The organism is Streptomyces diastaticus subsp. diastaticus (genome assembly GCF_011170125.1).
Lineage (GTDB): Bacteria > Actinomycetota > Actinomycetes > Streptomycetales > Streptomycetaceae > Streptomyces > Streptomyces diastaticus.
The window spans coordinates 918,128-1,840,873 of record NZ_BLLN01000005.1; the positions used below are offsets into that span (position 1 = coordinate 918,128).

The following is a 922,746-nucleotide window of genomic DNA, read 5'->3' on the forward strand; positions in this document are numbered from 1 at the left end:
GGCCGCGCTCGCCGTCGGCACCTTGTCCGCGCCCGCCCAGGCCGCGCCCGCGGACCCCGTTCCGGCCGACACCACGGCGGGGGGCCTGCGGTTCGTCGACATCACCGGAGCGGACGGCACCGTCCTCAAGGCCAACGTGGTCACGCCCGCCAGGGCCGCCGCAGGTGACCGCCATCCGGTGATCGTCCTGCCGACCAGTTGGGCGGTGCCGCAGGTCGAGTACCTGGCGCAGGCCACTCAGCTCGCCGACTCCGGCTACGTGGTGGTCAGTTACAACTCGCGCGGCTTCTGGCAGTCCGGCGGTGAGATCGAGGTGGCCGGTCCGCAGGACATCGCCGACGCCTCCGCCGTCGTCGACTGGGCCCTCGCCAACACCCCTGCCGACCCGGAGCGGGTGGGCATGGCCGGCGTCTCGTACGGCGCGGGGATCAGCCTGCTCGCCGCCGCCCACGACCCGCGGATCAAGACGGTCGCGGCGCTCAGCGGCTGGGCCGACCTCATCGACTCCATCTACAGCGGCCGCACCCAGCACCTCCAGGCCGCCCTGCTGCTGGGCGGCTCGGGCCTGCTCACCGGACGTCCGAGCGCCGAACTCAAGCAGATCCTCGGCGACTTCCTCGGCTCCAAACTCGACAAGGAGCAGGAGATGATCGACTGGGGGAAGAAGCGCTCCCCCGCCACCCACCTCGACGCCCTCAACGCCAACGGCACCGCCGTGATGCTCGGCAACGCCTGGGGCGACAGCCTCTTCCCGCCCAATCAGTACGCCGACTTCTACGAGAAGCTGACCGGCCCCAAGCGGCTGGAGTTCCGTCCCGGCGACCACGCCACCTCGGAGGCCACCGGCCTGCTCGGCCTGCCCAACGACACCTGGACCTCGGCCCGCCGCTGGTTCGACCACCACCTCAAGGGCGAGGACAACGGCGTCGACGGCGAGCTGCCGGTCCGCGTCAAGTCCCGGTCCACCGGCGCGTACGAGAGCTACCCGGACTGGAAGTCGGTCGGCGCCGACAGCCGCAAGATCGACCTCGCCGGCACCCACACGATCCGCGCCAACGTCGACTCGGGCGCCAACGGCGGGATCATCTTCCTCACCAACATCCTCGACCAGTTGATCCGCACGCCTCCGATGGCCTCGATGCCGCTGCTCCCCCGCCGGTACGCAGCGGTCTGGCAGTCCGAGCGGTACAGCGGCGGGGCGGCCGTGCGCGGGACGCCCGAACTGCACACCACGGTGACGCCGACGAAGAGCAGCGGCACCTTCGTGGCCTACCTGTACGACGTGGGGCCGCTCGGCGTCGGCAAACTGGTGACGCACGCGCCGTACACCTTCCACGACCGCGAGCCGGGCCGGCCGTTCGCCGTGGACCTGGAGCTGTACTCCACGGCCTACGACGTCCCGGCCGGTCACCGGCTCGCCGTCGTCGTCGACACCGTCGACCCGCTGTACATCGAGCACAACCCGTCCGGCGCGCAGCTGACCTTCTCCTCGCCTGCGGACGACCCGGGTCACGTGTCGGTCCCGGTCCGCGAGAAGTGATCTCCGGCTGCTGCCGGGCAGGCCGGGGGCGGGGCGCCCCGGGTCGGCCCGCTACCGTTCGCCCGGCAGCAGCCCTCCCGGCTCAGGCCGGGTGACGGCGGCCGCCTCGGCCTTCGGGTTGCGGCGCTGCCTGCGGGACACCCACTGGGCGAACCACGAGAGCAGCATGCACATCCCGATGTAGATCGGCGAGATCACCATCACCACGGGGATGAAGGGCAAATCGTAGTCGAGGTTCGAGGCGATGAGTTTTCCGGCGTGGAGGAACTCCTCGTAGGTGATGAGGTAGCCGAGCGAGGTGTCCTTCAGCGCGACCACCAACTGGCTGATGATGGCCGGCAGCATGGCGCGCAGCGCCTGCGGGGCGAGGACGTGCACCATGACCTGGGTCTTGCGCATGCCCAGCGCGTACGCGGCCTCGCGCTGGCCCTTGTCGACGGAGTTGACGCCGGAGCGGAAGACCTCGGCGAGGACCGAGCCGTTGTAGAGGGTCAGGCCGGTGACCAGGGCGGGCAGCGCGTGCACCTGGAGCGCCACGAAGACGAAGAAGATCATCACCAGCACCGGCATGGCCCGGAAGAACTCCACGATCACCGTCGCCACCCAGCGCACGGGCCGGTGTTCGGAGAGCCTGCCGACGGCCAGGACACCGCCGAGGACGAGGGAGAGCACCGAGGCGTACGCGAACGCCTTGAGGGTGTTGCCCAGTCCGCGCAGCAGCAGTTCCTGGATACCGGTGTAGGCGAAGGGGCGCCACTTCACGGTGGTGAACTGCTCGGTGTCGAAGAGGAGATACAGCACGCAGCCGTGGACCACGAGGATCACCAGGACGGCGAGGACGCTGAAGATCCGGTGGCGCTTGCGGGCCTTGGGGCCGGGGATGTCGTAGAGAGCCGAGGGCTCCTGGTCGGTCCTGGCGGTCATCGGGCGACTCCCCAGCGCTTCTCCATGAGGTGGAAGAGGGCGCTGATGGTGAGGGTGATGATGAGGTAGCCGAGCGCGATCCAGACGAAGGTCCAGATGATGTTGTAGCCCAGCTCGCTGAGGGTGCGGTAGGTGCCGAGGAGTTCGGTGACGCTGAACGCCCCGGCGATGGCGGAGTTCTTGGCCAGCGCGATCAGCGTCGAGCCGACCGGCGCGATCACCGAACGGAACGCCTGCGGCAGCACCACGGCGGAGAGGGTCTGGCCGAAGGTCATGCCGAGGCTGCGGGCCGCCTCCCCCTGGCCGCGCGGCACGGTGTTGATGCCCGAGCGGAGCGCCTCGCAGACGAAGGCCGAGGTGTAGCAGCCCAGCGCCAGGACGGCGAAGAGCTGGAAGGGCAGGGCGAGGCCGAAGCGCGGCAGACCGAGCAGGACGGCGAAGAACAGCAGGGTGAGCGGGGTGTTGCGCAGGACCGTCACCCAGGCCGTGCCGAAGAAGCGCAGGGAGCCGATCGGCGCCACCCGGAAGGAGGCCATCAGAAAGCCGAGGGCCAGGGCGAGCAGCGAGGCGTAGACGGTGAGTTCGACGGTACCGAGGAAGCCTCTGCCGTAGGTGGAGAAGTTGTCGGTCAGGACGTTCATGATGTCCGCCCTCCTCAGCCGGCCGGATAGCGGTCGATGGCGGGCGGCTTCGGCGCCGGGACGCCGGAGAGGCCGAGCGTCGCGTCGTACGCCGCCTTCCAGTAGCCCTTGCGCTCACCCTCCTGGAGGGCGTCGTCGATGGCGAGGCGCAGCGCGTTGTCGGAGCGCAGCACGCCGATGCCGTACGGCTCCTCGGAGAAGGGCTTGCCGACGACCTTGAGTTCGTCGGGGACCTTGGCGGCGTAGCCGAGCAGGATGGCGTCGTCGGTGGTGACCGCGTCGACCTGGTAGGTCAGCAGGTTGTCCACGCAGATCGAGTAGGTGTCGTAGGAGACGAGCACGGCTTTCGGGTACTCCTCCTGCATCCGCTGGTACGGCGTGGAGCCGGCGGCGGAGCAGACGCGTTTGCCGTCGAGGTCCTGCGGCCCTTCGATGCCCTCCTCGTCGGCGCGGACCAGCAGGCCCTGCCCGGCGATGTAGTAGGGACCGGCGAAGCCGACGAGCCGTTTGCGGTTGTCGTTGATGGTGTAGGTGCCCACGTAGTAGTCGATCTGGCCGTTCTGGAGGGCGGTCTCGCGGTTGGCGGAGGCGATGGTGGTGAAGCGGACGCGGTTCTCGGCGAAGCCGAGGTAGGCGCCGACCATCTTGGCGATCTCGATGTCGAACCCGGTGTAGCCGCCGCCCGCCGGGTCCTTCTCGCCCAGGTACGGCTGGTCCTCCTTGGCGCCGACGACCAGGGAGCCCCGGGACTTGGCCCGGCGCCAGGTCGGCGACTCGGGGAGGCGGAAACCGGTGTCCACGCGGTAGTCGGGCAACTGGTCGGCCCGGGGGCCCTTCACCGGGGGGCTGCCCTCCTTGCCGCAGGCGGCCGCCAGGGCGAGGAGGAGCAGGAGCCCGAGGGCCGTCAGGCGGGTGGCGTGGCGGGGGCGGCGGATACGGGTCGCGTACGTCATGGCGTCGCCCCCTCAGTGCTTGAGGATCTTGGAGAGGAAGTCCTTGGCCCGCTCGCTCTCCGGGTCGCTGAAGAAATCCTCGGGGGTGCGGTCCTCGACGACGCGTCCGCCGTCCATGAAGACGACCCGGTTGGCGGCTGAGCGGGCGAACCCCATCTCGTGGGTGACGACCACCATGGTCATCCCGTCCCGGGCGAGTTGCTGCATCACCTCCAGCACCTCGGTGATCATCTCGGGGTCGAGCGCGGAGGTCGGCTCGTCGAAGAGGAGCGCCTTGGGGTCCATGGCCAGCGCCCGCGCGATGGCGACGCGCTGCTGCTGCCCGCCGGAGAGCTGGGCGGGGAGCTTGTCGGCGTGGTCGGCGAGGCCGACCCGCTCCAGGAGTTCACGCGAGCGCCGGTCGGCGTCGGGCCGTTTGCGGGAGCGCACCTTCATCTGGGCCAGCGAGACGTTCTGGAGCACGGTCTTGTGCGCGAAGAGGTTGAAGGCCTGGAAGACCATGCCCACCTCGGCGCGGAGCCCGGCGAGCGCCTTCCCCTCTTCCGGCAGCGGCTGCCCGTCGAGTCTGATGGTGCCGGACTGGATGGTCTCCAGCCGGTTGACGGTGCGGCAGAGAGTGGACTTCCCCGACCCGGAGGGACCGATGACCACGACGACCTCTCCCCTGCCGACGGTGAGGTTGATGTCCTTCAGGACGTGCAGGTCGCCGTAGTACTTGTTCACGTCGTGCAACTCGATCAACGGATCGACAGCCATGCCCAGCTCTACCCACTTCCAGCGGTGTCGGTCCGCGCAAACTATCCAGCGCCTCTCGGGGCCGGACAAACGACACGCACAGGGCGGGATTAACCGTATTTGCCCATCCTCGGACCGCCGGCCGGCGGATGCGGCGGGGCGCGCCGGGTCCGCCGGACGCGGTCAGCCCTCGGCGATCTCGGCGTACGTCTGGGAGAGTTCGGGCGCGCCGTGGACCGCCCATTCGACGCCGGCCTCGACCACGTGCAGTTCGCGGCCGGAGGGCAGCCGGACCACGACCCGGCCGCCCGGCCAGACGTGCCAGCGCGCGCCCCGCACGTTCCGCACGACGACGGTGCCGAGGTACAGCCCCGCGTCGTTGCCGAGCCAGGGCAGCACCTCGGGATCGTCGCGCCAGCGCGGCAGCAACTGGTCCAGGGCGGCCAGTGAGGCCGGTGTGTCGTCCAGCTCCAGCCCGGCCACCTGTGCGTGCGAGCGCAGCAGTTCGCACTCGGCGAAGAGTTCCGCGGCGGCGTCCGGGTGGTCCTCGAAGACGGCGGCGGCCGACCGCCCGGACCCGCTCTGCCGTTCACGCCACTTGTCCAGGAAGGGGATGTGCATGGAACCCAGCGTGGCACCGGTGGGGCCCGGCGGGCCACAGGCGCGCGGCTGGGAGCCGCTTATGGCCTGTTCGGCGCTTGTTCACGCTCCGTCGGCCGAGACGCCGTTGACGCCTTCGAACACGCCTTCCTAACGTGGCCGGGCCTTTCCCCTCCGTCGGGCCACGCCCGGCCCGACGCACCGAACACCTCCGGCACCACGGCGCCGGCGCCACCGACCGGCACCATCGAGTCGGCGGCGGACCGCGACGCGTGGCGTCCGGTCCTCCCCGACGACCGACGACCGACGACCGAAGAAGGGGGCGCCCGTGCGCCGACAACTGTGGGGGCCCGCCCTCGTCCTGGCCCTGGTCACGAGCGCGGCTTCGCCGGCCTCGGCGGGCGCGGCCGAGGAGCGGGAGCCGCGGCCGTTGCGGGAGCTGTACGACAACCGGGCGGTCAGCGAGGACGACCGGCCGGGCGCCGCCGACTTCGACGGGCAGGGCCGCTCGCTGCCGGCAGCCGCGCTGCGCGCCGCCGGATGGCGGGTCGGCGCCCGTCCCACGGTGGAGGGGACCCGGCTCGACTGGCCGGTCTCCAGACCCGGCAGACCCGACAACGTGCGCGCCGACGGGCAGCGGGTGGCGGTCGAGGGGCGCGGGGACGCGCTCACGTTCCTGGTCGCCGGCACGGGCGGCGAGGCGACCGGCACGGGCAGCGTGCACTACCGCGACGGCGGTCACAGCCGCTACCGGCTGACCGCCCCCGACTGGCGCACCGGTCCGCTCGCCACCAAGGCGGTCGCCCTGCCGTACCTCAACACCCGTGAGGGCGGCGTCAAGGACCGCCCCCGGCTGTACGTGGTGACCGTACCGCTCGACGCGCGCCGCACCGTGGAGTCGGTGCGGCTGCCGCACGTACGGGGTTTCGGCAGGGCCCTGCACGTCTTCGACCTGCGGGTCCGTCCGGCGGCGGAGGGCTGGACGGGCAGCTGGTCGGCGTCGACGGCCGGGCTGCCGGAGGTCGGCCCGTGGCGCGACCAGACGCTGCGGCTGGTCGTCCATCCCACCAAGGCGGGCCCCACGGTACGGGTGCGGCTCTCCAACACCTTCGCGGGAGCGCCGGTCCGGGTGGGCAGCGCGACCGTGGCGGTCCGTGCGAAGGACGCCGAGCCCCGGTCCGAGCCGGTGCCGCTGGCCTTCGGCGGGCGGCGCGGGGCGGTCCTGCCGGCCGGGGCGGAGGCGGTCAGCGACCCGCTCGACTTCGCCGTGGAGGAGGGCGCCGACCTGCTGGTCAGCCTGCACCTGCCGGGCTCCGTGCCGTCGGTGCCGCTGCACGACAAGGCGGTGCAGAAGTCGTACCTGAGCACCCCGGGCGACCACGCCGCCGACTCCGACGGCGCCGCGTACACCGGGACGGTCGGCACCTGGCCGCTGCTCACGGGCGTCGACGTGAGCGGCGGGCCCGGTTCCGTGGTGGTGCTCGGCGACTCCATCACCGAGGGCGTCCGCACCACCGAGGGCGCCAACAGGCGGTGGACCGCCGCGCTCGCCCGGCGGCTGCGCGCGCAGGACCGGGTGCCGCGCTACGGCGTGCTCAACCAGGGCATCTCCGCCAACCGCGTGCTCAGCGACCGCTACCCGGGCGACGGCGTGTCCGCCGACACCGGCGGGGTCAGCGCCCTCAACCGGCTGGACCGGGACCTGCTCGCCCAGACCTCCGCGCGGACCGTGGTCCTCTTCGAGGGCATAAACGACGTCCGCTGGGGCGCCGGCGCCGACGAGGTGGTGGACGGGCTGCGGCAACTGGCGAGCCGCGCCCGCGCCCGGGGCGTACGGGCCGTGGTGACCACCCTCGCGCCGTGTGAGGGCGAGTCCCGCTGCACCGCAGCCGTCGACGCCGAGCGGACCTCGGTCAACCGGGCGCTCCGCGCCGACCGGCACTCCTTCGACGCCGTCCTCGACTTCGACCGGGTCCTGCGCGATCCCGACCGCCCGGCGCGGATGCTCCCCGCGTACGACAGCGGCGACCACCTGCACCCGGGCGAGGCGGGGCTCCAGGCGCTGGCCGACGCCGTCGACCTGGGCGAGCTGACCGGACGGCCGCGCGCCGGGGGGTGAGACTCAGACGGTGAGGTCGGCGACGACCGGGGCGTGGTCGGACGCTCCCTTGCCCTTGCGCTCCTCGCGGTCCACGTAGGCGTCGGAGACGGCGGTGGCGAACGGGGCGTTCCCGTAGACCAGGTCGATGCGCATACCGCGGTTCTTGGGGAAACCGAGCTGGCGGTAGTCCCAGTAGGTGAAGGGCTTGTCGTACTTGAGGGGGCGCGGGACCACGTCGTTCAGCCCGGTGGCGCGCAGCGCGGCGAGCGCCTCGCGCTCCTCCGGGGTGACATGGGTGGCGCCGATGAAGGCGGTGGGGTCCCAGACGTCCGAGTCGTGCGGGGCGATGTTGTAGTCACCGAGGACGGCGAAGGGGCGCTCGCCGGCCGCGTCGTCGGCGACGGCGTCCCGCAGGGCCTTGAGCCACTGGAGCTTGTAGGCGAAGTGGGGGTGGCCCACCTCGCGGCCGTTCGGTACGTAGACCGACCAGACACGGACCGGGCCGCAGGTCGCGGAGATCGCCCGGGGCTCCTCCACGCCGTCGTACTCCGGTCCGCCGGGCAGGCCGCCGACCACGTCGGCCAGGCCCACGCGGGAGACGACGGCCACGCCGTTCCACCGGCCGGTGGCGCGGACCGCGCTCTCGTACCCCAGCTCGGCCAGGGCGTCGGCGGGGAAGGCCTCCTCGGTGGTCTTGGTCTCCTGGACGCACAGCACGTCCGTGCCGCTGCTCTCCAGCCAGGCCAGCAGCCTCGGGAGGCGCGCGGTGATCGAATTGACGTTCCAGGTGGCGATGCGCATGACTGACAACCTAACCGACCCCGCCGACAGTCCCCTCAGACCTCGGTGAACGTGCCGGGCCGCAGATGCTGGTGGCCGGCGTCGGCCAGTGCGCCGATCTGCCGCTCGTAGACGGGCAGGGCCAGGTCGGTGAGGAGCGCGTCGTGGATGTCGTAGGCGCGGGTGGGACGGACCTCGCGGAGGTAGTCCACCACCTCGGAGAGCTTGTTCCACGGGGCCATGACGGGAAGCAGCAGGGTCTCGACGGGCCGTTCGGGGACGGTCAGGGCGTCGCCGGGGTGGAAGACCGCGCCGTCGACCAGGTATCCGACGTTGGTGACGCGCGGGATGTCCGGGTGGATGACGGCGTGCAGCTCTCCGTGGACCTCGACGTCGAACCCGGCGGCCGTGAAGGTGTCACCGTGGCCGACGGTGTGGACCCGGCCGGGGAAGGCCGCCGCCATGGGCTCCGCCACCGAGGCAAGGGTCCACAGCTGGACGGCCGGGTCGGCCTCCAGGGCGGCCCGCAGGTTTCCCTCGTCGAAGTGGTCGGGGTGCTCGTGGGTGACCAGCAGCGCGTCGGCGCCGACGGCGGCGTCCGGCTCGGTGAAGTTGCCCGGGTCGATGACGAGTGTGCCCGACTCCTTCTCCAGCCGGACGCAGGAATGGCGCTTCTTGATGAACCTCATGGTTCCATCGTGCGCCTTCCCCCCGCGCCCGGCACGTTCCCCCTCCGAAGGAGCCCAGGTCCCCTGGCGGGCGCGGCGGCGGTGCCCGGCGCCGAGATCCGCGACCGGGCCCCGGCGCTCCCCTTACTCGTGCGGCGTCGTCTCCTCCGCGACCACGGCGCGGGCGACCCGGAACGCCTCCTCGGCCGCCGGGACGCCGCAGTAGACGGCCGCCTGGAGCAGGACCTCGCGCAGCTCGGCCACGGTGAGGCCGTTGCGGAGGGCCGCCCGCACCTGCGCGGGCAGTTCGGCCGTGTGCCCGGAGGCGATCAGTGCCGTGAGCGCGACGCAGGAGCGGGTACGGCGGTCCAGTCCGGGCCTGCTCCAGATCTCGCCCCACGCGTAGCGGGTCAGGAAGTCCTGGAACTCGCCCGAGAAGGCGTCCGCCTCGGCCAGCTCGCGGTCGACGTGGGCGTCGCCCAGCACCTCGCGGCGCACCTTGATGCCGGACTCGTACGGGTCGGGCCGCACGGAGGCGTCCGGGTCGACCCAGGGGGCGATCTCGGCGACCGGTCCCGTGGGCTGCGGCGGCAGGACCACCGGGGTGGGGGCCGGCGCCGGCGTCTGCCCCGTCGCCTCCGGAGCGGGGCTCCAGGGCGTGGAGAAGTGCCGCACCAGCAGGTCGGTGACGGCGGCCGGCTGCTCGACCGGCGCCAGGTGCGAGGCGCCGGGCACCACGGCGAGGCGGGCGTCCGGAATCCCGGCGACCAGCGTGCGGGCCTCGGCGGGCCCGGTGACCTGGTCCTCGGAGCCGACCAGGACGAGGGTCGGCACCCCGATCCGGCCCAGTTCGGTCCGGATGTCGAAGGCGGCGAGCGCCTCGCAGGCGGCGATGTAGCAGCCGGGGTCGGTGGTGCGCACCATCTGCACCGCCCACTCGGTGATGGCGGGCTGCGCCCCGGCGAAGCCGGGCGTGAACCACCGCTCGGGCGCGGCCCTCGCCACCGGGTCCAGCCCGTGCGACCGGACCACCACCCCGCGCTGGCGGAACTCGTCGGCGGTGCCGAACCGCGGCGAGGCGGCGATCAGCGCCAGCGAGGCGACCCGCCCGGGGTGGCGCAGCGCCAGTTCGGCGCCGACGGCCCCGCCGAGCGCGCAGCCGGCGAACCCGAAACGCTGCACCCCGGAGGCGTCCAGCGCGGCCAGCACCCGGTCGGCCAGGTCGGCGACCGTCCCGGCCGGGTGAGCCGGCGCTCCGCCGTGGCCCGGCAGGTCGAACCGGAACACCCGCCAGGTGCGGGCCAGCTCGGGCACCTGCCGGTCCCACATGTGCCAGGTGGTACCCAGTGAGGGACCGAGGACCAGGACCGGGGCGTCCTCCGGCCCGTCAAAGCGGTATTGCAGGGTGTTCGACGGTGTCTCACTCACGCCTCAGACCTTCTCACGTCTCACGCCGTCTCACACAGCCGGGGAAGCGGCGGCCCGGCGCACCCGCGGCTCGCCCCCTCGGGCGAGGAGGCGCCGGCCGAGGGCGCATGGGGACATCCTGGCCCTGCCGCACCTCCGTCACCTGCTCTTTCCCTCCCCACCTGCTGCCCTGCTCCCTTCTCCGGGCCGGGTGAGGTGGTGGCGCGCCGGGCCTCCGGCGGAACCGGCAGCCGTCGCGTCCGGTCAGGACCTCGCAGCGGGTGACGGGCGCACCGTGAGCCGGGCGGCCCGGGTCCGGTCCGAGGAGGGGCCGGTCTCGATGGCGAACTCCCCGCTCTCCACCTCCCGTTCCCCCGAGCGGGAGACCGACGCCAGCGTCCGGGCGTCGACGGTGAAGCAGACCTCGGCCGCGTCCCCGGGGCCGAGGTCGGTGTGGTGGAAGCCACGCAGTTCGCGTACCCGGGGCCAGGAGGTGCCGCCGAGCAGACGGCGGACGTAGAGCTGGACCGTCTCGCGCACCGGCCGGCCCCCGGTGTTGCGCACCTCGACCGAGCACACCACCGGTGGTCCGCCGCCCTCTTCGTCGAACTCCGCGACGGTCGCGACCGGGCGCGTCAGGCGCGGCTCGCCGTACTCCACCGTGGTGTAGGACAGACCGTGGCCGAAGGCGTGGCGGGCGGTGGCGGGCTGGTCGACGTAGCCGCGGTAGCCGTGGTCCTTCCCGTTGTAGAAGACCGGCAGTTGGGCGGCGGACCGGGGCACCGACACCGGGAGCCTCCCGGTGGGTTCCGCCTGGCCGAGCAGCACGTCGGCCACCGCCCGGCCGCCCCCGGGCCCCGGGTACCAGGCGCTGAGCAGCACCGCCGCCCGCCCGGTCAGGTCTCCCAGCGCGTGCGGGCGCCCCTGGACCAGCACGACCACGACGGGCACGCCGGTCGCCGTGACCGCGTCGAGCAGCGCCGACTGGCCTTCGGGCAAGGCGAGTTCGGCCAGGTCGACGCCTTCTCCGCAGGTCATCCCGCCAGGATCGCCGGTGACCTGGGCCGCCCCGTTGGCGTCGAAGTGCGTCTCGGCGGCCCGGGCGCTCGACCCGCCGAGTACCAGGACCGCGACGTCCGCCCCGGCCGCGAGGGCCACCGCCCCCGGGAGCGCCGACCGGTCCGCGCCGACGAGGTCGCAGCCGCGGGCGTACGTGACCTCGGTGCCGGCCGGGGCGGCAGCCCGCAGCCCCGCGAGGAGGCTGATGCCCGAGCCGGGACGCTGGGGCGCGGTGTAGTCGCCGAGCTGCTGCGGCACGGAGTCGGCGTTCGGGCCCAGCACCGCTATCCGCGCCCGGCCGGACAGGGGCAGGGTCGCCCCGTCGTGCGCCAGCAGCGTCACCGACTCCCGGGCGAGGCGTTCGCTCAGCTCGCGCGGTCGGGTGACCGCGGGGCGCCGACCGGTGTACGGCTGCTCGAAGAGGCCGAGCCGGAACTTCAGGGCCAGGACCCGGCCCGCCGCCGCGTCGAGCGCCGCCTCCTCGACCAGCCCCCGGTCGACCGCCTCCGCCAGGCGTGGGAAGCAGCCGTCCCACAGGCTCAGGTCGGTGCCGGCGGACAGGGCGGTCGCCGCGGCCGCCACCGGGTCCCCGGCCAGGCGCACCAGCCGGTCCAGGGCCAGCCCGTCGGCCATCACCACCCCGTCGAATCCCCACTTCTCACGCAGGACGCCGGTCAGCAACTCGCGGTTGGCGGCGCAGGGCAGGCCGTCGAACTCGTTGTACGCGGCCATCACTCCGGCCGCCCCGGCCCGTACCCCCGCCAGCGCGGCCTCCAGGTGGATCTCGTGCAGTTCCCGGGTGCCCAGTTCGGTCGCCGCGCTGTTGCGGCCGCCGACCGTCGCGCCCTGGCCCGCGAAGTGCTTGAGGACGACCGCCGCCCGGTCCGGCGCGATCCGCTCACCCGGTGCCCCCTGCGCGCCGCGCACCAGCGCCTCGGTGAACCGTGCCGCCAGGTAGGGGTCCTCACCGAAGCACTCCTCCGCCCTCCCCCAGCGCGGATCGCGGACCAGGTCGAGCGCCGGCACCAGCGCCACGTGGCCGCCCCGCGCCCGCAGCTCGGCGGCGGCCGAGGCGACGGCCTCCTCGTAGAGCCCCGGGTTCCAGGTGGCTCCGACGGCCAGGTTCACCGGCAGCAGGGTGCCGTCCAGCGCCTGGTGGCCGTGCGGCATCTCCTCGACCATGAGGACCGGCACGCCCAGCCGGGTGTTCTCGACCACGTGGCGCTGGACGGCGTCGGAGACGCGCGCCCCCTCCGCCGCGCCGATGCCCGTCTCGGCGGTCACCCCCGACCAGGGGTCCGCGCGCTGCAAGCCGTACAGCGCGCCCATCCCGCCGAACGCGGCGACCTCGGCGCGGAACGCCTCGGTGAGCCGGTGCCCGCAGGCGGTCCGCTCGTAGGCGTGCCAGCCGTACATCCGCTGGTTGACCTGCCCCACCTTCTCGGTGAGGGTCATCCGTGCGAGCAGGTCGCGCACCCGGGCGGCGACCGGGGCGGCGGGGTCGCGGTAGAGGGGATCGGCCATGGCTGGGTCTCCTGACCTCGCGGCGTGACGGGGGAAGGGGCGGGGCTCAGCGCTGTTCCAGGACACGCACGCCGTACGGCGGCAGTGTCACGTCCCGCACCGGGCAGCCGTCCAGGCCGTGCAGTACGCCGTCGGCCGACGGCTGGACGGTCACCTGGGTGCCGGACTGGCTGACCAGCCACACGAAGCGCCTGCCGTCCTCGTGCACCAGGGTGTCCGCGGCGACGTACGGACTGTCCACCGTGACCGGTCGCGCCGCACCCGCGATCTCGGCGAGGGCGGCGTACAGGCGGTGCGTCTGTTCGGGGTTGACGCGGGCGGTGCGGGCCGCCATGTGCTCCAGCGGGTAGGTCGCCAGGACCGTCCGGCCCTCTCCCGTGTCGTGGCGCAGCAGCGCGGGGCGGCCGTGCGCGTCGGTGGCGACCACCCGGGCGCCCTTGGGGACGACGGGCAGGTAGGCGCGGCTGTCCTCGTTGCCGGCGACGGGGAAGGTCAGGGTCTCGCCCGCCGCGATGGTCCCGAAGTCCTCGGTGAAGGTCATCTCCAGCACGTCGTCCTCGACCGGCTCGGCGACGCCGTAGGAGAGCTGGTGCTCCACGCCGAACAGACCGTCGAGGTCGTCGAACCACGGGCCGCGCGTGCCCGGGTGCTCACCCGAGCAGAACGACAGGTAGACCGTGGCGCCTTCGCGGGCCCGGCGCTCCAGCGCGCGGCGGGTGCGGGTGGTGAACTGACGCGTCGAGGGCAGCAGGTAGAGCGCGGCGTCCTCGGGCAGTCCGTCGGCCTCCCGGGCGAACACGACGGGCAGGTCCGCGCCGCGGGCCGCCACGTACCCCTGGTGCAGGGAGGTGAAGATCAGCGGCCGGTCCGCGGGACGGCTGTAGGGGTAGCCGCGTTCCAGGAAGGCGGGCACCACCAGGGCGGCGTCCGCGTCGGTGCGCCGGCAGCGGGCGAAGTCGACCCGTTCCAGCACCTCGGCGAAGTCGCGGAGTTCCCGCAGCGGTTCCTTGGGGCGTCCCGTGCTGTCGGTGATGCCGAAGTGCATCTCGAAGGGGTGGTGGTCGTAGGGCGAGCGGTCCCACAGACCGTCGTAGTCGGTGTTGTTCCACGCGATCCAGCCGGTGGCGCCGCCGAGCAGCGAGTTGTGCAGGGTCTGGCGGTAGAAGATCCCCGCGTTGGCCGCCGAGACGGTGTCGGTGGAGAGGCCGAACTCCTCCAGCACGACCGGCTGCCCGGTGACGGCGGCGAGTTCGCACTCGAACGCGGCCCGGTAGTGCTGGCGGGGCCGGTCGGTGTCCGAGCGGTAGACGTGCGGGCCGACGAAGTCGACGTACTCGGCGGTGTCGCGGAGCGAGAACCCGTTGTCGCGGCCGGTGACCTCGATGCCCCAGGCGCCGTCGCCGAGCGACACGGGCTGGGTGCCGCCCGCGGCGCGGACGGCGTCGCACATGAACTGGGCCCAGGCGGTGACCACGTCGCTGGAGGGCGGGTTCTCCTGGTAGATCCGTCCGTAGCCGGGCATCTCGTTGGTGATCAGCCAGCCGGTCACGGCGGGGTGGTCCTTGAAGCGCCGGGTCATCTGGGAGACGAACCACGCCTGGCGCCCGACGAGCCACACGTCCTCGTACAGATCCCGCCCCCCGCGCCAGACCGGGTCCCAGTTCTCGCCGGACATGTGGCCGACGATGAAGGTCGGGACGGTCCCCATCCCCGCTTCGGTGTGGGCGTCGAGGAAGTCCCGGAAGCGGTCGCAGAGTTCCTCGTCGATCCGGAACGGCTCGGGGTGGAAGTCCGGCCAGTAGAAGAAGGAGCGGGTCATCGTCAGCCCGTGCTCCCGCAGGACGGCCAGTTCCTCGCGCACGGTCTTCGGGTCGTAGTCCCGCCACATCAGGGGCCCGCCGGTGCGGGACCAGAAGTTGGCGCCGAGCCAGGGCAGTACGGCGTGGTCATGGGTGAGCTGGGCGCTGTGGCGTCGCATGATCCTTCTCGGATGCTCTCGGTGTGCGGGGTCGGTGGGCCGGCCGGTCGTACGGACGTGCGGCCGGGGTGGTGCGGCGGCGGGCGGTGGCCCGCGTGCGGTGCGCGGTGCCGGGGTCATGACCGGCCGGCGGGGGCCGGGCCGCTCGACTCCCGTACGACCAGGCGCGGCCGGCCGTCCAGGAGCGGCGCCGGGACCTGCTCGCCGCAGCCGTCGAGCAGGGTGAGGGCGGCCGCCGCGCCGACCCGCTGGACCTGCTGGTCCACGGTGGTGAGGCGGGGGTGCAGCCACCGGCCGAGCGGCAGGTTGTCGTAGCCGACCACGGAGACGTCCTCGGGGACCCGCAGTCCCGCGCGCTGGGCCGCGCCCATCCCGCAGACGGCCATGGAGTCGTTGGGGAAGACCAGGGCGGTCGGCCGGTCGGGGCGGGCGAGGAGTTCGGCGGTGACGGTCACGGCGGCCTCCTCGGTGAAGTCGGTGTGCCTGACGGCCGCGGGCCGCAGCCCCGCCTCGGCCAGCGCCTGCTCGAACGCCGCCCGCCGCACACCGGAGTGCACCAGGTCCGCCGGGCCCGCGACGTAGGCGATCCGCCGGTGTCCGAGTCGCAGCAGGTGGGCGACGGCCTCCCGGACGCCCGCGTCCTGCTGCCCGAGTCCCACCCCGGGCACCGGCGCGGCCGGGTCGGGCGCGCCGAGCAGGACGGCGGGCAGCCCGAGGCCCTTGAGCAGCGCGGGGCGCGGGTCGTCGGCGCGGGCATCGGTCAGCACGGCGCCGTCGATCCGGCCCTCGGCGACGAGCCGTTCGTACAGCGCGCTCTCCTCGGCCAGGTCGGGGACCAGGTGCAGCAGCAGACCGTAGCCTCGGGGGGCCAGTTGGCCCTCCAGTCCGGTGATCAGTTCGCTGAAGTGGGGGTCGGCGCCCAGGACGTCCGTCGGGCGGCGCACCACCAGCGCGATCGTCCGGGTCCTGGCCCGCCGCAACGCGGTCGCCGAGGCACTGGGCGACCAGCCCAGTTCGGCCGCCGCCGCCAGGACCCGGCGGCGGGTCCCCTCCGATATGCGCCCTGTTCCGTTGACCGCCTGGGAGACCGTGGCCGTGGAGACCCCCGCCGCCGCGGCCACCGCCTTGATGGTCGGCCGCGCCCCGTCGCCGGAGGCTCCCGCCGGCCGGCCGGGCGCGCGTCGGCCCGGTTGCCCCTTGAGACGTTCCTTCACATCTTCACCGCCCCGCTGACGAGTGCCTGTTGCATACGCTTCTGCAGCACGGTGTACACCGCCCAGACCGGGACCAGGGTGAGCACCGTGCCCGCGGTCAGGATGCCGTAGTCGGTGCCGGTGAGGGACTTGAGCGTGGGCAGCGCCACCTGCACGGTCCGCAGGCCGGGGTCGGGGCCGATGATGACGAGCGAGTAGAGGTACTCGTTCCAGAAGGTCAGGAAGTTCAGCAGCAGGATCGTCGCGATGCCCGGCATGCACATCGGGGTGTACACGTGGCGCAGCACGGCGAAGGTGGACGCACCGTCCATGCGGGCCGCCTCCTCCATCTCGCGCGGGATGGTCCGCATGAACTGCACCAGGATCACCACCGACAGCGGCATCGCCGTGGCGGGCAGGAACAGCACGATGAAGGCCCGGGTGTGGAACAGGCCGGTCGCGGCCGCCAGCAGGAACGTGGGGAAGAGCGCGGCGAACGTGGGCACGAGGAAGCCGAGGGAGAAGACCCGCTCCACGAACGCCCCGAGCCGCCCCTCCGAACGGGCGAGGGCGAAGGCCGCCGGGATCGCGAGACCCAGGGTCAGCGCGAGGGCCAGCGCCGTCACCAGGACGGAGTTGAGGACCGCCGCCCCCAGGTCGGCCGAGGTGAAGGCCTCGGTGAAGTTGTGCGGGGAGAGCGAGGACGGCAGGGCGAACGGTGAGCCGAAGATCTGGTCGTTGGTCTTGAACGCCGAGACCAGCAGGTAGTAGAGGGGGACGAGGAGCAGCGCCGCGTACAGCCAGGCGAGGAGATGGGCCGGCAGCCAGGACCTTCCGAACTTCATGGGACCGCTCCGATCAGTAGTTCTGGCGGAAGACACGACGGATGGTCAGCAGCCCGGCCAGGCCGACCAGGAACAGGAACACGCCCACGGTCTGGCTGTAGCCGAGGTCGGCCGCGATGAACGCCTTCTGGTAGACGAGGAAGGAGAGGGTCGTGGAGGAGGAGCCCGGCCCGCCCTGGGTGAGCAGCAGGACGTGCTGCGCCGACCCGAACAGGGTCCACAGGAACTGGAGCATCGTCACGACGCCGACGAAGTCGCGGATCATCGGGAAGTGGATGCGCCACATGGCCCGCCAGTGCCCGGCCCCGTCGAGCTGGGCAGCCTCTCCGACCTCGTCCGGCACGCTGCCCAGCCGGGCGGCGAAGAGGACGGCGGTGAACCCGATGCCGCTCCACACGTCCAGCACGATCAGGCAGGCGAGCGCGGTGGAGGGCGAGGCGAGCCAGGCGTCGGTCAGCGATCCGAGGCCGGCCTTGTCCAGCGCCCCGTTGAACAGGCCGTCGGGCGACAGGACGGCGTAGAAGACCATCGCCTTGGCCGGGGTGGAGATCAGGCCGGGAATGAAGAGCAGGTAGCGCAGGAACCGGTGGCCCGGCGGCCGCTGCGCGACGTAGTAGCCCAGCATGTACGCGCCGACGATCATCAGCGGCAGCGCGACGGCGAGCTGGATACCGGTGTTGACCACCGCGTCCGCGAAGACGGGGTCGGCCAGGACCGTGCGCACGTTGCCGAGCCCGGCGTAGGAGACCGGCTGGAGCATGCCCGGCCAGTGCAGGACGGCGATGACGAAGATGGCGACCAGCGGGCCGACCATGAAGATCAGGTACCAGGCCAGTGCCGGGACGGCGAGGACGACTCCGCCCTGCTTGCGGCGGGGCGCGCGGCCGGGGGGCGGCGGGGTGCTCCGGGCGGCGGGGGCGCCGGCCGGTGCGGACGAGAGCGACGTCATGGGGAATCCCCTCGGGACTCGGGCGCGCGGGATCAGCCCGTGCGGTAGGCGGATTCGAGGGCGGAGCGCACGGTGGCCGCGCTGGTGCCGCGGGTGAAGGCGGTGCTGGTCGCCGTGATCAGCGGCTGGGTGGCCGTCGGCGGGACGTACAGGTCGGGCAGGAGCACCTGGCCCACCTCGTCACCGAGCCGCTGCGCCGCCGCCACCAGGGGGAAGTCCTTGCTGACGGTGTCGGTCTCCAGGGCCATGTCCCGCCCGCTCTCGGTGATGAAGCGCGAGACCGACTCGGGCCGGTACATGAACCGCAGGAACTTCTCGACCGCGGAGATCTTCTTCGCCCCGTTGGGGCTGATCCAGAAGCCGATGAGGGTGTACGACCGCATGATGGTGGGCCTGGCGTGGGCCGCTCCCGGGGCCAGCGGCCAGCCGCCGACCTCGCTGTGCGCGGCGGTCCTCTCCGGGACCTTCGCCAGCGCGGAGGACATCGCGGACTGGATCGCGGCTGCCTCCGTGTTGTACTGCGTGGTCATGGTGTCCGAGGTGAGCCCCTGCGCCTTGTCGGCGAAGACACCGGCGTCCCGCAGCTGGACGAAGTAGTCGATGCCCTCGCGCGCCCCGCGGCCGCCGAAGTCGCCGGTGGCGTAGACCTTCCGCGCCTCCTCGGGGGTGAGGAAGGTCTGGATGATCTGGGCGAGCAGCTTCTGCCCGGTCCAGTCGTTGCCGCCGACGGTCACCGGGGCGATGCCCTTCGCCCGCAGCCTGCGGGCGGCGCCGATGAGCTGGTCGCCGGTGGTGGGCACCGAGCCGACCCCGGCGCGCTCGAGCAGGGTGGTGTTGAAGGCGACGGGCCAGTTGGCGGCGAAGTAGGGGAAGGCGCGCAGGCGCCCCTCCTCGTCGGTCCACTCCTCGAGCGCGGCGGGCAGCACCCGCTCGCGCAGTCCCCAGTCGTCCAGGTACCCCTTCACGTCGAGGGTCGCCCCCAGCTCGGTCCACGCCAGCGTCTTGTCGTACAGGTTGACCATCACGACGTCCGGCTCCTTGCGGGCCAGCCGCGAGGTCTCGTACACCTGCGGGAGGTCGTCGCCGTTGACCAGGTTCCTGATCCGCAGACCGGGGTGTTCCGCGTGGAACTCCTTGACCAGTGCCCGGTAGGTGGGCGACCCCGGCGCGGTGGTGCCGAGCTGGGTGTGGACGACCAGGGTCCCGGGATCGGCGTCGGACGAGTCCAGGGAGGCACACCCGGAGAGGGCCGGGAAGGCGGTGGCGGCGGCGAGGCCGGAGCCTGCGGCGAGAAAGCCGCGCCGGCTCAGAGGTGAGCGCACAGCGAGATGTCTCCAACCAAGGGGCGACGGCGCTGGTTAATCGATATACCAGCAGGTTGCGAGAAACCTAGAGACCCATGGCTTATCGGTCAACCCCTGGTTGCGCAGGGCGAATGTCCCGGCATTCGGGGCATGTGGGACACCTCGCGCGCCGGAGTCCGGCGGCTGCCCGGGGGTGCCGCCTCGGCCTCGCCGCCCTGAGCCCCAGCCCGGACGACGAGGCGCCGACGCCGGCGAGGGCACTCGGCGGCGATGCGGGCGCCGCCTGCCGGCGGACCCCGGGACAGACGCACACGGCCTGGAGACCGCACTCCCCCATTGCCGCCGCCCAGCACCGCTCACCGCGCGCTGCCGCCGCGAAGGGTGCCCTGTGAGTGCCGGGAGACATGCTCCGCATGACCGGGTACGCGCACCGGTAACGAGGCCGCGCGCCGCCTCGGACCCCGTTCGCCCACGGCGTACGCCCGCCACCGGCCGGGAACAGGGTGAGACACCTGGCAGCGGGAGGAGAGGGCCGCAGTGACGGGAGAGCCCGGCGGGGACCCTCGGGGCCGCCGGGACGCTCGCGTTCTTCCACGCGGAGGCTCGGGGCCCGGTCAGCCGCGGGGTGTTCTGCGCGCGGGGCTCACGGGGCCGGGCGCCCGGCCGCCGGACGGAACGGCGCGGCACGTCCCCGCACGGGGCGGAGCACGACCCGGCCCGCCCCACCGCCCTCCGGGGGCCGCGGCCGGAGACGGCGCGGCGGGACGGCGGGGCGGGCGCGGCGGGTCAGGCCGAGTAGCCCTTCGGCGGGATCAGGGAGGCCAGTTGGGAGAAGTCCAGCCAGTAGATCTGCCAGCCGTTGAAGGAGGCCGAGTCCGCGATCAGCACCGTGTTGTAGTCGGTGTCGTAGCCGATGACCGTGAAGTAGTGGTACACGGTCTGGTCCGCCGGGTAGCCGGGCGGCTGGTTGCCGGGCGGGGCCACGATGTTGGCGACGACCGCGTAGTTGTGGTCGATGTCGTCGACGACGTCCGACCACAGCAGGTCCACCTGCGCCTGGGTGGGCGGGTCGTCGGGCATCTCGCGGGTGAAGTACTGGCCGACGTCGATGCGGGAGTTGAGCACCCCGGTGACCTGGCCGATGTGGTCGGTGCCACCGGTGTGGGTGCCGAGTTCGGCGGCCAGGGCGGCCTGGCTCGGAGCGGCGACCCGGGCCGAGAGGGCGCAGCGGGTGGCGGCGGGGCCGCACCAGTACGCGGTCTCCTGGACCTGGTACTCCACCGAGAGGACGTGCTCCCCCTGGGTGTGCACCTCCTTGGTCCGCAGCGTCGGGAAGGCGCCGCGGGTCCGGCCGACGACCTCGGTCTCGACCTGGATGCCGTTCGGGTGGGCGGGACTCGGCGGCAGCGGCGCCACCTGGCGGCCGGCCGGGCCCGCCGCCCGCGCGGTGCCGGTGGTCAGCAGGGCGCCGGTGGCCCCGAGCGCGAGCGCGGTGGCGAAAGATCTTCTCCGCATGGGAGCGTCCTTCCTTCGTGGGGGGAATGTCCGTGGGGGGACATGGTGAAAGTCATGAGCATGTCACCCGATCCCGGGGGCCCGGAAGGGCCCACCGGGCCCACCGGGCCCACCGTTCGGCTCCCGAGGGGCCCGCGGATGGGGGCAGGCAAGCCGCGTGACGGTGGCCGGTCCCGCAAAAGACGCGACACGAACGGCAGCGGGGGGAAGGGCGGGCCCTCCGCCCTTCCCCCCCCCCTCCATGGCCGCGCCGCTCGCGCGTGACTCAAGGGGTCACGTACGTCCCGCACTTGACAGCGACCCAGGCGCGCTTCCCGTTGTGCTTGACGGGCAGCCAGCTCTTGTACGACTTCCCTCCCGACTGGCAGGTGTAGCTTCCCCCAGCCGTGATGCCGCCGCACTTGTTCAGCCAGCAGGGGACGGAGTCGTGGCCGCCCTTGCCCGGACAGTTGCCGTTCCGGTTGTACAGCGTGCGGAGCACGGTCGCGGAGGACTTGGTGCCGGAGCGGACGTTCAGCTTGCAGTGGAGCATGGTCGGTGCGGCGTAGCCGCTGCCGGCGGCCGCGGTCCCGGAGGCGCGGGCGGGCGCGGGTGCCGCGGCGGCGGTGGCCGCGGCACCCGCGAGGGCGATCCAGACGGCGGCGAAGAGGGACAGCGGACGGGCGAGGCGCATGGCCCATTCCTTTCGAGCGGGCGTGTCCTCCCTTTCCCGGGGCGCCGTTCTCCGCTCACGGGAAGGACCCCGGAGGCCGACAGCGCTCACCCTGGCCGGGAGGCGTTCCTGAGGAACGCCCCGCATCCTTCCCCAGCTCCGGCACCCGCGGCAAGCCGTTTCATCAACACCCAACGGCCCTCGCAGGGGCAGGTTTTGACGTGCCCGTACGGTGAAACCGCGGATGCGGGAGGGGTTCCGCACGGAGGGAATTCACCCGGGAGGATGAGGGGCCCTCAGCTCCCGGCCAGGGCGGCGAGGACCGTCGCCGTCAGGGCCGCGCGCTCCACCATGCCGTTGACGGAGGTGTTCTCGGAGCGGGCGTGCGCCCCGGAGCCGACCGCCCCGACACCGTCCAGCACGGGGACGCCCGCGGCGACGACGAAGTTGCCGTCGCTGGCGCCGCCCACCGCCGCCTCGCGCAGGTCGAGGCCGAGCGGCGCCGCGCACCTGCGGGCGAGGTCCGCCAGCTCCGCGACCGGGGCGGTGCGTTCGAAGACCGGGCGGTTCCAGCCGCCGGAGACCTCGACGGCCGTACGCGGGTCGACGGGCCGCAGCGCGGCCAGCGCGGCGCCGATCCGCTCCTGCTCGGCGGCGGTGGCCACCCGGACGTCGAGCCGGGCGGTGGCCCGGCCGGCGGTCACGTTGCTGCGCGTACCGCCCTCGATCACGCCGGTGTTGAGGGAGGTGCCCGCCGCCGGGTCGCGCAGTGCGGCGAGGCGGAGGATCTGGTGGGCCAGTTCCTCGGTCGCGCTGGCTCCGGCCTCCGGGTCGAGTCCGGCGTGCGCCTCCCGGCCGGTGACGGTGACGGTGAAGAGGCCGACCCCCTTGCGGGCCGTCTTCACGGCGCCGTCGGCCGCCGCCTCGAAGACCAGGGCGGCCCGGCTCTCGCGCGCCTCGGCGACGATGGCGTCGCTGGAGGCGAGGCTGCCCGTCTCCTCGTCGCCGTTGAGCAGGAGGGTGCAGGCCGGGCGGGCCAGCCCGAGCGCGTCCAGCGCCTTCAGGGCCCACACCGCCTGGACCAGTCCCGCCTTCATGTCGAAGACGCCGGGGCCGGTGATCCGGTCGCCGTCGCGCCGGAAGGGCCAGTGGGCCAGGGTGCCGGTGGGCCAGACCGTGTCGTAGTGGCCCAGCAGCAGGACGGGGCGGGCGCCGGTCCCCGGGTAGCGGCGGACCATGAGGTCGCCGGCCTCCGCGCGGGGCCGTATCTCCTCGTCCGCCGGGGCGCCCAGGGCACCGTCGAGCCAGTGGCGTACCCAGGTGAGGCAGGCGTCGAGCGCTTCGAGGTCGTCGCTGGCACTCTCCTGGGAGGTGTACTCGGCCAGGTCGGCGACCATCTCCTCGCGGTGGGCCGCCAGCCAGTCCCGTACGGCGGCCGCCTGCTCCGCGCCGGGGGCGGCCACGTCGCCGAACGTGCTCCGGCCGCCGGCGGCCAGCCCGTCCAGGGCGTCCAGCCGGGCCTCGGTCATCAGGCCGGGGTCGCCTTCCAGCTCGCGCAGCTGGGCGATGACGGCGCGCAGGACCGGGGTGGCCACGCCGTGGCGTCCGGCCTCGGCGAAGACCTCGGCGTAGTGGGTGGTCACCTCGACCGGGCGGCGGCGGACCGCCAGATCGCGCCAGATGCCGCTGCGGTCCTTGGCCTGGGTGCGCAGCCAGGCGGTGAGACGGGCGGTGGCGGCACGGCGGGTCTCCTCGCTCGCGTCCCTGAGGAACGCGTGCGGCTCGAAGGCGTCGAACGCCTCCAGGGTGACGCCGAGCGCGTCGGCCACGGAGAAGACCTCGGCGGCGACGGCCGCCATCGTCGCGGGGTGGCGGTCGATCAGCTCGGCCATGGGGGCGTCGGCCAGCGCGGTGGCGGCCAGCATGGCGCCGAAGCCCGCCTTGGCCCAGAGGTATCCCTCGACGTTGTCGTCGGCCACGGCGGGCCCCCAGCTCCGCAGGTCGTCGACGAGGGAGCGGACGCGGTCGGAGACGGGCGCGCCGCGGCGCTCGCCGATCACCAGGGCCCCGGCGCCGCCGTCCATGATCACCCCGGGTTCGACCACGTCGGCGAAGATGTTGACGAAGGCGGCGACGGTGCGTCCGGCGCCGATCCGCTGGGCGATCGGTTCCTCGTTGAACCCGTTCTGGAGTGAAACGACCCAGCCGTCCGGGGCGAGCCGGGGCTCGATCCAGTCGAGGGCGGCGCCGGTGGCCTGGGCCTTGACGGCCAGCAGGACACGGCCGAGGGTGGCGTCGCACTCCTCGGGGGTGACCGCCTCGACGCGTACGCTCTCTCGGTGCTCGCCCCGGGCGACGGTCAGTCCGTGCGCGCGGACGGCGGCGACGTGGGCGGCGTCGGTGTCGACGAGCCGGACCCGGTGGCCCGCCCGGGCGAGGCTGAAGGCGAGCGTTCCGCCGATGGCCCCGCCTCCGACCACGGTGTAGATGTCGGTGCTGCTCATGCGGGGTGTCCCTTCGTGGCGTCGGCGGGTGCGGACGTGGCGGGCCGGGCGGGGGCGTCGGCCGGCCCGGTGGCGGGGGGCCAGATGCGGGGCAGGTGGAGGGCGCCGGTGCCCGAGCCGCCGTCGACGCGCAGGATCTCGCCGGTGATCCAGGAGGCCTCGGGTCCGGCGATCCAGCGGACCGCGCGGGCGATGTCCTCGGGGCTGCCCGGCCGGCCGAGGGGGTTGGCCCCGATGGCGGCGGCGTACTGCTCGGACACCGGGTTGCAGGCGCTGTCGACCGGGACGAACCCGGGGCTGACGGCGTTGACCCGGATGCCGTGGGCGCCCAGTTCGAGGGCGGCGGCCCGGGTCGCCATCTCCAGGGCGGCCTTGGAGCTGGCGTAGGGGCCGCCGCCGGGACGGGCGCGCAGGGCCGAGCCGGAGGAGATGTTGACGACCGTGCCGCCCTCACCGCGTGCGGCGGCCAGTCGCGCGTAGGCGGCGGTGGCGAGCACCGGGGCGCGCAGGTTGACGGCGAAGAGGCGGTCCCACGCCTCGGCGGTCAGCTCGGCCATGTCGAGGGACGGGTAGACGCCGGCCGCGTTGACCAGCACGTCCACCGGTCCCCGCGCCGCCCACGCCCGGCGGACCAGTTCTTCCGGGGCGTCGGCGGCGGTCAGGTCGGCGGTGAGCACCCCGGTGGCGGAGGCGGTGGCGGCGAGGTGGGCGGCGAGGTCGTCGAGCGGGGCGCGGTCGCGGTCGGCCAGGGTCAGGACGGCGCCCTGCGCGGCGAACTGCGCGGCGATCGCCCGGCCGATGCCGCCGGCCGCGCCGGTGACGAGGACGTGGCGCATCAGTGGAACTCCTTGTCCTTCGTCTCCGGCATCGTCACGTAGACGAGGAAGGAGATCAGCGACGCGCCGGCGACGTACAGCCACAACAGGTCGCTGTGACCGCTCCCGTGCATCCAGGTGGTGAGGTACGGGGCGGTGCCGCCGAAGAGGGCGACGGCCAGCGCGTACGGCAGGGCGATCCCGGTGGCGCGGATCTCGGCGGGGAACTGCTCGGCCATGATGACGGCGCAGTTGGCGGAGTAGCCGAGGATCAGCAGCATCCCGGTCAGCTGCACCAGGAAGAGGCTGAGGAAACTGTCGTCCAGCAGGTGCAGCAGCGGCCAGGCCAGTACCACGAACCCGCCCGCGAAGGCGGCCATCGTCGGCTTGCGGCCGAGCCGGTCGGAGAGCAGGCCGACGAAGGGCAGCAGCACGACGAAGACGACCAGGCACAGCGTCTGGGAGAGCAGGGCGGTGCTGAGCGGGATGCCGGTGGTGAGATTGGCGTACGTCGGGAGGTAGTTGACCCAGATGTAGTACGTGAGGGTGCCCGCGATGGTGATGCCGGCCACCCGCAGCGCGGCGCCGGGGTGCTCGACGAACATCGCCTTCAGCGGATTGGAGCGGGTGCGGCCCGAGCCCTGGGCGCGGGTGAAGGAGTCGGTGTCCTCCACCGAGACCCGCAGCCAGAGGCCGACCAGCCCGAGGAGTCCGCCGATGACGAAGGCGATGCGCCATCCCCAGGCGTGCAGGGTCTCGTCGCTGAGCAGGGAGGTGGTGAGGGTGCCCAGCAGGGAGGCGATCAGCACGCCGCCGGCGACGGAGACCTGCTGCCAGGACCCGGCGAAGGCGCGGCGTCCCCTGGCGGCGGACTCGACGAGGAAGGCCGAGGAGGAGCCGAACTCGCCGCCGGCGGAGAAGCCCTGGACCAGCCGGGCGACGAGCAGCACCAGCGGGGCGAGGAACCCGATGGTCTCGTAGCTCGGGGTCAGGGCGATGACGAAGGCGGCGCCGGCCATCAGCCCGACCGTCAGGGTCATGCCCTTCTTGCGGCCGTGGCGGTCGGCGTAGACACCGAGGACGGCCGCGCCGACGGGCCGCATGACGAAGCCGACGGCGAAGACGGCCAGCGTGGAGAGGAGAGCGACCGCTTCGTTGCCGGAGGGGAAGAACTCGTCGGCGATGATCTTGGCGAAGATCGAGTAGAGGGCCCAGTCGACCCACTCCACGGTGTTGCCTATGGTGCCGGCGACGATGGCCTTGCGCTGCCTGCCGGTCAGTCTGTGCGCGGTGCCCGGGGCGGGGGCCGTGCGGGGCTCGGTGCTCATGAGGTGTGCTCCGGGATCTCGTGGGCGGGAGGGGCCGTCCGGACGGCCCGGGCCAGATCCGCGTGGGTGGCGTACCAGACGCCGGGGTGGGCGCAGATGTGGTCCAGCAGTTCGCGCAGCACGGTCAGGCGCGAGCGGTGGCCGATGACGTGCGGATGCAGGGTGAGCTGGAAGACGCCGCCGGAGCGGTAGGCGGCGTCGAACTCGTCCCGCCAGATCTCCAGCACGTCCCGGGGGCGGCTGTGCGGGCGGACGGCGCCGTAGCGGTCCATGGTGAAGTACGGCGCGTCGTCGCGGATCCAGTCGACCGGGATCTCCACGAGCCCGGTGGGCCGGCCCCCGGCGAGGATCTCGTAGGGCTCGTCGTCGGCCATGAGCGAGGAGTCGTAGGCGAAGCCGAGGTCGAGGATGGTGTCCAGGGTCGAGTCGGAGAAGTCCCAGGACGGGGTGCGGATGCCGGTGGGCCGCTCTCCCGTGATCTCGGTGAGGGTCTCCAGCGCCCGGCCCACCAGTTCCTTCTCGTCCTCGGCCGCGAGCAGCGTGTTGCGTTCGTGGATCCAGCCGTGGACGGCGATCTCGTGGCCGTCGCGGGTGTAGGCCCGGGCTTCCTCGGGGTGCAGCAGCGCGGAGACGGCGGGCATGAAGAAGGTGGCCGGCACCCCGAAGCGGGCGAGCAGCGCCAGGACGCGCGGTGCTCCGACCCGGGCCCCGTACTCCCCCTGTGCCAGCAGGCCGGGGCTGGTCTGTCCGTCCCGGAGCGGGATCGTCTCGTGGTCGGAGTCGAAGGACAGGGCGACGGCGACCCGGGCGCCGTCCGGCCAGCGCTCCGGCCGCAGCGGGCGCCCGGCGCGGACCGCGTCGACGTGGCGGCGCCAGGTGGTCTCGGGCCACTGCCAGCTCGGGGTGGTGGTCTCCGGATCTGTGGTGGGCATGGTGCTCTCCGGTGTGGGCTCAGGGGGGCGCGCCCGGTGTGCGGGGACGGCTGACAGGGCCGTCGGCGTACGCCTGACGTGCCGGTGCGCGGGGTGCGCGGAAGTCCCGGTGCGCGGGATGCGGGTGTGCTGATGTGCGGAGGTGTACGGCCGGCCGCGGGGGCGGCGGGGTGCGGAGGGTTCGCCCGGTGGGCGGGTCAGGCGCCCTGGTCCAGCCGGGTCCAGGCGCCCTTCAGGGTGGCGAGGTGCACGGTGACGTCCGAGGCGTTGAGCCCCGGCAGGGCACCGATGACCTCACCGGTGTAGCGGAACAGATCGGTGCGGCGGGGCAGGACCATGTGCCCCACCAGGTTGAACCGGCCGGTGGCGGCGGCCAGGAACTTGGTGCCGGGGTGCCGGGCGAGTTGCCGGCCCGCGGCGTCGAGCTGGTCCGGCTCGATGGACAGCCAGACCATGAATTCGGCCTGGTATCCGAGGAGCGCGGGCTCGACCAGGGTGCGGAAGTGCAGGACTCCGCGTGCCACGAGCCGCTCCAGCGCCCGCGAGACGCTGGACTCGCTGCGGTCCAGCCGGCGCGCCAGGGCGCTGACCGGCAGCCTGCCGTCCTGGGCCAGGCCGTCGGCGACGGCCTGTTCGAGAGCGGAGAGCGCTTGTGGCGCCCGGTCCCAGTCGTCACGGTCGCACGGTGGGGCGAGCGTGGCGGGCCGCAGGTCGGCGACGGCCTCGGCGGGCAGCAGGCCGGTGTCCCACATCGCTGCCGAGGTGAAGCTGCGGATGACGGCGACGCACTCGGTGCCGGTGATCAGGTGGGCACCCGGCAGGTCGGTGAAGAGCAGCCTCATCAGCTCCTCGTTGTCCCGGGCGACGAAGTCGACGATCAGGTCGGCCGTGCCGGTGACGACGGCGAGGAACCGCGTCTCCGGGCAGGCGGCCAGCAGCTCGGCGAGTTCGAGGCCCTTGCCCGGCTTGGCGTGCACGCGCACCAGCATGGAGGAGCCGCTCCCGGTGCGGTCCAGCTCCACCGCGCCGACCACGTGGACGAGCCGCCGCTCACGCAGCGCCTGGTAGCGCCGCTGCGCGGTGGTCTCGCTCGCTCCCACCCAGCGGGAGACGGAGTTCCACGAGGCACGGCCGTTGAGCTGGAGCGCGGCGATGACGCGGCGGTCCAGCTCATCGATCATGCCTGCGTGGGCGCGGGGTCTCATGGCACGGACGTTAACCACCGGCCGGGAAACCCGTCAACGGTGGAATCCTGCACGGCTCTCCGCCCACCGGCGGTTCTCCCGCGCGGCGCGGGTTCCAGGGAGGGGAATTCCGCAGATCGACCCGTTCCCACGCCGCGGCCCCGGTGTGCAGGATCGCCCCGCGCGGATACGGGAATTCCCCCACGTGCGGTGCCGCCGCCCAGGTGGGGAGGGGTGTGCCGCTCTCGGGCCGTCAGTCCTGGCCGCGCCAGGACCGCCACAGCGCCGCGTACACGCCGTCGGCCGCGACCAGTTCCTCGTGCGTCCCGAGCTCCACCACGCGGCCCTCGTCCATGACGGCGACGCGGTCGGCGTCGTGTGCGGTCTGGAGGCGGTGGGCGACGGCGATGACGGTGCGGTCCGCGCGCACCGCGGCCATGGCACGCTCCGCCTGCCGGGCCGTGGCCGGGTCCAGCAGCGAGGTGGCCTCGTCCAGGATGAGCGTGTGCGGGTCGGCCAGCTGCACCCGGGCGAGGGTGAGCTGTTGCGCCTGGGCCGCGTCGAGCGCGTGCCCGCCCTGGCCCAGCGTGGTGTCCAGGCCGTCGGGCAGACCGGCCACCCAGTCCGCCTCGAACAGGGCCAGCGCGGCCAGCACGGCCGCGTCGTCGGCCTCGGGCGCCGCCATGGTCATGTTGTCGCGGAGGGTGCCGAGGAAGACGTGGTGCTCCTGGGTGATGAGGACGACCCGGTTGCCCAGCTCGCCGGCGGCGGCCAGGCCGGCGACCGGGACCCCGCCCACCAGGACACTGCCGCTGTCGGGGGTGTCCGCACCGGCGAGCAGTCTGCCGAGGGTGGACTTGCCCGCTCCGGACCGGCCCACCACCGCGAGCCGCTCACCGGGCCGCACCGTCAGCCGTACGCCTTTCAGGACCTCCTGGCCGGGGTGGTAGGAGTACCGCACGTCCTGGGCCTCGACGAGGTCGTCGGCGGGGGACGCCACCGGCGTGTCCTGCGGGCGGGCGACCAGGCCGACCCCCTTGATCCGCGCGAACGAGGCGCCGCTGCGCTGGAGTTGTTCGACCCAGACGAGCAGCTGGTCGAGCGGGTCGACGAGCTGCCACATGTAGAGGCCGGCGGCGACCACCGCGCCGAGCGAGACCGTCCCGTCGAGGTACCCGAACCCGCCGGCCAGCAGGATCAGCGCCAGCGGCAGGGTGTGCGCGAACTCGGTGACCGGGAAGAGCACCGAGCGCAGCGCGAGCGTGCGCTCACCCGCGTGGTACGTGGTGTCGACGGCCTGGTCCAGGACGCGCCCGCGACGCTCCCCCAGCCCGTACGCCTCCACGGTGCGGGCGCCCAGCGCGGTGGCGCTGAGGATCTCGGAGACCTCCCCGGCGGCCGCGCCCTCGGCGAGGTAGGCCTCGCGGGAACGGGCCAGGTACCAGCGGCTCACCCCGAGGACCAGCGGCAGCCCGGCCAGTGAGCAGAGGCCGAGCAGCGGGGAGAGCAGGAAGATCGCACCGAACAGGAAGACGGCCTGCACGCCCGCGACGAAGATGTCCGGCGCCGCGGAGCGCAGGGTGGCCGCGACGGTCGAGACGTCGAGGGTCGCGCGGGTGACCAGGTCGCCGGTGCCCACCTTGTCCGCCACCCGCCCGGGCAGGGCGAGCGCCCGCTCGACCACCTCCTCGCGCAGCCGGGCCAGGGCGCGCTCGCCGAAGCGGTGGGAGACGCCGCGGGCCCAGCGGGTCAGCAGCAGCTGGGCCGCCGCGCAGGCCAGCACGGCGGCGGCCAGGAGATCGATGCCCGAGGCCGACAGGCCCCCCGCCTCGACCTGGTCGACGATTCGGCCGAGGAGCCAGGGGCCCGCCGCTCCGGCGAGCGCGGCGAGGCAGGTCAGCACGAGGGTCCCCCAGACCGCGCGGGAGTCCTCCGCCACCAGGTGCCGGACGGCCCGGCGTACCGTCCTGGCGTCGGCGACCGGCAGGCGGGGGGCGGGCGCGGGGCGGTTCATCGGTTCTCCCCCTCCAGGGGCTTCCGGGGCCGGTCGGTGGAGCCCTCGGCGCCTGGGGCGGCGCCGCGGAACACCAGGGCCGCGTAGGCGGGCCGGGTGGTGAGCAGTTCGCCGTGTCTCCCCCTGGCCCCGGCCCTGCCGTCCTCCAGGTGGACCACCTCGTCGGCCTGGGCCAGGACGAGGGGCGAGGTGGTGACGACGAGGGTGGTCCGGCCGCGGCGGTGGGCGGCGAGGCGGGCGGCGACGGCCGCCTCGGTGTGCGCGTCGAGTGCGGAGGTCGGCTCCACCAGCAGCAGCACCTCGGGACCGGCGAGCAGCGCCCGGGCCAGCCGCAGCCGCTGGCGCTGCCCGCCGGAGACGTCGCGTGCCTGGTCGTCGAGGTGGCTGTCGAGGCCGTCGGGAAGGGCGTCGGCGATGTCGGTGGCGGCGGCCGCCTCGAGGGCCCGCCGGACGGCGCCGTCCGGCGGGTCGGTGCGGCCGGAGAGGACGGTCCGCAGGGGGCCCGCGAACAGGTGGGCGTCGTGGTCGGCGAGGAGGATGTGACGCCGCAGGGCGCGGCGGTCCCAGTCGGTGAGCCTGGCGCCGCCCCAGGTGGCGTCGGACGCGCCGTGCCCGGCGAGCCGTTCGGCCACGGCGCGCGCCTCCTCGGGGCGGGCGCCGGCCAGGGCCGTCAGCCTGCCCGGGGCGACGGTGAGACCCGAGTCGGGGTCGTACAGCCCGGCCGGAGCTTTCGGCGGGTCGACGCGGGTGCCGTCCGCGCCGGGGGGCGCGCCGAGGGCGAGGATGTCGACGACCCTTCGGGCCGAGACGAGGCCGCGGGGCAGGTCGTCGGCGCCCTCGATGAACGCCGAGACGGGCACCAGCAGCGCGGAGACGTAGCCGTAGACCGCCACCAGTTCGCCGACGGTGATGGTTCCGGCGGCCGCCATCCGGGCGCCGATCCAGGTCACCACGGCGAGGAGGACGACGAGGAGGCAGGCGGTGAGCGCCTGCACCCAGCTGGTGAGGGCAGCCACGCGGTAGCCGAGCGGGACCAGGGCCCGCGAGCGCGCGCGGTGGCGTGCGGCGAAGACGCGTTTGCCGCCGATGCCGTTGAGCACGCTGAGCCCGGCCACCATGTCCCCGGCGAGCGCCGTCAGCCGGCCCTGGTCCTCGCGGTAGCGGCCCTCGGCGCCGTGCAGCCTGCCGAGCAGCGGGCCGGCGGTCAGGGCGAGGGCGGGGACCCCGAGCAGCACGATCAGCGCGAGCACGGCGGAGACCCGCAGGAGCAGGACGGCGGTGACGGCGTAGGCGGCGGCCGCGCCCACACCGGGGCCCGTGACGGTGAGGGTCTGCGCGATCCTGCCGATGTCCCCGGCCTGGAGGTGGGTCAGCTCGCCGGCGGAGACCTGCCGGGGCAGGGCGGAGCCGAGGCGGGTGACGTGCCGGGTGACCACCTGCACGGTGCGGTAGGCCGCGTCCACCCGCACCCTGGTCATGGTGCGGTGCCGCAGGATGCCGAGGACCGCGAGGGCGGCGCCCGTGGCGAGCAGGACGCCCGTCCACAGGAGCAGCGCCCCGGCGTCCCGGCCGCGCAGCCCGTCGTCGACCGCCCGGGACATCAGGTAGGGCGGGGCGATGAGCAGGCACATCCAGGCGGTGCCCCAGACGGAACCCGCCAGTACCCGCCGCCGCTGGCTGACCGTCAGCCACCACAGGAACCTGAGCGGGCTGCGGTGATCCGGCTCGCCCGGGTCGGCGTAGGGCACCCGGCGTCTGTGGCCGGGCCGTTCGCGGTCGTGGGTCATCGGGGCCGTCCTCGGGTGGTGGGCGGACAGGGCCGACGGGCGGACCGCCGGTGGGCGGGGCTCAGGGCAGGCTGCGCACCGGCCGCCCGCACGCCCTGCCGGGGTCCGGGCGCCCGGAGCCCTGTCGCCCGTACGTGCGGCGTGGCGCGGTCAGGCCGGGGCGAGCCGCGCGTACTCCTTCAGGAGTTTCCGGCGCCGCACGGTCATGAGGACCCCGGCCAGCAGCGCGAGCGGGGCGAGGAGCAGCGCGATGATCATGGGCAGCGTCATGCCGGGCGGGTCCTGGACCCACGCCGTCGTCATCACCAGGTTCGGGTCCTCCGGGGCGTAGGTCACCGGGACCTGGGCTCCCTGCCGCAGCCCGTCGGGCAGCTTCCCGCCCCATTCGACGAGCTCCGTCTCGACCTGGCCCCCGGGGCCGCTGAACCGCACGCCGACGTTGCCCACCTCGCCGTACTTGTTCGTCGTGACGGAGGTGACCTCCGCCAGAACGAGGACGCCGTTCTCGCGCAGGTCGGCCACACGCTCCTGGGAGGGGAGCAGGAAGAAGAGGAAGCCGCCACCGCACAGGGCAGCGATGGCCAACACCGTGGCGATGAGCCGCCGTTGCGGCAGCGGCGGCAGGGCCGCCCGCTGTCGTTCGCGTTCCCACTCCCGCTCGCGTGCCAGATCGCTCCGGGATCTCGGGGGCGGCGTGTAGTCGTCGCGCCGCTTCTTGCGCTGGTTCTTGTCGGCCATGTGCTTCGCCTCTTCCGTCCCCGTACGTCAAAACCCCAGCCAGCCGCCGACCTTCTTGGCCGCCCCTGCCACGCCCTTGCCGATGTCCTTGGCCGTGTTGGTGACGGCCTTGACGGCCTTCTTGCCGGTGTCGGTGTTGAGCGCGTAGTACGCGGCGTAGCCGAGGCCCGCGCCGACCACGATGCCCGCCGCCACGCCCCAGCCGACCGGCCCGCCCAGGGCCGCCACTCCCGCCACACCGGCCCACGTGCCCGCCATGCCGGCTCCGAGCGAGGCCACGTTGGAGGCGACGGCCACGTCGGTGTCGGCCCCGTTGACCTTGATGTCGTAGGCGATGCCGCCGATGGTGAGCAGCGAGCCGACCAGCGGCACCCGGCCGCCGGCCCGGAAGGCCTTGCCCATCCAGCCGCCCTTGACGGCTCCCGCGGGCGCCTTGATGTACGGCACCTTGTCGGCGAGCCAGCGGGCGGAGTCGCCGACGGACAGCTCCATCAGGCGGGAGAACGAGCCCATGCCGTACTTGGCGAAGAGCCGCTCGGCCTGTCGGGAGGCGGCCTTGGACGCCTTGGCGTTGGCGCGCGTCTCCTTCTTGAACTTGGCCCGGTCGGCGGGGGTCATGGCGTTGATCCGCCGGTCGTACGCGGCCTTCGCCGCCTGCGAGAACTTGCCCGCCTCGTTCCAGAACTTGTCCGCCAGGTTCGACTGGATGCCGATCACGCCGGCGACGAGACCCGCGTGCACGGTCCAGGTCGCCTTCGGGTCGCCGAGGTCCGTGATCGCCTTCTGGAGGTGCTTCCAGCCGGTCTCCCACAGGTCGGGGTCGTCGTTCTGCATCAGCGCGCGGTTGAAGAGGGCGCCGGGCTCGTCCTCCGGCAGATCGCCGTGGAACATGTCCAGGATCTTGTGGAAGCCCGGGGCGGGCTTCTCGGCGCTGACCGCGGCGGTGAAGGCGGTGCCGAAGATCTTGGCGTCCTCCTTGGCGGTCGGCGCACCGGCCGCCGCGATCGCCACGGGGAGGTTGTTGACCACCTCCGGGTCCATGTTGGCGTAGAAGGCCGAGGCGAAGTCGGGGTCCTTGCCGTGCTTGGCCAGCTCCTGGGCTATGCGGTGGAAGGCGGGTCCGGCCTCGTCGGGGCCCATCTCCGCGAGGCCCTCGGCCTCCTCGGCGAGCTTCTTGCCCTCGGCGTGCGCCTGCTTCACCGTCCACACCGGCTCGCGCAACTGCACCATGGGCGGCTTGGGCCCGACACCTTCGAACTCCATGGCGGCGGCCAGGGTCTGGCGGCGGCGCAGCATGGGCAGTTCGTCGTCGACCCAGGAGGCTATCTTGCCCAGTTCGGTCAGGTGGGTGGTCTCCAGGCCGAACTTGCGGAAGCGGCCGATGTAGGAGTTCTTGCCCTGCTGGAGGGTCTTGCTGCCGGAGACCAGGCTGGTGATGGTCTTCATGAGGTTGTCGGGGTTGATCCCCGAGAAGTTCGGGTCAGTCATTCTTCGCACCCCCCGCGGTACTTGTGCCGGCCTCGTCCTGCGGGGGCTGCGGGTCCAGCAGCACCGCCTGGGCGCCCGACCCCTCCAGCGCCCCCTCCAGCTTGTCGGAGGGGATCGCCACCCACGCCTGCTCCTCGCCCATCGCGTCGACCAGGGCGGCGACGGTGGAGAAGGCCAGGGCGACCAGGGTGGTCCCCCCGGACTCGGCCTCCATCGGGAGGAGCATGACCTCGACGGTGCCGTCGAGCAGAGGTGCGCCGTCGTCGTCCCGGGGCACGTCCTCCATGGTGGGGACCACCAGGACGTCCGGGGCTTCCTGAAGAGACCGAGCCGAATCCATTCGAACAGAGTAATGAGCCTCGTCGGGCTCGCGTACACCGCTCCCCTGGTGTCCACGCCCCAGCCACACATTCGCCACGGGCGCCCGCCCCGCGTGCCCGACGGGGCGTCAGGCGCGTGGTACCACCATCGGGGTGCCGGTCACGGGGTCGGGGACGACCACGCACTCCAGGTCGAAGACGGCCTCGACGAGGGCGGCGTCGACGATGTCGCGGGGGGCGCCCTGGGCGACGACCCTCCCGCCCCGCATCGCCACCAGATGGTCGGCGAAGCGGCACGCCTGGTTGAGGTCGTGGAGCACCGTGACGACCGTCCGGCCCTCGTCCCGCAGCCGGGCGAGCAGCCGCAACAGCTGGTACTGGTGGGCCAGGTCGAGGAAGGTGGTGGGCTCGTCGAGCAGCAGGTAGGGGGTCTCCTGGGCCAGCACCATGGCGACCCACACCCGCTGGCGCTGGCCGCCGGACAGCTCCTCGACGCGCCGGTCGGCCAGTTCGGCGACGCCGGCGGCCGCCATCGCCTCGACCACGGCCCGCTCGTCCGCCGGGGACCAGGTGGCCAGCAGCGACTGGTGCGGGTAGCGGCCGCGGGCCACCAGCTGCCGCACCAGCGTGTTCTCGGGCGCCGCCAGCCCCTGCGGGAGGAAGCCGAGTTGGCGGGCGGCCGCCTTGGGGCGCAGGGCGTGCAGGTCCTCGCCGTCCCACCGGACGGTCCCGGCGTTCGGGGTAAGGAGCCGGACGAGGGCCTTGAGCAGGGTCGACTTGCCGCAGGCGTTGGCGCCCACTACGGCGGTGAACGCGCCGTCGGGTATCTCCAGACTGAGGCGCGGGGAGACCACCCGGTCGCCGTAGGCGAGTTCGAGGGCGTCGGCAGTGAGGCGGGGCATGGCGGTGGGTTCTTCCTGAGAGTCCGAGGTCCGCGGGGCCGTACCCGGCGAGGTGCCGGACCGGTCGGGGCCGAGGGTCATCGGCGCACCTCGCGCAGGAGCAGCCAGAGGAGGTAGCCGCCGCCGACCACCGTGGTGACGGCGCCGACCGGCAGCGCCACGGGGGCCAGGACGGTCTGCGCCGTCAGGTCGGCCACCAGCAGGAGTACCGCGCCGGTCAGCGCGGCCGGCAGCAGCGGGACGCCGGCGGCGCCGGCCAGGCGGCGGCCGATCTGCGGGGCGGCCAGGGCGATGAAGACGATCGGCCCGGCCACCGCGGTGACCGTCGCGGTGCAGCCGACCCCGGCGAGGACGACCAGCGGCCGGTAGCCGGAGAGCCGGACGCCGGAGGTGACGGCGAGGTCGTCGCCGACCGCGACCTGGTGCATGGGGCGGGCCAGCGCGGCCAGCAGCACGGCGAGGAGGGCGAGGAGGGCCAGCGGCAGGCGCAGGTCCCCCCAGCCGATGCCGTTGAGCGACCCGGCACTCCAGCCGACGGCGGCCATGGCGACCTCCAGTTCGGCGCGGAGCACGATCCAGGAGTTGAGCGCGGTGAGCATGGCGTTGACGGCGATGCCGATGACGACCAGCCTGAGCCCGCCGAGGCCGGAGCCGAGCGAGAGCAGGTAGACGACGGCCGCGGCGGCGAGGCCGCCGGCCACCGAGCCGACGGCCAGTTGCACGCTGGTGCCGGACAGTACGGTGAGGGCGACCAGCGCGCCGGTGTAGGCACCCGCGTCAAGGCCGGTGACGTCGGGGCTGCCCAGCGGGTTGCGGGTGAGGTTCTGGAAGACCGATCCGGCGGCGCCGAGGGCCGCTCCGAAGGCCAGCGCCGCGGTCACCCGGGGCAGCCGCCACTCCTGGACCACGAAGGCCACGTCGCCGTGCCCGGCCAGCGCGGCGAACACCTCGCCGGGCGGGTCCCAGGAGTCGCCCCGGCACAGCCCCACGAAGGCGAGCACGGCGGCGAGGACGGTCAGGGCGGCGACGGCGACGGCGGTGCGGCGCTCGACGGCGGCCGAGAAGGACCCGAGGCGGACGGCGAACGGCGGCCGGGCACCGGTGGGGCCTCCCCCGGCCGGGGCGCGCCCCTTCCGCGTCGTCCTCTCTTCGAGCTTCACAGCGTCACCGCCCCATAGCGTCGTACGGCCCAGATCAGCACGGGTCCGCCGATGAAAGCGGTGACGACCGCGACCGGCACCTCGCCGGTCGGCAGCAGCAGCCGCGCCGCCACGTCGGCGGCCAGCAGGATCAACGGACCCAGCAGCATGCACAGTCCCAGCAGCAGCCGGACGGAACCGCCGGCCAGGCGGCGCGCCAGGTGCGGGACCATCAGCCCGAGGAAGGCGACCGGCCCGGCCAGGGCGGTCGCGGCCCCGGCGAGTACCGTGATGAGGACCAGCACGGTGATGCGGGTCCGCCGCACCCGGCTTCCCAGGGCGCGCGCCACCTCGGTGCCGAGCCCCAGCGCCTGGAGCGGACTGGCCGCCACCAGCGCGCCGATCAGGCTGGCGGCGATCACCAGCAGCGGCAGCAGGTAGGGCACCTGCTCCCGCCCGGCGAGCGAGCCGACCACCCAGAAGCGGTACGTGTCGAAGACGTCGGGCAGGGTCATCCGCAGCCCGAGCGAGATCCCGGCGAGGACGAAGCCGAGCGCGGTACCGGCCAGCACCAGGCGCAGCGGGGACGCGCGGCCCACCGCGTACACGAGGAGTGCCGCGAGGAGCGCGCCGAGAGCGGCGAGGCCGAGCTGGGCCGCCTGCGAGCCGGCGAGGCCGGCCACCGCGCCGAGGGTGACGGCGAAGCCCGCGCCGCCGGCCACCCCCAGCACGCCGGGTTCGGCCAGGGCGTTGCGGGTGAGGGTCTGCATGAGCGCGCCGGCGACGGCGAGCGCGGCGCCGACCAGGATGCCGATGACCGTGCGGGGCAGCCGTACCTCGCGGATCACCAGGTGGTGGGCGGCGGTGGCGCCGTCGCCCGGCGGGGCGTCGAACAGGGCGCGCCAGACCTCGGCCGGGGGCACGGTCCGCGAACCCACGGCGAGGCTGGCGACCACGGCGGCCAGGACCAGCACCAGCACACCGGAGAGCAGGGCGGTGCGTGGTGGTTCAGTCCTCAAGTCCGGCCACTCCGCGCTTCCAGTAGCCGGTGAACAGGGCGTCGCAGCGGTCCTGGCTCCACGCGCGCAGCGGCTTGATGTCGCCGGACTCGCCGGCGGCGAACAGGAAGGTCCGGCCCGGCCGGGCGTGCAGCCTGCGGACGGTGTCGGCGAGCCGGGAGGACTGTCCCGCACGGGTCAGCCGGATCACCTCGACGCCGGGGCGGTCGGCGAGCGGGTAGTCGTGCTCACACTCCTCCTCGGTCTCCAGCACCACCTCGACGGAGGTGTCCTCGGGGCATTCGTCGAGCCAGCGGGCGACGGCCGGCAGCGCGGTGGCGTCCGCGGCGAACACGTAGTGGTCGTAGGTGTGCGGGAAGGACTTGGCGCCGGGCGGCCCGGCCACGGTGATCCGCTCCCCCAGCGGCACCGAGACGGCCCAGCCCGAGGCGTGGCCGCCCTCGTGGACGACGAAGTCCAGGTCGAGCTGGCGGGCGGCGGCGTCGTACCGGCGCACGGTGTAGACGCGGTTGAGCGGGGCCGGGCGCGGCCAGGTCAGCATGCCGCCGGGGGCGGGCACGAGCGCGCGCAGGGTGCCGTCCGGGTCGGGGAAGACCAGTTTGACGTGGTCGTCGGCCTGGTGGCTGTGGAAGCCGTCGAGTTGGGGGCCGCCGAGGGTGAGACGGACCATGCGCGGGTTGATCCAGGTGCGCGCCAGCACCTCCAGGGTGCGGACCCCGATCGGGTAGGGGATGCGGACCGGCCCGGTGCCGTTGCGGTGGTGTTCGGCGACCTTGGGGCCGGGGTCGGAGCGGTCCGCCGTGGGGTCCTCGGGCCCGCCGCGACGGACGTGGGTGTGCGGGTGGCGGTGGTTCTCGGTGGTCATGGGGTCACCGGTCCAGCAGCGGCTGGAGCGCCGCGTCGAGGGCGTCCAGGGTGCGCAGGGCGGAGGGGTAGGTGGCGGCCTCGGTGTGGCGCAGCGGCACGGTCAGCCCGTCGCGGACGGCCGGCAGTTCCTTCCACAGCGGCGAGTCCAGCACGTACTGCACGGCCGCGGCCGGTTCGCCGTCGGGCTGCACGGTGTAGGTGATGACGTCGGCGTCGCCGAGGCTCTCGGGCAGCTCCTCGATGGAGGGGTTCTCGCTGACGTCGCCGCTGCCGCCGGTCTTCTTCTTGACCTCGCCGTAGTAGGTGACGCCCACGTCCTCGGCGATGTTGGTGCCCCAGGAGCGGCTGAACTCGCGCTGGAAGGAGCCCTTCCCGGCCTCGCTGTAGGCGCCGACGTGGCCGAACTTCTTCCCGTCCAGGACCTTCGCGTACTTCTTGCGCAGCTCTCCCGCCCGCTTGTCGTAAGCGTCCTGGGCCGCCTCGAAGTGGTCGAGGCGGCCGGCCGCGTCGGACTGGCGCCGGGAGAGGGTACGCCAGGCGTCGGGCTGCGTCGGGCCGATAGTGACCACCGGGGCGACCGACTCCAGGCGCTCCAGGTCGATGTCGGCCAGCACGGGGGTGGGCACGCCGATCACGATCAGGTCGGGGCGGGCGTTGGCGATGGCCTCGTAGTTGGTCTCCGCGGCGGTCTCCCCGGCCACCTTGGGAACCTTCTTGTAGCGGGCGAGGTCCTCGTCGGTCATCAGGTCCAAGCCGCGCTTCCAGGTGGAGATGCCCACCAGGGCCGCGTCGGCCTCGATCAGCGCCGGGACCGCGTACCCGGTGGCCACCACGCGCTTCGGGTCGGCCGGGATGGTGATCTCGCCGTTGTCGGCCTTGAAAACCCGGGTCTTCGGCTTCTCGCCGGCCTTGTCCTCGACGCCGGTGCCGCAGGCCGTGACGCCCAGGGCGAGCGCGAGGGCGAGGACGCCGGCGCGCAGCGGCGTGCGCGGGGAGCGGGGGCGGCGCCCGCCGCCGGGCCCGTCGAAGGCGGCGGACGGCGGGGAGGCGGCCTGCGAGGCGGCGGCGACGAGCGACGGGGAACTCGGGGACATGGGGCGCGTTTCCTTCGGCAGTGGTGCGATGAGCGGTCCCCCAGGAGAGGCGACGGAGTTAGGTTAGCCTTACTTACCCGCCAGGTGTGTCGCTGAAAGGACGCGTTGTGTCGCTCGGGGGACAGCGAGGAGAGGATCCGGTGCGCTGCCAGGAGTACGGCTACGGCCTGGGGCGCCCGGAGGGCATCTTCGTGCTGCGCTACCAGTCCGAGGGGCCGCTGGAGTTCGGCGCCATCGCCCGGCAGGACTTCCTGCACCAGCTCTACTGGTCACCGGACGGCGCCCTGTCGGCGCTGCACGGCGGCGACGCCCGTTTCCTCGGCCCCGGGGAAGCGTTCTGGGCCCAGCGGGCGGTCAGCCACGAGGTGCGCGCCGCCGACCGGCAGACGGTGTACCGGATCTGCCTGCGCCAGGTGCCCCCCGGGCTGGCGGAGCTGCGCGCCGGGCCGGTCGTGGTCTCCGTGGAGACCGGGCGGCTCATCCGCGACCTGGCCCGTTCCGGGGTGACCGAGGCGGACGCGCTGGCGGACCGGGCGCGCATCATGGCGGCGCTGGCGCCCTACTCCCCCGCAGGGCGCGACTCTGGCGACGGGCCCGCCCCCGGTGCACCGGCCTCCGGCCACGGCTCGGGCCACGCCCTCCGGGTGGCCCGAGCACTGGCCCACGACCCGTCCGACGCGCGGGAGTTGGCGGCATGGGCGGCCCAGTTGCACATCAGCGCCAAGACCCTGCAACGCGATTTCCAGCGGGAGTTCGGCATGCCGTACACCCGCTGGCGCACCCGGCTGCGCCTGAGCGCCGCCCGCGCGCTGCTCGGCACCGAACCGGTCACCCGGATCGCCCGGCGGGTGGGGTACGCCAGCCCGTCGGCCTTCGTGGCCGCCTTCGCCAAGGAGTACGGGCAGACCCCGGCCCGGTACACCCGGAGCGGGGCGGGCGGAGGCCGGAGTTGAGGCTCAGACCAGGGCCGCCATGAGCTCGCCGGGCCGGGCGGCGAAGGGGCTGTGGCCGCCATCCGTACGCCGGCCGCCCCTCGGTGGAGTGGGGCGACTGCGCGGCAGCCGCTGGTCGCGGCCTCCGGCGAGGACGAGCCGGCCGTCGCGGCCGGGTCGCGGGCCCTGTCCGGCGAAGGCTCCCCGGTGCTCGCGGCGGCGACGGTCGCCCAGGGGTCCGCACCATCAGCGGCCTCGCCACCTGCGGCTTGGGGCGTGGGGCTGAGCCCGTCCCGCACGCCTGCGGCGCCCCGCCCGGAAACCTGGCTCTGCGACGTCGGCGCCGTCCCGAACCGACGGCTGGGGCCGCGGCGGACCGGGGGCGTCAGCGCGACCGGGTAGATTCGGGCCATGGTTGCCGACTGGCGGACAGACCGCATCGGAAGCGCCCTGCGCGGCGAGAACCCCACGGTGCTGCGGCGCCTGGCCTCGGGATTCGCGGTGATCGGCGACGTGCAGTTCCTCCCGGGCTACTCGGTACTCCTGGTGGACGACCCCGCGGTGGAACGGCTGTCGGACCTTCCCCGGCGGAAGCGGCTGGCCTTCCTGTCCGACATGGACCGGCTCGGGGAGGCTGTCGAGCACGCCTGCCGCCGCGCGGACGCGTCCTTCCGGCGGGTCAATCTGGAGATCCTGGGCAACACCGACGGATTCCTGCACGCACACGTCTGGCCGCGGTTCGCCTGGGAGCCCGCCGACCTGGCGCGCCTGCCGGTGTGGCTCTACCCCCGCGACCGGTGGACCGACGAGCGGTACGCCCTCGGCCCCCGGCACGAGGGGTTGCGCGGAGCGATCGGGGACGAGCTGAACCGTCCGGAGTCGACGGACTGACGGGGTGGTGGCCCATCTCCCTCAGAGGGCATCTGATCTCCCTCGGGTCGGGCACCCGCGCTGCCGTCCCGGGACCGGACCGGGCGGCCCGCCAGGCGACGAACACGGGCTCGCTCAACGCCCAGCGGCCCTCGGAGACGTCACTGCGATACGCACGTCGAGATGTCACGTCCCGGACGACGAGCCTTACGGCCTACGGCCACAAGAACCTCCCAGAACACCAACTCCCTGGATCAAATGCCCTCTTGCACGGACTCGCCGCACATCGCGACGCCCGCACACCGCCGCAGCGTCGGCCACCGACAGGCGCGCGAACACGCCCGCCCGTCTTCACGCCGGCCAACGCGGTACGGCACTGAACTGGCTGGCGCACAGCAGACGGGCGGGGTCCTGAAAGCCCCACCCCGTCACTCGTTTCCGGTCCAGGGTCCGGCTCACACCTCGGCGGCACCGCGCGGCAACCCGCTCAAGCACTGCCGACTCAACGAAGCCCCTGCCCAGCCACGGACGCGGACGGAACAAGGGCGCGGGGTCGCCAAACCGGCAATCAGCCCCGCCGGCTGGGCATCCACCCGGCATTCGGCGTTGCGTGCCGGTTCACCATGGATGTGGCCGACTCGCCCGCCGCCTCTCCCGCCGCATGGAGGAGACGCCTGTCCCTGCCGGGGCGTGAGCCGGTGAAACGGTGGAACGCGTTGCTGAAGGCGCTCGCCGAGCCGTAGCCGACTGTGCGGGCGATCTCCTCGATGGTCTGATCACTGTGGGTCAGAGCGTCTTTGGCCAGCGCCATGCGCCAGGCCAGCACGTAGGCGACGGGGGTGGTGCCGACCTGTTCGGCGAAGCGGGCGGCGAAGACCGTGCGGGACAGGTGTGCCGCCGTCGCCAGCTCGGCGACGGTCCAGGGGTGGCGGACATCGGCGTGGAAGGCCAGGAGGGCGGCGCCGAGGTTCGGGTCGCGCAAGGCGCGGAGCATGCCCCGAGGCGGGGTGACCCGCTCGCTTCGCAGCGCTTCGACGAGCATGACCTCGACCAGGCGAGGCAGGACGAACGCGGCACCGGGCCGGTCGGCGGTGGCTTCGTCGCCGATCAGGTCGAGCAGGCGGGCGATGCGTGCGGTGCCGTCGGCTGTTCCTGGTAGGTGGATGCGGTCGGGTACGAGGTGATGCAGGAGATCGTGGTCGGCCGGTTCGAGAAGAAAGGCGCCGCCGATGAGGCGGACGGGGTCGTCTGTGTTCGACCCGAGGCGGATCACGTTGTCAGAGACCTCGGCGAGCAGCGCCTCGCCCTCGACGGGGCGGACATCAGGTCCGCTCGCGAAGCGGAAGGGGGCCGGGCCGCACAGCAGCAGGAAGTCGCCGGCGTTGAGGCGCAGCGGCGGACCGTCGGCCAGCAGCAGACAGTTCCCGCGGGTGAGCACGCCGAACTTGACGCCGTGGGCGGCGGTGAAGCCGACTGCCCACTCCCCCGCGGCGTCGATGCGTTTCCAGAGCACGGTGCGTGGTCGCAGGAGTCCGACCAGATCGGTCAGCGGATCGGACATCCGGACTTCCTCTCATGGAAAGCGGACTCTCGATGATAGACAGTACGCCGGTACCTGGGCACGCTGACGTCATGAGCGAATGCGAAACGACAGAGGTCGCTGACGGTGTGTTCTTCGTCAGCTCTGGTCCGGTCAACTGGACACTGCTGGTCGAGGGTGACGCGGTCACCGTCGTCGACACCGGCTTCCCCGCACAGCTCGCCGATGTGGAGGCGTCCGTCCGCGCCGTGGGGCGCGACCCACGCGCGATCGAAGCAGTGCTGATCACCCACGCCCACGTGGATCACCTCGGTTGCGCGCAGCAGCTCAGCCAGAACCATGGCGCTCCGGTCTTCGTTCACCCCGAGGAACTGGCCCACGTCCGTGGGCAGGTCCGCGAGAGCGTGACCCCGGCCCGCGTGCTCGCCAACGTGTGGCGGCCCGGCGCCCTGCGCTGGATCTCGTCCATCCGGCGTCTGGGGGTCGCTTCACCTGCCCGCGTCGACCAGCCGCAGCCGTTTCCCACGCCGGGGGCGCTGGACTGCCCTGGGCGCCCGGTGCCCGTGCCCACTCCCGGCCACACCTCCGGCCACTCAGCCTTCCACCTCCCCCAGCACGGCGTGGTGATCACCGGGGACGCGTTGGTGACCGGGCACGCGATCAGCCGCCGCACCGGGCCGCAGTCGCTGCCGAAGCTGTTCCACCACGACCGGGCCGCCGCCACCCGGTCCCTGCACACGCTCGCTGCCCTCGACGCCGACACCGCCCTGCCCGGGCACGGGGCCGCGCATCACGGGCCCGTCGCCGACGCCGTCGCACCCCTGCTCGGCTGACCAGGGCGACGGCACCTGCCCGGTCCGGTACCAGGACGAGGACGAGGACGAGGACCTCCCGGTCGTCCACTCCCGGCATCCCGGGTGCCGGCGGGCGGAGCTGAAGGAGGGGAACTCGCGACCGTGGGTCGTGTCGGACGGACCGCGGTCGTCGATCGAGCCGTTGTCGCCGGATCCGGGTCCGTAGCTGGTAGCGGGCCGGGCGCGGGTTCCTGACCGGCAGGCTGGGTGCGGGCTCCTGTCCGTCCCGCACACCGGGATCCAGTGGGAGTACCTGCCTGGGGGCCCGGCATGACGTGCCGGCGTCGGCCGGCCGCAGGGAAGGAGGCCGGCGTGTGGGACAGGCTCCATGTCGTCCTGTTGTCGCAGCTGCGGGCGGCGCAGCAGCTCGACTGGTCGCGGGCGGTGACCGACTCCCGCCACGTCAGGGCCGCTCGGCGACTCCCAGAAGCGGACCCGGTCCGGTCGGCCGCGCACGTCCGGCCGTGGGCGAAGTGGACGGGCGGCGTGTGCGCCCGGACAGGCCCTCTCTCAGGCCCCGCCGCCCGGCAGCGCGGCGAACACCGCGACCGGGTCCACGCCCGGGCAGCCGGTGGGCCACCAGTCGTCACGGCCGGGGTCGGAGACGTAGCCGTACCAGAGGCCGTCGCGGCCCAGGCGGAGCTGGCGGTCGCCGGCGGGGTGGGTGAGGCGGTTGCGTTCGGGGCGCGGGCGCGGGTGGCCCGCGGCCAGGAGGGCGGGGCGGGCCCGGTCGAACGGGCCGGCGGGCGGGTCCCAGGGCTCCTCGAGCGCGACCAGGCCCGCCTCGCCGCCGAGTTGCCAGGCGGCGACGGCGCGGTGCAGGGCGGTGACGTCCCGTCCGGCGGCGCGGGCCAGCCGGGCGTACAGGTCGCGGGCGGCCGAGGTGAGGCCGGAGCCGGGGCGGGCGGCGGCGATGCGGACCGCGTCGGCCCAGTGGCCCAGCCCGGCGAGCGGGTCGCGGCCGGTGGCCAGCAGGGCGTGCGCCCGGGCGGCGGCCTGGGTGGCGAGCTGGTCGAGGGCGAGCGGGTCGGGCCCGCCGTGGCCCCCGGGGTACGGCGGCGGGGGCAGCGGGCCGTCCAGGACGCGCGGCGGAGGCGGCAGTGGCGGGCGGGGCCCGGCGGCGAGTACGTCACGGGCGCGGACGCCGGGCAGCGCGGGCGGGCGGTACGGGTCCTCGGTCTGCGCGTCGTCAAAGTCGCCGGTACCGGTGGGGTCCGGTGCGGCGCGGGTGACGCTGAGCCGGGTCAGGGTGTCGACCAGGTCGTCCTCGCCCCGGCCGCGCAGGAGGAGCAGGACGAACGGGTCGTGGTCGAGGAGGCGGGCGGTGCGGTGGCAGAGCGCCGCCGCGTGCTTGCAGGGCCGGACCGGGTCGGGGCAGGTGCAGTCGGGGATGAGGTCGCCCGCGCCGGGCAGCAGCGGCACCGGCCCCTCGGCGAGGGCGGGCGGGATTTCGCGGTCGAGGAGGGCGGCGAGGTGGGCGGGGTGGTCGGCGATGTGGTCGAGGAGGTGTTCCCACTGCTCGTCGGTGAGCGGGCGGACCCGCAGCCGGGCCCGGTAGGGGCGGGGCCGGCTGCCGTGCACGTAGGCGAGGACCAGGCCCGGGGTGACGGTGACCGCGTCGACGCTGCCCCGCGCGGCGTAGTCGCTGCCGCGTGCCAGGCGTCCCGGGTCGCGGGACTGCTCGGTGAGTGCCGTGACCCAGGCGCGGCCCCACCAGGTGGTGGCGGCGCCGTCCCCGGCCGGCTGGGCGGGGAAGGTACGGCGCAGGCCGTCGGCGGAGGCTCGGGCGCGGGCGCCGGTGGGGCGGTTCACGAGGTCCTGCGCAGGGAGACGAGGTCGGTCAGTTCACGGTCGGTGAGTTCGGTGAGGGCGCCCTCGCCGGAGCCGAGGACGGCGTCGGCGAGGGCCCGCTTGGCGCTCAGGAGCTCGGCGATGCGGTCCTCCACGGTGCCTTCGGTGATCAGCCGGTGGACCTGGACGGGCCGGGTCTGGCCGATCCGGTGGGCACGGTCGGTGGCCTGCTCCTCGACCGCCGGGTTCCACCAGCGGTCGTAGTGGAAGACGTGCGAGGCGCGGGTCAGGTTCAGCCCGGTCCCGGCGGCCTTCAGGGAGAGGACGAGGACGGGGGTACGGCCCTCCTGGAAGCGGTCGACCATCCGCTCGCGTTCGGCGACCGGCGTGCCGCCGTGCAGGAGTTCGGCGGGGACGGCGCGGGCGGCGAGGTGCGCGCCGATCAGCTCGGCCATGCCGACGTACTGGGTGAAGAGCAGGGCCGAGCAGTCCTCGGCGAGGAGCGTGTCGAGGAGTTCGTCGAGCAGGGCCAGCTTGCCGGAGCGGCCCTCCAGCCGGGCGGGGCCCTCCTTGAGGAACTGCGCGGGGTGGTTGCAGATCTGCTTCAGGGAGGTGAGGAGTTTGAGGACCAGGCCGCGGCGGGCGATGCCCTCGGAACGTTCGATGGCGGCCATCGACTCGCGGACCACCGCCTCGTAGAGCGAGGCCTGTTCGCGGGTGAGCGGCACCGGCCGGTCGGTCTCGGTCTTGGGCGGCAGTTCCGGGACGACGCCCGGGTCGGACTTGCGGCGGCGCAGCAGGAAGGGCCGGACCAGGCGGGCCAGCCGCTCGGCCGCCTCCGGGTCCTCGCCGGACTCGACGAGCCGGGCGTGCCGGGCGCGGAAGGCGGTGAGCGGGCCGAGCAGGCCGGGGGTGGTCCAGTCGAGGAGAGCCCAGAGTTCGGAGAGGTTGTTCTCGACGGGCGTGCCGGTGAGCGCGACCCGGGCGGCGGCGGGGAGGGTGCGCAGCGCCAGGGCGGTGGCCGAGTGCGGGTTCTTGACGTGCTGGGCCTCGTCGGCGACGACCAGGCCCCAGCGGACGGAGGCGAGCGACTCGGCGCTGGAGCGCATGGTTCCGTAGGTGGTGAGGAGGAAGCCGTCGGCCACGTCGCCGAGGCTGCGGCCCTGCCCGTGGTAGCGGCGGACGGGCACACCGGGGGCGAAGCGGGTGATCTCGCGCTCCCAGTTGCCGAGCAGGGAGGCGGGGCAGACCACCAGGGTCGGTCCGGTACCGGCCCGCTTGAGGTGCAGGGCGATGAGGGTGACCGTCTTGCCGAGGCCCATGTCGTCGGCGAGGCAGCCACCGAGACCGAGTGAGGTCATCAGCTCCAGCCAGCCGAGACCGCGCAGCTGGTAGTCGCGGAGGGTGGCGTTCAGCCCGGGCGGCGGCCGCACGTCGCCGGGCGGGGTGGTGAGCCGGTCACGGAGGGCGGCGAGCGCGCCGACGGGGACGGCCCGAACCTGTTCGCCCTCGACCTCGGCGGTGCCGGTGAGGGCCACGCCGAGGGCGTCGACCGGGTCGAGGAGGCCGAGGTCGCGTTTGCGGGCCCGGCGTACCACGTCCGGGTCGACCACCACCCACTGGTCGCGCAGCCGCACCACCGGTCGGTGGGCCTCGGCCAGTTCGTCCATCTCGGCCTCGCTGAGCCGCTCCCCGCCGAGCGCGACCTGCCAGCGGAACTCCAAAAGCCGGTCGGCGTCGAAGAACGGCGTGCCGTCGGTGGCGGAGCCGGGCGCGCCGCGCACCTCGGCCTCGGCGGTCAGTTCCCGGGCCAGTTCCCTCGGCCAGTGCACGGGGACCCCGGCGGCGCGCAGCCGCTCGGCGGCGGCCCCGAGGAGGTCGGAGAGTTCCGCGTCGTCCAGGGAGAGCACGTCCGGGACGGGCTGGTCGGCGAGGCGTTCCAACGGCGCCCACACGCGGGCGGCGCGGCGCAGGGCGAGCGCCGCGTCGATCCGGGCGCGCGGGCCGAAGCCGGGCAGGCGTTCCCCCGACCAGAGCGCGGCGGCATCGGCGACCCGGGTGGGGTCGGCGAGGCTGTGCGCCTGGAGGACGGCGGCTCCGGCGCCCCGGCGGCCGTCCTCGCCCTCGGGGTCGAAGAGGCCGTACGCGGAGAGGTCGAGGCGGAGCGAGAGGCTGACCCCGGCGTCCTGCCCGGCGGCGGCCAGCGCGGCCCAGCCGCGCGCCTGGGGCAGACGCTGGGGGGCGGTGGCGGCGAAGGGCGCGCCGAGGGCGTCGGCGGCGGCCGGGGTGCGGGGCAGGGTGTCGGCGACCGCGTCGAGGAAGGAACGCAGCAGCGCCTCGGGGTCGGCGACCATGAGCGGGGAGCGGCCCTCCAGCGCGACCGGGTGGCCCTCGGGCGGGAGGGCGGCGGCCAGGGCCCGCAGCCGGAGGAGGTCGTCGGCGTCCAGTGGACCCGCGCGCCAGGCGTCCTCGTCGGTCTCGGTGAGGCCCGGCAGCAGGCGGCCCCGGGCGACGAGGTCGAGAGCGAACCGGGCCGCGCCCTGCCAGCAGGCGGCGGACGGGCTCGGGGCGGGGTCGGCGAGCAGGGCGGCGAGGCCGTCCTCGACGCCGAGGACGGCGGCCCGCGCCTCGGCGCGGCGCACGGTGGCGCCCCGGGCCCGGGCGACGGTGAGGGTGGTGGTGGCGCCGGTGTCGCGTGGCGGCGCGCCGCCCTCGGGCGACCACCAGGCGAGGCGGCCGCGGCGGGGCAGCACGGCGGGCAGGAAGGTGACGGCCGCCCGCTCCGGGCCTCCGGTGCGGCCCGCGTCGCCGCTCACCGGTCGGCTCCCCGCGGGTTCACGGCGTGCTGGTGGCGACCACGTAGACGAGGGCCTCGCCGGTCGGCTTGCGGGTGACGGTCACGTTGTGGGTGGGGAGCGGGTCGTCCTGCTGGTGCGTGAGGCCGGACCAGGGGCCGAAGACGCCGAAGTCCCAGCCGGTGACGGCCTGGTTGCGGGCGCTGATGGTGACCTCGCCGTGCTTCAGCTCCTCGGGAGTGGTGCCGTAGGTGGCGAGGAAGGCGGCCAGTTGGTCCTCGGTGGTGCGGAACTGCACGTAGAGGCGGCTGGTCTTCCAGTTGTTGGTCTCGTAGTACGCGACGTGCCAGGCGTTGGGCGGGATCGGGACCTGGTAGATGCGGCGCTGCACCTGCGAGGGCCAGCCGGCGGTGAGGCCGGTCGCCGACCACTTGCGTTCCTTGTCGCGGCCGCTGTCGCGGCTCTGGCCGGCGGAGACCAGCAGGTATCCGGCGGGCACGCCGATGAGCAGCACGATGACGATGGCGGTGATCCACCGCCTGCGCACGGTGCGGCGGCGCTGCTCGCGGGTGGGCGGCGGGGGCGCCGCGTCCGGCCCCGGCTTGGGCTCGGTGGGGCTGGAAAGGCTCATGACGGGGTTTCCTGGCTGGTGGCGGCGGTCTGCTCGTCGGCCGCGCGGCGGCCCTGGGCGTACCGCTCGTAGCGTTCGTACCGTTCGACGCGGCGGCGCTTGGCGCGGCGGAAGCGGCGGGCGACCAGGCGGGCGAGGTCGGCCGCGCCGACCATGCCCGCCTCGGGGCCGAGCTGGGCGCGGGCGATGCGGGCCTCGGGGCGGTAGCCGCGGCCGGTGAGCTGACGGCGGAAGGCGTCGCGGGCCGGGAGGATCAGCAGGTCGTCGGCGGCGCTGACGCCGCCGCCCACCACGAAGCAGGACGGGTCGAGGGCGGCGGCGAGGTTGGCGATGCCGACGCCGAGCCACTGCCCGATGTCCCCGAGCAGCTCCACGCACATCGCGTCGCCCTCCCGGGCGAGCTGGGTGATGAGGGGCCCGGTGATGTCGTGGACGTTGCCCTGGACCCGGTCGATGAGGTTGTACGCGACCGGGGAGTCGGCGGCGGCCAGCTCGCGGGCCTCGCGGACCAGGGCGTTGCCGGAGCTGTACTGCTCCCAGCAGCCGCGGTTGCCGCACGGGCAGCGGTGGCCGCCCGGGACGACCTGCATGTGGCCGAACTCCCCGGCGACGCCGTACTCGCCGCGTTTGACCTGGCCGTCCTCCAGGATGGCGCCACCGATGCCGGTGCCCAGGGTGATCATCACCAGGTGGTCCTCGCCACGTCCGGCTCCGAAGCGCCATTCGGCCCAGGCGGCGGCGTTGGCGTCGTTGTCGACCATGACGGGGACGGCGAGCCGGCCGGAGAGGCGGTCGCGCAGCGGCTCGTTGCGCCAGGAGAGGTGGGGGGCGAAGAGGACCCGGTTGCGGTCGGCGTCGACCCAGCCGGCCGCGCCGATGCCGACGGCGTGCACGTCGTGCCGGTCGGAGAGGTCCAGCACCAGTTCGACGATGGTGTCCTCGACGACCCTGGGGCTCTTCGACTTGTCGGGCGTCTCGGCCCTGAGCTGTTCGAGGATGGTGCCGTCGGCGTCCACGACGCCCGCCATCACCTTCGTGCCGCCGATGTCGATGCCGACGGTCGGCACCCGGGGCGCGGTCAGGTGGGACCGCCTCTCCCGCGTGCCGACGGTGCGCAGGACGGTGGCCCGTGCGGAGCCGCGGTGTGCGAGGTCGCGGTAGGTGCTCATCGCGACGATTCTGCCTTACCGGGCACGCCCGGCGCACACACGCCCGCCCGGGGGGCCGGCCGGCGCCAGGGCGCGCCCCCCGGGTCGCGGATCACCGGCCGCCGGGCTCCCGGCCGCGCGCGGCGGCCCCGCCGAGGTGGTCGGGGACGGGGGCCCGCTCCAGCGCCTCGCCCAGTTCGTCCAGGTCGGAGCCGCCCGCCATCTGCCGGGTCAGCTCGTCCAGGTCGATGTCGCCCTTCAGGTGACTGCCGGCCATGGCACCCCGCTTGAGCAGCACGAAGCGGTCCCCGACGAGGTAGGCGTGGTGCGGATTGTGCGTGATGAGGACGACACCGAGGCCCGCGTCACGCGCGGCGGCGACGTACCGGAGGACGACCCCGGACTGCTTGACGCCGAGGGCGGCGGTGGGCTCGTCCAGGACGAGGACCCTGGCGCCGAAGTAGACGGCCCGGGCGATGGCCACGCACTGGCGCTCACCGCCGGAGAGGGTGCCGATGGGCTGGTCGACGTCGCGCAGGTCGATGCCCATCCGGGCCAGCTCGGCGCGGGCGGTCTCGCGCATGAAGCGGACGTCCATGCGGCGGAAGGGGCCCTTGCCGGTGGTCGGCTCGGAGCCGAGGAAGAAGTTCCGCCAGACCGGCATCAGCGGGACCACGGCGAGGTCCTGGTAGACGGTGGCGATGCCCCGGTCCAGGGCCTGGCGCGGCGAGGCGAGGCGGGTCTCCTCGCCCGCGACGCGCAGGGTGCCGCCGTCGTGCGGGTGCAGCCCCGCGATGATCTTGATGAGGGTGGACTTGCCGGCGCCGTTGTCGCCGAGGACGCAGGTGATCTCGCCCGCGTGGACCTCCAGCGAGACGTCCTCCAGGGCGCGCACGTTGCCGTAGAACTTGCTGACGTCGGCCAGCTCGACCAGGGGGCCGGTCTCGCCCGTGGCCCCGGCCACGGTGGGTGCGGGATGCGCGTTCATGCCGTCTCCTCCGCCCGCTTGCGGACCCAGTGGTTGAGCAGGGTCGCCAGCAGCAGCATCGCTCCGAGGAAGAACTTGAACCAGTCGGGGTTCCACTCGGCGTAGACGATGCCCTTGCTGGTCATGCCGAAGATCAGCGCGCCGACGGCGGAGCCGATCGCGGAACCGTAGCCGCCGGTGATGAGGCAGCCGCCGATGACGGCCGCGATGATGTAGATCAGCTCGTTGCCCACGCCTTCGCCGGACTGCACCACGTCGAAGGAGAAGAGCAGGTGCTGGCCCGAGATCCAGGCGCCGAGGGCCACACCCAGGTAGAGGCCGATCTTGGTGGCGCGCACCGGCACGCCGACCGCGCGGGCCGCGTCGGCGTCGCCGCCGGCCGCGAAGATCCAGTTGCCGTACCGGGTGCGGAGCAGGATCCAGGTGGCGAGGGCGACCAGGGCGAGCCACCACAGCACGGTGATCTTGATGTGCACCGAGCCGAGCGTGAGGGTGGAGGCGAAGACCGCCTTGGCGGAGTCGAAGCCCTCCATGTCGGAGATCGACTTGGTGGAGACCGTGCCGCTGATGAGCTTGGTCAGACCGAGGTTCAGGCCGGTCAGCATCAGGAAGGTGCCGAGCGTGATGATGAAGCTGGGCAGCCTGGTGCGGGTCAGCAGCATCCCGTTGAAGAGCCCGATGGCGAGCGTGACCAGCAGGGAGACGCCGACACCGACCCAGACGTTGGCGGTCATCTGGTAGCTGAACATCGAGGAGACCAGCGCCGAGCTGGTCACGGCGACGCCGGTGGAGAGGTCGAACTCGCCGCCGATCATCAGCAGCGCCACCGGCACCGCCATGATCCCGATGGTGGAGGCCGCGTAGAGGACCGTGGTGAGGCTGGAGACCTGGAGGAAGCTGTCGGCGGCGAAGACGAAGAAGAGGAAGACCGCGACGGCGCCGACGACCGCGCCCAGCTCGGGGCGGCCGAGGAGCTTCTTCAGGGGGGATCGGGTGATCAGCCGCTCGTCCGCTGGGCCGGAGGGGGTGGCGGGGGCGGGCGCGCTCATCGGGTGCCCCGCTTGGTGTAGTCGGCGAGGGCGTCGGCGTCCTTCTCGGTGATGATCTGCGGGCCGGTGAGGACCGGCTGGCCGCCGCCGAGGACGTCCGCGTTGTAGTGGTACAGCCAGAGCAGGTCGACCGCCTCGTACCCCTGGAGGTAGGGCTGCTGGTCGACCGAGAAGCCGAGGGTGCCGTCCTTCAGCCCCTGGGCGACCTTGGCGTTGAGGTCGAAGGTGTTGATCTCGGCCTTGCTGGAGGCGCCCTCCTTGGCCTTGACGGCGGCGTCCGCGAAGGGGGCGCCGAGGGTCACCACGGAGTCGAGGCTCTTGTCGGTCTGGAGCCGGGCCTCGATGGCGGCCTGCGTGTCGGGCATGTTGGTGCCGTCGACGTAGAGGTTGACCAGCTTGCCGTCGAAGCTCTCGCGGACGCCGTCGCAGCGCTGCTCGTGGCCGACGTTGCCCTGTTCGTGCAGGACGCAGAGGGCCTTCTTGCGGCCGCGCTCGTTCAGCTCCTCGCCGACCGCCTCACCGGCGATCTCCTCGTCCTGCCCGATGTGGGTCAGCGCGCCGAACTCCTTGGACTTCTCGGAGCCGGAGTTGACGGTGACGACCGGGATGCCGGCCTTCACGGCCCGCTCGACGGCGGCCTTCATCGCGCCGGGCTTGGCGAGGGTGACGATCAGCCCGTCGACCTTCTTGTCGATGGCGGCGTCGACCAGCTGCGCCTGCTGCTGGGCCTCGTCGTGGTGCGAGTAGAGGAACTTGATGTTGTCCTTGGCGGCGGCCTGCTGGGCGCCCTTCTGGACGATGTCCCAGAAGGTGTCGCCGTCGCCGGAGTGGGTGACCATGGCGAAGGTCCAGCGGGGCGTGTCCACCGCGGCCCTCCCCTGGGCCGCCTCGGCCTTGGCCGCGTCCTCGGCGCGCTTGCCGCCCGTACTGCTGCACCCGGCGAGGGATGCGCCGAGAACCCCTGCGAGCGCGATGCTTACCCAGGTCCGAAACCGTGCCACGAGGCCGTGCCCTTCTCGCTGTGCCGCTTCATGCGAAGGGGGCGGAACAGCCGCCCCAACCGCCCAAGTATCCCCGACCGCTCCGGCCGGTTCTCAGGCCGGGGGCCCGGGGCCGCCCGGCCGGCCCCGGCGCCACGGGGCGCGGGGCCCGCGTGGGCGGGGTCCGGTGTGGTTGTAGTGGGGCGCGGGGGGCGCGTCAATGTGTGCGACGCCACGTCCGCGGTTCGTTGTACGACCGTTCCCACGGAGCGTGCGGTCCACCGCCGGTCAGCGGCGGGCGAGGAGCTGGAAGTCGAAGGAGTGGCGGGTGGCGCGGTAGACGTGGCTGCCCAGTTCGACGGCCCGGCCGGTGTGGTCGCGGCTGAGGCGGCGCATGGTCAGCAGCGGGGCGCCGGGCGCCTCGCCGAGCAGTGCGGCCTCCTCCGCGGTGGCCGCGCGGGCGCCGACCGACTGGCGGGCGCTGTGCAGGGTGACGCCCGCCTCGCGGAGCAGCCCGTACAGGCCGCCGGCGGCGAGCCGGCCGGGGTCGAGGCCGAGCAGCCCTGCCGGGAGGTGGTTGGTCAGCCGGGCCAGCGGTTCCCCGTGGCTGAGCCGCAGCCGCTCCAGGTGGACCACCTCGCTGCCCTCGGCGAGCTGGAGGGCGGCGGCCGTCTCGGGACTCGCCGTCTCGGTGACGCAGCGCAGGACGCGGGTGGTGGGGCGTAGCCCGGCCGCCTCCAGGTCGTCGTGGAGACTGCTCAGCTCCAGCGGACGGCGCAGCGGCGCGTGCAGGACCTGGGTGCCGACGCCCCGGCGGCGGACCAGCAGTCCGGCGTCGACCAGTGACTGGATGGCCTGGCGGACGGTGGGCCGGGACAGGCCGAGGCGCCGGGCGAGGCCGATCTCGTTGCCGAGGAGCGTGCCGGGGGCGAGGTCGCCGCCGGTGACGGCGGCCTCGAGCTGCTGGGCGAGCTGGTGGTAGAGCGGCACGGGGCTGCCGCGGTCGACGCGCAGGTGGAGCGCGGCGGTCGGGTCCTGGTCGGTCGGGGGCACGCAGGCGAGCGTAGGGGATGTCCTCACGGGCCCGGAAGGCGCGCGGTCCGGTTGTCCTGACAACCGGTTGACGGGACGCTGAGCGCCCTGCACGTTGGGTCCATGAGGATCGCACTCGCCGGAACCGGCCGGATCGGCTCGGCCCACGCCCGGACGCTCGCGGCACATCCGAAGGTGTCGTCGTTGGTGGTGGCGGACGCGGAACCGCGGCGCGCTGCGGCGCTGGCTGCCCGGACCGGGGCCGAGGCGGTCGCCGACGTGGACGCGCTGTTCGCGGCGGAGCCCTCGGCGCTGGTGGTGACGGCGGCGACGGCGGCGCACGCCCCGCTGATCGCCCGGGCCGCGCGGGCGGGGCTGCCGGTCTTCTGCGAGAAGCCGGTCGCGGTGGACCTGCCGGGGACCCTGGCGGCGCTGGCGGAGGTGGAGGCGGCGGGCACGCTCCTCCAGCTCGGTTTCCAGCGGCGCTTCGACGCCGGTTACGCGGCGGCCAGGCGCGCGGTCCGCTCCGGCGAGCTGGGCCGCCTGCACACCGTCCGTGCCCTCTCCTCGGACCCCGCTCCCCCGCCGCCCGCCTACGTCCCGCTCTCCGGCGGCCTGTTCCGCGACTGCCTGGTGCACGACTTCGACATGGTCCGCTGGGTGACGGGCCGCGAGGTCACCGAGGTGTACGCGACGGGTTCGGACGCCGGTCCCGCCATGTTCCGGGACGCCGGGGACGTGGACACCGCGGCCGCCCTGCTCACCCTGGACGACGGGTGCCTGGTGACGGCGACCGCGACGCGCTGCAACGGCGCCGGGTACGACGTGCGCATGGAGCTGGCCGGCGAGGCGGGCCAGCTGACGGTGGGGCTGGACGCCCGGGCGCCGCTCACCTCGGCGGAGCCCGGCGGCCCACCGGCCCCGGCGGAGCCGTGGCCCGGGTTCCTGGAGCGGTTCGCCCCGGCGTACGAGGCGGAGCTGGACGCCTTCCTGGCGGTGGCCCGGGGCGAGCTGGCCAACCCGTGCGACGGCCGCGAGGCGCTGGCCGCGCTGCGGGTGGCCGAGGCGTGCGAGGTGTCGCGGCGGGAGCGGCGGCCGGTGCGCCTGGCGGAGGTGCCGGGCGGCTGAGGCGGGGTGCGGGCCCCGGCGCGGGCGGCGCGCCGGGGCCGGGGCGTCACCAGCGCAGGGGCAGGTCGGTGACGCCGCGGATGAGCAGGCCCGGCGCCCAGCCGGAGGGTTCGCCGTCGGGGGCGAGGTCCGGGCAGCGCTCCAGCAGGGAGTCGAGGGCGATCCGCCCCTCCAGCCGGGCCAGCGGCGCGCCGAGGCAGAAGTGCAGGCCGTGGCCGAAGGCCAGGTGGCCCTGGGTGCGGCGGCGGATGTCGAAGCGCTCGGGGTCGGGGAAGCGGGCCGGGTCGTGGCCCGCCGAAGCGAGGCTGACCAGGACGGGTTCGCCCTCCGCCAGACGGACGCCGCCGATCTCCACCGGTTCGGTGGTGTGCCGCCAGGTGGCCGTCTCGATGGGGCCCTCGTAGCGCAGGATCTCCTCGACGGCGCCGTCGATCAGGGTGGGGTCGGCGCGCAGGGCGGCGAGCTGCTCCGGGTGGCGGAGCAGGGTGTGGACTCCGCCCGCGATGAGGTTGACGGTGGTCTCGTGGCCGGCGATGAGCAACAGGTAGGCCATCGCCCGCAGTTCGCTGGAGCTGAGTTGGTCGCCGCCGTCGTCGGCGGTACGGATGAGGTCGCTGATCAGGTCGCCGGTCGTGCCCGAACGCCGCTTCTCCTCGATCAGGGCGTCGAGGAAGGTGCCGAGCGCGGCGAGGTTCGCCTCGGCCGGGACCTGCCCGGAGGGGGCGACCACCTCGCTGGACATGCGGCGGAAAGCGGCCCGGTCGGCGACGGGGACACCGAGGAGTTCGCTGATGACGGTGAGCGGCAGCGGGAAGGCGAAGGACTGGACGAGGTCGGCGCGCCCCCGGGGCACCATCGCGTCCAGGAGTTCGTCGGTGATCCGCCGCACGAGCGGGGCGAGGGACTGCACGCGGCGGCCCGTGAACTCGCGGGCCACCAGGCGCCGCAGCCGGGTGTGCTCGGGCGGGTCGGCGACCAGCATGTGGCGCCCGATGAGTTCGCCCTCGGGGATCTCGACACCCAGGGTCGTCGGGTCCTTGGACAGCCGCGGATCGGCGAGGGCCTCGCGGGCCTGCTCGTAGCCGACGACCAGCCACGCCTCGACGGGGCCGCCCGCTCCGGGCACGCGGACGCGGTGGACCGGGCCGCGCTCGCGCAGTTCGGCGTAGACCGGGTACGGGTCGGCGGTGAACGGCTCGCCGTAGGCCGCGAGGTCGACGACATCGGTCATGGTGCCCCCTTCGTGCCGGCGCCGCGTCAGGTACTTCCCGGTGCCGCGTCGGCCCAACCAGCCTACTCAGGCGCCGTGTTGGCAGCACCGACCGAGGCCGCCCCGGGTGCCACGCTCACCGGGCCGGCGCGGCGGGGCCCTGTGGCGCGGGGCCCGCGGGGTATCCGGCGTCGTGGGCGAGCAGGGCGATCTGGACGCGGTTGTCGAGGCCGAGGCGGGCGAGGACGCGGGAGACGTGGGCCTTGACCGTGGCGACGCTGAGGTGCAGCTCGGCGGCGATCTCGGCGTTGGAGGCGCCACGGCCGACGGCGAGGGCGACCTCGCGTTCGCGGGGGGCGAGGGTGTCCAGGCGCCGGCGGGCGCCGGCCCGGCGGGTGTGCGGGCCGTCCTGGGCGACCTGGTCGATGAGCTGCTGGGTGACGGCCGGGGAGAGAACCGGGTCCCCGGCGGCCACCCGGCGGACGGCGGCGACGATCTCGGCGGGCGGCGTGTCCTTGAGGACGAACCCGGCCGCCCCGGCGCGCAGCGCCCGCAGCACCTGTTCGTCGGCGTGGAAGGTGGTGAGCAGGACGACCTCGGGGGCGTCGGGCAGGGCACGGAGCCGTTCGGTGGCGGCGAGGCCGTCGACGTGCGGCATCCGGATGTCCATCAGCACCACGTCCGGCCTGAGCCGTTCGACCAGGGCGGGGACCTCCCGGCCGTCACCCGCCTCGCCGACGACCCGCAGGTCGCCGGCGCCGCCCAGCATGAAGGTGAGTCCGGCCCGCAGCAACGGGTCGTCGTCGACGAGGAGCACCGTGATCTCGGTCGTGTCGCTCATGGCGCCCACGGTAGCCAGGCGGTGACCCGGAAGCCGCCGCCCGGGCGGGGCCCGTGGGCGAGGCGGCCCCCGGCGAGCGTGGCGCGTTCGGTGAGGCCGATGAGGCCCTGCCCGGAGCCGGGTACGGGCGGGACGGGTCCGGCGGGGGCGGCGTTGGCCACGTCCACGCTCAGCCCGGCGCCGGGCCCGCCGGTGAGGGTGACCGTCACCGGCGCGCCGGGGGCGTGTTTACGGGCGTTGGTCAGGCACTCCTGCACGACGCGGTAGACGGTGCGGCCGAGCGCCGGCGGCACATCGGCCCCGGCGGCGAGGCGCCGGTCGAGGGTGAGGGGCGTACCGCCCTCGCGGGCCTCGTCGAGGAGGTCCGTCAGGGCGTCCAGGGTGGGCTGGGGGCGGGCGGCGTCGGAGTCGTCCCCGGTGCGCAGCACGCCGATGATGGCGCGGAGGTCCTGGAGGGCGTCGTGGGCGCTGTCCCGGATCACCCCCGCGGCGCGCGCGATCTCGGCGGTGGGGGCGTCGGGCCGGAACTCCAGTGCCCCGGCGTGCACGCTGAGCAGGGTCAGGCGGTGGGCGAGGACGTCGTGCATCTCGCGGGCGATCGCCTCCCGGGCCAGCCGCTGGGCCTGTGCGGCCCGCAACTCGGCCTCGGCCTCGGCGCGCCGGGCGCGCTCGCGCAGGCTGAGCAGGAGTTGGCGCCGGGAGCGGACGTACATGCCCCAGCCGACGGTGGCGGCGATGAGCACCGCGGCGAAGACGACGGCGGCGACCTGGTCGAGGCCGGGCTCGGGGTAGAGCCAGAAGGTGAGCGGTGCGGTGGCCAGCGAGCCGGCGGAGACCCAGGCGACCTGGCGGAAGGGCCGGTGGACGGCGAGGGTGAAGAGGGCGACGACGGCGGCGCCCCCGGCGGTCTGCGCGACGACGGCGACCACGGCGGTGGCGACGGCGAAGCCGAGCGGGTACCGGCGCCGGACCCAGACCGCCGCGCAGGCCAGGGCACCGGCGACCTGGTCGGCGACGGCGACGCCCGCGGGGAGGCCCGGCTGGTCCCGGAGCACGTCGAGTCCGGTCAGGCCGATCGCCACGGCGAGCACGAAGCAGGTGAAGTCGGCCAGCCAGTCGCGCGGGCCACGCCGGACCGGGCGGCCATCGGCGGGGCCGGCCGGGCCGGGCGCCGGAACAGGCCGGCCGGAGCCGGGCGTGGCGTGGTGGTGGCGGTCGGCGCGGATGCCCATGGTCGGCAAATCTACGCATCCCGTAGCCCCCGCGGGAGCGGACGGCCCGGCCGTGGACCATCGTCGGCACGGTGTCGACCTGAGGAGGGGGTCGCTCCCGCCGGGTACCTACCGGGGAAGGGTGCGACCTCGCCCCGCGGCCGATGTGCGTGGGGGGTCCGCGGGGCGAGGATCGCGGTATGAGGAAGATTCTGGAGATCGCCGGTTTCCTGCTGCTCCTTCAGGGGGCCATGGGCCTGGTGACCGCGTTCACCGACCGTTTCGACGTGGGCCTGGTCTCCCGCATCGGCTTTCTGGACGGCTACGAGGTGTACGCGAGCATCGCCGCCCTGGTGCTGGCGGTGGCGCTGTTCGCGGTGGCGTCCGGCCGTCCCGAGTGAGCGCGGACGGCGGCGGATACGCTCCGGGCCGGCGGTGTGGGGCACCGCCGGCCCGTGTGGCCGGCCCGCGCGGGGAGGCGCGGGGCCGGAGTCGGACGGGTCAGCAGCCGTGGTCGACCAGGTCGAACGAGGCGTAGTGGTCGGCGGTGTAGTAGTCCTCGTCGGCGGCGGAGCCGGTGACGATGCGGCGGGCGCCGCGGTTGTCGGAGCCGGGGGTCTCGACCGTGTACTCGTGGTAGTAGCCAGTGGACTGCGCGGGCAGCAGGCCCTCGCGGTTCTGGAAGACGGTGCCGTCCTGCGGGTACGGGAAGGGCCCGCCGGCGTCGATGAGGTCGAGGGTGTCGTGGGCCTGCGCGGGAAGGTCGGAGTAGCAGATGTCGCCGACCGCCTGGGCGGCGACGGCGGCCTGGAGACTGTGCGCGGTGGGGGCCTGCGCCGGGGCGGCCTGCGCGGCGGCGGGGCCACCGATCAGCAGGGCGGCGGCGAGCGCGGTGACTGCGGCGATGCGTGGGGGGATTCGCATGCGCCTAAGGATGACGCGCGTAGACCGGGGTGCGTCAAGGTCAACGACCGTTAATTTTCCGTCTGTTGCCGAACGAGCCGGATGCGCCGCCCGGGGCCGCCGGTGGTGCGCCCCCGGTGCGCACGCGCCGTCGAACCGTGGTGCGAGCGGCGCGCGGAGAGGGGGCGGACGGCGGCGGCCCACCCTCTCAGCCGGGGTGGGCCGCCGCCGGACAGGTCCGCCGTCACCGGGTCAGCCGCGCTCCAGAAGGCGGCCGGCGGGTTCGGTGTAGGCACCCTCGTGCAGGATGCGGCGGCCGCGCAGCCAGGTGGAGCGGACCACGCCCCGCAGGGTTCTCCCGGCGTAGGCGGTCACGCGGTTGCGGTGCTGGAGTGCCGCCGGGTCGACGGTGAAGGTCTCCTCCGGGTCGAGGACGGTGAAGTCGGCGTCCTTGCCCGGGGCGATGGCCCCCTTCGCGGTGAGTCCGGCGACGCGGGCCGGGGCCTCGGACATCCAGCGGACCACGTCGTCCAGGGTGTGGCCCCGCCGCCGGGCCTCGGTCCAGACGGCGGGCAGGCCGAGCTGGAGGGAGGAGATGCCGCCCCAGGCGGTGGCGAAGTCGCCGGTCTTGAGCTCGGCGGTGGACGGGGAGTGGTCGGAGACCACGCAGTCGATGGTGCCGTCGGCGAGCGCGGCCCACAGCGCGTCCCGGTTGGCGGCCTCACGGATGGGCGGGCAGCACTTGAACTCGGTGGCGCCGTCGGGGACCTCCTCGGCGGTGAGGGTGAGGAAGTGCGGGCACGACTCGACGGTGATCCGGACGCCGTCGCGGCGGGCGGCGGCGATGGCCGGCAGGGCCGAGGCGGCGGAGAGGTGCAGCACGTGGACGCGGGCGCCGAGGCGCGCGGCCTGTCCGATGAGGTTCTCGATGGCCTGGTTCTCGGCCTCTCCGGGCCGGGAGGCGAGGAAGTCGGCGTACTGCGGCCCGGGGCGCTGCGGGGCGCCGTCGAGGGTGTGCGGGTCCTCGGCGTGCACGATGAGCAGCCCGTCGAACCCGGCGATCTCGGCGAGGGCGACGGCGAGCTGGCCCTGGTCGAGGGGCGGGAACTCCTCGACACCGGACGGCGACAGGAAGCACTTGAAGCCGAAGACACCGGCGTCGTGCAGGGGCCGCAGCTCCTCGGTGTTGCCGGGCAGCGCGCCGCCCCAGAAGCCGACGTCCACGTGGGCCCGCGGCCGGGCGGTGTCCTGCTTGAGCGCGAGGTGCGCGGGGGTGGTGGTGGGCGGCAGCGAGTTGAGCGGCATGTCGACCAGGGTGGTGATGCCTCCGGCGGCGGCGGCCCGGGTGGCGGTCCAGAACCCTTCCCAGTCGGTGCGCCCGGGGTCGTTGACGTGCACGTGGGTGTCGACGAGCCCCGGCAGCAGGGCCGCGTCCCCCAGTTCCTCCACGGGCACCCCGGCCGGCGGCGGCGCGTCGTGCGGCAGCACACCCGCGATGACCCCGTCGGCCACGGTGACCTGGGCGGCCCGTGTCCCGGTGGGAGTGACGACCCGTGTCGAGCGCAGTACCCGTTCCAGCTCCGGCACCCCGGCCCCTTTCCTCCGTGCGTCCTGCGATTTCAACGTTCTGTTGAAGGAGTTTTCCCGCCTCGACCTGCCCCGTCAAGGGCCTTCGGCGCGCTTACGGCAGCTCCGGACCGCCCGGCCGGCCGAGCCGCACCACCCCGCCACCCACCCGGAACCCCCGGGGGACACCGGCCGCGACCTCCCGACCGACAGGCCTCGACGCCTCCTGTACGCTGGACCTTTTCATTTTGTGAAATTACTGTTCCGGATAACAGAAGATGAACCGCTGTACGGGCCGACCCGGCACCGCACACCTCCGCCCCCGGGCAGCGCCCCTCCACGGCGCCCGAGGGCGGGCACCGCCCGCCGGGTAGGCTGCTGCCTTGCCCGCCTGCTCCGAAAGGAACGCGACGTGCCGACGTCCCGCACCCCCGACGCCTCCGCCGAGAGCGCGGCCGCCCGGCCCGCCGGCGGCGTGCAGTCCCTGGAACGCGCCTTCGACCTGCTGGAGCGGATGGCGGACGCGGGCGGCGAGGTCGGCCTGAGCGAGCTCTCGGCCACCAGCGGCCTGCCCCTGCCGACCATCCACCGCCTGATGCGCACCCTGGTCGCCTGCGGCTACGTACGCCAGCAGCCCAACCGCCGTTACGCGCTCGGCCCCCGCCTGATCCGCCTCGGCGAGTCCGCCTCCCGCCTGCTCGGCACCTGGGCCCGGCCGCATCTGGCCCGGCTGGTCGAGGCGACCGGCGAGACCGCCAACATGGCCCTGCTCGACGGCGACGAGGTCGTCTACGTGGCCCAGGTGCCGTCCAAACACTCGATGCGGATGTTCACCGAGGTCGGCCGCCGGGTGCTGCCGCACTCCACTGGCGTCGGCAAGGCCCTGCTGGCCGGCGCCCCGCCGGAGGAGGTGCGCGCGCTGCTGGCCCGCACCGGCATGCCGGCCGCCACCGCCCGGACCCTGACCACCCCGGAGGCGTTCCTGGGCGCCCTGGAGGAGGTGCGGCGGCTCGGCTACGCGGTCGACGACAACGAGCAGGAGGTCGGGGTCCGCTGCCTGGCGGTGCCGGTCCCCGACTCCCCCACGGCGGCCGCCATCTCCATCTCGGGTCCGGCGGGCCGCGTCACCGAGGAGGCCGTCACCACCATCGTGCCGGTGCTCCAGCAGGTGGCGGAAGAACTCTCCGCCGAACTGGCCGCCTCGGGCCAGCCCGGCTGACCGGGCGGCTCAGCCGGGCGCCCCGGTGCCGAAGAGTTCCACGGCGGCCCGCAGCCGGGTCAGCTCCGTCGCGAGGGCGCTCACCGAGCCGAGCGAGGCGGCGACCACCAGCAGCGAGCGGCGCAGCCGCCCCTGGTCGGGCGTGCCCTCGCGCGCCATCGCGCCGAGCGCGGCCAGCTCCTCCTCGGCGACCGCCCGGTCCGGGAAATCCGTCCGGTGCGCGGCGAGCCTCCTGTGCAACTGCGCCGTGGCACCGCGCAGTTCCTCGATCCTCGGGTCCTGGCAGGCAGCCACCACCCGCCGGTCCTGCCGCCCCATGTCCATACTTCGCACCACGGCCCCTCCCCTGCGCACACCGCTGTACGCCGTGCCTGTGTGTGGTCCTGCTCCCCGGCACGATGGTCAGGCGCACCGGGACCGTTCAGTAAACGCCAGCAGGACCCCGACACGCCAGCGGGCGGGGCGAATTCACCGTTGTTGCCACCGTTGCCGCCCTTTCGGCACCCCGGATTCCGCTTCCGCCCGTGGCCGGCCACCGGCTCCCGTGCGGTATGCAGGACGGGTGGAGACGAGAGCGGGAGCACCCGGCGGGGCCGGGGACACGTACGGGGACCAGGTGACCGGTCTGCTGCTGGCGGCCGGGGGCGGCCGGCGGCTGGGCGGCCGCCCCAAGGCACTGCTGGAGTACGGCGGCCGCCCGCTGGTGGAGCACGCGGTGGCGGCGCTGCGCGCGGGCGGCTGCGCGCGGGTGCACGTGGTGCTGGGCGCGGCGGCGACGGCGGTACGGGAACGCGCCGACCTGGCCGGCTGCGTCATCGTGGAGAACCCGGCGTGGGCGACCGGCATGGGCTCCTCGCTCCGGGCCGGCCTCGCCTCCCTCGAGGACGTCGGGGCCGGGGCCGCCCTGGTGTGCCTGGTGGACCAGCCGGGCATCGGCGCGGCCGCCGTCGCCCGGCTCCACGCGGCGTACCGGGGCCCGGGCACGCTGGCCGCGGCCGGGTACGCGGGGCGGCGCGGCCACCCGGTGCTCTTCGGGGCGGCACACTGGGCGGGCGTGGCCGCCGGGGCGGCGGGTGACCAGGGCGCGCGGAGCTACCTCGCGATGCACGCCGGCGGACTCGCCCTGGTGGAGTGCGGGGACATCGCCGAGCCGCACGACATCGACACCCCGGACGACCTGTGGCGGCTCGGCGGCGGGTGACCCCGTCCGGCCCGGTGCGGGTGGTTCAGGTGCCCCCGGCGAGGGCGGCCCGGACCTTGTCCGGAGTCAGGGGCAGGGAGCGGAAGCGGACGCCGGTGGCGTGGTGGGCGGCGTTGCCGACGGCCGCCGCCATGCCGACGATGCCGATCTCGCCGATGCCCTTGCCGCCGACCGGGTTGAGGTGCGGGTCCCGCTCGTCGAACCAGCCCGCGTCGATGGCGGGTGGCGCGGGCACGTCGGCGCTGACCGGTACGTGGTAGGCGGCGAGGTCGCGCTCGACGAAACCGCCGAAGGCCGGGTCGAGGGTGCTGCGCTCGGTGAGGGCCATGCCGATCCCCATCACCATGCCGCCGAGGAACTGGGAGCGGGCGGTACGGGCGTTGAGGATGCGCCCCGCCGCGAAGTGGCTGTAGGCGCGCAGCACCCGGACCTCGCCGGTGTCGGTGTCGACGCGGACCTCGGCGAAGTGGGCACCGAACGCGTGCCGGGCGTACGGCGATCCGGCCTCCACCGCCTCGGTGGTGTCGGCCTCGGCGGTGAGTCCCCCGGACGGCGGTTCCGGGTTACCCGCGAGGCGCCGGGCCAGCGTGGTGCACGCCTCGTGGACGGCCCACCCCCAGGAGGCGGTCCCGGAGGAGCCGCCGGCCAGCGGGGCCCGGGGCAGGTCGCTGTCGCCGATCTCGACGCGCAGGCGGTCGCCGGGGACGCCGAGGGCGTCGGCCGCGATCTGGCCGAGGACGGTGCGGGCGCCGGTGCCGATGTCGGTGGCGTTGACCCGTACGCGGTATCCGCCGTCGGGCAGCGCGGTGGCCGAGGCCCGGCACGGGGAGACCAGGACCGGGTAGGTGGCGGCGGCGACGCCGGTACCGGTCAGGCGTGGCCCCTCGCGGCGTACGCCGGGGCGCGGGTCGCGGTCCTGCCAGCCGAAGCGGCGGGCACCCTCGCGCAGGCACTCCACCAGGTGGCGGCTGCTGAACGGGCGGCCGCTGTCGGGCTCGTCCGCCGGGTCGTTGCGCACCCGCAGCTCGACGGGGTCCAGCCCGGCCCGCTCGGCGAGTTCGTCCATGGCCGCCTCAAGGGCGTACATGCCGGACGCCTCGCCGGGGGCGCGCATCCAGGAGGGGGTGGCCACGTCGAGGGGGACCACCTCGTGGACGGTGCTGCTGTGCGGCGAGCCGTACATGACGCGGGCGGGAACGGCGGCCTGCTCGACGAACTCCTTGACGCGCGAGGTGTGGGTGAGCGCCGTGTGCTCGACGGAGAGCAGTCTGCCGTCGGAGTCGGCGCCGAGCCGCACCCGGTGCAGGGTGGGCGCCCGGTGGCCGACGGAGGCGGGCAGGTCCCGGCGGGGCAGGGCGAGGGTGACGGGGCGTCCGGTGTGGCGGGCGGCGAGCGCGGCGAGGACGACGTGCGGGCGCGGGGTGCCCTTGGAACCGAAGCCGCCTCCGACGTGCGCGGAGGTGACGGTGACGCGCTCCTCGGGGAGGTCGAAGACCTGGGCGAGGGCGGCACGGACGGCGTTGCCGCCCTGGCTGGAGTCGTGCGCCGTGAGGTGGCCGTCGGCCCAGAAGGCGGTGGCGGCGTGCGGTTCCATCGGGTGGTTGTGCAGCGGCGGCACGTCGTAGGCGGCGTCGACCCGGACCGGCGCGTCGGCGAAGGCGCCCGGTGCGTCGCCGCGTTCGCGGACGGCGGGGTGACCGCCGTTGGCGTTCTCGGGCACGTAGCGGTCCGGGTGGTCGCGGGTGAGGGTGACGTCGTGCGGCCGGGTGTCATAGCTGACGCGGACGGCCTGGGCGCCCGCGCGGGCGGCCTCCAGCGTCTCGGCCACCACGAGCGCGACGATCCAGCCGCGGTGCGGGACGTCGGCGTTCTGGAGGACGTCGAGCACCGGGTCGTCGGCCGGGGCGAGGGGCGGGGTGTTCTCGGCGGTGAGGACGGCGAGCACGCCGGGCAGCGCCAGGGCCGCCGTGTCGTCCACCGAACGGACACTGCCGGCGGCGACGGTGGCCGGCACCGGCCAGGCGTGGGCGCGTCCCGGCGGCGCGTACTCGGCGGCGTACCGCGCGGCACCGGCGACCTTGTCCCGGCCTTCGCGGCGCGGGACGCCCGTACCGAGCTCCGGGGTGGTGTCAGTCATCTCGACGGCCTTCCATGGACGGGGCCCTACGGCCGGGTGAGGCCGAGCAGGACGGTGCGGGCGAGGTCGCGGGCGAGGCCGATCTTGAAGACGTTGTCGCGCAGCGGCTCGGCGGCGGTCAGCTCCGCGTCGAGCGCGGCGGTCACCCGCTCCTCGGTGAGCACCCGCCCGGTCAGCTCCGTCTCGGCGCGCCAGGCCCGCCACGGCCGGTGGGCCACCCCGCCGAGGGCGATCCGCACCTGCTCGGCGGAGCCGTCGGCGCGCTGGGTGAGCTGGGCGGCCACGGAGACGAGCGCGAAGGCGTACGAGGCCCGGTCGCGCACCTTGCGGTAGGCGGCCCGGGTGCCCTCGGGCGGCGCGGGGAGGCGGACGGCGGTCACGATCTCGCCGGGCCGAAGGACGGTGTCGCGCTCGGGCAGTTCGCCGGGGAGCCGGTGGAACTCGGTGACCGGGACGACGCGCTCCCCCTCAGGCCCGGTGGTCTCCACCTCGGCGTCGGCCGCGGCCAGCGCGACCGCCAGGTCGGAGGGGTGGGTGGCGATGCAGGCCGTCGAGTGGCCGAGGACGGCGTGCTCGCGGTGGACGCCCTCGCGGGCCGCGCATCCGGTGCCCGGCTCCCGCTTGTTGCAGGGCATGGAGAGGTCCTGGAAGTAGGCGCAGCGGGTCCGCTGGAGCAGGTTGCCGCCGGTGGTGGCGGCGTTGCGCAGTTGCGCCGAGGCTCCGGCGAGCAGTGCCTCGCAGACCGCGGGGTGGCGGACCCGCAGGACCGGGTGGGCGGCGAGGTCGCTGTTGCGCACCAGCGCCCCGACCCGCAGCGCGCCGCCGGCCTCCTCGGTGACGGTGTCCATCGGCAGCCGCGTGATGTCCACCAGCGTGTCGGGGGCCTCGACTCCGTGTTTCATCAGGTCGACCAGGTTGGTCCCGCCCGCGAGGTAACGTGAGCCGGCCCGGCCGCCGTGGGCGCGGGCGGCCTCGCCGGCGTCGGCGGCCCGGACATAGGTGAAGGTCCGCATCAGCTCAGGTCCCGTACGGCGTCGACGATGTTCGGATAGGCCCCGCACCGGCAGAGGTTGCCGCTGAGCCGCTCGCGGATCTCGTCACCGGTGAGCGGTACGGGTTCTCCCACCGGGTGGCCGGGGTCGGTGACGGCCGAGGGCCTCCCCTGCGCGGCCTCCTCGAGGACGGCCACCGTCGAACAGATCTGGCCGGGCGTGCAGTACCCGCACTGGAAGGCGTCCCGGTCGAGGAACGCCTGCTGCACCGGATGCGGTCCGCCGTCCCCGGCGAGCCCTTCCACCGTGGTGACCCGCGCCCCGTCCAGCGCCACCGCGAGGAGCAGGCAGCTGTTGACCCGGCGCCCGTCCACCAGCACGGTGCAGGCACCGCACTGCCCGTGGTCGCACCCCTTCTTGGACCCGGTCAGCCCGAGCCCCTCCCGCAGCACGTCGAGGAGTGCCGCCCGGTTGTCGAGGCGCAACTCGTGCCGCTCCCCGTTGACTTCGAGGGTGACGGACGAGGTCTCCCCCGTATCCGGCGTTCCCAGCCCTACGGCCACCACGACCACCTTCCTCAGCTGCGGCGAGGACCACCGCACGGTCGAGCCGGCCCCTCCCGCCTCTCCACCCTCAGCCACCTCACCCCGCTCCGCCCGCCGGACAGCGCGAACGTGTGGCGACCGCCCGCCTCAGCCGGCCGGCGCTCGTCGAGGCCGGCGCCCCCCGCGGGTAGGAGGAGTGCACGAACCGCGGCCCCGGCCACTTGTAGTCATCCCCATGGCACCCAGAGCCACCTTCTGTCGACCAGAAGATTCTCGACGTCAACAGAACATTGAACTTCCACCATGAGGAAACTAGTATCCACTGATCAGAACCACTGTCCCCGACAACGGCTCTCCGAAAGCCCTGAATCCCCCCTGGCACCCGGTGCCGCCGCCCACCCGGGCGGCCCCGCGCCCGCCGAGCGACCCAAGGACCGGCCCCGCCCGGGGCCCACCCACGCTGAAGGAAGTGACAGTCATGTCCGCACCCGCGTCCCCGTCCGCGACGCCGGTCACCATCGACGCCGAGCCCCTCCCCCGCCAGGAGGAAGTCCTCACGGACGAGGCGCTCGCCTTCCTCGGCGAGCTCCACCACCGCTTCACCCCCCGCCGGAACGAACTCCTGGCCCGCCGTGCCGGGCGCCGCGCCGAGATCGCCCGCACCTGCACGCTCGACTTCCTTCCCGAGACGGCGCACGTCCGCGAGGACGACTCCTGGCGCGTCGCCGAGGCCCCGGCCGCGCTGACCGACCGCCGGGTCGAGATCACCGGCCCCACCGACCGCAAGATGACGATCAACGCCCTCAACTCCGGCGCCCGCGTCTGGCTCGCCGACTTCGAGGACGCCTCCGCTCCCACCTGGGAGAACGTCATCCAGGGCCAGATCAACCTCACCGACGCCTACGAGCGGCGCATCGACTTCACCGACGAGCGCACCGGCAAGTCGTACGCCCTGAAGCCCGAGGAGGAGCTGGCCACCGCCGTGGTCCGCCCGCGCGGCTGGCACCTGGACGAGCGCCACCTGCGCGCCGCCGACGGCACCCCGCTGCCCGGCGCCCTGGTCGACTTCGGCCTGTACTTCCTCCACAACGCCCAGCGCCTGATCGACCTCGGCAAGGGGCCCTACTTCTACCTGCCCAAGACCGAGTCGCACCTGGAGGCCCGCCTCTGGAACGAGGTCTTCACCTTCGCCCAGGAGTACGTCGGCATCCCGCACGGCACGATCCGTGCCACGGTCCTCATCGAGACCATCACCGCCGCCTACGAGATGGACGAGATCCTCTACGAGCTGCGCGAGCACGCCTCGGGGCTGAACGCGGGCCGCTGGGACTACCTCTTCTCCATCGTCAAGAACTTCCGTGACGGCGGCCGCGAGTTCGTCCTGCCGGACCGCAACGCGGTGACGATGACCGCGCCGTTCATGCGCGCCTACACCGAACTCCTGGTCCGCACCTGCCACAGGCGCGGTGCGCACGCCATCGGGGGCATGGCCGCGTTCATCCCCTCGCGCCGCGACGCCGAGGTGAACAAGGTGGCGTTCGCCAAGGTCAAGGACGACAAGGACCGCGAGGCCCGGGACGGCTTCGACGGCTCCTGGGTCGCCCACCCCGACCTGGTGCCGATCGCCCTGGAGTCCTTCGACGCCGTCCTCGGCGAGAAGCCGCACCAGAAGGACCGGCTCCGCGAGGACGTCTCGGTGACCGCGGCCGACCTCATCGCCATCGACTCGCTGGACGCCGAGCCCACCTTCGACGGCCTGCGCAACGCCGTCCAGGTCGGTATCCGCTACATCGAGGCGTGGCTGCGCGGCCTCGGCGCCGTCGCCATCTTCAACCTGATGGAGGACGCGGCCACCGCGGAGATCTCCCGCTCGCAGATCTGGCAGTGGATCAACGCCGGTGTCGAGGTGGAGCGGGACGGCGCCACGGTCCTGGTCACCCGCGACCTGGCCCGCGAGGTCGCCGCCGCGGAACTGGCCGCGATCCGCGCCGAGACCGGCGAGGAGGCGTTCGCCGCCGGCCGCTGGCAGCAGGCCCACGACCTGCTGCTGACCGTCTCCCTCGACGACGACTACGCCGACTTTCTGACGCTGCCCGCCTACGAGCAGCTCGTCGGCTGACCCGGCCGCACCCCGCCCCGCCTGTGCCCCGGCGCCCGCCGCCGGGGCACAGGCAGGCCGGCCCCGGCTCAGCCCAGGTGCCGGGACCAGTCGGGCGCCGCGTCCGGCTTGCCGTGCAGATCCGGTACGTGCTGGAGCCAGGCGGGCCGCCCGGCCCGGGTGGCCGCGGCCCGCTCGGCGTCGGCCTCGGCGAGCTGCCGGGCCGAGGGGAACTCCACCGGCAGCCACTGTCCGGAGACGGCGGCCCGCTCCGCGAGCTGCCGTACGTACGCCTCGCGCAGCTCGTCGGGCGAGGCGAAGCCGGGCTCACCGGCCAGCCAGGCGTCGGGGACGAGCGCGGTGACCTCGCGGAGCAGGTCGTGGGTGACCCGGGGCGCCAGTTCCGCGTCGGCCTCGGCGACCTGGGGCGCGTAGCCGCCGAGGGCGTGGTGCCGGAAGTCGTACCGCTTGCTCACCGCTCCCGCGGCGCTGTCCCACCGGTGGTGGAAGACGAGGGCCGCCCCGTGGTCGATCAGCCAGAGCCGCCGCGGGGAGCGCGGTGTCCCGGGCGGGGGCCAGATCATGAGGTTGGTGCTGTGCACCGTCCGGTCGACGTTGGCCGTCAGCGCGTCGAGCCACACCACCCGTCCCGCCTCCAGCGGGTCGACCGCCAGGTCGCCGGGCTGGAAGTCCACCGCTCCCGGCAGCAGGTCCATGCCGAGGTTGAGCCCGGCGCTGGCGCGCACCAGGTCCTGCACCTCCTGGTGCGGCTCGTCCCGCGCCACCACCGGGTCGAAGTCGACCAGCACCAGCTCCGGCACCCGCAGGCCGAGCCGCCGCGCCAGCTCCCCCACGACGATCTCGGCGACCAGCGCCTTGCGCCCCTGCGCCGCTCCGGTGAACTTGACGACGTACGTGCCCAGGTCGTCCGCCTCGACGACGCCGGGGACCGACCCGCCGGCGGTCAGCGGTTGCACGTAGCGGGTCGCGGTGATCTCTCTCAGCGTCTTCCCAGGCCCCACGACTTCTCCGCCTCACCTTCCACGACAAGCCCCAGCGCCCAGCGGTCCGCCGACGGCGGTGCGGCCGCTGGCGCCGGCCGCCGGCATGAAGTGCGCATGGTGGCCCAGTGTGACGCAGGACGGGAGTGCCGAGCCAGCGGGCCGCTCCGCCCCGGACCCCGGCACGCCCGCCACGGGACGCGTCCGGCCCGGCACTCGGCACAGAGGTGCCCTGGCAGGACGTCCACCGGGCCACGTGCACGAGGCCCGGCTCTCGGCGGGACCGGGGCGGGACCGCTCCCGCCGTCCGGGCGGGCGGGCGCGCCGAGGAACTGCGTGACCTCCTCCTGGACCGCAGCGAGGAGTTCGCCTCGCTCTGGAGCGCTCACGAGATCGACGTTCCCCGCGTCGACCCCAAGCGCCTGCGCCACCCGGAACTGGGCGTGCTCACCCTGCAGTGCCAGGTACTGCTGGACCCGGAACAGAACCAGACGCTCCTGGTGTACACGGCCGCCCCGGGGTCGGCGGACGACGAGAGGCTGCGCCTGCTGCCGGTACTGGGGGCACGCCCCGTGGGCACCTGACCGGTCCCGCCGCCGCTCCTCCGCCGTGCCGCCGCAGGAGCCCCGGCACGGCCGACGTGGCGGTGGTACGACAGCCGGCTGAGCACCCGCGCGACGAGACGGGTGGCCGGGACGACAGGTGAGCCAACAGCGTGCCGGCGCCCTGCGCGTGGCCCGAGCCACCTGCCCGACCACCTCGCGGAGCGTCGCGTGCGTCTCCGCCGCGGGGATCGGGTGCCCCGTGTGGCGGCCGCCGGCCACGCGGCCGTCGTGCCACCGGACGCCCGGCCGGGCACGGGTGGGTGCCCGGCCCGCTGCCGGACGCGGGCCGGCTGCGCCGACGGCGTCCGGGGTGCCGCGCCGGTACCACGCCGCACGGAACCGTGCCGCGGGTTCCCCAGGCCGCTGAGCGCCCGGCCGGGGGAGTTCGTGCGCGCGGTCCGGCGGTACGCCTCGGGGCGGCCCGGACGCGTGGGCCGACGGCGCATCTCCCCCTCGGCCACCCGGCGCGCCAGGTGATCGGGCAGCCCGTGGACACCCTTGTCACGGCGTCGGCCGCAGAGGCCGGGGCACCGCTCCGCGGCCCGCCCGCACCGGGGGGCGCGGCAAGCATCCTCAGAACGCCCCCCGGTCGGCGAGACCGGTCACCACGTCGCGGACCGCGTGCAGGGCGGGGTTGTCGTCGCCCGCCCGCCAGGCCGCGACGAGTTCGACCGGCTCGCCTTCGACCCCCACCACCGGGCGTAGCACGACGCCGTCCAGCTTGAGCGCCTCCGCGGCGCGGGGTACCAGGGCGAGCCCCAGCTCCGCGCGGACCAGCGCGAGGATCGTGTGCACCTGGCTGAGGTAGTGCACGTAGCGCGGGACGACTTCCGCCCGGCGGAAGACCCCGACCAGCACCTCGTAGAAGTAGCGGGCCTCGGCGGGCGAGTACATGACGAACGGTTCTCCGTCGAGGTCGCTGATGTGAGGAGTGCGGTCCGGTGCGGCGAGCGGGTGGCCGGCGGGCGCCGCGACCAGCAGGGCCTCGCGGTGCAGCGGATGGTGGGCGATCCCGGTGCCGGGTACCGGCGGGCGGACCAGCCCGAGGTCCAGCTCTCCGGAGCGCAGCTCCTCCAGTTGCGCTCCGGAGACCCGCTCGCGCAGCACCAGTCCGACGCCGGGCAGCTCGGCGTGGACGGCCCCCACGATGCCGTCGAGCACGGAGTGCGCCGCCGACGCGGTGAACCCGAGCGCCACGGTCCCGACCTCGCCCTCCAGCGTCCGCCGCACGGACAGCGCCGCCTGCTCCGAGAGCCCGAGGATGCGCCGGGCATCACCGAGGAAGGCCTGCCCGGCCGCGGTGAGCCGGACGGACCGGCCGGCCCGGTCGAACAACTCGACACCCAGCTCACGCTCCAGGAGCTGGATGCGCCGGGACAGCGGCGGCTGGGTCATCGACAGCCGCTCCGCCGCCCGTCCGTAGTGCAGCGTCTCGGCGACGGCCACGAAGCTTTCCAGCTGACTCAAGGTGAACATCGATCCATTATGCGCATCAATCGATACGTAAGAAGTGTTGGACGTGCATCAGTTTCGTTCCTATGGTCATCGAAATCGCTGTTCTGCACGTCTGCGGAAGGAAACGCTCATGCCCACCCACACCCCGACCGAGCTTGCCGAACGCCTCGGCTCCGGGCTGCTGTCGTTTCCCGTCACCCACTTCACGCCCGGCCTGGCGTTCGACGAGACCGCCTACCGGGACAACATCGCCCGCATGAGCGAGTACGACATCGCCGCCCTGTTCGCGGCCGGCGGGACCGGGGAGTTCTTCTCTCTGACCCCGCAGGAGGTCGGCACCGTGCTGCGGGCAGCCGTGGAGAGCGCCCCCTCCGGCACGCCCATCCTCGCCCCGGCCGGGCACGGCACCGCCCAGGCGGTCGCCATGGCGCGCGACGCCGAAGCGGTCGGCGCCGACGGTGTCCTGCTCTTCCCGCCGTACCTGACCGAGGCGTCCTCGGACGGCCTGACCGCCCATGTGCGGGCGGTCTGCGAGGCGACCTCGCTGGGCGTGGTCCTCTACAGCCGCGCCAACGCCGTCTACACCGCCGACACGGTGGCGGCCCTCGCCGACGCCTGCCCCAACCTGATCGGCCTCAAGGACGGGGTCGGTGACCTGGAGCGGATCACCCAGATCCGGTCGCGACTCGCCGACCGCCTGGTGTACATCGGCGGCCTGCCGACCGCGGAGACCTTCGCGCTGCCCTACCTGGAACTGGGAGCCACGACCTACAGTTCCGCCATCTTCAACTTCCTCCCCGACTTCGCCCTGGCCTTCTACCAGGCGGTCCGGGCACGGGACCGGGCGAAGGTGCAGACCATGCTCGACCGCGTGGTACTCCCCTACACCGCGATCCGCGACCGCAAGCCGGGCTACGCGGTCAGCATCGTGAAGGCCGGGATGGATCTGACCGGACACCCCGCCGGCCCGGTACGGCCGCCCCTGACCGACCTGGACGAGGCGGAGCGCGAACTGCTCGCCGGGGTCATCGAGGCCTCACGCCTCGCCGTCGCCTGACACGCGTCCCCCGCGAAGGAAAGGAGCCACCCGTGTCCCTTCTTCCCCCGACCGCCCCCACAGGCGCGATGGTCATCGGGGCCCGCCCCGTCATCGGTACGGGCGACGAGATCCGCTCCGTCGACCCCCGCACCGGGGAGCCCCTCGGACCCGGCTACCGGGCCGCGTCGGCCGAGCAGGCCGACCAGGCCTGCCGACTGGCGCGGGAAGCCGCGACCACCTACCGGACGACCGCCCCGGAACGGCGCGCCGCCTTCCTCGACCGCATCGCGGACCTGCTCGACGAGGAGCGGGACGCGCTGGTGGAACGGGCCCACACGGAGACCGCGCTGCCCCTCGCCCGGCTCACCGGCGAGGTCGGGCGCACCAGCGGCCAGTTGCGGCTGTTCGCCGCGGAACTGCGGGCCGGCGTGTGGCAGGGGGCCCGCGTCGACCGGGCGCTGCCGGACCGCCGTCCGCTGCCGCGCGCCGACATCCGGCAGCGCCGGACAGCCGTCGGTCCCGTCGTGGTCTTCGGCGCGAGCAACTTCCCGCTGGCCTTCTCCACGGCCGGGGGCGACACCGCCTCGGCGCTGGCCGCCGGATGCCCGGTGATCGTCAAGGCGCACCAGGCTCACCTGGGGACGGCCGAGCTGGTGGCACGCGTCGTCAGCCGGGCGGCCGCCGGGACCGGTATGCCCGAAGGAGTCTTCTCCCAACTCGTCGGCGGCGGCACGGAGCTGGGGACCAGGCTGGTCCGCGACCCCCGGGTGCGCGCCGTCGGCTTCACCGGTTCCCGCTCCGGCGGCCTGGCGATAGCGGCCGCGGCCGCCGCCCGGCCCGTGCCGATCCCCGTCTACGCGGAGATGAGCAGCATCAACCCGGTGCTGCTCCTGCCCGCCGCCCTCGAGGCCCGGGGCGCGGAGCTGGGGGCCGCCTTCGCCGGATCACTCACCCTGGGAGCCGGGCAGTTCTGCACCAACCCGGGGCTCGTCCTCGCCGTGGACGGGCCCGGCCTGGACGCCTTCGCCACGGCCGCCGCCGAGGCCGTCGCGGCGGATCCCGGAGCCACGATGCTCACCCCCGGCATCGCCCGCCACTACGCCGCCTGCGGTGATGCCCTGGCGGGCCGTCGGGGCGTCGAGGAGACCGGTCGTGGCGGCCGGATCGACAGCGCGGCCTGCGGCCGGGCCCGTCTGCTGACCGTGGACGGCGCGCGCTTCACCGAGGACCCCGCCCTTCAGACCGAGGTCTTCGGCGCGACGTCGCTGATCGTCCGGTGCGCGGACCTCGACGAGCTGACGGCCGCCCTGCACGTGCTGGAAGGCCAGCTCACGGCCACCGTGCACGCCGACGACGCCGATCTGCCGCTCGCCGGGCGCCTGCTGCCCCTCCTGGAGGAACTCGCCGGGCGCGTGCTCTTCAACGGCTGGCCCACCGGCGTCGAGGTCGGCCACGCGATGGTGCACGGTGGCCCCTTCCCCGCCACCACCGACCCGCGCGGCACTTCCGTGGGGACCCTCGCCATCGAGCGGTTCCTGCGGCCCGTCGCCTACCAGGACGTTCCCGACGCCCTGTTGCCCGAGGAACTGCGCGACGCCAATCCGCTCGGCGTGTGGCGCCGGGTCGACGGCGTACCCGGCCGGGCCCCGCTCACCGACGACCGCTGAGTCCGCTTGACCCCGGCCGGGAGTAACGCCTCCCGGCCGGGACCGAACCGCCCGCGAACGCATTCCTTTCCAGTGTCGTGAGGACGAAATGACACCACGACGGCTTTCGCCGCTTCCCGACGGCCACGGCGTCCGGACCGCGCGTCCGACGCACGCCCTCTCCCCGTACCGTCCCACCGCCCTTCTGACCGCCCCCGTACCGCTGCTGCCGCGCGACGCGCTCTGTGGGAGGTACCACCATGGCGACTCCTGATCTGCGCCACCCCGACCAGGCCGCCGCCGAGCCGCCGCTCCCGGCGGCGAAGGCCCCCGGGCAGAAGGCACCGGGCCGCGCCCTCCCCCGTGAGTCGCTGGTGGCCGGCGTCAAAGCGGCCGTGGGGATCTTCGGCCTCTTCGTGGTGTGGGAACTGCTGGTCCTGGTCATCGACCCGGCGGACTACCTCTTCGTCGGGCCGCTCTCCGCCTTCGCCGAGCTGATCGAGCGCCCCGGCTACTTCGCGGAGAACACCTTCGTCACGCTCCAGGAGGCGCTCGCCGGATTCGCGCTCGGCACGGCCCTCGGTGTGCTGTGCGGTGCCGCCCTGCACTACTCGGCCACCGCGCGCAGCTTCCTGTACCCCGCGCTCATCGCGATCGACACCATCCCCAAGGTCGCGCTGGCCCCGCTGTTCATCGTGTGGTTCGGATTCGGCTTCGAGTCGAAGGCGTTCGTCGCCATGGCCATCGCCTTCTTCCCCCTGGTGATCAACACCTACGACGGGCTGAGTTCGGTCCCCCACGAACTCCAGGAACTGGCCCGCATCAACCGGGCCTCCCCCTGGAAGAAGATGGTGAAGATCGACTTCATCTACGCGATTCCCTCCATCTTCTCCGGGGCGAAGATCTCCATCTCCCTGGCGGTGGGCGGGGCGGTCGTCGGGGAGTTCATCGCCGGCTCGAAGGGGCTCGGGTACGTCATCCTCCTCGCCAACAGCCAGGTGGACCTGCCGTCGATGTTCGCGGCCTTCATCGTCCTCGCCGCCATCGCCCTGACCTTGTTCTTCCTCGTCGACTACGCGGGCCGCAAGCTGGCCCCGTGGAAGAACCACGCCAAGTGACCACGGGATCGGAGGCTGGATATGCGTAGGACTCCTCGCAGGGCCGTCGCTCTCGCCGGCGCGGCGGTGCTGGCCGGCCTGTCCGGATGCGCGGGCGGTGGCGGGAAGGACTCGATGACCCTGATGCTCGACGTGGGGTACCTGCCGAAGCACGCGCCGTTCATCTCGGCCGCCAAACGCGGCTTCTTCAAGGCCGAGGGCATCGACCTCACGGTCATGCCGGGATCCGGTTCGACCAACACGGTCACCTCGGTGGTCGCGGGCAGGGTCGACGCGGGCTGGGCCGACTTCGGCGCCACCGTCACCAGCCAGGGCAGGGGCGCCAAGGTCAAGCAGGTCAACCTGCTCCAGGCCAGGTCCGCCTACGCGGTCGTCGCCCTCGCGGACTCCGGGATCAGGAACTGGGAGGACCTGCGCGGCAAGACGGTCGCCACCGAGGGCGGCGGCGCGATGACCGCCATGTGGCCGCTCGCGCTGAACAAGCTCGGCTTCGACAAGAGCGACGTGGACGTCATCCCGGCGTCCAGCGCCTCGAAGATCCCCGGCCTGCTGGCCGGCCAGTGGGACGCCAACCTCGCGCTGCACGTCTCCGACGAACCGGCCATCGACGCGCTCGGCCGGAAGGCCGCCGTGCTGAAATGGTCCGACCTCGGCATCGACCTCTACGGCAACGGCATCGTCGTCTCCGACGAGAAGCTCAAGAACGACCCCGAGCAGGTCCGGAAGTTCAACCGGGCGATGCAGAAAGGTTTCCTCTGGGCCTGCCAGAACCCGCGGAAGGCGGCCGAGGACTTCCGGACGGAGGTCTCCGGATACGGCACGAGCACCATCACCCTCGCCATCGACGCGCAGTGCGGCCTCAACTGGGGCAAGCGCGAGGCCGCCGACCGGTACGGCGTCATGGACGACACCGGAGTCCTCCAGGCCATCGACGTCGCCCGTGAGTTCCTCGGCCTGCCGGAAGAGAGCGGCCTCTCACCCGAGGACGTGTACAGCAACTCCTACCTCGAGCCGCTGGGCTCCGACGAGACGATCCAGGCCCCGTGACGGCCGGATGGGGAGTCACATGAACAACGAATACGCCATCTCGGTCAACAACGTGGGGAAGACCTACCGGTCCCGGAGGGGCCAGGAGAACACCGTCCTCGAAGGACTCGACTTCCACGTCGAGCCCGGACGGTTCGTGTCGATCGTCGGGCAGTCGGGCAGCGGCAAGACCACGCTGCTCAAGACGGTCTCCGGACTCCAGGAGCCCACCGAGGGCGAGATCCTCGTCCATGGCCGCCCGATCCAGGAGGGGATCGAGGACATCGCGATGGTCTTCCAGAGCCCCGTGCTCCTGCCCTGGCGCAACAATCTCGACAACGTGCTCCTGCCCCTGGAGTTCCGCGGTGCCCGGACCGACGAGGCCCGCGCGTACGCCATGGAACTGCTGGAGATGGTCGGGCTGGGCGGAAAGGCCAAGAACTACTCCTACGAGCTCAGTGGCGGCATGCAGCAGCGCGTCGCCATCTGCCGGGCCCTGGTCTCCCGCCCCAAACTGCTGCTCATGGACGAGCCCTTCGGCGCGCTCGACGCCATGACCCGGGACTCGATGAACTTCGAGATCCAGCGCATCTGGCAGACCACCGGGTGCAGCGTCCTCTTCGTGACCCACAGCATCCCCGAGGCGGTCTGGCTCGGGGACCGGGTGGTGGTCGTCGGCGACCGCCCCGGCCGGATCATCGCCGACATCCCCATCGACCTGCCGCGGCCCCGGGGCAAGGAGCACCGGTACTCCGCCGACTTCTCCGGCTACACCTCCGAGATCGAATCGCACATCGGCGTCGTGGCCGGCATCAGCTGACCACCCCGCCACGCACCCACCACCGTGAACCGCCGACAAAGGAGCACCATGCTGAGCATCACCGCTGACGCCACGCGGGTGGAGAGGGAATTCGGCCTCGACGCGCGCAAGAGCCTGCTGTTCTCCGCGATCCGTCTCGACTCCCACCCGTTCGTCGCTCCGCTGATCGCGGAGACCGGCACGGAGCGCCTGCTGCTCGTGCGCCAGCAGGAACAGGGCAACGCCCTGTCCGCCGGCGTCCCGAAGGACCGGATGCGCTTCTACGCCCCCTGGGTCACGATCGATCCGCGCATCGTCGCCGACACCCCCGCCGCCGAGTCCCTCGCCGACCTGGTGCGCGAACTCGCCGACGGCGGCCCGGTGGCCCTCGCCGCCGATGTCGTCCACGCCCACCAGCTCGCGCTGTCCGGTTCCGTCGAACTCGTCGCCGCCGACCAGGACCCGACACCGGTCGCCGCCTACGAGATCGATCCGGCCGACGTCCTCGCCACCTTCGCGCGGTGGCGAGGGACCGGCGTACGGACCGCGCGCCGGCTCGTCGCGGACGTCCCCCATCTCTCGGGCCTCGCCGAGGAGTTCACCTCCGGCGAGGACAGCCGGTTCTCGGCGCTGCGGGAGCTCGCCGCGGAACGCTCCCTCGACTCGGTGCTGCTCGCGGCGACCCCCAACTTCACCGAGGCGACCGGACGCGCCCAGCCGCACGGGGCGGTCGCCCTGTGGCTCGACGGTCCCGAACGCCTCCTGGTGCTGCTCCCCGAGGGCGCCGGCGAGCTGCCGGGCGCACCCGTGGGCCGGTACCCGTCCGTGGGGGCGGCCGTCCGGGAACTGGCGTCCGGGACGCGGACGGGCATCGAGGAGGAGTGGATCAGCGTCGGCCTCGCCCGCGAGCTCACACGCGAGGGGGCGGAGCTGGTCCCCGTCTCGGCCGCCCTGGGCCACTGGCGGGACGTCCGCGACCACGAGGACCTGGCCTTCCAGGTGGTGGCCGCCAGGGCCAGCGTCTTCGCCGTCGAGGAGGCCCTGGCCTGGGCGGAGCGGGGACTCGACGCCGGGCGCTCCTTCAGCGAGCTGGACGTCTACGCGGTCTACCTCGACAAGATCGCCGAGTTCCGCACGGCCCACGAGATCCCCTTCGGCATCGAGCCGTACTTCACCAATCTGCACTCCTCCAACCGGATGCTCTTCCCCGGCCCCCCGGTCGACCACCCGGTCGACGAGGAGACGACCTGTGTGCAGCTGGACGCCGGGGTGCGGATCGTCTTCGACGGCGTCAACGTCGCCACCTCCGACATGGCCCGCTCGCTGCCGCGCACCGAGTCCGCGAAGGAGGCGTACCGCTTCTTCTTCGACGTGGTGCGCGAGGGGATCATCGGGCAGCTGCGCCCCGGCGCGGTGTGCGAGGACGTGCACGAGGGGACCCTGCGCTACCTCGCCCCGCACCTGGAGCGGATGGTCGCCATCGGCATGCTCGGCACCGACGTCGACTTCGACACGGAGTACCGCAAGCGCAACGTGGGCCACCTCATGGGCAAGCAGGAGTCCTTCGCCAACGAGCTGCGGCCCGGCTACAAGCACGTGCTCCAGGTCGGTTCGTACGGCGCCGCGGAGATCCCGTGGCGTTACGGGAACGCGGCGATCGGCACCGAGGACCTCTGGTACATCGGCCGGGACCGCACCTACGTCCTGAGCAAGCGATGACGGACCCCGGGCCCGCGCGGTGCGCCCACCGCGCGGGCGGCCCACCGAACGAGGAGACACCATGACCACCGTCCGGGAACGCCTGAAGGCGCTGTCGGTCGAACTGCCCGACCTCGGCCCTCCCCGGTACGCGTACGAGGCGACCTCGCGCTGGGGCGACGTCCTGTACGTCTCGGGCCAGATCTCCCGGACCGCGTCGGGCGAGGTGCTCGGGGGCCGGCTGGGAGAGGACGCCACCGTGGCCGACGGGGTGCTCGCCGCACGCACCGCCGCGCTGAACCTCCTGGCCCGCGTCGAGCAGTCGATCGGCCTCGAACAGGCCCGCGTGCTGAAGCTCAACGCCTGGGCGGCGAGCGCTCCGGCCTTCGTGGACCAGCCGACCGTGGTCGACGGCGCCTCGCGGTTGCTCGTCGACGTGCTGGGCGACCAGGGCCGGCACGCCCGTACGGCCCTCGCGACCCAGGTCCTGCCCCAGGGCGCCCTGGTGGAACTCGACGCCACGATCGCCGTTCTCGGCTGAGAGCCCCGGCCGGGCCGCTCCCCGCGGCCCGGCCCTCGGCCACGCTCCCCGGGACGGGGCCGCACGTACGTCGTGCGCCGGCCCGGTGCACGGCGTACGCCTCGGGGGTCGCGCGGCCGGCGCGGCCCCCGAGACGTCGCCCGCCCGGCCGGCGTGGCCGCAGCTCCCCGCGGCGGCGAGACCCACGGGGCGCGGCCCGCCGTCGGCGCCCCTTCGCCACCGGCCCCGCCACCGACCACCCGCGTGCGGGAGCCGGGGCCGTCGCCCGGGCGACGCACACGCTCCCCGGCCCCCGGGGCGGGCACCGAACGAGGTCCCCGCCCTGGTGGGGCCCCCGGGCATCCTCGCGGTTCACCCGTCTGCCGTAGGATCGGCCGCCTACAACGAGGAGCGTGGAAGTGACCGACGACCGTGGTCCGCAGCGCCTTGTCGAGCTGCTGAACGACAACAGTGAGGCGTTCGTCGCCCAGTGGATGGCGGTGGTGGGCGAGTCGCTCACCGGCCGGCTGAGCACCGCGGAGATGGAGCGGGAACTCCGCGACCTGTACACCGCCATCCGCTCCGGGCTCGCCACCGGCGAGCTCAGTGCGCGGGCCGACGGTTTCGCCGAGCTGCGCAGCCTTCTGGTGGAGCTGTCGCGCAACCGCGCCCGGCAGGGGTTCACCCCGACCGAGACGGCCGTCAGCGTCTTCGCCCTGAAGCGGGTCCTGGAACCCTCGCTCACCGGGAACACCGAGGACGTCCACGCCTACCTCCAGCTCAGCCGCCTCCTGGACGAGCTGGGACTGCTGACCGTCGAGGCGTACGCGCGCACACGTGAGGAGATCATCTCCGCGCAGGCCGACCAGTTGCTGGAACTGTCGACGCCGGTCGTCAAGCTCTGGGACGGCGTGGTGGCGGTGCCGCTGGTCGGCACCCTGGACTCGGCGCGTACCCAGGTCGTCATGGAGCGGCTGCTCCAGGCGCTGATCGACTACAACTCGACGCAGGCGATCATCGACATCACCGGCGTCCCCGCGGTCGACACCCAGGTCGCGCAGCACCTGCTGAAGACGGTCGTCGCCGCCCGGATGATGGGCGCCGACTGCGTCATCTCGGGCATCCGTCCGCAGATCGCGCAGACGATCGTCGCCCTGGGCATCGAGTTCGGCGACATCCCCACGAAGAGCAGTCTGGCGGACGCCCTGCGCCACGCCCTGGACGCCATCGAGCGGGACAGGAAGCTGGCGGAGAACCGCGGGAGCCTCCTGTGACCGAGCGCGTCCCCGTCCTCCAGATCTCGGACGTCCTGCTGGTCTCCATCCAGGTCGACCTGGAGGACCACACGGTCCTGGACCTCCAGGACGACCTCTCCAAGCGCATCGTGGACACCGGGGCGCGGGGCGTCGTCATCGACATCTCCGCCCTGGAGATCGTCGACTCCTTCGTCGGCCGCATGCTCGCCACGGTCGCCGCGATGTCCCGGGTGCTCGGCGCGGAGACCGTCGTGGTCGGCATGCGTCCCGCGGTCGCCATCACCCTGGTCGAACTGGGCCTGACGCTCGGCGGTGTGCGCACCGCCCTGAACCTGGAGGCCGGCCTGGCGGCTCTGCGCCGGGCCGTGCACACCGAGCAGCCGGGCCGCTCCTGATGCCCGGCGACACCGCACGGCGGGCCGAGTCGATCGCACTCGACGGCAGTGCCGGTGTGGTCAAGGCACGCCAACTGGTCCGCGCCCTCGCCCAGGAGGCCGGCCTCTCCCTGGTCGACCAGACCAAACTGGTCACCGCCGCCAGCGAGCTGGCGCGCAACACCGTCGTGCACGGCGGTGGCGGTCACATGGAGGCAGAGCCGGCCTGGAGCAACGGCCGCTCCGGCGTCCGGCTGGTCTTCGCCGACGAGGGGCCCGGCATCCCCGACGTGGAGCTGGCCCTGACCGACGGCTGGACCACCGGGGGCGGCATGGGACTGGGCCTCAGCGGCGCCAAGCGGCTCGCGGACGAGTTCGAGCTGGACACCGGCGCCGGACGCGGGACGCGGGTCACCATCGTGAAGTGGGCCCGGTGACCGCGCCACTGCTCTCCGAGCCGGGTGAGACCCTCTGGCTCCGCGTCGACGCGGGCCTGCCGATGGCCGCCCGGCGGGAGGCCGCCCGGCTGGCCCGCCGCCTCGGCCTCGGCCCCGACCGCGTCGCCTCCGTCGAGATCGTGGCGACCGAGGCGGCCACCAACCTCCAGCGGCACGCCGTCGACGGCGCGCTCGTCCTGCGCGTGGCGCTGGACGGGGAGCACGCGGCGCTCGACATCCTGGCCACCGACACCGGCCCCGGCATCCCCGACCTCTCTGCGGCCCTGCGCGACGGGTCGTCCTCCACCGGAACCCTGGGCGTGGGCCTCGGCGCCATCGCCCGGCTCGCCGACGTCTTCGACATCCACACCCTGCCCGGCCGCGGCACAGCCGTCCTCGCCCGCTTCCACGCCGACGGCGAACAGCCCGCCTGCGCCTCCGGGGTGGAGATCGGCGGGCTCACCCGCCCGATCGGCGGCGAGGAGATGTGCGGGGACACCTGGGCGGTGCGGTACGCCGAGAAACCCGCGCGGAGCGCCGAGGGTGCCGGCGACCCGCTGCTCGCCATGATGTGCGACGGGCTGGGCCACGGCCCGCAGGCGGCCCTCGCCGGCGAGGTGGCGCGGAACGCCTTCCGGACGAGCCGTGCGAGCCGTCCGCAGGCCGTCCTGGAGGATCTGCACCGCGCGCTGCGCGGGACCAGGGGCGCCGCCGTGGCCGTGGTGCGGCTCGACTTCCCCGGCCGCCGCGTGGAGTTCGCGGGCGTCGGCAACACCACGACCTGCCTGGTCGCCGACGGCCGCAGGTCCTCCCTGCTGTCCTCGCCGGGCATCGTCGGGGCCCACCTGCCCCGGACCCGGACCGTCGTCGCCGAGGCGGGGCCGGGCGCGGTCCTCGTCATGCACTCGGACGGGCTGAGCGACCGCTGGGCCCCGGGCTCCTTCCCCGGCCTCTTCGCCCGCCGGCCCCCGGTCGTCGCCGCGCAGATCCTGCGGGAGGCCGGCGCGCGCCGTGACGACATCGGCGTGCTGGTCCTCAAGGAAGCGACACCGTGACGCCGGCGGAGGCGGGCGCTTCGGGCGAGCAGGAACGCATCCTCGCCCAGATGCCGTTGACCAGGCAGGATGACCTGTTTCAGGTGCGCCGTCACGGGCAAGCGGTGTGTCAGGCACTGGAACTCGGCGAGGCCGGACGCGTCCGCCTGGTCACCCTGGCCAGCGAGGCGGGGGCCGAACTCCTCGGCTCCGCGGGACTGTCCGCCGAGTTCGTCCGTACCGCCGGGCAGCCCCACCGGGTTGCCGTCCGTTTCCGATGGAAGGGGGAGCGAGCGCCGAGCCACGACCTGCTGACCGCTTCGCACAGGCTCCTCGACCTCTGCGTCGACGACCGCGGCTGCCTGCTCCTCGGACAGGACCTGACCACCCCGCTCACCGCCGACGAGGCGGCCCGGCGGGTGGACGCGGAACTGGCGGGTCTGCGCGGCCCCGATATGAGTGAGGAACTCCGCAGGCAGAACAGCCAGCTCCTCCAGGCGCTCCAGGACGAACGCGCCCGGTACGAGGAGCTGGAGCGCCTGAACAAGGAACTCGACGAGACCAACGCGGGCGTCATGGCGCTCTACTCCGAACTCTCCGGTGAGCTGGAGGAGACCAACCGCGGTGTCGTCGCCCTCTACGCGGACCTGGAGGACAAGAGCCGCCGGCTGCGTCTGGCGAGCGCCGCGAAGACGCGTTTCTGGGCCAACGTCAGCCACGAGCTGCGGACCCCGGTGAACGCCGTGATCGCCCTCGCCCAGCTCCTGCTGGACGAGGGGGCCGACCCGCTGACGGACGAGCAGCACCAGCAGGTGTCGCTGATCGCCGGCGCCGGCCACACGCTGCTGGCCCTCGTCGAGGAGTTGCTCGACACCGCCAAGGCGGAGTCCGGGCGGCTGGAGCCGCAGCTCGTCCCGGTCGACCTGCGGACGGTCCTGCACCAGTTGCGCGGAACACTCGCCTCCGCCGCCGCCGAGGACGTGACCCTGGACATCGCCGACACGGCGTTCCCCGGGCCGTTCACCACCGACGAGGTGATGCTGACCCGGGTGCTGCGCAACGTCCTCTCCAACAGCCTGAAGTTCACCGCCTCCGGCACGGTCCGCCTCACGGTGGAGGCCGAGGAGCGGGCAGCCGGCCCATGGGCGGTCCTCACCGTGAGGGACACCGGTGTCGGCATCCCCGAGGACGAGGTGGAGCAGGTCTTCGAGGAGTTCTACCAGGTGCGCGGCGCCCATCAGCGCCACGTCTCCGGCACCGGCCTGGGCCTGCCCTACGCCCGCAAGCTGACCGAACTGCTCGGCGGCAGGCTGACACTGACCAGCGCTCTCGGCCGGGGCACCGAGGTCACCGTCGAGCTGCCCGCCGCGCCGGTGCCCCCGGGGCCGGGCACACTGCCGAAGGAGCCGCTGCTGCGCGGCGTCGTCATCGTCGACGACGACCCGGTCTTCCTCCGTACGCTCCGGCCGACCCTGGACCGGCTCGCGGAGACCACCACGGAGGTCACCCGCAGCGTCGAGGCGCTGCGCACCATCCGGACCACGCTGCCCGACGCCGTCCTGGTCGACCTGGCCATGCCGTCGCCCGACGGCTACCAGGTGCTCCAGCAGATCTCGGCGGTCCCCTCGCTGGAGCAGGTGCCCGTCGTCGTCCTCACCTCCATGGGCGTCTCCGACCTGGACCGGGACCGGCTCGGGCGGGCGCGGGCGGTCCTCAGCAAGACCCACCTGACCGCCGAGCGGCTGGCCGAGGCGCTCGGTCTCGTGGCCGGGGCCGCGGGCCCGGCGGACGCCCAGGACACGAAGGAAGTCCCGCTCCCATGACGATCCCCCGTCAGCCGGACGAGCGGCCCGCGCTGGTCCTCCTCGTCGACGACAACCCGACCAACCGTTACGTGCTGGGCACCACCCTGCGCCGGGCGGGCCACCAGGTGGTGGAGGCCGCCGACGGCCACGAGGGGCTGGCGCGCGCCGCCGACCCCGACGCCCCGCCCGAGGTCGTCCTGGTCGACGTGCGGCTTCCCGACATGACCGGTTTCGAGGTCTGCGAGCGGATCAAGGTCGACCCCCGGACCGCGTCGCTGCCCGTCATCCACGTCTCCGCGTCGGCGATCAGCGCCTCCGACCGGACGCAGGGGCTCAACCGGGGCGCCGACGCCTACCTGACCGAGCCGATAGCCCCCGGCGAGCTCCTCGCCACGGTCACGGCGACGCTGCGCTACACCCGCGCCCGGCGCCGCGCCGAGTCACTGGCGCGGCGGCTCGGCCTGCTCAACCGCACCACGCTCGGCCTCCACTCGGCGCTCTCGGCCGTCGCCCTGGCCCGCACGGCGGCGGAGGGCACGGCCGCCGTGCTGGAGTGCTCCGCCGACGTCGTGCTCCGCGATCCGGAGGGCCGGGTGACGCACTTCGCGGCCTCCGGCCCCGGGCTGCCGGCCGAGGAGGTCCCCGCACCGTCGGTGCCGATGGAGGTCTTCGCCGAGCACGTGCTGGGCGGTGGGGTCGGGGCGGCGGTGGAGAGCGCCGACGCCACCTGGCCCGTGCCGTACGCCGACGGGCGGCGGGGCGGCGTCCGCGCCGTGGCGCTGGCCCGGACCAAGCCGGGGCGTCCGCCCACGGCGGTCGTGGTCCCCGCGGACGCGGTGGTCACCCCCGCCGAGACCGACCTGCTGACGCAGCTGACCCACGCCACCGCGCTGGCGCTGGAGGCCCTGCGTTCGTACGACGAGGAGCACGCGCTCGCCCTCAGGCTCCAGCGCAGCTTCCTGCCGGAGGCGCTGCCCTGCCCGAAGAGCGTCGACCTGGCGGTGCGGTACGACCCGGCGAGCAGGCACGCGGAGATCGGCGGGGACTTCTACGAGGCGGTCGAGACGGACGACGGGCTGCTGCTGGCCGTCGGTGACGTGGCCGGGCACTCCCTGGAGGCCGCCATGGTGATGGGCCGGCTGCGGCACGCCCTGCGGGCGTACGCGCTGGACGGGCACGCGCCCGACCAGATCCAGACCAGGCTGGAGAAGGTGCTCGGCACCGACCACGCGGTCCGCTCGGCGACCTTGTGCATCGTCCAGGTGGACCGGACGGCGGGCGTGCTCCGGGTCTCCAACGCCGGGCACATCCCGCCGGTCGTCCGTGGCCCCGGCGGCCACACCCGGCTGTTGCACGAGCACGGCCCGCTGCTGGGGCTGGGGCTGCCCCATCCGCCGCCGGCCGAGGTGTCGCTGGCCGCCGGCACCGAGCTCGTGCTGGTGACGGACGGCCTGATCGAGCGGCGTGGGGTCGACCTGGACGCGGCGCTGGTCTCGCTGCGGGAAACGGTGGCGTCCGGCCCCGCGTGCCCTGACGCGATGTGCGACGCGTTGCTGGCGGCCTTTCCGCCGGACGGCAAGGACGACGTGGCCATCCTGGCTGCGCGGGTGCGGTAGGGGTGCGGGACCCGGTGCCCGTGCTGCCGGGACCCGGGCGGACGGCGCGCCTCCGGACCGACGCGGGCTTGTCAGCGGAGCCCGCACTCGCTACGTTCCGGACGTCTCACCGCGCCCCGGCCCGGCCTTCCGCACGGGCCGACTCCCCCACCAAGGAGCATTCGTGAGGTTCCTCAGACGCCTTCCCGCCCTGGCCGCCGCCGCACTGCTGGCCTGCACCGGGCTGGCGGCCACCCCGGCCGCGGCGCAGGACACCGGGGCGGCCGCCGCCCCCGGCTTCAAGGCGCCCTTCCCCTGCGGGCAGCGCTGGACGTACAGCCACCACTCGGCCGAGGTGCGCCGCGCGCTGGACTTCGTACGCTCCGACGGCGGGGCGACCGCCGGTGCCCCGGTGCTGGCCTCGGCGGCGGGCACGGCCACCCGCCACTCGCAGCCGAGCGGCGCGGGCAACTACGTCTCCGTCGACCACGGCGGCGGCTGGACCACGTACTACTTCCACCTCGCCGCCTTCTCCGTGCCGAGCGGCGCCTCCGTCGCCCAGGGCCAGCAGATCGGCACCACCGGCAGCACCGGCAACTCCTCGGGCGCGCACATCCATTACGAGCAGCTCCTCAACGGTGTGGGGCAGAACATCGTCATCGACGGCGCCGCCCTGCCCTACCCGGGCAGCTACCACCAGGCCCACCTGACCAGCACCAACGGGTGCGGAGGGGGCGGGGGCACCCCGTTCGACACCTGGGGCTCCGGGGTCAACGTCCGTGCCGACGCCCGGCTGAACGCGCCCGTCGTGACCACTCTGGCCGGTCCGACGGCGGTGCGCGTGGTGTGCCAGAAGCAGGGCGACACCGTCAACGCCGAGGGCTACACCAACAACTGGTGGAGCAAGCTGCGCGACCAGAACGGCTTCGTCAGCAACATCTACATCAGCCACCCGGACGCGAAGCTGCCCGGCGTGCCGAACTGCTGAGCCGCCAGGCCGGCGGGGCGCGGCGGTGCAACCGCCGGAGGCGCCCCGCCCCTGCCCCGTCACGCGCGCGGGCGGCTGTCGAGCCGGGCGGCCCGGCGCGTCAGGTGGTCGCGTTCGGCCAGGGCGGTGGCCCGGAGGGCCGCCTCGGCGTAGAGCCGGGCCGTGACGCCGGAGGCGATGCGGCCGGCCTCCAGCACCGCGGCGCTCCGGCCGGCCCGGCTCAGTTCCCACGCGGTGCTGAGCCCGGCGATGCCACCGCCGCGACGGCGACGTCCAGCCCGATGTCCTCGGTGAGCGACGGCCGCTCGGGGCCGGGCGCGGTCGCCATCCAGTAGGACGTGTCGCGGCCGGGCAGCGGGTGCGGTGACGGCATCGGGCGGCTCCGGCCGTACTCGGGGCAGGTCAGGCGTGTTCCCGCTCCCGGCGGCGGCACGCGCCCCCCGCCCGCCACGACCACCCGGTCACTTGCCGTGGCCTCCGGGTTCGAGCACGTCGCGCTTGCCGGGCCCCTCGGCCTCGTCCCACTTGGCGACGACCGGGTGGTGCAGGTCGAAGGCGGGCGACTCGCTGCGGACGCGGGGCAGGGTGACGAAGTTGTGGCGCGGTGGCGGGCAGGAGGTGGCCCACTCCAGCGACCGGCCGAAGCCCCACGGGTCGTCCTCCTCGACGCGCTTGCCGGTCTGGGCGGTCCTCCAGACGTTGTAGAGGAACGGCAGCGTGGAGGCGCCGAGCAGCAGCGCGCCGACGGTGGAGGCGGTGTTGAGCGCGGTGAAGCCGTCGGCGGCGAGGTAGTCGGGGTAGCGACGGGGCATGCCCTCGGCGCCGAGCCAGTGCTGCACCAGGAACGTCAGGTGGAATCCGACGAAGAGCGCCCAGAAGTGGATCTTGCCGAGGCGTTCGTCGAGCATCCTGCCGGTCATCTTCGGCCACCAGAAGTAGAAGCCCGCGAACATCGCGAAGACCACCGTGCCGAAGACCACGTAGTGGAAGTGGGCGACGACGAAGTAGGTGTCGGTGACGTGGAAGTCGAGCGGCGGGGAGGCGAGGATGACGCCGGTCATGCCGCCGAAGAGGAAGGTGACGAGGAATCCGACCGACCACAGCATGGGCGTCTCGAAGGAGAGCGAGCCGTGCCACAGGGTGCCGATCCAGTTGAAGAACTTGACGCCGGTGGGCACGGCGATGAGGAAGGAGAGGAAGGAGAAGAACGGCAGCAGCACGGCACCGGTGGCGAACATGTGGTGCGCCCAGACGGTCACGGAGAGGGCGGTGATGGCGATGGTGGCGCCGACGAGCCCGAAGTACCCGAAGACCGGCTTCCGGGAGAAGACCGGGAGGATCTCGGTGACGATGCCGAAGAACGGGATCGCGATGATGTAGACCTCGGGGTGGCCGAAGAACCAGAACAGGTGCTGCCAGAGGAGCGCCCCGCCGTTCTCGGGGGCGAAGACCTGGGCCCCCAGCCGCCGGTCCGCCTCCAGCATCAGCAGCGCGGCGGCCAGCACGGGGAAGGCCAGCAGCACGAGCACCGAGGTCAGCAGGGTGTTCCAGGTGAAGATCGACATCCGGAACATGGTCATGCCGGGGGCACGCATGACGATGATCGTGGTGATGAAGTTGACCGACCCGAGGATGGTGCCGAATCCCGAGAGGGCCAGCCCCATGATCCACAGGTCGCCGCCGACCGAGGGCGACCGCTGGGCGCTGCTCAGCGGGGAGTAGGCGGTCCAGCCGAAGTCCGCCGCCCCCTGAGGCGTGAGCAGGCTGCCGAGCACGATGAGCCCGCCGAAGAGGAACAGCCAGTACGACAGCATGTTCAGGCGCGGAAAGGCCACATCGGGGGCGCCGATCTGCAACGGCATGATCACGTTGGAGAAGCCGATGAAGGTCGGGGTGGCGAAGAGCAGCAGCATGAGCGTGCCGTGCATCGTGAACGCCTGGTTGTACTGCTCGTTGGAGACGATCTGCATACCCGGGCGGGCGAGTTCGAGGCGGATCAGCATCGCCATCAGCCCCGCCACGAGGAAGAAGAGGAACGAGGTGATGAGGTAGAGCTGTCCGATCTTCTTGTGATCGGTCGTCGTCACCCAAGCGATCACCGCGTTCCCCGGACGCCGCCGCACCGGTTCCGAGATCTTGGGTTCAGCGGTGGACGAAGCCATGCGGACCTCACTGACGTCGAGCGGGACGATGCGGGCGGCTCGGCTCCCCGCCCTTTCACATCGCTAGATATAACCAGCCATACCGCCCGAAACCCCGCATCCGCGCCCCTCGGAAGTGGCGGAGGGCCGGGACCCCGCGCACCCGGCGGGTCTCTTCTCACCCTCGGTCCCGGCCTTCGCCCTGGTCCCGGTCCGCACCCCGCGCGCCGGCGTCAAGGGCACCCACGGCCTGCCGAGGGCGGACTCGGTCTCGCCCGGCCGCTCCCCTCGACGGTCCGGCCGGTCTACCCTGGCGGCCGGCCGCTGCTGCGGCCGGGCTTCCCCGTACCACCCCGAAGGGACATTCTTGTGATCGTCGTCGCCGGTGAGGCTCTGATCGACCTGGTGCCGCGGGTGCGGGGCGACGCCCTGACCCCGCTGCGGCCGGTGCGTGGCGGCGGCCCGTACAACACCGCCGTGGCGCTGGCCCGGCTGGGCGGTGCGGCCGCCTTCTGCTCCCGCGTCTCCACCGACGCCTTCGGCGCCTCGCTGCTGGAGCGGCTGACCGAGGAGGGCGTCGGCACCGGCCTCGTCCAGCGCGGACCGGAGCCGACCACGCTGGCCGTCGCCGCGGTCGGCGCGGACGGCTCCGCCTCGTACGCCTTCTACACCGGCGGCACCGCCGACCGCCTCTTCACGCTGCCGCCCGCCCTTCCGGAGCGGACCCGCGCGGTCTCCTTCGGCACCTGTTCGCTGGTGCTGGAGCCGGGCGCCGGAGCCTACGAGGAGCTGATGCGGCGTGAGGCGGGACGCGGGGTGTTCGTCGCGCTGGACCCGAACATCCGGGCCGAGCTGGTCCCCGACGCGGACGCCTACCGGGCGCGGTTCCGCACCTGGCTCCCGCACGTCTCCCTGCTGAAGCTGAGCGAGGAGGACGCCGGTTGGCTCGGCCTCGGCCTGCCGGAACTCGCGTCCGCGGGGCCGGCCGCCGTCGTTTTGACCCGGGGCGGTGCGGGCCTGACGGTCCGCACCCGGGACGGCGCGGAGTACGCGGTCGACGCCGAGAAGGTCGAGGTGGCCGACACGATCGGTGCCGGCGACACGGTCAACGCGGCCCTGCTGCACGCCCTGGCCGACCGCGATCTGCTGCGCCCCGGTGCCCTGGCCGGTCTCGGCGCGGACGGCTGGACCCGGATCCTCACCTTCGCCTCCCGTGCGGCGGCCGTCACCTGCTCGCGGGCGGGCGCGGAGCCGCCGTACGCGTGGGAGGTCGCGGAGTTCGCCTCGCGGTGAGCGCGGGGGCGTCTTGCAGGCGCCGGGCCGGCGTCCCCGGGCCGGCCGTGACCACCGCACGTCCCCGCGCGTTCCGGCACCATGAGCGCGGCGGTGCCCGGACCGTCGCCGACCGAGGAGGAGTGCCATGAGGAGCGGAATCCTGGAGTCCGTCGCGGTGGTCGGTGGTTCGATCGCCGGGTGCGCGGCGGCGCTGGTGCTGCGTCGGGCCGGCGTGCGGCGGGTCGTCGTGCACGAGCGGGCCACGGCGGAACTGGCGGACCGGGGAGTGGGGGTCGCGGTCCACACCGGCCGGTGTGCCGAACTCCTCGCCGCCGGGCTGATCGACGAGACCGTGCCGTGGGAACCGATGCGCCTGCGGCACTGGTACGTACGGGACGGGTCCGCCGCTCTCGGGCGGGTGGTGGGCGTGCAGCCCTTCCCCTTCCGGGCGTACAGCTGGGGCCACCTCTGGCGGGCGCTGCGCGCGGGGGTGCCCGGGGACGTGGAGTTCCGTACCGGCAGCCCTGTGCTGGGCATCGCCGTGGACGGGGACGGGGCGGTGGTGCGGTGCGAGGGCGGTGGCGAGCGGTACGCGGCCGTGGTCGGCGCCGACGGGCACGCCTCGCTGGTCCGCGACCACCTGCACCCGGGGCTCGCCCCGAGCCCCGCCGGATACCCCGCGTGGCGCGGCGCCTGCCCGCAGGAGCGACTGGACGGGCTCGGCGAATGGGCCGACGGCGTCTGCGCGTACGTCGTGTTCGAGGGCGGGCACCTGGTCGTCTACCGCATCCCCGACGGCCGTGGCGGCCGGCTCGTCAACTGGGTGCTGTATGCGACCGTGCCCGGCGCGCCCGCCGCCTCCCGCGCCCTCGACACGGCCCACCGGGCCCGGCTGGCGGAGATCACCGACGAGCTGCTGCCCCCGTTCTGGGGCGAGTTGGTCCGCCGCACCGGCCCGGACTCCGTCTTCCTGCAGCGGCTGTACGACGTGTCGGCGCCCCGGTACGCCTCGGACCGTCTGCTGCTGCTCGGCGACGCCGCCACGGTGGCCCGCCCGCACACCGGGGCGGGCGCGGTCAAGGCGCTCCAGGACGTGGCCGTGCTGGAGTCCTCACTCGCCGGGGCCGAGAGCTGGGAGTCGGCCGCCGGGGCGTACGACGCGGCCCGGGCGCCGGTCGGCCGGGCCATGACGGCGCTCGGCCGGCGGCTGGGGCACGGCCTGGTCGAGGCCACGCCTGCCTGGCACACCCAGGACGCGGCGGAGCTGGACGCCTGGTGGGCGGAGCTGGCGGGGCAGGGCGGGTTCGGAGGGCGCGGGCTGGCGCGCTGAGCGCGCCGCCGCCTCAGCTTGTTCTTCGACCTGAGCGCAGTCGGGCACCCAGGACTGCCGCACCGTCCCCTTCCAGGTCCTCGCAGGCCGCTACGCGGCCCGCCATCCCCATCACCAGCGAGAGGGTCGGCCCGCGGAGCAGATCCCCCGAGCCGGTGGTGAACGGTCCGTCCGTGGCCTCGAGTCGCAAGCCCGCGGTCGCAGTCCTGCTCTCCACAGTGAAATCACGGCCGGCGAAGAACCGGGCCACGGCAGTCGTGGTGGCCACCGGGGGCGTCCGCACAAGACCCAGCGGCCGACGGATGTCCTCGCCGTGGACGACGATTTCGCCCAGCCAGGCCGCGGTATGCCCTGTCGGCCCGGCGGGCCCGGCGACAACTGCGCGAAATCGCCGGAAGGTCTCTTCAGGTGTGGCGCCACGGTGCTCTGCGAGCCGTCGGTCGTTGTGCAGATCGGGGTTGAACCGTGCGGCCAGCATGCTCAGCAGCCAGCGCCACATTTTCGTGCTGGCACCCGCCGTCAGGTGGGCCACGACCTGCTCCACAGTCCAACGTTCACACAGTGTCGCTTTCGCCCATTGGGCCTCGCTCAGCTCAGCGAGGTCTTGAGCGAGCGCCGACCGCTCGACGTGGATCGCCCGTTCCAGAGCTTTCCGAGTCTCCACAACGTGTGGTCCGGCCATAGGGCAGCCTCCAGAGATCGGGTGTCCTGCATCAGACTCCTATCGCCGCCCGAACTCATCGACTGTACCCGCGTAGCGCGGCCTGTTCGGCCTTCCCGTGTCGAAACGGTCTCGAACCGCGCCGCTCACCTGGGCAATCTCCTGACGCTGAGGCGGCCCTTCTTTGATCATGTATCTCGATCAAGGCGCGCTGAACGAGACGAAGCTCGTGAGGGTGGGTCTGCTGCCTGAAGCTGCGGCAGGAGAAGCGTCACACTTCCGGGACGATTCGTACGCGTGTCCGACCGGACGTGGTGATGAGCTCCTTGAACTGGTGGACGCGGCGCCGTGTGCGACCGGCGCGGTGCGCTCGGCAGTCGGGCCGGCGCTCCTGCCCGGACACCGCTGTGGACACGGCGCGGTGTAAGACGGTCTCGATCAGGGCCGGACTGACACCGACCGGCCGCGGTCGTCGCCGGCCGGCCTGTCGCTGCCCCGCCCGTCGGACGGGCGCCTGGTCCTGGCCGTCGATGTCTCACCGTGGCTGCGATCGGATGCGCCGTGCTCGCCGGACCGGGCTGTTCTGCCACGTCTACGGGCGGGCGAAGACGGCCTCGCAGTTCATTCCGGGCTGGCCGTACTCGTTCGTCGCCGTCCTGCAGATGGGCGCCACGTCCTGGACGCAGATCCTGGACGCGGTCCGGCTCGGCCCGGCTGACGACGCTACCGCGGTCACTGCCGCCCGGCTCCGCGACGTCGTCGAACGACTCATCGCGGCTGGTCAGTGGGGGCCGGGTGAGCCGGACATCGTGATCGTGACGGACGCCGGCTACGACGTGCCCCCTCTGGCCCGGATCCTGCGGGATCTGCCCGAGCTGGTCGGCCGCGTCCGCAGCGGCCGTCTGACGCGGCTGCCGAAGCCCTCTCGGCTCCACGGCCCGAAGGGCGGACGGCCGCCGAAGCACGGACCGGGGTTCCGCTTCGCCGAGTCCGAGACCTGGCCCGAGCGCAGAGTCACCACCCCGCACGGCCACCGCGAACTACGGCAAGGCGACCGCGCAGGTCCCGGCCCCGCCCCCGGGCCTTGCGGACGGCCCCGGCGACGTGCTCCGGGCGCAGGGGGCCGCGCCTCGGCGGCCGTCCAGTTGCCGGGGTGGGGCCGGCCCGTGATGACGACCAGGACGGCGCCCGGCCGCCGGTCCCCTCCGGCCGCTTCGACGGCGTAGGTCAGCGGCGTCCGGCAGAGCCCCTGGGCGTAGGTGGGCTTGCGCCGGGCCCGACGGCGGTACTCGGCCCCGTCGACTCTGATACGCCGGGACCCCTTCGTGTCCAGCGTCATGGCTCCCCCTGCGCGCGCCCGTGCGGACGCGTCGGACGGAAGCTCGGCGGCCGGTGCCTCACCAGGGGGGTTGCCGGGCCGCCGGCCGGGGCGGCCGGCGTTGTCAGTGCGGCCCGGCACCCTGGAGGCGGGCGTGCGGAGGTGCGCGCGGACGGGAGGTGCGGGGCATGGTGAAACCGGTGACGGGGGCGCAGCAGCGGATCGTCGAGGCGGCCGAGCCGGGCACGGGGCGGCTGTCGGGGACCGCCGCGCAGTTGGACGGTCTGGTGCGGCGCGGCCTCGCCTTCCGTCATCCGAGGCCGCCGCACGCCTGCTTCCTGACTCCGGCGGGGCACCGGCTGCGGGAGGGGGACGCGCCGGCCCCGCCGCCTCCTCCGGACCCCGGTGGGGGTGACCGGCCCGCCGGGGACGGCGGTTTCCGGGCGCGGACCGGTGTGGCGGACGATCCGCCGGGCGGGGCGGCGCGGCTGAGGGAGGCGCGGGCGGCCTGGTCGGGGATGCGGGAGCTGCGCCGGATGACGCGGGCCGACGGTGCGACGGACCGGCTCTGCGGCTGGGAGCGGCAGCATCCGGTGCGGGCGGCGGCGCTGGCCCTGGAGGCGGCCGGGTTCCCGCCGGCGTCGCAGGAGCCCGGGGGCTACCAGGTGCGCGAGTCGCCGCAGCCGGACGCCGTCCAGATCGCGCCGGTGGGCGGTACGCCGCCCGATCGGGTGGAGGAGGCGTGGTCACGGACCCTGACCGAGGCCGGCTGGCAGGTCAGCCACCACCAGGGCGTCCGTCCGCCGGGGCCGTATCTGCTGGCGTCTCCACGCCGGGACTGAGGGGGGCGGAGGGGGGAGCGCGGTGAGGGGGTGCCGGCGAGCGGCGGGCTGGTCGGCGGAGTGGAGCCGCTCGCTGAGGCGTTGGGCGCGGCTCGCCGATGTGGCGCGGAGCTGTGGGTGCGCGGGGGCCGGGCCATGGGCTGCACGCTGGGCCGGGTCACCCGCGACCACGGCGACATCGACTGGTTCACCTGGGCGGACGGCGCTCACGGCCTCACGGGGGAACTGCTCCGGCTCGGGTGCACCGAAGTACCCGGTCCGCCGGCCGCGTTGCGGCGCGGCTTCGCCACGGGCGGGCTGGAGAGCGGCTTCACCCCGGTCGACCGGGACCACCTCGGCCGGAGCGTGGTGGCCGCGGGCCGCTGGGCCGGGACCCCGTGGCCGCGGGATCCGCTCGACGGCGGGCCGGGGCGGACCGGCGGGCTGAGCTGCCCGGTGGTGGCGCCCCGCGCCGGGACCGGGACCAAGCCGATGATCCCGGTGTGGGACACCGCGCTCCCGGCGGGAGAAGGACGAGGCGGACATCGCCCTGCTGGAGCGGCACTCGGTGTCGTAGCGCGGCGGCGGGACGCGGGCGTCGTCGGAGTGGGTCCGGCCGAGGACGCCCACAGCGCCCGCCTCGGTCCGCGCCCCTGCCGGGTCGTCGTACACCCCGCTCGCGCTCCCCGCGCCGGGCGCCCCCGGAAGGCCCGGTCGCCGGCCTCCCGCGTCCCGGGAGGGAACGGGCGGCCGGCGGTCCGTGCCGGGCGGAAGGCGGCTCAGTGCGCTCCGGCCCCCTGCCGGGGGGCCGGGAGTTCGGCCGCCGGCTCCATGGGGGCGGTGACGTCGTCGCTCTCGCGGCCCTGGCCCTTGCCGAGGTGGTTGAAGACCAGGTTGAGCAGGACGGCGGCGACGCAGCCGGTGGAGATGCCGGAGTCCAGGATGATCTTCGCGGTCTCCGGGAAGGCGTGGTAGAACTCCGGCGCGGTGATCGGGATGATGCCGACGGCCAGCGAGACCGCGACGATCAGGACGTTGTTGTCCTTCTCCAGGCCGGCCTTGACGAGGGTCTGGATGCCGCTGGCGGCGACCGAGCCGAAGAGGACCACTCCCGCGCCGCCGAGCACGGGCCGGGGCACGACCGCGATGAGCGAGGCGGCGATCGGGCAGAGCCCCATCAGGACGAGGAAGCCACCGCCCACGGCGACCACGAAACGGCTGCGGATGCGGGTCATCGCGACGAGGCCGATGTTCTGGGCGAAGGCGCTGCACATGAAGCCGTTGAAGAGGGGGCTGATGGCGCTCCCCAGGGTGTCGGCGCGCAGCCCGGCGGCGATGGTCTTCTCGTCGGCGGGCTTGTCGACGATCTCGCCGAGAGCCAGCATGTCGGCGGTCGACTCGGTCATGGAGACGACCATGACGACGCAGAGCGAGATGATCGCGGCGAGCGCGAACTGCGGCGGGCCGAAGTGGAAGGGCGTCGGGAAGCCGATGATGTCGGCCTCGGCGACCGGCCCGAAGTCGGTGGCGCCGAACGGGATCGCGATGACCGTGCCGATGACGAGGCCGAGCAGCACGGCGATCTGCTTGACGAAGCCGCGGGTGAAGCGGCGCAGCAGCAGGACGACCAGGAGGGTGATCCCGGCGAGGCCGAGGTTGGTGGCCGAGCCGAAGTCGGGCGCGTCCGGGGACGGGCCCTGGGCCCAGCCGAAGGCGACCGGCATGAGCGAGACGCCGATGAGGGTGATGACCGTACCGGTGACGACGGGTGGGAAGAACCGCACGAGTTTGCTGAAGAACGGTGCGGCGACGAAGCCGAGTACGCCCGCGACGATGACCGCGCCGAAGATGACCGGCAGGGCGTCCTTCTTGTCGCCGGTGGAGTCGACCACGGCGAGCATGGGGGCGACACCGGCGAAGGTCACGCCGTTGACGAAGGGCAGCCGGGCGCCGATGTTCCAGAGGCCGAGCGTCTGGAGGAAGGTGGCGAGGCCGGCGGTGAAGAGGCAGGCGCCGGTGAGGAAGGTGAGTTCGGTGGCGCTGAGGCCCACGGCGGCGCCGACGATGAGCGGCGGAGCGACGACGCCCGCGTACATGGCGGCCACGTGCTGGAGGCCGGTGGTGGCCATCCTCAGCGGCGGCAGTTTCTCGTCGACGGGGTGCACGGCGGGCTTGCCGGTGTCCGGCCCGTCCGTCTGCTGACCGGTCTGCTGTGCGGGTATCGGCCCCTCGCCCTCGGCGGGGTCGTGGGCCGGGTCTTTCGGGTTGAACCTGGGCGTGTCGGCCACTGCGGCTCCTCCGGTTGTTTTCCTGTGCCGTCGCGATGCGGCACGTGCTTCTGGGAGGTGGTGCGTTATGCCAGGAATGCGGTGCCGCGCACCCGGAGTGAGGGTGCGGCGGTGCGCCTCGTCGCGCCCGAGCGGCGAGGGTCTGCGGTTCTCTTTCGTGTTCTTGGTCGTGCTGTGGTGCGCCCAGGTCGTACCGGCCGCGCGGTGTGCGGCGCGGGTCGGTACGGACCGCCCCGGTGGCGTGAGGTGTTGGGCCACGCACCGGGGCGGCGTCCGAGCAGCCCGCTCGGCTGCTCGGACCCGGCCGGGAACCGTCCCTCCCGGCCGGAGTTCAGGGGGTCAGCCGCCTGCGGCGATCCGCGCCAGGCGCTGGGCCGCCTCCCGCGTGGAGCGGGCGACGGCGTCCTCGTCCACCGTGGTGAGGTGGTTGTCCTCGACGACGGTGCGGCCGCCGACGAGGGAGAGGGTCACGGGGGCCGGCGCGCCGAGGACCAGGGCGGTCACCGGGTCGGCGATGGAGGAGTGCGCGAGGGTGTCCATCCGCCACAGCACCAGGTCGGCGAGCTTGCCCGGCTCCAGGGAGCCGGTCTGGTCGCCGCGGCCGAGGACGCGTGCCCCGCCGTGGGTGCCGAGCCGCAGGGCCTGGCGCGCGGTGAGCGCGGCCTCGCGGTGCGGGCCGAGGCGGTTGACGAGCAGCGCGTTGCGCAGCTCGGTGTGGAGTTCGCCGGATTCGTTGGAGGCGGTGCCGTCGACGCCGAGGCCGACCGGGACACCGGCGGCGAGCAGGTCGGGGACGCGCGCGATGCCGGCGGCGAGACGGGCGTTGGAGGACGGGCAGTGGGCGACGCCGGTGCCGGTGCGGGCGAAGGCGTCGATGTCGGAGTCGTTCATGTGGACGCAGTGCGCCATCCACACGTCCTCGCCCAGCCAGCCCGTCGACGCGAAGTAGTCGGTGGGGCCCATGCCGAACAGTTCCTTGCAGAACTGCTCCTCCTCGACGGTCTCCGAGCCGTGGGTGTGCAGGCGGACGCCTTTGCGGCGGGCGAGTTCGGCGCCCTGGCGCATGAGTTCGGTGGAGACGGAGAAGGGCGAGCAGGGTGCCACCGCGATCTGCGTCATCGCGTCGAAGGAGGCGTCGTGGTGCCGGTCGATGGTCTCCTCGGTGGCGGCGAGTGCCCCCTCCAGGCTCTCCACGGCGAAGTCCGGCGGCAGCCCGCCGTCCTTCTGGCCGCGGTCCATGGAGCCGCGCGCCAGGGTGAAGCGGACGCCGGTCTCGGCGGCGGCGCGGATGATCGCGCCGGAGAGGTCGCCGGAGCCGCGCGGGAAGACGTAGTGGTGGTCCATGGCGGTGGTGACGCCACCGCGCGCCATCATGGCGAGCGAGCCCTGCGCCGCCGCGTAGGTCATCGGCTCGTCGATCCGCGCCCAGGTGGGGTAGAGGGCGACGAGCCAGTCGAAGAGGTTGTGGTCGGTGGCCAGGCCGCGGGTGATCCACTGGTAGAAGTGGTGGTGGGTGTTGACCAGGCCCGGGGTGACCAGGTGCCCGGAGGCGTCGACGCGGCGCGTGACGCCGGTCAGCCCCTCGGGTGCCGGACCCGCGCCGAGTGCTTCGATGCGGCCGCCGGCGACGACCAGGTGGCCGTGGGCGTACTCCGTGCCGGCCGCGTCGACGGTGGCGATGTGGGCGTTCTCGATGACCAGGCGCTCCGCGCCGTCCGCGGTGCCGGGGGTTGCCGGTGCTGCCATGGTGAGTCCTTCTGGCGAGGAGTGGCCGGGTACGGCAGGACCCTGGGAATTTGAGTGCCGGGGCCGGGCGCGGGGCTCAGGCCCGTGCCCGGGGTGCGCCCCCCGGGTGCCGAGAGGGTGGCCGGTGCGGGCGGGCCCCGGTCCGCACGGCGGGGTCCGCCCCGGCCGGCCGGGGGGGTGACGGGCGGTGGCGCCTCCCGCTCCCCCTCCGGCCCGGCTGGTGCTCAGAGGTCGCTGCTGCTCACAGGTTGGTGAGGTCCTCCGGGATGCGCGGCTCGCAGCCGTCGCGCAGCACGGTCGCCTCGATCAGGCCGTAGGGCCGGTCGGCGGCGAAGTAGACCTCGTTGTCGTTCTTGAGGCCGAAGGGCTCCAGGTCGACGAGGAAGTGGTGCTTGTTGGGCAGGGAGAAGCGGACCTCGTCGATCTCCGCGCGGTGGTTGATGATGCGCGCGCCCATCTGGTACAGCGTCTGCTGGAGAGAGAGGGAGTACGTCTCCGCGAACGCCTCCAGCATGTGCTTCTTGACCTGCCTGTAGGAGGTCTCCCACTGCGGCATACGCTGCTCGTCGTCGGTCCAGTTGAACCGCCAGCGGGCGGCGACCTGGGTGGCGAGGATGCGGTCGTACGCCTCGGGGAGCGTCGTGTACTTGTCCTTCACGTACCCCCAGAACTCCGAGTTCGTGGAGTTCATGACGACGAGGTCCTTGAGGCCGGAGACGATCTCCCACCGCTCGCCGTCGTAGGTGATCTGGGTGAGGCGGGTCTCCTGGCCCTGGCGGACGAAGGAGTGCTTGACCTCGTCGGCGCCGATGAACCGGGAGTTGGCGTCGGAGGCCGGGATGCGCTCCCAGGAGTACTCCTCGATGCGGATGCGCGCCCGGTGGATGGGCTCCTGACTGGTGACGAAGTGCCGGGCCAGGTGGACACCGAACTGCTCGGCCGACTCGATGCCGTGCTCCTTGGCGAAGGCGAACACGGTGTTCTTGGTGGTGTCGGTCGGCAGGACGCTGGCGTTGGAGCCGGAGTAGTGGACCTCCTCCATGTCGCCGGAGAGGGCTACGGAGACGTTGAGGTCCTTGATGTGGTGGGTGGCGCCGTCGCGGGTGATCTTGACGACGCGGTTCTCGGCCTTGCCGTACTGGTTCTGGCCGAGCACCACGGGGCGGCTGGAGCGGGAAGCGGCCGGGCGGCCGGGCTGGGGTCGGACGGTCATCTGTCTGCTAGCTCCCTCGGTAAACGGAGTAGCCGAACGGGTTGAGCAGCAGCGGTACGTGGTAGTGCTCGCCCTCTGCGACGGCGAAGGTGATCGCCACCTCGGGGAAGAACGCACCGCTGTCCCTTACGCGGGGGGCGTCCTGCTGCGCCTCGGCTTGCTTCTTCGGTTCTGTGCCGTCGGCCGCGAAGTACGCCTCGGTGTCGAAGTCGAGCCGTACGTGGGCCGTCTCCGCCGGCGGCGCCGGCAGGTCCTTGCAGCGCCCGTCACCGTCGGTACGGGAGGCGCCGAGCTCCGTCCAGGGCGCCCCGGCGCCGGTGCGCGCGCTCAGGGTGACCCGCACTCCTTCGGCGGGCCGGCCGATGCTGGTGTCCAGGATGTGGGTGGACACCGAGGCGGTGGTGTCGGTGCTCATGGTGCGTGCTCCTCCTCAGGCGGGCGCGGCCGCGGCCGGCTCCGCCAGGAGGCGGCCGAGCCGGATGCGGTTGATCTTGGCCAGTTCGGTGCGGGCGTTCTCCCGCTCGCGCTCCGGCGTGTTCTCGAGGCGGGCGGCGAGCGCGTCGCGCATCCGCTTCCCGTCGAGGCCGGTGGCGCAGATCAGGAAGACGTGGCCGAACCGCTCCTGGTAGGCGAGGTTCAGCTCCAGCATCTCGGCCTTCAGTTCCTCGCCGGCGTCGGCCATGCCGCGCTGTTCCCGCGAGGAGGTGGGGTCGCCCGGCTTGGGCCGGCCGATCGGCGGGTGGCCGGCCATCGCCGTGTCGAGGCCCTCCGCGTCGAGCTCGGCCAGGGCGGCGTCGCTCGCGGCGTACAGGGCTTCGGGGGTGGCGTAGGGCCGGCCGCCGGCGAGGGCGGCGGCCCAGTCGCGGGCGGCGCAGACCTCGGTGAGGAGGGCGTCGGCGGCTTCGTGGGGCAGGGCGTTGAACCGGGTGAGGCCCGCGCCGTCCTGGGGCGATGCCCCGGACGCAGGCGGCGAACTCGTAGTCACGGGAGCCTCCGTGGCCTTGTGCTGGACGGGCTGCGGATAGCTAACGCCGTCGACGAGTCGGCGTCAACACTTTGTTGAAACAATGCTGTGAACTCATTTTCACGCCCCGGTGGCCCACCGGCCACGCGAAAGCCGCCGCCCGGACGGGGGACGGCGGCCGAGTTCTGCCAGGTCGAGCGGGCCGCGCGAGGGCGCCGGCCCGCCGGGCGCGGAGCGGCCCGACGGGGGCGGAGCGGCCCGACGGGGGCGGAGCGGCCCGACGGGGGCGGCGAGGCGGCCGGCGGGAAGGGCGCACAGACCATCACGTGCGGCACGGGGAGGCTGCGGCCTCCCGGAAACGGGGCGCCCGGCGACCGGACGGGCGGGACGAGCGGTCGAGCGGGGAGGCGTGCCCACACCTGAGAGTCATCCGTCGCCTCGGCGGCCCGCACGGAGCCGCGCACCGTTCGGCGGACTCCGCGGCGGTTCAGGCACGTGCGGACGGAGAAGCAGCCCGCCTTCCGGGCGCCCGCGGCCTGTCACCCCGGGCCGCCGGCGCGGCTGCCCCTGTCAGCGCGTCTCCGACCTGTTCAGGTAGTTGTAGACGGTGAAGCGGCTCACGCCCAGGGCGCCCGCGACCGTCTCCACGCCGTGGCGGACGGAGAAGGCGCCGCGCGCCTCCAGGGTGCGGACGACGGCCTGTTTGGTCTTGCGGTCGAGTTCCGCGAGCGGGCGGCCGTGCTTGCGCTCCAGGGCGGCGAGGATCTGGTCGAGGGAGTCGCTGAGCTGCGGCAGCCGCACGGCGACGACCTCGCGCCCCTCCCAGGAGAGGACGACGTCCTCCTCGCCGGCGCGGGCCGGCGGCAGCAGTTCGCCGCCCATCGCGTCGACCAGCGGCTTGACGGCGTCCACGAACGGCTCGCCCACGACTGCCTCCCCCACAGCCGGCCCGGCCGGCCCGTCGGCGCTCACCGGTCGCCCTCGATGACGTTGACCTGGAGGGAGACCCGGGTCGCACCGGAGGCCAGCGCCTCACGGAGCAGGGCGTCGACAGCGCCGAGGACCTGGTCGGCGCCGCCCTCGGCGGTGTTGCCGAACGGACCGACGTCCACCGCGTCGAGGTCGGCCGAGGAGATCACCGCGCGGGCCACCAGCGCGTGCGGGGGCGCCTCGTCCAGGTCGAACGGTTCCGTCGTGAATTCCACTCGCAATCGCATTGCGCCCCTGTTCGCCGCTCTCTCCCGACCTGGCCTCTCCTCCTGGCGCCCGGCCTCCGCCCCGACCCTAACGGACCTGGGCGGCGGCCGGGCCCCGGCGGGGCGAACGCCCGGGTGCGCGAGGTACGCGGCCCCGGCCGGTCCGGCTCCGCGTCGGCGCCGACGCGCCACCACCCCCTTGACAGCGACCGAACCCCCCGGGCAATCTTCCGTTGAGCAGAAACCTACTTCCGCAATACGGAAGGAGCATCGGTCTCCCCATGGGCTACGCCAATCAGCGGTTCGATGTGAACCTCTCGATCCTCTTCACCGAACTGCCGCTCCTGGAGCGTCCCGCCGCAGCGGCGGCGGCCGGCTTCACCGCGGTCGAGCTGTGGTGGCCCTGGGTGGCCACCCCCACTCCCCCGCAGGACGAACTCGACGCGCTGGCCAAGTCGTTGAAGGACGCCGGCACGCAGCTCGTCGGCCTCAACTTCTACGCGGGCGAGCTGCCCGGCCCGGACCGGGGCGCCCTTTCGGTCCCCGGCGAGGAGTCGGAGCGCTTCCGCGCCAACCTCGACGTGGCGACCCGCTTCGCCGAGACCACCGGCTGCACCGCGCTCAACGCGCTGTACGGCAACCGCGTCGAGGGTGCCGACCCGGCGGTCCAGGACCAACTCGCGCTGGAGAACCTGGTACTGGCCGCCCGCGCCGCCGACCGGATCGGCGCGACGCTGCTGCTGGAAGCGCTCAACCAGCCCGAGTCGCCCCGCTATCCGCTGCTCGGCGCCGACGAGACCGTCGCCCTGGCCGACCGGGTCAACGAGGCCACCGGCCTGACCAACACGGCCTTCCTGATGGACCTGTACCACCTGTCCATGAACGGCCTGTCCACCGAGGACCTGTACGCCGTCATCGACACCCACGCGGCCCGCACCGGCCACGTCCAGATCGCCGACGACCCCGGCCGGGGCGCCCCCGGCACCGGCACGCTCCCGCTGGGGTCACTGCTGGAGCGGCTGCACACGGCCGGATACGCCGGCTGGACGGGACTGGAGTACAAGCCCGGCGACCGGCCGAGCGCCGAGGCCTTCGACTGGCTCCCCGCCGAGCGGCGCGCCGCACGCCCCTGAACAGGCGCCCGCCCCCGGACCGAAGAACCGGGCGGCCCCGGCCCGCCCCGACCCCCGAGAGAGGCACCCGATGAGCAAGACCGCCGACACCGCCCGCCCGTCGATCGCCTGGATCGGCCTCGGCATCATGGGCTCCCCGATGTCCGAGAACCTGATCAAGGCCGGGTACACCGTCACCGGTCACACCCTGGAGCAGGAGAAGCTCGACCGGCTCACCGCCGCCGGCGGCAAGGCCGCGGCCTCCATCGCCGAGGCGGTGCGCGAGGCCGACGTCATCATCACGATGGTCCCGGCCTCCCCGCAGGTCGAGGCGATCGCCTACGGCCCGGACGGCATCCTGGCCCACGCCCGGCGCGGCGCCCTGCTGATCGACATGTCCTCGATCACCCCGCAGACCTCCATCGACCTCGCCGAGGCCGCCCAGGAGAAGGGCGTCCGGGTCCTGGACGCGCCCGTCTCGGGCGGGGAGGCGGGCGCGGTGGAGGCGGTGCTCTCCATCATGGCCGGCGGCGAGCAGGCCGACTTCGACGAGGCCCGGCCCGTCTTCGAGGCGCTGGGGAAGACCATCGTGCTCTGCGGCCCGCACGGCTCGGGGCAGACGGTGAAGGCCGCCAACCAGCTCATCGTCGCCGTCAACATCCAGGCGTGCGCCGAGGCCGTGGTCTTCCTGGAGAAGTCCGGCGTGGACCTGGGCGCGGCGCTCGACGTGCTCGGCGGCGGACTGGCCGGCTCGACCGTGCTGGCCCGGAAGAAGGAGAACTTCCTGCGCCGCGACTTCGCCCCGGGCTTCCGCATCGACCTGCACCACAAGGACATGGGCATCGTCACCGACGCCGCCCGCACCGTCGGCGCGGCACTGCCCGTCGGCACGGCCGTCGCCCAGCTCGTCGCCTCGCTGCGGGCACAGGGCGACGGCAACCTCGACCACTCGGCGCTGCTGCGCGGGGTCGAGCGCCTCTCCGGCGGCCAGGTCTGAGCCTGCCACCGGAGCGCCGGACCGCTCGGCCCGGCCCCTGAACGTCCGGGTGGTGCCGTCGCTGACACCTGTCCTGTCGCGCCCAGGCGGCGGCACCGCCCGGACACCCCTTGCCGGTTCTTTCCCCACTCCGGTGGCCGGTGTCCAGCCCCGCCCCCTGTTTCAACAAACTGTTGACGTTCGGTTCCGCCGAACCTACGCTCCACGCAACGCTCCACCCAGCGGAAGAGTTTTTCCGTAGTTGCTCACCCGTACGGAAGGTCCCCATGTCGAAGCGTGTGCTCACGACCGAGTCGGGCGCTCCTGTCGCCGACAACCAGAACTCCGCCAGCGCCGGCGTCGGCGGTCCCCTCCTCCTCCAGGACCAGCACCTCCTGGAGAAGCTGGCACGCTTCAACCGGGAGCGCATCCCGGAGCGCGTCGTGCACGCCCGCGGCTCCGGCGCGTACGGCCACTTCACCGTCACCGACGACGTCTCCGACCTGACGAGCGCGGCGTTCCTGAGCACCGTCGGCAAGCGGACCGAGCTGTTCACCCGGTTCTCCACCGTCGCCGACAACCTCGGCGGGGCCGACGCCGTCCGCGACCCCCGCGGCTTCGCGGTGAAGTTCTACACCGAGGAGGGCAACTACGACCTCGTCGGCAACAACACGCCGGTCTTCTTCATCAAGGACCCGCTGAAGTTCCCCGACTTCATCCACTCGCAGAAGCGCGACCCGTTCACCGGCAAGCAGGAGCCGGACAACGTCTGGGACTTCTGGGCGCACGCCCCCGAGGCCACCCACCAGGTCACCTGGCTCATGGGTGACCGCGGCATCCCCGCCTCGTACCGCCACATGAACGGCTACGGCTCGCACACCTACCAGTGGACCAACGCCGCGGGCGAGGCCTTCTTCGTGAAGTACCACTTCAAGACCAACCAGGGCATCCGCTCGCTCTCCGCCGAGCAGGGCCAGGAACTGGCGGGCAAGGACGCCAACTCGCACCAGACGGACCTGCTCCAGGCCATCGAGCGCGGCGTCCACCCGTCCTGGACGCTCTACGTCCAGGTGATGCCGGCCGCCGAGGCCGACGGCTACCGCTTCAACCCGTTCGACCTGACGAAGGTCTGGCCGCACGCCGACCACCCGCTGCGCCGCGTCGGCCGCCTGGTCCTGGACCGGAACCCGGACAACGTCTTCGCCGAGGTCGAGCAGGCCGCCTTCTCCCCCAACAACTTCGTGCCCGGTATCGGCCCCTCGCCCGACAAGATGCTCCAGGGCCGGCTCTTCGCCTACGCCGACGCGCACCGCTACCGGCTCGGCGTCAACCACACCCAGCTCGCGGTCAACGCGCCGCGCGCCACCGCCGCCGACAACTACGGCCGGGACGGCCTGATGGCCGCCAACGCCCAGCCGCGCGGTGAGAAGAACTACGAGCCCAACTCGTACGGCGGCCCCGTCGAGACCGGCGCCCCGCTGTCCGCGCCGCTCGCGGTCCACGGCCACACCGGCACCCACGAGGCCCCCGCCCACTCCAAGGACGACGACTTCTTCCAGGCCGGCGAGTTGTACCGGCTCATGTCCGAGGAGGAGCGCGCCCGACTGGTCGCCAACATCGCCGGCGGCCTCTCCCAGGTCTCCCGCGAGGACGTGATCGAGAAGAACCTCGCCCACTTCCACGCCGCCGACCCCGCATACGGCAAGCGCGTCGAAGCCGCCGTGCGGACGTTGCGCGAAGGCTGACCTCCCCCGAGGACCACGCTCCGCGGCAGCCGGGGAGGCCGTCCCGGGAGCGTGCCCCGCGCCCGCCGGTCCCGATGAGGGGTCGACCGGTGGGCGCGGGCCCCACTCCGCCCTTCCGCCCGGCTCTCACCAGCCGCGCGCGAGGGCCCGTACGACCGCGGCGGCGACGAGCCAGTGCGGTGGTCAACGCGCTCCGGTGCGCGCACCCGGCCCTGAGGGAGCCTCACCGGAACGCGATCGCCGCCGCCGCGGTCGGACTTCCCCCCTTCCCGGGGGAGCACCGGGCCCCGGACGCCTCACGCGTCCGGGGCCCTTCCGTGCCGTGGGTGATCAGTCGACGAACCGCACGTCCGGGTGGGCGGACGAGGGGCCGTCCAGCAGGTCCTGGGGGCGCTTTCGCAGGTGCTGGTCGAAGAAGGCGGCGAGGTAGGCGCGCTGGGCGGCGGTGCTGCGTCCGGGGTCCACCGTGCCGACGTACTGCTCGCGGAGCCCGGCGGGTAGGTCCAGGCGCTCGTCCAGGGCCGGTACGAACGACTGGGCGTCCGTGTAACTGAAGTGACTGCCCCCCACCAGGCTCAGGTCACGTTTCCAGCCTGTCGAGTGGTCCCAGAAGGACCGCCAGGACGCCTTGTCGAGGTGGGTCTGGCCGGCCTTGCCCATCAGCATGAAGGGGCGGTCCAGCCCTTCCCGTGCCACGGGGAGGAAATCGCTGTCGTCGTACTGGAGCGTTCCGTCCATGTTGACGCCCGCGTCGATACGGCGGTCCACCCGCATGGTCTCCGCCGCGGTGGCGCCCCCGCCCGAATGTCCGTACATCCCGACCCGCTCCAGGTCCAGTGCCTTGTCCAGTCCCTTCGGCAGGCCACGCCGGGCGTCCGGGCCGGGGCCGCGCCGCACCAGGGCGAGCTGGTCGAGGACGAAGCGGATGTCGCGCACCCGGGTCTCCACCACCTTCTTCAGGTCCTCGGTCCCCGACATCGGTTCCTGGAACTCCACCCGGCCGCCGGGGAACTGCACCGCCGGGGTCTCGTAGGTGTGATCGACGGTGACGACGACGTAACCCCGGCTCGCCAGCTCGATCGCGGTCGACGTCCCGAGTGTCCGGGAGACCTCCAGACCCGGCGAGTGGAGCACGACGGGCCGCCGCCGGCGGTCGTCGGCCGGCGCCCCCCTGGCCGCCTCCGTGCGGATCCCGGCCCAGTCCACCTTTCCCGGCCCGGCCAGGCCGAACGAACCGGACTCGTCGACGGAACGCGCGACACCGGCGGGCATGTACGGCTGCCGCGGACACCCCCGCGTCCGGCGGGCCGGGTACCAGAGGCTGACCATCAGCTCCCGCGCCCGGTCGGCGACCCAGGGGTCCTGGCGCTCCCTGTCGACCAGATGCAGCTCGGCGCTCCCGACCGGACGGCCGCCGGTGGCTTCCGGCAACGCGAACCGCACACCCGTGTACGCGGGGGACGGCGCGGACGGAGCGTCGGAGGCGGCAGCCCCCGCCGGGACGACCAGAGAAAGACCAAGACCGAACGCCAGAGCGCTGTTCACACACCGTCGCATTCCCATGGCGACCACTCTCCGCCCGCCCGCGCCCACCGCCCGTCCCCCGCCGGGCGGACCCGCCCCCGGATCCTCCCCCGACCGCCTCCCCGCCCACGCCTCAGGGTCGGTGGGGCCCGCGGCGTGCCGCGCCGGGACAGGCCACCGGGGCCGTTCTCACCGCACGCGCCGCCTCCCCTCGGAGCGGAGCACGTCGGCCTCACAGCCCGGCGCGAACCAGTCGAAGCCGCGCGCGGTCAGCCGGCCGCGCTCACCGACGCCACCAGGTCTGCCGCACCCCTCACCCACCGGCCCACGTCCCGCCCCCTGGCGGCCGGTTCGGACACGACGCCTTCCGGTCCTGCCCGCCCGGCGCCCGGGGCCCAGCCCGTCCGGCGCCCGAGACCCGGCAAGGGGCGGCCACCCCCCGCGGCCGCCCCCGGAGCCCCCGCGGGGCTCACCCCTTGAGTGTCCGCACCGCGGTGGGCGCGTGCCCGGGCTCCGTGGCGAGTTCCTCGAACTCGCCGACCTTGTCGATGTCGCTGCCGCTCATCGCGATGTTGGTGACGCGTTCGAGCACGGCCTCGACCACCACCGGCACCTGGAACTCCTCGGCGAGCTTCCGGGCCTCCTGGAAGGCCCCGGCCAGGTCGGCGGGGTCGGTGACCCGCAGCGCCTTGCAGCCGAGCCCTTCGGCGACCTTGACGTGGTCCACGCCGTAGACGCCCAACTCGGGCGCGTTGATGTTCTCGAACTCCAGGTTGACCTGGAAGTCGATGTCGAAGTTCCGCTGCGCCTGCCGGATCAGCCCGAGGTAGGCGTTGTTGACCAGGACGTGGACGTACGGGATGCGGTGCTGGGCGCCGACGGCCAGTTCCTCGATCATGAACTGGAAGTCGTAGTCGCCGGAGAGCGCGACGACCGGTGTCGTGGGGTCGGCGACGGCGACGCCGAGGGCGGCGGGGACGGTCCAGCCGAGCGGTCCGGCCTGGCCGCAGTTGATCCAGTGGCGGGGCCGGTAGACGTGGAGCATCTGGGCCCCGGCGATCTGGGAGAGGCCGATGGTGGAGACGTACCGGGTCTCCGGTCCGAAGGCGCGGTTCATCTCCTGGTAGACGCGCTGCGGCTTGATCGGGATGTCGTCGAAGTGGGTGCGGCGCTGGAGGGTGGCGCGGCGCTCCTGGGCGGACTCGGCCCAGGCGGAGCGGTCGGGCAGGACTCCGGCGTCGCGCTGTTCGCGGGCGAGTTCGACGAAGAGCTCCAGGGCCGCGCGGGCGTCGGAGGCGATGCCGTAGTCGGGGGCGAAGACCCGCCCGATCTGGGTGGGCTCGATGTCGACGTGCACGAAGGTGCGGCCCTCGGTGTAGACGTCGAGCCCACCGGTGTGACGGTTGGCCCAGCGGTTGCCGATACCGAGGACGAAGTCGGACTCCAGGAAGGTGGCGTTGCCGTAGCGGTGCGAGGTCTGGAGGCCGACCATGCCGGCGTTGAGCGGGTGGTCGTCCGGGAGCACGCCCCAGCCCATCAGGGTGGGGACGACGGGGACACCGGTCAGCTCGGCGAACTCGGTGAGCAGACCGGCGGCGTCGGCGTTGATGACCCCGCCGCCCGCCACGATCAGCGGGCGCTCGGACTCCTGGAGCATCGCCAGCGCCTTGGCGGCCTGTGCGCGGGTGGCGGCCGGCTTGTAGACGGGCAGCGGCTCGTAGGTCTCGGGGTCGAACTCGATCTCGGCGAGCTGCACGTCGAGCGGCAGGTCGACGAGGACCGGGCCGGGGCGGCCGGAGCGCATCAGGTGGAAGGCCTGCTGGAGGACGCCGGGGACCTGGGCCGGCTCCAGGACGGTGACCGCCATCTTGGTGACCGGGGTGGCGATGGAGGCGATGTCGACCGCCTGGAAGTCCTCCTTGTGCAGGCGCGCGGTGGGCGCCTGCCCGGTGATGCAGAGGATCGGGACGGAGTCGCCGGAGGCGGAGTACAGGCCGGTGATCATGTCGGTGCCGGCCGGGCCGGAGGTGCCGACGCAGACCCCGATGTTGCCGGGGTGGGTACGAGTGTAGCCCTCGGCCATGTGGGAGGCGCCCTCGACGTGCCGGGCCAGCGTGTGCTGGATGCCGCCGGACGCCTTGAGCGCGGCGTAGAAGGGGTTGATGGCCGCGCCCGGCACGCCGAACGCGCGGCTGACGCCTTCGCGCTTGAGGATCTCGACTGCCGCACGGGCAGCGGTCATACGAGCCATGGAGGTCTCCTGGTTCGACGGCGGCCCCGGTTCCCGTCGCGCCCGCCGGTCGCCGGGTGCCGCGTCAGCGTTCCGTACGCGGGGTCGACCGACCCGGCCCCAACCAGGGTTTTTCGCCATACGGAATACTGATTCTGTTATGTGGAAGCAATGTAGAGTCGCGGCTCCCGCAGCGTCAAGAGCGGAACGGCGGGCGGGGCCCCGCCCGGCAGGACCGCGAGGCGCCCGGCCGCCGGAGGCGGCCCGGCCGAACTCCGGTGCGCGGCCGGTCTCCTGGGGCACGATGGACCGCCGACCGACCTCGGCGAGGGGAGCCTGCGATGCCCGACCGCGTTCCGGTGCGGTGCCCGGTCTGCCACCGGGACCACCAGTACGCGCCGACGGCGTACCCGTGTCGCTGCGGGGCGCCCGTGGTGGCGCCTCCGGCACTCGGTGCGCCGGCCCGGCCACTGGTCCACCGCGTCTGGGAGGACTCCTGGATCACCGTGCGGTGCGGGGCCTGCGGCCGCCAGGACCGGTGGCCGCAGCCCGAACTGGACTGTGGCTGCGGGGCCGTCCTGGCTCTGCCGGTCCTCTCGCTGCCCCAGGCGGCCGGGCGCGCGGAGCCGGAGGTCGCACGGCACGGGAGGGCACCCGCCTGGGACCCGGTGGCGCTGGCCGTGCACTGGCTGGAGCGGCTGGGCCACCGCGAGGTGCGGCGGCTGGAGCGGCGCGGGACCAGTGCGGTGGGCCTGCGGGCGAGCGGGGTGCTGGCCGAGGTGGAGACGGCGGCGCGGCCGGTCGGCGCCCGCGCGGTGGAATGCCTGTGGCTGAGCGGCCTGGCGGCGGGGCTGCCGGCGGTGCACTTCACGGGCTGCGGCTACACGGCGGAGGCCAGAGAGCGGGCCGACGCGATCGGGCTGGCCCTGTTCGCCCTGGACGCGAGCGGCACGGCCCGGCCGGTCAGCGGGGCCGCCGGGGAGCTGGTCCGGGGCGCGGGCGGCGAGGTGTGAACGGGTCCCGGACGCGGGCGGGGAGGAGCCGCGCGTCCGGGACCGGCCGGGGCGGGGCCGGACTCAGCGGCCGTAACGCTCACGCAGGTCGACCTTGCGGACCTTGCCGCTGACGGTCATCGGGAAGGCGTCGAGGAGCTGGAGGCGGCTGGGGACCTTGTAGTGGGCGAGGCGGTCGCGGCAGTGGGCGCGCAGTTCCTCCAGGGTGAGCGGCTCGGCACCCTGCTTCGGGATCACACAGGCCAGCACCTCCTCCCCGTACTTGCCGTCGGGCACGCCGACCACCTGGACGTCGGCGACCTTCGGGTGGGTGTACAGGAACTCCTCGATCTCCCTGGGGTATATGTTCTCCCCGCCACGGATGATCATGTCCTTGATCCGGCCGACGATCTCCACGTACCCGTCCTCGCGGAGGACGGCGAGGTCGCCGGTGTGCATCCAGCCGGCCGCGTCGACGGCCTCGGCGGTGCGTTCGGGTTCGTCCCAGTAGCCGAGCATCACCGAGTAGCCCCGGGTGCAGAGTTCGCCGGGCTCGCCGCGCGGCACGGTGACGCCCGTGGCCGGGTCGACGACCTTGATCTCCAGGTGCGGCAGGACGCGGCCGACGGTGCCGGTGCGGCGGTCGAGGCTGTCGTCGCGGCGGGTCTGGGTGGAGACCGGGGAGGTCTCGGTCATGCCGTAGCAGATGGAGACCTCGGCCATGTGCATCTCGGCGACGACCCGCTTCATGACCTCCTCGGGGCAGGGCGAACCGGCCATGATGCCGGTGCGCAGCGAGGTCAGGTCGTAGGAGGCGAAGTCGGCGAGGTTCAGCTCTCCTATGAACATGGTCGGGACGCCGTAGAGCGAGGTGCAGCGTTCGCCGGCGACGGCGGTGAGGGTGGTGACCGGGTCGAAGACGGGGCCGGGGATGACGATGCAGGCACCGTGGGTGGTGGCGGCGATGTTCCCCATGACCATGCCGAAGCAGTGGTAGAAGGGGACGGGGAGGCAGATGCGGTCCTGCTCGGTGTAGCCGATGTTCTCGCCGACGAAGTAGCCGTTGTTGAGGATGTTGTGGTGCGAGAGGGTGGCGCCCTTGGGGAAGCCGGTGGTGCCCGAGGTGTACTGGATGTTGACGGGATCGTCGCAGCTCAGCTCGGCCTCGCGGGCGGCGAGCGCCCCGTCAGGGCAGCCGGCGGCCGAGGCGAGCAGCGCCGTCCAGCTCTCCTCCCCCAGGTAGGCGGTCTCGCGCAGGGCGGGACACTCCTCGCGGACCTCGTTGACCAGGGCGCGGAAGTCGTTGGTGCGGTGGCCGGGGGTGGCGATGAGCAGGCCGATGCCGGACTGGCGCAGCACGTAGGCGAGTTCGTGGGCACGGTAGGCCGGGTTGATGTTGACCATGATGGCGCCGATGCGGGCGGTCGCGTACTGGACCAGCACCCACTCCGGGCAGTTGGTGGCCCAGATGCCGACCCGGTCGCCCTTGAGGACGCCCCGGGCGAGCAGGGCGCGGGCGAGGGTGTCGACGTCCTCGGCGAACCGGGCGTACGTCCAGCGCCGGCCGGAGGCGACGTCGACGAGGGCCTCGCGGTCGGGGTGGGCGGCGACGGTGCGGTCGAGGGAGGCGCCGATGGTGTCGGCGAGCAGGGGCGTGGTGCCGGTTCCGTGGGCGTAGCTGAGGGCGGCGCGGGGCGCGGGGACGGTGGTCACCGGTACTCCTCCTCGCGGTACTCGGCGTCCGACCCGGCAGCGGTGGCGGCGCGCAGTTCGACGCGGCGGATCTTGCCGGAGACGGTCTTGGGCAGCGCGCCGAACTCCAGCCGCCGCAGCCGCTTGTACGGCGCGAGGACGGCCCGGGAGTGCTCGAAGAGCAGCTTTGCGGTGTCGGGTCCGGGCTCCCAGCCCGCGGCGAGGACGATGTACGCCTTGGGGACGGCGAGCCGCAGCGGGTCGGGGGCGGGGACGACGGCGGCCTCGGCGACCGCCTCGTGTTCGAGGAGTGCGCTCTCCAGTTCGAAGGGGCTGATCTTGTAGTCGGAGGCCTTGAAGACGTCGTCGCTGCGGCCGACGTACGTCAGGTACCCGTCGGCGTCGCGGGCCCCGATGTCACCGGTGCGGTAGTACCCCCCGCCCATGGCCTCGGCGGTGCGTTCGGGGTCGCCCCGGTAGCCGGCCATCAGGCCGACCGGACGGTCGGCGAGGTCGAGGGCGATCTCCCCCTCGTCGGCACCGGGTTCCCCGGTGACGGGGTCGAGGAGCGTGACGGTGTAGCCGGGGCTGGGACGGCCCATGGAGCCGGTCTTCAGGCGCTGGCCCGGGGTGTTGGCGACCTGGACGGCGGTCTCGGTCTGGCCGAAGCCGTCGCGGATGGTGACGCCCCAGGCGCGGCGGACCTGTTCGATGACCTCCGGGTTGAGGGGCTCACCGGCGGCCAGTGCCTCGCGGGGCGGCGTGGCCAGCCGGGTCAGGTCGGCCTGGATGAGCATGCGCCAGACGGTCGGCGGGGCGCAGAAGGTGGTGACGCCCGCGCGTTCCATCTCACCGAGCAACCGCTCGGCGTCGAAACGGCTGTAGTTGTGGAGGAAGACGGTGGCCTCGGCGTTCCACGGGGCGAAGAGGTTGGACCAGGCGTGCTTGGCCCAGCCGGGCGAGGAGATGTTGAGGTGGACGTCGCCGGGACGCAGCCCCGTCCAGTACATGGTGGCGAGATGACCCACCGGGTACGACACATGGGTGTGCTCGACCAGTTTGGGGCGGGCGGTGGTGCCGGAGGTGAAGTACAGCATCAAGGGGTCGTCGGGGTCGGTCGGCCCGTCGGGGGCGAACGCGGCGGGGGCGGCGGCCGCCTCGCTGTAGGGGACCCAGCCCTCGGCGGGCGGCCCGACGGCGACGCGCGTGTAGTCGCCGGGCACGTCGGTGAACTTCGGGGTGTCCTCCGTACGGGCGATCACGTGCCGCACCCCGCCGCGCTCCACCCGGTCGCGGAGGTCGGCCGGGCCGAGCAGCGGGGTGGCCGGGATGACGACGGCGCGCAGCTTCATCGCGGCGAGCGCGGTCTCCCAGAGCTCGGCCTGGTTGCCGAGCATCACCAGGACCCGGTCACCGGGAGCGACACCGTGGCCGCGCAGCCAGTTGGCGGTCCGGGAGGAGCGCTCGGCCATGGCCGCGAAGGTCACCACGGTCCCGGTGCCGTCCTCCTCGACGATGTGCAGGGCGGGCCGGTCGTTCCCCTGGGCGATGGCGTCGAACCAGTCGAGGGCCCAGTTGAACCGCTCGGGCCTCGGCCAGCGGAAACCGGCGTACGCCGCCTCGTAGTCGGTGCGGTGCCGTAGCAGGAAGTCCCGGGCCTCGCGGAACTGTTCGGTGGCACTGGTTGCCGCCATGTGTCCTCCTCATTGCCGGACCACTGCCTACCATCGTCTAATTCGTGATGCAGGTCTCACCACCCCCGGACGGGGGTACGGACGGACCGTGCCCGAATCGTCCGGGACCGGGGCGAGCGGGGGCGAAGGGGCAGGAAGGAGCACGGATGTGACGACCGGCGGACAGGATCGCGGACGCGGGCGGGCGCGTGGCGGCGATCTCGAGGGGGCCGAGATGCGGGAGGCGCTGCTGCGGCTGCGGCGCGCCACCGGCCTGCCGATCGCCTTCGGCGGGCTCATCGAGGGACGCCATCAGGTACGCATCGCCGAGCTGAGCGGCACGGGCACCACGGCTCTGCGCGGCCTCAACGTCTCCTCCGGCAACGGCCTGGGCGGCAAGGCCGTCGCCCTCACCCGCCCGTGCGCCGTCACCGACTACCGCGCCTCGCGCCGCATCAGCCACGAGTACGACGCGGCGGTCGCCGCCGAGGGCCTGCGCTCCGTCCTCGCCGTCCCCGTCGTCGTCCACCGCCATGTACGAGGGGTGCTGTACGGGGCGCTGCGCGCGCCGACACCGGTCGGCGACCGGACCCTGTCGGCAGCGGTGGCGGCGGCCCGCGACATCGAGCAGGCCCTGGTGGCCCGCGAGGAGGCGGCGCACCTGCTGTCCCGGGCGGGGGAGCCGTCGCATCCCGGCTCCCCGGCGGCGTGGGAGGAGGTCCGCGAGATCCACGGCGAGCTGCGCACCCTGGCGGGCCGCCTGGGCGACCCGGCGCTGCGCGCCGAACTCCTCGCCGCCTGCACCCGGCTGGCCCGAGCGGGGCAGCCCGGCGCCGTCGCGCCGCCGGGCGCGCCCAAGCCGCCGCCCGCCGTGCTGACCCCGCGCGAGGTGGACGTGCTGGTCTGCGTGGCGGGCGGGGCGACCAACGCCGCGGTGGCCGCGCGGCTCGGGGTGCGGCCGGAGACGGTCAAGGGCTACCTGCGCTCGGCGATGCGCAAACTGGGCGCGCACACCCGGCTGGAGGCGGTGGTGGCGGCGCGGCGGCTGGGGATGCTGCCCTGAAGCACGCGGGGCGCGGCTCTCCCGCGGGGCGGTTCCACCCCGCCCACCGCATGGGACGCGTACCGCGCCCGGTCGGCGGCGGTGCGGGCGGGCAGGCCGCGGAGCCGGCCTCCCCCGTGGCGCCGGCCGCCTTCGACACCGCCCTGCGGCGGTGGAGCGAGGGCGTCGGCGCCGATGCCCCGGCGCGCCGCCGGCAGGGCGTCCACGGTCGTCGGGGCGAGTTCGGGCACCGTGGGCCGGGCAGTCGCCCCGGAGCTGTCCCGTACCGTCGGCGCCATGGTGAAGGAGCGAGCGCCGAAGCCGCGCCCCGGGCCCGACTGGTCACCGGAGTCGTGCGCAGGGGGGCGAGATCCTGCTGGTCCGGGTGAGGCTGGGCGCGGGCGGCGAGTCGCTCTGGTCGCTCCCGGGAGGCGGGGTCGAGGACGGTGAGCTGATCCACGAGGCGCTGCGGCGGCAGTTGCGGGAGGAGACCGGCCTCCTGGTGGGTGAGATCCGGGGCGGACCGCGTTCCTCGTGCACGTCGACTCGCCCTCGCGTCCTTCGGCGCGGGCGGCCGCGTTCGAGGGGGGCACCTGGTCGGGGGAGCCGGCACCCGGCGACGACATCGCACGTGCCGCCTTCTTCGTGCTGTCCGAAGCCCTGGATCCGCTCGGCCGACCGGGCGGCACGGCGCAACGGGAGCTGATCGCGGCATACCTGTCGGGAGAGGCGGCGCCGGGGGCGATGTGGGTGTTCGGGGACGACGGGACCGACGAGACACTCATCGCCCACTGGTGACATCCCCCTCGCCGTCGCCTCCCCGGGGTCGCCCACTTCGCAGGCGAGGGGGCGCCACCTCCGGCTGCCGATCGGCGGGCGGTCAGCCACTGACTGACGCGGGGCGCCGAAGAGTCGGCCAGGCTCGCGGCGCCGACGGCCGACGAGGCTCCGCCGTCGCGCCCGCGCTCCGTGGCACGACTCCGTGGCGAGGCGGAAGGCAGGGGGGTGATGCCGGCACCTCGGGCGCGCGACAACGGTGCCACGCACCCTCGCTGCCGCCGCGGCCGAGACGCGCGGCGCCAGGGAACCACCGGCCCTCGCGCCCCTCGCCGGCGAGCTGCCCGCCCTCCGGAGCCGGCCCTCGATCCGGTGGACAGCGGCAGCGGGCTACGCCCTGCCCACCAGGCCCGGCGCGGAGGGAGCCCGGAGTGTGGCACCCGGCGCAGGCGCGGCGTGACAGCGCACGTGTACCACCTGGCCCGCCCCCCACCTCTGCTCGACCGTGCCCATCGCCTCCCAGCCCAACCGTTCGTACAGAGCTGTCGCCGCCGTGTCGGCACTACCACGTCGAGCACGGGACGCAGGTCGCGGCGGAACGCCTCCTCGACGGCCCGCGCCGACGGCGCGACGAACAGCCGGCTGACCACGGCGGTGGCGCTCCGGCGCGGCGTCCCGTGCCGCTCGCCACCGGCCGGGTGCCAGATCGCCTTCACCGCCCGGGGAGAGGCTGACGCGCCCGGCCGGCCCTGGTGTTCGACGGTCCAGGAGCCGAGCAGAGCGCCGGAGGTGAGCCCGTCTCCGGGGCGCTCGGCCAGTTCTCGGGATGGCCGTCGCGGCGGTGGACCTCCGCGAGGACCCGCACGCACTCCACGACGTCCCCGTCGGCCCCGGGCCGTACCCGCCCGGCTGAAGTCCCGCCACCCCCTGCGGAAGTGGAACACCGGCCGGGCGGGTACGGCCACCGGGGACGGACCCGGCCGGGACGCCGCCGCGCACGGCGAAAGCCGGACCGTCCCCGGAATTCGTACGTCAGAGGATTTCGATGGCCTTGACCTTCGGAGGCCGGTTCGGATACGAAATCACCTTGTTGCGGTCGATCTTGATGACATCGCCATTGGCGTCGTAGTACTTCACCACGTTGTTTCCGGTGGAGATCTTGTCCACCCACCAGTTGCCGAAGTTCGTCTTGCCGCGATTCGCGTAGCAGTCCACACTGTCGCGCCCGTTCAGGTGCGACCAGATCTTCAGGTATCCGCGGTCCGGGTCACAGGTGACATGGTCGATGGCGGAGGCTGAACCCGCGGGCCCCACCATGGTGAACGCGGTGGCCGCGGCGAGCGCCATGGCCATCGTGCGAGCGGTACTCATCGTCTTCGAGAACACGTATTCCCTTTTCGGTCGTCTCGGTCACGTACGGATCCGAGCACCGCCTCACCCACGCTTCGGGAAGGGCGGCACTGCTGATGCATCGTAGGGACGGAACCCGTTCCGCCGAACGGCCCGGGAGGTGATTCACCTGAACGGGAACACCCACCGAAGGGCGGTGACTTCGCGATTCTCCGGAGAATGCGGGAAGAGAAACGATATTCCCCGTGCACGCCTCGTCCCCGCCGGGTCACCGGCGCTCGGCGGGGGCTGCGCGCTGCTCCACCACGACCTCGTGATCCGCGGCGCGGGTGGCGCGGCGCGAGGAGGCGGCGGGAGCGGAGCAGGGCGGGACGGTGTGCTGCGCCTGGAGCGCGCCGAGGCGGCGGACGGCCTCGGCCGGCCGGCGTCGGAGCGGCCCGCTCCACCAGGCGCCGGCCAGCAAGGAGGGTGCGTGCGGGGTGGGGCCAAGCCGGGCGGTCCGGGGGGACGCGGACGGCGCGTGTCCGCGTGTGCCGGCGCGGAAGGGGCCCCCGAGGGAGGGTCTCCGTGCCGCTCGTCCGGCCTCAGCCCGCCCGCGCGGGCCGAGGCCGCGCGGGCGGCCATGAGGCCGCGGGCCGTCCAGGCACGGTGGTGCGGGTCGGTCGTACGGGCCCGGTCGTACGGGCCCGGTCGTACGGGCCCGGTCGTACGGGCCCGGTCGTACGGGCCCGCCCTGCGGCGCGTCGCCCGGTGGCGGAGGCTCAGGCTCACCGGACCACCGCGTCCGGGCGCCGCCTGGCCGCCCCGGGCGTCGCCCGGTGGCGGAGGCTCAGGCTCACCGGACCACCGCGTCCGGGCGCCGCCTGGCCGCCCCGTACGCCCGGTCAGGCCGCCGAGCCGACCCGCCCCTCCGGGCCGTCGGCCTCGTCGTGGTGGATCGGGGTGTGGGCACCGCGCAGGGGGACGCCGGTGCCGCCTCGGCGCAGGGCGACGATCTCGGCGGCGATGGAGAGGGCCGTCTCCTCGGGGCTGTGGGCGCCGAGGTCGAGGCCGATCGGGGAGCGGAGGCGGGCCAGGGCTGCCTCGGGGACGCCGGCCTCGCGGAGGCGGGCGTTGCGGTCGAGGTGGGTGGTGCGGGAGCCCATGGCGCCGACGTAGGCGACGGGGAGGGTGAGGGCGAGGCGCAGCAGGGGGATGTCGAACTTGGCGTCGTGGGTGAGCACGCACAGCACCGTGCGGGCGTCGGTGTCGGTCTGCTCCAGGTAGCGGTGCGGCCAGTCGACGACGACCTCGTCGGCCTCGGGGAAGCGGGCGGCGGTGGTGAAGACCGGGCGGGCGTCGCAGACGGTGACGCGGTAGCCGAGGAAGCGGCCCATCCGTACCAGTGCCGAGGCGAAGTCGATGGCGCCGAAGACGATCATGCGCGGGGCGGGCAGGTTCGCCACCACCAGCAGCCCGGTGCGCGGTCCGCACCCGGGGCCGTCACCCCAGCCGCTGCCGGGGCCGCCGTCGCCGCCGACGGTGATGTGGGCGGTGCGTCCGGCGTCGAGGAGGGCCGTGGCCCGGGCCGCCGCGGCCCGTTCGACGGCGGGCAGGGCACCGAGGGCGCTGTCGGCGGGGCCTTCGGCGCGGACCAGCAGGGGCCGGCCGAGGAGTTCGGCGGGGCCCTCGGTCACGAGGGCGAGGGCCGCCGCCTCGCCGCGGACCGCGGCGGCGAGGGCGGCGGCCAGGACCGGCCGGGACGGATCGCCGCGGCGGACCGGGGTGACCAGGATGTCGATGACACCGCCGCAGGTCAGGCCGACCGCGAAGGCGTCGTCGTCGCTGTAGCCGAAGCGTTCGCGGACGGGGTGGCCGTCCTCGGCGGCCTGGCGGCACAGGTCGTAGACGGCGCCCTCGACGCAGCCGCCGGAGACGGAGCCGACGGCGGTGCCGTCGGTGTCCACGGCGAGCGCGGCGCCGGGCCGGCGGGGAGCGCTGCCGGAGACCGCCACGACGGTGGCGACGGCGAAGTCGCGGTCCTGCTCCATCCAGCCGTGCAGTTCGGCGGCGATGTCCAGCACGGTGCTTCTCCTTTGCGCGGTGGTGCGGCTACGCGAGGGCGGGCGGCGTCACTTCACGCCGAGCCAGCTCTCGATGGGACTGAGGGCGAAGTAGACGAGGAAGACGGCTGCCAGGACCCACATGAAGGCTCCGACCTGGCGGAACCTACCTTGCGCCGCCTTGATCGCGACGTAGGAGACGACGCCCGCGCCGACTCCGGTGGTGATCGAGTAGGTGAACGGCATGAGGACGACGGTGAGGAAGACCGGGACGGCGACCGAGCGGTCGGCCCAGTCGACGTGCCGGGCGTTCTGCATCATCATCGCGCCGATGACGACCAGGGCGGCGGCCGCGATGGGGCCGGGCACGATCTGCGCCAGCGGGGTGAAGAAGAGACCCGCGGCGAACAGCGTTCCGGTGACGACCGAGGAGAGGCCGGTGCGGGCGCCTTCGCCGACGCCGGTGGCCGACTCGATGAAGACGGTCTGTCCGGAGGCGCCGGCGACGCCGCCGATCGCGCCGCCCGCGCCGTCGACGAAGAGGGCTTTGGAGAGGCCGGGCATGCGGCCCTGGTCGTCGGCGAGCTTCGCCTCGGTGCCGACGCCGATGATGGTGGCCATGGCGTCGAAGAACCCGGCGAGGACCAGGGTGAAGACGATCATCCCGACGGTGAGCGCGCCGACCGAGCCCCAGCCGCCGAACTCGACCTGGCCGAAGAGAGCGAAGTCCGGCATGGAGACGGCGCTGCCGCTCAGTTCGGGAGCGCTGCCGCCCCACGCCTCGGGGCCGAGGTCGCCCACCGCGTTGACGATCACGGCCAGCACGGTGCCGGTGACGATGCCGATGAGGATGGCGCCGGGCACGTCGCGCGCCTGAAGCATGAAGATCAGCAGCAGGGTGACGCAGAAGAGCAGCACGGGCCAGCCGCTGAGCCGGCCACCGGTACCGAGGGTGACCGGGTCGCCCTTGCCGACAAATCCGGCGTTGAAGAGGCCGATCAGCGCGATGAAGGCGCCGATGCCGATGGTGATGCCGTGTTTGAGGGCGAGCGGGATGGCGTTCATGATCGTCTCGCGGAGTCCGGTGACCACCAAGAGGATGATCACCAGGCCGTACATGACGCACATGCCCATCGCCTGCGGCCACGTCATGTAGGGGGCGACCTGGGTGGCGAGGACGCCGGAGACCGAGAGCCCGGCGGCGAGCGCGAGCGGCACTTTGCCGACGAAGCCCATCAGCAGGGTGGAGACGGCGGCGGCGAGCGCGGTGGCGGTGATGAGTCCGGCGTGGTCCAGGCGGTTGCCCGCGGCATCGGGGCCGGAGAGCAGCAGCGGGTTGAGCAGCAGGATGTAGCACATCGCCATGAAGGTGGTGACGCCGCCGCGCAGTTCGCGGCCGAGCGTGGAACCCCGGTCGGTGATGTGGAAGTACCTGTCGAGCCAGGAGCGCCCCGCCGGGACGCGCGAGCCCTCGCCCGCGTCGTCGGCGGTGGTCGCCCCCGGCTGGAGGGACTGGTCGGTCATGAGGGTGTCTCCCGTGGGTCACAGGGGCCCGTACGGCCGGACGCGGTACGGGTGGGTGGTGCGCTGGACGCACGACCCGGGGGACGGCCCGAGGCGAACGGTCCGCGGCCGGCCCCTCCTCGGGGCGCGGGCGGTGGCGGTGCGGGTGTGCGGGGCCGTGAGCGGGCGGCCCCGGCACTCCGGGCGGTGCGGGCGGACGGGAAGGCGTGACGTTTCCTGGGCGGCGCGCACCGCCCGGAGGCCGGTGGGCCGCCCCGCCGGAGCGGGGCGGCGCCGGTCAGCTCCCGGTGAGGTGCTCGGGGCGGACCGGGGTCCGGTTCAGCTCCAGGCCGGTGGCCGCGCGGATCGCCGCGAGGACCGCCGGGGTGGAGGAGAGGGTCGGTGCCTCGCCGATGCCACGGAGCCCGTAGGGAGCGTGGTCGTCGGCGAGTTCGAGGACGTCGACCGGGATGGTCGGGGTGTCGAGGATGGTCGGGATGAGGTAGTCGGTGAAGGAGGGGTTGCGGACCTTGGCGGTGGCCGGGTCCACGATGATCTCCTCCATGACGGCGACGCCGAGGCCCTGCGTGGAGCCGCCCTGGATCTGGCCGACCACGGAGAGCGGGTTGAGGGCCTTGCCGACGTCCTGGGCGCAGGCCAGCTCCACCACCTTGACCAGGCCGAGGTCGGTGTCGACCTCGACGACGGCGCGGTGGGCGGCGAAGGAGTACTGGACGTGGCCCCTGCCCTGCCCGGTGCGCAGGTCGAGGGGTTCGGTGGGCCGGTGGCGCCACTCCAGCTCCAGGTCGATCACCTCCTCGCCGAGGACCTCGGCGAGGTCGGCGAGGACCTCCCCGCCGTCGGTGACGACCTTGCCGCCCTCCAGGAGGAGTTCGGCGGTGGCCCAGGCGGGGTGGTAGGTGCCGAGTCTGGCGCGGCCCAGCTCCAGCACCTTCTCCCGGACGGCCTCGCAGGTGTTCTTGACGGCGCCGCCGGTGACGTACGTCTGCCGGGAGGCGGAGGTCGATCCGGCCGAGCCGACCTGGGTGTCGGCGGGGTGGATGGTGACCTGGGAGACGCCCAGTTCGGTACGGGCGATCTGGGCGTGGACGGTGATACCGCCCTGCCCGACCTCCGCCATCGCGGTGTGCACGACGGCGACGGGCTCGCCACCGGCGACCTGGAGGCTGACCCGGGCCGTCGAGTAGTCGTCGAAGCCCTCGGAGAAGCCGACGTTCTTGATGCCGACGGCGTAGCCGACGCCCCGGACGACGCCCTCGCCGTGGGTGGTGTTGGACAGGCCCCCGGGCAGGGCGCGGACGTCGGGCTCACCGCCGGCCGACTCCCACTGGCGCTCGGGCGGCAGCGGGCGGGCCTTGACCCGGCGCAGCAGTTCGGCGACGGGCGCGGGCGAGTCGACCAACTGGCCGGTGGGCAGGACGGAGCCCTGTTCCATGGCGTTGAGCTGCCGCAGTTCGACCGGGTCCATGCCGAGGGCGGCGGCCAGCTTGTCCATCTGCGCCTCGTAGGCGAAGCACGCCTGGACGGCTCCGAAGCCGCGCATGGCGCCGCACGGCGGGTTGTTGGTGTAGAGGGCGACAGCCTCGATCTCGACGTTGTCGATGGCGTACGGGCCCGCGCCGAGCGAGGCCGCGTTGCCGACCACCGCCGGGGAGGAGGAGGCGTACGCGCCGCCGTCCAGGACGATACGGCACACCAGGTGGGTGAGCTTGCCGTCGCGGGTGGCGCCGTGCTCGTAGTGGAGCTTGGCGGGGTGGCGGTGGACGTGGCCGAAGAAGGACTCGAAGCGGTTGTAGACCATCTTCACGGGCTTGCCGGTGCGCAGCGCCAGCAGGCAGGCGTGGATCTGCATCGACAGGTCCTCCCGGCCGCCGAAGGCACCGCCGACGCCGGAGAGCGTCATGCGGACCTTCTCCTCGGGCAGGCCGAGGACGGGCGCGATCTGGCGCAGGTCGGCGTGGAGCCACTGGGTGGCCACGTACAGGTCGACCCCGCCGTCCTCGGCGGGGACGGCCAGTCCCGACTCGGGGCCGAGGAACGCCTGGTCCTGCATGCCGAAGACGTAGTCGCCGGTGACCACGACGTCGGCCAGGGCGCGGCCCGCCGCCACGTCGCCGTGGACGATGGGCTGGCGGTGGACGATGTTCGGGTGCGGGGTGTGCGGGGCGTGGTGGTCGTCGCGGTCCTCGTGGAGCAGGGGCGCGCCGGGCGCGGTGGCGCTGGCCTCGTCGGTGACGAGCGGCAGTTCCTCGTAGACCACCTTGATCCTGGCGGCGGCGCGGCGGGCCGTCTCGGGGTGGTCGGCGGCGACCAGGGCGATGGGCTCACCGTGGTGGCGGACCCGCCCGTGGGCGAGGGCCGGGGTGTCCTGGATCTCCAGGCCGTAGTTCTTCACCTCGGCGGGCAGGTCGTCGTGGGTGAGGACGGCGTACACCCCGGCCTGGGCGAGCGCCTCGCCGGTGTCGATGGAGACGATGCGGGCGTGGGCGTGGGGGGAGCGCACGGTGTGCCCCCAGAGCATGTCCTCGTGCCACATGTCGGAGGCGTACGCGAACTCGCCGGTCACCTTGAGGGTGCCGTCGGGCCGCAGCGTGGACTCACCGATGCCGCCCTTGGTGGCGGAGCCCTGGGTGAGGCGGCCGGGGACGCCGGTGGCGGTCATCGGCTCACCGCGCCTTCCTGGCGGGCGGCGGCGAGCCGGACCGCGTCGAGGATCTTCTCGTAGCCGGTGCAGCGGCAGAGGTTGCCGGAGAGTGCCTCGCGGATGTCGGCGTCGCTGGGCGAGGGATTGGCCTCCAGCATCTCGTCGGCGGCGACCAGCAGGCCGGGGGTGCAGAAGCCGCACTGGACGGCGCCGGCGTCGATGAACGCCTGCTGGATGGGGGAGAGTTCGGTGCCCTCGCCGGTCTGCGAGTCGGTGCCCCTCGCCGGGTCGGCGCTCCACCGCCTGGCCTCGTCGAGCCCGGTGCCGCAGGCCCCGGAGCCGCAGTCGCCGCCCTCGGTGCGGCAGGCGGCCAGCGCGGCGAGGCCCTCGACGGTGACGATGTCGCGGTCCTGGGCCTGGCCGGCCGCGACCAGGCAGGAACAGACGGGCACGCCGTCCAGGCGGACCGTGCAGGAGCCGCACTCGCCCTGCTCGCAGGCGTTCTTGGAACCGGGCAGTCCCATCCGCTCGCGCAGGACGTAGAGCAGCGACTCGCCCTCCCAGACGTCGTCGGCCTCCTGGCGGCGGCCGTTGACGGTGAAGTTCACGCGCATGCGGTGCTCCTCTCGCGGGCGGCCCAGGTCCAGCCGAGGGTGCGGCGGGCCAGGACGCCGATGGCGTGGCGGCGGTAGGCGGCGGTGCCGCGGACGTCGTCGATGGGGTTGCAGGCGCCGGCGGCGAGCGTGGCGAACTGCTTGACGAGGGATTCGGGGAGCGGCCCGCCGCTCTCCCAGTGGTTGCCCTCCGCCAGGGCCGCGACGAGGAACTCCTCGGCCGCCTTCGCCCGGATCGGGGTGGGGGCGGCGGAGCCGATGCCGGTCCGCACCGTGCGCGACCGGGGATGCAGGGCGATCCCGAAGGCGCACACGGCGATCACCATGGCGTTGCGCGTGCCGACCTTGGAGAACTGCTGCGGGCCGTCGGCCTTGCGGATGCGGACGGCGCGGATCAGCTCGTCGGGAGCCAGGGCGTTGCGCTTGACGCCGGTGTAGAAGTCGTCGATGGGGATGAGCCGGGTGCCGCGTACGGACTCGGCCTCGACCTCGGCGCCCGCGGCGAGCAGCGCCGGGTGGGCGTCTCCGGCCGGGGAGGCGGTCCCGAGGTTGCCGCCGACGCCGCCGCGGTTGCGGATCTGCGGGGAGGCGACGGTGTGCGAGGCGAGCGCGAGGCCGGGCAGCTCACCGCGGAGATGCCGCATGATGCGGCTGTACGGGACACTCGCACCGAGACGGATGCTGTCGCCGAGGTCCTCCCAGGCGGTCAGTTCCTCGATGCGTCCGAGGTCCAGCAGGTGGTCGGGGCGGCGGTGGTCGAAGTTGATCTCGACCATCAGGTCCGTGCCGCCCGCGATCGGCACGGCGGCGGGGTGCTCGGCCTTCGCGGCGAGCGCCTCCTCCCAGCCGGCGGGACGAAGGAAGTCCATGCGGGGCTCTCTTCCGGTGTCGTGGCGTCGATGGCGTACGGGCAGTTCCGGCCGTGCCGTGCGGGGCGGAGCTCGGACGTGCGTCACGGGGCGGTGGGCCGGGCCGCCTCCTGTTCGGTGCGGTCCCGTCCGGCCTCGTTCGTGCGCTGTTCACGCGAAGTGCGGTCAGTACACAGGTCTGCGGGCGGCCGGGGTCAGTCACCGAACACATGAAGGAGTTGGCTGGCCACGGCAGGCTTCTTGTAGATTCGTATGAACGGCGGGAGACGGTAACCTCGCCGTTTCGCCCCGGGAACCTCCGACACGGCCGAGCGGTGTGCGCCCGCCCCTGTCGGAGGTGTCCGGCGTGGTACCTGCCATACCCCTGTCCACCTGTTCATGAACGAGAGATCGGCGGCGACGAGATGCGGCTGCGCGCCCTGCTTCGGACCGATGGCCTCGGCCTGCGGCTGCTCGGCGGTGAGGACGAGCTGGACCGCGCGGTCCGCGGAGTGATGACCACCGACCTGCGCGACCCCAGCCGCTACCTCACCGGTGGCGAACTGGTCCTCACCGGACTGGCCTGGCGGCACGGCCCCGCCGACTCCGAGCCCTTCGTCCGCATCCTGGCGGCGGCCGGGGTGGCCGCGCTCGCCGCGGGCGAGGCGGAGCTCGGCGCGGTCCCCGAGGACCTGGTCGCGGCCTGCGCCCAGCACCGGCTGCCACTCCTCGCGGTCAACGAGTCGGTCGCCTTCGCCACCATCACCGAGCACGTCGTACGCCGCGTCTCGGGCGAGCGCGCCGGGGACCTCGCCGCCGTCGTCGACCGGCATCGGCGGCTGATGACGGCCGGGCCCGCGGGCGGCGGCCCCGAGGTCGTCCTCGATCTGCTCGGCTCCGACCTGGACCTGCGCGCCTGGGTCCTCTCCCCCACCGGCCGACGCGTCGCCGGCCCCCGCGGTCTGGCCCCGCTGCCCCACGAGACCGCCGCCCAGCTCGCCGCCGACGGCCTGGCCGCGGTCCGCGCCGGACGGCGCAGGCCGGTACGGACCAGCGTCGGCGGGGAGGCGTACGCGCTCTTCCCGATCCGGTCGGCGCCCTCGGGCACGCCCCGGGGACCCGCCATCGCCGACTGGCTGCTCGCGGTCCGCGCGGACGCCTCCGACTGGCCGGAGGAGCGGCTCGACCTGCTCGACGGCGTCACCCAGCTCATCGCCGTCGAACGCGACCGGCGCGACGCGGCCCGCACGGTACGGCGCCGGCTCGCCGGGGAGGTCCTGGAACTGGTGCAGTCGGGCGCGGCCCCCGCCGAGATCGCGGCCCGGCTGCGGGTCGCCGCCCCCGTGCTGCTGCCCGGACTGGGCGCCGCCCCGCACTGGCAGGTGGTGGTCGCCACCGCCGACGGCGCGGGCGGCGGGCAGGCGGCCCGGGCGCTGCTGGAGGAGATCCTGGTGGCGCCGGACGCCCCGGGCCCCGAGGTGGCCGACCGGATCGCGGTGGCCCGCCTCGGCGAGGAGGCCGTGGCGCTGGTCCCGCTGCCCGCCGTGGCGGCCGACGGGGCACCCACCGGCGACGACGCGGCCGGGCAGGGGCCGGAGGGGCTGGTCGCCGAGGAACTGCTCGACACCGTACGGCTCCCGCTCTCCGCCGGACTCGGCGACGGTGACCGGATCACCCTGGGCGTCAGCGCCGTCGTCCACTCGGCGGAGGGCCTGCGCGGCGCCCTGGAGGAGGCACGGCACGCCCGGCGGGTCGCCGCCGCCCGCCCCGGCAGCGTCTGCGCCGCCGGACACCAGGAACTGGCCTCGCACGTCCTGCTGCTCCCCTTCGTCCCCGACGACGTCCGCCGCGCCTTCACCGCCCGCCTCCTCGACCCGCTCCGGGACTACGACCGCCGCCACCGCGCGGAACTGGTCCCCACTCTGGAGGCGTTCCTCGACAGCGACGGTTCCTGGACCCGCTGTGCCGCCCGGCTTCACCTGCACGTCAACACCCTGCGCTACCGCGTGGGCAGGATCGAGCAACTGACGGGCCGCGACCTGTCGCGCCTCGAGGACAAGCTGGACTTCTTCCTGGCTCTGCGGATGAGCTGAGAGGGCGCGGACGGCCCCCTCTCGGACACCCGGCACGGTGAGGGACCGCGGGGAGGGCGGCGGCCGGCTCCGGCGCGCGCCCACGGGAGCGGCTTCGGCGCGGCACCCCGTCGGCTCGCGGCGCCGGCCCGGCGGCCCTGGCGAGGACGGGGGCGTTCTCGGCCCGTGCAGGTCAGGGAGGGGGCTCGGCGGGGGCACCTGTCACTGCGTCCCGGGTGGCCGGAGCAGGGGCGGGGCGTCGGGGCCGGGGGCATCGGTGCCGAGGGCTCCGGCGGCCGCGTGGTCGCGAACGGCGGGCCGGCGGGGGCTCACCCGGGCGCCTCCGCCTTCCTCACCCGCGGTCTCGTCCGCCCGGAGAGGGCTCAGGAGAGCCCGGTCACGCCCGGGCGACGCGCTCGTGGGCCCGTCCGGCTCATGCCCCCTTCCGCAGGGGCCCGCCTCACCAGGGGAACCCGGGGCCGTAGCCGGCCCCCGGGCCTGAGCTTCGGCGGACAGGGCCAGGCCAGGGCAGCGAGGGGCGACGACCGCTCCCCCAGCCCTCACCCCGGCGCACGCCGGAGCCCGGTGCGCCATGGTGATCTTGCGTGTGCTTCGACGCGCCCCAAGCATTGTGAAAACTTTCACCCGACCTCTTGGCTCTCCGCCACGTTCCGTGCTGAGATGCACGCCACACTCAATGGCGCGCGTGGGGGAGGCAATGTGGCGGACACCGCCATGTCCGATGCGAGTTCTTCGGAGGTCGTCACCGGGCCGGACGGGCCGGGCCGCCCGGCCGGGACGGCCCGGGAGGCGACCCGGACGGCGGTGTGGCGGCTGCGGTCGCGTGGCTGCTGGGCCGACGCGGCGGCCCTGCTCGCCAAGGCGCACGGGCCCTCCGCCGCGCTGGAACGGACCGCGTTGCTGGTGGAGCGCTGTCTGTACACGGGGCGGGGCTGGGCGGAGGCGGAGGACGGGCTGCGGCAGGCCGAGGCACTGGCCGGGACCGACGAGGAGCGGGGCGCCGCCGCCTGCGAGCGCGGGCACCTGGCGTACGCCTCGACCGTGCTCGGGGTGCGTGACCGCGCCGACGAGGCCCGTTCCGCGCTCGGCCGGGCCGCCGCGCTCCTGTCGCCCGCCGCACCCGGCCGGGCCCTGCTCGACTACCGGCGCGGGCTGATCTCCGAGCACATCTCCGATGCGCCCCAGGCCGCCCGCGCCGCGTACCGCCGGGCGCACGCCGGGGCCACCACCGGCGAGGACAGGTTGCTGCTCTCCTCGACCTGGCGGCACCTGGCCGGGCTGGCCCTGCGCGAAGGCGAGCTGGCCGAGGCGCGGCACGGCTTCACCCAGTCGCTGCGGCTCCGTGAGGAGCTGGGCTTCCTGGTCGGGACGGCGCCCGCGCTGGCCTCACTGGCGCAGACGGAAGGGGAGCCGGAGGCCTCCCGCCTGCTGGCGGAGGCGCGGCGGCTCTTCCGGCTGCTGGGCGGGGTGCCGACCTGGCTGGCGGACCAGCTCGCGCCCACCCCCGAACCGCTCTGACCGGGCGGCCCGGGCTCAGCGGGCGCCGGCGAAGTGTTCGCGGACCAGGGACTGGACGGCCGGGAGGTCCCGGGCCGCCAGCGCTTCCAGGAGTGCGAGGTGCTGGGCGGCGTCGGCCACCAGGTCGGTGGGGCGTCGCGAGAGCGGGCCGGTGACCAGGGGCCACTGGGCGCGCCGGTGCAGATCGGCGGCGACCGAGGCGAGCTGCCGGTTCCCGCCGAGGCCGAGGACGGCGCCGTGGAAGGCGCGGTCGGACTCGGCGTAGCGGGCCCGGTCACCGGTCTCGGCGGCGGCGACGGTCTCCTCGGCCAGCGGCCGCAGGGCCGCCCACTGGTCGGCGGGGACGGAGTGGGCCAGCCGCAGCATGACGGGGACCTCGATGAGGGCGCGGACCTCGGCGAGTTCGGCGAGTTCGCGGGCGTCCCGCTCGACGACGCGGAACCCCCGGTTGGGCACCACCTCGACCGCGCCCTCCAGGGCGAGCTGCTGCATGGCCTCGCGGACCGGCGTGGCCGAGACGCCGAAGCGCTCGGCGAGGCCGGGTGCGGAGTAGACCTCGCCGGGGACGAGATCGCCCGCGACGAGGGCGCCGCGCAGACCGTCGAGCACCTGGCCGCGTACGGAGGTGCGTCGCAGCGGGGTGCGGGGGGCGGGGGGCTCGCTGTGGGTGTGCTCGCCGCGCGCGGCCGGGGCTGAGACGTCGCGGGCGGTGGGCTGGGACGGGACGCGGGGGCGGGCGGGCTCGCCGGACCGGTCGGGGGAGGCCGGGGTGGCGGCCCGGGGCGGGGCGTGCTCCACTCGGATTCCTCCTCCTCGCGCGGACCGCTCGGCACCTCACCCGGACGGCCGGGCGGCCGGTTCACCCGGATGCCTGCGACGAGGATAGGGCAAGGTCAGTGAGAGGAAGGCTGGGGTAAGGTAAGGCTTACCTGCAAGCGATCGCGATCGGTGGTCCTCCCGCATGTCCATCACCGCTCCGGCGCCCGGCGCCCCGCACCCCCTCCCGGCCTCCCCCATGGCGGCCGCCTACGCCCGGCTGGCCGAGGTCTTCCCCTCGCTGCGCGTCGAAGAGGTCGGCGCCGGCGAGGCGCTCCCCGAGGGTGCCGGCTGGACCAGGGCGGACCGGCTCGCCGCCGGGGGCGAGGAGCTGGACGCGTTCATCGCCTGGGACGAGGAGCAGGTCCTGCGGGACTACGGCAAGGCCGCCCGACCGGACGTACTCGCCACCTTCGGCCTCCACCGGTACGCCTGGCCCGCCTGTCTGCTCATCACCCTCCCCTGGTTCCTGCTCGGCCGGGTCCCGCGCTTCCCCGTCGACCAGGTGGCGTACGACCGGGCCGAGGGGCGGATGGCGGTGCGCACCGGCGCTTTCGCCTGCCTGCCGGACGACCCGGCGGCGGGGCTGCCCGGTGCCCGGGTGGTGGCGGACGAGGAGGCGCTGCGCGGTGAGGTGCGGGCGGCCGTCGCCGAGCACCTGGAACCGCTGCTCGCCGGCTTCGGCCCCCGGATGCGGCGGCGCGGCCGGGCACTGTGGGGCATGGTCACCGACGAGATCGTCGAGAGCCTCTGGTACGTCGGCCACCTCCTCGGCGAGGAGCCGCGGGCCATGGCCGAGCTGGAGCGGCTGCTGCCGGGCGCGACCCGGCCGTACGTGGGGACGGCCGCCTTCCGCGAGCTGACCGGGCCGAACGGCGAGGCGCTGCCGACCCGGGACCGGGCGAGCTGCTGCATGTTCTACACCCTGCGGCCCGAGGACACCTGCGTGACCTGCCCGCGCACCTGCGACACGGACCGTGTCAGCAAGCTGACCGCCACGGGCGCCGCGGCCTCCACGACGGCCTGAGGTCCGTCCCCGTACGGACCCGAGTCGAACGCGACTCGCCTTCCCCGTACGGGCATTCGAGTTCGGAGGGGCGATCCGCGGGGTAAGCCACCCCCTTTGGCGTCCTCTTGTCCCGAAACCCTCTGCGCGGTGGTCCCCGTGCGCCACTATGGCGCCCGAACGCCCCACCGCTACGCAAGGGACCCCAGATGAGAATGACCGACATATCGCTCGACTGGCTGCTTCCCGGCGCCGTTCTGCTCCTGGGTGTGCTGGTCGCGGTGGCGGTTCTCGCGCGAGGGAAGCGGGCCGGGGCCAAGGCGGAGGCCGACGACTCCTGGGAGCGCAGTGAGGAGCGCCGCAGACGCAAGGAGGCCGTCTACGGCACCGCCTCCTATCTGCTGCTGTTCTGCTGCGCCGCCGTCGCGGCCGCGCTCTCCTTCCACGGCCTGGTCGGCTTCGGCCGGCAGAACCTCAACCTCTCCGGCGGCTGGGAGTACCTGGTGCCGTTCGGCCTGGACGGAGCGGCGATGTTCTGCTCCGTGCTCGCCGTCCGGGAGGCCAGCCACGGCGACGCCGCGCTCGGCTCACGGCTGCTGGTGTGGACGTTCGCCGGTGCCGCCGCCTGGTTCAACTGGGTGCACGCGCCGCGCGGTCTGGGCCACGCCGGGGCACCGCAGTTCTTCGCCGGGATGTCGCTGTCGGCGGCCGTCCTCTTCGACCGCGCGCTGAAGCAGACCCGGCGGGCGGCGCTGCGCGAGCAGGGGCTGGTGCCGAGGCCGCTGCCGCAGATCCGTATCGTCCGCTGGCTGCGGGCGCCCAGGGAGACGTACCACGCCTGGTCGCTGATGCTGCTGGAGGGCGTGCGGTCGCTGGACGAGGCGGTGGACGAGGTCCGCGAGGACCGCAGGGAGAAGACGCAGGACCGGATGCGCCGCCGGGACCAGCAGAAGATGGACCGGGCCCGGATCAAGGCGCTCGCCCGCAGCCAGCGCACCATCTGGGGCGGACGGCGGGGCGGTGCCCAGGTGGAGCTGGCGCCCGCCGGGGCTCCGGCGATCCCGCAGCAGCAGCTCACCGAGGCGCCGGTGACCGCGCCGGAGCAACTGCCGGTCCGCAGCCGGCCCTCGCTCCAGGCGGTGACCGGCCCCGAGGCGGCGGACCGGCAGCCGCAGCGGGCCACGACCGTCGACCTCACCGCCGAGGACGACACGCAGGCCCTGCCGCGGCTCGATTCGCTGGAGCAGAAGCTGAAGGACCTGGAGCAGCAGTTCGGCTGATTCCCGTCCCCTGTTCCGTACCCGCCCGAGGGGGCGGCCGCCGCGAGACGGCGACCGCCCCCTCAGTCGTGCCGGGCAGCCGGTCAGGCCGCGTCCGGCTGCCGGTCGTGCGCCGACGCCCTGTCCGCGGGCCCCAGTTCGAACCAGACGGTCTTCCCCACGCCGTGCCGGCGGACGCCCCAGTCGGCGGCGAGCGCCTCGACCAGCAGCAGGCCGCGGCCGCTGGTCGCCTCGTGCGGCCGGGGCGCCCGGGGACGGGGCGGCCGGCCGGTGAAGTCGCGGACCTCCACGCGGAGGTGGCCGTCGTGCACGATGGCGGTGAAGACCGCGTCGTGGCCTGAGTGGATCAGGGCGTTGGTGAGGACTTCCGAGGCGAGCAGTTCGGCGGTGGCCGCCGGTTCCTCGGCGAGGCAGGGCCGCAGCAGGGCACGCAGGGCCCGGCGGACCTCCGGCACCGCCCGTAGGTCGGCGTGGTGCAGAGCCCGGTGCAGGCGCCCGGCCGGGGCGCGGTGCGCGCCGGACCGGGGCGCGGTCTGCGGCCTGTGCCGGGCACCGCGCGCTCTGATGTCCCGCCGGCTCTCCCGGCCGCTCGCCGGGTCCCCCGTCCACGTCACGATCGGTCGTCCTCCCGTCGCCCGTCCCTGCGGCCGTGTCACCGCCGGGGGTGTTCGACCGCCGCTGCCGGCGGTCGAACACGCTCCCGGTGATGCATGCCCGGCCGGCGCGGCGGCACGCCTGACGGGGCCCGCCGGGGCCGTCAGGGCCGGGGGATGTTGCGCAGATTCGAGCGGGCCATCTGGAGCATCTTGCCGACGCCGCCGTCGAGGACCATCTTGCTGGCGGAGAGGGCGAACCCGGTGACCATCTCGGCCTTGATCTTCGGCGGGATGGAGAGGGCGTTCGGGTCGGTGACGACGTCCACCAGGGCGGGCCCGTCGTGTTTGAAGGCGTCCTTGAGGGCGCCCGCGAGCTGCTTGGGCTTCTCGACGCGTACGCCGTAGGCGCCGCAGGCGCGGGCGACGGCGGCGAAGTCGGGGTTGTGGTTGCTGGTGCCGAAGGCGGGCAGGCCGCCGACGAGCATCTCCAGTTCGACCATGCCGAGCGAGGAGTTGTTGAAGAGGACGACCTTCACCGGCAGGTCGAGTTGGACGAGGGTGAGGAAGTCGCCCATCAGCATGGAGAATCCGCCGTCGCCGGACATCGAGACGACCTGCCGGTCCCGCTCGATCAGCTGGGCGCCGATCGCCTGCGGCAGGGCGTTGGCCATCGAGCCGTGGCTGAACGAGCCGATGACGCGCCGCTTGCCGTTGGGGGTGATGTAGCGGGCCGCCCAGACGTTGTTCATGCCGGTGTCGACGGTGAAGACGGCGTCGTCGTCGGCGAGGTCGTCGAGGACCGAGGCGACGTACTCGGGGTGGATCGGGACGTGCTTGTCGACCTTGCGGGTGTAGGCGCTGACCACGCCCTCCAGGGCCTCGGCGTGCTTCTTCAGCATCCGGTCCAGGAAGCGGCGGCTGGTCTTCGTCCGTACCAGCGGGGTGAGGCAGCGCAGCGTCTCGCGGACGTCGCCCCAGATGGCGAGGTCCAGCTTGGAGCGGCGGCCGAGGTGCTGGGGCCGGACGTCGACCTGGGCGATCTTCACGTCGTCGGGCAGGAAGGCGTTGTACGGGAAGTCCGTGCCGAGCAGGATCAGCAGGTCGCACTCGTGGGTCGCCTCGTAGGCGGCGCCGTAGCCGAGCAGGCCGCTCATGCCGACGTCGAACGGGTTGTCGTACTCGATCCACTCCTTGCCGCGCAGCGCGTGGCCGACCGGGGCCTTGAGCTTCTCGGCGAACTCCATCACCTCGTCGTGGGCGCCGGCGGTGCCGCTGCCGCAGAAGAGGGTGACCTTCTCCGCCTTGTCGATCATGTCGACCAGCTTGGCGATCTCGCTCTCGCCCGGGCGGACGCTGGGGCGTTCGGTCACCAGCGCCGTCTCGATGGACTTCTCGGGGGCGGGCTTGTCGGCGATGTCGCCGGGCATGGTGACGACGCTGACGCCGCCCTGGCCGATGGCGTTCTGGATGGCGGTCTGCAGGAGCCGGGGCATCTGCTCCGGGCTGGAGATCATCTCGCAGTAGTGGCTGCACTCCCGGAACAGCAGCTCCGGGTGGGTCTCCTGGAAGTAGCCGAGCCCGATCTCGCTGGAGGGGATGTGGGAGGCGAGGGCGAGCACCGGGGCCATCGAGCGGTGCGCGTCGTACAGGCCGTTGATGAGGTGGAGGTTGCCGGGACCGCAGGAGCCGGCGCAGGCGGTGAGCTGGCCGGTGATCTGTGCCTCGGCCCCGGCCGCGAAGGCGGCGGCCTCCTCGTGCCGTACGTGCACCCAGTCGATGCCGGGAGTACGGCGGACCGCGTCCACGACGGGGTTGAGGCTGTCACCGACCACGCCGTACATCCGCTTCACCCCCGCGCGGACGAGGATGTCGACGAACTGTTCGGCGACGTTCTGCTTGGCCATGCCTCACGCACCCCATTTCCCGCACCTGTGCGGCTCGGACGGATTCACCGGTTCCCCGCAGCGGGTACCCGGTGAATCCATCAAGTCACGCGGCGGCCGGTCACGCCTCCCAGACGGCGGCCGCCGTCCGGTCGTCGGCGTACCCCTCCACCCGCAGGCGGGCGTCGGCGAGGAAGCCGTCGAGCCCGGGCGCAGGGCCTTCGCCCCAGCGTGCGCCGAGGCGCGCGGCGAAGGCCGGCTCCTCGCGCAGGGGGGCCGCGAGCCCAGCGGTGCTCAACAGCAGCACGTCACCCGGGCGGCCTACCGAGGCCCGGAAGCGGAACGGTGCGCGGACCGGTTCGACCGCCGGTTCCCAGGGGCCCGGCGGTACCGCTATGCCCAGGTCCACGGGGGCCCGCCCGCCGGCGTCGGCCACCGCGTCAGGCCGCGCGTCGCCATGTTCGCCGGGCCGCGGCTCCAGGTCCTGCCAGGTGCCGTCGCGCAGCCGGTGCAGGCCACCGTCGCCGACGCCGAAGAAGACCCGGGTGGCGCACGCCGGGTCGGCGGGGAGCAGCAGGCAGCGGAGCGAGGCGGTGTACGCCTCCGGTCCGACGCCCAGTTCGGCGGCTCGGGCCCGCAGCCTGCCCAGGACGTGGTCGGTCAGCCGTCGCAGCCCGGAGGCGAGTGCGGCCCGGCGGCCGTCGCGGAGGTCGCCCGCCAGGCGGGGCTGGCTGCGGCCGACGGCCCGGGCGATCCGCCCGCACGCCTCGGCGGCCGCCCGGTGCGCCTCCGTGGCGCTGCGGGCTCCGGTGGCCGCCGCCACCAGGACGACGGCGTCCTGGCCGGTGCCGAAGCGGGCGGTCAGCAGCGCGTCCCGGCGCGGCTCGCCCCGGAAGCGGGCGGAGTCGCCGCGCAGTGAGACGGCCCGCAGGGTGAGGGAGCCGTGGCGGCCGCCGTCCAGCACCGTGTCGGGCACCAGGTGGTCCAGGTGATCGGGGTCGGCGGCGGGCAGCGCGGCGGGCTCGGCGTCATAGGTGGGCGGGCCGTCGCCCACGTACGGCGGCTCGGGCACCAGACCGGCCCTCGGCCCGGGAGGCGCCCCGGACCCGCCCGGCACCCGCGGCCCGCCCGCAGGCGGTACGGGCGCGGGGGCGACGGCGCGTTCCCCGCGGCGGTCCCGGCGGTGCGGGAGGCGTTCCGGCGCGGGCGGCAGCTCTGTGACCGGGGCCGACGCGTCCTCGTCAGGGGCGGGTCCGGGCGCCGGCGGGGCCGGTGTGTCCGGGCAGCCGTCGGTGAAGGGGGCCGGGGCGTGCGGGGGTCTCATGGCGGCCGGCCACAGGGTCTCGCCGCTGTCGCCGCCGGAGGCGCTCCAGGTGTCGAAAGGCGGCGTCCGCCGGGGCCGGGCGGTGCCGGCCCGCGGGTCCCCGGCCGGTACGGGAGCTTCCTTCGGGCCGGGCGCAGTGGCCGGGCCGGCCGGCGGGAGGTGGCCCGCGGACGCCTCGGGGACGCCGTTCGTGGTGGTCCCGTCCGCCGCCGTCCCGGCCACCGGGCCGGACCGGTCCGCACCGCCAGGGGTCGTCGGTGAGCTGCGGTGGGCCCACCGGCCGAGGGGCCAGGGCGGCCCGGTGCCGGGTGGCGGCTGCGCAGGGGAGGTCCGTGGCCGGCCGGCCGCCGGATCCGGCTCGGGACCGGGGTGGCGCGGTGCGTCCTGCCCGGGGTCCCGGGGCGGCTCGGCGGCCGGGGGTCGGCCTTGGGCGCTCGGCCCCTCGCCGGTCCCGCGCCCGTCGGTGGGTGCTTGCGCCTGCGGCGGGCGGGGCGGGCCGTCGGCTGGTTCGGGGCCGGTGTGCGGGGGGCGGGCTGACGCGCTCCCCGGTGCGTCGGGTCCGGTGTCGGTACCTCGGGGGGCGGCTTCGGTCTCCGCGACGGCCCGGGGGGCGGAGGGGCGCTCCGGCGGACCGGTGGGGCGGCCTCCCGGTCCAGCGGCGTCCGCGAACTGGTCGAAGACCCCCGGCCCGGAGCGCGGGGCCTCGGCGTGACGGTTCGGGGGGCTCTCCTCGGCCTCCCCTTCGCCGGGTGGAGCCTGCTCCCTGCCCGGGCCGGCCGGGGCGCCCTCGCCACGGGGCGGGCCGTCCTCCCGGCGGGCGGGGGTGCCTGCCTGCGGGGGCGCGTCCGCGTCCCGGCCGGGACTCCCCGTCCCGCGAAGGCCGCCGCCCCGCCCGCCCCGGTCGGCTCCCTTCGCTCCGGTGCGGGGGCCGTCGGCCGCCGCCGGACGGGCTGCGCCCTTCGAGGGGGACCGCCCAGCGCCGCGCGCCCCCGCCTCCGGGCGGCGCGGGCCGTCCCGTTCCGCTCCGTCCCCCGTACCCGACCAGGGTGCCCCGGCCGACGGGCGGCCGTCCGGGCTCCCTGCCGTGTCCGTGTCCGTGTCCGTGTCCGGGTCCGGGGCCCGCGGTACGCCGGTGCCGTCCGGCGTCGCTGACCCCGCGTCGGCCCGGTCGGGGCGGTCCGCGGCGGCCCGGTCGCCCCCGCCCGCCGGCTCCCTGGCCGCGTCGCCGCGCGGGTGCCGGCCGGAGCCCTCCCGGGCCTCCGGCGCCTGGGGCGGGAGGGACGCCGCTCCCCCGGGCTCCGTGCGTACCGGGCCGGGGCGGGCTCCGGTGGGCGCCGCCGCGCCGGGCCGTTCCCACCAGGCTCCCGGCTGTCCGGGGGCGGGAGCCTGGGGCGGGACGCTGCTGAGCGTGCCCGCCGCCGAGGCGAAACGGTCGTCCAGGCTGTCGCCGGCACCCGGGGCCGGGCCCGCGTCCTCGGCGACGTCGTCGTACAACTCGGCCCACCAGGCGTCCTCCTGGGCCGAGGTGCCCGTGCGCCTGTCCCCCTGATGACTCATGTCCTCGATTGTCCACCGCGGGCGGCGCGGGAGAACGGGAGAGGCGGGATTTTCGGCCGCCGCCCGCCCGCGGGACCCGAAGACCGCCGGGCGGCCCCACCCCCCACGGGAAGGACGCCCGGCGGCGTCGGCACGACCCGGCCTAGGCGCGTTCCAGGTGTAGGTGCGCTTCGGGACGGCGGACGGCGGTTTTCCTCCCCCTGTCCGGCGGGAGCGTGACGCGGCTCCGAGCGGGCACGCGAGGCTCCGGCGACGGAGACCGGGAGGAGGAATCGCCGCAGGCCCGGCCGGTTGCCGGGTCGCGGTGCGGACACAGTGGCAGACGGTCCGGGGGTACGGCGATGATGAGCGGGGGCGGGTTTGTGCCGTGGCTGGTTTCCGCCAGCCGGTGGCCCGCCGGTGAACGACCGGGGAGGGGAGCGGCGATGCTCGCGGCGATAGGTCTGGACGAGCGGCACGAGGCGGCGTACCGCGCACTGGTGGCGGTCGGAGTGGCGGAAGTGCCGGAGCTGGCGCACCGCCTGGCGCTGGACGAGGCGGAGGCGGCCCGGGTCCTGCGCCGCCTGGAACAGCACGGGCTGGCGGCCCGGTCGACGGCGGCGGCCGGCCGCTGGGTGGCGGCACCGCCGGGCGTGGCGCTCGGCGCGCTGGTGACGCAGCGCCGGCACGAGCTGGACCGGGCCGAACTGGCCGCGGCGCTGCTGGCGCAGGAGTTCCGCGCCCGGGCCGCCGAGCCCGCGGTGCACGACCTGGTGGAGGTGGTGACCGGTGCGGAGGCGGTCTCGCAGCGCTTCCTCCAGATGCAGTTCGGGGCCAGGCAGGAGGTCTGCGCACTGGTGACCGGCTCCCCGGTGGCGGTCACCGGCCAGGAGAACGCGGCGGAGGACCAGGCGGCGGACCGGGGGGTGGTGTACCGGGTGGTGCTGGAGCGGGAGGTGATCGCCGGCCCCGAGGGACTGCGTGAGGTGGCGGCGGCGATGAGCCGCGACGAGCGGGTGCGGCTGGTGGAGCGGGTGCCGACCAAGCTGGTGATCGCGGACGGCTCGTTGGCGATGGTGCCGCTGACCTCGCGCGGGGCGGCGGCCCCGGCGGCGCTGGTGGTGCACGCCAGCGGGTTGCTGGAGTCCCTGACGGGGCTTTTCGAGGCGGTCTGGCGGGACGCGCTGCCGTTGCGGCTGGGGGCCGGTGGCCCGGTCGAGGAGGAGCCGGACGGCCCGGACGTGACGGATCTGGAGATCCTGTCGCTGCTGCTGGCGGGGCTGACCGACGTGAGCGTGGCCAAACAGCTGGACCTGGGGCTCCGCACCGTCCAGCGCAAGGTGAAGCGGCTGATGGAGCTGGCGGGGGTGACGACCCGGCTCCAGCTGGGCTGGCACGCCTACGAGCGGGGCTGGGTGGCGCGCGGCCCGCGCGGCTGACCGGACGGAACGCCTGGGCCACCCGGCCGGCGGGCGCCCGGACGCCCCGTCCGGCCTGCGCGCGGGGCGCGGGGCGCACAGGCTGGGTCGATGGATGCCTGGGAGCTGCTGCTGGTCGGGGTGGTGCTGGTGCTGGGCGTCGTGGGTGTGCTGGTGCCGGGCCTGCCGGGCACCTGGCTGGTGTGGGCGGCGACGCTGTGGTGGGCGCTCCAGGACAGGTCGTCGACGGCCTGGTGGGTGCTGGTGGGCGCCTCCGTGCTGCTGCTGGTCGCACAGGCGGTGCGCTGGCAGTTGCCGGGCCGCTCGGGTGACCCGATGGGGGCGCGGCTGGCCCAGTGGGCGGGGTGGGGAGCGCTCGCCGGGTTCGTGGTGGTGCCGGTGGCGGGGGCGCTTCCGGGGGCGCTGGTGGGGTTGTACGTGGCCGAACGGATGCGGCTGGGCCGGTGGGACGATGCCGCCGTCTCGGTCCGGGACGTGCTGCGGCGGGGCGGCTGGCGGGTCCTGGTCGAGCTCTTCGCCTGCCTGCTGGTGGCGGCCGCCTGGGTGGGCGCGCTGGTGTGGGGGTGAGCCCGGGGGCGTACGCGGGGGTCCCGGGTCAGCCCGCGGGCGTCGTGGTCCGGGCACGCTCCAGGCCGAGCAGCCAGGTCTTGCGGTCCACTCCCCCGGCGTAGCCGGTCAGGGAGCCGTCGGCACCGACGACCCGGTGGCAGGGGCGCACGATCAGCAGCGGGTTGGCTCCGATCGCACCGCCCACCGCGCGGACCGCGGGCCCGCCGACGCCGATGCGGGCGGCGAGCTGCCCGTAGCTCACGGTGGTGCCGTACGGGATCTCGTCCAGGGCGGCCCAGACCCGGCGCCGGAAGTCGGTGGCGGGCGGGGTGGCGAGGCGGAGGGTGAACGGGGCGGGGTCCCCGGCGAAGTAGGCGTCGAGCTGGCGGCGGGCCAGGGCGAAGGGCGCCTCGTCGCGGACGCTGCCGGGCGCGGGCAGGCCCTTGGCGCCGGGGGCGCCGGGGACGGTCAGCGAGGTGAGGGCGCCGGTGGCGTCGCAGGTGAGGAGGAGGTCCCCGAGGGGTCCGGGGTGGGTGGTCCAGTACGCGGTCATGGTTCTTCCTGGCGGTGCGGGTGGTGTCCTGGCCGGTGTGGCCGGGCACCACCCAGTGTGCCGAGCCCGGCGGCCGGGAGCTGGCGGGAATACGACATGGCGGTCCGGCGGCGGCGCGCGGCGGCTCCGCCGGTGGCCCGCCGGTCCTGCCGCCACAGCGGACCGGCGGGCACCGGGGGCCCGGGACGCCCCGGGCCCCCGCGTGCCGGGCCTCTCGCCGGGCCCGGCACGGGTATCGGTCAGCGGAGACGACCGCGCTTGGCGTCGGCGGCGGCCCGGGCCTCGGCTCCCCTGATCCGCCACTCGCGGCGGATCTCCTGGCGGAGGCGGGCGTCGGTCTTGGCGACGATGCGCTGGTTCTCCCGCTGGAGTTTGCGGTAACTCTCCAGGCGCCGTGCCGGCAGTTCGCCGCCGTCGACGGCGGCGAGGACGGCGCAGCCCGGCTCGCTGTGGTGGGCGCAGTCCTGGAAGCGGCACCGCCGGGCGTACTCCTCGATCTCGGCGAAGACCCGGTCCACGCCGGTGCCCGCGTCCCACAGGCCGACGCCGCGCAGTCCGGGGGTGTCGATGAGGACGCCGCCGCCCGGCAGCGTCAGCAGGTTGCGGGTGGTCGTGGTGTGGCGGCCCTTGCCGTCCATGTCGCGGACGGCCCGCACCTCCATCGCCTCCCGGCCGATCAGGGTGTTGGCGAGGGTGGACTTGCCCGCCCCGGACTGGCCGAGCAGCACGGTGGTGCCGGAGCCGGCCAGCGCCGCCAGGCGCTCCAGGCCGGTGCCGTCGGCGCTGCTGACGGCGAGGACGGTCACACCGGGCACAGTCCGCCCGACGTCGGAGAGGAGGTGGCCGAGGGTGGCCGGGTCGGGCACCAGGTCGGCCTTGGTGAGGACGACCAGGGGTTCGGCGCCGGACTCCCAGGCGAGCGCGGTGAAGCGTTCGATCCGGGCCAGGTCGAGTTCGGCGGCGAGGGAGACGGCGATGACGGCGCGGTCGATGTTGGCGGCGAGCACCTGGGCGTCGGAGCGCTTGGAGGAGCCGGAGCGGACCAGAGCGGTACGGCGCGGCAGGTGGTCGCGGACGTAGCGCGGGCTGCCGCCCTCGGGGTCGAGGGCGGCCCAGTCGCCGGTGCAGATGACCTTCATCGGGTCGCGGGGCACCACGAACGCGGTGTCGGCGCGGACGGTGCCGTCCGGCGTGACCACGTCGCACTGGCCGCGGTCGACGCGGATGACCCGGCCGGGGACGAGGCCGCGGGCGGCCCAGGGACGGAAGGCGTCCTGCCAGCCGTCGTCCCAGCCGTAGGGGACGAGCGGCGAGGCGAGGGCGGTGGAGCGGTCGGGGACCTCGGAGGAGGCGGGGAGGGGCAAGGGGGAGACCCTTCGGAGGGCGGCCCCCTGGGCGTCGTACGGGCCGGTGGTTACCGGTCGGTCGCCCGGGGGCGGCGGGGCTGGGGAATGGCACGCTGAGTGCGGGCGAAGCCCGTCTCGGTCTCGACAGCCATCGGTCACACCTCCCGGTTCGTACGACGTGGGACAGTGACGGCGCGTCGGCGCGCGGCCACCGTCGTGAACTGTGAGGACCGTAGCCCGCGGCGGGCTGAGGGGGCCACAGGTTTTTCCGGACCGAGGTCGCCGCCCGGTCCGCACGGCGGTCCGAGCCGCGCACCCCGCGCGAAACCCGCCGCGGGGCTCCGTGCGCACGCGGCCAGGGGCGCGCGGTCCCAACCCTGTGCGCCGGCCTCGCGAGTGCGGGGGCGAGGGTGGCGAGGACGCGAGGGTGAGTTCCCGCCGTGCGGCGGTGGCCCGCGCCCGCGCCGCCGCCCGTGGGCCGAGTGCGTCCCCGGCGGGCTGGCGGCCGAGGAACCGCTCGGGCTCGAAGGGTGAGGGAGCGGGGGCGCGGCCAGAGCACCGGGTCGTGGTTGCGCCCGTGGAGACCGAGCAGCACCCTGTGCGCGGCGCGTCGCGCGCCCCCGCCACCGCGGTTCGCGGGCGGCGAGCCCGCCCGCGAACCGACGGGTCGAACGGGCAGCGGCGGCGCACCTCGTGGCCGAGGACCCCGGCCTCCGCCGGAGCGCCCCCGGCGGGGTACGCGCGGAGCCGGGGCCACCGGCGGGGGCGTGCGCGGCGAAGACGACGCACCGGGTGACGGCGGCCGTCGGCCGCAGGACGTCGAGCGGTCCGACGGCGGCGGTCAGGGGATCGAGGAGCGTCCCGTCGGCGTCCCCGGTGGACGGCGGCCGCGTACGCCGCCGTGGCCTCGCCGGCCGCGCCGCCGCCGCTCGCGCGGAGCTTGACGGTCTCGGGCGCGAAGTGGTGGGCGCCTGCCCGGAGATGCGTGGTGCACCACAGGCGCCCAGGACGCCCGGGGCTACCGCTCCAGTTCCTCGTCCACCGGCGGCTTCGGGGCGTCGCGCAGGTGCTGCGACAGTCCGGGCTTGCCGCCCTGCCGGGCCTGCGCGCCCTTCTCGCCCGGGGTGCGGTGCATGTCCGAGTCGGGGTCGAGCCGGACCGAACGGGCGATGTCCTGGCGGGACCCGTACTGCTCGGCGGGGATCTCCTGGAGCGCCACGACCACCTCCCCGGACGCGCCCGCCCGCCTGGCCGTCTCCACCAGCGTCTCCTTGCCGGCCGGGAAGTCCACGGCGTCGATCGCCTCGAAGATCTCGTCGAGCGTGGTGTGCGCGGTCATGGGGGCACCTCCTGGGGGTCACCGGGGCGCGTAGGGGCGCCCGTACGCGGGGCGTGGGCGCGAACGCCCGCCACCAGCCATGCTCCGCCCTGGAGCCGGTGCCCGCACGCCCAGACTCTGCCGGGGCCGGGCAGCGGGGCTAGCGTGGAGAGGACGGCCCGAACGCGTACACCCGTGCGCCGCGGGCGCATCGTCCACGGGAAGGTGGTCCTCGTGCCCCAGCACCCGCCCGGCCAGCCCGGCCCCACCGGCGGCCGTACCGGAACAGAACCCGTCCTCGCGCGCAGCGCGCTCGGTCTGCGCCTGGTGATCTCCAGCGTCGCCGTGCCGCTGTTCGCCGCGGTGACCGTGCTGCTGTCGATCTGGGCGTCGAACTCCTCCGAGACCGACACCCCGAGCGGCACCTCGCTCACCGTGACCGCCGCCGTCTTCGGCGTCCTCACCCTGATCGCCCTCGTCGACCTGGTCATCGTGATCCGGCGGCGTTCGCGGGCCCGCGAGGCCGCCCGGGAGGCGCGACGCCGCCAGGACTGACGGCGGCCCGTCAGACCGTCAGCTCCGCCCGCAGCCGGTCCAGGGCCGCCTCGACCCGCAGCGCCTCGCGGGCGTACCGCTCCACGTCGCCCCAGCGTTCGGTGAGCGCGTCGAGGGCGGCCTCCAGGTAGGCCGGGCGGACCTCGGTGAGGACGGCCGCGATCTCCGGGTCCCCGCCCCGCTCCGTGAACCGGCGGACGAACGGCTCGTACTGGGCGCGGACCGCCGCGCCGACCGCCAGGTACTCACGGCGTACGGCCGAAACGTCGGCCCCGAGCAGCAGGAGCAGCAGGGCCGCGCCCCAGCCGGTGCGGTCCTTGCCCGCCGTGCAGTGGAAGAGGAGCGGGTGGGTGCCGTCGTCGGCGGCGGTCTGCACGAGGGCGGCGTAGGCGGAGCAGGCGCCGGGCGAGAGGACCATCCGCCGGTACTCCTGCTGGAACAGCCGCTCGGCCCGTCCGCCGCCCAGCTCCCGCTCGGCGACGGCCGGGTCGGCGAGGAGCGCGTGGAGGCGGGCCGGTGCGGCGTCCGGCCGGGTGCCCAGGACGTCGCCGACGAAGGGACGGGCGCCGGGCGGCAGCACGTCGGGGGCGGCCTGGCGTTCGTCGGTGGTACGCAGGTCGAAGACGACCTGGACGCCGCGTTGCGTCAGGACCGGGTCGGTGTGCGGGTCGTGGCGCGCGAGGTCGGCCGAGCGCAGCAGCGCGCCGGGGCGCACCGACCGGCCCTGCCCGGCGCCGGGCAGCGGGATGCCGCCGAGGTCGCGCAGGTTGGCGACGGTGGCGGCCTCGACGGCCCGGCCGGTCGGCTCGGATTCCATGCGCTCATCGTCGGCCGGGCGGGGCGGGCGCGCACGCCGGGCGGCGGCGGGCACGTCCGGACGGGGCGGCGACGGCCAGGTCGTCCGGGAGGTGCCCCGGGGTCAGCCGGCGCGGCCCGGGCCCCGCGGGGGCGGAGTGCCGGAGCCGGCGGAGAGGCGGCCGATCCGGCCCGCCTGGATGACCAGGCCCTGCTGGGAGCCGCCGCTGATGGTGTTGGTGACCTGGAGGGTGGGGGCGGGCGCCTGGGCGGGGGCGGTCTCGTCGAGGAGGCGGCGCAGTTCGGCGGCGGCCTCCGGGTCGACGCGCAGCAGGCGGCGCAGCCGCAACTGCCACTCCTCCTCGATGTCGGCCCGGTGTTCCGCGTCGCCCCTGCGGTCGGCCTCGGCCAGTTCGGCGCGGGCGGCGGTCAGCTCACCGGCGGCCTGTTCCTCGTCGCCGCCCCGGGCGAAGAGGCGGGCGACCCGCTCGCGCGTGGCCGACCAGGCGTCGGAGACCATCAGGCCGACCAGGGAGCTGGCTCCGCTGGCGGCGAGCGCGGCGAGTTCGGCGTCCACGTTCTTCTCCCCCTGAGGCCGTTCGGCCGCCGAGGGCGGCCGGCGCGGGCCGTGCCGCCCGCTCGCGGTCCACCGTAGGCAGCGGCCGGGCCGGGCGGTAGTCCCCCGTACCGGTGGTGCCCGGACACGCCCCGCGGTGGGCCGGGTTCCGTTTTGCTTTGAGGGCGCGAGGCGCGAGGCTGGGCCCATGAGTACACACTTCGACGTGGTGGTGCTGGGCGCTGGCCCCGGCGGGTACGTGGCGGCGATCCGGGCCGCGCAGCTCGGGCTGCGGGTGGCGGTGATCGAGGAGAAGTACTGGGGAGGCGTCTGTCTGAACGTCGGCTGCATCCCTTCCAAGGCCCTGCTGCGCAACGCGGAGCTGGCGCATCTGGTGAACAACGAGGCGAAGACGTTCGGCATCCGGATCGACGGTGAGGTCACCTTCGAGTACGGCCCCGCCTTCGACCGCAGCCGGACGGTGGCGGACGGCCGCGTCAAGGGCGTCCACTACCTGATGAAGAAGAACAAGATCACGGAGCTGGACGGCCGGGGCACCTTCACCGACGACCACACGCTGCGGGTGGAGGGCCCCGGCAGCGAGCAGACGGTCACCTTCGACCACTGCGTCATCGCCGCCGGCGCCACCACCAAGCTGCTCCCCGGTACGGAGCTGAGCGAGCGGGTGGTGACGTACGAGGAGCAGATCATGACGCGTGACCTGCCCGAGTCGGTCGTCATCGCCGGTGCGGGCGCGATCGGCGTGGAGTTCGCCTACGTCATGCACAACTACGGCGTGAAGGTGACGATCGTCGAGTTCCTGGACCGGATGGTCCCCAACGAGGACGTCGAGGTCTCCAAGGAACTGGCACGCCGCTACAAGAAGCTCGGCATCGAGGTGCTGACCTCGACCCGGGTGGAGTCGATCGCGGACTCCGGGCCCCAGGTGCGGGTGACGGTCAGCAAGGACGGGCAGCAGCGGGTGCTGGAGGCCGGCAAGGTCCTCCAGGCGATCGGCTTCCAGCCCCGGGTGGCCGGGTACGGCCTGGAGAACACCGGCGTGGCCCTGACGGAGCGGGGCGCCATCGAGATCGACGGGCGCTGCCGGACCAACGTGCCGCACATCTTCGCCATCGGCGACGTGACCGCCAAGCTGATGCTGGCCCACACCGCCGAGGCGATGGGCGTCATCGCGGCCGAGACCATCGGTGACGCGGAGACGATGGAGCTGGACTACGCGATGATCCCGCGGGCCACCTACTGCCAGCCGCAGATCGCCAGCTTCGGCTACACGGAGGCGCAGGCCCGTGAGCTGGGGTACGACGTCCAGGTGGCGAAGTTCCCCTTCATGGCCAACGGCAAGGCCCACGGCCTCGGCGACACCGCCGGCTTCGTCAAGCTCATCAGTGACGGCGCGCACGGGGAGCTGATCGGCGGCCACCTGATCGGCCCGGACGTCACCGAACTCCTGCCGGAACTGACGCTGGCCCAGCAGTGGGACCTGACCGTCCACGAGGTGGCGCGCAACGTCCACGCGCACCCGACGCTCGGCGAGGCGGTGAAGGAAGCGGTGCACGGCCTGGCCGGCCACATGATCAACATGTAGTGCGGGACGGGCGCTCCCCCGTGCCGGGCCCGCTGCCGGCCGGACGGGGACGGGGGCAGGCGCCTGCCGGCGGGATCCCGGCCGGGCCGGCGGCCTCCCGCCCCGCGACGCCCTGCTGAAACCCGGGACCGGCCGACGCCGCCGGGGCCTCGGTACCGGGGCGCACGGGAACCGCCCGCCGTCGCGTCCGCACGGGACGAGGCCGCTGCCGCCGGGCCGGCCAAGGCGCCGGCCCCGTGACAGGGCCCCTACGCCGGCCGTGTCCCGCTCACGTACTTCACCGGCACCGGGTACGGCCCTCCGCGGCACCCTCGACGTCATCGTCGCCGGCGGCCGGCCCCTCCACGCCCTCGACCACGGCCTGGGCGGTGCGGCCTGGGCCCTCCCGTCGCCCGCGCTGCTCCGTGCGGGGTACGCCGGGCGGCCCGTTCCGGCGCGTCCGGCGGGCGGGACGGAGCCGGTCAAAATAGGATGATGCGAGGTTTTCCGCGGACGGGCGTCCCCAGCGCGACCCCGGCCGACCCGACGGACCCGGGAGCGGCCGATGAACGGGCAACGCCCCTCGCGCGAGGAGAGCGCGGACGCCCTGCTGACCCGGCTCGGGCGGCTCACCGCGGTGGCCCGGGAACGGGTGGAGGTGCAGCAGGCCCGGGTCGAGCTGGCGGAGGCGCTCCAACGGGAGATGCTCCCGGCCCGCCTGCCCCAGGTCCCGGGACTGCGGGCGGCCGCCCGGTACGCACCGGCCCGTGACGGGCTCGACATCGGCGGTGACTGGTACGACGGCTTCGAACTGGGCGACGGCACCCTCGGCTTCTCCATCGGCGACGTCCAGGGCCACGACGTGGAGGCCGCCGCCTTCATGGGACAGGTCCGGATGGCGCTGCGGGCGGTGGCCAGCACCGTCAGCGACCCCGGCGAGATCCTCGGCCGCGTCAACGACCTGCTGGTCTCGGTGGACGGCCCGCTCTTCGCCACCTGCTCCTTCCTCCGCTTCGACCCGGCCACCAACGAGCTGCACAGCGCCCGGGCCGGGCACGTCGGTGCCGTCTGGGCGGCCGTGGGAGGCCGGGGCGGTGTCGCCGAGGACGTGGGCGGTCTGCCGCTCGGCATCCTCTCCGGCGAGCGCTACCCCGTCACCCGCCGCCGCTGGACCCGCCCGGGGGCGTACGTGCTGGTGACCGACGGCGTCGTCGAGGGACCCTCGTTCTCCATCGAGGAGGGCCTCGCCCGCGTCACGCAACTGGTGACCGCGGGCGTCGGACTCGACCCCGGCTCACTCGCCGACCGGGTGATGCGCGTGGCCGGGCGCACCGGTCACCTGGACGACGCCGCGGTCCTGGTCCTCGCCCACGAGGGCACGCCGCCGGGGGGCTCCCGCCCGTGACCCGCGGCCCCGACGCCCCGCGCCGCTGGTGGCACCTGGCCCGGCCCCGCGACCGGGGCCCGGCGGGACCCGGGGCGGGCGGCCCGCCCGGCGCCCACGAACCGGCACCGCCGGAGGAGGCGGCCCCCTCGGGCGTCACCGTACGGTCCGCCCCGCCCGGTGGCGCGCCGCCGGAGGGCACCGGTTCGTGGCGGGCGGGGCTCTCGCTGGAGCAGTTGCGGCGGACCGGCGCGGGCGGGGGCGGGCGGCCCGCGGAACCGCCCGTGCGGGCGCTGCGGCTGGTGACGCTGATCCTCGCCGTCGGCCTGGCGTACTACGGTGCGGGGCGGCTCGGCCTGCTGCGGCAGGTGGTGGTGGAGGGGGCCGTCGTGACACCCCTGTGGCTGCCCTCGGGGGTCGCCCTCGCCGCGCTCTTCGCCTTCGGACCCCGCATCGCCCCGGGCATCACCCTCGGCATGCTCGCGGTGACCTCCACCATCAGCCCCGTCTCCACGTTCTCCGTGGTGATGGCGGTGGGCAACACCCTGGCGCCGCTCCTCTCCTGGTACCTGCTGCGGCTGGCCGGGTTCCGGCCCTCGCTGGAGCGGCTGCGGGACGGGCTGGCCCTGGTCTTCCTCGGGGCGCTCGGCGGGATGACGGTGAGCGCCGCCGTCGGCACCGGGACCCTGCTGGCCACCGGCGAGATCCCCTGGACCCACGTCTGGCCGGTGTGGGCCGCCTGGTGGGCGGGGGACGCGCTCGGAGTGCTCGTCGTGGTGCCGGTGCTGGTGGTGCTGATCCGCCCCCGGCTGCCGCGCGACGTGCTGGGCTGGGTCGAACTGACGGGGCTGTTCGCGGTGACCGCCGCGTTCACCCTGGTGGCCATCTACAGCCCGCTCGACCTGCTGTTCCTCGTCTTCCCGCTGCTGGTCTGGGCGGCGCTGCGGTTCGAGCTGACCGGCAGCGCGCCCGCGGCCCTGATCGTCTCCGTACTGGCGGTGACGGCGGCCGCCCGCCAGGAGGGGCCGTTCGCCGGGCGGACGATGGGCGAGGTCATGCTCAACCTCCAGGCGTTCAACGTCTCGGTGGCCTTGACGGGCCTGCTCCTCTCCTCCCTGGTGACCGAGCGCCGGCACGTCCGCGAACGCATCGAGGACGCCTGCCGGGAACTGGCCGAGGTGGTCGACACGCTGGCTCCCTCCGCCTCCCGCCCACGGACCCGGGAGGCGGAGGGGAGCCGGGAAGCGGGGACCCGGCGGGAGGAGGGCGGGCGCGGTGGCGGCGGCCGGCCCGGTGCCGGGTGGGGCGCCGGCTGACCGGTACCGCCCCCGGCGCGCGGACCGCCGCGCTGCGCCCCGGGTGAGCACTTTCGGACAGTGACTGGCGAGATGCACCAGGTCGGTCCCCGAGGGCGGGCCTTCCCCGCTAATTTCCACATACGCGTAGAGAACGCGGGGCGGCCGCCCGGATCACCGATTCGCACGTTCCCGAAAGGACCCCTGTGGCCTCGATCGATCTGGACAAGGTGCTGGACAAGGCGTGGGCGGAGAAGAGTCTGCCGGAGATCCTCGCGGCGCCGGTCTCCGCGCTGAAGGGCGTCTCGGACCGGGACGGTGAACTCCTCCAGGAGGCGTTCGGCGTACGGAGCGTCGCCGACCTGGCCGGCCTGAAGTACGCGCGCTGGGCCCAGGCCCTGGCCGCACTCGACACCTCCGCCACGTAGCGCCCGCCGTCCGCCGCTCCTGCGCCGCCCGCGCGGAGGAGCGGCGGACGGACCGGCTCCGGGCGCCCGGCTCACTCCCTCTCGGCGTGCTCCAGACTCGCTCGCAGTCGGTGCAGCGCGCGCCGGGCGTGGCTCTTCACCGTGCCGAGCGGCAGGCCCGTCCTGGCGGCGATCTCGGCCTGGGTCAGCTCCCCGAAGTACGCGAGCCACAGCACCCGGCGGTGCGGGGCCGGCAGCCGTGCCAGTTCGGCCCGGAGGAGCGCCCGGTCGAGGCAGGTCTCGGGCTGGGCCGCCGGGTCGGGGCCCTGCGGCAGGCCCGCGGCGGCCGCCGTCAGCGCGGTCCTGCGGGTGCGCGAGGCGAGGGCGTCGGCGATCTTGTGGCGGGCGATCCCGACCAGCCAGGCGGCGATCGGGCCGCGTTCGGGCCGGTAGTGGGCGCCGCCGCGCCAGGCGGCGAGGAAGACCTGCTGCGTGACGTCCTCGGCCTCCAGCGGATCGCCGAGGCCGCGGGTGGCGAGCCCCTGCACCAGGCCGCCCCACCGCTGGTAGGCGAGGGCGAGGCAACGGGCGTCGCCCGCCCGGATCCCGGCGGCGATCTCCGCCTCCCGCACGGCGGCGGACGGCGCGCCCCGGCCGGCCGGTGGCAGAGGGGTCGCTTCGGTCGTCGTCACGGCTGGGTCCTTCCGCCGGGTCGGGCCCTGTGCGGGCACGGCTGCGCCTGCCCCGGAACTGGACGGCCCGTTCCCGCGGCGGCGGTCCCCACCCTGGGCTGCTTCGTCGGCGGCGCCAACTCGCACCGTTCGTGCACCGTATGGTGACCGCCATGGAAAGCCGCCCGAACAGCGCCACGCACACCGCTTCTGCCCCGGGCGCCGGGCTGACCACCGGTACCGTCGCACGGCGGCTCGGCGTCTCCCCGACGACGCTCCGGTCGTGGGACCGGCGGTACGGCCTGGGCCCCGCCGCCCGCGAGGACGGCAGGCACCGGCGCTGGACGCCCGGGGACGTGGCGCTGCTGGAGGAGATGTGCCGCCTCACCGCCGCCGGGGTGCCGCCCGGCGAGGCCGCGCGGACGGCCCTGCACGCCTTCGGCCCCCGGGACGGCACGTGCCGCGCCCCGGTCCCCGCCCAGGCTCCGCGCTCCGGCGGGGCGGGCGGCGGGCTGCCGCTGGGCACGGTGCGGCAGGAGTGCCGGGGGCTGGCACGGGCGGCGGTTCGGCTCGACGCGCCGAGGGTGGAGGCACGGCTCGCCCTGGTGGTGGAGCACCTCGGGACCACGGCGGCCTGGGAGGAGGTGATGGCTCCGGCGCTGCGCGCGGTCGGACGCAAGTGGGCGACCGCCGGGGAGCGGTACGTGGAGGTGGAGCACCTGCTCTCCTGGCACGTCTCCTCGGCCCTGCGCCGCGTGCCGCCGGTGTCCGCCCTCGCGGGCCCGCCGGTCCTGCTGGCCTGCGTTCCCGAGGAGCAGCACACCCTGCCGGTGGAGGCGCTCGCCGCCGGGCTCGGCGGACTCGGTGTCCCGCTCCGCATGTTCGGCGCGGCGGTGCCCGCGGCGGCCCTGGACGACGCGGTGCGGCGGACGGGCCCCGCCGCGGTCGTCCTCTGGTCCCAGTCCCGCGACACCGCCGATCGCCGGCTGGCCCGCGCGATCGCGGGGCGCGCGTGGGGCGTCAAGGGCGCCCGGGCCGGGGCCCGGGTCCTCCTGGCCGGTCCCGGCTGGACCGGCGGAACGCCCAACGGGATGCTGCGCCCACGCGGTCTGCGGCAGGCGTTGCGGCTGCTGGGGCCGGACCAGGAGGGGCGGCGGGGATGAACCGGCCCCCGGCGCCGGGCCCGGCGGCACCCGGGCCCCGCCGCGGCTCCTACTCCCGCCCCCGCGCCTGCCGGAACCGGGCGAGCCCCTCGGCGAGGTCCACCAGCGGCTCCGGGTAGTCGGCGGCCGCCCGGCCGGGCCCGGTGAGCTTCCAGGGCTCGTGGACGGCGCGGCCCTCGACGCCGGCCAGTTCGGGGACCCAGCGGCGTACGTAGGCGCCGTCGGGGTCGTGGCGGTGGGCCTGGCGGACCGGGTTGAGGACACGGTGGGGGCGGGTGTCGGTACCGGTTCCGGCGACCCACTGCCAGTTCATCTGGTTGTTGGCGATGTCGCCGTCGACCAGCAGGGAGAGGAAGTGGTCCGCGCCGGTGCGCCAGTCCACGTACAGGGTCTTGGTGAGGAAGCTCGCGGTGAGCAGGCGGCCGCGGTTGTGCATCCACCCCTCGTGGGCGAGCTGGCGCATGGCGGCGTCGACGATCGGGTAGCCGGTGCGGCCCTCGCGCCAGGCGTCGGTCTCGCGGGCGGCGTCGCGGCCGGTGCGCCAGCGGTCCTCGCGCGGGCGGTAGTCGGCGTGGGAGGCGTCGGGGCGGGCGGCGAGGACCTGGTGGTGGAAGTCGCGCCAGCAGAGCTGACGGACGAAGGCGGCCGGGCCCGGGCCCTCCTTGCGACCCGCGCGGTGCACCAGTTCGGCGGGCGAGAGGGTACCGAAGTGCAGGTGCGCAGAGAGCCGTGAGGTGGCGTCACCGGCGAGGTCGTCGTGCTGGTCCTCGTACGCCCCGGCGTCGCGGCGCAGCCAGGCGGTGAACCGGTCGCGGCCCTCGCTCTCCCCGCCGGCCGCGAGCCCCGCGGAGGCGCCGCGCACCTCGCGCCGGGCGGGGATCTCCTCGGACCCGACGCCGTCCGGCACCCGCACGGCGCGCGGCGCGCCGAGGGGGCGCCTCGGATGCTGTCCGGACCATTTGCGGAAGTACGGGGTGAAGACGGCGAAGTGGTCCGAGGAGGCGGGGGTGACGGCGCCGGGCGCCACGGCGGTGGTGACGCCCTCGTGGACGAAGAGGCGCCGCCCCCCGGCCTCCAGCGCCGCCCGCAGCCGCTCCTCGCGGCGCCGGGCGAAGGCGCTGACGCCCTCCGCGAGGTGGACCTCGTCGGCGTCCGCCTCGGTGGCGACCCGGCAGACCTCCTCGACCAGGTCGCCGGAGCGGACGACGAGCCGCCCGCCGCGTTCCCTGAGCGAGCGGTCCAGGTCGGTGAGGCAGTCGGCGAGGAACGCCGCCCGGTTGGGCGCGGTGAACCCGGCCTCGGCGACGGCGTCGTCCCGGACGAAGAGCGGCACCACGGCGTCGGTCGCGTCGAGCGCGGCCCGTAGCGCGGGCTGGTCGTGCAGCCGCAGGTCGGAGGTGAACAGGACGACGGAGACGGTCATGGCGCTCTTTCCGGGACGGGGCTCGGCCAAAGGACGGTGGGGTGACGGTCGAGCGTGGTCGGGGTCGGGGGACCGGTTCAGGGGGTGGGGTGCGAGACGGTGCCGTCGGCGGTGCCGCGGCCCGTCCCGGGCGCGTCCTCCTCGCGGGCGGCGGTGAGCGCGATGTTGCGGGCCATCCCGCCGAAGACGGCGGCGTGGAAGGGGGAGATGGACCACCAGTACGCCTGGCCGAGCAGCCCGCGCGGCAGGAAGACGGCGCGCTGGCGGTAGCGGGTGCGGCCGGCCTCGTCGCGGTCGACGGTCATCTCCAGCCAGGCCAGGCCCGGCAGCCGCATCTCGGCGCGCAGCCGCAGCAGCCGGCCCGGCTCGATCTCCTCGACCCGCCAGAAGTCGAGCGACTCCCCCACCCGCAGGTGCTGGGCGTCGCGCCGCCCGCGCCGCAGCCCCACCCCGCCGACCAGCCGGTCCAGGCGGCCGCGGACGGCCCAGGCGAGCGGGAAGGAGTACCAGCCGTGTTCTCCGCCGATACCCTCGACGACCCGCCACAGGGCCTCGGGCGAGGCGTCGACGAGGCGTTCGCGCCGGTCCTCGTAGAGGCTGCCGCCGGACCAGTCGGGATCGGTGGGCAGGGGGTCGCTGGGGGCACCGGGGACGGAGGCGGAGGACCAGCGGGTGGCGACCTGGGCGTCCTGGACGCGGCGCAGCGCCAGCGCGAGCGCCTCGTCCACGCCGAGCGGCCGGCCCGGCGCGTCGGGGACGTACTCGGCGATGTCGTGCTCCCGGCAGACCACCTCGTGGCGGAGCGACTCGGCGAGCGGGCGGGCGATGGCGGCCGGTACGGGGGTGACGAGGCCGATCCAGTGGCTGGAGAGCTGGGGGGTGAGGACGGGGACGGGCAGGATCAGGCGGCGGGGCAGCCGGGCGACGACCGCGTACCGCTGCATCAGCTCGCGGTAGGTGAGGACGTCGGGGCCGCCGATGTCGAAGGTCCGGTTGACCTCGCGAGGCATGGCGGCGGAGCCGACCAGGTAGGCGAGGACGTCGCGGACGGCGACGGGCTGCATGCGGGTGTTGACCCAGCTCGGAGTGATCATCAGCGGCAGCCGCTCGGTGAGGTAGCGGAGCATCTCGAAGGAGGCGGAGCCGGAGCCCAGCACCACCGCGGCCCGCAGCACGGTGGCGGGCACCCCGGAGTCGAGCAGGATGCGGCCGACCTCGGCACGGGAGCGCAGGTGCGGGGAGAGCCGGCTCTCGGGGACGCCCGCGGGGGTGAGGCCACCGAGGTAGACGATGCGGCGGACCCCGGCGTCACGGGCCGCTCGGGCGAAGATCCCGGCGGCCTCGCGGTCGGTGCGCTCGAAGTCGGAGCCGGTGCCGAGGGCGTGGACCAGGTAGTACGCCACGTCGACCCCGCGCATCGCCTCTCGGACCGATTCCGCGTCGGTGACGTCGCCCTGGACGACCTCGGCCCGCTCGGCCCAGGGCAGGTCCCGCAGCTTCGAGGGGGTGCGGGCCAGGGCGCGGACCCGGTAGCCGGTGTCCAGCAGGGCGGGGGCCAGGCGGCCGCCGACATAGCCGGTGGCGCCGGTGACCAGCGCCAGCGCGCCGTCGCCGGCCGGGGTGGACTCGGTGGGGTGCTCTTCGCCGCTCATGGCCTCGTTCATGGTCCCTCTCCGGGTTCGGTGACCGGGTGGTACGGCCGGGTCCGCGCCGCCCGCGGCGGCGTCGGGGTCCGCCGCACCCACCGTCTCGCGCCGCTCCCTCTTCCGCGCGTCCCGGCCGCGCGGATGCGGCGGGGGCGGACGAGGCGCCGGCGGGGCGCCGATAGGCTGGCGGCGTGGCCGGGACAGACGAGGAGACGGGCCGGGCGGGCCCGGCGGACGGCGGGGCGGGCCTCCAGGCGCTCGCGGTCGAGCTGCGCCGCATGCACGGCGAGGTCAACCGGCTGGCGCACGCCTTCGCCGCCGGGCAGGGCCTGCACGCCACCGACGTGCAGGCGCTCGGCGCCATCCTCGACGCGCCCGAGCCGATGACGCCGGGCAGGCTGCGCGAGCGGCTGGGCCTGACCTCGGGTGCGGTCACCGCCTGCCTGGACCGGCTGGAGCGCGCCGGGCACATCCGCCGCACCCGGGACACCCGCGACCGGCGGGTCGTGCACCTGCACTACGCGGAAGGCGGCAAGGCGCTGGCGCGTGCGCACTTCCAGCCGCTCGCCTCGGCCGCCGCCGCGGCCAGGGCGCGCCTGACGCAGGAGGAGGCGGAGGCGGCGCTGCGCTTCCTGGCCGCGATGAACGAGGAGTTCGCCCGGCTCCGCGGGCCGGAGCGGCGCCCGGGCAGCTGAGTCCCGGCAGGCCCGGCACACCGCGGGAACCGCGCCCGTGGCGCCGGCGTCGCTCCCGGACCGCCACCGGACGACGCGAATTCTCCGTCCCCGGCGCATCCGGCGGCCGCGCTCACCCGGAAGAGTGAAATGCGGCTCTGGCCGTGCTCGGTGGTGGCGTACCCCTTGTGCGCCCCGGAGGCCGGAGGTGCGTAGCATCACCCCGAGAGTCTCTCAATCATTGAGATAGTCACTGATCGAGCTTTCTCCGGGTACGGGCGCCGTCGAGGCGTGCCCGTACCGGTCCGCCGTCCGTCCGCCCCGTTCCCGCACCGTCCGCGTCACCGTCCCAGGAGTGCGATGTCCAGCGCCACCCGCAAGGGCCGAACCGCCCGAATCCTCATCCCCCTCGTCCTGCTGATCGCCTGGCTCGGCGTCGGCGGCACCCTCGGCCCGTACGCCGGGAAGCTCGGCGAGGTCGCCACCAACGACCGGGCCGCCTTCCTGCCGCAGAGCGCGGAGTCGACGAAGGTCTCCGAGGAGCAGAAGGCCTTCTCCGCCGACGAGGCACTGCCCGCCCTCGTCGTCTGGACCTCGAAGGACGGCGGGCGGCTGCCGGCCGGCGCCCGCGAGGCCGCCACCGGCACGCTCGCCTCCCTCGCCGACGCAGGCTTCACCGCCGGGCGCCCCTCCCCCGCCCTCGCCTCGAAGGACGGCCGGGCGCTCGAAGGAGTCGTCCCGCTCCGCACCGACCTGGACGAGCTCCAGCCGGTGCTGGACGACATCAAGGAGGCCGCCGGGAAGGTGCCGGGCACCGAGGTGGCCGTCGCCGGACCCGCCGCCAGCCAGGCCGACCTCTCCGACGCCTTCGCCGGGATCGACGGCCTGCTGCTGGGGGTCGCGCTGATCGCGGTACTGCTGATCCTGCTGGTGGTCTACCGCAGCGTGCTGCTGCCGCTCGTCATCATCTTCGGCGCGGTCCTCGCCCTCGGACTCGCCTGCGCGGTGGTGTACGCCCTGGCCGAGCGGGACGTGGTCCGGGTCGACGGGCAGGTGCAGGGCATCCTGTCGATCCTGGTGATCGGTGCCGCCACCGACTACGCGCTGCTGCTCACCGCCCGGTTCCGGGAGGAACTGAGCCTGCACGGCGACCGGTTCACCGCGATGCGGCTGGCCTGGCGGCAGTCGTTCGGACCGATCACCGCCAGCGCCGCCACCGTCGCGCTCGGCCTGCTGGCACTTCTCCTCAGCGACCTCACCAACAACCGGGCCCTCGGACCCGTCGGGGCCATCGGCATCGTCTGCTCGGTCCTCAGCGCGCTCACCTTCCTGCCCGCCGCTCTGGTCCTGCTCGGCCGGGCCGCCTACTGGCCGGCCCGGCCCAAGGTCACCGGCACCGGTGGCAGCCACCGTCTGTGGCAGCGGGTCGCCGACCGGGTCGACAGGACGCCGCGCAAGGTCTGGGCGATCACCCTGGCCGCCCTCGTGGCGTGCGCGGCCTTCGCCCCGACGCTGAGCAGCCGGGGCGTCCCGCTCGACGAGATCTTCGTCAACGACGCACCGTCGGTCTCCGCCCAGGAGACGCTGAGCCGTCACTTCCCGGGCGGCGCCGGCAACCCGGCCGTCGTCATCGCCGACGCCGGCCGGGTGGACGAGGTGGTCGCGGCCGCCGAGAAGACCGAGGGCGTCGCCTCGGTCGCCCCGGTCACCGAGTCGGGACGGCCCGGCGGCGGCGAACCGCGCGTCGTGGACGGCCGGGTGCGGATCGACGCCACCCTCCAGGACGGCGCGGACAGCGACGCCGCCAAGGAGACCGTGGCCCGGCTGCGGACCGCCGTACACGCGGTGGACGGCGCCGACGCGGTGGTCGGCGGCTACACCGCGCAGCAGTACGACACCCAGCGCACCGCCGAGGCCGACCGGAACCTGATCATGCCGGTGGTGCTGGCCATCATCCTCGTCATCCTGATCGCGCTGCTCCGCTCGCTGGTGACGCCGCTGCTGCTGGTGCTCACCGTGGCACTGAACTTCGCCGCCACCCTCGGCATCGCCTCGCTGGTCTTCACCCACGTCTTCGGCTTCACCGGGACGGACGCCTCCGTCCCGCTCTACGGATTCGTCTTCCTGGTCGCCCTCGGCGTCGACTACAACATCTTCCTGATGTCCCGGGTCCGCGAGGAGACCGCGCTGCACGGCACCCGCGAGGGCGTACGGCGGGGCCTGACCACCACCGGCGGAGTCATCACCTCGGCCGGTGTGGTCCTGGCGGCCACCTTCGCGGCCCTCGGGGTGATCCCGCTGGCCTTCCTCGTCCAGATCGCCTTCATCGTCGCCTTCGGCGTGCTGCTCGACACCCTGGTCGTGCGCTCCCTGCTGGTCCCCGCCCTGGTCCGCGACATCGGCCCCGCCTCCTGGTGGCCGGGCGCGCTCAGCCGCCGGGCCGAGCCGGCGCGGGACGCCACCGAGGACGACCGCACCCCGGCATGACCGCAGGCCGTACGGGCACGGCGGGCCTCCCCCCACCCCAGGGACCGGGAGGCCCGCCGTGCTAGCTTTCGCACGCCAGTCGTACCCGCGCATCTCGATGCGAACGGGTCAGGGAATCCGGTGCGAACCCGGAACTGACGCGCAGCGGTGAGGGCGACGGGCGGCGCAGTACGCCACTGGGGCATCCCCCGGGAAGGCGCGCCGTCCGCACGACCCCGAGTCCGAAGACCTGCTGGCCCTCCGCCCCTTCGGGCGGGGTTCCTGTACGCCAGGCTTCGCGACCGAGCCTCGACACGAAAGCCGTACCCCCGTGCTTGTTGCGCCCTTCCGCCGGATCTCCCTCGCCGCCTCCTGCACCGCCCTCGGCCTGCTGCTCACCGCCTGCGGGGGCCAGGGCTCCGAACCCGCCGCCGAGGCGAAGGAGGCCGGGGCGGCCACGCTGGAGAACTGCGGCCGCACCGTGACCGTCGAGCAGCCGCCGCGGCGAGCCGTCTCGCTCAACCAGGACTCCACCGAGATCCTGCTCTCGCTCGGTCTCGCCGACCGGATGGCGGGCACCGCTACCTGGACCGACCCGGTCCTGCCGCACCTGGCGAAGGACAACGCCAAGGTCAAGCGGCTCGCCGACAACAACCCCTCGTTCGAGAAGGTCCTCGACGAGGAACCGGACTTCGTCACCGCCTCCTTCGAGTCGACCCTCGGCAAGGGCGGCGTCGCCACCCGCGAGGCGTTCGAGGACCTCGGTGTGGGCACCTACGTCTCGCCCGCCGACTGCGCCAAGACCAACTCCGGTGACGGGGACGGCGCGCGGACCGATCCGCTCTCCCTGGCCGACATCCACGGCGAGGTCACCGACCTGGCGAAGGTCTTCGGCGTCGAGGAACGTGGTGAGAAGCTCGTCGCCGACCTCGGCCGGCGGGCCCGGAAGGCCACTGACGGGCTGAGCACCAGGAAGGCTCCCGAGGACGAACGGCCCACCCTCCTCTACTGGTTCGCCAACGCCGAGGCGCCGTACATGGGCGGCTGCTGCGGTGCGCCCGGCATCATCACCGAGGCCGTCGGCGGGAAGAACGTCTTCGACGACACCAAGGACGAGTGGCCGCAGATCAACTGGGAGACCGTCGCCGACCGCGACCCCGACGTGCTGGTCATCGGCGACCTCACCCGCAAGTCGCAGACGGCGGAGAGCGCCGCCAGGAAGATCGCCTTCCTGGAGTCCCACCCGGCCACTCGCACCATGACGGCGGTGAAGAGGAAGCGGTACGTACAGGTGAGCGGGGCGGCGCTGAACCCCTCGATCCGCACCGTCGACGGCATCGAGGAAGTCGCCGCCAAGCTGCGTGAGTTCGGGCTGGCGAAGTGACCGTCACCGCCGCGCGCCCCGGCACGGGGCCCGGGCGGGCGCGGCGGCCGGGGGCGTGGACGCTCGGTCTGTCGGCTCTCGTCCTGCTGCTGGCCTCCGTCTCGGTCGCCATCACCATCGGTCCCGCCCGCGTCTCCGTCCCCGACGTGTGGGCCGTCGTCGCCTCCCGCCTCGGCGGCCGGGAGAGCGGGCTGACGCCCATCCGTGAGGGCATCGTCTGGGAACTGCGCTTGCCGCGTACCGTGCTGGCCGCCGTCTGCGGGGCCGGGCTCGCGCTCTGCGGCGTGGTCATGCAGTCGCTGCTGCGCAACCCGCTGGCCGACCCGTTCGTCCTCGGCGTCTCCTCCGGCGCCTCCACCGGCGCGGTCGCCGTGGTCGTCCTCGGGCTCGGCGGCGGCGCGCTGTCGGTCTCCACCGGCGCCTTCGTCGGCGCCCTCGTCTCCTTCGGTCTCGTGCTGCTGCTCAGCCACAGCCTCGGCGGCACCACCGACCGGGTGGTGCTCTCCGGAGTGGCGGGTATGCAGCTCTTCTCCGCGCTCACCTCGTTCGTCGTGATGTTCGCCGCCGACGCCGAACAGACCCGGGGCATCCTCTTCTGGCTGCTCGGCAGCCTCTCCGGCGCCACCTGGACCGACGTCTGGGCCTGCCTGGCCGTGCTGGCGGCGGCGCTGGTGGTGTGCGGGGCACGGGCCAACCAGCTCGACGCCTTCGCCTTCGGAACGGAGAGCGCCGCCTCCCTCGGCGTCCCGGTGGCGCGGACCCGGCTGGTCCTGCTGACCGTCACCGCGCTGCTCACCGCCGCGCTGGTCAGCGCCGCCGGAGCGATCGGTTTCGTCGGGCTGGTGCTGCCGCACGCCGCCCGCGCCCTGACCGGCACCCTGCACGGGCGGCTGCTGCCGGTGGCGGCGCTGAGCGGCGCCGTCTTCCTGGTCTGGGTGGACACCCTGGCCAGGACCGTGCTGGCGCCGCAGGAGATCCCGGTCGGCGTGGTCACCTCGCTGATCGGCGTGCCCGCCTTCGTCCTCATCATGTACCGCACCCGGAGGCCCGCGTGACCGGCCGTGCCACCTGCCCGGCCGGCCGGCCGGCGCTCCGCGCGGAACGGGTCTCGCGGTCGGCGGGCGGGCGGCTCATCCTGGACGGCGTCACGCTCCAGGCGCGCGCCGCAAGCACGGTCGGGCTCATCGGGCCCAACGGCTCCGGCAAGTCGACCCTGCTGCGGCTGCTGGCAGGGCTGCTGGCGCCGTCCGCCGGCACCGTCACCGTGGACGGCTCCACCCCGGCCGAACTGGGCCGCCGCGAGACGGCCCGGCGGCTCGCCGTGGTCGGGCAGCACGCGGCGACCGACACCGACCTGACCGTCCGCGACGTGGTCGGGCTCGGGCGTGTGCCGCACCGCAGGGCCTGGGCGGCGCCGGGGCCCGCCGACCGGGAGGCGGTCCGGGCGGCCCTGGAGCGGACCGGGCTGACGCCCCTCGCCGGCCGGCTCTGGCACACGCTCTCCGGCGGGGAGCGGCAGCGGGCGCAGATCGCCCGGGCGCTGGCCCAGGAACCGCGCCACCTGCTGCTGGACGAGCCGACCAACCACCTGGACGTCCAGCACCAGCTGGAGTTGCTGTCGCTGGTGGCGGGGCTGCCCGTGACCTGCGTGGTGGCGTTGCACGACCTCAATCTCGCGGCGATGTTCTGCGAGGAGGTCGTGGTGTTGCGCGCGGGGCGCGCCGTGGCGTCCGGGTCTCCCCGGGAGGTGCTCACCGAGGGGCTGATCGAGGAGGTGTACGGGGTCCGGGCGGTCGTCGTGGCCGACGGCGGGGGCCCGCCGTTCGTACGCTTCCTCGCGCCGGGGGCACCTGGCGGGGGCCGCTGACCGGGCTCCCGCCCCGGCCGGGCGCGGGGGGCGCGTCCGGCCCGCCCCTGCCGGGCCTGAAGGGGCCGCGAGCGCCGGCCGGGCCGGGAGTGGCGCGGTCCGTCTCCGGGCACCGGTCCTCGACGGCCTCCTCCAGCGCCGTCCGGGGTGAGGCGGCCGGCCGGGCCGGGCGTCACGGCCGCCGGTACGGAATCGAACAGGATACGGACGGGTAAGCGTGTCTGCCCGGTCCGGCCGGGGCGGGCGTGTGAACTCTCGGGACGAGAGTCGCACCGACCGCCTGGGAGGACCACCGCGATGGACCGGATCGGACGGCGCTGGCCCGCGTACTCGGGGATCGTCCCCTGGGCCCTGCTGGTCCTGGGCATCGTGATGGACGTGGCCACCCCGAGGGAGGTCAGCGGGGGACCGCTGATCGTGCTGGCCTGTGTGGCGGCCGGGGTGATCATGTCGTTCCGGGCGACGCTCTGGCTGGTGCTGGTGGCGCTCGCCACCGAACTGGCCACGGGTGTCTGGGAATCCGGCACGGCCGGTACCCAGCAGATCGTCGACCTGGGGTACGTGGTCGTCGCCGGGGCCCTCGGGCTCGACCTGAACCGGCTGGTGATCCGCTACGGCCGCCGGATCTCGGCGGTCCGCACGGTCGCCGAGAGCGTCCAGCTCGCCCTGCTGCCCGATCCCCCGCTCCGGCTGGCCGGGTACGACATCGCCGCCTCCTACCGGGCGGCGCAGAGCGAGGCGAGGATCGGCGGCGACCTGTACGCCGTCCACGACAGTCCGTGGGGCCTGCGGGTCTTCATCGGGGACGTGCGGGGCAAGGGGATGGACGCCGTCAGCACCGTCGCCCTGCTGCTCGGCGCCTTCCGGGAGGCCGCCGAGGACCAGCCCACACTGGAGGCGCTCGGCGCGCGGCTGGACCGGCGCCTCGCCCACGAGGCGGCCCGGCTGGGCGAGGAACGGGAACTGGAGGGGTTCACCACGGCGGTCCTCGCCGAGTTCCCGCACGGCGGAGAGTCGGTCCGGCTGCTGAACTTCGGCCACCCGGGCCCGTACAGGGTGGCGGGGGGCCACGTACGGGCTCTCGACGCCGAGGTGCCGAACCTCCCTCTGGGGATGTCCGGCTTCGGCCAGGAGGTCTCCCCGCACCAGGAGGACTCCTTTCCGCCCGGGGCGAGCCTGCTCTTCGTCACCGACGGCGTGACGGAGGCGCGGAACCCGCAGGGCGTCTTCTTCGACCCGGCGCGGGGACTGGAGGGCATGTCGTGCTCCTCGGCGAAGGCGGCGGTCGCCGGACTCCTCACCCGGGTCGACGCCTGGACGGGCGGGGTCTCCACCGACGACCGCGCGGTCCTCGCGGTCGCCCACTGACCCCCGACCGCCTCACTTGCCCCCGCCATCCCGGATGGCCCCCTCGACCGCCGCGAGCCGGTCGGCGAGCAGCCCGAGGGCGGCGACGGCCCGGCCGAACTGGTCACCGTCCCCGCCGCCGACGGCCTGGTGGCGTACGTGGGCGGCACAGACCTGCTCCCAGCGCGCGGCCTGCTCCTCGGTCAGCCGGCCGCGCAACTGGGCGAGTCTGAGCAGATTGGCCTCGGCGCCGCCGGTGAGGGTCTGGGCCTCGGCCCGGTAGTGGTCGTCGATGAGCGCGGCGAGTTCGGCCTCGTCCATGACGGGCGAGACGCGCTCGGCGATCCGGTTCATGTTGCGGTACGAGCCCTGGAGGCGGAACGGCGGTTCGGTGCGGGTCTCGTCCGCCTGGGCGGCGGAGGCGATGTACGCGGCGTTGACCGCGAGGACCGTCTCGCGGGCGGTGAGCAGGTGGCGCAGGACGGCGGTGGCGCGCTCGCGCTCGGCGGGCGGGCAGGGCGTCGCGAGCGCGTCCGGGCGGGCCGAGGCGTCGCCCCGGGCGAAGCGGAGGAAGAGGTCCAGGTCGGCGCGGTCGCGGCCGGCCAGCGGGGCGAGGTCGGGGTGGGAGGTGAGGGCGTTCTCCACGAAGCTCTGCGCGAAGGCGTCCTCCTTGCCGGTGAGGACGTCGCCGAGGTTCCAGACGTCGGCCCGGTTGGCGAGCATGTCGGGGACGCGGAAGAGGCGCCCCGACTCGGTGTACGGGTTGCCGGTCATGCAGATGGCGAACCGCTTGCCGCGCAGGTCGTAGCTGCGGGCGCGGCCGTTCTGGACACCGTCCACGCGGCGCTGGGCGTCGCAGAGCGGGATGAACTTCTGGAGGAGTTCGGGCGAGAGGTGCTGGATGTCGTCGATGTGCAGCAGGGTGTTGCCGCCCGCCGCCAGCGCAAAGTTGATCTTCTCGATCTCCTGGCGGGCGGTGGCGTCGGGGGCCTCGGCCGGGTCGAGTGAGGTGACGCGGTGGCCGATGGCCGGCCCGTCGACACGGACCCGGAGCAGGCCGAGCCGGTCGGCGACGTATTCCATGAGGGTCGTCTTGCCGTAGCCGGGCGGGGAGAGCAGGAGCAGCAGGCCGCTGTGGTCGGTGCGGCGGGCGGCTCCGGCGGCGCCGAGCTGTTTGGCGAGGTTGTCGCCGATGAGGGGCAGGTAGACCTCGTCGATGAGGCGGTTGCGGACGAAGGAGGTGAGCACGCCGGTGCGGTGCTGGTCGAGGCGGAGCCGGTCGCGTTCGGCGGCGACGAGGGCGGCACGGCGGGCCTGGTAGGCACGGAAGCCGGGCAGGGTGCGGGTGGTGAAGTGCCGGGTGCGTGCGAGGAAGGTGTCGAGGCGCAGGGCGAGGGTGCGGCGGTGGATGCGCGGGTGGTCGCCGAGGAGTTCGCCGGCGGTGGCGGTGAGCGGCGCGTCCAGCTCGTACCGGACGAGGTCGGGGCAGAGTTCGATGGCGGCGGCCTCGGCGAGGTCGCCGGGTTCGGTGGTGTCGCCGCTGGCGGTGGTGGCGGCGGTGAGCCAGGCGGTGACGAGCTGGTGGGCGGCGGGCAGCGAGCCGGGGCCGAGGGCGGCGAGGTCCTCGTCGTAGGCGGGGCCGGCGGTGCGGCGGAACTTCTCCAGCAGGGCACGGGCGGCGCCGCCCGCGGCGAACCCCTCGCGCGCCTCGGCCAGTTCCTCGAAGAGGTAGGCGGCGGCCAGGCCGGTGTCGACGCCGTCGGTGCCGGGCGCACCGCTCGTGGCGAGGGCGTCGGCGAGTTCGGCGCGCAGCTCCTCCTCGGCGCCGGTCGGGCCGAACGCGGCGCGGGCGCGGGCCAGGGAACGGGCGCGGCGGGTGAGGCCGGACCGGGCGGCGGGCTCGGTGTGGTGGGCCCAGAAGAGCTGGGCGGCGGCGCGTTCGGCGGCGGGGAAGCGGAGCAGGCCGGCCCCTTGGTGGAGCGGCAGCAGGGCGCCGAGGATCTGTACGGTGTCGTGGTCGTGGACGCCGCGTTCGTACCCTTCCTCGGGCGCGGCCTCGGCGGCGGCGCGGACCAGTGCGGGCAGGTCGGCGGTGGCGAGGGCGTCGGCGCCGTGGGCGGTCAGCAGCCGGGCGGCGAGATGTTCGGCGCGGTAGACCTCGGCGGACTCCGAGGGGAGGGTCTGCTCCCAGTAGGGGCGGGTGGCGGCGAAGCCGGGGTCGGTGACGGGGCTGCGGTAGTCGGTGCCGCTGAGGGCGAAGGCGAGAGTGTCGCCGTCCGGGACGAGGGTGAGTTCCGCGGGGCGGGGGGTGACGGCGAAGCGGTGGCGTCCCAGGCGTACGGTGCGGCCGCCGTCGGCGTAGAGGTCGGCGCGGTCGCGCAGGGCACGGGCGGCCTCCTGGCGGGCGGCCTTGAGCCGGCCGGCGATTTCCTCCGCGCGGACCGGGTCGTCCGCCTCGCGCAGCGCCTCGATGGTGCGGGTGACCTTGGCCGCCATCGGGTCGGTGGCGAGGAAGGCGGTGACCGCTTCCTGGTCGTGGAGGGCGGCCAGGCGCCGGGTGAGGGAGGCGAGGACCCGGTCGGCGGAGTCGGCGAGCCGCTGGGCGTGGCGGGCGCGGGCGTCGGCGAGGGTCTGGCCGCGGGTGGTGAACGCCTCGTGGATCTCCTCGCGGCGCGTGGCGAGGGCGTCGAGGAAGGTGTCCTGTTCGGCGAAGCGGCTCTCCAGGTCCTCGACGCGCAGCAGCAGTCCGGCGAGTTGTCCGGCGCAGCTCTCGGGGGTGTCGGCGGCGGCCAGCGCCGCGGTGGTGGCCTGGGCGAGCAGGGCGAGTTCGGCGCCGAACTCGGCGCGGCCCTCGGTCTCGGCCAGCGCGCGGCGGCGGGCCGCGAGGGTGGCGCGGGCGCGGTTGACGGCGCCGAGGACCTCGGCGACGGACTCCAGGACGCCGGTGCGGACGGTGGCGTCGGAGATGTCGATGCCCGCGACGACCTCGGAGACGGTGGTGAGCCGCTCGGTGTGCTCGTCCAGGGCGCGGGCCAGCGGCGCGGCCTCCGCGGCGGTGGCCAGGGCCTCGGCCTCCTCGGTGAGGCGGGCCGCGTCCTGGTGGTGGGCGGCGAAGGCGTCGGGGCGGGCGAGGTGGCTGACGGCGCGGCGGGCGGCCGCCGCCGTCTCCTCGCCGAGATCGGCGGCGAGCCGGTCGGCGCGCTCGGGGTCGGCGTACCGCAGGTCCTTGGTGGCGAGGATGCGGCCGTGGGCGCGGCGCAGCGCGGTGAGGGAGGCGACCCAGCCGTCGGCGGACTTCGGCGCCTCGCCCCGGACGCGTCGGACCAGGGCGGTGGCCTCCTCGGCGGCTTCGTCGAGGGCCTGCGCGGCCTGTCGGGTGAGGTCGGTGACGTGCTGGAACTCGTCGATGATCTGCCCGGCGGTCTCCCTCACGCGCGCCAGCGGCTCGTGCAGCGCGCCGAGTTCGGGGTCGCCGAGCCAGGGGTGCCGGTCGAGGACGGCGGCGCAGTCGTCGCGCAGCGCGCGGTAGACGGCGGTGGTGGGCGCGGTGGCGCCGCGCGCCGTCCGGGCCAGCGAGAGGCAGGCGCCGAGGGCCCGTACGAGGTCGGGGTTGCCGACCCGGGCGAGCGGCCCGTTCCCCCCGTAGGCGTCGGCCCGGGTGTCGGCGACGTAGGGGGTGCGCCAGAGCTGGACGGGGTGGACGCGGGTGGGTTCGCCGCCGTCGTCGGCGCGGAGCACGGCGAGGGTGCCGTCCTCGTGCCGGGCCCAGCCGGTGCAGCGCAGCGGGGCGGCCAGTTCCTTGCGGAGCATGTTGTAGGAGAGCAGCAGCCCGGGGGCGAGGCCGTGGGCGTGGTACGCGTACAGCACGTCCTCGCCGAGCGGGGAGCGCAGTTCCCGGTCGAACTCCAGGGCGGTGGCGGGCCGGTCCTCGAAGCTCTTGCCGGTGCCGTCGGCGAGGAGGACGCCGCCGGGGTGGACGACTCCCTGGTCGTCGGGGAGGCGGCGGAAGGCCCCGTCGGGGGCGTCGAGCCGGTGCACGGCGCCGGTCGGGGTGTGGACGACGAGGTGGCGCCACTCCTCCTCCTTGTACGGGCGCACCCGCAGCAGGACGAGGGGGCCGACGCGGGCGTGGGCGAGGTCGGCGTCGGCCAGCGACTGGAGGGGCTCGGCGACCGGCTCCTGGTGGGCGGGGGCCGGGTCGTCCCCGGTGGTGACGGTGAGGTGGCCGCCGACGGTGGAGACGCCGACGCCCTCGGCGACGGCGACGTGCGGGCGGCGGCCGAGGACGTGGTCGTCGCGGGTGGCCTCGGTCCATGCGACGCCCGGCGCCCCTCCGGGGGCGGGTGCCCGGGCGTCGCGCTCGCCTCGGGCGTCGAGGAAGGCGACGGAGCCGTCGGCGGCGACCGACCAGCGCAGCACTCGCAGGTCCGCGACGCGCTCGCCGGTCCGGAAGACGGCGAGCAGTTTCTGCCCGGCCCGCCGCAGGCGCAGCAGCCGGGCCCGGCGGTAGTAGCGGTGCAGCGCCGCGAACTCGGTGCGGAACGCCGGGTCGTCGAGCAGTCCCGGCACCGCGTCCTCGGGCAGTGGCGAGCCGTCGCGGGCGTGCAGCGAGAACACGTCGCCCACCGCCGGGCCGCCGCCGGCCGTCACGGTGTCGGGCAGGTCCCGTACGCCGAACAGCAGGGCGTCGCCGAGCGCGGCGAGGTCGGCGGCGCGGGCCGGGTGGGCGGTGCGCAGGGTGAGGGTGCCGGTGGCGGCCGGGGCCGTCGACCCGAACGCCTCGGTACGCCGGGCGTCCAGCGCCTCGGCCCTGAGGGCCAGTTCGCCCGCCTGGGCGGCGAGCCGGTCCCGCAGCACGTCGTAGGCGGCACCGTCGAGCCCGGGCCCGGCGGCGGTGCCGTCGGCCGGGTCGGCTGCCGGGTCGCGGGGCTGCGGTGCGGTGGGCGAGGTGGTCATCTGCTGGGAACTCCTTGGGCTGTGCCCGGCGGGCGGGTCCTGCGTCCCTGGCGGGGCTGTCGCGGTGGTCTGCGTGGCCGCCCGCCGGGTCCGGCCCTGACGCCGGGCGGGGCGTTGTCGGACGGGCGCCGGGCCGGCAGGGCCCTTCTCCGGCGCCCGGACCGTCGGGTGGGTACCGGTCGATCGGCGGGCCGGGGCTCGTGGCCTGCGGGACGCACGACGACGGCCCCCGGAGGGGAGCCGACCGGGTGGTCGGCCACCCGGTCGGCTCCCCCTTCTCCCCCGTTTCCCCCGTCCCCCCGTGGGTCGGAGGCCGGTCCGGGCCGTAGCTGCCGCCCCCTGTGCCGGCAGCTACGCCCCCGGACCGGCGCTCCGGTCGGGTGCGGGGCTCCCCCTGGGCCCCGCGGGCCGGCGTCCGGCTCCGGACCGACCCCCCGGTGGTCGGCCGGGCGGGGGTCCGGCGGTGCCGGAGCCGTGGTCGGTGGCGGCGGGTCAGCCCGCCGTGCCGTCCTGGCCGTTGCGGGCCGCACCGGCCGGGGCGGGCGCCGCCTCGGCGGTGAGCAGCCCGGCCTCGCGGGCCCGGTCGAGGAGTTCGCCGGCCCGGTCGGCCGGCAGGCCCTCCTTGGCGAGGCGGCCCAGCAGCGCCGAGGCGCTGAGGTCGCGCAGGCCGCCGCTGGTGACCGAGGACAGCACGCCGGTCAGGTCGCCGGTGAAGGAGCTGGTGCCGTCGAGCCAGTCGGCGCCGAGCCGCTGGGCGGTGGCGGAGTTGCCGACGAAGGCGTCCAGGCCCTTGCCGAAGGAGACCGCGCCGACGATCCGGTCGAAGAAGGCCGACTCGCCGCCGACGATGTTGATGTCGGCGCTCTCCAGGCCGGTGGCGAGCACGGTGGCCTGCGCCTCGGCGACCTCCTTCTGAGCCTGGAGCCCGGCGAGCCGGATCTCCTTCTCGGCGGCGAGCCGCAGCCGGTACTCCTCGTGGCCCCGCGAGGCCTCGTCCAGGGCTGCCATGGCGGCGGCCTTCTCCGTCAGTCCGGCGGCCTCCGCCTTCAGCTTCTCGCCGACGGCGGCGGCGTCCGCGCCGGCCTGGGCCGTGGTGCCCTCGGCGCGGGCCAGAGCCTTGGCTCGCTCGCCCTCGGCCTCGGCGCGCAGCCGCGCTTCGGTCGCCTGGGCCTCGGCGAGGCCGGTCTTCTCCACCGCGCCGGCCTCCTTCTCCTGGACCTGGACGCGGGCCAGGCCCTCGGCGGCCTGCTCGGCCTGGATGCCCTCGGCGAGCTTCATCTTGGCCTGCGCGTCGAGCCCGGCGGCCTTGACCCGGGCCTCGGCGAGGGTCAGCTCCTCGTTGGCCCGGTGCACGGCGGCCTGTTCGGCGGCCTCGGCGGCCTTGATGTCCTTCACCAGCTGCTCCTGGGCGATAGCCTCGGCGGCGATGACCAGGGCCTGCCGGTCGCGCTCGGCCTCCTCGACGGCGCGCAGCCGCTTGATGGACTCCTCCTGCTCGGCGACGGTCCGGTCGACGGCGACGCGTTCGCGGATGACCTCGGCGATGTCGCGGCGCTCTGCCTCGACCTCCTTGTCGGCGGCGATCCGGGTCAGTTCGGTCTCCCGGTCGCGGGCGATGACCTCCAGCAGACGGTCCTTCTCGATCCGCTCGGACTCCACCGCGATGACGCGCTCGCGGTTCTTCTGGGCCACGGCGATCTCGCGGGCCTGGTTCTCGCGCTGCACGCCGAGGTTCTCCTCGGTGTGCAGGAAGGCGGTCTGGGCACGCAGCCGCTCCTCCTCGGTGACCCGGGCGATCTCGGCCTCCTCGCGGGCCCGCAGGGTCTCGATCTCGCGGCGCTGCTTGATCTCGGCGTCCGAGCGGCGCCGTTCCAGTTCCAGGATGGCCTCGCGGGCGTCGACGTCCTGGCGGGTGATCTCCTTCTCCTCGTGCCGCTGGAACTCGTTGGTGCGGACGTGCTCGGCGGCGGTCAGTTCGGTGATCTTGCGGATGCCCTGGGCGTCGAGGATGTTCTGCGCGTCGAGCTGGGCGAGCGGCGTCTGCTCGACGTAGTCGATCGCCGCGTCCTCCAGGCTGTAGCCGTTGAGGTCGGTGCCGATGACGGCGATGATGCGGTCGCGGAACTCCTCGCGCTGGGTGTAGAGGTCGGTGAAGTCGAGCTGCTTGCCGACGGTCTTGAGGGCCTCGGAGAACTTCGCGTTGAAGAACTCCTGGAGCGCCCCGGCGTCGCTGGCCCGGGCGGTCCCGATGGACTGGGCCACCCGGATGACGTCCTCGACGGTCTTGTTGACGCGCAGGAAGAACTGGATGCGGATGTCCGCGCGGATGTTGTCGCGGCAGATCAGCCCCTCCCGGCCGGTGCGGGAGATCTCCAGGGTCTTCACCGAGATGTCGAGCGTCTCGGCCTTGTGCAGCACGGGCAGGACTACCTGCCCGGTGAAGGTCACGTCGACCGAGCGGACCTTGGAGACGATCAGCGCCTTGCCCTGTTCGACCTTGCGGAACAGGCGGGTCACGGTCAGCAGCAGGGCGATCAGGATCAGCAGGACGACGACGCCTGCGGCGCCGACCCCCCAGGTGATGGCATTCACGAGCGGCCTCACGGGGTCATGGGGACGTGCGTCGGCACGTCCGGGCGGGTACGGGTGGCCGTGCCCGCCGGATGGGCGGTGTGCGGTGCCGGGTCCGGCCCGGCGCGGGGCGGGGCGTCCGGCGAAGTCCTGTGCGTGTCCACGGTGTCCGGTACGGGTTCCGGACGTGCCGGGCGCCGTGGGCGGCGGACAGGGCTTCAGGTGCGCCCCGGGCCCGCGGGGACGCGGCGGTCCACCGGCGCCGCCGCCGGAGCGGGGGCCGGGTCGCGTACGCGGGGCCCGGATCAGGTGACGCGGGTGGTGCTGCGGTGCTGTCGTACGGGCGGTGTCGGTCGGTCAGGGGCGGATGCGCGGGTCGAGTGCGGCGTCGAAGGGCGCCACCCAGAAGAACTCTCCGGCCACGTCGTAGGCGTAGAGGAGTCCGGTCCGGCCCGAGCTGAGGGCCGGGTCGGGGTCGCTGGCGCGGACCTGGACGATGGCCGTGGAGCCGTCCTCGGCGACCACCTCGGCCTGTCCGAACCTGCCGTCCACCCGCCCGGTGCGGATGGTGCAGGTGGAGCCGACGAAGTCGAGCCGGGACGGCCCGGGTTCGTCGGGGAAGAGTGCCCGCAGGGGCCGCAGCAGCAGCCTGGTCAGCCCCCAGGCCGCCAGCAGGGCGGCCACGAGGACGAGGAGGACCAGCACGGCGTGGGACATGCCCGCCGTGTCGGTGCGTCCCACCAGGACCCCGCCGGTGAGGCTGGCGAGCCAGCCGGTGGTGACGTAGACGGAGACCGCCACGGTCACCGGGACCCCGCCCAGACCGACCGGGCCGAGATCGGCGTCGGCGTCGAAGCCGTCGGCGTCGGTGACGCCGATCAGCACGAGGACCCAGAAGACCAGGACGACGGCGAGGGCGGCGGTGAGGACCACGGTGGGGAAACGGCTGATCGTGTCGATGAACTCGCTCATGCCGTCTCCCCCTCCGTGCCCGCGGCGGTGCGCCTCGCACCCCGCTCCCCCCGGTGGACGTCCGCCACGGGACCTCACGGTCCCGGGCGGGACGTCCCGGCGGCACCGCGGAGGTTTCCGCGGTGCGGCACCGGGACGCTCTCCCCGTTTCCACCGAGAGCATCCTGACAGGCCGTCCGGCACACCCGCATTGCCGTGTTCCGGCAATCTTGATGCATCCTTAATGCCGGATGCGGCCACCCCGGGGGCTCCCGCGAGGTCGCATCCATGGCGTTAAGAAGGCGCTAACAACCCGCCAAGAAGGAGAGGGAACCCTTGACGACCGAGCAGCAGGTGGAGGACTGGGTGTCCGGGTATGACCGGATACTCGCGGAGGTGGGCGAGACCGGGCGGCGGCTCACCCGGGAGGAGATACACGACCGCAGGACGCTCGGTGAGCGGGCCGCCGATGCCGGGATACCGCTGCGCACCCTCGTCGGCCGCCATCTCGCCGTGACCAGGGAACACTGGCCGGCCTCCGCCAGTACCCCGGCGGCGGTGGACGGGGTGCTGGCGGCGGTGGAGCAGTCCGTGGACGCCTTCGCCTCGGGGTACGAGCGGGCGCAGCGGATGGCGGTGCGCCAGGAGGAGGCGGCCCGCCGCGAGTTCATCGACGACCTGCTGTACGGGCGCAGCGACCTCGGGCGGATCGCGGAGCGGGCGGAACGGTTCGGGCTGCTGCTGTCGCACGCCCACGCGGTGGCGGTCGCGGTGGGCCCGGAACCGTACGACGAGACGGACCCGGTGCCGCAGCTGGTGGAGCGGGCGCTGACCGGCCGGTTCGGGGAGCGGTCGATCCTGGTGACCACCAAGGACGGGCGGCTGATCTGCGTCGCCCCCGCCGACCAGGACGAGGTGCTGCTGTACTTCGCCAAGCAGGCGCACGCGGCCACCGACGGCGGCCAGGTCGCGGTGGGCCGCCCGCACCCGGGGGCGGGCGGGGTGGTGCAGTCCTACGAGGAGGCGCTGAACGCGCTGGACCTGGCGGAGCGGCTGGGACTGGACGAGCCGGTGGTGCGCTCGGCGGACCTGCTGGTCTACCCGGTGCTGACCCGGGACCGGCAGGCCATCGCCGACCTGGTGACCAGCGTGCTGGGGCCGCTGACCCAGGCGCGGGGCGGTGCGGAACCGCTGCTGGACACGCTGATCGCCTACTTCGACGCCGGCTGCGTGGCGGCCCAGGCCGCCCGGGACCTCAGTCTGAGCGTGCGCGCGCTGACCTACCGCCTCGCCCGCATCCACCGTATGACGGGCCACAACCCCGCGGACCCCCTGCATCGTTACACCCTTCAGACAGCCGTGCTCGGGGCCCGCCTGGCAGGCTGGCCCGGGGCCCCGCTGTAAGGGGCCGCTCCGCCGTGCTGGAGGGTGGAGCCCCCGGCCATGACCACCCGGGGAGTTCACGACGGACGCACACGGGGGTGCGCGAGGGATGACGGCGTACGACGGTTCCGCCGCGCCGGGCGGCGCGAAGGCGGCGAAGACGGCGCGGAGGCGGCGGCCGGGGAGGTTCGGCGCGGCGGTGTCGGTGCTGCTGGCCGCGGTGCTGCTCTTCCCCGGGCTGGTGCCCAACGCGCGGTTCCGCGCGGGGAGTCTGGTGGAGACCTTCCTGCCGTGGCTCGGTGTCCTCGCCGCGCTGCTGCTGGTCGTGGGGCTCGCGCGGCGCTCGCCGCTCGCGGTCGGCGCGGCGCTGCTGCCGGTCGCCGCGTGGCTGCTGCTCTTCGCCCCGGCGGCGACGGGCGGGGCCTCCGGTGACGGCGCGCGGCTGTCGGTGGTGCAGCACAACGTGAGCGACGAGAACCCCGACCCGGTCGGCACCGCGCGGGCGCTGGCCGCGCCGGCTCCGGACCTGATCGCGGTGGAGGAGCTGACCGAGGAGGCGGCGCCGTCCTACCGCCGGGCGCTGCGCGAGGCGTACCCGCACCACGTGGCGTACGGGACGGTCGCCCTCTGGTCGCGGCACCCGCTGCTCTCCGACGAACCGGTGGACCTGCGCCCCTCCGGGGTGGGCGACCAGTGGCGGCGCGGGCTGCGCACGGTGGTGCGCACGCCCCACGGGGACATCGCGGTGTACGTGGTGCACCTGCCGTCGCTGCGGATCACCGCCGAGGGGATGCGCACCCAGCGCCGCGACGAGAGCGCGCGGCTGCTCGGCCGGCGGCTGGAGCGGGAGCGGGCCGGGCGGGTGCTCGTCGTCGGGGACCTCAACGGAACCCTCGACGACCGCGGCCTCGCACCCGTCACCCGGCGGCTGGGGCGCCCGCAGGGGCATTTCGCCTTCAGCTGGCCGGAACGGTTCCCGGTGGCCCGGATCGATCACGTGCTCGGGCGGTCGGCGGCCGTCGTGGACGTGCGCACACTGCCCGCGACCGGAAGCGACCACCTGCCCGTGCTGGCCCGGGTGGACCCGCGCGGGGGCTGAGCCCGTCCCCCTCCGGGCGGGCCGGGTGGGTTCCCGGCCGGGCTGGTCCCCGGTTCGGCCGCCGGTGCCGGTACCGGTCACGAACGCTCTCCTCGCCCCCTGGCCCGGCTGAGGGCGCGGCCCCGGACATGGGGACTTCGGCCCGGCACGTCGGGGCCTGCTCGGCACGGAACCACCCGGTCCCGGCTGAAGGGGCGCTCGGTGTCCGTCGGGCCCGCCGGTGGCACCCGCCCCGGACGCGGGCGGGTGCGGTACGAAGGGAGGGTGACTTCGTACTCGGTGGGTTCCGGTTCCTTCGTCGAGGAGATCGGACGGCGGCCCGTGGTGGTGGACGGGGGGCTGTCCGAGCAGTTGGCGGCGCGGGGGCACGACCTGTCCGACGCCCTGTGGTCGGCTCGGCTGCTCGCGGACGCGCCCGGGGAGGTGGTGGCGGCGCACCGGGCGTACTACGCGGCGGGGGCCGAGGTGGCGATCACCGCGAGCTATCAGGCGACCTTCGAGGGCTTCGCACGGCGCGGCACCGGACGCGCGGCCACCGTCCGCCTGCTCACCGCCAGTGTCGAGCTGGCCCGGCGGGCGGCGGCCGAGGCGCGGGCGTACGACGGCGTGAGCGGCCCGCTCTGGGTGGCGGCCTCGGCGGGGCCGTACGGGGCGATGCTCGCCGACGGCTCCGAGTACCGGGGCCGGTACGGGCTGAGCGTCGCGGAGTTGGAGCGCTTCCACCGGCCGCGCCTGGAGGTGCTGGCCGCGGCGGGGCCCGACGTACTCGCCCTGGAGACGGTGCCCGACGCGGACGAGGGGCGCGCCCTGCTGCGGGCGGCCCGGGGACTCGGCGTCCCCGCCTGGCTCTCGTACTCGGTGGTGGGCGACCGCACCCGCGCGGGTGACCGCCTCGCGGACGCCTTCGCGCCGGCCGCCGACGCCCCGGAGGTGGTCGCGGTCGGCGTCAACTGCTGCGATCCGCGCGACGTGGAGCCCGCGGTCCGGCTCGCCGCCCGCGTCACGGGCAAGCCGGTGGTGGCCTACCCGAACAGCGGCGAACGCTGGGACCCCGCCGCCCGCGACTGGCGCGGCCCCGCCCAGCCTCTCGCCGGCCTGGCCGAGCGGTGGGTGGCGGCCGGGGCCCGACTGGTCGGCGGCTGCTGCCGGGTCGGCACGGAGAGCGTGCGGGAGTTGGCTTCGGCGGTACGGCGACAGCACGGGCGGCGCCCGTGGTGGTGCGGTCCGGCCGCGGGTGCCGATTCGTCCAAGACCGCGCGCCCCCGCCCTCCTACCCTCGCCCCATGAGCACTCAGACATCCGGCCGGGTCCGTTTCGACGCGCTCGGTATCGCCACCACCGACCTGACCGCCTCGCTCGCCTTCTACCGGAGGCTCGGGCTGGAGTTCCCCGAGGCCGCCGAGCAGGCGCCGCACGTCGAGGCCGTGCTGCCCGGCGGCATCCGCCTCATGTGGGACGCGGTGCCCAAGGAGCAGGCCACGCCCGGGGGCGGCGGCCCGCAACTCGCCTTCCGCTGCGCCTCCCCGGCGGGGGTCGACGCCCTCTACGCCGAGCTGACCGGGGCCGGCCACCAGGGCACCACCCCGCCCTGGGACGCCGTCTGGGGGCAGCGGTACGCGGTGGTCGCCGACCCGGACGGCAACGGGGTGGACCTCTTCGCGCCGCTGGACCCCGCCCCCGGCGCCGGCGGCTGACCTCAGCCGCCGAGCAGGGCGCCGGGGGTCAGCCCGGTCAGCGCGCGCACCTCGCGGCTGAGGTGCGGCTGGTCGGCGTACCCGGCGCGATGGGCCACCTCGGCGACGGGCAGGCCGGCGGCGGCCAGTTCCCGGGCCCGGCCCAGGCGCAGGATGCGGCCGAGGGTCTTGGGGCCGTAGCCGAAGGCGTCGCGGGAGAGCTGGTGGAGGCGGCGGGGACCTACGCCGAGGTTCTTCGCCGCCCCGGCGACGGGGGTGCCGGCGGCGAGCAGGGTCACGAGCTGGGACAGGCGCGGGTCCGGCGCCGGGCGCTCGGCCGCGCGGCGCGCGGCCCAGGCGTCGAGGGCACGGCCGGGCGCCGGGGCCGCCTCCAGGTGTCCGGCCAGCGCGCGGACCTGGGAGGCGGGCCACAGGTCGGCCAGCTCCACCCGCCGGTCGCGCACTTCGAACGGGGCGACGCCGAGCAGGGCCGGAGCGACGCCTGGGGCGAACCGGACGGCGGCGTACCGGGTGCCGGGGACATCGGTGGCCGGGTGCGGGCCGGTGTCGGGCCCGGCGACGGTGAGCCGCCCGGGACCACCGTCCGGCGGGCGGGTCCAGAGCAGGTCCATGCAGCCGTCGGGCAGCACCGGCCGCACGGGCCCGGAGGGCAGGGTGCGCGACCACAGCACCGCTCCCGGGAGGCCGGCGGGCCGCTCCCGGTACGCGCCGGGGCCGACGACCTCGGGCTCGACGGGCTCGCCGGGGCGCACGGGGTCAGCGGTCACGGTCGCCGAAGCGGTCGCCCGGGGGGTACGCCGGCTCCGGCGGGCCGGAGGGGCGCGGGGCGGGGGTGCCGTTGTGGGGGGACCCGGTGCGGTCCGGCCCGGTCCCCGCGGGCCGGTCCGGGGCCGGGGTCTCCTCCGCGGCGCCGCCCCGGCGGGTCTGCCCGCGCAGGCGGCCGGTGACGTCCTCGGGCGGCAGGAACCTGGACCAGCGTTCGGGGAACTCGGAGGGCGGCACGTCCGGGTCGTCCGGGTCGTCCGGCCCGGCCCGGCCGGCGGCGGTCCGGGCGGCGGCCGCGCGCTCCTCGCGTGCGGCGGCGGTGGCCACCGAGGGCCAGACATGGTCGATGGCGGCGTTGACGGCCGCGCCGACCAGCACCGCGAAGGCCGAGACGCCGATCCACAGCAGCACGGCGACGGGCGCGGCCAGCGAACCGTAGATGGTGGGGCCCTCGACGGTGTTGGTCAGGTAGATCCGCAGCAGGAAGCTGCCGAGGACCCACATGCCGAGCGCGACCAGCGCGCCCGGGGTGTCCTCGATCCAGGGGGCGCGGACCGGGACCGAGACGTGGTAGAGCGTGGTCAGGAAGATCACCGAGAGGACCAGGATGACCGGCCAGTAGAGCAGCTGGATCAGGTTCTCGCCCCAGGGCACCATGGAGACGAGGGTGTCCGGGCCGATCACCATGAGCGGCAGCACCACCGAGCCCATCAGCAGGGCGACGATGAAGAGGCCGAAGGCCAGCAGCCGCGTCTTGACGATGCCGCGCACGCCGTCCAGCCCGTACATGACGGTGATGGTGTCGATGAAGACGTTGACCGCGCGCGAGCCGGACCACAGAGCCAGCAGGAAGCCGATGGAGATCAGGTCGGGGCTGCCCCCTTTGGTGACGTCGTGCAGGATCGGCTGTGCGATCTCGCGGACGCCCTGGTCGGAGAGGACCGCGCGGGACGCCTCCAGGATGTTCTGCTCCACGCTGGCGATGGTGTCGGCGCCGGTCCAGCTGTCGACATAGCCGAGCAGGCCGACCAGGCTGAGCAGCAGCGGCGGCACGGAGAGCAGCGTGAAGAACGCGGCCTCCGCGGCCAGCCCGAGGATGCGGTACTCCATGCAGGAGTTGACGGCGTCCTTCAGCAGCAGCCAGGCGGTTCTCCGTTTCGACACGTTGCGGTAGTGCGCACGAACCCGTCGAAGTCGGCCGGAGGGCCGCTCGGGTGTTTCCTTTGCCTGGTCCACCTCTTTACCGTAGCGGCATGGCAGCCAGCACCCACACCGTGACCAATCAGCCTCCGCCCCTGGTCGGGTATGACGTCTACACGGCGGACCGGGCGCTCACCGAGGGCGTGGAACGCCATCTGGACCCGGCGCTGCTCGACGAGGCGCACACGGAACTCTCCGAACTCGGGCGTGCCGCCGGTTCCGCGCAGGCCCAGGAGTGGGGCGTCCTCGCCAACGGGAACAGCCCGGTGCTGCGCACCCACGACCGGTACGGCCACCGCGTCGACGAGGTCGACTTCCACCCCGCCTGGGACCGGCTGCTGGGCCATGCCGTGTCGGCGGGACTCACCGCCGCGTGGTCGCGGCCCGGCGGGCACCTGCGGCGCGCGGCCGGGTTCCTGGTGTGGACGCAGGCGGAGGCGGGGCACGGCTGCCCGCTGTCGATGACGCACGCGGCGGTCCCCGCGCTGCGCCGCGAACCGGAACTGGCCGCCTTCTGGGAACCGCTGCTCACCTCGCGGACGTACGACCCGGGGCTGCGGCCCGCCGCCGAGAAGGCCGGCGCGCTGTTCGGGATGGGGATGACCGAGAAGCAGGGCGGCAGCGACGTCCGGGCCAACACCACCCGCGCCGAACCGCTCGCCGAGGCCGGCACGTACCTGCTGACGGGGCACAAGTGGTTCTGCTCGGCGCCGATGTCCGACGGTTTCCTGGTGCTCGCCCAGGCCCCCGAGGGGCTCTCCTGCTTCCTGGTGCCCCGGGTGCTGGAGGACGGGGGCCGCAACCCCTTCGCCATCCAGCGGCTCAAGGACAAGCTGGGCAACCGGTCCAACGCCTCCGGCGAGGTCGAGTTCGACGGGACCTGGGCGCGGCGGGTCGGTGACGAGGGGCGCGGGGTGCGCACCATCATCGACATGGTCGCCGCGACCCGCCTGGACTGCGTCCTCGGCAGCGCGGCGACGATGCGGCAGGCGACCGCGCAGGCGCTGCACCACGCGGCCCACCGCTCGGCCTTCGGCGGACTGCTGGCCGACAAGCCGCTGATGCGCAACGTCCTCGCCGACCTCGCGGTGGAGTCGGAGGCCGCGACCACACTGGCGCTGCGGCTGGCCGCCGCGTACGACGACGGAAGCGAGGCCGAGCAGGCGTTTCTGCGGATCGCGGTGCCGGTCGCCAAGTACTGGGTGACCAAGCGGTGCACCGCGGTGGCCGCCGAGGCGCTGGAGTGCCTGGGCGGCAACGGCTACGTGGAGGAGTCGGGCATGCCCCGGCTGCTGCGGGAGTCCCCGCTCAACTCCCTCTGGGAGGGGTCGGGCAACGTGCAGGCCCTCGACGTGCTGCGCGCGATGGGCCGCGAGCCCGCCGCGCTCGACGCCTTCCTCTCCGAGGTGGGGCCGGCACGCGGCGCCGACCACCGGCTCGACGGGGCGGTCAAGCAGCTCCTGACCGAGCTGGCCGACCTCGACGGGATCGAGGGGCGGGCCCGGCGGCTGGTCGAGCGGATGGCGCTGGTGCTCCAGGGCTCGCTGCTCGTGCGCTTCGCGCCGCCGGAGGTCGCCGACGCCTTCTGCGCCTCCCGCCTGGGCGGCGACTGGGGCCACGCCTTCGGCACCCTGCCCCACACGCTCGATCTGGGCGCCGTGGTCGAACGGGCGACGCCGCGGCTGTGAGCCGGCGCCTCGGGTGCCCGGCCGGGGCGGCGGGCACTCAGGGGCGCAGGACGATCTTCCCCACGTGGCGCCTGCGGGCCAGCTCCTCCTGGGCCTCGGCGGCCTGGTCGAGCGGGAAGGCCGCGGCCACCAGCGGACGGACGTCGCCGCGGCGGGCCAGCTCCATGAGCAGGGCGAAGTGGGCGGGCGTGTGCATGGCCGAGCCGATGACCTGCGCGTTGTGCAGGTAGAGACGGCGTACGTCGAAGGCCACCTCGTACCCGGCGAGCGCGCCCGCGACCACCCAGCGGCCCCCTTCCCGCAGCAGCGGCAGCCCGTCCCCCAACAGCTCGCCGGCCACCACGTCGAGACCGACGTCGATGCCGTCCGGGGCGGCGGCGCGCACCTGCTCGATCACGTCCCCCGCCCGGTCGGCCACGTGGTGCGCGCCCGCTTCACGCACCGCCTCGGTCTTGCCGCCGCTGCTGACGGCGACCACCCGGGCGCCGCGCGCGCGGGCGGTCTGCACGAGGGCGATGCCCACCCCTCCGGACGCCCCGGAGACCAGAACGGTCTCCCCCTTCCGCAGCCGGCCTCGCTCGATCATGCCGAGCGCGGTGCCGTAGGCGGTCGGCAGCGTCGCGAGCTGCTCGTCGGTGAGCGGGGAGTCCGTCATGTCGTGCACCTGCTCCGCCGGCGCCGTGACGTACTCGGCGTAGCCGCCGTCGCGTTCGCTGCCCATCAGGCCGACCGGGTTCGCGTCCGGCCCCGGGCCGTCGTAGAGCGCGGGGTCGATCACCACCCGGCGCCCCACGAGACCGGCGTCGACGCCCGGGCCGACCGCCGCGACGCGGCCGGCCACGTCGGCGCCCTGGATACGGGGGAAGGCGAGCGGGCCGCGCCACCCCGACCGGGCCGCCGGGTCCCCGGGGCGGCCGTACGCCCCCTCGCGGGTCCACAGGTCGGTGTTGTTCAGGGCGACCGCGGCCACCTCGACCAGGACGTCCCCGGCCGCCGGGACCGGTACGGGCACCTCGGCCCGTTCGAGGACCTCCGGCCCCCCGTGCCCGGTGATCCGTACCGCTCGCATGGACTCGGGCAGAGCCATGGCCATGACCTCCTCGCAGGTATACTGATCGGTGAACTTCCCCCACCGTACACCGATCAGTGAAGGAGGCGAGGTGGACGCGACGGAGACCCGGCCCCTGACCGCGGCCGGACGGCGCATCGCCGACGCGGCCGAGGAACTGTTCTACGAGCGGGGGATCACCGGCGTCGGCGTCGACCTGATCGCCGAGCACTCAGGCGTGACCAAGCGGACCCTGTACAACCAGTTCGGCTCGAAGGACCACCTGGTCGCGGTCTACCTGACCGAACGCGACCGGCGCTGGCGCTCCCTCGTCCAGGCCACGGTGGACGCCTCCGCCACCCCGCGCGATGCCGTCCTCGCCCCCTTCGAGGCCCTGGCCACCTGGAGCGCGACGAACACCCGCGGCTGCGCCTTCATCAACGCCCTCGCCGAACTCCCCGACCCCGCGCACCCGGCCCACCACATCGCCACCGCCCAGAAACTCTGGCTCCTCGACCTCTTCGAAACCCTGGCCGCCGCCGCGGACTGCCCCGCCCCCACTTCCCTGGCCCGTCAGCTCCTCCTCCTCCACGAGGGCGCCCTCGCCACCCAGCCCCTCCGCCTCGACACCCTCACCGAGGCCACGGCCTTGGCCCGCAGCCTGATCATCTCCGCCACCCCACACTGACCGGCACCCGGAAGGACCGGACGATGCGGCAGACCGAACCACCCCGGACCCGGCCAGGACATCACCCAACGCGCCCACGACCCCTGGGACCGCCCCCACCTCACCCTGGACACCGCAGGCAAGCCACCGGAACACACCATCACGGAACTCACCGACACCCTCGGCATCACCCCCTGACTCGCCCCGCCCGCATTCCCCGGAGCACGGGCGGACCACTGGCAGAGCCCTCGGTGGCGGACCACTCGCGGAACACCGAAGGACGACTCAAGCCCACCAGAATCAGCCCGTCCGGCGTTTGAGGACACCCCATCCCAGCCGTCCACAGCCCGAGGACACCCCCAAGCCCGTCCGGCGCCTGAGGACAAAAAAAGGGGGTGATGCCGCGCCGACACGGCACCACCCCGAAGCAGCCACCCCCTCGGCCGGAGCCGAAGGCGAAACCACCCCCCAAGCTTCATCCCCCGCCCCACCTGGCACGAGAGTTGCAAAGGGTTGCAGCCCGATCGGCGAAGTCCACCCCCGCACCCCCCGCTCCCAGGCACGATGTCCCCAGCGCCCCCGCGCCGCACCCCACGCGGAGCGCTCACCCGGGCGATGATCGAGGAGTAACACCGTGACCCAGGCAGCCATCGACCTAGGCCGCTTAGCCGGCCGGGACGTGGGCCGCGCGGCGAGACTGACGGCCGAGGCGCACGCGGCAGCCCTCTCGGGCAAGGCGCCGGCCGTCCCGCCCCGCCCGGAGATAGGCGCGTCCTGGGAGCGCATGTTGCGCCGGGGGGTCGACCCGGAGCGGGCGGTCCGTCCTCGCCCGCTCTCCTCGACGGAGCTGGCCGAGCGTCGGCAGCGCTCGCACCTGGCCGAGGTGCTGCCGCTGCTGCGGGACGGCCTGGTCTCGGTGGCGGAGTCGGCGCAGCACGTCATGGTGGTGTGCGACGCGGACGGCGTCGTGCTGTGGCGGGAGGGCCATCAGGCCGTGCTGCGCCACGCGGACGCGATAGGTCTGGCCCCGGGTACCGACTGGCGCGAGGCCACCTCGGGCACCAACGGCCTCGGCACCCCGCTGGTGGCGCGCCGGCCGGTTCAGGTCTTCTCCGCCGAGCACTTCGTCCGCACCCATCACCGGTGGACGTGTTCGGGGGCCCCGATCACCGATCCGCGCGACGGCCGGCTGCTGGGCGTGGTCGACGTGAGCGGCCTGCTGGACACCCTGCACCCGGCGATGCTGAAGCTGGTGGAGTCGGTGGCGAAGCTGGCCGAGGCGGAGCTGCGCGCCCGCCATCTGCGGAGCCTGGAGCGGCTGCGTTCGGTCTCGGCGCCGCTGCTGGCGCGGATCGGCGGGCGGGCCGTGGCGGTGGACGAGACGGGCTGGGTCGCGGCGGTGACCGGGATGGCGCCGGTGGACCGGCTGCCGCTGCCCCGCAGGCTGAGCGCCGGCCCGGTCCGACTGAGCCCGCTCGGGCTCTGCTCGGCCGAGCCGCTGCCCGGTGGCTGGTTGCTGCGCCCGGCCGCCCGACCGCGTCCGGGGGCGGCCCGGCTGTCACTGGACCTGTCGGAGCCGGGGAGGCCGTCGCTGACGGTGGCGGGCGGGATCGGCTCGTGGACGCACGACCTCTCCCCCCGCCACGCCGAGCTGCTGTTCCTGCTGGCGGGTGAGGAGGCGGGCACCTCGGCCGCGGCTCTGGCCGAGGCGGTCTTCGGGGACCCGGGCCGCCGGGTGACGGTCCGGGCGGAGCTGTCGCGGATGCGGCGCTACCTGGGCGAGCTGCTGGAGCACCGCCCCTACCGCTTCCGGGAGGGCACCGGCGTGGAGGTGGTGCTCCCCGAGGACCGGTCGGCGCTGCTGCCGCACTCGCTGGCCCCGGCGGTGGTGCGGGCCCGCGCGGAGGCGGCGCCGCGCCGCTGAGCCTGGCGTGGGCCGGGCGGGAGGCGGGTCGGGGGACGGGCGGGGCGCATGGTTGCCTGGTCGTATGAGCATCACCGTGACCACCTGGTATCTGGAACAGACCTCCGCCGCGGACCTGCGGCCCGCCACCTCGGCGCGTGCCGCCGCCGCGGGCCGGGCCGCCGAGGGCCCGCTGATCATGCGGGCCGAGACTCCTTCCCCGGAGTTCAGCCGCTTCCTGTACGCCTCGGTCGGCCAGGACATCCGCTGGACGGACCGGCTGTCGATGAGCTGGGCGGAGTGGGAGCGGGCGGTCTGCCGCCCCGAGGTGGAGACCTGGGTGGCCTACGACCGGGGGACGCCCGCCGGGTACGCGGAGCTGGAGGCGGCCACGGACGGCTCGGTGGAGATCGTGTACTTCGGGCTGATCCCCGCCTTCCGGGGGCGGGGCATCGGTGGGCCGCTGCTGTCGGAGGCGGTGGCGCGCGCCTGGGACCTCGGTGAGCGGCGGGAGGGCTTCGTGCCGACGAAGCGGGTGTGGCTGCACACCTGCAGCAAGGACGGGCCGCACGCGATGGACAACTACCTGCGGCGCGGTTTCCGGCTGTACCGCACCGAGACCGCCGAGGAGGACGAGGTGGCCACGCCCGGCCCGTGGCCGGACGCGGGGCCGCTGCCGTACGACGGCGAGACGGCCGGGCGGCCGGTCGCCGGAGACTGACGCCGCGTCAGGAACGGGCTGTCCGGCACCGCGTGACCGATACATCCGTAACACCCCTGTTCGACCGGGCGCCCCGCCGGTCGCCACCTCCCCCACTGACACCCTTGTCCCACGATTCGGGACAAGGGTGTCCGCATTTTGGATTACAGTGGACTGCCGCGAGAGGGCCGTGCCACGCTTCCGTCATGTCTACAGCTGGAACTGCCTTGGTGAGTCGGCGGCACGTCGATCTCGGCCGCATGTCCAGCGCCATCTGTCGGGCGCGCTGCTAGCCCCTGCAGCACCAGCCCCACCCCCCTTTCCCAGCCCGGCCCGCACCACGTCGCGCACGCCTGCGCGCTCGCACGTATGCCCAGGTCAGAGCCGCTTCCTGCTGTCCCGAAGGACGTACCATCCATGGCCGCAACCTCGCAGGACCCCGCTGCCGCCACGCCGCGCCGCAAGGCGGGCCGCCACCGTGGAGAAGGTCAGTGGGCCGTGGGTCACTTCACCCCGCTGAACGGCAACGAACAGTTCAAGAAGGATGACGACGGTCTCAATGTGCGGACACGTATTGAGACGATCTACTCCAAGCGCGGTTTCGACTCCATCGACCCCAACGACCTGCGCGGCCGCATGCGCTGGTGGGGTCTGTACACCCAGCGCCGGCCCGGCATCGACGGCGGCAAGACGGCCGTACTGGCGCCGGAGGAGCTGGACGACGAGTACTTCATGCTCCGCGTGCGGGTCGACGGCGGCCGCCTGACGACCAGGCAACTACGGGTGGTCGGGGAGATCTCCCAGGAGTTCGCCCGGGGCACCGCCGACATCACCGACCGGCAGAACATCCAGTACCACTGGATCCGCATCGAGGACGTCCCCGAGATCTGGAACCGGCTGGAGGCCGTCGGCCTGTCGACCACCGAGGCGTGCGGTGACACCCCGCGCGTCATCCTCGGCTCGCCGGTCGCCGGGATCGCCGAGGACGAGATCGTCGACGGCTCCTGGGCCGTCGACGAGATCCAGCGCCGCGTCATCGGCAACCCGGCCTTCTCCAACCTGCCCCGCAAGTTCAAGTCGGCGATCTCCGGCTCACCGCTGCTGGACGTCGCCCACGAGATCAACGACGTCTCCTTCGTCGGGGTCCGCCACCCCGAGCTGGGCCCCGGCTTCGACCTGTGGGTCGGCGGCGGCCTCTCCACCAACCCCAAGATCGGCCGGCGCCTCGGCGCCTGGGTGCCGCTGGAGGAGGTGCCCGAGGTCTTCGAGGGTGTCATCTCCATCTTCCGCGACCACGGCTACCGCCGCCTGCGCAACCGCGCCCGCCTGAAGTTCCTCCTCGCCGACTGGGGCACCGAGAAGTTCCGCCGGGTCCTGGAGGAGGACTACCTCGGCCGCCGGCTCACCGACGGCCCCGCCCCCGAGCAGCCGGTGGCCCGCTGGCGCGACCACATCGGCGTCCACCGGCAGCGGGACGGCCGCTACTACGTCGGCTTCGCCCCGCGCGTCGGCCGCGTCGACGGCGCCACCCTCACCAAGATCGCCGAGCTGGCGGAGGCGCACGGCTCCGGCCGCCTGCGCACCACCGTCGAGCAGAAGATGATCGTGCTCGACGTCGAGGAGGACCAGGTCGCCCCGCTCAGCGCCGGCCTGGAGGCACTCGGCCTGGCGACCACCCCCTCGCCGTTCCGGCGCGGCACGATGGCCTGCACCGGCATCGAGTTCTGCAAGCTGGCCATCGTCGAGACCAAGGCGCGCGGCGCCGCGCTCATCGACGAACTGGAACGCCGCATCCCGGAGTTCGACGAGCCGATCACCATCAACCTGAACGGCTGCCCGAACGCCTGCGCCCGCATCCAGGTCGCCGACATCGGCCTCAAGGGCCAGCTCGTGACCGGCCCCGACGGGCAGCAGGTCGAGGGGTTCCAGGTGCACCTGGGCGGGGCGCTCGGACTGGAGGCCGGGTTCGGCCGCAAGGTGCGCGGGCTGAAGGTCACCGCCGACGAACTCCCCGACTACGTCGAGCGGGTGCTCAAGCGCTTCCAGGAGGAGCGCGAGGACGGCGAGCGGTTCGCGAGCTGGGCCGCCCGGGCCGACGAGGAGGCCCTGTCGTGAGCGAGCGCGCCGCCCCCTTCCACTGCCCGTACTGCGGTGACGAGGACCTTCGCCCCGGCGAGCAGGGCCACGGCGCCTGGGAGTGCGCCGGCTGCAACCGGGCGTTCCAGCTGAAGTTCCTGGGCCTGCTGACCAGCGGGCTCACCCGTGGCACCACCGCAGAGGGCGAGGCGACATGAGCGGGACACGCACCGACCCGGCCGGCGCCGGCGAGGCGGAACTGCGGGCGCTCGCCGAGCGCGCCGGGACCGAGTTGGAGGAAGCGGCCGCGCCGGAGATCGTGCGCTGGGCCGCCGACACCTTCGGCGAGCGGTTCTGCGTCACCTCCTCGATGGAGGACGCGGTCGTCGCCCACCTCACCTCCCGCGTGCGGCCCGGCGTGGACGTCGTCTTCCTCGACACCGGCTACCACTTCCCGGAGACCATCGGCACCCGCGACGCCGTCGCCGCCGTCCTCGACGTCAACGTCCTCACTCTGACGCCCCGCCAGTCCGTGGCCGAGCAGGACGCCGAGTACGGCCCGAGGCTGCACGACCGCGACCCCGACCTGTGCTGTGCCCTGCGCAAGGTCGAGCCGCTGGAGGAGGGCCTGTCCGGGTACGCCGCCTGGGCGACCGGGCTGCGCCGCGACGAGTCGCCGACCCGCGCGGACACCCCGGTCGTCGGCTGGGACGCGCGCCGCCGCAAGGTCAAGGTCTCCCCCATCGCCCGCTGGACCCAGGACGACGTCGACGCGTACGTCGCCCGGTACGGCGTACTCACCAACCCGCTGCTCACCGAGGGCTACGCCTCCGTCGGCTGCGCCCCCTGCACCCGCCGCGTGGCGGCCGGGGAGGACGCACGGTCCGGACGGTGGGCGGGCACCGGCAAGACCGAGTGCGGGCTGCACGGCTGAGCCATGACCACCACCGACGTACCGCCCGGCAGGGCGGCGACCTCGCAGATCCATCCCCCGCAGCGACATCCGCAGAGGCAGGAGAAGAACGTGACGGGAGCCACCGTCTGGCTCACCGGTCTGCCGAGCGCCGGCAAGACCACCCTGGCCCGGGAACTGGCGGCGCTGCTCGCCGCCGGCGGCCACCGCACCGAGGTGCTCGACGGCGACGAGGTCCGTACCTTCCTCTCGGCCGGCCTCGGCTTCGGCAGGGCCGACCGGGACACCAACGTCCAGCGCATCGGCTTCGTCGCCGAACTCCTCGCCTCCCACGGCGTGACCGTGCTGGTCCCGGTCATCGCGCCGTACGCGCAGAGCCGGGCGGCCGTCCGCGAGCGGCACGCCGAGAACGGCACGCCGTACCTGGAGGTGCACGTCGCCACCCCGGTGGAGGTCTGCGCCGAACGCGACGTGAAGGGCCTGTACGCACGCCAGGCGGCGGGCGAGATCAGCGGCCTGACCGGGGTGGACGACCCCTACGAGGCGCCCGAGGCGCCCGATCTGCGGATCGAGACGCACACCTCGACGGTCGCCGAGTCGGCCGAGTCCCTGCGGGCACTGCTGGCCGGCCTCGGGCTGCTCGCCCCCGGGCGGCCGTCCGGCTCCGACGACGAAAGGCTCAGCGCATGACCACCGTCACCTCCTCCTCGCGGGCCACCGGCCCCGAGACCCCGTACGCGCTGAGCCACCTGGACGCGCTGGAGTCGGAGGCCGTGCACATCTTCCGGGAAGTGGCGGGCGAGTTCGAGCGTCCGGTGATCCTCTTCTCGGGCGGCAAGGACTCCATCGTCATGCTGCACCTGGCGCTGAAGGCGTTCGCCCCGGCGCCGGTGCCCTTCTCGCTGCTGCACGTCGACACCGGTCACAACTTCCCCGAGGTGCTGGCCTACCGGGACCGCGCGGTGGCCCGGCACGGGCTGCGGCTGCACGTCGCCTCGGTGCAGGAGTACATCGACGCGGGCACTCTGCGCGAGCGCCCCGACGGCACCCGCAACCCGCTCCAGACCGTGCCGCTGACCGACGCCATCCGCGAGCACCGCTTCGACGCGGTCTTCGGCGGCGGGCGCCGCGACGAGGAGAAGGCCCGCGCCAAGGAGCGCGTCTTCTCGCTGCGCGACGAGTTCTCCCAGTGGGACCCGCGCCGCCAGCGCCCCGAGCTGTGGCAGCTCTACAACGGCCGCCACGCACCCGGCGAGCACGTCCGCGTCTTCCCCCTCTCCAACTGGACCGAGCTGGACGTCTGGCAGTACATCGCCCGGGAGTCGATCGAACTGCCGGAGATCTACTTCGCCCACCGGCGGCCGGTGTTCCGCCGCGGCGGCATGTGGCTGACGGCCGGCGAGTGGGGCGGCCCGAAGGACGACGAGCCGGTCGAGACCCGCCTGGTGCGCTACCGCACCGTCGGCGACATGTCCTGCACCGGCGCCGTCGACTCCGACGCCACCACGCTGGACGCCGTCATCACCGAGATCGCCGCCTCCCGCCTCACCGAGCGGGGTGCGACCCGCGCCGACGACAAGCTGTCGGAGGCCGCCATGGAGGACCGCAAGCGCGAGGGGTACTTCTGACCGTGACCACCACCACCGCCGAGCAGCTCTCGGCCACCACCCTCCTGCGGTTCGCCACCGCCGGTTCCGTCGACGACGGCAAGTCCACGCTGGTCGGGCGGCTGCTGCACGACTCCAAGTCGGTCCTCACCGACCAGTTGGAGGCCGTGGAGGCCGCCTCGCTCAGCCGCGGCCACGAGGGCCCGGACCTGGCGCTGCTCACCGACGGCCTGCGCGCCGAGCGCGAGCAGGGCATCACCATCGACGTGGCCTACCGCTACTTCGCCACACCCCGGCGCCGGTTCATCCTCGCCGACACCCCGGGCCACGTGCAGTACACCCGCAACATGGTCACCGGCGCCTCCACCGCCGAACTGGCCGTGGTGCTGGTCGACGCGCGCAACGGCGTGGTCGAGCAGACTCGCCGGCACGCCGCCGTGGCCGCCCTGCTGCGGGTGCCGCACGTCGTCCTGGCCGTCAACAAGATGGACCTGGTCGACTACGCCGAACCGGTCTACACGGCCATCGCCGAGGAGTTCACCACGTACGCCACCTCGCTGGGCGTGCCGGAGGTGACCATCATCCCGATCTCGGCGCTGGCCGGGGACAACGTGGTGGAGCCCTCGGCCCGGATGGACTGGTACGCCGGCCCGACCGTGCTGGAGCACCTGGAGACCGTCCCGGTCAGCCACGACCTGACCGCCTGCGCACCGCGCTTCCCGGTGCAGTACGTGATCCGGCCGCAGAGCGCCGAGCACCCCGACTACCGCGGGTACGCGGGCCAGATCGCCTCGGGCGCGCTGCGGGTCGGCGAGGAGGTCGTGGTGCTGCCGTCCGGGCGGACCAGCACCGTCGCCGCGATCGACGCGCTCGGCGAGCCGACCGACATCGCCTGGGCCCCGCAGTCGGTGACGGTCCGTCTCGCCGACGACGTGGACGTCTCCCGGGGCGACCTGATCGCGCCGGCGGCCGAGGCGCCTGAGCTGACCCGCGAGGTCGAGGCGACCGTCTGCCACGTGGCGGACGCGCCGCTGACCGTCGGCCACCGGGTGCTGCTCAAGCACACCACCCGCACCGTCAAGGCGATCGTGGAGGCGATCGCCTCGCGGCTCACCCTGGACGACCTCTCCCAGCATCCCGAGCCGGGGCGACTGGAGGCCAACGACATCGGCCGGGTGCGGCTGCGCACCGCCGAACCGCTGGCGGTGGACGCGTACGCGCTCTCGCGGCGTACCGGATCGTTCCTGCTGATCGACCCGGCGGACGGGACGACGCTCACCGCCGGAATGGCGGGCGACGCCTTCGCGGGCGGCGACGCCGCCGCGCGGCCGGCCGGCGAGGCCGACGACGAGGGCTGGGACTTCTGAGATGACGACCGACGGCAGCACCGTGCCGGGTGCGGAACACACCCGGCACGCCGGCCCCCGCTCCTTCGCCGACGTCTACGCGACGTTCGCGAAGGAGGGCGGCCGGGTCGGCAGCGGGGCGCTCGGCAGCGGACAGGGCGGGGTCGCGCGATGTGCGCGCTGACGTACGCGCACCGCTCGCGCGCCCACGCCCCCCACCCGCTCCACCGAAGACCGCCGACCGCCCGGCCGCCCCGACGACGGGGCCCCTGACCAGCGCCGGGCCTGCGAGAGGACACCTCCGTGCCTGCCAGCCGTCCCCCGTTCCGTACCCGCACGCCGCTGCGGGCCCTGGCCGCCGCCGCGGCCCTGCCGCTGCTCGTCGGCGCCCTCGCCTCCTGCGGCTACGGTGCGGGGGCCGCGGACGACGAGAAGTCCGGCAAGGCGGCGGGCGGCAGCACGCTCTCCACCGACCAGGTGAAGCTCGGCTACTTCCCGAACCTCACCCACGCCACCGCGCTGGTCGGCGTCGAGAAGGGCCTCATCGAGAAGGAGCTGGGCGGCGCCGAACTGGTCCCCTCCACCTTCAACGCCGGGCCCTCCGAGATCGAGGCGCTCAACTCGGGCTCCATCGACATCGGCTTCATCGGTCCCTCGCCGTCCGTCAACGGCTACGTCAGGTCGAAGGGCGACAGCCTGCGCATCGTCAGCGGCTCCGCCTCCGGCGGCGTCAAGCTGGTCGTCAACCCCGACAAGATCAAGACCGTCAAGGACCTCAAGGGCAAGAGGATCGCCACCCCGCAGCTCGGCAACACCCAGGACGTGGCGTTCCTGCACTGGATCTCCGAGCAGGGCTGGAAGGTCGACCCGCAGTCCGGCAAGGGCGACGTGTCGGTGGTCCGCACCGACAACAAAATCACCCCGGACGCCTACAACTCCGGTTCGCTGGACGGCGCGTGGGTGCCCGAGCCGACCGCCTCCAAGCTGGTCGCCGACGGCGCGGAGGTGCTGCTGGACGAGGCCGATCTGTGGCCGGACAAGAAGTTCGTGATCACCAACATCATCGTGTCGCAGAAGTTCCTCGAGAACCACCCGGACGCCGTCGAGGCGGTGCTGCGCGGCTCGGTGAAGACCAACCGGTGGATCAACGACAACCCGGACGAGGCCAAGGCGTCCGCCAACGACGCGCTGAAGGCCCTCACCGGCAAGCCGCTGCCCGCCGCCATCCTCGACCCGGCGTGGGAGTCCATCCGGGTCACCGACGACCCGCTGGCCGCCACCCTCGACTCCCAGGCCCGGCACGCGGTCGACGCCGGTCTCCTGGAGAAGCCCGACCTCAAGGGCGTCTACGACCTGCGGCCGCTGAACAAGGTCCTCGAGGCCGAGGGCGCGCCCACGGTGGACGACGCCGGACTCGGCGTCAGGTAACCCTCCCGCCCGGTACCCCCGACCGCAGCCCGTCCGCCCGCTCGCCCCCGGGCGGACGGGCCCCTTCCCGGAGGTGACTCCCATGACCACCACGGTCACCGAGGCAGGCCCCGCAGACGGTACGTCCGCCGGTGCCGCGCCCTCCCCGGCCGCCCGCATCGCCCACGTCTCCAAGTCCTTCCCCGGCCCGGCCGGGGACCAGCTCGTCCTCGACGACATCACCCTGGACGTGGCACCGGGCGAGTTCGTCACGCTGCTCGGCGCCTCCGGGTGCGGCAAGTCGACCCTGCTCAACCTCGTCGCCGGGCTGGACGCGCCGAGCGGCGGCACCATCGAGACGCCGGGCCGCCCGGCGCTGATGTTCCAGGAGCACGCGTTGTTCCCCTGGCTGACGGCCGGCAAGAACATCGAGCTGGCGCTGAGGCTGCGCGGCGTCCCCAGGCCGGAGCGCCGCCCACGCGCCGAGGAACTGCTGGAGCGCGTCCGGCTGGCGGGCGCCCACGGCAAGCGGGTGCACGAGCTGTCCGGCGGCATGCGCCAACGGGTGGCGCTGGCCCGGGCGCTGGCCCAGGACAGCCGGCTGCTGCTGATGGACGAGCCGTTCGCCGCGCTCGACGCCATCACCCGGGACGTGCTGCACGACGAGCTGACGCGGGTCTGGCACGCCGCCAACGAGGACCCCGACGGCCGGAAGCTGTCCGTCCTCTTCGTCACGCACAACGTCCGCGAGGCGGTACGGCTCGCCCAGCGCGTCGTGCTGCTGTCGTCCCGTCCCGGCCGGGTGGCCCGGCAGTGGACGGTGGACATCCCGCAGCCTCGCCGCATCGAGGACGCGGCCGTCGCGGAGCTGTCCGTCGAGATCACCGAAGAACTGCGTGGGGAGATCCGCCGCCATGGCCAGCACTGAGACCCACGACGCCCCCGAGGAGGCGGCCCGCGAGCCGAGGAAGCCCGCAGAGGACCTGGCGAGGGAGGACCTGGCGGGGCTGGAGGCGGGACTGGACGCCCTGGACACGGTGCCCGCCCGCCGCACCTCGCCGCGCGACACCTTCGTCCGCAAGGTGCTGCCGCCACTGGTCGCGGTCGCCCTGGTGCTGGTGGTCTGGCAGGTCCTGGTGTGGGCGCGGGTCACCGAGGAGTACAAGCTGCCCTCACCCGGCGCCGTCTGGGGCGAGGTCGCCGACGCCTGGTACCGGGGGACGCTGCTCGGCTACATCTGGACCAGTGTCTCGCGCGGCCTGCTCGGCTTCCTCTTCGCCCTGGCCATCGGTACGCCGCTGGGGCTGCTGGTGGCGCGGGTCAGGTTCGTCCGGGCGGCCGTCGGGCCGGTCCTCTCGGGGCTCCAGTCGCTGCCGTCGGTGGCCTGGGTGCCGCCCGCGGTGATCTGGCTGGGCCTCAACGACCAGATGATGTTCGCGGTGATCCTGCTGGGCGCCGTCCCCTCCATCGCCAACGGCCTCGTCTCCGGCGTCGACCAGGTCCCCCCGCTCCACCTGCGGGCCGGACGCACCCTCGGCGCGACCGGGCTGCGCGGCACCTGGCACATCGTGATGCCCGCGGCGCTCCCCGGTTACCTGGCGGGGCTCAAGCAGGGGTGGGCGTTCTCCTGGCGGTCGCTGATGGCCGCCGAGATCATCGCCTCCTCCCCGGAGCTCGGCATCGGCCTCGGCCAGCTCCTGGAGAACGGCCGCACCGCGAGCAGCATGCCCATGGTCTTCCTCGCCATCCTGCTCATTCTCGTCGTCGGCGTCGCCATCGACCTGCTGATCTTCAGCCCGCTGGAGCGCTGGGTGCTGCGCGACCGCGGGCTGCTCGCCCGGAGCTGACCATGCGCCACCTCACCCTTCCCCCCGTCCCGCCCGTCCTGGTGGTCGTGGCCCACGGCAGCCGGGACCCCCGGCACGCCGCCACCGTGCACAGGCTGGTCGCGCGGGTCCGCGGACTCGCCCCGGGCCTGCGGGCCGAGGCCGCGTTCCTCGACTTCGACACGGAGACGGTGCCCTCCCTTCTGGAGCGGCTGTACGCCGAGGGGGTGCGGGACGTGGTGGCGCTGCCGCTGCTGCTGACCCGGGCCTTCCACGCCAAGGCGGACCTGCCGGCCGTACTGCGCGAGAGCGCGTCCCGGCTGCCGCTGCTGCGCGTCCGGCCAGCCGGGGTGCTCGGCCCCTCCCCGCTGCTGGTGGCGGCGCTGGAGCGGCGGCTCGGTGAGGCCGGGGCCGATCTCACACAGCGTGGCTCGACCGGGGTCGTCCTGGCCTCGGCGGGCTCCTCCGACCCGGAGGCGATCGCGGTGATCGCAGACATCGCGCGGGAGTGGCGGCGCACCGGTTGGTGCGCCGTGCGGCCTGCGTTCGCCTCCGCCTGCGGTCCGGGCCGCCCCCGGACCGAGGACGCGGTCGCCGCCCTGCGCGCCGAAGGGGTGCGCGGGGTGGTGGTCGCGCCCTACGTCCTGGCCCCCGGCCGGCTGCCGGACCGGATCGCGGCGGGGGCCGCCGGGGCGGATGTCCTCGCGCCCGTGCTGGGTGCTGCGCCCGAGGTGGCGCGGCTGGTGCTGCGGCGGTATCGCGAGACCGGGGCCGGCTCGCGGCCGGCGGCCGCCTGATCCCTCGCCGCCTCTGAGACGGGGTGACCTCACACGCCGGCCGGGCTCAGTGGCCTCAAGCACCGGCGAGGCTCGGTGGCCTCAAGCACCGACCGGGCTGAAAGGACGGCCGCGAACGCCGGCGAGGCCGAGTCTCCGCTGGGATCCGGCCCCCACGTTCCGCTCACTGATGGCCTCAAGCGCCGGCCGGGCTGAGTTTCGGCTGATCCCGGCCCCGGGCACCGGTTCCCCTTGGCCTCGAACGTCAGCCCGCTCTCTCGCCCCTCAGCCCGGCCGGCCACCCCAGAGGCCCGGCCGGCGCTTGAGGCCATCTTGAAGCGGCACTCGAAGCCGGACCGACGCGACTCCAGCCCAGCCGGCGCTTGAGGCCACTCTCGGAGCCCGGCCGGCGCTTGAGGCCTCCGAGCCTGCCCGGTGGGTGAGGGCCGGGCTTGCCGGTTCGGCAAAGAAGTTGGCCTCGTGCGGGGTGCGGCCCGCAGGTTGGGGGCGCGGCGGCCACGGAGGCCGCCCTGTGGAGGGAGCCCCATGGACGCCCAGTACTGGGACGAGAAGTACCGCGGCACGGACCAGCTCTTCAGCGGCGCCCCCAACGCCGTCCTGGTGACGGAGGCCGCGGAGCTGCCCCCGGGCCACGCCCTGGACCTGGGCTGCGGCGAGGGCGCCGACGCCCACTGGCTGGCTCGCCGCGGCTGGCGGGTCACCGCCGTGGACATCGCCCCGACCGCCCTGCGCCGGGCGGCGGAGGCCGCCCCCGAGCTGGCGGACCAGGTGACCTGGACGGCCGCCGACATCACCCGCACGCCCCCGGCGCCCCGCACCTACGACCTGGTCAGCGCCCACTACTTCCCGCTCCCCCGCGCCGGGGACCACGCCGCGCTCCACGGCCTGCTGGAGGCGGTGGCCCCCGGCGGCACCCTGCTCTTCACCGGCCACGACCTGGCCGGCCTGGCGGACCACCTGGAGCGGGAGTACACCCCGCACGACTTCTACCAGCCGGCGGAGGTGGCCGCCCTGCTCGGCGAGGAGTGGACGGTCCTGGTCGACGAGACGCGCCCGCGCACCACCCCGCCGCCGCCGGGCACCGGCCACACCCACGACACCGTGCTGCGGGCCCGGCGGCGTCCGTAGCGGGGGCGGGGGCGCGGCCGGGCCGCGGGTATCGTCGGCCCGGTCGGCCCGTACCTCTACTCCCCTAGGAGCGACATGTCCGTCCTCGACGTCGAGATCGACGCCCTCACCGGTGGTTCCGCCGACCTGGCCCAGTACCGGGGTACGGCCGTACTGGTGGTCAACGTCGCCTCCCGGTGCGGTCTGACCCCGCAGTACGCGGGCCTGGAGAAGCTGCACCAGCGGTACGCGGCGCGGGGCTTCACCGTGCTGGGCGTGCCGTGCAACCAGTTCATGGGCCAGGAGCCGGGCACCGCCGAGGAGATCGCCGCCTTCTGCTCGGCCACGTACGGCGCGACCTTCCCGATGACGGAGAAGACCGACGTCAACGGCGCGGGCCGGCACCCGCTCTACACCGGGCTGGTGGGGACGGCCGACGGTGAGGGCCACACCGGGGACATCCGCTGGAACTTCGAGAAGTTCCTCATCGCCCCGGACGGCACGGTCGCCGCGCGCTTCTCGCCGCAGACGGAGCCCGACGCCGAGGAGATCTCCTCGGCGGTCGAGGCGGTCCTCCCCCGCTGACACGCGGACGACCGCCGTGCCCCGTGGGGGTGGGCGCGGCGGTCGCCGGTTGCGGGCAGGTGCCCCGGGCCGGAGCCCGGGGCACCCGTGCCGAACGCGTCGGCACAGTACGTCGGGTGATTACTCGACGACCTTCAGGAGCAGGTTGGGCGTGCCGGCGCTCGGGTTGGTGATGGCGTCCGCGGTGGCACCCTCGGTGAGCGCGGTGGCGACCTCCTCCGGAGTGGCCTCCGGGTTGCCCGCGAGGTAGACGGCGGCGGCGCCGACGACGTGCGGGGTGGCCATGGAGGTGCCGGAGATGGTGTTGGTGGCGTCGTCGCCGGTGTTCCAGGCCGAGGTGATCTCGGAGCCCGGGGCGTAGATGTCGACGATGTCGCCGTAGTTGGAGAAGGAGGACTGCGCGTCGTCCTCGTCGGAGGAGGCCACGGTGATGGCCTCCTCGACGCGGGCGGGCGAGCTGGACGAGGCGTCGCTGGACTCGTTGCCCGCGGCGACACCGTAGGTGACCCCGGCGGCGATGGAGTTGCGGACCGCGGTGTCGAGGGCCTCGTCGGCGCCGCCGCCGAGGCTCATGTTGGCGACGGACGGGCCGGAGTGGTTCTCGGTGACCCAGTCGATGCCGGCGATGACCTGCTCGGTGGTGCCGGAACCGTTGTCGTCCAGGACGCGGACGGCGACGATGTCCGCCTTCTTGGCAACACCGTGGGCGGCACCGGCGATGGTGCCGGCGACGTGGGTGCCGTGGCCGTTGCCGTCGTCGGCGTCGTCGTCGTTGTCCACCGCGTCGTAGCCGGAGGTGGCGCGGCCCTCGAAGTCCTCGTGGGTCACGCGGACGCCCGTGTCGATGACGTAGGCGGTGACGCCCTCACCGGCCGCGTCGGGGTAGTTGTACTCGCCGTCGCCGGCGGTCTCGGTCTGGTCGATGCGGTCCAGGCCCCAGGACGGCGGGTTGGTCTGGGTCGCGTCGATGGTGAACTTCTTGTTCTGGACGACCTTCTCGACCGCCGGGTCGGCGGCCAGGCGCTTGGCGTCCTCCAGCGACATGCCGGCGGTGGAGAAGCCGTTGACGGCCGAGCCGTAGTTGCGCTTGAAGGTGCCGCCGTACTCCTTGGCCAGGCCCTTCTTCTCGGCCTTGCTGGCCTTCTCGTCGAGCATGACGATGTAGCTGCCGGAGACGGCGCCCTTGGCCGTGGTGCCGTAGACCTTGCCCTCGACGGGCGCCGGCGCGGCGCCCGCGAACGGGCTCGCGAAGACGGTGACGCCGACCGCCATGGCGGTGGTGGCTATCGCGGCGGTGAGCTTGGTCCTGCGGGCACGCTGGTGAGTTGCCATGAAGAGGGATCTCCTCGCGCTGTGGGGGGTTATGAGGGTGCGCGGCGCGCACCGTCCGCCCGAGTACGGCAGTGGGGGTGGGACGGGTGATGCGGCCGGACGCCAACTGCCCCGGAAATTCTCGCGAATTGCTGGGGCTGGAACGAAACCCTGTCTGATTGACGCGCGCAGATCAAGACCTTCATGCGCCTGTGACTTGTTCAACAAGTTTTCGTAATCACAAATCCGCGACCTGCAGACACTTCGGGCACCGGCGGCCGCTTCCCCCGCTCGTCGAGGACATGCGCGCCACGCACGTGAAGGTTCTGCGGTCGCTGCGGCGACTTGGTGATCACTCGTCGGGCCTCGTGAGCACACGCGGACACGCCCCACGCGCCCGGCACGACCGGAGCGCGGCGCCTCAGTTGGGGCGGCCACCGGCTGGCCGGATCGCCACGGCACACTCCACGCCACAGCGTCCGGAATCAGCCACCCGAACGGCCGGGAATCCCCGCCGTCCGCCCGGCGGGCCCGTCCGCCGAACGGACGCCCCCCACCTCGCAGCGGTACAGCGGCGGGCCGGGAAAGCCGACACAACACAGCGAACGACGCGTATCGGATACCGCTCGCCGCTGGAGGTCCTCATGACGCTCTCTCACGCCCCCTCCACCGAGGCCCTGGACGAGGAGGCGGCACGCCTCCACGAGTCCGCCGCCTGGCAGGAACTCATCGCCTCCTGGCCCACCACCGCCGCCCCCGGCCTCCACCCCGGCCCCACTCCGGTTCCCGGGCCGGACCCGGTCACGCCCGACCGGGGGACCGACGCCCCGCGGGAGGAGTGGCGCGCCCTGCTCTCCGTCCCGGTCGCCGAACTGGTCGCACGGGCCGCCCGTGCCCTCCCCGCACCGGACCCGGCCGCCGCGTCCCCGCTCCCGGGCCGGATCGGGGCGGTCCTTCCCGACCGCCTGTACGGCTGGCGGCGCGCGGGCAGCGCCGAGGTCCTCCCCTCGGTCCACCTGGCGTACGCACGGCGCGTCCTGGTCGACTGGGGCTGGCAGAACCGGCCGTACCGGATGCGGAACCTGCGCGGCGCCCGCTGCCTGTGCGGTGCCCTGCTCACCGCCCACCGCCTGGGCCAGGGCAGCCTGGACACCGCCAACCGCTCGGCGGCCTGGCTGATGACCGAGCTGCACGCCCGGGGCTGGCGCGACCTCATCGGCCCGTGGAACCGCGCGCCGGGCAGGACGGCCGACGAGGCTCTGGAGCTGCTGGACGCGGCGACGGCACGGGCCCGCCACGCCGGCGAATGAGACCGGCGTCGAGGACCGGGCCGTCCCTGAGTCCCCTCCGGAAGACACCGAGGGCGCGGCCCTTGGGCGAAGGGCCGCGCCCCGGGGGTGGAGCGGTGGCGGCGGGTCCGGCGGAGGGAGGCGAGCCGAGGGACTCTCAGCCCCGCCCGGTGTCCGGCAGTTCGCGGGGCTCGTCGACGGCGCCGCCGTCCTTGTCCAGCAGGCTGCCGGCGGGCCGCGTCGGCACCGGCTCGGCGGAGCCGGTGGTGACGCGGGGCAGCGCGTAGGGGTGCTCCTCGGCGAGCCAGACGAGGAGCTGTTCGCGGACGGTGCAGCGGACGGTCCAGATGTCGTCGGCGTCCCGGGCCGTGACGACGACGCGCACCTCCATGGTGGTGGCGGTGGAGTCGGTGACGGCCAGGTTCCAGCTGCGCCCGTCCCACGCCTCGCAGTGGTCGAGGATCTCCTCGGTCTTCTTGCGCATCATGCCGAGCGGGGCCCGGTGGTCGAGCTGGAAGAAGACCGACCCGGTCATCTGCGCGCCGCCGCGCGACCAGTTCTCGAAGGGCTGGCTGGTGAAGTAGGAGACGGGCATGGTGAGGCGCCGCTCGTCCCAGGTGCGCACGGCGACCACGGTGAGGGTCACCTCGTCGATGACACCCCATTCCCCGTCGACGACCACGGTGTCACCGAGCCGCACCATGTCGCCGAAGGCGATCTGGAACCCGGCGAAGAGGTTGCCGAGGGTGGACTGGGCGGCGACACCCGCGACGATGCCGATGATGCCCGCCGAGGCGAGCATCGAGGTGCCGACGGCGCGCAGCTCGGGGAAGGTCAGCAGCATCGCCGCACCCGCGACCACGCAGACGACGGCCGTGACGATGCGCATGATCAGCGTGACCTGGGTGCGCACCCGCCGCACCCGCGCCCGGTCGGCGGACATCGAGGCGTACCGCGCGTACGTCGACTCGACGGCGGCGGCCGCCGCACGCAGCACCAGCCAGGCGCTGGAGGCGATCAGGACGAGTGAGAGCAACTGCCCGATGCCCGCCTCGTGGTTCTGGATGATGTCCAGCTTGGTCTGCCGGTAGGAGCCGCGCAGGATCGCGGTGAGCAGCACCACCTGGAGCGGCGGTCGGCAGCGGCGCAGCAGGCCCCAGAGCGGGGTCTCCGGGTGGCGGGCGTTGGCCCTCCTCAACAGCAGGTCGGCGAGCCAGCCGAGCAGCAGGGTGAGGGCGAGTGCACCGCCCACGACGATCAGCGGACGCAGTACGTTCTCCATGACTCCGGGTGCCTGAGGCGGGACGGGGACGGGGGGCGCCGGCCCGCACGGCTTCCCTCGGGGAGGGAGACGGGGGGCCGCGACCGTGCCGCCGCCCGCGCCCCGGTCGGGGAGGGGGAGACGCGAGGCGTGCGACCGGTCCGCTCTGCGCGTGCCCGGCCACCCCGAGAGGAAACCGCCCGCCACGGGTGCCGCTCCCGGACGAGTTCGGCCTGGTCGGCCCCGTCGCGGCGGAGCAGGTGGTCGGCGAAGGGGGCGAGACCGGCCTCGTGCCGGGCCCCCAGGTGTTCCGGGCAGACGCCTCGGCGGGCCTCCGTGGTCTGGTCGGGCACCTCCTTCCCGCGCACGGTGAGATGAAACACAGGGACGCGGTGTTCGTCGCCGTCGCCCTGTCGGCCACCGGCCGCCGTGAACGCCTCGCCACAGCCGTCGCCGCCCGGCCGCCCCGTCGCCCGCCGACTCGGCGGGCCCGGCGCGGAGGCGGAGTCGCCGGAGCAGAGCGAGGAGTCGCTCGCCGCCTGACCGCCGCCGCTCCCCCGCGCCCGCGCCCGCGCCCCGCCGAGCCTGCCCGGGCGGGGCGCAGCAGGTCCCCGGGGCCGTGACCGTGCCCCGGGTGAAAGACTGGCCGGGCACCAGACACACGGAGGAACGATGGACGAGCCCCAGGCCAGATCCGTACTGGCCGCCGCCGGCCTCTCGACCCCCGCCGAGGAGGCGACCCTGCTGGCCTTCGGCGAGAACGCCGTCTTCGCCTTCGGCGACGTCGTGGCCAAGGTGGGCCGCGCGCCCGAACTCCTCGAACGCGCCCGCCGCGAACTGCGGATCGCCGTCTGGCTCCAGGAGCGGGGCGTCCCCGCCGTCCGCGCCGTACAGCCCGAACCGCTGCTGGTCGACGGCCACCCCGTCACCCTCTGGCGCCGCCTCTGCGAACCGGTGCGCCCGGCCGCCCCCGCCGACCTCGCGGCGCTGCTCCGCCAGGTGCACGCCCTGGACCCGCCGCCCTTCGGGCTGCCGCGCCGGGAACTCCTCGGCGGCGTCGAGCGCTGGCTGCGGCTGGCGGGCGACGCCATCGACCCGGCCGACGCCGACTACCTCCGCGAGCGCCGGGACGGCTTCGCCGCCGCCGCGTCCTCGCTCGTCCCGCTTCTGCCGCCCGGCCCGATCCACGGCGACGCCCTGCCGCGCAACGTGCACATCGGCCCCGAGGGCCCGGTCCTCACCGACCTGGAGACCTTCTCCTCGGACCTGCGCGAACACGACCTGGTGGTCCTGGCCCTCTCCCGCGACCGGTACGGCCTCCCGGACGAGGAGTACCGGCGTTTCACCTCGGTCTACGGCTGGGACGTGCGGGAGTGGGACGGCTGCGCCGTGCTGCGCGGCGCCCGTGAGACGGCCAGCTGCGCCTGGGTCTCCCAGCACGCCCCGGGCAACCCCAAGGCGCTGGCCGAGTTCCGCCGCCGGGTCGCCTCGCTGCGCGACGGCGACACCGAGGTCCGCTGGCACCCCTTCTGACGCCGGCCTCGCCACGCGGGGCCGACCCCGGCCGCTCAGGCGGCCTCGGCGTGCAGCGGCCAGCTTCCGTCGACCACCGCCCCCGCCTCCCCCTTGCGCCGCAGGTACGCTTGGAAGTCGGCGGCCCGCTCGGCGGCCCAGCCGATCTGCCGCTCGTGCAGCGCGGCGGGCCCGAGGGCGGCGACCTTGGGGTGGCGCAGGGCTATCGCCCGGGCCAGCCGGGCCGCCGCCAGGGCGTCGGCGGCGGCGTCGTGGGCGGCCGCCAGCTCCACGCCGTACTCGGCGCAGACCGTCGACAGGCGGCGACTGCCCCGGCGGTAGCGGTCTACGGCGCGGTCCACGGTGAGCGGGTCGATCACCGGGCCCAGGGGCGCCCCGCCCAGCCGCTCGGTGAGCGAGGGCAGGTCGTGGCGGCGCAGTTCGGCGGCGAGCAGGGTGAGGTCGAACGGGGCGTTGTAGGCGACGACGGGGACGCCCGCGCGCCAGTACCCGGTGAGCGCCTCGGCGACCGCGTCGGCGACCCGGTCGGGCGGCCCGCCCTCGGCGGCGGCGCGGGCGTCGGTGATGCCGTGGACGGCGGTGGCCCCGGCCGGGATGGGTATGCCCGGGTCGGCGAGCCAGGTGCGGTGACCGCGGGGCTCGCCGTCCGCCACCTCGATGACGGCGGCCGTGACGATCCGCGCCTCCCGCGGGTCGGTGCCCGTAGTCTCCAGGTCGAACCCGATCAGCAGCTCCCGGTGCCAGCCCATGGCCGCCCCTCCTTGTTGTGCGTTCCCCCAGTGGTGCCCCACCTTCGCACGCACCACCGACAGCGCCACTTCCCGTCGGCCGCCTCGCCGTGCCTCCCACCTGCCCGGCGGCCCGTCGGGCCGCACCCGGGCGGAGGGAGGGCGGCGGTCGACTCAGGAGACGGGCCGCGAGTCGGCCCAGGCCAGCTCGAACTCCTCGCGGTAGGTCTCGAACAGCCCGTTCTCCCCCGGGCCTTCCCCGCGCACCACGCGCCCGCCGCCGCGCAGGACGAGGACCGGGGCCTCCATGCCCCGGGTGCGCCTGAGGTAGGACTGGACGACGGCCACCCCGTCGGCGCCGTCCCCGTCGACGAGGTAGGCGGTGAAGCGGGGCGTCTCGTCGTACACCTGGATCTCGAAGGCGCCCGGGTCGCGCAGCCGGGCGCGGACCCGGCGCATGTGGAGGATGTTCATCTCCACCGAGCGGCTCAGCTCCCCGCGCTTGAGGCCCAGCTCGCGTTCGCGGCGCTTGACGGCGCTGGAGGCGGGGTTGAGGAAGAGCAGGCGGACGCGGCTGCCCTCCTCGGCGAGACGGATCAGCCGGCGCCCGGAGAAGTTCTGCACGAGCAGGTTGAGCCCTATGCCGATGGCGTCCAGCCGCCGGGCCCCGCCGAACAGGTCCTCGGCGGGGAACTGCCGCAGCAGCCGGACCCGGTCCGGGTGGACGCCGACGACGTCCGCGTACCGGTCGCCGACCAGGTCCTCCACGGCGTCCACGCGCAGCCGCCGGGCCGAGGGCACGTCGGAGCCGGCGCCGAGCATCTCCAGCAGCACCGCCGAGGCCCGCTCCGCCTGGGCGAGGACGGCCTGGGAGAGGGCCCGGTTGCGGGAGACGACGTTGCGGGTGACCTCCAGCTCGTCGAGAGCCAGCTCGACGGCGCGCCGGTCGTCGAAGTACGGCTCGAAGCAGGGCCAGTGCTGCACCATCAGCTCGCGCAGCTGCGGCAGGGTGAGGAAGCTCAGCACGTTGTCGTCGGCCGGGTCGAGGAGGTAGCCCTTGCGGCGGCTGACCTCGCGGACGGCGACGGCGCGCTGCACCCACTCCTGTCCGGCGGGCCCGGCGGCGGCGACCACCCAGTCCTCGCCGTGCACCGGCTCGTAGACCGGGCGCAGCACGGCGGCGACCACGGCGCGCAGCCGCTGTTCGACCAGGTTGAGCCAGATGTAGGCGCGCCCGGCGCGCTGGGCCCGGGTGCGGACCTCGCTCCAGGCGTCGGCGCCCCAGTCCAGTTCGGGGCCTATCTGGGCGCCGGTCTCCACCGGCCGCGCCAGGGACACCGCTCCGGACGGGACCGCTCCGGAGCCCCCCTCGTGATCTGGGTCACCAGGGGGCAGCTCCAGCCCTCCCGAGCTCACCCGCGTACCGCCTTCCGCTCCCCGGAGGCCCCCGGCACTCCCCTGTTCAACGATCAAGGAAGGGTACTCCGGGTGTGGCGGGTGCGCAGCCCGAAGCCCGGGGTCCTCTCCCAACTGGACGGGCCGTCAAGGCCGTTGCCGGAAGCCTAATGGAACCCCGGGGCTCCGGCCGCCGCGGTCACCCGGGTGGACCGGCAGAAGTCCTAGGTACTGACCTCACTTTCGGGGAGACTCGGCCCGAAGCGGTCCCACCGTTCCGGGCTTGCCCCGGGCCTCAGACGGAAGAGTCGAGCCATGCAGGTCTGGCCTGGACAGGCGTATCCCCTCGGTGCCTCCTACGACGGCGCCGGCACGAACTTCGCGGTCTTCTCGGAGGCGGCGGACCGGATCGAACTGGTGCTGCTGCACGACGACGGCTCCGAGACGGCGGTGGAGCTGCGCGAGACCGACGCGTTCGTGCGCCACGCGTACCTGCCCGGCGTCATGCCCGGCCAGCGGTACGGCTTCCGCGTCCACGGCCCCTACGCCCCCGAGCGCGGTCAGCGCTGCAACAGCGCCAAGCTCCTCCTCGACCCGTACGCCCGTGCGGTCAGCGGCAAGATCAAGTGGGGCGAGGAGGTGTACGGCTACCACTTCGGCTCCCCGGAGAAGCGCAACGACCTCGACTCGGCCCCGCACACCATGTCCTCGGTGGTGGTCAACCCGTACTTCGACTGGGGCGACGACCGCCGCCCGCGCACCGATTACCACCGCACGGTGATCTACGAGGCCCACGTGAAGGGGCTGACGATGCTCCATCCGGCCCTGCCGGAGGAGCTGCGCGGCACCTACGCGGCCCTCGCCCACCCCGCGATCCTGGAGCACCTCACCGAGCTGGGCATCACCACGCTGGAGCTGATGCCGGTCCACCAGTTCGTCAACGACCACCGCCTCGCCGACGCGGGACTCGCCAACTACTGGGGCTACAACACCATCGGCTTCTTCGCCCCGCACAACGCCTACGCATCCTGGGGGGACCGGGGCCAGCAGGTGCTGGAGTTCAAGTCGGCGGTGCGCGCCCTGCACCAGGCGGGCATCGAGGTCATCCTCGACGTGGTCTACAACCACACCGCCGAGGGCAACCACCTGGGCCCGACCCTCTCCTTCCGGGGGCTGGACAACGCCTCGTACTACCGGCTGAGCGCCGACGACCCCCGCTACTACATGGACACCACGGGCACCGGGAACTCCCTGCTCATGCGGTCCCCGCACGTTCTCCAGCTCATCATGGACTCGCTGCGGTACTGGGTGACGGACATGCACGTCGACGGGTTCCGCTTCGACCTGGCGGCGACCCTGGCGCGGCAGTTCCACGAGGTGGACCGGCTGTCGTCCTTCTTCGACCTGGTGCAGCAGGACCCGGTGGTCAGCCAGGTCAAACTGATCGCGGAGCCCTGGGACGTGGGCGAGGGCGGCTACCAGGTGGGGAACTTCCCGCCGCTGTGGACCGAGTGGAACGGCAAGTACCGCGACACGGTCCGCGACATGTGGCGCGGCGAACCGCGCACGCTGGCGGAGTTCGCCTCCCGGCTCACCGGCTCCTCCGACCTGTACCAGGACGACGGGCGGCGCCCGCTGGCCTCCATCAACTTCGTCACCTGCCACGACGGCTTCACCCTGCACGACCTGACGGCGTACAACGACAAGCACAACGACGCCAACGGCGAGGGCAACCGGGACGGCGAGAGCCACAACCGCTCGTGGAACTGCGGGACCGAGGGCGCCACCGAGGACCGGAAGGTGCGGGAGCTGCGCCGTCGGCAGATGCGCAACTTCATCGCCACCCTGATGCTCTCCCAGGGCGTGCCGATGCTCAGCCACGGCGACGAGTTCGCCCGCACCCAGCGCGGCAACAACAACGCCTACTGCCAGGACAGCGAGATCTCCTGGGTGCACTGGCCCGAGGAGGCCGACGGCAGGGCGGGTCCGCGGGAGCCGGAGGACGGGCAGTCGCTGCTGGAGTTCACCCGGGCCATGGTGTGGCTCCGCCGCGACCACCCGGTCTTCCGGCGCCGCCGCTTCTTCCACGGCCGGCCGGTGCGGGGCACCCACGACGACCTGTCCGACATCGCCTGGTACACCCCCGAGGGCGAGGAGATGACCCAGCGGGACTGGGACTCCGCGCAGGCCAGGGCGCTCACCGTGTTCCTCAACGGCAACGCCATCTCCGAGCCGGGGCCGCGCGGCGAGTCGATCCACGACGACTCGTTCCTGCTGATGTTCAACGCCTCCCCCGAGCCGCTGGAGTTCCTCGTCCCCACCGGACTGGGCCGCGAGTGGCAGGCCGTGGTGGAGACCGCCGCACCGGAAGGCGCCCGGCCGGGTGACGGCCCGAAGGTCCGCGCCGGGCAGCGGCTCGCCCTGCCCGACCGCAGCCTGACCGTCCTCCAGCGGCCCGCCTGACACCGTGCGGGCCCCGCGCCGTCACCCCGGCGCGCCGCACGATGACGACAACAGCCGCCCGAAGGGTACGTACTCGTCCATGACGCCCGCCTCCCCGGCGCCGCCCGCGCCGCCCACCGCCACGTACCGCATCCAGCTCCACCCCGGCCACCCCTTCGCCGCCGCCGAGGCCGACGTACCGGCGCTCGCCGCGCTCGGTGTGTCGCACCTGCACCTCTCCCCGGTCCTGGAGGCGGTGCCCGGCTCCAGCCACGGGTACGACGTCACCGACCCGACCCGCGTCCGCGCGGAACTGGGCGGGGAGGCGGGGCTGCGCTCCCTCTCCCGCGCCGCCCGCGCGCACGGCATGGGGCTGGTGGTGGACATCGTCCCCAACCACATGGCCGCCGACCCGGTCCACAACCAGGCCCTGCGCACGGTGCTGCGGGACGGTCCGCACTCCCCCTACGCCGCGTGGTTCGACATCGACTGGGCGGCCGGCGGCGGGCAGCTGCTGCTGCCGGTGCTCGGCGCACGCGTCGGCGGGGACGGGGCGGCACCGCGGGTCGAGGACGGCGAGCTGCGCCTGCCCGGCGGGCTGACGCTGCCGCTGCGCGCCGGCACGGCAGGGCTGCCGCTGGCGGAGCTGCTGGACGCCCAGTGGTACCGCCCCGTCTGGTGGCGGCTGGCCCGCACCGAGCTGAACTACCGCCGCTTCTTCACCGTCAACGACCTGATCGCGGTCCGCGTCGAGGACCCGGCCGTCTTCGACGCCACCCACGCCACCGTCCTCGCCCTGCTCGACGAGGGCGTCGTGCACGGCCTGCGCGTCGACCACCCCGACGGCCTCACCGACCCGGGCGGCTACCTGGCCCGCCTGCACGAGCGCGCCGGCGGACGCTGGACGGTGGTCGAGAAGATCCTCGCCGACGGCGAACCGCTGCCGCCCTCCTGGCCGGTGGCCGGCGCCACCGGCTACGACGCGCTCCGGCACGTCGACGCGGTCCTCACCGACCCCGAGGGCGCCCGCTCCCTCCTGGAGCAGTACCGCGCGTTCGCCGACCCGGAGCCCGAGGAGGGCGGCGAGTGGCAGGCCACCGCGCGCCGCGCCGCCCGCCAGATCGCCGGGCACGACCTGGCCGCCGAGGTGGAGACCCTGACGCGCACCGCCACCCGGGTCTGCGCCGCCGACCTCCACCTGCGTGACCACGCCCCGTGGGCGCTGCGCGCCGCCGTCCGCGAACTCCTCGTCCGGGTCCCCGTCTACCGCCCCTACCCCGAGCAGACCCCCGCCGAGACCGCCGCCGTCCTCACCGAGCGGGCGGCCGAGGAGGCCCGCGCCGCCTTCGACGTGCCCGAGGAGGCGCACGCGGTGGACGTCGTACGCCGACTGGCCGCGGGGACCCTGACCGGCCTGAGCGACCCGGCCGGCGCCGCCGCCTTCCGCGCCCGCTTCGCGCAGGTCGCCTCGGCCCTGCACGCCAAGGCCGTCGAGGACCGGGCGTTCTACCGGTACGTCCCCCTCCTCTCCGCCTGCGAGGTCGGCGGCGACCCGGGCACCCCGGCGCTGCCCCCCGAGGCGTTCCACGCCTTCTGCGCACGGCTCCAGCGGGACTGGCCGGAGACCGGGACGGTGCTCTCCACCCACGACACCAAGCGCAGCGCCGACGCCCGCGCCCGGATCGCGGTGCTGGCGGAGTTCCCCCGGGTGTGGGGCGAGTTCCTGACCGGCGCCGTGCGCCGCGCGGGCAAGGACGCGGCGGCCGCCGTCGGGATGCCCTTCACCTGGGCGGCCTGGCAGACCGTCTGCGCCCTGCTGCCCGACGACGGCACCCCGCCGTCCGAGGGCGCCGTGCCCTATGCCGACCGGCTCGCGGGCGCCCTGCTCAAACACGCTCGCGAGGCGGCCCTGCACACCACCTGGACCGAGCAGGACCCCGCGTACGAGGAGGCCGTGGAGCGGTACGTCCGCGAGGGGCTGACCGGTGCCGCCGCCGACCAGCTCCCCGCCCTCGCCGAACGCCTCGGCCCCTACGTCCGCGCCCACGTCCTGGGCGCCGCCCTGCTCCATCTGACGATGCCGGGCGTCCCCGACGTCTACCAGGGCACCGAACGCGACCGCCGCACCCTCATGGACCCCGACAACCGCGCCCCGGTCCCGGCGCCCGGCGGCACGCTGCACGCGCTCGACGCCCAAGGCCGTGCCACGGGCCTGGACGAGGAGAAGCTGGCCCTCACCGCCACGGCCCTCCGCCTGCGCCGGCGCCGGCCCGGGCTCTTCGGCGCCGCCTCCGGCTACCACGCCCTGGCGGCCCGCGGCCCCGCCGCCGCCCACTGCCTCGCCTTCGGCCGGGGTCCCGGCGAGGCCCCGCCACTGGTGACCGCCGTGACCCGGCTGCCCGGCGCCCTGCACCAGGCGGGCGGCTGGCACGACACCGCCCTGCCCCTGCCTCCCGGCCGTTACGTGGACCTGCTGACCGACGCCCGCCCGCACCAAGGCCCCCGGTACGAAGGGGAGGCCGCGCTCGCCACTCTCTTCGCCCGGCGTCCGGTGGCCCTGCTCCACCGCCAGGAGGAGTGAGGGCACGCCGGGCCGTACACCGGAGCGCGCCGTACCGCAGTTGGCGTAGTTGCGCGCCGGACGGCGTGTTCTGCTCCCCCACGCGCCCCGGCGCGGCGGATCGTACGGTGCACGTCCGGCGGCCGCGTCCGCACAGGCCGCCGGTGGCGAACCACGGGGGGTGGGCGCGCATGTCCCAGTACGAGCAATCGGTGTCCGGCCGCACACCGGACACCCGCGACGCGCCGGCCGAGCGCTTCCCGGCCCCCTCCGAGCTGGTCCGCGCCGCCGCCGCGCTGGTCCACCGCCACCCCCGGCTCTGTACCCTGCGCCGGGTCGGCCTCTCCCGCGCGGGGCGCCCGCTGCACCTGCTCTCCGTCGGCCACGCCGACGCGGCCGTCCTGGTCGTCGCGGGAGCCCACGCCAACGAACCGGCGGGCGGACCGGCCGTACGCCGGCTGGCCGGACGCGTCGCGGCCGACCCCGCCCTGCGTACCCGCACCTCCTGGCACTTCCTGCTCTGCGCCGACCCCGACGGAGCGCGCCTGCACCAGATGCGCGCCCCCGGCTCGCTCCTGGAGTACCACCGGCGCTTCTACCGTCCGCGCGGCGCCGAACAGCCCGAATGGTCCCCGTCGTACGTGCCGCCGCACCGTCTGCCTCCCGAGACCCGGGCACTCACCGGCGTACTCGACGAACTGCGCCCCTATCTCCAGGTCTCGCTGCACGGCACCGACCTCGGCGGCAGTTGGGTGCAGGTGACCCGAGACATCCCCGGACTCGCCGAGCCCTTCGCCAAGTCCGCCGCGGAGCTGCGCATCCCCATCGAGGCGGGCCCCTCGGACGCGGTCGGCTGGCCCGTCTCGGGCCCCGGCGTCCACGTCATGCCGGAACCCGGCGCGGACACGCCGTTCCCCAGCGTGCCCGAGGACGTCCGCCACAGCACCTGGCACCACATACACCGCTACGGCGGGCGCACCGCCGTCATCGAGGTCCCCCTGTGGGCCAGCGACCGCGTCACCGACCTCGCACCCCACCCGGACCCGTCCGCCGCCCTGCGCGACAGCGCCCGACGTCTGCGCGAGCACACCCGCGCCGTCACCCGTGTCCTGGCCACCGCCCTGCCCCGTCTCCCGGGCCCACCAGGTCCCCTGACACGCTCGGCCCGCTGGATCCTCGACCTCTCCCCGGCCCTGGCCGACGACTGGGAACGTCTCCCCTCCGAGGGTGCCACCGCCGCCTACGTCTGGGGCATGGAGGCGTTCGGCCGCCGCCTCCCCCTCCGCGCCGCCGGCATGCTCCTGCGCGAACTGACCCGCCACCACTCACCGTCGGCCGCCGCCCTGGGCCCTCTCATCACCCGCTGGTCCCACGACTTCACCACCCGCTTCACGCCTCGCTGGGTCCCCCTCGACTCCCAGACGGAACACCAGACGAGAACCACCCTCGCGGCCGCCACCCACACACCCCATCCCTGAGACAGGGCAGAGCACCACTGCCCCGTACGGCCCACCGCTCAGCCGGGCCGGTGTCCGAGGCCAAGCCACCTCTCAGGAGACCGCCACGCGGAACACCATCGACCCGAAACTCACATGGTCCCCGTCCCGCACCACGGCGGCCCCGGTCACCCGCTGCCCGTTCACGGAGGTCCCGTTGGTGGACCCCAGATCCCGCAACACCCACACCCCGTCCTCGAAACTCAGCTCGGCGTGACAGCGCGACACCGTGTCGTGGCTGAGCCGCAGCCCGTTCCCCTGGTCCCGCCCTATCCTCAGCGCGCCCCGCAGATCGGGCCCGGGCAGCAGCAACTTGGGCAGCCGTTCGGCCTGCCAGGCGCGCCGCATCTTCACGGTGAACCCCGAGACGGCCCGCACCGACCCGAACACCACCCGCGACAGGGCCCCCTCCTGGGGCAGATCGGCGGTCAGCTCGGACAACTGGGCCGCGCTGCGGGCGGCGAGCGCCAGCTCCATCCGCCGGATGAACGTCTCGTGCGAGAGCCGCCCCTCCGCGGCCCCGTCCCGCAGCACCTTCAGTGCCCGGTCCCGCTGCGCGTCGGTGACACGTGGCGCCGGCTGGGGATGGAACTGCGAGGTGGTCACGGGCCGATTGTCCGCCACGCCGCTCCGCGCTGTCCAGCGGCGGTCCCTGTCCCGCCCCGCCGTCAGCGGGCCCGGACGGGAAACGAATTGATCTCACCCCCTCGTCCTGACCCCGGTTGTCGGTGGCAGCGTGTTGACTGTCGACAGCGGTGTGTGAGCACCGCGCGGGGCGCACGCGTGTGCGATCCGGTGCCGCGCCTGGGCGAGAAGGTTCCCGAGCGCGGCGGCACAGGGCGACACCGACCGAGGACGGGCGAGAGACGGATGACCGAGGGGGCCGAGGTGGCACGGTTCGAGGTGTGGGCGCCGGACAAGGACGAGGTGGCGCTCGAAGTGGGCGGGGAGCGGGTCCCCATGGAGCGGGACGTCTCCCGGCCGGGCTGGTGGGTCGCGCAGGCCCCGGCGGGCGACGGCGCGCGGTACGGCTTCTCGGTCGACGGCGGCCCGGTCCTGCCCGACCCGCGCTCCCGCCGCCAGCCGGACGGCCCCGACGGCCTCAGCGCCGTCGTCGACCAGGACGCGTACGAGTGGCGGGCCCCGTGGCCGGGCCGGGGCCTGCCGGGCGCGGTCCTCTACGAGCTGCACGTCGGCACCTTCACCCGCGAGGGCACCCTGGACGCGGCGGCCGGCCGTCTCGACGCCCTCGCCGCGCTGGGCGTCACCCACGTCGAGCTGATGCCGCTCGCCCCCTTCCCGGGCGTGCACGGCTGGGGGTACGAGGGCGTGTCGCTCTGGGCGGTCCACGAGCCGTACGGCGGCCCGGCGGCCCTGAAGCGTTTCGTCGACGCCGCCCACGAGCGGGGCCTCGGCGTCGTCCTGGACGTGGTCCACAACCACCTGGGCCCGTCCGGAAATCATCTCCCCGCCTTCGGCCCGTACTTCACCGACACCCACCACACGCCGTGGGGCTCCGCCGTCAACCTCGACGCCCCCGGCTCCGACGAGGTGCGCGCGTTCCTGGTGGAGAGCGCCCTGGCCTGGCTGCGCGACTACCACCTGGACGGCTTGCGCCTGGACGCCGTGCACGCCCTCTGCGACACCCGGGCGGTGCACTTCCTGGAGGAGCTGTCCGACGCGGTCCGCGATCTCTCCCGCGACCTGGGCCGCCCGCTGTTCCTCATCGCCGAGTCCGACCTCAACGACCCGCGCCTGATCACCCCCAGGGACCAGGGCGGCCTCGGTCTCCAGGCCCAGTGGAACGACGACTTCCACCACGCCCTGCACACCAGCCTCACCGGCGAGTCCACGGGCTACTACGCGGACTTCGCCGAACAACCGCTGCGTGCCCTCGCCAAGACCCTCACCGGCGGCTTCTTCCACGACGGCACGTACTCCTCGTTCCGCGGCCGCGCCCACGGGCGCCCCCTGGACCGCACCCGGGTCTCCGCCCACCGCCTCCTCGGCTACGCCCAGACCCACGACCAGGTCGGTAACCGCGCCCAGGGCGACCGCCTCGCGGACTGCCTTCCGCCGGGCCTGCTGGCCTGCGCCGCCGCGCTGGTTCTCACCGGCCCGTTCACGCCGATGCTCTTCATGGGCGAGGAGTGGGGGGCGCGCACCCCCTGGCAGTTCTTCACCGACCACACCGACCCGGAGCTGGCCGAGGCGGTCCGTCAGGGGCGCCGCCGCGAGTTCGCGGCGCACGGCTGGGCGGAGGGGGACGTCCCCGACCCGCAGGACCCGGCCACCCGCGACCGCTCCTGCCTCGACTGGTCGGAGCGGGAGCGCGGACCGCACCGGCACCTCCTCAAGTGGCACCGCACCCTGATCGCGCTGCGCCGCGCCCGCCCCGACCTCCTCGACGCCGACCTCGCCGCGGTCCGCGTCGCCTTCGACGAGCAGGCCCGCTGGTTCGCCTTCCGCCGCGGGGACATCCGGGTGGCCCTCAACCTCGCCACCGGACCAGCGGCGATCCCGCTCGGCACCGGCTCGCTCCGCACCCTCGCCGCCTGGGACGACTCGGCCTCCCTGGACTCGGACGGCGTCCTCCACCTCGGCCCGCGCTCGGCGGTCGTCCTGGGCGAGCGGTGAGGGCGCCACCGCGCCTGCGGGCGGGCGCCCCCGTGGCCCGGCACCGCCCGGCCCCCGCTCTCCTCGTCTCCGGCCACGCCGGCATGGCGGCGGCGGGCGCGCCCCGGTACCGGCCGGCGGGACGCCCCGGGCGAGGCGCGGGAGACCCGGGAGGAGACGGGGCTGACGGCCACCGTGGTCCGGCGCCCGGCGGTGGAGGACAGGCCGCACCCTGACACGGGCCGTCCTCGCCGGACCGCCTTCTTCCTCCTGCGCGCCCCGGACGACGCGCCGGACGTTTGGCTCCACCAGGTCCGGGGCGAGGACGGCGACGCGGGGCTCACCTTCGCCTGCCGCTTCCTCCGCCTGCCTCTCGCCACGCCACTGGCGGACGGGCAGGACGTCTGGCCGGCCCCTGCCGGCCCTTCCTGGTCCGCTCCCAGCCAGCCGTCCGGCCCCGCCGCACCGGACGGCCCGTAACCGTTCGGCCGAACTCCGCCCGAGGGGCGGTCTGTTCTGCTGGGATGGCACCGGCGGCCCGCCGGGGAACCCGCCGGTGCCCGGGCCCGACCGGCGCGAAAGGATGCGGACGTATGAGCCTCGCCCAGCTGCACCTCACCTCGCCCGGTCCCGGCTTGGCCGCCGTCTCCCCGGGCGTTCCGCCCGGCATCCGTGAAGCGGCGGAACAGCTCTTCGCCCATGTACCGCCCCGAGGCGCACCGCCGCACCCCACCCCGGCCGAGGCGGACCGGCTACCCACGACGTTCTCGCTCACCGCGATGCGGGACGGCAGCCTCCTGCTCGGCCAGACGACGTCCGTGGCCGCCACCGGACCGGCCGGCCTCACCACCCACACCCACGCGGTCCACCTGCCGCCCGGCACGGGGCTGCCGGACGACGTGCTGCCCATCTTCTGCTGGGGTGCACCGCAGTGGGCCCGCACCGCTCCGGACGGCGGGGTCCCGAAGCCCGTGGCGGCGTTCACTCCGGCCCGGGAACTGAGCCGCACCTGTCTGACGGAGTTCGCCGCCACCCGCGTCCCGTGGCTCGCCGCCTTCTTCGCCGAGCTACGCGCTCTGGTCGCCGACCCGTCGGGACCGCCGCTCGTCGTGGTGGAGCGCGACCCGGTGGCCGTCGCCCGCTGGATCGCCCTGGCGGCGACCGTCCTCCCGCCGGCCGAGGTCCACCGGCTCACCTTCACCACGTACACCCGAGTCCCGGGCCACGGGCACCGGATATCCGGCATGCGTCCCGAGGGCTACGCCGCCCTCGACGACCCCGGCCGGTACCGGCTGGTCGACTGCTCGTCCGCTCCTCCGCCGCCGCGCACCGTCCCGGACGTCTGGGCACGTCTGTGCGCCCACGTCTGGCTCGCGGGCGTCCCGGGGCTGTTCAAGGAGACGGCCCACTCCCCCGAGCCGGGCCGCCTGGCCGCAGCGGCCGTACGCACCGGCGTTCAGGTCGACGCCGAGGCCCGTGCGGTCGCCGCCGCCTGGATCGCCGCCGCGGGTCCGGGTGTGGACCAGCCCGCGCTGGCCGCCTTCGTCACCGCCCTCAGCGCCGCCGCGGACCAGAGCGACCCTGTCGAGGCTCCCGCCCTCACCGGGCTGCGCGAGGCACTCCGCGGCCGGCTCCCCGTCGACCAGCTGGAACCCCTGACGGCGACCGCCCTGACCGCCGCCGTCCGCACCGACATGCCCCGCCTCCCCTTGCTGTACGCGGGAGATCTCGGCCCGGCCATGCGCGACCGGCTGGCCTCCCGGCTCCGCTCCGACATCCGGCGTGGCCTCACCGACCCGGACCGGCCTCCCCTCGGCCGCCCACTGTCCCTGCTCAGGCTCGCCGAGACGCTGGGCGTCGATCACGCCGACCTGCTTCCGCGACTCGCGGCACGGGCCGCTCAGGCCGTCACCGCCGATCCGCAGGCGGCAGCGGGCATCGACGAGGTGCGCGACACCCTCACCGGCAGCCCTTCCCTACGTGCCGCGGTGGTCGAACAGCTCGACGCCCTGGCGGCCGAGGACCCGGCCGCCGGCTCCCGTGTCATGGCCGCGCTGCCGCTGGAGGTGGACCGCTTCGCCGCGCCGCACCTGCTGCTCTGCTCCCTGCCGGTACCGGAGGGCGACCGGGTCGCCGCGGTCGAGAGCCTGCTCCGCGCCGCGGGCCTGTCGCCGATGACCGCCCCCGAGACGCTGGGCACCGCCGCACGCCGTGTCTGGGCGGAAGCGCCACCGACCGGCGACGAGGCTCGGCGTCTGCTGGCCGCCACCGGCTCCGACACCCACCGGACCGCCGGTACCCTGCCGTTCCTGCTCCAGGCCGCTGTCGAGGGCCACGCCGACGACGCGGAGGCCGGCCGCTTGGCGACCGACCTCCTGAACTCCTTCTCACCGGACCTGGTGCCCCGCGACCGCGCCGCCCTGGAGTTGCTCCTCTACACCGACCGCCTCGGCACCCCGGCCGAAGGCACCGAGTGGGTACGCCATCTCACCGCTCACGCGTCGGCCGCCGCACCCCTCCCGGCGGCCCTGCGTATCCGCGCGGAACGCGCCCTCGCCCAGCGCCTGCTGGCGGGAAACACCGACGACATCGCGGAGTTGAGTGACCTCGCCCGCTCCGGGGACCGCTCCCTCCTCTCCACGTACGCGGCAGTGGCAGCCGAGGGCCCGGCCCTTCAACGGCTGCGCACCGACCCGGCGTACGCGGCGGCGTGCTTCCGTGACTGGTCCTCCCATCAAGGCGCCACCCCTGAGTGGGAGGAGACCAGGCTCTCGCTCCTCACGACGGTGCTGCGCCCCGTCGTCCGCGCCCTGCCGGCACAGCAGGTACAGCGCATCGAGCAGTTGTTGGCCGCTCATCGCAGCACCCTCGCGGAGGAATTCCGCGAAACCAACCGTGGTCGCCTGACCCGCCTCACCCGAGGCCTCACCCAGCGAGGCCGGCGCAGGGGCACCCAGCAGTGACCTCACGGAAGCGACCTCACGGCTGTTCGGCGGGGACGAGCTTCTCCGACCTCGTTCCTGCCGCCGCCTGCCCTGCGGGCCCATAGGGTCCTGAACGCAGAAATGCCTCGGGCCCGGAAAACCTTTGATCAGGTTTTCCGGGCCCGAGGCCACAAAGAGTTCGGCGGCGACCTACTCTCCCACAGGGTCCCCCCTGCAGTACCATCGGCGCTGTAAGGCTTAGCTTCCGGGTTCGGAATGTAACCGGGCGTTTCCCTCACGCTATGACCACCGAAACACTACGAAACACACCAGCAACCACAACCCACCAGAAGATGAGTGTGCGGTTGGTGTTCGTGGTTTCAGAACCAACACAGTGGACGCGAGCAACTGAGGACAAGCCCTCGGCCTATTAGTACCGGTCAACTCCACCCCTTACAGGGCTTCCATATCCGGCCTATCAACCCAGTCGTCTACTGGGAGCCTTACCCTCTCAAGGAGGTGGGAATACTCATCTCGAAGCAGGCTTCCCGCTTAGATGCTTTCAGCGGTTATCCCTCCCGAACGTAGCCAACCAGCCATGCCCTTGGCAGAACAACTGGCACACCAGAGGTTCGTCCGTCCCGGTCCTCTCGTACTAGGGACAGCCCTTCTCAATATTCCTACGCGCACAGCGGATAGGGACCGAACTGTCTCACGACGTTCTAAACCCAGCTCGCGTACCGCTTTAATGGGCGAACAGCCCAACCCTTGGGACCGACTCCAGCCCCAGGATGCGACGAGCCGACATCGAGGTGCCAAACCATCCCGTCGATATGGACTCTTGGGGAAGATCAGCCTGTTATCCCCGGGGTACCTTTTATCCGTTGAGCGACGGCGCTTCCACAAGCCACCGCCGGATCACTAGTCCCGACTTTCGTCCCTGCTCGACCCGTCGGTCTCACAGTCAAGCTCCCTTGTGCACTTACACTCAACACCTGATTACCAACCAGGCTGAGGGAACCTTTGGGCGCCTCCGTTACACTTTAGGAGGCAACCGCCCCAGTTAAACTACCCATCAGACACTGTCCCTGATCCGGATCACGGACCCAGGTTAGACATCCAGCACGACCAGAGTGGTATTTCAACGACGACTCCACACACACTGGCGTGCATGCTTCACAGTCTCCCACCTATCCTACACAAGCCGAACCGAACACCAATATCAAACTGTAGTAAAGGTCCCGGGGTCTTTCCGTCCTGCTGCGCGAAACGAGCATCTTTACTCGTAATGCAATTTCACCGGGCCTATGGTTGAGACAGTCGAGAAGTCGTTACGCCATTCGTGCAGGTCGGAACTTACCCGACAAGGAATTTCGCTACCTTAGGATGGTTATAGTTACCACCGCCGTTTACTGGCGCTTAAGTTCTCAGCTTCGCCACACCGAAATGTGACTAACCGGTCCCCTTAACGTTCCAGCACCGGGCAGGCGTCAGTCCGTATACATCGCCTTACGGCTTCGCACGGACCTGTGTTTTTAGTAAACAGTCGCTTCTCGCTGGTCTCTGCGGCCACACCCAGCTCAGAGTGCAAGACTCATCACCAGACATGGCCCCCCTTCTCCCGAAGTTACGGGGGCATTTTGCCGAGTTCCTTAACCATAGTTCACCCGAACGCCTCGGTATTCTCTACCTGACCACCTGAGTCGGTTTAGGGTACGGGCCGCCATGAAACTCGCTAGAGGCTTTTCTCGACAGCATAGGATCATCCACTTCACCACAATCGGCTCGGCATCAGGTCTCAGACTATTGCCAGGCGGATTTACCTACCTGACGTCCTACACCCTTACCCCGGGACAACCACCGCCCGGGATGGACTACCTTCCTGCGTCACCCCATCACTCACCTACTACCAGCTCGGGTCACCGGCTCCACCACTTTCCATTCCCCGAAGGGTCCGGAACGGCTTCACGGGCTTAGCATCACTGGATTCAATGTTTGACGCTTCACAGCGGGTACCGGAATATCAACCGGTTATCCATCGACTACGCCTGTCGGCCTCGCCTTAGGTCCCGACTTACCCTGGGCAGATCAGCTTGACCCAGGAACCCTTAGTCAATCGGCGCACACGTTTCTCACGTGTGAATCGCTACTCATGCCTGCATTCTCACTCGTGAACCGTCCACAACTCGTTTCCACGGCTGCTTCACCCGGCACACGACGCTCCCCTACCCATCACAGCCTCCGTTGGGAGTATTGCTGCAATGACACGACTTCGGCGGTACGCTTGAGCCCCGCTACATTGTCGGCGCGGAATCACTAGACCAGTGAGCTATTACGCACTCTTTCAAGGGTGGCTGCTTCTAAGCCAACCTCCTGGTTGTCTCTGCGACTCCACATCCTTTCCCACTTAGCGTACGCTTAGGGGCCTTAGTCGATGCTCTGGGCTGTTTCCCTCTCGACCATGGAGCTTATCCCCCACAGTCTCACTGCCGCGCTCTCACTTACCGGCATTCGGAGTTTGGCTAAGGTCAGTAACCCGGTAGGGCCCATCGCCTATCCAGTGCTCTACCTCCGGCAAGAAACACACGACGCTGCACCTAAATGCATTTCGGGGAGAACCAGCTATCACGGAGTTTGATTGGCCTTTCACCCCTAACCACAGGTCATCCCCCAGGTTTTCAACCCTGGTGGGTTCGGTCCTCCACGACCTCTTACAGCCGCTTCAACCTGCCCATGGCTAGATCACTCCGCTTCGGGTCTAGAGCGTGCAACTCAAACGCCCTCTTAGGACTCGCTTTCGCTACGGCTTCCCCACACGGGTTAACCTCGCTACACACCGCTAACTCGCAGGCTCATTCTTCAAAAGGCACGCAGTCACGACGCACCGAGCAAACTCGATGCGCGACGCTCCCACGGCTTGTAGGCACACGGTTTCAGGTACTATTTCACTCCGCTCCCGCGGTACTTTTCACCATTCCCTCACGGTACTATCCGCTATCGGTCACCAGGGAATATTTAGGCTTAGCGGGTGGTCCCGCCAGATTCACACGGGATTTCTCGGGCCCCGTGCTACTTGGGTGTCTCTCAAACGAGCCGCTGACGTTTCGACTACGGGGGTCTTACCCTCTACGCCGGACCTTTCGCATGTCCTTCGCCTACATCAACGGTTTATGACTCGTCCCACGGCCGGCAGACCGTGGAAGAGAGATCCCACAACCCCGCATGCGCAACCCCTGCCGGGTCTCACACACATACGGTTTAGCCTCATCCAGTTTCGCTCGCCACTACTCCCGGAATCACGGTTGTTTTCTCTTCCTGCGGGTACTGAGATGTTTCACTTCCCCGCGTTCCCTCCACACTGCCTATGAGTTCAGCAGCGGGTGACAGCCCATGACGACTGCCGGGTTTCCCCATTCGGAAACCCCCGGATCAAAGCCTGGTTGACGACTCCCCGGGGACTATCGTGGCCTCCCACGTCCTTCATCGGTTCCTGGTGCCAAGGCATCCACCGTGCGCCCTTAAAAACTTGGCCACAGATGCTCGCGTCCACTGTGCAGTTCTCAAACAACGACCAATCACCCACCACCCCGAGACCAAACATCCCGAGTTCACTGGGGCCGGCAACCGAAGAAACAGCCACAACATGGCCGCTCCCTCAGACACCCAACAGCGTGCCCGACCCAGCCGACCCATGACCCTGCGTTCCACGCCGAAGCAGTACTAGCAAAACCATCGAATCCACTGTGCCGAATAGTCAACGTTCCACCCATGAGCAACCAGCACCAGACGTTCGCTGATGAACTGGCCCCTGGACCACCAACCCGAAAGCTGGCAGCCAAGAAGTGCTCCTTAGAAAGGAGGTGATCCAGCCGCACCTTCCGGTACGGCTACCTTGTTACGACTTCGTCCCAATCGCCAGTCCCACCTTCGACAGCTCCCTCCCCACAAGGGGGTTGGGCCACCGGCTTCGGGTGTTACCGACTTTCGTGACGTGACGGGCGGTGTGTACAAGGCCCGGGAACGTATTCACCGCAGCAATGCTGATCTGCGATTACTAGCGACTCCGACTTCATGGGGTCGAGTTGCAGACCCCAATCCGAACTGAGACCGGCTTTTTGAGATTCGCTCCACCTCACGGTATCGCAGCTCATTGTACCGGCCATTGTAGCACGTGTGCAGCCCAAGACATAAGGGGCATGATGACTTGACGTCGTCCCCACCTTCCTCCGAGTTGACCCCGGCGGTCTCCCGTGAGTCCCCAGCACCACAAGGGCCTGCTGGCAACACGGGACAAGGGTTGCGCTCGTTGCGGGACTTAACCCAACATCTCACGACACGAGCTGACGACAGCCATGCACCACCTGTACACCGACCACAAGGGGGGCACCATCTCTGATGCTTTCCGGTGTATGTCAAGCCTTGGTAAGGTTCTTCGCGTTGCGTCGAATTAAGCCACATGCTCCGCCGCTTGTGCGGGCCCCCGTCAATTCCTTTGAGTTTTAGCCTTGCGGCCGTACTCCCCAGGCGGGGCACTTAATGCGTTAGCTGCGGCACGGACAACGTGGAATGTTGCCCACACCTAGTGCCCACCGTTTACGGCGTGGACTACCAGGGTATCTAATCCTGTTCGCTCCCCACGCTTTCGCTCCTCAGCGTCAGTATCGGCCCAGAGATCCGCCTTCGCCACCGGTGTTCCTCCTGATATCTGCGCATTTCACCGCTACACCAGGAATTCCGATCTCCCCTACCGAACTCTAGCCTGCCCGTATCGACTGCAGACCCGGGGTTAAGCCCCGGGCTTTCACAACCGACGTGACAAGCCGCCTACGAGCTCTTTACGCCCAATAATTCCGGACAACGCTTGCGCCCTACGTATTACCGCGGCTGCTGGCACGTAGTTAGCCGGCGCTTCTTCTGCAGGTACCGTCACTTTCGCTTCTTCCCTGCTGAAAGAGGTTTACAACCCGAAGGCCGTCATCCCTCACGCGGCGTCGCTGCATCAGGCTTTCGCCCATTGTGCAATATTCCCCACTGCTGCCTCCCGTAGGAGTCTGGGCCGTGTCTCAGTCCCAGTGTGGCCGGTCGCCCTCTCAGGCCGGCTACCCGTCGTCGCCTTGGTGAGCCACTACCTCACCAACTAGCTGATAGGCCGCGGGCTCATCCTGCACCGCCGGAGCTTTACACCATCCACCATGCGATGGACGGTCATATCCGGTATTAGACCCCGTTTCCAGGGCTTGTCCCAGAGTGCAGGGCAGATTGCCCACGTGTTACTCACCCGTTCGCCACTAATCCACCCCGAAGGGCTTCATCGTTCGACTTGCATGTGTTAAGCACGCCGCCAGCGTTCGTCCTGAGCCAGGATCAAACTCTCCGTGAATGTGTACCGGTGATCCGGTCAACAAGCACAAGAGCGGTACGACAAGGAGGAATAGTCCCTGCCGTACACAGCGTCCTCGCTGTTGTATTTCAAAGGAACCTCAACCAGCCAGAAACCTGGATGGTCGGGGTATCAACATATCTGGCGTTGACTTTTAGCACGCTGTTGAGTTCTCAAGGAACGGACGCTTCCTTCGTACTCACCCTCTCGGGCTTTCCTCCGGGCGCTTCCCTTCGGTATTTCGTGTTCCGACTCTATCAGACTCTTTCGCGTCCGATTTCCTCGGTGCCTTTCCGGTTCGAGCGCCGCGTTCCCGCTTCGCTTTTCCCTTTCGGCGGTTCCGACTCTATCAGATCCTTTCGGGCCTGATTCCCAGTCAGCGGGTTTCGCCTTCCCGGCCGTTGAGCCGTTCCGACGTCCAGAACCATAGCGGATTCTCTTGATCTCTCACAATCGCGGCCTAATGACTCGCGTTCGCACCGAGACGGTGGAGATCCTCCGGAAAAAGAATTCCGGGCCCACCCGTGACGGGCATGCCTGGGAAAGGTGTTTCAGGAGGGTTCTGCTGAGGTTTTGGAGTGAGCCGCGCTTCGCGCGGCTGAGGCGCTTCTCCAACCCTTGAGGTTGGACGGCAGCTCGTTGAACACTACGCACCCGGACGAGTCGAAGTCAAGTCGGGCCCGTGCTCCCGGGGAGGAGCACGGGCCCGTCTCACGGGAGAGGCTGGTGTCAGCTCTCGGCCGGGGCCAGTCGCATGGAGATCGAGTTGATGCAGTAGCGCTGGTCGGTGGGGGTGGCGTACCCCTCGCCGGCGAATACGTGGCCGAGGTGGGAGCCGCACTTCGCGCAACGGACCTCGGTGCGGACCATGCCGTGCGAGCGGTCCTCGATGAGCTCCACGGCGTCCGAGTCCTTCGGGTCGTAGAAGCTCGGCCAGCCGCAGTGCGACTCGAACTTGGTGCCGGAGGTGAAGAGTTCGGCTCCACAGGCCCGGCAGGCGTACACGCCCTCGGTCCTGGTGTCCGTGTACTCACCGACGAAGGCCGGCTCCGTGCCCGCCTGGCGGAGGACCTGGTACTCGGCGGGGGTGAGCTCCTCGCGCCACTGCTCGTCCGTCTTCTCGACGTCGTACGCCATGTCGGTCACTTCCTCACTTCGACAGGTGGTCGAGGATCTCGGGCCCGAGCTCCGTCACGTCGCCGGCGCCCATGGTGAGAACAAGGTCGCCGGGCCTGGCCATTCCCGCGAGGACCGAGGCGGCGGCGGAACGGTCGGCCAGGGCCGTCACCTCGGCTCCGGCGGCGCGGGCCGCGTCGATGATCAGCGTGCTGGTGACACCCGGGATCGGGTCCTCACGGGCCGGGTAGATGTCGAGGACGACCGAGGCGTCGGCGAGTCCGAGTGCCTGGCCCATCTCCTTGCCCAGTTCCTGGGTGCGGCTGAAGAGGTGCGGCTGGAAGAGCACCAGCAGACGGGCCTCGGCGGCGACGGCGCCCCGGATGGCCTCCAGGTCGGCGGTCATCTCGCTGGGGTGGTGGGCGTAGGAGTCGATCACCTGGACGCCGGCGGCCTCGCCCTTGAGCTGGAGGCGGCGCTTCACCCCGGTGTAGGCGGCGATGGCGGGAGCCATCTCCTCGGCGGGGACGCCGAGGGCGACCGCGGCGGTGAGGGCCGCGACGGCGTTGAGCGCGTAGTGGCGGCCGGGGACGGAGACGTCGAAGGTCAGCTCGGCGCCGTCGATGTGGACCGTGACCTCGCTGCGCAGGCCCTGCGGGACGATCGACGTGACGTGCACGTCCGCGTCGGCCGCCTCGCCGTAGGTGCGGACGGTGACGCCGGGAAGGCCCTTGGCGGCGAGCCGCCGGGTGAGCTCGCGGGCGCCCTCGTGGTCGGCGGAGATCACCAGGGTGCCGCCGGGCACGATCCGGGCGGCGAAGGTCTCGAAGGACTCGTGGATCTCCTCGAGCGAGGCGTAGTTGGCGTGGTGGTCCAGCTCGACGTTGAGGACGACGGCGACTTCGGGGGCGTACTTGTGGAAGCTGCGGTCGCTCTCGTCGGCCTCGGCGACGAAGATCTCGCCGGTGCCGTGCAGCGCGTTGGAGCCGGGGATGTCGAGGTCGCCGCCGATGGCGTACGAGGGGTCGCGGCCCAGTGCGGCCAGGGAGACGGCCAGCATCGAGGTGGTGGTGGTCTTGCCGTGGGTGCCGGCGACGGCGATGGGACGGGTGCCGTCCATCAGCGCGGCCAGCGCGTCCGAGCGGTGCACGACGGGGACGCCCAGCTCGGCGGCGCGGGCCAGCTCCGGGTTGTCCGGACGGATGGCGGAGGAGATGACGACGGCGGTGGTGTCGTCCGCGAGGTGGCCGGCGGCGTGGCCGAGGTGGACGGTGGCGCCGAGGGCGCGCAGCGCCTCGGCGGTCGCGGAGTCCTTGGCGTCGCTGCCGGCGACGCGGGCGCCGCGCTGGGCGAGGATCTTGGCGATCCCCGACATTCCGGCGCCGCCGATGCCGATGAAGTGCGGTCGGTCCATGGCGGGGGGAAGGCCGGATGCCATCTGTCGTTCTCCCGGGGTCGAGGGGTACGGGTCGTGCTGGGCGGGGTCAGCCTATGCCGTGGTGCGAGAGGGGGCGGGCCCGCCGGCGCCCGCCGCGGACGCCGACGGTGCCGGGCTCGCGGTGGTCAGTCGGTGCGGGAGGCCGGTCCGGTGCTGTCCTGGTCGCTGACCGTGCCGGCGGCGGTGGCTCCCGAGCCCCGGGGACCCGCGGAGTCCGAGGAGGCTCCGGTGGGTGCGTCGGCCCCGTCGGCCGGCGCGTGCGAGTAGAGCTTGAGGACGGGGACGCCGACCTTGTGGCGGGCCCGGGTCGCCCAGTCGCGGTGGAAGAACTCCTCCACGTAGTGCGGCTCGGTCAGCACGATGACCTCGTCGGCGCCGGTCTCGGCGACCAGGGCGGTGAGGGCGGCGAGGGGCTCGTCCTCGACGAGGCGGCCCTCGGCCTCGCTGCCGGCGGCGCGCAGGGCGCGCAGGGAGTGCTCCAGTGCGCGCGCCGCGGGGGTGCCGTCGACCTCGCCCTCCGGTTCCTCGGCCTCGCGGACGGCCTCACCGAGTTCGCCGAGGGCGACGTCGTCGATGGCGCGCAGCAGGCGGTCCTGGTCGCCGCGCGGCTGCATGAGCAGGACGAAGGAGACAGGCTCGTCCCCGTGGAGCGTGGTGACGAACTCCACGTCGGGTGCCGACAGCGGCTGCTCGATCATCAAAACGCTCGTGAACACGTCAGGCGCCCTTTCGGATCGCGGGCCCCGGGGAGCCCGTGCGGAAACCATTTTTCCCCGTGTTCGCACGGGACTCGCCGTCCCTGGTCCGCCTACGGGGAGCTAAGCGGAATGATTCATTCCGCCCATGTCAGTCCGACGGTAGCGGGTGAAGAGGAACCCGGCCTCCTCCAGTACCGAGGCGGGCGAGAAACGTTTCGGCAGTGCGACGGGGGGACCGGAGGCGATGCGCTGGGCGTCCCCGGCGGTCAGCATCGGGGAGACCGTGAGGCACAACTCGTCCAGCACGCCGGCGGCGATGAACTGGCCCAGCAGCCGGGGGCCACCCTCGGTGAGGAGCCTGGTCAGGCCCTGTTCGGCGAGGACGTGGACGGCGCGCTCCGGCTCGACGGCGGAGCCCGTTCCGGCGATCAGCACGCGGGCTCCGGCGGCCTGCGCGGCGCGTACCCGCTCGGCCGGTGCGGCGGCTCCGGTGAGGACCAGAGTGGGCGTGCCGGGTGCGCTGAAGAGTGGCAGATCGAAATCGAGTGCGAGGCTCGCGCTGACCACGGCGACGGCGGGGGCGGGAGTCTGCCCGGCGGCGGCGCGGCGGCGGGCGAACGCCTCGCGGGCGCGGGCGGGGCGGTACCCCTCCTGGCGTACCGTCTCGGCTCCGACGACCACGGCGTCGGCCAGGCCCCGCAGGGTGCCGAAGATCCGCATGTCGGCGCTGCCGGAGATGGGCTGGGAGCGGCCCTCGTGCTGGGCCGCGCCGTCGAGGGTGCTGACCATGTTGGCGCGCAGCCAGGGACCGGCGGTCTCCGGGTAGGCGTAGGCGTCGGCGAGTTCCGCCAGGGTCCACTCGCGGTCGGTCACGTCATCGGTCACGGGGAGCAGGCGTCGCATGACGTGCAGTTTCGCACGGCCGTGCGGAGGACGGGCGGGGCGGCGCCGGGCGTCGCGCAAAGGAGGACGGCGGGGCGTCCGCGGGGCCGGCGCCCGGGGAACGGGGTGCTCCGCGCGTCCCTCTAAGCTGGTGAGCTGTGTCGTCCTCCTCCACTCCCCCGTCCTCCGCCTCCTCGTCCGCGCGGCGCGCCGACGAGTCGGCGCCGCTCTCCCTGCGCGCCCGCGAGCCCCAGGTGCCCGCCGAACGGCTGGTGGCCGACATGGTGCCGCCACCCAAGTTCGACGGGGTCCGCTTCGCCACGTACCTCCCCGACCCGGGCCGTCCGAGTCAGGCCGAGGCCGTGAGGGTGCTGGAGGAGTTCGCGACCGGGCTGGGCGGGGCGAGCGCGACGGGTGCCGGACGGCGCCGCTGGTTCGCACGGAGGCCGGCACCGGCGCCCGCCGGGCCTCGCGGGGTGTACCTGGACGGCGGGTACGGCGTCGGCAAGACCCACCTGCTCGCCTCGCTCTGGCACGCCACCCCGGCGGCGCCGGAGCAGAAGGCGTTCGGCACCTTCGTGGAGCTGACCAACCTGGTGGGCGCGCTGGGCTTCCAGGAGACGGTACGCACGCTCAGCGGCCACCGGCTGCTGTGCATCGACGAGTTCGAGCTGGACGACCCGGGCGACACCGTGCTGGTCTCCTCGCTGCTGGCCAAGCTGGTGGAGGCCGGGGTGGCGTTGGCCGCCACCTCGAACACGCTGCCGGGCAAGCTCGGCGAGGGCCGGTTCGCGGCGGCCGACTTCCTGCGGGAGATCCAGGGGCTGTCGGCGCACTTCCGGCCGCTCCGGATCGACGGCGAGGACTACCGCCACCGCGGGCTGCCCGCCGCGCCCGAGCCGTACACCGAGGAGCAGGTGACACGGGCGGCGTACGCGACGCCGGGAGCGAGTCTGGACGGGTTCGGGCAGTTGCTCGACCATCTGTCACGGGTCCACCCGAGCCGGTACGGAGCGCTCACCGACGAGTTGCGCGCCGTCTGCCTCACCGGCGTGCACCCGGTGCCCGACCAGTCGACGGCGCTGCGTCTGGTGGTGCTGGCGGACCGGCTGTACGACCGGGAGGTGCCGGTGCTGGCCTCGGGCGTGCCGTTCGACCGGCTGTTCAGCGAGGAGATGCTGAACGGCGGGTACCGGAAGAAGTACTTCCGGGCGATATCCCGTCTGACGGCGCTGGCGCGCGACGGGCGGGGGCTGGTGCAGTGCGGCGGGGCGTAGCCGGGAGGCCGCTCCCGTCCGGACGTGGCCGCGCGTGCCCCGGCCGGACGGGAGCGGCGTCGGCCCCCGCTCAGGAGTCCGTCGGGGGAATGAGGTGGTCGAGGGTGTCCAGGCATTCCCGGGCCGCCCGGGCCGAGCGCGGCAGCATGCGGTCCTCGTAGGCGCGGACGGCCTCGGCGACGCCGGGTTCGCGGACGAGGGCGTGGGCGAGGTCGGCGCCGTCGAGCATGGCGAGGTTGGCGCCGAGCCCGACCGGCGGCATCAGGTGCGCGGCGTCCCCGAGCAGGGTGATGCCGGGCACGTGCTCCCAGGTGTGCGGGACGGGCAGCACGAACACGGGCCGGTCGACGAAGCCACTGTCGTTCTCGCGCAGCAGGCGGAGCAGGCCCTCGTCCCAGCCGTCGAAGTGCTTCAACAGGCGGGCCCGGACGGCCGCCGCGTCGTCGGCGCGCACACCGGCGGCCGACCGCCAGTCCCGCGGGGCGCGGAAGGCGGCGTAGACGCGGATGTGGCCGTCGCCGTTGCGCTGGGCGAGCAGGGCCTTGCCGTCGGAGGCGGCCAGCAGCGTCCCGGCGCCGACCGTGCGGGCGAGGGCCGGATGGCGGATGTCGCAGTCGTCCAGGCCGGTCTCCACGAAGGTGACGCCGGTGTAGCCGGGCACCGCGTCGGAGAGCGCCGGGCGGAGGCGTGACCAGGCACCGTCGGCGCCGACCACGAGATCGGCGTCCTCGGTACCGCCGTCGGCGAGGTGCAGACGCCAGGTGCCGTCCCCGAGCGGGGTTGCCCCGGTGACGGCGCTGTCCCACCGGACGGTGCCCTCGGTGAGGGATTCCAGGAGCAGGCCCCGCAACTGGCCGCGGTCGATCTCCGGGCTGTCCCCCGGTTCCCGCTGGCCCTCCTCGTCGTGGCCGGGTCCCGGCAGGGGCAGGGCGGTCACGGGGTCGACCCTGCGCCACTCCTGGCCCTCCGGCCGGGACAGAGCGCGGAAACGGTCCAGCAGTCCGGCCGCCCGCAGCGCCGTCTGGCCGGTGTCGGGGTGGATGTCGAGGCTGCCTCCCTGAGGCCGGGCGCCACGGGCGGGCTCGCGTTCGAGGACCGTCACGGAGCGGCCGTGGAGTTGCAGTACGCGAGCGAGGGCCAGGCCGCCGAGGCCGGCGCCGACGACCGCGACGCGGGGGCCGTGCTGGGATCGCATGGGAATGCCTTGTCGAAGGAACGGGTGCCGCCGGTAACTCCGGCGCGGAACCGGAGAAGCACACCACGGGCAGCGCGCGAACGCCTCCGAATTAGGTGGAGGGGCCACCGGGCCGGCCGGTCAGGGGTCCGGTGGCCGCGGCGCCGGCCGCCCCCAGGTCCGCCTCTCGCCGTCGAGTCCGCCGGCGCCGGGAGGCGGTGAGCCGGGTGTGGCGACCGTCTGCCCTACCGGAGGCGTACGCGGCAGGCCAGGTGGGCTGTGACGGCGGTGTCCCGGGCCACGCCTGGTTCCGGTGGGGCTGGGTGCGTGGTACACACGTGCGGGTCACATTCCTGTCCGCAGAGCCGCAGCAGGGAGTTGCCCATGTCCGCGACACGCCGTCAAGTCCTCGCTCGTACCGGTGCCGTCGCCGGTATCGCCTTCACCGGCAGCCTGACCGAACTCTTCGCGGGCACGGCCGCCGCGAAGGGGATGGGGCGAGCCGGGTACGGTCCGCTCGTGCCCGACCCGAAGGGTCTCCTGGACCTGCCGAAAGGTTTCCGCTACCGGGTGCTGTCCCGCGAGGGCGACCGGATGCTCTCCGGTGAGGGCGAGGTGCCGAGCAACCACGACGGGATGGCCGCCTTCGGTGGGCGCCGGGGCCAGGTCCACCTCGTCCGCAACCACGAGAACCGCACCGACGCCGAGATCCGCGTACCGGCCGTGAGGGGGCTGACCTACGACCCGGAGGGGCTGGGCGGCTGTACGGCGCTCACCCTGGACTCCGCGAACCGGGTCCTCGGCGAGCGGGTCGCCATCGCGGGGACCTCGACCAACTGCGCGGGCGGGCCGACCCCGTGGGGCACCTGGCTGACCTGCGAGGAGACCGAGGACAAGGCCGGGACCAACGGCTACACCAAGGACCACGGCTTCATCTTCGAGGTCGACCCGACGAACCCGCACCGGACCGGCGCGGTCCCCCTGGAGGCGATGGGCCGCTTCCAGCACGAGGCGGTCGCGATCGATCCGCGCAACGGCGTCGTCTACGAGACGGAGGACGCCTTCGAGCGGCCGTTCGGCCTCTTCTACCGCTTCCTGCCCGTCAAGCCGCGCGGCGGGCTCGGCTCGCTGCGGGCCGGGGGGTCGCTCCAGGCGATGCGGGTGCCGGGGGTGCCGGACCTCTCGGCGATCCAGGAGACGGGGGCGGCCTTCGACCGGGTGGAGTGGGTGGACGTGCCGGACCCGCTGGCCGCGGAGACGCCGATCCGGTTCCAGGACTTCGGCCCGAAGGGCATCACCCACGCGCAGAAACTGGAGGGCTGCTACTGGGGTGGCTCCTCGGTCTACTTCGTCTCCAGCTTCGCGCGGAGCAACGAGGGTTCGGCCGCCGACCACTACGGCCAGATCTGGCGGTACGACCCCGCCCGGCGGCGCCTGACCCTGGTCGTCGTCTTCGGCCCCGACACCGACGTGCAGCTCCCGGGCGAGGAGCCCGACAACATCTGCCTCGCCCCCAGCGGCGGCCTGATGGTCGCGGAGGACGGCGAGGGCGCCCAGCACGTCTTCGGCGTGACCACGCGCGGCGAGGTCTACCCGATGGCGCGGGGCCGCCAGAACATCGGAACGCCCGAGGAGCCGGCGTGGGGCGAGTTCGCGGGCATCTGCTTCTCCCCGGACTACGACACGATGTTCGTCAACTGCTACACGCCCGGGACGACCTTCGCGGTGACGGGGCCCTGGCACAGGTGACAGCGGCGGGGCCTCGCCGAGTCCCCGCCACCGTGCCGCCGGCTCCCGCTCGGGACCGTGCTCTTCGGGCCGACGGCGTCCTCCCCGCGCTCACGCGGGGCGGGGGCCGTCGGCTCCGGAGACGGGGGGGTGCGTACGGCCTCGGTGCCGGGCAGGGGCCTGCCCGGCGCGGGCCGCGCGTGCGCGTGACCGACTCCGGCGGTTCCGGCGGGCCGCCGTGGGTCCACGGCGTCGCGCGGGCCGCGCGTGCGCGTGACCGACCGAGGCCGCGCACGGCGCGCCGCAGCCGGCCGCTTCTGGGCGCGGACGTCCCCGGCGGCCCGCGGAGGACCGCGTCCGGGGCACCGGATGGGGGGCGGCGGGTGGGGCGAGACGGGTGAGAAGGCGGCCCCCTGCGGCGTTTTTCCCGATATGCGGCTTTTCTCATCCTAGGGTCGCGCCGTGATCAGCATGGTGCGTAAGGCAAGGACCCGGACCGGCACGGCGCTGGGCGCCCTGATGGCGCTGGGCGCGGTGGCCGGCTGCGGCCAGTCCGCCCCGGCCCCCCACGACACGGCGCCGGGGCCCCACGCCTCGCACTCCGCCTCCCCCACCGTCCCGGCGGCGCCGCCCACGCTGGCGCCGGGACCCGGCGGGCTCGCCCCGGTCTTCGCCAACGGCCCACGGAACGGCGGCAGGACCGTCGCCCTCACCTTCGACGCCGACATGACCGCCGACCAGGGTGAGCGGGCGGCGGGCGGTGAGCGCTTCGACCACCCCGAGCTGATCGCCTCGCTCCGGCGCCTGAAGGTGCCCGCCACCGTCTTCATGACCGGCCGGTGGGCCGAGGAGTACCCGGACCAGGCGAAGGCCATCGGCGCCGACCCGCTCTTCGAGGTCGCCAACCACTCGTACAGCCACCACGCCTTCACCGGCGACTGCTACGGGCTGCCGCGCGTCGCGCGGAGCGAGATGCGGGACGACGTGGAGCGGGCCTACACCGCCTTCCGCGCGGCCGGGGTGAAGAAGGCGATGCCGTACTTCCGGTTCCCCGGCGGATGCTACGACGACGCGGCGCTCCGGGCCGTCTCGGCGGCCGGGGTGACGGCCGTGCAGTGGGACGTGGTGAGCGGGGACGCCTTCGCCACCGACGCCGACGCGGTGGCGCAGCAGGTGCTGGACGGGGTGCGGCCGGGCTCGGTCGTCGTCATGCACTGCACCCGCAGCGCCGCGCCGGCCACCGAGCGGGCGCTGCGCCGGATCGTGCCCGCGCTGCGCGAGCAGGGGTACCGCTTCGTGAAGGTGTCCGAGCTGATCGGGGCGGCTTCGCGGAAGGGGTGAGGCTGCCCGTCCGCCTCAGTCGCGGTCTCCGAGGGGGTCTCACGGACGAGCGGGAGGGGCGGACGGGTCGTCGTCCGCGTGCGGTCCGGGAACCCCGCGCGCCTGTCGGGCGGCGTCCTTCCGGCCGGTGCGGGCGGCGCCCCCGGGTTTGGCAGACTGGTGCGGTGACCGGCGAACCCCTCTCCGACAGTCCCTTCCGTGACGAACGCACCGCCCGCGACGAGGCGCCGCAGTTCGTGCTGCCGCTCGTCGTGCGGCTGGAGCGGGCCGAGCCGCCCGCCCGCACCGACGCGCTGGAGACGGCCGCGCGGGCCGTTCTGACACTGCTCTGCGACCCCCGGTCGGAGGGGGACGGAGAGTGGGCGCGGGCGGTACGGGACTGGCAGGACGCGCGTATCCGCAAGGTGGTGCGGCGGGCCCGGGGGTCGGAGTGGCGCAAGGCCGCGGCGCTGCCGGGGATCACGGTCGAGGACGGCGGCGCCGAGGTCCGCGTGCACCCGCCGGTGCCGCTCGACGGCTGGCCCAGGGAACTGGCCAAGCTCCAGGTCTCCGGCACCGAGCTGGAGGATCCGGAGGAGCCGGCCGAGCCCGCGCCCGGCGTACCGGTGCTCTGGCTCAACCCGGACGTGCCCATGTCGGCGGGGAAGGCGATGGCCCAGGCGGGGCACGGCGCGCAACTGGCCTGGTGGCGGCTGTCGGCGGCGGAGCGGGACGCCTGGCGCGAGCAGGGGTTCGCGCTGGCGGTGCGGACCGCGGGGGCCGCGCGCTGGAAGGAGCTGGTGGAGAGCGGACTGCCCCTGGTGCGGGACGCCGGGTTCACCGAGATCGCGCCCGGGTCGTGCACGGTGGTGGCGGAGCACCCCGCGCTGGTGGGGTGAGGCCGGCACGCGGGGCGTGGCCCGGCGGCGCCTCCTCGGCGGGCCGGCGGGGGCGGGGCGTGGCGCGGCGTGGGCGGGCGGTGAAGCTCAAATCCTGCTCTGAAGTGGGCGGGACACGGTTCCGGGCCGAGTGGCGACGGGCAGGGTGGCCGCAGGGCAAGGGGGCGTCCTGAAGGGGGAGTCAGGTGGCACAGGTCGGGGCGGAGCGGCTGGGGACGGGGATCGGGTGGCGGCCCGCGATCGCTGAGGCGGTCGAGGCGATGGCGGGGATCGAGTGGGTGGAGGTGGTGGCGGAGAACATCTGCCCCGGTCACCTCCCTGATTCGCTGCGGCGGCTGCGAGAGCGCGGTGTGGCGGTGGTGCCGCACGGGGTGGGTCTCGGGCTGGGCGGCGCGGAGCGGCCCGATCCGGTCCGGCTCGCGGCGCTGGCCGAGCGGGCCCAGGCGCTGGGGGCGCCGCTGGTCACCGAGCACATCGCGTTCGTCAGGGCGGGCGGTGAGCGGACCGCCTCGCCCCGGCTGGAGGCCGGGCACCTGCTGCCGGTGCCCCGGACGCGGGAGGCGCTCGCGGTGCTCTGCGAGAACGTGCGGATCGCCCAGGACCAGCTGCCCGTGCCGCTCGCCGTGGAGAACATCGCGGCCCTCTTCTCCTGGCCGGACGAGGAGCTGACGGAGGGCCAGTTCCTCCACGAGCTGGCCGACCGGACCGGCGTACGGCTGCTGATCGACGTCGCCAACCTGCACACCAACCACGTCAACCTGGGTGAGGACCCGTCGGCCGCCCTCGACGCGCTGCCGCTGGAGGCGCTGGCGTACGTCCATGTGGCGGGCGGCTTCGAGCGGGACGGGGTGTGGCACGACAGCCACGCCCACCCGGTGCCGGAGCCGGTGCTCGCGGTCCTGGCCGAGCTGGCGTCGCGGGTGCGGCCGCCCGGGGTGCTGCTGGAGCGCGACGAGCGGTTCCCCTCGGCGGCCGAACTGGCGGCGGAGGTCGCGAGGATCCGCCGGACGGTGGCGTCGGCCGGGCGGACCCCGGTTCTGGTGGGGGCGCGGCCGGCGGCCGGTCCGGGAGCGGGTCCGACCGGCCCCGGCGCGGCGAAGGTGCCCGCCAAGGCGGCGGGCGAGACCGTCCGGACACGGCTGGCGATCGGGCAGACGGCGCTGCTGTCGGCGCTGGTGGCGGGGACTCCGGCGCCGGAGGGGTTCGACCGGGGCCGGCTGCGGGTGCAGAGCAGGATGCTGGCGGCCAAACGCGGGGACGTGGTGGCCTTTCTCGCCCCGGAGCTGCCGCGCATCCTCGGCGACACGTACCGGCCGCGGTTCCTGCGGTACGCGGCGGGCCGTCCGCTGACCGGCGGTCACCGTTCGGACGCGCTCGCCTTCGCGCTCCACACGCTGCGGCACGATCCTCCGGCCGGGCGCCGGGCGCGGCGTGAGCTGCGCGACTGGTGGATCGAGCGGTCGGGCCGGGCGTCGCTGGTGGGCAGGCCGTGGGCCCGGTGGGCGCGGGTGCTCCGCTTCGCGCTGCTGGGTCGCTGAGCACGGCGCCGTCCCCGGACGGCGGTGTTGGGCCGATCCGAGCGGGTCGGGCCAACACGTCCGCCGGTGCTTGCCCTCGCCGGCCGCCGTGCGAATCATCCCTTCTGCCGTTCACCGGCCGGACGAAAGGGACGCGATGCGCGCACCGCTCATCTTCACCACCGCCACGGCGCTGCTCCTCGCCCCGCTCGCGGCCCTCCCGCAGGCGCCCGCCGCCGCTGCCCCGGCCCCGCCCGGCGGCGCGGAGGCGCGCGGGGTGGCACTGGCGGCCGAGCGGGCGGCGAGGACCCCGGTCGTGTTCGGGCGGTGTCCCGACGAGGAGGGGCTGCCCCGGTCGCTGGAGTGCGGCACGGTGCGGGTCCCGCTGGACTACGCGGCGCCCGACGGGAAGCAGATCGACCTGACGGTGAGCCGGGTGAGGGCGGCCGGTCCGGCGCGGGAGCGGCAGGGCGCGCTGGTCTTCAACCCGGGCGGGCCGGGCGCCTCGGGGATGCTCTTCCCGCTGGTGGGGATCTTCCCCGAGTGGAAGCGGCTGGGGTCGGTCTACGACCTGGTCGGGTACGCGCCGCGCGGGGTGGGCCGGTCGGCGCCGCTCTCCTGCCGGGACCCGCGCGAGAAGCCGGACGGGACGTGGCAGGCGCCCGAGCATCCGACCGAGGAGCAGAAGGCGGAGCGGATCGCGGTGGCCAAGGCGTACGCGCGGGGGTGCGCGGAGCGGAGCGGGGAGCGGCTGCGGCACGTCACCTCGCTGAACAACGCCCGGGACCTGGAGGTGCTGCGAGCCGGTCTCGGTGAGCGGAAGCTGACGTTCATGGGCGCGTCGTACGGCACGTACTTCGGGGCGCTGTACGCGACGCTCTTCCCCTCGCACGTGCGGCGGATGGTCTTCGACTCGGCGGTCGACCCGACCCCCTCGCGCGTCTGGTACCGGAACAATCTGGCCCAGTCGGCGGCGTTCGAGGAGCGGTGGGCGGACTTCCGGCGGTGGATCGCCTCACACGACGCGGTGTACGGGATGGGCAGCGACGGGGCACAGGTGCTGGCGGGGTACCGGCGGGCACGGGAGAAGCTGGCGGCGGAGCCGGCCGGGGGCCGGGTCGGGCCGGCGCAGCTCCAGGCGGTGATGTTGCGGGCCGGCTACTACGAGGACTACTGGCCCTCGCACGCCGGGGCGCTGGCGGCCTACCTGAAGGGCGATCCGCAGCCGCTGGTCAATCTGGCGACGCCGCTGGAGGAGGGCGCGGCGGAGGCGGAGAACGCGCGGGCCGTCTACACGGCGGTGGAGTGCAACGACGCGCCGTGGCCGACGCGTTGGGAGACCTGGGACCGGGACCACACCCGGCTGGCCCGCCGGGCGCCGTTCGAGACCTGGGAGAACGCCTGGCTGAATTTGCCGTGCGCGTACTGGAAGGAGCCCCGGCAGAGCCCGCTGGACGTACGGGTGCGGCCGGGTGAGCTGCCCGGAACGCTGATCCTCGCCGGGGAACGGGACGCCGCGACCCCGTACGCCGGGGCGCTGGAGCTGCGGCGGCGGCTGCCGGGCGCCTCGCTGGTGACCGAGCGGGGCGCGGGGACGCACGGGCTGGCGGGCGGGCCCAACGCCTGCGTCAACCAGCACGTCGAGGCTTACCTGATCGACGGGAAGCTCCCCGGGCGGAGCACCGACTGCGCGGCCCGGCCGGCTCCGGAGCCGGAGTCGCAGGACGCCTCGTCCCCGGCCGGGGACGAGGCGGACGGGAACGGCGGCCGCGCGCTGCGGCCGGCGCTCCCCCGGGCCGCCGGGACGCGTCCGGCGGCCCGGTGAGGCGGGTCCGGTCTCAGGCGAGCTGGGCGACCAGGTCGGCGACGGACTTGCGGCGCCCGGTGTAGAAGGGCACCTCCTCGCGGACGTGGCGGCGTGCCTCGGAGGCGCGCAGGTGGCGCATGAGGTCGACGATGCGGTACAGCTCGTCGGCCTCGAAGGCGAGGATCCACTCGTAGTCGCCGAGGGAGAACGAGGCGACCGTGTTGGCGCGCACGTCCGGGTAGCCGCGGGCCATCCTGCCGTGGTCGGCGAGCATCGCCCGGCGCTCCTCGTCGGGGAGGAGGTACCACTCGTAGGAGCGGACGAACGGGTAGACGCTGATGTAGTCGCGCGGCGTCTCGTCGGCGAGGAACGCCGGGATGTGCGACTTGTTGAACTCGGCGGGGCGGTGCAGCGCCATGTTCGACCAGACCGGCTCCAGCGCGCGCCCGAGGCGGGTGCGGCGGAAGAGGTTGTACGCCTCCTGGAGGGCGTCGGCGGTCTCGGCGTGCCACCAGATCATCACGTCGGCGTCGGCGCGCAGACCGGAGACGTCGTAGGTGCCGCGGACGGTGACGTCCTTGGCGGCGAGCTTGTCGAACAGGTCCTGGACCTCGTCGGCGTAGCCGGACCGGTCCTCGGGGAGCACGTCGCGGAGCTTGAAGACGGACCACAGCGTGTAGCGGATGACCTCGTTGAGGTCCTTGGCCTTCTTGCCCGCGTTGGGGTTCTTCTCGGAAGCAGCACTCATGGGGTCATTCTCCCGCGTGCCCGGACGAGCCCGACGCCGGGTCGCCTTCCGGGCGGGGCGCGAGGACCTGGCGGGCCGCCTCGGTCGCGGAGGCGACGCAGGCCGGGATGCCGACGCCGTCGTAGGCGGCGCCGCACACGGCGAGTCCCCGGGCCCCGGCGACCTGGTCGCGGACACGGGCGACGCGGGCGAGGTGGCCGACGGGGTACTGCGGCAGGCCCTGGTCCCAGCGGGTGACGTGGGCGTCGACCGGTTCGGCGGCGACGCCGGTGGCGGTGCGCAGGTCGCGGCGGGCCAGGTCGAGGAGTTCGGCGTCGTCGCGGCCGAGCATCTCCTCCTCGCGGTGGCGGCCGACGGAGGTGCGGACGATCTGGAGGCCCGGTTCCTGCTCGGCGATCCAGCGCCACTTGCGGCCCGCGAAGGTGGCGGCCTTGACGGTCCGTCCGTCGACGGGCGGGACGAGGAAGCCGCTGCCCTGCGGCAGGGCGGCCTCCCCGGCGCGGAAGGCGAAGGTCATCAGGGCCATGGAGGCGTACTCGATCTCGGCGAGGTCGGCCGCGGCGGCCGGCAGTTCGGCGGCGAGCAGCCGGGCGGCCTGCGGCGCGGGCACGGCGAGGACGACGGCGTCGGCGTCGAGCGCCTCCGGGGCGGCGGGCGTGCCGGTGGTCAGGCGCCAGCCGCCGGGGGTGCGGGCCAGGCCGGTGACGGGCGTACCGGTGCGGATGCGGCCGCCGCGGGCGCGGACGGTGTCGGCGACGGCCTGCGGGAGGCGGCCGACGCCGCCGTCGATGCCCATGAAGACGGGGTCGGTGCGCGGGTCCGCGACGGCGGTGCGGGCCTGGATCGCGCGGACGCCCTCGGTCAGCGAGGTGTGCTCGCGGGCGGCGGCGAAGAGCTGGGGGACGGCGGCGCGCAGGGAGATGCGGTAGGCGTTGCCCGCGTAGACGCCGCCGAGGAGGGGCTCGACGAGGCGGTCGACGACCTCGCGGCCGACGCGGGCGGCGACGTACTCGCCGACGGCGATGTCCTCGCCGACCTCGGTGCGGGGCAGGGTGCGGTCCTCGGCGATCCGGGCGACGCCCTCCTCGGAGAGGACTCCGGCGAGGCTGGCCGGGTCGGCGGGGACGCCCATGACGTGGCCCTTGGGCATGGGTCGCAGGGCGTCGCGGGTCCACAGGGCGGCACTGGCGGTGGCGGGGGGCTGGAGGGCGCCGGCGAGTCCGGCCTCGCGGGCCAGGGCCACGGCCTCGGGGCGCCGGGCCAGCATCGACTCGGCGCCCAGGTCGACGCGGACGCCGCCGATGTCGCCGGTGCGGAGCTTGCCTCCGAGCCGTTCGGAGGCTTCCAGGAGGGTGACGGCGGCTCCGGCGTCGAGGAGGCGCAGGGCGGCCGTGAGGCCCGCGACGCCGCCTCCGACGACCACCACGCGGGGGCTCGTGCCGTCCGCTCCCGCCGGGTTTCCGTCTGTTTCCGCGCGCATGGAGTCACTGTCTCAAACCGGGCGGGCCGGGCCGCCGCCGGGTCGGCGTGGTTCCGTTACCCGTTCGCGACCCCGGAGCCGAAACCCGCCGGTGCGCGGCGGCGTCGTAGCGGCACAGGCGCCCCGACGGGTGGGGCGGCGAGGACGAGGGGAACGGCGGATGAGCCGGACGCGGACAGGCAACGGCGGCGGGATCGCGAAACGCCGGGCGACGGCGCTGCTGGCGGTGGCGGTACTGGGGCTGGCGGGGTGTTCGTCCGGCTCCTCGGAGTCGGCCTCGTCGGTGCCGGAGCGGGCGGCGGCCCCGTCGCCGGCGGACGGGGCGGGCGGCGGCCAGGCCGAACGGCAGGGGGACGGCGCGGACCGGAGCGGCGAGGCGGCCGGGCGGAGGACTCCGGAGCTGAAGGGCGTCCACCTGGTCCGGACCGCCGAGCTGGAGCTGCGGGTGAAGGACGTACCGGCGGCGCTGGCGTCGGCCCGCTCGGTGGTCGAGGACGCGGGCGGCTACGTCGGTGAAGAGTCGACCCGCCGCGACGCGCGAGGGCACGAGCGGTCGACGGTGGTGGTGCGGGTGCCGCAGGAGCGGTACGACGCGGTGCTGGACTCGCTCGGCGAGGGCGGGGAGGTGGTGTCGCGGCGGACCGGCGCGGAGGACGTCACTGAGGAGGTGGTGGACGTCGAGAGCCGCCTGAAGTCGCAGCGGGCCAGTGTCGCGCGGGTCCGCGAGCTGATGGACCGGGCGGAGAAGCTGAGCGACGTCGTGGCGCTGGAGGGGGAGCTGAGCAGCCGCCAGGCGGAGCTGGAGTCGCTGCTCGCCCAGCAGTCGTCCCTGAAGGACCGCACCTCGATGGCGACGGTCACCCTCCAGCTCTCCGAGCGCGCGGCGAAGGCGGAGCCCGCCGGGGACGACGGCCCGACCTTCACCGACGCGCTCTCCGGCGGCTGGTCGGCGTTGACGGCGACGCTGCGCTGGCTGACCGTGGCGGTGGGGGCGGCCCTGCCCTTCGTGCCGGCTCTCGGCCTGGTCCTGCTGGTCCGGCGGCTCACCCGCCGGCGGCGTCCGGCCGGCTCCGCGGCGGCGCCTCGTGCCCCGGAGCGCGAGGGGGAGGCCGGGGCGCAGGACTCCGGCGCGGAGTCGGCCGTCCCGGCGGCACGGCCCGGACGCGACTGAGCCGGACCCCGGCCGCCGTCTCGGGCCGGGCGCCGGCCCGAGGCGGCGGCCGTCCGCGTAGCGTGGCGGCATGAGAGAGCGACTGGTGGTCATCGGTGGGGACGCGGCGGGGATGTCCGCCGCGTCGCAGGCGCGCAGGCTCAAGGACCCGGACGCGCTGGAGATCGTCGCCTTCGAGCGCGGGCACCACGCCTCGTACTCGGCGTGCGGCATCCCGTACTGGGTGGGTGGCGACGTGGACGGTCCGGACCAGTTGGTCGCGCGGACGCCCGAGGAGCACCGGGCCCGCCAGATCGACCTGCGGATGCGGACCGAGGTCACCGAGATCGACGTGGCCGGCGGCCGGGTCAGGTCGCGGCGGCTGCCGGACGGGCAGGAGGTGTGGACCGGCTACGACAAGCTGGTCATCGCCACCGGGGCCCGCCCGGTGCGGCCCCCGCTGCCCGGCATCGACGCGCCCGGGGTGCACGGCGTCCAGACCCTCGACGACGGGCAGGCCCTGCTGGACACCCTCCGGCAGACCGGCGGGCGGCGCGCGGTGGTGGTCGGCGCCGGGTACATCGGCGTGGAGATGGCCGAGGCCCTGCTGCGGCGCGACTACCAGGTGACGCTGCTCAACCGGGCGCCGGAGCCGATGACGACCCTCGACCCGGACATGGGCGAGCTGGTGCACGAGGCGGTCACCGGGCTCGGTGTCCAGCTGGTCGACGAGGCCGAGGTCACCGAGATCCGCACCGACGTGCAGGGCCGCGCCCGCGCCGTGGTCACCTCGGACGCCGAGTACCCGGCGGACGTGGTGGTGCTGGGCATCGGCGTACGGCCCGAGACGGCGCTGGCCGAGGCGGCCGGGCTGCCGCTGGGCGACTCCGGCGGCCTCCTCACCGACCAGGCGATGCGGGTACGGGGCCACAGCGACATCTGGGCGGGCGGCGACTGCGTGGAGGTGCTGGACCTGGTGGCGGGCCGCCAGCGGCACGTCCCGCTGGGCACGCACGCCAACAAGCAGGGCCAGGTCATCGGCACCAACGTGGGCGGCGGGTACGCCACCTTCCCCGGTGTCGTGGGCACGGCCGTCAGCAAGGTCTGCGACCTGGAGATCGCCCGGACGGGGCTGCTGGAGGCCCAGGCGCGCGAGGTCGGCTTCCAGTTCGTCACGGTGAGGGTGGAGTCGACCAGCAGGGCCGGGTACTTCCCCGGGGCGGCGTCGATGACCGTGAAGATGCTGGCCGAGCGGCGTACCGGGCGGCTGCTGGGCACCCAGATCGTGGGCCGCGAGGGCGCGGGCAAGCGGGTGGACGTCGCGGCGGTGGCGCTGACGGCCGGGATGACGGTCGAGCAGATGACCGCGCTCGACCTCGGCTACGCCCCGCCCTTCTCCCCGGTCTGGGACCCGGTCCTGGTCGCGGCCCGCAAGGCGACCCGGGCGGTACGGGCGGACGCGGCGGGCTGACCGGGCGGCACCGGCCGGCCCCCGTGGCGGGGGCCGGCCGGTGTCCGTCGGAGCGTCAGCGGGCGGTGCGCGTGTGGACGTCCTCGACGAGGCGGGTCAGGGCGTCGGGAGCGGTGTCGGGCAGGACGCCGTGGCCGAGGTTGAAGATGTGGCTCTCCAGCCCCGCGGCGGCCTCCAGCACCTCGCCGGTCTTGGCGCGGACCGCCTCGGTGGGCGCGAAGAGCACGGCCGGGTCGAGGTTGCCCTGGACGGCCTTGCCCGGACCGATCCGGCGGGCGGCCTCGTCCAGCGGGAGGCGCCAGTCGGCGCCGACCACGTCGGCCCCGGCCTCGGACATCAGGCCGAGGAGTTCGCCGGTGCCGACGCCGAAGTGGATGCGCGGCACGCCGTACCCGGCGACCGCGTCGAAGACCTTGCGGGAGGCGGGCATGACCGAGCGGCGGTAGTCCGCGGGGGCCAGCGCGCCGACCCAGGAGTCGAAGAGCTGGACGGCGGAGGCGCCGGCCTCGATCTGCACCTTGAGGAAGCTCGTGGTGATCTCGGCGAGCCGGTCGAGCAGGTCGGCCCAGAGCTCCGGGTCGCCGTACATGAGCGCCTTGGTGTGCTCGTGGTTGCGGCTGGGTCCGCCCTCGACCAGGTAGCTCGCGAGGGTGAACGGGGCTCCGGCGAAGCCGATGAGCGGGGTGGCGCCCAGTTCGGCGGTGAGCAGCCCGATGGCCTCGGTGACGTACCAGACGTCCTCGGGGGTCAGGTCGCGCAGCCGGGCCAGGTCGGCGCGGGTGCGGATCGGCTGCTCGACGACGGGGCCGATGCCCGGCTTGATGTCGAGGTCGATGCCGATGGCCTTGAGCGGGACCACGATGTCGCTGAAGTAGATGGCGGCGTCGACGCCGTGGCGGCGGACCGGCTGGAGGGTGATCTCGGTGACCAGTTCGGGCCGCATGCAGGAGTCGAGCATCGCGATGCCCTCGCGGACCTTGCGGTACTCGGGCAGTGAGCGGCCCGCCTGCCGCATGAACCACACCGGGGTGTGCGGCACCGGCTCACGCCGGCACGCCTTCAGGAAGGCGGAATCGTGGGGTGCGGTCGGCTGGCCCGTCGGGCGGTCATTGGCGCTCACCCCTGAAGTCTCGCATGAGCCCGGAACGCCCTCGACGGGAGGTTACGGACACCGCGGCGTCCCGGGCGGCGCGCGTCGGCACCCGCACGGGTGTCCTCCCTGCGCACGGGCCCCGTTCCCCTTAACCTTCCCGGCATGGCTGCGGCTCAGGGACACCTTTCGGACGGCACTGACGGCACGGACGGCACGGGCGGCGCGCGAGGGCCCGGAGAGGGGGCGGACGACGCTCCACCGGGCTTCCGCGCGGCGGTCCGGGCCCTGCGGGAGGCCCGGCTCCGTCCGGAGATCGAGGTGGAGGCGACGCCCCCGCCCCGGCGGCTGGCGCCGTTCGCGTACGCGCTGGAGGCGGCGGTGGTCGAGGACGGCGAGGACCTCTCCGACGGCCGGCTCGTCCTGCTCCACGACCCGGCCGGGCACGACGCCTGGAAGGGCACGTTCCGTCTGGTCACGCTGGTCCGGGCGGAGCTGGAGCCGGAGATGGCGGCCGACCCGCTCCTGCCGGAGGTCTGCTGGTCCTGGCTGACCGGCGCCTTCCAGGCCCGCGGCCTGGTCCACGGGGAGCCGAGCGGCACGGTCACCCGCGCCTCCTCGCACCACTTCGGCGGCCTCTCGGCACGCCGCCCGGCCTCCCAGATCGAGATCCGCGCCTCCTGGACCCCGCAGGAGGAGTCGGGCGGCGCCCCCGACACGGCGGGCCACCTGACCGCCTGGTCCGACCTGCTGGCCCGGATCGCGGGGCTGCCGCCGGTCGCGGCCACGGACTCGTCGGTCGTGTCACTGCCCCAGCGACGGGGGCCACGCCCCCAGGGGTGAGGGCGGCCGGGGCGGGCCGGGGACGAAGGGCGCTGGCGGTGCGGTGGCCGGGCACGTCGCCCGGCACTGCCTGACCGGTGGCCCGTCCGTCCCGCGCGGGGGAGCCGGAGGGCCGCGCTCGGGCGGATGTGCGAGCGCGGCCCTTCCGCGTGCCGTGGCGGACGGCGCGGGGCGGGACCGGCCGCCGGACGCCGTGGGAGGGAGAGGGCGCCACCGCGGCCGCGAGGTGGGGCGGCCAGGCGGCGGACGGGCCGCCCGGCCGGCACGGCCCCGAGCCACCGCCGTCCGACCGGCACCGCGGCGAGCGCCCGGGAGAGCGGCCCGGCGGGCGACGCGCGGGCGGGCGCCGTCCCTGGCAGAAGCGCCGACGGGGGCCGCCGCGGGCTCGGAACCCTGTGCGCCGGTGCGGCCGCGCGCTCCCGCGCGGGCGGCACCCGGTACTCGCTGCGGGGGCCCTCGCCGTCGTCTGCTCGCGCCCGCCCCGCGAGCGACTCCTGCCCGCCTCACCGCCCCCGAGGGCCGCGCTCCGGGCCGCCGCGTCCGGCCGGACCCCCCGCGGGCTCGCCCGTCGGAAGGTCGTACGGGCGTTCGCCTGTGGGCCCTCGCGGGTCACCAAATCGTGATCATTCCCTAAAGGACGCTTCCAATGCTGCCGAAGACCTCATTGACCTAGTCAGCACGGATCGCCCCGGCTTCTTCCCCGAGCCGGCCCCGTCCCGCCATCCCCTTCAGGAGGCCTGGTGTCCGTTCTTCTCGAGCAGCCCGCAAGCCTGGTCGCCTACCGCCCGAACAAGCCGACGGCCATGGTCGTCGTCGCCGACCAGCGTGTCCGTTCCACGGTCACCCGCCACCTGTGGGCGCTCGGCGTTCGCGATGTCATCGAGGCATCGTCCATTGCGGAGGCCCGCCCCCGAATCGGCAACCCGCGCGACATCTGCGTCGCCGACGTCCACCTTCCCGACGGTTCGGGACTGACCCTGCTCTCCGAGACCCGCGCGGCGGGCTGGCCCAACGGCCTGGCCCTCTCCGCCGCCGACGACATCGGCGCGGTGCGCAACGCCCTCGCCGGAGGCGTCAAGGGGTACGTCGTCACCGGTACGCGTACCAACATCGGGCTCCCCACCCGCCCCGGCGCCGCCCCGATCGGCTCCGCCGCCGCCCGTATGCACCGCCGTCCCCCGGGTGCCCCGAGCCACCCGGGCGGTTACCGCGAACTGTCCGGCCGTGAGGTCGAGGTGCTGCGGCTGGTGGCGGAGGGCCAGTCCAACAAGGCCATCGGCGTCTCGATGGGCCTGTCCGCGCTCACCGTCAAGAGCCACCTCGCCCGTATCGCGCGCAAGCTGGGCACCGGAGACCGCGCGGGGATGGTCGCGGTGGCCCTGCGTACCGGCATCATCCACTGACCAGCGCCACCCGTGCACGTCCGCCGAGGGAACGTTCCGTCGGCGGACGTGGCGTGTACACCGATACCCTTGACCGGTGACCGACGCCCAAGAGACCGCAGCCGACCCCTCGCCGCTCGACCCGTCCCAGCCGCCGAGCCCGTCCGACGCGGACGGCCCACCGGCCGCCCTCCCGGCTCCGGTCCCGCTGCTGGCCCCCCGCGAGGGGGTGCCCGAGGTGGTCGCCTCCGAGGCGGCGCTCGCGGAGACGGTGGCGCGGTACGCGGCCGGCAGCGGTCCGCTGGCGGTCGACGCGGAGCGGGCCTCGGGCTACCGGTACGGACAGCGCGCGTACCTCGTGCAGCTGCGCCGCGACGGGGCCGGCACGGCACTGATCGACCCGGTCGCCTGCCCCGACCTCTCCGGCCTCGGGCAGGTCGTCGAGGACACCGAGTGGCTGCTGCACGCCGCCACCCAGGACCTGCCGTGCCTGCGCGACATAGGCATGGTGCCGCGGCGCCTCTTCGACACCGAGCTGGCCGGGCGCCTCGCCGGGTTCGCCCGGGTGGGGCTCGGCGCGATGGTGGAGAACGTGCTCGGCTACTCGCTGGAGAAGGGGCACTCCGCCGTCGACTGGTCGACCCGTCCGCTCCCCGAGCCGTGGCTGCGGTACGCGGCACTCGACGTGGAACTCCTCGCCGACCTGCGTGACGCGCTGGAGGAGGAACTGGCCGGGCAGGGCAAGCTCGACTGGGCACACCAGGAGTTCGACGCCATCGCCGCCGCCCTCCCGGCCCCGCCCCGCAAGGACCCGTGGCGGCGGACCTCCGGGATGCACAAGGTGCGCCGCCGCCGTCAGCTCGCGGTGGTGCGGGAGCTGTGGAACGCCCGGGACCGGGTCGCCCAGCGCCGCGACATCTCCCCCGGCAAGGTGCTCCCCGACGCCGCCATCGTGGAGGCCGCCCTCTCGCTCCCGGCGGACGTGCAGGCGCTCGGGCGGCTGCGCGGCTTCAGCGGACGGGCGGGCCGGCGCCAGCTCGACCAGTGGCAGAGCGCCGTGGACCGGGCGCGGGCACTGCCCGAGACGGAGCTGCCCCAGCCCGGCGCCGCACCGTCCGGTCCCCCGCCACCGCGCGCCTGGGCCGACCGGGACCCGGCGGCCGCCGCACGGCTGTCGAAGGCCCGCGCGGACATCTCGGCACGCGCCGAGGAACTGCGGCTGCCCCAGGAGAACCTGATCACGCCGGACACCGTGCGGCGGCTGTGCTGGGAGCCTCCGGCGGACCACGGGCCAACGGCGGTGGCGGCCGCGCTCGCCGGGTACGGGGCGCGGCCCTGGCAGATCGAACAGGTGACCCCGCTGCTGGTCGAGGCGTTGGACGCGCCCGCCGCCTAGCCTGCCGCGACCTCAGTACGGCCCCCTGGCGCCGGGGGGCCGTTCGCGTGTGAGCTTCGCCGCTGTGGCCGGGGGGACTGGGCAGCTTGGTTACCCGCAAGTAGCATGGCGGTATCGCCGCGCGTTCCGGCGCGCCGCGCAGCAGTGCCACCCCGCACCCTGGAGGAGAGCCATCGTGCCTCGTACCATCCGGGACGTCGTCTTCGTCGACGGCGTCCGCACCCCGTTCGGCAAGGCGGGCCCCAAGGGCATCTACCACGAGACCCGTGCCGACGATCTGATCGTGAAGGCGATCCGGGAGCTGCTGCGCCGCAACCCGGACCTGGACCCCAAGAAGATCGACGAGGTGGCCATCGCCGCCACCACGCAGATCGGTGACCAGGGCCTCACGCTCGGCCGCACGGCGGGCATCCTCGCCGGGCTGCCGCAGTCGGTGCCGGGCTACTCCATCGACCGGATGTGCGCCGGTGCCATGACGGCCGTCACCACGACCGCCGGCTCCATCGCCTTCGGTGCCTACGACGTGGTCGTGGCCGGCGGTGTCGAGCACATGGGCCGCCACCCGATGGGTGAGGGCGTCGACCCCAACCCGCGGTTCGTCTCCGAGAAGCTCGTCGACGAGTCGGCCCTGTTCATGGGCATGACCGCGGAGAACCTCCACGACCGCTACCCCACCATCACCAGGCAGCGCGCCGACGAGTACGCGGTCCGCTCGCAGGAGAAGGCCGCCAAGGCGTACGCCAACGGCAAGATCCAGCAGGACCTGGTGCCGGTGTCGGTGCGCCGCACCAACGCCGAGGCCGGCGAGACCGGCTGGGGCCTGGCCACCGCCGACGAGCCGATGCGCCCGGGCACCACCCTGGAGTCGCTGGCCGGCCTGAAGACGCCGTTCCGCACCCACGGCCGGGTCACCGCGGGCAACGCCGCCGGTCTCAACGACGGTGCCACCGCCTCCCTGCTCGCCGCCGAGGACGTGGCGAACGAGCTGGGCCTCCCCGTCAAGATGCGTCTCGTCTCGTACTCCTTCGCGGGTGTCGAGCCGGAGGTCATGGGCTACGGCCCCATCCCGGCCACCGAGAAGGCGCTGAAGCAGGCCGGTCTGACCATCGACGACATCGGCCTGTTCGAGATCAACGAGGCGTTCGCCGTCCAGGTGCTCGCCTTCCTGGAGCACTACGGCATCGCCGACGACGACGCCCGCGTCAACCAGTACGGCGGCGCCATCGCCTACGGCCACCCGCTGGCCTCCTCGGGCGTCCGCCTGATGACGCAGCTGGCCCGGCAGTTCGAGGAGCAGCCGGAGGTCCGCTACGGGCTGACCACCATGTGCGTCGGCTTCGGCATGGGCGCCACGGTCATCTGGGAGAACCCGCACTTCACCGGAGGCAACAAGTGAGCACCTCTACCGCCGAACTCCTGAAGGGCGCGGCCGAGCTGTTCCCGGACGAGGTCGTCACCCAGGCGCACGTACGTCACCTGGACCTGCCGGCGGGCGCCGGGCGCTTCGCGCTCATCACGCTCGACAACGGCCTGGACCACACCAAGCCGACGACCTTCGGCCCGCAGTCGCTGGCCAACCTCGACAAGGCGATCGACCAGGTCGAGCAGGAGGCCGCCGACGGCTCCGTCGTCGGTGTGGGCATCACCGGCAAGCCCTTCATCTTCGCCGTCGGCGCCGACCTCAAGGGCGTCGAGCTGCTGAAGCAGCACGCGGACGCCGTCGCCATCGGCAAGGGCGGCCACGACGTCTTCAAGCGGCTCGCCACGCTGGCCGTGCCGACCTTCGCGTACTACAACGGCGCGGCCATGGGCGGCGGCGTCGAGGTCGGTCTGCACTGCTCGTACCGCACCGTCTCCAAGGCGGTCCCGGCCTTCTCGCTGCCCGAGGTCTTCCTCGGCCTGGTGCCCGGCTGGGGCGGCTGCACGCTGCTGCCGAACCTGATCGGCGCCGACCGCGCGGTCTCGGTCGTCATCGAGAACTCGCTCAACCAGAACCGCCAGCTCAAGGCCAAGCAGGTCCTCGAACTGGGCATCGCCGACGCCCTGTTCGAGGGTGCCGACTTCCTGGAGCAGTCGCTGGCCTGGACGGCCTCCGTCCTCAACGGCGACACCGAGGTCTCCCGTCCCGAGGTCGACCGGGGCGCCGCCTGGGACGAGGCCGTGGCCCGCGGGCGCGCCTTCGCCGACTCCAAGGTGCACGGCGCGGCCCCGGCCGCCTACCGCGCGCTGGACATCATCGCCGCCGCCAAGGACGGTGACCTGCAGGCCGGTTACGACGCCGAGGACAAGGCGCTCGCCGACCTGATCATGAGCGGCGAGCTGCGCTCGGGCCTGTACGCCTTCAACCTGGTGAACAAGCGCGCCAAGCGCCCCGCCGGCGCCCCCGACAAGAGCCTGGCCCGACCGGTCTCCAAGGTCGGCGTGGTCGGCGCGGGCCTGATGGCCTCGCAGCTGGCGCTGCTCTTCCTGCGCCGCCTGGAGGTGCCGGTGGTCCTCACCGACATCGACCAGGAGCGGATCGACAAGGGTGTGGGCTACGTCCACGCCGAGATCGACAAGCTGCTCGGCAAGGGCCGCATCAACCAGGACAAGGCCAACCGCCTCAAGGGCCTGGTCTCCGGTGTGCTCGACAAGGCCGAGGGCTTCGCGGACGCCGACTTCGTCATCGAGGCCGTCTTCGAGGAGATGGGCGTCAAGCAGCAGGTGTTCGCCGAGGTCGAGGCGGTCGCCCCGGCCCACGCGATCCTCGCCACCAACACCTCCTCGCTCTCGGTCAGCGAGATGGCCGCGAAGCTGAAGCACCCCGAGCGGGTCGTCGGTTTCCACTTCTTCAACCCGGTCGCCGTCCTGCCGCTGCTGGAGATCGTCCGCGGCGAGCAGACCGACGACGCCTCGCTGGCCACCGCCTTCGGCGTGGCGAAGAAGCTGAAGAAGACCGCGGTCCTCGTCAAGGACGCCCCGGCGTTCGTGGTCAACCGCATCCTCACCCGCTTCATGGGCGAGATCCAGAACGTCATCGACGAGGGCACCCCGGTGGCCACCGCCGAGAAGGCCGTCGAGCCGCTCGGCCTGCCGATGTCGCCGCTGGTGCTGCTGGAGCTGGTCGGCCCGGCGATCGGCCTGCACGTCTCGGAGACGCTGCACGGCGCCTTCCCGGACCGCTTCACCGTCTCGCCGAACCTGAAGGCGGTCGTCGAGGCGGGCAAGCGCGGCTTCTACGTCTACGACTCGGGCAAGCCGGAGCTGGACCCGGAGGTCGCCGCGCTGCTGAAGCAGGGCGACACGGTCCTCACCGAGGAGCAGGTCCGCGACCGGGTCATGGACGCCGTCGCGCAGGAGATCGGGCTCATGCTGGACGAGGGCGTCGTCGCCGAGGCGCAGGACATCGACCTGTGCCTGATCACCGGCGCCGGCTGGCCCTTCCACCTGGGCGGCATCACGCCGTACCTGGACCGCGCCGGCGTCTCCGAGCGCGCCAACGGCAAGCCGTTCCTGGCGCCGGGCGTGGCGAGCGTCCCCGCGTGAGGCGAGGGCCGCTGCCCGCCCCGGTGACGGGGTGAGCGGAAGGGGCCGTGTCCGAGGAGTCTCCTCGGACACGGCCCCTTCGGTGTGCCGGGCCGGCTGCCGCCCGGTCAGAGCCGCTTGGCGCTGCGGAGGGTCTTGGCGTAGTAGCCGTTGCCGTCCAGGCGGGAGGTACCGCCCTTGTCACCGATGGTGGGGCCGTTGACCTCCTCGCGGCTGGAGATGAAGATGCGGTGGCCCTCGGAGTCGTTGCCGAGGTACATGCCGACGTGGTCGAGGCGCTCCTTGGTGCGGGCGTCCAGCTTGAAGAAGACGAGGTCGCCGGGCTGGAGCACGTCGATGTTCTGCGGCCGGTTCTCGGGCCCGACACCGGCCAGCTCGATGACGTCGGCGCCGATGTCCGCGCGGGCCATGCCGTTGGCGGTGCGGGGCAGGCCGTCGCCGGAGCCGTCGGAGGACATCAGCGGGTAGCGGGCGCGGTAGCCCCAGAGCAGCCGCATGTAACCGGAGCAGTCCACGGCGCGGGCCCGCTTGGCCTCGGGCTGGATCGTGCTGTTGTCGCGGAAGGTGTAGGGGATACCGAGGTAGTCGTAGAAGTCCGACAGTTCCTCGCGCAGGTCGTTGCCCTCGCTGCCGTCGGGGTTCAGGGGGCCGAAGGCGGCGTCGCCCATGTAGGCGATGCCCTCGTCGTCCTTCTTCACCGGGGCGCCCTCGACGTACTGGAAGGCCATCGCGAAGACGTCGTCCTCCTCGCTGCCGAAGTACTGCTTGAACCAGTCCTTGAACCACTTCTCCTTCTCGGCGCCCTGCCGCCACGGCTCGGGCATGAGCCGCACCCAGTCCTCGGTGACCACCCGGGACTTGGTGTTGGCCGGTTCGGTGAAGGTGCGGCCGGGGCCCTTGAGGGTGGCGGTGCGGGCGTCGTCGGTGAAGGTGGCGACGACCTCGCCGCCCTCGCCGCGCAGCACCGAGCGGGCCGGGTTCTTCAGCCGCTCCCAGCTCTGCTCGCCGGTCTCCTTGCCGGTGCTCGACTGGAGCAGCGGGGTGTCGGTGACGGCCTGCACCGCGGGGGCCTTCGCCTGCTCCTCGGCGCGGAGTTCGTAGGTGAGGTAGGCGCTGCCCGCGATCAGGCAGAGCACGGTCGCGGTGTGCAGGACGGGGCGTTTCTTCTTCTTGGGCACGTTCGGCTCCTGGGGCGCGGGCGGTCAGGCGGCGGGCATGACGCCGAGGAGGATCCCGGCGGTGAGGACGACGTAGGCCATCAGCGTCACCGAGCCGGTCGCCAGCAGGGTGGCGCCCTTGGGCTGGCGCACCAGCTGGTAGGCGATGAGGCCGGGGACGATGAACCCGAGGGTCTGGTTGGCGTACATGAGCGGGAACTCGATGGAGAGCACGATCATGACGGTGGCCTGGAGGAAGACGCCGGTGAGGACCACGGCGGCGAACAGGCGCTTGCCGTAGAGGATGACGAAGCGCTGCATCAGCAGGGTGCAGGCGTAGGTGAGGGCGGTGACGCCGACGACCATGGCGGCCCGCTGGAGGTCCTCGACCAGGGTCAGCGCCAGCCAGCCCGGGGTGATCATGCCGCCCGGGGAGAGGTTGGTGGTGAGGTAGCAGACCAGGGAGAAGAGCAGCCCGATCGCGATGCCGACGGCGGCGATCTCGGGGGTGAGGACGGCGGGGATCAACGGTTCTCTCCTGGGCGGTACCCCGAGGTGTTGCCGTCTCGGGGGGCTGGCGGGGGTGTCGGGGCGGATCGGTCCTGCCCGGGGTGGTCCGGGTGCGGGGCGGCGGCGCGGCGGCCCTGCCCGAACGGCGTGGTGGACGGCGGGCCCTGCGAGGCGTCGTCCGGCTCGGGCGGCCGCACCGGCTCGAAGAGGCCGCGGGGCCGGGCGGGCGGCCGGGGCGCCGGCTGCCGGGCCTGCTGCGGGCCGGGGTACGGCTCCTGCTGCGGCGCCGGGCCGGGGTTCCGGTCCGCGGGCGGGTACCCGTGGCCGCCGGGGCCGGGCTGCGCGCCGGTGCCGGGGCCGGGCTGTGCCGGTGGGTGGCCGTGCCCGGGCCACTGCGGGGCCACGCCGAGACCGGGGGCCGGTGGCTGCTGGGGGCCGTACCGGGCCTCGTAGGACTCCGGGTAGCTCTGGTACGGGTCGATGCGCGGGACGTACAGCTCGCCGGTGCGGCCGGCGGGCGGCTCCTGGCCCTGCTCGGGGGTGGTGTCGTCCTGGGGCGGGGTGCCGGGGCCGGGGCCGGGGGGAGTCTCGTCGGGGTCGGTGTCGTCCGGCGGGAGTTCGGCGAGGTGCTCCAGAAGGTGTTCGCCCTGGCCGTGGATGTTGCCGATGGCGACCAGCGAGGAGTCGGGGCCCAGACGGCCGAGGAGTTCGGCCATGAACTCCTCGGGATCACGGCGGTCGCCGCCGAGGTCGACGGCGCGGGAGCGCCAAGCGGCGGGGATCGCGTCGATGGCGCTCTTGGCCGGGTGGCCGATGACGAAGACCTGCTCGGGTTCGAGGTCGGGGATGATCTCGCCCATCTGGCCGTTGCGTTCGACGCGGTCGGGGCGGCAGTTGATGACCACGCTGAGCGGGCGGTGGATGGCGCCGAGGTCGAGGAGCTGGTTGATGTTCATCAGCGTCGACTCGGGGTCGTTGGCGGCGAAGACGTTGGCGAAGCGGAGCTTCTTGCCGTCGTGGGTGGCGTAGCGCTCGACGGAGAGGACACCGGGGTCCGGCGGGGCCTCGTACATGCCCTGGAGGGCGGTCTCGCGTTCCACGCCGAGGAGTTCGGCGACGGTCAGCGCGATGGCCACGTTCTCCTTGAAGGTGAACCAGCTGAAGCCGCGCAGCTCCTCGTCGGTGACGGTCTCGGGGTCGGCGTAGACCAGCTTGCAGTCCCGGGCGTCCGCCTCCTCCTGGAGGATGTGGAAGCGGTCCTGCTCCGCGGTGACGCAGATGCCGCCCTCGGGCATGGAGCGCGAGAGCGAGCGGGCCACGTCGTCCAGGGTCGGGCCCATCTCGGCGAGGTGGTCCTCGCGGACGTTGCACAGGACGCCGATGGTGGAGCGGATCAGCTTGGACTGGTTGATCTCCTGGAGCGCCGGCATGACGGCCATGCACTCGATGACCAGCGCGTCCGGGTGGTAGGTGGCGGCGCGGCGGACGATGCCGATCTGCTCGACGACGTTGGCGATGCCGAACTTGCGGTAGACCGGCTCCTCGGTGGCGTCGGGGTGGATGAAGCGGGCGGCGGTACCGGTGGTCTTGGCGACGGTGGTGAGGCCGCCGCCGCGCAGCGCACCGGCGCAGAGCCGGGTGATGGAGCTCTTGCCGCGGATGCCGTTGACCAGCACCCGCGACGGGATGTGTTCGAGGTTGGTGAAGTGGCGGCGCTGCTCGATGACGCCTGCGGTCAGCAGCACGGCCCCGCACACCACGAGCACGCAGTAGAGGAAGAGCACGGTCGGTTCAGTTCCTTCCGGCGAGGGTCTTCTCGCCGTCACGCTTGCGGGGCTGGGCCTGGAGGGACTGCCTGAGCAGCTCCAGGCTGCGGGTGACGGCGCCGACCTCGTCGTGGTGGCGCGGGTAGAGCACGGTCTTGCGGTCGCCGTCGGCGAGGGCCTCGGCCTGTCCGGTCAGGTGGCGCAGCGGCCGTACGACGACGATGTGGAGCCAGCCCAGGCACGCCGCGGCGCCCGTCACGCCGAGCAGGCCGGCCAGCACGGTGCGGTTCTGCATGGAGTACTCGGGGATGGCGAGGCCGGCGGCGGGCCGCCAGCTGACGACGGACCAGCCGAGTTCGCCCGCCGCCCCGCCGCCGGTGAAGGGCGCGGAGGCGGCGATCTGGATGTCCCCGCTGTCGCGGTAGAGGATCCCGCTGGGCCGCGGGCTCATGCCGACCTTCTGCCCGCTGCCGCGTACCAGGGTCCTGAGCCGGTCGGCGGGGAGGTCCTGGAAGGCGCGGTAGCCGGTGTTGCCGCCGATGACGCGGCCCTCGCCGTCGACGAGCCGGATGTCGCCGAGACCGGGGCGCTTGAGCAGCGAGTTGAGGAAGTCGATGCGGAACTCGCCGACCACGGCCGCGCCGTCGCGCCCGGGGATCTCGGCGGTGCCGACGACGACGGGCGTCGTGTCCTCGGTGGAGCGCAGCCGGACGGCCTCCTCGGAGGGGCCCTGCCCGGCGGCGCCGGGCTTCGCGCCGGTCCGGGCGACGACGGTGCCGTCGGTGCCGAGGACGTAGAGCGAGGAGTAACGGTTGTGCTCGGCCGTGGTGCGCTGGAGGACCTTGGTCATCTCCTCGGGCCGGGTGCGGTCGCCGATCAGCGAGGCGACGGAGACGAGGTCGGCGTGGCCCTCGTTGAGCGCGCGGCGGACCCGGTCGGACAGGGTGTCGGTGCGTTCGCGCTGGTCGTTGACGATCTGCTGGGGCACGACGACCGATTCGCCGGCGCGGTTCAGCAGCAGCACCAGCGGCGCCGACCAGGCGAGAAGGAGGACGGCGCAGAGCGCGATCAGGGTGCGGCTGCCGATGCGGGTGCGCCGGGAGCGCTTGCCGCCGGCCTGCTCGCCCGCCGGTTCGCCGAGGAGCTGGCGGCGCAGCCGTTCCAGGGCGGCGCCGATGCGGGCGGCCTCGCCGTAGCGGGGCACGGTGACGGGGCGGGCGAGGTCGCCGCGGCTGAGCCGGCGGCCCTCCAGGAAGAGGCGGAGCAGCGGGCGCTGCACGGTGCCCAGCAGGAGGGCGACGGCCAGGCCGCCGACGACCAGCAACGCGGCGGCCGCCGCCAGGCCGAAGGCGGGGCTGCCGACGATGCTGGGGGTCTCGGCGACCTTGACCAGCGAGACGACGGTCAGGCCCAGGGAGGTGGCGGCGGTGGAGCCGCCGGCCTCGGGGGCGGCGAGGGTGGCGTAGCCGCCGACCGAGCGGTCACCGCGGTAGCTGTCCCCGACGAGGCTGCCGCTGACACCGAGGAAGCCGCCGGAGCCGGGCTCCTTGGAGGTGACCGGGTGCTGGCGGGACTTCTTGAGGGCCTGGGCGGCGAACGCCTTGAGCTGCCCCTGCGTCTGCTCGGCCTCCTCGCGTTGGGCGTCGGTGAGGAGCTGCTCCGGTTCGGCGACGCCGTCCTGGCTGAGGATCTCGCCGGACTGGTCGATGACCGCGATGGCGCGGAAGTCGCCGAGGCTGACGCCGGGGAACTTCAGGGCGCTGGAGGCGACCAGGAGCTGCTGCGGGCGCCCGTCCCAGTCCAGCACGGCGAAGGTCAACAGGCGGGTCTCGCCGCTCTTGAGGCGGACCATGCGCGGGGCGAGCCCGTCCTCCTCGGAGAGCTTGGCCCGGTCGATCACGGTCAGCGGCAGGCTCTCGCCGCGGGCGGCGAGCAGCTTGCCGGACTTGATCTCGAGGACCGCGGTGCCGAGCCACTTCTGGTAGACGTTGCCCAGCTTGTCCAGGGCGGCGTCGGCGGGGACGGGGTCGGCGGCGTTGAGGAGTCCGGCGGCACGGGTGAGGTCGGTGATCGACTCGTCGAGGGAGGCGCGCATCGCGATGGCGCCGTCCTCCGAGATGTGCTGCTGCGAGGTGAGCACCGCCTTCGACTGCCCCTCGTCCTGCACCCTTCCGAGGAAGAACGCGGAGAGGGCCGCGAGGGCGAGCAGCAGGACCGACAGCACGGCGATCGGCGGCCGGATACCGCCGAGCAGGGACATGTCGGCCCGTCGGCGGACTCTGTGCCGCCGCTTCGCGGTCGAAGCGGCCACGAGGGCTCCTCTCCAGAAGGTCTCAAGGGCGCACGAATGTGCGATCCGAAGGTCCATGACCCGCGGTTGCGGGAAAGGGTTGTATGCGGTGAAGAAAATGTGACCTACGTCGATCCGCGCAGGTCAGAGCAGGCACGGAAGGCCGCTCAGGATGACTGGAGGCAGCCGCCGGGTGACGGTGGGTCACCGGCGCGAGGGCGGGCCCGCTCGCCCGGCGGCCGGGCGCGCGGCCGGGCGCGCGGCCGGGCGCTCCGGACCGCCGGGCGGCCCGGAGCGAGGCGTGCCGCCCCGTCCGGCGCCCGGACCGGGCGCCCGGCTCACTCCTCGGGGAGGGACTCCAGCGGCTCGACGCCGTCCTTCGCCGCGCCGCGGTTCAGGACGGTCCCCTGGGTGCGTTCGAAGGCGAGGCGGTAGCGGGCGCGCTGCTCGTCGGTGAGGTCCTCGCCGTCACGCAGGGCGGCGGCGACGTCGACCAGCCGGTGCGCGGTGAGCGCGCCCTTGGCCGGCTTGTCGCCCTCCTCCACGTAGGGCGGGATGTCCACGAGGGTCGGGACGTACCTCGCCGCCACGTCCCAGCCGTCGCCGCTCTCCTTGAACTCGAACCAGCCGATGATGCCTTCCTCGGTCAGCCCGGTGGGCACGTCGTGCCGGGCGAGCTGGTTGCCGAGGCCGTAGGCGATCCAGGTGCCGTCGACCTTCTCCATCGGCTGCACCACGTGGGCGTGGTGGCCGATCACCAGGTCGACACCGGTCTCCTCGGCGATCCGCCGGGCAAGGCCGAGCTGCGACTTGCTCGGGTTGGGGTGGTGCTCGCGACCCCAGTGGATGCTGAGGACGACCGCTTCCGCCCCCGCGTCGCGCGCCTTGCGCTCGGCGGCACGGATGGCCTTGAAGGACGTCTGGTTGACGATCCACGGGGTGTCGGCGGGCACCTCGCGCCCGTTGAAGCCGAAGGCGAAGGAGAGCTGGGCGACCTTGACGCCCTGCACCTCGGTGATCAGCGGGGCGGCCGCCTCCTTCGCGTCACGCGCGGAGCCGGTGTGCCGCACCCCCGCGGCGTCCAGGGCGTCGAGAGTCCGCCGCACCCCGGCCGGGCCGTGGTCGAGCGTGTGGTTGGAGGCGGTCGAACAGGTGTCGTACCCCGTCTCCTTGACGGCGGCGGCGATCTGCGGGGGCACCAGGAAGTCGGGGTACGAGGCGAACGGGCCCTCCGGCGTGCCGACGACCGGCTCGAAGTGGCAGATGGCGAGGTCGGCCTTGCTGATGACCGGACGGACGCCCGCCATGATCGGCCCGAAGTCGATGCCCGCCTCGCCCTTGCCGGTCTCGGCGGCGTCCAGCTTGGCCTGGTCGGTGAGCTGGGGGTGGATCAGGATGTCGCCGGCCGCCGCCACGGTGAAGGAACGCCCGCCGCCGCCCTCCGCTCCGGCCGGCTCCTCGGAGCCCGGCCCGCAGCCGGCGACGGTGGAGACCATGGCCAGAAAGACGGACCCGGCGATCAATATGCGACAAGGGCGTTTCGACACCCGGATATCTTCATACACCTATGAGCGGTGAACGTACTTGGAAGATAACGATTGCGCGCATGTTGATCATCGGCACTCTCCTGACCTGCGTGGGCGTACTCGTCCAGGTCACCGTCGGCACCCCCTCCAACCAGCGGGAGTCCGGGCCCGGGCGGGGTGCGGCCGGGCCGGTGGCGGCGGTCGACCTGGACACGCGTGTGAAGGAGTTCACGTCGCGGCTGACCGAGAACGGCGGTTACCGTGCGCCGTCCGCCGAGGACCGGGCGCACCTCGCCGACGGCCTGGACGCCCTGCTCGACGGTGACCTGCCGCGTGCGACGGGGCTGCTGGACGCCGCCGGTTACCGGGCGCGCGAGCTGCGTGACGCGCCGAGCGGACGGCGCTTCACCGAACTGGCCGACGCCTCGCCCGCCCGCGAACGGACCCGCGGCTGGGGCCGCTACTACCTGCCGGCCGACGCCCCGCTGCGCTGGTCGGCCCAGGTCCCCCACCCGGTGGCCGACCGGCACACCGAACGGCTGGGCGTCGCCGCCGTACGCCGTTGCGAGGGCGCGGCGCTGCTGCTGGCCGGGGCGCACCGGCGTTCCGGCGAGGGGGACGCCGCCGACGTCGCCCACCGCCGGGACACGGTCTTCCACGCGGTCGCCGAACGCCTGGTCGCCCGCGAGGTGCCCGCCGTCCAACTGCACGGTTTCGCCCAGGACTCCGCGCCCGGCCGGGACGCGGTGGTCTCCTCCGGCCGGGGCGACCACGGGCGTGAGGAGGCACGGGCCCTCGCCGTCGCCCTCGAACGCCACGACCGCTCGGTCTGCAGGGCCTGGACCCACCGGTGCCCGCTGGCCGGACGCACCAACGTGCAGGGCCGGGTGGCCGACGAGGCGGGCCTGCCCTTCCTCCACCTGGAACTCGCCCCGGGGATGCGTGAGCCGGGCAGTGCGGCCGCCCGGCTCACGGCGCAGGCGCTCGCGGAGGTGACGGACCGGTGGGCGGCCGGGTGACCGGCCGGCTCGCGCGGGCGCCCCGCACGGTGGGGCACCGCCCGCTCCGCCACGGCAGGATGGCCCCATGGAGACCGACCCCGCCGCATCCGCAGGCTCCGTCCGCCCTCTCCTCGTCGTGGACGGGGCCAACGTCGTCGGGTCGGTGCCCGACGGCTGGTGGCGGGACCGCAGAGGTGCCGCCGAGCGGTTGCGGGACCGTCTGGTGCGGGTCGCCGAGGAGGGGGTGCCCGGTCTCGGCGGGCCGGTCGACGTGGTGCTGGTGGTCGAGGGCGCCGCGCGCGGGGTGGAGCCGGTGGCGGGGGTACGGGTGGAGTCGGCACCGGGCAACGGCGACGACCACATCGTGGCGGTGGCCGCCGGGGCCGCGCCGGACCAGGAGTGCGTGGTGGTGACCGCCGACCGGGAGCTGCGCGAGCGGGTCGCGGCACACGGGGCACGCTCGGTGGGGCCGAGGGCGGTGCGCGGGGCGGGGTGAGCGGGGCCGCCTCCTCGGCGGGGAGGTAGGTGCGGGTGGTGCGCGGGGAGGCCCCCGCCTCCCCGCCGGGCGTCTCGGCCGTGACGCGGCCGGACCCCGGCTCCCGCACGGGCCGCAGAAGCGCCGCGCGCATTCCGGCCCGGAGGGCGGGAGGTCACAGGCTCGCGAAGAGGTCCGTCAGGGGTGCCGGGACCTGGCCGGGGCCGAGGGCCTCGGCAAGGAGGTGGCCGTAACGGATCTTGCGGCCCTTCTTCGTGCCGAGGAAGCGCCGGAGCTGCTGCGATCGGGGGCGGCCGAGCTGGGCGGGCCGGCGGAGGAAGGTCCGCCAGGCGCGGTCGTCGCCCTCGGCGCGGACGGCCTCCTCGACGCGGGCGGTGCCCAGCGCGCGGACCAGGTCGTCCTCCAGGTCGGCGGAGCAGGCGAGGACCGCGTCGGCCGGGGCGCCGGCGCGGTCGGACCCCCGTTCGCAGAAGGGGCGTTCGCGGACGTCGCAGAGGCCCGTCAGGCGCAGGCCGAGGCCGGGGGGCCCGAGGGCGACCGCGTACCGGCCGACGTTCATCGCCCCGCCCATCTGCACCACGCCCACGCCCTCCGCGGCCAGGTCGCGGCCCTGCCGTGCTGCCAGAGCCTCGACGGCCGCGAGGTCGCTCAGCCCCTCCAGCAGCACCGCCGTGCGCACGCCGAGCCGTCCGGCCAGTTCCCGCGCCCGCTCGCCCGACCGCCGTCCGCCCAGCCGCCGACCGCTTCCCGGAACGCGCTCGCCTCCGCCATGCCGGGGAGTCTGCCCCGCCCCCGGGGGCACGGTATGGGATCTACGCCGTCAGCGGTCCCGCAGGACGTACAGCCGGGCTCCGTCGACCGTGCCCGCCGGGCGGTAGCGGTCGGCGATCAGCGCGCGCAGGGTCGGCAGGTGACGCGGCGACCAGTCGCCGCCGCGCGAGTCGTCGACCAGCAGGCGCGGCGGGTCGGCGGCGGTCTCGGCGCGGAAGACCTGCCAGGTGCCGGGGACCGCGTACGGCTCGCCGACGTCGGCCCCCGACCGGCCGCCGCTGTGGTTGGTGAGCAGACCGGCGGTCAGGTAGCGGCTGGCGGGCGGGCGTCCGGCGAGCCAGTACGTCTCGGGGTGCATGGTCCACACCAGGACCCGCTCGCCCGGCGCGGTGAGGACGCGCACGGTCTGCGCCAGCCGCACGGCGTGGTCGGTGTCGGGGCGGGGCGCGAGCAGGCCCCAGAGGACGAAGACGGCGGCGAGGGCGCCGGTGGCCCGCAGCGCGCCGGCCCGGGTGGCGGCCGGTGCGCGGTGCAGGGCGCGGGCGGCCAGCAGGGCCAGCGGCGGGACCAGTTGCAGGTAGTAGTGGCCGAAGAAGTGCAGGCCCGTGGCGACGGCGAGGGCGGAGGCGCCGAGCCAGAGCCGCAGTTCGGCGGGGCCGCGGCCGGCCCGGGCCAGCGGCAGCAGCAGCGCGGTCGAAGCGGCGGCCAGCAGTGCGGCGTTGACCAGGGCGCGGGCCAGCACGTGCGGCACCGAGCCGGAGAAGGAGGCGTACGAGCCGGAGCCGGTCACCGTCCAGAAGAGGAAGCCGGCCGGGTCGGTGACCAGGGCCGCGGCGAGCACGGGCAGGGCGGCGCCGAGGGCGAGGCGGCCCAGCTCCCGGCCGCCGCCCGCGCGCCACCACAGCAGCAGCACGGGCAGCAGCACGACGGCTCCGGTCTGCTTGACGAGGAAGGCGGTGGCGACGGCGGCCCCGGCCGCGCCCCAGTGGCGGCGGTCGGCGCACCAGAGGGCGGCGACGGTGGCGGGCAGCAGGAAGACGGCGAAGGCGGCGGCCTGGGTGTCCTCCGGGTTGAGGCCCACACAGAGCAGCAGGTGCAGCAGGCCCGCGGTGCGCCCTGCCGCGCTCCCCCAGCGGCGGCGGGCCAGGGAGGCGACCAGCACGGCGGTGGCGAGCTGGGCGAGGACGGCGAAGACGCGGACCGGAGTGAGGGAGGTGTCGCCCCAAAGAGTGAAAGCTCCCTCGTAGAGCCAGGGCAGCAGCGGCGGTTTGCGGTCGACGACGTCGAGATAGAGCGTGCCGCCGTCGGCGAGCAGCCGGGCCTGCGTCGCGAGGAACCCCTCGTCCGGGTTCCACAGCGGCAGCCGGAAGGAGGGCAGCCTTGTGGCGCAGGCGACGAGGGCGAGTCCGGGGAGGAGGCGCAGCCAGGGGGCGAGGCCGCGGGTGCGGGGCGCCGCCGGCCTGCCCGGGGCGGGCCGGTGGGGGCGGGGTACGGGGGCGGTGCGCGGTGGGGGCAGCTGGGCCGGGGGTGCGGAGAGGCCGGCGGGGGCCGGGCGTTCGGGGGTGAGCGTGGGGGCGGCCGGGGCGTCGGCCGCCGGGGGGTGCTGGTCGCGCATGCCTGCCTTCGGGCCCGGGGGTCGCGGGGTACGTCACCCCGCGGCGGCAGACTAATGGCCCCGTATGTCCGGATGAGGCAGGACATACGGGGCCGCGGGTGGGGAGAGGCCGGTCAGGCTCCGGTGCGGGTGCCGCGGCCGACGCGGCTGTGGGTGCGGCCGTACACGAAGTAGACGGCGACGCCGATGAGCATCCAGACGCCGAACCGCAGCCAGGTCTCGGCCGGCAGGTTGAGCATCAGCCAGAGCGAGGCCAGCACCGAGAGGACGGGCACCAGCGGGACCAGCGGGGTGCGGAAGGCGCGCGGCAGGTCGGGGCGGCTGCGGCGGAGCAGGATGACGCCGAGGGCGACCACGACGAAGGCGAAGAGGGTGCCGATGTTGACCAGTTCGGCGAGTTCGTCGATGGAGGTGAACCCGGCGAGCAGCGCGACGACACCGCCGAGCAGCAGCGTCGAGCGGTACGGCGTGCCGAAGCGCGGGTGGACCCGGGAGAAGGCGCGGGGCAGCAGTCCGTCACGGCTCATCGCGAAGAACACCCGGGTCTGGCCGAGCAGCAGGATCATCGAGACCGAGGTGAGGCCGACCGCCGCGCCGAAGCTGATCAGCCCGGCCCAGAAGGGGTGGCCGACCGCCTTGAACGCGTCGGCGAGCGGCGCGTCCGTGGAGAGTTCGGTGTACTTCTGCATCCCGGTGACGACGACGGAGACGGCGACGTACAGCAGGGTGCAGATGAGGAGCGAGCCGAGGATGCCGCGCGGCACGTCGCGCTGCGGGTTGCGGGTCTCCTCGGCGGCGGTGGCGACGATGTCGAAGCCGATGAAGGCGAAGAAGACCACGGCGGCCGCCGTGAAGACGCCCATCACGCCGAAGTCGGCCGGGGTGAAGCCGGTCATGAGCTGGATGAGCGGGGCGGTGATGCCGCCGCCGCCCTCGACCTCCTTGCTCGGCGGCACGAAGGGGTCGTAGTGGGAGCCGGTGATGAAGAAGGCGCCGACGACCACGACGAGCAGCACGACGGTCACCTTGACCGCGACGATGATCCCGGTGACGCGGGAGGAGAGCTTCATCCCGGCGACCAGGACCAGGGTGAGCGCCACCACCAGCAGGCAGGCGAGCAGGTCGAAGCCGAACTGCCCGTCGTGGGTGCCGGAGAGCCACTGCGGCAGGTGCACCCCAGCGGTGTCCAGCAGCGAGCGCATGTACCCCGACCAGCCGACGGCGACCACGGCGCAGCCCAGCGCCAGCTCCAGGATGAGGTCCCAGCCGATGATCCAGGCCGGGAACTCCCCCAGCGAGGCGTACGAGAAGGTGTAGGCCGAGCCGGCCACCGGCACGGTGGAGGCGAACTCGGCGTAGCAGAGGGCCGCGAGGGCGCAGACCAGGCCGGCCACCACGAAGGCGATGGCGACGCTCGGCCCGGCCGTCTCCTTGGCGATCTTGCCGGTGAGGACGAAGATGCCGGTACCGATGATGACGCCGACGCCGAAGACGGTGAGGTCGAGAGCGGACAGCGACTTCTTCAGGGCCGTCTCCGGCTCCTCCGTGTCCCGGATCGACTGCTCGACGCTCTTCGTTCTGAAGAGGGTGCTCACGGGTGTACCTCCCACGCTGGTCGTCCCCGCCATGATCGGAGGGGAGTGCGCAGCGCCTGCCCCGACGCGGCCCGCTTCACGCGAATGGGCCGGGCCCACCACCCGTGCGGGGTGGGGGCCCGGCCCGTGGACCGCCCGGGGGCGGCGAGGGTCAGTCGCGGGCCGGCTCGGCGGCCTGGGCCGGGGTGCCGTGCTCGTACCGTCCGTCGAGCTTGGCGACCAGGCCGGTGACCTGCCGGGCGATGTCCGGGGCGGTCAGGCCGATCTCGGCGAGCACCTCCTTGCGGGAGGCGTGGTCGAGGAAGCGCGGCGGGATGCCGAAGTCGCGCAGCGGCACGTCCACCCCGGCGTCGCGCAGGGCCTGGGCCACGGCCGAGCCGACGCCGCCGACGCGGCTGTTGTCCTCGACGGTGACGACCACGCGGTGCTGCTCGGCCAGCGGCGCGAGCGCCTCGTCGACCGGCTTGACCCAGCGCGGGTCGACCACGGTGGTGGAGATGCCCTGCTTGTCGAGGAGGCCGGCGATCTCCAGGCACATCGGGGCGAGCGCGCCGACCGAGACCAGCAGCACGTCGGGGCGGGAGGTGCCCGGCTCACGCAGCACGTCCATGGAGCCGACGGTGCCGAGGGCGGGGACGGCGGGGCCGACGGCGCCCTTGGAGTAGCGGACGACGGTCGGGGCGTCCTCGACGGCGACGGCCTCGCGCAGCTGGGCGCGGAGCTGGTCGGCGTCGCGCGGCGCGGCGATCCTGAGGCCGGGGACGACCTGGAGGATCGACATGTCCCACATGCCGTTGTGCGAGGCGCCGTCCGTGCCGGTGACCCCGGCCCGGTCCAGCACGAAGGTGACACCGCAGCGGTGCAGGGCCACGTCCATGAGGAGCTGGTCGAAGGCGCGGTTGAGGAAGGTGGCGTAGACGGCGAAGACGGGGTGGACCCCGCCGCTGGCCAGACCCGCCGCGGAGACCGCGCCGTGCTGCTCGGCGATGCCGACGTCGTAGACCCGCTCGGGGAAGGCGTCGGCGAACTTCTGGAGGCCGACGGGCTGGAGCATGGCGGCGGTGATCGCCACGATGTCCTCGCGCTCCTTGCCGAGCCGGACCATCTCCTCGCCGAAGACCGAGGTCCAGTCGGCGCCTGAGGCCGAGACGGGCAGGCCGGTGTCGGGGTGGATGACGCCCACCGCGTGGAAGCGGTCGGCCTCGTCCTGGACGGCCGGCTGGTAGCCGCGGCCCTTCTCGGTGAGGCAGTGCACGATGACCGGGCCGCCGAACCGCTTGGCGCGGGCCAGTGCCGACTCCAGGGCCTCGATGTCGTGGCCGTCGATCGGGCCGACGTACTTCAGGCCGAGGTCCTCGAACATGCCCTGGGGGGCGATGAAGTCCTTGAGGCCCTTCTTGGCGCCGTGCAGCGTCTCGTAGAGCGGGCGGCCGACGACCGGGGTGCGCTCCAGGAAGTCCTTGCCGCGGGCGAGGAAGCGCTCGTAGCCGTCGGTGGTGCGCAGGGTCGCCAGGTGGTTGGCGAGGCCGCCGATGGTCGGCGCGTAGGAGCGCTCGTTGTCGTTGACGACGATGACCAGGGGGCGGTCCTTGGCCGCGGCGATGTTGTTGAGCGCCTCCCAGGCCATGCCGCCGGTGAGGGCGCCGTCGCCGATGACGGCGACGACGTGGTCGTCCTTGCCGCGCACCTGGTTGGCCTTGGCGAAGCCGTCGGCCCAGCCGAGCACCGTGGAGGCGTGGCTGTTCTCGATGACGTCGTGCTCGGACTCGGCGCGCGAGGGGTAGCCGGAGAGGCCGCCCTTGGTGCGCAGGCCGGTGAAGTCCTGGCGGCCGGTGAGCAGCTTGTGGACGTACGACTGGTGACCGGTGTCGAAGAGGACCTTGTCCTTCGGTGAGTCGAACACCCGGTGCAGGGCGATCGTCAGCTCCACGACGCCGAGGTTCGGGCCGAGGTGGCCGCCGGTCTTGGAGACGGCGTCGACGAGGAAGGTCCGGATCTCTGCGGCCAGCTCGTCAAGCTGCTCCGGGCTGAGACGGTCCAGATCGCGCGGTCCCGTGATGCGGGTCAGCAGCGGCACCCGTGCCTCCTTGCAGTAGAGCGTCTTCGAGCTTTGCCGGGTCTGTCGAGTCTAATGTTCCGCTTCCCGCGCCCCGCACCGGGCGCCCGGGATCCGCGTCACGCGGACTCGCGGCGATGCTAGTCCTGTCCGGGGCCGGACGGGTACGCCCGGGGGGCCGTACGGGTGTGCGGGCCGCCTCGGGCGCCCCTCGCCCCGCCCCGGGGCGCACGGCGACGCCCGGCCTCCTCGGGAGGAGGCCGGGCGGGGGTGCGGCGGGCCGTTCCGGGGCCTCTGGGGGGCGGCCCCGGGCCGTCGCCGCGGGTCAGGCGCGGCCCGCGGTCTTCTGCGTGCGGCGGGAGACCGAGTCGATGACGACGGCGGCCAGCAGGACCACACCGGTGATCATGGACTGGACGGCGTCGCTGGAGCTGCCGGACATGTAGAGGCCGGTCATGATCGACTGGATGACCAGGATGCCGATCAGCGCGGACCACGGCGTGCCGCGGCCGCCGAAGAGGCTGGTGCCGCCGATCACTGCCGCCGCGATGGCCAGCATCAGGGTGTCGCCGCCGCCGAGGTTGGAGTCGGCGACGCCGGCCTGGGAGGCGATGAAGAGGCCGCCGAGGCCGCCGAGGAAGCCGGAGACGGTGAAGACCGAGATCCGGACCCAGACGACGTTGATGCCGGCCCGGCGGGCCGCCTCGACGCCGCCGCCGACCGCGAAGACCTGGCGGCCGTAGGTGGTGCGCTTCAGGACGAAGGCGGCGAGCACGACGACGCCGACGAAGACGGTCAGGCCGAGCGGCAGGCCGGCCTCCTGGTTCAGCATCCAGGCGGTGACGAAGGCGAGGGCGGCGACCACGCCGGAGCGCAGCAGCACCTCGCTGAGCGGCCGGTGCGGCAGCTCGACCGCGCGGCGCCGCCTGCGGTCCAGGAGCTGGCTGCCGAGGTGGGCGGCGACCGTGACCAGGGCGAGCCCGTAGGCGGCGGCGATGTCGCTGAAGTAGGTGTTGTTCAGGCTGTGGACGACGCCGCCGGAGATGTTGTTGATGCTGAGCGTGTTGCCCATCACGTAGAGCTGGAGGCCGCTCCAGCCGAGGAAGCCGGCCAGGGTCACCACGAAGGCCGGTACGCCGATCCGGGCGAAGAAGAAGCCGTGCAGAGCGCCGATCGCAGCGGCCGCCAGCAGGCCCAGGAGGACGGCGAGGCCCTCGTTCAGTTCCTGCTTGACCGCGAGGACCGAGGTCAGCGCGGCCGTCAGGCCCGCCACCGAGCCGACCGAGAGGTCGATCTCACCGAGCAGCAGGACGAAGACGATGCCGGTGGCGATGAGGCCGGGGCCGACGATGTACTGCGCGATGTTGGTGAGGTTGGACGGGTCGAGGAACCGGCCGGTGGTGGTCTCGAAGATCGCCCAGATGACGACGAGGCCGACGAGGACCGGGATGGAGCCCAGCTCGCCGCCCTTGATGCGGCGCTTGAAGTCGGTGAGGTATCCGGTGAAGCCCTGCTCGCGGACGAGCAGCCGCGGGTCGACGGGGGTCAGCGCCTCGGCGGCGGGCGCGCCCGCGTCGACCGGCTCGGCGGGCGCGGGTACGGCCGTCCTCGTCGCGCCCTCGGCCTCGGCGGGATCCGGGGTGGTGGCCTCGGGGGCCTGCTCCGGGCTCTTGCCCGGCTGCGTGTCGCTCACTGTGCTGCCTCCGTGGTGCGGGCCTTGCGCCGGGTCACGGCGTTCTCGGTGGCGCCGGTGATCGCGGAGATGATCTCCTCGTGGCTGGTGTCGGCCACGTCGAAGACGCCGTTGTTGCGGCCGAGCCGCAGGACGGCCACCTGGTCGGCGACGGCGAGGACGTCGGCCATGTTGTGGCTGATGAGGATGACCGCGAGACCCCGCTCGCGCAGCCGCTCCACCAGGTCGAGGACCTGCGCGGTCTGCTCGACGCCGAGGGCGGCGGTCGGCTCGTCGAGGATGACCAGCTTCGGCTCGCCGACCAGGGCGCGGGCGATGGCCACCACCTGCCGCTGGCCTCCGGAGAGCGAGGCGATCGGGATGCGGACGCTGGGGATGCGGATGGAGAGGGAGTCCAGGAGCTCCTGGGCGCGCTTCTCCATCGCGACCTCGTCCAGGATCGAGCCGCGGGTCGCCTCGCGGCCGAGGAAGAGGTTGGCGACGACGTCGAGGTTGTCGCAGAGCGCGAGGTCCTGGTAGACGGTGGCGACACCGAGGTGCTGGGCGTCCTGGGGACGGGCCACGGTGACGGGCCGGCCTTCCCACTCGAGGACGCCGTCGTCGATCGGGTGCACGCCGGCGATCGTCTTGACGAGGGTGGACTTGCCGGCGCCGTTGTCGCCGACGAGGGCGAGGACGGAGCCCGCGCGGACTTCCAGGTCGACATCGGTGAGCGCCTGTACGGCACCGAAGCGCTTGGAGATTCCGCGCAGCGCCAGCACGGGCGCAGCGGACATGAGAACCATCTCCTTCGCCGCCCGGACCCCGCGGCGCGCCGGCGGCGCGAGGGGGACGGGGACGGCCGGGGGTGGGCCGGGCCGGAGGCCCGGCGGGCAGGTCGGGTCAAGGGGGCCCGGACCGCTCGGGCGGAGCGGCGGGCGGCCGGACGGCGCGCCCCGGTGCGGGGCCGGCCCGCCCGGCGGGAGGGTGGTGCGTACGGCGCCCCGTGCTCCGGGCTGCGGGGCCTGGACATGGGAGCGGCGGGGCGCCGTACGGGTCTCGGAACCGGGACGGCGGCCCGAGGAGGGTGGGGCGCCGTCCCGGTGTCCCGGAGGGGCGGGTCCGCCCGCCGCGCCCCCGGCCCGCCCGCGCGGGGCCGGTCAGGGGGCGGGCCGGCCCGCCGGAGGGCTGCTACTCGATGCCGGCGTCCGCGCAGGCCTTCTTGAACTCGCCCTTGCAGATCTCGCTCACCTTGTAGAGCTCGTCCTTGATGACCGTGTCCTTGATGTTGTCCTCGGTCACCACGAAGGCGTCGACCAGAGCGGCCGGGACGCCCTTGGTCGAGGGGCTGTCGATCTTGCTGGTGGCGATGTCGTCGATGGACTTGCCCTCGAGCAGCCGGACGGCTATCTCGGCGGTCGGCTCGGCCTCCGGCGCGTAGGGCTTGTAGATGGTGAAGCTCTGGGTGCCCTTCAGGATGCGCTGGATGCCGGCGAGTTCGGCGTCCTGGCCGCCCACCGGGACGTCCTTGACCTTGGCGGACTCCAGGGCGGCGATGATGCCGCCGGCCATGCCGTCGTTGGCGGAGTAGACCGCGTCGAAGCCGTCCTTGCCGAGCGCGGTGATGGCGGTGCCCATCTTCTGGCCCGCGATCTGGGCGCTCCACTCGCCGGTCTGCTCGTAGACGATCTCCTTGACCTGCTTGTCCAGGACGGAGTGGGCGCCCTTCTTGAACATCGCGGCGTTGGGGTCCGACTCCTTGCCGTTGATCATGACGACACGGGCGTCGGCGGCCTTGTCGCCCAGCGCCTGGACGATGCCCTCGCCCTGGAGCTTGCCGATCTTCTCGTTGTCGAACGAGACGTAGGCGGAGACGTTGCCCTCGGCGAGGCGGTCGTACGCGACGACCTTCACGCCCTTCTTCTCGGCGCCGTCGACCCAGGACTTGGTGGCGCCGGAGTCGACGGCGTCCAGGATGATGACCTTGACGCCGGAGGAGACCAGGTCGTCGAACTGCTGCTTCTGGGTCGAGACGTTCTCGGCGGCGTTCTTGTAGTTGATCTCGCAGTCGTCGCAGAGTTCCTTGACCTTCGCCTTGATCAGCGGGTAGTCGAAGGACTCGTAGCGGGTGGTGCGGCTCTCGGGCAGGAGAAGGCCGATGGTCTTGTCGTCGGCCTTCTCCTCCTTGCCGCTGCCGGCCTCACCGCACGCGGCGAGGGAAACCGCCATGGTGAGAGCGGTGGCGGCGGTCGCGGCCCTGCGCAGCTGGGTGTTCATCTGTCCAACCTCCCTGACATGGCCGCGCCGATGCGACCGAGGTGGCTGGAAGTCAACTCGGCCCGCACAGCGGCGTCAAGGAGTAAATCCTTAACGAGATGACAACGGTGCCATGCGTTCTCTAAATGAATGCAGGAGTGGGTTGCGGAGCCGCCCCGTCCAGAAGGGTCGAATCACCCATCTCGCGCAGCGCCAGGCGAGGCGAGCGCGCCCAGCACCTCGGCCCGTCCCCCCAGCGAGCCGGGCACCAGCTCGAGCTGGCGGGCGGCGCTCGGGATGGCGTACCGGCCCACCGAGGTGCGGATCGGGCCCAGCACCAGTTCGCCCGCCTCGGCCAGATCACCGCCGACCACCACGCGGCTCGGGTTCAGGAGGTTGCACAGGCTCGCGACGCCGCTGCCGATGTGCCGGCCGACGTCGGCGACGACCCGGCGGCAGCCCGGGTCGCCCTCCTGGGCCAGCTCGACCACCTTCTCCATGGTCAGCCCGGCGCCGTGGGTCGGCTCCAGCAGCGGCAGCACGTACCGGGCGGCGGTGAAGGTCTCCAGGCAGCCGCGGTTGCCGCAGCGGCAGACCGGGCCCGACTCGTCGAGGGTGATGTGGCCGATCTCGCCGGCCGTGCCGCCTGGCCCCCGGTAGATCTGGCCGTCGATGACGAGCCCGGCGCCCACTCCCCCGGCCACCTTGATGTACGCCAGGTCGCGCACGCCGCGCCCGCTTCCCCAGACCAGCTCGCCGAGGGCGCCGAGGTTGGCGTCGTTGTCCACGGCGACGGGCACGCCGAGCCGTTCGCCGAGGGCGTGGGCGGGCTGGGTGCCGGACCAGCCGGGCAGTATCGAGGTGGAGCCGAGCATTCCGGAGGCGACGTCGATGGGCCCCGGCACACCGAGGCCCACCCCGGCGACCTTGGCGCGGTCCACTCCGGTGGCGTCGAGGAGGCGGCCGACCAGCAGTTCGGCGCGGTCGAAACCCTGCTCGGCGGAGGCGTCCACGTCGAGCGGCTCGGCCTCCTCGGCGAGGATCTGGTGGGCGAGGTTGCCGACGGCGACCCTGAGGTGGGTGTGGCCGAAGTCGACGCCGATGACGATGCCGGCGTCCCCGCTGAGCGAGACGCTGCGCGCGCGGCGGCCGCCCGCCGAGGTGGGGGTCACCTCGACGGTGCCGCCCTCCTTCAACTCCCGGACGATGTTGGAGACGGTGGCGGCGGAGAGGCCGGTGGTCCGGGCGATCTCCGCCTGGGTGAGCGACCCGGAGAGCCGCACGGCCCGCACCACCCGCTCCAGATTGGCCCTGTGCAGCGACGACTGCGACCCCGGTGTCTCCATCGGCCTATCCACTCCTGCCCGCTGCCGGGCGGCCCCGCGGCCGCCCGCCGGGCGACCAGCCCCGGCGGAGCGGTCCGCACTGTGTACAAGTTCTGAAACTCAAGCACAGCTTGCGGCGTGGGATCCGTCAAGGGCTCGACACGGACGGGGAGACGGCGGCCAGGGCCGCGCTCCGGGCGCCCCCGGCAAACGGGCACGGGCCCGCCCCCGGGAGTCCCGGAGACAGGCCCGTGGGGCCGCCTGGTGGCCGTCGGGCCGCTACTTCAGCGCACCGGCGGTGAGTCCGGCGACCACCTGCCGCTGGAAGACGATGTACGCGCCGAGCACCGGCAGCATCGCCATCACCAGCCCGGCGAAGAGGCCGGACCAGTCGCCCTTGTACCCCTGGCTGACGGCGAGTTGGACCAGGCCCTGGGAGAGGACCTTGCGGTCCGGGTCGGTGTTGAGCACCGTCGGCAGCAGGTACTGGTTCCACTGGCCGAGGAAGTTGAAGATGCCCACGCTGACCAGTCCGGGCTTGGCCATCGGCAGCATGACCTGGAAGAACGTCCGGCTGTGCGAGGCCCCGTCGATGAGCGCGGCCTCCGCCACCGAGGTCGGCAGGGTGCGGAAGAAGGCGGTCAGGAAGAAGACCGTGAACGGCAGCGAGTAGGCGATGTAGACCAGGATCAGGCCGTGCGTCGTGTTGAGCAGACCCAGGTTGTTCATCACGAAGAAGAGCGGGACCAGCGCCAGGATCACCGGGAAGCTGAGGCCGCCGATGAACAGGAAGTAGACGAACCGGTTGCCGGGGAAGTCGAACCGCGCCAGTACGTAGGCGGCCATCGACCCCAGCAGCAGGGTACCGATCAGGGAGCCGGCCACCACGATGACGGTGGTGAGGAAGTACTCGCTCATGTGCGCCTGGGTCCAGGCGCGCGACCAGTTCTCGAAGTGCAGCTTGTCCGGGAGCGACCACGGCGAGTCGAAGATCGACTTGTCGTCCTTGAAGGAGGTCATGACCGCCCACAGCAGCGGCATCGCCACCAGGAACGCCCAGATGACCAGCACGCCGTGGGAGAAGACGTTGAGCGTGCCGCCGGTCCTGGACTGCCCCTCGGAGGCCGGGGGCGGCGTGCCGGGTGCCGGGCGCCGGGCGGGCGGACCGGGGTCGCCCGGCCCGTCGGCCTTGCGCACGAGGTCGGGGTCGGTGGTCTTCATCTCAGAACTCCAGCCGTTCACGCCGGCCGACCCGCGACACCAGGGCCGCGAAGGCCAGGGTGACGATCAGCAGGGCGACGCCGATGGTGGTCGCGTAGGCCGCCTGGCCGCCCACGAACGCCTTCTGGTAGACGAGCAGCGGCAGGACGGTGGTGGAATCGGCCGGTCCGCCGGGGCCCACGGTCATGATGTGGACGATCGCGAAGGACTCCGCGCCGAGGGCGAGGATGCCCATGTAGATCCAGCCGGACTGCACGGTGTCCCAGAGCAGCGGCACGGTGATGCGGAAGAACGTGGTGACGCGCCCGGCGCCGTCGAGCAGGGCCGCCTCGTAGTAGTCCTTGGGGATGGAGGCCATCCCGGCGGAGAAGAGGACGACGAAGAAGCCGGTGGTGGACCAGACGATGACCGCCATGACGCACCAGAGGGCGAAGTCCGGGTCGCCGAGCCAGTTCTTCTGGAGCCCGTCCAGGCCCAGGATGCCGAGGGCCGAGTTGAGGGCGCCGCTGTTGGGGTTGTAGGCGAAGCGGAAGAGCAGGGCGACGATGGCGATCGACAGCACCTGCGGGAAGAAGTAGACGATCTTGTAGAAGGACGAGCCGCGGACGCCGGCGATGGCCGCGCCCTTCCGGCGCCGCCCGCCGACGTTGATCATGAACGCGAAGAAGAGCGCGAGCCCGAGCGTCACCACGGGCAGCAGCAGCACGAAGGTCACGCTGTGCTGGAGCGCCTTCCAGAAGGTGCCGTCGCCGAACATCCGCGCGTAGTTGTCGAACCCGACCAGTGAGAACTCCGGGCTGAGCCCGGTCCAGTCCGTGAACGAGTAGAAGATGGACTGGATGAACGGCCAGATGACGAAGAGTGCGTAGATCGCCAGAGGGACGATCAGAAAGCCCGCGATGAAGCGGTATTTACCGTGCTGCATGTGGTGTCGACCCCGAATCCCCGGCGGGTGCCGCCGCGCTGCCGGGGTCGCGGGCCCGCACCCGGCGGGCCCGCGACCGCCTGTCTCACTTGTGCCGGTAGTGCTTGATGGAGTCGTCCTTGGCCGCCGCGTCGGCGAACTCCTGGCACTTCTTCATCGCCTCGGCGGGGGTCATGCGGCCCGCCATCATCTCGCCGATCGCGCCGGCGCCGATCTTCTGCTTCTGCAGCTCCACGTACCAGTCCTGCAGGCGCGGGTTGAGGATGTTCTCCCCGGCCTTCTCCAGGGCGGCGACGGCCGACTTGAGGGCGGAGGTCAGCTCCAGCCCCTCGGTGCCGCCGTCGAGGGCGGTCAGCGACTTCACCTTGCTGGTGAAGTTCTTCGAGGAGTTCTCGCTGAGCATGATGCGCATCTGCTCCATGCCGCCGTCCGGGTTCTTCGCCTTCTTCGGGACGATGAACGGCTCGCCGCCGGAGGCCCACAGGGTGCCGAAGGGCAGCTTGTCGGAGCTGTCCAGGCTGGAGGGGGCGGCCACCTTCATCTCGAAGTCGTCCGGCGTCGTGCCGGCCGCCTCGTTCTCCACCCAGGAGCCGTTGGGCAGGAACAGGGCCTTGCCCTGGGTCCAGGCGGTCTGCGACTCGACGTGGTCGATGCCGGGCGTGCCCTTGAGCACGTACCCCTTCTTGTACAGCTCGTAGTACGCCTCGAAACCGGCCTTGACCGCCGGGTGCTTCCAGGCGCCCGGCTCCAGGTTGTCGATGGCGTCGAGGACCTCGCGGCCGCCGATCTTGCCGATGAACGGGTAGAGCGAGAAGGGGATGTAGTACGGGTACTTGCCCGCGTACGTCCAGCCGGCGATGCCCTTCTTCTTCGCCTTGGCGCAGAGCGCCAGCATGCCGTCCCAGTCCTCCGGGTACTCCGCGTCGAGCTTGTCGAGCGCGGTCTGCGAGTACCAGACGCCGTACACCGTGTAGGCGTAGTTGAGGATGTAGCAGGCGTCGCCGTCGTACTGGCCCATCTCGATGATGCCGGGCCGCAGGATGTCGCGGACCTTCTTCGACGGGTCGTCGATCGAGGGGGCGTCGAGCAGCGGGGTGAGGTCGGCGAGCTGGTCCTTGCCGACCAGGACGCCCATGTCCATCTGCTCGGCACCGGAGTTGTCGATGAGGTCCGGCGGGGTGCCGCCGTTGAAGCGCGGCTGGAGCTCCGACTGGATCTTCTGCGTGGAGCCGAACTTGACCTTGGCCTTCGGGTACGCCTTCTCGTACGCCTTGACCGCGTCCTCGGCGTACTCGACACCGAAGCCGCCGTCGAAGAGGACGAAGTCCAGCGGGGCCGAGGCGTTGACGCCGAGCGGGTTGTCCTTGCTCTTCTCGCCCTTCTCGACCTTGCCGTCGGCCGAGTCGCCGCTGGCGCAGGCCGACAGGAAGCTCATCGTGGGGACGGAGATCAGCCCGAGGGCCGCCGACCGCTTGATGAGAGAGCGCCGGTCGATTCCTGAGGTGGAACCCATGCTCAAGTCCTCGCTTTCTCCAGGACTCAGGCGGTGAACCGGAACCTCCCCGGCACCGCTGGTGATGTGAAGCTGGGGTCGTGCTGGATGTGCGACGGTGCTGGGTTCACGGGACGCGAGAGGGGGCTGGGGGAGACACTGTGCTCCCCGGGTCCCCCGGGGCTCCCCCTGACCCGTCCGGTCCGGGGCGAAGGCTCCGGGCGGACGCCGACAGGTATAGTCCACTCCTCGCGCGGGCTGCAAGATCGAACACAGTATTGACCGGCACTCTTTCCCGAGTTGAGACCTCCGGCCGGTCATCGGCTCAACGCGCCCCGGGCGTAACGGAGTCGGGCATTCTGGATGGCGTGCGAGGCGGGCGGCGCGCTCAGGCGGCGCGGACACACCGGACGGCCGTCCCGTCCCGCGTCCCGGCCCTTACGGGCGTCCCCGGCCGCGCGGAGCGGGGCCGGGCAGGCCGCGCGGAGCGGGGCCGGTCCTCGGGCGGGCGCTCGGGGGAACCGCGCCTCGAAGACGCGGCCCGGTTCCCGGGCGAGGTCGTCCGGGAAGGCGGCGCGGGAGTGGAGTTCGCCCTCGCCGGTGAGCGGGGCGCGCGGGGGCTGTTCGACGCCGGGCAGGCCGGTCCCGGGACGGACGGCCCAGCGGCGCGGGTCCCCTGGCGGCGGGGTGCGGGCGGACAGCGGACGCGAGGAGGGCCGCACCTCCGCCGGAGCGGGGGTGCGGCCCTCTGCCGCGGTGCGGCCGGTCCGCGCGGGACGCGCCCGGGCGGGCGCGGCCTTCGCTAGTTGCGGATCAGGTTGCGCAGCACGTACTGCATGATGCCGCCGTTGCGGTAGTAGTCGGCCTCGCCGGGGGTGTCGATGCGGACGACCGCGTCGAACTCCACGCCGGTGTCGGTGGTGACCTTGACCGTGGACGGGGTGGTGCCGTTGTTCAGCTCGCTGACGCCGCTGAAGGAGAAGGTCTCCTCACCGGTCAGACCGAGGGTCTGCGCGGAGTGGCCCTCGGGGTACTGCAGCGGGAGGACGCCCATGCCGATGAGGTTGGAGCGGTGGATGCGCTCGTAGGACTCGGCGATGACGGCCTTGACGCCCAGGAGCGCGGTGCCCTTGGCGGCCCAGTCGCGGGACGAGCCGGAGCCGTACTCCTTGCCCGCGAGGACGACCAGCGGGATGCCCTGGTCGATGTAGTTGCGCGAGGCGTCGTAGATGAACGACACCGGCGCGTCGCCGGCCTTCTCCGCCTGGGTGAAGTCGCGGGTGAAGCCGCCCTCCGTGCCCGGCGCGATCTGGTTGCGCAGGCGGATGTTGGCGAAGGTCCCGCGGATCATGACCTCGTGGTTGCCTCGGCGCGAGCCGTAGGAGTTGAAGTCGCGGCGCTCGACGCCGTGCTCCGTGAGGTACTTGCCGGCCGGGGTGTCGGCCTTGATGGCACCGGCCGGGGAGATGTGGTCGGTGGTGACCGAGTCGCCGAGCTTGGCGAGGACGCGGGCGCCGGAGATGTCCTCGACCGGGGCCGGGTCCATCCGCATGCCCTCGAAGTACGGGGGCTTGCGCACGTAGGTGGACTCGGTGTCCCACTCGAAGGTGTTGCCGGTCGGGATGGACAGCGCCTGCCACTGGGCGTCGCCCGCGAAGACGTCCTGGTAGGACTTGTTGAACATGTCCTCGCCGATGGCGTTGGCGACGACGTCGTTGACCTCGGCCTCGCTCGGCCAGATGTCGGAGAGGTGGACGGCGTTGCCGTCCTGGTCCACGCCGAGCGCGTCCTTGGTGATGTCCACCTTCATGGAGCCCGCGATGGCGTACGCGACGACCAGCGGCGGGGAGGCCAGGTAGTTCATCTTGACGTCGGGGTTGATCCGGCCCTCGAAGTTGCGGTTGCCGGAGAGCACCGAGGTGACGGCCAGGTCGTTGTCGTTGACGGCCTTGGAGACCTCGTCCGGCAGCGGGCCGGAGTTGCCGATGCAGGTGGTGCAGCCGTAACCGACGAGGTTGAAGCCGACCTTGTCGAGGTACGGGGTCAGCCCCGCCTTGTCGAAGTAGTCGGTGACGACCTTGGAGCCGGGGGCGAGGGTGGTCTTGACCCACGGCTTGCGGGTCAGGCCCTTCTCCACGGCCTTCTTGGCGACGAGGGCGGCGGCGACCATCACGTACGGGTTGGACGTGTTGGTGCAGGAGGTGATGGCGGCGACGGTGACGGCGCCGTGGTCCAGCTCGTAGGTCGAGCCGTCGGGGGCGGTGACCGTGACCGGCTTGGACGGGGTTCCGTTGGAGACGGCCGGGGAGTCGGAGGCCGGGAAGGACTCCTTGCCGGCCTCGTCCACGTCGGCCTCGGAGACGTAGTTGCGCACGTCCTGGCCGAACTGGGTGGCGGCCTCGGCGAGGACGATGCGGTCCTGCGGGCGCTTGGGGCCGGCGATGGAGGGGACGACCGTGGAGAGGTCGAGCTCCAGCTTCTCGGAGAAGTCCGGCTCGGCGGCCGGGTCCAGCCACAGGCCCTGCTCCTTGGCGTACGCCTCGACCAGGGCGACCTGCTGCGCGTCGCGGCCGGTCAGACGCAGGTAGTTCAGGGTCTCGTCGTCGATCGGGAAGATCGCGGCGGTGGAGCCGAACTCCGGCGACATGTTGCCGATGGTGGCGCGGTTGGCGAGCGAGGTGGCGGCGACGCCCTCGCCGTAGAACTCGACGAACTTGCCGACGACGCCGTGCTTGCGCAGCATCTCGGTGATGGTGAGGACCAGGTCGGTGGCGGTGGTGCCGGGCTTGAGCTCACCGGTCAGCTTGAAGCCGACGACGCGCGGGATGAGCATGGAGACCGGCTGGCCGAGCATGGCGGCCTCGGCCTCGATGCCGCCGACGCCCCAGCCGAGCACACCGAGGCCGTTGACCATGGTGGTGTGCGAGTCGGTGCCGACCAGCGTGTCGGGGTACGCCTGGCCGCCTCGGACCATGACGGTGCGGGCCAGGTGCTCGATGTTGACCTGGTGGACGATGCCGGTGCCCGGGGGGACGACCTTGAACTCGTCGAACGCGGTCTGGCCCCAGCGCAGGAACTGGTAGCGCTCGCGGTTGCGGCCGTACTCCAGCTCGACGTTCTGCGCGAACGCCTGGTCGGTGCCGAACTTGTCGGCGATGACCGAGTGGTCGATGACCAGCTCGGCGGGGGCCAGCGGGTTGATCTTCGCCGGGTCGCCGCCGAGCTCCTTCACGGCCTCACGCATGGTGGCGAGGTCGACCACGCACGGCACACCGGTGAAGTCCTGCATGATCACGCGGGCGGGGGTGAACTGGATCTCCTGGCTGGGCTGGGCCTGCGAGTCCCAGCCGCCGACCGCACGGATGTGGTCGGCGGTGATGTTCGCGCCGTCCTCCGTGCGGAGCAGGTTCTCCAGCAGCACCTTCAGGCTGTAAGGGAGGCGCGCGGAGCCCTCGACCTTGTCCAGCCGGAAGATCTCGTACGACTCGTCGCCCACGCGCAGCGTGCTGCGGGCGTCGAAGCTGTTCGCCGACACGACAGTCTCCTTCATCAATGTGCGCGTTCTACCGCAATTCTGCCGCCCCGCACTCGCACCAGTCAGCTAAGGTAGGGCTTAGTTAGGCAACCCTTACCGGCGGCGGTCGCGGTCTCGCCATGGGTAGATATCTCGATGTCGAGATAACTCTAATACATGACCGCGTACTAGGCATGCCTCGGGGCCGGTGAGGTGGCGCGGCGGGGCACGCGGAGGAGAACGGCGGAGCCCGCCGCGCGAGACGACGGAGGCACCGTCGCCGCACCTGCCCAGGCCGCGCCCCACCGCCGCCGAGGAGGCCCGAGGTCCGGCATGTCCCGGGCCCCGTCGCACATCCGGAACACCCTCACGCGCGCGGCACGCCGAGCCCCTCCGGCCGGACCGCGCCCACCGTGGACGGTGGCGCGGCCCTCGAACGCGGCGCCGGCCGGGCCGGCACCGAGCGGGTCGCCGTCGAGGACCCGTTCGCCGCGCACGGCGTGGCGGAGCCCGTCATCACCGCCCTCGCCCCCGGCCGGGCGAGTCGGCCGCTCGCCGGACTCCCGGCCGGGGCCGGCCGACCCGGTCCCCGGGAACCGCCGCGGCCAGCAGGTGGAGTACGGCCGCCGCCGACAGCCCGGCCGGGAGCGCGGCGCCGGCCAGCTGGCCGGCGAGGGCGGCTCCGGCGGCGAAGGCGGTCGTCTTCAGGCTCGCGCCGACGGTGAAGAGCTGAGCCCGCAGCCGGGCGGGCGCCACGCGGTGACGCACCGCGAAGAGGGCGGAGAGCTGCGGGCCCTCGCCGACGCCCGCGAGGAGGGCGGCGGCGGCCACCGGGCCCGGGCGGCAGGTCGCCGCCAGCAGCAGGGCCGCGCCCTGGACGAGCGCCGTCCACCGCAGGAGGGCCCCCGGCGCGACCGGCAGCGGGCACCGGGCGAGGACCGCGTTGGCGGCCAGCGCGGCGAGGGCGACGGCGGCCAGCAGGGCCACTCCCCGGGCGGCGCCGCCGAGGACGCGCTCCCCCAGTGGCGCGGCGCAGGCCGCCAGCATCCCCTGGGCCGCGCAGGAGAGCACCGAGGTCGCGGTGGCGCCCCGCAGGCGCGGGTCACGGGACGTCAGGCGCAGCCCGGCCCGGAGACCGGCGGCGCCGGAGCGGCCGTCCGGTGCGCGGCGGCCGGCACCCGCCCCGGCGTCCGCGCCCGCCCGGCCGCCGGGCGCGGGCAGCCACCAGGCAACGGGCACGGCGAGCAGGAGCAGGGTGACGGCCAGCGCGGCGGGGGCGGAGGGGAAGGTCCAGGCGGCGAGGGCTCCGGTGAGGGCGGGGCCGGCCAGGCTCGCGAGGTGGAAGGTGGCCGCGTCCCGGGCGGTCGCGGCGGGCAGGCCGCCCGGGTCGGTCACGTACGGGAGTTGGGCGCTCCAGCCGCCCGCGAGCGCCGGCGCGAAGAGGCCGGCGGCCGCCACGCAGGCGAGCGTCACCACCGTCGGCACCCGGCCCGCACCGGCGGCGGCCAGGGCGAGGCCGAGGGCGTACAGGAGGAGGCAGGCGGCGAGCAGGCGGCCGGGGCGCGGGGCGCGGTCGAGCAGGACGCCGAGGAGCGGCCCGCCGAGTACGGCCGGGACGGCGAGGGCGGCGAGCAGCAGGGAAGCGGTGGCGGGCGAGCCGGTCAGCGCGAACCCGGCCAGGAGGAGCGCCGGCCCGGCCGTCTCGTCACCGGTGCGGGCCAGAGCGCCTCCGGCCAGGAACCAGCCCGTCCCGTAACGCTTCATCATGCGCCGGACGTTACCGAGGTAACGGAAAGACACTCAAGAAGCGTTACACTCCCCCGATGGCCGACCCCTCCGAGACCCCTGCCGACTGGTCCACCCGTCACTCGGTGCGCGCGGTGGCGCTGCGCACCGTGGCTCTGGTCAACGCTCTCTCCCCCGAGCGGCCGGACCCGGCCGCCGTCGCAGCGCTGCTCCTCCGCCACGGTGAGCGCGGCCCGTTGGCCCTGACCGCCGCGGAGGTCGCGGAGATGCGCGCGGCTGCGCTCCGGGTGCGCGAGGTGCTGGCCGCCGGCGGCACGGACACCGCCGCCTCCGCCCTCAACCGGCTGCTGCGCACGCACACCGGCCTCCTGCGCCTCACCTCCCACGGGGGAACCACGCCCTGGCACCCGCACCTCGACAGCGACGACGACGCGGCGTGGGGCGAGTGGCTGCTGGCCTCCTCCTGCATGGCGCTGGCGGTGCTGCTCTGGGACCGCCAACTGCCGCCGGGCGCCGTCTGCGCTTCGGTGAGCTGCCAGGACGTGTTTCTCACCCGGGGCGCCGGTCCCGCCCGCCGGTACTGCTCACGGCGGTGCGCGACGCGGGAGCGGGTGGCCGCACACCGCAGGGCGCGCGGCTGACCGGCCCACGCGGGGAACGCCCCGGCGCACGGCGCCCCCGGCCAGGCGTCACGCGGCCCCCGGCGCGGGGAGGGGGACCCAGGTGAACGAGGCCCGGAGCAGCTCGTCACCGTCCCCGCCCAGTCCCCGGCGCGGGTCGGCCCCGGCGAGGGTGCGGCGCAGGCAGGACAGGGCACGCCGGCAGGTCCCCGCGGCATCCAGCACGCCTCACCCGTCGCCGGGCACCCGGCGCCCGGCGACGACATGGGCCGCCCCCCGCAGGTCCGGCCACCACCCCCGTCAGCCGCGTCCCCGGGCGGTCAGCCGCCGCGCCACCAGGTGCGCGCCGGCCGTCGCCACCCCGGCGAGGCCCAGGCTGAGGAGGGCGTCCCCGGAGCGGGCGGGGCGCAGGAGTCCGGCGCGGCGCAGACGGGCGCGGGCCGCCAGGGTGAACGGGAGGACGAGGAGCGGGGTGGTCGCGACGCCGGGCGTGTAGCCGCGGACGGCGGTAGCCTGAGCGAGGTGGACCAAGCCGTGCAGGCCGAAACCGTCCAGGACGGACTGGTACACCGCCGAACGGCCGCCGGTGCGGCGGCCCTCGACGGCGGCCGCCGCCACGACCAGGCCGACACACCCCACGGCGACACCGAACCGGCGCACGTCCAGCTCCGCCATCTCCCGCCAGAGCCGGTCCGGGACCTGCGGGAACCGCTCGCGCAGCTCCGGCACCCGTGCCGGGATCCAGTACCGCGCGGCCAGCAACTCCTCCGCGTCGTGCACCACCCAGGCCCCGAACAGGCCCAGCGTCACCCAGCCCGGCACCTCCTCGCCCCCGCCGCCACCGACCCGTTCCGCCGCGTTCCCCCGTGTCCTCATGGCCTGGAGTCTGCCGGCCAAGGCGTGCGGGGCAAAGGCACCCGACCCCCCGTCAGGCCGCCTGGCCCCGGAGCCTCGTACGCCACCGCCCTCGAACGGACCCCCCAACAGGAATGCATCTCATATCTGAGATAGCCTGCGGGCATGGCAGACGACTACCTGGTACGCATCGGCAAGCTCATCCGCGACGCCCGTCAACATCGCGGCTGGACACAGGCGCAGCTCGCCGAAGCGCTCGGCACCAGCCAGAGCGCGGTGAACCGCATCGAACGCGGCAACCAAAACATCAGCCTTGAGATGATCGCTCGAATTGGTGAAGCGCTGGACAGCGAGATCGTCTCCCTGGGCTACGCCGGACCGATGCACCTGCGCGTGGTCGGCGGGCGGCGCCTGTCCGGCGCGATCGACGTCAAGACGAGCAAGAACGCCTGCGTCGCGCTGCTCTGCGCCTCGCTGCTGAACCGGGGCCGCACCACCCTGCGCCGGGTCGCCCGCATCGAGGAGGTCTACCGCCTGCTGGAGGTGCTCAACTCCATCGGCGTGCGGGCCCGCTGGATCAACGACGGGCACGACCTGGAGATCGTCCCGCCCGCCGACCTGGACATGGCCGGCATGGACCAGACGGCGGCCCGCCGCACCCGCTCCATCATCATGTTCCTCGGCCCGCTGCTGCACCGCATGGACCGCTTCAAGCTGCCGTACGCCGGCGGCTGCGACCTCGGCACGCGCACGATCGAGCCGCACATGATCGCGCTGCGCCGCTTCGGCCTGGCCATCACCGCCACCGAGGGGCTGTACCACGCCGAGGTGGAGACCCCGGAGCCCTCGGACAAGCCGATCGTGCTGACCGAGCGCGGCGACACCGTGACCGAGAACGCGCTGCTGGCCGCCGCCCGCAAGGACGGCGTCACCGTCATCCGCAACGCCTCCTCCAACTACATGGTCCAGGACCTCTGCTTCTTCCTGGAGGCGCTGGGCGTACGCGTCGAGGGCATCGGCACCACCACTCTCACCGTGCACGGCGTCCCCGTCATCGACGTCGACGTCGACTACTCCCCCTCCGAGGACCCGGTCGAGGCGATGAGCCTGCTCGCCGCCGCCGTGGTCACCGAGTCGGAACTGACGGTGCGCCGGGTGCCGATCGAGTTCCTGGAGATCGAGCTGGCGGTCCTGGAGGAGATGGGCCTGGACCACGACCGGACCCCGGAGTACGCCGCCGACAACGGCCGGACCCGGCTGGTCGACCTGACCGTGCGCCCCTCCAAGCTGGAGGCGCCGATCGACAAGATCCACCCCATGCCGTTCCCCGGCCTGAACATCGACAACGTCCCGTTCTTCGCGGCCATCACCGCCGCCGCCTCGGGCCAGACCCTCATCCACGACTGGGTCTACGACAACCGCGCCATCTACCTCACCGACCTCAACCGCCTCGGCGGCCGCCTCCAGCTCCTCGACCCCCACCGCGTCCTTGTGGAGGGCCCGACCCGCTGGCGCGCCGCCGAGATGATGTGCCCGCCCGCCCTGCGCCCCGCCGTGGTCGTCCTCCTCGCCATGATGGCCGCCGAGGGCACCTCGGTCCTGCGCAACGTCTACGTCATCAACCGCGGCTACGAGGACCTGGCCGAGCGCCTCAACTCGGTCGGCGCCCAGATCGAGACGTTCCGGGACATCTGACCGGCGAGTGCCGCCGCACCCCGTCCCCCGGCCCGCTGACCGGCGGGGAGGAGTGCGGCGGCGTCCTTGACGGGCGGGCGGGCCGTCACCGGCCGGGGTCCGCCCGTGCGTCACTCGTAGGGGATGACCACCCGGGAGGTGTCGCCCCCGGTACCGAGCAGCGCGGTTCCGTCGCCGATGGCGTTCCAGACCTCCAGCCGCACCGTTCCCCCGCGCAGGTCTCCGAGGGTGCCGGTCGCGGACTTCAGGCCGCGGGCGTGGGTGTACTCCTCCCAGCCGGGGACCGGGTCGGTGGCGAAGTACGCGTACGTCTCGGTCCGGTCGAAGGTGCCGTCCCCGGTGAGGTCGTAGCTGACGCGGGCCTGCTGGCCGAGGCCGACGGCGGTGCCGGCGTCCACCCGGAGGCGGAAGGCGGTGGACGCGCCGGCCTTGAGGGTGGCGTTGACGCCCTTGGCCTCGTAGACGAGCGGCTTGTTCGGGGTGCCGTCGTGGTTGCGGCCCTCGGACGAGGCGACGGTGTCGCTGGCGGAGGCGCCGCCGGTGCCCGTGGTGAGGGCGCCGCCGGAGCGGAGCCGGAAGGTGTTGCCGGTGGACGGCTCGGGGTCCTGGCCGCCGGAGCCGGAGCCGTTCCCCGTCGCGGTGGAACGCGGGGGCACGGTGAGCTCATGGCCGTCGGAGAAGGTGACCGTGCGCTCCGTCGAGCCGTGGTTGTGGGCGACGTAGGTGCGGTCGCCGCCCTTGGCGAAGACCGCGGAGGTGGGCAGGTCGCCGGTGACCGAGGGGTCGGGGGCGCCGAGCGCGTCCAGAGTGGTCAGCCACTGGTACGTGTGCGCCTTGGACTCGCCCTCCTCCGGGGTGTATCCGGCGTGACCGGCGTCCCACTTCGCCTTGGCGGCGGCCGGGTCGGCCAGCGACTCGAACTCCCAGAGGATGTCGCGCCATTCGACGGCGGGCCCGCCGTTCTCCCGCTCCATCTCGGCGATGTTGCGCCGGATCGCCTCCTTGTGCCCGCCCAGGTGGAGGGAGCCGCCCGCGGTCACGGGCAGGACGTTGATGCCGTGGATCTCCTCGGGATTGGCGGTCCACCAGGTGGAGTACGCCCCTCCGCTGCCCCAGACCATGCCGACCGTGTCGTGGCCGAAGGAGCCGGGGAAGACCTCCTCGTCGGCGTCGAACCAGTACTGGGCGATCGCCTCGCCCTCGGTCGCGAGCAGGTAGCTGCCGAGGTCGCGCAACCGGGCGTCGCCGGTGGCCGAGCCCCAGAGCACCAGCGCCGCGCTGAGGTTGGTGGACTCCGAGGAGGACTCCTGGTTGTTGCCGGCGGCGAAGCCCTGGTGGCCGGAGGCCCAGCTGTGCCCGGCGTAGACGTCGAAGCCGCGCAGGAAGGGGAAGGCGCTGTCGCTGCGGCTGGGGTTGGCGGTGTCGCGGATCAGCTCCTTGACCATGCCGCCCCAGGCGGAGTCCTCGGCCCAGGAGGGGTCGTACTGGGCGACGATCGCGGCGGCGTACACGTAGTAGCCGTAGTGGAAGTGGTGGTCGTTGAGTTCGCTGTCGCTGCCGTACGAGGCGGGGTGACCGGTGAGGGTCTTCCAGTCCTTGTCGTACGAGAACTCGCTCGCCCCGCCCGCGGTGAACCACTCCTGGAGGCGGCCCTGGAGCAGGCCGACGAGTTTGTCGCGGGTGGCGGTCTCACCGATCTGGTCGGCGAGCGGCACCAGTTGGGCGAGCTTGCCCAGCGCCTTGCCGGTCCAGTAGGTGTCCGTGGCGCCGGAGAACGGGTCGGGGGCGTCGGCGACCTCGGACAGGTGGGTCCGCAGCCGGGAGGTGTCGACCGCGTCGGTCTTCGGCAGGGCGGGCAGGACCGGGGCCGCCTTCTGGCTGGTGGTGAAGGAGGTGCCCTCCCGCACCTTCATGGTGCCGCGCGGGGAGACGTAGGTGTACGGCGTGAGGTCGTCGGTGGTGTGCAGCCACTGGTGCCGGTACAGGGCCTGGAGGGTGCCGCGTTCGGTGCCCTCCTTGGCCTCGGTGGTGAGCTTGTAGGTGGCGCCGACCGTACCTGCGGAGGAGTCCCACTCCACCTGCGACCCGGTGACGAAGCTGAACGCGTACGCCCGGTAGGTCGCGAGGGCGTCGGTGGAGGGCAGGACGGCGAGGGAGAAGTAGTCCTTGCCGCCGAGGCCGGCGCTGATCGTGGTGCCGGAGACGTCCCAGTCGCTGCCGGTCGGCGCGAAGAGGGCGTAGTGGTGCCCGCCGACCGTGATGCCGAGGACGTTGCCCTGGTCGGAGAAGACGGTCGGGGTGGCCGCGGTGGTGATCTGGGCGTTGCCGCCGGAACCCTGGGCGTAGACGAAGGGCAGACCGTGGCCGATGGTGGTCCGCAGGGTCCGGGAGCCGTCGGACCAGTAAGGGGTGACCGTCCAGTCGGACCAGTCGTCGGCCTTGGTGTCGGGCGAGTCGAGCCCGCTCAGCCCGAGGGTGAGGTCGCGCTTGTGCGCGTACTCGTACTGGCGCCCCTCACCCACGACGGTGGGGCTGGTCGGGTAACCGACCTCCAGCCCGCCGGAGACCGCCTGGTACGTGAGCGGGTGGCCGTACATCGGTGTGGAGTACGGGTTGTCGCCGTACCGCTGGAAGGCGAGGGAGGACCACCAGTCGTTGGTGGGCACGGGCTTGTCGGCGGCGGCCCGCGTGACCTTCGGAGTGACCGGCGCGCCGGTGTCGGTCGTGGGGCCGGTCGTGCCCGGCGGCCGGGTGTCGGAGTAACTCCCCGCCCCCACGGGGACGGAGGCGGCGAACGCCGGGGTCGCGGCCGGGCCGAGGCCCACGGCCGCCAGCGCGGCGGCCAGGACCATCGCGGCGGCCGGCCGGGATCTGCGGGTTGGCATGGGGCACCTCGTGTCGTCGAGAGGGACGGGCTCGTCGGCGGCGGCCACGGCGACCTGCGGACCAACGCCCTGAGGTCGCTGCGGAACCGTGACAGAGAGGGTGCAAGAGCCCAGCCTGAGAGCGCTCTCAGGTGGCGGAAAAGTAAAACCTCTGTAATCGGTTGTCAATACGTCGCGCACGGTGCCGCCCGGCCGAGCGGCGAGTCGAAGATTCCGCGCGCCCTCGACCGCGTCGCCCCTTCAAGACTTGACGGTAAAAACCAGCACGGCCGGCACGCGGCCGAGCCGGGGCGTCCGGGCGTGGGACGTGCCGGCCCGGCACCGCCGGCGGCGTTTCCCCGCCGCGCCGTTCGCCGAGGGGCGCGCTCGTGCCGCGCGCGGTTCCCCAGGGCGGGACGGAGGGAGGAACGCGAGAGGGGAACCGGAGACCGGCGCGCGGGCGTGGCGCCGGTCTGTCCACTCGGTTCCCCCTGCTCGCCGTCGGCCGCGACCGACACGGCGGCGGCCACGGCGTTCCTCCGCCGGCTCGGCCCTGACGTTCCTTCGGCCACCCGACGTCCGACGCCCGTCCGGGCACCGGGGACGGGCGCGGGCTCGGGGACCTGCCGGCGACCGGGCACCGAGACCGGCGGTTCGCGGGGGAGGCGGGGACCCGACGCAGCAGGTCGGGCCACGGCGGACGCCGGCCGGTGCCAAGGATCGGGCGTCCCGGGCGGCGGTGGCCCGGGACTCCTGTCCGCCGGTCCACCGCAACGGGGCCGGTGGCACGACTCCACCGACTCCACGCCGTCGGGCGTCGTCGGGCGCCGGAGCGCGTGGGCCGGGCTTTTTCGTGCCCCGTGCCGCCACCTGCCCGGCAGGGAGGGGCGCGCCAGGTGGAGTCACCACGGCCAGGTCGCCGGGGACACCACCACGCGCCGCCTGACCGGGTGCGGGCGGCGGACCAGTGGTCCCCCGCCGGGCAGTCCGGCGACACCCTCTCGTCCACCGGCTCGCTCACGGGGGCCGGTTGCGACGGCACCAGCGGCGCCGGAGCCGTTCAACCAGGTGATCGTGGTGGGCGCCGTCCACCGGACAACCGCCGGCGCCGGCCCGCGGCCGCACCCGCGGGCCGGACAACCGCCGCTTCCGGTCGCCGCTCACCGACGGCGAGGGCCCTCGTCCGCTCGGTGGCCCGTTCCTGAGCCGCGGTGACGGGCCCTCGCCGGCACGCCCGCCTACGGACGCCGCGAGTCCCGCGCTCTGCTGAACCTGCCGAGCGGGCGGACCTGGCGGGGCCTGGGCGGGCCGGTGCGGCGCAAGGGCGAGGTCACGCGGGCCCCCGCCGGGGTGGCGGCCGGAGGGTGGCCGCAGCCGGCGCCGGCGTTGCGGCGGACGGCTCCGGGCACGGTCGCCGCCACCCGCAGCACACGGCTGAGGCCGGTGAGGTGGAAGATGCGCCGGGCGGCCGGGTCGGGAGCGGCGACGCAGAGGATTCCGCCCTCGGCGGCGGCACGTTGCCTGGCGCGCAGCAGCAGATGCAGCGCCCGGGGTGTCACCACCCTGGTCCGCACGTGCACCACCACGACACCGGCGCCTGCCTGGAGCGCGCGGAGTTCCGCCTCGACGGTCTCCTCGTTCTCCGGGTCGACGACGGCGTCGAGCGGCACGACGGTCACGGGGGTGCGGTCGGCGGACATGGCGGTATCCCTCATGGAACCCTCCGGACACGGGTGGTCTCCTCATGGGCCGCTGCCTGACCTCACGACCCCGTGTGCCCCGGCCGGCCCGGACCATGCGAGGAATTCCGGAGCAGTCCCCCGGCCCCCGGTCCACCCGGTCAGCCCCGGGGCTTCCCGGCGTGGGCGCGGCCCTGCGCGTGCAGTTGCTCCAGCGCGTCGAGCATCACCGTACGGCGGTGCCAGTCGAGCCACTCCCCCGCCTGGGCCACCACCAGGTCCAGGGCCTTCCACTCCGTCTCGGTCGGGACGGGGCCGGCCGGCGGGGCGTAGAGCGTGATGACGCCCGAGCTCTCGCCGGAGGCGGAGAGCAGCGGGGCGTACCAGGCGTGACCGATGCCCGCCGCGCGCAGCGCCTGGCGGGTCTCCTCGCTGAGCCGGGCGTCGGCGAGCCCGTCGGTGAGGCCGACCCGTCTGCCCTCGCGCATGGCGTCCGTCGCCGGGCCGCGCGCCGCGCCGTCCGGGCCGCGGGTGAGGCGGTCCAGGAGGGCGTCCGGGATGCCCTGGTCCGCCTCCAACTGCGGGCCGATGAGCGGGTCGGCGATGTGCAGCAGGCCGCGCGTGCCGCGTACGCAGCGCAGGGCGGTGCTGAGGACCGCCTCGGCGAAGGCGCTGCGCGGCACCCTGCTGCGGCGCAGCCAGGGCGCGAAACCGAGTTCGGGTGCGGGGGCGCGGGTACGGCCGGGGAACCACAGGGGGCCGTCGGCGGGGCGCGGGGCGCTGAGGAAGACGGAGGCGAGGGTCCGCAGCTTGACGTTGTGCTGCTGGGAGCTGTCCCGCAGCAGGTCGAAGGCGGTCTCGGCGTCACGCAGCCCGTAGCGCTCCTGAAGGATGCCCTGGGCCTGGGCGATGAGCGGACGGGTGCGGAGGTTGGCGCGCAGGTCGTGCACCTCGCTCTCGCCACGGGGCCCGGAACGCCCCTCGGCCCGGCCGGGGGCGGCGCCCTCCGGGGAGTCCCACTCGCCGGTGAGGACGAGGCGGGGGGTGTGACCGGCGCCGTCCAGGACGAGGCGGACGAGCTGTCGGGCGGCGGCGTCCGTGAGTTCGGCGCCGGGGCCGAGTTCGACCGCGACGTAGGGGCCCGCCGAGATGGCGAGGGCCTGTTCGAGGCACGCGGCGAGCTGTGGCCACGTCTCCGCGTCCACGTACCCCGTGAGGCGGACCGTCGTCACCTGGGCGGACGGCCACGACCGTGTGGTACTGGACAACGTGAAGGGAGTGGGGGCCACGGAAGATCTCCTGAGCAGCGCGAAGCGGCGGGCCACGCTGCTGGACCCGGGTCCAGCCTAGAGGATCACCTCGGGCGGCGTGTGACAGGTACGGACGTCGGAGCTGCTCAGTGCCGTACGGGCCGGGCCGGACGCCGCCCGGGCAGGGCGTACGCGCGGTCCGGGAGCAACCGCCGGGCACCGGCCGGGCCCTCGTCAGCCGCGGGGCCGGAAGTTGCCCTCCCGCGGCGGCTCGCCGGTGACGTTGCGGATGAGCTGGGCGCACAGCTCACGGAGCTTGATGTTGCGGTTCTGCGAGGCGGTGCGCAGAAAGGCGAAGGCGTCGTCGGCGCCGCACCGCTGCTGCCCCATGATGACGCCCATGGCCTGGTCGATGACGGTGCGGGAGCGCAGCGTCGCCTGGAGGTCGGCCGCCGACTGCTGGGCGTCGGCGATCCGGACGGCGAGGACGAGCGCGCCGGACGCCTGGGCGGCGATCAGCCGCAGCCGCTCCTGGTCGGCCGGGGCGAAGGCGCCGGGAGCCGCGGCGTAGAGGTTGAGGGCGCCGGCCATGCCGTGCCGCTCCTTCAGCGGGAGGGAGAGGGAGGACCGGGTGCCGCGGTCGACGGCGAACGGCGGATAGGGCATCCAGCGCGCCTCCTCGGCCATGTCCGTGACGTACACCTCCTTGTCGTGGCGCAGCGCCTCCAGACAGGGGCCCGCGTCGATGGTGTACTGCATCTCGTCGAGCGGCGGGGCGGCGGGGCCCGCGCTGGCGACGGTGTAGGGGCGTCCGTCGCGTTCGAGGGTGATGCCGCATCCGTTGGCGCCGGGCATACGGCGTCCGGCCTCGGCGGCCAGCTCCGAGAGGAAGGCGTCGAGGGTCTCGCTCTCCACCAGGAGGGACTGGGCGTCGAAGGGGGATGGCTCGTCCATGACGTCTCCGTTCGGCTCTGCGGGCCGGGCCCGGGGGCTCCTCTCCCCACCCTCGCACGCCGGAAGCGCGGACCGGCGCGCGAGGTCGGTCACCGCAGGGCGTGGCCGCGGCGGTACGACCTGGGCGGTGTCCCGTAGGCGCCACGGAAGGGCGCGGATGCGGGTGGAGCGCTCGTCGCAACCCCGGCGGGCGGGGGCCGCGTCGGGCGGGGCGGCGAGGTCGCGGTGGGCCCCTCGCAGCCGCTGCCCCTCCGACGGCCCCGCCGGAAGGGCATCCGGGCAGGTGAGCAGGTACGTTCCGGGTGTCGGCGGCGTCCGCGCCGCGGCACGAGCGGACGAGGAGCGCGCCATGCCCACCACCGTGCCCGAGCCCCCGCTCGGCGTGTACTCCGAGGTCGGCCGGCTGCGCAAGGTGCTGGTCTGCTCGCCCGGTCTCGCCCACCGCAGACTCACCCCCACCAACTCGCACGACCTGCTCTTCGACGACGTGATGTGGGTGGAGAACGCCCAGCGCGACCACGCCGAGTTCGTCGCCGAGCTGCGCCGGCGCGGGGTGGACGTGGTGGAGCTGCACACGCTGCTCGCCGAGACGATGGCCGTGCCCGGGGCCCGGAGCTGGCTCCTGGAGCGGAAGGTGACCGCCGACCAGGTGGGCGTCGGCCTCGTCGACAGCACCCTCGCCTACCTGGAGACGCTGGACGACCGGCGGCTCGCCGAACACCTCATCGGCGGTCTGGCCACCGCCGACCTGCCGCCGGAGTACCGGACCGGGTTCGTGGCGCTGGCCCGCGAGTCCACCGGCGGCCACGCCTACCTGCTGCCGCCCCTGCCCAACACCCTCTACACCCGTGACACCACCTGCTGGCTCTACCAGGGGGTCACCCTCAACCCGCTGTACTGGCCGGCGCGGCGGGCCGAGACCCTGCTGATGAAGGCGGTCCATCTCTTCCACCCTGGCTTCGCCGGTTCGACCGTCTGGTGGGGCGACCCCGAACGCGACTGGGGGCAGGCCACCTTCGAGGGCGGCGACATCATGCCCGTCGGCGAGAAGGTCGTCCTGATGGGCATGAGCGAACGCACCTCCCGGCAGGCCATCACCCAGGTCGCGGCGGCCCTCTTCGCCCGGGGCGCGGCCGAGCGGGTGATCGTGGCGGGGATGCCCCGGTTGCGTTCGGCGATGCACCTCGACACCGTCTTCACCTTCGCCGACCGCGACGTGGTCACGGTCTACCCGAAGATCATGGAGGCGGTGCACACCTTCTCGCTGCGCCCGGGCGACCGGGCACCCGGGCTGGAGATCACCGACGAGGGCGACCGGCCCTTCACCGAGGTGGTCGCCCGCGCCCTCGGCCTGCCCCGGCTGCGGGTCATCGAGACCGGCGGCGACGTCTACGCGTCCGAACGCCAGCAGTGGGACAGCGGCAACAACGCCGTCGCCCTCGAACCGGGCGTCGTCTTCACCTACGACCGCAACACCCAGACCAACGCGCTGCTGCGGCAGGCCGGGATCGAGGTCATCCCGATCGTCGGCGCGGAGCTGGGGCGGGGGCGCGGTGGCGGCCACTGCATGACGTGTCCGCTGATCCGCGACGCGGTCACGTTCTGACGGGGCCCGCCGTCTCAGCGGTCCGGGGCCGGCGGGGGGCCGTCCTCGGGGCCGTCCTTGGGGGCGGCGTCCTCGCGGCCGGGGTCGGGACGCGGGTGGCCGGTGGGCATCGCGGGTTCCTCACTGAGCTGCTCGTCGAGGTCGTCGAAGAGCAGGTCGGCGTGGATGCCGCCGACGCGGTACGCCGAGCGGGCCACCAGGTGTGAGGCGACCGGGCCGGTCAGCAGCTGGAAGAAGATGATCAGGGCGAGGGTGCCGGCGTCGTTGCCGGTCCGCAGCCGCAGCTCCACCCCGACCAGGACCAGCAGGATGCCGAGGGCCTGGGGCTTGGTCGAGGCGTGGCTGCGGGAGAGCACCTCGGGGAGCTTGACCATGCCGATCGAGCCGAGCAGGCAGATGGCGGCGCCCAGGAAGACGAGGAACGCGCCCGCGGTGTCGGCGGCCTGGGCCCAGGGGCTGGGGTTCATGCGCTGCGGTCCTCCTCCACGGTCGCCTCCCGGCCGCGGACGGCGGCGGGCCGGTCGCGTACGGCGATGAAGCGGGCGATGGCCACCGAGCCGGTGAAGCCGAGGAAGGCCAGCACCAGCATGATCGGGAAGTAGTACGGCTCGCGGCTGAAGGCGGCCTGGGCGCCCAGTCCGGCGATGATCAGGGCGGCGGTGACGTCCAGGCAGATGGCGCGGTCCAGCATGGACGGGCCCCGCCACAGGCGGACCAGCAGAAGGGCTCCCGCGAGCAGGACCATCACCACCGCCGCGGTCAGCAGGACGCGGTCGATCCACTCGAAGACGGTCATGTCGCATCCTCCTGCTGCTGCCGGGGGTCGGCCGAGACGCGCGCGATCTCCTCGCGGCTGCCGAAGGCCCGGACGGTCAGTTCCTCGGTCCGCCAGACGGACCGGCGGGCGGTCTCCAGCGCTTCGGGGCGGTCGGCGTCCAGGACGTGGACGAAGAGGGTGGCGGTGGCGCGGCGCAGTTCGATGACCGAGCCCCCGGGGATGTTGGAGTTGGCCACGGCGGTGGCGGTGAGCATGAGTTCGGAGCGGCAGCGCAGCGGGATCGCGAGGACGGCGGCCCGGTGCGGGTGGTCCACGAAGATCTGCTTGGTGACGCGGATCCCCGAGACCCACATGTCCCACAGCAGGTACGCCACCAGCCGGAGGACGCCCCAGGGGTGCAGCCGGAGCCCGAGGTCGGCCGGGGGCAGCGGGAAGGCCAGGCAGAGCACGACGGCGACGAGCAGGCCGGTGATGAGGGTGGCCCAGGAGAAGGTGCCCCAGAGCAGTACCCAGATGACGGCCAGCCACACGATGAGCGGCAGGTCGAGCACCCTGCGGTGCTGTCCGTGACCGAAGGCGACGCTGAGGGGCGGGAGTTCGGGCGCGCTGGACGACCAGGTGATCATGGCCTGAGCACCTCCTCGATGTAGGGCGTGCGGGTCAGCAGTTCCTGCGCCGAGCGGTCGGTGTAGGCGGCGAGCGGTCCGGCCAGCACCGTGTAGGAGAGGCCGAGCACGACGGTTGCGGCGGTCGCGGCGATCATGGTGCGCGGGGGCCGCTTGGTGGTGGTGACGGCCTTGCCGGTGATGCTGGTGGCGACGACCTGGCCGCCGCCGGGGAAGACCGGGACCCCCCGGCCGTTCTGCGGGGTGGCGGCGGGTCCGCCCTCATCGCCCTCGTCGTCGTCCGTGTCCTCCTCCTCGGACTCCATGACGGTGCCCTCCGCCGCCTGGCCCGGGGGTTCGCTGCGCCAGAAGGCGAGGTTCCAGACCTTGACGACGACGTAGAGCGTCAGAAGGCTGGTCAGGGTGGAGCCGCCGACCAGTACCCAGGCGAGGACCGAGCCGTTGTCGACGCCGGCCCGCATCAGGGCGAGTTTGCCGATGAAGCCGGAGAACGGCGGGATGCCCGCGATGTTCATGGCGGGGACGAAGAAGAGCACGGCGAGCAGGGGCGCGCTGCGGGCCATGCCGCCGAGCCGGGTCAGTTCGGTGGTGCCGCCGCGGCGTTCGATGAGTCCGGCGACCAGGAAGAGCGTGGTCTGCACCGTGATGTGGTGGACGACGTAGACGATGGCACCGCCGATGCCCTCGCGGTCGGCGAGTCCGATGCCGAAGACCATGTAGCCGATGTGGCTGATCAGCGTGAAGGAGAGCAGCCGCTTCAGGTCGGTCTGGGCGACGGCACCGAGGATGCCGATGACCATCGAGGCGAGGGCGACCACCAGCAGCAGATCGCCGAGCCGGTTGCCGGGGAAGAGCAGCGTCTCGGTGCGGAGCATGCAGTAGACGCCGACCTTGGTGAGCAGACCGGCGAAGACGGCGGTGACGGGCGCGGGCGCCGTCGGGTACGAGTCGGGCAGCCAGGCGGCGACCGGGAAGACGGCGGCCTTGATGCCGAAGACGGTCAGCAGCATCGCCTGGATGAGGGTGGTGACGCCGAGGGAGAGGCCGTCCAGCCGCTCGGCGAGCTGGGCGAAGTTGACGGTGCCGGTGGCCGCGTAGGTGATGGCGATGGCCACCAGGAAGATCATCGAGGAGAGCAGCGAGATGATCACGTACGTCGAGCCGGCCCTTATCCGGGGGCCGGTGCCGCCGAGAGTCAGCAGGACGAAGCTGGAGACCAGCATGATCTCGAAGCCGACGAAGAGGTTCATGAGGTCGCCGGCGAGGAAGGTGCAGGCGATCCCGGCGACCAGGATCAGGTAGGCGGGGTGGAAGACGGCGAGCGGGGTCTCGTCGTCCTTGTCGGCCATGCCCTGGCCGAGCGAGTAGACCAGCACGCAGAGGGTGACCAGCGAGGAGACGGTGAGCATCAGCCCGCTGAGCCGGTCGGCGACCAGGGTGATGCCGAGCGGCGGGGCGAAGTCGCCGAGGTGGACGGAGAGCGGGCCGTCGTCGGCGGCGGTCATCAGGACGACCGAGATCACCACGACGGCGGTGAGGACGGCGACACTGATGAACCGCTGGAACCGCTTGAGCCGGATGCCCGCCGCGAGGCTGAGGCCGGTGGCGAAGAGCGGCAGCAGCACCGGCAGGGGGACGAGTGCGTTCACCTGAGGTCTCCTGGGGGCCGCGGGCGGTCCGCCCGGCCCGGGCGGGGGTACGGCTTGCGGGCGTTCCCGGGGCCCGGCCGGGTCGTGGGGTAGGGGGCGGGGCCGGGGTGCGGGTCGGGCGCGGGGTGGTCGTCGGGGCGGGGCCGCCTGCGGTGTGCCGCCTCGGGGTGGCCGTCGGGGACGGGGTCCTCCGGGGGGTGCTGGGCGTCGGGGGGCGGCACGACGCGGCGCGGCCGGGTCGCGGTGGCTCCGGTGTCCTCCTCGGTGCCGCCCTCGTCCGCGCCGGGGCGGGCCGGGGTCGCGCCGTGCGGCTCCGGGGTCTCCTCGGCGGGCCCGCCACCGCCGGCGTCCGGGGCCTCGGGGTGGCCGGCGCCGGTGGCCTCGCCGCCCTCCTCGGGGGCTTCCGCGCGCCGTCCGGGGGGCTCTTCCCCGCCCGGCTCCTCCCCGCCCGGCGCCTGCGGGCCGGTGGTGGTGTCCGTGGCCCGGGGTCCGGGGGGCGCGGGGGCCTCCTGGCCGGTGGCGCCGGGTTCCGCCGGTGCGGCCGGGGGCTGCTCGGGGGCCGAGGTGTCGGGTGCGCCGGTCGGACCGGAGGCGTCCGGGCCGACGGGGCCGGTGCCGCCGGGGCCTTCGGGCCCGGGGGTGTCGGGGCCGTCCTCCTCGCCGTCGCCCGGTGAATGCGGGTAGTCCGCCGGGTCGGCGCCGAGGATGTCGTTCCACAGGTCGCCGGAGGCGTCGCGGCCGCGCGCCTGGAGGGCCCGGTCGGCGCGGAGGCGGGCGCTCAGCTGGCGCCGCTCGGCGCGGTAGCGGCGCCGCACCTCCGGGTCCCGGTCCGCCTCCCGGTACCGGCTGCGCAACTGGCTGCGTTCGTCGTAGACCTCCGAGCGGAGCGCGACCCGGCGGTCCTCGATGTCGTCGTGGACCTCGTCGGTGCCGGTGAGCTGGTAGGAGCGGTAGGCCATCGCCAGGATGAACGCCGTGGTGGCCAGCGTGATGACGATGGCGGTGAGCGTGATGGCCTGCGGCAGCGGGTCGGTGACGTCTTCGGTGTCGACGCCCGGGTAGAGCAGCGGCGCGGGTCCCGAGAGTCCGGTGACGGCGAGCAGCAGCAGGTTGATGCCGTTGGAGACGATCACGGCGCCGAGCAGGATGCGGGTCAGCGGACGGGTGAGCAGCAGGACGCCGCCGACCGCGATCAGCACGGTGGCGGTGACGAGCAGGGCGAGGCTGATGGTCATCGGCCGTCTCCTCCTCCGTTCGCCGGGTCGGTGGGATCCGCGCCGCCGCGGGTGGCGATGGCGCCCTCGGCCCCGCCGGCCCCCTCCGCCGCCGCCCGCTCGATCTGCCGGTCGACCTTGGCGCCGAGGGCCCGGACGATGTCCAGGACGACGCCGAGGACCAGCAGGTAGACGCCGAAGTCGAAGAGGACGGGCGTGGCGAGGTGGTACTCGCCGAAGAGCGGCAGGTGGCCGTGGTACTCGAAGGCGTGCAGGACCGTTCCGCCGAAGAGGCCGAGCAGGGCGGTGGCCGTCATGACGAAGAGGCCGAGGCCGGTGAAGAGGCCGGGCTGGCGGGGCGCGGCCTCGGCCAGCTCGAAGCGGCCCCCCGCGAGGTAGCGGGTGATCAGGGCGACGCCCGCGACCAGGCCGCCGATGAAGCCGCCGCCCGGCAGGTTCTCGGCGCAGAACAGCAGGTAGACCGAGAGGATCAGGATCGGGTGGAAGATCAGCCGGGACAGCACCTCGAAGACGACCGAGCGGTGCTCGGGCGCCAGGGAGCGCCCGGCGGCCAGCCAGGTCCGCTCGCGGGTGCTGCCCGGCTCCGGCCCAGGTCGCCCCACACCGCGCGAGGAGAGCGACCAGACGGTCCGGTCGTACGGGATCTCCTGGCCGGCGCTGTCGGTGCGGCGGTGCAGGAAGATGAGGCTGGTGACGCCCACGGCCGCGGCGGCCAGGACCGCGGACTCGCCCATGGTGTCCCAGGAACGCAGGTCGACCAGGATGGTCGCCACCACGTTCTTCAGCCCTTGGTGGGCGACCTCGGCCACCATCGGCTCGCCGTCGGGGACGGCGGTGCGCGCGGAGGCGGCGACCCAGACGGCGACGGCGACGACCAGGGAGCTGGCGAGGGCGACCGGGATGCGGGCCCACCGGCGCCACGGGCTGAAGGACTCCTCGAAGTGGACCGGCATCCGGCGCAGCACCAGGATGAAGACGATCATCGAGACGGTCTCGACGCCGAACTGGGTGAGGGCGAGGTCGGGGGCGCCCTGGAGGACGAAGAGCAGCGCGGTCCCGTAGCCGGTGAGCCCCGCGAGGACGACGCCCTTCATGCGGCGGCTGACGGTGAGACACATCAGTGCGGCGGTGCAGGTCAGGGCGGCCAGCGCGCCCTGGAGCGGGGAGTCCCAGGCGGCCGGCGAGCGGGCGCCGGTCCACGGCTGGTCGGTGACGAGGACGGCGAGCTGCCCGGCGAGCATCACCAGCAGGGTGACGGCGAGGTAGACGGAGAGCGAGCCGCGCTGGACGAAGCCGGTGACCTGGAGGGAGACGCGTTCCAGGCCGAGGAGCACCTGCCCGTAGACGGCGTCGGCGGTCGGCCAGGCGATGCGCCGGGAGAGGGTGCGCACCTCCTTGCGGGCGAGGAAGAGCAGCACACCGGCGGCCCAGGCGGCGACGGAGAGCCCGAGCGCGGTGCCGAGGCCGTGCCAGAGCGCGAGGTGGTAGGGGTCGGCCGGGACGGTGTACTGCGAGGCGTAGGTGGCGAGGAGTTCCTCGGCCGAACCGACGCCGGGCCCGAGGACCAGTCCGAGGACGGCGAGGGCGGCGGCCGGGCCGAGGAAGAGCCAGCCGACCCGCTGCGTGGGCGTGTCGGCGACGCCGGGCTTGCGCGCGAAGGCACCCCAGACGAAACGCAGGCTGTACGCGGTGGTGAGCGCCGAGCCGGCCACGATGACGCCCAGCGCCCACAGGTCCGGGGTGTCGCCCTCCAGCAGCGCCTCGAAGGCGGCCTCCTTGGCGGCGAAGCCGAGCATCGGCGGCAGGGCGGCCATCGAGAGGGCGGCGACCACGGCGGTGCCGGCCACCCAGGGCAGGGCGCGGCCCACCCCCGAGAGACGGCGCAGGTCACGCGTGCCGGTGGCGTGGTCGACGATGCCGGTGACGAGGAAGAGCGGAGCCTTGAAGGCGGCGTGGGCCAGGATCATGGTGACGGCGGCGAGCCCCACGTCGTAGTTGCCGTCCCCGGCGAGGACCATCAGGAAGCCGAGCTGGCTGACGGTGCCGTAGGCGAGGACCAGCTTCAGGTCGTGCAGGCGCAGCGAGCGCCAGCCGCCGAGGAGCATGGTGACGCAGCCGAGGACCAGGATGGGCGGGCGCCACAGGGAGAGGTCGCCGAAGGCCGGGGTGAGGCGGGCGACGAGGTAAACACCGGCCTTGACCATGGCGGCGGCGTGCAGGTAGGCGCTGACCGGGGTCGGGGCGGCCATGGCGTTCGGCAGCCACATGCTGAAGGGCCAGATCGCCGATTTGGAGAAGGCGCCGCAGAGGATGAGCAGGGCCGCGATCTCCAGCAGGGTGGAGGAGGGCGGCGGCGAGGCGAGGATCTCGGAGATCCGGTAGGTGCCGGTGACGTGGCCGAGCATCAGGAACCCGACCAGCATGACCAGTCCGCCGAGAGTGGTGACGGTGAGCGCCTGGAGGGCGGAGCGCCGGTTCTGCTTGTACTCGCTGCCGTGGCCGACGAGCAGGAACGACAGGACGCTGGTGATCTCCCAGAAGACGTACAGGACGATCAGGTCGTCGGCGAGGACCAGGCCCAGCATGGCGCCGGCGAAGGCGAGCAGCGTCCCGGCGAAGCGGCTCAGGTTCCGGGTGCCGTCGTGGAAGTAGCGGACGCAGTAGACGAGGACCAGGGTGCCGATGCCCGCGGCGAGCAGGACCATCAGTTCGGAGAGCGCGTCCAGGCGCAGCGCCAGCGAGACCTGGTAGGTGGGGATCCACTCCCAGCTCCACTCCGTGGCACCGCCCTCGGCGGTGTCCGCCAGCCGGACGCAGGCCCACACGGTGGCCGCGAGCGGGGGCAGCGCGAGGACCAGGAACGCCCGGGTGCCCAGCCACCTGACCAGCGGCTTGGCGCAGACGGCGAGGACGAAGTGGGCGACGACGAGCGCGATCACAGGGCGCCGGGCCGCTCGGGTCGCCCACAGGTCACAGCGGGAACGTAAGGCACCCAACAGTGATATATCGCGCCCCTCGGGTTCTCGGACCGGCGCGCCGGGCGCCCCTCCCCTGCCGAGGCGGGTGAACGCCGTCCGGCCCCGCCGGGCCGCCCCGGGAGTTCCGGGGCGGCCCGGCGGGCCGGACGGGGGTGGAACAGGTGGTGCTCAGGTGACATGGGCGAGCCTGACGGGCAGGGTGGCGGAGCTGTTGGAGAACATCGACGGCACCGGGGTGAGGGCGGCGGGGTCGACGGCGAGGGAGAGTCCCGGGTAGCGGGCGAAGACGGCGGGGAGGGCGACGGCCGCCTCCAGGCGGGCCAGCGGCGCGCCGAGGCAGAAGTGCGGGCCGTGGCTGAAGGCGAGGTGGCGCTGCTGCTCGCGGGTCAGGTCGAAGCGGTCGGCGTCGGCACCGTGCTGCGCCTGGTCGCGGCCGACCGCGCTGTACGGCGCCATGATCGCCTCGCCCCGGGCGATCCGGACGCCGGCGATCTCGACGTCCTCCAGCGGGTAGCGGAAGGGGAAGTTGCCGATCGGCGCGTCCCAGCGCAGCGTCTCCTCGACCACGGCCTCCCAGACCTCCTCGCCACCGGCCTCGGCGAGGGCGCGCTGGTCGGGGTGGGTGAGCAGGGCGCGGACGGCGTTGGTGACGAGGCTGAGGGTGGTCTCCTGCCCGGCGGAGAGCATCAGCAGCAGCGTGCCGACCAGTTCCTCCTCGCTGAGCGCGTCCGGGTCGGCCTCGCGGGCGGCTATCAGCGCGCTGGTCAGGTCCGGCCCCGGCTCGGCGCGCCGGGCGGCGACGACGCGGGCGAGCAGTCGGTACTGCTCGACCTGGCTGGCCGTCACCTCGTCGGGGCCGAGGTCGGAGCGGAAGATGTTGTCCATCAGCTCCTTGAGGCGGGGCTGTTCGTGGGCGGGGACGCCGAAGAGTTCGCAGATGACCCGCATGGGGACGGGGTTGGCGTAGTGCAGGCGCAGGTCGACGGTGCCGTCGGCGTCGGCGTGCGAGGGGAGTTCGTCGAGCAGTTCGGCGACGATGGCCTCGATGCGCGGCCGCAGTTCGGCCACCCGGCGCGGGGTGAAGGTCTGCGTGACGAGTTTGCGGAGTCTGCGGTGCTCCTGGCCGTCGGCGGTGACCATGTTGGTCACCTTGACCATGCCTATCAGCGGCCAGCCGTCCTCTATCTCGCCGCGGCGGATGGCGTTCCAGTTCCGCCAGTCCTTGCTCATGCGCGGGTCGGCCACCAGGTCCGTCAGCAGTTCGTGACTGGTGACGGCCCAGGCGAGCACGTCCCCGGGGAGACGGACCCGGACCACGGGCCCGAGCGCGCGCAGCCGGGCGGCCTCGCCGTGGTGGTCGCCGCCGGACGGGTCGAGGGTGATCTCGGGGACGGCGGCGTCGGGGGTGGTGGTCACCGGTTCTCCTTGGACGGTCGGGGCACGGCCGGGCGGGGGCGCGGCCGGTCAGGGGTGGCGGACCGCGCCCGGTGCGGGCGGGAAGTCGACGGGGAGCGCCGTGGGGACGCGGGTCCAGGGGGAGGGCCGCCAGCGGATCTCCTCGGCGGGCACGGTCAGCCGCAACCCGGGGAGCCTGTGCAGCACGGTCTTGACGGCGGTACGGGTGATGAGGCGGGCCGGGACCTGGGCCGGGCAGACGTGCGGGCCGGCGGAGAAGGCCAGGTGGGCGCGGTTGCCCGGTTCGGTCAGCTCGTCCTCGGGACGGATCAGCGGGTCGTCGTTGGCGGCGGCGATGCCGAGGATCAGGCAGTCGCCCTCCCGGATGCGGTGGCCGCCCAGTTCGGTGTCGCGCAGGGCGTACCGGGCCGGCATGTTGTTCATCGGCGGGTCGCGCCAGAGGGCCTCGTCGAGGGCGTCGTCGATGCCGAGGCGGCCGCCGTGCAGCCGGGAGGCGAAGCGCGGGTCGCACAGCAGCAGCCGCAGGGTGTGCGCGATCCACGCGGTGACGGTCTCGTTGCCCGCGGAGATCATGACGACGACCGACTGGAGGTGCTCGGCCTCGTTGCGGAGGTTCGGGTGGTCGAGGAAGGCGGTGGTGAGGTCGTCGGCCGGGCGTTCGCGCCGCTCGCGGAGGGTGTCGAGGAGGATCTCCTCGAACTGCCGGTTGCCGGCCTGCGAGTCGTCGGCGCTGCCGAAGAGGGCGATGAGGGCGCGCAGCAGTTCGTGGCCGCCCGCGCTGTCCAGGCCGAAGAGCGAGGCGAGGGCGAGCATCGGGATGATGGTGGCGTACTCGCCGACCAGGTCGGCGCTGCCGCGGGCGGCGAACTCGGCGATCAGCTCCTCGCAGAGCGCCTCCACCTGGCGGCGGGCGCGCCGCTGGTCGATGCGGGCGACGCCGTCGTCGAGCGGCGCGCGCAGCCTGCGGTGCTCGGGGCCGTCGGCGCCGACGACGTTGGCCCGCCAGCCCATCATCGGCAGCAGCCCGGAGTCCGGGGAGACGACGCCTTCGCGCAGGTCGCGCCAGTTGCGGGCGTCGCGGGAGAAGAGCTGCTCGTTGCGGGTGAGGGTGAGCATCTCGCGGTGGCCCATCACCAGCCAGGCGGGGACCCCCGGTTCCAGTTCGACGCGGGCGACGTCGCCCCACTCGGCGCGCAGCGCGCGGTAGACCTCGCGGTGGTCGGGGGCGCCGGTGGCGGCGGCGAGGGGGACGAGTCCGGTGGCGGCGTGCGCGGGGCAGCCGGGCGGCGGGGCGGTCATGCGACGGGCTCCTGCGGGGCGGCACGGTCCGCCCGGTCGAAGACGTACTGGACGAGGGTGATGAGGGCGTCGAGGGAGGAGCGGGGGTCGCGGGCGTCGCAGACGGTCACCGGGGTCTCGTCCAGCAGGTCGAGAGCGGCACGGATCTCCTCGGTGCCGTACCGCTCGCTGTCCGGGAACTCGTTGACGGCGACGGCGAACGGCAGGCCCCGCAGCTCCAGTTGTTCCAGCACGTCGAAGCTGTCCTCGATGCGGCGGGTGTCGACTAGGGCGAGGACGCCGAGGGCGCCTTCGGCGAGCCCTTCCCACAGGTCCCAGAAGCGCCGCTGTCCGGGGGTGCCGAACAGGTAGAGCGCGATGCGGTCGTTGAGGGTGATGCGGCCGAAGTCCATGGCGACGGTGGTGGTGTGCTTGGTGCCCAGCCCGGCCAGGTCGTCCACCCCGGCGCTCGCCTCGGTGATGTGCTCCTCGGTGCGCAGCGGCTCGATCTCGCTGACGGAGCCGACGAGGGTGGTCTTGCCGACGCCGAAGGCGCCGACGACGAGGATCTTGACGGCCTGCTGCACCGTGTCGGGCAGATAGCGGTCAGCGGAGCCGGCGGAGCCCATCCAGTACCTCCTGAAGCAGTTGCGTGTCGGGCCCGACGGCCTCGGGGATGCCGGAGCGGGCGGCCAGATGGCCGGAGTCGACGAGGTCCGAGGCGACCACCTTGACCAGGCTCACGGGGAGCGACAGGTGGGCGGCGGCCTCGGCCAGGGAGAGCAGCCGGGCACACATCCGCACCAGGGCCGCCTCCTCGCGGGAGGCGGTCACCGGCAGCGGGCGGCCCGGGTCGGCGGCCACCAGCAGCGTGTCGACGTTGATGGTGTTCCGGCTGGGCCGGGCGCGGCCCCTGGTGATGACGTACGAGCGCACCGCGCGCTCGGGCTGCTCCCCCTGGGCCGTCACCGGGTGGGCTCCTGGCGGGGCGGGCTGCTGAGGTTGCCCGCGCCGATCTTCAGGACCTGTGCCTGCATCTGGCGGGCCACCAGCTTGGGGTCGACCACCGGCCCGGTGAGGACGGCGAGGTGGGCGCCGCCCGCGCTGCGCATGAAGAGGAAGCCGCCCTCGAACTCGACCATCTGCTGGTGGACGGAGCCGCCCTCCTCACCGTGCTCGCGGCCCAGACTCCGGCCGAGGGACTGGAGGCCGGAGCAGTTGGCGGCGAGCCGGTCGGCGGCGTCCCGGTCCATGCCCTCGGACTTGGCCAGCAGCAGGCCGTCGCTGCTGAAGACGATGACCTGGCGCACGCCGGGCACCGTGGCGACGTCGGCGATCATCCAGGCGCGCTGCTCGGGGTTCTCCACGTAAGTCATGGTCAGGGCTGTCCTTCGGGGGGATCGGCGGAATCGTGCGCGTGGGGGTCGGTGGGCCCGGCGGGCGGCCGGTCCGGCTCGCCGCGGCCGCCGGCGAAGAAGGCGTCCATCCAGTCGCCGGCCTCCTCGGGGGTGCCTGGGGCGGGTGCGGGCGGGGCGGCGGGCGCCTCGTCGGCGGGGCCGAGGCGTTCGCCGCGCCGGGAGCGGCGCTGGGGCAGGCGTGAGCCGGGGGCCCGCCGGGGCCTCTCCTCGGCGGGGGGCGCGGGCGGCGCGGCGGCGGGCGCCTGGGCCGGCGGGCGGGGGGCGGCGGGCGGCGCGGTGGTGCGGGTCCCGGCGGGCTCCAGGCTCTCCAGTACGTCCAGCGGGACCAGTACGACGGCGCGGACACCACCGTACGGCGAGGGGCCGAGGTCGACCTGGAAACCGTGCCGGTGGGCGAAGCGGCCGACGACGGCGAAGCCGGTCTGCGGGATCTCGCCGACCTCGCCGACGCCGAGGAGCCGGCGGCCGGAGACGATCTCGCGGGCGTGGCCGAGCCGGTACTCGTCCAGGCCGAGGCCGCCGTCGTCCACCTCGACCACGGCGCCGCGCTGCACGGTGCGGACGGTGACCAGGACGCTGGTGCGCGGCGGGGAGTACTCGGTGGCGTTGGCGAGGAGTTCGGCGACCAGGTGGATCAGCGGCTCGACCACCGAGGCGTGCACGCCGACGTCGGGTTCGCCGGAGACGGTCACCCGGCGGTAGGCGACGACACGGCCGGAGGCGGCGCGCACCACGTCGACCAGGGCGAGCGGCTTCTGCCACTGCTGGCCGGGCCACTCGCCGCAGAGCACCTTGAGGCTCTGGGCGTGCCGGGCCTGCTGGGTGGCGGCGTGGTCGACCTGCATGGTGGCTTCGAGCAGGTCGGCGTTGCCGGGGAAGCGTTCGGCGAGGCCGGTCACGGTGGCCTGGATGCGGTGGGCGGAGGTCTGCACCCGGCTGGCCAGCTCCACCAGGGAGAGCCGCTGCGACTCGGCCTGGTCGGCGGCCTCCCGGGACACCTCGGCGAGGAGCCGGTCGAGGAGGTCGGGGACGGCCGGCATGGAGTCGGCCAGCCCGGCGGCGGCGGGGCCCGCCGGCGGGATCTGCGCGGTGCCGCTGGTGGCGGCCGGCAGCCGCTCCTTCAGGACGTGCTCCAGCTCGTCGCGGAGGTGTTCGGCCTGGTGCTCGGTGTACGCGCGCCACTGGGCGTCGCGGCGGACCGCCTCCTCGTCGCGGGCGGCGAGGCGTTCGCTCTGACGCGCCGCCTCGTCGAGCGCCGCCCGGTGCTCGCGGCGCAGCCGCTCCAGCAGGGCGAGGGCGAGCACCCCGGCGGCGCCGGTGCCGAGCGCGGGCAGTACCGAGCCGTACCGGGCGATCAGGGCGGCGGCCGTGAAGAAGGTGGCGAGGGCGAGCGTCAGGGCCAGGGGCCACAGCAGCCGGGCCGAGCGCGCCGCGCGGCCGGAGCCGGGGCCGGGGGCGTGCAGGGGGGAACGAGCCATGGAGAACCTTCGCAAGGGGCGGAACGTGTCGGCCGGGACAGGGACGGGGTCCGGAGGTTCAGCCGCGGCTCCCAGCGGACGCTCCACCGGCGTCGCCCCGTCCCCGGGGACGGCCGTGCTGCACGGACATGGGTGAAGTGCCCTTTCACCAAGTGATCTTGACTGATCGTAACCTCGCCGGAGAAAAGCGGAAGCGGTGCCCCCGCCACCGGCTCCGCGCACCGTCACGATCAGGCCACACCGCGTGGGCACCACTTGGGCCGGTTCCTCCGGGAACGGGGAGCGGCCACGGGCAGGCGGGCGCCCGGACCCGGTTCCGTGCCTCAGCGCGCACCTGCGACAACCTCCTCACCTCGCGGGACCCGTCCGAGCGCGTATCACCGCGACAGGGGGACTCAAACCCGAGGGGCGGCGGTTGGCGGGCGGGCGGGACGGAGCAGGCGGAGGCCGGCCGGGCACCAAGGGAACACGCGGGGCGGGCGGCCCGCGCCTCCGGGCCCCGGGTGAGGGCGCGCGGTGGCGGCCCGCCCGGCGCCCGGCCGCCTCATCCGCCCAGGCGTCAGGCGTCCGGCGCGACGGGGGCCCGCCCAGAGGCGCACGTTATGCGCACAGGAGGCGGCAGAGAGGGACAGAAGGGAACGATCGCCGCGTACCGCGAAGAAAGGTGAGCGTGAGGCGCGTCACACGCCGCGGCGGCGAGCGCGGCCGGAAGGCGACCGTGGAACCGGCGAAAGCGCCGGTAGAACCGGCCGCGGCGCCCCGCCGTGCTCCGGTGGCCGCCACTCCGCCGCGGCGGGAGACTCTCCAGGACCGGCCGCACCTTCGTACGCTGGAGCAAGCCCGTGGCGGAAGACCGCGCACAGCACCACCGCGGGCGCCGCACCACCCGGAGAACCACGGCCTGGGAGCCGTACCCCGCCGAACGGATTACGCCCGTGTCCGAAGCCCCCGCCACCACCTCGTGGCGCGTCTCGCTGCCGCACTCGACCGCGGCCGTGCCCATCGCACGCGCGCTCATCCGGAAGGCCCTCGCGGAGATCCGGCCGTCCGCGGACAGCGACACGGCCGAACTGCTCACCGCGGAGCTGGTCGCCAACGCGGTGGAGCACACCGAGGGCGACGACCCCATCCAGCTGGTGGTCGACCTGTTGGAGCAGCGGTGCCAGGTGGAGGTGCACGACCGCAGCCGCGCCACGCCGACGAGGCTGACGGACGAGCTGCCGCCCGAGCCGCCCGACGTGTGGGCGGAGGGCGGCCGCGGGCTGCTGCTGATCCGCACGCTCAGCCTGTCCTGCGGGCACCGCCCCACCGAGACCGGCAAGGCGATCTGGTTCACCCTGCCGACGGCGGAGCATCCCGACGGGGGCCGTCCTCGGCCGCACTGAGCTCGCGGGCGGCCAGCGTGGAGTGCCGCCGGCCGTACAGCGCGTAGACGAGCACGCCGACCGCGAGGAAGACCGCGAACTGGAGCCAGGTCAGCGGGCCGGTGCCGTAGATCAGGTACGCGCAGAAGGCGATGCCCGCCAGCGGGGTCAGCGGGAAGAGCGGGGCACGGAAACTGCGCCGCAGGTCGGGGCGGGTGCGGCGGAGGACGATCACGGCGACGTTGACGACGGCCATGGCGGCCAGAGTGCCGATGGTGGTCAGGTTGATGACCACGTCGAGCGGGACCACGGCGGCCGGGACGGCGAAGACGGCGGTGACGATCCAGGTGTTGGCGACGGGCGTCGACGTTTTCGGCGAGACTCGTTCGAACACGCGTGGGATCAGGCCGTCCCGGGCCATCGACATCAGGATGCGGGTCTGGCCGTACATCACGGCGAGCACCACCGAGGCGATGGCGACGACCGCGCCGAAGGCGATGACGCCGCCGCCGATCGCGGAGCCGGTGACCTGGTTGACGACGAGCGACAGCGCGGCCGGCCGGTCGGCCACCTCGTCCGCGGAGAGCGCGCCGATGGCGGCGACCGCGACCAGGCAGTACAGGACGGTGACGACGCCGATGCAGATCAGCACGGCCGCCGGGATGTTCTTCCGCGGGTTCTTGACCTCCTCGCCGGCGGTGGTGATCGCGTCGAAGCCGATGTAGGAGAAGAAGGCGAGCGAGGCGCCGGAGGTGACCCCGGCGACCCCGGCGGGGGCGAAGTCGGCGAGGTTGTCCTGCTGGAAGGCGCTGAAGGCGATGGCGCAGAAGAGCAGCAGCACGCCGATCTTCAGGACGGCCATGACCGCCGTGGCGCGGGCGCTCTCGCGCACCCCGCGCACCAGCAGCACGGCGGCCAGCAGCATCACGACGACGGCCGGGAGGTTGACGACGCCGCCCTCGCCGGGCGGGCTGGAGAGCGCGTCGGGCAGCCGCAGGCCGACCAGGCTGTGCAGCAGTTCGTTGAGGTACTGGCCCCAGCCGACGGCCACCGCCGAGATGGAGACGCCGTACTCCAGCAGCAGGCACCAGCCGGTGAGGAAGGCGGCGCGCTCGCCGAGGCTGGCGTAGGCGAAGGAGTACGAGCTGCCGGAGACCGGCATGGCCCCGCCCAGCTCCGCGAAGGAGAACGCGGTGAAGACGCAGGTCACGGCGGCCAGCACGAAGGAGACCACGACGGCGGGCCCGGCCTCGGCGACGGTGTCGGAGAGGCCGACGAAGATGCCGGTGCCGACCACGGCGCCGATGCCGAAGCAGACCAGCTGGAACAGTCCCATGGTCCGTTTGAGGCCGTGCCCCTCGAGGTCGGCGCCGGACTCGGCGACGAGCAGTTCCGGCGGCTTGACGCGCGCTCCGGTGGGACGCATGGGGTGGTGCTCGCTTTCGGTGGTGCGTGGGGGGGGGCGGCCCGTGGGTGGCACGTCGGCCTGCCGTCAGCATCGGCAGCGTCAGGTCCCCGGCGGGTGCGGCGCGCGCCACACCACCGGCACGTCCCACGGATGCCCGTCCTCGGGGTCGGACGGGGGCCGCGAACACAACGGAGAGGGCCCGGACGGTCGGTCCGGGCCCCCACTCGGTCGCATGACCAGCCTAACGGATGGTTATGCGCATATTCGCCATCGAGCGTATGACTATTCACTCACTCCCCGCGCCCCCGCCGGGGCCCGCGAGGGTGGCGACGAGGACGGCCTTGATGGTGTGGAGCCGGTTCTCCGCCTGGTCGAAGACGGCGGAGTGCGGGGACTCGAAGACCTCGTCGGTGACCTCCAGCGAGGTCAGCCCGTGACTCTCGTGGATCTGCCGGCCGACCTCCGTACCGAGGTCGTGGAAGGCGGGCAGACAGTGCAGGAAGACGACGTCGGGATTGCCGGTGGCCGCCAGCACCTCGGCGGTGACCGCGTACGGCCCGAGCGCGGCGATGCGCTCGTCCCAGACACTCCTGGGCTCGCCCATCGAGACCCAGACGTCGGTGGCGACGAAGTCGGCACCGCGCACCCCGGTGCCGACCTCCTCGGTGAGGGTGATCCGGGCCCCGCTGGCGGCGGCCAGGCGGCGGGCCTCGCCGACGACGGAGTCGGCGGGCCAGTAGGCACGCGGGGCGACGATGCGGATGTCCATGCCGAGCAGGGCGCCGGTGACCAGGTAGGAGTTGCCCATGTTGAACCGGGCGTCGCCGAGGTAGGCGAAGGCGACACGCTCCAGCGGCTTGGCGGTGCGCTCGGTGACGGTGAGCACGTCGGCGAGCATCTGGGTGGGGTGCCAGTCGTCGGTCAGCCCGTTGAAGACCGGCACGCCCGCGTGGGCCGCCAGTTCCTCGACGGTGGCCTGGCTGTCACCCCGGTACTGGACGGCGTCGAACATCCGCCCCAGCACCCGCGCGGTGTCCTTGGCGGACTCCTTGTGCCCCATCTGCGACCCGGACGGGTCGAGGTAGGTGGTGGAGGCCCCCTGGTCGGCGGCGGCCACCTCGAAGGCGCACCGGGTACGGGTGGAGGTCTTCTCGAAAATCAGCGCGATGTTGCGCCCGCGGAGCCGCTGGATCTCGGTTGCGGCCTTCTTGGCGGCCTTGAGCTCGGCGGCCAGCGCGACGAGTGAGCGGAACTCCTCGGCGGTGAAGTCCAGTTCTCTGAGGAAACTGCGGCCGGTGAGGTCTGTCGCCATGGGGCGCTCCTGAGGTACGGATACGATGACCATGGAAGTCTATACGAATAAACACATGAATATACAGCGGTGCGCATCCGGCGCGCACCCGCGGGACCGCACCCTCGCACGGGGCCACCGCTCCCCGCCCCGGCACTCCCGACATCCCGGTCAGCCCGGTCAGCCCGGTCACCCGCCGACCGCGTCCCGCTCGACCGGACAGCTCATGCAGCGCGGGCCGCCCCGCCCGCGCCCCAGCTCGCTGCCCCGGATCTCGATGACCTCCAGCCCTTCGTCGCGCAGGTAGCTGTTGGTGGTGGCGTTCCGCTCGTAGGCGACGACCACGCCGGGCTCGACCGCGAGGACGTTGCAGCCGTCGTCCCACTGCTCGCGTTCGGCGGCGTGCACGTCCTGGGTCGCGGTGAGCACCCGGATCGCGCCGAGCCCCAGCGCCGCCGCGATCGCCCGGTGCATGTGCTCCGGTGGATGGTCGGTGACCTTGAGGTCCTGCGCGCCGGCGCCCGGCTCGATGGTGTACGAGCGGAGCATGCCGAGCCCCGCGTACTGCGTGAAGACGTCCGGGGCGACCATCGTCATCACCGTGTCCAGGTGCATGAGGGCCCGGCGCTTCGGCAGGTCCAGGGCGACGATGGTGTGGGCCGAACCCGCCGCGAAGAGCCGTCTGGCCAGCATCTCCACCGCCTGCGGAGTCGTCCGCTCACTCATGCCGATCAGCACCGCGCCGTGGCCGAGGACCAGCACGTCGCCACCCTCGATCGTCGAGGGGTAGCACTCCTGCCCCCTGGACCAGGTGTGGAAGGGCCGGGCGTGCCCGGTGGAGAAGAGCGGGTGGTGGCGGTAGACGGCCTCGAAGTGGACCGTCTCGCGCTGCCGCGCGGGCCAGCGCATCGCGTTGACCGAGACGCCGTCGTAGATCCAGGCGGAGGTGTCCCGGGTGAACAGGTGGTTGGGCAGTGGGTGGAGGAGGAAGTCGTCCTGCTCCCAGACGTGGAAGCGGACCGAGAGCGGCTCCGGATGCCGGGCCAGGTACTCCCGCTTGGTCATCCCGCCGACCAGGGCGGACGCCAGCTCCGCGGAGTCCATGGTCTCGAAGGCGGCCCTCAGGTGACCGGTGGCGAGCGGGCCGAACTCCCGCTCGTCGAAGACCCGCCCGAGGACCAGCTCCCTCGCCTCAGGGAGGTCCAGGCTCTCCCGCAGCAGATCACCGAAGAGGTGCACCCGCACCCCCCGGTCCCGCAGCACCTCGGCGAAGCCGTCGTGCTCCTGCTGGGCCCTGCGCACCCAGAGCACGTCGTCGAAGAGGAGCGCGTCCTTGTTGGTGGGTGTCAGCCGCTTCAGCTCCAGCCCGGGCCGGTGCATGATGACGCGGCGCAGCTGCCCCACCTCGGAGTCGACATGGAATCCCATGCCTCTCATCCTCACCAATCGGCGGACGGTTCACGCGGCGAACGGCGGGCGAGTGTGCGGTGGCGTGCCTCTCCCCCGCCCCAGGCGTCGACGACCGTGAACTGGCCGCCGAGGCGGGCGCGCTCGCGGCGGCCGGTCTCCCCGCCACCGCCGCGACCAACCTCGGCGACCTCCTCACCGGCGCCCACCCCGGCCGTACCGACCCCGCCACCCGTTCCGTCTACGCCCCCGTCGGCCTCCCCTGGCAGGACCTGGCCCTGTCCTGGCTCGCGCACGGACAAGCGCTGAAGAGGGGAATCGGCCGGCGGATCGACTTCCTGGCGTGACCGGACCCGCGCGCTCCGCCCCGTGCGCCGGCCGGCCGGAGCCGACGGGCCCTCCCGCCGGCACCTGGTCCCGACAAGCGGCGTCACGGGCACGACGAGCTGGGCCGCCGGGCGGGTGACCGCTCAGAGGCGGGTGGTGCGGCCGAGAGCGGCAGCCGCGGGGCGCGCCGCCACCGAAGCCGGATTCCCCGCGAGCCGCGTCCCCTCAAGTGGGCAGGCCGCTCGCGCCGGCCGCCGCGGTGAGGCCCGTGGGGTCGTCGCGCGTGGCACGGTGCGGGGCTCCCGGGCGTGCTCCGCGCGCGAACCCACTCCGCCGTCTCCCTCGCCGAGGCCCCGCGCCCGCACGACCACGCCGCCCCCACCGCCGCGGTTCCGCCGGGCCCTTCTCGCCGGTGCCGTCCAGTGGCACTGGACCTCGTCCGCGTGACGGGTCTGGAACCGGGTCGTCATGGACGGTCCGCCTCACCGCTCCCCGACGCTTCCGGGTGGAACACGTGCGCGGTGCCGTGCGCGGTGGTGAACGCCTGCGCCGGATGCTCGTGCAGCAGGAATCCGAGGTAGGAGGCGGGGCGTCCGGGGCGGCCCCGGGTGGCCGGCGTGCGGAGAACCGGGGCGAGTACGGCCAGGTGGACGGTGGCGGGCCGGCGGTTCTCGCTGCGGCGGGCGAACCCGTGCCTGAGCGCGGGCGTCCCAGTAGGTCAGGTCACCGGGTAGCCGTCGCGGAGGCAGAGGGGACGGCCGGTGCGCAGCGCGTCGCGGACCGGGCGCAGCCGCCGGGCGCGGTGCGGGCCGAGGTGCCGGGTCCACTCCTCGACCGAGAGCAGGCGCCAGTCGTCGTGCTCCTCGGAGAGCCGGATGCTGTCCAGTCGGCCCGGCTCCAGCACGGGGGCCCGGAAGAAGTGCTGGACGGCCGGTTCGCAGTCCTCGAAGGTCACCCAGTCGTACCCGAGCAGCCGCGGCGGCCCCACCAGTTCGTACCCGATCTCCTCGCGGGCCTCCCGGACGGCGGTCGTCCACGGGTCGTCCTGGGCGTCCCTGACCCCGCCGACGAACTGCCAGCTGTCCTCGTAGGTCGCGTGGACCAGGAGCAGCCGGTACTCCGCGTCGTGCAGGACCAGGGCCGAACAGGCGGTGTTGCGGGGCAGGGAGGCGAGCCAGTCGGCCCGGGAGAGGCGGCCCGGTGAGGCGGCCAGAGTGGTGTCGGTCATGGCTCCCACCCTGGACCTCGCGGCTGCCCCGGTACCGGGCGTTCGCCGTACGACCACCCGAAGGTGCGCATCCGTGTCCGGCGGTCCCGGTGCGGTGTGCCGGCACGCGGAGTGGCGGAGGCAAGATGGAGTCATGGATCTTCGCGTATTCACCGAACCCCAGCAGGGCGCCACCTACGACACGCTGCTCCGTGTCGCACGGGCCTCCGAGTCGCTGGGGTACTCCGCCTTCTTCCGCTCCGACCACTACCTGCACATGGGCTCCGTCTCCGGCCTGCCCGGGCCGACGGACGCCTGGATCACCCTCGCCGGTCTCGCCCGCGAGACCGAGACGATCCGGCTCGGCACCCTGATGACGGCCGGGACCTTCCGGCTGCCCGGTGTCCTCGCCATCGAGGTGGCCCAGGTCGACGCCATGTCCGGCGGCCGGGTGGAGCTCGGGCTCGGCTCGGGCTGGTACGAGGAGGAGCACACCGCCTACGGCATCCCCTTCCCCAAGGAGAAGTTCGGGCGGCTGGAGGAGCAGCTGGCGATCGTCACCGGGCTGTGGAGGACGCCGGTCGGTGACCGGTTCGACTTCGACGGGACGTACTACCAGCTCAAGGACTCCCCGGCGCTGCCCAAGCCGGCCCAGGAGCGGGTGCCGGTACTCATCGGCGGTCACGGCGCCAAGCGGACGCCGGCGCTGGCGGCGCAGTACGCCGACGAGTTCAACATCCCGTTCGCCTCGGTGGAGGACACCGCGACGCAGTTCGGCCGGGTGCGGGCCGCCGCCGAGGAGCGGGGCCGCCCCGCCGACGGCCTCGTCTACTCCAACGCCCTCGTCGCCTGTGTCGGCCGGACGGACGCCGAGGTGAAGCGGCGCGCCGACGTGATCGGCCGCGACGTGGACGAGCTGAAGGCCAACGGGCTGGCCGGCTCCCCGGCGGAGGTGGTGGAGCGGATCGCGGCCTTCCAGGCGGTCGGCTCGCAGCGCATGTACCTCCAGATGCTCGACCTCGACGACCTGGACCAGCTCGAGCTGATCTCCGCCGAGGTCATGCCGCAGCTCTCCTGATCCCCTCGCCGGACCCCCGCGCCGCACGCCCGCCGCCGGGGGCCCGGCGGAGCCGCCGGCCGGGGACGGCGTCCGCACCGGGCCGCTCATCGCAGCCCGGCCGTGGAGTCGTGCCCGGGCCGGCCCGCGCCCTCGCCGAGGGCGCGGAGCATGTCGAGGACGCGGTCCCGGGCCTCGTCCGCCGCGTCGATCGCCTCGACCGAGGCCCAGTACAACGCCTCCTGGTACACCCCGCAGGCGAGGCCGACCAGGGCGATCCCCACCTCGCCGAGGAGTTCGGCGAGGGCGAGCAGGGTGGCCTCGACGTCCGGGACGCGGGTCAGCCTGGCCGCCCTCGGGTCGCCCCGGCAGGGCACCGGCAGTTCCGTCGCCTCGGCGGTGCGGCCGCCGGGGCTGCTCAGGGCGAGGGCGGTCTCACGGAGTGCGCGCGGGCCCTCCTCGGCGAGCAGCGCGCCCACGGCGCGGGTCAGCGCCTGCGCCTCCCACACCTCCGCCGTGAGGGTCTCCAGGCTGTGACCGCGCAGCAGGGCCCGCCGGTTCATGGTGATGAGTCGCAACGCGTCCATTCCGCTCCCCGTTCACTCGCACGCGCCGGAGCCGCCCGCGCCCGGCGCCGCCGCCCCGCACCGGTGAACGGGCAGGGAGGGGCGGCGCCGGACGCCCGGCGAACACTCCGGGCACATCAGTCCACTACCCAGAGTGAGCTACGTCGCGTCGAAACACCAGAGGAAATCGGAAATCTGTGGACACAGGATCGATTGTGGACAACTGGATCACTCCGGAGAGTGAGGTGGCGCGGAAGAGCGCGGAGGGACTTCCCGTGCGGCGGAGGGCTCGGGGCCGAGCGGGTACGGGCCTGCGGGGAAGCGGCGCTCGTTCCGCTCGATCTTGGCGGCCAGCGCTTCCAGCGCGTCGATCCCCAGCACCTCGCAGAGCTGGAGGGTGTAGGCGAGCACGTCCGCGACCTCGTCGCGGACCCGGAAGGCGTTCTCCGGATCGTCCATGATCCGGGCCGCCTGCCCGGGCGTCAGCCACTGGAAGATCTCCAGGAGTTCGGAGGCCTCCACGCTGAGCGCGGCCGCCAGGTTCTTCGGCGTGTGGTACTGCCCCCACTCCCGCGCGGCGGCGAACCGGGCCAGCCGCCGCTGGAGCAGCTCGGCGGTGAGCGCGCCCGCGTCGCCCGGCCCCGCTCCGCCCTGCCCCGCGCCCGCGGCCCCACCGGCCTGCTCCGGTCCACGTCCCGCACGCCCCGCCGCGTCCACCTCTGCGCCCCTCATCCGTTCCCGGCCCCGTCCGGCGTCAGGTCTACCACTGTCGCCCCCGGCACCGCCGCCGGGTCGGCCCCGGCGCCCTCCCCGGCGTCGCGGACCGCGCCGATCAGCCGGATGTGCCCGTGCTCCACAGCACGCCCGGCCAGGGCGACCAGTCCGCGCAACTGCCGGGCGTCCAGGTCGCGGTCGAGCCCGTCGGCGAGGACCGTCAGGCACTGGTAGGCGCCGGGCACCTCGGCCGCCGGGTCGACCTCCAGCACACCTGGTCCGGTGAGGAGGACGAGGGCGAGCGCCAGGTGGCGCAGTTCGCCGTCGCCGAGGCGGGCCAGCGGGGTGCGGGGTCCCGCTCCCCGGTCGAGGACGGCTTCCACCGCGCCGCCGGGGCGCAGTTCGGCGAGGACGTCGTGGACCGGGCGGAGCGCGGCCTCACGGACGGCGGAGACGAGCAGGCCGTGGCGGATCGCGCACTCGGTACGGGTCCGCAGCAGCACGTCGGCGAGGTTGTCGCAGCCGGGCAGCAGCCGGCCGCCGGCCACCGGGACCGGGGCGCGCATCGCGGCGGGCCGCGGGTCGCAGGCGAAGACGGAGCGCAGGGCGACCACGACCTGTTCGGCGGCGGCGAGCACCTGCCGCTCCCCCGCGGTCCGCCCCGCGACCCGCAGCGGCAGCAGGGCGGTGCCGAGCTGGTCGTCGGGGAGCGGGCCGCGGGTCACCGGCGCCGCACCGGCGGTGTGCCAGGCAGCCTGCACGGTGCGCCGCCCCGGGTCGCGCAGGGCGGTCTCCAGCAGGGTGACACCCCGCCAGGTGAGGCGTTCCCCGACGACGCGCAGGGCGGGTTCGGCCTGCACGGCGAGGTCGAGGCGGACCGGGCCGACGGGCCCGTCGACGGTGCAGCCGATGCGGAAGCCGCGCCGCCGCTGGGCGTCGGGCCGCGCGTTCTCCGGGACGCAGGCGGCCGGATCGGGGAAGACCTTCCCCAGGTGGGTGCCGGAGCCGAGCGCGGCGAGGGCGGCGTAGGCGCCGAGGACGGTGCTGCGGCCGCTGCCGCTGGGGCCGGCGAGGAGCGTGAGGGGCCCGAGGGGGACGCGGGTGCGTCGCAGGCCCGCGTAGGCGGAGAGGCGCAGTTCGGTGACGGCGGGCCGTGGTTCCGCCTGGGGTGCCTGCTCGTCGGCGTCGGGCCGGGGCGGTGGGTCCGAGGGGCTCCGGCGGGGCCCGGGGACGGTCTCGCCGGAGGGACGTACCGGGGTGGGGCGGAAGGGGAGGGCGGGGCGGCGGGGGCCGCGGCTGCCGGGAGTGAGCTGCGGGGGGACGGTCATGCAGCGGACCGTAGACGCGGGTGCCGGAGGTGAACCGTTTTGCCCCGGAACCGTTCCTACGATCGGGGGACGGAGGCGGGCTCGCGACCGCTGTCCCGGCCCCTCGGGAGGCCGGGACAGCGGGCCGGGTCAGCTCTGCGGGGTGACGCTCTCCACCAGGCCCTGGACCTCCGTGCCGGGCGGGGCGAGCAGGAAGACGTTCCGGTCGACGCGGTGCATTCCGCTGCCGAGGCCGAAGACGACTCCGCTGCTGAAGTCGAGGACCCGTTTGGCGACGTCGGTCTCGGCGCCACTGAGGTCGAGGAGGACGGGGACCCGGGTCATCAGTGTCTCGGCGACGTCGCGGGCGTCGGAGAAGACGTTGACCCGCATGACTACGAACCGGCGCCTGGGCTCGGTCCGGGCTTCCGGGGTGGCGCGGTGGCCCGGCCAGGACGGCCAGGCGTCGCGGCCCCGCAGGGGTACGACCTGGGCCAGGCCCTCCCACTGCTCATCGGTGACGTCGTGGCCGTTCACTGCCCCCACCCCGTCCGGGCTCGCTCGGTTGTCTGCATTCCGCAATTCTGACGCGCTTCACCCGATCGGCCCAACTGCGACACGGTCCGCCCGGCCGGCCTCCGGTGACGGCACCGTCGTGCGGGTACGCGTACCCCTTGCCGGGCTGGTGAACCGGGGGGTTCGTCCGAGGGGAGACGCCAGGAACGCCACCGGGATCGGACCCCGGACGGGAGCGCCGGTACGAGGATGCCGTGAAGAGCGAGGAACGGCACGGAGGCGGTGAGGAGCGTGCCGGTCGCGGCGCGCACGGTGCGCGTCGGAGCGGGCCCGCGCCGGTGAGGCGAGGACCGCGAGCCGGACCTCGCCCGACGACGTCTCGGCCCACCGGCGCGGCGGACCGCACTCGCACGAGGGCCCTCGGGGGCCGAGGTACGAGCCGTTGCACGGCACGGCGCGGCGGAAGGGCCTCAGGGGCCGTTCGCCACGAGCGAGGCCGAACTGGCGAAGACGCTCGGTCACCGCCACGCCCCCGGCGGCGGGCGGCGGGGATCCCCGCCGCCCGCCTCAGCCCTCCCAGCTCCACTCGGCGACCTCCGGCAGGTCGCGGCCGTGCTCGCGGACCCAGTGGTGGTGGCGGAAGCGGGTGTCGGCCATCGCCTGCCGCAGCCCGACCGCCCGCACGCCGATCCCGGGGACCCGGTCGATGACGTCCATGACCAGCCGGTACCGGTCCAGGTCGTTGCGGACCACCATGTCGAAGGGCGTGGTGGTGGTCCCCTCCTCCTTGTACCCCCGCACGTGCAGGTTTCCGTGGCCGTGCCGCCGGTAGGCCAGCCGGTGGATCAGCCACGGGTAGCCGTGGTAGGCGAAGACGACGGGCTTGTCGCGGGTGAACAGCGCGTCGTACTCGGCGTCCGGCATGCCGTGCGGGTGTTCGCCGCGCGGCATCAGCCGCGCCACGTCCACGACGTTGACGACCCGCACGCTCAGCTCCGGCAGGTGGCGGCGGAGCAGCTTGGCGGCGGCCAGCACCTCCTGGGTGGGCACGTCGCCGGCGCAGGCGAGCACCACGTCCGGTTCCCGTGTGCCGTCCTCGGTCCCGGCCCACGCCCAGACGCCGGCGCCGCGCGCGCAGTGGGCGCGGGCCTGTTCCAGGGTCAGCCAGTCGAAGGTGGGCTGCTTCCCGGCGACGACGACGTTGACGTAGTCGCGGCTGGCCAGCACGTGTCCGGCGACGGCGAGCAGGGTGTTGGCGTCCGGCGGCAGGTAGACGCGGACCGCCTCGGGGCTCTTGTTGAGGATGTGGTCGACGAAACCGGGGTCCTGGTGGGAGAAGCCGTTGTGGTCCTGGCGCCAGACGTGCGAGGTCAACAGGTAGTTGAGGGAGGCGACGGGCCGCCGCCAGTCGAGCCGGCGGGAGGCGCGCAGCCACTTGATGTGCTGGTTGACCATGGAGTCGACGATGTGCGCGAACGCCTCGTAGCAGGAGAAGAGGCCGTGCCGGCCGGTGAGCAGGTAGCCCTCCAGCCATCCCTGGCAGAGGTGTTCGGCGAGGACCTCCATGACGCGGCCGTCCCGCGAGAGGTGCTCGTCGGTGGGGAGGGTCTTCTCCTCCCAGGTCTTGCCGGTGGCGCCGTAGACGGCGTCCAGCCGGTTGGAGGCGGTCTCGTCGGGACCGACCAGGCGGAAGTCGCGCTGGTCGGCGGTGGCCGTCAGCACCGCCTCCAGCCAGCCGCCGAGGACCTGGGTCGGCTCGCTGCTGCTCCGCCCGGGCGCGGCCACGTCCACGGCATGGCCGTCGAGGGCGGGCAGGGGCAGGTCGCGGGTGAGCCGGCCGCCGTTGGCGTACGGGGTGGCGCCGAGGCGGGCGTCTCCGTCGGGGACGTACCGCAGGACCTCGGGGCGGGGGCGGCCGTCCTCGTCGAAGAGCTCCTCCGGCCGGTAGGAGCGCATCCACTCCTCCAGTTGGCGCCGGTGCCCGGCGTTCTCCCGGACGCCGGGCAGCGGGACCTGGTGGGAGCGCCAGGTGTTCTCCACCGGCAGGCCGTCGACCTCGCGCGGACCCGTCCAGCCCTTGGGGGTACGCAGCACGATCATCGGCCAGGAGGGCCGTTCGACGGCTCCCTGTCCCCGGGCGCGTTCCTGGATGACGGCGATCCGGTCGAGCGCGGTGTCCAGGGCGACGGCGAGGTCGCGGTGGACGGTGGCGGGGTCGTCGCCCTCGACGTACAGCGGGTCGTGGCCGTAGCCGCGCAGCAGGGCGTCGAGTTCGTCCTCGGGGAGCCGGGCGAGGACCGTGGGGTTGGCGATCTTGTACCCGTTGAGGTGGAGGATCGGCAGGACGGCGCCGTCGTGGACGGGGTCGAGGAACTTGTCGGAGTGCCAGGAGGCGGCGAGCGGGCCGGTCTCCGCCTCGCCGTCGCCGATGACGCAGGCCACGAGGAGTCCGGGGTGGTCGAAGGCGGCGCCGTAGGCGTGGGTGAGGGCGTAGCCGAGTTCGCCGCCCTCGTGGATCGAGCCGGGGACGTCGGGGGCGACGTGGCTGGGGATGCCGCCGGGGAAGGAGAACTGTTTGAAGAGGCGGCCCATGCCGTCGGCGTCGCGCGGGGTGTCCCGGTAGATGTCGCTCCAGCTGCCCTCCAGCCAGGAGTTGGCGACGATCGCGGGGCCGCCGTGGCCGGGTCCCCAGACGGCGAGGGCGGTCAGGTCGCGGTCCTTGATCACCCGGTTGAGGTGGGTGTACACGAGGTTGAGTCCCGGCGAGGTGCCCCAGTGCCCGAGGAGCCTCGGCTTGATGTCCTCGGGGGTGAGCGGGCGGGCGAGCAGGGGGTTGTCCATCAGGTAGATCTGCCCGACGGCCAGGTAGTTGGCGGCGCGCCAGTGCGCGTCGAGGGCGGCGATCTCCTCGGTGGACGGTCCGGCGGGCCGCTGGGCGCCACCGGTGCGGTCGGGTGCCTCGCTCATACGGGTTCTCCTGGGAACGGGGGCGCGGCCCCCGCCGGGCGGGAGCCGCGCGGACGTCACTCAGCCCACGCTGACGGCGGGCGGCGGGCAGGGGCGCGCGCCGCGCAGCAGCGGCTGCGGGGTGCCGGGGAGGCCGGCCGCGCCCTGCGGGAGGTCGACGCGCCGGGTGCACCAGACGACCTTCCCGCTCTCCGTGTGACAACTGCCCCAGCTGTCGCAGAGCACACCGATCCTCGCGAGTCCGCCGCCGCGCGGCAGGCGCCGGGGCATCGTGGTGCAGGTGTCCGCGACGGAGACGGTCAGCCGCCGCCCGCTGAGCCGGAGTTCGACCGTGCAGGGGGCGTCCTCGCCGACGTGCCGGACGACGTTGCCGAGGAGTTCGGCCAGTGCCTTGCCGAGCGGTCCGGTCTGGCGTTCCAGGCCCCAGTGGCCGAGGTGGGCGGCGGCGATGCGCCGGACCCGGTCGATCCGGTCGGCGCCGATCCTGAGGTCGAGGCGGTAGAGCCGGTCGGCGCGGGTGGTGTCGAAGGTGAGCGTCCCGGCCGGGGCGGCCGGCTCGGCGGCGCGCCCCGCGCGCGCGACGCGGACGGCGTGGCCGCCGTCGGTGCCCGACCGGGGCGCGCCGGTGAGCGAGACGGTACGGGCCGCCTCGGGCGCCGTACGGCCGGCGGGCGGGGCGGCGCGCGGGCGCTCGGGCGTGGCGGGCGGGGCGAGGGCCTCCGGCGCGGCGAGGGTGCCGGGGCCCGGGACCGGCACCGGGGGCGCGGCCCCGGCGGCGGCGGTCGTGATCACGGCTTCGGCCGTGGGCTCTGTGCTGTCGTAGGACAGGGACATGGTCGCGGCTCCTGTACGAGGCTCACGTGCCCCCCTTCGAACCGGCACCCCCGACCACGCAACGTGAGCTATTGCCTCTTCTGGGTCACCCACAGGGTCACCCGGCTTGCGGGCCGCCGCAACCCGGACGGAGTCCCGCCGTCAGCCGGTCCGGGTGTCCCGCATCAGGGCGAGAACCGGGAAGACGAACCAGCACAGCACGAACCACACCGCCGTCGCGGCCACCAGCCAGAACGCCAGGGAGTCGCGCAGGGTGACGCGCAGGACGAGCAGCAGGGCCGCACACATCGTGCAGAGCAGCAGCATCAGGCCCAGCACGGTCAGCCGGGAGGCCCAGACCACGGTCTGGGGTTTGAGGCGGCGGCCGGTGAGGAGCCGGTGGTAGGAGACCGGCCCGATGAGGGCGGCGGCGGTGGCGGCCGCGAGGACGACGGTGACGACGTAGATGGCGCGGTCGGTCTGCCCCAGGTCCTCGAAGCGGGGCTGGAAGGCGACCGCGAGCAGGAAGGCGAAGAGCACCTGGACGCCCGTCTGGGCGACCCTCAGTTCCTGGAGCAGCTCGGACCACTGACGGTCCGCCCGCTCCTCCCGGGTCTCGGTGCGTCCCGTGCCCACGGTCCTGGGCCCGGGCCGGCCCGCTCCACTGGTCACCGCTTTCCTCTCCGCAGGGGCACGGGCCGCCGAGGCCCGTACGTCCGCCCCACGGTATGCCCGCCGGGCGCCGGGCCGGCGGTACGACGGCGCCGGGCGGCGGGGCGGGCCCGGTGCGCGGACGCGGAGCGGCCCCCGGGGAGCGCCTCCCGGAGGCCGCCGTCGCCGCGGGCCGCCTTGTGGCGTTGGTCAGGCGTCGGTGCGGATGACCACGTCGAGGGTGCGGGGCCCGTGGACGCCCTCGACCCGCTCCAGCTCGATGTCGGAGGTGGCCGACGGTCCGCTGATGAGCGTGGTGGGCCGGTGCGGGGTGAGCCGGGCCAGCGCCTCGGGCACCCCGACCGCCACCGAGGAGAGGTCGACCACGCAGACGTGCAGGTCGGGGACGAGCGAGAGGGCGCGGCGGCCCTGGTCCGGCTCGCCGTCCAGGAAGATCGTGCCGGTCTCGGCGCAGCTCACCCGGGAGGCGGTGACCACGCCGTCGAGCGCGTCCAGGCTCGGCGCGGGGATGTCCGCGCGGTCCTCCTGCACGGTTCCGCCGAACGCGGCCAGCCAGGCGCGGTCGAGTCCCGGCGGGACGCCGACGTGCCGGGCGCCGCGCGAGGCGAGGACCCGTGCCACGGTGGCGGCGGTCCGCTCGGCGGTGCAGGTGTGCACCTCGGCCTTGTAGTCGACGAGCCGGTCGACGAAGAGGGCCAGGCGTTCGTCGTCGGGCAGGGTGCGGCCGGTGCGGTAGGCACGCGGGACCTCGGCCTCCGGCTGGGGGGCGAGCGTCAGCGCGTCCCGGACGCGGCCGAGGACGGTCTCTCGTGCGTTCACCGCTGCTCCTCGCTGTCGTCGGTGGCGGGTGGGGTGCCGTCGGCCGCCTGACGCCGACCGGCCCCTTCGCGGGCGGCGGCGTCCAGGGTGTCGCGGCCCTCGGCGGAGGCGAACCAGTCGCGGAAGGTCTGCTTCGGCGGGGCGGCGAGGTCGCGGCTCTCGCTCCAGCCGTCGAAGGGCGCGGGCAGGCGGGTGATCTTCTCGTCCCGGCCGGCGACGACGCGGCCGAGCCCGGCCGCCTTCTGCGCCGTGGTGTACAGCCCCGGCCGCGCCATCACGGCGGCCGCCGCCTTCATCGCCGCCCGTTCGACGGTGCGCCCGGACTGCTCGGTGTTCTGGTGGCGCAGCTCCACCAGGAGCGAGGGGATGTCGATCTTCACCGGGCAGGCGTCGAAGCAGGCTCCGCAGAGGCTGGAGGCGTACGGCAGCGAGCTGTTCGGGTCGTCCTTGGCGGCGTGCATACCGGCCAGTTGCGGGGTGAGGACAGCGCCGATCGGTCCGGGGTAGGTCGAGCCGTAGGCGTGCCCGCCGGCCCGTTCGTAGACCGGGCAGACGTTGAGGCAGGCGGAGCAGCGGATGCAGTTCAGCGCCTCGCGGCCGACCGAGTCGGCGAGGGCGGCGGTGCGTCCGTTGTCGAGCAGGACGAGGTGGAACTCCTGCGGCCCGTCGCCCGGCGTGACCCCGGTCCACAGGGAGGTGTACGGGTTCATCCGCTCGCCGGTCGAGGAACGCGGCAGCAACTGGAAGAAGACCTCGAGGTCCTGGTAGCGCGGCAGGACCTTCTCGATGCCCATGACGGTGATCAGGGTCTCGGGCAGCGTCAGGCACATCCGTCCGTTGCCCTCGGACTCGACCACCGAGAGGGTGCCGGTCTCGGCGATGCCGAAGTTGGCGCCCGAGATCGCGACCTTGGTGGTCATGAACTTCTCGCGGAGGTACGCGCGGGCGGCGGCGGCGAGTTCGGCGGGGACGGCGTGCAGCTCCGGGTCGACGCCGGGGATCTCCTCGAGGAAGATCTCGCGGATCTCCTCGCGGTTGCGGTGGATCGCCGGGACCAGGATGTGCGAGGGCTTGTCGTGGGCGAGCTGCACGATCAGCTCGGCCAGGTCGGTCTCGTGGGCGGTGACTCCCCGGCTCTCCAGGTGTTCGTTGAGGCCGATCTCCTGGGTGGCCATCGACTTGACCTTGATGACCTCCTCGCTGCCGGTGGCGGCGACCAGGCGGGTCACGATGGCGTTGGCCTCGTCGGCGTCCCGGGCCCAGTGGACCGTGCCGCCCGCCTCGGTGACCTTCCGCTCCAGCTGTTCCAGCAGTTCGGGCAGGCGGTTCATGGTGTCGGTCTTGACGGCGGCGCCCGTCTCGCGCAGCGCCTCCCAGTCGGGGAGCTCGGCGGTGACGTCCAGCCGCTTCGCCCGGATGGTGTGGGTGGCCTTGCGGAGGTTCCGGCGGAGCTGGTCGTTGCGCAGTTCGTGGTGGGCGGCCTTCGGGAACTTCTCGTCGCCGCGCAGGTTGCCCGAACCGTAGGGGGAGCGGGGCGGGGCGGCGGGCATACCGAGGAAGGTGCTGCTCATCGGGCGGCCTCCGGCAGGACGTGGGGCGCGGTGCGGGTGCTGGCGAGGATCTGGGCGAGGTGGAGCGTACGGGTGCCGGACCGGATGCGGGAGAGGCCGCCGCCGATGTGCATCAGGCAGGAGGAGTCCCCGGCCGTGCAGACGTCGGCGCCGGTGCCCGTGACGTGGGCGAGCTTGTCCTTCAGCATCGCCGAGGAGGTGTCGGCGTTCTTGAGCGCGAAGGTGCCGCCGAAACCGCAGCAGGCGTCGGCCTCCGGCAGCTCCACCAGATCGATGGCGTCGACGGCGCGCAGCAGCTGCAGCGGTTTGTCGCCGACCCGCAGCATCCGCAGGGAGTGACAGGTGGGGTGGTAGGTGACGCGGTGCGGGAAGTGGGCGCCGACATCGGTGACTTGGAGGACGTCGACGAGGAGTTCGGAGAGCTCGTACGTCTTCGCCTTCACCGTGGCGACGCCGGAGCGCAGCGCCGCGTCGCCGTACCGCTCGGCGATGATCTCGTGCTGGTGGCGGACCGACCCGGCGCAGGAGCCCGAGGGCATCACGACCGCCTCGATCGCGGAATCCCCGAACTGTTCGGCGTAGTTGCGGACCAGCGGGACCGGTTCGCGCTGGTAGCCGGTGTTGACGTGCATCTGGCCGCAGCAGGTCTGGCCCGGCGGGAAAATCACCTCGTGTCCCAGGCGGGCGAGCAGGACGGCGGTCGACTTCACCGCGTCGGGGTAGAGCGTGTCTCCCAGGCACGTGGCGAAGAGTCCGATACGCATGGGACGACCTCCACGATCGATATTTACGGTCCGACCATACTAGCGTCCGTCCACACCTCCCCGAAGAGACACACAATAGTTTGGTCCGACCTTATTGACATGGGACATCTGTGGTGCGGTACTGAGTGCGGATCGTCAGCCACACGCGTCGCAGCAGCTCCGGAGGCGGGACCTCGGACCCTGGGCGCGGAACTCGATGAGGAGCACATTCGTGGCCCCAGCACCATTGGCCGCTCTCGCCGCCGCGTACACACCGGACACGACTGCCGTCGGGGGCAGCCTGGCGGGTACGGCACTCCTGGGGCTCGTTCCCCTCGCCACCTTCTTCCTGCTGCTCATGTGGGCCAAGCGGTCCGCCCTCCAGTCGGCGGTCGGCGCACTGGCCGTCGCCCTGCTGGTGGGTGTCGTGGGCATGGGTATGCCGGTACGGCTCGGCCTCCTCTCCGCGAGCCAGGGCCTGGTCTTCGGACTCTTCCCCGTCATGCTGATCGTGGTGGCGGCCATCTGGTTCTACGAACTGACCGTCGTCAGCAACCGCTTCGAGGACCTGCGGCGCTCCTTCAGCGCCGTCGGCCGGGGCGACCTGCGGGTCCAGGCCATGCTGATCGCGTTCTGCTTCGGCGGGCTCCTGGAGGCGCTCGCCGGGTTCGGCGCGCCGGTCGCCATCACCGCCGCCATGCTGATGGCGCTCGGCCTGCCGCCGCTACGGGCCGCCGTCACCGTGCTGGTCGCCAACACCGCTCCCGTCGCCTTCGGCGCGATGGCGATCCCGATCACCACCGCGGGCAATCTCACCGGCATCCCGCCGGAGGAGATCGCCGCGGTCGTCGGCCGCCAGAGCCCCGTGCTCGCCCTCTTCGTCCCCCTGCTCCTGCTCTTCCTGGTCGACGGTACGCGCGGAGTGCGCCAGCTCTGGCCCATCGCGCTGGTCACCGGCGCCGTCTTCGCCGTCGCCCAGTTCTGGTGCTCGGCGCACTTCGCCTACGAGCTGACCGACGTGGTCGCCGCCCTGGCCGGCTTCGCCGCCGCCGTGCTGATGCTGCGGTTCTGGAAGCCGACGACCCCCGAGGACCAGCGCTCCCAGGTCGAGGCCGAACCGCTGACCGCGCGCCGCGTCAACCTCGCCGTCCTGCCGTACGTCCTGGTCATCCTCGTCTTCGCGCTGGCCAAGCTGAACCTCGGCGGGCTGGACATGCCGAAGCTCCTCGGCGTCTGGAACATCGAGCTGCGATGGCCCGGCCTCTACGGGGCCCTGCTCGCCCCCGACGGATCGCCGGCGGGCAGCGCCGTCTACAAGCTCGACGTGCTCGGCAACCCCGGCACGCTGCTCATCGTCTCCGGCCTCCTGGTCACCCTCGTCTACCGGCTGACCCGCGACGAGAGGTTCCCGATGACCGGGCGGATGGCGCTGGGCGCCGCCGGCCACACCCTCGCCAACATGAAGGTCTCGATCGCGACCGTCGCGACCGTGCTCTCCCTCAGCTACGTGATGAACCAGTCGGGCCAGACCGTGGCCATCGGCACCTGGCTCGCGGCCGCGGGCGGGATCTTCGCGCTGCTGTCGCCCAGCCTCGGCTGGCTGGGGACGGCCGTCACCGGGTCGGACACCTCCGCCAACGCGCTCTTCGCGACGCTCCAGCAGACGGCGGGCCAGAAGGCCGGGATCGACCCGACGCTGCTGGTCGCGGCCAACACCTCCGGCGGGGTGGTGGGGAAGCTGGTCAGTCCGCAGAACCTGACCATCGCGGCCACGGCGGTCGAGCAGCCCGGGAGCGAGCGGGTGCTGCTGCGGAAGGTGGCCGGGTACAGCCTGGCGATGCTCGTGGTGCTGTGCGCGCTGGTGTACTTGCAGTCGTTGCCCGCGCTGGCCTGGATGTTGCCCTAGCGATGTGAGGGCACCCGCCAGAGCCAGGGGCCGGACCCCCGTTCACCGGGGCCCGGCCCCTGGCGGGACGAAGGCGCGTGCGGCGGCCGGGCCGGACGGTGCCGCGCCCGGTCGCCGCCGGTACGGCCGGCCTCGAACGCCGGCCGGGCGCGGATGCGGTGCGGCCGGAGGCTGTCAGCCAGCCTGTTCGGGGACCAGGGTGCCGTGGAAGCCCCGGATGTGCTGTTCGACCAGGTCCGCGGCGGCGGGGCCGTCGCCCTCCTTGACGAGGGTGAGGAGGGCGGCGTGTTCGGCGTTGAGGGCGGCGGCGGTGGCGGGCCAGTCCTCGGCGGCCTCCAGGGCCTTGAGGATGAGCGGGCGTACCGACTCGCGGACCGCCGAGGTGAGGGTGGAGGTCAGCTGGTTGCCGGAGCTGCGGGCGATCTGGACGTGGAAGCCGGTGTCCAGGTCGTTGAACTCGGGGACGGTGACGTCCGGTTCCTGCATCCGGCGCAGGGTCTCCTCGGCCTCGGCGAGGTCCTCCGCCGAGGCGTGGGCGGCGGCCGCCTCGAAGCTGGAGCGCTCCAGGACGACGCGGGCCTCCAGGACGTCCTGGAGGTTGTAACTGCCGAGGGCCACGTGCAGACGGAGAAGCCGGCCGAGTGCGTCGTCGGGGTTGCGGACGATGCGGGCGCCCGCGTCGGGGCCGCGTCCGGCATGGGCGACGAGGACACCGATGGTCTCCAGCACCCGCAGCGCCTCGCGCAGGGCGGATCGGCTGACGCCGAGGACGGGGGCCAGCTCGCGTTCGGGCGGCAGCCGGTCACCGGCCTTCAGCTCGCCCGCGACCACCTGTTCCTCGATGCTCTCCAGCACCAGTTCGTGCGTACGCGACTGGCGTACGGGGCGCCACTCGGCGGCCATGGGCACCTCCCTGGGTCACTGCGCCTGTCCGCACCGGAACTATGTCACACCTTGGTTATGGTCCGACCACATGACAACGGCCCGCGCGAGAGGTCCCGCGCGGGCCGCCGGGCGGGCCGGGAGGTCAGGGCCGGTGGGTCAGGTCGAGGGCGGCGCGGACGACGCTCTCGGTGTCGATGCCGTGGTGGCGGTAGACGTCGTCCAGGGCGCCGGACTGGCCGAACCGGGTCACACCGAGCGGGGTGACCGGGGTGTTGTGGACGGTCCCGAGGAAGGCCAGCGTGTGCGGGTGACCGTCGAGGAGGGTCACGAGCGGAGCGGCCCGGCCGGCGGGGAACGCCTGGTCGAGGACCCATGTCGGGGCGTCGTCCAGACCCCGGCGGGCCTGGGCGGCGCGGAAGAGCAGGCCGGGGCTGGTGACGCAGACGACGTCGGCGGCGACACCGAGGGCCGCGAGGCGGTCCGCGGCGGCCAGCGCCTCCGGGACCATGGCGCCCATCGCGGCGAGGGTGACGTCCGGGGCGCCGGGGGCGCGGCGCAGGCCGTAGGCGCCGGCCACGGCCTGGCGGCGGCGGCGTTCGCGGGCGGCCGGATCGGCGGGGACGGCGGCCAGCGACTGGTCGACGGGGCGGGTGGAGAGCCTGAGGTAGGCGGAGCCGCCGTCGGGCCGGCCGAGGAGGGCGAGGGCGGCGAGCACGCACCACTCGGTGTCCTGGGCGAAGGCCGGCTCCCAGGTGGTGCAGCCGGGCTGCTCCAGACCGAGGGAAGGCGTGGTGACCGACTGGTGGGCGCCGCCCTCGGGGGCGAGGGTGACGCCGGAGGGGGTGCCGACGAGGAGCGACTGGCCGCCCGCGTAGATGCCGAACTGCCAGGGCTCCAAGGCCCGGTTGACGAACGGGTCGTACATGATGCCGATGGGGAGCAGGGGCTGGCCCCAGCGGCTCCAGGTGGCGCCGAGTTCGCCGAGGAGGCCGACGAGGTTGGTCTCGGCGATGCCGAGTTCCACGTGCTGGCCGGCCGGGTTCTCGCGCCAGTGCAGGATCGTCTCGGCGTCGTCGGCGAACCAGTTGACGCGCTCGGCCGGGGACCAGACGCCGACCTTGTTGAGCCAGCCGCCGAGATTGGTGGAGGAGGAGACGTCGGGACTGACGGTGACCACGCGGGCGGCGGCCTCGGGGGCGCTGCGGCTGAGGTCGAGCAGGCTCCGGCCGAACGCCTGCTGGGTGGTGCCGGTGCCGCCGGGGGTGCGGCCGAAGTCGGTGGGGACCGCCGGCGGCTCGATCCGTTCGACGGGCGCGCGGCGCAGCTCCTCGGCGCGCTCGGCGCAGAGCCGGGCGGCCGCGCCGTCGGCGGGCAGCGGGCGCCAGGGGTCGTCCGGGTCGGCGCCGGTGCGGGCGGCGAGGTCGGCGAGCTGGTCGCCGGTCAGCAGCGAGGAGTGGTTCTGCGGATGGCCCTCGCTGTGGAGACCGCGGCCCTTGACGGTGTAGGCGAGGATCACGGTCGGGCGGGTGTCGTCGATCGCCGCGTAGGCGTCGAGGAGGGCGCCGAGGTCATGGCCGCCGAGGTTGCGCACCGCGCCGTGCAGGGCCTCGTCGTCGAGGGTGGCGATGAGCTGTTCGAGGGGCTCGCGGGTGGAGCCGGTGCCGGGCAGCCGCTCCCTGAGCTGGTCGGGGGTGCAGCGCAGGAGGCGCTGGTACTCCGGGTTGCCCATGGTGTCCAGGCGGGTGCGCAGGGCCTCGCCGCCGGGGCGGGAGAACAACTCGGTGAGCTGCTCGCCGTACTTCAGGGTGAGGACCTGCCAGCCGGCCGCCTCGAACATGCCGGCGAGCCGTTCGGCGGCGAGGGCGGGGACGACGCGGTCCAGGGACTGCCGGTTGAGGTCGACGATCCAGACGACTTCGCCGAGCCCGGCGACCATCGGGTCCTGGACGGCCTCCCAGCAGGCGCCCTCGTCGAGTTCGGCGTCACCGAGGAGGGCGTACTGCCGTCCGGTGCCGGCGCCGGGGAAGCGGCCCTCGACGTAGCGGCGGGCGAGGGCGCCCCAGATCGGGGCGGTGGCGCCGATGCCGACGGAGCCGGTGGAGTAGTCGACCGGGTCGGGGTCCTTGGTACGGCTCGGGTAGCTCTGGAGGCCGCCGAAGGAGCGGAGGGTCGTGAGCGCCTCGGCGGGCAGCTCGCCGAGGAGGTGGTTGACGGCGTGCAGGGCCGGGGAGGCGTGCGGCTTGACCGAGACGCGGTCGGCGGCGGTCAGTTCGTGGAACCAGAGCGTCGTCATGATCGAGACCATGGAGGCACAGGAGGCCTGGTGGCCGCCGACCTTGAGCCCGGTGGGGTTCGGGCGGACACGGTTGGCGTGGTCGATGGTGGCGGCGGAGAGCCACAGCACCCGCCGCTCGATCTCGCCGAGGGCGGCGAGCAGCTCCTGCCGGCCGGTACGCGCAGACGTCGTCGTGTCCGGGACCATCACAGAACCTCCGGGGCGGGCGGCCGGCACCGGCCGCCGTGGGGGCGGGTGGCGCGGGCCGGGTCGTCCGGCGGCGGGCGGGCTGCGGCCGGGTCGCCGAGGCTGCGGGCGCCGAGTTGTCGTTGTGGTTCGCCAGTAGACATTCACCTTTCTGTTTGCACAAGATACGGCTGTCCGGTTGAGCAATCTGCTCAATCTCAGGGTTCGGGGAGGTGAGTCGATTGAGCACCGTGAGCCACGGTGGGGCGATCGACACGACGGACGCGCGCATCCTGCTCGCGCTGACGGAGGAACCGCGGGCCACCGCGGTGGCGCTGACGGAGCGGCTGGGTCTGTCGCGCAACACCGTGCAGGCCCGGTGGGGCCGGCTGGAGCGGGACGGCACGCTCGGCCCGTTCACCCGCCGGGTGGACGCGGCGGCGCTCGGGTACCCCTTGACGGCGTTCGTGACGATGCGTGTCGACCAGTTGCGGCTGACGGAGGTGGGGACGGCGCTCGGCGACATCCCCGAGGTGGTGGAGGTGTACGGGCTGAGCGGCGACATCGACCTGCTGGCCAGGGTGGTGGCGGCCGACGCGGACGACCTGTACCGGATCGCGGGGCAACTGCACGCCGTACCCGGGGTGGAGCGCAGCAGCACCTCCCTGGCCATGAACCAACTGGTCCCGCACCGGCTGACCCCGCTCCTGGAGCGGGCCGCCGAGGGCACGGGAAGGCGGCGCGGATGAACCGCCACCACCGGCGGCTGGCCCGCGGCCTGGCCGCCCTGCCGCTGCTGCTGACCGGATGCGGGGCCGCCGCCTCGCAGCCAGGACCCGAGCCGGGCGGGACGGCGCCGCCGGCCCCGGTGGCACCGCCGCTCGGCGCCGGGCTGGACTACCAGCTCGGCGGCGCGTACCGGCCCGGCGACGACGTCGAGGTCGTGGTGCGCGACCACGGCGCGCGGCCGGCCCGGGGGCTGTACAACGTCTGCTACGTCAACGCCTTCCAGGCCCAGCCCGGGGCGCGAGGCTGGCCCGAGGAGCTGCTGCTGCGGGACGCGCGGGGGCGCGAGGTGATCGACGAGGACTGGGACGAGGTGCTGCTCGACCTGTCCACCGAGGAACTGCGGCGGGCCGCGGCCGACCGGGTGGGCCGGTGGATCGACGGCTGCGCGCAGCGGGGGTTCGACGCGGTCGAGCCGGACAACTACGACAGTTTCACGCGCTCGGACGGGCTGCTGGACGCCGCCGACGCCCAGGCGTACCTGGCGCTGCTGGTGAAGCGGGCGCACTCCCGCGGCCTGGCGGTGGCCCAGAAGAACACGGCCGAACTGGCGGGCGACCGGAAGCGGCTGGGACTGGACTTCGCGGTGGCCGAGGAGTGCGGCGAGTACGAGGAGTGCGGGGTGTACGACAAGGCCTTCGACGGGCGCGTCCTGGTCGTGGAGTACACCGAGAGCGGGCTGGAGCGGGCCTGCGAGGCGGCGGACGGGCGGCTGTCCGTGGTGCTGCGGGACCGGGACGTGCTGCCGGAGGGCGAGGAGGGGTTCGTGCGAGCGGGCTGCTGAGGGCGGGCGGAGCCGCGGCAGCCGGGGTTCCGGTCATCGGTACAGACCAATTCTCCGGATGGACCAGACCAATCGGCCCCGCCGTCGTATCGTCGCGTGCGGCGCGGGCCGTCCGGTCACGTCGTCCGGCCGCGCCTGCCCGCAACTCCCCGGCTCCCCCACAGAAGGAGTGATGACCCGTGTCCCGCAGAGGTACCCCCACCGTCGCCGCCGTCCTGGCGGCCGTCGCCGGACTGGTCCTGACGCTGCTCTCCGGCCCCGCCGCCGCCCACGACCGGCACCGGCCGTACCATTCGCCGAGGCCCGCCTTCCCGGTGAGCGAGCGGCAGTTCGAGCGGATGTTCCCCGAGCGGGACCCGTTCTTCACCTACCAGGGGCTGCGTGAGGCCGCCGCCGCCTTCCCCGCGTTCGCGCGGACCGGGAACCCCGTGGTGCGCCGCCAGGAGGCGGCCGCCTTCCTCGCCAACGTCAGCCACGAGACCGGCGGACTCTTCTACAAGGTCGCGCAGAACGAGGAGACGTACCCGGTCTTCTGCGACACCACCCAGCCCTACGGCTGCCCCGCCGGGACCGACGCGTACTACGGGCGCGGCGCGATCATGCTGAGCTGGAACTTCAACTACAAGGCGGCCGGGGACCATCTCGGGCTCGACCTGCTGAACAACCCCTGGCTCGTCGAGGAGGACCCGGCCGTCGCCTGGATGACCGCGCTCTGGTACTGGACCACCCAGTCCGGGCCCGGCACCATGACCGGTCACGAGGCGATGACCGGGCGGCACGGCTTCGGCGAGACCGTCCGCAGCCTCAACGGCAGTGCCGAGTGCGACGGCGGCAACCCCGCCCAGATGGAGCACCGGGTGGCGCTGTACAAGGAGTTCACCCGCGTCCTGCACGCACCGCGCGGCACCGGCCTGACCTGCTGAACCCGCTCGCGACGGACTCCGGTCAGCCGGCCCGCACCAGCCGCATCCCGCTGACCAGATGTGGTGTGATGCGCACGGCGCTGTCCATGACGTGGCCGGGCAGCCGTGGCCAGGGCTGCAGCAGCCGTGCGTAACGGGCCAGGTCGGCAGGGTCCGTGACGGGCCGGCAGTAGCCGGTGACGACGACGCTCCAGCCGAGGTGGGTGACCGGGTCGAGGGCGTCCGCCTGGTAGGCGACGACGGTCCCGTGCGGGCGGGCCTGGCCGAGCAGCGCGGAGCTGTCATGGGTGCGCACCACGATCTCGTCGCCGTCCAGCAGGTGGTTGACCGGCCGGACGGCGGGCAGCGCCCGCTGCGTGAAGACGACCCGCCCCAGCGAGACGCCGCCGAGCAGGGCGAGCGCCTCGGCGCGGGTCAGTTCGACGGTGTGCCTCTCCTGCCGGGTGGCCGGGGTGCGGTGATCGGTGCTGGTCATGGGGTGGTGTCCCTTCGTACGCGGCCTGGCCCGGGGCCCGCGGCGGGCGGAGCGGGCCGGACGCGTACGAGTCAAGTCCCGCCCGACGGGCCCGCACCAGGGTCGAAAGGCCCTGGTGCGCGCCGGCCGGTCCCGGTTTCACTGCCTTCGTGTCCCGCCGCCGCCTCCCGGGCCGCCGGACAGCACGGCCCGGGCCCGGCGGCGGGACACACCAGCGCGGGACCGCGCGTCGGCGGTCCTGGGGACGACGGCCTGGACGGGCCTCGACGGGGAGGACACGCGGTGATCGCGGTCGTGGGGCACACGGATCTGACCGAGGACGCGCACGGGGTGGTACGGGCGGCGCTCCGGACCCGGCTGGCGCAGGCGCCGGCGGGTACCGGCGCACTGGTCCGGGCCGGGCGGGGACTGCCGCAGGTCTACGGCCGGGCGGCGCGGGAGGCGGGACGGCCGCTGACCGTGGTGCTGCCCGCCGAGGGGGCGGTCCCCGCGCCGCTGCCCGCCGCCGACCGGGCGGCCGCCGGCGAACTGCTGCTCCTGGCCGAGCAGGTACGGCTGCTGCCCTACGACCCGGCCGTCCGCGACACGGTGGTCGCCGCCGACGAGCGGCTGGTCGGGGCGGCGCGGACGCTGCTGGCCGTCTGGGACGGCTCCCCCTCCGACGGTTCGGACGCCACCGCCCATCTGGTCGCCTACGCCCGGGCCCGTTCGGTTCCGGTCGAGGTGGTGTGGCCGGCCGGGGCGGCCCGCAGCGGCCGGGCGGAGCGGGCACCCGGAGTCCGGCGCGGCCGGCCGGCAGCCGGGCTCGTCGGCCGGCGGCCGGGGACCTACGGCCCCGGGGGGCGGGACCTTCGGCCCTGACGCGTGCGGCCCCGGGCGGTGTGCACTGCCGGTGCACCCGGTCGGGGGCGTCCTCGGCGGACGTGCCCATACTGGGTGGTACCGGGTGGCGGGGCGCGGGTTCCGCCACCGCCCTGCCGACCGAGCGAGCCCAGCGTGTCCGACACTTCCGCACCGCCCACGGCCAGTGAGCCGATCCGCGTCTTCATCCTCGACGACCACGAGGTGGTCCGGCGAGGCGTCCGCGACCTGCTGGAGGCCGAGGAGGACATCGTCGTCGTCGGGGAGGCCGCCGACGCACGCCAGGCGCTGGCCCGCGTCCCGGCGGCCCGCCCGCAGGTCGCCGTGCTCGACGTGCGCCTCGGCGACGACGCGGGCGGTGACCACGCCGGGATCGAGGTCTGCCGCGAACTGCGGGCCCGTATGCCGGAGCTGGTCTGCCTGATGCTGACCTCGTTCGACGACGACGAGGCCCTCTTCGACGCGATCATGGCCGGCGCCTCGGGGTACGTCCTCAAGCAGATCAACGGCGCCGACCTGGTCTCCGCGGTGCGCACCGTCGCCTCGGGCACCTCGATGCTCGACCCGCGCACCACCGCCAGGGTGATGGCGCGGCTGCGCGGCGGCCCGGGTCCGGGCGAGGCACGCCCGGCCGAGCCGGAGCAGCCCTCGGTCCTCGACCGGCTCTCACCCCGCGAGCGGGAGATCCTGGAACTCATCGGCGAGGGTCTGACCAACCGGGAGATAGCCGAACGCCTCTACCTGGCCGAGAAAACGGTGAAGAACCGCATCTCCGCCATCCTCTCCAAGCTCGGAGTGGGCCGCCGCATCCAGGCGGCGATGATCGCGGGGCGGTTGCGCGAGCGGTCGTCCTGACCGGCCGCCGCGGGGTCCAGGCGCCGGCCACCCGGGGACTGGCGGCGGGGCCGGCCCTGGTGCCGCGGCAGATCAGCTGGAGTCGCAGGGGGCCGTCGGCGGCGTTGGCCGCGCCCGGCCGGACGCGGCCGTGCGGCACCCGCTCCCCCGTGACGCGGAAGGCGGGGCGAGGTGGGCGCGGTGGGCGCACCGGCCTTTGGAGTGCCGGATGACCACCTCGATGCCCTCCTGCCGGTAGCCGGCGGCCCGCCGGACACCTCCAGGGCCGCACCGCTCCGCGCGGCCGGCCCCTCCCGGCCGGCGGGCTGCCGTCGCTCCCCGGCGTACCAGGCGTACCCGGCGTGCGAGCAGATGCCGTCCGAGCCCGTGCGAACAGGGACGGCTCCCCCGCCGTGCACGGCGGTTGGCGAGAGGGGCCGGCAGCGGGCCAGGGCCTCCCGGACTTCTTCCCTCCGGTCCCGCCCGGCCTGCCCCTGGGCACGCCGGGAAGACGCGGGTACCGGGGCGCCCGACGGGACTGGAGCGGGCCGTCCCGGTCAGACGCGCAGGGGTACGCGCCAACGGACGCGGGTGCCGCCCGAAGCCGACTCGGTGAGGGTGAAGGTGCCTCGGTGGCGCTCGGCACGGTGGCGCATGTTGGCGAGGCCGCCGGTGTGGCGGGCGGGGCCCGCCGGGTCGACGCCTGTGCCGTCGTCGGTGACGGTGAGGGTCAGCGCGTCGTCGGTGGCGGTGACCGTGACGTCGATCCGGGTGGCGGCCGCGTGCCGGGCGGCGTTGGAGAGGGCCTCGGCGGCGACCGCGAGGAGCTGCTCGGCGAGGTCGTCGGGAACGGTGGTGTCCACCGGCCCGTCGATCCGCAGGGCGGGGCGGAAGCCTAGGGCACGGGCGGCGGTCTGGGTGGTCTCGGCGAGGCGGCGGCGCAGTCCCGGGTGGCCCGGTTCGTCGGCGGCGCGCAGGTCGAAGATGGTGGAGCGGATGATGCGGATGGTGGTGTCCAGGTCGTCCACGGCGCGGCTGACGCGCTCGGCCGCCTCGGGCCGGTCGGCGATGGTCCGGGTGGCCGACTGGAGGGTCATGCCGGTGGCGAAGAGGCGCTGGATGGCCAGGTCGTGCAGGTCACGCGCGATGCGGTCGCGGTCGTGGAGGACCACCAGCTCCTCCGACTCGGCCCGCCGGCGGGCCAGTTCGAGGGCGATGGCGGCCTGGTCGGCGAAGCCGGAGACGAGTTCCACGTCGCTGTCGTCGAAGGAGGCGCGGCCGGCGATCCGGCCCAGCCTGAGCGCGCCCTGCCGGCCGGAGCCGACCTGGAGCGGAACGGCGACGACCGGCCCGATGGCCGGGTCCTGGCCGTCCGCCTCGCCGGCGGGTGTCGCGTCGAAGGGGTGGGCGCGCGGGTCGGTGCGGATGTCCGAGGTGGAGACGGGGCTCCCGGTGAGGGCGGCGAGGCCCGCCAGGGAGCCGCGGGCCGGCACGGTGAGGCCGAGGATGCGGGAGGCACCGTGCCCCTGAGCGACGTCGACGGTCAGGGACGAGGCTCCGGACGCGAGGTTCGCCGGGGCCGGCCCGGCGGCCCCGGGCGGAGCGGGCGACCCGGCGGGGACGGCACCGTGGGCGACCGGGCAGCCGCCGGAGGGGGCCGTACCGGCCACCGGGGGCGGCGGTACCTGGCCGGTCGCGGCGGGAGCCTCGCCCGCGTCCCCCGAGGGCAGGAGGACGGTGGCGCTGTCGGCGCCCGCCACCTCCATGGCGCGTTCCGCGATGAGGTGCAGGACCTCGGTGGCGCGGGTGCCGGAGAGCAGGGAGCGGGTGATGTCGCCGAGGGCCTCCAGGCGCCGTTCGCGGCGGCGGCTCTCGTCGTACATGCGGGCGTTGTCGATGGCGACGCCCGCCGCGATGGAGAGGGTGGTGAGGACGGCCTCGTCGTCGGCGTCGAAGTCTCCGCCGCCCTGCTTCTCCGTCAGGTAGAGATTGCCGAAGACCTTGTCACGGACGCGCACGGGGACACCGAGGAAGGTCCGCATCGGCGGGTGGTGGGCGGGGAAGCCGTAGCTGCGCGGGTGCTGGGAGAGGTCGGTGAGGCGCAGCGGCTCGGGATGGTGGATGAGTTCACCGAGGATGCCTTGCCCGCAGGGATAGGTGCCGATCCGGGCGGCGGTCTCCTCGTCCATGCCGACGGGCAGGAACTGGGAGAGGCTGCGCCCGTCGTCGACGATGCCGAGCGCGCCGTAGCGGGCACCGGTCAGGGTGACGGCGGCGCGGACGATGCCGTGCAGGACCTCGGGGAGTTCCAGTCCCCGGCCGAGCCCCATCACGGCGTCCAGCAGGCTGGTCATCCGGTCGGGGGTACTGGGCTGCGGCCACCCGGCCACCGTGCTCGGCGCTGCGTCGGTCACTGTCGTTCCACCACTCCTCGCGTCCCGTCACCGGGTCTCTCCACCGTGTCGCGGGCGAGGTCCGCCCCCCATGGCGCCCGCCCCCGGCAGTACGCCGTTCGCGGCCCCCGCCCGCAGCAGAGCGTACGGCAGGGCGGCACACGCCCGGGCGCCACCCGGCGGGGCGGGGGCGCGGTCCGGCCGGTGCCGTGGGTCCCGGGCGGCGGGCGGGGCCGGGGCCGGGCGGCCCGTCGGCGGGGGCCGGGCGGCCCTCCGTGCGGGGAGCGGGGGCGCAGCAGCATGGTGCGGCCGGGAAGCGCCGGGGGTGACCCCATGCCCAGGAGGTGGCACGCATCCACCGCGCCCTTCCCGGACCAGAGACCGCGGCTGTGCCGTCCTGGCCCCGCCGGTGTGCGGGCCGGCCGGCGCACGGGCGCGGCGCACGTACTTGCACGGCTGGAGGACAGGGTCCGGTGGAGACGGTAGGGACGCGGGAGCGCGGGACGGCGGCGGACGGGGCGTCAGGTCCCGGGGCGCTGCCGGGGCGGCGCGCGAGTGCCGGACGGATCGTCGTCGACTGGCTGACGACCACCGACCACAAGAAGATCGGGACGCTCTACCTGGTGACGTCGTTCGTCTTCTTCCTGCTCGGTGGAGCGCTCGCCCTGGTGATGCGTGCGGAACTGGCGCGCCCCGGGACGCAGTTGATGTCCAACGAGCAGTTCAACCAGGCGTTCACCATGCACGGCTCGATCATGCTGCTGCTCTTCGCGATGCCGCTCTTCACCGGCTTCGCCAACTGGATCATGCCGCTCCAGATCGGCGCGCCCGACGTGGCGTTCCCCCGGCTGAACATGCTGGCCTACTGGCTCTTCCTGTTCGGCTCGCTGATCGCGGCGGCCGGCTTCCTCACGCCGCAGGGCGCGGCGAGCTTCGGCTGGTTCCTCTACGCGCCGCTCTCCGACGCGGTGCACTCGCCGAGCATCGGCTCGGACATGTGGATCATGGGGGTGGCGCTCTCCGGCTTCGGGTCGATCCTCGGCGCCGTCAACTTCATCACCACCATCATCTGCATGCGCGCCCCCGGCCTGACGATGTTCCGGATGCCCGTCTTCACCTGGAACGTCCTGCTGACCGGCGTGCTGATCCTGCTGGTCTTCCCGGTGCTGGCGGCGGCCCTGCTGGCGCTGGAGTGCGACCGGAAGTTCGGCTCGCACATCTTCGACGCGGCCAACGGCGGCGCCCTGCTGTGGCAGCACCTCTTCTGGTTCTTCGGCCATCCCGAGGTGTACGTACTGGCGCTGCCGTTCTTCGGGATCGTCTCGGAGGTCGTCCCGGTCTTCTCGCGGAAGCCGCTCTTCGGCTACATGGGCCTGGTCGGGGCCACCATCGCCATCGCGGGCCTGTCGGTGACGGTCTGGGCGCACCACATGTACACCACGGGCGGGGTGCTGCTGCCGTTCTTCTCCTTCATGACCTTCCTGATCGCGGTGCCGACCGGAGTGAAGTTCTTCAACTGGATCGGCACCATGTGGCGCGGCTCGCTGTCGTTCGAGACGCCGATGCTGTGGACCACCGGATTCTTGATGACCTTCCTCTTCGGCGGTCTGACCGGCGTCATCCTGGCCTCTCCGCCACTGGACTTCCACACCTCGGACTCGTACTTCGTGGTGGCCCACTTCCACTACACGCTCTTCGGCACCGTGGTGTACGCGATGTTCGCCGGTTTCCACTTCTGGTGGCCGAAGTTCACCGGCAAGATGCTCGACGAGCGGCTCGGGAAGATCACCTTCTGGACGCTGACCGCCGGATTCCACCTGACCTTCCTGGTGCAGCACTGGCTGGGCGCGGAAGGTATGCCCCGCCGGTACGCGGACTACCTGGCGGCGGACGGCTTCACCGCGCTCAACACCGTCTCGACCATCGGCTCGTTCCTGCTCGGCCTCTCCTTCCTGCCGTTCCTCTACAACGTCTGGCGCACCGCCCACTACGGCGAGAAGGTCACCGACGACGACCCGTGGGGGTACGGGCGCTCACTGGAGTGGGCCACCTCGTGCCCGCCGCCGCGCCACAACTTCCTCTCGCTGCCACGGATTCGCAGCGAGTCCCCCGCCTTCGACCTGCACCATCCGGAGATCGCCGCACGCGAGAAGGCCGACGCGCCCTGAGCGCGCCCGCGCCGTCGGCCGCCCTTCTCCCTTTACCTTGATCTCCCCCTGACCTGCCCCTCTGCGAGGTGACGCGCGATGTCCCACGGAGTGCTCGCCCTCGGCGGCGCCGCCCTGTGCCTGTCGGGTTCCGTCTGGTACGTGCCCGCCTGGGCCGACCTGCGAGCCGGGCCCGACCGGCCCGCCTCCCGGCGGCTGGCCGCGGCCGCGGTCCTGGTGCTGTGGACGGGCGCCCTGCTCGCCACGGCGCTGCTGGCCTGGTCCGGGCCCCGGCCGGCGCTGGCCTCGGCCGCGCTCGCCGGGCCGGTGGCGGCCGGGACGGCGCTCGCCGCCCGGGCGCGGGCGGGCAGGGAGCGACGGGAGGCGGCGGCCGGGTGGCGGCTGCTGGGAGCACCCACCCCGGGCCCGGGCCCCCGCCGGGCCCGGCGTGTCCTGCTGGCCTGGCTGGTGGCGGGGCTGGGTGCGGCCGTCGCCGCGGGAGCGGCGGCGCGCGGCGCGGGGGCGTGGCAGGCGGCATCGGCGGCCGGGGCGGTGACGGTCGCGGCCCTGCTCACCGGCGGGGCACGGGCGGGGCTGCTGGTGCGGCGGGCGGCGCCGGGGCAGGCTCGGGACCAAAGTCCCTACCGCTGGTGAAAACGGTTGTCGTACCCTCGGGGCCATGGCACGCACCGACATACGCCCCGTGATCAAGCTCCGCTCCACGGCGGGGACCGGCTACACCTACGTGACCACCAAGAGCCGCCGCAACGATCCCGACCGGATCGCCCTGCGGAAGTTCGACCCGGTCGCCGGCCGCCACGTGGAGTTCCGCGAGGAGCGCTGACCGACCCGCCACCGCGAGGTGGCGTCCCCCGGGCCCGCCCGCCCCACCGGCGTGCGGGCCTTCGTCATGCCCGGGGGCGCGCGGTCCCGTGCACGGCGCACGCGCGGGCGAATTTTGCATGGTGTGCATTTTTGCGTAAAGTGCAGCGGGTGATGGAGTCAGGTGCCGCGCTCGGCCTCCGCGAGCGCAAGAAGCGGGCGACCCGGGCCGCCCTCGGCGAGGCGGCGGTCCGCCTCGCCGCCGAACACGGCGCCGACCACGTCACCGTCGAGATGATCAGCGAAGCCGCCGGGGTCTCCCCGCGCACCTTCTTCAACTACTTCGCCTCGCACGACGACGCCTTCGTGATGATCGACGCCGACCTGGCCCCCCGGGTCACCCGCGCCGTGCTCGCGGCCCCCGCCGCGCTGCCCCCGCTGGAGGCGCTGCGCACCGCGCTCGCCGCCGAGCTGGCCGACGTCGAGAACCAGTCCGAACTGTGGTCGCTCCTCCCGGTCGTCCTGGACCGCTCCCCCCGGCTCTTCGCCCGGGTGATGGCGGCCCAGGCGGGCCAGGAGCAGGAACTGGCACGCGCCATCGCGGTCCGGCTGGGCCACGAGGTGGCCGAGGCCGCCGACGCGTGCGGCGGGCGGGACACCGGTCTCTACGCCCAGTTGCTGGCGGGCGTCGCGGGCACGGCCGTGCGGGTCTCGGTGGGGCATTGGTGCGCGCACCCCGAGACGCCGTTCGCCGAGACCTTCCACGAGGTCTTCGACCAGCTCGCGGCCGGCCTCTCCGCCCCCGCCACGCCGGCCGGGACCGAGCGGTGAGGCCGCCGCGCGCCCCGGCGCCACCGAGCCACCGCGCCTGACCCCGGCCCCCGCCGTCGCGCTCCGGCGACCCGGGTACCAGCCTGTCCCCTTCCACCGCACTCCCCTCGTGGCGCCACCGCCGACGACCGGAGTCCTACGGCGAGCCGCGTGTCCCCGTCAGGGCGCGCCCGCCACTTGTCGGACGGTACTCCGCCCGGCCGCCACCACCGCCCGTACCACCCGCCGACCCCGAGAAGGACGCCGTGCAGAGTGCCACCGAGACGGAGCCCGGCCACGCGCCGGGCCCGATGAACGACAAACAGATACTTCAGGCGATGTCCGGCCTGATGGCGGGCATGTTCGTCGCCATCCTCGCCGGAACGGTCGTCGCCAACGCCCTGCCGAGGATCATCGCCGACCTCGGCGCCTCGCAGTCCTCCTACACCTGGGTGGTCACCGCCGAGCTGCTCGCCATGACGGCGACGGTGCCGCTCTGGGGCAAGCTCTCCGACCTCTACAACCAGAAGATGCTGCTCCAGCTCTCGCTGAGCCTGTTCGTCGTCGGTTCGCTCGTGGCGGGCTTCTCCCACGACGTGGGGCTGCTGATCTTCAGCCGCGTCGTCCAGGGCGTCGGCGCCGGTGGTCTCACCGCGCTCGCGCAGGTCGTGATGGCCGCGATCATCCCGCCGCGCCGCCTCGGCAAGTACGCGGGCATCTTCGGTGCCGTCTTCGCCGTCGGCACCGTCGCCGGCCCGCTCATCGGCGGTGTCCTGGTCGACACCTCCTGGCTCGGCTGGCGCTGGTGCTTCTTCATCGGCGTGCCGTTCGCGCTGCTCGGCATCGTCCTGCTCCAGCGCACCCTGAAGCTGCCGACGGTCCGCCGCGAGGTGACCATCGACTACCTGGGCGCCTTCCTCATCGTCACCGGTGTCTGCGCCCTGCTGATCTGGACCTCGCTGGCGGGCAACTCCTTCGACTGGGCCTCCTGGCAGACCGCCGCGCTCACCCTGACCGGCACCGCCCTGCTGCTCGCCGCGGTCTTCGTGGAGTCCCGCGCCAAGGACCCGGTCATCCCGCTGTCGATCTTCCGCAACCGCACCGTCACCCTCACCACGGTGGCGAGCCTCTTCGTCGGTGTCGCGATGTTCGCCGGCACGGTCTTCCTGTCGCAGTACTTCCAGATCGCACTGGGCAAGTCGCCGACGGTGGCCGGCCTGATGAGCCTGCCGATGATCGGCGGTCTGCTGGTCTCCTCCACCGTCGCCGGACAGCTGATCAGCCGCACCGGCAAGTGGAAGGGATACCTGGTCGCGGGCGGCATCACCATGACCGCCGGGCTGGGGCTGCTCTCCACCATCGGCGCCGACACCTCGTTCGGGGTGCTCAGCGTCTACATGGCGGTCCTCGGCGTCGGCGTCGGCATGCTGATGCAGAACCTCGTGCTCGCCGCCCAGAACGACGTGCCCGCGCAGGACCTGGGCACCGCGACCTCGGTGCTGTCCTTCTTCCGCAGCCTCGGCGGCACCGTCGGTGTCAGCGTCCTCGGCGCGATCCTCGCCAACCGGGTCGCCAGCGAGATGACCAAGGGCCTGGGCCAGGCGGGTATCGCCCCGGAGGGCGGCGGCGGCCACGCCGTCCCCGACATGACGCAGCTCCCCGAGACGCTGCGGCCCATCGTCGAGAACGCCTACGGGGTCGCCACCGGGGACCTCTTCCTGATCTCCACGCCGTTCGCGGTGCTCGCGCTGATCGTCGTCCTCTTCATCAAGGAGAAGCCGCTGAAGACCACCAGCGGAATGGAGCGGCGCCTGGCCGAGGCGGAGGCCGGGGCCACCTCCGGCGCCGACGGCGCCGGCGGCGCCGGCGACGGCGTCGACCTGTCCAAGGACGGCTCCGGCGACGAGGGCACGGGCGGCTCCCCGGCCGTCGAGAAGGAGCCCGCGGGCCGCTGACCCCGGGGACCCGGCACGTACGGCCCGGAGGCGGGGCCGCCCCGGCGAGGAGGCGGCCCCGCCTTCGGGGGTCAAGGGCGGGGCCGCCGAGGAGGGCTCGGCCGGGCCGCCTCCGGAGGGGGTGTGAGGCGGCGGGGCCGGGCTGCCCGGGTCACTGGTCTGGTGCCCGCTCCGCCGCGACTCATGCGGAAGGGCCGGATTCGTCTCGACGAATCCGGCCCTTTCCGTGTTCCCGGGGACAGCGCGGCGCCCCCGTCCGGACGTCAGACCGCGTCCGCGGGCTCCGCGGCGTCGACGACGGGCCGGTCCGTGGCGTCCGGGGCCTGGTAGCGCTCGTGCGGGACGACCATCGGGGTGCCGGTCCGGGGGTCGGGGGCGATGTCGCAGGCCAGCCCGAAGACCTCCCGGACCAGTCCGGCCGTCATGACCTCCTCGGGGGCGCCCTGCGCGTACACCTCGCCGCGGTCCATGACGACCAGGTGGGAGGCGAAGCGTGCCGCCTGGTTGAGGTCGTGGAGGACGGCGACGATGGTGCGGCCCTCCCGGTTCAGCTCGGCGCACAGCTCCAGCAGGTCGTACTGGTGGGCGATGTCCAGGAAGGTCGTCGGCTCGTCCAGGAGCAGCAGCTCCGTCTCCTGGGCCAGCACCATGGCGATCCAGGCGCGCTGGCGCTGGCCACCGGAGAGCTGCCCCGCCTGCTCCTCGGCCAGCTCGGTCAGGCCGGTGCGGTCCAGCGCGAAGGCGATGGCCCGGTCGTCGTCGGGCGACCACTGGCGCAGCAGGGTGTGGTGCGGGTAGCGGCCCCGGCGGACCAGGTCGCGGACGGTGATCCCGTCGGGGGCGACCGGGCTCTGCGGCAGCAGGGCGACGTGCCGGGCCGCCTCCTTGCCCCGGTACTCGTGCAGGTTTCTGCCGTGCAGGTGGAAGGTGCCGTGCTCCGGCTTGAGGATGCGGCCGTACCCCTTGAGCAGGGTCGACTTGCCGCAGCCGTTGGGGCCGATGATGACGGTGAGGCCGCCGTGCGGCAGGTCCAGGGTGACGTCGCGGACGATCGGGTCGCCGCCGTAGGAGAGGGTGACCCCGCGCGCGCCGAGCCCCTTCTGCGGCGCGCCGCCTCCGGCCGTGGGGGCCGGGGTGCGGGCCGCGGTCTTCTTCGCCGCTGTCTTCACAGGTTTCCCTTCCGCCATTCGCGGGTGAGCAGATAGCCGAGGTAGAGGCCGCCGATGGCCATGGTGTAGATGCCGACGGGCAGGTTGTCGAACCACGGCACCTGCTGGGCCGCGAGGTCCGCGAGGACCAGCAGCAGGGCGCCGGTGAGCGCGGCGAGGAACAGGTGGGGCCCGGTGCCCCGGGTCAGCCGCCGGGCGATCTGCGGCGCGGTCAGCGAGATGAAGGCGATCGGCCCGGCGACGCTGACCGCCCCGGCCGACAGGACGATGGAGAGCAGTACGGCCGAGGTCTTGGTGGACCGGGGCTCGGCCCCGAGGCCGGCCGCCAGTTCGTCGCCCATCTCGCCCATCTCCAGGCGCCGCGAGACCAGCGCGGTGAGCGGGGCGGCGACCAGCAGGACCAGCCCGATGGTGAGCGCGTGGTCCCAGGAGCGGGCGGCGAGGCTGCCGTTGATGTAGGCGGTCAGCGCGGTGGCGTTGTCCCGCTCGACGGCGTAGACGACGTACTGGGTGAAGGCGGTGGCGAGGGCGGCGACGCCGATGCCCGCGACGACCAGGCGGCCGGGGTCGCGGAAGCCGGTGCCGGTGGAGACGTGGACCACGGCCATGGCGAGGGCGGCGCCGAGCAGGGCACCGAGCCAGATGGGGCTGCCGGGCAGGAAGAGCGCGAAGAAGGCGGCGCCCGCGCCGGCGCCGGAGGCGAGACCGATGACGTCGGGGCTGCCGAGCGGGTTGCGGGTGACCGACTGGAAGAGGGCACCGGAGAGGCCGAGGGCGGCTCCGGCGCCGATGCCGGTGACCAGGCGGGGGCCGCGGAGCCGGTTGAGGACGAAGCGGTTCTTCCCCTCGGCACCGCCGAGGACGGCGCCCGGGAGCTCGTGCAGCGGGACACCGAGGCGGCCCAGGCTCAGCGTGGCGACGGCCGCCAGGACGGTGAGGAGCAGCAGGACGAGCGCGACGACCACGGAGATCCGGCGCACCGGCAGCGCGACCGAGGAGCCGATCCGCAGGTGGCCGCCGGCCCGGGCGGGCGCGGCGGGCGCCGGGGCGGGGCGGTCCTGGAGCTGGGGGGTGTTCATGAGTTCCCCTTCATCCGGCGGACGGCGTAGAGCAGCGCGGGGGCGCCGAGGAAGGCGGTGACGACACCGACCATGAGTTCCTGCGGGCGCAGCACCAGCCGGCCGGCCACGTCGGCGAGGAGGAGCAGGGCCGGACCGAGCAGTGCGGAGAAGACCAGTTGCAGCCGGAAGTCGACGCCGACGACGGCACGGACCACGTGCGGGACGGCGAGGCCGACGAAGGCGATCGGGCCGACGGCGGCGGTGGCGGCGGCCGCCAGCACGGTGGCGGAGAGCAGCCCGGCGGCGCGGACCACGGCCGGGTTGGCGCCGAGCGAGGAGGCGGACTCGTCGCCGAGGGCGAGCGAGTTGAGGCCGGGGGCGAGCGGCAGGGCGACCAGCAGACCGGCGACGGCGAACGGCAGGACGGCCCAGAAGACCTCCATGTCCCGTCCGGCGAGGGCGCCGACCACCCAGTAGCGGTAGCTGTCGAAGACCTTCGGCAGGCTGAGGGTGACGGCCTGGATGTAGGCGTGCAGGACCGCCGAGAGCACCGCTCCGGCGAGGACCAGGCGGACCAGCCCGCCGCTGCGGGAGCCGGCCGCGCCGATGGCGTAGACCGCCACACCCGCGAGGATCGCGCCGGGCAGCGCCCACCAGACGGTCTCGGCGCCGGAGGTGGCGCCGAGGAAGGCGGTGGCGGTGACGACGCTGGCGGAGGCTCCGGCGTTGATGCCGAGCATCCCGGGGTCGGCGAGCGGGTTGCGGCTGATGCCCTGCATGAGGGTGCCGGCGACGGCGAGGCAGACGCCGGCGAGGACCCCGAGGGCGGTGCGCGGATAGCGGCTCTCGACGACGCTGACGACGTACGGGTCGCCGTGGCCCGCCAGGACGTCGAGGACGTCGCCCAGCGGGGTGGTGCGGCTGCCGAACATGACGCTGGCCGCCACCGCGAGAGCGAGGACGGCGACGCCGGCGAGGAGGGCGGAAACCCGCCGAGCGGTGCCGGCACGCGAGGTGCCGGCACCGCTCGGGCGAGCGACGGTGGTCGTGGCCATGAAGGAGAGCGGTGCCTCAGTCGAGGGTCTCGACGGCGTCGTCGATCATCGGCAGGTAGCGCTCGACGACCCACGGCACGGTGAGCGGGTTGATGATCGAGGAGGCGGTGACGAAGGAGGTGTCCTCACTGGTGACGAGCGAGCCGCGCTTCACGGCCGGCATGGCGGCGTACAGCGGCTGCTTCTCGATCTCGGCGCGGGTCTTCTTGTCGGTGTAGAAGGTGAAGAGCAGGTCGCTGTCCTTCAGCTTCTCGGCGTTCTCCAGGCCGATGATGGCCGAGTCGGTGCCCTCGACCTCCTTGAAGGTCTTCACCACCGGGTCGACCGTCAGGCCGAGGCCGGTCAGCATCTCGACCCGCTGCTCCTCGGGCAGGAAGACGCCGAGCGAGCCGGGGCCGTCGGTGTAGATGTAGGAGAAGGTGACGTCCTTGTACTTCGGACGGGTCGCGGCGGCGTCGGCGAACTGCTTTTTGATGTCCTTGATGAGGCCCTCGCCCTCGTCGCTCTTGCCGAGCGCCTTGGCGATGATCTCGATCTGCTCGTCCCAGTTGGTCGACCAGGGCAGCTCGGGGTAGGCGACGGTCGGCGCGATGTCCTTGAGGATGTCGTACTGCTCCTCGGTCACGCCGGACCACGGGGCGAGGATGACGTCGGGCTCCAGCTCGGTGATGGTCTCGAAGTCGATGTCCTCGCCGCCGGCGAACTGCTTGGGGAGCTTGTCGCCCTTCTCCTTCACCGCCTCGTTGATCCACGGCAGGTAGCCGGACTTGTCGCTGCCCCACTCGTAGCTCTCGATGCCGACCGGGGTGGTGCCGAGCGCGATGGCGGTCTCGGCGGAACCCTGGCCGAGGGTGACGACCTTCTTCGGCTCCTCGGGTATCTCGGCGGTGCCGAGCTTGCTCTTGATGGAGACGGGGAAGGCACCGTCGCTCTTGGCGGAGGCGCTCGGCTTGTCCTCGTTCGAGGAGGAGCAGCCGCCGAGGACGACGACGAGCGCGGTGGCCGCGGCCGAGACGGCGACCGCCTTGCGGCGGGCCTGCGAGAACAACGATGACATGGACGTTTCCTCAGGTCTGAAGAGGTACGGAGCCGAGCCGCCGGCCGGCACGAGGGAGGACCCAGGAGCCGGGAGAACGAGGGCTGGTCGCAGCGGGGGCCGTGCGACGTTAGGCAAGCCTAAGCTTAGGCCCTGGCGGCTTTCAATCGGACTCGGGCCCCGTCAGGCGCTCGCCGCCACACCCGCCACACCTTTTCTCCCGGTACGTCCCGGAGTATCCGTCGACTCCGGGGCGACACCGGCCCTGACCCGCCGTCAGCCTGCCACGCCGACGTCGCCGCTCCGCCGCCGCCGGCCCGGAACAAGCCGCCCGGAAGGAAGCGCAAACCGGGAGAAAGCGCCCTGCTTGGTGGTCTGCCCGCATGACCGAGTCATCCGCCACGCCTACCGGGAGGGACGAGAACGCGGCGCCGAAGACCCCCGACGTCCCGGACGCCTTCGACGTCTTCGCCCGCTCCTGCCCGTCGCGCACCACGCTGGAGCACGTCACCGGCCGCGGGGCGCTCTGACGCTGGGCGCGCTGCACGAGGACGCCCCGCGCTTCAGCCAATTGCGGCGCCGGGTGGACGGCGTGAGCGAGAAGATGCTCTCCCAGACGCCGCGGGCCCTGGACCGCGACGGCCTGGTGGTCCGGGACGCCCGGCCCGGCAATCCGCCGCACGTGGAGTACCGGCTGACCCCGCTGGGCGCCGAGGCCTCCACCCGGTCCTCGCCCTGATCACCCTCGTGGAGGACCGCATGCCCGAGGTGCTGGCCGCCCGGGAGGCGTACGCCACCCGGGACGTGGACGTACGGCGGGGCGAGGAGTAGCCGCCGTCCCGGCGGTGCCGAGGACCCGGCCGCTCCCTGCTCCTGCCCGGCGCCCCCTTTCCCCCCACCGGAACGTGTGTCGCGCGCTTTGCCGTGACGGGCTCGCGTGCCCGCCGGCCCCGTGGTGGCGCGGCCGGTGCCTGCCGGCCGTGGCGCGACGCGGTGGCCGGCCCCGGCGGCCCGGGCGCGGCCGTCGGGGAACGGGGCGAGGCGCGTGCGGTCGTAGCGGGCCTCCGCCTGGCGGGGAGGGGGCGGCAGGGCGTCTCCGTCCGGAGATGGCGGGCGTGGCGGGCCGTCAGGGGCCCGGCGTGGCCGGGTGGTCGGCGAGGGCGCGGCCGAGGAGCCGGCGGACGAGCCGGCCGACGCGGTCGGTCTCCACCAGGAAGCCGTCGTGACCGTGGGGCGAGTCGATCGCGGCGAGCGGACCGGCACCGGGCAGGGCGTGGGCCAGTTCACGCTGCTGGCTGAGCGGGTACAGCCGGTCGGAGGTGATGCCGGCGATCAGGGCCGGGCCCCGGTAGCGGGCCAGGGCGGCCGCGGTGCCGCCCCGGTCGCGGCCGACGTCGTGGCTGTTCATCGCGGCCGAGAGGGTGAGGTAACTGCCCGCGTCGAAGCGCCGGGTGAGCTTGTCGGCGTGGTGGTCGAGGTAGGACTCGACCTGGTGGCGGCCGCCGGCGGCGGGGTCCTCACCGGGCTGGGCGGCGCGGCCGAAGCGGGCGTCGAGCTCCGGCCCGGCGCGGTAGGTGAGGTGGGCGATCCGCCGGGCGGCGCCGAGGCCGAGGTGCGGGCCCTCGCCGGGGGCGGCGTCGTGGTAGCGGCCGCCTTGCCAGCCCCGGTCGGCGCGGATCGCGGCGGTCTGGGCGGCGCTCCAGCCGATCTGGTCGGCGGTGGCGGCGGCGGACGCGGCGAGGACCAGCAGCGCGCCGGTGCGTTGTGGATGGCCGACGGCCCATTCCAGGGCGCGCATGCCACCCATCGAGCCGCCGATGACGGCGGCCCACCGGTCGATGCCGAGGGCGTCGGCGAGCAGGAGTTCGGCGGCGACCTGGTCGCGGACGGTGATCCGGGGGAAGTCCGGGCCCCATGGCCGTCCGCCCGGTCCGGGTGAGGCGGGGCCGGTGGTGCCCTGGCAGCCGCCGAGGACGTTGGGGACGACGAGGAACCAGTGGTCGGTGTCGAGCGGGCGGCCCGGACCGGTGAGCGCGTCCCACCAGCCGGGGGCTCGGTGGCCCGGACCGGCGGGTCCGGCCAGATGGCTGTCGCCGGTCAGGGCGTGCAGCACCAGGATGGCGTTGGATCGGTCAGGGGCCGGGCGCCCGAAGGTCTCGTAGGCGATCCGCACACCGGGCAGCCGCCGCCCGCTCTCCAGGAGCAGCGGGGCCTCGGCGTGGTGCCAGGCTCGGCGGCCCGGTGGGTCGCCCTCCCGCCACGCGCCGGTGGCGGGAGGGAGGGGCGGCGTCGCGGGCACGGCGGTCAGGACGCGCCCCTCGCCGCGTGGAACCCGGTCTCCAGGTCGGCCTTGAGGTCGTCCAGGTGTTCCAGGCCCACGGAGAGGCGGACCAGGCCGGGGGCGGTGCCGGTGGCGGCGAGGGACTCCTCGTCGAGTTGGCTGTGGGTGGTGGAGGCCGGGTGGATGATCAGGCTCCGGACGTCTCCGATGTTGGCGAGGTGGCTGAAGAGGCCGACGGCGTCCACGAACCGCTTGCCCGCCTCCACGCCGTCGCGCAGCTCGAAGGAGACCACGGCTCCGGCGCCGCGCGGCAGGTACCGCCGCGCGGACTCGTACCAGGGGCTGGACGGCAGGCCGGGGTAGTGGACGGCGGCCACCTCCTCGCGGGTCTGGAGCCACGCAGCGAGCGCGGCGGCGTTGGCGGTGTGCCGCTCCAGGCGAAGGCTGAGCGTCTCGATGCCCTGGAGCAGCAGGAAGGCGCTGTGCGGGGAGAGCGCCGGGCCGAGGTCGCGCAGCAGTTGGACGCGGAGTTTGACGGCGAACGCGCCGGGGCCGAGGTCCGGCCAGTAGCGCAGGCCGTGGTAGCTGGGGTCGGGCTCGGTGAAGCCGGGGAACCGCTCGGGGTACGCGCCGAAGTCGAAGCTGCCCGCGTCCACGACGACGCCGCCGAGGGTGGTGCCGTGGCCGCCGAGGAACTTGGTGGCGGAGTGCACGACGATGTCGGCGCCGTGCTCGGCGGGGCGCAGCAGGTAGGGCGTGGGCACGGTGTTGTCGACGACGAGGGGGACGCCGGCCTCGTGGGCGACGTCGGCGACGCCGCGGATGTCGAGGACGTTGCCGCGCGGGTTGCCGAGGCTCTCGGCGAAGACCGCCTTGGTGGTGGGGCGGATCGCGGCGCGCCAGGCGTCGAGGTCGTCCGGGTCGTCGACGAAGCTCACCTCGACGCCCAGGCGCCGCAGGGTGTGCCGCAGCAGGTTGTAGGTGCCGCCGTACAGGGAGGTGCTGGAGACGAGGTGGTCGCCCGCCCCGGCCAGAGTGAGGAGGGCGAGGGTCTCGGCCGCCTGCCCGGAGGCGAGGGCGACGGCGGCGACCCCGCCCTCCAGGGCGGCGACGCGCTGCTCCAGCACGTCCTGGGTGGGGTTGTGGATGCGGGTGTAGATGTTGCCCGGTTCGGCGAGCGAGAAGAGGCCGGCGGCGTGCCGGGTGTCGTCGAAGACGAACGAGGTCGTCTGGTAGATCGGCACCGCGCGGGCTCCGGTGGCCGGGTCGGGGGCGGCGCCCGCGTGGATCTGCCGGGTCTCGAACGACCAGGCGGGCTCGGTGGTCGGGGTGGCGGCGTCGGTGGGCTGGCTCATGTCTGGCCTCGCACGGGTCGTCCGGGTGGTGGTGCGGCAGGGGCGCGGGGCCGCGCCGGGTGCCTGTCCGGACGCTAGGCGCCGCACCCGTGCCGGTGACAGGGATTGCGGCCACTGGCCACGAACCTGCAACGCGGCGGCAACAGTGGGGCGCCCTCGGACCGGCGGACGTTGCGGAATTCACCCTTCAGTTTGCTGCCCCGGGCCCCGGGTAACCGCGCGGCACAGGCATCCGCCGAAGGAGGAAGCCGATCACCGTTTCCCCCAGCGAAGGAGAAATTCCTCATGTCCGTTCCTCAGGAGAACAAAGGTCTCGACATATTCGTCGTGGGGCTCGACGAGAGCAATCTCGACACCTTGTGCGCGGTGCCGGGTGCCGAGGAATTCACCTTCCATCCGCTGTTGTCGCCGGAGGAACTCCAGCAGGGTGAGATCGATTTCCCCGAGCTGCTGCGCAAGGCGCGGGCCACGCTCGACGCGTTCGAGGGCACCGTGGACGCGGTGGTGGGCTACTGGGACTTCCCGGTGAGCACGCTGGTGCCGATCCTTTCGCGGGAGCGCGGGCTGCGCTCCAGCTCCCTGGAGTCGATCGTGCGCTGTGAGCACAAGTACTGGAGCCGTCTGGTCCAGCGTGAGGCCGCACCGGAGGCGGTACCGGGGTTCGGCCTGGTCGACCTGGCCGCCGAGGTGCCCCGGCCGCCCGAGGGCGTGTCGTTCCCGATGTGGCTCAAGCCCGTCAAGTCGTTCTCCTCGGAGCTGGCCTTCGGTGTCCGTGACGAGCAGGAGTTCCGCCAGGCGGTGGCCGAGATCAAGAAGGGCGTCGGGCGGGTCGGCGGCCCGTTCGAGCACATCCTGGACCGGCTGGACCTGCCGGCGGAGGTCGCCGCGGCGGGCGGCGCCGCCTGCCTCGCCGAGGAGACGCTGACCGGTGTGCAGGTCGCCGTCGAGGGCTTCGTGCACGAGGGCGAGGTCGTGGTCTACGGCGTGCTGGACTCGCACACGTACCCCAACAGCGCCTGTTTCCTGCGCCACCAGTACCCGGCGGAGCTGCCCGCCGAGACGGTGGAACGGATCGTGGACGTCTCGCGGCGCGTCATCGGCCGGGTGGGAATGGAGTCGGTGACGTTCAGCATCGAGTTCTTCTACGACCCGGAGTCCGGCGCCGTGAAGATCCTGGAGATCAATCCGCGCCATTCACAGTCGCACGCGGAGATGTTCGAACACGTCGACGGAGTTCCCAACCACCACCGCATGATATCCCTCGCACTCGGCCGCGATCCGCGCGTCAAGCAGGGAGACGGGCCTTACGAATACGGCGCCAAGTGGTACTACCGGGTGTTCCACGACGGTGTCGTACGGCGTGTTCCGACGCCCGACGAAGTGGCCCGGATCGAACGGGAGACACCGGGTGTGAAGGTCCACGTGGTGCCCGAGGAGGGGGTGCGGCTCTCCGAGATGCCCGGCCAGGACAGTTACAGCGCCGAACTCGCCCACATCTACGTGGGCGCCGACAGCGACAAGGAGCTGGAGGTCAAGTACGACCGCGTGGTGGAGGCGCTGGAGTTCGAGATCGACGACGCCGCCTGACCCGGGCGGCTCTCCCGCGCCCGCTCGCACGACCCCGCCCTGGAAGGGTGCTTCGCCTCATGCGTTTCGTCAGCAATCTGCCCCATCCCGTCAAGGTGGAGGAGCACGTCCGCGTCCCGATGTCCGACGGGGTGCGGCTCTCCGCCCGGATCTGGCGGCCCGTCTCCTCCGACGCACACCCGGTCCCGGCGGTCCTGGAGGCCATCCCGTACCGCAAGCGGGACCTCAGCTCGGTCCGCGACTCGATGCACCACCCCTACATCGCCGGGCACGGCTACGCCTGCCTCCGTGTGGACCTGCGGGGCACCGGTGACTCGGAGGGGGTGCTCCGCGACGAGTACCTGGAGCGGGAGCAGCAGGACGCCGAGGAGGTGCTCGCCTGGATCGCCGACCAGCCCTGGTGCGATGGCGCCACCGGCATGATGGGCATCTCCTGGGGCGCGTTCGCCGCGCTCCAGACGGCGGCCCGGCGCCCGCCGGGCCTGAAGGCGGTGGTGCTCGCCTCGTTCACCGACGACCGGTACGACGACGACATGCACTACATGGGCGGGGCGATGCTCACCGACAACCTCGCCGAGGCGGGCACCATGTTCGCCTACGCCACCTGTCCGCCCGACCCGGCCGTGGTCGGGGAGAGCTGGCGCGAGATGTGGCACGAGCGGCTGGAGGGCAGCGCGCCGTGGGTGGTGGAGTGGCTGCGCCACCAGCGGCGCGACGCCTACTGGCGGCACGCCTCGCTCTGCGAGGAGTACGCCGCCCTCCAGGTGCCGGTCCTCGCCTCCAGCGGGTGGGCCGACGGGTACTCCAACGCGGTGACCCGCCTGCTGGAACACGTCGACGTGCCCCGCAAGGGACTGATCGGCCCGTGGTCGCACAAGTTCCCGCACCTGGGTGAGCCCGGCCCGGCGATCGGCTACCTCCAGGAGGTGGTGCGCTGGTGGGACCACTGGCTCAAGGGCGAGGAGAACGGTGTGATGGACGGCCCGATGCTCCGCTCCTGGATGCAGGAGAGCATGCCGCCGTCCACCTCCTACGAGGAGCGCCCCGGCCGCTGGGTCGGCGAGCCGGGGCTGCCCTCGCCGCGGGTCGAGCCGGCCGTCCATCCGCTGTTCCCGCACCGCGTCGGGCGCCCCGGTGAGGCCGCGCCACAGGGTCCGGGCAAGGACGGGCCGCTGACGGTGCGCTCACCGCTGTCGGTGGGCCAGTTCGCCGGCAAGTGGGCCTCGTACAACGCGCCACCGGACCTCCCCTACGACCAGCGGGAGGAGGACGGCGGATCGCTGGTCTTCGACAGCGATCCGCTGCCGGAACGGGTCGAGATCCTCGGCACGCCCACTGTGGAGCTGGAGTTCACCGTGGACCGGCCGGTCGCGCAGGTCGCCGCCCGGCTGTCGGACGTGGCCCCGGACGGGGCGGCGACCCGGATCACCTACGGCGTCCTCAACCTCACCCACCTGGCGGGCGGCGACCCGGAGCCGCTGGAGCCGGGCCGCCGGTACCGGGCCACCGTGCGGCTCAACGGCATCGCCCAGGCGTTCCCGCCCGGCCACCGGGTACGGCTCTCGCTCTCCACCTCGTACTGGCCGCTGGCCTGGCCGCCGCCTGAGCCGGTGCTGCTGTCGGTGGAGCCGGGGGCGAGCACGCTGACGCTGCCGGTGCGGCCGGTGGGCGAGCCCGACGAGGGGATCTCCTTCGAGGAGCCGGAGGCCGCCGCGCCGGCGGCGACCACGGAGCGGGCGGCGCCCGAGCAGAGCTGGCAGGTCTCCCGCGACCTGGTCGACTACCGCTCGGCACTGGACATCGTCAAGGACAGCGGGACCACGCACTACGAGGAGATCGACCTCGACGTGGGCCGCCGGGCCGTGGAGCGCTACGACTGGGTGGCGGACGACTTCGGCTCGGTACGCGGGCGGTCCGCCTGGACGATGCGGTTCACGCGCGGCGACTGGGACACCCGTACCGAGACCGACACCGTGCTGACCTGCGACGAGAAGCAGTACCACGTGCACGCCACGCTCGACGCCTACGAGGGCGGGGAACGGGTGTTCTCCCGGAACTGGAAGGTGAGCGTCGACCGCGACCTCACCTGAGCGGCCTCGCGTCGTCGCCCCGGGCCCCTCCCGCGGTCCGGGGCGACGGCGCGCCGCCGGGCCGCCGTACGCCCGTTCCGGGGAGCGGCGGAAGGACAGCACCCCGGCCGGGCCCCCTCCTGTGGCTGCGGCCCCGCACCGCTGCCTCCCGTCGGAGGCGGGCCGACCAGTGCGACGGGCCGCAGGAGCCCTCCGCCACGTGAGGGGGCCGCGGCCCCCCCGCGCGTCCCCCGAGTGAGCGGCACTGACCCGGCACTCCGGTGCGTCATCCGACGGGGCGTCAGGTTCCGTCCTAGAGTCCCCGATCGGGCACGCCGTCCCGCGCCCGCCCGGCCCAAGGAGGGCTCGGGGCCCGCCTGCCGCTCGGTGATCCGGCCACCCCCAACCCTCATCCACCCGCCATGCCCCGGTCGCCCGCGCGCCCCTCAGGTGTCGCTCCCCGCCACTCCAATTCCCTTCGGCGCCATGCCGTCGAGAGCTGAGGAGTGCCCCCGTGCCCACCGCTTCCCTGCCTGACTCCCCCACCGTTCCGGCCGTCCCCGCGCCACCCGCCCCGCCGTCCCGTTCCGCGCGCCACGACGCCGCCCTGCGCGCCGCCGCCCGGGGCCTGGACCGGCGGCGGCTGCTGACGCTGGGCGGCGCCGCCGCGGCCCTCGCCTTCGCCACCAACCTGCCTGCGGCGGGAGCCGCGCAGGCCGCCGGCTTCGACGCGCGGCGGCTGCGCGAGGACCCGTTCACGCTCGGGGTCGCGTCCGGCGACCCGCACCCCTCGTCGGTGCTGCTGTGGACCCGGCTCGCGCCCCGCCCCTTCGAGCCGGACAGCGGACTGCCCGCCTCCCGGATCACCGTCGAGTGGGAGCTGGCCCACGACGAGCGGTTCACCCGGGGCGTCAGACGCGGCCGGACCACCGCGCACCCCGAGTTCCACCACAGCGTCCACGTGGAGGCCGACGGCCTCGACGCGGGCCGGGTGTACTACTACCGCTTCCGCGCCGGCAGCTTCACCAGCCCGGTCGGCCGCACCCGCACCACGCCCGGCGAGGGCGCAAAGACCGGCGAGCTGGCCTTCGCCGCCGTCTCCTGCCAGGCCTACCACGACGGCTACTTCACCGCCTACCGCCACCTCGCGGACGAGGACGTCGACGTCGTCCTGCACCTCGGCGACTACCTCTACGAGTACGCGGTGAACGCCGCCGGAGGCGCCCGCGGGTACACCGACCGGGTGCTGCCCGCCGTCTTCAACCGGGAGACCACCACTTTGGAGGACTACCGGCTGAGGTACGCCCTCTACAAGTCCGATCCGGACCTGATCGCCGCGCACGCCGCGCACCCCTTCGTGGTCACCTGGGACGACCACGAGACGGAGAACAACTACGCGGGCGGCCAGCCGGAGAACGACGTGCCGCCCGAGGAGTTCCTGCTGCGCCGGGCCGCCGCCTACCGGGCGTACTGGGAGAACCAGCCGCTCCGGCTGCCGCAGCGCCCCACCGGCCCCGACATGCGGCTCTACCGGCGGCTGCACTGGGGGGACCTGGCCCAGTTCGACATCCTCGACACCCGCCAGTACCGCTCCGACCAGGCGTACGGCGACGGCTGGCAGACGCCGGGGCCGGAGTCCGAGGACCCTTCGCGCACCATGACCGGCGCCGCCCAGGAGCGGTGGCTGCTCGACGGCTGGCGCACCTCCCGGGCCCGCTGGAACGTCGTCCCGCAGCAGGTGACCTTCTCCCAGCGGCGCAACGCCACCGGCTCCGCCTACAAGCTCTCCATGGACTCCTGGGACGGCTACCCCGCCTCCCGCGAGCGGCTGCTCGCCGGGGCCGAGCAGGCGGGCGTCGACCACCTGATGGTGCTCACCGGGGACGTGCACGTCGGCTACGGCTTCGACATCAAGCGGGACTACGCCGACCAGGGCTCGCGCACGCTCGGCACCGAGCTGGTCGCCACCTCGATCGCCAGCGGCAAGGACGGCGCCGACCGGCCCGCCAACTGGGAGACCTACCACGCGGCCAACCCGCACCTGAAGTTCTACAACGGCCGTCGCGGCTACCTCACGGTCCGGCTCGGCGAGGAGTCGGCGCGCGCCGACTTCCGTACCGTGTCGGCCGTGACCGTGCCCGGCGCGTCGCTGACCACAGCCGGGTCGTTCGTCACCGAGCGCCGCTCCCCCGGCCTGAAGCCCGCCTGACCGGCGCGGCCGGGCAGGAACCTCCGAGGGGAGCCGCGCCGTCCGTCCGGCGCGGCTCCCCTCGCGGCACGAGGGCCGGACGGGTCAGCGGTGCCGTGCGGACGCGCGGCCCGGGGCGTGGGTGATCACGAAGGTGCCGATCGCGGTGGTGCCGTCACGGTCGTACACGGCGATGCGCCGGTCCTCACCGGCCCGTTTCGACTGGAGGGCGATCGCCTCCCGCGGCGAGGCGGGCGCCGGTTCGTCCTCCAGCTCCGCCCGCCTGACGAAGCCGGCCTTCCCGTCGGTGGTGTACGCCTCGATCAGGTCGGGTCCGCCGTCCGGCGTCCTCGCGTCGAGGCCGGAACCGTACGTCTCTCCCTTCGCGTTCCTCGGCCAGGCGGGCTCGGCCGCGCCCCGGCCGGGCGTGGCCGGGGCGAGCGACCGGTGGCTGAGGCTGGGGGACTTCAGGGTGTAGACGGCGTTGTAGCCGTTGCCGTTGTACGCCTTCGTCACGCCGTAGCTGTGGTAGGTGCCGGCGCCGCAGCCCTTGCCCAGGGTGGGGACGCTGAAGCTGTTGGCCGGGCCGGAGGTGTAGGAGTAGCCGTTCGAGGCGCACAGCTTGCTGCCCTTGTAGAGGCGCGCGAGGGCGCCGAGGTATCCGGCGGGGACGTTGCCACTGCCGTTCCTGGCGGCCGTCGTCGAGGCGTAGAGCCGTGAACTGTCGGAGATGTACGCGCGGTTCTTGTACTTGTAGCCCTTGACCGGCCCGTAGTAGCCCCACGGGCTGTACGCGGCGGCGGCCGCCTGCGGCGTGAAGGCGCCCAGCAGTCCTGCCGCCAGGAGGCCGATGAGCCCGGCCCTCGCGTGCGCACGTCGTACGGAAGCCACTTTTCCCCCTGTTGTGCATGGGTTGTACCACTCGGGACGTTCCCGCGTACTTAAGGGTGAATTGGTACGTAACGAGCGTCAACAGCGCATTTCAGCCAACCGGCGTGTCGGGGTGTCAGTCGCGCGGCATCAGCACCGCCTGGGTCTGGGTGGTCTGTCCGGCCAGCCGTCCCTCGTCGTCGACGAGGTCGGTCTGGACGGTGACGAAGGAGCGGCCGGTGTGCAGTGGCCGGGCCACCGCTCGGACCGTTCCGGAGCGCAGGGCGCGGAAGAAGTTGGTCTTCGACTCGACGGTGGTGGTGCCGGCCGCGCCGGCGGGCAGGTTGAGGTAGGCGCAGACCGCGCCGACCGCGTCGGCCAGCGACATCAGCGCCCCGCCGTGCAGCGCCCCGCCGATGGTGCACCGCTCGGGTGCCCAGTGCAGGTGGCCGCGCGTCTCGGCGGCCGAGGCCGCCTCCAGCTCGACACCGAGCGACACCGCGTACGGCATGGTGCCGAGCAGCGCGGTGAGTTCACCCTCGGCGACGGCTCCGCCCGGGACGCGGGCGGGAATCTTCTCGGTCACGGCGGCGGGGTCCTTCCGGTCGTCGGACGGGGCGCCGGGCCGGCCCCCTCCGTCCGCATACAAGTCCCGCTCCGGTGCCGGGGCAAGAACCGCACCGGGTGACCGCGCTCACTCCGTGGCCCCCGGCACCGGCGTACGCGCCTCGGGGCCGGGCGCGGGGGCGGGTCCGCGGCGCCGGGAGACGGCGACCCCGGCGAGGCAGAGAGCGCCGCCGGCCAGGGCGAGGGCGGCGGGCACCTCGCCGAGCAGGGCCCAGGACATCAGGACGACCAGGGCGGGCACGGCGTAGGTGGTGGCGCCCATCCGCCCGGCGGTGGTGCGGGAGAGCGCGAACGCCCAGGTGGTGAAGGCGAGCGCGGTCGGGAAGACGCCGAGGTAGACCATGTTGAGGGTGGCACCGGCCGGGGCGGCGCGCAGCTCCGACACGAGCGTGCCGAGGAACGGCAGACAGACCACGGCCCCCACCAGGCAGCCGTAGGTGGTGACCTGGAGTGCCCCGGCATGGCGCAGGGCCGGCTTCTGCGCCACCACCCCGGCCGCGTAGGAGGCGGCGGCGAGCAGGCACAGGACGACGCCGAGCGTGGAGGCGCCGCCCTCCCCCGAGGTGGACAGGCCGACGACGACGGCACCGGTGAACGAGACGACGACCCCGGCGAGCAGGGGCCTGGGCAGGCCCTCGCCGAGCAGCGCGCCACCGAGCAGGGCGATGAGCAGCGGGCCGATGTTGACCAGCAGGGCGGCGGTGCCCGCGTCCACCTCCCGCTCGCCCCAGTTGAGCACCACCATGTAGGCGCCGAACCACAGCACGCCGGAGAGCAGGATGCCCGGCCAGGCGCCGCGGGGCGGCAGCCCGATCCGGCGGACGGCGGCGACCGCGCCGAGCACCGCTGCCCCGGCCAGCAGGCGTCCGAGGGCGAGGGCGCCGGGCGAGTACGCCTCGCCTGCGCTGCGGATGGAGACGAAGGCCGAGGCCCACAGGACCACGGTGACCGAGGCGGCGGCGGGCGCGGCCCACCGGGCCCGGGGTCCGGAGGTGCCGGGTGAGGTGTTCATGGCGGCGACGCTAGCGGGGGAACCGTTCGGCGGGCGCCGCAGCGAGGCCGTCCCGCCGGTCCGGACGGCCCGTCAGCTCCGCGGGACGTCCTTGACGAGGACGAGGCCGTCCAGTCGCTCCAGGTGGGCCGGGTCGAGCGGGGCGTACCCGGGCCAGGGCGACCGGCGGGGCGCGGGCGGCGGGTCGCCGAGGGCGGCGGCGAGGCGGGACGCGTCGAGGAGGTGCCGGTCCCCGGGGAGTCCGGCGTACAGCAGCCCTTCGAGGGTGTCCGGGGGCGGGGTGCCCACGCCCCGGTGGGGCAGGGTGCCGAGGGCGGTGGCCAGGAAGGCGTACTCCTCACCGAGGCGGGCGCCGGCCAGCGCGCCCGCGCTCCACCACTCGACGGGCCACCTGCTCGGGCAGATCGCCCCGCTGATCGACCAGGTGCGGTCGGCGGGCGGGGTGGAGCCCCTGGACGGCGTGCTGCGCGACTGGCACGCCCGGCTGGCCGCGCGCGGGCGGGCGATGCTGACCGGCGCGGCCGAACTGGAGGCGTACCTGCGTCTGCGGGAGTGAGACGGCGGGCCCGGCGAGGGGCCCGCACCGGGTCGAAGCCGCCTCCCGGGGCGGGCGTGGCTCAGCGCGTCGGCCGCCAGGCGTCCGCGGCGATGCCGAGCAGGTCGCCCAGCCGGCGCTCGCCCTCGGGGGTGATCTCGACCGCCCGGTCCGTGCCGGGGCGGCGGCACCAGCCCTGATCGAGGGTGTGGCGGCAGAGCAGCGCCCCGGCGTGGCCGGCGAGGTGCGGGCGGCGCTCGGTCCAGTCCAGGCAGGCGCGGGCGACCGGGCGGCGCCCGGGCGGGGTGAGGTCCAGGCCCTGGGCGGCGAACCAGGCGCGGCCCTCGGCGGTGGGCGCCAGATCGCCGTCGCGGTCGAGCAGGCCGCGTTCGGCCATGGCGTCGGTGAGGGCGACGCCGATCCGGCCCGCGAGATGGTCGTAACAGGTACGGCCCCGGGCCAGGCGGCTTCCGGCGCGGACCGCGCTCAGCCCCACCGGCCGCTCGCCGCCGGGGGCCGCCCGGGCGGCCAGCTCCTCGACCAGGCGGGCGGCACCGGAACCGGCGAGCCGCACGTAGCGGTGGCGGCCCTGCCGTTCCTCGGCGAGCACGCCGCCCGCGACCAGCCGGTTCAGGTGCTCGCTCGCGGTGGAGGCGGCGACGCGGGCGTGGCGGGCGAGTTCCCCGGCGGTCCAGGCGCGGCCGTCCAGAAGGGCCAGGCACATGGCGGCCCGGGTCTCGTCGGCGAGCAGGGCGGCCAGGGCGGCCACCCGCCCGGCGGCGGAGCCGGGGGCCACCGGATCGGTTCTCATGGCTCAAGGATGCCGTGCCCGGAGTTCGGCGCCGGCCGAAAGGTCGCCGCCGGCCCCCGGAGGACGGGCTCCGTCCGCTCCTACTCCTCGAAGTAGGCGTCCAGGACCGCGTCCAGCGCGGTCAGCCACTCCCTGGCCTGCTCCTTGCCGCTCGCCTCGACCTCGGCGGGGTAGCGCCAGGGGCCGGGGGTGTGGACGGCGACGAGCAGGCGGCGGCCGAAGCGGGAGACCGAGGACTCCACGGCGGCCACCTCCGGCCAGGTGAACTCGGCCTCCTGGTCGTCGAGGCGCAGCCGTATGCCGTCGGCGTCGGCCGTCACGCGGGCGCGGCGGTCGGCCGCCTCGAAGACGGGGCCGCCGGCGGGAGCGGCACCGTCAAAGGCGCCGGCCGCCTTCCCCGCGCCTCCGGGGTCCACCGCGTCCGGCTCGGCGCCGGTCCCCGCCTCGGGCTCGGTCTCCGCCTCGGCGGCGGCCCGCCCCTCGGCGGGCGCCTCCTCGGGCGGGGCCGCGTCGTCGGGGGTACCGCCCGCGGCGTCGCCGTCCTTCCCGGCCGGGGCCGGCGTGGGGGCGGTGATGCCCGGAATGTGCGCCGGCGAGGTGGTGGCGACGTACACGGGCGGGGCCTTGGTCTCTATGCGCTCGTCCACGGTCCGCAGTATGGACGACGAAGCTGTGGGCCCACCAGCCGCCGCCCGCCCACCGGACGCCCCGTCAACCACCCGGCCCCCGCCGCGACCCGGCCCGGCGGCCGCCGCCGTAGGCTGTCCGCCCCGTGTGAAGCGACCGGCCGCCGGGCAGGCGGCCGGAGGACCGCAGACGCACCCCCTCCGGCCCGTCGGGAGACGCACACCCATGGCTCCGCGCACCACTGCCCTCCCCCTGCCCGAGCTGACCGGCACCACCGCGGTGGTCACGGGCGCCAACAGCGGCATCGGCGCCGCCACCACGCTGGCGCTGGCCAGGGGCGGCGCGCGGGTCGTGATGGCCTGCCGCGACCTCGGCAGGGCGGAGCGGACGGCGGCGGCCGTACGGCGGGCGGCGCCGAAGGCGGAGGTGCCACTGGTCCGGCTGGATCTGGCGGACCTCTCCTCGGTCGCCGAGGCCGCCGAGGAGATCGGCGAGACCTCCGGCGGCGGCGTCGGTCTGCTGATCAACAACGCGGGGGTGATGGCGCTGCCGGAGCGGCGCACCGCCGACGGTTTCGAGATGCAGTTCGGCACCAACCACCTGGGCCACTTCGCCCTCACCGCCCGGCTGCTGCCGTACCTGGGCGCCGGAGGACCCGCCCGCGTCGTGACGGTCTCCTCGCTCGCCCACCGGATGGGCCGCATCGACTTCGACAACCTCAACGCCGAGCACGGGTACGGCGCCTGGACCGCCTACGGCCGCTCCAAGCTGGCCAACCTGCTCTTCACCGCCGAACTGGCCCGCCGCGCCCGGCTCGCCGGACTCGGGCTGACCGCAGTCTCCGCCCACCCGGGGCTCGCCGCCACCGAACTGGGCCAGGCCGGGCCGAGGATGGCCGGGCGGGCCTGGGCGGCCCGGATGGAGCGGGCGACCCGGCTCTTCACCCAGCCGGCCTCCGCGGGCGCGCTGCCGGTCCTGCTGGCCGCCACCGACCCGGCCGCGCCGGACGGCGCCCACTACGGCCCGGCCGGGCCGCTGGAGTGCCGGGGCGGCGCGGGACCGGCCAGGCTGTCGGCCCGCGCCAAGGACCCGGTCACCGCACGCCGCCTGTGGGACGTCTCGGCCGCCCTGACCGGCGTCGGCCCGGGTCTGGAGCCCGCCTGACCGCGCCCGAGGCGGTCACCCGCCCCACCTGCCGCCTGAGCGCCGCCGGGCCTGGCGCGAGGCCAGGCCGAGCAGGGTGAGGAACACGCCCAGCGCGAGCAGGCCGCCGACCAGGGTCGCCGGCACCTGGACCAGAGCGCTCACGCCACCTCCCCCGCCGGGCCGGCACGCGCCGGCACCGTCCCTGGTGTGGTGCCCGGGCCGGCCGCACACCACACCTCGGCACGCAGGGGCCGGCCGGACACCTCCACGGTGTCCGGCCGGCCCCTCGGCTGCCGGGTGGGCCCCCGGGGCCGGGACGGCGCCGTCAGCGGGTCGGGCCGCTGCGGCCGCCCTTCCAGTCGTCCTCCTCGCCGGAGGCGCCGGAAGTGCCGTCGTCGTACTGGATCTCCTCCTTGCGGACGGTGTCGCTGACCTCGCGCTGCTCGGTGACCTTCTCGGTCTCCAGGCGCACCCGTTCGACGGGGACGGCCTCCTTGCGGACGACGGGGCGTTCGGCGTGGAGCGTCACCTCCGCCTCGGCCTCGCCGATCTCGGTCCCGCGTGTGCGGTCGCCTTCGCCGATGGGCTCGCGGACGAGGTGCACCTCCTCGTGGCTGACGGGGACGGTGGTGCTGACGTCCTCGGTCACGACCACCTTCCGCAGGCGGGCGCGGCCCACCTCCTGTTCCTCGGTGCCGACGCGCAGCTGCTCCTCGGAGCGCACCATCTCGTCGGCGTACGTGGCGCGTTCGTCGCCCATGTCGGCGCCGGAACGGCTCATCGCGGGCGACCCGGCCCCGGCTCCGGCCAGTGGCCGGTCCTCGGTGGGCCGGCCGGTCCCCTGACTGCGGCCGGCGGCCCCGGCGGCCCCGGCGGTGCCCGCGGCCGCGGCCTGGGTCCCGGTGCCGGTCTCCGAGGTGGTGTCGCCGCGGCCGCTCATCTCGTCGCCGGTCTTGCCGCTCGCGCCGCCCCGGGTGACCCCGTAGTGGGCGTACAGCTCGCGCTCCTCGGCGGCGTCGAGATGCTCGTCGGCATCGACGCGCGGGGCGTCCTTGATGGTGTCCTTGGCGTAGGCGAGGTGGAGTCCCTCGCCGTCGTGGCCCGCTCCGGCGAGCGGTACGAAGGTCTCCTTCATGCCGAACATGCCGGTCTTGACCGTGACCCACTCCGGCTTCCCCGTACCGTCGTCGAGGAAGACCTGTTCGACACTGCCGACCTTGGCGCCGTCGCGGTCGTAGGCGGTCAGCCCCACCAGCTGATCGGTGGTGAGGAAGCTGTCACCTGCTGTCATGTCGTGATCACTCCTTGGACGGCGCGTGGCGGAGGATTCCGGGAGCACCCCCAGGGGCCCACACACCCACGCCTCCATCGCGCACCCGGAACGCCGTCGCGGCAACCCGGGGCCGTGCGCCTCTCCTCTCCGGCGACCGGTGCCGTGCGGGCCGGAACGCGCCCGTGAGGCCCCAGGGAGGGCCGGGAGCCGGGCTCCGACGCCGCACGGCGTTACTCCATTCGGGTGAATCCCTTCCGGGAGGCCGCACGCCGCCTCCGGGACGGGCACGGCGGAGCCGGGGCGCCCCGGCTCCTGCCGCTCCCCGTCAGGGGCGCCCTGCGGTCAGGAGGCGGTGAGCGCGGCCCGGACGGTACGGGCCGCGGCCACCAGGTTCTCCAGCGAGGCACGGGTCTCGGGCCAGCCGCGGGTCTTCAGGCCGCAGTCCGGGTTGGCCCAGAGGCGTTCGGCGGGGATGGCCGCCAGGCCTTCGCGGAGCAGGGCGGCGGCCTCCTCGGCGTCGGGGACGCGCGGCGAGTGGATGTCGTAGACGCCGGGGCCCGCCTCACGCGGATAGCCGTGGGCGGCCAGTTCGTGCGCGACCCGCATGTGGGAGCGGGCCGCCTCCAGGCTGATGACATCGGCGTCGAGGTCGTCGATGGCCTGCACGATGTCGCCGAACTCCGCGTAGCACATGTGGGTGTGGATCTGGGTGCCCGGTGCCACCCCGCCCGTGGTGAGGCGGAAGGCCCGGGTGGCCCACCGGAGGTAGGCGGGCCGTCCGGCGGCGCGCAGCGGCAGGGTCTCGCGCAGCGCCGGCTCGTCGACCTGGATGACCGGGGTACCGGCCGCCTCCAGGTCGGCGACCTCGTCGCGCAGGGCGAGGGCGACCTGCGCGGCGGTCTCCCCGAGCGGCTGGTCGTCCCGGACGAAGGACCAGGCCAGCATGGTGACGGGCCCGGTCAGCATCCCCTTGACCGGCCGGCCGGTGAGCGACTGGGCGTACGCCGTCCAGCGCACCGTCATCGGCGCGGGACGGGAAACGTCCCCGGCGAGGACCGGGGGGCGGACGTACCGCGTGCCGTACGACTGGACCCAGCCGTGCCGGGTGGCGAGGTAGCCGGTGAGCTGTTCGGCGAAGTACTGGACCATGTCGTTGCGCTCGGCCTCGCCGTGCACCAGGACGTCGATCCCGGCCTTCTCTTGGAAGGCGATCACCTCGGCGATCTCGGCGGCGATGCGCTCCTCGTACCCGGCCGTGTCGATCCGGCCCGCGCGCAGGTCGGCGCGGGCCGCGCGGACCTCGCCGGTCTGCGGGAACGAGCCGACGGTGGTGGTCGGCAGCAGCGGCAGCCCGAGCCGCTCCCGCTGGGCCGCGGCCCGCTGCGGGTACGGCTGGGACCGGCGGGCGTCGGCCCCGGTGACGGCGGCGGTCCGGGCGCGGACGGCCGGGTCCCGGGTGAGCGGGGAGTTCGCGCGGGAGGCGAGGTCGGCGCGGTTGGCGGCGATCTCGGCGGCGATGGCGCCGGTGCCGTGGGCGAGGCCCGTGGCGAGGGTCGCGACCTCGGCGGTCTTCTGCCGGGCGAAGGCGAGCCAGCGCAGGACCCGCGGGTCGATGTCGCGTTCCGGCGCGGTGTCGAGCGGAACGTGCAGCAGGGAGCAGGAGGCGGCCACGTCGACGCGGTCGGCGAGACCGAGCAGGGTGGCGAGGGTGGCCAGGGACTTCTCGAGGTCGTTGATCCAGATGTTGCGGCCGTCGACGACACCGGCGACGAGCCGCTTGCCGGGCAGGCCGCCGACGGCGGCGAGGTCGTCGAGGTTGGCGGCGGCGGCCTCGGTGAAGTCCAGCGCCAGCCCCTCGACCGGCGCCTTGGCCAGCACCGGCAGCGCCTCGCCGAGCCGGTCGAAGTACGAGGCGACCAGCAGCCTGGGCCGGTCGGTGAGGGCGCCGAGGTCGCGGTAGGCGCGGGCGGCCGCGTTCAGCTCGGCCGGGGTGCGGTCCTGGGCGAGGGCGGGCTCGTCGAGCTGCGCCCACGCCGCGCCGGCGGCCCGCAGGTCGGCCAGGACCTCGGCGTAGACCGGGAGCAGCCGGTCGAGCAGGGTCAGCGGCTCGAAGCCGGCGGCGACCCCGGGGGCGGGCTTGGCGAGCAGGAGGTAGGTGACGGGGCCGACGAGGACCGGGCGGGCGGTGTGGCCGAGCGTGAGGGCCTCGGTCAGCTCGGCGACCTGCTTGGCGGAGTCGGCGCTGAAGACGGTGTCCGGGCCCAGCTCGGGCACCAGGTAGTGGTAGTTGGTGTCGAACCACTTGGTCATCTCCAGCGGCGCGACCTCCTGGGTGCCGCGCGCCATGGCGAAGTACCCGTCGAGCGGGTCGGCGTCGACGGCGGCCCGGTGGCGCGCGGGGACGGCGCCGACCATGACGCTGGTGTCGAGGACGTGGTCGTAGTACGAGAAGTCGCCGGTGGGCACCTCGTCGATGCCGGCCCCGGCGAGCTGGGCCCAGTTGGCCCGGCGCAGCCCGGTCGCCGTCTCCTGGAGGGCGCCGGCGGTGACGCGGCCCTTCCAGTAGCCCTCGACCGCCTTCTTCAGTTCCCGGTGCTGTCCCTGGCGGGGGTAGCCGTACACGGTCGGCCGTGCTGCCGCGGCCGCGGACTTCGCTGTCACGGAACTCTCCTTCGCGAGACGTCTCCTGCATCCCGGCCACGGGACGCGAGCGCGAAGGGACGACGGACCGGACGGCGGGGGTCCGCGCCCCGGGGGCGCGCCCGTCCGTCCGCTCTGTGCTCCTCCGACCCGCCCACGAGGTCACCGGGATGTCCGCACACGGATGTCGCGTGCGGGCAACGGGCAGGTCTTCGGACTCGCGGGCACGTCCGCCGAAGGCGGACACCTACTGGCCGTCGCTTCCCGGACCCGTTCCCCGGACCCAGTGCGTATGACGGCGTTCGTTCCCACTCACCGCTGCGGGGCAGTCCCGGATTCCCACCGGGTTCCCTCTTGCGACGCCCCGTCTGGCGGACGGGGCGAACCAGCTGCACGGGGCAGCCTAGCCGGGGGCGGGGGCCTCGCGGGGGTGGGTGTTCACATGGCGGGACGCGGGGGCGCTGCAGGCGTTCCCGCATCTCCTCCCGGGGCACCAGCGGGGCGAGCCGCCCGGGACGTGACGACCTGCCGCAGATCCGGCAGATCCTCATCGACACCCAGCGGAACGTGTACTCCGGGGTGACCGAGGACGAGGAGTTCCGGCAGCGGTTCCCGTGGTTCGTGGACCACTGGGGCGGGCACCCGGGGTTCTCCTGCGTGATCGCCCGCGACGGGGACGAGGTGGCGGGGTTCGCCTACGGTGCCCCCGGCACGGAGGGCCGCGAGTGGTGGCGTAAGCACCTGGACGAGGCGCCGGAGCGGGCCCGGACGTTCCACCTCTCGGAGCTGATGGTGCGCGAGCTGCCGCTGCCCTGAGCCCTGAACACGTGACGAGGGCACCCCGGCGACGGGGCGCCCCTCGGCGCGAGCGGGTGGCGACGGTCAGCAGGTGACCGTTTCCTTCCAGGCCTGGAGGCCCGAGGTCCGGTGGTACAGGTACGCGCCCTTGCGCAGGGTGGTGCACTTGCTGCCGCGGCCGGCCGTCACGCCGCCCCGTCCTGCCACCCCCCGCTCATCATCGCCGCCAGCCGCCGGGCCGCGTCCGGGCCGAAGCACAGCTCCAGGCTCTCGGCCGACTCGCGGGCGGCGCGCTCGCCGCGGGGGAAGAGGGCCGCCTCGTACGTGGCGAGGGCGCGCTCGGGGTCCTGCGGACGGGCCAGCAGAGCCGCGGCGAGTTCGGCGCCGTCGAGCATGGCGAGGTTGGCGCCCTCCCCGGCGAACGGGGACATGAGGTGGGCGGCGTCGCCGAGCAGGGTGACGCCGGGAGCGCGCTCCCAGCGGTGGCCGACGGGCAGGGCGTGGACGGGACGGGCGACGAGCGGGCCGTCGCCGTCGGCGAGGAGGGAGCGCAGGCCCTCGTCCCAGCCGTCGAAGTGGGCGAGCACCCGGCGGCGGGCGGCGGCCCGGTCGGCGAGGCCGAGGGAGTCCAGCAGCTCGGCGGGGCAGCGCAGGGCGACGTAGGTGTGCAGGCGGGCGCCCGGTTCGCGGTGGGCGAGGAGGCCCTTGCCCTGGTCGAGGGCGAAGAGCAGGCCGGAGCCGACGAGGGCGGCGGCACGGGGATGGCGGCGGTCGGCGTCGGTCAGGTCGGCCTCGACGAAGCTGACGCCCGTGTAGGCCGGGGCGGCGTCCGAGACCAGGGGGCGCACGCGCGACCAGGCTCCGTCGGCGCCGACGAGGAGGTCGGTGGTGAGAGTGGTGCCGTCGGCGAGGCGGACCTCGTGGCGGCCGCCTCCGAGCGGGGTGGCGGCGGTGACCTGGGCGCCCCAGCGGACCGTTCCGGCGGGCAGCGCGTCGAGCAGCAGGTCGCGCAGGGCCGCGCGGTGGACCTCGGGCCGGCCCCCCTCGGCGTCGTCGGCGTGGTGGACGGTGGCGTGCCGGTCCAGGACGCGCGTGGCCTCACCGCCGGGCTGCACCAGGCGGCGGAACCCCTCGTACAGCCCGGCCTCGCGCAAGGCCGCCTGGGCGGTGTCCTCGTGCAGGTCGAGCATGCCGCCCTGGGAGCGGGCGTCGCGGTCGGCGTCGCGGTCGAGGACGGTGCAGCCCACGCCGTGCAGGGCCAGGACGCGGGCGAGGGTGAGCCCGCCGAGCCCGGCGCCGACGACGAGGAGGGGGTGGTGCTCGGGTATGGGGGCGGTGGTCACGGTGACTCCTTGGGGGCTCGCGGGCACGGGGCGGGGAGAGCGCGGCGGCCGGGGCGGGAGAGCTGAATCCCTGGGGGCCGTCGTCACGACTCCACCGTAACGAACGCGTTCGTCGCGAACAAGTACGACACGAACAGGTGCGACACGAACACGATCCTCACGTCGCGAAGGCGCCGCCGGAGCGCCCACCCGCGCCTCAGGGCCGCCGTGCACCGCTCCACGGGAAAAGCGGAGGCCAGGGGTCGCACGCTCCCTCGCGGGCCCGGCGCGCCACGCCCCTTCACTTCCTGACGCCACGGCCGCACTTCCTTCACGTCTTGCGACAACTCTTGACGCCTCAGGTTTCCGGGAGAACCATCACCCCCCATGGAGAGCGCTCTCAGGCGCTCTCCCGCCTTTCCCTGTGGTCACTCGCTCCTGCCCTCCCCCCACTTCGACAGCTCAGGAGAGCCGACATGCCCACCACCCCCTTCGGACCCCCACACCCGGACGGCGGACCACGTCCCGGGACCCGGCGCCGCAGAACCGCCGCGGCGCTGCTCGCCGGCGCCCTCGCCGCGACGACGCTGGTCATGCTTCCCGCCACCTCCTCGCAGGCGGCGCCCGCACCCGCCGCGCAGAGCACGGCCGGCCCCGTCGAGGGCGGCGGCGACCTCGGCCCCAACGTCCACGTCTTCGACCCGTCGACGCCGGACATCCAGGGCACGGTCGACCAGATCTTCAAGGAGCAGGAGTCGGCCCAGTTCGGCGAGGGGCGCCACGCCCTGCTGTTCAAGCCGGGCACGTACAACGGCCTCAATGTGCAGATCGGCTTCTACACCGCGATCTCCGGGCTCGGCCTCTCCCCCGACGACACCCACTTCAACGGGGACGTGACGGTCGACGCCGGCTGGTTCGACGGCAACGCCACGCAGAACTTCTGGCGTTCGGCGGAGAACCTGTCGCTCAGCCCGGCCAACGGCACCAACCGCTGGGCCGTCTCGCAGGCGGCGCCGTTCCGCCGGATGCACGTGCGCGGCGGCCTCAACCTCGCACCCGACGGCTACGGCTGGGCGAGCGGCGGCTACATCGCCGACTCCAGGATCGACGGCGAGGTCGGCCCGTACTCCCAGCAGCAGTGGTACACCCGCGACAGTTCGGTCGGCGGCTGGACCAACGGCGTCTGGAACATGGTCTTCTCCGGCGTGCAGGGCGCCCCTGGGCAGGGCTTCCCGGAGCCGCCGTACACCACACTGGAGACCACCCCGATCTCCCGTGAGAAGCCGTTCCTGTACCTGGACGGCGACGAGTACAAGGTGTTCGTCCCCGAGAAGCGGACCAACGCGCGCGGCGTCTCGTGGGAGGGGGACCAGCAGGGTGAGTCGCTGCCGCTGGACCAGTTCTACGTGGTGAAGCCGGGGGCGACCGCGGCGACCATCAACGCCGCCGTGGACCAGGGGCTGCACCTGCTGTTCACGCCGGGCGTCCACCACGTGGACGAGACCATCGACATCGGCCGGGCGGACACCGTGGTCCTCGGCCTCGGCTACGCCACGATCGTCCCGGACGACGGGGTGACCGCGGTGAAGGTCGCCGACGTCGACGGAGTCCGGCTGGCCGGGCTCCTCATCGACGCGGGTGCCGAGAACTCCCGGACGCTGGTGGAGATCGGCGAGGAGGGCTCCTCCGCCGGCCACGCGGACAACCCGACGACCGTGCAGGACGTCTTCATCCGCATCGGGGGCGCCGGCCCGGGCAAGGCCACCACCAGCCTCGTCGTCAACAGCAACGACACGATCATCGACCACACCTGGATCTGGCGCGCCGACCACGGCGAAGGCGTCGGCTGGGAGACCAACCGCGCCGACTACGGCGTCCAGGTCAACGGCGACGACGTCCTGGCCACCGGCCTCTTCGTGGAGCACTTCAACAAGTACGACGTGGTGTGGGCCGGAGAGCGCGGCCGGACGATCTTCTACCAGAACGAGAAGGCGTACGACGCGCCGGACCAGGCGGCCATCCAGAACGGCGACACCCAGGGATACGCGGCCTACAAGGTCGAGGACTCGGTGGACACCCACGAGGGCTGGGGCCTGGGGAGCTACTGCAACTACAACGTGGACCCGGCCATCCGCCAGGAACACGGCTTCCAGGCACCGGTCAAGCCCGGGGTGAAGTTCCACGGGCTGCTCACCGTGTCGCTCGGGGGCATGGGCCATTACGACCACGTGATCAACCAGGTCGGTGAGCCCACCCAGGGTTCGGACACGGTCCCGTCGACGATCACCGAGTTCCCGCTGCCCTGACGCGCGGGGCGACACAAGGGAACGGGAGCCGGCCCCCGCGGTGGGGGCCGGCTCCCGGCGTCGTGGGGAGCGGGGTCACGCCGCCTTGAACCGGCGCAGCCGCAGCGAGTTGCCGACGACGAAGACCGAGGAGAAGGCCATGGCGGCGCCGGCGATCATCGGATTGAGGAGGCCGGCGGCGGCCAGCGGCAGGGCGGCGACGTTGTAGGCGAAGGCCCAGAAGAGGTTGGACTTGATGGTGGCGAGAGTGCGCCGGGCCAGGCGTACCGCGTCGGCGGCCACCCTGAGGTCACCGCGGACCAGGGTGAGGTCGCCTGCCTCGATGGCGGCGTCGGTGCCGGTGCCCATGGCGAGGCCGAGGTCGGCCTGGGCGAGGGCGGCGGCGTCGTTGACCCCGTCGCCGACCATGGCGACCGTACGTCCCTCGGCCTGGAGCCCCTTGACCACCTCGGCCTTGTCCTCGGGCATCACCTCGGCGATCACCTGCTCGATGCCGACCTCGCGGGCGACCGACTCGGCGGCGGCCCGGTTGTCGCCGGTCAGCAGGACGGGGGTGAGGCCCAGCGCGCGCAGCCGGCGGATCGCCTCGGGGCTGGTCTCCTTGACCGCGTCGGCCACCTCCAGGACCGCGCGGGCCTCCCCGTCCCAGGCGACCGCGACGGCGGTACGCCCGGCCGCCTCGGCCCCGGCGTGGGCACGCTCCAGCTCGGCGGGCAGCTCGATCGCCCACTCGGCGAGGAGGCGGGGCCGGCCGACGAGGACGGCGTGGCCCTCGACGACGCCCTGGACACCGAGACCGGCGACGCCCGCGAAGTCCTCGGGCGCGGGGAGCGGGCCGGTGCGGTCGGCGGCGGCCCGGGCGACGGCCTGGGCGATGGGGTGCTCGGAGGCGTGCTCCAGGGCGCCGGCGAGCCGGAGCGCCTCCTCCTCCGTGGTGGAGGCGGCGGTGTGCACGGCGAGCAGGGTCATCCGGCCGGTGGTGACGGTGCCGGTCTTGTCGAGGACGACCGTGTCGACCTTGCGGGTGCTCTCCAGGACCTCGGGGCCCTTGATGAGGATGCCGAGCTGGGCGCCGCGTCCGGTGCCGACCATGAGCGCGGTCGGCGTGGCGAGCCCCAGCGCGCAGGGGCAGGCGATGATCAGTACGGCGACGGCGGCGGTGAAGGCGGCGGTCAGCCCCCAGCCGGTGCCGAGCCAGAAGCCGAAGGTGGCGACGGCCAGCGCGATGACGACCGGCACGAAGACGGCGGAGATGCGGTCGGCGAGCCGCTGGGCGGCGGCCTTGCCGTTCTGCGCCTCCTCGACCAGCCTGGCCATCCGGGCGAGCTGGGTGTCGGCGCCGACCCGGGTGGCCTCGACGACCAGGCGGCCCCCGGCGTTGAGGGTGGCGCCGGTGACGGAGTCGCCCGGGCCGGCCTCGACGGGGACGGACTCGCCGGTGAGCAGGGAGGCGTCGATGGCGGAGGAGCCCTCGACCACGGTGCCGTCGGTGGCGACCTTCTCGCCGGGGCGGACCACGAAGTGGTCACCGGCGCGCAGCTCGCCCGCCGGGATCCGCTCCTCGCCGCCGTCGCGCAGGACGGTGACCTCCTTGGCTCCCAGCTCCATCAGCGAGCGGAGCGCGGCGGAGGCGCGGCGCTTGGAACGGGCCTCGAAGTAGCGTCCGGCCAGGATGAAGGCGGTGACGCCGGCGGCTGCCTCCAGGTAGATGTTCCCGGCCCCGTCGGTGCGGGCGACGGTGAACTCGAAGGGGTGGGTCATGCCGGGGGTGCCGGCGGTGCCGAGGAAGAGGGCCCACAGGGACCAGAGGAAGGCGGCGGAGGTACCGACGGAGATCAGGGTGTCCATGGTCGCGGCGCCGTGCCGCAGGTTGGTCCAGGCGGCCCTGTGGAAGGGCCAGGCAGCGTAGACGACGACGGGGGCGGCCAGGGTGAGGGAGAGCCACTGCCAGTAGGTGAACTGGAGTGCCGGGATCATGGCCATGGCGATGACCGGGACGGAGAGCACCACGGCGGTGATCAGCCGCTGGCGCAGCGGCCGCAGTTCCTCCTCGGCCCGCGCGTCGGCGTCGTCGCCCGCCACCGCTTCGGGGCCGGTGCGGGGCGGCTCGGGCTCGCGGGCGGTGTAGCCGGTGGCCTCTACGGTGGCGATCAGGTCGCCGACCCCCACCGGCCCGGCGTAGGAGACCTTGGCCTTCTCGGTGGCGTAGTTGACGGTGGCCTCGACGCCTTCCATGCGGTTGAGCTTCTTCTCGATGCGCGCGGCGCAGGAGGCGCAGGTCATCCCGCCGATGGCGAGTTCGACCTCCGCGGGCCCCGCTGTCGTCGTCCGGCCGCTCATGGCCACCACTGCTCCTCCGTCGCTCCTCGGTACCGCCAGGTACCCTTTCGACCTTCAGGTATACCCCCCGGTGGTATGAGAAGCAAGATCGGCCACCGTTTGACTTCATACCCCCAGGGGGTACTTTGGGTAGACCTCCGACGGACGAACACGTCGGCGGAGACAGAGGAGCGGTCATGAACACAGGAGTGCGGATCGGGCTGTACGCGGCCGGACTGGTCGTCGCCTTCGGCGCGGCGTACGGGGTGGGGGTCCAGTTCGGCCCGGAGCCGGACCGCCCGGTGCCCGCCGAGCACGGCGGGCACCCGCGGGACACCGGCGGAGACCACCGCGAGGACCACGGCGCGGCCCGTCCCGCCTCCGCGACCCCGCGCTGACGCCCCCGCGCACGCCGGGACCTGCCCCCGCCAGGCGGAGCGGGGCCCCGTTCGCGACGGGCTCGGGTCAGCCGAGCGGCCTCACCCCCACCGGCACGCGGCGATCCGGGACCGCGCGCCCGGCCCTGTCACCACGTCGCCGCCGGCCGAGTCGGCGGCGGTGGCGGTGGCGGTGGCGGTGGCGGTGGCGGTGGCGGTGACACTGCCCCGGCGAGTACACCGGGACCGTCGCCGGACGCGCGGTGCGCGTGGCCACCGGCGGCCACGGTCGAGCCGACCGCCGCCGTGGAGGTGAACGGGACGCACCGGCCGAGGGGCGCGAGCCGCGCCCGCGCGCGGCCGGCCGAGCCGGTCCCGAGGGTGGCGCACCCGAAGGTCCGCCCCGGGCCGCCCCCGAGGAACGCCCCCTCGTACACACCGGCCTCCGCCTCGTACGCGGCGTACGGCAGACCGGCGCCCCGCCCGGTGGCGGCCGCCCCGGTGGCCGCCACCCGGCCCACCGCCGAGAGGGGGCGGACGGGCCCCGGTGCGCGCCCCGTCCGCGTGTCAGGGCTGCCGCAGCGCGCCCCCGGCGGTGATCCGCTCCACCGCCTCCACCGTCAGCGCCCGCTCGTGCGGCCGGGTGTCCAGGGCCCGGTGCAGGGAGAGCCCCTCGATGAGGGCGTCGAGTTGACGTGCCGTGTCGGGGTCGAAGTGGCGTTCGAGGATGTCGCGGCTGCGGGCCATCCAGGCGCGGGTCAGTTCGCGGTAGGCGGGGCGGCGGGCGGCGAGGGTGTACAGCTCCTGGGTGAGGATCAGGTCGCGCTGGTTGCCGCTGGAGAGATGGTGCACCAGCCCGGCCACGGCGGCCCGCGCCTCCTCGGCGGTGGCGGCGGCACCGAGGCGCTCCTCGAAGACGGCCACGATGGTCGAGGAGAAGCGGGTGAACGCCTCGCGGAGCAGTTCGTCCATCGAGGCGAAGTGGTAGGTCATCGACCCCAGCGGTACCCCCGCCCGCGCCGCCGCCTTGCGGTGCGAGACACCCGCCACGCCGTCCTCGGCGATCAGGTCCAGCACGGCGGCGAGGATGCGCTCCCGCCGGCCGGGGTCGGTCTGTCCGGTCGCCACTGGTCCTCCTGGTCGTGCGCGGGCGGGCCCGCGGCCGGGGCCCGGGGAGCCTCACCGTAGCGCCGGGGACGGACACGGGGGTGACCACGCCGGGCGTACGGTCGTACACTCGCAGGGCGTACGACCGTACGTGCAGGGCGGGGCCTGCTCCGGGCCTGCTCCGCTCCCCCGCGTCTGCCGAGGACTCCGCCGTGCTGGACACCGCCACGCGCCGCCGGCGTGCCGCCCTCTTCGTCTTCATGCTCGTCTCCGGAGTCGGCATGGCCTCGTGGGTGGCGCGGACGCCGGCGGTCCGGGACACGCTGGGCGTGAGCACCGGCGGCATGGGCGTGGTGCTGTTCGGCCTGTCCACCGGGTCGATGGCGGGGGTGCTGCTCTCCGGCCCGCTGGTGCGGCGGTACGGCGGGCGGGCCGTCATGTGGGCCGGCGCGGCCGTGCTGACGGCCGGACTCGCGGTGGTCGCGGGCGGCGCCGCAGGGTCGCTGGCGGGCGGGGTGTTCGTGGGGCTCGCCCTGTTCGGCTCGGGGCTCGGACTCGCCGAGGTCGCCGTGAACATCGAGGGCGCCGCCGTGGAACGGCGCATCGGCCGGCCGGTGCTGCCGGTGCTGCACGGCTGCTTCAGTCTCGGCACGGTCGTCGGGGCGCTGCTCGGCCTGGCGCTGACGGCGGCGCGGTTCCCGGTCGGCGCGCACCTGCTGGCGGTGGCGGGGCTGACGGCGGCGGCCACGGTCTGGGCGGTGCGCGCGGTGCCCGCCGGTACGGGCCGGGAGGCGGCGCCGGAGCCGGACGCGGAGCCGAAGGACCGGCTGGCGGCGCTGCGCGTGTGGCGGGACGGGCGGCTGGTGCTGATCGGGGTCATCGTCCTGGTGATGGCGTTCACCGAGGGCGCCGCCAACGACTGGCTGCCGCTGCTGATGGTCGACGGACACGGCGTCAGCGCCACCGCCGGGTCACTGACGTACACGGCGTTCGCGGTCGCCATGACGGCGGGCCGGTTCGCGGGCGGGCCGTTCCTGGAGCGGTTCGGGCGGGCGGCCGTGGTGCGGACCAGTGCCGTGGTGGCGGCGGCCGGTGTGGCGCTGGTGGTCTTCTCGCCGAGTCCGCTGGTGGCGGGGGCGGCGGTGGTGCTGTGGGGGCTCGGCGCCTCGCTCGGCTTCCCGGTGAGCATCTCGGCGGCGGGCGACGACCCGCGGGGCGCCGCCGCCCGGGTCAGCGCGGTCGCCACCGCCGGGTACCTCGCCTTCCTGGTGGGCCCGCCCTCGCTCGGCTTCCTCGCCGACCATGTCGGGCTGCGCCCGACGATGGGCGTGGTGCTCGCCCTGCTGGTGGTGGCCGCCCTGCTCGCCCCGGCGCTGCGGCCACGCGTCCGGCCGGCGGCGCCGGAGCCTTCGCCGCCGGCCGGCCCGGAGGCCGCGCGGCTGCTGGACGACGGCGTGGGCCGTCCCTGATCAGGATGGGCCGCCCGTTCCTGGGGGGACGGACGGCCCATCCGTCCGTGGCGCGTCCGCCGGAGGTGCCGAGGCCGGGAGGACGGGCGCCCCGGGGCGGGGCCGGGAGGACGGGCCGCAGGCGGGACGGCTTGCGGCGCCGCGGGCCCGCGGACGCGTCCCGTCCGGGCCCGTCAACGCGGGCCCGCGCCCCCGCTCGCGGCCCGCGCGATGTGCCGCGATGCTGGGAGAGGACGTGCGAGAGGCACGCCCCTCCCACCGGTGCGGTGTGTCCGCGCGCCTCCTGCCCGGCCCCGGAAGGGCCCGGGCACGGGGGTGTCACGTGCCGCACGGCCCGCCAGGCACGGAAGGACCGCCCATGGCCACGGTCGCGCTGCTCGCCACCGGCGGCACCATCGCCTCCACCGGAGGCGCCGACGGGCGTGTCCCGACCGCCTCCGGCCGGGATCTGCTGCGCCAGGCGGGGCTGGGCGGCGGCGACCCTCCCGTTCCGGTGCGCGAACTGGAGTTGGGCGGATCGTTCTCCTGGGACCTGGAGAGGATGCGCCGGGTGATCGAGGAGATCCGCGGTTGCCTCGCGGCACCTGTCCGGGGCACGGACGGTGCCCGGCCGGACGGCGTGGTGGTGACGCACGGCACGGACACCATGGAGGAGACGGTCTTCCTCGCCTCCCTGCTGCTGGACGACCCGCGCCCGGTGGTGCTGACCGGCGCGCAGCAGCCGTACGACTCGCGCTCCCCCGACGGCCCGGAGAACCTGCGGGACGCCTTCGCGGTCGCCGCCGCACCGTCGGCGCGCGGCCGGGGCCCGCTGCTCTGCTTCGACGGGCTGGTCTTCGCCGCCCGGGGGGTCACCAAGGTCGACACGCTGTCGCACCGTGCCTTCGGTGCCCCCGGCCGGGGCCCGGTGCTGCGCGTCCACGACGGCCGGGTGACCGCGCTGGCGCCGCCCGGCCCGCCACACCCCCTGCCCGGCGTCGACCTGGACACCGGCCTGCCCCGCGTCGACGTGGTCGCGCTCTACCCCGGCGCCGACGAGGCTCTGCTGCGGGCCGCCGCGGAGACCGGGGCGGCCGGTCTGGTGCTGGCCGCCCCGGGGACGGGGAACACCGCGCCCCGGGTGGCCCGCGAGGTGGCCCGGCTGACCGGCTCGGGCGTCCCGGTCCTGGTCTGCTCCCGGGTCCCGTCGGGCCCGGCCGTCCCGCTGTACGGGGGCGGGGGCGGTGTCGACCTGGCCAGGGCGGGGGCCGTGTTCGCGGGCGACCTCAGCCCCTGGCAGGCCCGGCTGCTGCTGGCGGTGGCGCTGGCGGCCACCCGGCTGGGCGCGGCGCGGGCGGTCTCCGGCTGGCTGGACGGCTGAGGGCGGCAACGACGTCCGGGCCCGCGCGGCCCGGCGGCATCCGGATCCACCGCTCGGGGACGAGGAGGGTGAGGACAGTGGCCAAGGAGATCTTCGTCGGTTTCGGTGTGGACGTCGACGCGGTCGGCGGCTGGCTCGGCAGCTACGGCGGCCAGGACTCACCGGGCGACGTGTCACGCGGCATGTTCGCCGGTGAGGTGGGCGTACCGCGGCTCGTCGAGCTGTTCCGGCGGGCGGGTCTGCGCCAGTCGTTCTTCTGGCCCGGCCATTCGGTCGAGACCTTCCCCGAGCAGTTCGACGCCTGCGTGGCGGCGGGCCACGAGATCGGCGTGCACGGCTACAGCCACGAGAACCCCATCGCCATGACCGCGCGGCAGGAGGCCGACGTCCTCGACCACTCGGTGGAGTTGCTCACCCGCCGCGCGGGCAAGGCCCCGACCGGGTACGTGGCCCCCTGGTGGGAGCTGAGCGAGTCCACCGCCGACCTGCTCCTGGAGCGCGGGCTCACCTACGACCACTCGCTGATGCACCGCGACTTCGAGCCGTACTACGTGCGCTCGGGCGACACGTGGACCCGCATCGACTACGACCGTCCCGCCTCGGCCTGGATGAAGCCGCTGGAGCGCGGTGAGGAGACCGGCCTGGTCGAGATCCCCGCCAACTGGTACCTCGACGACCTGCCGCCGATGATGTGGATCAAGTCGTCCCCCAACAGCCACGGGTACCTCGACCCGCGCGACATCGAGTCGCAGTGGCGCGACCAGTTCGACTGGGTCCACCGGGAGATGGAGTACGCCGTCTTCTCGATCACCATCCACCCGGACGTCTCCGGCCGCCCGCAGGTGCTGCTGATGCTGGAGCGCTTCATCGAGCACGTGAACAGCCACGAGGGCGTGCGGTGGGCGACGTTCGAGGAGATGGCCGCCGACTTCCGGCGCCGCGGCTGAGCGGGCCTCGACGGTCCGGCGCCGAGGGGACGGCCGCCGGGGATGACTTCAGCTGCCACTGCCGGCCGGGCCGTCGGGCGGGCCGGCCGGCAGTGAGACCACCGCCCACCACCACCTGCTGACGGTGATGTACGAGGCGTCGGCGGGGGCGTCGAGGCGGGTGGCGCGGACGACCTCCCCGGACCCGTCGGCTCCGGCCAGGATGCCGTCCCCGGCGGCGCCCGGCGAGTTCCTCCCGCCCAGGGACGGGGGCCCGACCTGCCCCGGGGACGACCGCGTCGGCGCGGACGCCCCTGGTGCCGGCTCCACGTCGAGCGAGCGCGCCGGGCCCGGCACCCCGGCCGCGGCGGCGTTCGTGGGCCTGGGCTGCCACCCATGGACGCCGTCGGCAAGGGGAGGCGACGGCCACGGACACGCCGCCGCGCGTCATCGCGGCGGCGGCCGAAGGCCGCCTCCGCAGCGCGCCGGTCAGGTCGGCCTCCGACAAGGGCGCGCCCGGTTCGCCGGACCCCCTCAGCGCCTCGCTCCCCCTGCGGAGGGAGCGCGAAGACCGCCTGCCGCCCCGCTGGAGCCGCTGCCCGCGCTCGGGGCCGGCGGCAGGGGGCTCGCTGCCCGGTCCGGGCTCCTGGACCGGTGCGAGAAGCCGGCGCCCGGCGGCGGGCGGGGCGGGTTCTCGGGGCCCCGGGGCGCCGGGACCGTCACCCGTTCGGCCCCGACAGGCGAGCGGGCCCGTTCTGCGTCACGGTGGAGAAGTGGCTCCTCCCCGGCCCGGGGCGGCCACCGTGACGCCCGCACCGGGCCGCGCGGCCCCCGGGCCCGGCCCCGAGACGGAGAAGCGGTGAACGCGCATGAAGGCACTGGTCCACCAGGGCCCCCGCCAGGTCACGGTCGAGCAGGTCCCGGACGCGCGGATCGGCGTGGTCGGGATCTTCCTCCCGCAGGACGAGGGCGGGCCGACCGAGCTGGCCCGCAAGGGCAGACTCCCCTTCGACTTCGGCGACTTCTGGTTCAAGGGCCAGCGCGTCGGGACCGGCCAGGCGAACGTCAAGGCGTACAACCGGCGGCTGCGGGACCTCATCCACCACGACCGGGCGGAGCCCTCGTTCCTCGTGTCGCACGAACTGCCGCTGGACGACGCCCCCGAGGCGTACCGGAACTTCGACGACCGGCTCTCCGGCTGGACCAAGGTCATCCTCAAGCCCTGACCCAGGAGGCAACCGATGCAGGACAAGTCGAGCGACCCCCACCCCTCCCGCGAGGAACTCCCCCTCCCCGACTACGACCACCTGCCGGTCTCCGGCCTGGAGCACCGTATGCGGGCCCTCCCGGCGGAGGACCTGCGGACGGTACGGGCCTACGAGCAGGAGCACGCGGACCGGCCGCAGGTCAAGCAGTTGATCGACCACCGGCTCGACCAGTTGGAGCACGGCGCGACCCCCTCGGGCGGCGACCCGGCGGCGCCGGGCGCCGAGCGCCCCGTCTCCGCGCGGGAGCACCCCTCGATCAGCCCGCAGACGGGTGCGACGCCGACCGAACCGCCGAGGCACGGGCTGCGGCACGGGACCTACGGCCGCTCCAAGCCGACCCAGCCGAACAACCCGCGCCAGCACTGACCCGGCGCGGCGGAGTTTCAGGCCGGGGCCTCCACCGGTGGCGGCCCCGGCTTCGCCGCGAAGGTCCAGCGGTTGGCGGCGAGCGCGTCGGCCGCTTCTGGCGCGGGCCGCGCCCGTGCAGCGCGCTGGAGGCGAACGGCGTCCTGGTGGCGGTGGACCAGCCGAGGGCGGCCAGACCGGCGGCGGAGTCGGGGCGCGGTTCGCCGTCGTAGAGGCGGAGCAGGTCGACGCCGATCCGTGTGCGCGCCGCGGTGTGGACCGGGTTGTTCCGCACCTCCTCCGGCTCGCGGATCACCTTCACCTCTTAGGCGAGGGCGCCGGACGCGGCGGCGAGCCGGTCGACGGCGGCCAGGAGCCGGCGTTCGGCGGCGCCCGGCAGGGCGGCTTGCCCCGGCCCCGGTCACGGTGGCGCCGGCTGGCGCCCTGCCGCTCCGGATCCCCGGCGAAGCGGACGAAGACCACCTCGCCCCCGGCGGACCGTGCCAGACCGACGGCCTCGGCGGTGTGCCCGGCCGCGCGCTCCAGAAGCTCCGGGTCGAGGCCGTGCCGGGCCGCCGCCCCGGGCGAGCAGAAGTCGCGCTGGAGGTCGACGACGGCCAGTGCCGTCCGCCCGGTGGCGCTCACCGTCCCTCGCCCGGCACCGTCACGGCCACCGCGCCGGGCTGCCGGGCGGGCGGCACCCCCGTCTCCCCCAGCTCCGCGAGGAGGGCGTCGAGCACGGCGGTCGTGCCGTACGCGCCGCCGAGGTCGGCGGTGGCCACGCCCCGGTCCAGGACGCGGGCGAGGGCCCGTTCCACCTCCCGCTGCGCCCCGGCGCACCCGGCGTGACGCTCGGCGACGGCCGCGGCGGCACGGACCGTGGCGACCGGGTTGACCAGGTCACGTCCGGCGAGGTCGTCGGCGGAACCGTGCACGGTCTGGTACTCGACCAGTCCGCGCACGTCGGGGTGGAGGTACACGTTCTCCGTGCAGCGGTTCTCCTGCCGCTCACCACCGAAACGGTCCAGCAGGACGACGTGCATGATGTCGGCCCACTCGTTGCCCGCGACCAGCACGGTGCGGTCTGCCAGGCCGTGGGTGATGAGGTCGCGGTTGACGGTGTCCGGCTGGCAGAGCTGGATCCGCACCCCCAACCGGTCCGACAGCTCCGCCACCCACGTCCCGAACACCCCGTCCAGCAGGTGGAACTTGTACGCCATCACCACCGGTCCGAGCCGCCCGTCGGGCCAGTGGCGCCGGGCCCGCTCCAGGGCGTAGGAGACGACCTCCGCGGTGGTCTCCCGGCTGAACTCCATGGTGCGGGTGACGGCTGACGGCGTGTGCCGGTTGGTGCCGGTGTAGAAGCCCTGTGCCTCGTCCCTGACCAGCAGCGCCTCGCCGTCGTCGGCGGCGAACGGATCGACCTTCACCGCCTTGAGGCGCTGCCGGACCAGGTAGAGCGACTGGGCGTTGACCGCCGTGCGGAAGACGGCCCCGGCGCCGCGGGCCGCCAGCGACCGGCAGAACCCCTCGTAGTGGTCGGTGTCCTCGCGGGTGAGCGTGGCGACCGGCTCCCCCGCGCCCTCGCCGCACAGCGAGTGGTACGAGTGGTAGAGGCGGGGCGAGCGGACCAGCGTGACACCGGTCGGGTGGTCCCGGGTCAGCACGCCCAGGACACGGGTGAAGACCTCGGCGAGTTCGGCTCCCGTGCCGTGGCCGACGGCGAGTCCGACTACGGGTGGCATGGCGGTTCCCTCTTCTCTCTGCTTCCCTCTGCTTCTCCCGGGCGTCACCGGCTCAGACGGCCGCGCCGTCGACCAGGCGGTCGCCGGGCATGCCGGCCTTGTCCGGCGCGTAGTAGTCCTTGATCCCCTCGACCCAGGTGGTGACGGAGATCCGGTCGTCCGGGGAGGGGGCGAAGGCGTCGAAGAGGGCGTCGGTGTTGCCGCGGCCGAAGCCGATCGCGGTCATCAGGGCGACGAAGGCGGGGCGGGCGACCCGGCCCTCGCCTGCCGGGTCGCCGAGGGCGGCCAGGGCGCGGGCGAAGGCGTCCACCGTGGCGTCGAACCGCTCGGGGCAGAGCACGCAGGCGGTGTACTCCTCGAAGGTGATCCGGCCGTCGCCGTCGGCGTCGAGTTCGGCGGCGAGGGTGGTCCAGTACCGCAGGAAGGCGGCGCGCATCGCCTCGTGCGCCGCCGCGTCGCATCCCGGGGCGGCGGCGACGACGCGGCCCGCCATCAGCTCGAAGTCCCGGGCCTCCAGCACCCCGTTGCCGTCGGCGTCGAGCAGGGAGAAGACGAGCTGCACCCGGTGGGTCGCCTCGATGCGCATGGGCCGTCACCTTTCGTCGCGGCAGCCCCGGCGGGCGGCCTCCGCCACTATCCGGCGGCCGGGCCGGGCGGTGGGGTGGTGTGCCGCGGTGTTCACCTGATGAGGGGAAGGCCCGCCGCATCCGGGGCGGCGGCGGGCCCGGATGTGCAGGGCCCGCCCCGCCCGGGGAGCGGGGGTCCCGCCATACCGGCGCCCGGCTTTCTAGGGTGCCGCTGTGACGAACGATCAGCGGGACCCGGCGGACCGTCAGCGTTCCTGGCCGTACGCGGCGGCGGCATACGTCTTCGCCGTCGTCATGGCGGGGACGACGCTGCCGACGCCGCTCTACGGGCTGTACCAGGAGGAGATCGGCTTCTCCTCGCTGATGGTGACGGTGATCTTCGCGGTGTACGCCGCCGGAGTGATCGCGGTCCTGGTGGTGGCGGGCGGGGTCTCGGACGTGCTGGGCCGGCGGCCGGTGCTGCTGGCGGGGCTCGGGTGCGCGGCGGCCAGCGCGCTCTGCTTCGTGCTGGAGGGCGGGCTGCCGCTGCTGTTCACCGGCCGGGTGCTGTCCGGGTTCTCCGCCGGCCTCTTCACCGGCACCGCGACGGTGGCGGTGATGGAGCTGGCGCCACCGCACCGGCGGGGCCGCGCCTCGCTCGCGGCGACCGCCGCCAACATGCTCGGCCTCGGCTGCGGTCCGCTGCTCGCCGGGCTCCTCGCCGAGTACGCGCCCTGGCCGCTGCGGCTGCCGTACCTCGTCCACCTGGGCCTCGTCGCGGTGGCGGCCGGTCTCGCGCTGGCCCTGCCGGAGACGGTGCGGCACCGCGGACCGCGCCCGGCGCTGCGGCCCCGGCGGCCGTCGGTCCCCGCCGAGGTGCGGTCGGTGTTCGTCCCGGCGGCGCTGGCGGCCTTCGCCGGGTTCGCCATGTTCGGCCTCTTCACCTCGGTCGCGCCGAGCTTCATGGCCCAGACGCTGGACGTGCACAATCTGGCCGTCTCCGGCCTGGTCGTCTTCCTGACGTTCGCCGCCTCCACCGTGGGGCAGGCGTCCCAGGGCGGCGTCCCGGCCGGGCGGGCGCTGCCGCTCGGGTGCTTCGTGCTGGTGGCGGGGCTGGCGGCGATCGGCGGTTCGCTGCTGCTCTCCTCGCTGGCGCTGCTGGTGGCGGGGGCGGTGGTGTCGGGCTTCGGGCAGGGGCTGCTGTTCCGCGCGGGCCTGAGCACGGTCAGCTCCCGGGCTCCGGCGGACCGTCGCGGGGAGACCACGTCGGCGTTCTTCGTCGTCGCCTATCTCGGGATCTCGCTGCCCGTGGTCGGCGTGGGCGCGCTCGCGCTGGCCCTCGGACTGCGCGACGCGGGGCTGGTGTTCAGCGCCTGCGCGATGGTGCTGGCCGGCTCCATCGGGGTGTGGCTGCTGCGCGGCGCGCCCGACCGCCCGCGCCCCGGCGCCTGACGGCGCCCCGGACCGCCGCACCACCGGCCCGGCCCACCCGGCCCGGCCACCACCCACGTAAGGAGTGACGATGACGACCAGCAGGACCGTGACCCTCCCGTCGGGAGCGGTGGTGCCCGCGCTCGGGCAGGGAACGTGGCACATGGGCGACTCCCCGGACCGCCGTGCCGAGGAGATCGCCGCGCTGCGCCACGGGATCGACCTGGGTATGACGCTGATCGACACCGCCGAGATGTACGGCGGCGGCCGCGCCGAGGAACTGGTCGGCGAGGCGGTACGCGGCCGCCGGGACGACGTGTTCCTGGTCAGCAAGGTGCTGCCGTCCAACGCCGGCACCCGCGGGACCGTCGACTCCTGCCGGGCGAGCCTGCGCCGGCTGGGCACCGACCGGATCGACCTTTACCTGCTGCACTGGCGCGGTGCCGTCCCGCTGGACGAGACGGTCGAGGCGCTGGAGGGGCTGGTGGCCGAGGGCACGATCGGCGCCTGGGGCGTGAGCAACCTGGACGTGGACGACCTGGCCGACCTCCCGGCCGGTGCCCACCCCGACACCGACCAGATCCTCTACAACCTCACCCGGCGCGGCCCCGAGTACGACCTCGTCCCCCGCTGCCGCGAGCTGGCGGTGCCGCTCATGGCCTACTCCCCGGTGGAGCAGGGACGGCTGCTCGGCCACGAGGCGCTGCGCGAGGTGGCCGGCGCGCACGGGGCCACCCCGGCGCAGATCGCCCTGGCCTGGGTGCTGCGACACGAGGACGTGATCGCCATTCCGAAAGCGGGCTCGCGCGCCCACGTCGAGGAGAACGCGGCGGCCCGCTCCCTCCACCTCACCGCCGAGGACCTGGCCGCGCTGGACCGGGCCTTCCCGCCGCCGCGGCAAAAGGTGCCGCTGGAGGTGCTGTGAGGGGCGGGCCGCACGTGGCTCAGTCCCCCGCCGGGTCCCCGCACGCCGGGTCGGTCGGGGACGGGGACGGGCTCGGGTCGGGGGTCTCGTCAGGGTCCGGGGTCGGGCTCGGGCTCTCGCACTCCTCGGGGGGTGTGGGCGTGCCCGGGTCGGTCGGGGTGCCCGGGTCCGAGGGGCCGGGTGAGGGGTCCGGGGACTGAGTCGGAGGCTCGGAGGGGCCGGGCGAGGGGTCCGGGCTGGTGGGCGGCTGCGGAGAAGGGGACGGCTTGTCGGGCTTTCCCGGGTCGGGCTTCGGCTTGCCGGGCTTGTCGCCCGGGTCGGGACCGACGACGATGCCGCCGCCGTCGTCGCCGTCGACGGGGCGGGTGGCGGGCGTCTTGCCGCCCGGGCCGGGGCTGGTGGGGACGGCGCCCTCGCCGTCAGGGACGGTGTGGACGCCGCCGCGGTAGAACTCCATCCAGTGCCGGACCAGCCGCAGGTAGTCCCGCGAGTGGTTGTAGCTGAGGACGGCCTGGTCCAGGTCGGCGCTCCGGCCGAGGTCGCGGGTGCCGGCGCAGAGGTAGTGGCCGGCGGCGAGGGCGGCGTCGTGGATGTTTCCGGGGTCGCTGCGGCCGTCACCGTTGCCGTCGGCGCCCCAGCGGGCCCAGGTGGAGGGCAGGAACTGCATCGGGCCGACCGCCCGGTCGTAGACGGTGTCTCCGTCGTGGGCGCCCCCGTCGGTGTCCCGGATCAGCGCGAAGCCGTTGCCGTCGAGCGGCGGGCCGGTGATCCGGCCCCGGGTGGTGCCGGCGGCGTCGACCGCGCCGCCCCGGGCGTGCCCGGACTCCACCTTGCCGATGGCGGCGAGGAGTTCCCAGCTCAGGCGGCACCCCGGGTCGCTGCCGGCGACCCGGCGCTCGGCGTTCCGGTAGGCCCGCAGCACGGTCGCGGGAATGCCGGACTGGGTACGGACCAGCGCGGCCGGCGGAGTCCGGCCGAAGGAGCCCTCGCCCGCCCCGGCGCCCTTCAGCGGCGGGAGTTCGGTGTGGTAGGCGTCGTCCCCGGGCGGGTCGGCCGGTGCCGACGGGGCGCTGTTGGCGGCGCGTTCCTCGTCCGCCGGTGCCTCGTCCGGGCTCTCGGTGAGGAGGCCGGGTGCCTGGGAGGCGGTGAGCAGCGCCATCGCGGCGAGCGCGACGGCGCTGGTGCGCAGCCCCTTGCGGGTGCGCGCGGGCAGGCGTCGTCCACGGGGTACGGGCATCGCGGTCACTCCTGTCGGTGAGGGTCCCGGCGGGCGCGGCGGCGGCCCGGGGCCGGTCGGGTCGGTCCGGCTCAGCGGCCGAAGGTGTCGAGGGAGCTGACGAGCCAGCGCCCGTCGCGGTGGACGACGTCGACGGCGAACATGGCGCCCGCGTAGACCCCTTCGTCCCCGGCCTCGTCCTTCTCGGCGTCGCCGCCGGCGGTGCTGACGCTGCTCTGGTCGGCGTAGACGAGGACCCGGGCGCGGTCGCCGTCGATCCGCTCGACGGCGCTGTCGGTGACGGTGGTGGTGATGACGGCCTTCTGGGCGTCGGCCCGCTCGGCGGCCTCGCCGAGGAGGGCGGCGTGCTGCTCGACGGCCTTGCCGGTGAGCAGGGTCCTGGCGGCGCGGTCGAAGGCGGCCGGGTCGGCGTGGTCGTAGGAGAAGAGGGCGGCGACGGCCCGGCCGGTCTGGCCCTTGATCTCACTGGTGCGGGCGAGGTCGGTGAGGGCGGTGTTCTGCCGGGCCGGATCGCCGTCGAGCGCGGCGGCCCGCGCGTGCGCCCACCCGGCGAAGCCGCCGAGGACGAGGGTGAGGAGGCAGAGCACGGCGAGGGCGCCGGGGCGGCGGCCGCGCGCCCCGGCGGCGGGAGCGCCGTCCTCCCGTGGCGCCACTGGCCCGGCCGCCCGGTCCGTGCCCTCGCCGCCGTCCGTAGCGCCGGGCCGCTCCGTACGCCGGTCCCGGCCGGCGGTTCGTCGCACGGCGCGTGGGCCCCGGCGTCGGGCGGGGGCTGCGGGGCCGGCGGCGGGGGTGTCCGGGGCGTCCGCCGGTGTCGCGGTCCCGGAGGTGTCCGGCGGGAGCAGGGCCAGGCCGCTGACCGGGGCAAGGGACGGGCGGCCGTCGCGGGCCCGGCGGCGGCGCTGGCGGTTGACGAGGTGGCGGGTGGTCGACATGCGGGTCCTCTCCGGTGCGGGCGGCGGGCGCGGTACGGGCCGGGTCAGTCGGCCGGGGTGCCGCCCACGGGTGCCTGTCCCAGGGCGCTCAGCTTCCACCGGCCGCCGGTGCGGGTGAGTTCGCCGAGCATGCGGCTGTCCTTGTCGGTCTTCTCGGCGCCGGGGGCCTTGACGGTGACGCGGAGGGCGACGAGGACCCTGGCGCGGCCGGCGCGGTCGTCCAGTTCGGTGACGGCGGAGGAGAGCACCTTGGCGGTGGTGACGGTCTTGGCGCTCTTCACCTGGTCGGTGAACTCCTTCCGTCCTTCGGCGAGTTGCTGGTGCAGCTCGCCGGTGGTGGAGGACTCCCACAGATCCAGGCCCCGGTCGACCTCGCGGTGGTCGAGGGTGTTGAGGTTCTGCACCGCCTGCTCCCCCGCGGCGAGCGCGGCGTCGCGCTGCCCGGCGTAGGCGGCGGTGTCGTCGTGGGCGGCGGCGTACCAGGCCCAGCCGCCCCACACCGCGAAGCCGCCCGCGAGCAGGGTGAGGACGAGCGCCGCCACGAGAAGAGGGCGGGCCGTGGCGGGGGCGGCACGGAGCTTGCTGGTCATGGATGCTCCCGTCTGCGGTGCGCGGTCAGCGCGTGGTGAGGTCGGTGATGCGCCAGCGGCCGTCGGTGAGCTGGGCGGTGACGGTCAGCTGGGCGGCGGCGGTGGCGGGGGCGCCCTTGGCCCGGTGGGAGGTCTGGTCGAGGAAGACCAGCAGCCGGGCCCGGTCGCCGGTCAGCTCGACGACGCCGGTCCGTACGGCCTGGGTGGTGAGGGTGAGCCGCTGCTCGGCAAGGCTCTCGCGGACCTGGTCGAACAGGTCCTCGTACTGCCGGGCGGCCTTCCCGGCCAGGACCGTGCGGGCGGAGCGCTCGGTGGCCGCGGTGCCGCCCGGGGTGTACGAGAAGATCCGCGCGAGTCCGCCGGAGACCTCGCCGCCGACCTGGGTGGTGGCCTCGGTGTCGGTGAGGGCGCGGTTCTCGGCCGAGGGGGTGGTCCGCAGTTGGTGGGCGCCGTGGAAGAGGCCGCCACCGGCGAGGACGAGGACGGCGGCGAGGGCGGCGGGGGCCCAGCGGCGCCATCGGGGGCGTACGGGGCCGGTGGTGTCCGCCTCGTCGGGCCCGTCGGGGGTCTCGGCCTGTTCCCCGGTGGTGTCGGGGGTCTCGTCGGGGGCCTGCTCCGGCGTCTCGTCCGGGCCGGCGGTCTGGGCGTCGGCCTTTCTCAGCAGTGGTCCCATCAGCGCTTCTCCTCCCCCTCGGGGTCCCCGGCGTCCTCGGGCTCGTCCGCCTGGTCCGCGACCGGGACGGCGCTGAGTGCCCGGACCTTCCAGGTGCCGTCGGCGGTGCGGGAGAGCACGGCCTCCAGGCGTTTGCGGTCGGTGGTTGTCGCCTGGGCGCCCTCGGGGGTGACCTCGACGCGGACGGTGGCGATGAGCTTGGCGGTGCCCGCACGGGTGTCCAGCGCGGTGACGGCGGCCTCGGTGACGGTGCCGCGCGCCGAGGCGCCCGCCTCGGCCTCGGTGCGGGCCAGTTCGGTGCGGAGCGGTCCGGTGGCGGTGTCGCGCCAGGCACGGATGGACCGCGCGGCGCTCTCGCGGGTGGAGGCGTCGAGGGTGGAGAGCACGGCCAGCGAGTGGCGCCCGGCGTCCAGGGCGGCGTCCCGCTCCGTGCTGTGGGCGAGCCCGTCGTCGGTCCGGGCGTCGGCGTACGTCCAGGCGCCGGCGCCGCAGAAGAGCGCGGCCACGGCGAGGCCCACCCGTGTGACCAGCCGGCCGCGCCTCATCGTCCGCTCCCGGCGGCGGGGCCGAGGAGTCCGGTCAGCCCGGCGGGGGCGTCGCCCCGCTGTCCCGGCAGGGCGAGGGCGCCGGGCAGGGCGGTCGGGGCGCCGGAGGCGGCGGCGCTGCCCGAGGGCAGGGAGCCGGGCTTGGCCGGGGCGGGGACGGGGCCGCCCTCGGGGGCGTTGCCGGAGCCGCGCACGTTCTTGCCGGAGGAGGCGGGGGCGGTGCAGGCGGCGCCGGTGTTGAGCGGCGGGGCGGTGCCGAGGTCGAGGCCGTTGCGGTAGCGGGTGCCGCCGTAGCCGGTGGTGCAGGGCAAGGGCTTGAAGAAGGTGACGGCCATGCCGAAGTTGACCTTTCCTCCGTCGACGGCGGTGGCTCCGGCGGCGACGGCGGCCGGGTACTTCACGAGCAGTTCCTCGGTGCCGCGCTGGCGGGTGACGGCCACCTCGGAGGTGGTCAGCAGGTTGGCGAGGACCACGCCGAGGCTCGGGTCGAGGTCGCGCAGGACGCCGCTGACCTGGGTGGCGGCGTCGGGGGTGACGGTGATGAGGCGGCGCAGGTCGGCGTCGGAGCTCTTGAGTTCGCGGGCGAGTTCCTCGGCGCCGGTGGCGAAGTCCCGGATGGCCTCGCCCTCCTCGGCCTGGGTGCGCAGCACGGTCTCGCCGTCCTGGATGAGGCGGGTGGTGGCGGGCAGGTTGCGGTCGGCGGCCTGGACGAAGGCGCTGCCGTTGTCCAGGAGGGCCTGGAGGTCGTCGCCGCGGCCCTCGAAGGCGAGGCCGAACTCGTCCACGACGGTGCGCAGGGAGTCCAGCGGCACCGAGGTGGTGAGGTCGTTCATGCTGGTGAGGACATCGGTGACCGGCGCGGGCACCTGGGTGTCGGCTTGTTCGATCCGGGCGCCGTCGGTGAGGTAGGGGCCGCCGTCGCTCGCCGGGCGCAGGTCGATGTACTGCTCGCCGACGGCGGAGAGCGAGGCGACGACCGCCTCGGTGTCGGCGGGGATGCGCGGCGCCGACTTCTTGATCCGCAGCTCGGCGCTGACCCCGTCCCCGGTGAGGCCGATGGGTCCGACCCGGCCGACCGAGACGCCCCGGTAGGTCACATCCGAGTGGGTGAACAGCCCCCCGGTACGCGGGAGCTGGACCGTCACCGAGTAGTGGTCGGCGACGCCGACGAAGCGGCCGAGGTCGGCGTAGCGGATGCCGAGGAAGGACAGGACGAGGACGGCGATGAGGAGGAAGGCGAGATTCTTCAGCCGTACGGCGAGGGTGATCACCGGGTCTCACCTCCGGCGGCAGGGGTCCCGCTGCCGGTCGCGGAGCCGGTGGGCGTGGGAGGGGTGACGGAGGGCAGCGGCAGCGTGGGCGGGGAGGCGGGGGAACCGGCCGAGGGGCCGGCGGACCGGGGCGGGGACTTCTTCCCGGGTGTCTCGCGCTGCGATCGCGCGCCCGGGTCCCCGGGGGCAGGGGGCTCGGTGAGCGCCGGTTCGCCCGGGATCAGCGGCGGGACGACGACGGTGCCGGGGGCGGCGGCGAGGTGCAGGTAGGTGTTGAGGTAGTCGCCCTTGACGCCGCTGAGCACCTCGTCGGTGAACGGGTAGGTCAGCAGCACCTGGAGCGAGTCGGGCAGGTCGCTGCCGGCGTCGGCGAGGGCCTTGAGGGTGGGGGCGAGCGCCTTGAGGTCGGCGACCATGTCGTCCTTGCCGGCGTCGATGGTGGCGACGGCGACGCCGGAGAGCGTGTCCAGCGAGCGGAGCATGGCCAGCAGCGAACCGCGCTGCTTCTCCAGGGTCTTCAGGCCCGGGGAGAGGCCGGTGAGGACGGTGCCCACGTCCTTCTTGCGGGTGGCGAGGGTGCTGGAGAGCCGGTTGACGCCGTCGAGGGCGTCGGTGATGGCGTCGCGGTTCTCGTCCAAGGTGGTGACCAGCGTGTTCACCCGTTTCAGCATGGAGCGGACCTCGGGTTCGCGGCCGCCGAGGGCGGCGTTGAGTTCCTGGGTGATGGTCTTGAGCTGGTTGACGCCGCCGCCGTTGAGGAGCAGCGAGAGGGCGCCGAAGACCTCCTCGACCTCGGTGTTGCGGCCGGTGCGGGCGATCGGGATGACGCTGCCGTCGCCCAGGCGCCCGGCGGCGGACTCCTCGGCGGGGGCGACGAGCTGGACGTACTTCTCGCCGAGGAGGCTGGACTGTTCCAGGCGGGCGCCGGCGTCGGCGGGCAGCCGCACCTTGCCGTTGATCTTCATGGTGACCCGGGCCGCCCAGTCCTCGCCGCCGAGTTCGATGCGGGTGACGCGGCCGACGGCGACGTCGTTGACCTTGACCGCGGACTGCGGGACGAGGCTGAGGGCGTCGTCCAGTTCGGCGGTGACCGTGTACGGGTCGGGGCCGAGGTCGGCGCCGCCGGGCAGCGGCAGGTTCTCGGTCCCCTCGAAGCCGGGCGCGGCCTCGGCGAAGGCGCCGAGGGCCAGGGTGAAGCCGAGGCCGAGGGCGAGGACGCCGCCGATGCCGGCGCCGGCCGCCTTGCCGAGGTGCGGGAGGCGCTTCATCGCTTCGCCTCCCCGGTCTCGGCGGAGGAGCCGCCGGCGGCGGGCAGCGGGAGCAGGGGGCCGCCGCCGCTGATCTCGTTGAGGTTGGCCCGGCCGTCGAGGGTGCGGCTGTCGGGGTTGTAGGCGTTGACGACGTTCCCGGCGGCGAGCGGGGCGACGTCGAGGGCTTCGGCGAGGGAGGCGCGCTGGTCGACGAGGGCCTGGGTGATCGGGGCCAGCCGGTCGACGTTCTTCTTCAGCTCGCCCCGGTTGTCCTTGATGAACTTCTTGACCTGGCCGAGGGCCTTGCCGAGTTCCTTCAGGGCTCCGGAGAGATCGTCCTTGTTGTCGGCGAAGAAGGTGGTGACGTCGTCCAGACGCTCCTGGGCGGTGCGCACCTCGCCGTCCTTGTCCTTGAGCATGGTGACGAAGACCTGGAGCTGGGCGAGGGTGGTGAAGAGGTCTTCACTGCCGCCGTCCAGAGTCCTGGCGGCCTTGCCGAACTGCTCGACCGACTCGCCGATGGCCTTGCCGTTGCCGTCGAGGTTCTTCGCTCCGGTGTCGAGGAGGTCGGAGAGGGCGCCGGAGGAGTTGGCGCCGTCGGGGCCGAGCGCGGTGGCCAGCTCGGTGATGGATTCGTAGAGCTGGTCGATCTCGACGGGGGTGCGGTTGCGGCTCGCGGGGAGCACGGCACCGTCGGCGAGGGCGGGCCCGGAGGTGTAGGCGGGGGCGAGCTGGACGTACCGGTCGGCGACGATGCTGGGGGCGACGACGACGGCCCGGGCGTCCTCGGGCAGCCGTACACCCTCGTCCAGGGCGAGGCCCACGCGGACCTTGGTGCCCTGGGGCTCGACCGACTCGACCTCGCCGACGCGGACGCCGAGGACGCGCAGGTCGGAGCCGGCGTAGACGCCGACGGCGCGGTCGAAGTAGGCGGTGACGCGGGTGGTGCCCGCGTCCAGGAGGCGGACGGCGACGAGGCCGCCGGCGGCCAGCACCACCAGGGCGAGGGCCGCGCTGAGGATTCTTCCGCGCTGGTTCATCGGGCACCGCTCCCCTTCGCCGCCGCCTGCCGCGGCGGGAGGCATCCGGTCTTGGGCTGGGATTCCTCGGGCAGGTAGTTGCGGGGGACGACGCCGCACAGGTAGCTGTCGAGCCAGCGGCCGTTGCCGAGGGTGTTGCCGACGAGCCGGTAGTAGGGGCCGACCAGGGCCAGGGTCTTGTCCAGCTGCGTCTTGTTCTTCTCCAGGACCCCGGTGACCCTGCTGAGGGCCTTCAGGGTCGGGCCGAGCTGCTTGCTGTTGTCGTCGACCAGGCCGCCGAGTTCGGTGGAGAGTTCCCGGCTGCCCTTGAGCAGGGCGCGGATGGCGTCGCGGCGCTCCTTCAACTCGCCGAGCAGCGGCCCGCCGTCCTCGATGAGCGTCTCGAAGCTGGACTTCCTGTTCTTCAGCGTCTTGGTGAACCTGGCGCTTCCCTCGAGGAGTTCGGAGAGCTTCGCGTCCCTCTTGGAGATCGAGGCGGAGAGCTCCGAGAGGCCGGTGGCGGCGTTGCGCACGTGCGGCGGGGAGTCCCTGAAGGTGTCGGAGATGGTCTCGAAGCTCTCCGCGAGCTTGCCGGTGTCGATCTCGTCCACGGTCGAGCTGAGGTCCTGGAAGGCGCTGGTCACGTCGTACGGGGAGGTGGTGCGGGCCAGCGGGATGCGGGCCCCGGGGTCCTGGGCGCGGGAGCCGAGCGGGTCGAGGGCGAGGTACTTCTCGCCGAGCAGGGTCTTGATGGCGATGGCCGCGGTGGACCGGTCGCCGATCCAGGCGTCCTGGACCTTGAAGGTGACCTTGACCCTGGCGCCGTCCAGGGCCACCCCGGTGACCTGGCCGACCTTGACCCCGGCTACCCGCACCTCGTCCCCGTCACCGAGCCCGGCGGCCTCGGAGAAGTCGGCGGTGTAAGTCGTGCCGCCGCCGACCAGCGGGAGCCGTTCGACGTTGTACGCGAGGGTGGCGAGCAGGGCGAGGCCGAGCAGGCCGACGAGGGCGACGGCGACGGGGTGGCGGTCCTTGACGGGCTTGAGGCGGGGGCGGCGGCTCATCCCTGGCACCTCGCTTCGGTGAGGCCGATGCCGGTGGGCGGCTTCGAACCGTCGTCGGTCTGCACACCGCTCACGCGCGCCTCGCAGAGGTAGAGGTTGAACCACGACCCGTACGAGGAGACGCGGGCCAGGGCGGTCATCTTGGCGGGCGTCTTCGCCAGGAACTCCTCGATCTGCGGCGTGTGTCCGCCGAGACTGGTGGAGAGCCGGCCGAGTTCGGCGATGTCCTTCTTGAGGGGTGCCCGGCCGTCCTGGAGCAGGTCGGCGGTGACGGTGGTGAGGTCGCCCATGGCCGCGACGGCCTCGCCGAGGGGTTCGCGGTCGCCGTTGAAGCCGGTGACGAGTGCCTGGAGGGTGGTGACGAGGTCGTCGAAACCCGCCTCGCGGTCGTTGAGGGTGGTCAGGACGGTGTTGAGGTTGTCGATCACCTCGCCGATCACCTGGTCCTTGGCGGCGACCGTCTTCGTCAGCGAACCGACGTGCCGGATGAGGCTGTCGACGGTGGCGCCCTCGCCCTGGAGGACCTGCACGATGGAGCCGGCCAGCTCGTTGACGTCCTTCGGGGAGAGCCCCTCGAAGAGCGGTTTGAAGCCGTTGAAGAGGAGGGTCAGGTCGAGGGCGGGGGTGGTGCGGGTGACCGGGATGGTGGCGCCGCTCTCCAGGGTCCCGGCGAGGTCGCCGCTGCCCCGGTCGAGGGAGACGTACCGCTGGCCGACCATGTTGAGGTACTTGACGGCGGCGGTCGCCGAGCGCGGCAGCCTCCGTTCCTTCTGGACGGTGAAGGTGACCTGGGCCAGGCGCCGGTCGACCACGCGGACGTCGGTGACCTCGCCGACCTTGACCCCGGAGATGCGCACGCTGTCGCCGTCGAGGAGCCCGGTGACGTCGGTGAACAGGGCCTGGTACGTGGTGGTGCCGGTGCGGACGCCGGTGTTGGCGATGCTGAAGCCGAGGACCGTGGTGGCCAGCACGGTGACCACCAGGAAGGCCAGGGACTTCAGCACCGGACCGGTCAGGCCGCGGCGCCGGGTGTGCGGGTTCCGGTCGGTCATTCGAGGGTCACCTCCGCGCCGCGGAACGCCGGTCCCGCGAGCAGGCTGCTCCAGTCGGGCAGGTCACCGGGGCTCTTCTCGGCGCCGGGGGCCAGCAGTTCGTTGACGAGGTCGTTCTCCTGCGGGGAGTTGGCCGGGCCGAGCTCCTGCTCCGCGGCGGCCGGGGGCTGGGCGGCGGGCTTCACGGAGGTGCCGAGGTAGGGCACCGGATAGCAGCGGGGGCCGCCCGAGGCGTCGTACGACGGGGTGTCACGGCCCGGCCGGTAGGCGCCCCGGGAGGGGACCGTGGTGACCTCGACGGTGAGGCCCGGCCGGTCGGTGCCCTTGCCGAGGGCCTTGTCCATGGCGGGGACGAACTCGGCCAGGGTGCGCAGGGTGCAGGGGAAGGACGGGGAGTACTCGGCGAGCAGCTCCAGGGTGGGTCGGCTGGTGGCGCTGAGCCGGATGATGTTGTCCTGGTTCTGCCGCAGGAAGGTGGTCAGGTCCTCGGCGGTGCGGGTGGTGGCGCCGTAGGTCGCGGCGAGCCGGCCCTCCTGTTCGGCGAGGGTGGAGCTGGTGGTGGTGAAGTCGGTGAGGGCGGTGAGGATGTCGGGGGCCGCGTCGGCGTAGACGTGGCTGACCTCGACCAGGTGGCGCAGGTCGCGGTTGAGGGCCGGCAGGTGCGGGTTGAACTTCGCGAGGTGGGTGTCGAGCGTGGTGAGGGTGTCCCCCAGCTTCTCGCCGCGCCCCTCCAGCGCCCGGGAGACGGCGGAGAGGGTGGCGGAGAGCTTCTGCGGCTGGACGGCGGTGAGCATCGGCAGGACGTTGTCGAGGACCTGCTGGAGCTCGACGGCGCTGCTGGAACGGTCCTGCGCGATGACGGCCCCGGCGGCGAGCGCCTCGCCACTGGGCGCCTTCGGCGGGACGAGCGCCACGAACCGCTCGCCGAAGAGCGTGGTCGGCAGCATCTGCGCCCGCACGTCGGCGGGTACGCCGGCCAGCGTGCCGGGTTTCATCGCGAGGGTCAGGCGGGCGCCGCTGCCGGTGGCGTCGATGGCGCGGACCTCGCCGACGACGACGCCGCGCAGTTTCACCTCGGCCCCCAGGTGCATCTCGTTGCCGACGGTGCCGGTCTCGACGACCACCGGGTCGGAGCGGGTGAACCGCTTGTCGTAGACGGCGACGGCCAGCCAGACCAGCAGGGCCGGGACGAGCAGGAAGACGATCCCCGCGCTTCTGCGGCGCAGCACGGCGCCGGTGTTCTCGCGCATCTCACCCCGCCACCTTCACGGTCGTGGTCGCGCCCCACAGGGCCAGCGACAGGAAGAAGTCGGTGACGCTGATCAGCACGATGGCGTTGCGCACCGACCGGCCGACGGCCACACCGACCCCGGCGGGTCCGCCCTGGGCGCGGTAGCCGTAGTAGCAGTGGGCGAGGATCACCAGCACGCTGAAGATCAGCACTTTCAGCACCGACAGCAGGACGTCCGTCGGTGAGAGGAAGAGGTTGAAGTAGTGGTCGTAGGTGCCCCGCGACTGGCCGTTGAAGAAGACGGTGATGTAGCGGGAGGCGACGTAGCTGGAGAGCAGCCCGATCGCGTAGAGCGGGATGATGGCGACGACGCCGGCGATGATGCGGGTGGTGACGAGGTAGGGCATGGAGCGGATGCCCATGCCCTCGAGGGCGTCGACCTCCTCGTTGATGCGCATCGCGCCGAGCTGGGCGGTGAAGCCCGCGCCGACGGTGGCGGAGAGGGCGAGGCCGGCGACGAGCGGGGCGATCTCGCGGGTGTTGAAGTAGGCGGAGACGAAGCCGGTGAAGGCGGCGGTGCCGATCTGGTCGAGGGCGGCGTACCCCTGGAGGCCGACGACGGTGCCGGTGAAGAGGGTCATGGCGATCATCACGCCGACGGTGCCGCCGATGACGCCGAGTCCGCCGGAGCCGAAGGCGACCTCGGCGAGCAGGCGCTGCACCTCCTTGAGGTACCGGCGCAGCGTGCGCGGGATCGCGGCCAGGGCCTTGGCGTAGAAGACGAGCTGGTCGCCGGAGCGGTCGAGCCAGGCGAGCGGGGAGGCCATGGGCGCCTCAGCCTCCCTTCGGCGGGACGATCTGGAGGTAGAGGCCGGTCATCACCATGTTGACGAAGAAGAGGAGCATGAAGGTGATGACGACCGACTGGTTGACGGCGTCGCCGACGCCCTTGGGGCCGCCGCGCGGGTTGAGGCCGCGGTAGGCGGCGACGATGCCGGCGATGAACCCGAAGATGAGCGCCTTGAGTTCGCTGATGTACAGGTCGGGCAGCTGGGCGAGGGCGGAGAAGCTGGAGAGGTAGGCGCCGGGGGTGCCGCCCTGGAGGATGATGTTGAAGAAGTAGCCGCCGAGGGTGCCGACCACCGAGACCATGCCGTTGAGCAGCACGGCGACCGACATGGTGGCGAGGACCCGGGGCACCACCAGGCGCTGTACGGGCGAGACGCCCATGACCTCCATGGCGTCCAGCTCCTCGCGGATCTTGCGGGAGCCGAGGTCGGCGCAGATCGCGGAGCCGCCGGCGCCCGCGATCAGCAGGGCGACGATCAGCGGGCTGGCCTGCTGGATGACGGCGAGGACGCTGGCGCCGCCGGTGAAGGACTGGGCGCCGAGCTGCTGGGTGAGCGAGCCGACCTGGAGGGCGATGACGGCGCCGAACGGGATGGAGACCAGGGCGGCGGGCAGGATCGTGACGCTGGCGATGAACCAGAACTGCTCGACGAACTCCCGGAACTGGAACGGCCGCCGGAAGATCGCCCGGGTCACCTCGGCGGCCAGCGCGAAGAGCCGGCCGGTCTGCCGCAGCGCCCCGGTGATCACGAGCCGCTCCCGGCGCGGGGGACGGTGAGGGTGGGCGCGGCGGCGTCCTTCGCGTAGGTGTCGCGGATGGCGGTACGGGCGGCCGGGGGCAGGGTGCCCAGCAGGGAGAGGACGCGTTCGCGGCGCCGGGCGACGGCCTGGCGGGGCGGCAGGCCGGGGCTGGGCTGGAGCTGGGGGACGATGACGCGCGGGGCGTCGGGCCGGTCGCCGGCGCTGGCCGCCTCGGCGGCGAGGGTGGCGGCGTCCTTCTCCTCGGACATGCCGATGGGGCCTTCGCGGCGGCCGCCGAGGAACTGGGCGACGACCGGTTCGTCGCTGGTCAGCAGCACCTCGCGGGGGCCGAAGGTGACCAGTTCGCGGCGGAAGAGCATGCCCATGTTGTCGGGGACGGTGGCGGCGATGTCGAGGTTGTGGGTGACGATGAGCATCGTCGCGTCGATCTGCGCGTTGAGGTCGATGAGGAGTTGCGAGAGGTAGGCGGTGCGCACCGGGTCGAGGCCGGAGTCGGGCTCGTCGCAGAGGATGATCTGCGGGTCGAGGACCAGGGCGCGGGCGAGGCCGGCGCGTTTGCGCATGCCGCCGCTGATCTCGCCGGGCAGCTTGCCCTCGGAGCCGAGCAGTCCGACGATCTCGATCCGTTCCATGACGGTCCGCCGGATCTCCGACTCCTTCCTGCGGGTGTGCTCGCGCAGCGGGAAGGCGATGTTGTCGAAGAGGGACATGGAGCCGAAGAGGGCGCCGTCCTGGAACATGAGGCCGAAGAGCTTCCGGGTCTCGTAGATGTCCCGTTCGGGGCTGTTGACCATGTCGACGCCGTTGATGAGGACACGGCCGCGCTCGGGCTTGAGCAGCCCCACGAGCGATTTCAGGAATACGGTCTTCCCGGTTCCGGAAGGGCCGAGCATGACGCTGACCTCTCCCGCGGGAAGGGTGAGCGTCACGTCCTGCCAGATGTTCTGCTTGCCAAAGGACTTGGTCAGACCCTCGACCACCACTTCGATTCCCATTTCACCTCCAGCAAGCCTGTTTCGGGTGGGCACCGCGGACGTTTCGGGTGTGCACCGCGGGGCGCACGGTAAGTCGGCGCGAGGGGCGCGGACAATGGGTCGGGCACGACATTCCCGAGGTTTCCGTTCCTTTGTCACCCAGGTGACAAGACCGATTCCCTCTTTTGTCTCCGGGCGACAGCCAGGGCCCCGCGCCACCGGGGGGCCGGATGGGCGAGGCCCTGCTGACGGACGCCCGCCCCGGAAGGAGGACCGAGGCCGGAAAGCGTCCCCTGGCACGCCGGCCGGCGGACGCCGCCGGACCTGGAGTCGAGCGACGCACCGGAACGCTACGGGTCGGTAACCTCCGTCGGCAATACCAGGTCGCGAGATTGCGGAAAGAGGGAGTTCAGCCACCGGGAGTTTGTCATCCCGATGACAGGAACGAGCCCTTCCCTTGTCACCGGGAAGCGAAAAAGGAGCCGTCGGACGGAAATCCGCGCACCCCGCCCCCGACTCCGCCACATGATCGATCAGAATTGTCGACAATGCGCACCCGGCCGCCAAGTGGACCGCGCCGACCACTCACCCCGGAAACAGGAATTCCCCTACCGTAAAGAATCTTCGCCCGCGCCATTGTTCGGGAAAGTTTCCCGCAAGTAACGTCTGGCCACGCGGTCGAGGTCCACCGGGCCGCGGGCCGCCCCGGTCGCCTCCCACCTCCGGCGCGGCCCACCCCTTCTCTGCCGGTCAATCCACAAGGAGCGTCCCAGAGTCATGCAGAAATCCCTCAGGAAGATCGCCCTCGTCGCAGGTGCCGCCACGGCCGCCATCGGCCTCACCGCCGGTACCGCCTCGGCCGTCCCGTCGACCGTCTGGACGGTCACCCCGTCCCCGGCCAACTTCACGGCCGCCAACAGCGGGAACATCGTGCTCAGCGTCAACGGCGTCCCGATGACGTGTACGACCTCGGGCGCCTCCGGCACCATGCAGAGCGCCACCGGCAACCCCGCCACCGTGGCGAACATCAACGCCATCAACTTCGGCGCCAGCGGCTCCCCGTGCACCAGCGTCCTCGGCAACGTGGTCACCGTCGCGACCACCCCGTGGACCGTCGTGGCCGCCGACTACAACGCCACCACCGGCGTCACCACGGGCCACGTCGGCAACGTCGACGCCAACGTGACCGTCGGCGCCTGCAAGTTCCGCGTCACCGGCAAGGCGAGCGGCACCTACACCAACTCCACCGGCGCCCTGGCGGTCAACAGCGTCTCCGGCGACCTGACCGTCGTCTCCGCCACCAACTGCGGCGCTGCCGTCCCGGTCGGCGCCAAGCCGACCTTCAAGGGCACGTACCTGGTCAAGCAGACCGGCAGCACCGTGATCCCGAAGATCGTGGGTTCCAACCCGTAACAGATCCCGCGCCCCCGGTCCGTCCGGCTCCGGCCGGGCGGGCCGGGGGTGTGCCCGCGGATGTGCCCGCGGATGTGCCCGACAGAGTCAGCCCCGAGGAGCGCCCGTGAAAGGTCCCCGTACCTCCGTCCCGAGCCCGCGCCGACCCCGTGCCCGGCGTGCGGTGATCGCCGCGTTCGTCGTGCTGGCCGCCATGGTTCCGGCGGCGGGGACGGCGCTGGGGGCGCAGGAGGTGGAGGCCGAACTGCCCTACACGTGCGCCTTCCCGTCCGGTCCGCAGGCGGTCGCGGTGCGGGTGGCCGCGCGGTTCCCCGACTCCGCCGCCAAGGGCCAGGCGATCGTGCCCGCCGACGTGACGACCACCGTCGAACTGCCCGAGACCGCCGTGGCGGAGCTGAGCACGGCGCCGGGCACCGAGGTACGCGCCTCGACGGAGCTGGCGGTCGCGCTCTCCCAGGGCGAGGCGCGGGCGGAGGCGTCCTGGCGCGGTACGGCGGAACCCGCGACCGTGCCGGCCGAGGGCCCGCTCGTCCTGGAGTCGGCGGGGGACGTGCCCTCGGTCACTCCTGGAACAACCGGTGAACTCCATTTGCGTGCGGGCGGTTTGAGGCTGGTCATGGAGGCACGGGCCGGCTCCGCGACGCCCGGTCCCGCGCAGGAGTCCCACGCGCCGGTCTCGGCCTCCTGCACACTCGGCGAGGACGCTCCGGAGGACGGGCTGTTGGCCGCCATCCCGGTGACCGGCGGGGAGGCCGACGGCCCGTCCGAGGGCCCGTCGCCCTCCGGGGGGCCTTCCGCGTCCGCCGGTACGGACGCGGGGGAGCCAGGCGGTGCCGACGCTCCCCCCGGCCGCCTGCGTGTGGAGGCGACCGACCCGAAGGACGCGCCGCCCTGCATCGCGGAGGAACCGACCCCGGTAACCCTTGCGGCGTACGTCACTGGCTATTCGAACGTACGGAAGCTGGACGGCGCCAACCTCATCCCCGTGTCCTGCATGATCATCGAGCAGGGCGAGGCCGGCTCCCCCGGCCCCGACGACCAGTGGCTCTTCCGGCAGCCCGCCGACGTGGAGTTCTCGTACGAGGGACGCCGCCAGACGCCTCCGGCGCGGGCGACCTTCCTGACCTACGGTTTCGTGCCCACCACGGCCACGGTGGTGCTGGAGCAGACGGAGGTCATGCGTCTGGAGTCCGACTTCTACCTGGGCGATCCCGTCAAGCTCGACACGGCCATCCGCGCCTCGCTGGTTCTGCGGCTCTCCGACGTGAAGGTCAACGGCACGCCTCTGGACGTGGGCTCCGACTGCCGAACGGAGACCCCACTGACCTCCCACGAACCGGAACCGGACAGGTTTCCCGGCCCGCACATCGTGCTGGACGGGTTCGGGCTCGCCCCCTGGGAAGGACAGCCCGAGGGCTACCAGCTCACCACCGGCGGCCCCCTCACCAGCGAAGTCACCATCCCCGCGTTCACCGGCTGCGGCACCTCTGACGGCGAGGACCTGAACCGCCTGTTCACCGCCGCCATCTCCGGGCCCGGCAACTACGTCAAGCAGATGCAGGGACAGACCTGCCTCGTCCAGGACCTGAACCCCGACCACTGCGCCCCCGACGGCCAGCCCGTAGTCATTCCCAAGCCCGAACGCTGACCCCCGCGCCCCGCCCCGTTCCCCTCCGCCCCTCCCCCGAAAGGTCCCGCCATGCGCCCCTGCCGCTCCAGACTCACCCTCGCCCTCACCGCCGCCGCCACCGTGCTCGGCACCGTCGCCTCGGTCGGCACCGCGACCGCCGCCGCGCAGCCGGCCGGCAAGTGGGCGCCGTTCACCCGGTGTCCGGTCGACGCCCCGGCGATGCTCGGCGCCGACGGCCTCGACCGCTCGCCGCAGTGCGTCGTCTCCTACGCGACCAGCGGCACGATCAAGCTGGGCAACACCACCGTCGTCACCGGGAACAGCAACCTCCAGATGGGTGTCGTCCAGAACGCCGACGGGACCAGCACCGTGGTGGCGCCCCCGGCCGGATCGATCATCGCCGACTCCGCCACCGTGCCCGGCGGCCTGATCGGCCTGATGTGCCCGAGCGACGTCCCGTTCGTCACCAACATCTGCGAGCAGCTCACCGACGGCAAGCTCAACAAGATCACCGCGACGCTCGAATCGGCGGGCACACCCTCGGAGTTCAACCAGATCGCCGGCGTCATGACGGACATGCCGATCGTGCGGATACCGGTCAGGATCAAGCTGGAGAACCCGTTCCTCGGCAACAACTGCTACATCGGCACCACCTCCAAGCCGATCATGCTGCACCCGTACAACGCCGACGCCCCCGAGTTCACCGTCGACCGCTTCAACGGCGCCGACGGCACCCCGAACGAGGACGACGGGGACTCCAGCCGCCTCAACATGCTCGGCTCCACCCAGGTCGACGACACCTTCGCGGTGCCGGGCGCCAGCGGCTGCGGCCTCGGCCTGCTCGGCATCATCGACGGCGCCGTCAACCTCAAGACCGGCCTGCCCTCCCCCGCCGGCGAGAACAAGCTCACCCTGAACGACACGCAGACCCACCTCGGCGGCCTCTTCGCCCCCGGCATCGTCGCCCCCGACGCGGGCAAGGTCCTCGCCGAGTACTGGCACGGCACCGCCGGCTGACCGGCCCCCTGTGGGCCCGTACCGACGATTCCCAGCCACACCACGAGACGGTTCGCTGCACAGCGTGCCATTCTGTGTACGAACGGTGTACATCACAGGGAAGTTGAACTAGCTTCACCTTCCCACGTCGGAATGCACCTGACGGCTGCCACCGGGCGCTCCTCCCCACGCGGAGGGGCGCCCTACGGCCTCCCCCACCGGGCGCGCAGGAGAGCAAGGGATCACTCATGCCCTCGATCGCACAGCCACCGGACGTCGGTGAACCGCTCGACCCGCTCCCCCGCGAGTTCGCGGCCTTCATGCGGCCGGAGATCCCGGGGCTCATCAAGGAGATCCGCCTGGAGGTGACCCGGACCTACCCCGAGTACGGCCGCCTCCTCAACGGACCGCACGCCGACGCCATCCGCCAGGGCGTCGAACAGGCCCTCTCCGCCTTCGTCGACCGGGTCGCCGACCCCGGCGCGGGCTGCGCCCTCCGGGACGAACTGCTGCGCAAGTTCGGCCGCGTCGAGGCGTACGAGGGGCGGGAACTGGACAGCCTGCACGGCGCGTACCGGCTCGGCGCGCGGATCGCGCTGCGCCGCGCCAAGACCATCGGCCGCCAGTACAGCCTCTCCCCCAGCGTGATCCTCACCTTCGCCGACACCGTCTTCGCCTACGTCGACGAGCTGGAGGCCCTCTCCCGCGAGGGGTACGCCGATGTGCAGGCCCGGGCCGCCTCCGAAGTCTCCGCCGTACGAAGGCAGTTACTCCACCTCATCCTCGCCGCGCCGCCCCTCCCGCACGCCACCATCGCCTCCCTCTGCGAGGCCGCCGCCTGGGAGCTGCCCGCCCAGTGCACGATGATCGCGCTGCGCACCCCGGTCCCCGACCAGATCCAGGCCCACCTCGACGAGGACGTCCTCGCCGACCCCGGCATACCCCAGCCGCACCTGCTCGTCCCCGGCCCCCTCACCGCCGCCCGCCGCGAGATGCTCGACCGCGCGCTCGGCCCCGCCCACGCCGTGGCCGGGGTGACGGTCCCCCCGGCGCAGGCCGCCGACTCGATCCGCTGGGCCCGGCGCGTCCTGGCACTCATCGACGACCGCGTCATCCCGGACGCGCCCCTGGTGTTCTGCGAGGACCACCTGACGACCCTGTGGCTGCTCACCGACCCGGCCCTCGTCGCCCGCCTCGCCGCCCGCGAACTCGCCCCGCTGGACGGCCTCTCCGCCAGCCGCCGCGACCGCCTTGTCGAGACCCTGCGGGTGCACATCTCCACCCGTGCCCCCGCCGAACAGGTCGGCGAAGCCCTCGGCGTGCACGCCCAGACCGTCCGCTACCGTCTGCGCAACCTGGAGACCCACCTGGGCCCCCGCCTCACCGACCCCGACCACCGCTTCGCCCTGGAGGCGGCGCTGCGCTCACTGCACCTCCAGGGCAGGGGCGGGCGGGGATAGCGCCGGGGCCCGGCCCCCGCACCGGTACGCCGGTGCGGGGGCCGGGCCCCACTGCCCTTCCCTGCCTCGCCGTCGTCGTGTCAGCAGCCCAATACCCGCGCCCCACTCCGTTCTCGGCCGGGGTGAGGCGCCCACCAGGTACGACGACGGCGGGCCGGGGTGGCGGGCTACTTGCTGACGGCGAAGCGCATCAGGGCGCGCTCGTCGCCCTGCTTGATCTTGCCGGTCTCGTTGATCACCTGGAGCTTCCAGCCGGAGCCGACGCGCATCGCCTTCGCCACGGCACAGCCGTTGTCGTCGGAGAGCAGGCTCGGCCAGATGTCGGCGACCTGCTGGGAGCTGCCACCGGTCGCGTCGTACACCTTGAAGCTGATGTTCCGGGCGTTCTGGAACGAGCTGCGCTTCTTGTACGCCGCCGCGACGAAGACGATGGCCTCGATGTTCGGCGGCACCCGCGCGAACTCCACGGTCACCGTCTCGTCGTCGCCGTCGCCGTGGCCCGTCTGGTTGTCACCGCTGTGCACCAGCGAGCCGTTGCCCAGCGGGTCCAGGGAGTCCAGGCCCGCGAGGCGGACGGGCTCGCCGTTCTGCATGGCGATGGCGATCAGGTCGAGGTCCGTTCCGGTCTTCTGCCGGATCTTGCCCAGGATGCCGCCGCTGGAGCCCACCGTGGCGTCCCACGAGACGCCGATGGTCAGGTGGGTCACCCCGTCCAGGTCGGCCGGACCGTCTTCCTTCTGCAACGTGATCATGCGTGATCCCCTTGGTGGTGAGACTGCTACAGAAGAAGTGTGCCTGGTGACCCGGGCGATCGGGCGGGGAGGGGGCGATTCGCCCGCCCTCGCGCCGTTCCCGGTACCGCCGCCGGCCCCGGGCACGGGGGGACGTCAGTCCATCGCCCGGTCGAGGTTGACGGCGGCGCTGATGAGGGCGAGGTGGGTGAGCGCCTGGGGGAAGTTGCCCAGTTGCTCGCCCGTGACGCCGACCTGTTCCGCGTACTGGCCCAGGTGGTTGGCGAAGGTGAAGGTCTTCTCCAGGGCGAGGCGGGCGTCCTCGGTCCGCCCGGTACGGGTCAGTGCCTCCACCCACCAGAAGGAGCAGAGCGAGAAGGTGCCCTCCGTGCCGTCCAGGCCGTCACCGGCGACGGAGGCGTCGTAGCGGAACACCAGGGAGTCGGCGACCAGGCCGTCACCGATCGCGCGGAGCGTGGCACGGAAACGCTCGTCGCGCGGGGAGAGGAACTTGACCATCGGCATCAGGAGCAGCGCGGCGTCCAGGATCTCCGGTGGCTGCTCGCCCTCGCCGTCGGCGAGGCGCTGCACGAAGCAGCCCAGCCGGTCGTTCCACCCCTGTGCCATGACCTGCCGGTAGAGGGCGTCGCGTACCGAGGTCCAGCGCACCAGGTCGGCGGGCAGACCGCGTTGGCGGGCGATGCGGACCATGCGCTCCACCGCCACCCAGCACATCACCCGCGAGTAGGTGTGCCGGTGCGGTCCCGAGCGGGTCTCCCAGATCGACGCGTCCGCGCTGTCCCAGTTGTCGAGCAGCCAGTCGAGCACCTCCACCAGGTCCGACCAGGTCTCCCAGGAGATCCCGGCGCCGTACTTGTTGAACAGGTAGGCGGCGTCGAAGAGTTCGCCGTAGATGTCGAGCTGGAGCTGTCCGGCGGCGTTGTTGCCGACCCGTACGGGACAGGCGCCCCGGTACCCCTCCAGGTGCGGCAGTTCCTCCTCCGGCAGGTCGAAGCCGCCGTCGATGGAGTAGAGGACGCGCAGCGGGCCGTCCGGGCCGGAACCGCAGCGGCGGACGGAGCGGGCGAGCCAGCCGAAGAACGCCTCGGCCTCGTCGGTGAAGCCGAGGCGCAGCAGGGCGTAGAGGGAGAAGGCGGCGTCGCGGACCCAGACGTAGCGGTAGTCCCAGTTGCGGACGCCGCCCGGTTCCTCGGGGAGGCCGAGGGTGGGGGCGGCGACGAGGGCGCCGGTGGGCTCGTGCGTGAGGAGCTTGAGGGTCAGGGCGGAGCGGTGGACCATCTCGCGCCAGCGGCCGGTGTAGGTGGAGCGGGCGAGCCAGGCACGCCAGAAGTCGACGGTGGCGCGGAAGAGGCGCTCGGCGCCGTCCGGAGTGACCTCCTCGTCGGGGCGGTCGTCACCGGGGTCCCGGGTGCGCAGCACAAAGAGGACCGACTCGCCCTCCGTCAGGGCGAAAGACGCCTCGGCGTCGTCCCCCGCCGGCCCCGCCCGCCGCCAGGCGACGCCGGCGCGCACGCTGACCACCATCTCCTCGCCGGTGAACTCGGCGAGGTCGCCGCTCAGGGCCAGCTCGTGCGGGGCACGGCCGTAGTCCAGGCGGGGGGCCACCAGCGAGCGCATCCGCATCCGGCCGCGGACGGCGACGACGCGGCGGACCAGACGCTGCTGGTGGTGAGGGTCGCGGGGACGCAGTACGGGCATGAAGTCCTGGACCTCGACGATGCCGTCCTCGGTGAGCATCCGGGTGACGAGGATGTTGGTGTCGGGGAAGTAGAACTGCTGCCGGGAGGCGACCCGGCAGAGCGGGTCCATCCGCCAGCTACCGCCCCTGTCCGCGTCGAGCAGCCCGCCGAAGAGGCTGGGCGAGTCGAACCGCGGGGCGCAGAACCAGTCGATCCGCCCGTCGGTACCCACCAGGGCGGCGGTGCGCAGGTCGCCGATGATGCCGTGTTCCGCGATGGGCAGGTAGTCCACGGGGGCGTCCGGGGTGTCCTCGGCGTCGCGGCGCTGTTCGCCGGGCTCGTGGGGAGGGGTGGTGCCGTCAGTGCTGCTGCGGGGCGGGCCGGTGTCGGTCATGGGGATGCTCTCGTCCTCGGGGCGGATGGGCCGCGGCTACGCCCTGGGGCCTGCCCGGCGAACCGGGGCGGCGGGGCGGGCCCGGGGCTCCGGCTTCGAGCATGGGGTGAGCGGCGGCCGGACGCGCGGCGCGGGCCCGGCGCGTCGGCCGAGGCGACCCGGGTGCCGGAGAGGGCGGGGCGCCGGGTCGGGGGCGCGGCGACGTGGGACTCGGCGCGAGCACGCGGGCCGCCTGCGGGGAGCGGCCGCCCGCAGGGGGCGGACCCGCGGTTCCGGCGGGGCGCGGACGCACGGAGTGGCCGACGCGCCCGTCGGTGGCACAGCCGGGCCGCGGACGCGCCCCGAGCGGCGGACGCGCCCCGGACCGTGACCGTGGGCGCACCCCGGACAGTGGGCGCGCCGCCACGAGACGGGTGTGCGGTGGCCGGTGTGTGGGGCGGGGTGGTGGCCGCCGCCTTCGCGGGTGGCGAAGGCAGGGGCGAGCGATCGGCCACGGGCAGCCGCCCCCTGTCCCGGCGGACCGGAGTCGTGCGGTGGCCGCCGTCCGGCAGGCCCCTGCCGCCTGCCCGCTCCGGCGCCGGGCCCGGCGCCGTCACCGGGCACCCGCGACTCCCGTGTTCCGCCCGGGGCGCAGCGGCCTCCGGCGCCGGCCGGGCCCGGGCAGGGGGTGCTCACCTCGGCCCACCGCGCCCGACCCGGCCGGCGCCGGAGGCAGGTCGAGCACGCTCCGGGGCTACCGCTTGACGCCCACGAAGCCCCACTGCTCGACCGGGTCGCCGGCCGGCGGTGTCTCAGGGCGCCAGAGGGTGATCGAGCCGAACCCCGGGGGAAGCAGTTCGAGACCGTCGGCGAAGGAGGCCACGACCTCCTGGGGACGCGAGACGTAGGGGACGGCGCCCCCGTCCGCGTACTCGTCCGAGCCGGCCTTGGTCATCGGGGTCTCGATCGTGTCGCACAGGATCAGGTGGCTGCCGGACGGCAGGGCGTCGAGGTACGCGCGGACCAGCGCGGCGGCCTGCGCGTCGTCGGCCACGTGCCCGAGGGTCGACATCAGGAGCACCGCGACCGGCCGGGTGAGGTCCAGGGTCCGGCTCGCCTCGCGGAGCACCGTGGGGGCGTCGGTGAGGTCGGCGTGCACGTAGTCCGTGGCGCCCTCGGGGCCGCTGGTCAGCAGGGCACGGGCGTGGGCGAGGACGATCGGGTCGTGGTCGACGTAGACGACGCGGGAGGTGGGGGCGGCCGACTGCGCCACCTCGTGGGTGGCCTCCGCGGTGGGCAGCCCGGTGCCCAGGTCGAGGAACTGCCGTATGCCCGCCTCCTCCGCGAGGTGGCGTACCGCTCGCGCCTGGAACTGGCGGGAGGCCCGGGCGATCTCGACGATCTGCGGGAACATCTCCGCCATGCGCTGCCCGAGTTCGCGGTCGGCGTCGTAGTTGTCCTTGCCACCCAGCCAGTAGTTCCAGATCCGTGCGGAGTGCGGCACCCCGTTGTTGAGTTCTTGTTCGACCGGCGGCGTCATCTTCCGTCTCCCATCACGCGGTTCGGCGGGCCGCCCGATCTGGGGCGACCGCTCGGCGCGCCCGGTCGCCCGGGCACGATCATGGTCGCTCACCAAACCTTCACGCACCAGCCCCACGTGCCCCACGGCTGACCCGCCGTCACCGCGCCGCGTCCGCCGGGAGGTCAGAGCAGGCGGCGGATGTCCCCGCGGACGCGGTAGAAACCACCGGACGCGGCGTGCACCGCGTCCACCACGTACCGCGCGCCGGGCTCGCGTATCGCGCGGGGGAACTGGACGTTCCACGACGGGTCGTACCCGTCGGTGGTCACCTGGACCCTGAGGCGGCCGCCCTCCTGGACACACTCGACCACGACGGACCCGGCCGGGACCTGGCCGACGGCGGCCAGCGCGCCGGCCGCCGTGGCCGGGGCTCGCGTGGGCAGCGCGGCGGCGAGCTTCACGTCCCGGGCGACCGGCACCGAGCCCTGCTGGGCCGCGGTGACCGCCGCCTCGCTCGCGTCGACGCAGACCAGCGATCCGTCCGTGGTGACCAGGTAGAGCCGCTCGTCGCGGTACTGCATGGACAGGGCCGAGCCGCCGCCCGTGCCGAGCTTCCACAGCCGGGTGCCGTCGCGGTCGAAGCAGTAGACGGAGGAGGCCGCGTCGGCGGCGAAGACGAAGCGGCCACCGGGCGAGGCGGCACAGGAGTAGACCGCGCCGTCGCAGACGAAGGTGGCCTCGATCGCCCCCGTCCCCTTCGACAGCCGCTGCACCACCCGGTGCGCCGTGCCGGCGTAGACCGCGTCGGCCTCCTGCCAGCCGAAGAGGACGCCGCCCCTGGTGGGGGTGTGCCAGAGCTGGCCGCCGCCGTCGGGGCGGTAGGCGGTGACTCCCCCGCTGTGGCCGTGGTACGCGGCGAAGTCGTCGGCCCGGATCATCCAGGCGTGCTCGCCCTGGCTGCGGCGGGCCCACTGGTGCTCGTCCTCGTGGTCGATGACGGTCAGGCCGCCGGAGCGGTCCGCGACGTTGAGCACGCCCTCGTGGATGTCGAGCCAGAAGATGTCGACGTCGGCCGCGATGTCGTACGCGGCGAAGGGGAGCTTGCCGGAGAGGTCGTAGACCTTGCCGTCGTCGCATCCCGCGTAGATCCAGAAGTCGTCCGCGACCAGGCACTTCACCCCGTCGGGCAGGCCGAAGCGGGCGAGGACGGCACCGTCGTGGTCCAGGGTGTAGACGTCGCCGGCCTGGTTGCCCACCCAGCAGCGGTCCTCGTCGACGTGGATGCCGAAGGCCGCGGAGCCGGTGCGGAACCGCCACAGCACGGGGGCCGCGGCGCGTGCGGTGGACGGGGCGGAGGAGACCTGGCGCCGCGTCACCGCGCGCGGGGCGCGCTGCCCGGGGACGGCCGGGGCGTATCCCTTCCGGGACTTCTCGGCGATCTTCTTCGCGGCGGCCGCCGCGGCCTTCTCCCGGGTGGGGAAGGTGGTCGTCTGGGTCTGCCCCGCCGCGCCGATCCGGCCGTACCGGACCGTCACCACGCGCTCGGCGACGGTCACCTCGTAGAACTTGTGGGCCGAGCCGTCGTCCTGCGACAGCTCGAGATACGTCGTCGTCACCGTGGCACCGGCGGGCATGGCGGACCCCTCCCCAGGGGTGGGCCCGCCGGCCGCTCCGGCGAGTCCCACTGCCTGAACGGTAGGAGGGGGCACTGACAGCCGCCCCCGGGCGCCGCCTTGGCCGGCGGCCCGGCGCGCTCCGCGCAGCCGGCGCGGCCGGGGCTCCCGGACCGGGCGGCGGAACGTAGCCTGCCGGGACGGGGGCGGACAGGGAACACGACGGTGAGAGGGGTCCCGATGACCGAGGTGACCGATGAGGCGGAGGTGCGGCACCTGCGCCGCTGTGTGGAGCTGGCCGAGGAGGCGCTCGACGCCGGGGACGAACCGTTCGGCTCCGTACTGGTGGACGGTGACGGCGCCGTGCTCGCCGAGGACCGCAACCGGATCGCGTCCGGGGACCGCACCCGGCACCCCGAGTTCGCGCTCGCCCGCTGGGCGGCGGAGCATCTGACGGTGTCCGAGCGGGCGGCAGCCACCGTCTACACCTCCGGGGAGCACTGCCCGATGTGCTCGGCCGCGCACGCCTGGGTGGGACTGGGGCGCATCGTCTACGCCGCCTCGTCCGAGCAGCTCACCGGCTGGCTGGCGGAGTGGGGCGCGGTCTCGGCACCGGTCGCGCCGCTGCCCGTGGCGGCGGTGGCCCCCGGCGTGGCGGTGGCGGGCCCAGCGCCGGAGCTGACCGAACAGGTCAGGGCGCTCCACGCCCGCCTGCACAGCGGCGGGGGCGGGGCGGGCTGAGCCGCCTTTCGGGCCGCTCCTCCCCGCGCCTCCGCCACGGCACTGCGGGGCTCTGGCGGAGGCGCGGGACGCGGTTGCCCCGGTCCGGGCCGGCCGGCGCTCGCCCGCGGCTCGCCTGACCGGCCTGTCCGGCAGGGCGGCCCCGGCCTGACCGTGCCGGCCCGGCCCTCGGCGCCACCGGAGCCGAACCGCCTGTTCCTCTCGTCGCCCGCTCCGCGCCCCGGGCGAGGCCCACCCGCTCCACTGCCACACCGACGACCCGCGCGTCCCGCTCGACACGCCTCGTCAGCCCACGCACCGCTCCCCGAGGCGCCTAAAAGGTGCATACCCAGACGAAACAGCCGCCCGGCCCCGCTCCCTGAGACCGCCGCCGGACCGGAAACACGAGCGGGTTAGCATATGAGCACCGCCTAGCTCGAAAGATAAACCTGTGACTGTCAACGAGGACTCGTTCACCAACTGGAAGAACCGCGAGGAGATCGCGGAGTCGATGATCCCGATCATCGGGAAGCTGCAGCGTGAGCGGGACGTCACCGTCCTCCTCCACAGCCGCTCCTTGGTGAACAAGTCGGTGGTCAGCATCCTGAAGACGCATCGGTTCGCCCGGCAGATCGCGGGCGCGGAACTCTCGGTCACCGAGACGATGCCGTTCCTCCAGGCGCTGACCACGCTCGACCTGGGACCGTCGCAGATCGACATCGGCATGCTCGCCGCGACCTACAGGACCGACGACCGCGGTCTGTCCGTCGCCGAGTTCACCGCCGACGCCGTGGCGGGTGCCACCGGCGACCAGAAGATCGACCGCCGCGAGCCGCGCGACGTCGTCCTCTACGGCTTCGGCCGGATCGGCCGCCTCGTCGCCCGCCTGCTCATCGAGAAGGCGGGCTCCGGCAACGGCCTGCGGCTGCGCGCCATCGTGGTCCGCCGGGGCAAGGGCCAGGACATCGTCAAGCGCGCCTCGCTGCTGCGCCGCGACTCCATCCACGGCCAGTTCCAGGGCACCATCACCGTGGACGAGGCCAACGACAAGATCATCGCCAACGGCCACGAGATCCAGGTCGTCTACTCCGACGACCCGACCCGGGTCGACTACACGGAGTACGGCGTCAAGGACGCCATCCTCATCGACAACACCGGCCGCTGGCGGGACCGCGAGGGGCTCTCGAAGCACCTGCGGCCCGGCATCGCCAAGGTCGTGCTGACCGCTCCGGGCAAGGGCGACGTCCCGAACATCGTGCACGGCGTCAACCACGAGGACCTCAAGCCGGACGAGCAGATCCTCTCCTGCGCCTCCTGCACCACCAACGCGATCGTCCCGCCCCTGAAGGCGATGGCGGACGAGTACGGCGTGCTCCGCGGCCACGTGGAGACCGTCCACTCGTTCACCAACGACCAGAACCTGCTGGACAACTACCACTCCTCCGACCGCCGCGGCCGCTCCGCGCCGCTCAACATGGTCATCACCGAGACCGGTGCGGCCTCCGCCGTCGCCAAGGCGCTGCCGGAGCTGAAGGCGCCGATCACCGGCAGCTCGATCCGCGTCCCCGTGCCGGACGTCTCGATCGCCATCCTCAGCCTGCGGCTGGGCCGCGAGGCCACCCGCGAGGAGGTCCTCGACCACCTCCGCGAGGTGTCGCTGACCTCGCCGCTGAAGCGCCAGATCGACTTCATCACCGCACCCGACGCCGTCTCCAGCGACTTCATCGGCTCGCGGCACGCCTCGATCGTCGACGCCGGCGCCACCAAGGTCGACGGCGACAACGCGATCCTCTACCTCTGGTACGACAACGAGTTCGGCTACTCCTGCCAGGTCATCCGGGTCGTCCAGCACGTCTCCGGGGTCGAGTACCCGACCTTCCCCGCACCGGAGCTCTGAGCCGGACCCCGCCACGACGGGCGCCGCCCGCTCCCCTGCCGTACCGAGGGGGGCGGGCGGCGCCCGTCGGTGTGTCTCCGGGCGCGCTCAGAAGAGCTGGTGCTCCTCGGCCCAGCGCTTCAGCGGACGCCGCACCACCGGCGGCAGACCGTTGTAGGCCACGTGGCTGAGCGTCCCCTTGACCGGGCCGTGCTTGAGCCGGCGGCGGGCGAGGGGCGACTGACGCGGGACGAGCGCGGCAGCGGTGGCCAGGTGGGAGGCGACGGCACCGCGGAAGTAGTCCGTCTCCCACACCGCGCGCGACGGGCGCTCCCCCGAGGCCAGCAGTTCCTCGACCCGGTCGGCGATCAGTTCGGTGCCGGTACGGGCGGCACCGTGGAAGTAGCCGTCGCGCCAGGCGGGGGCCGGGGCGCCGATCCGGTCGTCGGTGATCTGCCGGAAGGTCCGCAGCAGGCCGCTGTCGAGGAAGACCTGGTTCCCGTAGCGTTCGTGCACGCCGAGGTCGAGGACGAGGGCGACCCGGCTGCCCCGGTCGATCGCCTCCAGGCAGGCCGTCGACGACATGGTGATCAGCAGGTCGACCTCGGCCAGGGCCACGTCGACCGGGGTGTAGTCGATCTGGAAGTTGGCGGGCAGCTCGATTCCGCGCAGCAGGTCCTCCGGGTGGTGCTTCATCCGGTGGAAGGTGTCCTCGCCCGGCCGGTGGCGCGGTTTCAGGCGCACGCTCCGCTCCGGGTGGGCCCGGGCGTACCCGATCAACTGGTGGTAGACGTAACCGCGTTCGGCCTGGCTGGTGGGGACCGTGGGCTGGTCGGCGAAGAGCACCCGGCGGATCGGGCCCTGCCTCGGCGGCTGCGGTGTGGCGGAGACGAGGGGCAGACCGGAGACGAGGAGGTTGCCGTCCGGCAGGCCCAGCCACCGGGCGGCGTCGCGGAAGTGGGCCGCGTCGTGCGCCGAGTTCACCGCGACCACATCGGTACCGCAGCGGTCCAGGTAGCCGGCGGTGATCTTCTCGATGATGATGCCGACCCAGCCCGAGACCACGACCGGGCCCGGTCCGTCGAGCCGCGGGGCGAGGGCGGACAGCTCGATGCTCAGCCGCTTGGTCAGCGGGCCCGAGAGACCGGAGACGACGACGTCGGCCTTCAGCGACCGGACGATCACGTCGTCCCAGGCCATGGTCTCGACGGATGCCACGCCCGCGTCGGCGATCTGCTGCGCGGAAAGCGCGGCACGCAGGTCCGGCACGACGACACGACAGGCGAATCCGCGGGATTCGAGTTCCCGTTGGATACGGGCACACCATTTCAGCTGGGAATCGAAAGCGGCCACCAGCAGAGCTGTTCTCATAAGGTCCTCGTGATTCCCGTCGGTGCGGCTCGGCTCGCTGATCCACTCGTACGCGGCCCCGTTGACGCCGGTCAGACTAGTGCGGGCCCACCTGCCCGTCGATCGCTTCCGCCGACAGTTGGTCCGTTGTCCCCGCGACGTTCGCCGGGGCGACACCGAAGAGGGAAGGCGACGGGTGGCCGCCTTTCCGGCGCGGCCGGCCGATGCCGCCCGGGCGCCTTCGACCGGAATTCCGGGAGGGTGCGGAAACGCACAGCCGGCCGGAATGCGAGCACCGAAAGCGCGGCGTTCCCGTGCCCGGCCTCCGGGGCACCGGTCCGGGCCGACGCCCCCGGCCCGGCGTCCCCATGAGCCCTCCGGGACCTGCAACCGGAACGCGCGCCCCGGCCCGTGACCGCGCGCGCCCGATCGGGTCCCTCCTTTCGATTCGGGCAATTTCCGGGCGCCGATCGGGCCCGTAACGGGCATCACCCCGGGGCACCCGCACGCCTGGCGCACCGCTGACCTGCGCGGCTGCTCCGTCCCGGGCGGGCAGGAACGGGCACGAGCACCTTCGCGCAGAAGGTGGCCGAGCAACCGGAGGTGCTTGTACAAACGACACGTGAGCCCGAACGGACTGGTGCGGGCTCCACACTGGACCGCATCGAAGCAGAACCGGAAGGGCGCCGTGGGCACCGAGGAACGCCGCAGAGGGATTCTCCACACGGCCCGCCGCGACGGCTCGGTGGAGGTGAACGCGCTCGCCGCCCTGTTCCGCGTGGCGAAGGAGACCATCCGCCGTGATCTGCACGCCCTGGAGGAGCACGGTCTCGTCCGCCGGACCCACGGCGGGGCCTACCCCGTGGAGTCGGCGGGGTTCGAGACCACGCTCGCCGTGCGCACCACCCGCAACGTGCCGCAGAAGTCGCGGATCGCGGCTGCCGCGGCCGATCTGCTCGGCGACGCCGAGACCGTCTTCATCGACGAGGGCTTCACCCCGCAACTCGTCGCCGAGGCGCTGCCGAAGGACCGGGAGCTGACCGTCGTCACCGCCTCGCTCGCCGTCGCGACCGCGCTGGCCGGAGCCGAGAGGACCGCCGTGCTGCTGCTCGGCGGCCGGGTGCGTGGTGCCACCCTGGCCACCGTCGGGCACTGGGCGGGACGGATGCTCGGCGACTTCGTGGTCGACCTGGCGTTCATCGGCGCCAACGGCATCTCCCGCTCGTACGGCCTGACCACCCCGGACCCGACGGTCGCCGAGGTCAAGGCGCAGGCGGTGCGGTGTTCTCGGCGCCGGGTCTTCGCCGGGCTGCACACCAAGTTCGGCGCGGTCAGCTTCTGCCGCTTCGCCGAGGTCGCCGACTTCGAGGCCATCGTCACCGACACCGGTCTCACCTCGGCGGAGGCCCAGCGCTACTCCCTCCTCGGTCCCCAGGTCATCCGCGTCTGACCTGGTCCGCTCCTCCTCCGCCTTCCGACCGCACGGCCCCGCCCCGTATGTGCCGGGGCGCCGTCCGCCGTGCCCGCATCCCCCTTCCCCCTACCGAGCCGCGACCCCTCAGGAGCTCCCATGGCCCACCCGCGACCACGCCACGGACCGCGCCGCCGCCTTCTCCGTACCGGTGCGGCGGTGGCCGCGCTGGCGCTGCTCTCCGGTTGCGCCGGGGCGGGCGGCACCTCGTTCGGCGGCGGTGACGCGCTCAACGTGCTGATGGTGAACAACCCGCAGATGGTCGAGTTGCAGAAGCTCACCGCGAAGCACTTCACGAAGGAGACCGGCATCAAGGTCCACTTCACGGTGCTGCCGGAGAACGACGTGCGCGACAAGGTCAGCCAGGACTTCTCCAACCAGGCCGGGCAGTACGACATCGCCACCATCAGCAACTTCGAGCTGCCCTTCTTCGCCAAGAACGGCTGGCTGCACGAGCTGGACGGCTACGTCGCCGACGACCCCGGCTTCGACCAGGACGACATCCTCGCCCCGCTGCGCGAGTCACTGACCGCCGAGGACGGCAAGCTCTACGCCCAGCCGTTCTACGGCGAGTCCTCCTTCCTGATGTACCGCAAGGACATCTTCGAGGAGGAGGGGCTGACCATGCCGGAGAAACCCACCTGGCAGGAGGTCGCCGAGCTGGCCGAACGGACCGACGGCTCCCGCCCCGGGATGAAGGGCATCTGCCTGCGCGGCCTGCCCGGCTGGGGCGAGGTCATCGCCCCGCTGACCACGGTGGTCAACACGATGGGCGGCACCTGGTTCACCGAGGACTGGGAACCGCGGCTGGACTCACCGGAGTTCAAGAAGGCCACCAAGTTCTACGTCGACCTGGTCCGCTCCCACGGCGAGCGCGGCGCCCCGCAGTCCGGGTACGCCGAGTGCCTGAACAACATGACCCAGGGCAAGTCGGCCATGTGGTACGACGCCACGGCCGGCGCGGGCTCCCTGGAGGCGTCCGGCTCCCCGGTGAAGGGCAAGATCGGGTACGTCCCGGCCCCCGTCGAGCAGACCAGGAGCTCCGGCTGGCTCTACACCTGGGCCTGGGGGCTGCAGAAGGCGTCCATCAAGTCCGACGACGCCTGGAAGTTCATCTCCTGGGCCTCCAGCAAGGAGTACGAGGAGCTGGTCGGCGCCACCAGCGGCTGGTCCAACGTCCCCGCGGGCAAGCGCGCCTCGACCTACGAGAACCCCGACTACCGGGCCGAGGCCGGCGCCTTCGCCGACGTCACCGAGCAGGCGATCTCCTCGGCCGACCCGAAGAACCCGGGCACGCAGCCCCGGCCGACGGCGGGCATCCAGTTCGTCGGCGTACCGGAGTTCACCGACCTGGGCACCCGGGTCGCGCAGGAGATCAGTGCCGCCATCGCGGGCCGCCAGTCGGTGGACGCCGCGCTCGCCACCTCCCAGAAGCTGGCCGAGAAGGTCGCGGAGGAGTACCGATGACCGCATCCACCGTCCCGGCGAAGGCCGCCGGGACCCCGGCCCCCGTCCCGCCCGCCGCCTCGCGGGGCAGCCGCGCGAAGGCGTGGGCGACCCGGGCGCCGCTGCTTCCGGCCCTGGTCTTCCTCGTCGTCGTCACCCAGCTGCCGTTCGTGGCGACGCTCGTCCTCTCCCTCTTCGACTGGAACTCCCTCAATCCGGAGAAGCGCCACTTCACCGGCCTGTCCAACTACGCCTCGGTCTTCACCGACGCCGCCCTGCGCGACGCGGTGATCACCACGGTGGTCCTGACCGCCTCGGTGGTACTGGTCAGCGTGGCGCTCGGGCTCGGCTTCGCCCTGCTCCTGAACCGCTCGTTCTTCGGCCGGGGCATGGTCCGCACCCTGCTCATCACACCGTTCCTGCTGGTGCCGGTCTCCGCGGCGCTGCTGTGGAAGCACGCCCTGTACAACCCGGAGTACGGCCTGTTCAACGGCGCGCTCAACTGGTTCGGCTCGCTCTTCGGCATCGAGGAGGTGGTCCAGCCGGACTGGATGTCGTCGATGCCGCTGGCCGCCGTGGTGGCCGCGCTGGTGTGGCAGTGGACGCCGTTCATGATGCTGATCCTGCTGGCGGGGCTCCAGAGCCGCCCCGACGACATGATGGAGGCGGCCCGCATCGACGGCGCCGGCCGCTGGCAGATGTTCGCCTTCATGACCCTCCCCCACCTGCGCCGCTACCTCGAACTGGGCATCCTGCTCGGCTCGGTGTACATCGTGCAGAACTTCGACGCGGTCTTCACCCTGACCTCCGGCGGTCTCGGCACCGCCAACCTCCCCTACACCGTCTACGAGACCTTCTACCGGGCCCACGAGTACGGTCTGGCCTCCGCCGTCGGCGTCGTCGCGGTGATCGGCACGGTGCTCATCGCCACCGTCGCCCTGCGGGTGGTCTCGTCCCTCTTCCGCGAGGAGGCGAGCCGCGCATGAGCGCCTCGACCACAGTCCCGGCCACCCCGCCGACCGGCACCACGACTCCCCGTCCGGCCGCCGAGGCGAACGCGGCGGCCCGCCCGCCGCGCCGGCGCGTCACGGGCGTCGCCGTCACCGCCTGGGTGCTCGGCCTGCTCTTCTGCTTCCCCGCCCTGTGGATGGTGCTGACCTCCTTCCACGCGGAGTCCGACGCGGCCACCAACCCGCCCTCGTTCGCCGCCTCCCTCACTCTGGACGGCTACCGCACCTTCTTCGGCGGCGGGGGCGGGCCCACCCCGTGGCCGCCGCTGGTCAACTCCCTGACCGCGTCCTTCTTCTCCACCGTGCTGGTCCTCCTCCTCGCCCTCCCGGCGGCGTACGCCCTCTCCATCCGGCGGGTACGCAAGTGGACCGACGTGCTCTTCTTCTTCCTCTCCACCAAGATGCTGCCGGTGGTGGCGGGCCTGCTGCCCATCTACCTCTTCGCCCGCAACACCGGGCTGCTCGACAACATCTGGCTGCTCGTCCTCCTCTACACCTCGATGAACCTGCCGATCGCGGTGTGGATGATGCAGTCCTTCCTCTCCGACGTGCCCGTCTCGATCATCGAGGCGGCGCAGGTCGACGGGGCGCGGCTGCCGACCGTGCTGGGCCGGGTGGTCGCCCCGGTCGCCGCCCCCGGCATCGCCGCCACCGCGCTGATCTGCTTCATCTTCAGCTGGAACGAGTTGCTGTTCGCCCGGGTGCTGACCGGCGTCGTCGCCTCCACCGCCCCCGTCCACCTCACCACCTTCGTCACCAGCCAGGGCCTGTTCCTGGCCCAGCTCTGCGCCGCCTCGGTGGTCGTGTCCCTGCCGGTGCTCGCCGCCGGCTACGCCGCCCAGGACAAACTCGTCCAGGGCCTCTCTCTGGGAGCAGTCAAATGAAGGCAGCCATCGTCGAGTCCGTCGGCAAGGTGTCCCTCACCACCGTGCCCGACCCCGAGCCCGGGCCCCGCGACGTGGTCGTCAAGGTCGCCTCCTGCGGGCTGTGCGGCACCGACCTCCACATCCTCCAGGGCGAGTTCGCCCCGACGCTGCCGATCGTGCCCGGCCACGAGTTCGCCGGGGAGGTCGTCGCCACCGGCGCCCGCGTCACCGAGGTCGCGGTCGGCGACAAGGTCGCCGTCGACCCCTCCCTGCACTGCCACGAGTGCCGCTACTGCCGTTCGGGCCGCGGCAACCTGTGCGACAACTGGGCCGCCATCGGCGTCACCACGGCCGGCGGCGCCGCCGAGTACGCCGTCGCGCCGGTCGCCAACTGCGTCCGCCTCCCCGAGCACGTCGACGTCCGCGACGCCGCCCTCATCGAGCCGCTCTCCTGCGCGGTCCGCGGATACGACGTGCTGCGCGGCAACCTCGGCTCCGAGGTCCTGATCTACGGCTCGGGGACCATGGGCCTGATGATGCTGGAACTGGCCAAGCGCACCGGCGCCGCCCGCGTCGACGTCCTCGACGTCAACCCCGACCGCCTGGCCACCGCCGACCTGCTCGGCTGCTCCGCCACGGCCGCCCGCGCCGAGGAGTTCGACCGCCCGGGCGGCTGGGACGTGGTGGTCGACGCCACCGGCAACGCCCAGGCCATCCAGGACGGCCTGGGCCGCGTCGCCAAGGGCGGCACCTTCCTCCAGTTCGGCGTCTCCGACTACGCCACCACCGCCGTCATCGAGCCCTACCGCATCTACAACCAGGAAATCACCATCACCGGCTCCATGGCCGTCCTCCACAGCTACGAACGAGCCGCCGCCCTCTTCGCCTCCGGCGTCCTCGACCCGTCGGTCTTCATCAGCGACCGCCTCCCCCTGGAGCAGTACCCGGAGGCGATGGAGCGGTTCCGGGCCGGGGAGGGGAGGAAGATCGTGGTGGAGCCCTGGGGGTGAGGGGTTCGGGGGCTGCCCCGTCCTGAGCGACGGGACAGCCCGGCGGCCTGCCGCCGCACGGGCCTCCTCGGGTCCGGCGCGGGTCGGGCCCCCACTTCACCGGCTCCAGGAATGCCACGCACTCCACGTGACGCGCCATCGGGACCAGGTCCGAGAACGAGATCATATGGACCCCAGGTCAGGCGGCACTCTCGGGGCCGACCCGTCTTACGGACCGGCTCGCCTTCATTCGGTCGGTGCAGCTGGTTGCTGGCCGCTGAGCCATCTGCGGTGGTCACGTAGCGCTGAGCGTCGGTGCAGGCGCTCTGCGATGAGCGCCAGGATCGGGTGAGCGCGGCGGCCGGCGCCGTCGCGTCTGCCCAGTCCGGCCAGTCGGCATCGCACGGTGGCCTGCGCGGCGGCTGCCGCGAGTGCTTTGTCCCGCCATCTCGGCAGTGTGACCTGAGCAGTGGCGTCCTCACCGTGCAGCCAGCGTCGGGGCAGGCCGGGATCGACAGCCAGCGCCGTCGCCATGCCGACCACGGCGGTACCGCGCGCCAGCGCGTCCTCTGCCACCGACCGGCGGCGTATCCCTCCGGTCAACATGATCGGCACAGTACTGTCGGCGATGATCGCGGCGGCCGTGTCGAGGAAGTACGCCTCGCGCGCGAGGGTGCTGCCGTCCGCCGCATACCCGTGGGTGGCCAGGCTCTCCAGCGAACCCCCTGACAGCTCCACGAGATCGACCGGCAACTCCGCGAGCATCGCCACGACCCGCGCTGCTTCGTCGGCACCGAACCCGCCACGTTGGAAGTCGGCGGTGTTCAGCTTCACTCCCACAGCGAACCGCTCACCCACCTCGGCTCGCACCGCGGCGACGATGTCGAGCAGCAGCCGGGCACGGTTGTCCAGGTTCCCGCCCCAGCGGTCTTGGCGCCGGTTCGTCAGCGGTGACAGGAACTGGCTGATGAGGTAGCCGTGCGCGGCGTGGATCTGTACACCGTCGAACCCCGCAGTCTCGGCCATTCTCGCGGTTGACGCGAATCGCCGGACTGTGTCCTGAATCTGCTCGGCTGTCATCGGCTCCGGCCGCGGATACAGGCGGGAGTAGCGTCCGACATCGACCGCTACGTCGGACGCGGACCTGACGGGACCGGGCATGTCGGACGTCATGACCCGCCCTGGATGGTTGATCTGGAGCCATATCCGGCCGTCGCCGGACTGAGCCGCGCGCGCCCACTCGTGGAACGGCTTCAGCGGCGTGCCGTTCTCCAGCACCACGTCCGAGGGATCGGCCAGCGCCCTGCGGTCCACCATGACATGCCCGGTGATCATGAGACCTGCCGCACCCTGAGCCCATCGCCGGTACAGCTCGACCATTCCTGGCCCGGGGAGTTGGCCCTCGACAGCGAGGAACTCCTCCATCGCCGCCTTGGCGATCCTGTTGGGCAGCCTCTGGCCACTGGCCAGCACCAGGGGTGTGTCGAGTCGCGCCACGAGCTTCCTCCCGCAATGTTGACGCCGTTCACATTTCGGCGGCACCCACATCTACAGGGGAATATGTACACTGTCAATATGAGTCGTGTGACCTATCATCACGGAGACTTGCGGGCGAGCCTGCTGGCCTCCGCACTGGAGCTGGTCGAGGCCTCGGGACCCGAGCAGTTGTCCCTGCGCGCAGTGGCACGCAAGGCCGGCGTGTCGCCGAATGCGCCGTACAACCACTATGCGGACAGGAGTGCCCTGCTCGCCGCGCTGGCCACCCACGGCTTCGAGCAACTGCGGGAACGCATGACCGCCGCGGTGGCCGAAGCGGAACCCGGTGACGAGATCACCGCTGCCGCGATCGCCGCGGTCCGTCACGCCCTCGCCCGTCCGGGTCTGTACCGTCTGACGGTCGGCCACATGTGCAACGACCATCCGCAGACCCGAGCGGCACAGGACGCGGTGAAGGAGGTGGTGGCGGCCAGCGTGGTCGCCACCCCCGGCGACCCCGCGAGCGAGGCGCTCTGCACGGGCATCTGGGCCTTGGTCCAGGGTCTTGTCCTGCTGCTGGTGGACGGGGCGCTGAAGCCTCCGCAACAGCAGGACATCGACGACTTCATCCGCGCGATCATCCAGTCGACGCTCACCGCGCGGAACGCGCCGGACTGAAGCCGACCCGCCGCCCGGAAACGGATCCGCGGCCACGGGAAGCGTTACAGCGAGCCGGAGCCAACGACGAACCCCGATGGGCCCGAGGACGTCCGTCAAGGCGTGTGCCCAGCGGAAGACTCCTGTGCGGTGCCTTTGGAATTCGGGCGGCGCTCCCCACGGGACACCTCAGTCATCGCTGCACCGGCCGACGTGGACCGCTACCGGTAGGCGTTCCTCCGCCACCTCGGCCTGGAGCACACCTTCCGCCTGCTCGAGCGGACGCCGGGGCGGACCCGGCCGCTCGTCGCCGCCCTCCACCACCCCTGGCAGCGACCGGCGGAACCTGACAAGCTCACCCCGCCCACGTCAGCGCGGGTTCCGGAACCTGCACACGAAGACCCTCGCCAGCCCAGGCACCGGCAATCAACCGCCCCGGACCGGGCTGGCCACCCGGCCCGCCCACCACCGGAAGGAGACCGAACCGAGAAGTACCGCCACGGAGAGCTGGACGCCCTGCTCAGTCCACCGGCACAGGTGCGTCCGGGGGAACGCCAACGCCACGTACCCGCATCGCCGCGGCCGGAGCGAGCGGACTGACACCCAGGGCCGAGGCGATCTCGGCGGCCATGTCGAACGCCCACCACTTCCACTCATCCGGGTTTCACCTGACACACCATCAGGCCGAGCGTCGAATGAGCGTCATGGCACCTCGAAGGGCCTCATTTGGGCGTCACGATGTCACCCGTGACGCCCATAGCGCACGTCGGCCAAAGCCGCAGATCAGCGCCCCTTATCGGCAGGCTCCAGAATCGCCACGCACTCCACATGATGCGTCATCGGGATCACGTCGAGACCTCCCACTCGCAGAGAAACTGCAGGTCAGAGGTCATTTTGCGAGCGCCAGAAGACCGTTTCCAAGATCGCAGCGTCAAACGAGCGTCACGGCTCGCGCCTCATTTCCGCCCCTTCTGATGGCACCACCGACGCGGACCCTGCACCAGAGCATGTGAGACCCGAGGCGACCAGGTGGTGGAACAACCCAGCGGTCAGCCACAGGATCGTGACGCCCTCGGCGCTGACCAGGTCGGCGAGGCCCCCCAGGGGAAGCTGGTGCGCCGGCGCCACCACCAGCCGTCCGCCGTTGAGAAGGGGCCCCCAGATCTCCAGGGTCGAGGCGTCGAAGGCGACGGGGGCCAGTTGCAGGAAGACGTCGTCGGACCTGATCGGCAGATGACCCGCTCCGACGACCAGCCGCACGATCGCCCGGTGCGGCACCATGACGCCCTTCGGTGTTCCGGCCGACCCGGAGGTGTAGGCGATGTAGGCCGTGCTCTCCGGCGACGTACGGGCCGCGGGGCGCGTCGCCGGTCGTCGCGCAGCGCAGGCCCGCAGCTCCGGCAGCGGGCACCACGGCGGCTCCCCGTCCGTGGCGGACGGCGGCTCGTCGTCGGTGACGACCAGCGCCGGACGGGCGTCGAGCAGGATCGCCGTCCGGCGCTCCGCCGGCAGGTGGTGGTCGAGCGCCATGTAGACGCCCCCCCGCCTTGAGGACGGCCAGCAGGGTGACGACGAGATCGGCGGAGCGGCGCACAAGCAGTGCCACCGGGACCTCGGCGCCCACCCCTCGGGCGTGCAGTTCGTGAGCCAGCCGGTTCGTCCGGCGGTCCAGTTCCGCGTAGGTGAGCCGGCCGCCGGCGTCGCACACCGCGATCGCCTCCGGACGCCTCGCCGCCTGCCGTTCGAAGACCTCGACGACGGTTACCGCTGTGCCGGACATGCAGGGTCCCTTCCTCGTGCGCCGGGCGGCCCGGTCCTCGCTGCGGGGCGTACTCCCGAAACGCCCGGCGCCACGCGGAGTCCGTCGTGACGAGGTCGACCCGCCGTCGCGGGGGCACCGCGTCACTCGCCGTGCAGTGGGGTGATGTTGTGGGTGAACCGGAACAGGTTGTGCGGGTCGTGCAGCGTCTTGACGCGTCGCAGCCGCCCGTAGTCCTCGGCCGCGAAGAGTTCCCGCACCTGTTCCTGGGAGACCGGGGCGCCGTCGTTGTAGAGGGAGTTGAGGCTGCGGCCGACGGTCCAGGGCTTCAGGGCGTCGTAGACGCGCTGATGGACCGGCCGGGCGACCGTGGACGGCGCGGCCGTGCCTCCGGTCATCACGCGCAGCAGGTAGGCGGCCTCCCGGCCGCCGACCGCGCCCGCGTCGGGGGGCCGGCGGGCGAAGGCCCCGCCGAGGTGGCGGATCTCCAGGATGCAGGGCACGGCCGCATCGGGCCCGGCCACGTCCACGACGGTCCGCAGCGCCGCGGGGTCGAGTTCGCGCAGCAGGACGTTCCCGCCGAAGTAGGCGTGCGGGACGCGCGGGTCCTGGTAGATGGTGCCCGCCTGCGTGTACGGCATCTCCCGGACGGTGTCGGACAGCCGGGGGCCGAGCGCCCGCAGGGGCGCCACGAGCCGTTCGCCCTCCTCGGCGGAGCCCGTGAAGGCGATCCGAACGTGTGCGGCGTAGCGTCCGTGCAGCGGCTCGGGGACGGACGGCCACGGCGGGCAGGTCATGAGGCAGATCGAGGAGGTGAGTTCCTCGGGCAGCGTCAGGGTCCACGCCCGGTAGGCGTCCAGCAGGTCGAGGGGGTGGTCCGCGGCGAAGTGGAGGGCGCCGCCGTAGAGCCGTGTCACCGGCACGAGGGCGGTCTCGACGGCGGTGACGGCGCCGAAGTTGCCGCCGCCACCGCGCAGCGCCCAGAACAGGTCGGGGTCGGAGCCGGCCGTGACGTGACGCAGCGCGCCGTCCGCGGTGACGATGTCGACGGCGCGGACGTGGTCGCTGGCGTACCCGGTCAGGCGGCCGAGCAGGCCGATGCCGCCGCCGAGGAGGTAGCCGACGACGCCGACGTGTGGGGCCGAGCCGTTGACGGGAGCCAGACCGTGCGGGGCGGCCCGCTCGATGACCTCTCCCCATACCACGCCGGCCTGGGCCGTGACGGTTCCGGCCGCCGCGTCCACCGCGACGGCCTTCATCCGGCGGGTGCTGATGAGGACGCCCTCGCCGTCCAGGGCGGTGACGATGCCGTGTCCGGTGGACTGCACGGCGACGGGCAGCCTCCGCTCGGCGGCGAAGCGGACCGCGGCGCGCACGTCCTCGGGGCGGGTGGCGCCGACTACGGCGGCGGGGCGGTGCCGGAGGTCGGTCTGGAAACCGGAGCGTTCCTCGTCGTACTCCCGGCTGCCGGGCAGGAGGACGGGTCCTCGCACCTCGGCGGCCAGCGTCTGCACGTCCACGCTCATCCGTTGTTCTCCTTCCGTGGACGGCGTAGCCACCGCCCCGCGAGTGCCGCTCGGCCGACAGGTCCGCTACCGCAGGGACGAGTTCTCCTGCACCCAGTGGAAGCCGCGGCTGACCAGCGGGAAGGTGGTGAGGTCGCGGCGGCGCAGGTGCAGGCGGTGGTGGCGGCCGTCGACCTCGCCGTCCAGGATCAGGAGATCGTCGGCCGGGCGCTCGAAGGCGAACGTCACCTGCCACTTCGGATCGGCCATCTTGGTCAGGGCGACCGAACGGGCGTTCATGTCGATCGACGCCATGCAGGGGTCGATCGAGTCGTCCATGTGCTGGATGGCCACGGCGTCCACGGAGTCCACGACGATCCGGCGCCAGCGCCGGTCGTCGGTCGTCACGGGCGGGAGCTGCTCGCCGTCCACGGAGAAGCCGGTGACGTCCCAGACGCCGTACAGCTCGGGCTTCTCCCGGCCGCCCCCGTGGTTCTTCCAGAACGCCCAGTCGTTGCGCAGTTGCGCGCCGAGGAGCAGGAGTCCGGCCCCGGCCTGGAGGGCGGTGGCGATGCGGTTCGCCCGGCGGGAACGGAAGAGATCCGTGGGGGCGGCCGCGGGGAGCGGGCGCTGCGTGAACGCGGCGTCGGCCAGGCGAGGCGTGTGCGGGGCCAGCAGAAGCAGGCCGAGCAGGAGCAGGTGGAAGGAGTGGACCTTGACGGGGACGTCGAAGGTCATGTTGAGCAGCAGGACCTGCGCCATCTCCACCGCGCACAGCAGCGCGCCCAGCGGCGCGGTACGCGGCACGATGAGCAGCAGCCCGCCCGTGATCTCGGCGCAGCCGAGCAGTATCTGGTACGGCTTCGAGGATCCCGTCTGCGCCCACAGCAGGCTCATCTGGGTGAGGCCGCCGAGCGGCTCGACGAGCTTGGACGGCGGCAGCTGGAACTGGAGGGGGACGGCCTTGGCCGCGCCGTAGGAGAACATCTGTCCCGCGAGGCAGAAGCGGGCGGCCAGGCGGAACCACTTGTCGAGGGCGGCACGGTCCGTCCGGCGCCGGTCGAGCACGGACCAGACCGGGGTGGCCGCAGCGGCGCCCGCGAGCCAGCAGAGCTGTCCCGCCCAGGTGTGCGGGTCGTCGCCGCCGTCGAAGCGGTCGCCCAGCTCCCTGCCGAGGACCCGGACGGACATCCAGTTCCGCACCGGGCGTATCGCCCAGCGTTTCGCCCAGGCGTCGGCCGCTTCCTGCAGATGCCCCATTCCGCCCCCGCGCAGGGCCAGATAGACCTGCGGGCTGGTCAGGCAGTACAGGCCGGCGTAGACGCAGCCGAACCGGTAGGCGGTGCGGGCGGCCCCGGCCCAGTTCGGCGGGGCCGGGGAGGTGCCGGCCGGCGGGAAGGCGCGTCTGGTCGCCCGGCCGGCCGGTGAAGACACAACGGTCCGCAGCCACTTGCCTACTCGCACCTTCATCATTGATCACCTTCTCAGGCGCCGTCTTCGGTGGTCGCGGTCAGCTACGGCGGAAACGTCCGAGCCAGGCGTGCACGTCGAGGAGTTCCGACGTGGTCGGGATGATGCCGCGCAGGAGAGCCTCGTCGATCGACTCGACCGTCCAGCCGTCGGCGAAGCCGTCGCGTAGGTGGTCGGCAGAGCGCTTGAGGGCGGGCGGCTCGTCGTCGTCCGGGAGCGGTGCCGGTATATCCTTTATGGCCTCGGCGAGCCGCACCTGCATCTCCGCGGAACCCCGGTCGCTGATCGAGAGGATGTGCACCACCGCCCCCGGGCGGCAGGCCCGGTGCAGGGCCGCCGCGTAGGCGCGCAGCGTGTCGCCCTCGAAGGTGTGGGCGAGTCCGGAGTCGATCACGGTGTCGAAACACCCTTCGTATCCCTTGAGGTCGAGGGCGTCGGCGACTTCGAAGACGGCGCCGAGCCCGCGGGCGGCGGCCTTGTCCCGGGCGAGGGAGATCGCCGTCGGGGACAGGTCCAACCCCGTCACCGCGTAGCCCTTGCCCGCCAGGTGGAGGGCGTCCTCACCGGTGCCGCAGCCGGCGTCGAGCACCGTGCCGCGGACGAGCCCCGCTTTCTCCAGAGCGACGTAGGCGGGTTGGGGCGCCCCGATGTCCCACGGCGGTCGCTCGCCGAACGGGCTCTCCCCGCGGTAGACGGCGTCGAACACCTCGGTCATCGCCGCGGGACCGTCGGGTGCGCCGGCAGTTTCAGTCATGGCTGCCATGATTGCGTCGCGCCCCGGCGTCTCCTCGCTCTCTTGCGGACTTCTGTCACGGAGGCGTCGCCCGCCGGTCAGCGGGAGCCGTACTTGCGGACCGCGAGCGGGGCGAACACCGCGATCAGGCCGACCGACCAGGCCACGGTCTGCAGGACGTAGCTGGTCGCCGGGCCCCCGGTGAACAGTGCGCGCAGCGCGTTGACCGCCGCCGTCATGGGGCTGTGGGCGGCGTACGCCTCCAGCCAGCCCGGCATCGTGCCGGTCGGTACGAACGCCGAGGAGATCAGGGTGAACGGGAAGATCCACACCCCGCCGACCGCCTGGGCGGCTTCCGCGCTGCGCACCAACAGCCCGAGGTAGGCGGCGAACCACGACACCGCGTAGCCGAACAGCAGCAACAGCAGCAGGCCGGCCAGCGCGGGCACGAGGCCGTTGCGGAACCGGAAGCCGACCAGCAGGCCCACTCCCACGGTCACCCCGGCCACGCCGACGTTGCGGAAGATCTCCGACAGCGTGCGTCCGATCAGCACGGCGGTACGGCTCATCGGCATCGACCGGAAGCGGTCCATGAGGCCCTCGTGCATCTCGGCGGCGATCCCGATGGTGGTACCGGCGGCGGAGCCGTAGAGCGCCATCTGGACGAGGATGCCGGGCAGCAGGAACTGGGCGTAGCGTTCGCCGCCGACGTCGATGGCGCCGCCGAAGCCGTACGTGAACAGCAGGATGAACATCACCGGCTGGACCAGTGAGAACATTACCAGTTCGGGGCTGCGCAGTACGTGCCGTACGTTGCGCAGGGTCATTTGCCACACGTCGGAGAACCACCACGCGAGGGCGTTGCCCGACGGCGTGTACGACGTGCCGCTCTCCCGGGTCAGAGTGGTGGAGGTCATGGCCGCTCGGTTCCCTTCCCACTGTTGCGCCGGTCGGTGCTGTGATCGGCGGATCGGCCCGTCACGGTGAGGAAGACGTCATCGAGAGTGGGCCGGCGGAGCGCCACGTCACCTATCGCGATCCCCGACTCCTTGAGCAGGTGAAGCAGGTCGGGCAGCGTGCCGCCGTCGGACAGCGGCGCGTGGACCTGCATCTTCCCGGGGTCGGCGACCGGGTCGGTGCCCAGCCGCTCCCGCAGGATCCGGACCGTCCGCTCCATGGCTCCCGTGTCGAGGAGTGTGATGCCGACCCGGTCGGGACCCGCCTGTGCCTTCAGCTCGTCCGGGGTGCCGCTGACGATGACCGTGCCCCGGTCGATGACGGAGAGGGAGTCGGCAAGCTGGTCCGCCTCCTCCAGGTACTGCGTGGTGAGCAGTACGGTCGTTCCGTCCGCGACCAGTTCGCGCACGAGCCGCCACACCTCCATACGGCTGCGCGGATCGAGGCCGGTGGTCGGCTCGTCGAGGAAGACGAGCCCGGGCCGCGCCATGAGGCTGGCCGCGACGTCGAGCCGGCGCCGCATCCCGCCCGAGTACGTCTTGGGCTGCCGGTCGGCCGCGTCCTCCAGGCCGAAGCGTTCCAGCAGTTCGCTCGCGCGTGCCCGGCAGTCGTACTTCGACAGCCGGAACAGCCTGCCGATCATGTGCAGGTTCTCGCGCCCGGTGAGCAGTTCGTCGACGGCGGCGTACTGGCCGGTGAGCCCGATCATCGACCGGACCCGCCGGGGGTCGCGGCGCACGTCCACGCCGAACACCTCGGCCACTCCCTCGTCCGGCGCGATGAGGGTGGCCAGGATCCGGACGGTGGTGGTCTTGCCGGCGCCGTTGGGGCCGAGCAGGCCGTGCACCGTGCCCTTGGGTACCGTGAGTTCGAGACGGTCGAGTGCGGTGAGCGAGCCGAAACGCTTGCACAGTTCGACCGTTCTGATCGCTGTTGGCATCTGCCGTGATTCCTTTCCTGGTCCGACGCGCCCTGGGCTGGGGGTCGGCGACCCGGTTCAGTGGTGCACGGCACCGAGCAAGGCCGACATGTGGATGGCGTCGGCGGCCACCGCGCCCGCCGCGGTCGACGCGGTGACCGACTGTTTCCAGCGACTGGTCAGGTCCCCGGCCGCGTACAGGCCCGGCACGCTGGTGCACTGGGAGGCGTCGACGCCGACGAAGCCGGCGTCGTCGACCGTCAGCTTCAGTTCTTCCGCCGCCCGCTGCACGACGGGCTGCTGCCGCTGTCGCGGCGTCCACACCAGGGTCTGCCGCTCCAGGACCCTGCCGTCGGCCAACTCGATGCCGTACAGGGACCCTTCACGGTGGTGCAGGCGGCGGACCGTTCCCGTGACGACGTCCCCTCTTCTGCTGCGCGCGGTCGCGCGAGCGGTCTCCAGGCCGGGCATCGACTCCTGGCAGATCGCGATCGTGTCCTCGCTCCAGGCGCGGAAGGCCACGGCCGACAGTCCCGCGAGTTCCGCGTTGTCGGCGACCGTCGCCCAGCGCCGGCCGGCGTTCTCCTCACCGAGGCAGAACGGGCAGTGGATCACGCTGCGGCCCCAGCACTCCGCGAAGCCGTCCACGTCGGCCGGATGGACGTCGACGACACCGGTCGCGAGCAGGACGGTTCGGGCCTCGACGGTCTCACCGCCGCCGAGGGCGACCCGGAAGCCCCCGCCGGGAGCGGAGGACACGCTGTCGGCGTCGTCCTCCAGCCGCTCCACGGTCGTGTACCGGGAGAGTTCCCGCCAGGCGCGCTCCCGGAATTCGGCGGGAGTGACGCCGTCCATTCCGATGTGGCCGTGAACGCCTGCCGACGCGCTGTTGCGCGGTGCCCGGGGGCCGTCCACGACGATCACCGGGTGTCGGTATCTGGCCAGGCCGAGTGCCGCGGTGAGCCCGGCGGGGCCGGCTCCCACGATCACGGTGGTGTGGTCGTCGTGCGAGGACATCGGTCTGATCCCTTCCGTCGTGTGGCATGGACGGGATCCCTCCACCGTGGGAGCGGTCCGGCAGGTGCTCGGTGTGGGAACGCCGGAATCGGCTGTCGGCGGGCGGAAGCCGTCGGCCCGCATCGTCGTCGCCGCCGCGGTGGTGGGAAGGTGCGGGCGAAAGAGGTGAGCCAGACAGTCGTGCGCCTGCGCGGCACGGGCGATGCCGGCTTTCCGCCCGGGCACGAGCCGGCCGCGGTCGGCGCCCCCGCCCCGAGTCACCAGGCGGGGGCAGGCGCAGGGCCGCGTCGGGTCAGGCGCCGACGTACTGGGCGAGGTGCTCGCCGGTGAGGGTGGAGCGGGCGGCGACAAGATCGGCGGGCGTGCCCTCGAAGACGATCCGGCCGCCGTCGTGTCCGGCACCGGGACCGAGGTCGATGATCCAGTCGGCGTGCGCCATGACCGCCTGGTGGTGCTCCACGACGATGACCGTCTTGCCGGCGTCCACCAACCGGTCCAGCAGGGCGAGCAGTTGCTCGACGTCGGCCAGGTGCAGGCCGCTGGTCGGCTCGTCGAGGATGTAGACGCTGCCCGCTCCGCCCATGTGGCCGGCGAGCTTCAGCCGCTGCCGCTCGCCGCCGGAGAGAGTGGTGAGCGGCTGGCCGAGGCTGAGGTAGCCCAGGCCGACCTCGGCGAGCCGGTCGAGGACGGTGCACGCGGCCGGTGTCCGTGCCTCACCGCTGCGGAAGAACTCGGCGGCCTCGGCCACCGGCATCGCGAACACGTCGCTGATGTCCCGGCCGCCGAGCCGGTACTGGAGCACCGAGGACTGGAACCGCTTGCCCTCGCAGTCCTCGCAGGTGGTGGCGACGCCGGCCATGATCGCCAGGTCGGTGTAGATGACCCCGGCGCCCTTGCAGGTGGGGCAGGCGCCCTCGGAGTTGGGACTGAACAGGGCGGGCTTGACCCCGTTGGCTTTGGCGAACGTCTTGCGGATCGGTTCGAGCATGCCCGTGTAGGTGGCCGGGTTGCTGCGCCGGGAGCCCTTGATGGGCGACTGGTCCACCGTGACGACGCCGTCGCGGCCCGCCACCGAGCCGTGGATCAGGGAGCTCTTGCCGGAGCCCGCGACTCCGGTGACCACGGTGAGCACGCCGAGCGGGATGTCCACGTCGATGTCACGCAGGTTGTGGGCGTCGGCGCCGCGCACCTCCAGCACACCGGACCGCTCGCGCACGGTCGGCTTCAGGGAGGCCCGGTCGTCCAAGTGCCGTCCGGTGACGGTGCCGGCGGCCCGCAGGCCCTCGACCGTGCCCTCGAAGACCACCTCGCCGCCCTTGGTGCCGGCGAGGGGGCCCAGGTCGACGACGTGGTCGGCGATCACGATCGTCTCCGGCTTGTGCTCCACGACCAGCACGGTGTTGCCCTTGTCGCGCAGGCGCAGCAGCAGGTCGTTCATCCGGTGGATGTCGTGCGGGTGCAGGCCGACGGTGGGCTCGTCGAAGACGTAGGTGACGTCGGTGAGCGCAGAGCCCAGATGGCGGACCATCTTGACGCGCTGGGCCTCACCGCCCGAGAGCGTGCTCGAGGACCGGTCGAGCGAGAGGTAACCCAAGCCGATCTGGACGAACGAGTCGAGGGTCTGGCCGAGCACCGTGCACAGCGTCCTGACCGACGGGTCGGTCAGACCGCGGACCCAGGCCGCGAGGTCGCTGATCTGCATGGCGCAGGCGTCGGCGATGCTGATGCCGTCGATCTTCGCGGACCGGGCGGTCTCGCTGAGCCGGGTGCCGTGGCACTCGGGGCAGGCGGAGAACGCCACCGCCCGTTCCACGAAGGCACGGATGTGCGGCTGGAGCATCTCCTTGTCCTTGGACAGGAACGACTTGCGCACCCGCGCGAGGAGGCCCTCGTAGGTGGTGTTGACGCCCTTCACCTTGACCTTGACCGGGTCCCGGTGCAGGAGGTCGTGCCGTTCCTGTTCGGTGTAGTCGCGGATCGGCTTGTGCGGGTCGAGGAAGCCCGACTCGGTGAACGACTGCACCACCCAGCCGTCGGGCTTCCAGCCGGGGACTGTGATCGCGCCGTCCGCGAGCGACTTGGAGTCGTCGAACAGCTGGGCGGGATCGATGTCCGAGACGGTGCCCATGCCCTCGCACCGCAGGCACATGCCGCCGACGACGCTGAAGCCCTTCTCGATCTTCTTGCCGTTCACCACGAGGACACCCGACGCGTCGGCCGAGGCGACGTTGAAGGCGAACGCCTTCTGCGAGCCGATGTACGGCTTGGCCAGCCGACTGAAGAGGATGCGCAGCAGGGTGCCCGCGTCGGTGGCGGTGCCGACCGTGGAGCGCAGGCTGGTGCCCATCGGCTGCTGGTCGACCAGGATCGCGGTGGTCAACCCGTCGAGCAGGTCGACCTCGGGCCGCGCCAGGGTGGGCATGAAGCCCTGGATGAAGGCGCTGTACGTCTCGTTGATCAGCCGTTGCGACTCCGCGGCGATCGTGTCGAACACCAGGGAGCTCTTGCCCGAGCCGGAGACTCCGGTGAACACGGTCAGGCGTCGTTTGGGGATCTCCACGTGCACGTTCTTGAGGTTGTTCTCACGTGCCCCGTGCACACGGATCATGTCATGGCTGTCGGCGGCACACAGCGCAGCGGGCTGGGTGTCCGTCTCCGTGCCGACCGTCATGGTGTCCCTCCCGTTTGTCGGACGCGGCACGCCTTCGTCATGCGACGTGGTGACGAGTTCCTGAACGTCCCGGTTCATGGGCTCAAGCGTATACCTGCAAAGTCGGTTGAGAGTTTTGATGAAGCAACGCGGATTTTTCTGGATAGAGTCTCAAACCGTGAAGTACCTGCGTCCATACGACCTCGCCCGTGAGCACGGCATTTCCACCCAGGCGGTCCGCAATTACGAGCGGGACGGGTTCATCCCGCTCGCCCGGCGGACCGCGTCCGGCTACCGCACCTACACCGAGGTCCACGCGGCGGCCCTGCGCGCCTATCTGGCGCTCGTGCGGGCATACGGATACGCCACGGGCGGCGAGATCATGCGGTCACTCAGCACCGGCGACCTCGACGCCGCGCTGACCGCCGTCGACCGCGGCCACGCCCAACTGCTGCGCGACCGGAGCACGCTGGACGCGGTGGGGCGGACGGTGGAGCACCTCACGCGTGGGCCGGCCCTCACCGAGCACACCTCCTCCGCCAGCGGCGAGCCGCTCAGCATCGGCGAACTCGCGCGCCGCCTGGGGGTGACCGCGGCGACCCTGCGGAACTGGGAGGCGGTGGGCATCCTCACCCCCGCCCGGGAGCCGGTCACCGGCCACCGTTCGTTCGGCGCCACAGACGTACGCGACGCCGAACTGACCCATCTGCTGCGGCGCGGGGGCTACCCGCTGGAACACATCCGCACGGTGGTCCGGCAGATCCGCACGGCCGGCGGCACCGAGGCGCTGTCCGCCGCCCTCGAGGACTGGCGGCGACGGCTCACGGCCCGTGGCGTGGCCATGCTCGACGCGGCGGCCCGTCTCGGTGGGTACGTGACCCTCCTGGACATCGCCCCGGCCGGACCGCCGGCCGCCGGGGAACCCGCTCCCGCGCCGGAATCCCCATCGACGGTTTGAGACCTCCCGATCCGGCGGATCCAGTCGCGGCGCCGACGGCACCGCCGTAAGCCTCAACGAGTCTTTCAATGATTCGATTGACAGACATGAAAAAGGACTTCCACGGCCTTCCCGTGGCCTCGTGCGCCGTACTGGCGCTCGGCGAGCCCACCCACCGGGAACCCGCCTTCGGGTGGGTACGCAACGAGCTGTTCGCCCGGCTGGCCCGCCTCGGTTTCCGCTCGATCGCCCTGGAGACCGACCGCGTGGCCGCGCTGCGCGTCGACGACTTCGTCAAGGGCGGCGACGGTGATCTCGACGAGGTGGCGCGGGAGGGTTTCTCCCACGGCTTCGGCGACCTGGAGACCAACCGGTGCCTCGTCGCCTGGATGCGCGACCACAACGCGGGCCTGCCGCCGGAGGAGCAGCTGACCTTCCACGGCTTCGACCTCCCGACGGAGACCACCAGCGCCCCCAGCCCGCGGCGCTGTCTGGAGCAGGCCCGTGACTACCTGGGGCTCGACCTCGACCTGACCGGGCTGTCCGGCGCGGACGAGCGGTGGAGCCGTACGGAGGCGGTGATGGACCCGGCCATGTCGGTCGGCGCCACGCCCGAGGCCGAGCGGTTGCGGTCCCTCGCCGACGACATGCTCACCCTGCTCCACGCCAACGCCGCCGACCGGATCGCGCAGACCTCGCGCGCGGAGTGGCTCCGGGCCAGGATCCACCTCACCGCCGGCCTCGGTCTGCTGCGCTACCACCGGCAGGCGGCCCAGCGCATGGAGAACAACGCCCGGCTGTCCCGGCTGTTCTCCACCCGGGACGCGCTCATGGCGCAGAACCTGCTCGACATCCGCAGCATCGAGGGCCGCCGGGGCGCGACGCTGGTCTTCGCCCACAACGTGCACCTCCAGCGGACCCCGAGCAGCTGGAGCATGGGAGACCTGCGGGTCGACTGGCCCGGGGCAGGCACCATCGTGGCACCGCTGCTGGGCGAGCAGTACGTCTTCGTCGCCGGCAGCCTGGGCCGCAGCGAGGCCATCGGGCTGGGCGACCCCGAGCCGGGCACGTACGAGAGCGTTCTGCAGGACCGCGTGACCGATTGGGCCCTGGCCTCCACCGGCACGGTCACCGCCGCCCGGACCCGGACGGACACCACCCCGCAGCAGGGCTACTTCCCGCTCGACCAGGGCCTCTGGGACACCGCCGACGCGGTCCTGCACGTCCGTGACGGCGCCGCCGTCACCGGGTCGGGGGACCTCCTGCGCGCCCTGGCCGGTGCCGGGAGCGCGCTCTGACAGAGACGGGAAGGATTCGCGGGCTCCCCGGGCGCCGGGGATTAGATTCGCCGTCGATCAGGGAGCCTCCCGAAGGAGCTGACCGCACTTGAACACGGTTCCTGAACTGTTCGAGTCAATCGTCGCCCGACGGGGCACGGAGCCCGCGCTCATCGACGCGGAGGGCACCCTCGGGTACGCGGAGCTGAACACCCGGATCAACCGGCTCGCCCGCAGGCTCATCGCGCACGGTGTCGGTCCCGATTCGCTCGTCGCGGTCGCGATGCCCAAGTCGCGGGAACTGATCGTGGCGATCATGGCGGTGCTCAAGGCCGGCGGCGCCTACCTCCCGCTCGACCCGGAGTATCCGGCGGAACGCCTGGCGTTCATGGTGTCCGACGCGCGGCCGGTGCTGCTGCTGCGGTCCTCCTCGGTGGCGCCGCTCGACGCGGGCCCGGAGGAACTCGTCCTCGACGACCCGGCGTTCCGTGCCGCGTGCGCGGCCGGGCCGGGGCACGGCGTCTCCCAGGACGAGCGCCGCTCCGTCCTGCACCCCGATCACCTGATGTACGTCATCTACACCTCGGGGTCGACCGGAACGCCCAAGGGTGTCGCGGTGCCGCACAGCGGGGTCCGCGACATGGCCGCCACCCAGGCAGCCTTCCTGCGGGCGGGGCCGGGCGACCGCGTGCTCCAGTGGGCCTCCATCAGTTTCGACGCCGCCTTCTGGGACGTGTGCCTGGCGCTGCTGTCCGGGGCGGCCCTCGTGACGGTGCCCGCCGAGGACCTGCTGCCGGGCCATCCGCTGTGGAACACCTTGCTCAAGTACGACATCACCCACGCCACACTGCCCCCCGTGGCGCTCAGCGAGACCGACGCCGAGGACGTACTGCCCGGCGGGATGATCATGTCCACGGGGGACAGCTGTACGCCGACCCTGGTGCGCAAGTGGTCCCGGGCACGGCGGATGTTCAACGGCTACGGCCCGACGGAGGTGACCGTCGGGGCAACGATCGCCGGACCGGTGCGCGACGCCGGTGACATCGGGATCGGCACGCCGTGGTCCAGCAAGAAGGTGCACGTGCTCGACGAGCGGCTACGCCCGGTGCCGTCCGGCACGGAGGGCGAGCTGTACATCGCGGGCACCGGGCTGGCGCGCGGCTACCTCGACCGGTACCCGGCGACCGCGGTGAAGTTCGTGGCCGACCCGTTCGGGCCGCCCGGTACCCGGATGTACCGCACGGGCGACCGGGGCCGCAGGGGGCCGGACGGCGAGCTGTTCTTCGCGGGCCGCGTCGACGGCCAGGTGAAGCTGCGCGGTTTCCGGGTCGAACTCGGTGAGATCGAGGCCCGGCTCGCCGCCCATCCGGCGGTGGACGTCGCCGTCGCCGTGGTCCGGGGCGAGCTGGCCGACGCGCATGTCGTCGGCTACGTCACCACCACGGGGCCGGTGGAGCCGGCCGATCTGCGCGCCCATGTCGCCGAGTCGCTGCCCGCCCACATGGTGCCCGCACGGGTCACGCTGCTGGAGCGGTTCCCGACGCTGGCCAACGGCAAGATCGACCGGGGGGCCCTGCCGCAGCCGGACGCGGGCGTACCGGGACTCCCGGACGGCGGGCGGGCGCCGGAGGCCGTCGAGGCGGACGACCGGGCGGCCGTGGTCTGCGCGATCGTGCGGGACGTCCTCGGGATCGCGGAGGCGACGGTCGCCGACAACTTCTTCCAGCTCGGCGGGCACTCCGTGCAGGCGACCAGGCTGGTCGCCCGGCTCCGGGAGCGGTTCGGGGTCGCGCCGTCGATCCGGACCGTGCTGGAGGCGGCGACGATCGGCGAGCTGGCCGCGGCCGTCGAGAGCCGGCTGCCCGGCTGACGGCCGTCAGCGGAAGGCGACCGGCAGACTGGCATAGCCATTCAGGAAGTTGGAGTAGACCGGGGCGGGCTCGCCGCACACCTCGATCTCGGCGACCGACTCGGTGAGCGCGCTCAGCAGTGCGCACAGCTCCGCCCGGCCGAGGAACGCGCCGACGCAGAAGTGCGGGCCGTGGCCGAAGGAGAGGTGCTTGTTGGGCGAGCGGGCCGGGTCGAACCGGCGCGGCTGGTCGAACACCTCCTCGTCGTTGTTGGCGGAGATGTTCCACAGCGTCACGATGTCGCCCGCGCGCACCTGCCGGCCGCCTATCAGCATGTCGCGGGTCGCGGTGCGGGCGAAGTGCCTGGCCGGCGTGGCCCAGCGCAGCACCTCCTCGACCGCCGTGTCGACCGCGGCCGTCCCCTCGCGCAGCGCCCGCCACTGGGCGGGGTGCTCGGCGAACGTTTTGACCGCGCAGATCGCGGAGACGCGGGAGGACTCGTCGCCGCCGAGCACGAGGCTGTAGCAGTTGAGCGCGGCCTCCTCCAGCGTCAGCGGGCGGCCTCCCGCCTCCGCTGTGGCGATCATGCTGATCACGTCGTCGCCCGGGTCTCGGCGGCGGTGCCGGGCGAGGTCCATGAAGTAGCCGATGATCTCGTTGCGGGCCTCCAGGGAGTCCAACCGGTCGGACTCGGCGTCGTCCGAGGAGAGGGCCAGCTTGTTCCAGCGCAGCAGCTTTTTGCGGTCCGCCTCCGGAATGGAGAGCAGATCGCAGATCGTGTTCATCGGGATGTGCTCGGCGACCGCCGCCGCGAAGTCGAACTCACCTTGCCGGGCGACGGTCCTGATGAGCCGTGACGTCCGTTCCCGCACTCTCTCCTCCACCGCGCCGAGGACGCGCGGGGAGAAGGCGCGCAGCATCAGGTTGCGCAGCTCGCGGTGGCGGGGCCGGTCGGTGACCGCGAGCATCTTGCCGCCCGCCGAGTCACCGCCGCTCAGCAGGACGTCCAGTACGGTCCCGCGAGCGGAACTCAGGGAGCGCACGTCGGCGTAGCAGGACAGCACGTCGGCGTGGCGGGCGACGACCCAGAAACCGGGATCTCCCTCGTGCCAGTACACGGGCCGGTGCTTGCGCACATCGCGCCAGAACGTGTGGGCGTCGTGTCGTACGAAGGCGGTCGCGTCGGTCAGGTCCAGCTCGGTCGGGGTGATCATGCCGAAATCGTCACATCGGCGGCGCCCACGCCGGGCAGCTCTTGCGCAGGTCTTTCGTCGTGAATGAGAGACGAAAGAATGCTGATCAGGCACTTCCTTCCCGTGCCAAGCTCAGGAACATGGGTCGTTGAACGCGCCGGATCGTCCGGCTGCGGCCGGTAGACCACCTATGACGAGGAGGCGGCGTCCTGAGTACCTTGACGTATGGGGACTATCTCCACATGGAGACCCTGCTCTCGCTCCAAGAGCCGAAGGCCCCGAACACAGCCGGCCGCGCGGTCGTCCTAGCCGTAGCCGAACAGTTCTTCATCATCACCCACCAGTCCTGCGAGCTGTGGCTCAAGCAGCTCGGGGCTGATCTGGACGCCGCTGCCGAGGCGCTCCTGCCGCCCTGCGATCCGCACGACCTGGAGCTGGGGCTGGAGTTCCTGCAGCGGTCCGGTGAGTTGATACGGGTCCTCCAGCAGCAGTTGGCGGTGCTGGAGAAACTGCCACTGCGCTACTTCGCCGAGTTCCGGACCTATCTGGACACGGCGAGCGGCGCGCAGTCCGCTCAGTTCCGGCGGCTGACGGCGCTCCTCGGCAACAGCCATCATCAGGGCAGCCTCTACGAGGCGTTCGCGGCGGCGGCCGAGTACCACGGGCAGTCCGTGCACGATGTCCTCCGGCGCGGCGTGGAGTGCGGCGTGCTGCACCGCCTCGCCGAAGCGCTGGTGGACCTGGGCAACGGCTACTGGCACTGGAAGGTGGCGCACCTGGCGCTGGTGTCGAAGATGATCGGGGAGCAGGACGGGACCGGCGGCTCGAGCGGTGTCGACTTCCTCGCCCGCCGCGTCACCCGGCCCTTCCCCGAACTTCGCCGCCTGCGCGGGAAGGTGCACCACTCGTAGCCTTCCGGCCGCCGACGAGTACTCATGGATGAGGGCCTCCTGCGCCCGGGCGTGGATGGCGCGGTCCACACCGGGCCCAGGAGGCCCTCACGTGATCGTGCGTCCCGCACGTGTGTCATCGCCGTGCCGGGGCAGCCGCCTAGCGTGATTCGATGTCCAGGGCGTAGCCGCGGCCCCAGGCGGTGCGGATCACCAGGTCGGTCGGTGTCAGACGGCGGCGCAGCCGCATGATGTGGAGGTCGAGCGAGTTCCTCGTCGGCCTCTGCACGCGTTCCGCGAGCCGTTGTGAGAGTTCGTGTCTGTACACCACCTCCCCGAAGTGCTCGATGAGCAGCTCCATCAGTTCGGTCTGGACGCTGGAGACGGTGATGGAGTGCGAACCGAAGGTGAGTGTTCCGGCGGAGTCGAGGGTCGGTGTCTGTCGGCTGTCGAGCCGGTTCTGGAGGGCCCTGACCCGGGCGTCGAGATCGTCCCGGGAGATGGGTGCCCGGACCCAGTCCTCGAAGGGGTCGTTGCAGACCGGCGGGCGGGCACCCGCCTCCACCACGAGGAGACGGGGCACTCCGTCCCTCCTACATCGGTTCCGAAGGTCCGTTTGTGCCGGCCATCGGACGAACATGACATCGCTGGTCGTGCATTTCACAGCGTGCGCCTCCCCGTCGACGCAAAGAGATGATCACTGTCGTCGTCGGCCGACGGCGTTCTCGCGTCGGCCGAGCAGGCATAACAGACCGCAGGCCGTGGTGGTGTGGTTCGGTGCCACGGCCTCGCCCCGCAGCGGCGCCCCGTTCTCCCGCGCCGGCACCCGGAGCCGCGCCTCACGGCGCAGCGCTAGCCGTTCATCGCTTCCCGGAGACTGCGCGGTCGCATGTCGGTCCAGTGCTCCTCCACGTAGGCGACGCTCTCCGCTCGCCCGGCGGGGCCGAATACGCTGCGCCATCCGGCGGGCACCTCGGCGAAGGCAGGCCACAGGGAGTGCTGGTCCTCGTCGTTGACCAGCACGTGGAACTGGCCGTTCTCGTCGTCGAACGGGTTGGTGCTCACCTTGCGTCCTCCCGAGGTCGTTTCAGCACGTACGGGTTCGAACAGGGTCACTGCGCTGCCCGCAGAATCCGGTTGATGGTGCGGCTGATCTCAGCCGCGTTCCGCGGCCAGTACATCTCGTTGTGAGCGCAGGCGATGTCGACGCGCTGCACACGTCCGTCGACGTGCTCCTGCCAGAGCACGTCCAGGTCCTCGTCCAGTTGCCGCTTGTCGTGGGTCTCCGGGTCGAGGAGTGCGTTGAAGAAGACGACGTCACCCCGGTACCGCGGTGAGGTGAACCGCCGCATCTGCTCCATCTGTCCGATGAAGATCGAGGAGGCGGTGGTGACGAGCGAGGGGTACTCCTCCATCCCTGCCAGGTGTCCCATGTAGTTGGCGAGGTAGCGGCGGACCATGGACTCGTCCAGCGCCTCCAGGTCGGCGAAGTGGCTGGAGGGCGCGGCGTCCAGCAGCGCCAGGAGGGCCACCTCGTGTCCGCGACGCTGGAGTTCGGCCGCCATGGCGTGCGCGAGGGTGCCGCCGAAGGACCAGCCCAGCAGGTGGTAGGGGCCGCTCGGCTGGACCTGGAGCACCTGCCCGAGGTAATCCTCGACCATCTCCTCGACGGAGCCGGCCGGCTCGGTGGTCCCGTCGAAGCCGCGTGCCTGGATGCCGTACAGCGGCCAGGCCGGGTCGAGGTGGCGGGCGAAGCCGAGGTAGGGCCAGCTCAGCCCGCCGCCCGGGTGCAGCCACCACAGCGGCGGCTTCTGCCCCTCTGTGCGGATCGGCAGCAGGACGGCGAACGGGTCCTCGAAGTCGGCGTCGGCGTCGGCGGTCAGCTGTTCCGCCAGTTCGGCGACGGTCGGATACTGGAACACCGTGCGGATCGGGACCTCCACGCCCAGCTTCTCGTGGATCCGCCACACCAGGCGCGTCAGCCGCAGGGAGTGGCCGCCGCAGGCGAAGAAGTCGTCGTCGATGCCGATCCGGTCCAGGCCCAGCACCTCGGCGAAGAGCGCGGCGAGCTCCTCCTCGCGCGGGGTGCGCGGGGCCCGGTGCTCCCCGCCGACCGGGTCCGGCTCGGGGAGCGCGGCCCGGTCCACCTTGCCGTTCTCGGTGAGCGGCAGCCGGTCGAGGACGATGATCTCGGCGGGCATCATGAACTCCGGCAGCCGGCCGGAGAGCCGCTCGCGCAGCAGGGAGGGCAGCCGGGAGGCGCGGCGGGAGACCGCGGGGACGTTCGCCAGCCGGGCCGAGGGGGCGCCGGCGGGCCGGTACAGGCCGTCGCAGCAGACCGCGTCCACGTCGGGCACGACGGCCGCCTCGAAGCGGTCACCCGCCTGCGCCGACCACGTGCAGTACACCGCGAGCCCGCGCCGGGCGCCCCAGACCTCCAGTTCGGCCGGGTCGAGGGTGCCGCCCAGTTCGGCGGGAGCACCCCATTCGGCGGCCTCGCCCGCCAGGCGGGCGTTGGGAATGCCGGTGAGACGGAGCCGGCCGCCGTGCCGGGCCAGCGCGGTCTCCAGGTCGGCCAGTTCGCGCACCTCCGCCCCCCAGGCAGCCTCGGGCAGGTCGCCGAGGTTCAGTGGCTTCGCCGGTGCCTTGTGCAGCACGACCTCGTAGCGGTGGCGGGTCAGCTCGTTGTGGTGGGTGCCCTGCTTGAGGCGGACGTCGGCCGCGACGGCGTCCGGGCGGGCCTCGGCCCAGCGGGTGAAGAAGCCGGGGTCGACGACGAGTTCCTTCTCGGCGAGCACCGCGCGTTCGACGGCGGCCTGCACGGCGGCCGGGCCGTCCGCGGGCTGTCGGCAGCGGTGCACCGCCGCGGCGAACGTGCGCAGGGTGCGGTGGTTGCGGACGTCGCCGAGCACGACGCGTCCGCCGGGTGCGAGCCGGTCCATCGCGAGATCGAGCACCCGGGTGAGGTAGTCGGCGTCCGGGAAGTACTGCACGACCGAGTTGAGGATCACCGTGTCGAAGTACCCGGCGGGCAGGCCGTCGGCGTCGTCGGCGGGCTGGCAGCGCAGGGTCACCTTGCCCGACAGCCGCCGGTCGGCGCCGGTCTGGGCGCGCAGCCGCTCGATGACGGGCGCCGAGAAGTCGGTGCCCCAGTACTCCTCGGCCTCCGGTGCGAGCGGGCCGAGCAGCAGACCGGAGCCGACACCGATCTCCAGCACCCGGCGCGGGCGCAGGGACCGCACCCGCCGCAGCACCGCCTCGCGCCAGGACCGCATCTCCGCCAGCGGGACGGGGCGGCCGGTGTAGGAGCTGTTCCAGCCGGTGAAGTCCTCGCCGACCGTGTCGGTGGCGACCTCGGTCCCGCCATACATGGTGTCGTAGATCTCGCGCCACTCGCTGACCTGTTCGGCGGCGTCTCGGCCGGTGGAAGCGGTGCTGTCGGGCACCACGTAGGCGACCATGCGGCGTTCGCCGAGCCGGTCCCGGCGCACGGCGACCACCGCGTTCGCCACGCCGTCCTGCTCGCGCAGCACCGCCTCCAGCTCGCCCGGCTCGACGCGGAAGCCGCGCAGCTTGAGCTGGTCGTCGCTGCGGCTGACGTAGTGAAGGCGGCCGTCGGCGTCCCAGCGCACCAGGTCGCCCGTGCGGTACACACGCGCTCCCGGCTGCGCGGACGGGTCGGGCACGAACCGGGCGGCGGTCAGGCCCGGGCGGCCCGCGTAACCGCGCGCCACGCCGTCACCGCCGATGTACAGCTCACCCACCACGCCGGGTGGCACCGGCCGCAGCCGGTCGTCCAGGACGAGGAGCCGGCTGCCGTCCATCGGGGCGCCGATGGGCAGCGGGTCGGTGCACTGCGCCGCCGAGGCCATCCGGTGCCGGGAGGCGAACGTGGTGGTCTCGGTCGGGCCGTAACCGTTGACCACGGTGACACCGGGGCAGGCGTCGAGGACCGTGCGGACGGCGGTCGGCGACAGGACGTCCCCGCCGGCCCACACCTCCTGGACGGCGCCGAAGCACTCGACGTGCTGTTCGGCCATCACGGCGAACAGTCCGGCGGTCAGCCAGAGCGCCGTCACCTCCCGCTCGGTGATCACCCGGGCGAGTTCCGCGGTGTCCGGCCGGCCGGCGCGGGCCACCACGGTCGTGCCGCCGCCGAGCAGCGGCACCCACATCTCGTACGTCGACGCGTCGAAGGTGTGCGGCGAGTGGAAGAGGACGCGGCGATGGGCGCCGGTGCGGAAGCAGCTGTCGAGCGCGAGGTCGACGACGTTGCGGTGGGTCACCTCCACGCCCTTGGGGCGGCCGGTGGAACCCGAGGTGTACATCACGTAGGCGACGGCGTGCTCGCCGACGCCTTCCACCTCGGGCGGCGAGTCGGGCAGCCCGTCGAGGTCCGCCTCGGCGAGTCCCCCGTCCACGGTGACCGCCGCGTCGAGGTCCGCGAGCAGGAAGTCGATGCGCTCGGGCGGGTGGGTCGGGTCGACGGGCGCGTAGACGGCACCGGCCTTGAGGACACCGAGGATGGCGGCGACCAGCAGCGGCGAGCGTTCCATCACGAGGGCGACGCGGTCGCCCGGGCGGGCGCCGCGGGCCACGAAGTGGTGCGCGAGGCGGTTGGCCCAGCGGTCCAGTTCGGCGTAGGTCCAGGTGCGCGAGGAGTCGGCGGAGACCAGCGCGGTCGCGTCCGGGGTCGCGGCGACGGCGGCGGCGAACCGCTCGGGAAGGGTGCCGGCCTCGAGCCCGGCGCCCCGGGCCGGGCCGGACCAGGCGCTCAACGCCGCGCGCTCGTGCTCGGTCAGGACACCGACGGATCCGATGGGTGTGTCGGGCGCCGCGACCACCTGGCGCAGGAAGTGCAGCCACCGGTCGAGGAGCGTCCTGACCGTCTCCACCTCGAAGAGGTCGGTGGCGTACTCCGCGAAGCCCTCGATGCGGGCCGGCGCGTCTTCCTCGTCCCGTTCGGTGACGCTGATGAACAGGTCGAAGCGCGCGGTGCCCAGGGAGAGCGGCTCCTCGGTCACGGTGAGGCCGGACAGGTGGAACTCCGGCCGCGTGTTGTTCTGCAGGGCCAGGCACACCTGGAAGAGCGGGTGGTGGGCGGGCGAGCGGACCGGGTTGAGCACCTCGACCAGGTGCTCGAACGGGATGTCCTGGTGGTCGTAGGCGGCGAGGCTGCTCTCGCGGACCCGGTCGACGAGCTCGGCGAAGGAGGGGTCGCCGGAGGTGTCCGCTCGCAGCACCCACGTGTTGACGAAGAAGCCGACCAGCCGGTTGAGCGCCTCGTCGGTGCGTCCGGCGATGGGCGAGCCGATCGGCACGTCCGTGCCCGCGCCGAGCCTGGTGAGCAGCGCGGCCAGGGCCGCCTGGAGCACCATCGACACCGTGGCGCCGCGCTCCCGGGCCATCCGGCGCACAGCGTCGGTCAGCTGGGGGTCGAGTGCGAGCGGCACCAGATCGCCGGCGTACGACGCGACGGCGGGCCGGGGCCGGTCGATGGGGGGCGTGACGGTCTCGGGCAGGCCGGCCAGCTGGGTCGTCCAGTAATCCAGCTGCCGCCGGTAGAGGCTGCCCGGGTTCTCGCTGTCGCCCAGCAGTTCCCGCTGCCAGAGGGTGTAGTCGGCGTACTGCACGGCAAGCGGTTCCCACTGCGGCGCCCGGCCCGCGCTGCGGGCCTCGTAGGCGGTGGCGAGGTCCTCGGCGAGCGGGAGGGCGGACCAGCCGTCGGCGACGATGTGGTGTGCGCCGATGAGGAACACCGCCTCGCGTTCGCCCGTCCGCAGCAGCCAGGAGCGGAAGGGGATCTCGGCCGCCAGGTCGAACGGACGGCGCGCCGCCTCGCGCAGGACGCCGGGCAGCTCGGCCTCGGTGATCTCGTGCTCCTCCCAGGGGACCTCGACCGCGGTCGGCGGCAGGATCCGCTGGTACGGCTGCCCGTCCGCCTCGCCGAAGACGGTGCGCAGGGATTCGTGCCGCTCGACGACGTCGTGCACGGCGCGGCGCAGGGCGGCCGCGTCGAGCGCGCCGCGCATCCGCAGGGCCAGCGCGACGTTGTAGGTCGCCGAGGGCCCCTCGAAGCGGTGGATGAACCACAGCCGCTGCTGGGCGTAGGACAGGGGCAGCCGCTCGGGCCGCGCCTGGGGTCGCAGCGGCGCGCGGAGGTGGTTCAGGGTGGTCAGGTGGGCCGCGAGTTCGGCGACGGTGGGCGACTGGAAGACGGCCCGGATGGGGATCTCCACACCGTGCTCGGCCCGGATGCGGCTGACCAGCCGGGTGGCCAGGAGCGAGTGGCCGCCGATGGAGAAGAAGTTGTCGTCCACGCCGACCCGGTCGAGACCGAGGACCCCGGCGAACAGCGCGCACAGCGACTCCTCCTCCGGTGTGGCGGGGGCCCGGCCGCCACCGGCCGTGTAGTCGGGCGTGGGCAGAGCCCGCCGGTCGGGCTTGCCGTTGTCGGTCAGCGGCACGGCGGCGATGGGCACGATGGCGGCCGGGATCATGTACTCGGGCAGAGTCTCCCGCAGATACCCGCGCAGGGCGGGCAGCAGTGCCGTAACGGCGGCGGCGGCCGCGGGGTCGTTCGCCGGGGTGCGTCCGTCGGTGGCCGGCAGGTATGTGCAGGTGAGGAGGGTGCCGGCCGCCGGGCTGTCGCGCAGCACGACGACGTCGAGCAGGTCGACGGCTTCGGCCGACCAGGTCGGCACCGCGTCCCAGCCGTGCCGGGCGGCCCAGGCACGGATCTCGGCGGTGTCGAGCGGCGGCAGCTCCGGCGCGGCGGAGCCGTCGAGGCCGAGGGCGCGGGCCGCTGCGGCCTCATCGGTGAGGCGGGCGTTCGGGATTCCGGTGATCCGCACCGCCGGCTCCGGCCGGTCGCCTATGCGGTCGGCGAGCCGGCCCAGGTCGCCTTCCCAGGCCAGGGTGGGGACGCCGTCGAGCCGTCGCGGGGCGTCCGCCGGTTCCGTGCCCGGCTTGTGCAGCACGACCTCGTAGCGGTGCCGGGTCAGCTCGTTGTGGTGGACGCCGTCCTTGGTGCGGATGTCGGCTCCGGCCCCCCCGGCCCGGTGGGCCCAGCTCAGGAACCACTCGGGGTCGACCACCAGCTCATTCTCCAGCAGGACGGCCTGTTCGACCGTGGTGCGCAGGACGGCCGGTGCCGCATCAGGGTGCTTCGCCCGCTGGACGCCCGTCTGGAGCGTGGGCAGGGAGGCGGCCCGCCGGACGTCGCCGAGGACGATCCGGCCGCCGGGCGCGAGCAGTTCCCAGGCGCCGTCCAGGACCCGGGCGAGGTAGCGGTCGTCAGGGAAGTACTGCACGACCGAGTTGAGCAGCACGGTGTCGAAGGTGCCACGGGGCAGTCCGGTGAGATCGTCGGCGGCCTGGTGGCGCAACCGGACTCGGTCGGCCAGGCCGGCCCGGGTCACCTGCTCGCCGAGCCGGTCGATCACGGCCCGGGAGAGGTCGGTGGCCCAGTACTCCTCCACCCGGCCGGCGAGGTGCGCGAGCAGGAGCCCGGTGCCGACGCCCAGTTCGAGGACGCGCTCGGGCGACCATCGCAGGACGCCTTCCACGGCGGCGTCGCGCCAGGCCCGCATCTCGTCGAGCGGGATCGGCTCACCGGTGGAGGAGTCGTTCCAGCCCGTGAAGTCCTCACCGAATCCGTGTCCGCCGTCGTCGGAGTAGGTCTGGTCGTAGACCTCCTGCCATTCCTCCACCTGGTCGTCGGTGCCGCCGGCGGGCGGGAGGGCTCCGGTGTCGGGGACGACATAGGCGACCAGGCGCAGATCGCCGGGCTGGTCTTCGCGGGCGGTGACGATGGCCTGGCGGACGGCCGGGTGCCGGACCAGGGCGTGCTCGATCTCGCCGGGCTCGACGCGGAACCCGCGCAGCTTGACCTGGTTGTCGGCGCGGCCGAGGAAGCAGATGTTGCCGTCCGGGAAGAAGCTGGCGCGGTCGCCGGTGCGGTACAGCCTGTCGCCCTCACGTGCGCTGAACGGGTCACGGACGAATCGTTCCGCGGTCAGTTCCGGCCGGTTGACATAGCCGACGCAGAGACAGTCCCCGCCGATGTACAGGTCGCCCTCGACGCCGACGGGGCACGGCTCCATGTTCTCGTCGAGCACGTAGTAGCGGGCGTTGTCGATGGGACGGCCGTAGGGGATGCTGCGCTGGGACGGGTCGATCTCCCGGACCCGGAAGTAGTTGGACCACACCGTCGCCTCGGTGGCGCCGCCGAGGCTGACGATCTCCGCGCCGGTGAACACCCGGCGGACCTCGTCGGGCAGCGACAGCGGGGTGTAGTCACCGGAGAGGAACACCAGGCGCAGGTCGCCGGTGCCCTCGTACCCGCCGTCCTCCGTGAGCAGGGATGCGACCTGGTTGAGGGTGGTGGGCACCGAGTCCCAGAAGGTGATCGGCTCCGTGAGCAGGACGTCCAGGAGCAGCTGCGGATCGCGCTGCTGGACAGCGTCCGCGAGGTAGACGCCGCCGCCGCAGCCGAGCAGGCCGAAGATGTCGAAGACGGAGAGGTCGAAGCCCAGCGAGGTGACACACAGGACGACGTCGTCGGGGCCGAACGCGAACGTGCGGTAACACCAGTCGATCAGGTTGTGCACCGGGCGGTGGGTGACAGCGACGCCCTTCGGCTTCCCGGTGCTGCCGGACGTGAAGATGATGTACGCCGTGTTGTCCGGTCCCGCGGCCGGTTCCGGATCGTGGTCGGCGCCGGGCGACCGGGCGTCGGCGAGTTCGGCGAGCCGGACGCCGTCCGGCAGGGACCAGCGTTCGGTGTCCGGCGTGGACAGCACGAGGGAGCACCCGGCATCGGCGAGCATGCCGGCCACGCGGTCGGCGGGCAGCGCCGGCTCCAGCGGGAGATAGGCGCCGCCCGCCTTGAGCACGCCGAGGACGGCGGCGATCATGGCCGGCCCACGGGGAACTCCGACACCGACGACGGTCTCCGGGCCGACGCCGCGTTCCTTGAGGTCCCAGGCGACGCGGTTCGCCCACCGGTTCAGCTCGCCGTAGGTCATGGTGCCGTCGGCCCAGCGCAGGGCGGTGGCGTCCGGGCGCCGTGCGGCCTGCTCCTCGAAGAGCAGATGGACCGGTCCCGGGCAGTGGACGGGGTGGGCGGTGTCGTTCCACTCGACGAGGATCCTGTGGCGCTCGGCGGCGTCGAGGAAGTCGCCGGGCCGGCCGGCCCCGGCCGCTGCGCCGACGGTGGTCCTCGGGTCGGCCACCACCTCTTCGACGACGGCCACGAACCGTGCCGCGATGTCCTCCACGGTGGAGCGGTCGAAGAGGTCGGTGGCGTACTCGATCTCACCGACGACGGAGCCGGTGGAGTCGTCCGGCGCCAGGTTGAAGAACAGGTCGAACTTGGCGCTGCCGGTGGGCAGCGGTTCCATCGTCACGGTGAGACCCGGCAGGTCCAGGTGCGGTGGGGTGTTGTTCTGCCACGCCAGCACCACCTGGAACAGGGGGTGATGCGCGGTCGACCGCTCCGGCCGCAACAGCTCCACGAGCCGCTCGAACGGCACATCCTGGTGATCGTAGGCGGCAAGCGCCTTCTTCCGTACCTGTTCAAGCACCCACTCGAAAGTCCGGTCCGCGGTCACCTGCACGCGCAGCGTCCAGGTATTGACGAAGAAACCCACCAGTTCACTCAGCGCCTCCTCCGTACGGCCCGCGATCGGCGAGCCGACGGTCACATCCTTGCCTCCTCCCAGCCGATGCAGCAATACCACCAAGGCGGCCTGGAGCACTATCGCCGTCGTGACACCATTGGCTTGCGCCATTTTCTCTGCGGCGGCGCGCAGCTCGGCGGACAACCCGACCGGGACCGATCCGCCGCAAAAACTCGCCACCTCGGGACGGGGCCGGTCCAGGGGCAAGGGAAGGGGCTTGGACACACCGGCCAGTTCCTCGCGCCAATAGGCACTCTGCGTCGAGACGACGCTGTCCGGATCCTTTTCGTCACCCAGCATTTCCTGCTGCCACAGCGCGTAGTCCGAATACTGCACAGGCAGTTCGGGCCAGTCCGGTGCCGTGCCGGTCACCCGGGACCGGTAGGCCGTCGACACGTCACGTGCCAGCGGGGCCAGCGAGCCGCCGTCGCCCGCGATGTGGTGGATCACCAGGACAACCAGGAACTCCTCGTCGCCACTCTGGAGGACGCAGCCGCGCAGCGGTATGTCCGTCGACAAGTCGAACCAGCTGCCGCTCACCGACGCCACCACGCCGGACACCCGCTCGGGGGCCACCCGGCCCCAGTCCTGCCAGGGCAGGTCGATCTCGGCAGGGTCGAGAACACGCTGGTACGGCTGGCCGTCGGACTCCGCGAAGACCGTGCGCAGGACTTCGTGGCGCACCATCACGTCGCGAAACGCCGCCCGCAGCGCGACGGCGTCGAGCGGGCCGTGGCAGCGCAGGAGCAGCGGGATGTTGTAGGTGGAGGAAGAGCCTTCGAAGCGGTTGATGAACCACATTCGCCGCTGCGCGTACGACAGGGGGGTCATGGTTTCTCCTACCTTTCGTTCATTCTCCGCAGCGGCTTTCGAGTGGAGGCCGACATCTCGTTCCAGCGGGTGGTCAGTTCCCCCACGGTCGGGGCGGTGAAGAGGATGCGCATCGGGATTTCCACGCCCATTTCCGCGCGTACCCGGGCCACCAGCCGGGTGGCCATCAGTGAATGGCCGCCCAGGAGGAAGAAATCGTCGTCGAGACCGATCCGCTCGGCGCCCAGAACCTCGGCGAACAGCACGCACAGCGTCTCTTCCCGGGGTGTACGGGGAGCCCGGTACTCGTCCCCGGCGATCTCCGGGCGGGGCAGGGCGGAACGGTCGAGCTTGCCGTTGGGCGTCAGTGGCAGTTCCGTGAGTGTCACGAACGCGGCCGGGATCATATAGGCCGGCAGCCGCTCTCCGACCGCCTCCCGCAGGAGCTCCGTGGTGGGCGGCTCGGCGCCGGTCTCCGGGACCACGTACGCCACCAGCCGGCGGTCCCCCGGACGCTCCTCGCGGGCGGTGACGACAGCCCGGCGGACCGCGGGGTGGCGGGTCAGGATGTGCTCGATCTCGGCGGGCTCGATCCGGTAGCCGCGCAGTTTGATCTGGTGGTCGGACCGGCCGAGGTACTCCACCTCACCCGTGTCCGTCCAGCGGGCGAGATCCCCGCTGCGGTACATACGGGCGCCCGGTGGCCCGAACGGGCAGGCCACGAACCGCTCCGCGGTCATGCCCGGCCTGTCGTGGTAGCCGCGGGCCAGGCTCTCGCCGGCGATCCAGAGGTCACCGGCAGCGCCGAGCGGTACCGGGCGCAGCGCCTGGTCCAGCACGAGGATCCGGGTGCCGGCGACCGGGCTGCCGACGGAGGGAGGCATGCCGGAGCGGCCGGGGAGCAGACGGGCGGCGGTGGCGTAGACGGTGGTCTCGGTCGGGCCGTAGAGGTTGGTGACCTCGGCGGCGTGCCGGCACAGGGTTTCGGCAAGCGCCAGGGGCAGTGCCTCGCCGGTGGAGATCACCCGCAGCCCGGTCAGACAGGCCGGCGCGTGGGTGACCAGGCTCTGCCAGAGCGCGGGGGTGGCCTGCATGACGGTGACGCCGGACCGTTCGACCAGGTCCAGCAGTGCCGACGGCTGGGTGATGTCGTCCTTGCCGGCCAGTACCACCCGGCCGCCGGCGAGCAGGGGCAGGAAGAGTTCCAGCGCGGCGATGTCGAACGCGACGGTGGCGCAGGCCAGCAACCGGTCGTCCGGCGTCAGGGTGAAGCGATTCTGCATGCCGGTCAGCAGGATCGCCAGCGCACCGTGCCGGACCACCACGCCCTTGGGCGTCCCCGTGGAGCCGGAGGTGTAGATGACGTAGGCGGCGTGGTCCGCGCCGACCGGAACGCGCGGGCCGTGGGCAGGGTGAGGGGACCGGTCGGACAGGTCCACCCCGGCCAGCCGCTTCTCATCGAGGACCAGCACTGGTGCGCTGTCCTCGACCACGGCCCGCACCCGGGCGGCCGGATACTCCGGGTCCACCGGCACATACGTGCCGCCGGCCTTCCACACGGCCAGCAGGGCCACCACCAGGTCGGCCGAGCGAGGCAGCAGCACCACGACCCGGGACTCCGGGCCCGCGCCCTGCCCGGCCAGCCAGTGCGCCAGCCGGCCGGCCCGCTCGTCCAGTTCCCGGTAGGTCAGCCGGTGCCCGCGGAACTCGACGCAGACCGTGTCCGGCGTCCGGGCCGCCCGCGCCGCGAGCAGGTCGGGGACGGTCCGCTCGGGGGGCGGGACCGCGGTGTCGTTCCAGCCGTGCAGCACCTGTTCGCGCTCGGCGTCGGACAGCACGTCGAGCGCGCCGACGGTGGCCCGCGAACCGGCGGCGAACTGCCGCAGCACCCGCACCAGCCGGTCGGCGAGCGCCTCCACGGCGGTCCGCTCGAAGACGTTGCGGCGGTACTGGAAGGAGATCCGCAACAGCGGGTCGGCTGCCGCGATCACGGTCAGCGGATAGTGCGGCGGGGCGTACGGGCGGATACCGGTCACCACCGGTTGCGCCGACGCGCCTGCCGCCGCGTGTCCGGACCGGTCGACGGGGAACGACTCGAACACCACAAGCGTGTCGAACAGCTCGTTCAGCCCGGTCGCCCGCTGGATGTCGGCGAGCCCCACATGGTGATGGTCCAGCAGTCCCGCCTGGGCGTCCTGGAGCCGGCCGAGCACCTCCGGGACCGGGTCGGCCGGCGTGCATCGCACCCGCACCGGCACCGTGTTGATGAACAGGCCGATCGTGGTGTCCGCGCCCGGCAGCCCGGAGGGCCGACCCGCGACCGTGGCGCCGAACAGCACCTCCTGGCCGCCGGTGTGCTGCGCCAGCACCATGGCCCACGCGCCCTGCACCAGGGTGTTGGCGGTGACGCCCCACTCCGCGGCGCGGCGCGCCAACCTGATGGTGTCCTCGCCGGTGAGCGGCACGTCGATCTGCCCGCTGCCGCTGCCGCTGCCGGTCGGCCGGGCCCCTGGCGTCGTGAGCGCCAGCAGGGTCGGCTCCGCCACACCGGCGAGTTCCTCAGCCCACGCGCGGGCGGAGCGCGCCGTGTTCTGCCGTGACAGCCAGCTCAGGAAGTCCCGGTAGCCGTGCGGGCGCGCCGGTGCGGTGCCGACGCCGTCGGCGATGTACAGGTCCATGAGCTCGCGCTCGATGAGTGGTACCGACCAGCCGTCGAGCAGCACGTGGTGGGCGGTGAGGGCCAGTTCGGCGTACCGGGGGCCGATCGTGACAAGGGTCAGGCGCAGCAGCGGTGGGCTGTCCGGGCAGAAGCGGGCGTCCCGCTCCTCGGCGAGAATCTCCTCCAGCCGCGTGGCGGCGTCCGCCTCGCCGGTGAGGTCGAGGTGCCGCCAGGGCAGCGGGACGTCGTCCACGACGACCTGCACAGGCTCACCGGTGGCGCTCGGCTGGAACGCGACCCGGAGGTTCGGGTGCCGGTCGAGCAGTGCCTGGCCCGCCGCCCGCAGGCGCGCCGGGTTCACCGGGCCTTCGAGCCGGAACACGAACTGCGTCTGGTATGCCTCGGACGCGCTCTGCGCGAGCATCGTGTGGTATAGTAGCCCGCCCTGCAACGGCGTGAGCGGCCATACGTCGCTCACGCGTCCGAAGCGCTGTTGCCATTCGTCCAGTTCTTCCTGGCGGACGTCGACCAGCGGGACGTCGGACGGGGTCAGTCCCCGCCCGCCTGACTCGACCAGGTTCCGCAGGCCGCGCAGGGCGGCGCACCAGGTGCGGGACAGGGCGCGGACCTCGCCCGCGGTCAGAACTCCGGTGGCGAAGGTGAACAGGGCCGTGAGGCGCGCGTCGTCGCCCACGCCGGTCACCAGGGCGTTCAGTTCCAGCGCGCTGGGCGTCGGCATGTCCGCAGCCGGCGCGGCGACCAACTCGGCGCATTCGGGCGCGGAGGTCCATTCGGAGCCACGGGTGAGGTCCTGGCCGGGCGCCTGCTCCGGGTGGTCGAAGGAGAAACGGCCCAGGAAGTTGAATCCGATGTCGTCCGCCGGGTACCGGCGGAGCAGCGCCGCGGTGTCGTCGTTGACGTGGCGCAGGAGGGTGTAGCCGATGCCCTGGTCGGGCAGGGCCCGCCGCTGCTCCTTCACCAGCTTCAGGGCGTCACCGGCGGCAGCTTCTCCGGTGATCGCGGCGTCTACGTCGATCTCCGAGACGTCGAGGCGTACGGGGGTGACCGTGGTGAACCAGCCGACCGTGCGGGACAGGTCCGCACCGGGCACCAGCTCCTCCTGTCGGCCGTGCCCTTCCATCCGTACGACGGCCGTGCCGCCGGTGAGACCTTCCCGTTCCCGGACCAGTGCGAGGACGAGGGCGGTGAGCAGGACGTCGTCCGCGCCGCTGCGGTAGGCCGCGGGGACGGAGGTCAGGATCGCGTTCGTGAGGTCGGCCGGGAGCTCCACCCGGACGGTGTCGGTGGTGGAGGTGAGGTCCCGGCCCGGGTCGAGCGGCCGGGAGCCCACGGGGGCGACGGGGGCCGCGAGCAGATCGCGCCACAACGCCACCTCCGCCACCCGTTCAGGGCGGGCCGCCTCGTCGGCCAGGGCGTGCAGCCATCGGCGCAGGGAGGTGCCCACCCGCGGCAGGGCGGGGATCCGGCCTTCCTGGACCTGGCGCCAAGCCGCGGCCAGGTCGGGCAGCAGCACCCGCCAGGACATGCCGTCGACGACCAGGTGGTGGGCCGCGACCAGTAGCCGCCCGGGCCCGCCTGCGGCCCCCCGGAACAGGACCAGCCGGAGCATCCGCCCAGTCCGGACGTCGATGTGCCGCACGGCCTCGGCGGCCTCGGCGCGCAGCAGGGTCTGCCACGCCTCGCCGTCCCAGTCCCCCGGGCAGGCGACCCGGCCGACGAGCGCGCCGGCGTCCACCGTGCCGGGCGGCTGCACGAGCAGGCCGTCGTCCGTCAGCCGTGAGCGCAGGACGTCGTGCCGGTCCAGGACGCAGCGCAGGGCCGCGGTGAGGCCGGGGAGGTCGACAGCTGCGGGCAGCTCCAGCACCAGCCACTGGGCGAGGCGGTCCAGGCCGGGACCCCGCTCGGCGTACAGCCGGGCCATGGGGGGCAGCGGCAGCAGGCCGACGCCCCCGCCCTCGAGTTCGGCGAGGGTGGCCGGGGCGGTGTCGCAGGTCGCGGCCTGTGCGAGCGCGGCGACGGTGCGGCACTCGAACACGGTGCGCGGGCTGAACGCGAGACCGCCGGCGCGGGCGCGGGCCACCACCTGGATCGCCCGGATGCTGTCGCCGCCCAGAGCGAAGAAGTCGTCGTCCACCCCGATGTCGCTCAGGCCGAGCACCTCGGCGAACGCCGCGGCCAGAAGGCTCTCCTCACCGGTCCGGGGCGGCCGGTGGGCACGGCCGGTGATCTCCGGCTCGGGCAGCGCGGCCCGGTCCAGCTTGCCGTTCGCGGTCACCGGCATGCGGTCCAGCGCGACGAACACGGCGGGCACCAGGTGGGCGGGCAGCCGGGCCGCGACGAAGCCTCGCAACTCGGTGAGGTCCAGACCGGCGTGCAGATCCCAGTCGGTGCCGGTCGGGCCGCTGCCACCGGAGGTGGCCGGGACGACGTACGCGACGAGCTGGGCGGCTCCATCCGCGCCTCGGCCGGGCCGGGCGACCACGGCCGCCCTGAGCACTCCGGGGTGGTCGGTCAGCGTGTCCTCGATCTCCTGGGGCTCGACCCGGAAGCCGCGGATCTTCACTTGGTGGTCGGCGCGGCCGGCGAACTCCAGCTCACCGTCGGCGTTCCAGCGCGCGAGGTCGCCGGTCCCGTACATGCGCCGCCCCGGTTCCCCGAAGGGACAGGCCACGAAGCGCTCCGCGGTCAGGCCCCGGCGGTCGTGGTAGCCCCGGGCGAGTCCGGCGCCCGTGATGTAGAGGTCGCCGAAGACACCGGGCGGCAGCGGTCGCAGCCGGCTGTCGAGGACGTAGAGCGCGGTGTTCCAGATCGGGGTGCCGATCGGTATCGTGCGCGCCCCGGGCCGGTACTGCCACGCGGTGACGTCCACGGCCGCCTCGGTCGGCCCGTACAGGTTGTGCAGCGGCGTGCCGAAGGTCCGGTGGAACCACGCGGCCAGCTCGGCCGGCAAGGCCTCTCCGCTGCACACGACGCGGCGGAGACCGGTGCACGCGGCAGCCGTCTCCTCGGTGACGAACTCGGCCAGCATCGACGGGACGAAGTGCGCCGTCGTGACGCCGGCCCGCCGGATCACGTCGGCGAGGTAGTCCGGGTCGCGGTGCCCGTCCGGCCGGGCGACCACCAGGGTGGCGCCGGTGATCAGCGGCCAGAAGAACTCCCAAACGGACACGTCGAACGAGGCGGACGTCTTCTGCAGGACCCGGTCGGTGCCATCGAGCCGGAAACGATCCTGCATCCAGAGCAGCCGGTTGACGATCGCGGCGTGCGTGACGACGACGCCCTTGGGCCGTCCGGTCGATCCCGACGTGTAGATCATGTACGCGGGGTGGTCGACACCGTGCGGGGCAGAGGTGACGGGCCCTTCGGTGAGCGGGGCGTCGTCGACCATGACCACGGGGACGTCCGTGCGGGGCAGCCGGTCCGCGGTGTCCTTGACCGTGAGCAGCAGCGCAGGCCCGGCGTCGGCGAGCATGAACTCCACCCGCGCGGCCGGATAGTCCGGATCGACGGGGACGTAGGCGGCGCCCGCCCTGAGGACCGCGACCAGCGCGACGACCAGTTCCGGGGAACGGGGCACCGAGACCGCGACGAACCGCTCGGGCCCGGCGCCGCGCTCGGTCAGCAGGCGGGCGAGCCGGCCGGACCTCTCGGCCAGTTCCCGGTAGGTCGTCCGGGAATCCTCGAAGGTCAGCGCGACGGCGTCCGGGGTGGCGCGGGCCTGCCGGTCCAGCAGTTCGGTCAGGGTCGCCGGCGGCGGGGTCACCGTGGGTCCGGCGTACTCGGTGAGCAGCGCGCGGCGTTCGGAGGGGTACAGCGCGGTGACGGTCCCGACCGGGGCGTGCGGGTCGGCCAGGGCCATCCGCAGAAACGTCACGAACCGCTCGGCCAGCCCGGCGATGTCCTGGTCGTCGTACTCGGCCCGCGGCGCGTCGAACCGGACGTACAGGTCGCTTTCGGCCGTTCCGTCGGTGTAGACGCAGACCATCACCTCGTCGATCACGCCGAAGGTGCCACCGGCGAAGCGGGCCGAGGCTCCCGCCAGGTCGAGCGCCTCGACGGAGGGGAGCACGTTGACGACGGCGCCGAACGGACTGCGTGCCTCTCCGGCGTGGCCGGTGGCCCGTTTGATCAGAGATATGTCGTGCCGTGCGTGCCGCAGGACACGGCGCCGCTCCCGGCCAAGGGCCTCGGCCAGTTCCACGAAGTCGGCCGCCGGGTCCACCCGCGAGCGCAGCGGCACCCGGTTGGAGAGCAGACCGAGTGAGCGGCGCAGTGCGCCGACGCGGTGATTGACGGTGATGGTCAGCAGCGGCTCGGACAGACCGCACATGTGCCCCAGAAAGGCGGTGGCGGCCGAGGCGATCAGGTCGGGCACCGAGGTCCCGGCCGCAATGGAGGCGTGTTCCCAGGCGGCGAGTTCGGCGGCCGGGACCGTCGCGGTGCGGGTGGACATCCCCTGCGGGGCGGTGAGGCCGTCCCAGTACCCGGGCTCACCGACGGGGGCGCCGGCGCCGGGCCGGACACCGACGGGCAGACGGGCGGCGGGCAGGTCACCGGCGAGGTAGTCGGGCCAGAACCGCTCGGCGTCGGCGAACCGCTTCGACGCCCGGTAGGCGGCGTCCTTCGCCGCCGCGTCCTCCGGCGGGTTGGGGGCGCCCTCCGGCAACGCGGAGCCGGCGCGCAGTGCGCGGTAGATCTCGGCGATCCGCCGGGACAGCAGGGTGAGAACGCCGAACGCGTCGGTGAGGATGTGGTGGAAGACGAGCACGAGCAGGTGACGGCCGGGGCCCAGCCGGATGGAGCCGATCCGCAGCAGCGCGTCCTCGGTCAGGTCGAAGGGCCGGCGCACGAGATCGGCGACGACGGCGCGGGCCGCGTCGGCGGGGTCTGAGGTGTCTCCGACATCGAGGCGGAACGGCTCCCACGCCCCGAGGTCCCGGGCGACCGGCCTCAGTCCGTCGTCGTCGCGGCGGAAGTTCACCCTCAGCGCGTCGGCCTCCGCCACCGCCGCCCGCAGGGCCTCGGCGAGCAGGGCAGTGTCCAGGTCACCGTCGATGTCCCAGAGAGTCGCCACGTTGTTCGGTACGTCAGGGGTAAACTCCTGCGCGAGCCACATGGCTTCCTGCGCGGATGTGACGCCGTTGCAACCCATCCAAATGCCCCCAGCAAAGTGGTGTCCCGGTCAACGGCCCCTCGCCGTGCCGATGCTTGTCGTGGCCCATGTGGTGGAACAACCGAGATGAAAGATGTTGGCCAGAGACCGAAAAGGAATTGGCCATCACCCGAAACAACTCAGCCACACAGCGCGGGCCGGCGTCCGTCCGGAGCTCGCCGCAACCGCCCTGGAAGGCCGTCCTTCGCTCCCGGACCCGATCGTTCCCACGGCCGTCCTCCGCCTGCTAGCGCGGCTCTTCGGCCGTTGCGTCCGGGCTCCGGTTGTCGTGTGCGCTGGTCCGGACCACCTGGGCGACGGTCAGCTCGTAGGCGGAGTACCAGTGCTTCCTGCCCATGTGCTGCGCCACCTGGTGCTCGGGGTCGTGACGCCACTTGTCCAACGTCTCCTCGTCGCGCCACGTCATGACGGCGAGACGTTCACCGTCCTCCCCGGTGTAGTGCTTGACCTCCACCGGGTCGGACCCGGCGACGGCGCGGACCCGCTCCTGCATCCGCTCCTCGGTGGCGTAGTACTCCTCGCCGGCCTGCTCGGACAGGTGCGACTTGAACAGGATCACGAACATCCGGAGTCCTCCAGGGTGGCTGTGGTCGGGGTGGGGGGAGGGGTGCAGGCGCGCAGCCGGTCGTCCGGAGCCGAGACCAGTCCGGTGCCGTACCGGGCCAGCAGATCCGCCACGAGCCGGTCCAAACGCCGGTCGTCGCGCAGTACGGAGGCGTAGCTCTCCTCGCTGAAGGCGCACCGCTCGTACAGCGGCACGAACCGGTCGGGGAAGAGGACCGTCAGCCGCCCGCGCAGCACGTCCGCCGAGGTCTCCTCGCGAGGTGGGTTGGCCATGGTGAAGTAGTGCCGGTAGGAGAGCCGGGAGATCGCGTCGGCGTCCTCGGTCCGCGACTTCTCGTAGGCGGCCAGGCCCGCCGCCCAGTCGGCGGAGGCGTCGAGGCAGGCGACAAGGACCCGGGCGTCCTCGAAGCCGCAGTTCATGCCCTGCCCCATGAAGGGCGCCATCGCGTGACAGGAGTCACCGAGCAGCGCGAAGGTGTCTCGCCAGACCCATCGGTCGCAGCGGACGGTCGTGAGGGTCGAGACGGCCTTGGTGGCCAGCTGTTCCGCGATGTCGGGGATGATCGCGGTCGGCTCGGGAAAGTGAGCGGCGAACATCTCGGACAGGTCCTGGCCACCGCGGGCCGCCGCGTAGGACGGGGCGGGGCCGCCGAGACGCATGAACAAGGAGCCGGAGAGCTTCCCCGACGGCAGGGGGTGCGCGGCGAACATCGCCTTCCCGGCGGGCCAGAAGTGCGTGACGCCCGGGTCCAGCCGCCCGGCCGGCACGTCGATCTCCTGGTACGCCAGGTCCAGTTTGCGCACCTCGACCCGTGCGCCGCGCGCCTCCAGGGCGGCCCGGACGGCGGAGTGCGCGCCGTCGCAGCCGAGGACCCGGCGGCACGTCAGCCGGCGCGAGCCGTGCCGGTCCTCCACCAGCACCGCGGGTTCGTCCAGGTCCACCGAGCGCACCCGCTGCCCGAAGCGGATGCGCACACCGGGGGTCGCCTCGGCGGCGTCCAGCAGGATCTGGTGCAGCCGCCGGCGCTCCACCGCCCAGATGGGCTGTCCGTCCCGGCTATAGGGAGTCAACCGCGTCCGGCCGTCGGACAGGTGTCCGCAGCGTCCGTGCAGGGGGACGCAGATGCGGCGCACGGCGTCCGCGACGCCAAGGTCCGACAGGGCGCGCCAGCCGCGCGCCGACAGCATCACGACGAGTGACCGGCGTTCCGGAGGGGGCTCCAGTCTGGGGTCCGCCCGTTTCTCCAGCAGGGTGACCGTTCCGAAGCGGGGGGCGAGGTAGCAGGCCGTGACCGCGCCCACCAGACCGGCCCCCACGATGACGGTCTCCGGGTTCCCGTCCGTGTGGTTCGTGCCGTTGCCGTTCATGCTGTCCCCGCCCCTCGTCCGTCGTTCCGCCCGCGGTTCCGCGGTCGTGTCCGCGTCCGCACCTGGCTACGGCCGCCGCAGTTTCGCCAGGACCGCGGTGCCCACCTCCTTCGTGCCGAGGGATCCGCCGAGGTCGGGGGTGACACAGCCGGTCGCCACTGCCGCGGCGACCGCCCGGCGCACCGCGTCCGCCTCCTCGGTCCGGCCCAGGTGCTCGACGAGCAGGGCCACGGAGAGGATCGCGCCGAACGGGTTGGCGGTGCCGGTGCCCGCGATGTCCGGGGCGCTGCCGTGCACGGGCTCGAAGAGCGCCCGTCCGGTCGCGGGGTTGAGGTTGGCCGACGCCGCGACGCCCAGGCCGCCGGCGAGCGCGGCCGTGAGGTCGCTCAGGATGTCGCCGTAGGAGTTGTTGGTGACGATGACGTCGAAGGCGGTCGGATCGGTGGCCAGCCGCAGGGCGGCGGTGTCCACGTAGAGGTGGGACGCCTCAACGTGCGGGTGCCGTGCCACCGCCTCGCTCCAGCACCGCTGCCACAGCTGCCCGCCGTTGCGGACGGCGTTGGCCTTGTCGACGAGGCACACCGACCTGCGTGCCACGGAGAAGGCGAAGTCCAGTACGCGCGACACGCCGTGACGGGTGCTGAGGTCCACGTCGACGGCGACCTCCTGGGGGCTCCCGGTGCGGGTGACGCCTCCGATGCCGCTGTAGAGCCCCTCGGTGTTCTCCCTGACGATCACGCAGTCGATCGCCCGGCGGGATGGGTCGCGCAGCGGACTGAGCCTGTCGTGCCAAAGCCTGGCGGGGCGGTAGTTGACGTAGAGGTCGAGTTCGAGGCGCAGGGTGGTGAGGACCTCGCGCACGTACGGGGTGTCACCGAGCCGGGGATCGCCGACGGCGCCGAGGAGCGCCGCCTCGCCGGACCTGATCCGGTCGAGGTCGGCTCCGGTCAGGGCTGTTCCGGTGCGCAGGTACGCCTCAGCGTTGACGTGGTCCAGGACGTCCGTGCGCACTCCGAGGCCGAGGGCCTCGAGGACGTCCAGCGCCGGCCCGATCACCTCGGGGCCGATGCCGTCACCGGGGATCACGGCGATGGTGGTCAACGCCGCCTCACTTCCGGCCCTGGCTCAGCACGTCCACGACGAGTTCCGCGACGTCGGACGTCACATGGAAGTGCCCGCCCGGCCGCGCGGTTTCCGTGAAGCCGCCGGAGGTGACGCCCGCCCACCCCGCCAGCTGGGCCTGCTCCACCAACGGGTCGCCCTCGCCGTGGTAGCAGCGCACGGGGCAGGACAGCGAACGGGCGCCCGGGCGGGGCCGATAGGTCGCGTGGGCCCGCAGGTCCGAGCGGATGACGGGCAGGAGGAGGTCGCGCAGCTCGGCGTTCTCGGCGATCGCGGGTTCGATGCCGCCCAGCGCGCACAGCGTCGTCCAGAACTCGTCGTCGGGTGCCAGGTGGATGCTTCTGTTGTTCATCCGTCCGGGCGGCAGAGCGGCGGACACGCAGAGCGCCAGGGGTTCCTCGCCGGCGTCCCGCAGCAGCAGGGCGGTCTCGTAGGCGACCAGCGCGCCCAGGCTGTGCCCGAACAGAATGTGGTCGCCCGGCGGCAACCGCAGCAGCTCCGCCGCCACGCAGCCGGCCATCGCGGCCACGTCGTCCACGGGCGGCTCGCCGAAGCGGTCGCCGCGGCCCGGGTACTGAACGGCCATCAGCGACACGCCGGGCGGCACCGCGGCGGACCACTCGCCGAAGGTGATCCCCGAGCCCCCCGAGTGCGGGAAGCACACCACGCGCACGCCGAGCGGGTCACCGGTGATCATCGACCGCACCCATCCGCGTTCCCGTATGCGGCTCATCCTCTTCGCCCTCCTGGCCGGCCGTCGTTCCGTCCGCACCATGTTTTCCATTCGCCGCGGATTCGCACGGGCCCACGACAGATGTCGGCAAGAGATCGGGGGGCGGCTGACCGGGGAGCCGACGATGCCAAGGGACAGGACGACAAGGACCGCAGGTACGCCGCCGCACGGGGCCGGGCTCACGTCGCGTGCGGACGTCGCGCACCACCGCACGGACACCGCCCGCCACCGAGTGGGGGCACCCGCCCTCCGGCCGCGTCCCCGCCGGACCGCGGCCAGGACGGACCGAGCGCACCCGCGGCGGCTCCCGGACGGCCGTGCCCCCGATCCATCCCACGACCGACCGCTGGAAGGGAACGCGATCATGCTTGACGGTTTTGTGCACTGGCCCGAAGAACTCGCGGCGGAGCTGCGCCGGACGGGGGTCTGGCGCGGCCGGCCGATCGGTGACTTGCTGCACGAGTCGTGCCGACGCAACGCCGGGCGGGTGGCCGTGGTGTGCGGCGAGCGCCGGATGACCTACGCGGAGCTGTCCCGGCGGGCGGACGGACTGGCGGGCGGCCTGATCCAGCTGGGCATCAAGCCCTTGGACCGGGTGGTGGTGCACCTCCCCAACGTCCCGGAGTTCGTCGTCCTGGTCTTCGCGCTGCTGCGGGCCGGTGCCGTCCCGGTGCTGGCGCTGCCCGGTCACCGCAGAACGGAGATCTCGCATCTGTGCGCCCACTCCGGCGCTGTCGCCTATGTGGTGAAGGACGAGTTCGGCGGGTTCGACTACCGCACGATCGCCCGGGAGATCCCGTCGGTCCCGCACGTGATTGTCAGCGGTGACGCCCAGGAGTTCACCCAGCTGGAGTCGCTGGACTCCCGTGACGTCGCGCTGCCGCGGGTGGACGCGTCCGACCCCGCCCTGTTCCTGCTCTCCGGTGGCACCACCGGACTGCCGAAGTTGATCCCCCGCACCCACGACGACTACGAGTACGTCATGCGGGCCTGCGCGGAGGCGATGCAGGTGGGCGAGGAGGTGGTGTACCTGGCCGTCAACCCGGTCGCGCACCAGGCGGCCCTCGCCTGTCCGGGCGTGTTCGGCAGTCTCCTGCTGGGCGGGAAGGCGGTCCTCACGTCGAGCGTGCGGCCCGATGACGTCTTCTCACTGATCCGCCGCGAGGGGGTTACCGTGACCACTGTCGTGCCCTCGGTGCTGCGGCTGTGGGCCGATTCCGAACGGCCGCCCGGTGAACTGTCCCACCTGCTGATTCAGGTGGGCAGCGCGCCGCTCGACCCGGCCTTGGCGCGCCGTGCGGCCCAGGTGTTGGGCTGCCGGATCCAGCGGTGGTACGGCATCAGCGAGGGGCTGCTGACCCACACCCGGCTCGACGACCCTGAGGAGGTGGCCGTCAACACGGACGGCCGCCCGATGTCACCGGGTGACGAGGTCTGGATCGTCGACGAGTCGGGGAACCCCGTGCCCGAGGGCGAGGCGGGCGAGATGCAGGTACGGGGGCCGTACACCATCCGCGGGTACTACCGGGCCCCCGAGGAGAACGCCCGCTCGTTCACGCCGGACGGCTTCTTCCGCACCGGTGACCTCGTGCGGCGCGACCCGGACGGCAATATCGTGATCGTCGGCAGGATCAAGGACGTCATCAACCGAGCCGGCGAGAAGGTCTCCGCGGAGGAGCTGGAGCGGCATCTGCGCACCCACCCCGCCGTGCAGGACGCGGCCGTGATCGGCGTGGCGGACAGCGTGCTCGGCGAACGGACCTACGCGTTCGTCGTCCTCGACGAGGCGGACGTCCGTCCGTCGGCCATGAAGGAGTTCCTCAGGGGCCGCGGCCTGGCCGCCTACAAGATCCCCGACCGACTGATACCGATGCCGCAGCTTCCGCGCACACCGATGGGCAAGGTCGACAAGAAGGCGCTGCGCGCGGGGATCGCCGCCTCAAAACGCTGACGGTGCCCAAGCCGGGGGACGGATTCTGCGTCCGTTCCGCGCCCACCTCGGCCGGTTGGCCACCTCATCCGGCCGGGATCCCACCGGGCACCGGGACCTGCCCGACCCGGCCGCTGACCATGCCGCACACCGGTCCGTGACCGGCGGATGAGCAGCTCACTCGGCGCCGCCGGGCCACCTCCAAGTGCGGCAATTGACGCCTGCATCAAGAGGTGACCGGCGGCCCGGGCACGCACCGCTTCACCAGCCCTGACATACACAACCTGACGCTCCATCGAGGCGAGCGTCAGAACAGCCCGGCCCCCCCGTTATGTTCTTCGCGGTCCTGCAAGAGGGCCGCTGGCCTCTGGGCCCGGCATGACTGTGTCCCCCTGTCGAAGGAATGACCTGGGGGGTGGTGTCACCGGGTCCGGGGGTGTTCGTCGGAGACGCTGATCAGAGGTCCGGCCACCGTCCGGTCCGGTGCAATGCCGGGCAGTTCGCGGGCGGCAGGTCTGCATAACGTGGATGCGCGAGCACGACACCCGAGCCGAGGCCGGCACCGTCAACCCCCCTGGAAGGGGCACGATGTTCGAGATCGAAGACGTGGGCGTGTTCCTCGGCCTGGACGTCGGCAAGAGCAACCATCACGGCCACGGGCTCACCCCGGCGGGCAAAAAGGTCTTCGACAAGCCGCTGCCCAACAGCGAGCCGAAACTGCGGGCCGTCTTCGACAAGCTGACCGCGAAGTTCGGCACCGTGTTGGTGATCGTGGACCAGCCCGCCTCCATCGGCGCCCTGCCGTTGACCGTCGCCCGCGACGCGGGCTGCCGCGTCGCCTACCTGCCCGGCCTGGCCATGCGCCGCATCGCCGACCTCTACCCCGGAGAGGCCAAGACCGACGCCAAGGACGCGGCCGTCATCGCGGACGCCGCACGGACGATGCCGCACACCCTGCGCTCCCTGGAACTGACCGACGAGATCACCGCCGAGCTGACCGTCCTGGTCGGCTTCGACCAGGACCTCGCCGCCGAGGCCACCCGCACCAGCAACCGGATACGCGGCCTGCTCACCCAGTTCCACCCCAGCCTGGAACGCGTCCTCGGACCACGTCTGGACCACCAGGCAATCACCTGGCTCCTGGAGCGCTATGGCTCCCCGGCCGCCCTGCGCAAGGCCGGCCGCCGCCGGCTCGTGGAACTGATCCGCCCGAAGGCCCCACGCATGGCCGCCCGACTGATCGATGACGTCTTCGACGCGCTCGACGAGCAGACCGTCGTCGTCCCGGGCACCGGCACCCTGGACATCGTCGTCCCCTCCCTGGCCGCTTCCCTGACCGCCGTGCACACCCAGCGCAGGGCGATGGAAGCCCAGATCAACACGCTGCTGGAGGCCCACCCTCTTTCCCCGGTCCTGACCTCGATGCCCGGCGTCGGCGTCAGGACCGCCGCCGTCCTGCTGGTCACCGTCGGCGACGGCACCAGCTACCCCACCGCTGCCCACCTGGCCTCCTACGCTGGCCTCGCCCCCACCACGAAGCAGTCGGGAACCTCCATCCACGGCGAACACGCACCCCGAGGCGGCAACCGGCAACTCAAACGGGCGATGTTCCTGTCCGCCTTCGCCTGCATGAACGCCGATCCCGCCTCCCGTGCCTACTACGACAAGCAACGAGCCCGCGGCAAGACCCATACCCAGGCCCTCCTCCGCCTCGCCCGCCAACGCGTCAGCGTCCTGTTCGCCATGCTCCGCGACGGCACCTTCTACCAATCCAGGACACCGAACGACGTCGAGCTCGCCGCATAACCGCAGCAACCCTGAACCACCCCAAACCTGACAGGGACGCCTTGACGAAGGACATAGAGGCACCCCCCCCCGAAGGCCCGGGGCACCACCCGTCCGCTTCCCGTCACCGACCCAAACCGCAGGTCAGCCGACATCCGTCCGGCATGCGGCCTGCCCCACGGCGTGTGCCCATGGAAACATGTCAACGCTTCCCGCCCGGAACCTGGGAAATCAGAGATAGCAGGTCAAAGGCCCTTCTTGGCAGGCTCCAGAATTGCCACGCACTCCACGTGCGAGGTCATCGGAAGGATGTCGACCTGGACGGCTGCGCACGAAACACCAGGTCAGGCATAGTTTCTCGGCTCGCCCAAGGAGACGTACGGGGCTTGGAGCGTCAAATGAGCGTCACGACCGTGTACTGGCGAAGCGGGGGGACCCGCCGACCTCCTACATCGCCGTTGTAGCGGCCGTGGTTGTTGACAGCCCGATTCACCCGTACGAAGCACCTCTGCACACGAGACGTCTATAGCGGCCCTAAGACCGTGTCCTATGTGGTGAGTCGAGCGAGGCGTTTGTAGCAGCAGAGGGCGGCGGCGAGGCCGAGGAAGGCCAGGTAGTTGCGGGGATGGCGTTCGTAGCGGTGGTTCAGTCTGCGGTAGCCGGTCAGCCAGGACATGGTCCGCTCGATGACCCATCTGCGGCGTCCCAAGCGTTCGCTGGACTCGACTCCCTTGCGGGCGATGCGTACGCCGATGTGCTTGCCCCATAACCATTTCCGCAGGTGGGGGACGTCGTAGGCTTTGTCCGCATGCAGGCGCTGAGGCTTGAAGTACCGGCTGCGGTGGGGGTCGTGTCTCGTTTGGTGACCCTCGACCATCGGCTTCAGCGCGAGGCTGTCGTGGGTGTTGGCCGCGGAGAGGCCGACGAGGAGGGGCAGTCCGTTCGCGTCCGACAGGACGTGCATCTTGGAGCCCGGCTTGCCCCGGTCCACGGGGCTCGGACCTGTGAGTTCGCCCCCTTTTTAGCCCTCAGGTGGGCGGAGTCGAGCACGGCCCGGGACAGGTCGAGCAGGCCGGCGTCGTTCAGCCGGTGCAGGATCTCCTCGTGCAGTCGGCCCCACACGCCGGCTCTTGACCAGATCAGGAACCTTCGGTGGGCCGTCGACTTCGATATCCCGAAGCACGGCGGCAAGGCCCGCCAGGCGCACCCGCTGACCAGGACGTAGATGATCGCGGCGAACAGCGTCTCATCGGGCGTGTCCTGAGTCCCGCCGCCCTGCGGCCGCACCTTTGACGGTGGGATCAGCGGCTCCGCGATCTCCCACAGCCCGTCCGGAACAATCCAACTCCACGTACCCCGCCCCATGACGAGTCCAACGAGCCGACCCCACATAGGACACGGTCTAAGAGTTCATCTCATTTGGTTGGCTCGGTATTCTGTGCGTCATGGTGGGGATCGTTGAGCGGTTGGTGCCGGACGAGTTGTGGGAGTTGTTCCAGCGGGTGGTGCCGGAGGTGCCGTCGAGGCCGCAGGGCGGTGGTCGGCGTCGGCACGGTGACCGGGAAGTGCTGGCCGCGATCGTCTTCGTGGCCACGTCGGGTTGCACCTGGCAGCAGCTGCCTTCGGCGTCGTTCGGCCCGTCCGGAGCAACGGCCCACCGGCGGTTCTCGGAGTGGTCGAAGGCCAGGGTGTGGGCCAAGCTCCACCGCCTGGTCCTCGACGAACTCGGCGCCCGCGGCGAGCTGGACTGGTCGCGGTGCGCGATCGACTCGGTGAACATGCGGGCCCTGAAAAGGGGGACCTGACAGGTCCGAATCCTGTCGACCGGGGCAAGTACGGTTCGAAGATCCACCTGATCACGGAACGGTCGGGTCTGCCCATATCCGTCGGCATCTCCGGGGCCAACCTGCACGACAGCCAGGCCCTGATCCCGCTCGTGAAGGGCATCCCGCCGATCCGCTCCCGCCGCGGCCGGCGACGGCGCAAGCCCGGCAAACTCCACGCCGACAAGGGCTACGACTACTCCCACCTGCGGCGATGGTTACGCGAACGCGGCATCACCCACCGCATCGCCCGCAAGGGAGTCGAATCCTCGCAACGGCTGGGCCGCCACCGCTGGACCGTGGAGCGCACCATGGCCTGGCTCGCCGGCTGCCGCCGCCTTCACCGACGCTACGAACGCAAGGCCGATCACTTCCTCGCCTTCACCAGCATCGCCTGTACCCTCATCTGCTACCGCAGACTCACCAAATGAGATGACTTCTAAGTTGGCCCTCCCGTCCACGGACCGTCGAGGAGCCGCCGCGGTGAAGTACACGTTGACGGAGCCCCAAGTCGACTTGCTCCGTGAGATCGCAGCAGCCTCCAGTGCGATGCCCATCCCACCTGCCCGGACTCAAACATCCTGGGCCTTGGAACAACGGGACCTGGTCAAGCGGACCTGGCGCGGGAGCGGACACGTCGCCGTAGTCACTGCGGACGGCCGTTACTACCTCAAACACGGCAAGCATCCGCGAGAGGTACAGGCCGAGAAGGAGAGGCTGAAGGGCGATGCTGCCCAGGCAGCGCTGGCTCCGACCACTGGAACCGAGCTGATCTTCCGCCTGCAGTCGGCCTCCGGGAAGATCACGGTTCCCGATCCTGCCGCGCAGACCCGGGGTCGATGGCGGGCGGCGTACTACGACGCACTCCACCATGGGCACGTACCCACAGGGCACAAGCTGCGGTGGAACGGCCGAGAGCGCGGAGACTGTGTCTTCACGCTGATTGACGAGGAAGCCGAGAAGGCCGCTCAGCCTCTTCCCGTGCCGGCCGTCGACGTGCCGGAAATCCTTGATCGACCTCATCGTCTCGTTCGTGTGACGCGCAAGGCTCTCGGCCGATCACAGAGGGTGACCGACACCAGGGGCAAGCCGGCAGTCATCCCGCTGTACCTGTCGCGTCCCCTCGCCGACCGAGCCCTTCGGATCATGCACGCACTGTTCACTGAAGCAGAAAGACGCGGCTACACGGTCGAGGCCCAGAGCGATCTGCAACGCGGTGAAGCTGTACACACGGTCGCGATCATGATCCAGTGCCGGGCCTTTCCCCTCGCTCTCACGGAGCGGACGACCAAGGTCCCGCACGAGCCGACCCCGCAGGAGCGCCGTCAACAGGAGCGCAATCCCTGGACGCGCCTGCCCAAGTACGACGAAGAGTTCAACGGTCGCCTCGCTCTCGGCGCGCCCTCCGGGAGCTGGTACCAGCACTCGTACTGCTACAGCGACAGCGCCCGGTGGACATTGGAGTCACGGCTGGGGCACCTACTGCAGAATCTCGAACGCCTTGCGGCGGAAGCCGACCGCCGGGAGCGGGAGAAGGAGCTGCGTGAGGCCGAACAGCGGCGCCGCTGGTACGCGGCCGTCGCGCGGGCTCGCGAGCAGCAGATCGAGCAGCACAGGGCGATGATTCTTACCGGGCAGATTCGGGACTGGCGGCAGGCCGAAGAGATCCGCGCCTTCTGCCAGGCAGCCCGCGCCCGAGCAGGCGAGGCGCCGGTCGCGACGGAGGAGGCGGACTGGCTGGAATGGGCTGAGGCGTACGCGGTGCAACTCGACCCCTTGAGGGAACCCTTGCGCACTCCTGTGGATCCTCCTGCCGGGCGGGAGGCGCTGCGTGAGCTGGCGAAGATCGATGCCTACGCCTACGCGTGGCCCTTCGACGCAGACGGCCGCTGGACGCTTCCCGGAGACTGTCCAACCGACCCGCGAACGTAACCCGGCCCGGCTCAACCGGTAAACGCCTTTGCCCTGTCCGTGGAGGACAGGGCAAAGGAACGTTCATGCGACGATGGTGAGCGGGGTTTCCATGCGTTCCCAGGCTCCCAGCACAGCCTTATGGGCGTCCGGCTGGAGGTGGGCGTAGCGCTGGGTGGTCTGGAAGCTCTCGTGGCCGAGAAGGTGCTGAACCTCGTAGAGCGAGACTCCCCTCTGGACGAGCCACGAGGCGCAAGTGTGGCGCATGGAGTGCGGCGGGTAGTGCGGGACGAGCTGCAACTCGCCGTCGTCGCCGAAATGGTAGGCAGCCTCGACAGCAGGCCACCAGGTCTGCCGACGCCAGTTGCTGTCGGCGAGGAGGCGCCCGGAGCGGCCCTTGGTGATGGTCGTGAAGACCACTGCGTCGCGGTCGAGCCGGTGGATGTGGCGTTCGAGGGCTGCGAGGACATGGGGCGGGAGCGGGACCTCCCGGCGGCTCTTGGAGCTCTTGGGGTACTCCTTGATGCCGCTCTTGGTGTTGACCTCCACGACGAACAGGCGGGAGCGGCGTGTGTCGATGCGGTGGCGGTGTAGGCCGGAGAGCTCTCCCCAGCGCAGTCCGGTGTAGAAGCCGAGCAGGCACATCGTCCGCCAGGCGGGGGCGAGTCCGTCGAGGATGCTCTGCGCCTGGTCGGGCGTGAACCACTGCGGCGGTTTGATCGCGATGGGCGGCAGATCGATGCTGCGGCACGGGCTCACCGCGATCACATCGTCGTCGACAGCAGCGCGCATGATGGACGACGTCAGGTTGTAGGCCCGCTTGATCGCGGCAGGGCCTGCGCCCTTCTCGACCAGGGAGCGTATCCAGCTCTGGACGTCCATGCGGGTGATGGCCCGCATCTCCCAGTCAGCCCAGTACGGCATGACGTGGTTCTTGATGCTGGACGCGTCGCCCCGCAGCGTGTGGGGTTCGACGATGCGGGCGTTCCACCACCGGTCGTGCCACTCCCGGAACGCGATCTCGCCGGCCCGCGGGTCGCGCATGCCTCCGCGGGCGAACTGGGTCTCCAGCGCGATGCCCCAGGCCCGCGCCTGGGCCTTGAGGGGGAAGGACTCGCTGAACCGGTCTCCGGCCCGGTTGCGTACGGTCGCCTGCCATTTGCCGGACTTCAGTTTGCGCAGGTACGCGGTACTACTCCTTTGTTCGGAAGCGGTGAGGTCTGGGCTGGGGCGGGAATTCACCGACGGAGGCGCGGGGAGCCAACCAATCTCCTGGCGATGAACTCCTCAAGCCCGGCAGCAGGGACACGGACGCGAGATCGTTCCGTCCCGGTGCGCAGGTCGACGACCGGGAGGTCGCCGGCGGCGATGAAGCGGTAGACGGTGCGCCGGTCGACGTCCAGGGCGGCGGCGACAGCGGGAATGGACAGCAAACGGGCAGGCATGCGCGAGTCCTCGGAAACAGAGGGGGGAAAGGCTAAGCAGGTGAATTGATTCAGCCGGGCTGCCGGCAGTCCACGGCGCAGGTCAACCGGCCCTGTAGGGCAGTGGGAACCAGATCGCTGGGGGTCGAGCCATGTGACACGGCCGCGTGCGGCGTGGACCGCCGACGTTCGAAATGTGCTCGGCGCGTGCTCTTCGCGCTCGGATCGTGAGTCGGAGCGCGAGAGGGGAAACTACCGCTCGGGAATGCCCGGAAGGCGCAGGCTCTCTTCCAGGTGCTCCCAGTCGATCTCGATGTCTTCCAGCCGGAAGCGGTGCGGGTACCGCAGCGCAATCCAGCTCTCACTCACGCCAGCCCACTCGGCGACACCCCACGCAGGAACGCCCGCCTCGAGCCAGCGGTCCAGACAGGAGTCACGCAGGCTGGAGACCTGCTCCCCCAAGCCCGCCTGCACCTCGTCCGGGCTCAACACCGCTTGGCGAGCGCGCCTCCACGCCCTCTTGTATTCGGAGGACGCCAACGCCCCACCCCGCTCGGCCGGGAACAGCAGGTCTTCAGCTTCCAAACCCGCCTCGTCGATCCAGCGCCTCAGCACACCCACGACGTCCGGGGAGACAGGAACCCTCCGGCTCTCGCCGGCACGGACCAACACCTCCCCGAACTCCCCGTCCGGGAGCGTCACGTCCTGCACCCGTACCGAGACTGCTTCACCCGGCGAAAGGGCGGTGCCCGCCATAGCGGCGAGGAAAGGGAAAACGGCTCCCGAAGATTCCTCCTGGAGCCACTCCAGAAGGGCGCGAACATGGTCCGCAGAGAGCAAGGACGATTCACCTATTGCCAGCTTCGACAAGCTACATGACTCCTCACACGAGACATCGGGATGCGTCGGCATCCCCTGGTCACTCAATGGTCTGCAGAAGCGCCGGTTTGGCCAACCGGCGATCGTCGGCTATGTTGCGCCCGCGACGCACCTCTCGCGGTCCCGACTGATCCGCAGAGAGCAGGTTCTGCTTTCTCAAAACCGCTCTAGGTTTGCTTCCTTCGCCGAGTTAATCCAGTCCGTATGGGACTCAATGTGTCTGCTGTCGGCGAATCTGTCCGAACCCACCCATACCTGCCCCTCGGTGACCAAGGGAACGCGAGGATAGAGCAGGCGCCTTCTAAGAAGTCATCTCATTTGGTGAGTCTGCGGTAGCAGATGAGGGTACAGGCGATGCTGGTGAAGGCGAGGAAGTGATCGGCCTTGCGTTCGTAGCGTCGGTGAAGGCGGCGGCAGCCGGCGAGCCAGGCCATGGTGCGCTCCACGGTCCAGCGGTGGCGGCCCAGCCGTTGCGAGGATTCGACTCCCTTGCGGGCGATGCGGTGGGTGATGCCGCGTTCGCGTAACCATCGCCGCAGGTGGGAGTAGTCGTAGCCCTTGTCGGCGTGGAGTTTGCCGGGCTTGCGCCGTCGCCGGCCGCGGCGGGAGCGGATCGGCGGGATGCCCTTCACGAGCGGGATCAGGGCCTGGCTGTCGTGCAGGTTGGCCCCGGAGATGCCGACGGATATGGGCAGACCCGACCGTTCCGTGATCAGGTGGATCTTCGAACCGTACTTGCCCCGGTCGACAGGATTCGGACCTGTCAGGTCCCCCTTTTCAGGGCCCGCATGTTCACCGAGTCGATCGCGCACCGCGACCAGTCCAGCTCGCCGCGGGCGCCGAGTTCGTCGAGGACCAGGCGGTGGAGCTTGGCCCACACCCTGGCCTTCGACCACTCCGAGAACCGCCGGTGGGCCGTTGCTCCGGACGGGCCGAACGACGCCGAAGGCAGCTGCTGCCAGGTGCAACCCGACGTGGCCACGAAGACGATCGCGGCCAGCACTTCCCGGTCACCGTGCCGACGCCGACCACCGCCCTGCGGCCTCGACGGCACCTCCGGCACCACCCGCTGGAACAACTCCCACAACTCGTCCGGCACCAACCGCTCAACGATCCCCACCATGACGCACAGAATACCGAGCCAACCAAATGAGATGAACTCTAAGACCGTGTCCTATGTGGGGTCGGCTCGTTGGACTCGTCATGGGGCGGGGTACGTGGAGTTGGATTGTTCCGGACGGGCTGTGGGAGATCGCGGAGCCGCTGATCCCACCGTCAAAGGTGCGGCCGCAGGGCGGCGGGACTCAGGACACGCCCGATGAGACGCTGTTCGCCGCGATCATCTACGTCCTGGTCAGCGGGTGCGCCTGGCGGGCCTTGCCGCCGTGCTTCGGGATATCGAAGTCGACGGCCCACCGAAGGTTCCTGATCTGGTCAAGAGCCGGCGTGTGGGGCCGACTGCACGAGGAGATCCTGCACCGGCTGAACGACGCCGGCCTGCTCGACCTGTCCCGGGCCGTGCTCGACTCCGCCCACCTGAGGGCTAAAAAGGGGGCGAACTCACAGGTCCGAGCCCCGTGGACCGGGGCAAGCCGGGCTCCAAGATGCACGTCCTGTCGGACGCGAACGGACTGCCCCTCCTCGTCGGCCTCTCCGCGGCCAACACCCACGACAGCCTCGCGCTGAAGCCGATGGTCGAGGGTCACCAAACGAGACACGACCCCCACCGCAGCCGGTACTTCAAGCCTCAGCGCCTGCATGCGGACAAAGCCTACGACGTCCCCCACCTGCGGAAATGGTTATGGGGCAAGCACATCGGCGTACGCATCGCCCGCAAGGGAGTCGAGTCCAGCGAACGCTTGGGACGCCGCAGATGGGTCATCGAGCGGACCATGTCCTGGCTGACCGGCTACCGCAGACTGAACCACCGCTACGAACGCCATCCCCGCAACTACCTGGCCTTCCTCGGCCTCGCCGCCGCCCTCTGCTGCTACAAACGCCTCGCTCGACTCACCACATAGGACACGGTCTAAGCGCTTGGCCGCAGGTCTGGGTCCAGCCGGGGCACCCAGTCTCCGCCCTCCACCGCCTCGCCTGCGCCGGCGGCCGACTCCGAAGACCCGGCCGCCGCAGAGAAGACGACACTCAAACGCGGGTTTCCTATCGCCGCCTACGTCGCCGGAAGACTAGCCACGACACGTACCATCGGCCGCATGATCCGTTGCGATCGCAGCAGGCGTGATCGTGGTCGATCTGCCAGAAGGATCGGCCCTCCAGATCGAGGCCCGTGCCCATGCCCGAGAAAGGGACGCCAGAACCGCCTCCCGGGCCTTGAAGGCTTCCGAGGACCTCCTGAGCCAGGCGGAAGCTTCCAGCGGCTCAGAGCCCGCCTGGATCGACTTCTATCACCACGCCCGCCTCTCCGCGGACGCCGCCGAGGTCTTCCGCCACCTGAAGAACCCCAAGGCGGCCCTGGCCTGGAACCAGCAGGCCGCCGCCATGCCGTCCGGCGTGTTCACCCGCTCGGTCGGGATGCGGCTGGCGATCGTGGGCACCGCCCACCTCCAGGCTCGCAACCTTGACCACGGCCTGGAACTCGGCAACCGGTCCGTGGACATCCTCGCGCGCGTCCAGTCCTCCCGGGCCAAGGACTACGTCCGCGAGTTCAACACCGCCCTCGCCCCATGGCGGCGCGAGCCGGCCGTCCGCGAGTTCATCCACCGCACCCGCACCGAACTCGGCGTCGCCGCCTGAGCCAGTGAGCCTTTTCCATCCTCACTCCGAGCTGGTCAGATGCAGGGTGAGGATGGCTTGGACGAGGCTGGTGATCCGGGTGGTCGAGCACCGTAGCCTGCGGAGGAGTCGCCAGGACTTGAGGGTGGCGACGGCCTGTTCGACGAGGGCCCGGATCTTTGCGTGGGACCGGTTGACCGCCTGCTGGCCTGTGGAGAGGGTTTCCCACCGTCCCCAGCATGGGATGCGGACCGTGCCGCCGGTGCCTCGGTATGCCTTGTCGGCCCAGCATGGGACGTCTGCCTCGGCGAGGGCGTCGATGATCCCGTGTTCGCGGGCTGCGCGGATGTCGTGGACGGCGCCGGGCAGGGCGGGTGAGGCCCACAGCAGCCGGCCGAAGGGGTCGGCGAGGATCTGCACGTTCATCCCGTGCTTCTTGTGCTTGCCGGAGTAGAACGGCCGGTCCGCGGCGATGCGGTCGATGGGCAGGAGGGTGCCGTCCAGGATCAGGTACGCCTTCGCCGATGCGGTCCGCACCGCGTCGGTCAGGCCGGGGGCGAGAGCGGCCAGGAGCTCGACCGCCTCGGTGACGTAGCGGTAGGCCGTCGTGGTGCCGATGCCGAACCCGGCCGCAAGCTGGGCGTAGGTGTGGCCCATCCGCAGATGGGCGAGGGTGAGCAGGGCCTGGCGGCCGGCGGTCAGGCACCGCCACCGGGAGCCGATCGCGCGGCGGTGGCGCCGCAGCTGCTGCGTGAGGAAGCGGAGGGCGGAACTGGACACGTCGACACCCGACGGGTAAACAAGCATGCGAAGCCTCTGGTGGAGACGGTTCTCTTGGTCGAAAACCCATCTACCAGGGGCTTCACCACCTTGTCAGCCCAACTGTGGTACTCCAGCAGCAGGTTGGAAAAGGCTCAGTGCCTCCACGGCACGACGGCATCAGCCTCAACCCGACTGGATTGGAAACACCCGAGCTATGCCTCAACTGCACCGCTTCGACAATGGCAGCAAGATCGGAAACGTCTCCCACGAACAGCTCAAGTTCCTCAACGACCACCTCATGGATGACACAGCCACGGAATTCTGCGTCAACAGCAACACCCTCAAGTGCCTCGCCGAGTTCGGGGCTGACCCGATGCTCATCGGCATGCTGGAGGATGCCCTCGGCCACGACTCCTGGATGGAGTTCACTTGGACGACCGACGGCCCGCCCACCCCGTGGATTCAGGTAGTGCCTGCCAAGCCCGGCCGCAGAACCCGCCGAGCTTGACGCGGGGCCGCGAATTCATCCACCGCACCCATACCGGACTTGGCATCGTCGCCTGACGCACCCACTTGGACGACCCGCACCGGTGTCACACGGGCCCGATAGAGTGTCGACGTGGACTCATTGGGCGGTGCGATTTCGACGAGAGCCGGCCTGGCGTCGTCGTTCTCGGTGGCCGAAGCTCAGCGATTGATGGCCGCAGTGCCAGCGCCCGTAGCCAACGACGTCTGGCGGGCACGATGCACTGCCATGCACGGGCACTTCACCCGCCTCGACCACATCGGCAAGCAGCCGGTAGTTCATAGGGCTCCCGAGGAGCAGGTGTGTCTGCTCCGGTCGATGGCAAGGTGCGTGCAGGACCCTAACTTCGCGGAGATGTGCCTGGAGCTCGCGATTCAAGTGGAGGCGGCCGAGGACAGGTTGGCCGGACTTGGTAGGGCCGATGAAGCTGTTGCCATCCGATCCTTGATGATCGGCCAGGCGATGGAGTGGGTGGTCCACGTCTGGCGTCTGGCCGACCAGATAGACGATCTGCGAGCCCGACAGAAGGCGTGGAGCAAGGGCCACCACCGTGTGGCCCGTGTGCTGAAGTCCGCCCGCATACCGCTGTGGGTCGTGGGTGTGCTGGAAGACATCTCCCACGATGAACTCCGGACGATGACTCCCGGTGACTTGGTCCGCCGCGCGGGCCTTGGGAACGTCTGGATTGCGGAGGCGGCGCAGGTACTCGACCGCCTGCGAGCCCTCGCCTTGCTCGGTGTCGACCTCGCGGACTGGAACGAGCTACTGGACCAGCTCGCCACGTGTCTCGACGCTGATAAGAATCTTCCGGCATCACGGGTCGGGAATGTGGATGTGCCGCCTCGACCGTGCGGTCCACCAGGCGGGCTTGTGCTGACGGAACCCCGCGTGCCGCGAGCACCGGGCTGTGCGGTCCCTCGTCGGATCACCACGCATGGCCGCCGTCTGCTGCACCAGGACGGAAGGTGCGGAGGGCACCTGACCGCGTAGCGGCGGATCGGTCCTGCTCGACCCATGGGGACCGAAGATGAATCTCAGCGACGCTCTGGGTGCGATGTCTGCCATCGCTGGCGTTGGCTCGTTCGTGCTTCAGATCCGCGGCGACCGTCGCAAAAGGCGCGAGGCTGACGCCGATCGACCGGACATTCACCAGGGCTCTGGGGCCTCGACCGACACGCCTCCGGACGAGGCGGTTGAGTCGTCGGACAACGATGAGTGAGTAAACGACCGGGGCGCCTGCCTTGCGGCAGGCGCCCCGATTCCGCGTGTCCACGGCGGATGCGTTGAGCTCGCCCTGCCCCCGTGGGCCCGCGCGAGTGGGCCGAAGGGTTCTCAGGTCGGCAGCATCTCCAGACCGAACTGGTGCAGCAGCCCTTCGGCAAGGTCGGTGGCACCCGCTGTGAGCGCTTGATCGCCGGCGAACGGCGCCAGGTCGCTGTAAGCCGGCTGCACACTGCGTGGCTGCCGTGCCAATTCGGCCACCTCGGGGCGCCCGTGATCGAGGACTACGGGGGCGAAGCGGAGTCCGCTGCCAGGCTGGGTCTGCAGAACGGCCCGCAGCTCGACGGGACTGTCCGCGCGCAGCGCCAGGCGGTGCTCGTCTGCCAGAGCGATGGTCTCGAAGACCGCGCTGATCAGCGTCGCCAAGGACACCGGCAGCGGAACTTCTGGGTGACTAGGCGGCAGGGCGTGGTGGGAGACGTCGACGGCGGTGACGACTGTGCCGTCGTGATGCAGCTCCACCAATATGCCGCGCTGGCGGGTGACACGGGCCGGGACCAGCATGTTGGTATCCACCCAGCGGCGCAGACCCTTACGCGGACTGTTGGCCAGGAGATGAGAGAAGAGCTGCGGGCCCAGCAGCCGCGGCATCGGGATAGCGCTGGCGAGCAGGCGCTCCGCCCGCTTCGCGCTTCGCGACATGACTCCCTGCACCTCAGACCGTGACAGGGCAGGGACCATCCGCGGGATGGGCCGTGAGGGATGTGCCACAACGATCAGCCACGCGGCCTGGACCTCCGACTCCCCGAGGACGAGGTCAGTGGTGTTCCGGAGGTGCTGTTCCACGGCTGCTTCGGCGGTCTGCTGGCGGGTGAAGCGGCCGCGGTAAGCGAGCGCGATCTGGTGTTCGGCCATGTAGTCGGTGTCGTCGCGGTGACGGTAGGGCGCATTGAAGGTGGTCTTGTCCTTGTCCTTCTGCTGCCATCCGTAGAGGAAGTGCGGTGCCATCTCGCTGGCCGGGACGTCAACGACCAGGGTGTCCTTGCCGCTGCCGTCGGTCGCCGGGAGCTTGAGATAGCTCACGCCGCTCACGGTGGGTTGCAGATGGACGCGCAGCCACTGGCCGAGCTGCTTGTCGTTAACCTGATTCAGGTCAACGCCGACCATGTCCACTGTGTCACTCACACCGTAGACGAGGAGACCGCCGCGGGTGTTCGCCATGGCGGCGACGTCCTTGGCGAACTCGTTCCATTGGCCTGGAACTGGTGAGACGGGCGGGAGGGCCTCCTTCCAGTCCAGGTCGTCACTCTCGCCGAGCTTGCGCTGTACGGCCTCGGCGACCATTTCGTACGTCACCGGCCCCGGCGGCTGGCCGAGGTACTCGTGTAGCCGGGTCCATGAACGTGCCATCCAGACAGCCTAGTTGCCCAGGCGGCAGGCAGCTCCGGGTTCCGACAGGAGCGCACGGCCGATGGCACGGGCGTTTCTCGCGCGCGACACCCGGTGGACCCACGACCTCACCGCGACCCGCGCCCACGGCATCATCCAAGCGTGCCTGACCCGGCAGATCCTCGTCCTTGCCGACCGGGTCTACCAGGGTGCCGGCGCCACCGTCCGCACCCCCTACTACCATCATCACGAACAGCCCGAGCACTAGTGTCGGCGTACGAGCTGAAGTGGCCCTGGCAAGATTTTCGTAATGCTGGGATGTGCGACTGTGCGCCGGTGACGCTCCGTCATGGGTAGCGGCAGTGTCGACCAGTGTGATGACCTCATATGGATCATGTCTCCGCACCTCGATGCGGTGCGGGTGGAACGGGTATGGGTGGCGGGAGGCGTAGTCCGCATCGAGGCCCGCACTCGCGAGTTGTCGGTGGCGTGTCCGGACTGCGGTCGCGGCTCCGCGCGGGTGCACAGCCGCTACCGCCGCGCGCTGGCCGATGTTGCTGTGGGTGGCCGGCCGGTGGTCATCGAGCTGTCGGTGCGACGGTTGTTCTGTGACGGCCCGAGCTGCGGTCGGCGGACGTTCGCCGAGCAGGTCGAAGGGCTGACGGCGCGCTACCAGCGCCGCAGCCCGCTGCTGCAGCACCTGGTGGAGATGGCCGGAGTGCTCCTCGCCGGCCGTGGCGGCGCCCGGCTCCTGCGAATCCTGCAGGTACCGCTGTCGCGGACCAGCGTGCTGTTCCACTTGATGCGCCTGCCCCTTCCGCCGGCAGCGACCCCGCGGGTGTTGGGCGTGGACGACTTCGCGCTGTACGCGGACGTCTACGGAACCCTGCTGGTGGATGCCGACACCCGGCTGCCGATCGAGCTGTGGGCCGGCCGCGACGCCGAGCAATTGGCCACCTGGCTGCGGACGCACCCCGGTGTTGACGTCGCCTGCCGGGACGGCTCGCTGGTCTACCGACAGGGCATCGCCGACGGCGCCCCCAACGCGGTGCAGGTCAGCGACCGCTTCCACCTGTGGCAGGGCCTGTCGAAGCGGGTCGGCGATGTTGCCGCGGCCCACCGAGGATGCTTGTCCGCTGCGGTCCCGGAGCCCGAAGCTACATCACCGCCAACGAGCCCGGCGGCACCGTCCGACGAAGCCGACACCCCCGCCCGCCGCCACGCGAAGCGGCTGTTCGAGGCGGTGCACGCGGTGACCGACACTGGCCGCTCACTCAACTCGGCAGCCCGTGAGCTGGGCCTGAACCGCCGCACCGTGGGCAAGTACGCCCGGGCCGCCACCTGGCAGGAATGCGTACGCCGGATCCCGCCTCGTCGGCCCACGAGTCTTGATCCATACCTGGACTATCTGAGGCAGCGCTGGGAGGAGGGCGAGCACACCGCGACGGTGCTGCACCAGGAGATCTCCGCCAAGGGCTACGGCGGCCACTACCAACGGGTCAAGATGGCCATCGCACCATTACGCCGCGGCCTGCCGATCGACACCCCACGCGAGCGACCACCCTCACCCCGCCAGGTCACCCGCTGGATCACCACCGCACCATCCCGACGCGACCTCCACACCACCGAGGCCCTCCGACGGCGCCTCACCCACTGCCCGGAACTGGCACGAACCCACGACCTGGTCCGTCAGTTCGCCGCCATGCTCGACGCCCATAACGCCCGCCCGCTGGCGCACTGGCTCGAGCAACTGTCCGACGCCGGCCTCCCGGCCCTGGCCGGCCTGGCCAACGCCATCCGCGAGGACCAGCCCGCGGTCGTGCAGGGCATCACCACACCGTTCAACTCCGGTGTCAACGAAGGCCGCATCACCGACCTGAAACTCCAGAAACGGATCATGGCCGGCCGCGCAGGTGTCCCTCTGCTCCGCCACCGTGTCATCCTTATGGCCCTGCTCCGACGCCGCTACGGGTGACGGAGCGTCACCGGCGCACGGTCGCACACCCCAGCATCACGAAAATCTTGCCAGGGCCACGTTCACGTGTACGCCGACAACTAGCAGCAGTTCAACCGGGACCAAGCTCGGCTGCGGGCTCCCGGCGAGCGTGCCATCACACAGCTGAAGTCCTGGCGACTGTTACGGCGAGCCCGATGCTCAACCCGGCGTATCGGCACCGCCATCCAAGCCATCCACACCCTTTTGACCTGCGACTATTCAGGATGAAAGAGATTCAGTGAGCCAACAGGCGTTCTGACCGGTCTTGTGTCACGGCCGTCGCCGTGACACAAGGTGATCGATTTACGATGCCCTACACAGGACCATAACCCTAAGCTGATCAGATGGCGGACAACCTGCTCATCCATGGCGGCAACGAGAACGCCCTTCGTACCCTGAAGGACACCGGTCAGTATCGAGGCAGGGTCAAGTCGGCATATCTGCTACCGCCGTGGGACACGCAATGGGGGTTCGAGCACTACGACGCTCCTGGCCGCGCGTCCTGGCTCGGCATGATGCAGGTACATCTGCGTCAGGTGCGCGACCTGCTCGCCCCTGACGGTTCAGTGTGGCTGCACGTCGACGACCGGCAGTTCGCTGACTGCCGTGTGCTCATGAACAAGGTCTACGGCCGGTCGAACTTCCTATCTACAGTCGTCGTTCAGAAGCCTGCACGGAACGGCTCCCGTCACTTCACGGTCAGCCACGACTACCTACTTGTCTTCGCGAAAGACGCCTCGACCTGGCGGCCGAACCCTCTCCCTCGTGCAGCCGAGTCAGAGCCGACCTTCCGCAACCCTGACAACGATCCCCGCGGGCCGTGGCGAGCAGCCGACCTGTCCTCCCCCGTTCTTCGTGAGGACCTGCGCTACGAAGTGGTAGGTCCGTTCGGCACGGCCATACAGCCACCTGCCCGCCGTTCTTGGCGATTCACCCAGCAGCGTTTCGATGAACTCGATCGCGACGGACGTATCGCATGGTCGCCCGACGGCCGTCCGAAGCTGAAGCTCTATCTATCGGAGGCCCCTGACAAACTGCCCTCCACGGTGTGGAGTCCGGACGACGTGGGGACAAGTTTCCAAGCGGGTCAGCACCTGCGCGGACTGCTCAAGGACATGTACCAGCCGGCTCCACCGCCGGAGCAACTGCTGCGACACATTCTCACGATCGCTACCAACCCCGGTGACCTTGTGTTCGACTACTTCGGCGACTCGGGCACGGCTGCTGCGGTCGCGCACAAAATTGGCCGCCACTGGCTCGCTGTCGACAGCGAGTCTCGCGTCGTCCGAGACCGTCTGGACAAAGTGATCAACGGTAACGACTCGGGCGGCATCACACATGAAGTGAACTGGATAGGCGGCGGTCACTATGACGTGATTGCCGCGGCGAGACCAGACGAAGCATCCGGGCCCTCTGATTCGGGCGCCGACGAACATGTGCGAATTCAGGTCGTCACTTATCGGAAAGACGGGAGCGTCGTTCCCGCATTGGACTCGACCGAGAGGGACCACCGATCGGCCGAGCTAAAGGTCATCAGGCAACGCCGCGAACTGCTGCAGGAGCTTCGGGAGGTCGTCAGCGACAGGAGTGCACCGGAAGCCACAGTTCAACGGATAATCGGACGCAATCACTGGATCTTCGGAGGTGAGTACACAGAAGCCTCGGAACGACGTGACCTGTTGCCCCTCGACCAGCATGACATTCTTCTCGTGCGCGCTGACCGCAGCGTTCACGTCGTCGAACTCAAGAAGCCCGGCGCTGCACTTGTCAGGTGGCACCGCAACAGCCTGATCGTGTCAAACGAGGTGCACGAGGCGGTGAGTCAATGCAGGAACTACGTTCAGAAAATGGATGACGTGGGAGCGACACTGGAAACAATCCACCGCAACACACTTGACCTTGAGTACGATTACCTGCGCACACGGGGAACTGTTGTGGTTGGGAATCCTGATCACGTGGAGCTACCTGGAGTCACTCAGCAGATGGTCGCCCGTACCATCCGTTCCTTCAACATGGACCAGAGTCGCGTGCAAGTACTCACCTACTTGGATCTGATCGAACGCGCGGAAGAAGCACTCCGCTTTATCGAGGACGACCTCGAAGCTCCTGGTATCGAGAGCGCGCCCTGATGGGGTAAACGCTGGTCTCTCTGGCAGACGAGTCGATGCACTCTCAGGCCGCCTGAGGGCTGTTCCGTAACTCAGGGCGAAGGCCGGCGCGTCACCACAGGAAGATCCGTTTGTCCGGTGCGCCTTGACTCGCGGCCTCATCTGGAGCCGGGCCATGCAGGTCGAACCGGGCACTGGCAGGCGGTATCTGGAGTTACGGGACAGCCTTTGAAGGGTGTTGCAGAAGGCCGTGAACTGGGCATCTCCATTGTATGGCTGGGGTGTTGAGGGCCGAGCGGGTGTGGGTGGAGACGTTCACGGGGCTGCGGGTCGATCGATTCGGTCGGCTGCTGAAAGCAGTCCGGGAGCGTGGTGGCGAGGGATGTGGCTGGGGTCGTCCGTGGCGGCTTCCGCTGGCCGAGCGGGTGCTGCTGGTGGCGGTGTACTACCGCACGAACCTCACCATGCGACAGCTCGCCCCGCTCTTCGGTATCTCGCCCGCGACCGTGTGCCGAGTGATCCAAAGGCTCGGCCCGATGCTCGCACTCGAGCCGGCCCGGGCCTGCGCCGATGCCACCGACCGGCTGTGGATTGTCGACGGCACCCTCGTCCCGGTCCGCGACCGCAAGGTCGGAGCATCCTCCCGAAACTACCGGTTCTCGGCGAACGTGCAGGTCATCGTGGACGCCGAGACACGTCTGGTGGTGGCGACCGCCCGTCCGGTGCCCGGCAACACGGCGGACGCGAAAGCCTGGCGGGACTCCGGCCTGGCCGCACACTGCGAGGGCGTGACGGTCCTCGGCGACGGCGCCTACATCAACACCGGACTGATCGTCCCGCACCGCAAACGCCCCGGACGATCCCTGCTCAAGGGCGAGGAAGAAGAACAACGCGCAGCATCGCAAGGTCCGCGCCCGTGTCGAGCACACCTTCTCCCGCATGAAGAACTACAAGATCCTCCGCGACTGCCGGCAACGCGGCGACGGCCTCCACCACGCCGTCCAGGCCGTCGCTCGCATGCACAACCTCGCCCTCGCCGCATGATCACACACGCCCGAGCACCGCTCCGACCTGCGTGATCACGGCCTTCTGCAACACCCTTTAGACACCTCTCTCAACGGCACTGGTGAACCGCCCCGGGTTCGGTAGAGACCTCAGATTGTGGTGGTGACCTGGGGTTTCGTGAGTTCCGTGTAGTAGTTGGTCTCGTACTCGACGGGTGGGACGTGGCCTATCTCACCGTGCAGTCGGCGGTGGCAGTACCAGTCGACCCACTCGGCGGTGGCCAGCTCGACCTGGGAGAGGGTCTTCCAGGGCCGCTGCGGCTTGATCAATTCGGTTTTGAACAGGCCGATCGTGCTCTCCATCAGGGCGTTGTCGTACGCATCGCCGACAGATCCGATCGAGGCCGCGATGCCGGCCGCGTCCAGGTGTTCGGCCAGCCGGAAACTGGTGTACTGGCTCCCCGCGTCGCTGTGATGTATCAACTCGCCGCGAACATGGGGGTGTTCATCGCGGTCGCGCTGCCACAGTGCCATCTCCAGAGCGTCCAGGACGAGCTGGGTCTCCTTCGACGTCGCGGCGGACCAGCCGACGATCCGGCGGGAGAAGGTGTCCACGACGAAGGCCACGTAGACCACCCCGGCCCAGGTCGCCACGTGCGTGAAATCCGCGACCCAGCAGCGATTCGGCGCGCCGGCGACGAAGTCGCGGTCCACCCGGTCCGGGGCCCGCTCGGCCTGGTGGTCCGGAATCGTGGTGAGGACCCTCTTGCCGCGGACCGCGCCGGCGATGCCCAGCTCGCGCATCAGCCGTTCGACGGTGCAGCGGGCCACCGCGTGACCCTGCCGGTTCAGCTCCCGCCAGATCTTCCGGGCCCCGTAGACACGGTAGTTGTCGGTGTGGACCTGGCGGATCCGCTCCTTGAGTTCCGCGTCCCGCACGGAACGGGCAGACGGGACGGCCAGGCGTTTCTTGTGCGCGTAATAGGTGGAAGGGGCGATCTTGCAGTCGTGCTCGGTGAGCATCCTGCAGATCGGCTCGACGCCGCCGAAGCGGTCCCGGTGCTCGTCGATGAACGCTACGAGCGTGTGTGTGGCCGGTCGAGCTCGGCCGCGAAGAAACTCGCTGCCGCCTTCAGGATCTCGTTCGCCCTCTTCAGCTCGGCGTTCTCCTTCTTCAATGCCTTGAGCTGGGCGGACTCCTCCGTCGTCGTTCCCGGCCGCGTCCCCGCGTCGATCTCGTGCTGCTTCACCCAGTTCCGCAGCGTCTCGCGGGACCCGATGCCGAGCTTGTCGGTGACCGCCTGCAGAGCGGCCGTCTCGTTCGGGTGGTCGTCGCGCACCTCGGCGACCATGCGCACCGCGCGACGGCGCAGCTCAAGCGGGTAACGGGAAGGTCGTGCCATGACTCGATCCTTTCATGAAATCGAGTCTCCATTCGAACCGGGGCGGTTCACTGGAGCCCTGTCCGTTGCCTACGGTCCCGCCGTCACCCGTCCGGGGGCCGCCCTGAAAACCCTCATTGACCACGAAAAGTCTCAAGGCAGGGCGGTCCTCAACCGCCCTGCCTCCAGTGCATGGCCTAGCTCTGCTCGGTTGCGATGGGCAGCCGTCGCGCCAGTTCCTCGGCCGTGACCGGGTAGCGCTCGTTCTTCACCTGGCGGTACGTCCGAATGGCGCGGTCGATCTGCGCACGCGATGCCGGCGCAAGATGCACAAGCAGCAACTCGTACAGCGCTTGGTTGTTCTCCTTGGCCGGGATCATCTTGCCCTTACGGGAACCGTCCGGGGTCTCTTGCCAGACTGCAGAGAACGGCGCGGAAGTCATCTTCCAGTCCAGCTCACCGAGGCGCCGAAGGAGTTCCGGCCAATCCAGCAGACCCTGCTCGATGATGTGCCGGGCAGCCCGGACAACTTGCACCTGGACCGCGGGGCGCATGAATGGGTGCCCGTCTCCATCCCGCCCCTTGGGCGCACGGAGATCCTTGGGCGCCGCGTGCGCCTCATAGCGCTCCCGCATGCCGCCGCAGGCGGCAAGCAACTCGTCAATGCGCTTGGCGAGCGCCTCGTAGCTCTCGTCCAGGATGTCGTCCGTGGCCCGCTGGGACGTCTTGTTCATGCTCTCGTGCAGGCCGAAGCCGAGGTCCGTGAGCAGGTCGTACAGGACGCCGATCGTCGTCCAGGCGGTGCCCGTAACGCCCACCTGACGGGTAGCGAGCTTGAGTTCACCGTCATTGCCGACCTTGCTGAAGACCTGAACCACGCCGTCCTGCCGCAGGAATTCGTGGTCATCCAGCAGCCGACGGGTAAGAATCGCAAAGCCGTCGTCCTCATCGAGGGCGATGTTCTCCTGCGCGGTCGTCTTGACGGCGTTGCGGTTGATGTTGGTGAAGAGCCTGCGGGTCCGCCTACGGCCTGCTTCGTCATCGAAGTGGGGAACGACGATGACAGTGATGTCTTCACGCCCGAGTTCCGGGTTGCGCTTGACTGCGTCCTTGATCGCCTTGAGGCGGTGCTGGCCGTCCAACGCGAAGAACTGGTGGGTGCCGTCGAAGGTGAGTACGCCGAAGTTGCGGTCCATACCCGCGAGTACGTCCCCGTTCTCGGAGTTCTTCTCCATTTCCAGCGGGAGGTACTCCGGCGCCCCTCCCCACGCTGCCACGATGATGGCTCCGAGGAAGCGGTTCTCGTTGGTCAGGAGGTAGTTGGTGATTTCAGTGGTGCGTGTGCCGACGCCCCTTTGAATCATGGTGCCCAGGTCCTGATTGCCACCCAGCTCATGCGCGAAGTTGATCTCACGGGCTACTGCCGCGTAGCTCATGAGACATGAGTAGTAGGTCCAGTTACCCACCTTCGCTTCGAACGCGGGAACGAACGTCTTGGACGGCATGGATACCTCTTCTTCGTGCGGTAGTGATCAGGATGTCCAGGCTGCTCGCGGAGCACCGAGCCGACCGCGCAGCTTGGGACGATCCGATTCGTTAAGTGGGGGGTTCCACAGACGGATGAGCCGCTTCTCCAGCCCCCTGATCCTGTGACGATCCGCCACTGTGGTGCACCAGAACTCCATCGGGCGCAGCGGCAGGTAGCGGCTGAGCCGTTGCTCACGGGTCCTCGGTTCGCTCTCGGTCCACAGACTCTCGGGATTGGCCCGCAGGTACCGCCGGTACTCTTTGTAACGCTGGCGAATGGTGTTCCCGTCGTCCGACTTCGAGGCGCCAGCCTGCCCAACGTAGAGGAGTTGGGGGAAGCTGCCGTGAGAGGGACGGCTGTCGACCTGAAACTGGAACTGAGGCCGCCAGACGAACATGTACAGGCCGGGCTCATCCGGGAGAGCAGGGGCAAGGTTCTCCGTAGCCTGATGGACCTCCCAGGGTGAGGCGAATTCTCGTAAGTCCTGGTCAAGTTGCTGACAGCTGTCCGCGTCCAGCATCCGAAGCAGGCCGACCTCGATGGGAAGCGCGGGGCTGTCTTCCTCGCGGTGCCTTTGCACCATACGGGTGAAGGCGTCTCGGCCGGTCGTGCTGGAAACTGACATGCGGATAGACCCCCCGTACACGGCTCAGCGGCTCTGGCATACCCAGTGTGACAGGCGGGACTGACAATCCTTCAGGGAACCCCGAAGGCAGAGGCCCGCCTCGCGGAAAACCTCCGCGAGGCGGGCCTCTGCACGGCTGGGCTAGGCAGTTTCGTTTGGATCATCGGGTGGACCAGAGGAAGATGCCCGCGACGTGGAGTCCGGCCAGGTAGATGGTGGCGGTTTTCTCGTAGCGGGTGGCGATGCCTCGCCACTGTTTGAGGCGGTTGATGCACCGCTCGACGGTGTTGCGCTGTTTGTAGGTCTCGCGGTCGAAGGCTGGTGGTCTGCCGCCTCGGCTGCCTCGGCGGAGCCGGTGGCGGCGTTGGTCTGCGGGGACGGGGATCACGGCCCGGATGCCGCGCTTGCGCAGGTGTTCGCGGATGGCGCGGGAGGAGTATGCCTTGTCGGCGAGGACCACGTCCGGCCTGGTGCGGGGTCGTCCTCGCCGACGGGGGACCCGCAGGCGGGCCATGACCTCGGGAAAGGCAGGTGCGTCACCGGCCTGTCCGGCGGTGAGGACGAACGCGAGGGGCCGGCAGCGGGCATCGGCGGCGAGGTGGATCTTCGTGGTCAGTCCGCCGCGGGAACGGCCGATGGCGTGGTCGCCGGGTTCGCCGGCCGGGGCCCCTTTTTACGGGCCCCGGCCGCGTGCTGGTGGGCCCGCACGATCGTGGAGTCGACCGAGACGGCCCAGCTGACGTCCTCGTCGGCGTCGGCCTGGGCCACCAAGGCGGTGAAAACCCGCTCCCAGGTGCCGTCGACGGCCCACATCCGCAGCCGGTTGTAGACACCCCGCCAGTTGCCGTACTTCTCCGGCAGGTGCACCCACTGCGTACCGGTCTGGAACTTGTAGGCGATCGCGTCGATCACCTCACGATGGTCACGCCAGCGGCCACCCCGCTTCGGCGTCCGGTCCGGGAGCAACGGCTCGATCCGCGCCCACTGCGCGTCAGTCAACGGCACACCCGGACCAACGACCAACTGATCCAAACGAAACGGCCTAGGTGTATTGCCCTGTGAGGTTGGGGACGCGGCTGGCGGGTGGTTGCCCTTTCAGCGCGGTGTGTCCGCGGTGGTGATTGTAGGTGTGCAGCCATTGCGGGAACGCTTGGCGGCGCTCGGCTTCTGACCGGTAGGGGCGTGCGTAGGCCCACTCGTCCAGCAGGGTGCGGTTGAAGCGTTCGACCTTGCCGTTCGTCTGGGGCCGGTAGGGCCGGGTCCGCTTGTGGGCGATCCCGGTCGCTGCCAGGGCATCGCGCCAGTCGCGTGAGCGGTAGCAGGAGCCGTTGTCGGTCAGTACCCGTTCGACGGAGATCCCGGCCTGGGTGAAGAAGGTGTGGGCCCGCTGCCAGAAGGCGGTGGCGGTCTCCTTCTTCTCGTCCGCGTGGATCTCGCTGTAGGCGAGGCGGGAGTGGTCGTCGACGGCGGTGTGCAGGTAGCTGTAGCCGAGGTTGGGACGGCCGTGGACGGCGCGGGGCCGGGCGGGGTCGCGGTGCGCGGAGCTGTTGCGGCCGCCCTGAGCCCTGCCATGGACCTTGTGTCCGCCGCCGTCGGGGATGTTGCCCAGTTTCTTGATGTCGACGTGGACGAGTTCGCCGGGCCTGGCGCGTTCGTAGCGGCGCACCACGCGGCCGGTGGTCCGGTCGAGATGCGACAGGCGGGCCAGGCGGTAGCGGGTGAGCACGCGGTGCACGGTCGAGGGCACCAGGTGCAGGAAGTGCGCGATGCGGGCCGGTCCCCACCGGCGCAGCAGACGGACCTTGATGATCCGCCGCTCGGTACGGGTGGGAGTGCGGCCCGGGCTCGTGCGTGGGCGGCTGGAGCGGTCGGCCATGCCGGCTTCCCCCAGGCGGCGGTAGCGGTCGGCCCACCGCTGGGCGGTGGTGGGCGAGACCTGGAAGCGTTCGGCGGCCCGGCGCAGGGGCCAGCCGTCCTCGACCACGCAACGGGCCAGGCGCAGCCGTCCGGTCTCGGTCAGGGGTGCATTACGGTGGGGCACGAGGGCCTTTCTGGTTGGTGTAGACGTCGCAATCCACACCGAACCGGAAGGCCCTCACCCGTTCAAGATCCCTCGGCCGAGACCTGTCTCACCGTTCACAACCTCCCCGGACAGAACAGCTAGGTGGCTGGGTGCTCGCTACAGGTGACAGACAGAGCAGCCGGCCTCGTCGTCGTCAGAGTCGAGGGCGTCGGAAAGGACTTCCAGCAACGGCCTGTTGGGCTTGACGCGCTTCGCCGCACGCTCCAGCGCCGCCTGATGCTTGGCCTCGATCTCGTCCTTGCGCTCTATGAGTTCCGGCAGCGACTCGCCCTGCGACCAGGTGTAGTTGCGGCCCTTCATGGCGGTGTGTCGGTAGCGGACCTTCTCCTCGTACTCGACGGCGCGGTCGAAGAGGTCGGGGTGGCGTTCCTTGAGACCGACCCATTCGTGCTTGCGCTGGAAGAAGCAGAAGTAGCAGCCAGAGCGTGTGCGCCACTCGTAGTAGTCGGGCAGGCCGATGCCAGCCTCGTCGAGGATGCGCATGACGCCGTCCTTGTCGATGCCGTCTTCACGGAAGGGAAAGACAGCATCGATATTCGGCTTGGTGCTGACGTAGCCGATGCGGTTCTCGTCGGCCCGGATGGCGACGTAGGAGATGACCTTGTCGTCGCCGACCCAGTCCTCCAGGGGCTTGATCTTGAGATTCTTGGTGCACCAGCGCATCTGCGGACTGGGCAGGGTGCCCTGGTAGACCTCCATCCAGTGGTCGAAGTCCCGGTCGGCGTTGAGCCGCACGATGGACTTGCCGAGGGCAGCCTCCAGGCGGTTGAGGTACTCGTAGGTCTCGGGCAGTTCGGCGCCCGTGTCGCAGAAGAAGTACTCCATCTCCGGGACTCGGTTGCGCATGTAGACGGCGAGCGCCGAGGAGTCCTTTCCGCCGGAGATACCGAGCACGTGCCGGACCTTCTGGGTGTCGGCTCCGTCGGTCATCCGTGTGCCTTCCTTTCACTCGCTGCTGCCGCGGCATCGGTCACACACTGGGCGAGGGCCGCGAGCAGGATCCTGGCTCCGTCCGGCCCGAGTGCCTTTTCGGCCTGCTTCAGGACGTCGGCGGCGAGGCTGTTGGCCTCACCGCGGGCCTGTTCCGGCACGTAGATCAGGGTGCGTTGCTCCACGCCGGCGCTGTCTGTCAAGGTCAACAACTGGGCGTCGAGTTTCTCTTCCCGGCCACGGACCTCGTTCCCTGCGTGATGCAGGTGCCCGACGCGGTCGAGAGCGGAAGCCATCGACCGGGCCTTCTGCGGGAAGACCTTGGCCTCGTGGTCGTCCCAGTCGCCGAGAGCGGAGTTGGTCAGCCGTACGACGATGGGTTCCAGCCAGTCGTCGTCCTCAAGGTCGTCGCTGAGGACGAAGTCGACGAAGCCGCGCAGTTCCGGGGTCAGTACCGCGTCGGCGAAGCCCCTCAGCCGGGCCGCGAGCTGTGCGCGCAGCTTCGGCAGTTCGGCCGGCAGGCGGAACTCCTCGGCGAGAACGCGCACGACCTGGGCACGCAGTTTGCTGTCGATGGCAACGAGTTCGTCCGCCGCCGCGGTAAGCCGTTCGACGTAGGTGTTCGCCGCTTCCGCATTGGCGCGTGTGCGGGCCGGGATCTCCGGCAGCCCGAGGGCCTTCGGCAGCGCGTGGAAGATCAGGTCGTCGGGATCCAGGGACCGGGCGATCGTGGTCCGCACGGTGCGGGCGTCGGCGGAGATGTTCTTGGTAGTGCGAGCGTACTTGTGCAGGTCTGCCACGCGCATGATCAAGGCGCTGGCCACGGACAGGAGGTCGGGGTTACGCAGGGCCTTGGAGCGCGGTGCCTCCACGCCGAGCGAGACCATCAGCTTCTTGATGATGCTGCCACGCTGGCCGTCTCCGGCCGGCGTGTACTTCGCTGAGAAGCGTCCCGGACCCTTGACGAGGCGCTCAACGACGTCGATGGTCAGCCGGGGAAGGTAGGTGCCTTCCTCGAACAGGGCGACATCGTGGCGACGGATGAGCAGGGCCGGGATCAGGAAGACCGGCACCACGCCGGCCTTGAGCCCGAACGGCGGGCTCATTAGGACCCGGATGACCTCTTCCATGCTGACCCGCTCGGTGGCCCCGGTCAGTACCTCGTTGAGGGCGTTCCAGGCCGGCTGGGCGTGCTCGTGGTCCTCGCCAGGCGGGGAGAAACCGTATGGGAGCAGGCTCTCCTGCTGGCTCTCGGCCTGGACCACCCCGTTCTCGCGGTGTAGGCCGAGGTAGGCCAGGACACCGTGGTAGATGGCCCGTTCGGCCTTGTACCCGGTGAGGCCGAGGTTCTCCTCGCCTGAGGCGGAGAGCATGGCCGTCAGCAGTATGCCGCGGGCCTGGGCGGCCTGGCTGGTCAAGACGTGCCGACCGAGCATCTCGTTGCGGATGTGCGGGGTGTGCGGGTACACCGATTCACAGGCAAGGGAGACCAGGCCGCTCAGGCTGCGGGCCGTCAAGCCGGAAGCGGCGGGTTCCTCGCCCGGGGCGATGCCGGTGTGCCACAGGCTCCAGGACGCGTCAGAGGATGGCGGATAGAAGGCGTCCTGCAGCAGCTCCAGCAGCTCGGCCTCAGCCTGCACGAGCCGCTCCATGACTTCCCGCCGGGCGACGTGGTCGATGTCCTGCTGGACGCTGAGTTCTTTCAGCGCGACGAGGTAGGTGGCCGTGGCCAGCACCATGTCGGGGTCGGGGGTGGTGCCCACGAGTACAGGCAGAGGCGAGTGGACGTTGGGCCGGTCTGCGTCAGTGCCGAAGTGGAAGACGACGAGGCCGTCGGCAGGCTCCCTCAACTCATCCGGGGCGGCGATGGTCTTGGTCTCCGGGCCGCTGACCACGGTATAGAACACGCGCATCATGCCGGTGACCTGGCTGTGGCGGCTGGCCACGAATGCCTGCGGAACGAGACTGCCGAGCCGATTGATGACCGCAGCGTCATTCAAGTGGCTGATGGTTTCCTTGAGCCTACCGTCGATGTCGACGTCCGTGCCCTGCCAGACCCGGTACTCCCCGCTGAACTCACGGTGGACCACGAAGCCTCGGCGCACGAGGTCGGCGAGCCGCTCTTCGAGTGCTGTGAAGGCGTCGGAGTCGGCGACGTCTGTGGGGTCGTGGAGGGCGAAGTGGATCATCGGGGCGGTGGCGCTGAGGGCCCCGTCGGAGTCGATCAGATTGAGAACGCCGATGGTCTTCAGTACGTCCTGGTCGACATCGGGGAGGCCATTGGCGTCCCGGATGCGTGAGTCGACCTCGATCCACTTGCTCGCGTTGGCGGAGGCGAGCAGGGTGGTGCGCCCGGAGTTGAGGAAGTAGTCGTACAGCTGCGGCAGCCGCACCGAGCTGGCATGCTCCGCCTTCGCCGTGCTGTGCTGGGCCAGCGAGTGGCGGACGGTGTTGGGCTCCCCGCTGTTGAGGAAGCCCGACAGGCTGCGGTCGTGCTGGCCGATCTGGGCGGCAAGGATCGGTGCGGCCAGGGCCGTGATGGGATGCAGCGGGTAGAGGTCGGCGAAGTGGTCGGGGCCGAGTTCAGCGAGAACGCCGAGACCGTGTTGAATCCAGATCTCCGCGGATGCCTCGGCGCAGGCGTTGATCAGGGCCTGCCCCGCAGAGTTGACGGCCGAGCGGTCGAGGCGGCGGCGCAGCAGGTGCAGGGAGTCGCCGTGGTGGGGAACGAAGGTGATGTCTTCGAAGCGCCCCTGGATCTTGGCCCATTCGCGGGTCTTGAGTTCGCTGGACCGTGAGGCGTAGTCCATGAACGACAGATGCTGCAAGGTCATCAGGTAGACGGGCAGCCCGTTTGGGCCAGCCGCCTTCTCGGCGAGTTCCTGCAGCAGGAACAGATCATGCTGGGCGTCGGCGAACTCGTTGTGTCCGGCCAAATGTTCCAGCGTCTTGCCGAACTCGTCGATGACGAGGAGCAGAGGCTGCCGTCCGTCCGCCGTCAGAGCCGTGACGGCGCCGAGAATCTCCTTGGCCCCGGCCCGGTCCGGGTCGGCGCACGCCTCTAGGGCGGCGGCGATGGCCTTCGGGACGCGTTTGCCCCAGCGCCGTTCCGCCGCCGTGTGCAGAGCGCGGGAGAGGGTGGCAACTACGGATTCGCGGCGCGCGGTGGCCACGCCGCCGAGGAACCCGTCGGGGGCGATGGCATCACGGGCTGCGGCCAGGCGCTGAGCGAGGGCGGGGCTGGCCTCTTCGAGGATGCGCTCGGCCTCGCCGCGCCGCTTGGCATCCCGCCCCAGCAGAGCGTCGATGATGTTGGACAGGGTGGACTTGCCGGAGCCGTAGGGGCCGGTGAACGACCAGGCGCGGGTCCGCCGTTGGTCGGCCAGAGCACTCGCGATGCGTTCCAGGACGTCGACGGCCCGGGCGCCGACGTAGGGGTCGTGCAGCGCGTCCTCGACGTCTCGTTCGAGGTTGGTCGAGCGCATCTGGGAGCCGACGAGTTCGATGCCGGCGGGGAACTGCGGGGCGGAGGTCGTCGGGCTACCCGGGGTCCGCGTGGGAGTTGCGGTGGTCACGCGGTCTCCTCAGCAAAGAGTGTCTCGGTGGTGTCGGCCGTGTCTGTGGCGTCCGTGGCCTTCGTGGTGAGTTCCTTCTGCTCGGCCTCGGCGAGCTTGGGGAACTCGGCGGCCCACTCCTCACGAGTGGGGAAGCCAGGGCGGCGGGTGACGAAGTCGTACTGCTCGTCGAGCACTTCCCAGGCCAGATCGAAGGGATCGGCCGTGAAGGCGAGGCTGCGCTGTCCCACGGCCTCGGTCAGGTCGAGCTGCGGGTGGTCCGCGGCGACCTTCTGCAGCGCCATGACGATCTCGTTCTCCCGGACGCGGAAGGCGCGCCCCGGGGAGCCCGGCTCGTTGGCGAGACGGGCCACGGAGATTGAGTTGGCCTGGCGGGAGAACTTGGCGGCGTAGTCGAGGCAGGCATAGGCCAGGACCCGGGCGGGCAGCGAGGTACGGTGCCCGCTGGTGAACTGCCACTCGGCATTTCCGCGCGTCCCGACAAAGGTGAGCAGGTCAAGGTCACGGAAGGGGCATGCGAGCAGGTCCTCGTAACTGCCCGGCGAGCCCGCCTTCTCCGGGGCGCTGCGCGCGTACATCTTGGTGAGGCACTCGATGTCCTTGACGATCGACGCCTCCTCCGGACTCTTGTCGTAGGAGAAGTTCACATGACGGGTGACCACCTGCGTCATGTCCGCGACCGTGAATCGGGAGAACGGCGCGAGATGGAAGGCCGTGTACCAGGCCGGCGCCCAGCTCTTGGCCCCGGGACGGGACGAGACCAACCACCAGTGCAGCAGCCACAGGCTGCCGTTCTCCTCCAGATACGGATCCGCGCCGTCCTCATCGAGGAGCCAGCGGGCCTCCCAAGTGGGATAGGAGAACTTGGCTTGTGTGCCCTTCGTGGGCGAGTGCTCACGGGTGAGCTTGAACGCCCGCGACCAATAGCGCATGGAGTAGACCATGTTCTTGCCCACACCGAACCGCACCGGCGCGTCGACCGCGAGGAACGCACCCTGATCGCGTTTGACCTGCATGTACGCCTTGTGCAGCCAGCCGAAGCGGGGCGCGAACGTTTCGTGTCGCGCGAAGGAATAAAGGGCGGCTTCCCCAAGCCGGCTGTCTGACATCCGGGACCTCTCTGTGTCCAATGCGATTGCTCTAACGACGTTGATAAACGGGGTAACGGTCAGCGGGCTCCGTCGGCTTCGGCCAGCGCGGCCCGAACCTGCGTCACGGCGCGTTTGACGGCCTGCGCGGCGTACTCGATTTCGGCATCCGTGGTGGCGTAACCCAGCGAGAAGCGGATCGTGCTGTCGGCGTCCGCCCGGGACAGCCCCATCGCCAGGAGCACGTGGCTCGGCGTCGGAGCGCCGGACGCGCACGCGCTGCCCTCCGAGGCAGCGACATCGGGCATGGCCGCCAGGACCGCGTCCGCGGGCACCCCAGGAAAAGTAATGCTCGTCACACCGGGCAGGCGCTGATCGCGCCGGCCGTTGATACGGCAGCCGGGCAGGGCGCCGGCGACCAGGCATTCGAGGCGGTCACGCAGGGCTGCGACCCGCTCGGCCTCCTCGCCGAGGCCGCGCGCCGCAGCCTCGGCCGCTGCTCCCGTGCCGATGATCCCTGCCACGTTCAGCGTGCCCGCGCGCCAGCCCCGCTCCTGTCCGCCGCCCACGAGGAGCGGCCGGTGCGGAAGTGGGGACCCACGCCGCACATACAAGGCACCGACTCCCTGCGGCCCGCCGAACTTGTGGGCAGACAGCGACAAAAGGTCGACGTCGAGTTCAGCGACGTCCACGGGGAGGCGGCCGATGAGCTGCGTGGCGTCCGTGTGGACGAGTGCACCGGCTTCACGGGCCGCCTTGGCCACGACGCGGAGATCGGTCAGGACACCGGTCTCGTTGTTCGCCGCCATCAGGGAGACCATTCCCCCTCGACGCACCGCGAAGACCTGATCGAGGGCGTCTAGCTCCACCAGGCCGTCACCACCGACCGGCAGGAGCACAAGATCCTCGGGGCTCCTGACAGTAACCGCGCGGGCTGTCTCCAGCACAGCCGGATGCTCGACAGGGCTTGTGATTAGGGGACTTCCGGCAGTGAACGCGGCCCGCAGGGCCAGATTGTTCGCTTCTGTCGCCCCAGAGGTAAAGATGATCTCGCCGGGCGAGCAGCCGAGGAGGTTGGCTAGCTGCCGGCGTGCGGCGTCGACCCGATGAGCCGCCTGCCGTCCGGGGTGGTGCATGCTTGAGGCGTTGCCGACCGATTGCATGGCCTCGACGACAGCCGCGAGGGCCTCGGGCCGGATCGGAGCGGTGGCATTGTAGTCAAAATAGGGCATATCAGGACCATTCAGCTCGCTCATCGTCTGCCACCTCACCTCGCTCGTGTCGCACACCAATGTACTGCTGGTGGAAAGCTCGCCCCGCATCCGGGGTTCCACCAGCAGCTCGCCGTGATCCTATCCGCGAGCCTAGATCCACTCTTTGAATCACTCGAACGCGTGGTGTCGTAAGCCGCTATCGAATGCATGTTCTATGTTGCACGCCTCGCGCGCGGGCGCACGCTGCAAGCTCCGTTTCGGTGGCCGGGAAGTCGGGCAGCTGCGTGGCCAATTGCCGCCCCTGGCTGGGCTTTTAGTCTGATGGTGCTCCTGTTGTCAGTGGTCCCGTTTAGGGTGGTCCGCACGCTGCAACGCCGCAGATCTGCACGTTGAAGCGCTGCTTGGTGTGCGTCGAGCTGGGGGAGGAACTTCACGATGTTGGTCGGTCCTGTGCGAGCGGCTCACGGCTTGCCGTCAGCCGCATCGGTCAGGTGAGGCTGTGACGACGTGGTCACCGGGAATGCCCTTCGAGGCAGTCCTGGCAAACGCCCCCATGGACTACATCCGCCGGCACCTCGGCAAGGAGCTGTGCGGCCTCCTCGACCTCGTCGACGGAGGCACGGCGGGTAATGAGCGGTTGCGAGCCGTCGCTGCGATCGCGATCGACGCCGAGCTCCTGGTCGCGGAGGAGGACGAGCGCGCCGTACTGCTCGGCCTCATTCCCGGACCCAAGCAGGCGGAACTGGCGCAACGGCTCGGGTCGCTGGGTGACGAGCAACCGCTGGAGTACCTGCAGACGCTTAAGTGGACTCCTGACGAGCGCAGGGAGCTTCTGGAATTCTTCGGCTTCACCGTCGAGCGCGCACAGCCTCAACTACCGCCCTTCAAGCGGGAGACAGCACCCGACTACGCTCTGTTCCCCCATCAGCTCCGCGCGGCGCGCCGGGTCAAGGAGCTGCTGTACGACGGCCCCCGCCGGGCCGTGCTCCATCTGCCCACGGGTGTGGGCAAGACGCGGACCGGCATGAGCATGATCTGCGACCACCTGCGGCAGCACGGGCCCGCCCTGGTGGTGTGGCTGGCCCACGGGCAGGAACTGCTGGAGCAGGCCGCGGCCGAGTTCGAGCGCGCCTGGAGCAAGGTCGGCGACCGCCCTCTGCCGGTCCTCCGCGTATGGGGCAGCGCTTCCCCGGACCTCGCGGACGTGACCGACGGACTGGTCGTCCTCGGGCTGGAGAAGGCCGTCTCAACCGCCAAATCCGACCCACAGTTCCTGCGTACCCTGGCCGCCCGCAGCACTCTGACCGTGTTCGACGAGGCACATCAGATCATCGCCCCCACGTTTCAGGGCGTGGTGGACGACCTGACAGTACGTCACGACTCCAGCCTGCTGGGCCTCACCGCGACCCCGGGTCGCACGTGGGCGGACATCGCCAAGGACGAGGAACTCGCCGACTTCTTCTCCCGCCAGAAGGTCATGCTGGAGATCGAGGGCTACACGAATCCCGTGACAGCCCTCATCGACCAGGGCTACCTGGCCAAACCGATCATGCGCACGGTGGCCGCGGAAGCCGGTATGCATCTGTCGGCCCGGGATCAGCAGAACCTGGCGCGAGCGTTCGAGATCCCGGACAGCATCATCGCCGAGCTCGCGAAGGACGAGCAGTGGAACCTCAAGGTTGTCCAGACGATCATGGAGCTGCTTGAGAAGCAGCACCGGCGCATCCTCGTGTTCGCGGCATCGGTGCAGCACTGCCGACTCATCGCGTCTGTGCTGTCCGCGGCCGGCCTCGACGCGGTATTCGTGACCGGCGAGTCCTCGCCGCGGCACCGAAGCGACGCTATCCGTCGTTTCAAGAGCGCGGCGCGGCGCCCGATGATCCTGTGCAACTTCGGAGTCCTGACTACAGGCTTCGACGCGCCGGCGGCCAGCGCCGCCGTCATCGCCCGGCCGACCAAGTCCCTGGTGTTGTACAGCCAGATGGTCGGCCGGGTCATCCGCGGCCCCAAGGCTGGCGGAACCGAAACCTGCGAGATCGTCACCGTCGTCGACCCGGAGCTCCCCGGGTTCGGCGACGTCGCCGAAGCATTCACCAACTGGGAAGACGTATGGGAGACAGCGTGAGCGGCGAAGGAAACAACTACCGGATCGTCAGTCCTTCGCTGACCGTCAAGGCCATGCGCGACAGCGGCTACAAGAACACTGCCTACGCGCTCGCCGAGCTGATCGACAACAGCATCGACGCCAAAGCCACGCTGGTGCAGGTCTTCGCCTGCGAGAGTCCTATCGAGGGTGCCGCCCGGACCAGGTACCGGGTGGACAAGATCGCTGTCCTCGACAACGGCAAGGGCATGGACAGCGAACTCCTGCGGCGCGCTCTGAAGTACGGCGACGGTCTCGGCGACGACCGCAGCCGAATCGGCCGCTTCGGCATGGGCCTGCCCAACTCCAGCATGTCCCAGTGCACCAAGATCGAAGTCTGGTCGTGGAAGAACGGCGCTGCGAACGCTCTGTACACCCACCTTGACCTAGACGAGATCACCAAGGGCCAGGACGAGGTTCCCGACCCCGTACCTCGCCGTGTGCCGGAGTATTGGGACGACCTGAGCGAGGTGCCCCTGGGCACCAGCGGCACCCTCGTCGTCTGGACGAACCTGGACCGCGTCAAATGGCACAGTGCCGGCGCCACCCTGCGCAACACCGCCGAATTGATCGGCCGCGTGTACCGGCATTACCTGAACGACGGCTCCGTGGACATCAAGATGGCGCCCGTTCGCGACGGGAAGGTCCTCGAAGGGGACAACGGCGCCTACTACGCCGAACCCAACGACCCTCTGTACCTCATGGCGAAGACGGGAACGCCGGCGCCGTTCAACAGCACTCCCATGTTCGAGCCCTTCCACATGGGCAACGAGGCGGAGCCCGGGGTCTACCGCTATCCCGTCACGGTCGATGGCACACAGCACACCGTAACGGTGCGCGCATCCATCGCCCGCCCTGAAGCCCGCCGTTCCGATGTCTCCGGCCATCCGTGGCCCGACACGGCCAACCCGAACCGGGACGCTGGTTCCCAGACGTGGGGACAGCACGCCCGTCGGAACATCGGCGTCTCCCTGGTCCGCAAAGGCCGCGAACTCGACCTTGATACCTCATGGGCCATCGGCTACAACCCCGTGGAGCGGTGGTGGGGCATCGAGGTGGACTTCCCGCCCGAGCTCGACGAGGTGTTCGGCGTCACCAACAACAAGCAGACCGCCGTCGTGTTCTCGTCACTGGCCGACTTCGACTGGTCGGCTGAGCAGGACCCCGACGAAACCCCCAAGGAGTTCAAGGATCGTCTACGGGAACTCGGCGACGCCCGACTGCCGCTGATCGATCTCGCCCAGTACCTCAAGGGCCTCCTGAGCAAGATGCGCCTGAAGTTGAGGCAGCAGACGTTGGGCGGCCGGAAGGGCAAGAAGCGGTACGACGAGAACGTCACCTCCAAGGCCACGGACGCCGTCAAGCGCCGGCAGGAGGACGGGCACACAGGTACGACCGACCTCCTCGCCGAGGAGGCGACGGAAGCCGACAAGCGCCAGGAGCAGCTGACCGCGCTGACCGAGCGACACCACGTCGACGAGGACACCGCCCAGACCCTGGTGGACGAGGCCATGGAGAACGACTGGCGCGTCCGCTGGATCTCCAGTCCCCAGGACTCATCCGCCTTCTTCAATATCGACCTGCTCGCCGGCATGCTCCAGGTGTCCTTCAATACGGAACACCCCCTGCACAGCAAGCTGATGGCCGTTCTTGAGGACGTGCCCGAGGACGCGAACGAAGCAGAGCTCCGCCAGCGGCTTGCCCGTGCGACCGAGACCTTCAAGCTGCTCATCTTCTCCTGGGCGCGGATGGAGGACGAGATCCCCAGCAAGAAGGCGCGCCGGATCATCGCGGATGCCCGAAGCGACTGGGGCCGGTACGCCCGTGACTTCATCGAGGACGGGAGCGAAGAGGAGTGACCCAGCCGGACCATGTCTGGCAGCAGATCGCGGACGTGATGGAGGACGCCGCCGAGGAGGTGGTCATCATCGCCCCCTTCATCAAGAAGGCGATCTTCGAGGAGACCATCGCCGCGGTGCCCTCCTCCGTCCAGAAGATCACGTGTGTCACGCGCTGGACCCCGGCGGAGGTAGCCGCCGGGGTTTCCGACCCGGAGATCATCGAAGCTGCCCAGAGTGACGAACGCATTTCCATTGCCCTGTGTCCGTCCCTCCACGCCAAGCTCTACCGTGCCGACGGCCGCTGTCTGGTCGGCTCGGCCAACCTGACCGGCAAAGCCACTGGACGCGTACCGAACGCCAACGTGGAACTCTTGTTGGAGGTGCCGATCGACCACCCCGAAGTACAGCGGGTCCTCGGCCAGATCAACGCCCGCTCGACCATAGCCACACCCCACACGGCAGCCCTCGTACGGGAGCAGGCTGAACTCCTGAGAAGCGAGCGCGTCACTCCGCCGTCCGAGGACGAAGCAGCGCCGTACTGGTTTCCGGAGACAAGGAGACCGGAGAACGTCTATGCCCTCTACATCGGGCGTCAGCGGTTCACCTCGCTGGTCGAGGCGGGCATCGTGCGGGACCTGGCCATGCTCGATGTTCCCGCTGGCCTCTCGGAAAACGCCTTCAATGCTGAGGTCGAGGCCCGCCTGCATGCAATCCCGGAACTCGGTCAGCTGACCGCAGAACAGCGCCTCAGCAACGTCGAGCTGCAGCGGGCCATCGCCGAGCGGACAGGAGACACAGAGGAGCAGGCGCGCAGAACAACCGAGACGCTCGCGGCCTGGCTCCAGCACTTCGGCCGGTACTACACCGAAGTGGGCTCGTGGGAGCTGCGACCGGGAGTAGAGCACGCCTAAGATCACAGCCACGGCGTCGCCTGCCAGCGCACTGCCGACGAACACGAGCACAGGGTGATGGGGAAGGCCGTCTCATGGCAGAGGTACGCGTTCCGTTCCTCCTCGGACACACCGAGATTGCCTTTCTCTTCCACGTGAAGCAGCAGACCTCTCAAAGATGGCGGACAGCGGGCACGCTCGACGAACCGGATCTGATCGCGTCGGGCAATCCGTACTGGCTGCTGAACACGGTGATGCGACTCGACGGCGAAGGGGACCGCAAAGCCGACCGAGAACGGCTAGCGATGTACAAGGCTGGTATCCCTCAGGGCTACGACCCAGAAGACAAGGAGCACCTCCCGGTCGTCGTCGGTATCCAAGAGGCAGCGCGCGTACTCGGCCAGGACGCACAGGCCATCTCTCGGTGGCGGAACCGGCAGCGGATCGCCGAGGCCGACCTGTTCGTCTCCGGTTCTCCGCTCTGGCTCCTTGAGACGATCCTGGACGACGCGCGACAGCGTCAGCGAACCATCGTGACCTCCGCAGTCGCCGCGCTCCGTGCAGGACAGCGCCCTCCCCAGAAGCCCCGCGGTCGAAGGCCGAGCACCCCCCAGGCAAGCCCGCCTCGCCAGCCACTGCCTGCCGCACAGACGTTCAGCAGCGCTGACCACGGCGCCGCAGCGGAGTTTCTGGCGTCCGTTCTGGCCAAGGGATATTCCGTCACCATCAAGCCCCGGCCGTAGCTCCTCACCACATCCGGCCCGTGCCGACCCACGCCCCCGTTGACCTCTATGTTCGCCAACAGCAGTGAGAGAGACACTTGCTTCTGTCGTGCGACATACATACTGTCTCTCATATGGCGATCTTGCAGCACACCCTCGGAGACCATCACGTCGATCCCACAGACCCCCTCCTCAAAGCCGCATGCAGCGAGCCCAACCGTCGGCTTATGAAAGTCATTTCCTACGGCGGCGGAGTTCAGAGCACGGCCCTGCTCGTGCTGGCCGCTCGCAGAGAGATCGACTTCCGCACCTTCCTGTTCGCCAACGTCGGGGACGATAGCGAGCATCCAGCAACCCTCGCGTACGTCCGTGAGATCGCCATCCCGTACGCCATGCGTGCGGGACTGGACATCCACGAGCTCAAGCGCCGGCGACGCGACGGGGCCAGCGAAACGCTCATGCAGCGGCTGAACCGGCCGGACACCCGGTCGATCCCCATTCCGGTCCGCATGGCCAACGGTGCTCCTGGCCGCCGCAACTGCACTGCCGACTTCAAGATCAAGGTGGTCGGGCGGTGGCTTCGGGAGCATGGCGCCACCGCAGAGGAGCCGGCGGCGGTCGGCATCGGCATTTCGGTTGACGAAATCCATCGCGCCAACCGCCGGCGGCGGGAAGCCCACGAGGATATCGAATACCCTCTCCTCGATCTCGGGCTGCGCCGGGATGACTGTGAGCGCATCATCGCCGAGGCCGGCCTGCCGGTACCGCCCAAGAGCTCCTGCTTCTTCTGCCCCTTCCGCACCGTCGGCGCCTGGCGCCACCAGCGCCGGCACGAGCCGGAGTTGTTCGCTCAGTCGGTCCGGCTGGAGGAGACAATCAACCGACGGCGGGCCGCGCTCGGGCGGGATGCCGTGTATCTCACGAGGTACGGGATCCCGCTGACACAAGCCATCCCCGACGAGAGCCCAGCGGAAGGCGACGCCGATGAGAATGAAGGTGCATGCGACTCCGGTTGGTGCATGACCTGATACGTGTCGAGCAGGTCACGACGGGTGGGCCCGGAGCTATGGCTCCGGGCCCACCCGTCGTTTACCCCTGGGCTGCCGACGTGATCGGCGCGGGGCACTGCATATGGCGGAATCAGAGCTCGGGCGGCTCGCCGGGCTGAAGGTGGAGAACGGCGAGGTACTCGCCGTAGGGCATCTCTTCATCCACCCACCGGCTGCCGCCAGAGGCGCCGGGAATCCACATGCCGTCGAGAAGGTACTTGTCGTCGAAGACGGCGACGCGGTCCTCCTGTACCGCCGCCGCCATAAGCAGCTGGATTCCCAGCAGCAGCACCGTGGAGGCTTCCTTGACCGCGCAGACCTCGCCGTGCCCGGTGGGAAAGACCTTCCCGTCCGCGTCGCTTTCCGGCTCGGGGATGGCGGCACGGCCCCGGACGGCCATCTCGTGCAGGGCAATCGCCTGGGTCACCGCTGCCGCCACCGGCGTGCCGGCACCCGGCACTCCGTCCGGGGCATGCGCCCGCAGATGGTCGGCGACCGCGCGTGCGTGCACCAGCCATGCGTCGCCATGGTGGTGCAGGCGCTGTTCTGCTGCCTCGACGGCCAGTCCAGACTCCGTGGTGCCCGGGTGCAGCAGCCGGACGAATCCTTCAAGTGCTGCGCGCAGGTAGCCAAGACGGACTTGGTGCTGCTGCCACTCCTCCATCATCTCGGTCCAGACGGCGTCGAAGTCGAGGCCGGCCGAGCACATGCCGCCGTCGTCGTACGACATGTCGAACGTCACCGTGCGCAGGCCCTGCGCGAGGCGCAGCCACTTGTAGGCCGTGTCCCAGCTGTTCTGCGCCCCGGGAACACTGGAGACGGCGGAGGCATGCTCCACCCAGTCGGTGAGTTCGCGGACGTGCTCCTCGGGCTCGGACAGCGCAAGGGTTGACAGCGTGCGGTACGAGGGCAGGCAGGGGCCCTCCATCCGGGTAGTGGTCATGGGTGGAGCGTGACACACGGCACTGACAATCGCTCCGGTGCCGATCGTCGGCGCGACCCTCAGGTGCTTGTGGTGCGCCGTACAAGCCGGTGACCTCGCAACGCCCGACCGCAACGTACGAGTTCGCGTTCCCAGCCCTCTTCCGTGCCGATCAGGTGCGGGCTCTCGTAGAGGCCGGCGCGTACCTCGGCGTCCGTGAGCCGCCGGTATTTGGGTGCGTCGGGATCATCCTCGGCGAGGAACTCGTGTTTCCGGTGAAGCAGAGGACGGTTGGTGGAGTCCGCGTAGGAGGTGAAGGAGGACTTGAGGGTCTTCAGGTCGACGGCGTATGACGCTGCGATGCGCGGGTGAGGGTCCATGTCGAACTCGGGGTAGTCCAGCCAGCTGACACCGCGGCCCTGGTGGCGGAGCTTGACCACGGACCATTCGCCAGGGCGGCCGGCAGCGATGCTCGCGCACTGCTCGTACAGGCGCAGCACGGCTGGGATCCGGTGGAGTGCCCGGCGGTGCACGTACAGGGCGGTCGCGGTGAATTTGCCGGCAATTGATCCGTTCATCGCGCGACGGACGTAGGCGTCGTCGCGCAGCTTGAACAGCAGCCGATCCGCTCGCTGGCACGCCTCGGCGTATGAAGGGAAGAAGGCACGGATGTCCAGTTGCACCGGCAGGGGCAGACTGCTGACCGGGCCTCGGCCGTGAAACAGCTCCAGCGCGAGGAACAACAGCGTGTCGAGGGCTCCACGCTCGGCACTTCGTTCGACCTTCACAGGGTCTGCTTCCTGCTCGGCAAGGCGCTTGAGTTCAGCGGGGCGCACGTGGCCGAGGAGGCTGATGATGGGCTGCGGCATTTCCTCCAGCTGGGGCATCCTGCCGCGCTCTTCGAGATGAGCGACGACCGAGGTGATCGCCGAGGCGGTGTCTTCGGACGCCAGCCACCCCCCGTCGGGGGTGACCTGGCGGGCCAGGTAGCTCAGGCGGGCCGCATCATCTTTGAAGGCATAAACAATTCCTGGCGCCGCCGACACGCAGCGGACGCCAGTGGCTTCCTCAACGTAGTCGCGCAGCTCGCCGGCGGCGTATAGGTGCTGGAACGTGCGGCGGCGCGTGAGGATGCCGTCGCCGTACTCCATACCTTTGATCTGGTTGCGCTCCCACCTCAATCGCGCGGACACCACGAGCGCCGACTTGGCGAGGTCCCATGCCCGTAGGAGCGTCTCCCGTCGTTCGGCGGGATTCTCAATGACGTTCAGAACATAGGTGAGAAGGACCACGTCGGCCGGCTCGCGCCGCCCGTCCGGAAAGTGCACCGGGTCCCACCCCGCGGCATCGAGACCGAGGTCCTGCAGCGCCCGTACATCGCCGCCACGCCCACAGCCGTAATCCAGCACTCCCGTTTCGGGTTCCAGCTGGAGGTCACCGACCGCGCGGCGGGCCGGCAGCGAGAGACCGACTCGGCCGATTGCGGTCTGATGCCTCTGGCTGCTCCACAGCTGCTGTGTCATCGGCGTCCCCTGATTAGACGGACAGGCCAACATGCGACAGCACCGAACCATACGGGACACTCGACCGGGAACAGGTAGAAGCCATCACCCTTCGAACCATGGGTGCGGTGTGCTTTGAGGTCGGTGGGGCAAGTAGCCCCATCGCCTCCGTGCATGAAAAACCTGCACCTCTGGCGCCAATCGAAGTTGCTGGGTAACCAATCACCACGCGCCTTGTTGTCACCCTGAAAGTGATGGCTCCCGCGGTCACGGCCGGCCGACCCGCTAGCCGTTCACGCTGATCATCGACCCGCACGAGCGGGGCAACATAGCGCGGGATCGCCGGTTGGCCAAACCGGCCATCCCGCGCACCATAGATGCACCACCGCCACGCCCTGCCCGCACGTCGAGAGGCTCCTCCCACGACCGCAGACACGACACGTAGCGCAGCCCGCCGCGAAGCCGGCAGCGGCAGGCGATCACGCGCCGCGTAGCTTGCCCGAAACAACTCCTGCGCCCGCTCGACGTCCCTCGGCGTACGGAGCTGCACCTCCAGATCGCCCGTCCCGTGGTGACCGAGACCGGACACGTCCCGGGTGAAGCCCGGAAGGAGGTCGACGTCCTTCGGGTCGACCTTCAGGTAGACCAGCAGCTTGCTGCGCTGTGGCGGGCACAAACAGGCGAAGTTCCGCAGCCGCTGATACGCCCGGTAGGTCTTGCGCTCCACCCGGTTCACGCTTCCCCCGAGCCCGAGCAGGACCTCGTCGACCCCACCCGCCAACTCGCGCATCGCCGCGCCCCGGACGTCGGCCGCCGCTGCCGGGGCAACAGACTGGCGCCGTGCCCGGCGGGCCACCGGCATGCCGCCGCTCACGGAGGCCACGGTCTCAAGCCCTCGTCGACCTGCGGCCCGTCTACCACCGACTCGAGGAACGCATAAGGGCCCACGTCGTCCTCTGCTGGCTCGCCCTGCTGCTGATCCGCATCGTCGAGACCACCACCGGTCAGACCTGGCCCACCGTCCGCCGAGAACTCGACCGCATCCACCTCGGCACCTTCACCGGCCCCGCCGGCCTGTTCCGGCAGGTCACCGCCCTCACCAAGCCCCAGACCGACCTCCTGGCCAAGCTCTCCGTCCCGACCCCGAAGCAGATCATCACGCTCGAACCCGAAACCCCGCTGACCAGCACAAACACCAGCGCCTAGAGAAACGCCTCTCAGGCGCCCTCACCCATGTCCACGCAGGTCAATCCCCAGGTTCGGGACTCTAGCCCGCTGAATTACCGGCACGCAGGTTCGGAAGCGTGAAAGTAGCGTGAGACCTTACGTACGGGCCAATCGGGTCTCCCACGCACTCGCGATCCTGTCCGACTCAGCCACCACGCAGCGAAGACTGTGCGGAAAGCGGATGTGGAACGGTGAAGCTGAACCGACACGCCCAGGTAGGCCAGCAGACGTGCTCTCCGCGCGAGCGGAGGTGAGCCGCCCATTGCCGCGGAGGAACAAGGCCAGCCTCCAGCGCACAGCCCCCGGCCCGCCGCGCTGCCCTACGTCGAGTAAAACCGAAAGAGTCTCCGTCAGCCGTGGGAGCGCTCTGGGACTTTTCTGGGACTTTCGGCTTCATCAACCGGCACGAGCGTGAAACAGCTGAAAGACCATTCTCCCAGGTCAGCGACTGAATCCCTCACATCGTCGCAGGTCACCGCGCCGGCTGGTCTCTTCCGGGACATCCGATCTGCAGGACCCGGCGACTCCGCTTTGAGCGTCATCAGCCCTCGGCGTTGCCTCGTCACCCGCAGCCTTGACGCCCCCTGACCTGCCCAACGTGCGCCTGACGCCCCATCAGAACGAGCGTCAAATGAGCGTCACGAGCGTCATTTCAGCGTCAAGATATCGCCCGTAACGCCCACACCGCACATAATGGCACGCACAAAACCGCAGGTCAGGCACCCTTTGCGACCGGCTCAAGGATCGCCACGCACTCCACATGATGCGTCATCGGAAACAGATCGAACGCCCGCATCACCCGCACCCGGTACCCGCCCTCCCGGAAGTACCCCAGGTCCCGCGCCAGCGCCGCCGGATCGCAGGCCACGTACGCGATACGCCTCGCGCCCAGCGTGCACAGCCGGGCCACCGTCTGCTTGCCGGCGCCCGCCCTCGGGGGGTCGAGGACGATGAGGTCGGTCTCGGTGATGCCGGTGCGGGGGAGGACCTGTTCGACCTTGCCCTGTTCGATGCGGACGCGGTCGAAGTCCTTGAGGTTGTGGCGGGCGTCCTCGACGGCGCGTTTGGTGACCTCGATGCCGAGGACGGCGCCCTTGTCGCCGACGCGGTCGGCGAGGGCGCCGGCGAAGAGGCCGACGCCGCAGTAGAGGTCGAGGGCGGTGTCGCCCTTGCGCGGGAGGAGGCCCTGCATGACGGCCTCGACGAGGGTGTCGGCGGCCTTGGGGTGGACCTGCCAGAAGCCGCCGTTGCCGACGCGCCAGGTGTGGTCGTCGGCGCGTTCGCGGACGAAGGCGCGGCCGTGGACGCGGTGGACGCCGCCGTCGCGCTCGTCGACGCGCAGGACCGAGACCGGGCGGTCCAGCTCGACCAGGGGGAGGCGGGCGCCGGGGCGGGGGGTGAGGACGACCTGGCGGTCGCCGGAGCCGGAGGCGGCGATGGCCTCGACGGACTCCATGCCGCTCCAGTCGCGCCGCTCGATGCCGAGTTCGCTGACGCCCTCGGCGGCGATCATGCAGTGCTCGACGGGCTCGACCTCGTGCGAGCGGTGGCGACGCAGTCCGGCGTGGCCGTCGGCGTCGACCGCGTACTGGACGCGGGTGCGCCAGGCCGGGACCTCGCCGGCGGGGAGCTTGTCGCCGGGGGCGGGGGCGACGGTGCCGTCCCAGCCGGCCTGTTCGGGGGTGAGGCCGGCCAGGTGCTGGAGCTGCTCGGCGATGACCTCGCCCTTGAGGCGGCGCTGGGCGCCGGGCTTGGCGTGCTGCCAGTCGCAGCCGCCGCAGCGGCCGGGGCCGGCGTACGGGCAGGGGGCCGGGACGCGGTCCTTGGCGGCGTCGAGGATCTCGACGGCGTCGGCGCGCAGGAAGCGGGAGGTCTCGTCGCCGTGGGTGACCCGGGCGACGACCCGCTCGCCGGGCAGGGTGTGGCGCACGAAGAGGACGCGCCCGGCCTCGGTGCGGGCGACGCAGTGGCCGCCGTGGGCGACCGGGCCGACCTCGACCTCGTACTCCTCCCCTACCAGCGACCCCGGTGACGTCTGTGGTTCTTGCGGCATGAGGGGGTGACTCCAAAGGAAGGGGAGAGCGGGGTGTACGAGGTTGCGGCGGCGGGCCGCAGCCGCAACCTCCCAGTGTACGGGCGCCGGGCGGCCCGCCGTCACGGGCGGCGGTCGCCCTCCCGGCGGCCGGCGGCCAGGCCCTTCTTCTCCACGGGGCCGCGGCGGACGTCGCCGGGCGCGGACCAGTTGGCGCGGCGGCGGGCCCGGTGCCTGGCGGCTTCGGAGGATTCGAGCTGGTAGGGGACGGAGGTGACCATCACGCCGGGGGTGAAGTGGAGGCGTCCCTTGAGCCGCAGCGCGGACTGGTTGTGCAGCAGGTGCTCGAACCAGTGGCCGACCACGTACTCGGGGATGATGACGCTCACCACGTCGCGCGGGTGCTCCTTGCGCAGCCGCTTGACGTACTCGATGACCGGGCGGGTGATCTCGCGGTACGGGGAGTCGATGATCTTGAGCGGTACCTCGATGCCCCGGCGTTCCCACTCCTCGCGCAGGGCGCGGGTGTCCTCGGCGTCGACGTTGATGGTGAGCGCCTCCAGGCTGTCGGCGCGCATCAGCTTGGCGTAGGCGAGCGCCCGCAGCGTGGGGCGGTGCAGCTTGGAGACGAGGACGATCGAGTGCATGCGCGAGGGGCGCAGGGTCTCGTCCCCACGGTCGTCGGCGGGGGCGGCGATCTCCTCGGCGACGTTGTCGTAGTGCGCGCGGATGGAGGTCATGACGGCGTAGAAGAGGACCATGCCGAGGACGGCGACCCAGGCGCCGTGGCTGAACTTCGTCACCAGGACGACGATCAGGACGACGCAGGTGAGGACGGCGCCGAAGGCGTTGATCGCGCGGACGCGGTGGATGTGGAGGCGCCGGCGCGGGTCCTCCTCGGTGGGGAGTTCCTTGTTCCAGTGCCGGACCATGCCGATCTGGCTGAGGGTGAAGGAGACGAAGACGCCGACGATGTAGAGCTGGATGAGCCGGGTCGAGTCGGCGCCGTAGACGACGACCAGCAGGGCGGCGGCGCCGGCCAGCAGGATGATGCCGTTGGAGAAGGCGAGCCGGTCGCCGCGGGTGTGGAGCTGGCGCGGCAGGTACGCGTCCCGGGCCAGGATCGATCCCAGCAGGGGGAAGCCGTTGAACGCCGTGTTGGCCGCCAGGAAGAGGACGAGGGCGGTGGCGACGGCGAGCAGGACGAAGAGGAAGGTCCCGTCGCCGAAGACCGCGGCGGCGACCTGGCTGATCACCGGCTGCTGGACGTAGTCGGGGCCGACGGGGACGCCGTTGTCGTAGAGGTCCCTGGCCGGGTACTCGGCCATGCGTACGCCGGTCTCGCGGGCGAGGGCGATGATGCCGCAGAACATGGTGGCGGCGAGGAGCCCCATCATCGCCAGCGTGGTGGCGGCGTTGCGGCTCTTGGGGCGGCGGAAGCCGGGGACGCCGTTGCTGATCGCCTCGACGCCGGTGAGCGCGGCGCAGCCGGAGGAGAAGGCGCGCAGCAGCAGGAAGACCAGGGCGAAGCCGGCGAGGCCGGGGTGCTCCGGCCTGATCTCGAACGCCGCGGTGGGCGCGGACATCGACTCGCCGAGCACGAGGCCACGGACCCCGCCCCAGATCAGCATGAGGAAGACGCCGGCGACGAAGACGTAGGTGGGGACGGCGAAGAGGGTGCCCGACTCCCGTACGCCGCGCAGGTTCATCACCGAGAGCAGGGCGATGGCGATGAGGGCGCACAGCGTCTTGTTCTCGACGACGAAGGGGACGGCCGAGCCGAGGTTCTCGATCCCGGCGGAGACCGACACGGCCACGGTCAGCACGTAGTCGACGAGGAGCGCGCTGGCGACGGTGCGCCCCGCGCGCGGGCCCAGGTTGGCCTTGGCGACCTCGTAGGTGCCGCCGCCGTTGGGGTAGGCGTGCACCGTCTGCCGGTAGGAGGTGACCACGGTGGCCATCAGGACCACCACCGCCAGCGCGATCCAGGGGCTGAAGTGGTACGCGGACGCGCCCGCCAGCGAGAGGATCAGCAGCACCTCGCCGGGCGCGTAGGCGACCGAGGAGAGCGGGTCGGAGGCGAAGACGGGGAGGGCGATCCGCTTGGGGAGGAGGGTCTCCCCCAGCTTGTCGCTCGGCAGTGCGCGCCCGATGAGGAGCCGTTTGGGCACGTCGGTCAGTTTGGACACGGTGGGGATCGTAAGCGTTGTCCGACGGCGCCGCCGCGCAGCCGGCGCCTCGCCCGGCGGGTCGGACCGGCCACGCGGTGACCGACGGAAAGGCCCCGTTACGCCCCATTCCCTCCCGCCCGCCCTGTGACGCTTCGGGCACTATGCCCTGAAAGCGAGGTGCGGCGGCCGTGAGGCGCGACACGGTGGTCCGGAGAGTGCCACGCCGCTCCTTGACGGCTTCTTGACGAGCCGCTCACACCTTCTTGACGGAGACCCTGACGGCCCCTTGACGCGGGGCGCGCCGGGGCCTCGCGGGGCGCGGGCCCGCTGGCCCGGCGGGCGGCCCCGGCCCCTTAAGCTCGTGCCGGGCCCGCGCCGCGGCGCGGTCCGATCCGGGCGCGGCCGTACGGGGCGCCCGGCCCGGCCGAGGAGAAGAGTGAGCAGGATGTTGTCGCAGACCGGCCCGAAGACCAGGAGTGCGGGGTAAGGATCGGTGCACATCGTCATCATGGGCTGCGGCCGGGTGGGTTCCACGCTGGCGCAGACCCTGGAGCAGCAGGGGCACACGGTCGCCGTGGTCGACCAGGACCCCACGGCGTTCCGGCGTCTCGGGGCCGGTTTCGGCGGGCGGCGGGTGACCGGGGTCGGCTTCGACCAGGACACGCTGCGCGAGGCCGGGATCGAGGAGGCGGGCGCGTTCGCCGCGGTGAGCAGCGGCGACAACTCCAACATCATCGCCGCCCGGGTCGCCCGCGAGACCTTCGGCATCGAGAACGTCGCCGCCCGCATCTACGACCCGCGCCGCGCCGAGGTCTACCAGCGCCTCGGCATCCCCACCGTGGCCACGGTCCGCTGGACCGCCGACCAGATGCTGCGCCGGCTGCTGCCCTCGGGGGCGGAGCCGCTGTGGCGGGACCCGACCGGCGGGGTGCAGCTCGCCGAGGTGTACGCCTCCCCGGTGTGGATCGGCCACAAGATCAGCCGGCTCCAGGAGGAGACCGGGGTACGGGTGGCCTTTTTGACCCGGCTGGGCGAGGCGATGCTGCCGACCTCCCAGACGGTGCTCCAGGAGGGCGACCTCGTACACGTGATGATGCGTCCCGAGGACGTCGCCGAGGTCGAGGCGGCATTCGCGGAGGGACCGGAGGAGGACGGACACCGATGAGGGTCGCCATTGCGGGAGCCGGGGCCGTGGGCCGCTCGATCGCCGGTGAGCTGCTGGTGAACGGCCACGAGATCCTGCTGATCGACAAGACGCCGAGCGCGATCTCGGTGGAGCGGGTGCCGCGCGCCGAGTGGCTGCTCGCCGACGCCTGCGAGATCACCTCGCTGGACGAGGCCGCGCTCCAGCGCTGCCACGTGGTGATCGCGGCCACCGGGGACGACAAGGTCAACCTGGTGGTCTCCCTGCTCGCCAAGACGGAGTACGGGGTCCCGCGTGTCGTCTCCCGGGTCAACAACCCGAAGAACGAGTGGCTCTTCAACGAGTCCTGGGGCGTCGACGTCGCCGTCTCCACACCCCGCCTGATGTCCGCCCTGGTCGAGGAGGCGGTCAGTGTCGGCGACCTGGTCCGGCTGCTGCGGTTCAGCCAGGGTGACGCCAACCTGGTCGAGCTGACGCTGCCGCCGGAGTCGACGCTGGCCGGCATCCGCGTCGGAGACGTCCGCTGGCCGGAGGACACCTCCCTGGTCACCATCATCCGGGGCTCCCGGGTCCTGACGCCGTCCCCGCAGGAGGCTCTGGAGCCCGGCGACGAGCTCCTCTTCGTCGCGGCCCAGGCCCAGGAGGAGCGCCTGGAGGAACTGCTCTCCGCCCGTCACGGCCCCGGCCCGCGCCCGGCCGCCGGGGGGCAGGAGGGTCCCCGGAACACCTGACGGGCGGGGACGCGGCCGCCGACAGCCGAAGGCCCGGAACCAGACGGTTCCGGGCCTTCGTGTTGCCGCGGTACGGCGGGGAGCGTCAGCTCTCCCCCGGCTCCTTCGCGGCCCTGGCGGCCTTCTCGGCCTTCTCCGCCTCCTCGGCCGCCTCCATCTCCGCGAACACGTCGATCGGCGCGGGCGCCTTCGCCAGGAAGACCCAGGTCAGCCAGACCGCCAGCAGGAACGGCGGGATCTTCAGCGAGACCAGGACCCAGCCGAGCTGCGTGGTGTCGGCCCACCAGTAGAGCGGGAAGAGGATCGCGCACTTGGCGAGCAGGATGAGGCCCCAGGCGTAGCTGGCCCGGGTGTACGCCTTCTTGCGGCCGGGGTTGCGGGTGCGCCAGGAGAGGTTCTCCTTGAAGATCGGGCCGAGGATGAGGCCGATCAGGGGGACGCCCGCGACGGCGGTGAGGATGTACGCGAGGGAGAGGCCCAGCGTGTACAGCATGCCGGGCAGGTAGAAGTCCTTGGCGTTGCCCGTCATCATCGCGAAGACCACGCCGAAGGCGACGCCGAAGACGCCGCTGAAGGCGTGTTTGACGGTGTCCCGGCGCACCAGGCGGGCGACGCCCAGCACCAGGGAGACCGCGAGCGCCGCGATGGCGGAGACGTGCAGGTCGGCGTTGATCGTGTAGATGGTCACGAAGAGCAGGCCCGGCAGGACCGTCTCAACCATGCCGCGCACTCCGCCGAACGCCTCGAAGAGGGCGGCCTCGGTGACGGCGCGGGCGTCCGCGTCGCCGCTCGGCCGTCCGGCGGCGGGGTCGGCGGTGCTGTGGGGGGCGTCGGCGTCGGACGCCGTGCTCCGGTGGTCGGTCGGCTTGTCGATGGACGTCACCGGTCACTCCCGTCCGAGCGGTCTCAGTTCGTACTTCGGGTTGAACAGCGTGCGGCGGCCGTGGCTCATGGCGACCCGGCCCGAGGCGATCAGTCGGCGGCCCGGTTCGATGCCGGTGATGGAGCGCCGGCCGAGCCAGACCACGTCGAGCGAGCCGGTGCCGTCGAACAGCTCGGCCTCCAGCGCGGGCACCCCCGCCCGAGGACGGAGGGTGACCGTGCGCAAGGTACCAGTAACGGTGACCATCTCCCGGTCACCGCAGGTGTCGATGCGGGCGCAGCCGCTGGTCGCGGTCTCCTCTCGGAGCTCGTCGGACTCCAGCCGCTCGGGGGAGGCGGAGATGTCCGACAGCCGGTCCAGGATGCGCCGGAACCGGCCGGCGGGCTTCTCGGGACGCGGGGCTGCACTCATGGTTGCAGCCTACCCAAGCACGGGTGCCCGGCGGCGGTCACGCCGCTGTCACCCCTGCGGGCGGCGCTCGAACCGGTATCCCATTCCGGGCTCGGTGATGAAGTGGCGCGGGTGGGCCGGGTCGGTCTCCAGCTTGCGGCGGAGCTGGGCCATGTAGACCCGCAGGTAGTTGGACTCGGTGCCGTAGGAGGGGCCCCAGACCTCCTGGAGGAGCTGCTTCTGGCTGACCAGGCGGCCGGTGTTGCGGACCAGGACCTCCAGCAGGTGCCACTCGGTGGGGGTGAGCCGCACGTCGCGGCCCTGGCGATGGACGCGCTTGGCGGCGAGGTCGACGGTGAAGTCGGCGGCGTCCACCACCTCCGCCTCCTCGTCGGGAGCGGCCGGTTCGGTACGGCGGACGGCGGCGCGCAGCCGGGCCAGCAGCTCGTCCATGCCGAACGGCTTGGTGACGTAGTCGTCGGCGCCCGCGTCGAGCGCCTGCACCTTCTCGTCGGAGCTCTGCCGGGCGGAGAGCACCAGAACCGGGACGCGGGACCAGGAACGCAGCCCGCGCAGGACGTCCACGCCGTCCATGTCGGGCAGTCCGAGGTCCAGGACGATCACGTCGGGGTGGCGCTCGGCGGCGAGCCGGAGCGCGGTGGTGCCGTCGCCGGCGGAGTCGACCTCGTACTGGCGGGCCCGGAGGTTCAGCTCCAGGGCACGGACGATCTGGGGTTCGTCGTCGACCACGAGGACCCGGGTCATCTCGGGGTGCCTTTCTGTCCGGTCGCGGGTCATGACGTGACCTGCGCGGGAAGTACGGTACGGGCTCCGGCGCGGGGGCCGGTGACCGCCCTCAGCGTGAGGACCATGGTGAGGCCGCCGCCGGGGGTGTCCTCGGCGTTGAGGGTGCCGCCCATCGCCTCCGCGAAACCGCGGGCGACGGCGAGGCCGAGGCCGACCCCGGCGCCGCGCGGAGCGTCACCGTACCGCTGGAACGGGGCGAAGATGCGGTCCTTGGCGTCATCGGGGACCCCCGGGCCGCGGTCCATGACGCGCAGTTCCACCCGGTCGCCCAGCGCGCTCGCCGCTACCAGCACGGGCGCGCCGTCGGGCGAGTACTTGACGGCGTTCTCCACGACGTTGGCGACGGAGCGCTCCAGCAGGCCGGGGTCGACGGCGACCATCGGCAGCGTCTCGGGGATGTCCAGGTGGGCGCTGCCCTCGGGGACGCCGCCGAGCGCCATCGGCACCACCTCGTCGAGGTCGACCTCGCGGATGAGCGGGGTGACGGTGCCGGTCTGGAGGCGGGACATGTCGAGGAGGTTGCCGACCAGGTGGTCGAGGCGGTCGGCGCCGTGCTCGATGCTGGCCAGCAGCTCGGCCTGGTCCTGCTCGGACCAGGCGACGTCGTCGGAGCGCAGCGAGGTGACCGAGGCCTTGATCGCGGCGAGCGGGGTGCGCAGGTCATGGCTGACGGCGGCGAGCAGGGCAGTGCGGATGCGGTTGCCCTCGGCCAGACGGCGGGCCTGGTCGGCCTCGTCCTGGAGACGCTGGCGGTCCACCACGACGGCGGCCTGGGCGGCGAAGGCCGCGAGCACGCGGCGGTCCTCGGCGGGCAGGACCCGGCCGCAGAGGGCCAGCGCCATGTGGTCGCCGACGGGCATGTCGACGTCGGCGTCCTCGGGGCGCTCCAGCGGGCGGGGGCCGACGCTGCCCGCGCAGGTCCAGGGGGCGCGGTCGTCCTCGCGTTCCAGCAGGGCGACCGTCTCCATGGCGAAGGTCTCGCGGACCCGCCCCAGCAGCGCGTCCAGCGTGGTGGCGCCGCGCAGCACACTGCCGGCGAGGAAGGAGAGGATCTCCGACTCGGCGCGCAGCCGGGCCGCCTGGTGGGTGCGGCGGGCGGCGAGGTCGACCACCGAGGCGACGGAGACGGCGACCGCGAAGGAGATGACTATGGCGACGATGTTCTCCGGGTCGGAGATCGTCAGGGTGCGGGTGGGCGGGGTGAAGTAGAAGTTCAGCAGGGCCGAGCAGAGGGCGGCCGAGGCCAGCGCCGGGAGCAGCCCGCCGACCAGGGCGGCGCCGACCGTCAGCGACAGGAAGAGCAGCACGTCGTTGGCGAGACCCGGGCCGTGGTCCAGGGTGGCGAGCACGGTGGTGAGCAGGGCGGGGCCGCAGACGGCGATGAACCAGCCCCACAGGATGCGGGAGCGGCCCAGCCGGGCACCGCGGGCCACCGGCAGGCCGCGGCCCTGCCCGACCTCCTCGTGGGTGACGATGTGCACGTCGAGGTCGGGGGTCGACTCGCGGGCCACGGTGGCGCCGACGCCGGGCCCGAAGACGTACTGCCAGCTCTTGCGGCGCGAGGAGCCGAGCACGATCTGGGTGGCGTTGACGCCGCGGGCGAACTCCATCAGGGCGGAGGGGATGTCGTCGCCGATGACGTGGTGGAAGCTGCCGCCGAGATCCTCGACCAGGGTCCGCTGGACCGCGAGTTCCTTCGGGGAGGCGGAGGTGAGGCCGCCGTCGCGGCGGGCGATGTAGACGGCGAGGATCTCGCTGCCGGAGCCCTTGGCGGCTATCCGGGCGGCGCGCCGGATCAGGGTGCGGCCCTCGGGCCCGCCGGTCAGGCCGACCACGATGCGTTCGCGGGCCTGCCAGGTGGAGCGGATGTTGTGTTCGCCCCGGTACTTCTGGAGGTACTCGTCGGCCCGGTCGGCGGTCCACAGCAGGGCCAGTTCACGCAGGGCGGTGAGGTTGCCGGGGCGGAAGTAGTTGGAGAGGGCGGCGTCGACCTTGTCGGACTGGTAGACGTTGCCGTGGGCGAGGCGGCGGCGGAGCGCCTGGGGCGACATGTCGACCAGCTCGATCTGGTCGGCGCGGCGCACCACCTCGTCGGGGACGGTCTCCTGCTGCCGTACGCCGGTTATCGCCTCGACCACGTCGCCGAGGGACTCCAGGTGCTGGATGTTGACGGTGGAGATCACCGAGATGCCGGCGGCCAGCAGTTCCTCGATGTCCTGCCAGCGCTTGGCGTTGCGGGCCCCGGGGGCGTTGGTGTGGGCCAGCTCGTCGACCAGGGCCACCGCGGGTCGCCGGGCGAGGACCGCCTCGACGTCCATCTCGGGTGTGGCGGGAGCCCCGTCGGGACCGTCCAGCGGCTCGATCAGTTCCAGGCCGTCGAGGAGGGCGAGGGTACGCGGCCGGTCGTGGTGGGCGACGAGGCCGATGACGCAGTCGGTGCCCCGGCCGACCCGCCGGTGCGCCTCGGAGAGCATGGCGTACGTCTTGCCGACGCCCGGTGCGGCGCCCAGGTATATGCGCAGTGTGCCTCGTCCCATGGCCCCATTGTCCGCGAGCGGCGAAGCGTCCGGGACCGGGCCTTGCCCGGTCGGCGGCCGGCTGCGCTACTGCTCGGTCAGCTCGCCGTCGGAGAGTTCCAGGACGCGGTCGGCGAGGCCGAGCAGAGTGGTGTCGTGGGTGGCGACCAGCGCGGTGACCCGCTCGCTGCGGACCACCGCGCGCAGCAGCTCCATGACGGCGAGGCCGGTCTCCGCGTCGAGCTGACCGGTGGGTTCGTCGGCGATGAGCAGGGCGGGGCGGTTGGCGAGGGCGCGGGCGATGGCCACGCGCTGCTGCTGGCCGCCCGAGAGCTCGCCGGGGCGCTGGCGGGCGTGGTCGGCGAGGCCGACCAGGGAGAGCAGCAGGGCGACGCGTTCCTCGCGTGCGGCGGCCTCGGCGCGGCGCAGCCGCAGCGGGACGCCGACGTTCTCGGCGGCGCTCAGCACCGGGATCAGCCCGAAGGACTGGAAGATGAAGCCGATCCGGTCCCGGCGCAGCTCCAGCAGCTCCTTCTCGCCGAGGCCGCCCAGCTCGCGCCCGTCGACGACCAGGGAGCCGCCGTCGGGCTCGTCGAGGCCGCCGACGAGGTTGAGCAGGGTGGTCTTGCCGGAGCCGGAGCGGCCCTTGAGGGCGACCAGCTCGCCGCGGGGGATGTCGAAGGAGACGCCGCGCAGCGCGTGCACGGCGCCTTCCCCGGTGCCGTACGAGCGCCGCAGCCCGCGGACCCGGACCATCGGCTCCTCCCCGGTGCCCGCCGCCGCGCCCCCGCCCTCGGTGAGCGTGCCGCCCCCCGCTGTCCGTCCCGCCATGTGCCACTCCCCCGTCGTGCCGTGCCGGGCGCCAGTATCGGTGGCGGCGCCCGGCCGGGCAAGGGGCGGCGGGGCCGGATCAGGGAGCGGTGCAGCCGCCGTCGACCAGGTGGTGGCTGCCGGGCACGAGGGAGGCTTGGCGGGAGAGGAGGAAGGCGATGACCTCGGCGACCTCCTCGGAGCGGCCGAGCCGGCCGGCCGGGTGGAGCCGCACGAGGTCGTCGTAGGCCTGCTTCTCCATGCTCTGGAGCAGCGGGGTGTCGATGAAGCCGGGGCCCACCGCGTTGGTCCGGACGCCCTGGGCGGCGTACTCGGCGGCGGCCGTCTTCGTCGGGCCGGCCACACCGTGCTCGGCGGCGACGTGGGCGGGCGAGCCGGCGAAACCGGCCGAGCCGAGGATGGAGGCGGTGTTGACGACGGCGCCGCCGCCGGCCGCGAGGGGGGGCGGGGACCTCGTGGCGCGTCGAGTGGAGGACACCGTCGGGGCCGGTAGGGACGACGCGGTTCCAGACGTCGATGCCTACTCGCCGGTGGGAGCGGACGCGCCGCCGATCCCGGCGTGTTGGACAGTCAGGTGGAGGCGCCGTACCTGTCCCGGGCGTAGCGGCCGGAGGCCGGGCCGGTCACGTCGACGGTGACGGCGGACGCCTCGACGCCCTCGTCCTTCAGCGCGGCGGCGGCCGCGGCGCCCACGGCGTTGTGGTCGGCGATGACGGCGCCCTCGCCGCCCCGGCGGGGCGGTGGCCGGCCCGATGCCGGAGGCGGCCGAGGGGGCGAGGGCGGTACGGCCGGCGAACTCGTCCGGTGCGACGGGCGCGGCGGAGGGGAGGGGCGCGCCGGTGCTCCTGGTGCCGTCCCTCTGTTCACGGTGCGTGGGGGGCCGCCAGGGCGACCTCCCCGAGGAGCACGTCGAAGCTCTGCTCGACCAGGTCGGGCAGGCGCTCGGCGGTGTCGGGGCCGCCGCGCCACCACTGGCGCAGGGCGGCCGTCAGGACACCGGCGGCGGCGCCGGCCACGACACCGGGACCGGGGTCCTCGGCCGGGTCGGTGCCGAGCCGCTCGGCGATGATGCGGACCGACTCCTCCTGGGCATCGGCCCGGATGCGCTCGAAGGCGGCGAAGAGCGTGGGTTCGTCGTCGACGAGGGCGAGCAGGGACCGCGTCCGGGGCAGTTGGTTCCGGCCCGGGGCATGGGCGTCGGCCAGCCAGTCGCGGACGGCGCGCCGGTAGGCGACGAGCGGGGGCTCGCAGGCCGGGCGGGCGCGCAGCGCGGCGTTGATGGCGGCGCCGTCGTCACGGGTGAAGTCGAGCGCGGCGTCCTCCTTGCCGCCGAAGTGGCGGCTGAAGGTGCGGCGCGTGACGTCCGCGCGGCCGGCGACGGCCTCGACGGTCACGGCACCGAGGCCGCGTTCGAGGACGAGGTCGAGGGCGGCGGCGGCGAGCGCGGCCCGGGTCCGCCGGGCCCTGCGCCGTCTGCGGTCCTCCCCCGGAGTCTCCGTCACCTGCATGTTTCCGACGTTACTCCGCAGGCGTCCGCAAGGGACACGTGTCCCGGTGGGACGTACCTCTCAGGCCCGGTCGGCCATGATCGGGAACAAATCGCCGGTGGTGCGGTTCCGCCGCGAGGCCGGACCCCGCACAGCGCTACGGGCCGCCCCCTGACGAGGGTGCGGCCCGTGCGGCGGCTGCCTGGGTGGTGCGGTGCGGTCAGCGGATCTCGGTGATCTCCGGGCCGCGCGCCAGCTGGCCCATGCCGCCGGAGAAGCGGGAGGTCTGCTGGTTCTCCTGCTGGACCCCCTCGGGGACCATCTGGGCGTCGTCCGGGAGCTTCAGGACGATCGGGTCGCGGGGGGCCATCGGGCCCTCGCCGCGCACCACGACGGTGTCCTGGAAGATCTGTTCCAGGAGCCCGGCCGCCTGCGGCTGGACCGCGCCCTGGCCGGAGATGACCCCGCGCAGGAACCAGCGGGGGCCGTCGACGCCGACGAAGCGGACGACCTGGTAGCCGCTCTTGCCGTCGGGGAGCTGGACGGGGACCTGCGCGCGCAGCTCCCAGCCGAGCGGGCCCTCGACCTCCTCGATGATGCCGCCCTGCTGGCTGATGCCCGAACCGATCTCCTCGCGGACCTCGCCCCAGATGCCCTCCTTCTTGGGGGCGGCGAAGCCCTGGAGCTGGATGGCGCTGTCCCGCAGGACGACGGTGGCGGCGACGATCGCGTCCCCGGCCACCTCCACGCGCAGCTCCATGCCCTCCACCCCGGGCACGAACAGACCGCCGAGGTCGACGCGGCCCTCGCCGGGCTCGCGGACCTCCGAGGCGTCCCAGGGGCCGTCGGGGCGCGGAGCCGGCGGCAGCGCCGTCCGGCGCGTCGCCGACTCCTCGGCGTCCGCGGCCTCCTCGGCCTGCCCGGTCACGTCCGCCGTGTCCTCGGCGGAGTCGGTCTTCTTGCGACGTCCGAACACGTCACTGTCCTTCCCGGTCGGATACGACCGAAGCGTAGTGGTTCCCACCCTCGCCGCCGCCCACGGCGGAATGTCCGCCGGTGGACCCGAAGCCCCCTTCGGCCCGCACCGAGCCGGGAAGCTCCGACACTTCGTGAAAGCGCACCGTCTCGACCTGCTGGACGACCAGTTGGGCGATCCGGTCGAAGCGCTCGAACCGCGCCTTCTCGCGCGGGTCGAGGTTGACCACGATCACCTTGATCTCCCCACGGTACCCGGCATCAATCGTCCCCGGGGCATTCACCAGCGCCAGACCCAGGCGGGCCGCCAGGCCCGAACGGGGGTGGACGAAGGCGGCGTACCCCTCGGGCAGCGCGATCGCGATCCCGGTGGGCAGCACGGCCCGCTCCCCCGGGGCGAGCACGGCCGCCTCGGTGGTGCACAGGTCGGCGCCGGCGTCGCCGGGGTTGCCGTACGCGGGCAGCGGGACCTCGGGGTCCAGCCGCCGCACGCGCAGGTCGAGGGGGGTGCGGGTCACGGGTTCACCTCGAAGGCGCGGACGCGGCGGATCTGGTCGGGGTCGTCCATGGCCGCCCGGATCTCCTCGGGGCGACCGTTCTCGGTGAAGTGCTCCACCTTGACCTCGACGAAGAGCGCGTCGGCACGGACCGCGACCGGCCCGTCGGGGGCGTTCAGCCGGCCCTCGGCGGTGGCGTAGATCTTGCGTCCGTCGACGGCGGTCACCTCGGCGGACAGGTGCAGCACGGAGCCGACCGGCACGGGGCGCAGGTAGTCGGTCTCCAGGCGGCCGGTGACCGAGATGACCCGCAGCAGCCAGTTGAGGGCGCCCAGCGTGTCGTCGAGCGCGGTGGCGAGCAGGCCGCCGTGGGCGAGTCCGGGGGCGCCCTGGTGCTCGGGGCGGACCAGGAACTCGGCGGTCACCGAGACGCCCTCGCCCGCCTTGGCGGCGAGGTGCAGGCCGTGCGGCTGTTCGCCGCCGCAGCCGAAACAGTGCTCGTAGTGCGAACCGATGGGCTCGCCGGGCGCCGGGGCATCGGGGTGCCGTACCGGCGCGAGGGCGCTGTCGGGGGGCGTCAGGGCAGGTGTTCGTCCACTCACAGGCGCAGACCTTACCCGTGCGCCGGCTCTCCCCCCGCACCGTGCCAAGCTGATGCCATGCATCCCCACACTCCGCAGTACGCCGAGCGCCTCACCGCACCCCGCACCTGGTGGGCGCTGGTGGCGATCGTCGGCATCACCTCGGCCCTGATCGTCCTGCCGCTCGGCGTGCTGGCGATGCTCGGCGGTCTGGTCGTCGGGTCGGCGGCCGGGGCCGCGGGGCTGAGCGCGTACGGCTCGGCGCAGATCCGCGTGGTGGGGGACGCGCTGGTCGCGGGCGACGCGCGCATCCCGCTGTCGGCACTCGGCGCGGCCGAGCCGCTGGACGCCGAGGAGACCGTGGCCTGGCGCAGCCACAAGGCGGACCCGCGCGCTTACATGCTGCTGCGCAGCTACATCCCGACGGCCCTGCGCGTCGAGGTCACCGACCCGTCCGACCCGACCCCGTACCTGTACCTCTCCACCCGCCACCCGGAGCGCCTGGCCGCGGCGCTGTCGCCCGTGCGCGAGGGATGACACGCCGGGGCGCGCCGGACCCGGCCCCCTGAGGTGCCGGCCGGTGCCCCCGCCCGTCCGCCGGCCGCCTCGGCACCGCGGGGTGCCTGCGGGGCGGCTCCGAAGGCCGGCCGGCCCGATGCGGCGGGAGGGCGTGAGGGAGCGCGGACGGGCCTGGAGGGCCGGGTACGCGTGAGGGGCCGTCGGGGCGAGCGCCGGGCGGGTCAGGCGGGCCCGTCGTCGCGGGTGTCCTTCCGGGACGGCGGAACGGCGTCCGGGCCCTTACCGAGGGCCGACGGCGGCCGTTCGGGCTCGTCCAGCGGCGGCAGGGCCGCGAGCCGGTCCCAGGGGATCTGGGACGCGCGCAGGTCGCGGCGGACGCGCTCGGCGAGTCGGCGGGTGTCACGGCGGTTCATGACCGCGCCGACGGCCGCGCCCACCAGGAAGGGGACGAGGTTCGGCAGGTTGCGGATCATCCGCTTGGTGATCTGCTGGCGCAGGTCCCGCTTGAGCGGTCCGCCGAGCGCCGTGGTGACGGTGAGCGGGCGGACGACGTCGATGCCCCGCTCGTTGGTCCAGGAGGTCAGGTAGGCGGTCGCCCGGCGCGCGGGGCCGCCCTCGGGACGCTGTCCGTAGACCTCGTGGAGTTCGGCGATGAGCTTGAGCTCTATCGCGGCCACGGCGGTGATCTCCGCGGCCAGTTCGGCCGGCATGGCCGGCGGGACCGGGAGCATGGCCGCGGCACCCACCGAGGCCCCCACCGTGGAGGTGCCGTGGGCGGCGCCGCTGATGAGCCGGTCCGCGAGCTGCTCGGGGCCGAGGCCCGGGAACTGCTCGCGGAGGGTCCGCAGGTCGCGCACCGGGACGCGCGGGGCGATCTCGATGACGCGGTCGGCGAGGAGGCCGAGTCCGGCCTTGGCGTTGCGCCCCTGCCGGAGTACCCCCTCCCGTACGGCCGCCACGCGGCCGGGAGCGGGTGTGGCGGGCTCGGTGGCCGCAGGGCCTTCCCCCGTGCCCGTACCGCCGCCCTGGGGGCCTGGGGCCCCGTCCGTGGCGTCCTCTGCCTCGAGCGAGGCCCCAAGGCCCCGCTCGCCGTCAGATTCCGCCGGGGACGGCGCGCCGTCCCCCCGCCGCTTCCGGAAGGGAAACTTCCGCGGCGGTGTCGTGCCTGTCACGGCCGGCCTGCCTCAGTCGCAGTCGCGGCAGATGGGCTGGCCGTTCTTCTCGCGCGCGAGCTGGCTCCGGTGGTGCACCAGGAAGCAGCTCATGCAGGTGAACTCGTCCTGCTGCTTGGGCAGCACCCGGACGGCCAGCTCCTCGTTGGAGAGGTCCGCCCCAGGAAGTTCGAGACCCTCTGCGGCCTCGAACTCGTCGACGTCGACCGTGGAGGTGGACTTGTCGTTCCTCCGGGCCTTGAGTTCCTCGATGCTGTCCTCGTTGAGGTCGTCATCGGTCTTGCGTGGGGTGTCGTAGTCCGTTGCCATGTCAGCTCTCCCCCTCTGGGTGTCTGTGATATCTCCAGCGCGGTAACGCCTGGGAGGCCGGACTTGTGCCCGACCTGAGGCGGAGATTTTGCCTCACATCAAGGTCTGTTACTCAATCGACACCCAAACGCACCTCGGAAGAGGTGATCGTCTTGGATGGCGATGGGGACCGTACACGGTCCTGGCGCCCCCTCTCGCACGGGCCGCCTTGTGCACTTCCCGTGATCGACACCTCGGAAAACCCGCATTTTGCAAGGTTTCCCGGGGGGTCTGCGGTCACGGAGAGTAGAAGGACGATCATTCGATCCTGTGATCGATCACACAGCGGAGAACCGGTTTCAGGCCGGGAAAATTCCGCTCAAAGCGAACACGGAAACGAATACCCCGCAGGGCGTCACAAGGGAAGTGTGACACGCATCACGAGTCCTCCGCCTTCCCTCGGCTCCGCGGTGATGCGCCCGCCGTGCGCCCGGGTCACCGACCGGACGATCGACAGGCCGAGCCCGACCCCCTTGTCGCTGCCGGTCCGCTCGGTCCGCAGCCGCCGGAACGGCTCGAAGAGCTGATCGGTCTCGTACGCGGGGACGACCGGCCCGGTGTTGGTCACGACCAGCACCGCCTGCCCGTGCTGGAGCTCGGTGGAGACCTCCACCCAGCCGCCCTCCCCGGGCGGGAGGTTGTAGCGGACGGCGTTCTGCGTGAGGTTCAGGGCGATCCGTTCCAGCAGGACGCCGTTGCCCTGCACGACCGCCTCGGCGATGCGCGGACGCAGTTCCACGTCCCGCTGCTCGGCCTCACCGCGCACCTGCTCGACGGCGCGGGTGGCGACCTCGCCGAGGTCCACCGGCTTGCGCTCGACGATCTGGTTGTCGCTGCGGGCCAGCAGCAGCAGGCCCTCGACCAGCTGCTCGCTCCGCTCGTTGGTGGCGAGCAGGGTCTTGCCGAGCTGCTGGAGCTCGGGGGGCGCGCCCGGGTCGGAGAGCTGCACCTCCAGCAGGGTGCGGTTGATCGCCAGCGGGGTGCGCAGCTCGTGCGAGGCGTTGGCGACGAACCGCTGCTGGGCGGTGAAGGCCCGCTGCAGGCGGTCCAGCATGTCGTCGAAGGTGTCGGCCAGCTCCTTCAGCTCGTCGTCCGGACCGTCCAGCTCGATCCGGCGGGAGAGGTCGGAACCGGCCACGCTGCGCGCGGTCCGGGTGATCCGGCCCAGCGGGGCGAGGACCCGCCCGGCCATGGCGTAGCCGAAGGCGAAGGCGATCACGCTGAGGCCGACCAGGGCCAGCAGCGAACGGCTCAGCAGGTCGTCCAGTGCCTGCTGGCGCTGGTGGTCGATGCAGAGCTTCATCGCGTCGTTGAAGGCACCGGAGCTGGTGAAGCGGCGCCCGGAGAGGGCCGGGCAGGCGTCGCTGTAGATCGTGAACGTGCCCTTGGTGACCTGGAACGGCAGCTCGTTGCTGACGTGGACGGCCTGGGCGGCGAGCAGGTAGATGATCGACAGCAGCAGGATGCCGGCGATGAGGAACATCCCGCCGTAGAGCAGGGTGAGCCGTATCCGGATGGTCGGCCGCAGCCACGCCTGCTGCGGCGGGCGGCGGGGGTCCCAGGTGGGCCTGGGCGGCGCGGGGGGTGTCCTGGGGGGCGCGGGGGGCGGCGCCGGGCTCGCGGCCACGCCGGTCAGATCCGGTAGCCCGAGCCGGGCACGGTCACGATGACCGCGGGCTCGCCCAGCTTGCGGCGGAGCGTCATCACGGTGACCCGGACGACGTTGGTGAACGGATCGGTGTTCTCGTCCCAGGCCTTCTCCAGCAGCTGCTCGGCGGAGACGACGGCGCCCTCGCTGCGCAGCAGCACCTCCAGGACGGCGAACTCCTTCGGGGCGAGCTGGATCTCGCGGCCGTCGCGGAAGACCTCGCGGCGGTTGGGGTCGAGCTTGATCCCGGCGCGCTCCAGGACCGGCGGCAGCGGGACGCTGGTGCGCCGTCCCAGCGCCCGGACCCGGGCGATCAGCTCGGTGAAGGCGAAGGGCTTCGGGAGGTAGTCGTCGGCGCCGATCTCCAGGCCCTCGACGCGGTCGCTGACGTCGCCGGAGGCGGTGAGCATCAGGACCCTGGTGGGCATCTGGAGCTCGACCACCTTGCGGCAGACGTCGTCGCCGTGGACCAGCGGGAGGTCCCGGTCGAGGACGATCACGTCGTAGTCGTTGACGCCGACACGCTCCAGCGCGGCGGCCCCGTCGTACACGACGTCGACGGCCATGGCCTCCCGGCGCAGTCCGGTGGCCACCGCATCGGCGAGCAGCTGCTCGTCCTCGACGACGAGTACACGCACGTCGCTGATCCTTTCGCAGGGCACCCCCTGCGGGCGCCGGTCCTTCTGATGGGGCTCCATCCTGCCCCTTTCGGCCATAAACCGGCGGTAAGGCGAAGGCCACCCCGAAGGGAAGGAAGGATTCCGCAAGTCGGCGGAACCCCGAGGTTTCCGGCGTCGGGGGCGCGGGGAGGACGACTGCACACCCGCGATCACCCCCGGCATGTGGCTCATGCCACGTCCGGCATTCCCCGGCGGAGCCGCCCCGGGTTCGTGATCACCCCTTTTTCGAGGCACACCCCCGTGCCGCCGACCCACCCACCTTGACGAGGGGGCGCACCATGGACGCATTCACCGCAGGTCTGCTTCAGCGCATAGAGGCCACCGAGTCGGACCTGACCCGGGCCCAGGAGACCGGGGACGACTTCCTGGCCGAGGTCGAGCAGGGCGAGCTGGAGGATCTCCAGCGGCTGGCCGCCGAGCACGGCGTCCAGCTCCACCCCGCCTCCACCGCCTGACGCGCACCCACCGAGCACGGCGCACGCGGCCGGGCCCCGGTCCCCTGCCGAGAGGGGGCCGGGGCCCGGCCGTGCGACGTGCGCAGGCGTCGGGGGCGGCCGGTCAGCCGAGCGTCCCGTCGTGCCACGCCCCGTACGCCTCCAGCCGCTCCTGGAGCGGCTCGAAGAGACCGGGCGGGGCGGCCACCGCCAGCTCCGTGGAGGCGGGCGCGCCGGGGCGTCCGCCGGTCAGGGCGCCGGCCTCGCGCGCGATCAGCTCGCCGGCCGCGTAGTCCCAGGGGTTGAGGCCCCGCTCGTAGTACGCGTCGAGGCGGCCGGTGGCGACGTCGCACAGGTCGATCGCGGCGGAGCCGCCCCGGCGGATGTCGCGGACCTCGGGGATGATCCGGGCGGCGACGGCGGCCTGGTGGGCCTTGCGGTCGGCGAGGTAGCCGAAACCGGTGCCGACCAGGGCGCGGTCCAGCGCGGGCGCGGCATTGACGTGCAGGGGGCGGTCGTCCAGGTGAGCGCCGCCACCGAGGACGGCGCGGCAGGTCTCGCCGCGCATCGGCGCGTGGACGACGCCGACGACGGTCACCCCGTCGCGTTCGGCGGCGATGGAGACGGCCCAGGCCGGGCGGCCGTACAGGTAGTTCACCGTGCCGTCGAGCGGGTCGATGATCCACCTCACGCCGCTGGTGCCCTCGGTGCTGGCACCCTCCTCGCCGAGGAAGCCGTCCTCGGGCCGGCGGTCGGCGAGGAAGCCGGTGATCATCTTCTCGGAGGCGATGTCCATCTCGGTGACCACGTCGATGGCGCTGGTCTTGGTGGCGGCCACCGCGAGGTCGGCGGGCCGGCCGTCGCGCAGGAAGTCCCCGGCGCGGCGGGCCGCCTCCAGGGCGAGGCCGAGCAGTCCGGTGTTGGGGTCGGTCACGGGCTGATGCTCCTAGCGATGTCTGACGAATCCGGTGCGGTCTCCCGCGGGTCTCCGGGTGGAACCGGTCGGGTCAGTCCAGGCCCGCGGCGGCGGGGCGCGGCGAGCGGGCGGGGCAGCAGCCCACCGGGCAGATGTCGTGGCTGGGGCCGAGCGCCCCGAGGGCGCAGCGGGCGGGGTGCTCGCCGCGTTCGGTGGCGGCGCGTTCCAGCAGCAGGTCGCGGACGGCGGCGGCGAAGCGCGGGTCGGCTCCGACGGTGGCGGAGCGGCGGACCGGCAGACCCAGTTCGGCGGCCTTGGCGGTGGCCTCGGTGTCGAGGTCGTAGCGGACCTCCATGTGGTCCGAGACGAAGCCGATCGGCGCCATGACGACGGCCGGGACGCCGGCCGCGTGGCGTTCCTCCAGGTGGTCGCAGATGTCCGGCTCCAGCCACGGGATGTGCGGGGCGCCGCTGCGCGACTGGTAGACGAGCGACCACGGGTGGTCGACGCCGGTGCGCGTCCGGACCGCCTCGGCGATCACCCGGGCGGTGTCGAGGTGCTGCGCGACGTAGGCGCCGCCGTCGCCGTGGTCCTCGCGGGGCCCGGAGGTGTCGGCGGCCGCGTCCGGGATGGAGTGCGTGGTGAAGGCGATCTCGGCGCCGTCGCGGACCTCTTCGGGCAGGTCGGCGAGGGAGGCGATCAGCCCGTCGATCATCGGCTCCAGGAAGCCCGGGTGGTTGAAGTAGTGGCGGAGCTTGTCGATCCGCGGCGCCGGCAGTCCCTCGCTCTCCAGCGCGGCCAGCGCGTCGGCGAGGTTCTCGCGGTACTGGCGGCACCCCGAGTACGAGGCGTACGCGCTGGTGACGAGGACGGCGATGCGGCGGTGTCCCTCCTTGACCATCTCCCTCAGCGTGTCGGGCAGGTACGGGCTCCAGTTCCGGTTTCCCCAGTACACCGGCACCTCGACGCCGTGCTCCGCGAAGTCGGCGCGCAGCGCGGCGAGGAGGTCGCGGTTCTGGGCGTTGATGGGGCTGATCCCGTCGAACAGGTAGTAGTGCTGCCCCACCTCCTTCAGCCGCTCCTCGGGGATACCGCGGCCGTGCGTCACGTTCCGCAGGAAGGGGACGACGTCGTCGGGTCCCTCGGGACCGCCGAAGGAGAGCAGCAGGAGGGCGTCGTAGGGGGTCGCATCGCGCACATCGGACATGTCTCGATCCTGCCACCAGCCCCGCCGCGCGAGGAATCGGGGCTGCGGTCGCGTCGCGCGGACCCGTAAGCTGTATGGGCCGTCTTGGCACCTTACGTTCAGTTGTCCCGGAGCCCCCCTTGCCCAGCCCCTACCGCGCCATCTTCTCCGCCCCGGGCAGCAGGGGTTTCTCCGCCGCCGGATTCGTGGGCCGGCTGCCGCTGTCCATGATGGGCATCGGGATCGTCACGATGATCTCGCAGCTCACCGGCAGGTACGGGCTGGCCGGCGCGCTGTCGGCGACGGTGGCGCTGTCGGCCGCGCTGATCGGCCCGCAGATCTCGCGCCTGGTCGACCTGCACGGTCAGCGCCGGGTGCTGCGGCCGGCCACCCTGGTGGCGCTGACGGCGGTGACGGGGCTGCTGCTCTCGGCGCAGTTCTCCCTGCCGGACTGGTCACTCTTCCTCTTCGCGGCGGGGATCGGGGCGGTGCCCTCCATCGGCTCGATGGTCCGCGCCCGCTGGGCGGCGCTCTACCGGGACCAGCCGCGCCAGCTGCACACCGCCTACTCCTTCGAGTCGGTGATCGACGAGGCGTGCTTCATCTTCGGCCCGATCGTCTCCATCGGCCTGTCGACCACCTGGTTCCCGGAGGCGGGTCCGCTGCTGGCCGCGGTCTTCCTGGCGACGGGCGTCTTCTCGCTCACCGCGCAGCGCGCCACCGAACCGGTCCCCCACCCGCGAGAGCACCACACCAAGGGGTCCGCGCTGCGCGCCGGGGGGCTCCAGGTACTGGTCGGCACCTTCGTGGCGACCGGCGCGATCTTCGGCGCCGTCGACGTGGTCACGGTGGCGTTCGCCGAGGAACAGGGTCACAAGGGCGCGGCCAGCCTGGTGCTGGCCACGTACGCCGCCGGGTCCTGTCTGGCGGGTGTCGTCTTCGGTCTGCTGCACTTCGGCGGGGCGCCGGCCCGCAGGTGGCTGCTGGGGGTCGTCGCGATGGGCGTGAGTATGATCCCCCTCCAACTGGTCGGGAACCTGCCGTTTCTGGCCGTGGCACTGTTCGTGGCGGGCCTGTGCATCGCACCGACGATGATCACGACGATGGCCCTCGTCGAGCAGCACGTGCCCCGCGCGAAGCTGACCGAAGGCATGACCTGGGTGAGTACGGGTCTGGCGGTCGGCGTCGCTCTCGGCTCGTCGGTCTCCGGCTGGGTGATCGACGCGGCGGGGGCGAGGGCGGGGTACTGGGTTCCGGCGGCCGCCGGGGCCGCCGCGGTCCTCGTCGGGTTCCTGGGGTACCGCCGGCTGAGCAGCCCGGCGCCGCAGCGGGAGGGACCTGATGGACGAGCAGCAGACGCAGGGCAGCACCAGGACGGCGAGCCCGGTACGCACCCGGAACGGGACCTGGCGTAACTGGGCGGGGACGGTCGCCTCGCGCCCCGCGCGCGAGACCGCCCCGGCCTCCGCCGCCGAACTGGCCGGCGCGGTACGCGACGCGGCGGCGCACGGGATGCGGGTCAAGGCGGTCGGCACCGGCCACTCCTTCACCGCGGCGGCCGCCACCGACGGCCTGCTGATACGCCCCGACCTGCTGACCGGCATCCAGATCGACCGCGAGGCCGGCACGGTCACGGTGGCCGCCGGGACCCCGCTGAAGCGGCTCAACGTGGCCCTGGCCCGTGAGGGCCTGTCGCTCACCAACATGGGCGACATCATGGAGCAGACGGTGGCCGGGGCGACCAGTACCGGCACCCACGGCACCGGGCGTGACTCGGCCTCGCTCTCCGCGCAGATCACCGCGCTCGAACTGGTCACCGCCGACGGCTCGGTGCTCACCTGCTCCCGCGAGGAGAACCCCGAGGTCTTCGCCGCCGCCCGGATCGGGCTCGGCGCGCTCGGCGTGATCACCTCGCTGACCTTCGCGGTCGAACCGGTCTTCCTGCTGCGGGCCCGCGAGGAGCCGATGGGCTTCGACCAGGTCACGGCCGAGTTCGACCAGCTCGTCGCGGAGAACGAGCACTTCGAGTTCTACTGGTTCCCGCACACCGGCAACTGCTCCACCAAGCGGAACAACCGCAGCGTGGGACCGGCCGCACCGGTGGGCCGGCTCAGCGGCTGGTTCGAGGACGAGTTCCTCTCCAACGGCGTCTTCCAGGCGGCCAACACCCTGGGTCGCGCCGTCCCCGCGACCATCCCCTCACTGGCCCGCCTCTCCAGCCGCGCCCTGTCCGCGCGCACCTACACGGACATCCCCTACAAGGTCTTCACCTCCCCCCGCCGGGTCCGCTTCGTGGAGATGGAGTACGCCGTGCCGCGTGAGGCGCTCGTCCCCGTGCTGCGCGCACTGCGCGCGATGGTGGACCGCTCCCCGCTGCGGGTGAGCTTCCCGGTGGAGGTGCGGACCGCGCCCGCCGACGACATCGCCCTCTCCACCGCCTCCGGCCGCGAGACCGCCTACGTCGCGGTCCACCTCTACAAGGGCACGCCGTACCAGGCGTACTTCACCGCCGCCGAGCGGATCTTCACCGCCCACGAGGGGCGCCCGCACTGGGGCAAGATCCACACCAGGGACGCCGGGTACTTCGCCGGGGCGTACCCGCGGTTCGCCGAGTTCACCGCGGTACGCGACCGCCTGGACCCCGACCGGGTCTTCGGCAACGACTACCTGCGGCGCGTCCTCGGCGACTGACCCCGGCACCGGTCACCCGGCCGGGGCGTCCTCCTCGGGGGCCGCGCCCGAGGGCACGCCGCCGGACGGCTGACCGGTCGGCTGCTCCGGGTCGCCGGCCGAGGGGGTCGGGGCGGGCGTCGGCGTCGCGTCACCGCCGGGGGAACCGTCCGGGGAGCCGGGCTGCTGTCCGGGCTGGGTGGGCTCCGTGGCGGTGCCGCCGCCGGGGGTGCCGGTGGGGCCGGTGCCGTCCTCGGGTTCCGGGGAGGACGGGGCGGTGGAGGAGCCGTCCGACGGCGCCTCGCCGGAGGGCGTCTCCTCGGGCGCCGGCGCCTTGTCCTCGTCCTGGTCGCCGGCGGGCTGGGAGCGGTTGCCGGTGAGGTTGCTGATGGTGGGCCCCGCGTCACCGCTCAGGGCGTGTCCGGAGATCAGCTCCCAGCCGGTGATGCCGCCCATCGCGAGCACGAAGACGGCGGCCGCGCTGATCAGCGGGCGCTTCCAGCGGCGAGGCCGCGCCTGGTGGGTGCTGGCCGCGCCGAAGTCCCCGGAGCCCGGGGCGGCGGCCGTGCCCGGGGCCCCGGGCACGGTATGGAGCAGACGGGTGGCCCGGTCCGCGTCGGCGCCCTCCGCGGGGCGGCCGGGCACACCGGTGGCGGCGGAGCCGGTCCCGGCGAGGAACTGAGTGGCGTCCGGACCGGCCCGGCCGAGCAACTGGGTGGCCTCGGGCCCGGCGGGGGCCGCCGGGCTTCCGGGGCGCGAGCGGGCGGGACCGACCTGGCGGAGGAGCTGGGTCGTCTCGGCGACGGCCGGGGGCTCGCCGGGGGCGGTGTGGGCGGCGGCCGGGCCGGCCTCGCCCAGCGACGGGATGGCCTCCGGGCCGGCGGGGCCCGCCGGACCTCCGGGACGCCGGACCGCGGGGTCGACCCGCTGGAGGAGCTGGGTCGCCTCGGCGACGGCCGGGGGCTCGCCGGGGGCGGTGTGGGCGGTGGCGGGGTCGGCGGAGGCGATGCGGCCGGGGGCGGGGTCGGCGAGCGGATCGGGTTCCGGGTCCGCTCGGAAGGTGTCGGGGACGTCCGGACCGGTCTCGCCCTTGGGGCGGACGTGCGCCACGTCACGGAACTGCTCGCCGGTGCGGCGGAAGAGGTGCTGGAAGACGCTGCCCCCGGTGGTGGCCACCACGCTCATCACGCCGGCGCCGATGACGGTGCCGTAGACACCGAGCTGGGAGGCGGCGACGGCGCCCGCGACCGCGGCCACGGCCGAACCCGCGACCTGGGGAACACTCAGATCGATGCGCTTCTCGTCCTGTTGCGGCTCCTCACCGCTCCGGGGACCGACTTCCTGCACCCGCGTGGTCTCGCGCATCTCCCGCCTCTTTTTCGCCCTTCTCGTTCACCCTGCACCACAAAACGACAATTGGGCGAATCGAATGGTTCCACTTCTGGGGGTTTTGTGAAGCAGGCCACCCCGCGAGCCCGCCGGACGACAAAGGCGTCGACCAACTCCCGCCCCCTGTGAGAGGTTCAGCGGCGTGCCGGTCCACCCCCGTGGCCCGAATGGAGTACTGTTGCGAGCCCTGGGTCCGGTCTCCCACCTGGGTTTCCTTCAGGCCCCGAGGGGTCGGCCGGAGCCGTCGGGAGAGGGCTTCACGGCACCGGGTGAGTCGCGTGGGCACGCCACGCGGCGCAATCAGGAACGGCGACATCACGGTGGCGCGGGACTCACGTCCGGCCCACCGGACAACTCGGCAAGGTTGTGGTCGGCTGCACCCGGGCAGACCACACACGACTAGCGGAAGCAGCGACGCACGTGACGTCGGCAGGCACCACCCGGGAGGTTCCCATGCCCGAACTGCGTGTCGTGGCCGTCAGCAACGACGGCACACGGCTGGTGCTCAAAGCTGCGGACAGTACGGAGTACACGCTTCCGATCGATGAGCGGCTCCGGGCCGCCGTCCGCGGTGACCGGCCTCGTCTCGGCCAGATCGAGATCGAGGTCGAGAGCCACCTGCGCCCGCGCGACATCCAGGCGCGGATAAGGGCCGGTGCCTCCGCCGAGGAGGTCGCCTCGCTCGCCGGAATCCCCGTGGACCGCGTCCGCCGCTTCGAGGGCCCCGTCCTCGCCGAGCGCGCCTTCATGGCCGAACGCGCCCGCAAGACACCCGTGCGCCGCCCCGGCGAGAACACCGGCCCCCAGCTCGGCGAGGCCGTCCGCGAGCGTCTGCTGCTGCGCGGCGCCGACCGCGACACCGTGCAGTGGGACTCCTGGCGCCGTGACGACGGCACCTGGGAGGTGCTGCTGGTCTACGGCGTCGCCGGTGAACGCCACTCGGCGAGCTGGAGCTACGACCCGCCGCGCCGCCTGGTCCAGGCGGTGGACGACGAGGCGCGCTCGCTGATCGGCGAGTCCGACGACGCCTCGGCGCCCGAACCCAGCTTCCCCTTCGTGCCGCGCATCGCCCGGCTGCCGAGGGAGCGGCCGGAGCGGCCCGAGCGCGGCCCGCACACCACCGAGCCGGAGACCGAGGACCTGCCCGCCACCGCCGAGCAGGGCGGCCGGGACTCGCTGACCAGTCTGCTGGAGGCGGTGCCGAGCTTCCGCGGCGACCTGGTCGTGCCGGAGCGGCCGGCCGCCGAGCGTCCGCTGGAGGAGCCCGAGCAGGAGCAGGAGGCCGAGGAGCCGCCCGCCCCCGCCGCCTCGGCCGGTTCGGCCTACGCGGACGTGCTGATGCCGCGGGCCGTGGCGGCCCATCGCGACCGGCTGATCGGCTCCACCGACCGGCAGGCGGAGGCGGACGGCGTCCGGCCGGGCCGCCGGGCGGCTGTTCCGAGCTGGGACGAGATCGTCTTCGGGACCCGGCGCAAGAACAAGGAGTAGCGGTTCTCCGCACCCGCGCGGCAGGGCGGCCCGGCCACCGGTGAGGTGGCCGGGCCGTCCTGCCGTCTGCGGTTCAGCACGTCCGTGGTTCAGCCCGGCTGCGGGCCGGTGGCGACCGGGCGGGCGGGGTCGGCGGACCAGTCGGACCAGGAGCCGACGTAGAGGGCGGCGTCCACGCCGGCCACCGCCAGGGCCAGTACCTCGTGGGCGCCGGAGACGCCGGAGCCGCAGTAGACGCCCACCTCCTTGCCCGGCCCCGCGCCCAGGGCGGCGAAGCGTTCGGCGAGTTCGGCGGCGGGGCGCAGACGGCCGTCCTCGGTGGTGTTCTCCGTGGTCGGGGCCGAGAGGGCGCCCGGGATGTGGCCGCCGACCCGGTCGATCGGTTCCACGTCGCCCCGGTACCGCTCGGCGGCGCGGGCGTCCAGGAGCACCCCGGAGGCCGCCAGCGCGGCGGCGCCGTCCGCGTCCAGCAGCGGCAAGCGGCCGGGGGCGGGGAGGAAGTCGCCCGGCTCCGGCGACGGTTCGCCCGTCTCCAGCGGTCCCTCCCACGCGGCGAGCCCGCCGTCGAGGACGCGTACCGAGGGGTGCCCGGCCCAGCGCAGCAGCCACCAGGCACGCGCCGCCGCCCAGCCCTGGCCGCCGTCGTAGGTGACGACCGGGCGGCCGGCGTCCACCCCGGCCGCGCGCATCGCGGCGCCGAACCGCGCCACGTCGGGCAGCGGGTGCCGGCCGCCCTGGCCGGAGCCGCCGGCCAACTCGCGGTCCAGGTCGACGTGGACGGCGCCGGGCAGGTGGCCGGCCAGGTAGGCGGGGCGCTCGCCGGGACCGCCGAGTCGCCAGCGGATGTCGAGCAGCACGGGCGGGCGAGGGCCCGCGAGTTCCCCGGCGAGTTCGGCTGCGGTGATGATCGCGTTCATGGAGCCATCCTCGCGCACCGGCGCCGCGCGGGGAGGTCGGCCGGGGAAGCCGGCCGGTCACCCGGGAGGCGTACCGTCTGTACGGACGCACGTACTCCGGGTGATCCCGGACTGTGACCTCTGGGCCATGGCGTGGCAACGGGTGAGAAACGAGGGATCGGGCAGGCTGCGCTTACGCGGGGTGCGGTCCGGGTGTGGACCCGGACGTGCGGGACGCCTTCGGCGGCGTACCGGCACGGTGTGGCGCGCGCCCGACGACGGACGGTCCGAGGAGAGAGTGGCAGATGAGAGTGGTGCGGGGGCAGGGAATGGACCAGAGAACCGGGCTGGACGCCGGCTCGGAGCGACCGGTGCCCGGCACACCGTGCTGGGTGAGCCTGATGGTCGACGACCTGGCGGCGACCCAGGAGTTCTACGCGCGGCTGTTCGGCTGGGAGTTCCAGCCCGGGTCGCGGCAACTCGGTCCCTACACGCGGGCGTCGCTGGACGGCCGGGTGGTGGCCGGGCTCGGGCGGCGGCCCGAGGGGCGGACGCTGCCGGTGGCGTGGACGCCGTACCTGGCGACGGACGACGTGGATGAGACGGCCGGGACGGTCCGGCACTGCGGCGGCACGGTCGCGGTGGGGCCGCTGGACGCGGAGGACGCCGGGCGGCTGGCCGTCGCGGCCGACCCCTCGGGCGCGGTCTTCGGGATCTGGCAGGGTCGCGAGCACCGGGGGGCCGCGGTCGAGGGCGTGGCCGGTTCGGTGCTGTGGCACGAACTGGAGACACCGGAGACCACCGGTGTCCTGCCGTTCTACCAGGCCGTGTTCGGCTACGACGTGGACCCGGCCCCGGTGGGGGACTCGGCGACACTGCTGCTGGAGAAGCGTCCGGTCGCCTCCGTGGAGGGCGTCGGGCCGGCGCTCGGCGAGGGGGGTGCGCCGCGGTGGCGGACCCATTTCGCCGTCGACGACCCGGACGAGACCGTCAACCGGGTCATCGAGCTGGGCGGGCGGGTGCAGCGACCGCCGCGCGAGGGCACGTACGGGAGGACCGCCACGGTCGCCGATCCCGCGGGCGCCGTCTTCACGGTGGCCCGCCCACGGCCCCAGGCCGGAGCCGCGGGAACCGCGGCCTGACGGCGGCACGGGCCCGGGTGGTGCGCCACCCGGGCCGGGGCGTCAGGTGCGGACCTCCAGCAGCGGCACGAGCTGCTCGGCCGGGGTCATCGAGCCGTGCATGCCGGTCAGCGCCGACTCGTTGGGCTCGCGGCGGCCGGCGGTGATCGCGACGTCGTCGCGAGCGGCGACGATGACGTCCCCGAGGCGGTCGCGGACCCGCTTCTCGACGTGCGGACCGAACCAGCCCGCCTCGATCGCCTCGTCCTTGCTCGCCACCCAGCACTGCTCCCCCAGCACCTCGCGCCAGACGGTGCGGACGTCGCGGGCGGCGCCCGGGACGGCGTAGAGGTGGCGCGCGCGGCCCTCACCGCCGAGCAGGCGGACCCCCGCGTTCAGCTCCCAGTCCTCGTCGACGTCGAAGCGGTGGCGGTCGTCGAAGGGGATGTCCACCATGCCGTGGTCGGCGGTGACGTAGAGGGCGCTGCGCGGCGGCAGCTGCTCGGCGAGGCGGCGGGCGAGCCCGTCGACGTACATCAGCTGGCCGCGCCAGGCGTCGGAGTCGACGCCGAAGCGATGGCCCTTGCCGTCGACCTCGCTGTAGTAGGTGTAGACCAGCGCGCGGTCCCCGGCGGCGAGCTGGGCGGCGGCCAGGTCCATCCGCTCCTCGCCCGAGAGCCGGCCGTGGAAGGTGCCGCCGCTGAGGGCGACCTGGGTGAGCGGGGTGTGGTGGAAGCCAGGGGCGGAGACCTGGGCGGTGTGCACCCCCGCGGCGTCGGCCAGCGAGAAGACCGTGGGGTACGGCTGCCAGGCGTGCGGGTCGGTCCACGGCTTCCAGCGGAGCTGGTTCATCAGCTCACCGCTGTCCGGGTCGAGGGCGGAGTACCCGGGCAGGCCGTGTTCGCCGGGGGTGCGCCCGGTGCCGACGGAGGCGAGCGAGGTGGCGGTGGTGGCGGGGAAGCCCGCGGTGAGCGGCCGGCCGGTGCCCCCGCGCGAGGTGGCGATGAGCGAGGAGAGGAACGGCGCCTCGGCCGGGTGGGCGAGGAGCTGGTGCCAGCCGAGCCCGTCGATGAGGAAGACGCAGTTCCGGTCGGCGGGTGCCAGTTCGGGCAGGCTCGCCGTCACGCCGGGCACGCCGGAGCCGGCGGCCAGGGTGGGCAACAGGTCCGCGAGCGAGCCGCTGCCGTAGGCGGGGACCGGCGCGGAGTCGACGGAGAGGGGCTCGGGCCAGGCGGGGTGGCCCATCAGCGGCCGGCCGGCGTGGCGGTGGCGGCCGTCGCCTCCGAGAGCGCCTGGGCGAAGTCGAGGGCCTGCCGGACGGTGTCGGGGCCGTCGCCGGCCTCGCTGACGCGCAGGCTCAGGTCGTCGGCGGTGGAGCTGCCGGTGTAACCGTGGTCGGCCTCGCAGTCGGGGTCGCCGCAGGCGGCGGGCTCCAGGTCGATGCGGGAGACGGCGCCCCAGCCGATGGTCAGGACGACCTCGCGGGGCAGCGTGCCGGGGGTGTAGGACTCCGGGTTGGCGACCACGCGGCTGAGGACCACGGAGGAGATCCGGCCGGTCTTCACCGACTCGGTGGAGGTGGTGGCGAGCGGGGTGGGCGAGCCGGAGTCGGCGGCCTGCTCGTCGGTGTGGCTGACGATGAACCGGGTGGGGGTGAGGACCAGGACCGTGACGTGGCGGCGGACCTCGTTCGCGTCGAAGGTGGTCTCCTGATGGACCAGATACGACGCGACGGCCTCACCCCCCACGGCGGCCTCCACCGCCTCGGCCACGAGGGCCGGGTAGTAGCCGCTGCGCTCGATCGCCGCGCGCAGCCCCTGGGTCGTGGTACCGGTCTTTGCCATGCCGACCATCCTACGGGGGCGCGCCGACCGCTGGGGACGCCCGTGCGGGGTGTCCCGGGCGGCGGGGCGGGTCAGTAGGCGGGCAGGGTGCGCGGGCCGAGGTCGTCACGGGCCGGGGGCGGGGCGAGGCGGACCGAGGCGCCGAGCACGCTGACGCCGCGCGGGGCGACCACCACCGGCTCCAGCCGCACGTCGACCACCTCCGGGTGGTCGTCGACCAGCCGCGAGACGCGTTGCAGCAGTTCCTCCAGGGCCGGGGTGTCGACCGGGGCGGAGCCGCGCCAGCCGAAGAGCAGCGGGGCGGTGCGGATGGAGCGGACCATGGCGGTGGCGTCCCGGTCGGTGACGGGGATGAGGCGGTGGGCGGTGTCGCCGAGGAGTTCGGAGGGGGCGCCGGCGAGGCCGAAGGTGAGCACGGCGCCGGCGGCCGGGTCGATGACGGTGCGCACCACGGTGTCGACGCCGCGTGGCGCCATCGGCTGGACCACCGGCCGCAGCTCGGCCGGGGCGCCGAAGAGCCCGGTCAGCTCGGCGTACGCCTGTCGGAGCTGGGTCTCGTCGGCGAGGTCGAGGCGGACTCCGCCGAGGTCTGCGCGGTGGCGCAGGTGGGGCGCGGTGGTCTTGAGGGCGACCGGGTAGCCGAGTGCGGCGGCGGCGCGGACGGCGGTGTCCGGGTCGGGGGCCGGGAGGGTGGGGCGGACGTCGATGCCGTAACGGCCGAGAAGGGCGCGGGTGTCCTCGGCGCCGAGGGTGTGGGCGCGCGGCGTGCCACCGGGTGCCGTGGTCCCGGCGGCGGCCAGCAGCCGGACGATGTCGGCGGCGGCACCGCGCTCGTCGATGTCCTCGTACTCCGGTACGCCGCCGGGGCGCTGGGCCTCGCGGCGCCACTGGGCGTACCGGACGGCCTCGCCGAGGGCGCGGACGGCCCGCTCGGCGGCCGGGTAGGCGGGGATGCGGCGGGCGCGCGGGGCGGGGGGTGCCTCGTCGTCGGCGGCGGCGGGGCCGGGGACGGCCGGCGGGCGGACCGGGACGCGCTGGGTGGCTGGGCTGCCCGGGCCGGTGCCCGCGGCGGCGGAGAGGGCTTCCGCGAGGCCGCCCAGTTCGACGTGGACGACGACGACCGGCTTGTCGGGCGCGGTGGCGTGGGCGGCGCGCAGGGCGGCACCGAGCGCCTCGCCGTCGGGGCGTTCGGGGACGCCGTCGGCACCGACCCAGGGGATGGCGGTGACCACCACGGCGTCGCAGCCGTCGTCGGCGAGGGCGGCGGCCAGCGCGTCCCGGAAGTCCTCGGGGGTGGCGTCGGTGGTGAGGTCGCGGGGCGGCAGCGGGCGCAGGCCCTCGGAGAGGCAGGCGTCGTAGCTGAGCAGGCCGAGCGACTCGGAGTTGCCGAGGATGGCGACGCGGGGGCCGGCGGGCAGTGGCTGCCCGGCCAGCAACAGGCCGACGTCGACCAGTTCGGTGACGGTGTCCACCCGGATGACGCCGGCCTGGCGCAGCAGGGCGGAGACGGTGGCGTACGGCAGCCGCGTGACGGGGGCGGGGTGGCCGGTGGGGGTGATGCCGCTGTGCCGGGCGCCCTGGACGACGACCAGCGGCTTGGCCGCGGCGGTGCGGCGGGCGAGGCGGGCGAACTTGCGGGGGTTGCCGATGGTCTCCAGGTACATCAGGGCGACGTCGGTGTGCGGGTCGTCGTACCAGTACTGCATGACGTCGTTGCCGGAGACGTCGGCGCGGTTGCCCGCGGAGACGAAGGTGGAGACGCCGGCCGGGTTGGGGACGCCGTCGGCGCCACCGCCGTCGCGGTGGAGGGCGGAGAGCAGGGCGATGCCGATGGCACCGGACTGGGTGAACAGGCCGACCCGGCCGGGCACGGGGAGTTCCGGGGCGAGGGAGGCGTTGAGCCGGATCCCGGGGGTGGTGTTGATGACGCCGAAGGCGTTGGGGCCGATGACCCGCATGCCGTACGAGCGGGCCTGGCGGATCAGGGCGCGCTGGCGTTCGCGGCCCTCGGGGCCCTGTTCGGCGTAGCCGGCGGAGATCACCACGAGGCCCTGGACGCCGTGCTCTCCGCACTCGGCGACGGCCTCGGGCACCCGGTCGGCGGGGACGGCGATGACGGCGAGGTCCACCGGTTCGGCGATGTCGCGGACGAAGCGGTGGGCGCGGACGCCGTCGAGGGTGTCCCCCGTCTCGGGGAAACCCTGGTTGACGGCGTACACCGTGCCGGTGAACCCGGCGTCGAGGATGTTCCGCAGGATGCTGCGGCCCACCCCGCCGAGGGCGCGGCCCACCCCGACCACGGCGACCGAGCCCGGGGCCAGCAGCCGCTGGACGGACCGGGCCTCTGCGCGCTGCTCACGGGCGTGCTGCACAGCGAGCGAGCGGTCGGTGGGCTCCAGGCCGAACTCCAGGCGGACGACGCCGTCCTCGAAGCTGCGCTTCTGCTGGTAGCCCGCGTCGGTGAAGACCTTGATCATCTTGGTGTTGGCGGGAAGCACCTCGGCGGTGAAGCGCCGGATGCCGCGCTCGCGGGCGACCGCGGCGATGTGCTCCAGCAGGGCGGAGGCGACGCCGCGGCCCTGGTGGGCGTCCTGGACGAGGAAGGCGACCTCGGCCTCGTCGGCGGGGGCGGAGGCGGGCATGCCCCGGCCGTCGACGCGGTCGTAGCGGACGGTGGCGATGAACTCGCCGCCGACGGTGGCCGCCAGGCCCACCCGGTCGACGTGGTCGTGGTGGGTGAAGCGACGGACGTCCTTGGCCGACAGGCGCGGGTAGGGCGCGAAGAACCGGTAGTACTTCGACTCGTCGGAGACCTGCTCGTAGAAGCTCACCAGGCGGTCGGCGTCGTCGGCGGTGATGGGCCGGATGCGCGCGGTGCCGCCGTCGCGGAGCACCACGTCGGCCTCCCAGTGGGCGGGGTAGGCGTGCTGGTCCGACGGGGTGTCCATGGGAGCAGCGTACGGGTCGCGGAGCCGTCGGGCACGGGGCAGGCTGGGCCTTGTCTCCGCGGGCGCCAGGGGGTAGAGGGCGGGAGCGGATGTCCCCGGCCGGGTCGTACGGAGCGGTGTGCGAGTCTGGTCTAGACAACATCGTCCGCTTCGTGAAGGGCAGCTTCAACATGGCTGAGCGCCGCGTCAACGTCGGCTGGGCCGAGGGCCTGCACGCCCGTCCCGCTTCCATCTTCGTCCGGGCCGCCACCGCCTCCGGCATCCCGGTGACCATCGCCAAGCCGGACACCGCCCCGGTCAACGCCGCCTCGATGCTGGCCGTCCTCGGCCTCGGCGTGCAGGGTGGCGAGGAGATCGTCCTCTCCGCCGACGCCGACGGCGCCGAGGCCGCCCTGGAGCGCCTGGCCAAGCTGGTCGCGGAAGGGCTGGACGAGCTTCCGGAGACCGTCTGACGCCGGGGCTGCCCCCGAGGGGTGACGGCTGACCGCGCGTGAGACCCGATTGCCCGGCGGGGGCGCGGAGCCGGTGGAGCGGCCCCGGCACTTCAGGGGGCGGGTGCCGGGAACCGGCGGGCGTCAGTCAGCCGCGTGGCGCTGTCCGCGGGCCGCGGTGTCGCGCTGGAGCCCCGGACGCACCGGGGCGGGCGGCCGTGCCCTCACGGGGGCCGGGGCCCCCTGTACGCGATCCGCTTCGGGCCACCGGGACCGCCTCGCCGGGCCGTCCGGAGCCCGTCGGCGCGGTCGCGGCCGCTCCTCGCGTCAGCCGACGCGCCCCCCGCCGCGCCGGTCATCGGTCACCGGTCACGCGAACCGGAGGCGCGGCACCTCCCGGCCGAGAAGAGGGGCCGGCCGGCGAGGAGGTGGCGCGCCTCCAGGGTGCGCAGTGCCTCGCGCACGGGGACGCGGGAGACGCCGTAGGGGCGGGCGAGCTGCCCCTCGGTGAGGCGGGAGCCGCGCCCGTGGGCGCCGGAGACGATGTCCTGTCCGATCGCGGTGCGTGTCGCTTGCGCCGGAACACCCATGCCCGTCCTCCGCCCGTGGCCCGCGAAACGCGGCCGTCCGGTCCTCTGCCGCGCCCCTAGGACAGGAAGAGGCGCTGTCCGGCGGCTCCGGGTGGTCCGCGAACACCTTCTGGCCGGAAGGCGTGGGGTGGGCACACCGGCCGCGGACAATCCGAAGACCCCGGCTCGGGAGGGCCGGGGTCTTCGGGGAGGAACGGGTCCTACGGGCCCGGTCAGACGTCGACGCCGTGGCCGCGCAGGTAGGCGACGGGATCCATGTCGGTGCCGTAGTCGGCGCCCGAGCGGGCCTCGAAGTGCAGGTGCGGGCCGGTGGAGTTGCCGGTGGAGCCGGAGACGGCGATCTGCTGGCCCGGTGTGACGGTCTGGCCGACCGAGACGGTGGCCGAGGTGAGGTGGCCGTACTGGGTGTAGGTGCCGTCGTGCATCTTGACGACCACCTCGTTGCCGTAGGCACCGCCCCATCCGGTCTGGACCACGGTGCCCGCGCCGACGGCGCGCACGACGCTGCCGGAGGGGGCGTGGAAGTCGACTCCGGAGTGGCTGCCGGAGGACCAGAGGCTGCCGCCGGTCCGGTAGCCGGTGGAGACGTAGGAGCCCTCGACGGGCAGGACATAGCGGTTGAGGCGCTCGCGCTCGGCGGCGCGGGCGGCCCGGATCTTCTCGGCGCGCTCCTTCTCGGCCTTCTGCTTCGCCTCGGCGGCCTGCACGCGGGCGGCCTCGACGGCGGCCTGTTCGGCGGCGGCGGCCTCGGCGGCGAGGCGCTGGGCGGCGGCCTGGTCACCGATGCGGTCGGCGAGGCTGTCGCCGATGGTGATGGCCTGCGTCAAGCCGGTGTGCGCGGGGGCCTCTCCGGCCGCGGCCGGAGAGGCGAGGGTGCCCACCACGCCGGTGGTGGTGAGGGCGGCGACGCCGGCCAGGCCGGCCCCGGTGCGGGTGGCCCGGCGGTTCGTTCGCCGGTGCTTCCCGGTGGGACGGGTGAACGCCATGGAGCGGCTGGTCCTTTCCTTCCTTCTCGCCTACCGGGTTAGCTGACGGGTTCGGAGCAGGAAGGTCTCCTACGGGCCCCTCGCGGGAGGCGCCCGATTCACCCCTGGGACGGTGGGTCCCCGGTTCCCCGGGCTCACGCCCTGCGGGGATTCGGCGATGACTGCCCGTTCGCCACGGGTGTGGCGGGTGCGTCGGCCGGACAGCCGCAGAGACGCTAATGGGCACTTCTGTCGTGCTACAAACCGAACGCCGCTTTTGTTGCGCACACCACAGGACAGACGGGGCGTCAATCCCGCGAAAGGGGCATCCCCACCGAGGCGTGGACATGACGGAACCCCGGTCGCCGTCCAGGGCTTCCGGGGTTCCGCCCTCCGGCTGGGGGATGCCGGCCGGGGCTCGCTGAGCGGACGTCAGCCGGTGACCACGCTGACCTCTCCGATGCCGAGCGCGCGCACCGGCTCGGCGATCCGCGAGGCGTCGCCGACCAGCACCGTCACCAGCCGGTCGGCCGGGAAGGCACTGACCACGGCGGCGGTCGCCTCGGTGGCACCGGTGTCGGCCATCATCCGGTACAGCCGTGCCTGGAAGTCGTCCGGCAGGTGCTGCTCGACCTGGTCGGCGAGGGTGGAGGCGACGGCGGCGGCCGTCTCGTACTTCAGCGGCGCCACCCCGACGAGGTTCTGCACGGCGGTGTCCAGCTCGGCCTCGGTGAGACCCTCGGCGGCCAGGGTGCGCAGCACCTTCCAGAGGTCGTCCAGGGCCGGGCCGGTGGACTCGGTGTCGACGGAGCCGCTGATGGCGAGCATCGCCGCGCCCGTCCCCTCCGGGGTGGAGCGCAGCACCTGGGCGAAGGCCCGCACGCCGTAGGTGTAGCCCTTCTCCTCGCGCAGGACACGGTCCAGACGGGAGGTCAGGGTGCCGCCGAGGCTGTACGTGCCGAGCACCTGGGCGGGCCAGACCCGGTCGTGCCGGTCAGGTCCGACACGCCCGATGAGCAGCTGGGTCTGGACGGCGCCGGGACGGTCGACGACGATGACGCGCCCGGTGTCGTCGGCGGTGACCGGCGGGACCGGGTTGGGCTTGCCCGCGTCGCCCTGCCAGGCGCCGAGGCTGTCGGCGAGCAGGGCGTCGAGGTCGGTGCCCTCCAGGTCTCCGACGATGACGGCGGTGGCGGTGGCCGGGCGCACGTGCCGGTCGTAGAAGGCGCGGACGGCGGCGGCGTCGATCCGCTCGACGGTCTCCGCGGTGCCCTGACGGGGCCGCGAGACGCGCGAGCCGGCCGGGAAGAGCTGCCGGGACAGCTCCTTGGCGGCGCGGCGGGCCGGGTTGGCCTGCTCGTGCGGGATCTCGTCCAGACGGTTGCGGACCAGACGCTCGACCTCGGCCGGATCGAAGGCGGGGGCGCGCAGCGCGTCGGCGAGCAGCCCGAGCGCCTTCTCCAGCCGGGAGACCGGAACCTCCAGGGAGAGCCGGACGCCTGGATGGTCGGCGAAGGCGTCGAGGGTGGCCCCGCAGCGCTCCAGCTCGGCGGCGAACTCCTCGGCGCTGTGCCGGTCGGTGCCCTCGCTGAAGGCGCGGGCCATGATCGTGGCGAGGCCGTCGAGCCCCTCGGGCTCGGTGTCGAGCGGGCTGTCGAGCAGCACCTCCACGGCGACGACCTGCTGGCCGGGGCGGTGGCAGCGCAGCACCGTCAGGCCGTTGTCCAGGCTGGTGCGCTCGGGGGCGGGGAAGGCCCAGGGGCGGGGGGCTCCTCCGGCCGGCTGCGGGTGGAGATCCATGGCGGGGGTGATGACGTCACTCACTGGCTGCGGCCTCCTCGCCGGTCGCGGCGTCGGTGTTCTCGGCGTGCTCGGCGTGCTCGGCTTCCTCGGGGGTGAGCGGCTCGTAGACGAGGACCGCGCGGTTGTCCGGGCGCAGGCGCTCGGCGGCGGCCTGGCGGACCTCGTCGGCGGTGACGTCCAGCACCCGGCCGACGGCGCTGAGGGCGAGCTGGGGGTCACCGAAGAGGACGGCGTACCGGCAGAGTTCGTCGGCGCGGCCGGCGACGGTGCCGAGCCGGTCCAGCCATTCCCGCTCCAGCTGGGCCTGGGCGCGCTCCATCTCCTCGGCCGTGGGGCCCTCGGCGGCGAAGCGGGCCAGCTCGTCGTCGACGGCGGCCTCGATGGCGGGGATCTCGACGTCGCCGGAGGCCTTGACGTCGAGCCAGCCGAGCGAGGGCGCGCCGGCCAGCCGCAGCAGGCCGAAGCCGGCGGCGACAGCCGAACGGTCTCGGCGGACCAGGCGGTTGTAGAGCCGGGAGGACTCGCCGCCGCCGAGGACGGTGAGCGCCACGTCGGCGGCGTCGGCGGCGCGGGTGCCGTCCTCGGGGAGGCGGTAGGCGGCCATCAGGGCGCGCGCGGGCACCTCCTCGCGGACCACCTCGCGCAGCTCGGTGCCGATGGTGTCGGGCAGCGAGCCGTCACGCGGCGGCTGCTTGCCGTCGTGGCCGGGGATGGAGCCGAAGTACTTCTCGATCCAGGCGAGCGTCTGCTCCGGGTCGATGTCGCCGACGACGGAGAGCACGGCGTTGTTCGGCGCGTAGTACGTGCGGAAGAACTGCCGGGCGTCCTCGAGCGTGGCCGCGTCGAGGTCGGCCATCGAGCCGATGGGCGTGTGGTGGTAGGGGTGGCCCTCCGGGTAGGCGAGGGCGGTGAGCTTCTCGAAGGCGGTGCCGTACGGCACGTTGTCGTAGCGCTGGCGGCGCTCGTTCTTGACGACGTCGCGCTGGTTCTCCATCGACTCGTCGTCCAGGGCGGTCAGGAGGGTGCCCATGCGGTCGGCCTCCAGCCAGAGGGCGAGCTCGAGCTGGTGGGCGGGCATGGTCTCGAAGTAGTTGGTCCGCTCGAAGCTGGTGGTGCCGTTGAGCGAGCCGCCGGCGCCCTGGACCAGCTCGAAGTGGCCGTTCCCCTTCACCTGCGCCGAACCCTGGAACATCAGGTGCTCGAAGAGGTGGGCGAGGCCGGTGCGGCCCTTCACCTCGTGGCGCGAGCCGACGTCGTACCAGAGGCAGACCGCGGCGACCGGGGTCAGGTGGTCCTCGGAGAGCACCACGCGCAAGCCGTTGGCCAGGCGGTGCTCGGTCGCTGTCAGGCCGCCGGAGGCGGCCCGCGCTGTGGCCGTGTCACCCATGGGCAGGTACGTCCCTTCGCTCGCGAATTCTGGAGAGGTCCTCTCCGTCCTGTCACTCTATGCAACCGTGCCGACGGGGGGCGAAGTTCCCGCGGGAAGGCACCCGAAGGACGGGGCGCGGTCGGGGTTGTCCGCGGCGCGGTCCACAATGGTCGGCGTCATGTCCAGACCTTGTTGGTGAAGGAGCCGCAGCAGCGATGGCCCGCCGCAGCACGAAGACCCCGCCACCGGACGACTTCGAGGAGCGCATCCTCGACATCGACGTTGTCGACGAGATGCAGGGCTCCTTCCTGGAGTACGCCTACTCGGTGATCTACTCGCGAGCCCTGCCCGACGCGCGGGACGGCATGAAGCCGGTGCACCGGCGGATCGTCTACCAGATGAACGAGATGGGGCTGCGCCGCGACCGCGGCTACGTGAAGTGCGCCCGGGTGGTCGGCGAGGTGATGGGCAAGCTCCACCCGCACGGCGACGCCTCGATCTACGACGCGCTGGTGCGCATGGCGCAGCCGTTCTCCATGCGGCTGCCGCTGGTCGACGGCCACGGCAACTTCGGTTCGCTGGGGAACGACGACCCGCCGGCGGCGATGCGGTACACCGAGTGCCGGATGGCCGACGCCACCTCCCTGATGACCGAGTCGATCGACGAGAACACGGTCGACTTCGCGCCCAACTACGACGGCCAGGAGCAGGAGCCGGTGGCACTCCCCGCCGCCTTCCCGAACCTGCTGGTCAACGGCGCCTCCGGGATCGCGGTCGGCATGGCCACCAACATGCCGCCGCACAACCTCGGGGAGGTCGTCGCCGCCGCCCGCCACCTCATCAAGCACCCGGGCGCCGACCTGGAGACCCTGATGCGGTTCGTGCCGGGGCCCGACCTGCCGACCGGCGGGCGGATCGTCGGACTGGGCGGGGTGCGCGACGCGTACGCCACCGGGCGCGGCACGTTCAAGATCCGCGCCACGGTCACGGTGGAGAACGTCACGCCGCGCCGCAAGGGACTGGTCGTCACCGAGCTGCCGTTCAGCGTCGGCCCGGAGAAGGTCATCTCCAAGATCAAGGACCTGGTCGGCGCGAAGAAGCTCCAGGGCATCGCCGACGTCAAGGACCTCACCGACCGCGAGCACGGCCTGCGGCTGGTCATCGAGATCAAGAACGGCTTCGTGCCCGAGGCGGTCCTGGAGCAGCTCTACAAGCTGACGCCGATGGAGGAGTCCTTCGGCATCAACAACGTCGCCCTGGTCGACGGCCAGCCGCTCACCCTCGGCCTCAAGGAGCTGCTGGAGGTCTACCTGGACCACCGGTTCACCGTGGTCCGGCGCCGCAGCGAGTTCCGGCGCGGCAGGAAGCGCGACCGGCTGCACCTGGTCGAGGGCCTGCTGGTGGCGCTCGTCGACATCGACGAGGTCATCCGCATCATCCGGGACAGTGAGAACTCCGCGGAGGCCCGCGAGCGCCTCATCGAGCGGTTCTCCCTCAGCGACATCCAGACGCAGTACATCCTGGACACGCCGCTGCGCCGCCTCACCCGGTTCGACCGGATCGAGCTGGAGTCCGAGCGGGACCGGCTCAACGCCGAGATCGAGGAGCTGACGCGCATCCTCGACTCCGACGCCGAGCTGCGCAAGCTGGTCTCCTCGGAGCTGGCGGCGGTCGCCAAGAAGTACGGCACGGACCGGCGCACGGTGCTGCTGGAGTCCTCCGGCGCGGCGGCCGCGGTGCCCCTCCAGGTGGAGGACACCGCCTGCCGGGTGCTGCTCTCCTCCACGGGGCTGCTGGCCCGGACCGCGGACGACAAGCCGCTGGCCGACGCGCCGAAGCGGGTCAAGCACGATCTGATCGTCTCGGCGGTGGCGGCGACGGCGCGCGGCGAGGTCGGCGCGGTCACCTCGGCCGGGCGGCTGCTGCGGCTCCAGGTGATCGACCTGCCGCAGCTGCCGGGGACGGACACCGCGCCGAGCCTGTCGGGCGGGGCGCCGGTCGCCGAGTTCCTCACCCTGGAGGCCGACGAGCGGCTGGTCTGCCTGACCACGCTGGACGAGTCCTCCCAGGGTCTCGCGCTCGGCACGGCGCAGGGCGTGGTCAAGCGCGTGGTGCCCGACTACCCCTCGCACAAGGAGGAGTTGGAGGTCATCGCCCTCAAGGAGGGCGACCGGGTCGTCGGTGCGGCGGAGCTGCGTACCGGCGAGGAGGACCTGGTCTTCATCACCGACGAGGCGCATCTGCTGCGCTTCCCCGCCTCGGTGGTCCGCCCGCAGGGCCGTCCGGCCGGCGGCATGGCGGGGGTGAAGCTGGGGGAGGGCTCCCGGGTGGTGTCGTTCACCGCGGTCGACCCGGCGGTGGACGCGGTGGTGTTCACGGTGGCCGGCTCCCGCGGCACGCTGGACGACTCGGTGCAGACCACGGCGAAGGTGACCCCCTTCGACCAGTACCCGCGCAAGGGCCGGGCCACCGGCGGGGTGCGCTGTCAGCGGTTCCTGAAGGGCGAGGACTGCCTGAGCTTCGCCTGGGCGGGCCCGGCCCCGGCCCGCGCGGCCCAGCGCGACGGCACGCCGGCGGAGCTGCCCGACCCGGACCCGCGGCGCGACGGCTCGGGCGTGTCGCTGCCCAAGCCGGTGGCCGCGGCGGCCGGCCCCGTCGGCTGACGCCCGTCCCGGGGCCGTGCGCCCCGGCGGAGCCACCCCGGCGTACGACGCGCCGGGGCGGCGGACTTTCCCGGAGCGCTCAGCCCACGGGCCGCCCGGCGTCGGCCACTTCGGTGCGCAGTACCTCGGGGTCGTCCGGGTCGGCGGTGTCCTCGTCGGCGCGGACGAAGCGCAGGACGCTCCACAGGTGCCGCTCCTCGGCCTGACCGGCCTGGTCGCGGCAGCCGTCCAGCGCGGTCGAGAGGGCGTCGGGGTCGATGCCGGAGCCGATCAGGACCATCTGGGTGCGCCGCTCCTCGCCGGGCTCCCAGGCGCGCGGGGTGAAGCGCAGGAAGCGGCCGACGGCGTGCAGGGTGTAGACGTGGCCGGGGTCGAGCGGACCGAAGTCCACGAATCCCTTGATGCGGTAGAGCCCTTCGGGCCGCGCGTCGAGGAAGTCCATGAGCAGGCGCGGGTGGAGCGGGGTCGTGGAGGTGAAGGCGACGCTGTCGTAGGCGGCGTGCAGATGCCCGTCGTGGCCGTCCCCGTGGCCGCCGCGACAGCCCTCGGGCTCGTCCTCCTCGCGGGCGTCGTCGAAGGAGAGCTGGCCGTAGCGCTCGGTTTGGGGGCGGCGGTCGAAGAGGAGTTCCGGGTCGATCCGGCCGTGGGCGGCGGGGGTGACGGCACCGTGCTCGGCACGTTCGCGGACGACGGCGAGCAGGCGGTCCAGTTCGGCGGGGGCGACGCGGTCGCTCTTGTTGAGGACGACGAGGTCGGCGGCGGCGAGGTGCCGGTCGAGTTCCGGGTGCCGCTCACGGGTCGACGCGTACTCGGCGGCGTCGACCACCTCGACGAGACCGCCGTAGAGGACGTACGGGTTCTCGCTGGCCAGGACCATGCGGACCAGCTCGACCGGTTCGGCGAGACCGCTGGCCTCGATGACGATGACGTCGAGCCCGGCCTCCGGGCGGGTCAGCCGCTCCAGGTAGGTGTCGAGTTCGGCGACGTCGACGGCGCAGCACAGGCAGCCGTTGCCGAGCGAGACGGTGGAGCCGACCTGTCCGGCGACGGCCATGGCGTCGATCTCGATGGCGCCGAAGTCGTTGACGAGGGCGCCGATCCGGGTGCCCCGGCTGCGCCGGAGCAACTGGTTGAGGAGGGTGGTCTTGCCCGAGCCGAGGAAGCCGGCGAGGACGACGACCGGGATCTGCTGCCTGCCCACCGAGGGGTCCTTTCACCGTGCCGCCGCCGGGACCGGCACGGTGCCCGGCGCCCGCCCTGGCCGGACGGGCGTCCCAGGATACGGCGGTGCGCCGGCCGGGCCGGGCGTGCCCGCGGGCCCTCGGCACCGGCCGGCCGGACGGCCGCCCGCGCAGCCGGACGGCGGTGCCGGCGGGCAGCGCCGGACGGCCGCCCGCGCAGCCGGACGGCGGTGCCGGCGGGCAGCGCCGGACGGCCGCCCGCGCAGCCGGACGGCGGTGCCGGCGGGCAGCGCCCCCTCGGCACCGGGCGGTCCGCGGCGAGCGGCGGCTCGGTGCCGGCGGGAAGGGGTACGGCGTCCGAGCCGAGGTTGACGAGAGAGGCGCGCGTCGGCGGGGCGGCGGAGGGCGAGAAGGCCCTCGGGGCCGTCGAACCGTTCCAGGAGGCCGTCGCCGAGACCGCCGGGGGGGAGCGAGCACGGTGCGGTGGGAGGACCCTCGTGGAGGCGGGGCTGCCTCCTGCCCGTGGGCCGTGCGGGCGGCCCCGCGGGGCTGCGGCAGCCAGGGGGTGCGGTGGAGAACCCCGGCGTGCGGGGCGTCGGCGGTCCCAGGCGGCTGGGCCGGGCAACCGTCGCCGCCGGGGCCTGCGGCGCCGGACCGGGCGTGCATCAGGTCCTCGATGTACTCGCACGGGATCCGCCGCCCCGGGCAGGCCCGGCGCCCCGTCCTGGTGGAGGCAGGTGGCGCCGGGCGGGGCGAGGTGGAGCAGGGCGGTGGCACGGGCGGCGCCGGGTCGGCGGGGGTGCCGAACCGTTCGGGGCGAAGCCGAAGCCGGCCCCGGCGCGACCGCGGCGGGTGACGGTGCGGGGGTGTCGTGGTCGCGGAGGACCCGGGCGGCGGGTAGTCGACGGGCGCTGCCTGCCCGGCGCGGGTGTCGCACCTGGCTGCGCGCAGCCGGCCGGCTCCCACGGGCTGCGCGGAAGGGACGTTGCAGGCGGTGGGGGTTCGTGGTGCCGCGGGTGGCGGGCGAACGGCTCGCTGCCCGGGGAGCTGCGCCTCGCCGGCGAGGGCGGCGCCGTGCCGGTCGGCCACCGCTCACCAGGAGCGGTGGAGCCCGTGGAGTCCGTCGCGGCGGCGGGGACGCGGCCCCTGGTCCACAGCGCAGTCGCGCGGCGCCGGATCCCATGGCGAGGAGCGCGGCGAAGCCGACGCGGGCGTACGCCGCCGAGAAACCGGTCAGCGCAGTCAGCGGGATTCAGGCCGAGGAGCGGTCGCGGCGCCGTGGTTGCCGGAGTCGCGGACGTACTGGTGGTCCAGGTTGGATGGCGGTGGGGGCCTCGTGGCCCGCGCCGCCGTGCGCGCGAACGGCTCGGCGTGGACGGGCGGGGGGGCGATGATCCGCATGAGCAGGAGCGCCCGCCCCGGGTTAGGGTCGCCCCTGTGAGTACGTGTGCCCGAGCCGCCCTCGACCTGCGCGAACCGCTCGCCGGAACCGCCGCCACCGCCCGCACCTGGCTGCTGATCGAGCAACCCGGCCCGTGGGGCGCCCGCGCCCTGACCGCCAGCCGTCTCGACGCCGCGCTCGGCGCCGCGCTGGAGGCCGCCGCCGAGGGCACCGGGGTCCGCGTCGCCCTCATCCGGCGGCCCGGCGGGCGCCCCGCCGGCCCCGGTGGCCCGCGCGTCGTCGCCGCCCACACCCTCCCCGGCCGCACCTGGACGCACACCGCCCGCCTGCCCCGCCTGGAGGCACTGCGCTCCCTCGACCTGCCCGCCCTCGGCGCCGGTGACCCGGCCTCCTTCGATGCGCTGGGCGGCGCGCCGTACGACGGGCCGCCCCTCGCCCTGGTGTGCACCAACGGGAAGCGGGACAGGTGCTGCGCCCTGCTGGGCCGGCCACTCGCCGAGGAACTGGCGCTCACCGCGCCCGAGGAGGTCTGGGAGACCACCCACCTCGGCGGCCACCGCTTCTCCCCCACCCTGCTGGTCCTGCCGCACGGCTACGCCTACGGCCGCGCCGTCACCACCGAGGTCAAGGAGATCCTGCGGGCCACCGCCGCCGGCGAGGTCGTCGTGGACGGCTGCCGGGGCCGCTCCTGCTGGGACCGGCCGGGGCAGGCCGCCGAACTGGCCCTGCGCGAACGGCTGCCCGGCGCCCGTCCCGACGACCTCGCGGTCACCGGCGTCGAGGGAGCCGCAACCGGCTGGGAGGTGGCGCTGGCCCACCGCGACGGGCGGCGCTGGCGGGTCACCGTGGCCGAGGGCACGTCGCTGCCGCCCCGCCCCGAGTCGTGCGGCGGGACGCCGGGGACGCCGCGGCGGATGGACGTCGTGGCGGTGCGGGAGGAGTGAAGCGCCTCCCACACCCTGGTCGGACCGCGCCCGCACCGGTCAGAGAGCGCACCTCGGCCTCCGCGTGACCGTCCTCGTCCGGCTTCTCGCGGGAGGTGACGGTACCGGGCCAGCCGGAGGCGAACCCGAGCGGGACGGAGACCAGGCCCGGGTTCTCCAACGGGAAGACCTGGAAGTCGAGGCCGGGCAGGAGGGAGGCGGGGCTGCCCGACTCCACCGGGGAGACCAGCACGAGCAGCACCGCCGGGACGAGCCCGCCGTACACCGCCCGGACGGCGCCCCGGGTGGTGAAGGAGCGCCAGAAGAGCGTGTAGAGCAGCACGGGCGGGTTGGCGGAGGCGGCCACCGCGAAGGCGAGGCCGACCAGGAAGGCGACGTTCAGATCGCGGGCGAGCAGGCTGAGGCCGATCGCCGGCACCCCGGTCCCGGCGGCGGCGAGCCGTGCCACCGCCACCTCGCCGAAGCGGTGGGCGCCCTCGCGCCGGCGCAGCGAGGCGTGGAGGCCGTGGGCGACCGAGGCCGAGGAGGCGAGGGGTGGTCCGGCGACCACGGCGCGGATGGTGGCGAAGGCGACAGCTGCGACCACCGCGGACAGCACGGTGCCGCCGGTGGAGCCCGCACCGCCCCCGAGGCCGAGGGCGAGCAGTGGTACGGCCGTGTTCCCCGCGGCGTTGGAGGAGCGGACCGCCTCCGGGCCGAGGAGAGCGGCCGCCCCGAAGCCGATGACGATCGTCGTCAGGTGGAAGCCGCCGATGAGCCCGATCGCCCAGACCGTGGACCGGCGGGCGGCGCGCGCGGTCGGCACGGTGGCGAGGCGGGAGAGGATGTGCGGCAGCCCAGCCGTCCCGAGAACCAGGGCGAGGCCGAGGCTGATGAAGTCGAGGCGGGCCGTCCAGTCGCCGCCGTGGCGCAGGCCGGGGTCGAGGAAGTCCAGGCCGTGGCCGCTGCGGGCGGCCGCCGTGCTGAGCATCCGCCCGAAGTCACCGGAGGAGCGGAGCAGCGCCAGCAAGGTCAGTGTGGCGGTGCCGCTCATCAGCAGCACCGACTTGACGATCTGGATTTAGGTCGTGGAGCGCATTCCGCCGAGCGGCACGTGGGCCCCCACCAGTGCGCCGGCACCGACCACCGTCCAGGTACGGGCGGCGCGGCTCTCCCCGCCGAGCAGCAGGGGGACCAGCAAGCCCGCGTCGGCCATCCGGGCGACCAGGTGGAGCACCGAGACGGTGAGGGAGGAGGTGCCCGCGGCGATCCGGGCCGGGCGTTCGCCGAGCCGGGCGGCGAGCACGTCGGCGAGGGTGAACCGGCCGCAGTCGCGGACCAGTTCGGCGACGAGGAAGAGCGCCACCAGCCAGGCGGCGAGAAAGCCGGCCGAGTAGAGAATGCCGTCGTAGCCGTAGAGGGCGATCAGGCCGCAGACGCCGAGGAAGGAGGCGGCCGACAGACGGCCGCCGGCGATGGCGAAACCGTTCTCCATCGGGGAGAAGAGACGGCCGCCCGCGTAGGACTCCTCAGTGGTGCCCCGTCTGCGCCGCCCCGCCCAGGCGGTGACGGCGAGAGTCAGCGCCACGAGGAGGCTGAACAGCACGACGGCCAGGGACTGGTGGTCGCCGCTCATCCCCGCGCCTTCCGGGTGAGCTGCTGGGTCTCCCAGCGCAGGTCGGGCGCGAGCCGGTCCCGCCGCAGCCGGCCTGGCGTGCGTACGCCCAGGTCAGTAGGAAGGTGCTGGCGAACTGGCCGAACCCCGCGGCCAGCGCGACGTTGACCGGCCCGAGGAGCGGGCGGGCCACCAGGGCGGGAGCGGTGGTGGCGGCGACCACGTGGGCGAGGTACCAGGTGAGGAAGAGCGCGCAGGCCGGGACCACGAAACGGCGATGGCGGCCACGGAGCTCCTGGAAGGCGGCACCGGCACGCACCTCGCGGCAGACGTCCGCCGTGCTCGGCCTGGCGTCCATGGGCGCCGGCACGGTCTTCGGCGATCCGCCGCCCGGCCGGAGGAACGGTTCCCGCTCCGGCGGGCGGGCCCCACCCGCTCGCCGGCACGCCGTACCAGGGATCGTCGAGCCGGGCCGGCCCACCGCCGCGCCCGTCGTCCTTCTCCACCGCGCTCTCCTTGTCCGCGGCCGGGACTACCGCGTGCCGAGGATGAGACGGAGGGGAAGACCGGTTCTCCGCCTGGGGGGGGGACTTACATCGGATCAGGTGATGGACAGACCCGGAAGAAGCACGCTGTCGACGGGCCCGCGCGCTGTCGTCCCGGCGCCGGGAAAGGCCGAACGCGGCCCCGGCCGCGACCCGGGGCCGGCCCGGGGCCGAGACCGTCACCTGGCGGGCGGCCCGCGGGTCCCTCCGTGCCGGTCCGAAAGCACCTCTGTGCGCGCCTCGCACACGCCCTCGGCCCGTTACCGGCTGTCGCGCGCCTCCTGGATGCACGACAGGAGGCCGCACCGCCCGGGGCGGTGCGGCGTCCCTTCCGGCACCCCGGGGAGGGCTCCGGACCTCAGGCGTCGATGCGCGAGCGGTCCAGCGTCGCTGCGGAGCTGGTGATGAACTCCTTGCGCGGCGCGACCTCGTTGCCCATCAGCAGGTCGAAGACGTGCTCGGAGGAGTCGAGGTCCGCGATGTTGATGCGGCGCAGGGTGCGGTGGCGCGGATCCATGGTGGTCTCGGCCAACTGGTCGGCGTCCATCTCGCCGAGGCCCTTGTAGCGCTGGATGGAGTCCTTGTAACGGATGTTCTTCCGCTGGTACTCCATGAGGGTGTCGCGCAGTTCCCGGTCCGAGTACGTGTACACGTACTTGTCCTGCCCGCGCTTGGGCTGGACCAGCTCGATGCGGTGCAGCGGCGGTACGGCGGCGAAGACCCGGCCGGACTCGACCATCGGGCGCATGTACCGCTGGAAGAGGGTCAGCAGCAGACAGCGGATGTGGGCGCCGTCCACATCGGCGTCCACGAGCAGGATGATCTTGCCGTAGCGGGCGGCGTCGAGGTCGAAGGTGCGGCCCGAGCCCGCTCCTATCACCTGGATGATCGCACCGCACTCGGCGTTCTTCAGCATGTCGCTGACGGAGGACTTCTGGACGTTGAGGATCTTGCCGCGGATCGGCAGCAGGGCCTGGAACTCACTGTTCCGGGCGAGCTTGGCGGTACCGAGCGCGGAATCACCCTCGACGATGAAGAGCTCGCTGCGCTCCACGTCGTCGCTGCGGCAATCGGCCAGCTTGGCCGGCAACGAGGAGGACTCCAGGGCGGTCTTGCGGCGCTGGGCGTCCTTGTGCTGGCGGGCGGCGATACGCGTCCTGGCGGCGGCGACCGCCTTCTCCATGACCGCCCTGGCCTGCGCCTTCGCGTCCCGCTTGGTGGAGGTCAGGAAGGCCTTCAGCTCCTTGGCGACCACCTGGGAGACGATCCGGTTGGCCGCCGAGGTGCCCAGCACCTCCTTGGTCTGGCCCTCGAACTGCGGCTCGGCCAGCCGGACGGTGACGACGGCGGTCAGCCCCTCCAGGGCGTCGTCCTTGACGATGTCGTCCTCGGCGACGCGCAGCAGCTTGGCCGAGCGCAGCACCTCGTTCATGGTGCGGGTGAGGGACCGCTCGAAGCCCGTGACGTGGGTGCCGCCCTTGGGGGTGGCGATGATGTTGACGAACGAGCGGATCCTGGTGTCGTACCCGGTGCCCCAGCGCAGCGCGATGTCGACGGCCAGCTCGCGGGTGACCTCGGTCGGCGTCATCTGGCCGAAGTCGTCGAGGACGGGGACGGTCTCCTTGAAGGTGCCCTTGCCGGTGAGGCGCAGCACGTCGCACAGGGCCCGGTCGTCCGCCAGGTACTCGCAGAACTCACTGATGCCGCCGTCGAAGCGGAAGGATTCCTCGCCCTTCGAGCCGCCGTCGCCCAGGCCGTACTCGTCCCGGACCACGATGGTCAGCCCCGGGACCAGGAAGGCCGTCTGGCGGGCGCGCTGGTGCAGGGTGGCGAGGTCCAGCTTGGCGTCCTTGAGGAAGATCTGCCGGTCCGCCCAGTACCGCACCCGGGTACCGGTACGCGACTTGGCGATCTTCTTGACCTTCCGCAGGCCGTTGCCCGCTTCGAAGGGGGCGTCGGCGCCGGTCTTGGCGCCGGTCCCGGCGAAGGCGCCCGGGACACCCCGCCGGAAGCTGATGGCGTGGGTGCCGCCGTCGCGGTCCACCTCGATGTCCAGGCGGGCGGAGAGGGCGTTCACCACGGAGGCCCCGACGCCGTGCAGTCCGCCGGAGGCCGCGTACGAGCCGCCGCCGAACTTGCCGCCCGCGTGCAGCTTGGTCAGCACCACCTCGACGCCGGACAGGCCGGTCTTGGGCTCGACGTCGACCGGGATGCCGCGGCCGTTGTCGCGGACCTCGACCGAGCCGTCGTCGTGGAGGATCACCTCGATGTGGTCGCAGTAGCCGCCGAGGGCCTCGTCGACGGAGTTGTCGATGATCTCCCAGAGGCAGTGCATGAGGCCGCGGCTGTCGGTGGACCCGATGTACATGCCCGGTCGCTTCCGGACCGCTTCGAGCCCTTCCAGGACGAGCAGGTGCCGAGCGGTGTAATTGGAACCGTCCTGGTCTGCTCCTGCCAGCAAAGCGGTGGACGGCACGGACGTCTCGGCGGTCACGCGGGTTCGCTCCTCGCTGAATTCTGATGGTGGTCCACAAGATCGGGGACCTGGGCAACGGTCGCCGCTCAGAGGGTACCGAGGCCAGGTAGAGCCGATGTAACGCCACCCTCGGCTCAAACCCACCCTAGTCCAGGGCCGCACACGCGTTCGATCCCTCGGTAGGGTGAAACAGATGTCACGTTCCCTTCCGGGCATGAACCATTTAGGCTCCGGGCACGTCCTCTTCAACACCCCGGCAAGCCAGCCGGTGAGGACCGGACCCGATGACGTGACAGCGTCAACCACCCACACGGCACATTCGCCGCCAAACCGGCAGCACCCGGCCTCCCCGGAAGATCTTTTCGAGGAAATGCCGCGAGCGGGAACGTTTTCGGCCTGGTTGGATGTTGACCCTGGTACGACAGCTCGTCGAGCTAGAGAAGAGGCGACGTGACTACTGTTCTGACCCCCGCGACCCCCCTGACGGCCGCTGACCGCTGTGACCGCTGCGGCGCCCAGGCCTACCTGCGCGTCGTGCTGATGAGCGGTGGTGAACTGCTCTTCTGCGCCCACCACGGCCGCAAGTTCGAGCCGGAACTCAAGAAGATCGCCGCTGAGATACAGGATGAGTCCGAGCGGCTGACGGCGACCCCGGCCACGGCCGAGGACGAGCGCTGACGCTTCGCACCCATCCCGACGAGCCGGCACCGGTCCCTCAACCGGAGTACGGGCCCCCTTCCCGCCCCAGCGGCGGAAAGGGGGCCCGTTTCGGTTGTACGGAGCCCCTGGGGCCCCTACGCAACGCGGGGCGGCACCGCGGCCGGGATTGGCCGAAGCGGGCCTTGCGGACGGCCGGGCGCCCCCTCCAGCGCGCCTGACGGGCGGCCCGCGAGCGGCCTGGGAGGCCCGGCCCGGTCGGCAGGCGAGGCTACCGGCGCCCCGCCCGCCGACCGGGCCGGCGCGCCTACGGGGCGACCTCGGAGACCCGGGTGTACACGCCGGGACTGCTGGCCCGTCCGCAGCCGCTGCCCCAGGAGACCAGACCGATCAGCTTGCCCCGCGACACCAGCGGCCCGCCGCTGTCCCCCTGGCAGGCGTCCCGGCCGCCGCGCGGGTCACCGGCACAGAGCATGGTGTCCGCCTGGTAGCGGCCGACGGAACTGCCCGGGTAGGCACGCCGGCAGGTGGCGTCCTCCAGCACGGTCACCCCGACGGACCTGAGCCGGGACGAGTACGTTCCGTTACCGGTCGTGTCGCCCCAGCCGAACACCGCGGCCTTGCTGCCCGCCTTCTCCTCGGCGGCCCTCGGCCGGGCGACGGGCAGCACGGACGAGGCGGGCAGGGGTTCGGCGAGGGTCAGCCGGGCGATGTCGCCCGCGTTGGTGACCGAGTCGTACTCCGGATTGACCCAGACCTCGCGGACCGCGGTCTCCCGCCCCTTCGCCGTGCTGCGCAGGTCGTCCCGGCCGGAGATAACCCGCAGGTCGGGGACGCGCGACAGGGCGGTTCCGAGCACCTCCTCGTCCACGCAGTGCGCGGCGGTCAGCACCGTCCGCTCACCGACGACCACGCCGCCGCAGAACTGGCCGGAGCGCTCACCGCCGAACCGGTCGCGGCTGCCGAGGGCGACGACCCAGGGGTGCTCGTCGACGCCGGCCGGGCTGCCGCCCACCACGACGCTGTCAGCCGCCGCGGGGGCGGGGCCGCAGAGCGGGGCCGCCAGCACGGCCGCGGCCGCGACCAGCCCGGCCCGTCCGCTTCGGTTCCATCGACGCCGCATCACTTCTCCTCACTGAAGGCGTTCGGTTACGCACCCAGAGTGATCCACGGCGGGTCCTCGCGCACGGGCGGCACAACGGGAGCCCTCTACGGAGTGGAGGGAACCGTACGGAGGCCCGCCGAGCGGCCGCCCGTGCGAGGCGGACGTGCCCCCCCCTCACGGCGAAAGGGGCTGTGGAGCCACCCGTGCGGGTGGCTCCACAGCCCCTTTCGCGGACGCGGCAGCCGGTCCTAGGCCGTTTCGTTTGGATCAGTTGGTCGTTGGTCCGGGTGTGCCGTTGACTGACGCGCAGTGGGCGCGGATCGAGCCGTTGCTCCCGGACCGGACGCCGAAGCGGGGTGGCCGCTGGCGTGACCATCGTGAGGTGATCGACGCGATCGCCTACAAGTTCCAGACCGGTACGCAGTGGGTGCACCTGCCGGAGAAGTACGGCAACTGGCGGGGTGTCTACAACCGGCTGCGGATGTGGGCCGTCGACGGCACCTGGGAGCGGGTTTTCACCGCCTTGGTGGCCCAGGCCGACGCCGACGAGGACGTCAGCTGGGCCGTCTCGGTCGACTCCACGATCGTGCGGGCCCACCAGCACGCGGCCGGGGCCCGTAAAAAGGGGCCCCGGCCGGCGAACCCGGCGACCACGCCATCGGCCGTTCCCGCGGCGGACTGACCACGAAGATCCACCTCGCCGCCGATGCCCGCTGCCGGCCCCTCGCGTTCGTCCTCACCGCCGGACAGGCCGGTGACGCACCTGCCTTTCCCGAGGTCATGGCCCGCCTGCGGGTCCCCCGTCGGCGAGGACGACCCCGCACCAGGCCGGACGTGGTCCTCGCCGACAAGGCATACTCCTCCCGCGCCATCCGCGAACACCTGCGCAAGCGCGGCATCCGGGCCGTGATCCCCGTCCCCGCAGACCAACGCCGCCACCGGCTCCGCCGAGGCAGCCGAGGCGGCAGACCACCAGCCTTCGACCGCGAGACCTACAAACAGCGCAACACCGTCGAGCGGTGCATCAACCGCCTCAAACAGTGGCGAGGCATCGCCACCCGCTACGAGAAAACCGCCACCATCTACCTGGCCGGACTCCACGTCGCGGGCATCTTCCTCTGGTCCACCCGATGATCCAAACGAAACTGCCTAGTCGAGGTAGTCGCGCAGGACCTGCGAGCGGGACGGGTGGCGCAGCTTCGACATGGTCTTCGACTCGATCTGGCGGATGCGCTCACGCGTCACGCCGTAGACCTTGCCGATCTCGTCGAGGGTCTTCGGCTGACCGTCGGTGAGACCGAACCGCATCGAGACCACGCCCGCCTCACGCTCGGAGAGCGTGTCGAGGACGGAGTGCAGCTGCTCCTGGAGGAGCGTGAAGGAGACCGCGTCGGCCGGGACGACCGCCTCGGAGTCCTCGATGAGGTCACCGAACTCGCTGTCGCCGTCCTCGCCGAGCGGGGTGTGCAGAGAGATGGGCTCGCGGCCGTACTTCTGCACCTCGATGACCTTCTCGGGGGTCATGTCGAGTTCCTTGGCCAGCTCCTCCGGAGTGGGCTCGCGGCCCAGGTCCTGGAGCATCTGGCGCTGGACGCGGGCCAGCTTGTTGATGACCTCGACCATGTGCACCGGGATGCGGATGGTGCGGGCCTGGTCGGCCATGGCGCGGGTGATCGCCTGCCGGATCCACCAGGTGGCGTACGTGGAGAACTTGTAGCCCTTGGTGTAGTCGAACTTCTCGACGGCACGGATCAGGCCGAGGTTGCCCTCCTGGATCAGGTCCAGGAAGAGCATGCCGCGGCCGGTGTAACGCTTGGCCAGCGAGACCACGAGGCGGAGGTTGGCCTCCAGCAGGTGGTTCTTGGCCCGGCGGCCGTCCTCGGCGATGATCTCCAGCTCGCGCTTGAGCTTCGGGGCGATCTTGTCGGCGTTGGCGAGCTTGTCCTCGGCGAAGAGGCCGGCCTCGATCCGCTTGGCGAGCTCGACCTCCTGCTCGGCGTTGAGGAGCGGGACCTTGCCGATCTGCTTGAGGTAGTCCTTGACCGGGTCGGCGGTGGCGCCGGCCGCCGCGACCTGCTGCGCGGGCGCGTCGTCCTCGTCGTCGTCGGACAGGACGAAGCCCTGGCTCTCGCCACCGGTGCCCTCGGGCGCGCCTTCCTCGCCCGGCTTGCCGGTGGTGGGCTTCTCCTCTGCCTCGTCGTCGAGCAGCTCGTCGACGACGTTCTTGGCCGCGGTCTTCTTGGCGGCGGTCTTCTTCGCCGTCGCCTTCTTCGCCGTCTTCTTGGCGGCGGTCTTCTTGGCCGCCGCCTTCTTCACGGGCGCCTCCGCGGACTCCTCGTCCGTCGGCGCGGCCGCGGGGGCGCTCTTCTTCGCCGGGGCCGCCTTGGCGGTCACCGTCCTGGTGGTGGCGGTGCGCTTCGCCGGACTCTTCGCCGCGACGCTCTTCCGGGTGCGCTTGGGCTCCGCCGCACTGACCATCAGCGTCACACCCTCTTCCTCGAGGATCTGATTGAGGCTGCGCAGAACGTTCTTCCACTGAGTGGCCGGGATCTGGTCAGCTTCGAAGGCCCGACGCACGTCGTCGCCGGCGATCTGCCCATCAGCCTTTCCCCGCTCGATCAGCGCCATCACAGACTGGGACTCGGCGATCTCCGGCGGGAGCGTACGGGATGTGCTGGCCGACACGAACAACCTCTCGGAACGTTGAATAGCGGCTTCCGGCCCCTGCCCTGGGTGAAGGACGGGAGCCGACGACCCACGGCTGGGATTGGGCCGGGGGCGTTGGCGGGGGCCGGTGAGGGGTTACAGCGCCGTGAACGACGACCACATTCCCTCCTCGGCTGTCACCTCTTAGGTCATCGCGCTGCCCGGTCGAGCGTTACGCCCAATCCACGTGGCCCGAGTCACACCCCTATATCGGTCAAAATTCTCCGAACAGCGACAGAGGGTGACATAAAGATGCCGTGAGGTTCTGGGCGGGGCGACTCCGGGCGGAGAACCCGGAGCCGGTGCGCCCCGGAGCGTTGGCGCCCCGGGAGACGCGCGGCCGGTACGGGCGGGCGTCTGACTGTGACCGTACCTCCACCGTCTTCCTTCCGGCGAGGTACGGCCCCTTCCCCCTTGAGGTACCGGGCCGCTGACCCCGGGGTCAGCGGGTGAAACACCTGGCCCCTGGAGCCGGGCTCACGCCGGGGCCAGGGGCCAGGATCGGAGGGGCGCCCCTGGGTCCCGGCCGGGAGGGGACCACGAGCCTCCGGGCGGCCGGTGCCGGGGGGCTCGGGGCGGTGACGCCGGGGAGCAGGCCGTGCACTCGGAGGGCCGGAGGCGCCACCGGCCTCCCCGCTCGCCGTGAGACCGAGCGGAGGGCGGGGAGGGCGCACCTGCCGGGGCATAGCGCGGGCGGCCCGGGTGGGCCGTCGGCCGTGTGCTCAGTGCTGCTCGCGCGGCCCGGGGACGACCCGCTCCATCTCGGGGTGGGCGGTCAGGAGCTGGCGCATGGCGTGCTCGGCCGCGGCCCCGTCACCCTCGGCGAGGGTGTCGATGATGCGGGCGTGATGGGCGAGGGAGGTCTCGTTCGGCCGGTCGCAACCGGTCGCGGGACCACCGGAGACCTGGAGGGCGGCGGAGACGATGCCGGAGAGGTGTTCCAGCATCCGGTTGCCGGCGAGCTGGATCAGCAGCCCGTGGAATTCGGCGTCGGCGCGCGAGAAGGTCATCAGGTCGCCCTGCCCGAGGGCGTGGCCCATGATCTCGACCATGTCCGCGAGCCGCTGCTGGGCGTCCTCGCGCCCGTGGCCCGCGGCGAGGCGGGCGGCGAGCGGCTCGATCGTCCAGCGCAGTTCGCCGAGCTCGCGGCGCTGGTCCTCGCGCTGCGGGCCGAAGGCGCGCCATTCGATGATGTCGGGGTCGAGGAGGTTCCAGTCGCTGACCGGGCGGACCCTGGTCCCCACGTTGGGCCGGGCGCTCACCAGTCCCTTCGCCTCCAGCACGCGCAGGGACTCCCGCACCACGGTGCGGGAGACCTCGAAGCGCTGCCCGATCTCCTCGGGCACCAGGGGGCGGTCGGCGCCGAGGTCGCCGGAGACGATCATCTGGCCGAGCTGCTGGACGAGTTGACCGTGAAGACCCCGGCCCCGGTTGCTGGTCGGACGCCGGACGGCCCGGCCCAGACCGGAATCGCCGCCCTCCCAGGCGGAGGCGCTCCGCTCCGGCCCGGGCACCTCCCCGTAGGGGTAGCGGTCGAGTTCGCCCGGACCCGCGAAGCCGGAGTCTGCGGAACGGGCGGCGGTCATCATGGAGTGCGCAAGGGTAGTCACGGAACCTTTGTCGGCGTCGTCCCCAACTGCCTTGAGGTCTTTGGTGAAAAGCACACGAAAGGGTGATCGCTCACCTCGCGACCATTGACGGCCCGCCCAAGGGGCGTGAACACCCCGGTCGGACATGCGGACTTGCCTACCGGGTCGATCAGAACCTGTCATTTCAGCGAGGCCTCGCGAACAGATCCGCGCGGATACGTGCAGGACAGGGCCCCGAACGACAACATGACGGTGATATCCGCAGGTTGTCCCCACTCTCCTGGTCGATCGGCCCGCCCGACCGCCGGGCGCGCCCCGGCCGCGCCACAACCGCCTTGCGACGCACCACGGATCACGCCGGGCGCACACGACGGCGCTCGCACAGAAGGCCGTTGAGCGCACCGGCGTACGAGAGGGGGAGGCGGCCGGGAAGTCCCTCCGAGGCAGAGCTCTCCCGGAACCGGCGCGGCCGGTGGTTCAGACCTCGGGCCGCAGCATGGGCGGGTTGAGCAAGGTGGCGCCGCCCGCGCGGAAGAGCTGGGCCGGACGCCCGCCCTGGCGGGTGGTGGTGCCGCCGGTGGGGACCAGGAACCCGGGCGTGCCGGTCACCTTCCGGTGGAAGTTGCGCGGGTCGAGCACGACGCCCCAGACCGCCTCGTAGACCCTGCGCAGCTCGCCGACGGTGAACTCCGGGGGGCAGAAGGCCGTGGCCAGGGAGGAGTACTCGATCTTCGAACGGGCCCGCTCCACCCCGTCCCCCAGGATGGTGCCGTGGTCGAAGGCGAGCGGCTCGGCCTGAGGCTCCGTCCGGCGGCCGCCGGCGGTCATGCCCAGCAGTTCCTCCACGGGCGACCACCGCGCGTGCCGGGCGTCGCCCCCGGCCCGGGGGGCGGGCAGGTCGGGCGCGAGGGCGAGGTGCGCGACGCTGACCACCCGCATCCGTGGGTCGCGGTCAGGGTCGCCGTAGGTGGCGAGCTGTTCGAGATGGGCACCGTTGTCGGTGACCGGCGCCTCGGGACTGTGGGCGCACAGACCGGTCTCCTCGGCGAGTTCCCGGGCCGCGGCCGCGGACAGGTCCTCGTCGGGCCGGACGAACCCGCCGGGCAGAGCCCACCGCTCCTGGAACGGTGCCTCGCCCCGACGGACCACCAGGGCGCAGAGCGCGTGCTTGCGCACGGTGAGGACGACCAGATCGACAGTGACGGCGAACGGCGGGAAGGCCGACGGGTCGTAGGGGGGCATGGGGTGATCATAGTCGTCTGCCTGACGATAAACAGCTTGTTCGCGAAGGCTGCGCCGGGCGCGCGTCCGGCTCCCGTGGGGGTCGGTGAAGGGTGACCGGAGGACGATCCACCGGATGTGCCGGGCGGGCACCCGGCTCCCGGGCAGTCCCCGGCCGAAGACGGCCCCGCCCCCGAAGACCGGTCCCAGGCCGGTCCGGCCGGTGATCCACGGGAAAGAGGATGACCCGCGAGCGGTCCGCCGGACCCGCGGCCATCAGTGCCCGGTTCGTCAACAGGCTTCCGCACGAGCGCGAGGGAAGACCCGCACCCGACCGGCCACCTGGCGCTCCACGGCGGGTGGCCGACGGTGGCACGCGCCTGTCCGGCAGGCTTGCCCCGCCGCCCTCGACTGCGCCCGGTCGACGGCTCCCGGCCCCAGCCGGTGCCGTCGACGCCCACCTGCGTCGCCGGGTCCGCCGGCCGCGAACACCCGGGCGAGGGAGCCGGGCAGTGTCCGAGGAGCGCCCGCTTCCTCCTGCTCCACGGCTCACAGCCTCCGTGCGGGGCCGCCGTCCGGCCCCTTGGAGGGCGGAGCCGGCGAGGGCGCGGACGCTGGAGTGGGGTGCGAACACCGGTGGGACGAGCGGACGCCGACGACTGCCGACCGGACGCGGACTCAGCCGCGAGGGAGCGGTACGCCGAAAGCCGGTGGCGGGCGGGCCGCACCGCCCTCGCCGCCCCTGCCTCATGGCGCCCCTCCACCGCCCGACTCCCCCTCCGGACCGGGACCCAACGTCGAGGCCGGCCTGGGGGCCGTTCCTGTCCAGGGGGGTGAGGGGCAGCGTGACGGGGCTGCTTGCTGCCCAGCACGCGGGGATCCGCCCCTCAGCCCAGACACGTCGCGCACGCCCGCCCAGCCTCCAGCCTCAGCTGTCCCCAGCCGGCGCCCGGCCTGCCTTCGGCCAGTCGCCCGGACCGGCCACGCGCACCCCCTCGGCCACGGGCTCGCAGATCCTTGAACCCGGCTCGCAGCGTCGAGGCCACGCAGCGGCCTGGCGCCCAACCAGTCGGCTCGCCGACGTCGGTGCCCGCGACGGCCTCACCCCCTCAAGCCCGTTCCGGCGTCCGCCTCATCAACGCACTCACCCCTTTCCTCGCCCCCTCTCGTCTCCGGCGAACTCACCGCCCTTCCCTGTCAGGCACCCCGGCCGTCGCGTTCGTCAGGCATCACCCCTGCCCCCTCGGCGGCCGGCTGCCCTGCGGGCGGCGGTCGCGGCGCGAGCTTCGCAGCGGCAGTTTCCCGCTCGGTCCGCGGCCAGGTCCTGAGCCGTACGGTGCGCGCGGGCCACCGGGGGCGCCTCCGGGCCGTCCGCCACGCGGGCGGGCCGGGAAGGGCGGCCGCGCCGCGCTCGAGGGCCTCGCCGTCCGGGCGTCCGGGTTCACCGGTCCCGAGGCGGGTGACGGGGTGGTGTCGCCCCGGCGTGCCGACCACCTCGGAGCCGAGGGCAGCGGGATCGTCCGGCGTCGGGGCTCGGGCGTACTCCTCTCCTCGGGGTTCTCCGCGCGCACCGTCCGCATCGCCGCGTCGGCCTTCTCAGCCGAAGCGGTGGCCTCGGCCGTCTCAGCCGGTCCGGCCGACTCGGCCCGCGCGGCCGCGACCGCCGCCCGGCGCCGGTCCTTGCCCGCCCTGCGCAGGACGCGGCGGATCGACTCGGCGGCCAGGCCCTCGTCGCAGGCGTGGTGGAGGAGGACGGCGAAGGTGTAGTCGGGGTCGGCGCGCAGGGCCAGGGCAAGGGCGACGCGGGCCTCGGTGCGGTCGCCGGCCGACCAGGCCACCCAGCCGGCGAGGGCGAGCGGGGCGGCCGCGTACTCGTCGTAGGCACCGGTGCAGCGGCGGGCGAGGGCGCGCCACAGGCGCAGGGCCGGCGAGGCGAGCGGGCCCTCCATCCACTCGGCGGCCCGGTCCCTGGTCTCCCGGTCCTGGAGGCCCACGATGACGGCGGCCGCCTCGTCGGCGCCGATGGCGCGGTCGTCGCGGGCGTCGGCCGCCTCGCTCTCCGGCGCCCGCGGAAGCCGGAGCAGCCTGGTGATGAGGGCGCCGGCCGTCGTCAAGGTCTCCTCGGCGACCGCCGGGGCCTCTTCCTCCTCCACCAGCCGGGGCAGCAGGCGTGCGCAGGCCGTGTCCAGGGCGGCCGCCCAGCGCTGGTCCCCGCCGTCGTCCGGCGGGAGCAGGCGGCGTTCCATGGCGCGCAGGCTGCCGCGGACCGTCATCCCCGCATAGGCCGCGGCAGCGGCGACGGCCGAGGTGCCCGGCGGTTTCTGGGCGGTCCCCTCCGGCGGGCAGCAGACCGGATCAGGACAGCAGTAGGACCAGCAGCGGTGGCCGGAGAGGCAGAGCGCCTCGACGACCGGTACGTCGCGCGCGCCCGCTGCCAGCCGTACGTGCTGGGCGAGTGGGCGGAGGTACTCCATGACGGCGGTACCGGTCTCACCGGGACCGGGTTCGCGGCACAGGAACGCGACGATGGCGTCCGGAGTGCCGAGGCGGCGGGCGCTGCCCGTCACCAGGGCGTCGGTGACGGCGTCCGCCACCACCGGCCAGTCGGCGGGGTCGGCGGGGATGCCGACCCTGACCCGGCCGCCGAAGCGGCCCCGCGATCCGTGGACGGCGACGAGGACGAGGTTCTCGTCGGGCTGGAAGCCGAGAAGGTAGGGCAGGGCGTCCGCCAGCTCGGTGTGGGTGCGGACGGTGACACCGGGTTCGCCGGAGTCGGTGGGCGTGGTGTTCGTGTGATCGCTCATGGCGGTGACTCTCCTCCCGGTCCCGGCGATCCCGCTCGGGCCTGTGGACGGAGCCGGGTGACGGAGTTGTCCACATGTGCCGGGTCGTCCACATCGGGCCGGTTGTCCACAGGCAGGCCGGGCCCGTTCGCGGTTTGTCCGACCCATCGGGTTGCATGGAGGCCATGAGCAACGAAGAGCTGCGGACGACGGCCGACTCCGTCCTCGCCCGGCTGGTGGGCGATCCCACGGGCTCCGCCCGGCTGCGGGAGGACCAGTGGCGCGCCATCGAGGCGCTGGTGGCCGAGGGCCGCCGGGCGCTGGTCGTGCAGCGGACCGGCTGGGGCAAGTCGGCGGTGTACTTCGTGGCGACGGCGCTGCTGCGCGCCCGGGGCGCCGGTCCGACGGTGATCGTCTCCCCGCTCCTGGCGCTCATGCGCAACCAGGTGGAGGCGGCGGCCCGCGCGGGCGTCTCCGCCCGCACCATCAACTCGGCCAACCCGGAGGAGTGGGACGAGGTCCAGGCCCAGGTGGCGGCGGGCGAGGTCGACGTCCTGCTGGTCAGCCCGGAGCGGCTCAACAACCCGGACTTCCGGGACAACGTCCTGCCGAAGCTGTCGGCCGCCACCGGACTGCTGGTCGTGGACGAGGCGCACTGCATCTCGGACTGGGGGCACGACTTCCGGCCGGACTACCGGCGGCTGCGCTCCATGCTGGCCGAGCTGCCCGAGGGCGTGCCGGTCCTCGCCACCACGGCGACGGCCAACGCCCGGGTGACGGCGGACGTCGCCGAACAGCTCGGCACGGGGACCGGCTCCGACGCCCTGGTGCTGCGGGGGCCGCTGGACCGGGAGAGCCTCAGCCTGGGTGTGCTGCGGCTGCCCGACCCGGCGCACCGGCTCGGCTGGCTGGCCGAGCACCTCGACGAGTTGCCGGGGTCGGGGATCATCTACACCTTGACGGTCGCCACCGCCGAGGAGGTGACGGCCTTCCTCCGCCAGCGGGGCCACACCGTCGCCTCGTACACGGGCCGTACGGAGAACGCGGACCGCCAGCAGGCCGAGGACGATCTCCTGGGGAACCGGGTCAAGGCCCTCGTCGCCACCTCCGCGCTGGGGATGGGCTTCGACAAACCGGACCTCGGCTTCGTCGTCCACCTCGGCTCGCCCGCCTCCCCGATCGCCTACTACCAGCAGGTCGGCCGCGCGGGCCGCGGCGTGGACCACGCCGAGGTGCTACTGCTGCCCGGCCGGGAGGACGAGGCGATCTGGAAGTACTTCGCCTCGCTCGCCTTCCCGCCGGAGGAACAGGTGCGCCGCACCCTCGACGTGCTGGCCGGCGCCGAGCGGCCGCTCTCGCTCCCGGCACTGGAGCCGATGGTGGAGCTGCGCCGGTCACGGCTGGAGACGATGCTGAAGGTCCTCGACGTGGACGGCGCGGTCCGCCGGGTGCGCGGCGGCTGGGTGTCGACGGGTGAGCCGTGGTCGTACGACGCCGACCGGTACGCCTGGGTGGCCCGCCAGCGGGCGGCCGAGCAGCAGGCCATGCGGGAGTACGCGGCGACCGACGGGTGCCGGATGGAGTTCCTGCGCCGCCTGCTGGACGACGAGGAGGCGGCGCCCTGCGGCCGCTGCGACAACTGCGCGGGGCCCCGGTTCGGCGGGGAGGTCTCCACCACCGCGCTGGAGGCGGCCTCCGGGGAGTTGCGCCGGGCCGGTGTGGAGGTGGAGCCGCGCCGGATGTGGCCCACCGGCCTCGCCTCGGTCGGCCTGGACCTGAAGGGGCGTATCCCGCCGGGCGAGCAGGCGGCTCCGGGCCGTGCGCTGGGGCGCCTCTCCGACATCGGCTGGGGGAACCGGCTGCGCCCGCTGCTCGCCGCCGACGCCCCGGACGAGCCGGTGCCCGAGGAGGTGATCCGGGCCGTGGTGGAGGTGCTGGCCGACTGGGCCAGGGGACCCGGTGGCTGGGCGTCGGGCGGGCCGGACGCCCCGGCCCGGCCGGTGGGGGTGGTCACGGTGCCTTCGCGCCGCCGGCCCCGTCTCATCGGCGCTCTGGGGACGAGGATCGCCGAGATCGGGCGGATGCCGCTGCTCGGTTCCCTGGAGCTCACCCCGGAGGCCGCCGAGCACACACCGTCGCGGAGCAACAGCGCGCAGCGGCTGAGGGTGTTGGAGGGGGCGCTGACCGTGCCGGCGGAACTCTCCGCCGCGCTGGCGGCGACGCCGGGGCCGGTGCTCCTCGTGGACGACTCCACGGAGAGCGGCTGGACGCTGGCGGTCTCGGCCAGGCTGCTGCGGCGGGCCGGAGCCGGGGCGGTGTTGCCACTGGTCCTGGCCGTGGAGGGCTGAACCGGGCGTCGGAGGGCCGTGCGCTGGGAAGACTTGGGAAGAGGCGTACCGGCGGAGACCGGCCCGGGCCCCCGACCGCTCGCGCCGCGGGCCCTCGCGAGGGCGGGAACGGGCATCGCTTCCCGCGGTCCCGCCGGCCCGGCAGGGCTCTGCCGTGGTGCGCTCCTCGTCCGTCACCTCCTCGCCCGCTTGCGGGCGTGTACCCGAAGGGAGGACCGTGACCTTCGGATTCGCTCCGACCGCGACCGCTTCGACGTCCCGACCACCGATACCCGCCGACGCGTCCGGCCGGCCGGGCCGCACACTGGCACCCGCCCAGTGGGCCGCCGCGGCCATCCCCCCGCTCCGGGTACCGCAGGAGGTGGTGGAGGCCCTGCACGCGTTGCACCGGCCGACCTCGTCGACGGCGGTGGTCGGGGTGCTCGACCACGACGAGCGAGTGTGCGCCAGCGCCTCGTTCGCCCGTGGCCCGGCCTCGGGGGACGGCTGGGTCCACCGGAACGCGCTGCTGACCCAGTTGCGTCGCGTGACACCGCACGACCTGCGGCGCCGCTCCCCCGCGCGGACCGCGGTCCTGCTGCACTGCCGTGACGAGGAGACCCGCTGGACGGAGGAGGACGGCGCCTGGATGTGGGGCCTGCGGGACGCGTGCACGCTGCACGGCCTGCGCTGCGGCTCGTACATCACGCTCACCGCGTCCGGCTGGCAGATCCTGGGTGAGGACCGGGGCGGGCGCCGGCCCGCCGTCGGGCCGGCCGCCGGGCGGGCGGAGCAGAGTGGTGGGGAACGGCCCGCCGCCCGAGGGACGGTGCGGGCGGACTGACACGCCCCGGCCGCCCTCGACGGACGCGTCGGGCCATCTCGGCGCGGCCTGCCGCGCGGTAACCCGGGGCGGCACCCGGCGTACCCGCCGGAAGGGCGCCGCCCCGGCGCCGGAGGTCCGGCGCCGGGTGCGGCGTCAGACTCCCGCGCCCAGCACGGAGTTGATCTGCTGGGGGTCGCCGCAGACGATCAGCAGGGCCTGGGCCCGGGTGAGCGCCGTGGGCAGCACGGACTTGACCGTGTCGTCGCCGCCGTTGGCCGCGACCACCACCACCGGGCGGGGCTTGGCCTGGCCGGCCGAGGCACCGTCGGCGTAGAAGACGTCGTCGGCCGCGTCCTGCTGCCGCCAGTAGGCGTCCTCGCCGAAGGACCGCTCGTGAGCGGTCCACGGGTGCGGGTCGCCGGTGGTCAGCACCAGCACCTCGGCGGGCGCGCGCCCGGAGTCGAGGAGCAGGTCGACCGCTTCGTCGGCGGCGTCCAGAGCACCGCCGGCCGGGGCCGGGATGAGCTGGATCTGGGGGGCGCCCCGGCCGCCGGCGGAGCCGGCGGGGGAGTCGGGCGTCGAGGCCGGGCCGGGCTTCGCTCCGGCGGCCCGCTGGGCGGGCGGCGCGGGACGGGGCGGTCCGGGACGGGGCGGTACCGCGGAACGGGGTCCGGGTACGGGGCGAGGGGTCGGCGTCACGCGGCTGCTGGCCGGAGTGGCGCGGGGACCCTGGGCACTCTCGTGAATCTGAGGCTCCTCGGGAAAGGGAGGCATAAGGACGACATTTATCAAACGTCGACACGGGACATAAAGGGGGGTGGCACGCAAGTGCGGAAAAGATCAGAAATCGAAACCGAGTTGTCCTTCGATCTCCGTGACATTTCCGCGTACCGGCACACGGATCCTCTTGAGGTGCTGCCACTTGGGCAGCCCGTCGAGATACGACCAGGAGAGCCGGTGGTAAGGGGTCGGTCCCCGCTCGGCGAGCGCCGCCTGATGCGCGGGCGAGGGGTACCCGGCGTTGTCCGCGAAGCAGAAGTCCTCGTGGCCGACGCCCAGTTCCGCCATCATCGCGTCCCTGCGCACCTTGGCGAGTACCGAGGCGGCGGCGACGCAGACGCAGGACTGGTCTCCCTTGATGACCGTACGGACCTTCCAGGGCGCACCGAGGTAGTCGTGCTTCCCGTCGAGGATCACGGCGTCCGGGCGGACCGGCAGCCCCTCCAGGGCCCGCACGGCGGCGAGCCGGAGGGCGGCGGTCATACCCAGGTCGTCGATCTCCTCGGGCGAGGAGTGACCGAAGGCGTAGGCGGTGACCCAGTTCTCCAGCTCACCGGCGAGCGCGGTGCGCCGCTTGGGAGCGAGGAGCTTGGAGTCGGTGAGGCCTTCGGGTGCCCGGCGCAGTCCGGTGACGGCGGCGCAGACGGAGACCGGGCCGGCCCAGGCCCCGCGCCCCACTTCGTCGACACCGGCAACGATCTTGGCTCCGGTCGTGGCGCGCAAGGACCGCTCGACGGTGTGCGTGGGTGATTCGTACGGCATGGCGCCAGACAGCGTACGCGGCCCGGTTCCGGGAGGACACCCCGGCTCCTCCTCTTGTCCGGATCGCTGGTGCCCGCCGCCCTCGCACCTCCGCCCGCGCACTCCGGCGCGGACGGACGGCGCGTCCGTCCGGTGATCTCCCCTGGCGCCCGTCATGGTCTTCGCTTCCGCACAGTAAGGGTACTGCGGCGGGGGTGCGCCACACCGGGGCGGCGGGAGCGCGCGGTGCGTGCGCCCCCGCCGGGAACGGGACCCGCTCTCCGGCGGTCAGCACCGTGCGGCCGTGCCCACCGGCTCACCCGGCGGGCACGGTAGGGGAGTTCGCGTGGGGTCCTCCCGGGCCGGGGGCGGGCAGGAGGAGAGGGCCGGCCGGCGAGGGTGCGTTGATCGCGGATGCGAAGGCATGGCCGAGTGGGTCAGCGGACGGAGGGGGAGATGTCGCCGGTGAGCATGTCGTGGCAGGGGCGGGCCTGGAGGGGGCGGGCCGCGAGGATCTCGCGGGCGCGGGCCTGGCTGAGACTGGTCGCGTACCAGGGGGCGGCGGGGACGTCGATCGCCCGCAGCGCACAGGAGCGCAGGGGCTCGTCGAGGCGGTCCAGGGCCGGGACGGCGTCCGCGGAGAGGCCGGAGAGGTAGCCGAGGTCGAGGGTGCGTCCGTCCCGGTGGGCGGCGAGGTTGCTCTCGGCGATCAGCTTGTCAGGCGAGGCCAGGCCGAAGGCGAGGACCGCCACCGCGCCCGAGGCGAGCACCGCGCGGGGCAGCAGCCGCGTGCCGAGGACCCCCGCGGCGAGGATCAGCAGGACCACCACGCCCAGCCACAGTTCCATGGCGACGACGGAGAGCCTCAGGCGGGTCAGCCCGTACTCGCCCATGTACAGGTCCATCCTGCGGACCGCCGAGGCGACCACCACCAGGGTGAGCAGGCAGAGCACACCGAGAACGGCGCGGACCAGCACCGTGTCACGCGGGCCCGAGCGGGGCGCGACGCGGACCGCGACGGTGATGACGGCGAGGGTCAGCACGGTGGCGAAGAGGAGTTGCCAGAAGCCCTCACGGGCGTACGCGGCGTAGGTCAGGCCGTCGCCGGCCCGTACCGCGTCGTCCCCCCGCAGCAGGACGGCGGCCTGGACGGCGACGAAGGCGGCGAACAGCAGGTCGAGGAGGACCAGCGGCAGCGCCCATTCGACGCGTCCCCGTGCGCGGCCGGGACCGGGGCCGAGCCCGTCCCAGCGGGTCGGGGCGGCCGCCGTGTGGGCGACGGCCAGTGTGCCCCCCGTCACCAGGACGGCGAGTGCGATCCGCCACGGTGCGCCGGAGGCGCCGACGTCCGGGACAAGGCTGCCGAGGAGGTCCGCGAACGCCTGGTCGGCGGTGGCGAAGAGCCCGCCGAAGACCAGCAGCAGGATCACCGCGACCAGCACGGACCGCATCAGCGGAGCGAGATCCTTGTCCCCGCCGGAGGCTCGCTCGCGCACTCCGCGCCAGCCCCAGCCGAACGCCCGTCTCACCGACGTGACCAGCCCGAACGGCGCGAGCAGCACTCCGGCCCAGCTCCGGCAGCCGTGCAGGGCGAGCGCGCCGGGTCCCACCGCGGCCAGCAGCGCGAGCAGCGTGGGCCATTCCGCGTCGCTCCACACGGGCACGGCCAGCAGCGCGAGCCCTCCGGCGCCCCAGGCGAGGGACGAGAGGCGGGGACGGCGCCCTGCCCGCCGCGCCGCGAACCAGGCCGCGGCGGCGAGCGGGAGGGCGATGAGCAGGGCGTTGACGGCCAGGCCCTCGCCGAGCAGGAGCCCGCTGAGCAGGCCGGTGACGGCGGCGGCGACCAGGGTGGCGGTGCCGACGGGGGCGGGCGGGGCGGAGCGGACCTTGTCCAACAGCGGCGGGGGCGGGTCGGGCAGCCGCTCGTAGCGCGGGCCGTCGCCGTCCGGCTCGGGGACTTCCGGGACGTCCGGAGCCGGGTCCGCCGTCGTCGCACCGGTGGCGCCGGCCGCCTCCCGCTCCTCGACCGGCTTCTCCAGGAGCGCCGCCGCGGGCGCCTTCCCGTCGGGAGCGGTCTCTCCGTCCACCTGAGCGGAGCCGCCTGCTCCCTCACCGTCCCGGGCCGTCCCGGTGTGCTCGCCGGGCTCCGCCTCCGCCGGTGCGCCGGCTCGCCGGTCGGCGGCGGTGGCGGAGCCGGGCGTCGCCTTCCCGGCCGTCGCCCCGGGCGCCTCACGCTCCGGCGACTCGGCCGCGTCCTCGCAGCGGCGCCGCTCCTCGATCCCCTTGTCCCCGTCCGGCACGGGACCCCCTCCCGGCCGGTCCGGGCACGCGGCGTTCGGCTCCGGCGCGGACGCGGGGAGGACGGGCGTGCCGGAACCGGCAATCGTTCCTCGCGGCCGGCGTGCTCGTCCGGGCGCGTGGGGGCAGGCTAGCCAGGGTCCGGGCGCCCGCCCCGGCCGGCGGCACGTTGTGGCATGACCGTGACACTTTCCGGCCCGGGGCGCGACGAGCATGTGCCCGGCGCCGGGAGAGGCAGCCGCACGGGCGGACGGCCCGTGCGGGCCGTCGTCCTCACGCCCCGAGGGCCTCCCCCAGCCAGGCCGGGAGCGGTTCGGTGCGCTCGGCCCACTCGGGGGGCGGGGGCGTCCCGGCCGAGGCGAGGACGCCCCCGACGATGGCGCAGGTGGTGTCGATGTCGCCGCCGGCCTGGGCGGTCCGCCAGAAGGCGGCCTCGTAGTCGTCGAGGCCGCGCGCCGCCGACCAGAGGCAGAAGGGCACCGTGTCGTGGGCGGTGGCGCGGCGGCCGCAGCCCAGGACGGCGGCGACGGTGCCCGCGTCCCGGTAGTCGAGCATGTCGCGGGCGCGCCGCAGCCCCGCCTCGACCGCGCTGCGCGGCACCAGCTCCACCACGGTGTCCAGCAGGGTGCCGCCGGTGGGCGGCCCGGCCGGGTCGGCGGCGAGCGCGGCGGCCGCGGCCACGGCCATGGCGCCGACGACCGCCTCGCGGTGCTGATGGGTGGGGTAGGCGGAGATCTCCGCCTGGTGCGTGGCCTGCTCGGCGTCGCCCGCGTACCAGGCACCGAGCGGCGCGACGCGCATGGCGGCACCGTTGCCCCAGGAGCCGTGGCCCTTGAACATGCCGGCCGACAGGTCACGCCAGTCGCCGCCGTCCCTGATCTGCTCCAGCAGCCAGTCGGTGCCCCGGCCGTAGCCGCGCGCCGGGTCGTGGCGACGGGCGAAGGCGTCGACCAGGCCGTCCTGGTCGACGCGGTGGTCGGCGGCGAGGGCGGCGACCACCGAGGCGGCCATCTCGGTGTCGTCGGTCCACCGCCAGGGGCCGTCCGGAAGCAGGCGGCGGCGCAGGAGCGGATGGCTGCCGGGGTGGGAGAACTGGGCGCCGAGGGCGTCGCCGACGGCCAGTCCGCGAAGGGATGCCAGGGCGCGGGCGACGCGCGGGTCGTGGTTCGTGTCAGCGGTCATCGCGCTGTTCACTCTAGCCGGTACGGCCGTAGGGCTCGGGTTCCCGCCAGCGGTGGAAGGGCCGGTCGAGGTGGTAGCGGCCGTCGTCGCCGAGCTCCAGGACCCGCAGCTCGGCGTTGTCCGGGTTGGAGAGCGACTCGAACTCGGCGACCGTCCAGTGGAACCAGCGCATGCAGAACAGCCGCATGGTGAGGCCATGGGTCACCAGCAGCACGTTCGGCGGGTGGTCGGGCGCCTCGAAACTGCGGTAGAGGCTCTCCAGGAACGCCCCGACGCGGTCGTACACGTCGGCGCCCGACTCACCCTGCGCGAACCGGTAGAAGAAGTGCCCGTACGCGTCCCGCCACGCCTTCTGCCGGCGTACGTCCTCTCGGTCCTGCCAGTTCCCCCAGTCCTGTTCGCGCAGCCGGGGCTCCTCGCGGATGCGGACGACCTGTGGGTCGAGGCCCAGGTGGGCGAGGGTCTGGTGGGTACGGAGGTAGGGCGAGACGTAGACGCTGACGCGTTCGTGGCCGAAGAGCTCGCGCAGCCGTACGCCCGCCCGGACGGCCTCGGCGCGGCCTCTCGCAGTGAGCGGCAGCGCGTGATCGGGCTGGCGCTCGTACACGCTGTCGTCGGCGTTGCCCTCCGACTCGCCGTGCCGGACGAGGACGATGCGTCGCGGTCGGACCATGGGCAAACCCTAGTTCGGCCGCGCCGGGCGGCGGCGGCCGGGGCGACCGGCGCGTCGTCGGGCGCCCGCTCAGACCGTCCAGGACGGTTCGAGGTCGACGACGGCGCCGGTCAGGGCGGCGACGTCGGCGGCCGTACGGGCGCGCAGGGAGAGCCGCTCGATGCGCTCGGTGCGGTACTTGCCGTGCTCGGCGGCCGCCCACCACATGGACAGGATCAGGAACTCGTCGCCCGGCGCCTCCCCGAACAGGCCGCGGACCATGCCGGGCGAGCCGGCCATCGCCGGGTTCCAGACCTTCTCCTGCATCAGCGAGAAGTTGTCGACGCGGTCGGGCCGCACCCGGCAGTGGGCCACCCGCACCACGTCGACGTCGGTGAAGCGCGGCTCGAACCCGGTCCTCACGTCGAAGCGGTGCGAGAAGAGACGCACCCGGGCCCCCGTGTACGTGCCGGACTGCGAGGCAGCGAGCCGGTCGTGGGAGCGCGCCATGAAGGAGTCGTAGAAGGCACGGCTCTCCCAGAGGCTGAACACATGGGCCACGTCCGGCCGCGACCGGCTCCACCCCCCTCCTTGTCCCAGGAACCCCGGCTCCCCCGGGAGCCCCGCCCACTTGCGCTGTCCCCGCTCGAACCCCCGGCGGTCCTTCACGGTGCAGCGCGTCCACTTGACCAGCACCGCGCCATCGTACGGGCCCCGGTGCCCGCGCAGGGCCCCCGCGCACGAAGCACGGATGGCCGAAGTTCCGCGCCTCGCGCATCCGTTCGTCCTCCCGGAGGCTTCCGGTACGGGGAAGTGGGGCATAGGCATCTCCGACGCCGTGTCAGAACGGCGTGGCAGGATGGAGTTTCCCGGCCCGGGCAAGGGCCGACGGGGTATGTCACAGGGGGAAGGACCGCGATGAGCACGCCCAACAAGAACCTCGGGACGATCGAGATCCGGCTGAAGTGGGACCCGAGTCCGCTCGGCGAGGCCGCCCACGACCTCGACCTGATCGCGGCCGCCTTCTCCGCCGACGACCCGCGGGGCGCCCCCGACCAGCTGGTCCACTTCGACGCCCGCTCCCCCGACGGCACCATCCACCTCCAGCGCGAGAGCCGCACCGGCCAGGGGCTCGGCTTCGACGAGGTGATGAGCCTGGAGTTCGAGCGGATGTCGGAGCGGCTCGACCGGATCGTCATCGGCGTCGCCATACAGCAGCGCACCGGCGCCAAGACCTTCTCCGGCGTGCCCCGCACGGAGGCGGAGATCGTCGAGGAGTACGACACGCTCGCCACCTACGACTTCGCGGAGGTCGGGGACGCCACGGCGGCGGCCATCGCGGTCTTCCGGCGTGACGAGTCCGGCGCGTGGCAGCTGCGGCGGGAGGTGCGAGGCTTCGCCGACGCCGACCCGGACGCCTTCGCGCAGCTCATGGCCGACGTCGGCGTCTGACCCCGCCCGGCGCCGGGGCGCGGCCGGTCAGCCTCCGGCCGTGGCGGGCCGCCCCGCCCGGCCGCGGGCGAAGCCCTCGCGCGAGCGGGGCGCGGGCAGGGGCTGTCCTCCTGTGCGCCCTCGGTCGGCGCGGGGCCTGCCGCGCGGAGCCCGCGGCGCCGCTCGGCGGTGAGGCCGTGCGGCACCGCCCCCCGGCGCGGGCGGGCCCTCGTGGTCCGGCGGGTGGCGCGGTCCTCGGTGCGGAGGCGCCGCGGCCCCGGGCGTGCGGGCGGCACCGGCGGCGCGGCTGTCGTGGTGGACGGTGCCCCCGCGGTCACGTCCACCGTTCCCGCCCGCCGCCGGGCAGCGGCACGGCGATGTGCGGCACGGCGATGCGCAGGCGGCTGCGGGCGGTGGACTCGCGCCCGGCCGGTGAGCCTCCGAGGACCGCGGCGAGGCGGTCACCGTGGCGGGCGGCGGCGGCCGGGCCGTGGGGTGCTCGCCGGCCCGGCCGTGGCGCCGTGCCGCCGGGCGGGCCGGTTCAGAGCGACCGGGCCAGCCGGAAGCCCAGGTCGTCGATGCGCAGGGTCGGGTGGCTCTTGCGGCGGCAGGCGGCGCGGACCCCGCGCGGCTCGTCCTGCCAGCCACCGCCCCGGAACACCCGGTACGGCCCGTAGACCTCCGGGTCGTACAGGTCCCAGCACCACTCCCAGACGTTGCCGAGCATGTCGTACAGACCGAAGGCGTTGGGCCGCCGGGTGCCGGCCGGGTGCGGGCGTCCGCCGGAGTTGCCCCGGTGGTGGGCGACCTCGTCCAGCGGCCCGTACCGGACGTCGGGCGAACCGGCGCGGCAGGCGTACTCCCACTCGGCCTCGGTCGGCAGGCGGAACCCGTCGGCCTCCCGGTCCCAGCGGGTGTCACGTGCGTCCGGGTCGTCCCCGAGGAGGTAGCAGGGGCGCAGGCCCAGCGCCTGCGAGAGAAGGTTGCAGTGGCGCAGGGCGTCCGGCCAGGAGACCTCCGTGACCGGGGTGCCCGGCCCTCCGGGGCCCGCCGGTTCCTGCCCGGTGACCGCCGCGTACCGCTCCCGGGTCACCGGGTACGCACCGAGTTCGAAGGCGGCCACGGCGACGGTCCGCTCGGTCTTCGCGGCCTCGTCGCGCAGGGTCACCTCGCCCGCCGGTACGGGCAGCAGCTGGTCCCGCGCCGCCAGGGACCTGGTCACTTCCCGGGTGCTCGTCATCCGCCCTTCCTACCGGCTCCGCCGCCCCGCCGTGGCCGGAACGCGGACATCCGGTGGCAGGTTCCCCGGTACCGGGCGGGAAAGCGCGAAGAGGGTGCCCGCCCACCGGCCGGCACCCTCTCACCAGGCTCTCAGCACCGCACGCCGCTCAGCGCGCCCGGTGCCGCGGACCGGCCGGCTGTCAGCTGCACCCGCTGGTGGAGCCGCAGCCCTCGCAGATGTAGCAGGAGCCGGCGCGCTGCATCTTGGTGCCGCAGGAGAAGCAGAGCGGGGCGTCCGCGCTGATGCCGAGCTGCATCTCGACCAGCTCGGCCGAGGTGTGCGCCTGCTGCTCGGGCTTGGCCTGCGGGATCTCCGTGCCGGTCGCCGGGGCGGAGACCTCCGGGGCGGGCGCGGCCAGTTCGGCCGGCTCCTCCTCGGCGGGCTCGTAGGAGCCGGTCTCCAGGTGGCGGCGGCGCTCGTCGGCGGAGTGGATGCCGAGGGCCGAGCGGGTCTCGAAGGGCAGGAAGTCCAGCGCCAGCCGGCGGAAGATGTAGTCGACGATCGACTGGGCCATCCGCACGTCCGGGTCGTCGGTCATGCCGGCCGGCTCGAAGCGCATGTTGGTGAACTTCGAGACGTAGGTCTCCAGCGGCACGCCGTACTGGAGGCCGACCGAGACGGCGATGGAGAAGGCATCCATCATGCCCGCGAGGGTCGAGCCCTGCTTGGACATCTTCAGGAACACCTCGCCGAGGCCGTCGTCCGGGTAGGAGTTGGCCGTCATGTAGCCCTCGGCGCCGCCCACCGTGAAGGAGGTGGTGATGCCGGGACGGCCCTTGGGCAGGCGCTTGCGGACCGGGCGGTACTCGACGACCTTCTCCACGGCGGCGCGGATGGTCTCCTCGGCCTGCTCGGTGATCTCGGCCTTCTCCTCCTCCTTCTTCTTGGCGGAGAGGGGCTGGCCGACCTTGCAGTTGTCGCGGTAGATCGCGAGCGCCTTGACGCCGAGCTTCCACGCCTCGAAGTAGACCTCCTCGACGTCCTCGACGGTGGCCGTCTCGGGGAGGTTGACCGTCTTGGACAGGGCGCCGGAGATCCAGGGCTGGATCGCGGCCATCATCCGGACGTGGCCCATCGCGGAGATGGAGCGCTCGCCCATCGCGCAGTCGAAGACCTCGTAGTGCTCCGGCTTGAGCGCGGGGGCGTCGATCACGTTGCCGTGCTCGGCGATGTGGGCGACGATCGCCTCGATCTGCTCCTCGGAGTAGTTCATGCGCCGCAGCGCCTGCGGCACGGTGCCGTTGACGATCTGCATGGAGCCGCCGCCGACCAGCTTCTTGAACTTGACCAGCGCGAGGTCGGGCTCCAGGCCGGTGGTGTCGCAGGACATCGCGAGACCGATGGTGCCGGTCGGGGCGATGACGGACGCCTGGGCGTTGCGGAAGCCGTTCTTGGCGCCGAGGCGCACCACGTCCTGCCACGCCTCGGTCGCGGCGGCCCAGACCGGGTTGTCCAGGTCGTCGGTGCGCACGGCCTTGGCGTTGGCGTCGGCGTGCTGCTTCATGACCCGCTGGTGCGGCTCGGCGTTGCGGGCGTACCCCTCGTACGGGCCGACCACGGCCGCGAGCTCAGCGGAGCGGCGGTAGGAGGTGCCGGTCATCAGCGAGGTGATGGCACCGGCCAGGGCGCGGCCGCCGTCGGAGTCGTAGGCGTGGCCGGTCGCCATGAGCAGGGCGCCGAGGTTGGCGTAGCCGATGCCCAGCTGGCGGAAGGCGCGGGTGTTCTCACCGATCTTCTGGGTGGGGAAGTCGGCGAAGCAGATGGAGATGTCCATCGCCGTGATGACCAGCTCGACGACCTTGGCGAAGCGCTCGGACTCGAAGGACTGGTTGCCCTTGCCGTCGTCCTTGAGGAACTTCATGAGGTTGAGCGAGGCGAGGTTGCACGAGGTGTTGTCCAGGTGCATGTACTCGCTGCACGGGTTCGAGCCGTTGATACGGCCGGACTCGGGGCAGGTGTGCCAGGCGTTGATGGTGTCGTCGTACTGGATGCCGGGGTCGGCACAGGCCCAGGCGGCCTCGGCCATCTTGCGGAAGAGGGACTTGGCGTCGACCTCCTCGATGACCTCGCCGGTCATGCGGGCACGCAGGCCGAAGGTTCCGCCGGACTCCACGGCCTTCATGAACTCGTCGTTCACGCGCACCGAGTTGTTGGCGTTCTGGTACTGGACGGACGTGATGTCGTCACCGCCCAGGTCCATGTCGAAGCCCGCGTCGCGCAGGGCGCGGATCTTCTCCTCCTCGTTGACCTTGGTGCGGATGAAGTCCTCGATGTCGGGGTGGTCGACGTCGAGGATGACCATCTTGGCCGCGCGGCGGGTGGCGCCGCCCGACTTGATCGTCCCTGCGGAGGCGTCGGCGCCGCGCATGAAGGAGACCGGGCCGGAGGCGTTGCCGCCGGAGGAGAGCAGTTCCTTGGAGGAACGGATGCGGGAGAGGTTCAGGCCGGCTCCGGAGCCGCCCTTGAAGATCATCCCCTCTTCCTTGTACCAGTCGAGGATCGACTCCATGGAGTCGTCGACGGAGAGGATGAAGCAGGCCGAGACCTGCTGCGGCTGCGGCGTGCCGACGTTGAACCACACCGGGGAGTTGAAGCTGAAGATCTGGTGCAGCAGCGCGTGGGCCAGCTCGTGCTCGAAGATCTCCGCGTCGGCGGGAGAGGCGAAGTAGCCGTTCTCCTCGCCGGCCTTGCGGTAGGTCTTCACGATGCGGTCGATGAGCTGCTTGAGCCCCGTCTCACGCTGCGGGGTGCCGACGGCCCCGCGGAAGTACTTGCTGGTGACGATGTTGACCGCGTTCACCGACCAGAAGTCGGGGAACTCGACGCCACGCTGCTCGAAGTTGACCGAGCCGTCGCGCCAGTTGGTCATGACGACGTCACGAAGCTCCCACTGGACCTCGTCGTACGGATGCACGCCGGGCGTCGTGTGGATGCGCTCGATACGCAGGCCCTTGGCCTTGGAACCCTTCGTACGGGAACCTCGTGCCGGGCCGCTCGCCGTCTCTGTCATGCCGCCTCCCATATGTGGGTGAAACACCCAAAAGTGCGCAGAGCTTCCCTGCGACACGGTCTGTCTTCTCTTCCGGACGCCGCCGCAGCGCCCGGTCACATCCTGCTTCCGCCGCCGGGGGAACGGCGGCCCGGCCCGCTCAGTCGGTGGCCGTGACGGGAGCCGGAACGCCCGGCCCCTGCTCCTCGCCGTCCACCCCGCCGCGCTCCTGCGCCCGCAGCTCGGTGATGGCGGTCTCGAAGTCCTCCAGCGAGTCGAACGCCCGGTAGACCGAGGCGAACCGCAGGTAGGCCACGAGGTCCAGCTCCTGGAGCGGGCCCAGTATGGCGAGGCCCACGTCGTGCGCGGCCAGCTCGGCGCTGCCGGTGGCGCGCAGCGCCTCCTCGACCCGCTGGCCGAGCTGCGCGAGCGCGTCCTCCGTCACCGGCCTGCCCTGGCACGCCTTGCGGACGCCGCTGATGACCTTGGCCCGGCTGAAGGGCTCGGTCACGCCGCTGCGCTTGACGACCGTCAGGGAGCAGGACTCCACGGTCGTGAAGCGACGGGAGCAGTCGGGGCACTGGCGGCGACGTCTGATCGACGTTCCGTCGTCGGTGGTGCGACTGTCCACGACACGGCTGTCGGGGTGCCTGCAGAAGGGGCAGTGCATGAGACTCCGAACCCTCCTTCACAGCACGACTCAGTGGCTCGCCGGGGCCGCACGGCCCCTCGAAGCAGGCTCCAGCATAGGCGATGAACCTCCGGCCGAATCACCCGCACCACAACTTGTGGGCCCCCTCCCTCGTCTCACCACTAGATCTGGTGTCTGGAGGGAAAGTTGACCCGACGGCGTGTCGCCGAGGGCCCCCGCGGCACGCCGCTTCGGGCAACGGCCGGCCCGCCCGGCGGACCGGCGCGCGCGGACGGCCGGCGGACCCCGGGCCCGCCGCCACCACGCACGGCTCCGCAGCATACGGAGGGCGGGCGTGCGCGCCCGCGAAGGGGGGCCGGTGCGACCGGCCACCGGCCTCGGATGGCAGACTGTGAGCTCGCCGGGAGCGGTCCGCACCGCCTCCGGCACCCGGCCACGGCGGAGGAGGTCACCGCACGGCCGATCGAGCCGGGCGCGCCCCGGGCGGGGCCGCAAGAACGTGCCCGGCGGGGCGCCGCACCGCCTCCGGCCCGCCGGAAGCGGACATCCCGGCGGTAAACACCCCACCAGGACCGGCCTCGCCCATACACCCGAACGCCCGCCCACGTCAGCTGAACTGCGGTTTTTCACTCGAACGTGTGTTTGGCGCAACCTTTCGAAAGCAACTACCGTTGGCTATCCAGGGAGTACACACCGAGAGGGGCCGACGTGACCACGACCGCAGACAGCGCCACCATCACCGCCCAGGGCCGGTCCCAGGGACGACGGGAGTCGGTGCACGCCATGAATGAGCCCGCCTCGCACCAGGAGGGGGCGAAGCCCGCCCGCTCGCTCCCCGGCCGGCCTCCGGGCATCCGCGCCGACAGTTCGGGCCTCACCGACCGGCAGCGCCGCGTCATCGAGGTCATCCGCGACTCCGTGCAGCGCCGCGGCTACCCGCCGTCGATGCGGGAGATCGGGCAGGCCGTCGGCCTCTCCAGCACCTCCTCCGTCGCCCATCAGCTGATGGCCCTGGAGCGCAAGGGCTTCCTCCGCCGCGACCCGCACCGCCCCCGGGCGTACGAGGTGCGCGGCTCCGACCAGCCGAGCACGCAGCCCGCGGACACCACGGGCAAGCCCGCCGCCTCCTACGTACCGCTGGTCGGCCGGATCGCGGCCGGCGGGCCGATCCTGGCCGAGGAGTCGGTCGAGGACGTCTTCCCCCTCCCCCGCCAGCTGGTCGGCGACGGTGAGCTGTTCGTGCTCAAGGTCGTCGGTGACTCGATGGTCGAGGCGGCCATCTGCGACGGCGACTGGGTCACCGTCCGCCGCCAGCCCGTCGCGGAGAACGGCGACATCGTCGCCGCGATGCTGGACGGCGAGGCGACCGTGAAGCGCTTCAAGCGCGAGGACAACCACATCTGGCTCCTGCCGCACAACGCCGCCTACCAGCCGATCCCCGGCGACGAGGCCACCATCCTCGGCAAGGTCGTCGCGGTCCTGCGGCGGGTCTGACCCCGCCGGTACCCCCTGGCGAGTCCCGGAACCTCTGCGCCGGTTCCGGGACTCTTCGCATGTCCCGGAAGAGGCGTCCCCGGCTCAGGAAATCACCGGGCTCAGGCGTCAGCCGGCCGGCTCCGGGCCTTCCGGGCCCCTTCCCCCGCTACTTCCCCTCCGCCCGGGCCGCCTCGTCGATCGCGGCGAGCGAGCGGCGGACCTGGTTCCGGTCCGTGGTGTACCAGAAGTCGGGCAGGGAGGCGCGGAGGTAGCTGCCGTAGCGGGCGGTGGCGAGGCGCGGGTCGAGGACGGCCACGACGCCCCGGTCCCCGGTGGCACGGACGAGGCGGCCCGCGCCCTGCGCCATGAGGAGCGCGGAGTGGGTGGCGGCCACCGCCATGAAGCCGTTGCCTCCCGCCTCCTCGACGGCCTTCTGGCGGGCCGACATCAGCGGGTCGTCGGGGCGCGGGAACGGGATGCGGTCCATCACCACCAACTGGCAGCTCGGCCCCGGCACGTCCACGCCCTGCCACAGGGAGAGTGTGCCGAAGAGGCAGGTGCGGGGGTCGGCCGCGAAATTCTTGATCAGCTCGCCGAGCGTCTCCTCCCCCTGGAGCAGGATCGGCACGTCCAGGCGCCCGCGCAGCTCCTCGGCGGCGGCACGGGCCGCGCGCATCGACGAGAAGAGGCCCAGCGTGCGGCCGCCGGCCGCCTCCACCAGCTCGGCCAGTTCGTCGGACATGTCGGCGCGAGTGCCCTCACGGCCGGGGTTGTTCAGGTGGCGGGCGACGTAGAGGATGCCCTGCTTCGGATAGTCGAAGGGGGAGCCGACGTCGACGCCCTTCCAGACCGGCAGGTCGGCGCCGGGCGTGCCGTCGACGCCGGCGGTGCCCTCAGGGGCGAGGCCGAGGGAGGCGCCCACGCCGTTGAAGTCACCGCCGAGCTTGAGGGTGGCGGAGGTCAGGGTGACCGAGCGGTCGGCGAAGAGCTTCTCGCGCAGCAGCCCGGAGACGGAGAGGGGGGCGACCCGCAGCGAGGCGCCGAAGCGGTCGTGCCGCTCGTACCAGACCACGTCGTACTCGGAACGCTGGGAGATGCGCTCGGCGACGGTGTGGATCGACTCGACGGAGGCGAGCGCCTGCTTGCGGACGGCGTCCTCGTCCTGCACCGACTTGTCGCGGGTGGCGCCGAGCGCCGAGATCACCGTACGTGCGGCGTCCCGCAGCGAGGCGAGGGCGTACTCGAGGTCCTCCGGGACGGTCTCCAGGCGGCCGGGGAGGGCCAGCTCCATCAGGCCCTCGAAGGTCTCGGCGGCGGTCTGGAGGGCGTCGGCCGCCTTCTCGTTGACCAGTTTGGCCGCGCGGCGCACCGCACGGTTGACCTGGCCCGGGGTGAGCTCGCCGGTGGCGACGCCGGTGACGCGGGAGACCAGCTCGTGGGCCTCGTCGACGATCAGCACCTCGTGCGAGGGGAGGATGGGGGCGCCCTCGATGGCGTCGATGGCGAGCAGCGCGTGGTTGGTGACGACGACGTCGGCCAGCCGGGCGCGCTCGCGGGCCAGCTCGGCGAAGCACTCCTGCCCGTAGGCGCAGCGGCTGGCGCCCAGGCATTCCCGGGAGGAGACGGACACCTGCGACCAGGCACGGTCGGAGACGCCGGGCGTCAGGTCGTCCCGGTCGCCGGTCTCCGTCTCGTCGGACCAGTCGCGCAGCCGCAGCAGGTCGGTGCCGAGCTTGCTGGTGGGTGTGGCGCTCTCGAACGGGTCGAAGAGGCCCTCTTCCTCCTCCTGCGGCACGCCCTCGTGCAGCCGGTGCAGGCAGAGGTAGTTCGAGCGGCCCTTGAGCATGGCGAACTCGGGGCGCCTGCGCAGCACCGGATGGAGCGCCTCCACCGTGCGGGGCAGGTCCCTCTCGACCAACTGGCGCTGGAGGGCCAGGGTGGCCGTCGCGACCACCACCCGCTCCCCGTGGGCCAGGGCGGGCACGAGGTAGCCGAGCGACTTTCCGGTGCCGGTGCCCGCCTGGACGAGCAGATGGGAGGAGTCGTCGATGGCCGAGGCGACGGCTTCGGCCATGGCCACCTGACCGGGCCGCTCGGTGCCGCCCACGGCGGCGACGGCGGCGTGCAGGAGCTCGGTGAGTGAGGGCTTCGTCATAGCCGCTCCAGCCTACGGTGCGCCACCGACAGCCCCGTCCCGTTCCCGTGCTCCGGGCGGCGCGTACGCTCCCGCGCGCCCCCGCTCACCCAGCGGCGAGGGGGTGCGGCGGCTCCGCGTGCAGGGGGTTCGGCACGGTGCCGTGCACGGCGGCGTGCGGGCGGGCGGCGCGGTCGCGGTAGCCGTCGAGGTGGAGGCGGTTGCGGTTGAGGCAGAGCCGCTCGATCTCCGGGGCGAAGAGGTCGAAGAGCTCGTAGCGCTCCTTGAGGTGGGGGAAGCGGGTCTGGTGGCGGACGATCTCGGCGCGCGCCAGTTGCCAGAAGTCGGCCTCCGGGACGCCCAGCTGCGTGGCGCAGAGCGGCGCGAGGTAGCGGAAGACGCCGATGAAGAGGCCCGAGTGGATGAACTGGGGCAGGAAGCCCGGGCTCTCCGTGAGCAGGACGGCACGCACCTCGTCGGGCATGTCCGCGTGCTCGGGCAGCGGTTCGGAGCTGATGTTGACGTCGTCGACGAAGTCCTTGACGGCGAGCCGGGTGGGGATGTCGTGCTCGTCGAAGACGACGATGGCGTTCTCACCGTGCGGGGAGAAGACCGTGCCGTACTGGTGGAGGAAGTGGACCAGGGGCGGCAGCAGCGCGGCGAAGAGGTGGCGGAGCCAGTCACGGGGGTCGAGGCCGGACCGGGCGACGAGTTCGGCGGTGAAGGCCCGGCCGTCGCGGCCGGTGTGGATCAGTGAGGCCAGTGTGCGGGCGCGTTCCCCGGCGTCCAGATGGTGGCTGAGCGGTTCCCGCCAGATCGCGCCGAGCAACTCCTTGTACTGGTAGGGGACTTCCGGCAGGCCGTCGTAGACGGGGTGGCCGACGGTGACCGAGGCGACCTCGCCCAGGAGGATGACGCGGCACTCGTCGCGCAGGTACGGGTCGTTGTCGCGCAGGCCCCGCACCCAGTCGGTGACGGCCGGGGCGGCGAGGGTGCGTTCGGTCGGCAGGCCGCGCCAGACGAGGGTGTTGAGGATGGTGAGCGGGAGTTTGACGGTGTGGCGCCGGGGTCGGCTCAGGTTGAGGAAGGTGCGGATGGACTGCTGGGGCAGCCGCTCGTCCGGGTCGGGGGCCAGTGGCACGATGCGCCGGTCGGCGACGGCCGGGGCGAAGAGCGGGACCACCGTGTCGTCCCACTGCCAGGGGTGGACCGGCAGGTAGAGGTAGGCGGCCGGGTCCAGCCCCTGGTCACGCAGGACGCCGGCGAACAGCTCACGGGTGGCCTCGTCCAGCTCGCCGCGGTAGAGACGCTCGGCGTCGAGGCCGTGCACGCCCCGGTAGTCGGCGAGGGAGGTGTGGACGGCGATCCACGGCAGCCGGGCCGGGCGGCGGGCCTCGGGCGCCCAGCGCGCGGTGTCCTCGGCGGAGAAGCCGATGCGCCCCTTGTTCAGGACCAGCCAGGGATGACCGGTCTGGTGGCCTTCCAGAGCGGCGTAGTCGAGGTCGGCCAGTTCCGCTGCGGTCAGCGCGGTCGCGTCGAGGCGGGTGTCGGCGGCGAGGGTGCGGGTGAGTTCGCGCAGGACGTGGCCGAGGGTGTCGCCGTCGAGCCGCAGCAGCGGTCGGGCGCGCACCAGGAAGTCCAGTGGATCACCGTACGGGCGGGGCGCACCACCGTTCTCGACGAGCGTGACGCTGCCCGCCTCGACCTGCCAGTGCCCGTACGCCCAGCGCCGTGCCCGGAACCGCAGCGCGGCGTCGCCCGGGCCGCCGAGCGGCAGGAGGTAGGGGGCGCCGTCGGGTCCGGGCGGCGCGAGGGGGTGGGGCTCGATGATCTCCTCGTACGCGAACTCGCCGAGCATCTTGGCCAGCAGCCGGCGCTCGGCCCGCCGCCAGGCGTCGGCGGTCAGTTCGGGCGGGGTGCGCAGGACGGAGCCTTCGGACAGGGGCTGGTCTGCGGTCGGACGCGGCACGGGGACTCCTCTGAGGGGACGGATCGGGGCGGACCGGGCACCCGTCGCCGGCGCCCGGAGCGGAACGGTCGCAGTGATCGGGCCACGAGGGAACAGGGCCCGGCGCGCACCGGAGAGCCGCGCGCGGGGGCGTACGCCCCCTGGAGGCGGCTGAGCCGACGCGGCCCTGCCCGGCGGGGTGGGCACGGGGCGCACGGGTGAGCGGGGGCGCGTACAGGGGCGTGCCAGGTGCACGCGAAGGCGCGGGCGCAAAGCGGGCGCCGGGTCGCCGGAGGGCTGGTGCCCCGCGCGCGGTGGACCCGGGGAGCGGCGGCCGCACGTGCCGGGCGGCGAGGGGCCGTCGCGCCGGGGCGGCCCGCGGCCTCCCCTCCTCCGCACGCCGGTGGGCGGCCGCGGATCGCCCGCGAGCACATCGCCGCTACGCGCCGGGCCGGTCTGCCGGGCGCTGCCACGCCGAGGGCACGACCGTGGCCGGGCCGGGAGCGGGAGGAGAGCACCCGGAGGGGAGCACCGGGAGGTACGGGGCCGTACGAAGCGGGCCCGGTCCCGGGGGTCACCGGTTCACAGGTGCCCGTTTCGTCGGGGTGGTTCTCTCACGGACCATCAGGGCGGCGCGCTTGCCGGGGAGGTCGACCTCGGTGTCGAGGCGGAAACCGGCGCGGCGGAAGGCGGCGACCGAGGGGGCGTTGCGCACGTCGGGCTCGGCGAGGACGCGGCCGCAGCGGGGACGGTGGGCGAGGACCAGGCAGACCACGGCGCGCAGCAGCGCGGTGCCGACTCCGCGGCCCCGGTCCGCCGCGCCGCCGAGCAGCAGGTGGACGCCGGTGTCGTGGGGGCGGGCCGGGTAGTGGCGGGCCAGCGGGTCGAGGTCGGCGCGGTAGAGCTCCCAGTAGCTCATCGGGCGCCCGTCGAGCAGGCCGAGGCAGGGGACGCTGCGTCCGTCCCCTGCGAGCTGGGCGCGGACGTGGCGGGCGGTGGTGCCGGGCGGGCCCGCCAGTTCCCAGAAGGCGGCGACCGCCGGATCGTTCATCCAGGTGGTGAGCAGGGTGAGGTCGTCGGCGCGGGTGAGCGGGACGAGCCGGAATATCCCGAACGGGGTGGCCTCGGAGGCCCAGCGGCCGACCCGGTCGAGCAGGAGCCCGCCGTCACCGTGGCGGGACCCGGCCGGGTCGGTGGCCGGGACGCCGGGTCCGGCGGGCGCGAGGCCCCCGCCTGACCCGGCCGTTCCGGGGACGGCGCCCTCGGCCGCTCCCGTCCCGTGGGAGCCCGGTGGTCCGGCAGCCGCGCCGTACGCCCCCGGTGCGGGCGCCGGCCCGGGCACACCGGGGCGGGCCCGGGCCGTGGGCGTGGCGGGTCCGTGGGGCGTGGTGTCGGCTGGGGGCACGCGAAGCTCCTTCCGGGCGGGGCCGTGATCAGGCCCCGGCGGTGTGCAGCGGATTGGCGATGGTGACGTAGACGGACTGGGTGTCGACCGGCCCGACGAGTTCGTCGAGGCCGTGCAGGCGGGTCATGAGGTTGGCCTTGCACCGCAGGGTCGGGGAGTCGAGGAGCAGGCCGGGCAGCGGCGAGACGGGCCCGGGGGCGGCGGCCTCGGCCGTGAGGAAGCGGCGCAGCACGGTCAGCAGCAGCCGCTCGTCGGCGAGGCGCTGGGAGCCGAAGGCACCGATCAGGCCGAGGATGTTGTTGATGCCGAGGTAGTAGGCGAACCGCTCGTCGGTGACCGCGTCGGCGACGAAGGTGTCGCTGGCCTCGCCCGCTCCGGGCAGCCGGGCCTGGAGGGTGTCGCGGTGCGAGGTCCGGAAGTAGTAGCCCTGGTTGTCGCGGTAGCGGCCGCCGGCGGGCCAGCCGTCGGTGTCGAGGAGGACCAGGGTGTTCTGCTGGTGGGCCTCCAGGGCGATCCCGGCGTGGCCGTCGAGCCACAGCACGGGGGCGACGACCTGCTGGAGGTAGCGGGTGAACCACTCGGCGGAGACGGCGCCGCGGGTGAGTCCGGTGCGCCGGGCGATGCCGGTGACCAGTTCGCCGAGGCGGGAGCGCATGGCGAGGCCGCCGCCGTGACGGGTGTCAGGTGTGGGGCGCGGCGAGACCAGTCCGGCGACGCAGGTGACGTCGTCCTCGGGGGTGAAGGGGTTGTCGCGGATCACCAGGTCGAGGCCGGCGACGGGCGTGCCGTCGGGCCCGTCGACGGCGAGCCACGCCGGGTCGCGCACGATGTCGAAACCGGGGTGGGCGGCCTGCCACCGCGCGGCGAGGCCGGTCCGCAGCAGCCGGTGCACCTCGGCGCCCCGGGCCAGCTCCTTGCGGAGGTTCTCCCGGCGGGAGTTGGTGATGCGCAGGCCGAGCGAGAGCTTGAGCATGGCCGGGGCGTGCGGGCGGTAGACGGTGCGCACCGAGGAGGTGGGGTGCCAGGGTTCGCCGTGCGGCCCGAGGTCGCGCAGGGCCCCGGCGTCGAGGAGGGCGGCGGCCTCGGGACGGCGGCGCAGTTCGTCGATCTGCCAGGGGTGGACGGGCAGGGCGGCGCTGCCCTCGGGCAGCCGCAGGCCGGGCCCGGCGAGGCGGGCGGTGAGCCGCTCGGCCGGGACGGCGGCGCCGCCCTCGTACCATGCGGAGTCCTGGGCGAGGACCGAGCGGTCGACGGCGAGCCAGTGGAGGGGGAACGATCCGCCCAGTTCCGGTGAGTAGGCGCGCGCCTCCGCCTCGGTCAGCCCCTCGCGGCTCTTGGGGGTGGGATGCAGCGGGTGGCCCAGGACGAGGGACTGCTCGCCGGCGAGGAAGCGGTCCGGCTGCCGGCCGGTCCTGGTGCGACGGTCGGCGAGGAAGACGGCGGTGCGGCGCGCCGAGTCGCCGACCCGCTCCAGCAGGTCGCCGTCGCGGCCCGCGGTGGCCGACTCGCACTCCAGCAGGGCGGCGACGGCGGCCACGTCGAGCAGGGGGGAGGCCCCGGCCGGGGCGTCCTCGCGCATCGGCGGCCCGAAGCGGTGCCAGCCCGCGGGCGACCAGTGCTGGACCGGGACGAGCAGCGCGGTGCCGCTGGCCGGCAGCGGGATGCGCAGCACGCCGTGGGCCGGGCCGGGCGGGGAGGTCTCGCGGACCCAGCAGCGCAGCAGGTTCTCCAGCGCGGCGGCCTCGGCGGCGATCCGGGGGTCGGGGTGTTCCAGCAGGTCGGTGCCGCCGCCGGGGAAGTGGAGGGTGCCGACGCCGCCGGGCTGGCGGGGGACGGTCGCCCCGTCGGCCGGGATCTCGCGCGTGGCGGAGGTACCGCGCGGGGAGGGGTGGCGGCCGCCGTCGGGTGCGGGGGTGACGTTCAAGAGTGCTTCCTCGTGGGGTGGTGCGGATTCCGTGCGCCGGCCGGCGGAGCGGGGGCGGCGCAGGGTGGGGTCATCCGGAAAGGTTCTGGGCCGCGCCGGCGAGGGCGTCGGTCAGGCGGTCGAGCACCGCGTCGGCCTGCTCGTCGGTGAGGGTCAGCGGCGGCAGCAGGCGGACGACGGCACTGTGGCGTCCGCCCAGCTCGACGATGAGGCCCCGGTCCAGGCAGGCGCGCTGCACGGCGGCGGCGATCCCGGGCGCGGGGGGCGGCGGCGTACCCGCGGCGGTGTCGGCCGTGGGGTCGACCAGCTCGACGCCGATCATCAGGCCGAGGCCGCGCACGTCGCCGATGAAGGGGTACCCGGCGGCGAACTCGCGCAGCCGGCCGAGCAGGCGGGCGCCGAGGGTGGCGGCGCGGTCGGCGAGGCCGTTCTCCCGGACGTAGGCCAGGGTGGCGGCTCCGGCGGCCATGGCGAGCTGGTTGCCGCGGAAGGTGCCGGCGTGGGCGCCGGGCTCCCAGACGTCGAGGTCCTCGCGGTAGACCACGACGGCGAGCGGGAGACTGCCCCCGATGGCCTTGGAGAGGACCATCACGTCGGGGACGATCCCGCTGTGGTCGACGCCCCAGAACCGCCCGGTGCGTCCGACGCCGGTCTGCACCTCGTCGGCGATCAGCGGGACGGAACGTTCTTCGGTGATCCGCCGGATGCGGCGCAGCCAGGCGTCGGGGGCCGGGTTGACGCCGCCCTCGCCCTGCACCGGTTCGACCAGCAGGCAGGCGGCGTCGGGGATGCCGGACTTGGCGTCGTCGAGCAGCGACTCGGTCCAGCGGGCGGCGAGTTCGGCGCCCTGCTCGCCGCCGACGCCGAAGGGGCAGCGGTAGTCGTGGGGGAACGGCAGCCGGGTGACGCCTCCGTCGCGGGCGCCGCCGGAGGCGGCGAGGGCGCCCGCGGTCATGCCGTGGTAGGCGCCGGTGAAGGCGAGGACGCCGGGGCGGCCGGTGGCGGTGCGGGTGAGCGTTAGCGCGGCCTCGACGGCGTCGGTGCCGGCCGGCCCGCAGAACTGGACGCGGGCCCGGGAGGCGAGGGCCGGCGGCAGGGTCGCGAACAGCTCGGTGGTGAAGGCGTCCTTGACCGGGGTGGCGAGGTCGAGCACGTGCAGCGGGGCGCCGGAGTCGAGGACCTTGCGGACGGCCTCCAGGACCACGGGGTGGTTGTGGCCGAGCGCGAGGGTGCCGGCGCCGGAGAGGCAGTCGAGGTAGCGGCGGCCGTCGGCGCCCTCGATCGTCACGCCGCGGGCGCGGACGGGGACGATCGGCAGGGAGCGCGCATAGGTGCGCGCGGCCGACTCCCTCGATGCCTGGCGGCGCAGGATGCCCAGGTGCGCGGTGGTCGCGGTGGCGGGCCCCGGGGCTTGCTCGGTCACGGCCACAGGTGGGGTTCCTCCCGTGCTAGCAGGGTGCGTCGTGCGGTGGTTCCGCGCACGGCGCGGGCCCCCCGCACCTATCAACGACCGTGTGGCGAAAGGAGCACGGGGGCGGACAAGATCCTTCGGTGCCGCCGTCCCGCGCGGCCCCGTGACGGAACCGTTGCCGCCCCGTGGATCGTCTCCCGGGTCACCCGCATAGTCTGAGGGGCCACAACCCGCCGCCCGCCAGGGCGGATTCACGTCCGAATCCAGGGGGAATCCGACATGCGACCCATACGCCCACTTCGCGCCGGACGCCGGAGGGGGACGCGCGGCCGGGCCGGCGCCTCCGCGGTGGCCCTCTGTGCGGCGCTGGCGCTGACCGCCACCGCCTGCGGCCCCGAGGACGACAACGCCGGGGGTGACCCGTCGGTCTCGGCCTCCGCGGAGTCCGACGGCAAGATCCGCATCCCGGACGGCCTCAAGGAGCGGCTCAAGGAACACGGCCTGGATCTGGACGAGTGGAGGGACGGTGCCTGGAAGGACTGGTCGCGGGACGACTGGCTGCGGGAGGCCGAGGACTTCATCAACCCGGTCATCGAGGACCTGTGGGACCCGGACCGGATGCGCGAGGCGGACGACCCGACCGAGCAGGAGGTCGACGAGGAGGACATCTCCGGCGACCAGGGGGTGACCGACCCGACACCCGCGCCGGTGGACGCCACGGCGGTGAACGCCGGGTACCACGACCAGGCGCCGGAGGCGGGCAAGCTCCTCTTCGACGGCCCCAAGGGCTCGATGGTCTGCTCGGCCACCGTCATCGCCGACCCGGCCAACCCCGGCAGGTCCAACCTCGTGTGGACCGCCGGGCACTGCGTCCACGCGGGCAAGGAGGGCGGCTGGTACCGCAACATCATCTTCGTCCCCTCCTACAACGACGGCGCGCTCTCGGCCGAGCAGCTCCAGAACGCCACCCAGGAGCAGGTCGCCCCGTACGGCGTCTGGTGGAGCGACTGGGCGCAGACCTCGGACCAGTGGATCGAGCAGGGCGGCCAGACCGGCGGTGACGGCGCGTCGTACGACTTCGCGGTGCTGCACGTGACGCCGCAGGACGGCGGGGGCAAGTCGCTGGAGGAGACCGTCGGTTCGGCGCTGCCGGTCAACTTCAACGCGCCGGCGGCGGACCGGGTGGGCACCGTGACGGCGACCGGCTACCCGGCGGCGCCGCCGTTCGACGGCCAGAGGATGTTCCAGTGCGCGGACGAGCCGGGCCGCCTCTCGGTCACCGCGAACGACCCGACGATGCACCGGATCGGCTGCACGATGACGGGCGGCTCCTCCGGCGGCGGCTGGGTCGCCGAGGGCGCCGACGGCAAGCCGGCGCTGGTCTCCAACACCTCCATAGGCCCGGTGAACGCCGGATGGCTGGCCGGCCCCCGGCTGGGCAAGGAGGCCGAGGGCATCTACACGGCGGTCAGCAAGAAGTTCGCCGGCAAGTGACGTCGCGGGTGCCCGGGGCAGCGCCCCGGGCACCCGCCCGCTCCGGGTCCCCCTCCCGCGCGTGACGGCGCCACGCCCGGAGCTTTCCATATGACACGTACATGACATCTACACGCGGCGGGGGCCGTCCCGCGTCCCGGACACGGGCGCTCCCCGCCGCACACGGGGGTACCACCACACCATGCGTTCCCTGCGCGGGCCCTGGCGCCCGCTGCTCGCCGCCGGACTCACCACCGCGCTCGCCCTCGGCCTCACCGCCTGCGACGGCGACACGCCGGCGGGCGGGGCCAGGCCCGCCGCCGGCGGTAAGGAGACCGGCGACCACGGCGGGGCCGGCGCCGAGGACCTCGCCGGCCGGCTCGAGGAGTACGGCATCGACGCCGACCGGTGGAAGGAGGGCGCCTGGAAGGACTGGTCGCGGGACGACTGGCTGCGGGAGGCCGGGGACTTCGTCAACCCGGTGATCAAGGGGTTGTGGAAGCCCGGGCGGATGCGTGACGCCGAGGACCCCGGCAGGACCGTCACCACCAAGGACACCGCCGCCGGCCGGGGCGGCAGCGACCCCGCGCCGCGTGCCGTGCCCGCCGAACGGGAGAAGACGCCGTACCACGACCACGCGGCCCCGGTCGGCAAGGTCTTCTTCGACGCCCCCACCGGGCCGATGGTCTGCTCCGCCACCGTGGTCAAGGACCCGCGCAACCCGGGGAGGTCCAACCTCGTGTGGACCGCCGGGCACTGCGTCCACGCGGGCAAGGAGGGCGGCTGGTACCGCAACATCGCCTTCGTCCCCTCCTACAACGACCTCGGCAAGGACGCCGCGGGCCTCGCCGCCGCCGCGCCCCACGAGTCCGCCCCGTACGGCATCTGGTGGGCGGACTGGGCCGCCACCTCCAACGAGTGGATCGGCCAGGGCGCCGGATCGGGCGGCGGGGGCGCCCCGTACGACTACGCGGTGCTGCACGTGCGGCCGGAGAGCGGCGCCAGGTCGCTGGAGGAGACCGTCGGCAACGCCCTGGAGGTCGACTTCCGCGCCCCCGGCACGGAGCGCCTGGGCACGCTGGGTGCCTGGGGGTACCCGGCGGGGCCGCCCTACGACGGCCTGCTGATGCACCGGTGCGCGGACCGGCCCGGCCGCCTCTCGCCGGCGCCGGGGCAGCCGAGCATGTACCGCATCGGCTGCACGATGACCGGCGGTTCCTCGGGCGGCGGCTGGTTCCGGCGGGACGGCGGAAAGACCCTGCTGGTCTCCAACACCTCCATCGGCCCGGCCGACAACACCTGGCTCGCCGGGCCCCAGTTGGGCCGCCAGGCCGAGCGGCTCCTCGACATGATGAGCCGGCAGTACGGCGGGAGCTGACCCGCCGGCGGACACGGCGAAGGCCCGCCCCCGCGCCGCGGAGTCGCGGTGCGGGGGCGGGCCCTTCGCCGTGCGGCCGCCCGGGCGGCCCCGGCTCAGCTCCTGGCGAGCACGAACGTCGAGAGTTCGGCCGCCAGTTCCTCGTGGACACGCACCTTCAGCAGGGTGCCCTCGGCGGTGTGCTCCTCGGAGAGGATCTCGCCCTCGGCGTGCGCCCGGGCGACCACCTGGCCCTGCGTGTACGGGACCAGCGCCTCCAGCTCGACCGCGGGGCGGGGCAGGATCTCGTCGATCAGTTCGAGCAGCTCCGCGATGCCCGCGCCGGTCCGCGCCGACACCGCGACGGCGTGCTTCTCGACCCGCAGCAGCCGCTGGAGGACCAGCGGGTCCGCGGCGTCCGCCTTGTTGACCACCACGATCTCCGGCACGTCCACCGCGCCGACGTCACGGATGACCTCGCGGACCGCGGCCAGCTGCTCCTCCGGGGCGGGGTGCGCGCCGTCCACCACGTGGAGGATCAGGTCGGAGTCACCGACCTCCTCCATGGTGGAACGGAACGCCTCGACCAGGTGGTGCGGCAGGTGCCGGACGAAGCCGACGGTGTCCGCGAGGGTGTAGACCCGTCCGCCCGGGGTCTCCGCGCGGCGGACCGTCGGGTCCAACGTGGCGAACAGGGCGTTCTCCACCAGGACTCCGGCGCCGGTGAGGCGGTTGAGGAGGGAGGACTTGCCGGCGTTGGTGTAACCGGCGATGGCCACCGAGGGGACCTTGTTGCGCCGGCGTTCCTGACGCTTGAGCTCGCGGCCGGTCTTCATCGCCGCGATCTCCCGGCGCATCTTCGCCATCTTCTCGCGGATGCGCCGCCGGTCCGTCTCGATCTTGGTCTCACCGGGACCACGGGTGGCCATGCCGCCGCCCCCGCTGGTGCCGCCGCCGCCCATCTGCCGGGAGAGCGACTGGCCCCAGCCGCGCAGCCTCGGCAGCATGTACTGCATCTGGGCCAGCGAGACCTGCGCCTTGCCCTCCCGGGACTTCGCGTGCTGGGCGAAGATGTCGAGGATCAGGGCGGTCCGGTCGACCACCTTGACCTTGACGACGTCCTCCAGGTGGATGAGCTGGCCGGGGCTCAGCTCACCGTCGCAGACCACGGTGTCGGCACCGGACTCGCGGACGATGTCGTACAGCTCCTGGGCCTTGCCGGAACCGATGTAGGTCGCCGGGTCCGGCTTGTCGCGGCGCTGCACGACCCCGTCGAGGACGAGGGCGCCGGCGGTCTCCGCGAGGGCCGCCAGCTCGGCCAGGGAGCGGTCGGCGTCCTCGGCCGTGCCGGAGGTCCAGACGCCGACGAGGACGACCCGCTCCAGCCGCAGCTGGCGGTACTCGACCTCGGTGACGTCCTCCAGCTCGGTGGAGAGACCCGCCACCCGGCGCAGGGCCGCCCGGTCGGACCGGTCGTACTGCTCGCCGTCCCGCTCACCGTCGACGGTGTGGCTCCAGGCGACGTCCTCTTCCATCAGGGCATCGGCCCGAAGATTCTCGGCGTGCGGCTCGGCGGCGGGGCCGGCCGCGTCGTGCGGGTGCTGCATGTCGTGCACGTCCTGGGAAGGGGAGGAAGAGGAGGTCATTGGGTCCTTACGTCGATCCGATGGGAGGCGCGCCCGGCCGCTCGGCCGGAAGGACGCCTTGTGTGTCCCAACGCACGGGGGGCCCGGGAGATTCCCGCCGCCCCGCTCCGTCGCGACGTCCCGATGGTCCCACCCGCGCGGGCGTTCCGTCATCCGACTTTCCCGTGCGCGTCCGGGTGGTTCCCCGGGCGGCGCGGGCCGGGCCGCTCAGGGAGCGTCGGAGCGCCACTCGGGGTGGCCGGGCATCGCCGGGGTGCGCTCGGCGTACAGCCAGCCCCGGAGGAAGGCCGAGAGGTCGCGCCCGGCGGTGCGGGAGGCGAGGGTGACGAAGTCGGTGGTGGAGGCGTTGGCGTCGCGGTGCTCGCGCACCCAGGCGCGCTGGAGCCGGCTGAAGGCCTCCGCGCCGATTTCCTGGCGGAGCGCGTAGAGCACCAGGGCGGAGCCGTCGTAGACGACCGGACGGAAGAGGCTGATCTTCTCGCCGGGCTCGGGGGCCCTGGGCCGGGCCGGCGGGCCGCCCGCGGCGCGCCAGCTGTCGGAGTCACGGTACGCCTGGCGCATCCGGTCCTCGAGCACGCGGCCGCCGTGCTCCTCGGCCCAGAGCGCCTCGAACCAGGTGGCGTGGGACTCGCTGATCCACAGGTCGGACCAGGCGGCGGGCGAGACGCTGTTGCCGAACCACTGGTGGGCCAGCTCGTGCACCATGATCGACTCGGTGCCGACCCGGTCCGCCGCGCTGTCGGTGAACAGGTCCCGCTCGAAGAGCGAGAGGGTCTGCGTCTCCAGCGCGAAGCCGGTGGCGGCGTCGGCCACCAGCACCCCGTACGTCTCGAAGGGGTAAGGGCCGAGGCGGTCCTGGAGCCAGCCGAGCTGCTCCGGGGTGCGCCGCAGCCACGGCTCCAGGGCCTGGCGGTCGGCGGTGGGGACCACGTCGCGCAGGGGCAGTCCGCCGGGACCCTCGCGGCGCACCACGGTCAGGTCGCCGATGCCGACCTGGGCCAGTTCGGTGGCCATCGGGTGGGCGCTGCGGTAGGTCCAGGTGGTGGTGGCACCCCGGGTGAGGGGCCGGCCCGCGGGCAGCCCCCCGGCGACCGCGGTGAGCCGCTTCGGGGTGGTGACGCGGAAGGTGAAGTCGGCCTTGTCGGCGGGGTGGTCGTTGCAGGGGAAGACGCGGTGGGCGGCGTCGGCCTGGTTGGCCATGACCAGCCCGTCGCGGGTCCGCACCCAGCCGCCCTGCCCGTCGGCCGGGTCGGCCGGGTCGGAGGTGTGGCGGACGGTGATCCGCAGCGGCGACCCGGCGGGCACCGGGGAGGCCGGGGTGACGACCAGGTCCTCCCCGGCCGGGGTGAAGCGGGCGGGCTCGCCGTCGACGGTGACCGAGGACGCCTCGCCGTGCGCGAAGTCGAGGTTGATCCGCTCCAGCCGGGCGGTGGACCGGGCGTCGATGACGGTGACGGCGTCCAGCGGCGCGGTGTTGTCGCCGCCGTAGGTGAGCGAGATGTCGTACGCGGTGACGTCGTAACCCGGGTTGCCGAGGTGCGGGAAGAGCGGGTCGCCGATGCCCAGGGGCTGCGGGGGCGGGGCGGCGCCCAGCAGGGTCAGGGAGGCGGTGGCGAGCAGGGCGGCCTTGAGCCGGGCGGAGAGCAGCATGACCCACCGCTACCAGCGGGCACCGCCACCTGGTGGGCGGCGCGCACCCGGGGCACCCGTACGAGGGGCCCGGGGACGGCGGTGATGACTCGGGCGGCGGGTCAGCGGCGGGCGTCGGCGGAGCGCTGGGCGCGGCTGACGTCGTAGACGCCGGGGACGTCGCGCATGGCGCGCATCAGGTCGGGCAGGCCGGCGGCGTCCGGGAGCTGGAGGGTGTAGGTGTGGCGGACCCGCTGCTCGGCGGGGGGTTCGACGGTGGCGGAGATGACCGCGACACCCTCGGCGGCGATGGCCTCGGTGAGGTCGGCGAGCAGGTGCGGCCGGCCGAAGGACTCGGCGAAGAGGGTGACCCTGAACTCGGTGTTCTCGCCCCAGCGCACCCCGACGGGGCCGCGTCCGGAGGCGGCCATCCGGGCCACCGAGGTACACGCGGAGCGGTGCACGGTGACGACGCCGCCGCGGACCGCGAAGCCGGTGATCTCGTCCGGCGGGACGGGGGTACAGCAGCGGGCGAGGCGGACCGTGGCGCCCGGCAGGTCGGTGACGGCGGCCTCCGGCACCTCGTCCTCGTGGGTCGGGGCGGCGCCGGTGAGCGGCGGCTTGCGGGTGCCGGGGCGGGGCGCGGGCCGGTCCGGGTGGGCGTGCAGCCAGCGGCGGATGGCGATGCGGGCGGCGGGGGTGCGGGCGTGCTCCAGCCAGTCGGGGGACGGGCTGGCGTCGTCCCCGGCGGCGGCGAGCAGCGGGTGGACGGTGTCACCGTCCTCGAGGACGGTGCTGAGGGTGGCGAGGCGGCCGTTGACCCGGGCGCCGATGCAGGCGTGGGCGCCCTCGCCGTACTGGGCGTAGGCGGCGTCGACGCAGGAGGCGCCGCCGGGCAGGGAGAGGGTGCCGCCGTCGGTGCGGAAGACGGTGATCTCGCCGTCCTGGGCGAGGTCCTCGCGCAGGGTGGACCAGAAGGTGTCGGCGTCGGGGGCGGCGCGCTGCCAGTCGAGGAGGCGGGAGAGCCAGCCCGGGCGGGTCGGGTCGGCCCGCTCGCCCTCGTCCGGGTCCTCGCCGCCGGTGGCACCCGGGGCGTACGGGTTGCCGAGGGCGACCACGCCGGCCTCGGCAACCTGGTGCATCTGGCGGGTGCGGATGAGGACCTCGACGACCTCGCCGTCCTCGCGGGCCACCGCGGTGTGCAGCGACTGGTAGAGGTTGAACTTCGGGACGGCGATGAAGTCCTTGAACTCGGAGACGACCGGGGTGAAGCAGGTGTGCAGCTCGCCGAGGACGGCGTAGCAGTCGGCGTCCTCCTGGACCTGGACGAGGAGCCGGCCGAGGTCGACGCCGCGCAGCTCCCCGCGCTTCCCGCGCACCCGGTGCAGGGAGACCATGTGACGGGGGCGGATCTCCACCTCCGCGGCGATGCCCGCCTCGCGCAGCACGCTCCGGAAGCGGGCGGCGGTCTCGGCGAGCGGGTCGGGGGTGGTGGAGACGGCGATCTCGCGGGCGGCGGCGTACTCCTCGGGCTGGAGGATGGCGAAGACCAGGTCCTCCAGCTCGGTCTTGAGGGCCTGCACGCCGAGCCGCTCGGCGAGCGGGATCAGCACGTCGTGGGTGACCTTGGCGATGCGTACCTGCTTCTCGGGACGCATCACGCCGAGGGTGCGCATGTTGTGCAGGCGGTCGGCGAGTTTGATCGACATGACGCGGACGTCGTTGCCGGTGGCGACGAGCATCTTGCGGAAGGTCTCGGGCTCGGCGGCGGCGCCGTAGTCGACCTTCTCCAGCTTGGTGACGCCGTCGACCAGATAGGCGACCTCGGGCCCGAACTCGTCGAGGACCTGGGTGAGGGTGACGTCGGTGTCCTCGACGGTGTCGTGGAGCAGCGCCGCGACCAGCGTGGTGGTCTCGGCCCCCAGCTCGGCGAGGATCAGGGTGACGGCGAGCGGGTGGGTGATGTACGGCTCGCCGCTCTTGCGCATCTGGCCGCGGTGCGACGCCTCGGCGAGGACGTAGGCGCGGCGCAGTGCTTCGAGATCGGCTTCGGGATGGTGGGCGCGGTGTGCCTCGGCGACATGGGCGATGGCGTCGGGAAGCCGGTCACGGGAGGTGGGCCCGAGCAGGGCGGCACGGCCGAGACGGCGCAGGTCGATGCGGTGGCGGGTCCGCTTGCGGGCGGCGGGCGCGGCCGGCCGTGCCGCCGGGGACGCCGCCCCGGGCAGCAGCTCCGGGGGGACGGCGGGCGTCGTCGCAGGGTTCGTGGCCTCTGCACTCATGGGCACCTCCGGCTGCGTCGACCGGCGGGCTGGGGTTCCCTCCAGGGTGGGGTGGGCTGGAGAGGGCTGTCGGTCTCCCCCGTGTGAGCCGGTGCTTGATGCTACCGAGCCGACCACGGCCCGAAGTCCCGCTCCCGCCGAGCGTGAAACGGATCACCCATTCGAGCGACCGTCCCCGGGACCCCGGCGTGGCGTGCGCCACGCGGTGCGTACCGGCCGTAAGGGGGTGGTGCGCGCGGCTGCGCCCCCGCCGGAGAGCGCCGCCGTGTGAAGGCGTCAACACGGTCGGCGGGTCCGGTATGCCCGGCCGGGAGGGTGATCGAGGTCACCCTCCCGGGGCGCGGCTCAGCCGGCCCCGGCCAGCCGGCCGGCGTCGATCTCGCCCTCCGCGACGATCACGGCCGGCCCGGTCATGTCGACCGACCCGTCCGGGTACTCGGTGATCACCAGCCGCCCGCCGGGCAGGTCCACGGTGTACGAGACGGGGCTGCCGGTGACGGCGGGCTCGGCCCCGTCACGGCGGGCGGCGGCGACGCCCACGGCGCAGGCCCCGGTGCCGCAGGAGCGGGTCTCGCCGGAGCCCCGCTCGTGGACGCGCATCGCGACGTGGCGGGGGCCCCGGACGACGACGTACTCGACGTTGACCCCGTCGGGATAGGCGGTGGCCGGGGTGACGGCGGGCGCGGACGACAGGTCGCCGGCGTCGGCGAGGTCGTCGACGAAGGCGACGGCGTGCGGGTTGCCCATGTTGACGTTGAGGGCGGGGGCGGTGCCGTGGGCGGTGGCCACGGTGACCTCGCCGCCGGGCAGCACCGCCCGGCCCATCGCGACGGTGACGAGTCCGGTGCCGGGCGCGGCGCCGGGTTCGTCCTTGGCGAGGTGGGCGTACTTGACGCCGCCCCGGGTGGCGATGGCGAGGTCGCCCTCGCCGGCGTGGCCGGCGCGCTGGAGGTAGCGGGCGAAGACGCGGACGCCGTTGCCGCACATCTCGGCGACGGAGCCGTCGGCGTTGCGGTAGTCCATGAACCACTCGGCCTCACCGGCGAGGTGCCGGGCCTCGGGGTGGGCCGCGGAGCGCACCACGTGCAGCACGCCGTCCCCGCCGATCCCGGCGCGCCGGTCACAGAGGGCTGCGACGGTGTGCGGCGGGAGGTCCAGGGCGTTGTCCGGGTCGGGGACGATGACGAAGTCGTTCTCGGTCCCGTGCCCCTTGAGGAAGGCGATCCGCGTGCTCATGGCTCCGATCGTACGGCGCCCGGCCGCGGGTCGCCGGGCAGGTCAGCGCAGGCGGTCGACGCGCCAGACGGCGAGGACGACGACGGCGGCGACGACCACGGCGTAGGCGAGGACCACCCGCCAGTCGGGACGGCCGCCGGAGCCGCGGGCGGGCAGGCCCGGCCAGGTGTGGCCGACGCGGCGGGCGGCCATCATGCCCCAGCCGGCCGCGCAGAAGCTGATGAGCAGGCCCAGCATGGCGATGACGGCTCCGCCGTCCCCGGTGCCGAAGGCGAGCGGGAAGGCGAACATCAGCGAGCCCGTCGCGGCGAGCCCCACGATCGGCGCGAGCTGCCACAGCCGCAGGCGGCGCTGCGGACGCAGCTCGACCTCGACCTCCTCGGGCGGCTCGGCGGCCGGCTCCAGGCCGTCGCCGACGCGCTCGGCCGGACCGTCCGCGGTGAGCGGTTCCGGTCTGCCGTGTGCGGTGTCGCGAGGGCCGGCCTCCATCGCCACGCGCCCTCCCAACTCGGACTTCACTGGTCGATCGATGGTCGATGATGGCACGCCGTCAGGTGCCCCGATGACGGCTGGAGCGTCCCGATGCCATCACGTGATCAGGCTGTGACCGCTCGTTCGAGCAACGACAGTGCCCGGCCGGGGAGTTCCCGCCGGTCGGCGGCGGCGCCGCTGAGCCAGTGGACGCGCGGGTCGCGCCGGAACCAGGAGTCCTGGCGGCGGGCGAACCGCTTGGTGGCGCGCACCGTCTCGGCGCGCGCGGCCTCCTCGGTGCACTCCCCCGCCAGCGCGGCGAGCACCTGCTGGTAGCCGAGGGCGCGGGAGGCGGTGCGCCCCTCGCGCAGCCCCGCGGCCTCCAGGGCGCGGACCTCGTCGACGAGCCCCGCCTCCCACATCCGGTCGACGCGGTCGGCGATACGGGCGTCCAGCTCGGGGCGGGCCACGTCGACGCCGATCTGGACGGTGTCGTAGACGGAGTCGTGGCGCGGCAGGTTGGCGGTGAAGGGGCGGCCGGTGATCTCGATGACCTCCAGCGCGCGCACGATGCGCCGCCCGTTGCCCGGCAGGATCGCCGTGGCGGCCTCCGGGTCGGCGGCGGCGAGCCGGGCGTGCAGCGGCCCGGGACCGTGTGCGGCGAGTTCCTCCTCCAGCCGGGCGCGGACCTCGGGGTCGGTGCCGGGGAAGTCGAGGTGGTCGACGGCGCCGCGCACGTAGAGTCCGGAGCCGCCGACGAGGACCGGGGTGCGGCCCTCGGCGAGGAGCCGGTCGATCTCCGCGCGGGCCAGCCGCTGGTACTCGGCGACGCTGGCGGTCCCGGTCACCGGCCAGACGTCGAGCAGCCGGTGCGGGACGCCGCCGCGCTCGGCCTCGGTGAGTTTGGCGGTGCCGATGTCCATGCCGCGGTAGAGCTGCATGGAGTCGGCGTTGACTACCTCCCCGCCGAGGTGCTGGGCGAGGAAGACGCCCAGGTCCGACTTTCCGGCGGCGGTCGGGCCGACGACGGCGATGACCCGGGGTGCGGGGACTGAGCTGCTCACCCTCCCAGTCTCGCAAACGGCCGGGGGGCACGTGCACCCACGGCCCGTCGTCCGTGCCCGGGAGGGGGCCCGCGGCGTCCCCGGGAGGGGGGTCGCGGGCGCCGCCGACGGGTGCTCCGGCGCCGGATGGGGAAAACTGGAGATCATGAGCTTCCTGGACAACCTCAAGGCAAAGATCGCCCCCGCCAAGGAGAAGGTCGCCGACCTGACCCGGCAGCACGGCGACAAGATCGACCAGGGTCTGGACAAGGCCGCGCAGGCCGTGGACAGCCGCACCAAGGGCAGGTACAGCGACAAGATCCGCACCGGCACCGACAAGGCGAAGAGCGCCCTGGACCAGCTGAACGAGGAGGACGGCAAGGGCAAGGGCGGGCCCGCGGGGGGCGGCCGGGCCTCCGGCCCGGAGGAGGACGCCACCCGTCCGCAGCACCCCGAGACGGGCACCCGCAGGCCCGAGGGCGAGGGCCCGGCCGGCTCCTGACCCGGCGGACGCGGGCGCGGGCGGCGCCGCCGGGCGGAGCGCCGCCGTCCCCAACTGCGCTCCGCCCTCCCCGCCGCCCGGCGGCGCCCTGGCGGAGCCGCCGGCGGCCGCCCCGCGCTACTCGCCCTCGGCCGTGTCCCGCCGGCCGCGGACGACCACGACGTTGCAGCGGGCGTGCTGGGTCACGTGCCGGCTGACCGAGCCGAGCACGGCGCCCTTGAGGCCGCTGTGGCCGCGGGTGCCGACGACGATGAGCGTCGCGCCCTCGGACGCCTCCACCAGGACCCCGGTGGCGGGCCCCTGCACCACGCGCACCTCGACGGGGACGCCCGGCTCCTCGCCCAGCGTCTGCGTGATCAGCTCCTCGGTCCTGGTACGGGTCAGCTCCTCCATGGAGGGCGTGCCGGCGTCGGGGGCGGCGTGCTCCAGGGCCGGGCCGATCAGGTTGAACGGGCTCGACCACTCCCAGCCGCAGACCACCCGCAGAACGGCGCCGCGCAGCCGGGCCTCCTCGGCGGCCCAGAGCAGCGCGTCCCGGGAGGTCGGCGAGCCGTCGACACCGGCGACGATCACGGGGCGGGGGGACGGGGACGCGGTGGCGCCGGCGGTCCCGGTGGCGTTCTCGGTCACGGAAGTTTCTCCTCTCGGCCGCCCCGGCCAGGCGGGACGGCTGCGCGGGCAGGCGGTGCGGGTCGCGGCTCAGCTCCAGGCGGCGACGAAGTAGCCGACCCCGTACGGGGCCTCGTCGTGCAGCAGTTCGCCGGTCAGGCCGGCCTCGGCCGCGGCGCCGGCCAGCACCTGCCACGGGGCGCGGCCCGCGGCGCCGACCTCCTCGGCGAGGGCCGGGTCGAGAGCGGCGAGGGCGGTGGTGTCGGCGGTGCCGAGGGCCTTCGCCACCGCCTCGTCGAAGGGGGCGGCGCGCTCGTCGAGGTAGCCCGGCGCCTTCACGGTGCGGCAGGCGCTGCCGTCGCCGAGGACCAGCAGCGCGGTACGGCCCGGCCAGGCGGCCAGCTCGCGGCCCAGCTCGGCGCACCGCCCGGGCGGCCGGCCGGTGCCGACGGCGAGCCCCTCGACGGGGCAGGCGTCCCAGCCGTGGCCGGCCAGCAGCCAGGCGCCGACGGCGAGCGAGGCGGGCAGCGGGGCGGCCCCGGGGGCGGGGGTGCCGGCGCCGAGGGTCACGTCGACGGGGACGCCGTAGCCCCGGAAGGAGCCCGGGGTGCCCGCCGGGTGGGGTGTGCTGCCCTCCCCCGGGCCGGGTCCCAGGACGACCAGGCGGTCGGGACGGGCCTCGGCGAGGGTGTCGAGGGCGGCGGCGCAGCTCTCGCGCAGGGCGGCCAGTTCGGCGGCGGCCCCGGCCGCGACCTGCGGCTGGAGCAGGGGCGGGCAGGGACAGACGGCGGCGGCGGCAAGCATGTCCGGAGCCTAACCCCCGGCCCCGGCACGCGGCGGAGGGGCCGGGCCGGGCGGAGCGTGCCCGCACGTCGGGGGCCGTACCGGGTCAGCAGGCGGAGCAGCCGCCGGCCGGGGCAGGCTGGGGGGCCGGGGCGCCGATCGTGGGCAGGCCGAGCAGGACGCCGGGGGCCGGTGCGGGGGCGGCGTTGCGGCGCTCCCAGGCGTCACCGGCGCGGGTGCGGCGGACGGCGCGGGCGGCGCCCTCGGCGAGCAGGTGGTGCGGGGCGGCGTAGGTGATCTCCACGGTCACCACGTCGCCGGGGCGCACCTCCTCGTCCGGCTTGGTGAAGTGGACGAGGCGGTTGTCGGGGGCGCGGCCGGAGAGGCGGTGCGTGGCACCGTCCTTGCGGCCCTCGCCCTCGGCGGCCATGACCTCCAGGACGCGGCCGACCTGCTTCTTGTTCTCCTCCCAGGAGATCTCCTCCTGGAGGGCGACCAGGCGCATGTACCGCTCCTGGACGACGTCCTTGGGGATCTGCCCGTCCATCTCGGCCGCGGGGGTGCCGGGGCGCTTGGAGTACTGGAAGGTGAAGGCCTGCGCGAAGCGGGCCTCGCGGACCGTGTGCAGGGTCTGCTGGAAGTCCTCCTCGGTCTCGCCGGGGAAGCCCACGATGATGTCGGTGGTGATCGCGGCGTCCGGGATGGCGGCGCGGACCTTCCCGATGATGGAGAGGAACCGCTCCTGGCGGTAGGAGCGGCGCATCGCGCGCAGCACCGTGTCGGAGCCGGACTGGAGCGGCATGTGCAGCTGCGGCATGACGTTGGGGGTCTCGGCCATGGCGGCGATCACGTCGTCGGTGAAGTCACGCGGGTGGGGCGAGGTGAAGCGGACCCGCTCCAGGCCCTCGATCTTCCCGCAGGCGCGCAGCAGCTTGGAGAACGCCTCGCGGTCGCCGATGTCACTGCCGTAGGCGTTGACGTTCTGGCCGAGCAGGGTGATCTCGCTGACGCCCTCGGCGACCAGCGCCTCCACCTCGGCGAGGATGTCGCCGGTGCGGCGGTCCTTCTCCTTGCCGCGCAGCGCGGGGACGATGCAGAAGGTGCAGGTGTTGTTGCAGCCCACGGAGACCGAGACCCACGCGGCGTAGGCGCTCTCGCGGCGGGTCGGCAGCGTGGAGGGGAAGGCCTCCAGCGACTCGGCGATCTCGACCTGCGCCTCCTCCTGGACGCGGGCGCGCTCCAGGAGGACCGGCAGCTTGCCGATGTTGTGCGTGCCGAAAACCACGTCGACCCACGGGGCGCGCCTGGTGATGGTGTCGCGGTCCTTCTGGGCGAGGCAGCCGCCGACGGCGATCTGCATACCGGGCCGCTTCGTCTTCATCGGGGCGAGCCGGCCGAGGTTGCCGTAGAGGCGGTTGTCGGCGTTCTCCCGGACGGCGCAGGTGTTGAAGACGACGACGTCCGCGTCGCCCTCCTCGGCGCCCTCGGGGGAACGGACGTACCCGGCGCCCTCCAGCAGTCCGGCGAGCCGCTCGGAGTCGTGGACGTTCATCTGGCACCCGTAGGTGCGCACCTCGTACGTCCTCACGTCCGTGCCGCCCGCGTGCGCCTGCTCGCCGTCCACCACTTCGCCCGCCACGTTGTTCCCGCTCATCCGTCCAGAGTAAGGGCTGCCGCGCACGGCTCGGTCCGGCGGGCGGCCACCCCTGGTCAGCGGCGGTCCGGGCTGGCAGGATCACCCGCATGGTCCCGGTTCTCCTCCGTACGCGCGGGCGCGTCCTGACCGCCGCGGGCGCGGTGGCGGTGGCGCTGGCCCTGCTGCTGTGGTGGATGCCGCCCTTCGGCGAGCCGCCGCCGCGCACCCCGCTGACCATGAGCACCGGGGTCGGCACGGGGGTCTACGCCAAGTACGGCACGCTGCTCCGCAAGGCACTCGGCAGGGACGTGCCGGAGGTCGACCTGACGCTGCGCCCCAGCGAGGGCTCGCAGGAGAACGTGCGGCGGGTGGCGACGGGCGAGGCCGACTTCACCATCGCCACCGCTGACGCCGTCGAGCAGTATCGCGCCGAGGGCGGCCCCGACGCCGACCGGCTGCGCAGCAGCGCACGCCTCTACGACGACTACATCCAGGTGGTCGTCCCCGAGGACTCCGAGATCGAGGAGGTCGCCGACCTGCGCGGCAAGCGGGTCGCCGTCGGCCAGGTCGCCTCCGGGGTGCGGCTGGTCGCCGAGCGGGTGCTGCGGGCGGCGGGGCTGGACGCGGAGCGGGACGTCGAGGCGTCCCCGGCGGGCATCGGGGAGACGCCCGAAGCGCTGCGCGAGGGCCGGATCGACGCGTTCTTCTGGTCGGGCGGGCTGACCACCGAGGCGGTGCGGAACCTGTCGAAGGAGTACGAGATCCGGCTGCTGCCGCTCAGCTCCCTCATCGACCGGCTCCATCACGGCGGCGGCTCCGCCAGCTACTACCGGACGGCCGTGATGCCCGCCGACGCCTATCCGCTGGCGCAGCGCGGCACCGACGTGCCCACCCTGGCGGTCGCGAACCTCCTCGTCACCACCGACCGGATGGGCGACGACCTCGCGGAGAAGATCACCCGGACCGTCATCGACAGCCGCGACCACATCGGTGCCCGGGTGCACGCGGCCCAGCTGGTCGACGTGCGCACCGCGATCTACACCGATCCGCTGGAACTGCACGACGGCGCCCGCCGCTACTTCCGCTCGGTCAAGCCCTGACCACCGGCTCACTCCGCCCGAGGCTGTGCTCCCGGTGCCTCGGGGGCGTGCCGGGGCACCGTCAGCGTGACCTTCAGCCCGCCGCCCGCGGCACGGGCGTACGACAGGCCGCCGCCGCCCGCGCCGAGCAGCGCCCGGGAGATGGTCAGGCCCAGCCCCGAGCCGCGCACGTTCTGGTGACGGCCGCTGCGCCAGAACCGGTCACCGACCCGCTCCAGTTCCTCGTCGGTGAGGCCGGGGCCCGCGTCCGCCACCTCGACCGTGGTGGCGGCCCCCGCGGAACCGGCCCGCACGGTGACGCTCTCGCCACCGGGGGTGAACTTCAGCGCGTTGTCGATGACGGCGTCCAGCGCGCTGGAGAAGGCGACCGGGTCGGCCCAGCCGGTGACGGCCGGGCAGTGGGCCTCGAGCCGGATGCCGTGCTCCTCGGCGAGGGGGCGCCAGGCTGCGGCACGCTCCTCGGCCAGCTCGCCGAGGTCGGTGAGGTGCAGGTCGGGGGCGGCGTGCTCGGCGAGGGCCAGGTCCAGCAGGTCGTCCAGGACGCGGGCCAGGCGTTTGCCCTCGGCGCGTACGGAGGCGATCTCCTCGTTGCCCTCGGGGAGTTCCAGGGCCAGCAGCTCGATGCGCAGCATCAGCGCGGAGAGCGGGTTGCGCAGCTGGTGGGAGGCGTCGGCGACGAAGGCACGCTGCTGTTCGAGGACCTCCTGGACGTGGTCGGCCATCTCGTTGAAGGAGCGGGCCAGGCGGCGCAGCTCGGGCGGCCCGCCGGCGGGCGCCACCCGGGACTTGAGGCGCCCGGTGGCGATGTCGTGGGTGGTGGCGTCGAGGACGCGTACGGGGGTGAGGACCCAGCCGGTGAGGCGCAGCGCGAAGGCGACGGCGACCAGCATGGCCAGCGCCTCGCCGGCGGCGATCAGCAGCAGGCCGCGCAGGATGCGGGAGCGCATCTCCCCGGTCGGGGAGTCGGTGACGACGACCGCGATCACGTCCCCGTCGCGGATCACCGGGGAGGCGACGACGATCCGGCCCTCCTGCCAGGGCCACACCTGGCCGGGGTCGTGGCTGCGGCGGGACATCAGCGAGGTGGTGAACGCCTCCCGGGTGGCGCCGGCCTCGGGTATCTCCCAGTTGTGCGGGGCACGGGCCATCGGGTCGCCGTTGCGGTAGAAGACCCCGGCCTTGATGCCGTAGACGGCGTGGTAGCGGGAGAGTTCCTGCTGAAGGGTCTCGCGGCGTTCGTCCTTGCCGATGAGCGGCGCGGAGCCGGTGGAGCGCTTGGTGACGTACTGGGCGAGGGAGGCGAAGCGGGCGGTGTCGTCGATGCGGTCGACGACGACCTGCTGCTGCTCGGCGGCGGCCACGTTCTGGGCGAGGGGCACGCCCAGCATGACGAGCACCACGGCGAGCAGGGTGATGAGGAGCTGGAGCAGGCGGGTACGCACGGGCCGCTACGCGGCCGGGTCGACGAGGCGGTAACCGACGCCGCGGACCGTCTCGATCAGGGCGGGACGGCGCAGCTTGGAGCGGAGCGAGGCGACGTGCACCTCCAGCGTCCGGCCGGTCCCCTCCCAACTGGTGCGCCACACCTCGCTGATGATCTGCTCGCGGCGGAAGACCACCCCGGGCCGCTGCACCAGCAGGGCGAGCAGGTCGAACTCCTTGCGGGTCAGCGCGACGACCTCGCCGTCGACGCTGACGCGCCGGGTGGGCAGTTCGACCCGGACGGTGCCGAGGACCAGCGTGCCGGGGGCGGGGGCGGCGCCGTCGGCGTCGCCGGGCTGGTTGCGGCGGGCCACGGCGTGGATACGGGCGAGGAGTTCCCCGGTGTCGTACGGCTTGACCACGTAGTCGTCGGCGCCGAGGTTGAGTCCGTGTATGCGGGAGCGGACGTCGGCGCGGGCGGTCACCATGATGACGGGCACGGCGGTGCGGGCGCGGATCTTGCCGCACACCTCGTAGCCGTCCTGGTCGGGCAGGCCGAGGTCGAGCAGGACGACGCCGAAGGGCGGTCCTCCGGCGGGCAGCAGCGCGGTGAGCGCCTCCTCGCCGCTGCGGGCGTGCGTCACCTGGAAACCGTGGCGGGACAGGATCGCGGAGAGGGCGCCCGCGACGTGGTTGTCGTCCTCGACGAGCAGCAGTCTCACGGCCGGCCTCCTCGGTAGCTCAGGGTCGTGTCCTCGGCGGCCGGCGCCGCCTCGCCTCCCGCGCCGTCGCGGCCGGGATCCCGGCCCGCGGACGCCTCCGGCGCGCCTCGGGCGCGGACGCGGGGTACTGAGCATCCACGCGGATCGCGGGGGGCCGCGTCAAGAGCCTTCGGGTCACGGGCTTGTTCCGTTATCCACCCGGTACGCGAGGAGACCGTCCCGTTCACGGCCTGTGTCCGGTTGAAGCCGGATCGTTATGCTCAATTTCCGCTCAGATGTAATGACGGTGATCGCACTGCGTGACTACTGTCCTCCCCAACCGAGGAGGATGGAGCAAGACCCCGATGAGTGACGTATCGGTGACCAAGGACACCATTCCCGCGGCAGAGGCAGACGCACTGGTCGCGCTCAGCAATGTCAACAAGCACTTCGGTGCGCTGCACGTGCTCCAGGACATCGATCTGACCATCGCCCGGGGCGAGGTCGTGGTCGTCATCGGCCCTTCGGGTTCGGGCAAGTCCACGCTGTGCCGCACGATCAACCGCCTGGAGTCGGTCGACTCCGGCAGCATCACCCTGGACGGGAAGCCGCTCCCGGCGGAGGGCAGGGAACTGGCCCGGCTCCGCGCCGACGTGGGCATGGTCTTCCAGTCCTTCAACCTGTTCGCGCACAAGACGGTGCTCGAGAACGTGATGCTGGGCCAGATCAAGGTCCGCAAGAAGGACAAGGCCGAGGCCGAGCGGACGGCCCGCGCGCTGCTCGACCGGGTGGGCGTCGCCAACCAGGCCGACAAGTACCCCGCCCAGCTCTCCGGCGGCCAGCAGCAGCGGGTGGCCATCGCCCGCGCGCTGGCGATGGAGCCGAAGGTGATGCTCTTCGACGAGCCCACCTCGGCGCTCGACCCGGAGATGATCAACGAGGTGCTGGAGGTCATGCAGCAGCTCGCCCGGGACGGCATGACGATGGTCGTCGTCACGCACGAGATGGGCTTCGCCCGCTCCGCGGCCAACCGCGTGGTCTTCATGGCGGACGGCCAGATCGTCGAGCAGGCGACCCCCGAGCAGTTCTTCACCAACCCGCGCAGCGACCGGGCGAAGGACTTCCTCTCGAAGATCCTGCACCACTGAGCATCCCCCCGAGGAGACCTCCTGCCCGGCCCCGGGACGCGTCCCGGGGCCCGAAGCCGCCCCGTCCCCGCGGGCGGACACCCCGCTCCCCTCCGGGAGGGCCCTCTCACCCGGCCGCGTTCGCGCTGTCGCACCCTCTGACTACACAAAGGATGTCCACGATGAACCTCCGCAAGGTCTCGGCCGTCTCGGCCGCCGTCGTCGCCCTCGCCCTGACCGCCACCGCCTGCGGATCGGGCGAGTCCGAGGACAGCGGCAAGGGCGGCGGCAAGACGATCAAGGTCGGCATCAAGTTCGACCAGCCCGGCATCGGCCAGAAGACCCCGCAGGGCACCTTCTCCGGTTTCGACGTGGACGTCGCGACCTACGTGGCCAAGGAGCTGGGCTACTCCGAGAAGCAGATCGACTTCAAGGAGACCCCGAGCGCCGACCGCGAGAACGCCCTCTCGCGCGGCGACGTCGAGTTCATCGCGGCCTCCTACTCGATCACCGAGGAGCGCGAGGCCAAGGTCGACTTCGCCGGCCCGTACCTCCTCGCCCACCAGGACGTGCTGATCCGCGCCGACGACAAGATCGGCAAGGCCGAGGACCTCAACGGCAAGGTCCTGTGTTCGGTGGCCGGTTCGACCTCCGCGCAGAACGTCAAGGAGAAGTTCGCCAAGGGCGCCGAGCTGAAGGAGTACGGCGGCTACTCGGAGTGCCTGGAGGGCCTGCAGACCGGTGCCGTCGACGCGCTGACCACCGACGACTCGATCCTCGCCGGCTACGCAGCGCAGGAGCAGTACAAGGGCAAGTTCAAGCTGGCGGGCCTGAGCCTGTCCAACGAGAACTACGGCGTCGGCGTCAAGAAGGGCTCCGACCTCAAGGACAAGATCAACAAGGCCCTGGAGAAGATGGTCGAGGACGGCAGCTGGGACAAGGCCGTCGAGGCCAACTTCGGCCCGGCCGACTACAAGAACGACCCCGCCCCGAAGATCGGCGACGTCGTCAAGTGACCCGCGGGTCGCACTGACCGAAGTCCTGCCGGCACGCCGCCCCGACACGGGCGGCGTGCCGCGCCGCCCAACACGCGAGAGCGCGGGAGATCGTGTTCGACTTTCTTCAAGACTATGACTTGCTCGGGGCCTTCTGGGTGACGGTGAAGCTCACCCTCCTCTCGGGCGCCGGTTCCCTGGTCCTGGGCACCGTGCTGGCCGCGATGCGCGTCAGTCCCGTGCCCCTCATGCGTGGCTTCGCCACGGCGTACGTGAACATCGTCCGGAACATTCCGCTGACGGTCATCATCGTGTTCACCTCGCTGGGCCTGGCCGACACCTTCCGGCTCACCCTCGGCGGCGACGACGTCAAGGACATCGCCTTCCGGATGGCGGTCCTCGGGCTCAGCGTCTACACGGCCGCGTTCGTCTGCGAATCGGTGCGCTCCGGCATCAACACCGTCCCGGTGGGCCAGGCCGAGGCGGCACGCGCCCTCGGCCTGAACTTCACCCAGGTGCTCAGCCTCATCGTGCTGCCGCAGGCGTTCCGCACAGTGATCGCCCCGCTGGCCAACGTCCTGATCGCGCTGACCAAGAACACCACGGTCGCCGCGGCGATCGGCGTCGGCGAAGCGGCCCTCCTGATGAAGGAGATGGTCGAGAACGAGGCGCAACTGGTGCTGATCACCGCCGTCTTCGCCTTCGGCTTCGTGATCCTGACACTTCCCACCGGCCTCCTGCTGGGATGGCTGGGCAAGCGGCTGGCGGTGAAGCGATGAGCTCCGTTCTGTACGACACCCCGGGTCCCCGCGCCAAGGCGCGCAACCTGGTCCTCTCCGTCGTCTTCGCCGCCGTGCTGGCGGCGGGCGTCTGGTGGCTGGTCTCCGCCCTCGGCGACAAGGGCCACCTCGACTGGGCCAAGTGGAAGCCCTTCACCGAGTCCTCGTCCTGGACCGTCTACCTGCTGCCGGGCCTCGGCAACACCCTGAAGGCCGCCGCCCTGTCGATGGTCATCGCCCTGCCCCTGGGCGCGGTCTTCGGCATAGCCCGGCTCTCCGACCACGCGTGGATCAGGGTTCCGGCGGGCACGGTCGTGGAGTTCTTCCGCGCCATCCCGGTCCTCATCCTGATGGTCTTCGCCAACGAGATGTACTCGGGCACCGTCGAGCCCGACATCCGTCCGCTGTACGCCGTGGTCACCGGCCTCGTCCTGTACAACGCCTCGGTGCTCGCGGAGATCGTGCGGGCCGGCATCCTCTCCCTGCCGCGCGGCCAGGCCGAGGCGGGCCGGGCGATCGGCCTGCGCAAGAGCCAGACGATGCGGTACATCCTGCTGCCGCAGGCGGTCACCGCGATGCTGCCCGCCATCGTCAGCCAGCTCGTCGTCATCGTGAAGGACACCGCGCTCGGCGGCGCCATGATCGGCTTCACCGAACTGCTCCGCTCCCGCGGCACCATGAGCGCCTTCTACGGCAACACCATCCCGAGCTTCATCGTGGTGGCGGTCATCTTCGTCCTGCTCAACCTGCTCCTCACCTCCTTCGCCTCCTGGCTGGAGAAGTGGCTGCGGCGGCGGAAGAAGTCCAGCGGTGCCGTGCTCGGCGCCGAGGCCGTCGACGACGCCAAGACGGTCGGCGCCAAGGCCCGGCCCGGCGCCGGTCCGGACGGCGGCGCGGGCGGCCCCGCCCGGTGACGGGGCCCCGCCCCACCCCACCGCACCACCCCTGACCTGTCGCGGGACACTGCGGCAGTCGCAGGACCACGGAGGCGGCGACGATCACGTCGCCGCCTCCGTCGCTTGACGCGGACAGCGGCAATGGGTTGCATACGTTCTGTGATCGCGCACCGGGCTCCAGCTGCCAGTTCCCGCCCCGCCCCACCCCTCTCACCTGCCCCTGAGGCCCCCCGGGAGGCGACCCCGTGGAACCGGTGATCATCGTCGGGGCGGGCCCCGCCGGGCTCGCCCTGTCGCTGGCGCTCGCCCGCCACGAGGTGCCCACCGTCGTCCTCGACCAGAGCACCGGCCCCGACGAGGAACGCTGGGCCCGCACCGTCGTCCTGCGCGAGGACACGGCGGCGCTCGCGGCCCGCCTCGCCGGCACCGGCTTCACCCGCGGCGGGACCCGGCTGACCGGCGTACGCTCGCTGCGCCGCCGCCAGGAAGTGGCCGCCCACACCTTCGACGAGGCACTGCCGGCCCCCCTCCACCTGCCGCAGCACGCCCTCACCCGCGCCCTGCGTGAGGCGCTCGACCGCGAACCGCTGGCCCGTCTCGTCCCCGGCACCCGCCTGGAGGAGATCGAACAGGACGGCAACGGGGTCACCGCCCGCACCAGCACAAGCGGCGGGTCCGCCTCCACCGGCGCGCCCGGCCCCTCCGGCGGAGCGGGCACAGCGACGTGGCACGGCAGCCACCTGGTCGGCTGCGACGGCCCCCGCTCCACCGTCCGCAAACTCCTCGACATCCGCTTCCCCGGCCGCACCGCCGTCGAACGGCACGCCGTGGCCGCGGTCCGCTGCACGCTGCCGTTCGCCGGCGAGGAGATCCTGCACCGCAATCCGCCGTGGCGCGGCTCCGGCACCGAGGTCACCGCCCGCCCGCTCCCCGGCGACCGCTGGCGGATCGACTGGCTGCTGCCGCCCGGCGGCGAACTCGTCACCCCCGAAGCGCTGGTGGCGCGCGTCCGGGCCACCCTCGCGGGCTGGACCGACGGCACGACCCCGCCGTACGAACTCCTCGACACCGGCGTGCACACCGTCCACCACCGCCTCGCCCGGCGGTGGCGCGCGGGGCGGGTGCTGCTCGCCGGGGACGCCGCGCACCTGCTGGGCGCACTCGGCACCCCCGCCGTCGACGAGGGACTGCGCGACGCCGGCAACCTCGCCTGGAAACTCGCTCTCGTCCGGCACGGGCACGCCGGGCAGCCCCTCCTCGACAGCTACCAGGAGGAGCGCCGCGCCGTGGTCGCCTCCCGGCTCCGCGCGGCGGACCAGTCTCTGCCGATACTGCGTGGCGCTTCCCCGCTGCGGCCCCTGCTGCCCGGTTCGGCGCGCGGCCACGAGGCGCTGTACAGCGACGGCCACCTCGGCCGGGGGCCGCTCGGCGCACCCCCCGCCCACCTCCACTCGCCGCTCACCCCGGCGCCGGCCCACCCGGGCGCCGGTGCCGAGGTGGGCGTGGGCGACCTGGTGACCGATGTCCCCGTCACCGCCGAGGACGGCTCGACGGTCCGGCTCCGCGACCGCCTGGGCCGCACCGCCCTGCTGGTGCTCCTGGTCGCCCCCGGCACCGGAGTCTGGGACCGCCGGCACTGGATGACGGCCGGGGTGATGCCGCGCCTGGCCGAGGCCGTCGCCGCCCTTCCGCAGCCCGCTGAGCTCCTCGTCACCGAGACCTACCCCGGCGCCGCCGCCCACACGGTGCTGCTGGTCCGCCCCGACGGCCACCTCGCCCTCGCCCTGAGCGGCGTCGACGAGTCCCGGCTACGGGCGGCGGCACGCACGGTGTGCGGCGCGGACACGGGTGCCCGGGAGGAGGCCGCACGGCCGGCACGGTGACCGGGGCAAGCCGACGCCGGAAGGGGGACGGCCGCCGTCGGGCCAGCAGGCGGGGCCAGACCTCCCGCGACTCCCCCTGACTCCCGTGACCACGCTCGTGGTCTCCTCATCAAGGGCAGCCCCGGCGGTGGCCGTCCGCCCTGCCGGGCCGTTGGCACTTCCCGCCGCGCCGGGCACGCCGGCACCCCGGGCCGGCACCGTCCAGCGAGCCCGCACCGGGGCGCCGTACCAGCCCGTCCGGCCTCACGACCGAGGCATGGACACCCGGTTGACCATGGTTCGGCCCCATGGTCTACTCCGGGGCGTGACCGACACCCAGACGCGCCTGTGGCGGAGGGTCCACATGGACCTCGTCCGCTACGCGGGCTGCGTGTGTCGTCCCTGCTGCTGACTTCGCCACCCTCTCCCCCGTACGTGGCCGCCACGCGCCCGCGGCTCACCGCCCCGCGCACGCTCCCTCTTCCCCGTGCCCCGCGCCGCCGCCCGTACGTCCTCAGCGAACCTCAGGACGGCACACGTGTCCCCCTTCCCTCCCCCGGTCGCCCCCGCCGGCGTTCCGGCTCCGGCCTTCCCCGCATCCGAAGCGACCGGCCACCACCCCACTGACGGCCCCGGGCAGGCGGAACTGCTCGCCTTCGTCCGCCGCGCCGCCGCCGACACCTCCCTCGTCGCCGGCCTCCCCCTCGACCCGGAGGGCCGTACCTGGCTCCGCCTCGACGGGCCGGGCGGCAGCGAGGCATGGCTGATCGGCTGGCCACCCGGCACCGGCACCGGCTGGCACGACCACGGCGGCTCGTACGGCGCCTTCGCCACCGCCGCGGGAAGCCTCCGCGAGGATGCCCTGGCCCACCACCTGCCCGCCGGAGGCGAGCCGGGAACGACCCTGCGAATCCCCGAAGGGGCCGATCGGGCAAGGCAGTTGGGGCCAGATCAGGGTCGCGCCTTCGGGCCGCACCACGTCCACCAGGTACTCAACACAGCCACGCACGACCACGCCGTATCCGTACACGCCTACTACCCGCCGCTCCCGCTGATGCGCCGCTACAGCCGCTCGGGGCAGGCACTTCGGCTGGAGCACATCGAACGACCGGAGGACTGGCAGTGACCGGCTCGGACTCGTTTCTTTCCGCTTCCCCGGGGGCCCCCTCCCCCCGCCCCACCCTCCCCGCCTCCCCCGCTCCCCGCCCCCCGCGCATCGGCGCCTCCCCCACCGCGCCCGCAGCGGCCCGGTTCACGACCACCACGGCAGCCCCGCCCACAGCCGCTGCGGGCGGCCCGGCGAACGGCCGCACGGCCGCCCCGGCCGCCTTCACGGCGGACCACGTGCCCGTTCCGGCCGGTCACACGGCCGTCCCGACGGCTGACGGGAGGACCTCCGTGACCGCCCCGCCGGCCGCGAACAACCTCACGGACCACCACCCGACGACCCCGGCCACTGCGGACGGCGTCCTCGCGGCCATCCCCGTGGGGACGCCGCCAGGCAACCCCACGGGCACCCCCGCGGCCACGCCCCCACACGCCTCCGCGACCGTGCCTGCCAAGGAGCCCACGCCGGAAGTCACCACAGGCGGCCCCGCCACCGCGCCCACCCCCGGCCCCCCGGAGACCGCCAGGTACACAGCCCCCACGAGCCCGGCCACACACGCACCCACGAATGCGCCGGCCCAGCGCCCTCCTGCGAACGCGCCCGTCCCGAGCGCACCCGCAACCACCCCCGCCGACACCACCGCCCCGGTCTCCATAGACACCCACCTGGAGCGCGTCCGCTCCCGCCTGACTCGGCTCTCGCCGGAGCAGGCACAGGAGGCGGCCCGTCACGGGGCTCTGCTGGTGGACATCCGGTATGCCGCCCTCCGCGACCGGGACGGCCTGATCCCGGGGGCCTTGGTCGTCGAGCGGAACGAACTGGAGTGGCGCCTCGATCCGCAGGGCACCCACCGGCTGTCCGAGGCGGACTGTCACGACCGGCAGATCGTCGTCATCTGCAACGAGGGCTACGCCTCCAGCCTGGCCGCGGCCTCGCTCCGCGACCTCGGCCTGCACCGGGCGACCGACCTCGTCGGTGGATTCCAGGCCTGGCGCGCGGCGGGGCTGGCCGTCACCGCCCCCGCCTCCCCCTAAACGCACGGGCCGGGGCCGACGGAACGCTGACCGGTGAGGCGTGCCGACGAACGGGCCTCGCCGGTCAGTCGTCCCAGAAGTGTGCCTCCACGTCCTCGCCCTCCTCCTCCAGCGCCTGGCGCACGACCCGCAGCGCCAGCCCTTCCCCGTACCCCTTGCGGGCGAGCATGCCCGCGAGCCGTCGCAGCCGCCTGTCCCGGTCGAGGCCGCGGGTCGAGCGGAGTTTGCGGTCGACCAATGCCCGCGCCGTGCGTTCTTCCTGGTCCGGGTCGAGCTTGGCGACCGCCTCGTCGACGACAGCCGCGTCGACGCCTTTGGTGCGCAGTTCCCGGGCCAGAGCCCGCCGTGCCAGGCCCCGCCCGTGGTGGCGGGACTCGACCCAGGCGTCCGCGAACTTCTCGTCGTCGATCAGGCCGACCTCCTCGAAGCGGGTCAGCACCTCGTCGGCCACCTCGTCGGGGATCTCCCGCTTACGCAGGGCCTCGGCGAGCTGGCTGCGTGTACGCGCCGTCCCGGTGAGCAGGCGCAGGCAGATGGCACGGGCACGCTCCGCCGGGTCCTGAGGTGGCTCCTCCCTCCCGGCCCTCGACGGAAAGGAGGAACCACCGGTCTGACCGCCGGCCCGGCGGCTTCCGCGCCCCCGCCGCCGGCCGGCCCCCGCACCGGCCGGCTCACCTTCCGCTCCGGTGTCCCCGTGGTCCGGATCGGACCAGGGGGCGCCGGACAGCGGCGCCTCCTGCTCCTGCGGGTGGTCGTCGGCGTACGGACGCCTGGCCCACTGCGCCACGGCGGATCAGCCCTTGGCCGCCGCGGCCTTGGTCGCCCGGGTCGCCTTGGCCGCGGGGGCGGGCACCGCCTTGGCCTCCTCGGCGGGCGCGCCGTCGGTCGCCGCCTCGGAGCCGGCCGCGTCGGGACGCACGCCGACGCCGAGCTTCTCCTTGATCTTGCGCTCGATCTCGTCGGCCAGGTCGGGGTTGTCCTTGAGGAAGTTGCGGGCGTTCTCCTTGCCCTGGCCGAGCTGGTCGCCCTCGTAGGTGTACCAGGCACCCGCCTTGCGGACGAAGCCGTGCTCCACGCCCATGTCGATCAGGCCGCCCTCACGGCTGATGCCGTGGCCGTAGAGGATGTCGAACTCGGCCTGCTTGAACGGCGGAGCGACCTTGTTCTTGACCACCTTGCAGCGCGTGCGGTTGCCCACCGCGTCCGTGCCGTCCTTGAGCGTCTCGATGCGGCGGATGTCGATCCGGACCGAGGCGTAGAACTTCAGGGCGCGGCCACCGGTCGTCGTCTCCGGGGAGCCGAACATCACGCCGATCTTCTCGCGCAGCTGGTTGATGAAGATCGCCGTGGTCTTGGACTGGTTGAGCGCGCTGGTGATCTTCCGCAGCGCCTGGCTCATCAGCCGGGCCTGGAGACCCACGTGGGAGTCGCCCATCTCGCCCTCGATCTCGGCCCGCGGCACCAGGGCGGCGACGGAGTCGATGACGATCAGGTCGAGCGCGCCGGAACGGACCAGCATGTCGACGATCTCCAGCGCCTGCTCGCCGTTGTCCGGCTGGGAGAGGATGAGGTTGTCGATGTCGACGCCGAGCTTCTTGGCGTACTCCGGGTCGAGCGCGTGCTCCGCGTCGACGAAGGCGACCTGGCCGCCGGCCTTCTGGGCGTTGGCCACGGCGTGCAGGGTCAGGGTCGTCTTTCCGGAGGACTCCGGGCCGTAGACCTCGACGACGCGGCCGCGGGGCAGGCCGCCGACGCCGAGGGCGATGTCCAGCGCGGTCGAGCCGGTGGGGATCACCTCGACGGGCTCGTTCGGCCGCTCGCCCATGCGCATGACCGCGCCCTTGCCGAACTGTCGTTCAATCTGTGCGAGCGCGGCGTCGAGCGCCTTCTCGCGGTCGGTTCCAGCCATGGGTTCCACCCGATTTGCTTGAGTCGTTCGCTTCACGTCGAAAACGCTAACGCCTGGCACTGACAATGCGCCTCGACGCCTTCGGGCCTGTGGAAAACTCCGCCGCGAACCGTCTGGATCCCGGGCGCCGCATCGCCAGATTCTTCATAAGAATAGATGTTCGATTTTTGTGTCAAGCGTGCCACACGGCCCCCGCGCGGCTCGCGCGGGACCGTGCGGGTTCCCCCGCCGGAGCGGTGCGGGCGCGTCTTCCGTGGCGCCGGGAGACGCTTCCCGTATGACCGGGGGGACTGCTGAGACCGATGTGCCCGGCCGCCCAAGGAGGTCTTCCCCGGCATGACGCGCATCATCGCTGACATCTCCGTCTCTCTGGACGGCTTCGTCACCGGGCCCGGCCCTGGCCCGGACAACGGCCTGGGCACCGGCGGCGAAGCCCTGCACACGTGGGCGTTCTCCGAGGACCCCGAGGACCGGCGGGTCCTCGGCGAGGCCACGGCGCGCTCGGGCGCCGTCGTCCTCGGCCGCCGCCTCTTCGACGTGGTCGACGGGGCGCGGGGCTGGGACGAGAAGACCGGCTACGGCGCCGGGGAGGCCGGCCGGCCCGCCTTCGTCGTGGTGACGAGCGAGCCGCCCGCCGCGCTACGGCTGACGGAGCTGGACTGGACGTTCGTCACCACCGGTCTGGACGACGCAGTCGACGCCGCGCGTGAGCGCGCCGAGGCCGCCTCGGCCAGGAGCGGCACCGGCCTGGACGTCGTCCTGATGGGCGGCGCGGCCACCGTCCGCTCGGCCTTCGACGCGGGCCTGGTCGACGTGCTGTCGCTGCACCTCGCACCGGTCGTACTGGGTGCCGGGACCCCGCTGTTCACCGGCGGCACCCCGCGCACACTGGTGCAACGGAACGTGACCGCGACGCCGAACGCGACCCACCTGACCTACGAGGTACTCCGGTGACGGCACGGCGGGCCTGCTCCGGCACTGCCGGGTCACTACCCGGGTGCTGCCCGGTGGCGGTCTCCGCCTCTTCGGCGGCCCCGGGCGTCCCCGTCCGCCTCCTGCCCGACGGCGACGCCCCGCCGCCCGAGTCGCGCCTGCGCCACCGCCCGCCCACTCGTGCCGGACAGGGCTAACCACGGCCCTCCGGCCGGTCGTCACCCGACCCCTCGGCGGGGTCCGCCCGGGTCGCGCCGCCCTCCTCACCGGGGAGCGGCTCCGCCGGGGTGATGACGTCCGGGCCCGCGGTCTCCTCGTTGGGGAGCCGCAGCGCCTTGCGGACCCGTACCAGGACGGGGCCCGGTGCCCGGCGCCGGTGGCCACTGACGCGGGCCTCGTCGTGGACGTCGTAGCGGCGCACGTAGGCGCCGAGGAACGCCTGGAGGGTGGCGACGGCGGGAATGGCGATCAGGGCGCCGACGGCGCCGAGGAGGGCGGTGCCCGCGATGACGGAGCCGAAGGCGACGGCCGGATGGATGTCGACCGTCTTCGCGGTCAGCTTCGGCTGGAGCATGTAGTTCTCGAACTGCTGGTACACGACGACGAAGCCCAGCACCCACAAGGCGTACCAGGGGTCGACGGTGAAGGCGATGAGCATCGGCAGGGCGCCGGCCAGGTAGGTGCCGATGGTGGGGATGAACTGGGAGACCAGACCGACCCAGACGGCGAGGGCCGGGGCGTAGGGCACGCCGAGCCACTGGAGCAGGACGTAGTGGGCGACGCCGGAGATCAGCGCCATGAGGCCGCGCGAGTAGAGGTAGCCACCGGTCTTGTCGACGGCGATCTCCCAGGCGCGCAGGACCTCGGCCTGGCGGGCGGGCGGCAGGACCGAGCACAGGGCGCGGCGCAGGCGGGGCCCGTCGGCGGCGAAGTAGAAGGCGAAGAGGGTCAGGGTCAGCAGCTGGAAGAGGCCGCCGAGGAGCTGGGCGGAGATGTCCAGGACGCCGGTGGCGCTGTTCTGCACGTACCGCCGCAGCCAGTCGGAGTGGACCAGGCTGTCCTGGACCTCCAGGCGGGACAGGTCGGTGTGGAAGGTCTGGTTGATCCAGCTGATGACGGAGTCGAGGTACTCGGGGAAGTCCTCGACCATGTCGACGATCTGCCCGGCCAGCATCGAGCCGAGCAGGGTCACGAACCCGGCGCTCGCGACGAGCAGGCCGAGGAAGACGGTGGCGGTGGCGAGGCCGCGGCGCATCCCTCGGGCCGCCATCCAGCTGACCGCCGGCTCCACGGCCAGGGCCAGGAAGAAGGCGATCAGGATGTTGATCAGCAGCGAGGTGAGCTGGTGGAACGCCCAGGTGCCCAGTTGGAAGGCGGCGACGAGAGCCAGCGCGAGCACCATGGCTCGCGGCAGCCAGCGCGGCATGACCGACGCCTCGGGCGGTCGGTCGGGCTCCGTAACGGGGCCGGTGGCGGGGTGGTCGTCGGGGCTCGCGCTCTCGTCTGTCGATGACACGGGGTCAGTCTCGCCCACCCGGGGACTGCTCGGGGCGACGCGGCAGGTCGACCGGGTCACATCGGCGGCCGGGCGGCCTCCCGCGCGGGCTCAGCGGCGCTCGGCGGGGACGTCCATGGCGGTGCAGACCGCCCGCCAGACGTCCTTCGCCTCCCAGCCCGCGTCGAGCGCCTGGTGCACGGTGCGCCCGCCGAGTTCGGTCATGACGTGGTCGCGGGCGAACGTCTCGGCGTAGCCCGCGCCGAAGTGGTCCGCCATGAGTTCCCAGAAAACCGTCAACCGCATGGGCCCAGTATCCCTCGGCGCGCTCCGGCGCGGCGGGCGGCGGGTCAGCCGGTGAGGGCGCGCAGCCCGGCCGTGACGACGACGGCGGCGCCCACCACGACGAGGAACGGGGCGCGCAGGAGCAGCGCGATCCCGGCGGCCGCCAGTCCCGCCGCGCGGGCGTCGAGGGTGAGCGAGGTGCCCTGGGCGAAGGTCTGCTGGGCGGTGAGGGCGGCGAGCAGGGCCACCGGGACCAGGGCGGCGAGCCGCCTGACGACGGGGCGTTCCAGGGCTCCGGCGGGGACGAGCAGGCCGGTGAGCTTCCACGCGTAGCAGCCGACGGTGGTGAGCGCGATGGCGACCCAGACGGTCATCGGGGGCTCTCCTCAAAGGTACGGGGCTCTTCGCCCGCGGTGTCGGGGCGGGGCCGGCGGCGGCCTTCCGCCCACAGCACGGCGGGGGCGGCGAGCGCGGCGACGAGGACGGGGACGCCGCCGGGCAGGACCGGCAGCAGGCCGAGGCCGAGGAGGACGGCGAGCGCGGCGGTGACGCGTTCACGGGTGGTACGCACCATGGGGGCGAGCAGGGCGAGGAAGACGGCGGGGCCCGCCGCGTCGAGGCCCCAGGCGCCGGTGTCGCCGATCGCCTCCGCGCCGAGGGCGCCCAGGAGCGTGGTGGCGTTCCAGAGCACGTAGAGGGTGGCGCCGGTGACGAAGAAGCCGAGGCGGGTGTGGCGGCGGCCCCGCTGGGCGAGGGCGACGGCGGAGGTCTCGTCGATGACCCAGTGGGCGGCGAGGGGGCGCCCGGCGCGTGGCAGGGCCAGGAGCTGGGAGAGGCGCAGGCCGTAGAAGGCGTTGCGGGCGCCGAGGAAGAAGGCCCCGGCGGCGGCGGTGAACGGGTTGCCGCCCGCCGCCAGCGCGCCGACCAGGGCGAACTGGGAGGCGCCGGTGAACACCAGCAGGCTCAGCGCGCACGCCTGCGCCACGGTGAGCCCGGCCCCGGCCGCGGTCGCGCCGAAGGCGAAGCCGGAGAGCCCGACGGCGAGCCCCACACCCAGCGCGTCCCGCACCACCGCGCGGTCACCGGCGGCGCGGGAGGCGGTGCTCCCGGCCGGGGTCGTCTCGGGTCCGGGGGTGCCGGGCGGCGGCCCGGCGGGATCGGTGGGGGTCCTCTGTTCAGCCACACCGGGGACGCTACGGGGTGGGGGCGGGGCCGTCTTGTACGTTCTTGCGCGCCTGGCGGGCCGACCACGCTACGGGCGTCTCCGCAGGTGGCGCGCGACGTACGGGGCGGGCGGAGCCGGCGGGGGAGGGCGCGGCGCCCGTGGGGCGCGAGGCGGGGTGATGCGGCTTGGCCCGGGGTCTGCGGCGCCGCACTGACACCGGGCGCCACGAGGGGGCTGCCACGGAGGCGGCAGCGGGGCGGCCCGGGGACGCGGACGGTGCCGTCCCGTAGGTTCCCGCACGCCTAGCGGGGCCGTCCACGCGACCGGCGTCTCCGCAGGTGGCGCGCGACGTACGGGGCGGGCGACGCACCGCCGACACGGGGCGCCGCTGCGCGGTCGGTACGCCCCGAGCCGGTCGGCGCGGCGCTGCCTGGGACGGAGCCGCGCGGAGCACCCCGCCGGGCCTGCGGAGCGGCCCCGTCTTCAGGCCACCGCCCCGCGCCCGGGGGCCACGGCGCACCACCACGTACCCCGGCCTCACCCAGCCCGGCGCGCCCGCGCCCCCGCACCCCGTTCCCCCTGCGGCGCGCCGCCACGTCCAGCCCGCGTTCCCGCAGGTCGCCCGCCCCGTACACCGCGCCGACGGAGCCCCGGGGCCGCCCCGCCTCGCCGCCTCACCCCGCCCCGCGGGCCCTGCGGTAGGCCCCCGGGGTGACGCCGACGATGCGGGTGAAGTGGCGGTTGAGGTGCGGCTGGTCGGTGAAGCCGACGGCGGTGGCGGTCTCGGCGGGGGTGACACCGGTCTGCAACAGGGTGCGGGCCCGGCGGACCCGGGCGTCGGTGAGCCAGGTGTGCGGGGGCATGCCGTAGGCGGCCTTGAAGGCGCGCAGTACCGCGAAGGGGCTGGAGCCGACGGCCTGGGCGAGCTGTTCCAGGGAGGGCGGGTCGGTGAGCCGCTCCTCCAGGAGGAGCCGTGCGCGTTCGGCGGTGCGGTGGCCGGCGGAGGCCGCGGCGGCTTGCGGCGCGGTGGTGCCGTAGAGGCTGAGGAGGCGGGCGAGCAGGACGCGCAGGAGGGTGTCGGCGGCGAGGGCGTCGCCCTGTTCGACGGCGCGGTGCACGGCGCGCACCAGGCCGCCGGAGCGGGGGTCGTCGGCGATCGGCCGGTCGAAGGCGGGGGTGCCGGGCGGGTGCCCGGTGGCGTCGGCGACCTCGCGGACCAGGGCGAGGGAGGGGTAGAGGGTGGCGTACGCCCAGCCTTCGGGGGCGCCCGCGCGAGCGGCGTGGGCGACCTCCGGGTTGACCATGACGAGGGTGCCGGGCCCGGCGTGCAGGGTGGTGCCGGGCAGTTCGACGCGCTCCACGCCGTGGGTGACGGCGCCGAGGGTGTAGCCCTCGTGGCTGTGGCGGGGGAAGGTGTGGCGGATGTAGCGGGCGCGCAGCAGGTCGAGGCCGGGCAGCGGCTCCCAGCTCCAGTGCCGGGCCCATTCACGGGCGGTGCCCCGGCTGTCCTGGCCGTCCCGCCCGGCCCGCTCGTCCGTCTCGTCCTGCCGTTCCATGAGTCCATGGTGCGCCGCTCGCATCGGGTGTGACCTGCGTGTCCACGGCGTGGACCGGTGGTTGTCGGTGGCGGGGTGCACGATGGGAGCCATGGCACGCTCAGCGCTCGACACGTTCTCCCCGGCGACCCGGAACTGGTTCGCCGGGGCCTTCCCGGCGCCCACCGCCGCCCAGGAGGGGGCGTGGAGCGCCATCGGCGAGGGTTCGGACGTGCTGGTGGTGGCGCCGACCGGGTCCGGCAAGACGCTGGCCGCGTTCCTCTCCGCACTGGACTCGCTGGCGTCCGCTCCCCCGCCCGCCGAGTCCCGCAAGCGCTGCCGTGTGCTGTACGTCTCCCCGCTGAAGGCGCTCGCCGTCGACGTGGAGCGCAATCTGCGCAGCCCGCTGACGGGCATCCGGCAGGAGGCGGTGCGACTGGGGCTGCCGGAGCCAGAGGTGCGGGTCGGCATCCGCTCGGGCGACACCCCGGCGGCGGAGCGGCGCTCGCTGGCGACGCGGCCGCCGGACATCCTCATCACCACACCCGAGTCGCTCTTCCTCATGCTGACCTCCTCGGCGCGCGAGGCGTTGGCGGGCGTGGAGACGGTCATCCTCGACGAGGTGCACGCGGTGGCGGGCACCAAGCGCGGCGCGCATCTGGCGCTCTCCCTGGAGCGGCTGGACGAGCTGCTGCCGAAGCCGGCCCGGCGCATCGGGCTGTCGGCGACGGTCCGGCCGGTGGACGAGGTGGCACGGTTCCTGTCGCCGCGGCGCCGGGTGGAGAGCGTCCAGCCGGCGTCGGGCAAGGAGTTCGACCTGTCGGTGGTGGTGCCGGTGGAGGATCTCGGCGAGCTGGGCGGCTCGCCGGTGACCGACGAGGGCGCGGGCGAGCGCCCCTCGATCTGGCCGCACGTCGAGGAGCGCATCACCGACCTGATCCAGTCGCACCGCTCGACCATCGTCTTCGCCAACTCCCGGCGCCTCGCCGAGCGCCTGTGCAACAGGCTGAACGAGATCGCCTACGAGCGTGCCACCGGCGAGACCATGCCGGAGGACCACTCCCCCGCCGAGCTGATGGGCGCCGCCTCGTCGGCCTCGGGGGCGCCCCCGCTGATCGCCCGCGCGCACCACGGTTCGGTCTCCAAGGAGCAGCGGTCCCAGGTGGAGGAGGATCTGAAGGCGGGCCGGCTGCCCGCCGTGGTGGCCACCTCCAGCCTGGAGCTGGGCATCGACATGGGCGCGGTGGACCTGGTGGTGCAGGTCGAGTCGCCGCCGTCGGTGGCGTCGGGGCTCCAGCGGGTGGGGCGGGCGGGGCACCAGGTCGGCGCGGTCTCCACGGGCGTGGTCTTCCCGAAGTACCGGGGTGACCTCGTGCAGTCGGCGGTGGTGACGGAGCGGATGCGGGAGGGGCGGATCGAGGCGCTGCGGGTCCCGTCGAACCCGCTGGACGTCCTGGCCCAGCAGATCGTCGCGATGACCGCGATGGACACCTGGCAGTTCGACGACCTGCTGGCGCTGGCGCGGCGGGCCGCCCCGTTCGCCTCGCTGCCGGAGTCGGCGTTCACCGCCGTTCTGGACATGCTCGCGGGCCGCTATCCCTCGGACGCCTTCGCCGAGCTGCGGCCCCGCGTGGTCTGGGACCGCGTCGCGGGGACCGTGACGGGCCGCCCGGGGGCGCAGCGGCTGGCCGTCACCTCCGGCGGCACCATCCCCGACCGCGGCCTGTTCGGCGTCTTCCTGGCGGGCGCGGACCCGAAGAAGGGCGGCGGCCGGGTCGGTGAGCTGGACGAGGAGATGGTCTACGAATCGCGTACCGGCGACGTCTTCACCCTGGGGACGACCTCGTGGCGGATCGAGGACATCACCCGCGACCGGGTGCTGGTCTCCCCGGCTCCGGGTGTGCCGGGGCGGCTGCCGTTCTGGAAGGGCGACCAGCTGGGGCGTCCGCTGGAGCTGGGCCGGGCGCTGGGCGCGTTCGTCCGCGAGGTGGGGGCGCTGCCCGAGGAGGACGCCCGGCTGCGGCTGCTCACCGCCGGCCTGGACGGCTGGGCCGCGGACAACGTCCTGTCGTACCTCAAGGAGCAGCGCGAGGCGTGCGGGCACATCCCGGACGACCGGACGGTGGTCGTGGAGCGGTTCCGGGACGAGCTGGGTGACTGGCGAGTGGTGGTCCACTCGCCGTTCGGCGCCCAGGTGCACGCGCCGTGGGCGCTGGCGCTGGGCGCGCGGCTGAGCGAGCGGTACGGCATGGACGCCCAGGTGATGCACGCCGACGACGGGATCGTGCTGCGGCTGCCGGACGCGGACCTCCTCGGCCTCGACCTGCTGGACGAGGGCGCGTCGGGTGCGGGTACGGCGTTCGACGCGGAGCAGGCCCCGGTCGGCGCCCAGGACGTCACCTTCGACAAGGGGGAGATCGAGCAGATCGTCACCGACCAGGTGGGCAGCTCGGCGCTGTTCGCCTCACGGTTCCGGGAGTGTGCGGCGCGCGCGCTGCTGCTGCCGCGCCGCAGTCCCGGCAAACGCACTCCGTTGTGGCAGCAGCGGCAGCGGGCCTCCCAGCTGCTCCAGGTGGCGAGCGAGTTCGGTTCGTTCCCGATCGTGCTGGAGGCGGTCCGCGAGTGCCTCCAGGACGTTTTCGACGTGCCCGGCCTCACCGAGCTGATGGGTGATCTGGAGGCGCGCCGCGTCCGCCTGGTCGAGGTCACCACGCCGGAGGCGTCCCCCTTCGCCCGCTCCCTCCTCTTCGGGTACGTCGCGCAGTTCCTCTACGAGGGCGACTCGCCGCTGGCCGAGCGGCGGGCGGCGGCGCTGTCGCTCGACTCGCGGCTGCTCTCCGAGCTGCTGGGCCAGGCCGAGCTGCGTGAACTGCTGGACCCGGAGGTCCTGGCAGAGCTGGAGCGGGAGCTCCAGTGGCGCACCGAGGACCGGCGGATCAAGGACGCCGAGGGCGTCGCCGACGCGCTGCGGGTGCTGGGCCCGCTGACCTCGGCGGAGCTGGCGGAGCGTGGCGCCGACCCGGCGTGGGCGCGGGAGCTGGCGGCGGCCCGGCGCGTCATCGAGGTGCGGATCGCCTCGGTGGAGCACTGGGCGGCGGTCGAGGACGCCGGGCGGCTGCGCGACGCCCTCGGCGTGGCCCTGCCGGTCGGCGTCCCGGAGGCGTTCACGGAGCCGGTGCGGGACCCGCTCGGTGACCTCCTGGCCCGGTACGCCCGCACGCACGGCCCGTTCACGGCCGCGGCGGCGGCGGAGCGGTTCGGCCTCGGCCGGGCGGTCACCGAGGGCGCGCTGGAGCGGCTCGGCGCGAGCGGCCGGGTCGTGCAGGGCGAGTTCCACCCCTCGGGCGTCGGCCAGGAGTGGTGCGACGCGACGGTGCTGCGCCGGCTGCGCCGCCGTTCGCTGGCCGCGCTGCGGCAGGAGCTGGAGCCGGTGGAACCGACGGCGCTGGCCCGCTTCCTGCCGCCGTGGCAGCACCTGGGCGGGCAGGGTCTGCGCGGGCTGGACGGGCTGGTCCGCGCGGTGGAGCAGCTCCAGGGGGCGTCGGTGCCGGCCTCCGCGCTGGAGAAGCTGGTGCTGCCGTCCCGGGTGGCGCAGTACCACCCGGCGATGCTCGACGAACTGACGGCCACGGGGGAACTGCTGTGGGCGGGCAGCGGCTCGCTCCCCGGCAAGGACGGATGGGTCTCCCTCCACCTCGCGGAGAACGCGCCGCTGCTCCTGCCGCCGCCGCACCCGCTGGAGCTGACGCCCTTGCACCGGTCGGTGCTGGACGCGCTGGCCGGAGGGTACGGTCTGTTCTTCCGTCAGATCGCCGACCAGGTCCGCGGCGCCGACCCGGCCGTGTCCGACCAGGCGCTGGCGGACGCGATCTGGGAGCTGACCTGGTCGGGCCGGCTCACCAACGACACGGCGGCCCCGCTCCGCGCCCTCCTCGGTTCCGGCCGCACCGCCGGGTCCACGGCGCACCGGGCGCGTCGCAGCGTCCCCCGCGGCAGGTTCGGCGCTCTGGCCACCGCGCCGCGCACGGCTTCGCGGACGGGCCCGCCGACGGTGGCGGGCCGCTGGTCCCTGCTGCCGCCGCTCGAACCGGACCCGACGCTGCGGGCCCACGCTCTGGCCCGCGCCCTCCTCGACCGGCACGGAGTGGTCACGCGGGGCGCGGTGGCGGCGGAGGGCGTCGAGGGCGGCTTCCTCGCCATGTACCGCGTGCTGTCGGCCTTCGAGGACAGCGGGCAGGCCCGTCGGGGTTACGTGGTGGAGGGGCTGGGCGCGGCCCAGTTCGCGATGGACGGCGCGGTGGACCGGCTCCGCGCCTCCGCGACGGCCGCCGAGCGGGAGAGCGGCGGCCCGCCCCGGCAGGCCCTGGTCCTGGCGGCGGCCGACCCGGCCAACGCGTACGGTGCGGCCCTCCCCTGGCCGGAGCCGCCGACCGGGGCCGGACACAAGCCGGGCCGCAAGGCAGGCGCGATGGTGGTGCTGGTCGACGGCGAGCTGGCCATGTACATGGAGCGTGGCGGGAAGACCCTGCTGGCCTGGCCCTCCACCTCCCTGGACGACCCTTCGGCCCCCGACCCCCGTCTGGAGGGGGCCGCGCACGCCCTGGCCGGGTCGGCCGCCGGCGGTTCCCTCGGCACGGTCACGGTGGAACGCGTCAACGGCGAGCCCGCGCTGACCTCACCGGTCGGCGCCCATCTGGAGAACGCGGGCTTCCACGCGACGCCCAGGGGACTGCGGCTGCGCGGGGGGCGATGACCGCGACAGGCCCGCCCCGTCGGCGTCCACCGGTCGGCCGGCGTCCTCGCGGTCGCCCGGCGTTCACCGGCCGGCGGCGGCCAGTACCGCCGCGAGGCCCTCGCGCAGATCCCTGACGAAGTACTCCGGCACCTCCGGCGACGGGAAGTGGCCCCCGGCTCCGGGCGAGCGCCGGCGGACGATGTTCCGGTATCGCTCGTGCGCCCAGGCGCGCGGGGTCTTCTCGATGTCGCGGGGGTACATGGTGATGGCTGACGGGATGTCGCCCCTCAGGCCGGGGTCGAGGGAATGGTGGCTCTCGTAGTGGATACGGGCCGCCGAGGCGCCGCTCCGTGTCAGCCAGTACAGGGTGACGTTGCCGAGCACGCGGTCCCGGGAGATCCGCTCGAACGGGCTGTCCTCGGTGTCCGACCACTCGGCGAACTTGTCGAGGATCCAGGCGAGCAGCCCGACCGGGAAGTCGACGAGTGCGTAGCCGATGGTCTGCGGCCGGGTCGCCTGCTGCTTCGCGTACGCGGCGCGACGGTGCCGGAAGTCACGGGTCTCCTCGGTCCACCCGCGCTCGGCCGCCGTCAGCCCGTCCGTCGTCAGGCCGGGCGGTGCCTCCGCGAAGGTCGAGGGGATTCCGAGTAGGCGCTCCGGGAACCTGCCGCCGAGGACCGTGGTGATGTTGCCGCCCCAGTCGCCGCCGTGGGCGAGGAACTGGCTGTGGCCGAGCCTGTCCATGAGTTCCACCCAGGCGGCCGCGTTCTTCTCCGTGCCCCACCCGGTGGTGGCGGGCTTGTCGCTGTAGCCGAAGCCGGGCAGCGAGGGGGCCACGACATGGAACGCGGGCGCGTCGGCGTCCTTGGGGTCCGCGAGTTCGTCCACCACGTCGATGAACTCGGCGACGCTGCCCGGCCAGCCGTGCGTCAGAAGCAGCGGGGTGGCGTCGGCGCGCGCCGACCGGCGGTGCAGGAAGTGGATGCCCAGGCCGTCGGTGGCCGTGCGGAACTGGCCGGCCCGGTTGAGGCGCTCCACCCCCCTCACATTTGCCTACACTCCATAGGAAGATGCAACCTTGCCTTAGGCAAAAGGAAGGACCCACCCATGCCCCGCGCAGGTCTCACCCCCGAGCGCCTCACCCGGGCCGGGGCGGAGCTGGCCGACGAGGTCGGTTTCGACCAGGTGACCGTCTCCGCGCTGGCCAGACGGTTCGACGTGAAGGCCGCGAGTCTCTACTCCCACGTGAGGAACTCGCAGGACCTCAAGACGCGCATCGCCCTGCTCGCCCTGGCGGAGATGGCCGACCGCGCGGCCGACGCCGTGGCCGGCCGGGCGGGCAAGGACGCGCTGGCCGCCTTCGCCGACGCGTACCGGGAGTACGCCCGCGAGCACCCCGGGCGGTACGCGGCGGCCCGGTTCCGCCTCGATCCGCGGACGGCGGCGGCCGGCGCGGGCGTCCGGCACTCCCAGATGACCCGGGCGATCCTGCGGGGCTACGACCTGACGGAGCCCGACCAGACCCATGCCGTGCGGCTGCTGGGCAGTGTCTTCCACGGCTACGTCAGCCTGGAGGCGTCCGGCGGCTTCAGCCACAGCCCCCCGGACTCCGGGGAGAGCTGGCGGCGGATCGTCGACTCCCTCGACGCGCTGCTCCGCAACTGGCCCGCCGAGCCCTGACCTCGACACCCCGAAAGACCCCCGGCCCCCTCGCCGTGGCCCACCGGCGGCCCGGCGACCGATCCCTCACCTCCCCGCGACCTCCCAGGCGGAACCATGCACACCGAAGCCGACCGGACGCCGGTCACCACCCCGCTCACCGACGACCTCGTGCGCGGCGCCCTGGAGCTGGAACACACCGGGCGCGGCGTCCTGCCGCACCGGCTGCCCGGCTGGGCCCGCGCGCAGAACACCGACGGCCAGCTCGCCATGGCCGAGGCCCAGCCCGCCGGCGTCCGGCTGGTCTTCCGCACCCGCGCCACCGCCGTCGCCCTGGAGACGCTGCCGACCAAGCGGGTGTACGTGGGCGCTCCGCCCCGGCCCGACGGACTGTACGACCTCGTGGTCGACGGCCGTCTCGTCGACCAGGCGACCGCGTCCGGCGGCGACACCCTCACCATCGACATGACGGCCGGCACCTTCGAGACGGTGCCCGGCCCGCCCGGCACGGTGCGGTTCGCCGAGCTGCCCGCCGGCGTCAAGGACGTCGAGATATGGCTGCCGCACAACGAGGCGACGCGACTGGTCGCCCTGCGTACGGACGAGCCCGTCGCGCCCGTTCCGAAGAGCGGACGGCGCACCTGGCTGCACCACGGTAGTTCGATCAGCCACGGCTCCGACGCCGCGAGCCCGTCCACCACCTGGCCCGCGCTGGCCGCCTCGCTGGGCGGCGCGGAGCTGGTCAACCTGGGACTGGGAGGCGGCGCCCTGCTGGACCCGTTCACCGCCCGCACGCTGCGCGACACACCCGCCGGCCTGATCAGCGTCAAGGTGGGCATCAACCTCGTCAACGCGGACCTGATGCGGCTCCGGGCCTTCACCCCGGCCGTCCACGGCTTCCTCGACACGATCCGCGAGGGCCATCCCACCACCCCGCTGCTGGTGATCACCCCCGTGCTGTGCCCCATCCACGAGGACACCCCCGGGCCCAGCGCCCCGGACTTCAGCACTGTCGGGGAGGGCCGCCTCCAGTTCAAGGCCGCGGGCGACCCGGCGGAGCGGGCCGCCGGGAAGCTCACCCTGAACGTCGTCCGCGAGGAGCTGACCCGTATCGTGCGGCAGCGGTCGGCCGACGACCCGCACCTGCACCTGCTCGACGGCCGGGAACTGTACGGGGAGGCGGACGTCGCCGAGCTGCCGCTGCCCGACCAGCTCCACCCGGACGCGGCCACCCACCGCCGCATGGGCGAGCGGTTCGCGGCCCTCGCCTTCGGCCCGGAAGGGCCGTTCGGCACGGGAGCCTGAGCCCCGCCGGACGGGGCGTGCGCGCAGCCGCCCCGCGCCGCCGGTACGACGCCCTCGCCGCGCCCGCTCCCTCCCCCCGGCATCATGGAGGCATGCCCGAGGGAGACACCGTCCACCAGGCGGCGGGACGCCTGCACAAGGCGCTCGCCGGTGAAAGGCTGACCGTCTCCGACCTCCGCGTGCCCCGCCTCGCGACGGCCGACCTCACCGGCCGCAGCGTGCTGGAGGTGGTCGCCAGGGGAAAGCACCTGCTGACCCGTCTGGAGGGCGGGCTCACTCTCCACTCCCACCTGCGGATGGACGGATCGTGGCGGATCTTCGCCCCGGGCGAGCGCTGGCGCGGGGGGCCCGGCCATCAGATCCGCGCGGTCCTCGGCACCGCCTCGCACACCGCGGTCGGTTACCGCCTGCCCGTCCTGGACCTGCTGCGGACCTCGGCCGAGGACGAGGCCGTCGGCCACCTCGGCCCCGACCTGCTGGGCCCCGACTGGTCACCCGGCGAGGCGCTGGCCCGGCTGCTGGCCGCACCCGGGCGGGAGGTCGGCGAGGCGGTGCTGGACCAGCGCAATCTGGCGGGCATAGGCAACGTCTTCAAGAGCGAACTGTGCTTCCTGCTGCGGGTGACCCCGTGGCTCCCCGTCGGTGAGCTACCCGATCCCGAACGCCTCACCGCGCTCGCGGCGCGCCTCCTGGAGGCCAACCGCCACCGCCCGCGCCGCACCACCACCGGCCGCCCCGACCGCCCCCTGTACGTCTACGGCCGGGCGGGCCGCCCCTGCCTGCGCTGCGGCACGCCCGTCCGGACCGCCCAGCAGGGAGACCCCACCCGGGAGCGCCCCACGTGCTGGTGCCCCGGCTGCCAGTCGGGCCCCGCCCCCGCACCGGCCACCTGAGGCCGTCCGGCCCCGCCTCCCTCAGCGCCTCCGCCTCACCCCGCTCCCGGCTCCCCCGGCCTCCCCCCGCGCACCCGGGCCACCAGTCGCTCCGCCGCCCTGCGCACCCGGGCCGTCTGCTGCTGGGCGCGGGCCTTCGGCACGCAGTGCACCGGCAGGACGCTCAGACCCCAGCCGCCCGCCAGCACCGCCGCCGTCCCGGCCACGCCACCGAACTCCTGGGCGGCCCGCACCACCGCCACGCACCACAGCGCGGCCACCGCGCCGGCGGGTATCCATCGCAGTCCACGTGGAGCCATGACGCTGGTACCTCCGTACCGGGCCGTCGACGCCCCGGGGGCGGGCCGCGCGTCGCGGCCCGCCCCCGGGGTTCATCGTCGGACGCTGTCCACTCAGCCGTTCTCCGCCTGGAACATCCAGTGGTGCTTCTCCAGGTCGGCGGTGATGGTGATGAAGATGTCCTGGCTCACCGGGTCCGGTTCGCCGGTCGCCTCGATGCGCTCCCGCATCCGGCCGATCACCGCGCCCAGCGCCTCCACCAGGGTGTTGACCGCGTCCACGTCCTTGATCCAGCCCTCGTTGACCACGCCGATGCCGCTGGTGCCGGCGACGGTCGCGGCACGGCCGTCCGGGGAGACGCCGAGGGCCGAGGCCCGCTCGGCCACCGTGTCGGAGTGCCCGCGCGCGGTGTCGACCACTTCGTCGAGCTGGAGGTGGACCGAGCGGAAACGCGGGCCGGTGACGTTCCAGTGCACCTGCTTGGCGACCAGGGAGAGGTCGATCAGGTCCACCAGGGCGCCCTGCAAGGCACCCGCGACCACCTTGAGGTCGGTCTCCGGAAGCGGGCTCTTGACCACGTTCATCACATTCCTCCATGTCGTCACGGCCGGTCACCCGTCATCGACGGCGGGCCGTCGCGGCCATGACCACGATGACACAGATGACCGATTTGGGTAACTTCGACCGATCGTTCAGTGGATCGGGCCGCTACCCGCTGTGCGGAAGATCCGGGCCTCCCGTCGGCCACCGCGACCGCCCGAGGGGCGGCTCCGGGCCGGGCGACGCCGTCGTCGCCCAACGAGAAGCCCCGGTGGCGGCGGGAGCGGATCTTGTGGACCGCGTGCCCGCCCCACCGGGGCTCACACGTACGACGTGCCGTTCTTCTCGCCGGCCGGTCAGGCGGCGGCGACGCCCACGGCCTCGGGCGCCTTGATCGTCACGCGCTCCGGCGGCACACCGGCGACGGAGACGGCGTTCAGCATGGGCCTGACCGGTGCCGGCACCGGGTCGGTGGCCGCGGCGGACGCCGCCAGCTCCGCGAGCGCCAGCTCGTCACTGACCTCACGCATCAGTTCGGACATCCGTACGTCCAACGCGTCGCAAATGGCGGAGAGCAGTTCGGAGGAGGCCTCCTTCTGCCCCCGCTCCACCTCGGAGAGATAGCCGAGCGAGACTCGGGCGGACGAGGAGACTTCGCGCAGAGTACGGCCCTGACGCTGGCGCTGCCGACGCAGCACGTCACCCAACAGGCGACGAAGCAGAATCATCGGTGGCTCCCTCCTCGGACCGAGTAACCGCATCCTTCACGCCCCACCGTACCGCCTACCGCTGCGGCCGTGCGGGGAGCGATGTCGTGTTCACTCAGGGCTGCAAACATCAGGTCTCCCCGTTCTGTTCCGTGTCCTGCGCCCGCCTGTCTCCGCCCAGTTCCCCGACGAGCAGGCCGAAAACCCTCCGGACACTCTCCATACGGATGTCCGCACGGCCGCCGTTCAACCGCAGCGCGGCCGATTTCCCTCCGCGGGGTCCCGCCACGGCGACGTACACGGTGCCCACCGGGCGGCCGTCCTGCGGCTCGGGGCCGGCCACGCCGGTGGTGGCCACGCCCCACTCGGCGCCCAGCTCCCGGCGCACCCCCTGAGCCATCTGGCGGGCGACCTCGGGGTCGACGGCGCCCCTGGCCCGCAGCAGCGCCTCGTCGACGCCGAGCAGCCGGGCTTTGAGCTCCGTGGCGTAGGCCGTGACCGAACCGCGGAAGACGGTGGAGGCGCCCGGGACGGCGGTGACGGCGGCGGCCACCAGCCCCCCGGTGAGCGACTCGGCGACGGCCAGCGTCTCGCCCCGGGCCTCCAGCAGCCGCAGGGCCCGCTCCGCCTCGGCGCTCACCGCCGGGTCTCCCTGCCGCTCTGCCGGACGCCCGTGGCGTCCTGGCCCTTCTCCTGCTCCCGGCCGGCCGGCTCGGCCGCCGCCGGCTTCTCGGCCGACCGGCCCTGCGGACCGGCCGCCGAGGCCGCCGTGGCGACCAGCGCCTCGGACGCCGTCGCGGTGGGGACGGCGGGGCCGACCTCACCGAGGGTGGACTCCCGCGCGGCCGGGTCCGCGGCCGCCTCGCGCCGGGCGGCGCGTTCGGCGGCGAGGCCCGCCCGGCGCAGCACCACGGCCTGCCGGACGTAGTCGAGGCCGGTCGCGACGGTCAGCACCACGGCCAGGGCCATCACCCAGAACCGCAGGGTGGCGAGCGGACCGGTGAGCGCGAGCACGTACATCCCGGCCGCCGTGCCCTGGGCGAGGGTCTTCAGCTTGCCGCCCCGGCTGGCCGGGATCACGCCGAATCTGATCACCCAGAAGCGCAGCAGCGTGATGCCCAGCTCGCGCCCGAGGATCACCGCCGTCACCCACCAGGGCAGTTCCCCGAGCCAGGAGAGACAGATCAGCGCGGCGCCCATGATCGCCTTGTCGGCGATCGGGTCGGCGATCTTCCCGAAGTCCGTGACCAGGTCGTACGTCCGGGCGAGGTGCCCGTCGAAGATGTCGGTGATCATGGCGACCGCGAAGGCCGCCCAGGCCAGCGCGCGCCACGCGGGGTCGTACCCGCCGTCGGCCAGCAGCAGCGCCACGAAGCCGGGTACCAGCAGCAGCCGGATCATGGTCAGGATGTTGGCGATGTTCCAGACGCCGGCCTGCCGTACGGCCGGAGTCCCGCGCCGGCCGCCACGTACGCCGCCCGCCGCATGGGCTCCACCGGCCGTGGACGCCGGCACTCCGGTCATCTGCCCGCCTCCTCGATCACGTGCAGGGGTTCGGCGACGAGGTCCACTCCCTCGGTGCCGACCACCTTGGCCACGACCATACGGCCCGGGGTGAGGTCCGCGCCGCTCGTGAAGAGGATCTGCCCGTCGGTCTCGGGGGCCTGGTGGGCGGCCCGGCCGACGGCGCCCTCTTCCTCGTCGACGGATTCGACGAGTACCTCCACGCTCTCACCGACCCGCTCGTCGGCGCGCTGCGAGACGAGTTCCTCGGCGAGTCGGGAGACGCGCGCCAGGCGCTCGGCGACGACCTCCTCGGAAAGCTTCTCCTCGTACCCGGCGGCCTCGGTGCCGTCCTCGTCGGAGTAACCGAAGACGCCGATGGCGTCGAGGCGGGCGCCGGTGAGGAACCGCTCCAGCTCGGCCACGTCCGCCTCGCTCTCGCCGGGGAAGCCGACGATGAAGTTGGAGCGGACACCGGCCTCGGGGGCCTTGGCGCGGATCTGCTCCAGCAGCCCGAGGAAGCGGTCGGTGTCGCCGAAGCGGCGCATGGCGCGCAGGACGCCGGGCGCGGAGTGCTGGAAGGAGAGGTCGAAGTAGGGGGCGACCTTCGGCGTCGAGGTGAGGACGTCGATCAGGCCGGGCCGCATCTCGGCGGGCTGGAGGTAGCTGACGCGCACCCGCTCGATGCCGTCGACCTCCGCGAGCTCCGGCAGCAGCGTCTCCAGCAGCCGGATGTCGCCGAGGTCCTTGCCGTACGAGGTGTTGTTCTCGGAGACCAGCATGATCTCCTTCACGCCCTGTCCGGCGAGCCAGCGCGTCTCCTGGAGCACGTCGGAGGGGCGCCGGGAGATGAAGGAGCCGCGGAAGGAGGGGATGGCGCAGAAGGAGCAGCGCCGGTCGCAGCCGGAGGCCAGCTTGACCGAGGCGACCGGGCTGGTGCCCAGCCGGCGGCGGAGCGGTGCGCGCGGCCCGGAGGCGGGCGCGAGGCCGTCGGGCAGGTCGGCCGGGGCGGCCGCGGGCTCCTGGGCGTGGCCGGGGAGCGCGACGGCGCTCTCCTGGCGCTCGGCGGGGCTGATCGGCAGCAGCTTGCGCCGGTCGCGGGGGGTGTGGGAGGCGTGGACGCCGCCACCGAGGATGGTTCGGAGCCGGTCGGAGATGTCGGCGTAGTCGTCGAAGCCGAGCACGCCGTCGGCCTCGGGGAGGGCTTCGGCCAGCTCCTTGCCGTACCGCTCGGCCATGCAGCCGACGGCGACCACGGCCTGGGTACGGCCCTGGTTCTTGAGGTCGTTGGCCTCCAGGAGGGCGTCGACGGAGTCCTTCTTGGCGGCTTCCACGAAGCCGCAGGTGTTGACGACGGCGACGTCGGCGGCTTCGGCGTCCTCGACGAGCTGCCAGCCGTCCGCCTCCAGGCGGCCTGCGAGCTCCTCCGAGTCCACCTCGTTACGGGCGCATCCGAGAGTGACGAGAGCGACGGTACGGCGTTCAGGCATGGGCTCAAGACTACTTTGTCCCGGCCGGGGCCCCCGCCCCGGCCGGGACAGGGCCCCGCGCGGGCGTTCAGCCGGCGTTCGGGTCGCCCTTGGTGTAGGAGAGGCGCTGGACCTGGCCGGGCTGGAAGCGGTCCTCGATCTCCTCGCCGTTGACCAGCAGTTCGACGGCGCCGGCGTCGCCGATCACCAGGTCGACGCGTTCCTTGTCGGTGAAGGTCTTGGTCTGGCCCTGCTCCAGGGTCCCGTCGAACAGCAGCTGGCCGTTGTGGTCCTTGGCCGAGAGCCAGCTCCGCCCCTCGGGCACCGTGATCTTGACGGTCACCCGGTCGGCGGGGGCCGCCGCGATGGCGCTCTCGGAGGGCTTGGGGTCGGGCGCGGGCTTCTCGGCGGACCGGGAGGGCGTGGCGGAGGGCGCGGTGCCGCCGTTCTCGCCCGCGACGTTCTTGGCGCCGTCGCCGTCGCCGCTGAAGAGGGTGAAACCGACGAAGCCGACGACCGCGACGATGGCGGCGACCATGGCCGCGGTCCAGTTGGGGCGGCGCGGTTCGGAGCGGATGCGTTCGGCCTCGAAGAGCGGCGCGGGCGCGGTGGGGGCCGGGCGTCCGCCGTGGTCGTCGTCGTAGGCGGCGACGAGAGGTTCGGGGTCGATGCCGACGGCGCGCGCCAGCGTGCGGATGTGGCCGCGGGCGTAGACGTCGCCGCCGCAGCGGGAGAAGTCGTCCTGCTCGATGGCCTGGATGATCGGGGCGCGGACCCGGGTGGCGGCGCTGACCTCGTCGACGCCGAGGCCGGCCTCGGCGCGGGCGCGGGCCAGGGTGCGGCCGATCTCCAGCTTGGGCGGGGCCGGCTCGGCCGGCCCGTCGTCGGTGGCGTCGTCGGGCGCGGGGGCGGGGGCCTGCTCGGTCGTAGGACGCTCGTCCTCGACCTCGGCCGCGGTGGAGGAACCGTTGTCTTCAGGGGATTTGCCGAGGGACACGGGGGTGCCTTTCGAGCCTGTGGCCACCTGCTGGAGGTCCAGTCTAGGGGGGTCGCGAACGCGGGGGGCAACCGGGCGGACGGACTTTGTACGCCATCGGAATGGCGCCGTTCCGCCGCGGCCCGGGGGCACGGGGTGCCCTTGTCTCCCCTTGACGTACGCCGAAGGGAAACGGTTGCCCCCGCCGGGCCGCCGCCCCGGTCGTCGGTGCGCCGGGGCCCGGCACCGGCGTGCGCCCGGAGCCACGCGCCGGGCGCGGTCCGGCGTACGCCGGGTGGGGCCGTCCGTCTCCCTTCGCCGCGCGCCAGGTGGCCGCGCGGTGCTGTCCCTCCGTCCGGTCCCCCCGCCCGCCACCCTCCCGGCCGTCCGGGGTCAGGAGGCTCGCGCCGTCCTGGCCCCGCTCCGGCCCGGTGGCTGCGGATGGGGAGCCGTCACGGTTGCTCCTCCCCCCGGATCACGGCGAGCACTCCTGGCAGGTCCTCAGGTTTCACGAGAACGTCACGGGCCTTGGAGCCCTCGGTGGGGCCGACGATGTCCCGGGACTCCATGAGGTCCATCAGCCGCCCGGCCTTGGCGAAGCCGACACGCAGTTTGCGCTGGAGCATCGAGGTGGAGCCGAACTGGGTGGAGACCACCAGTTCGGTGGCCTGGCAGAGCAGGTCGAGGTCGTCTCCGATCTCCTCGTCGATCTCCTTCTTCTTCTGTCCGCCGACCACCACGTCGTCCCGGAAGACCGGCGTCATCTGGTCCTTGCAGTGCCGGACGACCTCGCCGACCTCCTCCTCGGTCACGAAGGCGCCCTGCATCCGGGTGGGCTTGTTGGCGCCCATCGGCAGGAACAGCCCGTCGCCCTTGCCGATGAGTTTCTCGGCGCCGGGCTGGTCGAGGATGACCCGGCTGTCGGCGAGCGAGGAGGTGGCGAAGGCGAGCCGGGAGGGCACGTTGGCCTTGATGAGGCCGGTGACGACGTCGACGCTGGGCCGCTGGGTGGCGAGGACCAGGTGGATGCCGGCGGCCCGGGCGAGCTGCGTGATGCGGACGATCGCGTCCTCCACGTCCCGGGGCGCCACCATCATCAGGTCGGCCAGCTCGTCCACGATCACCAGCAGGTAGGGGTACGGCTGGAGCTCGCGCTCGCTGCCCTCGGGGGCCTTGGCCTTGCCGCTGCGCACGGCGGCGTTGAAGTCGTCGATGTGGCGGTAGCCGAAAGCGGCCAGGTCGTCGTAGCGCAGGTCCATCTCGCGGACCACCCACTGCAGCGCCTCGGCGGCACGCTTGGGGTTGGTGATGATCGGTGTGATCAGGTGCGGGATGCCCTCGTAGGCGGTCAGCTCGACGCGCTTGGGGTCGACCAGGACCATCCGCACGTCCTCCGGCGAGGCCCGCATCATGATCGAGGTGATCAGGCAGTTGATGCAGGAGGACTTACCGGAACCGGTGGCTCCGGCGACCAGGATGTGCGGCATCTTGGCGAGGTTGGCCATCACGTAGCCGCCCTCGACGTCCTTGCCGAGGCCGACCAGCATCGGGTGGTGGTCCTCGGCGGCGTCGGCGAGGCGCAGCACGTCGCCGAGGTTGACCATCTCACGGTCGGTGTTGGGGATCTCGATGCCGACGGCGGACTTGCCCGGGATGGGGCTGATGATCCGCACGTCGGGGCTGGCGACGGCGTAGGCGATGTTCTTGGTGAGCGCGGTGATCCGCTCGACCTTCACCGCCGGGCCCAGCTCGACCTCGTAACGGGTCACGGTCGGGCCCCGGGTGAAGCCGGTGACGGCCGCGTCGACCTTGAACTCGGTGAAGACGGTGGTGAGCGAGGCGACGACGGCGTCGTTGGCGGCGCTGCGCGACTTGCCGGGCCCCCCGCGCTCCAGCAGGTCTATCGAGGGCAGCGCGTAGGTGATGTCCCCGGAGAGCTGGAGCTGCTCGGCCCGCGCCGGCAGCGGCTTGCTCTCGTCCGCCGGCGGCGCCTTGGTCAGGTCCGGTACGGAACCGGAGTCCTGGTTCCGGCGGCGTCCGGGCGTGGCCCTGGGCGCCTCTTCGGACCCGGTGGCGCGCGCCGGGGGTACCGGGTTGGCGGCCTCGCGTTCCGTGCCCACCCCCTGGGTGAGGTCGGCGACGAGGGGGGAGGGCGGCATACCGTGCAGGACCGCCCCGTCGAGGGCGGCGGCCGCCGCCGCGGCGATGTCGACCGCGTCGGGCCCCGTCTGCTCGGCGGCGGTCTTGCGCGCGGGCCGGCGGCGGGCGGGCCTGGCCGGGGCCTGGCCGGCCTCGCCGTCCGGCTCGGGGCGGCGCCGGGCGTCCGGCAGCGCCTCACGCCACTGCTCCTCGTACCGTGCGTCGTCCTCGCTCGGGCCGGCCGGCGCGGCGATCAGGCCGAGGCGTTGCCCGAGGCTCCGCAGGCGCTGCGGCACGGCGTTGACCGGGGTGGCGGTGACCACCAGGAGGCCGAAGACGGTGACCAGCACCAGCAGCGGGACGGCGAGCACCTCGGTGACGGTGAAGATCAGCGGTGTGGCCGAGGCCCAGCCGATGAGGCCGCCCGCGTCCTGGAGGGCCGCCGTGCCGTCGCCGCGCGCCGGGGAGCCGCAGGCGATGTGGACCTGGCCGAGGACGCCGACGACCAGCGCGGAGAGGCCGATGACGATGCGTCCGTTGGCCTCGGGTTTCTCGGGATGCCGGATCAGGCGCACCGCGACGGCGCCCAGCAGCAGCGGCACCAGCAGGTCGAGGCGGCCGAAGGCGCCGGTGACCAGCATCGCCACCAGGTCGCCGACGGGACCCTGAAGGCTGGACCAGGTGCCGGCGGCGACGATCAGGGCGAGCCCGAGCAGGAGCAGGGCGAGGCCGTCCTTGCGGTGGGCCGGGTCGAGGCCCTTGACACCGCGTCCTATGCCGCGGAAGAGGGCACCGACGCCGTGCGCGGCACCGAGCCAGACGGCACGCACGAAACGGTAGAGGCCCGGGGAGGGCGCGGGCTTGGGGGGCGGTTTGCGGGCCGCCGCCTTCTTGGCGGGGACCTTCTTCCTCACGGGCGGTTTGGCCGCGCTCTTCTTCGCCGGCCCCCCGGAACGCCCCGCGCCGCGCGCCGAGGACGGTGATCCCTTGCCGGAGGTACGTGAGGCCATGGTGGTGAGGTTACCGGTGCGGGGCGTACGGGACACGTGCGCCCACCGCTTCACCCGTCCGTGTCGCGGCTGACGCGTCGTCACCTTGACGGCCGGTCAGCGGGCGGCCGGGGGCGGCCGTGTGCCCCCGGCCCGGCTCAGCCCTGCGGCGGCAGGACGGGCGCCGTGCCGCCCGAGGTCGGGTCGATGGCGTCCAGCGCCCGCCGCAGACCGGTGAGTTTGCGTTCGAGGTGGGCCGCGGTGGCGACGGCGGCGGCGTCCGCCGACTCGTCGTCCAGCTGTTTGGAGAGCGCCTCGGCCTGCTCCTCGACGGCCGCGAGCCGCGCGGAGAGTTCGGCGATGACGCCGGTCGGCTCCGCCCGGCCGTCGCCGCGCCCCTCGACCTGGATGCGCAGCAACTCCGCCTGCTCACGGAGCTTGCAGTTCTTCATGTACAGGTCGACGAAGACCGAGACCTTCGCACGCAGCACCCACGGGTCGAAGGGCTTCGAGATGTAGTCCACGGCCCCCGCCGCGTAACCGCGGAAGGTGTGGTGCGGGCCGTGGTTGATCGCGGTCAGGAAGATGATGGGGATGTCCCGGGTCCGCTCCCGGCGCTTGATGTGGGCGGCGGTCTCGAAACCGTCCATGCCCGGCATCTGTACGTCCAGCAGGATGACCGCGAAGTCATCCGTCAGCAGCGCCTTGAGCGCTTCCTCCCCGGACGACGCCCGCACCAGTGTCTGATCGAGCGCCGAGAGAATGGCCTCCAGCGCCAGCAGATTCTCCGGCCGGTCGTCGACCAGGAGGATCTTGGCCTTCTGCATCCTGGCCCGCCCTCCTCGCCCCGGCATGGGGCTTCCTTGATCCTGCGGACGTGGGGAAGCACCGGGGCCTGCCCCGGGGGACGACTCCCTTGCGTCGTCCGTCCTTGTGCCGGTCATGGTAGCCGCACCCCGCTCGTCGCCACACCCTGTCACCGTGATGTCACTGTGCACGTAAGCGCAAACGCGGTGGGGACCTGGAAGGTTCCCGTCCGCCGCACCGCCGCCGCGGCCGTGGGCCGCGTTCCGCCGGTGCCCGCGCCCCGGCCTTCGGGACGCGGCCTGTGCCACGTCCCGCCACGGTACGCCCCGCCGCCCCCGGCTCCGCGTCCAGGGGCGGCGGCCGCGACGCCACGGCCCGCTCAGTCGCCCTCGCTCATCCATCCCTCCATGACCGCCAGCAGGTGGTCGGGGTCGACCGGCTTGGTGACGTAGTCGGAGGCACCCGACTCGATCGCCTTCTCCCGGTCGCCCTTCATCGCCTTGGCGGTCAGCGCGACGATCGGCAGCCCCGCGAACTGCGGCATACGCCGGATCGCCGAGGTGGTCGCGTACCCGTCCATCTCCGGCATCATGATGTCCATCAGGACCACGGCGATGTCGTCGTGCTGCTCCAGCACCTCGATGCCCTCGCGGCCGTTCTCGGCGTAGAGCACCGCCAGGCCGTGCTGTTCGAGGACGCTGGTGAGGGCGAAGACGTTACGGATGTCGTCGTCGACGATGAGGACCTTCTGGCCGTCGAAGTTCACCGGCGCACGGGCCGGGCGCTCCTCCGGCGGCGCGTCCAGCGGCCTGCCCAGCGAGGTGGTGCGGGGCTGCTGCCCGGGCCCGCCGGCACCCTCCGCCCCGGCGGCGGCCGCCTCGGCGGCCCTGCGGCGCCGGCGGAAGAGGGAGACGGGCCCGTTGCGGGTGTCCTTCAGCGGCTCCGTGGGCACCGGCTCGGTGCTCCGGGGCTCCTCCCCCGCCGGCAGCTCGCCCTTGGGCTCGACGGCCGGGGCGAGCTGCGCGTACCCCTGAGGGGGCAGCTCGGCCGGGTGCAGCGGCAGGTAGAGCGTGAAGGTGGAACCACGGCCCGGTTCGCTCGCCGCGTGGATCTCGCCGCCGAGCAGGCGGGCGATCTCGCGGCTGATGGAGAGGCCGAGCCCGGTACCGCCGTACTTGCGGCTGGTGGTGCCGTCGGCCTGCTTGAACGCCTCGAAGATGACCCGCATCTTGCCCGCCGCGATACCGATGCCGGTGTCGGTGACGGAGAAGGCGATGAGGTCGGCGTCGGCGTCGGCGAGCGAACCGGCCTCCAGCAACTGCTCCCTGATCGCGTCCGGCACGTCCGCCGCGGCCGGCCGGATGACCAGCTCGACGGCGCCGCTGTCGGTGAACTTCACCGCGTTGGACAGGAGGTTGCGCAGGACCTGGAGGAGCCGCTGCTCGTCGGTGTGCAGGGTGGCGGGCAGCTCCGGGGAGACCCGGACGGAGAAGTCCAGGCCCTTCTCGGCGGTGAGCGGCCGGAAGGTGGCCTCCACGTAGTCCACGAGCTGGACCAGCGCGATCCGGGTCGGACTGACGTCCATCTTGCCCGCCTCGACCTTGGAGAGGTCGAGGATGTCGTTGATGAGCTGGAGCAGGTCCGAACCGGCGCCGTGGATGGTCTCGGCGAACTCGACCTGCTTCGGGGAGAGGTTCCCCTCGGCGTTGTCGGCGAGCAGCTTGGCGAGGATCAGCAGCGAGTTGAGCGGGGTGCGCAGCTCGTGCGACATGTTGGCGAGGAACTCCGACTTGTACCGCATGGAGACGGCGAGCTGCTCGGCACGCTCCTCCAGCACCTGCCGGGCATCCTCGATCTCGGTGTTCTTGACCTCGATGTCGCGGTTCTGCCGGGCCAGCAGCTCGGCCTTCTCCTCCAGTTCGGCGTTGGAGTCCTGCAACGCCATCTGCCGGACCTCCAGCTCCTCCGAACGGTCCCGCAGCTGCTCGGTCAGCTCCTGCGACTGCTTCAGCAGCTCCTCGGTCTTGGTGTTGACGCTGATGGTGTTGACGCTGGTCGCGATCATCTCGGCGAGCTGGCTGAGGAAGTCCCGCTGGATGTGGGTGAACTGCTGGAAGGCGGCCAGTTCGATCACGCCGAGCACGGTGCCCTCGAAGAGCAGCGGCAGCACGATCACATGGGCGGGCGGTGCCTCCCCGAGCCCCGAGGCGATCTTCAGGTACCCGGTGGGCACGTGGTCGACCATGATGGTCCGCTTCTCCTGCGCGGCGGCCCCGATCAGCGACTCGCCGGGCTTGAACGCGGTGGGCATCGACCCCATCGAGTACCCGTAACTCCCGATCATCCGCAGCTCGTACGCGTCCTCGCGGGCCTCCGCCGACGGGTCCGGGTCCTCCTCGGTGGGCGCGGCGATGAAGAACGCGCCGTGCTGCGCGGAGACCACCGGGGTCAGCTCGCTCATGATCAGCGAGGCGACGTCGGTGAGGTCGCGGCGGCCCTGCATGAGGCCGGAGATCCGCGCGAGGTTGCCCTTGAGCCAGTCCTGCTCCTTGTTGGCGAGGGTGGTGTCGCGCAGGTTGGTGATCATCGTGTTGATGTTGTCCTGGAGCGCCTGGATCTCGCCCGCGGCGTCCACGTCGATCTTGAGCTGGAGGTCACCGCGGGTGACCGCGGTGGCGACCGCCGCGATGGCGCGGACCTGGCGGGTGAGGTTCTGCGCCATCTCGTTCACCGACTCGGTGAGGTCGCGCCAGGTGCCGTCGACGTCCCGGACCCGGGCCTGACCGCCGAGCTGCCCCTCGGTGCCCACCTCACGGGCGACGCGGGTGACCTGCTCCGCGAAGGAGGAGAGCTGGTCGACCATGGTGTTGATGGTCGTCTTCAGCTCCAGGATCTCGCCCCGGGCGTCGATGTCGATCTTCTTGGTCAGGTCGCCCTTGGCGATGGCGGTGGTGACCATCGCGATGTTGCGGACCTGGCCGGTGAGGTTGGAGGCCATCGAGTTCACCGACTCGGTCAGGTCCTTCCAGGTCCCCGAGACGCCGGGGACGCGGGCCTGGCCGCCGAGGATGCCGTCGGTGCCCACCTCGCGGGCGACGCGGGTCACCTCGTCGGCGAACGACGACAGGGTCGTCACCATGGTGTTGACGGTGTCGGCGAGCTGGGCGACCTCGCCGCTCGCCTCGACGGTGACCTTCTTGGTCAGGTCGCCGTTGGCCACCGCGGTGGCCACGTGGGCGATGTTCCGCACCTGCCCGGTGAGGTTGTTCGCCATCGTGTTGACGTTGTCGCTCAGGTCCTTCCAGATGCCGGTGACGCCCGGCACCCGCGCCTGGCCGCCGAGGTTGCCCTCGGTGCCCACCTCGCGGGCGACCAGGGTCACCTGCTCGGCGAAGTTGGAGAGCTGGTCGACCATCGTGTTGACGGTGGTGACCAGTTCGAGGATCTCGCCCTTGGCGTCGACGGTGATCTTCTTGGAGAGGTCGCCGCGGGCCACCGCCGTGGTGACCTCGGCGATGTTGCGGACCTGCATGGTCAGGTTGTTGGCCATGCTGTTCACCGACTGGGTGAGGTCCTTCCAGGTGCCGGAGACCCCGTCGACCCGGGCCTGGCCGCCGAGGATGCCCTCGGTACCGACCTCGCGGGAGACGCGGGTGACCTGCTCGGCGAAGGCCGAGAGCTGGTCCACCAGCGTGTTCAGGGTGTTCTTCAGCTCCAGGATCTCGCCCCGGGCGTCCACGTCGATCTTCTGCGACAGGTCACCGCGGGCGATGGCGGTGGCCACCTGGGCGATCTGGCGGACCTGCGCGGTGAGATTGCCGGCCATGCCGTTCACCGAGTCGGTCAGGTCGCGCCAGACACCGGCCACGCCGGGCACCTGCGCCTGGCCGCCGAGCCGGCCCTCGGTGCCCACCTCCCGGGCGACCCGGGTCACCTCGTCGGCGAAGGCGGAGAGCTGGTCGACCATCGTGTTGATGGTGTTCTTCAGCTCCAGGATCTCGCCCCGGGCGTCCATGCCGATCTTCTGCGACAGGTCGCCCTGGGCCACCGCCGTGGTGACCTGGGCGATCTGCCGCACCTGGGCGGTGAGGTTGCCCGCCATGAGGTTGACGGAGTCGGTCAGTTCCTTCCAGGTGCCGCTGACCCCGTCCACCTGCGCCTGGCCGCCGAGCCGGCCCTCCGTGCCCACGTCCCGGGCCATCCGCGTGACCTGGTCGGCGAAGGAGGAGAGCTGGTCCACCATGCGGTTCACGGTGTTCTTCAGTTGCAGCATCTCGCCGGAGACGTCGACCGTGACCTTCTGCGACAGGTCGCCGTTGGCCACCGCCGTGGTCACCTGCGCGATGTTGCGCACCTGGCCGGTGAGGTTGCGGAAGGCGGTGTTCACCGAGTCGGTGAGGTCCTTCCAGGTGCCGGCCGCCCCCTGCACGGTGGCCTGGCCCCCCAGCTCGCCCTCGACGCCGACCTCCCGCGCCACCCGGGTCACCTCGGCACCGAACGCCGAGAGCTGGTCGACCATGGTGTTGACGGTGTTCTTCAGCTCCAGCATCTCGCCGGAGACGTCCACGGTGACCTTCTGCGACAGGTCGCCGTTGGCCACCGCCGTGGTCACCTGCGCGATGTCGCGCACCTGCGTGGTCAGGTTCCGGAAGACCGTGTTGACGGAGTCGGTCAGGTCCTTCCAGGTGCCGGCGGCGCCCGGTACGTTGGCCTGCCCGCCCAGCTGTCCCTCGACGCCGACCTCGCGGGCCACGCGCGTCACCTCGTCGGCGAAGGTCCGCAGTGTCTCGGTCATCTGGTTGATGGTCTCGGCGAGTTGGGCGACCTCACCGCGTGCGCTGACCGTCACCTTGCGCGACAGGTCACCGTTGGCCACGGCCGTCGTCACCTCGGCGATCCCGCGGACCTGCGCGGTGAGGTTGGAGGCCATGAGGTTCACCGAGTCGGTGAGGTCCTTCCACACCCCGTCCACACCGGGCACCTGCGCCTGCCCGCCCAGCTCACCCTCGGTGCCCACCTCGCGGGCGACCCGGGTCACCTCGGAGGAGAACGACGACAGCTGGTCCACCATCGTGTTGACGGTGTTCTTGAGTTCGAGCATCTCGCCCGCGACGTGCACCGTCACCTTGCGGGACAGGTCGCCGCGGGCCACCGCCGTGGTCACCAGCGCGATGTCCCGCACCTGCGCGGTGAGCCGGTACGCCATGGTGTTGACGGAGTCCGTGAGGTCCTTCCACGACCCGGACATGCCCCGCACCTGCGCCTGCCCGCCGAGCTTGCCCTCGGTGCCGACCTCGCTGGCCACCCGGGTCACCTCGTCGGTGAACCGCGACAACTGGTCGACCAGGTTGTTCACCGTCCGGCCGACCTTCAGGAACTCCCCGCGCAACGGATGCCCGGAGCCGTCCGGGGCCTGCGTCCGCAGCTCCATCCGCTGCTCCAGGTCACCGTCGGCGACCGCGGAGAGTACCCGGCCCACCTCGGACACGGGGTGGACCAGGTCGTCGACGAGAGCGTTGGACGCCTCGATCGCCGACGCCCAGGAGCCCTCGCAGACCCCGGTCTCCAGCCGCTCCGTGAGTTTTCCCTCACGCCCGACCGTGCGCCGTACCCGCGACAGCTCCCCGGTCAGATGCAGATTACGGTCCGCGACCTCGTTGAACAGGGCGGCGACCTCGGCCATCACTCCGTCGCCGGTCACCGTCAGACGGCGCCGGAAGTTGCCGTCCCGCATCGCGGCCAGGGCCGACTTCAGGCGCTGGAGCTGGGCCGCGTCCACCTCGACCGTCCCGCTCCTGGAGGCACTTCGGGACCGACCGCCCTGTCCGCGCGTGGTCGTGCTCCGCGCCGCTGCGCCAGACTCCACCGTGTCCCTCCCGCAAGGGTTGACGTACTGCCGGGTTGCTCGGGCCGTTGCACAGAGCGTTCCCAGTGTTTCACTACGGCCGAACCAGGCCATAACAGTTCGGCAGCTTCGCACACCGTCCGCACACCCTCCGGACCGAAACCGCGCGACCGGCATCCGCCGGGACCGTGAAGGTAAGTAACCTGGCACCAGGCTGTCCAACCACCCCGGTATGCCCGGCCTGGGCGGTGGCACACGTACGTACGGGCATCGGAGGGGCGGCCGGAGGAATGGGACTGACGTTGCCCGGGGAACAGCCCCCGGCATCCGGGGCGGAGCACCCCGACCACGGGAGCCTGGATTCCGCCGACTACCGCACGAGGAGTTCTGTGATCACGGCGCGGGCCGCCCACACCTTCGAACCGGTCGGGCGCTCGGTGGCCGCCGCCCGCGCCTTCGTCCGCGACACCCTCCAGGGCTGGGGCTTCGGCGACGTCGTGGACGACGCCGTGGTCCTCACCAGCGAACTGGTCACCAACGCCGTGGTGCACGCGGGCACCGCCGCGGAGGTGGTCTGCCTGCGCTCCGGCGACGGCGTCCGCATCGAGGTCTCCGACCGCTATCCGGAGCGGGAGATCCCGCTCCAGTCCGGCGGCGTCCAGATGGGCAGTCCGGACCGCGAGGGCGGCCGTGGCCTCCAGCTCTGCGCCGCGCTCGCCTCCCGCTGGGGCGTGGAGTACTCCCCCGCCCACAAGCACGTCTGGTTCCGCCTCGACCTGCCCGAGCGCCAGGTCGGCACCCGCGCCGCGGGCCCCTCGGTCTCCACCGAGCTGCTGCCGCTCGCCGACGACCGGGTCCGCGTCGCGGTGATCCAGATCGACAGCGAGGGCGCCGTCTCCGCCTGGAACGACGACGCGCAGGAACTCTTCGGCTACCCGGCGAAGCAGATCATCGGCCAGCCGCTGACCGACCACGCGGCGTGGCCGCACACCCCCGGCACCAGCACCGGCATCGCCGACGCCCTGCGCCTCTCCCGCTGGGAGGGCAGCTACGGCATCCGCGCCGCCGACGGCCGCGTCGTCCCCGTGTACGCCTCGCACCTGCGCGTCCGCGACCCGCAGGGCGACCCGTCCACGGTCTGCCTGCTGGTCCGCGACGACGAGCGCGCGGTCCTCGCCACCCCGCAGCGCGGCGCCGCTCCCGAGGCCGCCCACCGCGCCGACGGCCAGAGCAGCGACCCGTTCGAGACCTTCATCGGCTCCCCGGCGCCGGACGACCTGGACGGGCTGCTCCAGCGCACCGTGGAGCGCTCCCGCGACATGCTCGACGGCGACGCGGCGTTCCTGCTGCTCGCCACCGACGACGAGACGGAGCTGGAGGTCCGCGCCACCACCGGCCTGCCCTCCGCCCGCCAGCGGTTCGCCCGCGTCCCGGTCGACACCGGTTCCGGCCGGTACGGCACGGCGCGGATGCCCGCCGTCCACGAGGACCTGGCCGCCGTCCCGGGCGCCGTGCCGCTGCTGGACGGCACCGGGATGCGCTCGGTGGTCACGGTCCCGCTCAAGGTCGAGGGCCGGCTCACCGGTTCACTCGGCGTCGCCGCCGAGGGCTCCGGCCGCTACTCCAACGAGGAGGCGCTGCGCCTGCAGTTCGCCGCCGACCGGATCGCGCTGGCCGTCGAGTCCGCCCGGCTGGGCGAGCTGGAGCGGCTGCGCCGTGGCTCGCTCTCCTTCCTCGTCGAGGCGTCCGACCTGTTGGCGGGCACCCTCGACCGGGACCAGACGCTGGCGCTGATGGCCCAGATGACGGTCCCCACGCTCGCCACCTGGTGCGCCGTCTACACGATCGCGGACACCGCGTCCGAGCCGTACCTCTCCTACGTGCTGCACGAGGACGAGGAGCGCATCGACGGCCTGAAGGAACTCCTGGGCCGCATCGAGCCGCCCGAGCCGGTGCCCACGCCGGGCGCGCGCATCTGGCCCGCCCCGGCGCGCGCGGCGCACGAGGCGGCGCTGGAGGCCTCCGTACGGAGTCTGGACGACGAGCCGCACCACCTGGGTTCGGGCATCAGCTCGACCCTCACCACGGCCGCCTCGGTCGGCGGCGAGACGGTCGTCCTGCCGCTGGTGGCCCGCAACCGCGTCATCGGCATGCTCGTGCTCGGCAAGCCCTCGGAGGACCACTTCCGCCAGGAGAACCTGGAACTGGCCGAGGACCTCTCCCGCCGGGCCGCGCTCGCCCTCGACAACTCCCGCCTGTACTCGGAGCGGATGGCGATCAGCCAGTCCCTCCAGCGCAGTCTGCTCCCGCCGGAGCTGCCCGAGGTCCCCGGCGTGGAGGTCGAGGTCATCTACCGCGCGGCCGGCGAGGGCAACGAGGTCGGCGGTGACTTCTACGACCTCTTCTCCATCCCCGACGGCGCGTACGGCTTCGCCATCGGCGACGTCTGCGGCACGGGCCCGGAGGCGGCCGCCGTCACCGGCCTCGCCCGCCACGCGCTGCGCCTGCTCGCCCGTGAGGGGTACAGCGGCCCGGCCGTCCTGGAGCGCCTCAACAACGCCATCCTCGACGAGGGCGAACGCAGCCGCTTCCTCACGCTGCTCTACGGCGAGCTCCGCCCCCAGCAGGACGGCGGCGCCCTGCTGAAGGTGGTCTGCGCCGGCCATCCGCTCCCGCTGCGCCTGCGCCAGGACGGCTCCGTGCAGCCCGCCGCCGAACCGCAGCCCCTCCTCGGCGTCATGGACGACCTGGAGCTGTACGAGCAGACGGTGCGTCTGGAGCCGGGCGACGTGCTGCTCTGCGTCACCGACGGCATCACGGAACGCCGCGAGGGCAGCCGCATGCTGGGCGACGACGGGCTGGCGGAGGTCCTGAGGGGCTGCACCGGGCTGACCGCCGGCGCGGTCGCGTCCCGGGTGATGCGGGCCGTCGAGCGGTTCGCCGCCGACTCGCCCTCGGACGACATGGCCATCCTGACGATGCGCGTCCCGGAACCGCAGCGGAACTGATCCGCTGAGGGGGCCGGTCGTACCGGCCCCCTCAGGACAGCGGAAAGGCCCCCGCCCATTGGGCGGGGGCCTTTCTTTCCTTGAGCCCCAAAACGGAATCGAACCGTTGACCTTCTCCTTACCATGGAGACGCTCTGCCGACTGAGCTATTGGGGCCGGTCGCTGCCTTTTCGCGGTGTTCCGCGTGGGCAACGAGAAGAAGCATACCTGAATTCGAGCGGCCCCCGCACCACCCCCCGCTGCCGGAACTCAGGCCGGCTGGAGCAGCCCCCCGAGCGCGTTGCAGGCCGACACCAGCCGGTGGAGCCCCCGCCGCTCCCCGGCCGGTACGAGCGGCAGCGCCAGGGTGTCGTCGGCGGCCCGCTCGGTCGCGGGGAGCCGTATGTCCCGCCAGTGGTCGGCGGTGCGGTGCAGCGGCGTCTTGACCGGCACGGAGCAGGCGACGCCCCGGGCCTTGAGCGCCCGGGCGAAGGCGTCCCGGTCCGGCCGCCCGTTGCCGGGCACGCGCACGACGTACTGGGTGTAGGTGTGCTCCCGGTCCCGCTCGGGGGTGGCTACTCCGCGAAGCCGCTGGTCGAGGTGGTCGGCGGCTTTCCTGCGCTCCGTCACTTCGGCCGGCTGCCCGACGGCGTCCCGCTCCTCGAGCACCAGCAGCCGGTGCCGCTCGCCGTGGGCGCGAAGACGCCACATCGGCGCCGGGCGCCCGAAGCGGTGCACGACCACCATCGCGGCGGTACGGGGCCCGGTGGCAGCGGCCACGGCCTCGGCATCCAGGCAGTACGTGTGCGGGTCGATGTCGGCGAACACCGGCTGCGCGCCGGCGGCGACCACGGCGCCCGCGACGTCGGCCCGGCCGAAGGCAGGTACGACGACCTCGTCGCCCCGTCCGATTCCCGCGGCCCTCAGCATCTCCTCTGTCCCCATGCCGCACATGCTGACGGCGGAGGATGAACACGCGGTGACCGAAAACAAAAAAGTGGTGGTCCCCGGACCGAAATCCGGGGACCACCACTCTGAATAATAGTTCGGCGGCGACCTACTCTCCCACAGGGTCCCCCCTGCAGTACCATCGGCGCTGTAAGGCTTAGCTTCCGGGTTCGGAATGTAACCGGGCGTTTCCCTCACGCTATGACCACCGAAACACTACGAAACACACCAGCAACCACAACCCACCAGAAGATGAGTGTGCGGTTGGTGTTCGTGGTTTCAGAACCAACACAGTGGACGCGAGCAACTGAGGACAAGCCCTCGGCCTATTAGTACCGGTCAACTCCACCCCTTACAGGGCTTCCATATCCGGCCTATCAACCCAGTCGTCTACTGGGAGCCTTACCCTCTCAAGGAGGTGGGAACACTCATCTCGAAGCAGGCTTCCCGCTTAGATGCTTTCAGCGGTTATCCCTCCCGAACGTAGCCAACCAGCCATGCCCTTGGCAGAACAACTGGCACACCAGAGGTTCGTCCGTCCCGGTCCTCTCGTACTAGGGACAGCCCTTCTCAATATTCCTACGCGCACAGCGGATAGGGACCGAACTGTCTCACGACGTTCTAAACCCAGCTCGCGTACCGCTTTAATGGGCGAACAGCCCAACCCTTGGGACCGACTCCAGCCCCAGGATGCGACGAGCCGACATCGAGGTGCCAAACCATCCCGTCGATATGGACTCTTGGGGAAGATCAGCCTGTTATCCCCGGGGTACCTTTTATCCGTTGAGCGACGGCGCTTCCACAAGCCACCGCCGGATCACTAGTCCCGACTTTCGTCCCTGCTCGACCCGTCGGTCTCACAGTCAAGCTCCCTTGTGCACTTACACTCAACACCTGATTACCAACCAGGCTGAGGGAACCTTTGGGCGCCTCCGTTACACTTTAGGAGGCAACCGCCCCAGTTAAACTACCCATCAGACACTGTCCCTGATCCGGATCACGGACCCAGGTTAGACATCCAGCACGACCAGAGTGGTATTTCAACGACGACTCCACACACACTGGCGTGCATGCTTCACAGTCTCCCACCTATCCTACACAAGCCGAACCGAACACCAATATCAAACTGTAGTAAAGGTCCCGGGGTCTTTCCGTCCTGCTGCGCGAAACGAGCATCTTTACTCGTAATGCAATTTCACCGGGCCTATGGTTGAGACAGTCGAGAAGTCGTTACGCCATTCGTGCAGGTCGGAACTTACCCGACAAGGAATTTCGCTACCTTAGGATGGTTATAGTTACCACCGCCGTTTACTGGCGCTTAAGTTCTCAGCTTCGCCACACCGAAATGTGACTAACCGGTCCCCTTAACGTTCCAGCACCGGGCAGGCGTCAGTCCGTATACATCGCCTTACGGCTTCGCACGGACCTGTGTTTTTAGTAAACAGTCGCTTCTCGCTGGTCTCTGCGGCCACACCCAGCTCAGAGTGCAAGACTCATCACCAGACATGGCCCCCCTTCTCCCGAAGTTACGGGGGCATTTTGCCGAGTTCCTTAACCATAGTTCACCCGAACGCCTCGGTATTCTCTACCTGACCACCTGAGTCGGTTTAGGGTACGGGCCGCCATGAAACTCGCTAGAGGCTTTTCTCGACAGCATAGGATCATCCACTTCACCACAATCGGCTCGGCATCAGGTCTCAGACTATTGCCAGGCGGATTTACCTACCTGACGTCCTACACCCTTACCCCGGGACAACCACCGCCCGGGATGGACTACCTTCCTGCGTCACCCCATCACTCACCTACTACCAGCTCGGGTCACCGGCTCCACCACTTTCCATTCCCCGAAGGGTCCGGAACGGCTTCACGGGCTTAGCATCACTGGATTCAATGTTTGACGCTTCACAGCGGGTACCGGAATATCAACCGGTTATCCATCGACTACGCCTGTCGGCCTCGCCTTAGGTCCCGACTTACCCTGGGCAGATCAGCTTGACCCAGGAACCCTTAGTCAATCGGCGCACACGTTTCTCACGTGTGAATCGCTACTCATGCCTGCATTCTCACTCGTGAACCGTCCACAACTCGTTTCCACGGCTGCTTCACCCGGCACACGACGCTCCCCTACCCATCACAGCCTCCGTTGGGAGTATTGCTGCAATGACACGACTTCGGCGGTACGCTTGAGCCCCGCTACATTGTCGGCGCGGAATCACTAGACCAGTGAGCTATTACGCACTCTTTCAAGGGTGGCTGCTTCTAAGCCAACCTCCTGGTTGTCTCTGCGACTCCACATCCTTTCCCACTTAGCGTACGCTTAGGGGCCTTAGTCGATGCTCTGGGCTGTTTCCCTCTCGACCATGGAGCTTATCCCCCACAGTCTCACTGCCGCGCTCTCACTTACCGGCATTCGGAGTTTGGCTAAGGTCAGTAACCCGGTAGGGCCCATCGCCTATCCAGTGCTCTACCTCCGGCAAGAAACACACGACGCTGCACCTAAATGCATTTCGGGGAGAACCAGCTATCACGGAGTTTGATTGGCCTTTCACCCCTAACCACAGGTCATCCCCCAGGTTTTCAACCCTGGTGGGTTCGGTCCTCCACGACCTCTTACAGCCGCTTCAACCTGCCCATGGCTAGATCACTCCGCTTCGGGTCTAGAGCGTGCAACTCAAACGCCCTCTTAGGACTCGCTTTCGCTACGGCTTCCCCACACGGGTTAACCTCGCTACACACCGCTAACTCGCAGGCTCATTCTTCAAAAGGCACGCAGTCACGACGCACCGAGCAAACTCGATGCGCGACGCTCCCACGGCTTGTAGGCACACGGTTTCAGGTACTATTTCACTCCGCTCCCGCGGTACTTTTCACCATTCCCTCACGGTACTATCCGCTATCGGTCACCAGGGAATATTTAGGCTTAGCGGGTGGTCCCGCCAGATTCACACGGGATTTCTCGGGCCCCGTGCTACTTGGGTGTCTCTCAAACGAGCCGCTGACGTTTCGACTACGGGGGTCTTACCCTCTACGCCGGACCTTTCGCATGTCCTTCGCCTACATCAACGGTTTATGACTCGTCCCACGGCCGGCAGACCGTGGAAGAGAGATCCCACAACCCCGCATGCGCAACCCCTGCCGGGTCTCACACACATACGGTTTAGCCTCATCCAGTTTCGCTCGCCACTACTCCCGGAATCACGGTTGTTTTCTCTTCCTGCGGGTACTGAGATGTTTCACTTCCCCGCGTTCCCTCCACACTGCCTATGAGTTCAGCAGCGGGTGACAGCCCATGACGACTGCCGGGTTTCCCCATTCGGAAACCCCCGGATCAAAGCCTGGTTGACGACTCCCCGGGGACTATCGTGGCCTCCCACGTCCTTCATCGGTTCCTGGTGCCAAGGCATCCACCGTGCGCCCTTAAAAACTTGGCCACAGATGCTCGCGTCCACTGTGCAGTTCTCAAACAACGACCAACCACCCACCACCCCGAGACCAAACATCCCGAGTTCACTGGGGCCGGCAACCGAAGAAACAGCCACAACATGGCCGCTCCCTCAGACACCCAACAGCGTGCCCGACCCAGCCGACCCATGACCCTGCGTTCCACGCCGAAGCAGTACTAGCAAAACCATCGAATCCACTGTGCCGAATAGTCAACGTTCCACCCATGAGCAACCAGCACCAGACGTTCGCTGATGAACTGGCCCCTGGACCACCAACCCGAAAGCTGGCAGCCAAGAAGTGCTCCTTAGAAAGGAGGTGATCCAGCCGCACCTTCCGGTACGGCTACCTTGTTACGACTTCGTCCCAATCGCCAGTCCCACCTTCGACAGCTCCCTCCCCACAAGGGGGTTGGGCCACCGGCTTCGGGTGTTACCGACTTTCGTGACGTGACGGGCGGTGTGTACAAGGCCCGGGAACGTATTCACCGCAGCAATGCTGATCTGCGATTACTAGCGACTCCGACTTCATGGGGTCGAGTTGCAGACCCCAATCCGAACTGAGACCGGCTTTTTGAGATTCGCTCCACCTCACGGTATCGCAGCTCATTGTACCGGCCATTGTAGCACGTGTGCAGCCCAAGACATAAGGGGCATGATGACTTGACGTCGTCCCCACCTTCCTCCGAGTTGACCCCGGCGGTCTCCCGTGAGTCCCCAGCACCACAAGGGCCTGCTGGCAACACGGGACAAGGGTTGCGCTCGTTGCGGGACTTAACCCAACATCTCACGACACGAGCTGACGACAGCCATGCACCACCTGTACACCGACCACAAGGGGGGCACCATCTCTGATGCTTTCCGGTGTATGTCAAGCCTTGGTAAGGTTCTTCGCGTTGCGTCGAATTAAGCCACATGCTCCGCCGCTTGTGCGGGCCCCCGTCAATTCCTTTGAGTTTTAGCCTTGCGGCCGTACTCCCCAGGCGGGGCACTTAATGCGTTAGCTGCGGCACGGACAACGTGGAATGTTGCCCACACCTAGTGCCCACCGTTTACGGCGTGGACTACCAGGGTATCTAATCCTGTTCGCTCCCCACGCTTTCGCTCCTCAGCGTCAGTATCGGCCCAGAGATCCGCCTTCGCCACCGGTGTTCCTCCTGATATCTGCGCATTTCACCGCTACACCAGGAATTCCGATCTCCCCTACCGAACTCTAGCCTGCCCGTATCGACTGCAGACCCGGGGTTAAGCCCCGGGCTTTCACAACCGACGTGACAAGCCGCCTACGAGCTCTTTACGCCCAATAATTCCGGACAACGCTTGCGCCCTACGTATTACCGCGGCTGCTGGCACGTAGTTAGCCGGCGCTTCTTCTGCAGGTACCGTCACTTTCGCTTCTTCCCTGCTGAAAGAGGTTTACAACCCGAAGGCCGTCATCCCTCACGCGGCGTCGCTGCATCAGGCTTTCGCCCATTGTGCAATATTCCCCACTGCTGCCTCCCGTAGGAGTCTGGGCCGTGTCTCAGTCCCAGTGTGGCCGGTCGCCCTCTCAGGCCGGCTACCCGTCGTCGCCTTGGTGAGCCACTACCTCACCAACTAGCTGATAGGCCGCGGGCTCATCCTGCACCGCCGGAGCTTTACACCATCCACCATGCGATGGACGGTCATATCCGGTATTAGACCCCGTTTCCAGGGCTTGTCCCAGAGTGCAGGGCAGATTGCCCACGTGTTACTCACCCGTTCGCCACTAATCCACCCCGAAGGGCTTCATCGTTCGACTTGCATGTGTTAAGCACGCCGCCAGCGTTCGTCCTGAGCCAGGATCAAACTCTCCGTGAATGTGTACCGGTAATCCGGTCAACAAGCACAAGAGCGGTACGACAAGGAGGAATAGTCCCTGCCGTACACAGCGTCCTCGCTGTTGTATTTCAAAGGAACCTCGACCAGCCAGAAACCTGGATGGTCGGGGTATCAACATATCTGGCGTTGACTTTTAGCACGCTGTTGAGTTCTCAAGGAACGGACGCTTCCTTCGTACTCACCCTCTCGGGCTTTCCTCCGGGCGCTTCCCTTCGGTATTTCGTGTTCCGACTCTATCAGACTCTTTCACGTCCGATTTCCTCGGTGCCTTTCCGGTTCGAGCGCCGCGTTTCCGCTTCGCTTTTCCCTTTCGGCGCTTCCGACTTTATCAGAGAACCTGAGTCGGAATTTCCACCCTCCCTGGTTCGGCCTGGGCACACTGAGGCACACTGAGGTTCCCGCTGGGGTGGAGACGTAAACGTACTGGAGCGGGGCTCCCCGATGCAAATCGGGGAGCCCCGCTCCGGCAGCGCACGCGTGCGCGCCCTCGTGACGTGGCGTCAGGCGGCTCAGACCTCGACGACCACCGGCAGGATCATCGGGCGCCGGCGGTAGTGGTCGGAGACCCACTTGCCGAGAGTCCGGCGGACGAGCTGCTGGAGCTGGTGCGGCTCGACCACGCCGTCCTGCGCCGACTTCTCCAGGACCTCCTGGATGCGGGGGACGACCTCGGAGAAGCGCGCGTCGTCGATACCCGAACCACGGGCCTGGATGTACGGACCGCCGGTGACCTTGCCGGAGCTGGAGTCCACCACGACGAAGACCGAGATGATGCCCTCGTCACCGAGGATGCGGCGGTCCTTGAGCGAGGTCTCGGTGACGTCGCCGACCGAGAGGCCGTCCACGTAGACGTAACCGGCCTGGACCTTGCCGACGATCTTGGCGCGGCCGTCGACCAGGTCGACGACGACACCGTCCTCGGCGATGACGATGTTCTGCGGCGGGACGCCGGTGAGAACGCCCAGCTCGGCGTTGGCGCGCAGGTGGCGCCATTCGCCGTGGACCGGCATCAGGTTCTTGGGCTTGCAGATGTTGTAGAAGTACAGCAGCTCGCCTGCGGAGGCGTGGCCGGAGACGTGCACCTTGGCGTTGCCCTTGTGGATGACGTTGGCGCCCCAGCGGGTCAGGCCGTTGATCACGCGGTAGACCGCGTTCTCGTTGCCCGGGATCAGCGAGGAGGCCAGGATCACCGTGTCGCCCTGGACGATGCGGATCTGGTGATCGCGGTTGGCCATCCGGGAGAGCGCCGCCATCGGCTCGCCCTGCGAACCGGTGCAGACCAGCACGACCTCGTCGTCGGGCAGGTCGTCGAGGGTCTTCACGTCGACGACGAGACCCGGCGGCACCTTCAGGTAGCCGAGGTCGCGGGCGATGCCCATGTTGCGGACCATGGAGCGCCCGACGAAGGCCACGCGGCGGCCGTACTCGTGGGCGGCGTCCAGGATCTGCTGGATGCGGTGCACGTGGCTGGCGAAGCTCGCCACGATGATCCGCTTGTTGGCGTTGGCGAAGACCGTGCGCAGGACGTTGGAGATGTCCCGCTCGGGCGGTACGAAGCCGGGGACCTCGGCGTTGGTGGAGTCCGTCAGCAGGAGGTCGATGCCCTCCTCGCCGAGCTTCGCGAAGGTCGGCAGGTCGGTCAGCCGCCGGTCCATCGGCAGCTGGTCCATCTTGAAGTCGCCGGTGTGCACCACCATGCCCGCGGGGGTGCGGACGGCGACGGCCAGGGCGTCCGGGATGGAGTGGTTGACCGCGATGAACTGGCAGTCGAACGGACCGATGCGCTCCCGGTGGTCCTCCGCCACCTCCAGCGTGTACGGCCGGATGCGGTGCTCCTGCAGCTTCGCCTCGATCAGCGCGAGCGTGAGCTTCGAGCCGATCAGCGGGATGTCGGGCTTCTCGCGCAACAGGTACGGGACGGCGCCGATGTGGTCTTCGTGGCCGTGGGTGAGGACGATGCCCTCGATGTCGTCGAGGCGGTCCCGGATCGACGAGAAGTCGGGCAGGATCAGGTCGATGCCCGGCTGCTCCTCCTCGGGGAAGAGGACACCGCAGTCGACGATCAGCAGCCGGCCGTCGTACTCGAAGACCGTCATGTTGCGGCCGATCTCGCCGAGGCCGCCGAGCGGTGTGACGCGCAGGCCGCCCTTGGGCAGCTTCGGCGGGGGACCGAGTTCAGGGTGCGGATGACTCAAAAGATTCTCCCTACCACCCGCGCCACGTACCGGACGGCACGTGGCGCGGGTGTCGTTCGTGCTGGTGAAGTTGTGTGGTGCCGCTCCGGCGTACCGGTGGCGCCTATGCAGTTGTGAAGTCTGAGGACTGGAGCTGCACCCCGCCCGCGGCGAGATCGATGGTGAGCTGCGCGGTCTCCTCCGCGGACAGCTCGACCAGCGGCAGGCGCAACGGCCCGCCGGGCAGTCCGAGCCGCTGAAGGGCGGCCTTGGTGGTGATGACGCCCTGGGTGCGGAACATCCCGGTGAAGACGGGGAGCAGGCGCTGGTGGATCTCGGTGGCCTTCTGGACGTCGCCGCTCACATGCGCCTCGAGCAGCGCGCGCAGCTCCGGGGTGACCAGGTGGCCGACGACCGAGACGAAACCGACCGCGCCCACCGACAGGAGCGGGAGGTTCAGCATGTCGTCGCCGGAGTACCAGGCGAGGTCCGAGCGGGCGATGGCCCAGCTGGCGCGGCCCAGGTCGCCCTTGGCGTCCTTGTTGGCCACGATGCGCGGATGCTCGGCCAGGCGGACCAGGGTCTCCGTGTTGATCGGGACGCCGCTGCGGCCGGGGATGTCGTAGAGCATGACCGGCAGGCCGGTGGCGTCCGCGATGGCCGTGAAGTGGCGGTACAGGCCCTCCTGCGGGGGCTTGTTGTAGTACGGCGTGACCGTCAGCAGGCCGTGGGCTCCGGCCGCCTCGGCGGCCCTGGCCAGCTCGACGCTGTGGCGGGTGTCGTTGGTGCCGACACCGGCGACGATGTGCGCCCGGTCGCCGACCGCGTCGAGCACGGCCCGGATCAGCTCGGTTTTCTCCGCGTCGCTGGTGGTCGGGGACTCGCCGGTGGTGCCGTTGAGGACCAGTCCGTCGTTGCCGGCGTCCACCAGGTGGGTGGCGAGACGCCGGGCGCCGTCGATGTCGAGCGCGCCGTCCGCCGTCAGCGGCGTGACCATGGCGGTGAGGACCCTCCCGAAGGGGGTCTGCGGAGTGGAGGTCGGAGCCATGGGTAACACGCTACTCGCTACACGGCGTGCGGTCCCCCTCAGGGCGATGTGACGAGGGTCGTCGGCGCGCCCGGCCGGGCGGACGAACGGGGCAAGGGCAGACAGAAGGGCCCGGCACTGCCTGCTCGGGGGTTCAAGCAGTGCCGGACCCGTTTCATCAGGCTAGATGAACGTTCCGATAAGCCGCAAACCAGACACTTCAGATGGCTGGCGGACCGGCGCGCCCGCGGAAGCCGCCTCAGGGGCCGACGCGACCGTTCTTGTTGAAGGCGGCGTACGTGAGCGGCATCAGCTCGGCCCAGCGGGCCTCCATCTGCTCACCGACCATCTCGATCTCGCGCTGCGGGAAGGAGGGCACCGTCGCCAGCTCGTGCTGGGTGCGCAGACTGAGGAAGTTCATCAGGGAGCGGGCGTTGCACGTCGCGTACATCGAGGAGTACAGGCCGACCGGGAGCGCGGCGCGGGCCACCTCCCGGGCCACTCCGCCCGCCAGCATCTCCTGGTAGGCGTCGTACGCCTGGGCGTACGTGGTCTCCAGGGTGCGGGCGGTCAGCTCGCGCTGCTCCTCGGTGCCCTCGACGAACTCGTACTTCCCGGGCCGGCCCCGCTGGACGAGTTTGCGGGCGGCGTCGGGGACGTAGAAGACAGGCTGGAGCTCGCGGTAGCGACCGGACTCCTCGTTGTACGACCAGCCCACCCGGTGCCGCATGAACTCGCGGAAGACGAAGATGGGAGCGCTGATGAAGAAGGTCATCGAGTTGTGCTCGAAGGGACTGCCGTGGCGGTCCCGCATCAGATAGTTGATCAGACCCCGGGAACGCTCCGGGTCCTTGCTCAGCTCGTCCAGGGACTGCTCGCCGGCGGTGGAGACACGGGCGGCCCACAGCACGTCCGTGTCACTCGCGCTGTGCTTGACCAGTTCCACCGTGACATCGCTGCGAAAGCTGGGCTTGAGGTCTGGAGCAGGGGTGTCGCTCACCTGCGGGTCCTTCCATGGGGTGTCGCTCGGGCGGCGCCCACTCTACGACCCGGCACCGACGATCGGCCGTTCGGAGTGCTCCGCCGACAATCTTCAGCGAATTCGGCGATATGGGGCACCGATCCGGCCCGCCGATCGTCTTTCCTTACAGAGACGTGTCTCACGTCCCGCAGCGCATCACGACCGTTCACGAACTCCAAGGAGAAGCGCCCCAAATGTTCCGTCGGCGAGAGCCCGTTCCGTTCGCCTTCATCGCCGAGGCTGAGAAGTTCCGCAGCAACGTCACCCCGCCGCCCAGGGAGCGTGCCTCCAAGGGCCAGCGGGTCGGCAGCACCCTGATGGGGCTGACCGTGGTGGCCGGGCTGGTCGGTGCCCTGTTGATCGGCACGCCCGCCCTCTCCCCCGAGCAGTCGCCCCTCCAGCAGCAGAAGTCCGAGGCATCCGAGGGTCGCTGAGGCGACCCGGGGACCCTGAAGTGGTCGGGGCCCGGCACTCTCGGTAGCCTCACCGGGCACCACCCCCGAGCGTGCTTGAGTGAGGACCAGCCGTGCCCCTTGCCTTTCTGACGGCCGACCGTGCATTCGACGAGGCCGCGGACGACGCCCCGCTCCCGTTCGACGACCGGGACCAGTGGCGGCGGCCGTACCGCCCCGGCCCCTGGCGGGTCGGGGCGGCGGCGATACTGCTGCTGCTGGCATCCTTCGTCCTGGTCAGCGCCGTGATCATCGCCGCGGCCGGCGGTCTGTCCGGGGCCGGGGTGACCTGCGCCCTCGGGTTCGCGGTCGTCGCCTCGGCCCTGCGCCTGCTGCGCATGGGCGTCTGGGTCAACGCGACGGGCCTGCGGCACGTCGGTTTCTTCCTCACCCGCACCACCCCGTGGGAGCGGGTGCGCGCGGTGCGGACCGCGCAGCGTCCCGTGAAGTGGCTGTCGCTGCCCCGCACGGTGCAGGGGCAGGCACTGGAGCTCGTGGTCCGTGACCGCGGGGCCGAGCCCGCCGTCCTGCTCACCGACCACAACGCGGACTTCCTCTCCCGCGCGGAGTCGTTCGACCGCGCCGCCGACACCGTCGAGGTCTGGGCGTACGAGTACGCCCCCGCCGTACGCGGCTGACGGCCGGGCGCGCGGAGGGCCCCTGGAGGTGCGGCGCGGAGTCCGGGGGCCGGTGCGGTACACGTGGTCGACTGACTGGTGCCAGGAGCTCAGCGAGACGCTCGGCCGGGGTTTCCCGGCCGAGCGTCTCGCGTGGGCGGGCTGTCGAGTCCCGTGGTCGTCGCGTCCGCGTCCACACGGTGCGGCGGGGCGGACGGTGCCTTCGGGGAGGTGCTGTGTCGCGGTGTTCCGTGCGTGTTCCCGTTCGAGCCGGGTTGCCAGGGACGGGCGGGGCCGCAGAAGCGGACCGGGGTGCCGGTCGTGGGGAGTCGAGGAGCCGTGGTCGGCCCTCCCGATGCCCTGGGACCCACGTCAGGGACCGCGTCAGGTGGCCGGGGAGTGGTCGGGACGGTGTGGGTCAGGGCGTCCATCGCGGATGTGCGTGGCCGAGCCGTTCTGGACCGGTGCGACGGCATCACGCGGCGGGTGGTGCGTCGAGAAGCGAGCCGGTGGCAAGGCGGCTGTCCTCGCCGGTGATCCTGGCGCCTTACCCGTGGCAGGGCCCTGCCACGGTCCCGGCTCCGGCGGGGCCTTCGCTGATCAGGGCTGTCGGTGCACCGTGGCTGACGCCGCTGGGCCTGGCGGCGCGGTTGGCGGCGGGTGCGTCCGGTGCGCGGGGCCGGGCGGAGTCGCGGCGCGGTTCGCCCGACCCGGAGCGGGCCTGGCGGGTCGTCGCGTGGGCCACGCGTGTCTCTGGCCGGCCGGGAAGTGTGGCCGCAGAGCCTGGCGGGTCTGCGCGGAACTCCACCGTGGACGCGGGTGGTACGGCTGGGGTCCCGCGGCTCGGGGCCCTGGCCCGTCTTCCACCCCGGCGCGGGCCGTCGCGGCCCGGCGGCGTAGGGCCGGTGTGCCCGGCGAGGGCTGTCCGCGCGCGGCCGGGTGCCGTCGCGGTGGATCTCACGGCTGCGCGGCGAGGCGCCGCGGCTCAGCCCGGCCGCCCTCTGCCGGCTGGTCGCCTTCCCGCCCGACCGGTGAAGGGTGGGGAGGCGGTCGGGCTACCGCCAGAAGGTCGAAGGGCTCCCGGACGGCACCGCGACGAGGACCGGCGGTGTGACCTCGTTCGTTCCGGGAGGCCACCCGCCGGTGCGCCGCGCCTTGCCTGTCCGGTGGTTGGTCCCGGCTCGTTCGCGGGCTTCGGCGCGGCTCGGGCTCCGGTCCACGAGCCGGACGTACTCCTCCCGCTCATGGACCGGAGCCCTGTGGTCCCGCGACTTCCGGCGCTCCCGGTCCTGGGACCGGTGGCGTCCCTCAGGACCGGGGTGTCGCGACGTCCGCCGAGCCCAAGCCCTCCGCCCGGCTGTCCCGGCCGTTCTGCTGTCCGGGCCGTGTCAGCCTTGGTCCGGGACGGGGCGGCCGGCGTGCAGGGCGATGGCGCGCTGCATCGCCTTGCGGGCCCGGGGGGTGTCCCGGGCGTCGTGGTAGGCGACGGCCAGCCGGAACCAGCAGCGCCAGTCGTCGGGGTGGTCCTCGGTCTCGGCGCGCCGGCGGGCGAAGACCGCGTCGGCGGAGGAACGGTCGACGCGGCCGCTCGCGGTACGGACCAGTTCGTCCTCCGGGAGGCCGCCCTCGGCCTCCAGTTCGGCGGCGAGCCGGTTGGCCCGCTGGACGAACTGGGTGTTCTTCCAGAGGAACCAGACGCCGATCACCGGCAGCACCAGCACGGCCACGCCGAAGACGACGGTCAGCGGTGTGCCGTGCCGGATGAGCAGCACGCCTCGGCTGCCGACCAGGACGAAGTAGACGATCAGGACGGCGGCCGTGACGAGGTAGGTGATCTTTGCGCGCATGGGGCCAGCCCGGTCAGTTCAGGTCGAGGAAGTGTTCCAGGCCGAAGGTGAGCCCCGGAGCGCTCCCCACCCGCCTGGCGCCGAGCAGGATGCCCGGCATGAAGCTGCTGTGGTGCAGCGAGTCGTGGCGGACGGTGAGGGTCTCGCCCTCACCGCCGAACAGGACCTCCTGGTGGGCGAGGAGACCGCGCAGCCGCACGGCGTGCACGGGGACGCCGTCCACGTCGGCGCCGCGCGCCCCGTCCAGCGCGGTCGCCGTGGCGTCGGGCTGGCCGGCGAGGCCCGCCTCGGCACGGGCGGCGGCGATCAGCTGGGCGGTGCGGGTGGCGGTGCCCGAGGGGGCGTCGGCCTTGTTCGGGTGGTGCAGCTCGACGACCTCCACCGACTCGAAGTACCGGGCCGCCTGCTGGGCGAAGGCCATGGTGAGCACGGCGCCGATGGAGAAGTTCGGCGCGATGAGGACCCCGGTGTCCGGGGAGGCGTCGAGCCAGCCGCGCAGCGTGGCGAGCCGCTCGTCGTTCCAGCCGGTGGTGCCGACCACGGCGTGAACGCCGTGGCCGACGAGGAACTCGAGGTTCTCCATGACGGAACCGGGGGTGGTCAGCTCCACCGCGACCTGGGCGCCGGCCTCGGTGACCGCCGACAGGGCGTCGCCGCGGCCGAGCGCCGCCACCAGTTCCATGTCCTCGGCCGCCTCGACGGCGCGTACGGCCTCGGAACCGATCCGGCCCCTGGCGCCCAGCACGGCCACCCGCAGCTTCTCGCTCATTGCTTCGTTCCTCTTCTCCGGTGGTTCCCCGGCGTCGCCGGGTCTGCGGTCGTCCGGCGGCGGGCCACGGCGCCCGGCCGGGTCAGGCGACCACGTCGTGCAGGCGCGCGGCCTGCTTGTCCTTGACCGGCCCGATGACGGACAGGGAGGGCCGTTGCCCCAGGACGTCGCGGGCCACCTCGCGGACCTCGTCCGGGGTGACCGCGGCGATCTTGGCCAGCATGTCGTCGACCGACATCTGCTCGCCCCAGCACAGCTCGCTCTTGCCGATGCGGTGCATGAGGGCGCCGGTGTCCTCCAGGCCGAGGACGGTGGACCCGGCGAGCTGGCCGATGGCACGGCTGACCTCGTCGTCGCCGAGGCCGCCGTCGGCGACCGCGCCGAGTTCGTCGCGGCAGATCCGCAGCACGTCGTCGACCTGGCTGGGCCGGCATCCCGCGTACACCCCGAAGAGGCCGCAGTCGGCGAAGCCCGAGGTGTACGAGTACACGCTGTAGGCCAGGCCGCGCTTCTCGCGGACCTCCTGGAAGAGGCGGGAGGACATGCCGCCGCCGAGGGCGGCGTTGAGGACGCTCATCGCCCAGCGGCGGTCGTCGGTGCGGGCGAGGCCCGGCATTCCGAGGATGACGTGGGCCTGCTCGGTGCGGCGGTTGAGCACCTCGACCTTGCCGGTCGCGCGCAGGGTGCGGTGGCCCGCGCGGGGGGCGGTCGGCACGGCGTCCGTGCGCTCCAGGGCGCCGGCGCGGTCGAAGGCGGCGCGGACCTGCCGGACGAGGCGGGCGTGGTCGACGTTGCCCGCGGCGGCGACGACCAGGCGGGTCGGGTCGTAGTGCCGCTTGTGGAAGCGGGCGATCTGGTCGCGGCTGAGGGCGTTGACGGTGTCGACGGTGCCGAGGACGGGGCGGCCGAGCGGGGTGTCGCCGAGCATCGTGTGGGCGAACAGGTCGTGGACGCAGTCGCCCGGGTCGTCCTCGGTCATCGCGATCTCCTCGAGGATGACGCCGCGCTCGGCGTCGACGTCCTCGGGCGCGATCAGGGAGCCGGTGAGCATGTCGCAGACCACGTCGACGGCGAGCGGCAGGTCGGTGTCGAGCACCCGCGCGTAGTAGCAGGTGTACTCCTTCGCCGTGAAGGCGTTCATCTCGCCGCCGACCGCGTCGATCGCGGCGGAGATGTCGAGGGCGCTGCGCTTGGCGGTGCCCTTGAAGAGGAGGTGTTCGAGGTAGTGGGTGGCGCCGTTCAGCGTGGGGGTCTCGTCGCGGGAGCCGACGTTGACCCAGATGCCGAAGGTGGCGGAGCGGACGGAGGGCAGGGTCTCGGTGACCACGCGCAGCCCGCCGGGGAGGGTGGTGCGGCGGACGGTGCCGATGCCGTCCTTGCCCGGGAGCAGCGTTTGGGTACGGGCGACGGCCCGCGCCGGAGTGGCGCGGGCCGTCGTCCGGGAGGTGCGGGACGTCACGAGGAGGCGTCGTCCTTCTCGTCCTCGCCCTCGATGACCGGAATCAGCGAGAGCTTGCCGCGGGAGTCGATCTCGGCGATCTCGACCTGGACCTTCTGGCCGACGCCGAGGACGTCCTCGACGTTCTCCACGCGCTTGCCGCCGGCGAGCTTGCGGATCTGCGAGATGTGCAGCAGACCGTCCTTGCCGGGGAGCAGGGAGACGAAGGCACCGAAGGTGGTGGTCTTGACGACCGTGCCCAGGTAGCGCTCGCCGACCTCCGGCATGGTCGGGTTGGCGATGCCGTTGATCGTGGCGCGGGCGGCCTCGGCGGCCGGGCCGTCGGCGGCACCGATGTAGATGGTGCCGTCGTCCTCGATCGTGATGTCGGCGCCGGTGTCCTCCTGGATCTGGTTGATCATCTTGCCCTTGGGGCCGATGACCTCGCCGATCTTGTCCACGGGGATCTTGACGGTGATGATCCGCGGGGCGTTGGGGGACATCTCGTCCGGGACGTCGATGGCCTCGTTCATCACGTCGAGGATGTGGAGGCGGGCGTCGCGGGCCTGCTTCAGCGCGGCGGCCAGGACCGAGGCGGGGATGCCGTCGAGCTTGGTGTCGAGCTGGAGCGCGGTGACGAAGGTCTTGGTGCCGGCGACCTTGAAGTCCATGTCGCCGAAGGCGTCCTCCGCACCGAGGATGTCGGTGAGGGTGACGTAGTGCGTCTCGCCGTCGATCTCCTGGGAGATCAGGCCCATGGCGATACCGGCGACGGGGGCCTTGAGCGGCACACCGGCGTTCAGCATCGACATGGTGGAGGCGCAGACCGAGCCCATCGACGTGGAGCCGTTGGAGCTGAGGGCCTCGGAGACCTGGCGGATCGCGTAGGGGAACTCCTCGCGGGTCGGCAGGACCGGGACCAGGGCGCGCTCGGCGAGGGCGCCGTGACCGATCTCGCGGCGCTTCGGGGAGCCGACGCGGCCGGTCTCGCCGGTGGAGTACGGCGGGAAGTTGTAGTTGTGCATGTAGCGCTTGCGCGTCACCGGGGAGAGGGTGTCGAGCTGCTGCTCCATGCGCAGCATGTTGAGGGTGGTGACGCCCAGGATCTGGGTCTCGCCACGCTCGAACAGCGCCGAGCCGTGCACGCGCGGGATGGCCTCGACCTCGGCGGCGAGCGTACGGATGTCCGTGACACCGCGGCCGTCGATGCGGACCTTGTCCTTGATGACGCGGCGGCGGACCAGTTCCTTGGTCAGCGCGCGGTAGGCCGCGGAGATCTCCTTCTCGCGGCCTTCGAACTGCGGGAGCAGCTTCTCGGCGGCGAGGGCCTTGACGCGGTCCAGCTCGGCCTCGCGCTCCTGCTTGCCGCCGATGGTCAGCGCCTGGGCGAGCTCGGTCTCCACGGCGTCCGCGAGGGCCTCGAGCACGTCGTCCTGGTAGTCCAGGAAGATCGGGAACTCACCGGTGGGCTTGGCGGCCTTGGCGGCCAGCTCGGACTGGGCCTTGCAGAGCGTCTTGATGAACGGCTTGGCGGCTTCCAGACCGGCGGCGACGACCTCTTCGGTCGGGGCGGCGGCGCCGTCCTTGACCAGCTGGATGGTCTTCTCGGTGGCCTCGGCCTCGACCATCATGATCGCGACGTCGCCGTCGTCGAGCACACGGCCGGCGACGACCATGTCGAAGACGGCGTCCTCCAGCTCGGTGTGGGTCGGGAAGCCGACCCACTGGCCGTTGATCAGCGCGACGCGGGTGCCGCCGATCGGGCCGGAGAAGGGCAGGCCGGCCAGCTGCGTGGAGCAGGAGGCGGCGTTGATGGCGACCACGTCGTAGAGGTGGTCGGGGTTGAGCGCCATGATCGTCTCGACGATCTGGATCTCGTTGCGCAGACCCTTGCGGAAGGAGGGGCGCAGCGGCCGGTCGATCAGGCGGCAGGTGAGGATCGCGTCCTCGGAGGGCCGGCCCTCACGGCGGAAGAAGGAACCGGGGATCTTCCCGGCCGCGTACATGCGCTCCTCGACGTCCACGGTCAGCGGGAAGAAGTCCAGCTGGTCCTTGGGCTTCTTGGAGGCGGAGGTGGCCGACAGCACCATGGTGTCGTCGTCCAGGTACGCCACGGCGGAGCCGGCGGCCTGCTTGGCCAGGCGGCCCGTCTCGAAGCGGATGGTGCGGGTGCCGAAGGTGCCGTTGTCGATGACGGCCTCGGCGTAGTGGGTCTCGTTCTCCACTCGTTGCTCTCCTCGTCTTCGTCCCTTGCCCGTGTGGCGTGGGGACGGGGGCGGGGAGCGCTCCAGTTGCGGGCCGGTCTTCGATCGAAGCTCTCGGTGCCCCGCTCACGCGGTGCTTCCGGGAGCCACTACCGAGGACCGGCGGCGGCGCGGAGCGCGTCCCCTCGTCTCGCCCGGGGCGCACCCGGGCACTTCCGCCGGACACGTTTCTTACGTGCCCGGTGACCACCGTACGCGTACGTACGGTACGCGTGGCCGTGGTCGGGGTCGTTCTGCCGTCACGCGTGCCACCAGCCTACAAAGAGAGCGGGCCGGGGCGCACGTACGGCAAAGGGAGCGGTCCCCTCAGTCGGGGAACCGCTCCCTCCGCGACGTCTTACTTGGCGCCCGCGGCACCGCGGCGGATGCCGAGGCGCTCGACCAGGGCACGGAAGCGCTGGATGTCCTTCTTGGCCAGGTACTGCAGAAGGCGGCGGCGCTGACCGACCAGGATCAGCAGACCACGACGGGAGTGGTGGTCGTGCTTGTGGGTCTTGAGGTGCTCGGTCAGGTCCGAGATCCGGCGCGACAGCAGGGCGACCTGGACCTCGGGGGAGCCGGTGTCACCCTCCTTGGTGGCGAACTCGGTCATGATCTGCTTCTTCGTAGCGGCGTCGAGCGACACGCGTACTCCTCTGTGATGTCTTCGCTTGCCTCCGAGCGCCCCTGGTCTTCGTCTCAGGGGAGGCTTCGGTGACTCGGGAGGCGGATGGGTCCGTCCGGTCGTCCGGGACCGCGTGTCGAACGCGGGGCTCGGGACGTGGGCACAGACGGCCTCGGACAGAGTAGCAGGGGCGGGAGCCGGTCTCGCCACGGCCCACAGCGGCCGACGAGGGTCGCACGGGGGCCGGCAGGGGCTCGCGCAGGGGCGCCGCACGCCCCCTGCCGGGGGCGCCGCGCCCCTGCGAGGGAAGCACGCGGAGGGTCTCGCGCTCCTTCGGGGGGTGTCCGGACAAGGAGGTGGTGAGGAGGGGCGCCGGCACGGCAGACTGGGCGGCCGGTTTCGCCGTCGGGTCGGAAGAGAAGCAGGGAGCGGGCAATGGGGACTCAGCAGGAGAAGGACGAGCTGTACGCGCTGGACATCTCGGGTGTCGAGTGGATCAGCGCGCCCGGGGCCGAGGAGCACGAGGAGCGCGTCGAGATCGCCTATCTGCCGGGCGGCGGCGTCGCCATGCGGTCCTCGCTCGACCCGGACACGGTCCTGCGCTACACGGAGGCCGAGTGGCGCGCCTTCGTACTGGGGGCGCGGGACGGGGAGTTCGACCTCAAGTAGGGGGAGGCGAGGCAGGGTGCCGGGAGCGTTCCGCCTCGCGTGGTGAAGGGCTGGGCACGCGTCGCCCGCGGGCGGGGGCGTGCCTTTTCCGCGGAGGGGGACGCCGAGGGCCGGGGCGGCCTGGGGTGCCGCGCGGTCGCGGTGAGTTGTGGTGATGGTGTGTGGACGGGCCCGGATTTGACCCTAGTTGCCCCTGGTGCGGTTCGCCCTCTTGCGCACATATGCCCTGCCCAGGCCGAAACCGCCTCGCTCCGAGGCGAGTTGTGACCGGCGGGAGCTGCCGGGGTGCTCGGCCCGGTGATTAGGCTGGGCGGGGGGCGCTGTGTGCGACGAAGCGTGCCGGAGAGCGGCCGGGCGGCAGTCGCGGTACGCGCCGGGAGCCCGCGGACATCACCCCGCCGCACGACATGAGGGTGCACGACCACACCAGGAGGCATTGTGAGCAGCGATCGGGACGGGTTCCGCGGGGGCGGCAACACACCCGTCGATGATCAGGCCGACGTGGAGTCCGCGGCAGAGACGACCGGCGAGTACACCTTCAGCGCCGATGCCTGGTACACCGCCGACGCCTCCTCGAGCGGCGGGGTCGCTCCGTTCGCGAGCCCTGGCGCGGGCGGCCGCGGGACGGACGACGCGGGCGACGGCGCGTCGCAGGCGGCGGGCGGCGACGGGGCCGGGGACGGCGGTGACGAGGCCGGGGAAGCGGAGCGCGACGGGGCGGCTCACGGGGCGCGCGAGCTGGGGGTTTCCCTCCCGGACGGGGCCGGCGGCGGGGCGGCGCGGACGTCGCTCTCCGAGGGGACGGACGGCGCCGGGACGAGCCCGGGAGCGGGTGCGCCGGGCGACGAGGACCGGGACTCCCTCGGTGCGGACTCCTTCGGAGCGGACTCGCTGGGCGCGGACTCCTTCGGAGCCGGCGCCGACGGGGAGGGCCGTGACGGCGAGGCCGACGACGGGGACGACGGGAACGGACCCGGGCCGCGGGAGAGCGACGCTCCGGAGAGCGTGCCCTCGGCCGGTGCGCCGTTGTCGCCCACCGATGTCGGCTTCTCGTTCGCGGCGGGCGGGCTGGGCGCACGTGGTGCCGCCGTGGTGGCCGCAGGCTCAGTGGCCGACGACGCGGAGGCGGCCTCGGCCGACGGCGCGAGTGACGAGGCGTCGGGAGGGAAGAGCCGGGCTCGGGGAGTCCTGGACGAGTTGATGGCGGAGAGCCAGGCGGGGCTGGACGGCCAGGACCGTCAGGACGAGCAGGAGAGGGAGGCGGCGGAGGCCGGGGCGGACGCGGCCCAGGACGTGGACGGGGCGTCCGGCGCGGACGGGGTGCCGCCCACCGCCTCGGACTCCCCCTCCGACACGGCGTCGGTGGTGGACGGTGGGGGGGAGGCGGCATCGTCGGCCGCGCTCTCCGCGACCCGGTTGTCGGCGCCGTCGGTCCCGGCGCCCGCTTCCGGGGCGGGCGCCGGGCGTCCGGTGTCGTTCGCCCGGCCCTTCTCCTCGCCGCCGGCCGGAGCCTCCGCCGACGCGCGCGGCGGGGATTCCGCTCCCGGTACCGGCGGTGACCACGGCGCGGCCGGCGGGTTCCGGCTGGACAAGCCCGGCGGGGAGCCGGGCCGCCCGGCGGAGGGGGCCGGTGTGGCGGAGGCCGACGGCTCCGGTGCGTCCGCTCCGTCCGGCGACGCAAGGAGCGGTTCTGGCTCCGGCGGTGACGCGGGCGTCGACTCGGGTTCCGCCACGGGTTCCGGAACCGGTGCGGGCGATTCCGGCGAGGCCACGGCCGACGGCCCCGCCCCCTCCGCGCCGGAGGACGGTGACGCCGCGCGGGGGCAGCAGCGCCCCGCGTTCAACGGCGGCTTCGCGCCGAACTGGGCGGACACGCCCGCACCGGGCCTGGTCCCGCCGTCGCACGCGCGGGTCGATCAGGCCGGCCACGGCGGCGGCCTGCCCGGCGTGCCCCCTCGTGCTGAACAGCCTCCGGCCGCGCCGAAGGAGGAGGCCCGAACGTCCCCGCCGCAGAGCGGGGCGGGCGCCGCAGACCTGGAGAGCGGCGACACGATGCGCTTCTCCGCGGCCGCGCTCAAGCAGGAGATCGCCCGGCGCGACGCCGAGGCGGAGGCCCGGCGTGCGGCCGCCGCGGAGCCCCCGCCCGCCGCTCCGCAGGCCGCGTCGGAGAGCGGCGCGGAGGATCGGCCGGCGGTGGAGACGCCCTGGTCGGCCGCCCCGTCGCCCGCCCCGTCGGAGGATGGTCCGCGCGACGCGGCCCCGTCGGCGCCGCCCGCCCCCCAGGACGCACCGCCGCCGTGGGGTCAGCAGGCTGCCGGGCCGCAGCAGGGCGGGCTGCCACCGCTGCCCGCCGCCTTCGCGCCCGCGGAGGGCGCCCCGTCGGCGCCGCCCGGCGCCCCGCAGTGGCCCGGGGCGGCGGCCACTCCCCCGGCGCCTCCGGCACCGCCCGCTCCCCCGGCGACCCCGCCCGCCCAGCAGATGCCGCAGCAGCCCGCGCAGGACCCCGGTGCCGCGCCGGGGCAGGCGCCGGGTGCCGCGGGCGGCTACGGGTTCCCGCAGCAGGGCCATGGGGCTCCGGCCCAGCAGCCCGGCCCCGGCGGCTACGGCTTCCCTCAGGCGGCCCAGCAGCCCGCCACGCCCACGCCCACGCCGCCACCGGTACAGGCTCCGGCTCCGGCTCCGGCCGCACAGCAGCAAGCCCCTCAGGCCGCGCACCCGCCGCAGAACCCCGGCCCGAACGCGTACGGTCTCCCGCCGCAGGGGATGCCGCAGGGCGGGCCGGGCGGCTACGGCTTCCCGCCGGCCCAGCCGCCCGCCGCTCCGGCCCCGCCCGAGGGCCCGCAGGTTCCGCCCGCCGCCCCGGGCCCGCACAGCAGTGGCGGCGAGCCCGGCGGCGGCCGGCCCGCTCCCGGGCAGGGAGCCGCCGGAACGCCCGGCGCCTACGGCTTCCCCCAGCCCTCCCCCGCGTCGCCGCCTCCCGCCGACACGCCGCAGGCCCCGCACCCCGCGCCGGGAGCCCCGTCCGGCGCGCCCGGTACGGGCCCGCAGGGCCCCGCCGCCGTCCCGCAGGACGCGGCGCAGGCACCGGGGACCCAGCCGGTCGGGGCGCCGCAGGCCCCGGAGGGGTACGGCTTCCCGCCGGCTCAGCAGCGGGCCGGGGCTCAGCCGGCGCCCGGGATGCCGCAGCAGGGGGTGCCGGGCCCGTCGTACGGCTACCCGGCGCCGCCGCAGCAGCCGCAGGCGGCCCCGGGGCAGCAGCCCCACTCGGGCGCGGGCGCTTTGCCGCCGCAGGCGCCGGTGGACCCGCGGACCGGGGCGGTCTGGCCGCAGGCGGTCCAGCACGACCAGCGGGAGCGGACCAACCCGGGCGCGCCGCTCGGTTACACGGCCGCGGTCGAACTGTCCTCGGACCGGCTGCTGCGCAACAACAAGCAGAAGGCGCGCAGCGGCCGGCCGGGGGCGGGCGGGCGGTTCAAGCTCGGCGGGAAGAAGGAGGAGGCCGAGCGGCTGCGGAAACTGGAGCTGATCCGCACCCCCGTGCTGTCCTGCTACCGCATCGCGGTCATCAGCCTCAAGGGCGGCGTGGGCAAGACGACCACCACGACCGCGCTGGGGGCCACGCTGGCCACCGAGCGGCAGGACAAGATCCTCGCCATCGACGCCAACCCGGACGCGGGAACGCTGGGCCGCCGCGTGCGGCGGGAGACCGGGGCGACCATCCGCGACCTGGTGCAGGCGATTCCGCACCTCAACTCGTACATGGACATCCGGCGGTTCACCTCGCAGGCGCCCTCCGGGCTGGAGATCATCGCCAACGACGTGGACCCGGCGGTCTCCACGACCTTCAACGACGAGGACTACCGGCGGGCGATCGACGTCCTGGGCAAGCAGTACCCGGTGATCCTCACCGACTCGGGGACGGGGCTGCTGTACAGCGCGATGCGAGGCGTGCTGGACCTCGCCGACCAGCTCATCATCATCTCGACGCCCTCGGTCGACGGGGCGTCCAGTGCCTCGACGACGCTGGACTGGCTGTCGGCCCACGGGTACGCGGAGCTGGTCTCGCGGTCGCTGACGGTCATCTCCGGAGTGCGCGAGACCGGAAAGATGATCAAGGTGGACGACATCGTCCAGCACTTCGAGACGCGGTGCCGCGGCGTGGTCGTCATCCCGTTCGACGAGCACCTGTCGGCCGGTGCCGAGGTGGACCTCGACATGATGCGGCCCAAGACCCGGGAGGCGTACTTCAACCTGTCGGCGCTGGTCGCGGAGGACTTCGCCCGGGCCCAGCAGCAGCAGGGCCTGTGGACCTCCGACGGGAACCCGCCGCCGGTGGCCGCCCCGCCGCTGCCGGGCCAGGCCCAGGCCCAGCCCGGGATGCCCGGCGCCGCGCCCTTGCCGCCGCACGCCCCGTACCCGCCGCAGGGCGGGGTGCCGCAGCAGCCGGGCGGTCCCGGGTACGGCTATCCGGCGCCGCAGCCTCCGGCCGGGCCGCAGCCCCCGGCGCACGGCGCGGGCGTACCGCCGCAGGGCGCCGCCCCGTACCCGCCGCAGGGCCAGCCGCAGCAGGCGCCGCAGCCGCCTCAGGCGCAGCCACAGGACGGTTACGGCTACCCCGCGCCGCAGCCCGGCCCGTGGGGGCAGCAGCATCCGGGGACGCCGGGCGCGATGCCGTACGGGCAGCCGGGGCAGTACCCGCCGCCAGGCGCCCCGTACCAGGCGCCCGGTCAGGCTCCGGGTCAGGTGCCCGGGCAGGGCCGGCCGGCCGCCGCCGAGGGGGAACAGCCCCCTCCGCAGTAGCAGTTGGCGCGTCGAATGAGAACCGGCCGTCGCCCGGGGGAGTCAGTCTCCCCCGGGCGGCGGCCGGTTGGCGTTCGACGGAGGACGCGGGGCGGCGGGGGATGCGCGTCCCCGCCCCGTACAGGGAGTTTCAGAGGACTGGACCAATGAGCGGGACCGCCCCCGACACCGCCCCGTTTCCCGCGCGTTACCGCAGGCCACACAGTGTTCGTGAACCGTTGACATGTTTAGACCAGCGCTGGTAGACACTCACATCACCCAACGGCGCTTCATGATCAAGCGGCCTTCCCTGTGCGAGCGACGACGCGAGGTCCCCGACCCATGGACAGACCAGAACAGCACGGCAGCTCATCGATACCCCCGGCCCGGCCCGGTCGCGGGAAGGCCCCCCGGCGAAGCGGCAGGCTCCGGCTGCTGGCGGCCTCGGGCCTGGCGGCGATGTCCCTGACGGCGGGGCTCGCCACGCCGCTCAACCCGGCACCCCACGAGGCCCGGGCCGACGACGGCGGCAAGAAGACGCTCACGGTCGCCGTCGCGCAGAGCGTCGACTCGCTGAGCCCGTTCCTCGCGCAGTCGCTGGTGTCGACCTCCATCCACCGGCTGATGTACGACTTCCTCACCAACTACAGCGCCAAGGACAACTCCACGGTGCCGGCGATGGCCACCGAGTGGGAGAGCTCGGAGGACAAGCTCACCTGGACCTTCGAGATCCGTGACGACGCCCAGTGGTCCGACGGCGAGAAGGTCACCGCCGAGGACGCCGCCTGGACCTTCAACACGATGATGGAGGACGGGGCGGCGGCGACCGCCAACGGCTCGTTCACCAACAACTTCAAGAAGGTCACCGCCCCCAGCGCCGACAAGCTCGTGGTGGAGCTGAAGAAGCCGCAGGCGACGATGACCGCGCTGGACGTGCCGATCGTTCCCCGGCACGTCTGGGAGAAGGTCGACGACTTCTCGAAGTTCAACAACGACCAGGACTTCCCCATCGTCGGCAACGGGCCGTTCGTCCTGACCGAGTACAAGCGCGACAGCTACGTGAAGCTCACCGCCAACAAGGACTACTGGCGCGGCGCCCCCAAGTTCGACGAGCTGGTCTTCCGCTACTACAAGGACCAGGACGCCGCCGTCGCGGCGCTCCGCAAGGGCGAGGTCTCCTTCGCGGCGGGCAGCCCGAACCTCACCCCGGCCCAGGCCGCCTCGCTGGCGAAGACCGACGGCATCAAGGTGAACGAGGGCCCGGGGCGGCGCTTCTTCGCGCTCGCCGTCAACCCGGGCGCGCGCACCAAGGACGGCGAGGAGTTCGGCGACGGGCACCCGGCGCTGAAGGACGCGAAGGTCCGTGAGGCGCTGTTCACCGCGGTCGACCGCAAGACCATCGTGGACCGGGTGTTCCAGGGCAAGGCCGTCGAGGGCGAGGGGTACGTACCGCCCCGCTTCGGCGACTACTTCTGGAAGCCCTCGGCCGGGCAGAAGCGCGCGTACGACCCGGCGAAGGCGGCGAAGCTGCTGGACGACGCGGGGTACGAGAAGAACGCGGACGGCAAGCGGGCCGGCAAGGACGGCGAGCCGCTCGACTTCCGCATCCTGTGCCACGCCACCGACCCCAACGACAAGGCGGTCGGCAAGTACCTCCAGGAGTGGTGGGGCGAGCTGGGCATCGGCCTGAAGGTCGACTGCCGCGACAACGTCTCCGACCCCTGGTCCGCCGGCGAGTACGACCTGGCCTTCGACGGCTGGTCGGTCAACCCGGACCCCGACTTCGTCCTCGGCATCCACACCTGCGCGGCGCTGCCGGACAAGCCGAAGGAGTCGTCGTCCACCGACAACTTCATCTGCGACAAGGAGTTCGACAAGCTCTACGGGCAGCAGCTCGCCGAGTACGACCCGGCCAAGCGCGCCGACCTGGTCAAGCAGATGCAGTCGCGGCTCTACGACTCGGGGTACATGAACGTGCTGGCGTACCCGAACGCCGTCGAGGCGTACCGCAGTGACCAGATCGAGTCGATCACCACGATGCCCGAGGACGCGGGCAACATCTACGGCCAGGACGGCTACTGGAGCTGGTGGTCGGCGGTACCCGCCGACGACGGCACGGCGTCCGAGGGCTCCGGCGGCGTCTCCACCGGCGCGGTGGCCGGCATCGGGGCGGCGGCGGTACTGGTGATCGGCGCCGCGGTCCTGTTCGCCGTCCGGCGCCGGGCCACCTCGGAGGACCGTGAATAGGCCATGAGTACCGACAGCACCGCGGCTCTCGTGAAGAGCCCGGGTGCCGTCCCCGACGGTCCGGCCGAGGCCGGGCCGTCGGGGCGCGGGCCCCGTTCGCGTTCCACCGCCGCCTATCTGCGCTACGTCGCGGGCAAACTGGCCGGCGCGGCCGTCTCCCTCTTCGCCGTCCTGGTCACCAGCTTCTTCCTGTTCCGCATGATCCCGGGCGACCCGGTCAAGCACATGACGCAGGGCCGCCCGGTCTCCACCGAACAGCTGGCCGCGATGCGCCGGGAGTTCGGGCTCGACCTGCCGATGTGGCAGCAGTTCACCGACTACTGCGGGAAGGCGCTCACCGGCGACTTCGGCATGTCGTACCAGTTCCGCGCCCCTGTCATCGACAAGGTCGCCGAGGCGCTCCCGGCGACGCTGCTGCTGACCGGCACCGCGTTCGTCCTCTACACGGTGCTGGGCATCTGGCTGGGGGCGCGCTCCGCGTGGCGCAGCGGGAAGTTCGGGGACCGGTTCAGCACGGCGTTCGCGCTGACGCTGTACTCGGTGCCGTCGTTCTGGCTGGGTCTGCTGCTCATCATCACGCTGTCGGTGGGGGTCGGGCCGATCCCCGGCATGTTCCCGACCGGCGGCATGGAGTCGGGGGGCCAGTCCGGCTTCGGGTACGTCCTGGACGTCGCCCACCACATGGTGCTGCCCGTGCTGACCCTGGTGGCGGTGGAGTACGCGCGGACCCTGCTGGTGATGCGCTCCTCGCTGCTGGACGAGATGGGCAGCGACTACCTGACGACGGCGCGGGCCAAGGGCCTGCGCGACGACGCGGTGCGCCGCCGCCACGCGGTGCCCAACGCGCTGCTGCCGACGGTGACGCTGCTCTTCGTCAACCTCGGCAACACCGTGGCCGGCGCCATCCTGGTCGAGACGGTCTTCTCCTGGCCGGGCCTCGGCGGACTCTTCTACCAGGCGCTGAGCGTGCCCGACCTGCCACTGGTGCAGGGATTGTTCTTCCTGTTCGCCGCCGCGGTGATCCTGATGAACACCCTCGCCGACGTGATCTATCCGCTGCTCGATCCCCGGGTGGGCCGATGACTGTGCACCAGAAGACGGACAGCGCCGCGGGGCAGGACGGCACGGCGCGGCGCGGCGCGCGGGCGCCGGCCCGGGCGCGGCGGCGGCACGCGGTGGCGCGGTTCTGGCGGCAGTACCGGTCGCACCGGGGCGGGGTCTTCGGGCTCGCCGTGCTGACGGTGATCGCGGTACTGGCGCTGGCGGCGCCGCTGCTGGCAGGCGAGGAGTCGCGGAGCGTCACCGACGCGACCGGCGGGGCGCTGGAGGAGCCGAGCGGGGAGTTCCTGCTCGGCACCGACCAGTTCGGCCGGGACGTGCTGGCGCTGCTGCTGTGGGGCACGAGGGTCTCCCTCATGGTGGGACTGCTCGCGGCGTTCCTGTCGGTGGCCATCGGAGCGCTGGTCGGCATCACCGCGGGGCACTTCAAGGGCTGGTACGCGACGGTCGTCATGCGGGTCACCGACTGGTTCCTGGTGATGCCGACGCTGGTGCTGGCCATCGCCCTGTCCACGGTCCTGGCCCGCTCCCTGTGGACGACGATCCTCGCGATCGGCGTCACCACCTGGCCCACCACGGCACGGCTGGTCCGGGCGCAGACCCTGGCGGTGGAGTCGCGGCCCTACATCGAGCGGGCGCGCGCGCTCGGCGGCGGGCACGGTCACATCATGTCCCGCCACGTGCTGCCCAACGTGATGCCGCTGGTCCTCGCCCAGACCACCCTGGTCATCTCGCTGGCGATCCTCACCGAGGCGACGCTGGCCTTCCTCGGCCTCGGCGACCCGACGGTCGTCTCCTGGGGCGGGCTGCTCCAGGACGCCCGGGAGGCGGGCGCGGTCAGCGCCGGCAACTGGTGGTACATCGCCCCGCCCGGGCTGGCCATCGCCCTGGTCGCCCTCGCCTTCACCCTGTGCGGGCGTGCCATCGAGTCCGTACTCAACCCCAAGCTGGGGGTGTCCCGTTGACACCGCACGACACACACGCCGGACCGGCCGCCGCGGCCGCACCGGGCGGCGGCACGCCGCTGCTGGAGGTACGGAACCTGGAGGTGACGTACGCGCGCGGCCCCGGCTCCCCCGCCGTACCGGCGGTGCGGGGCGTGGACCTGCGCCTTGAGGCAGGACAGAAGCTGGGGATCGCCGGGGAGTCGGGGTGCGGCAAGTCGACGCTCGCCCTCGCGCTGCTGCGGCTGCTGCCCGCCTCGGCCGGGCTCTCCGGGGAGATCCTCCTGGACGGCGAGGACATCCGCACCATGTCGTGGGGACGGCTGCGGGCGGTGCGCTGGGCGGGCGCCTCCGTGGTGTTCCAGGGCGCCATGCACTCCCTGAACGCGGTGCACCGCATCGGTGACCAGATCGCCGAGCCCATCCTGCTGCACCGCAAGGCGACGCCGGCGGCCGCACGGCGCCGTGCGGGCGAACTGCTGGAACAGGTGGGGCTGCCGGCCGCGCGCGCCCAGGCGTACCCGCACGAACTCTCCGGCGGGCAGCGCCAGCGCGTCATGATCGCGATGGCGCTCGCCTGCGATCCGCGGCTGGTCATCGCGGACGAGCCGACGACCGCGCTCGACGTGATGATCCAGGCGCAGATCCTGCGGCTGATCGAGGGACTCGTCGCCGACCAGGATCTGGGGCTGATCATGATCAGCCACGACCTGGCGGTGCTCTCCGACACCTGTGACCGGCTCGCGGTGATGTACGCGGGCCGGGTCGTCGAGGAAGGTCCGGCGAAGGAGGTGTACGCGGACGCCGCGCACCCGTACGGGCGGGCGCTCTCCTCGGCGTTCCCGCGCATCGGCGACCCGGTGTCGCGGCGCGCGCCGCGCGGGCTGCCGGGCGACCCACCGGACCCGTCGGCGGTGCCGGGCGGCTGCGCCTTCCATCCGCGGTGCCCGGTGGCGCTGGACATCTGCGCCACGCAGGACCAGCTACTGCGGGTCGCGGGGCCCGGGCGGCGGGCGGCGTGTGTCCGGGCCGGGGACGACGGAGCGGGGGACGGAGCGGTGCCGGTGGCCGGGGAGGCCGCCGACGGGGCCACGCCCGAGGGCGTTTCGCAGACGACGGGGAGCGGGTCATGAAGGACGCGGAGACGGACACGGTGCGGGGCGGCCCGGCGCCCGACGGGGCGCTGGACGAGGCGGGCCACGGGGCGCGCGACCTGGGGTTCTCCGCCTCGGAGGGGAGCGGCCCCGGGGCGGGCGGAGAGGCGGCTCCGCTGCTCAGCGCGGAGCGGGTGAAGGTCGTCTTCCCTGGCCGGCGAGGCGACGCCGAGGCCCGTGCGGTGGACGGGGTGGACCTCGACGTCCGCCCCGGCGAGATCGTGGCCCTGGTCGGCGAGTCGGGCTGCGGGAAGACGACGCTGGCACGGTCGCTGCTGGGCCTGGTCACCCCCACGGCGGGGCGGGTCACCTTCGACGGGAGACCACTGGAGTACGCCTCGCGCGCCCTGAAGGCGTACCGCAGACGCGCCCAGCTCGTCCTCCAGGACCCGAGCGGCTCCCTCAACCCCCGCCACACCGTGTACGAGGCGGTCGCGGAGGGGCTGCGCATCCACGGTCACGCCGGGGACGAGCAGGCGGCGGTGGCCGACGCCCTGTCGCGGGCGGGGCTGCGACCGCCGGAACGGTTCTTCCTGCGTCACCCGCACGAGCTGTCGGGCGGTCAGCGCCAGCGTGTCGTCATCGCGGGCGCCCTGGTGCTGGAGCCGGAACTGATCGTCGCCGACGAACCGGTCGCCTCCCTGGACGCCTCGGTACGCGGAGAGATCCTGGCGCTGCTCCTGCGGCTCCGCGACGAGCTGGGCCTCTCCGCTTTGATCGTCACCCACGATCTGGGCCTGGCCTGGAACATCGCCGACCGGGTCGCGGTGATGTACCTCGGCCGCATCGTGGAGACCGGCGACGTCGAGCGGGTCCTGACGGCGCCGCGCCACCCGTACACCCGCGCGCTGCTCTCGGTGCTCCCGGAGTCCGAGACCGAGCCGGTGGTCCTGACCGGCGAGCCCCCGGACCCCTCCCGGGTGCCGGGAGGCTGCCGCTTCCACGCCCGCTGCCCGGTGCTCGCCTCCGGCGAGGCGGAACGGGCCGGCGTGGCCGACGCCTGCCGGACCAAGGACCTCCCCGTCCTGCCGGGGAGCGGCCCCGCGGCGGTGGCCTGCCACTGGGCGAAGGCCGTGGGGGCCGAGGGAAGCTGACGGGGTGCCACCGGCCACGCCAGGTGGCGTGGGCGCGTCCCGGCCCTCCCTGGGCGACGCGCGCTCACCGTCGGGTGACATCCTGACGGCAGCGTGACACCGGTGGCCGACGCGGCCGCGGCGGGTTCTGAGGAGGACGGGGCTGTGGGACGACGGGGCGGGAGGGCCGCGTCGGGGCGCGGCGACGGGGGCGGCGAGGCCGGCCGGCGGGACGTGCCCGGACGGGGCGCGCGGAACGGGGCGGCGGACGGACGGCGGGGCGGACGGGGCGGCACGGCCGACGGGGCGTCGAGCGCGCGCAGCGGCGCCGCGGACGGGGCACCCGGCCCGGCACCGAACGCACCGAACACCGCGGCCGGCGGCGCGGCCGGCCAGGCGCGGAGCGCGTCGTACGGCGCCGGAACGCCCCGCACGCCGCGGACGGAGCTGCGCGGCGACTGCGCGCGCTGCTTCGGGCTGTGCTGCGTGGCGCTGCCGTTCTCCCGGTCCGCCGATTTCCCGGTCGACAAGCCCGGCGGCAGCCCGTGCGGCAACCTCCAGGCCGACTTCGGGTGCGGCATCCACGCCGAACTGCGCCCCCGCGGCTGGACGGGCTGCACCGTCTTCGACTGCCACGGGGCCGGGCAGCAGGTCTCACAGGTGACGTTCGCCGGCGAGGACTGGCGTGGTGCGCCGGACACGGCGCGGCGGATGTTCGCCGTCTTCGCGGTGATGCGCCCCGTGCACGAACTCCTGGCCTACGTCACCGACGCCCTGGACCGCGCCGAGACCCGCCCCGTCCACACCGCGCTGCACCGCGCCCACGCCACGCTGAGCGAGCTGGCCGCGGCGGACGCCGACACGGTGCTCGCCGCCGACGTCGGCGCGCTGCGCGCGGCGGTCAATCCAACGCTGCTGCGCGCGGGCGACCTGGTGCGGGCGCGGTCGCCGCGGCGCGGGCCCGTGCACCGGGGCGCGGACCTGGCCGGCGCCCGGCTGCGCGGCGCGGACCTGCGGGGCGCGAGCCTGCGCGGGGCGCTGCTGATCGGCGCGGACCTGCGCGGCGCCGACCTCCGCTGGTCCGATCTGATCGGCGCGGACCTGCGCGGCGCGGACCTCTCCGGAGCCGACCTGCGCGGCAGCGTCTACGCGACGGGTACCCAGCTCGCCGCCGCCCGGGGCGACGCCGCGACCCGGCTGCCGGAGGCGGTGCCCCGCCCCGAGCACTGGGCGGCGGAGGGACCGGTGCCGCCCGAGGCGGCGCGCGCCTCGTAGAGCGGACGCGGCGTCAGACAGCGGGGTGCGTCGGGGCGTCGGCGGCCGCGACGAGCTCGCGGCAGCGCGCGACGTCCCGGGACATCGCTTCCAGGAGGTCCTCGAGCGAGTCGAACTTGGCCTGGCCGCGCACGAAGGCGAGGAAGTCGACGGCGACGTGCTGGCCGTACAGGTCGAGGCCGACGCGGTCGATGGCGTACGCCTCGACGGTGCGTTCGGTGCCGTCGAACTGCGGGTTGGTGCCCACCGAGATGGCGGCGGGCATCGCCTCGCCCTCGGCGTTCAGCCAGCCCGCGTAGACGCCGTCGGCGGGGATCGCCGTGTAGGGGAGGGTCTCGACGTTGGCGGTGGGGTAGCCGAGTTCGCGGCCGCGCTGCGCGCCGCGGACGACGACGCCCTCGACGCGGTGGGGGCGGCCGAGGATCTCGGCGGCGCCCGCCACGTCCCCCTCGGCGACCAGGCGCCGGGTGAGCGTGGAGGAGAACGGCACACCGCCGCCCGCCGCGCCGCGGACGACGAGGTCGACCACCTCGACCTCGTAGTCGTAGGTGGCGCCCAGCTCCGCGAGGACCGCCACGTCGCCCCCGGCGCGGTGTCCGAAGCGGAAGTTGGGGCCCTCGACGACGAGCCGGGCGTGCAGCCGGTCGACCAGCACCTTGGCGACGAACTCGGCCGGGGAGAGCTGCGAGAACTCACTGGTGAACGGCAGGACGAGCAGGGCGTCGACGCCCAGCTCGGCGCAGAGTTCCGCGCGGCGGTGGTGCGGGGCGAGCAACGGCGGGTGGGTGCCGGGGCGGACCACCTCGCTGGGGTGCGGGTCGAAGGTGACGACCACCGTCGGCAGTCCGGCCTCCCGTGCCCGCTCCACGGCGCGCCCGATGATCAGCTGATGGCCGCGGTGCACGCCGTCGTAGGAGCCGATGGTGACGACGCTGCGCCCCCAGTCCTGGGGGATGTCCTCCAAGCCACGCCAGCGCTGCACTGTGACCGCTCCTCGTCGAACCTGTGTGTGGTGGTGGGCGTCTTAGCCGGTCTAAGAGTGCCATGCCGACGGTACGCGCTCCGCATCGGGCGTCCCGGCCGGCGGCGTCCGGGCGCCGGGGCCCGCCACGTCCTCGATCGTCCGCAGACCGCCGGCGCCGACCAGCGCACGCCACCCGGCGGGATCCTCGTCGTACCAGGCCAGGGCGTGCGCCGCGCGGCCCGGCACCGTCCTGGCCAGTTCCGCGAGACACCGGTCGAGGCGGCGGGCGCCGTCAGTACTGCGCACCAGCGCCGTGCCGACGCGCAGCACGGCGCCCCGCAGCCGCGCGGCGTCTCCTGCCCGGTCCCCCGCCGCCGCGCCGGGACGGGTGTCGTGGCGGACGACCAGCGCGACGAGAAGCGCCTCCAGGACGTCGGGATGGCTCTCGTCCCGGAGCAGCTCCTCGAACAGCTCGCCGCGCAGCGCGGCGGCGGGAGCTCCGCCGGGCGCCGCGAGCGGCGCCAGCGCGGCACGGACGGCGGGCGGCCCCGTGCGGAACGCGGACCGCGCCAGCGCCCCGGCCTCCGCGTCACCGCCCTGCTCCAGACGGCGTTCGGCGTACGCGGCGACATGGCCGGCCGTGTCGGGCCGCGCCCGCAGCAGCGCCCGTACGAACTCCGCGACGTCGGCGGCGACCGCGGGGGACGTCTCCTCGGCCAGGACACGCAGTACGTCGCCGGCCTGGCTGCCCGGGGCGGCGAGGCGGCACCGGAAGGCGTCCAGGACGGGGCCGGGATGGGTGGTGAGCGCGGTGCCGAGCGCTTCGGCGGTGAGCTGCGGGTCCTGGGCGGAGGCGAACCGGGCGGCCGCCTGCGCGGCGTACCGGGCGCGGCTCACCGGGTCGCGGACCAGCAGGGCCAGCGCGCCACCGTGCAGGGCGGCGTCGGCGGTACGGGAGAGCAGGGTCGCGGCGGCGCCCCGGAGCAGTTCGCGGTCAGAGTCGGTCGCGGCGTGCGGGGCGGCGCGCAGGCCGTAGGCGACGGCGGCGACGCGGCGGGCGGGGCGCGGGTCGGCGGACCAGCGGGCCACACCGCGGCAGACGGCACCGGGGTCCTCCTGGGCGAGAGTGGCGAGCAGTTCGTCGGCGCGCTCGTGCCCGTCGGCGACCAGGGCGTCGGCGAGTGTGTCGGCGCTGCCTTCGCGGTGCGTGTACAGCAGGGCCTGAGCGGCGGTGGCGACGGTCGCTGCGGGCAGGGCGGGGAGCCGCCGGTCATCGGTGAACCAGGCACAGAGCAGCGGCTGCACGGTCCCCGGGTCGGCCACCAGGAACTCACCGGCCGCGGCCAGGAAGCGGTCCTCGCCCCCGGTGCCGTCCGCCACCACCAGCCGCCGCAGGAGGTCGGCCCGCTCCTCGGCGGGAAGCGCGAGCGCCGCCCAGAACCACGGCCCGAAGTCCGGCGGCACCCCGTGGTCGCGGGCCCGCTCGGCGACCCACCCGGCCAGCGCCCTGAGCACACCCGCGTACGGCGTGCAGTCGGGCAGCCGGAGCAGTGTCTCGCCCAGCAGCCGCACCGCCCACCACGGGGCGAGCGCGCGACGCGGGTCACGAGGCTCGCCCTCTCCGCCGGAGCGGCGCGCGGCGGCGGTGCGGCCGCGGGGCGTGCACGCGTTCTCCCAGGTCGCGCGCCCCGTACGGGGCGGCGTGGGGTACGGGGCGGGAGGCTCCGTGGCGGCGGGGACGGAGGGCTCCGTCCGGTGCGGGGCGCCGGAGTGCCGTGGGGTCGGCCGGCCCCGTGCGCCGGGACCGCCGGGACCGCCGGAACCGCCGGAACCGCCGGAAGCACCCTCCGGCATCGCCCACCGCTCACCGGGCAGCGAGGGGCCCGCGGTGGCACCGTCCGAGGTCCGCGCACCGGCCATGTCGACGGCACCGGCCCTGTCCGGAACGTCCTCGGCGCCGCCTGCCCTCGTACCGCGCGCGCCCCGTCCGGCGGACGCCCCGACTCCGTCATACGCGGACGGACCGGCCGGCGGCGGCCCGTCTCCTTCCTCCGGCCCGTCTCCCTCCGGCGGGCCGTCAACCACAGGTGTCCTCCGCTCCCGGTCGGGAGCCCACTGCTGACGCGGAACCCGCGCGACGCGTGGCCCGGACGTGTCGTCCGACGTCAGGAACTCGTCCGCGGCCTCGATCAGACCCACCAGCCGCCGGGACAGTTCTTCCTCGCCCCGGTTCCGGGCCAGGTGCAGCAGCGCCTCGACCACGGGACCGATGCGGTGCCGGGGGACGGGCAGGGTCCGGGGAGGAGCGGCGGGCGCCCGGCGGGACGCCGCCCGGCCGGGCGTGTGCGGCACGGCTGGCGCGGGCTCGTCCGGTCCGTCGCCCGCCCCGTGGGAGTCCGCTCCGGCCGGTCCCGCCTGCTTACCGACTCGTGGCCCGCCAAGCCGCGCGTTCAGCCCGGCTCCGGCCTCGGCACGTGCCCGGCCACGCCCGGGCACGTCCTCCTCGCCGGGTGCGGCGCCCCGTTCGAGCCGCCCCGTGCCCTCCGCGTCCGGCAGACCGAAGGCCGCCTCCGCCGCCTGGTCACCCGCCCCGGCCCGGTCACCGGGCGAGGCCCCGTCCCGCGCCGTCAGGCGCCCCGTGGGCCCCGACTCCGCCCGGTCCACGGCGCGGCCCCGCCCAGCGGCGCCGCCCCTGTGCGCCTGCCCGTCCGCAGCCACGTCCCCGTCGGCGTCGGCACCCCCGCCACGCACCCGCCCCGACTCGGCGGCAGCAGCCCGTTCGGCCATCCGCCGACGCCGCCGCACCGTCGCTCGCGGCAGCTCCCGCTCCCCGGCGCCGTCGGCCGGCTCCCCCGCGCCTCCAACCGCCGACACGCCGTCATCCGCTCCCCCTCGCATCCCGGCCCCGGCCCCGGCCGCCTCCGTGTCCCAGTCCTTCGCGCCCGGTAGCGGCGCCCCGGCCCGCGACACACAGCCCTCCGCGTCCCCGCCGGCGGCGCCCCCCGCCCGCCAACGGTGCACCAACGCCGTCAGCGCCGCGTCCACGTCGAGATGGGCACCCTGGATCCAGTCCCCCAGCTCCTCGTGGGCGAACCGGTACCCGGCCCCGGCCGGAATGATCAATCCTTCGGTGAGGATCGCCGAGGCCCACCCGGACAGCTCTCCCAGCCGTCCGCCTCCGGTCCCCCAGGGGAAGAGCGACTCGAAGCTCTCCCGGTCCAGTTCCCCCTGCCCCGGCCCCAGGCAGCGGCGCGCCGCCTCGTGCAGCCGGCCGGCGACACGCGCCGCGACCCTGCGCAGCGCCGTGCCACGCAGCCCGTGCGGGGCGGCGAGCCGCACCGCCGTACGCAGGCACACCAGGTCGAGGTAGGCCGAGAGGACCGCGTCGCGGTCGAGGGGCGGTGCCGCGCCGTCCACGCCCGGACGCCGGTCCGTCGTGGGATCGGGGACTCCGGGGGGCAGGGCACGCCGGACGTCGGCCAGGAGCCGCAGCGTGAGGGGATGGCGCGCGTGCCGTTCGGCGAGCAGGCCGTCGGGGAGGCCGTACCGGGCGCGGGCCTTCGCGGCGGCGGCCTCGGGGAGGTCCCCGAGCGGTACGCAGTCGGTCAGGGGACGCCCCTGCTGGGGCCCGGCAGGGGCGTGGCGGAGCGCACCGGGGAACAGGCCGCACACCTGTTCCCAGTACTCGGGGCGGCACCCGACGACCAGCTTGGCGCCCGTCCGGGCCAGCCACGCCGCGGTGCCGGTCGTCCAGCCGGAGAGGCGGTGGGCGAGCGCGGGCGGCATCTCCTCCGGTCCGTCGAGGAGCAGCACCAGGGGGCGCCCGGCCCGGCGCGCCAGCCGTGCGACCTCCTCCGGCGACGCGTCGCCCTGCGGCGCGGCCTCGACCGGGGCGGCGGGGCCCGCCGCTTCGACGATGCGGGCCGCGCGCGCCAGGGCCCGTCGTGCGGCGTCGCCCACATCGAGGTCGTCCGGAAGCAGGTCGGCGCCGCGCAGCCAGACCGTCGGCGCGGGGCACGCCCCCGCGGCACGGCGCGCGGCGAACGCCGCCAGCTCCGTGGTGCGCCCCGTTCCGGGCGCCCCGACCAGGCCGAGGACCAGGCACGGCCCATCCTCGAAGGCGGCGAGCTCCGCGGCGGTGCCGGGCCGTTCCACCGGCGGGGCGCTGGAGCCGCGGGGCCCTTCCGAGCCGACCGTGGTCGCGGTCAGCTGGAGCGCTCCGGCGAGGTTGAGGCCGGGGCCGAGCGCGGGGACGGTCGCCTCGTTGCGCGCGAGCAGCGCGGCGAGGGCTCCGCCCGGCGCGTCCTGTGCGGCGGCCCGCAGCGGCACCGCGAAGCAGCCCTGGCGCCCTACCTCCAGCGACGGGGTGAGGACACCCACGACCTGCCCCGTGGCGGCCTCGACCACCGGTCCGCCCGCCGCTCCCCCGCCCGGCCGGGCGGCGTTGCGGCCGTCGGTGCCGATGGCCAGTTCCAGGCCGGCCGCGAGCGCCCCGTCGGCCCCGTCCCCCGCGAACGGCGCGGGCCCCAGCACCCGGGCCTGACGCCAGCCGCCCGCCGCCACGAGGACGTAGGCGCCGCGTGCAGCCTCCTCGGCCGCGACCGGCAGCGGCACCACCGCGAGCCCCGGCGCGCACAGCAGGGCGAGCCCGCTGCCCGGGAGGAGGGTGACGGCGCCGACGCGTACCGGCCGGCCCGGGCCGTCGGCGGGTCTCAGCAGGATGTCGGGCAGACCGCGTACCGCCTCGTACGCCGTGACGACGGTGCCCCGGTCGTCCGCGAGGAAGCCGCTGCCCCACTGCCGCCCCGTGCCGTCCTCGACGTGGACCAGCGCGCCGGCTGGTCCGGACACGCGGCGGGGCGGCGCCACCGGCCCGGCCTGCGCGGGCCGGACTTTCGGCGGGGCCTCGTTCTCCCGGTTCTCCGGCGCCGTCTCCGGGGCGCCCCCGGTAACGCCGTCGCCCCGTCCTGCCCGCTCCTCCCGGTGCCCAGTGCTCGGGCCCCCTACCGGCATCGTCCGTCCCTTTCCGCAGCCGCTCGCCCCGACCGTAGGACGGGCGGATCGACCGGGCGCGGAGTGGGCCGAACGCGCCCCCCTGCACTCCGCCTGTTCACTCCGAGCGCCCGCCCGGGAGGGTGAATCTCCGGGCGCGTACGGGAAGACAACCTTCAGGGAGGGGCGCTGTGGAGCGGTGGGTCAGGGACGCACCGCTCCACAGCGGGAGGCCGGGCGGGTCAGGCGAAGACGGCGACGCTCCTGGCGCGCCCCTTCTGTTCCTCCACCAGGGCCAGGCAGCGTCCGGCCGGGTCGAAGACGCCGACGGGCCCCTGACCCGCGTACTCCTCGGGCATGTCGATACGCACGCCGTTGAGGACGAGCTTCGCGCGCCGTTCGTCGAGGTCCCAGCGCGGGAAGGCCGCGGCGGCGGCCTCGGCGACGGGCATCACCGTCAGCTCCTCCTGGAGCCGCTCCAGGGTCTTCGCCGCGTCCAGCCCGTAAGGCCCGACGCGGGTGCGCCGCAGCGCCGTGAGATGGCCGCCGACGCCGAGGGCGGCGCCGAGGTCACGGGCGAGCGCGCGGATGTACGTACCCGAGGAGCAGACGACGGAGACGACCAGGTCGAGGACGAGGGTGCCGTCGGCGGCCTTGTCCGCACGGACGTCGTGGACGGTGAAGGACGAGACGGTGACCGGGCGGGCCGGGATCTCGAACTCCTCGCCCTCGCGGACCCGCGTGTACGACCGCTTGCCGTCGATCTTGATGGCGCTGACCTTGGACGGCACCTGCATGATGTCGCCGGTCAGCGCGGCGACCCCGGCGTCCACCGCCGCCCGGCCGATGTCCGAGGCGTCCGTGGAGGCGGTGATCTCGCCCTCGGCGTCGTCGGTGACGGTGTTCTGGCCGAGGCGGACGGTGCCCAGGTACTCCTTCTCCGTCAGCGCGAGGTGGCCGAGGAGTTTGGTCGCGCGTTCCACGCCCAGGACGAGGACCCCGGTCGCCATGGGGTCCAGGGTGCCGGCGTGTCCCACGCGGCGTGTCCGGGCGATGCCGCGCATCTTGGCGACGACGTCATGAGAGGTGAAGCCGGACGGCTTGTCGACGATGACCAGGCCGTCCGGCACCGTGCTGGACTGCTTCATTCGGCGGTGTCGTCCTCGTCCCGCTCGTCGGCGTCCGTCTCGCCGGGCTTGCGGTAGGGGTCCGCCTCGCCCGCGAACTTCGCTCCCGCCGACGCCTGGCGGACCTCGGCGTCCTTGTTCCGCGCCTTGTCGAGCAGGTCGTCGATGGTGCGGGCGTTGTCGGGCAGCGCGTCGGGGACGAAGGCGAGGGTCGGGGTGTACCGCACCCCGGTCTGCCGTCCCACCTCGGAGCGGAGGACGCCCTTGGCGCTCTCCAGGGCGGCCGCTGAGGCGGCCCGCTCCTCGTCGTCACCGTAGACCGTGTAGAAGACCGTGGCCTCCCGCAGGTCGCCGGTGACGCGGGCGTCCGTGATCGTGACGAAGCCCAGCCGTGGGTCCTTGATGCGTCGGTCCAGGGTCTCCGCCACGACGACCTGGATGCGATCGGCCAGTTTGCGGGCCCGCGCGTTGTCGGCCACCGGTCCGTTCCCTTCTTGGTGTGCGACGGGACACCGTGCGGTGTCCCGGTTGTTCAGTCATCCTCGCCGTGGAACCGCCGCCGTACGGACAGCAGCTCCACCTCGGGCCGGGCGGCCACCAGCCGCTCGCACCGGTCCAGCACGTCCGAGAGGTGCCCGGGGTCCCCCGACACCAGGGCGACCCCGATCTCGCACCTGCGGTACAGATCCTGGTCGCCGACCTCCGCCGCGCTCACCGAGTACTTCCGCTGGAGCTCGGCGACGATCGGCCGGACGGCTGAGCGTTTCTCCTTCAACGACCGTACGTCGCCCAGGAGCAGGTCGAAGGAGAGCGTCCCCACATACATGTGTGTCCGGATGTCCCGCCGGTACGGGGTCGTGGTGCCGGCCGCCGGACGTGGTCCGGCGGGCGGCACGGTCAGCGCCCCGCCGCGGCGGGCGGGGCCAGCTGAACCGTACACGCAACGGCCGGGGCCGATCGACGGGATTTGCCCCGCCGACCGGCCCCGGTCACGCAGCCTCGCGTCAGGCGCGCGGCTTCTCGCGCATCTCGTACGTCGCGATGACGTCGTCGATCTTGATGTCGTTGAAGTTTCCGAGGTTGATACCGCCCTCGTAGCCTTCGCGGATCTCGGTGACGTCGTCCTTGAAGCGGCGCAGACCGTCGATGTTGAGGTTCTCCGCCACGACCTTTCCGTCGCGGACCAGGCGCGCCTTGGTGTTGCGCCTGACCTCTCCGGAGCGGACGAGGACACCCGCGATGTTGCCCAGCTTGGACGAGCGGAAGACCTCGCGGATCTCCGCCGTACCGAGCTCGACCTCTTCGTACTCGGGCTTGAGCATGCCCTTGAGGGCCGCCTCGATCTCCTCGATGGCCTGGTAGATCACCGAGTAGTACCGGACGTCGACGCCCTCGCGCTCCGCCATCTGCGCGGCACGGCCGGCCGCACGGACGTTGAAGCCGATGACGATGGCGTCGGAGCCCATCGCCAGGTCGATGTCCGACTCGGTGACCGCACCCACACCGCGGTGCAGCACCCGGATGTCGACCTCTTCGCCCACGTCGAGCTGGAGCAGCGAGGACTCCAGGGCTTCGACGGAACCGGAGGCGTCACCCTTGATGATGAGGTTGAGCTGCTTGATCTCGCTGTTCTTGAGGACCTCGTCGAGGTTCTCGAAGGAGATCCGGCGGGTGCGCTTGGCGAACGCCGCGTTCCGCTCGCGGGCGGCACGCTTCTCGGCGATCTGACGGGCCGTACGGTCCTCGTCGACCACCAGGAAGTTGTCGCCGGCGCCCGGGACGTTGGTGAGACCCAGCACGAGGACCGGGGTCGAAGGCGTCGCCTGTTCGACGTTCTCGCCCTTGTCGTCGAGCATCGCGCGGACCCGGCCGTAGGCGTCACCGGCGACCATCGTGTCGCCGACGCGGAGGGTACCGCGCTGGACGAGCACGGTGGCGACGGCACCGCGGCCCTTGTCGAGGTGGGCCTCGATGGCGATGCCCTGCGCGTCCTGCTCCGGGTTGGCCCGCAGGTCGAGCGAGGCGTCGGCGGTGAGGACGACGGCCTCCAGCAGGGACTCGATGTTCTGGCCCTGCTTGGCGGAGATGTCGACGAACATCGTGTCGCCGCCGTACTCCTCGGCCACCAGCCCGAACTCGGTGAGCTGGCCGCGCACCTTGGTCGGGTCGGCGCCCTCGACGTCGATCTTGTTGACCGCGACGACGATCGGGACCTCGGCCGCCTTGGCGTGGTTGAGCGCCTCGATGGTCTGCGGCATCACACCGTCGTTGGCCGCCACCACGAGGATCGCGATGTCGGTCGACTTGGCACCACGGGCACGCATGGCGGTGAACGCCTCGTGACCGGGGGTGTCGATGAAGGTGATGCGGCGGTCCTCGCCGTTCACCTCGGTCGCCACCTGGTAGGCACCGATGTGCTGGGTGATGCCGCCGGCCTCGCCGGACGCCACGTTGGTCTTGCGGATGGCGTCGAGCAGGCGGGTCTTGCCGTGGTCGACGTGACCCATGACGGTGACCACCGGCGGACGGGCCACGAGAGCCTCGTCGCCGCCCTCGTCCTCACCGAACTCGATGTCGAAGGACTCGAGCAGCTCGCGGTCCTCCTCCTCGGGGCTGACGATCTGAACGGTGTAGTTCATCTCGTCGCCGAGGAGCTGCAGCGTCTCGTCGGAGACCGACTGCGTGGCCGTGACCATCTCGCCGAGGTTCATCATCACCGCGACGAGCGACGCCGGGTTGGCGTTGATCTTCTCGGCGAAGTCGGTGAGGGAGGCACCACGCGACAGGCGAACGGCCTCGCCGTTGCCGCGCGGCAGCATCACGCCGCCGACCGACGGGGCCTGCATGGCCTCGTACTCCTGGCGCCTCTGCCGCTTCGACTTGCGACCGCGACGCGCGGGACCGCCGGGACGGCCGAAGGCGCCCTGGGTGCCACCACGGCCACCGGGGCCGCCGGGACGGCCGCCGAAGCCGGGACGGCCACCGAAGCCGCCGCCACCACCGGGACGGCCGGCGAAGCCGCCGCCACCACCGGGACGACCGCCGCCACCGCCACCGGGACGGCCGGCGAAGCCGCCGCCACCACCGGGACGACCGGCACCGGCGCCGCCCGGACGGCCAGCGCCGGCGGGGCCACGGCCACCGGGACCCGGACGCGGGCCCGCGGCGGGACGCTGCGGCATCATGCCCGGGTTCGGACGGTTGCCGCCGGCAGCGGGACGCGGGGCCTGCGGCCTGGGCATGTTGCCCGGGCTCGGGCGGCCCGCGCCGCCCTGGCCGCCCTGCGGACGCGGAGCGCCGGCCGGACCGCCCTGCGGACGGGGAGCTCCGGGAGCGCCCTGGCCGCCGCCGGGACGCGGGGCGCCACCGGGACGGGGGGCCTGCGGACGGCCCATGCCGGTGGAGCCACCGGAGGTGAAGGGGTTGTTGCCGGGACGCGGTCCGGCGGGACGACCACCGGGACGCGGGGCCTGGCCGCCGGGACGCGGCGCGCCCTGGCGCTCGCCACCACGGCCGCCCTGCTCGCCGCGCTGACCCTGGCCCTGGCCCTGGCCGGGAGCCGGACGGTTGCCCGGCTTCGGGGCCGGGCGCGCGCCGGGCTTCGGGGCGTTGGCCGCGGGAGCGGCCGGGGGTGCCGTGAACTCCGGCGCGGCGGGCGCGGGCTTCGCGGGCGCCGCCGGTCCGGGCTTGGGACCCGGCGCCGGGCGCGGGCCCGGAGCGGGCGCGGGCTTCTCGGCGGCGGGCTTGGGGGCCGGCTTCGGGGCGGCCGGACGGGCCGCCTGAGCCGGGGAGGGTGCCGACGCGGGGGTCGGCTTGGGCGCGGCCTTGCGCGGCGCGCCGGGCTTGGGCGCGGCCTTGCCGCCGCCGTTGCCCTGCTGGAATGCATCGGTCAGCTTGCGTACAACGGGCGCCTCGATGGTCGAGGACGCCGATCGGACGAATTCACCGAGTTCTTGGAGCTTGGCCATGACGGCCTTGCTCTCGACGCCGAACTCCTTGGCGAGTTCGTATACCCGGACCTTAGCCACTTCGCTCCTTTTAGGTCCGGGGTGCGCCGGACCGTCGCTACTTCATGGGCGTACTCATCGCGTACTCATCGAGTGCTCATCGCAATCTCGACCTACTTCCAACTCGCGAGGTACCTGGGCCGCGCGGGAAGTCCACGCGGCGCTCTTACGGTGTTGCCCGGCCGGCAACGGTCTCGACGGCCCGGCGTACCTCCGCCGTGTCGAGCGGTCCCTGGGCTCGGAAGGCCCGAGGGAACGCGCGGCGGCGGACCGCCTGGTCGATGCAGACCGGCACGGGGTGGATGTACGCACCCCGGCCCGGCAGCGTACCGCGCCGATCGGGGACGCACGCGTCCCCGTCCACGACGATGCGCAGCAGTTCGTTCTTGGCCGCCCGCTCCCGGCATCCCACGCACGTGCGTTCAGGGCGTGAGCGAGCAAGCGTCCGGCCAGACACGTTCAAGTCTACCTCCCCGCGCCGGCCCCACCCCTCCGGGGCAGGGCACGGCCGGCTCTCCACCTGATCTCCAGCGTGCCCCGGGGTGACCCCGTGCGCCCCCTGTGCGCCCCGGAGGCGGGCAGCGTGAGCGACATCACACCCGCGCGGCGCCGCGCGGGTGAGGCCGGGCCGCGTCAGCGGCGCTCCCGGCTCCATTCCTGGCGGCGGTCGCGGTTCTCGCCGCGCCCGTCCGCGCGGTCCGCTTCGCCCGCCTCGTCCGCCTCGTCCGCCCCGGCCTGCTCGGTGTCGGGACGGATGTCGATGCGCCAGCCGGTGAGCCGGGCGGCGAGGCGGGCGTTCTGGCCCTCCTTGCCGATGGCGAGCGAGAGCTGGTAGTCGGGGACGGTGACGCGGGCGGAGCGCGCGGCGTGGTCGACCACCTCGACCTTGCTCACCCGGGCGGGCGAGAGGGCGTTGGCCACCATGTCGGCCGGGTCGTCGGACCAGTCGACGATGTCGATCTTCTCGCCGTTCAGCTCGGCCATGACGTTACGGACCCGGCCGCCCATCGGGCCGATGCAGGCGCCCTTCGCGTTCAGCCCGGAACGGGTGGAGCGGACCGCGATCTTCGTACGGTGCCCGGCCTCGCGGGCGATGGCCGCGATCTCCACCGAACCGTCGGCGATCTCGGGGACCTCCAGCGCGAAGAGCTTCTTCACCAGCCCCGGGTGCGTACGGGACAGCGTGACGGAGGGGCCGCGTACGCCCTTGGCCACCCGCACCACGTAGCTGCGGAGCCGGGCGCCGTGCGGGTACTCCTCGCCGGGGACCTGCTCCTGCACCGGCAGGATGGCCTCCAGCTTGCCGATGTCCACCAGCACGTTCTTCGGATCGCGGCCCTGCTGGACGACGCCGGTCACGATGTCGCCCTCGCGGCCCGCGTACTCGCCGAGTGTGGCGTCGTCCTGCGCGTCACGGAGCCGCTGGAGGATCACCTGCTTGGCGGTGGTGGCGGCGATCCGGCCGAAGTCCGACGGGGTGTCGTCGAATTCGCGCGGCTCGGCGCCCTCCTCCAGGTCCTCGCGGTCCTCCTTGGCCCAGACCGTCACGTGCCCGGTCTCCCGGTCCAGGAGCACGCGCGCGTGGCGGCGGCTGCCCTCGGTCCGGTGGTAGGCGATGAGGAGCGCCGACTCGATCGCCTCGACCAGCAGGTCGAAGGAGATCTCCTTCTCCCGCACCAAGCCCCGCAGGGCACTCATGTCGATGTCCACGGCTACGCCTCCTCTTCGTTCTGTGTCCGGTCGGCGGACGCGTTCTTGCGGTTGAACTCGATCTCGACGCGCGCCCTCGCGACGTCCCTCAGCGGCAGGCGGCGCTGCTTGGGCTTGCGGCCCTTGACTCCGGGGACCTCCAGGTCCAGTCCGTCCTCGTCGACCGCCTCGATCCGGGCCACCAGTTCCTCGGCGCCCGCGTCGGGCGTCAGGTGGAACTTGACCAGCCGGCCGGTGGCGCGCACGAAGTGGCGGTACTCGGTCAGGGGGCGGTCGGCGCCGGGGGAGGTGACCTCCAGGACGTATTCGCCCTCGCCCATCGCGTCGGTCTCGTCGAGACGCGCGGAGATCGAGCGGCTGAGGTCGGCGCAGGTGTCGAGCTGGACCCCGTCGTCGGAGTCCACCACGACGCGCAGCACGCGCCGCTTGCCCGCGGGGGTGACCGTCACCTCTTCCAGATCGAGTTCCTGGGAGCTGACGAGCGGCTCGATCAGCTCGCGCAGCCTGTCGCTCAACGTGGTACTCATCCGGGTGACTCCTCGGCCGCGTGTGCTGTTGTGGGTCGGGCGCGTGTCCGGTAAGGGTATCCGGTCCGCAGGGGTGTCGCGGCCGGGCACCGGGTGGTACGGGCGTGCCGCCGGACGGACGGCTCCGCCCGAGCGGGGTCCCGGGGGCGCGGGTACCTTGATCATGGCGGGGCGACGCGGGCACCCGTACGGCGTCTTCCGCGCCCCGTACCGCCGGCCCGCCGTGCGCCGCTGTCCCCCGTTCCCCCGTCGGTCCGCTGCTCCCCGAGGACTCCGCCGTGCCGCTCACTCCGCCCCTCCCCCGGTCCGACCGTGACGGCCCGCGCCGCAGGACCGTGCTGACCGGCGCGGTCACCGGTGCCGTCTCCGCCGCGCTGCTCACCGGCTGCTCGGCCGGGTCCGCGTCGGGCGACGGGGCGGCGGAGCGGGCGCGGACGGCGGCGGCGCCCCGGCTGCTGGCGGCGGCGCGGGCCGGCAGCGAGCGGCTGCTCGCCCGGTACGACGCGGTGATCACGGCCCACCCGGAGCTGGCGGGGCGCCTGGCGCCGCTGCGCGAGCAGGTCGCGACGCACCGGGACGCCTTCACGTCGGGCCCGGCCGAGGAGGTGCCGCCGAACGCCGCGCCGCCGGCCCCCGCGCCGCAGTCCACGCCGCACGCCGCGGCGGACGCGGACGACGCGGTGCGCGGCCTCGCCGACGCCGAGCGCGAACTCGCGGCGCGGCGCGGCAAGGACCTGCTGGAGGCGCCGGGCGAACTGGCCCGGCTGCTGGCCTCCGCGGCGGCGGCCGGAGCGGCCCACGCCTATCTGCTGACGGAGGGGAAGAAATGACGACGCGTACGCCTGGCGGGGCGCCCCGTGCGGTGCGGGACGACGGGGCGGACCACGCCACCGAGAGCGCTGAACTGCGCGCGGTCCAGGCGGCGCTGCGCGCCGAGCACGCCGCGGTCTACGGCTACGGCGTGGTGGGCGGCCGGATCGGCGAGGAACGTCGCGCGGAGGCCCGCACGGCGCACGACGCGCACCGGGCCCGCCGCGACGTGTGGCAGCGTATGGCGCGCGACCTGGGCGGGACACCGCAGGCCGCGGCGGCCGGGTACACCCTGCCGTTCCCCGTCGCCGACGGCGCCGGGGCGGTGCGGCTGGCGGCGGAGCTGGAGGAGCGGACGGCGGCCGTCTACGGCGATCTGGTGCGGGCCTGCGAGGGCGACCGGCGGGCGGCGGCGGCCGAGGCGCTGCGGGAGGCGGCGGTCCGTGCCGTGCGCTGGCGGGGCGGCAGCGTAGCCTTCCCTGGGCTCACCGAGCGCTCGGACGAACCGACCGCTCCCGTGGCACCGCAGACCTGATTGCTGGAAGGAGCCGTACCCGCGATGGCGTTCGAACCTCCGGAGCGCCTTGTCCGGGCTCTCGACGAGACTCCGCACGACGGCGACGCCGCGTGGCGTCAGCGGCTGCCGGACCTCGTCGAGGAGGCGCTGGGCGCCTGTGGGGCGGTACCGGAACGGGTGCACGCCCCGGGTGGGCGCAGCAGCGTGGTCGTACTGGTGCGGCTCCCTGAGGACACCCCGGCGGTGCTGAAACTGGCGCCGCCGTCGGCCGTGCCGGAGGCGGAGGCGCTCGCGCTGGAGCGGTGGGACGGGTGGGGCGCCTGCCGCCTGCTGGACCGTCCGGCCCCGGGAACGCTGCTGCTGGAACGGCTGCGGCCCGACGTGTCGCTGCGGTCGCTGGCGCAGGCCAAGGCGCTTCTGGAGGCCGCGGACACGCTGCGCAAGCTCTGGGTCGAGGCACCGGCCGACGGCGTGGTCCCCACGGTGGCCGAGCGCACCGCGGCGCAGGCCGCCTGCCTGGCCGAGGCCCCCGAGCTGTACCGCCCCTTGGCCGACGCCGCCCTCACCGCCCGCTCCGGCCTGCTCACGGACGCGCCCGAGAACCTGCTGCTGCACGGCGCCTACGGGCAGGGCAAGGTCCTGGCCGGCGCCCGGGCGCCGTGGCTGGCGGTCGGTCCGTCACCGGTCACCGGCGAACGGGCCTACGACCTGGCCCGGCTCGGCCTGGACCGCGTGGAGGACCTGGTCGGCGCCGACACGGGCGGCTCGTCCTCGCGACGCCGCCTGTCCCGCCTGGCGGACTCCCTGGACGTGGACCGCGAACGCCTGCGCGCCTGGACGCTCTTCCGCGCCACGTACGGCGGCGTGGCGGCTCTGCGGCGGGGACGCCGTCCGACGGGCGAGGCGCTGCTGGAGTACGCGGGGTGGCTCTGAGGACGGGGCGGCGGTGACGGCGGGAGGGCCGGACGAGCGGGCGGGGCGTCACCTTGAGCGACGCGGGAAGTAAGGAGCTGCACCGCCCCGTAGGCCCGTACCGGAAGGTACGTGGCTCCCGGACACGGAGGGGGTTGTGCCGCCCCGTAATCGGTACGGGGATGTACTTGGCTCCGTCGAAGGGTAAGGGGCTGCGCCGCCCCGCAGGCCTGTACAAGACGCGGTCGGGGAAGGGCTGCCGAGGCAGTCAGGCGGGGCCCCGTCCCCGCCGATGCGGTTAGGCCGAGCGCGCCAGAGCGGGTGCCGGCTGACTGCCGCATCCGCATCGTGGAGCGAGCAGGCGTAAGGGGCGCCTCCGCCCCGTGCCCCCGTACGAAACCCGGTACGGGGCGGGCCGTGCGAGCGGTGCCCCGGGCCGCGGGGGCGGCACCACGCGCCGCGGAGCGGCGGCGCCGGGCTGCCTCAGCGGCCGCGGCGGTTGACCGGCGGCACGGGCCTCGCCGCCGGTCGTATGCGGCTCTTCCTCGCCTGGCACCCGTACGGGGCCCCGCGAGGGGCGCACGGAGCACCGACGGGGCGCGGGACGGCGGGCGGCGGGGCGGTCCGTTCGGGGCGGTGGTGCCCCTTCTCGGCGGTCGGGGCTGGCTCCGCGGCGTGCCTGGCCGGCCCGTCGAACCCGGTAAGGGGCTCCCCCGCCCCGGAGGCCCCGACCGGCGCGGCCACTCCCGTGCGGGGGGGGGGGCGACGCGCGCAACGGCCCTCGCTCCGGGCGCAGTGCGCCTGGAGCGAGGGCCGTGGGTGGGGCAGAGCGGCGAGGGACGTCAGGCGGTGAGGCGGGCGATGGCCTCGGCGACGGGAAGTTCCTCGCGCTCGCCGGTGCGGCGGTCCTTCAGTTCCACGACGCCGTCGGCGCTGCGGCGGCCGGCGACGAGGATCTTCGGGACGCCGATGAGTTCGGCGTCGGTGAACTTCACGCCGGGAGAGACTCCGGCACGGTCGTCGACGAGGACGCGGGCGCCGGCCGCGCTCAGCTTCTCGGCGACCTCCAGGGCCAGCTCCGTCTGGAGCGCCTTGCCCGCGGCGACCACGTGCACGTCGGCGGGGGCGACCTCGGCGGGCCAGCACAGGCCCTGGCCGTCGGCGGTCTGCTCGGCGAGGGCGGCGACGGCCCGGGAGACGCCGATGCCGTAGGAGCCCATCGTGACGCGGACCGGCTTGCCCTGCTGGCCGAGGACGTCGAGCTGGAAGGTGTCAGCGTACTTGCGGCCCAGCTGGAAGATGTGGCCGATCTCGATGGCGCGGTCCAGCTTGAGGCCGGTGCCGCAACTGGGGCAGGGGTCGCCCTCCTCGACGACGACCACGTCGAGGTGGTCGTCGACCTCGAAGTCACGGCCGGCGACGACGTTGCGGGCGTGCTTGCCGTCCTCGTTGGCGCCGGTGACCCAGGCGGTGCCGGGGGCGACACGCGGGTCGGCGATGTAGCGGACCTTGTCGAGGCCCTGCGGGCCGACGTAGCCCCGGACCAGGTCGGGCCGGCCCTCGAAGTCCTCGGCGGTGACGAGTTCGACCTCGGCGGGGGCCAGGTGCTCGCCGAGCTTGCCCAGGTCGACGTCGCGGTGGCCGGGCACGCCGACGGCGACGATCTCGCCGTCGACCTTGACCAGGAGGTTCTTCAGCGTCGCGGAGGCGGGCACGCCCAGGTGGGCGGCGAGCGTCTCGATGGTCGGCGTGTCGGGGGTGTCCAGCACCTCGACGGGGCCGTGCTCGGCGCCCTCGACCGGGCTGAGGGCGAAGGTGACGGCTTCGGTGTTGGCGGCGTAGGAGCAGTTCGGGCAGTCCGCGAAGGTGTCCTCACCGGCCGGCGCGGGGGCGAGGAACTCCTCGGAGGCCGAGCCGCCCATGGCGCCGGAGACCGCGGAGACGATGCGGTAGTCGAGCCCGAGGCGCGCGAAGATCTTCTGGTACGCGGCGCGGTGGAGCTGGTACGACTCCTCCAGGCCCTCGTCCGTGGTGTCGAACGAGTACGAGTCCTTCATCTGGAACTCGCGGCCGCGCAGGACGCCGGAGCGGGGGCGGGCCTCGTCGCGGTACTTGGTCTGGATCTGGTACAGCATCACCGGCAGGTCCTTGTAGGACGTGCACTGGTCCTTGACGACCTGGGTGAAGATCTCCTCGTGGGTGGGGCCGAGGAGGTAGTCGGCGCCCTTGCGGTCCTTCAGCCGGAACAGCAGGTCGCCGTACTCCTCCCAGCGGTCCGACGCCTCGTAGGGCTCCTTGGGCAGCAGGGCCGGCAGCAGGACCTCCTGGGCGCCGATGGCGTCCATCTCCTCGCGGACGATGTGCGAGATGTTGTCGAGGACCTTCTTGCCGAGCGGCAGCCACGACCAGATGCCCGCGGCGGTGCGGCGCACGTAGCCGGCGCGGACCAGCAGCTTGTGGCTGATCGTCTCGGCGTCCGCCGGGTCGTCGCGCAGTGTCTTGACCATCAACCGGGACATGCGCTGGACCTGGGCCATGATGAACTCCTGGAGGGAAAGGGTGACTCGTCCAGGAGGTTAGCCCCGGGCGTGGGGCTGGCGGAAATCGGTTGTCCGCGACGGTCAGCTCCGGGGCAGGGGCAGCGGGGCGCCCATGACCGCGTACGGGCGTGGTGCGCTGGGGAAAAGAACCTGCCGGGCGAGGTCGGTGTAGCCCAGTGAGCGGTACAGCCGGCGGGCCGGGCTGTCGGTGTCGATGGCGGAGAGGACCGACCGGTCCAGTCCGCAGGTCTCGGTGAGCGCGGTGATGAGGCCCCGTCCGGCGCCCCGGCCCTGGTACGTGGGGTGGACGTGGAGTTCGGTGATGACGAAGGAGCCGTCGAGCCAGCCTTCGTTGCCCTGGGCGCGCAGGTAGGACTCGACGACGGTGGACCACCAGTGGCCCCGGTTGTTGGGCATGCCGTAGACGAACCCGGCCAGCCGCCCCGAGGGAGTGGTGGCGCCCAGTGCGCGGGCCCCGGGGCAGTCGAGGTGGCGGAGGACGATGTGGCGGCGGACCGCGACTTCCTCGGCGCCGAGGCCGAAGGCGACGGCCTGCACCCCCAGGGCCTCGTCCACGCGGGCCGCGAGGTCGAGGGGGCCGATCGTGAGGTGGTCCGGATTCTGGGTCCGGTCCCCGGTGAGGCGCGCCATGGCGGCGACCCTACCCGTCGTGGGCGCGGTGCGGGCCGTGGGCGGCCGCTCAGGCGTCCTGGGCGCGGGGCAGCCTCGGAACGCTGGTGAGGAGTCTGCGGGTGTAAGGATCTCGGGGCGCGCCGAGCACGTGTGCGGTGTCGCCCTGTTCCACGACGCGGCCGCTGTCGAGGACGGCGGTGCGCTCGCAGAGGGTGGCGACCACAGACAAGTCGTGCGAGACCATCACGATCGTCAGCCCCTGCTCCTCCTTCAGCCGCGCCAGCAGGTCGACGACCTTGACCCGGGTGGTCACGTCGAGGGCGCTGACCGGTTCGTCGGCCAGCAGCACCCGCGGGGAGCAGACCGTGGCCCGCGCGATGGCGATGCGCTGGCGCTGACCGCCGGAGAACTCGTGCGGGTAACGCGAGGCGGTGTCGGCGGGGAGCCCGACCGCCTCCAGGGCCGCGGCGACCTTCGGCACGGCGCTCGCGGTCGAGTCGATCCCGAGGGAGCGGAGCGGCTCCGCGACGGAGGTACCGACGCGACGGCGAGGATCGAGCGAGGAGTACGGGTCCTGGAACACGCACTGGACGCCGCGCCGGAACCGCCGCATCTGGGCGCGGTCACGCAGCGCGAGCGGGGCGCCGTCGAACCGCACGGTGCCCTCGGTGGGCTTCTCCAGGCCGAGCAGCAGCCGCAGCAGGGTGGTCTTGCCCGCGCCCGACTCCCCGACGAGCGCGAGGCTGCGCCCCGCCTCCACGGCGACGTCGATCTTTTCGACGACGGGACGCGCGGAGTTCCGGTACCTGTACGAGACGGCGTCCAGGGCGAGGACGGGGGCGGTCATCGGGGGCTCCAGAGGGTGGGGCGGAGGCGAGGTGGCGGGGCGGGGGCTGGGCTTGCGACGGGGCGGCGCGAGGGATTCGTCGTGGCGGCGTCAGGGCGGTGCGTAGGGAGTGCCGGGGCGCACCCGCCGGCGAGTGCGTTGCCGCAGGTCCCGCGCGACGTGGGGCTGGTGCGACGCGGCGTACGGAGCACGGGGCGGCGCCGCCACGTACGGGGCGGCGGGACGGACCTTCCGCCGCCACGTTTCCGCAAGTCGCGCGCGACGTACGCATCGTCGCGCGGCGCCTCGTACGCAGTGGTGCGGAGCACCTCGCGTGCGGCGCCCCACAACGCCCCGCACCGTGCACCCCGGCACCCTGGCACCCCGTTACCCCGGCACCAACCACGTTTCCGCAGGTCGCGCGCGACGTACGGGGCGCGCCCCGTCGCCCCGCGCCGCGCCTCTCGGGGTGCCCCGCACAGCGCCACGGGGCCCACCCCGCCGCCCCCACCGCACCCCCGCCGCAGCCGCCTCCCACCGTCATCCCCCGGCCCCCACGTCCAACGCCGACTCCAGCTTCCGCGCGCTCTCGACCAACGCGGCCGTGTACGCCTGGCGCGGCCGGTGCACCAGGTCCGCGACGGTGCCTGTCTCGACGGCGCGGCCGTGGCGCAGGACGAGGACGCGGTCGGTGATCCGGGAGACCACGGCGAGGTCGTGGCTGACGAAGAGCAGGGCCATGGAGTGTTCCCGGACCAGGCCGTCGAGCAGGTCGAGCATGTCCGCCTGGACGGTGACGTCGAGGGCGGTGGTCGGTTCGTCGGCGATGAGCAGGTCGGGTTGGCAGGCGAGGGCCATGGCGAGGGCGACGCGTTGACGCTGGCCACCGGAGATCTCGTGCGGGAAGGCCCGGGCGATACCGCGCGGGTAGGGCAGCCGTACCTGGTCGAGGGCTTCCCTCACGGCCTTGCGGAGCGCGTCGCCCTTGAGCCCGGTACGCCGGCGCAGCGGTTCGGCGATCTGGCGTCCCACCCGCATCAGCGGGTCGAGCGCGGTCAGCGGTTCCTGGAAGACCACGGCGGCGCGCGCCCCCCGCAGCTCGGTGAGCTCCTTCTCGCGGGCACCGACGACCTCGGTGCCGGCCAGCCGCGCCGAACCGGTCGCCGTCATGCCTGGTGGGAGCAGGCCGAGGACGGCCAGCGAGGTGAGGGACTTGCCGGAGCCCGACTCACCGATGAGGCCGAGGCGCTCCCCCGCACCGAGGGCGAAGCCGAGGTCGTCGACGAGGACGCGGCCCTCGTCGGTCCGTACGGTCAGTCCGCGCACGTCGAGCAGGGTCATGCGGACCTCCGGCGGGCCGGGTCGAGGGTGTCGCGCAGGCCGTCGGCGATGAGGTTGACGCCGACGACCAGGACGACGAGGAGGACACCGGGGGCGATCGCCCCGGCCGGGGCGGTGGTGAAGGTCGCCTGGGCCTGCTGGAGCATGCCGCCCCACGAGGCGTTGGGCGGCGGCGCGCCCAGGCCCAGGTAGGACAGGCCCGCCTCGGCGAGGACGGCGAGGCCGAACTGAAGGGCGAGGTTGACCACGAGGGTGGGCCAGATGTTGGGCAGGACGTGGGCGGCGACGATGCGCGGGCGGCTCGTGCCGGAGGTACGGGCGGCGGTGATGTAGTCCTCGGCGAGGACGCGCTTGACGAGGATGCGGGTGAGGCGGGCGACGACGGCGCTCTGGGCGAGGCCGATGGCGAGGACGGCCGAGCCCAGCGTGGCGTCCCGCGCGGCGACGATGAGCATGGCCAGCAGCAGCGTCGGGAAGGCGATGAGGATGTCGAGGAGCGCCGACAGCGTGTCGTCCAGCCACCCCTCGGCGTAGGCGGCGAGGACGCCGAGGGTGATGCCGAGCACCGCGGCGATGGCGACGGCGCCGAGTCCGGCCTCCCAGGCGATCCGGGAGCCGTTCATCACCTGGGTGAACAGGTCGCGGCCGAGCTTGTCGGTGCCGAGCAGATGGCCGTCGCCGGGCGGGGCGAGGCGACCGCCGGAGGTGTCCTCGGGGTCGTACGGCAGCCAGACGGCGGATATGAGGGCGAGCAGGGCGACGAGGCCGGTCAGCACCGAGCCCGTGACGAGGGTGGCGGAGCGGCGCGGGCGGCGGGGCTTGCCCGACAGCTCCGTGACGGCGGGTACGGGGGTGGTCATCGGGCCCCTCCCGAGAGCCGGCCGCGCAGGCGGGGGTCGATAAGGCGCTGCACGAGGTCGGCGGCGAAGCCGATGAGCAGCACGGCGAGGGTGGAGACGAACAGGACGCCCTGGATGACCGGGTAGTCGTGCTGGGCGATCCCGGTGGCCAGCAGGGAGCCGAGTCCGGGCAGCGCGAAGACCGACTCGACGACGACGGCGCCGAGCAGGGTGGAGGCCAGTTCCATGCCGAGGACGGAGATGACGGGGACGGAGGCGTTGCGCAGGCCGTGGCGCCACATGGCGCGGCCGAAGGACGAGCCGAGCGCACGGGCGGTGCGCAGGTAGTCGCTGCCGAGCACGTCGAGGGTGGCCGAGCGGACGTAGCGGATGAGGGAGGCGGACATGACGAGGGCGACGGTGACCACGGGGAGCACCAGGGCCTCGACGGCGGCGCCGGGGTCCGCCCAGCCGTCCTGCGGGAAACCGCCGGCGGGGAGCCAGCCGAGGTTCAGGGCGAAGACGGCGACCAGGATCATGCCGAGCCAGAAGACGGGGACGGCGATACCGAGCTGGGAGACGGCGCTCAGTACCGACCCGTACCAGGTGCGGGAGCGGTACGCGGCCAGGAATCCGGCGGGCACCGCGATCAGCACGGCCAGCAGGAACGCGGCACCGGTCAGCGGCAGCGTCACGTCGAGCCGGGCGGTGACCTCGGGGGCCACCGGCAGGGAGCTGACGAACGAGGTGCCGAGATCGCCGGTGGCCAGTTGGGAGAGCCAGTGGACGAACTGCTCGGGTACGGGTCTGTCGGTGCCGATGGCCTGCCGCGCCGCCTCGATCTGCTCGGGGGTGGCGCCGACCGAGGTGAGCGCGTTGGCGGGGTCGCCGGGAAGCGTCCTGAGCAGCAGGAAGAGCACCACGCTGGCGAGGGCCAGCGAGACGAGCAGGAAGCCGAGGCGGCGCAGCAGGTAGGAGGGCATCGGGGCGGGTCAGCTCTTCTTGATGCCGTGGACGAAGAACTGGGAGTTGAGGCCGTTGACCGGGTAGCCGCTGAGGTTCTTGTCGGCGACGACGATCTGCGGGTACAGGTAGAGCCAGTCGCTCGCCGCGTCCTCGGCGGTCTTCCGGGCGACCTTCTTCAGCAGTTCGGTCTGCTCCTCGGTGGTGTCGGCCTGCTCGGCCTCCTTGACCCACTTGGTGACCTGGGGGTCGTCGTAGCCCCAGTAGAAGTCGGGGTTGCCGTACCAGACGAGGTCGCGGTCGTTGACGTGCTCCTGGAGCGTCGCCTCGAAGTCGTGGTTCTTGTAGACCTTCGTGTACCACTCGTCGGGCGTGATCGTGTTGATCTTGACGGTGATGCCGACCTTGGCCAGTTCGGACTTGATGAAGGTCGCCGCGGTCGGGTGCGGGTCGTAGTTGGGCGTGTCGAGGGTGAAGCTGAAGCCCTTCCCGTAGCCGGCCTCGGCCAGCAGCGTCTTCGCCTTGGCGGTGTCGTGGGCGTCGACACCGGTGAGGTCCTCGTACCAGGGGTCGGTCGGCGGGACCATCGAGCCGATGGGCTTGCCGTAGCCGCCCCAGACGGATTCGAGCAGCTTCTCGTCGTCGATGGCGGCGGAGACGGCCTGGCGGACCTTGGTGTCCTTGAAGGGCTTGACGCGGTCGTTGAAGGCGAGCAGCAGCTTGGTGGTGGAGTCGCCGTCGTTGACCTGGTAGTCGCCGTTGCTCTCGAACTGCTCGAGGGCGTCGGGGCTCTGCTGGCTCGTCACCACGTCCACGGCGTTGGTCAGCAGCGCGTTGTTGAGGGCGTTGGCGTCCTTGTAGTAGTGGAAGACCGCCTTCTTGTTCTGCGCGGCGTCGCCCCAGTAGCCGTCGAACCGGTCGAGGCTGAGCGCCGAGCCGCGGGTCCACTTGCCGAGGGTGTACGGACCGGTGCCGTCCTCGGAGGTCTTCAGCTTCTCGGGGTCGGAGTCGGCGTTGACGATCCAGACGTAGCTGAGGTTGTAGATGAAGGAGATCGACTTCTCGGAGAGGGTGACCTCGACCGTACGCGCGTCGGGCGCCTCGATCTCCTCCATGACCTCCAGGTTCGCCTTGCGGGCGGACTGGGAGTCGTCGGCTATCACGCGCTCCAGGCTGTGCTTGACGTCCTTACTGGTCAGCGCCTTGCCGGAGTGGAACTTCACGCCGTCGCGCAACGTGAAGGTGTACGTCAGGCCGTCGTCGCTGACCTTGTGGTCCTCGGCGAGGAGCTTGACGACGTCGCCCTTGTCGGTGAGCTGGAAAAGGCCCTCGTAGACGTTCCCGGCGAGCGCCTCGGTGACGCCTTGGCCGCCGCCCGCGGTGTTGCTGAGGTTCTGCGGCTCGTAGAGGGAGCCGATGTCGACGGTGGCGTCCATGTCGTGCTGGCCACCGCCGGAACCGTCGGCGGAGGAGCCCGGGCCGCCGCAGGCGGTCAGGGCGACGGAGAGGACGGCGGCGGAGGCGACGCCGAGAACGGCGGGCTTCTTCAGTTTCATCGCTAGGCGCTTTCGTGCTGCGGGGCGGGCGGAGGCGCCCCTGGGAGGGGGCCCCGGGGCGCACGGGTGCGCGGGACGGGGCGGGGTGCGGCAGGGCCGCGGTGCGCTCAGTGCGCCGGGGAGCCGTCGCGGAAGACGGGGCGCTTCTCGCCGGCCTCGATGGGCACGTGGAAGCGGTTCTGCCGCGGCGGCATCGGACAGTTGTACTGGTCCGAGAAGCCGCACGGCGGCACGAAGGCCCGGTTGAAGTCCAGCACGACCCGTCGGCTCTCCCCGTCGTGCGGCACGAACAGGAAGCGGCCCGCGCCGTAGGTCTCGGCCCCGTTGGTCGGGTCGCCGAAGACGAGGAGCAGGGCCCCGTCGTCGTCGAAGGCGCTCAGCGTGTACGCGGTGCCGCCGACGGTGAGGGCGATGTCGCCGGGGACGACCAGTTCACGCGATCCCCCGTTGTCCCGGATGTGCTCGAACGGCACCTTCCGGGCGCCCTCGACAGGGGTGTACTCCGCCTCCAGCACCCAGGCCGGGTCGTACGGGTACGTCTCGACGCCCTCGAAGGCCCGGAGTGCGGGGGACGCGGCGTCCCAGCGGCGCACCGCGTATTCGGGGGCACCGGTCACCAGGTCGGTACGGCGCACCGTGGTCAGGGTGACGCCGCCGGGAAGGGCCCGTGAGGCCGCCTCCAGGTCGGGGCGCTCGCCGTCGGGCAGCCAGCTGGTCTCGACCAGGGCGAGGTTGCCCTGCGGAGCACAAAGGGCGCGCAGGCGTTCGGTACGCCACTGCTCCCATGCCCGCTCCGCCGCGCCACGGAACGGCTCGGCTGTGCTTTCGGAACGCTCGGACATGTGGCACTCACTCAGGTCGTCGCCTGGCTGGATTCACCTGGCGTGAAACCATCCCCAAAGGTCTTTCTTTATCGAGTATAAGGGTGGCTAATGTCAAACCGGGTCAAGGGGTGAGACGAGGCAGGGGCGGGGCCGGGCCGCACCGGGCGCGGGCCGGTTACGGGGCGGGTGAGCAGGGGGTTCCAGGTGCGCCGCAGCGCGGAGCGTACGGGGCGCGCCCCGTGGGAGGCCGGAGTGCGGGCTGCCGCACCGGGCGCGGACGGAAGGCCGGCGGGGAGCAGCTGCGGCTGGGCGCCGGTCGGCCCGGCCGTCGTGGAGCGGGGCTTCGGGCGCTCTGGCCACGAAGGGGCCGGTCTGCCGCGTGGCCTGCCTCACGGCACGGCTACGGGGCGCACGACCAGGCGTTTTCCCGGCCGGGCACGCGCCGCGCGAGGCGCCCGCACGTCCCGCCGGGGCCGGGACGCTCAGAAGAGCACGCTCATGAACTCGCCGACCTCGTCGAAACCGACCCGTTGGTACGAGGCACGGGCCGGCTTGTTGAAGTCGTTGACGTAGAGGCTGACCACAGGAGCGACATCGGCCAGGGCGTAGCGCAGCACGGCGGCCATGCCGGTGACGGAGAGCCCCTGCCCCCGGTACTCGGGGGCGACCCAGACACCCTGGATCTGGCAGACCTGCGGCGTGGCCGCACCGATCTCCGCCTTGAAGACGACCTTGCCGTCCTCGATGCGGGCGAACGCCCGTCCCGACCCGACCAGCTCGGCGACGCGTGCCTGGTAGAGCAGCCCACCGTCCCCCGCGAGCGGCGAGACGCCGACCTCCTCGGTGAACATGGCGACGCACGCGGGCATGATCGTCTCCATCTCGTTCTTGCGCACGCGACGGACGTACGGGTCGGGCTCGATTCCGTCGGGCATGCGGTCGGCGACCATGAGCGGCTGGTGGGCGCGGACCTCGCGGGCGGGGCCCCAGCTCGGTTCGAGCAGACGCCACAACCGCGCGGTGGGGCCGGCGGGGCCGACGATGGACGAGCAGCGACGCCCGGAGCGACGGGCGCGGTCGGCGAAGCCCCGTACGGCGGCGGGGGTGGCGGAGATGGGGACCAGGTTGGCTCCGGCGTAGCAGAGCGAACGGAGCATGCCGTCCTCGTACCAGCCCCACATCTCGCCGCCGAGACGCCACGGGTCGAGGCCGGCGACCTGCACGCGGGCGCTGACGAAGGCATTGGCGACGGGCTCGCGGTCGAGTATCGCGAGCGCGGCGCCCAGGTCACTCGGTTCGAGGACCCTGGTGGTGGTCTGCGTCAGCAACGGGAAGGGACCTCATCATGCGGGGGTACTGATTCTTCGCACTGTACCCGGCGGTCCCCGCGCTCGCCGCCCGCCCCGGTCCGGGGCTGCGCGGGGCACCGGGCGCCCCCGGTCGGGGGGCGGCGCGGGGCACCGGGCGCGAGGCGAAGAGCTACGCCGCACCGCTGCCAGGGGGCCGCCGCGGGGATCCGGCGTAGGGCACAACCGCAGGTCGCCCGCCCCGTACGGGGCGGGCGACGGGGCACAGCGGCGCCGTGAGCGCGGCGGAGGTCAGCTGACGGAGACCGAGGGCTCGCCGGAGGCGATGCCGTCCTTCTCCATCTGCTCGGCGATCTTCATCGCCTCGTCGATGAGGGTCTCCACGATCTTCGACTCCGGCACGGTCTTGATGACCTCGCCCTTGACGAAGATCTGGCCCTTGCCGTTTCCGGAGGCGACACCGAGGTCCGCCTCGCGTGCCTCGCCGGGACCGTTGACGACACAGCCCATCACGGCGACGCGGAGCGGAACCTCCATACCTTCCAGGCCGGCGGTGACCTCCTCGGCGAGCTTGTAGACGTCGACCTGGGCGCGCCCGCACGACGGGCAGGAGACGATCTCCAGGCGGCGGGGCCTGAGGTTGAGCGACTCCAGGATCTGGAGGCCGACCTTGACCTCCTCCGCCGGAGGCGCCGAGAGCGAGACCCGGATCGTGTCACCGATGCCCTCGCTGAGCAGCGCGCCGAAGGCCACCGCCGACTTGATGGTGCCCTGGAAGGCCGGGCCCGCCTCGGTGACCCCCAGGTGCAGGGGGTAGTCACTGGCGGCGGCGAGCTGCCGGTAGGCGTTGACCATGACCACGGGGTCGTTGTGCTTCACCGAGATCTTGATGTCGTGGAAGCCGTGCTCCTCGAAGAGCGACGCCTCCCACAGGGCCGACTCGACCAGCGCCTCGGGCGTGGCCTTGCCGTACTTCTGGAGCAGGCGCTTGTCGAGGGAGCCCGCGTTGACACCGATGCGGATGGGCGTACGGGTCTCGTTGGCCGCCTTGGCGATCTCGCGGACCTTGTCGTCGAACTGCTTGATGTTGCCCGGGTTGACGCGGACCGCGGCGCAGCCCGCGTCGATCGCGGCGAAGACGTACTTCGGCTGGAAGTGGATGTCGGCGATGACCGGGATCTGCGACTTCTTCGCGATCACGGAGAGCGCGTCGGCGTCGTCCTGCGTCGGGCAGGCGACCCGGACGATCTGGCAGCCGGAGGCGGTCAGCTCGGCGATCTGCTGGAGCGTCGCCCCGATGTCGGAGGTGCGGGTGGTCGTCATGGACTGGACCGAAACCGGTGCGTCCCCACCGACCGCCACCGACCCGACCTGGATCTGCCGACTCTTCCTGCGTTCGGCGAGCAGGGTCGGAACGGACGGCATTCCCAGTGAAATCGCAGTCATCTGCTGTGCAACCCCAAGATGTGGATCGTGGTCCCGAGATCGGCGGGCTCCGACGACCGAGATTACGGCACTGTCGCGGCCCCCGGCACATCCGTCCCCTGCCGTGCCCCGGCGTGCCGGGCCCTGGGTGACCACCGGAACGCCTGTGACCACACGGTACGGGCGAGGTGGCCGGGTCCGGCCCGGTCACCCGGTCGGCCGTTCGACAGTTCGGCCACAGATTCGGGACGCCGAGGTGAACGGCCCGCCGGAAGCAGGATGCCGCCCGCCCCCGGCCGGCCCGTGAGAGCCGTCCCCCGAAACGCGAGAACCCCGGCCGGGCGTGTACGCGAGGCACACGTCCGGCCGGGGAACGACGGGGCCGGTCAGGTGATGCGTACCGGGTTCACCAGGTCGGCGACGAGGACGAGCAGGGTGAAGCAGACGAACAGCCCGGCCACCACGTAGGCGACGGGCATCAGCTTCGCCACGTCGAAGGGCCCCGGGTCCGGTCGGCGCAGGACGCGGGCGCCTCGGCGGCGTACCGATTCCCAGAGGGCACCGGCGATGTGGCCGCCGTCCAGCGGAAGCAGCGGCAGCATGTTGAAGAGGAAGAGCGACAGGTTGAATCCGGCCAGGAGGAACAGCATCATCGCGATCTGGTTCTGCGCCGGTACGTCGAGGTTCATCACCTCGCCGCCGATGCGCGCCGCGCCGACCACGCCGACGGGTGAGTCGTCCGCGCGCTCCCCTCCGTCGAACGCGGCGTCCCACAGCGCCGGGACCTTGGAGGGCAGGGCGATGATCGACTCGACGCCGTTCTCCAGCATGTCGCCCATGCGGCCGACCGAGTCCACGAAGCCGAGCGGCTGGATCTCGGTCTGCGCGGCGAATCCGAGGTAGCCCGCACGGACCCACTGGTCGCTGACCACCTCGCCGTCGGCGTCCTTCTTGGCGACGCGGTTCTCGATCAGGGTGGCCTGGAGCTGCGTCCGCTCGCCGTCCCGCTCGACAGTGAGAGTGGCGGGCCCGATCGTCTGGCGGATGCGTTCGGAGAGCGTCGCCCAGTCGTCCACGGGGGTGCCGTTGAAGGCGACGATCTTGTCGCCCTCCTGGAGCCCGGCCGCCTGGGCGGGTGAGACAGGGTCGCTTTGGCGGCAGGTGTCGCGCTTCTCGCTCTGCGCGATGACGCACTGCTGGACGCCGCCGACCGTGGTGGTCTGGGTGGCGAAGCCGAAGCTCATCGACACGCCGAGGAAGATCGCCACGGCCAGGATCAGGTTCATGAAGGGCCCGGCGAACATCACGATCACGCGCTTCCACGGCTTGCGCGTGTAGAAGAGCCGCGTCTCGTCGCCGGGCTGCAGCTCCTCGAACGCCGCCGACCGCGCGTCCTCGATCATGCCGCGGAACGGTGAGGTCGACCGGGCCTCGATCCGCCCGTCCGGCCCCGGTGGGAACATGCCGATCATCCGGATGTAGCCACCCAACGGGATGGCCTTGACGCCGTACTCGGTCTCCCCCTTGCGGCGGGAGAAGAGCGTCGGCCCGAAACCGACCATGTACTGCGGCACCCGGATACCGAAGAGCTTCGCCGTCGACAGGTGCCCCAGCTCGTGCCACGCGATGGAGAACAACAGGCCGAACGCGAAGACAGCGATGCCGAGGACCGTCAACAAGATCGTCATGCGCGAGCCTCCGCTGCGAGTTCCCGGGCCCGGGCGCGTGCCCAGGTCTCCGCTTCCAGGACGTCCGGGACCGTGAGGGAGGTTCCCGTTCCGGGAACGCCGTGCTCGGTCACCACCCGGGTGACGGTATCCATGATCGCGTTGAACGGCAGCCGGTCGGCGAGAAACGCCTCGACGCACTCCTCGTTGGCGGCGTTGAACACGGCCGGGGCCGTCCCGCCGAGGGTTCCGACGTGGCGGGCGAGTCCGACCGACGGGAACGCCTCGGTGTCGAGCGGGCAGAACTCCCACGACGAGGCCTTCGTCCAGTCGAAGGCCGGCGCGGCGTCCGGCACCCGCTCCGGCCAGCCCAGGCCGACCGCGATGGGGCCCCGCATGTCGGGCGGCGTGGCCTGCGCGATGGTCGACCCGTCGCTGAACTCCACCATCGAGTGAACGTACGACTGCGGGTGGACGACGACCTCGATCTGATCGAACGGGATGTCGTACAGCAGGTGGGCCTCGATGACCTCCAGGCCCTTGTTGACGAGGGTCGCGGAGTTGACCGTGATCACCGGGCCCATCGCCCAGGTCGGGTGGGCCAGGGCGTCCTCGCGGGTGACCTGCTCCAACTGCGCGCGGGTACGTCCGCGGAACGGGCCACCCGAGGCGGTGACGACGAGGCGTCGCACGTCGGCGCGAACGCCCGCCGCGAGCGCCTGGAAGAGCGCGGCGTGCTCCGAGTCGACGGGGATGATCTGGCCCGGCTTGGCCACCGCCTTCACCAGGGGGCCGCCGACGATCAGCGACTCCTTGTTGGCGAGGGCGAGGGTGCGGCCCGCCTCCAGCGCGGCCAGCGTCGGGGCGAGGCCGATGGAGCCCGTGATGCCGTTGAGCACCGTGTGGCAGGGCGACTGGGCCAGCTGGGTGGCCGCGTCGGGGCCGGCGAGGATCTCGGGAAGCGGCTCCGATGTTCCGTACCGGGCGCGCAGCGCCTCGCGCAGTCGCGGGGCCGCCTCCTCGCGGGCCACGGCCACCGCGGGGGGCCGCAGCCGGTACGCCTGGTCGGCCAGCAGGTCCACCCGGCCTCCGGCCGCGGAGAGCGCGGTCACCCGGAAGCGCTCCGGGTGACGGAGCACCAGGTCGATGGCCTGCGTACCGATCGAACCGGTGGAGCCGAGGATCACGATGTCGCGCCGCCCGGCCGCGTCGTCGAAGACGAGGTGCGGATCAGCGAGCGGGGAGGGGCGTGCCGCGGTGGCAGGACTGTCGGTCATGCGCCCCATTCTCGCGCCCCGCAGCCGATGGGTGTGCAGGGCGGTCCCGGTGCGGCGCCGGGTGGGGTGTGGGTGTTGGCCGGGACGGGTGTCGGCTGAAGGGTGAGGTGGGCGCGCCCGGGGGTGGGCGAGGTGCGGCATGAGGGCGGCGTACGTCGCGGGCGACCTGCGGTTTCCTGTGCGCCGGGGTGGTGGGGCGACGGGGCGTGCCCGCAGCGCTTCCCGGGCAGGGCGCTCCTTCCCGATGTGGCGAGCGCCCCCTCACACGGACGGCGCCGGGTGCGGTGCACGGGTCGTGCCCTCCTTCGAACTGCCCACCGCCGTGCCCGGCGCATGTGGTGATCGTTCGTGACAGAACACAGGGCCTGGGCCGCCCCGAGCCGACGTGAGGGACGTACGGCATGAGGGACGCGCATGCGGTATGTGCGGCAGCGTGCGTCACCCGGCTCGGCGGTGCTCGTCCTGCAAGCCGGGAGGCGCTCGCCCCGCAGGCCTGGCCGTGCTCGTCCTCCCGAACTGACGTGGCGCGGACCACGTCCGCTCCGCGCGCGAGGCGCCAGGAGGGCCGTCGCCGCGCCGCACGGGGCGGCGACGGCGGGCGCCCCGGGCGTCTGTGCCTGCCCCGTACGTCGCGCGCCACCTGCGGTTCTCAGTACGTCGCGGGAGGCGCCGCGCCGTACCCCAGCGGGTCCGCGAGGACGCGGCGCAGGACCTGGCCCGCCGCGCCGCGCGCGGCGTCGCCGGCGGGCGAGGCGGCGCACAGGCGGCCGCTTCCGGCGCCCCAGAGGCCGGAGACGACGCGGCGTTCCAGCTCGCGTTCGGCCGCCGGGGCGAGATGCGGGGTGAGTTCGCGGTACAGGCCGCCGAGGAGCACGGTCTGCGGGTCGAGCAGGTTGACCGCTCCGGAGAGGGCGACACCGAGCATGGCGCCTGCCTGCTCGACCGCCTGCCGGGCGCGCCGCGCCTCCGGTGCTCCCGACCCGTCCGCGGCGCGGCGGCCCAGTTCGGCGATGCCGCCCTCCCGGGCGTCGAGCCCCGCCGCGCGGAGCAGGGCGTCCTGGCCCGCGTACCGTTCCAGGCAGCCCCGCGAACCACAGCGGCAGTCGGGGCCGTTCGGGTCGACGACCAGGTGGCCGATCTCTCCCGCGAAGCCGTGCGCGCCGCGCAGCAGGTCACCGTCGAGGACGACGGCGCCGCCCACGCCGATGTCGCCGCTCAGGTAGACGAAGGACCGGGCGCCGCCCGGTGCCCCCGACCAGAGCTGGGCCAGTGCGGCGGAGTTGGCCTCGTTGTCGGAGCCGACCGGTAGTTCCGTGCCCTCGGCGCGCAGTGTCTCGGCGAACAGTTCGGCGGCGGGTACCGCGTTCCAGCCGAGGTTGGGTGCCTGGCGGACGACGCCGTCGGCGACGAGGCCCGGCAGGGCCAAGTCGACCCCGGCGGGCACCAGCCCCTCACCCGCCGCCTCGCGCAGGGCACGCCCCGTGAGCAGTGCGGCGTCGCGCAGTACGGCGCCGGGGTCGCTCCCGGCATGCCGCCCCGTCTCGATGAGGCGCAGCCGCTCCGTGCCCGCGAGGTCGACCAGGCAGACGGTGAGCGCGTCGACGTCGACGCTGACCCCCAGTCCGGCATGGCCGGTTCTGGCCATGGTCAGAGCAGTGCCGGGACGCCCCGCCTGCCCGCTGAAGGTCTTGCCCGACTCGGCGACGAACCCCGCTGCGATCAACTGCTCCACCAGGGACGAGACCGCCGCCCTGGTCAGCCCGAGCCGCTCGGCCACGGCAGCGCGGGTGATCTCCGCCTCGTCGTGCACGGCCAGGGCCACCCGGCTCAGGTTGATCCGGCGCACGCCGGCGGCCTCGGTACGGCCCGGCCGCCGCTCCGGCGCCGTCCCGCGCCCCGCCGCGCTCTCGCCACGGGCTGTACCGGGCACACCCGGTGCGGGGCTGTGGGGCCCCGTGCGGCGGGCCGGAGACTGATTCTGGGTCATGGTGTCCGGCAGCCTACGGGGACCGCCAAGGGCGTGGCAGAGCGCGCGGGCCCGCACGGCCCGTCTTGGCTCCCGGCGCTCCGCCGCTCCGAACGCCGTGCGGGCCCGGACGCGTCGCGGCGTCCGGCCCCGCACGGGGCGGCCGAGCTGCTCAGAGGTCGAGGCCGGTGAGGACCATGACCCGCTCGTAGGTGTAGTCGTCCATGGCGTACGCGACGCCTTCCCGGCCGACACCGGACTCCTTGACACCGCCGTACGGCATCTGGTCGGCACGGTAGGACGGCACGTCACCGATGACGACGCCGCCGACCTCGAGAGCCCGGTGGGCGCGGAAGGCCGCCTGGAGGTCGTGGGTGAAGACGCCGGCCTGGAGACCGTACTTGGAGTCGTTGACGGCGGCGAAGGCCTCCTCCTCGCTGTCGGCGCGCTGCACCGACAGCACGGGGCCGAACGCCTCCTCGCAGGAGAGCGTGGCATCGTCCGGCGGGTCGGCGAGGACCGTCGGGGCGTATGTGGCCCCGTCGCGCGTACCGCCGGTGAGCAGCGCCGCGCCGCCCTTCACCGCCTCGTCCACCCACTGTTCGAGGCGCTGCGCCGCGGCCTCGCTCACCAGCGGGCCGACGTCGGTGGCCGGGTCGGACGGATCACCGGTGACCTGGTTCTCCACCGCGGCGACGATCTTCGGGACGAGGCGCTCGTACAGCGAGGCGTCGGCGATGACGCGCTGCACGGAGATGCACGACTGGCCGCCCTGGTAGTTGGCGAAGGTGGCGATGCGCGAGGCCGCCCAGTCGAGGTCGGCGTCGGAGGCGTAGTCGCCGAGGACGACCGCCGCGCCGTTGCCACCCAGTTCGAGGGTGCAGTGCTTGCGCGGCACGGATTCGAGGATCGAGAAGCCGACCGGGCCGGAACCGGTGAAGGAGATCACCGGCAGCCGCTCGTCCTGGACGAGGGCGGGCATCCGGTCGTTCGGCACGGTGAGCACGGACCAGGAGCCGACGGGCAGGTCGGTCTCCGCCAGCAGCTCACCGAGGAGCAGCGAGGAGAGCGGCGTGGCGGGAGCGGGCTTGAGGATGATCGGCGCCCCCACCGCGATGGCGGGGGCCACCTTGTGCGCGCTCAGGTTCAGCGGGAAGTTGAACGGCGCGATGCCCAGCACGACGCCCCGGGGGAAGCGGCGGGTCAGCGCGAGGCGCCCCGTGCCGCCCGCGTCGGTGTCGAGGCGCTGGGCCTCACCGCCGTTGAACCGGCGGGCCTCCTCGGTGGCGAAGCGGAAGACGGAGACGGCGCGGCCGACCTCGCCCCGCGCCCACTTGATGGGCTTGCCGTTCTCCGCGGAGATCAGCTGCGCGATCTCCTCCGTCCGCTCCACGAGGCGGCGGGCGACGTGGTCGAGCGCGGCCGCGCGCACGTGGGCCGGAGTGGCGGCGAACTCCTCGCGGACCGCGTGGGCGGCGGCGACCGCCTCCTCGACCTGGTGCTCGGCCGGCACGGAGACCGTGCCCACGAGCCGGCCGTCCCAGGGATTGGTCACGTCGAAGGTGGTGTCGCCGGCGGCCTGGCGGCCGGCGAGCCAGAAGGCGTGAGGGGAAGTCATCAGATTTCCGGCCCTTCCGCAGTCGGTGGGTGGTCCAGGGCCGTTCCGGTGGCCGGCCGGTGCGGTACGCGGCACAGCCCCGCAGCGTCGCCGCCGCGCACCGGTAACGGTGTCTGAGCCCACCGTAGGGGCGCCAGTGCGCAGCGTCGTTTGTCCGGGGCGGATGAGTCGTGGGCGGCGCCACTCCGGATTGGCAGCTCGGTCCGGTCCGGAGGGGCGCGCGGCAGCGGTGAGGTCAGGGACGGGACGCGGCGTCTCGACGCCCGCCCCGGCGTGAGGGCGGCGGGTACGCGGCGGACCGCCGTACGCCGCGCGCAGCGCCTGCGGGGCGGTCACCGTCACTCCGTGCCGGTGGTGGCCTTCAGCGCGAGCCACAGCTCCATGCGGACATCCGGGTCGTCCAGCGAACGTCCGAGGATCTCCTCCACCCGGCGCATGCGGTACCTCAGCGTGTGCCGGTGCACGCCCAGCTCGGCTGCGGCGGCGTCCCACTGGCCGTGGCGGGAGAGCCAGGCGCGCAGCGAGGCGACGAGGTCGCCGCGGCCCGTCGCGTCGTGTTCGCGCAGGGCCCTCAGAAGGCCGTCGGCGAAGGCGCGCACCGCGTCGTCGGCGAGCAGTTGCACCACCGAGCCGGTCGCCACCTCCTCGTGCTCCACCAGGGCGCGGCCACGGCGGCGGGCCACGGACAGCGCCTGCTCCGCCTGCCGGTAGGCGGTGGCCGCCGCGATCGGGCCGGCCGGGGCCGAGAGCCCCATGACCGGTTCGTCGGTCCCCCCGGCAAGCGCCTGCTCAGTGGCGCGCGCCCGGTCCAGGGCCGCCGCGTACCCGACGCAGGCGTCCGCGGCCGCCCCGCCGTCGGTCGTCAGCAGGACGAGCCGCTCCCCGTCCGGGACGGCGAGCACCGCCTCACCTGCACGGGCGGCCGCGGCCTCCACGTGTTCGGCGAGCGCGGCGAGCGGCCCTGCCGGGGGTTCACCGGGCCGTACCAACGCCGCGCCGTACGGGGCGCCGGTACGGGGACGGGGCGGGGACGCGCCGTGGGGCACGGTGCGCCCGTCGGCGTGGGCGCGGGCGGCGGTGGCGGAAGCGGCCTCCACGAGGATGAGCCGGTACGGGGCGTCGAGGAGGTCGCCGTAGAGGCTGCCCGCGACGGTGCGGGCGTGCTCGGGCTCGCCCGCGAGGAGCATCCGGAGCACCGCCGCGCCGACGCGCTGCTCCGCCTCGTGGAGGGAACGGGACCGCTCGGTGGTCAGGGTGAGCAGAGCAATGGCGGAGTGCACCGCGTAGCGCTCGGCCGTGCCCAGCGGCGCCTCCGTGCCGACGGCGAGCGCGGCTCGGGGGCGCCTAGACGTGCCGAGTGTGTGCAGCTCCACCCGGTCCGGGTCGCCCCCGACGACGAGGCTTGCGGGCGGCGTCCGCGCGTGCAGCCGCCGCACCTCGGGGGTGAGCCGAGCGGCGCGGCGGGCCGCCCAGTCCGGCGCTGCGGCGGCGACGGCGCCGGTGGCGTCGTAGAGCGCCGCCCAGCCGCCGACCTGCCCCGCAAGGGCCGTGAGCAGCCCCGCCGGGCCGTCGCTCAAGGCGTGCTTGGTGAGCTCCCGCTGGGCGGCGAACCCTGCCGTGACGGCCTGGTACTGCTCGGCCGAGATCGCCGCGGAGACCGCCTTGCTGATCGCCAGGAACGGGGTACGGCGCGGCACCTCCAGCAACGGCATCCCTTCCTCCTCGGCGGCGTTCACCAAGGCGTCCGGGATGGTTTCGTAATGGACGCCGACCGCGAAGCCGAGCCCCACCACACCCGCCTGGCCGAGCCGCCGCACGTATCGGCGCATCGCCTCCGGGTCCTCGGCGTCCAGCTTGAGCGCGGTGATCAGCAGCAGCTCCCCGCCCTCCATGTAAGGCACCGGGTCGGCCAGCTCGCTCGCGTGTGCCCAGCGCACCGGGGTGGCGAGGCGTTCCTCGCCCGCGTGCACCCTGAGCTTGAGAGCGGAGTGATGGACGAGGGAGGCGAGCGTGGGAGGCATATGTCCTTCTGGTGACGGCGGGGCCGACGAGGGACCGGGGAGATCTTGGACGCGGCGTATGAAGCGCCACCCTCGATTCTGCCTCACCGGCACACACGATCCGCCCGGCGCGGCGACCTCGTCACCCCACGGGACCGCCCCGCACGGGGCGTCCTGCGCCGCGGCCGTACGGGGCGTACGGAGCGCGGCACGGCGCCCCGCCGGCTCACTTCCGCAGGTCGACGAGGAGCGGTGGCGCGTACTCCCCCCGCACGTTCGTCAGGGAGAGGACCGCGTGGCCGGGAGGTACGGCGTGCGCCAGCTCGGAGGCGGACCAGCGTTCACGTTCGACCTGGCGGACGGTCACGGACTGGGCGGTGGGCGCCTTGCCGGTGATGGCACGCCGGACGAAGTGGGCGGCCTTGGTCAGCGGCTCGTCGGCGACGATCTGGCGGTCGGTGACATCGCGGGCCTCCGTCCACTCCTTGCCCCACACCTCGGCGAAATCCTGGCCGTCCCAGGGAGTGAGCCCGCAGAGGGCCACGCGGCAGCCGACAGCACCCAGCAGGGGACCGCGCAGCGTGCGGGGCACCTCCTCCAGGGTGCGCAGGGTGAGCACGGCGCCGGCGTTGGCGGAGCGCAGGCGTTGCAGGCTGCGTACCGTCTGCGGCGTCACGGCGCCGGTGGCGTCGTCCAGGACCAGGCAGGCGAAGAGCGAGGGGTCCTCGCGGGCCGCCACGCTCTCGGTGAACTGGGCGAGAACGAGGCGTGCCAGGATCCGCGACGCGTCGGCGTGACCGCGCTCGGGCAGGTCGATGCGGACCCGCACGGGGTGGTCGACGGCCCGCAGCGAGAACGGCCTGGTGCGGCCGCTGGTATCGAAGAACGACGAGAACGCGGGGCGGTCCAGGAGCGCGATGCGGTCGGCCAACGCCGGGCCGGGATCATGGGGGCTGCCGGACTGGCGTGCCCGGGCGTCCAGCTCGCGGAGCATGGTGGTGTCGCCGAGGTCCTCCAGGTCCTTGCGGAGGGCGGTGAGGGCGGCGGGCGCCCCGTCGAGGAGTTCGCGCAGCTCCGGCACGGACGGGAAGCGGCCGTGCACGGCGGCGTACGGGCCGATCAGCTGGGCGAGCACCGTGGTCGAGCGCCGCGTGTCGCCGCCCGTGTGCGGGTCGGCCAGGTCGCCCACCAGTGCCTCGGCCAGGACGGCGGCGGCCTCGTCGGGGTCGGAGGCGCCTCCGTAGAGGTCCAGGTCGTAGACGGAGTCCGGGTGGCCGGGGCGGACCACGACGTCGTACTGCTCAGCCGATCCCGCACCCGGCGACCCGGCGGCGGAGACGACCACGACGGCGGCGCGTCCGGCCAGCGCCAGCAGGCAGAGATTCTCGACGACCGGGCGGACGAGGCGTACCGACTTGCCCGCCCCTACGGGGCCCACGGCCAGCAGGGACGTCCCGAGCAGGTCGGGGCCGAGGGCGAGTCCGGCACCCCGGAAGGCGTACGGGTTGCGGGGCGTGTCGCCGACCTCGCCGACGCGGACCTGGGCGGTGACGAGGTCGTGTTCGGCGGCGCGGCCGGGGAGGTCCCGGGCTCCGGACGGGTGGGGGCAGGCCCCGGCCCCGTCGGCCAGGACCGCACGGGTGAACTCCTCGCGGGAGCGGCGCCCCGCCCGGACCGCCTGCCACGCGCGGGTGATGCGGGCGTGGTCCACGTCACGCATGACGCCCGCCCCGGTCTCCGCGGCGAGGCGCTCCGCCGCCTCGGGCGCCCCGCCCGCACGGAGCTGGGGCCACTGCGCCGGATCCTCCTCGGCCGACGGCGGCGCCGCAGGTGCGGCTGGCACCGCGCGGCGCCATGCGGGGAGCCCGTAACGGTGCCACACCTCGCTCCATCGGCCCAACCGGGCTACGACGGTGAGGATGCCCGTGATCACGAGGGCGTTGTACGCGTTGTACACCACCGCACTCGTCACCCGCCCCCCCGACCTCCAAGAGTCCGGCGTGAACAGCTTCAGTGGGACGAGCCACCAACTGCCGAGGTAGTGGTTCTGGAGCAGGGACCAGACCAGCCAGCCGACCAGAAGGGCGATCAGCGCCCCGGTGATCAGCTGGCGCCCAGGAACCGGCTCCGGCTCCTTCTCCGGCCGGGGCGTGTGCCCGTACCGCCAGATCCCCGGGCTCGCCGGAGGCCGCTCGGTCCGGAGCCAGGCGACGAACGAGGCTCCGTCCGGCGGCACGGCACCGGGCGGGGCGCCGGCGGGACGCGGGGGTAGCGCCTCAGGGACTGTGAGGGGGCGGGGCGGGATTCCAGGCTGGCCGGCCCCGGCGGACGCGCCGCCATGACGCGGAGGCGGCGGCACAGGTGGAAGTGGCGGCACAGCCTGGGACGACGGCTTGATAGGGGGCGGTACGGAGGGAGGCCGCCCCGAGGTGTCGAAAGGTGGCGGCCCGTGCGTGCCGCGCGTCTCGTGCCTGCCGTCGTTGTCCATCCGTCCTGCCCCCTGGCCTGCCGGTCCGTCAGTCCCGGTCGCCAATCTACTGCCCCACCGCCCCGTCGCCCCGTACTGCGCGGGCGACCTGCGGAAACGCGCCCGGCGCTGGGCACCGTACGGGGCGGGTGCGCACGCGCGGCGCACTGCGCGGCGAGGCGCCCGGGCGTGCATCGGGCCGAGGACGCGGTGCGCACCGTCGGCCGGCCGCGTCGGCGCCCGCGAGGCCACCGTGTCCCAGGCCGGAGCCCGCCACTGTCCTCGACGGACAACGACACGTGCGCACTTCTCCCGATCGGAGCATGCCCCCACTCGGCGCACACCCCTAGCCTGCGAACAAAGCCATCGAAAGCTTCGGAATCCAGACCCCGCGCTGACTTCGGAAGCGTCCGACCCTCCAGGAGCCCCCATGAACTCCCTCCCGCAGGAGCGCCGCGTCGTCACTGCCATCCCCGGTCCGAAGTCGCAGGAGCTTCAGGCGCGGCGAAGCGCCACGGTCGCCGCGGGCGTGGGGTCGGTCATGCCGGTCTTCGCGGCCCGCGCCGACGGAGGCATCGTCGAGGACGTCGACGGCAACCGGTTCATCGACTTCGGGTCCGGCATCGCCGTGACCACGGTGGGTGCCTCGGCCGAGGCCGTGGTCCGCCGGGCCTCGGCGCAGCTCGCCGACTTCACCCACACCTGTTTCATGGTGACCCCGTACGAGGGGTACGTGGAGGTCGCCGAGCAACTCGCCGAGCTCACGCCCGGGGACCACGCCAAGAAGTCGGCGCTGTTCAACTCCGGCGCCGAGGCGGTGGAGAACGCGGTGAAGATCGCTCGTGCCCACACCAAGCGCACCGCGGTCGTCGTCTTCGACCACGGCTACCACGGCCGCACCAACCTCACGATGGCGCTGACCTCGAAGAACATGCCGTACAAGCAGGGCTTCGGGCCGTTCGCTCCGGAGGTGTACCGGGTGCCGGTCGCCTACGGGTACCGCTGGCCGACCGGCGCCGAGAACGCCGGTGCCGAGGCTTCCGCGCAGGCGATCGAGCAGATCGAGAAGCAGGTCGGCGCGGAGAACGTCGCGGCGATCATCATCGAGCCGGTACTCGGGGAGGGCGGGTTCATCGAACCGGCCAAGGGCTTCCTGCCGGCCATCCGGCAGTTCGCCTCGGACAATGGCATCGTCTTCGTCGCCGACGAGATCCAGTCCGGTTTCTGCCGCACCGGCCAGTGGTTCGCCTGCGAGGACGAGGGCATCGTCCCCGACCTGATCACGACGGCCAAGGGCATCGCCGGCGGCCTGCCGCTCTCGGCCGTGACGGGGCGCGCGGAGATCATGGACGCGGCGCACTCGGGCGGGCTGGGCGGCACGTACGGCGGCAACCCGGTGGCCTGCGCCGGTGCGCTCGGCGCCATCGAGACGATGCGAGAGCTGGACCTCAACGCGAAGGCACAGCGCATCGAGGCGGTCATGAAGCCCCGGCTGACCGAGATGAAGGAGAAGTTCGACATCATCGGCGACGTCCGGGGCCGCGGCGCGATGATCGCCATCGAGTTGGTGAAGGCGGGCACCAAGGAGCCGAACCCCGAGGCCACGGCGCGGATCGCGAAGGCCTGCCACGCGGAGGGCGTCCTCGTCCTCACCACCGGCACCTACGGCAACGTGGTGCGGTTCCTGCCCCCGCTGGTGATCGGCGAGGAGCTTCTCAAGGAGGGCCTGGACGTGCTGGAGGCTGTGCTCGCGGCCCTCTGAGCCAGAGAACCGTGAGTGTGTGCGGCGCCGCGGGTGCGCGCCGCACACGCGGCGTCGCGTGCGGTACCGCACGCGCGACGCCGCGCCCCGGACGCGCCCGTACCGGGAGCGCCCTGGTGCGCGGCGTCGCGCGCCAGGGCCACGTCATGGCCGGAATCACCCCCTCACGTCGGGCCCTGTGAAGAAGGTGTGCGAGGGCGATGTCGGCCGCGGGTTGCCCCTGTCGGCCGCCGCGTCGCTGCCGTAGGTTGAGCGCAGATGAGAGAAACACCCCGCTCGCAGTGCTCTGCGGGCGAGTCCGGGACGGGGCGTACGCAGCACCGTTCCGACCGTGCCTTCGCGCACACCGGGGTCTCGCGCTCCGGGACTCCTCACGGATCGGACCGCCGCCCGCCCCACACCCCCCGGGGCGCGCGGCCCACCGGTCTGGTCGGCCGCCTCGGGACCTCCCCCCCTGTTCCGAGTCGGCCGACTCCTCCTCTTCCTCCCTCGCCACGTTCGTCGCGCAGGGCGTGGGCGACTCCGGCCGTCTGCGTGGTGATCTTCGCCGTCTGCACGTGGCAGGTGGTCACTCGTGGACCCTTGCTCACCGCCGACGAACGCCTGGGCCGGCGCATCCACGATGGCGCTCTTCCCGAAGGCGCGGCCGAGTTCCTCGCCGACGCGGGCGGCATGCTCGTCGGCCCGGTGCTGCTGGCCGCCCTCACCACAGGGCAGTGGTTCACAACGAGACGGCACGGCGACGCCCCGTACTGGTGGGCGCTGCCGCTGACGACCGGGGTCGCGATGGCCCTCGTGCCGCTCCTGGTGAGCCTGGCCAAGGTACTGACGGACCGCCCGGGGCCACCCTCGATGGGTGGTTCGGGGTTCTTCCCTTCCGGACACGCGGCCACCGCCTGCGTCGCGTTCGGAGCCTGTGTGCTGCTGCTACGCAGAGCCGTGGCCTCCCGGTACCGGCGGTGGTCCCTCGTCGCCGCCTGCGCGGTGTTCAACGGCGCTGTCGGCTACGGCCTTGTCGCCCGCGGATACCACTGGCCGCTGGACGTCGCGGCGAGTTGGGCACTCGGGGTACTCCTGCTGTGGGCCGCCGTCACGGTGGCACGGGGGCTGCTCCGACGGCGCGGCGGCGGAGCAGCGTGACGCCTGACCGCGGCAGGGCACGGGACAGCTCGGTGACGCGGTGCGGCACAGCCTCGCAGCGTGCGCGAAGCGCCCCCCGTCCTATGCGAGAAAGCGCAGGTCGCCCGCCCCGTACCGCGCCCCGTGGGGGCGCCCGCCCTCGTGCTCGTCGGGAGCCTCGCGGCACCGGCCCGTGTCAGCCGAAGTACCGGTCGAAGGTACCCGCGAACTCGTCACCTCCGTAGCGGTCCCAGTTGATGGACCAGGCCATCAGGCCGCGCAGCTCTGGCCAGGTGCCGTGCGGCGTGTACGTGCCGCACGCCGATCCCCGGGTCAGGCAGTCGAGCGCCTTCTCCACCTCGGCGGGCGGCACGTGACCGTTGCCCGCCTGAGGAGTCGCCGGCATGCCGATCGCCACTTGGTCCGGCCGGAGGGCCGGGAATGTCTTGTCCGGGTCCCCGGCGACAGGGAAGCCGGTGAGCAGCATGTCCGTCATGGCCACGTGGAAGTCAGCGCCGCCCATGGTGTGGTACTGACCGTCCAGCCCGAGGATCGGTCCCGAGTTGTAGTCCTGGACGTGCAGCAGGGTGAGGTCGTCGCGGAGGGCGTGGATGACGGGGAGGTAGGCGCCGGCCCGGGGGTCCTGGCCGCCCCAGGGGCCGGAACCGTAGAACTGGTGCCCCAGTTGGACGAAGAAGGTCTCCGGGGCCATGGTGAGCGTGAAGCCGTCGCCGTAACGCTCCTTCAGGGTGTGCAGCGCGGAGATGAGGTGGACGATCACCGGCGTGGTCGGGTTTGCGAAATCGGTGTCCCCATCGTCCAGCGAGAGGGAGTGGCCCTCGAAGTCGATGTCGAGGCCGTCGAGGCCGTAGGTGTCGATGATGGAGCTGACGGACTCCACGAAGGTGTCCCGGGCCTCGGGTGTGGTGAGGCGAACCTGTCCGTTCTGACCGCCGATGGAGATCAGCACTTTCTTCCCCGCTTGCTGCTTCGCCTTCACCGCGGCCTTGAACTCGGCCTCGGACTCGACGCCAGGGCATTCGTCGGGCGGACAGAGGCTGAAGCGGATGTCACCGGAGGTGACCGAGGTGGGCTCGCCGAACGCGAGGTCGATGATGTCCCAGCTGTCGGGCACGTCGGCGAGCCGGGTGTACCCCGATCCGTTGGCGAAGCTGGTGTGCAGGTAGCCGACGAGCGCGTGCTCGGGTGGTTCCGCCGCCCGCGACGCGACGGGCGGCGGGTCGGCGGCGGCTTGCGGCGCGACGGCAGTGCCGACCAGGGCGCAGACCGCGACGAGAGCGGCTGCCGCGCTCCGGGAGCGGCCACGTGGTGAGAGCCGGGGCGTTCGGGACGGAAGGATTCGACGGTTCACGGCATTCTCCGAGTGTGTGTGGGGGGAAGGAGCGCGTGACGGTACGACCACTTGCCGCACAAGTTGGTCCAGACTAATAGGCTTGCCAAGGCCCCTGACGCCCGCACAACACAGGGGAAGCCCCGTCATTCACCGCAAGGATCGGGCGCACCGCAGCCCCTGCGCACTTCAGGCACTGCGCGAGCTGCCCCGGCCCCACGCCCGCCAAAACCAGGCAACGAACCGGGCGGCGCACCAGCACCGCGACGGACAGCGGACCGACTACCCCTCCCCCGCCACCGCTTCGTGCATGGCGAGCTCCAGCAGCCCTGGGTCGTTCAGCGTCCCTGAGCCGTCCGGGCGGACCAGCCAGTTCGTCACGCCAGCGGGCCGCCCCGGGTGCGGCACCACGATCCACGCGCCGCGCCCGACCGCGCGGACGCCCGTGCCCAGCCACCGTGACGCGGTGCCGGGCGGCACGAAGAAGCCGAGCCGCACCCCGCCCGACTCCGAGAGCACCGGGCCAGGCCGGTCGGCACACCGACTCAGCACGTCGAGAGTGGGGTGCCCAAGCTCCCCGGGAAGGACCAGCACGTCCCACAGACCCCCCGCCGGCAGCAGAACCATGCCGTGCGGATCGCGCTCCCAGCGCCGACGGCACGTGGCCGCGTCCGGCGCGGCGGACAGCAGCCATTCGACAGCCGTCTTCATCTGGAACCCCGTCATGACGCTTCCCCTCCGCTGTCGGACATCCCGTCACTAGCCGAGAGCGCTTCTCACTGTGAGCATTACGCGGATTCGGGGACCGACTCTCCGTGAGCCGGCTCACATGGGCAGGCGGCGGAACCGCCCCGTCGACACCGGAGCGCGCGGACAGAACGGGGCGGGCGGGAGCGCGTGACGACCCGCGTGAATAAGGGCTACGCCGCGGCGCTGCCCCTTACCCCTCCCCACACCATGTAAGGCCCACGCCGCAAGCGCGCCCACTTACGCGCCGCGCAGGACGGCGGTGACGTGAGCCCGCGCGTCCCGTGCCGCCCCGGGACCCGTTGTCGCAGCCTCGAGCACCCGCCCCACAGCCACGTCAGCTGTCGAACCCCATGCCCATCCGGTCCATGGCCCGCAGCCAGAGATTGCGACGGCCGCCCCGTTCGTCCGCTCGCGCCAGCGACCACTTGGTCAGAGCGACGCCTGCCCAGGCGAAGGGTTCCGGCGGGAAGGGCAGCGGTTTGGTGCGGACCATTTCCAGAGAGGTCCGTTCGGTCTCCTCTCCGCCGAGGAGGTCGAGCATCACGTCGGCGCCGAAGCGGGTGGCCCCGACCCCGAGCCCCGTGTAGCCGGCCGCGTACGCGACGCGCCCCCCGTGCGCGGTGCCGAAGAAGGCGGAGAAGCGCGAGCAGGTGTCGATCGCCCCTCCCCAGGCGTGGGTGAAGCGGACGCCCTCCAGTTGGGGGAAGCACGCGAAGAAGTGGTCGGCCAGGCGGTCGAAGGTCTCGGGTCGCTGGTCCAGGGCGGCACGCATCTTCCCGCCGTACGGGTAGATCGCGTCGTAGCCACCCCACAGGATCCGGTTGTCCGAGGACAGCCGGAAGTAGTGGAACTGGTTGGCGCTGTCGCCGAGGCCCTGGCGGTCGTGCCAGCCGATGGCGGCGAGTTGCGCGGCGTCGAGCGGCTCGGTCATCAGGGCGTAGTCGTAGACCGGGACGGTGAGGGGGCGGGTGCGGCGTACGAGGGAGGGGAAGACGTTGGTGCCGAGAGCGACCTGCGCGCAGCGCACCGTGCCGCCCCGCAGCGTGCGCACCTCCATCCCCGCCCCGTGGCGGGCGAGGGACGTGGCGGGGGTGCCTTCGTGGACGCGTACGCCCAATGACAGACAGGCGGCCTTCAGGCCCCAGGCGAGCCGCGCGGGATCGACCAGGGCCACGCCGTCGCGGTCCCAGAGACCGCCCAGGAAGGTCGGCGAGTCGACGTGGGCACGCACGGCGTCCTCGTCGAGCAGTTCGCAGCCGGCCGCGAGGCCCGCGGCGTCCATCTCCTCGTACAGGTCGCGCAACCCGGTCACGTGGTGGGGCTGGGTGGCGACCGAGATCTCCCCGCTGCGTTCGAAGGCACAGTCCATGCCGTACCGGTGAACCGCGGATTCGATGGCGTCGAGGTTGCGGGCGCCGAGCTCTTCCAGGAGGCGCATCTCGGCCGGCCAGCGCGAGAGACCGTTGGCGGTGCCGTGAGTGAGGGACGCGGCGCAGAATCCGCCGTTGCGGCCCGAGGCCGCCCAGCCGACCTCCCGGCCCTCCAGCAGGAGCACATCGCGGCCGGGATCGCGTTCCTTGGCGAGGAGCGCCGTCCACAGTCCGCTGTAGCCGCCGCCCACGACCAGCAGGTCGCAGCGGGCATCGCCGACGAGGGCGGGTTCGGGAGTGGGGCGCCCTGGGGCGTCGAGCCAGAACGGGACGGGCGAAGCGTCCGACAGAGCGGCTGACCTGCTGGTCATGGCACGTGCGGCCATGATGTCAACTCCCTTGCGGTCGTGCGCGGTACGGGGTGACGCCGCGGAGCGCCCGTTACTGCGCGGTGTGTGCCGCGCGGTACGGGGCGCCCCGCGCCGTTCATCGGGCCCGCTTCTTGCGCCGGTTGCCGAGCAGCATCCCGGCGAGGACGAGGAGGATGGCGACCGCGAACATGGCGGTGCCGATCACGTTGATCTGGACAGGCGTCCCACGCTGCGCCGAGCCCCACACGTACATGGGGAAGGTGACCGTGGAACCGGCGTTGAAGTTGGTGATGATGAAGTCGTCGAACGACAGGGCGAAGGCCAGCAGGGCACCGGCCGCGATGCCGGGGGCGGCGATGGGCAGTGTCACGCGCAGGAAGGTCTGCACGGGGCCGGCGTAGAGGTCCTGGGCGGCCTGTTCCAGGCGCGGGTCCATCGACATCACCCGAGCCTTGACGGCGGTGACGACGAAGCTCAGGCAGAACATGATGTGGGCGATGAGGATCGTCCAGAATCCGAGCTGCACCCCCATGTTGAGGAAGAGGGTGAGCAGCGAGGCGGCCATCACGACTTCCGGCATGGCCATCGGCAGGAAGATCAGCGCGCTGACCGTGGAGCGCGCCCGGAACCGGTGGCGGACCAGTGCGAACGCGACCATGACGCCCAGCACGGTCGCCCCGAGCGTCGCCCAGCCGGCGATCTGAAGGCTGAGGGCGAGCGAGCCGCACAGGTCGGCGGCACCGCAGGGGTCCCGCCACGCGTCGACGGAGAATTCCTGCCACGTGTAGTTGAAGCGGCCTCGGGGCTTGTTGAACGAGAAGGCGAGCACGACAGCGTTGGGCAGGATCAGGAAGGCGAGCGTGACGAGGCCCGCGATGACGACGAGGTTGCGGCGCAGCCAGCTCATCGGACCAGCTCCTCCGTCCCGGACTTACGGATGTGGAAGGTGACCATGAACAGGATCGCCGCCATGAGGATGAAGGAGAGCGCGGCCGCCGTCGGGTAGTCGAGGATGCGCAGGAACTGTGTCTGGATGACGTTGCCGATCATCCGTGTGTCGGTGGAGCCGAGCAGGTCGGCGTTGACGTAGTCACCGCTGGCCGGGATGAAGGTCAGCAGCGTCCCGGAGACGACACCGGGCATCGACAGCGGGAACGTCACCTTCCGGAACGTCGTGAAGGGGTGCGCGTACAGGTCCCCCGCCGCTTCGTGCAGCCGCCCGTCGACGCGTTCCAGCGAGGTGTACAGCGGCAGGATCATGAACGGCAGGAAGTTGTACGTGAGGCCGCAGATGACCGCGAGGGGGGTGGCGAGCAGGCGGTCGCCCTGGGTGAGTCCGAGCCAACCGGTGACATCGAGGACGTGGAGGCTGTTCAGCACGGCCACGACGGGCCCGCCGTCCGAGAGGATCGTCTTCCAGGCGAGCGTGCGGATCAGGAAGCTGGTGAAGAACGGCGCGATCACCAGGATCAGCACCACTCCGCGCCACCGCCCCGCCCGGAAGGCGATGAGGTACGCCAGCGGGTACCCCAGCACGAGACAGAGCACCGTGGCCGCCCCCGCGTACAGCACGGAGCGCAGGAACTGGGGCCAGTATTCGGCCAGCGCCTCCCCGTAGGTGGCGAAGTGCCACGTCACCTGGAAGCCGTCCTCCAGCGACCCGGTCTGCACCGAGGTCGACGCCTGGTAGACCATCGGCAGCGCGAAGAAGACGAGCAGCCAGAGAATGCCGGGGAACAGCAGCCAGTACGGGGTGAGGCGGCCGCGCCGTTTACGCGGACGAGGCGGCGCGGCGCCCGGCGGCTTGGTCGGAGTGGCGGTCATGCGGCGGCGTCCTCCTCCGCCAAGGCGCTGCCCGCGTCGATGTCCTGAGCGGCGTCGAGGCCGAAGGAGTGCTCCGGGTTCCAGTGCAGGACCACCTCGGCGCCGGGAGCGAGGCGGGTGTCGCGCTCGACGTTCTGGACGTAGACCTCGAGGCCCGCGCAGACGGGGCTGTCGATCACGTACTGGGTGGAGACGCCGATGAAGCTGGTGGCGGTGATGGTGCCGGCGAGCCGGTTACGGCCGTCGGGTATGCCCGCGGCGTCCGCGGCGGGTGCGAGGGAGATCTTCTCTGGGCGTATGCCGAGCAGGACGGGACCGGTCGCGGCGGTGGCGCCGTTGCGTGCGGCGGGCAGGGTGAGCCGCGTGTCGCCGGCGCGCAGGAGGAGGTGGTCACCGCCGCGGCCGTCGAATCGGGCGGGGACGAGGTTGGAGGTGCCGAGGAAGTTGGCGACGAAGGTGCTCCGCGGCGTTTCGTAGAGGTCGGTGGGCGCGCCGAGTTGTTCGACGCGGCCACCGTTCATGACCGCGACCTGGTCGGCCATGGTCATGGCCTCCTCCTGGTCGTGGGTGACGTGGACAAAGGTGATGCCGACCTCGGTCTGGATGCGCTTGAGCTCGAGCTGCATCTGGCGGCGGAGCTTCAGGTCGAGCGCACCGAGCGGCTCGTCGAGGAGGAGCACCTGGGGGTGGTTGATGAGGGCCCGGGCGACCGCGACGCGCTGCTGCTGGCCACCGGAGAGCTGGTGCGGCTTGCGCCGGGCGAAGTCGCCGAGCTCGACCAGGTCGAGCATCTCGCCGACCTGCCCGCTCACCGACTTGATGCCGCGTCGGCGCAGTCCGAAGGCGATGTTCTCGAAGACGTCGAGATGCGGGAAGAGGGCGTAGCTCTGGAAGACGGTGTTGACGGGGCGCTTGTACGGGGGGAGCCCTGTCACGTCGCGCTCCCCGAGCAGGACTGAGCCGGTGGTGGGGTCCTCCAGGCCGGCGATCATACGGAGCGTGGTGGTCTTGCCGCAGCCCGAGGCGCCGAGCAGGGCGAAGAACGATCCGGCGGGCACGGTCAGGTCGAGCGGGTGGACTGCGGTGAACGAGCCGTAGGACTTGCTGATCCCTGAGAGGCGGACGTCGCCGCCGCGATCGGTGGTCATGGAGTGGTCCCGGGGGATTGAGGGGGCAGAAGTGGAAGGGGGCGCCGCCCGCACCGGACGGGGCACAGCAGGAGGTGATGGCGGCGGGCGCGGGGCCGTGCGGGCCCGCGTAGTACCGGGCGGCGCGACCGCCTCGTACGGTGCGGGGCCGACGCCTCGTACGGGGCGCACGACCTGCGAAAACAGTGCTCGCGCGTACGGCGACGGGGCGCCCGGCGTACGGGGCGCGCGACGCGCCGGACGGGGCTCAGGTGGTGAGCTTGGCGAAGGCCGCCTCGTACCGCGCCTCCTCCTCGGAGGTCAGGGAACGGAAGGAGCGCGACTTCGCGGCCATGGCCGCGTCCGGAACGATCAGCGGATTCTCGGCAGCTTCCTTGTCGATCTCGGCCAGCTCGGCCCTCACCCCGTCGACGGGGCAGACGAAGTTGATCCACGCCGCGAGCCCGGCGGCGACCTTGGGCTCGTAGTAGTAGTCGATGAGCCTCTCGGCGTTGGTCTTGTGCCGGGCCTTGTTGGGCACCAGGAGGTTGTCGCTGGAGGTGAGGTAGCCGCCGTCGGGAATGTGGAAGCGGACGTCGGGGGTTCCGGCGGAGAGCTGGACGACGTCGCCCGCCCAGGCGAGACAGGCCGCGAGGTCGCCCGATTCGAGGTCGGAGGTGTAGTCGTTGCCGGTGAAGCGTCGTATCTGCCCGTTGTCGACGCCCTGCTGGATCCGGGCGACCGCCGCGTCGAAGTCGTCGTCCGTGAAGTCGCCCGGGTCCTTTCCGGAGTCGAGCAGCGTCATGCCCACCGAGTCGCGCATCTCGGAGAGGAAGCCGACCCTTCCCTTGAGCGCAGGGTCCTCCAGGAGTTGCCGGACCGAGGTCGCCTCTTTGCCCTTGGTCGCCTTGGCGTTGTAGGCGATGACGGTGGAGATGCCCTGCCATGGGTAGCTGTAGGCCCGCCCGGGGTCCCAGTCGGGGTTGCGGAACTGGGGCGACAGGTTGGAGTACGCGTGCGGGAGGTTGGCGGGGTCGAGCTTCTGTACCCAGCCGAAGCGGATGAGGCGGGCGGCCAGCCAGTCGGTGACGCAGATGAGGTCGCGCCCGGTGTCCTGCCCCGCGGCGAGCTGCGGCTTGATCTTGCCGAAGAACTCGACGTTGTCGTTGATGTCCTCGGTGTACTTGACCTTGATGCCGGTCCGCCGCTGGAAGGCGTCGAGGGTGGGACGGCTCTTCTTGTCCTCCGACAGATCCATGTACTCGGTCCAGTTGGAGAAGCTGAGCCGCTTCTCCTTCGCCGAGTGGTCCTCCGACGCGCCCGCCTGGACGTTCCCGGCCGCCGGCGGGATGCCGCAGGCGGTCACCGTGCCCAGTGCGCCCACGGCCAGGGCCCCGCCGCCTGTGGCACGCAGCAGCGACCGGCGGCTGAAGGCGCTGCGGTCACGCGGCGCGCCGGCACGCGCCCCGCGCCGCATCGCTGCCAACTGGGCCGGGGTGGGGCGGCCGGGCTCGTACTGCTCCATGCGCGGGGACCCTTTCGAAAGGGGCGGCCACCGGGAGCGGCGGGACCGGCTCCGGTGACCGCCGCGGTGCGGATACGGGGAGATACGGCGGTGCGGGTGGGCGGGGCGTACGGGTCGGTGCGTGGCGGCGTACGGGGCGATGGTGCGGGCGGTCAGCGGCGGCCGAAGACGGTGCGGTGCCAGTCCTTCCGCGCGACCGCGGTGTTGTCGTACATGACGTGCTTGATCCGGGTGTACTCGTCGAAGGAGTAGGACGACATGTCCTTGCCGAACCCCGACGCCTTGTATCCGCCGTGCGGCATCTCGCTGAGGATCGGGATGTGGTCGTTGACCCACACGCATCCGGCCTGGATCTCGCGCGTGGCCCGCCCGGCGCGGAAGACGTCGCGGGTCCAGGCGGACGCGGCGAGGCCGTACGGGGTGTCGTTGGCCAGCCGTAGCCCCTCGTCGTCGCTGTCGAAGGGAAGGACGACCAGGACGGGGCCGAAGACCTCGGCCTGGACGACCTCGCTGCCCTGCGGGGCGTCGGCGATGAGCGTAGGACGGTAGTACGCGCCCGCGGCGAGTTCCCCGCCGGGCGCCGCGCCCCCGGCGACGACGCGGGCGTAGGACCGGGCCCGTTCGACGAAGCCCGCCACGCGGTCCCGGTGCGCGTGGCTGATGAGCGGGCCGATGTCGGTGGCGGGGTCGAACGGGTCACCGACCTGGACGGTGGCCATCAGATCCGCCACGCCCGCCACGAACGCGTCGTACAGGGGCCGCTGCACGTAGGCGCGCGTCGCGGCGGTGCAGTCCTGCCCGGAGTTGATGAGCGCGCCCGCGACGGCGCCGTGGACCGCCGCGTCGAGGTCGGCGTCGTCGAAGACGACGAAGGGCGCCTTGCCGCCGAGTTCGAGGTGGAGCCGCTTGACGCCCGCGGTCGCGATCTCGGCGACGCGGCGGCCCACGGCGGTGGAGCCGGTGAAGGAGGTCATCGCGACGTCCTCGTGGGCCACCAGGTGCTCGCCCGCGCCGACGCCCGCACCGCTCACGATGTTGACGACGCCGTCGGGCAGTCCTGCTGCCGTGGCGGCCTCGGCGAAGAGCAGCGAGGTGAAGGGCGTGAGTTCGGAAGGCTTCAGGACGATGGTGTTGCCCGCGGCGACGGCCGGCAGAATCTTCCAGGCGGCCATCTGCAGCGGATAGTTCCACGGAGCGATGGACCCGACGACGCCGATGGGCTCGCGGCGTACGTACGAGGTGTGGTCGCCGCTGTACTCACCCGCGGAGGCCCCTTGCAGGTGGCGCGCGGCGCCTGCGAAGAACGCCGCGTTGTCGACGGTGCCGGGGACGTCGAACTCGCGGCTCAGCTTCAGCGGCTTACCGCACTGGAGCGACTCCGCCTGGGCGAACTCCTCGGCGCACTCGCCCAGTACCGCCGCGAGGGCGTGCAGCTTGTCGGAGCGCTCGCCGGGCGTCGCGCCGGACCACCCAGGATGCGCGCCGCGGGCCGCGACGACCGCCGCGTCCACGTCCTCCGTCCCGGCGAGTTCGTACGTGTGGACGGGTCGGCCGGTGGCCGGGTCGACGACCGTGTGACTGGTTCCTGACGTCCCGGGGCGCAGTTCTCCGGCGATGAACTGGGCACCTGCCGCAAGACGGTCATCCACCTGGAAGCGGTTCTCGTGCATGTCGCTCTCCTCCACCGCATGCCCCGTCCCCCGGGTCACGGCGTAGCTCCGGCTCGGCGTGGCTGCTGATCCTGACAGAAAGCTCACACCCCAACAAGTGATTCCGTTGTTTCCTTTTGGTTACGCAACGGAATCTATCGACTCCCGATCGCATCGAGCGGCCGGGCGTCGAGAAACGGGCGAAAAACCCGGACGCCGCGCCGGGTACGCGTGCGACGCTCCCGTGCATGGACACCATCACCTCACGTGACGCCTTGATCCGGTACACCCGCGCGGGCGGGGCGGTGAAGTATCTGCCTTTCTGGGGCCACGCACCGCGTCGCGACGGACAGCTCGGCGCGGGTTGCCTCAGCCAGTGGTGGCCCTCCCCGTTCACGGTCGGCGGAATCCGCTACGCGACGGCCGAGCACTGGATGATGGCCGGCAAGGCCCGCCTCTTCGGTGACGCGGAAGCCGAATGTCGCGCCCTCGCCGCCGCGACCCCGGCGGAGGCAAAGATCGCGGGGCGGCTGGTGCGCGACTTCGACGAGCGGACGTGGACCGAGGCGCGTTTCGCCCTGGTGACCGAGGGCAGCACGCACAAGTTCGGCTCCGACCCCGCGCTACGGAACTTTCTCCTCGGAACCGGTGAGCGGGTCCTGGTCGAGGCCAGCCCGCTGGACCGGATCTGGGGCGTCGGCCTGCCCCGGGACGATGAGCGGACCGGCGATCCGGAGCGGTGGCCCGGGCTGAACCTGCTGGGATTCGCGCTGATGGCGGCGCGCGAGCGGTTGCGGTGAGGGGCGGAAACGACGGCGCGCGCGGGAGAGGGGTGGCGCGGAGCGGGCGTCAGGGCAGCCAGGCACGAGGGCGTGGCCCGCGAGGCGGTACCCGGCGGCGTGCCCGGGGGCGTGCCCCGGGGGCGGCGGCGCCCCGTACGTCGCGAACGACCTGCGGTTCCATGGTTCGGCGCCGGGCGCTGCTGAGCGCGTACGGGGCGATGAAGGAAGCGCGCACACCACGGGGCGGAGGCCGGGGCGGGGCGGGTGCGGGGCTCTGTTGTCACACGCAGCTTTCCGGGCGGGCGGTGCCGTGCGAGGGTCCACGGGAGACGCGCCGCCGCGACCGCACCGGCCGCCTGTCGCCTGTCGCCTGTCGCCTGTCGCCTGTCGCCTGTCAGCGAACCGATGTCGCCGAGTACCCGCCCTCGTCCATGCGCCCGTTCGGCTCCTCGTCCGCCGTGCTGACCACCAGAACCAGTACCAGTGTCGCCAGCACCAAGCCGACGCCCCCGCAGATCATCCCCGCGAGGGCCTGACCTCGGTTCCCGGCTTCGCCGCGCCGCGCGCGGGCGTGGCCGATGCCACCGAAGATCAGCGCGAGAACCCCGAGGATCATCGCCAGGGGAAAGGCGATGAAGAGGACCAGGGCGATGATGCCGAGCGCGAGGCCGGCGTCGCCCATCCCGTTCCGCAGGCCGGTCGGCCACCCCCAGCCGGTGTACCCATAGGCCACGGGGTATCCGGGACCCGCGCCGTGAGCCACCCCGTACGGGGCGGGCGACTGTGCCGCCGCGGCGTACGGCGGCGGCACCGGGCCGGTCTGGGGCGCACCGTACGGCGCCGACCACGGAGCCGGCTGCTGCGGGCCGACGGGCGCCGGGCCGGGGCCTTCCGGGCCGATCGGCGGCGGGGGCACGGGGCCGCCGGACCTGGGCGGTGTAAGGGGCGACGCCGCGGCGTAGGGGCTACCGGCGCCGTGCGGGGCAGGTGCGGCCCCGTGGCCGCCGGGAGATGCGCCCAGCGGCTGCGCTCCGTAGGGGGCGGGGCCGGGCGACCGGTCCGCCGGGTCAGGCGGGGCCCACAGATCCCGGCGCTCCCTCGGTTCCGCCGTCACACCGGCTGCCGCCGCGTCGGCTGCCACCGCCCCGTCCGGTGTCGCGGCAGCGGGCGCCCCGGTGCGGGGCTCCGGAGCCCCGGAGGCCGGCGTCACCGCCGGCTCCGTGTCCGTGCTCTTGGTCAGCGACGGACCGGCCACCGAGGCGCCTGCGAAGGTCCGGCCGTCGGGATCCGCCGCGGACGCCTCGCCAGCCCCCGCCGATGTCCTGTCCGCACCTCTGTCGTCCCTCGCCCCGCGCTCCCCCGCCGAGGGCTCGGTGCGCCCGTCCCCATCGTCGTCACGCGGGGTCCCGTATTCGATCACCGTGGCGGGAGATGACTCGTCGGTGTCTTCACGGCGCCGCTCCGCCTGATGTTCGTCCTCGGGCATCGCGCCCACCCCCTCGTGCCGGTGTCCGGTCATGCTACGGGCCGACCGGTGGGCGCCCCGCCTGCGCCTAGGATGGCTCCGGCCCGCCCGGAGGCACACTCCGGACGGCGAAGCCCGAACCATACGCCGGAGGACACCGTGACCGATCTGCACGCCTTCATCGCGGGCCTGCCGAAGGCCGAACTGCATGTGCACCACGTGGGCTCCGCCTCACCGCGGATCGTCGCCGAACTGGCGGCCCGCCACCCGGACTCCGCGGTGCCCAGCGACCCGGAGGCGGTGGCGGACTACTTCACGTTCACGGACTTCGCCCACTTCATCCAGGTGTACCTCTCGGTTGTCGACCTGATCCGGACCCCGGAGGACATCCGCCTCCTGACGTTCGAGGTGGCCCGTGACATGGCCCGCCAGAACGTCCGCTACGCGGAGCTGACGGTGACTCCGTACAGCTCCACCCGTCGGGGCATCGACGAGCGCGCCTTCATGGACGCCATAGAGGACGCCCGGAAGGCGGCGGAGGCGGAGTTCGGCATCGTGCTGCGCTGGTGCTTCGACATCCCGGGCGAGGCCGGACTGGAGTCGGCCGAGGAAACACTGCGGCTCGCTCTCGACCTGCGCCCCGAGGGCCTGGTCTCCTTCGGCCTGGGCGGACCGGAGATCGGCGTTCCGCGGGCACAGTTCAAGCCGTACTTCGACCAGGCGATCGATGCGGGACTGCACAGCGTGCCGCACGCCGGCGAGACGACCGGCCCCGAGACGGTGTGGGAGGCGCTGCGCACCCTGCGCGCCGAACGCATCGGGCACGGCATCAGCTCCGTCCAGGACCCGGAGCTGCTCCGTCACCTGGCAGAGCACCGCATTCCGCTGGAGGTCTGCCCGACGTCCAACGTGGCGACCCGTGCGGTGAGTGAGATCGGGCTGCACCCGTTGAAGAAGCTGGTGGACGCCGGCGTGCTGGTGACCATCAACAGCGACGACCCGCCGATGTTCGGCACGGACCTCAACTCCGAGTACGACGTGGCCGCCCGCCTCCTCGGTCTCGACGAACGCGGGGTCGCGGGGCTGGCCAAGAACGCGGTCGAGGCCTCGTTCCTGGACCAGGCCGGCAAGGAACGGATCGCGGCGGAGATCGACGCCTGGACCGAGAGCTGGCTCGCCCAGGGATGAGCCACCGCGACGGGACGAGGTCCCGTCGGGCAGCATGGGGCCATGTCCACCGCGTACGACACCCACTCCTCCCCCGGCGCGGCGCCCGCGCCGCCTCGCGCCGTCGCCGTGGCCCATCGGGGCGACCCGTACCTGATGCGGGAGAACACCCTTCCCTCGCTACGTTCGGCACTCGACCGCGGGGCGGACGCCGTCGAGGCGGACGTACGGGTCACCGGTGACGGTGTACCGATGCTGCTGCACGACGCCACCCTTGAACGACTGTGGGGCCACGAGCGGCGCCTCGCCTCCTTGTCGGCCGACGCGGTCTGCGAACTGACGGCCGGCAGGCTTCCGCGTCTCGACGAGGCCTTGCGCGTGACCCGGGACAGCAGGCTCATGCTCGACCTTCCGGGCGCACCGTCACGCCGCGACGTCGCCGCGGTGATCGGCACGGTGCGCGACTGCGGGGCGGCAGACCGCGTGTACTGGACAGGGGGCGCCTCGGCCATGCTCCAGGTGCGCGCGCTGGACGGCGACGCGGAGATCGCCCTGACCTGGACGACGCTGGCGCCGCCGCGCCCCGCGCTGCTCTCCGCCGTAGGGCCTCGCTGGCTCAACTACCGCTTCGGCCTCGTCAGTCGCGAACTGGTCGACCGCGCCCACCGGGACGGCCTGCTGGTGTCGGCCTGGACACCCGACACCAGGCGCACGATGCGCCGCCTGCTCGCCGTAGGCGTCGACTCCCTCACCACCAACCGGATCGACGTCCTACGGGAACTCCTGGGCCCCTCGCGGCGCCCGCCGCAGACCCCGTAAGGGCTCACGCGGCGGAGCTGCCCTTACCGACGCCCCCCGTACACCGCCCCGTCGGGGCCGGGGCGGTGCCTCCGCCGCCCCCGCTCCTGACCGCCCGGCGACGGGGGCCCATGGCTCGGCGACCGGCCGGATCTCCCGCCGAGCCGGCCCCGGTCGCACGCGGCCTGTCGATGTCACGCCGCGACGCGTCTTCCCCCGGTCCGTGCGCACCGCCCCCGCCGCGCACCGCGTCACCCGCCCGGGACACCGCCCCGTACCTGCGCGAAAGAGCACGGCGCCGCCCCGTGAACGGGGCGGCGCCGGCCTTTGTCCCTGACCGCGTCACCGGGCCGCGGCGGCCCGCGACGGCGGCGTCGGGTGTCTAGCCCTCCAGCGACGTCATCACGTGCTTGACGCGCGTGTAGTCGTCGAAGCCGTACCCCGACAGGTCCTTGCCGTAGCCGGACTTCTTGAATCCGCCGTGCGGCATCTCGGCGACCAGCGGGATGTGGGTGTTGATCCACACGCAGCCGAAGTCGAGGTGGCGCGAGAGGCGCATGGCGCGTGCGTGGTCCTTGGTCCAGACGGACGAGGCCAGGGCGTACTCGACGCCGTTGGCGTACTCGAGGGCCTGGTCCTCGTCGCGGAAGGACTGGACGGTGATGACGGGTCCGAAGACCTCGTTCTGGATGATCTCGTCGTCCTGCTTCAGGCCGCTGACCACGGTCGGGGCGTAGAAGTACCCCTTGTCGCCGACCCGGTGGCCCCCTGCCTCGACCTTGGCGTGGGCCGGGAGTCGGTCGATGAAGCCGGAGACCTTGGCGAGCTGGTCGGCGTTGTTGAGCGGGCCGTACAGCACGTCCTCGTCGTCGGGCTGCCCGGTCTTCGTCTCCGCTGCAGCCTTGGCCAGCGCGGCGACGAAGTCGTCGTGGACCGACTCGTGGACGAGGACGCGGGTGGCGGCGGTACAGTCCTGGCCCGCGTTGAAGAACCCGGCCTCACTGATGCCCGAGGCGGCCGCGGCGAGGTCGGCGTCCTGGAAGACGAGGACCGGTGCCTTGCCGCCCAGCTCCAGGTGGACCCGCTTGAGGTCCTTGGCCGCGGACTCGGCCACCTGCATGCCGGCGCGCACCGAGCCGGTGATGGAGGCCATCGCGGGCGTCGGGTGCTCGACCATCGCGCGGCCGGTGTCACGGTCGCCGCAGATGACGTTGAAGACGCCCTTGGGCACGATCGAACCGATGATCTCGGCCATCAGCACGGTCGACGCCGGGGTGGTGTCCGAGGGCTTGAGGACGACGGTGTTCCCCGCGGCCAGCGCCGGGGCGAACTTCCAGACGCCCATCATCATCGGGTAGTTCCACGGGGCGACCTGCGCGCAGACGCCGATCGGCTCGCGGCGCACGAAGGAGGTGAGGCCCTCCATGTACTCCCCGGCGGAGCGGCCTTCGAGCATCCGTGCGGCGCCCGCGAAGAACCGGATCTGGTCGACCATCGGAGGGATTTCCTCGCTCCGCGTCAGGCCCAGCGGCTTGCCGGTGTTCTCCGACTCGGCGGCGATCAGCTCCTCGGCGCGCTCCTCGAAGGCGTCGGCGATCTTCAGCAGCGCGCGCTGCCGCTCGGCGGGGGTGGTGTCCCGCCAGGCCGGGAAGGCGGCCGCGGCGGCCTCCATCGCGGCGTCGACGTCGGCCTGGCCGGAGAGCGGCGCGGTCGCGTAGACCTCACCGGTGGCGGGGTTGACGACCTCGGTCGTACGCCCGTCGGCGGCGTCCTTGAACTCCCCGGCAATGTAGTTGCGCAGCCTGCGCGCCTGTCCCAGCTCGGTCACTGCCGGCCTCCTGTCGGATGTCCAGTGGATGAGACACCCACCTTAATCCGTGCGCCGCCGTTCTCAACATAGGCACCCCTCAGCATCTGCGAAATCGGTATCTCAAGAGCGCCACGACAACGAATTACATCGGTGCAGCCTTGCAAAACCGACGAGACCTCATGCACAGTGAGGCCGTGGCCAGTCGTAGCGCAGACTCCAGGAACGGGAGCGGTCCGTCGTCCGTCGACGCCGTCTCCCTGGCAATCATCGAGCAGCTCCAGGAGGACGGCCGACGCCCGTACGCCGCGATCGGCAAGGCCGTCGGCCTCTCCGAGGCGGCCGTGCGCCAGCGCGTACAGAAACTGCTGGACCAGGGCGTGATGCAGATCGTCGCGGTGACCGATCCGCTCACGGTGGGTCTGCGCCGCCAGGCGATGGTCGGCATCAACGTCGAGGGCGACCTCGACCCGGTCGCCGAGGCCCTGTCGGCCATGGGCGAGTGCGAGTACGTGGTGATGACCGCCGGTTCGTTCGATCTGGTGGTGGAGATCGTCTGCGAGGACGACGACCACCTGCTGGAGACGATCAACAAACGCATCCGGGCCCTCCCCGGTGTGCGCTCCACCGAGAGCTTCGTCTACCTGAAGCTCAAGAAGCAGACCTACATGTGGGGAACCCGATAGCCGTGAGCAAGGACCTCAGCCGAACCGCGTACGACCACCTGTGGATGCATTTCACGCGCATGTCGTCGTACGAGAACGCGCCCGTCCCGACCATCGTGCGGGGCGAGGGCACCTACATCTACGACGACCGGGGACGGCGGTACCTGGACGGACTGGCGGGGCTCTTCGTCGTGCAGGCCGGGCACGGCCGCACCGAGCTGGCCCAAGCCGCCTCCAAGCAGGCACAGGACCTCGCGTTCTTCCCCATCTGGTCCTACGCGCACCCGAAGGCGGTCGAACTCGCCGAGCGGCTGGCCCACGAGGCGCCGGGCGACCTGAACAAGGTCTTCTTCACCACGGGCGGCGGCGAGGCGGTCGAGACCGCGTGGAAGCTGGCGAAGCAGTACTTCAAGCTGACCGGCAGGCCGACCAAGCACAAGGTCATCTCCCGCGCCGTCGCCTACCACGGCACGCCGCAGGGGGCGCTCTCCATCACCGGGCTGCCCGCGTTGAAGGCCCCGTTCGAACCGCTCGTGCCCGGTGCGCACAAGGTCCCGAACACCAACATCTACCGTGCGCCGATCTTCGGTGAGGACCCGGAGGCGTTCGGCCGCTGGGCCGCCGACCAGATCGAGCAGCAGATCCTCTTCGAGGGTCCGGACACCGTCGCCGCCGTCTTCCTGGAGCCGGTGCAGAACGCGGGCGGCTGCTTCCCGCCGCCGCCGGGCTACTTCCAGCGCGTCCGCGAAATCTGCGACCGGTACGACGTGCTACTCGTCTCCGACGAGGTCATCTGCGCCTTCGGCCGGCTCGGCACCACCTTCGCCTGTGACAAGTTCGGCTACGTCCCGGACATGATCACCTGCGCCAAGGGCATGACCTCGGGCTACTCCCCGATCGGCGCCTGCATCGTCTCCGACCGCCTCGCGGAGCCCTTCTACCAGGGCGACAACACCTTCCTGCACGGCTACACCTTCGGCGGGCACCCCGTCTCGTCCGCGGTCGCCCTGGCCAACCTCGACATCTTCGACCGCGAGAACCTCAACCAGCACGTCCTCGACAACGAAGGCGGCTTCCTCTCGACCCTCCAGAAGCTCCACAACCTGCCCATCGTCGGCGACGTCCGCGGCAACGGCTTCTTCTACGGGATCGAACTCGTCAAGGACAAGGCCACCAAGGAGACCTTCGACGACGAGGAGACCGAACGCGTCCTCTACGGCTTCCTCTCCAAGGCCCTCTTCGACAACGGCCTGTACTGCCGCGCCGACGACCGTGGCGACCCCGTCATCCAGCTGGCCCCACCGCTGATCTCCGGCCAGTCGACGTTCGACGAGATCGAGAACATTCTCCGCGAGGTCCTGACGGAGGCCTGGACAAAGCTCTGAGGCGCTGGGCGCCTGGCTCGGGGCGGACGGAGGGCTCGGTACGGGGCGGCTGGTACGGAGCAGACCTCATACGCGATGGGGCGCCGCGCGGGGCTGTCGCGCTCCGTACGAGGCGCATGTTCCGGTACGCGGCGCGGCGCTACAGGGAGATGCGCAGGTAGGGGGCGCCACGCGACGCTACGAGAAGGTGCGCGGCGTCAGGCCCCGCGCACCGTGCCTCCCCGAGGGGGGGGCGCACAGCACCGAACGCGACCGTCCCACCGAACGCTGAGGCCCGCTTCTCAGACAGGCCGATACGGCCGAGCCCTGCCCGCCATACGTCGCGCACCCCACCCTCCGCACCCCCTACGCCCCCGCGCCACCCCTTCGAGTGAGAACGTGCGGCATCGGGCCCTGCGGGTGCGACGGGCCCCCTGCGCGTACCTAGGTTCCCATCCGTAGGGCGACCGCCCCCGTACCCCGCGCCTGCCCCGCCCCGTGGGCCGCGGAGTCGAGCCGGCCGCACCGTGCTCACGGAACCGAGGTGTCACCATGGCGGTCCCACCCGACAACGACCTGCTGCGGGCGGTCGGCCTGCGCCACGCGCCGCAGGGCTTTCCCGTCCTCACGGACGTCACCCTCGGGGCGTCCACTGGCGAGATCCTCGCGGTCACGGGGCCCCGCGCCGCAGGGAAGACCACCCTGCTCCGCTGCCTGTCGGGCCAGCTCGTCCCCGACGAGGGCGAGGTCTGGTTCGCCGACATGCCCGTCCACAACCTCACCGCGTCGCAACGGGAACGGTTCCGGCGCGAGCATCTCGGGTGGATCGACTCCGAGCCCCACCTCGTACCGGAACTCAGCGCGTGGGAGAACGCAGCGCTCCCCCTGTTGCTGCGAGGTACGCCGCGACGCACCGCGAAGAGCGCCGCGCTGGAGTGGCTCGACCGCTTCGATCTGGGCGCACTGGCAGGTGAACGCCCCCACGCGCTGGCCTACTCACAGCGTCAGCAGGTCTGCGTCGCCCGGGCCATCGCCATGGAGCCCGCCGCGCTTCTCGCCGACGAGCCGACCGCCGCTCTGCGCGGCCCCGAGCGGGCCCACGTGTTGCGCACCCTCGTCTCGGCAGCGCGTTCAAACGACATCACGGTCGTCATCGCCGCCACCGACGAGGAGACCGCGTCCGTCGCCGACCGCGCCCTGCGGCTGTACGACGGCCGGACCGACGGCGACGGCCCCGGCTCCCCCGAGCAGGAAGGCCGCGAAGAGTGCTCGCTCTCCGTCTGACCCGCGGCGCCCACCCGTTCGTCCTCTGCGGCCGGCTCCTGGTCGCCGCGGCGTCGGCGGGTACGGGCTTCCTCCTGTTGAGCGCCCTGAGCCATGCCCTCTCCCACCCCGGTGCGGGCGGTGCCCTGCTCCGGCTCACCTGGTGCGTCGTACCGCTGACCGCCACCGTCTACTTCGCCGTCGCCATGGCTCGCAACGACCCCGCCACGCTGCCCCGCGCGGGCATGTCCTCCGTCGGTCTGGGCCCTGCCGCGCTGGCCGGCCTCGCCGCGGCGTCCACCGCGCTGTCGAGTCTGCTCGGTTCGGTGGTCGCGCTGCTCTTCTTCCTCCACCTGCGGGGCGATCTGACCGGGCTGCCGTTCGACGGCGCGGCCGCCGAGATGCTCGCCGCGGACCGGCCCCTGCCGCTGGCCGCGGCGCTGACCCTGCTCGCGGTCGTCCCCACTGTGGCGTCCCTCGCCACCGCCTGGGCACTCCGCCCCCGCGCGGGGCGGCCGGCGCCCGTCGCGCCGCAGCCCGAGCCCGCCGCTCCGGTGCCCGTACCGTCGGGGCTGCCCTGGGGCGTCGCGCTGCTCGCGACGGGGCTGGCCGTCGAAAGCTGGGCGGTGAGCGGAACGTCGCGCGACGGGGCGGGTCTACCCCTGCCCGGCGGAGCGGAATCGGGCGCGCTCGGCGGTGTACTCGGCTGGCTGTTCACCGCGCTGGGGCTGGCTCTCGCCGGGCCAGGCCTCACCCACCTCTGCGGTCGCGTACTGCAATCGGCGCACCCGGGCGCCGTGCGGTTGCTCGCCGGACGTGGCCTCCAGGAGGAGGCCACCCGGATCGGCCGACCCGCAGGGGTGGTCTGCGCGGTCGCCTCTGGAACGCTCGTCTCCGCAACCCTCTACGGGCCGGGGGCGGGCAGCTCCGCCGCGGGGCCGCTGACAGCGCTCGGCGGCGTCCTGGTGGCCGGCTGCGCGCTCGCGACGCTACTGAGCGCCGGGGTGGAGGCCAGGAGGTCACGTGCGGCGGCCAACGGGGCGCTGCTCCGGTTGGGCGCCCCGGCGTCGGCGCTCCGGTACGCGGCGGGGCTTCGCGCCCTCACGCTGGTCGTGGTGTTCGCCCCGCTCACGTGGGCGGTGGCCACCCTGGCGGCAGTTCCGCTCCGCCCCTGACGCGCCCGACGCCCCGTGGCCACGCGCCGAGCGAAGCCCGGGGGCACGTCGGCCACCGATGAGTTCCACCCGACGGCCCGGTCTACCACCATGAAGCGCAGGAGGCTCTGGACCACCTGCACCGCAGGACGAGCGGCCACGCCGCCCTCCGTCTACCAGTGGGGACAGCCATGTACCAGCAGATGATCTTCGTCAATCTCGCGGTGAACGGCCTGGGAGCGTCGAAGAAGTTCTTCACCGAGCTGGGATTCACCCTCAACGAGCAGTACTCCGACGACAGCACCTCCTCCGTCGTGATCAGCGACACCATCGTACTGATGATCATGAACAGGGAACGGTTCGGCCAGTTCACGAAGAAACCGATCGCAGACTCCTCCCAGATGGTCGAAACGCTTCTCGCGCTGAGCGCCGAGAGCAGAGAGAAGGTCGACGAGCTCGTCGACAAGGCCATCGCCGCCGGCGGCGCCCCTGCAGGTGAGACCCAGGAGCAGGGCGACTTCATGTACGGCCGCGCCTTCTTCGACCCGGACGGCCACCACTTCGAGGTCGTCTGGATGGACCCGTCCGTCATCGAGAGCTGAGCACACCCCGGGACGGTCCGGCCGAACCTCGACCCGGCGGTTGCCTGCCACTGTCGACGTTGAAGGGTACGGGGCGAGCGTTACGCCGCCCCGTACCCTTCAGCCCCGTCCGCCGCGTGACGGCACGGGCGGCGTCGCGCGGCGCCCCAGCTCCAACAAGAGACGCGGGCGGTCCCCGTGGCACGGCCCCACGCCGCTCCGGCGCCGCGCCCCCTCATCCGAAGGTGGCTCGCTCCAGCCAGAAGTCCAGGAGCGCGCGGTCACCTCGCACCTCGACCTCGTCACCGGTCACAGGCAGGCGACGGTAGAACGCGAGCATCAGCTCGGTCATGGGCCCACGCAGCTCCACCGTGGCATCGCCGACGTGCTCCTCCCGCACCTCGAACCCTGTCTCCGTGAGCTCGATGAGCCATTCCCCGCGTACGCCGGGCGCCACGTCCGTCGCATGGAGATGCAGAGTGCGGCCGCCGCCACGCAACTCGGCGGCGGAGTCGGTCGGTCGAACTCGCTGCACGTACGCGACGATCTCGAGCCACTCGTCGACGGCGTCCGAGGCCAGCTCGGCGTCGGCCGCGAACGGTACGCCGGCGGCGATGCAGGCGTCCGCGCGGTGGACGAGCACTTCCTGCGTGAGGCGACGCGCCCAGAAACTGGAGCTCTGGTCCCAGGACCAGGTCCACATCTTCCGGCCCGGCCCCGCCTCCCTCAGCGCCTCCGCGGCCGCCTCTGCGCCTTCGGCCAGCCACGCGTCCAGAGCCTTCGGCCCCTCCTCGGCGGTCGGCCCCACGAAGTGGGGAACCGCCTCGTCAGGTACCTCGGCGGAAGCGCGGCTCCGTACGATCTCGTTCATCCACCGGGTGGCACCGCCCACGTGCACCGCGAGATCGCGCAGCGTCCACTCCGGGCACGTCGGAACACGCGCCTGGAGATCCGCGCCCGCCAGCGCCTCCCGCAGCCGTCCCGTCTGTACGGTCACCTCGTCGCAGAACCGGTCGTACGAGAGATCTCTGTGAGTCATGGCCCGGAGCGTAGCCCCGGCTCCGCGGAGCGGCACCGGCTTTTCCGCACCGTACGCCGCCGTACGGTGCGAGCAACCTGCCGGGACGGTGGGTGCCGGTCGGCCCCGCGAGGACGTCACCCGCATCACCCCAGAACGACCACGTCGTCCGGGTCGAAGATCACTCCCACCTCGGCTCCGGGCGCCGGCGCCTCCCGCAACGTGCACGCCGCCTCCAGCCGGGGCCCCCTCACCGGGTCCAGCCTGAGCGATACATGGGTGCCTCGGAAAGTCCGCGCGGCGACGGTGCAGGCGAGCCCGCGCTCCGCCTCCACGAGGCGCACTCCGGTGGGCCTGACCAGTACTTCACACTGCCCCTGCGAGGACGACGACGGTACGGGCAGCCTGCCCCAGGGCGTATCCGCGGCGCCATCGGCGATCGTGGCGCCGACAAGGTTGTCGAAGCCGAGGAAACGGGCCACGAACGCGTCGACGGGCCGCTGCCACACCTCCAACGGCGTCCCCGACTGGGCGATCCGCCCGTTTCGCATCACCACCACGCGGTCCGCGAGGGCGAACGCCTCCCCCTGGTCGTGCGTCACCGCCAGCACGGTCGTCCCCAGCGTGGCGAACAGTTCGCGCAGTTCGACCACGAGGCGCTCACGGAGACTGCGGTCGAGCTGCCCGAGCGGCTCGTCCAACATGAGCAGACGAGGACTGGGGGCCAGCGCCCGCGCCAGGGCGATCCTCTGCTGTTCACCGCCGGACAGCGTGCTGACGGCACGCCGCTCGGCGCCGGGGAGTCCCACCAGGCGCAGTAGTTCCGCCACACGGTCGGCCTGCTCCTCGCGCGCCGCCCCGTGCATACGAGGCCCGAAGGCGATGTTGCCGCCGACGTCGCGCTGGGGGAAGAGCTGGTGATCCTGGAACATGAGCCCGACGCCCCGTAGGTGGGCGGGAACACCTGCCTGGTCCCGTCCCTCCAGCAGCACCCGCCCCGAGTCGAGCCCCTGAAGCCCCGCCACGGAGCGCAGCAATGTCGACTTGCCGCTCCCACTGGGTCCGAGGACGCAGACGATCTCCCCGGCGGCCATCCGGAGGTCGACCGCGTGCAGAGCGGGCTGCCGCGCCCCGGGAAAGTGGACGGAGGCCGTGTCGACCTCCAGCAGCGGTGTCACTGACGGGGCGTCTCGACCCGCCCGCGCGGCGTGGGCGCCCGTACGGTGCCCGTCCGTGTGCCTTGGTGCAGCAGCCATCAGAACGCTCCGGTTCGGTCGAGTGGCGTCCCTGCCGTGCCCGTTCCGCGGGCCAGCGGGCGGATCCGCTCCAGAAGCAGCAGGGAGACGACGCAGACGATCATGAGGATCGTGGACAGGGCCATGGCCTGTCCGTAGTTGAGGTCGCCGGCGCGGCCCAGCAGCCGGGCGACCGCCACCGGCAGCGTCGGATTGTCGGGGCGCGCGATGAAAACGGTCGCCCCGAACTCGCCCAGCGACACCGCGAAGGCGAACCCCGCGGCAACAAGCAGGGCCCGGCGTACCAGCGGTAGGTCCACCTCCCGCCAAGCCCGCCAGGGGGACGCACCGAGCACGGCGGCGGCCTCCCGCAGCCTGTCGTCCACGGCGCGCAGCACGGGCAACATCGTGCGCACCACGAACGGCACTCCCACGAGGGCCTGGGCGAGAGGAACCAGTATCCAGCTGGCGCGCAGGTCCAGGGGTGGCTCGTCGAGAGCGATGAGGAAACCGAACCCGACCGTCACCGCGGACACGCCCAGAGGAAGCATCAGCAGGGCGTCGAAACCCCTGGTGAAGCGCCCCGCGCGCCGCGTCAGCGCCGCAGCGGCGAGGCCTCCGACGAGCAGCGCGACGAGCGTCGCCACCGCGGCGTACCCCAGGGAGTTGCCGACGGCGTCGATCGGCGGGACGAGGAACGCTCCCCCGTCGGACAACAGGAGGGCACGGAAGTAGCCCAGTCCGTATCCCCCGGGCACGTCCAGGGCCCGCTCCACCAGGACGCCGAGGGGAAGCAGGATGAGGAGGGCCACGGTGCCGAGCACGAGGCCCAGCAGGAGACGCTGCCCTGCACCGTGGACACGGCGCACCGCGTGCGCAGCGTCGACCAGGTTCAAAGCCGTCTCGCGGCGCCGCACGGTCCAGGCGTGGACGGCGAGGATCGCTGCGACAGCGGCGAACTGCACCAGCGTGAGGACGGCGGCTGTGGGCAGGTCGAGCAGTTGCGCGGTCTGCCGGTAGATCTCCACCTCGAGCGTGGCGTAGCCGGGCCCGCCCAGGATCTGCACGACACCGAACGAGGTGAACGTGAACAGGAACACCATCAGCGCGGCCGCCGCGACAGCGGGCCCGAGGGCGGGAAGCGTTACGGCGCGTAGGGCTCGCAGCCGGGACGCGCCGAGCATCCTGGCGGCTTCCTCCTGGCGCGGGTCGAGCTGGGCCCACAGGCCGCCGACGGTGCGGACCACTACGGCGTAGTTGAAGAAGACGTGGGCGAGCAGAATGGCCCACACAGTGGTGTCCAGGCGCACACCCCACAGGTCGTCCAGCAGACCGCCCCTTCCCAGCATCGCCAGGAAGGCCGTGCCCACCACCACGGTGGGCAGGACGAACGGAACCGTGACCACAGCACGCAGCAGGCTCTTGCCCGGGAACTCGAGCCGCGCGAACACGTACGCCGCCGGCATGGCGAGGGCCAGGGTCAGCCCCGTCGACGCGAGCGCCTGCCAGAGGGTGAACCAGAGCACCTGCCCGATGCCCGGGTCACCCAGTACGTCGCCCAGCGCGCCGAACTGCCACGCCCCGTTCTGTCGCAGCCCCCGGCCGACGATGGCGGCGACGGGGTATGCGAAGAAGAGCCCGAAGAAGACCACCGGGACGGCCATCAGCGCGGCCCGCGCCCAGCGGCCACTACGCGCGCCACCTGCGGCGACGCGTCGACGAGGCGGCCGTGGCCCGCCCCGTCGCGGCCCACCCGGGCCCTTCGCGGCGCCCGGCGGACGGAGCGCCCCGCGCGCCCCGTCCGCCGCGCTCGCGCCGTGTTCGCGGCCAGGGGCGGCGCGGCGGGCCGTCACTTCACCACGAGCGAGGTCCACGACTTGATCCATGCCTCACGGTTCTCAGCGATCGTCTGCGGGTCCAGCGAACGGGCGTTTTCCGCCTCCGCACCGAACTCCGTGAACAGCTTCGGCAGCTTCGCGTCCTCGGCGACGGGCCGGACGAACATCTGCAGCGGCAGATCCTCCTGGAACGTCTTGCCGATCAGGAAGTCCAGCAGCCTCTTCCCTCCCTCGGAGTTCTTCGCTCCGTCGAGGAGCCCGGCGAACTCGATCTGCCGGAAGCAGGTGTCGGTCAGAACGCCGGTCGGCGCCTCGTCCGGCTGCGGGTCCGCGTACAGCACCTCGACCGGAGGGCTGGACGCGTACGAGACGACGAGCGGCCGGTCGCCCCCAGCCTTCTTGCCGCCCGCCGAGCCGGAGAACTCCTCGTTGTACGCCTGCTCCCAGCCTTCGACGACCTTCACGCCGTTGGCCTTGAGCTTTTTCCAGTAGTCCTGCCAGCCTTCGTCTCCGAATTCGGCGGCCGTCCCGAGCAGGAAGCCGAGCCCCGGCGAGGAGGTGGCGGCGTTCTCGGTGACGAGGAGGTTCTTGTACTCGGGGTCGGCCAGTTCCTCGAAGGTGCGCGGCGGGTCGAGCTTCTTGTCGGCGAAGTACCTCTTGTCGTAGTTGACGCAGATGTCGCCGGTGTCGATCGGCGTCACCCGGTGCTTCGCCGCGTCGAGCTGGTACTCCGCCGGGACGCGGTCCAGGCCCTTCGCCTCGTACGGGGCGAAGACCCCGTTGTCGACGGCACGGGAGAGCAAGGTGTTGTCGACGCCGAACAGGACATCGCCCTGCGGGTTGTCCCTGGAGAGGACGGCCTGGTTGACGGCCTGGCCGGCGTCCCCGCTCTTCAGCACCTTGACCGTGTAGCCGGTCTCCTTCTTGAACTCGGCGAGCACGGCCTTGGAGACGTTGAACGAGTCATGGGTGACGAGGGTGACCTGCTTGGACTGCGCCTCGTCGGTGTCGCCGGACCCGCAGGCCGCCACGGCGAACAGACCGGCGCACGTCGCCAGCGCGGTCCTGGCGACGTTGCGTGTGATGGGCACTGGTTTTCCTCCTGGGTATGCCAGGAAGAGACGCGGCCCTGCCCTGGCATCGGCGAACCGGCGCCAGGGCAAGGCGCAACAGCTTGAGTGGTCCGAACTTCCTACCCGGAATGACCCGGGCGAGGTTCAGAGGGTCTGCGGCCGTTACGTGGGTCACGTGGTGCCGCACTCTCAGCGCTGTGGCGCTCCCCTGTCGGAATATGCGTGTGTCTGAGGCCAGGATACGCACGCTCGGATCCGGCCCACGAGTGGCTCCCCCCGTCCCGGGCGGAGCGGGGGGAGAAGTGTCGACGGTGCGCTCAGCGCTCCGTGGCGGCGAGCTGCCCGCAGGCCCCGTCGATCTCCTGGCCGCGGGTGTCCCGCACCGTGACCGGCACACCGTGCGCGGCGATGGCCTCCACGAACGCCTTCTCGTCCTCCGGCCGCGACGCGGTCCACTTGGAGCCCGGAGTGGGGTTCAGCGGGATCAGGTTGACGTGCACACGCTTGTTCTTCAGCAGGCGCCCGAGCAGGTCACCACGCCACGCCTGGTCGTTGATGTCACGGATCAGGGCGTACTCGATGGAGACCCGCCGCCCGGACTTCTCCGCGTACTCCCACGCGGAATCCAGCACCTCGCGGACCTTCCATCGGGTGTTGACGGGCACGAGCGTGTCGCGCAGGTCGTCGTCGGGGGCGTGCAGGGAGACCGCCAGGCGGCACTTGAAGCCCTCGTCCGCGAAGCGGTGGATGGCGGGAACGAGGCCGACGGTGGAGACCGTGATGCCGCGCTGCGACAGCCCTACCCCGTCGGGCTCGGGATCGGTGAGGCGCCTGATCGCACCGGTGACGCGGTTGTAGTTGGCGAGCGGCTCGCCCATGCCCATGAAGACGATGTTCGACAGCCGGGCGGGGCCACCGGGGACCTCACCGTCCCGAAGTGCCCGCATCCCGTCGACGATCTGGTGCACGATCTCGGCGGTGGAGAGGTTGCGGTCCAGCCCGGCCTGTCCCGTGGCGCAGAAGGGGCAGTTCATGCCGCAGCCGGCCTGCGACGAGATGCACATGGTGACCCGGTCCGGGTAGCGCATGAGCACCGACTCGACCAGGGTCCCGTCGTGGAGCCGCCACAGCGTCTTGCGCGTGGTGTCGTCGTCGCAGGAGATGTGTCGGACGACCGACATGAGGTCCGGCAGCAACTCGCTGCGCAGCTTCTCGCGGGAACCCGCGGGGATGTCGGTCCACTCCGCCGGGTCGTGCGCGTACCGGGCGAAGTAGTGCTGCGACAGTTGCTTGGCGCGGAACGGCTTCTCGCCGAGCTCGGCGAGGGCTTCCTTGCGCTCGGTGGGTGTGAGGTCGGCGAGGTGCCGCGGCGGCTTCTTGGCTCCGCGGGGCGCGACAAAGGTGAGCACTCCGGGTGCGGGCGGTGCCATGGGCGGAAGACTCCTCAGGACGGCGAAGGCCGGGGCACCCGCGGAGACGCGGCGCGGCATCGTCCGACGGTGCGGGGCAGGAAAAGGCCCGCTGCTGGACGGCGCGGGCTCTTCCAGGGTAACGGAGTACCGGACGGTGCCGTCCCCGTCACCACCCAGCCCTCGCAGCTTGCCCCGTACGCTGCGCGTGACCTGCGGAAACGCCAGGAGCGACGGGGCGTGGTGCAGGCTGCGACGACTCTCGGTGCGGAGCCGCGGCCATGCGACCTCGATCGGGCCACGCAGTTGCGGCCCCGTACTCCGCTCAGCAGGTCACCGGGGCGCCGCCTCCCCGGGGGCGGAGGCCTGGCGCCCCGTCGCGGCGCTCGAAACCGCACGCCCGAACCGCAGCACCCCGCCACGACCAGGGCGAGGCGGCGCCACCCGGCACCGCCCCGCCCTCAACCCCGCCTCCGCCCGGTCAGCCGGACCCCACGAAGAGCACCATCAGCGCCCAGACGACAGGCGCTGTCGGCAGCAGGGAGTCCAAGCGGTCCATGATGCCGCCGTGCCCGGGCAGCAGTGTGCCCATGTCCTTGATGCCGAGGTCTCGCTTGATCATCGACTCGCCGAGGTCGCCCAGGGTCGCGCTCACCGCCACCGACAGGCCCAGGAGCAGTCCCTGCCACCAAGCCCCTCCGTCGACCAGGAACTGCATGCACAGAGCGCCGGCGAACATCGCTGCCCCGACCGCTCCGAACAGCCCTTCCCGCGTCTTGCCGGGGCTGATGCGCGGAGCCAGCTTGTGCTTGCCGAAGCGCCAGCCGACGGCGTAGGCGCCGGTGTCGGCGACCACCGTCAGGATGAGGAAGGTGATGACCCGCTGCGCGCCGTCGTCGGCCGTCAGCATGAGGGCTACGAAGGTCGCGAGGAACGGGACGTAGAACGTCGCGAAGACCCCCGCCGTAACGTCCTTCAGATATCCCTCAGGAGGCGCCGTCATCCGCCAGACGAGCACGGCGAGCGCGGTGAGCGCCATGGCGACCCAGGCGCCTTCCGGGCCCCACACATAGCCGGCGACGACCATGCCCGCCCCGCCCGCCGCCAGCGGCACGAGGGGCGCGTGGATGTCCTTGCGCTCCGCCAGCCGCGTGGTGAGTTCCCACAGCCCGACGACGACCGCCACCGCTATGACTCCGATGAACACGGCCTTCACGATGAACAGCGACGCGACGATCACCGCTCCGAGGCCGACGCCGACTCCTATGGCGGCCCCGAGGTCCCGCCCCGCGCTCTTCTTCTGCGGTGCGGGGGGCGGCGTGGCGGCGGACATGGGCTCCTGCGGCGTCTCGTCACGGGACGACGGTGCACCGGGCAGGGCACCGTCCGACGGGCCGTCCCACTTCCCGCCATCGGCGGGCAGGTCCGGCATTTCGGGCACGATGGGCATGGGCCGAGTCTGCTGGGCTTCATGGGCATCGTACGCGGGACCCGCCGTGGCGGCTCCCTGGACGGGCCCCTGGCCTGCGGTAGGCCAAGGACCCGCGTACCCGGCATGCGACGGCGCGCCCCAGGGGGAGTCGTTCATCAGACTTCGAGCAGCTCGGCTTCCTTGTGCTTGAGCAGCTCGTCCACCTGAGCCACGTACTTGGCGGTGGTGTCGTCGAGTTCCTTCTCGCCGCGGCGGCCCTCGTCCTCACCGACCTCGCCGTCCTTGACCAGCTTGTCGATGGCTTCCTTGGCCTTGCGCCGAACGGCGCGGATCGAGATCTTCGAGTCCTCGGCCTTGCCCCTGGCGACCTTGATGAACTCGCGGCGGCGATCCTCCGTGAGCTCGGGGAACGAGACGCGGATGATGCGGCCGTCGTTGCTCGGGTTGACGCCGAGGTCCGAGTCGCGGATGGCCTGCTCGATGTTGCGCAGCGCGGTCGAGTCGAACGGCGTGACGACGGCCATGCGCGGTTCCGGCACCGAGAACGACGCCAGCTGATTGATCGGCGTGAGGGCACCGTAGTAGTCGGCCACGATCTTGTTGAACATCGCCGGGTGCGCACGGCCGGTGCGGATCGCGGCGAAGTCCTCCTTGGCGACCACGACGGCCTTTTCCATCTTCTCCTCGGCCTCGAGGAGGGTCTCTTCGATCACCACTTGCTCCTGCGTGTCTTGAGTTGGCCTGAGGATCCCCCGCACGGTGGTGGCTGTCCGGGGGTCGAAACAGGACCGGCTGCGTCGTGTGTCTTCCCTGCACGGTGTCCGACCGGCAGGGCTTTGTCCATCCCCACGGTGGGGGTGCTGACGGGTCAGTCCCGGGCGCGCGGCTCGCCCACGAGCGTGCCGATCTTCTCACCCTTCACGGCCCGGGCGATATTGCCGGCCGCGAGAAGTTCGAAGACCAGGATGGGCAGCTTGTTGTCCCGGCACAGCGTGATGGCGGTCATGTCGGCGACCTTGAGATCGCGGGTGATGACCTCGCCGTAGCCCAGGGCGTCGAACTTGACCGCGTCGGGGTTGGCCTTCGGGTCGGAATCGTAGACCCCGTCGACACCGTTCTTGCCCATCAACAGCGCTTCGGCGTCGATCTCGAGCGCGCGCTGGGCGGCGGTGGTGTCGGTGGAGAAGTACGGCATGCCCATGCCGGCACCGAAGATGACGACCCGGCCCTTCTCCAGGTGCCGCACGGCACGGAGCGGGATGTAGGGCTCGGCCACCTGCCCCATGGTGATGGCGGTCTGGACCCGCGAGTCGATGCCTTCCTTCTCCAGGAAGTCCTGGAGCGCGAGGCAGTTCATGACGGTGCCGAGCATGCCCATGTAGTCGGAGCGCGCGCGGTCCATTCCGCGCTGCTGGAGTTCGGCGCCGCGGAAGAAGTTGCCGCCGCCGATCACCACGGCGATCTGCGCGCCGTCGCGGACCACGGCGGCGATCTCACGGGCGATGGCGTGCACCACGTCGGGGTCGACGCCGAGCCCCCCGCCGCCGGCGAAAGCCTCGCCGGAAAGCTTCAGCAGGAAACGGCCGGCTCCTTTGCCGTCCTCGCTCCTGGCAGCACTGTCAACATTGCCCATGGGGTCTTCTCCTCGTGCACATACGAAGGAGGCCATTGCCGGTGGATGCGGTATCCCGATCGCGGCAATGGCCTCCTCGTCAGATCTGCGGTCGTCCGGAGCGTCCGACGGGGCGCACCGTGGCGTCCGCTACCGGCCCCGTGGGGCCGTACGTCGATCGCGGTCCCGGCTCAGATGCCGACCTTGATGCGCGCGAAGCGCTTCAGGCTGACACCGGCCTCGCCCAGGACCTTCTGGACGGACTTCTTGTTGTCCTTGGCGAAGGGCTGGTCCAGGAGGGCGACCTCCTTGAAGAAGCCGTTCACCCGGCCTTCGACGATCTTCGGGAGCGCGGCCTCGGGCTTGCCCTCGTTGCGCGAGGTCTCCTCGGCGACGCGGCGCTCGTTCTCGACGACCTCGGCCGGCACCTCGTCACGCGAAAGGTACTGCGGCGCGAAGGCGGCGATGTGCTGCGCGACGTCCTTGGCGACCTCGGCGTTCTCCTTGTCGAGCTCGACGAGGACACCGATCTGCGGCGGGAGGTCGGGCATGGTGCGGTGCATGTACGCCGCGACGTAGCCGCCCGTGAACTGCGCGAAGCGGTCCAGGACGATCTTCTCACCGAGGTTGGCGTTGGCCTCGTCCACGTACGCCTGGACCGTCTTGCCGGACTCGATCTCGGAGGCGAGCAGCGCCTCAAGGTCGGCCGGGGAGGTCGCGGCGATGTGCTGGGCGAGGGTGTTGGCGACGTGCTGGAACTTCTCGCCCTTGGCGACGAAGTCCGTCTCGCACTTCAGCTCGACGAGAACACCGGAGGTGTGGTCGTCGGCGATGAGGGAGACGACGGCGCCGTTCTCGGCGGAGCGGCCCTCGCGCTTGGCGACGCCCTTCTGGCCCTTGACGCGAAGGAGCTCGACAGCCTTGTCGACGCTGCCCTCGGCCTCGTCGAGGGCCTTCTTGCAGTCCATCATGCCGGCGCCGGTGAGCTCGCGGAGCTTCTTGACGTCGGCGGCGGTGTAGTTCGCCATGGTGATGTGAATCTCTCTCGAAGTCTGGAAGATCTACGGGTGGACGGCGGGGGCTGGTCCAGCCCCCGCCGTCAGCAACCGATGAGGATCGGTCAGGCCTGCTCGGGCTCGACGGCCGCGGCGCCCGTGGCCTCCTCGACGACGGCCGGGGCGACGGCCTGCTCGGCGTCGGCGACCTTCTCCGTCTCGGCGGAGGTCTGCACCTCGTCCTTGGCGGCGGGGGCCTCGGCGGTCTCGGCGGGCTTCTTGTCGCCCTCGAGCAGGTCACGCTCCCACTCGGCGAGGGGCTCACCGGCGGCCTTGTCGCCCGGCTTGGAGTCTCCGGTGGCGACGCCGGAGCGGGCGATGAGGCCCTCGGCGACCGCGTCGGCGATCACGCGGGTGAGCAGGGTGACGGAGCGGATCGCGTCGTCGTTGCCCGGGATCTTGTAGTCGACCTCGTCGGGGTCGCAGTTGGTGTCGAGGATGGCGACGACCGGGATGTGGAGCTTGCGCGCCTCACCGACGGCGATGTGCTCCTTCTTGGTGTCCACGATCCAGACGGCGCTGGGCACCTTCTGCATCTCGCGGATACCACCGAGGGTCTTCTCCAGCTTGGCCTTCTCACGCGAGAGGACCAGGAGCTCCTTCTTGGTGAGGCCGGAGGCGGCCACGTCCTCGAAGTCGATCTGCTCCAGCTCCTTGAGGCGCTGGAGGCGCTTGTAGACGGTGGAGAAGTTGGTGAGCATGCCGCCCAGCCAGCGCTGGTTGACGTAGGGCATGCCGACGCGGGTGGCCTGCTCCGCGATGGCCTCCTGCGCCTGCTTCTTCGTACCGACGAACATCACCGTGCCGCCGTGGGCGACGGTCTCCTTGACGAACTCGTAGGCGCGGTCGATGTACGACAGCGACTGGAGCAGGTCGATGATGTAGATGCCGTTGCGCTCCGTGAAGATGAAGCGCTTCATCTTCGGGTTCCAGCGGCGGGTCTGGTGACCGAAGTGGACGCCGCTTTCCAGCAGCTCCCGCATCGTGACGACGGCCATGGCCGTTTCTCCTTGTGTTCTCGGTTGCCGCGACCACCGGACGGCGGTCGCGCCTGACGCCCCGCGCGCTGTGCCCGAAGGACCGAGGAGCGCGGACGTCGACCAGAGGGGTTGACGTCGGGGCGTGCGAAGTCGACCCGGTGACCCGGATCGCCATCAGAAGTGTACGGGACCGCCGACCCACCGGGTGACGCCGCTGTCCACAACCGGTCGGTAGTCCACAGATCCGGACCATGATCCCCGAGGTCGGCCGCGATGGGCGAGTGTGGACCCATGAACACGGAGAGTTACACACTTACCCGCCTCGTCCACCGCCTCCGCCTTACCGCGTTCCCCGCTCGCGCCCGTCAGAGGCGGGCCGGCCCCGCCCCGCTCCTCTCCTCCCGTGCAAGGCCGTGGAGGAGTTCGCCGACTGCCCGAGGGGGCCTCCTCGGCGCCCGGGTCTCCTGGGCGACCGCTCCCGGGCGCTCTCCCGGACCGGCCACCGAGCACGCGGCCCCCGCCCAGCGCTCGCTCGCCCGCGCGGGGGCGGTGCTGCTCTGCGGAGTCGTCGCTCTGGCCCTGGCCTCGACGGTCAAGGCTGCGGGCGCGGCAACTCCCCCACCTCCTCCGCCCGCCCCGGCAGGCGACGGAACGACCGCTCCGTCACCGACGAGCCCCACCGACACCGCCGCGTGGGGCGGTCGGCAGCAGGCTTCGGCGGCACCGCACTTCCGGCCCTCGAGCCGCACCTCAGGCACACGTGCAGAGCACCGGCTCGGGACCACCACCGGGGCTCACCGGCGACGCCCCGCCGCCCCTCCGCCCGGCGCGGTCCCAGGTGCGCGGTCCTGGCCGGTGGGCACCCGGCCGCGCGTGGCACGCGGGTGGGAGCCGCCGGCGACCGGCTTCGGGCCGGGGCACCGAGGGGTGGACTTGCGTGCCTCCGTAGGAACGACGGTACGGGCGGCGGCGTCCGGACGGGTCTCCTTCGCGGGCCCGGTGGCGGGCCGCGGCGTCGTCGCCATCGAACTGTCCGGCAGCGGCGAGCCCCCGCTGCGGACCACGTACGAGCCGGTGCGACCGCTGGTCGCCGTCGGCGACGAGGTGGTGGCCGGTCAGCCGGTGGCCGTGCTCGAGTCAAGCACCCACTGCCCGCACTCGTGCCTCCACTGGGGTCTGCTGCGCGGGAAGGATTACCTGGATCCGTTCTCGCTGCTTCCTGAGTGGATGCTGCGGCGCGGGCCTTCCCGCCTACTGCCCGTGAGCGGCGTACCGGAGCCCTCGCCCGGCATCCCCCAGGTCCTCGCGCCGCGCCCGAAGGCGGACACCCCGACCGCGAAGCAGCCGCACGCACCCGCCGAGGAGCCGGGCCGAGGGCGTCAGCGCCCCGCCCGCGCCGTCGCACGGCGCTCCACGGGGAAGACCGGCCCCGCCGGGCGCTCCCACGGGTGCCCCGCCACGAGCGGCCCACCGAACAGGCGGGGGCGGGTGTCCCGCACCACGGACAAGCGCGGGAGAGTCAGCCGCGGACGCCGCCGAGGGCCATCGCCACGGTCGCGTCGATGATGGCCTGCGGGTCTTCCGCCGCCCCCAGCTCGATACGCCGGACAGCCGCGTCGACCACGCCTTGCAGCAGCATGGCGGCGAGTCGCGGACGGTGGTGCCCCATCCCCTCCAGGGCGTCGACCACTACACCCACCAGGCCACCGTGGGCTGCGCGGATCTTCTCGCGGGCTCCCGCGTCCAGCTCGCTCGCCGAGATGGCCACGACGGCACGGTGCCTGCGGTCCCCGACGAGAGCGAGCTGCGTACGGACGTACGCCTCGACCTTGGCCTCGGGCGTGGCTTCGCGCTCCATGGCGGCCTGCACCTCGGCGGCCCACACGGGGATGTCGACCTCGCAGAGTTCCTCCACCACGGCCGCGCGCGAACGGAAGTACTCGTACACGGAGGACCGCGCCAGCCCGGTACGTTCGGCGAGCGCGGGAAAAGTGAGAGCGTCCGTACCGCCTTCCGACAGCAGAGACCTGGCGGCGTCCAGGAGGGCGCCGCGTTGCATCGACCGGTGCTCGGCCACGGAGGCCGCTCGAATCCTTGGCACGTTCCCACTGTACGGATGACGCGTACGCGACGGCAGCCGGTACACCCTCTTCCCTTGGGGCGCGCCGTCATGATCTCGCCGCTCGATGGCGCGTCCGCGACGCCAGGCGCCCGCGTGGCGTCACCTCGGCGGAGTACGCCCCGGCGTCACACCGGGAGGCGGCGGCCGGGCCCAGTGCGGCGGGCGAGCGGTCAGCGGCCGAAGCTCGACAGCTTCGCTCGGAGTTGCAGAACCGATTTCGTGTGGATCTGGCTCACTCTGCTTTCGGTCACACCCAGGACATGGCCGATTTCGGCGAGGGTCAGTCCCTCGAAGTAGTACAGCGTGACCACGGTCTTCTCCCGCTCGGGCAGGAGGTTGATCGCCCGGGCTAGCAGCCGGCGCAGTTCGCGGTCCTCGGCGAGTTCGACGGGGTTGTCGGCGGAGGTGTCCTCGAGGGTGTCCATGATGCTGAGACGGTCCCCGCCGCCCTCGCCGCCGCCGTGGAGGAGTTCCTCGAGGGCCACGACGTTCGCCAGGGACAGCTGGCTGAAAACCGCGTGCAGGTCCTCCACCGCGATCCCCATCTCCGCGGCGACCTCGGCCTCGGTGGGCGTGCGGTGCAGTTCGGCCTCGAGCGAGGCGTACGCACGCTCGACGTTGCGCGCCTTCTGCCGGACGGAGCGGGGAATCCAGTCCAGTGCGCGCAGTTCGTCGATCATCGCGCCCCGGATGCGCGTGATGGCGTACGTCTCGAACTTGATGGACCGTTCCGGGTCGAACTTCTCGATGGCGTCGATCAGCCCGAAGATGCCGGACGAGACGAAGTCGGCCTGCTCCACATTGGGCGGCAGGCCGACACTGACCCGGCCCGCGACGTACTTGACCAGCGGGGAGTAGTGCAGGATCAGCTGCTCGCGCAGCCGCGCGTCGCCCGTGGCCTTGTAGGAGCTCCACAGCTCCTCAAGCGTGGTGGGAGCCTTGGGCCGCACGCTGCCGCGGGCGGCGGGAGGTACTGCCGCCCGGTCAGACCCGGAGGTGTGCTGGGGCATTCGTCGCCTTGAGCCGTTCTGCCGTGAACTGAGGGAGATTGATGGTCCGATGGCGTGTCTGAGTCGAAATCCTTGCGAGCGTAACGTGACGAAGGGGTCGCGTTGAGCGAAGGGTACGGGGTCGGAGCGGGACATTTGCGCCCCGCCGAGCACCTCACGCGCCCCGTCCGGCCCCGGTGCGACCAGCACACCGGGGCGGCGAACCCCGCAACAGCCAAGGTCATGGGGCATGATCCGGACAGCTGGGCACTTTAGCTACCGGATCGCCACAGGTCGGAAATCCGCCCGAAAGCGCCTGGCGTGTCAACTTCCAGTTTTCCCCTCCGCGTTCGACGTAGCCGAGGGCCAGCAGTTCGTACAGGTTGCCGACCGTCTCGTCGATGCTGCCGGCAGCCGCGCGGGCGATCAGCTCGAGTGTTCCGCCCGCGCCGGCCGGTACGGCTTCGAGGACGCGGATCAGCCGCTCGGGCAGCAGGTCCCTGGGCAGCACGGGTCCGGACTTCGCGGGGGCCAGTTCCCCGATCCCTCCGACAAGTTCGACGACGTCGCCGGCATCCGCGACCAGGTGGCCCTCGCCGCGCAGCAGTTCGTGCACTCCCGCGGAAAGACTGCTGGTCACCGGGCCTGGGACTCCCATGACGGCACGCCCCAGACGCAGGGCGGCGCGCGCCGTCGACAACGCGCCGCTCCGGTGGGCCGCCTCGACCACCACGGTGCCCCGCGTCAGCGCGGCGATCACGCGGTTGCGCCGTACGAACCTGCTGGGGGTCGGATGGTCACCGGGCGGCAACTCGCTGACCACCAGCCCTTGTTCGGCGATCCGTGCGATGAGCTGGGTGTGTCCTCGCGGATAGGGGCTGTCCACGCCGCAGGCCAGCACCGCGACCGTGGCGCCGCCCGCTCCGAGAGCGGCGCGATGGGCCGCGCCGTCGATGCCGTAGGCGCCGCCCGAGACCACCACCCAGCCCTGCTCCGCCAGCCCGGCCCCGAACAGACCCGCGGCGTGCGCCCCGTAGTCCGTACACGCCCTGGCTCCCACCAGCGCGACCGAGCGCAGCGCCCAGAAACGGAGCGAGGGAGTGCCGCGCACCCAGAGCCCCAAGGGCCGAGCGTCGCCGAGGTCGTCCAGCTGGGCGGGCCACTCGCTGTCCCCGGGGCAGACGAACCGGGCCCCGGCCCGACGGGCCGCCGCCAGGTCGAGCTCCGGCCGTGCGTCGCGGGCCCGCGACCGCAGCCCGGCCATCCGCCCGGCCGTGGCCCCGGGGAGCGACGGCCCCTCTCCGCGCAACCGCTGGAACAGCGCCACCGGCCCCAGCCTCCGCAGCCACTGGCCGCTGCGTGGGTCCCCCGGCTCCAGCACCCGGGTGAGGCCGGCTCTGGCCATGCGTTCGGCCGCGTCGTTCCCCGCCTGCCCCGGCTCGTCGAGCTCCCGCGCCCGGGCAGGCGAGCGATCCTTGTCCCGCGCCGTCACCGCGCGCCTCCCGCTGTGCTGGGCACGCCCCGCGACACCCCGGTACGCAGTTGGAGCGCCGCCTCCACGTCGCCCGCGTCGGGCTGGTCGTGGCCTCTGAGATCGGCGACGGTCCACGCCACTCGCAGGACACGGTCGAGGCCGCGGGCGCTGAGAAGGCCCCGTTCCAGTTCCCGTTCGGCGGCATGCATGGCCCCTGCCGCGGCATGCCAGCGGGTACGCAGGGCGTGCCCCGACACCTCGCCGTTGGTCCGCCACGGCGTACCGAACAGGCGCTGTTCGGCGCGCTGCCGGGCCTCCAGCACACGGGCGGCGACGGTCTCCGTGGAATCGCCCCGTTCTCCCCTGCCCATCAGTTCGGAACGGGAGACCCGGTCGACGTCGACGCGGAGGTCGACCCGGTCCAGCAGTGGTCCGGAGAGTCTGGCCTGATAGCGCCGCACGACGGACGGCATGCAGTCGCAAGGATCGCCGTGCGCGCCGTGGCGGCCGCACGGACAGGGATTGGCCGCCAGCACCATGAGGAACTGCGCGGGCAGCCTGACCACTCCTGCCGCGCGGGCGATCACGACCTGCCCCGACTCGAGCGGCTGGCGCAGCGCGTCGAGAGCCTTGGCCCCGAACTCGGGGGCCTCGTCGAGGAAGAGCACGCCCCGGTGCGCCAGCGAGACGGCACCCGGGCGGGGCAGGCCGTTGCCGCCCCCGACGAGGGACTGCATGGTGGCCGAGTGGTGCGGGGCGCAGTACGGGGGCCTGCTGAGCAGGGGTCCCCCTGCCTGGAGCACTCCGGCCACCGAATGGACCGCGGTGACCTCCAGGGCCGCGCTACGGTCAAGGTCGGGCATGATGCCGGGGAGCCGCTCGGCGAGCATCGTCTTGCCGGCCCCCGGAGGCCCCTTCAGGTAGATGTGGTGGCCGCCGGCCGCAGCCACCTCCAACGCGCCACGGGCGAGGCGCTGACCTGCGACGTCGGCGAAGTCCAGACGCCTTCCGTCAGCCGTCCGGCTCGTGGCTCCGATGCCTGCCCCGGGAAAGCTGAAGCCCGACAGCAGAGGGTCGGGGCGACTCGGGGCGTCGGGTTCCTCGTCGGGAAGGGGAGCGTCGGTGAGCACCGCCACGAGCTGGCGCAGGGTACGGACTCCCAGGACCGAGATGCCCGGGACCAGAGCGGCCTCGGTCGCCGAGCACTCCGGGACCACCACCTGCTCGTATCCGGCCTCGGCAGCCGCCAGTACGGCGGGCAGCACCCCGCGCACAGGCCGTACGCGGCCGTCGAGGCCGAGTTCGCCGATCATGACGAGGTCGGTGAGGGTGCGTGGGTCGATGAGTTCCGCCGCCCCGAGTACGGCGGTGGCCACCGCGAGGTCGAACCCGCTGCCGCTCTTGGGGACCGAGGCCGGGCTGAGGCCGATGGTCAGCTTGCGCTGCGGCCACTCGATACCGGCGTTGACCACGGCGGCGCGCACCCGGTCCCGGCTCTCCACCAGGGTCTTGTCCGGCAGTCCTACCAGCGCGAAGGATGCCACGCCCGGCTCGAGGTCGGCCTGGACCTCGACGATGATCCCTTCGACGCCCACCAGGGTGACCGCGTAGGTCCGTGCGAACGCCATCAGGTGAGCCCCCGCACGTGCTCCACACGGGCAGCCCCGCGTGGCGGCAGCACCACGCCCACCAGGTCGATCCGCACTCCTCCCGGTGGCGGCCCACCATGTTTGGCCAGCCACAGCTCAGCGAGGCGGCGGATGCGTGCCGTCTTCTCGGCAGTGACCGCGGCCGCCGGGTGTCCGAACGGGCCGGGCCGTCGGGTCTTGACCTCGCAGAGGACCAGGACGTCGCCGTCGCGGGCCACCACATCGATCTCTCCGGCACGTCCCGCGCGCCAGTTCCTCGCCAGGATCCGCATCCCGGCGGCGGTCAGTGTCCTGACCGCCACATCTTCGCCGTACCGGCCCAGAGCGCCTCGTGCGTTCATGCGGCATCACCTCCGGCACCGACAGTGCGGGGCTCGACCGATGCCGAGGGAGTGCGGTGGACAACGCGGCTGTTGTGGACAACTCCGTCACCCTTGCCCGCGGAAGCGGCCCCGAAGCGGCCGTCGGCCCCACTGCGCGCGGGGCTCGTCCGCACCGGGCCGGCGGCTCGGGGCGCCGCAGAAGCTCTACGCCGGGGGCACCCCACTGCGGCGTGTGGCCCGCACTGCGGCGGCACGGGGCCACCCGGACACACCATTGCGCCCGTTCCGAGACATCCCCGCAAACCCCCAGCTCACACGCCCCGTAACCGCCCCGCACGCCGCGCTCACGGAACGTGCCCGGTAGCCCTCGCCCCATCGCCCCGACAGCACCTGCGAACCACACCGGCCCCGCAGGGCCCCGCCGGGCTCACCCGCCGGGCAGTTCGAGGTCGCTCTTGTTGAGCTCCTCGATGTTCACGTCCTTGAAGGTCAGCACCCGGACCTGCTTCACGAACCGCGCCGGCCGGTACATGTCCCACACCCAGGCGTCCGCCATGGACACCTCGAAGAAGACCTCGCCCTGCACGGAGTGGACCTGCATGTCGTAATCGTTGGTGAGGTAGAAACGCCGCTCGGTCTCGATCACGAATTTGAACAGCCCGACGACATCGCGGTACTCCCGGTAGAGCTTCAGCTCCATCTCGGTCTCGTACTTCTCGAGGTCCTCGGCGCTCATGGCATGTTCCCCTTCAGCCGTGCGTGCCCCCATTGTGCGCCAGCACCGCGAGGCGCTGGACGTTTAACTGTCGAGCGTCATGGGCCTGGCCGGGACTCCTTCGTCGAGCAGCGTGCGCAGCAGTTCGGCGAATCTGTTCGGATACACCGTCTCATGCGTGCTGGTCAGCTCCTCGCACGACCACCACCGCGCACCTGCGACGGTACGTCGCTCCAGCTCGGTGAGCGCGGTGGGCCCCGTCACACTGCTCCGGGCGCGCGCCAGGTAGTACCGCTCGTCCTGGTCCCAACGGCGCCCGGCGAAGGTGAAGGAGCAGACGCGCCGCCACAGCTCGGGGCCGAGATCGACACCGGTGATCCCGGTCTCCTCGGCGAGTTCCCTGCGGGCCGCCTCCTCATGAGTCTCGGCGCCCTCCAGGCCACCGCCCGGCGTGAACCACCAGGCCGTCGTGAGATCGTCCGGCTCGTGGCCGTGGAGCAGCAGCACCCGTTCGTCCGGGTCGAGGAGAACGACCCGGGCGACGCGGCGCAGCGGCCTCGCGCGCGGCTCCGGCGTCTCGTGAACACCCTGGTCAGACGCCACGTGCTTGCCCGGTACGCCGCGCTCGCGCCGCGTGGCCGAAACGGCCCGCCACCGGCCCCCAGGCGGCGCCGCCCAGGATCAGTACGGCGCCCCCGGCCACCGCCGCGACCACGGCCTTAAGGGGGCCGGGCTCGGAGATGCCGCCCGGCAGGGCCGCGAATCCCGCGGGGCGGTCCAGCATGCCCTCCATCGGCCAGGCGACGGCGTCGACCCGCGCCACGACGGCGTCCCGGGACACGGAGCCCTGGCCGGCCTCCTGGAGGTGGGCGGTGGAGTCGAGCGAGCCGGCACGCTCGTCGCCCAGCAGGAACAGGCGCCCCTCCGGGACGGTGGTGCGGGGAATGCCGGCGACGGAGGCGGGGGTACCGGAGGGGAGGTAGGGCTCGTCGACGGGCTCGCCGTTCACCGTGAGCCGTCCTCCGGTACAGCAGGCGACCTCGTCGCCACCGACACCCACGACGCGTTTGACCATGGGCAGGTCGCCCCATTCGGCCTCGTTGAAGACCACCACGTCGCCGCGGCGCACGTCGGCGCCGTCGATGCGCTGGGCGAGCACCCGCTCCCCGGCGCCGATCGTGGGGGCCATGGAGCCGGTCGGGACGGCGTAGGGCTGGTACAGCAGCGCTCCCCAGGCGAACCCGCCGAGGAAGAGCACACAGCCGAGGGCCACGGCGGCGCCCGACAGGATTCTGCCGAGCCGGCCGTGGCCCTCGTGCGTACCGGCCGTGCGGCCGGTACGGTCTTCCCTACTTCGTGTCGTGCTCATCCCAGCGCGCCCCCGCCTCGGAGAATTGGTCTTCCCGCCGTCCCGGCAGGTGTCGGGGGCGGGAAGCGGCGATCTGGGACGGCACCCTACCCGTCGGTCCGGCGGGCGGTAACCCGTCGCCGCCACAGCACCAGCGGCACGGCACCGGCGAGACCCAGGACTCCCGGGGCGGCGCCGAGCGCGGCGTTGAGGCCCGGCTGGTCGAAGGTGTCCGGCACCGACAGCGTCGACCAGCGCGTGGGCGGCCAGGCTACGACGATGGCGCGTCCGACGACCTCGTCGGCGGGGACCATGCCGGCGTTCTCGTCGTTCTGGTGGTACCGGGAGTCGAGCGAGGACTGACGGTGGTCGCCCATGACCCAGAATTTACCGTCGGGAACGGTCACCTTGAACTTGCCGCCGCCGTCGTCGGGGCTGCACGGGGTGTTGCCCGGGAAGACGTAGGGCTCGTCGAGGGCCTTGCCGTTGACCTTGAGCGGCCCTGTGCCGTTGCACTCGACGGTGTCGCCCGGGACTCCGATGACACGCTTGATCAGGTCCTTCTCCTCCGAGGAGGGCATCAGACCGATGAAGCTGAGGAAACGCTGGACGGAGTTGGGCTCGGTGACGGGCTCGTTGGCCAGCCAGCCGTCCGGGTCGTGGAAGACGATCACCTCGCCGCGCTCCGGCTCACCGCCGAACCACGGGGTGAGTTTGTCCACCAGTACCCGGTCACCCTTCTGGAGCGCGTTCTGCATCGACTCCGACGGAATCGAGAACGCCTGGACCAGGAACGTCTTGATCAGCAGCGCCAGTCCCAGCGCGATGACGATCAGGAACGGGATCTCCAGCCAGAAGGGGATGCGCCTCTTCCCTTTGCTCCGCCCACCGTCGGGGCCGTCGTCCTGGCCGGACCCGCCGGGCCCGTCGGCGTGCTCGGCCGACTCGTCCTCGGGGCGTCCGGAACCACCCTCGGGCTCGCGTCCGGATCGTGCGCCCACCGCCACATCCCCCACATCGACTCCTCACTGTGTGCCGCTGTCCGCGCCTCGTCCGGCGCAGAACCACCACTCCCATAACGAGCGGGAGTTCCGCAGGGGTCGGGAGGGGGATCGTTCTGTTCAGATCCTGGGACGCAACCTTATGCGACGCCCCGTCGGCCGCCACCGTTCCGCCGGGCGCGTCGGGTACCGCCGCGTACGTCCCACGGGCCTCCAGGCCGCGCCAGTGCCCCGCCGGCCACGCTATCGCCACGGCACGGCCCACCACGTGGTCGTCGGGCACCGTGCCTCCGTGGCCCTCGGCCCGGTGGTAGCGGGAGTCGGCGGAGTTCTCCCGGTGGTCGCCCAGCACGAAGTACCGGCCCTCGGGCACCCGCACCGTGAAGCGGAGCGAGGAGGGCTTGTTGCCCGGGTGGAGGTAGGGCTCGGTGAGGGCCACGCCGTTCACGGTGATCCGGTCGTCGCGGTCGCAGCAGACGACGGTGTCGCCGCCGACGGCGACGACCCTCTTGATCAGGTTGCGCTGGTCGTCGGAGGGCAGCAGACCGATCGCGGAGAGGACCCGCTTCGCCTGCGCGGTGACGGCGGAGTCGTCGGCGGCGGCCGGGGTCGGCTCACCGCGCAGCCAGTCGGCGGGGTCCTCGAAGACGATGACGTCGCCGCGCTGGGGCCGCGAGCCGAAGTAGGGCGTGAGCTTGTCCACGACGACGCGGTCGCCGACCTGGATGGTCTGTTCCATCGACCCGGAGGGGATCACGAACGCCTGGACGAGAAAGGTCTTCAGGAAGAGCGCGATCCCGATGGCGACAACGATCATCAGCGGTATCTCGCGGAGCGCGGAGCGGCGCCTGCGACGGCGCACCTTGCGGGCGAGCTTGCGCCGTTCGGCGCGCCCGGTAGGGGGCGGCGCCGCGGCGTACCCGTTACCGCTGGGCGCTCCGTCCGCGCGGGAGCGGCCGCGGGGCTTTCCCCGCCTACCCATGGCGGCCCCGGTCCGGCAGCTCGGCGAGAGCGCCGGAGTGGCCGACGGAGGACCACCGGGAGAGGGGCCAGCCGACCCACTGGGCGCGGCCGATCACCTGCTCGACGGGCAGCATGCCGCCGCCGGGGGAGCCCAGCCGGTCGCGGGAGTCGCGGGAGTCGCTCCGGTGGTCGCCCAGGAGGAAGAGCCGCCCGGTGGGGACGACCACGTCGAACGGGACCGAGGAGGCTCGGTCGCCGGGCGGGAGGTAGGACTCGTCGACGACGGTGCCGTTGACGGCCAGACGGCCCCGTGCGTCGCAGCAGACGACGCGGTCACCGCCGGTCCCCACGACCCGCTTGACGAAGTCGCCCTCACCGAAGTACTCGGTGCCGTCGAAGACGACCACGTCCCCGCGGCGCGGCTCGTCTCCGAAACGGTAGGCCAGCTTGTTGACCAGGATCCGGTCACCGACGCGCAGCTCCGGCTCCATCGACCTGCTCGGGATCTGGAACGGCTGGAGGACGAAGGCGCTGAACAGCAGGACGAAGACCACACAGACGGCAAGCCCCGCGGTGAACCGGCCTCCCGGGAGCCGGGACGGACGCGAGGAGCGCGACCCCTCCTCCGCCCCGGGTTCCTCAGGGATGTCCCCTGGTCCGGCGGCGGAGGAGCGGTCGCGCTCCTGGTGCTGTGCTTCGGTGTCCATCGGTGCCAGATGTTATCCGGCTCCGCCTCGGACACGAACAGGCAAGCGGCACTTGACCTGTTCGTGGGCCCGGCACCGGCGCGGCTCAGCGCGCCGGGGCCGTCGCCCGGCAGGTTCAGCTGTCGCGCTTCTCCCTGATCTTCGCGGCCTTGCCGCGCAGCTCGCGGAGGTAGTACAGCTTCGCGCGGCGGACGTCACCGCGGGTGACCAGCTCGATCTTCTCCACGATGGGGGTGTGCACCGGGAAGGTGCGCTCCACGCCCACGGAGAAGGAGACCTTGCGGACCGTGAAGGTCTCGCGCACGCCGGCGCCCTGGCGGCGGATGACGACGCCCTTGAACTGCTGCACACGGGAGCGGTTGCCCTCGATGACGCGGACGTGCACGTTGACCGTGTCACCCGGGCGGAAGGCGGGGACGTCGCTGCGCAGCGACGCGGCGTCGACGGAGTCGAGCAGGTGGGACATGGTGTCTGCTTCCTCGTTGATGCCACAGGTCATCAACGGAACATGAGAGGAATGTGCGGGTGCTGCCGGTCCCGGAGCGCCGTCGGTCCCCCTGTGGCAGGGGCGAACGCTCGTGGACGTACAACAGCGGGCTATTCTTCCACGCCTTCGGCTCCACGCCCAAATCGGCCGTCCGGCCCCTGATGCCAGCCCAGAGCGGCGAGGAGCGAGCGGTCCTTCTTGTCGAGCGTGGCGGGGTCGCAGCGCTCGATGAGGTCGGGGCGGTTGCGGACCGTGCGGCGGAACGCCTCGTCGCGGCGCCAGCGGGCGATCTTCCCGTGGTGGCCGCTGAGCAGCACCTCCGGGATGTCGCGGCCGCGCCAGGACGGGGGCTTGGTGTAGACGGGGCCTTCGAGCAGGTCCGCCATGGCGCCGGGCGCGAAGGAGTCGTCACGGTGCGACTCCGCGTTGCCGAGGACGCCGGGCAGCAGCCGGGCGACCGCCTCGGTGATGACCAGTACGGCCGCCTCGCCCCCGGCCAGCACGTAGTCGCCGATGGAGACCTCGTGGACGGGTATCCGCGAGGAGTACTCGTCCATCACGCGCCGGTCGATGCCCTCGTAACGGGCGGGGGTGAAGATCAGCCAGGGCGCGGCGGAGAGTTCGACCGCGACTTCCTGGTCGAAGGGGCGGCCGCTGGGCGTGGGGACGACCAGGGCGGGGCTGTGCGCCCCGGCCTCGTACCCGTCGGCGAGGATCTGGTCGAGCGCCTCGCCCCAGGGCTCGGTCTTCATGACCATGCCGGGGCCGCCGCCGTAGGGAGTGTCGTCGACGGTGTTGTGGCGGTCGTACGTCCACTCGCGCAGATCGTGGACGCGGACGTCGAGGACGCCGCGGGTCCGGGCCTTGCCGACCAGGGAGACGTTCAGCGGGTCGAGGTACTCGGGGAAGATCGTGACGGCGTCGAGACGCATCAGCGCGCCTCTCCGGCCCGGCCGGGCGCACCGTGGCCGCCGCCGTCCGGCGCCTCGTCGCCCGCCCCCTCCTGCTCCACGTCACGGGCGGAGGCGATGACGGCGCGGTCGTCGATGAGGCCCGGGGGCGGGGTGATGACGGCGCGCTGCTCCTCCAGGTCGATCTCGGCGACGATCTCGGCGACGAACGGAACCATGACCTCGCTGCCGTCGGGCCGCTCGACGATGAAGAGGTCCTGCGAGGGCAGGTGGGAGATCTCCGTGATGCGCCCCACCTCCACGCCGTCCTCGGTGACGACGTCGAGGTCCATGAGCTGGTGGTCGTAGAACTCCTCGGGGTCGTCCGGGAGCTCCTCGGGATCCACCTCGGCGATGAGGAGGGTGTTGCGGAGTGCTTCCGCGCCGGTGCGGTCGCCCACTCCGGCGAAGCGCAGCAGCAGCCGCCCGCTGTGCACGCGCCCGCTCTCGATGGTCAGCGGGCCGGTCCCGGGAGGGTCGGTGGCGAGTACGGCGCCGGGCCCGAGGCGGACCTCCGGCTCATCGGTCCGCACCTCGACGGTGACCTCGCCCTTGATTCCGTGGGCACGGCCGATCCGTGCGACTACCAACTGCACCTGTGCTGCTCCTGGTCGTTCGTCGTTCGATGAGGAGGATCGGGAACGGGCCCGAGCTCCCCCGCGGGGACGGGCTCGGGCCCGGAACGGAGCGGGGGCCGGAAGCGTACGTACCGCTTCCGGCCCCCGGCCCTGTGTCCTGCGAGAACCCCGGAGGGCTCAGACCTGGTCCACGTCGACGAGATCGACGCGGATGCCTCGGCCGCCGATGGCTCCCACGACGGTCCGCAGGGAGCGGGCGGTACGGCCGTTGCGGCCGATCACCTTGCCGAGGTCGTCGGGGTGGACCCGGACCTCCAGCACGCGTCCGCGGCGCAGGTTGCGCTCGGCGACCTGCACATCGTCGGGGTTGTCGACGATGCCCTTCACGAGGTGCTCGAGAGCCTCCTCGAGCATGCTCAGGCCTCGGTCGACTCGGCGGCCGGGGCGTCAGCCTCGTCCGCCTTCTTGTCGGCCTTCTTCTTCTGGGTGATGGCCTCGCCCTTGGGGCCGCCCTCGATGTCCTTGGTGAGCTGGTCGAACAGCGCACGCTTGTCGGCCTTCGGCTCCGGCTGGAGCAGCGGCGCCGGGGCGGGAAGGCCCTTGTGCGCCTGCCAGTCACCGGTGAGCTTCAGGATCGCGAGAACCGGCTCGGTCGGCTGGGCGCCGACGGAGAGCCAGTAGCGGGCGCGCTCCGAGTCGACCTCGATGCGGGAGGGGTTCTGCACCGGGTGGTACAGGCCGATCTCCTCGATCGCACGGCCGTCACGGCGGGTGCGGGAGTCGGCGACGATGATGCGGTAGTGAGGCGAACGGATCTTGCCCAGACGCTTCAGCTTGATCTTGACTGCCACGGGAGTGGTGTCTCCTGGTCTTGACGAGGTGGGCACAACGGGATGCCACGTGGGGTTGCGGTACTCGGGGTGCCCGATGGACGCGTCAGCCGGAGGAGAGAGGGGTCCTGTGCGACTGTCGAGTACAGCTTGCCATTCTGCCATACGGGCCGGGCCCGTCCTCCCACGCCCGTGGCCGCCGCCGGCCGGCCCCGCCCCGGGGCGTCCGGCCGGGGCACGGGCCGTACACGGCGGTCACCCGGCGACGGCGACCGCCTCCGGGATACGGAACGGCTTGCCGCAGCCGCCGCACATGATGGGGGCCTGGGCGAGGACGGAGGGAACCACGCGGACGTTGCGCCCGCAGTCGCAGACCGCCTTGACGCGGACGCCGCCGCCGGACGAGCCGTGGCGGGCGGCGGGGCCGCGGAAGCTGCGCGCGGTGTCCCCAGCGGTGGCCACGGAGTGGGCCTTGAGCGCGCGGTGCAGGCGCTCGGCGGTCTGGCGGTAGCGCCGCTTGGCCTCCGGGTTGAGCCCGACCAGGGAGAAGCCACTGCTGGGATGCGGCTCCTCGGGATGGTCCAGACCCAGTTCCTCGGCGACGGCGAGGAATCTGCGGTTGTGATACCGGCCGGCCCGTGAGGTGTCGCGAATGCCACGGGCTGCGGCGATGCCATGGACTGCTTCGTGGAGCAGTCGCTCGAAGGAGAGCTCGGCGCCGCAGGCGGACGAGGACTCTCCGATCAGGGACTCGGGCGCGGCAAGGTCTGGCAGCTCGGGGTGGTACCGCTGAATGTCGGCCCACGCCTGTGCCAGCTCTGCGGCGAGAACAGGTGGTGTCGTGCTCACGTCGTACCCAACGAGCAGGAGCGGCTCCGTGTTCCGATTCCGGGCCATCCCAAATATTTTGCACGTACCCGTCAGTTGCCGCTGATGCGTCGGGAGGACGGCGAGTGCGCCGAACTGCACAGAAGTCGCTCAGTTCGCCACAAGCCCGTACGTATCCCCGGTACGCCGCCTCCTGTAGTACCGGCCCGGCGGATCGCTCTCCCGGTCCGCCGGCACATCGCGAGGCGGGGTCGCGGGCGGCTGCGGGGCGCGTGCCGGGCAGGGGTCGCGCGGCTCTCGGTCGACGGTACCCGTCGGTGCGGGGACATCCCGCACCGGGCCCCGCGACGGCGCCGAACGGGCCCCGTACGCGGGGCCGTTCGCGGCGCTCGGGCGTACAGCCACGGACGGACGTACTGCGCTTCGCCGGGTCGTCGCGTGCTCGCCCGGTCCGCCGCCACCCTGCCTTCCTCGCAGGCCGGGGCGGTCGCGACGGCCTGAGGGGCGGCCGGGTGGTGCGGGGGCGCGCGAAGGGTGCACGCGAGCACGTGGACGGCGTCCGCTGGACGCGGGCGCGCGGGCGTCGTTCCCTGGCGTACGGGGGCAGCAGCGGGCACGGCACCGGGGGCGGAACAGGGACAGCCACAACCTCTCGGCAGATGGGGGCTCATGCGATGACTTCGACGCTGGTGCGGCGGCACGGACCGCGGTACGGGGCAGACCCGGCGCGGCCCCGTACCGCCACGCGGACGCGGGACTGGACGGAGATCCAGGAGCGGATGCTCGTCCCGCTCCAGGAGGCGGTCTACGCCAGGGTCGGACTGGGGCCCGGCGGGCGCGTCCTGGAGCTGGGGTGCGGTGCGGGGCTGGGCCTGGTGCTCGCCGCGGGGCGCGGCGCCTCGGTGGCGGGGGTGGACACGGAGCGACCGGAGCTGCTCGCGTACGCGGAGCGGCGGCTACGCGGCGCCTCGGACGCCCCGACCGACGACGGTCCCCTGCTGGGCGAGGCGGCGTGGGGCGCGGCCGGGGCGGGCCAGGGGCTCCGCCTCGTGGCGTCGTTCCGGCCACTCGGTTGCGCGGCCGGCGACGGGGCGGCGCTCGGAGCGCAGCTCGCGCGGGCGCTGGAGGGGGCACCGCGGGGCACACAGGTGGTGGTCACGGGCTGGGGTCCGCCCGAACGGTGCGCCGCCGCGGGTGTTCTGCGCACGGTGCGTCGGCTGGCGGAGCCGGTCGCGGGGCCGGACGCCTGGCGCTCGGCGGGGAGGGACGACCTGGAGGACGTGGCGAGCGCCGCGGGACTGCTCCTGGAGGGCTCGGGGCGGGTGAGCTGCCCGTTCGGCTACCCGGACCAGGAGAGCGCGGTACGCGGGCTGCTGTCGACGGGGCTGCTGGACGCGGCCCTCTCCGCCACGGACACCGCCCGGGTGGCGAAGGAGCTCGGCGAGGTTCTGCACCCCCACACCCGCCCCGACGGGACCGTCTGGCTGCCGAACGTCTTCCGGTACCTGGTGGCGCGGTCGGCCTGAGCGGGGAGGGGTTCACCGGAGGCGCGTCCGGGCGCAGGAACCGTGCCCGGGCCGGCAGGGGCGGCGAAGAGGAGGCCCGGCTGGGCTCGGGAGGCCGGGATGGGGCGCGGGCCCGTTCGTGCCGTGGCCGGCGACGCGCTGCCGGGCGGGCGGCGGGGCGCACGGCGCGTCGTCCGCCGTCGGTGAAAGCGCAGGTCGTACGCCCCGTAGCGGCCCCGTGCCGCGCGACCCGACGGGGCAGGGCGCCGACGGGCACTGCGGGAGCGTCCGTCGCCGCGGCCGTGGGCCGGGGCATGGCGAGCACGTCGCCGCGGCGACACCCGGCGGGCGCCCCGCACGGGTACGTCGTTCCCGGCAATCCTCCAGCCGCGGCTCCGCCCCGCTCGGCTATTCCTTGTGCAGTCGCGGGATGCCCGCCGCGCTGTAGGCGTCGGCCTCCTCCAGCGTCTCGTTCTCCAGGAGGGCCGCTGCGAGGGCGTCGAGTTGCTCGCGGTGGTCGGTGAGCTGGCGGCAGGCGCTCTCGTAGCACTCCTCGACGATGCGGCGCATCTCCTCGTCGATGGTGTCGAGGGTGGCCGGGGCGGCGGAGAGGCCGTACGCCTGCTGGGCGTCCTGCGGGAGAGCGGAGAGGCGGCCGACCTTGGAACTCATGCCCCAGCGGCCGACCATGCCGCGCACCATCCCGGTGACCTGCTCCAGGTCGTTCTCCGCGCCGGTGGTCACCACTCCGAAGACCACCTGCTCCGCCGCCATACCGCCCAGCGCCCCGATGATGCGGCCGCGCAGGTACTCCTCGGTGTAGGCGTACTTGTCGACCTCCGGTGTGGAGAGGGTGACGCCGAGGGCGCGACCGCGCGGCACGATGGTGATCTTGCGGACCGGGTCGGCGCCGGGCTGGAGCATGCCGAGCAGGGCGTGCCCGCTCTCGTGGTAGGCGGTGCGGCGGCGTTCCTCGTCGGGCATGACGAGGGGGCGTTCGGCGCCGAGCTGGACCTTCTCCAGAGCGTCGGAGAGATCCTTCTGGTCGACACGTTTCTGCCGCCGCCGGACCGCGAGGAGGGCCGCCTCGTTGGCGAGGTTGGCGAGGTCGGCGCCGGTCATGCCCGGAGTCGAACGGGCGATCTGGGCCAGGTCGGCGTCGGGGGCGAGCGGGATGTCCCGGGTGTGGATCTTCAGGATGGCCTCGCGGCCACCGCGGTCGGGCGGGCTGACCGCGACGACGCGGTCGAAGCGGCCGGGGCGGGTCAGCGCCGGGTCGAGGATGTCGGCACGGTTGGTCGCGGCTGTCACGATGACTCCCTCGGAGCCGGAGAAGCCGTCCATCTCGGTGAGGATCTGGTTGAGCGTCTGCTCGCGTTCGTCGTGACCGCCCATGCCCGAGCCGCCGCCCCGTGCCCGCCCGATGGTGTCGATCTCGTCGATGAAGATGATCGACGGGGCCACTTTGCGGGCCTCGGCGAACAGTTCCCGGACCCGTCCGGCGCCGACGCCGACGATCATCTCGATGAACTCGGAGGCCGAGGCGGAGAAGAACGGTACGTCGGCCTCTCCGGCGACGGCGCGTGCGAGCAGCGTCTTGCCGGTGCCCGGCGGGCCGGTCAGCAGGACACCCCGGGGCGTCTTCGCGCCCATCGCGCGGTATGCCTCGGGGTGTTTGAGGTAGTCGACGATGTCGCTGAGTTCGCCCTCGACCTCGTCGATACCGGCGACATCGGCGAAGGTCGTCCGCCGCCCCTCCTCCAGTTCCACGGGTTTGGGCGGCGGCTTGCGGCCGAGCATGCCCCCTCCCCCACCGAGGCCGGCGCTCATGCGGCGGGCGATGAACAGCCAGAGCGCCACGAGGAGGAGTATCGGCGCGAGGGAGATGAGGAGGTTGGAGAGGAGGCTGCGCTCCGCGACGACGGGCTCCGCCGTGACCGTGACCTTGTTCCGGTCGAGCTTGGCCCAGAGGTCGTCGTCGGCGAACTCGGGGCGCTGCGTGGTGAAGGTCTTGTAGTCGCTCTCGCCGTCGTCGGCGCCGTCGTCTCCGGGGCGGGGCCGGGACTTCTTCAGCTCCCCCTGGATGGCGTCGCCCTTGGTGTAGATCTTGGCGACGTTGTTGTCGTCGACCTGACGGCTGAACTCGGTGTAGGAGATCGTGGTGTCGTCGCCCTGGTCGAAGAAGGAGAGAACCAGGTTGGCGATGACGAAGACCAGGAGCGCGGTGAGCAGGAGCCGCCACCAGCCGCCGGGCACGCGGCCGCGCTTCTTCGGCTGATCCGGCTGCGGCGCACCCTCCGAGCGCCAGGGCTTGTCGGTGCGGTCGCGCGGCGGGACGGGGCTGGTCACTCGCATCTCCTTCACGCCGACGCCGGATGCGGCCGACATTAGTGCGCTCATCACCCCAATGCGCGAGGGGCCCGTCAGGCGGGTGATCCTGGCCGAGGGCTCTCGGGCTTGCACGCCGGGCGGGCCCGGGACCGGGCCCGGCGGATGCGACGGGAGACGGGGCGAAGCCGACGACGGGGGCCGCGAGGCGTGCACGGGGCGCTCCGGCGTGGCAGGCGCGGACCACTGGGGACGCCGCTCCGACCGCACTGCCGCAGAGCCTTGCGTGTTCCGCACCGCACCGCTCCGTACGGGGCGCCCCCGGAGCACATCACCGCAGGTCGCCCGCCCCGTAGTGGGCTCGGCCGAGGCCCGGCCGATACGCGCCGCGCGCCGCCTCGCGACTGCCCGCCCTGCGCCCCTGCTCCCTCGCCAGGACAAGGAAAAGGGGCGCACGCCCGAAGACGTACGCCCCTTCCCACCAGGCTTCCGGGCCCTTGGGCCCGACGCGGCGGAGAGTACTCAGCCCATGAACTTCTTGAATTCGTCCGGCAGCTCGAAGTCCTTGCCGGGCTGGCCGCCGGGAAGGCCGAACGGGCTGCCTTCCTGAGCGCCCTGCTCACGGCGGGCGGCCGCAGCCTCCTCCTCGGCCTTGCGCTTCATCGGGTTTCCGCTCTTGCGCTTGCCCTTGGCCTGCTTCTGCTTCTTCTTCTGGCGGCCGGGGCCGCCGCCCGATCCGGGCAGGCCCGGCATCCCCGGCATGCCGCCGCCCTGCGCCATGCGGGACATCATCTTCCGGGCCTCGAAGAAGCGCTCCACCAGGCTCTTGACGGCGCTGACGTCGACACCGGAGCCCTTGGCGATGCGGGCGCGGCGGGAGCCGTTGATGATCGTGGGTTCGGCGCGCTCGCCCGGCGTCATCGACTTGATGATGGCGGCGGTGCGGTCGACGTCCCGCTCGTCGAGGTTGCTGATCTGGTCCTTGATCTGCCCCATGCCCGGGAGCATGCCGAGCAGCTTCGAGATCGAGCCCATCTTCCTGACCTGCTCCATCTGGGCCAGGAAGTCGTCGAGCGTGAACTCCTTGGGTCCCTTCTGGAGCTTGCGGGCCATGTCTTCGGCCTCTTGCTGGCTGAAGGTCTTCTCGGCCTGCTCGATCAGGGTGAGCATGTCGCCCATGTCGAGAATGCGGGAGGCCATGCGATCCGGGTGGAACGCGTCGAAGTCCTCGAGCTTCTCGCCGTTGGAGGCGAACATGATCTGCTTGCCGGTGACGTGGGCGATGGAGAGCGCGGCGCCACCGCGGGCGTCACCGTCGAGCTTGGAGAGGACCACGCCGTCGAAGCCGACGCCGTCGCGGAACGCCTCGGCGGTGTTGACGGCGTCCTGGCCGATCATGGCGTCGACGACGAAGAGGACCTCGTCGGGCTGAACGGCGTCGCGGATGTCCGCGGCCTGCTGCATCAGCTCCTGGTCGATGCCGAGGCGACCGGCGGTGTCGACCACGACCACGTCGTACTGCTTGGTGCGCGCGTGGGCGATGGAGTCCTTGGCGACCTGGACGGGGTCACCCACGCCGTTGCCCGGCTCGGGGGCGAAGATGCCGACGCCGGCACGCTCGGCGACGACCGCGAGCTGGTTGACGGCGTTGGGGCGCTGGAGGTCGGCCGCGACCAGGAGCGGCGTGTGACCCTGTCCCTGGAGCCACTTGCCGAGCTTGCCGGCGAGCGTCGTCTTACCGGCACCCTGGAGACCCGCGAGCATGATCACGGTGGGCGGCTGCTTGGCGAAGCGCAGGCGACGTGTCTCGCCGCCGAGGATGCCGACGAGCTCCTCGTTGACGATCTTGACGATCTGCTGCGCCGGGTTCAGCGCCTTGGAGACCTCTTCGCCGAGGGCCCGCTCCTTGACCTGCTTGATGAAGGCGCGCACCACGGGCAGCGCGACATCCGCCTCCAGGAGTGCGATGCGGATCTCGCGTGCGGTGGCGTCGATGTCCGCCTCGGACAGGCGCCCCTTGCCGCGGAGGCTCTTGAATGTCGCTGCAAGGCGATCGGAGAGGGTGTCGAACACGGCGCTCGTCGGTCCTCGGGAGTCGGGGGCAGGGTGGGTCGTTGTACAGGGTATCCGCCCCGGCAAGTGCGCCGTTCCACCGCCTGAGGCCGTACGGGGCGGGGGGTGGCTCCCGGTACGGGGCTTGCGGCGCCAGGCCGGGGCCGGCCCCGGAGTGCGCGGCGCGGTAAAGCGGCGGCGGTGCGCAGCGCCCGCACCCGCCGGTTCGAGGCGGGCGCGCGGTGTCACCGGCGGGCACGCGGACGGAGCCCCGGGCGATACCGTAAGGCCCACCGTCGCGCAGCGCGCCTTACGTGCGGGGCGCACCCCGCCGCGAGGCAGCACGCCCTCACCTCACGCAGTGCGGGGCGGCCCCTCACACCCCTCCGCACCAACCTACCGACCCGAACCGTAACGATCACCGCCGCGCAGCGAGCCTTACCGCACCGCGCGGTGCGCGCCCCCGCGCCCTCCCACCGACCCACCCAGCCCGCCCCGGTCCACCTCACCCCGGTCCACCTCACCCCGGTCCCGCCTCCGTCCCTTCACCCTCGCAGCGCTTCCTCCACCCCCTTCGCCACCCGCCCCGCCGCCTCCTCCCCCAGCGGCCTCCCGGTCGCGTCCGTGACGTAGAACGCGTCCACCGCGTTGGCGCCGAGGGTGCTCACGTGCGCGCTCCGTACGCGGACGCCGTCGGCCTCCAGGGCCAGGCCGATGCGGTGGAGGAGACCCGGGGTGTCCTGGGCGCGTACCTCGATGACGGTGGCGTGCCGGGAGGCGGCCGGGGCGACGCGGACGCGGGGCTGCGGGGCGGTGATGCCGCGGCGGCGCGGGGAGGCGGCGTCGCGTTCGGCGAGGCGTGCGCGGAGGTCGAGTGATCCGTCGAGGGCGCGGACCAGGTCGGCGCGGAGCCGGTCCGCCTGCGGCGGGGAGCCGTACTCGGCGGCGACGCGCCAGTTGAGCAGCAGGACACGGGAGGGATCGTCGGCGACGGTGGTGCGCGCGGTGCGAGCTGCGCCGTCGAGCCCGCGCGGCGGGCTGACGCCACCCAGCTCGGCCGTGCGCACCGTGAGGCGGTGCAGGGCGAGCACCCCGGCGACGGCGGGCAGCACGCCCATCGCGTATCTCTCCTGAGCGCCCTGTGCGGGGCGGGCGGGCAGGGCGAGGACGAGTTCGACGCCGAGCGGCGGCTCCTGGCCGGTGTCCGGCCCGCTCGCGGTGTCGTCCGCCCCGCCGTCGGCCAGGGCCTCCGCGCGGGCGTGGAGCGTGAGGACCGGGCCTCGGGTGCGGTGCGCCTCGAAGGCGAGGCGTTCCTGCTCTGCGGTGGGCGCCGGGGCGCCCGGTTCCTGCTCCCCCTGCCCGGCGAGGACCGCCCCGACGCGGCCGACGAGGCCGGTGACGAGGGAGTCGCGCCAGGCGGACCAGGCGGCGGGCCCCGTGGCGAGGGCGTCGGCCTCGGTGAGGGCGTGCAGGAGTTCCAGGATCGCGTGGCTGCCGACGGCCTCGGCGACGGCGCGCACCGTGGCGGGGTCGTCGAGGTCACGCCGGGTGGCGGTCTCCACCAGCAGCAGGTGGTGCCGGACGAGAGTGGCGAGGACGGCGGTGTCGTGCCGGCCGAAGCCGAGCCGCGCCGCCACGTCCCGCGTGATGACCTCCCCGGCCACCGAGTGGTCACCGGGCCAGCCCTTGCCGATGTCGTGCAGCAGGGCCGCCACCAGGAGCAGGTCGGGGCGGCTGACGCGGCGGGTCAGGGAGGCGGCGTGGACGGCGGTCTCCACCAGGTGCCTGTCGACGGTCCAGGTGTGGACGGCGTTGCGCTGCGGACGGCAGCGGACGCGTTCCCAGTCGGGCAGCAGCCGGCTGACCAGTCCCTCGGCCTCCAGCGCCTCCCAGACCGGTACGGCGGCCCTGCCGGCGCCGAGCAGGATGACGAACTGGTCGCGTGCCTCGGCGGGCCAGGGCGTGGGCAACGGCGGGGCGGTGGCGGCGAGGCGGCGCACCGTGTGCGGCGAGAGCGGCAACCCGGCCTGGGCTGCCGCGGCGGCGGCGCGCAGCGTGAGCACGGGGTCGCGTTCGGGGCGCGCGGTGCGGGCGAGGCCGGCCTCCCCGTCCTGTTCGACGACGCCCTCGGCGAGCGGGGCACGGTCGACGGGGCGCCTGCTGGGGAGCAGGGCGCGCGGCCGGGGCCGTACCGAGCGGGAGCGCAGGACGCGGCCGACCTCGCGCCAGGTGACGTCGGCGGCGTAGGAGAGGGTGCGGGCGGCCTCGTAGACCTGGCGCAGGAGGGTGTCGGCGTCGAGGAGGCCGAGGGCGGTGGCCACCTGGTCCTGTTCCTGCAGGGCGAGGCGGTCGGTGGCGCGTCCGGTGGTGAGGTGGAGGGCGTCGCGGACGTCGAGGAGGCGGCGCCGGGCGTCGTCGAGGCCCTCGCGGGGGGCATCGGCGAGCCAGGAGGCGGCGACGGCGCGCAGCGCGGTGGCGTCGCGGAGCCCGCCGCGGGCCTCCTTGAGGTCGGGTTCGAGCAGATACGGGAGTTCGCCCGCGCGGGCGGCGCGTTCCTCGCAGAGTTCACGCAGGCGCGGGAGGCGTGCGGGGGCCTGGTTGCGCCAGTCGGCGAGGACGGTGGTGCGCAGTGCGGCGGTGGTGCCGCGGTCGCCCGCGAGGTGGCGGGCGTCGAGCAGGCCGAGCTGGGCCCTCAGGTCGTCGTCGGCGGTCCTGCGGGTCTCGGCCAGGGTGCGGACGGAGTGGTCGAGGTCGAGGCCGAGGTCCCAGACGGGGTACCAGATGCGGTCGGCGACCCGGGCGATCGCGGCGGCGGGGGTGCTGCCGTCGTGCAGCAGCAGAAGGTCGAGGTCGCTGCGGGGCGAGAGTTCCCCGCGGCCGTAGCCGCCGACGGCGACCAGGGCGAGGCCGCGTGGGCTGCCCGCGGCGGCGGTGAACAGGCCGTTCAGCCAGTCGTCGGTCAGGGCGGCGAGGGCCTTGCGACGCGGCGGCCCGGGCCGGGCTCCCCGCTGGAGGAGACTCAGCCGGGCCGCCGCGTAAGCGCCGGGTCCAGGGTCTTCCGCCGCCGTACGCACGTCCGTGTTCGTCACCGGGAGCTCCGTTCCTCGTGGCGTCCGGACCTGGGGCCTGGTGGTGGTCAGAGCGCGTCGGGGCCGCGTTCGCCGGTGCGGACCCGGACGGCGGTCTCCACGGGCAGGCTCCAGACCTTGCCGTCGCCGATCTTGCCGGTGCGGGCGGCCTTGACGACGACCTCGATGAGCTGTTCGGCGTCGTCGTCCTCGACCAGGACCTCGACACGGATCTTGGGGACCAGGTCGACGGTGTACTCGGCGCCGCGGTAGACCTCGGTGTGGCCGCGCTGCCGGCCGTAACCGCTGGCCTCGGTGACCGTCAGTCCGTGGACGCCGAAGGCCTGGAGGGCGTCCTTGATCTCGTCGAGCCGGTGGGGCTTGACGACCGCGGTGATGAGCTTCATGCGTCCACCTTCGAGTTCGGGGCGGCCGCGGCAGTGTCGGCCTCGGGGAGGTTCTTGGTGGTCAGGGAGGCGCCGACGGCGGTGAGGTCGTAGGCGCTCTCGGCGTGGTACGCCTGGTCGACGCCACCGGTCTCGTCCTCCTCGGAGGCCCGGAAGCCGATCGTCGCGTCGACGAACTTGGCCAGCAGCCAGGAGACGGTGAAGGAGAAGGCCATGGTGGCGAAGGCGCCGACGGCCTGCTTGCCGAGCTGACCGAGTCCGCCGACGCCGTCGACGGCGAGGACGCCGACGAGCAGCGTGCCGGCGACGCCGCCGACCAGGTGGACGCCGACCACGTCCAGCGAGTCGTCGTAGCCGAGCTTGTACTTGAGGCTGACGGCCCAGGAGCAGAGGGCCCCGGCGGCCAGGCCGATGAGGAGGGCGCCGAAGGCGTCGACGTGGGCGCCGGAGGGTGTGATCGCGACGAGGCCGGCGATGGCGCCGGAGGCGGCGCCGAGCGTGGTGAACGCGCCGTGCCGGACGCGCTCGTAGACGAGCCAGCCGAGCATCGCTGCGCCGGTGGCGACCTGCGTGTTGAAGGCCATGGTGGCGGCGGTGCCGTCGGCGGCGAGGGCGGAGCCGGCGTTGAAGCCGAACCAGCCGAACCACAGGAGGGCGGCCCCGAGGACGACGAGCGGCAGGTTGTGCGGCCGTATCGGGTCCTTCTTGAAGCCGACGCGCCTGCCGACGACGAGGACCGCGGCGAGAGCGCCGACACCGGCGTTGATGTGGACGGCCGTGCCGCCCGCGAAGTCGATCACGTCGAGCTGGTGGAGCCAGCCGTCCTCCTGCCAGACCCAGTGGGCGACCGGGAAGTACACCACGGTGACCCACAGGGCGATGAACAGGGTCCAGGCGCTGAACTTCACCCGGTCGGCGAGGGCCCCGCTCATCAGAGCGGGTGTGAGGGTGGCGAACATCAGCTGGAACAGGGCGAAGGCGATCACCGGTATGCCCTCGTCACCGCCGGTGAGGGTGGTGGGGTCGATGCCCTTGAGGCCGATGTGGTCGAAGTTGCCGAGAAGGCCGCCGCCGAGGTCGCCGCCGAAGGTCAGCGAGTACCCGTAGAACACCCACAGGACGGCGACGACGCCCATCGAGACCAGCGACATCATGAGCATGTTGAGGGCGCTCTTGACCCGCACCATGCCGCCGTAGAAGAACGCCAGGCCGGGCGTCATCAGCATGACGAGCGCGGCACTGATCAGTACGAACGCGGTGTCTGCACCGTTCACGCCAGTGTCTCCTTGCAGAGGGGGACGGCCCGTGCGGATGCCTGGTACGTCGGGCCGACTGTGCTGAGGAGACTGACGCAGCGGGGTTTCGGCCGGTGCGCCTCGTTGTTTCGCGGCAGTGACGAAGCCGTGTGCCGTGTTACGCGTGCGTGAACCTCCCGCCGCGGCGGGGTCGCGGGCGCGGCGGGGTCAGACGGCCTGGGCCACCTCGGGAAGGTGGCTGGCGAGCAGCTCGGCGAGACCGTCGGTCTCACTGCGCCCCGGGTACTGGCGCAGCGCCCGGTCCACGGTCTTGCGGAGCCGGGTGTTGACCCGCTCGGAGCGGACCTTGGCGGCCAGGTGCGCGGCCTCCTCGGCGCAGACGGCGGAGTCGGCGAGCTCGTCGCGCAACAGGTGCACGGAGGCCATGCCGATGAGGTTCAGTGCGTACGAGCGCTGGTAGAGGCTGTCCGCGCGGAACAGGTCGACGGCCTGGCGCATGCCCTGGGCGGAGAGGTTGGCGTAGAGGGTGCTGCCCCCGGCAGCGTAGGCGAGGTCGCGGTAGGAGTGGGCGTTCTCGCTGCTGAGCTCGGCCTCCGTGAAGAACGTGATCCAGCTCGGCTCGGGGTCGGTGACGTCCTCGAGTTCGGCGAAGGTCGCCTCGGCCATCCGCGCCGCCCGCTTGCACTTGCCCGGGTTGCCGAGGGCGGCGTGGGCACGGCCCTCCATCGCGTACAGCATGGCCTGGGTCCTGGGGCCCGCGCAGTCGCGGCTGCCGTACTGGGCGAGATGGACCAGTTCCAGTGCGTCGTCGGGCCGTCCCAGGTGGATCATCTGCCGGCTCATGTGGGACAGGACGTACGACCCGAGGGGCTTGTCCCCGGCCTCCTTCGCGGCGTGCAGGGCCAGCACGAAGTACTTCTGTGCGGTGGGCTGGAGTCCCACGTCGTAGCTCATCCAGCCGGCGAGTTCGGCGAGTTCGGCGGCTACGCGGTACAGGCGGCGGGTGGTCTCGGCGGGGTGGGGCTCCTGGAGCAGCTCGGTGACCTCGTGGAGCTGGCCGACCACGGCCTTGCGCCGCAGTCCGCCGCCGCACTGGGCGTCCCAGCGGCGGAACATCTGGATGGTGGACTCCAGCAGGTCCAGTTCGGGGGCGGAGAGGCGGGGCCCGCCGCGCCGGTCGGCGACCCGGTGCGGGCCGTCGGTTGTCAGCGAGGTCTGCGGGGTGGGGACCAACCAGCGCTGCATCGGTTCGATGAGGGAGGCTCCGGCGGCGACGGTGAGGGAGGTGCCGAGGAAGCCCCGGCGGGCCAGCATCAGGTCACTGCGGGAGAACTCGCTGAGGTGCGCGATGGTCTGCGGGCCGGTCCACGGCAGGTCGACCCCGGCGGCCGACGGCGTCTGGTGCTGTGGGCGCAGGCCCAGGCCCTCGACGGCGACGACGCAGCCGAACCGCTCCGAGAAGAGGTCGGAGAGGATGCGCGGGATGGGCTCGCGGGGCTGCTCGCCGTCGAGCCAGCGGCGCACCCGGGAGGTGTCGGTGGAGACGTGGGCGGCGCCGAGCTGGCGGGCACGGCGGTTGACCTGACGGGCCAGCTCGCCCTTGGACCAGCCGCTGCGCAGGAACCAGGAGCTGAGCAGCTCGTTAGGACGCTTCTCCGCGTGCACCGCGTTGATGTCGTCGTCGCCGTTCACCGGAACGCCCCCGTCTCCTCGCGCGCCCGGCGGCTCGGGAGGGCCGGGCACCAGCTGACGTGCCGCGCGGTGGCGCCCCCTGGGCGACGGTCACCCTTCGAATGTACGGTCGAAGCGGCTGCGGCACGCTCACGCCTACACGATCGCGTGAGCTTGTGTACCGAAAGTAACGCCCCGCTCACCTCTGCGGGGGCCGGACTCGGGGAAACGCCACCATTCGCCACCCCTCTTTCCGAACTGCCGCCCCGCCACGGGCGCTTGACTGGACACGAGTGGCTGAAACAGGAGTGGAGACGCACCAGGGGGCGCGCGACGCGCCGCGCACAACCCCCAGCATCGTGGAACGTCACCCCGCACACCACCCCCCGATCGGGGGTGCTCCCCGTGACCGTGCGACTCCGTCACGTAACCGGCACTGCGCGGACCCGTTGGAGGGGGCATGGGTTTCACGATCGGCGGTATCCGGGACATCCGGTCCGGCATCCGGCGACGCGGACGCACCGCGGACCGCCTGGCGCTGGCAGAACTGAGCGGCCGCTGGGGCTGGGACGTGGTGCCCGGCGCACGCGCCACCACGCACGGCTGCTCGTGCGGCGCGTACGGCTGCCCCGCGCCGGGCGCCCATCCCCTCGACCGGGGGCGGCGCGTCACCGGGGGCACCGGGGCGGAGCAGGCGGCGCGAGCCTGGGCCCCGTACGGCGGGGCGGCCATGATGCTCCCCGTCGGCCTCGCCTTCGACATCCTCGACGTGGCGGAACGCGCCGGGCGGCGCGCCCTGGTCCGCCTGGAACGCATGGGGCTCCCCCTCGGCCCCGTCGCGGTCACTCCGGAAGGGCGCGCCCAGTTCTTCGTCGCCCCCGGCTCCGCCCGCGCCCTGCCGGGACTGCTGTACCGGATGGGCTGGGACGACGCCGACCTCGACCTGCGCGGCCTGGGCCCCGGTACGTACATCACGGCGCCGCCCTCCGACCGGTCCGGGCTCGGTCCGGTCCGCTGGCTCCGCTCCCCCGGCGGCGTCACGGCCGCACGGCCCCCCGAGGCCCGGCTGCTGCTCGGGACTCTGGCGTACGTGACACACCGGACGCCCGCGTACGCGTAGTGGGGCCCCGCCCGGCCCCGTACGACGACGAGCCCCGCACCGGGCCGATGCCGGGTGCGGGGCTCGTCGCTGCGCGGGGCGCGCCCGGCCGGTGCCGCCGCCGTGGTCACGGGGCCGTGCCGGTCGGGGCCGTGCGGGAGGGTCAGTCGCCGATCAGGGCGTCGACGAACGCCTCCGGATCGAACGGCGCGAGGTCGTCCGGCCCCTCACCGAGGCCGATCAGCTTGACCGGAACGCCCAGCTCGCGCTGGACCGCCACGACGATGCCGCCCTTGGCGGTGCCGTCGAGCTTGGTCAGGACGATGCCGGTGATGTCCACGACCTCGGCGAAGACGCGTGCCTGCACCAGGCCGTTCTGGCCGGTGGTGGCGTCGAGGACCAGGAGCACCTCGTCGAGCGGGGCCTGCTTCTCGACGACGCGCTTGACCTTGCCCAGCTCGTCCATGAGCCCGGCCTTGGTGTGCAGCCGGCCCGCCGTGTCGACGAGGACGACGTCGGCCTGGTCGGCGATGCCCTCCTTGACCGCGTCGAACGCGATCGAGGCGGGGTCGCCGCCCTCGGGGCCGCGCACGGTGCGCGCCCCGACCCGCTCACCCCAGGTCTGGAGCTGGTCGGCGGCGGCGGCGCGGAAGGTGTCCGCGGCCCCCAGCACGACCGACTTGCCGTCGGCGACCAGGACCCGCGCGAGCTTGCCGGTGGTCGTGGTCTTGCCGGTGCCGTTGACGCCGACGACCATGACGACGGCCGGCGTCTTCAGGCCGTTCTCGGTGTTCACGGCGCGTGGGGCGTCCGTGGCGATGAGCTGCAGCAACTCCTCGCGCAGCAGGGTGCGCAGCTCCTGCGGGGTGCGCGTGCCGAGGACCCGGACGCGCTCACGGAGCCGCTCGACCAGTTCCTGGGTGGGCACGACACCGACGTCGGCGGTGAGGAGGGTGTCCTCGATCTCCTCCCAGGTGTCCTCGTCGAGGTGCTCCCGGGAGAGCAGGGTGAGCAGCCCCTTGCCCAGCGCGTTCTGCGAACGGGCCAGACGGGCCCGGAGCCGGACCAGACGCCCCTCGGTGGGCTCGGGCACCTCCACCTCGGGGGCGGCGGGTGCGGGCTCGGCCTCGGCGGGCGGGGCCGGAGGGGCCTCGGCGGCCGGAAGATCCACCTCCTCGATGGTGCGGCGCGACTCGTCGCGCGGCGTCTCGGCCTCGTCGCCGACACGCGGCTCGGCCGGGGGGGTGGTGATGGTCGGGGTGGCGTTCGGGCGCTCGGCCGGCGGCAGCTGCTTCTTCCTGCGGCCGCCGATCACGAGCCCGCTGACCGCACCGACCAGAACCACGGCGATGACTACAGCAAGGATGACGATTTCCATAACCCGTCCAGTATCAGCCATGGGGGTGGCGTGGGGAGGGAGCGGCGGGGGCGGGCGCGGGAACGGCACGCGGGGAATCGGGGCGGGCAAGGGTGGCGACCAGGGAACGGCGTGCGAGCGGGCGCGGCACCGGGCAGGTCCGGGTCCTCGTCGCGGGGCGGGCCGTACTGAGCGCGCCCCGTACGCCGCGCACGCGGCCGCGTGGGTCGGGCTCCGGCCCAACGCCGCCGCTCCACCCACCGTCGCACCGTCGTACTTCTCCGCGCCGCCCCGAGCGCGGAGCCGCTCCGGGTTCGGGGACACTGCGGGCTCGGGGACACTGCGGGCTCGGGGACGCTGCGGGCTCGGGGACACTGCGGGCTCGGGGACGCTGCGGGCTCGGGGACACTGCGGGCTCGGGGACGCTGCGGGCTCGGTGCTGCCCGCTCCCTTCCCTCCTCCGCGCCCCGTACGCCGCGCCCGACCTGTGGAAACCCGCCTGGCGCGCCGCTTCGCCTCGGAGCCGACCAGGCGGCCCGCCGATCCACCGCAGCCCCACCGCGCCGCCTTCCCCCACACTCCCCATCGAGTGATCCAGCTCTCGCGGCCTTGACCGCCTACCGCTACGCGACGGTGCGCCCCCGGAACGCCGCCCTCCCCGCCCTGCACGCCGCACCGTCACTGCGCCCTGGCCCCGCCCCGTACGCCGCGTCCGACCTGCGGAGGCATTGATCCTGCCGCGTCAGCGCAACGTCACCTACGGGGCGCGCTCCGCCGCCGCCCCGTCCTCCGTCCGCCCTCGCCCCGAGCGCGCCCCGTCGAGTGACTCCACCCACTCCCCGATTGACGCCCCAGCAACCCGAGCCCCCGCCGCGCACCCCGCGCCCGAGCGGGGCGCCACCGCCCACCAGCGGCAACGCCCCGTCGCACCACCCCGGGTCCCCGCCCCGAGCCCCAGTGGCCGGGCCCGGACCGACCGGGTCAGTCCTGGTCTCAGCCCATCTCCTCCAGGGCCTTGCCCTTCGTCTCCTTGACGAACTTGAGGACGAACGGGATCGACAGCACCGCGAAGCCGGCGTAGATCACGTAGGTGCCGGACAGGTTCCAGTCGGCGAGGCTCGGGAAGCTGGCGGTGATGGCCCAGTTGGCGATCCACTGGGCGGAGGCGGCCACGCCGAGCGCGGCGGCGCGGATGCGGTTGGGGAACATCTCGCCCAGGAAGACCCAGACGACCACGCCCCACGAGAGCGCGAAGAAGAGCACGAAGACGTGGGCGGCGATCAGTGCCGTGGTGCCCTCGGTGCTCGGCAGCTTGCCGTCGACCAGCGGTGCGGAGAACGCCCACGCCTCCACGGCCAGAGCGATGGCCATACCGCAGGAACCGATGAGGGCCAGCGGCCGGCGGCCGATCCGGTCGACGAAGATCATCGCGATGACCGTACCGATGATGTTGATGATCGACGTCGTGAAGGAGTAGAAGAACGACCCCTCGGGGTCGATGCCGACGGACTGCCAGAGCGTCGTGGAGTAGTAGAACGCGACGTTGATACCGACCAGCTGCTGGAACATCGACAGACCGATGCCGACCCAGACGATCGGCAGGAACCAGAACCGCCCGCCCAGCAGGTCCCTGAACGACGGCTTGTGCTCACGCCGCATCCGCTCGTCGATCTCCGCGACCCGGGCGTCCAGGTCGATCTTGGTGCCCTCGACCTCGGCCAGCACCTGGCGGGCCTTGTCCTTGCGGCCGACCGAGATCAGGTAGCGCGGCGACTCGGGGATGACGAAGGACAGCATCCCGTAGAGGACGGCGGGGATGACCATGACACCCAGCATCAGCTGCCAGGCTTCCAGGCCCATGAGCTCGCCGCGCTGGTCACCGTCGGCGGCGGTGAGGATGCCGTAGTTGACGAGCTGGGAGATGGCGATGCCGATGACGATGGCGGCCTGCTGGAAGGAGCCGAGCCGGCCGCGGTAGGCGGGCGGGGCGACCTCGGCGATGTAGGCGGGCCCGATGACGGAGGCCATGCCGATGGCGAAGCCGCCGATGCAGCGCCACATCGCCAGGTCCCACAGGGCGAAGGGCAGCGCGGAGCCGATGGCGCTGGCGGTGAAGAGCACCGCGGCGATCCGCATGCAGTTGATGCGGCCGATGCGGTCGGCGATGCGTCCCGCGGTGGCGGCGCCGATGGCACAGCCGATCAGCGCGATGGCGATGACCTGGGCGAGCGTCGCCGAACCCACGTCGTACCGGTCCCTGATGGCCTCCACGGCGCCGTTGATGACGGAGCTGTCGTAACCGAACAGGAAGCCGCCCATCGCCGCGGACGCCGCGATGAAGATGACGTGCCCCAGGTGGTCGGGGTGTGCCTCCCTCGCATCTGAACTGGGCGGCGTGGCGTCGTTCGTCACAGGTCCTCCTCGGGCCCCGCCGTCCTGCCGGGCCTGGGGTACCGGACGGTGGGGCGGACGGCGGTCTTTTCCAGTGGCGCACACCCGGCATGGCGCCGCCTGCCCTGAAGCAGCCGACTCACCCGTTCGAGTCCGCCGCGGCCCGCCCGGCTGCTCAGCGCAGCCGCTGACCGATCACCTTGGAGACGCCGTCGCCCTGCATGGAGACGCCGTAGAGCGCGTCGGCCACCTCCATGGTGCGTTTCTGATGGGTGATGACGATCAGCTGGGAGGACTCCTGGAGCTCCTGCATGATGCGGATGAGCCGCTGGAGGTTGGTGTCGTCGAGTGCCGCCTCCACCTCGTCCATCACGTAGAACGGGCTCGGGCGCGCCTTGAAGATGGAGACCAGCAGGGCCACGGCGGTGAGGGAGCGTTCGCCGCCGGAGAGCAGTGAGAGCCGCTTGACCTTCTTGCCGGGCGGGCGCGCCTCGACGTCGACGCCGGTGGTCAGCATGTGCTCCGGGTCGGTGAGGACGAGGCGTCCCTCACCGCCGGGGAAGAGGCGCGAGAAGACGCCTTCGAACTCGCGCGCGGTGTCGTGGTACGCCTCGGTGAAGACCTGCTCGACCCGTTCGTCCACCTCCTTGACGACCTGGAGGAGGTCCGCGCGGGTCCGGCGGAGGTCGTCGAGCTGCTCGGAGAGGAACTGGTGGCGCTCCTCCAGCGCGGCGAACTCCTCCAGCGCCAGCGGGTTGACCTTGCCGAGCTGCTGGTACGCGCGTTCGGCGGCCCGCAGCCGCTTCTCCTGCTCCGCCCGGTGGAAGGGCCGGGGCCGGTGACGCGGATGCTCCGGGTCCTCGGGCGGTTCCTCACCCTCGGCGGGCGGCGACGGCGGCACGGGCTGCTCCGGCCCGTACTCGGCGACCAGGGCGGCCGGCTCGACCCCCAGCTCCTCCAGGGCGCGGGTCTCCAGCTGTTCGATGCGCAGGCGTTTCTCGGCGCCGAGGACCTCGCCCCGGTGGACGGAGTCGGTGAGCTTGTCGAGTTCCGCCTTGAGGTCGCGGCCGCGGCTTCGTTCGGCGTCCAGCTCGGCCTCCCGGGCCGCCTTGGCGCGCTCGGCCTCCACACGCTCGGCGGCGGCCCGTTCCACGGAGATCTCGATGTGCGCGAGGAGCTGTCGCGCCCCGGTGGCGACGGCCGCCGCGACGTGCGCCTCGTGGCGTAGCCGGGCACGGCGCCGCTCGGCGCGCGCCCGGGTCTCACGCTCGGCGCGCGCGGCGCGGTCGAGGCCGTCGGCCCGCCCGGCGAGCGCCCTGACCCGCTCCTCGTGGGTACGCAGCTGGAGCCGGGCCTCCATCTCGGTCTGGCGCGCGTTGGCGCCGTCGGCGGACAGCCGGTCGCGTACGGCGGTGTCGGGTTCCTCCTGGGCCGGGGCTTCCTCGGCGACGGCGAGCCGCTCGGCCAGTTCCTCGGCGTCGGCGACGGCCCGGTCGAGGGCTTCCTGCGCCCGGGCGGCGGCGGCCGTGGACCGTTCGGCCTCACCCGCCGCGGCGCGGGCCTGCCCGGCGAGGCGACCGAGTTGCTGGGCGACGGCGGACTTTTCCCGGTCGGCGCGGCGGCGCCGTTCGGCCAGCTCCTCGGTGCGGGTCGCCTGTTCGGCGCGGAGCCGGACGGCGTCGCGCTGGGCGGCGGCGAGTTCCGCGCACCGCGTGTCGAGGACGGCGAGTTCGGCGGCGGCCTCGTCCACCTGCGCCTGCGCCTCCAGCAGGCTGGGTGCGCCGGCGGAGCCGCCGTGGGCGAAGTGCGGCCCGAGAACGTCGCCGTCACGGGTGACCGCGACGACCGCCCCGTCCCCTGCCCCGACGACCGTCTCCGCCTCGCTCAGCCCTTCGACCACGACCATGCCGTCGAGCAGCGCACGGAGCGCGGGAACCAGGTCGCCGGGCGCCCGCACCAGGTCCACCACACGCGGCGGGTACGGGGCGGTCCGCGCTGGGCGCTCCTCCGCGCCCGGGGCGGGCCCGGTACCGGGCCCGCCGGCGGCGTCGGCCTGGCGCGCGACACCGAGCGCGACGCGTTCCGGCGCCGTGCCGGGGTTGTCCGGCGCGGCTCCGTACGGGGCGGTCCGCGCCGCGCCCCGCGCGCCTTCGCCCTCGGCACCGACGCGGTGCGGCGCCCTGTCACGCGTCGCGCCGTCGTCCGGCGCCCCGCCACTGCCCGCCCCGTCCCGTGGATCCGGAGCGTACGCCCCGTGCCCCGCCCCGTCGCCGCGTCCCGCGGTCTCCTCGCGCCCCGGGTCAGCCGCCCCGTCGTCCCCCGCCCGGGACGGCGCGGGCACCGTCGGGCCTGCCCCGGTCCCCTCGCGCCGAGGCGCACCGTCCGGCCCGCCCCCGTCACCTCCGGTCCACCCCAGCACCAGCGCCGCCCGCCCCGCGTCGCGTTCCCGGAGCAGCCGGAGCGCGTCGGCGGCGGCGTGCGGCCCGGCGGCGGCCAGGGCGTCGGCGGCGGAGCCGAGCGCGGCCGCCACGGGCACCTCGTAGCCGGGGGCGACGTCCAGCAGGGCGGCGAGGGGGCCCGCGACTCCGTGGAGCCGGTCGCGGGCCGCGAGCAGTTCGCCCGTGCCGTCCTTGCGCCGCAGCCCTTGTGCGAGGACTTCGTGGCGAGCGGCGAGGGCGGCGCGGCGGCGTTCGGCGGCGGTGGCCTCGTCGCGGGCCGCGGTGAGGGCGGTCTCGGCGTCGGCGAGCGCGGCGCGGGCCTCGTCGTGCCGGGCGCCGAGGTCGGCGTCGGCGACGTCGAGGCCGTCGACCTCGGCGCGGAGCTGCTCGTACTCCTCCCGCGCGGTGACGGCGCGGCCGGCCGCCTCGTCGCGGGCGGCCGCGAGGCGGTCGATCTCCTCCTGGGCGGAGGCGGCGCGGCTGCGGGCGGCGTTGACCTGGCCGTGCAGGCGGGCCAGTCCCTCCCGACGGTCGGCGATGGCGCGGGCGACGTCCTTGAGGCGGCGTTCCTCGGCGGCGAGCGCGCGTTCCAGCTCGGCGCGGTGCCCGACGGTGTCCTCCAGCGCGTGCTGGGCCGCTTCGAGGGAGGCGGCGAGTTCGGCCTCCTGCTCGCGGATGCGGGCGGCCTCGCGTTCCAACTCCTCGGGGTCGCGGCCGCGCCGTTCCTCGACGGGTTCGGCGCTCGCGCTGCGTACCCGGGCGTCGGCGAGGCCGATCGTGCCGCGGACGCGTTCGGCGAGTTGGGAGAGGGCGTGCCAGGTCTCCTGGGCGCGCAGGAGCCGCGGCGCGAGGCGGCGTACCTCGCCTTCGAGGGCGGCCTCACGTCGCTGGGCGGCCTTGAGTTCGGCCTCGGCGGCGTCGCGGCGGCGCTTCTGCTCGGCCTCGTCGGCGATCTCGGCGCTGAGGGCTCGGGTGAGGGTGACGAGATCGTCGGCGAGGAGACGGAGCCGGGCGTCGCGCAGGTCGGCCTGGATGACGGCGGCGCGCCGGGCGACGGCGGCCTGGCGGCCCAGCGGTTTGAGCTGGCGGCGCAGTTCCTCGGTGAGGTCCTGGACGCGGGCGAGGTTGGCCCGCATCGCGTCGAGTTTCCGCAGCGCCTTCTCCTTGCGCTTGCGGTGTTTGAGGACTCCCGCGGCCTCCTCGATGAAGGCACGCCGGCCCATGGGGTCGGCGTGCAGCACGGAGTCGAGCTGGCCCTGGCCGACGATGACGTGCATCTCCCGGCCGATTCCGGAATCCGAGAGGAGTTCCTGGATGTCGAGGAGCCGGCAGGTGTCGCCGTTGATCTGGTATTCGCTGCCGCCGTTGCGGAACATGATCCGCGTGATGGTGACCTCGGCGTATTCGATGGGCAGCGCGCCGTCCGAGTTGTCGATGGTGAGAGAGACCTCGGCCCGGCCCAGTGGGGGTCGTCCGGTCGTGCCGGCGAAGATGACGTCTTCCATCTTCCCGCCGCGCAGGGATTTCGCGCCCTGTTCGCCCATGACCCAGGAGAGCGCGTCGACGACATTGGATTTGCCGGAGCCGTTCGGGCCCACGACGCAGGTGATACCGGGTTCGAAACGCAGGGTGGTGGCGGAGGCGAACGACTTGAATCCGCGCAGGGTCATGGCCTTGAGGTGCACGTCGTCGGACTTTACCGGCCACCGCTGGGACGGCGGTTGCGGAGCGGGTTCTCCCGGTTGTCATCCGGCGGTTTCGCGGTACGGGGCGCAGGGCAGATCAGACGGTAATGACCGTGCGACACACGGCGATCCCGAGGGGGGGAAGGAAAAAGGGACGCCGAGGCGTCCCTTGCACTGCGGCTCACTCTTCACTCGCACCCCGCGCGCCTTTCGGCGCACGGACGGCGGCGGAAGTGGCGACCGGTGCCGTTTCCTGCATTCGATCTTTCCCGGACTGAACCGAACCCGGACCCGCGCCGGGCGCACAGGTGAGGGAGGCTGATCACATGCCGGTGCCCGGCGATGATCGGGCCTCACGAGGGGAGGCGGTCTCCTGCCGTTCCTGGAAGGATTCCGGGACTGAAGATCGTACTCGCTGACGAATGGGCGACTGCGTACCTGATGATGTCCGGCTGCTGCCCGCTCCGGAATCCGGCGTGCCCGCGGACCACCGCGAGGCAGGCGCCGGTCAGGTGAGCGCAGGCTCCGCCTTGGAGACGTCGAGGCTGTCGAGCAGCGCGTCGCTGTGGTGAGAAGCGGCAGCCGCGAGCGCGTCGTTCTCGGCCTGGATCCGAACGATCTCGGATTCGAGGTCCTGGACGCGCTGCTGGAGCCGTCGCATCTCGGCGAGGAGCCGCGGGTCGGAACCGCCGACGTAACCGAGAAGCGCCTTTGCCATGATGGATGGTCCTCCACACTGAGTTACCGAACGAATCGGTGTGGGTCGTGAGGGCATCGCACCCGCGGTGCCTGGCAATGCTGGATTTTCGTTGGCTCTCACATGCCAAACATCTGTGGGGCGCGGGTATTCCAGAGTCTCACCAAAATGTTTGACGGTCAACACGATCACAGCCCGTATCGACGGAGCTCCGGCGGTCCAGGCGCGGCCATGCGGCGGCGCGGCCGATTCTGCGGAGCCCGGCGGGCGTGGTGATCAACCTCGTCGGGGCAGCCTCGCACGGCCGCGCGTTCTTGGCAACCACCAGGTCATGGCCGCCTCGAAGGCCGGACGCGGCGCCGGACGCGCCCGCCACGGGCCGTCGCCCGGGGGCTTCGCGCGTACCCCGGTCAGCGGATCGCGAAGGAGTCGTAGCCGCGGCGGGGCGTGTCCCAGATCTCAGTGACCCCGTCGACCCGGCCGGGCGTGTCGCCCTCGCCGAGCCAGTCGAGGAGCTTCTGGCAGTCGGCGCGCTGGCCCTCGGCGACGACCTGGACCCGCCCGTCGTCGAGATTGAGAGCGAAACCACTCAGCCCGCCGATCTCCAGCGCCTTCGCCCGGGTGAACCACCGGAAACCCACCCCTTGCACCTGTCCCCGGACCCAGACCACCAGCCGCGCTTCTTCGTTCATGCCAGCACGCTAACCGGCCGATTGGCCGAGGAGCATCTCGCCCTCACCCGTCTTGGGCTACAGTCCCGACGCAACGATCCTCACCCGATCGGGTGAACATCGTGCAGGGAACGCTTCACCGTCCGGCCAAGGAAGGCTCAGTACATGGGACGCCACCGCCGCGCCGCCCACGGCGCGTCCACCGGCAACACCGCACGTGCCGACCGGCCGGACCAGGCCACCCGGCCGCACGCCGCCGGGTACGCCCACCCGGAGCCGGCCGCGCCCCCGGAGAGCCGCTCGCACCGCCGCCCCAAGCGGGGTGCCGTGCCGGTGCGCACCGGCCTGCTCGGCGTGTCGGCGGCCGTCGCGATGGGCGCCGTGGCCGTGGCCACGGGCCTGCTGCCGGGCGGCGGCGACCGGTACGCGGTGACCGGCGAGGGCCCCTCGGGCCGGGTGGAGGCCGCGGACGGCCCCAGTGACCTGGAGACGAACGGCGGCGCGGACGGCCGCTCCGGCGACGGCGCGAGCCGCGGCGCCGACCGCTCGGCCGGGCCGGGCGCCGGTCCCTCCTCCCCCGCCGGCGCGAAGGAGGACAAGGCCGACGGGAAGAAGTCCGCGAGCCCGGACGCCACCGAGAACACCGACGCCGAGGACAAGCCGTCCTCGAAGGCCCCCGAGGCGTCCGGCGCACCGGAGAGCGCGCCCGCGCCGTCCCCCTCGCGTACGACACGGGCGCCCGCCCCGTCGCGGCCGTCAGCCACACCCTCGACGCCCGCCGATTCCTCCGCGGCCGCCGCCGTGCTGTCACTGGTCAACCAGGAGCGGGCCAAGGCGGGGTGCGCCCCGGTCCGGGCCGACGCCGAGCTGGCGGCGTTGGCGACCGCGTTCAGCAAGGACATGGCGGCGCGTGGCTTCTTCGACCACACCGACCCCGACGGCGACTCCCCCTGGGACCGCGCGGAGCAGGCGGGAGTGACCGGCCTGGGCGGCGAGAACATCGCCCGCGGCCAGGCCAACGCCCAGTCCGTCATGGACTCCTGGATGAACAGCCCCGGCCACCGCGCGAACATACTCAACTGCGACTACAAGACCCTGGGCGTCGGCGTGCACTTCGCCGAGGGCGGCCCGTGGTGGACGCAGAACTTCGGCTTCTGACGGCGCTCGGCCGCTGACGCGCGACGGCGACGGCCCCGCCCTGGGGGGGGCGGGGCCGTCGCCGTCGCGTGTGCGGGGCGCGTCAGCCCGTCGTCCGCGGGGGCCGCTGGCAGCGCGGGCAGAAGTAGCTGGAACGGTTCATCCAGGGCCTGCGGCGGATCGGGGTGCCGCAGCGGGCGCAGGGTTCGCCCTCGCGGCCGTAGGCGTCCAGCGAGCGGTCGAAGTAGCCGGACTCGCCGTTGACGTTGACGTAGAGGCTGTCGAAGCTGGTGCCTCCCACGTCGAGGGCCGCGGTCATGACGGCGCGGACGTGGGCCAGCAGCTCCGCCGAACGGGGCCGGGTGAGGGTGGCGGTGGGCCGGTCGTGGTGGAGGCGGCTGCGCCAGAGTGCCTCGTCGGCGTAGATGTTGCCGACGCCGCTGATCAGGGACTGGTCGAGCAGGGCCCGTTTGACGGTGGTGCGGCGGCGGCGCAGCGCCTGGTGGAAGGCGTCCTCGTCGAACAGCGGGTCGAGCGGGTCGCGGGCGATGTGCGCGATGACGTCGGGCAGCCCGTCGGGGCCGGTGTCGTGGAGGGACAGACCGCCGAAGGTGCGCTGGTCGACGAAGCGGAGTTCGGTACCGAGGTCGTCGGCGAAGCGCAGTCGTACCCGCAGGTGCTTCTCGTCGGGGCTCTCGCCCGGCTGGACGAGGAGCTGGCCGCTCATCCCGAGGTGGGCGAGGATCGCGAAGGGCGCGTCGTCCACGGGGAGCCAGAGGTACTTGCCGCGGCGCAGCGGCGCGGCGAGGCGCAGGCCGGTGAGGCGGCGGGCGAAGTCCTCGCCGCCGGCCAGGTGGCGGCGGACCGCGCGGGGGTGCAGGACGTCGGTGGAGGCGACGGAGCGCCCGGTGATCCACCGTTCCAGTCCGCGCCGGACGACTTCCACCTCGGGCAGCTCGGGCACGTGCGCTTCTTCCCCTCGTGGTGGTGCGCGCCGGACGGGCGCACCGGGACAGCAGGCCGCCGGCCGCCCCGGGTGGGGACGGCCGGCGGTTGCGGGCGGGTCAGGCCGAGGCCGCGTCGGAGGGCGGAGCCGGAGCTTCCGCCTCCTTCTTGGCGCGCTCGTCCGCCGCAGCGCGGATGGCGCGCCAGGCGGACTCGGCGGCCTGCTGCTCCGCCTCTTTCTTGCTGCGGCCGGTGCCGGTGCCGTACGAGACGCCTCCGACGCGGGCGGCAGCAGTGAAGGTCTTCTCGTGGTCGGGGCCGGTCTCCGTGACCAGGTACTCGGGTACACCGAGCCCCTCGGTCGCGGTCAGCTCCTGGAGGCTGGTCTTCCAGTCGAGGCCGGCGCCCAGGCTGGAGGACTTCTCGATGAGCGGGTCGAAGAGCCGGTGCACCAGCTCTCCCGCCGCCTCGAGGCCCTGGTCGAGATAGACGGCGCCGATCACCGCTTCCAGGGTGTCGGCGAGGATGGATGCCTTGTCCCGGCCTCCGGTGCCCTCTTCGCCCCTGCCGAGGCGGATGAAGGAGCCGAGTTCGAGGCCGCGGCTGACCTCGGCCAGCGCACGCGAGTTGACCACCGCCGCCCGGAGCTTGGCCAGCTGGCCCTCCGGCAGGTCGGGGTGGGTGCGGTAGAGCGTGTCGGTGACCACCAGACCGAGCACGGAGTCCCCGAGGAACTCCAGCCGCTCGTTGGTGGGCAGGCCGCCGTTCTCGTACGCGTACGACCGGTGGGTCAGCGCACGCACCAGAAGGGCGGACTCGAGGTGGTACCCGAGCCGCCCTTCCAGAAGCGTGTGGGACGAGGCCGTGGTGTCCGCCTTCTTGGCGTTGGACAGTTCAGACATCGGGCCTCTCACCAGCCGCTCAGACCTCGAGGACCTGGCGCTTGTTGTAGGTGCCGCAGCTCGGGCACGCGATGTGCTGCTGCTTCGGCTCGTGGCAGCGCTCGCACGCAACCAGGGTGGGGACCGCAGCCTTCCACTGCGACCGGCGGTGGCGCGTGTTGCTGCGCGACATCTTCCGCTTCGGAACAGCCACGGCTACTTCTCCTGCTTCTCGTCGACACCGGGGGCGGCGCCGCTCAGATCGTCCTTCTCGCCTGCCTGGATGGTCCCGGCGAGTCCCTGCAATGCCGCCCAACGAATGTCGGTGGCGTCGTGATGGTGGTCCGGATCGTCCGCGAGCCGCGCCCCGCACTGGGAGCACAGGCCCGGACAGTCGTCCTGACACACCGGCTGCATGGGCAGTGCGAGCACTACCGCGTCACGCAGCACCGGCTCGAGGTCGAACATGCCGTCCTCGAGCGGGATGACGTCCTCGTCGTCCTCGGCGTCGTCGCCGGGCTCCGCGGTGCGGCCCCGGTCGGCGGCGTCAGGGTACGAGAACATCTCCTGGAAGTCCGCTTCGAGCTCCAGCCCGAGCGGCTCCAGACACCTTACGCACTCCCCCTTGGCGGCGGCACGGGCGGTCCCCGTGACGAGGACCCCTTCCATGACCGATTCAAGGCGGAGGTCGATCTCCACCGGCGAGCCCTCGGGCACGCCGATGACGTCTTCGATTCCGAACTCGGGGGAGCCCGGTGCCTGCACCGTGCGGTTCAGCTGCTGCATGGCACCCGGACGCCGCCCCAGCTCATGCGTGTCGAACACGAGGGGGTTGCGGTGGTCGAGGCGCGTGTTCAGAGCTTTACCTTCTTCCGGTTCACGAGATCAAGGGGGATGCGGTCCTGCCGGATGCCTCCGGAGGACGGCCCGCGGGCCACCTGGCCCGGTCCGCCGCCGGGGAGTCCGCCGGCTCCCCCGCGGGTGCTCCGCCGGGGGCCGTGGACAGACACGACCGAGGAGCCAGGATACTGGACCGGGCCGCTGTCTCCCAATTCGGGCCGACGCGGCCCCGCACCCGGCGGCCCGGCGGCCCGTCAGCGCCCCTGTTCGTAGCGGCGCAGCTCCTCGGCGCTGATCATGCTCGTGTCGAAGAGGCTGGTCTCGTCGAGCGCCGTGGCTGGTCGCTCCTGCGGTACCGGGGGGACGGGGTACCCGTTCGCGTCGTAGCCCCCGGCGCCCGGGTAGCCCTGCTGCGCGTACCCCTGCTGCGGGTGGCCCTGCCCGCCGTAGCCGTACGGGTCGGGCTGCTGCTGTTCCTGGTAGCCGTACGGACCGGGCTGCTGCTGGCCGTAGCCCTGCTGCTGGTAGGCGTACGCGTCCTGCTGGGCGGGGGCGCCGTACCCGTACGGGTCCTGTCCGGCCGGTGGGAGCTGGTCGGCGTACGGCTCCCGCGGCGGGGCTGCGGGGGCCGGCGGGGTCGCGGGCGGGGCGGTGGGGTCGGCGAGGCCCGCGAGGTAGTCGGCGTCGCTGGTGGCGGCCTGGGCGGCCTCGTCGCCGAGTTCCCCGAGGGCGGCGAGTTCGTCGGTGGCGATCCGCCCGTGCAGCTTCTGACGGCCGCGTCCGACCGCTTCCAGGGTCTTGCCGAGGACGGCCTCGAAGGCACCGAGCTTGGCGCTGACGTAGTCGTCGGCGCGGCGGCGCAGCGTCTCGGGATCGTGGCTGCGCTCGGGTGCGTCGGCGTAGTCCGGGTCCTCGTGGCCCGCGTCGGGCTCCGGGGCGCCGAGGAGCTTCTCGCGGCCGCGGCCCACCGAGCCGATCGTCTTGGTGAGGACCACCTCGAAGTTGGCGAGCTTGGAGTCGACGTAGTCGTCGGCCTGGGCGCGGATCTCCTCGGCCTCCTGGCGGGCCTCGGCGAGGATGCGGTCCGCCTCGTCCTGGGAGCGCTGGGCGACGGCGGTGCCGGAGACCAGGTTGCCGCGTTCGGCGTGGGCGGACTGGATGATCCGCTCGGCCTCCTGGCGGGCCTGCTCGACCATCTGCTCCCGGTCGCCGATCAGCTCCTGGGCCTGCGCGAGGGAGCCGGGCAGTGCCTCGCGGACCTCTTCGAGCAGGGCGAGCAGCTCGGCGCGGTTGATCACGCAGGAGGCCGACATGGGCATGGACCGGGCGTTGCCGACCGTGTCGACGATCTCGTCAAGCTTCTTCTGGACGTCCACCGGGTGCTCGCCACTCTCTGTGCCTGGTTGGGAAGTCGGACGCACCGACTGTACGGCCGCCGGGCGCCCGGCGGACACCGGGTGAGGCGGCGTCAGCTCCCGCTCACGCCCGGCGGGCGGGGCTCACTTCTTCCCGAGGCGGTCGCCGAGGGCGGTCAGGACGGGCTCCGGGACCAGGTGGGAGACGTCGCCGCCCCAGGCCGCGACCTCCTTGACGAGACTGGAGGAGAGGAAGCTGTAGGTGGGGTTGGTGGGGACGAAGAGCGTCTCGACACCGGAGAGGCCGATGTTCATCTGGGCCATCTGGAGTTCGTAGTCGAAGTCGCTGACGGCGCGCAGCCCCTTGACGATGGCGGGGATGTCGCGCTCCTTGCAGAAGTCGACGAGCAGGCCGTGGAACGACTCGACCTGGACGTTGCCGAACTCGGCGGTGACCTCGTGGATCAGGCTGATCCGCTCGTCGATCTCGAACAGCCCTTTCTTGGACTGGTTGATCATGACGGCCACGTGGACCACGTCGTAGAGCCTGGAGGCACGGGCAATGATGTCGAGGTGTCCGTTGGTGATGGGGTCGAACGACCCTGGACAGACGGCACGGCGCAACTGAAGTCCCTCGCTCCCGGGTCCGGTCATCGTGCGTCTTCGCACGTAGAGGCGGCGCGACCGTACCAAAACGTGCCCTCGCCGTAGCGGCGGGCCCGCTCAGGGTGAAATCCGTCCGGCCACCCGAATTCTCCCCCTCTGGTGGCGCGTTCCACCGTGACGAGCGCCTCATCGGCGAGCCAGCCGCCGGTGCGCAGTGTGAGCAGGATCTCCCGGAGTTCCTCATCGGTGACGGCGTACGGCGGGTCGAGGAAGACCAGGTCGTAGGGGGCGCCGGGCGGCGGGCCCGCGACGGCCTGTCCTGCCTTCGCGGCGCGCACCTCGGCGCCGGGCAGGCCCAGGGTGCGGACGTTGTCGCGGATGGTGCGCACGGCGCGGGCGTCGGCCTCCACGATCAGGGCGTGAGCGGCGCCCCGGGAGAGCGCTTCGAGACCGACGGCGCCGGAGCCGCCGTAGAGGTCGAGGACCCGGGTCCCGTCGAGCGGCCCGCCGTGCAGCGACTGCCAGGTGGAGAAGAGGCCCTCACGGGCCCGGTCCGAGGTGGGGCGGGTGCCGGTGCCCGGCGGTACGGCGAGGCGGCGTCCGCCGGCGGTGCCGGCGATCACGCGGGTCATCTGAGTCCTTCGGGGCTGGGAGTGCGGCCAGGTCCACGATATGGCGTACGGGCCCGGGCGCACCCGTCGGCGTACGGCCGCCCCCGGCACGGCCGCTCGCCCGTCCGGGTCAGCCCTTGTCGAGGTACTGCTCGCGCTCCTCGTCGAGCAGGGCGTCGAGGGCGGTGCGCAGGGCGGGCAGGCCGGTGAGGCCCGGGTCCTCGGCGACGGTGCGGGTGGCCTCCTCACGCGCCTCGGCGATGATCTCCTCGTCCTCGATGACGGCGAGCATCCGCAGCGAGGAGCGGACCCCGGACTGGGCCTGGCCGAGGACGTCTCCCTCACGGCGCTGCTCGAGGTCGATGCGGGAGAGTTCGAAGCCGTCGAGGGTGGCGGCGACGGCGCCGAGGCGGGCGCGGGCCGGCGCGGCCTCGGGCATGTCGGTGACCAGGAGGCACAGGCCGGGGGCGGAGCCGCGCCCGACGCGGCCGCGGAGCTGGTGGAGCTGGGAGACGCCGAAGCGGTCGGCGTCCATGATCACCATGGCGGTGGCGTTGGGTACGTTGACCCCGACCTCGATGACGGTGGTGGCGACCAGGACGTCGACCTCGCCGGCGGCGAAGCGGCGCATCACCTCGTCCTTGTCGTCGGGGGCCATGCGGCCGTGCAGCACCTCGGTCCGCAGCCCGGCCAGCGGCCCGGCGGCGAGCTGCTCGGCCACGTCGAGAACGGCCAGCGGCGGCCTGCGGTCGCCGTCGTCGGCGGCCTTCTTCTTCGTGCTCTTCGTGCCGCCCTCCTCCTCGTCCCCGATGCGCGGGCAGACGACGTATGCCTGGTGGCCGTTCTCGGCCTCCTCGCGGACCCGCTCCCAGGCGCGGGCGAGGAAGTGGGGCTTGTCCTGGGCGGGGACGACGTGGGTGGAGATCGGGGAGCGGCCGGCGGGGAGCTGGTCCAGGACGGAGGTCTCCAGGTCGCCGAAGACGGTCATGGCGACGGTGCGCGGGATGGGCGTGGCGGTCATGACGAGGAGGTGCGGGGTGCGTGCCTCCTCCCTGGTGTGGCCCTTGGCGCGCAGGGCGTCGCGCTGCTCGACGCCGAAGCGGTGCTGCTCGTCCACGACGACCAGGCCGAGTTCGTGGAACTGGACGGTGTCCTCGATGAGGGCGTGGGTGCCGATGACGATGCCGGCCTCGCCGGTGGCCAGGTCGAGCAGGGCCTTGCGGCGGGCGGCGGCCGTCATGGAGCCGGTGAGCAGGACGACCTTGGTGGCGTGCTCGGCGGCGCCGAGGGTGCCGCCGTCGGCGAGGTCGCCCATCATCTCGGTGATGGAGCGGTGGTGCTGCTGGGCGAGGACCTCGGTGGGGGCGAGCATCGCCGCCTGGCCGCCGGAGTCGACGACGGCGAGCATCGCGCGCAGCGCCACCATCGTCTTGCCGGAGCCGACCTCGCCCTGGAGCAGGCGGTGCATGGGGTGGTCGGTGGCGAGGTCGTCGAAGATCTCGCGGGAGACCTTCTGCTGGCCGTCGGTGAGGGTGAAGGGGAGCCGGGCGTCGAAGGCGGTGAGCAGCCCGTCGGGGGCGGGCCGCCGGGGAACGGCGGTGAGCTGGCCCTCGGCGTGCCGGCGGCGGGCGAGGGCGACCTGGAGGACGAACGCCTCGTCCCATTTGAGGCGGGCCCGGGCCTGGGCGACGTCGGCCTGGCTCTGCGGGCGGTGGATCTTGCGCAGGGCCTCGGGGAGCGGGACGAGGCCGCGGCCTTCGCGGAGCGCGCCGGGGAGCGGGTCGAGGGCCTCGTCGGCGCTCGGGAGGACGGCGTCGACCGCCTTGGCGATCTTCCAGGACTCCAGTTTGGCGGTGGCCGGGTAGAGCGGGATGAGGGCGCCGGCCCAGGACGCCACATCCTCCGCGCCGTCACCGCGCAGCAGCTGGTAGGCGGGGTGGGCGAGCTGGAGGCGGTGGTTGAAGACGGAGACCTTGCCCGCGAACATCGCGCGGGTGCCCGGCTGGAGGTCCTGGTGCGGCTTGTGGACGCCCCGGCCGAAGAAGACGAGGCGCAGCAAGCCGCTGCCGTCGGTGATGGTGACCTCCAGCCGCTTGCCGCGCCCCGCGTTGAAGGTGTGCACGCGGGCGTCGGAGACCTGGGCGACCACCGTGACGTGCTCGTCCAGCGGGAGGTCGGCGAGGGCGGACAGCTCCCCGCGCTCGGCGTAGCGGCGCGGGTAGTGGTGGAGGAGGTCCCCGACGGTGTGCAGGCCGAGGTGGTCGGCCATCACCTTCGCGGTGGGCGGGCCGACTACTTTCTTCAGGTTCTCATCGAGCGCGGGCACGTGGTCCATTGCACACCACGAGGCTGACAACCGGCGCCCTGGCCGGACCTGGCGGCGGGTACGCGCGTGTGTTCCGGGCCCCTCACTCCACCCCGATGAGCATCGGGGACCCCTGCCGTCCGCCCCGGTACACGACGGTGTCCACGGCGAGGTGCCGGGTGCGTACGTGGCGTTCCAGCAGGCCGGCCACGCGCTCGGGCACCTCGTCGTCGAGGACGAGGGTGACCATCTCGCCGCCGGCCGAGAGCATCCGGTCCAGGACGGTGCGCGCGGTGTCGGCGAGGTCGGTGCCGATCACGGCCACGTCGCCGTCGACCAGGCCGAGCACGTCGCCCGCCTGGCAGACGCCGGCGGTGGTCCAGGACTGGCGTTCGGCGACGGCGATCTCCCCGTGCCGGGTGGTACCGGCGGCGGAGGTCATGGCGACCACGTCCTCGTCGAAGCGGCGGCCGCTCTCGTGGACGGCGAGCGCCGCGATGCCCTGCACCGCGGAACGCGTCGGGATGAGCGCGACGCGGATGCCGTCGCCACGGGCCTGCTCGGCGGCGGCGGCCGCGGTGTGCCGCAGCTCGGGGTCGTTGGGGAGCAGGACGACCTCGTGGGCGTGGGCCCGGCGGATCGCCTCGGCCAGTTCGCCGCTGGCGGGTGGTTCTCCGGCCCGGGCGTGCACGGCGGTCGCGCCGCTCTGCGCGTACAGCTCGGCGAGCCCCTCGCCGGGGACGACCGCGACGACGGCGCGCGGGGCGCGTGCACGGGGCGGCTGCGCGGTGTCGGGGCGCGGGGCGGGCGCGGCTCCGAAGTGCGTGATCCGGACGCGGTGCGGACGGCCCGCCTCGATGCCGGCCTCCACGGCGGCGCCGGCGTCGTCGACATGGACGTGGACGTTCCACAGCCCGTCCCCGCCGACCACCACGAGCGAGTCCCCGAGCGCGTCGAGCCGCCGCCGCAGCCGGGCGACGGCGGCGTCGTCGGCGTCCAGGAGATAGATCACCTCGTACGCCGGACCACCGGGGTCCCCCTCGCCCGCTCCCTCGGCGGACGGGGCGGACGGGGCGGACGGCTGAGAGGCGCACGGCGCCGTGGGGAGGACCCCTGCCGGGCGCGGCGCTGGGCGGGCCGGGGGCTCACCGGTGAGGGCTTCGACCAGGGTGTGGAGGACGGTGACGAAGCCGCGGCCCCCCGCGTCGACGACGCCCGCGCGGGCGAGGACCGCGAGGTGCCGGGGCGTCTCACCGAGAGCGGCGAGCGCGGCGGTGTGCGCGGCGCGCGCGACGGCGGCGCAGTCCGCGGCGCCCGCCCGGACAGCGGAGTGTGCTCCGTCGGCGGCGGCGGTGGCGACGGTCAGGACGGTGCCTTCGACAGGGTGGGCCACGGCTCCGTAGGCGGAGTCCGCCGCCCGGCGCAGGGCCTCGGCGAGGAGCGGGCCGTCGGCGTACGCCGCGTGAGCCTCCTCACGCGGCGCGGTGAGCACCTGGGCCATCCCGCGCAGCAGTTGCGCGAGGATCGTGCCGGAGTTGCCGCGCGCCCCGATGAGCGCCCCGTGGGCCATCGCGCGTACCGCGTCGGGCAGGGCGGGCACGGTGGCACCGGTCTCGTGGGCGGCGAAGACGGCCTCGACCGCCTGCGCGGCGGACTCGACGGTCAGATAGAGGTTGGTGCCGGTGTCGCCGTCGGCCACCGGGTAGACGTTGATGGCGTCGATGTCCTCACGGGCGCGCCCCAGGGCGTCGAGGGCCAAGGCGCACCAGCGGCGGACGGCCGGGGCGTCCAGAGGGGCGCCTCTGCGGTGCGGGGGGCGCGGATGCGGGGCGGGGGGTGGGGCGCCCTCGGGCTCCCCTTCCGGCTCGGGCACCTGCGCCTCCTCGTGCGGCTGGACTGCCCGCAGCGTAGACCCCGGCGGCATCGGTGGGCGGGGGCGGGGGCTCCGCCACCCGTGGTAGTTTCGTCGGGCAGGAGCGGCCGTTGTATGCTGCTCCAGTTGCCCGATGAGAATCGGGCTTTTCCCCCTGGCAGCGCCAATCAGTTACTGATCCCGGCATGCCGGGATTTCACTGTAAGTGCATCTGAAGTCTTTGGAGTGACCCGTGGCTGCCAACTGCGACGTCTGTGGCAAGGGGCCGAGCTTCGGCAACAACATTTCGCACTCGCACCGCCGTACGTCGCGTCGCTGGAACCCCAACATCCAGCGCGTGCGTGCCGTGGTCGGGCGGACGCCGAAGCGGCTCAACGTCTGCACCTCGTGCATCAAGGCCGGCAAGGTCTCGCGCTAATCGCGAGCGGTGTCCCCGCTCCGAGCGGGGGCAACCCGGTTCTCGCGCGGACGTCTCGCACTGGCGCGGCCACCAGGCTTGCTGCTCTAAGGCCGGTTCATCTTCGGATGGACCGGCCTTTTGCCTGTCCGAGCGCGGGGCTCGCACCGGGCTGAACCGCCGCTTGCCAGATCGAGAGGCCGGACCGGCGCCTGGGTGAGGCGCTGCGCCGGGGGGATGACGCTCGGCCTCATGGGCGCCCGGGCTCGCGAGCGGACGGGTCTGGTTGGCACCCGAGACCCCGAGTCCCGGGGAGGGCCCGGGACTGGAGGGCACCCGGGTTCATGGGCGCGTAGGCCCTACGGCGATCGGGCAGCCCCTCCCTGCGGACGCCCGAGGCCCAGTGCGCCTCCGGGGAATCGCCTGTGCGGGGCGCGCCCCGTCGCGCCGCGCCCCGCCGGAACCGCAGGTCGCGCGCGACGTGACGTCCCGTACGGGGCGCGCCACGGTGCGGGCCCTCGCGTCGGCCCCCGCCCCTCCCCGCGCGGGGACCTACTTCCCCGTGCTCACGCTTCCCTTCTCCCCCGCGTTCGCGCCCCCACCGATCCGCCAGCCGTGATCCACCGGCCCGATCCCCGCGCCCAGCGCGAAGCCGGCCTCGATGGCGCCGGTCAGGTACTCCTTGGCCAGGCCGACCGCCTCCGGGACCGGGTGGCCGAGGGCGAGGTGGGAGGCGAGGGCGCTGGCGAGGGTGCAGCCGGTGCCGTGGGTGTGCCGGTTGTCGAGGCGGGGGGCGCGGTACCAGTGAGTCTCGGTGCCGTCGGTGAGCAGGTCGACCGCGTCACCGGGCAGGTGGCCGCCCTTGATCAGCGCCCACGCGGGCCCGAGGGCCAGCACAGCCTCCGCGGCCCGCGTCATGCCCGCCTCGTCGCGGACCTGGACGCCGGTGAGCTGGGCGACCTCGTCCAGGTTGGGGGTGGCGACGGTGGCCACCGGCATCAGCCGGTGGCGTACGGCGTCGAGTGCGGACTCGGCGAGCAGGGAATCCCCGTGCTTGGAGACGCCCACGGGGTCGACCACCGCGGGGGCGTCGGTGTCCGCGAGGAGTTCGGCGACGGTGGCCACGAGGGTCGCGGAGGAGAGCATCCCCGTCTTGACCGCCTGGACGCCGATGTCGTCGACGACGCTGCGGTACTGGGTTCGGACCGCCTCGTCCGGGAGTTCCCAGACCCCCTGCACGCCGAGCGAGTTCTGGGCGGTCACGGCGGTGAGCACGCTCATGCCGTGCACGCCGAGGGCGAGCATCGTCTTCAGGTCCGCCTGGATGCCCGCGCCGCCACCGGAGTCGGAACCGGCGACGGTGAGCACCCGGCATGGGCGCGACGGTATGTCCATGAGGGCGAATCTAGCGGGGTGTTCGAACGCTGCGGGTGCCGGGGCAGGGGGCGCCATGGTTGCGGGGGCTGCGCGGGAGAGGCGAAGCGGCACGGCCCCTTCCGCGGCGGTGCCCGCGGCGCGATGCCCGGCAAGGCCACCAGCCGCCGTGTCGCCCCGCCGCCGTGTCGCCCGCGCCCCGCCGCCGCGAGCCGCCCAGCACGGCGGCTCCCCCGCACCGCCCCGTCGGTAAGGGCAACGCCGCTCCGCAGCCCCCTACACCCACGACGCTCCCGTCACACCCACGCCGCCCCGCCACCCCCTACACGTAAGCCCCACGCCGCGCCGTCACCCCGTACCCGACGCGCCAGCCCAGCCCCGTCGGCGACCCGGCGCCGCCCCGCCCGCGATCCGTCGCCGCCCCCTCCGCGATCCGTCGCCGCCCCGTCGGCGTCCCGCCGGGGCGGCGCCCCGGCCACCCCCGCCCCGTCACCGCAGTCCCCGCCGACGCCACCCACGGCCTCGCCGCTCGCCGCTCGCCGCTCGCCGCTCGCCTCTCACACCTCGCCGCTCAGCCCTCGATCTCCCCGCCCCCCGCCCCCGCGTCCCCGAAGTGGTCCCAGCCTCCCTTGTGGGTCCACGGTGCCCCGTCGACGGTGACACGGGGCAGGGCGGACGGATGGAGGACCTCGCCGATGACCTTCCAGCGGGCGGGGAGTTTCACGTCGGAGGGAAAGGTCGCGACGATGGCGTGGTCCTCGCCGCCGGTGAGGACCCACTGGAGCGGGTCGACGCCGACGGCCTGGCCGATGTCGTTCATCTGGCTCGGGATGTCGACCTTCCCGGAGGCCACGTCGATCCGGACCTTGCTCGCCTCGGCGATGTGGCCGAGGTCGGCGATCAGACCGTCGCTCACATCGGTCATGGCGGTGGCACCGAGCCCGGCCGCCGCGGGTCCGGCGTGGTACGGCGGCTCGGGGCGGCGGTGGGCCTCGACGAAGGCGCGGGGCGAGCGGAAGCCGCGGGACAGCACGGCGTACCCGGCGGCGGACCAGCCCAGCCACCCGGTGACCGCCACGACGTCCCCGGGCTGCGCCCCGGCACGGGTGACGGGCTCGTGGTTGCGCAGGTCGCCGAGGGCCGTGATGGAGACTATGACGGTGTCGCCGCGTACGACGTCGCCCCCGACCACGGCGGCGCCGGCGACCTGGCACTCGTCGCGCAACCCGTCCATCAGCTCCGCGGGCCAGGCCGCGGGGAGTTCGGCGGGTACGACGAGGCCGAGCAGGATCGCGGTGGGCACGGCGCCCATCGCGGCGATGTCGGCGAGGTTCTGCGCGGCGGCCTTGCGTCCCACGTCGTAGGCGGTGGACCAGTCGCGGCGGAAGTGCCGGCCCTCCAGGAGGATGTCCGTGCTCGCCACGACCCGCCGGTCCGGCGCGGTCACCACGGCGGCGTCGTCGCCGGGGCCGATCCGTACCGCCGGAGTCATGGTGAGCCGGGACGTGAGCTCCCTGATGAGCCCGAACTCCCCCAGCTCGCCCACAGTGCCTTTCACCGTGCGCCCACCTCTCGCATCAAGTGCCGGCCGAGACCGGTCACGTACCGAACCGTCCGTGCGGCGCCGGCACCCCGGCACCGCCCCGCTCCCCCATCGTCCCCGGTCCCGGCGGACCTGCGCGCACCGGGCGGCGCTGCGGTGCCGGCGCCCCCGCGTCCCCCGTGCGCCACGTTCCGTTTGCGGTCGCGGGACGGGGCTGGGGTCGGTACCGTCGACGCACACGTCAACGCCCGTGCCCCGCTAGCCGGACGGCGCGCGCGTCGGCTCGCGCGGCACTCCCCGCGGCGGGCACGGACGCGATAACGTGACGACCCTTTCCCCCACATGATCCTCGTGGCCGCCCTGGAGGTTCCGTGGTACAGGCGTATGTACTGATTCAGACCGAGGTCGGAAAGGCTTCGGCCGTCGCCGAGTTCATCGGCAGTATCCCTGGAGTGATCCAGGCGGAGGATGTGACCGGTCCCTATGACGTGATCGTGCGGGCGCAGGCCGACACCATGGACGAACTGGGCCGCATGGTGGTCGCCAGGGTCCAGCAGGTGGACGGGATCACCCGCACCCTGACCTGCCCGGTCGTGCATCTGTAGCCCCCGTCTACGCTGGCCCGGTGAACCTCACCCGTCGCCGGTCCCTCCGGTCTGCCGCCGCCGTGCTGGTGCTGGCCGCCGCTGCCGGCTGTTCCTCCGGGGACGGCCGGCCGGCTGCGGCGGTTCCCGAGCCGGCCGGCGCGGCCACCGCGCTCTGCCAGGCCCTGGACGACCGGCTTCCGCAGCACGTCGCCGGTCTGGAACGGGACGACCCGCGACCTGAGTCGGAACTGACCGCGGGGTGGGGCAGCCCGGCGATCATACTGCGCTGCGGCGTACCCCGGCCCGAGGCGATGGACGACCCGGACGCCGAGGGCGTGGAGGCCGACGGCATCGGCTGGCTCCTGGAGCAGGAGCACGACGGATCGTTCCGCTTCACCACCACGCTGCGCCGGGCGTACGTGGAAGTCGCCCTGCCCGCCGAGCACGCGCCGAGGGGACTGGCACCGCTCAGCGACCTCGCCCCCGCGATCGGCGAGGCGATTCCGGAGGGCATCGCCGACTGACCGGACGGCGCCGCACGGAACCGGAGCGCCCCTGCGGGGCGGGGCGGTCCCGGCCACGCGCCCGGTGAGCCGGCGCGGACTCAGCGCAGCCCGGTGGAGCGGCGCAGTGCCGCCTGCACGAGCTGGTCGACGAGGGCCGGGTAGTCGACGCCGGACTCCTGCCACATGCGCGGGTACATGGAGATGGGCGTGAAGCCCGGCATGGTGTTGATCTCGTTGATGACGAAGCCGCCGTCCTCGGTGAGGAAGAAGTCGGCGCGCACCAGTCCCTCGCAGGACGCGGCCTCGAAGGCTTCCACCGCCAGGCGCTGGACCTCGGCGGTCTGCTCCTCCGTGAGCGGGGCGGGGACCAGGCCCGGTGCCGAGTCGATGTACTTGGCCTCGAAGTCGTAGAAGTCGTGGCTCTGCACCGGGGGGATCTCGGCGGGCACGCTGGCGCGCGGCCCGTCCTCGAACTCCAGGACGCCGCACTCGATCTCCCGGCCGCGCAGCAGCGATTCGACGAGGATCTTCGGATCGTGGCGGCGGGCCTCGGCGAGGGCCGCGTCGAGGTCCGCGGGGCCGTCGACCTTGGTGATGCCGACGGAGGAGCCGCCGCGGGCGGGCTTCACGAAGAGCGGCCAGCCGTGCTCACCGGCGAAGTCGGTGATGCGGGTCCGGGCGGCGGCCTCGCCGGCGGCCCACTCGCGGGGGCGGATCACCAGGTACGGGCCGACCGGCAACCCGAAGGAGGCGAAGACCCGCTTCATGTACTCCTTGTCCTGGCCGACGGCGGAGGCGAGCACCCCGGAGCCGACGTAGGGGATGCCGGCCAGTTCCAGGAGGCCCTGGAACGTGCCGTCCTCGCCGTAGGGGCCGTGCAGGACGGGGAAGACGACGTCGACGTCGCCGAGGACCTTCGGCACCGAGCCCGGCTCGCTGTAGACGACCTCGCGGCTCCCGGGGGCGACGGGGAGGACGACGGTGCCCTCGCCGGGCTCGGCGAGGCCCGCGACGTCGGGGACGGTGCGCTCGGTGATCGCCATCCGCGCGGGCTCGTCGGCGGTGAGCACCCAGCCGCCCTCGGTGGTGATGCCGATGGGCAGGACGTCGTACCGGGAGCGGTCGATGGAGCCCAGGACGGCGCCGCCGGTGACCACGGAGATGCCGTGCTCGGAGCTGCGCCCGCCGAAGACGACGGCGACGCGCGGCTTGCGGGGTTCGGTACCGGGCTCGGGGAGGGCCGGGTTCTGGGGGGAGTTCTCGCTGCTCATATCGCGATGAGCGTACCTGCTGGTAGGCCCCTCGTCAGCGCCTGAGGGGCCCTGTCGCGGCAGCGGCACCCGAGCGCCGCAGCGCGTGGCGGGCGCCCCGTGCGGGACGGCACGGGGCGGCGCGGCAGGTCGGAAGCGGTGCGTCCGCGTCAGCGGGCGGAACAGCCGCGACGTGGCCGCTCCCCGCCCCTGCCACGCCGGGCACCGCTCCGGCGTGGCGGCGCCCGGCGTCAGCGGCGCTCGGGCTTGGCGCTGCGGCCCATCAGCTCCTTGAGGGCGACGAGCGGCGGCTTCCCGTCGTGCACGATGCTGACGACCGTCTCCGTGATGGGCATGTCGATACCGTGCCGGCGGCCCAGATCGAGCACGGACTCGCAGGACTTGACGCCCTCGGCGGTCTGCTTCGTGACGGCGATGGTCTCCTCCAGCGTCATCCCCTTGCCGAGGTTGGTGCCGAAGGTGTGGTTCCGCGAGAGCGGCGAGGAGCAGGTCGCCACCAGGTCGCCGAGACCGGCGAGGCCGGAGAAGGTCATGGGGTCGGCGCCCATGGCGAGACCGAGCCGGGTGGTCTCGGCGAGCCCGCGGGTGATGAGGGAGCCCTTGGTGTTGTCGCCCAGGCCCATGCCGTCCGCGATGCCGACGGCGAGGCCGATGACGTTCTTGACGGCGCCGCCCAGCTCGCACCCGACCACGTCGGTGTTGGTGTAGGGCCGGAAGTAGGGGGTGTGGCAGGCGGCCTGGAGCCGCCGGGCGACGTCCTCGTCGGTGCAGGCGACCACGGCGGCGGCGGGCTGCCGGGCGGCGATCTCCCGGGCGAGGTTGGGCCCGGTGACGACGGCGATCCGCTCGGGGGGCAGCTTGGTGGTGTCGGCGATGACCTCGCTCATCCGCATCGCGGAGCCGAGTTCGACGCCCTTCATCAGGGAGACGACCACGGTGTCGGGGGCGAGCAGCGGGGCGAGGGTGGTGAGGTTGGCGCGCGCCGTCTGGGAGGGGACGGTGAGGACGGTGAAGTCGGCGTCCGCGGCGGCTTCGGCGGGGTCGGTGGTGGCCCGCACGGAGGCGGGCAGCACGGCACCGGGCAGGTAGCCGGAGTTGGTGTGCGAGGTGTTGACCTCGTCGGCGACCTCCTGGCGGCGGGCGCACAGGACGACCTCGCAGCCCGCGTCGGCGAGGACCATGGCGAACGCCGTTCCCCAGGAGCCGGTTCCGAGGACCGCTGCCTTGACCGGGGGTGTCACTGGTTGCTCTCTCCTGACTTCTGCCCCGGCGCGCTCTCGCACACCGCCGGGGCGGCGGGCTGCGGACGGGTACCGGCCCGCCGCTGCTGGAGGCGGACCGTGCGGGGGTCGTACGGGGTGGGGGGTGCGGGTTCGCCGCGCATCTCGGCCAGCAGGTCGGTGACGGCCGCCATGATGGTCTCGGTGACCTCGCGCAGCACCTCGGGGGTGGGTTCGAGGTCGTAGTAGGCGCTGAGGTCGACCGGCGGGCCGGCTTTCACCTGGAGCGTCTTGCGCGGCAGGAGCTGGAGCTTGTTCTCCTTGGCGTACGGCGGCATGGCGAGGTTGGCGCCCCACTGGGCGACGGGGATGACGGGGCAGCGGGTGCGCAGGGCGACCCGGGCGGCGCCGGTCTTGGCGGTCATCGGCCACATCGCGGGGTCGCGGGTGAGGGTGCCCTCCGGGTAGAAGGCGACGCACTCGCCGCGCTCGATGGCGTCCAGGGCGGCCCGGAAGGCGTCCAGCGCGTCGGTGGTCTCCCGGTAGACGGGAATCTGCCCGGTGCCGCGCATGACGGCACCGACAAATCCCTTCCCGAAGAGACCGTTCTTCGCGAGGAATCGCGGAACGCGTCCGGTGTTGTACTGATAGTGAGCGTAGGAGAGCGGGTCGAGATACGAGTTGTGATTGACCGCGGTGATAAATCCGCCGTCAGCCGGAATGTTCTCCATTCCGCTCCAGTCCCGCTTGAACAGAAGCACCAGCGGCGGTTTGGCGATGACCGCTGCCAAGCGGTACCAGAAGCCGATTCTGCGGCGGGACACTCGGGCACCTTCCTCTTCGCGAACCCTGGGATGCGATCTGCCGCGCCCTGGGGCGGACGCACAAGTGTCGCCCCGGGTCCCCTTTCTGTCGAGAACACCGTACGCCCACCCTCACGCGGCGCGGCCGGGCACCGGCGGCGGGGCGAGCCCCCGGGAGGGCGAGAATGACCAGGATGCGTACTGAACCCGACGCGGGCCGGGCGGGCCCGTGGAGCCTGGTGGTCCCCCTGAAACCCCTTGCCCTGGCCAAGAGCAGGCTCGCCCCCGCCCTGGACGGCACGGCGCGGGCGCGGCTCGCGCTGGCGTTCGCCCAGGACACGGTGGCCGCCGCGCTGGCGTGTGCGGCGGTCCGCGATGTGGTGGTCGTCACGGACGACGCCCGGGCCGGGGCGGCTCTGGCGGCGCTCGGGGCGCGCGTGACGGACGACACTCCGGCGGCGGGGCTGAACGCGGCGCTGGCGCACGGTGCTCGGACGGTGCGGGCGGCGCGGCCCCGCGCGGCGCTCGCCGCCCTCAACGCCGACCTGCCCGCGCTGCGCCCCGGTGAGCTGGCGCGCGTCCTCGCCGCGGCGTCCGCGCACCCGCGCGCCTTCCTCCCGGACGCCGCCGGGATCGGTACGACGTTCCTGTCGGCCGCGGCGGGCGCACCGTTCCGGCCGCGGTTCGGAGGCGCGTCCCGCGCGCGGCACGCCGCGGTGGGCGCCGTCGAACTGGCCCTGGACGCGGTGCCGGGCGTCCGCCGCGACGTGGACACCCCGGCCGACCTGCGGGCCGCCCGCGAGCTGGGCCCGGGGCCGCACACCGCGGCGGTGCTGGCCGCGCTGGGCCCGGCCGCCGCGCCGGCCGGGCGGGCGTCTCCGGCGCCGCCCGGCTGAAGCGCGGCCCCGCCCGCGACGCGCGGTGCGCCGCGGGCCCGCGCCTCCCGCGCGACGGCGCCGGCGCCGTCGGGCTACGCTGCGGGACATGCAGGCGACCGCGTACACGTACGACCCTGAGACCCGCGGCGGCAGTGTGCTGCTGGACGACGGCACTCCCGTGCCCTTCGACGGCGCCGCGTTCGACGCGGGCGGCCTCCGTCTGCTCCGTCCCGGGCAGCGGGTGCGCGTCGAGACGGCTCCCACCGCGGACGGCGCCCCGCGGATCACGCTCGTCACTCTCCAGACGTTCTGACGCCGGGCACGCCGCGGGCCGGGCTCCCCGAGGGGGGCCCGGCCCGATGCGCGTGGTCCGGCCGTGTCCGAAGGCTTCGCGGCGGCCCGCTACTTCGTCACTTCTTGCGCCCGGCCGCCGAGGTCTTCTTGGCGGTGGTGGTCTTGCGGGCCGAGGACTTCTTGGCGGGGGCCTTGGTGGCGGTGGCCTTGTTCGCCGGGGCGGTCTTCTTGGCCGTGGACTTCTTCGCCGCCGACTTGGCCGGGGTGGCCTTCTTCGCCGTGGCGGTGGTCTTCTTCGCCGCGGGAGAGGTCTTCTTGGCGGTGGCGGTCGTCTTCTTGGCCGGGGTGGCCTTCTTGGCGGTGGTGGCGGTGGTGGTCTTCTTCGCCGCCGACGCCTTCTTCGCGGTCGCCTTCTTCGCGGCGGCCTTCGCGGTGGTCTTGGTCCCGCCGGTGAGGCTGCCCTTGGGCGCCTTCTTCACCGCCACGTCGTTCTTCGGGAGCTTCTTCGTCCCGGCGACGAGATCCTTGAAGCCCTGACCGGCGCGGAACCGCGGCACGGAGGTCTTCTTGACCCGGACCCGCTCGCCCGTCTGCGGGTTGCGGGCGTAGCGGGCGGGGCGGTCGACCTTCTCGAAGGATCCGAACCCGGTGACGGAGACCCGCTCCCCGGCCACCACCGCGCGGACCATCGCGTCGAGCACCGCGTCGACGGCTTCGGCGGCGTTCTGACGACCGCCGACCTTGTCGGCAATCGCTTCTACGAGCTGCGCCTTGTTCACGTCTTCCCCTTCGGAGGCATTGCCAGAACCAATGTGTTCAAGCTTTTTCGCACGGTAGGCAGATATATACCGCAAATCAAACACGAAACGGGCTAATCACCCGTGCGCCGCAACGGAGGCGACCTGTCGCTCCACGAAGGGGCCTTGAGGCTTCCGTGGGGCTCACTTGACGCTCAGAGATCTTGGGGGAATCGCCCTTCGTCGAGCTCTGCCGAGAAGCGGTCCAGACGTCGGGCCGCCGCCGCGAGATCGTGTTTCGCCGCGGCCGTAATGGCCAGCAGCTTTCGGGAGAGCGTCCTGCGGACGTCTTCCGGGACTTGCAGCGCGCGCACTCGGGAGTGCGCTTCTTTCAGCCGGTCGGCGACAACGTCGTAGAGCTCGATCTCGCTGTCGCGTTCCATGCGCCGATTGTGCCATCTGCGTCGAGTTGTCGCCCCACAGGGGGGCAACTGCCGCGCGGGGCCCACCCTTTCAGGAGTACGGGGCTTCCCGTCCCCCACCATGCGAAAGGAGGCCAACTCCCCTTTTCAGCAACGCAGTTGGTAGGTCGCGGGACCACTCTTCCGGGTGTCGTCCAAGTAGCCGCGTCAACTCGCCGCAGGGTCAGCCGGATGGCCCCTTCCGGCCTCCGGAGCCCACCTTGAGGGACGCTTTCACGCCAACTCCGAACATCGTTGGCCCGCGCGCCATTCCCGTCCTGTACAGCGCCTGCCCGCACAGCCGTCCGCGCGGCACCGACGCGGGTACGACGGCACCCCCGGCCCCCGGAGCCCCCGGCTTCTTCCCCGCGCGTTTCTCCCACGCCCCACTGGACCGTTCGGGTGTCCGGCGCCCCGCCGGCGCCGCCGGAAGCGCCGAAACCGGCAACTCCCCCGCACAGCACCGCGCCCCCACTCCGGCGGGAGCGGGGGCGCGATGGCGAACCGAGTGGTGTCAGACGGGCAGCGTGCGGGGCTTGAACGCCGGGCGGCGCGACTCGTAGGCCGCGATGGCCTCCTCCTCGCGCAGCGTGATGCTGATGTCGTCCAGGCCGTTCAGCAGGCGCCAGCGGGAGTTCTCGTCCAGCTCGAAGGGGGCGGTGACACCCGCGGCGCGGACCTCGCGAGCCTGGAGGTCGACGGTGATCTCGGCCGTGGGGTCGCTCTCGGTGAGCTCCCACAGGGCGTCGACGACCTTCTGGTCGAGCAGGACCGTGAGCAGGCCGTTCTTCAGCGAGTTGCCGCGGAAGATGTCGGCGAAGCGGGCGGAGATGACCGCCTTGAAGCCGTAGTTCTGGAGCGCCCAGACCGCGTGCTCCCGCGAGGAGCCGGTGCCGAAGTCCGGACCGGCCACCAGAACGGTGGCACCCGCGCGTTCGGGCTTGTTCAGGACGAACTCCGGGTCCTTGCGCCAGGCCTCGAAGAGCCCGTCCTCGAAGCCGTCGCGAGTGACCTTCTTGAGCCAGTGGGCCGGGATGATCTGGTCGGTGTCGACGTTGCTGCGGCGCAGCGGGACGGCCCGGCCGGTGTGCGTGGTGAAGGCTTCCATGGCTGATCAGACTCCCGCGGGTACGTCGGTGAGGTCGGCGGGCGAGGCGAGCGTGCCGGTGACGGCGGTCGCGGCGGCCACCTGCGGCGAGACCAGGTGGGTACGGCCGCCCTTGCCCTGGCGTCCCTCGAAGTTGCGGTTGGAGGTGGAGGCGGAGCGCTCACCGGGGGCGAGCTGGTCGGGGTTCATGCCCAGGCACATCGAGCAGCCCGCGTGCCGCCATTCGGCGCCGGCCTCCTTGAAGACGACGTCCAGGCCCTCCTCGACGGCCTGGAGGCCGACCCGGGCGGAGCCGGGGACCACGAGCATGCGGACGCCGTCGGCCACCTTGCGGCCCTTGACGATGCCGGCGGCGGCCCGCAGGTCCTCGATCCGGCCGTTGGTGCAGGAGCCGACGAAGACGGTGTCGACCTTGATGTCCCGCAGCGCCTGCCCGGCCTGGAGCCCCATGTACTCCAACGCCTTCTCGGCGGCGTACCGCGCGGACGGGTCCTCGAAGGAGGCGGGGTCCGGCACGTGGGCGCTCAGGGGCGCCCCCTGTCCGGGATTGGTGCCCCAGGTGACGAACGGCGCCAGGGTGGCGGCGTCGATGACGACCTCGGCGTCGAATGCGGCGTCGTCGTCGGAGCGCAGCGTCTTCCAGTAGGCGACGGCCTCGTCCCACTCCTGCCCCCGCGGCGCGTGGGCGCGGCCTTCCAGGTAGGCGAAGGTGGTCTCGTCCGGGGCGATCATGCCGGCCCGGGCGCCTGCCTCGATGGACATGTTGCAGATGGTCATCCGCGCCTCCATCGAGAGTTTCTCGATGGCCGGGCCCCGGTACTCCAGGACGTACCCCTGGCCGCCGCCGGTGCCGATGCGGGCGATGACGGCGAGGATCAGGTCCTTGGCGCTGACGCCCTCGGGCAGTTCGCCCTCGACGGTGATCGCCATGGTGCGCGGACGGGTCATCGGCAGCGTCTGGGTGGCCAGTACGTGCTCGACCTGGCTGGTGCCGATGCCGAACGCCAGCGCGCCGAAGGCCCCGTGGGTGGAGGTGTGCGAGTCACCGCAGACGACCGTGGTGCCCGGCTGGGTCAGGCCGAGCTGCGGCCCGACCACGTGCACGACGCCCTGCTCGACGTCGCCGAGCGAGTGCAGCCGCACCCCGAAGTCGGCGCAGTTCTTGCGCAGCGTCTCCAGCTGGACCCGGGAGACCGGATCGGCGATGGGCTTGTCGATGTCGAGGGTGGGGGTGTTGTGGTCCTCGGTCGCGATGGTGAGGTCGAGGCGGCGCACGGCGCGCCCGGCCTTGCGCAGACCGTCGAAGGCCTGCGGGCTGGTCACCTCGTGCAGCAGGTGCAGATCGATGAAGAGAAGGTCCGGCTCGCCCTCGGCGCGCCGGACGACGTGGTCGTCCCAGACCTTCTCCGCGAGTGTCCTACCCATCGCTTTCCCTTCGGCCGGCGTCGTCGCCGGCCCAACTAGAGATTCGGTGCGCCCCCGTCCGGACCCCCGTGCGGGGCGGTGGCGGAGCGGGTTGTGAGGTTCCCGCCCCCACAGCCTGGCAACTTCCCGGGAAAATTGAACTTGCGTTTCACAGAGTGAGACGTGAGTATCGTTGAATGGACAACTCTAGTGGCGTCGGCGTTCTCGACAAGGCGGCTCTCGTTCTGAGCGCTCTGGAGTCCGGTCCGGCCACCCTCGCCGGGCTGGTCGCGGCGACCGGGCTCGCCCGCCCCACGGCGCACCGCCTCGCCGTGGCTCTGGAGCACCACCGCATGGTGGCGCGTGACATGCAGGGCCGGTTCATCCTCGGCCCCCGGCTCTCGGAGCTGGCCGCGGCAGCGGGCGAGGACCGCCTGCTGGCGACGGCCGGGCCGGTCCTGACCCATCTGCGGGACGTGACCGGCGAGAGCGCGCAGCTCTACCGTCGCCAGGGCGACATGCGCATCTGCGTGGCGGCCGCCGAGCGGCTCTCCGGCCTGCGGGACACGGTGCCGGTCGGCTCGACCCTGACGATGAAGGCCGGCTCCTCGGCTCAGATCCTCATGGCCTGGGAGGAGCCGGAGCGTCTGCACCGCGGCCTCCAGGGCGCGCGTTTCACCGCCACGGCGCTCTCCGGCGTACGCCGCCGCGGCTGGGCCCAGTCGATCGGTGAGCGCGAGCCGGGCGTGGCCTCGGTGTCCGCCCCGGTGCGCGGTCCCTCCAACCGGGTCGTCGCCGCCGTGTCGGTCTCCGGCCCGATCGAGCGGCTGACCCGGCACCCGGGCCGTATGCACGCCCAGGCCATCATCGACGCCTCCCAGCGCCTCTCCGAGGCCCTGCGCCGCACCAGCTGACCCTCCCCGCCCCACCGACACCCGCGAAGCCGAGACCCCGCTGTCCCGCGATCCGGACGGCGGGGTCTCGCATGTGTGTCCCGGGCCCGGCCTCCAGCCGCTCCGCGCCCCGGCCTCGGCCCCGGGCCGTACGTCCCGCCGCGCCGGGCGACGGGCACGGCGGCGTGGACGGGCCGGTGACGGCCGGCCGGGACGAGTTGCCTCTCGCACCGGACACCGACGTGCCCTTGCTCTCGCGGACGCACGAGGTGCCCTGCCCCACCCGGCGTGGCGCTTCCACCCGGGTGCCTGGCCGAGCGAGGAGAACGGCGCCTCCCCCGCGACGGTCACGCGAGGGGGCGGTGCCACCGGGCCGCCGCGTGCACGCCGCTCGCGCCTCCCGGGACGCGTCCCGCCTACGCGGGCCGCGGTCGTGGGGACGGCCAGGAAGAACCCCGCCGCCGTCGACGACGACCCCCTCGGGCTGACTTGGCGCCTCGCGCCTGCCGGCGGAGGCCGACTGGGAGCGGGCCCGCGAGCTGGGGCCGTCCTCCGCCGCGGGCCGGCCGCCTCGGCCGTCGGCCCGCGACGCCTCGGCCACGGCGGCGGCGCCGCCGAACTACTGCTGTACGCCCGGCAGATGAAGGAGGGGACTGCCCGCGAGCTGGAGCTGACGCAGCGGTGTCCGGCCGAGGCGGAGCAAGTGGTCGGCGCCGGCCGTCGCGGCGCTCCACGGACCCGCCCCCTGGGGCCGGCCGGGCGGAAGTGCCCCAGCGCCGCCCAGGCCCACCGCCCGAGGAAGGCGGCCCGTCGCGGCGGGGCCCGTGAACGGCGCCCGCGCCACCCGCACGAAGAAGGGCCCCCCGCGTACTGCGGGAGGCCCTTCCCTCTGTACCCCCGACCGGATTCGAACCGGCGCTACCGCCTTGAGAGGGCGGCGTGCTAGGCCGCTACACAACGGGGGCCTTGCAGATGAGCTCTGCGAGCTGGGCTACCAGGACTCGAACCTAGACTAAATGAACCAGAATCACTCGTGCTGCCAATTACACCATAGCCCATGGTGGTTGAGACCAGTACCCCCGACCGGATTCGAACCGGCGCTACCGCCTTGAGAGGGCGGCGTGCTAGGCCGCTACACAACGGGGGCCCTAGCGATCCCACCCGGCGAGCGACGCCGGGTGATGTCACCACTTGACCGTGAAGAGCGACTTCGACGATCAGCAGGATGGATCTGTACCCCCGACCGGATTCGAACCGGCGCTACCGCCTTGAGAGGGCGGCGTGCTAGGCCGCTACACAACGGGGGCCTTGCAGATGAGCTCTGCGAGCTGGGCTACCAGGACTCGAACCTAGACTAACTGAACCAGAATCAGTCGTGCTGCCAATTACACCATAGCCCACCAAAATTCAACCCCCGAGGGGGCTTTCCTTCGGTGTGCGCTTCCCTTCGGCCTTTCGGCCCGCCCGGGCGGCGCAGGAAGAACATTACCCGAAGGTGGACCGGGCTCCAAAACGGGTTTGCCCGGTCAGCAGCGCCGGCAGCTCGGCCAGTCCCCTGATCCGCTCGACGCCCTCCGGGGCGGGGCCCCGGGTGCCGTCCCGGTCGACCCAGACGGAGCGCAGCCCGGCGTCCCGGGCGCCGACGCCGTCCACCTCCCGGTCGTCGCCGACGTACGCCACCTCTCCGGGGGCCAGGCCCAGCGCCTCGCAGACGTGCAGGAAGGCGCCGGCCTCGGGCTTGGCGATGCCCAGCTCGACGGCGCAGACGACGCTCTCGAAGTGGTCGCGGACGCCGAGGGTGGTGAGCTTGCGCTCCTGGACGAGCAGGCCGGCGTTGGAGAGGACCGCCAGGCGGCAGACCCCGGCGACGGCGGCGAGGGCTGCCGCGGCGTCCGGGAAGAGCGACCAGGCGTTCTCGTAGTGCGCTACGTACCGGTTCCACCAGGCGGTGGCCCGGGCCTCCGTGAGCGGGGTGCCGAGGAATTCGCGCACCCGGTCGCGGCGGTGCCCCTCGAAGTCGGTCTCGCCCGCCACGAAGCGGCGCCAGTGGGTCCCCGAGACGGTCTTCCAGCGGGCGAGGGCGGCCTCCTCGCCGCCGTGCCGCTCCAGCAGCCCTTCCACGACGAGATGGGCGCGGATGCCGTCGAGGTCGGCCCGCCCGTGGTCGAAGAGGGTGTCGTCGACGTCCCACACCACGGCCTTGATCCCGTTCGTGCCCATGGGGACGAATCCAGCCCCGGCCGGCGGCGGTGACCAGGGCGCGCGAAAGCCCGTGGGGGCGGTGGCCGGCGTCGGCCACCGCCCCCACGGGCGTACGGACGGGTCCTAGGCGGCGAGCTTGGCCATGGCCGCGTCGATCCGGGCGAGGGAGACGTCCTTGCCGAGGATCTGGAGGGACTCGAAGAGCGGCAGGCCCACGGTGCGGCCGGTGACCGCGACGCGGACCGGCGCCTGTGCCTTGCCGAGCTTGAGACCGTGCGTCTCGCCGGCCTTCAGGACGGCCTCCTTGAGCGCCTCGGCGCTGCCCCAGTCGGCGCCCTGGAGGTTCTCCCGGGCGGTGGTGAGCAGGGCCAGCGGGTCGCCCTTCATCGCCTTCGTCCAGGACGCCTCGTCGAAGACCGGCTCCTTGAGGAAGAGGAAGTCGACGTTGGCCGTGATGTCGGAGAGCACGGTCAGGCGCGTCTGGGCGTACGGGGCGATCGTGTCGAAGACCGCCTGGTCGAAGTCTTCCGGCGCCCAGGGGGCGTACGGGGCGACCAGCCACGGGGCGCAGGCCTCGGCGAAGGCGGCGGCGTCGAGCATCCGGATGTGGTCGGCGTTGATCGCCTCGGCCTTCTTGAGGTCGAAACGGGCCGGGTTGGCGTTGACGTCCGCGATGTCGAACTTGGCGACCATCTCGGGGATCGTGAACACGTCCTGGTCGGCGGAGAAGGACCAGCCGAGCAGTGAGAGGTAGTTCAGCAGGCCCTCGGGGAGGAAGCCGCGCTCGCGGTAGAGGTTGAGCGACGCCTGCGGGTCCCGCTTGGAGAGCTTCTTGTTGCCCTCGCCCATCACGTACGGCAGGTGGCCGAAGGCCGGGGTCTGCTTGGCGATGCCCAGCTTCTCCAGGGCCTGGTAGAGCGCGACCTGGCGCGGGGTGGAGGAGAGCAGGTCCTCGCCGCGCAGGACGTGGGTGATCTCCATCAGGGCGTCGTCGACCGGGTTGACCAGCGTGTAGAGCGGGGCACCGTTGGCCCGGACGATGCCGTAGTCCGGGACGTTCTCCGGCTGGAAGGTCAGCTCGCCGCGGACCAGGTCGGTGAAGGTGATCGTCTCGTCGGGCATCCGGAACCGGATGATGTGGCTGCGCCCCTCGGCCTCGTACGCGGCCTTCCGCTCCGTGGTGAGGTCGCGGCAGTGGCCGTCGTACCCGGAGGGCCGGCCGGCCGCGCGGGCGGCCTCGCGGCGCTCGTCCAGCTCCTCGGTGGTGCAGTAGCAGGGGTAGGCGTACCCCTCGGCGACCAGGCGCTCGGCGACGTCCGTGTAGAGGTCGGTGCGCTGCGACTGGCGGTACGGGGTGTGCGGGCCACCGATCTCGGGGCCCTCGTCCCAGTCGAGGCCGAGCCAGCGCATGGAGTCCAGGAGCTGCTGGTACGACTCCTCGGAGTCGCGGGCCGCGTCGGTGTCCTCGATGCGGAAGACCATGGTGCCGCCGGTGTGGCGGGCGTAGGCCCAGTTGAACAGGGCGGTGCGGACGAGTCCGACGTGCGGGTTGCCGGTGGGCGACGGACAGAACCGTACGCGGACCGGGGAGGAGGGGGTTGCTGCGCTAGCCACGCTTGATCACCTTGTTGGTGAGAGTGCCGATGCCTTCGATGGAGACGGCGACTTCGTCGCCGACGGTGAGCGGCCCGACGCCTGCCGGGGTGCCCGTGAGGATGACGTCGCCCGGGAGCAGCGTCATGGCCTCGGTGATGTGCACGATCAGGTCCTCGACGGGGCGGACCATGTCACTGGTGCGGCCGAGCTGGCGCTGGACGCCGTTGACCGTGCACTGGATGGTGAGGTCGTCCGGCTCGACGTCGGTCTCGATCCACGGGCCGAGCGGGCAGGAGCTGTCGAAGCCCTTGGCGCGGGCCCACTGGTCCTCGCGGCGCTGCACGTCGCGGGCGGTGACGTCGTTGGCGCAGGTGTAGCCGAGGATCACGTCGCGGGCGCGCTCGCGGGGCACCTCGCGGCACATCCGGCCGATGACGACCGCCAGCTCGGCCTCGTGGTGCAGCTCCTCGGTGAAGGAGGGGTACGCGATGGGGTCGCCGGGGCCGATGACGGAGGTGGACGGCTTGAAGAAGGTGACGGGGACGTCGGGGACGGCGCCGCCCATCTCCTTCGCGTGCTCCGCGTAGTTGCGCCCGATGGCCACCACCTTGTTGGGGAGGACGGGCGGCAGGAGCCGGACCTTGGCCACGGGCACCTTGGTGCCGGAGAGCTCGAAGTCGGCGAACGGGATGCCCTTGATGATGTCGAGGACGAGGCTGTCGGGGCTGTCACCCTCGACCGCCCCGAAGGCGACATTGCCGTCGATGGAGAACCTGGCGATGCGCACGGGTTGCGGCTGCCCCTCTGCTACTGCTGACGCTGCGGAAGTCGGACACCCCAGGCTAACGCGCCCGTGCCCCCGGGCCGCGCGGAGCGGGCCCGGGGGCACGGGGCGTCTCGGCGGCGCGGGGCCGCCGGGGTCACTCCGCGGCGGCGGCGACCGGGCGGGGCGCGGCGGGCGCCGGGGCGGTCATCAGGATGGTGCGCACCGGGTTGGCCGTCTGGCCGGGGAGCTTCGCGCCGTAGGTGGGGCCGGTGACGGCGGGGGTGGTCGCCAGCAGGGTGCGGCGCGGGCTGGCCGTGGCGGCGGGCAGGGTGCCGGCGTCGGGGCGCCGGGCGGGCCGGCCCAGCGCGGCGGCGTCGGTGAGGCGGGCCAGCGTGGTGCGGCGGGGGTTGGCGGTGGTGCGGGGCGCCGGGGTGGTGGTCATCTGCTGCTGTGGCCCTTGTCTGCGTCGGGTGGTGCCGGTGCTGCGGCCGGTCGCGGTGCTGCCCGTTCGCGTTCCGGACGCGTGATCCCAGTAAAGCGTCAGGCTAAACATGCACATCCCCCGCAAAGTCGAGAAGGAGCCATGATCCTCGTGTGAGTTTCCTCACGCGAGGGCGGACAAGATGGACAGTTCGGGCGTGACATCCGGGCTGGGGAAACGGACAATGCACCGCTGAAGCCCTCATTCCGCTCCCGATCATGGCGACTGGGACAGCCCCGCGAACCACGCCTGGACCGTGCACCTCGTCAGCAAACGTCCGCTATGTTGCGAATCGGCTCCCACCGTTGGTGATGCCGCGCTCACTTCCGGTCACCTGTGCCCCGGGGTTACCCACGGGCCTTGTTGGAGATCCTGCACTGTGCTGAAATTCCCCGGACCGCCGCTCGAAACGGTCGGCGCGCAGGGGGCGCAACAGCGCCGCGTGGCGGTGAAAGGGGAGGACGCGCCGGTCCAACACGACCACCTGGGGCCCGGTATCCATCGGCAGGCCCCCCGAATCGACTCCGTTCCACCGCAGGCAGCGGCGGAACGCCTGGTCCAGAGGTTGCGACGCCAGTGCAGGGACGTTTCAAGAGGGATGGCAACGCTGCGGCCGACTCCGAGCCGCGCGGCGGGAGCGACCGCGGCCAGTCGACCCAGCACGCCCGGAACACCGGTCCCGGCAAGGGCCGGGACAAGGAACGTGCGGGCGGCTCCCCCACTGCCCCCACCTCCCCCGACGGAGCGGCGGAGAAGGCCGACGAGACCGCGGCCAAGCCGGCGCCCGCCACCGGTCCCGGCTCGCGAATAGCGCTGCGCAACTGGCGTATCAGCACGCGCCTGGTCGCGCTGCTGACGCTCCCCGTGGTCGCCGCCACCTCGCTCGGCGCGATGCGCATCAACTCGTCCATGGACGAGATCGAGCAGCTCGACAACATGAAGCTGCTCACCGAGATGACCAAGCACGCCACCCGGCTGGCGACCGCGCTCCAGAACGAGCGCGACCAGTCGGCCGGCCCGCTCACCCACGGTGGCAAGGCGACCGACTACGACGTCCGCAGCCACCGGGAGAACACCGACCGCGCCCGGAAGGTGTTCCTGGAGGGCACCCGCGACCTGGAGTCCGCGGACGAGCAGGCCCTCGACGGCGTCCGCAGCAACGTCCGGCAGATCACCAGCCAGCTCTACACGCTCGGTGACATCCGCAAGGAGGCGTACCAGGACGACCAGTCCGTCTCCCAGACGATCGACGCCTACAGCCAGCTCATCGAGCAGCTGCTCGACCTGTCGACCGACATGGCCCAGGCGACCAGCAACCCGGACATGATCCAGCGCACCCGCGCGCTCGCGGCCTTCTCCTCCGCCAAGGAGTACGCCTCGATCCAGCGGGCCGTGATCGCCGCCGCCCTGCCGGCCAACGACCGCACCTACGGCGAGCTCTCCGAGACCGACCGGCGCTACGGCTCCAACGCCTTCAAGAACGAGGAAGGCTCCCTCGCCATCCTCGGCGGCGTCTACGACGGCAACGCCGAGACCCTGCTGAAGCCGCTCGGCAACAACGCGACGATCACCGAGGCCAACGCCTACGCCAAGCGCGTGCTGACCGAGCCCAACGGCATGCGGATGCTGGACAAGCGCTCCTACCGCGACTGGCTGGACGACGCCTCCGCCGAGCTCGACCAGATGCAGCGCATCGAGACGACGCTGCTCACCGAGATGGAGCAGAAGGCCCGTGAGCTGCGCAACGAGGCCGAGCGCGACGCGTACATCAACGGTGCGCTGATCCTCCTGGTCCTCGGCGTGTGGCTGGTCGGCGCCTTCGTGGTGTCCCGGTCGATGATCCGCTCGCTGCGCCGCCTCCAGGACACCGCCACCAAGGTCGCCCAGGAGCGGCTGCCCGAACTGGTCCAGCAGCTGTCCGAGTCGGACCCGCAGGATGTCGACACCTCGGTGGAGTCCGTGGGCGTGCACTCCCGCGACGAGATCGGCAAGGTGGCCGCGGCCTTCGACGACGTGCACCGCGAGGCGGTCCGCCTCGCCGCCGACCAGGCGTTGCTGCGCGGCAACGTCAACGCGATGTTCACCAACCTCTCGCGCCGCAGCCAGGGCCTGATCCAGCGCCAGCTCTCGCTCATCTCCGAACTGGAGTCCCGCGAGGCCGACCCGGACCAGCTCTCCTCCCTCTTCAAGCTCGACCACCTCGCGACCCGTATGCGCCGTAACGGTGAGAACCTCCTGGTCCTCGCCGGTGAGGAACCGGGCCGCCGCTGGACGCGGCCCGTCCCGCTGGTCGACGTGCTCCGTGCCGCCGCCTCCGAGGTGGAGCAGTACGAGCGCATCGAGCTGGCGTCGGTGCCCGCCACCGACGTCGCGGGCCGCGTCGTCAACGACCTCGTGCACCTCCTCGCCGAGCTGCTGGAGAACGCCACGTCGTTCTCCTCGCCGCAGACCAAGGTCAAGGTCACCGGTCACGCCCTGCCCGACGGGCGGGTGCTGATCGAGATCCACGACACCGGCATCGGCCTCTCCCCCGAGGACCTCTCCGCGATCAACGAGCGGCTCGCGCAGCCGCCGACGGTGGACGTCTCGGTCTCGCGCCGCATGGGGCTGTTCATGGTCGGCCGTCTCTCGCAGCGTCACGGCATCCGCATCCAGCTGCGCCCCTCCGACTCGGGCGGCACGACCGCGCTGGTCATGCTCCCCGTCGACATCGCCCAGGGCGGCAAGAAGGTACCGCCGAAGAAGGGCCCCGCGGGCGTTCCGCCGGGCGGCCCCGGCGGGCGCCGTCCCGGCCCCGGCGGCCCCGGCGGCCCCGGTGGTGCCGGTGGCCAGCTCGGTGCGGGCCAGGGACGCGGTCAGGTCGGCTCCTCCTCGCCCCGTGCGGCGCTGCCCGGACGCGAGCCCGGCGCGGCGATGCGCGGCGACGCCCCTCAGCAGGGCGGCTCCACCAACCTCTTCGGCGCGGCCCCCGCGCCGGGCGGCCGAGGCCCGTCGCGGCCCGGCCAGGGCTCCGGGCAGAACGGCCCCGGCGGTCTGTTCGGCGGCGGCCCCGGCTCCGGGGCGGACCGCGGTGCCCGCCAGGGCGGCCCCGGCCAGTCCCCGTTCGGGGCGCCCTCCGGCGGCGACCAGCGGCCGCAGATACCGGTCCAGCGGCAGGACGACACCGGGGCCGACAGCCTCGGCGCGGTCCCGCCGAACGGGCCGGGCGTGCGCGCCGACGGCCGTCGCAGGCCGCAGCTACCCCCGCGGCCGGGCGGCGGTCAGCTGCCGCCGAGCGGCCCCAGGGCGGAACTGCCGGCGGCGCCGGGCGGCGAGCAGTCGCGGCCGAGCTGGTCGACCGAGCACGCGGCGGCGCACGACACGCCGCGCGGCCACGACGAACCGGACGCCACCGCGCAGTTCCCGGCCGTCTCCGAGCAGCAGGGCCCGGGCGCCACGGGGCAGTTCCCCGCGGTGCGCGAGCCGCGGCAGGGTGGCCAGGACGCGTACGGTCCCGCTGCCACGGGCCAGTTCCCGGTTCCGGGGTACGAGCAGGGTCACAGCGGTGGCCAGGCTCCGTACGACGAGCTGTCGGGCGCCGACGCCACCTCGCGGTTCCCGGCGGTCCCCGCGCAGCAGCAGGGCACGCAGGGCGGCTACCAGGACGGCGGCCACCAGGGCTTCCAGGGTGGCCATCAGGGCCAGGAGCAGCAGGGCGGCTACGACCTGTTCGGTCAGGGCGGCCGGCAGCCCGGCGGGCCCGGACTGCCGCAGGAGCCGCGCGGTGGGCAGGACGAGCTGCCCCCGTCGGGCCGCGGCCCCGGCGACGGCGGGACCCCGCTCTACGACACGCTGGAGACCAACTGGTTCCGCGGTCAGGGCGGCGAGCCGCAGGCCGAGCCGGACCCGCAGCAGGCCGCCCAGGCACCCGAGCCGCTGCGGCCCCGGACCCCGGAGCGGCCCGTGCCGCAGCGGCGTCCGGCGGCTCCGGCGGCCAGCTCCTGGCGGCCCTCGCCCAACGACGAACTGGTGAAGCAGGCCGAGCGGGTCCGCCAGCCCTCCGCGGGCGGCGTCACCACCTCGGGCCTGCCGCGCCGGGTCCCCAAGGCCAACCTCGTGCCGGGTACGGCCGAGCAGCAGCAGCACCCCACCGGTCCTCAGGTCTCGCGCGCCCCCGACGACGTGCGTGGCCGGCTGACCAATCTCCGTCGGGGCATCCAGCAGGGTCGCTACCAGAGTGGTCAGGGAGGCGCGCCGCAGGGCGACGGCTCCCGGACCGGTGGTTACCCCGGCCCCTCTCACCAGCAGGAGCGTTAGTTGAGTCCGATGAGCCAGGCGGCACAGAATCTGAACTGGTTGATCACCAATTTCGTGGACAACACCCCCGGGGTGTCGCACACGGTGGTGGTCTCCGCCGACGGACTCCTTCTGGCGATGTCCGAAGGCTTCCCCCGCGACCGCGCCGACCAGCTCGCCGCCGTCGCGTCGGGGCTGACCTCGCTGACCGCCGGGGCGTCCCGGATCTTCGAGGGCGGCCCGGTCAACCAGACCGTGGTCGAGATGGAGCGCGGCTTCCTCTTCATCATGTCGGTCTCGGACGGTTCGTCCCTCGCGGTGCTGGCGCACCCGGAGTGCGACATCGGCCTGGTCGGCTACGAGATGGCGCTGCTGGTCGACCGCGCGGGTGCCGTGCTCACGCCGGACCTGCGCGCCGAGCTCCAGGGAAGTCTCCTGCACTAGCCCGACCCGCACGACGTACGGCCGCACAACCGTCCGAACACCATCCAAGCCCGGCCGCTCAGCCTTCCCCCCACCGCCGGCCCAGTCAGACGGCACGCAGACCCCTTGCTGTCCCGCCCGGAGGATCCATGACCCCGCCCAGTCCCTCTCATGACCCGTACGGAGCTTCCCAGCATGCCTCGTACGGCGAGGAGGGTGATCAACCGCTGGTCCGTCCGTACGCGATGACCGGCGGCCGGACCAGGCCCCGCTACCAGCTCGCCATCGAGGCGCTGATCAGCACGACGGCCGACCCGGCGCAGTTGCAGGGGCTGCTTCCCGAGCACCAGCGAATCTGCCACCTCTGCCGTGAGGTCAAGTCGGTGGCGGAGGTGTCGGCCCTGCTGTCGATGCCGCTCGGCGTCGCCCGGATCCTCGTCGCCGACTTGGCGGAGGCCGGGCTTGTCGCCATCCATCAGCCCGGCGGCGACGAGAACGCCGGGGGCCAGCCAGACGTGACACTGCTCGAAAGGGTGCTCAGTGGACTTCGCAAGCTCTAACGGCGGAGCGGCCCGCTCCACCACCAGCGCGAAAATCGTGGTGGCGGGCGGCTTCGGCGTGGGCAAGACCACGTTCGTCGGAGCCGTATCGGAGATCAACCCGCTGCGCACCGAAGCCGTCATGACCAGCGCATCCGCCGGCATCGACGACCTCACCCACACCGGCGACAAGACCACCACCACCGTCGCCATGGACTTCGGCCGCATCACCCTCGACCAGGACCTCATCCTCTACCTCTTCGGCACCCCCGGACAGGACCGCTTCTGGTTCATGTGGGACGACCTCGTCCGCGGCGCCATCGGCGCCGTCGTCCTCGTCGACACCCGCCGCCTCGCCGACTGCTTCCCCGCCGTCGACTACTTCGAGAACAGCGGACTCCCCTTCGTCATCGCCCTCAACGGCTTCGACGGACACCAGCCCTACGCCCCCGAAGAAGTACGCGAAGCCCTCCAGATCGGCCCCGACGCCCCCATCATCACCACCGACGCACGCCACCGCGCCGACGCCAAATCCGCCCTCATCACCCTCGTCGAACACGCCCTCATGGCCCGACTCAAGTAGAGTCGTCGCCAAGGAAGTTGTGTGAAGACCTCCCAGCGGCGGGCTGTGTCCTTGGACACGGTCCGCCGCTGTGTTCATAACGTTTCGACAGACAATTACCTCGGCGCCGCCACGGGTCGCGGTCGATCCGTGCCGCTGCGCGCACGACCTTCCGGGCATTTGCCGCCGCTCACCGTTTATGCCCGGCTTGTCTCCGGAGCGGCTCCACCTGTGAAGCCGCTCCAGGCTGTTTGGAGGACCACCGCCTGACGTGCTGGAATGCGTCGAACTGCCCAGTAGCACACGGGCCTGGAGACGTCTGCGGCCCCGCCCGGGTGCCGCCGCCGAGAGGTTGTTGGTCGAGTGAGGCGAAGCACGACGAGCCCCGCACCGCCGTCGCGGGGCAACTTCACCCCGCCGCAGCGCGCTGCGGCGTCTCCCGCTCAGGACGCGGGTGAGGCCGCCGCTCCCCGTGGGAGCGACCATCGGCTCTCCCCACGCAACTGGCGGGTGCCCGCGCGGCTCAACGCCATTCTCCTGCTGCCCGTGGCGGTCGGCCTGGTGGTCGGCGGCTTCCAGGTGTCGGGGTCCATCGACACCTGGCGTGAGGCCCAGGACGCGGAGAAGACGGCGCGGGTCGTCGAGGCGGCGCTGAACTACGGCAACCGCCTCATCGAGGAGCGCGACGTCTCCGCCGAACCCTTCCTCAAGGGCAAGCGGAACGACGGCGAGGTCGTCAAGGCGCGCGCCGCGACCGACGCGGCGGGTGAGGAGTTCGACGTCGCCGTCCGTTCCATGCCGGACAAGCCCGGCCTCAAGCGCCGGCTGGACGCGTTCCGCGACGTGGAGCCGAACCTGGAGCCGCTGCGTGAGGCGGCGTACACGAAGAAGCTGAAGGGCGTCGAGACCGAGGAAGGCTACGTCGCCGTCCAGCACCCGCTGATGGAGTTCGCCAACGAGCTCGGTCTGGGCACCGGCAACATCACCACCTACGGCCGCACCTCCTACGCGATCTCGCTGACCAAGGCGGCCCTGTCGCTCCAGCGCTCACTCGGCATGCACCTGCTGGTCAACCCCGGACCGGACGCGGCCAGCCTCGGCAAGCAGCGCGTCGCGCTCAGCAGTTACGCCTACCTCGAGGGCATCGCGATCGAGGAGTACACCTCCAGCGGTATGGCGGAGGACGAGAAGAAGCTGGTCGCCGGGCAGAAGGAGCTGGAGGCGAAGGCCGAGAAGCAGGCCCGCGAGGCCGCTTCCGAGGCCCGGGCCGCCGGCGAGCGCTACGTCGCGCCGCCCTCCGGCCAGCAGGCCATCGCGCTGATGGTCAACCCGGCCGGCACACCGGAGTCCCTGGCCGCGCGGGGGCTGACGCCCGAGACGTGGTGGGCGCAGACCACCGCCAAGTTCGACCTGTACCACACCCTCGAGTCGGATCTCGCCGAGAACGCGGTGCAGGAGGCGGCGCAGATCGCCTCGGACGCCAAGCGTGACGCGATCATCACCGGCGTCGCGGTGATCCTGGCCCTGCTGGCGGCGTTGGTCATCGCCGCGATGATGGCCCGGCAGATGGGCCGCTCCATGCGCCAGCTGCGCAGTGCCGCGTTCAGCGTGGCCGAGCAGCGGCTGCCGTCCCTGGTCGACCAGCTCTCGCGGACCGATCCGGGCCAGGTCGACACCCGGGTCGAGCCGATCCCGATCACCTCCACGGACGAGATCGGCGAGATCGCCCGCGCCTTCGACCAGGTGCACCGCGAGGCCGTGCGGCTCGCCGCCGAGCAGGCTCTGCTGCGGGGCAACGTCAACGCGATCTTCACCAACCTCTCGCGCCGCAACCAGTCCCTCATCGAGGGCCAGCTGACGCTGATCACCGGCCTGGAGAACAACGAGGCCGACCCGGACCAGCTCGAGAACCTCTTCAAGCTCGACCACCTCGCGACGCGTATGCGCCGCAACGGTGAGAACCTCCTGGTCCTCGCCGGTGAGGAGCCGGGCCGCCGCTGGGACCAGCCGGTCCCGCTGGTGGACGTGTTGCGCGCCGCCTCCTCCGAGGTGGAGCAGTACGAGCGCATAGAGATGTCCGGGGTGCCGGAGGCGGAGATCCACGGCCGCGCCGTGACCGACCTCGTCCACCTCCTCGCCGAGCTTCTGGAGAACGCGACGACGTTCTCCTCGCCGCAGACCAAGGTGAAGGTGACCGCGACGCGGCTGCCCGACGGCCGGGTCATGGTGGAGATCCACGACAAGGGCATCGGCCTGACCGCCGAGGACTTCGCCGACATCAACCACAAGCTGGCCAACCCGCCCACGGTGGACGTGGCGGTCTCCCAGCGGATGGGCCTGTTCGTGGTCGGCCGCCTCGCGGACCGGCACGGCATCCGGGTCCAGCTGCGCCCCTCGGGCGAGCAGGCCGGCACGACCTCGCTGGTCATGCTCCCGGACGCGATCACCCACGGTGGCGGTGGCGCGGACGGCCCGGACTCCGAGTTCACGGTCTCCTCGATCATCCCCGAGCAGCAGGCGCACGAGGTGGCACCGCTGCGCACCGCGGCCGAGCTGGGCTTCGACGACAACCGCTACCGCGCGGACCAGGCCGGCGAGTTCCAGGACCTGGACCCGGTGGGCCGTTCGCTGCTGCGCGAGGAGCGCCGGGCCGCGCTGGAGTCCCAGCACGACCAGGGCCACTTCCCCGACGGCCGTCCGCTCTTCCGCGACGAGGCGCCCGGCCAGGGTGACGCGCGGGAGTACGGATTCGACGAGCGCCAGGCTGTTCCCGGCCAGGGTTTCGACGGCGGCTTCGGCGACCAGGGCTTCGGTGGCTCGCAGGCGGTCCCCGGCACCCAGGGCGGCCACGAGGCCGACTGGCAGGGCCAGGGCTTCCCGGCGGCCGACGGCACGCAGGGCGGCCAGGTGGGCCAGTACTCCGGGTACGCCGCCAACCAGGGCTACGCGGAATCCGGCTTCGACGCCGGAAACGGCGGTGCTCAGGACGACTGGCCCGGACAGAACGGGTACCAGGACGGCTACGCGTCCCCGTTCGGCCAGGAAGCGGAAGGCTTCCCGCAGGCCGACGGAGGCTCGTCGGGCGGCGTGGGCTTCGAGCGGCCCGGCCCCGCGCCGAGCGCCATCGGCGACGTCACGGACGCGGGCCTCCCGCGCCGCGCCCCCGGAGGCGCCGGTCGGCAGCAGGGCCGGCCCCAGGGTGAGCCGGGTGGCCGAATACCGCCGCAGCCCTCGTCCGGAGAGCGGAACCTTTCCGTGGACGGCGGCGACAACGACGACTGGCGATCGTCCAACGACGACCGCTGGATGGAGGCGGGCAAGCTCAAGCGGCCGCAGTCCGGGGGGACGACGTCCTCCGGTCTGCCCCGCCGGGTGCCGAAGGCCAACCTGGTCGAGGGCACGGCCGAGCAGACCCCGCAGGGCGGCCCCCAGGTCTCCCGCGACCCCGAGGACGTGCGGGGCAGGCTCAGCAACCTGCGCCGCGGCGTCCAGCGGGGCCGCACCGCAGGAAGTGACACGAACGGCCAGGCTTCGCCGGATCAGCACCGCGGGCCTGACAGCACCTACGACCAGGAGCGTTAGTGTGAGCCCGATGAGCCAGGCGGCACAGAACCTGAACTGGTTGATCACCAATTTCGTGGACAACACCCCCGGGGTGTCGCACACGGTGGTGGTCTCCGCCGACGGACTCCTTCTGGCGATGTCCGAAGGCTTCCCCCGCGACCGCGCCGACCAGCTCGCCGCCGTCGCGTCCGGTCTGACCTCCCTCACCGCCGGGGCGTCCCGGATCTTCGAGGGCGGCGACGTGAATCAGACAGTTGTGGAGATGGAGCGGGGATTCCTCTTCATCATGTCCATTTCCGACGGCTCGTCCCTCGCGGTACTCGCCCACCCGGAGGCGGACATCGGTCTCATTGGGTACGAGATGGCCCTTCTCGTGGACCGCGCGGGTACGGTACTCACCCCCGATCTGCGGGCGGAGCTCCAGGGAAGCCTTCTCAACTGACAGACAGGCAGTACGTTTTAACGCCGCGTGGCCGTAAAGTTTCGCCACGCGGCTCCCGATGACGGCGCCCGGTACAGCAGGAGGAGGAGACGTGGCATCAACCCCCGACGGCTCGCAGCCCTACTGGGCCCATGGCTACGGCCAGGGCCGGCCTCAGGGGCAGGGTGACGACGCCCCCGCGAACCCGTACGACTTCCCCTCCTCCGCGCCAGGCGGCCAGCAGCCTTACCAGAACCCGGGCCACCATCCGGGTCCCTACGGGCAGCCGTACGAGCAGCAGCCGTACCAGCAGCCGCCGGCGCCGCGGACCGAACCGGTGCAGCCTCCGCAGCAGCGCGGGGCGCCGTCGTCTGCCGGCCAGGGCGCGAGCAACCCGCTGGTGCGCCCGTACGCGATGACCGGCGGCCGTACGCGGCCGCGCTACCAGCTCGCCATCGAGGCGCTGGTGCACACCACGGCCGATCCCTCCCGGATGCAGGGGCAGTTGCCCGAGCATCAGCGGATCTGCCACCTGTGCCACGAGATCAAGTCGGTCGCCGAGATCTCGGCACTCCTCTCCATACCCCTTGGTGTGGCCCGGATCCTCGTCGCCGATTTGGCGGAGGCCGGGCTTGTCGCCATCCATCAGCCCGGCGGCGACGAGAACGCCGGGGGCCAGCCAGACGTGACACTGCTCGAAAGGGTGCTCAGTGGACTTCGCAAGCTCTAACGGCGGAGCGGCCCGCTCCACCACCAGCGCGAAAATCGTGGTGGCGGGCGGCTTCGGCGTGGGCAAGACCACGTTCGTCGGAGCCGTATCGGAGATCAACCCGCTGCGCACCGAAGCCGTCATGACCAGCGCATCCGCCGGCATCGACGACCTCACCCACACCGGCGACAAGACCACCACCACCGTCGCCATGGACTTCGGCCGCATCACCCTCGACCAGGACCTCATCCTCTACCTCTTCGGCACCCCCGGACAGGACCGCTTCTGGTTCATGTGGGACGACCTCGTCCGCGGCGCCATCGGCGCCGTCGTCCTCGTCGACACCCGCCGCCTCGCCGACTGCTTCCCCGCCGTCGACTACTTCGAGAACAGCGGACTCCCCTTCGTCATCGCCCTCAACGGCTTCGACGGACACCAGCCCTACGCCCCCGAAGAAGTACGCGAAGCCCTCCAGATCGGCCCCGACGCCCCCATCATCACCACCGACGCACGCCACCGCGCCGACGCCAAATCCGCCCTCATCACCCTCGTCGAACACGCCCTCATGGCCCGACTGCGCTGACGGCGGCGCGTCCCGCACGACGCCGACGGCCCCCGCCCTTCCCGGAGTTCTCCGGAGGGGACGGGGGCCGTCGGGGTGTACGGGACGCGCCGCGCGCGGCGCTTCGGTTCAGCCCTGCCAGCTGTGCGGGGCGCGGAAACCGGGGGTCCGCTCCAGGCGGCGCCAGCCGGCCCGGTCGCGGCCTCGGTGCGGGGCGGCGGGGGCCGGCGTGGCGGCGGCACGGGCCATCAGCAGGGCGGTGATGGCCGCCAGTTCCTCGGGCTCGGCGTGACCCTTCTCGACGCGCAGGAACTGTTCGGGCGTGGCCGGAACGGTGGGTGTGGCCATGGGGTGCTTCTCCGTCTTCTGGTGGGTCCGCGGGGAGGGTGAGGTGCGCGCCGGGGCCGGCGACGGGGTGGCCGCCGCCGGGCCGGGGACCGTCACTGGGGCGGGTTGCCGTGCTTGCGGGAGGGCAGGTCGGCGTGCTTGGTGCGGAGCATGGCCAGCGAGTCGATGAGGACCTGGCGGGTCTCGGCGGGGTCGATGACGTCGTCGACGAGGCCGCGCTCGGCCGCGTAGTACGGGTGCATCAGCTCGGCCTTGTACTCCTTGACCATGCGGGCGCGCATCGCCTCGGGGTCGTCGGCCTCGGCGATCTGGCGGCGGAAGATGACGTTGGCCGCGCCCTCGGCGCCCATCACGGCGATCTCGTTGGTGGGCCAGGCGTAGGTGAGGTCGGCGCCGATCGACTGGGAGTCCATGACGATGTAGGCGCCGCCGTACGCCTTGCGCAGGATCAGCGAGATGCGCGGCACGGTGGCGTTGCAGTAGGCGTACAGCAACTTGGCGCCGTGGCGGATGATGCCGCCGTGCTCCTGGTCGACGCCCGGGAGGAAGCCGGGGACGTCGAGGAGGGTGACGATCGGGATGTTGAACGCGTCGCACATCTGCACGAAGCGGGCGGCCTTCTCGGAGGCCTCGATGTCCAGGACGCCGGCCAGGGCCTGCGGCTGGTTGGCGACGATGCCGACGACCTGGCCGTCGAGACGGGCCAGGGTGCAGATGATGTTCCGCGCCCAGCGCTCGTGCACCTCCAGGTGGTCGCCGTCGTCGACCAGCTCCTCGATGACCTTGGCCATGTCGTACGGCCGGTTTCCGTCGGCCGGGACCAGGTCGAGGAGGGCGTCGCCGCGCCGGTCGGCCGGGTCGTCGGTCTCGGCGGCGGGCGGGTTCTCCCGGTTGTTCTGGGGGAGGAGGGAGAGGAGGTAGCGCACCTCGGCGAGGCACGTCTCCTCGTCGTCGTAGGCGAAGTGGCAGACGCCGGAGGTCTCGGCGTGCACGTCCGCGCCGCCCAGGCCGTTCTGGCTGATCTCCTCGCCGGTCACCGCGCGGACCACGTCCGGGCCGGTGATGAACATCTGCGAGGTGTCGCGGACCATGAAGACGAAGTCGGTCAGCGCCGGACTGTAGGCGGCGCCACCCGCGCACGGGCCGAGCATCACGCTGATCTGCGGGATGACCCCGGACGCCTTGGTGTTGCGCTGGAAGATGCCGCCGTATCCGGCGAGGGCGGAGACGCCCTCCTGGATGCGGGCGCCCGCGCCGTCGTTGAGGGAGACCAGCGGCGCCCCGGCCGCGATGGCCATGTCCATGATCTTGTGGATCTTCGTGGCGTGGGCCTCGCCGAGCGCGCCACCGAAGATCCGGAAGTCGTGCGCGTAGACGAAGACCGTCCGGCCCTCGACCGTGCCCCAGCCGGTGATGACACCATCGGTGTGCGGCTTCTTCTGCTCCAGGCCGAACCCGGTCGCCCGGTGCCTGCGGAGCTGCTCGACCTCGCGGAACGAGCCCTCGTCCAGCAGCAGGGCGATCCGCTCGCGGGCGGTCAGCTTGCCCTTGGCGCGCTGCGCCGCCGTCGCCTTCTCACTCGGACCCTGCTCGGCCCGCTGGCGCAGGGCGTGGAGCTCGGCCACGCGGCCACGTGCGTCGGCGGGCTCGCTCCCGGACTCGGCTGTCTCGTCCAAAACGGTCATGTAGCGACTCTACGAAGCCGGGCCCCGGGAATCTGCCGTCGACTCCTCACAGTCCTCAGGCCGTTTTCCTGGAGCGGTCTCACAGGAAGATCGGGGTACGCAACGCATTCGACTGCTGGCGGGGGGTGCGCGTTGTGGCATTCCGACAAAGGCGAGGAGCGTGCGAACGGCTCGGCGGCCCGTAGGGACCCCACAAGCGGACGCGCCCGGGGCGGGGCATCCCTTGGCGCGCCCGACGGCTGACACCCACCGGAGGACCGGGGTCCGCCCGCCGAGGTGGACGGCGGGCGGACCCCGGAGGGGACCGGCGGGCCGGTCAGCAGCCGCCGCAGTTGTGGAAGGTCACGTCCCAGTGGTTGCCCTCGTTGGCGTAGATGTTGCCAGAGGCGGACTTGTACTGGGCGGCGCCGTCGCCGCGCTGGCCGATGTAGGTGAAGTGACCGGTGACGTAGTTGTTCAGGCAGGTGGCCTTGGCGAAATCGAGCTTGTAGCCGTTCCAGTGCGAGTAGGTGCCGCTCGCGTGGCCGGTCTCGGTGCCGCCGGTGATCCTCAGGGCACAGCCGCTCGCCGACTTGAGGGTCTGGGCGCCCTGGGCCGAGGCGAGGTTCAACTGGTCGAACGAGGTGCAGGTCGAGACGTTGCGGTTGGAGCAGCCGCCCGAGGACGACCACGTGATCCCTGAGGAGGAGAACCGTGAGGTGGCCTGGGCATGAGTGATCTTGGTGACGGCCGCGCCGTACTCGGCGGCGGCGCCGGCGGGGGCCGGAGCGGCGGTGGCGGCGGTGGCGGTGCCGATGACGCCGAACCCGGCTCCCGCGACGAGGGCGAGGGCGCTCAGCGCCGAGCGGATCTTCATGGGGTCCTCCTTGCGTGGCGTGCGGGGCACGCGGCGGTGGGGGGTGCGTGGGGGTGGTGCGGAGGCCGTACGGGGCGGAGCAGAGGCATAGTGCCCGAGTTCTACGCGTGTCACCAGGGGGTCCAACCCACCAGTTCCAGCCAACTCGGGGGCGCACCCCGACCGCGTGCGTCCGCGCGCCACCGAAGCCCGGAACGCGCTCACCGGCACCGGCCGGCCCGGCCCGGCGCCAGAGGGCCTCGGCCAGGGTTCAGCACCCACCCGAGCAGAGATGTTGAAAGTTGAACGGAAACGCGTTACCGTCGAACTCGTTGAACATTCAACAGCTTCTCCCCCGCTCCGGAGTCCGCCCGGAGCACGTCCCCCAAGGAGCACACCATGGGCATCTTCGGCCGCAAGAACGACACCGCCGCGACCGCCGCGACCAGCGCCGTCAACCCGGACCTGGCCGCGCTGACCGGCACCTACACGATCGACCCGGCGCACACCACGATCGGCTTCGTGGCCCGCCACGCCATGGTCACCAACGTCAAGGGCGGCTTCGCCGACTTCACCGGCACGCTGGAGCTGGACGGTGCGGACCCGGCGAACTCCTCCGCCCGGATCGACGTGACCATGGACTCGATCGACACCGGCAACGCCGACCGCGACGGTCACCTCAAGAGCGCCGACTTCTTCAAGACCGACGAGTTCCCGCAGATGACCTTCCGCTCCACGAAGGCGGAGGCGCTCGGCGGGGACGACTACCGGATCACCGGCGACCTGACCATCCTCGGCACCACCCGGCCGCTCTCCATCGACCTGGAGTTCAACGGCGCCGCCAAGGACCCGTTCGGCAACGAGCGCGTCGGTTTCGAGGGCACCGCCTCCATCCTGCGCTCCGAGTGGGGCCTGACCTGGAACGCGGCCCTGGAGACCGGTGGCGTCCTCGTCTCCGACAAGATCAAGCTGGCCTTCGACATCTCGGCGATCAAGAACGCCTGACCCCTCCCGGCCGGGCCGGCCGGACGGCCCCCGGCCCACGGACCCGCAGAACCACAGGGGCACGGGGCCCTGGAGCCCCGAGAGCGCGCCCGCCCTCCCTTCCGGAGGGCGGGCGCTCCTGCGTGCGGCCGGCCGGCGGCGGGCGGCCCGCCCGCCACTCCACCGGTCCGCCGGCACCTCGCCCACCGACGGGGCGCCGCTGGTCGCGAGCGTGGCGAGCCGGCGGACCGAAGCGCCCCGAGGGACAGGCACCGGAGCCCCGCGACTCCACGCCGGCCCGGCACACACGCTCGGCCCTCTGCCCGGCCGGCCACCCCTCTCCGGTCTCACCCGCCGGGGCCGCCGTGCGGCGACGGTCACGCCGCGACCGCCGTGGCGTCCTGACGTCCATGACCGGGGTCACCGTCACGACCGCCATGCCCCGCCGTGAATGCGCTGGTCACGCCCCCGGAACGCCCCGCACGTTCGGGTGACACCAAGGGTGGCGCGGACGGTGCCGGGTAGCTGACGGTCGGAGCCGAGAGGCGGGCGCGTGGGTGTGCGGGCGGAGCGGATGCCGCTCGCCCACCCCGGCCGACGCGCCCTCCGCCGACCCCTCGGCGCCACCCTCCGCCCTCTCCTCACCGCTCCCCGCCGGGGTCGTCCCCCCGCTCCGTACGGGGGTGGCCCGGAGAGGGCGGTCCGGGGGGTGCCGCGTCGGGGCGCGGCGCGGGACGGCGGCGCGCTACCCGGCCGCGGTCTCCGGGACGCGGTAGCCCGGCACGGAGGGCCAGCGCACCGTCATGACGACCGACGGCTCCTCGGCCTCCCAGGAGTGGTCGACGCCCTTGCCCCAGATCACGTACTGCCCCTGTTCACTCAGGACCACGTCCCGGCCGGGGAACTCCATGCGGAAGCGGCCGCTGACGAGGACGAGCAGCGCCTGCCGTTCCTCGCCCCGCACCCAGGCGGCGCGTCGGTCGCCGGCCTCGTGGACGCCCCATTTGATCTCCACGGCCTCGTTGTGGCGCGGGTCGTCCGGCGCCTTGAAGTGGCCCATGATCCACCCGGCGTCCAGCGCGGCCTCCGTGGGGGCGTCACCCACGTACACGTTCTCGCTCATCCTCCGGACGGTAGTACACGTGAGGGTGGTCTCCCCGGGGGCTGGAGGGTGGCCGGGCCGGGGCGGCTTTGGTTGGCTGGGGTGGTCCTGCTGACGCGTTGTACGACTGAGGGGGTTGAGGGACGTGAGGAGCACAGCGGAGGTCTCCGTGGCGGCCGTGATCGAGGCGGAGCCGAAGGCGGTCTACGAGCGGGTCGCCGACGTGGCGTCGATGGGCCGGTGGAGTCCGGAGTGCGTGCGGACGGCGGCGGGCGTCGGGCCCGCACCGGTGGGCGCCGAGTTCAAGGGTGTCAACAAAGGCCCGAGCGGGCGCAGTTGGTCGACGCGCTGCCGGGTGATGGTGGCGCGGCCCGGTGAACGGTTCACCTTCCGGGTGCGGTTCTGGGGGATGCCGGTGGCGACCTGGGACTACCGCTTCCGTCCGGTCGGCGACGGCACCGCGACCGAGGTGACCGAGACGGCCGTGGACCAGCGGAACCGGCTCCTGTGGTTCCTCGGTTCGGCGGTCAGCGGCGTCTGGGACCGGAGCGCGCACAACGCAGAGACCATGCGCCGCACCCTGGAGCGTCTCCGCGAGACGCTGGAGGCGGAGCGACGGACGGGGTGAGGCCCGGCCGGTACGGGGCCCTGGGGCAGGCCGGCCCGCACCCCGCGGGCGCGGGCTCCGCCGCCTCGTCGCGAGGGCGGGGCCTGGCGCCGGACACCACGACTGCCGCGCGCACCGGCGGCCTGAAGACCTTCCTCGCGCCTGACGAGGAACGGGCCGCCCGAGCGCGGTGTTCGCCGTCCACGTGGCAGTCGTCGCCCGTATCAGCCCCGGGGCCGGCAGGGTCCCCGTCGAGTTGCGCGACGTCCGGCGGCAGTCCGGCCGCTCCTCGTGCGGAGCGGCCTGGCGTGGAGGGCGCCCCGTCCGGCCGGAGCGGTCAGGATGGCCGCCCGCGACGGAACCGCCCCGGCGGGCCGGGACCGCGGCACGGGCGAAACCGCGGGGGCCGTACGCCCCGGGGCTGACGTCCGGCCGGCCTCCTGTCGGTGGCGTGTGGTGGGATCGGTCGTATGAGCGACGACGGGACGAGGACGGCCGGGGACGAGGCGCGCGCCGAGGCGGTGCGGGAGGCGTGGGCGCGCATCGACGCGTGGATGCGCGCCCACGCACCCGATTCCTACGAGGAGTTGGCCCCGCCCGCCGGTCCGGCGGCGGTCGAGGCGGCCCAGGCGGAGCTGGGGGTGCGGTTCCCGGCCGATCTGCTCGCCTCGCTCGCCTGCCATGACGGACTGCGCCACTGGGCCAACTGCCTGCCGGTCCGCCCGCCCCTGCCGGTCTCCGAGATCGTCGGTCACTGGCGGATGTGCGTGGAGATCGACGAGGCCAACCGCGCCGACGGGGAGGGCCGGGAGCCCGAGGACGAGGAGCCGTGGTGGCACCCGCAGTGGGTCCCGTGGGCGCAGAGCGACGGCGACGCCCAGATCATCGATATGCGCCCCGGTCCGGACCAGGGCCGTCTGGGCATGGCGTACCACGACGACTGCGGCGTGTTCGAAGGCGGCTGGCCGTCGCTGTCGGCGTACCTCACCGAGGTCGCGGAGGTTCTGGAGAAGGGCGGTGCCGTCGGCGGCACCTGGGTGCCCTACCTGACGTGCGACGGCGAACTGTGGTGGTCCCTCAAGGACGAGACCGAGCTGAACGGCGAGCCGCTGACCCCCGCTCCGGCGCCGGCGGCGGCTTCCTGACGCCCTGCCGGGCCGGTACGCACCCCGCCTGAAGCAGGCCCGACCGGTCCCCGTGCGGGTCACGGAAGACGGCCACGATCCCGTGTGTCTCCCGCCGGGGTGCCTCCTCGAAGGCCGCCCCGGCGGCGCGCGGCGGGGCGTGCTCGCCCGCGGAGTCCTCGGTGCGGAGGAGGAATCCGGCCCCGCCGCCCGTCTGATCGCCCACCCGGGCGGCCTGTTCCGCAGCGGTCGCCTTCGCGGGGGCCGGACGGGAGCTACCCGCTGCTACTTCACGGCGACGTGGTCCCCGCTCGACGACCTCGCTCCGGAGGTCGAGTTGCCGTGGTACGTCCAGCGCCACGTCCCCGTCCCGGTGGCCTTGACCATGGTCTTGAGGGCGCCCTTGCTGTTCGACCTCGCCTTCTTGACCGTCTTGTACGAGGAGGCTCCCGCGGGCCTGAACTGGAGGCTGACGGTGCGGCCGGCGTAGCCCTGGTAGGTGTGCTTGTCCCAATCGGCGCGGGTGACGGTCCCGGTCACGGTGAGGGTCTTGCCCTTGGTCACCGGCTCCGGCGAGGCGTTGACGGTGAGGCGGGTGGCCCGCTTGACCTGTAGCGGCAGGTTCTCGTCGTCCACGTCGTGGCCGCCGCCGGCCAGCGAGATCCGGGCGCACGTCTTCCAGGTGCCGGCGTCCTTGTTCTTGAGGCCGGCGTGCCGCGGGTGGATGGAGAACGCCACGGCGAAGTCGTAGACGCCCTTCACGGGGTCCACGACCTCGGGGTCGCCGCCCCCGAGGGCGCTCCAGAGCTCTTCCCCCTTCCCGAGCTTCCCCCGGTAGGGGTGCACCATGGGGACGCCCTTGAACGTGAGTTCGGTCGTCATCCGGCCGGAGGCGGGTACCTCGACCTCTTCCTTCACCCCGATCACGATCGGCTTGCCGCTGTTCACCTTGACCCTGGTGAAGGAGACACCGCCCTCCGCCGCCCCGGCCGGCACCGCCGTCAGTCCGGTGAACACGACCGCCGCTCCGCCGGCCACCGCCGTTCTCCACATCGTCTTCCGCGTCATCGAACCCGACCCGACCTCTCGCCACCGCGTGGACAGGCGCGCAGGCGCCCCGGCCGGAGCTCGGTCTCTCGGCCAATGGTGGGACATGAGAGGGCCGTGCGAGGTTGTGCGCGGTGCGGGACACGATGTGATCACTGAGGCGTCCGGGCCGGGGCCGCGCTGCCGGCGCCGGGCGGTGGGACGGTCCGTACGCGTGACGACGGGGTGGACCGGCCGGCGCCGACCCGGTGCGGGCGGCGGAGCGACAGGGCGCGCCGGAGTGCCCCGGGCCGTACGAGCGACCGGTGCGGGCCCACCGGTCGCGAGGGACGCCGGCCACGGCGGCGGCAGCGTGCGGACCGTCACGTCCAGGCGCGCCGAGACCTGCCCCACGGCCGGGCCGCCGGCGCCAGGGGTGTCAGCCATGCCTCCCGCCGGGACCGTCGCCGGGCGGGGTGATGCCCATGGCCGCGAGGTTCCGCGCCTCCTGGCCGGCCGGGTCGAAGGGCTTCGCGGCGGTGAGGACGACCCGTGCGTTCTCGGGGGTGACGACCTCCACGTCGCGGGTGTTCCAGGGCGTGTCCCGGGGCCCGTCGACCGCGTCCGGGCGCAGCGCGCGGCAGGCCGCGGCGAGGGAGTCGACCTGGTCGAGCACGCCGGAGAAGCTGAAGCTCATCGCGGGCGGCTGCTCCGGGACGCTCGGCGCCGCGACCAGCAGCACGTCCTGGAAGGCCCACCGGCGCAGATGCACGAGCGTGCCGGGGACCACGAACAGCTCGAAGAAGCCGAGACCCCGGGTCCAGAACTCCACCGACGCCGCCAGGTCGGTCGTGGGGACGTTCACGAAGGCGGGCATCCCGTAGATGCCCCGGAAGGGCTCCGGCGGCACCGCGTCGGGGCCGGGAGCGGGCACGGGACTGATCTCGAACGCGTCGTAGTAGTCGCTCATGTGCCCCAGCGTCCGGCCTCACGCCGCGTGAGGGTCAAGCCGGGACCGTGCGCCCCGACGAGCCCGAACCCGGGAAGGTGGTACCCCGGAAAAATGATCGGACGGCCGGAGCGGCTCCGTGCCAGGCTGGCCCTTATGACGACCTGCCGAAAGGCCCGTGCCGCGTAAGCCGCCGGGCAGGGTGCGAGCCGGACTTCCCCGGCCGCGCAGGCCCTACGAGAAGTCACCCGTGATCGACGGGCTGTCGGGCGGGACCTCGGCCGAGGTGGCCCGACTGGAGCGCTCGCGGAATTGTCTGTGGCCGGGCGCCGTGGCCGAGGCCGTACGCGCCTGGGCCGGGCATGTGAGGTTGCCGAGGGGGCGCACGTGGCCGCACGCCGGGTGCGCCCCCTGTTACTGCTGCCCAGACCCGTGGGAGGCCCGGGAGTCGCTGGACCGGGTCGCCCGCGCCCTGTCACGGCGCGGGGCGCGCGAACTGCGGCGCGTGGTGGCCCGGCACGACCAGCTCTGGGACCCGGCGCCCGCGTCGTACCGGGATGAGGGGCCCTGGTGAGGCGAGGTTTCGCCCCCTTCGGCGCGCACGTCCGCACACTGGCCGCGATCACGTCGCCGAGGCACTGGCCGGCGGCCTCCGGGAGGGGGTCGCGGCCGGTCACCGGGCCGAGGTGACCGTGCGGAGGCGCCGGAACGGTGAGGGCGGCGCGGCCCGGCGGGACCACGCGGTACCCGGCGACGGCACCCGGGGCCGGGGGCCGGCCGTTCTGGGGGCCGAGCGGCTCCGGCCGCCTCGGCGGTCCCTTGCCGAGCACAAGCCCCCTCCGCCGGCGCTCCGTCGAGGCCGCCCGGCGGACCCGACACCCGGTGGAGGAACTGAGGGGGGTCACCTTCCCAAGTGGTGGACGGGCAGAGGACGGAAGGAGCACCAGACGCTCTTGCCCGGGTCGCGCTCCCCCACCCCCCAGTCGTCGGCGAGGGCGGAGACCAGGAGCAGGCCCCGGCCGGACTCGGCCTCGTCGCCGGGGGCGCGGGTCGCGGGGTGCCCGTCGCCACTGTCGTGGACCTCGACGCGTACGCCGCCGTCGTCGGCCCGGAGCACGAAGAGCCGGAAGCCGCGTCCCGGCGGGACGCCGTGGAGCAGGGCGTTGGTGGCCAGTTCGCTCACGCAGAGCAAGACGTCGTCGCGGGGCACGCGGGCGTCCCAGTCGTCCAGCACGGCGGCGGTGAAGTCCCTGGCTGCGGGGACGGATCGGCGCTCGCGGCGGTAGAAGCGCTCGCAGCGCGCGGGGAGTCGGGTTTCGGTTTCCACCCTCCTAAGGTCACCCAACGTCACTAGCCTTGTGCAGGGCGTCGACCCGTACAAATCCGTTGTACGGGTCGTGCCGGGTGCGCGACGGGGCGCGTCGGGAGATGGAGTGCGTATGCAGCAGCGAAAGAAGTCCAGCAAGAAGGTCACGTCGTGGGAAGTGCTCGGCAAACAACTGGCCGAGTTCCGGCGGGTGGCGGGGCTGACCCAGGGGCAACTGGCGGACCTGGCGAGGGTCGGCGAGGACACGGTCTCCTCCGTCGAGCAGGGCAGACGACGGCTACAGGCCGACTTGGCCGAGCGGCTGGACACGATCCTGGAGACCAAACGCGCACTGAGCACAGCGGTGTCGACGATCCCGACGCACGAGCGGTATCCGCTGTTCGCCCAGGACTTCATCGAGCACGAGCAAACGGCCGTCACCATCCTCTCGTACGAGAGCCACGTCATCCCCGGCCTGCTGCAAACGTCGGAATACGCACGGACCGTGTTCGGCAACGCGTATCCGCCCTTGACAACGCAGGGCCTGGAAGAAGCGGTGCAAGCCCGTGTCGACAGGAAGCAGATACTGTCTCGCGATATTCCTCCGATGATGAGCTTCATCATTGAGGAGAGCGTGCTGCTAAGGCACTTGGGCGACCCGCAGGCGATGTCACAACAGATCCAGCATCTCCGAGACTGCGCCGACCTGCCCTGTCTGAGTCTCCAAGTCATGCCAACGAACACTGACGCCCACGCAGGGCTGGCCGGTCCCCTCGTTCTGCTGGAAACGCCGGACCACGACCACCTCGCCTACATCGAGGGACACCACAGGGGCTTCATGGTGGACGACCAAGATGAGGTCAGTGCGTACCAACAGAAGTATGGGATGCTGCGGGCGCAGGCCCTCTCACCTCAGAAGACAAAGGACCTGCTGAACACACTGCTTGGAGTGAAATGACCGGCGCCCCTTCGCTTAGCCAGCCACTCTCTTGGTTCAAGTCCAGCTACAGCAGCGACGCGGGTGGCAACTGCATCGAGGTCGCCTACGACTGGCGCAAGTCCAGCTACAGCGGGAGCGAGGGCGGCAACTGCGTAGAGGTCGCCGCCCACCCCACCACCGTCCACGTCCGCGACTCCAAGGTCCCGGCAGGCCCCGTCCTCGACGTCGCCCCCGCCGCCTGGGCGGCGTTCGTACACGCGACCGCCGGTCCACTCGTATGACAACACCGCCGTCCGGCTGACCGGTCGGACGGGCGGGTAGTGATCGGGCCGCCGGAATCACCGTGTGGAAGGCCCGACTGTGACACAGCCCTTTGTCCTGCCCGATTTCTACGTGCCGTACCCGGCGCGGCTCAACCCCCATCTGGAAGAGGCGCGCGCACACGCCCGGGAGTGGGCGGACGAGATGGGGATGCTGGAGGGGTCGGGCGTCTGGGACCTGGCCGACCTGGAGGCCCATGACTACGCGCTGCTGTGCGCGTACACGCATCCGGACTGCGACGGGCCGGCGTTGTCGCTGGTGACCGACTGGTACGTGTGGGTCTTCTTCTTCGACGACCACTTCCTGGAACTGTTCAAGCGGACGCAGGACCGTGAGGGCGCGAAGGCGTACCTGGAGCGGCTGCCGGCGTTCATGCCGATGGATCTGGCCGACGGTTTCCCGGAGCCTCGGAATCCGGTGGAGGCGGGGCTCGCGGACCTGTGGGCGCGGACGGTTCCGGCGATGTCCGAGGACTGGCGGCGCCGCTTCGCGCTCTCCACGGAGAACCTGCTCAACGAGTCGATGTGGGAGCTGTCCAACATCAACGCGGGCCGCGTCTCCAACCCGCTGGAGTACATCGAGATGCGCCGCAAGGTCGGCGGCGCGCCGTGGTCGGCGGGGCTGATCGAGTACGCGGCGCAGGCCGAGGTGCCGGAGGCGGTGGCGTACTCGCGGCCCCTGCGCGTGCTGACCGACGCCTTCTCGGACGGCGTCCACCTGCGCAACGACCTCTTCTCCTACCAGCGGGAGGTCGAGGAGGAGGGCGAGCTGAGCAACGGCGTCCTCGTGCTGGAACGGTTCCTGGAGTGCACCACGCAGGAGGCGGCCGAGGCCGTCAACGACCTGCTGACCTCACGGCTCCAGCAGTTCGAGAACACCGCGCTGACCGAACTGGGGCCGCTCTTCGCCGACAAGGGGCTGAATCCGGCCGAGTCCGCCTCGGTGCTGGCGTACGTGAAGGGGCTCCAGGACTGGCAGTCGGGCGGCCACGAGTGGCACATGCGCTCCAGCCGTTACATGAACGAGGGCGCGGTCGACGGCGGGGAGGCACCGCCGACACCGGGTGGTTCGCCGGGGGCGCTGGCGGCGGCGCTGCTGGGCGGGACGCTGGGCACCTCCGCGCTGGACGTGCGGTCGTTCTTCGGGCGTCCGGCGCGGCAGCGGGCGCGCAGCTTCTCGCACGTGCCGTACCAGAGGACCGGGGCCTCCCTGCTGCCGGACTTCAAGCTTCCGTTCCCGACGCGGCTCTCGCCGGCGATGGAACAGTCCCGGGTCGACACGGTGGAGTGGGCGCACCGGATGGGGCTGCTCGTGCCGCAGCCGGGGGTGCCCGGTTCGGACGTGTGGGACGAGGAGGCGCTGGCCGGGTACGACTTCCCGCTCTGCGCGGCCGGGCTGCACCCGGAAGCCGACCTGGAGGAGCTGGACCTCGCCTCGCAGTGGCTGACCTGGGGCACGTACGGCGACGACTACTACCCGGCCGTCTTCGGCCGCACCCGGAACTTCGCCGGGGCCAAGGTCTGCACGGACCGGCTGCGGGACTTCATGCCGGTCGAGCAGCCGTCGGCGGGGCCGGTGCCGACCAGTGCCCTGGAGCGCTCGCTCGCCGACCTGTGGGTGCGGACCGCCTCGGCGATGCCGGAGAAGGCGCGCCGCGAGTTCCGTAAGACCATCGAGGTCATGCTCGACAGCTGGGTCTGGGAGCTGGACAACCAGGCGATCGGCCGCATCCCCGACCCGATCGACTACATGGAGATGCGCCGTGCCACCTTCGGCTCGGACCTGACGATGAGCCTGTGCAGGCTGCGCCACGGCAACATCGTGCCGGAGGAGGTGTACCGCTCGGGCACCGTCCAGGCGATGGAGAAGGCCGTCTCGGACTACGGCGCACTGATCAACGACGTCTTCTCTTACCAGAAGGAAGTGGAGTTCGAGGGCGAGATCCACAACGCCGTCCTCGTCACCCAGAACTTCTTCGACTGCGACTACCCGACCGGGCTGGCGTACGTGGACGCGCTGATGAACGCGCGGCTGGAACAGTTCCAGCACATCGTCGCCCACGAACTGCCCGTGCTGTACGAGGATTTCCAACTGGACGCGGCGGCCAGGAAGGTGCTGGACGGGTATGTGCGCCAGTTGGAGAACTGGCTGTCGGCCATCCTGACCTGGCACCGGGGCTGCGTGCGGTACAAGGAGGAGGACCTGAGCCACCACTCCCCCGGCGTGCGGCGCGTGATCGAGGCCGCGCCGCGCGGGATCGGGCCCAACGGGCTCGGCCCCTCGACGCTGGGCACGGCGGCCGCCCGGGTGTTCGCCGGGGGGTGAGCCGGGCCGGGGGCGCCGCTTCGTGCTGCGGGCGCCCCCGGACTCGTCACCGCTGAGCCGCCGGGGTCAGAAGCCGCCACCGAAGTCGCCGCCTCCACCGCCGAAACCGCCGCCGTCGCCGAAGCCACCGCCGAAGTCGCCGGGGTCGAAGTCGGAGCCGGAGACGTCGCCGCCCTCGTAACCGCCGCCCGCCCCGCCGTCGCCGAAGCCCTCGGCCGAGCCGTAGTCGGCGGCGTAGGCGGGGGTCATCATCATGTGGCCGAGCATCGTGCCGGCGAGCAGGCCCGGCAGCAGGCCGCCACCGAAGTAGCCGCCCGCCCACGGGCCGTACGCCGGACCTGCCTCCCAGTACGGGCGGCGGCCTCCCCCGTCGGACTCGACGGTGCGGATCTCGGGCGCCTCGCCCTGCTCCAGCCGCGCCTGGTCCGCCGCGCAGACGGGCACCTCTCGGGGCGCGCCGCCGGCCGGGGCCCAGGTGACGTCGGCGACCGAGAGGCCGTGGCGCGGGTCGAAGAAGCACGGCGAGCGGCGCACGGGCAGTTCGCGGCCATCGCGGCGGGCGTCGAGCACGGCGAGCGCGAACCGGCCGTCCTCCAGCGCCTTGGTCACCTCCCGCACGTCCTCGGGTTTCCCCGCGTGGTCCATGAGGGACTTGGCGTTCTCGTACGCGTCGAGGGCGCGCTCGTAGTCGCCGCGCATCTCGTCGGTGGCGCCGGGCTCCGAGGGCCGGAAGTCGAGCCGCTCCAGCTCTTCGCCGAACGCGGTGATGTCCTCGTCCACCACCACCCGCAGCTTGTCGAGCGCCTCCCGCTGGGCCTGCGCACGCCGGTTCTTGGTACGCCGCGTCAGCGTGTAGGCGGCACCGCCGACGACCACGGCGGCGATGCCGAGGCCGAGCCAGGTCGAGCCGGGTACGCCTTCGCGGGCGGACCAGGAGGCGGGGGCGCGGCCGCCCATGTTCTGGGTGGCGTTGCCGACCAGGCCGGAGAGCTGGTCGGCAGCCGGGGTGGTGCCCTGGAACCGGGACTGGAGGTTCTGGGTGGCCTGCGGGGACAGGACCGACCGGTCGGCGCGGACGTGCAGGTCGTCACCGATGCGCAGCACGTACAGGCCGGTGATGCCGGTGTCGCCGCGCAGGTCGTTCATCGTCCGGTCGACGTCGTCGGTGAAGGTGGCGGGGAGGACCGCGACGAAGATCGCCTTGTCGCTCTCCTGGATCTCCTGGGAGAGATCGCGCGCCTGGACGTCGGAGAGCTGGTCCGAGACGTCCGGGTCCACGAAGACGGGACCCTCGCGCCAGGCCGTGGCGACCTCGGAGACGGTCGCGCGGCCGGGGGCCCGCTCCGGGGCGGCGGCGACGGCCGGGGAGTGCGCGGACGGCGCGGCCGCGGCGGGCACGGCCGTCGCTCCGGCGGTGCCCAGCACGAGAAGAGGCCCGGACACCATGAGGGCGCCCCGGCGTACGGACTGGCGGACTGCGGCTCGCCTCATACCCCCACGCTAACCCGGGTCGGGGCGAAGCGCGTCGGACGGGCGGGCGGGAGGCCCGCGAGGCGGGGCGGCGGACGCGACCGGGCGGCGGGGCCGGGGAGGGCCCCGCCGCCTCGGCGGGGACTACTCGACGGGCGCGACGCCGGCCCGGAGCAGGCCGTAGGTGTAGGCGTCCTCCAGGGCGTGCCAGGAGGCGGCGATGACGTTCTCGGCGACGCCGACCGTGGACCACTCGCCGTCCCCGTCACCGGTGGAGATCAGGACCCGGGTGGTGGACTCGGTGCCGGAGCGGCCCTCCAGGATGCGGACCTTGTAGTCCCGCAGTTCGAACTTGGCGAGCTGCGGATAGATCCGCTCCAGGGCGACGCGCAGGGCGCGGTCCAGGGCGTTGACGGGGCCGTTGCCCTCGGCGGTGGCGAGGATGCGCTCGCCCTTGGCCCAGAGCTTCACGGTCGCCTCGTTGGCGTGCGTGCCGTCGGGACGGTCCTCGGTGATCGCCCGCCACGACTCGACGCGGAAGAACCGGGACGGGGCCTCGCCCTCCGCTCCCCCGTGGGCACCGCGGCGCAGCTCGTCGCGGAGGAGGAGTTCGAAGGAGGCGTCGGCGGCCTCGTAGGAGTAGCCGGCCAGCTCGCGCTCCTTGACCCGCTCCACGACACGGCCGACCAGGGCACGGTCCTCGCCGAGGTCGATCCCCAGCTCCTTGCCCTTCAGCTCGATGGAGGCGCGGCCGGCCATGTCGGAGACGAGCATCCGGATGCGGTTGCCGACCAGCTCCGGGTCGATGTGCTGGTACAGGTCGGGATCGACCTTGATCGCGGAGGCGTGCAGGCCGGCCTTGTGGGCGAAGGCGGAGACGCCGACGTAGGGCTGGTGCGTGGAGGGGGTGAGGTTGACGACCTCGGCGATGGCGTGCGAGATGCGGGTCATCTCGGCGAGGGCGCCCTCGGGCAGGACGGTGCGGCCGTACTTCAGCTCCAGGGCGGCGACGACCGGGAAGAGGTTGGCGTTGCCGACGCGTTCGCCGTAGCCGTTGGCGGTGCACTGGACGTGGGTGGCGCCCGCGTCGACGGCGGCGAGGGTGTTGGCCACGGCGCAGCCGGTGTCGTCCTGGGCGTGGACGCCGAGGCGTGCACCGGTGTCGGCGAGGACGGTGGCGGTGACGGCCTGGATCTGCGCGGGCAGCATCCCGCCGTTGGTGTCGCAGAGGACGACGACATCGGCGCCCGCCTCGCTCGCGGCCCGGACCACCGACTTGGCGTACGCCGGGTTGGCGGCGTAGCCGTCGAAGAAGTGCTCGCAGTCGACGAAGACCCGGCGGCCCTGGTCGCGCAGGTACGCCACGGTGTCGCGGACCATGGCGAGGTTCTCGTCGAGGGTGGTGCGCAGGGCCAGCTCGACGTGGCGGTCGTGCGCCTTGGCGACCAGGGTGACGACCGGGGCACCCGAGTCGAGGAGTGCCTTGACCTGGAGGTCGTCGGCGGCGCTGCCGCCCGCGCGGCGGGTCGCGCCGAAGGCGACGAGTTGCGCGTTGCGGAAGGTGATCTCCTCGCGGGCGCGGGCGAAGAACTCGGTGTCGCGCGGGTTCGCCCCGGGCCAGCCGCCCTCGATGAAGCCCACCCCGAAGTCGTCCAGGTGCCGGGCGATCGTCAGCTTGTCGGCGACGCTGAGGTTGATGCCCTCGCGCTGGGCGCCGTCGCGGAGCGTGGTGTCGAAGATGTGCAGGGGGCGCGCGACGGCGGCGTCCACGGCGGCGGTGTCCGGCACGGCGACGTGGGTTCCGGCGGACGCGGGGCGCGCCCCGTCACCGCCTCGTACGTCGCGCGCGACCTGCGGTTCCGTCGCGGCCGACGGGGCGCGGTCAGCGGGTTCCTCGGGGGTGGCCTGGCTGGTCATGCGGTGGTGACTCCTGTCGGGTGAGTGGCTCCGGAATGCTTGGCTCCACTTGCCCCCATCCTCTCGTGCGCCTCGCCGCGGCCCGGTCGGGGCCGACAAACGAAAAGACCCCTCGCGGGTGCGAGAGGTCTGCGCGCGGGTCTGGGGCACGGTGGCCGCGTCGCACGTGGTGGTGCGGGGCGGTCACTGCGGACCGGCGCGCCTGCTGCCGATAATCATGGCGAACGTGGGCACGGGACCAGTCTTCCACAGGGCGCCCGACCTCTGGTCGCCCGTCTCAGGATGCGAACGCGGCGTCTCCCGTGCGGCGGGTGGAGGGGGCGAAAGGCGCGAGGGCCCGCACAGCGAATCCCACGTCCTTCCCCCTCTCCCCCTCGTCCGGCTTCCGGTCCGCGCTCGCCTCGTCCCGGGGACTCCGCCCGCGCGGCCGAGAGCCCCCGAAGGCTCCGCCCACGGGTAGGGCGTCACCCCCGGTACGAAGACGCCGCGAGGCGTGGGGCCCGTGCCGTCGTCAGGCCAGGGCCCCACGGGGGTTCCCACGAGATCCGTCCCCTGGGGTCCCACGAGGTCCGCCCCCTGGGCTTCCCGGGAGGTCGGTCGCCACGGGTTCCCGGGGGGGGCCAGTCCCCACAGGTTCCCGGGAGGCCGGCCCACACAGGTCTCGGGAAGGTCAGTCCCCACAGGCCCCCGGGAGGTCAGTCCTCCGCCGCGTCGTCGGCTCCGTCGTCCAGGATGATGCGGATGACCCCGCCCTGGCTGGTGAGGTTGACCAGCCGACCGGCCACCCGCTGGTAGTAGGCGGTGGCCATGGCCCAGTCCACCGTGTTCACGGGGGCCTTCTCGATCCTCTCCCACAGCCCGATCAGGGCGGCCACCAGGGAGCGTCCCGACAGCGAGGTCCGGACGCGTCCGTCCTTGGTCTCCTCGACCTGGAAGGGATGCCGGAAGTGCTGGTGTCCGACGGCGAGGTCGGCGAACCACTCCCAGGTGTCGCGGTGCGCGAGGAGCTCGGCGGAGGCGAGACCGGCTGCCCGAAGCAGCAGCAGCCCGTGCTCGCCCTCGGGGCCGAGCCCCGCCTGTCCCGAGCGGCCCGGACCGCAGGGGTGCGGCGCCGCGGGCGCGGCGGCCTGCGGCCCGTCCCCTCGGTAGACGGCCCAGATCGCCGCCTTCAGGTCGTCGTGGTGCGGCGGGCGCTCGCCGCCGTCGAGGTCTGCCATGTCGTCCCCCCGAGAAATGCCGCCGGCTGCCGGATGCTGTTCGTTCCCACCGTGGGCGAAGGCGCCCCGCCCGTCCGCCCGGTGAACGGCCTTCGTGCCGCCCGCCCCCGAAGCCGCCTCGGGCTGGGTCGCCCGGTCTCGTTCCGCGAGTGCGCGGAGGAGCGGAACGACGGCGGACAGCTCGGCCACGCCCTCCCGGATGGCGCGCAGGTCGGCGTTGGCCTCCGTCTGGAGGCGGAGGCCCTGCCGGGTCTCTCCCCGCAGCCCCTTCAGCTCCCCCTGCGTCTGTTCCAGCGCTTCCTTCCACTGTCCGGTCGCCTCCGTGTGCGACACGGCCAGACCTTGCTGTGATTCATGGCACCGCTGCGCGGCCTCCAGTGCCGTTCGCAGCGCTTCCCGTATGCCTGAGAGTTCCTGGAGGACCTCTGGCTTCCACCTCATGCGTACCTCTTGTTACTCAGTGTTGCGACCGGTCGTATCTCCCCATCAATCACCTGGGAAACACGCCGGTTTCCGGCCCTTCTCCGGCAACCGGATCGGGCCATCGCATGAGCGGCCGAGCCTCCGTCCCCACCGTGCCGGCCGTGCCGGTCCCCAGGCGGCGCGACCCTGCCTGGAGCACCCCGCGCTCGGGCCCGGCGAAGAGCGGCCCCGCCGGTCCGCACTCGGACCGGCGGGGCCGCTCTTCGGTGATCAGGTTCAGCCCAGCGGGTGCATCCACCCGTGCCGGTCCTCCGCGCGCCCCGTCTGGAGGGCGAGGAGGGCCTCGCGGAGGCGGAGGGTGACCTCGCCGGGTTCACCGTCGCCCTGGGTCCACTCGTCGGTGGCGGTCTTGACCCTGCCGACGGGGGTGATGACGGCGGCGGTGCCGCAGGCGAAGACCTCGGTGAGGGCGCCGCTGCGGCTGTCCTCGCGCCACTGGTCGATGGAGACGCGACCCTCCTCCGCCTGGTGGCCGAGGTCGGCGGCGAGGGAGAGGAGGGTGTCACGGGTGACGCCGGCGAGGAGGGAGCCGGTGAGGGCGGGGGTGACGAGACGATCGCCGTAGACGAAGCAGAGGTTCATGCCGCCCAGTTCCTCGACCCACTTGTGCTCGACGGCGTCGAGGTAGGCGACCTGGTCGCAGCCCTCGGCGGCGGCCTCGGCCTGGGCGAGGAGGGAGGCGGCGTAGTTGCCGCCGGTCTTGGCGTCGCCGACGCCGCCGGGGACGGCGCGGACGCGGTTCTCGGAGAGCCAGATGGAGACGGGCTTGACGCCGCCGGGGAAGTACGCGCCGGCCGGGGAGGCGATGACCACGAAGAGGTACTCGTCGGCGGGCCTGACGCCGAGGCCGACCTCCGTGGCGATCATGAAGGGCCGCAGGTAGAGCGACTCCTCACCGCCGTGCGGCGGGACCCATGCCTTGTCCTGGGCGACCAGCAGGTCGCACGCCTCGATGAAGGTCTCGACGGGCAGCTCGGGCATGGCCAGACGGCGCGCGGAGGCCTGGAAGCGGCGGGCGTTGGCGTCGGGGCGGAACGTCGCCACGGAGCCGTCGGGGCGGCGGTACGCCTTCAGGCCCTCGAAGATCTCCTGGGCGTAGTGCAGGACGTTGGTGGCGGGGTCGAGGGAGAGCGGTCCGTAGGGGACGAGCTGGCCGTCGTGCCAGCCGCGGCCCTCGGTCCACTTCACGGTGACCATGTGGTCGGTGAAGTGCCGGCCGAAGCCGGGGCGGGCGAGGATCGCCTCGCGCTCGGCCGCCGGGAGCGGGTGCGCGGAGGGCTTCAGTTCGATCGTCGGCGTCGTCATGAGTGGTGTCCTTCACGTGTGGTGGTGACGGACCGCGCTCACGCCCGTACCTCTGCGTGGCGTGCGGCCGGGGTGCTGTCTCGCACTCCGGTCCGCTGCGTGCCACACGGACGTCCGGTATCGCCTCATTCTCCGCGGCCCCACGTTCGATTATCGCGCCGGAAGGGGCGGTGAGGGAACGCCGGGGAGGCCCCCTCCCCCGCCGTCCGTGTCGCGTGCGGCGACGCGCCGGGCGGAGGACGGTGGGGAAACGGGAGGACGAAACGGTGGGCGCGGGGCCGCGGCGCGCACGGCGCGGGGGCGGTACGCGGGCGGGACGGGGTGAGCGCGGGCTCTGGGTGCCGGCACCCGGGGCCGCCCATGGGGAAGCCGCCGGGTTGTCCCGTGGGGACCCGGCGGCTTCGGGGTGCGTGCGCCGGGTCAGCCGGCTACTCGTCCGGCGAGCGCGTCGCCGACGGCGTCGGTGGACCGCGCGGTGCCGTCGCGCTCCGCGAGGTCGGCGGAGACGGCCTCCTCGATGCGGGCGGCCTCGGCCTCGTAGCCGAGGTGCCGCAGCAGGAGGGCGACGGAGAGGATGGTGGCGGTCGGGTCGGCCTTGCCCTGTCCGGCGATGTCGGGGGCGGAGCCGTGGACCGGTTCGAACATCGACGGGAACTCACCCGTCGGGTTGACGTTGCCGGAGGCGGCCAGGCCGATGCCGCCGGTGACGGCCGCGGCGAGGTCGGTGATGATGTCGCCGAAGAGGTTGTCGGTGACGATGACGTCGAACCGCTCCGGCTGGGTGACGAAGAAGATCGTCGCGGCGTCGACGTGCAGGTAGTCGGTGGCGACGTCGGGGTACTCGGCGGCGACCTTGTCGAAGGTGTTCTTCCAGAGGTGCCCGGCGAAGACCAGCACGTTGTTCTTGTGGACCAGCGTGAGCTTCTTGCGAGGGCGTGCCTGGGCGCGGGCGAAGGCGTCGCGGACGACGCGCTCCACGCCGTACGCGGTGTTGACGCTGACCTCGGTGGCGACCTCGGCGGGGGTGCCGGTGCGCAGCGAGCCGCCGTTGCCCGTGTACGGGCCCTCGGTGCCCTCGCGGACCACCACGAAGTCGATCTCCGGACGGCCGGCCAGCGGGGTGGCGGTGTTCGGGAAGAGCTTCGAGGGGCGGAGGTTGACGAAGTGGTCGAAGGCGAAGCGGAGCTTCAGCAGCAGGCCGCGCTCCAGGACGCCGGAGGGGACCGAGGGGTCGCCGATGGCGCCGAGGAGGATCGCGTCGTGCTGCTTGAGCGCCTCCAGCTCCGCGTCGGGCAGGGTCTCCCCCGTACGGTGCCAGCGGCGCGCGCCGAGGTCGTACTCCTTGGTCTCCAGCTTCACATCCTCGGGGAGGACGGCGTTGAGGACCTTCAGACCCTGGGCCACGACCTCCTGGCCGATGCCGTCACCGGGGATCACTGCGAGATTGATGCTGCGAGACATGGTCGCACCCTACTCCTCGTCCCACGGGGTGACACGGACCGTCCATGATGCGGACGGTCGGCGAGTCCGGGGCGGTACACGCCTCCCGCCCGGCACCGAGGGCCGGGCGGGTGCGGGGCCGAGCGGCTCAGTGACCGGTGGCGCCGCCGTTGTCGCGGCGGTCCAGGGCTCGCTGGAGGGCCGCGGCGGCGTTGCGGCGGTCGGTCTCGGTGGCCCGGTGGGCGCGGCGGGAGCGGCGGGCGGCGGAGGTCGTCTCTGCGGACATGGGGAGACTCCTTTGAGATCGCTGGGATCGCTGGGGCCGGACGGAATCGCCGGGAACGGCGGGTGGCGCTGGGCCTGAGGGGACGGGGCACACGCTTCGGACCGCCCCGGGGACCGCCGGCGCCGCACGGGACGGCTCCGGCCCCGGTACGGCGCCGGCGGGACGGCGCGGACCGGTCCGCGCACCAGGATCGAGAACCCCGCGACCGGAACCCGCGGCCACGAGGGCGGCCACCGGGCGATCGCACGGGAGGTCGAAGCGCCGGAAGGGACGGGGCTCCGGGCCAGCAGGGATTGCCTGCTCGTGGCGCGGGGCGCATCCGTCATTCGCTGGTTCCAGCGAGACGTTCGGCTCCTACAAAGCTAGACCCGGGGCGCGCTTCTGTCTCCACAGTTACTCGGACTTCCTACTATCTGAGACGGCTTCTTCCGGACACGCCCCCGGTGAGCCGCCCGCGCGCCCCTTCCGCGCCAGCTCACGCCGGGTTTTCCCTGGACAGAACGGCATCCTCCGGAAGAGTGGCCCGTCCCACACCGCCCCGCTCCCGCACCCCGGCCGGCGTACTCAGGGCCTCTGAGTACCCGCACCGTTCCGGCGGCCCCACCCCGGCGGGAGAGTCGGTCCCATGTACGGCCTCTACGCACTCAAGCCCTGGTACGCGGCCCGGCTCGCCGGTGTGCGCGGGGCGCTCGCCCGGCGCCGGGTCTCCCCCGACGCCCTCACCGCCGCCGGGATCGGCGCGGCCTCGGCGGCCGGCGCCGCCCTCGCGCTGCTCCCGGCGGGCTGGGCGGGCGCGCCCGTCGCGGTGCTGCTCGCGGCACGGCTCGCCTGCGCCAACCTCGACGGCGCGCTGGCCCGCGACACGGGCCGCAGCACCCGGCGCGGCGCCCTGCTCAACGAGACGGGTGACCGGGCCGCCGACCTCGTGGTCGTCGCGGCCTTCTGGCCCCTGGCACCGGGCTGGCTGGTCGCGCTGGCCGCCTGCGCGGCGACGCTGCCCTCCTGGGTGTCCCTGGCCGGGGCGGCCACCGGGGCCGTCCGGCTCAACGGCGGGCCGGTCGGCAAGACGGAGCGCTGCCTGCTCGCCGTCGTGGCCGCCGCCACCGGCTGGTACGCCCCGGTCCTCGCGGTGCTCGCCGTGGGCTCCGCCGCCACGGCCGTGCTGCGTGGGGCGCGCCTGTGGCGGGAGCTGGGGGCGGCCGACCGCGACGGGCGCGCGTCGGGCGAGGGGCTCCGCGCCCGCCCCGCGCCCGCGCCCGCGCTCAGCCCCGCCGCACCGTGCCCGCCCGGCGCGCCGGCCACATCCACGACCACGACCACGGGGAGAACGCGATGACCGCCGCCCTCGCCACCGCCGAGCTCCTGGCTCGCGCGGCCCCCGTCGTCGGCGGCGCGCTGGGCCTCGGCGGGGTCGCCGTCGCCGCCCTCCCGGCCCGGGTGCGGCTCCGCACCGAGCTGCGGCGACGGTGGCGTACCTGGGCGCTGGCGGCGCCGCTCTTCCTGGGAGCGTTCCTCGCGGGCCCGCCCGGGGCGTTCGCTCTGGCGGCGGGGCTCGGGGTGGTGGCGGTCGCCGAGTACGCGCGGCTGGCCGGGCTCGGCCGGGGCGAGGGGGCGGTGCTGACCGGGGCGGCGGTGCTGCTGCCACTGCTGGCCTGGCGGGCGCCGGAGCGGCTGGGCCTCCCGGCGGTGGCGCTGCTGCTGGTCGCGGCGGCACTGCCCGCGCTGCTGGACGGCGACGCGGAACGAGGCTTCACCCGGGCGGGGCGCACGCTCCTCGGACTGCTGTGGATACCGGTGGCGCTCTGCGGTCTGGTCCTGCTGGGCCCGGCGGCGCTCGCGGTGGGCGTGGCCGTGTCGTTCGGGGATGTCGGCGCGTGGTGCGGCGGGACGGCGCTGGGCCGCCGGGGGCCGCCGGCCCGGCCGCTGTCGCCGCTCTCCCCGGCGAAGAGCTGGGCGGGTGTGCTGGGCGCGGCGGTGGCGACGGGCGCGGTGCTGGCCGCGCTGGGAGCCTGGTCGGCGGGGCTGTGGGCGGCGGCGCTCGGCGGCTGCGTCCTCGGGGACCTGCTGGAGTCGATGGTGAAGCGCGAGGCGGGGGTGAAGGACGCGGGGAGCTGGCTGCCGGGTTTCGGCGGGCTCCTCGACCGGATCGACTCCCTGCTCGTCGCGCTCGCCCTGGCCGGGATGGTGACGGCGTGAGCGCGGCCGGCGGGCTCACGGCGGCGCCCCGCACCGTACGCCGCGTGCCCCGGGCGGGCGCCCTGCTGCGCCGCCTGCTCTGGTGGTGCGTCCTGAGCCTTACCGGCGGGGTGGAGCGGCGCGGTGCGCTGCCGCCGGGCGGCTGCGTGGTGGTCGCGAACCACGCCTCGCACGCCGACACGGCCGCTCTGCTCGCCACGCTGGACGCGCGGCACGCCCCGCTGATCGGCGCCGCCGCCGACTACTGGTTCGCCTCCCCCTGGCGCCGCCGGGTCTGCGGGCGGCTGGCGGCGGGCTTCCCGGTACGCAGGACCGGTGGCGGCCTCGGCGACCTGCTGGAGCGGACCGCGGAGCTGCGCGCGGGCCGCGCCGTGGTGCTGTTCCCCGAAGGGACGCGAGGCGCGGACGACGGGCGGCTCGGCACCTTCCACCGGGGCGCGCTGCTGCTGGCCCGGGAGGCGGGCGTGCCGGTGGTGCCGGTCGGCATCGCGGGGACGGGGCGGCTGCTGCCCAAGCACGGCCGGCTCCGTCCGGCGCTGGTCCGGGTCCGCGTCGGCGCCCCGCTCGACGCGTCGGCGGGCCCGGAGGAGGCCCGCGAGGCGGTCGGGGCGCTGCACGCCCGTACCCTCGCGGAGCCGCTGCGGGACTCGGCCGTGCGGCGACGGGTGGCGGCGCTGGTCTCCCGGCGCGGCGCGCTGCTCGCGTTCGTGTGGGCGTGCGCGGAGGCGTTGAGCTGGCCGCTGATGCCCGAGCTGCTGCTGGGCGTCGTGTGCGCGGCGGTGCCCCGCTCGGCGCTGCGGGTGTCGTCGGCGGCGCTCGCCGGGAGCGTGGCCGGCGGCCTGCTGGCACTGCACCTGGCGGCGGCGGGCGCCGACCTGCCCGCGCCGCTGACCACGGACCGGATGCGGAGCGAGGCCCGCGTGACGCTGGAGCGGGACGGCGCCCGGGCGGTCCACGCCCAGCCCTGGAACGGCGTCCCCTTCAAGGTGTACGCCGCCGAGGCGGGCCGGGCCCGGACGGATGCCGGGGCGTGGCTGGCGCACAGCACGGCGGCGCGTGGCGTCCGGACGCTCGGCGTGGGCGCCGCGTTCGGCCTCCTCGGTTTTCTGCTGCACCGGCTGCGGCGGTTGTACGGGGTGTACCTCGTACTGCTCGGTGGCGGGTTCGCGGTGGGGCTGGGGCTGATCGTGCGGGGCTGGGCGTGAGGCGGCGTGCCCCGCCCCGGTGTCAGCCCCGGGCCTGTCCCGTGGCCCGGGCCTGTAGCGCCGCGACGGTCGTCCCGGGCACTCCGGCGGCGGCCAGGTAGGCGGCGCCGTCGAACCAGCGGGCGACTTTGAGCATCTCGGCGTAGGGGCTGGTGGCGTGGGCCCGGTAGGCGGCGGCCTGCCGGGCGGCCTCCTCGGCGCGGCCCATGGCGGTGAAGACGGGGGTCATCCGCTCCTCGCTGAGGGCGTAGTCGGCGGCGATCTCCTCGGGGGTGGCGCCGGCGAGGGAGAGCAGGAGCAGGGAGACGAGGCCGGTGCGGTCGCGTCCGGCGGCGCAGTGGAAGGCGACGCCGCCCGGCGCGGCGGCGAGGGCCTCGGCGCTGGCGGCGACGCGCTCGGGGAAGCGGTCGAGGAACGGCCGGTAGTGCAGGGGGGTGCCAGCGCCAGTCGGTGAACCAGGGCTCCCGGAAGGCGGTGTCCTCGATGTCCTCCAGCGGGAGGCGCACGGTGGTGATCCCGTCGGGACGGGGCGTGGCGTCGGTGCCTTGTTCGTCGTCGTTGCGCAGGTCGAGGACGGTGCGTACGCCGTGGGCGTGGGCGGCGGCCCAGCCGTCGGCGGTGAGCTTCTCGACGGAGTCGGCGCGGACGAAGGCGCCGGGGTGTGGCGGCCGAGGCCGCCGAGGTCGCGGACGTTGAAGCAGCCGTCCCGGATCAGGTGGCGGTGGGTGTGCGGATCGGGCGGCGCGGCGGCGGTCATGGCGGGGTCCCCTCCCTCGTCACCCGGCGGCCCGTGGCGCCGCCTGGACACCGGCAGCGTAGAGGTGCCGGCGCCGGACATGACACCGCCCCCGTCCGGTCGGGGGTACCGGGCGGGGGCGGGACAGGGGGGGACCACCGCGTGGGGCGGCGGCCCGGTGGGCCGGAAGGTCAGCCCATGTGCGGGTAGCGGTAGTCGGTCGGCGGGACCAGCGTCTCCTTGATGGCGCGGGTCAGCGTCCAGCGCATCAGGTTCTGCGGGGCGCCGGCCTTGTCGTTGGTGCCGGAGGCGCGGCCGCCGCCGAAGGGCTGCTGGCCGACGACGGCGCCGGTCGACTTGTCGTTGATGTAGAAGTTCCCGGCGGCGTAGCGGAGCTTGTCCATCGTGTACGCGGCGGCCGCGCGGTCGCCCGCGATGACCGAACCGGTCAGCGCGTAGTCGGAGACCGACTCCATCTGGTCGAGCATCGCCTCGTACTGGTCGTCCTCGTAGACGTGGACGGCGAGGATCGGGCCGAAGTACTCGGTGGTGAAGACCTCGTTCTCCGGGTCCGTGCAGGCGATGACGGTCGGGCGGACGAAGTAGCCGACCGAGTCGTCGTAGGTGCCGCCCGCGATGACGGTGCAGGTCGGGTCGGCGGCGGCGCGGTCGATGGCGGCCTTGTTCTTGGCGAAGGACCGCTCGTCGATGACGGCGCCGATGAAGTTCGACAGGTCGGTGACGTCACCCATGGTGATGGCGTCGACCTCGGCCGCGAACTCCTCCTTGAAGCCGTTGTTCCAGATCGAGGCCGGAACGTAGGCGCGCGAGGAGGCCGAGCACTTCTGGCCCTGGAACTCGAAGGAGCCGCGGGTCAGGGCGGTCTTGAGGATCGCCGGGTCGGCGCTCGGGTGGGCGACGACGAAGTCCTTGCCGCCGGTCTCGCCGACGAGGCGCGGGTAGGTGCGGTACTTCTCGATGTTGTTGCCGACCGTCTTCCACAGGTGCTGGAAGGTCCTGGTCGAGCCGGTGAAGTGGATGCCGGCCAGGTCGCGGTGGTTCAGGGCGACCTCGGAGACGGCGAGGCCGTCGCCGGTGACCAGGTTGATGACGCCCTTCGGCAGCCCGGCCTCCTCCAGCAGCTGCATGAGCAGCACGGCGGCGTGGGTCTGCGTCGGGGACGGCTTCCACACGACGACGTTGCCCATCAGCGCGGGCGCGGTCGGCAGGTTGGCGGCGATGGCCGTGAAGTTGAACGGCGTGATCGCGTAGACGAAGCCCTCCAGCGGGCGGTGGTCCATGCGGTTCCACACGCCCTGGGAGTTGGCCGGGGGCTGCTCGGCGAGGATCTGGCGCGCGTAGTGCACGTTGAAGCGCCAGAAGTCGACCAGCTCGCAGGGGGTGTCGATCTCGGCCTGCTGGGCGGTCTTGGACTGGCCGAGCATGGTGGAGGCGGCCAGCGTCTCGCGCCAGGGGCCGGACAGCAGCTCGGCGGCGCGCAGGATGATCGCGGCGCGGTCGTCGAAGGACATGGCGCGCCAGGCCGGGGCGGCGGCGAGGGCCGCGTCGACGGCGTCCTGGGCGTCCTGCTCGGTGGCGTTGGCGCCGGTGCCGAGGACGGCCTGGTGGTTGTGGGGCTGGACGACCTGGAACTTCTCACCGGCGCCGAGGCGCTTGACGCCGCCGATGGTCATCGGCAGCTCGATGGGGTTCTCGGCCAGCTCCTTGAGCTTGGCCTCCAGACGGGCACGCTCGGGGGAACCGGGGGCGTAGCCGTGGACCGGCTCGTTGACCGGGGTGGGGACCTTGGTCACTGCGTCCATGGGTCTCGTGACTCCTTTGGTGCGGTTGGGATCTGCCGTCGGGAGGGACTCAGCCCTTGGTGAGCATCGAGCGGAGGAAGAAGAGGAGGTTGGCCGGCTTCTCGGCGAGGCGCCGCATGAAGTAGCCGTACCAGTCGGTGCCGTACGCGGTGTAGACACGCATACGGTGGCCCTCGGCGGCGAGGCGGTGGTGCTCGTCGCTGCGGATGCCGTACAGCATCTGGAACTCGTAGTCGTCGAGCTTGCGCCCTGCGCGGTGGGCCAGCTCCTGCGCGATGGCGACCAGCCGCGGGTCGTGCGAGCCGACCATCGGGTAGCCGTCGCCCTCCATGAGGATGCGCAGCACGCGGACGTACGCCTTGTCGATGTCGGCCTTGTCCTGGTAGGCGACGGAGGCGGGCTCCTTGTAGGCGCCCTTGACGAGGCGGACGCGGCTGCCGGCGGCGGCCAGGCGGCGGGCGTCGTCCTCGGTGCGGAAGAGGTACGACTGGATGACGCAGCCGGTCTGCGGGAAGTCCTTCCGCAGCTCCTCGTGGATGGCGAACATCGAGTCGAGGGTGGTGTGGTCCTCGGCGTCGAGGGTCACGGTGGTACCGATCGCGGCGGCGGCCTCGACGACGGGGCGCACGTTGGCGAGGGCCAGCTCGTGGCCGTTCTCCAGCGCCTGGCCGAACATCGAGAGTTTCACCGACATCTCGGCCTTGGTGCCGTGGCCGAGCCGCTTGAGGTGGCCGATCAGCTCCAGGTAGGCGTCGCGGGCGGCGGCGGCCTGCTCGGGCGTGGTGATGTCCTCGCCGACCACGTCCATGGTCAGCTCCAGGCCGCACGCGACGGCCTCCTCGATGATCGGCACGATCGCGTCGACCGTCTCACCGGGGATGAAGCGGTCGACGACCTGCTTGGTGACGGGGGCGGCCGACACGAGGCGGCGCATTCTGTCGCTGCGCGACGCGGCGAGGATCACGGGACCCAGCATCGGGCACCTCCACATTGCACGAGAGATGGGCCGCCCCTCCCCGCGACCGGCCTTTGCGGGGCGTACGGCGCGAGTGCGCCCACACGGGGCACATCGGGAACAGCATGTTCAACCACCCTGAATCTAAGGATGCCGCCGAGCCCGTGCCATCTACAGCTGTCACGCATCCGTGGCCGCGATCTCAGACATATGTATGAAGCGCGGCGCGCGCCGGGTCACAATGGGGGCGTGCGCAGCGACTACCAGGAACTGGTCGACGAGATCTCCGAGCTGCTCGGCGCCCCGGCCACGCTGGAGAACCGGGACTTCGAGCTGATCGCCTTCGGCTCCCACGAGGGCGGTGGCGACCTGGACACCGACGCCCTGGACCCGGTCCGCACCCGCTCGATCCTCACCCGCCGCTCCACCGCCCAGGTCCGCGCCTGGTTCGAGGCGTACGGCATCGCCCGCGCCACCGGCCCGGTGCACATCCCGGCCTCCCCCGAGGCGGGCGTGCTGCGCGGGCGGATCTGCCTGCCGGTACGCCATCGGGGGATCGTCCGGGGGTACGTCTGGCTGCTGGACACCGATCCGCGCCCCTCGCCGGAGCAGCTCGACGCGGCGATGGCGGTCACCGCCCGCATCGGCACCCTGCTGGCGGACGAGGCGTCCGCCGGGGAGGACGTGACCCGAGAGTTCCGGGCCGTGCTGACCGCCGGCCCGGGCTGGCAGCACGACCAGGCGCACGCCGCTCTGCGTGCCGCCCTCGGCCCGGAGGCGGACCGGCTGCACGCGGTGGTCTGCGTCGGCCCGTGGCCCTTCGACGAGCCCCCCGGCGTGGGCCGCCTGCCCGGCGCGGCGGCACTGTGCGTACTGCCGGCGCCGTCCGGGAGCGAGACGGCCTTCGGGGCGCCGGCCGCCCCGGGGGCGCCCGTGCCCCGCGACGACGCCGACCCGCCCGGACCCGCCCCGGCGGTCCTCGCCGCCCTGGTCCGGCTGCGCACGCCGGGGGCGCTCGGCCCCGCCGAGACCGCCGCCGAGCGCCTGCGCGCGCTCTCCGGGGCGACCTCCGCCGGAGTGGGGACGCCGCGCACGGGCATGGCCCAGACGGCGCGCGCCTGGCACGAGGCGGTCGCCGCGGCGCGTGCCGCGCACGCCGAACCCCGGCTGGGCCCCGTCGCCCACTGGTCCGCCCTCGGCCCGTACCGCCTGCTGACCGCCCTCTCGGCGCCCACCGCGGCCGACCCCGCCACCGCCCCGCTGCTGGCGGTGGCGCACCGGGAACTGGCCCGCACCGCCGAGACGTACCTCGACCACGCCGGGCAGGCGGGCCGCACCGCCGCTGCCCTCGGCGTCCACCGCCAGACCCTGTACTACCGCCTTTCCCGCGTCGAGCAACTCACCGGTCTCGACCTCGACGACGGCGAGGACCGTCTCCTCCTCCACATGGCCCTGAAGGCGGCCCGGCTCTGACGGCGGTCCCCGCACCGGGCCGCGCCGCGCGGTCATTTCGGCGAACGCGCAGGTCGCGCGCCCCGTACGGGGCGGCCGCCGGGCCCCGCCGAGCGTGCCTCCGCACCCGGCACGGCGCGCCCGCCGCGCCCCCGCGCGGCAGCGCCACCCCCTGCCCGCCCGCCGCGCCCGTCCCCGCGGCGGGCCCGCCCTGGCGGCCCTCTTCGCGGCCGGCCGCCGCGACGCCCTCACCGAACGGCCACGCGTCGAGCGGGCTCGCGCACGGGGTTCCCTCGGCGAGGCGGCGCTGGGAACGACGGCCGAGGCGGGCGACGCGCGGGGCGCCCAGGGCGCCGATGAGCCGGTGGGCCTCGCCCCCTGGCCGCGCCCGCGCCGGTACCCGACCCGCGCCGCCCGACCCGCCGCCCGACCCGCCGCCGCCCGTCGCGCCCTGCCGGCCGCACGGTCCCGGCTGCCGGCGCCGCGCCGGGAGGGCCGCCCGCTGAGCCGGACGCGCCGGCTGCCGCACGAGCCGGTGGTGGTCGCCGGCGGGCGCCCGGGCCGGGGCGTTACGCGGAGCCTCTACGGGGCGCATTCCGGGCCGCCGCGCCGGGGGCCGAGGTGGTGGTGGCGTTCATCGACCGGTCCGTCGAGGCGTTCCGGAAGGTGCGCGTGGAGGGTTTCGGCGTGGCGGTGCCAGGCGGGTACGAGGCAGGCGGACGCGCGTAGGAGGTGGTGGGCGCCGCGAGCGGGCCCGCCTCCCGGCGGCGCCGGGCGTCCCGGCGCCGCCGCTGGATAGGCTTCCCCCCGTGACCAGCGCGCACCCGACCCCCCGAGCCGAGAGCAGGAGCAGGACGGGCACCAAGGGGGTGGCCCGCGCCGACCGGGAGCGGCAGATCGTCCGGCTCGCCGTCGAGGAGTTCGGGGTGCAGGGGTACGCGCGCGCCTCGGTGGCCGCCGTCGCGGAGCGGGCCGGCATCTCCAAGCCGTTGATCTACACCTACTTCGCCTCGAAGGACGGCCTCGCCGCCGCGGGCGCCCACTACGCGGGGAGCCTGCTGGTGAGCGAGGTGGAGGCGGCGCAGACGGCGACCACCGCCGAGGCACGCGCGCTGGACACGCTCGCGGCGATCTTCTCGGTGATGGACCACTGCCGCCGGGCGTGGACGGTGGTGCACGACACGACGCTGCCGGAGGGCGGCGCGGCGTACGCGGCGGCGGCGCGGTACCGCGAGCGGCTCGCGGAGATGGGCGCCGTCGGCACGGCGGAGATCCTGCGCGCCGCGGGCGACGACGACCCGCTCGACCACGAGTTGCTGAGCGCGGTGTGGCAGCACGCGGTCACCGCCGTCGTCCAGTGGTGGCTGGACCACCCCGAGCAGACGGCCGCCGACATGTCGGCCCGCGCCGCCCGGATGCTGCACGTCGTCCTGGGCCCCCGGACCTGACCTGACACCCCGGCACCGAGGCTCTTCCGCGGGAACGCTCCGGGAACCGGCCACGGACCGTCGCGGCACACCCATTGACCGCGAATTGACCTCTGAGTAACTTACTCCCGAGTCAATTCCCGCCCGGGCCGACCCGAGGAGCCGCGATGCTGTCCGACCTGTGGGACGTGATCAACACCCCGTTGCTCTACGCCACCCCCTTCTTCGCCCTGTTCGCCGGTATCGAACTCGCCTCGTTCGTCCTGCTCGACCGGGCCGAGCGCCGCCAGGGGCCGGCCGCCGGGCGCCCGGCGGCCGACCGGGTGAAGGGCTACGCCTGGCCGGACTCCCGCACCAACCTGGTGATGGGCATGGGCTCCCTCGTCTCCACCGCCGTACTGAAGGCCGCCACCCTGGTCCTCTTCGTCTACCTCTACGCCGCCTTCGCGCCCTGGCACCTGCCGACCGACACCTGGTGGAGCTGGGTCCTGCTGCTGATCGCCGTGGACCTCGCCTGGTACCTGAACCACCGCTTCTCGCACCGGGTGCGGATCGGCTGGGCCGGGCACCAGGCCCACCACTCCAGCGAGTACTTCAACTTCACCACCGCCGTCCGCCAGAAGTGGAACCCCTGGTCGGAGGCGATCTTCTGGGCGCCGCTCCCCCTGCTCGGCTTCGCCCCCTGGACCATCTACGTGGCCTTCTCCCTCAACCTCATCTACCAGTTCTTCACCCACACCGAGGCCGTCGGCAAGCTCCCCCGGCCCGTCGAGTTCGTCCTCAACACCCCCTCGCACCACCGCGTCCACCACGCGAGCGACCCGGAGTACCTGGACAAGAACTACGGCGGCATCCTCATCGTCTGGGACCGCCTCCTCGGCACCTTCCAGGAGGAGACGCACCGCCCCACCTACGGCCTGACCAAGCCCGTGGACACGTACAACGTCTTCAAGCTCCAGTACCACGAGTACGGCAACATCCTCGCCGACGTACGCGCGGCGCCCCGGTTCCGCGACAAGCTCGGCCACGTCTTCCGGCCGCCGGGATGGAAGCCCACTCCCCCCGCCGGGGCGGACGACGGCGGTGCGCTCGCGCCCGCCGGCGGCAGCTGAGTTCCGACCGGACCGGGCGGCGCCACGGTGGTACGGTGGCGCAGCCCGTTCCGGGCCTCGACCGAGGAGGTGAGACCGATCCCCGTGCGTATCCACCGGGTGTTCCCGTCCGTCTCGCCGTCGGCCCTGCGCCGTTAGAGCCGCGCGGAAGCACACCGAAGCTTCCGAAAGGCCGTCATGTCCTCCTCCCGCAGCACCTCTCCGCCCTCCGGCGCCCCCGCCGGGCCGGGCACCCCCGCTCCCCCCGCTCCTCTCCCGCGCGCGGCCGTCGCGGCGGCCACCGTCCGGCTGCGCGCGGCCGGCTGTGTCTTCGCCGAGGAGGAGGCGGCCCTGCTCGCCGAGGCGGCGGCCTCCGGTGAGGGCGAGGGGCTCACCGCGCTCGACCGGCTGGTGGCGCGGCGGGCCGCCGGGCACCCGCTGGAACACGTCGTCGGCTGGGCCGACTTCGCCGGCCTGCGGATCGCGGTGGGACCGGGGGTCTTCGTCCCCCGGCGGCGCACCGAGTTCCTGCTCGCCCTCGCCCGCGATCTGCTCGCCCTCGCCCCGGACCCCGTTCCCGTGGTCGTCGACCTGTGCTGCGGCTCCGGTGCCGCGGCCGCGGCGCTGGCCGCGTCGGGCCGCGCCACCGAGGTGCACGCGGCCGACATCGACCCCGTCGCCGTCGCCTGGGCGCGCCACAACCTGGGCGGAACGGGCGCGGTCCACGAGGGCGACCTGTACGCGGCGCTCCCCGCCACCCTGCGCGGCCGGGTCGCGGTCCTGGTCGCCAACGTGCCCTACGTGCCGACCGCCGACCTGCCCCTGCTGCCCGCCGAGGCCCGTACCCACGAACCCCTCGTCGCCCTCGACGGCGGCGGCGACGGCCTGGCGGTGCTGCGGCGGGTCGCCGCCGGGGCGGCCGGCTGGCTCGCCCGGGGCGGCACCCTGCTGGTCGAGACGACCGGGCGGCAGGCCGGGGCCGCCCGCGAGGTGCTGGGCGCGGCGGGGCTGGCCCCGGCCCTCCACCACGACGAGGACCGGGCCGCCACGGTGCTCACCGGCACCCGCCCCGCCTGACCGCACGCCGCAGGGCCCGCACCGCCGGGACGGTACGGGCCCTGCGGGCCGCTGCGGGAGGGGTCAGTCGCCGAGGTCGACCGCGCGGGCCACCGACGCGCCGATCTCACCGGCCAGTTCGGTCAGGACGGCCTGCGAGACGCTGTCGTCCACCGTCAGGACGGCGAGCGCCTCGCCTCCGACCGTGGCACGCGAGACCTGCATACCGCCGATGTTGACACCGGACTCGCCGAGGACGCGGCCCACGGTGCCGACCACGCCGGGACGGTCCTCGTACCTGAGGACGACCATGTGGTCGGCGAGCGAGAGGTCCACGTCGTGCTCGCCGATGGCGACGATCTTCTGGAGGTGCTTCGGCCCGGCCAGCGTGCCGGAGACGGAGACCTCCTGGCCGCCGGTGAGGGTGCCGCGCACGGTCACCACGTTCCGGTGGTCGGGCGACTCGCTGCTGGTGGTCAGCCGCACCTCGACGCCGCGCTCCTGCGCGAACAGCGGGGCGTTGACGTAGCTGACGGTCTCGTCGACGACGTCCTCGAAGACACCCTTGAGGGCGCTGAGCTCCAGCACCTTCACGTCGTGCTGGGTGATCTCGCCGTACACCTCGACGTCCAGGCGGGAGGCGACCTCGCCGGCGAGCGAGGTGAAGATCCGGCCCAGCTTCTCGGCGAGCGGCAGGCCCGGGCGGACGTCCTCGGCGATCACGCCGCCCTGCACGTTGACCGCGTCGGGGACCAGTTCGCCGGCGAGGGCGAGCCGCACCGAACGGGCCACCGCGATCCCGGCCTTCTCCTGTGCCTCGTCGGTGGAGGCGCCGAGGTGCGGAGTGGCGACCACCTGGTCGAACTGGAAGAGCGGGGAGTCCGTGCAGGGCTCCTTCGCGTACACGTCGAGACCGGCGCCCGCCACGCGGCCCTCCTTCAGGGCGGCGGCCAGCGCCTCCTCGTCCACGATGCCGCCGCGCGCGGCGTTGACGATGCGGACGGACGGCTTCACCTTGTGCAGCGCCTCGTCGCCGATGAGGCCGAGGGTCTCCGGCGTCTTCGGCAGGTGGACGGTGATGAAGTCCGCGACCTCCAGCAGCTCGTCCAGGCTCAGCAGCTTGACGCCCATCTGCGCGGCCCGCGCGGGCTGCACGAAGGGGTCGTAGGCGACGATCTTCATGCCGAAGGCCGACATGCGCTGGGCGACCAGCACGCCGATGCGGCCGAGGCCCACCACGCCGAGGGTCTTCTCGGCCAGCTCCACACCGGTGTACTTGGAGCGCTTCCACTCGCCGTTCTTGAGCGCCGTGTTGGCCTGCGGGATGTTGCGGGCGGTGGCGACGATCAGGCCGCAGGCCAGCTCGGCGGCGGTGACGATGTTGGAGGTGGGGGCGTTGACGACCATCACGCCGGCCTTGGTGGCGGCGGAGACGTCGACGTTGTCGAGGCCGACACCGGCGCGGGCGACGACCTTCAGCTTCTTGGCGGCGGCGACGGCCTCCGCGTCGACCTTGGTGGCGGAGCGGACGAGGATCGCGTCGACGTCGGTGATGGCGGAGAGCAGCTCGCCTCGGTCGGCACCGTTGCACTGGCGGATCTCGAAGTCCGGTCCCAGCGCGTCGACAGTGGCCGGCGACAGTTCTTCAGCGATGAGTACGACCGGTTTGGCGGGGTTCGAGCTCACGTGAGTCCTCACAAGTCCCATTGCGGACGGCCGTCCCGACGGCCGCATGCGGTGGAGGGTGTCAGGGGGTGTCCGACACCCCCGAAGCCGCGTGGAGAGACGCACGACGCTGTGGGCCTGCAAACGCGTATGTCTGTGCAGTGTAGTGGTGACGGGGTGCTCGCCTTCGCGCCTCGGCGGACGGATCACCCGTACGAGGTCCGGCACTCCGTCCGGCCCGCGGACGGCACCCGGCGCACACTCCGGCGAGCCGTCCCCGGCGGGCGGGAACGGCGCGCGGCACCACCGTACGCCGGTACGCCGCGGCCGCGCGACCGGGCCCGCACCGGCGTGCGCGGGGCGGGCCCAGAGCTCCTGGGCCCGCCCCGCCGAGGGCTTACGCCTCCTCGTCGACCCAGCTCATGAGCTTGCGCAGCTCACGGCCCGTGGTCTCCAGGAGGTGGTCCCCGTCGGCCTTCTTGTACTCGTTGTACTTGGGCAGGCCGGCCTGGTACTCGGCCATCCAGTTCTTGGCGAAGGTGCCGTCCTGGATGTCGGTGAGGACCTTCTTCATCTCGGCCTTGGTGGCGTCGGTGATGATCCGCGGGCCGGTGACGTAGTCGCCCCACTCGGCGGTCTCCGAGATGGACCAGCGCATCTTCTCCAGGCCGCCCTCGTACATGAGGTCGACGATGAGCTTCAGCTCGTGGAGGCACTCGAAGTAGGCGATCTCCGGCTGGTAGCCCGCCTCGACGAGGGTCTCGAAGCCCGCCTTCACCAGGGCGGAGGTGCCACCGCAGAGAACGGCCTGCTCGCCGAAGAGGTCGGTCTCGGTCTCCTCGGTGAAGGTCGTCTTGATGACGCCGGCGCGGGTGCCGCCGATCGCCTTGGCGTACGACAGGGCGAGCGCGAAGGCGTTGCCCGAGGCGTCCTGCTCGACGGCGACGATGCAGGGGACGCCGCGGCCTTCCTCGTACTGGCGGCGCACCAGGTGGCCCGGGCCCTTGGGGGCGACCATGCAGACGTCGACGCCGGCCGGGGGCTGGATGAAGTCGAAGCGGATGTTGAAGCCGTGCCCGAAGAAGAGCGCGTCGCCGTCCTTGAGGTTGTCCTTGACGGACTCCTCGTAGATCTTCGCCTGGATCGGGTCCGGGACGAGGACCATGATGACGTCGGCCTCGGCGGCCGCCTCGGCGGGCGTCACCACGCGCAGGCCCTGCTCCTCGGCCTTGGCCTTGGACTTGGAGCCCTCGTGGAGGCCGACCCGGACGTCGACGCCCGAGTCGCGCAGCGACAGCGCGTGGGCGTGCCCCTGGCTGCCGTAGCCGAGGACCGCGACCTTGCGGCCCTGGATGATGGACAGGTCGGCGTCGTCGTCGTAGAACAGCTCGGCCACTGGGATTCTCCTTGGTGTGCTGATGGTGCGTCCCACCGTACGGCGGGCGAGGTGGTGGACGGGTCCGGGTCTCGCGATACGGGCGGCGCGGCGCCGCCCGTACCGGGCGAACGAGAGGCGCCCTCGTAGGGATGCGCGCGGGGCGTGCGCGCCGATGTGCGCGGCGCGCGGCGCCTGTTACGCGCTGCGGTCCAGCGCGCGCAGCGAGCGGTCCATGATGGAGCGCGAGCCGCGGCCCACGGCGATGGTGCCGGACTGGACGAGTTCCTTGATGCCGAAGGGTTCCAGCATCCGCAGCATGGCCTCCAGCTTGTCGCTGGAGCCGGTGGCCTCGATGGTGACGGCCTCCGGGGAGACGTCCACCGTCTTCGCGCGGAAGAGCTGGACGATCTCGACGATCTGCGAGCGGGTCTCGTTGTCCGCGCGGACCTTGGCGAGGACGAGTTCGCGGTGGATGGCCGAGCCGGGTTCCAGCTCGACGATCTTCAGGACGTTGACCAGCTTGTTGAGCTGTTTGGTGACCTGTTCCAGCGGGAGCGATTCGACATTGACCACGATGGTGATGCGGGAGATGTCGGGGTGTTCGGTGGTGCCGACGGCGAGCGAGTCGATGTTGAAGCCGCGGCGGGAGAACAGCGCGGTGATCCGGGCGAGGACACCGGGCTTGTTCTCCACCAGGACGGAGAGGGTGTGCTTGGTCATGGGCGTCGTTCTCTCTCTGCGTTCGGCGCGGCTCAGTCGTCTTCGTTGTCGCCGAAGTCGGGGCGGACGCCGCGGGCGGCCATGACCTCGTCGTTGGAGGTGCCGGCGGCGACCATCGGCCAGACCATGGCGTCCTCGTGGACGATGAAGTCCACGACGACGGGCCGGTCGTTGATCGCGTTGGCCTTGGCGATGACCGCGTCCAGCTCGTCCGGCGACTCGCAGCGCATCGCGACGCAGCCCATGGCCTCGGAGAGCTTGACGAAGTCGGGGACGCGGGTGCCGGTGTTGGGCTGGTCGACGCCCTCGGGGCCGGCGTGCAGGACGGTGTTGGAGTAGCGCTGGTTGTAGAAGAGGGTCTGCCACTGGCGGACCATGCCGAGGGCGCCGTTGTTGATGATGGCGACCTTGATCGGGATGTTGTTCAGCGCGCAGGTGGTCAGTTCCTGGTTGGTCATCTGGAAGCAGCCGTCGCCGTCGATGGCCCAGACGGTGGCGTCGGGCCGGCCGGCCTTGGCGCCCATGGCGGCCGGGACGGCGTACCCCATCGTCCCGGCGCCGCCGGAGTTGAGCCAGGTGGCGGGCTGCTCGTAGTCGATGAAGTGGGCGGACCACATCTGGTGCTGACCGACTCCGGCGGCGAAGACGGTGTTGTCGGGGGCGAGCTGCCCGATCCGCTCGATGACGTGCTGGGGGGCCAGCATGCCGTTCTCCGGCTGGTCGTAGCCGAGCGGGTAGGTGTCGCGCCAGCGGTCGAGATCCTTCCACCAGGCGGTGTAGTCGCCGGTGCGGCCCTCGGTGTGCTCGGCCTGGACGGCGAGGACGAGGTCGGCGATGACCTCACGTGCGTCGCCGACGATCGGCACGTCGGCGGCGCGGTTCTTGCCGATCTCGGCCGGGTCGACGTCCGCGTGGACGATCTTGGCGTACGGGGCGAAGCTGTCGAGCTTGCCGGTGACGCGGTCGTCGAAGCGGGCGCCGAGGGCGACGATCAGGTCGGCCTTCTGGAGCGCGGTGACGGCGGTGACCGCACCGTGCATACCCGGCATACCGACGTGCTGCGGGTGGCTGTCGGGGAAGGCGCCGAGCGCCATCAGGGTGGTGGTGACGGGGGCGCCGGTGAGTTCGGCGAGGATCTTCAGTTCGGCGGTGGCACCGGCCTTGACGACGCCGCCGCCGACGTACAGCACCGGGCGCTTGGCGGCGGTGATCAGCTTGGCGGCCTCGCGGATCTGCTTGGCGTGCGGCTTGGTCACCGGGCGGTAGCCGGGCAGGTCCGTCTGCGGGGGCCAGCTGAAGGTGGTGCTCGCCTGGAGCGCGTCCTTGGCGATGTCGACGAGGACGGGCCCGGGGCGGCCGGTGGAGGCGATGTGGAACGCCTCGGCGATGGTGTGCGGGATGTCCTCGGCCTTGGTGACGAGGAAGTTGTGCTTGGTGATCGGCATGGTGATGCCGCAGATGTCCGCCTCCTGGAAGGCGTCCGTACCGATCGACTTGGCGGCGACCTGCCCGGTGATCGCGACCAGCGGGACGGAGTCCATGTGCGCGTCGGCGATCGGGGTGACCAGGTTGGTGGCGCCGGGGCCGGAGGTGGCCATGCAGACCCCGACCCGGCCGGTGGCCTGGGCGTACCCGGTGGCCGCGTGACCCGCGCCCTGCTCGTGACGGACCAGCACGTGGCGGACCCGGGTGGAGTCCATCATCGGGTCGTACGCCGGGAGGATCGCACCGCCCGGAATGCCGAACACGGTGTCGGCGCCGACTTCCTCAAGAGAGCGAATGAGGGACTGCGCACCCGTGACGTGCTCGACGGGCGCGGACTGCGGTCCGGAGGAACGGGGCCGCGGCGTCGGATGAGCCCCGGTGGCCTGCTCGGTCATCTGCGTGTCTCTTCTCGAAGCTGAGGGTGTGTGCGGGTTTCGGGCGGTTCTGGACGGGTTTCCCCCACCTGCCCGACGGGAACTTTGCGGGCTTTTGGGGTCACCTGTGCAACAAAAAACCCCTCGTGCCAGGTGGCAAGCGAGGGGAGCGCGTCGGATACGTTCGCCGGACGGATGTCCTGGCTTCAGCCGACGCGCTTTCCAAGTACGAGAATTCGGGTGCGCATGGCACTGACCCTCTCCCCGTCGCGTGGTGACTGTCAAGTAGGTGGGACAGGAGTCTCATGATGTGGGCCGAGCGGGCGGGGGCCGCGCGGCATCCCGGCCCCCGCCGCCTGGGCCACCACGGCCGGGGCGGCTCGCCGTGTGACCAGGCTCGCACTGCCGCCCGACCCCGCCGGCTCGCTCCCCACCGCCCCCGCGCCGCCGGACGCGGCGGGGACGAGGGCGGTACGGGGCGGTGCCTGCGGGGCGGGGACGACCGGGCCGGCCGGGAGCGCGTAGGTGCCGTGGGTGAGGGTGCGGCGCAGCCGGTACTCGTCCAGGTGGCCCGCGAAGGCCATGCCCTGGGCGTGCGTGCAGCCCATCGCTCGCAGTGCCACGACCTGCTCGGGCCGGTCCACTCCCTCGGCGACGGTCTGGAGTCCCAGGTCGGCGGCGATCCGCAGGACCCCGGCGGTGATCTTGTGCTGGCGGGCCGACTCGACGACTCCCTCCACCAGGCCACGGTCGAGCTTGAGTATGTCCACCGGGAGGCGGCGCAGGGCGTCGGCCGCGGCGTGGCCGCCGCCGAAGCCGTCCAGGGCGATGCGGACGCCGAGCCGGCGCAGCACGGTGAGGCGCTGCTCCAGGGCGTCCTGAGGGATGCCGCCGTCGCTGTCGGCCAGCTCCAGGACCAGGCCGCCGGAGGGCAGCCCGTAGCGGGTGAGCAGTGCCTCGACGGCGTACGGGGGCGCGCCCCGGTCGAGCAGGCGGCGGGCGCCGAGGCGCACGACGACGGGCGCGGCGTGGCCGGAGCGGTGGCGCTCGGCGGCCTGGGCGACGGCCTGCTCCAGGGTCCAGCGGCCGAGCTCGGCGGCCCGGTCACCGTTGTCCGCGACGCGCAGGAACTCGGCCGGGGTGAAGAGGATGCCCTGGCCGGAGCGCCAGCGGGCCTGCGCGGCGACAGCGGCGACCTTGCCGGTGGCGAGGTCGACGACGGGTTGGTGGAGCAGGGCGAACTCGCCGGCGCTCAGCGCGGAGCGGAGCCGGGAGGCCAGTTCGGCCTTGCGGACGACGTCGGCCTGCATCTGCGGGGCGTAGAGCACGACGCGGTTCTTGCCGGCGGCCTTGGCGCGGTACATGGCGAGGTCGGCGTTGCGCAGGAGCTCTCCGGCGTTCTGGCCGGGCTCGGCGAAGGCGACGCCGATGCTGGCGGCGACGCGGACATCGTTGCCGTCGATGACGTAGGGCTCGGAGAGGCGCTTGCGGAGGCGGTCGGCGAGCTCCTGGATGTGGCCTTCGCGAGCGGGGCGGTCCTCTCCGGTGTCGCCGAGGATGAGGGCGGCGAACTCGTCGCCGCCCAGGCGTGCGGCGGTGTCTCCGGCGCGGACGGCCTCGGCGAGACGGCGGGCGGCCTGGACGAGGAGTTCGTCACCGGCCTGGTGGCCGATGGTGTCGTTGACCGCTTTGAAGCCGTCCAGGTCGATGAAGAGGACGGCGGCGCCGCGGTCGCCGCTGCGGCGGCCGGTGAGCGCCTGGCTGACACGGCGGGTGAACAGGGCGCGGTTGGGCAGGTCGGTGAGCGGGTCGTGCTCGGCGCTGTGCTGCAACTGCGCCTGGAGGCGGACCCGTTCGGTGACGTCCCGGCTGTTGAAGATGAGGCCGCCCTGGTGGCGGTTGACGGTGGACTCGACGTTGAGCCAGGTGTCGCGGCCCGACCGGAAGCGGCACTCGATGCGGGTGGTCGGCTCGTCGGCCGGGTCGGCGGCGAGGAAACGGCGGACCTCGTGGACCACGCGGCCGAGGTCGCCGGGGTGGATGTGGGCGGAGAGTTCGGTGTTCTCCAGTTCGGAGGCGTCGCGGCCGTAGACCCCGGAGGCGGCGGGGCTGACGTAGCGCAGCGTGCCGCTGGGGTCGGCGATCATGATGACGTCGCTGGAGCCCTGCACGAGGGAGCGGAAGTGGTTCTCCTGGCGGGCGAGTTCGCGGGTGAGGGTGATGTTGTCGATGAGCATGATGCCCTGCCGCACGACCAGGGCGAGGACCACCGTGCAGGCGGTGACCAGCACGACGCGGTCGACGCTGCGGCCGTTGACCACGTTGTAGAGGATGCCGAGGGTGCAGACGGCGGCCGCGAGGTAGGGCGTGAGGGCGGCGAGCGAGCCGGAGATCTGGCTGGTGCGGTCGTGCGCGGCGGTCGCCGGGTGGCCCGCGGGGTGGACGGCGCCGGGCCGGGCGTCCCGGGCGGACGGCTCCTCGGCGGCGCCGCGCTCGCTCTCGCGGTGCCGGCCGACCCAGGGGGCGTAGGCGAGCAGGAGGGAACCCGCGAACCATCCGGCGTCGAGGATCTGGCCGGAGCGGTAACTGTTGTGCAGGAGCGGCGAGGTGAACAGGGCGTCGCACAGCACGGTCAGGGCCAGGGCGCCGATGGCGGTGTTGAGCGCCGAGCGGCCGGCCGAGGAACGCCGGAAGTGGAGCGCGAGGATCATGCTGACGAGCGCGATGTCGAGCAGCGGATAGGCGAGGTTGAGCGCGGCGTACGAGACGCTGCCGCCCTCGATGTCGGCGGTGTGGGCCAGCGCCAGCGACCAGGCGAGGGTCAGCAGGGAGCCGCCGATGAGCCAGGAGTCGAGGGCCAGGCAGACCCAGCCGGCGCGGGTGACGGGGCGCTTGGCCAGGACGAGCAGGCCGATGACGGCGGGCGGCGCGAAACAGAGGAAGAAGATGTCCGCGATGCTGGGGCTCGGCACCTCGGCGTCGAGGACCACCTCGTACCAGCCCCAGGCGGCGTTCCCCAGGGAGGCCATGGCCGAGGAGATGCCGAAGAGGACCCAGGCGGGGCGGAAGCGGCTGTCCCGGGTGCGGGCGTAGAGGAGACAGGAGACGGCGGCGGCCGCCGCGGCGAGGCTGAGGCCGAAGTCACCCATCGCCATGGAGAGCCGGGGGGAGCCCCAGCCGAGTACGGCGCCCACCGCGTACCCGCCGCAGACGAGGGCGAGCAGGAGCTGGCCGAGGACTCCCGAGCCGGCCGGGCCGCGGGCCGCCCCCTGCTCTGGGGCGGCGGGCCGGGCGGCCGGCGCGGCGGGCATGACCCCGGGGCCGCTCACCGGGGGTCTCCCCGCCGGAGCACGGCGCGGCGGGCGGGCGTAAGGGCCGGCAGGCGGGGCCGGCCGCCTCGGTGGCGTGCGTGGGACCGGGCGGTCCGGTGTCGCGTCGGATCATGGGTGTCTGGGCGGTACAGCATCCGTCGCCCCCCTCACGGTTCTTGGCTTTCTCTCCCCTGGCGCCGGTCGTCCCGGCGCCACCCCTGCCGCGACGATACACCAGGATGGTCACGCAGGGACAGGGGTCACCTACATACAGTGACCGAACGTGGCTGTTGACCACTCGTAGCGCCCGATTCGCTGCGGAGAGTGGCCGCTTCCGGCTCCGGCGGGCCCCTGCCCGGCGAGGCGCGTCCTCCGGGCAAGGGGCTCCGTGGCGTTCGCACGTGCCTCCGGCAAGCCTGCCACGCGGCGGAACGAGGCGGAATCGTGCGCTCCGCCCTCCTGGCTCAGGAGGTCGTGTGGACCACGTTGTCGAGCGGCTCGCCCGCCGTCCAGAGCGTGAGCTGACGCGCCAGCAGCCGCTTGGCGCGCGGCAGGAACGCGGATGTCGAGCCGCCGACGTGCGGGCTGATCAGCACTCCCGGAGCGTGCCACAGCGGGTGCCCGGCGGGCAGCGGTTCGGGGTCGGTGACGTCCAGGGCCGCGGTCAGCCGGCCGCTCTCCACCTCGGCGAGGAGCGCCTTGGTGTCGGCGACGGGACCGCGGGCCACGTTGACCAGGAGGGCACCGTCCCGCATGCGGGCGAGGAACTCGGCGTCGGCCAGTCCCCTGGTGGCCTCGGTCAACGGTGTGGTGAGCACCACCACGTCCGCCTCGGGCAGCAGCGACGGCAGTTCGGCGAGTGGACGCACCGGACCGCGCTCCGCGTCACGGGCGGAGCGCGCGACGCGCAGCACCCGCGCGCACTCGAAGGGCGCGAGCCGGTCCTCGACCGCCGAGCCGATGGCGCCGTAGCCGACGATCAGGACGGTCTTGTCGGCGAGCGCGGGGTAGAAGCCGGAGCGCCACTCCTCCTGGCGCTGGCCCTCCACGAAACGCGGGATGCCGCGCAGCGAGGCCAGTATCAGCGCGAGGGCCAGTTCGGCGGTGCTCGCCTCGTGCACGCCGCGCGCGTTGCACAGGCGCACACCGGGGCGCAGCGGCGCCATCCCGGCCTGCACGTGGTCGACGCCCGCGGAGAGGGTCTGCACGACCTCGGCCCGGGCCATCCCTGCGAGGGGGCGCACGGCGACCTGTGCGCCCTTGAGGTAGGGAACGACGTAGAACGCGCAGTCGGCGGGGTCGGCCGGGAAGGCGTCGCCGCCGTCCCAGAAGCGGTAGGTGAGGCCGTGCCGGGCGGCGGACGGCAGGCCGGGGATCTCCTCGGGCGCGAACGGGAGCCACACATCGGTAGTCATGGTCAGGAGGCTATGCGAAGCCGCCGGAGGGCCAGAGGTTACGTTGGGGTCGCTCGGAGGCGCGTCGGGGAGGGGCAGGCCAGGTGGAGCGCAGGACGATCGGCGCCACGGCGCTGGAGGCCGGGGCGGTGGGGCTCGGATGCATGCCGATGAGCTGGGCGTACGCCGCCTCGCGGCAGCGGGGCGAGGAGTCACTGCGAGCCCTGCACACGGCGCTGGACGCCGGGGTCTCGCTGCTGGACACGGCCGACATGTACGGCCCCTTCACCAACGAGCTGCTGCTGGGCCGGGTGTTGCGCACGCGCCGCGAGGAGGCGTTCGTCTCCACCAAGTGCGGCCTGCTCGTCGGTGACCAGCACATCGTCGCCAACGGCCGCCCCGGGTACGTGAAGCGGGCCTGCGACTCCTCCCTGCGGCGGCTCCAGACCGATGTGATCGACCTGTACCAGCTGCACCGCGCCGACCCCGAGGTGCCGGTGGAGGAGACCTGGGGCGCGATGGCGGAACTGGTCTCGGCGGGCAAGGTGCGCGCGCTCGGGCTGTGCGCCGTCGGCGCGCGGGGCGGACGCCGGGGCAGCGGCGGGCGGCTGGACGGCGAGGCACTGTACGCGGGAACGATTCGCCAGCTGGAGCGGGTCCAGCAGGTGTTCCCGGTGAGCGCCGTCCAGGCCGAGTTGTCGGTCTGGTCTCCGGAGGCGCTGGCCACGCTGCTGCCCTGGTGCACGGCGCGCGGGGTGGGCCTGATGGCGGCGATGCCCTTGGGGAACGGTTTCCTCAGCGGCACGCTCCGCCCCGGGGAGGGGTTCGAGCCCCAGGACCTGCGGGCCCGCCATCCCCGGTTCACCGCCGAGATGATGGCCGCCAACCAGCCGGTCGTGGCGGGGCTCAGGCGGGTCGGGGAGCGGCACGGCGCGACTCCGGCGCAGGTGGCGCTGGCATGGGTGCTGGGCCGCTCGCCGCTGGTGGTGCCGGTGCCCGGGGCGAAGCAGGCCCGCTGGGTCACGGAGAACGCGGCGGCCGCGGGGCTGCGGCTGACCGCGCGGGACCTCGCGGAGATCGACGCGCTGCCGCCGGCGCAGGGGTCGTGGGACTGAACCCACGGAGCACCGCCCCCTCGCGCCGGCACGTCGCCGGGTGACCCGGGACACGAGGTTGACGTCCCGGTGTGCCCCGGAAGGCTGAGAAACCGGCTGCAGGCCGTCGCAGTTGGCGGCTGATCGGAGGCTTCCGCGCATTCCGGCGGGGGCGGCGGGTTAGGAACCAACCAACACCGTCGTGAAGGGACCGAAGATGCCGACCACCGCGCCCGCCCCCCGTACGTCCCCGCCCCGCCCGGCGCCCCCGGGGAGGCGGTCCGCGCGCCGCCGGGCGCCGGGGGCTCTCACGGCGGCGCTGGCGATGGCGCTCCTGGGGGCCGGCTGCTCCTCCGAGCCCGCCCAGCCGGGGGGCGGGCCCTCGTCACCGGGGGCGGCGAGCCCGTCCGGTTCGGCCTCGGCGGCCTCCGACGCACCACCCGACAAGGGCTCGGTGGACGTGGTGCGCACGGTGGCGACCGGCCTGAAGTCCCCGTGGGGCCTGGCTCCGCTGCCCGACGGTGATCTCCTGGTCGCCTCCCGGGACGAGGGCGAGATCGTCCAGGTCGACGGCGACTCCGGCAAGACCAGCGAGGCCGGCCCGGTGCCCGGGGTCGACGCCGAGGGCGAGGGGGGCCTGCTCGGTCTCGCCCTCTCCCCCTCCTTCGCCTCGGACCAGTTGGTGTACGCCTACTTCACCACCGCCTCCGACAACCGCGTCGCCAGCATGCGGTACGACGCGAAGAAGCCGGCCGGGCATCGGCTCTCCGCACCGAGCACCGTCTTCAAGGGCATCCCCAAGGGCTTCACGCACAACGGCGGCCGGATCGCGTTCGGCCCCGACAAGATGCTCTACGTGGGCACCGGCGAGACGGGCGACAAGGGGCTCGCCCAGGACAAGGAGTCACTCGGCGGGAAGATCCTGCGGATGACGCCGGAGGGCGAGCCCGCCGAGGGGAACCCGGACGCGGACTCGGTGGTCTGGTCGTACGGCCACCGCAACGTCCAGGGCCTGGCCTGGGACGAGGACCGCCGCCTGTGGGCCTCGGAGTTCGGCCAGGACACCTGGGACGAGCTGAACCTCGTCGAGAAGGACGGCAACTACGGCTGGCCCGACGTGGAGGGCGAGGCCGACGGGAAGGGCGACTTCCGCGACCCCGTGGAGCAGTGGCGCACGGCCGACGCCTCACCGAGCGGCATCGCGGTCGCCGAGGGATCGGTGTGGATGGCCGGACTGCGCGGTGAGCGGCTGTGGCGCGTCCCGCTCTCCGGCGGCAAGCCGTCGGCGGAACCCCAGGCGTTCCTCAAGGGCGAGTACGGCCGCCTGCGCACCGTCGTGTCGGCGGGCGGGGACAAGCTGTGGGTGGTGACCAACGAGACAGACGGCAGGGGTTCCCCGGAGAAGGGCGACGACCGGATTCTGGAGGTGCGGGTGCGCTGATCGTGGACCAGCCTGACCGGCACCCCGCGCCATGGAGGTGGTCACGTGTTCAACCTCATCGAGCAGCTCTTCGCTCCCGGCCGGCGCCATACCGAGGAGGAGAGGAAGCGCCTCGAACTGACCCGGGTCGACACCGACGCGGCCGACCCGGGCTCCGGGCCGATCGACCTCGCCTCGGGGCACGTCGTCATCCGGGTTCCGGAGCGGCGGCGGGGAGAGTGACCGGGCGAGGGTGGGACAGGTGACCCGGGGCTCACTCACCCGGCCCGCGACGCCACTCCGCCACGCCCGCCCTCACCTCCCCTCCCCTCCTCTCGTTTCCCCCTCGCTCCTCTCACTCCCCGTCCCTCCCTCGGCCCCGCCCACCAAGCGCAGCCGATGCGCCACCGCCGCGGCCTCGCCCCGGGTGGAGACCTCCAGCTTGGCGAGGATGTGGGAGACGTGGACGCTGGCGGTCTTCGGCGAGATGAAGAGTTCGTCGGCGATGTGCCGGTTGGTGCGGCCGGCCACCAGGAGCCGCAGCACTTCGCGTTCCCGGCGGGTGAGTCCCAGTGCCTCGGCCGGGTCGGCGGGGGCCTGCGGCAGCGCCCTCGTCGTCGGCCGGGTACTGACGGAGAGCCGGGCCCGGCGGGCCAGCAGGTCGATGCTGTCGGCGAGGGGACGGGTGCCGAGGCGGCGGGCGGTGGCGCGGGCGGAGCGCAGGAGGCCGGCGGCCTGGGCGCGGCCGGGGCCGGGCCGGGCTCCGGAGTCGGCGAGGAGGGCTTCGGCGTGGCGGAGTCCGACGCGGGCGAGGTCAAAGGGGCGTCCCAGGGGGAGGAACCGGCGGTGGGCCTCGGCCCAGTCGGCCACGGTGTCCTGGGCCTCGGCACGGCGCAGTTCGGCCCGCACCCAGGCGGCCTGGGCCTCCCCGACCGGCACGCAGGTCACGAGGTTCTTGGCGAGGCGGCGGACGAGGGCGAGATGGGCCGCGCGGCCTTCCTCGGCGCCGGGCAGGCCGCGGGTCTCGGACTCGGCGGTGGCGGCCGCGAGCAGCAGAGGCCAGGCGTAGCGCTGCGTACCGGGCGGGAAGCCGGTTTCGGCGGCGGCCCGGAGTTCCGCGCGGGCGTCGAGGATGCGGCCCTCGGCGGCCGCGATGCCGAGGCGGGCGGTGGCGAGCGGCAGGGCGTGCTGGGGCATGGCTCTGTGGCTGCCGACGCGGGTGCGGGCGAGGGCGTCCTGCTGGGCGGCGGTGGCGAGGTCGCCGCGAGCCAGCGCGATGACGGTACGGGTGTGGGCGGCCATGCCCGCCGGTTTGGTCTGCCCGGTGGGTCCGGCGGCGGCGTCGGCGCTGCGCAGCGCCTCGTCCCAGCGTCCGAGGGAGACCAGCGACTCGGCGTGGTTGGCGTGGATGAAGGTGGCGCTGGAGAGCAGGCCGTACCGGTGGCACGTCTGAAGGCCCTCCTCGCTGAGGGCGGCCGCCTCGGCGGAGCGGCCGATGCCCTCCAGGTGGGAGGGGAGGTTGACGTAGCAGCGGCCTATCTGGTGGGGGCGTTCGCGCCGCAGGGCGTCGGCGAGGACGTCGCGGAGTTCGGCGAGACCGGTGTCGATGTCCCCGGAGTCGACGCGCAGTCCGGCGAGGGTGCACCGGGCGGCGAGTTCGATGTCGTCGGCGTCGACCATGCGGGCGTACTGCACGGCGCGTTCCGCTGCGGCGTACGCCTCGGGTCCCGGGCGGTGCAGCATCCACCAGGAGGCGACGCAGGAGAGCACCTCCGCGTGCGTCTCGGAAGGCGGCAGGCCACGGACGAGTTCCTGGGCGGTGTGCAGTTCCTGCCAGCCGTCGCCACGGCCGACACTCTCGGCGACCCGGGAGCGCTGCACCCAGAACCAGGCGGCGAAGAGCGGTTCGTCCCAGCTCTCCCCGGTGGTCGTGGCGGGTTCGCCGAGCATCCGGACGGCACGCTTGGCGATCTTGTAGGCCCGTTCGCGCTGGCCGCAGAGGCGCCCGGCCACGGTGGCGTCGGCCATGAGGTGGAGATAGCGCAGCGGCGCCTCGGGGCCCTCGCCGGTGCCGGGTCCGCGGCGGGCGGTCAGGTGCGAGTAGACCTCGGTGTGGTCGGCGCAGCGCAGGGCGCCGCGGATCTCCCCGGGCACGCCGTCCCAGAGTTCCATGGCGCGTTCCAGCAGCGAGAACTGCTCGGCGTAGGCATGCCGCCGCCGGGCCTCACGTGCCGCGCGCAGCACGGCGGGCAGGGCCTTGGCTGCGTCGTGGGCGCGGTACCAGTAGCCGGCGAGCCGGGTGGCGTACGCGTCGGTGGCGACCAGTGCCGGGTCGGCGGCCAGTGCCTCGGCGAACTGGCGGCCGATGCGGGTGCGTTCGCCGGGCAGCAGGTCGTCGGTGACGGCTTCGCGGACGAGGGCGTGGCGGAAGCGATAGCCGTCGCCGTGCTCGCTGGGCAGCAGGATGTGGGCGCCGACGGCGGCCCTGAGCGCGTCGAGCAGTTCGGTCTCGGGGAGCTGGGCGACGGCGGCGAGCAGCGCGTACTCGGTGGTGGGGCCGCCTTCGGCGGCGAGCCGGACGAGGTGCTGGCTGCGTTCGGGGAGGGCTTCGACGCGGACCAGGAGGAGGTCGCGCAGGGAGTCGGTGAGGCCGGTGTGGCAGCCGGAGCGGGCGGCGACGGTGAGTTCCTCGACGAAGAAGGCGTTGCCCTCGGAGCGGGTGAAGACGTCGTCGACCAGGGAGTCGTCGGGTTCGGCGGCGAGGATTCCGGCGAGCTGGCGGGCGACCTCGGCCCGGTTGAAGCGGGGCAGTTCGAGGCGCTGCACGGTGCGCAGCCGGTCGAGTTCGGCGAGGAGGGGCCGCAGCGGGTGGCGCCGGTGGATGTCGTCGGCGCGGTAGCTGGCCAGGACGGACAGGCGGCCGGTGCGCAGGGTGCGGAAGAGGTAGGCGATCAGGCGGCGGGTCGAGGCGTCGGCCCAGTGCAGGTCCTCCACGACGAGGACGATGTCGCGTTCGGCCGCGAGGTGTTGAAGGAGCCGGGCCGTCAGGTCGAAGAGGCGGGCGGTGCCCTCCTCGCCGGAACGGCCGCCCGGGGCTTCGCCGAGGTCGGGCAGGAGCCGGGCGAGTTCGCCCTCCTGCCCGGCGGCGCCGGCCGCGAACTCCTCGGGCAGCAGCCGCCGCAGGGTGCGCAGCAGGGCGGCGAACGGCGCGAACGGCAGCCCTTCGGCGCCGCTCTCCACGCAGGAGCCGAGGGCGACGAGGTCCCCTTCGCGCGCGGCCTCGGCGATGAACTCCTCCAGCAGCCGGGTCTTCCCGACACCTGCCTCGCCGCCGATGAGCAGGGCCTGCGGCGCACCGGCCCGTGCCTGTGCCGACGCACGGCGGAGCGTGTCGAGTTCCGCGCGGCGCCCGACGAAAACAGGACTGACCGACTTGTGTTCCACGCCCGCGAGCATCGCACACGCGTCCGTGACGGGGGTGGGACGGCGGGAAGCGGCTCTCGACGGCGGGGCCGCGCGGTGCGGGTTCACGCGGCGGTGGCGTGCGGCGGCGGGTTCGGCCGCCCGTCGGGTTCCTGGCCGGGCCGCTGTCGGCCGGCGTCGGCCCGGCGGTGCTCCGCCCGCCGGACGAGCCGGACGCGTGCGGCCTCCTCGATGAGTTCGGCGGAACGGAGCCGGTAGAGCGCGTAGTCGAGCACGGGGTCCCCCACGTCTGCGGTACGAGGCCGTCGGGCCTCTCCCCGGCGGCATCCCCGACTCTCCTCGCGCAGCGCGAGCCGGCGCATCGGGAGGATGACCGATCCCGGGGCGTGCGGAGCCTTAGACCGCGGGCCCGACCGCCTTAGGCCCGGCGGACCGGACCGGACCGGTCACCGGCCGGTAGGGCCCGTGCCCGCCGTGCGCCGGCCGCCGCTCGCCTGCTCCGCTCGTGCCCTGGGCCCGTCCCCGTGGCCTCCGGTCCCCGCCGCAGAGGGCCGCCCCTCGGAGCCGTCCAACGCCACCTCCCCCGGCTTCCCCAGAACGGAACCCCGGGCGCGCTCCGCACCGGCCCGGCCGCTCGAGTGGAGCCTCCCCGGCTCCCCGGACTCTCGGCTCGGCCGCTCCTACTCCCCCACGGCCTGTGCGACCACTCCGCCGCACCCGCTCCTCGCCCATGAGGCCACACCCGTCACACCTCCGGAGCAGCCCGTACGCCGCCCCGCGCCCCGACGCCGCAGAGTGGAGTCCATGCCGCGCCTCTGTGCCACCTGTTCCCACACCCATCTCTTCCGGGGTGCCCGCGTCCTGGTGGACGGTCCCGCCGATCCGCCGGGGTACGCGGCCTCGCCGGGCCCCCTCGACCTGGCGCTGCGGTTCTCGGGCGCCTCCCCCACCGAGGCCGAGGTCCTGGTCTCGCCCGGCTCGGGCGAGACGGTACTGGCCGTCGGCACGTACACGACGGAGGCGGGTACGACGCTCTCCTCCAGGACCTGGCTGGTGAACGAGGTGGCGGCATGGGAGGCCGGGGGGAGCTGAAGATCGGCGTACGGGTCGGCTGAGGTCCGCCCCGGCCCCGCCCCGCCCGGATACGGCGCCGCCCCGGCCCGCGGCGGCGGGACGGGGCGGGGCGGGGCGGGGCCAGGTGGTTCAGCCGGCCGACGGCACTCCGAGCAGCAGCCCGGTGTACTTGGACAGTGCCAGCAGGACGCCGATGAGGCCGACGGCGACGCCCGCCCAGGCGGCCGAGCGCACCCAGACGGGGCCGGTCCGTGCGGGCCAGTAGGCGACGCGGAGCACCACGCCGATACCGACGAGCAGTCCGGCCGCCGCGAAGGCACCGCCGACGAGGGCGGCGGCCTGCCAGGAGTCGCCGTAGATGGCCTGGACCTGGTCGGCGACGCCCGCGCCCTGGGAGGTCTCGAGCTGGCCGATGAGGGAGGCGCGGGCGGAGGCGATGGTGCCGAGCCAGCCGCCGGTCAGGGAGACCACGCCGAGCACGACGGAGACGATGGCGGCGGCGCCGGCCGCCATGCCGGTACGGCCCGCCGCGTCCGCCTCGTCGGCGTCCGCCACGGCCTCCTCGTCCACGGCCTCGTCCTCCCGCTCGTCGCGGCCGTCCGCCTCCGCCGCCTGCGACTCTCCCGTCCCCTGGTGGTCCTCGGTCTCGCCGGGAGTGGTCCCGGGAGACGCGCCGGGGGTGCCTTCGGGGGTGTCCTGCCGCTCGTCCTCCGCTCCGTTCGCCGGGCGCTTGCCGTCAGCCGTCCTGGTATCCATGCGAGGCACCGTACGGATGGAGTATGAGAGTCCGCTTAACGGACGGCGGCTGGGCCGGCGGGGGCCCGCTCGGGGTCCGGCCCGGCGGCCGGCACTCCGCCGGGCGTGCGCGGGACGGGTACGTCCGCCGGGTGCCCGGCCCGGTGCTCGGGCGGGCCCTCGATGCTGATGCGGGGCAGCAAGCGGTCGAGCCGGCCGGGCAGCCACCAGTTGGCGCGGCCCAGCAGATGCATGAGGGCGGGGACCAGCAGGGTCCGGAGGACGAAGGCGTCCAGGGCGACGGCCACGGCGAGCGCGATGCCGAACATGGCGATGAGCCGGTCGCCGCTGAGCACGAAGGCGAGGAAGACGGAGATCATGATGACGGCGGCCGAGTTGATGACCCGGCCGGTCTCGGCGAGCCCGACCCGGACGGCCCGGGTGTTGTCACCGGTGGCCAGCCATTCCTCGTGCATCCGGCTGACCAGGAAGACCTGGTAGTCCATGGAGAGCCCGAAGAGCACCGAGACCATGATCACCGGCAGGAACGGCTCGATCGGGCCCGAGCTGCCGAGGCCGAGGAGTTCGCTGCCCCAGCCCCACTGGAAGATCGCCACCACGACGCCGAAGGCACCGGCGACGGCCATCACGTTCATCAGCGCCGCCTTGAGCGGGATGCCGACGGAGCGGAAGGCGAGCAGCAGCAGGGCGAAGCCGAGGCTGATGACGACACCGATGAAGAGCGGCAGCTTGCCGACGATCAGTTCGGCGAAGTCGTCGTAGGCGGCGGTCACCCCGCCGACCTGGAGGTCGAGCCCGGTGCCCGCCTCGGCCCGCGGCAGGACGTCGGAGCGGAGCCGGTCGACGAGGGCGCTGGTCTCCTCGGACTGCGGGGAGGAGGTGGGCACGACGGTCAGCAGAGCGGTGTCGGAGTCCTCGTTGAGGACGACGGGGGTGACGTCGGCGACGCCGTCGGTCTGCCGCAGGGTCTGCTCCAGGCCGTCGAGGGCGAGCCGGTCCTGGGCGCCCCCGACCTCGGTGACGAGGGTGAGCGGGCCGTTGACGCCGGGCCCGAACTCGTCGGCGAGCAGGTCGTACGCCTGGCGGGTGGTGCTGGTGGCCGGGTTGTTGCCCTGGTCGGAGGTGCCGAGGTGGAGGCTGAGCATGGGCAGCGCGAGGACGGCCATGACGGCCGTGGCGAGGACGCCGAGGAGCTTGGGGTGCCGCTCGACGAAACGGGACCAGCGCGCGGCGAACCCGGTGGGCAGCTCCGGCAGCGGCCCCTCCGCGGCGAGCCGGCGCCGCTCGCGGCGGCTGAGGGCGCGCGGTCCGATGTACGCGAGGAGCGCGGGGAGCAGAGTCAGGGAGGCGGCGACCGTGAGCAGCACGGTGAGGGAGGCGGCGATGGCGACGCCGTTGAGGAACTCCAGGCGCAGGATGAGCATGCCGAGCAGGGCGATGCAGACGGTGGCGCCGGCGAAGACGACGGCCCGTCCGGTGGTGGCGACGGCGCGGGCGGCCGCCGCCTCGGTGGTCAGGCCCTGTTTCAGGCCGGTGCGGTGCCGGGTGACGAGGAACAGCGCGTAGTCGATGCCGACGCCGAGGCCGATCAGCATGCCGAGCATGGGGGCGAAGTCGGCGACGGTCATGACGTGGCCCAGCAGCACGATCCCGGCGTAGGCGATGCCGACGCTGACCAGGGCGGTGGCGATGGGCAGCAGGGAGGCGGCGAGGGAGCCGAAGGCGAGGAAGAGGACGACGGCGGCGACGGCGACGCCGATGAGTTCGGCGGTGTGCAGGGCGGGGGCCTCGGTGAGGGCGACGGCCGAGCCGCCCACCTCGACCTGGAGGCCGTCGCCGTCGGCGGCGTGCGCGGCGTCCACCACGGCCTCGGCCTGCGCGGGGCTGATGTCGCTGGTCTGCGCGGCGAAGGTGACGGTGGCGTAGGCGGTGCGGCCGTCCGCGCTGACGCCGCCGCCGGGGCCGGTGCCCGCGTCGGCGTAGGGGCCGGCGACGGTGGCGACGCCGGGCAGCCCGGCGACGCGGTCCAGCACGTGGGTCATGGTCTGCTCGACGTCGGCGGCGTGCACGGAGCTGTCGGGGGCGTGCCAGACGAGGGTGTCACTGTCGCCCGCGAGGCCGGGGAAGCCGCGCTCGATGAGGGCGGTGGCCTCGCCGGACTCGGTGCCCCCGGCCGCGTAGTCGTTGGTGTACGCCGATCCGGCGACGCCCGCGGCGGTACCGGCACCACCGAGGACGAGCAGCCAGAGCAGGACGGCCAGGAGGCGGTGGTGCATGCACCAGCGGGCGAGTGCGGCCACGGACGTGCTCCCTCAGGGGTCGTGCTTCGCCGGGGAGCCGCCGGGCAGGGAGGTGCCCGGGTGGGTTCGGCCCGCGAAAAAGCGTGAGCAGTGCTGTCACTCTCGCAGGCGAAAAAGATCGTTTGACCCTTTCGTGCGCTTCGTCACAGCACCTTGTCCGCCGTGTGACGGCCCGTCCCGGCAGCCGCACGCTCCGCACCGGCCGGGCCCGCCGACGCACCGTCCGGATGCGTCGAAGGGCGCCCGCACCCGGTCGGTACGGACGCCCCTCAGGGTGTCGTCGCGGCGGCGGCGGCCCTCGGCGCCGTGCCGTGCGTGGGTCAGCCCTCGACGCCGAGCTGCGCGAGGATCAGCTCCTTCACGCGGGCGGCGTCGGCCTGGCCGCGCGTCGCCTTCATGACGGCGCCGACCAGCGCACCGGCGGCGGCGACCTTGCCGCCGCGGATCTTGTCCGCGACGGCCGGGTTCCCGGCGATGGCCTCCTCGACGGCGGTGGTGAGCGCGCCCTCGTCGGAGACGACCTTCAGGCCGCGCTTCTCCACCACGGTGTCCGGGTCGCCCTCGCCCGCGAGGACGCCCTCGATGACCTGGCGGGCCAGCTTGTCGTTGAGGTCACCGCCCTTGACCAGCTCGGCGACCCGGGCGACCTGCGCCGGGGTGATCGGCAGGGCCTCCAGGGGCCGGCCCGTCTCGTTGGCGTTGCGGGCCAGTTCGCCCATCCACCACTTGCGCGCGGCGGACGCCTCGGCGCCCGCCTCGATGGTGGCGACGATCGGGTCGATCGCCCCGGCGTTGAGGATCGACTGCATGTCGTGCTCGGAGACGCCCCACTCCTCGCGGAGCCGGTTGCGGCGCACGCGGGGCGGTTCGGGCAGGGTGGCGCGCAGTTCCTCGACCCACTCGCGCGGCGGGGCGACCGGCACCAGGTCCGGCTCGGGGAAGTAGCGGTAGTCCTCGGCGTTGTCCTTGATGCGGCCGGCCGTGGTGGAGCCGTCCTCCTCGTGGAAGTGCCGGGTCTCCTGGACGATGGTGCCGCCGGTGGAGAGGACCGCGGCGTGCCGCTGGATCTCGAACCGGGCGGCACGCTCGACCGAGCGGAGCGAGTTGACGTTCTTCGTCTCCGAGCGGGTGCCGAACTCCCGCCGGCCCTTGGGGCGCAGCGAGAGGTTGACGTCGCACCGCATCTGGCCCATCTCCATGCGGGCCTCGGAGACGCCGAGCGCCTTGATCAGCTCGCGCAGCTCGGCGACGTACGCCTTGGCGACCTCGGGGGCCCGCTCGCCCGCGCCCTCGATGGGCTTGGTGACGATCTCGATGAGCGGGATGCCGGCGCGGTTGTAGTCGAGCAGGGAGTGGGACGCGCCGTGGATACGGCCGGTGGCCCCTCCGACGTGGGTCGACTTGCCGGTGTCCTCCTCCATGTGGGCGCGCTCGATCTCCACCCGGAAGACCTCGCCGTCCTCCAGTTGCACGTCGAGGTAGCCGTCGAAGGCGATGGGCTCGTCGTACTGGGAGGTCTGGAAGTTCTTCGGCATGTCCGGGTAGAAGTAGTTCTTCCGGGCGAAGCGGCACCATTCGGCGATCTCGCAGTGGAGCGCCAGGCCGATCTTGACGGCCGACTCCACGCCGACGGCGTTGACGACCGGCAGGGAACCGGGCAGGCCGAGGCAGGTGGGGCAGGTCTGCGAGTTGGCGTCCGCGCCCAGCTCCGTGGAGCAGCCGCAGAACATCTTGGTCTTGGTGCCGAGCTCGACATGGACCTCCAGGCCCATGACGGGGTCGTACGCCGCCAGCGCGTCGTCGTACGGCACCAGGTCAGTGACAGTCACGGTGAAACTTTTCCCTCTCAGCCCAGCAGGACGTCGTCGTCGCCGAGGCGCTTGAGCTCACGGACGAGCAGGGCGACACCCGTGACGATCCCGGCCGCGGTGGCGACCGCGTCGACCAGGCTCAGCGTGTCGTGGTCCTGGCGGGCGGCCTTCACCTGCTTGTAGACGCTCAGGGCGCCGAAGGCGGTGGTGCCGATGGACAGGTACGTACCGGCCTTGGACTTCTTGAAACCCTTGGCCTTGGACAGTGCGCTCACAGGGACGGAGCCTCCTCCAGCAGCGGATGACCCCACTGTTCCACGAAGGCGGCCTCGACGGCTGCTCCGACCTTGTACAGCCGGTCGTCCTTCATGGCGGGGGCGATGATCTGGAGCCCCACCGGCAGGCCGTCCTCGGGGGCGAGGCCGCAGGGCAGCGACATCGCGGCGTTCCCGGCCAGGTTGGTGGGGATGGTGCAGAGGTCGGCGAGGTACATCGCCATGGGGTCGTCGGCCCGCTCCCCGATGGGGAACGCGGTCGTCGGGGTGGTCGGCGAGACGATCACGTCGACCTCCTCGAAGGCCCGCTCGAAGTCGCGCGTGATGAGCGTGCGGACCTTCTGCGCGGAGCCGTAGTACGCGTCGTAGTAGCCGGAGCTGAGCGCGTACGTGCCGAGGATGACGCGGCGCTTGACCTCGTCGCCGAAGCCCTCCTCGCGGGTGATGGCGGTGACCTCTTCGGCCGACCGCGTCCCGTCGTCACCGACCCTGAGGCCGTAGCGCATGGCGTCGAAGCGGGCGAGGTTCGAGGAGCACTCGGAGGGCGCGATCAGGTAGTACGCCGAGAGCGCCAGGTCGAACGAGGGGCAGTCCAGCTCGACGATGGTCGCGCCGAGCTTGCGGAGCAGCTCCACGGACTCGTCGAACCGCTGGACGACACCGGCCTGGTAGCCCTCGCCGCGGAACTGCTTGACCACGCCGACGCGCATCCCGGCGACCGAGCCGTTGCGGGCGGCCTCGACGACCGGCGGGACCGGGGCGTCGATGGAGGTCGAGTCGAGCGGGTCGTGCCCGGCGATGGCCTCGTGCAGCAGCGCGGCGTCGAGCACCGTGCGGGCGCAGGGCCCGCCCTGGTCGAGGGAGCTGGAGAAGGCGACCATGCCGTAGCGGGAGACGCCGCCGTAGGTCGGCTTGACGCCGACGGTGCCGGTCACGGCGGCGGGCTGGCGGATGGAGCCGCCGGTGTCCGTGCCGATGGCCAGCGGCGCCTCGAAGGCGGCGAGCGCGGCGGAGGAGCCGCCGCCGGAGCCGCCGGGGATGCGGGTGAGGTCCCACGGGTTGCCGGTGGGGCCGTAGGCGCTGTTCTCGGTGGAGGACCCCATGGCGAACTCGTCCATGTTGGTCTTGCCGAGGATCACCACGTCGGCGTCCTTGAGCCGCTTGGTGACGGTGGCGTCGTACGGCGGGATCCAGCCTTCGAGGATCTTCGAGCCGACGGTGGTCGGAATCCCCTCGGTGGTGAAGATGTCCTTCAGCGCCAGCGGGACACCGGCGAGCGGGCCGAGCTTCTCGCCGGCCGCGCGCTTGGCGTCGACGGCGCGCGCCTGGGCGAGGGCGCCCTCGCGGTCGACGTGCAGGAAGGCGTGGACCTTCTCGTCGACGGCCTCGATCCGGGCCAGGTGGGCCTCGGTGACCTCCGCGGCGGTGAGTTCGCCGGAGGCGATCTTCGCGGCGGTCTCGGCCGCGGTGAGCTTGATGATGCTGTCCGTCATGGCGGTCAGTCCTCCCCGAGGATCTGCGGCACCTTGAAACGCTGCTGCTCCTGGGCGGGCGCGCCGGAGAGCGCCTGCTCCGGGGTGAGCGACGGACGGACCTCGTCCGCCCGCATGACGTTCGTCATCGGCAGCGGGTGGGAGGTCGGCGGTACGTCTTGTCCGGCGACTTCGGAGACGCGGGCGACCGCGCCGAGAATGTCGTCGAGCTGTCCGGCGAAGTGTTCGAGTTCTTCGGCCTTGAGCTCCAGACGCGCCAGCCGAGCGAGGTGAGCGACCTCCTCGCGCGTGATGCCAGGCATGCGGCGATCCTCAGGGTGAGAGTGGCGGGTGTGCGGACCCAATCCTATGGGGCCGCCCCACCCCCCGGCGAAACGCTCCCACGATCACCCGTCCGGACGCCCCGTCCCCCTGCCCGGCTCCGGTGCGGGCGGGGGTCCGGCTCCGGTGCGGGCGGCGGCCCCGGCCGCGGTCAGCCCGTACGGAACTCACGGCCGTCGGCGGCCCGTACGGACGGGCCGAGCCCGGCGGAACGCGGCCCGGCCGGCGTGCCGGGCCACCTCCGGCCGGCGCGACCGGGCGGCCCGGGACCCCGCTCGCTTCCCCGCCCCGAAGGGGCGAACGTTACTGCGGAGGCCCGGACCGAACGGCACGCGCGGACCGCGCCTCGGCGGCGAGTTCGGCGGGCCGCCGCCATCCCCGGGCCCCCCGCGCCCGCAGCCAGGCCGTCGTCTCGTCCGCGGGCATGGCGGCGGCGACCAGCCATCCCTGGACCGCGTCGCACCCCAGGTCGCGCAACCGCTCCCAGGTCTCGTCGTCCTCCACGCCCTCGGCGACGACCAGCAGTCCCAGCGAGTGGGCGAGGTCGACGGTGCAGCGGACGATCTCCGCGTCCTCGGTGTCGACGGCGAGACGGGCGACGAAGCTGCGGTCGATCTTCAGTTCGCTGACCGGCAGCCGTCGCAGGTGGACCAGGGAGGAGTAGCCGGTGCCGAAGTCGTCCAGGGACATCCGCACGCCGTGCCCGGTCAGCGCGGCGAGGGTGTCGGCGGCCCGCTGCGGGTCCTCCAGCAGGACGTGTTCGGTGATCTCGAGCTGGAGCGCCCCGGCCGGTACGCCGTGCCGGGCGAGCCGGGCCGCCACGGCGCCGGCGAAGCCGGGGCTGTGCACGTCGCGCGGGGAGACGTTGACGGCGACCGGGACGTTGAGGCCCTGGGCGCGCCAGCGGGCGACCTGGCCGAGGGCCGTCTCCAGGACGTACTCGGTGAGGTGCGGCATCAGCCCGGAGGACTCGGCGATGGCGATGAACTCGTCCGGGGGGACCCGGCCGCGCTCCGGGTGGACCCAGCGCACCAGCGCCTCCAGCCCGGCGACCTGGCCGTCGAAACGGACCTTGGGCTGGTAGTGCAGTTCGACCTCGCCCGCGTCGAGCGCGCGGCGCAGATCGCCGAGGAGACCGAGGCGGTCGGGGGTGTTGGAGTCACGCTTGGACTCGTAGACCTCGACGCCGGTGCGGTCCCGTTTTGCCTGGTACATCGCCACGTCGGCGCGGCGCAGGAGGCCCTCGGCGTCCTGGGCGTGGTCCGGGTAGACGGCGACCCCGGCGCTGGCCTCCAGGACCAGGGTGAGTCCGTCGAGGTCGAGCGGGGAGCCGAGTTCGGCGACGAGGCCGCGGGCGACGCGCTGGGCGGCGGTGGTGGAGTCGGCGACCGGCAGCAGGACGGCGAACTCGTCGCCGCCGAGCCGGGCGGCCTCGGCGCCGCGCGGCAGTGCGGGGCGCAGCCGTTCCGCTATCTGCAACAGGAGGCGGTCGCCGGCGAGGTGGCCGAGGGTGTCGTTGACCGAGCGGAACCGGTCGAGGTCGATGAGGAGCAGCGCGGAGCGCGTCCCGGCCTGCTCGGCCTCGTCGAGGGCGGTCCAGATCCGCTCCAGCAGCCATTGCCGGTTGGGCAGGCCGGTGAGCGGGTCGCGCAGTTGCTCCTCGGCGCGGGCGCGGGCGATCCACAGGGTGGAGTCGAGGGCGATGAGCGGGATGGAGAAGAGCGGCAGCAGCACCGGCAGGGCGACGGCGACCACGCAGATCAGCGGGGCGATGCCGAGCAGGGCGACGCCGACCAGGCTCTGCCGGATCACGACGCTGCGGGTGACGGTGGGCAGGGTGCCCGGGTGCGGGGTGTGGACCAGCCACAGCAGCAGGCGGGTCGTCAGCAGGTAGCCGGCGGCGGCGAACAGGACGCCGGTGCCGGTGGCGAGGGTCCAGCCGCGCGGGTCCCAGGGCGTCTCGACGCTGGGAGTGATGCCGGTGAGGGTCAGCAGGAGGGCGGCGGCGGCGATGCCGAGGATGTCGACGGCGCCGTGCAGCAGGCCCTGGCGCCAGCGGTGCCTGCGGGCGACACCGACCAGGACGACGACGGTGATGCTGACCAGCCCGGCCGGGACCCAGCCGTAGAGCAGCAGGACCGCGAGGGTCAGGGCGGCACCGGAGCCGGTCCCGCCCCACCAGCGGTCGCGGCCGAGGGCGACGAGGTGGCCGACGACGATGCCGGTGAGGACGGCGAGCGCCCAGCCGGCGGCGCCCGCCGGGAAGAGGGCGTGGCCGGTGGCGAGGGCGCGGCCGATGCCGGCGGCGAGGAGGACGGCGGCGAGCACGACGACGGCGGCCGGGAGCAGCGGGGAGACGCCCTCGGCCCGGCCGGGCGCGTACGGCGCCCGGTGCGGGGCGGTGCGCGCGGCAACGGTGCGGCGCAGACGCGGCCATGAGGCCGGTGCGGCGCTCTCGGTCGGTTCCATTCCGTCCCTCTCCCAGCCGACACGTGCCGCGGGTGCGGGGCCGACGGCCTTGTCTGTCACCGCCCGGGTGCCCGGCCGGCCCCGTGAGTCGGCCGGGCACCGCGAGGCGCGTCCCCCAACAGTAGGCCGCCCGGGGCCCTCACGGGCACCGCTCGGGGACGGTTGCCCGAATGAGACCCGGCCACCCGGATGCATCTGGTATGCGCCGAACGGGTGGCTCCCGGAGGTCACTCGGGAAGCGGAAGTGCCACTTCACGTGCGGCGTCGGCGCCCTGTTCGAGGAGGACGGCGAAGCCCGCCTCGTCCAGGACCGGGACTTTCGCCTGCATGGCCTTGTCGTACTTGGAGCCGGGATTGTCACCGACGACCACGAACGAAGTCTTCTTCGAGACAGAACCTGTCACTTTGGCGCCCCTGCTCTGGAGGGCTTCCTTGGCGTTGTCCCGGGTGTGGTGCTCCAGGGTGCCGGTGACGACGACGGTGAGGCCCTCCAGCGGGCGGGGGCCTTCGTCCTCGCCGGTGGACTCCTCCTCCATCCGCACGCCCGCCTCGCGCCACTTGCGGACGATCTCGCGGTGCCACTCCTCGGCGAACCAGCTCTTGAGGGAGGCGGCGATGGTCGGCCCGACGCCTTCGGTCCGCGCCAGCTCCTCCTCGGTGGCGGCCTCGATCCGCTCGACGGAGCGGAACTCGCGGGCCAGCGCCTGGGCGGCGACCGGGCCGACGTGGCGGATGGAGAGGCCGGTGAGGACGCGGGCGAGAGGGCGCTGCTTGGCCTGTTCGATGTGGTCGAGCATGGCGAGGGTGTTCTTCTTCGCCTCGCCCTGCTTGTTGGCGAAGAAGGTGACGATCTTCTCCTCGCCGGTCTTCGGGTCGCGTTTGGGCAGGCCGCTGTCCGGGTCGAGGACGTAGGAGCGGATGGGCAGGAGCTGGTCGACGGTGAGGTCGAAGAGGTCGCCCTCGTCGCGCAGCGGCGGCTCGGAGGGCTCCAGCGGCTGGGTGAGGGCGGTGGCGGCGACGTAGCCGAAGTTCTCGATGTCCAGGCTCTTGCGGCCGGCGAGGTAGTAGATCCGCTCGCGCAGCTGGGCGGGGCAGGAGCGGGCGTTGGGGCAGCGGAGGTCGATGTCGCCCTCCTTCATCGGCTTCAGCGGGGTGCCGCACTCGGGGCACTCGGCGGGCATCGTGAAGGGGCGCTCGGTGCCGTCGCGGAGGTCGGCGACGGGGCCGAGGATCTCCGGGATGACGTCGCCGGCCTTGCGCAGGACCACGGTGTCGCCGATGAGGACGCCCTTGGCACGGACCACGTCCTGGTTGTGCAGGGTGGCGAACTCGACCTCGGAGCCGGCCACGGTGACCGGTTCGACCTGGGCGTACGGGGTGACGCGTCCGGTGCGGCCGACGCCGACGCGGATGTCGACGAGGCGGCTGTTGACCTCCTCGGGCGGGTACTTCCAGGCGATGGCCCAGCGCGGGGCGCGGGAGGTGGAGCCGAGACGGCCCTGGAGGGGGACCTCGTCGAGCTTGACGACGACACCGTCGATCTCGTGCTCGACGGAGTGCCGGTGGTCGCCGTGGTACCGGATGAACTCGCGGACGCCCTCCAGTCCGTCGACGACCTTGTTGTGCCGGGCGGTGGGCAGGCCCCAGGCGCGCAGCAGGTCGTAGGCGTGGGAGAGGCAGTCGATGGTGAAGCCCTCGCGGGCGCCGATGCCGTGGACGACCATGTGCAGCGGGCGGGTCGCGGTGACCCGGGGGTCCTTCTGGCGCAGGGAGCCGGCGGCGGCGTTGCGCGGGTTGGCGAAGGGCTTCTCGCCCGCCTCCACCAGGCGGGCGTTGAGCTTCTCGAACTCCTCCATCGGGAAGAAGACCTCGCCGCGGATCTCGACGAGAGCGGGCACGTCGTCACCGTGCAGCCGCTCGGGGATGTCGGAGATGGTGCGGACGTTGGGGGTGATGTCCTCGCCGACGCGGCCGTCGCCGCGGGTGGCGGCGCGGGTGAGGCGGCCGTGTTCGTAGGTGAGGTTGACGGCGAGTCCGTCGATCTTCAGCTCGCACAGGAAGTGGTAGCCGGGGGCGCCGGCCTCCTTGGCGACCCGGTCGGCCCAGGCGGAGAGTTCCTCGTCGTCGAAGGCGTTGTCGAGGGAGAGCATGCGCTCGCGGTGCTCGACGGAGGTGAACTCCGTCTCGTACTGCCCGGCGACCTTCTGGGTGGGCGAGTCGGGGGTGCGCAGCGGCGGGTACCGCTCCTCCAGCTCGGTGAGGGCGCGCAGCAGCTGGTCGAACTCGGCGTCGCTGACGACGGGCTGGTCGTTGACGTAGTAGCGGAAGCGGTGCTCCTCGACCTGTTCGGCGAGTTGCTTGTGCCGTTCCCGCGCGTCCGCGGGAACGTCTGCGTTCTGCTGTTCGCCGGCCACTGTCCTGTCCTCCCGTTTCGTCACTCCGGGTTGTCCGCGAGTGAGTTCGCCGCCCGGACGCAGTGGGCGAGTGCCGAGCGGGCGTGGCCGGGCGAGGCGCCGGCCAGACCGCACGACGGGGTGATCGCCACCGCCTCGGGGAGCAGCCCGGGATTCAGCCCCAGCCTGCGCCACCACGTCCTGACCCCCATGACGCTACCGGCCGGGTCCGACAACGCGGTGTCGGTGCCCGGCACGACACCGGCGAGCAGCCGGAAGCCCGCCTCGACGCCTTCCCCGAGCGCCTCGTCGTCACGCTCGGTGAGCAGGGAGAAGTCGAAGGAGGCGCCGGCGAACCCGGCGCGGCGCAGCAGGGCGAAGGGGACGGACGGGGCGCAACTGTGCGCGATCACGGGTCCGTCGTGGACGGCGGCGACCTCGCGGAGCGCCGATTCGACGATCTGGCGGTCGACGGCGCGGTAGGTGCGGTAGCCGCTGGCGGTGCGGACGTCACCGGTGAGGACGGCGGTCAGCGAGGGTTCGTCGAGCTGGAGGACGAGGCGGGCGCCGGGGACGCGGCGGCGCAGCTCGGCGAGGTGGCCGCGGAGCCCTTCGGCGAGGGAGGCGGCGAGGTCGCGGCAGGCGCCCGGGTCGCCGAGGCAGGCTTCGCCGCCGCGTGCCTGGAGAGCGGCGGCGAGCGTCCAGGGGCCGACGGCCTGGACCTTGAGCGGGCCGCGGTACCCCTGGGTGAACTCCTCCAGGGCGTCGAGGTCCTCGCGGAGCCAGGAGACGGCTCGGCGCGTGTCGCGGCCGGGCCGGTCGGCGGTCCGCCAGCCGCTGGGCTCCAGCTGGGCGTGGACGTCGACGAGGAGTCCGGCGGTGCGGCCCACCATGTCGGCGCCGGGCCCGCGGGCGGGGAGTTCGGGCAGGTGCGGCATCCCCTCGCCGCCCGCGAAGGTGCCGGTCACGGTCTTGGCCGCCTCGCGGGCGTCGCCGCCGGGCATCGAGCCGATGCCGGTGGCGCGCAGGGTGCGGAAGTCGTCGGTGTCGCTCACGCCGGACAGGCTACGGGCCCCGGGGCACCGCCGCCCGAGGCAGGTCGGCGTGCGGGCGCCGGGGCGGGGCCGCACCCCGGCGCGGACGGCTCAGCCGCGCGGCCGGACGGTGAGGTCGTTGATCACCGCGTCGGCGGGCAGGTCGAGCGCGGTGAGCAGGGCGGTGGCCACCGAGTCCGGGCTGATCCACCGGCCGGGGTCGTACTCCTTGCCCTCCTGCTGGTGGATTTTCTGCTGCATGGCGCTGGCGGTGCGGCCGGGGTAGACGGAGGTGACGCGCACCCCGTGCGGCTGCTCCTCCTGGCGCAGGGCGTCGGCGAGGGCCTTGAGGCCGTGCTTGGCGGCGGCGTAGGCGGCCCAGCCGCCGTTGGCGTTGAGGCCGGCGCCGGAGTTGACGAAGACGACGTGGCCGTGGGTCAGGCGCAGCTGCGGCAGGAAGTGGCGGGTCAGTTCGGCGGGCGCGAGGAGGTTGACGTCGATCTGGTGGCGCCACGTCCTGGGGGTGAGTTCGTCCACGGCGCCGAGGTCGACGACGCCCGCGATGTGCAGCAGCGAGTCGATGCGGTCGGGCAGCGTCTGGTGGGAGAGCGCCCAGGAGATCCGGTCGGGGTCGGCGAGGTCGGCGACGAGGGTGTCGGCGCCGGGGTGGGCGGCGGCCAGTTCCCGGGCACGGCCCGCGTCGCGGGCGACGAGGACGAGGTGGTCGCCGCGCTCGTGGAGGCGGCGGGCGACGGCGGCGCCGATGCCGGAACCGGCGCCGGTGATCACATGAGTAGCCATGGGCCGCATGATCCCACCGGACGCCGGGGACCGGCCAGCCGGTACGGCGCGGGCGGCCGGGGCGCGGCGCCTACTGGACTCCGGCGCTCTCCTCCAGGTGGGCGAGGGCGCCGACGGGCTCCTCGGCGAAGAGGACGAGTTCGGTCAGCGGGAGGGGCAGGAACCCCTCGTCCTCCATGCGCTGGAACTGCCGGCGCAGGCCGTCGTAGAAGCCGGCCGTGTTGAGCAGGACGACGGGCTTGGTGTGCAGGCCGTGCTTCTTGAGTTCGAGGATCTCGGTGGCCTCGTCGAGGGTGCCGGTGCCGCCCACCATGATCACGACGGCGTCGGCGCGGGCGAGGAGCTGCGCCTTCCGCTCGGCGAGGTCGGCGGTGACGATCATCTCGCCGGACGCGGCGGGGACGGGGCGTGCCGAGTCGGCGAGGAATTCCACGGAGACGCCGAGAAGCCTGCCGCCGGAGCGTTCGACGCCGTCCGCCACGACCTTCATGAGTCCCTTGTCGGAGCCGCCCCACACCAGGGTGTGGCCGCCCCTGCCGAGCAGTTCGGCGAACTCGCGGGCGGGCCGCGTGTAGCGCTCGGGCAGGTCGGCGGCGGACAGGAAGACGCCTATGTTCATGGCCGCAACCTATCGCCCGCGCGGCCGGGGGCAGAAGCCGCGTACCGGACAGGCGGTGCCGGCGGCGGGGGTACGGTCGGGGGCATGACTCAGGGACACGGAGACGACACGGCGCGCGGTCACCGCATCACCGTCGAGCGGACCCCGGTGCACGTGCGGGTGGTGCGCGGCGGGCGGACGGTGGCGGAGAGCCGCCGCCCGCTGCTGCTGCGCGAGACGGGGCTGCCCGTCCGCTACTACCTGCCGCCCGAGGACGTCCGCACGGAACTGCTGGCACCCTCCGGGACGCACACGTTCTGCCCCTTCAAGGGCACCGCCTCGTACTGGTCGCTGCCGGGCGAGCCGGACCTGGTGTGGGCGTACCCGGACCCGGTCGAGGCGGTCGCGGAGATCCGGGACCACTTCTGCTTCTACGGGACGGAGGTGGTCGGGGAGCGGGCCGGGTGACCGTTCGGGCGCGGCCCGGGTGAGGACGGCGGGGGGTCCGGGCAGGCTGGCGGTATGGACACCGTGGTCTCCCGGGACGGCACGCCGATCGGCTACGAGCGACGGGGGGAGGGCCCGGCGCTGGTGCTGGTCGGCGGTGCGCTGACGACCGGGGAGCACGCGGCGCCGCTGGCCGAGCTGCTCGCCGGCTCCTTCACGGTGGTGACGTACGACCGGCGGGGGCGCGGCCGCAGCGGCGACACGCGGCCCTACGAGGTGCGCCGCGAGGTGGAGGACCTCGCGGAGGTGATCCGCGCGGCGGGTCCGCCCGCCGCGCTGTACGGCGTCTCCTCGGGGGCGGCGCTGGCGCTGCACGCGGCGTCGGCGGGGCTGGAGGTGAGCCGCGTCGCGCTCTACGAGCCGCCGTTCACCGTCGGGGAGGCGGACCTCTCGCGGCGGGAGGCGTACCGCTCACGGCTGGTGGCGCTGCTGGCGGCGGACGACCGGGGCGGGGCGGTGGAGCTCTTCATGACGCACATCGGGCTGACGCCCGGGATGATCGCCGGGGCCCGGCGGTCCCCGGCCTGGCCGGGCTTCGAGGCGGTCGCGCCGACCCTGGCCCACGACGACGAGGTGCTGGGGGACGGGGCGCCGCCGCCGGACCGGCTGGCCCTGGTCCGGGTGCCGGCTCTGGTGATGGCCGGTTCGGCGAGCCCGCCGGCGATGGCCGAGGCGGCGCGGGCGGTGGCCGGGGCGCTGCCGTACGGGGAGTACCGGGAGCTGGACGGGCAGACCCACGACGTGGCGCCGGAGGCGGTGGCCTCGGCGTTGCGGGAGTTCCTCCGGTGAGCGGCGCGTGCGGCGGGGCGCCCCGCCGCACGCGCCCGGCACGTCAGGCCGCCGGGACGGCTCCGGCGCGCCGGGTGGCGGCGATGGTGGCGGAGCCCACGACGCGGCTGCCGTCGTAGAGGACGACGGCCTGGCCGGGAGCGACACCGCGCACCGGCTCGTCGAAGTCGACGCTCAGCTCGCCGTCGCGCACCTCGGCGGTGACGGGGGTCTCCTCGCCGTGGGCGCGCAGCTGCGCCGTGTAGCGGCCGCCGCCGGCGGGCGGGGTGCCGCACCACCGGGGCCGGACGGCGGTGAGCCCGGTGACGTCGAGGGCGCCAGCGGGGCCGACGGTGACGGTGTTGTCGACCGGGGAGATGTCCAGGACGTAGCGGGGCTTGCCGTCGGGGGCCGGGGTGCCGATGCGCAGGCCCTTGCGCTGGCCGATGGTGTAGCCGTAGGCGCCCTCGTGGGTGCCGACCTTCTGCCCGGCCTCGTCGAGGATGTCGCCCTCGGCGGTGCCGAGACGTCCGGCGAGGAAGCCGCGGGTGTCGCCGTCGGCGATGAAGCAGATGTCGTGGCTGTCGGGCTTCTTGGCGACGGCCAGGCCCCGCCGCTCGGCCTCGGCGCGGATCTCGTCCTTGGTGGTGAGGGTGTCGCCGAGCGGGAAGAGGGCGTGCGCGAGCTGCCGCTCGTCGAGGACGCCGAGGACGTAGCTCTGGTCCTTGGCCATGTCGGAGGCGCGGTGCAGTTCGCGGGAGCCGTCCTCGCGGGTGACGACGGTGGCGTAGTGGCCGGTGCAGACGGCGTCGAAGCCGAGGGCGAGGGCCTTGTCGAGGAGGGCCGCGAACTTGATCTTCTCGTTGCACCGCAGGCACGGGTTGGGGGTGCGGCCGGCCTCGTACTCGGCGACGAAGTCCTCCACCACGTCCTCGCGGAAGCGTTCGGCGAGGTCCCAGACGTAGAAGGGGATGCCGATCACGTCGGCGGCGCGGCGGGCGTCGCGGGAGTCCTCGATGGTGCAGCAGCCGCGCGCGCCGGTCCGGAAGGACTGCGGGTTGGCGGAGAGCGCCAGGTGGACCCCGGTCACGTCGTGGCCTGCTTCGGCGGCGCGGGCGGCGGCGACGGCGGAGTCCACACCGCCGGACATCGCTGCGAGCACCCTCAGGGGGCGCGGCGGGTTCTCGGTGCGCGGGGAGGTCTCAGTCATAGCCCGTCCAGGGTACGGGGGCGCGGGAACGAATGTCCCTCGCGTAGGCGTTGGGGCAGGCGTGGGCAACGGGAATCACAGCGCGGGCGCAGGCGCGGACGGCGGACGGGGCGCGCGGCGCCGCACGGTCCGGCGGCGGTCGGTGCTGATCGGCGCCGCGGTGGCGGCGGCCACGGGCGGCGTGCTGGCGCGGGAGCGGCTGGGCGGCCTGTGGTACCAGCTGCCGGGGGTGTCCAAGCCGCGGGTGGAGGGGGCGGTGGACTACGCGAAGGCCGAGTGGGTCGCGGCCTCCGAGGCGAACTGGCGCCGGGCGGACCGCCCCGACGACTTCACCGTGGACCGCGTGATCGTCCACGTGGTGCAGGGCAGTTACGCGGTGGCGCTCAAGGTCTTCCAGGACCCGGCGCACCGCGCGGCCACGCACTACGTGGTCGGCAAGGACGGCAGGGTGGCGCAGCTCATCCGCGAGCTGGACGTGGCCTACCAGGCGGGCAACCGCGAGTACAACGAGCGCGCGGTCGGCATCGAGCACGAGGGCTTCGTGGACCGTCCGCAGGACTTCACGGGGGCGATGTACGAGAGCTCGGCGCGGCTGACCGCCGACATCTGCCTGCGCCACTCGATACCCGTGGACCGTACGCACATCATCGGCCACGTCGAGGTGCCCGGCACCGACCACACCGACCCGGGGCCGCACTGGGACTGGGACCGCTACCTGCGGCTGGTGCGGACGGCCAAGAAGCGGCTGGAGCGCGAGCGCGACCGGGACGAGCGGGCCTAGGACCTGCCCGGTCAGCTCAGTCCGGCGGCGCGGGCCCGCTCCACGGCCGGGCCGATCGCCCTGGCGACGGCGTCGACGTCGGTGCGGGTCGAGGTGTGGCCGAGCGAGAAGCGCAGCGTGCCCCGGGCCAGGCCGGGCGGGGTGCCCGTGGCGAGCAGGACGTGGCTGGGCTGGGCGACCCCGGCGGTGCAGGCCGAGCCGGTGGAGCACTCGATGCCCTGGGCGTCCAGGAGCAGCAGCAGGGAGTCGCCCTCGCAGCCGGGGAACGTGAAGTGGGCGTTGGCGGGCAGCCGTCCGGCGGGGTCGGGGTCGCCGCCGAGGATCGCGTCGGGGACGGCGGCGCGCACGGCCGTGACCAGGTCGTCGCGGAGCGCGCCGATCTGCTCGGCGAAGCGGGGGCGGCGTTCGGCGGCGAGCCGTCCGGCGACGGCGAAGGAGGCGATGGCGGGTACGTCGAGGGTGCCGGAGCGCACGTGCCGCTCCTGCCCGCCGCCGTGCAGGACGGGGACGGGCGTGTACTGGCGGCCCAGGAGGAGCGCGCCGATGCCGTAGGGGCCGCCGATCTTGTGGCCGCTGACGGTGGCGGCGGCCAGGCCCGAGGTGTCGAAGTCCAGCGGGAGCTGGCCGAACGCCTGGACGGCGTCGGCGTGCAGCGGGATCTCGTACTCGGCGGCGACGGCGGCCAGTGCGGCGACGGGCTGGACGGTGCCGATCTCGTTGTTGGCCCACATGACGGTGGCGAGCGCGACGTCGTGCGGGTTCCGGACGAGCGCCTCGCGCAGCGCCTCGGGGTGGACCCGGCCGAGGGTGTCGACCGGCAGGTACTCGACCGTGGCGCCCTCGTGCTCGCCGAGCCAGTGCACCGCGTCGAGCACGGCGTGGTGCTCCACGGGGCTGGCCAGCACGCGGGTGCGGCGCGCATCGGCGGCGCGGCGGGCCCAGTACAGACCTTTGACGGCGAGGTTGTCGGCCTCCGTGCCGCCACCGGTGAGCACCACCTCGCTGGGCCGGGCGCCCAGCGACTCGGCGAGGGTCTCCCGGGCCTCCTCGGCACTGCGCCGGGCTCTGCGCCCGGCCGCGTGCAGCGAGGAGGCGTTGCCGGTACGGGTGAGCTGGGCGGACAGCGCCTCGACGGCTTCGGGGAGCATCGGGGTCGTCGCGGCGTGGTCGAGATAGGCCATGGTGGGCCCGATTCTACGAGCCCGCGCGGGCCCGGTGGACAGCGAGGCGCCGTGGTCCGGCCCACCCCGGTCCCGGCCTCGGCGCCCGCCGGGCAGCGGCACGGACCCGGCGGTTCCCCGCAGGCGGCCCCGCGGGCCCGCGGGGCCGGTTCCGGCGCGGGCGGCGACCCGGCCTTCGGAGTCATCGGCGTAGCCGCCACGGGCGGCCGGGGGGGAAACAGCGGAGCCCCGCGCGCCGGGCCCGTACCGGCCCCCGGCACCCGCGTTCCCCGGGCGGGGCGCCACCACCGCGTACGATCCCGTCCCGGCCCGCCAGGCCTCCGGGGCGGGGCCCGTGGACGAGCCGCCCGGAGCCGTCCGGCGACTCCGCGCCGTCCGGCGGGAAACCGCCGGGCACGTGGGAGCGGACCCCGCCTGCGCCACGCCGCCCGCGGGCGGCGTGGGACGCGCGCGGCGTGGGACGCGCGCGAAGGCCGGTCGACGCACCGGCGAAGCCCAGGGCGGCCAGCCACTGTGGCCGGTTCCGGCGCACCGGGCCCAGGGGGCTCAGGGGCGCACCCGCGCCCCCCGCCTCAGCTCAGCCGGGCGCGGGCCAGTTGGCGGGACTGGGCGACGAGGCGGTCGGCGCTGTCCCAGACCTCGGCGTCCTCCTCCAGGAAACCGCCGGCGAGGTTGCGGGTGGTGATGGCGACGCGGAGCGGGCCGGGGGCCGGGCGGCAGCGGATGTGGACGGTCAGCTCGACGGTGGGGACCCAGCCCTTGAGGCCCAGTTCGAAGGCGGTGGGGGGCAGGGCGTCCACGGCGAGGAGGAGGGAGAGCGGGTCGGCGTCCCGGCCGTCGGCGAGGCCGAACCAGGCACGCATCTCGCCCTTGCCGCTGGGCGCGCCGAGGGCCCAGCCGAGGGTGGCGGGGTCGATCTTCAGCCAGAGCCGGTCGGCGATGGCGGAGCTGCCCTCGATGGGCCGCTGGTCGGGGGCGTCCTGGGCGCCGAAGCAGTGCTCGGCCGGCGGGAGGCCGGGCGGCGTGGCGGTGGTCCGCACGTCGTCGGGGAGGACGTCGAGGTCGCCGTAGGAGGCGAGGACGCGGATGCGCTCGACCTCGTTGCCGTCGGCGTCGGTCTGGTACAGGGACGCCTGCCCGGTGGAGAGGGTCCGGCCGGTGCGGACGGTCTCGGTCCGGATGGTGGCCGGGCCCGCCTGGGAGGCCGTCAGGTAGTACGCGGAGACGGTGAACGGGTCCGGGTGCGGCAGGGCGTCGGCCAGGGCGCGGCCGAGGGTCGCCAGCAGGTAACCGCCGTTGACGGCGGAGATGATCGTCCAGCCCGCGGAGAGTTCGGTGTCGTAGACGCCGGGGGCGCGGAGGGTGACGGCCGTGTCGCGGTCGAATTCGCTGTCACCGATGGTTGCCTGTGCTGCCTGAGCCATGCCGGCCACGCTACACGGGCAAGCTACTGAGCGGTAGCTTTCCGGTGTGACATCTGTGTGACGCGCACCGGCCCAGGCCGGGACACGCCACGGCGCCCGCCGCGGCCGAGGTGGCCGTGGCGGGCGCCGGGTGCCGTGGTGCGGGGCGGGGCTCAGATGCCGCAGCTGGGGGCCGACCAGAAGCGGCCGCCGCCACCCGCGACGTGGGTGTGGTCGTCGTGGCCGGGGTAGCCCGGGCCGAGGATCTCGGTGAAGCCGTGGTTCCGGGCGGCCTTGGCCAGCGCGCAGAAGCCCTGCGACCCGGCACCCAGGTCGGCCGCGTGGCCGTACAGGTGCCGGCTGTTGGTGGCGCCGCCGACGTTGCTGTTGCAGGTGACGCTGCGGAAGCCGCCGTTCACGGTGATCGGCTTGTCGCCCATGGCGTGCCGCATGGCCTGGAGCTTCCACATGGTGACCAGGGCGTTGGCGCGTGCGGTGGCGGCGGAGACCTTGCCGCCGGACCAGTCCGAGTTGCAGCGGTTCAGCTCGGCGTAGGTGAAGTTCACGGGCGTGCAGTCGTCGTCCTGCAGCTGGTAGATCTTGCTGAAGGTCGCGGGCCCGGCGACGCCGTCGGCGGCGAGGCCGTAGGCGGACTGGAAGCGCTGCACGGCCGCCTTGGTGGCGGGCCCGAACTGCCCGTCGATGGCGATCTGGCTGCCGGTACCCGGGTACCCGGCGACGCGGATCTGGAGCTGGCGCACCGCTTCGCCGGAGGAGCCCTCGCTGAGGGTGCCGCTCCAGGTGTAGCAGCCGTCTGCGGCACCGACGTCCTTGGCGGCGGGGGCCGTCGCGGTGGGGGCGGCGACGGCGGAGACGGGGGCGAACGCGAGACCGGCCCCCATGAGGGCCGACAGCAGAAGTCTGATGGGGCGTGAGCGCATGTGGGGGGCCACCTCTTCTTGATCCGTGGTGCCGGACAGGCCCCTGAGACTGGCCGCGGCCCGCCCGATTGTCAAGAACTCGTCAAATCCTTGGGCCCGGCCCCCGTCCCCCGGGCCCACGCCGGGCCCATCAGGTCGTGGCCTCGTCCACCTCCACCCCGGAGGAGCGCCGGTTCCAGGCGCGCGGTGCCCGCCAGTGGTAGCGCATCGCCAGCAGCCGCAGCGCGAAGGCGGTGAGCGCCGCCACCCCGGCGGTGAACGGGTTGAGCGCGTCGAACCGGATGCACAGCACCACCATGGCCGCACCGACCATGGCCGGGACGGCGTACAGGTCACGGTCCCAGCGCAGCAGGGAGGGCACCTCGTTGGCGAGTACGTCGCGCAGGACTCCCCCGCCGACCGCCGTGGCCAGCCCCAGCGCGGCCGAGGCGGTCAGCCCGAGCCCGTAGGTGTAGGCCTTGGTGGTGCCGATGACGCAGAACAGGCCGAGCCCGGCCGCGTCGAAGACGTTGACCGCGCTCTGGATGCGCTCGACGTGCGGGTGGAGGAAGAAGACCAGCAGCGCGGCGCCGAGCGGGGTGATGAAGTACCCGAGGTCGGTGAAGGCCGCCGGGGGCAGCGCCCCGATGACCACGTCGCGGAAGAGTCCGCCGCCGAGCGCCGTGACCTCGGCCAGCATCGCGATGCCGAAGATGTCGAAGTTCTTCCGGACGGCGAGCAGCGCACCGGAGATCGCGAAGACGAAGATCCCCATGAGGTCGAGGGTGTGCTGGACGGTCGGGGTGAAGAATTGCTGGAACACCCTGTATTTCTACTGGGTCCCCCGCCGGCGCGGCGGACCCGGTCGCGCGAGAGCGCGTGGCGCCCGCCTCCGCTCGCGGGAGCGGTGACGGGCGCCACGGGCACACGGGCGCGGCGGGACTACTCGGCCGCAGCCTCGACGACCCGGTCGGTCATCTCCTCGCGGGTGGCCGGGACCACCGAGGCGGCGGTGCGCTCCACGGTCCCGGCGGCGATCTCGGCCGCGAAGTGGCAGGCCACCTTGTGGCCGCCGCCCACGTCCTTCAGCACCGGTCGCTCGGTGGCGCAGAGGGTGTCCTGCGCCCACGGGCAGCGGGTGTGGAAACGGCAGCCCGCCGGCGGGTTGGCGGGCGAGGGCAGGTCGCCGGTGAGCAGGATGCGCTCGCGGCGGTCCTCCACCTCCGGGTCGGGCACCGGCACGGCCGACATGAGGGCCTTGGTGTACGGGTGCCTCGGCTCGGCGTAGAGGGCGTCGCTGGGTGCCTCCTCGACCAGGGAGCCGAGGTACATCACGCCGATGACGTCCGAGATGTGCCGGACCACCGCGAGGTCGTGGGCGATCACCAGGTAGGTGAGGCCCAGCGACTCCTGGAGTTCCTCCAGCAGGTTGATGACCTGCGCCTGGATGGAGACGTCCAGCGCCGAGACGGGCTCGTCGCAGATGATCACGTCGGGCTCCAGGACCAGCGCGCGGGCGATGCCGATGCGCTGGCGCTGGCCGCCGGAGAACTCGTGCGGGTAGCGCGAGAGGGCGTTGGCCGGGAGCCCCACCTTGGTCAGGATGTCCCGGATCTTCTCGCGCCGCTCCTCGCGGGTGCCGCCGATGCCGTGCGCGGCCATGCCCTCGGAGAGGATCGACTCGATGTTCTGCCGGGGGTTGAGGCTGCCCAGCGGGTCCTGGAAGACCATCTGGAGACGGCGGCGGAAGGTCCGCATCTCCTTGGCCGGCAGCTTCGCGAGGTCGGTGCCGTCGAAGTTGACCGAGCCGTCGGTGATCTCGACCAGCCGCAGCACGGAGCGGCCCAGCGTCGTCTTGCCGCAGCCGGACTCGCCGACCAGGCCGTACGTCTGGCCCTCCTCGACCTGGAGGGAGACGCCGTCGACCGCGTAGACGTGGCCGACGGTCCGGTCGAAGACCAGGCCCTTCTTGACCGGGAAGTGGACCTTCACATCGTCCAGTTCGAGCAGGCTCATGACGCGTCCTTCTTCTTCTCGGCCTCGGGCTTCGCCTCCGGCGCGGGCTTCGCCTCCGGCCCGTCGGCGGGCCCGTCGCTCTCGACGGGCTCCGCCTTCTCCTCGGCCGCGGCGGGCTCCGCCTTCTCCGCCGTCCCGGGCGCGGCCTGCGCCGGGATCTTCGGCTCTGCGGGCTCCGTCGCCGCCTCGGCGTCCACGGCCTGTTCGGCCGGGACACCGAGGCTCTTGACCTCGACGCCGGTCAGCACCGGGTTGACGCACCGGACGCCGTGGCCGGCGCCGACCGGCTCGGTCAGCCGCGGCGTGCCGCTCAGGCACTCCAGCGTGTAGTGGTCGCAGCGGGGCGCGAAGGCGCAGCCGTCGGCCCAGTCGATCCGGTCGTTGATGGAGCCCCGGATCGGGCGCAGCGGCTCGCCCCGGGGGGCGTCCAGACGCGGGATGGAGCCGAGCAGGCCGTGCGCGTACGGGTGGGTGGGCTGCGCGAACAGCTCACGCCGCCCGGCCGACTCGACCGCCTTGCCCGCGTACAGGACGTTGACCTGGTCGCAGAGGCCGGCGACCACGCCCAGGTCGTGGGTGATCATCAGCAGCGCGGTGCCCTGCTGGTCGACGAGTTCCTTGAGGAGTTCGAGGATCTGCGCCTGGATGGTGACGTCGAGCGCGGTGGTCGGCTCGTCCGCGATCAGCATGCGGGGCGCGCAGGCCACCGCCATGGCGATCAGCGCGCGCTGGCGCATACCGCCGGAGAGCTGGTGCGGGTACTCCTTGAGCCGCCGGGTCGGGTCGGGGATGCCGACGCGGTCCAGCAGGTCGGCGGCCTCCTTGCGGGCGGCGGCCCCCTTCATGCCACGGTGCCGCTCCAGGATCTCGGTGACCTGGAGGCCGACCGGGATGACCGGGTTCAGCGAGGAGAGCGGGTCCTGGAAGATCATCGCCAGGTGCTTGCCCCGCATGTCGCGCATGGCGTTCGGGGAGAGCGTCAGCAGGTCCTTGCCGTCGTACTCGGCGCGGCCGCCGAGCTTGACGCCCTTCTTGGGCAGCAGCCCCATCAGGGCGAGCGAGGTGACGGACTTGCCGCAGCCGGACTCGCCGACCAGGCCCACGACCTGGCCCTGGTCGACGTCGAAGGAGACGCCGTCCACGGCCCGCACGTCACGCCGGCCGCGGCCGGTGAAGGTGATGGACAGTTCGTCCACGGAGAGCAGGGGCATGGTCAACCTCGCAGCTTCGGGTCGAGGGCTTCGCGCATCGCCTCGCCGAGCAGGGTGAAGCCGAGTGCCGTGATGATGATGGCCAGGGCCGGGTAGACCGCCATCATCGGCGCGGAGTCGGCGTAGTTCTGCGCCTGGGTGAGCATGACGCCCCATTCGGGGTTCTTGGCGCTGTCCGGGTTGCCGAGGCCCAGGAAGGACAGGGCCGCCGCCTCGATGATGGCGGTGGCCAGCGACAGGGTCGCCTGGACGATCACCGGGCTCAGCGAGTTCGGCATGATCTGGGTCAGGACGATGCGCCGCTTGCGGATGCCCAGCGAGTGGGCGGCCAGCACGTAGTCGGAACCGCCCTGGACCAGCATCGCGCCACGCAGCAGGCGGGCGAAGACCGGGATCTGGACGACACCGATGGCGATCATCACGGTCGTCATGGACTGGCCCAGCACGGCGGCCACCGAGACGGCGAGCAGCAGCGAGGGCAGCGCCAGCATGATGTCGATGCAGCGCATGATGACGGAGTCGATGCGCTGGCCGACCCGTCCGCCGAGGGTGGCGCAGGCGCCGGAGAGGCTGCCGATGACGGCGCCGACGCTGAGGCCGATCAGGGTGGAGACGACACCCAGGAGCAGGGTCTGCCGGGCGCCGACGAGCATCCGCGAGAAGATGTCGCGGCCCAGGTGGTCCAGGCCGAACCAGTTCTCGGCGCGGGCGCCGACGAACTCGGCGCGGTTGACGAAGACCTCGCCGCGCCACTGCTGTCCGGGGGCGTAGGGCGCGACCCACGGCCCGACGATGGCGAGGACCAGGAAGACCGCGATGATCACGGCTCCGACCAGCGCCATCTTGCTGGCCCGCAGTCGCTTGAGGGCTTCCCTCCAGAGGCTGGCGCCGCTGGAGCTCTCCTGCTGGGCCGTGAGTTCCGCGAGGCGGTCGATCTTGTCGGTCTTGGTGCTCATGTCAGTGCACCCGCACTCTCGGGTCGATCAGGCTGTAGGCGAGGTCGACCAGCAGGTTGATCAGGACGTACGCCATCGCGATGAACATGATGAAGCCGACGAGGACCGGATAGTCCCGGCCGTCGATCGCGGTCCGGATGAAGGAGCCGATGCCGCCGAAGGTGAAGACCGACTCGGTGAGCACCGCGCCCGACAGGAGGGAGCCGGTGAGCAGGCCGACCGAGGTGATGACGGGCAGCAGCGCGTTGCGCAGGACGTGGCGGGTGCGGACGACGCCCTTGCGCAGGCCCTTGGACTCGGCGGTGCGGACGTAGTCCTCGCCGAGCACCTCCAGGACGCTGGCCCGGGTCATGCGCACGATGACCGCCACCGGGATGGAGGCCAGCGCGATGGCGGGCAGGATGAGGTGGCTGAGCGCGTCCCAGGTCGCGTCGAACTCGCCCGTGAGCAGGCCGTCGAGGACGGCCAGTCCGGTCACTTCCGTGGCGTTGATCCCGGTGGTCAGCCGCCCGTAGCTGGGGAACCAGCCGAGGTTGACCGAGAAGACCGTCCGCAGCATGAAGGCGAGGAAGAAGACCGGGATGCAGATGCCGATCAGGGAACTGGAGACGGCGGCGACGTCGAGCCAGCCGCCGCGCCGCTTGGCGGCGAAGTAGCCGAGCGGCACGCCGACGGCGACCGCGAGCAGGATCGCCATCAGCGACAGCTCGACCGTGGCGGGGAATCGCAGGAGGAACTCGTCCATGACCGGCTGGCCGGTCTGGGTGGACGTGCCGAGGTCGCCCTCGATCAGCCGCTTGATGAAGCGGCCGTACTGCACGTACACCGGCTGGTCGAGCCCCAGGGCCCGGTTGATACGTGCCACCTCGGCCTCGGTCGCTTTCTCTCCGAGAATCGCCGAGGCGGGTCCGCCGGGCAGCCGGTTCAGCCAGATGAAGAGCAGAACCGACAGGCCGAGCAGGGTGGGTATGAGTTGAAGCAGTCTTCGTACGACGAAACGCAACACCCCGCGATGCCCCTTTCTTGCGTAGTTCGTGGTGCGCCTGATTCCGGACCGGGTCGCGGCCGGGCGCGTGGGGGGTGGTGGGAGGCGCGGCGCGCGGTGGTGACCGCGGGCCCTCCCGGGCCGTTCACGCGGCGGGTCCGCCCGGCCGCGAACGTGCCGTGGCCGGGCGGACCCTGACGCACCGTGAGGTGCTGCTTCCGCGTGGTGCGGTGGTTACTTCTTGAACGTGACCTCGGAGAAGTTCTCCTGCGTCAGCGGGGAGACCAGCGGCGGGTTGACGTCCTTGGCGAAGGCGATCGCCGGCGGGGACGAGGAGACCGGGACGCCGGGGAGGAAGTCCATGACGACCTCGTTGGCGTGCTCGTAGAGCTTGACGCGCTTGGAGTGGTCGACCTCGGCGGAGGCCTCCTCCATCGCCTCGAAGACCTTCTTGTCCTTGAAGCCCCACTGCTTGTCGTACTCGGCGAACCAGGTACCGATGAAGTTGTAGGCGTCGTTGAAGTCACCGGTCCAGCCGAGCAGGTGCAGCTCGCAGCCGCCCGCCTCGGTGGCGTCGATGTAGTCCGGGGCCCACTTCATCGGCTTCGGGGTGACGGTGACGCCGACCTTCTCCAGGTCGGCCTTCATCAGCTCGAAGAGGTCACCCGGGGAGGGCATGTACGGGCGGCTGACCTCGGTCGGGTAGCAGAACTCGACCTTCAGCTTCTCCTCGCCGGCCTTCTTCAGCAGGCTCTTGGACTTCGCCGGGTCGTAGGCGTACTTCTCGACCTTGTCGGAGTAGCCCTCGACGGTGTCCGGGATGAACTGCGTGGCCGCGACGCCGCCCTCGGGCAGCTGGGTCTTGACCAGGTTGTCCTTGTCGATCGCGTGCGCGATGGCGGCGCGGACGTCCTTGTTCTGCAGCGCCTTGTTCTTCTCCTGGGTGAAGCCCAGGTAGAAGATGTTGAAGACGTCACGGGTCGGGACCTGGAAGCCGGCCTTCTCCAAAGTCTTCACGTCGGCGGGCGAGACGAGGTCGTAGCCGTCGATGTCACCGGCCTGGAGGGCCGAACGGCGGCCTTCCTCGGTGTCGATGGTACGGAAGACGAGGTTCTTGACCCCGGCCTTCTTGCCCCAGTAGTCGTCGAAGCGCTCCAGGGAGACTTCCTTGTTCCCCTTGTTCTACTTCGTGATCTTGTACGGGCCGGTACCGGCGACCGTGCCGGCCTGCTGGCTGTACTTGGGGTAGGTGATGGCGTCGCCCTTGGCCGACGCCTCCTCCTTCTCGTACTCCTTCAGCGCCTTCGGCGAGTGGATCGCGAGGGCCTGGAGGGAGAAGCCGCCGGGGAGGTTGGCGGAGGGCTTCTTCACCTCGATGACGGCGGTGCTCTCGTCCTTCGCCGTGCAGGACTTGTAGTTCGCCTTGGGGGCGTCCTTGTCCTCGTTCTTGGCGAAGCCGCCCATGATGGTCTGCCAGTAGTACGACACGGCGGCCGACTGGTACGTGCCCGTCCAGTTGAACCAGTGGTCGTAGTTGGCGCAGACCGCCTCGGCGGTCAGCTTCTCGCCGTCGTGGAACTTGACGCCCTTGCGCAGGTTGAAGGTCCAGACGGTGCCTTCGTCGTTCGAGTCCCACTTCTCGGCGAGGCCGCCGACGAGCTTGGAGCCGCCGGGCTCGTGCTCCAGCAGGGCCTCGAAGGCCTGGCGGGTGACGCGGAAGGTCTCGCCGTCGGACGCCAGCGCCGGGTCGAGGGAACCGGGGTCGCCGGCGCCGCCGAACACGAAGGTGTCGTTGCCGCCGTCCTTGCCCTTCCCTTCCGTGGTGTCTCGCTCACTGGAGCACCCGGTGACGATCAGCGCGGCCGCAGCCGCGACCGTGATCGCCCGAGTGGCTCGGGACTTGAAAATGCGCATGGGCCCACCCCGGTTCAGCATTCATACAGAGGTCTTGACCGACTGAACACTACCCACGTCTCTCACCGGGGAGAATGATCCGCATAGCGGTGATACCGACCTGAGACCCGGACAGACAACAAACCGCGCATATCCAGGACATCACTCCTTCCGGCGGTGTTTACCGGACAGAAGCGCCCCTTCAGGGGCGCCGGGAAGGCGATTCCGTACCATTCGCTGCCGTACGAACACGCTGCGCTACACCGGACTTTCACACCCCTTCAGCCGAACCTCCGCACCCCTTCGCCCCTTTGGCCGGGCGAGCCCCCTTATGTCCCCTCCGGCCGGTGGGCGGCGAGGAGGGGGACGGTCTCGAATGCTGGACGGCGGAAGTCGGTGGGCCCTCATTCCGCTCGCCTCATTCGTGTCCACCGACCAGGCCCGCAAACCTCTGGCCAGCGGAAGTGCCGACGGAATTCCGGACGCCGGAAGAAGAAAGCCGGCGGATGGGGGAGTGAGGCGGGAGTGAAAGAGGCGCGAAAGGCGCGAAAAGGGGCGCCTGCTGAATGATGGGCGGAATTCAGGGCGGTTCGCGCCGCTCGGTGACCGCGCGCATGGCCCGAACGCGGCGGCCCGGCCGCCTGCCCGGGCCGCGGCCGGGCGGTCGGGTACCGCGCGCTCCCCGGGGGCGACGGCTCACCCCCGCCCCCGCGTCACCCTTCGGCAGGCCGGGACCAGCGGCTCCGGGAGAACCACGGCTGCCGCGAGCCGTCGCCGGCGACGGGGGAACCGGTCGCGGCCCGGGCGCCGAAGGCCACGGAACCGGAGCGGACCACGCCCGGCCCGGCCGGACGGAGGCCCCGGCCGAGGAGGTGAGGCGGCCCGCCACCGAGGCGCCCGGCCTGCGCCGGAGAAGGGTGGGCCCGGGTGCCACCGGTACTCCCCCGTCGCGCGAGACGCGCGGGGCGCGGGCCACGCCGGCGCCCGCGCGGAGCCCGCCGGCCGGGTGGGCGCCGGGGGGCGTCGGCCGCACCGCCGAGAGGGCGCGTCGCCCGCACGGGCGCGCCGGCCACGAGTGCGCGGCCCGGGGACCGCCCGGACTCAACTGCCGTACGGCTGCGGGTACCCGTACCCGGAGGCGGGCGGGGCGGCGTGGGCGTCGCGGTCGTAGAAGGGGCGGGCGTGGGCGCGCAGCCAGAGGGCGACCGGGTCGTAGGGGTCGGACATGGCGACGGTGGAGACGGCGAGGCCGTCGGGGACGGCGCCGACCGACTGGCGCATCATGGCCCGCACCGACTCCACGGCGTGCGCGCCCGGGTCGTACACGTCGAGACCGATCGCCAGGTACGGCACGCCGAGGGCGGGCTGGACCCAGGCGCGGCGCAGCGAGCGGAGCGCGGGGGTGCGGTGCGCGTTCTGCCCCAGCAGGGCGTAGAACTGCGGGAGTTCGATGACCGGCTCGGAGATCCGCAGCGGTCCCGGCGGCTGGGCGTCGAGGCCGACGGCGAGGCGGCGCAGGTCCGCCCAGGGCACGCCGACGCCGCCGCCCGGACCGTGCGGATTGATCCAGAGTCCGACCTGGTCCGGGTAGAGCCCGGCGGCGGCCTCACGGGTGGCGACCACCTCGTGGGCGCGGGTCCAGCCGCTGGCCGCCAGTTCCTGGGCGGAGGTGACGCAGGGCGCGTAGCCGAGGCCTTCGACCTCCATGGCGGCGTACTGCGCGTCGGGCGAGCCGGCCTGGCCGTGCCAGAGCAGCATCCAGACCTGCCCGCCGGGGTCGGCGAGCGCGTGCAGCAACCCCTCGTAGGCGTCGTACCGCCCGGGGGCCACCTGGCGCAGCATGTGCTCGACCTGCCCGGCCGCGGCCGTGCCCGACGCACTCACCTGTTGACCGCCCCTTCGTCACTTCGTCCCCCGGGGCCTGCCCCCGTCATGCCGGGACCGGTTCCGCGTGCGGAACCGGTCCCGGCATGAAGACAGCTTAGGCCCTGTACCCGTCGGCGAGGCCGGGCCCGGACGTGGTGCCGGACCCGCCGCCTACGGCTCGCGCCGGTAGAAGGGGCGCAGCTTGCCCGCCATCCAGCGGGCGACCAGGTCGTCCGTGGCGTCCAGCAGGACGAGGTTGACCGGCCACGGGACCGGCGTGCGGCCCAGGGCGCGGCCGAGGGCGTCCATGGCGCGCTGGGCCGCGTCGTCGTCGCGGCGGTTCAGCTCGACGCCGATGAACAGCACCGGGTCCTCGGCCTCGACGCTGGCCAGGCAGCGCCGGGCGGTGGCGACGACACCGGACTCCTCGAACTCCCCGGCGGCGACACCGAGGAAGTCCACCGGGTCCTCCTGCCAGTCGGGCTCGTAGGTGCGCACCCGGCCGCCGGTGGCGGGCCCGTCGAGCGGGGACCGGCCGGTGCGGCACAGTTCGGCCACGGCGAGCGGGGGCAGCGGGACGCCGACGGTGCCGCCCGGGTTGACCGCGATGCCCAGTTGCGGGGGCAGGCCGCGGGCGAACTCGGCGGCGGGGGCGACGGCGAAGGCCAGGTGGCCGCCGACGCAGGAGCGGAACTGCTGCTCCGAGCTGAACACCGGGACGTACGCGCCGCCGTCGATGTCCAGCGTCGGCAGGTCCAGGGCGCCGCTCTCCGGGCCGCCGCCGTTGGGCAGCGGGACCCAGACACTGCTGCGGCCGAGGACCTCGACCAGCCGTCCGCCCGCCGACTCGGCGCCGAGGGAGGCCGCAAGGGCCTCCTCCAGTTCGTTGCTCGGCCATCCGCCGTAGACCCCTTGGGGGGCCTGGGCCGGGATGCTCATCTGCTCACCGCCTGATCACACATACCTCGCCTGCGCCCCGACCCTACCCGCGTCGCGGGCCGGTCGGGGAGCGGGAGTTGACTCAGGCGCGGAAGGTGAGGGCGCGCAGCCGGCCGGCGGCGGCCCGGTCGAGGAGGACGGCGGCGTCGCAGCCGCGCGGCGGGTCGCCCGCCTCCAGGGCGGCCAGCAGGCGGGCGACGGCGCGGCGGTGGCGCAGGAAGGCGTACCTGCTGACGCCTCTGCCGCGGGCCCGCTGGCCGTCCAGGGCGGTGTCCGGGTCGACGTCGAGGAAGAGCAGGTGCAGGGAGCGGCCGCGGCGGCGGGCCTCCCGGGTGAGCCAGTGACGGACCCAGCTCTGGGTGCCGCAGTCGTGGACGACGACGCTGCGGCCCGAGCGGAGCAGGCGGCGCAGGGCGGCGTAGTGGGCGATCCGGGCCAGCGGGCGGTACAGGGCGTAGGGCAGGGCGGCCGGGAGGCGGGCCTCCCACTGCTCGCGGGTGTCCTGGGAGTCGGCGCGGGCGGCGCGGACGGTGCGGCGGATCAGGGTGGACTTGCCGCTGCCGGGCAGGCCGGAGATGACGACCAGGTCGCCCTGGCCGAAGGTGAGGGTGTCGGGTGCGGGGCGGTCGCCGGGGCCCCGCAGGTCGCGGACGGCGGCCGGGGCCCGGCGGGCGCCCGGCTGGGCGGGCAGGGCGGAGAGGGTGGCGTCGAGGGCGAGGGCGGGCGGGACGGGCCCGCCGGAACTGTGGGGCGGGGCGGACACCGCTCGTCCGCTGCTGCTCTGCACCGTGGTCGGCTCCCCCCGTGCGGTCACGTGCGTCATCCTCCCCGATTGTTAAAGAGAAGGTAATGCGGCACAAGCCGATTACCGGTCCTGTCGGCCGCCACCGGCGGTTTCTCTGGCTGGTCACGCAGGGCGGGGGCCGGTTGGTTCCGCCTGGTGGCGGCGGTGGCGCCCGGATGGCTGGAAGCCGCCGTTCGCGGGAGGGACGGCGGGCGCCGTACGGGCCAGGGTGCGCCCGTACGGGGAGGGGTTCTGCCGGGCGGGGGTGCGTGCAATGATGGGCGTCGAACTGCATACCGGCCGCTTGAATCCGCGCGGGAGAGTTCTGCCGGGCCCCGAAGCCCTGGTCAGGACGCCGAAGGAGCAAGTCCCTCCCTTGAATCTCTCAGGCCCCGTACCGCGCGGGCGAGGCACATCTGAAAAGCGGGCCGCTCCGTCGGCCCCACCCAAGGTGCAAGTCATGGCCGCCCGGCCGCGCGTCCGGGTGGCCGGGGCGAACCTCTCAGGTTTCGATGACAGATGGGGAGGATCGATTCCCCCTCGCCGTCATGCCCTGGGAGCGCCCGGATATGAGCCAGACCCCCCGTACGACCGCACTCGACGCCACGCACCGGGCGCTCGGGGCCACGATGACCGACTTCGCCGGCTGGGACATGCCGCTGCGGTACGGCAGTGAGCGCGACGAGCACCAGGCGGTACGGACCCGCGCCGGGCTGTTCGACCTCTCCCACATGGGCGAGATCACCGTGCTGGGCCCCGACGCCACCCGCTTCCTCGCCCACGCCCTGGTCGGCAACATCGCCACCGTAGGCCCCGGCCGGGCCCGCTACACGATGATCTGCCAGGAGGACGGCGGCATCCTCGACGACCTGATCGTCTACCGGCTCGGTACCGTCGAGGCCCCCGAGTTCATGGTCGTCGCCAACGCCGGCAACGCCCAGGTGGTGCTGGACGCGCTGACCGGACGGGCCGCCTCCTTCGACGTCGAGGTCCGCGACGACCGCGACGCGTACGCGCTGCTGGCCGTGCAGGGCCCCGCCTCCAGCGCGATCCTCGCCTCCCTCACCGACGCCGGCCTGGAGGAGCTGAAGTACTACGCGGGCCTGCCCGGCACCGTGGCCGGGGTCGAGGCGCTCATCGCACGGACCGGCTACACCGGCGAGGACGGCTTCGAGCTGTTCGTGGCGCCCGGTGACGCGGTGGCCCTGTGGGAGGCGCTGACCACCGCCGGGGCCGAGGCGGGGCTGGTGCCGTGCGGGCTCTCCTGCCGCGACACGCTGCGTCTGGAGGCCGGCATGCCGCTGTACGGCCACGAGCTGACGAGGGCGCTCACGCCGTTCGACGCCGGACTCGGCCGGCTGGTGAAGTTCGAGAAGGAGGGCGACTTCGTCGGCCGCGCGGCGCTGGAGAAGGCGGCCGAGGAGGCCGCCGCCCGCCCGCCCCGCACCCTGGTCGGCCTGGTCGCCGAGGGCCGCCGGGTGCCGCGCGCCGGCTACCAGGTGGTCGCGGACGGCCAGGTGATCGGCGAGGTCACCTCGGGCGCCCCCTCCCCCACCCTGGGCAAGCCGATCGCCATGGCGTACGTCGACGCCGGCCACGCCGCGCCCGGCACGCCCGGAGTCGGCGTCGACATCCGCGGCAGCCACGAGCCGTACGAGGTCGTGGCCCTGCCCTTCTACAAGCGCCAGAAGTAGCCCCACGTCCCCGCGTCCCCGGGCGGGCCCGGCCGCGCGCCGGGCCCGGAAGTGACGCGACGCACCCGGTCCGTCCCGGATGGCGAGACCTTCCGTTCACCAGCACACCCCCGCGTACAGGAGAATTCACCCCATGAGCAACCCCCAGCAGCTGCGCTACAGCAAGGAGCACGAGTGGCTGTCGGCCGCCGAGAACGGCGTGTCGACGATCGGCATCACGGAGTACGCGGCAGGCGCGCTCGGTGACGTCGTCTACGCCCAGCTCCCGGAGGTCGGCTCCACGGTCACCGCGGGCGAGACCTGCGGCGAGCTGGAGTCGACCAAGTCGGTCAGCGATCTGTACTCCCCCGTCTCCGGTGAGATCACCGAGATCAACGAGGACGTCGTGAACGACCCGTCGCTGGTGAACACCGCCCCCTTCGAGGGCGGCTGGCTGTTCAAGGTGCGCGTCACCGAGGAGCCGGACGATCTGCTCTCGGCCGACGCGTACACCGAGTTCTCCGGCAACTGAGACCACCCCAGGGACTGTGATGTCTTCGAAGTCGCTTCTGAACGCCCCCCTCCACGAGCTCGACCCGGACGTCGCCGCCGCCGTCGACGCCGAGCTGCTCCGTCAGCAGTCCACGCTCGAGATGATCGCCTCGGAGAACTTCGCTCCGGTCGCCGTCATGGAGGCGCAGGGCTCCGTCCTCACCAACAAGTACGCCGAGGGCTACCCCGGCCGCCGCTACTACGGCGGCTGCGAGCACGTCGACGTGATCGAGAAGATCGCCATCGACCGCATCAAGGAGCTGTTCGGCGCCGAGGCGGCCAACGTCCAGCCGCACTCCGGTGCGCAGGCCAACGCCGCCGCGATGTTCGCGCTGCTGAAGCCGGGCGACACGATCATGGGCCTGGACCTGGCCCACGGCGGTCACCTGACCCACGGCATGAAGATCAACTTCTCCGGCAAGCTCTACAACGTGGTCGCCTACCACGTCGACGCCGAGAGCGGTCAGGTCGACATGGCCGAGGTCGAGCGGCTCGCCAAGGAGTCCCGCCCGAAGCTGATCGTGGCCGGCTGGTCGGCCTACCCGCGCCAGCTGGACTTCGCCGCCTTCCGCAGGATCGCGGACGAGGTCGGGGCGTACCTGATGGTGGACATGGCGCACTTCGCCGGGCTGGTGGCGGCCGGGCTGCACCCCTCGCCGGTGCCGCACGCGCACGTCGTCACCACCACCACACACAAGACGCTGGGCGGCCCGCGCGGCGGCGTCATCCTCTCCACCGCCGACCTGGCCAAGAAGATCAACTCCGCGGTCTTCCCCGGCCAGCAGGGCGGTCCGCTGGAGCACGTGGTGGCCGCCAAGGCCGTCGCGTTCAAGGTCGCGGCCTCCGAGGAGTTCAAGGAGCGCCAGCACCGCACCGTCGAGGGTGCCCGCATCCTCGCCGAACGCCTCATCCAGCCCGACGTCACCGACCACGGCGTCTCGGTCCTCTCCGGCGGCACCGACGTCCACCTGGTCCTGGTCGACCTGCGGATGAGCGAGCTGGACGGGCAGCAGGCGGAGGACCGCCTCCACGAGGTCGGCATCACCGTCAACCGCAACGCCGTCCCGAACGACCCCCGGCCTCCGATGGTCACCTCGGGTCTGCGCATCGGCACCCCGGCGCTGGCCACCCGCGGCTTCGAGGCGGAGGACTTCGCCGAGGTCGCCGACATCATCGCCGAGGCCCTCAAGCCCTCCTACGAGGCCGAGGCGCTGAAGGCGCGGGTCACCGCCCTCGCCGAGAAGCACCCGCTGTACACCGGACTCAAGTAGTCCGGACGCCGGCGGTACACCCCCGCCGGCGTCGCACCGCGCACACTGGAGGGTGCGGGTCCGCTTTCGTCGGCCCGCACCCTCCGCCGCGCCCGGGACCCCGCGGGTCCCGCGCCCCTGCCCCTCCGGCGGACAGCGCCGTCCGCCTCCCGCTAGGAGTTCCTGTGGCCATCTCGGTCTTCGACCTGTTCTCGGTCGGCATCGGCCCGTCCAGCTCGCACACGGTCGGCCCGATGCGGGCCGCCCGGATGTTCGCCCGCCGCCTCAAGAACGAGGGGCTGCTCGTCCACACCACCTCGCTGCGCGCCGAGCTGTTCGGCTCGCTCGGCGCGACCGGGCACGGCCACGGCACGCCCAAGGCGGTCCTGCTCGGCCTGGAGGGCGAGTCCCCGCGGACGGTCGACGTGGAGCGGGCCGACGACCGGATCGCCGAGATCCGCGCCACCGGCCGCCTCAACGTGCTGGGCGTCCACGAGATCGCCTTCGACGCCGAGGAGGAACTTATCCTGCACCGGCGCCGCGCCCTGCCCTACCACGCCAACGGCATGACCCTGTGGGCCTTCGACCACACCGGCGCGACCCTGCTGGAGAAGACGTACTACTCGGTCGGCGGCGGCTTCGTGGTCGACGAGGACGCGGTCGGCGAGGACCGCATCAAGCTCGACGACACCGTGCTGACCCACCCCTTCCGCACCGGTGACGAGTTGCTGCGGCTGGCACGGGACACCGGCCTGTCGATCTCCGCGCTGATGCTGGAGAACGAGAGGGCGTGGCGCTCCGAGGCGGAGATCCGCGCCGGACTGCTGGAGATCTGGGAGGTCATGCGGGCCTGCGTCAGCCGGGGCATGACCCGCGAGGGGCTGCTGCCGGGCGGCCTGAAGGTCCGCCGTCGCGCCGCCCACTCCGCCCGCCAACTGCGCGCCGAGGGCGACCCGGCCGCGCTCGCCATGGAGTGGATCACCCTCTACGCGATGGCCGTCAACGAGGAGAACGCGGCGGGCGGCCGCGTGGTGACCGCTCCGACCAACGGCGCCGCCGGGATCATCCCCGCCGTCCTGCACTACTACGTGAACTTCGCCGCCGGGTCGGCCACCGAGGCCGAGAAGGAGGACGCCGTGGTGCGCTTCCTGCTCGCGGCGGGCGCCATCGGCATGCTCTTCAAGGAGAACGCCTCGATCTCCGGTGCCGAGGTCGGCTGCCAGGGCGAGGTCGGCTCGGCCTGCTCGATGGCGGCCGGCGCCCTGGCCGAGGTCCTGGGCGGGACCCCGGAGCAGGTGGAGAACGCCGCCGAGATCGGCATGGAGCACAACCTCGGCCTGACCTGCGACCCGGTCGGCGGCCTGGTCCAGATCCCGTGCATCGAGCGGAACGGCATGGCCGCGGTCAAGGCCGTCACCGCCGCCCGGATGGCGCTGCGCGGCGACGGCTCCCACAAGGTCTCCCTCGACAAGGTCATCAAGACCATGAAGGAGACCGGCGCGGACATGTCGGTCAAGTACAAGGAGACGGCCCGGGGCGGTCTCGCGGTGAACATCATCGAGTGCTAGGCAGAGCGGCCCTGACCAGCGCGTTCGTGTCTTTCAGCGCGGTCAGGGCCTTCCCTTCCCGCACGGCGAGAAGTCCCGGGAACCTCCCTGGGGCAGACGTGGAGGCCCCTGAGAAGTCCCTGGGAAGCCAGCAGCAACAGGTGCGTGCGGTTCCGGGCTCCGGTCTTCGCGCGTATCCGGCGCACGTAGGTGTCCACGGTGTGCAGGCTGACGTCCATGCGCCGGGCGATCTCCCTGTAGGTGGCTCCGCGCGCGATATGCCCGAGCACTTCCCTTTCCCGGCTACTGGCAGTACAGACAACTTCCCGCAGCCTTTCGATCAAGCAGCCGGGGGGTCCTTCTCCGCATGGTTCCCGCGTTCCGCAATCAGCTGGACCACCGCCCCCGGACCTCCCCACGGGCCGGGCCGCCCCCGCGTACGCGCAGGTCATCGCGGGACGCAACCCCAACCGCTGTCGTCGGCCGGCGCGATGGAGGAAGACGCCAGAGTGCCGGCACCACCGGTATCGGCGGCAGCGGTGCCGGCGACACCGCCGATCGTCAGCGCACAGAGAAAAGCGACCACGAACACACGGGCAGACTTCATCATTTCTCCCAGAGATCGGAGCAAGGAATGCTCGAAGGGTTTCCGCCGCAATTTTGCGGCCACCCCCTTCTGCGGTTCCAGAATGGCGGGCACCCGCCCCGTGATCCACAGACGGAGCCATTCACCAAGTTCCCTGGCATCAAAACGGGGGAGTGCACGAAACGCCCATGCGGTACGAAATTGAGCCAGACCCGGCGCTGACCATCGCGTGCCTTCGGCTTCGCCGCTCCAGGGTGAGGGCGGCTCGTCCGGGTGTCGACGGCATACGGCCGTTGCCGCTTCTCGCGCCGGACGCCCTGCCTCGCCGGCATGGTGAAGGCTCCCCGGCTGGACCCCCTCGGGCACGGCGGTTGCCTGTGCGGAGTCAGCGGGCACTCGATGCGGAAGGTCTCCCTCGACCGCGACGTCCGCTCCGCACCCGGTGCGGGGCAACGACGACTCGCCGCGATGGACTCCTGCCTTCGGGCCCCTCCGAGCCGCGACTCCCGGAGAGTCCCCACAGGCGCGGCTCGCCCCTCCGCCTTCCCCGGACATGCCGGCCGAGGGGGCACAGCGCGACAAGGGGCCGACGTGCCCGTGACGTACAAGGAGACGGCGCGCGGCGGGCCGGCGGTGCAGATCGTCGAGTGCTGAGGCCACCGCGAGGCGCGCGCCCGGCGGGGCCCAGCCGTTCCGTACGGTGATGTCGCCGTTGCTGGTGCGCACCTCCGGTGCGAACTCGCCGGCCGGGTCGTGCGGGACCTCGACGGTGCGGCCGCCGTCGACCGAGTCGGCGGCCGCCCGGTGACCGGCCCGGGGGACGGTGAGGGTGACGGCCCCGTCGGCGGTCTCGGCCCGGATGCCGGCGGGGGTGTCCGGGGGGCCAGGTCGATCCTGCCGTTGGTGGTCCGGGCGCTGATCCGGTCACCTCCGATGCCCTTGCCGTCGATGCGGCCGTTGGTGGTCCGCGTTGGGACGGTGCCGGTCCCCGTCCAGCTCGACCCCGCCGGAGCCCGTGCTCACCTCGACCTCTCCGACCCGGGCCGGGCGGACGGCACCGCCGGAGACCTCACCGCTGACCGGGAGACCGGCGGGGACGTCGGCGGCGTACTCGACGGAGCAGCGGGTGCCGCAGCCGCCGAGGATCAGGACGCGGCCCTCGATCCGGTGGGTGGCGCCCTCGGGCCGCTCGCCCTGGAAGGGGACTGTGCGGCGCAACCGGTGGGAGCCGTTCTCGACGCCGCCGACCGTGACGCCGCCGGCGCGGTCGTCGAGGCGCACCGAGGTGATCGCGCCGGAGAGGGCGCCGTCGTCCTCGTAGTTCCTGCTCTCCTCGACACCGCAGGAGGTGAGCGAGGCGGCGACGAGGGCGAGGCCGGACGCGGCGAGGAGCCGGAGGCCGTGGGGTGACTGACGCGTGAAGGCCCCTCGGTCGTGGTGAACGGCCCCGCGCGGGCACAGCGAGCGCGCCGGTCCGGCCCGCGGACCGGCGCTCGGCACGCCACGACGTCAGCGGGCCGTGCTCACCGTCCTCCGGGGCGCACCCCCGGTCCCGGACGCGGGCCACCGGCACCGCCGTCGTCCTCAGGGCTTGCGCGCCGCCCCCACGTACGCCCCGCTGTGGACGCCGCCCTGGCCCTCCACGGGCTCGCCCAGCTCGGGGTGCCACTCCTCGGCCGCGACGAGGCCGGGGGCGACGATGTCGAGGCCGTCGAAGAACCGGGCGAACCGTTCCCGGGTGCGCATCTCCATGGTGACACCGCCCGCCCGGTACATCTCGTGGACCTTGCGGGACGCCTCCTCGGGATGGAAGTCGGGGGTGAGGTGGGAGAGGACCAGATAGCTGCCGGTGGCGAGGCGGGCGGTCAGCTCCTCGACGAGCCGGTAGGCACCGTCCTCGTCGGAGAGGAAGTGGAGGAGGGCGTTGAGGGAGAGGGCGACGGGCCGGCCGAAGTCGAGGACGGCGGCGGCCTCGTCGAGGATGCGGGAGGTCTCCCGGGCGTCGGCCTGGACGTAGCCGAGGGCGCCCTGAGGGGTGCCGTGCAGCAGGGCCTGGGCGTGGGCGAGGACGACGGGGTCGTTGTCGCAGTAGACGACGCGGGCCTCGGGGGCGAGCCGCTGAGCGGCCTGGTGGAGGTTGGGCTCGGTGGGGATGCCGGTGCCGATGTCCAGGAACTGGCGGACGCCCTGTCCGGCGAGCCAGCGGGTGGCGCGCAGGGTGAAGGCCCGGTTCATGCGCGCCATCACGGGGATGACCGGGGCGAACTCGGTCAGCCGCCGTCCGAGTTCCTCGTCGGGCGGGTAGTTGTCCTTGCCGCCGAGGTACCAGTCGTAGAGGCGGGCGGGGTGGGGCTTGCTGGTGTCGATCTGCGGGGTCTGGGTCATGGTGGCGGGTCTCCGTCCAGGGGTTCTCGTGCGGGGCGGGGAGGTTCAGGGTTCGCGGGCCACCGCCGCGTACGGCGGGAGCCGGGCCGGGAGCGTGCCGGCGGCGGCCGGTTCCGGGTGCGGGTGCGGGTGCGGGTGCGGGCAGGAGACGACGCCGGGCTCCCGCCGTTCCCGGCCGCCCAGGAAAGCGGCGGCCCCGGCGGCGGTCCGGGCCGTGACCGGCGGTGCGGCGCGGGCGTGGGCTTGGGCGTGGGCGTGGGCGTTCCAGAAGGCCACGGCCTCGGCGTCGGCGGTGCCTCCGAGGTCGAGGGCGGCGTGGCTGCCGGCGGGGACCGCCGCGACCAGGCGGCGGACGACGCGCCGGGCCTCGGCGGCGCCGGGGGCGAAGACGGGGACGCCGGGCAGCGGCACCGCCACCGGCCGGGAGAAGGGCGGGGTGCGGGCGGCACCGGCGAGGACGGCCGGGTCGCGGACCTCGGCTTCGAGGCAGGCGGTGGCGCCGTCGGGGGGCCCGGCGAGGAGGGCGCCGGCGTGGGTGGGGGCCCGGTCGCCGTCGACGTGGACGACGCGGGCTGCGGGCGTGACGCGCCGGGCGGCCTCGCGGGTGTGGTCGACGGCCGGCGCCCCGCTGCCGAGGCCGGGGAACTGGACGACGCCCGTCTCGCGCGCCAGGTGGGTCACGGCACGCCCGAGGAAGGCGCGGTCGGCCCGCGCGACGTCCCGGACGCCTGGGCGGCGGGCCGCGACGCGCTCGCCGGCCGGAGCGTCGAGGGCGTGGTGCTCCCCGCCACCGGGCCAGTGGTCCCGGACCCGCGCGTCGAGGGCGACCCGCCGCGCGTCCTGGGAGGCCCACGCGCTGCCCGCGTCCGCGCGGTTCCCGCCGTCGTCACGCACCACACCACCCCTTCCGCCTCGTCGGTCCCCGCGGTGCCGCGCGGGTGGGTCCCATCATGGCGGACGGGTCAACTCGGCGGGTCCGCAGATGGGTTGCTGCCCTTTGGGGTGGCGCCCCACCGTTCCGCGGCCCCGGCGGTTCGTACCGTTGTCGACGCGGTCGATGGTGCCCGTGACCGGGATGTGCTTCCCTGCACGCGCCACCGGACGTACGTTCTCCTTCCCGGGCCCGCCTCCCTGTCCGGCGGCACGGCCGGTGTCCGGGTCCGGGCCCGTACGGAGCAGGGAGGCGCCAAGCGATGAGCCGGACTTCTGATGACCGCCACGGCCGGTCGCGCGCCGGCCGCCGGGCCGCCGGGGCGGGCGTCGAGAGGGCCGCCGACGACCCGGCGGGCGGCCTGCGCGGGTACGCCCTGGACCTGCTGGTGGTCTTCGCGGTCCTGCTGCGGGAGCGGAACGTCACCCGGGCCGCCGAGCAGCACATGTCCCGGGCGGCGGTGAGCGCGGCCCTCGGACGGCTGCGAAAGCTCTTCGGTGACCCGCTCCCCGTCCGGCCGCCCGGCGGGGCGGCACCGCCGCGGGCACCGGGCCTCGCGGCCCCGGCCCGCGAGGGACTGGCCAGTCCGAAGACGGCCGTCGCCGGAGAGCCGGCGTTCGGCCCGGCGCGGGACGCGGCCGTCTTCCGGCCCGGCGTCTCCGACGGCCTGGAGGCGCTGCTGCCGCCGGGGCTGATCGCGACGGTGAGGGCGGCGAGCCCGGCCTCCTCGGCCTTCTGCCTCCCGGCCGGCCGGACGACCGACGCCGCCCTCCTCACCGCCGGCGAGGTCCAGATCGGCGTCGCCGCGTGCGCCGCCCGGGGCCCGGACATCCGCGGCCGCACCCTCGTCGCATCGGGGCACGCCTGCCTCTGGGACCCGGTGGCGGCCGGAGGCGCGGACCCCCTCACCCGTGCCGAGCACCTCGCGCCGCCGCACGTGACGATCTCGGCCGACGGCACGCGCGGCATCGTCGGCGACGTGCTGGACGCCGAGAACCTGACCCGGCGCCGGGTCGTCCCGACGGCCCACTTCGCCACGGCGCCGCTGCTGCCCGCCGGTACGGCGTCGGTGGCGACCCTGCCCCGGCACGCCGCCGAGGTCCTCGCCGGCCGCTTCGGCCTCCAGGTGTGCGCACGACCCGTACCACTCCCCCGGTTCACCGTCTCGGCGCTCTGGCACCAGGGCAGCGCCGCGGATCCCCGGGTCCGCTGGCTGGTGGAGCCCCGGTGCGGGCCGGCCCGCACGCTGATGCCGCCGCCCGGCGGCATCAGCTCCCCCGCGCCCCGTGACGGGGCGCCCGACAGGAACGGAGACCCCTCATGACCAGAATCGCCGTCGCCCAGCTCGGCTCGGTCGCCTTCGACGCCGCCGCCACCGTACGCAAGGCCGTCGCCGCGCTCGCCGAGGCCGCGGCCGAGGGCGCCGAGGTGATCGTCTTCCCGGAGGCGTTCCTCGGGACGTACCCGAAGGCGCTGTCGTTCGGGTCGCCGGTGGGGCGGCGCACCGAGGAGGGGCGGGACGAGTTCCTGCGCTCGTGGGAGGCCGCGGTCGAGCTGGACGGACCGGAGCTGGCGGCGCTCGCGGAGGCCGCGCGCGAGCAGAGGATCTTCGTGGTGATGGGGGTCATCGAGCGGGCCGGGCGCACGCTGTACTGCACGGCCGTCATGATCGACCAGCACGGCCGGCTCGCCGGGCACCACCGCAAGGTGATGCCGACCGGCGCCGAGCGGCTGATCTGGGGGTTCGGGGACGGCTCGACGCTGCCGGTGGTCGACTCGCCCGCGGGGGCGCTGGGCAGCGTCATCTGCTGGGAGAACTACATGCCGCTGCTGCGGGCGGCGATGTACGGACAGGGCGTCGAGATCTACTGCGCGCCGACCGCCGACGACCGCGAGACCTGGCTGCCGACCATGCGCCACATCGCACTGGAGGGCCGCTGCTGGGTGGTGACGGCCTGCCAGGTGATGCGCCGCCGCGACTACCCGGCCGGGTACGCCGCGCAGTTCGCCACCGAGCCGGGCGACGTGCTGATGCGCGGCGGTTCGGCGGTCGTCTCGCCGCGCGGTGAGGTGGTGGCGGGCCCGGTGTGGGACGAGGAGACGCTGCTGTACGCGGAGACCGACCGGGCGGAGATCGTCCGGCAGAGCCTCGACATGGACGTCACCGGTCACTACGCCCGCCCGGACATCTTCTCCCTGGCCGTCGACACCGCGCCCAAGCGCCCGGTCTCCTACGGCGCCGCCACCGGGCCCGCCACCGGCTGAGCCGGCCCGGGACCCGCCCGCCGCTCACTCGAATGGCGGGCCGCCCCGCCCCGTCGCAGACTGGGAGGGAAGCGCGCAGAAGGCCGCTTTCGCGACATCCGCGGGCGATCTGCCGCAAGGCGGGCCGACGGGTGGAGCGTGACCGCGCGAGCGCAGTGAGGACAGCCGTATGGCCGACAACGGTGCGGACCGCAACGGTCCCGTCAAGGGCAGGACCACCATTGCCGACTCGGTGGTGGCCACGATCGCCGGTATCGCGGCCCGGGAGACTTCCGGGGTGCACGCGATGGGCGGCGGCATGAAACGCGCGCTGGGGGCGGTGCGGGACAGGGTCTCCAGCGGCGACGACCCCACGCGGGGCGTCAAGGTCGAGGTGGGCGAGAAGCAGGCCGCCGTCGACCTCGACATCGTCGTCGAGTACGGGGAGTCGATCGCCGACGTGGCGCGCCAGATCCGGTCCGACGTCGCCCGGGCCATCCGGCAGATGACGGCGCTGGAGGTCGTGGAGGTCAACATCGCGGTGGACGACGTGCACATCGAGGGCGAGGACGACGACGAGGGCGAGGAACAGTCCCCGTCCCGCGTCCAGTGAGCCGGCCCGGTCCCCGGGCGGCCTCGGTCCGCCGCGCCCGCGTCCGGGCCGGCGGTGGAGCGGACGGCGCACGCGGCGGGACCCCGACCGGACCACGGTCCGGCGGGGTCCCGCCGCCGTGGCGTGCGCCCGGCGAGGTCAGGCCGCCGCGGTGGCCGCGGGCCGCGGGGGCGCGGCCGGGGCGAGCAACCGCTCGGCCAGGACACCGAAGACCAGGCCGAAGACGGTCCACAGGGTCGCCTGGACGGCCAGGGCGGCGAGGCGGAACTGCCACAGGAGCTGGCCGGGGAAGTCCGGCCCGACCTCGTTGTACGAGGGCAGGAAGACGTAGGCCAGGGTGACCGCGAGCAGGAAGGCGGCGCCCGCGGTGACGGCGGCGTCGCCGTTGCCGAGGCGGGGCGCGAGCCGGCGGCCGAGGATGACGGCGCCGACCGCCAGCAGCACGCTGAGCAGCACCAGCAGGAAGAAGAGCGCGGTACGTCTGCCGATGGTGTCGCCGTCGCCGACGGCTGGCGGGTTGGCCGGGTACTTGAGGAACGGCACGACGTGGAGCGCGATCAGGCCGCCGAGGGCGACGAAGGCGGCGGTGGCGCGGGGGCCGTGGCGTCCGATCCGGCCGAGGGCGACGCAGAAGGCGATGGCCGCGACGCCGCCGACGGCGACGCCGAAGACGAGCACGCCGGTGGCGAGGCCGCCGGTGGCCTGCATCGTCCGGCTGACGAGTTCCTCCTCGCCGCCGCCGTGGTCGTGGTGGGCGCCCGCCGCGTGCTCCTCCAGCGCGATGGCGGCGTCCACCCGGGGCTCACCGAGGAAGTGGGCGACGAGCAGGGCCGCGACGCCGGCCGCGAGGCCCGCGAGCATGCCGCGCACCAGCAGGGCGCGGACCGAGAGGATGTTCATGGGTTCCGTCTCCCCTCGTCGTCAGTGGCAGGGGAAGCCGAGCAGGTGGCGTCCGTCGTGGACCCACTCGTGGATGGATTCACCGGAGACCAGGGCGGTGGCACCCTGCTCGGCGCCGACGAAGTAGAGCAGGACCAGGGCGAGGAGGCCGGCGAAGACCGCCCACGGGGCGACGGCCT

General features: G+C 73.1%; 723 protein-coding genes, 6 tRNA genes, 6 rRNA genes, 27 pseudogenes and 5 riboswitches (2 of these 767 only partly in view). Of the genes and pseudogenes, 271 read left to right on the plus strand and 491 right to left on the minus strand.

The window, feature by feature from the left end; translation table 11 throughout:
- Positions 1-1,540 carry the 3' portion of a CocE/NonD family hydrolase gene (locus Sdia_RS21575; protein WP_100453541.1) on the plus strand. Its footprint begins 50 nt before the window's first position, so 1,540 of the gene's 1,590 nt are visible here — the last part of the coding sequence; its start codon lies beyond the left edge, outside the window; the stop codon is at positions 1,538-1,540.
- Positions 1,541-1,591: 51 nt separating this feature from the next.
- On the opposite strand, the gene Sdia_RS21580 is transcribed toward Sdia_RS21575, so the two are convergent.
- From Sdia_RS21580 to Sdia_RS21600, 5 genes are all read right to left on the minus strand, one after another.
- Positions 1,592-2,464 carry an amino acid ABC transporter permease gene (locus tag Sdia_RS21580; protein ID WP_100453540.1) on the minus strand — a complete coding sequence of 291 codons (873 nt, stop codon included), beginning with the start codon at positions 2,462-2,464 and terminating at the stop codon, positions 1,592-1,594.
- Entirely contained in the window at positions 2,461-3,105 is a 645-nt protein-coding gene (locus Sdia_RS21585; protein WP_100453539.1) for an amino acid ABC transporter permease, read from the minus strand. The genes Sdia_RS21580 and Sdia_RS21585 overlap by 4 nt, the downstream gene beginning before the upstream one ends.
- A gap of 14 nt (positions 3,106-3,119) precedes the next feature.
- Positions 3,120-4,058, minus strand: coding sequence for a glutamate ABC transporter substrate-binding protein (locus Sdia_RS21590; RefSeq protein WP_100453538.1), 939 nt, complete (start codon positions 4,056-4,058; stop codon positions 3,120-3,122).
- A gap of 12 nt (positions 4,059-4,070) precedes the next feature.
- Positions 4,071-4,814 (minus strand): amino acid ABC transporter ATP-binding protein, encoded by a 744-nt coding sequence (locus Sdia_RS21595; RefSeq protein ID WP_100453537.1) that lies wholly within the window; start codon positions 4,812-4,814, stop codon positions 4,071-4,073.
- A gap of 162 nt (positions 4,815-4,976) precedes the next feature.
- Positions 4,977-5,414 carry a DUF6278 family protein gene (locus tag Sdia_RS21600; RefSeq protein ID WP_100453536.1) on the minus strand — a complete coding sequence of 146 codons (438 nt, stop codon included), beginning with the start codon at positions 5,412-5,414 and terminating at the stop codon, positions 4,977-4,979.
- Between the two features lie 307 nt (positions 5,415-5,721).
- Here Sdia_RS21600 and Sdia_RS21605 point away from each other — a divergent pair, with 307 nt between their 5' ends.
- Positions 5,722-7,512 (plus strand): SGNH/GDSL hydrolase family protein, encoded by a 1,791-nt coding sequence (locus tag Sdia_RS21605; RefSeq protein WP_189499855.1) that lies wholly within the window; start codon positions 5,722-5,724, stop codon positions 7,510-7,512.
- Between the two features lie 3 nt (positions 7,513-7,515).
- Here the strand turns inward: Sdia_RS21605 and Sdia_RS21610 are convergent, their stop codons facing one another.
- The 26 genes from Sdia_RS21610 to Sdia_RS21735 form a co-directional block, all read right to left on the minus strand.
- Positions 7,516-8,295, minus strand: a complete 780-nt coding sequence (locus Sdia_RS21610; RefSeq protein ID WP_100453534.1) for an exodeoxyribonuclease III — start codon at positions 8,293-8,295, stop codon at positions 7,516-7,518.
- Positions 8,296-8,330: 35 nt separating this feature from the next.
- Entirely contained in the window at positions 8,331-8,963 is a 633-nt protein-coding gene (locus tag Sdia_RS21615; protein WP_100453533.1) for an MBL fold metallo-hydrolase, read from the minus strand.
- Between the two features lie 123 nt (positions 8,964-9,086).
- Complete coding sequence (pcaDC, locus tag Sdia_RS21620; RefSeq protein ID WP_100453532.1) at positions 9,087-10,370, minus strand: bifunctional 3-oxoadipate enol-lactonase/4-carboxymuconolactone decarboxylase PcaDC; 1,284 nt, start codon at positions 10,368-10,370, stop codon at positions 9,087-9,089.
- A gap of 243 nt (positions 10,371-10,613) precedes the next feature.
- Positions 10,614-12,932: a glycoside hydrolase family 3 N-terminal domain-containing protein gene (locus Sdia_RS21625; protein WP_124287916.1), complete on the minus strand. Its 2,319-nt coding sequence runs from the start codon at positions 12,930-12,932 to the stop codon at positions 10,614-10,616.
- A 46-nt stretch (positions 12,933-12,978) separates the two neighbouring features.
- Positions 12,979-14,910, minus strand: coding sequence for a cellulase family glycosylhydrolase (locus Sdia_RS21630; protein ID WP_100453530.1), 1,932 nt, complete (start codon positions 14,908-14,910; stop codon positions 12,979-12,981).
- A gap of 116 nt (positions 14,911-15,026) precedes the next feature.
- Positions 15,027-16,031 (minus strand): LacI family DNA-binding transcriptional regulator, encoded by a 1,005-nt coding sequence (locus Sdia_RS21635; protein ID WP_100454322.1) that lies wholly within the window; start codon positions 16,029-16,031, stop codon positions 15,027-15,029.
- Between the two features lie 89 nt (positions 16,032-16,120).
- Positions 16,121-16,948, minus strand: coding sequence for a carbohydrate ABC transporter permease (locus Sdia_RS21640; protein ID WP_100453529.1), 828 nt, complete (start codon positions 16,946-16,948; stop codon positions 16,121-16,123).
- A gap of 13 nt (positions 16,949-16,961) precedes the next feature.
- Positions 16,962-17,897 carry a carbohydrate ABC transporter permease gene (locus tag Sdia_RS21645; protein ID WP_100453528.1) on the minus strand — a complete coding sequence of 312 codons (936 nt, stop codon included), beginning with the start codon at positions 17,895-17,897 and terminating at the stop codon, positions 16,962-16,964.
- 32 nt (positions 17,898-17,929) lie between these two features.
- Complete coding sequence (locus Sdia_RS21650; RefSeq protein ID WP_100453527.1) at positions 17,930-19,219, minus strand: ABC transporter substrate-binding protein; 1,290 nt, start codon at positions 19,217-19,219, stop codon at positions 17,930-17,932.
- Positions 19,220-19,987: 768 nt separating this feature from the next.
- Complete coding sequence (locus Sdia_RS21655; protein ID WP_100453526.1) at positions 19,988-20,716, minus strand: C39 family peptidase; 729 nt, start codon at positions 20,714-20,716, stop codon at positions 19,988-19,990.
- A gap of 265 nt (positions 20,717-20,981) precedes the next feature.
- Positions 20,982-21,389, minus strand: coding sequence for a hypothetical protein (locus Sdia_RS21660; protein WP_100453525.1), 408 nt, complete (start codon positions 21,387-21,389; stop codon positions 20,982-20,984).
- Between the two features lie 275 nt (positions 21,390-21,664).
- Positions 21,665-23,872 (minus strand): 2-dehydropantoate 2-reductase, encoded by a 2,208-nt coding sequence (locus Sdia_RS21665; protein WP_189499854.1) that lies wholly within the window; start codon positions 23,870-23,872, stop codon positions 21,665-21,667.
- Complete coding sequence (locus Sdia_RS21670; protein ID WP_115069208.1) at positions 23,869-24,708, minus strand: SDR family NAD(P)-dependent oxidoreductase; 840 nt, start codon at positions 24,706-24,708, stop codon at positions 23,869-23,871. Before Sdia_RS21670 ends, Sdia_RS21665 begins: the two co-directional genes overlap by 4 nt.
- The gene (locus Sdia_RS21675; protein WP_100453522.1) at positions 24,708-26,015 is read right to left on the minus strand and encodes an MFS transporter; all 1,308 of its coding nucleotides are present in this window, start codon (positions 26,013-26,015) and stop codon (positions 24,708-24,710) included. Before Sdia_RS21675 ends, Sdia_RS21670 begins: the two co-directional genes overlap by 1 nt.
- The gene (locus Sdia_RS21680) at positions 26,012-26,947 is read right to left on the minus strand and encodes a polysaccharide deacetylase family protein (RefSeq protein ID WP_100453521.1); all 936 of its coding nucleotides are present in this window, start codon (positions 26,945-26,947) and stop codon (positions 26,012-26,014) included. The genes Sdia_RS21675 and Sdia_RS21680 overlap by 4 nt, the downstream gene beginning before the upstream one ends.
- A 197-nt stretch (positions 26,948-27,144) precedes the next feature.
- Complete coding sequence (locus Sdia_RS21685) at positions 27,145-28,128, minus strand: Lrp/AsnC family transcriptional regulator (protein WP_115069206.1); 984 nt, start codon at positions 28,126-28,128, stop codon at positions 27,145-27,147.
- Between the two features lie 256 nt (positions 28,129-28,384).
- Complete coding sequence (locus tag Sdia_RS21690; RefSeq protein ID WP_189499853.1) at positions 28,385-30,145, minus strand: ABC transporter ATP-binding protein; 1,761 nt, start codon at positions 30,143-30,145, stop codon at positions 28,385-28,387.
- Positions 30,142-31,932, minus strand: a complete 1,791-nt coding sequence (locus Sdia_RS21695; protein WP_100453518.1) for an ABC transporter transmembrane domain-containing protein — start codon at positions 31,930-31,932, stop codon at positions 30,142-30,144. Before Sdia_RS21695 ends, Sdia_RS21690 begins: the two co-directional genes overlap by 4 nt.
- A gap of 150 nt (positions 31,933-32,082) precedes the next feature.
- Entirely contained in the window at positions 32,083-32,670 is a 588-nt protein-coding gene (locus Sdia_RS21700; protein WP_100453517.1) for a DUF3592 domain-containing protein, read from the minus strand.
- 27 nt (positions 32,671-32,697) lie between these two features.
- Positions 32,698-34,158: a hypothetical protein gene (locus tag Sdia_RS21705; protein ID WP_115069203.1), complete on the minus strand. Its 1,461-nt coding sequence runs from the start codon at positions 34,156-34,158 to the stop codon at positions 32,698-32,700.
- Positions 34,151-34,498, minus strand: a complete 348-nt coding sequence (locus tag Sdia_RS21710; RefSeq protein ID WP_100453515.1) for an SAV_915 family protein — start codon at positions 34,496-34,498, stop codon at positions 34,151-34,153. Before Sdia_RS21710 ends, Sdia_RS21705 begins: the two co-directional genes overlap by 8 nt.
- A 108-nt stretch (positions 34,499-34,606) precedes the next feature.
- Complete coding sequence (locus tag Sdia_RS21715) at positions 34,607-35,380, minus strand: ABC transporter ATP-binding protein (protein ID WP_100454320.1); 774 nt, start codon at positions 35,378-35,380, stop codon at positions 34,607-34,609.
- Positions 35,381-35,457: 77 nt separating this feature from the next.
- Positions 35,458-36,540 carry a FecCD family ABC transporter permease gene (locus Sdia_RS21720; protein ID WP_100453514.1) on the minus strand — a complete coding sequence of 361 codons (1,083 nt, stop codon included), beginning with the start codon at positions 36,538-36,540 and terminating at the stop codon, positions 35,458-35,460.
- A complete protein-coding gene (locus tag Sdia_RS21725; RefSeq protein WP_115069202.1) occupies positions 36,537-37,538 on the minus strand; it encodes a FecCD family ABC transporter permease in 1,002 nt (333 codons plus the stop codon). The genes Sdia_RS21720 and Sdia_RS21725 overlap by 4 nt, the downstream gene beginning before the upstream one ends.
- Complete coding sequence (locus Sdia_RS21730; protein WP_115069201.1) at positions 37,528-38,403, minus strand: siderophore-interacting protein; 876 nt, start codon at positions 38,401-38,403, stop codon at positions 37,528-37,530. Before Sdia_RS21730 ends, Sdia_RS21725 begins: the two co-directional genes overlap by 11 nt.
- Before the next feature lie 4 nt (positions 38,404-38,407).
- Positions 38,408-39,499, minus strand: coding sequence for an ABC transporter substrate-binding protein (locus Sdia_RS21735; protein WP_115069200.1), 1,092 nt, complete (start codon positions 39,497-39,499; stop codon positions 38,408-38,410).
- A gap of 140 nt (positions 39,500-39,639) precedes the next feature.
- Here Sdia_RS21735 and Sdia_RS21740 point away from each other — a divergent pair, with 140 nt between their 5' ends.
- Together Sdia_RS21740 and Sdia_RS21745 are read left to right on the plus strand one after the other, a co-directional pair.
- Complete coding sequence (locus Sdia_RS21740; RefSeq protein ID WP_115069199.1) at positions 39,640-40,452, plus strand: helix-turn-helix transcriptional regulator; 813 nt, start codon at positions 39,640-39,642, stop codon at positions 40,450-40,452.
- A gap of 390 nt (positions 40,453-40,842) precedes the next feature.
- Positions 40,843-41,322 (plus strand): HIT family protein, encoded by a 480-nt coding sequence (locus tag Sdia_RS21745; RefSeq protein ID WP_100453511.1) that lies wholly within the window; start codon positions 40,843-40,845, stop codon positions 41,320-41,322.
- A gap of 547 nt (positions 41,323-41,869) precedes the next feature.
- Here the strand turns inward: Sdia_RS21745 and Sdia_RS21750 are convergent.
- Entirely contained in the window at positions 41,870-42,862 is a 993-nt protein-coding gene (locus Sdia_RS21750) for an AraC family transcriptional regulator (RefSeq protein WP_115069198.1), read from the minus strand.
- A gap of 71 nt (positions 42,863-42,933) precedes the next feature.
- On the opposite strand from Sdia_RS21750, the gene Sdia_RS21755 reads away from it, so the two are divergent.
- Positions 42,934-43,674, plus strand: a complete 741-nt coding sequence (locus tag Sdia_RS21755; RefSeq protein WP_100453509.1) for an MBL fold metallo-hydrolase — start codon at positions 42,934-42,936, stop codon at positions 43,672-43,674.
- Positions 43,675-44,205: 531 nt separating this feature from the next.
- Here the strand turns inward: Sdia_RS21755 and Sdia_RS21760 are convergent.
- The 8 genes from Sdia_RS21760 to Sdia_RS21795 all read right to left on the minus strand — a co-directional run bounded on the left by Sdia_RS21760 (position 44,206) and on the right by Sdia_RS21795 (position 54,130).
- On the minus strand, positions 44,206-45,507 hold the full coding sequence (locus Sdia_RS21760) for an SWIM zinc finger family protein (RefSeq protein WP_100453508.1): 1,302 nt from the start codon (positions 45,505-45,507) through the stop codon (positions 44,206-44,208).
- Positions 45,504-48,302, minus strand: a complete 2,799-nt coding sequence (locus Sdia_RS21765) for an SCO1167/SCO6262 family helicase (RefSeq protein ID WP_115069197.1) — start codon at positions 48,300-48,302, stop codon at positions 45,504-45,506. Before Sdia_RS21765 ends, Sdia_RS21760 begins: the two co-directional genes overlap by 4 nt.
- A gap of 19 nt (positions 48,303-48,321) precedes the next feature.
- On the minus strand, positions 48,322-48,912 hold the full coding sequence (locus tag Sdia_RS21770; RefSeq protein WP_100453506.1) for a sugar kinase: 591 nt from the start codon (positions 48,910-48,912) through the stop codon (positions 48,322-48,324).
- Positions 48,909-50,081: an ROK family glucokinase gene (locus Sdia_RS21775; RefSeq protein WP_115069196.1), complete on the minus strand. Its 1,173-nt coding sequence runs from the start codon at positions 50,079-50,081 to the stop codon at positions 48,909-48,911. Before Sdia_RS21775 ends, Sdia_RS21770 begins: the two co-directional genes overlap by 4 nt.
- A 91-nt stretch (positions 50,082-50,172) precedes the next feature.
- Entirely contained in the window at positions 50,173-51,048 is an 876-nt protein-coding gene (locus Sdia_RS21780) for an ATP-binding cassette domain-containing protein (RefSeq protein ID WP_100453504.1), read from the minus strand.
- Positions 51,045-52,097, minus strand: a complete 1,053-nt coding sequence (locus Sdia_RS21785) for an ABC transporter permease (RefSeq protein WP_100453503.1) — start codon at positions 52,095-52,097, stop codon at positions 51,045-51,047. The genes Sdia_RS21780 and Sdia_RS21785 overlap by 4 nt, the downstream gene beginning before the upstream one ends.
- Positions 52,094-53,098 carry a sugar ABC transporter substrate-binding protein gene (locus Sdia_RS21790; protein ID WP_115069194.1) on the minus strand — a complete coding sequence of 335 codons (1,005 nt, stop codon included), beginning with the start codon at positions 53,096-53,098 and terminating at the stop codon, positions 52,094-52,096. The genes Sdia_RS21785 and Sdia_RS21790 overlap by 4 nt, the downstream gene beginning before the upstream one ends.
- Positions 53,099-53,365: 267 nt before the next feature.
- On the minus strand, positions 53,366-54,130 hold the full coding sequence (locus tag Sdia_RS21795) for a GntR family transcriptional regulator (protein WP_189499852.1): 765 nt from the start codon (positions 54,128-54,130) through the stop codon (positions 53,366-53,368).
- 102 nt (positions 54,131-54,232) lie between these two features.
- Here Sdia_RS21795 and Sdia_RS21800 point away from each other — a divergent pair, with 102 nt between their 5' ends.
- Positions 54,233-55,237, plus strand: coding sequence for a Gfo/Idh/MocA family protein (locus Sdia_RS21800; RefSeq protein ID WP_100453500.1), 1,005 nt, complete (start codon positions 54,233-54,235; stop codon positions 55,235-55,237).
- Positions 55,238-55,283: 46 nt separating this feature from the next.
- Here the strand turns inward: Sdia_RS21800 and Sdia_RS21805 are convergent, their stop codons facing one another.
- The 3 genes from Sdia_RS21805 to Sdia_RS21815 all read right to left on the minus strand — a co-directional run bounded on the left by Sdia_RS21805 (position 55,284) and on the right by Sdia_RS21815 (position 58,520).
- Entirely contained in the window at positions 55,284-56,468 is a 1,185-nt protein-coding gene (locus tag Sdia_RS21805) for a cytochrome P450 family protein (protein ID WP_189399511.1), read from the minus strand.
- Between the two features lie 115 nt (positions 56,469-56,583).
- Complete coding sequence (locus Sdia_RS21810; RefSeq protein WP_100454317.1) at positions 56,584-57,288, minus strand: response regulator; 705 nt, start codon at positions 57,286-57,288, stop codon at positions 56,584-56,586.
- Positions 57,285-58,520, minus strand: a complete 1,236-nt coding sequence (locus Sdia_RS21815; RefSeq protein WP_189399513.1) for a sensor histidine kinase — start codon at positions 58,518-58,520, stop codon at positions 57,285-57,287. Before Sdia_RS21815 ends, Sdia_RS21810 begins: the two co-directional genes overlap by 4 nt.
- Before the next feature lie 179 nt (positions 58,521-58,699).
- On the opposite strand from Sdia_RS21815, the gene Sdia_RS21820 reads away from it, so the two are divergent.
- Positions 58,700-58,900 carry a hypothetical protein gene (locus Sdia_RS21820; protein WP_100453497.1) on the plus strand — a complete coding sequence of 67 codons (201 nt, stop codon included), beginning with the start codon at positions 58,700-58,702 and terminating at the stop codon, positions 58,898-58,900.
- A 100-nt stretch (positions 58,901-59,000) separates the two neighbouring features.
- On the opposite strand, the gene Sdia_RS21825 is transcribed toward Sdia_RS21820, so the two are convergent.
- The gene (locus Sdia_RS21825; RefSeq protein WP_164377905.1) at positions 59,001-59,423 is read right to left on the minus strand and encodes a guanyl-specific ribonuclease; all 423 of its coding nucleotides are present in this window, start codon (positions 59,421-59,423) and stop codon (positions 59,001-59,003) included.
- Between the two features lie 231 nt (positions 59,424-59,654).
- Positions 59,655-60,989 carry an allantoinase AllB gene (gene allB, locus Sdia_RS21830; protein ID WP_115069192.1) on the minus strand — a complete coding sequence of 445 codons (1,335 nt, stop codon included), beginning with the start codon at positions 60,987-60,989 and terminating at the stop codon, positions 59,655-59,657.
- A gap of 391 nt (positions 60,990-61,380) precedes the next feature.
- On the opposite strand from allB, the gene Sdia_RS21835 reads away from it, so the two are divergent.
- Positions 61,381-62,187 (plus strand): IclR family transcriptional regulator, encoded by an 807-nt coding sequence (locus tag Sdia_RS21835; RefSeq protein ID WP_100453494.1) that lies wholly within the window; start codon positions 61,381-61,383, stop codon positions 62,185-62,187.
- 9 nt (positions 62,188-62,196) lie between these two features.
- Here the strand turns inward: Sdia_RS21835 and Sdia_RS21840 are convergent, their stop codons facing one another.
- The gene (locus tag Sdia_RS21840) at positions 62,197-62,523 is read right to left on the minus strand and encodes a DUF5955 family protein (RefSeq protein WP_229830318.1); all 327 of its coding nucleotides are present in this window, start codon (positions 62,521-62,523) and stop codon (positions 62,197-62,199) included.
- A gap of 289 nt (positions 62,524-62,812) precedes the next feature.
- On the opposite strand from Sdia_RS21840, the gene Sdia_RS21845 reads away from it, so the two are divergent.
- A complete protein-coding gene (locus Sdia_RS21845) occupies positions 62,813-63,388 on the plus strand; it encodes a nucleotidyltransferase family protein (protein ID WP_100454312.1) in 576 nt (191 codons plus the stop codon).
- Between the two features lie 25 nt (positions 63,389-63,413).
- Here Sdia_RS21845 and Sdia_RS21850 read toward each other — a convergent pair whose 3' ends face one another.
- Genes Sdia_RS21850 through Sdia_RS21860 form a run of 3 tightly spaced genes read right to left on the minus strand, consistent with a single transcriptional unit; the run spans position 63,414 to position 67,080 of the window.
- Positions 63,414-65,525 carry a xanthine dehydrogenase family protein molybdopterin-binding subunit gene (locus tag Sdia_RS21850; RefSeq protein ID WP_100453493.1) on the minus strand — a complete coding sequence of 704 codons (2,112 nt, stop codon included), beginning with the start codon at positions 65,523-65,525 and terminating at the stop codon, positions 63,414-63,416.
- 26 nt (positions 65,526-65,551) lie between these two features.
- Positions 65,552-66,538 (minus strand): FAD binding domain-containing protein, encoded by a 987-nt coding sequence (locus Sdia_RS21855; RefSeq protein ID WP_164380833.1) that lies wholly within the window; start codon positions 66,536-66,538, stop codon positions 65,552-65,554.
- Positions 66,538-67,080 carry a 2Fe-2S iron-sulfur cluster-binding protein gene (locus tag Sdia_RS21860; protein WP_115069501.1) on the minus strand — a complete coding sequence of 181 codons (543 nt, stop codon included), beginning with the start codon at positions 67,078-67,080 and terminating at the stop codon, positions 66,538-66,540. Before Sdia_RS21860 ends, Sdia_RS21855 begins: the two co-directional genes overlap by 1 nt.
- A gap of 460 nt (positions 67,081-67,540) precedes the next feature.
- On the opposite strand from Sdia_RS21860, the gene aceB reads away from it, so the two are divergent.
- Positions 67,541-69,181: a malate synthase A gene (gene aceB / locus Sdia_RS21865; RefSeq protein ID WP_100453491.1), complete on the plus strand. Its 1,641-nt coding sequence runs from the start codon at positions 67,541-67,543 to the stop codon at positions 69,179-69,181.
- Positions 69,182-69,249: 68 nt separating this feature from the next.
- On the opposite strand, the gene Sdia_RS21870 is transcribed toward aceB, so the two are convergent.
- Positions 69,250-70,182, minus strand: coding sequence for a HipA family kinase (locus Sdia_RS21870; protein ID WP_229830316.1), 933 nt, complete (start codon positions 70,180-70,182; stop codon positions 69,250-69,252).
- Positions 70,183-70,388: 206 nt separating this feature from the next.
- Between Sdia_RS21870 and Sdia_RS21875 the strand changes: the two genes are divergently transcribed.
- Positions 70,389-70,745, plus strand: a complete 357-nt coding sequence (locus Sdia_RS21875) for an MmyB family transcriptional regulator (protein ID WP_229830313.1) — start codon at positions 70,389-70,391, stop codon at positions 70,743-70,745.
- A 594-nt stretch (positions 70,746-71,339) separates the two neighbouring features.
- Here the strand turns inward: Sdia_RS21875 and Sdia_RS21880 are convergent.
- A complete protein-coding gene (locus Sdia_RS21880; protein WP_115069190.1) occupies positions 71,340-72,242 on the minus strand; it encodes a LysR family transcriptional regulator in 903 nt (300 codons plus the stop codon).
- Between the two features lie 109 nt (positions 72,243-72,351).
- Here Sdia_RS21880 and kdgD point away from each other — a divergent pair, with 109 nt between their 5' ends.
- From kdgD to Sdia_RS21950, 14 genes are all read left to right on the plus strand, one after another.
- Positions 72,352-73,278, plus strand: a complete 927-nt coding sequence (gene kdgD, locus Sdia_RS21885) for a 5-dehydro-4-deoxyglucarate dehydratase (protein WP_100453489.1) — start codon at positions 72,352-72,354, stop codon at positions 73,276-73,278.
- Positions 73,279-73,346: 68 nt separating this feature from the next.
- On the plus strand, positions 73,347-74,927 hold the full coding sequence (locus tag Sdia_RS21890; RefSeq protein WP_100454306.1) for an aldehyde dehydrogenase (NADP(+)): 1,581 nt from the start codon (positions 73,347-73,349) through the stop codon (positions 74,925-74,927).
- 239 nt (positions 74,928-75,166) lie between these two features.
- Positions 75,167-76,024, plus strand: a complete 858-nt coding sequence (locus tag Sdia_RS21895; RefSeq protein WP_100453488.1) for an ABC transporter permease — start codon at positions 75,167-75,169, stop codon at positions 76,022-76,024.
- Between the two features lie 21 nt (positions 76,025-76,045).
- The gene (locus Sdia_RS21900) at positions 76,046-77,071 is read left to right on the plus strand and encodes an ABC transporter substrate-binding protein (protein WP_185393547.1); all 1,026 of its coding nucleotides are present in this window, start codon (positions 76,046-76,048) and stop codon (positions 77,069-77,071) included.
- Between the two features lie 19 nt (positions 77,072-77,090).
- Positions 77,091-77,870: an ABC transporter ATP-binding protein gene (locus tag Sdia_RS21905; protein ID WP_100453486.1), complete on the plus strand. Its 780-nt coding sequence runs from the start codon at positions 77,091-77,093 to the stop codon at positions 77,868-77,870.
- A 48-nt stretch (positions 77,871-77,918) separates the two neighbouring features.
- On the plus strand, positions 77,919-79,568 hold the full coding sequence (locus Sdia_RS21910) for a M24 family metallopeptidase (RefSeq protein ID WP_100453485.1): 1,650 nt from the start codon (positions 77,919-77,921) through the stop codon (positions 79,566-79,568).
- Positions 79,569-79,629: 61 nt separating this feature from the next.
- On the plus strand, positions 79,630-80,088 hold the full coding sequence (locus Sdia_RS21915; RefSeq protein WP_100453484.1) for a RidA family protein: 459 nt from the start codon (positions 79,630-79,632) through the stop codon (positions 80,086-80,088).
- 398 nt (positions 80,089-80,486) lie between these two features.
- Entirely contained in the window at positions 80,487-81,341 is an 855-nt protein-coding gene (locus Sdia_RS21920; RefSeq protein WP_100453483.1) for an STAS domain-containing protein, read from the plus strand.
- Positions 81,338-81,718 (plus strand): STAS domain-containing protein, encoded by a 381-nt coding sequence (locus Sdia_RS21925; RefSeq protein WP_100453482.1) that lies wholly within the window; start codon positions 81,338-81,340, stop codon positions 81,716-81,718. Before Sdia_RS21920 ends, Sdia_RS21925 begins: the two co-directional genes overlap by 4 nt.
- On the plus strand, positions 81,718-82,134 hold the full coding sequence (locus Sdia_RS21930; RefSeq protein ID WP_100453481.1) for an ATP-binding protein: 417 nt from the start codon (positions 81,718-81,720) through the stop codon (positions 82,132-82,134). The genes Sdia_RS21925 and Sdia_RS21930 overlap by 1 nt, the downstream gene beginning before the upstream one ends.
- A complete protein-coding gene (locus Sdia_RS21935; protein ID WP_185393545.1) occupies positions 82,122-83,189 on the plus strand; it encodes an ATP-binding SpoIIE family protein phosphatase in 1,068 nt (355 codons plus the stop codon). The genes Sdia_RS21930 and Sdia_RS21935 overlap by 13 nt, the downstream gene beginning before the upstream one ends.
- A gap of 50 nt (positions 83,190-83,239) precedes the next feature.
- Entirely contained in the window at positions 83,240-84,991 is a 1,752-nt protein-coding gene (locus Sdia_RS21940; RefSeq protein ID WP_308435884.1) for an ATP-binding response regulator, read from the plus strand.
- The gene (locus Sdia_RS21945) at positions 84,988-86,589 is read left to right on the plus strand and encodes a fused response regulator/phosphatase (RefSeq protein ID WP_185393544.1); all 1,602 of its coding nucleotides are present in this window, start codon (positions 84,988-84,990) and stop codon (positions 86,587-86,589) included. Before Sdia_RS21940 ends, Sdia_RS21945 begins: the two co-directional genes overlap by 4 nt.
- A 163-nt stretch (positions 86,590-86,752) precedes the next feature.
- The gene (locus tag Sdia_RS21950) at positions 86,753-87,556 is read left to right on the plus strand and encodes a peptidoglycan DD-metalloendopeptidase family protein (RefSeq protein WP_100453479.1); all 804 of its coding nucleotides are present in this window, start codon (positions 86,753-86,755) and stop codon (positions 87,554-87,556) included.
- A 59-nt stretch (positions 87,557-87,615) separates the two neighbouring features.
- On the opposite strand, the gene Sdia_RS30810 is transcribed toward Sdia_RS21950, so the two are convergent.
- The 3 genes from Sdia_RS30810 to ctaD (Sdia_RS21960) all read right to left on the minus strand — a co-directional run bounded on the left by Sdia_RS30810 (position 87,616) and on the right by ctaD (Sdia_RS21960) (position 89,718).
- Positions 87,616-87,753 (minus strand): hypothetical protein, encoded by a 138-nt coding sequence (locus tag Sdia_RS30810; protein WP_371874287.1) that lies wholly within the window; start codon positions 87,751-87,753, stop codon positions 87,616-87,618.
- 23 nt (positions 87,754-87,776) lie between these two features.
- Positions 87,777-87,929, minus strand: coding sequence for a hypothetical protein (locus Sdia_RS30815; protein WP_371874288.1), 153 nt, complete (start codon positions 87,927-87,929; stop codon positions 87,777-87,779).
- Positions 87,930-88,017: 88 nt separating this feature from the next.
- Complete coding sequence (ctaD, locus tag Sdia_RS21960) at positions 88,018-89,718, minus strand: aa3-type cytochrome oxidase subunit I (protein WP_100453478.1); 1,701 nt, start codon at positions 89,716-89,718, stop codon at positions 88,018-88,020.
- A 348-nt stretch (positions 89,719-90,066) separates the two neighbouring features.
- On the opposite strand from ctaD (Sdia_RS21960), the gene Sdia_RS21965 reads away from it, so the two are divergent.
- Both Sdia_RS21965 and Sdia_RS21970 read left to right on the plus strand, forming a co-directional pair.
- Entirely contained in the window at positions 90,067-90,990 is a 924-nt protein-coding gene (locus tag Sdia_RS21965) for a carbohydrate kinase family protein (RefSeq protein ID WP_115069185.1), read from the plus strand.
- A 127-nt stretch (positions 90,991-91,117) separates the two neighbouring features.
- Complete coding sequence (locus Sdia_RS21970; RefSeq protein ID WP_100453476.1) at positions 91,118-92,302, plus strand: FAD-dependent monooxygenase; 1,185 nt, start codon at positions 91,118-91,120, stop codon at positions 92,300-92,302.
- A gap of 13 nt (positions 92,303-92,315) precedes the next feature.
- Here the strand turns inward: Sdia_RS21970 and Sdia_RS21975 are convergent, their stop codons facing one another.
- Positions 92,316-92,984 (minus strand): maleylpyruvate isomerase family mycothiol-dependent enzyme, encoded by a 669-nt coding sequence (locus tag Sdia_RS21975; RefSeq protein WP_185393543.1) that lies wholly within the window; start codon positions 92,982-92,984, stop codon positions 92,316-92,318.
- Between the two features lie 169 nt (positions 92,985-93,153).
- Between Sdia_RS21975 and Sdia_RS30645 the strand changes: the two are divergent.
- The 3 genes and pseudogenes from Sdia_RS30645 to Sdia_RS30820 form a co-directional block, all read left to right on the plus strand.
- Positions 93,154-94,025: pseudogene (locus tag Sdia_RS30645) on the plus strand (transposase); the annotation flags it as partial.
- A gap of 444 nt (positions 94,026-94,469) precedes the next feature.
- A complete protein-coding gene (locus Sdia_RS21985) occupies positions 94,470-95,123 on the plus strand; it encodes a hypothetical protein (protein ID WP_115069183.1) in 654 nt (217 codons plus the stop codon).
- Between the two features lie 60 nt (positions 95,124-95,183).
- Positions 95,184-95,357: pseudogene (locus Sdia_RS30820) on the plus strand (nucleotidyltransferase domain-containing protein); the annotation flags it as partial.
- A gap of 524 nt (positions 95,358-95,881) precedes the next feature.
- Here the strand turns inward: Sdia_RS30820 and Sdia_RS21990 are convergent.
- The 7 genes from Sdia_RS21990 to Sdia_RS22020 all read right to left on the minus strand — a co-directional run bounded on the left by Sdia_RS21990 (position 95,882) and on the right by Sdia_RS22020 (position 102,530).
- Positions 95,882-97,390 carry a nucleobase:cation symporter-2 family protein gene (locus Sdia_RS21990; RefSeq protein WP_164378420.1) on the minus strand — a complete coding sequence of 503 codons (1,509 nt, stop codon included), beginning with the start codon at positions 97,388-97,390 and terminating at the stop codon, positions 95,882-95,884.
- Between the two features lie 339 nt (positions 97,391-97,729).
- Entirely contained in the window at positions 97,730-99,136 is a 1,407-nt protein-coding gene (locus tag Sdia_RS21995) for an 8-oxoguanine deaminase (protein ID WP_100453473.1), read from the minus strand.
- 241 nt (positions 99,137-99,377) lie between these two features.
- Positions 99,378-100,349, minus strand: coding sequence for a factor-independent urate hydroxylase (gene pucL, locus Sdia_RS22000; protein WP_100453472.1), 972 nt, complete (start codon positions 100,347-100,349; stop codon positions 99,378-99,380).
- Between the two features lie 7 nt (positions 100,350-100,356).
- Positions 100,357-100,764 carry a hydroxyisourate hydrolase gene (gene uraH, locus Sdia_RS22005; protein ID WP_100453471.1) on the minus strand — a complete coding sequence of 136 codons (408 nt, stop codon included), beginning with the start codon at positions 100,762-100,764 and terminating at the stop codon, positions 100,357-100,359.
- A gap of 15 nt (positions 100,765-100,779) precedes the next feature.
- Positions 100,780-101,334, minus strand: a complete 555-nt coding sequence (uraD, locus tag Sdia_RS22010; protein WP_100453470.1) for a 2-oxo-4-hydroxy-4-carboxy-5-ureidoimidazoline decarboxylase — start codon at positions 101,332-101,334, stop codon at positions 100,780-100,782.
- A gap of 549 nt (positions 101,335-101,883) precedes the next feature.
- Entirely contained in the window at positions 101,884-102,285 is a 402-nt protein-coding gene (locus Sdia_RS22015) for a helix-turn-helix domain-containing protein (RefSeq protein WP_164378425.1), read from the minus strand.
- Positions 102,282-102,530, minus strand: a complete 249-nt coding sequence (locus Sdia_RS22020) for a YkoF family thiamine-binding protein (protein ID WP_100453469.1) — start codon at positions 102,528-102,530, stop codon at positions 102,282-102,284. Before Sdia_RS22020 ends, Sdia_RS22015 begins: the two co-directional genes overlap by 4 nt.
- Before the next feature lie 260 nt (positions 102,531-102,790).
- Here Sdia_RS22020 and Sdia_RS22025 point away from each other — a divergent pair, with 260 nt between their 5' ends.
- From Sdia_RS22025 to Sdia_RS22035, 3 genes are all read left to right on the plus strand, one after another.
- Positions 102,791-103,642: a TIM barrel protein gene (locus Sdia_RS22025; RefSeq protein ID WP_100453468.1), complete on the plus strand. Its 852-nt coding sequence runs from the start codon at positions 102,791-102,793 to the stop codon at positions 103,640-103,642.
- A gap of 70 nt (positions 103,643-103,712) precedes the next feature.
- The gene (locus tag Sdia_RS22030; RefSeq protein WP_100453467.1) at positions 103,713-104,618 is read left to right on the plus strand and encodes a 2-hydroxy-3-oxopropionate reductase; all 906 of its coding nucleotides are present in this window, start codon (positions 103,713-103,715) and stop codon (positions 104,616-104,618) included.
- A 266-nt stretch (positions 104,619-104,884) separates the two neighbouring features.
- Positions 104,885-106,342 carry a catalase gene (locus Sdia_RS22035; protein WP_100453466.1) on the plus strand — a complete coding sequence of 486 codons (1,458 nt, stop codon included), beginning with the start codon at positions 104,885-104,887 and terminating at the stop codon, positions 106,340-106,342.
- A gap of 330 nt (positions 106,343-106,672) precedes the next feature.
- Here Sdia_RS22035 and Sdia_RS22040 read toward each other — a convergent pair whose 3' ends face one another.
- On the minus strand, positions 106,673-107,773 hold the full coding sequence (locus tag Sdia_RS22040) for an alpha/beta hydrolase family protein (protein WP_258057224.1): 1,101 nt from the start codon (positions 107,771-107,773) through the stop codon (positions 106,673-106,675).
- 562 nt (positions 107,774-108,335) lie between these two features.
- Positions 108,336-110,117, minus strand: a complete 1,782-nt coding sequence (gcl, locus tag Sdia_RS22045; RefSeq protein ID WP_164378428.1) for a glyoxylate carboligase — start codon at positions 110,115-110,117, stop codon at positions 108,336-108,338.
- A 320-nt stretch (positions 110,118-110,437) separates the two neighbouring features.
- Here gcl and Sdia_RS22050 point away from each other — a divergent pair, with 320 nt between their 5' ends.
- A complete protein-coding gene (locus Sdia_RS22050; protein WP_115069177.1) occupies positions 110,438-111,109 on the plus strand; it encodes a hypothetical protein in 672 nt (223 codons plus the stop codon).
- Between the two features lie 63 nt (positions 111,110-111,172).
- Here Sdia_RS22050 and Sdia_RS22055 read toward each other — a convergent pair whose 3' ends face one another.
- Together Sdia_RS22055 and Sdia_RS22060 are read right to left on the minus strand one after the other, a co-directional pair.
- On the minus strand, positions 111,173-112,801 hold the full coding sequence (locus tag Sdia_RS22055; RefSeq protein ID WP_124287939.1) for an AMP-binding protein: 1,629 nt from the start codon (positions 112,799-112,801) through the stop codon (positions 111,173-111,175).
- Complete coding sequence (locus Sdia_RS22060; protein ID WP_189399530.1) at positions 112,798-114,474, minus strand: AMP-binding protein; 1,677 nt, start codon at positions 114,472-114,474, stop codon at positions 112,798-112,800. The genes Sdia_RS22055 and Sdia_RS22060 overlap by 4 nt, the downstream gene beginning before the upstream one ends.
- A gap of 214 nt (positions 114,475-114,688) precedes the next feature.
- Between Sdia_RS22060 and Sdia_RS22065 the strand changes: the two genes are divergently transcribed.
- From Sdia_RS22065 to Sdia_RS30360, 3 genes and pseudogenes are all read left to right on the plus strand, one after another.
- Complete coding sequence (locus Sdia_RS22065) at positions 114,689-115,516, plus strand: helix-turn-helix domain-containing protein (RefSeq protein WP_100454297.1); 828 nt, start codon at positions 114,689-114,691, stop codon at positions 115,514-115,516.
- Between the two features lie 364 nt (positions 115,517-115,880).
- Positions 115,881-115,946, plus strand: a pseudogene (locus Sdia_RS30355) (NUDIX hydrolase); the annotation flags it as partial.
- 83 nt (positions 115,947-116,029) lie between these two features.
- Positions 116,030-116,293, plus strand: coding sequence for a hypothetical protein (locus Sdia_RS30360; RefSeq protein ID WP_229830440.1), 264 nt, complete (start codon positions 116,030-116,032; stop codon positions 116,291-116,293).
- 369 nt (positions 116,294-116,662) lie between these two features.
- Here Sdia_RS30360 and Sdia_RS30365 read toward each other — a convergent pair.
- The 8 genes and pseudogenes from Sdia_RS30365 to Sdia_RS22105 all read right to left on the minus strand — a co-directional run bounded on the left by Sdia_RS30365 (position 116,663) and on the right by Sdia_RS22105 (position 125,315).
- A pseudogene (locus Sdia_RS30365) lies at positions 116,663-117,137 on the minus strand (GNAT family N-acetyltransferase).
- 167 nt (positions 117,138-117,304) lie between these two features.
- Positions 117,305-117,619, minus strand: a complete 315-nt coding sequence (locus Sdia_RS22075; RefSeq protein WP_181844104.1) for a beta/gamma crystallin domain-containing protein — start codon at positions 117,617-117,619, stop codon at positions 117,305-117,307.
- Positions 117,620-117,890: 271 nt separating this feature from the next.
- Positions 117,891-118,085 carry a hypothetical protein gene (locus tag Sdia_RS22080; RefSeq protein WP_100453460.1) on the minus strand — a complete coding sequence of 65 codons (195 nt, stop codon included), beginning with the start codon at positions 118,083-118,085 and terminating at the stop codon, positions 117,891-117,893.
- 421 nt (positions 118,086-118,506) lie between these two features.
- Complete coding sequence (locus tag Sdia_RS22085; protein ID WP_189499851.1) at positions 118,507-119,685, minus strand: XdhC family protein; 1,179 nt, start codon at positions 119,683-119,685, stop codon at positions 118,507-118,509.
- Between the two features lie 48 nt (positions 119,686-119,733).
- Positions 119,734-121,188 carry an NCS2 family permease gene (locus Sdia_RS22090; protein WP_189399534.1) on the minus strand — a complete coding sequence of 485 codons (1,455 nt, stop codon included), beginning with the start codon at positions 121,186-121,188 and terminating at the stop codon, positions 119,734-119,736.
- Between the two features lie 277 nt (positions 121,189-121,465).
- Complete coding sequence (pucD, locus tag Sdia_RS22095) at positions 121,466-123,850, minus strand: xanthine dehydrogenase subunit D (RefSeq protein ID WP_124287943.1); 2,385 nt, start codon at positions 123,848-123,850, stop codon at positions 121,466-121,468.
- Positions 123,847-124,446 (minus strand): (2Fe-2S)-binding protein, encoded by a 600-nt coding sequence (locus Sdia_RS22100; RefSeq protein ID WP_100453456.1) that lies wholly within the window; start codon positions 124,444-124,446, stop codon positions 123,847-123,849. The genes pucD and Sdia_RS22100 overlap by 4 nt, the downstream gene beginning before the upstream one ends.
- Entirely contained in the window at positions 124,437-125,315 is an 879-nt protein-coding gene (locus tag Sdia_RS22105; protein WP_115069171.1) for an FAD binding domain-containing protein, read from the minus strand. The genes Sdia_RS22100 and Sdia_RS22105 overlap by 10 nt, the downstream gene beginning before the upstream one ends.
- Before the next feature lie 404 nt (positions 125,316-125,719).
- Here Sdia_RS22105 and Sdia_RS22110 point away from each other — a divergent pair, with 404 nt between their 5' ends.
- The gene (locus Sdia_RS22110; protein ID WP_115069170.1) at positions 125,720-127,387 is read left to right on the plus strand and encodes a PucR family transcriptional regulator; all 1,668 of its coding nucleotides are present in this window, start codon (positions 125,720-125,722) and stop codon (positions 127,385-127,387) included.
- A gap of 714 nt (positions 127,388-128,101) precedes the next feature.
- The gene (locus Sdia_RS22115; RefSeq protein ID WP_229830281.1) at positions 128,102-128,905 is read left to right on the plus strand and encodes a hypothetical protein; all 804 of its coding nucleotides are present in this window, start codon (positions 128,102-128,104) and stop codon (positions 128,903-128,905) included.
- 15 nt (positions 128,906-128,920) lie between these two features.
- Here the strand turns inward: Sdia_RS22115 and Sdia_RS22120 are convergent, their stop codons facing one another.
- Positions 128,921-129,703 (minus strand): GntR family transcriptional regulator, encoded by a 783-nt coding sequence (locus Sdia_RS22120; protein ID WP_100453454.1) that lies wholly within the window; start codon positions 129,701-129,703, stop codon positions 128,921-128,923.
- A 163-nt stretch (positions 129,704-129,866) separates the two neighbouring features.
- Here Sdia_RS22120 and Sdia_RS22125 point away from each other — a divergent pair, with 163 nt between their 5' ends.
- Complete coding sequence (locus Sdia_RS22125; protein WP_124287944.1) at positions 129,867-130,748, plus strand: (2Fe-2S)-binding protein; 882 nt, start codon at positions 129,867-129,869, stop codon at positions 130,746-130,748.
- 188 nt (positions 130,749-130,936) lie between these two features.
- Complete coding sequence (locus Sdia_RS22130; RefSeq protein ID WP_115069169.1) at positions 130,937-132,007, plus strand: DUF2637 domain-containing protein; 1,071 nt, start codon at positions 130,937-130,939, stop codon at positions 132,005-132,007.
- An 83-nt stretch (positions 132,008-132,090) separates the two neighbouring features.
- On the opposite strand, the gene Sdia_RS22135 is transcribed toward Sdia_RS22130, so the two are convergent.
- The 3 genes from Sdia_RS22135 to Sdia_RS22145 form a co-directional block, all read right to left on the minus strand.
- A complete protein-coding gene (locus Sdia_RS22135; RefSeq protein WP_370464531.1) occupies positions 132,091-132,621 on the minus strand; it encodes an ATP-binding protein in 531 nt (176 codons plus the stop codon).
- A gap of 143 nt (positions 132,622-132,764) precedes the next feature.
- Positions 132,765-134,507, minus strand: coding sequence for a pyruvate dehydrogenase (locus tag Sdia_RS22140; RefSeq protein WP_100453451.1), 1,743 nt, complete (start codon positions 134,505-134,507; stop codon positions 132,765-132,767).
- A 100-nt stretch (positions 134,508-134,607) separates the two neighbouring features.
- Entirely contained in the window at positions 134,608-135,558 is a 951-nt protein-coding gene (locus tag Sdia_RS22145) for a protein phosphatase 2C domain-containing protein (protein ID WP_308435873.1), read from the minus strand.
- A 2,234-nt stretch (positions 135,559-137,792) separates the two neighbouring features.
- On the opposite strand from Sdia_RS22145, the gene Sdia_RS22150 reads away from it, so the two are divergent.
- Both Sdia_RS22150 and Sdia_RS22155 read left to right on the plus strand, forming a co-directional pair.
- Complete coding sequence (locus tag Sdia_RS22150; protein ID WP_100453450.1) at positions 137,793-138,785, plus strand: helix-turn-helix domain-containing protein; 993 nt, start codon at positions 137,793-137,795, stop codon at positions 138,783-138,785.
- Positions 138,786-138,875: 90 nt separating this feature from the next.
- Positions 138,876-139,352 carry a DUF456 domain-containing protein gene (locus Sdia_RS22155; protein WP_100453449.1) on the plus strand — a complete coding sequence of 159 codons (477 nt, stop codon included), beginning with the start codon at positions 138,876-138,878 and terminating at the stop codon, positions 139,350-139,352.
- Between the two features lie 28 nt (positions 139,353-139,380).
- Here Sdia_RS22155 and Sdia_RS22160 read toward each other — a convergent pair whose 3' ends face one another.
- The 3 genes from Sdia_RS22160 to Sdia_RS22170 form a co-directional block, all read right to left on the minus strand.
- On the minus strand, positions 139,381-139,887 hold the full coding sequence (locus Sdia_RS22160) for a methylated-DNA--[protein]-cysteine S-methyltransferase (protein WP_115069168.1): 507 nt from the start codon (positions 139,885-139,887) through the stop codon (positions 139,381-139,383).
- Between the two features lie 239 nt (positions 139,888-140,126).
- On the minus strand, positions 140,127-141,251 hold the full coding sequence (gene rsgA / locus Sdia_RS22165) for a ribosome small subunit-dependent GTPase A (RefSeq protein ID WP_100453447.1): 1,125 nt from the start codon (positions 141,249-141,251) through the stop codon (positions 140,127-140,129).
- A 1,000-nt stretch (positions 141,252-142,251) separates the two neighbouring features.
- Positions 142,252-142,572, minus strand: coding sequence for a DUF2795 domain-containing protein (locus Sdia_RS22170; protein ID WP_100453446.1), 321 nt, complete (start codon positions 142,570-142,572; stop codon positions 142,252-142,254).
- Positions 142,573-142,785: 213 nt separating this feature from the next.
- Between Sdia_RS22170 and Sdia_RS22175 the strand changes: the two genes are divergently transcribed.
- Positions 142,786-143,106 (plus strand): DUF6343 family protein, encoded by a 321-nt coding sequence (locus tag Sdia_RS22175; protein ID WP_100454288.1) that lies wholly within the window; start codon positions 142,786-142,788, stop codon positions 143,104-143,106.
- Positions 143,107-143,116: 10 nt separating this feature from the next.
- On the opposite strand, the gene Sdia_RS22180 is transcribed toward Sdia_RS22175, so the two are convergent.
- Both Sdia_RS22180 and Sdia_RS22185 read right to left on the minus strand, forming a co-directional pair.
- Positions 143,117-143,923: a tyrosine-protein phosphatase gene (locus Sdia_RS22180; protein WP_189499850.1), complete on the minus strand. Its 807-nt coding sequence runs from the start codon at positions 143,921-143,923 to the stop codon at positions 143,117-143,119.
- A gap of 102 nt (positions 143,924-144,025) precedes the next feature.
- Positions 144,026-144,478, minus strand: coding sequence for a hypothetical protein (locus tag Sdia_RS22185; RefSeq protein ID WP_189499849.1), 453 nt, complete (start codon positions 144,476-144,478; stop codon positions 144,026-144,028).
- A 187-nt stretch (positions 144,479-144,665) separates the two neighbouring features.
- Between Sdia_RS22185 and lpdA the strand changes: the two genes are divergently transcribed.
- From lpdA to Sdia_RS22205, 4 genes are all read left to right on the plus strand, one after another.
- Entirely contained in the window at positions 144,666-146,063 is a 1,398-nt protein-coding gene (gene lpdA / locus Sdia_RS22190; protein WP_189499848.1) for a dihydrolipoyl dehydrogenase, read from the plus strand.
- A 544-nt stretch (positions 146,064-146,607) separates the two neighbouring features.
- Positions 146,608-147,447 (plus strand): PP2C family protein-serine/threonine phosphatase, encoded by an 840-nt coding sequence (locus tag Sdia_RS22195; RefSeq protein ID WP_100453442.1) that lies wholly within the window; start codon positions 146,608-146,610, stop codon positions 147,445-147,447.
- The gene (locus Sdia_RS22200; protein ID WP_100453441.1) at positions 147,444-148,742 is read left to right on the plus strand and encodes an MASE1 domain-containing protein; all 1,299 of its coding nucleotides are present in this window, start codon (positions 147,444-147,446) and stop codon (positions 148,740-148,742) included. The genes Sdia_RS22195 and Sdia_RS22200 overlap by 4 nt, the downstream gene beginning before the upstream one ends.
- 185 nt (positions 148,743-148,927) lie before the next feature.
- On the plus strand, positions 148,928-149,149 hold the full coding sequence (locus Sdia_RS22205; RefSeq protein ID WP_100453440.1) for a hypothetical protein: 222 nt from the start codon (positions 148,928-148,930) through the stop codon (positions 149,147-149,149).
- Positions 149,150-149,220: 71 nt separating this feature from the next.
- Here Sdia_RS22205 and Sdia_RS22210 read toward each other — a convergent pair whose 3' ends face one another.
- Positions 149,221-149,820 carry a sigma-70 family RNA polymerase sigma factor gene (locus Sdia_RS22210; protein ID WP_100453439.1) on the minus strand — a complete coding sequence of 200 codons (600 nt, stop codon included), beginning with the start codon at positions 149,818-149,820 and terminating at the stop codon, positions 149,221-149,223.
- A 140-nt stretch (positions 149,821-149,960) separates the two neighbouring features.
- Between Sdia_RS22210 and Sdia_RS22215 the strand changes: the two genes are divergently transcribed.
- Positions 149,961-150,962: a MerR family transcriptional regulator gene (locus Sdia_RS22215; protein WP_115069165.1), complete on the plus strand. Its 1,002-nt coding sequence runs from the start codon at positions 149,961-149,963 to the stop codon at positions 150,960-150,962.
- A 49-nt stretch (positions 150,963-151,011) separates the two neighbouring features.
- Here Sdia_RS22215 and Sdia_RS22220 read toward each other — a convergent pair whose 3' ends face one another.
- Together Sdia_RS22220 and Sdia_RS22225 are read right to left on the minus strand one after the other, a co-directional pair.
- Complete coding sequence (locus Sdia_RS22220) at positions 151,012-152,385, minus strand: cryptochrome/photolyase family protein (protein WP_100453437.1); 1,374 nt, start codon at positions 152,383-152,385, stop codon at positions 151,012-151,014.
- Positions 152,386-152,462: 77 nt separating this feature from the next.
- Positions 152,463-154,037, minus strand: coding sequence for an SDR family oxidoreductase (locus tag Sdia_RS22225; RefSeq protein WP_189499926.1), 1,575 nt, complete (start codon positions 154,035-154,037; stop codon positions 152,463-152,465).
- A 185-nt stretch (positions 154,038-154,222) separates the two neighbouring features.
- Here Sdia_RS22225 and Sdia_RS22230 point away from each other — a divergent pair, with 185 nt between their 5' ends.
- The 6 genes from Sdia_RS22230 to Sdia_RS22255 all read left to right on the plus strand — a co-directional run bounded on the left by Sdia_RS22230 (position 154,223) and on the right by Sdia_RS22255 (position 161,790).
- A complete protein-coding gene (locus Sdia_RS22230) occupies positions 154,223-154,726 on the plus strand; it encodes a MarR family winged helix-turn-helix transcriptional regulator (protein ID WP_100453436.1) in 504 nt (167 codons plus the stop codon).
- Between the two features lie 339 nt (positions 154,727-155,065).
- On the plus strand, positions 155,066-157,192 hold the full coding sequence (locus Sdia_RS22235; protein ID WP_100453435.1) for an MMPL family transporter: 2,127 nt from the start codon (positions 155,066-155,068) through the stop codon (positions 157,190-157,192).
- A 59-nt stretch (positions 157,193-157,251) separates the two neighbouring features.
- Positions 157,252-157,443, plus strand: a riboswitch (cobalamin riboswitch).
- Between the two features lie 59 nt (positions 157,444-157,502).
- On the plus strand, positions 157,503-158,555 hold the full coding sequence (locus Sdia_RS22240) for an ABC transporter substrate-binding protein (RefSeq protein ID WP_189499847.1): 1,053 nt from the start codon (positions 157,503-157,505) through the stop codon (positions 158,553-158,555).
- Positions 158,552-159,610, plus strand: coding sequence for a FecCD family ABC transporter permease (locus Sdia_RS22245; protein ID WP_115069162.1), 1,059 nt, complete (start codon positions 158,552-158,554; stop codon positions 159,608-159,610). Before Sdia_RS22240 ends, Sdia_RS22245 begins: the two co-directional genes overlap by 4 nt.
- The gene (locus Sdia_RS22250; protein ID WP_189499846.1) at positions 159,607-160,422 is read left to right on the plus strand and encodes an ABC transporter ATP-binding protein; all 816 of its coding nucleotides are present in this window, start codon (positions 159,607-159,609) and stop codon (positions 160,420-160,422) included. Before Sdia_RS22245 ends, Sdia_RS22250 begins: the two co-directional genes overlap by 4 nt.
- A 297-nt stretch (positions 160,423-160,719) precedes the next feature.
- On the plus strand, positions 160,720-161,790 hold the full coding sequence (locus Sdia_RS22255) for a PP2C family protein-serine/threonine phosphatase (RefSeq protein WP_100453431.1): 1,071 nt from the start codon (positions 160,720-160,722) through the stop codon (positions 161,788-161,790).
- Positions 161,791-161,802: 12 nt separating this feature from the next.
- Here Sdia_RS22255 and Sdia_RS22260 read toward each other — a convergent pair whose 3' ends face one another.
- The 3 genes from Sdia_RS22260 to Sdia_RS22270 all read right to left on the minus strand — a co-directional run bounded on the left by Sdia_RS22260 (position 161,803) and on the right by Sdia_RS22270 (position 170,268).
- The gene (locus Sdia_RS22260; RefSeq protein WP_189499845.1) at positions 161,803-166,725 is read right to left on the minus strand and encodes a DNA repair ATPase; all 4,923 of its coding nucleotides are present in this window, start codon (positions 166,723-166,725) and stop codon (positions 161,803-161,805) included.
- 492 nt (positions 166,726-167,217) lie between these two features.
- Positions 167,218-169,317 carry a flotillin family protein gene (locus Sdia_RS22265; RefSeq protein ID WP_100453429.1) on the minus strand — a complete coding sequence of 700 codons (2,100 nt, stop codon included), beginning with the start codon at positions 169,315-169,317 and terminating at the stop codon, positions 167,218-167,220.
- A gap of 336 nt (positions 169,318-169,653) precedes the next feature.
- Positions 169,654-170,268 carry a hypothetical protein gene (locus Sdia_RS22270; RefSeq protein WP_100453428.1) on the minus strand — a complete coding sequence of 205 codons (615 nt, stop codon included), beginning with the start codon at positions 170,266-170,268 and terminating at the stop codon, positions 169,654-169,656.
- 315 nt (positions 170,269-170,583) lie between these two features.
- On the opposite strand from Sdia_RS22270, the gene Sdia_RS22275 reads away from it, so the two are divergent.
- The 4 genes from Sdia_RS22275 (at position 170,584) to Sdia_RS22290 (ending at position 174,423) form a co-directional block, all read left to right on the plus strand.
- Positions 170,584-171,651, plus strand: a complete 1,068-nt coding sequence (locus tag Sdia_RS22275) for a PucR family transcriptional regulator (RefSeq protein WP_115069159.1) — start codon at positions 170,584-170,586, stop codon at positions 171,649-171,651.
- A gap of 88 nt (positions 171,652-171,739) precedes the next feature.
- Positions 171,740-172,729, plus strand: a complete 990-nt coding sequence (locus tag Sdia_RS22280) for an endonuclease/exonuclease/phosphatase family protein (RefSeq protein WP_100453426.1) — start codon at positions 171,740-171,742, stop codon at positions 172,727-172,729.
- Positions 172,730-173,050: 321 nt separating this feature from the next.
- Entirely contained in the window at positions 173,051-174,016 is a 966-nt protein-coding gene (mmuM, locus tag Sdia_RS22285) for a homocysteine S-methyltransferase (RefSeq protein ID WP_229830393.1), read from the plus strand.
- Positions 174,013-174,423 carry a VOC family protein gene (locus tag Sdia_RS22290; RefSeq protein ID WP_100453425.1) on the plus strand — a complete coding sequence of 137 codons (411 nt, stop codon included), beginning with the start codon at positions 174,013-174,015 and terminating at the stop codon, positions 174,421-174,423. Before mmuM ends, Sdia_RS22290 begins: the two co-directional genes overlap by 4 nt.
- 2 nt (positions 174,424-174,425) lie before the next feature.
- Here Sdia_RS22290 and Sdia_RS22295 read toward each other — a convergent pair whose 3' ends face one another.
- Both Sdia_RS22295 and Sdia_RS22300 read right to left on the minus strand, forming a co-directional pair.
- The gene (locus Sdia_RS22295; protein ID WP_229830275.1) at positions 174,426-175,190 is read right to left on the minus strand and encodes an AraC family transcriptional regulator; all 765 of its coding nucleotides are present in this window, start codon (positions 175,188-175,190) and stop codon (positions 174,426-174,428) included.
- Complete coding sequence (locus tag Sdia_RS22300; RefSeq protein ID WP_189499844.1) at positions 175,180-176,424, minus strand: YihY/virulence factor BrkB family protein; 1,245 nt, start codon at positions 176,422-176,424, stop codon at positions 175,180-175,182. Before Sdia_RS22300 ends, Sdia_RS22295 begins: the two co-directional genes overlap by 11 nt.
- Before the next feature lie 17 nt (positions 176,425-176,441).
- On the opposite strand from Sdia_RS22300, the gene Sdia_RS22305 reads away from it, so the two are divergent.
- Positions 176,442-178,076 (plus strand): acyl-CoA dehydrogenase family protein, encoded by a 1,635-nt coding sequence (locus Sdia_RS22305; RefSeq protein ID WP_100453423.1) that lies wholly within the window; start codon positions 176,442-176,444, stop codon positions 178,074-178,076.
- A gap of 37 nt (positions 178,077-178,113) precedes the next feature.
- On the opposite strand, the gene Sdia_RS22310 is transcribed toward Sdia_RS22305, so the two are convergent.
- Positions 178,114-179,163: a zinc-binding dehydrogenase gene (locus tag Sdia_RS22310; protein WP_100454283.1), complete on the minus strand. Its 1,050-nt coding sequence runs from the start codon at positions 179,161-179,163 to the stop codon at positions 178,114-178,116.
- 73 nt (positions 179,164-179,236) lie between these two features.
- Here Sdia_RS22310 and Sdia_RS22315 point away from each other — a divergent pair, with 73 nt between their 5' ends.
- From Sdia_RS22315 to Sdia_RS22390, 17 genes are all read left to right on the plus strand, one after another.
- A complete protein-coding gene (locus Sdia_RS22315) occupies positions 179,237-179,812 on the plus strand; it encodes a TetR/AcrR family transcriptional regulator (protein WP_189499843.1) in 576 nt (191 codons plus the stop codon).
- 613 nt (positions 179,813-180,425) lie between these two features.
- Positions 180,426-181,715: a GAF domain-containing protein gene (locus Sdia_RS22320; RefSeq protein WP_100453421.1), complete on the plus strand. Its 1,290-nt coding sequence runs from the start codon at positions 180,426-180,428 to the stop codon at positions 181,713-181,715.
- A gap of 64 nt (positions 181,716-181,779) precedes the next feature.
- A complete protein-coding gene (locus Sdia_RS22325; protein WP_189399556.1) occupies positions 181,780-182,415 on the plus strand; it encodes a GNAT family N-acetyltransferase in 636 nt (211 codons plus the stop codon).
- 185 nt (positions 182,416-182,600) lie between these two features.
- The gene (locus Sdia_RS30825; protein WP_359132871.1) at positions 182,601-182,687 is read left to right on the plus strand and encodes a putative leader peptide; all 87 of its coding nucleotides are present in this window, start codon (positions 182,601-182,603) and stop codon (positions 182,685-182,687) included.
- A gap of 124 nt (positions 182,688-182,811) precedes the next feature.
- Positions 182,812-184,509: a nitrite/sulfite reductase gene (locus Sdia_RS22330; protein ID WP_100453419.1), complete on the plus strand. Its 1,698-nt coding sequence runs from the start codon at positions 182,812-182,814 to the stop codon at positions 184,507-184,509.
- Positions 184,506-184,688, plus strand: a complete 183-nt coding sequence (locus tag Sdia_RS22335; RefSeq protein ID WP_100453418.1) for a hypothetical protein — start codon at positions 184,506-184,508, stop codon at positions 184,686-184,688. Before Sdia_RS22330 ends, Sdia_RS22335 begins: the two co-directional genes overlap by 4 nt.
- Positions 184,685-185,404, plus strand: coding sequence for a phosphoadenylyl-sulfate reductase (locus tag Sdia_RS22340; protein WP_100453417.1), 720 nt, complete (start codon positions 184,685-184,687; stop codon positions 185,402-185,404). The genes Sdia_RS22335 and Sdia_RS22340 overlap by 4 nt, the downstream gene beginning before the upstream one ends.
- A gap of 3 nt (positions 185,405-185,407) precedes the next feature.
- Entirely contained in the window at positions 185,408-186,073 is a 666-nt protein-coding gene (cysC, locus tag Sdia_RS22345; protein ID WP_115069139.1) for an adenylyl-sulfate kinase, read from the plus strand.
- Positions 186,070-187,011, plus strand: a complete 942-nt coding sequence (gene cysD / locus Sdia_RS22350; RefSeq protein ID WP_100453415.1) for a sulfate adenylyltransferase subunit CysD — start codon at positions 186,070-186,072, stop codon at positions 187,009-187,011. The genes cysC and cysD overlap by 4 nt, the downstream gene beginning before the upstream one ends.
- Positions 187,012-187,013: 2 nt before the next feature.
- Positions 187,014-188,357, plus strand: coding sequence for a sulfate adenylyltransferase subunit 1 (locus Sdia_RS22355; protein WP_189499842.1), 1,344 nt, complete (start codon positions 187,014-187,016; stop codon positions 188,355-188,357).
- A gap of 1 nt (position 188,358) precedes the next feature.
- Positions 188,359-188,520: a hypothetical protein gene (locus tag Sdia_RS22360; RefSeq protein WP_181844079.1), complete on the plus strand. Its 162-nt coding sequence runs from the start codon at positions 188,359-188,361 to the stop codon at positions 188,518-188,520.
- A 119-nt stretch (positions 188,521-188,639) separates the two neighbouring features.
- The gene (locus Sdia_RS22365) at positions 188,640-189,764 is read left to right on the plus strand and encodes an ABC transporter substrate-binding protein (protein ID WP_100453413.1); all 1,125 of its coding nucleotides are present in this window, start codon (positions 188,640-188,642) and stop codon (positions 189,762-189,764) included.
- 82 nt (positions 189,765-189,846) lie between these two features.
- Positions 189,847-190,671, plus strand: coding sequence for an ABC transporter ATP-binding protein (locus Sdia_RS22370; RefSeq protein WP_100453412.1), 825 nt, complete (start codon positions 189,847-189,849; stop codon positions 190,669-190,671).
- A complete protein-coding gene (locus Sdia_RS22375) occupies positions 190,658-191,590 on the plus strand; it encodes an ABC transporter permease (RefSeq protein WP_115069136.1) in 933 nt (310 codons plus the stop codon). Before Sdia_RS22370 ends, Sdia_RS22375 begins: the two co-directional genes overlap by 14 nt.
- 2 nt (positions 191,591-191,592) lie before the next feature.
- Complete coding sequence (locus Sdia_RS22380) at positions 191,593-192,366, plus strand: sirohydrochlorin chelatase (protein WP_100453410.1); 774 nt, start codon at positions 191,593-191,595, stop codon at positions 192,364-192,366.
- Between the two features lie 525 nt (positions 192,367-192,891).
- Entirely contained in the window at positions 192,892-193,494 is a 603-nt protein-coding gene (locus Sdia_RS22385; RefSeq protein ID WP_189399564.1) for a class I SAM-dependent methyltransferase, read from the plus strand.
- 75 nt (positions 193,495-193,569) lie between these two features.
- Complete coding sequence (locus tag Sdia_RS22390) at positions 193,570-194,058, plus strand: glutathione peroxidase (RefSeq protein ID WP_100453408.1); 489 nt, start codon at positions 193,570-193,572, stop codon at positions 194,056-194,058.
- A gap of 120 nt (positions 194,059-194,178) precedes the next feature.
- Here Sdia_RS22390 and Sdia_RS22395 read toward each other — a convergent pair whose 3' ends face one another.
- Entirely contained in the window at positions 194,179-195,390 is a 1,212-nt protein-coding gene (locus tag Sdia_RS22395; protein ID WP_100453407.1) for a S8 family peptidase, read from the minus strand.
- 623 nt (positions 195,391-196,013) lie between these two features.
- On the opposite strand from Sdia_RS22395, the gene Sdia_RS22400 reads away from it, so the two are divergent.
- On the plus strand, positions 196,014-196,679 hold the full coding sequence (locus Sdia_RS22400) for a DUF6197 family protein (RefSeq protein WP_100453406.1): 666 nt from the start codon (positions 196,014-196,016) through the stop codon (positions 196,677-196,679).
- 136 nt (positions 196,680-196,815) lie between these two features.
- Here the strand turns inward: Sdia_RS22400 and Sdia_RS22405 are convergent, their stop codons facing one another.
- A complete protein-coding gene (locus Sdia_RS22405; protein ID WP_100453405.1) occupies positions 196,816-197,940 on the minus strand; it encodes a mechanosensitive ion channel family protein in 1,125 nt (374 codons plus the stop codon).
- A gap of 651 nt (positions 197,941-198,591) precedes the next feature.
- On the opposite strand from Sdia_RS22405, the gene Sdia_RS22410 reads away from it, so the two are divergent.
- Positions 198,592-199,452 (plus strand): aminoglycoside phosphotransferase family protein, encoded by an 861-nt coding sequence (locus tag Sdia_RS22410; protein WP_100453404.1) that lies wholly within the window; start codon positions 198,592-198,594, stop codon positions 199,450-199,452.
- A 35-nt stretch (positions 199,453-199,487) separates the two neighbouring features.
- Here Sdia_RS22410 and Sdia_RS22415 read toward each other — a convergent pair whose 3' ends face one another.
- Positions 199,488-200,201 (minus strand): exonuclease domain-containing protein, encoded by a 714-nt coding sequence (locus Sdia_RS22415; RefSeq protein WP_100453403.1) that lies wholly within the window; start codon positions 200,199-200,201, stop codon positions 199,488-199,490.
- A gap of 153 nt (positions 200,202-200,354) precedes the next feature.
- Positions 200,355-201,596, minus strand: a complete 1,242-nt coding sequence (locus tag Sdia_RS22420; protein ID WP_100453402.1) for a DUF5919 domain-containing protein — start codon at positions 201,594-201,596, stop codon at positions 200,355-200,357.
- Between the two features lie 294 nt (positions 201,597-201,890).
- Between Sdia_RS22420 and glgX the strand changes: the two genes are divergently transcribed.
- The 3 genes from glgX to Sdia_RS22435 all read left to right on the plus strand — a co-directional run bounded on the left by glgX (position 201,891) and on the right by Sdia_RS22435 (position 208,055).
- Positions 201,891-204,038: a glycogen debranching protein GlgX gene (gene glgX / locus Sdia_RS22425; protein ID WP_100453401.1), complete on the plus strand. Its 2,148-nt coding sequence runs from the start codon at positions 201,891-201,893 to the stop codon at positions 204,036-204,038.
- A gap of 79 nt (positions 204,039-204,117) precedes the next feature.
- Positions 204,118-206,598, plus strand: coding sequence for a malto-oligosyltrehalose synthase (treY, locus tag Sdia_RS22430; RefSeq protein ID WP_189499841.1), 2,481 nt, complete (start codon positions 204,118-204,120; stop codon positions 206,596-206,598).
- Positions 206,599-206,768: 170 nt separating this feature from the next.
- Positions 206,769-208,055, plus strand: coding sequence for a M14 family zinc carboxypeptidase (locus Sdia_RS22435; RefSeq protein ID WP_100453399.1), 1,287 nt, complete (start codon positions 206,769-206,771; stop codon positions 208,053-208,055).
- A 72-nt stretch (positions 208,056-208,127) separates the two neighbouring features.
- Here the strand turns inward: Sdia_RS22435 and Sdia_RS22440 are convergent, their stop codons facing one another.
- Positions 208,128-208,679: an FHA domain-containing protein gene (locus tag Sdia_RS22440; RefSeq protein WP_100454280.1), complete on the minus strand. Its 552-nt coding sequence runs from the start codon at positions 208,677-208,679 to the stop codon at positions 208,128-208,130.
- A 264-nt stretch (positions 208,680-208,943) separates the two neighbouring features.
- Here Sdia_RS22440 and treZ point away from each other — a divergent pair, with 264 nt between their 5' ends.
- Complete coding sequence (gene treZ, locus Sdia_RS22445; RefSeq protein ID WP_100453398.1) at positions 208,944-210,710, plus strand: malto-oligosyltrehalose trehalohydrolase; 1,767 nt, start codon at positions 208,944-208,946, stop codon at positions 210,708-210,710.
- A 572-nt stretch (positions 210,711-211,282) separates the two neighbouring features.
- A complete protein-coding gene (locus Sdia_RS22450) occupies positions 211,283-213,652 on the plus strand; it encodes a GTPase-associated protein 1-related protein (protein ID WP_189499840.1) in 2,370 nt (789 codons plus the stop codon).
- A gap of 158 nt (positions 213,653-213,810) precedes the next feature.
- Here Sdia_RS22450 and rrf (Sdia_RS22455) read toward each other — a convergent pair.
- The 7 genes from rrf (Sdia_RS22455) to Sdia_RS22485 form a co-directional block, all read right to left on the minus strand.
- Positions 213,811-213,927: ribosomal RNA gene (gene rrf / locus Sdia_RS22455) — 5S ribosomal RNA — on the minus strand.
- 96 nt (positions 213,928-214,023) lie between these two features.
- Positions 214,024-217,145, minus strand: a 23S ribosomal RNA gene (locus Sdia_RS22460).
- A gap of 321 nt (positions 217,146-217,466) precedes the next feature.
- Positions 217,467-218,993: ribosomal RNA gene (locus Sdia_RS22465) — 16S ribosomal RNA — on the minus strand.
- Together the 16S, 23S and 5S rRNA genes form the textbook arrangement of a ribosomal RNA operon.
- Positions 218,994-219,722: 729 nt before the next feature.
- Entirely contained in the window at positions 219,723-220,130 is a 408-nt protein-coding gene (gene msrB / locus Sdia_RS22470; protein WP_115069124.1) for a peptide-methionine (R)-S-oxide reductase MsrB, read from the minus strand.
- A 13-nt stretch (positions 220,131-220,143) separates the two neighbouring features.
- A complete protein-coding gene (murC, locus tag Sdia_RS22475) occupies positions 220,144-221,547 on the minus strand; it encodes a UDP-N-acetylmuramate--L-alanine ligase (protein ID WP_115069122.1) in 1,404 nt (467 codons plus the stop codon).
- Positions 221,548-221,672: 125 nt separating this feature from the next.
- Positions 221,673-222,245 carry an indole-3-glycerol phosphate synthase gene (locus Sdia_RS22480; protein ID WP_100457202.1) on the minus strand — a complete coding sequence of 191 codons (573 nt, stop codon included), beginning with the start codon at positions 222,243-222,245 and terminating at the stop codon, positions 221,673-221,675.
- A 120-nt stretch (positions 222,246-222,365) separates the two neighbouring features.
- Positions 222,366-223,148, minus strand: coding sequence for a pyrimidine reductase family protein (locus Sdia_RS22485; protein ID WP_100457203.1), 783 nt, complete (start codon positions 223,146-223,148; stop codon positions 222,366-222,368).
- 137 nt (positions 223,149-223,285) lie between these two features.
- Between Sdia_RS22485 and zapE the strand changes: the two genes are divergently transcribed.
- A complete protein-coding gene (zapE, locus tag Sdia_RS22490) occupies positions 223,286-224,404 on the plus strand; it encodes a cell division protein ZapE (RefSeq protein ID WP_189500367.1) in 1,119 nt (372 codons plus the stop codon).
- Between the two features lie 70 nt (positions 224,405-224,474).
- Here the strand turns inward: zapE and Sdia_RS22495 are convergent, their stop codons facing one another.
- Positions 224,475-225,599, minus strand: coding sequence for an FAD-dependent oxidoreductase (locus tag Sdia_RS22495; RefSeq protein WP_189400211.1), 1,125 nt, complete (start codon positions 225,597-225,599; stop codon positions 224,475-224,477).
- A 363-nt stretch (positions 225,600-225,962) separates the two neighbouring features.
- Between Sdia_RS22495 and Sdia_RS22500 the strand changes: the two genes are divergently transcribed.
- The 5 genes from Sdia_RS22500 to Sdia_RS22520 all read left to right on the plus strand — a co-directional run bounded on the left by Sdia_RS22500 (position 225,963) and on the right by Sdia_RS22520 (position 232,867).
- Positions 225,963-227,327, plus strand: a complete 1,365-nt coding sequence (locus Sdia_RS22500; protein WP_189500366.1) for an alkaline phosphatase PhoX — start codon at positions 225,963-225,965, stop codon at positions 227,325-227,327.
- 450 nt (positions 227,328-227,777) lie between these two features.
- Entirely contained in the window at positions 227,778-228,647 is an 870-nt protein-coding gene (locus tag Sdia_RS22505; RefSeq protein WP_100457386.1) for a polysaccharide deacetylase family protein, read from the plus strand.
- Positions 228,648-228,811: 164 nt separating this feature from the next.
- Positions 228,812-229,525 carry a peptidyl-tRNA hydrolase gene (locus tag Sdia_RS22510; protein ID WP_100457207.1) on the plus strand — a complete coding sequence of 238 codons (714 nt, stop codon included), beginning with the start codon at positions 228,812-228,814 and terminating at the stop codon, positions 229,523-229,525.
- A gap of 260 nt (positions 229,526-229,785) precedes the next feature.
- Complete coding sequence (locus Sdia_RS22515) at positions 229,786-231,063, plus strand: MbnB/TglH/ChrH family RiPP precursor modification enzyme (protein WP_229831451.1); 1,278 nt, start codon at positions 229,786-229,788, stop codon at positions 231,061-231,063.
- A 136-nt stretch (positions 231,064-231,199) separates the two neighbouring features.
- Positions 231,200-232,867: an alpha/beta hydrolase gene (locus Sdia_RS22520; RefSeq protein ID WP_185393526.1), complete on the plus strand. Its 1,668-nt coding sequence runs from the start codon at positions 231,200-231,202 to the stop codon at positions 232,865-232,867.
- Between the two features lie 13 nt (positions 232,868-232,880).
- On the opposite strand, the gene hemQ is transcribed toward Sdia_RS22520, so the two are convergent.
- Both hemQ and hemG read right to left on the minus strand, forming a co-directional pair.
- Complete coding sequence (gene hemQ, locus Sdia_RS22525; RefSeq protein ID WP_100457210.1) at positions 232,881-233,597, minus strand: hydrogen peroxide-dependent heme synthase; 717 nt, start codon at positions 233,595-233,597, stop codon at positions 232,881-232,883.
- A gap of 4 nt (positions 233,598-233,601) precedes the next feature.
- Complete coding sequence (gene hemG, locus Sdia_RS22530) at positions 233,602-235,077, minus strand: protoporphyrinogen oxidase (protein ID WP_124287965.1); 1,476 nt, start codon at positions 235,075-235,077, stop codon at positions 233,602-233,604.
- Positions 235,078-235,237: 160 nt separating this feature from the next.
- Here hemG and Sdia_RS22535 point away from each other — a divergent pair, with 160 nt between their 5' ends.
- Complete coding sequence (locus Sdia_RS22535; RefSeq protein WP_189500364.1) at positions 235,238-236,248, plus strand: DUF4349 domain-containing protein; 1,011 nt, start codon at positions 235,238-235,240, stop codon at positions 236,246-236,248.
- A 70-nt stretch (positions 236,249-236,318) separates the two neighbouring features.
- Entirely contained in the window at positions 236,319-237,698 is a 1,380-nt protein-coding gene (locus tag Sdia_RS22540) for an FAD-dependent oxidoreductase (RefSeq protein WP_189500363.1), read from the plus strand.
- 55 nt (positions 237,699-237,753) lie between these two features.
- On the opposite strand, the gene hemE is transcribed toward Sdia_RS22540, so the two are convergent.
- Positions 237,754-238,818 (minus strand): uroporphyrinogen decarboxylase, encoded by a 1,065-nt coding sequence (hemE, locus tag Sdia_RS22545; RefSeq protein ID WP_100457214.1) that lies wholly within the window; start codon positions 238,816-238,818, stop codon positions 237,754-237,756.
- Between the two features lie 135 nt (positions 238,819-238,953).
- Between hemE and Sdia_RS22550 the strand changes: the two genes are divergently transcribed.
- The 5 genes from Sdia_RS22550 (at position 238,954) to Sdia_RS22570 (ending at position 245,934) form a co-directional block, all read left to right on the plus strand.
- A complete protein-coding gene (locus Sdia_RS22550) occupies positions 238,954-239,631 on the plus strand; it encodes a DUF3000 domain-containing protein (protein WP_100457215.1) in 678 nt (225 codons plus the stop codon).
- Between the two features lie 740 nt (positions 239,632-240,371).
- Positions 240,372-241,034, plus strand: a complete 663-nt coding sequence (locus tag Sdia_RS22555; protein ID WP_100457216.1) for a response regulator transcription factor — start codon at positions 240,372-240,374, stop codon at positions 241,032-241,034.
- A 76-nt stretch (positions 241,035-241,110) separates the two neighbouring features.
- Entirely contained in the window at positions 241,111-242,409 is a 1,299-nt protein-coding gene (locus tag Sdia_RS22560; RefSeq protein WP_100457217.1) for an HRDC domain-containing protein, read from the plus strand.
- Between the two features lie 175 nt (positions 242,410-242,584).
- Positions 242,585-243,805: a thiolase family protein gene (locus Sdia_RS22565; RefSeq protein ID WP_100457218.1), complete on the plus strand. Its 1,221-nt coding sequence runs from the start codon at positions 242,585-242,587 to the stop codon at positions 243,803-243,805.
- Positions 243,802-245,934 carry a 3-hydroxyacyl-CoA dehydrogenase NAD-binding domain-containing protein gene (locus Sdia_RS22570; RefSeq protein WP_100457219.1) on the plus strand — a complete coding sequence of 711 codons (2,133 nt, stop codon included), beginning with the start codon at positions 243,802-243,804 and terminating at the stop codon, positions 245,932-245,934. The genes Sdia_RS22565 and Sdia_RS22570 overlap by 4 nt, the downstream gene beginning before the upstream one ends.
- Positions 245,935-246,041: 107 nt before the next feature.
- Here the strand turns inward: Sdia_RS22570 and Sdia_RS22575 are convergent, their stop codons facing one another.
- The 5 genes from Sdia_RS22575 to Sdia_RS22595 form a co-directional block, all read right to left on the minus strand.
- A complete protein-coding gene (locus tag Sdia_RS22575) occupies positions 246,042-247,112 on the minus strand; it encodes a C40 family peptidase (RefSeq protein ID WP_100457220.1) in 1,071 nt (356 codons plus the stop codon).
- Positions 247,113-247,136: 24 nt separating this feature from the next.
- Positions 247,137-247,619 carry a poly-gamma-glutamate biosynthesis protein PgsC/CapC gene (locus tag Sdia_RS22580; RefSeq protein WP_100457221.1) on the minus strand — a complete coding sequence of 161 codons (483 nt, stop codon included), beginning with the start codon at positions 247,617-247,619 and terminating at the stop codon, positions 247,137-247,139.
- A complete protein-coding gene (pgsB, locus tag Sdia_RS22585) occupies positions 247,616-249,385 on the minus strand; it encodes a poly-gamma-glutamate synthase PgsB (protein WP_185393524.1) in 1,770 nt (589 codons plus the stop codon). Before pgsB ends, Sdia_RS22580 begins: the two co-directional genes overlap by 4 nt.
- 7 nt (positions 249,386-249,392) lie before the next feature.
- A complete protein-coding gene (locus Sdia_RS22590) occupies positions 249,393-251,627 on the minus strand; it encodes a HAMP domain-containing protein (protein WP_100457387.1) in 2,235 nt (744 codons plus the stop codon).
- Positions 251,628-251,995: 368 nt separating this feature from the next.
- The gene (locus Sdia_RS22595) at positions 251,996-253,153 is read right to left on the minus strand and encodes a CapA family protein (RefSeq protein WP_100457388.1); all 1,158 of its coding nucleotides are present in this window, start codon (positions 253,151-253,153) and stop codon (positions 251,996-251,998) included.
- Between the two features lie 110 nt (positions 253,154-253,263).
- On the opposite strand from Sdia_RS22595, the gene Sdia_RS22600 reads away from it, so the two are divergent.
- On the plus strand, positions 253,264-254,202 hold the full coding sequence (locus tag Sdia_RS22600; protein ID WP_115069112.1) for a hypothetical protein: 939 nt from the start codon (positions 253,264-253,266) through the stop codon (positions 254,200-254,202).
- Positions 254,203-254,269: 67 nt separating this feature from the next.
- On the plus strand, positions 254,270-254,680 hold the full coding sequence (locus tag Sdia_RS22605) for a PIN domain-containing protein (RefSeq protein ID WP_100457224.1): 411 nt from the start codon (positions 254,270-254,272) through the stop codon (positions 254,678-254,680).
- A gap of 154 nt (positions 254,681-254,834) precedes the next feature.
- Here Sdia_RS22605 and Sdia_RS22610 read toward each other — a convergent pair.
- The 13 genes and pseudogenes from Sdia_RS22610 to Sdia_RS22670 form a co-directional block, all read right to left on the minus strand.
- Positions 254,835-255,451: pseudogene (locus Sdia_RS22610) on the minus strand (TOPRIM nucleotidyl transferase/hydrolase domain-containing protein).
- A gap of 49 nt (positions 255,452-255,500) precedes the next feature.
- On the minus strand, positions 255,501-257,066 hold the full coding sequence (locus Sdia_RS22615) for a glycosyltransferase family 39 protein (RefSeq protein ID WP_124287967.1): 1,566 nt from the start codon (positions 257,064-257,066) through the stop codon (positions 255,501-255,503).
- Between the two features lie 113 nt (positions 257,067-257,179).
- On the minus strand, positions 257,180-258,694 hold the full coding sequence (locus tag Sdia_RS22620; protein WP_185393522.1) for an amino acid permease: 1,515 nt from the start codon (positions 258,692-258,694) through the stop codon (positions 257,180-257,182).
- Between the two features lie 118 nt (positions 258,695-258,812).
- Positions 258,813-260,738 carry a 1-deoxy-D-xylulose-5-phosphate synthase gene (gene dxs, locus Sdia_RS22625; protein WP_100457227.1) on the minus strand — a complete coding sequence of 642 codons (1,926 nt, stop codon included), beginning with the start codon at positions 260,736-260,738 and terminating at the stop codon, positions 258,813-258,815.
- Between the two features lie 304 nt (positions 260,739-261,042).
- Positions 261,043-262,410 (minus strand): sugar ABC transporter permease, encoded by a 1,368-nt coding sequence (locus Sdia_RS22630; RefSeq protein ID WP_124287968.1) that lies wholly within the window; start codon positions 262,408-262,410, stop codon positions 261,043-261,045.
- A complete protein-coding gene (locus tag Sdia_RS22635; protein WP_100457229.1) occupies positions 262,407-263,186 on the minus strand; it encodes an ATP-binding cassette domain-containing protein in 780 nt (259 codons plus the stop codon). The genes Sdia_RS22630 and Sdia_RS22635 overlap by 4 nt, the downstream gene beginning before the upstream one ends.
- 394 nt (positions 263,187-263,580) lie before the next feature.
- Positions 263,581-264,666: a substrate-binding domain-containing protein gene (locus tag Sdia_RS22640; protein ID WP_100457230.1), complete on the minus strand. Its 1,086-nt coding sequence runs from the start codon at positions 264,664-264,666 to the stop codon at positions 263,581-263,583.
- Positions 264,667-264,787: 121 nt separating this feature from the next.
- Positions 264,788-265,991 (minus strand): annotated as a pseudogene (locus tag Sdia_RS22645) (ROK family transcriptional regulator).
- Positions 265,992-266,249: 258 nt separating this feature from the next.
- Positions 266,250-267,191 (minus strand): carbohydrate ABC transporter permease, encoded by a 942-nt coding sequence (locus tag Sdia_RS22650; protein WP_100457232.1) that lies wholly within the window; start codon positions 267,189-267,191, stop codon positions 266,250-266,252.
- 1 nt (position 267,192) lies between these two features.
- Positions 267,193-268,116, minus strand: a complete 924-nt coding sequence (locus tag Sdia_RS22655; protein WP_100457233.1) for a carbohydrate ABC transporter permease — start codon at positions 268,114-268,116, stop codon at positions 267,193-267,195.
- An 85-nt stretch (positions 268,117-268,201) separates the two neighbouring features.
- Positions 268,202-269,629, minus strand: a complete 1,428-nt coding sequence (ngcE, locus tag Sdia_RS22660; RefSeq protein ID WP_100457234.1) for an N-acetylglucosamine/diacetylchitobiose ABC transporter substrate-binding protein — start codon at positions 269,627-269,629, stop codon at positions 268,202-268,204.
- A 781-nt stretch (positions 269,630-270,410) separates the two neighbouring features.
- Positions 270,411-273,158, minus strand: coding sequence for an aconitate hydratase AcnA (gene acnA, locus Sdia_RS22665; protein ID WP_115069106.1), 2,748 nt, complete (start codon positions 273,156-273,158; stop codon positions 270,411-270,413).
- A gap of 480 nt (positions 273,159-273,638) precedes the next feature.
- Positions 273,639-274,889 carry an MFS transporter gene (locus tag Sdia_RS22670; RefSeq protein WP_189500362.1) on the minus strand — a complete coding sequence of 417 codons (1,251 nt, stop codon included), beginning with the start codon at positions 274,887-274,889 and terminating at the stop codon, positions 273,639-273,641.
- A gap of 56 nt (positions 274,890-274,945) precedes the next feature.
- Between Sdia_RS22670 and Sdia_RS22675 the strand changes: the two genes are divergently transcribed.
- Positions 274,946-275,509 (plus strand): CGNR zinc finger domain-containing protein, encoded by a 564-nt coding sequence (locus tag Sdia_RS22675; protein ID WP_189500361.1) that lies wholly within the window; start codon positions 274,946-274,948, stop codon positions 275,507-275,509.
- 48 nt (positions 275,510-275,557) lie between these two features.
- On the opposite strand, the gene Sdia_RS22680 is transcribed toward Sdia_RS22675, so the two are convergent.
- Both Sdia_RS22680 and Sdia_RS22685 read right to left on the minus strand, forming a co-directional pair.
- Positions 275,558-275,713, minus strand: a complete 156-nt coding sequence (locus Sdia_RS22680; protein WP_161499822.1) for a hypothetical protein — start codon at positions 275,711-275,713, stop codon at positions 275,558-275,560.
- A 75-nt stretch (positions 275,714-275,788) separates the two neighbouring features.
- A complete protein-coding gene (locus tag Sdia_RS22685; RefSeq protein ID WP_185393518.1) occupies positions 275,789-276,364 on the minus strand; it encodes an HXXEE domain-containing protein in 576 nt (191 codons plus the stop codon).
- 144 nt (positions 276,365-276,508) lie between these two features.
- Between Sdia_RS22685 and Sdia_RS22690 the strand changes: the two genes are divergently transcribed.
- A complete protein-coding gene (locus Sdia_RS22690) occupies positions 276,509-278,038 on the plus strand; it encodes a helix-turn-helix domain-containing protein (RefSeq protein ID WP_018469489.1) in 1,530 nt (509 codons plus the stop codon).
- A gap of 110 nt (positions 278,039-278,148) precedes the next feature.
- Here Sdia_RS22690 and Sdia_RS22695 read toward each other — a convergent pair whose 3' ends face one another.
- The 4 genes from Sdia_RS22695 to Sdia_RS22710 all read right to left on the minus strand — a co-directional run bounded on the left by Sdia_RS22695 (position 278,149) and on the right by Sdia_RS22710 (position 284,785).
- On the minus strand, positions 278,149-280,923 hold the full coding sequence (locus tag Sdia_RS22695; protein WP_100457252.1) for a glycosyl hydrolase: 2,775 nt from the start codon (positions 280,921-280,923) through the stop codon (positions 278,149-278,151).
- Positions 280,924-282,140: 1,217 nt separating this feature from the next.
- Positions 282,141-282,602: an STAS domain-containing protein gene (locus Sdia_RS22700; RefSeq protein WP_124287973.1), complete on the minus strand. Its 462-nt coding sequence runs from the start codon at positions 282,600-282,602 to the stop codon at positions 282,141-282,143.
- Between the two features lie 140 nt (positions 282,603-282,742).
- Positions 282,743-283,870, minus strand: coding sequence for a GAF and ANTAR domain-containing protein (locus Sdia_RS22705; protein WP_100457254.1), 1,128 nt, complete (start codon positions 283,868-283,870; stop codon positions 282,743-282,745).
- Between the two features lie 195 nt (positions 283,871-284,065).
- Positions 284,066-284,785 carry a GAF and ANTAR domain-containing protein gene (locus Sdia_RS22710; RefSeq protein ID WP_100457255.1) on the minus strand — a complete coding sequence of 240 codons (720 nt, stop codon included), beginning with the start codon at positions 284,783-284,785 and terminating at the stop codon, positions 284,066-284,068.
- 349 nt (positions 284,786-285,134) lie between these two features.
- On the opposite strand from Sdia_RS22710, the gene Sdia_RS22715 reads away from it, so the two are divergent.
- On the plus strand, positions 285,135-286,391 hold the full coding sequence (locus Sdia_RS22715; protein ID WP_185393516.1) for an arginine deiminase: 1,257 nt from the start codon (positions 285,135-285,137) through the stop codon (positions 286,389-286,391).
- Positions 286,392-286,405: 14 nt separating this feature from the next.
- Here Sdia_RS22715 and mnhG read toward each other — a convergent pair whose 3' ends face one another.
- The 12 genes from mnhG to Sdia_RS22775 all read right to left on the minus strand — a co-directional run bounded on the left by mnhG (position 286,406) and on the right by Sdia_RS22775 (position 299,247).
- A complete protein-coding gene (gene mnhG, locus Sdia_RS22720; protein ID WP_100457257.1) occupies positions 286,406-286,858 on the minus strand; it encodes a monovalent cation/H(+) antiporter subunit G in 453 nt (150 codons plus the stop codon).
- A complete protein-coding gene (locus Sdia_RS22725; protein WP_100457258.1) occupies positions 286,855-287,187 on the minus strand; it encodes an MrpF/PhaF family protein in 333 nt (110 codons plus the stop codon). The genes mnhG and Sdia_RS22725 overlap by 4 nt, the downstream gene beginning before the upstream one ends.
- On the minus strand, positions 287,184-287,795 hold the full coding sequence (locus Sdia_RS22730; protein WP_115069102.1) for a Na+/H+ antiporter subunit E: 612 nt from the start codon (positions 287,793-287,795) through the stop codon (positions 287,184-287,186). The genes Sdia_RS22725 and Sdia_RS22730 overlap by 4 nt, the downstream gene beginning before the upstream one ends.
- On the minus strand, positions 287,792-289,444 hold the full coding sequence (locus Sdia_RS22735; protein WP_115069101.1) for a Na+/H+ antiporter subunit D: 1,653 nt from the start codon (positions 289,442-289,444) through the stop codon (positions 287,792-287,794). The genes Sdia_RS22730 and Sdia_RS22735 overlap by 4 nt, the downstream gene beginning before the upstream one ends.
- Positions 289,441-290,679, minus strand: coding sequence for a Na(+)/H(+) antiporter subunit C (locus Sdia_RS22740; RefSeq protein ID WP_189500360.1), 1,239 nt, complete (start codon positions 290,677-290,679; stop codon positions 289,441-289,443). The genes Sdia_RS22735 and Sdia_RS22740 overlap by 4 nt, the downstream gene beginning before the upstream one ends.
- Positions 290,676-293,618: a Na+/H+ antiporter subunit A gene (locus Sdia_RS22745; RefSeq protein ID WP_124287977.1), complete on the minus strand. Its 2,943-nt coding sequence runs from the start codon at positions 293,616-293,618 to the stop codon at positions 290,676-290,678. Before Sdia_RS22745 ends, Sdia_RS22740 begins: the two co-directional genes overlap by 4 nt.
- Positions 293,619-293,825: 207 nt before the next feature.
- Positions 293,826-295,073, minus strand: coding sequence for a cytochrome P450 family protein (locus Sdia_RS22750; protein WP_100457263.1), 1,248 nt, complete (start codon positions 295,071-295,073; stop codon positions 293,826-293,828).
- 48 nt (positions 295,074-295,121) lie between these two features.
- Positions 295,122-296,372, minus strand: a complete 1,251-nt coding sequence (locus Sdia_RS22755) for a cytochrome P450 (protein ID WP_100457264.1) — start codon at positions 296,370-296,372, stop codon at positions 295,122-295,124.
- A complete protein-coding gene (locus Sdia_RS22760) occupies positions 296,369-296,980 on the minus strand; it encodes a GTP-binding protein (RefSeq protein ID WP_100457265.1) in 612 nt (203 codons plus the stop codon). Before Sdia_RS22760 ends, Sdia_RS22755 begins: the two co-directional genes overlap by 4 nt.
- Entirely contained in the window at positions 296,958-297,320 is a 363-nt protein-coding gene (locus tag Sdia_RS22765; protein WP_100457266.1) for a DUF742 domain-containing protein, read from the minus strand. The genes Sdia_RS22760 and Sdia_RS22765 overlap by 23 nt, the downstream gene beginning before the upstream one ends.
- Positions 297,317-297,727: a roadblock/LC7 domain-containing protein gene (locus Sdia_RS22770; RefSeq protein ID WP_100457267.1), complete on the minus strand. Its 411-nt coding sequence runs from the start codon at positions 297,725-297,727 to the stop codon at positions 297,317-297,319. The genes Sdia_RS22765 and Sdia_RS22770 overlap by 4 nt, the downstream gene beginning before the upstream one ends.
- 2 nt (positions 297,728-297,729) lie before the next feature.
- Positions 297,730-299,247, minus strand: a complete 1,518-nt coding sequence (locus Sdia_RS22775) for an ATP-binding protein (RefSeq protein ID WP_100457268.1) — start codon at positions 299,245-299,247, stop codon at positions 297,730-297,732.
- A 935-nt stretch (positions 299,248-300,182) separates the two neighbouring features.
- Here Sdia_RS22775 and Sdia_RS22780 point away from each other — a divergent pair.
- Entirely contained in the window at positions 300,183-300,632 is a 450-nt protein-coding gene (locus Sdia_RS22780) for an ATP-binding protein (protein ID WP_100457269.1), read from the plus strand.
- Here the strand turns inward: Sdia_RS22780 and Sdia_RS22785 are convergent.
- From Sdia_RS22785 to Sdia_RS22795, 3 genes are all read right to left on the minus strand, one after another.
- On the minus strand, positions 300,580-302,037 hold the full coding sequence (locus Sdia_RS22785; protein WP_100457270.1) for an amino acid permease: 1,458 nt from the start codon (positions 302,035-302,037) through the stop codon (positions 300,580-300,582). The two genes, Sdia_RS22780 and Sdia_RS22785, sit on opposite strands and share 53 nt — an antisense overlap.
- A gap of 268 nt (positions 302,038-302,305) precedes the next feature.
- Positions 302,306-303,331: an ornithine carbamoyltransferase gene (argF, locus tag Sdia_RS22790; RefSeq protein WP_100457271.1), complete on the minus strand. Its 1,026-nt coding sequence runs from the start codon at positions 303,329-303,331 to the stop codon at positions 302,306-302,308.
- 168 nt (positions 303,332-303,499) lie between these two features.
- The gene (locus Sdia_RS22795) at positions 303,500-304,738 is read right to left on the minus strand and encodes an arginine deiminase (RefSeq protein WP_100457272.1); all 1,239 of its coding nucleotides are present in this window, start codon (positions 304,736-304,738) and stop codon (positions 303,500-303,502) included.
- Between the two features lie 59 nt (positions 304,739-304,797).
- Here Sdia_RS22795 and Sdia_RS22800 point away from each other — a divergent pair, with 59 nt between their 5' ends.
- Positions 304,798-305,064 (plus strand): hypothetical protein, encoded by a 267-nt coding sequence (locus tag Sdia_RS22800; RefSeq protein WP_229831445.1) that lies wholly within the window; start codon positions 304,798-304,800, stop codon positions 305,062-305,064.
- 473 nt (positions 305,065-305,537) lie between these two features.
- Here Sdia_RS22800 and Sdia_RS22805 read toward each other — a convergent pair.
- Together Sdia_RS22805 and Sdia_RS22810 are read right to left on the minus strand one after the other, a co-directional pair.
- Positions 305,538-305,690 (minus strand): annotated as a pseudogene (locus Sdia_RS22805) (hypothetical protein); the annotation flags it as partial.
- Positions 305,691-305,762: 72 nt separating this feature from the next.
- Positions 305,763-306,272, minus strand: coding sequence for an NUDIX domain-containing protein (locus Sdia_RS22810; RefSeq protein ID WP_100457273.1), 510 nt, complete (start codon positions 306,270-306,272; stop codon positions 305,763-305,765).
- A gap of 133 nt (positions 306,273-306,405) precedes the next feature.
- On the opposite strand from Sdia_RS22810, the gene Sdia_RS22815 reads away from it, so the two are divergent.
- On the plus strand, positions 306,406-307,329 hold the full coding sequence (locus Sdia_RS22815) for an LLM class F420-dependent oxidoreductase (RefSeq protein WP_100457274.1): 924 nt from the start codon (positions 306,406-306,408) through the stop codon (positions 307,327-307,329).
- Positions 307,330-307,415: 86 nt separating this feature from the next.
- Here Sdia_RS22815 and Sdia_RS22820 read toward each other — a convergent pair whose 3' ends face one another.
- The 10 genes from Sdia_RS22820 to Sdia_RS22865 form a co-directional block, all read right to left on the minus strand.
- The gene (locus Sdia_RS22820; protein ID WP_100457275.1) at positions 307,416-307,895 is read right to left on the minus strand and encodes a DUF6099 family protein; all 480 of its coding nucleotides are present in this window, start codon (positions 307,893-307,895) and stop codon (positions 307,416-307,418) included.
- 207 nt (positions 307,896-308,102) lie between these two features.
- Entirely contained in the window at positions 308,103-308,591 is a 489-nt protein-coding gene (locus Sdia_RS30370; protein ID WP_370464556.1) for a nucleotide pyrophosphohydrolase, read from the minus strand.
- An 11-nt stretch (positions 308,592-308,602) separates the two neighbouring features.
- Complete coding sequence (locus Sdia_RS22830; RefSeq protein WP_100457276.1) at positions 308,603-309,916, minus strand: AAA family ATPase; 1,314 nt, start codon at positions 309,914-309,916, stop codon at positions 308,603-308,605.
- A 129-nt stretch (positions 309,917-310,045) separates the two neighbouring features.
- Complete coding sequence (locus Sdia_RS22835) at positions 310,046-310,432, minus strand: cell division protein SepF (RefSeq protein WP_115069096.1); 387 nt, start codon at positions 310,430-310,432, stop codon at positions 310,046-310,048.
- Positions 310,433-310,978: 546 nt separating this feature from the next.
- On the minus strand, positions 310,979-313,378 hold the full coding sequence (locus tag Sdia_RS22840) for a phosphoketolase family protein (protein WP_185393512.1): 2,400 nt from the start codon (positions 313,376-313,378) through the stop codon (positions 310,979-310,981).
- Positions 313,379-313,438: 60 nt separating this feature from the next.
- Positions 313,439-314,212 carry an ATP-binding protein gene (locus Sdia_RS22845; protein WP_100457279.1) on the minus strand — a complete coding sequence of 258 codons (774 nt, stop codon included), beginning with the start codon at positions 314,210-314,212 and terminating at the stop codon, positions 313,439-313,441.
- 141 nt (positions 314,213-314,353) lie between these two features.
- Positions 314,354-314,827, minus strand: coding sequence for a DUF6328 family protein (locus Sdia_RS22850; protein ID WP_100457280.1), 474 nt, complete (start codon positions 314,825-314,827; stop codon positions 314,354-314,356).
- Positions 314,828-315,052: 225 nt separating this feature from the next.
- Positions 315,053-315,682: a LutC/YkgG family protein gene (locus Sdia_RS22855; RefSeq protein WP_100457281.1), complete on the minus strand. Its 630-nt coding sequence runs from the start codon at positions 315,680-315,682 to the stop codon at positions 315,053-315,055.
- Positions 315,679-317,253, minus strand: coding sequence for a LutB/LldF family L-lactate oxidation iron-sulfur protein (locus Sdia_RS22860; protein WP_100457282.1), 1,575 nt, complete (start codon positions 317,251-317,253; stop codon positions 315,679-315,681). Before Sdia_RS22860 ends, Sdia_RS22855 begins: the two co-directional genes overlap by 4 nt.
- Complete coding sequence (locus Sdia_RS22865) at positions 317,250-318,017, minus strand: (Fe-S)-binding protein (protein ID WP_115069094.1); 768 nt, start codon at positions 318,015-318,017, stop codon at positions 317,250-317,252. Before Sdia_RS22865 ends, Sdia_RS22860 begins: the two co-directional genes overlap by 4 nt.
- Before the next feature lie 211 nt (positions 318,018-318,228).
- Here Sdia_RS22865 and Sdia_RS22870 point away from each other — a divergent pair, with 211 nt between their 5' ends.
- A complete protein-coding gene (locus tag Sdia_RS22870) occupies positions 318,229-319,902 on the plus strand; it encodes an L-lactate permease (RefSeq protein ID WP_100457284.1) in 1,674 nt (557 codons plus the stop codon).
- A 174-nt stretch (positions 319,903-320,076) separates the two neighbouring features.
- On the opposite strand, the gene Sdia_RS22875 is transcribed toward Sdia_RS22870, so the two are convergent.
- Positions 320,077-320,805 carry a FadR/GntR family transcriptional regulator gene (locus Sdia_RS22875; RefSeq protein WP_100457285.1) on the minus strand — a complete coding sequence of 243 codons (729 nt, stop codon included), beginning with the start codon at positions 320,803-320,805 and terminating at the stop codon, positions 320,077-320,079.
- Between the two features lie 124 nt (positions 320,806-320,929).
- Complete coding sequence (locus Sdia_RS22880; RefSeq protein WP_100457286.1) at positions 320,930-323,269, minus strand: thiamine pyrophosphate-binding protein; 2,340 nt, start codon at positions 323,267-323,269, stop codon at positions 320,930-320,932.
- A gap of 230 nt (positions 323,270-323,499) precedes the next feature.
- On the opposite strand from Sdia_RS22880, the gene Sdia_RS22885 reads away from it, so the two are divergent.
- The 3 genes from Sdia_RS22885 (at position 323,500) to Sdia_RS22895 (ending at position 325,741) form a co-directional block, all read left to right on the plus strand.
- Positions 323,500-323,997 carry an Lrp/AsnC family transcriptional regulator gene (locus Sdia_RS22885; protein WP_115069491.1) on the plus strand — a complete coding sequence of 166 codons (498 nt, stop codon included), beginning with the start codon at positions 323,500-323,502 and terminating at the stop codon, positions 323,995-323,997.
- Positions 323,994-324,818 (plus strand): endo alpha-1,4 polygalactosaminidase, encoded by an 825-nt coding sequence (locus tag Sdia_RS22890; RefSeq protein WP_189500359.1) that lies wholly within the window; start codon positions 323,994-323,996, stop codon positions 324,816-324,818. Before Sdia_RS22885 ends, Sdia_RS22890 begins: the two co-directional genes overlap by 4 nt.
- A 179-nt stretch (positions 324,819-324,997) precedes the next feature.
- Positions 324,998-325,741, plus strand: coding sequence for a chitinase (locus Sdia_RS22895; protein ID WP_100457288.1), 744 nt, complete (start codon positions 324,998-325,000; stop codon positions 325,739-325,741).
- A 22-nt stretch (positions 325,742-325,763) separates the two neighbouring features.
- On the opposite strand, the gene Sdia_RS22900 is transcribed toward Sdia_RS22895, so the two are convergent.
- Positions 325,764-326,216 carry a pyridoxamine 5'-phosphate oxidase family protein gene (locus Sdia_RS22900; protein WP_100457289.1) on the minus strand — a complete coding sequence of 151 codons (453 nt, stop codon included), beginning with the start codon at positions 326,214-326,216 and terminating at the stop codon, positions 325,764-325,766.
- Positions 326,217-326,498: 282 nt separating this feature from the next.
- On the opposite strand from Sdia_RS22900, the gene Sdia_RS22905 reads away from it, so the two are divergent.
- Together Sdia_RS22905 and Sdia_RS22910 are read left to right on the plus strand one after the other, a co-directional pair.
- The gene (locus Sdia_RS22905) at positions 326,499-327,077 is read left to right on the plus strand and encodes a hypothetical protein (RefSeq protein WP_229831440.1); all 579 of its coding nucleotides are present in this window, start codon (positions 326,499-326,501) and stop codon (positions 327,075-327,077) included.
- 135 nt (positions 327,078-327,212) lie between these two features.
- Complete coding sequence (locus Sdia_RS22910) at positions 327,213-327,932, plus strand: response regulator (protein ID WP_100457290.1); 720 nt, start codon at positions 327,213-327,215, stop codon at positions 327,930-327,932.
- 536 nt (positions 327,933-328,468) lie between these two features.
- Here Sdia_RS22910 and Sdia_RS22915 read toward each other — a convergent pair.
- Positions 328,469-330,265 (minus strand): sensor histidine kinase, encoded by a 1,797-nt coding sequence (locus Sdia_RS22915; RefSeq protein WP_189500371.1) that lies wholly within the window; start codon positions 330,263-330,265, stop codon positions 328,469-328,471.
- Between the two features lie 512 nt (positions 330,266-330,777).
- Between Sdia_RS22915 and ctaD (Sdia_RS22920) the strand changes: the two genes are divergently transcribed.
- The 5 genes from ctaD (Sdia_RS22920) (at position 330,778) to Sdia_RS22940 (ending at position 336,038) form a co-directional block, all read left to right on the plus strand.
- Complete coding sequence (gene ctaD / locus Sdia_RS22920; RefSeq protein ID WP_100457291.1) at positions 330,778-332,472, plus strand: aa3-type cytochrome oxidase subunit I; 1,695 nt, start codon at positions 330,778-330,780, stop codon at positions 332,470-332,472.
- A 78-nt stretch (positions 332,473-332,550) separates the two neighbouring features.
- Positions 332,551-333,105, plus strand: a complete 555-nt coding sequence (locus Sdia_RS22925) for a hypothetical protein (RefSeq protein WP_100457292.1) — start codon at positions 332,551-332,553, stop codon at positions 333,103-333,105.
- A 25-nt stretch (positions 333,106-333,130) separates the two neighbouring features.
- On the plus strand, positions 333,131-333,295 hold the full coding sequence (rpmG, locus tag Sdia_RS22930; RefSeq protein ID WP_100457293.1) for a 50S ribosomal protein L33: 165 nt from the start codon (positions 333,131-333,133) through the stop codon (positions 333,293-333,295).
- Between the two features lie 152 nt (positions 333,296-333,447).
- Positions 333,448-334,104: a TetR/AcrR family transcriptional regulator gene (locus Sdia_RS22935; protein ID WP_100457294.1), complete on the plus strand. Its 657-nt coding sequence runs from the start codon at positions 333,448-333,450 to the stop codon at positions 334,102-334,104.
- 245 nt (positions 334,105-334,349) lie between these two features.
- Positions 334,350-336,038 carry an MDR family MFS transporter gene (locus tag Sdia_RS22940; RefSeq protein WP_466663575.1) on the plus strand — a complete coding sequence of 563 codons (1,689 nt, stop codon included), beginning with the start codon at positions 334,350-334,352 and terminating at the stop codon, positions 336,036-336,038.
- A gap of 263 nt (positions 336,039-336,301) precedes the next feature.
- Here the strand turns inward: Sdia_RS22940 and Sdia_RS22945 are convergent, their stop codons facing one another.
- The 4 genes from Sdia_RS22945 to Sdia_RS22960 are packed head-to-tail and all read right to left on the minus strand — an operon-like array spanning position 336,302 to position 340,380.
- Positions 336,302-337,207 carry an ABC transporter ATP-binding protein gene (locus tag Sdia_RS22945; RefSeq protein ID WP_100457295.1) on the minus strand — a complete coding sequence of 302 codons (906 nt, stop codon included), beginning with the start codon at positions 337,205-337,207 and terminating at the stop codon, positions 336,302-336,304.
- The gene (locus Sdia_RS22950) at positions 337,204-338,286 is read right to left on the minus strand and encodes a FecCD family ABC transporter permease (RefSeq protein ID WP_115069091.1); all 1,083 of its coding nucleotides are present in this window, start codon (positions 338,284-338,286) and stop codon (positions 337,204-337,206) included. Before Sdia_RS22950 ends, Sdia_RS22945 begins: the two co-directional genes overlap by 4 nt.
- On the minus strand, positions 338,283-339,323 hold the full coding sequence (locus Sdia_RS22955) for a FecCD family ABC transporter permease (protein ID WP_100457297.1): 1,041 nt from the start codon (positions 339,321-339,323) through the stop codon (positions 338,283-338,285). Before Sdia_RS22955 ends, Sdia_RS22950 begins: the two co-directional genes overlap by 4 nt.
- Before the next feature lie 16 nt (positions 339,324-339,339).
- Complete coding sequence (locus Sdia_RS22960; RefSeq protein ID WP_189500358.1) at positions 339,340-340,380, minus strand: iron-siderophore ABC transporter substrate-binding protein; 1,041 nt, start codon at positions 340,378-340,380, stop codon at positions 339,340-339,342.
- Positions 340,381-340,742: 362 nt separating this feature from the next.
- Between Sdia_RS22960 and Sdia_RS22965 the strand changes: the two are divergent.
- Positions 340,743-341,190, plus strand: a pseudogene (locus Sdia_RS22965) (winged helix-turn-helix transcriptional regulator).
- Positions 341,191-341,485: 295 nt separating this feature from the next.
- Here Sdia_RS22965 and metX read toward each other — a convergent pair.
- Positions 341,486-342,658 carry a homoserine O-acetyltransferase MetX gene (gene metX / locus Sdia_RS22970; protein WP_189500357.1) on the minus strand — a complete coding sequence of 391 codons (1,173 nt, stop codon included), beginning with the start codon at positions 342,656-342,658 and terminating at the stop codon, positions 341,486-341,488.
- Between the two features lie 5 nt (positions 342,659-342,663).
- Entirely contained in the window at positions 342,664-343,995 is a 1,332-nt protein-coding gene (locus Sdia_RS22975; RefSeq protein WP_189500356.1) for a bifunctional o-acetylhomoserine/o-acetylserine sulfhydrylase, read from the minus strand.
- A gap of 285 nt (positions 343,996-344,280) precedes the next feature.
- On the opposite strand from Sdia_RS22975, the gene Sdia_RS22980 reads away from it, so the two are divergent.
- The 3 genes from Sdia_RS22980 to Sdia_RS22990 all read left to right on the plus strand — a co-directional run bounded on the left by Sdia_RS22980 (position 344,281) and on the right by Sdia_RS22990 (position 349,860).
- Positions 344,281-345,582: an ATP-grasp domain-containing protein gene (locus Sdia_RS22980; RefSeq protein ID WP_100457301.1), complete on the plus strand. Its 1,302-nt coding sequence runs from the start codon at positions 344,281-344,283 to the stop codon at positions 345,580-345,582.
- Positions 345,583-345,641: 59 nt separating this feature from the next.
- Complete coding sequence (locus Sdia_RS22985) at positions 345,642-347,672, plus strand: CocE/NonD family hydrolase (protein ID WP_189500355.1); 2,031 nt, start codon at positions 345,642-345,644, stop codon at positions 347,670-347,672.
- Positions 347,673-348,165: 493 nt separating this feature from the next.
- On the plus strand, positions 348,166-349,860 hold the full coding sequence (locus Sdia_RS22990; protein ID WP_185393508.1) for an alkaline phosphatase D family protein: 1,695 nt from the start codon (positions 348,166-348,168) through the stop codon (positions 349,858-349,860).
- An 84-nt stretch (positions 349,861-349,944) separates the two neighbouring features.
- Here the strand turns inward: Sdia_RS22990 and Sdia_RS22995 are convergent, their stop codons facing one another.
- The 4 genes and pseudogenes from Sdia_RS22995 to Sdia_RS23010 form a co-directional block, all read right to left on the minus strand.
- Positions 349,945-350,730 (minus strand): ATP-dependent Lon protease, encoded by a 786-nt coding sequence (locus tag Sdia_RS22995; protein ID WP_181844075.1) that lies wholly within the window; start codon positions 350,728-350,730, stop codon positions 349,945-349,947.
- Positions 350,731-350,845: 115 nt separating this feature from the next.
- Positions 350,846-351,295, minus strand: a complete 450-nt coding sequence (locus Sdia_RS23000; protein ID WP_100457394.1) for a PaaI family thioesterase — start codon at positions 351,293-351,295, stop codon at positions 350,846-350,848.
- Positions 351,296-351,403: 108 nt separating this feature from the next.
- Positions 351,404-352,348, minus strand: coding sequence for a DMT family transporter (locus tag Sdia_RS23005; protein ID WP_115069087.1), 945 nt, complete (start codon positions 352,346-352,348; stop codon positions 351,404-351,406).
- 72 nt (positions 352,349-352,420) lie between these two features.
- Positions 352,421-352,735 (minus strand): annotated as a pseudogene (locus Sdia_RS23010) (erythromycin esterase family protein); the annotation flags it as partial.
- Between Sdia_RS23010 and Sdia_RS23015 the strand changes: the two are divergent.
- Positions 352,734-352,904, plus strand: a pseudogene (locus tag Sdia_RS23015) (MerR family transcriptional regulator); the annotation flags it as partial. The pseudogenes Sdia_RS23010 and Sdia_RS23015 sit on opposite strands and share 2 nt — an antisense overlap.
- A 61-nt stretch (positions 352,905-352,965) precedes the next feature.
- On the opposite strand, the gene Sdia_RS23020 reads toward Sdia_RS23015, so the two are convergent.
- The gene (locus Sdia_RS23020) at positions 352,966-353,694 is read right to left on the minus strand and encodes an ArsR/SmtB family transcription factor (protein WP_164378220.1); all 729 of its coding nucleotides are present in this window, start codon (positions 353,692-353,694) and stop codon (positions 352,966-352,968) included.
- A gap of 80 nt (positions 353,695-353,774) precedes the next feature.
- Complete coding sequence (locus Sdia_RS23025; protein ID WP_189500354.1) at positions 353,775-354,341, minus strand: hypothetical protein; 567 nt, start codon at positions 354,339-354,341, stop codon at positions 353,775-353,777.
- A 205-nt stretch (positions 354,342-354,546) separates the two neighbouring features.
- On the opposite strand from Sdia_RS23025, the gene Sdia_RS23030 reads away from it, so the two are divergent.
- The gene (locus tag Sdia_RS23030; protein ID WP_189500353.1) at positions 354,547-355,485 is read left to right on the plus strand and encodes an oxidoreductase; all 939 of its coding nucleotides are present in this window, start codon (positions 354,547-354,549) and stop codon (positions 355,483-355,485) included.
- 15 nt (positions 355,486-355,500) lie between these two features.
- On the opposite strand, the gene Sdia_RS30375 is transcribed toward Sdia_RS23030, so the two are convergent.
- From Sdia_RS30375 to metE, 3 genes are all read right to left on the minus strand, one after another.
- A complete protein-coding gene (locus tag Sdia_RS30375) occupies positions 355,501-355,629 on the minus strand; it encodes a hypothetical protein (RefSeq protein WP_258565687.1) in 129 nt (42 codons plus the stop codon).
- Between the two features lie 163 nt (positions 355,630-355,792).
- Complete coding sequence (locus Sdia_RS23035; protein WP_100457308.1) at positions 355,793-356,758, minus strand: PRC and DUF2382 domain-containing protein; 966 nt, start codon at positions 356,756-356,758, stop codon at positions 355,793-355,795.
- A gap of 324 nt (positions 356,759-357,082) precedes the next feature.
- Positions 357,083-359,401, minus strand: coding sequence for a 5-methyltetrahydropteroyltriglutamate--homocysteine S-methyltransferase (gene metE / locus Sdia_RS23040; protein WP_189500352.1), 2,319 nt, complete (start codon positions 359,399-359,401; stop codon positions 357,083-357,085).
- A gap of 165 nt (positions 359,402-359,566) precedes the next feature.
- Positions 359,567-359,785, minus strand: a riboswitch (cobalamin riboswitch).
- A 162-nt stretch (positions 359,786-359,947) separates the two neighbouring features.
- On the opposite strand from metE, the gene Sdia_RS23045 reads away from it, so the two are divergent.
- Positions 359,948-360,196 carry a hypothetical protein gene (locus tag Sdia_RS23045; protein ID WP_189400169.1) on the plus strand — a complete coding sequence of 83 codons (249 nt, stop codon included), beginning with the start codon at positions 359,948-359,950 and terminating at the stop codon, positions 360,194-360,196.
- Positions 360,197-360,363: 167 nt separating this feature from the next.
- Here Sdia_RS23045 and Sdia_RS23050 read toward each other — a convergent pair whose 3' ends face one another.
- Entirely contained in the window at positions 360,364-361,521 is a 1,158-nt protein-coding gene (locus tag Sdia_RS23050) for an FAD-dependent oxidoreductase (protein WP_223123499.1), read from the minus strand.
- A 455-nt stretch (positions 361,522-361,976) separates the two neighbouring features.
- Between Sdia_RS23050 and Sdia_RS23055 the strand changes: the two genes are divergently transcribed.
- Entirely contained in the window at positions 361,977-363,806 is a 1,830-nt protein-coding gene (locus Sdia_RS23055; protein ID WP_100457310.1) for a pectate lyase-like domain-containing protein, read from the plus strand.
- Positions 363,807-363,881: 75 nt separating this feature from the next.
- Here the strand turns inward: Sdia_RS23055 and Sdia_RS23060 are convergent, their stop codons facing one another.
- The gene (locus Sdia_RS23060; protein WP_189400167.1) at positions 363,882-366,146 is read right to left on the minus strand and encodes a heavy metal translocating P-type ATPase; all 2,265 of its coding nucleotides are present in this window, start codon (positions 366,144-366,146) and stop codon (positions 363,882-363,884) included.
- 176 nt (positions 366,147-366,322) lie between these two features.
- Between Sdia_RS23060 and Sdia_RS23065 the strand changes: the two genes are divergently transcribed.
- Positions 366,323-366,523: a hypothetical protein gene (locus tag Sdia_RS23065; RefSeq protein WP_115069080.1), complete on the plus strand. Its 201-nt coding sequence runs from the start codon at positions 366,323-366,325 to the stop codon at positions 366,521-366,523.
- Positions 366,524-367,069: 546 nt separating this feature from the next.
- Here the strand turns inward: Sdia_RS23065 and Sdia_RS23070 are convergent.
- A complete protein-coding gene (locus Sdia_RS23070) occupies positions 367,070-367,630 on the minus strand; it encodes a TetR/AcrR family transcriptional regulator (RefSeq protein ID WP_100457313.1) in 561 nt (186 codons plus the stop codon).
- A 191-nt stretch (positions 367,631-367,821) separates the two neighbouring features.
- Between Sdia_RS23070 and Sdia_RS23075 the strand changes: the two genes are divergently transcribed.
- The 3 genes from Sdia_RS23075 to Sdia_RS23085 all read left to right on the plus strand — a co-directional run bounded on the left by Sdia_RS23075 (position 367,822) and on the right by Sdia_RS23085 (position 371,385).
- Positions 367,822-369,078: an MFS transporter gene (locus Sdia_RS23075; protein ID WP_100457314.1), complete on the plus strand. Its 1,257-nt coding sequence runs from the start codon at positions 367,822-367,824 to the stop codon at positions 369,076-369,078.
- A gap of 358 nt (positions 369,079-369,436) precedes the next feature.
- Complete coding sequence (locus Sdia_RS23080; RefSeq protein WP_124287990.1) at positions 369,437-370,438, plus strand: asparaginase; 1,002 nt, start codon at positions 369,437-369,439, stop codon at positions 370,436-370,438.
- Positions 370,439-370,515: 77 nt separating this feature from the next.
- Positions 370,516-371,385, plus strand: a complete 870-nt coding sequence (locus tag Sdia_RS23085; protein ID WP_100457316.1) for a polysaccharide deacetylase family protein — start codon at positions 370,516-370,518, stop codon at positions 371,383-371,385.
- A gap of 48 nt (positions 371,386-371,433) precedes the next feature.
- Here the strand turns inward: Sdia_RS23085 and Sdia_RS23090 are convergent, their stop codons facing one another.
- Entirely contained in the window at positions 371,434-371,694 is a 261-nt protein-coding gene (locus Sdia_RS23090; RefSeq protein ID WP_147289609.1) for a hypothetical protein, read from the minus strand.
- Positions 371,695-372,296: 602 nt separating this feature from the next.
- Between Sdia_RS23090 and Sdia_RS23095 the strand changes: the two are divergent.
- Positions 372,297-372,590, plus strand: a pseudogene (locus Sdia_RS23095) (aldehyde dehydrogenase); the annotation flags it as partial.
- Positions 372,591-372,605: 15 nt separating this feature from the next.
- Positions 372,606-372,998 carry a DUF8129 domain-containing protein gene (locus Sdia_RS23100; protein ID WP_100457318.1) on the plus strand — a complete coding sequence of 131 codons (393 nt, stop codon included), beginning with the start codon at positions 372,606-372,608 and terminating at the stop codon, positions 372,996-372,998.
- A 297-nt stretch (positions 372,999-373,295) separates the two neighbouring features.
- Here Sdia_RS23100 and Sdia_RS23105 read toward each other — a convergent pair whose 3' ends face one another.
- Genes Sdia_RS23105 through Sdia_RS30650 form a run of 3 tightly spaced genes read right to left on the minus strand, consistent with a single transcriptional unit; the run spans position 373,296 to position 375,308 of the window.
- A complete protein-coding gene (locus tag Sdia_RS23105; RefSeq protein ID WP_229831438.1) occupies positions 373,296-373,622 on the minus strand; it encodes a cysteine hydrolase family protein in 327 nt (108 codons plus the stop codon).
- Positions 373,619-374,722, minus strand: coding sequence for an isocitrate/isopropylmalate family dehydrogenase (locus Sdia_RS23110; protein ID WP_100457319.1), 1,104 nt, complete (start codon positions 374,720-374,722; stop codon positions 373,619-373,621). Before Sdia_RS23110 ends, Sdia_RS23105 begins: the two co-directional genes overlap by 4 nt.
- A 52-nt stretch (positions 374,723-374,774) precedes the next feature.
- Complete coding sequence (locus tag Sdia_RS30650; protein ID WP_189500351.1) at positions 374,775-375,308, minus strand: EF-hand domain-containing protein; 534 nt, start codon at positions 375,306-375,308, stop codon at positions 374,775-374,777.
- 214 nt (positions 375,309-375,522) lie between these two features.
- Here Sdia_RS30650 and Sdia_RS23120 point away from each other — a divergent pair, with 214 nt between their 5' ends.
- Positions 375,523-376,740: an MFS transporter gene (locus Sdia_RS23120; RefSeq protein ID WP_164382731.1), complete on the plus strand. Its 1,218-nt coding sequence runs from the start codon at positions 375,523-375,525 to the stop codon at positions 376,738-376,740.
- Positions 376,741-376,810: 70 nt separating this feature from the next.
- Positions 376,811-377,644, plus strand: coding sequence for an aldo/keto reductase (locus tag Sdia_RS23125; RefSeq protein WP_189500350.1), 834 nt, complete (start codon positions 376,811-376,813; stop codon positions 377,642-377,644).
- Between the two features lie 19 nt (positions 377,645-377,663).
- Here Sdia_RS23125 and Sdia_RS23130 read toward each other — a convergent pair whose 3' ends face one another.
- The 14 genes from Sdia_RS23130 to Sdia_RS23195 form a co-directional block, all read right to left on the minus strand.
- A complete protein-coding gene (locus Sdia_RS23130; RefSeq protein ID WP_100457323.1) occupies positions 377,664-378,881 on the minus strand; it encodes a lytic transglycosylase domain-containing protein in 1,218 nt (405 codons plus the stop codon).
- A 71-nt stretch (positions 378,882-378,952) separates the two neighbouring features.
- Positions 378,953-379,813, minus strand: a complete 861-nt coding sequence (locus Sdia_RS23135; protein ID WP_164495028.1) for a hypothetical protein — start codon at positions 379,811-379,813, stop codon at positions 378,953-378,955.
- A 44-nt stretch (positions 379,814-379,857) separates the two neighbouring features.
- Positions 379,858-380,403, minus strand: coding sequence for an Rv1363c family protein (locus Sdia_RS23140; RefSeq protein ID WP_164381559.1), 546 nt, complete (start codon positions 380,401-380,403; stop codon positions 379,858-379,860).
- 25 nt (positions 380,404-380,428) lie between these two features.
- Positions 380,429-381,076, minus strand: coding sequence for a nuclear transport factor 2 family protein (locus Sdia_RS23145; protein ID WP_115069073.1), 648 nt, complete (start codon positions 381,074-381,076; stop codon positions 380,429-380,431).
- Positions 381,076-381,621, minus strand: a complete 546-nt coding sequence (locus Sdia_RS23150; RefSeq protein WP_189500349.1) for a hypothetical protein — start codon at positions 381,619-381,621, stop codon at positions 381,076-381,078. The genes Sdia_RS23145 and Sdia_RS23150 overlap by 1 nt, the downstream gene beginning before the upstream one ends.
- A complete protein-coding gene (locus Sdia_RS23155; RefSeq protein ID WP_124287999.1) occupies positions 381,618-382,892 on the minus strand; it encodes an MCE family protein in 1,275 nt (424 codons plus the stop codon). The genes Sdia_RS23150 and Sdia_RS23155 overlap by 4 nt, the downstream gene beginning before the upstream one ends.
- On the minus strand, positions 382,889-384,160 hold the full coding sequence (locus Sdia_RS23160; RefSeq protein WP_189500348.1) for an MCE family protein: 1,272 nt from the start codon (positions 384,158-384,160) through the stop codon (positions 382,889-382,891). Before Sdia_RS23160 ends, Sdia_RS23155 begins: the two co-directional genes overlap by 4 nt.
- Positions 384,157-385,182, minus strand: a complete 1,026-nt coding sequence (locus tag Sdia_RS23165; protein WP_124288001.1) for an MCE family protein — start codon at positions 385,180-385,182, stop codon at positions 384,157-384,159. The genes Sdia_RS23160 and Sdia_RS23165 overlap by 4 nt, the downstream gene beginning before the upstream one ends.
- On the minus strand, positions 385,179-386,225 hold the full coding sequence (locus Sdia_RS23170) for an MCE family protein (protein WP_124288002.1): 1,047 nt from the start codon (positions 386,223-386,225) through the stop codon (positions 385,179-385,181). The genes Sdia_RS23165 and Sdia_RS23170 overlap by 4 nt, the downstream gene beginning before the upstream one ends.
- Positions 386,222-387,277 carry an MCE family protein gene (locus Sdia_RS23175; RefSeq protein ID WP_124288003.1) on the minus strand — a complete coding sequence of 352 codons (1,056 nt, stop codon included), beginning with the start codon at positions 387,275-387,277 and terminating at the stop codon, positions 386,222-386,224. The genes Sdia_RS23170 and Sdia_RS23175 overlap by 4 nt, the downstream gene beginning before the upstream one ends.
- Positions 387,274-388,527, minus strand: a complete 1,254-nt coding sequence (locus Sdia_RS23180) for an MCE family protein (RefSeq protein WP_124288004.1) — start codon at positions 388,525-388,527, stop codon at positions 387,274-387,276. Before Sdia_RS23180 ends, Sdia_RS23175 begins: the two co-directional genes overlap by 4 nt.
- Position 388,528: 1 nt before the next feature.
- A complete protein-coding gene (locus tag Sdia_RS23185; protein WP_189500347.1) occupies positions 388,529-389,335 on the minus strand; it encodes an MlaE family ABC transporter permease in 807 nt (268 codons plus the stop codon).
- Positions 389,336-389,342: 7 nt separating this feature from the next.
- Positions 389,343-390,107, minus strand: coding sequence for an MlaE family ABC transporter permease (locus Sdia_RS23190; RefSeq protein WP_003951411.1), 765 nt, complete (start codon positions 390,105-390,107; stop codon positions 389,343-389,345).
- Positions 390,104-391,114: an ABC transporter ATP-binding protein gene (locus Sdia_RS23195; protein WP_189500346.1), complete on the minus strand. Its 1,011-nt coding sequence runs from the start codon at positions 391,112-391,114 to the stop codon at positions 390,104-390,106. Before Sdia_RS23195 ends, Sdia_RS23190 begins: the two co-directional genes overlap by 4 nt.
- A 756-nt stretch (positions 391,115-391,870) precedes the next feature.
- On the opposite strand from Sdia_RS23195, the gene Sdia_RS23200 reads away from it, so the two are divergent.
- The 4 genes from Sdia_RS23200 to Sdia_RS23215 all read left to right on the plus strand — a co-directional run bounded on the left by Sdia_RS23200 (position 391,871) and on the right by Sdia_RS23215 (position 396,592).
- On the plus strand, positions 391,871-392,506 hold the full coding sequence (locus tag Sdia_RS23200) for a hypothetical protein (protein WP_100457333.1): 636 nt from the start codon (positions 391,871-391,873) through the stop codon (positions 392,504-392,506).
- A 106-nt stretch (positions 392,507-392,612) separates the two neighbouring features.
- Positions 392,613-394,154 carry a DUF6801 domain-containing protein gene (locus tag Sdia_RS23205; RefSeq protein WP_189500345.1) on the plus strand — a complete coding sequence of 514 codons (1,542 nt, stop codon included), beginning with the start codon at positions 392,613-392,615 and terminating at the stop codon, positions 394,152-394,154.
- Between the two features lie 51 nt (positions 394,155-394,205).
- The gene (locus Sdia_RS23210) at positions 394,206-395,153 is read left to right on the plus strand and encodes a hypothetical protein (RefSeq protein ID WP_100457335.1); all 948 of its coding nucleotides are present in this window, start codon (positions 394,206-394,208) and stop codon (positions 395,151-395,153) included.
- A gap of 227 nt (positions 395,154-395,380) precedes the next feature.
- Positions 395,381-396,592 carry a PucR family transcriptional regulator gene (locus tag Sdia_RS23215; RefSeq protein ID WP_189500344.1) on the plus strand — a complete coding sequence of 404 codons (1,212 nt, stop codon included), beginning with the start codon at positions 395,381-395,383 and terminating at the stop codon, positions 396,590-396,592.
- Between the two features lie 167 nt (positions 396,593-396,759).
- On the opposite strand, the gene Sdia_RS23220 is transcribed toward Sdia_RS23215, so the two are convergent.
- From Sdia_RS23220 to Sdia_RS23235, 4 genes are all read right to left on the minus strand, one after another.
- Entirely contained in the window at positions 396,760-397,344 is a 585-nt protein-coding gene (locus Sdia_RS23220; RefSeq protein ID WP_100457337.1) for a TerD family protein, read from the minus strand.
- A 135-nt stretch (positions 397,345-397,479) separates the two neighbouring features.
- The gene (locus tag Sdia_RS23225) at positions 397,480-399,417 is read right to left on the minus strand and encodes a glycoside hydrolase family 15 protein (RefSeq protein WP_229831436.1); all 1,938 of its coding nucleotides are present in this window, start codon (positions 399,415-399,417) and stop codon (positions 397,480-397,482) included.
- Between the two features lie 733 nt (positions 399,418-400,150).
- The gene (locus Sdia_RS23230) at positions 400,151-400,936 is read right to left on the minus strand and encodes an SAM-dependent methyltransferase (protein WP_100457338.1); all 786 of its coding nucleotides are present in this window, start codon (positions 400,934-400,936) and stop codon (positions 400,151-400,153) included.
- 164 nt (positions 400,937-401,100) lie between these two features.
- A complete protein-coding gene (locus tag Sdia_RS23235) occupies positions 401,101-402,552 on the minus strand; it encodes a WGR domain-containing protein (protein WP_100457339.1) in 1,452 nt (483 codons plus the stop codon).
- Between the two features lie 219 nt (positions 402,553-402,771).
- On the opposite strand from Sdia_RS23235, the gene Sdia_RS23240 reads away from it, so the two are divergent.
- Positions 402,772-403,272 (plus strand): nucleoside deaminase, encoded by a 501-nt coding sequence (locus tag Sdia_RS23240; protein ID WP_100457340.1) that lies wholly within the window; start codon positions 402,772-402,774, stop codon positions 403,270-403,272.
- A 430-nt stretch (positions 403,273-403,702) separates the two neighbouring features.
- Positions 403,703-405,148, plus strand: coding sequence for a glyceraldehyde-3-phosphate dehydrogenase (locus Sdia_RS23245; RefSeq protein ID WP_100457341.1), 1,446 nt, complete (start codon positions 403,703-403,705; stop codon positions 405,146-405,148).
- A gap of 87 nt (positions 405,149-405,235) precedes the next feature.
- Here the strand turns inward: Sdia_RS23245 and Sdia_RS23250 are convergent, their stop codons facing one another.
- Positions 405,236-406,498, minus strand: coding sequence for a DUF6716 putative glycosyltransferase (locus tag Sdia_RS23250; RefSeq protein ID WP_308435926.1), 1,263 nt, complete (start codon positions 406,496-406,498; stop codon positions 405,236-405,238).
- A 667-nt stretch (positions 406,499-407,165) separates the two neighbouring features.
- Here Sdia_RS23250 and Sdia_RS23255 point away from each other — a divergent pair.
- The 5 genes from Sdia_RS23255 to Sdia_RS23275 all read left to right on the plus strand — a co-directional run bounded on the left by Sdia_RS23255 (position 407,166) and on the right by Sdia_RS23275 (position 412,280).
- Positions 407,166-407,927, plus strand: a complete 762-nt coding sequence (locus tag Sdia_RS23255; protein WP_100457342.1) for a DeoR/GlpR family DNA-binding transcription regulator — start codon at positions 407,166-407,168, stop codon at positions 407,925-407,927.
- A 120-nt stretch (positions 407,928-408,047) separates the two neighbouring features.
- The gene (locus Sdia_RS23260) at positions 408,048-409,415 is read left to right on the plus strand and encodes an ABC transporter substrate-binding protein (protein WP_100457343.1); all 1,368 of its coding nucleotides are present in this window, start codon (positions 408,048-408,050) and stop codon (positions 409,413-409,415) included.
- On the plus strand, positions 409,412-410,380 hold the full coding sequence (locus tag Sdia_RS23265) for a carbohydrate ABC transporter permease (protein ID WP_124288006.1): 969 nt from the start codon (positions 409,412-409,414) through the stop codon (positions 410,378-410,380). Before Sdia_RS23260 ends, Sdia_RS23265 begins: the two co-directional genes overlap by 4 nt.
- Positions 410,377-411,288 (plus strand): carbohydrate ABC transporter permease, encoded by a 912-nt coding sequence (locus Sdia_RS23270; protein WP_100457345.1) that lies wholly within the window; start codon positions 410,377-410,379, stop codon positions 411,286-411,288. The genes Sdia_RS23265 and Sdia_RS23270 overlap by 4 nt, the downstream gene beginning before the upstream one ends.
- The gene (locus Sdia_RS23275) at positions 411,285-412,280 is read left to right on the plus strand and encodes a zinc-dependent alcohol dehydrogenase family protein (RefSeq protein WP_115069064.1); all 996 of its coding nucleotides are present in this window, start codon (positions 411,285-411,287) and stop codon (positions 412,278-412,280) included. The genes Sdia_RS23270 and Sdia_RS23275 overlap by 4 nt, the downstream gene beginning before the upstream one ends.
- A gap of 225 nt (positions 412,281-412,505) precedes the next feature.
- On the opposite strand, the gene Sdia_RS23280 is transcribed toward Sdia_RS23275, so the two are convergent.
- Entirely contained in the window at positions 412,506-413,756 is a 1,251-nt protein-coding gene (locus Sdia_RS23280) for an NADH:flavin oxidoreductase/NADH oxidase family protein (protein WP_229831426.1), read from the minus strand.
- 78 nt (positions 413,757-413,834) lie between these two features.
- Here Sdia_RS23280 and Sdia_RS23285 point away from each other — a divergent pair, with 78 nt between their 5' ends.
- Positions 413,835-414,413: a TetR/AcrR family transcriptional regulator gene (locus tag Sdia_RS23285; protein ID WP_181844073.1), complete on the plus strand. Its 579-nt coding sequence runs from the start codon at positions 413,835-413,837 to the stop codon at positions 414,411-414,413.
- A 921-nt stretch (positions 414,414-415,334) separates the two neighbouring features.
- Here the strand turns inward: Sdia_RS23285 and Sdia_RS23290 are convergent.
- From Sdia_RS23290 to Sdia_RS23330, 9 genes and pseudogenes are all read right to left on the minus strand, one after another.
- Positions 415,335-415,922 (minus strand): AMP-binding protein, encoded by a 588-nt coding sequence (locus Sdia_RS23290; RefSeq protein ID WP_191835372.1) that lies wholly within the window; start codon positions 415,920-415,922, stop codon positions 415,335-415,337.
- 55 nt (positions 415,923-415,977) lie between these two features.
- Positions 415,978-416,172: pseudogene (locus Sdia_RS30830) on the minus strand (AMP-binding protein); the annotation flags it as partial.
- A 122-nt stretch (positions 416,173-416,294) separates the two neighbouring features.
- Positions 416,295-417,677 (minus strand): FAD-binding oxidoreductase, encoded by a 1,383-nt coding sequence (locus tag Sdia_RS23300; RefSeq protein ID WP_189500341.1) that lies wholly within the window; start codon positions 417,675-417,677, stop codon positions 416,295-416,297.
- A 66-nt stretch (positions 417,678-417,743) separates the two neighbouring features.
- Positions 417,744-419,126 carry a DoxX family protein gene (locus Sdia_RS23305; RefSeq protein ID WP_128461881.1) on the minus strand — a complete coding sequence of 461 codons (1,383 nt, stop codon included), beginning with the start codon at positions 419,124-419,126 and terminating at the stop codon, positions 417,744-417,746.
- Positions 419,127-419,166: 40 nt separating this feature from the next.
- A complete protein-coding gene (locus Sdia_RS23310; protein WP_164904286.1) occupies positions 419,167-419,880 on the minus strand; it encodes a class I SAM-dependent methyltransferase in 714 nt (237 codons plus the stop codon).
- A gap of 77 nt (positions 419,881-419,957) precedes the next feature.
- Entirely contained in the window at positions 419,958-420,776 is an 819-nt protein-coding gene (locus Sdia_RS23315) for an ABC transporter permease (protein WP_189500340.1), read from the minus strand.
- On the minus strand, positions 420,773-421,756 hold the full coding sequence (locus tag Sdia_RS23320) for an ATP-binding cassette domain-containing protein (RefSeq protein WP_189500339.1): 984 nt from the start codon (positions 421,754-421,756) through the stop codon (positions 420,773-420,775). Before Sdia_RS23320 ends, Sdia_RS23315 begins: the two co-directional genes overlap by 4 nt.
- A 57-nt stretch (positions 421,757-421,813) precedes the next feature.
- On the minus strand, positions 421,814-422,752 hold the full coding sequence (locus Sdia_RS23325) for an NAD(P)/FAD-dependent oxidoreductase (RefSeq protein ID WP_189500338.1): 939 nt from the start codon (positions 422,750-422,752) through the stop codon (positions 421,814-421,816).
- A gap of 292 nt (positions 422,753-423,044) precedes the next feature.
- A complete protein-coding gene (locus Sdia_RS23330) occupies positions 423,045-425,423 on the minus strand; it encodes an ATP-binding cassette domain-containing protein (RefSeq protein ID WP_189500337.1) in 2,379 nt (792 codons plus the stop codon).
- Between the two features lie 166 nt (positions 425,424-425,589).
- On the opposite strand from Sdia_RS23330, the gene Sdia_RS23335 reads away from it, so the two are divergent.
- From Sdia_RS23335 to Sdia_RS23345, 3 genes are all read left to right on the plus strand, one after another.
- Positions 425,590-426,360 (plus strand): TioE family transcriptional regulator, encoded by a 771-nt coding sequence (locus Sdia_RS23335; protein WP_371874304.1) that lies wholly within the window; start codon positions 425,590-425,592, stop codon positions 426,358-426,360.
- Between the two features lie 86 nt (positions 426,361-426,446).
- Entirely contained in the window at positions 426,447-427,637 is a 1,191-nt protein-coding gene (locus Sdia_RS23340; protein WP_276324236.1) for an erythromycin esterase family protein, read from the plus strand.
- 88 nt (positions 427,638-427,725) lie between these two features.
- The gene (locus Sdia_RS23345; protein WP_189500335.1) at positions 427,726-429,486 is read left to right on the plus strand and encodes a non-ribosomal peptide synthetase; all 1,761 of its coding nucleotides are present in this window, start codon (positions 427,726-427,728) and stop codon (positions 429,484-429,486) included.
- Positions 429,487-429,492: 6 nt separating this feature from the next.
- On the opposite strand, the gene Sdia_RS23350 is transcribed toward Sdia_RS23345, so the two are convergent.
- The gene (locus Sdia_RS23350; RefSeq protein WP_189500334.1) at positions 429,493-430,680 is read right to left on the minus strand and encodes a cytochrome P450; all 1,188 of its coding nucleotides are present in this window, start codon (positions 430,678-430,680) and stop codon (positions 429,493-429,495) included.
- A 197-nt stretch (positions 430,681-430,877) separates the two neighbouring features.
- Between Sdia_RS23350 and Sdia_RS23355 the strand changes: the two genes are divergently transcribed.
- Positions 430,878-431,570: a tryptophan 2,3-dioxygenase family protein gene (locus Sdia_RS23355; protein WP_262417744.1), complete on the plus strand. Its 693-nt coding sequence runs from the start codon at positions 430,878-430,880 to the stop codon at positions 431,568-431,570.
- Positions 431,571-431,709: 139 nt separating this feature from the next.
- Here Sdia_RS23355 and Sdia_RS23360 read toward each other — a convergent pair whose 3' ends face one another.
- The 8 genes from Sdia_RS23360 to Sdia_RS23395 all read right to left on the minus strand — a co-directional run bounded on the left by Sdia_RS23360 (position 431,710) and on the right by Sdia_RS23395 (position 453,682).
- A complete protein-coding gene (locus Sdia_RS23360; RefSeq protein WP_206281307.1) occupies positions 431,710-432,132 on the minus strand; it encodes a winged helix-turn-helix domain-containing protein in 423 nt (140 codons plus the stop codon).
- Positions 432,133-432,401: 269 nt separating this feature from the next.
- Complete coding sequence (locus Sdia_RS23365; RefSeq protein ID WP_113687523.1) at positions 432,402-432,614, minus strand: MbtH family protein; 213 nt, start codon at positions 432,612-432,614, stop codon at positions 432,402-432,404.
- A gap of 47 nt (positions 432,615-432,661) precedes the next feature.
- Positions 432,662-442,063 (minus strand): non-ribosomal peptide synthetase, encoded by a 9,402-nt coding sequence (locus Sdia_RS23370; RefSeq protein ID WP_189500332.1) that lies wholly within the window; start codon positions 442,061-442,063, stop codon positions 432,662-432,664.
- 8 nt (positions 442,064-442,071) lie between these two features.
- The gene (locus Sdia_RS23375; RefSeq protein WP_262417745.1) at positions 442,072-449,874 is read right to left on the minus strand and encodes a non-ribosomal peptide synthetase; all 7,803 of its coding nucleotides are present in this window, start codon (positions 449,872-449,874) and stop codon (positions 442,072-442,074) included.
- 247 nt (positions 449,875-450,121) lie between these two features.
- Positions 450,122-450,460: an antibiotic biosynthesis monooxygenase family protein gene (locus Sdia_RS23380; protein WP_128461849.1), complete on the minus strand. Its 339-nt coding sequence runs from the start codon at positions 450,458-450,460 to the stop codon at positions 450,122-450,124.
- Positions 450,451-451,827: an FAD-dependent oxidoreductase gene (locus Sdia_RS23385; RefSeq protein ID WP_128461847.1), complete on the minus strand. Its 1,377-nt coding sequence runs from the start codon at positions 451,825-451,827 to the stop codon at positions 450,451-450,453. The genes Sdia_RS23380 and Sdia_RS23385 overlap by 10 nt, the downstream gene beginning before the upstream one ends.
- Before the next feature lie 66 nt (positions 451,828-451,893).
- Complete coding sequence (locus Sdia_RS23390) at positions 451,894-452,928, minus strand: isocitrate/isopropylmalate dehydrogenase family protein (RefSeq protein WP_128461845.1); 1,035 nt, start codon at positions 452,926-452,928, stop codon at positions 451,894-451,896.
- 7 nt (positions 452,929-452,935) lie between these two features.
- Positions 452,936-453,682, minus strand: a complete 747-nt coding sequence (locus Sdia_RS23395) for a thioesterase II family protein (RefSeq protein ID WP_164904283.1) — start codon at positions 453,680-453,682, stop codon at positions 452,936-452,938.
- Positions 453,683-454,046: 364 nt separating this feature from the next.
- Between Sdia_RS23395 and Sdia_RS23400 the strand changes: the two genes are divergently transcribed.
- Entirely contained in the window at positions 454,047-455,633 is a 1,587-nt protein-coding gene (locus Sdia_RS23400) for a (2,3-dihydroxybenzoyl)adenylate synthase (protein ID WP_128461841.1), read from the plus strand.
- Positions 455,634-456,200: 567 nt separating this feature from the next.
- Positions 456,201-457,418, plus strand: coding sequence for an IS110 family RNA-guided transposase (locus tag Sdia_RS23405; protein ID WP_115069674.1), 1,218 nt, complete (start codon positions 456,201-456,203; stop codon positions 457,416-457,418).
- Between the two features lie 526 nt (positions 457,419-457,944).
- On the opposite strand, the gene Sdia_RS23410 is transcribed toward Sdia_RS23405, so the two are convergent.
- Positions 457,945-458,762, minus strand: a protein-coding gene (locus tag Sdia_RS23410; protein WP_167848542.1) for an IS5 family transposase whose coding sequence is annotated in 2 segments (ribosomal slippage) — positions 457,945-458,420 and positions 458,420-458,762 — 819 coding nt in all. Because the reading frame shifts where the segments join, the coding sequence is not laid out codon by codon here.
- A gap of 80 nt (positions 458,763-458,842) precedes the next feature.
- Between Sdia_RS23410 and Sdia_RS23415 the strand changes: the two genes are divergently transcribed.
- Together Sdia_RS23415 and Sdia_RS23420 are read left to right on the plus strand one after the other, a co-directional pair.
- Positions 458,843-459,651, plus strand: a protein-coding gene (locus Sdia_RS23415) for an IS5 family transposase (RefSeq protein WP_371874290.1) whose coding sequence is annotated in 2 segments (ribosomal slippage) — positions 458,843-459,191 and positions 459,191-459,651 — 810 coding nt in all. Because the reading frame shifts where the segments join, the coding sequence is not laid out codon by codon here.
- Between the two features lie 157 nt (positions 459,652-459,808).
- Entirely contained in the window at positions 459,809-461,152 is a 1,344-nt protein-coding gene (locus Sdia_RS23420) for a hypothetical protein (protein ID WP_229831702.1), read from the plus strand.
- Between the two features lie 63 nt (positions 461,153-461,215).
- Here Sdia_RS23420 and Sdia_RS23425 read toward each other — a convergent pair whose 3' ends face one another.
- The 4 genes from Sdia_RS23425 to Sdia_RS23440 form a co-directional block, all read right to left on the minus strand.
- Positions 461,216-462,373 (minus strand): tyrosine-type recombinase/integrase, encoded by a 1,158-nt coding sequence (locus Sdia_RS23425; RefSeq protein WP_229831701.1) that lies wholly within the window; start codon positions 462,371-462,373, stop codon positions 461,216-461,218.
- Positions 462,370-462,576: a helix-turn-helix domain-containing protein gene (locus Sdia_RS23430; protein ID WP_030998504.1), complete on the minus strand. Its 207-nt coding sequence runs from the start codon at positions 462,574-462,576 to the stop codon at positions 462,370-462,372. The genes Sdia_RS23425 and Sdia_RS23430 overlap by 4 nt, the downstream gene beginning before the upstream one ends.
- Positions 462,577-462,807: 231 nt before the next feature.
- A complete protein-coding gene (locus Sdia_RS23435; protein WP_229831700.1) occupies positions 462,808-463,467 on the minus strand; it encodes a tyrosine-type recombinase/integrase in 660 nt (219 codons plus the stop codon).
- A gap of 281 nt (positions 463,468-463,748) precedes the next feature.
- A protein-coding gene (locus tag Sdia_RS23440; RefSeq protein ID WP_371874290.1) for an IS5 family transposase occupies positions 463,749-464,557 on the minus strand; the annotation gives its coding sequence in 2 pieces (ribosomal slippage) (positions 463,749-464,209 and positions 464,209-464,557; 810 coding nt in all).
- Between the two features lie 80 nt (positions 464,558-464,637).
- On the opposite strand from Sdia_RS23440, the gene Sdia_RS23445 reads away from it, so the two are divergent.
- Positions 464,638-465,455 (plus strand): IS5 family transposase gene (locus Sdia_RS23445; protein ID WP_167848542.1). Its coding sequence is split into 2 segments (ribosomal slippage): positions 464,638-464,980 and positions 464,980-465,455, totalling 819 coding nucleotides; the frame shifts between segments, so codons are not numbered across the junction.
- A 310-nt stretch (positions 465,456-465,765) separates the two neighbouring features.
- Positions 465,766-466,188: an NsdA family TPR-like regulatory protein gene (locus Sdia_RS23450; RefSeq protein WP_229831710.1), complete on the plus strand. Its 423-nt coding sequence runs from the start codon at positions 465,766-465,768 to the stop codon at positions 466,186-466,188.
- Positions 466,189-466,209: 21 nt separating this feature from the next.
- Here Sdia_RS23450 and Sdia_RS23455 read toward each other — a convergent pair whose 3' ends face one another.
- Positions 466,210-466,974: an IS5 family transposase gene (locus Sdia_RS23455; protein ID WP_191835373.1), complete on the minus strand. Its 765-nt coding sequence runs from the start codon at positions 466,972-466,974 to the stop codon at positions 466,210-466,212.
- 169 nt (positions 466,975-467,143) lie between these two features.
- Between Sdia_RS23455 and Sdia_RS23460 the strand changes: the two genes are divergently transcribed.
- The 3 genes from Sdia_RS23460 (at position 467,144) to Sdia_RS23470 (ending at position 468,674) form a co-directional block, all read left to right on the plus strand.
- The gene (locus tag Sdia_RS23460) at positions 467,144-467,437 is read left to right on the plus strand and encodes a hypothetical protein (RefSeq protein WP_189501262.1); all 294 of its coding nucleotides are present in this window, start codon (positions 467,144-467,146) and stop codon (positions 467,435-467,437) included.
- Positions 467,438-467,683: 246 nt separating this feature from the next.
- Positions 467,684-468,445 carry a hypothetical protein gene (locus tag Sdia_RS23465; RefSeq protein WP_189501264.1) on the plus strand — a complete coding sequence of 254 codons (762 nt, stop codon included), beginning with the start codon at positions 467,684-467,686 and terminating at the stop codon, positions 468,443-468,445.
- Between the two features lie 37 nt (positions 468,446-468,482).
- The gene (locus tag Sdia_RS23470; protein WP_189501266.1) at positions 468,483-468,674 is read left to right on the plus strand and encodes a hypothetical protein; all 192 of its coding nucleotides are present in this window, start codon (positions 468,483-468,485) and stop codon (positions 468,672-468,674) included.
- A 113-nt stretch (positions 468,675-468,787) separates the two neighbouring features.
- Here Sdia_RS23470 and Sdia_RS23475 read toward each other — a convergent pair whose 3' ends face one another.
- On the minus strand, positions 468,788-470,086 hold the full coding sequence (locus Sdia_RS23475; RefSeq protein WP_189501268.1) for an AlbA family DNA-binding domain-containing protein: 1,299 nt from the start codon (positions 470,084-470,086) through the stop codon (positions 468,788-468,790).
- 74 nt (positions 470,087-470,160) lie between these two features.
- Between Sdia_RS23475 and Sdia_RS23480 the strand changes: the two are divergent.
- The 5 genes and pseudogenes from Sdia_RS23480 to Sdia_RS23500 all read left to right on the plus strand — a co-directional run.
- A pseudogene (locus Sdia_RS23480) lies at positions 470,161-470,330 on the plus strand (IS5/IS1182 family transposase); the annotation flags it as partial.
- 171 nt (positions 470,331-470,501) lie between these two features.
- Positions 470,502-472,040 (plus strand): ISL3 family transposase, encoded by a 1,539-nt coding sequence (locus Sdia_RS23485; RefSeq protein WP_229831698.1) that lies wholly within the window; start codon positions 470,502-470,504, stop codon positions 472,038-472,040.
- 84 nt (positions 472,041-472,124) lie between these two features.
- Positions 472,125-472,289, plus strand: a pseudogene (locus Sdia_RS23490) (IS5/IS1182 family transposase); the annotation flags it as partial.
- Positions 472,290-472,405: 116 nt separating this feature from the next.
- Positions 472,406-474,190 (plus strand): Shedu anti-phage system protein SduA domain-containing protein, encoded by a 1,785-nt coding sequence (locus Sdia_RS23495; protein WP_189501270.1) that lies wholly within the window; start codon positions 472,406-472,408, stop codon positions 474,188-474,190.
- A gap of 251 nt (positions 474,191-474,441) precedes the next feature.
- Positions 474,442-475,213, plus strand: a pseudogene (locus Sdia_RS23500) (transposase family protein).
- Between the two features lie 110 nt (positions 475,214-475,323).
- Here the strand turns inward: Sdia_RS23500 and Sdia_RS23505 are convergent.
- From Sdia_RS23505 to Sdia_RS23545, 9 genes and pseudogenes are all read right to left on the minus strand, one after another.
- Positions 475,324-476,576, minus strand: a protein-coding gene (locus Sdia_RS23505) for an IS3 family transposase (RefSeq protein WP_185392612.1) whose coding sequence is annotated in 2 segments (ribosomal slippage) — positions 475,324-476,294 and positions 476,294-476,576 — 1,254 coding nt in all. Because the reading frame shifts where the segments join, the coding sequence is not laid out codon by codon here.
- A gap of 176 nt (positions 476,577-476,752) precedes the next feature.
- Complete coding sequence (locus tag Sdia_RS23510) at positions 476,753-478,060, minus strand: DGQHR domain-containing protein (protein ID WP_189501322.1); 1,308 nt, start codon at positions 478,058-478,060, stop codon at positions 476,753-476,755.
- Positions 478,061-478,087: 27 nt separating this feature from the next.
- The gene (locus Sdia_RS23515) at positions 478,088-478,708 is read right to left on the minus strand and encodes a GIY-YIG nuclease family protein (protein ID WP_229831707.1); all 621 of its coding nucleotides are present in this window, start codon (positions 478,706-478,708) and stop codon (positions 478,088-478,090) included.
- 160 nt (positions 478,709-478,868) lie between these two features.
- A pseudogene (locus Sdia_RS23520) lies at positions 478,869-479,731 on the minus strand (IS5 family transposase).
- Positions 479,732-479,750: 19 nt separating this feature from the next.
- Complete coding sequence (locus Sdia_RS23525) at positions 479,751-480,749, minus strand: IS481 family transposase (protein ID WP_191835331.1); 999 nt, start codon at positions 480,747-480,749, stop codon at positions 479,751-479,753.
- Positions 480,750-480,887: 138 nt separating this feature from the next.
- A complete protein-coding gene (locus Sdia_RS23530; protein WP_189500661.1) occupies positions 480,888-481,721 on the minus strand; it encodes a phosphoadenosine phosphosulfate reductase family protein in 834 nt (277 codons plus the stop codon).
- A complete protein-coding gene (locus tag Sdia_RS23535; RefSeq protein WP_189500660.1) occupies positions 481,718-485,296 on the minus strand; it encodes an ATP-binding protein in 3,579 nt (1,192 codons plus the stop codon). Before Sdia_RS23535 ends, Sdia_RS23530 begins: the two co-directional genes overlap by 4 nt.
- Entirely contained in the window at positions 485,293-486,405 is a 1,113-nt protein-coding gene (locus Sdia_RS23540; RefSeq protein WP_189500659.1) for a DUF4007 family protein, read from the minus strand. Before Sdia_RS23540 ends, Sdia_RS23535 begins: the two co-directional genes overlap by 4 nt.
- A 59-nt stretch (positions 486,406-486,464) precedes the next feature.
- On the minus strand, positions 486,465-487,640 hold the full coding sequence (locus tag Sdia_RS23545; protein WP_223123501.1) for a cysteine desulfurase family protein: 1,176 nt from the start codon (positions 487,638-487,640) through the stop codon (positions 486,465-486,467).
- A 511-nt stretch (positions 487,641-488,151) separates the two neighbouring features.
- Between Sdia_RS23545 and Sdia_RS23550 the strand changes: the two genes are divergently transcribed.
- The 5 genes from Sdia_RS23550 to Sdia_RS23570 all read left to right on the plus strand — a co-directional run bounded on the left by Sdia_RS23550 (position 488,152) and on the right by Sdia_RS23570 (position 494,222).
- Positions 488,152-489,723, plus strand: a complete 1,572-nt coding sequence (locus tag Sdia_RS23550) for a DEAD/DEAH box helicase (RefSeq protein WP_189500658.1) — start codon at positions 488,152-488,154, stop codon at positions 489,721-489,723.
- Positions 489,720-491,600, plus strand: a complete 1,881-nt coding sequence (locus Sdia_RS23555; RefSeq protein ID WP_229831640.1) for an ATP-binding protein — start codon at positions 489,720-489,722, stop codon at positions 491,598-491,600. Before Sdia_RS23550 ends, Sdia_RS23555 begins: the two co-directional genes overlap by 4 nt.
- Complete coding sequence (locus tag Sdia_RS23560; RefSeq protein WP_189500656.1) at positions 491,597-492,493, plus strand: phospholipase D family protein; 897 nt, start codon at positions 491,597-491,599, stop codon at positions 492,491-492,493. Before Sdia_RS23555 ends, Sdia_RS23560 begins: the two co-directional genes overlap by 4 nt.
- 74 nt (positions 492,494-492,567) lie before the next feature.
- On the plus strand, positions 492,568-493,215 hold the full coding sequence (locus Sdia_RS23565; RefSeq protein ID WP_189500655.1) for a hypothetical protein: 648 nt from the start codon (positions 492,568-492,570) through the stop codon (positions 493,213-493,215).
- 206 nt (positions 493,216-493,421) lie between these two features.
- Entirely contained in the window at positions 493,422-494,222 is an 801-nt protein-coding gene (locus Sdia_RS23570; RefSeq protein WP_189500662.1) for an adenine nucleotide alpha hydrolase family protein, read from the plus strand.
- Between the two features lie 112 nt (positions 494,223-494,334).
- On the opposite strand, the gene Sdia_RS23575 is transcribed toward Sdia_RS23570, so the two are convergent.
- The 3 genes and pseudogenes from Sdia_RS23575 to Sdia_RS29805 all read right to left on the minus strand — a co-directional run.
- On the minus strand, positions 494,335-495,186 hold the full coding sequence (locus Sdia_RS23575) for a hypothetical protein (RefSeq protein WP_189500654.1): 852 nt from the start codon (positions 495,184-495,186) through the stop codon (positions 494,335-494,337).
- A gap of 59 nt (positions 495,187-495,245) precedes the next feature.
- Positions 495,246-496,688 carry a DNA phosphorothioation-associated putative methyltransferase gene (locus Sdia_RS23580; RefSeq protein ID WP_189500653.1) on the minus strand — a complete coding sequence of 481 codons (1,443 nt, stop codon included), beginning with the start codon at positions 496,686-496,688 and terminating at the stop codon, positions 495,246-495,248.
- 463 nt (positions 496,689-497,151) lie between these two features.
- Positions 497,152-497,562: pseudogene (locus tag Sdia_RS29805) on the minus strand (DUF5655 domain-containing protein); the annotation flags it as partial.
- Between Sdia_RS29805 and Sdia_RS23585 the strand changes: the two are divergent.
- Positions 497,562-497,873 (plus strand): annotated as a pseudogene (locus Sdia_RS23585) (IS1634 family transposase); the annotation flags it as partial. The pseudogenes Sdia_RS29805 and Sdia_RS23585 overlap by 1 nt on opposite strands.
- A 736-nt stretch (positions 497,874-498,609) precedes the next feature.
- Here the strand turns inward: Sdia_RS23585 and Sdia_RS23590 are convergent.
- The gene (locus Sdia_RS23590; RefSeq protein WP_189500652.1) at positions 498,610-499,947 is read right to left on the minus strand and encodes a class I SAM-dependent RNA methyltransferase; all 1,338 of its coding nucleotides are present in this window, start codon (positions 499,945-499,947) and stop codon (positions 498,610-498,612) included.
- Between the two features lie 101 nt (positions 499,948-500,048).
- Positions 500,049-502,115 (minus strand): APC family permease, encoded by a 2,067-nt coding sequence (locus Sdia_RS23595; RefSeq protein ID WP_115069040.1) that lies wholly within the window; start codon positions 502,113-502,115, stop codon positions 500,049-500,051.
- 475 nt (positions 502,116-502,590) lie between these two features.
- Here Sdia_RS23595 and Sdia_RS23600 point away from each other — a divergent pair, with 475 nt between their 5' ends.
- Complete coding sequence (locus tag Sdia_RS23600; RefSeq protein WP_100457832.1) at positions 502,591-503,262, plus strand: potassium channel family protein; 672 nt, start codon at positions 502,591-502,593, stop codon at positions 503,260-503,262.
- On the plus strand, positions 503,259-503,972 hold the full coding sequence (locus Sdia_RS23605) for a potassium channel family protein (RefSeq protein ID WP_100457833.1): 714 nt from the start codon (positions 503,259-503,261) through the stop codon (positions 503,970-503,972). Before Sdia_RS23600 ends, Sdia_RS23605 begins: the two co-directional genes overlap by 4 nt.
- 85 nt (positions 503,973-504,057) lie before the next feature.
- On the opposite strand, the gene Sdia_RS23610 is transcribed toward Sdia_RS23605, so the two are convergent.
- The 11 genes from Sdia_RS23610 to Sdia_RS23655 form a co-directional block, all read right to left on the minus strand.
- Complete coding sequence (locus Sdia_RS23610; RefSeq protein WP_100457834.1) at positions 504,058-504,855, minus strand: DUF3159 domain-containing protein; 798 nt, start codon at positions 504,853-504,855, stop codon at positions 504,058-504,060.
- Between the two features lie 3 nt (positions 504,856-504,858).
- Complete coding sequence (locus tag Sdia_RS23615) at positions 504,859-505,266, minus strand: OB-fold nucleic acid binding domain-containing protein (protein WP_115069039.1); 408 nt, start codon at positions 505,264-505,266, stop codon at positions 504,859-504,861.
- Between the two features lie 48 nt (positions 505,267-505,314).
- A complete protein-coding gene (locus tag Sdia_RS23620) occupies positions 505,315-506,010 on the minus strand; it encodes a response regulator (protein ID WP_003951347.1) in 696 nt (231 codons plus the stop codon).
- A 29-nt stretch (positions 506,011-506,039) separates the two neighbouring features.
- Positions 506,040-508,589, minus strand: coding sequence for a DUF4118 domain-containing protein (locus tag Sdia_RS23625; RefSeq protein WP_100457836.1), 2,550 nt, complete (start codon positions 508,587-508,589; stop codon positions 506,040-506,042).
- Between the two features lie 66 nt (positions 508,590-508,655).
- Complete coding sequence (locus Sdia_RS23630) at positions 508,656-509,399, minus strand: ABC transporter ATP-binding protein (RefSeq protein ID WP_100457837.1); 744 nt, start codon at positions 509,397-509,399, stop codon at positions 508,656-508,658.
- 79 nt (positions 509,400-509,478) lie between these two features.
- On the minus strand, positions 509,479-509,877 hold the full coding sequence (locus tag Sdia_RS30380; protein ID WP_262417746.1) for an SDR family NAD(P)-dependent oxidoreductase: 399 nt from the start codon (positions 509,875-509,877) through the stop codon (positions 509,479-509,481).
- A gap of 92 nt (positions 509,878-509,969) precedes the next feature.
- Positions 509,970-510,092, minus strand: coding sequence for a hypothetical protein (locus Sdia_RS30385; RefSeq protein WP_262417747.1), 123 nt, complete (start codon positions 510,090-510,092; stop codon positions 509,970-509,972).
- Between the two features lie 170 nt (positions 510,093-510,262).
- Entirely contained in the window at positions 510,263-510,907 is a 645-nt protein-coding gene (locus Sdia_RS23640) for a TetR/AcrR family transcriptional regulator (RefSeq protein ID WP_100457838.1), read from the minus strand.
- 199 nt (positions 510,908-511,106) lie between these two features.
- Complete coding sequence (locus Sdia_RS23645; RefSeq protein ID WP_100457839.1) at positions 511,107-511,862, minus strand: DUF3710 domain-containing protein; 756 nt, start codon at positions 511,860-511,862, stop codon at positions 511,107-511,109.
- A gap of 1 nt (position 511,863) precedes the next feature.
- Positions 511,864-512,379, minus strand: coding sequence for a dUTP diphosphatase (gene dut / locus Sdia_RS23650; protein ID WP_100457840.1), 516 nt, complete (start codon positions 512,377-512,379; stop codon positions 511,864-511,866).
- Complete coding sequence (locus Sdia_RS23655) at positions 512,376-512,960, minus strand: PaaI family thioesterase (protein ID WP_100457841.1); 585 nt, start codon at positions 512,958-512,960, stop codon at positions 512,376-512,378. The genes dut and Sdia_RS23655 overlap by 4 nt, the downstream gene beginning before the upstream one ends.
- Before the next feature lie 57 nt (positions 512,961-513,017).
- On the opposite strand from Sdia_RS23655, the gene Sdia_RS23660 reads away from it, so the two are divergent.
- Complete coding sequence (locus Sdia_RS23660) at positions 513,018-513,476, plus strand: DUF3093 domain-containing protein (RefSeq protein ID WP_100457842.1); 459 nt, start codon at positions 513,018-513,020, stop codon at positions 513,474-513,476.
- A 203-nt stretch (positions 513,477-513,679) separates the two neighbouring features.
- Here the strand turns inward: Sdia_RS23660 and Sdia_RS23665 are convergent, their stop codons facing one another.
- The 4 genes from Sdia_RS23665 to Sdia_RS23680 form a co-directional block, all read right to left on the minus strand.
- Positions 513,680-514,630 carry a hypothetical protein gene (locus tag Sdia_RS23665; RefSeq protein ID WP_100457843.1) on the minus strand — a complete coding sequence of 317 codons (951 nt, stop codon included), beginning with the start codon at positions 514,628-514,630 and terminating at the stop codon, positions 513,680-513,682.
- Positions 514,631-514,642: 12 nt separating this feature from the next.
- The gene (locus Sdia_RS23670) at positions 514,643-514,939 is read right to left on the minus strand and encodes a DUF4193 domain-containing protein (protein WP_003951337.1); all 297 of its coding nucleotides are present in this window, start codon (positions 514,937-514,939) and stop codon (positions 514,643-514,645) included.
- Between the two features lie 394 nt (positions 514,940-515,333).
- Positions 515,334-516,605 carry a sensor histidine kinase gene (locus tag Sdia_RS23675; protein ID WP_115069037.1) on the minus strand — a complete coding sequence of 424 codons (1,272 nt, stop codon included), beginning with the start codon at positions 516,603-516,605 and terminating at the stop codon, positions 515,334-515,336.
- 5 nt (positions 516,606-516,610) lie between these two features.
- Positions 516,611-517,264 carry a response regulator transcription factor gene (locus tag Sdia_RS23680; protein WP_033240980.1) on the minus strand — a complete coding sequence of 218 codons (654 nt, stop codon included), beginning with the start codon at positions 517,262-517,264 and terminating at the stop codon, positions 516,611-516,613.
- Positions 517,265-517,584: 320 nt separating this feature from the next.
- Here Sdia_RS23680 and Sdia_RS23685 point away from each other — a divergent pair, with 320 nt between their 5' ends.
- Positions 517,585-517,761 (plus strand): hypothetical protein, encoded by a 177-nt coding sequence (locus Sdia_RS23685; protein ID WP_164495033.1) that lies wholly within the window; start codon positions 517,585-517,587, stop codon positions 517,759-517,761.
- Positions 517,762-517,864: 103 nt separating this feature from the next.
- Here Sdia_RS23685 and Sdia_RS23690 read toward each other — a convergent pair whose 3' ends face one another.
- Together Sdia_RS23690 and Sdia_RS23695 are read right to left on the minus strand one after the other, a co-directional pair.
- On the minus strand, positions 517,865-518,674 hold the full coding sequence (locus Sdia_RS23690; protein WP_115069036.1) for an inositol monophosphatase family protein: 810 nt from the start codon (positions 518,672-518,674) through the stop codon (positions 517,865-517,867).
- Positions 518,675-518,747: 73 nt separating this feature from the next.
- The gene (locus Sdia_RS23695; protein ID WP_100457846.1) at positions 518,748-519,863 is read right to left on the minus strand and encodes a ferrochelatase; all 1,116 of its coding nucleotides are present in this window, start codon (positions 519,861-519,863) and stop codon (positions 518,748-518,750) included.
- 119 nt (positions 519,864-519,982) lie between these two features.
- Here Sdia_RS23695 and Sdia_RS23700 point away from each other — a divergent pair, with 119 nt between their 5' ends.
- Positions 519,983-521,257, plus strand: a complete 1,275-nt coding sequence (locus Sdia_RS23700; RefSeq protein WP_100457847.1) for an MFS transporter — start codon at positions 519,983-519,985, stop codon at positions 521,255-521,257.
- Complete coding sequence (locus tag Sdia_RS23705; RefSeq protein WP_100457848.1) at positions 521,184-522,533, plus strand: D-arabinono-1,4-lactone oxidase; 1,350 nt, start codon at positions 521,184-521,186, stop codon at positions 522,531-522,533. The genes Sdia_RS23700 and Sdia_RS23705 overlap by 74 nt, the downstream gene beginning before the upstream one ends.
- Positions 522,534-522,545: 12 nt before the next feature.
- Here the strand turns inward: Sdia_RS23705 and Sdia_RS23710 are convergent, their stop codons facing one another.
- A complete protein-coding gene (locus tag Sdia_RS23710) occupies positions 522,546-523,877 on the minus strand; it encodes a hypothetical protein (protein WP_115069035.1) in 1,332 nt (443 codons plus the stop codon).
- 477 nt (positions 523,878-524,354) lie between these two features.
- On the opposite strand from Sdia_RS23710, the gene sepH reads away from it, so the two are divergent.
- The gene (gene sepH, locus Sdia_RS23715) at positions 524,355-525,389 is read left to right on the plus strand and encodes a septation protein SepH (protein WP_100457850.1); all 1,035 of its coding nucleotides are present in this window, start codon (positions 524,355-524,357) and stop codon (positions 525,387-525,389) included.
- Positions 525,390-525,478: 89 nt separating this feature from the next.
- Here the strand turns inward: sepH and Sdia_RS23720 are convergent, their stop codons facing one another.
- Positions 525,479-526,306 carry a sulfurtransferase gene (locus tag Sdia_RS23720; RefSeq protein ID WP_100457851.1) on the minus strand — a complete coding sequence of 276 codons (828 nt, stop codon included), beginning with the start codon at positions 526,304-526,306 and terminating at the stop codon, positions 525,479-525,481.
- Between the two features lie 380 nt (positions 526,307-526,686).
- Between Sdia_RS23720 and Sdia_RS23725 the strand changes: the two genes are divergently transcribed.
- Positions 526,687-527,427, plus strand: a complete 741-nt coding sequence (locus Sdia_RS23725) for a VOC family protein (protein WP_229831642.1) — start codon at positions 526,687-526,689, stop codon at positions 527,425-527,427.
- A 42-nt stretch (positions 527,428-527,469) separates the two neighbouring features.
- On the opposite strand, the gene Sdia_RS23730 is transcribed toward Sdia_RS23725, so the two are convergent.
- The 3 genes from Sdia_RS23730 to Sdia_RS23740 form a co-directional block, all read right to left on the minus strand.
- Positions 527,470-528,651: an alkaline phosphatase family protein gene (locus Sdia_RS23730; protein ID WP_100457853.1), complete on the minus strand. Its 1,182-nt coding sequence runs from the start codon at positions 528,649-528,651 to the stop codon at positions 527,470-527,472.
- A complete protein-coding gene (locus Sdia_RS23735; protein ID WP_100457854.1) occupies positions 528,651-529,250 on the minus strand; it encodes a DUF5998 family protein in 600 nt (199 codons plus the stop codon). Before Sdia_RS23735 ends, Sdia_RS23730 begins: the two co-directional genes overlap by 1 nt.
- 71 nt (positions 529,251-529,321) lie before the next feature.
- Positions 529,322-532,198: a bifunctional acetate--CoA ligase family protein/GNAT family N-acetyltransferase gene (locus Sdia_RS23740; RefSeq protein ID WP_100457855.1), complete on the minus strand. Its 2,877-nt coding sequence runs from the start codon at positions 532,196-532,198 to the stop codon at positions 529,322-529,324.
- Between the two features lie 170 nt (positions 532,199-532,368).
- Here Sdia_RS23740 and Sdia_RS23745 point away from each other — a divergent pair, with 170 nt between their 5' ends.
- Positions 532,369-532,650: an HPr family phosphocarrier protein gene (locus Sdia_RS23745; protein ID WP_100457928.1), complete on the plus strand. Its 282-nt coding sequence runs from the start codon at positions 532,369-532,371 to the stop codon at positions 532,648-532,650.
- Between the two features lie 362 nt (positions 532,651-533,012).
- Here the strand turns inward: Sdia_RS23745 and Sdia_RS23750 are convergent.
- From Sdia_RS23750 to Sdia_RS23765, 4 genes and pseudogenes are all read right to left on the minus strand, one after another.
- A pseudogene (locus Sdia_RS23750) lies at positions 533,013-533,219 on the minus strand (GntR family transcriptional regulator); the annotation flags it as partial.
- A 212-nt stretch (positions 533,220-533,431) separates the two neighbouring features.
- Entirely contained in the window at positions 533,432-534,205 is a 774-nt protein-coding gene (locus Sdia_RS23755; protein ID WP_100457856.1) for a M23 family metallopeptidase, read from the minus strand.
- A 13-nt stretch (positions 534,206-534,218) separates the two neighbouring features.
- Positions 534,219-534,372: riboswitch (cyclic di-AMP (ydaO/yuaA leader) on the minus strand.
- A gap of 244 nt (positions 534,373-534,616) precedes the next feature.
- Positions 534,617-535,984 carry a M16 family metallopeptidase gene (locus Sdia_RS23760; RefSeq protein ID WP_181844101.1) on the minus strand — a complete coding sequence of 456 codons (1,368 nt, stop codon included), beginning with the start codon at positions 535,982-535,984 and terminating at the stop codon, positions 534,617-534,619.
- A gap of 16 nt (positions 535,985-536,000) precedes the next feature.
- Positions 536,001-537,374, minus strand: a complete 1,374-nt coding sequence (locus tag Sdia_RS23765) for a M16 family metallopeptidase (protein ID WP_100457858.1) — start codon at positions 537,372-537,374, stop codon at positions 536,001-536,003.
- A 197-nt stretch (positions 537,375-537,571) separates the two neighbouring features.
- Between Sdia_RS23765 and Sdia_RS23770 the strand changes: the two genes are divergently transcribed.
- Positions 537,572-540,019: a DNA gyrase/topoisomerase IV subunit A gene (locus Sdia_RS23770; RefSeq protein WP_189500651.1), complete on the plus strand. Its 2,448-nt coding sequence runs from the start codon at positions 537,572-537,574 to the stop codon at positions 540,017-540,019.
- Positions 540,020-540,098: 79 nt separating this feature from the next.
- Here the strand turns inward: Sdia_RS23770 and Sdia_RS23775 are convergent, their stop codons facing one another.
- The gene (locus tag Sdia_RS23775) at positions 540,099-541,220 is read right to left on the minus strand and encodes a CobW family GTP-binding protein (RefSeq protein WP_100457860.1); all 1,122 of its coding nucleotides are present in this window, start codon (positions 541,218-541,220) and stop codon (positions 540,099-540,101) included.
- 1,417 nt (positions 541,221-542,637) lie between these two features.
- Here Sdia_RS23775 and Sdia_RS23780 point away from each other — a divergent pair.
- Positions 542,638-543,546 (plus strand): ferredoxin family protein, encoded by a 909-nt coding sequence (locus Sdia_RS23780; RefSeq protein WP_100457861.1) that lies wholly within the window; start codon positions 542,638-542,640, stop codon positions 543,544-543,546.
- A 22-nt stretch (positions 543,547-543,568) separates the two neighbouring features.
- Here the strand turns inward: Sdia_RS23780 and Sdia_RS23785 are convergent.
- The 3 genes and pseudogenes from Sdia_RS23785 to Sdia_RS23795 all read right to left on the minus strand — a co-directional run.
- Positions 543,569-545,161: pseudogene (locus Sdia_RS23785) on the minus strand (solute symporter family protein); the annotation flags it as partial.
- Positions 545,158-545,646 (minus strand): annotated as a pseudogene (locus Sdia_RS23790) (DUF485 domain-containing protein). The pseudogenes Sdia_RS23790 and Sdia_RS23785, both read right to left, overlap by 4 nt.
- 397 nt (positions 545,647-546,043) lie before the next feature.
- The gene (locus Sdia_RS23795) at positions 546,044-548,179 is read right to left on the minus strand and encodes a DNA gyrase/topoisomerase IV subunit B (protein WP_124288039.1); all 2,136 of its coding nucleotides are present in this window, start codon (positions 548,177-548,179) and stop codon (positions 546,044-546,046) included.
- A 432-nt stretch (positions 548,180-548,611) separates the two neighbouring features.
- Between Sdia_RS23795 and Sdia_RS23800 the strand changes: the two genes are divergently transcribed.
- Positions 548,612-548,839 carry a DUF7455 domain-containing protein gene (locus tag Sdia_RS23800; protein WP_003951302.1) on the plus strand — a complete coding sequence of 76 codons (228 nt, stop codon included), beginning with the start codon at positions 548,612-548,614 and terminating at the stop codon, positions 548,837-548,839.
- Between the two features lie 286 nt (positions 548,840-549,125).
- On the opposite strand, the gene Sdia_RS23805 is transcribed toward Sdia_RS23800, so the two are convergent.
- Positions 549,126-549,941: a S1 family serine peptidase gene (locus Sdia_RS23805; RefSeq protein WP_115069030.1), complete on the minus strand. Its 816-nt coding sequence runs from the start codon at positions 549,939-549,941 to the stop codon at positions 549,126-549,128.
- Positions 549,942-550,194: 253 nt separating this feature from the next.
- Between Sdia_RS23805 and Sdia_RS23810 the strand changes: the two are divergent.
- Positions 550,195-551,057: pseudogene (locus tag Sdia_RS23810) on the plus strand (IS5 family transposase).
- Positions 551,058-551,072: 15 nt separating this feature from the next.
- On the opposite strand, the gene Sdia_RS23815 reads toward Sdia_RS23810, so the two are convergent.
- The 4 genes from Sdia_RS23815 to Sdia_RS23830 all read right to left on the minus strand — a co-directional run bounded on the left by Sdia_RS23815 (position 551,073) and on the right by Sdia_RS23830 (position 558,243).
- Entirely contained in the window at positions 551,073-552,608 is a 1,536-nt protein-coding gene (locus tag Sdia_RS23815) for an RNA polymerase sigma factor (protein ID WP_100457864.1), read from the minus strand.
- 743 nt (positions 552,609-553,351) lie between these two features.
- Positions 553,352-554,293 carry a FadR/GntR family transcriptional regulator gene (locus Sdia_RS23820; protein WP_100457865.1) on the minus strand — a complete coding sequence of 314 codons (942 nt, stop codon included), beginning with the start codon at positions 554,291-554,293 and terminating at the stop codon, positions 553,352-553,354.
- Positions 554,294-554,695: 402 nt separating this feature from the next.
- Positions 554,696-555,460: an NUDIX hydrolase gene (locus Sdia_RS23825; protein WP_100457866.1), complete on the minus strand. Its 765-nt coding sequence runs from the start codon at positions 555,458-555,460 to the stop codon at positions 554,696-554,698.
- Between the two features lie 1,208 nt (positions 555,461-556,668).
- On the minus strand, positions 556,669-558,243 hold the full coding sequence (locus Sdia_RS23830) for a DUF4192 domain-containing protein (protein WP_100457867.1): 1,575 nt from the start codon (positions 558,241-558,243) through the stop codon (positions 556,669-556,671).
- 164 nt (positions 558,244-558,407) lie between these two features.
- Between Sdia_RS23830 and Sdia_RS23835 the strand changes: the two genes are divergently transcribed.
- Positions 558,408-560,570, plus strand: a complete 2,163-nt coding sequence (locus tag Sdia_RS23835) for a RecQ family ATP-dependent DNA helicase (RefSeq protein ID WP_100457868.1) — start codon at positions 558,408-558,410, stop codon at positions 560,568-560,570.
- Positions 560,571-560,787: 217 nt separating this feature from the next.
- Positions 560,788-561,393, plus strand: a complete 606-nt coding sequence (locus Sdia_RS23840; RefSeq protein WP_229831623.1) for a hypothetical protein — start codon at positions 560,788-560,790, stop codon at positions 561,391-561,393.
- 135 nt (positions 561,394-561,528) lie between these two features.
- Here the strand turns inward: Sdia_RS23840 and Sdia_RS23845 are convergent, their stop codons facing one another.
- From Sdia_RS23845 to Sdia_RS23870, 6 genes are all read right to left on the minus strand, one after another.
- Positions 561,529-562,149, minus strand: coding sequence for a hypothetical protein (locus Sdia_RS23845; protein ID WP_100457869.1), 621 nt, complete (start codon positions 562,147-562,149; stop codon positions 561,529-561,531).
- A gap of 66 nt (positions 562,150-562,215) precedes the next feature.
- Positions 562,216-562,917, minus strand: a complete 702-nt coding sequence (gene rnhB / locus Sdia_RS23850) for a ribonuclease HII (protein WP_115069027.1) — start codon at positions 562,915-562,917, stop codon at positions 562,216-562,218.
- A gap of 416 nt (positions 562,918-563,333) precedes the next feature.
- The gene (locus tag Sdia_RS23855; RefSeq protein WP_435843125.1) at positions 563,334-564,983 is read right to left on the minus strand and encodes a DUF4153 domain-containing protein; all 1,650 of its coding nucleotides are present in this window, start codon (positions 564,981-564,983) and stop codon (positions 563,334-563,336) included.
- 484 nt (positions 564,984-565,467) lie between these two features.
- Positions 565,468-566,376: an ADP-ribosylglycohydrolase family protein gene (locus Sdia_RS23860; RefSeq protein ID WP_115069025.1), complete on the minus strand. Its 909-nt coding sequence runs from the start codon at positions 566,374-566,376 to the stop codon at positions 565,468-565,470.
- Positions 566,377-566,389: 13 nt separating this feature from the next.
- Entirely contained in the window at positions 566,390-567,049 is a 660-nt protein-coding gene (locus Sdia_RS23865) for a histidine phosphatase family protein (protein WP_100457872.1), read from the minus strand.
- Between the two features lie 69 nt (positions 567,050-567,118).
- Positions 567,119-567,724, minus strand: a complete 606-nt coding sequence (locus tag Sdia_RS23870) for a YdbC family protein (RefSeq protein WP_164495034.1) — start codon at positions 567,722-567,724, stop codon at positions 567,119-567,121.
- Positions 567,725-567,841: 117 nt separating this feature from the next.
- Between Sdia_RS23870 and Sdia_RS23875 the strand changes: the two genes are divergently transcribed.
- Positions 567,842-568,480: a TerD family protein gene (locus Sdia_RS23875; RefSeq protein ID WP_371874291.1), complete on the plus strand. Its 639-nt coding sequence runs from the start codon at positions 567,842-567,844 to the stop codon at positions 568,478-568,480.
- Between the two features lie 520 nt (positions 568,481-569,000).
- Here the strand turns inward: Sdia_RS23875 and Sdia_RS23880 are convergent.
- The 3 genes from Sdia_RS23880 to nrdR all read right to left on the minus strand — a co-directional run bounded on the left by Sdia_RS23880 (position 569,001) and on the right by nrdR (position 573,400).
- Positions 569,001-569,699 (minus strand): formylglycine-generating enzyme family protein, encoded by a 699-nt coding sequence (locus tag Sdia_RS23880; protein ID WP_100457874.1) that lies wholly within the window; start codon positions 569,697-569,699, stop codon positions 569,001-569,003.
- 181 nt (positions 569,700-569,880) lie between these two features.
- Complete coding sequence (locus tag Sdia_RS23885; RefSeq protein ID WP_124288045.1) at positions 569,881-572,751, minus strand: vitamin B12-dependent ribonucleotide reductase; 2,871 nt, start codon at positions 572,749-572,751, stop codon at positions 569,881-569,883.
- 139 nt (positions 572,752-572,890) lie between these two features.
- Complete coding sequence (gene nrdR, locus Sdia_RS23890; RefSeq protein WP_100457875.1) at positions 572,891-573,400, minus strand: transcriptional regulator NrdR; 510 nt, start codon at positions 573,398-573,400, stop codon at positions 572,891-572,893.
- Between the two features lie 690 nt (positions 573,401-574,090).
- Between nrdR and lexA the strand changes: the two genes are divergently transcribed.
- Entirely contained in the window at positions 574,091-574,876 is a 786-nt protein-coding gene (gene lexA / locus Sdia_RS23895; RefSeq protein WP_100457877.1) for a transcriptional repressor LexA, read from the plus strand.
- A 148-nt stretch (positions 574,877-575,024) separates the two neighbouring features.
- Here lexA and Sdia_RS23900 read toward each other — a convergent pair whose 3' ends face one another.
- The 5 genes from Sdia_RS23900 to Sdia_RS23920 all read right to left on the minus strand — a co-directional run bounded on the left by Sdia_RS23900 (position 575,025) and on the right by Sdia_RS23920 (position 583,698).
- Positions 575,025-577,013 (minus strand): ATP-dependent DNA helicase, encoded by a 1,989-nt coding sequence (locus Sdia_RS23900; RefSeq protein ID WP_100457878.1) that lies wholly within the window; start codon positions 577,011-577,013, stop codon positions 575,025-575,027.
- Positions 577,014-577,098: 85 nt separating this feature from the next.
- Positions 577,099-578,961, minus strand: coding sequence for an IucA/IucC family protein (locus Sdia_RS23905; RefSeq protein ID WP_115069024.1), 1,863 nt, complete (start codon positions 578,959-578,961; stop codon positions 577,099-577,101).
- Between the two features lie 553 nt (positions 578,962-579,514).
- On the minus strand, positions 579,515-580,345 hold the full coding sequence (locus Sdia_RS23910) for a GNAT family N-acetyltransferase (protein WP_115069023.1): 831 nt from the start codon (positions 580,343-580,345) through the stop codon (positions 579,515-579,517).
- A gap of 28 nt (positions 580,346-580,373) precedes the next feature.
- Positions 580,374-582,269 carry an IucA/IucC family protein gene (locus Sdia_RS23915; RefSeq protein ID WP_189500576.1) on the minus strand — a complete coding sequence of 632 codons (1,896 nt, stop codon included), beginning with the start codon at positions 582,267-582,269 and terminating at the stop codon, positions 580,374-580,376.
- A gap of 70 nt (positions 582,270-582,339) precedes the next feature.
- The gene (locus Sdia_RS23920) at positions 582,340-583,698 is read right to left on the minus strand and encodes a diaminobutyrate--2-oxoglutarate transaminase family protein (protein WP_100457882.1); all 1,359 of its coding nucleotides are present in this window, start codon (positions 583,696-583,698) and stop codon (positions 582,340-582,342) included.
- 261 nt (positions 583,699-583,959) lie between these two features.
- Here Sdia_RS23920 and Sdia_RS23925 point away from each other — a divergent pair, with 261 nt between their 5' ends.
- Together Sdia_RS23925 and Sdia_RS23930 are read left to right on the plus strand one after the other, a co-directional pair.
- On the plus strand, positions 583,960-585,174 hold the full coding sequence (locus Sdia_RS23925) for a trypsin-like serine peptidase (RefSeq protein ID WP_164495035.1): 1,215 nt from the start codon (positions 583,960-583,962) through the stop codon (positions 585,172-585,174).
- A 181-nt stretch (positions 585,175-585,355) separates the two neighbouring features.
- Complete coding sequence (locus Sdia_RS23930; RefSeq protein ID WP_189500575.1) at positions 585,356-586,531, plus strand: trypsin-like serine peptidase; 1,176 nt, start codon at positions 585,356-585,358, stop codon at positions 586,529-586,531.
- A gap of 95 nt (positions 586,532-586,626) precedes the next feature.
- Here the strand turns inward: Sdia_RS23930 and hflX are convergent, their stop codons facing one another.
- The 6 genes from hflX to miaA form a co-directional block, all read right to left on the minus strand.
- Positions 586,627-588,156: a GTPase HflX gene (gene hflX, locus Sdia_RS23935; protein ID WP_100457885.1), complete on the minus strand. Its 1,530-nt coding sequence runs from the start codon at positions 588,154-588,156 to the stop codon at positions 586,627-586,629.
- Between the two features lie 207 nt (positions 588,157-588,363).
- On the minus strand, positions 588,364-589,806 hold the full coding sequence (locus tag Sdia_RS23940) for a M1 family metallopeptidase (protein WP_189500574.1): 1,443 nt from the start codon (positions 589,804-589,806) through the stop codon (positions 588,364-588,366).
- Positions 589,807-589,907: 101 nt separating this feature from the next.
- Complete coding sequence (locus Sdia_RS23945) at positions 589,908-592,067, minus strand: RelA/SpoT family protein (RefSeq protein WP_100457887.1); 2,160 nt, start codon at positions 592,065-592,067, stop codon at positions 589,908-589,910.
- 345 nt (positions 592,068-592,412) lie between these two features.
- Entirely contained in the window at positions 592,413-593,303 is an 891-nt protein-coding gene (dapF, locus tag Sdia_RS23950) for a diaminopimelate epimerase (protein ID WP_100457888.1), read from the minus strand.
- A 42-nt stretch (positions 593,304-593,345) separates the two neighbouring features.
- Entirely contained in the window at positions 593,346-593,792 is a 447-nt protein-coding gene (locus Sdia_RS23955; RefSeq protein WP_115069019.1) for a hypothetical protein, read from the minus strand.
- A gap of 107 nt (positions 593,793-593,899) precedes the next feature.
- Positions 593,900-594,838, minus strand: coding sequence for a tRNA (adenosine(37)-N6)-dimethylallyltransferase MiaA (gene miaA, locus Sdia_RS23960; protein ID WP_100457890.1), 939 nt, complete (start codon positions 594,836-594,838; stop codon positions 593,900-593,902).
- A 145-nt stretch (positions 594,839-594,983) separates the two neighbouring features.
- On the opposite strand from miaA, the gene Sdia_RS23965 reads away from it, so the two are divergent.
- Positions 594,984-595,319, plus strand: coding sequence for an antitoxin (locus tag Sdia_RS23965; RefSeq protein ID WP_100457891.1), 336 nt, complete (start codon positions 594,984-594,986; stop codon positions 595,317-595,319).
- Positions 595,320-595,436: 117 nt separating this feature from the next.
- Here the strand turns inward: Sdia_RS23965 and Sdia_RS23970 are convergent, their stop codons facing one another.
- The 3 genes from Sdia_RS23970 to miaB all read right to left on the minus strand — a co-directional run bounded on the left by Sdia_RS23970 (position 595,437) and on the right by miaB (position 598,365).
- The gene (locus Sdia_RS23970) at positions 595,437-595,949 is read right to left on the minus strand and encodes a universal stress protein (protein WP_100457892.1); all 513 of its coding nucleotides are present in this window, start codon (positions 595,947-595,949) and stop codon (positions 595,437-595,439) included.
- 69 nt (positions 595,950-596,018) lie between these two features.
- Positions 596,019-596,732 carry a class III extradiol dioxygenase subunit B-like domain-containing protein gene (locus tag Sdia_RS23975; RefSeq protein ID WP_100457893.1) on the minus strand — a complete coding sequence of 238 codons (714 nt, stop codon included), beginning with the start codon at positions 596,730-596,732 and terminating at the stop codon, positions 596,019-596,021.
- 85 nt (positions 596,733-596,817) lie between these two features.
- Positions 596,818-598,365, minus strand: coding sequence for a tRNA (N6-isopentenyl adenosine(37)-C2)-methylthiotransferase MiaB (gene miaB, locus Sdia_RS23980; protein WP_100457894.1), 1,548 nt, complete (start codon positions 598,363-598,365; stop codon positions 596,818-596,820).
- An 89-nt stretch (positions 598,366-598,454) separates the two neighbouring features.
- Between miaB and Sdia_RS23985 the strand changes: the two genes are divergently transcribed.
- Positions 598,455-599,447 carry a TAXI family TRAP transporter solute-binding subunit gene (locus Sdia_RS23985; RefSeq protein WP_100457895.1) on the plus strand — a complete coding sequence of 331 codons (993 nt, stop codon included), beginning with the start codon at positions 598,455-598,457 and terminating at the stop codon, positions 599,445-599,447.
- Positions 599,448-599,455: 8 nt separating this feature from the next.
- Here the strand turns inward: Sdia_RS23985 and Sdia_RS23990 are convergent, their stop codons facing one another.
- Both Sdia_RS23990 and Sdia_RS23995 read right to left on the minus strand, forming a co-directional pair.
- Positions 599,456-600,889: an ATP-binding protein gene (locus Sdia_RS23990; RefSeq protein ID WP_189500573.1), complete on the minus strand. Its 1,434-nt coding sequence runs from the start codon at positions 600,887-600,889 to the stop codon at positions 599,456-599,458.
- Positions 600,890-600,895: 6 nt separating this feature from the next.
- Positions 600,896-601,591, minus strand: a complete 696-nt coding sequence (locus Sdia_RS23995; RefSeq protein ID WP_100457897.1) for a response regulator transcription factor — start codon at positions 601,589-601,591, stop codon at positions 600,896-600,898.
- A gap of 344 nt (positions 601,592-601,935) precedes the next feature.
- Between Sdia_RS23995 and Sdia_RS24000 the strand changes: the two genes are divergently transcribed.
- The 8 genes from Sdia_RS24000 to Sdia_RS24030 all read left to right on the plus strand — a co-directional run bounded on the left by Sdia_RS24000 (position 601,936) and on the right by Sdia_RS24030 (position 609,371).
- The gene (locus Sdia_RS24000; RefSeq protein WP_100457898.1) at positions 601,936-602,718 is read left to right on the plus strand and encodes an amino acid ABC transporter ATP-binding protein; all 783 of its coding nucleotides are present in this window, start codon (positions 601,936-601,938) and stop codon (positions 602,716-602,718) included.
- Between the two features lie 161 nt (positions 602,719-602,879).
- Positions 602,880-603,713 carry a glutamate ABC transporter substrate-binding protein gene (locus tag Sdia_RS24005; RefSeq protein WP_100457899.1) on the plus strand — a complete coding sequence of 278 codons (834 nt, stop codon included), beginning with the start codon at positions 602,880-602,882 and terminating at the stop codon, positions 603,711-603,713.
- Positions 603,714-603,805: 92 nt separating this feature from the next.
- A complete protein-coding gene (locus tag Sdia_RS24010) occupies positions 603,806-604,471 on the plus strand; it encodes an amino acid ABC transporter permease (RefSeq protein WP_100457900.1) in 666 nt (221 codons plus the stop codon).
- The gene (locus Sdia_RS24015; protein WP_100457901.1) at positions 604,468-605,385 is read left to right on the plus strand and encodes an amino acid ABC transporter permease; all 918 of its coding nucleotides are present in this window, start codon (positions 604,468-604,470) and stop codon (positions 605,383-605,385) included. The genes Sdia_RS24010 and Sdia_RS24015 overlap by 4 nt, the downstream gene beginning before the upstream one ends.
- A gap of 227 nt (positions 605,386-605,612) precedes the next feature.
- Complete coding sequence (locus Sdia_RS24020; RefSeq protein WP_100457902.1) at positions 605,613-607,250, plus strand: FAD-dependent monooxygenase; 1,638 nt, start codon at positions 605,613-605,615, stop codon at positions 607,248-607,250.
- A 274-nt stretch (positions 607,251-607,524) separates the two neighbouring features.
- Positions 607,525-607,641 (plus strand): putative leader peptide, encoded by a 117-nt coding sequence (locus tag Sdia_RS30835; RefSeq protein ID WP_343239288.1) that lies wholly within the window; start codon positions 607,525-607,527, stop codon positions 607,639-607,641.
- A gap of 126 nt (positions 607,642-607,767) precedes the next feature.
- On the plus strand, positions 607,768-608,355 hold the full coding sequence (locus Sdia_RS24025; protein WP_115069017.1) for a cupin domain-containing protein: 588 nt from the start codon (positions 607,768-607,770) through the stop codon (positions 608,353-608,355).
- A gap of 635 nt (positions 608,356-608,990) precedes the next feature.
- Positions 608,991-609,371, plus strand: a complete 381-nt coding sequence (locus tag Sdia_RS24030; protein ID WP_115069481.1) for a rhodanese-like domain-containing protein — start codon at positions 608,991-608,993, stop codon at positions 609,369-609,371.
- Between the two features lie 64 nt (positions 609,372-609,435).
- Here the strand turns inward: Sdia_RS24030 and recX are convergent, their stop codons facing one another.
- Positions 609,436-610,158, minus strand: coding sequence for a recombination regulator RecX (recX, locus tag Sdia_RS24035; RefSeq protein ID WP_100457904.1), 723 nt, complete (start codon positions 610,156-610,158; stop codon positions 609,436-609,438).
- 6 nt (positions 610,159-610,164) lie between these two features.
- A complete protein-coding gene (gene recA, locus Sdia_RS24040; protein WP_100457905.1) occupies positions 610,165-611,280 on the minus strand; it encodes a recombinase RecA in 1,116 nt (371 codons plus the stop codon).
- Positions 611,281-611,616: 336 nt separating this feature from the next.
- On the opposite strand from recA, the gene Sdia_RS24045 reads away from it, so the two are divergent.
- Entirely contained in the window at positions 611,617-612,234 is a 618-nt protein-coding gene (locus Sdia_RS24045; RefSeq protein ID WP_189500572.1) for a dihydrofolate reductase family protein, read from the plus strand.
- A 172-nt stretch (positions 612,235-612,406) separates the two neighbouring features.
- Here Sdia_RS24045 and Sdia_RS24050 read toward each other — a convergent pair whose 3' ends face one another.
- The 5 genes from Sdia_RS24050 to Sdia_RS24070 all read right to left on the minus strand — a co-directional run bounded on the left by Sdia_RS24050 (position 612,407) and on the right by Sdia_RS24070 (position 616,714).
- Positions 612,407-613,729, minus strand: a complete 1,323-nt coding sequence (locus Sdia_RS24050; RefSeq protein ID WP_370464553.1) for an AI-2E family transporter — start codon at positions 613,727-613,729, stop codon at positions 612,407-612,409.
- Positions 613,730-613,819: 90 nt separating this feature from the next.
- The gene (locus tag Sdia_RS24055; RefSeq protein ID WP_100457908.1) at positions 613,820-614,014 is read right to left on the minus strand and encodes a DUF3046 domain-containing protein; all 195 of its coding nucleotides are present in this window, start codon (positions 614,012-614,014) and stop codon (positions 613,820-613,822) included.
- Positions 614,015-614,058: 44 nt separating this feature from the next.
- A complete protein-coding gene (locus Sdia_RS24060; protein WP_100457909.1) occupies positions 614,059-614,367 on the minus strand; it encodes an AzlD domain-containing protein in 309 nt (102 codons plus the stop codon).
- Positions 614,364-615,176: an AzlC family ABC transporter permease gene (locus Sdia_RS24065; RefSeq protein ID WP_100457910.1), complete on the minus strand. Its 813-nt coding sequence runs from the start codon at positions 615,174-615,176 to the stop codon at positions 614,364-614,366. Before Sdia_RS24065 ends, Sdia_RS24060 begins: the two co-directional genes overlap by 4 nt.
- A 656-nt stretch (positions 615,177-615,832) precedes the next feature.
- The gene (locus Sdia_RS24070; protein WP_371874292.1) at positions 615,833-616,714 is read right to left on the minus strand and encodes a helix-turn-helix transcriptional regulator; all 882 of its coding nucleotides are present in this window, start codon (positions 616,712-616,714) and stop codon (positions 615,833-615,835) included.
- Between the two features lie 91 nt (positions 616,715-616,805).
- On the opposite strand from Sdia_RS24070, the gene Sdia_RS24075 reads away from it, so the two are divergent.
- Entirely contained in the window at positions 616,806-621,446 is a 4,641-nt protein-coding gene (locus Sdia_RS24075) for an ATP-dependent helicase (RefSeq protein WP_189500571.1), read from the plus strand.
- A gap of 63 nt (positions 621,447-621,509) precedes the next feature.
- Here the strand turns inward: Sdia_RS24075 and Sdia_RS24080 are convergent.
- Positions 621,510-622,463: pseudogene (locus Sdia_RS24080) on the minus strand (alpha/beta hydrolase); the annotation flags it as partial.
- Positions 622,464-622,535: 72 nt separating this feature from the next.
- Between Sdia_RS24080 and Sdia_RS24085 the strand changes: the two are divergent.
- From Sdia_RS24085 to Sdia_RS24095, 3 genes are all read left to right on the plus strand, one after another.
- Entirely contained in the window at positions 622,536-623,108 is a 573-nt protein-coding gene (locus tag Sdia_RS24085) for a TetR/AcrR family transcriptional regulator (RefSeq protein ID WP_100457913.1), read from the plus strand.
- A 96-nt stretch (positions 623,109-623,204) separates the two neighbouring features.
- On the plus strand, positions 623,205-624,392 hold the full coding sequence (locus Sdia_RS24090) for an SGNH/GDSL hydrolase family protein (protein WP_100457914.1): 1,188 nt from the start codon (positions 623,205-623,207) through the stop codon (positions 624,390-624,392).
- Positions 624,393-624,484: 92 nt separating this feature from the next.
- Positions 624,485-625,285, plus strand: coding sequence for an Fpg/Nei family DNA glycosylase (locus tag Sdia_RS24095; RefSeq protein WP_115069011.1), 801 nt, complete (start codon positions 624,485-624,487; stop codon positions 625,283-625,285).
- A gap of 35 nt (positions 625,286-625,320) precedes the next feature.
- Here the strand turns inward: Sdia_RS24095 and Sdia_RS24100 are convergent, their stop codons facing one another.
- The 10 genes from Sdia_RS24100 to Sdia_RS24145 all read right to left on the minus strand — a co-directional run bounded on the left by Sdia_RS24100 (position 625,321) and on the right by Sdia_RS24145 (position 640,473).
- The gene (locus Sdia_RS24100) at positions 625,321-625,584 is read right to left on the minus strand and encodes a hypothetical protein (protein WP_100457916.1); all 264 of its coding nucleotides are present in this window, start codon (positions 625,582-625,584) and stop codon (positions 625,321-625,323) included.
- Positions 625,585-625,677: 93 nt separating this feature from the next.
- A complete protein-coding gene (locus Sdia_RS24105) occupies positions 625,678-626,148 on the minus strand; it encodes a Dps family protein (protein ID WP_100457917.1) in 471 nt (156 codons plus the stop codon).
- A 312-nt stretch (positions 626,149-626,460) separates the two neighbouring features.
- On the minus strand, positions 626,461-626,832 hold the full coding sequence (locus Sdia_RS24110) for a helix-turn-helix domain-containing protein (protein WP_100457918.1): 372 nt from the start codon (positions 626,830-626,832) through the stop codon (positions 626,461-626,463).
- Between the two features lie 109 nt (positions 626,833-626,941).
- Positions 626,942-627,451: a CinA family protein gene (locus tag Sdia_RS24115; protein WP_100457919.1), complete on the minus strand. Its 510-nt coding sequence runs from the start codon at positions 627,449-627,451 to the stop codon at positions 626,942-626,944.
- The gene (gene pgsA / locus Sdia_RS24120) at positions 627,448-628,335 is read right to left on the minus strand and encodes a CDP-diacylglycerol--glycerol-3-phosphate 3-phosphatidyltransferase (protein ID WP_189400113.1); all 888 of its coding nucleotides are present in this window, start codon (positions 628,333-628,335) and stop codon (positions 627,448-627,450) included. The genes Sdia_RS24115 and pgsA overlap by 4 nt, the downstream gene beginning before the upstream one ends.
- Positions 628,332-629,804: a 30S ribosomal protein S12 methylthiotransferase RimO gene (gene rimO / locus Sdia_RS24125; RefSeq protein ID WP_100457921.1), complete on the minus strand. Its 1,473-nt coding sequence runs from the start codon at positions 629,802-629,804 to the stop codon at positions 628,332-628,334. The genes pgsA and rimO overlap by 4 nt, the downstream gene beginning before the upstream one ends.
- 67 nt (positions 629,805-629,871) lie before the next feature.
- Entirely contained in the window at positions 629,872-630,780 is a 909-nt protein-coding gene (locus Sdia_RS24130; RefSeq protein ID WP_115069008.1) for a helix-turn-helix domain-containing protein, read from the minus strand.
- Positions 630,781-631,211: 431 nt separating this feature from the next.
- The gene (locus Sdia_RS24135) at positions 631,212-633,962 is read right to left on the minus strand and encodes a DNA translocase FtsK (protein WP_189500570.1); all 2,751 of its coding nucleotides are present in this window, start codon (positions 633,960-633,962) and stop codon (positions 631,212-631,214) included.
- A gap of 83 nt (positions 633,963-634,045) precedes the next feature.
- Positions 634,046-634,714, minus strand: coding sequence for a response regulator (locus Sdia_RS24140; RefSeq protein WP_100457924.1), 669 nt, complete (start codon positions 634,712-634,714; stop codon positions 634,046-634,048).
- A 359-nt stretch (positions 634,715-635,073) separates the two neighbouring features.
- Positions 635,074-640,473, minus strand: a complete 5,400-nt coding sequence (locus Sdia_RS24145; RefSeq protein WP_100457925.1) for a HAMP domain-containing protein — start codon at positions 640,471-640,473, stop codon at positions 635,074-635,076.
- A 356-nt stretch (positions 640,474-640,829) separates the two neighbouring features.
- Between Sdia_RS24145 and Sdia_RS24150 the strand changes: the two genes are divergently transcribed.
- Positions 640,830-643,547: a SpoIIE family protein phosphatase gene (locus tag Sdia_RS24150; RefSeq protein ID WP_371874293.1), complete on the plus strand. Its 2,718-nt coding sequence runs from the start codon at positions 640,830-640,832 to the stop codon at positions 643,545-643,547.
- An 83-nt stretch (positions 643,548-643,630) separates the two neighbouring features.
- Here the strand turns inward: Sdia_RS24150 and Sdia_RS24155 are convergent.
- The 8 genes from Sdia_RS24155 to thyX all read right to left on the minus strand — a co-directional run bounded on the left by Sdia_RS24155 (position 643,631) and on the right by thyX (position 653,975).
- A tRNA-Thr gene (locus Sdia_RS24155) sits at positions 643,631-643,703 on the minus strand.
- Positions 643,704-643,796: 93 nt separating this feature from the next.
- Positions 643,797-644,456 carry a DegT/DnrJ/EryC1/StrS family aminotransferase gene (locus Sdia_RS24160; protein WP_229831624.1) on the minus strand — a complete coding sequence of 220 codons (660 nt, stop codon included), beginning with the start codon at positions 644,454-644,456 and terminating at the stop codon, positions 643,797-643,799.
- A gap of 114 nt (positions 644,457-644,570) precedes the next feature.
- Positions 644,571-644,687 (minus strand): 5S ribosomal RNA (rrf, locus tag Sdia_RS24165).
- Positions 644,688-644,783: 96 nt separating this feature from the next.
- Positions 644,784-647,905: ribosomal RNA gene (locus Sdia_RS24170) — 23S ribosomal RNA — on the minus strand.
- Positions 647,906-648,226: 321 nt separating this feature from the next.
- Positions 648,227-649,753, minus strand: a 16S ribosomal RNA gene (locus tag Sdia_RS24175).
- Between the two features lie 530 nt (positions 649,754-650,283).
- The gene (locus tag Sdia_RS24180) at positions 650,284-651,969 is read right to left on the minus strand and encodes a ribonuclease J (protein WP_100457597.1); all 1,686 of its coding nucleotides are present in this window, start codon (positions 651,967-651,969) and stop codon (positions 650,284-650,286) included.
- Between the two features lie 103 nt (positions 651,970-652,072).
- Positions 652,073-652,996, minus strand: coding sequence for a 4-hydroxy-tetrahydrodipicolinate synthase (gene dapA / locus Sdia_RS24185; RefSeq protein ID WP_100457598.1), 924 nt, complete (start codon positions 652,994-652,996; stop codon positions 652,073-652,075).
- Between the two features lie 238 nt (positions 652,997-653,234).
- On the minus strand, positions 653,235-653,975 hold the full coding sequence (gene thyX, locus Sdia_RS24190) for an FAD-dependent thymidylate synthase (protein ID WP_100457599.1): 741 nt from the start codon (positions 653,973-653,975) through the stop codon (positions 653,235-653,237).
- Positions 653,976-654,190: 215 nt separating this feature from the next.
- Here thyX and Sdia_RS24195 point away from each other — a divergent pair, with 215 nt between their 5' ends.
- Positions 654,191-654,430: a hypothetical protein gene (locus Sdia_RS24195; RefSeq protein ID WP_100457600.1), complete on the plus strand. Its 240-nt coding sequence runs from the start codon at positions 654,191-654,193 to the stop codon at positions 654,428-654,430.
- A 92-nt stretch (positions 654,431-654,522) separates the two neighbouring features.
- Entirely contained in the window at positions 654,523-655,086 is a 564-nt protein-coding gene (locus Sdia_RS24200) for an SCO5741 family PH domain-containing membrane protein (protein WP_100457601.1), read from the plus strand.
- A 1,367-nt stretch (positions 655,087-656,453) separates the two neighbouring features.
- On the opposite strand, the gene Sdia_RS24205 is transcribed toward Sdia_RS24200, so the two are convergent.
- The 5 genes from Sdia_RS24205 to rpsO form a co-directional block, all read right to left on the minus strand.
- Positions 656,454-656,912, minus strand: coding sequence for a tetratricopeptide repeat protein (locus tag Sdia_RS24205; RefSeq protein WP_100457602.1), 459 nt, complete (start codon positions 656,910-656,912; stop codon positions 656,454-656,456).
- A 13-nt stretch (positions 656,913-656,925) separates the two neighbouring features.
- Complete coding sequence (gene dapB / locus Sdia_RS24210) at positions 656,926-657,681, minus strand: 4-hydroxy-tetrahydrodipicolinate reductase (protein WP_100457603.1); 756 nt, start codon at positions 657,679-657,681, stop codon at positions 656,926-656,928.
- A gap of 82 nt (positions 657,682-657,763) precedes the next feature.
- On the minus strand, positions 657,764-659,140 hold the full coding sequence (locus Sdia_RS24215) for a M16 family metallopeptidase (RefSeq protein ID WP_100457604.1): 1,377 nt from the start codon (positions 659,138-659,140) through the stop codon (positions 657,764-657,766).
- Positions 659,137-661,344 (minus strand): polyribonucleotide nucleotidyltransferase, encoded by a 2,208-nt coding sequence (locus tag Sdia_RS24220; protein WP_115068188.1) that lies wholly within the window; start codon positions 661,342-661,344, stop codon positions 659,137-659,139. The genes Sdia_RS24215 and Sdia_RS24220 overlap by 4 nt, the downstream gene beginning before the upstream one ends.
- 376 nt (positions 661,345-661,720) lie before the next feature.
- Complete coding sequence (gene rpsO, locus Sdia_RS24225) at positions 661,721-662,008, minus strand: 30S ribosomal protein S15 (RefSeq protein WP_003951205.1); 288 nt, start codon at positions 662,006-662,008, stop codon at positions 661,721-661,723.
- Between the two features lie 414 nt (positions 662,009-662,422).
- On the opposite strand from rpsO, the gene Sdia_RS24230 reads away from it, so the two are divergent.
- From Sdia_RS24230 to Sdia_RS24265, 8 genes are all read left to right on the plus strand, one after another.
- Positions 662,423-662,656 (plus strand): DUF397 domain-containing protein, encoded by a 234-nt coding sequence (locus Sdia_RS24230; protein WP_008410190.1) that lies wholly within the window; start codon positions 662,423-662,425, stop codon positions 662,654-662,656.
- Between the two features lie 438 nt (positions 662,657-663,094).
- Positions 663,095-667,456, plus strand: coding sequence for an SCO5717 family growth-regulating ATPase (locus Sdia_RS24235; protein ID WP_189500502.1), 4,362 nt, complete (start codon positions 663,095-663,097; stop codon positions 667,454-667,456).
- Positions 667,457-667,777: 321 nt separating this feature from the next.
- Positions 667,778-669,682: an ABC transporter substrate-binding protein gene (locus Sdia_RS24240; RefSeq protein WP_371874294.1), complete on the plus strand. Its 1,905-nt coding sequence runs from the start codon at positions 667,778-667,780 to the stop codon at positions 669,680-669,682.
- A gap of 3 nt (positions 669,683-669,685) precedes the next feature.
- Positions 669,686-670,765 carry an ABC transporter permease gene (locus tag Sdia_RS24245; protein WP_100457608.1) on the plus strand — a complete coding sequence of 360 codons (1,080 nt, stop codon included), beginning with the start codon at positions 669,686-669,688 and terminating at the stop codon, positions 670,763-670,765.
- Positions 670,762-671,706 (plus strand): ABC transporter permease, encoded by a 945-nt coding sequence (locus Sdia_RS24250; protein ID WP_189500503.1) that lies wholly within the window; start codon positions 670,762-670,764, stop codon positions 671,704-671,706. Before Sdia_RS24245 ends, Sdia_RS24250 begins: the two co-directional genes overlap by 4 nt.
- Positions 671,652-672,818 (plus strand): ABC transporter ATP-binding protein, encoded by a 1,167-nt coding sequence (locus Sdia_RS24255; RefSeq protein WP_370464580.1) that lies wholly within the window; start codon positions 671,652-671,654, stop codon positions 672,816-672,818. The genes Sdia_RS24250 and Sdia_RS24255 overlap by 55 nt, the downstream gene beginning before the upstream one ends.
- On the plus strand, positions 672,815-673,933 hold the full coding sequence (locus Sdia_RS24260; RefSeq protein ID WP_100457611.1) for an oligopeptide/dipeptide ABC transporter ATP-binding protein: 1,119 nt from the start codon (positions 672,815-672,817) through the stop codon (positions 673,931-673,933). The genes Sdia_RS24255 and Sdia_RS24260 overlap by 4 nt, the downstream gene beginning before the upstream one ends.
- Before the next feature lie 465 nt (positions 673,934-674,398).
- Positions 674,399-675,187 (plus strand): pentapeptide repeat-containing protein, encoded by a 789-nt coding sequence (locus Sdia_RS24265; protein ID WP_189500504.1) that lies wholly within the window; start codon positions 674,399-674,401, stop codon positions 675,185-675,187.
- A 13-nt stretch (positions 675,188-675,200) separates the two neighbouring features.
- On the opposite strand, the gene Sdia_RS24270 is transcribed toward Sdia_RS24265, so the two are convergent.
- The 9 genes from Sdia_RS24270 to rimP all read right to left on the minus strand — a co-directional run bounded on the left by Sdia_RS24270 (position 675,201) and on the right by rimP (position 688,514).
- Positions 675,201-676,169, minus strand: coding sequence for a bifunctional riboflavin kinase/FAD synthetase (locus Sdia_RS24270; protein ID WP_115068182.1), 969 nt, complete (start codon positions 676,167-676,169; stop codon positions 675,201-675,203).
- Between the two features lie 51 nt (positions 676,170-676,220).
- A complete protein-coding gene (locus Sdia_RS30915; RefSeq protein ID WP_229831598.1) occupies positions 676,221-681,002 on the minus strand; it encodes a trypsin-like peptidase domain-containing protein in 4,782 nt (1,593 codons plus the stop codon).
- A 383-nt stretch (positions 681,003-681,385) separates the two neighbouring features.
- On the minus strand, positions 681,386-682,291 hold the full coding sequence (gene truB, locus Sdia_RS24280) for a tRNA pseudouridine(55) synthase TruB (protein ID WP_189500505.1): 906 nt from the start codon (positions 682,289-682,291) through the stop codon (positions 681,386-681,388).
- Complete coding sequence (gene rbfA / locus Sdia_RS24285) at positions 682,288-682,749, minus strand: 30S ribosome-binding factor RbfA (RefSeq protein WP_100457614.1); 462 nt, start codon at positions 682,747-682,749, stop codon at positions 682,288-682,290. Before rbfA ends, truB begins: the two co-directional genes overlap by 4 nt.
- Before the next feature lie 53 nt (positions 682,750-682,802).
- On the minus strand, positions 682,803-683,096 hold the full coding sequence (locus Sdia_RS24290) for a DUF503 domain-containing protein (RefSeq protein ID WP_100457615.1): 294 nt from the start codon (positions 683,094-683,096) through the stop codon (positions 682,803-682,805).
- Between the two features lie 178 nt (positions 683,097-683,274).
- On the minus strand, positions 683,275-686,298 hold the full coding sequence (infB, locus tag Sdia_RS24295) for a translation initiation factor IF-2 (protein ID WP_189500506.1): 3,024 nt from the start codon (positions 686,296-686,298) through the stop codon (positions 683,275-683,277).
- A 145-nt stretch (positions 686,299-686,443) separates the two neighbouring features.
- Positions 686,444-686,734 (minus strand): YlxR family protein, encoded by a 291-nt coding sequence (locus tag Sdia_RS24300; protein ID WP_164495079.1) that lies wholly within the window; start codon positions 686,732-686,734, stop codon positions 686,444-686,446.
- 176 nt (positions 686,735-686,910) lie between these two features.
- Positions 686,911-687,987 (minus strand): transcription termination factor NusA, encoded by a 1,077-nt coding sequence (nusA, locus tag Sdia_RS24305; protein ID WP_115068181.1) that lies wholly within the window; start codon positions 687,985-687,987, stop codon positions 686,911-686,913.
- A 2-nt stretch (positions 687,988-687,989) separates the two neighbouring features.
- The gene (gene rimP / locus Sdia_RS24310; protein WP_100457619.1) at positions 687,990-688,514 is read right to left on the minus strand and encodes a ribosome maturation factor RimP; all 525 of its coding nucleotides are present in this window, start codon (positions 688,512-688,514) and stop codon (positions 687,990-687,992) included.
- Between the two features lie 278 nt (positions 688,515-688,792).
- On the opposite strand from rimP, the gene Sdia_RS24315 reads away from it, so the two are divergent.
- Genes Sdia_RS24315 through Sdia_RS24325 form a run of 3 tightly spaced genes read left to right on the plus strand, consistent with a single transcriptional unit; the run spans position 688,793 to position 690,774 of the window.
- Entirely contained in the window at positions 688,793-689,344 is a 552-nt protein-coding gene (locus Sdia_RS24315; protein WP_115068180.1) for a hypothetical protein, read from the plus strand.
- Positions 689,341-689,859 (plus strand): ferritin-like domain-containing protein, encoded by a 519-nt coding sequence (locus Sdia_RS24320; RefSeq protein ID WP_203605280.1) that lies wholly within the window; start codon positions 689,341-689,343, stop codon positions 689,857-689,859. Before Sdia_RS24315 ends, Sdia_RS24320 begins: the two co-directional genes overlap by 4 nt.
- Before the next feature lie 24 nt (positions 689,860-689,883).
- Positions 689,884-690,774 (plus strand): aminoglycoside phosphotransferase family protein, encoded by an 891-nt coding sequence (locus Sdia_RS24325; protein WP_100457622.1) that lies wholly within the window; start codon positions 689,884-689,886, stop codon positions 690,772-690,774.
- A gap of 821 nt (positions 690,775-691,595) precedes the next feature.
- Here the strand turns inward: Sdia_RS24325 and Sdia_RS24330 are convergent.
- The 16 genes from Sdia_RS24330 to Sdia_RS24405 form a co-directional block, all read right to left on the minus strand.
- Positions 691,596-693,290, minus strand: a complete 1,695-nt coding sequence (locus Sdia_RS24330) for a proline--tRNA ligase (RefSeq protein WP_100457623.1) — start codon at positions 693,288-693,290, stop codon at positions 691,596-691,598.
- 84 nt (positions 693,291-693,374) lie between these two features.
- Positions 693,375-693,944, minus strand: a complete 570-nt coding sequence (locus Sdia_RS24335) for a GNAT family N-acetyltransferase (RefSeq protein ID WP_100457624.1) — start codon at positions 693,942-693,944, stop codon at positions 693,375-693,377.
- A 49-nt stretch (positions 693,945-693,993) separates the two neighbouring features.
- Complete coding sequence (locus Sdia_RS24340; protein WP_100457625.1) at positions 693,994-694,773, minus strand: ABC transporter ATP-binding protein; 780 nt, start codon at positions 694,771-694,773, stop codon at positions 693,994-693,996.
- Positions 694,774-695,292: 519 nt separating this feature from the next.
- Positions 695,293-696,093 carry an ATP-binding cassette domain-containing protein gene (locus Sdia_RS24345; RefSeq protein ID WP_189500507.1) on the minus strand — a complete coding sequence of 267 codons (801 nt, stop codon included), beginning with the start codon at positions 696,091-696,093 and terminating at the stop codon, positions 695,293-695,295.
- Positions 696,090-696,953: an ABC transporter permease gene (locus Sdia_RS24350; protein ID WP_189500508.1), complete on the minus strand. Its 864-nt coding sequence runs from the start codon at positions 696,951-696,953 to the stop codon at positions 696,090-696,092. Before Sdia_RS24350 ends, Sdia_RS24345 begins: the two co-directional genes overlap by 4 nt.
- A complete protein-coding gene (locus Sdia_RS24355; protein WP_100457628.1) occupies positions 696,950-697,915 on the minus strand; it encodes an ABC transporter permease in 966 nt (321 codons plus the stop codon). The genes Sdia_RS24350 and Sdia_RS24355 overlap by 4 nt, the downstream gene beginning before the upstream one ends.
- Positions 697,916-697,924: 9 nt before the next feature.
- On the minus strand, positions 697,925-699,451 hold the full coding sequence (locus Sdia_RS24360) for an ABC transporter substrate-binding protein (protein WP_115068175.1): 1,527 nt from the start codon (positions 699,449-699,451) through the stop codon (positions 697,925-697,927).
- A gap of 107 nt (positions 699,452-699,558) precedes the next feature.
- The gene (locus Sdia_RS24365; RefSeq protein ID WP_115068174.1) at positions 699,559-700,293 is read right to left on the minus strand and encodes a DUF1684 domain-containing protein; all 735 of its coding nucleotides are present in this window, start codon (positions 700,291-700,293) and stop codon (positions 699,559-699,561) included.
- 464 nt (positions 700,294-700,757) lie between these two features.
- Positions 700,758-701,603, minus strand: coding sequence for a GNAT family N-acetyltransferase (locus Sdia_RS24370; RefSeq protein ID WP_100457631.1), 846 nt, complete (start codon positions 701,601-701,603; stop codon positions 700,758-700,760).
- A 270-nt stretch (positions 701,604-701,873) separates the two neighbouring features.
- Positions 701,874-703,028: a flavodoxin-dependent (E)-4-hydroxy-3-methylbut-2-enyl-diphosphate synthase gene (gene ispG, locus Sdia_RS24375; RefSeq protein ID WP_100457632.1), complete on the minus strand. Its 1,155-nt coding sequence runs from the start codon at positions 703,026-703,028 to the stop codon at positions 701,874-701,876.
- 365 nt (positions 703,029-703,393) lie between these two features.
- Positions 703,394-704,695, minus strand: a complete 1,302-nt coding sequence (locus Sdia_RS24380) for a M50 family metallopeptidase (protein ID WP_100457633.1) — start codon at positions 704,693-704,695, stop codon at positions 703,394-703,396.
- The gene (dxr, locus tag Sdia_RS24385) at positions 704,692-705,960 is read right to left on the minus strand and encodes a 1-deoxy-D-xylulose-5-phosphate reductoisomerase (RefSeq protein ID WP_100457634.1); all 1,269 of its coding nucleotides are present in this window, start codon (positions 705,958-705,960) and stop codon (positions 704,692-704,694) included. Before dxr ends, Sdia_RS24380 begins: the two co-directional genes overlap by 4 nt.
- Before the next feature lie 640 nt (positions 705,961-706,600).
- Complete coding sequence (locus tag Sdia_RS24390) at positions 706,601-707,938, minus strand: ROK family transcriptional regulator (protein ID WP_185393460.1); 1,338 nt, start codon at positions 707,936-707,938, stop codon at positions 706,601-706,603.
- Between the two features lie 151 nt (positions 707,939-708,089).
- Positions 708,090-709,535, minus strand: coding sequence for an aldehyde dehydrogenase family protein (locus Sdia_RS24395; RefSeq protein WP_189500509.1), 1,446 nt, complete (start codon positions 709,533-709,535; stop codon positions 708,090-708,092).
- Positions 709,536-709,873: 338 nt separating this feature from the next.
- Complete coding sequence (locus Sdia_RS24400) at positions 709,874-711,556, minus strand: PucR family transcriptional regulator (protein ID WP_189500510.1); 1,683 nt, start codon at positions 711,554-711,556, stop codon at positions 709,874-709,876.
- 205 nt (positions 711,557-711,761) lie between these two features.
- A complete protein-coding gene (locus tag Sdia_RS24405; protein WP_229831599.1) occupies positions 711,762-714,023 on the minus strand; it encodes an ATP-binding protein in 2,262 nt (753 codons plus the stop codon).
- 409 nt (positions 714,024-714,432) lie between these two features.
- Between Sdia_RS24405 and gabT the strand changes: the two genes are divergently transcribed.
- Positions 714,433-715,764 (plus strand): 4-aminobutyrate--2-oxoglutarate transaminase, encoded by a 1,332-nt coding sequence (gene gabT / locus Sdia_RS24410; RefSeq protein WP_124288230.1) that lies wholly within the window; start codon positions 714,433-714,435, stop codon positions 715,762-715,764.
- 582 nt (positions 715,765-716,346) lie between these two features.
- Entirely contained in the window at positions 716,347-716,904 is a 558-nt protein-coding gene (locus tag Sdia_RS24415; RefSeq protein WP_229831600.1) for a phosphatase PAP2 family protein, read from the plus strand.
- A 175-nt stretch (positions 716,905-717,079) separates the two neighbouring features.
- Here Sdia_RS24415 and Sdia_RS24420 read toward each other — a convergent pair whose 3' ends face one another.
- The 8 genes from Sdia_RS24420 to Sdia_RS24455 form a co-directional block, all read right to left on the minus strand.
- Entirely contained in the window at positions 717,080-718,255 is a 1,176-nt protein-coding gene (locus Sdia_RS24420; protein ID WP_189500512.1) for a chitinase, read from the minus strand.
- Between the two features lie 261 nt (positions 718,256-718,516).
- On the minus strand, positions 718,517-718,960 hold the full coding sequence (locus Sdia_RS24425; protein ID WP_189500513.1) for a bifunctional DNA primase/polymerase: 444 nt from the start codon (positions 718,958-718,960) through the stop codon (positions 718,517-718,519).
- 358 nt (positions 718,961-719,318) lie between these two features.
- Positions 719,319-720,740, minus strand: a complete 1,422-nt coding sequence (locus tag Sdia_RS24430) for an NAD(P)/FAD-dependent oxidoreductase (RefSeq protein ID WP_189500514.1) — start codon at positions 720,738-720,740, stop codon at positions 719,319-719,321.
- 100 nt (positions 720,741-720,840) lie between these two features.
- Positions 720,841-721,632: an ABC transporter permease gene (locus Sdia_RS24435; protein WP_100457643.1), complete on the minus strand. Its 792-nt coding sequence runs from the start codon at positions 721,630-721,632 to the stop codon at positions 720,841-720,843.
- On the minus strand, positions 721,629-722,549 hold the full coding sequence (locus tag Sdia_RS24440) for an ABC transporter permease (protein ID WP_100457644.1): 921 nt from the start codon (positions 722,547-722,549) through the stop codon (positions 721,629-721,631). Before Sdia_RS24440 ends, Sdia_RS24435 begins: the two co-directional genes overlap by 4 nt.
- Positions 722,546-723,697 (minus strand): ABC transporter ATP-binding protein, encoded by a 1,152-nt coding sequence (locus Sdia_RS24445; protein ID WP_189401031.1) that lies wholly within the window; start codon positions 723,695-723,697, stop codon positions 722,546-722,548. The genes Sdia_RS24440 and Sdia_RS24445 overlap by 4 nt, the downstream gene beginning before the upstream one ends.
- A 247-nt stretch (positions 723,698-723,944) precedes the next feature.
- Positions 723,945-725,201 carry a polyamine ABC transporter substrate-binding protein gene (locus tag Sdia_RS24450; protein ID WP_189500515.1) on the minus strand — a complete coding sequence of 419 codons (1,257 nt, stop codon included), beginning with the start codon at positions 725,199-725,201 and terminating at the stop codon, positions 723,945-723,947.
- Between the two features lie 152 nt (positions 725,202-725,353).
- Positions 725,354-726,871 (minus strand): gamma-aminobutyraldehyde dehydrogenase, encoded by a 1,518-nt coding sequence (locus Sdia_RS24455; RefSeq protein ID WP_189500516.1) that lies wholly within the window; start codon positions 726,869-726,871, stop codon positions 725,354-725,356.
- Positions 726,872-727,098: 227 nt separating this feature from the next.
- On the opposite strand from Sdia_RS24455, the gene ybiA reads away from it, so the two are divergent.
- Positions 727,099-727,650 carry a riboflavin biosynthesis intermediates N-glycosidase gene (gene ybiA, locus Sdia_RS24460; protein WP_124288225.1) on the plus strand — a complete coding sequence of 184 codons (552 nt, stop codon included), beginning with the start codon at positions 727,099-727,101 and terminating at the stop codon, positions 727,648-727,650.
- 376 nt (positions 727,651-728,026) lie between these two features.
- Here the strand turns inward: ybiA and Sdia_RS30400 are convergent, their stop codons facing one another.
- A complete protein-coding gene (locus Sdia_RS30400; RefSeq protein ID WP_229831601.1) occupies positions 728,027-728,314 on the minus strand; it encodes a DUF4190 domain-containing protein in 288 nt (95 codons plus the stop codon).
- Between the two features lie 876 nt (positions 728,315-729,190).
- On the opposite strand from Sdia_RS30400, the gene Sdia_RS24470 reads away from it, so the two are divergent.
- Together Sdia_RS24470 and Sdia_RS24475 are read left to right on the plus strand one after the other, a co-directional pair.
- Complete coding sequence (locus Sdia_RS24470; protein ID WP_371874295.1) at positions 729,191-730,285, plus strand: adenosine deaminase; 1,095 nt, start codon at positions 729,191-729,193, stop codon at positions 730,283-730,285.
- 42 nt (positions 730,286-730,327) lie between these two features.
- Entirely contained in the window at positions 730,328-731,083 is a 756-nt protein-coding gene (locus tag Sdia_RS24475) for a glycerophosphodiester phosphodiesterase (RefSeq protein ID WP_124288223.1), read from the plus strand.
- A gap of 361 nt (positions 731,084-731,444) precedes the next feature.
- Here the strand turns inward: Sdia_RS24475 and Sdia_RS24480 are convergent, their stop codons facing one another.
- Entirely contained in the window at positions 731,445-732,890 is a 1,446-nt protein-coding gene (locus tag Sdia_RS24480; protein WP_100457652.1) for a gamma-aminobutyraldehyde dehydrogenase, read from the minus strand.
- A gap of 161 nt (positions 732,891-733,051) precedes the next feature.
- Between Sdia_RS24480 and Sdia_RS24485 the strand changes: the two genes are divergently transcribed.
- The 5 genes from Sdia_RS24485 (at position 733,052) to Sdia_RS24505 (ending at position 737,917) form a co-directional block, all read left to right on the plus strand.
- Complete coding sequence (locus Sdia_RS24485; protein WP_100457653.1) at positions 733,052-733,555, plus strand: Lrp/AsnC family transcriptional regulator; 504 nt, start codon at positions 733,052-733,054, stop codon at positions 733,553-733,555.
- Positions 733,540-734,919 (plus strand): aspartate aminotransferase family protein, encoded by a 1,380-nt coding sequence (locus Sdia_RS24490; protein WP_189500517.1) that lies wholly within the window; start codon positions 733,540-733,542, stop codon positions 734,917-734,919. The genes Sdia_RS24485 and Sdia_RS24490 overlap by 16 nt, the downstream gene beginning before the upstream one ends.
- A gap of 531 nt (positions 734,920-735,450) precedes the next feature.
- Entirely contained in the window at positions 735,451-736,182 is a 732-nt protein-coding gene (locus tag Sdia_RS24495; protein ID WP_189500518.1) for an ABC transporter ATP-binding protein, read from the plus strand.
- Positions 736,164-737,336 carry a hypothetical protein gene (locus Sdia_RS24500; RefSeq protein ID WP_100457656.1) on the plus strand — a complete coding sequence of 391 codons (1,173 nt, stop codon included), beginning with the start codon at positions 736,164-736,166 and terminating at the stop codon, positions 737,334-737,336. The genes Sdia_RS24495 and Sdia_RS24500 overlap by 19 nt, the downstream gene beginning before the upstream one ends.
- A 170-nt stretch (positions 737,337-737,506) precedes the next feature.
- Positions 737,507-737,917: a VOC family protein gene (locus Sdia_RS24505; protein WP_189500519.1), complete on the plus strand. Its 411-nt coding sequence runs from the start codon at positions 737,507-737,509 to the stop codon at positions 737,915-737,917.
- 214 nt (positions 737,918-738,131) lie between these two features.
- Here Sdia_RS24505 and Sdia_RS24510 read toward each other — a convergent pair whose 3' ends face one another.
- The 10 genes from Sdia_RS24510 to rpsB all read right to left on the minus strand — a co-directional run bounded on the left by Sdia_RS24510 (position 738,132) and on the right by rpsB (position 749,566).
- Positions 738,132-738,935 carry a maleylpyruvate isomerase N-terminal domain-containing protein gene (locus tag Sdia_RS24510; protein WP_100457718.1) on the minus strand — a complete coding sequence of 268 codons (804 nt, stop codon included), beginning with the start codon at positions 738,933-738,935 and terminating at the stop codon, positions 738,132-738,134.
- A 125-nt stretch (positions 738,936-739,060) separates the two neighbouring features.
- Positions 739,061-740,170 (minus strand): ABC transporter ATP-binding protein, encoded by a 1,110-nt coding sequence (locus Sdia_RS24515; protein WP_189500520.1) that lies wholly within the window; start codon positions 740,168-740,170, stop codon positions 739,061-739,063.
- Positions 740,170-741,813, minus strand: a complete 1,644-nt coding sequence (locus tag Sdia_RS24520) for an ABC transporter permease (RefSeq protein WP_189500521.1) — start codon at positions 741,811-741,813, stop codon at positions 740,170-740,172. Before Sdia_RS24520 ends, Sdia_RS24515 begins: the two co-directional genes overlap by 1 nt.
- Before the next feature lie 185 nt (positions 741,814-741,998).
- The gene (locus Sdia_RS24525) at positions 741,999-743,078 is read right to left on the minus strand and encodes a thiamine ABC transporter substrate-binding protein (protein ID WP_189500522.1); all 1,080 of its coding nucleotides are present in this window, start codon (positions 743,076-743,078) and stop codon (positions 741,999-742,001) included.
- 299 nt (positions 743,079-743,377) lie between these two features.
- The gene (gene rlmN, locus Sdia_RS24530; RefSeq protein ID WP_189500523.1) at positions 743,378-744,490 is read right to left on the minus strand and encodes a dual-specificity RNA methyltransferase RlmN; all 1,113 of its coding nucleotides are present in this window, start codon (positions 744,488-744,490) and stop codon (positions 743,378-743,380) included.
- A 460-nt stretch (positions 744,491-744,950) separates the two neighbouring features.
- On the minus strand, positions 744,951-746,057 hold the full coding sequence (locus tag Sdia_RS24535) for a phosphatidate cytidylyltransferase (protein WP_189401042.1): 1,107 nt from the start codon (positions 746,055-746,057) through the stop codon (positions 744,951-744,953).
- Complete coding sequence (gene frr / locus Sdia_RS24540; RefSeq protein ID WP_100457663.1) at positions 746,057-746,614, minus strand: ribosome recycling factor; 558 nt, start codon at positions 746,612-746,614, stop codon at positions 746,057-746,059. Before frr ends, Sdia_RS24535 begins: the two co-directional genes overlap by 1 nt.
- A gap of 155 nt (positions 746,615-746,769) precedes the next feature.
- Positions 746,770-747,534: a UMP kinase gene (gene pyrH / locus Sdia_RS24545; RefSeq protein ID WP_100457664.1), complete on the minus strand. Its 765-nt coding sequence runs from the start codon at positions 747,532-747,534 to the stop codon at positions 746,770-746,772.
- Between the two features lie 170 nt (positions 747,535-747,704).
- Entirely contained in the window at positions 747,705-748,541 is an 837-nt protein-coding gene (gene tsf / locus Sdia_RS24550) for a translation elongation factor Ts (RefSeq protein WP_100457665.1), read from the minus strand.
- A gap of 92 nt (positions 748,542-748,633) precedes the next feature.
- The gene (gene rpsB / locus Sdia_RS24555) at positions 748,634-749,566 is read right to left on the minus strand and encodes a 30S ribosomal protein S2 (RefSeq protein ID WP_100457666.1); all 933 of its coding nucleotides are present in this window, start codon (positions 749,564-749,566) and stop codon (positions 748,634-748,636) included.
- Between the two features lie 273 nt (positions 749,567-749,839).
- On the opposite strand from rpsB, the gene Sdia_RS30845 reads away from it, so the two are divergent.
- Positions 749,840-751,114: a M23 family metallopeptidase gene (locus Sdia_RS30845; RefSeq protein WP_189500524.1), complete on the plus strand. Its 1,275-nt coding sequence runs from the start codon at positions 749,840-749,842 to the stop codon at positions 751,112-751,114.
- Here the strand turns inward: Sdia_RS30845 and Sdia_RS24565 are convergent.
- From Sdia_RS24565 to Sdia_RS24645, 17 genes and pseudogenes are all read right to left on the minus strand, one after another.
- A complete protein-coding gene (locus Sdia_RS24565) occupies positions 751,068-751,625 on the minus strand; it encodes a TetR/AcrR family transcriptional regulator (RefSeq protein WP_100457668.1) in 558 nt (185 codons plus the stop codon). The two genes, Sdia_RS30845 and Sdia_RS24565, sit on opposite strands and share 47 nt — an antisense overlap.
- Positions 751,626-751,840: 215 nt before the next feature.
- Entirely contained in the window at positions 751,841-752,680 is an 840-nt protein-coding gene (gene whiG, locus Sdia_RS24570) for an RNA polymerase sigma factor WhiG (RefSeq protein ID WP_100457669.1), read from the minus strand.
- A 220-nt stretch (positions 752,681-752,900) separates the two neighbouring features.
- The gene (dprA, locus tag Sdia_RS24575; protein WP_191867978.1) at positions 752,901-754,064 is read right to left on the minus strand and encodes a DNA-processing protein DprA; all 1,164 of its coding nucleotides are present in this window, start codon (positions 754,062-754,064) and stop codon (positions 752,901-752,903) included.
- Positions 754,065-754,147: 83 nt separating this feature from the next.
- The gene (locus tag Sdia_RS24580; protein WP_100457671.1) at positions 754,148-755,761 is read right to left on the minus strand and encodes a YifB family Mg chelatase-like AAA ATPase; all 1,614 of its coding nucleotides are present in this window, start codon (positions 755,759-755,761) and stop codon (positions 754,148-754,150) included.
- Positions 755,761-756,123, minus strand: coding sequence for a YraN family protein (locus tag Sdia_RS24585; RefSeq protein WP_100457672.1), 363 nt, complete (start codon positions 756,121-756,123; stop codon positions 755,761-755,763). The genes Sdia_RS24580 and Sdia_RS24585 overlap by 1 nt, the downstream gene beginning before the upstream one ends.
- 409 nt (positions 756,124-756,532) lie before the next feature.
- Positions 756,533-756,841: a DUF2469 domain-containing protein gene (locus Sdia_RS24590; protein ID WP_003951129.1), complete on the minus strand. Its 309-nt coding sequence runs from the start codon at positions 756,839-756,841 to the stop codon at positions 756,533-756,535.
- A 63-nt stretch (positions 756,842-756,904) separates the two neighbouring features.
- Positions 756,905-757,423 carry an NUDIX hydrolase gene (locus Sdia_RS24595; RefSeq protein WP_100457673.1) on the minus strand — a complete coding sequence of 173 codons (519 nt, stop codon included), beginning with the start codon at positions 757,421-757,423 and terminating at the stop codon, positions 756,905-756,907.
- Positions 757,413-758,189, minus strand: coding sequence for a signal peptidase I (gene lepB / locus Sdia_RS24600; RefSeq protein WP_189500525.1), 777 nt, complete (start codon positions 758,187-758,189; stop codon positions 757,413-757,415). The genes Sdia_RS24595 and lepB (Sdia_RS24600) overlap by 11 nt, the downstream gene beginning before the upstream one ends.
- Before the next feature lie 86 nt (positions 758,190-758,275).
- Entirely contained in the window at positions 758,276-759,184 is a 909-nt protein-coding gene (gene lepB / locus Sdia_RS24605) for a signal peptidase I (RefSeq protein ID WP_164495072.1), read from the minus strand.
- A 277-nt stretch (positions 759,185-759,461) separates the two neighbouring features.
- A pseudogene (gene lepB / locus Sdia_RS30410) lies at positions 759,462-760,151 on the minus strand (signal peptidase I); the annotation flags it as partial.
- Entirely contained in the window at positions 760,144-760,839 is a 696-nt protein-coding gene (lepB, locus tag Sdia_RS24615; RefSeq protein ID WP_100457676.1) for a signal peptidase I, read from the minus strand. The gene lepB (Sdia_RS24615) and the pseudogene lepB (Sdia_RS30410), both read right to left, overlap by 8 nt.
- Before the next feature lie 115 nt (positions 760,840-760,954).
- Complete coding sequence (rplS, locus tag Sdia_RS24620) at positions 760,955-761,305, minus strand: 50S ribosomal protein L19 (RefSeq protein ID WP_100457677.1); 351 nt, start codon at positions 761,303-761,305, stop codon at positions 760,955-760,957.
- 131 nt (positions 761,306-761,436) lie between these two features.
- Positions 761,437-762,258: a tRNA (guanosine(37)-N1)-methyltransferase TrmD gene (gene trmD / locus Sdia_RS24625; RefSeq protein ID WP_100457678.1), complete on the minus strand. Its 822-nt coding sequence runs from the start codon at positions 762,256-762,258 to the stop codon at positions 761,437-761,439.
- A complete protein-coding gene (gene rimM / locus Sdia_RS24630; protein ID WP_100457679.1) occupies positions 762,258-762,872 on the minus strand; it encodes a ribosome maturation factor RimM in 615 nt (204 codons plus the stop codon). Before rimM ends, trmD begins: the two co-directional genes overlap by 1 nt.
- Before the next feature lie 159 nt (positions 762,873-763,031).
- A complete protein-coding gene (locus Sdia_RS24635; RefSeq protein WP_003951123.1) occupies positions 763,032-763,268 on the minus strand; it encodes an RNA-binding protein in 237 nt (78 codons plus the stop codon).
- Positions 763,269-763,270: 2 nt separating this feature from the next.
- Positions 763,271-763,705, minus strand: a complete 435-nt coding sequence (gene rpsP / locus Sdia_RS24640; protein ID WP_100457680.1) for a 30S ribosomal protein S16 — start codon at positions 763,703-763,705, stop codon at positions 763,271-763,273.
- A 234-nt stretch (positions 763,706-763,939) separates the two neighbouring features.
- On the minus strand, positions 763,940-764,581 hold the full coding sequence (locus Sdia_RS24645; RefSeq protein ID WP_181843970.1) for a hypothetical protein: 642 nt from the start codon (positions 764,579-764,581) through the stop codon (positions 763,940-763,942).
- A gap of 605 nt (positions 764,582-765,186) precedes the next feature.
- On the opposite strand from Sdia_RS24645, the gene Sdia_RS24650 reads away from it, so the two are divergent.
- Positions 765,187-766,038 carry a class I SAM-dependent methyltransferase gene (locus Sdia_RS24650; protein WP_189500526.1) on the plus strand — a complete coding sequence of 284 codons (852 nt, stop codon included), beginning with the start codon at positions 765,187-765,189 and terminating at the stop codon, positions 766,036-766,038.
- A 387-nt stretch (positions 766,039-766,425) separates the two neighbouring features.
- Here the strand turns inward: Sdia_RS24650 and ftsH are convergent, their stop codons facing one another.
- The 6 genes from ftsH to nsdA all read right to left on the minus strand — a co-directional run bounded on the left by ftsH (position 766,426) and on the right by nsdA (position 776,820).
- Complete coding sequence (gene ftsH, locus Sdia_RS24655) at positions 766,426-768,366, minus strand: ATP-dependent zinc metalloprotease FtsH (RefSeq protein WP_189500527.1); 1,941 nt, start codon at positions 768,364-768,366, stop codon at positions 766,426-766,428.
- 501 nt (positions 768,367-768,867) lie between these two features.
- A complete protein-coding gene (gene ffh / locus Sdia_RS24660; RefSeq protein WP_164378866.1) occupies positions 768,868-770,418 on the minus strand; it encodes a signal recognition particle protein in 1,551 nt (516 codons plus the stop codon).
- A 524-nt stretch (positions 770,419-770,942) separates the two neighbouring features.
- Positions 770,943-773,486 (minus strand): [protein-PII] uridylyltransferase, encoded by a 2,544-nt coding sequence (locus Sdia_RS24665; protein ID WP_185393447.1) that lies wholly within the window; start codon positions 773,484-773,486, stop codon positions 770,943-770,945.
- A gap of 47 nt (positions 773,487-773,533) precedes the next feature.
- The gene (locus Sdia_RS24670) at positions 773,534-773,872 is read right to left on the minus strand and encodes a P-II family nitrogen regulator (protein WP_100457684.1); all 339 of its coding nucleotides are present in this window, start codon (positions 773,870-773,872) and stop codon (positions 773,534-773,536) included.
- Positions 773,869-775,092: an ammonium transporter gene (locus Sdia_RS24675; RefSeq protein ID WP_229831605.1), complete on the minus strand. Its 1,224-nt coding sequence runs from the start codon at positions 775,090-775,092 to the stop codon at positions 773,869-773,871. Before Sdia_RS24675 ends, Sdia_RS24670 begins: the two co-directional genes overlap by 4 nt.
- 243 nt (positions 775,093-775,335) lie before the next feature.
- The gene (gene nsdA, locus Sdia_RS24680; protein WP_115068140.1) at positions 775,336-776,820 is read right to left on the minus strand and encodes a transcriptional repressor NsdA; all 1,485 of its coding nucleotides are present in this window, start codon (positions 776,818-776,820) and stop codon (positions 775,336-775,338) included.
- Positions 776,821-777,259: 439 nt separating this feature from the next.
- Here nsdA and Sdia_RS24685 point away from each other — a divergent pair, with 439 nt between their 5' ends.
- Positions 777,260-777,919, plus strand: coding sequence for a bifunctional DNA primase/polymerase (locus tag Sdia_RS24685; RefSeq protein ID WP_100457687.1), 660 nt, complete (start codon positions 777,260-777,262; stop codon positions 777,917-777,919).
- A gap of 142 nt (positions 777,920-778,061) precedes the next feature.
- Here the strand turns inward: Sdia_RS24685 and ftsY are convergent, their stop codons facing one another.
- The 5 genes from ftsY to Sdia_RS24710 all read right to left on the minus strand — a co-directional run bounded on the left by ftsY (position 778,062) and on the right by Sdia_RS24710 (position 787,158).
- A complete protein-coding gene (gene ftsY, locus Sdia_RS24690; RefSeq protein WP_189500529.1) occupies positions 778,062-779,276 on the minus strand; it encodes a signal recognition particle-docking protein FtsY in 1,215 nt (404 codons plus the stop codon).
- A 972-nt stretch (positions 779,277-780,248) separates the two neighbouring features.
- Entirely contained in the window at positions 780,249-781,667 is a 1,419-nt protein-coding gene (locus Sdia_RS24695; RefSeq protein ID WP_100457689.1) for a sugar porter family MFS transporter, read from the minus strand.
- Positions 781,668-781,821: 154 nt separating this feature from the next.
- Positions 781,822-785,769, minus strand: a complete 3,948-nt coding sequence (locus Sdia_RS24700) for an AAA family ATPase (RefSeq protein WP_189500530.1) — start codon at positions 785,767-785,769, stop codon at positions 781,822-781,824.
- 508 nt (positions 785,770-786,277) lie between these two features.
- Positions 786,278-786,487: a hypothetical protein gene (locus tag Sdia_RS24705; protein WP_003951107.1), complete on the minus strand. Its 210-nt coding sequence runs from the start codon at positions 786,485-786,487 to the stop codon at positions 786,278-786,280.
- Between the two features lie 389 nt (positions 786,488-786,876).
- A complete protein-coding gene (locus Sdia_RS24710; RefSeq protein ID WP_100457691.1) occupies positions 786,877-787,158 on the minus strand; it encodes an acylphosphatase in 282 nt (93 codons plus the stop codon).
- 144 nt (positions 787,159-787,302) lie between these two features.
- Here Sdia_RS24710 and Sdia_RS24715 point away from each other — a divergent pair, with 144 nt between their 5' ends.
- Positions 787,303-788,295 carry a CAP domain-containing protein gene (locus Sdia_RS24715; protein ID WP_124288214.1) on the plus strand — a complete coding sequence of 331 codons (993 nt, stop codon included), beginning with the start codon at positions 787,303-787,305 and terminating at the stop codon, positions 788,293-788,295.
- A gap of 82 nt (positions 788,296-788,377) precedes the next feature.
- On the opposite strand, the gene mutM is transcribed toward Sdia_RS24715, so the two are convergent.
- The 9 genes from mutM to Sdia_RS24760 form a co-directional block, all read right to left on the minus strand.
- Positions 788,378-789,238, minus strand: a complete 861-nt coding sequence (gene mutM, locus Sdia_RS24720) for a bifunctional DNA-formamidopyrimidine glycosylase/DNA-(apurinic or apyrimidinic site) lyase (RefSeq protein ID WP_100457693.1) — start codon at positions 789,236-789,238, stop codon at positions 788,378-788,380.
- Between the two features lie 100 nt (positions 789,239-789,338).
- Positions 789,339-790,121 carry a ribonuclease III gene (gene rnc, locus Sdia_RS24725; protein WP_100457694.1) on the minus strand — a complete coding sequence of 261 codons (783 nt, stop codon included), beginning with the start codon at positions 790,119-790,121 and terminating at the stop codon, positions 789,339-789,341.
- Positions 790,122-790,140: 19 nt separating this feature from the next.
- Positions 790,141-790,314: a 50S ribosomal protein L32 gene (gene rpmF, locus Sdia_RS24730; RefSeq protein ID WP_003951102.1), complete on the minus strand. Its 174-nt coding sequence runs from the start codon at positions 790,312-790,314 to the stop codon at positions 790,141-790,143.
- Positions 790,315-790,316: 2 nt separating this feature from the next.
- Complete coding sequence (locus Sdia_RS24735) at positions 790,317-790,886, minus strand: YceD family protein (RefSeq protein WP_229831602.1); 570 nt, start codon at positions 790,884-790,886, stop codon at positions 790,317-790,319.
- A gap of 308 nt (positions 790,887-791,194) precedes the next feature.
- Positions 791,195-792,316, minus strand: coding sequence for a F0F1 ATP synthase subunit B (locus tag Sdia_RS24740; protein ID WP_189500531.1), 1,122 nt, complete (start codon positions 792,314-792,316; stop codon positions 791,195-791,197).
- A 123-nt stretch (positions 792,317-792,439) separates the two neighbouring features.
- A complete protein-coding gene (coaD, locus tag Sdia_RS24745) occupies positions 792,440-792,919 on the minus strand; it encodes a pantetheine-phosphate adenylyltransferase (RefSeq protein ID WP_189500538.1) in 480 nt (159 codons plus the stop codon).
- Positions 792,920-792,945: 26 nt separating this feature from the next.
- Complete coding sequence (rsmD, locus tag Sdia_RS24750) at positions 792,946-793,533, minus strand: 16S rRNA (guanine(966)-N(2))-methyltransferase RsmD (RefSeq protein ID WP_100457698.1); 588 nt, start codon at positions 793,531-793,533, stop codon at positions 792,946-792,948.
- 109 nt (positions 793,534-793,642) lie between these two features.
- Positions 793,643-795,847 carry an ATP-dependent DNA helicase RecG gene (gene recG / locus Sdia_RS24755; protein ID WP_189500532.1) on the minus strand — a complete coding sequence of 735 codons (2,205 nt, stop codon included), beginning with the start codon at positions 795,845-795,847 and terminating at the stop codon, positions 793,643-793,645.
- A gap of 73 nt (positions 795,848-795,920) precedes the next feature.
- Positions 795,921-797,690: a DAK2 domain-containing protein gene (locus tag Sdia_RS24760; RefSeq protein ID WP_189500533.1), complete on the minus strand. Its 1,770-nt coding sequence runs from the start codon at positions 797,688-797,690 to the stop codon at positions 795,921-795,923.
- A gap of 232 nt (positions 797,691-797,922) precedes the next feature.
- Here Sdia_RS24760 and rpmB point away from each other — a divergent pair, with 232 nt between their 5' ends.
- Complete coding sequence (rpmB, locus tag Sdia_RS24765) at positions 797,923-798,108, plus strand: 50S ribosomal protein L28 (protein ID WP_003951095.1); 186 nt, start codon at positions 797,923-797,925, stop codon at positions 798,106-798,108.
- A 531-nt stretch (positions 798,109-798,639) separates the two neighbouring features.
- On the opposite strand, the gene thiD is transcribed toward rpmB, so the two are convergent.
- Both thiD and Sdia_RS24775 read right to left on the minus strand, forming a co-directional pair.
- The gene (gene thiD / locus Sdia_RS24770; RefSeq protein ID WP_100457701.1) at positions 798,640-799,482 is read right to left on the minus strand and encodes a bifunctional hydroxymethylpyrimidine kinase/phosphomethylpyrimidine kinase; all 843 of its coding nucleotides are present in this window, start codon (positions 799,480-799,482) and stop codon (positions 798,640-798,642) included.
- Between the two features lie 550 nt (positions 799,483-800,032).
- Positions 800,033-801,019, minus strand: a complete 987-nt coding sequence (locus Sdia_RS24775) for a thiamine-phosphate kinase (RefSeq protein WP_100457702.1) — start codon at positions 801,017-801,019, stop codon at positions 800,033-800,035.
- Between the two features lie 356 nt (positions 801,020-801,375).
- On the opposite strand from Sdia_RS24775, the gene Sdia_RS24780 reads away from it, so the two are divergent.
- On the plus strand, positions 801,376-801,609 hold the full coding sequence (locus Sdia_RS24780; protein ID WP_100457703.1) for an Lrp/AsnC family transcriptional regulator: 234 nt from the start codon (positions 801,376-801,378) through the stop codon (positions 801,607-801,609).
- A gap of 20 nt (positions 801,610-801,629) precedes the next feature.
- Positions 801,630-802,115, plus strand: a complete 486-nt coding sequence (locus tag Sdia_RS24785; protein WP_100457704.1) for a DUF3515 domain-containing protein — start codon at positions 801,630-801,632, stop codon at positions 802,113-802,115.
- A gap of 80 nt (positions 802,116-802,195) precedes the next feature.
- Here the strand turns inward: Sdia_RS24785 and Sdia_RS24790 are convergent, their stop codons facing one another.
- The 3 genes from Sdia_RS24790 to Sdia_RS24800 form a co-directional block, all read right to left on the minus strand.
- On the minus strand, positions 802,196-803,368 hold the full coding sequence (locus Sdia_RS24790; protein ID WP_115068132.1) for a D-alanine--D-alanine ligase family protein: 1,173 nt from the start codon (positions 803,366-803,368) through the stop codon (positions 802,196-802,198).
- Positions 803,369-803,598: 230 nt separating this feature from the next.
- Positions 803,599-804,609, minus strand: coding sequence for an NAD(P)H-dependent glycerol-3-phosphate dehydrogenase (locus tag Sdia_RS24795; RefSeq protein ID WP_100457706.1), 1,011 nt, complete (start codon positions 804,607-804,609; stop codon positions 803,599-803,601).
- Positions 804,606-805,412: a lysophospholipid acyltransferase family protein gene (locus Sdia_RS24800; RefSeq protein WP_100457707.1), complete on the minus strand. Its 807-nt coding sequence runs from the start codon at positions 805,410-805,412 to the stop codon at positions 804,606-804,608. The genes Sdia_RS24795 and Sdia_RS24800 overlap by 4 nt, the downstream gene beginning before the upstream one ends.
- A gap of 164 nt (positions 805,413-805,576) precedes the next feature.
- On the opposite strand from Sdia_RS24800, the gene cofC reads away from it, so the two are divergent.
- Both cofC and Sdia_RS24810 read left to right on the plus strand, forming a co-directional pair.
- Positions 805,577-806,287: a 2-phospho-L-lactate guanylyltransferase gene (gene cofC, locus Sdia_RS24805; RefSeq protein ID WP_100457708.1), complete on the plus strand. Its 711-nt coding sequence runs from the start codon at positions 805,577-805,579 to the stop codon at positions 806,285-806,287.
- 88 nt (positions 806,288-806,375) lie between these two features.
- Positions 806,376-806,582: a hypothetical protein gene (locus tag Sdia_RS24810; RefSeq protein WP_100457709.1), complete on the plus strand. Its 207-nt coding sequence runs from the start codon at positions 806,376-806,378 to the stop codon at positions 806,580-806,582.
- Between the two features lie 97 nt (positions 806,583-806,679).
- Here the strand turns inward: Sdia_RS24810 and Sdia_RS24815 are convergent, their stop codons facing one another.
- From Sdia_RS24815 to leuC, 4 genes are all read right to left on the minus strand, one after another.
- The gene (locus Sdia_RS24815; protein ID WP_100457710.1) at positions 806,680-807,342 is read right to left on the minus strand and encodes an HU family DNA-binding protein; all 663 of its coding nucleotides are present in this window, start codon (positions 807,340-807,342) and stop codon (positions 806,680-806,682) included.
- Positions 807,343-807,515: 173 nt separating this feature from the next.
- Positions 807,516-807,743 carry an SCO5555 family protein gene (locus tag Sdia_RS24820; RefSeq protein WP_100457711.1) on the minus strand — a complete coding sequence of 76 codons (228 nt, stop codon included), beginning with the start codon at positions 807,741-807,743 and terminating at the stop codon, positions 807,516-807,518.
- Positions 807,744-808,275: 532 nt separating this feature from the next.
- Complete coding sequence (gene leuD / locus Sdia_RS24825; protein ID WP_100457712.1) at positions 808,276-808,869, minus strand: 3-isopropylmalate dehydratase small subunit; 594 nt, start codon at positions 808,867-808,869, stop codon at positions 808,276-808,278.
- Positions 808,870-808,875: 6 nt separating this feature from the next.
- Positions 808,876-810,294: a 3-isopropylmalate dehydratase large subunit gene (gene leuC, locus Sdia_RS24830; protein WP_100457713.1), complete on the minus strand. Its 1,419-nt coding sequence runs from the start codon at positions 810,292-810,294 to the stop codon at positions 808,876-808,878.
- Between the two features lie 176 nt (positions 810,295-810,470).
- Between leuC and ndgR the strand changes: the two genes are divergently transcribed.
- Positions 810,471-811,187, plus strand: a complete 717-nt coding sequence (ndgR, locus tag Sdia_RS24835) for an IclR family transcriptional regulator NdgR (protein ID WP_100457714.1) — start codon at positions 810,471-810,473, stop codon at positions 811,185-811,187.
- Between the two features lie 871 nt (positions 811,188-812,058).
- Here ndgR and Sdia_RS24840 read toward each other — a convergent pair.
- The 9 genes from Sdia_RS24840 to Sdia_RS24880 form a co-directional block, all read right to left on the minus strand.
- Positions 812,059-812,131: transfer RNA gene (locus Sdia_RS24840), tRNA-Glu, on the minus strand.
- A gap of 21 nt (positions 812,132-812,152) precedes the next feature.
- Positions 812,153-812,224 (minus strand) — tRNA-Gln (locus Sdia_RS24845).
- A 16-nt stretch (positions 812,225-812,240) separates the two neighbouring features.
- Positions 812,241-812,313: transfer RNA gene (locus tag Sdia_RS24850), tRNA-Glu, on the minus strand.
- 87 nt (positions 812,314-812,400) lie between these two features.
- A tRNA-Glu gene (locus Sdia_RS24855) sits at positions 812,401-812,473 on the minus strand.
- Positions 812,474-812,494: 21 nt separating this feature from the next.
- Positions 812,495-812,566 (minus strand) — tRNA-Gln (locus Sdia_RS24860).
- 85 nt (positions 812,567-812,651) lie between these two features.
- Positions 812,652-813,386: an HAD family hydrolase gene (locus Sdia_RS24865; RefSeq protein WP_189500534.1), complete on the minus strand. Its 735-nt coding sequence runs from the start codon at positions 813,384-813,386 to the stop codon at positions 812,652-812,654.
- 105 nt (positions 813,387-813,491) lie between these two features.
- Positions 813,492-814,982: a glutamate--tRNA ligase gene (gene gltX / locus Sdia_RS24870; RefSeq protein ID WP_100455110.1), complete on the minus strand. Its 1,491-nt coding sequence runs from the start codon at positions 814,980-814,982 to the stop codon at positions 813,492-813,494.
- Positions 814,975-815,751, minus strand: a complete 777-nt coding sequence (locus tag Sdia_RS24875) for a fumarylacetoacetate hydrolase family protein (protein ID WP_100455109.1) — start codon at positions 815,749-815,751, stop codon at positions 814,975-814,977. The genes gltX and Sdia_RS24875 overlap by 8 nt, the downstream gene beginning before the upstream one ends.
- A 133-nt stretch (positions 815,752-815,884) precedes the next feature.
- Entirely contained in the window at positions 815,885-816,172 is a 288-nt protein-coding gene (locus Sdia_RS24880; RefSeq protein ID WP_100455108.1) for a hypothetical protein, read from the minus strand.
- Positions 816,173-816,787: 615 nt separating this feature from the next.
- Here Sdia_RS24880 and Sdia_RS24885 point away from each other — a divergent pair.
- The 8 genes from Sdia_RS24885 to Sdia_RS24920 all read left to right on the plus strand — a co-directional run bounded on the left by Sdia_RS24885 (position 816,788) and on the right by Sdia_RS24920 (position 827,287).
- Positions 816,788-820,507, plus strand: a complete 3,720-nt coding sequence (locus tag Sdia_RS24885) for a sensor histidine kinase (protein ID WP_191835374.1) — start codon at positions 816,788-816,790, stop codon at positions 820,505-820,507.
- Between the two features lie 9 nt (positions 820,508-820,516).
- Complete coding sequence (locus Sdia_RS24890; RefSeq protein ID WP_003951074.1) at positions 820,517-820,930, plus strand: roadblock/LC7 domain-containing protein; 414 nt, start codon at positions 820,517-820,519, stop codon at positions 820,928-820,930.
- Positions 820,931-821,058: 128 nt separating this feature from the next.
- Positions 821,059-821,469: a DUF742 domain-containing protein gene (locus Sdia_RS24895; RefSeq protein ID WP_003951073.1), complete on the plus strand. Its 411-nt coding sequence runs from the start codon at positions 821,059-821,061 to the stop codon at positions 821,467-821,469.
- Positions 821,450-822,031, plus strand: coding sequence for a GTP-binding protein (locus Sdia_RS24900; RefSeq protein WP_008417513.1), 582 nt, complete (start codon positions 821,450-821,452; stop codon positions 822,029-822,031). Before Sdia_RS24895 ends, Sdia_RS24900 begins: the two co-directional genes overlap by 20 nt.
- Positions 822,032-822,520: 489 nt before the next feature.
- Positions 822,521-825,592 carry a nitrate- and nitrite sensing domain-containing protein gene (locus Sdia_RS24905; RefSeq protein WP_181843995.1) on the plus strand — a complete coding sequence of 1,024 codons (3,072 nt, stop codon included), beginning with the start codon at positions 822,521-822,523 and terminating at the stop codon, positions 825,590-825,592.
- A 10-nt stretch (positions 825,593-825,602) separates the two neighbouring features.
- Positions 825,603-826,016 carry a roadblock/LC7 domain-containing protein gene (locus Sdia_RS24910; protein ID WP_003951070.1) on the plus strand — a complete coding sequence of 138 codons (414 nt, stop codon included), beginning with the start codon at positions 825,603-825,605 and terminating at the stop codon, positions 826,014-826,016.
- 91 nt (positions 826,017-826,107) lie between these two features.
- Complete coding sequence (locus Sdia_RS24915; protein ID WP_100455106.1) at positions 826,108-826,725, plus strand: DUF742 domain-containing protein; 618 nt, start codon at positions 826,108-826,110, stop codon at positions 826,723-826,725.
- Positions 826,706-827,287 carry a GTP-binding protein gene (locus Sdia_RS24920; protein WP_015507042.1) on the plus strand — a complete coding sequence of 194 codons (582 nt, stop codon included), beginning with the start codon at positions 826,706-826,708 and terminating at the stop codon, positions 827,285-827,287. Before Sdia_RS24915 ends, Sdia_RS24920 begins: the two co-directional genes overlap by 20 nt.
- Positions 827,288-827,395: 108 nt before the next feature.
- On the opposite strand, the gene Sdia_RS24925 is transcribed toward Sdia_RS24920, so the two are convergent.
- From Sdia_RS24925 to Sdia_RS24935, 3 genes are all read right to left on the minus strand, one after another.
- Positions 827,396-827,614, minus strand: a complete 219-nt coding sequence (locus Sdia_RS24925; protein WP_100455105.1) for an acyl-CoA carboxylase subunit epsilon — start codon at positions 827,612-827,614, stop codon at positions 827,396-827,398.
- A gap of 92 nt (positions 827,615-827,706) precedes the next feature.
- Positions 827,707-829,299, minus strand: coding sequence for an acyl-CoA carboxylase subunit beta (locus Sdia_RS24930; protein ID WP_100455104.1), 1,593 nt, complete (start codon positions 829,297-829,299; stop codon positions 827,707-827,709).
- A 316-nt stretch (positions 829,300-829,615) separates the two neighbouring features.
- Positions 829,616-830,155 carry a hypothetical protein gene (locus tag Sdia_RS24935; RefSeq protein WP_100455103.1) on the minus strand — a complete coding sequence of 180 codons (540 nt, stop codon included), beginning with the start codon at positions 830,153-830,155 and terminating at the stop codon, positions 829,616-829,618.
- A gap of 378 nt (positions 830,156-830,533) precedes the next feature.
- Between Sdia_RS24935 and Sdia_RS24940 the strand changes: the two genes are divergently transcribed.
- Entirely contained in the window at positions 830,534-831,139 is a 606-nt protein-coding gene (locus Sdia_RS24940) for a YceI family protein (RefSeq protein ID WP_115068130.1), read from the plus strand.
- A gap of 724 nt (positions 831,140-831,863) precedes the next feature.
- On the opposite strand, the gene Sdia_RS24945 is transcribed toward Sdia_RS24940, so the two are convergent.
- Positions 831,864-832,241, minus strand: coding sequence for a cupin domain-containing protein (locus Sdia_RS24945; RefSeq protein WP_100455101.1), 378 nt, complete (start codon positions 832,239-832,241; stop codon positions 831,864-831,866).
- 124 nt (positions 832,242-832,365) lie between these two features.
- Between Sdia_RS24945 and Sdia_RS24950 the strand changes: the two genes are divergently transcribed.
- Both Sdia_RS24950 and Sdia_RS24955 read left to right on the plus strand, forming a co-directional pair.
- Complete coding sequence (locus tag Sdia_RS24950) at positions 832,366-832,848, plus strand: SRPBCC family protein (RefSeq protein ID WP_100455100.1); 483 nt, start codon at positions 832,366-832,368, stop codon at positions 832,846-832,848.
- A 449-nt stretch (positions 832,849-833,297) separates the two neighbouring features.
- Positions 833,298-833,972: an SMI1/KNR4 family protein gene (locus Sdia_RS24955; RefSeq protein ID WP_100455099.1), complete on the plus strand. Its 675-nt coding sequence runs from the start codon at positions 833,298-833,300 to the stop codon at positions 833,970-833,972.
- Positions 833,973-834,236: 264 nt separating this feature from the next.
- Here Sdia_RS24955 and Sdia_RS24960 read toward each other — a convergent pair whose 3' ends face one another.
- The 3 genes from Sdia_RS24960 to Sdia_RS24970 form a co-directional block, all read right to left on the minus strand.
- Positions 834,237-835,019 (minus strand): hypothetical protein, encoded by a 783-nt coding sequence (locus Sdia_RS24960; RefSeq protein ID WP_229831699.1) that lies wholly within the window; start codon positions 835,017-835,019, stop codon positions 834,237-834,239.
- Between the two features lie 397 nt (positions 835,020-835,416).
- Complete coding sequence (locus Sdia_RS24965) at positions 835,417-835,947, minus strand: VOC family protein (protein ID WP_100455098.1); 531 nt, start codon at positions 835,945-835,947, stop codon at positions 835,417-835,419.
- A gap of 880 nt (positions 835,948-836,827) precedes the next feature.
- On the minus strand, positions 836,828-837,253 hold the full coding sequence (locus tag Sdia_RS24970; RefSeq protein ID WP_115068129.1) for an ATP-binding protein: 426 nt from the start codon (positions 837,251-837,253) through the stop codon (positions 836,828-836,830).
- A 112-nt stretch (positions 837,254-837,365) separates the two neighbouring features.
- Here Sdia_RS24970 and Sdia_RS24975 point away from each other — a divergent pair, with 112 nt between their 5' ends.
- The 3 genes from Sdia_RS24975 to Sdia_RS24985 all read left to right on the plus strand — a co-directional run bounded on the left by Sdia_RS24975 (position 837,366) and on the right by Sdia_RS24985 (position 840,818).
- Positions 837,366-838,190, plus strand: coding sequence for a helix-turn-helix domain-containing protein (locus tag Sdia_RS24975; RefSeq protein WP_185393442.1), 825 nt, complete (start codon positions 837,366-837,368; stop codon positions 838,188-838,190).
- Positions 838,187-838,453, plus strand: coding sequence for a DUF397 domain-containing protein (locus Sdia_RS24980; protein WP_115068127.1), 267 nt, complete (start codon positions 838,187-838,189; stop codon positions 838,451-838,453). Before Sdia_RS24975 ends, Sdia_RS24980 begins: the two co-directional genes overlap by 4 nt.
- A gap of 79 nt (positions 838,454-838,532) precedes the next feature.
- The gene (locus Sdia_RS24985; protein WP_164495070.1) at positions 838,533-840,818 is read left to right on the plus strand and encodes a terpene synthase family protein; all 2,286 of its coding nucleotides are present in this window, start codon (positions 838,533-838,535) and stop codon (positions 840,816-840,818) included.
- 66 nt (positions 840,819-840,884) lie between these two features.
- Here Sdia_RS24985 and Sdia_RS24990 read toward each other — a convergent pair whose 3' ends face one another.
- The 6 genes from Sdia_RS24990 to Sdia_RS25015 form a co-directional block, all read right to left on the minus strand.
- Positions 840,885-842,243: a hypothetical protein gene (locus Sdia_RS24990; protein ID WP_100455093.1), complete on the minus strand. Its 1,359-nt coding sequence runs from the start codon at positions 842,241-842,243 to the stop codon at positions 840,885-840,887.
- Between the two features lie 189 nt (positions 842,244-842,432).
- Positions 842,433-844,205 carry a citramalate synthase gene (cimA, locus tag Sdia_RS24995; RefSeq protein WP_229830062.1) on the minus strand — a complete coding sequence of 591 codons (1,773 nt, stop codon included), beginning with the start codon at positions 844,203-844,205 and terminating at the stop codon, positions 842,433-842,435.
- Positions 844,206-844,900: 695 nt separating this feature from the next.
- Positions 844,901-845,755, minus strand: a complete 855-nt coding sequence (locus tag Sdia_RS25000; protein ID WP_115068126.1) for a hypothetical protein — start codon at positions 845,753-845,755, stop codon at positions 844,901-844,903.
- 366 nt (positions 845,756-846,121) lie between these two features.
- Positions 846,122-847,210: a branched-chain amino acid aminotransferase gene (locus Sdia_RS25005; protein WP_100455091.1), complete on the minus strand. Its 1,089-nt coding sequence runs from the start codon at positions 847,208-847,210 to the stop codon at positions 846,122-846,124.
- A gap of 420 nt (positions 847,211-847,630) precedes the next feature.
- On the minus strand, positions 847,631-848,671 hold the full coding sequence (locus Sdia_RS25010) for a 3-isopropylmalate dehydrogenase (protein WP_115068125.1): 1,041 nt from the start codon (positions 848,669-848,671) through the stop codon (positions 847,631-847,633).
- Between the two features lie 127 nt (positions 848,672-848,798).
- Positions 848,799-848,936 carry a hypothetical protein gene (locus tag Sdia_RS25015; protein WP_164495069.1) on the minus strand — a complete coding sequence of 46 codons (138 nt, stop codon included), beginning with the start codon at positions 848,934-848,936 and terminating at the stop codon, positions 848,799-848,801.
- 625 nt (positions 848,937-849,561) lie between these two features.
- Between Sdia_RS25015 and Sdia_RS25020 the strand changes: the two genes are divergently transcribed.
- The 3 genes from Sdia_RS25020 to Sdia_RS25030 are packed head-to-tail and all read left to right on the plus strand — an operon-like array spanning position 849,562 to position 852,337.
- On the plus strand, positions 849,562-850,272 hold the full coding sequence (locus tag Sdia_RS25020; RefSeq protein WP_185393441.1) for a CDP-alcohol phosphatidyltransferase family protein: 711 nt from the start codon (positions 849,562-849,564) through the stop codon (positions 850,270-850,272).
- Positions 850,269-851,132 carry a phosphatidate cytidylyltransferase gene (locus Sdia_RS25025; RefSeq protein ID WP_100455089.1) on the plus strand — a complete coding sequence of 288 codons (864 nt, stop codon included), beginning with the start codon at positions 850,269-850,271 and terminating at the stop codon, positions 851,130-851,132. The genes Sdia_RS25020 and Sdia_RS25025 overlap by 4 nt, the downstream gene beginning before the upstream one ends.
- Positions 851,129-852,337, plus strand: coding sequence for a lysophospholipid acyltransferase family protein (locus Sdia_RS25030; protein WP_100455088.1), 1,209 nt, complete (start codon positions 851,129-851,131; stop codon positions 852,335-852,337). The genes Sdia_RS25025 and Sdia_RS25030 overlap by 4 nt, the downstream gene beginning before the upstream one ends.
- A gap of 22 nt (positions 852,338-852,359) precedes the next feature.
- Here the strand turns inward: Sdia_RS25030 and Sdia_RS30415 are convergent, their stop codons facing one another.
- From Sdia_RS30415 to Sdia_RS25045, 4 genes and pseudogenes are all read right to left on the minus strand, one after another.
- Positions 852,360-852,767, minus strand: coding sequence for a tyrosine-protein phosphatase (locus Sdia_RS30415; RefSeq protein WP_258565543.1), 408 nt, complete (start codon positions 852,765-852,767; stop codon positions 852,360-852,362).
- 118 nt (positions 852,768-852,885) lie between these two features.
- Positions 852,886-853,038: pseudogene (locus Sdia_RS30420) on the minus strand (tyrosine-protein phosphatase); the annotation flags it as partial.
- A 226-nt stretch (positions 853,039-853,264) separates the two neighbouring features.
- Positions 853,265-854,896 carry an L-glutamate gamma-semialdehyde dehydrogenase gene (gene pruA, locus Sdia_RS25040; RefSeq protein WP_100455087.1) on the minus strand — a complete coding sequence of 544 codons (1,632 nt, stop codon included), beginning with the start codon at positions 854,894-854,896 and terminating at the stop codon, positions 853,265-853,267.
- A 49-nt stretch (positions 854,897-854,945) separates the two neighbouring features.
- Positions 854,946-855,872, minus strand: a complete 927-nt coding sequence (locus Sdia_RS25045) for a proline dehydrogenase family protein (protein ID WP_115068124.1) — start codon at positions 855,870-855,872, stop codon at positions 854,946-854,948.
- A 228-nt stretch (positions 855,873-856,100) separates the two neighbouring features.
- On the opposite strand from Sdia_RS25045, the gene Sdia_RS25050 reads away from it, so the two are divergent.
- The 4 genes from Sdia_RS25050 to Sdia_RS25065 all read left to right on the plus strand — a co-directional run bounded on the left by Sdia_RS25050 (position 856,101) and on the right by Sdia_RS25065 (position 860,898).
- Entirely contained in the window at positions 856,101-857,324 is a 1,224-nt protein-coding gene (locus Sdia_RS25050) for a PucR family transcriptional regulator (RefSeq protein WP_115068123.1), read from the plus strand.
- A gap of 788 nt (positions 857,325-858,112) precedes the next feature.
- Positions 858,113-858,751: a TetR/AcrR family transcriptional regulator gene (locus Sdia_RS25055; RefSeq protein WP_100455084.1), complete on the plus strand. Its 639-nt coding sequence runs from the start codon at positions 858,113-858,115 to the stop codon at positions 858,749-858,751.
- Between the two features lie 146 nt (positions 858,752-858,897).
- Positions 858,898-859,842 (plus strand): sterol desaturase family protein, encoded by a 945-nt coding sequence (locus tag Sdia_RS25060; RefSeq protein ID WP_100455083.1) that lies wholly within the window; start codon positions 858,898-858,900, stop codon positions 859,840-859,842.
- Positions 859,843-860,019: 177 nt separating this feature from the next.
- Positions 860,020-860,898 carry a putative protein N(5)-glutamine methyltransferase gene (locus Sdia_RS25065; RefSeq protein ID WP_100455082.1) on the plus strand — a complete coding sequence of 293 codons (879 nt, stop codon included), beginning with the start codon at positions 860,020-860,022 and terminating at the stop codon, positions 860,896-860,898.
- Positions 860,899-860,961: 63 nt separating this feature from the next.
- Here the strand turns inward: Sdia_RS25065 and serA are convergent, their stop codons facing one another.
- The 6 genes from serA to Sdia_RS25095 form a co-directional block, all read right to left on the minus strand.
- Positions 860,962-862,584, minus strand: coding sequence for a phosphoglycerate dehydrogenase (gene serA / locus Sdia_RS25070; protein WP_100455081.1), 1,623 nt, complete (start codon positions 862,582-862,584; stop codon positions 860,962-860,964).
- Positions 862,585-862,939: 355 nt separating this feature from the next.
- The gene (ilvC, locus tag Sdia_RS25075; protein WP_100455080.1) at positions 862,940-863,938 is read right to left on the minus strand and encodes a ketol-acid reductoisomerase; all 999 of its coding nucleotides are present in this window, start codon (positions 863,936-863,938) and stop codon (positions 862,940-862,942) included.
- A 177-nt stretch (positions 863,939-864,115) separates the two neighbouring features.
- Positions 864,116-864,640 carry an acetolactate synthase small subunit gene (gene ilvN, locus Sdia_RS25080; RefSeq protein WP_115068122.1) on the minus strand — a complete coding sequence of 175 codons (525 nt, stop codon included), beginning with the start codon at positions 864,638-864,640 and terminating at the stop codon, positions 864,116-864,118.
- A gap of 32 nt (positions 864,641-864,672) precedes the next feature.
- Positions 864,673-866,520 carry an acetolactate synthase large subunit gene (locus Sdia_RS25085; RefSeq protein ID WP_100455078.1) on the minus strand — a complete coding sequence of 616 codons (1,848 nt, stop codon included), beginning with the start codon at positions 866,518-866,520 and terminating at the stop codon, positions 864,673-864,675.
- A 260-nt stretch (positions 866,521-866,780) separates the two neighbouring features.
- On the minus strand, positions 866,781-869,828 hold the full coding sequence (locus tag Sdia_RS25090) for a putative bifunctional diguanylate cyclase/phosphodiesterase (RefSeq protein WP_115068121.1): 3,048 nt from the start codon (positions 869,826-869,828) through the stop codon (positions 866,781-866,783).
- A 446-nt stretch (positions 869,829-870,274) separates the two neighbouring features.
- Entirely contained in the window at positions 870,275-871,225 is a 951-nt protein-coding gene (locus Sdia_RS25095; RefSeq protein ID WP_207205619.1) for a 2-hydroxyacid dehydrogenase, read from the minus strand.
- Between the two features lie 83 nt (positions 871,226-871,308).
- On the opposite strand from Sdia_RS25095, the gene Sdia_RS25100 reads away from it, so the two are divergent.
- From Sdia_RS25100 to Sdia_RS25110, 3 genes are all read left to right on the plus strand, one after another.
- On the plus strand, positions 871,309-872,319 hold the full coding sequence (locus Sdia_RS25100) for an aldo/keto reductase (protein WP_115068120.1): 1,011 nt from the start codon (positions 871,309-871,311) through the stop codon (positions 872,317-872,319).
- Between the two features lie 304 nt (positions 872,320-872,623).
- Entirely contained in the window at positions 872,624-873,739 is a 1,116-nt protein-coding gene (locus tag Sdia_RS25105) for a PQQ-dependent sugar dehydrogenase (RefSeq protein ID WP_100455073.1), read from the plus strand.
- Between the two features lie 45 nt (positions 873,740-873,784).
- The gene (locus tag Sdia_RS25110; protein WP_164495068.1) at positions 873,785-873,961 is read left to right on the plus strand and encodes a DUF6191 domain-containing protein; all 177 of its coding nucleotides are present in this window, start codon (positions 873,785-873,787) and stop codon (positions 873,959-873,961) included.
- 72 nt (positions 873,962-874,033) lie between these two features.
- Here Sdia_RS25110 and Sdia_RS25115 read toward each other — a convergent pair whose 3' ends face one another.
- Together Sdia_RS25115 and Sdia_RS25120 are read right to left on the minus strand one after the other, a co-directional pair.
- Positions 874,034-877,174 (minus strand): helix-turn-helix transcriptional regulator, encoded by a 3,141-nt coding sequence (locus Sdia_RS25115; RefSeq protein WP_115068119.1) that lies wholly within the window; start codon positions 877,172-877,174, stop codon positions 874,034-874,036.
- A 71-nt stretch (positions 877,175-877,245) separates the two neighbouring features.
- The gene (locus Sdia_RS25120) at positions 877,246-877,428 is read right to left on the minus strand and encodes a hypothetical protein (protein WP_100455071.1); all 183 of its coding nucleotides are present in this window, start codon (positions 877,426-877,428) and stop codon (positions 877,246-877,248) included.
- 517 nt (positions 877,429-877,945) lie between these two features.
- Between Sdia_RS25120 and Sdia_RS25125 the strand changes: the two genes are divergently transcribed.
- Positions 877,946-878,233 carry a hypothetical protein gene (locus Sdia_RS25125; RefSeq protein WP_229830064.1) on the plus strand — a complete coding sequence of 96 codons (288 nt, stop codon included), beginning with the start codon at positions 877,946-877,948 and terminating at the stop codon, positions 878,231-878,233.
- 111 nt (positions 878,234-878,344) lie between these two features.
- Here Sdia_RS25125 and Sdia_RS25130 read toward each other — a convergent pair whose 3' ends face one another.
- The 11 genes from Sdia_RS25130 to Sdia_RS25180 all read right to left on the minus strand — a co-directional run bounded on the left by Sdia_RS25130 (position 878,345) and on the right by Sdia_RS25180 (position 892,487).
- A complete protein-coding gene (locus Sdia_RS25130) occupies positions 878,345-878,971 on the minus strand; it encodes a hypothetical protein (protein ID WP_189499751.1) in 627 nt (208 codons plus the stop codon).
- A 35-nt stretch (positions 878,972-879,006) separates the two neighbouring features.
- Entirely contained in the window at positions 879,007-881,271 is a 2,265-nt protein-coding gene (locus tag Sdia_RS25135; RefSeq protein WP_189401198.1) for an MMPL family transporter, read from the minus strand.
- Positions 881,272-881,591: 320 nt separating this feature from the next.
- On the minus strand, positions 881,592-883,100 hold the full coding sequence (gene gatB, locus Sdia_RS25140) for an Asp-tRNA(Asn)/Glu-tRNA(Gln) amidotransferase subunit GatB (RefSeq protein WP_100455067.1): 1,509 nt from the start codon (positions 883,098-883,100) through the stop codon (positions 881,592-881,594).
- Positions 883,101-883,117: 17 nt separating this feature from the next.
- Positions 883,118-883,357: a hypothetical protein gene (locus tag Sdia_RS25145; RefSeq protein ID WP_100455066.1), complete on the minus strand. Its 240-nt coding sequence runs from the start codon at positions 883,355-883,357 to the stop codon at positions 883,118-883,120.
- Entirely contained in the window at positions 883,354-884,850 is a 1,497-nt protein-coding gene (gatA, locus tag Sdia_RS25150; protein WP_100455065.1) for an Asp-tRNA(Asn)/Glu-tRNA(Gln) amidotransferase subunit GatA, read from the minus strand. Before gatA ends, Sdia_RS25145 begins: the two co-directional genes overlap by 4 nt.
- A 5-nt stretch (positions 884,851-884,855) precedes the next feature.
- Positions 884,856-885,152: an Asp-tRNA(Asn)/Glu-tRNA(Gln) amidotransferase subunit GatC gene (gene gatC, locus Sdia_RS25155; protein ID WP_003951011.1), complete on the minus strand. Its 297-nt coding sequence runs from the start codon at positions 885,150-885,152 to the stop codon at positions 884,856-884,858.
- Positions 885,153-885,474: 322 nt separating this feature from the next.
- On the minus strand, positions 885,475-887,640 hold the full coding sequence (locus Sdia_RS25160) for a putative bifunctional diguanylate cyclase/phosphodiesterase (protein WP_115068117.1): 2,166 nt from the start codon (positions 887,638-887,640) through the stop codon (positions 885,475-885,477).
- A 227-nt stretch (positions 887,641-887,867) separates the two neighbouring features.
- Positions 887,868-890,054 carry an NAD-dependent DNA ligase LigA gene (gene ligA / locus Sdia_RS25165; RefSeq protein ID WP_100455063.1) on the minus strand — a complete coding sequence of 729 codons (2,187 nt, stop codon included), beginning with the start codon at positions 890,052-890,054 and terminating at the stop codon, positions 887,868-887,870.
- Positions 890,055-890,074: 20 nt separating this feature from the next.
- Positions 890,075-891,088: a methionine synthase gene (locus Sdia_RS25170; RefSeq protein WP_189401192.1), complete on the minus strand. Its 1,014-nt coding sequence runs from the start codon at positions 891,086-891,088 to the stop codon at positions 890,075-890,077.
- 90 nt (positions 891,089-891,178) lie between these two features.
- Positions 891,179-891,877, minus strand: coding sequence for an SDR family oxidoreductase (locus Sdia_RS25175; RefSeq protein WP_100455061.1), 699 nt, complete (start codon positions 891,875-891,877; stop codon positions 891,179-891,181).
- 61 nt (positions 891,878-891,938) lie between these two features.
- Positions 891,939-892,487: an LOG family protein gene (locus Sdia_RS25180; RefSeq protein WP_115068116.1), complete on the minus strand. Its 549-nt coding sequence runs from the start codon at positions 892,485-892,487 to the stop codon at positions 891,939-891,941.
- Positions 892,488-892,571: 84 nt separating this feature from the next.
- On the opposite strand from Sdia_RS25180, the gene Sdia_RS25185 reads away from it, so the two are divergent.
- Positions 892,572-892,934 (plus strand): DUF427 domain-containing protein, encoded by a 363-nt coding sequence (locus Sdia_RS25185; RefSeq protein ID WP_115068115.1) that lies wholly within the window; start codon positions 892,572-892,574, stop codon positions 892,932-892,934.
- A 54-nt stretch (positions 892,935-892,988) separates the two neighbouring features.
- On the plus strand, positions 892,989-893,762 hold the full coding sequence (locus Sdia_RS25190) for an alpha/beta fold hydrolase (protein WP_115068114.1): 774 nt from the start codon (positions 892,989-892,991) through the stop codon (positions 893,760-893,762).
- A gap of 43 nt (positions 893,763-893,805) precedes the next feature.
- On the opposite strand, the gene mnmA is transcribed toward Sdia_RS25190, so the two are convergent.
- Positions 893,806-894,951, minus strand: coding sequence for a tRNA 2-thiouridine(34) synthase MnmA (gene mnmA, locus Sdia_RS25195; protein WP_189499752.1), 1,146 nt, complete (start codon positions 894,949-894,951; stop codon positions 893,806-893,808).
- Positions 894,952-895,012: 61 nt separating this feature from the next.
- Between mnmA and Sdia_RS25200 the strand changes: the two genes are divergently transcribed.
- Complete coding sequence (locus Sdia_RS25200; RefSeq protein WP_100455056.1) at positions 895,013-895,732, plus strand: N-acetylmuramoyl-L-alanine amidase; 720 nt, start codon at positions 895,013-895,015, stop codon at positions 895,730-895,732.
- An 11-nt stretch (positions 895,733-895,743) separates the two neighbouring features.
- Here Sdia_RS25200 and Sdia_RS25205 read toward each other — a convergent pair whose 3' ends face one another.
- From Sdia_RS25205 to Sdia_RS25260, 12 genes and pseudogenes are all read right to left on the minus strand, one after another.
- Positions 895,744-896,913 (minus strand): cysteine desulfurase family protein, encoded by a 1,170-nt coding sequence (locus tag Sdia_RS25205; protein WP_189499753.1) that lies wholly within the window; start codon positions 896,911-896,913, stop codon positions 895,744-895,746.
- 572 nt (positions 896,914-897,485) lie between these two features.
- Entirely contained in the window at positions 897,486-898,337 is an 852-nt protein-coding gene (locus tag Sdia_RS25210; RefSeq protein WP_100455145.1) for a thioesterase family protein, read from the minus strand.
- Between the two features lie 152 nt (positions 898,338-898,489).
- Complete coding sequence (locus Sdia_RS25215; protein WP_100455054.1) at positions 898,490-899,257, minus strand: D-Ala-D-Ala carboxypeptidase family metallohydrolase; 768 nt, start codon at positions 899,255-899,257, stop codon at positions 898,490-898,492.
- 130 nt (positions 899,258-899,387) lie between these two features.
- Positions 899,388-900,011, minus strand: a complete 624-nt coding sequence (locus tag Sdia_RS25220; protein ID WP_370464586.1) for a trimeric intracellular cation channel family protein — start codon at positions 900,009-900,011, stop codon at positions 899,388-899,390.
- Positions 900,012-900,178: 167 nt separating this feature from the next.
- Entirely contained in the window at positions 900,179-901,252 is a 1,074-nt protein-coding gene (locus Sdia_RS25225) for an ABC transporter ATP-binding protein (protein ID WP_100455052.1), read from the minus strand.
- A gap of 227 nt (positions 901,253-901,479) precedes the next feature.
- Positions 901,480-902,463: pseudogene (locus Sdia_RS25230) on the minus strand (ABC transporter ATP-binding protein); the annotation flags it as partial.
- Positions 902,464-902,465: 2 nt separating this feature from the next.
- A complete protein-coding gene (locus tag Sdia_RS25235; RefSeq protein ID WP_100455050.1) occupies positions 902,466-903,419 on the minus strand; it encodes an ABC transporter permease in 954 nt (317 codons plus the stop codon).
- A gap of 1 nt (position 903,420) precedes the next feature.
- Complete coding sequence (locus Sdia_RS25240) at positions 903,421-904,425, minus strand: ABC transporter permease (RefSeq protein WP_100455049.1); 1,005 nt, start codon at positions 904,423-904,425, stop codon at positions 903,421-903,423.
- A gap of 213 nt (positions 904,426-904,638) precedes the next feature.
- A pseudogene (locus Sdia_RS25245) lies at positions 904,639-906,318 on the minus strand (ABC transporter substrate-binding protein).
- Between the two features lie 1,080 nt (positions 906,319-907,398).
- Positions 907,399-908,181, minus strand: coding sequence for an enhanced serine sensitivity protein SseB C-terminal domain-containing protein (locus Sdia_RS25250; protein WP_115068110.1), 783 nt, complete (start codon positions 908,179-908,181; stop codon positions 907,399-907,401).
- Between the two features lie 153 nt (positions 908,182-908,334).
- A complete protein-coding gene (locus Sdia_RS25255; protein WP_100455046.1) occupies positions 908,335-909,102 on the minus strand; it encodes an enhanced serine sensitivity protein SseB in 768 nt (255 codons plus the stop codon).
- An 82-nt stretch (positions 909,103-909,184) separates the two neighbouring features.
- On the minus strand, positions 909,185-909,916 hold the full coding sequence (locus Sdia_RS25260) for an AAA family ATPase (RefSeq protein ID WP_100455045.1): 732 nt from the start codon (positions 909,914-909,916) through the stop codon (positions 909,185-909,187).
- Between the two features lie 275 nt (positions 909,917-910,191).
- A riboswitch (glycine riboswitch) is annotated at positions 910,192-910,296 on the plus strand.
- A riboswitch (glycine riboswitch) is annotated at positions 910,297-910,415 on the plus strand.
- Between the two features lie 40 nt (positions 910,416-910,455).
- Here Sdia_RS25260 and gcvT point away from each other — a divergent pair.
- From gcvT to Sdia_RS25280, 4 genes are all read left to right on the plus strand, one after another.
- Positions 910,456-911,580, plus strand: a complete 1,125-nt coding sequence (gene gcvT, locus Sdia_RS25265; protein WP_115068109.1) for a glycine cleavage system aminomethyltransferase GcvT — start codon at positions 910,456-910,458, stop codon at positions 911,578-911,580.
- A gap of 133 nt (positions 911,581-911,713) precedes the next feature.
- A complete protein-coding gene (gene gcvH / locus Sdia_RS25270; RefSeq protein WP_100455043.1) occupies positions 911,714-912,091 on the plus strand; it encodes a glycine cleavage system protein GcvH in 378 nt (125 codons plus the stop codon).
- Between the two features lie 19 nt (positions 912,092-912,110).
- On the plus strand, positions 912,111-913,382 hold the full coding sequence (glyA, locus tag Sdia_RS25275; RefSeq protein ID WP_100455042.1) for a serine hydroxymethyltransferase: 1,272 nt from the start codon (positions 912,111-912,113) through the stop codon (positions 913,380-913,382).
- A gap of 164 nt (positions 913,383-913,546) precedes the next feature.
- Complete coding sequence (locus tag Sdia_RS25280) at positions 913,547-914,929, plus strand: L-serine ammonia-lyase (protein WP_100455041.1); 1,383 nt, start codon at positions 913,547-913,549, stop codon at positions 914,927-914,929.
- Here Sdia_RS25280 and Sdia_RS25285 read toward each other — a convergent pair.
- From Sdia_RS25285 to Sdia_RS25305, 5 genes are all read right to left on the minus strand, one after another.
- Complete coding sequence (locus tag Sdia_RS25285; protein ID WP_189499754.1) at positions 914,926-915,360, minus strand: response regulator transcription factor; 435 nt, start codon at positions 915,358-915,360, stop codon at positions 914,926-914,928. The genes Sdia_RS25280 and Sdia_RS25285 overlap by 4 nt on opposite strands.
- Positions 915,357-915,608: a hypothetical protein gene (locus Sdia_RS25290; protein ID WP_164495047.1), complete on the minus strand. Its 252-nt coding sequence runs from the start codon at positions 915,606-915,608 to the stop codon at positions 915,357-915,359. Before Sdia_RS25290 ends, Sdia_RS25285 begins: the two co-directional genes overlap by 4 nt.
- An 810-nt stretch (positions 915,609-916,418) precedes the next feature.
- Complete coding sequence (locus tag Sdia_RS25295) at positions 916,419-916,994, minus strand: hypothetical protein (protein WP_229830066.1); 576 nt, start codon at positions 916,992-916,994, stop codon at positions 916,419-916,421.
- Between the two features lie 84 nt (positions 916,995-917,078).
- Positions 917,079-917,879: an SAM-dependent methyltransferase gene (locus tag Sdia_RS25300; protein ID WP_189401662.1), complete on the minus strand. Its 801-nt coding sequence runs from the start codon at positions 917,877-917,879 to the stop codon at positions 917,079-917,081.
- Between the two features lie 45 nt (positions 917,880-917,924).
- The gene (locus Sdia_RS25305) at positions 917,925-918,773 is read right to left on the minus strand and encodes an SAM-dependent methyltransferase (RefSeq protein ID WP_189499755.1); all 849 of its coding nucleotides are present in this window, start codon (positions 918,771-918,773) and stop codon (positions 917,925-917,927) included.
- A gap of 299 nt (positions 918,774-919,072) precedes the next feature.
- On the opposite strand from Sdia_RS25305, the gene Sdia_RS25310 reads away from it, so the two are divergent.
- The 3 genes from Sdia_RS25310 (at position 919,073) to Sdia_RS25320 (ending at position 921,667) form a co-directional block, all read left to right on the plus strand.
- Positions 919,073-920,134 carry a LysR substrate-binding domain-containing protein gene (locus tag Sdia_RS25310; protein ID WP_189499756.1) on the plus strand — a complete coding sequence of 354 codons (1,062 nt, stop codon included), beginning with the start codon at positions 919,073-919,075 and terminating at the stop codon, positions 920,132-920,134.
- Complete coding sequence (locus tag Sdia_RS25315; protein WP_100455037.1) at positions 920,131-921,075, plus strand: carbon-nitrogen hydrolase family protein; 945 nt, start codon at positions 920,131-920,133, stop codon at positions 921,073-921,075. Before Sdia_RS25310 ends, Sdia_RS25315 begins: the two co-directional genes overlap by 4 nt.
- Before the next feature lie 169 nt (positions 921,076-921,244).
- Entirely contained in the window at positions 921,245-921,667 is a 423-nt protein-coding gene (locus Sdia_RS25320; protein ID WP_100455036.1) for an Asp23/Gls24 family envelope stress response protein, read from the plus strand.
- Positions 921,668-921,805: 138 nt separating this feature from the next.
- Here Sdia_RS25320 and Sdia_RS25325 read toward each other — a convergent pair whose 3' ends face one another.
- Positions 921,806-922,567 (minus strand): CbtA family protein, encoded by a 762-nt coding sequence (locus tag Sdia_RS25325; protein ID WP_100455035.1) that lies wholly within the window; start codon positions 922,565-922,567, stop codon positions 921,806-921,808.
- A gap of 21 nt (positions 922,568-922,588) precedes the next feature.
- Positions 922,589-922,746: the 3' portion of a CbtB domain-containing protein gene (locus tag Sdia_RS25330; RefSeq protein WP_100455034.1), read on the minus strand. Its footprint extends 61 nt past the window's final position; only the last 158 of its 219 coding nucleotides appear in the window; its start codon lies beyond the right edge, outside the window — the gene reads right to left on this strand; the stop codon is at positions 922,589-922,591.

Excerpts from the sequence above, each read along its gene's own strand:
- Sdia_RS24495 (WP_189500518.1), top strand. The coding sequence starts at position 735,451 with ATGGCGGTCCCACCCGACAACGACCTGCTGCGGGCGGTCGGCCTGCGC.
- Sdia_RS22340 (WP_100453417.1), top strand. The coding sequence starts at position 184,685 with ATGAGCGGGACACGCACCGACCCGGCCGGCGCCGGCGAGGCGGAACTG.
- Sdia_RS23740 (WP_100457855.1), bottom strand. The coding sequence starts at position 532,198 with ATGGACACCCCGTCGGACCAGCACGCCTACCCCGCCCACTGGGAGGCC.
- cysC (WP_115069139.1), top strand. The coding sequence starts at position 185,408 with ATGACCACCACCGACGTACCGCCCGGCAGGGCGGCGACCTCGCAGATC.
- rnhB (WP_115069027.1), bottom strand. The coding sequence starts at position 562,917 with ATGCCGTACGAATCACCCACGCACACCGTCGAGCGGTCCTTGCGCGCC.
- Sdia_RS24895 (WP_003951073.1), top strand. The coding sequence starts at position 821,059 with ATGACCCCGCCCAGTCCCTCTCATGACCCGTACGGAGCTTCCCAGCAT.
- rsmD (WP_100457698.1), bottom strand. The coding sequence starts at position 793,533 with ATGACCCGCGTGATCGCCGGCACCGCCGGCGGACGCCGCCTCGCCGTA.
- Sdia_RS23945 (WP_100457887.1), bottom strand. The coding sequence starts at position 592,067 with ATGAGTGCAGAGGCCACGAACCCTGCGACGACGCCCGCCGTCCCCCCG.
- Sdia_RS22985 (WP_189500355.1), top strand. The coding sequence starts at position 345,642 with ATGCGTTTCGTCAGCAATCTGCCCCATCCCGTCAAGGTGGAGGAGCAC.
- Sdia_RS22410 (WP_100453404.1), top strand. The coding sequence starts at position 198,592 with ATGGACGAGCCCCAGGCCAGATCCGTACTGGCCGCCGCCGGCCTCTCG.
- Sdia_RS23300 (WP_189500341.1), bottom strand. The coding sequence starts at position 417,677 with ATGAGCGTGGACGTGCAGACGCTGGCCGCCGAGGTGCGAGGACCCGTC.
- Sdia_RS23210 (WP_100457335.1), top strand. The coding sequence starts at position 394,206 with ATGCGCCCCTGCCGCTCCAGACTCACCCTCGCCCTCACCGCCGCCGCC.
- truB (WP_189500505.1), bottom strand. The coding sequence starts at position 682,291 with ATGAAGCAGTCCAGCACGGTGCCGGACGGCCTGGTCATCGTCGACAAG.
- Sdia_RS22690 (WP_018469489.1), top strand. The coding sequence starts at position 276,509 with ATGGCAGACGACTACCTGGTACGCATCGGCAAGCTCATCCGCGACGCC.
- Sdia_RS24535 (WP_189401042.1), bottom strand. The coding sequence starts at position 746,057 with ATGAACGACTCCCCCTGGGGCGCGCCGTCGCATGCCGGGTACGCGGGT.
- Sdia_RS24485 (WP_100457653.1), top strand. The coding sequence starts at position 733,052 with ATGCACAGTGAGGCCGTGGCCAGTCGTAGCGCAGACTCCAGGAACGGG.
- Sdia_RS21915 (WP_100453484.1), top strand. The coding sequence starts at position 79,630 with ATGACCACCGTCCGGGAACGCCTGAAGGCGCTGTCGGTCGAACTGCCC.
- serA (WP_100455081.1), bottom strand. The coding sequence starts at position 862,584 with ATGGGACTTGTGAGGACTCACGTGAGCTCGAACCCCGCCAAACCGGTC.
- Sdia_RS21675 (WP_100453522.1), bottom strand. The coding sequence starts at position 26,015 with ATGAGCACCGAGCCCCGCACGGCCCCCGCCCCGGGCACCGCGCACAGA.
- Sdia_RS21895 (WP_100453488.1), top strand. The coding sequence starts at position 75,167 with ATGGCGACTCCTGATCTGCGCCACCCCGACCAGGCCGCCGCCGAGCCG.
- Sdia_RS23285 (WP_181844073.1), top strand. The coding sequence starts at position 413,835 with ATGAGTCGTGTGACCTATCATCACGGAGACTTGCGGGCGAGCCTGCTG.
- Sdia_RS22105 (WP_115069171.1), bottom strand. The coding sequence starts at position 125,315 with ATGGACTTCCTTCGTCCCGCCGGCTGGGAGGAGGCGCTCGCCGCGAAG.
- sepH (WP_100457850.1), top strand. The coding sequence starts at position 524,355 with ATGCCCGAACTGCGTGTCGTGGCCGTCAGCAACGACGGCACACGGCTG.
- Sdia_RS23965 (WP_100457891.1), top strand. The coding sequence starts at position 594,984 with ATGAGCTTCCTGGACAACCTCAAGGCAAAGATCGCCCCCGCCAAGGAG.
- lepB (WP_100457676.1), bottom strand. The coding sequence starts at position 760,839 with ATGGACACCGAAGCACAGCACCAGGAGCGCGACCGCTCCTCCGCCGCC.
- Sdia_RS24810 (WP_100457709.1), top strand. The coding sequence starts at position 806,376 with ATGCAGGCGACCGCGTACACGTACGACCCTGAGACCCGCGGCGGCAGT.
- Sdia_RS24520 (WP_189500521.1), bottom strand. The coding sequence starts at position 741,813 with ATGGCCGTCCCGGTGGTCTTCTTCGGGCTCTTCTTCGCATACCCCGTC.
- Sdia_RS24710 (WP_100457691.1), bottom strand. The coding sequence starts at position 787,158 with ATGAACGAAGAAGCGCGGCTGGTGGTCTGGGTCCGGGGACAGGTGCAA.
- Sdia_RS22795 (WP_100457272.1), bottom strand. The coding sequence starts at position 304,738 with ATGGGATTCCATGTCGACTCCGAGGTGGGGCAGCTGCGCCGCGTCATC.
- Sdia_RS24435 (WP_100457643.1), bottom strand. The coding sequence starts at position 721,632 with ATGAGCTGGCTGCGCCGCAACCTCGTCGTCATCGCGGGCCTCGTCACG.
- Sdia_RS23545 (WP_223123501.1), bottom strand. The coding sequence starts at position 487,640 with ATGAGCGAGCTGAATGGTCCTGATATGCCCTATTTTGACTACAATGCC.
- Sdia_RS21750 (WP_115069198.1), bottom strand. The coding sequence starts at position 42,862 with ATGTCCGATCCGCTGACCGATCTGGTCGGACTCCTGCGACCACGCACC.
- Sdia_RS23710 (WP_115069035.1), bottom strand. The coding sequence starts at position 523,877 with ATGCGCGAGACCACGCGGGTGCAGGAAGTCGGTCCCCGGAGCGGTGAG.
- Sdia_RS22520 (WP_185393526.1), top strand. The coding sequence starts at position 231,200 with ATGCGCGCACCGCTCATCTTCACCACCGCCACGGCGCTGCTCCTCGCC.
- Sdia_RS22380 (WP_100453410.1), top strand. The coding sequence starts at position 191,593 with ATGCGCCACCTCACCCTTCCCCCCGTCCCGCCCGTCCTGGTGGTCGTG.
- Sdia_RS24160 (WP_229831624.1), bottom strand. The coding sequence starts at position 644,456 with ATGCTGAGGGCCGCGGGAATCGGACGGGGCGACGAGGTCGTCGTACCT.
- Sdia_RS23705 (WP_100457848.1), top strand. The coding sequence starts at position 521,184 with ATGGACGAGCAGCAGACGCAGGGCAGCACCAGGACGGCGAGCCCGGTA.
- Sdia_RS25020 (WP_185393441.1), top strand. The coding sequence starts at position 849,562 with ATGTACGGCCTCTACGCACTCAAGCCCTGGTACGCGGCCCGGCTCGCC.
- Sdia_RS23400 (WP_128461841.1), top strand. The coding sequence starts at position 454,047 with ATGCTTGACGGTTTTGTGCACTGGCCCGAAGAACTCGCGGCGGAGCTG.
- Sdia_RS23375 (WP_262417745.1), bottom strand. The coding sequence starts at position 449,874 with ATGGGTTGCAACGGCGTCACATCCGCGCAGGAAGCCATGTGGCTCGCG.
- Sdia_RS23270 (WP_100457345.1), top strand. The coding sequence starts at position 410,377 with ATGAGCGCCTCGACCACAGTCCCGGCCACCCCGCCGACCGGCACCACG.
- dapB (WP_100457603.1), bottom strand. The coding sequence starts at position 657,681 with ATGAGCGAGAAGCTGCGGGTGGCCGTGCTGGGCGCCAGGGGCCGGATC.
- Sdia_RS23515 (WP_229831707.1), bottom strand. The coding sequence starts at position 478,708 with ATGTCAGTTTCCAGCACGACCGGCCGAGACGCCTTCACCCGTATGGTG.
- Sdia_RS21820 (WP_100453497.1), top strand. The coding sequence starts at position 58,700 with ATGAGGAAGATTCTGGAGATCGCCGGTTTCCTGCTGCTCCTTCAGGGG.
- ybiA (WP_124288225.1), top strand. The coding sequence starts at position 727,099 with ATGGACACCATCACCTCACGTGACGCCTTGATCCGGTACACCCGCGCG.
- Sdia_RS21600 (WP_100453536.1), bottom strand. The coding sequence starts at position 5,414 with ATGCACATCCCCTTCCTGGACAAGTGGCGTGAACGGCAGAGCGGGTCC.
- Sdia_RS22715 (WP_185393516.1), top strand. The coding sequence starts at position 285,135 with ATGCCCACCACCGTGCCCGAGCCCCCGCTCGGCGTGTACTCCGAGGTC.
- Sdia_RS23165 (WP_124288001.1), bottom strand. The coding sequence starts at position 385,182 with ATGAACCAGCGCGGAAGAATCCTCAGCGCGGCCCTCGCCCTGGTGGTG.
- Sdia_RS21590 (WP_100453538.1), bottom strand. The coding sequence starts at position 4,058 with ATGACGTACGCGACCCGTATCCGCCGCCCCCGCCACGCCACCCGCCTG.
- lepB (WP_189500525.1), bottom strand. The coding sequence starts at position 758,189 with ATGAGCACGACACGAAGTAGGGAAGACCGTACCGGCCGCACGGCCGGT.
- Sdia_RS22605 (WP_100457224.1), top strand. The coding sequence starts at position 254,270 with ATGGAGACCGACCCCGCCGCATCCGCAGGCTCCGTCCGCCCTCTCCTC.
- Sdia_RS24260 (WP_100457611.1), top strand. The coding sequence starts at position 672,815 with ATGAAGGACGCGGAGACGGACACGGTGCGGGGCGGCCCGGCGCCCGAC.
- Sdia_RS24400 (WP_189500510.1), bottom strand. The coding sequence starts at position 711,556 with ATGCCTCCCACGCTCGCCTCCCTCGTCCATCACTCCGCTCTCAAGCTC.
- uraH (WP_100453471.1), bottom strand. The coding sequence starts at position 100,764 with ATGAGCACCGACACCACCGCCTCGGTGTCCACCCACATCCTGGACACC.
- Sdia_RS23220 (WP_100457337.1), bottom strand. The coding sequence starts at position 397,344 with ATGATCACGTTGCAGAAGGAAGACGGTCCGGCCGACCTGGACGGGGTG.
- Sdia_RS21580 (WP_100453540.1), bottom strand. The coding sequence starts at position 2,464 with ATGACCGCCAGGACCGACCAGGAGCCCTCGGCTCTCTACGACATCCCC.
- dprA (WP_191867978.1), bottom strand. The coding sequence starts at position 754,064 with ATGGCCAGAGCCGGCCTCACCCGGGTGCTGGAGCCGGGGGACCCACGC.
- Sdia_RS24250 (WP_189500503.1), top strand. The coding sequence starts at position 670,762 with ATGACTGTGCACCAGAAGACGGACAGCGCCGCGGGGCAGGACGGCACG.
- Sdia_RS23620 (WP_003951347.1), bottom strand. The coding sequence starts at position 506,010 with ATGACCCGGGTCCTCGTGGTCGACGACGAACCCCAGATCGTCCGTGCC.
- Sdia_RS23860 (WP_115069025.1), bottom strand. The coding sequence starts at position 566,376 with ATGACCGCTGACACGAACCACGACCCGCGCGTCGCCCGCGCCCTGGCA.
- Sdia_RS24510 (WP_100457718.1), bottom strand. The coding sequence starts at position 738,935 with ATGACTCACAGAGATCTCTCGTACGACCGGTTCTGCGACGAGGTGACC.
- Sdia_RS22280 (WP_100453426.1), top strand. The coding sequence starts at position 171,740 with ATGACGGCGTACGACGGTTCCGCCGCGCCGGGCGGCGCGAAGGCGGCG.
- Sdia_RS22975 (WP_189500356.1), bottom strand. The coding sequence starts at position 343,995 with ATGAGCCAGCCCACCGACGCCGCCACCCCGACCACCGAGCCCGCCTGG.
- Sdia_RS22595 (WP_100457388.1), bottom strand. The coding sequence starts at position 253,153 with ATGGTCTCCACCGTCGCCGGCTGCGGGCCGGGCTCCGAGGAGCCGGCC.
- Sdia_RS23885 (WP_124288045.1), bottom strand. The coding sequence starts at position 572,751 with ATGACAGAGACGGCGAGCGGCCCGGCACGAGGTTCCCGTACGAAGGGT.
- Sdia_RS21975 (WP_185393543.1), bottom strand. The coding sequence starts at position 92,984 with ATGGCCGGACCACACGTTGTGGAGACTCGGAAAGCTCTGGAACGGGCG.
- Sdia_RS25010 (WP_115068125.1), bottom strand. The coding sequence starts at position 848,671 with ATGTCTCGCAGCATCAATCTCGCAGTGATCCCCGGTGACGGCATCGGC.
- mnmA (WP_189499752.1), bottom strand. The coding sequence starts at position 894,951 with ATGACTGAGACCTCCCCGCGCACCGAGAACCCGCCGCGCCCCCTGAGG.
- Sdia_RS24390 (WP_185393460.1), bottom strand. The coding sequence starts at position 707,938 with ATGACCCAGAATCAGTCTCCGGCCCGCCGCACGGGGCCCCACAGCCCC.
- Sdia_RS24085 (WP_100457913.1), top strand. The coding sequence starts at position 622,536 with ATGCCCCGCGCAGGTCTCACCCCCGAGCGCCTCACCCGGGCCGGGGCG.
- Sdia_RS23065 (WP_115069080.1), top strand. The coding sequence starts at position 366,323 with ATGAACACAGGAGTGCGGATCGGGCTGTACGCGGCCGGACTGGTCGTC.
- Sdia_RS22950 (WP_115069091.1), bottom strand. The coding sequence starts at position 338,286 with ATGAACACCCCCCAGCTCCAGGACCGCCCCGCCCCGGCGCCCGCCGCG.
- Sdia_RS23725 (WP_229831642.1), top strand. The coding sequence starts at position 526,687 with ATGGTCGACGACCTGGCGGCGACCCAGGAGTTCTACGCGCGGCTGTTC.
- Sdia_RS23670 (WP_003951337.1), bottom strand. The coding sequence starts at position 514,939 with ATGGCAACGGACTACGACACCCCACGCAAGACCGATGACGACCTCAAC.
- Sdia_RS23240 (WP_100457340.1), top strand. The coding sequence starts at position 402,772 with ATGACCGAGGTGACCGATGAGGCGGAGGTGCGGCACCTGCGCCGCTGT.
- Sdia_RS23835 (WP_100457868.1), top strand. The coding sequence starts at position 558,408 with ATGAGCAACGAAGAGCTGCGGACGACGGCCGACTCCGTCCTCGCCCGG.
- Sdia_RS24330 (WP_100457623.1), bottom strand. The coding sequence starts at position 693,290 with ATGGCCCAGGTCCAGCGCATGTCCCGGTTGATGGTCAAGACACTGCGC.
- Sdia_RS23290 (WP_191835372.1), bottom strand. The coding sequence starts at position 415,922 with ATGGCGCTCGACCACCACCTGCCGGCGGAGCGCCGGACGGCGATCCTG.
- Sdia_RS22385 (WP_189399564.1), top strand. The coding sequence starts at position 192,892 with ATGGACGCCCAGTACTGGGACGAGAAGTACCGCGGCACGGACCAGCTC.
- Sdia_RS22215 (WP_115069165.1), top strand. The coding sequence starts at position 149,961 with ATGGTGACCGCCATGGAAAGCCGCCCGAACAGCGCCACGCACACCGCT.
- Sdia_RS25325 (WP_100455035.1), bottom strand. The coding sequence starts at position 922,567 with ATGAACATCCTCTCGGTCCGCGCCCTGCTGGTGCGCGGCATGCTCGCG.
- Sdia_RS23275 (WP_115069064.1), top strand. The coding sequence starts at position 411,285 with ATGAAGGCAGCCATCGTCGAGTCCGTCGGCAAGGTGTCCCTCACCACC.
- Sdia_RS24335 (WP_100457624.1), bottom strand. The coding sequence starts at position 693,944 with ATGGCGCGCCTCACCGGGGACCGGACCCAGAATCCGGACCACCTCACG.
- Sdia_RS23550 (WP_189500658.1), top strand. The coding sequence starts at position 488,152 with ATGGACTACATCCGCCGGCACCTCGGCAAGGAGCTGTGCGGCCTCCTC.
- Sdia_RS22375 (WP_115069136.1), top strand. The coding sequence starts at position 190,658 with ATGGCCAGCACTGAGACCCACGACGCCCCCGAGGAGGCGGCCCGCGAG.
- Sdia_RS21730 (WP_115069201.1), bottom strand. The coding sequence starts at position 38,403 with ATGACCACCGAGAACCACCGCCACCCGCACACCCACGTCCGTCGCGGC.
- Sdia_RS22480 (WP_100457202.1), bottom strand. The coding sequence starts at position 222,245 with ATGATCGAGCAGCCGCTGTCGGCACCCGACGTGGAGTTCGTCACCACG.
- Sdia_RS23865 (WP_100457872.1), bottom strand. The coding sequence starts at position 567,049 with ATGGTCCGACCGCGACGCATCGTCCTCGTCCGGCACGGCGAGTCGGAG.
- Sdia_RS23005 (WP_115069087.1), bottom strand. The coding sequence starts at position 352,348 with ATGAACACCTCACCCGGCACCTCCGGACCCCGGGCCCGGTGGGCCGCG.
- Sdia_RS21625 (WP_124287916.1), bottom strand. The coding sequence starts at position 12,932 with ATGGCCGATCCCCTCTACCGCGACCCCGCCGCCCCGGTCGCCGCCCGG.
- glgX (WP_100453401.1), top strand. The coding sequence starts at position 201,891 with ATGCAGGTCTGGCCTGGACAGGCGTATCCCCTCGGTGCCTCCTACGAC.
- argF (WP_100457271.1), bottom strand. The coding sequence starts at position 303,331 with ATGGCGACAGACCTCACCGGCCGCAGTTTCCTCAGAGAACTGGACTTC.
- Sdia_RS21670 (WP_115069208.1), bottom strand. The coding sequence starts at position 24,708 with ATGCGCCACGTCCTCGTCACCGGCGCGGCCGGCGGCATCGGCCGGGCG.
- cimA (WP_229830062.1), bottom strand. The coding sequence starts at position 844,205 with ATGACCAGCCAGGCCACCCCCGAGGAACCCGCTGACCGCGCCCCGTCG.
- gatC (WP_003951011.1), bottom strand. The coding sequence starts at position 885,152 with ATGCCTGGCATCACGCGCGAGGAGGTCGCTCACCTCGCTCGGCTGGCG.
- Sdia_RS22925 (WP_100457292.1), top strand. The coding sequence starts at position 332,551 with ATGTCCCACGGAGTGCTCGCCCTCGGCGGCGCCGCCCTGTGCCTGTCG.
- Sdia_RS22775 (WP_100457268.1), bottom strand. The coding sequence starts at position 299,247 with ATGGCTCGTTCCCCCCTGCACGCCCCCGGCCCCGGCTCCGGCCGCGCG.
- Sdia_RS23030 (WP_189500353.1), top strand. The coding sequence starts at position 354,547 with ATGGCTCCGCGCACCACTGCCCTCCCCCTGCCCGAGCTGACCGGCACC.
- Sdia_RS23470 (WP_189501266.1), top strand. The coding sequence starts at position 468,483 with ATGAATCTCAGCGACGCTCTGGGTGCGATGTCTGCCATCGCTGGCGTT.
- Sdia_RS22700 (WP_124287973.1), bottom strand. The coding sequence starts at position 282,602 with ATGTCCGCCGACCGCACCCCCGTGACCGTCGTGCCGCTCGACGCCGTC.
- Sdia_RS23605 (WP_100457833.1), top strand. The coding sequence starts at position 503,259 with ATGAGGGTCGCCATTGCGGGAGCCGGGGCCGTGGGCCGCTCGATCGCC.
- Sdia_RS24360 (WP_115068175.1), bottom strand. The coding sequence starts at position 699,451 with ATGAAACTGAAGAAGCCCGCCGTTCTCGGCGTCGCCTCCGCCGCCGTC.
- Sdia_RS23955 (WP_115069019.1), bottom strand. The coding sequence starts at position 593,792 with ATGGAGGCCGGCCCTCGCGACACCGCACACGGCAGACCGGAACCGCTC.
- Sdia_RS23150 (WP_189500349.1), bottom strand. The coding sequence starts at position 381,621 with ATGAGGCGCGGCCGGCTGGTCACACGGGTGGGCCTCGCCGTGGCCGCG.
- Sdia_RS22730 (WP_115069102.1), bottom strand. The coding sequence starts at position 287,795 with ATGATCACCTGGTCGTCCAGCGCGCCCGAACTCCCGCCCCTCAGCGTC.
- leuD (WP_100457712.1), bottom strand. The coding sequence starts at position 808,869 with ATGGAAGCCTTCACCACGCACACCGGCCGGGCCGTCCCGCTGCGCCGC.
- Sdia_RS23320 (WP_189500339.1), bottom strand. The coding sequence starts at position 421,756 with ATGCCAACAGCGATCAGAACGGTCGAACTGTGCAAGCGTTTCGGCTCG.
- Sdia_RS24095 (WP_115069011.1), top strand. The coding sequence starts at position 624,485 with ATGCCCGAGGGAGACACCGTCCACCAGGCGGCGGGACGCCTGCACAAG.
- Sdia_RS24290 (WP_100457615.1), bottom strand. The coding sequence starts at position 683,096 with ATGTATGTGGGGACGCTCTCCTTCGACCTGCTCCTGGGCGACGTACGG.
- Sdia_RS21700 (WP_100453517.1), bottom strand. The coding sequence starts at position 32,670 with ATGGCCGACAAGAACCAGCGCAAGAAGCGGCGCGACGACTACACGCCG.
- Sdia_RS24075 (WP_189500571.1), top strand. The coding sequence starts at position 616,806 with ATGGCACGCTCAGCGCTCGACACGTTCTCCCCGGCGACCCGGAACTGG.
- dapF (WP_100457888.1), bottom strand. The coding sequence starts at position 593,303 with ATGAGCACGCGGATCGCCTTCCTCAAGGGGCACGGGACCGAGAACGAC.
- Sdia_RS23805 (WP_115069030.1), bottom strand. The coding sequence starts at position 549,941 with ATGCGGCGTCGATGGAACCGAAGCGGACGGGCCGGGCTGGTCGCGGCC.
- Sdia_RS23235 (WP_100457339.1), bottom strand. The coding sequence starts at position 402,552 with ATGCCCGCCGGTGCCACGGTGACGACGACGTATCTCGAGCTGTCGCAG.
- Sdia_RS21810 (WP_100454317.1), bottom strand. The coding sequence starts at position 57,288 with ATGAGCGACACGACCGAGATCACGGTGCTCCTCGTCGACGACGACCCG.
- Sdia_RS24340 (WP_100457625.1), bottom strand. The coding sequence starts at position 694,773 with ATGACCGCCCCCGTCCTCGCCCTGGACGCCGTCTCGTACAGGTACCGG.
- Sdia_RS22500 (WP_189500366.1), top strand. The coding sequence starts at position 225,963 with ATGTCCGCGACACGCCGTCAAGTCCTCGCTCGTACCGGTGCCGTCGCC.
- Sdia_RS24045 (WP_189500572.1), top strand. The coding sequence starts at position 611,617 with ATGACGCGCATCATCGCTGACATCTCCGTCTCTCTGGACGGCTTCGTC.
- Sdia_RS24230 (WP_008410190.1), top strand. The coding sequence starts at position 662,423 with ATGGGGACTCAGCAGGAGAAGGACGAGCTGTACGCGCTGGACATCTCG.
- Sdia_RS25105 (WP_100455073.1), top strand. The coding sequence starts at position 872,624 with ATGGCGCTCCTGGGGGCCGGCTGCTCCTCCGAGCCCGCCCAGCCGGGG.
- Sdia_RS25125 (WP_229830064.1), top strand. The coding sequence starts at position 877,946 with ATGCCGCGCCTCTGTGCCACCTGTTCCCACACCCATCTCTTCCGGGGT.
- Sdia_RS24380 (WP_100457633.1), bottom strand. The coding sequence starts at position 704,695 with ATGACGATCTTGTTGACGGTCCTCGGCATCGCTGTCTTCGCGTTCGGC.
- Sdia_RS22065 (WP_100454297.1), top strand. The coding sequence starts at position 114,689 with ATGCGGGAGGCGCTGCTGCGGCTGCGGCGCGCCACCGGCCTGCCGATC.
- Sdia_RS23730 (WP_100457853.1), bottom strand. The coding sequence starts at position 528,651 with ATGGGCCACCCCGCCTGGCCCGAGCCCCTCTCCGTCGACTCCGCGCCG.
- Sdia_RS22540 (WP_189500363.1), top strand. The coding sequence starts at position 236,319 with ATGAGAGAGCGACTGGTGGTCATCGGTGGGGACGCGGCGGGGATGTCC.
- Sdia_RS23755 (WP_100457856.1), bottom strand. The coding sequence starts at position 534,205 with ATGGCGTTCACCCGTCCCACCGGGAAGCACCGGCGAACGAACCGCCGG.
- Sdia_RS23060 (WP_189400167.1), bottom strand. The coding sequence starts at position 366,146 with ATGAGCGGCCGGACGACGACAGCGGGGCCCGCGGAGGTCGAACTCGCC.
- Sdia_RS22600 (WP_115069112.1), top strand. The coding sequence starts at position 253,264 with ATGTTGATCATCGGCACTCTCCTGACCTGCGTGGGCGTACTCGTCCAG.
- Sdia_RS23695 (WP_100457846.1), bottom strand. The coding sequence starts at position 519,863 with ATGTCCGATGTGCGCGATGCGACCCCCTACGACGCCCTCCTGCTGCTC.
- Sdia_RS24580 (WP_100457671.1), bottom strand. The coding sequence starts at position 755,761 with ATGGCGTTCGCACGGACCTACGCGGTCACCCTGGTGGGCGTCGAAGGG.
- Sdia_RS22290 (WP_100453425.1), top strand. The coding sequence starts at position 174,013 with ATGAGCACTCAGACATCCGGCCGGGTCCGTTTCGACGCGCTCGGTATC.
- Sdia_RS23630 (WP_100457837.1), bottom strand. The coding sequence starts at position 509,399 with ATGGCGGGACGGACAGCGGGGGGCGGCACGCTCACCGAGGGCGGGGGC.
- Sdia_RS25220 (WP_370464586.1), bottom strand. The coding sequence starts at position 900,011 with ATGGGGATCTTCGTCTTCGCGATCTCCGGTGCGCTGCTCGCCGTCCGG.
- Sdia_RS25300 (WP_189401662.1), bottom strand. The coding sequence starts at position 917,879 with ATGACCCAGACCCCGCAGATCGACACCAGCAAGCCCCACCCCGCCCGC.
- Sdia_RS24245 (WP_100457608.1), top strand. The coding sequence starts at position 669,686 with ATGAGTACCGACAGCACCGCGGCTCTCGTGAAGAGCCCGGGTGCCGTC.
- Sdia_RS24475 (WP_124288223.1), top strand. The coding sequence starts at position 730,328 with ATGTCCACCGCGTACGACACCCACTCCTCCCCCGGCGCGGCGCCCGCG.
- Sdia_RS21655 (WP_100453526.1), bottom strand. The coding sequence starts at position 20,716 with ATGCGGAGAAGATCTTTCGCCACCGCGCTCGCGCTCGGGGCCACCGGC.
- Sdia_RS25060 (WP_100455083.1), top strand. The coding sequence starts at position 858,898 with ATGCTGTCCGACCTGTGGGACGTGATCAACACCCCGTTGCTCTACGCC.
- Sdia_RS23175 (WP_124288003.1), bottom strand. The coding sequence starts at position 387,277 with ATGACCGACCGGAACCCGCACACCCGGCGCCGCGGCCTGACCGGTCCG.
- dxr (WP_100457634.1), bottom strand. The coding sequence starts at position 705,960 with ATGGGGCGCATGACCGACAGTCCTGCCACCGCGGCACGCCCCTCCCCG.
- Sdia_RS23475 (WP_189501268.1), bottom strand. The coding sequence starts at position 470,086 with ATGGCACGTTCATGGACCCGGCTACACGAGTACCTCGGCCAGCCGCCG.
- Sdia_RS23720 (WP_100457851.1), bottom strand. The coding sequence starts at position 526,306 with ATGAACGCGATCATCACCGCAGCCGAACTCGCCGGGGAACTCGCGGGC.
- pucD (WP_124287943.1), bottom strand. The coding sequence starts at position 123,850 with ATGACCGCCACCGGCGTCCCCGGCCGCCTCACCCAGGGCTCCGCCACC.
- Sdia_RS21755 (WP_100453509.1), top strand. The coding sequence starts at position 42,934 with ATGAGCGAATGCGAAACGACAGAGGTCGCTGACGGTGTGTTCTTCGTC.
- hemG (WP_124287965.1), bottom strand. The coding sequence starts at position 235,077 with ATGCGCGCGGAAACAGACGGAAACCCGGCGGGAGCGGACGGCACGAGC.
- Sdia_RS24195 (WP_100457600.1), top strand. The coding sequence starts at position 654,191 with ATGTTCCGTCGGCGAGAGCCCGTTCCGTTCGCCTTCATCGCCGAGGCT.
- murC (WP_115069122.1), bottom strand. The coding sequence starts at position 221,547 with ATGGCATCCGGCCTTCCCCCCGCCATGGACCGACCGCACTTCATCGGC.
- Sdia_RS25130 (WP_189499751.1), bottom strand. The coding sequence starts at position 878,971 with ATGGATACCAGGACGGCTGACGGCAAGCGCCCGGCGAACGGAGCGGAG.
- Sdia_RS23460 (WP_189501262.1), top strand. The coding sequence starts at position 467,144 with ATGCCTCAACTGCACCGCTTCGACAATGGCAGCAAGATCGGAAACGTC.
- Sdia_RS22505 (WP_100457386.1), top strand. The coding sequence starts at position 227,778 with ATGGTGCGTAAGGCAAGGACCCGGACCGGCACGGCGCTGGGCGCCCTG.
- gcl (WP_164378428.1), bottom strand. The coding sequence starts at position 110,117 with ATGGCTCGTATGACCGCTGCCCGTGCGGCAGTCGAGATCCTCAAGCGC.
- Sdia_RS23765 (WP_100457858.1), bottom strand. The coding sequence starts at position 537,374 with ATGGGTGACACGGCCACAGCGCGGGCCGCCTCCGGCGGCCTGACAGCG.
- Sdia_RS21880 (WP_115069190.1), bottom strand. The coding sequence starts at position 72,242 with ATGTTCACCTTGAGTCAGCTGGAAAGCTTCGTGGCCGTCGCCGAGACG.
- Sdia_RS23540 (WP_189500659.1), bottom strand. The coding sequence starts at position 486,405 with ATGTCAGACAGCCGGCTTGGGGAAGCCGCCCTTTATTCCTTCGCGCGA.
- Sdia_RS24675 (WP_229831605.1), bottom strand. The coding sequence starts at position 775,092 with ATGACGCCCGGCCTGGCGTTCTTCTACGGCGGCATGGTGCGGGTCAAG.
- Sdia_RS22310 (WP_100454283.1), bottom strand. The coding sequence starts at position 179,163 with ATGGCTCTGCCCGAGTCCATGCGAGCGGTACGGATCACCGGGCACGGG.
- Sdia_RS24005 (WP_100457899.1), top strand. The coding sequence starts at position 602,880 with ATGAACCTCCGCAAGGTCTCGGCCGTCTCGGCCGCCGTCGTCGCCCTC.
- Sdia_RS23305 (WP_128461881.1), bottom strand. The coding sequence starts at position 419,126 with ATGAAGGTGCGAGTAGGCAAGTGGCTGCGGACCGTTGTGTCTTCACCG.
- Sdia_RS22960 (WP_189500358.1), bottom strand. The coding sequence starts at position 340,380 with ATGTCATCGTTGTTCTCGCAGGCCCGCCGCAAGGCGGTCGCCGTCTCG.
- Sdia_RS25225 (WP_100455052.1), bottom strand. The coding sequence starts at position 901,252 with ATGAGCCTGCTCGAACTGGACGATGTGAAGGTCCACTTCCCGGTCAAG.
- Sdia_RS25190 (WP_115068114.1), top strand. The coding sequence starts at position 892,989 with ATGGACACCGTGGTCTCCCGGGACGGCACGCCGATCGGCTACGAGCGA.
- Sdia_RS22225 (WP_189499926.1), bottom strand. The coding sequence starts at position 154,037 with ATGAGCGGCGAAGAGCACCCCACCGAGTCCACCCCGGCCGGCGACGGC.
- Sdia_RS24955 (WP_100455099.1), top strand. The coding sequence starts at position 833,298 with ATGAGCGACGACGGGACGAGGACGGCCGGGGACGAGGCGCGCGCCGAG.
- Sdia_RS21985 (WP_115069183.1), top strand. The coding sequence starts at position 94,470 with ATGGTGAAACCGGTGACGGGGGCGCAGCAGCGGATCGTCGAGGCGGCC.
- Sdia_RS22125 (WP_124287944.1), top strand. The coding sequence starts at position 129,867 with ATGTCCATCACCGCTCCGGCGCCCGGCGCCCCGCACCCCCTCCCGGCC.
- Sdia_RS22535 (WP_189500364.1), top strand. The coding sequence starts at position 235,238 with ATGAGCCGGACGCGGACAGGCAACGGCGGCGGGATCGCGAAACGCCGG.
- pyrH (WP_100457664.1), bottom strand. The coding sequence starts at position 747,534 with ATGGGCAATGTTGACAGTGCTGCCAGGAGCGAGGACGGCAAAGGAGCC.
- Sdia_RS22710 (WP_100457255.1), bottom strand. The coding sequence starts at position 284,785 with ATGGACGAGCCATCCCCCTTCGACGCCCAGTCCCTCCTGGTGGAGAGC.
- Sdia_RS23640 (WP_100457838.1), bottom strand. The coding sequence starts at position 510,907 with ATGCAGGTGACGGAGACTCCGGGGGAGGACCGCAGACGGCGCAGGGCC.
- Sdia_RS22025 (WP_100453468.1), top strand. The coding sequence starts at position 102,791 with ATGGGCTACGCCAATCAGCGGTTCGATGTGAACCTCTCGATCCTCTTC.
- lpdA (WP_189499848.1), top strand. The coding sequence starts at position 144,666 with ATGAGTACACACTTCGACGTGGTGGTGCTGGGCGCTGGCCCCGGCGGG.
- Sdia_RS30650 (WP_189500351.1), bottom strand. The coding sequence starts at position 375,308 with ATGCGCATCGAGGCGACCCACCGGGTGCAGCTCGTCTTCTCCCTGCTC.
- Sdia_RS22435 (WP_100453399.1), top strand. The coding sequence starts at position 206,769 with ATGTCCCAGTACGAGCAATCGGTGTCCGGCCGCACACCGGACACCCGC.
- Sdia_RS21610 (WP_100453534.1), bottom strand. The coding sequence starts at position 8,295 with ATGCGCATCGCCACCTGGAACGTCAATTCGATCACCGCGCGCCTCCCG.
- Sdia_RS24960 (WP_229831699.1), bottom strand. The coding sequence starts at position 835,019 with ATGACGCGGAAGACGATGTGGAGAACGGCGGTGGCCGGCGGAGCGGCG.
- Sdia_RS22620 (WP_185393522.1), bottom strand. The coding sequence starts at position 258,694 with ATGGCGGGGACGACCAGCGTGGGAGGTACACCCGTGAGCACCCTCTTC.
- Sdia_RS24975 (WP_185393442.1), top strand. The coding sequence starts at position 837,366 with ATGCAGCAGCGAAAGAAGTCCAGCAAGAAGGTCACGTCGTGGGAAGTG.
- Sdia_RS23660 (WP_100457842.1), top strand. The coding sequence starts at position 513,018 with ATGCATCCCCACACTCCGCAGTACGCCGAGCGCCTCACCGCACCCCGC.
- Sdia_RS24635 (WP_003951123.1), bottom strand. The coding sequence starts at position 763,268 with ATGCTCGAGGAGGCTCTCGAGCACCTCGTGAAGGGCATCGTCGACAAC.
- Sdia_RS22670 (WP_189500362.1), bottom strand. The coding sequence starts at position 274,889 with ATGATGAAGCGTTACGGGACGGGCTGGTTCCTGGCCGGAGGCGCTCTG.
- Sdia_RS22740 (WP_189500360.1), bottom strand. The coding sequence starts at position 290,679 with ATGACCATCAGCCTCGCCCTGCTCGTCACCGCCACCGTGCTGATCGCG.
- Sdia_RS23170 (WP_124288002.1), bottom strand. The coding sequence starts at position 386,225 with ATGAGCCGCCGCCCCCGCCTCAAGCCCGTCAAGGACCGCCACCCCGTC.
- Sdia_RS23575 (WP_189500654.1), bottom strand. The coding sequence starts at position 495,186 with ATGACCACTACCCGGATGGAGGGCCCCTGCCTGCCCTCGTACCGCACG.
- Sdia_RS24890 (WP_003951074.1), top strand. The coding sequence starts at position 820,517 with ATGAGCCAGGCGGCACAGAATCTGAACTGGTTGATCACCAATTTCGTG.
- Sdia_RS22330 (WP_100453419.1), top strand. The coding sequence starts at position 182,812 with ATGGCCGCAACCTCGCAGGACCCCGCTGCCGCCACGCCGCGCCGCAAG.
- Sdia_RS23930 (WP_189500575.1), top strand. The coding sequence starts at position 585,356 with ATGCGTTCCCTGCGCGGGCCCTGGCGCCCGCTGCTCGCCGCCGGACTC.
- Sdia_RS22860 (WP_100457282.1), bottom strand. The coding sequence starts at position 317,253 with ATGAGCAGCACCTTCCTCGGTATGCCCGCCGCCCCGCCCCGCTCCCCC.
- Sdia_RS22915 (WP_189500371.1), bottom strand. The coding sequence starts at position 330,265 with ATGACCAGCCTGCTGGACGCCGTGATGGGGCTCGGCCGGGGACTGGAA.
- Sdia_RS22875 (WP_100457285.1), bottom strand. The coding sequence starts at position 320,805 with ATGGCCGCCGAGTGGCGCCCCGTACGCCAGTCGCGTACGCACGAACTG.
- cysD (WP_100453415.1), top strand. The coding sequence starts at position 186,070 with ATGACCACCGTCACCTCCTCCTCGCGGGCCACCGGCCCCGAGACCCCG.
- miaB (WP_100457894.1), bottom strand. The coding sequence starts at position 598,365 with ATGAGCGGGAACAACGTGGCGGGCGAAGTGGTGGACGGCGAGCAGGCG.
- Sdia_RS23135 (WP_164495028.1), bottom strand. The coding sequence starts at position 379,813 with ATGTCGACCACCCGCCACCTCGTCAACCGCCAGCGCCGCCGCCGGGCC.
- Sdia_RS23685 (WP_164495033.1), top strand. The coding sequence starts at position 517,585 with ATGGACGCATTCACCGCAGGTCTGCTTCAGCGCATAGAGGCCACCGAG.
- Sdia_RS24345 (WP_189500507.1), bottom strand. The coding sequence starts at position 696,093 with ATGACCCTGCTCGACGTGCGCGGACTGACCGTACGGACCGACGAGGGC.
- Sdia_RS24000 (WP_100457898.1), top strand. The coding sequence starts at position 601,936 with ATGAGTGACGTATCGGTGACCAAGGACACCATTCCCGCGGCAGAGGCA.
- Sdia_RS23495 (WP_189501270.1), top strand. The coding sequence starts at position 472,406 with ATGGCGGACAACCTGCTCATCCATGGCGGCAACGAGAACGCCCTTCGT.
- Sdia_RS24100 (WP_100457916.1), bottom strand. The coding sequence starts at position 625,584 with ATGGCTCCACGTGGACTGCGATGGATACCCGCCGGCGCGGTGGCCGCG.
- Sdia_RS23125 (WP_189500350.1), top strand. The coding sequence starts at position 376,811 with ATGACGACCAGCAGGACCGTGACCCTCCCGTCGGGAGCGGTGGTGCCC.
- Sdia_RS21780 (WP_100453504.1), bottom strand. The coding sequence starts at position 51,048 with ATGAACGCGCATCCCGCACCCACCGTGGCCGGGGCCACGGGCGAGACC.
- Sdia_RS23825 (WP_100457866.1), bottom strand. The coding sequence starts at position 555,460 with ATGCCCCCCTACGACCCGTCGGCCTTCCCGCCGTTCGCCGTCACTGTC.
- Sdia_RS22090 (WP_189399534.1), bottom strand. The coding sequence starts at position 121,188 with ATGACCGACCAGTCCCTCCAGCCGGGGGCGACCACCGCCGACGACGCG.
- Sdia_RS24940 (WP_115068130.1), top strand. The coding sequence starts at position 830,534 with ATGGGCATCTTCGGCCGCAAGAACGACACCGCCGCGACCGCCGCGACC.
- ngcE (WP_100457234.1), bottom strand. The coding sequence starts at position 269,629 with ATGGGTTCCACCTCAGGAATCGACCGGCGCTCTCTCATCAAGCGGTCG.
- Sdia_RS23200 (WP_100457333.1), top strand. The coding sequence starts at position 391,871 with ATGCAGAAATCCCTCAGGAAGATCGCCCTCGTCGCAGGTGCCGCCACG.
- Sdia_RS21770 (WP_100453506.1), bottom strand. The coding sequence starts at position 48,912 with ATGAGCCTTTCCAGCCCCACCGAGCCCAAGCCGGGGCCGGACGCGGCG.
- Sdia_RS23590 (WP_189500652.1), bottom strand. The coding sequence starts at position 499,947 with ATGCCGCAAGAACCACAGACGTCACCGGGGTCGCTGGTAGGGGAGGAG.
- Sdia_RS24240 (WP_371874294.1), top strand. The coding sequence starts at position 667,778 with ATGGACAGACCAGAACAGCACGGCAGCTCATCGATACCCCCGGCCCGG.
- Sdia_RS23395 (WP_164904283.1), bottom strand. The coding sequence starts at position 453,682 with ATGAGCCGCATACGGGAACGCGGATGGGTGCGGTCGATGATCACCGGT.
- Sdia_RS22155 (WP_100453449.1), top strand. The coding sequence starts at position 138,876 with ATGGATGCCTGGGAGCTGCTGCTGGTCGGGGTGGTGCTGGTGCTGGGC.
- Sdia_RS22400 (WP_100453406.1), top strand. The coding sequence starts at position 196,014 with ATGACGCTCTCTCACGCCCCCTCCACCGAGGCCCTGGACGAGGAGGCG.
- ilvN (WP_115068122.1), bottom strand. The coding sequence starts at position 864,640 with ATGACCAAGCACACCCTCTCCGTCCTGGTGGAGAACAAGCCCGGTGTC.
- Sdia_RS24440 (WP_100457644.1), bottom strand. The coding sequence starts at position 722,549 with ATGACCGCCACTCCGACCAAGCCGCCGGGCGCCGCGCCGCCTCGTCCG.
- Sdia_RS23325 (WP_189500338.1), bottom strand. The coding sequence starts at position 422,752 with ATGTCCTCGCACGACGACCACACCACCGTGATCGTGGGAGCCGGCCCC.
- Sdia_RS22450 (WP_189499840.1), top strand. The coding sequence starts at position 211,283 with ATGAGCCTCGCCCAGCTGCACCTCACCTCGCCCGGTCCCGGCTTGGCC.
- Sdia_RS23035 (WP_100457308.1), bottom strand. The coding sequence starts at position 356,758 with ATGACAGCAGGTGACAGCTTCCTCACCACCGATCAGCTGGTGGGGCTG.
- Sdia_RS23340 (WP_276324236.1), top strand. The coding sequence starts at position 426,447 with ATGAAAAAGGACTTCCACGGCCTTCCCGTGGCCTCGTGCGCCGTACTG.
- Sdia_RS21640 (WP_100453529.1), bottom strand. The coding sequence starts at position 16,948 with ATGAAGTTCGGAAGGTCCTGGCTGCCGGCCCATCTCCTCGCCTGGCTG.
- Sdia_RS24820 (WP_100457711.1), bottom strand. The coding sequence starts at position 807,743 with ATGGAACGCGACAGCGAGATCGAGCTCTACGACGTTGTCGCCGACCGG.
- rnc (WP_100457694.1), bottom strand. The coding sequence starts at position 790,121 with ATGTCTGAACTGTCCAACGCCAAGAAGGCGGACACCACGGCCTCGTCC.
- Sdia_RS24070 (WP_371874292.1), bottom strand. The coding sequence starts at position 616,714 with ATGGAACGGCAGGACGAGACGGACGAGCGGGCCGGGCGGGACGGCCAG.
- Sdia_RS24685 (WP_100457687.1), top strand. The coding sequence starts at position 777,260 with ATGGGTTTCACGATCGGCGGTATCCGGGACATCCGGTCCGGCATCCGG.
- Sdia_RS23160 (WP_189500348.1), bottom strand. The coding sequence starts at position 384,160 with ATGAAGCGCCTCCCGCACCTCGGCAAGGCGGCCGGCGCCGGCATCGGC.
- Sdia_RS24365 (WP_115068174.1), bottom strand. The coding sequence starts at position 700,293 with ATGTCCGAGCGTTCCGAAAGCACAGCCGAGCCGTTCCGTGGCGCGGCG.
- Sdia_RS23250 (WP_308435926.1), bottom strand. The coding sequence starts at position 406,498 with ATGAGAACAGCTCTGCTGGTGGCCGCTTTCGATTCCCAGCTGAAATGG.
- Sdia_RS23110 (WP_100457319.1), bottom strand. The coding sequence starts at position 374,722 with ATGCCACCCGTAGTCGGACTCGCCGTCGGCCACGGCACGGGAGCCGAA.
- Sdia_RS21595 (WP_100453537.1), bottom strand. The coding sequence starts at position 4,814 with ATGGCTGTCGATCCGTTGATCGAGTTGCACGACGTGAACAAGTACTAC.
- Sdia_RS24015 (WP_100457901.1), top strand. The coding sequence starts at position 604,468 with ATGAGCTCCGTTCTGTACGACACCCCGGGTCCCCGCGCCAAGGCGCGC.
- Sdia_RS22140 (WP_100453451.1), bottom strand. The coding sequence starts at position 134,507 with ATGGCCAAGCAGAACGTCGCCGAACAGTTCGTCGACATCCTCGTCCGC.
- Sdia_RS22515 (WP_229831451.1), top strand. The coding sequence starts at position 229,786 with ATGGCGGGGATCGAGTGGGTGGAGGTGGTGGCGGAGAACATCTGCCCC.
- Sdia_RS22820 (WP_100457275.1), bottom strand. The coding sequence starts at position 307,895 with ATGGACGCGTTGCGACTCATCACCATGAACCGGCGGGCCCTGCTGCGC.
- Sdia_RS23625 (WP_100457836.1), bottom strand. The coding sequence starts at position 508,589 with ATGGGACGAGGCACACTGCGCATATACCTGGGCGCCGCACCGGGCGTC.
- Sdia_RS21800 (WP_100453500.1), top strand. The coding sequence starts at position 54,233 with ATGAGGATCGCACTCGCCGGAACCGGCCGGATCGGCTCGGCCCACGCC.
- Sdia_RS24945 (WP_100455101.1), bottom strand. The coding sequence starts at position 832,241 with ATGAGCGAGAACGTGTACGTGGGTGACGCCCCCACGGAGGCCGCGCTG.
- Sdia_RS22150 (WP_100453450.1), top strand. The coding sequence starts at position 137,793 with ATGCTCGCGGCGATAGGTCTGGACGAGCGGCACGAGGCGGCGTACCGC.
- Sdia_RS22685 (WP_185393518.1), bottom strand. The coding sequence starts at position 276,364 with ATGAGGACACGGGGGAACGCGGCGGAACGGGTCGGTGGCGGCGGGGGC.
- Sdia_RS25180 (WP_115068116.1), bottom strand. The coding sequence starts at position 892,487 with ATGAACATAGGCGTCTTCCTGTCCGCCGCCGACCTGCCCGAGCGCTAC.
- Sdia_RS22830 (WP_100457276.1), bottom strand. The coding sequence starts at position 309,916 with ATGACCGTCCCCCCGCAGCTCACTCCCGGCAGCCGCGGCCCCCGCCGC.
- Sdia_RS23350 (WP_189500334.1), bottom strand. The coding sequence starts at position 430,680 with ATGATCACCCCGACCGAGCTGGACCTGACCGACGCGACCGCCTTCGTA.
- rpsB (WP_100457666.1), bottom strand. The coding sequence starts at position 749,566 with ATGGCCGTCGTCACGATGCGGGAGCTGCTGGAAAGCGGCGTCCACTTC.
- Sdia_RS24450 (WP_189500515.1), bottom strand. The coding sequence starts at position 725,201 with ATGGAGCAGTACGAGCCCGGCCGCCCCACCCCGGCCCAGTTGGCAGCG.
- gatA (WP_100455065.1), bottom strand. The coding sequence starts at position 884,850 with ATGACGGACAGCATCATCAAGCTCACCGCGGCCGAGACCGCCGCGAAG.
- Sdia_RS24150 (WP_371874293.1), top strand. The coding sequence starts at position 640,830 with ATGGGACTGACGTTGCCCGGGGAACAGCCCCCGGCATCCGGGGCGGAG.
- Sdia_RS21850 (WP_100453493.1), bottom strand. The coding sequence starts at position 65,525 with ATGACTGACACCACCCCGGAGCTCGGTACGGGCGTCCCGCGCCGCGAA.
- Sdia_RS23330 (WP_189500337.1), bottom strand. The coding sequence starts at position 425,423 with ATGACGGTCGGCACGGAGACGGACACCCAGCCCGCTGCGCTGTGTGCC.
- Sdia_RS21585 (WP_100453539.1), bottom strand. The coding sequence starts at position 3,105 with ATGAACGTCCTGACCGACAACTTCTCCACCTACGGCAGAGGCTTCCTC.
- Sdia_RS25045 (WP_115068124.1), bottom strand. The coding sequence starts at position 855,872 with ATGCTGGGTCCCGTGATCCTCGCCGCGTCGCGCAGCGACAGAATGCGC.
- Sdia_RS22115 (WP_229830281.1), top strand. The coding sequence starts at position 128,102 with ATGTCCGATGCGAGTTCTTCGGAGGTCGTCACCGGGCCGGACGGGCCG.
- Sdia_RS22405 (WP_100453405.1), bottom strand. The coding sequence starts at position 197,940 with ATGGAGAACGTACTGCGTCCGCTGATCGTCGTGGGCGGTGCACTCGCC.
- Sdia_RS24715 (WP_124288214.1), top strand. The coding sequence starts at position 787,303 with ATGGGACGCCACCGCCGCGCCGCCCACGGCGCGTCCACCGGCAACACC.
- Sdia_RS21905 (WP_100453486.1), top strand. The coding sequence starts at position 77,091 with ATGAACAACGAATACGCCATCTCGGTCAACAACGTGGGGAAGACCTAC.
- Sdia_RS23260 (WP_100457343.1), top strand. The coding sequence starts at position 408,048 with ATGGCCCACCCGCGACCACGCCACGGACCGCGCCGCCGCCTTCTCCGT.
- Sdia_RS24355 (WP_100457628.1), bottom strand. The coding sequence starts at position 697,915 with ATGCCCTCCTACCTGCTGCGCCGCCTCGGCTTCCTGCTCGTCTCGCTG.
- Sdia_RS22785 (WP_100457270.1), bottom strand. The coding sequence starts at position 302,037 with ATGCGTCCCACCGGAGCGCGCGTCAAGCCGCCGGAACTGCTCGTCGCC.
- recG (WP_189500532.1), bottom strand. The coding sequence starts at position 795,847 with ATGGACCACGTGCCCGCGCTCGATGAGAACCTGAAGAAAGTAGTCGGC.
- Sdia_RS21660 (WP_100453525.1), bottom strand. The coding sequence starts at position 21,389 with ATGCGCCTCGCCCGTCCGCTGTCCCTCTTCGCCGCCGTCTGGATCGCC.
- Sdia_RS23615 (WP_115069039.1), bottom strand. The coding sequence starts at position 505,266 with ATGAGTGCAGCCCCGCGTCCCGAGAAGCCCGCCGGCCGGTTCCGGCGC.
- Sdia_RS22060 (WP_189399530.1), bottom strand. The coding sequence starts at position 114,474 with ATGGCGGCAACCAGTGCCACCGAACAGTTCCGCGAGGCCCGGGACTTC.
- Sdia_RS23195 (WP_189500346.1), bottom strand. The coding sequence starts at position 391,114 with ATGGGAATCGAAGTGGTGGTCGAGGGTCTGACCAAGTCCTTTGGCAAG.
- leuC (WP_100457713.1), bottom strand. The coding sequence starts at position 810,294 with ATGGGTAGGACACTCGCGGAGAAGGTCTGGGACGACCACGTCGTCCGG.
- Sdia_RS22760 (WP_100457265.1), bottom strand. The coding sequence starts at position 296,980 with ATGGGCTCCGCCGGCTCCGCTGACCGCTATCTGCCCGACACGGTGCAG.
- Sdia_RS25015 (WP_164495069.1), bottom strand. The coding sequence starts at position 848,936 with ATGTCCGCAGAGACGACCTCCGCCGCCCGCCGCTCCCGCCGCGCCCAC.
- Sdia_RS25235 (WP_100455050.1), bottom strand. The coding sequence starts at position 903,419 with ATGAGCACCAAGACCGACAAGATCGACCGCCTCGCGGAACTCACGGCC.
- Sdia_RS22395 (WP_100453407.1), bottom strand. The coding sequence starts at position 195,390 with ATGGCAACTCACCAGCGTGCCCGCAGGACCAAGCTCACCGCCGCGATA.
- trmD (WP_100457678.1), bottom strand. The coding sequence starts at position 762,258 with ATGCGTCTCGACGCCGTCACGATCTTCCCCGAGTACCTCGACCCGCTG.
- pgsA (WP_189400113.1), bottom strand. The coding sequence starts at position 628,335 with ATGACCGGAGTGCCGGCGTCCACGGCCGGTGGAGCCCATGCGGCGGGC.
- Sdia_RS23975 (WP_100457893.1), bottom strand. The coding sequence starts at position 596,732 with ATGCTTGCCGCCGCCGCCGTCTGTCCCTGCCCGCCCCTGCTCCAGCCG.
- Sdia_RS21645 (WP_100453528.1), bottom strand. The coding sequence starts at position 17,897 with ATGACGTCGCTCTCGTCCGCACCGGCCGGCGCCCCCGCCGCCCGGAGC.
- Sdia_RS21695 (WP_100453518.1), bottom strand. The coding sequence starts at position 31,932 with ATGACCCACGACCGCGAACGGCCCGGCCACAGACGCCGGGTGCCCTAC.
- Sdia_RS21805 (WP_189399511.1), bottom strand. The coding sequence starts at position 56,468 with ATGACCGATGTCGTCGACCTCGCGGCCTACGGCGAGCCGTTCACCGCC.
- Sdia_RS23145 (WP_115069073.1), bottom strand. The coding sequence starts at position 381,076 with ATGGGACCACTGCTGAGAAAGGCCGACGCCCAGACCGCCGGCCCGGAC.
- msrB (WP_115069124.1), bottom strand. The coding sequence starts at position 220,130 with ATGGCGTACGACGTCGAGAAGACGGACGAGCAGTGGCGCGAGGAGCTC.
- Sdia_RS22100 (WP_100453456.1), bottom strand. The coding sequence starts at position 124,446 with ATGCGCGTGAACTTCACCGTCAACGGCCGCCGCCAGGAGGCCGACGAC.
- Sdia_RS23370 (WP_189500332.1), bottom strand. The coding sequence starts at position 442,063 with ATGACCCCCCTGTCGTACGCGCAGCGGCGAATGTGGTTCATCAACCGC.
- Sdia_RS23465 (WP_189501264.1), top strand. The coding sequence starts at position 467,684 with ATGCACGGGCACTTCACCCGCCTCGACCACATCGGCAAGCAGCCGGTA.
- Sdia_RS22650 (WP_100457232.1), bottom strand. The coding sequence starts at position 267,191 with ATGAAGACCACCGACCCCGACCTCGTGCGCAAGGCCGACGGGCCGGGC.
- Sdia_RS22255 (WP_100453431.1), top strand. The coding sequence starts at position 160,720 with ATGGACCGGATCGGACGGCGCTGGCCCGCGTACTCGGGGATCGTCCCC.
- Sdia_RS21910 (WP_100453485.1), top strand. The coding sequence starts at position 77,919 with ATGCTGAGCATCACCGCTGACGCCACGCGGGTGGAGAGGGAATTCGGC.
- Sdia_RS21775 (WP_115069196.1), bottom strand. The coding sequence starts at position 50,081 with ATGAGCACCTACCGCGACCTCGCACACCGCGGCTCCGCACGGGCCACC.
- Sdia_RS23435 (WP_229831700.1), bottom strand. The coding sequence starts at position 463,467 with ATGCCGACGCATCCCGATGTCTCGTGTGAGGAGTCATGTAGCTTGTCG.
- Sdia_RS25310 (WP_189499756.1), top strand. The coding sequence starts at position 919,073 with ATGAGCCGGACTTCTGATGACCGCCACGGCCGGTCGCGCGCCGGCCGC.
- Sdia_RS22755 (WP_100457264.1), bottom strand. The coding sequence starts at position 296,372 with ATGACCGCCCCGCCGCCCGGCTGCCCCGCGCACGCCGCCACCGGACTC.
- rpmG (WP_100457293.1), top strand. The coding sequence starts at position 333,131 with ATGGCACGCACCGACATACGCCCCGTGATCAAGCTCCGCTCCACGGCG.
- ndgR (WP_100457714.1), top strand. The coding sequence starts at position 810,471 with ATGGACAACTCTAGTGGCGTCGGCGTTCTCGACAAGGCGGCTCTCGTT.
- Sdia_RS22935 (WP_100457294.1), top strand. The coding sequence starts at position 333,448 with ATGGAGTCAGGTGCCGCGCTCGGCCTCCGCGAGCGCAAGAAGCGGGCG.
- Sdia_RS23100 (WP_100457318.1), top strand. The coding sequence starts at position 372,606 with ATGCAGGACAAGTCGAGCGACCCCCACCCCTCCCGCGAGGAACTCCCC.
- nrdR (WP_100457875.1), bottom strand. The coding sequence starts at position 573,400 with ATGCACTGCCCCTTCTGCAGGCACCCCGACAGCCGTGTCGTGGACAGT.
- recA (WP_100457905.1), bottom strand. The coding sequence starts at position 611,280 with ATGGCTGGAACCGACCGCGAGAAGGCGCTCGACGCCGCGCTCGCACAG.
- Sdia_RS30400 (WP_229831601.1), bottom strand. The coding sequence starts at position 728,314 with ATGGGCGACGCCGGCCTCGCGCTCGGCATCATCGCCCTGGTCCTCTTC.
- Sdia_RS21900 (WP_185393547.1), top strand. The coding sequence starts at position 76,046 with ATGCGTAGGACTCCTCGCAGGGCCGTCGCTCTCGCCGGCGCGGCGGTG.
- Sdia_RS25285 (WP_189499754.1), bottom strand. The coding sequence starts at position 915,360 with ATGACCTGCGCGTACGCGGGGGCGGCCCGGCCCGTGGGGAGGTCCGGG.
- Sdia_RS25025 (WP_100455089.1), top strand. The coding sequence starts at position 850,269 with ATGACCGCCGCCCTCGCCACCGCCGAGCTCCTGGCTCGCGCGGCCCCC.
- Sdia_RS23380 (WP_128461849.1), bottom strand. The coding sequence starts at position 450,460 with ATGTTCGTGATCCTGTTCAAGTCGCACCTGTCCGAGCAGGCCGGCGAG.
- Sdia_RS22485 (WP_100457203.1), bottom strand. The coding sequence starts at position 223,148 with ATGCGACGCCTGCTCCCCGTGACCGATGACGTGACCGACCGCGAGTGG.
- Sdia_RS24650 (WP_189500526.1), top strand. The coding sequence starts at position 765,187 with ATGACTTCGACGCTGGTGCGGCGGCACGGACCGCGGTACGGGGCAGAC.
- Sdia_RS22270 (WP_100453428.1), bottom strand. The coding sequence starts at position 170,268 with ATGAGCGAGTTCATCGACACGATCAGCCGTTTCCCCACCGTGGTCCTC.
- Sdia_RS22160 (WP_115069168.1), bottom strand. The coding sequence starts at position 139,887 with ATGACCGCGTACTGGACCACCCACCCCGGACCCCTCGGGGACCTCCTC.
- Sdia_RS22695 (WP_100457252.1), bottom strand. The coding sequence starts at position 280,923 with ATGCCAACCCGCAGATCCCGGCCGGCCGCCGCGATGGTCCTGGCCGCC.
- Sdia_RS21970 (WP_100453476.1), top strand. The coding sequence starts at position 91,118 with ATGAGGAGCGGAATCCTGGAGTCCGTCGCGGTGGTCGGTGGTTCGATC.
- Sdia_RS24405 (WP_229831599.1), bottom strand. The coding sequence starts at position 714,023 with ATGGACAACGACGGCAGGCACGAGACGCGCGGCACGCACGGGCCGCCA.
- Sdia_RS21705 (WP_115069203.1), bottom strand. The coding sequence starts at position 34,158 with ATGACTGACCCGAACTTCTCGGGGATCAACCCCGACAACCTCATGAAG.
- Sdia_RS23315 (WP_189500340.1), bottom strand. The coding sequence starts at position 420,776 with ATGACCTCCACCACTCTGACCCGGGAGAGCGGCACGTCGTACACGCCG.
- Sdia_RS21930 (WP_100453481.1), top strand. The coding sequence starts at position 81,718 with ATGCCCGGCGACACCGCACGGCGGGCCGAGTCGATCGCACTCGACGGC.
- Sdia_RS24930 (WP_100455104.1), bottom strand. The coding sequence starts at position 829,299 with ATGACCGTTTTGGACGAGACAGCCGAGTCCGGGAGCGAGCCCGCCGAC.
- Sdia_RS23580 (WP_189500653.1), bottom strand. The coding sequence starts at position 496,688 with ATGACACAGCAGCTGTGGAGCAGCCAGAGGCATCAGACCGCAATCGGC.
- Sdia_RS23900 (WP_100457878.1), bottom strand. The coding sequence starts at position 577,013 with ATGACGAAGCCCTCACTCACCGAGCTCCTGCACGCCGCCGTCGCCGCC.
- Sdia_RS23880 (WP_100457874.1), bottom strand. The coding sequence starts at position 569,699 with ATGACGAGCACCCGGGAAGTGACCAGGTCCCTGGCGGCGCGGGACCAG.
- Sdia_RS24140 (WP_100457924.1), bottom strand. The coding sequence starts at position 634,714 with ATGCAGAAGGCCAAGATCCTCCTGGTCGACGACCGGCCGGAGAATCTG.
- Sdia_RS23020 (WP_164378220.1), bottom strand. The coding sequence starts at position 353,694 with ATGAGAACCGATCCGGTGGCCCCCGGCTCCGCCGCCGGGCGGGTGGCC.
- acnA (WP_115069106.1), bottom strand. The coding sequence starts at position 273,158 with ATGAAGGAGACTGTCGTGTCGGCGAACAGCTTCGACGCCCGCAGCACG.
- Sdia_RS22865 (WP_115069094.1), bottom strand. The coding sequence starts at position 318,017 with ATGCGTATCGGACTCTTCGCCACGTGCCTGGGAGACACGCTCTACCCC.
- Sdia_RS25085 (WP_100455078.1), bottom strand. The coding sequence starts at position 866,520 with ATGACCGAGCAGGCCACCGGGGCTCATCCGACGCCGCGGCCCCGTTCC.
- Sdia_RS30825 (WP_359132871.1), top strand. The coding sequence starts at position 182,601 with ATGTCTACAGCTGGAACTGCCTTGGTGAGTCGGCGGCACGTCGATCTC.
- Sdia_RS23225 (WP_229831436.1), bottom strand. The coding sequence starts at position 399,417 with ATGACCGACACCGGCCCGCCCCGCAGCAGCACTGACGGCACCACCCCT.
- Sdia_RS22655 (WP_100457233.1), bottom strand. The coding sequence starts at position 268,116 with ATGCAGCACGGTAAATACCGCTTCATCGCGGGCTTTCTGATCGTCCCT.
- Sdia_RS22360 (WP_181844079.1), top strand. The coding sequence starts at position 188,359 with ATGACGACCGACGGCAGCACCGTGCCGGGTGCGGAACACACCCGGCAC.
- Sdia_RS22635 (WP_100457229.1), bottom strand. The coding sequence starts at position 263,186 with ATGTCCGCTGCGCCCGTGCTGGCGCTGCGCGGAATCTCCAAGCGCTTC.
- Sdia_RS22615 (WP_124287967.1), bottom strand. The coding sequence starts at position 257,066 with ATGCGCGACCAGCACCCCCCGGCGGCCGACGCCCCGGCCGCCCCCACG.
- Sdia_RS21685 (WP_115069206.1), bottom strand. The coding sequence starts at position 28,128 with ATGATCGATGAGCTGGACCGCCGCGTCATCGCCGCGCTCCAGCTCAAC.
- Sdia_RS23845 (WP_100457869.1), bottom strand. The coding sequence starts at position 562,149 with ATGCCTCCCTTTCCCGAGGAGCCTCAGATTCACGAGAGTGCCCAGGGT.
- Sdia_RS22390 (WP_100453408.1), top strand. The coding sequence starts at position 193,570 with ATGTCCGTCCTCGACGTCGAGATCGACGCCCTCACCGGTGGTTCCGCC.
- Sdia_RS23770 (WP_189500651.1), top strand. The coding sequence starts at position 537,572 with ATGGCCCGCCGCAGCACGAAGACCCCGCCACCGGACGACTTCGAGGAG.
- Sdia_RS24430 (WP_189500514.1), bottom strand. The coding sequence starts at position 720,740 with ATGGCCGCACGTGCCATGACCAGCAGGTCAGCCGCTCTGTCGGACGCT.
- Sdia_RS30835 (WP_343239288.1), top strand. The coding sequence starts at position 607,525 with ATGGTTCGGCCCCATGGTCTACTCCGGGGCGTGACCGACACCCAGACG.
- Sdia_RS22840 (WP_185393512.1), bottom strand. The coding sequence starts at position 313,378 with ATGAGCGAGGCACCCGACCGCACCGGTGGCGCCCAGCGGCCCGCCGGA.
- tsf (WP_100457665.1), bottom strand. The coding sequence starts at position 748,541 with ATGGCGAACTACACCGCCGCCGACGTCAAGAAGCTCCGCGAGCTCACC.
- Sdia_RS22900 (WP_100457289.1), bottom strand. The coding sequence starts at position 326,216 with ATGACCAGCACCGATCACCGCACCCCGGCCACCCGGCAGGAGAGGCAC.
- Sdia_RS23385 (WP_128461847.1), bottom strand. The coding sequence starts at position 451,827 with ATGAACGGCAACGGCACGAACCACACGGACGGGAACCCGGAGACCGTC.
- Sdia_RS21945 (WP_185393544.1), top strand. The coding sequence starts at position 84,988 with ATGACGATCCCCCGTCAGCCGGACGAGCGGCCCGCGCTGGTCCTCCTC.
- Sdia_RS23985 (WP_100457895.1), top strand. The coding sequence starts at position 598,455 with ATGGTCCCGGTTCTCCTCCGTACGCGCGGGCGCGTCCTGACCGCCGCG.
- dapA (WP_100457598.1), bottom strand. The coding sequence starts at position 652,996 with ATGGCTCCGACCTCCACTCCGCAGACCCCCTTCGGGAGGGTCCTCACC.
- Sdia_RS24110 (WP_100457918.1), bottom strand. The coding sequence starts at position 626,832 with ATGATTCTGCTTCGTCGCCTGTTGGGTGACGTGCTGCGTCGGCAGCGC.
- Sdia_RS22550 (WP_100457215.1), top strand. The coding sequence starts at position 238,954 with ATGGCTGCGGCTCAGGGACACCTTTCGGACGGCACTGACGGCACGGAC.
- rimP (WP_100457619.1), bottom strand. The coding sequence starts at position 688,514 with ATGAGTACCACGTTGAGCGACAGGCTGCGCGAGCTGATCGAGCCGCTC.
- Sdia_RS23310 (WP_164904286.1), bottom strand. The coding sequence starts at position 419,880 with ATGACTGAAACTGCCGGCGCACCCGACGGTCCCGCGGCGATGACCGAG.
- Sdia_RS24880 (WP_100455108.1), bottom strand. The coding sequence starts at position 816,172 with ATGACCACCACCCCGGCGCCCCGCACCACCGCCAACCCCCGCCGCACC.
- Sdia_RS21745 (WP_100453511.1), top strand. The coding sequence starts at position 40,843 with ATGGTTGCCGACTGGCGGACAGACCGCATCGGAAGCGCCCTGCGCGGC.
- Sdia_RS24470 (WP_371874295.1), top strand. The coding sequence starts at position 729,191 with ATGGCTCCGGCCCGCCCGGAGGCACACTCCGGACGGCGAAGCCCGAAC.
- Sdia_RS22815 (WP_100457274.1), top strand. The coding sequence starts at position 306,406 with ATGGATCTTCGCGTATTCACCGAACCCCAGCAGGGCGCCACCTACGAC.
- Sdia_RS21735 (WP_115069200.1), bottom strand. The coding sequence starts at position 39,499 with ATGTCCCCGAGTTCCCCGTCGCTCGTCGCCGCCGCCTCGCAGGCCGCC.
- Sdia_RS23230 (WP_100457338.1), bottom strand. The coding sequence starts at position 400,936 with ATGACGCCGCCGGTCGAACAAGAACTCAACAACGGGGTGCCGCACTCC.
- glyA (WP_100455042.1), top strand. The coding sequence starts at position 912,111 with ATGTCTTCGAAGTCGCTTCTGAACGCCCCCCTCCACGAGCTCGACCCG.
- Sdia_RS21615 (WP_100453533.1), bottom strand. The coding sequence starts at position 8,963 with ATGAGGTTCATCAAGAAGCGCCATTCCTGCGTCCGGCTGGAGAAGGAG.
- Sdia_RS30845 (WP_189500524.1), top strand. The coding sequence starts at position 749,840 with ATGAACACGGAGAGTTACACACTTACCCGCCTCGTCCACCGCCTCCGC.
- ispG (WP_100457632.1), bottom strand. The coding sequence starts at position 703,028 with ATGACTGCGATTTCACTGGGAATGCCGTCCGTTCCGACCCTGCTCGCC.
- Sdia_RS25320 (WP_100455036.1), top strand. The coding sequence starts at position 921,245 with ATGGCCGACAACGGTGCGGACCGCAACGGTCCCGTCAAGGGCAGGACC.
- Sdia_RS21995 (WP_100453473.1), bottom strand. The coding sequence starts at position 99,136 with ATGGCAGCACCGGCAACCCCCGGCACCGCGGACGGCGCGGAGCGCCTG.
- Sdia_RS22325 (WP_189399556.1), top strand. The coding sequence starts at position 181,780 with ATGAGCATCACCGTGACCACCTGGTATCTGGAACAGACCTCCGCCGCG.
- gabT (WP_124288230.1), top strand. The coding sequence starts at position 714,433 with ATGAACTCCCTCCCGCAGGAGCGCCGCGTCGTCACTGCCATCCCCGGT.
- Sdia_RS25215 (WP_100455054.1), bottom strand. The coding sequence starts at position 899,257 with ATGCGCTCACGCCCCATCAGACTTCTGCTGTCGGCCCTCATGGGGGCC.
- pruA (WP_100455087.1), bottom strand. The coding sequence starts at position 854,896 with ATGGACGCAGTGACCAAGGTCCCCACCCCGGTCAACGAGCCGGTCCAC.
- Sdia_RS22675 (WP_189500361.1), top strand. The coding sequence starts at position 274,946 with ATGGCCGACCCCTCCGAGACCCCTGCCGACTGGTCCACCCGTCACTCG.
- Sdia_RS23430 (WP_030998504.1), bottom strand. The coding sequence starts at position 462,576 with ATGCCTGCCCGTTTGCTGTCCATTCCCGCTGTCGCCGCCGCCCTGGAC.
- Sdia_RS24645 (WP_181843970.1), bottom strand. The coding sequence starts at position 764,581 with ATGGCCCGGAATCGGAACACGGAGCCGCTCCTGCTCGTTGGGTACGAC.
- Sdia_RS23140 (WP_164381559.1), bottom strand. The coding sequence starts at position 380,403 with ATGACCAGCAAGCTCCGTGCCGCCCCCGCCACGGCCCGCCCTCTTCTC.
- treY (WP_189499841.1), top strand. The coding sequence starts at position 204,118 with ATGACGCCCGCCTCCCCGGCGCCGCCCGCGCCGCCCACCGCCACGTAC.
- Sdia_RS23745 (WP_100457928.1), top strand. The coding sequence starts at position 532,369 with ATGGCTGAGCGCCGCGTCAACGTCGGCTGGGCCGAGGGCCTGCACGCC.
- Sdia_RS21890 (WP_100454306.1), top strand. The coding sequence starts at position 73,347 with ATGGTCATCGGGGCCCGCCCCGTCATCGGTACGGGCGACGAGATCCGC.
- Sdia_RS25255 (WP_100455046.1), bottom strand. The coding sequence starts at position 909,102 with ATGAGCATCCCGGCCCAGGCCCCCCAAGGGGTCTACGGCGGATGGCCG.
- ctaD (WP_100453478.1), bottom strand. The coding sequence starts at position 89,718 with ATGGCTTCGTCCACCGCTGAACCCAAGATCTCGGAACCGGTGCGGCGG.
- Sdia_RS23265 (WP_124288006.1), top strand. The coding sequence starts at position 409,412 with ATGACCGCATCCACCGTCCCGGCGAAGGCCGCCGGGACCCCGGCCCCC.
- Sdia_RS24705 (WP_003951107.1), bottom strand. The coding sequence starts at position 786,487 with ATGGCAAAGGCGCTTCTCGGTTACGTCGGCGGTTCCGACCCGCGGCTC.
- Sdia_RS22495 (WP_189400211.1), bottom strand. The coding sequence starts at position 225,599 with ATGCGATCCCAGCACGGCCCCCGCGTCGCGGTCGTCGGCGCCGGCCTC.
- Sdia_RS23735 (WP_100457854.1), bottom strand. The coding sequence starts at position 529,250 with ATGGCAAAGACCGGTACCACGACCCAGGGGCTGCGCGCGGCGATCGAG.
- Sdia_RS22180 (WP_189499850.1), bottom strand. The coding sequence starts at position 143,923 with ATGGAATCCGAGCCGACCGGCCGGGCCGTCGAGGCCGCCACCGTCGCC.
- Sdia_RS22640 (WP_100457230.1), bottom strand. The coding sequence starts at position 264,666 with ATGAACACCCAGCTGCGCAGGGCCGCGACCGCCGCCACCGCTCTCACC.
- Sdia_RS24925 (WP_100455105.1), bottom strand. The coding sequence starts at position 827,614 with ATGGCCACACCCACCGTTCCGGCCACGCCCGAACAGTTCCTGCGCGTC.
- Sdia_RS22305 (WP_100453423.1), top strand. The coding sequence starts at position 176,442 with ATGGCAGCCAGCACCCACACCGTGACCAATCAGCCTCCGCCCCTGGTC.
- Sdia_RS22195 (WP_100453442.1), top strand. The coding sequence starts at position 146,608 with ATGAACGGGCAACGCCCCTCGCGCGAGGAGAGCGCGGACGCCCTGCTG.
- Sdia_RS23180 (WP_124288004.1), bottom strand. The coding sequence starts at position 388,527 with ATGCGCGAGAACACCGGCGCCGTGCTGCGCCGCAGAAGCGCGGGGATC.
- Sdia_RS24670 (WP_100457684.1), bottom strand. The coding sequence starts at position 773,872 with ATGAAGCTCATCACCGCGGTCGTCAAGCCCCACCGGCTCGACGAGATC.
- gcvH (WP_100455043.1), top strand. The coding sequence starts at position 911,714 with ATGAGCAACCCCCAGCAGCTGCGCTACAGCAAGGAGCACGAGTGGCTG.
- Sdia_RS21825 (WP_164377905.1), bottom strand. The coding sequence starts at position 59,423 with ATGCGAATCCCCCCACGCATCGCCGCAGTCACCGCGCTCGCCGCCGCC.
- Sdia_RS24325 (WP_100457622.1), top strand. The coding sequence starts at position 689,884 with ATGGCGTTCGAACCTCCGGAGCGCCTTGTCCGGGCTCTCGACGAGACT.
- Sdia_RS23830 (WP_100457867.1), bottom strand. The coding sequence starts at position 558,243 with ATGAGCGATCACACGAACACCACGCCCACCGACTCCGGCGAACCCGGT.
- Sdia_RS22260 (WP_189499845.1), bottom strand. The coding sequence starts at position 166,725 with ATGACCACCTCGCCCACCGCACCGCAGCCCCGCGACCCGGCAGCCGAC.
- Sdia_RS22845 (WP_100457279.1), bottom strand. The coding sequence starts at position 314,212 with ATGTCCCTGTCCTACGACAGCACAGAGCCCACGGCCGAAGCCGTGATC.
- Sdia_RS25005 (WP_100455091.1), bottom strand. The coding sequence starts at position 847,210 with ATGACGACGCCGACGATCGAACTGAAGCCCTCCGCGCACCCGCTCCCG.
- Sdia_RS24455 (WP_189500516.1), bottom strand. The coding sequence starts at position 726,871 with ATGCACGAGAACCGCTTCCAGGTGGATGACCGTCTTGCGGCAGGTGCC.
- rplS (WP_100457677.1), bottom strand. The coding sequence starts at position 761,305 with ATGTCCCACCTGCTCGACTCCGTCGACGCCGCGTCGCTGCGCAGCGAC.
- Sdia_RS22955 (WP_100457297.1), bottom strand. The coding sequence starts at position 339,323 with ATGGCCACGACCACCGTCGCTCGCCCGAGCGGTGCCGGCACCTCGCGT.
- Sdia_RS22130 (WP_115069169.1), top strand. The coding sequence starts at position 130,937 with ATGAGAATGACCGACATATCGCTCGACTGGCTGCTTCCCGGCGCCGTT.
- Sdia_RS23760 (WP_181844101.1), bottom strand. The coding sequence starts at position 535,984 with ATGGATCTCCACCCGCAGCCGGCCGGAGGAGCCCCCCGCCCCTGGGCC.
- Sdia_RS22030 (WP_100453467.1), top strand. The coding sequence starts at position 103,713 with ATGAGCAAGACCGCCGACACCGCCCGCCCGTCGATCGCCTGGATCGGC.
- Sdia_RS22220 (WP_100453437.1), bottom strand. The coding sequence starts at position 152,385 with ATGACCGTCTCCGTCGTCCTGTTCACCTCCGACCTGCGGCTGCACGAC.
- Sdia_RS21785 (WP_100453503.1), bottom strand. The coding sequence starts at position 52,097 with ATGAGCGCGCCCGCCCCCGCCACCCCCTCCGGCCCAGCGGACGAGCGG.
- Sdia_RS22370 (WP_100453412.1), top strand. The coding sequence starts at position 189,847 with ATGACCACCACGGTCACCGAGGCAGGCCCCGCAGACGGTACGTCCGCC.
- Sdia_RS24935 (WP_100455103.1), bottom strand. The coding sequence starts at position 830,155 with ATGAAGATCCGCTCGGCGCTGAGCGCCCTCGCCCTCGTCGCGGGAGCC.
- Sdia_RS24205 (WP_100457602.1), bottom strand. The coding sequence starts at position 656,912 with ATGCGCGCAAAGATCACCTACCTCGTCACGGCCGCCGTCCTGATCGTC.
- cofC (WP_100457708.1), top strand. The coding sequence starts at position 805,577 with ATGACCAGGATGCGTACTGAACCCGACGCGGGCCGGGCGGGCCCGTGG.
- Sdia_RS25095 (WP_207205619.1), bottom strand. The coding sequence starts at position 871,225 with ATGACTACCGATGTGTGGCTCCCGTTCGCGCCCGAGGAGATCCCCGGC.
- Sdia_RS24910 (WP_003951070.1), top strand. The coding sequence starts at position 825,603 with ATGAGCCAGGCGGCACAGAACCTGAACTGGTTGATCACCAATTTCGTG.
- Sdia_RS22980 (WP_100457301.1), top strand. The coding sequence starts at position 344,281 with ATGTCCGTTCCTCAGGAGAACAAAGGTCTCGACATATTCGTCGTGGGG.
- Sdia_RS22020 (WP_100453469.1), bottom strand. The coding sequence starts at position 102,530 with ATGCGATTGCGAGTGGAATTCACGACGGAACCGTTCGACCTGGACGAG.
- Sdia_RS25205 (WP_189499753.1), bottom strand. The coding sequence starts at position 896,913 with ATGGCCTATCTCGACCACGCCGCGACGACCCCGATGCTCCCCGAAGCC.
- Sdia_RS24350 (WP_189500508.1), bottom strand. The coding sequence starts at position 696,953 with ATGACCACCCCCGTACCCGCCGTCACGGAGCTGTCGGGCAAGCCCCGC.
- Sdia_RS21715 (WP_100454320.1), bottom strand. The coding sequence starts at position 35,380 with ATGCCCCGCCTCACTGCCGACGCCCTCGAACTCGCCTACGGCGACCGG.
- Sdia_RS23055 (WP_100457310.1), top strand. The coding sequence starts at position 361,977 with ATGCCCACCACCCCCTTCGGACCCCCACACCCGGACGGCGGACCACGT.
- Sdia_RS24445 (WP_189401031.1), bottom strand. The coding sequence starts at position 723,697 with ATGACCACCGATCGCGGCGGCGACGTCCGCCTCTCAGGGATCAGCAAG.
- Sdia_RS21710 (WP_100453515.1), bottom strand. The coding sequence starts at position 34,498 with ATGGATTCGGCTCGGTCTCTTCAGGAAGCCCCGGACGTCCTGGTGGTC.
- Sdia_RS22110 (WP_115069170.1), top strand. The coding sequence starts at position 125,720 with ATGCGGCTGCGCGCCCTGCTTCGGACCGATGGCCTCGGCCTGCGGCTG.
- Sdia_RS23530 (WP_189500661.1), bottom strand. The coding sequence starts at position 481,721 with ATGACCGACGGAGCCGACACCCAGAAGGTCCGGCACGTGCTCGGTATC.
- thiD (WP_100457701.1), bottom strand. The coding sequence starts at position 799,482 with ATGGACATACCGTCGCGCCCATGCCGGGTGCTCACCGTCGCCGGTTCC.
- Sdia_RS23940 (WP_189500574.1), bottom strand. The coding sequence starts at position 589,806 with ATGCTGCTCTCCGCCCGGCTCAAGGCCGCCCTGCTCGCCACCGCCTCC.
- Sdia_RS25160 (WP_115068117.1), bottom strand. The coding sequence starts at position 887,640 with ATGGAACCGACCGAGAGCGCCGCACCGGCCTCATGGCCGCGTCTGCGC.
- Sdia_RS25175 (WP_100455061.1), bottom strand. The coding sequence starts at position 891,877 with ATGCGGCCCATGGCTACTCATGTGATCACCGGCGCCGGTTCCGGCATC.
- Sdia_RS24965 (WP_100455098.1), bottom strand. The coding sequence starts at position 835,947 with ATGAGCGACTACTACGACGCGTTCGAGATCAGTCCCGTGCCCGCTCCC.
- Sdia_RS24105 (WP_100457917.1), bottom strand. The coding sequence starts at position 626,148 with ATGAACGTGGTCAAGAGCCCGCTTCCGGAGACCGACCTCAAGGTGGTC.
- Sdia_RS25115 (WP_115068119.1), bottom strand. The coding sequence starts at position 877,174 with ATGCTCGCGGGCGTGGAACACAAGTCGGTCAGTCCTGTTTTCGTCGGG.
- Sdia_RS23130 (WP_100457323.1), bottom strand. The coding sequence starts at position 378,881 with ATGCCCGTACCCCGTGGACGACGCCTGCCCGCGCGCACCCGCAAGGGG.
- Sdia_RS21815 (WP_189399513.1), bottom strand. The coding sequence starts at position 58,520 with ATGGGCATCCGCGCCGACCGCCACCACCACGCCACGCCCGGCTCCGGC.
- Sdia_RS22050 (WP_115069177.1), top strand. The coding sequence starts at position 110,438 with ATGCCCGACCGCGTTCCGGTGCGGTGCCCGGTCTGCCACCGGGACCAC.
- Sdia_RS22880 (WP_100457286.1), bottom strand. The coding sequence starts at position 323,269 with ATGGTCCCGGACACGACGACGTCTGCGCGTACCGGCCGGCAGGAGCTG.
- Sdia_RS22890 (WP_189500359.1), top strand. The coding sequence starts at position 323,994 with ATGAACCGCCACCACCGGCGGCTGGCCCGCGGCCTGGCCGCCCTGCCG.
- Sdia_RS24425 (WP_189500513.1), bottom strand. The coding sequence starts at position 718,960 with ATGACGGGGTTCCAGATGAAGACGGCTGTCGAATGGCTGCTGTCCGCC.
- Sdia_RS23565 (WP_189500655.1), top strand. The coding sequence starts at position 492,568 with ATGGCAGAGGTACGCGTTCCGTTCCTCCTCGGACACACCGAGATTGCC.
- Sdia_RS24395 (WP_189500509.1), bottom strand. The coding sequence starts at position 709,535 with ATGACTTCCCCTCACGCCTTCTGGCTCGCCGGCCGCCAGGCCGCCGGC.
- gcvT (WP_115068109.1), top strand. The coding sequence starts at position 910,456 with ATGAGCCAGACCCCCCGTACGACCGCACTCGACGCCACGCACCGGGCG.
- kdgD (WP_100453489.1), top strand. The coding sequence starts at position 72,352 with ATGCCCACCCACACCCCGACCGAGCTTGCCGAACGCCTCGGCTCCGGG.
- Sdia_RS22075 (WP_181844104.1), bottom strand. The coding sequence starts at position 117,619 with ATGGCGCTCGCCGCGGCCACCGCGTTCACCATGGTGGGGCCCGCGGGT.
- Sdia_RS24515 (WP_189500520.1), bottom strand. The coding sequence starts at position 740,170 with ATGGCTGCTGCACCAAGGCACACGGACGGGCACCGTACGGGCGCCCAC.
- Sdia_RS21680 (WP_100453521.1), bottom strand. The coding sequence starts at position 26,947 with ATGCCCACCACAGATCCGGAGACCACCACCCCGAGCTGGCAGTGGCCC.
- Sdia_RS22590 (WP_100457387.1), bottom strand. The coding sequence starts at position 251,627 with ATGTCCCTGCTCGGCGGTATCCGGCCGCCGATCGCCGTGCTGTCGGTC.
- aceB (WP_100453491.1), top strand. The coding sequence starts at position 67,541 with ATGTCCGCACCCGCGTCCCCGTCCGCGACGCCGGTCACCATCGACGCC.
- Sdia_RS23185 (WP_189500347.1), bottom strand. The coding sequence starts at position 389,335 with ATGGCCTCCCCGCTCGCCTGGCTCGACCGCTCCGGCGACCAGCTCGTC.
- Sdia_RS24585 (WP_100457672.1), bottom strand. The coding sequence starts at position 756,123 with ATGAACGCACGAGGCGCTCTGGGCCGGTACGGCGAAGATGTGGCGGTC.
- Sdia_RS23455 (WP_191835373.1), bottom strand. The coding sequence starts at position 466,974 with ATGCTTGTTTACCCGTCGGGTGTCGACGTGTCCAGTTCCGCCCTCCGC.
- Sdia_RS23925 (WP_164495035.1), top strand. The coding sequence starts at position 583,960 with ATGCGACCCATACGCCCACTTCGCGCCGGACGCCGGAGGGGGACGCGC.
- Sdia_RS22770 (WP_100457267.1), bottom strand. The coding sequence starts at position 297,727 with ATGACTTACGTGGAGAACCCCGAGCAGCGCGCCTGGATGATCGCCGAC.
- Sdia_RS22235 (WP_100453435.1), top strand. The coding sequence starts at position 155,066 with ATGTCCAGCGCCACCCGCAAGGGCCGAACCGCCCGAATCCTCATCCCC.
- Sdia_RS25315 (WP_100455037.1), top strand. The coding sequence starts at position 920,131 with ATGACCAGAATCGCCGTCGCCCAGCTCGGCTCGGTCGCCTTCGACGCC.
- Sdia_RS22415 (WP_100453403.1), bottom strand. The coding sequence starts at position 200,201 with ATGGGCTGGCACCGGGAGCTGCTGATCGGGTTCGACCTGGAGACTACG.
- Sdia_RS24090 (WP_100457914.1), top strand. The coding sequence starts at position 623,205 with ATGCACACCGAAGCCGACCGGACGCCGGTCACCACCCCGCTCACCGAC.
- Sdia_RS22035 (WP_100453466.1), top strand. The coding sequence starts at position 104,885 with ATGTCGAAGCGTGTGCTCACGACCGAGTCGGGCGCTCCTGTCGCCGAC.
- Sdia_RS24590 (WP_003951129.1), bottom strand. The coding sequence starts at position 756,841 with ATGAGCGCCGAGGACCTCGAGAAGTACGAGACCGAGATGGAGCTGAAG.
- Sdia_RS22725 (WP_100457258.1), bottom strand. The coding sequence starts at position 287,187 with ATGACCGTCTTCGAGTGGATCGACCGCGTCCTGCTGACCGCGGCGGTG.
- Sdia_RS24790 (WP_115068132.1), bottom strand. The coding sequence starts at position 803,368 with ATGAGCAGCGAGAACTCCCCCCAGAACCCGGCCCTCCCCGAGCCCGGT.
- Sdia_RS24865 (WP_189500534.1), bottom strand. The coding sequence starts at position 813,386 with ATGGGCACGAACGGGATCAAGGCCGTGGTGTGGGACGTCGACGACACC.
- whiG (WP_100457669.1), bottom strand. The coding sequence starts at position 752,680 with ATGCCCCAGCACACCTCCGGGTCTGACCGGGCGGCAGTACCTCCCGCC.
- ftsY (WP_189500529.1), bottom strand. The coding sequence starts at position 779,276 with ATGGAAATCGTCATCCTTGCTGTAGTCATCGCCGTGGTTCTGGTCGGT.
- pucL (WP_100453472.1), bottom strand. The coding sequence starts at position 100,349 with ATGACCGTCCGACCCCAGCCCGGCCGCCCGGCCGCTTCCCGCTCCAGC.
- Sdia_RS23570 (WP_189500662.1), top strand. The coding sequence starts at position 493,422 with ATGAAAGTCATTTCCTACGGCGGCGGAGTTCAGAGCACGGCCCTGCTC.
- Sdia_RS21940 (WP_308435884.1), top strand. The coding sequence starts at position 83,240 with ATGCCGTTGACCAGGCAGGATGACCTGTTTCAGGTGCGCCGTCACGGG.
- Sdia_RS21665 (WP_189499854.1), bottom strand. The coding sequence starts at position 23,872 with ATGAGCAGCACCGACATCTACACCGTGGTCGGAGGCGGGGCCATCGGC.
- Sdia_RS30815 (WP_371874288.1), bottom strand. The coding sequence starts at position 87,929 with ATGCCGTCACCGCACCCGCTGCCCGGCCGCGACACGTCCTACTGGATG.
- Sdia_RS21855 (WP_164380833.1), bottom strand. The coding sequence starts at position 66,538 with ATGCGGACCTTCACCTATGTCCGGGCCGCCGACGCCGGCGAGGCCGCC.
- Sdia_RS24735 (WP_229831602.1), bottom strand. The coding sequence starts at position 790,886 with ATGCAGCAGCTGAACCGCACGGTGCAGGCACCGGGCTCCCCCGAGTTC.
- rlmN (WP_189500523.1), bottom strand. The coding sequence starts at position 744,490 with ATGGCACCGCCCGCACCCGGAGTGCTCACCTTTGTCGCGCCCCGCGGA.
- Sdia_RS24320 (WP_203605280.1), top strand. The coding sequence starts at position 689,341 with ATGACGACGCGTACGCCTGGCGGGGCGCCCCGTGCGGTGCGGGACGAC.
- hemQ (WP_100457210.1), bottom strand. The coding sequence starts at position 233,597 with ATGAGTGCTGCTTCCGAGAAGAACCCCAACGCGGGCAAGAAGGCCAAG.
- Sdia_RS21690 (WP_189499853.1), bottom strand. The coding sequence starts at position 30,145 with ATGAACCGCCCCGCGCCCGCCCCCCGCCTGCCGGTCGCCGACGCCAGG.
- hflX (WP_100457885.1), bottom strand. The coding sequence starts at position 588,156 with ATGACCTCCTCTTCCTCCCCTTCCCAGGACGTGCACGACATGCAGCAC.
- Sdia_RS22810 (WP_100457273.1), bottom strand. The coding sequence starts at position 306,272 with ATGACCGACACCACTCTGGCCGCCTCACCGGGCCGCCTCTCCCGGGCC.
- Sdia_RS25210 (WP_100455145.1), bottom strand. The coding sequence starts at position 898,337 with ATGGCTCAGGCAGCACAGGCAACCATCGGTGACAGCGAATTCGACCGC.
- mnhG (WP_100457257.1), bottom strand. The coding sequence starts at position 286,858 with ATGAACCCCAGCCCCTGGGCCCAGGCCGCCGACACCGCGGGCGCGTTC.
- treZ (WP_100453398.1), top strand. The coding sequence starts at position 208,944 with ATGACCGAGGGGGCCGAGGTGGCACGGTTCGAGGTGTGGGCGCCGGAC.
- Sdia_RS21630 (WP_100453530.1), bottom strand. The coding sequence starts at position 14,910 with ATGCGACGCCACAGCGCCCAGCTCACCCATGACCACGCCGTACTGCCC.
- Sdia_RS24060 (WP_100457909.1), bottom strand. The coding sequence starts at position 614,367 with ATGACCGTCTGGGTCGCCATCGCGCTCACCACCGTCGGCTGCTACGCG.
- Sdia_RS23080 (WP_124287990.1), top strand. The coding sequence starts at position 369,437 with ATGGCCACGGTCGCGCTGCTCGCCACCGGCGGCACCATCGCCTCCACC.
- Sdia_RS24055 (WP_100457908.1), bottom strand. The coding sequence starts at position 614,014 with ATGCGGTTGACGGTTTTCTGGGAACTCATGGCGGACCACTTCGGCGCG.
- Sdia_RS25185 (WP_115068115.1), top strand. The coding sequence starts at position 892,572 with ATGACTCAGGGACACGGAGACGACACGGCGCGCGGTCACCGCATCACC.
- Sdia_RS23215 (WP_189500344.1), top strand. The coding sequence starts at position 395,381 with ATGCCCTCGATCGCACAGCCACCGGACGTCGGTGAACCGCTCGACCCG.
- Sdia_RS23510 (WP_189501322.1), bottom strand. The coding sequence starts at position 478,060 with ATGCCGTCCAAGACGTTCGTTCCCGCGTTCGAAGCGAAGGTGGGTAAC.
- Sdia_RS24505 (WP_189500519.1), top strand. The coding sequence starts at position 737,507 with ATGTACCAGCAGATGATCTTCGTCAATCTCGCGGTGAACGGCCTGGGA.
- Sdia_RS22170 (WP_100453446.1), bottom strand. The coding sequence starts at position 142,572 with ATGACCGCGCACACCACGCTCGACGAGATCTTCGAGGCGATCGACGCC.
- Sdia_RS23405 (WP_115069674.1), top strand. The coding sequence starts at position 456,201 with ATGTTCGAGATCGAAGACGTGGGCGTGTTCCTCGGCCTGGACGTCGGC.
- Sdia_RS24980 (WP_115068127.1), top strand. The coding sequence starts at position 838,187 with ATGACCGGCGCCCCTTCGCTTAGCCAGCCACTCTCTTGGTTCAAGTCC.
- rimO (WP_100457921.1), bottom strand. The coding sequence starts at position 629,804 with ATGCCTGAACGCCGTACCGTCGCTCTCGTCACTCTCGGATGCGCCCGT.
- Sdia_RS25065 (WP_100455082.1), top strand. The coding sequence starts at position 860,020 with ATGTCCTCCTCCCGCAGCACCTCTCCGCCCTCCGGCGCCCCCGCCGGG.